The organism is Serratia sp. JKS296, from assembly GCF_900215445.1.
GTDB lineage: Bacteria > Pseudomonadota > Gammaproteobacteria > Enterobacterales > Enterobacteriaceae > Serratia > Serratia marcescens.
Window position 1 is genome coordinate 284391 of sequence record NZ_OCMX01000001.1, and the last position, 911759, is coordinate 1196149.

The 911759-nt window shown below is 60.1% G+C and carries 839 protein-coding genes, 11 tRNA genes, 7 rRNA genes, 3 other RNA genes, 3 pseudogenes and 2 riboswitches (2 of these 865 cut by a window edge); of the genes and pseudogenes, 508 read left to right on the top strand and 355 right to left on the bottom strand.

Annotated features, from left to right (window positions below; translation table 11 throughout):
• Positions 1-880, bottom strand: partial view of a Tex family protein gene (locus CRO23_RS01295; RefSeq protein WP_097101262.1) — the beginning only. Its footprint begins 1454 nt before the window's first position; only the first 880 of its 2334 coding nucleotides appear in the window; it begins with the start codon at positions 878-880; its stop codon lies off the left edge, out of view.
• A 157-nt stretch (positions 881-1037) separates the two neighbouring features.
• A complete protein-coding gene (gene greB, locus CRO23_RS01300; protein ID WP_016930381.1) occupies positions 1038-1511 on the bottom strand; it encodes a transcription elongation factor GreB in 474 nt (157 codons plus the stop codon).
• A 230-nt stretch (positions 1512-1741) separates the two neighbouring features.
• Between greB and cbpA the strand changes: the two genes are divergently transcribed.
• The 4 genes from cbpA to envZ all read left to right on the top strand — a co-directional run bounded on the left by cbpA (position 1742) and on the right by envZ (position 5359).
• On the top strand, positions 1742-2704 hold the full coding sequence (gene cbpA / locus CRO23_RS01305) for a curved DNA-binding protein (RefSeq protein ID WP_016930380.1): 963 nt from the start codon (positions 1742-1744) through the stop codon (positions 2702-2704).
• 5 nt (positions 2705-2709) lie between these two features.
• Complete coding sequence (locus CRO23_RS01310; protein WP_004930739.1) at positions 2710-3015, top strand: chaperone modulator CbpM; 306 nt, start codon at positions 2710-2712, stop codon at positions 3013-3015.
• 257 nt (positions 3016-3272) lie between these two features.
• Positions 3273-3992 carry an osmolarity response regulator transcription factor OmpR gene (ompR, locus tag CRO23_RS01315; RefSeq protein ID WP_004709363.1) on the top strand — a complete coding sequence of 240 codons (720 nt, stop codon included), beginning with the start codon at positions 3273-3275 and terminating at the stop codon, positions 3990-3992.
• Positions 3989-5359 (top strand): two-component system sensor histidine kinase EnvZ, encoded by a 1371-nt coding sequence (envZ, locus tag CRO23_RS01320; RefSeq protein WP_015379311.1) that lies wholly within the window; start codon positions 3989-3991, stop codon positions 5357-5359. Before ompR ends, envZ begins: the two co-directional genes overlap by 4 nt.
• Before the next feature lie 33 nt (positions 5360-5392).
• On the opposite strand, the gene CRO23_RS01325 is transcribed toward envZ, so the two are convergent.
• The 7 genes from CRO23_RS01325 to CRO23_RS01355 form a co-directional block, all read right to left on the bottom strand.
• A complete protein-coding gene (locus tag CRO23_RS01325; RefSeq protein ID WP_016930378.1) occupies positions 5393-5872 on the bottom strand; it encodes a type II toxin-antitoxin system VapC family toxin in 480 nt (159 codons plus the stop codon).
• Complete coding sequence (locus CRO23_RS01330; RefSeq protein ID WP_004930730.1) at positions 5869-6132, bottom strand: FitA-like ribbon-helix-helix domain-containing protein; 264 nt, start codon at positions 6130-6132, stop codon at positions 5869-5871. Before CRO23_RS01330 ends, CRO23_RS01325 begins: the two co-directional genes overlap by 4 nt.
• Positions 6133-6258: 126 nt before the next feature.
• Positions 6259-7878 carry a phosphoenolpyruvate carboxykinase (ATP) gene (pckA, locus tag CRO23_RS01335; RefSeq protein WP_097101264.1) on the bottom strand — a complete coding sequence of 540 codons (1620 nt, stop codon included), beginning with the start codon at positions 7876-7878 and terminating at the stop codon, positions 6259-6261.
• A gap of 194 nt (positions 7879-8072) precedes the next feature.
• Entirely contained in the window at positions 8073-8951 is an 879-nt protein-coding gene (gene hslO, locus CRO23_RS01340; RefSeq protein ID WP_097101266.1) for an Hsp33 family molecular chaperone HslO, read from the bottom strand.
• Between the two features lie 25 nt (positions 8952-8976).
• A complete protein-coding gene (gene hslR / locus CRO23_RS01345; protein WP_016930377.1) occupies positions 8977-9384 on the bottom strand; it encodes a ribosome-associated heat shock protein Hsp15 in 408 nt (135 codons plus the stop codon).
• On the bottom strand, positions 9381-10061 hold the full coding sequence (yrfG, locus tag CRO23_RS01350) for a GMP/IMP nucleotidase (RefSeq protein ID WP_016930376.1): 681 nt from the start codon (positions 10059-10061) through the stop codon (positions 9381-9383). The genes hslR and yrfG overlap by 4 nt, the downstream gene beginning before the upstream one ends.
• Positions 10062-10158: 97 nt before the next feature.
• Positions 10159-12294 (bottom strand): intracellular growth attenuator family protein, encoded by a 2136-nt coding sequence (locus CRO23_RS01355; RefSeq protein WP_028127610.1) that lies wholly within the window; start codon positions 12292-12294, stop codon positions 10159-10161.
• A 444-nt stretch (positions 12295-12738) separates the two neighbouring features.
• Here CRO23_RS01355 and nudE point away from each other — a divergent pair, with 444 nt between their 5' ends.
• On the top strand, positions 12739-13293 hold the full coding sequence (gene nudE, locus CRO23_RS01360; RefSeq protein WP_015379304.1) for an ADP compounds hydrolase NudE: 555 nt from the start codon (positions 12739-12741) through the stop codon (positions 13291-13293).
• A gap of 51 nt (positions 13294-13344) precedes the next feature.
• Here the strand turns inward: nudE and mrcA are convergent, their stop codons facing one another.
• Positions 13345-15903, bottom strand: a complete 2559-nt coding sequence (gene mrcA / locus CRO23_RS01365; protein ID WP_031300057.1) for a peptidoglycan glycosyltransferase/peptidoglycan DD-transpeptidase MrcA — start codon at positions 15901-15903, stop codon at positions 13345-13347.
• 121 nt (positions 15904-16024) lie between these two features.
• Here mrcA and pilM point away from each other — a divergent pair, with 121 nt between their 5' ends.
• The 12 genes from pilM (at position 16025) to trpS (ending at position 26052) form a co-directional block, all read left to right on the top strand.
• Positions 16025-16858, top strand: a complete 834-nt coding sequence (gene pilM, locus CRO23_RS01370; RefSeq protein WP_033639214.1) for a pilus assembly protein PilM — start codon at positions 16025-16027, stop codon at positions 16856-16858.
• Positions 16858-17397 (top strand): PilN domain-containing protein, encoded by a 540-nt coding sequence (locus tag CRO23_RS01375; protein WP_097101268.1) that lies wholly within the window; start codon positions 16858-16860, stop codon positions 17395-17397. Before pilM ends, CRO23_RS01375 begins: the two co-directional genes overlap by 1 nt.
• On the top strand, positions 17390-17884 hold the full coding sequence (locus tag CRO23_RS01380; protein ID WP_049300723.1) for a hypothetical protein: 495 nt from the start codon (positions 17390-17392) through the stop codon (positions 17882-17884). Before CRO23_RS01375 ends, CRO23_RS01380 begins: the two co-directional genes overlap by 8 nt.
• On the top strand, positions 17877-18236 hold the full coding sequence (locus CRO23_RS01385; RefSeq protein ID WP_097101269.1) for a HofP DNA utilization family protein: 360 nt from the start codon (positions 17877-17879) through the stop codon (positions 18234-18236). Before CRO23_RS01380 ends, CRO23_RS01385 begins: the two co-directional genes overlap by 8 nt.
• Positions 18233-19477 (top strand): DNA uptake porin HofQ, encoded by a 1245-nt coding sequence (gene hofQ / locus CRO23_RS01390; protein ID WP_049300722.1) that lies wholly within the window; start codon positions 18233-18235, stop codon positions 19475-19477. The genes CRO23_RS01385 and hofQ overlap by 4 nt, the downstream gene beginning before the upstream one ends.
• A 349-nt stretch (positions 19478-19826) precedes the next feature.
• Entirely contained in the window at positions 19827-20348 is a 522-nt protein-coding gene (aroK, locus tag CRO23_RS01395; protein ID WP_004391482.1) for a shikimate kinase AroK, read from the top strand.
• A gap of 106 nt (positions 20349-20454) precedes the next feature.
• Positions 20455-21555, top strand: a complete 1101-nt coding sequence (aroB, locus tag CRO23_RS01400) for a 3-dehydroquinate synthase (RefSeq protein WP_016930366.1) — start codon at positions 20455-20457, stop codon at positions 21553-21555.
• Positions 21556-21711: 156 nt separating this feature from the next.
• The gene (locus CRO23_RS01405; RefSeq protein WP_097101271.1) at positions 21712-22725 is read left to right on the top strand and encodes an SPOR domain-containing protein; all 1014 of its coding nucleotides are present in this window, start codon (positions 21712-21714) and stop codon (positions 22723-22725) included.
• A gap of 84 nt (positions 22726-22809) precedes the next feature.
• Positions 22810-23622 carry an adenine-specific DNA-methyltransferase gene (gene dam / locus CRO23_RS01410; protein WP_004930319.1) on the top strand — a complete coding sequence of 271 codons (813 nt, stop codon included), beginning with the start codon at positions 22810-22812 and terminating at the stop codon, positions 23620-23622.
• Positions 23623-23673: 51 nt separating this feature from the next.
• On the top strand, positions 23674-24351 hold the full coding sequence (gene rpe, locus CRO23_RS01415; protein WP_097101273.1) for a ribulose-phosphate 3-epimerase: 678 nt from the start codon (positions 23674-23676) through the stop codon (positions 24349-24351).
• Complete coding sequence (locus tag CRO23_RS01420) at positions 24344-25042, top strand: phosphoglycolate phosphatase (protein WP_033639220.1); 699 nt, start codon at positions 24344-24346, stop codon at positions 25040-25042. Before rpe ends, CRO23_RS01420 begins: the two co-directional genes overlap by 8 nt.
• 2 nt (positions 25043-25044) lie before the next feature.
• Complete coding sequence (gene trpS, locus CRO23_RS01425) at positions 25045-26052, top strand: tryptophan--tRNA ligase (protein WP_004930324.1); 1008 nt, start codon at positions 25045-25047, stop codon at positions 26050-26052.
• A gap of 50 nt (positions 26053-26102) precedes the next feature.
• On the opposite strand, the gene cysG is transcribed toward trpS, so the two are convergent.
• The 4 genes from cysG to nirB are packed head-to-tail and all read right to left on the bottom strand — an operon-like array spanning position 26103 to position 31247.
• Entirely contained in the window at positions 26103-27506 is a 1404-nt protein-coding gene (gene cysG / locus CRO23_RS01430; RefSeq protein WP_049300719.1) for a siroheme synthase CysG, read from the bottom strand.
• Positions 27507-27557: 51 nt separating this feature from the next.
• On the bottom strand, positions 27558-28358 hold the full coding sequence (gene nirC, locus CRO23_RS01435; RefSeq protein ID WP_097101275.1) for a nitrite transporter NirC: 801 nt from the start codon (positions 28356-28358) through the stop codon (positions 27558-27560).
• A gap of 16 nt (positions 28359-28374) precedes the next feature.
• Entirely contained in the window at positions 28375-28701 is a 327-nt protein-coding gene (nirD, locus tag CRO23_RS01440; RefSeq protein WP_016930361.1) for a nitrite reductase small subunit NirD, read from the bottom strand.
• Complete coding sequence (gene nirB / locus CRO23_RS01445) at positions 28698-31247, bottom strand: nitrite reductase large subunit NirB (RefSeq protein ID WP_097101277.1); 2550 nt, start codon at positions 31245-31247, stop codon at positions 28698-28700. The genes nirD and nirB overlap by 4 nt, the downstream gene beginning before the upstream one ends.
• Before the next feature lie 303 nt (positions 31248-31550).
• Here nirB and CRO23_RS01455 point away from each other — a divergent pair, with 303 nt between their 5' ends.
• Complete coding sequence (locus CRO23_RS01455) at positions 31551-32819, top strand: cytosine deaminase (RefSeq protein ID WP_441347587.1); 1269 nt, start codon at positions 31551-31553, stop codon at positions 32817-32819.
• Here CRO23_RS01455 and CRO23_RS01460 read toward each other — a convergent pair.
• From CRO23_RS01460 to CRO23_RS01485, 6 genes are all read right to left on the bottom strand, one after another.
• Positions 32816-33166: a type II toxin-antitoxin system ChpB family toxin gene (locus CRO23_RS01460; RefSeq protein ID WP_049300714.1), complete on the bottom strand. Its 351-nt coding sequence runs from the start codon at positions 33164-33166 to the stop codon at positions 32816-32818. The genes CRO23_RS01455 and CRO23_RS01460 overlap by 4 nt on opposite strands.
• Positions 33160-33408 (bottom strand): AbrB/MazE/SpoVT family DNA-binding domain-containing protein, encoded by a 249-nt coding sequence (locus tag CRO23_RS01465; protein WP_097101281.1) that lies wholly within the window; start codon positions 33406-33408, stop codon positions 33160-33162. The genes CRO23_RS01460 and CRO23_RS01465 overlap by 7 nt, the downstream gene beginning before the upstream one ends.
• Before the next feature lie 110 nt (positions 33409-33518).
• Positions 33519-34703 (bottom strand): MFS transporter TsgA, encoded by a 1185-nt coding sequence (tsgA, locus tag CRO23_RS01470; protein ID WP_004930336.1) that lies wholly within the window; start codon positions 34701-34703, stop codon positions 33519-33521.
• 191 nt (positions 34704-34894) lie between these two features.
• Positions 34895-35875: a LacI family DNA-binding transcriptional regulator gene (locus CRO23_RS01475; protein WP_016930354.1), complete on the bottom strand. Its 981-nt coding sequence runs from the start codon at positions 35873-35875 to the stop codon at positions 34895-34897.
• Between the two features lie 70 nt (positions 35876-35945).
• Complete coding sequence (locus tag CRO23_RS01480) at positions 35946-37253, bottom strand: 6-phospho-beta-glucosidase (protein WP_016930353.1); 1308 nt, start codon at positions 37251-37253, stop codon at positions 35946-35948.
• Positions 37250-37588 (bottom strand): PTS lactose/cellobiose transporter subunit IIA, encoded by a 339-nt coding sequence (locus CRO23_RS01485; RefSeq protein ID WP_016930352.1) that lies wholly within the window; start codon positions 37586-37588, stop codon positions 37250-37252. Before CRO23_RS01485 ends, CRO23_RS01480 begins: the two co-directional genes overlap by 4 nt.
• Positions 37589-37941: 353 nt before the next feature.
• Here CRO23_RS01485 and ppiA point away from each other — a divergent pair, with 353 nt between their 5' ends.
• The 6 genes from ppiA (at position 37942) to argD (ending at position 44749) form a co-directional block, all read left to right on the top strand.
• On the top strand, positions 37942-38511 hold the full coding sequence (ppiA, locus tag CRO23_RS01495; protein ID WP_015379288.1) for a peptidylprolyl isomerase A: 570 nt from the start codon (positions 37942-37944) through the stop codon (positions 38509-38511).
• A 155-nt stretch (positions 38512-38666) separates the two neighbouring features.
• On the top strand, positions 38667-40352 hold the full coding sequence (locus CRO23_RS01500; protein ID WP_016930350.1) for a sensor histidine kinase: 1686 nt from the start codon (positions 38667-38669) through the stop codon (positions 40350-40352).
• Positions 40352-41077 (top strand): two-component system response regulator BtsR, encoded by a 726-nt coding sequence (gene btsR / locus CRO23_RS01505; RefSeq protein WP_016930349.1) that lies wholly within the window; start codon positions 40352-40354, stop codon positions 41075-41077. The genes CRO23_RS01500 and btsR overlap by 1 nt, the downstream gene beginning before the upstream one ends.
• Before the next feature lie 151 nt (positions 41078-41228).
• A complete protein-coding gene (locus CRO23_RS01510) occupies positions 41229-42752 on the top strand; it encodes a helicase HerA-like domain-containing protein (RefSeq protein ID WP_016930348.1) in 1524 nt (507 codons plus the stop codon).
• Between the two features lie 72 nt (positions 42753-42824).
• Positions 42825-43400 carry an aminodeoxychorismate synthase component II gene (locus tag CRO23_RS01515; protein ID WP_016930347.1) on the top strand — a complete coding sequence of 192 codons (576 nt, stop codon included), beginning with the start codon at positions 42825-42827 and terminating at the stop codon, positions 43398-43400.
• Positions 43401-43531: 131 nt separating this feature from the next.
• On the top strand, positions 43532-44749 hold the full coding sequence (argD, locus tag CRO23_RS01520; RefSeq protein ID WP_097101283.1) for a bifunctional acetylornithine/succinyldiaminopimelate transaminase: 1218 nt from the start codon (positions 43532-43534) through the stop codon (positions 44747-44749).
• A gap of 40 nt (positions 44750-44789) precedes the next feature.
• Here the strand turns inward: argD and CRO23_RS01525 are convergent, their stop codons facing one another.
• Positions 44790-46868 carry a YccS/YhfK family putative transporter gene (locus tag CRO23_RS01525; protein WP_049300707.1) on the bottom strand — a complete coding sequence of 693 codons (2079 nt, stop codon included), beginning with the start codon at positions 46866-46868 and terminating at the stop codon, positions 44790-44792.
• A gap of 50 nt (positions 46869-46918) precedes the next feature.
• Entirely contained in the window at positions 46919-47551 is a 633-nt protein-coding gene (crp, locus tag CRO23_RS01530; RefSeq protein ID WP_004090925.1) for a cAMP-activated global transcriptional regulator CRP, read from the bottom strand.
• Positions 47552-47933: 382 nt separating this feature from the next.
• Here crp and CRO23_RS01535 point away from each other — a divergent pair, with 382 nt between their 5' ends.
• Positions 47934-48341, top strand: coding sequence for an OsmC family protein (locus CRO23_RS01535; protein WP_004930372.1), 408 nt, complete (start codon positions 47934-47936; stop codon positions 48339-48341).
• 38 nt (positions 48342-48379) lie between these two features.
• On the opposite strand, the gene CRO23_RS01540 is transcribed toward CRO23_RS01535, so the two are convergent.
• The 3 genes from CRO23_RS01540 to CRO23_RS01550 form a co-directional block, all read right to left on the bottom strand.
• Positions 48380-49249, bottom strand: a complete 870-nt coding sequence (locus CRO23_RS01540) for a phosphoribulokinase (protein WP_016930343.1) — start codon at positions 49247-49249, stop codon at positions 48380-48382.
• A 151-nt stretch (positions 49250-49400) separates the two neighbouring features.
• The gene (locus tag CRO23_RS01545) at positions 49401-49634 is read right to left on the bottom strand and encodes a YheU family protein (RefSeq protein WP_004930376.1); all 234 of its coding nucleotides are present in this window, start codon (positions 49632-49634) and stop codon (positions 49401-49403) included.
• Positions 49631-50611 carry a hydrolase gene (locus tag CRO23_RS01550; RefSeq protein WP_016930342.1) on the bottom strand — a complete coding sequence of 327 codons (981 nt, stop codon included), beginning with the start codon at positions 50609-50611 and terminating at the stop codon, positions 49631-49633. The genes CRO23_RS01545 and CRO23_RS01550 overlap by 4 nt, the downstream gene beginning before the upstream one ends.
• 118 nt (positions 50612-50729) lie before the next feature.
• Between CRO23_RS01550 and CRO23_RS01555 the strand changes: the two genes are divergently transcribed.
• The 6 genes from CRO23_RS01555 (at position 50730) to tauD (ending at position 55687) form a co-directional block, all read left to right on the top strand.
• The gene (locus CRO23_RS01555) at positions 50730-51332 is read left to right on the top strand and encodes a LysE family translocator (RefSeq protein ID WP_097101284.1); all 603 of its coding nucleotides are present in this window, start codon (positions 50730-50732) and stop codon (positions 51330-51332) included.
• Positions 51333-51342: 10 nt separating this feature from the next.
• Complete coding sequence (locus CRO23_RS01560) at positions 51343-52122, top strand: PhzF family phenazine biosynthesis protein (protein WP_097101287.1); 780 nt, start codon at positions 51343-51345, stop codon at positions 52120-52122.
• A 114-nt stretch (positions 52123-52236) separates the two neighbouring features.
• A complete protein-coding gene (gene tauA, locus CRO23_RS01565; RefSeq protein ID WP_004930383.1) occupies positions 52237-53232 on the top strand; it encodes a taurine ABC transporter substrate-binding protein in 996 nt (331 codons plus the stop codon).
• Between the two features lie 9 nt (positions 53233-53241).
• A complete protein-coding gene (gene tauB / locus CRO23_RS01570) occupies positions 53242-54009 on the top strand; it encodes a taurine ABC transporter ATP-binding subunit (protein ID WP_004930385.1) in 768 nt (255 codons plus the stop codon).
• Positions 54006-54842, top strand: coding sequence for a taurine ABC transporter permease TauC (gene tauC, locus CRO23_RS01575; RefSeq protein ID WP_028128297.1), 837 nt, complete (start codon positions 54006-54008; stop codon positions 54840-54842). The genes tauB and tauC overlap by 4 nt, the downstream gene beginning before the upstream one ends.
• On the top strand, positions 54839-55687 hold the full coding sequence (gene tauD, locus CRO23_RS01580; RefSeq protein ID WP_016930337.1) for a taurine dioxygenase: 849 nt from the start codon (positions 54839-54841) through the stop codon (positions 55685-55687). The genes tauC and tauD overlap by 4 nt, the downstream gene beginning before the upstream one ends.
• A 3-nt stretch (positions 55688-55690) precedes the next feature.
• Here the strand turns inward: tauD and CRO23_RS01585 are convergent, their stop codons facing one another.
• The gene (locus tag CRO23_RS01585; protein WP_016930336.1) at positions 55691-57604 is read right to left on the bottom strand and encodes an ABC transporter ATP-binding protein; all 1914 of its coding nucleotides are present in this window, start codon (positions 57602-57604) and stop codon (positions 55691-55693) included.
• A 129-nt stretch (positions 57605-57733) separates the two neighbouring features.
• Between CRO23_RS01585 and kefG the strand changes: the two genes are divergently transcribed.
• From kefG to CRO23_RS01620, 7 genes are all read left to right on the top strand, one after another.
• A complete protein-coding gene (gene kefG / locus CRO23_RS01590) occupies positions 57734-58285 on the top strand; it encodes a glutathione-regulated potassium-efflux system ancillary protein KefG (protein ID WP_028127618.1) in 552 nt (183 codons plus the stop codon).
• A gap of 2 nt (positions 58286-58287) precedes the next feature.
• Positions 58288-60096, top strand: coding sequence for a glutathione-regulated potassium-efflux system protein KefB (kefB, locus tag CRO23_RS01595; RefSeq protein WP_097101288.1), 1809 nt, complete (start codon positions 58288-58290; stop codon positions 60094-60096).
• Between the two features lie 14 nt (positions 60097-60110).
• Positions 60111-60314, top strand: a complete 204-nt coding sequence (locus tag CRO23_RS01600) for a YheV family putative zinc ribbon protein (protein ID WP_015379274.1) — start codon at positions 60111-60113, stop codon at positions 60312-60314.
• A 112-nt stretch (positions 60315-60426) separates the two neighbouring features.
• Complete coding sequence (gene slyD, locus CRO23_RS01605; RefSeq protein WP_004930407.1) at positions 60427-61014, top strand: peptidylprolyl isomerase; 588 nt, start codon at positions 60427-60429, stop codon at positions 61012-61014.
• Positions 61015-61106: 92 nt separating this feature from the next.
• Positions 61107-62135 carry a LacI family DNA-binding transcriptional regulator gene (locus CRO23_RS01610; RefSeq protein WP_016930333.1) on the top strand — a complete coding sequence of 343 codons (1029 nt, stop codon included), beginning with the start codon at positions 61107-61109 and terminating at the stop codon, positions 62133-62135.
• Positions 62136-62257: 122 nt separating this feature from the next.
• Positions 62258-63697 carry a Na+/H+ antiporter NhaC gene (nhaC, locus tag CRO23_RS01615; RefSeq protein WP_016930332.1) on the top strand — a complete coding sequence of 480 codons (1440 nt, stop codon included), beginning with the start codon at positions 62258-62260 and terminating at the stop codon, positions 63695-63697.
• 1 nt (position 63698) lies between these two features.
• The gene (locus CRO23_RS01620) at positions 63699-64871 is read left to right on the top strand and encodes a MalY/PatB family protein (RefSeq protein ID WP_049300702.1); all 1173 of its coding nucleotides are present in this window, start codon (positions 63699-63701) and stop codon (positions 64869-64871) included.
• Positions 64872-64886: 15 nt separating this feature from the next.
• On the opposite strand, the gene CRO23_RS01625 is transcribed toward CRO23_RS01620, so the two are convergent.
• Positions 64887-65114: a SlyX family protein gene (locus CRO23_RS01625; protein ID WP_004930414.1), complete on the bottom strand. Its 228-nt coding sequence runs from the start codon at positions 65112-65114 to the stop codon at positions 64887-64889.
• Positions 65115-65470: 356 nt separating this feature from the next.
• Between CRO23_RS01625 and fkpA the strand changes: the two genes are divergently transcribed.
• The 42 genes from fkpA (at position 65471) to CRO23_RS01835 (ending at position 89166) form a co-directional block, all read left to right on the top strand.
• On the top strand, positions 65471-66310 hold the full coding sequence (gene fkpA, locus CRO23_RS01630) for an FKBP-type peptidyl-prolyl cis-trans isomerase (RefSeq protein ID WP_016930330.1): 840 nt from the start codon (positions 65471-65473) through the stop codon (positions 66308-66310).
• 372 nt (positions 66311-66682) lie between these two features.
• On the top strand, positions 66683-67405 hold the full coding sequence (locus CRO23_RS01635; protein WP_176519311.1) for a helix-turn-helix transcriptional regulator: 723 nt from the start codon (positions 66683-66685) through the stop codon (positions 67403-67405).
• Positions 67405-67794, top strand: a complete 390-nt coding sequence (gene tusD, locus CRO23_RS01640) for a sulfurtransferase complex subunit TusD (RefSeq protein WP_016930329.1) — start codon at positions 67405-67407, stop codon at positions 67792-67794. The genes CRO23_RS01635 and tusD overlap by 1 nt, the downstream gene beginning before the upstream one ends.
• A 7-nt stretch (positions 67795-67801) precedes the next feature.
• Positions 67802-68161, top strand: a complete 360-nt coding sequence (gene tusC / locus CRO23_RS01645; RefSeq protein ID WP_097101290.1) for a sulfurtransferase complex subunit TusC — start codon at positions 67802-67804, stop codon at positions 68159-68161.
• 9 nt (positions 68162-68170) lie between these two features.
• Positions 68171-68458 (top strand): sulfurtransferase complex subunit TusB, encoded by a 288-nt coding sequence (tusB, locus tag CRO23_RS01650; RefSeq protein WP_019456119.1) that lies wholly within the window; start codon positions 68171-68173, stop codon positions 68456-68458.
• Positions 68459-68601: 143 nt separating this feature from the next.
• Positions 68602-68976 (top strand): 30S ribosomal protein S12, encoded by a 375-nt coding sequence (gene rpsL, locus CRO23_RS01655; protein ID WP_004930426.1) that lies wholly within the window; start codon positions 68602-68604, stop codon positions 68974-68976.
• Between the two features lie 96 nt (positions 68977-69072).
• Complete coding sequence (gene rpsG, locus CRO23_RS01660; RefSeq protein WP_004956203.1) at positions 69073-69543, top strand: 30S ribosomal protein S7; 471 nt, start codon at positions 69073-69075, stop codon at positions 69541-69543.
• A 93-nt stretch (positions 69544-69636) separates the two neighbouring features.
• Positions 69637-71751, top strand: a complete 2115-nt coding sequence (gene fusA / locus CRO23_RS01665) for an elongation factor G (protein ID WP_028127620.1) — start codon at positions 69637-69639, stop codon at positions 71749-71751.
• Positions 71752-71821: 70 nt separating this feature from the next.
• Positions 71822-73006, top strand: a complete 1185-nt coding sequence (gene tuf / locus CRO23_RS01670; protein ID WP_015376315.1) for an elongation factor Tu — start codon at positions 71822-71824, stop codon at positions 73004-73006.
• Positions 73007-73137: 131 nt separating this feature from the next.
• A complete protein-coding gene (bfd, locus tag CRO23_RS01675) occupies positions 73138-73332 on the top strand; it encodes a bacterioferritin-associated ferredoxin (protein ID WP_015379266.1) in 195 nt (64 codons plus the stop codon).
• A 73-nt stretch (positions 73333-73405) separates the two neighbouring features.
• A complete protein-coding gene (gene bfr, locus CRO23_RS01680) occupies positions 73406-73885 on the top strand; it encodes a bacterioferritin (RefSeq protein WP_004929784.1) in 480 nt (159 codons plus the stop codon).
• Positions 73886-74263: 378 nt separating this feature from the next.
• Positions 74264-74575: a 30S ribosomal protein S10 gene (rpsJ, locus tag CRO23_RS01685; protein ID WP_001181005.1), complete on the top strand. Its 312-nt coding sequence runs from the start codon at positions 74264-74266 to the stop codon at positions 74573-74575.
• Between the two features lie 32 nt (positions 74576-74607).
• Complete coding sequence (gene rplC, locus CRO23_RS01690) at positions 74608-75237, top strand: 50S ribosomal protein L3 (RefSeq protein ID WP_015379265.1); 630 nt, start codon at positions 74608-74610, stop codon at positions 75235-75237.
• 10 nt (positions 75238-75247) lie between these two features.
• Positions 75248-75853, top strand: coding sequence for a 50S ribosomal protein L4 (gene rplD / locus CRO23_RS01695; protein ID WP_004929779.1), 606 nt, complete (start codon positions 75248-75250; stop codon positions 75851-75853).
• A complete protein-coding gene (gene rplW / locus CRO23_RS01700) occupies positions 75850-76152 on the top strand; it encodes a 50S ribosomal protein L23 (protein ID WP_004929776.1) in 303 nt (100 codons plus the stop codon). The genes rplD and rplW overlap by 4 nt, the downstream gene beginning before the upstream one ends.
• Positions 76153-76170: 18 nt before the next feature.
• Positions 76171-76995, top strand: a complete 825-nt coding sequence (rplB, locus tag CRO23_RS01705; protein ID WP_004929775.1) for a 50S ribosomal protein L2 — start codon at positions 76171-76173, stop codon at positions 76993-76995.
• Between the two features lie 14 nt (positions 76996-77009).
• Complete coding sequence (rpsS, locus tag CRO23_RS01710; protein WP_004929772.1) at positions 77010-77288, top strand: 30S ribosomal protein S19; 279 nt, start codon at positions 77010-77012, stop codon at positions 77286-77288.
• Positions 77289-77302: 14 nt separating this feature from the next.
• Positions 77303-77635: a 50S ribosomal protein L22 gene (gene rplV / locus CRO23_RS01715; RefSeq protein WP_002223844.1), complete on the top strand. Its 333-nt coding sequence runs from the start codon at positions 77303-77305 to the stop codon at positions 77633-77635.
• A gap of 17 nt (positions 77636-77652) precedes the next feature.
• Positions 77653-78351 carry a 30S ribosomal protein S3 gene (gene rpsC / locus CRO23_RS01720; protein ID WP_004929766.1) on the top strand — a complete coding sequence of 233 codons (699 nt, stop codon included), beginning with the start codon at positions 77653-77655 and terminating at the stop codon, positions 78349-78351.
• 12 nt (positions 78352-78363) lie between these two features.
• The gene (gene rplP / locus CRO23_RS01725; RefSeq protein WP_004929764.1) at positions 78364-78774 is read left to right on the top strand and encodes a 50S ribosomal protein L16; all 411 of its coding nucleotides are present in this window, start codon (positions 78364-78366) and stop codon (positions 78772-78774) included.
• Positions 78774-78965: a 50S ribosomal protein L29 gene (gene rpmC / locus CRO23_RS01730; RefSeq protein ID WP_004929762.1), complete on the top strand. Its 192-nt coding sequence runs from the start codon at positions 78774-78776 to the stop codon at positions 78963-78965. The genes rplP and rpmC overlap by 1 nt, the downstream gene beginning before the upstream one ends.
• A complete protein-coding gene (gene rpsQ, locus CRO23_RS01735) occupies positions 78966-79220 on the top strand; it encodes a 30S ribosomal protein S17 (protein WP_004929760.1) in 255 nt (84 codons plus the stop codon).
• Between the two features lie 172 nt (positions 79221-79392).
• Positions 79393-79764 (top strand): 50S ribosomal protein L14, encoded by a 372-nt coding sequence (rplN, locus tag CRO23_RS01740; RefSeq protein ID WP_000613954.1) that lies wholly within the window; start codon positions 79393-79395, stop codon positions 79762-79764.
• Between the two features lie 9 nt (positions 79765-79773).
• Positions 79774-80088, top strand: coding sequence for a 50S ribosomal protein L24 (gene rplX / locus CRO23_RS01745; protein WP_004929758.1), 315 nt, complete (start codon positions 79774-79776; stop codon positions 80086-80088).
• Between the two features lie 14 nt (positions 80089-80102).
• Positions 80103-80642 (top strand): 50S ribosomal protein L5, encoded by a 540-nt coding sequence (rplE, locus tag CRO23_RS01750; RefSeq protein ID WP_004929756.1) that lies wholly within the window; start codon positions 80103-80105, stop codon positions 80640-80642.
• 13 nt (positions 80643-80655) lie between these two features.
• Positions 80656-80961, top strand: a complete 306-nt coding sequence (gene rpsN / locus CRO23_RS01755; RefSeq protein WP_004929754.1) for a 30S ribosomal protein S14 — start codon at positions 80656-80658, stop codon at positions 80959-80961.
• Positions 80962-80991: 30 nt separating this feature from the next.
• Positions 80992-81384 (top strand): 30S ribosomal protein S8, encoded by a 393-nt coding sequence (rpsH, locus tag CRO23_RS01760; RefSeq protein WP_004929753.1) that lies wholly within the window; start codon positions 80992-80994, stop codon positions 81382-81384.
• A gap of 14 nt (positions 81385-81398) precedes the next feature.
• Complete coding sequence (gene rplF / locus CRO23_RS01765; protein WP_004929751.1) at positions 81399-81932, top strand: 50S ribosomal protein L6; 534 nt, start codon at positions 81399-81401, stop codon at positions 81930-81932.
• 9 nt (positions 81933-81941) lie between these two features.
• Entirely contained in the window at positions 81942-82295 is a 354-nt protein-coding gene (rplR, locus tag CRO23_RS01770; protein WP_004929748.1) for a 50S ribosomal protein L18, read from the top strand.
• A 14-nt stretch (positions 82296-82309) separates the two neighbouring features.
• Positions 82310-82810, top strand: a complete 501-nt coding sequence (rpsE, locus tag CRO23_RS01775) for a 30S ribosomal protein S5 (RefSeq protein ID WP_004929747.1) — start codon at positions 82310-82312, stop codon at positions 82808-82810.
• Between the two features lie 6 nt (positions 82811-82816).
• A complete protein-coding gene (gene rpmD / locus CRO23_RS01780; RefSeq protein WP_048232028.1) occupies positions 82817-82996 on the top strand; it encodes a 50S ribosomal protein L30 in 180 nt (59 codons plus the stop codon).
• Positions 82997-82999: 3 nt separating this feature from the next.
• Positions 83000-83434, top strand: a complete 435-nt coding sequence (gene rplO / locus CRO23_RS01785; protein ID WP_004929742.1) for a 50S ribosomal protein L15 — start codon at positions 83000-83002, stop codon at positions 83432-83434.
• Positions 83435-83441: 7 nt separating this feature from the next.
• A complete protein-coding gene (secY, locus tag CRO23_RS01790) occupies positions 83442-84773 on the top strand; it encodes a preprotein translocase subunit SecY (protein WP_004929740.1) in 1332 nt (443 codons plus the stop codon).
• A 33-nt stretch (positions 84774-84806) separates the two neighbouring features.
• Positions 84807-84923 (top strand): 50S ribosomal protein L36, encoded by a 117-nt coding sequence (gene rpmJ, locus CRO23_RS01795; RefSeq protein ID WP_002227352.1) that lies wholly within the window; start codon positions 84807-84809, stop codon positions 84921-84923.
• A gap of 148 nt (positions 84924-85071) precedes the next feature.
• Entirely contained in the window at positions 85072-85428 is a 357-nt protein-coding gene (rpsM, locus tag CRO23_RS01800) for a 30S ribosomal protein S13 (protein WP_004929734.1), read from the top strand.
• Positions 85429-85444: 16 nt separating this feature from the next.
• Positions 85445-85834: a 30S ribosomal protein S11 gene (gene rpsK / locus CRO23_RS01805; RefSeq protein WP_004929731.1), complete on the top strand. Its 390-nt coding sequence runs from the start codon at positions 85445-85447 to the stop codon at positions 85832-85834.
• A gap of 30 nt (positions 85835-85864) precedes the next feature.
• The gene (gene rpsD / locus CRO23_RS01810; protein WP_004929729.1) at positions 85865-86485 is read left to right on the top strand and encodes a 30S ribosomal protein S4; all 621 of its coding nucleotides are present in this window, start codon (positions 85865-85867) and stop codon (positions 86483-86485) included.
• 25 nt (positions 86486-86510) lie between these two features.
• Positions 86511-87500 carry a DNA-directed RNA polymerase subunit alpha gene (locus CRO23_RS01815; RefSeq protein ID WP_002919219.1) on the top strand — a complete coding sequence of 330 codons (990 nt, stop codon included), beginning with the start codon at positions 86511-86513 and terminating at the stop codon, positions 87498-87500.
• Positions 87501-87540: 40 nt separating this feature from the next.
• Entirely contained in the window at positions 87541-87930 is a 390-nt protein-coding gene (rplQ, locus tag CRO23_RS01820) for a 50S ribosomal protein L17 (protein WP_004929726.1), read from the top strand.
• Between the two features lie 148 nt (positions 87931-88078).
• Entirely contained in the window at positions 88079-88453 is a 375-nt protein-coding gene (locus tag CRO23_RS01825; protein ID WP_097101292.1) for a DUF1992 domain-containing protein, read from the top strand.
• On the top strand, positions 88453-88884 hold the full coding sequence (gene zntR, locus CRO23_RS01830) for a Zn(2+)-responsive transcriptional regulator (protein WP_016930321.1): 432 nt from the start codon (positions 88453-88455) through the stop codon (positions 88882-88884). Before CRO23_RS01825 ends, zntR begins: the two co-directional genes overlap by 1 nt.
• A gap of 75 nt (positions 88885-88959) precedes the next feature.
• Complete coding sequence (locus CRO23_RS01835; RefSeq protein ID WP_016930320.1) at positions 88960-89166, top strand: alternative ribosome-rescue factor A; 207 nt, start codon at positions 88960-88962, stop codon at positions 89164-89166.
• 58 nt (positions 89167-89224) lie between these two features.
• Here the strand turns inward: CRO23_RS01835 and mscL are convergent, their stop codons facing one another.
• The 5 genes from mscL to def all read right to left on the bottom strand — a co-directional run bounded on the left by mscL (position 89225) and on the right by def (position 94044).
• The gene (gene mscL, locus CRO23_RS01840; RefSeq protein ID WP_025304493.1) at positions 89225-89641 is read right to left on the bottom strand and encodes a large-conductance mechanosensitive channel protein MscL; all 417 of its coding nucleotides are present in this window, start codon (positions 89639-89641) and stop codon (positions 89225-89227) included.
• 137 nt (positions 89642-89778) lie between these two features.
• Complete coding sequence (gene trkA, locus CRO23_RS01845) at positions 89779-91155, bottom strand: Trk system potassium transporter TrkA (protein ID WP_004929716.1); 1377 nt, start codon at positions 91153-91155, stop codon at positions 89779-89781.
• A gap of 55 nt (positions 91156-91210) precedes the next feature.
• On the bottom strand, positions 91211-92500 hold the full coding sequence (rsmB, locus tag CRO23_RS01850; RefSeq protein ID WP_097101294.1) for a 16S rRNA (cytosine(967)-C(5))-methyltransferase RsmB: 1290 nt from the start codon (positions 92498-92500) through the stop codon (positions 91211-91213).
• 72 nt (positions 92501-92572) lie between these two features.
• Entirely contained in the window at positions 92573-93517 is a 945-nt protein-coding gene (fmt, locus tag CRO23_RS01855; protein WP_097101296.1) for a methionyl-tRNA formyltransferase, read from the bottom strand.
• Positions 93518-93534: 17 nt separating this feature from the next.
• Entirely contained in the window at positions 93535-94044 is a 510-nt protein-coding gene (gene def / locus CRO23_RS01860; protein WP_015379260.1) for a peptide deformylase, read from the bottom strand.
• Positions 94045-94177: 133 nt separating this feature from the next.
• Here def and dprA point away from each other — a divergent pair, with 133 nt between their 5' ends.
• From dprA to aroE, 5 genes are read left to right on the top strand one after another with little or no spacing between them, the layout of a single operon-like run.
• Complete coding sequence (gene dprA / locus CRO23_RS01865; RefSeq protein ID WP_097101298.1) at positions 94178-95299, top strand: DNA-protecting protein DprA; 1122 nt, start codon at positions 94178-94180, stop codon at positions 95297-95299.
• A complete protein-coding gene (gene smg, locus CRO23_RS01870) occupies positions 95271-95744 on the top strand; it encodes a DUF494 family protein Smg (RefSeq protein ID WP_004929707.1) in 474 nt (157 codons plus the stop codon). Before dprA ends, smg begins: the two co-directional genes overlap by 29 nt.
• A gap of 25 nt (positions 95745-95769) precedes the next feature.
• Complete coding sequence (locus CRO23_RS01875; RefSeq protein ID WP_025304489.1) at positions 95770-96315, top strand: DNA topoisomerase family protein; 546 nt, start codon at positions 95770-95772, stop codon at positions 96313-96315.
• 7 nt (positions 96316-96322) lie between these two features.
• Entirely contained in the window at positions 96323-96892 is a 570-nt protein-coding gene (tsaC, locus tag CRO23_RS01880; RefSeq protein ID WP_016930312.1) for an L-threonylcarbamoyladenylate synthase type 1 TsaC, read from the top strand.
• An 11-nt stretch (positions 96893-96903) separates the two neighbouring features.
• Positions 96904-97722 carry a shikimate dehydrogenase gene (gene aroE / locus CRO23_RS01885; protein WP_049299065.1) on the top strand — a complete coding sequence of 273 codons (819 nt, stop codon included), beginning with the start codon at positions 96904-96906 and terminating at the stop codon, positions 97720-97722.
• A gap of 40 nt (positions 97723-97762) precedes the next feature.
• On the opposite strand, the gene CRO23_RS01890 is transcribed toward aroE, so the two are convergent.
• The gene (locus tag CRO23_RS01890) at positions 97763-98305 is read right to left on the bottom strand and encodes a gamma carbonic anhydrase family protein (RefSeq protein WP_004929699.1); all 543 of its coding nucleotides are present in this window, start codon (positions 98303-98305) and stop codon (positions 97763-97765) included.
• Between the two features lie 506 nt (positions 98306-98811).
• Between CRO23_RS01890 and CRO23_RS01895 the strand changes: the two genes are divergently transcribed.
• The 10 genes from CRO23_RS01895 to aceK all read left to right on the top strand — a co-directional run bounded on the left by CRO23_RS01895 (position 98812) and on the right by aceK (position 110410).
• A 16S ribosomal RNA gene (locus CRO23_RS01895) occupies positions 98812-100353 on the top strand.
• Between the two features lie 88 nt (positions 100354-100441).
• Positions 100442-100517 (top strand) — tRNA-Glu (locus CRO23_RS01900).
• A gap of 239 nt (positions 100518-100756) precedes the next feature.
• Positions 100757-103664, top strand: a 23S ribosomal RNA gene (locus tag CRO23_RS01905).
• 103 nt (positions 103665-103767) lie between these two features.
• A 5S ribosomal RNA gene (rrf, locus tag CRO23_RS01910) occupies positions 103768-103883 on the top strand.
• Positions 103884-103897: 14 nt separating this feature from the next.
• Positions 103898-103973: transfer RNA gene (locus CRO23_RS01915), tRNA-Thr, on the top strand.
• A 45-nt stretch (positions 103974-104018) separates the two neighbouring features.
• Positions 104019-104134, top strand: a 5S ribosomal RNA gene (rrf, locus tag CRO23_RS01920).
• The 16S, 23S and 5S rRNA genes sit together here with 2 tRNA genes alongside, the layout of an rRNA operon.
• A gap of 200 nt (positions 104135-104334) precedes the next feature.
• A complete protein-coding gene (gene metA, locus CRO23_RS01925; protein WP_004936623.1) occupies positions 104335-105264 on the top strand; it encodes a homoserine O-acetyltransferase MetA in 930 nt (309 codons plus the stop codon).
• Between the two features lie 374 nt (positions 105265-105638).
• Positions 105639-107237, top strand: coding sequence for a malate synthase A (aceB, locus tag CRO23_RS01930; protein WP_016930307.1), 1599 nt, complete (start codon positions 105639-105641; stop codon positions 107235-107237).
• A 41-nt stretch (positions 107238-107278) separates the two neighbouring features.
• Positions 107279-108586, top strand: a complete 1308-nt coding sequence (aceA, locus tag CRO23_RS01935; protein WP_016930306.1) for an isocitrate lyase — start codon at positions 107279-107281, stop codon at positions 108584-108586.
• A 69-nt stretch (positions 108587-108655) separates the two neighbouring features.
• Complete coding sequence (aceK, locus tag CRO23_RS01940) at positions 108656-110410, top strand: bifunctional isocitrate dehydrogenase kinase/phosphatase (protein ID WP_016930305.1); 1755 nt, start codon at positions 108656-108658, stop codon at positions 110408-110410.
• Position 110411: 1 nt separating this feature from the next.
• Here the strand turns inward: aceK and CRO23_RS01945 are convergent, their stop codons facing one another.
• From CRO23_RS01945 to iclR, 5 genes are all read right to left on the bottom strand, one after another.
• Positions 110412-111053 (bottom strand): bifunctional 4-hydroxy-2-oxoglutarate aldolase/2-dehydro-3-deoxy-phosphogluconate aldolase, encoded by a 642-nt coding sequence (locus tag CRO23_RS01945; protein ID WP_079450113.1) that lies wholly within the window; start codon positions 111051-111053, stop codon positions 110412-110414.
• 54 nt (positions 111054-111107) lie between these two features.
• On the bottom strand, positions 111108-112922 hold the full coding sequence (gene edd / locus CRO23_RS01950; RefSeq protein ID WP_097101300.1) for a phosphogluconate dehydratase: 1815 nt from the start codon (positions 112920-112922) through the stop codon (positions 111108-111110).
• 98 nt (positions 112923-113020) lie between these two features.
• Complete coding sequence (gene gntU / locus CRO23_RS01955) at positions 113021-114358, bottom strand: gluconate transporter (protein WP_097103066.1); 1338 nt, start codon at positions 114356-114358, stop codon at positions 113021-113023.
• Positions 114355-114894: a gluconokinase gene (gntK, locus tag CRO23_RS01960; protein ID WP_004936645.1), complete on the bottom strand. Its 540-nt coding sequence runs from the start codon at positions 114892-114894 to the stop codon at positions 114355-114357. The genes gntU and gntK overlap by 4 nt, the downstream gene beginning before the upstream one ends.
• A 252-nt stretch (positions 114895-115146) precedes the next feature.
• On the bottom strand, positions 115147-115977 hold the full coding sequence (gene iclR, locus CRO23_RS01965) for a glyoxylate bypass operon transcriptional repressor IclR (RefSeq protein WP_004936648.1): 831 nt from the start codon (positions 115975-115977) through the stop codon (positions 115147-115149).
• 196 nt (positions 115978-116173) lie between these two features.
• Between iclR and metH the strand changes: the two genes are divergently transcribed.
• Entirely contained in the window at positions 116174-119869 is a 3696-nt protein-coding gene (metH, locus tag CRO23_RS01970) for a methionine synthase (RefSeq protein ID WP_089195244.1), read from the top strand.
• Between the two features lie 39 nt (positions 119870-119908).
• Here metH and CRO23_RS01975 read toward each other — a convergent pair whose 3' ends face one another.
• A complete protein-coding gene (locus CRO23_RS01975) occupies positions 119909-120619 on the bottom strand; it encodes a UTRA domain-containing protein (RefSeq protein ID WP_097101302.1) in 711 nt (236 codons plus the stop codon).
• A 193-nt stretch (positions 120620-120812) separates the two neighbouring features.
• Between CRO23_RS01975 and CRO23_RS01980 the strand changes: the two genes are divergently transcribed.
• From CRO23_RS01980 to CRO23_RS02005, 6 genes are all read left to right on the top strand, one after another.
• Entirely contained in the window at positions 120813-121874 is a 1062-nt protein-coding gene (locus CRO23_RS01980) for an ABC transporter substrate-binding protein (protein ID WP_033631954.1), read from the top strand.
• 11 nt (positions 121875-121885) lie between these two features.
• Positions 121886-122695, top strand: coding sequence for an alkaline phosphatase family protein (locus tag CRO23_RS01985; protein WP_044030312.1), 810 nt, complete (start codon positions 121886-121888; stop codon positions 122693-122695).
• Complete coding sequence (locus tag CRO23_RS01990) at positions 122692-123537, top strand: ABC transporter permease (RefSeq protein ID WP_033651199.1); 846 nt, start codon at positions 122692-122694, stop codon at positions 123535-123537. Before CRO23_RS01985 ends, CRO23_RS01990 begins: the two co-directional genes overlap by 4 nt.
• Positions 123538-123554: 17 nt before the next feature.
• A complete protein-coding gene (locus tag CRO23_RS01995) occupies positions 123555-124340 on the top strand; it encodes an ABC transporter permease (RefSeq protein WP_033644383.1) in 786 nt (261 codons plus the stop codon).
• Between the two features lie 4 nt (positions 124341-124344).
• A complete protein-coding gene (locus CRO23_RS02000) occupies positions 124345-125337 on the top strand; it encodes an ABC transporter ATP-binding protein (RefSeq protein WP_033651200.1) in 993 nt (330 codons plus the stop codon).
• A 207-nt stretch (positions 125338-125544) separates the two neighbouring features.
• A complete protein-coding gene (locus CRO23_RS02005; RefSeq protein WP_033644385.1) occupies positions 125545-127194 on the top strand; it encodes a Na/Pi cotransporter family protein in 1650 nt (549 codons plus the stop codon).
• A gap of 47 nt (positions 127195-127241) precedes the next feature.
• On the opposite strand, the gene CRO23_RS02010 is transcribed toward CRO23_RS02005, so the two are convergent.
• The 5 genes from CRO23_RS02010 to CRO23_RS02030 all read right to left on the bottom strand — a co-directional run bounded on the left by CRO23_RS02010 (position 127242) and on the right by CRO23_RS02030 (position 138769).
• A complete protein-coding gene (locus tag CRO23_RS02010) occupies positions 127242-132068 on the bottom strand; it encodes a hemagglutinin repeat-containing protein (RefSeq protein WP_097101304.1) in 4827 nt (1608 codons plus the stop codon).
• Between the two features lie 45 nt (positions 132069-132113).
• A complete protein-coding gene (locus tag CRO23_RS02015; RefSeq protein ID WP_097101306.1) occupies positions 132114-133793 on the bottom strand; it encodes a ShlB/FhaC/HecB family hemolysin secretion/activation protein in 1680 nt (559 codons plus the stop codon).
• A 385-nt stretch (positions 133794-134178) separates the two neighbouring features.
• The gene (panS, locus tag CRO23_RS02020) at positions 134179-135096 is read right to left on the bottom strand and encodes a ketopantoate/pantoate/pantothenate transporter PanS (protein ID WP_033639257.1); all 918 of its coding nucleotides are present in this window, start codon (positions 135094-135096) and stop codon (positions 134179-134181) included.
• 143 nt (positions 135097-135239) lie between these two features.
• Positions 135240-136607 carry a lysine-sensitive aspartokinase 3 gene (gene lysC / locus CRO23_RS02025; RefSeq protein WP_028128299.1) on the bottom strand — a complete coding sequence of 456 codons (1368 nt, stop codon included), beginning with the start codon at positions 136605-136607 and terminating at the stop codon, positions 135240-135242.
• A gap of 107 nt (positions 136608-136714) precedes the next feature.
• A riboswitch (Lysine riboswitch) is annotated at positions 136715-136908 on the bottom strand.
• 52 nt (positions 136909-136960) lie between these two features.
• On the bottom strand, positions 136961-138769 hold the full coding sequence (locus CRO23_RS02030) for a cation:proton antiporter (protein WP_028128300.1): 1809 nt from the start codon (positions 138767-138769) through the stop codon (positions 136961-136963).
• 229 nt (positions 138770-138998) lie between these two features.
• Between CRO23_RS02030 and pgi the strand changes: the two genes are divergently transcribed.
• On the top strand, positions 138999-140645 hold the full coding sequence (gene pgi, locus CRO23_RS02035) for a glucose-6-phosphate isomerase (protein ID WP_033639258.1): 1647 nt from the start codon (positions 138999-139001) through the stop codon (positions 140643-140645).
• Positions 140646-140706: 61 nt separating this feature from the next.
• Here pgi and CRO23_RS02040 read toward each other — a convergent pair whose 3' ends face one another.
• Entirely contained in the window at positions 140707-142140 is a 1434-nt protein-coding gene (locus tag CRO23_RS02040; protein ID WP_097101308.1) for a capsule assembly Wzi family protein, read from the bottom strand.
• 225 nt (positions 142141-142365) lie between these two features.
• Between CRO23_RS02040 and psiE the strand changes: the two genes are divergently transcribed.
• Positions 142366-142773, top strand: coding sequence for a phosphate-starvation-inducible protein PsiE (gene psiE, locus CRO23_RS02045; RefSeq protein WP_015379238.1), 408 nt, complete (start codon positions 142366-142368; stop codon positions 142771-142773).
• A 208-nt stretch (positions 142774-142981) separates the two neighbouring features.
• Here the strand turns inward: psiE and malG are convergent, their stop codons facing one another.
• From malG to malE, 3 genes are read right to left on the bottom strand one after another with little or no spacing between them, the layout of a single operon-like run.
• Entirely contained in the window at positions 142982-143872 is an 891-nt protein-coding gene (gene malG / locus CRO23_RS02050) for a maltose ABC transporter permease MalG (protein WP_097101310.1), read from the bottom strand.
• 11 nt (positions 143873-143883) lie between these two features.
• Positions 143884-145461, bottom strand: a complete 1578-nt coding sequence (gene malF, locus CRO23_RS02055; protein WP_016930287.1) for a maltose ABC transporter permease MalF — start codon at positions 145459-145461, stop codon at positions 143884-143886.
• 57 nt (positions 145462-145518) lie between these two features.
• Complete coding sequence (gene malE / locus CRO23_RS02060) at positions 145519-146712, bottom strand: maltose/maltodextrin ABC transporter substrate-binding protein MalE (RefSeq protein ID WP_016930286.1); 1194 nt, start codon at positions 146710-146712, stop codon at positions 145519-145521.
• A gap of 358 nt (positions 146713-147070) precedes the next feature.
• On the opposite strand from malE, the gene CRO23_RS25375 reads away from it, so the two are divergent.
• From CRO23_RS25375 to malM, 4 genes are all read left to right on the top strand, one after another.
• The gene (locus CRO23_RS25375; protein ID WP_097101311.1) at positions 147071-148042 is read left to right on the top strand and encodes an alpha-amylase family glycosyl hydrolase; all 972 of its coding nucleotides are present in this window, start codon (positions 147071-147073) and stop codon (positions 148040-148042) included.
• Positions 148035-149144, top strand: coding sequence for a maltose/maltodextrin ABC transporter ATP-binding protein MalK (gene malK / locus CRO23_RS02070; protein ID WP_016930284.1), 1110 nt, complete (start codon positions 148035-148037; stop codon positions 149142-149144). Before CRO23_RS25375 ends, malK begins: the two co-directional genes overlap by 8 nt.
• 32 nt (positions 149145-149176) lie before the next feature.
• On the top strand, positions 149177-150466 hold the full coding sequence (locus tag CRO23_RS02075) for a maltoporin (RefSeq protein WP_028127550.1): 1290 nt from the start codon (positions 149177-149179) through the stop codon (positions 150464-150466).
• A gap of 97 nt (positions 150467-150563) precedes the next feature.
• On the top strand, positions 150564-151469 hold the full coding sequence (gene malM, locus CRO23_RS02080; RefSeq protein ID WP_060445041.1) for a maltose operon protein MalM: 906 nt from the start codon (positions 150564-150566) through the stop codon (positions 151467-151469).
• A gap of 55 nt (positions 151470-151524) precedes the next feature.
• On the opposite strand, the gene CRO23_RS02085 is transcribed toward malM, so the two are convergent.
• Genes CRO23_RS02085 through CRO23_RS02095 form a run of 3 tightly spaced genes read right to left on the bottom strand, consistent with a single transcriptional unit; the run spans position 151525 to position 154939 of the window.
• Positions 151525-152508 carry a nucleoside hydrolase gene (locus tag CRO23_RS02085; protein WP_079451596.1) on the bottom strand — a complete coding sequence of 328 codons (984 nt, stop codon included), beginning with the start codon at positions 152506-152508 and terminating at the stop codon, positions 151525-151527.
• A gap of 22 nt (positions 152509-152530) precedes the next feature.
• Positions 152531-153532, bottom strand: coding sequence for a LacI family DNA-binding transcriptional regulator (locus CRO23_RS02090; protein ID WP_033639262.1), 1002 nt, complete (start codon positions 153530-153532; stop codon positions 152531-152533).
• Between the two features lie 24 nt (positions 153533-153556).
• On the bottom strand, positions 153557-154939 hold the full coding sequence (locus CRO23_RS02095) for an MFS transporter (RefSeq protein WP_097101313.1): 1383 nt from the start codon (positions 154937-154939) through the stop codon (positions 153557-153559).
• Positions 154940-155331: 392 nt separating this feature from the next.
• Here CRO23_RS02095 and ubiC point away from each other — a divergent pair, with 392 nt between their 5' ends.
• Positions 155332-155847, top strand: a complete 516-nt coding sequence (ubiC, locus tag CRO23_RS02100; RefSeq protein ID WP_015379228.1) for a chorismate lyase — start codon at positions 155332-155334, stop codon at positions 155845-155847.
• Between the two features lie 17 nt (positions 155848-155864).
• Positions 155865-156737: a 4-hydroxybenzoate octaprenyltransferase gene (gene ubiA, locus CRO23_RS02105; RefSeq protein ID WP_028127548.1), complete on the top strand. Its 873-nt coding sequence runs from the start codon at positions 155865-155867 to the stop codon at positions 156735-156737.
• Positions 156738-156803: 66 nt separating this feature from the next.
• On the opposite strand, the gene plsB is transcribed toward ubiA, so the two are convergent.
• Positions 156804-159269 (bottom strand): glycerol-3-phosphate 1-O-acyltransferase PlsB, encoded by a 2466-nt coding sequence (plsB, locus tag CRO23_RS02110; RefSeq protein WP_028127547.1) that lies wholly within the window; start codon positions 159267-159269, stop codon positions 156804-156806.
• Between the two features lie 148 nt (positions 159270-159417).
• Between plsB and CRO23_RS02115 the strand changes: the two genes are divergently transcribed.
• From CRO23_RS02115 to CRO23_RS02130, 4 genes are all read left to right on the top strand, one after another.
• On the top strand, positions 159418-159786 hold the full coding sequence (locus tag CRO23_RS02115) for a diacylglycerol kinase (RefSeq protein ID WP_016930276.1): 369 nt from the start codon (positions 159418-159420) through the stop codon (positions 159784-159786).
• Positions 159787-159888: 102 nt separating this feature from the next.
• On the top strand, positions 159889-160497 hold the full coding sequence (gene lexA / locus CRO23_RS02120) for a transcriptional repressor LexA (protein WP_004936736.1): 609 nt from the start codon (positions 159889-159891) through the stop codon (positions 160495-160497).
• Between the two features lie 103 nt (positions 160498-160600).
• Entirely contained in the window at positions 160601-161938 is a 1338-nt protein-coding gene (gene dinF, locus CRO23_RS02125) for an MATE family efflux transporter DinF (RefSeq protein WP_016930275.1), read from the top strand.
• A gap of 314 nt (positions 161939-162252) precedes the next feature.
• Positions 162253-162462: a CsbD family protein gene (locus tag CRO23_RS02130; RefSeq protein WP_004936743.1), complete on the top strand. Its 210-nt coding sequence runs from the start codon at positions 162253-162255 to the stop codon at positions 162460-162462.
• A gap of 101 nt (positions 162463-162563) precedes the next feature.
• Here CRO23_RS02130 and zur read toward each other — a convergent pair whose 3' ends face one another.
• A complete protein-coding gene (gene zur / locus CRO23_RS02135; protein WP_015379223.1) occupies positions 162564-163076 on the bottom strand; it encodes a zinc uptake transcriptional repressor Zur in 513 nt (170 codons plus the stop codon).
• A 245-nt stretch (positions 163077-163321) separates the two neighbouring features.
• Between zur and CRO23_RS02140 the strand changes: the two genes are divergently transcribed.
• Positions 163322-163894 (top strand): sugar O-acetyltransferase, encoded by a 573-nt coding sequence (locus CRO23_RS02140; protein WP_033639268.1) that lies wholly within the window; start codon positions 163322-163324, stop codon positions 163892-163894.
• 30 nt (positions 163895-163924) lie between these two features.
• Here the strand turns inward: CRO23_RS02140 and CRO23_RS02145 are convergent, their stop codons facing one another.
• Positions 163925-164470: an RNA polymerase sigma factor gene (locus CRO23_RS02145; RefSeq protein ID WP_049299929.1), complete on the bottom strand. Its 546-nt coding sequence runs from the start codon at positions 164468-164470 to the stop codon at positions 163925-163927.
• 18 nt (positions 164471-164488) lie between these two features.
• A complete protein-coding gene (locus CRO23_RS02150; protein WP_016930272.1) occupies positions 164489-165022 on the bottom strand; it encodes a tetratricopeptide repeat protein in 534 nt (177 codons plus the stop codon).
• Positions 165023-165224: 202 nt separating this feature from the next.
• Here CRO23_RS02150 and dusA point away from each other — a divergent pair, with 202 nt between their 5' ends.
• Both dusA and pspG read left to right on the top strand, forming a co-directional pair.
• Entirely contained in the window at positions 165225-166235 is a 1011-nt protein-coding gene (dusA, locus tag CRO23_RS02155; RefSeq protein ID WP_016930271.1) for a tRNA dihydrouridine(20/20a) synthase DusA, read from the top strand.
• Between the two features lie 157 nt (positions 166236-166392).
• Entirely contained in the window at positions 166393-166611 is a 219-nt protein-coding gene (gene pspG, locus CRO23_RS02160) for an envelope stress response protein PspG (protein WP_016930270.1), read from the top strand.
• Between the two features lie 300 nt (positions 166612-166911).
• Here pspG and CRO23_RS02165 read toward each other — a convergent pair whose 3' ends face one another.
• Positions 166912-167895, bottom strand: coding sequence for a quinone oxidoreductase (locus CRO23_RS02165; RefSeq protein WP_049299928.1), 984 nt, complete (start codon positions 167893-167895; stop codon positions 166912-166914).
• A gap of 173 nt (positions 167896-168068) precedes the next feature.
• Here CRO23_RS02165 and dnaB point away from each other — a divergent pair, with 173 nt between their 5' ends.
• Both dnaB and alr read left to right on the top strand, forming a co-directional pair.
• Positions 168069-169493 carry a replicative DNA helicase gene (dnaB, locus tag CRO23_RS02170; protein WP_025160134.1) on the top strand — a complete coding sequence of 475 codons (1425 nt, stop codon included), beginning with the start codon at positions 168069-168071 and terminating at the stop codon, positions 169491-169493.
• 17 nt (positions 169494-169510) lie between these two features.
• Complete coding sequence (gene alr / locus CRO23_RS02175) at positions 169511-170590, top strand: alanine racemase (protein WP_016930268.1); 1080 nt, start codon at positions 169511-169513, stop codon at positions 170588-170590.
• A 44-nt stretch (positions 170591-170634) separates the two neighbouring features.
• On the opposite strand, the gene CRO23_RS02180 is transcribed toward alr, so the two are convergent.
• Positions 170635-171402, bottom strand: a complete 768-nt coding sequence (locus CRO23_RS02180; protein WP_097101315.1) for a transporter substrate-binding domain-containing protein — start codon at positions 171400-171402, stop codon at positions 170635-170637.
• 215 nt (positions 171403-171617) lie between these two features.
• Between CRO23_RS02180 and CRO23_RS02185 the strand changes: the two genes are divergently transcribed.
• From CRO23_RS02185 to maa, 5 genes are all read left to right on the top strand, one after another.
• On the top strand, positions 171618-172085 hold the full coding sequence (locus tag CRO23_RS02185) for an Lrp/AsnC family transcriptional regulator (RefSeq protein ID WP_016930266.1): 468 nt from the start codon (positions 171618-171620) through the stop codon (positions 172083-172085).
• Positions 172086-172167: 82 nt separating this feature from the next.
• Entirely contained in the window at positions 172168-173361 is a 1194-nt protein-coding gene (locus CRO23_RS02190) for an amino acid aminotransferase (RefSeq protein ID WP_016930265.1), read from the top strand.
• A 125-nt stretch (positions 173362-173486) separates the two neighbouring features.
• A complete protein-coding gene (locus tag CRO23_RS02195; protein ID WP_016930264.1) occupies positions 173487-173903 on the top strand; it encodes a secondary thiamine-phosphate synthase enzyme YjbQ in 417 nt (138 codons plus the stop codon).
• A 4-nt stretch (positions 173904-173907) separates the two neighbouring features.
• Entirely contained in the window at positions 173908-174261 is a 354-nt protein-coding gene (locus CRO23_RS02200; RefSeq protein WP_016930263.1) for an MmcQ/YjbR family DNA-binding protein, read from the top strand.
• 149 nt (positions 174262-174410) lie between these two features.
• Positions 174411-174968 carry a maltose O-acetyltransferase gene (maa, locus tag CRO23_RS02205; RefSeq protein ID WP_016930262.1) on the top strand — a complete coding sequence of 186 codons (558 nt, stop codon included), beginning with the start codon at positions 174411-174413 and terminating at the stop codon, positions 174966-174968.
• A 31-nt stretch (positions 174969-174999) separates the two neighbouring features.
• Here maa and CRO23_RS02210 read toward each other — a convergent pair whose 3' ends face one another.
• Entirely contained in the window at positions 175000-176052 is a 1053-nt protein-coding gene (locus tag CRO23_RS02210) for an NAD(P)-dependent alcohol dehydrogenase (protein ID WP_016930261.1), read from the bottom strand.
• 229 nt (positions 176053-176281) lie between these two features.
• Positions 176282-179110 (bottom strand): excinuclease ABC subunit UvrA, encoded by a 2829-nt coding sequence (gene uvrA / locus CRO23_RS02215; protein ID WP_015379213.1) that lies wholly within the window; start codon positions 179108-179110, stop codon positions 176282-176284.
• Between the two features lie 277 nt (positions 179111-179387).
• Between uvrA and ssb1 the strand changes: the two genes are divergently transcribed.
• On the top strand, positions 179388-179918 hold the full coding sequence (ssb1, locus tag CRO23_RS02220) for a single-stranded DNA-binding protein SSB1 (protein ID WP_004936793.1): 531 nt from the start codon (positions 179388-179390) through the stop codon (positions 179916-179918).
• A gap of 29 nt (positions 179919-179947) precedes the next feature.
• Here the strand turns inward: ssb1 and CRO23_RS02225 are convergent, their stop codons facing one another.
• A complete protein-coding gene (locus CRO23_RS02225; protein ID WP_097101317.1) occupies positions 179948-180658 on the bottom strand; it encodes a class I SAM-dependent methyltransferase in 711 nt (236 codons plus the stop codon).
• A gap of 11 nt (positions 180659-180669) precedes the next feature.
• Positions 180670-181011, bottom strand: coding sequence for a DUF1360 domain-containing protein (locus tag CRO23_RS02230; RefSeq protein ID WP_405051238.1), 342 nt, complete (start codon positions 181009-181011; stop codon positions 180670-180672).
• 196 nt (positions 181012-181207) lie between these two features.
• On the opposite strand from CRO23_RS02230, the gene CRO23_RS02235 reads away from it, so the two are divergent.
• Positions 181208-181684: an Rrf2 family transcriptional regulator gene (locus CRO23_RS02235; RefSeq protein WP_097101321.1), complete on the top strand. Its 477-nt coding sequence runs from the start codon at positions 181208-181210 to the stop codon at positions 181682-181684.
• A gap of 48 nt (positions 181685-181732) precedes the next feature.
• On the opposite strand, the gene CRO23_RS02240 is transcribed toward CRO23_RS02235, so the two are convergent.
• Positions 181733-182482 carry a 3-oxoacyl-ACP reductase family protein gene (locus CRO23_RS02240; protein WP_016930260.1) on the bottom strand — a complete coding sequence of 250 codons (750 nt, stop codon included), beginning with the start codon at positions 182480-182482 and terminating at the stop codon, positions 181733-181735.
• Positions 182483-182631: 149 nt separating this feature from the next.
• A complete protein-coding gene (gene bhsA, locus CRO23_RS02245) occupies positions 182632-182892 on the bottom strand; it encodes a multiple stress resistance protein BhsA (protein WP_033639277.1) in 261 nt (86 codons plus the stop codon).
• Positions 182893-183087: 195 nt separating this feature from the next.
• Here bhsA and CRO23_RS02250 point away from each other — a divergent pair, with 195 nt between their 5' ends.
• From CRO23_RS02250 to CRO23_RS02270, 5 genes are all read left to right on the top strand, one after another.
• A complete protein-coding gene (locus CRO23_RS02250) occupies positions 183088-183531 on the top strand; it encodes a lipocalin-like domain-containing protein (RefSeq protein WP_033639278.1) in 444 nt (147 codons plus the stop codon).
• Positions 183528-184196, top strand: coding sequence for a glutathione S-transferase family protein (locus CRO23_RS02255; RefSeq protein ID WP_016930257.1), 669 nt, complete (start codon positions 183528-183530; stop codon positions 184194-184196). The genes CRO23_RS02250 and CRO23_RS02255 overlap by 4 nt, the downstream gene beginning before the upstream one ends.
• Positions 184197-184243: 47 nt before the next feature.
• On the top strand, positions 184244-184651 hold the full coding sequence (locus CRO23_RS02260) for a VOC family protein (protein ID WP_079450123.1): 408 nt from the start codon (positions 184244-184246) through the stop codon (positions 184649-184651).
• 332 nt (positions 184652-184983) lie between these two features.
• Positions 184984-186345, top strand: coding sequence for an NCS2 family permease (locus CRO23_RS02265; protein ID WP_004936819.1), 1362 nt, complete (start codon positions 184984-184986; stop codon positions 186343-186345).
• Between the two features lie 197 nt (positions 186346-186542).
• Complete coding sequence (locus CRO23_RS02270; protein WP_016930255.1) at positions 186543-188192, top strand: Na+/H+ antiporter; 1650 nt, start codon at positions 186543-186545, stop codon at positions 188190-188192.
• 76 nt (positions 188193-188268) lie between these two features.
• Here the strand turns inward: CRO23_RS02270 and CRO23_RS02275 are convergent, their stop codons facing one another.
• Entirely contained in the window at positions 188269-189156 is an 888-nt protein-coding gene (locus CRO23_RS02275; RefSeq protein ID WP_016930254.1) for a LysR family transcriptional regulator, read from the bottom strand.
• 140 nt (positions 189157-189296) lie between these two features.
• On the opposite strand from CRO23_RS02275, the gene CRO23_RS02280 reads away from it, so the two are divergent.
• Together CRO23_RS02280 and CRO23_RS02285 are read left to right on the top strand one after the other, a co-directional pair.
• On the top strand, positions 189297-189719 hold the full coding sequence (locus tag CRO23_RS02280) for a CidA/LrgA family protein (protein WP_028127545.1): 423 nt from the start codon (positions 189297-189299) through the stop codon (positions 189717-189719).
• Positions 189712-190401 carry an LrgB family protein gene (locus CRO23_RS02285; RefSeq protein WP_004936833.1) on the top strand — a complete coding sequence of 230 codons (690 nt, stop codon included), beginning with the start codon at positions 189712-189714 and terminating at the stop codon, positions 190399-190401. The genes CRO23_RS02280 and CRO23_RS02285 overlap by 8 nt, the downstream gene beginning before the upstream one ends.
• Positions 190402-190442: 41 nt before the next feature.
• Here CRO23_RS02285 and CRO23_RS02290 read toward each other — a convergent pair whose 3' ends face one another.
• The 4 genes from CRO23_RS02290 to lpxO all read right to left on the bottom strand — a co-directional run bounded on the left by CRO23_RS02290 (position 190443) and on the right by lpxO (position 198018).
• A complete protein-coding gene (locus CRO23_RS02290; protein ID WP_097101323.1) occupies positions 190443-194378 on the bottom strand; it encodes a non-ribosomal peptide synthetase in 3936 nt (1311 codons plus the stop codon).
• A gap of 701 nt (positions 194379-195079) precedes the next feature.
• Complete coding sequence (locus CRO23_RS02295; protein ID WP_232036907.1) at positions 195080-195775, bottom strand: CTP synthase C-terminal region-related (seleno)protein; 696 nt, start codon at positions 195773-195775, stop codon at positions 195080-195082.
• Between the two features lie 115 nt (positions 195776-195890).
• Entirely contained in the window at positions 195891-196811 is a 921-nt protein-coding gene (gene lpxP / locus CRO23_RS02300) for a kdo(2)-lipid IV(A) palmitoleoyltransferase (RefSeq protein WP_016930250.1), read from the bottom strand.
• 301 nt (positions 196812-197112) lie between these two features.
• A complete protein-coding gene (gene lpxO / locus CRO23_RS02305) occupies positions 197113-198018 on the bottom strand; it encodes a lipid A hydroxylase LpxO (protein ID WP_004936848.1) in 906 nt (301 codons plus the stop codon).
• Between the two features lie 248 nt (positions 198019-198266).
• Between lpxO and CRO23_RS02310 the strand changes: the two genes are divergently transcribed.
• Positions 198267-198608, top strand: a complete 342-nt coding sequence (locus CRO23_RS02310) for a hypothetical protein (RefSeq protein ID WP_016930249.1) — start codon at positions 198267-198269, stop codon at positions 198606-198608.
• Between the two features lie 173 nt (positions 198609-198781).
• Here CRO23_RS02310 and CRO23_RS02315 read toward each other — a convergent pair whose 3' ends face one another.
• The 17 genes from CRO23_RS02315 to acuI all read right to left on the bottom strand — a co-directional run bounded on the left by CRO23_RS02315 (position 198782) and on the right by acuI (position 215399).
• The gene (locus CRO23_RS02315; RefSeq protein WP_016930248.1) at positions 198782-199129 is read right to left on the bottom strand and encodes a YkvA family protein; all 348 of its coding nucleotides are present in this window, start codon (positions 199127-199129) and stop codon (positions 198782-198784) included.
• 241 nt (positions 199130-199370) lie between these two features.
• Positions 199371-199667: a DNA-binding transcriptional regulator Fis gene (gene fis / locus CRO23_RS02320; protein ID WP_000462905.1), complete on the bottom strand. Its 297-nt coding sequence runs from the start codon at positions 199665-199667 to the stop codon at positions 199371-199373.
• Positions 199649-200653 (bottom strand): tRNA dihydrouridine synthase DusB, encoded by a 1005-nt coding sequence (gene dusB / locus CRO23_RS02325; RefSeq protein WP_004936856.1) that lies wholly within the window; start codon positions 200651-200653, stop codon positions 199649-199651. Before dusB ends, fis begins: the two co-directional genes overlap by 19 nt.
• A 392-nt stretch (positions 200654-201045) precedes the next feature.
• Complete coding sequence (prmA, locus tag CRO23_RS02330) at positions 201046-201927, bottom strand: 50S ribosomal protein L11 methyltransferase (protein ID WP_016930246.1); 882 nt, start codon at positions 201925-201927, stop codon at positions 201046-201048.
• Between the two features lie 11 nt (positions 201928-201938).
• Positions 201939-203384 carry a sodium/pantothenate symporter gene (gene panF / locus CRO23_RS02335; RefSeq protein WP_033636180.1) on the bottom strand — a complete coding sequence of 482 codons (1446 nt, stop codon included), beginning with the start codon at positions 203382-203384 and terminating at the stop codon, positions 201939-201941.
• Positions 203374-203616, bottom strand: coding sequence for a YhdT family protein (locus CRO23_RS02340; protein WP_004936865.1), 243 nt, complete (start codon positions 203614-203616; stop codon positions 203374-203376). The genes panF and CRO23_RS02340 overlap by 11 nt, the downstream gene beginning before the upstream one ends.
• A 219-nt stretch (positions 203617-203835) precedes the next feature.
• A tRNA-OTHER gene (locus CRO23_RS02345) sits at positions 203836-203912 on the bottom strand.
• 196 nt (positions 203913-204108) lie between these two features.
• Positions 204109-205314, bottom strand: a complete 1206-nt coding sequence (locus tag CRO23_RS02350) for an MDR family MFS transporter (protein WP_016930245.1) — start codon at positions 205312-205314, stop codon at positions 204109-204111.
• A 47-nt stretch (positions 205315-205361) separates the two neighbouring features.
• Positions 205362-207593 (bottom strand): cell envelope integrity protein TolA, encoded by a 2232-nt coding sequence (locus CRO23_RS02355; RefSeq protein ID WP_097101324.1) that lies wholly within the window; start codon positions 207591-207593, stop codon positions 205362-205364.
• On the bottom strand, positions 207593-208546 hold the full coding sequence (locus CRO23_RS02360; RefSeq protein WP_049299916.1) for a lactate/malate family dehydrogenase: 954 nt from the start codon (positions 208544-208546) through the stop codon (positions 207593-207595). Before CRO23_RS02360 ends, CRO23_RS02355 begins: the two co-directional genes overlap by 1 nt.
• A gap of 25 nt (positions 208547-208571) precedes the next feature.
• Complete coding sequence (locus tag CRO23_RS02365) at positions 208572-209849, bottom strand: cupin domain-containing protein (protein ID WP_228988441.1); 1278 nt, start codon at positions 209847-209849, stop codon at positions 208572-208574.
• Between the two features lie 208 nt (positions 209850-210057).
• Positions 210058-211407 carry an acetyl-CoA carboxylase biotin carboxylase subunit gene (gene accC / locus CRO23_RS02370; RefSeq protein WP_004936886.1) on the bottom strand — a complete coding sequence of 450 codons (1350 nt, stop codon included), beginning with the start codon at positions 211405-211407 and terminating at the stop codon, positions 210058-210060.
• Between the two features lie 12 nt (positions 211408-211419).
• Complete coding sequence (gene accB / locus CRO23_RS02375; RefSeq protein WP_004936889.1) at positions 211420-211887, bottom strand: acetyl-CoA carboxylase biotin carboxyl carrier protein; 468 nt, start codon at positions 211885-211887, stop codon at positions 211420-211422.
• 32 nt (positions 211888-211919) lie between these two features.
• Positions 211920-212372, bottom strand: coding sequence for a type II 3-dehydroquinate dehydratase (gene aroQ, locus CRO23_RS02380; protein ID WP_004936891.1), 453 nt, complete (start codon positions 212370-212372; stop codon positions 211920-211922).
• 287 nt (positions 212373-212659) lie between these two features.
• A complete protein-coding gene (gene msrQ / locus CRO23_RS02385; protein WP_097101326.1) occupies positions 212660-213259 on the bottom strand; it encodes a protein-methionine-sulfoxide reductase heme-binding subunit MsrQ in 600 nt (199 codons plus the stop codon).
• Positions 213260-214261 (bottom strand): protein-methionine-sulfoxide reductase catalytic subunit MsrP, encoded by a 1002-nt coding sequence (msrP, locus tag CRO23_RS02390; RefSeq protein WP_097101328.1) that lies wholly within the window; start codon positions 214259-214261, stop codon positions 213260-213262.
• A 160-nt stretch (positions 214262-214421) separates the two neighbouring features.
• The gene (gene acuI / locus CRO23_RS02395) at positions 214422-215399 is read right to left on the bottom strand and encodes an acrylyl-CoA reductase (NADPH) (RefSeq protein WP_016930239.1); all 978 of its coding nucleotides are present in this window, start codon (positions 215397-215399) and stop codon (positions 214422-214424) included.
• A gap of 203 nt (positions 215400-215602) precedes the next feature.
• On the opposite strand from acuI, the gene csrD reads away from it, so the two are divergent.
• From csrD to CRO23_RS02445, 10 genes are all read left to right on the top strand, one after another.
• A complete protein-coding gene (gene csrD / locus CRO23_RS02400; protein ID WP_016930238.1) occupies positions 215603-217537 on the top strand; it encodes an RNase E specificity factor CsrD in 1935 nt (644 codons plus the stop codon).
• A 412-nt stretch (positions 217538-217949) separates the two neighbouring features.
• Entirely contained in the window at positions 217950-218993 is a 1044-nt protein-coding gene (gene mreB, locus CRO23_RS02405) for a rod shape-determining protein MreB (RefSeq protein WP_003855260.1), read from the top strand.
• A 94-nt stretch (positions 218994-219087) separates the two neighbouring features.
• Entirely contained in the window at positions 219088-220113 is a 1026-nt protein-coding gene (mreC, locus tag CRO23_RS02410) for a rod shape-determining protein MreC (protein ID WP_028127540.1), read from the top strand.
• A complete protein-coding gene (gene mreD / locus CRO23_RS02415) occupies positions 220110-220598 on the top strand; it encodes a rod shape-determining protein MreD (RefSeq protein ID WP_004936918.1) in 489 nt (162 codons plus the stop codon). Before mreC ends, mreD begins: the two co-directional genes overlap by 4 nt.
• 10 nt (positions 220599-220608) lie before the next feature.
• Entirely contained in the window at positions 220609-221193 is a 585-nt protein-coding gene (locus CRO23_RS02420) for a Maf family protein (protein WP_004936921.1), read from the top strand.
• A gap of 38 nt (positions 221194-221231) precedes the next feature.
• Positions 221232-222701 carry a ribonuclease G gene (gene rng, locus CRO23_RS02425; RefSeq protein WP_016930237.1) on the top strand — a complete coding sequence of 490 codons (1470 nt, stop codon included), beginning with the start codon at positions 221232-221234 and terminating at the stop codon, positions 222699-222701.
• Between the two features lie 88 nt (positions 222702-222789).
• Complete coding sequence (yhdP, locus tag CRO23_RS02430) at positions 222790-226593, top strand: AsmA2 domain-containing protein YhdP (protein WP_079450128.1); 3804 nt, start codon at positions 222790-222792, stop codon at positions 226591-226593.
• Positions 226590-227450: a deaminated glutathione amidase gene (gene nit1 / locus CRO23_RS02435; protein ID WP_060445053.1), complete on the top strand. Its 861-nt coding sequence runs from the start codon at positions 226590-226592 to the stop codon at positions 227448-227450. Before yhdP ends, nit1 begins: the two co-directional genes overlap by 4 nt.
• Positions 227451-227457: 7 nt before the next feature.
• Entirely contained in the window at positions 227458-228903 is a 1446-nt protein-coding gene (gene tldD, locus CRO23_RS02440) for a metalloprotease TldD (RefSeq protein WP_016930234.1), read from the top strand.
• A gap of 151 nt (positions 228904-229054) precedes the next feature.
• Positions 229055-229819, top strand: coding sequence for a CDP-diacylglycerol diphosphatase (locus CRO23_RS02445; protein ID WP_097101330.1), 765 nt, complete (start codon positions 229055-229057; stop codon positions 229817-229819).
• A gap of 59 nt (positions 229820-229878) precedes the next feature.
• Here the strand turns inward: CRO23_RS02445 and CRO23_RS02450 are convergent, their stop codons facing one another.
• Both CRO23_RS02450 and uriH read right to left on the bottom strand, forming a co-directional pair.
• Positions 229879-231561, bottom strand: coding sequence for a PglL family O-oligosaccharyltransferase (locus CRO23_RS02450; protein ID WP_079450129.1), 1683 nt, complete (start codon positions 231559-231561; stop codon positions 229879-229881).
• A gap of 693 nt (positions 231562-232254) precedes the next feature.
• The gene (gene uriH, locus CRO23_RS02455; RefSeq protein ID WP_016930231.1) at positions 232255-233196 is read right to left on the bottom strand and encodes a uridine-preferring nucleoside hydrolase UriH; all 942 of its coding nucleotides are present in this window, start codon (positions 233194-233196) and stop codon (positions 232255-232257) included.
• A gap of 207 nt (positions 233197-233403) precedes the next feature.
• Here uriH and CRO23_RS02460 point away from each other — a divergent pair, with 207 nt between their 5' ends.
• Positions 233404-233679: a zinc ribbon domain-containing protein gene (locus CRO23_RS02460; protein WP_016930230.1), complete on the top strand. Its 276-nt coding sequence runs from the start codon at positions 233404-233406 to the stop codon at positions 233677-233679.
• Complete coding sequence (locus CRO23_RS02465) at positions 233676-234020, top strand: hypothetical protein (protein ID WP_033639293.1); 345 nt, start codon at positions 233676-233678, stop codon at positions 234018-234020. Before CRO23_RS02460 ends, CRO23_RS02465 begins: the two co-directional genes overlap by 4 nt.
• Here the strand turns inward: CRO23_RS02465 and aaeR are convergent.
• Positions 234011-234922, bottom strand: a complete 912-nt coding sequence (gene aaeR, locus CRO23_RS02470; protein ID WP_025304394.1) for an HTH-type transcriptional activator AaeR — start codon at positions 234920-234922, stop codon at positions 234011-234013. The genes CRO23_RS02465 and aaeR overlap by 10 nt on opposite strands.
• 314 nt (positions 234923-235236) lie before the next feature.
• Here aaeR and aaeX point away from each other — a divergent pair, with 314 nt between their 5' ends.
• The 5 genes from aaeX (at position 235237) to CRO23_RS02495 (ending at position 239403) form a co-directional block, all read left to right on the top strand.
• Complete coding sequence (aaeX, locus tag CRO23_RS02475) at positions 235237-235440, top strand: p-hydroxybenzoic acid efflux pump operon protein AaeX (protein WP_004936952.1); 204 nt, start codon at positions 235237-235239, stop codon at positions 235438-235440.
• 7 nt (positions 235441-235447) lie between these two features.
• Positions 235448-236383 (top strand): p-hydroxybenzoic acid efflux pump subunit AaeA, encoded by a 936-nt coding sequence (gene aaeA, locus CRO23_RS02480; protein ID WP_028127537.1) that lies wholly within the window; start codon positions 235448-235450, stop codon positions 236381-236383.
• Positions 236383-238350 carry a p-hydroxybenzoic acid efflux pump subunit AaeB gene (gene aaeB, locus CRO23_RS02485; RefSeq protein WP_016930226.1) on the top strand — a complete coding sequence of 656 codons (1968 nt, stop codon included), beginning with the start codon at positions 236383-236385 and terminating at the stop codon, positions 238348-238350. The genes aaeA and aaeB overlap by 1 nt, the downstream gene beginning before the upstream one ends.
• Before the next feature lie 280 nt (positions 238351-238630).
• The gene (locus CRO23_RS02490; protein ID WP_004936959.1) at positions 238631-239098 is read left to right on the top strand and encodes a ribonuclease; all 468 of its coding nucleotides are present in this window, start codon (positions 238631-238633) and stop codon (positions 239096-239098) included.
• 5 nt (positions 239099-239103) lie between these two features.
• Entirely contained in the window at positions 239104-239403 is a 300-nt protein-coding gene (locus CRO23_RS02495; RefSeq protein ID WP_004936963.1) for a barstar family protein, read from the top strand.
• 27 nt (positions 239404-239430) lie between these two features.
• On the opposite strand, the gene yjgA is transcribed toward CRO23_RS02495, so the two are convergent.
• Positions 239431-239979, bottom strand: coding sequence for a ribosome biogenesis factor YjgA (gene yjgA / locus CRO23_RS02500; RefSeq protein ID WP_004936968.1), 549 nt, complete (start codon positions 239977-239979; stop codon positions 239431-239433).
• A gap of 179 nt (positions 239980-240158) precedes the next feature.
• On the opposite strand from yjgA, the gene pmbA reads away from it, so the two are divergent.
• Positions 240159-241499 carry a metalloprotease PmbA gene (pmbA, locus tag CRO23_RS02505; RefSeq protein ID WP_033639296.1) on the top strand — a complete coding sequence of 447 codons (1341 nt, stop codon included), beginning with the start codon at positions 240159-240161 and terminating at the stop codon, positions 241497-241499.
• A 138-nt stretch (positions 241500-241637) separates the two neighbouring features.
• Positions 241638-242024 carry a cytochrome b562 gene (cybC, locus tag CRO23_RS02510; RefSeq protein WP_097101332.1) on the top strand — a complete coding sequence of 129 codons (387 nt, stop codon included), beginning with the start codon at positions 241638-241640 and terminating at the stop codon, positions 242022-242024.
• A 4-nt stretch (positions 242025-242028) separates the two neighbouring features.
• On the opposite strand, the gene CRO23_RS02515 is transcribed toward cybC, so the two are convergent.
• Entirely contained in the window at positions 242029-242811 is a 783-nt protein-coding gene (locus CRO23_RS02515) for an AraC family transcriptional regulator (RefSeq protein ID WP_016930223.1), read from the bottom strand.
• Between the two features lie 283 nt (positions 242812-243094).
• Here CRO23_RS02515 and CRO23_RS02520 point away from each other — a divergent pair, with 283 nt between their 5' ends.
• Genes CRO23_RS02520 through CRO23_RS02530 form a run of 3 tightly spaced genes read left to right on the top strand, consistent with a single transcriptional unit; the run spans position 243095 to position 246208 of the window.
• Complete coding sequence (locus tag CRO23_RS02520; RefSeq protein WP_016930222.1) at positions 243095-244549, top strand: FAD/NAD(P)-binding protein; 1455 nt, start codon at positions 243095-243097, stop codon at positions 244547-244549.
• On the top strand, positions 244546-245427 hold the full coding sequence (locus CRO23_RS02525) for a formyltransferase family protein (RefSeq protein WP_016930221.1): 882 nt from the start codon (positions 244546-244548) through the stop codon (positions 245425-245427). The genes CRO23_RS02520 and CRO23_RS02525 overlap by 4 nt, the downstream gene beginning before the upstream one ends.
• Entirely contained in the window at positions 245420-246208 is a 789-nt protein-coding gene (locus tag CRO23_RS02530) for a sulfite exporter TauE/SafE family protein (RefSeq protein WP_016930220.1), read from the top strand. Before CRO23_RS02525 ends, CRO23_RS02530 begins: the two co-directional genes overlap by 8 nt.
• 37 nt (positions 246209-246245) lie before the next feature.
• Here the strand turns inward: CRO23_RS02530 and rnk are convergent, their stop codons facing one another.
• Positions 246246-246656 carry a nucleoside diphosphate kinase regulator gene (gene rnk / locus CRO23_RS02535; protein ID WP_004936993.1) on the bottom strand — a complete coding sequence of 137 codons (411 nt, stop codon included), beginning with the start codon at positions 246654-246656 and terminating at the stop codon, positions 246246-246248.
• A 444-nt stretch (positions 246657-247100) separates the two neighbouring features.
• Here rnk and CRO23_RS02540 point away from each other — a divergent pair, with 444 nt between their 5' ends.
• The 10 genes from CRO23_RS02540 to CRO23_RS02585 all read left to right on the top strand — a co-directional run bounded on the left by CRO23_RS02540 (position 247101) and on the right by CRO23_RS02585 (position 256030).
• The gene (locus CRO23_RS02540; RefSeq protein ID WP_086013604.1) at positions 247101-247427 is read left to right on the top strand and encodes a glycine dehydrogenase; all 327 of its coding nucleotides are present in this window, start codon (positions 247101-247103) and stop codon (positions 247425-247427) included.
• 36 nt (positions 247428-247463) lie between these two features.
• Entirely contained in the window at positions 247464-247829 is a 366-nt protein-coding gene (locus CRO23_RS02545; protein ID WP_004937000.1) for a glycine-rich SFCGS family protein, read from the top strand.
• Positions 247829-248125: a DUF4312 family protein gene (locus tag CRO23_RS02550; protein WP_004937003.1), complete on the top strand. Its 297-nt coding sequence runs from the start codon at positions 247829-247831 to the stop codon at positions 248123-248125. Before CRO23_RS02545 ends, CRO23_RS02550 begins: the two co-directional genes overlap by 1 nt.
• Before the next feature lie 30 nt (positions 248126-248155).
• The gene (locus tag CRO23_RS02555) at positions 248156-248932 is read left to right on the top strand and encodes a DUF4311 domain-containing protein (RefSeq protein ID WP_004937006.1); all 777 of its coding nucleotides are present in this window, start codon (positions 248156-248158) and stop codon (positions 248930-248932) included.
• 11 nt (positions 248933-248943) lie between these two features.
• Positions 248944-249594 carry a DUF4310 family protein gene (locus CRO23_RS02560; protein ID WP_004937013.1) on the top strand — a complete coding sequence of 217 codons (651 nt, stop codon included), beginning with the start codon at positions 248944-248946 and terminating at the stop codon, positions 249592-249594.
• A 60-nt stretch (positions 249595-249654) separates the two neighbouring features.
• Positions 249655-250794 (top strand): amidohydrolase/deacetylase family metallohydrolase, encoded by a 1140-nt coding sequence (locus CRO23_RS02565; RefSeq protein ID WP_016930217.1) that lies wholly within the window; start codon positions 249655-249657, stop codon positions 250792-250794.
• Entirely contained in the window at positions 250778-251896 is a 1119-nt protein-coding gene (locus CRO23_RS02570) for a DgaE family pyridoxal phosphate-dependent ammonia lyase (RefSeq protein ID WP_016930216.1), read from the top strand. The genes CRO23_RS02565 and CRO23_RS02570 overlap by 17 nt, the downstream gene beginning before the upstream one ends.
• Positions 251893-252633 carry a 2-dehydro-3-deoxy-phosphogluconate aldolase gene (gene dagF / locus CRO23_RS02575; protein WP_097101334.1) on the top strand — a complete coding sequence of 247 codons (741 nt, stop codon included), beginning with the start codon at positions 251893-251895 and terminating at the stop codon, positions 252631-252633. The genes CRO23_RS02570 and dagF overlap by 4 nt, the downstream gene beginning before the upstream one ends.
• Before the next feature lie 214 nt (positions 252634-252847).
• Complete coding sequence (locus CRO23_RS02580; RefSeq protein WP_097101336.1) at positions 252848-254062, top strand: lactonase family protein; 1215 nt, start codon at positions 252848-252850, stop codon at positions 254060-254062.
• Positions 254063-254113: 51 nt separating this feature from the next.
• On the top strand, positions 254114-256030 hold the full coding sequence (locus tag CRO23_RS02585) for a BglG family transcription antiterminator (RefSeq protein ID WP_049299903.1): 1917 nt from the start codon (positions 254114-254116) through the stop codon (positions 256028-256030).
• A gap of 40 nt (positions 256031-256070) precedes the next feature.
• Here the strand turns inward: CRO23_RS02585 and npr are convergent, their stop codons facing one another.
• The 11 genes from npr to CRO23_RS02640 all read right to left on the bottom strand — a co-directional run bounded on the left by npr (position 256071) and on the right by CRO23_RS02640 (position 264105).
• A complete protein-coding gene (gene npr / locus CRO23_RS02590; protein ID WP_004937034.1) occupies positions 256071-256343 on the bottom strand; it encodes a PTS phosphocarrier protein NPr in 273 nt (90 codons plus the stop codon).
• Positions 256340-257194: an RNase adapter RapZ gene (rapZ, locus tag CRO23_RS02595; protein WP_015379177.1), complete on the bottom strand. Its 855-nt coding sequence runs from the start codon at positions 257192-257194 to the stop codon at positions 256340-256342. Before rapZ ends, npr begins: the two co-directional genes overlap by 4 nt.
• A 129-nt stretch (positions 257195-257323) precedes the next feature.
• Complete coding sequence (gene ptsN / locus CRO23_RS02600) at positions 257324-257785, bottom strand: PTS IIA-like nitrogen regulatory protein PtsN (protein WP_016930212.1); 462 nt, start codon at positions 257783-257785, stop codon at positions 257324-257326.
• 155 nt (positions 257786-257940) lie between these two features.
• On the bottom strand, positions 257941-258228 hold the full coding sequence (gene hpf / locus CRO23_RS02605; RefSeq protein ID WP_004937038.1) for a ribosome hibernation promoting factor: 288 nt from the start codon (positions 258226-258228) through the stop codon (positions 257941-257943).
• A gap of 23 nt (positions 258229-258251) precedes the next feature.
• Positions 258252-259685, bottom strand: a complete 1434-nt coding sequence (gene rpoN / locus CRO23_RS02610; protein WP_016930211.1) for an RNA polymerase factor sigma-54 — start codon at positions 259683-259685, stop codon at positions 258252-258254.
• Positions 259686-259737: 52 nt separating this feature from the next.
• Positions 259738-260463 (bottom strand): LPS export ABC transporter ATP-binding protein, encoded by a 726-nt coding sequence (lptB, locus tag CRO23_RS02615; RefSeq protein ID WP_004937040.1) that lies wholly within the window; start codon positions 260461-260463, stop codon positions 259738-259740.
• A gap of 6 nt (positions 260464-260469) precedes the next feature.
• On the bottom strand, positions 260470-261009 hold the full coding sequence (lptA, locus tag CRO23_RS02620) for a lipopolysaccharide ABC transporter substrate-binding protein LptA (protein WP_028127535.1): 540 nt from the start codon (positions 261007-261009) through the stop codon (positions 260470-260472).
• Positions 260978-261556 (bottom strand): LPS export ABC transporter periplasmic protein LptC, encoded by a 579-nt coding sequence (gene lptC / locus CRO23_RS02625; protein ID WP_016930209.1) that lies wholly within the window; start codon positions 261554-261556, stop codon positions 260978-260980. The genes lptA and lptC overlap by 32 nt, the downstream gene beginning before the upstream one ends.
• Positions 261553-262107, bottom strand: a complete 555-nt coding sequence (gene kdsC / locus CRO23_RS02630) for a 3-deoxy-manno-octulosonate-8-phosphatase KdsC (protein WP_021505108.1) — start codon at positions 262105-262107, stop codon at positions 261553-261555. Before kdsC ends, lptC begins: the two co-directional genes overlap by 4 nt.
• 17 nt (positions 262108-262124) lie before the next feature.
• A complete protein-coding gene (kdsD, locus tag CRO23_RS02635; protein WP_016930207.1) occupies positions 262125-263111 on the bottom strand; it encodes an arabinose-5-phosphate isomerase KdsD in 987 nt (328 codons plus the stop codon).
• 16 nt (positions 263112-263127) lie between these two features.
• Positions 263128-264105, bottom strand: coding sequence for a calcium/sodium antiporter (locus CRO23_RS02640; RefSeq protein ID WP_028127534.1), 978 nt, complete (start codon positions 264103-264105; stop codon positions 263128-263130).
• 303 nt (positions 264106-264408) lie between these two features.
• Here CRO23_RS02640 and mlaF point away from each other — a divergent pair, with 303 nt between their 5' ends.
• The 7 genes from mlaF to murA all read left to right on the top strand — a co-directional run bounded on the left by mlaF (position 264409) and on the right by murA (position 269220).
• The gene (mlaF, locus tag CRO23_RS02645) at positions 264409-265224 is read left to right on the top strand and encodes a phospholipid ABC transporter ATP-binding protein MlaF (protein WP_028127533.1); all 816 of its coding nucleotides are present in this window, start codon (positions 264409-264411) and stop codon (positions 265222-265224) included.
• A gap of 4 nt (positions 265225-265228) precedes the next feature.
• Positions 265229-266011: a lipid asymmetry maintenance ABC transporter permease subunit MlaE gene (gene mlaE, locus CRO23_RS02650; RefSeq protein WP_004937059.1), complete on the top strand. Its 783-nt coding sequence runs from the start codon at positions 265229-265231 to the stop codon at positions 266009-266011.
• Between the two features lie 4 nt (positions 266012-266015).
• Entirely contained in the window at positions 266016-266564 is a 549-nt protein-coding gene (gene mlaD / locus CRO23_RS02655; RefSeq protein WP_004937061.1) for an outer membrane lipid asymmetry maintenance protein MlaD, read from the top strand.
• Positions 266565-266578: 14 nt separating this feature from the next.
• The gene (mlaC, locus tag CRO23_RS02660; RefSeq protein WP_004937063.1) at positions 266579-267208 is read left to right on the top strand and encodes a phospholipid-binding protein MlaC; all 630 of its coding nucleotides are present in this window, start codon (positions 266579-266581) and stop codon (positions 267206-267208) included.
• Entirely contained in the window at positions 267208-267510 is a 303-nt protein-coding gene (gene mlaB / locus CRO23_RS02665; protein ID WP_016930202.1) for a lipid asymmetry maintenance protein MlaB, read from the top strand. Before mlaC ends, mlaB begins: the two co-directional genes overlap by 1 nt.
• A 140-nt stretch (positions 267511-267650) precedes the next feature.
• A complete protein-coding gene (ibaG, locus tag CRO23_RS02670) occupies positions 267651-267905 on the top strand; it encodes a BolA family iron metabolism protein IbaG (RefSeq protein ID WP_004937066.1) in 255 nt (84 codons plus the stop codon).
• A gap of 55 nt (positions 267906-267960) precedes the next feature.
• On the top strand, positions 267961-269220 hold the full coding sequence (gene murA / locus CRO23_RS02675; RefSeq protein ID WP_004937068.1) for a UDP-N-acetylglucosamine 1-carboxyvinyltransferase: 1260 nt from the start codon (positions 267961-267963) through the stop codon (positions 269218-269220).
• A gap of 71 nt (positions 269221-269291) precedes the next feature.
• Here murA and degS read toward each other — a convergent pair whose 3' ends face one another.
• The 3 genes from degS to zapG all read right to left on the bottom strand — a co-directional run bounded on the left by degS (position 269292) and on the right by zapG (position 272391).
• Positions 269292-270350 carry an outer membrane-stress sensor serine endopeptidase DegS gene (gene degS / locus CRO23_RS02680; protein WP_049299901.1) on the bottom strand — a complete coding sequence of 353 codons (1059 nt, stop codon included), beginning with the start codon at positions 270348-270350 and terminating at the stop codon, positions 269292-269294.
• Between the two features lie 88 nt (positions 270351-270438).
• A complete protein-coding gene (gene degQ / locus CRO23_RS02685; protein WP_097101338.1) occupies positions 270439-271809 on the bottom strand; it encodes a serine endoprotease DegQ in 1371 nt (456 codons plus the stop codon).
• Between the two features lie 180 nt (positions 271810-271989).
• A complete protein-coding gene (gene zapG, locus CRO23_RS02690; protein ID WP_004937074.1) occupies positions 271990-272391 on the bottom strand; it encodes a Z-ring associated protein ZapG in 402 nt (133 codons plus the stop codon).
• 231 nt (positions 272392-272622) lie between these two features.
• Here zapG and zapE point away from each other — a divergent pair, with 231 nt between their 5' ends.
• From zapE to sspB, 5 genes are all read left to right on the top strand, one after another.
• Positions 272623-273750: a cell division protein ZapE gene (zapE, locus tag CRO23_RS02695; RefSeq protein WP_016930199.1), complete on the top strand. Its 1128-nt coding sequence runs from the start codon at positions 272623-272625 to the stop codon at positions 273748-273750.
• A 264-nt stretch (positions 273751-274014) separates the two neighbouring features.
• Positions 274015-274443 (top strand): 50S ribosomal protein L13, encoded by a 429-nt coding sequence (gene rplM, locus CRO23_RS02700; protein WP_004937079.1) that lies wholly within the window; start codon positions 274015-274017, stop codon positions 274441-274443.
• 15 nt (positions 274444-274458) lie between these two features.
• Entirely contained in the window at positions 274459-274851 is a 393-nt protein-coding gene (gene rpsI / locus CRO23_RS02705; RefSeq protein WP_004937080.1) for a 30S ribosomal protein S9, read from the top strand.
• A gap of 325 nt (positions 274852-275176) precedes the next feature.
• Positions 275177-275818, top strand: coding sequence for a stringent starvation protein SspA (sspA, locus tag CRO23_RS02710; protein ID WP_004937082.1), 642 nt, complete (start codon positions 275177-275179; stop codon positions 275816-275818).
• A 5-nt stretch (positions 275819-275823) separates the two neighbouring features.
• Complete coding sequence (gene sspB / locus CRO23_RS02715) at positions 275824-276324, top strand: ClpXP protease specificity-enhancing factor (RefSeq protein ID WP_004937084.1); 501 nt, start codon at positions 275824-275826, stop codon at positions 276322-276324.
• Positions 276325-276387: 63 nt separating this feature from the next.
• Here the strand turns inward: sspB and CRO23_RS02720 are convergent, their stop codons facing one another.
• From CRO23_RS02720 to gltB, 3 genes are all read right to left on the bottom strand, one after another.
• Entirely contained in the window at positions 276388-276867 is a 480-nt protein-coding gene (locus CRO23_RS02720; RefSeq protein ID WP_097101340.1) for a hypothetical protein, read from the bottom strand.
• Positions 276868-277032: 165 nt separating this feature from the next.
• Positions 277033-278451 carry a glutamate synthase small subunit gene (locus CRO23_RS02725; protein ID WP_016930196.1) on the bottom strand — a complete coding sequence of 473 codons (1419 nt, stop codon included), beginning with the start codon at positions 278449-278451 and terminating at the stop codon, positions 277033-277035.
• A 14-nt stretch (positions 278452-278465) separates the two neighbouring features.
• Complete coding sequence (gene gltB, locus CRO23_RS02730) at positions 278466-282926, bottom strand: glutamate synthase large subunit (RefSeq protein ID WP_033639307.1); 4461 nt, start codon at positions 282924-282926, stop codon at positions 278466-278468.
• 691 nt (positions 282927-283617) lie between these two features.
• Here gltB and CRO23_RS02740 point away from each other — a divergent pair.
• From CRO23_RS02740 to mtgA, 4 genes are all read left to right on the top strand, one after another.
• Entirely contained in the window at positions 283618-284556 is a 939-nt protein-coding gene (locus tag CRO23_RS02740) for a TIGR01212 family radical SAM protein (RefSeq protein ID WP_097101341.1), read from the top strand.
• 92 nt (positions 284557-284648) lie between these two features.
• A complete protein-coding gene (gene arcB / locus CRO23_RS02745; RefSeq protein ID WP_016930193.1) occupies positions 284649-286988 on the top strand; it encodes an aerobic respiration two-component sensor histidine kinase ArcB in 2340 nt (779 codons plus the stop codon).
• A 237-nt stretch (positions 286989-287225) separates the two neighbouring features.
• Positions 287226-287879, top strand: a complete 654-nt coding sequence (gene elbB, locus CRO23_RS02750) for an isoprenoid biosynthesis glyoxalase ElbB (protein WP_079450138.1) — start codon at positions 287226-287228, stop codon at positions 287877-287879.
• Positions 287876-288607 carry a monofunctional biosynthetic peptidoglycan transglycosylase gene (gene mtgA, locus CRO23_RS02755; protein ID WP_097101343.1) on the top strand — a complete coding sequence of 244 codons (732 nt, stop codon included), beginning with the start codon at positions 287876-287878 and terminating at the stop codon, positions 288605-288607. Before elbB ends, mtgA begins: the two co-directional genes overlap by 4 nt.
• Positions 288608-288646: 39 nt before the next feature.
• Here mtgA and dolP read toward each other — a convergent pair whose 3' ends face one another.
• From dolP to CRO23_RS02775, 4 genes are read right to left on the bottom strand one after another with little or no spacing between them, the layout of a single operon-like run.
• On the bottom strand, positions 288647-289222 hold the full coding sequence (dolP, locus tag CRO23_RS02760) for a division/outer membrane stress-associated lipid-binding lipoprotein (RefSeq protein WP_004937101.1): 576 nt from the start codon (positions 289220-289222) through the stop codon (positions 288647-288649).
• A 9-nt stretch (positions 289223-289231) separates the two neighbouring features.
• On the bottom strand, positions 289232-289822 hold the full coding sequence (gene diaA / locus CRO23_RS02765) for a DnaA initiator-associating protein DiaA (protein WP_004937103.1): 591 nt from the start codon (positions 289820-289822) through the stop codon (positions 289232-289234).
• Between the two features lie 51 nt (positions 289823-289873).
• Entirely contained in the window at positions 289874-290227 is a 354-nt protein-coding gene (locus CRO23_RS02770) for a YraN family protein (protein WP_015379164.1), read from the bottom strand.
• Positions 290224-292263, bottom strand: a complete 2040-nt coding sequence (locus CRO23_RS02775) for a penicillin-binding protein activator (RefSeq protein ID WP_097101346.1) — start codon at positions 292261-292263, stop codon at positions 290224-290226. The genes CRO23_RS02770 and CRO23_RS02775 overlap by 4 nt, the downstream gene beginning before the upstream one ends.
• A 62-nt stretch (positions 292264-292325) precedes the next feature.
• On the opposite strand from CRO23_RS02775, the gene rsmI reads away from it, so the two are divergent.
• Together rsmI and rnpB are read left to right on the top strand one after the other, a co-directional pair.
• Complete coding sequence (rsmI, locus tag CRO23_RS02780) at positions 292326-293189, top strand: 16S rRNA (cytidine(1402)-2'-O)-methyltransferase (RefSeq protein ID WP_004937108.1); 864 nt, start codon at positions 292326-292328, stop codon at positions 293187-293189.
• Positions 293190-293230: 41 nt separating this feature from the next.
• Positions 293231-293608: RNase P RNA component class A (gene rnpB / locus CRO23_RS02785), an RNA gene on the top strand.
• 57 nt (positions 293609-293665) lie between these two features.
• Here rnpB and CRO23_RS02790 read toward each other — a convergent pair.
• Complete coding sequence (locus tag CRO23_RS02790; RefSeq protein ID WP_028128304.1) at positions 293666-294367, bottom strand: pirin family protein; 702 nt, start codon at positions 294365-294367, stop codon at positions 293666-293668.
• A gap of 107 nt (positions 294368-294474) precedes the next feature.
• On the opposite strand from CRO23_RS02790, the gene CRO23_RS02795 reads away from it, so the two are divergent.
• Complete coding sequence (locus CRO23_RS02795) at positions 294475-295371, top strand: LysR family transcriptional regulator (protein WP_004937113.1); 897 nt, start codon at positions 294475-294477, stop codon at positions 295369-295371.
• A 51-nt stretch (positions 295372-295422) separates the two neighbouring features.
• On the opposite strand, the gene CRO23_RS02800 is transcribed toward CRO23_RS02795, so the two are convergent.
• The 11 genes from CRO23_RS02800 to CRO23_RS02850 all read right to left on the bottom strand — a co-directional run bounded on the left by CRO23_RS02800 (position 295423) and on the right by CRO23_RS02850 (position 302958).
• Positions 295423-296409, bottom strand: a complete 987-nt coding sequence (locus CRO23_RS02800) for a glutathione S-transferase family protein (protein WP_004937116.1) — start codon at positions 296407-296409, stop codon at positions 295423-295425.
• A gap of 70 nt (positions 296410-296479) precedes the next feature.
• On the bottom strand, positions 296480-296875 hold the full coding sequence (locus CRO23_RS02805; protein WP_016930186.1) for a DoxX family protein: 396 nt from the start codon (positions 296873-296875) through the stop codon (positions 296480-296482).
• Between the two features lie 295 nt (positions 296876-297170).
• Positions 297171-297458, bottom strand: coding sequence for a YqjK-like family protein (locus CRO23_RS02810; protein ID WP_016930185.1), 288 nt, complete (start codon positions 297456-297458; stop codon positions 297171-297173).
• Positions 297455-297856 (bottom strand): phage holin family protein, encoded by a 402-nt coding sequence (locus CRO23_RS02815; RefSeq protein ID WP_015379160.1) that lies wholly within the window; start codon positions 297854-297856, stop codon positions 297455-297457. The genes CRO23_RS02810 and CRO23_RS02815 overlap by 4 nt, the downstream gene beginning before the upstream one ends.
• Positions 297857-297858: 2 nt before the next feature.
• The gene (locus CRO23_RS02820) at positions 297859-298164 is read right to left on the bottom strand and encodes a DUF883 family protein (RefSeq protein WP_004937125.1); all 306 of its coding nucleotides are present in this window, start codon (positions 298162-298164) and stop codon (positions 297859-297861) included.
• Positions 298165-298326: 162 nt separating this feature from the next.
• Entirely contained in the window at positions 298327-298698 is a 372-nt protein-coding gene (locus CRO23_RS02825) for a DUF1090 domain-containing protein (RefSeq protein WP_048794645.1), read from the bottom strand.
• A gap of 242 nt (positions 298699-298940) precedes the next feature.
• Entirely contained in the window at positions 298941-299315 is a 375-nt protein-coding gene (gene mzrA, locus CRO23_RS02830) for an EnvZ/OmpR regulon moderator MzrA (RefSeq protein ID WP_004937130.1), read from the bottom strand.
• Positions 299312-299992: a DedA family protein gene (locus tag CRO23_RS02835; protein ID WP_004937132.1), complete on the bottom strand. Its 681-nt coding sequence runs from the start codon at positions 299990-299992 to the stop codon at positions 299312-299314. The genes mzrA and CRO23_RS02835 overlap by 4 nt, the downstream gene beginning before the upstream one ends.
• Before the next feature lie 136 nt (positions 299993-300128).
• Positions 300129-300575: a hypothetical protein gene (locus CRO23_RS02840; protein WP_004937135.1), complete on the bottom strand. Its 447-nt coding sequence runs from the start codon at positions 300573-300575 to the stop codon at positions 300129-300131.
• Positions 300576-300761: 186 nt separating this feature from the next.
• Positions 300762-301538 carry a transcriptional regulator ExuR gene (gene exuR, locus CRO23_RS02845; RefSeq protein WP_004937137.1) on the bottom strand — a complete coding sequence of 259 codons (777 nt, stop codon included), beginning with the start codon at positions 301536-301538 and terminating at the stop codon, positions 300762-300764.
• A 121-nt stretch (positions 301539-301659) separates the two neighbouring features.
• On the bottom strand, positions 301660-302958 hold the full coding sequence (locus CRO23_RS02850) for an MFS transporter (protein WP_015379157.1): 1299 nt from the start codon (positions 302956-302958) through the stop codon (positions 301660-301662).
• A gap of 284 nt (positions 302959-303242) precedes the next feature.
• Between CRO23_RS02850 and uxaC the strand changes: the two genes are divergently transcribed.
• Together uxaC and CRO23_RS02860 are read left to right on the top strand one after the other, a co-directional pair.
• A complete protein-coding gene (uxaC, locus tag CRO23_RS02855; RefSeq protein WP_079451619.1) occupies positions 303243-304655 on the top strand; it encodes a glucuronate isomerase in 1413 nt (470 codons plus the stop codon).
• Between the two features lie 20 nt (positions 304656-304675).
• Positions 304676-306163 carry a UxaA family hydrolase gene (locus tag CRO23_RS02860; protein ID WP_033639314.1) on the top strand — a complete coding sequence of 496 codons (1488 nt, stop codon included), beginning with the start codon at positions 304676-304678 and terminating at the stop codon, positions 306161-306163.
• A 54-nt stretch (positions 306164-306217) separates the two neighbouring features.
• On the opposite strand, the gene sstT is transcribed toward CRO23_RS02860, so the two are convergent.
• From sstT to CRO23_RS02895, 7 genes are all read right to left on the bottom strand, one after another.
• Positions 306218-307453 (bottom strand): serine/threonine transporter SstT, encoded by a 1236-nt coding sequence (gene sstT, locus CRO23_RS02865; protein ID WP_097101347.1) that lies wholly within the window; start codon positions 307451-307453, stop codon positions 306218-306220.
• Between the two features lie 263 nt (positions 307454-307716).
• Positions 307717-308685 carry a TerC family protein gene (locus tag CRO23_RS02870; protein ID WP_016930179.1) on the bottom strand — a complete coding sequence of 323 codons (969 nt, stop codon included), beginning with the start codon at positions 308683-308685 and terminating at the stop codon, positions 307717-307719.
• A gap of 252 nt (positions 308686-308937) precedes the next feature.
• The gene (locus CRO23_RS02875) at positions 308938-309669 is read right to left on the bottom strand and encodes a glutamine amidotransferase (RefSeq protein WP_097101349.1); all 732 of its coding nucleotides are present in this window, start codon (positions 309667-309669) and stop codon (positions 308938-308940) included.
• 1 nt (position 309670) lies between these two features.
• On the bottom strand, positions 309671-310651 hold the full coding sequence (locus tag CRO23_RS02880) for a Gfo/Idh/MocA family protein (RefSeq protein WP_016930177.1): 981 nt from the start codon (positions 310649-310651) through the stop codon (positions 309671-309673).
• Between the two features lie 49 nt (positions 310652-310700).
• Positions 310701-311213 carry a M48 metallopeptidase family protein gene (locus CRO23_RS02885; RefSeq protein ID WP_016930176.1) on the bottom strand — a complete coding sequence of 171 codons (513 nt, stop codon included), beginning with the start codon at positions 311211-311213 and terminating at the stop codon, positions 310701-310703.
• Positions 311206-311529, bottom strand: coding sequence for a HigA family addiction module antitoxin (locus tag CRO23_RS02890; RefSeq protein ID WP_016930175.1), 324 nt, complete (start codon positions 311527-311529; stop codon positions 311206-311208). Before CRO23_RS02890 ends, CRO23_RS02885 begins: the two co-directional genes overlap by 8 nt.
• A gap of 14 nt (positions 311530-311543) precedes the next feature.
• Positions 311544-311834, bottom strand: coding sequence for a type II toxin-antitoxin system RelE/ParE family toxin (locus CRO23_RS02895; RefSeq protein WP_016930174.1), 291 nt, complete (start codon positions 311832-311834; stop codon positions 311544-311546).
• Positions 311835-312064: 230 nt separating this feature from the next.
• On the opposite strand from CRO23_RS02895, the gene rlmG reads away from it, so the two are divergent.
• Positions 312065-313204 (top strand): 23S rRNA (guanine(1835)-N(2))-methyltransferase RlmG, encoded by a 1140-nt coding sequence (rlmG, locus tag CRO23_RS02900; RefSeq protein ID WP_016930173.1) that lies wholly within the window; start codon positions 312065-312067, stop codon positions 313202-313204.
• A 194-nt stretch (positions 313205-313398) separates the two neighbouring features.
• Here rlmG and CRO23_RS02905 read toward each other — a convergent pair whose 3' ends face one another.
• Complete coding sequence (locus CRO23_RS02905; protein WP_097101351.1) at positions 313399-315420, bottom strand: oxidoreductase; 2022 nt, start codon at positions 315418-315420, stop codon at positions 313399-313401.
• Between the two features lie 424 nt (positions 315421-315844).
• Here CRO23_RS02905 and CRO23_RS02910 point away from each other — a divergent pair, with 424 nt between their 5' ends.
• Complete coding sequence (locus tag CRO23_RS02910) at positions 315845-317464, top strand: ABC-F family ATP-binding cassette domain-containing protein (RefSeq protein WP_097101353.1); 1620 nt, start codon at positions 315845-315847, stop codon at positions 317462-317464.
• A 22-nt stretch (positions 317465-317486) separates the two neighbouring features.
• Here the strand turns inward: CRO23_RS02910 and pdxR are convergent, their stop codons facing one another.
• Positions 317487-318959 (bottom strand): MocR-like pyridoxine biosynthesis transcription factor PdxR, encoded by a 1473-nt coding sequence (gene pdxR / locus CRO23_RS02915; protein WP_097101355.1) that lies wholly within the window; start codon positions 318957-318959, stop codon positions 317487-317489.
• Between the two features lie 121 nt (positions 318960-319080).
• On the opposite strand from pdxR, the gene CRO23_RS02920 reads away from it, so the two are divergent.
• The 3 genes from CRO23_RS02920 to CRO23_RS02930 are packed head-to-tail and all read left to right on the top strand — an operon-like array spanning position 319081 to position 323113.
• Complete coding sequence (locus CRO23_RS02920; protein WP_079451624.1) at positions 319081-320346, top strand: 4-aminobutyrate--2-oxoglutarate transaminase; 1266 nt, start codon at positions 319081-319083, stop codon at positions 320344-320346.
• Positions 320347-320358: 12 nt separating this feature from the next.
• Positions 320359-321813 carry an NAD-dependent succinate-semialdehyde dehydrogenase gene (locus CRO23_RS02925; RefSeq protein WP_004937166.1) on the top strand — a complete coding sequence of 485 codons (1455 nt, stop codon included), beginning with the start codon at positions 320359-320361 and terminating at the stop codon, positions 321811-321813.
• 58 nt (positions 321814-321871) lie between these two features.
• Positions 321872-323113, top strand: coding sequence for an aromatic amino acid transport family protein (locus CRO23_RS02930; protein ID WP_033639324.1), 1242 nt, complete (start codon positions 321872-321874; stop codon positions 323111-323113).
• A gap of 74 nt (positions 323114-323187) precedes the next feature.
• On the opposite strand, the gene yfcF is transcribed toward CRO23_RS02930, so the two are convergent.
• The gene (gene yfcF, locus CRO23_RS02935) at positions 323188-323823 is read right to left on the bottom strand and encodes a glutathione transferase (RefSeq protein WP_097101357.1); all 636 of its coding nucleotides are present in this window, start codon (positions 323821-323823) and stop codon (positions 323188-323190) included.
• Between the two features lie 171 nt (positions 323824-323994).
• Between yfcF and CRO23_RS02940 the strand changes: the two genes are divergently transcribed.
• Positions 323995-324711 (top strand): HPP family protein, encoded by a 717-nt coding sequence (locus tag CRO23_RS02940; RefSeq protein WP_097101359.1) that lies wholly within the window; start codon positions 323995-323997, stop codon positions 324709-324711.
• On the opposite strand, the gene aac(6') is transcribed toward CRO23_RS02940, so the two are convergent.
• The 3 genes from aac(6') to CRO23_RS02955 form a co-directional block, all read right to left on the bottom strand.
• Entirely contained in the window at positions 324712-325152 is a 441-nt protein-coding gene (gene aac(6'), locus CRO23_RS02945) for an aminoglycoside 6'-N-acetyltransferase (protein WP_097101361.1), read from the bottom strand.
• 138 nt (positions 325153-325290) lie between these two features.
• Positions 325291-326193 (bottom strand): pirin family protein, encoded by a 903-nt coding sequence (locus tag CRO23_RS02950; protein ID WP_097101363.1) that lies wholly within the window; start codon positions 326191-326193, stop codon positions 325291-325293.
• Between the two features lie 148 nt (positions 326194-326341).
• Positions 326342-326950 (bottom strand): FMN-dependent NADH-azoreductase, encoded by a 609-nt coding sequence (locus CRO23_RS02955; RefSeq protein ID WP_015379138.1) that lies wholly within the window; start codon positions 326948-326950, stop codon positions 326342-326344.
• A gap of 96 nt (positions 326951-327046) precedes the next feature.
• Here CRO23_RS02955 and CRO23_RS02960 point away from each other — a divergent pair, with 96 nt between their 5' ends.
• Positions 327047-327451: a winged helix-turn-helix transcriptional regulator gene (locus tag CRO23_RS02960; RefSeq protein ID WP_097101365.1), complete on the top strand. Its 405-nt coding sequence runs from the start codon at positions 327047-327049 to the stop codon at positions 327449-327451.
• A 113-nt stretch (positions 327452-327564) separates the two neighbouring features.
• Here CRO23_RS02960 and CRO23_RS02965 read toward each other — a convergent pair.
• Positions 327565-327640, bottom strand: a tRNA-Ile gene (locus CRO23_RS02965).
• Between the two features lie 146 nt (positions 327641-327786).
• Between CRO23_RS02965 and mug the strand changes: the two genes are divergently transcribed.
• Both mug and CRO23_RS02975 read left to right on the top strand, forming a co-directional pair.
• Positions 327787-328275, top strand: a complete 489-nt coding sequence (gene mug, locus CRO23_RS02970; RefSeq protein ID WP_097101367.1) for a G/U mismatch-specific DNA glycosylase — start codon at positions 327787-327789, stop codon at positions 328273-328275.
• A 17-nt stretch (positions 328276-328292) separates the two neighbouring features.
• Complete coding sequence (locus tag CRO23_RS02975; RefSeq protein WP_079451628.1) at positions 328293-328745, top strand: nuclear transport factor 2 family protein; 453 nt, start codon at positions 328293-328295, stop codon at positions 328743-328745.
• A gap of 55 nt (positions 328746-328800) precedes the next feature.
• Here CRO23_RS02975 and rpoD read toward each other — a convergent pair whose 3' ends face one another.
• The 3 genes from rpoD to rpsU all read right to left on the bottom strand — a co-directional run bounded on the left by rpoD (position 328801) and on the right by rpsU (position 332900).
• Complete coding sequence (gene rpoD / locus CRO23_RS02980; protein ID WP_097101369.1) at positions 328801-330642, bottom strand: RNA polymerase sigma factor RpoD; 1842 nt, start codon at positions 330640-330642, stop codon at positions 328801-328803.
• Between the two features lie 157 nt (positions 330643-330799).
• Positions 330800-332548 carry a DNA primase gene (gene dnaG / locus CRO23_RS02985; RefSeq protein WP_079451629.1) on the bottom strand — a complete coding sequence of 583 codons (1749 nt, stop codon included), beginning with the start codon at positions 332546-332548 and terminating at the stop codon, positions 330800-330802.
• Between the two features lie 136 nt (positions 332549-332684).
• Positions 332685-332900, bottom strand: a complete 216-nt coding sequence (gene rpsU / locus CRO23_RS02990; RefSeq protein ID WP_001144069.1) for a 30S ribosomal protein S21 — start codon at positions 332898-332900, stop codon at positions 332685-332687.
• A 325-nt stretch (positions 332901-333225) separates the two neighbouring features.
• On the opposite strand from rpsU, the gene tsaD reads away from it, so the two are divergent.
• Positions 333226-334239 carry a tRNA (adenosine(37)-N6)-threonylcarbamoyltransferase complex transferase subunit TsaD gene (gene tsaD, locus CRO23_RS02995; RefSeq protein ID WP_048325519.1) on the top strand — a complete coding sequence of 338 codons (1014 nt, stop codon included), beginning with the start codon at positions 333226-333228 and terminating at the stop codon, positions 334237-334239.
• Between the two features lie 30 nt (positions 334240-334269).
• Here tsaD and plsY read toward each other — a convergent pair whose 3' ends face one another.
• Positions 334270-334914 (bottom strand): glycerol-3-phosphate 1-O-acyltransferase PlsY, encoded by a 645-nt coding sequence (plsY, locus tag CRO23_RS03000; RefSeq protein ID WP_028127591.1) that lies wholly within the window; start codon positions 334912-334914, stop codon positions 334270-334272.
• 107 nt (positions 334915-335021) lie between these two features.
• Between plsY and folB the strand changes: the two genes are divergently transcribed.
• Positions 335022-335381, top strand: a complete 360-nt coding sequence (gene folB / locus CRO23_RS03005) for a bifunctional dihydroneopterin aldolase/7,8-dihydroneopterin epimerase (RefSeq protein WP_015379095.1) — start codon at positions 335022-335024, stop codon at positions 335379-335381.
• Between the two features lie 133 nt (positions 335382-335514).
• Entirely contained in the window at positions 335515-336339 is an 825-nt protein-coding gene (gene bacA / locus CRO23_RS03010; protein WP_016930155.1) for an undecaprenyl-diphosphate phosphatase, read from the top strand.
• A 40-nt stretch (positions 336340-336379) separates the two neighbouring features.
• On the opposite strand, the gene CRO23_RS03015 is transcribed toward bacA, so the two are convergent.
• A complete protein-coding gene (locus CRO23_RS03015) occupies positions 336380-337624 on the bottom strand; it encodes a multifunctional CCA addition/repair protein (RefSeq protein WP_016930154.1) in 1245 nt (414 codons plus the stop codon).
• 122 nt (positions 337625-337746) lie between these two features.
• Complete coding sequence (locus CRO23_RS03020; RefSeq protein WP_016930153.1) at positions 337747-338367, bottom strand: TIGR04211 family SH3 domain-containing protein; 621 nt, start codon at positions 338365-338367, stop codon at positions 337747-337749.
• Between the two features lie 278 nt (positions 338368-338645).
• Between CRO23_RS03020 and CRO23_RS03025 the strand changes: the two genes are divergently transcribed.
• The 3 genes from CRO23_RS03025 (at position 338646) to hldE (ending at position 344344) form a co-directional block, all read left to right on the top strand.
• On the top strand, positions 338646-339953 hold the full coding sequence (locus CRO23_RS03025; RefSeq protein WP_033639359.1) for a CYTH domain-containing protein: 1308 nt from the start codon (positions 338646-338648) through the stop codon (positions 339951-339953).
• Positions 339954-339998: 45 nt separating this feature from the next.
• A complete protein-coding gene (gene glnE, locus CRO23_RS03030) occupies positions 339999-342836 on the top strand; it encodes a bifunctional [glutamate--ammonia ligase]-adenylyl-L-tyrosine phosphorylase/[glutamate--ammonia-ligase] adenylyltransferase (protein ID WP_079451630.1) in 2838 nt (945 codons plus the stop codon).
• A 77-nt stretch (positions 342837-342913) separates the two neighbouring features.
• Positions 342914-344344 carry a bifunctional D-glycero-beta-D-manno-heptose-7-phosphate kinase/D-glycero-beta-D-manno-heptose 1-phosphate adenylyltransferase HldE gene (gene hldE / locus CRO23_RS03035; RefSeq protein ID WP_004937214.1) on the top strand — a complete coding sequence of 477 codons (1431 nt, stop codon included), beginning with the start codon at positions 342914-342916 and terminating at the stop codon, positions 344342-344344.
• Positions 344345-344395: 51 nt separating this feature from the next.
• Here the strand turns inward: hldE and ubiK are convergent, their stop codons facing one another.
• Positions 344396-344671: a ubiquinone biosynthesis accessory factor UbiK gene (ubiK, locus tag CRO23_RS03040; RefSeq protein ID WP_004937216.1), complete on the bottom strand. Its 276-nt coding sequence runs from the start codon at positions 344669-344671 to the stop codon at positions 344396-344398.
• A gap of 145 nt (positions 344672-344816) precedes the next feature.
• Positions 344817-344977, top strand: a riboswitch (FMN riboswitch).
• A gap of 109 nt (positions 344978-345086) precedes the next feature.
• Between ubiK and ribB the strand changes: the two genes are divergently transcribed.
• Positions 345087-345740 (top strand): 3,4-dihydroxy-2-butanone-4-phosphate synthase, encoded by a 654-nt coding sequence (ribB, locus tag CRO23_RS03045; protein ID WP_004937218.1) that lies wholly within the window; start codon positions 345087-345089, stop codon positions 345738-345740.
• 54 nt (positions 345741-345794) lie between these two features.
• Here ribB and CRO23_RS03050 read toward each other — a convergent pair whose 3' ends face one another.
• Positions 345795-347327 (bottom strand): alkaline phosphatase, encoded by a 1533-nt coding sequence (locus tag CRO23_RS03050; protein WP_016930150.1) that lies wholly within the window; start codon positions 347325-347327, stop codon positions 345795-345797.
• A 322-nt stretch (positions 347328-347649) separates the two neighbouring features.
• Here CRO23_RS03050 and ygiD point away from each other — a divergent pair, with 322 nt between their 5' ends.
• Positions 347650-348432, top strand: coding sequence for a 4,5-DOPA dioxygenase extradiol (ygiD, locus tag CRO23_RS03055; protein ID WP_097101371.1), 783 nt, complete (start codon positions 347650-347652; stop codon positions 348430-348432).
• Positions 348433-348480: 48 nt separating this feature from the next.
• Here the strand turns inward: ygiD and CRO23_RS03060 are convergent, their stop codons facing one another.
• Positions 348481-349641, bottom strand: a complete 1161-nt coding sequence (locus tag CRO23_RS03060) for a glutathionylspermidine synthase family protein (RefSeq protein ID WP_016930148.1) — start codon at positions 349639-349641, stop codon at positions 348481-348483.
• Between the two features lie 3 nt (positions 349642-349644).
• Positions 349645-350307, bottom strand: a complete 663-nt coding sequence (locus CRO23_RS03065) for a DUF1190 family protein (RefSeq protein ID WP_004937226.1) — start codon at positions 350305-350307, stop codon at positions 349645-349647.
• Between the two features lie 352 nt (positions 350308-350659).
• On the opposite strand from CRO23_RS03065, the gene CRO23_RS03070 reads away from it, so the two are divergent.
• The 4 genes from CRO23_RS03070 to dhaM are packed head-to-tail and all read left to right on the top strand — an operon-like array spanning position 350660 to position 354966.
• The gene (locus CRO23_RS03070) at positions 350660-351760 is read left to right on the top strand and encodes a glycerol dehydrogenase (protein ID WP_016930147.1); all 1101 of its coding nucleotides are present in this window, start codon (positions 350660-350662) and stop codon (positions 351758-351760) included.
• Between the two features lie 51 nt (positions 351761-351811).
• Positions 351812-352882: a dihydroxyacetone kinase subunit DhaK gene (dhaK, locus tag CRO23_RS03075; RefSeq protein ID WP_016930146.1), complete on the top strand. Its 1071-nt coding sequence runs from the start codon at positions 351812-351814 to the stop codon at positions 352880-352882.
• 9 nt (positions 352883-352891) lie between these two features.
• Complete coding sequence (gene dhaL, locus CRO23_RS03080) at positions 352892-353524, top strand: dihydroxyacetone kinase subunit DhaL (protein ID WP_016930145.1); 633 nt, start codon at positions 352892-352894, stop codon at positions 353522-353524.
• A gap of 11 nt (positions 353525-353535) precedes the next feature.
• Positions 353536-354966, top strand: a complete 1431-nt coding sequence (dhaM, locus tag CRO23_RS03085; protein WP_079450156.1) for a dihydroxyacetone kinase phosphoryl donor subunit DhaM — start codon at positions 353536-353538, stop codon at positions 354964-354966.
• Here dhaM and dhaR read toward each other — a convergent pair.
• Both dhaR and hasF read right to left on the bottom strand, forming a co-directional pair.
• Entirely contained in the window at positions 354963-356912 is a 1950-nt protein-coding gene (gene dhaR, locus CRO23_RS03090; RefSeq protein ID WP_097101373.1) for a dihydroxyacetone kinase operon transcriptional regulator DhaR, read from the bottom strand. The two genes, dhaM and dhaR, sit on opposite strands and share 4 nt — an antisense overlap.
• 151 nt (positions 356913-357063) lie before the next feature.
• Positions 357064-358563: a multidrug efflux transporter outer membrane subunit HasF gene (gene hasF / locus CRO23_RS03095; protein WP_016930142.1), complete on the bottom strand. Its 1500-nt coding sequence runs from the start codon at positions 358561-358563 to the stop codon at positions 357064-357066.
• A gap of 347 nt (positions 358564-358910) precedes the next feature.
• Here hasF and nudF point away from each other — a divergent pair, with 347 nt between their 5' ends.
• The 6 genes from nudF (at position 358911) to CRO23_RS03125 (ending at position 364328) form a co-directional block, all read left to right on the top strand.
• Entirely contained in the window at positions 358911-359543 is a 633-nt protein-coding gene (gene nudF, locus CRO23_RS03100) for an ADP-ribose diphosphatase (RefSeq protein WP_016930141.1), read from the top strand.
• Positions 359543-359968: a DUF1249 family protein gene (locus CRO23_RS03105; RefSeq protein ID WP_004937244.1), complete on the top strand. Its 426-nt coding sequence runs from the start codon at positions 359543-359545 to the stop codon at positions 359966-359968. The genes nudF and CRO23_RS03105 overlap by 1 nt, the downstream gene beginning before the upstream one ends.
• Before the next feature lie 27 nt (positions 359969-359995).
• Entirely contained in the window at positions 359996-360823 is an 828-nt protein-coding gene (cpdA, locus tag CRO23_RS03110) for a 3',5'-cyclic-AMP phosphodiesterase (RefSeq protein ID WP_004937250.1), read from the top strand.
• Entirely contained in the window at positions 360823-361407 is a 585-nt protein-coding gene (gene yqiA, locus CRO23_RS03115) for an esterase YqiA (RefSeq protein WP_097101375.1), read from the top strand. Before cpdA ends, yqiA begins: the two co-directional genes overlap by 1 nt.
• 46 nt (positions 361408-361453) lie before the next feature.
• Entirely contained in the window at positions 361454-363349 is a 1896-nt protein-coding gene (gene parE / locus CRO23_RS03120) for a DNA topoisomerase IV subunit B (protein ID WP_025304305.1), read from the top strand.
• 82 nt (positions 363350-363431) lie between these two features.
• On the top strand, positions 363432-364328 hold the full coding sequence (locus CRO23_RS03125) for a LysR substrate-binding domain-containing protein (RefSeq protein WP_016930138.1): 897 nt from the start codon (positions 363432-363434) through the stop codon (positions 364326-364328).
• Between the two features lie 8 nt (positions 364329-364336).
• Here the strand turns inward: CRO23_RS03125 and CRO23_RS03130 are convergent, their stop codons facing one another.
• Positions 364337-364645, bottom strand: coding sequence for a putative quinol monooxygenase (locus tag CRO23_RS03130; RefSeq protein ID WP_016930137.1), 309 nt, complete (start codon positions 364643-364645; stop codon positions 364337-364339).
• A gap of 33 nt (positions 364646-364678) precedes the next feature.
• The gene (locus CRO23_RS03135) at positions 364679-365260 is read right to left on the bottom strand and encodes an NAD(P)H-dependent oxidoreductase (protein WP_016930136.1); all 582 of its coding nucleotides are present in this window, start codon (positions 365258-365260) and stop codon (positions 364679-364681) included.
• A gap of 325 nt (positions 365261-365585) precedes the next feature.
• Between CRO23_RS03135 and parC the strand changes: the two genes are divergently transcribed.
• The 3 genes from parC to ftsP all read left to right on the top strand — a co-directional run bounded on the left by parC (position 365586) and on the right by ftsP (position 370388).
• Positions 365586-367859, top strand: coding sequence for a DNA topoisomerase IV subunit A (gene parC, locus CRO23_RS03140; RefSeq protein ID WP_016930135.1), 2274 nt, complete (start codon positions 365586-365588; stop codon positions 367857-367859).
• 246 nt (positions 367860-368105) lie between these two features.
• Positions 368106-368840, top strand: a complete 735-nt coding sequence (locus CRO23_RS03150; RefSeq protein WP_004937266.1) for a 1-acylglycerol-3-phosphate O-acyltransferase — start codon at positions 368106-368108, stop codon at positions 368838-368840.
• A 132-nt stretch (positions 368841-368972) separates the two neighbouring features.
• On the top strand, positions 368973-370388 hold the full coding sequence (gene ftsP, locus CRO23_RS03155) for a cell division protein FtsP (protein WP_004937270.1): 1416 nt from the start codon (positions 368973-368975) through the stop codon (positions 370386-370388).
• Between the two features lie 17 nt (positions 370389-370405).
• Here ftsP and CRO23_RS03160 read toward each other — a convergent pair whose 3' ends face one another.
• On the bottom strand, positions 370406-371317 hold the full coding sequence (locus tag CRO23_RS03160) for a LysR family transcriptional regulator (RefSeq protein WP_049278926.1): 912 nt from the start codon (positions 371315-371317) through the stop codon (positions 370406-370408).
• A 137-nt stretch (positions 371318-371454) separates the two neighbouring features.
• On the opposite strand from CRO23_RS03160, the gene xapA reads away from it, so the two are divergent.
• The gene (gene xapA, locus CRO23_RS03165) at positions 371455-372276 is read left to right on the top strand and encodes a xanthosine phosphorylase (protein WP_079451636.1); all 822 of its coding nucleotides are present in this window, start codon (positions 371455-371457) and stop codon (positions 372274-372276) included.
• Positions 372277-372357: 81 nt separating this feature from the next.
• Entirely contained in the window at positions 372358-373608 is a 1251-nt protein-coding gene (locus tag CRO23_RS03170) for a nucleoside permease (RefSeq protein ID WP_028128309.1), read from the top strand.
• A 34-nt stretch (positions 373609-373642) separates the two neighbouring features.
• On the opposite strand, the gene CRO23_RS03175 is transcribed toward CRO23_RS03170, so the two are convergent.
• The gene (locus CRO23_RS03175; protein WP_097101377.1) at positions 373643-374575 is read right to left on the bottom strand and encodes a PfkB family carbohydrate kinase; all 933 of its coding nucleotides are present in this window, start codon (positions 374573-374575) and stop codon (positions 373643-373645) included.
• The gene (locus CRO23_RS03180) at positions 374572-375969 is read right to left on the bottom strand and encodes a purine-cytosine permease family protein (RefSeq protein WP_004937281.1); all 1398 of its coding nucleotides are present in this window, start codon (positions 375967-375969) and stop codon (positions 374572-374574) included. The genes CRO23_RS03175 and CRO23_RS03180 overlap by 4 nt, the downstream gene beginning before the upstream one ends.
• A 657-nt stretch (positions 375970-376626) precedes the next feature.
• Between CRO23_RS03180 and CRO23_RS03185 the strand changes: the two genes are divergently transcribed.
• Positions 376627-377361 (top strand): GntR family transcriptional regulator, encoded by a 735-nt coding sequence (locus CRO23_RS03185; protein WP_016930130.1) that lies wholly within the window; start codon positions 376627-376629, stop codon positions 377359-377361.
• A gap of 80 nt (positions 377362-377441) precedes the next feature.
• Positions 377442-379610 (top strand): YgiQ family radical SAM protein, encoded by a 2169-nt coding sequence (locus CRO23_RS03190; RefSeq protein ID WP_004937285.1) that lies wholly within the window; start codon positions 377442-377444, stop codon positions 379608-379610.
• A 63-nt stretch (positions 379611-379673) separates the two neighbouring features.
• Here the strand turns inward: CRO23_RS03190 and CRO23_RS03195 are convergent, their stop codons facing one another.
• From CRO23_RS03195 to yqhD, 3 genes are all read right to left on the bottom strand, one after another.
• Complete coding sequence (locus tag CRO23_RS03195; protein WP_016930129.1) at positions 379674-380279, bottom strand: transglycosylase SLT domain-containing protein; 606 nt, start codon at positions 380277-380279, stop codon at positions 379674-379676.
• A 142-nt stretch (positions 380280-380421) separates the two neighbouring features.
• Entirely contained in the window at positions 380422-381246 is an 825-nt protein-coding gene (gene dkgA / locus CRO23_RS03200; protein ID WP_060445081.1) for a 2,5-didehydrogluconate reductase DkgA, read from the bottom strand.
• Positions 381247-381531: 285 nt separating this feature from the next.
• On the bottom strand, positions 381532-382695 hold the full coding sequence (gene yqhD, locus CRO23_RS03205) for an alcohol dehydrogenase (RefSeq protein WP_016930127.1): 1164 nt from the start codon (positions 382693-382695) through the stop codon (positions 381532-381534).
• 226 nt (positions 382696-382921) lie between these two features.
• Here yqhD and CRO23_RS03210 point away from each other — a divergent pair, with 226 nt between their 5' ends.
• Positions 382922-383809, top strand: a complete 888-nt coding sequence (locus CRO23_RS03210; protein WP_156866316.1) for an AraC family transcriptional regulator — start codon at positions 382922-382924, stop codon at positions 383807-383809.
• 7 nt (positions 383810-383816) lie between these two features.
• Here the strand turns inward: CRO23_RS03210 and CRO23_RS03215 are convergent, their stop codons facing one another.
• Entirely contained in the window at positions 383817-384845 is a 1029-nt protein-coding gene (locus CRO23_RS03215) for a zinc-dependent alcohol dehydrogenase family protein (RefSeq protein WP_079450160.1), read from the bottom strand.
• A gap of 108 nt (positions 384846-384953) precedes the next feature.
• On the opposite strand from CRO23_RS03215, the gene CRO23_RS03220 reads away from it, so the two are divergent.
• Positions 384954-385874, top strand: coding sequence for a LysR family transcriptional regulator (locus CRO23_RS03220; protein ID WP_016930125.1), 921 nt, complete (start codon positions 384954-384956; stop codon positions 385872-385874).
• A 10-nt stretch (positions 385875-385884) separates the two neighbouring features.
• Here CRO23_RS03220 and CRO23_RS03225 read toward each other — a convergent pair whose 3' ends face one another.
• Positions 385885-386547 (bottom strand): DedA family protein, encoded by a 663-nt coding sequence (locus CRO23_RS03225; protein ID WP_004937300.1) that lies wholly within the window; start codon positions 386545-386547, stop codon positions 385885-385887.
• A 145-nt stretch (positions 386548-386692) separates the two neighbouring features.
• Entirely contained in the window at positions 386693-387889 is a 1197-nt protein-coding gene (metC, locus tag CRO23_RS03230) for a cystathionine beta-lyase (RefSeq protein ID WP_097101379.1), read from the bottom strand.
• Positions 387890-388320: 431 nt separating this feature from the next.
• On the opposite strand from metC, the gene exbB reads away from it, so the two are divergent.
• A complete protein-coding gene (exbB, locus tag CRO23_RS03235) occupies positions 388321-389301 on the top strand; it encodes a tol-pal system-associated acyl-CoA thioesterase (RefSeq protein WP_072270933.1) in 981 nt (326 codons plus the stop codon).
• 3 nt (positions 389302-389304) lie between these two features.
• On the top strand, positions 389305-389727 hold the full coding sequence (exbD, locus tag CRO23_RS03240) for a TonB system transport protein ExbD (RefSeq protein ID WP_004937307.1): 423 nt from the start codon (positions 389305-389307) through the stop codon (positions 389725-389727).
• Between the two features lie 55 nt (positions 389728-389782).
• On the opposite strand, the gene CRO23_RS03245 is transcribed toward exbD, so the two are convergent.
• From CRO23_RS03245 to CRO23_RS03280, 8 genes are all read right to left on the bottom strand, one after another.
• Positions 389783-390826 carry a LacI family DNA-binding transcriptional regulator gene (locus CRO23_RS03245; protein WP_016930122.1) on the bottom strand — a complete coding sequence of 348 codons (1044 nt, stop codon included), beginning with the start codon at positions 390824-390826 and terminating at the stop codon, positions 389783-389785.
• Positions 390827-390847: 21 nt separating this feature from the next.
• Positions 390848-392257 carry a sucrose-6-phosphate hydrolase gene (locus CRO23_RS03250; protein WP_016930121.1) on the bottom strand — a complete coding sequence of 470 codons (1410 nt, stop codon included), beginning with the start codon at positions 392255-392257 and terminating at the stop codon, positions 390848-390850.
• On the bottom strand, positions 392257-393627 hold the full coding sequence (locus tag CRO23_RS03255) for a sucrose-specific PTS transporter subunit IIBC (RefSeq protein ID WP_033639379.1): 1371 nt from the start codon (positions 393625-393627) through the stop codon (positions 392257-392259). The genes CRO23_RS03250 and CRO23_RS03255 overlap by 1 nt, the downstream gene beginning before the upstream one ends.
• 63 nt (positions 393628-393690) lie before the next feature.
• Complete coding sequence (locus tag CRO23_RS03260) at positions 393691-395100, bottom strand: carbohydrate porin (RefSeq protein WP_097103068.1); 1410 nt, start codon at positions 395098-395100, stop codon at positions 393691-393693.
• Between the two features lie 194 nt (positions 395101-395294).
• Positions 395295-396221, bottom strand: a complete 927-nt coding sequence (locus CRO23_RS03265; protein ID WP_016930118.1) for an aminoimidazole riboside kinase — start codon at positions 396219-396221, stop codon at positions 395295-395297.
• Positions 396222-396399: 178 nt separating this feature from the next.
• Positions 396400-397926: a p-aminobenzoyl-glutamate transporter gene (abgT, locus tag CRO23_RS03270; RefSeq protein WP_097101381.1), complete on the bottom strand. Its 1527-nt coding sequence runs from the start codon at positions 397924-397926 to the stop codon at positions 396400-396402.
• A 100-nt stretch (positions 397927-398026) separates the two neighbouring features.
• Positions 398027-399478, bottom strand: coding sequence for a M20 family metallopeptidase (locus CRO23_RS03275; RefSeq protein WP_079450163.1), 1452 nt, complete (start codon positions 399476-399478; stop codon positions 398027-398029).
• Positions 399475-400791, bottom strand: a complete 1317-nt coding sequence (locus tag CRO23_RS03280) for a M20 family metallo-hydrolase (RefSeq protein ID WP_097101383.1) — start codon at positions 400789-400791, stop codon at positions 399475-399477. Before CRO23_RS03280 ends, CRO23_RS03275 begins: the two co-directional genes overlap by 4 nt.
• 272 nt (positions 400792-401063) lie before the next feature.
• Here CRO23_RS03280 and CRO23_RS03285 point away from each other — a divergent pair, with 272 nt between their 5' ends.
• Entirely contained in the window at positions 401064-401960 is an 897-nt protein-coding gene (locus tag CRO23_RS03285; RefSeq protein ID WP_015379061.1) for a LysR family transcriptional regulator, read from the top strand.
• A 28-nt stretch (positions 401961-401988) separates the two neighbouring features.
• Here CRO23_RS03285 and CRO23_RS03290 read toward each other — a convergent pair whose 3' ends face one another.
• The 16 genes from CRO23_RS03290 to CRO23_RS03365 all read right to left on the bottom strand — a co-directional run bounded on the left by CRO23_RS03290 (position 401989) and on the right by CRO23_RS03365 (position 420818).
• Positions 401989-404112, bottom strand: coding sequence for a TonB-dependent receptor family protein (locus tag CRO23_RS03290; RefSeq protein ID WP_049299863.1), 2124 nt, complete (start codon positions 404110-404112; stop codon positions 401989-401991).
• Between the two features lie 160 nt (positions 404113-404272).
• Positions 404273-405409, bottom strand: coding sequence for an ABC transporter substrate-binding protein (locus tag CRO23_RS03295; protein ID WP_049299862.1), 1137 nt, complete (start codon positions 405407-405409; stop codon positions 404273-404275).
• A gap of 85 nt (positions 405410-405494) precedes the next feature.
• Positions 405495-407642: a phosphocholine-specific phospholipase C gene (locus CRO23_RS03300; protein WP_097101385.1), complete on the bottom strand. Its 2148-nt coding sequence runs from the start codon at positions 407640-407642 to the stop codon at positions 405495-405497.
• Between the two features lie 123 nt (positions 407643-407765).
• Positions 407766-408605 carry an NADPH-dependent 7-cyano-7-deazaguanine reductase QueF gene (gene queF, locus CRO23_RS03305; RefSeq protein WP_028127598.1) on the bottom strand — a complete coding sequence of 280 codons (840 nt, stop codon included), beginning with the start codon at positions 408603-408605 and terminating at the stop codon, positions 407766-407768.
• The gene (locus CRO23_RS03310; protein ID WP_004937338.1) at positions 408583-409479 is read right to left on the bottom strand and encodes a queuosine precursor transporter; all 897 of its coding nucleotides are present in this window, start codon (positions 409477-409479) and stop codon (positions 408583-408585) included. Before CRO23_RS03310 ends, queF (CRO23_RS03305) begins: the two co-directional genes overlap by 23 nt.
• Positions 409480-410094 carry a helix-turn-helix domain-containing protein gene (locus CRO23_RS03315; protein WP_016930109.1) on the bottom strand — a complete coding sequence of 205 codons (615 nt, stop codon included), beginning with the start codon at positions 410092-410094 and terminating at the stop codon, positions 409480-409482.
• A 531-nt stretch (positions 410095-410625) separates the two neighbouring features.
• Positions 410626-411927 carry a cytosine permease gene (locus tag CRO23_RS03320; RefSeq protein ID WP_028127599.1) on the bottom strand — a complete coding sequence of 434 codons (1302 nt, stop codon included), beginning with the start codon at positions 411925-411927 and terminating at the stop codon, positions 410626-410628.
• Between the two features lie 20 nt (positions 411928-411947).
• Positions 411948-412637: a helix-turn-helix transcriptional regulator gene (locus CRO23_RS03325; protein WP_004937346.1), complete on the bottom strand. Its 690-nt coding sequence runs from the start codon at positions 412635-412637 to the stop codon at positions 411948-411950.
• Positions 412638-412664: 27 nt separating this feature from the next.
• Positions 412665-413075: a GNAT family N-acetyltransferase gene (locus CRO23_RS03330; RefSeq protein WP_016930107.1), complete on the bottom strand. Its 411-nt coding sequence runs from the start codon at positions 413073-413075 to the stop codon at positions 412665-412667.
• Positions 413076-413502: 427 nt separating this feature from the next.
• Positions 413503-414417, bottom strand: coding sequence for an alpha/beta hydrolase (locus CRO23_RS03335; RefSeq protein ID WP_016930106.1), 915 nt, complete (start codon positions 414415-414417; stop codon positions 413503-413505).
• Between the two features lie 639 nt (positions 414418-415056).
• Positions 415057-415941, bottom strand: coding sequence for an ATP-grasp fold amidoligase family protein (locus tag CRO23_RS03340; protein ID WP_016930105.1), 885 nt, complete (start codon positions 415939-415941; stop codon positions 415057-415059).
• A 50-nt stretch (positions 415942-415991) separates the two neighbouring features.
• Positions 415992-417287 (bottom strand): lysine N(6)-hydroxylase/L-ornithine N(5)-oxygenase family protein, encoded by a 1296-nt coding sequence (locus CRO23_RS03345; protein WP_028127600.1) that lies wholly within the window; start codon positions 417285-417287, stop codon positions 415992-415994.
• 928 nt (positions 417288-418215) lie between these two features.
• The gene (locus CRO23_RS25205; RefSeq protein ID WP_228009761.1) at positions 418216-419076 is read right to left on the bottom strand and encodes a hypothetical protein; all 861 of its coding nucleotides are present in this window, start codon (positions 419074-419076) and stop codon (positions 418216-418218) included.
• Between the two features lie 36 nt (positions 419077-419112).
• Entirely contained in the window at positions 419113-419595 is a 483-nt protein-coding gene (locus tag CRO23_RS03355) for an Hcp family type VI secretion system effector (RefSeq protein ID WP_025304261.1), read from the bottom strand.
• A gap of 47 nt (positions 419596-419642) precedes the next feature.
• Positions 419643-420125, bottom strand: a complete 483-nt coding sequence (locus CRO23_RS03360; RefSeq protein WP_004937362.1) for an Hcp family type VI secretion system effector — start codon at positions 420123-420125, stop codon at positions 419643-419645.
• Positions 420126-420742: 617 nt separating this feature from the next.
• A tRNA-Phe gene (locus CRO23_RS03365) sits at positions 420743-420818 on the bottom strand.
• Positions 420819-421523: 705 nt separating this feature from the next.
• Here CRO23_RS03365 and speF point away from each other — a divergent pair.
• Positions 421524-423689: an ornithine decarboxylase SpeF gene (gene speF / locus CRO23_RS03370; RefSeq protein WP_079450241.1), complete on the top strand. Its 2166-nt coding sequence runs from the start codon at positions 421524-421526 to the stop codon at positions 423687-423689.
• Between the two features lie 48 nt (positions 423690-423737).
• On the opposite strand, the gene mltC is transcribed toward speF, so the two are convergent.
• From mltC to mutY, 3 genes are all read right to left on the bottom strand, one after another.
• The gene (gene mltC / locus CRO23_RS03375; protein ID WP_004937402.1) at positions 423738-424814 is read right to left on the bottom strand and encodes a membrane-bound lytic murein transglycosylase MltC; all 1077 of its coding nucleotides are present in this window, start codon (positions 424812-424814) and stop codon (positions 423738-423740) included.
• A gap of 63 nt (positions 424815-424877) precedes the next feature.
• Entirely contained in the window at positions 424878-425150 is a 273-nt protein-coding gene (locus CRO23_RS03380; protein ID WP_004937404.1) for an oxidative damage protection protein, read from the bottom strand.
• Positions 425147-426247: an A/G-specific adenine glycosylase gene (gene mutY / locus CRO23_RS03385; protein ID WP_004937408.1), complete on the bottom strand. Its 1101-nt coding sequence runs from the start codon at positions 426245-426247 to the stop codon at positions 425147-425149. Before mutY ends, CRO23_RS03380 begins: the two co-directional genes overlap by 4 nt.
• Positions 426248-426424: 177 nt before the next feature.
• On the opposite strand from mutY, the gene trmB reads away from it, so the two are divergent.
• The 5 genes from trmB (at position 426425) to CRO23_RS03410 (ending at position 429701) form a co-directional block, all read left to right on the top strand.
• The gene (trmB, locus tag CRO23_RS03390) at positions 426425-427144 is read left to right on the top strand and encodes a tRNA (guanosine(46)-N7)-methyltransferase TrmB (protein ID WP_016930097.1); all 720 of its coding nucleotides are present in this window, start codon (positions 426425-426427) and stop codon (positions 427142-427144) included.
• A complete protein-coding gene (locus CRO23_RS03395; RefSeq protein ID WP_004937412.1) occupies positions 427144-427470 on the top strand; it encodes a YggL family protein in 327 nt (108 codons plus the stop codon). The genes trmB and CRO23_RS03395 overlap by 1 nt, the downstream gene beginning before the upstream one ends.
• 215 nt (positions 427471-427685) lie before the next feature.
• On the top strand, positions 427686-428609 hold the full coding sequence (glsB, locus tag CRO23_RS03400) for a glutaminase B (protein WP_004937414.1): 924 nt from the start codon (positions 427686-427688) through the stop codon (positions 428607-428609).
• Positions 428610-428639: 30 nt separating this feature from the next.
• Positions 428640-429362 (top strand): DUF2884 domain-containing protein, encoded by a 723-nt coding sequence (locus CRO23_RS03405; protein WP_033639389.1) that lies wholly within the window; start codon positions 428640-428642, stop codon positions 429360-429362.
• 90 nt (positions 429363-429452) lie between these two features.
• Positions 429453-429701, top strand: coding sequence for a DUF2442 domain-containing protein (locus tag CRO23_RS03410; RefSeq protein ID WP_079451748.1), 249 nt, complete (start codon positions 429453-429455; stop codon positions 429699-429701).
• Positions 429702-429738: 37 nt separating this feature from the next.
• Here the strand turns inward: CRO23_RS03410 and hemW are convergent, their stop codons facing one another.
• The 6 genes from hemW to CRO23_RS03440 form a co-directional block, all read right to left on the bottom strand.
• Positions 429739-430881, bottom strand: coding sequence for a radical SAM family heme chaperone HemW (hemW, locus tag CRO23_RS03415; protein WP_048796774.1), 1143 nt, complete (start codon positions 430879-430881; stop codon positions 429739-429741).
• The gene (locus tag CRO23_RS03420) at positions 430874-431467 is read right to left on the bottom strand and encodes an XTP/dITP diphosphatase (RefSeq protein ID WP_016930092.1); all 594 of its coding nucleotides are present in this window, start codon (positions 431465-431467) and stop codon (positions 430874-430876) included. The genes hemW and CRO23_RS03420 overlap by 8 nt, the downstream gene beginning before the upstream one ends.
• A 140-nt stretch (positions 431468-431607) precedes the next feature.
• A complete protein-coding gene (gene yggU / locus CRO23_RS03425) occupies positions 431608-431901 on the bottom strand; it encodes a DUF167 family protein YggU (protein ID WP_016930091.1) in 294 nt (97 codons plus the stop codon).
• Complete coding sequence (locus CRO23_RS03430) at positions 431898-432452, bottom strand: YggT family protein (RefSeq protein ID WP_016930090.1); 555 nt, start codon at positions 432450-432452, stop codon at positions 431898-431900. The genes yggU and CRO23_RS03430 overlap by 4 nt, the downstream gene beginning before the upstream one ends.
• 31 nt (positions 432453-432483) lie before the next feature.
• Positions 432484-433305, bottom strand: coding sequence for a pyrroline-5-carboxylate reductase (gene proC / locus CRO23_RS03435; protein ID WP_079450221.1), 822 nt, complete (start codon positions 433303-433305; stop codon positions 432484-432486).
• Between the two features lie 19 nt (positions 433306-433324).
• Complete coding sequence (locus CRO23_RS03440; protein ID WP_033639392.1) at positions 433325-434032, bottom strand: YggS family pyridoxal phosphate-dependent enzyme; 708 nt, start codon at positions 434030-434032, stop codon at positions 433325-433327.
• 20 nt (positions 434033-434052) lie between these two features.
• Between CRO23_RS03440 and CRO23_RS03445 the strand changes: the two genes are divergently transcribed.
• Positions 434053-435075, top strand: a complete 1023-nt coding sequence (locus CRO23_RS03445; protein ID WP_079451749.1) for a type IV pilus twitching motility protein PilT — start codon at positions 434053-434055, stop codon at positions 435073-435075.
• Here the strand turns inward: CRO23_RS03445 and ruvX are convergent.
• The 6 genes from ruvX to CRO23_RS03475 all read right to left on the bottom strand — a co-directional run bounded on the left by ruvX (position 435072) and on the right by CRO23_RS03475 (position 439275).
• A complete protein-coding gene (ruvX, locus tag CRO23_RS03450; protein WP_015379046.1) occupies positions 435072-435494 on the bottom strand; it encodes a Holliday junction resolvase RuvX in 423 nt (140 codons plus the stop codon). The two genes, CRO23_RS03445 and ruvX, sit on opposite strands and share 4 nt — an antisense overlap.
• Complete coding sequence (locus CRO23_RS03455) at positions 435494-436057, bottom strand: YqgE/AlgH family protein (protein ID WP_004937452.1); 564 nt, start codon at positions 436055-436057, stop codon at positions 435494-435496. Before CRO23_RS03455 ends, ruvX begins: the two co-directional genes overlap by 1 nt.
• 146 nt (positions 436058-436203) lie before the next feature.
• Positions 436204-437154, bottom strand: coding sequence for a glutathione synthase (gene gshB, locus CRO23_RS03460; protein ID WP_016930084.1), 951 nt, complete (start codon positions 437152-437154; stop codon positions 436204-436206).
• Positions 437155-437164: 10 nt separating this feature from the next.
• A complete protein-coding gene (rsmE, locus tag CRO23_RS03465) occupies positions 437165-437896 on the bottom strand; it encodes a 16S rRNA (uracil(1498)-N(3))-methyltransferase (RefSeq protein ID WP_049300547.1) in 732 nt (243 codons plus the stop codon).
• Between the two features lie 69 nt (positions 437897-437965).
• The gene (gene endA, locus CRO23_RS03470; RefSeq protein WP_025304243.1) at positions 437966-438661 is read right to left on the bottom strand and encodes a deoxyribonuclease I; all 696 of its coding nucleotides are present in this window, start codon (positions 438659-438661) and stop codon (positions 437966-437968) included.
• Between the two features lie 101 nt (positions 438662-438762).
• Entirely contained in the window at positions 438763-439275 is a 513-nt protein-coding gene (locus tag CRO23_RS03475; protein WP_016930082.1) for a SprT family zinc-dependent metalloprotease, read from the bottom strand.
• A gap of 372 nt (positions 439276-439647) precedes the next feature.
• Here CRO23_RS03475 and fumA point away from each other — a divergent pair, with 372 nt between their 5' ends.
• Together fumA and CRO23_RS03485 are read left to right on the top strand one after the other, a co-directional pair.
• Positions 439648-441294 carry a class I fumarate hydratase FumA gene (fumA, locus tag CRO23_RS03480; RefSeq protein ID WP_016930081.1) on the top strand — a complete coding sequence of 549 codons (1647 nt, stop codon included), beginning with the start codon at positions 439648-439650 and terminating at the stop codon, positions 441292-441294.
• A 150-nt stretch (positions 441295-441444) separates the two neighbouring features.
• On the top strand, positions 441445-442311 hold the full coding sequence (locus tag CRO23_RS03485) for a helix-turn-helix domain-containing protein (protein WP_016930080.1): 867 nt from the start codon (positions 441445-441447) through the stop codon (positions 442309-442311).
• On the opposite strand, the gene CRO23_RS03490 is transcribed toward CRO23_RS03485, so the two are convergent.
• Positions 442235-443287, bottom strand: a complete 1053-nt coding sequence (locus CRO23_RS03490) for an XdhC family protein (protein WP_097101387.1) — start codon at positions 443285-443287, stop codon at positions 442235-442237. The two genes, CRO23_RS03485 and CRO23_RS03490, sit on opposite strands and share 77 nt — an antisense overlap.
• 8 nt (positions 443288-443295) lie before the next feature.
• The gene (locus tag CRO23_RS03495; RefSeq protein ID WP_097101389.1) at positions 443296-443880 is read right to left on the bottom strand and encodes a nucleotidyltransferase family protein; all 585 of its coding nucleotides are present in this window, start codon (positions 443878-443880) and stop codon (positions 443296-443298) included.
• Positions 443881-444088: 208 nt separating this feature from the next.
• Here CRO23_RS03495 and CRO23_RS03500 point away from each other — a divergent pair, with 208 nt between their 5' ends.
• Genes CRO23_RS03500 through CRO23_RS03510 form a run of 3 tightly spaced genes read left to right on the top strand, consistent with a single transcriptional unit; the run spans position 444089 to position 448661 of the window.
• Positions 444089-446878, top strand: a complete 2790-nt coding sequence (locus CRO23_RS03500; protein ID WP_097101390.1) for a xanthine dehydrogenase family protein molybdopterin-binding subunit — start codon at positions 444089-444091, stop codon at positions 446876-446878.
• Positions 446875-447429: a (2Fe-2S)-binding protein gene (locus tag CRO23_RS03505; protein ID WP_015379038.1), complete on the top strand. Its 555-nt coding sequence runs from the start codon at positions 446875-446877 to the stop codon at positions 447427-447429. Before CRO23_RS03500 ends, CRO23_RS03505 begins: the two co-directional genes overlap by 4 nt.
• Positions 447426-448661 (top strand): cytochrome c, encoded by a 1236-nt coding sequence (locus CRO23_RS03510; protein WP_097101392.1) that lies wholly within the window; start codon positions 447426-447428, stop codon positions 448659-448661. Before CRO23_RS03505 ends, CRO23_RS03510 begins: the two co-directional genes overlap by 4 nt.
• A 63-nt stretch (positions 448662-448724) precedes the next feature.
• On the opposite strand, the gene CRO23_RS03515 is transcribed toward CRO23_RS03510, so the two are convergent.
• Entirely contained in the window at positions 448725-450101 is a 1377-nt protein-coding gene (locus CRO23_RS03515; protein WP_004937488.1) for an amino acid permease, read from the bottom strand.
• A 632-nt stretch (positions 450102-450733) separates the two neighbouring features.
• Here CRO23_RS03515 and pdhR point away from each other — a divergent pair.
• From pdhR to yacL, 6 genes are all read left to right on the top strand, one after another.
• Positions 450734-451498: a pyruvate dehydrogenase complex transcriptional repressor PdhR gene (gene pdhR, locus CRO23_RS03520; protein ID WP_004937490.1), complete on the top strand. Its 765-nt coding sequence runs from the start codon at positions 450734-450736 to the stop codon at positions 451496-451498.
• 165 nt (positions 451499-451663) lie between these two features.
• On the top strand, positions 451664-454327 hold the full coding sequence (gene aceE, locus CRO23_RS03525; protein WP_004937495.1) for a pyruvate dehydrogenase (acetyl-transferring), homodimeric type: 2664 nt from the start codon (positions 451664-451666) through the stop codon (positions 454325-454327).
• Positions 454328-454340: 13 nt separating this feature from the next.
• On the top strand, positions 454341-456224 hold the full coding sequence (gene aceF, locus CRO23_RS03530; protein ID WP_004937497.1) for a pyruvate dehydrogenase complex dihydrolipoyllysine-residue acetyltransferase: 1884 nt from the start codon (positions 454341-454343) through the stop codon (positions 456222-456224).
• 233 nt (positions 456225-456457) lie between these two features.
• Positions 456458-457882 carry a dihydrolipoyl dehydrogenase gene (lpdA, locus tag CRO23_RS03535; protein ID WP_004937500.1) on the top strand — a complete coding sequence of 475 codons (1425 nt, stop codon included), beginning with the start codon at positions 456458-456460 and terminating at the stop codon, positions 457880-457882.
• A 514-nt stretch (positions 457883-458396) separates the two neighbouring features.
• Positions 458397-460994, top strand: a complete 2598-nt coding sequence (gene acnB / locus CRO23_RS03540) for a bifunctional aconitate hydratase 2/2-methylisocitrate dehydratase (RefSeq protein WP_004937504.1) — start codon at positions 458397-458399, stop codon at positions 460992-460994.
• A gap of 139 nt (positions 460995-461133) precedes the next feature.
• Positions 461134-461496 (top strand): protein YacL, encoded by a 363-nt coding sequence (gene yacL, locus CRO23_RS03545; RefSeq protein WP_016930072.1) that lies wholly within the window; start codon positions 461134-461136, stop codon positions 461494-461496.
• A gap of 32 nt (positions 461497-461528) precedes the next feature.
• On the opposite strand, the gene speD is transcribed toward yacL, so the two are convergent.
• The 3 genes from speD to CRO23_RS03560 form a co-directional block, all read right to left on the bottom strand.
• Complete coding sequence (gene speD, locus CRO23_RS03550) at positions 461529-462323, bottom strand: adenosylmethionine decarboxylase (RefSeq protein WP_004937510.1); 795 nt, start codon at positions 462321-462323, stop codon at positions 461529-461531.
• 27 nt (positions 462324-462350) lie between these two features.
• Positions 462351-463214: a polyamine aminopropyltransferase gene (gene speE / locus CRO23_RS03555; RefSeq protein WP_016930071.1), complete on the bottom strand. Its 864-nt coding sequence runs from the start codon at positions 463212-463214 to the stop codon at positions 462351-462353.
• A 125-nt stretch (positions 463215-463339) separates the two neighbouring features.
• Positions 463340-463687, bottom strand: a complete 348-nt coding sequence (locus CRO23_RS03560) for a YacC family pilotin-like protein (RefSeq protein ID WP_033634347.1) — start codon at positions 463685-463687, stop codon at positions 463340-463342.
• A gap of 216 nt (positions 463688-463903) precedes the next feature.
• On the opposite strand from CRO23_RS03560, the gene cueO reads away from it, so the two are divergent.
• The 4 genes and pseudogenes from cueO to hpt all read left to right on the top strand — a co-directional run bounded on the left by cueO (position 463904) and on the right by hpt (position 466752).
• Positions 463904-465547, top strand: coding sequence for a multicopper oxidase CueO (gene cueO, locus CRO23_RS03565; RefSeq protein WP_016930069.1), 1644 nt, complete (start codon positions 463904-463906; stop codon positions 465545-465547).
• 105 nt (positions 465548-465652) lie between these two features.
• Positions 465653-465844 (top strand): type II toxin-antitoxin system RelB family antitoxin, encoded by a 192-nt coding sequence (gene relB, locus CRO23_RS03570; RefSeq protein WP_016930068.1) that lies wholly within the window; start codon positions 465653-465655, stop codon positions 465842-465844.
• Between the two features lie 89 nt (positions 465845-465933).
• Positions 465934-466125 (top strand): annotated as a pseudogene (locus CRO23_RS03575) (type II toxin-antitoxin system RelE/ParE family toxin); the annotation flags it as partial.
• A 90-nt stretch (positions 466126-466215) separates the two neighbouring features.
• Complete coding sequence (gene hpt, locus CRO23_RS03580; protein ID WP_004937527.1) at positions 466216-466752, top strand: hypoxanthine phosphoribosyltransferase; 537 nt, start codon at positions 466216-466218, stop codon at positions 466750-466752.
• Positions 466753-466790: 38 nt separating this feature from the next.
• Here hpt and can read toward each other — a convergent pair whose 3' ends face one another.
• Positions 466791-467447, bottom strand: a complete 657-nt coding sequence (gene can, locus CRO23_RS03585; protein WP_016930066.1) for a carbonate dehydratase — start codon at positions 467445-467447, stop codon at positions 466791-466793.
• 210 nt (positions 467448-467657) lie between these two features.
• Here can and CRO23_RS03590 point away from each other — a divergent pair, with 210 nt between their 5' ends.
• The 3 genes from CRO23_RS03590 to CRO23_RS03600 all read left to right on the top strand — a co-directional run bounded on the left by CRO23_RS03590 (position 467658) and on the right by CRO23_RS03600 (position 470806).
• Positions 467658-468581, top strand: a complete 924-nt coding sequence (locus CRO23_RS03590) for an ABC transporter ATP-binding protein (protein WP_015379030.1) — start codon at positions 467658-467660, stop codon at positions 468579-468581.
• The gene (locus CRO23_RS03595) at positions 468578-469348 is read left to right on the top strand and encodes an ABC transporter permease (RefSeq protein ID WP_004937535.1); all 771 of its coding nucleotides are present in this window, start codon (positions 468578-468580) and stop codon (positions 469346-469348) included. Before CRO23_RS03590 ends, CRO23_RS03595 begins: the two co-directional genes overlap by 4 nt.
• Before the next feature lie 177 nt (positions 469349-469525).
• Complete coding sequence (locus CRO23_RS03600) at positions 469526-470806, top strand: polysaccharide deacetylase family protein (RefSeq protein WP_028127378.1); 1281 nt, start codon at positions 469526-469528, stop codon at positions 470804-470806.
• A gap of 34 nt (positions 470807-470840) precedes the next feature.
• Here CRO23_RS03600 and panD read toward each other — a convergent pair whose 3' ends face one another.
• The 3 genes from panD to panB all read right to left on the bottom strand — a co-directional run bounded on the left by panD (position 470841) and on the right by panB (position 473039).
• Positions 470841-471221, bottom strand: coding sequence for an aspartate 1-decarboxylase (gene panD, locus CRO23_RS03605; RefSeq protein WP_004937544.1), 381 nt, complete (start codon positions 471219-471221; stop codon positions 470841-470843).
• A 145-nt stretch (positions 471222-471366) separates the two neighbouring features.
• Complete coding sequence (panC, locus tag CRO23_RS03610) at positions 471367-472221, bottom strand: pantoate--beta-alanine ligase (RefSeq protein ID WP_016930063.1); 855 nt, start codon at positions 472219-472221, stop codon at positions 471367-471369.
• Positions 472222-472244: 23 nt separating this feature from the next.
• Positions 472245-473039, bottom strand: coding sequence for a 3-methyl-2-oxobutanoate hydroxymethyltransferase (gene panB, locus CRO23_RS03615; RefSeq protein ID WP_004937548.1), 795 nt, complete (start codon positions 473037-473039; stop codon positions 472245-472247).
• 165 nt (positions 473040-473204) lie between these two features.
• Here panB and qseB point away from each other — a divergent pair, with 165 nt between their 5' ends.
• Both qseB and qseC read left to right on the top strand, forming a co-directional pair.
• Complete coding sequence (gene qseB, locus CRO23_RS03620; protein ID WP_097101394.1) at positions 473205-473867, top strand: quorum sensing response regulator transcription factor QseB; 663 nt, start codon at positions 473205-473207, stop codon at positions 473865-473867.
• Positions 473864-475222 carry a quorum sensing histidine kinase QseC gene (qseC, locus tag CRO23_RS03625; RefSeq protein WP_097101396.1) on the top strand — a complete coding sequence of 453 codons (1359 nt, stop codon included), beginning with the start codon at positions 473864-473866 and terminating at the stop codon, positions 475220-475222. The genes qseB and qseC overlap by 4 nt, the downstream gene beginning before the upstream one ends.
• 5 nt (positions 475223-475227) lie before the next feature.
• Here the strand turns inward: qseC and folK are convergent, their stop codons facing one another.
• The 6 genes from folK to thpR form a co-directional block, all read right to left on the bottom strand.
• Positions 475228-475728 carry a 2-amino-4-hydroxy-6-hydroxymethyldihydropteridine diphosphokinase gene (gene folK / locus CRO23_RS03630; protein ID WP_060445100.1) on the bottom strand — a complete coding sequence of 167 codons (501 nt, stop codon included), beginning with the start codon at positions 475726-475728 and terminating at the stop codon, positions 475228-475230.
• A complete protein-coding gene (pcnB, locus tag CRO23_RS03635; protein ID WP_071883579.1) occupies positions 475728-477275 on the bottom strand; it encodes a polynucleotide adenylyltransferase PcnB in 1548 nt (515 codons plus the stop codon). Before pcnB ends, folK begins: the two co-directional genes overlap by 1 nt.
• A 61-nt stretch (positions 477276-477336) precedes the next feature.
• Entirely contained in the window at positions 477337-478248 is a 912-nt protein-coding gene (gene gluQRS / locus CRO23_RS03640; protein ID WP_016930059.1) for a tRNA glutamyl-Q(34) synthetase GluQRS, read from the bottom strand.
• Positions 478249-478443: 195 nt separating this feature from the next.
• The gene (dksA, locus tag CRO23_RS03645) at positions 478444-478899 is read right to left on the bottom strand and encodes an RNA polymerase-binding protein DksA (RefSeq protein ID WP_004937569.1); all 456 of its coding nucleotides are present in this window, start codon (positions 478897-478899) and stop codon (positions 478444-478446) included.
• A gap of 183 nt (positions 478900-479082) precedes the next feature.
• Positions 479083-479790, bottom strand: coding sequence for a DNA/RNA nuclease SfsA (gene sfsA / locus CRO23_RS03655; RefSeq protein ID WP_004937572.1), 708 nt, complete (start codon positions 479788-479790; stop codon positions 479083-479085).
• Entirely contained in the window at positions 479787-480329 is a 543-nt protein-coding gene (gene thpR, locus CRO23_RS03660) for an RNA 2',3'-cyclic phosphodiesterase (RefSeq protein WP_016930058.1), read from the bottom strand. The genes sfsA and thpR overlap by 4 nt, the downstream gene beginning before the upstream one ends.
• Before the next feature lie 190 nt (positions 480330-480519).
• Between thpR and hrpB the strand changes: the two genes are divergently transcribed.
• The 7 genes from hrpB (at position 480520) to CRO23_RS03695 (ending at position 492224) form a co-directional block, all read left to right on the top strand.
• Positions 480520-482958 (top strand): ATP-dependent helicase HrpB, encoded by a 2439-nt coding sequence (gene hrpB / locus CRO23_RS03665; RefSeq protein ID WP_170913144.1) that lies wholly within the window; start codon positions 480520-480522, stop codon positions 482956-482958.
• Positions 482959-483076: 118 nt separating this feature from the next.
• Positions 483077-485584, top strand: coding sequence for a bifunctional glycosyl transferase/transpeptidase (gene mrcB / locus CRO23_RS03670; protein WP_079451764.1), 2508 nt, complete (start codon positions 483077-483079; stop codon positions 485582-485584).
• Between the two features lie 251 nt (positions 485585-485835).
• Entirely contained in the window at positions 485836-488028 is a 2193-nt protein-coding gene (gene fhuA, locus CRO23_RS03675) for a ferrichrome porin FhuA (protein ID WP_097101398.1), read from the top strand.
• Positions 488029-488075: 47 nt separating this feature from the next.
• Positions 488076-488873 carry a Fe3+-hydroxamate ABC transporter ATP-binding protein FhuC gene (gene fhuC / locus CRO23_RS03680; RefSeq protein ID WP_016930054.1) on the top strand — a complete coding sequence of 266 codons (798 nt, stop codon included), beginning with the start codon at positions 488076-488078 and terminating at the stop codon, positions 488871-488873.
• On the top strand, positions 488873-489781 hold the full coding sequence (gene fhuD / locus CRO23_RS03685; RefSeq protein WP_097101400.1) for a Fe(3+)-hydroxamate ABC transporter substrate-binding protein FhuD: 909 nt from the start codon (positions 488873-488875) through the stop codon (positions 489779-489781). Before fhuC ends, fhuD begins: the two co-directional genes overlap by 1 nt.
• Positions 489778-491766, top strand: a complete 1989-nt coding sequence (gene fhuB / locus CRO23_RS03690) for a Fe(3+)-hydroxamate ABC transporter permease FhuB (protein ID WP_097101402.1) — start codon at positions 489778-489780, stop codon at positions 491764-491766. The genes fhuD and fhuB overlap by 4 nt, the downstream gene beginning before the upstream one ends.
• Positions 491767-492071: 305 nt before the next feature.
• Positions 492072-492224, top strand: a complete 153-nt coding sequence (locus CRO23_RS03695) for a Hok/Gef family protein (protein ID WP_004937610.1) — start codon at positions 492072-492074, stop codon at positions 492222-492224.
• Between the two features lie 123 nt (positions 492225-492347).
• Here CRO23_RS03695 and metK read toward each other — a convergent pair whose 3' ends face one another.
• Positions 492348-493502 carry a methionine adenosyltransferase gene (gene metK / locus CRO23_RS03700; protein WP_016926681.1) on the bottom strand — a complete coding sequence of 385 codons (1155 nt, stop codon included), beginning with the start codon at positions 493500-493502 and terminating at the stop codon, positions 492348-492350.
• Positions 493503-494411: 909 nt separating this feature from the next.
• Here metK and speA point away from each other — a divergent pair.
• The 3 genes from speA to CRO23_RS03715 all read left to right on the top strand — a co-directional run bounded on the left by speA (position 494412) and on the right by CRO23_RS03715 (position 497994).
• Positions 494412-496388: a biosynthetic arginine decarboxylase gene (speA, locus tag CRO23_RS03705; protein WP_028127388.1), complete on the top strand. Its 1977-nt coding sequence runs from the start codon at positions 494412-494414 to the stop codon at positions 496386-496388.
• A gap of 195 nt (positions 496389-496583) precedes the next feature.
• Complete coding sequence (speB, locus tag CRO23_RS03710; RefSeq protein ID WP_004937606.1) at positions 496584-497504, top strand: agmatinase; 921 nt, start codon at positions 496584-496586, stop codon at positions 497502-497504.
• 337 nt (positions 497505-497841) lie between these two features.
• Positions 497842-497994, top strand: coding sequence for a Hok/Gef family protein (locus CRO23_RS03715; RefSeq protein ID WP_004937610.1), 153 nt, complete (start codon positions 497842-497844; stop codon positions 497992-497994).
• A gap of 110 nt (positions 497995-498104) precedes the next feature.
• On the opposite strand, the gene CRO23_RS03720 is transcribed toward CRO23_RS03715, so the two are convergent.
• Positions 498105-499349: an MFS transporter gene (locus CRO23_RS03720; protein WP_016930051.1), complete on the bottom strand. Its 1245-nt coding sequence runs from the start codon at positions 499347-499349 to the stop codon at positions 498105-498107.
• A gap of 397 nt (positions 499350-499746) precedes the next feature.
• On the opposite strand from CRO23_RS03720, the gene CRO23_RS03725 reads away from it, so the two are divergent.
• From CRO23_RS03725 to CRO23_RS03790, 14 genes are all read left to right on the top strand, one after another.
• Complete coding sequence (locus tag CRO23_RS03725; RefSeq protein ID WP_097101404.1) at positions 499747-500064, top strand: non-heme iron oxygenase ferredoxin subunit; 318 nt, start codon at positions 499747-499749, stop codon at positions 500062-500064.
• Between the two features lie 2 nt (positions 500065-500066).
• A complete protein-coding gene (locus tag CRO23_RS03730) occupies positions 500067-500375 on the top strand; it encodes a recombinase-like helix-turn-helix domain-containing protein (protein WP_016930050.1) in 309 nt (102 codons plus the stop codon).
• Between the two features lie 20 nt (positions 500376-500395).
• Positions 500396-501439 carry an aromatic ring-hydroxylating oxygenase subunit alpha gene (locus CRO23_RS03735; protein ID WP_028127706.1) on the top strand — a complete coding sequence of 348 codons (1044 nt, stop codon included), beginning with the start codon at positions 500396-500398 and terminating at the stop codon, positions 501437-501439.
• A complete protein-coding gene (locus tag CRO23_RS03740; RefSeq protein ID WP_097101406.1) occupies positions 501436-502191 on the top strand; it encodes an SDR family oxidoreductase in 756 nt (251 codons plus the stop codon). Before CRO23_RS03735 ends, CRO23_RS03740 begins: the two co-directional genes overlap by 4 nt.
• Positions 502192-502228: 37 nt before the next feature.
• Positions 502229-503023: an IclR family transcriptional regulator gene (locus tag CRO23_RS03745; protein WP_004937625.1), complete on the top strand. Its 795-nt coding sequence runs from the start codon at positions 502229-502231 to the stop codon at positions 503021-503023.
• 109 nt (positions 503024-503132) lie between these two features.
• A complete protein-coding gene (locus tag CRO23_RS03750; protein WP_016930047.1) occupies positions 503133-504074 on the top strand; it encodes a VOC family protein in 942 nt (313 codons plus the stop codon).
• Positions 504071-505282 carry an NAD(P)/FAD-dependent oxidoreductase gene (locus CRO23_RS03755; RefSeq protein WP_097101408.1) on the top strand — a complete coding sequence of 404 codons (1212 nt, stop codon included), beginning with the start codon at positions 504071-504073 and terminating at the stop codon, positions 505280-505282. The genes CRO23_RS03750 and CRO23_RS03755 overlap by 4 nt, the downstream gene beginning before the upstream one ends.
• 23 nt (positions 505283-505305) lie before the next feature.
• Positions 505306-506562 carry an MFS transporter gene (locus CRO23_RS03760; protein ID WP_097101410.1) on the top strand — a complete coding sequence of 419 codons (1257 nt, stop codon included), beginning with the start codon at positions 505306-505308 and terminating at the stop codon, positions 506560-506562.
• A gap of 32 nt (positions 506563-506594) precedes the next feature.
• Positions 506595-507119, top strand: coding sequence for a cupin domain-containing protein (locus tag CRO23_RS03765; RefSeq protein WP_004937634.1), 525 nt, complete (start codon positions 506595-506597; stop codon positions 507117-507119).
• Positions 507119-507937 carry an alpha/beta fold hydrolase gene (locus tag CRO23_RS03770; RefSeq protein WP_016930044.1) on the top strand — a complete coding sequence of 273 codons (819 nt, stop codon included), beginning with the start codon at positions 507119-507121 and terminating at the stop codon, positions 507935-507937. The genes CRO23_RS03765 and CRO23_RS03770 overlap by 1 nt, the downstream gene beginning before the upstream one ends.
• Positions 507934-508728, top strand: a complete 795-nt coding sequence (locus CRO23_RS03775; RefSeq protein ID WP_016930043.1) for an SDR family oxidoreductase — start codon at positions 507934-507936, stop codon at positions 508726-508728. Before CRO23_RS03770 ends, CRO23_RS03775 begins: the two co-directional genes overlap by 4 nt.
• Before the next feature lie 15 nt (positions 508729-508743).
• Positions 508744-509538 (top strand): aspartate dehydrogenase, encoded by a 795-nt coding sequence (locus tag CRO23_RS03780; protein ID WP_033639423.1) that lies wholly within the window; start codon positions 508744-508746, stop codon positions 509536-509538.
• Positions 509539-509554: 16 nt separating this feature from the next.
• A complete protein-coding gene (locus CRO23_RS03785; RefSeq protein ID WP_016930041.1) occupies positions 509555-511024 on the top strand; it encodes an aldehyde dehydrogenase in 1470 nt (489 codons plus the stop codon).
• A gap of 52 nt (positions 511025-511076) precedes the next feature.
• Positions 511077-512717, top strand: a complete 1641-nt coding sequence (locus CRO23_RS03790; protein ID WP_097101413.1) for a thiamine pyrophosphate-binding protein — start codon at positions 511077-511079, stop codon at positions 512715-512717.
• Positions 512718-512758: 41 nt separating this feature from the next.
• On the opposite strand, the gene CRO23_RS03795 is transcribed toward CRO23_RS03790, so the two are convergent.
• Complete coding sequence (locus CRO23_RS03795; protein ID WP_016930039.1) at positions 512759-513511, bottom strand: M48 family metallopeptidase; 753 nt, start codon at positions 513509-513511, stop codon at positions 512759-512761.
• Between the two features lie 238 nt (positions 513512-513749).
• On the opposite strand from CRO23_RS03795, the gene tkt reads away from it, so the two are divergent.
• A complete protein-coding gene (gene tkt / locus CRO23_RS03800; RefSeq protein ID WP_033632127.1) occupies positions 513750-515744 on the top strand; it encodes a transketolase in 1995 nt (664 codons plus the stop codon).
• Positions 515745-515813: 69 nt separating this feature from the next.
• Here the strand turns inward: tkt and brnQ are convergent, their stop codons facing one another.
• The 3 genes from brnQ to CRO23_RS03815 all read right to left on the bottom strand — a co-directional run bounded on the left by brnQ (position 515814) and on the right by CRO23_RS03815 (position 518580).
• A complete protein-coding gene (gene brnQ, locus CRO23_RS03805; RefSeq protein ID WP_016930038.1) occupies positions 515814-517136 on the bottom strand; it encodes a branched-chain amino acid transport system II carrier protein in 1323 nt (440 codons plus the stop codon).
• A 199-nt stretch (positions 517137-517335) separates the two neighbouring features.
• Positions 517336-518217, bottom strand: a complete 882-nt coding sequence (locus CRO23_RS03810; RefSeq protein WP_028127702.1) for a 2OG-Fe dioxygenase family protein — start codon at positions 518215-518217, stop codon at positions 517336-517338.
• Positions 518218-518247: 30 nt separating this feature from the next.
• Complete coding sequence (locus tag CRO23_RS03815; RefSeq protein ID WP_004931561.1) at positions 518248-518580, bottom strand: tRNA-binding protein; 333 nt, start codon at positions 518578-518580, stop codon at positions 518248-518250.
• 287 nt (positions 518581-518867) lie between these two features.
• Here CRO23_RS03815 and CRO23_RS03820 point away from each other — a divergent pair, with 287 nt between their 5' ends.
• From CRO23_RS03820 to fbaA, 8 genes and pseudogenes are all read left to right on the top strand, one after another.
• Positions 518868-519785, top strand: coding sequence for a DMT family transporter (locus tag CRO23_RS03820; protein ID WP_016930036.1), 918 nt, complete (start codon positions 518868-518870; stop codon positions 519783-519785).
• A gap of 169 nt (positions 519786-519954) precedes the next feature.
• Positions 519955-521043, top strand: a complete 1089-nt coding sequence (locus tag CRO23_RS03825; protein ID WP_028127701.1) for an ABC transporter substrate-binding protein — start codon at positions 519955-519957, stop codon at positions 521041-521043.
• Between the two features lie 78 nt (positions 521044-521121).
• Positions 521122-522891 (top strand): ABC transporter permease, encoded by a 1770-nt coding sequence (locus CRO23_RS03830; protein WP_033639426.1) that lies wholly within the window; start codon positions 521122-521124, stop codon positions 522889-522891.
• Positions 522884-523954 (top strand): ABC transporter ATP-binding protein, encoded by a 1071-nt coding sequence (locus tag CRO23_RS03835; RefSeq protein ID WP_016930033.1) that lies wholly within the window; start codon positions 522884-522886, stop codon positions 523952-523954. Before CRO23_RS03830 ends, CRO23_RS03835 begins: the two co-directional genes overlap by 8 nt.
• Positions 523955-524023: 69 nt before the next feature.
• Positions 524024-524146: pseudogene (locus tag CRO23_RS25210) on the top strand (LysR family transcriptional regulator); the annotation flags it as partial.
• Positions 524147-524457: 311 nt separating this feature from the next.
• Complete coding sequence (gene epd / locus CRO23_RS03840) at positions 524458-525474, top strand: erythrose-4-phosphate dehydrogenase (RefSeq protein ID WP_004931582.1); 1017 nt, start codon at positions 524458-524460, stop codon at positions 525472-525474.
• 70 nt (positions 525475-525544) lie between these two features.
• Positions 525545-526708 carry a phosphoglycerate kinase gene (gene pgk, locus CRO23_RS03845; RefSeq protein WP_028127700.1) on the top strand — a complete coding sequence of 388 codons (1164 nt, stop codon included), beginning with the start codon at positions 525545-525547 and terminating at the stop codon, positions 526706-526708.
• 116 nt (positions 526709-526824) lie between these two features.
• A complete protein-coding gene (gene fbaA / locus CRO23_RS03850; protein ID WP_004931586.1) occupies positions 526825-527904 on the top strand; it encodes a class II fructose-bisphosphate aldolase in 1080 nt (359 codons plus the stop codon).
• Between the two features lie 56 nt (positions 527905-527960).
• On the opposite strand, the gene CRO23_RS03855 is transcribed toward fbaA, so the two are convergent.
• Positions 527961-528629: a DUF1345 domain-containing protein gene (locus CRO23_RS03855; RefSeq protein WP_016930030.1), complete on the bottom strand. Its 669-nt coding sequence runs from the start codon at positions 528627-528629 to the stop codon at positions 527961-527963.
• A 205-nt stretch (positions 528630-528834) separates the two neighbouring features.
• On the opposite strand from CRO23_RS03855, the gene mscS reads away from it, so the two are divergent.
• Positions 528835-529701: a small-conductance mechanosensitive channel MscS gene (gene mscS, locus CRO23_RS03860; RefSeq protein WP_015378992.1), complete on the top strand. Its 867-nt coding sequence runs from the start codon at positions 528835-528837 to the stop codon at positions 529699-529701.
• Positions 529702-529782: 81 nt separating this feature from the next.
• On the opposite strand, the gene CRO23_RS03865 is transcribed toward mscS, so the two are convergent.
• From CRO23_RS03865 to CRO23_RS03875, 3 genes are all read right to left on the bottom strand, one after another.
• Positions 529783-531132, bottom strand: a complete 1350-nt coding sequence (locus CRO23_RS03865) for an MFS transporter (RefSeq protein ID WP_097101415.1) — start codon at positions 531130-531132, stop codon at positions 529783-529785.
• 171 nt (positions 531133-531303) lie between these two features.
• The gene (locus CRO23_RS03870; RefSeq protein ID WP_028127699.1) at positions 531304-532335 is read right to left on the bottom strand and encodes a methionine synthase; all 1032 of its coding nucleotides are present in this window, start codon (positions 532333-532335) and stop codon (positions 531304-531306) included.
• A 25-nt stretch (positions 532336-532360) separates the two neighbouring features.
• On the bottom strand, positions 532361-533338 hold the full coding sequence (locus CRO23_RS03875; protein WP_016930027.1) for a DUF1852 domain-containing protein: 978 nt from the start codon (positions 533336-533338) through the stop codon (positions 532361-532363).
• Positions 533339-533654: 316 nt separating this feature from the next.
• Between CRO23_RS03875 and CRO23_RS03880 the strand changes: the two genes are divergently transcribed.
• Positions 533655-534194 carry a DUF2058 domain-containing protein gene (locus CRO23_RS03880; protein ID WP_025160208.1) on the top strand — a complete coding sequence of 180 codons (540 nt, stop codon included), beginning with the start codon at positions 533655-533657 and terminating at the stop codon, positions 534192-534194.
• 7 nt (positions 534195-534201) lie between these two features.
• Here CRO23_RS03880 and CRO23_RS03885 read toward each other — a convergent pair whose 3' ends face one another.
• From CRO23_RS03885 to CRO23_RS03940, 12 genes are all read right to left on the bottom strand, one after another.
• On the bottom strand, positions 534202-534900 hold the full coding sequence (locus CRO23_RS03885; RefSeq protein WP_079452421.1) for an RluA family pseudouridine synthase: 699 nt from the start codon (positions 534898-534900) through the stop codon (positions 534202-534204).
• A gap of 142 nt (positions 534901-535042) precedes the next feature.
• A complete protein-coding gene (araD, locus tag CRO23_RS03890) occupies positions 535043-535738 on the bottom strand; it encodes an L-ribulose-5-phosphate 4-epimerase (protein ID WP_079452420.1) in 696 nt (231 codons plus the stop codon).
• Positions 535732-536592, bottom strand: a complete 861-nt coding sequence (locus CRO23_RS03895; protein ID WP_016930022.1) for an L-ribulose-5-phosphate 3-epimerase — start codon at positions 536590-536592, stop codon at positions 535732-535734. Before CRO23_RS03895 ends, araD begins: the two co-directional genes overlap by 7 nt.
• 1 nt (position 536593) lies before the next feature.
• Positions 536594-537250, bottom strand: a complete 657-nt coding sequence (gene ulaD / locus CRO23_RS03900; RefSeq protein ID WP_079450566.1) for a 3-keto-L-gulonate-6-phosphate decarboxylase UlaD — start codon at positions 537248-537250, stop codon at positions 536594-536596.
• Positions 537247-538737 (bottom strand): FGGY-family carbohydrate kinase, encoded by a 1491-nt coding sequence (locus CRO23_RS03905; protein WP_097101417.1) that lies wholly within the window; start codon positions 538735-538737, stop codon positions 537247-537249. The genes ulaD and CRO23_RS03905 overlap by 4 nt, the downstream gene beginning before the upstream one ends.
• The gene (locus CRO23_RS03910; protein WP_016930019.1) at positions 538737-540032 is read right to left on the bottom strand and encodes an MFS transporter; all 1296 of its coding nucleotides are present in this window, start codon (positions 540030-540032) and stop codon (positions 538737-538739) included. Before CRO23_RS03910 ends, CRO23_RS03905 begins: the two co-directional genes overlap by 1 nt.
• Positions 540033-540156: 124 nt before the next feature.
• Positions 540157-540627 (bottom strand): YhcH/YjgK/YiaL family protein, encoded by a 471-nt coding sequence (locus CRO23_RS03915; RefSeq protein ID WP_016930018.1) that lies wholly within the window; start codon positions 540625-540627, stop codon positions 540157-540159.
• A gap of 13 nt (positions 540628-540640) precedes the next feature.
• On the bottom strand, positions 540641-541639 hold the full coding sequence (gene yiaK, locus CRO23_RS03920) for a 3-dehydro-L-gulonate 2-dehydrogenase (protein ID WP_097101419.1): 999 nt from the start codon (positions 541637-541639) through the stop codon (positions 540641-540643).
• A gap of 256 nt (positions 541640-541895) precedes the next feature.
• On the bottom strand, positions 541896-542771 hold the full coding sequence (locus tag CRO23_RS03925; RefSeq protein ID WP_016930016.1) for an SMP-30/gluconolactonase/LRE family protein: 876 nt from the start codon (positions 542769-542771) through the stop codon (positions 541896-541898).
• Positions 542768-543868 carry an ABC transporter substrate-binding protein gene (locus tag CRO23_RS03930; protein ID WP_016930015.1) on the bottom strand — a complete coding sequence of 367 codons (1101 nt, stop codon included), beginning with the start codon at positions 543866-543868 and terminating at the stop codon, positions 542768-542770. The genes CRO23_RS03925 and CRO23_RS03930 overlap by 4 nt, the downstream gene beginning before the upstream one ends.
• A 14-nt stretch (positions 543869-543882) precedes the next feature.
• On the bottom strand, positions 543883-544965 hold the full coding sequence (locus tag CRO23_RS03935) for an ABC transporter permease (protein ID WP_016930014.1): 1083 nt from the start codon (positions 544963-544965) through the stop codon (positions 543883-543885).
• Positions 544958-546511, bottom strand: coding sequence for a sugar ABC transporter ATP-binding protein (locus CRO23_RS03940; RefSeq protein ID WP_016930013.1), 1554 nt, complete (start codon positions 546509-546511; stop codon positions 544958-544960). Before CRO23_RS03940 ends, CRO23_RS03935 begins: the two co-directional genes overlap by 8 nt.
• Before the next feature lie 374 nt (positions 546512-546885).
• Between CRO23_RS03940 and CRO23_RS03945 the strand changes: the two genes are divergently transcribed.
• From CRO23_RS03945 to CRO23_RS03955, 3 genes are all read left to right on the top strand, one after another.
• Positions 546886-547704, top strand: a complete 819-nt coding sequence (locus tag CRO23_RS03945; protein ID WP_033632146.1) for an IclR family transcriptional regulator — start codon at positions 546886-546888, stop codon at positions 547702-547704.
• Between the two features lie 125 nt (positions 547705-547829).
• The gene (gene argO / locus CRO23_RS03950) at positions 547830-548447 is read left to right on the top strand and encodes an arginine exporter ArgO (protein WP_004931603.1); all 618 of its coding nucleotides are present in this window, start codon (positions 547830-547832) and stop codon (positions 548445-548447) included.
• Between the two features lie 121 nt (positions 548448-548568).
• On the top strand, positions 548569-549300 hold the full coding sequence (locus CRO23_RS03955; protein ID WP_004931607.1) for an oxidative stress defense protein: 732 nt from the start codon (positions 548569-548571) through the stop codon (positions 549298-549300).
• A gap of 48 nt (positions 549301-549348) precedes the next feature.
• Here the strand turns inward: CRO23_RS03955 and CRO23_RS03960 are convergent, their stop codons facing one another.
• Positions 549349-550242: a LysR family transcriptional regulator ArgP gene (locus tag CRO23_RS03960; RefSeq protein WP_004931613.1), complete on the bottom strand. Its 894-nt coding sequence runs from the start codon at positions 550240-550242 to the stop codon at positions 549349-549351.
• Between the two features lie 204 nt (positions 550243-550446).
• On the opposite strand from CRO23_RS03960, the gene rpiA reads away from it, so the two are divergent.
• Positions 550447-551103: a ribose-5-phosphate isomerase RpiA gene (gene rpiA / locus CRO23_RS03965; RefSeq protein WP_004931614.1), complete on the top strand. Its 657-nt coding sequence runs from the start codon at positions 550447-550449 to the stop codon at positions 551101-551103.
• A 292-nt stretch (positions 551104-551395) separates the two neighbouring features.
• Positions 551396-552634 (top strand): phosphoglycerate dehydrogenase, encoded by a 1239-nt coding sequence (gene serA / locus CRO23_RS03970; protein WP_028127697.1) that lies wholly within the window; start codon positions 551396-551398, stop codon positions 552632-552634.
• Positions 552635-552682: 48 nt separating this feature from the next.
• Here the strand turns inward: serA and CRO23_RS03975 are convergent, their stop codons facing one another.
• From CRO23_RS03975 to zapA, 3 genes are all read right to left on the bottom strand, one after another.
• The gene (locus CRO23_RS03975) at positions 552683-553291 is read right to left on the bottom strand and encodes a 5-formyltetrahydrofolate cyclo-ligase (protein ID WP_049300360.1); all 609 of its coding nucleotides are present in this window, start codon (positions 553289-553291) and stop codon (positions 552683-552685) included.
• Positions 553292-553343: 52 nt separating this feature from the next.
• A non-coding RNA gene (gene ssrS / locus CRO23_RS03980) (6S RNA) lies at positions 553344-553526 on the bottom strand.
• A gap of 40 nt (positions 553527-553566) precedes the next feature.
• Positions 553567-553896 (bottom strand): cell division protein ZapA, encoded by a 330-nt coding sequence (zapA, locus tag CRO23_RS03985; protein ID WP_004931621.1) that lies wholly within the window; start codon positions 553894-553896, stop codon positions 553567-553569.
• Between the two features lie 319 nt (positions 553897-554215).
• On the opposite strand from zapA, the gene CRO23_RS03990 reads away from it, so the two are divergent.
• From CRO23_RS03990 to CRO23_RS04025, 8 genes are all read left to right on the top strand, one after another.
• A complete protein-coding gene (locus CRO23_RS03990) occupies positions 554216-554794 on the top strand; it encodes a YecA/YgfB family protein (protein ID WP_028127696.1) in 579 nt (192 codons plus the stop codon).
• A gap of 55 nt (positions 554795-554849) precedes the next feature.
• Entirely contained in the window at positions 554850-556166 is a 1317-nt protein-coding gene (pepP, locus tag CRO23_RS03995; RefSeq protein WP_016930007.1) for a Xaa-Pro aminopeptidase, read from the top strand.
• Between the two features lies 1 nt (position 556167).
• The gene (gene ubiH, locus CRO23_RS04000; RefSeq protein ID WP_028128314.1) at positions 556168-557346 is read left to right on the top strand and encodes a 2-octaprenyl-6-methoxyphenyl hydroxylase; all 1179 of its coding nucleotides are present in this window, start codon (positions 556168-556170) and stop codon (positions 557344-557346) included.
• Between the two features lie 81 nt (positions 557347-557427).
• Positions 557428-558630, top strand: a complete 1203-nt coding sequence (gene ubiI / locus CRO23_RS04005; RefSeq protein ID WP_016930005.1) for an FAD-dependent 2-octaprenylphenol hydroxylase — start codon at positions 557428-557430, stop codon at positions 558628-558630.
• 506 nt (positions 558631-559136) lie between these two features.
• Entirely contained in the window at positions 559137-560234 is a 1098-nt protein-coding gene (gene gcvT, locus CRO23_RS04010) for a glycine cleavage system aminomethyltransferase GcvT (protein WP_016930004.1), read from the top strand.
• Positions 560235-560278: 44 nt separating this feature from the next.
• The gene (gene gcvH, locus CRO23_RS04015) at positions 560279-560665 is read left to right on the top strand and encodes a glycine cleavage system protein GcvH (RefSeq protein WP_016930003.1); all 387 of its coding nucleotides are present in this window, start codon (positions 560279-560281) and stop codon (positions 560663-560665) included.
• A gap of 92 nt (positions 560666-560757) precedes the next feature.
• Positions 560758-563637 (top strand): aminomethyl-transferring glycine dehydrogenase, encoded by a 2880-nt coding sequence (gene gcvP / locus CRO23_RS04020; RefSeq protein WP_004931634.1) that lies wholly within the window; start codon positions 560758-560760, stop codon positions 563635-563637.
• Between the two features lie 108 nt (positions 563638-563745).
• Positions 563746-564711: a quinone oxidoreductase family protein gene (locus CRO23_RS04025; protein WP_048797028.1), complete on the top strand. Its 966-nt coding sequence runs from the start codon at positions 563746-563748 to the stop codon at positions 564709-564711.
• A 10-nt stretch (positions 564712-564721) separates the two neighbouring features.
• On the opposite strand, the gene CRO23_RS04030 is transcribed toward CRO23_RS04025, so the two are convergent.
• Genes CRO23_RS04030 through CRO23_RS04040 form a run of 3 tightly spaced genes read right to left on the bottom strand, consistent with a single transcriptional unit; the run spans position 564722 to position 567331 of the window.
• A complete protein-coding gene (locus tag CRO23_RS04030) occupies positions 564722-565249 on the bottom strand; it encodes a GNAT family N-acetyltransferase (protein ID WP_028127694.1) in 528 nt (175 codons plus the stop codon).
• Positions 565249-566667 (bottom strand): ATP-binding protein, encoded by a 1419-nt coding sequence (locus tag CRO23_RS04035; RefSeq protein WP_033639452.1) that lies wholly within the window; start codon positions 566665-566667, stop codon positions 565249-565251. The genes CRO23_RS04030 and CRO23_RS04035 overlap by 1 nt, the downstream gene beginning before the upstream one ends.
• A 4-nt stretch (positions 566668-566671) precedes the next feature.
• Entirely contained in the window at positions 566672-567331 is a 660-nt protein-coding gene (locus CRO23_RS04040) for a response regulator (protein ID WP_016929999.1), read from the bottom strand.
• A gap of 189 nt (positions 567332-567520) precedes the next feature.
• On the opposite strand from CRO23_RS04040, the gene CRO23_RS04045 reads away from it, so the two are divergent.
• The 12 genes from CRO23_RS04045 (at position 567521) to rbsK (ending at position 577596) form a co-directional block, all read left to right on the top strand.
• On the top strand, positions 567521-567754 hold the full coding sequence (locus tag CRO23_RS04045; protein WP_016929998.1) for a hypothetical protein: 234 nt from the start codon (positions 567521-567523) through the stop codon (positions 567752-567754).
• A 96-nt stretch (positions 567755-567850) separates the two neighbouring features.
• Positions 567851-568597 (top strand): SDR family oxidoreductase, encoded by a 747-nt coding sequence (locus CRO23_RS04050; protein ID WP_097101421.1) that lies wholly within the window; start codon positions 567851-567853, stop codon positions 568595-568597.
• Positions 568598-568674: 77 nt separating this feature from the next.
• Complete coding sequence (locus CRO23_RS04055) at positions 568675-568998, top strand: BrnT family toxin (RefSeq protein ID WP_097101423.1); 324 nt, start codon at positions 568675-568677, stop codon at positions 568996-568998.
• Positions 568961-569278: a BrnA antitoxin family protein gene (locus CRO23_RS04060; protein ID WP_016929995.1), complete on the top strand. Its 318-nt coding sequence runs from the start codon at positions 568961-568963 to the stop codon at positions 569276-569278. Before CRO23_RS04055 ends, CRO23_RS04060 begins: the two co-directional genes overlap by 38 nt.
• A 378-nt stretch (positions 569279-569656) precedes the next feature.
• Complete coding sequence (locus CRO23_RS04065; protein WP_097101425.1) at positions 569657-570475, top strand: DeoR/GlpR family DNA-binding transcription regulator; 819 nt, start codon at positions 569657-569659, stop codon at positions 570473-570475.
• A gap of 48 nt (positions 570476-570523) precedes the next feature.
• Entirely contained in the window at positions 570524-571507 is a 984-nt protein-coding gene (locus CRO23_RS04070; protein WP_079452408.1) for a substrate-binding domain-containing protein, read from the top strand.
• 2 nt (positions 571508-571509) lie between these two features.
• Positions 571510-573027, top strand: coding sequence for a sugar ABC transporter ATP-binding protein (locus CRO23_RS04075; RefSeq protein WP_097101427.1), 1518 nt, complete (start codon positions 571510-571512; stop codon positions 573025-573027).
• Positions 573020-574006, top strand: a complete 987-nt coding sequence (locus CRO23_RS04080) for an ABC transporter permease (RefSeq protein WP_016929986.1) — start codon at positions 573020-573022, stop codon at positions 574004-574006. Before CRO23_RS04075 ends, CRO23_RS04080 begins: the two co-directional genes overlap by 8 nt.
• A 10-nt stretch (positions 574007-574016) precedes the next feature.
• Entirely contained in the window at positions 574017-575051 is a 1035-nt protein-coding gene (locus CRO23_RS04085; RefSeq protein WP_097101428.1) for an ABC transporter permease, read from the top strand.
• Positions 575052-575082: 31 nt separating this feature from the next.
• Complete coding sequence (gene alsE / locus CRO23_RS04090) at positions 575083-575754, top strand: D-allulose 6-phosphate 3-epimerase (protein WP_097101430.1); 672 nt, start codon at positions 575083-575085, stop codon at positions 575752-575754.
• Positions 575755-575764: 10 nt separating this feature from the next.
• On the top strand, positions 575765-576673 hold the full coding sequence (alsK, locus tag CRO23_RS04095) for an allose kinase (protein WP_016929983.1): 909 nt from the start codon (positions 575765-575767) through the stop codon (positions 576671-576673).
• Complete coding sequence (gene rbsK, locus CRO23_RS04100) at positions 576670-577596, top strand: ribokinase (RefSeq protein WP_033639466.1); 927 nt, start codon at positions 576670-576672, stop codon at positions 577594-577596. The genes alsK and rbsK overlap by 4 nt, the downstream gene beginning before the upstream one ends.
• A 323-nt stretch (positions 577597-577919) precedes the next feature.
• Here the strand turns inward: rbsK and CRO23_RS04105 are convergent, their stop codons facing one another.
• On the bottom strand, positions 577920-581072 hold the full coding sequence (locus CRO23_RS04105) for a DUF4214 domain-containing protein (RefSeq protein ID WP_097101432.1): 3153 nt from the start codon (positions 581070-581072) through the stop codon (positions 577920-577922).
• Between the two features lie 216 nt (positions 581073-581288).
• Positions 581289-581897, bottom strand: coding sequence for an HD domain-containing protein (locus tag CRO23_RS04110; RefSeq protein WP_028127691.1), 609 nt, complete (start codon positions 581895-581897; stop codon positions 581289-581291).
• A 183-nt stretch (positions 581898-582080) separates the two neighbouring features.
• Here CRO23_RS04110 and trhA point away from each other — a divergent pair, with 183 nt between their 5' ends.
• Both trhA and CRO23_RS04120 read left to right on the top strand, forming a co-directional pair.
• Positions 582081-582755: a PAQR family membrane homeostasis protein TrhA gene (gene trhA, locus CRO23_RS04115; protein ID WP_028127690.1), complete on the top strand. Its 675-nt coding sequence runs from the start codon at positions 582081-582083 to the stop codon at positions 582753-582755.
• Positions 582756-582905: 150 nt separating this feature from the next.
• Positions 582906-583403, top strand: coding sequence for a DUF2165 family protein (locus CRO23_RS04120; RefSeq protein ID WP_079452406.1), 498 nt, complete (start codon positions 582906-582908; stop codon positions 583401-583403).
• Positions 583404-583441: 38 nt separating this feature from the next.
• On the opposite strand, the gene ygfZ is transcribed toward CRO23_RS04120, so the two are convergent.
• Complete coding sequence (ygfZ, locus tag CRO23_RS04125) at positions 583442-584434, bottom strand: tRNA-modifying protein YgfZ (protein ID WP_016929977.1); 993 nt, start codon at positions 584432-584434, stop codon at positions 583442-583444.
• A 320-nt stretch (positions 584435-584754) separates the two neighbouring features.
• On the opposite strand from ygfZ, the gene sdhE reads away from it, so the two are divergent.
• The 5 genes from sdhE (at position 584755) to creD (ending at position 588982) form a co-directional block, all read left to right on the top strand.
• Positions 584755-585021 carry an FAD assembly factor SdhE gene (sdhE, locus tag CRO23_RS04130; RefSeq protein WP_004931679.1) on the top strand — a complete coding sequence of 89 codons (267 nt, stop codon included), beginning with the start codon at positions 584755-584757 and terminating at the stop codon, positions 585019-585021.
• Entirely contained in the window at positions 585002-585424 is a 423-nt protein-coding gene (locus CRO23_RS04135) for a protein YgfX (protein WP_016929976.1), read from the top strand. The genes sdhE and CRO23_RS04135 overlap by 20 nt, the downstream gene beginning before the upstream one ends.
• Complete coding sequence (gene creB, locus CRO23_RS04140; protein WP_016929975.1) at positions 585424-586122, top strand: two-component system response regulator CreB; 699 nt, start codon at positions 585424-585426, stop codon at positions 586120-586122. Before CRO23_RS04135 ends, creB begins: the two co-directional genes overlap by 1 nt.
• Complete coding sequence (gene creC, locus CRO23_RS04145) at positions 586119-587537, top strand: two-component system sensor histidine kinase CreC (protein WP_097101434.1); 1419 nt, start codon at positions 586119-586121, stop codon at positions 587535-587537. The genes creB and creC overlap by 4 nt, the downstream gene beginning before the upstream one ends.
• A gap of 80 nt (positions 587538-587617) precedes the next feature.
• Positions 587618-588982 (top strand): cell envelope integrity protein CreD, encoded by a 1365-nt coding sequence (gene creD, locus CRO23_RS04150; protein ID WP_016929973.1) that lies wholly within the window; start codon positions 587618-587620, stop codon positions 588980-588982.
• A gap of 37 nt (positions 588983-589019) precedes the next feature.
• On the opposite strand, the gene fldB is transcribed toward creD, so the two are convergent.
• Positions 589020-589538 (bottom strand): flavodoxin FldB, encoded by a 519-nt coding sequence (gene fldB, locus CRO23_RS04155; RefSeq protein WP_004931683.1) that lies wholly within the window; start codon positions 589536-589538, stop codon positions 589020-589022.
• Between the two features lie 106 nt (positions 589539-589644).
• On the opposite strand from fldB, the gene xerD reads away from it, so the two are divergent.
• From xerD to CRO23_RS04185, 6 genes are all read left to right on the top strand, one after another.
• Complete coding sequence (gene xerD / locus CRO23_RS04160) at positions 589645-590544, top strand: site-specific tyrosine recombinase XerD (protein ID WP_004931685.1); 900 nt, start codon at positions 589645-589647, stop codon at positions 590542-590544.
• Between the two features lie 26 nt (positions 590545-590570).
• The gene (gene dsbC, locus CRO23_RS04165; protein WP_004931688.1) at positions 590571-591287 is read left to right on the top strand and encodes a bifunctional protein-disulfide isomerase/oxidoreductase DsbC; all 717 of its coding nucleotides are present in this window, start codon (positions 590571-590573) and stop codon (positions 591285-591287) included.
• A gap of 6 nt (positions 591288-591293) precedes the next feature.
• Positions 591294-593027: a single-stranded-DNA-specific exonuclease RecJ gene (recJ, locus tag CRO23_RS04170; RefSeq protein ID WP_016929971.1), complete on the top strand. Its 1734-nt coding sequence runs from the start codon at positions 591294-591296 to the stop codon at positions 593025-593027.
• A 166-nt stretch (positions 593028-593193) separates the two neighbouring features.
• A protein-coding gene (prfB, locus tag CRO23_RS04175) for a peptide chain release factor 2 (protein ID WP_096242572.1) occupies positions 593194-594292 on the top strand; the annotation gives its coding sequence in 2 pieces (ribosomal slippage) (positions 593194-593268 and positions 593270-594292; 1098 coding nt in all).
• Positions 594293-594301: 9 nt separating this feature from the next.
• On the top strand, positions 594302-595819 hold the full coding sequence (lysS, locus tag CRO23_RS04180; RefSeq protein WP_004931697.1) for a lysine--tRNA ligase: 1518 nt from the start codon (positions 594302-594304) through the stop codon (positions 595817-595819).
• A gap of 147 nt (positions 595820-595966) precedes the next feature.
• Positions 595967-596040, top strand: a tRNA-Gly gene (locus CRO23_RS04185).
• A 201-nt stretch (positions 596041-596241) separates the two neighbouring features.
• Here the strand turns inward: CRO23_RS04185 and CRO23_RS04190 are convergent.
• Together CRO23_RS04190 and CRO23_RS04195 are read right to left on the bottom strand one after the other, a co-directional pair.
• Positions 596242-597552 (bottom strand): MFS transporter, encoded by a 1311-nt coding sequence (locus CRO23_RS04190; RefSeq protein WP_097101436.1) that lies wholly within the window; start codon positions 597550-597552, stop codon positions 596242-596244.
• A gap of 85 nt (positions 597553-597637) precedes the next feature.
• Complete coding sequence (locus CRO23_RS04195) at positions 597638-598588, bottom strand: 2-hydroxyacid dehydrogenase (RefSeq protein WP_079452404.1); 951 nt, start codon at positions 598586-598588, stop codon at positions 597638-597640.
• A 571-nt stretch (positions 598589-599159) separates the two neighbouring features.
• On the opposite strand from CRO23_RS04195, the gene CRO23_RS04200 reads away from it, so the two are divergent.
• The 4 genes from CRO23_RS04200 to CRO23_RS04215 all read left to right on the top strand — a co-directional run bounded on the left by CRO23_RS04200 (position 599160) and on the right by CRO23_RS04215 (position 603636).
• Positions 599160-599630, top strand: coding sequence for a YhcH/YjgK/YiaL family protein (locus CRO23_RS04200; RefSeq protein WP_097101438.1), 471 nt, complete (start codon positions 599160-599162; stop codon positions 599628-599630).
• Between the two features lie 375 nt (positions 599631-600005).
• The gene (locus tag CRO23_RS04205; RefSeq protein WP_004931706.1) at positions 600006-600593 is read left to right on the top strand and encodes a sugar dehydrogenase complex small subunit; all 588 of its coding nucleotides are present in this window, start codon (positions 600006-600008) and stop codon (positions 600591-600593) included.
• Positions 600590-602242: a GMC family oxidoreductase gene (locus CRO23_RS04210; RefSeq protein WP_049300378.1), complete on the top strand. Its 1653-nt coding sequence runs from the start codon at positions 600590-600592 to the stop codon at positions 602240-602242. Before CRO23_RS04205 ends, CRO23_RS04210 begins: the two co-directional genes overlap by 4 nt.
• The gene (locus CRO23_RS04215; RefSeq protein ID WP_016929959.1) at positions 602239-603636 is read left to right on the top strand and encodes a c-type cytochrome; all 1398 of its coding nucleotides are present in this window, start codon (positions 602239-602241) and stop codon (positions 603634-603636) included. Before CRO23_RS04210 ends, CRO23_RS04215 begins: the two co-directional genes overlap by 4 nt.
• Positions 603637-603755: 119 nt before the next feature.
• On the opposite strand, the gene CRO23_RS04220 is transcribed toward CRO23_RS04215, so the two are convergent.
• The 3 genes from CRO23_RS04220 to CRO23_RS04230 form a co-directional block, all read right to left on the bottom strand.
• A complete protein-coding gene (locus tag CRO23_RS04220; RefSeq protein ID WP_004931713.1) occupies positions 603756-604748 on the bottom strand; it encodes a LacI family DNA-binding transcriptional regulator in 993 nt (330 codons plus the stop codon).
• Between the two features lie 287 nt (positions 604749-605035).
• A complete protein-coding gene (locus tag CRO23_RS04225) occupies positions 605036-606268 on the bottom strand; it encodes a cysteine desulfurase-like protein (RefSeq protein WP_033639485.1) in 1233 nt (410 codons plus the stop codon).
• Entirely contained in the window at positions 606265-606879 is a 615-nt protein-coding gene (locus CRO23_RS04230) for a 2OG-Fe dioxygenase family protein (RefSeq protein ID WP_004931716.1), read from the bottom strand. The genes CRO23_RS04225 and CRO23_RS04230 overlap by 4 nt, the downstream gene beginning before the upstream one ends.
• Before the next feature lie 387 nt (positions 606880-607266).
• Here CRO23_RS04230 and CRO23_RS04235 point away from each other — a divergent pair, with 387 nt between their 5' ends.
• On the top strand, positions 607267-607743 hold the full coding sequence (locus CRO23_RS04235) for a hypothetical protein (protein ID WP_004931717.1): 477 nt from the start codon (positions 607267-607269) through the stop codon (positions 607741-607743).
• Positions 607744-607746: 3 nt separating this feature from the next.
• Complete coding sequence (locus tag CRO23_RS04240) at positions 607747-608355, top strand: OmpA family protein (RefSeq protein ID WP_016929955.1); 609 nt, start codon at positions 607747-607749, stop codon at positions 608353-608355.
• A 188-nt stretch (positions 608356-608543) separates the two neighbouring features.
• Here the strand turns inward: CRO23_RS04240 and CRO23_RS04245 are convergent, their stop codons facing one another.
• The 3 genes from CRO23_RS04245 to CRO23_RS04255 all read right to left on the bottom strand — a co-directional run bounded on the left by CRO23_RS04245 (position 608544) and on the right by CRO23_RS04255 (position 610605).
• A complete protein-coding gene (locus CRO23_RS04245; RefSeq protein WP_097101440.1) occupies positions 608544-608882 on the bottom strand; it encodes a hypothetical protein in 339 nt (112 codons plus the stop codon).
• 135 nt (positions 608883-609017) lie between these two features.
• Entirely contained in the window at positions 609018-609587 is a 570-nt protein-coding gene (locus tag CRO23_RS04250) for an HdeD family acid-resistance protein (protein WP_004931723.1), read from the bottom strand.
• A gap of 127 nt (positions 609588-609714) precedes the next feature.
• On the bottom strand, positions 609715-610605 hold the full coding sequence (locus tag CRO23_RS04255) for a LysR substrate-binding domain-containing protein (RefSeq protein ID WP_097101443.1): 891 nt from the start codon (positions 610603-610605) through the stop codon (positions 609715-609717).
• A gap of 165 nt (positions 610606-610770) precedes the next feature.
• On the opposite strand from CRO23_RS04255, the gene ycaC reads away from it, so the two are divergent.
• Together ycaC and actS are read left to right on the top strand one after the other, a co-directional pair.
• Complete coding sequence (ycaC, locus tag CRO23_RS04260) at positions 610771-611400, top strand: isochorismate family cysteine hydrolase YcaC (RefSeq protein WP_016929953.1); 630 nt, start codon at positions 610771-610773, stop codon at positions 611398-611400.
• A 187-nt stretch (positions 611401-611587) separates the two neighbouring features.
• A complete protein-coding gene (actS, locus tag CRO23_RS04265; RefSeq protein ID WP_028127683.1) occupies positions 611588-612337 on the top strand; it encodes an amidase activator ActS in 750 nt (249 codons plus the stop codon).
• A 34-nt stretch (positions 612338-612371) separates the two neighbouring features.
• Here the strand turns inward: actS and CRO23_RS04270 are convergent, their stop codons facing one another.
• On the bottom strand, positions 612372-613229 hold the full coding sequence (locus CRO23_RS04270; protein WP_016929951.1) for an AraC family transcriptional regulator: 858 nt from the start codon (positions 613227-613229) through the stop codon (positions 612372-612374).
• Between the two features lie 179 nt (positions 613230-613408).
• Here CRO23_RS04270 and CRO23_RS04275 point away from each other — a divergent pair, with 179 nt between their 5' ends.
• A complete protein-coding gene (locus CRO23_RS04275; protein ID WP_028127682.1) occupies positions 613409-615178 on the top strand; it encodes an ABCB family ABC transporter ATP-binding protein/permease in 1770 nt (589 codons plus the stop codon).
• A gap of 18 nt (positions 615179-615196) precedes the next feature.
• Here CRO23_RS04275 and betI read toward each other — a convergent pair whose 3' ends face one another.
• Positions 615197-615793 carry a transcriptional regulator BetI gene (gene betI / locus CRO23_RS04280; RefSeq protein ID WP_033639489.1) on the bottom strand — a complete coding sequence of 199 codons (597 nt, stop codon included), beginning with the start codon at positions 615791-615793 and terminating at the stop codon, positions 615197-615199.
• A 158-nt stretch (positions 615794-615951) separates the two neighbouring features.
• On the opposite strand from betI, the gene CRO23_RS04285 reads away from it, so the two are divergent.
• Complete coding sequence (locus CRO23_RS04285; protein WP_033639490.1) at positions 615952-617496, top strand: BCCT family transporter; 1545 nt, start codon at positions 615952-615954, stop codon at positions 617494-617496.
• A 6-nt stretch (positions 617497-617502) separates the two neighbouring features.
• Here CRO23_RS04285 and CRO23_RS04290 read toward each other — a convergent pair whose 3' ends face one another.
• Positions 617503-617934: a VOC family protein gene (locus CRO23_RS04290; RefSeq protein ID WP_097101445.1), complete on the bottom strand. Its 432-nt coding sequence runs from the start codon at positions 617932-617934 to the stop codon at positions 617503-617505.
• Between the two features lie 158 nt (positions 617935-618092).
• The gene (locus tag CRO23_RS04295) at positions 618093-619010 is read right to left on the bottom strand and encodes a TIGR03571 family LLM class oxidoreductase (RefSeq protein WP_004931740.1); all 918 of its coding nucleotides are present in this window, start codon (positions 619008-619010) and stop codon (positions 618093-618095) included.
• 717 nt (positions 619011-619727) lie between these two features.
• On the opposite strand from CRO23_RS04295, the gene CRO23_RS04300 reads away from it, so the two are divergent.
• Positions 619728-620945 carry an MFS transporter gene (locus tag CRO23_RS04300; RefSeq protein WP_097101447.1) on the top strand — a complete coding sequence of 406 codons (1218 nt, stop codon included), beginning with the start codon at positions 619728-619730 and terminating at the stop codon, positions 620943-620945.
• Between the two features lie 36 nt (positions 620946-620981).
• Entirely contained in the window at positions 620982-621791 is an 810-nt protein-coding gene (locus tag CRO23_RS04305) for a MoaF C-terminal domain-containing protein (RefSeq protein WP_016929945.1), read from the top strand.
• A gap of 1 nt (position 621792) precedes the next feature.
• Here CRO23_RS04305 and lldD read toward each other — a convergent pair whose 3' ends face one another.
• From lldD to CRO23_RS04320, 3 genes are all read right to left on the bottom strand, one after another.
• The gene (gene lldD / locus CRO23_RS04310) at positions 621793-622932 is read right to left on the bottom strand and encodes an FMN-dependent L-lactate dehydrogenase LldD (protein ID WP_033632193.1); all 1140 of its coding nucleotides are present in this window, start codon (positions 622930-622932) and stop codon (positions 621793-621795) included.
• A 42-nt stretch (positions 622933-622974) separates the two neighbouring features.
• Positions 622975-624558 (bottom strand): L-lactate permease, encoded by a 1584-nt coding sequence (locus CRO23_RS04315; RefSeq protein WP_097101449.1) that lies wholly within the window; start codon positions 624556-624558, stop codon positions 622975-622977.
• Positions 624559-624881: 323 nt separating this feature from the next.
• Positions 624882-625802, bottom strand: coding sequence for a LysR family transcriptional regulator (locus tag CRO23_RS04320; RefSeq protein ID WP_016929942.1), 921 nt, complete (start codon positions 625800-625802; stop codon positions 624882-624884).
• Positions 625803-625980: 178 nt separating this feature from the next.
• On the opposite strand from CRO23_RS04320, the gene CRO23_RS04325 reads away from it, so the two are divergent.
• Both CRO23_RS04325 and CRO23_RS04330 read left to right on the top strand, forming a co-directional pair.
• On the top strand, positions 625981-627633 hold the full coding sequence (locus tag CRO23_RS04325) for a multidrug ABC transporter permease/ATP-binding protein (protein WP_060445383.1): 1653 nt from the start codon (positions 625981-625983) through the stop codon (positions 627631-627633).
• A gap of 388 nt (positions 627634-628021) precedes the next feature.
• Positions 628022-628135 (top strand): YmiA family putative membrane protein, encoded by a 114-nt coding sequence (locus CRO23_RS04330; RefSeq protein ID WP_049232362.1) that lies wholly within the window; start codon positions 628022-628024, stop codon positions 628133-628135.
• A 183-nt stretch (positions 628136-628318) separates the two neighbouring features.
• Here the strand turns inward: CRO23_RS04330 and CRO23_RS04335 are convergent, their stop codons facing one another.
• On the bottom strand, positions 628319-629539 hold the full coding sequence (locus CRO23_RS04335) for a CynX/NimT family MFS transporter (RefSeq protein ID WP_028127676.1): 1221 nt from the start codon (positions 629537-629539) through the stop codon (positions 628319-628321).
• A 502-nt stretch (positions 629540-630041) separates the two neighbouring features.
• On the opposite strand from CRO23_RS04335, the gene agaR reads away from it, so the two are divergent.
• From agaR to agaF, 6 genes are read left to right on the top strand one after another with little or no spacing between them, the layout of a single operon-like run.
• Positions 630042-630815, top strand: coding sequence for a transcriptional repressor AgaR (gene agaR / locus CRO23_RS04340; RefSeq protein ID WP_004931804.1), 774 nt, complete (start codon positions 630042-630044; stop codon positions 630813-630815).
• A 23-nt stretch (positions 630816-630838) separates the two neighbouring features.
• The gene (locus tag CRO23_RS04345; protein WP_016929938.1) at positions 630839-632122 is read left to right on the top strand and encodes a D-tagatose-bisphosphate aldolase, class II, non-catalytic subunit; all 1284 of its coding nucleotides are present in this window, start codon (positions 630839-630841) and stop codon (positions 632120-632122) included.
• Between the two features lies 1 nt (position 632123).
• Positions 632124-632600: a PTS N-acetylgalactosamine transporter subunit IIB gene (agaV, locus tag CRO23_RS04350; RefSeq protein ID WP_097101450.1), complete on the top strand. Its 477-nt coding sequence runs from the start codon at positions 632124-632126 to the stop codon at positions 632598-632600.
• A 14-nt stretch (positions 632601-632614) separates the two neighbouring features.
• A complete protein-coding gene (agaW, locus tag CRO23_RS04355) occupies positions 632615-633394 on the top strand; it encodes a PTS N-acetylgalactosamine transporter subunit IIC (RefSeq protein ID WP_016929937.1) in 780 nt (259 codons plus the stop codon).
• Positions 633384-634277, top strand: a complete 894-nt coding sequence (locus tag CRO23_RS04360; protein WP_016929936.1) for a PTS system mannose/fructose/sorbose family transporter subunit IID — start codon at positions 633384-633386, stop codon at positions 634275-634277. The genes agaW and CRO23_RS04360 overlap by 11 nt, the downstream gene beginning before the upstream one ends.
• Positions 634278-634287: 10 nt before the next feature.
• Positions 634288-634722 carry a PTS galactosamine/N-acetylgalactosamine transporter subunit IIA gene (agaF, locus tag CRO23_RS04365; RefSeq protein WP_016929935.1) on the top strand — a complete coding sequence of 145 codons (435 nt, stop codon included), beginning with the start codon at positions 634288-634290 and terminating at the stop codon, positions 634720-634722.
• A gap of 36 nt (positions 634723-634758) precedes the next feature.
• Here agaF and CRO23_RS04370 read toward each other — a convergent pair whose 3' ends face one another.
• The gene (locus CRO23_RS04370) at positions 634759-636486 is read right to left on the bottom strand and encodes an ABC transporter ATP-binding protein/permease (protein WP_028127675.1); all 1728 of its coding nucleotides are present in this window, start codon (positions 636484-636486) and stop codon (positions 634759-634761) included.
• Positions 636487-636691: 205 nt separating this feature from the next.
• On the opposite strand from CRO23_RS04370, the gene CRO23_RS04375 reads away from it, so the two are divergent.
• Entirely contained in the window at positions 636692-637399 is a 708-nt protein-coding gene (locus CRO23_RS04375) for a hypothetical protein (RefSeq protein WP_033639498.1), read from the top strand.
• Between the two features lie 28 nt (positions 637400-637427).
• Here the strand turns inward: CRO23_RS04375 and CRO23_RS04380 are convergent, their stop codons facing one another.
• Together CRO23_RS04380 and CRO23_RS04385 are read right to left on the bottom strand one after the other, a co-directional pair.
• Positions 637428-638075 carry a DsbA family protein gene (locus tag CRO23_RS04380; RefSeq protein ID WP_048324783.1) on the bottom strand — a complete coding sequence of 216 codons (648 nt, stop codon included), beginning with the start codon at positions 638073-638075 and terminating at the stop codon, positions 637428-637430.
• A 68-nt stretch (positions 638076-638143) separates the two neighbouring features.
• Complete coding sequence (locus CRO23_RS04385; protein ID WP_016929931.1) at positions 638144-639028, bottom strand: MBL fold metallo-hydrolase; 885 nt, start codon at positions 639026-639028, stop codon at positions 638144-638146.
• Between the two features lie 108 nt (positions 639029-639136).
• On the opposite strand from CRO23_RS04385, the gene CRO23_RS04390 reads away from it, so the two are divergent.
• Positions 639137-640045: a LysR family transcriptional regulator gene (locus tag CRO23_RS04390; RefSeq protein WP_015378928.1), complete on the top strand. Its 909-nt coding sequence runs from the start codon at positions 639137-639139 to the stop codon at positions 640043-640045.
• A 27-nt stretch (positions 640046-640072) separates the two neighbouring features.
• Here CRO23_RS04390 and CRO23_RS04395 read toward each other — a convergent pair whose 3' ends face one another.
• Positions 640073-640996 (bottom strand): LysR family transcriptional regulator, encoded by a 924-nt coding sequence (locus CRO23_RS04395; protein ID WP_097101452.1) that lies wholly within the window; start codon positions 640994-640996, stop codon positions 640073-640075.
• Positions 640997-641129: 133 nt separating this feature from the next.
• On the opposite strand from CRO23_RS04395, the gene lysA reads away from it, so the two are divergent.
• The gene (lysA, locus tag CRO23_RS04400; protein WP_016929929.1) at positions 641130-642392 is read left to right on the top strand and encodes a diaminopimelate decarboxylase; all 1263 of its coding nucleotides are present in this window, start codon (positions 641130-641132) and stop codon (positions 642390-642392) included.
• Between the two features lie 51 nt (positions 642393-642443).
• On the opposite strand, the gene galR is transcribed toward lysA, so the two are convergent.
• Positions 642444-643463: an HTH-type transcriptional regulator GalR gene (galR, locus tag CRO23_RS04405; RefSeq protein WP_079452397.1), complete on the bottom strand. Its 1020-nt coding sequence runs from the start codon at positions 643461-643463 to the stop codon at positions 642444-642446.
• A gap of 220 nt (positions 643464-643683) precedes the next feature.
• Here galR and CRO23_RS04410 point away from each other — a divergent pair, with 220 nt between their 5' ends.
• The 3 genes from CRO23_RS04410 to lplT all read left to right on the top strand — a co-directional run bounded on the left by CRO23_RS04410 (position 643684) and on the right by lplT (position 649623).
• Positions 643684-645942: a molybdopterin guanine dinucleotide-containing S/N-oxide reductase gene (locus CRO23_RS04410; protein WP_097101454.1), complete on the top strand. Its 2259-nt coding sequence runs from the start codon at positions 643684-643686 to the stop codon at positions 645940-645942.
• A gap of 343 nt (positions 645943-646285) precedes the next feature.
• On the top strand, positions 646286-648439 hold the full coding sequence (aas, locus tag CRO23_RS04415) for a bifunctional acyl-ACP--phospholipid O-acyltransferase/long-chain-fatty-acid--ACP ligase (protein ID WP_016929926.1): 2154 nt from the start codon (positions 646286-646288) through the stop codon (positions 648437-648439).
• The gene (gene lplT, locus CRO23_RS04420) at positions 648439-649623 is read left to right on the top strand and encodes a lysophospholipid transporter LplT (RefSeq protein WP_079452396.1); all 1185 of its coding nucleotides are present in this window, start codon (positions 648439-648441) and stop codon (positions 649621-649623) included. The genes aas and lplT overlap by 1 nt, the downstream gene beginning before the upstream one ends.
• 34 nt (positions 649624-649657) lie before the next feature.
• Here lplT and CRO23_RS04425 read toward each other — a convergent pair whose 3' ends face one another.
• The 4 genes from CRO23_RS04425 to mutH all read right to left on the bottom strand — a co-directional run bounded on the left by CRO23_RS04425 (position 649658) and on the right by mutH (position 652774).
• Complete coding sequence (locus CRO23_RS04425) at positions 649658-650698, bottom strand: NADP(H)-dependent aldo-keto reductase (protein ID WP_016929924.1); 1041 nt, start codon at positions 650696-650698, stop codon at positions 649658-649660.
• Between the two features lie 205 nt (positions 650699-650903).
• Positions 650904-651122, bottom strand: coding sequence for a YgdI/YgdR family lipoprotein (locus CRO23_RS04430; RefSeq protein ID WP_016929923.1), 219 nt, complete (start codon positions 651120-651122; stop codon positions 650904-650906).
• Between the two features lie 155 nt (positions 651123-651277).
• Positions 651278-651994: a TerC family protein gene (locus CRO23_RS04435; RefSeq protein ID WP_016929922.1), complete on the bottom strand. Its 717-nt coding sequence runs from the start codon at positions 651992-651994 to the stop codon at positions 651278-651280.
• A gap of 93 nt (positions 651995-652087) precedes the next feature.
• A complete protein-coding gene (gene mutH / locus CRO23_RS04440; RefSeq protein WP_033632226.1) occupies positions 652088-652774 on the bottom strand; it encodes a DNA mismatch repair endonuclease MutH in 687 nt (228 codons plus the stop codon).
• Between the two features lie 696 nt (positions 652775-653470).
• On the opposite strand from mutH, the gene rppH reads away from it, so the two are divergent.
• The 12 genes from rppH to recD all read left to right on the top strand — a co-directional run bounded on the left by rppH (position 653471) and on the right by recD (position 672121).
• Positions 653471-653998 carry an RNA pyrophosphohydrolase gene (gene rppH / locus CRO23_RS04445; protein WP_004931849.1) on the top strand — a complete coding sequence of 176 codons (528 nt, stop codon included), beginning with the start codon at positions 653471-653473 and terminating at the stop codon, positions 653996-653998.
• 12 nt (positions 653999-654010) lie between these two features.
• On the top strand, positions 654011-656257 hold the full coding sequence (ptsP, locus tag CRO23_RS04450) for a phosphoenolpyruvate--protein phosphotransferase (protein WP_016929920.1): 2247 nt from the start codon (positions 654011-654013) through the stop codon (positions 656255-656257).
• A 222-nt stretch (positions 656258-656479) separates the two neighbouring features.
• Positions 656480-657352 carry a prolipoprotein diacylglyceryl transferase gene (gene lgt, locus CRO23_RS04455; RefSeq protein WP_016929919.1) on the top strand — a complete coding sequence of 291 codons (873 nt, stop codon included), beginning with the start codon at positions 656480-656482 and terminating at the stop codon, positions 657350-657352.
• 7 nt (positions 657353-657359) lie between these two features.
• Positions 657360-658154, top strand: a complete 795-nt coding sequence (thyA, locus tag CRO23_RS04460; RefSeq protein ID WP_016929918.1) for a thymidylate synthase — start codon at positions 657360-657362, stop codon at positions 658152-658154.
• Between the two features lie 174 nt (positions 658155-658328).
• A complete protein-coding gene (locus CRO23_RS04465) occupies positions 658329-658832 on the top strand; it encodes a prepilin peptidase-dependent protein (protein WP_016929917.1) in 504 nt (167 codons plus the stop codon).
• Positions 658826-659404, top strand: coding sequence for a prepilin peptidase-dependent protein (locus tag CRO23_RS04470; protein WP_016929916.1), 579 nt, complete (start codon positions 658826-658828; stop codon positions 659402-659404). Before CRO23_RS04465 ends, CRO23_RS04470 begins: the two co-directional genes overlap by 7 nt.
• Positions 659401-659847 carry a YgdB family protein gene (locus CRO23_RS04475; RefSeq protein WP_028127672.1) on the top strand — a complete coding sequence of 149 codons (447 nt, stop codon included), beginning with the start codon at positions 659401-659403 and terminating at the stop codon, positions 659845-659847. The genes CRO23_RS04470 and CRO23_RS04475 overlap by 4 nt, the downstream gene beginning before the upstream one ends.
• Positions 659837-660193: a prepilin-type N-terminal cleavage/methylation domain-containing protein gene (locus CRO23_RS04480; RefSeq protein WP_028127671.1), complete on the top strand. Its 357-nt coding sequence runs from the start codon at positions 659837-659839 to the stop codon at positions 660191-660193. The genes CRO23_RS04475 and CRO23_RS04480 overlap by 11 nt, the downstream gene beginning before the upstream one ends.
• A gap of 31 nt (positions 660194-660224) precedes the next feature.
• Entirely contained in the window at positions 660225-663596 is a 3372-nt protein-coding gene (recC, locus tag CRO23_RS04485) for an exodeoxyribonuclease V subunit gamma (RefSeq protein ID WP_016929913.1), read from the top strand.
• 232 nt (positions 663597-663828) lie between these two features.
• Positions 663829-666717 carry a pitrilysin gene (ptrA, locus tag CRO23_RS04490; protein WP_079450571.1) on the top strand — a complete coding sequence of 963 codons (2889 nt, stop codon included), beginning with the start codon at positions 663829-663831 and terminating at the stop codon, positions 666715-666717.
• Entirely contained in the window at positions 666714-670274 is a 3561-nt protein-coding gene (recB, locus tag CRO23_RS04495; RefSeq protein ID WP_097101456.1) for an exodeoxyribonuclease V subunit beta, read from the top strand. Before ptrA ends, recB begins: the two co-directional genes overlap by 4 nt.
• A complete protein-coding gene (gene recD / locus CRO23_RS04500) occupies positions 670271-672121 on the top strand; it encodes an exodeoxyribonuclease V subunit alpha (protein WP_097101458.1) in 1851 nt (616 codons plus the stop codon). The genes recB and recD overlap by 4 nt, the downstream gene beginning before the upstream one ends.
• A 38-nt stretch (positions 672122-672159) precedes the next feature.
• Here recD and argA read toward each other — a convergent pair whose 3' ends face one another.
• Entirely contained in the window at positions 672160-673485 is a 1326-nt protein-coding gene (argA, locus tag CRO23_RS04505; RefSeq protein WP_004931881.1) for an amino-acid N-acetyltransferase, read from the bottom strand.
• Between the two features lie 239 nt (positions 673486-673724).
• On the opposite strand from argA, the gene amiC reads away from it, so the two are divergent.
• Positions 673725-674978 (top strand): N-acetylmuramoyl-L-alanine amidase AmiC, encoded by a 1254-nt coding sequence (gene amiC, locus CRO23_RS04510; protein ID WP_004931882.1) that lies wholly within the window; start codon positions 673725-673727, stop codon positions 674976-674978.
• Between the two features lie 90 nt (positions 674979-675068).
• On the opposite strand, the gene CRO23_RS04515 is transcribed toward amiC, so the two are convergent.
• From CRO23_RS04515 to CRO23_RS04525, 3 genes are all read right to left on the bottom strand, one after another.
• Positions 675069-675145 (bottom strand) — tRNA-Met (locus CRO23_RS04515).
• Between the two features lie 65 nt (positions 675146-675210).
• A tRNA-Met gene (locus tag CRO23_RS04520) sits at positions 675211-675287 on the bottom strand.
• A 57-nt stretch (positions 675288-675344) separates the two neighbouring features.
• A tRNA-Met gene (locus tag CRO23_RS04525) sits at positions 675345-675421 on the bottom strand.
• 216 nt (positions 675422-675637) lie between these two features.
• Here CRO23_RS04525 and mltA point away from each other — a divergent pair.
• Positions 675638-676774 carry a murein transglycosylase A gene (mltA, locus tag CRO23_RS04530; protein WP_016929908.1) on the top strand — a complete coding sequence of 379 codons (1137 nt, stop codon included), beginning with the start codon at positions 675638-675640 and terminating at the stop codon, positions 676772-676774.
• 84 nt (positions 676775-676858) lie between these two features.
• Positions 676859-677665, top strand: coding sequence for a tRNA cyclic N6-threonylcarbamoyladenosine(37) synthase TcdA (gene tcdA, locus CRO23_RS04535; protein WP_033639514.1), 807 nt, complete (start codon positions 676859-676861; stop codon positions 677663-677665).
• Here tcdA and csdE read toward each other — a convergent pair.
• Positions 677656-678090 carry a cysteine desulfurase sulfur acceptor subunit CsdE gene (gene csdE, locus CRO23_RS04540; protein WP_016929906.1) on the bottom strand — a complete coding sequence of 145 codons (435 nt, stop codon included), beginning with the start codon at positions 678088-678090 and terminating at the stop codon, positions 677656-677658. The genes tcdA and csdE overlap by 10 nt on opposite strands.
• A 19-nt stretch (positions 678091-678109) precedes the next feature.
• On the bottom strand, positions 678110-679315 hold the full coding sequence (csdA, locus tag CRO23_RS04545) for a cysteine desulfurase CsdA (protein WP_016929905.1): 1206 nt from the start codon (positions 679313-679315) through the stop codon (positions 678110-678112).
• 196 nt (positions 679316-679511) lie between these two features.
• Between csdA and CRO23_RS04550 the strand changes: the two genes are divergently transcribed.
• From CRO23_RS04550 to rlmM, 4 genes are all read left to right on the top strand, one after another.
• The gene (locus tag CRO23_RS04550) at positions 679512-679736 is read left to right on the top strand and encodes a YgdI/YgdR family lipoprotein (RefSeq protein ID WP_028127531.1); all 225 of its coding nucleotides are present in this window, start codon (positions 679512-679514) and stop codon (positions 679734-679736) included.
• Between the two features lie 385 nt (positions 679737-680121).
• Positions 680122-681039, top strand: a complete 918-nt coding sequence (locus CRO23_RS04555; protein WP_004931894.1) for a transcriptional regulator GcvA — start codon at positions 680122-680124, stop codon at positions 681037-681039.
• 51 nt (positions 681040-681090) lie between these two features.
• Positions 681091-681486, top strand: a complete 396-nt coding sequence (locus CRO23_RS04560) for a DUF423 domain-containing protein (RefSeq protein WP_004931896.1) — start codon at positions 681091-681093, stop codon at positions 681484-681486.
• On the top strand, positions 681479-682582 hold the full coding sequence (gene rlmM, locus CRO23_RS04565; protein WP_004931897.1) for a 23S rRNA (cytidine(2498)-2'-O)-methyltransferase RlmM: 1104 nt from the start codon (positions 681479-681481) through the stop codon (positions 682580-682582). Before CRO23_RS04560 ends, rlmM begins: the two co-directional genes overlap by 8 nt.
• 40 nt (positions 682583-682622) lie before the next feature.
• Here the strand turns inward: rlmM and xni are convergent, their stop codons facing one another.
• The 3 genes from xni to queF (CRO23_RS04580) all read right to left on the bottom strand — a co-directional run bounded on the left by xni (position 682623) and on the right by queF (CRO23_RS04580) (position 685838).
• Positions 682623-683381, bottom strand: a complete 759-nt coding sequence (gene xni, locus CRO23_RS04570; protein ID WP_016929902.1) for a flap endonuclease Xni — start codon at positions 683379-683381, stop codon at positions 682623-682625.
• A gap of 54 nt (positions 683382-683435) precedes the next feature.
• Entirely contained in the window at positions 683436-684800 is a 1365-nt protein-coding gene (gene ppnN, locus CRO23_RS04575) for a nucleotide 5'-monophosphate nucleosidase PpnN (RefSeq protein ID WP_021505658.1), read from the bottom strand.
• A 192-nt stretch (positions 684801-684992) separates the two neighbouring features.
• Entirely contained in the window at positions 684993-685838 is an 846-nt protein-coding gene (queF, locus tag CRO23_RS04580; RefSeq protein WP_016929900.1) for an NADPH-dependent 7-cyano-7-deazaguanine reductase QueF, read from the bottom strand.
• Positions 685839-685901: 63 nt separating this feature from the next.
• Here queF (CRO23_RS04580) and syd point away from each other — a divergent pair, with 63 nt between their 5' ends.
• Entirely contained in the window at positions 685902-686450 is a 549-nt protein-coding gene (syd, locus tag CRO23_RS04585; RefSeq protein WP_016929899.1) for a SecY-interacting protein, read from the top strand.
• A 612-nt stretch (positions 686451-687062) separates the two neighbouring features.
• On the opposite strand, the gene CRO23_RS04590 is transcribed toward syd, so the two are convergent.
• Positions 687063-688301 carry an MFS transporter gene (locus CRO23_RS04590; protein ID WP_028127530.1) on the bottom strand — a complete coding sequence of 413 codons (1239 nt, stop codon included), beginning with the start codon at positions 688299-688301 and terminating at the stop codon, positions 687063-687065.
• A 178-nt stretch (positions 688302-688479) separates the two neighbouring features.
• Here CRO23_RS04590 and CRO23_RS04595 point away from each other — a divergent pair, with 178 nt between their 5' ends.
• The 5 genes from CRO23_RS04595 (at position 688480) to CRO23_RS04615 (ending at position 698643) form a co-directional block, all read left to right on the top strand.
• Positions 688480-688806 (top strand): YqcC family protein, encoded by a 327-nt coding sequence (locus tag CRO23_RS04595; RefSeq protein WP_028127529.1) that lies wholly within the window; start codon positions 688480-688482, stop codon positions 688804-688806.
• A gap of 146 nt (positions 688807-688952) precedes the next feature.
• Positions 688953-694928 (top strand): alpha-2-macroglobulin, encoded by a 5976-nt coding sequence (locus CRO23_RS04600; protein WP_097101460.1) that lies wholly within the window; start codon positions 688953-688955, stop codon positions 694926-694928.
• A gap of 49 nt (positions 694929-694977) precedes the next feature.
• On the top strand, positions 694978-697326 hold the full coding sequence (pbpC, locus tag CRO23_RS04605; protein WP_097101462.1) for a penicillin-binding protein 1C: 2349 nt from the start codon (positions 694978-694980) through the stop codon (positions 697324-697326).
• Between the two features lie 60 nt (positions 697327-697386).
• Positions 697387-698157: a tRNA pseudouridine(65) synthase TruC gene (gene truC / locus CRO23_RS04610; RefSeq protein WP_097103070.1), complete on the top strand. Its 771-nt coding sequence runs from the start codon at positions 697387-697389 to the stop codon at positions 698155-698157.
• Positions 698158-698190: 33 nt separating this feature from the next.
• Positions 698191-698643 (top strand): flavodoxin, encoded by a 453-nt coding sequence (locus CRO23_RS04615; protein ID WP_016929894.1) that lies wholly within the window; start codon positions 698191-698193, stop codon positions 698641-698643.
• 57 nt (positions 698644-698700) lie between these two features.
• Here the strand turns inward: CRO23_RS04615 and CRO23_RS04620 are convergent, their stop codons facing one another.
• From CRO23_RS04620 to map, 4 genes are all read right to left on the bottom strand, one after another.
• The gene (locus CRO23_RS04620) at positions 698701-699090 is read right to left on the bottom strand and encodes a DUF3461 family protein (RefSeq protein ID WP_097101464.1); all 390 of its coding nucleotides are present in this window, start codon (positions 699088-699090) and stop codon (positions 698701-698703) included.
• Positions 699091-699219: 129 nt separating this feature from the next.
• Positions 699220-700044, bottom strand: coding sequence for a 2,3,4,5-tetrahydropyridine-2,6-dicarboxylate N-succinyltransferase (gene dapD, locus CRO23_RS04625; protein WP_004931932.1), 825 nt, complete (start codon positions 700042-700044; stop codon positions 699220-699222).
• Positions 700045-700086: 42 nt separating this feature from the next.
• Positions 700087-702741 carry a bifunctional uridylyltransferase/uridylyl-removing protein GlnD gene (glnD, locus tag CRO23_RS04630; RefSeq protein WP_028128316.1) on the bottom strand — a complete coding sequence of 885 codons (2655 nt, stop codon included), beginning with the start codon at positions 702739-702741 and terminating at the stop codon, positions 700087-700089.
• 73 nt (positions 702742-702814) lie between these two features.
• The gene (map, locus tag CRO23_RS04635) at positions 702815-703609 is read right to left on the bottom strand and encodes a type I methionyl aminopeptidase (RefSeq protein WP_028127527.1); all 795 of its coding nucleotides are present in this window, start codon (positions 703607-703609) and stop codon (positions 702815-702817) included.
• A gap of 346 nt (positions 703610-703955) precedes the next feature.
• Here map and rpsB point away from each other — a divergent pair, with 346 nt between their 5' ends.
• The 25 genes from rpsB to CRO23_RS04760 all read left to right on the top strand — a co-directional run bounded on the left by rpsB (position 703956) and on the right by CRO23_RS04760 (position 735234).
• Positions 703956-704681 carry a 30S ribosomal protein S2 gene (gene rpsB, locus CRO23_RS04640; protein WP_016929891.1) on the top strand — a complete coding sequence of 242 codons (726 nt, stop codon included), beginning with the start codon at positions 703956-703958 and terminating at the stop codon, positions 704679-704681.
• A gap of 129 nt (positions 704682-704810) precedes the next feature.
• A complete protein-coding gene (gene tsf, locus CRO23_RS04645) occupies positions 704811-705662 on the top strand; it encodes a translation elongation factor Ts (protein WP_016929890.1) in 852 nt (283 codons plus the stop codon).
• A gap of 148 nt (positions 705663-705810) precedes the next feature.
• Positions 705811-706536 carry a UMP kinase gene (gene pyrH / locus CRO23_RS04650; protein WP_004931940.1) on the top strand — a complete coding sequence of 242 codons (726 nt, stop codon included), beginning with the start codon at positions 705811-705813 and terminating at the stop codon, positions 706534-706536.
• Positions 706537-706655: 119 nt separating this feature from the next.
• Complete coding sequence (gene frr / locus CRO23_RS04655) at positions 706656-707213, top strand: ribosome recycling factor (protein ID WP_004931943.1); 558 nt, start codon at positions 706656-706658, stop codon at positions 707211-707213.
• 157 nt (positions 707214-707370) lie between these two features.
• Complete coding sequence (gene ispC, locus CRO23_RS04660) at positions 707371-708567, top strand: 1-deoxy-D-xylulose-5-phosphate reductoisomerase (RefSeq protein ID WP_079452389.1); 1197 nt, start codon at positions 707371-707373, stop codon at positions 708565-708567.
• A gap of 277 nt (positions 708568-708844) precedes the next feature.
• Positions 708845-709603: a (2E,6E)-farnesyl-diphosphate-specific ditrans,polycis-undecaprenyl-diphosphate synthase gene (ispU, locus tag CRO23_RS04665; RefSeq protein WP_028127526.1), complete on the top strand. Its 759-nt coding sequence runs from the start codon at positions 708845-708847 to the stop codon at positions 709601-709603.
• Positions 709604-709612: 9 nt separating this feature from the next.
• Positions 709613-710455 carry a phosphatidate cytidylyltransferase gene (cdsA, locus tag CRO23_RS04670; RefSeq protein WP_004931949.1) on the top strand — a complete coding sequence of 281 codons (843 nt, stop codon included), beginning with the start codon at positions 709613-709615 and terminating at the stop codon, positions 710453-710455.
• A 27-nt stretch (positions 710456-710482) separates the two neighbouring features.
• The gene (rseP, locus tag CRO23_RS04675; protein WP_004931952.1) at positions 710483-711838 is read left to right on the top strand and encodes a sigma E protease regulator RseP; all 1356 of its coding nucleotides are present in this window, start codon (positions 710483-710485) and stop codon (positions 711836-711838) included.
• A 35-nt stretch (positions 711839-711873) separates the two neighbouring features.
• Positions 711874-714300, top strand: a complete 2427-nt coding sequence (gene bamA / locus CRO23_RS04680) for an outer membrane protein assembly factor BamA (RefSeq protein WP_033639522.1) — start codon at positions 711874-711876, stop codon at positions 714298-714300.
• Between the two features lie 156 nt (positions 714301-714456).
• Complete coding sequence (gene skp / locus CRO23_RS04685; protein WP_004931958.1) at positions 714457-714954, top strand: molecular chaperone Skp; 498 nt, start codon at positions 714457-714459, stop codon at positions 714952-714954.
• Between the two features lie 3 nt (positions 714955-714957).
• Positions 714958-715980 carry a UDP-3-O-(3-hydroxymyristoyl)glucosamine N-acyltransferase gene (gene lpxD, locus CRO23_RS04690; protein WP_004931959.1) on the top strand — a complete coding sequence of 341 codons (1023 nt, stop codon included), beginning with the start codon at positions 714958-714960 and terminating at the stop codon, positions 715978-715980.
• Positions 715981-716140: 160 nt separating this feature from the next.
• Positions 716141-716596 carry a 3-hydroxyacyl-ACP dehydratase FabZ gene (gene fabZ, locus CRO23_RS04695; protein ID WP_004931962.1) on the top strand — a complete coding sequence of 152 codons (456 nt, stop codon included), beginning with the start codon at positions 716141-716143 and terminating at the stop codon, positions 716594-716596.
• A 3-nt stretch (positions 716597-716599) separates the two neighbouring features.
• Positions 716600-717388 carry an acyl-ACP--UDP-N-acetylglucosamine O-acyltransferase gene (lpxA, locus tag CRO23_RS04700; RefSeq protein WP_016929882.1) on the top strand — a complete coding sequence of 263 codons (789 nt, stop codon included), beginning with the start codon at positions 716600-716602 and terminating at the stop codon, positions 717386-717388.
• Between the two features lie 3 nt (positions 717389-717391).
• Positions 717392-718540 (top strand): lipid-A-disaccharide synthase, encoded by a 1149-nt coding sequence (gene lpxB, locus CRO23_RS04705; RefSeq protein ID WP_028128317.1) that lies wholly within the window; start codon positions 717392-717394, stop codon positions 718538-718540.
• Positions 718537-719130: a ribonuclease HII gene (gene rnhB / locus CRO23_RS04710; protein WP_016929880.1), complete on the top strand. Its 594-nt coding sequence runs from the start codon at positions 718537-718539 to the stop codon at positions 719128-719130. Before lpxB ends, rnhB begins: the two co-directional genes overlap by 4 nt.
• A gap of 78 nt (positions 719131-719208) precedes the next feature.
• Positions 719209-722697, top strand: coding sequence for a DNA polymerase III subunit alpha (dnaE, locus tag CRO23_RS04715; protein ID WP_097101466.1), 3489 nt, complete (start codon positions 719209-719211; stop codon positions 722695-722697).
• Positions 722698-722709: 12 nt separating this feature from the next.
• Entirely contained in the window at positions 722710-723669 is a 960-nt protein-coding gene (gene accA / locus CRO23_RS04720; RefSeq protein ID WP_004931972.1) for an acetyl-CoA carboxylase carboxyl transferase subunit alpha, read from the top strand.
• A gap of 111 nt (positions 723670-723780) precedes the next feature.
• On the top strand, positions 723781-725925 hold the full coding sequence (locus CRO23_RS04725; protein ID WP_016929878.1) for a lysine decarboxylase LdcC: 2145 nt from the start codon (positions 723781-723783) through the stop codon (positions 725923-725925).
• Between the two features lie 107 nt (positions 725926-726032).
• Positions 726033-726422 (top strand): VOC family protein, encoded by a 390-nt coding sequence (locus tag CRO23_RS04730; protein ID WP_097101468.1) that lies wholly within the window; start codon positions 726033-726035, stop codon positions 726420-726422.
• Positions 726423-726511: 89 nt separating this feature from the next.
• Positions 726512-728071: a lysine decarboxylation/transport transcriptional activator CadC gene (cadC, locus tag CRO23_RS04735; protein ID WP_016929876.1), complete on the top strand. Its 1560-nt coding sequence runs from the start codon at positions 726512-726514 to the stop codon at positions 728069-728071.
• Positions 728072-728441: 370 nt separating this feature from the next.
• Positions 728442-729785, top strand: coding sequence for a cadaverine/lysine antiporter (gene cadB, locus CRO23_RS04740; RefSeq protein ID WP_033635727.1), 1344 nt, complete (start codon positions 728442-728444; stop codon positions 729783-729785).
• 95 nt (positions 729786-729880) lie between these two features.
• Positions 729881-732019 (top strand): lysine decarboxylase CadA, encoded by a 2139-nt coding sequence (gene cadA, locus CRO23_RS04745; RefSeq protein ID WP_016929874.1) that lies wholly within the window; start codon positions 729881-729883, stop codon positions 732017-732019.
• 67 nt (positions 732020-732086) lie between these two features.
• Complete coding sequence (gene dtpD, locus CRO23_RS04750; RefSeq protein ID WP_049299786.1) at positions 732087-733532, top strand: dipeptide permease DtpD; 1446 nt, start codon at positions 732087-732089, stop codon at positions 733530-733532.
• A 56-nt stretch (positions 733533-733588) separates the two neighbouring features.
• Positions 733589-734920, top strand: a complete 1332-nt coding sequence (gene tilS / locus CRO23_RS04755) for a tRNA lysidine(34) synthetase TilS (RefSeq protein WP_097101471.1) — start codon at positions 733589-733591, stop codon at positions 734918-734920.
• Positions 734920-735234: a c-type cytochrome gene (locus CRO23_RS04760; RefSeq protein WP_016929871.1), complete on the top strand. Its 315-nt coding sequence runs from the start codon at positions 734920-734922 to the stop codon at positions 735232-735234. The genes tilS and CRO23_RS04760 overlap by 1 nt, the downstream gene beginning before the upstream one ends.
• 50 nt (positions 735235-735284) lie before the next feature.
• Here the strand turns inward: CRO23_RS04760 and rof are convergent, their stop codons facing one another.
• Positions 735285-735548, bottom strand: coding sequence for a Rho-binding antiterminator (gene rof / locus CRO23_RS04765; RefSeq protein WP_004931991.1), 264 nt, complete (start codon positions 735546-735548; stop codon positions 735285-735287).
• Positions 735535-735735: a YaeP family protein gene (locus CRO23_RS04770; RefSeq protein ID WP_004931993.1), complete on the bottom strand. Its 201-nt coding sequence runs from the start codon at positions 735733-735735 to the stop codon at positions 735535-735537. Before CRO23_RS04770 ends, rof begins: the two co-directional genes overlap by 14 nt.
• Positions 735736-735948: 213 nt before the next feature.
• Here CRO23_RS04770 and CRO23_RS04775 point away from each other — a divergent pair, with 213 nt between their 5' ends.
• From CRO23_RS04775 to nlpE, 3 genes are read left to right on the top strand one after another with little or no spacing between them, the layout of a single operon-like run.
• Positions 735949-736497 (top strand): YaeQ family protein, encoded by a 549-nt coding sequence (locus tag CRO23_RS04775; protein ID WP_015378883.1) that lies wholly within the window; start codon positions 735949-735951, stop codon positions 736495-736497.
• A gap of 3 nt (positions 736498-736500) precedes the next feature.
• The gene (arfB, locus tag CRO23_RS04780; RefSeq protein WP_028127523.1) at positions 736501-736914 is read left to right on the top strand and encodes an alternative ribosome rescue aminoacyl-tRNA hydrolase ArfB; all 414 of its coding nucleotides are present in this window, start codon (positions 736501-736503) and stop codon (positions 736912-736914) included.
• Between the two features lie 29 nt (positions 736915-736943).
• Positions 736944-737627 carry an envelope stress response activation lipoprotein NlpE gene (nlpE, locus tag CRO23_RS04785; RefSeq protein ID WP_016929868.1) on the top strand — a complete coding sequence of 228 codons (684 nt, stop codon included), beginning with the start codon at positions 736944-736946 and terminating at the stop codon, positions 737625-737627.
• 60 nt (positions 737628-737687) lie between these two features.
• Here nlpE and proS read toward each other — a convergent pair whose 3' ends face one another.
• From proS to metN, 6 genes are all read right to left on the bottom strand, one after another.
• A complete protein-coding gene (proS, locus tag CRO23_RS04790; protein WP_048797215.1) occupies positions 737688-739406 on the bottom strand; it encodes a proline--tRNA ligase in 1719 nt (572 codons plus the stop codon).
• A gap of 120 nt (positions 739407-739526) precedes the next feature.
• The gene (gene tsaA / locus CRO23_RS04795) at positions 739527-740234 is read right to left on the bottom strand and encodes a tRNA (N6-threonylcarbamoyladenosine(37)-N6)-methyltransferase TrmO (RefSeq protein WP_016929866.1); all 708 of its coding nucleotides are present in this window, start codon (positions 740232-740234) and stop codon (positions 739527-739529) included.
• Positions 740231-740635, bottom strand: a complete 405-nt coding sequence (rcsF, locus tag CRO23_RS04800; protein WP_025304011.1) for an Rcs stress response system protein RcsF — start codon at positions 740633-740635, stop codon at positions 740231-740233. Before rcsF ends, tsaA begins: the two co-directional genes overlap by 4 nt.
• 114 nt (positions 740636-740749) lie before the next feature.
• Positions 740750-741565 (bottom strand): MetQ/NlpA family lipoprotein, encoded by an 816-nt coding sequence (locus CRO23_RS04805; RefSeq protein WP_033639535.1) that lies wholly within the window; start codon positions 741563-741565, stop codon positions 740750-740752.
• Positions 741566-741604: 39 nt separating this feature from the next.
• On the bottom strand, positions 741605-742258 hold the full coding sequence (locus CRO23_RS04810; RefSeq protein WP_004932010.1) for a methionine ABC transporter permease MetI: 654 nt from the start codon (positions 742256-742258) through the stop codon (positions 741605-741607).
• Positions 742251-743282, bottom strand: coding sequence for a methionine ABC transporter ATP-binding protein MetN (gene metN / locus CRO23_RS04815; protein WP_016929862.1), 1032 nt, complete (start codon positions 743280-743282; stop codon positions 742251-742253). The genes CRO23_RS04810 and metN overlap by 8 nt, the downstream gene beginning before the upstream one ends.
• Before the next feature lie 187 nt (positions 743283-743469).
• Here metN and gmhB point away from each other — a divergent pair, with 187 nt between their 5' ends.
• The 7 genes from gmhB (at position 743470) to CRO23_RS04850 (ending at position 751135) form a co-directional block, all read left to right on the top strand.
• A complete protein-coding gene (gmhB, locus tag CRO23_RS04820; RefSeq protein ID WP_015378880.1) occupies positions 743470-744033 on the top strand; it encodes a D-glycero-beta-D-manno-heptose 1,7-bisphosphate 7-phosphatase in 564 nt (187 codons plus the stop codon).
• Between the two features lie 392 nt (positions 744034-744425).
• Positions 744426-745967: ribosomal RNA gene (locus CRO23_RS04825) — 16S ribosomal RNA — on the top strand.
• 74 nt (positions 745968-746041) lie between these two features.
• Positions 746042-746118 (top strand) — tRNA-Ile (locus CRO23_RS04830).
• Positions 746119-746156: 38 nt separating this feature from the next.
• Positions 746157-746232, top strand: a tRNA-Ala gene (locus CRO23_RS04835).
• 207 nt (positions 746233-746439) lie between these two features.
• Positions 746440-749347 (top strand): 23S ribosomal RNA (locus CRO23_RS04840).
• A gap of 103 nt (positions 749348-749450) precedes the next feature.
• Positions 749451-749566 (top strand): 5S ribosomal RNA (rrf, locus tag CRO23_RS04845).
• Positions 749567-749824: 258 nt separating this feature from the next.
• Positions 749825-751135, top strand: coding sequence for an MFS family transporter (locus tag CRO23_RS04850; RefSeq protein ID WP_016929861.1), 1311 nt, complete (start codon positions 749825-749827; stop codon positions 751133-751135).
• Between the two features lie 36 nt (positions 751136-751171).
• On the opposite strand, the gene pssA is transcribed toward CRO23_RS04850, so the two are convergent.
• The 4 genes from pssA to trxC form a co-directional block, all read right to left on the bottom strand.
• On the bottom strand, positions 751172-752527 hold the full coding sequence (pssA, locus tag CRO23_RS04855) for a CDP-diacylglycerol--serine O-phosphatidyltransferase (protein ID WP_028127521.1): 1356 nt from the start codon (positions 752525-752527) through the stop codon (positions 751172-751174).
• Between the two features lie 152 nt (positions 752528-752679).
• On the bottom strand, positions 752680-755328 hold the full coding sequence (locus CRO23_RS04860) for a bifunctional acetate--CoA ligase family protein/GNAT family N-acetyltransferase (protein WP_079452313.1): 2649 nt from the start codon (positions 755326-755328) through the stop codon (positions 752680-752682).
• A 42-nt stretch (positions 755329-755370) separates the two neighbouring features.
• Positions 755371-756066, bottom strand: coding sequence for a tRNA-uridine aminocarboxypropyltransferase (locus CRO23_RS04865; protein ID WP_004928866.1), 696 nt, complete (start codon positions 756064-756066; stop codon positions 755371-755373).
• Between the two features lie 114 nt (positions 756067-756180).
• Positions 756181-756600, bottom strand: coding sequence for a thioredoxin TrxC (gene trxC / locus CRO23_RS04870; RefSeq protein ID WP_004928868.1), 420 nt, complete (start codon positions 756598-756600; stop codon positions 756181-756183).
• A 207-nt stretch (positions 756601-756807) separates the two neighbouring features.
• Here trxC and CRO23_RS04875 point away from each other — a divergent pair, with 207 nt between their 5' ends.
• Complete coding sequence (locus CRO23_RS04875) at positions 756808-757896, top strand: tRNA/rRNA methyltransferase (protein ID WP_004928870.1); 1089 nt, start codon at positions 756808-756810, stop codon at positions 757894-757896.
• A gap of 60 nt (positions 757897-757956) precedes the next feature.
• Here the strand turns inward: CRO23_RS04875 and emrB are convergent, their stop codons facing one another.
• From emrB to CRO23_RS04910, 7 genes are all read right to left on the bottom strand, one after another.
• Complete coding sequence (gene emrB, locus CRO23_RS04880; protein ID WP_016929856.1) at positions 757957-759495, bottom strand: multidrug efflux MFS transporter permease subunit EmrB; 1539 nt, start codon at positions 759493-759495, stop codon at positions 757957-757959.
• A 17-nt stretch (positions 759496-759512) separates the two neighbouring features.
• Positions 759513-760685: a multidrug efflux MFS transporter periplasmic adaptor subunit EmrA gene (emrA, locus tag CRO23_RS04885; protein WP_016929855.1), complete on the bottom strand. Its 1173-nt coding sequence runs from the start codon at positions 760683-760685 to the stop codon at positions 759513-759515.
• 23 nt (positions 760686-760708) lie between these two features.
• Positions 760709-762160, bottom strand: a complete 1452-nt coding sequence (locus tag CRO23_RS04890; RefSeq protein WP_028127520.1) for an efflux transporter outer membrane subunit — start codon at positions 762158-762160, stop codon at positions 760709-760711.
• Between the two features lie 28 nt (positions 762161-762188).
• The gene (gene mprA, locus CRO23_RS04895) at positions 762189-762707 is read right to left on the bottom strand and encodes a transcriptional repressor MprA (protein WP_004928879.1); all 519 of its coding nucleotides are present in this window, start codon (positions 762705-762707) and stop codon (positions 762189-762191) included.
• 162 nt (positions 762708-762869) lie between these two features.
• Positions 762870-763217 (bottom strand): L-valine transporter subunit YgaH, encoded by a 348-nt coding sequence (gene ygaH / locus CRO23_RS04900; RefSeq protein WP_016929852.1) that lies wholly within the window; start codon positions 763215-763217, stop codon positions 762870-762872.
• Positions 763207-763953, bottom strand: a complete 747-nt coding sequence (locus tag CRO23_RS04905) for an AzlC family ABC transporter permease (RefSeq protein ID WP_016929851.1) — start codon at positions 763951-763953, stop codon at positions 763207-763209. The genes ygaH and CRO23_RS04905 overlap by 11 nt, the downstream gene beginning before the upstream one ends.
• A 121-nt stretch (positions 763954-764074) precedes the next feature.
• Complete coding sequence (locus CRO23_RS04910) at positions 764075-765274, bottom strand: MFS transporter (RefSeq protein WP_097101473.1); 1200 nt, start codon at positions 765272-765274, stop codon at positions 764075-764077.
• 105 nt (positions 765275-765379) lie between these two features.
• On the opposite strand from CRO23_RS04910, the gene CRO23_RS04915 reads away from it, so the two are divergent.
• Entirely contained in the window at positions 765380-766258 is an 879-nt protein-coding gene (locus CRO23_RS04915; RefSeq protein WP_004928891.1) for a LysR family transcriptional regulator, read from the top strand.
• A 30-nt stretch (positions 766259-766288) separates the two neighbouring features.
• Here CRO23_RS04915 and proX read toward each other — a convergent pair whose 3' ends face one another.
• The 3 genes from proX to proV all read right to left on the bottom strand — a co-directional run bounded on the left by proX (position 766289) and on the right by proV (position 769661).
• A complete protein-coding gene (gene proX, locus CRO23_RS04920) occupies positions 766289-767290 on the bottom strand; it encodes a glycine betaine/L-proline ABC transporter substrate-binding protein ProX (RefSeq protein ID WP_016929848.1) in 1002 nt (333 codons plus the stop codon).
• A gap of 69 nt (positions 767291-767359) precedes the next feature.
• Positions 767360-768466 (bottom strand): glycine betaine/L-proline ABC transporter permease ProW, encoded by a 1107-nt coding sequence (proW, locus tag CRO23_RS04925; RefSeq protein WP_016929847.1) that lies wholly within the window; start codon positions 768464-768466, stop codon positions 767360-767362.
• The gene (proV, locus tag CRO23_RS04930; protein ID WP_016929846.1) at positions 768459-769661 is read right to left on the bottom strand and encodes a glycine betaine/L-proline ABC transporter ATP-binding protein ProV; all 1203 of its coding nucleotides are present in this window, start codon (positions 769659-769661) and stop codon (positions 768459-768461) included. Before proV ends, proW begins: the two co-directional genes overlap by 8 nt.
• Positions 769662-769787: 126 nt before the next feature.
• Between proV and CRO23_RS24865 the strand changes: the two genes are divergently transcribed.
• Positions 769788-770051, top strand: a complete 264-nt coding sequence (locus tag CRO23_RS24865; RefSeq protein WP_127897172.1) for a hypothetical protein — start codon at positions 769788-769790, stop codon at positions 770049-770051.
• Positions 770052-770067: 16 nt separating this feature from the next.
• On the opposite strand, the gene CRO23_RS04935 is transcribed toward CRO23_RS24865, so the two are convergent.
• Positions 770068-770754 carry a response regulator gene (locus CRO23_RS04935; RefSeq protein WP_033639541.1) on the bottom strand — a complete coding sequence of 229 codons (687 nt, stop codon included), beginning with the start codon at positions 770752-770754 and terminating at the stop codon, positions 770068-770070.
• A gap of 32 nt (positions 770755-770786) precedes the next feature.
• A complete protein-coding gene (locus tag CRO23_RS04940) occupies positions 770787-772379 on the bottom strand; it encodes an ATP-binding protein (protein WP_033639542.1) in 1593 nt (530 codons plus the stop codon).
• Positions 772380-772705: 326 nt separating this feature from the next.
• Between CRO23_RS04940 and CRO23_RS04945 the strand changes: the two genes are divergently transcribed.
• Complete coding sequence (locus CRO23_RS04945; protein WP_016929843.1) at positions 772706-774061, top strand: 2-hydroxycarboxylate transporter family protein; 1356 nt, start codon at positions 772706-772708, stop codon at positions 774059-774061.
• 98 nt (positions 774062-774159) lie between these two features.
• Here the strand turns inward: CRO23_RS04945 and CRO23_RS04950 are convergent, their stop codons facing one another.
• Positions 774160-775131: a patatin-like phospholipase family protein gene (locus tag CRO23_RS04950; RefSeq protein WP_079452317.1), complete on the bottom strand. Its 972-nt coding sequence runs from the start codon at positions 775129-775131 to the stop codon at positions 774160-774162.
• A gap of 206 nt (positions 775132-775337) precedes the next feature.
• Here CRO23_RS04950 and CRO23_RS04955 point away from each other — a divergent pair, with 206 nt between their 5' ends.
• On the top strand, positions 775338-776282 hold the full coding sequence (locus CRO23_RS04955; RefSeq protein ID WP_049300417.1) for an MBL fold metallo-hydrolase: 945 nt from the start codon (positions 775338-775340) through the stop codon (positions 776280-776282).
• Between the two features lie 12 nt (positions 776283-776294).
• Here CRO23_RS04955 and CRO23_RS04960 read toward each other — a convergent pair whose 3' ends face one another.
• Positions 776295-777188 carry a LysR family transcriptional regulator gene (locus CRO23_RS04960; RefSeq protein WP_048795850.1) on the bottom strand — a complete coding sequence of 298 codons (894 nt, stop codon included), beginning with the start codon at positions 777186-777188 and terminating at the stop codon, positions 776295-776297.
• A 102-nt stretch (positions 777189-777290) separates the two neighbouring features.
• On the opposite strand from CRO23_RS04960, the gene CRO23_RS04965 reads away from it, so the two are divergent.
• From CRO23_RS04965 to CRO23_RS04980, 4 genes are all read left to right on the top strand, one after another.
• Positions 777291-778031 carry an SDR family oxidoreductase gene (locus CRO23_RS04965; RefSeq protein ID WP_016929839.1) on the top strand — a complete coding sequence of 247 codons (741 nt, stop codon included), beginning with the start codon at positions 777291-777293 and terminating at the stop codon, positions 778029-778031.
• 64 nt (positions 778032-778095) lie between these two features.
• The gene (locus CRO23_RS04970; RefSeq protein ID WP_097101474.1) at positions 778096-778290 is read left to right on the top strand and encodes a DUF1289 domain-containing protein; all 195 of its coding nucleotides are present in this window, start codon (positions 778096-778098) and stop codon (positions 778288-778290) included.
• Between the two features lie 77 nt (positions 778291-778367).
• A complete protein-coding gene (locus CRO23_RS04975) occupies positions 778368-778655 on the top strand; it encodes a CopG family ribbon-helix-helix protein (protein WP_033639547.1) in 288 nt (95 codons plus the stop codon).
• Entirely contained in the window at positions 778655-778942 is a 288-nt protein-coding gene (locus CRO23_RS04980; protein WP_097101476.1) for a type II toxin-antitoxin system RelE/ParE family toxin, read from the top strand. The genes CRO23_RS04975 and CRO23_RS04980 overlap by 1 nt, the downstream gene beginning before the upstream one ends.
• A 43-nt stretch (positions 778943-778985) precedes the next feature.
• Here CRO23_RS04980 and nrdF read toward each other — a convergent pair whose 3' ends face one another.
• The 5 genes from nrdF to CRO23_RS05005 all read right to left on the bottom strand — a co-directional run bounded on the left by nrdF (position 778986) and on the right by CRO23_RS05005 (position 783539).
• Positions 778986-779957, bottom strand: coding sequence for a class 1b ribonucleoside-diphosphate reductase subunit beta (gene nrdF, locus CRO23_RS04985; RefSeq protein WP_033639549.1), 972 nt, complete (start codon positions 779955-779957; stop codon positions 778986-778988).
• A gap of 8 nt (positions 779958-779965) precedes the next feature.
• On the bottom strand, positions 779966-782110 hold the full coding sequence (nrdE, locus tag CRO23_RS04990; RefSeq protein WP_072009650.1) for a class 1b ribonucleoside-diphosphate reductase subunit alpha: 2145 nt from the start codon (positions 782108-782110) through the stop codon (positions 779966-779968).
• The gene (gene nrdI, locus CRO23_RS04995; protein ID WP_004928930.1) at positions 782092-782496 is read right to left on the bottom strand and encodes a class Ib ribonucleoside-diphosphate reductase assembly flavoprotein NrdI; all 405 of its coding nucleotides are present in this window, start codon (positions 782494-782496) and stop codon (positions 782092-782094) included. Before nrdI ends, nrdE begins: the two co-directional genes overlap by 19 nt.
• Before the next feature lie 9 nt (positions 782497-782505).
• Positions 782506-782736 carry a glutaredoxin-like protein NrdH gene (gene nrdH / locus CRO23_RS05000; RefSeq protein ID WP_004928934.1) on the bottom strand — a complete coding sequence of 77 codons (231 nt, stop codon included), beginning with the start codon at positions 782734-782736 and terminating at the stop codon, positions 782506-782508.
• 494 nt (positions 782737-783230) lie between these two features.
• Positions 783231-783539: a DUF883 family protein gene (locus CRO23_RS05005; RefSeq protein ID WP_004928950.1), complete on the bottom strand. Its 309-nt coding sequence runs from the start codon at positions 783537-783539 to the stop codon at positions 783231-783233.
• A 229-nt stretch (positions 783540-783768) separates the two neighbouring features.
• On the opposite strand from CRO23_RS05005, the gene asr reads away from it, so the two are divergent.
• A complete protein-coding gene (gene asr, locus CRO23_RS05010; RefSeq protein ID WP_004928953.1) occupies positions 783769-784119 on the top strand; it encodes an acid resistance repetitive basic protein Asr in 351 nt (116 codons plus the stop codon).
• Between the two features lie 195 nt (positions 784120-784314).
• Here the strand turns inward: asr and CRO23_RS05015 are convergent, their stop codons facing one another.
• Together CRO23_RS05015 and CRO23_RS05020 are read right to left on the bottom strand one after the other, a co-directional pair.
• A complete protein-coding gene (locus tag CRO23_RS05015; RefSeq protein ID WP_016929834.1) occupies positions 784315-784695 on the bottom strand; it encodes a DUF4440 domain-containing protein in 381 nt (126 codons plus the stop codon).
• Positions 784692-786074, bottom strand: a complete 1383-nt coding sequence (locus tag CRO23_RS05020; RefSeq protein WP_097101479.1) for an MFS transporter — start codon at positions 786072-786074, stop codon at positions 784692-784694. The genes CRO23_RS05015 and CRO23_RS05020 overlap by 4 nt, the downstream gene beginning before the upstream one ends.
• Before the next feature lie 105 nt (positions 786075-786179).
• Between CRO23_RS05020 and CRO23_RS05025 the strand changes: the two genes are divergently transcribed.
• The 3 genes from CRO23_RS05025 (at position 786180) to CRO23_RS05035 (ending at position 788789) form a co-directional block, all read left to right on the top strand.
• The gene (locus CRO23_RS05025) at positions 786180-787085 is read left to right on the top strand and encodes a LysR family transcriptional regulator (protein ID WP_016929832.1); all 906 of its coding nucleotides are present in this window, start codon (positions 786180-786182) and stop codon (positions 787083-787085) included.
• A gap of 90 nt (positions 787086-787175) precedes the next feature.
• Positions 787176-788348, top strand: coding sequence for an MFS transporter (locus CRO23_RS05030; RefSeq protein WP_016929831.1), 1173 nt, complete (start codon positions 787176-787178; stop codon positions 788346-788348).
• Positions 788349-788450: 102 nt separating this feature from the next.
• Complete coding sequence (locus CRO23_RS05035) at positions 788451-788789, top strand: DUF2002 family protein (RefSeq protein WP_016929830.1); 339 nt, start codon at positions 788451-788453, stop codon at positions 788787-788789.
• Positions 788790-788814: 25 nt separating this feature from the next.
• Here CRO23_RS05035 and CRO23_RS05040 read toward each other — a convergent pair whose 3' ends face one another.
• Together CRO23_RS05040 and CRO23_RS05045 are read right to left on the bottom strand one after the other, a co-directional pair.
• Positions 788815-789261 carry a DUF1198 family protein gene (locus CRO23_RS05040; protein ID WP_025303978.1) on the bottom strand — a complete coding sequence of 149 codons (447 nt, stop codon included), beginning with the start codon at positions 789259-789261 and terminating at the stop codon, positions 788815-788817.
• 67 nt (positions 789262-789328) lie between these two features.
• On the bottom strand, positions 789329-789664 hold the full coding sequence (locus CRO23_RS05045; protein WP_004928976.1) for an MbeD/MobD family mobilization/exclusion protein: 336 nt from the start codon (positions 789662-789664) through the stop codon (positions 789329-789331).
• A 184-nt stretch (positions 789665-789848) separates the two neighbouring features.
• Here CRO23_RS05045 and smrA point away from each other — a divergent pair, with 184 nt between their 5' ends.
• A complete protein-coding gene (smrA, locus tag CRO23_RS05050) occupies positions 789849-790421 on the top strand; it encodes a DNA endonuclease SmrA (protein ID WP_097101481.1) in 573 nt (190 codons plus the stop codon).
• A 50-nt stretch (positions 790422-790471) separates the two neighbouring features.
• Here the strand turns inward: smrA and CRO23_RS05055 are convergent, their stop codons facing one another.
• Positions 790472-790885 carry a DoxX family protein gene (locus tag CRO23_RS05055; RefSeq protein WP_016929826.1) on the bottom strand — a complete coding sequence of 138 codons (414 nt, stop codon included), beginning with the start codon at positions 790883-790885 and terminating at the stop codon, positions 790472-790474.
• A 192-nt stretch (positions 790886-791077) separates the two neighbouring features.
• Here CRO23_RS05055 and CRO23_RS05060 point away from each other — a divergent pair, with 192 nt between their 5' ends.
• Both CRO23_RS05060 and CRO23_RS05065 read left to right on the top strand, forming a co-directional pair.
• Positions 791078-791308: a (4Fe-4S)-binding protein gene (locus CRO23_RS05060; RefSeq protein WP_016929825.1), complete on the top strand. Its 231-nt coding sequence runs from the start codon at positions 791078-791080 to the stop codon at positions 791306-791308.
• A gap of 1 nt (position 791309) precedes the next feature.
• Positions 791310-791588, top strand: coding sequence for a GNAT family N-acetyltransferase (locus CRO23_RS05065; RefSeq protein ID WP_016929824.1), 279 nt, complete (start codon positions 791310-791312; stop codon positions 791586-791588).
• 32 nt (positions 791589-791620) lie between these two features.
• Here CRO23_RS05065 and CRO23_RS05070 read toward each other — a convergent pair whose 3' ends face one another.
• Positions 791621-791803, bottom strand: a complete 183-nt coding sequence (locus tag CRO23_RS05070) for a YodC family protein (protein ID WP_016929823.1) — start codon at positions 791801-791803, stop codon at positions 791621-791623.
• Positions 791804-791923: 120 nt separating this feature from the next.
• Here CRO23_RS05070 and CRO23_RS05075 point away from each other — a divergent pair, with 120 nt between their 5' ends.
• Both CRO23_RS05075 and CRO23_RS05080 read left to right on the top strand, forming a co-directional pair.
• On the top strand, positions 791924-792439 hold the full coding sequence (locus CRO23_RS05075) for a DUF1543 domain-containing protein (RefSeq protein WP_097101483.1): 516 nt from the start codon (positions 791924-791926) through the stop codon (positions 792437-792439).
• A 137-nt stretch (positions 792440-792576) separates the two neighbouring features.
• Entirely contained in the window at positions 792577-793074 is a 498-nt protein-coding gene (locus CRO23_RS05080; RefSeq protein ID WP_097101485.1) for a GNAT family N-acetyltransferase, read from the top strand.
• 73 nt (positions 793075-793147) lie between these two features.
• Here CRO23_RS05080 and CRO23_RS05085 read toward each other — a convergent pair whose 3' ends face one another.
• Entirely contained in the window at positions 793148-793882 is a 735-nt protein-coding gene (locus CRO23_RS05085; protein WP_079452323.1) for a class I SAM-dependent methyltransferase, read from the bottom strand.
• Positions 793883-793982: 100 nt separating this feature from the next.
• Between CRO23_RS05085 and CRO23_RS05090 the strand changes: the two genes are divergently transcribed.
• From CRO23_RS05090 to CRO23_RS05105, 4 genes are all read left to right on the top strand, one after another.
• Positions 793983-794435 carry a GNAT family N-acetyltransferase gene (locus tag CRO23_RS05090; protein WP_080286908.1) on the top strand — a complete coding sequence of 151 codons (453 nt, stop codon included), beginning with the start codon at positions 793983-793985 and terminating at the stop codon, positions 794433-794435.
• 112 nt (positions 794436-794547) lie between these two features.
• Complete coding sequence (locus CRO23_RS05095; protein WP_033639566.1) at positions 794548-794958, top strand: DUF2946 domain-containing protein; 411 nt, start codon at positions 794548-794550, stop codon at positions 794956-794958.
• 119 nt (positions 794959-795077) lie between these two features.
• A complete protein-coding gene (locus CRO23_RS05100) occupies positions 795078-796691 on the top strand; it encodes a DUF2534 family protein (protein ID WP_097101486.1) in 1614 nt (537 codons plus the stop codon).
• 102 nt (positions 796692-796793) lie between these two features.
• A complete protein-coding gene (locus CRO23_RS05105) occupies positions 796794-797141 on the top strand; it encodes a DUF6404 family protein (RefSeq protein WP_016929815.1) in 348 nt (115 codons plus the stop codon).
• A 97-nt stretch (positions 797142-797238) separates the two neighbouring features.
• Here CRO23_RS05105 and ssrA read toward each other — a convergent pair.
• Positions 797239-797602: a transfer-messenger RNA gene (gene ssrA / locus CRO23_RS05110) on the bottom strand.
• A gap of 49 nt (positions 797603-797651) precedes the next feature.
• Positions 797652-798134 (bottom strand): SsrA-binding protein SmpB, encoded by a 483-nt coding sequence (smpB, locus tag CRO23_RS05115; RefSeq protein ID WP_004929094.1) that lies wholly within the window; start codon positions 798132-798134, stop codon positions 797652-797654.
• Between the two features lie 161 nt (positions 798135-798295).
• On the opposite strand from smpB, the gene CRO23_RS05120 reads away from it, so the two are divergent.
• The gene (locus CRO23_RS05120) at positions 798296-798730 is read left to right on the top strand and encodes a type II toxin-antitoxin system RatA family toxin (RefSeq protein WP_004929096.1); all 435 of its coding nucleotides are present in this window, start codon (positions 798296-798298) and stop codon (positions 798728-798730) included.
• Positions 798723-799007: an RnfH family protein gene (locus CRO23_RS05125; protein ID WP_004929098.1), complete on the top strand. Its 285-nt coding sequence runs from the start codon at positions 798723-798725 to the stop codon at positions 799005-799007. Before CRO23_RS05120 ends, CRO23_RS05125 begins: the two co-directional genes overlap by 8 nt.
• Positions 799008-799125: 118 nt before the next feature.
• Here the strand turns inward: CRO23_RS05125 and bamE are convergent, their stop codons facing one another.
• The 3 genes from bamE to nadK all read right to left on the bottom strand — a co-directional run bounded on the left by bamE (position 799126) and on the right by nadK (position 802331).
• Entirely contained in the window at positions 799126-799464 is a 339-nt protein-coding gene (gene bamE / locus CRO23_RS05130; RefSeq protein WP_004929101.1) for an outer membrane protein assembly factor BamE, read from the bottom strand.
• Positions 799465-799704: 240 nt separating this feature from the next.
• Complete coding sequence (recN, locus tag CRO23_RS05135) at positions 799705-801366, bottom strand: DNA repair protein RecN (protein WP_097101488.1); 1662 nt, start codon at positions 801364-801366, stop codon at positions 799705-799707.
• A gap of 86 nt (positions 801367-801452) precedes the next feature.
• Positions 801453-802331, bottom strand: a complete 879-nt coding sequence (gene nadK / locus CRO23_RS05140; protein ID WP_097101490.1) for an NAD(+) kinase — start codon at positions 802329-802331, stop codon at positions 801453-801455.
• Positions 802332-802456: 125 nt separating this feature from the next.
• On the opposite strand from nadK, the gene grpE reads away from it, so the two are divergent.
• Positions 802457-803041, top strand: coding sequence for a nucleotide exchange factor GrpE (gene grpE / locus CRO23_RS05145; RefSeq protein WP_016929801.1), 585 nt, complete (start codon positions 802457-802459; stop codon positions 803039-803041).
• Between the two features lie 56 nt (positions 803042-803097).
• Here grpE and ung read toward each other — a convergent pair whose 3' ends face one another.
• Positions 803098-803781, bottom strand: coding sequence for a uracil-DNA glycosylase (gene ung / locus CRO23_RS05150; protein ID WP_097101491.1), 684 nt, complete (start codon positions 803779-803781; stop codon positions 803098-803100).
• Between the two features lie 346 nt (positions 803782-804127).
• On the opposite strand from ung, the gene grcA reads away from it, so the two are divergent.
• The 3 genes from grcA to CRO23_RS05165 all read left to right on the top strand — a co-directional run bounded on the left by grcA (position 804128) and on the right by CRO23_RS05165 (position 806405).
• Positions 804128-804511 carry an autonomous glycyl radical cofactor GrcA gene (grcA, locus tag CRO23_RS05155; RefSeq protein WP_004929114.1) on the top strand — a complete coding sequence of 128 codons (384 nt, stop codon included), beginning with the start codon at positions 804128-804130 and terminating at the stop codon, positions 804509-804511.
• A 183-nt stretch (positions 804512-804694) separates the two neighbouring features.
• Positions 804695-805657, top strand: a complete 963-nt coding sequence (locus CRO23_RS05160) for a DUF2974 domain-containing protein (RefSeq protein WP_079450452.1) — start codon at positions 804695-804697, stop codon at positions 805655-805657.
• Positions 805650-806405 carry an ankyrin repeat domain-containing protein gene (locus CRO23_RS05165; RefSeq protein WP_097101493.1) on the top strand — a complete coding sequence of 252 codons (756 nt, stop codon included), beginning with the start codon at positions 805650-805652 and terminating at the stop codon, positions 806403-806405. Before CRO23_RS05160 ends, CRO23_RS05165 begins: the two co-directional genes overlap by 8 nt.
• 52 nt (positions 806406-806457) lie before the next feature.
• Here CRO23_RS05165 and srmB read toward each other — a convergent pair whose 3' ends face one another.
• On the bottom strand, positions 806458-807780 hold the full coding sequence (srmB, locus tag CRO23_RS05170; RefSeq protein ID WP_016929798.1) for an ATP-dependent RNA helicase SrmB: 1323 nt from the start codon (positions 807778-807780) through the stop codon (positions 806458-806460).
• 99 nt (positions 807781-807879) lie between these two features.
• On the opposite strand from srmB, the gene trmN reads away from it, so the two are divergent.
• Positions 807880-808659, top strand: a complete 780-nt coding sequence (gene trmN / locus CRO23_RS05175; protein WP_016929797.1) for a tRNA(1)(Val) (adenine(37)-N(6))-methyltransferase TrmN — start codon at positions 807880-807882, stop codon at positions 808657-808659.
• A 38-nt stretch (positions 808660-808697) separates the two neighbouring features.
• Here trmN and nadB read toward each other — a convergent pair whose 3' ends face one another.
• On the bottom strand, positions 808698-810299 hold the full coding sequence (nadB, locus tag CRO23_RS05180; RefSeq protein WP_016929796.1) for an L-aspartate oxidase: 1602 nt from the start codon (positions 810297-810299) through the stop codon (positions 808698-808700).
• Between the two features lie 214 nt (positions 810300-810513).
• On the opposite strand from nadB, the gene rpoE reads away from it, so the two are divergent.
• From rpoE to rseC, 4 genes are read left to right on the top strand one after another with little or no spacing between them, the layout of a single operon-like run.
• Entirely contained in the window at positions 810514-811089 is a 576-nt protein-coding gene (gene rpoE, locus CRO23_RS05185) for an RNA polymerase sigma factor RpoE (protein ID WP_004929136.1), read from the top strand.
• Between the two features lie 30 nt (positions 811090-811119).
• Entirely contained in the window at positions 811120-811773 is a 654-nt protein-coding gene (rseA, locus tag CRO23_RS05190) for an anti-sigma-E factor RseA (RefSeq protein WP_097101495.1), read from the top strand.
• A complete protein-coding gene (gene rseB, locus CRO23_RS05195) occupies positions 811773-812729 on the top strand; it encodes a sigma-E factor regulatory protein RseB (RefSeq protein WP_016929794.1) in 957 nt (318 codons plus the stop codon). Before rseA ends, rseB begins: the two co-directional genes overlap by 1 nt.
• A complete protein-coding gene (gene rseC, locus CRO23_RS05200; protein ID WP_004929144.1) occupies positions 812729-813205 on the top strand; it encodes a SoxR-reducing system protein RseC in 477 nt (158 codons plus the stop codon). The genes rseB and rseC overlap by 1 nt, the downstream gene beginning before the upstream one ends.
• Here rseC and CRO23_RS05205 read toward each other — a convergent pair.
• Complete coding sequence (locus CRO23_RS05205) at positions 813202-814038, bottom strand: hypothetical protein (protein ID WP_016929793.1); 837 nt, start codon at positions 814036-814038, stop codon at positions 813202-813204. The genes rseC and CRO23_RS05205 overlap by 4 nt on opposite strands.
• A gap of 519 nt (positions 814039-814557) precedes the next feature.
• On the opposite strand from CRO23_RS05205, the gene lepA reads away from it, so the two are divergent.
• From lepA to acpS, 7 genes are all read left to right on the top strand, one after another.
• Positions 814558-816357: a translation elongation factor 4 gene (gene lepA, locus CRO23_RS05210; protein ID WP_004929150.1), complete on the top strand. Its 1800-nt coding sequence runs from the start codon at positions 814558-814560 to the stop codon at positions 816355-816357.
• 32 nt (positions 816358-816389) lie between these two features.
• Complete coding sequence (lepB, locus tag CRO23_RS05215; RefSeq protein WP_016929791.1) at positions 816390-817367, top strand: signal peptidase I; 978 nt, start codon at positions 816390-816392, stop codon at positions 817365-817367.
• A 234-nt stretch (positions 817368-817601) separates the two neighbouring features.
• A complete protein-coding gene (rnc, locus tag CRO23_RS05220) occupies positions 817602-818282 on the top strand; it encodes a ribonuclease III (protein ID WP_004929158.1) in 681 nt (226 codons plus the stop codon).
• Complete coding sequence (era, locus tag CRO23_RS05225; RefSeq protein WP_004929162.1) at positions 818279-819187, top strand: GTPase Era; 909 nt, start codon at positions 818279-818281, stop codon at positions 819185-819187. Before rnc ends, era begins: the two co-directional genes overlap by 4 nt.
• A 6-nt stretch (positions 819188-819193) precedes the next feature.
• Positions 819194-819925, top strand: coding sequence for a DNA repair protein RecO (gene recO / locus CRO23_RS05230; RefSeq protein WP_004929165.1), 732 nt, complete (start codon positions 819194-819196; stop codon positions 819923-819925).
• Between the two features lie 71 nt (positions 819926-819996).
• Positions 819997-820728: a pyridoxine 5'-phosphate synthase gene (gene pdxJ / locus CRO23_RS05235; RefSeq protein WP_097101497.1), complete on the top strand. Its 732-nt coding sequence runs from the start codon at positions 819997-819999 to the stop codon at positions 820726-820728.
• Entirely contained in the window at positions 820728-821108 is a 381-nt protein-coding gene (gene acpS, locus CRO23_RS05240) for a holo-ACP synthase (protein ID WP_004929169.1), read from the top strand. The genes pdxJ and acpS overlap by 1 nt, the downstream gene beginning before the upstream one ends.
• 44 nt (positions 821109-821152) lie before the next feature.
• Here acpS and CRO23_RS05245 read toward each other — a convergent pair whose 3' ends face one another.
• Positions 821153-821413 (bottom strand): YfhL family 4Fe-4S dicluster ferredoxin, encoded by a 261-nt coding sequence (locus tag CRO23_RS05245; RefSeq protein WP_016929789.1) that lies wholly within the window; start codon positions 821411-821413, stop codon positions 821153-821155.
• Between the two features lie 52 nt (positions 821414-821465).
• Positions 821466-822314 carry a MurR/RpiR family transcriptional regulator gene (locus tag CRO23_RS05250; RefSeq protein WP_097101499.1) on the bottom strand — a complete coding sequence of 283 codons (849 nt, stop codon included), beginning with the start codon at positions 822312-822314 and terminating at the stop codon, positions 821466-821468.
• Between the two features lie 167 nt (positions 822315-822481).
• Between CRO23_RS05250 and murQ the strand changes: the two genes are divergently transcribed.
• Genes murQ through yfhb form a run of 3 tightly spaced genes read left to right on the top strand, consistent with a single transcriptional unit; the run spans position 822482 to position 825415 of the window.
• The gene (gene murQ / locus CRO23_RS05255) at positions 822482-823375 is read left to right on the top strand and encodes an N-acetylmuramic acid 6-phosphate etherase (RefSeq protein WP_097101502.1); all 894 of its coding nucleotides are present in this window, start codon (positions 822482-822484) and stop codon (positions 823373-823375) included.
• Positions 823376-823393: 18 nt separating this feature from the next.
• The gene (locus CRO23_RS05260; protein WP_097101504.1) at positions 823394-824755 is read left to right on the top strand and encodes a PTS transporter subunit EIIC; all 1362 of its coding nucleotides are present in this window, start codon (positions 823394-823396) and stop codon (positions 824753-824755) included.
• A 3-nt stretch (positions 824756-824758) separates the two neighbouring features.
• A complete protein-coding gene (gene yfhb / locus CRO23_RS05265) occupies positions 824759-825415 on the top strand; it encodes a phosphatidylglycerophosphatase C (RefSeq protein WP_016929785.1) in 657 nt (218 codons plus the stop codon).
• A 45-nt stretch (positions 825416-825460) separates the two neighbouring features.
• Here yfhb and CRO23_RS05270 read toward each other — a convergent pair whose 3' ends face one another.
• Positions 825461-826513: a DUF2157 domain-containing protein gene (locus tag CRO23_RS05270; protein WP_049299987.1), complete on the bottom strand. Its 1053-nt coding sequence runs from the start codon at positions 826511-826513 to the stop codon at positions 825461-825463.
• 117 nt (positions 826514-826630) lie between these two features.
• Between CRO23_RS05270 and tadA the strand changes: the two genes are divergently transcribed.
• Positions 826631-827137: a tRNA adenosine(34) deaminase TadA gene (gene tadA / locus CRO23_RS05275; RefSeq protein ID WP_015378796.1), complete on the top strand. Its 507-nt coding sequence runs from the start codon at positions 826631-826633 to the stop codon at positions 827135-827137.
• On the opposite strand, the gene mltF is transcribed toward tadA, so the two are convergent.
• Positions 827138-828598 carry a membrane-bound lytic murein transglycosylase MltF gene (mltF, locus tag CRO23_RS05280; RefSeq protein ID WP_016929782.1) on the bottom strand — a complete coding sequence of 487 codons (1461 nt, stop codon included), beginning with the start codon at positions 828596-828598 and terminating at the stop codon, positions 827138-827140.
• Positions 828599-828876: 278 nt separating this feature from the next.
• Here mltF and purL point away from each other — a divergent pair, with 278 nt between their 5' ends.
• The 15 genes from purL (at position 828877) to CRO23_RS05360 (ending at position 850930) form a co-directional block, all read left to right on the top strand.
• Complete coding sequence (purL, locus tag CRO23_RS05285; RefSeq protein ID WP_097101506.1) at positions 828877-832767, top strand: phosphoribosylformylglycinamidine synthase; 3891 nt, start codon at positions 828877-828879, stop codon at positions 832765-832767.
• 887 nt (positions 832768-833654) lie between these two features.
• The gene (locus tag CRO23_RS05290) at positions 833655-835091 is read left to right on the top strand and encodes a sensor histidine kinase (RefSeq protein ID WP_004941357.1); all 1437 of its coding nucleotides are present in this window, start codon (positions 833655-833657) and stop codon (positions 835089-835091) included.
• Between the two features lie 3 nt (positions 835092-835094).
• Positions 835095-835967, top strand: a complete 873-nt coding sequence (qseG, locus tag CRO23_RS05295; protein WP_097101509.1) for a two-component system QseEF-associated lipoprotein QseG — start codon at positions 835095-835097, stop codon at positions 835965-835967.
• Positions 835964-837304: a two-component system response regulator GlrR gene (gene glrR, locus CRO23_RS05300; RefSeq protein ID WP_004941361.1), complete on the top strand. Its 1341-nt coding sequence runs from the start codon at positions 835964-835966 to the stop codon at positions 837302-837304. The genes qseG and glrR overlap by 4 nt, the downstream gene beginning before the upstream one ends.
• 130 nt (positions 837305-837434) lie before the next feature.
• Positions 837435-839057, top strand: coding sequence for an NAD+ synthase (locus CRO23_RS05305; RefSeq protein ID WP_016929779.1), 1623 nt, complete (start codon positions 837435-837437; stop codon positions 839055-839057).
• 11 nt (positions 839058-839068) lie between these two features.
• Positions 839069-839407 carry a nitrogen regulatory protein P-II gene (gene glnB, locus CRO23_RS05310; protein ID WP_004847623.1) on the top strand — a complete coding sequence of 113 codons (339 nt, stop codon included), beginning with the start codon at positions 839069-839071 and terminating at the stop codon, positions 839405-839407.
• A 331-nt stretch (positions 839408-839738) separates the two neighbouring features.
• On the top strand, positions 839739-840662 hold the full coding sequence (locus CRO23_RS05320; protein WP_015378793.1) for a LysR substrate-binding domain-containing protein: 924 nt from the start codon (positions 839739-839741) through the stop codon (positions 840660-840662).
• A 115-nt stretch (positions 840663-840777) separates the two neighbouring features.
• The gene (locus tag CRO23_RS05325; protein WP_016929778.1) at positions 840778-842241 is read left to right on the top strand and encodes a gamma-aminobutyraldehyde dehydrogenase; all 1464 of its coding nucleotides are present in this window, start codon (positions 840778-840780) and stop codon (positions 842239-842241) included.
• Positions 842242-842314: 73 nt separating this feature from the next.
• On the top strand, positions 842315-843469 hold the full coding sequence (gene ydcS, locus CRO23_RS05330; protein ID WP_097101510.1) for a putative ABC transporter substrate-binding protein YdcS: 1155 nt from the start codon (positions 842315-842317) through the stop codon (positions 843467-843469).
• A gap of 53 nt (positions 843470-843522) precedes the next feature.
• A complete protein-coding gene (locus CRO23_RS05335) occupies positions 843523-844551 on the top strand; it encodes an ABC transporter ATP-binding protein (protein ID WP_097101512.1) in 1029 nt (342 codons plus the stop codon).
• 1 nt (position 844552) lies between these two features.
• Positions 844553-845497, top strand: coding sequence for an ABC transporter permease (locus tag CRO23_RS05340; protein ID WP_016929775.1), 945 nt, complete (start codon positions 844553-844555; stop codon positions 845495-845497).
• Complete coding sequence (locus tag CRO23_RS05345; protein WP_016929774.1) at positions 845487-846293, top strand: ABC transporter permease; 807 nt, start codon at positions 845487-845489, stop codon at positions 846291-846293. Before CRO23_RS05340 ends, CRO23_RS05345 begins: the two co-directional genes overlap by 11 nt.
• 35 nt (positions 846294-846328) lie before the next feature.
• A complete protein-coding gene (patD, locus tag CRO23_RS05350; protein WP_097101515.1) occupies positions 846329-847753 on the top strand; it encodes an aminobutyraldehyde dehydrogenase in 1425 nt (474 codons plus the stop codon).
• 85 nt (positions 847754-847838) lie between these two features.
• The gene (locus CRO23_RS05355; protein ID WP_016929772.1) at positions 847839-849749 is read left to right on the top strand and encodes an NAD(P)/FAD-dependent oxidoreductase; all 1911 of its coding nucleotides are present in this window, start codon (positions 847839-847841) and stop codon (positions 849747-849749) included.
• Positions 849746-850930: a cytochrome c gene (locus tag CRO23_RS05360; RefSeq protein ID WP_097101517.1), complete on the top strand. Its 1185-nt coding sequence runs from the start codon at positions 849746-849748 to the stop codon at positions 850928-850930. Before CRO23_RS05355 ends, CRO23_RS05360 begins: the two co-directional genes overlap by 4 nt.
• 37 nt (positions 850931-850967) lie before the next feature.
• On the opposite strand, the gene hmpA is transcribed toward CRO23_RS05360, so the two are convergent.
• Positions 850968-852158, bottom strand: a complete 1191-nt coding sequence (gene hmpA / locus CRO23_RS05365) for an NO-inducible flavohemoprotein (RefSeq protein ID WP_016929770.1) — start codon at positions 852156-852158, stop codon at positions 850968-850970.
• 357 nt (positions 852159-852515) lie between these two features.
• On the opposite strand from hmpA, the gene glyA reads away from it, so the two are divergent.
• On the top strand, positions 852516-853769 hold the full coding sequence (glyA, locus tag CRO23_RS05370; RefSeq protein ID WP_004941389.1) for a serine hydroxymethyltransferase: 1254 nt from the start codon (positions 852516-852518) through the stop codon (positions 853767-853769).
• A 156-nt stretch (positions 853770-853925) separates the two neighbouring features.
• The gene (locus CRO23_RS05375) at positions 853926-855071 is read left to right on the top strand and encodes a 3-phenylpropionate MFS transporter (RefSeq protein WP_016929769.1); all 1146 of its coding nucleotides are present in this window, start codon (positions 853926-853928) and stop codon (positions 855069-855071) included.
• On the opposite strand, the gene csiE is transcribed toward CRO23_RS05375, so the two are convergent.
• Complete coding sequence (csiE, locus tag CRO23_RS05380; RefSeq protein ID WP_097101520.1) at positions 855072-856337, bottom strand: stationary phase inducible protein CsiE; 1266 nt, start codon at positions 856335-856337, stop codon at positions 855072-855074.
• 182 nt (positions 856338-856519) lie between these two features.
• Between csiE and CRO23_RS05385 the strand changes: the two genes are divergently transcribed.
• Together CRO23_RS05385 and CRO23_RS05390 are read left to right on the top strand one after the other, a co-directional pair.
• A complete protein-coding gene (locus CRO23_RS05385; protein ID WP_028127507.1) occupies positions 856520-857155 on the top strand; it encodes a DUF1007 family protein in 636 nt (211 codons plus the stop codon).
• Positions 857146-858168: a nickel/cobalt transporter gene (locus CRO23_RS05390; protein ID WP_016929766.1), complete on the top strand. Its 1023-nt coding sequence runs from the start codon at positions 857146-857148 to the stop codon at positions 858166-858168. Before CRO23_RS05385 ends, CRO23_RS05390 begins: the two co-directional genes overlap by 10 nt.
• 56 nt (positions 858169-858224) lie before the next feature.
• On the opposite strand, the gene suhB is transcribed toward CRO23_RS05390, so the two are convergent.
• The gene (gene suhB / locus CRO23_RS05395; protein WP_004941400.1) at positions 858225-859028 is read right to left on the bottom strand and encodes an inositol-1-monophosphatase; all 804 of its coding nucleotides are present in this window, start codon (positions 859026-859028) and stop codon (positions 858225-858227) included.
• Positions 859029-859147: 119 nt separating this feature from the next.
• On the opposite strand from suhB, the gene trmJ reads away from it, so the two are divergent.
• The 22 genes from trmJ (at position 859148) to CRO23_RS05505 (ending at position 879242) form a co-directional block, all read left to right on the top strand.
• Entirely contained in the window at positions 859148-859882 is a 735-nt protein-coding gene (gene trmJ, locus CRO23_RS05400) for a tRNA (cytosine(32)/uridine(32)-2'-O)-methyltransferase TrmJ (protein ID WP_015378781.1), read from the top strand.
• Between the two features lie 193 nt (positions 859883-860075).
• The gene (gene iscR, locus CRO23_RS05405) at positions 860076-860570 is read left to right on the top strand and encodes a Fe-S cluster assembly transcriptional regulator IscR (protein WP_004941404.1); all 495 of its coding nucleotides are present in this window, start codon (positions 860076-860078) and stop codon (positions 860568-860570) included.
• A gap of 54 nt (positions 860571-860624) precedes the next feature.
• The gene (gene iscS / locus CRO23_RS05410) at positions 860625-861839 is read left to right on the top strand and encodes a cysteine desulfurase (RefSeq protein ID WP_016929764.1); all 1215 of its coding nucleotides are present in this window, start codon (positions 860625-860627) and stop codon (positions 861837-861839) included.
• A gap of 24 nt (positions 861840-861863) precedes the next feature.
• Positions 861864-862250 carry a Fe-S cluster assembly scaffold IscU gene (iscU, locus tag CRO23_RS05415; RefSeq protein WP_004941408.1) on the top strand — a complete coding sequence of 129 codons (387 nt, stop codon included), beginning with the start codon at positions 861864-861866 and terminating at the stop codon, positions 862248-862250.
• Between the two features lie 54 nt (positions 862251-862304).
• A complete protein-coding gene (gene iscA / locus CRO23_RS05420) occupies positions 862305-862628 on the top strand; it encodes an iron-sulfur cluster assembly protein IscA (protein WP_004941410.1) in 324 nt (107 codons plus the stop codon).
• A gap of 62 nt (positions 862629-862690) precedes the next feature.
• Positions 862691-863212 carry a co-chaperone HscB gene (gene hscB / locus CRO23_RS05425; protein ID WP_043138098.1) on the top strand — a complete coding sequence of 174 codons (522 nt, stop codon included), beginning with the start codon at positions 862691-862693 and terminating at the stop codon, positions 863210-863212.
• Between the two features lie 32 nt (positions 863213-863244).
• The gene (hscA, locus tag CRO23_RS05430) at positions 863245-865095 is read left to right on the top strand and encodes a Fe-S protein assembly chaperone HscA (protein WP_097101522.1); all 1851 of its coding nucleotides are present in this window, start codon (positions 863245-863247) and stop codon (positions 865093-865095) included.
• A gap of 2 nt (positions 865096-865097) precedes the next feature.
• The gene (gene fdx, locus CRO23_RS05435; protein WP_004941417.1) at positions 865098-865433 is read left to right on the top strand and encodes an ISC system 2Fe-2S type ferredoxin; all 336 of its coding nucleotides are present in this window, start codon (positions 865098-865100) and stop codon (positions 865431-865433) included.
• Positions 865434-865465: 32 nt separating this feature from the next.
• Positions 865466-865666, top strand: coding sequence for a Fe-S cluster assembly protein IscX (iscX, locus tag CRO23_RS05440; RefSeq protein ID WP_006327336.1), 201 nt, complete (start codon positions 865466-865468; stop codon positions 865664-865666).
• 83 nt (positions 865667-865749) lie between these two features.
• Entirely contained in the window at positions 865750-867045 is a 1296-nt protein-coding gene (pepB, locus tag CRO23_RS05445; protein WP_165604735.1) for an aminopeptidase PepB, read from the top strand.
• An 88-nt stretch (positions 867046-867133) separates the two neighbouring features.
• Positions 867134-867964, top strand: coding sequence for an enhanced serine sensitivity protein SseB (gene sseB / locus CRO23_RS05450; protein WP_028127504.1), 831 nt, complete (start codon positions 867134-867136; stop codon positions 867962-867964).
• Between the two features lie 161 nt (positions 867965-868125).
• Positions 868126-868551 carry a nucleoside-diphosphate kinase gene (gene ndk / locus CRO23_RS05455; RefSeq protein WP_004941424.1) on the top strand — a complete coding sequence of 142 codons (426 nt, stop codon included), beginning with the start codon at positions 868126-868128 and terminating at the stop codon, positions 868549-868551.
• Positions 868552-868788: 237 nt separating this feature from the next.
• Entirely contained in the window at positions 868789-869985 is a 1197-nt protein-coding gene (locus CRO23_RS05460) for a bifunctional tRNA (adenosine(37)-C2)-methyltransferase TrmG/ribosomal RNA large subunit methyltransferase RlmN (protein ID WP_004941426.1), read from the top strand.
• Positions 869986-870084: 99 nt separating this feature from the next.
• Positions 870085-870834: a type IV pilus biogenesis/stability protein PilW gene (gene pilW / locus CRO23_RS05465; protein WP_097103073.1), complete on the top strand. Its 750-nt coding sequence runs from the start codon at positions 870085-870087 to the stop codon at positions 870832-870834.
• Positions 870824-871798 carry a cytoskeleton protein RodZ gene (rodZ, locus tag CRO23_RS05470; RefSeq protein ID WP_016929757.1) on the top strand — a complete coding sequence of 325 codons (975 nt, stop codon included), beginning with the start codon at positions 870824-870826 and terminating at the stop codon, positions 871796-871798. Before pilW ends, rodZ begins: the two co-directional genes overlap by 11 nt.
• Before the next feature lie 45 nt (positions 871799-871843).
• Positions 871844-872965, top strand: a complete 1122-nt coding sequence (gene ispG, locus CRO23_RS05475) for a flavodoxin-dependent (E)-4-hydroxy-3-methylbut-2-enyl-diphosphate synthase (RefSeq protein WP_016929756.1) — start codon at positions 871844-871846, stop codon at positions 872963-872965.
• Positions 872966-873104: 139 nt separating this feature from the next.
• Entirely contained in the window at positions 873105-874379 is a 1275-nt protein-coding gene (hisS, locus tag CRO23_RS05480) for a histidine--tRNA ligase (RefSeq protein WP_049299977.1), read from the top strand.
• Between the two features lie 13 nt (positions 874380-874392).
• Positions 874393-875013 carry a YfgM family protein gene (locus CRO23_RS05485; RefSeq protein WP_016929754.1) on the top strand — a complete coding sequence of 207 codons (621 nt, stop codon included), beginning with the start codon at positions 874393-874395 and terminating at the stop codon, positions 875011-875013.
• Positions 875014-875024: 11 nt separating this feature from the next.
• On the top strand, positions 875025-876206 hold the full coding sequence (gene bamB, locus CRO23_RS05490; protein WP_016929753.1) for an outer membrane protein assembly factor BamB: 1182 nt from the start codon (positions 875025-875027) through the stop codon (positions 876204-876206).
• A gap of 255 nt (positions 876207-876461) precedes the next feature.
• Positions 876462-877952 carry a ribosome biogenesis GTPase Der gene (der, locus tag CRO23_RS05495; RefSeq protein WP_015378774.1) on the top strand — a complete coding sequence of 497 codons (1491 nt, stop codon included), beginning with the start codon at positions 876462-876464 and terminating at the stop codon, positions 877950-877952.
• A gap of 98 nt (positions 877953-878050) precedes the next feature.
• On the top strand, positions 878051-879007 hold the full coding sequence (locus CRO23_RS05500; RefSeq protein ID WP_048795796.1) for an AEC family transporter: 957 nt from the start codon (positions 878051-878053) through the stop codon (positions 879005-879007).
• A gap of 13 nt (positions 879008-879020) precedes the next feature.
• Complete coding sequence (locus CRO23_RS05505; protein WP_028127372.1) at positions 879021-879242, top strand: zinc ribbon domain-containing protein; 222 nt, start codon at positions 879021-879023, stop codon at positions 879240-879242.
• Positions 879243-879246: 4 nt separating this feature from the next.
• Here CRO23_RS05505 and CRO23_RS05510 read toward each other — a convergent pair whose 3' ends face one another.
• The 3 genes from CRO23_RS05510 to CRO23_RS05520 all read right to left on the bottom strand — a co-directional run bounded on the left by CRO23_RS05510 (position 879247) and on the right by CRO23_RS05520 (position 881759).
• Entirely contained in the window at positions 879247-879588 is a 342-nt protein-coding gene (locus CRO23_RS05510; protein ID WP_016929750.1) for a protealysin inhibitor emfourin, read from the bottom strand.
• Positions 879588-880613: a M4 family metallopeptidase gene (locus CRO23_RS05515; RefSeq protein ID WP_033639624.1), complete on the bottom strand. Its 1026-nt coding sequence runs from the start codon at positions 880611-880613 to the stop codon at positions 879588-879590. Before CRO23_RS05515 ends, CRO23_RS05510 begins: the two co-directional genes overlap by 1 nt.
• A gap of 63 nt (positions 880614-880676) precedes the next feature.
• Positions 880677-881759, bottom strand: a complete 1083-nt coding sequence (locus tag CRO23_RS05520) for a LacI family DNA-binding transcriptional regulator (RefSeq protein WP_079450436.1) — start codon at positions 881757-881759, stop codon at positions 880677-880679.
• A 359-nt stretch (positions 881760-882118) separates the two neighbouring features.
• Here CRO23_RS05520 and CRO23_RS05525 point away from each other — a divergent pair, with 359 nt between their 5' ends.
• Positions 882119-883429 carry an MFS transporter gene (locus tag CRO23_RS05525; protein WP_097101526.1) on the top strand — a complete coding sequence of 437 codons (1311 nt, stop codon included), beginning with the start codon at positions 882119-882121 and terminating at the stop codon, positions 883427-883429.
• Between the two features lie 11 nt (positions 883430-883440).
• Positions 883441-885807, top strand: coding sequence for a glycoside hydrolase family 31 protein (locus CRO23_RS05530; RefSeq protein ID WP_097101528.1), 2367 nt, complete (start codon positions 883441-883443; stop codon positions 885805-885807).
• A 3-nt stretch (positions 885808-885810) separates the two neighbouring features.
• On the opposite strand, the gene xseA is transcribed toward CRO23_RS05530, so the two are convergent.
• Positions 885811-887187: an exodeoxyribonuclease VII large subunit gene (xseA, locus tag CRO23_RS05535; RefSeq protein WP_060445301.1), complete on the bottom strand. Its 1377-nt coding sequence runs from the start codon at positions 887185-887187 to the stop codon at positions 885811-885813.
• A 170-nt stretch (positions 887188-887357) separates the two neighbouring features.
• Here xseA and guaB point away from each other — a divergent pair, with 170 nt between their 5' ends.
• The 5 genes from guaB (at position 887358) to CRO23_RS05565 (ending at position 896623) form a co-directional block, all read left to right on the top strand.
• Entirely contained in the window at positions 887358-888821 is a 1464-nt protein-coding gene (gene guaB, locus CRO23_RS05545; protein ID WP_004941460.1) for an IMP dehydrogenase, read from the top strand.
• A 102-nt stretch (positions 888822-888923) separates the two neighbouring features.
• Positions 888924-890501 carry a glutamine-hydrolyzing GMP synthase gene (guaA, locus tag CRO23_RS05550; RefSeq protein WP_025303899.1) on the top strand — a complete coding sequence of 526 codons (1578 nt, stop codon included), beginning with the start codon at positions 888924-888926 and terminating at the stop codon, positions 890499-890501.
• A gap of 409 nt (positions 890502-890910) precedes the next feature.
• Positions 890911-892989, top strand: coding sequence for an ATP-dependent nuclease (locus tag CRO23_RS05555; protein WP_097101530.1), 2079 nt, complete (start codon positions 890911-890913; stop codon positions 892987-892989).
• Positions 892982-894736 carry a UvrD-helicase domain-containing protein gene (locus tag CRO23_RS05560; RefSeq protein WP_097101531.1) on the top strand — a complete coding sequence of 585 codons (1755 nt, stop codon included), beginning with the start codon at positions 892982-892984 and terminating at the stop codon, positions 894734-894736. Before CRO23_RS05555 ends, CRO23_RS05560 begins: the two co-directional genes overlap by 8 nt.
• Positions 894737-895453: 717 nt before the next feature.
• Complete coding sequence (locus tag CRO23_RS05565; RefSeq protein ID WP_097101533.1) at positions 895454-896623, top strand: ATP-binding protein; 1170 nt, start codon at positions 895454-895456, stop codon at positions 896621-896623.
• A gap of 433 nt (positions 896624-897056) precedes the next feature.
• On the opposite strand, the gene CRO23_RS05570 is transcribed toward CRO23_RS05565, so the two are convergent.
• Positions 897057-897419, bottom strand: coding sequence for a winged helix-turn-helix transcriptional regulator (locus tag CRO23_RS05570; RefSeq protein ID WP_097101535.1), 363 nt, complete (start codon positions 897417-897419; stop codon positions 897057-897059).
• Positions 897420-897541: 122 nt separating this feature from the next.
• Here CRO23_RS05570 and CRO23_RS05575 point away from each other — a divergent pair, with 122 nt between their 5' ends.
• Entirely contained in the window at positions 897542-898375 is an 834-nt protein-coding gene (locus CRO23_RS05575) for an enoyl-CoA hydratase/isomerase family protein (protein ID WP_097101537.1), read from the top strand.
• Here CRO23_RS05575 and CRO23_RS05580 read toward each other — a convergent pair.
• Positions 898372-900156, bottom strand: a complete 1785-nt coding sequence (locus tag CRO23_RS05580; RefSeq protein ID WP_097101539.1) for a hybrid sensor histidine kinase/response regulator — start codon at positions 900154-900156, stop codon at positions 898372-898374. The two genes, CRO23_RS05575 and CRO23_RS05580, sit on opposite strands and share 4 nt — an antisense overlap.
• Positions 900153-900785, bottom strand: a complete 633-nt coding sequence (locus CRO23_RS05585) for a response regulator transcription factor (protein ID WP_060445267.1) — start codon at positions 900783-900785, stop codon at positions 900153-900155. Before CRO23_RS05585 ends, CRO23_RS05580 begins: the two co-directional genes overlap by 4 nt.
• Positions 900786-900960: 175 nt before the next feature.
• Here CRO23_RS05585 and CRO23_RS05590 point away from each other — a divergent pair, with 175 nt between their 5' ends.
• Both CRO23_RS05590 and CRO23_RS05595 read left to right on the top strand, forming a co-directional pair.
• Complete coding sequence (locus tag CRO23_RS05590) at positions 900961-901275, top strand: lipoprotein (protein ID WP_004941478.1); 315 nt, start codon at positions 900961-900963, stop codon at positions 901273-901275.
• Positions 901276-901470: 195 nt separating this feature from the next.
• A complete protein-coding gene (locus CRO23_RS05595) occupies positions 901471-904563 on the top strand; it encodes an autotransporter outer membrane beta-barrel domain-containing protein (protein ID WP_097101541.1) in 3093 nt (1030 codons plus the stop codon).
• A 138-nt stretch (positions 904564-904701) separates the two neighbouring features.
• Here the strand turns inward: CRO23_RS05595 and rluF are convergent, their stop codons facing one another.
• The 3 genes and pseudogenes from rluF to CRO23_RS25215 form a co-directional block, all read right to left on the bottom strand.
• The gene (gene rluF / locus CRO23_RS05600; protein ID WP_016929734.1) at positions 904702-905571 is read right to left on the bottom strand and encodes a 23S rRNA pseudouridine(2604) synthase RluF; all 870 of its coding nucleotides are present in this window, start codon (positions 905569-905571) and stop codon (positions 904702-904704) included.
• Positions 905572-905709: 138 nt separating this feature from the next.
• Positions 905710-906513, bottom strand: coding sequence for an aminoglycoside nucleotidyltransferase ANT9 (locus CRO23_RS05605; RefSeq protein ID WP_028127795.1), 804 nt, complete (start codon positions 906511-906513; stop codon positions 905710-905712).
• Between the two features lie 42 nt (positions 906514-906555).
• A pseudogene (locus tag CRO23_RS25215) lies at positions 906556-906993 on the bottom strand (winged helix-turn-helix transcriptional regulator); the annotation flags it as partial.
• Between the two features lie 95 nt (positions 906994-907088).
• Between CRO23_RS25215 and CRO23_RS05610 the strand changes: the two are divergent.
• Entirely contained in the window at positions 907089-908300 is a 1212-nt protein-coding gene (locus CRO23_RS05610) for an MFS transporter (protein ID WP_097101543.1), read from the top strand.
• 8 nt (positions 908301-908308) lie between these two features.
• On the opposite strand, the gene CRO23_RS05615 is transcribed toward CRO23_RS05610, so the two are convergent.
• From CRO23_RS05615 to mdtN, 3 genes are all read right to left on the bottom strand, one after another.
• The gene (locus tag CRO23_RS05615; RefSeq protein WP_016926687.1) at positions 908309-908734 is read right to left on the bottom strand and encodes a GNAT family N-acetyltransferase; all 426 of its coding nucleotides are present in this window, start codon (positions 908732-908734) and stop codon (positions 908309-908311) included.
• 70 nt (positions 908735-908804) lie between these two features.
• The gene (locus CRO23_RS05620) at positions 908805-910784 is read right to left on the bottom strand and encodes an FUSC family protein (RefSeq protein ID WP_028128368.1); all 1980 of its coding nucleotides are present in this window, start codon (positions 910782-910784) and stop codon (positions 908805-908807) included.
• Positions 910774-911759, bottom strand: partial view of a multidrug transporter subunit MdtN gene (gene mdtN, locus CRO23_RS05625; RefSeq protein ID WP_097101545.1) — the 3' portion only. It continues 52 nt past the right edge of the window; the window shows 986 of its 1038 coding nt (coding positions 53-1038); its start codon lies off the right edge, out of view — the gene reads right to left on this strand; its stop codon occupies positions 910774-910776. The genes CRO23_RS05620 and mdtN overlap by 11 nt, the downstream gene beginning before the upstream one ends.

The following is a 911759-nucleotide window of genomic DNA, read 5'->3' on the forward strand; positions in this document are numbered from 1 at the left end:
GCTCGGTTTCCAGGTGCAGCAACACCTTGATGCGCCAGGTCCAGTTGACCACCGCCTTGCGCCAGGCGTCGGCCGGAGCGTTGTTCAGGCGCAGATTGAGGTGATTGATGATGATCAGCTCCGCCTGGCTTTCGCGCGGCGCTTCTTCAAACTGCGGATCGGCGTTCAGCGCCAGCTGCAGCACGCCTTCGTTGCGGCCGCGGAACATCGCCAGCGCGCGGTGCGAAGGCACCTGGGAAATCGGTTCGTGGTGATCGAAATAGTCGCGGAACTTGGCGCCTTCGTCTTCCTTGCCCTCGACCACTTTGGACACCAGATGGGCGTTTTTCCACAGGTAGTCGCGCACCTTGGCCAGCAGCGCGGCGTCTTCGGCGAAGCGCTCCATCAGGATATAGCGCGCGCCGTCGAGGGCGGCTTTCACGTCCGCCACGCCCTTGTCGGCGTCGACGTAGCGTTCGGCCAGTTGTTCCGGCTGCTGTTGCGGATCCTGCCACAGCGTGTCCGCCAGCGGTTCCAGGCCGGCTTCGATGGCGATCTGGCCGCGGGTGCGGCGCTTCGGTTTGTACGGCAGGTAGAGGTCTTCGAGTTCGGTCTTGCTCAGCGTGGCGTTGATCGCCCCCGCCAGTTGTTCAGTCAGTTTGCCCTGTTCATCGATCGACTTCAGGATGGTCTGGCGACGATCTTCCAGTTCACGCAGATAACCCAGGCGGGTTTCCAGCTGGCGCAGTTGGGTGTCGTCCAGGCCCCCGGTGACTTCCTTACGATAGCGTGCAATAAAGGGCACGGTATTACCTTCATCCAGCAGACGGATGGCGGAGTCGACTTGCTCCGGCCGGGCCTGCAGTTCTGTTGCAATAATGCGGCTCAGTGGGTCATTCATAGGTCTGGTATCTGTATTGAGAACGGTGAATAAACAGGGGACAGTTATACGGATTGATCGGGGAAAATGCCAGTGGAGCGGGCCGCCGCCGCGCGGCCGCGGCGTGGAGAACAGCTCAGGCGGCGGCGTTGGCGGCGGTTCGGAAAAAGCTGAAAGCTTACTTCGGGTAGTCTATCTCGTTCACGTACCACTGCGCCTCGCCCAGCGGCGTATTGACGGTGGCGACGTCCCCGACCTCTTTTTTCAGCAGGGCGCGCGCCATAGGCGCGTCGATGGAGATGTAATCCTTGCGGCCGAAGATCTCGTCGTAACCGACGATGCGAAAGCGTTTGATTTCGCCGTCTTCGTTCTCCACCTCTACCCAGGCGCCGAAGAACACTTTGCCTTCCTGCTGCGGGGAGTAATCGACGATCTTCAACTGCTCCAGGCATTTGGTCAGATAGCGGACGCGGCGATCGATCTCGCGCAGCCGCTTCTTGTTGTACTGGTAATCGGCGTTTTCGCTTCTGTCGCCCAGGCTGGCGGCCCAGGTCACTTTCTTGGTCACCTCGGGGCGTTCTTCGCGCCAGAGGTAATCCAGCTCTTGTTTGAGCTTGTCATACCCTTCACGGGTTATCAGTTGAGTTCTCATCGTGATTTATCTTTATGGGGTCACCGCCACAGTGTACGTGAATGCGGGGGGCTTTAGAAATGGCGCGCGGGCCTGCGCGTTGTCGCACGGTTTTTATTCAGTTTGCGCAGCTTTTAACAATCGGGAGTATGCTTAGCGATAGCGGAAAAGGAATGCGACGAAAGGAGGATATCTGGCGAGAGAGACAAGGAATTTTGGCGCACAACCCAACACATTGAAGGTATTACCGCATGGAATTTAAAGATTACTACGCCACGATGGGCGTTGAGCCCAACGCCGATCTGAAAACCATCAAAACGGCCTACCGTCGGCTGGCGCGTAAATATCACCCTGACGTGAGCACTGAAGACGACGCCGAAAGCAAGTTCAAGGAAGTGGCCGAAGCCTATGAGGTGCTGAAGGACGAGGAGCGCCGCGCCGAGTACGATCAGATCCGGCTGCACCGCAACGATCCGAACTTTGGCCGCCAGGCGCGCGGCGATCACGGCGGCTATCAGCAGAGCGCTTCATGGCACGGCGGCGGCGCCGACGCGCAAGACTTCTCCGATTTCTTCGAAAGCATGTTCGGCGGGCGGGCGGCGGGCGGGCATCGCTCCGCTTCGCACTCGCACGGCGGGCATGGCTTCCGCGGCCAGGATCTCGAAATGGAGGTGCCGCTGTTCCTCGAGGAAACGCTACATGGCCAAAGCCGCGAGATCTCCTACACGCTGCCGGTGTACGACGAGCTGGGGCGGCAGGTGAGCGAAGCCAGCAAAACGCTGAACGTGAAAATCCCGGCCGGCGTGGGCGACGGCGAGCGCATTCGCCTCAAGGGGCAGGGCGTTGCCGGCGTGGGCGGCGGCCAGAACGGCGACCTGTATCTGGTCATCCGCCTCGCGCCGCATCCGCTGTTCGAAATTGATGGCCACAATCTGAGCATCGTGGCGCCGCTCGCCCCGTGGGAAGCGGCGCTCGGCGCCAGCATCGAGGTGCCGACGCTGACCGGCAAAATCGCGTTGACCGTGCCGGCCGGCAGCCAGAGCGGCAAACGGCTGCGGGTCAAGGGCAAAGGGCTGGCGGGCAAGAAAGAGCCCGGCGATCTGTATGTCATTCTCAAGGTGGTGATGCCGCCGAAGCCGAACGAGAAGGCCAGCGCCCTGTGGCGAGAGCTGGCTGAGCAGGCGGCGTTCAACCCGCGTGCGGAATGGGAGTAAAGCACATGATGAAGAAAGAGATCACATTCACCGTGGTGGAACTGTGTCAGCGAGTGGAGATTTCAGAGGACGAATTGGTCGAGATCGTCGGCCTGGGCGTGATCGTGCCGCTGGAGCCGGCGCAGCCGCGCTGGGAGTTCGATTACCCGGCGCTGAGCCATCTGCAGCGCGCGCGCAGGCTGCGTGCCGAGCTGGATCTGGATTGGCCGGGGATCGCCATGGCGTTGACGTTGCTCGATCGGGTTGATGCGCTGCAGCAAGAGAACCGGCAGTTGCGCCGGCAGCTGGCGCGTTTCCTGCAGACTTCCTGACCCGACGGCTAAACGCCACCGGTCGGTTCGCCGGTGGCGAAATTGTGCAAAATTGGGCCGTCGCCCCACATTGCGCCGATAAAGGGCGAAATTTTAACGAACCCCCGTCGACATTCACTGAAAATTGTTGATAAATGGGGAAAAGAATAAGCTTTGTAACAATTTCGTCTAGAATACATACCATTAAACGCTGTCTCAAATGGCAAGGTTTTCTAACAATATTCGAGTCAGGCAATAAAGCCTTTGGGAGTAATACCATGCAAGAGAATCATAAGATCCTGGTTGTCGATGATGACATGCGCCTGCGCGCGCTTTTAGAACGTTATTTAACCGAGCAGGGCTTCCAGGTTCGCAGCGTTGCCAACGCTGAGCAAATGGATCGCTTGCTGACTCGTGAATCCTTCCATTTGATGGTGCTCGATCTGATGTTGCCGGGCGAAGACGGCCTGTCCATCTGCCGCCGCCTGCGCAGCCAGAGCAACCCGATGCCGATCATTATGGTCACCGCCAAAGGCGAAGAGGTCGATCGCATCGTGGGGCTGGAAATCGGCGCCGACGACTACATTCCTAAACCGTTCAACCCGCGTGAGCTGTTGGCTCGTATCCGCGCGGTGTTGCGCCGCCAGGCGAACGAACTGCCGGGCGCGCCTTCGCAGGAAGAGGCGGTGATCGCGTTCGGCAAATTCAAACTGAACCTCGGCACCCGCGAAATGTTCCGCGAAGACGAACCGATGCCGTTGACCAGCGGCGAGTTCGCGGTACTGAAGGCGCTGGTCAGCCACCCGCGTGAACCGCTGTCGCGCGATAAGCTGATGAACCTGGCGCGTGGCCGCGAATACAGCGCCATGGAGCGTTCCATTGACGTGCAGATCTCTCGCCTGCGCCGCATGGTTGAAGAAGATCCGGCGCATCCGCGTTATATCCAGACCGTGTGGGGGCTCGGCTACGTCTTCGTACCGGACGGCAGCAAGGCATGAGGCGATTGCGCTTTTCACCGCGTAGCTCGTTTGCCCGAACCCTGTTGTTGATCGTCACCTTGCTGTTCGTCAGCCTGGTGACGACCTATCTGGTGGTGCTGAACTTCGCCATCCTGCCCAGTCTGCAGCAGTTCAACAAGGTGTTGGCCTACGAAGTGCGTATGCTGATGACCGATCGGCTGCAGCTGGAAGACGGCACGCTGCTGGAAGTGCCGCCGGCATTCCGCCGTGAGATCTACCGCGAACTGGGCATCTCTCTCTACACGAATTCGGCGGCGGAGGAGAGCGGCCTGCGCTGGGCGCAGCACTACCAGTTCCTCAGCCAGCAGATGGCGCAGCAGCTCGGCGGGCCGACCGATGTGCGGGTGGAGGTGAACAAGAACTCCCCGGTGGTGTGGCTGAAAACCTGGCTGCAGCCCGATATCTGGGTGCGCGTGCCGCTGACGGAAATCCACCAGGGCGACTTCTCGCCGCTGTTCCGCTATACGCTGGCGATCATGCTGCTCGCGATCGGCGGCGCCTGGCTGTTTATCCGCATTCAAAACCGCCCGTTGGTGGAGCTGGAACATGCGGCGCTGCAGGTGGGCAAGGGCATCATTCCGCCGCCGCTGCGCGAGTATGGCGCTTCCGAAGTGCGGTCAGTGACTCGCGCATTCAATCAGATGGCGTCGGGCGTCAAGCAGCTGGCGGACGATCGCACCTTGCTGATGGCCGGGGTCAGCCATGACCTGCGCACGCCGTTGACGCGCATTCGGCTGGCGACGGAGATGATGAGCGCCGAAGACGGTTATCTGGCCGAGTCGATCAATAAAGACATCGAAGAGTGCAATGCCATCATCGAGCAGTTCATCGATTATCTGCGCACCGGGCAGGAGATGCCGACCGAAAGCAGCGATCTGAACGCCATTTTAGGCGAAGTGGTCGCGGCGGAAAGCGGCTATGAGCGGGTAATTGAAACCGCGCTGTCGCCGGGCGAGCTGATGATGAATGTGCATCCGCTGTCGATTAAGCGGGCGGCGGTGAACATGGTGGTGAACGCGGCGCGTTACGGCAACGGTTGGATCAAGGTCAGCAGCGGTCGCGAGCTGCAGCGCGGCTGGTTCCAGGTGGAAGATGACGGCCCGGGCATCAAGCCGGAAGAATTGAAGCACCTGCTGCAGCCGTTCGTACGCGGTGACAGCGCGCGCAGCACCAGCGGCACCGGTCTGGGGCTGGCGATCGTGCAGCGTATTATCGACGCGCATGACGGCGAACTGGATATCGGCACCAGCGAGCGCGGTGGGCTGTTGATCCGCGCGTATATTCCGTTGCCGATGGAGAAAAAAGAGTCGACCAACGGCCATCAAACGGCCAGGGAAAACGCCTGACACTCTGGTGTGGGCCGCGCCGCTGCGGCCCCGTCAGGACTTTCTGCTCATCACGTAGTATTCCGCCGCATCTTCATGCAACCGACGGCCGGTCGGCGCCTGCCACGGATCGATTAACTCGATGCCGCAGTGGAGGAAGTCTTTGGTATTGCGGGTGGCCAGGGCGGCGCCGTAATGCAGGCAGGTGGCGGCGATTTGGGTATCCGGCACGCTCATCGCTTTACCCAGCAGCCGATTCCTTGCCGTCAATTCCGCGTATTGCATCGCGCACAGCCCATCAAACGGCAATATCTGCCCCTCGAACTTCAATTCAATGGCGTCCGCCAATTTCAGCTTGAGATCCCGCTGGCGCTTGCCGTCAGGCATGCAGGCGACGCCGCTAAACAGTTCGGCGAGGACAATGGCGCTGAGATAGAGCTCGTCATTGTCCTTTTCATTTAACCAGTTAATGACGTTGTAGTACGGGCTGGGACGCAGCGTTTCTGAAATGACGTTGGTGTCGATAATGATCATGCGTTGTCATCTTCATCATCAAAGGTGACGATGCGTGGCGGCACGGCGTCACGCGGTGGGATCTCCAGCTCAACGCCGCCGAATTCGGCGAAGTGCTGATGCATCCAGGTACCCAATCCATAGCGCGGCGGCTTTTTCACCAGCGCCTGTTTCAGGATCATGCGCGCTTCCTCTTCCATGGAATGGCCGTTTTTCGCCGCTGAGATACGCAGCAGCTCTTTGATTTCGTCGTCCAGATTTCTGACGGTGATAGTAGCCATTGAAACCTCCTTTGCTATCAATGATTGCATTGACTTATTTTCTCGTCTTGCCGGTTAAAAAGCAATCAATTGAAATAAAAAAAGGCGCGGGATCCGCGCCTTAGCTGAAGAGGTAACGTTACCGAATTACAGCTTCGGGCCGGCGCTAACCAGCGCGGTGCCCGCAGGCGTGTCGGTGTATTTGTCGAAGTTGGTGATGAAGCGCTCGGCCAGATCCTGCGCTTTTTCCTGCCACTGCTCGAGGCTGGCGTAGGTGTTGCGCGGATCGAGGATTTCCGGGTTCACGCCCGGCAGCGCGGTCGGCATCGCCAGATCGAAGATAGGCAGAGTGACGGTTTCCGCCTTGTCGATTTCACCGCTCAGGATGGCGTCGATGATGCCGCGCGTATCTTTGATCGAGATGCGTTTGCCGGTGCCGTTCCAGCCGGTGTTGACCAGGTAAGCCTGGGCGCCGGCGGCCTGCATGCGTTTCACCAGCACTTCGGCGTACTGCGTCGGGTGCAGCGACAGGAACGCGGCGCCGAAGCAGGCGGAGAAGGTTGGCGTCGGTTCAGTTACGCCACGCTCGGTGCCGGCCAGTTTGGCGGTGAAGCCGGACAGGAAGTGGTACTGAGTCTGGTTGGCGGTCAGGCGCGATACCGGCGGCAGCACGCCGAAAGCGTCGGCGGTCAGGAAGATCACCTTGGTGGCGTGACCCGCCTTGGACACCGGCTTGACGATGTTCTGGATATGATAGATCGGGTAAGAAACGCGGGTATTCTCGGTTTTCGAACCGTCGTTGAAGTCGATGCTGCCGTCGGCCAGCACGGTGACGTTTTCCAGCAGCGCATCGCGTTTGATGGCGTGGTAGATGTCCGGTTCGGCTTCTTCAGACAGCTTGATGGTCTTGGCGTAGCAGCCGCCTTCGAAGTTGAACACGCCGTCGTCGTCCCAGCCGTGCTCGTCATCGCCGATCAGCTGACGCTTAGGATCGGTGGAGAGGGTGGTCTTGCCGGTGCCGGACAGGCCAAAGAACACCGCCACGTCGCCTTTCTCGCCCACGTTGGCCGAGCAGTGCATCGAGGCGATGCCTTTCAGCGGCAGCAGGTAGTTCATCATCGAGAACATGCCTTTCTTCATTTCGCCGCCGTACCAGGTGCCGCCGATCAACTGCATGCGCTCGGTCAGGTTGAAGGCGACGAAGTTCTCCGAGTTCAGGCCTTGCTGCTGCCAGTTCGGGTTGGTGCACTTGGCGCCGTTCATCACCACGAAGTCCGGCTCGAAGTCAGCCAGCTCTTCGTCGCTCGGGCGGATAAACATGTTTTTCACGAAGTGCGCCTGCCAGGCCACCTCGGTGATGAAGCGCACTTTCAGGCGCGAGTCGGCGTTGGCGCCGCAGAAGGTATCCACCACGAACAGGCGTTTGCCGGACAGTTGTTCGGTGACCAGGTGTTTCAGATCGGCCCACACTTCCGGGCTGAGGGGTTTGTTGTCGTTTTTGCCTTTGCCCTGATCGGCCCACCACACGGTATCGCGGGTGATGTCGTCGCGGACGATGTATTTGTCTTTCGGCGAGCGGCCGGTGAAGATGCCGGTATCGACGGAGACGGCACCCAGCTTGGTGACTACCCCACGCTCAAAACCTTCCAGAGATGGGTCTGTTTCTTCCTTAAACAGCAGTTCATAGCTCGGGTTGTGAACGATTTCGCTAACGTCGTGAATGCCGTAAGCGGCCAGATCCTGAGGGGTTATACCTTTAACGCGCATGTTACTACTCCTTGGTCACAGAATTTCTGGCGGCAATTGTAGGGATCTAACGGTGCGTAACCGCGATGGGTATCAAATATTTAACGTTTTAGGCGGTATTTCGTTACGATCTGAGAGATAGCACACGGAAAAAAGCAAACGTGCAAACGACGGGCGTTGGCGGGCGCCGGGCGCGCCCGCCGAAAGGGTGTCACTTAGTGCAACTGGTCGCTTTCGCCGGTGTTACCCGCATACAACGCGGCAACATCAACCGGGTCAAAGACATAGTGGCTGCCACAGTAGTCGCAGTGCATGTCGATGTTGCCGTCCTGCTCCAGCATGTCCGCCACTTCGTCGGTCGGCAGGGTCAGCAGCGCGTCGGCGCAACGCTGGCGAGAACAGGTGCAGCGGAACTGCACGTCCTGCGGTTCGTACAAGGTGACCTCTTCCTGATGGTACAGGCGGTACAACACTTCGTTGGCCGGCAGGCCGAACAGCTCTTCGCTTTTGACCGTGTTGGTCAGTTGCACCAGATGATCGAAATCATCGAGGTTGCCGTCCTGCGCCGGCAGCACCTGCAGCAGCATACCGGCCGCCGCGGCGTTGCCTTCCGCTTCGCCGGTGCGAATGAACAGGCGGGTTGGCAGCTGCTCGGACTGGCGGAAGTAGGCTTCCAGGCATTCGGCCAGGGTTTCACCTTCCAGGCCGACGACGCCCTGATAGCGCTCGCCTTCCGTCGGGGAAATGGTGATGACCATGACGCCGTTGCCGATCATCTGATGCAAGGTGCTGTCGTCGGCGATAGGCGCCTGGGTGCGCGCAACGCCGCGCATCTCCTGGAGGTTGTTGCCGTTGATCACCGCCAGCTTCAGCGGGCCGTCGCCTTGCAGCTGAACGGTAATGTCGCCGTCGAACTTCAGGGTCGCGGTCAGCAGACTGGTGGCGACCAGCAGTTCACCCAGCAGCTTTTGCACCGGCGCCGGGTAGTCGTGGTTATTCAGGATCTGCTGATAGGTTTCGCTGACGGTAACCAGCTCGCCGCGCACCGCGTAGTTTTCAAACAGGTAACGGTGCAATTGGTCATGGTTGGACATAATCTTCTCTCATTGCGGTGAGGGCTTATTCCGGCTCACCAAATTTAAATTTCATCAGGTCGCGCCGCTCCTTTTTGTCCGGACGACGGTCCGGATGCGGCATGGTCAACGCGTTCATCTTGCGCGCCAGCGCCATTTTTTCGCGGTTGGCGATGCTGGCTTCGGTTTCCTGATACATTTGCTGCGCCTCGCCGGCGCCGCGGCGTTGGCTGGTCAGCGCCAGCACGATCACCGTACGTTCTTCGTTGCCCTGCCGCAGCTTGAGCTCGGCGTTAAGTTCGACAATCTTGCTCGGCTTGCCACGCTGGCCGTTGTAATGCACCTTGCCGCCGTCGATCATTTCGCGCGCCAGCGCGCGGGTCTTGTAGAAGCGTGCGGCCCACAGCCATTTATCCAGCCGAACCGCGTCGTCGCGCGTCGCTTTGTCCTTCATGCTTCCCCCTTGGCCAGCGCCGGTATCAACAGGCGATAGTCGCGCATCGACGGATGGCGCTGGAAGCTTTTCTCCGCCGTGCTGGAGTCCGGGTTTTGCACGCCCAGGCAGTAACGAATGCCGAAAGTGCGCGCCGCGTCGAGGATCGGCTCGCCGTCGTCGACAAACAGCGTGCGCTGCGGGTTGAACCCGGTGTGCTGTTGCACCGCCTGCCACAGACGCTGATCTTCTTTCGGATAACCAAATGTGTGGGTGGAAAACAATAAATCAAGGTGCCGATCCAGACCGGTATGCTCGATTTTCACCGCCAGGCTGTGCGGATGGGCGTTGGTCAGCAAAATGGTTTGCAGGCCGGCGCCGCGCAGCGCCCGTAAAAACGGCTCGGTATCCTCGCGCAGCCGGGCGCGGCTGCCCACTTCGCTGGTCATGCGGTAGATATCCAGATCCAACCGCTCGCTCCAGTAATCGAAGCAATACCAATTCATGGTGTGCTGCACCGCCTGATATTCCCGCTCAATGATATGACGGGCTTCGTCAAACGGAATGGCGCGCCTTTCGCTCAGCGCTTGCGGCACCAGGCTGAGCCAGAAGTGACTGTCGAATTCCAGGTCCAGCAAGGTGCCGTCCATATCCAGCAGCACGGTATCGATCTGCGGCCAATCAAATTCGGGAACCATAAAAACTCCACGGGCGGACCGACGGGCGGTCCGCAGATGAGAATAATAGCGTTAGCGTAGCATAAGCAGATGACAGGGCGGAGGCCCGGCGTCAGGTTCAGGCCATCGGCCGCATCGACATCGGATTGATCTGCGGATTGAAGCAGCTGTCGTAGTACCGCTGGATATCGGCGACGCGGTGCTGATTGATGCGCCGACGCTGCACCAGCCGCCAGGCGTTATAGCCCAGGCTGACGACCACCGCCAGCAACAGCAGGCTGGTGCCGAGGTAGCGCCACAGGGTGATCATGTCCGGTTCGCTGTGCAGTGCCACGTGGCGGGTGCCGTTGGCATCGACGCTGAGGCTGGTGATTACCCCTTGCGCCTGGAACGGGGTATGCAGCAACAGAGTGGAAAGGCGCTGCAGCTCATTCCACTGGTCGAGGGCGTTGTATTCGCTCTGCGGCGCTGAAGACTGCGGATGGCTGACCAGCTGGCGGCCTTCATCGCTGCGGATCAGGAAACCGCCCGGCGGCGGGCTGTTGAGCGCCGCGGCGGCCAGGCGCGTTTCATTGAAGATGAACGACGACGTGGCCACTTTGGTCAGGCTTTCCAGCGACTCTGCGCTTACCGGGCGCAGCAGGACGTTGACGCCTTGCAGCGCGCCGGATCTGGCGCGTTTCACCAGGCCGCTCCAGTTTTTGGCGTTGCCCAGGTTGACCAAGGCGTTTTTTAACCGCACGCAGTCGTTTTCTGCCTGGCACAAATCCTGTGTTTTCAGAACGATATCAGAGAAGTCATCCAACAGAATCATGCCGGATTTCTCGATGGCGCTGGCCAGCTGCGGGTTGACCTTCTGATCGGCGCCGCTCGGATGCAGCTGGCTGTTGACCGTGGCCAGCAGGGCCGTCGCTTTGTCTATGACTTCCGATTCCGGCTGCGGCAACGGGGCGGCGTTGTTCCAATAGATGCCGGAGCAGTCGAACGGCGCAAAATTGACGGTGCCGCCGCCGTTGGCCGGCGGCGGCACATAGCACATGCCGCTGCCGCGCACTTTCAGCGTGTCGCCGATGCGCAGCGGCGTGGCTTCCAGGGCTTGCACGCTGGTCACTTCCACTTTTTGCGCACCCTGCAGCCAGGCCATGCTGAGGGTCAGCGGCAGGTTGAGCGGAATATAGATCAGCAGCAACAGCAGTACCAGCGCCGAGCTGGCGACCAGCACCGCGTTGCGGCCCCACTGCTGCAGCGGGAAATTCTTCACTTCGTCATGCAGCGAGAGGAAGCGCCCCTGGCGCACTACCTGCCGATTGAGGTAGACGTCCACATCGGTGGTCTTGCCCAGATCCTGCGTCAGGTACGGCTGCCAATGTGGCGGGTAGATAAGATCGATGATGCCGAGCGAAATGTTGCTGATCTGCCCCTGATCGGACTCGCCGAACAGGCCCCAGCGCTTCGGCGTGCCGCGCAGGCAGTGGATCTCTTTCAGCTCACGCGACGCCGGACGGCGGAACAGGTTCCAGCATCCCCAGGCGATCATCAGCACCGCCACAAAAATCATCCAGGGGATAACCAGCACCGGGCTTATCAGGCTGAAGAACAGCAGCAGCAGCGCGGCGGAGATGATGACGGCTTCACGGATGCCGTTCGGCCGGTTCAGCGCATGCTCTTCCGGCGTTTCCTTGCGAATATTGACCAGCTCGACATGCTCGCTCTCTTCCTTGCGGATGGACGCGTTTTTGGTCGGCGTGGCGGCCACTACCGGCGGCTGCGGCCGATCGTGAATATGATCTTTCAGCGAGTGTCCGTTGAGCGAAATCACCAGCGGCAGCGTCTGGGTTCTGATCACTTCCACATGGTTGTCGGCGGTGATATAGGGTTCCCAAAACGGCGGCAGATGTACCTCTTCCGCGTCGAGGTAATAGCGCCATTTATTGGGGTCGTCGCTGGCCAGCCCGTAGCGGGTAATGGCGTGCGTGACCGGATATACGTTATCGCTTTGCGGTGTGAGCGCCAGCTTGGCCGCGGGCAGCGTAGCGCCGCCGCCGGGCAACAGTTTGTTGCTCAGCTTGTTTTGCTGATTGAGATAGAACTCGACCGCGGCGCGCTCTTCGTCGGTCAGCTTGCGGTGGGCAGGCTTGATAAACGGCAATGCGTGCGCCAGCGCCGACGGGTTGCGGGCCTTGAACCACAGGTACAGGCCGGCGGCAATCAGGCAGACAAGCACTAAGGCCAATATCAACACTATTGTGCTCATGCAATCCCCATCTCACACCCGTGAATTTCGCCAACCTGATGAAAAGCTGAATATTATACGGAGTAAACCGCCAGGAGGCACCCAGAACTAATGAGGGAACAAACAGATTCTCGCTCTGGATCTCATTCCTTCATGACGCAAGGCCATTTTATCACTGATTCTTGCCTGCGTGATACTAGCAACCGGTCTCTGCCGTCGATATCGGTATTATCCTATTTTCTTGCGCGCTGTTTGCTGAATCAGTACGGAAAATCGCCGGCCGCTGGCTACGCTTGTTAAAAGAAAGTAAATTACTGTTCATGCGCGTTGCGGCGGAGCTTGCCCTTAACGCACAATGTGATCAGGATCGAATTTGGTCAGCGTTTGAGCGCCAACGAGCCGTGCGTTACGCCAATCATTTTTTCGGTTGCCCGTCCGCGCCTGGGTAACCTCTTTGAGGCAATCATGGATAAACACCTGCAAAAACCTAAAATTCTGAAAGTGGAAACGGTCGCGCGTTCGCGTTTGTTTAACGTCGAGTCGGTCGATTTGGAATTCAGCAACGGTGTTCGGCGGGTGTATGAACGCATGCGGCCTTCGGATCGCGAAGCGGTGATGATCGTGCCGGTGATTGGCGATGACCTGCTGCTGATCCGCGAATATGCGGTCGGCACCGAATCCTATGAGCTGGGGTTCCCGAAAGGGCTGATCGATCCCGGCGAAGGGGTGCTGGAGGCGGCCAACCGCGAGCTGATGGAAGAGGTGGGGTACGGCGCGAAACGCTTTGATTTTCTCAGTAAGCTGACGATGGCGCCGTCCTACTTTTCCAGCAAAATGAATATCGTGCTGGCGCACGATCTCTATCCGCAGAGCCTGGAGGGGGATGAGCCGGAGCCCTTGCCGCAGGTGCGCTGGCCGATCGCCAACATGATGGCGCTGCTGGCGGAACCGGATTTCCGTGAGGCGCGCAACGTCAGCGCGCTGTTCCTTTCCGAGGCATTTTTGCGCGCGTCGCGCTGATACGCTTCACGCCGAATAAAAAAAGGGCCAGATTTCTCTGGCCCTTTTCGATCAGAACAGCTCGTGGCTTTCACCGCCCGGATCGGTCAACGTGGTGCCGGTATCGCGCGATGGGTAGTCCGTCGGCTGCGTTCCTTCGATGAAGTACTCGGAACGGCTGCCGCCGCCACCGCCAGAGAGCTTGCCGCTGCTCTTGTCGATGGTGACGCTGATGATGCCCGGCGGCGGCGTGACTTTCTGCTCTGGGATGCCTTCCAGCGCGGTTTTCATAAAGTCGTCCCACGCCGGCTGGGCGCTCTTGGCACCGCCTTCACCGCCGGAAATCTGATCCGGGATGGCGCCGGATACCGTCGAACGGCCCAGGTCGCGGCGGTGATCGTCGAAACCGATCCACACCGAGGTCACGGTATCCGGGCCATAGCCTGAGAACCAGGCGTCCTTGGAACTGTTGGTGGTACCGGTTTTGCCGCCGATATCATGACGTTTCAGATCGCGGCCGGCGCGCCAGGCGGTACCCATCCAACCCGGTTCGCCGAAGATGTTGCTGTTCAGCGCGTCGTGGATCAGGAAGGCCAGCTGTGTGCTGATGACGTGCGGCGCATACTGTTGATCGCCGTCCTGCTGTACCTGAGCCGGGGTGACTTGCTCCAGCTGAGGCATCGGCACCGTGCTGTTGTTGCCTTCCTGCGAGGTGGCGACGTTTTCGATGTTGTCGTCGGACAGCACCGCCGAACGGTGGGTGTCGCCGTAGATCACCGGCAGGTTACAGCTGCCGCACACCACTTTCGGTTTGGCTTCGAACACCGTATTGCCGTTATCGTCTTCAATTTTGGTGATGAAGTACGGGTCGACCAGATAACCGCCGTTCGCCAGCACCGCGTAGCCGCGCACCAGCTGCATCGGGGTGAAGGAGGCGGACCCCAGCGCCAGCGATTCGGTATGCACGATATTCTGCGCCGGGAAGCCGAAGCGCTGCAGATATTCCGCCGCGTAGTCGACGCCCATCGCGCGCATCGCACGCACCATCACCACGTTCTTCGACTGCCCCAGCCCCTGTCGCAGGCGAATCGGGCCGTCGTAGGTCGGCGGCGAGTTCTTCGGCCGCCAGTCGGTGCCGGCGCCGGCATCCCAACGGGTAATCGGCAAGTCATTCAGAATGGTGGCCAGCGTCAGGCCTTTATCCATCGCGGCGGTGTACAGGAACGGTTTGATGTTCGAGCCCACCTGACGCAGAGCCTGCGTGACGCGGTTGAACTTGCTCTGATTGAAGTCGAAGCCGCCAACCAGCGCTTTCACCGCGCCGTCGTTCGGGTTGATAGAGACCAGCGCCGAGTTGACGTCCGGCACCTGCGACAGCCACCAGGCTTCGTTCACTTTACGCACCCACACTTGCTGGCCGGCCTGCACTACGTCGGTGACGCGTTTCGGCGTTGGGCCTTGCTGAGTGTCCGAACGGTATGGGCGTGCCCAGCGCATGGTCGCCATCGGTAGGGCAATACTGCTGCCGTCGGCCAGCATCGCCGTCGCTTCCTGCGGGTTGGCGGCGGTGATCACCGCCGGCGCCAGCGGGCCGTAGTTCGGCAGGTTTTTCAGCGAATCGACAATCTGTTTGCGATCCCAGGCCGCTTCGCCGACTTTCCACAACACGTTGGATGGGCCGCGGTAACCGTGGCGCATGTCATAGGCCAGCACGTTGTTGCGTACCGACTCCTGCGCCGCCAACTGCAGCCGTTTGGTGACGGTGGTGTAAACCTTGTAACCGTCGGTATAGGCGTTTTCACCGTAACGCTTGATCATCTCCTGACGCACCATCTCGGAGAGATACGGCGCGGAGAAGCTGATTTCCGGCGCATGGTAATTGGCGACCAGATCTTCGGAGCGCGCCTGATCGTACTGCGCCTGCGTGATGTAGTGTTCGTCCAGCATGCGCGACAGCACCACGTTGCGGCGGGCAACGGCGCGATCGTGCGAATAGAGCGGGTTGAAGGTGGACGGCGCTTTCGGCAGGCCGGCGATGGTCGCCATTTCGCTCAGGGTCAGCTGGCTGACGTCTTTGCCGAAATAGACCTGCGCGGCGGCGCCTACGCCGTAGGCGCGGTAACCCAGATAGATCTTGTTCAGATACAGCTCAAGGATTTCATCCTTGGTGAGCATCTGCTCGATGCGCACCGCCAGGAAGGCTTCCTTGATTTTACGCATCAGGGTGCGTTCCGGGCTTAAGAAGAAGTTACGCGCCAGCTGTTGGGTGATGGTACTGGCCCCCTGCGAAGCGTGGCCGGAGACCAACGCGATGGAGGCGGCGCGGAAGATGCCGACCGGATCGACGCCATGGTGATCATAGAAGCGGCTGTCTTCGGTGGCGATGAATGCGTGCACCATCACCGGTGGAATTTGATCCAGTTTCAGCGGAATGCGGCGCTTCTCGCCGTATTGGGCGATCAGTTCGCCATCGGCGCTGTAGACCTGCATCGGTATCTGCAGCCGCACATCTTTCAGCGTTGCGACGTCGGGCAGCTGCGGCTCGACATATTTGTACAAGCCGAAAATCGAGGCTGCTCCCAGCACGATGCAACATACTGCAAGGATTAGTAAATACTTTACGAACTTCACCTGAGATTTCCCATTTCTAAGTCATTTGGGCAGTTTATAAACAACCGCGCGGTAGTATAAAGGCAAGCCTGCGACATGGATATGTTCTTTTATCATCTGATGTTATGGAGGCTTGCGAAACATGTTCCCTCAAGCATGGCAGGTGGGGCTGGATATACAAATCGACTGCGTGCGGGCGGTGGCGGCCCAACGCCGCCGCAACGGCTGGCAGTTGCGCCACTGGTGGCAGCAGGCGCTGCCGCAGGCGGTTTTACGCGATGGCTGTCTGGAACCTTCCGAATTCCTGATCCGGGCGCTGCGGCAATGGCGCGTCCAACTGCCGCGACATATTTCCTTACGCATTGCCCTGCCGGCGCAGCGCGTGTTGCAGCAACGCATGGCGCAGCCGGACGTGCGGCTGCGCGAGCCGGAACGCAGCGACTATATCGGCGGCCACGGTGTGAAGCAGTTTCCGCTCGATGGCCAGACGCTGGCGCTCGACTATCGCACCGCGCCGGCGGATGAGGCGGCGCTGTTGCTGACCGCCGCGCGGCGGCAGGAGCTGCAGCAGTGGCTGCATTGTCTGCGTCAGGCTGGCCTGCATCCGCAAGCGGTCGATATCACCCCCTGCGCGCTGCGGATGATGGCGACGGCGGCAGGCGTGCCGCCCGCTGCGGGGCTGATGCACCGTCTCGAACGAGAATGGCTGTGGGTGGCGCCGGCCGACGGCGCGTTCGCTTTTGGTCTGGCGCCGGGCGACGATGACGCGCAGGCGCTGCGGGCGCTGCAAGCTCAGATGCCGGCGGGCGACGATCGGCCGGTCTATGCCGGCAGCGTGCTGGCGGGAGCCTTGCCCGCCGGTTGCCTTGCCTGGTCGCCGCTCAGCGCCTTCACGCAGCTGCGTCCGCCGTTGCCTGCGCATCCTTCGGCGTTCGCGTTGGCCGGTGGCCTGGCGCTGCGCGAGGAGGATCGCTGATGTATCAGGTCAACTTTCTGTCCTGGCGACAACGCCGCGATCGGCGACGCGGCTATTTCTGGTTGGGCGTGCTGATGTTGCAGGTAACGGCACTGCTGCTGGCGCTGTTCCTGGTCGCCGGCCAATTGCGTCACCAACAGGCGCAGCGGCAGGCGCGGCTGGCGATGCTGGGTGAAGAGCTGGCGGCACTGACGTTGCTCGCCCGTCAGCAACAGCAAGAGCGGGCGCAGCGGGCGCTGCAGCGCGCCCGCGCCGAACGGCAGGCGAGCAACGCCCAGCATAACCGGCGTTATTTTCATCTGCTGCAGCAATTGTCCTCCAGCATTCCTCCACCGCTGTGGCTCACGGCGCTGGAGAGCGATGCGGTGAACGGCCTGCGGCTGCGTGGATTGAGCCGTTCTCCTGCGGCCATCACGCAGTTCGAACGGCGGCTGGCGGGGATGCCTGCGTTGCCGCGGTTGCGTTTGGCTGAGGTGGCGCAACGCGACGACGGCCTGTACACCTTTCATCTGGCGGCGCAGTGGGGGCGTGATGGATAACCGTTTGTCATCCGGGCTGCGCCTCTGGCTGAGCTTGCCGGGCTGGCTATTGCTGCTGTCGCAAGGGTTGGGTATCGGCACGTTGGCGCTGTTGGGCGGTGGCTGGATGCTGCAAGACGAATGGCGTCAGCGGGAAAGCGCGGGGGAGCGGCAACAGCGCCTGTTGCAACAGATCGCCATGGTGCAACGCCAACTGGACGAGGTGCCGGAAACCGCTATCCCGGCGGCGCCGCTTCCTCCGTCCACCAACGGCGATCTGGCGAGCGTGCTGCAACGGGCGGGAGGCGCCTTGTTGCGCTGGCAGCGGCAGGAAAAACCGCCGCGGCAAACGCTGAGCTTGCGCATTGACTACGCCGGTTTGCTGGCGCTGCTGGAGGCGCTGCCCGCCGATTTACGCCTCGAGCAACTGAGCGTGGAGACGCCGTCCCTTGGCATGACGGCGCGGTTGGTTTTGCAGGATGCCGCCGAGGATCAGCCCAATGAGTAAAAGACCCGGCCGTTGGTGGTGGCTGCTGTGGCCATGGGCATTATGCGCTGAGCCGCGCGACCCGTTTGCGCCGCTTCCGATGTCTGCTTGTGCCCAAACGGAGGCGTCGCCGGCGAGCTGGCGACTGAAAGGCGTCATCGGGCAACCGACGCTGCGCTATGGCTGGGTGGTGACGCCGGCGGGACAATGGTTGCGCCTGCGGCCGCAGCAACGGGTGCTGGCCGAGCGCTGGCAGGTGACGCAGGTGCAGGCGCGTAGCTTGACGTTAACGGCGCTGACGGCCGAACCGGATTGCCCGGCGAGCCAGGGCGACGTCTCGCTCATGATGGACAACAAGGATGGCAAACCATGAAAGGATGTGCTGGATTGGGCGTGGCGCTGTGGTGCCTGACGCTCGGCACCGCGCAGGCGCAGGATAAGCAGCGGGTTTCCCTGGAATTTCAGGATGCGCCGGTCACGGTCATCCTGCAGGCGTTGGCGGATTATCGGCAGATGAACCTGATCGCCGCGCCCGGCGTGAGCGGCAACCTGACTCTGCGGCTGGAGAATGTGCCCTGGCCTCAGGCGCTGGCGTTGACCCTGCGCATGGGCAAACTGGCGATGACGCGGGAAGGCAACGTGATACTGATCTCGCCGGAGCCGGACGCGCAGGAAAAAAGGCAGCAGCGAGAGGCGTTGGCGCAGCGGCAACCGCTGCACAGCCTGACCCTGACGTTACAGAACGGCGATGCGGCGGAAATTGCCGAAAGCCTCAACGCCCAACGCGGCGCGTTGCTGAGCGAGCGAGGCAGCGTGTTGGCGGATAAACGCACCAATACGTTGCTGCTGCGCGACACCGCGCCAATCCTGACGCAGTTGAAAAAGCGGATAACGGAAATGGACGCGCCGCTGGCGCAGGTGCAACTGGCGGCGCATATCGTGACCATCAACCGCGAAAGCCTGCGTGAGCTTGGCGTGCGTTGGGGGTTGGCGGCCGACGACAGGCCGGCGCGGCCGTTGCGGCCGGGCAATGTCGGTGTCAATCTGCCGCTGGAACGCGGCGCCGTGAACGCCGGTTTTCATCTGGCGCGCATCAGCGGGCGTTTGTTGAGCCTCGAGCTGACGGCGCTGGAGCAGGAGAATCAGGTGGAGATCATCGCCAGTCCGCGCCTGCTGACGGCGCACCTGCAAACCGCCAGCATCAAACAGGGGACGGAGATCCCTTATGAAGTGTCGAGCGGCGCCAGCGGTGCGACCGCCATCGAGTTCAAAGAGGCGGTGCTGGGCATGGAGGTGACGCCGAAAGTGTTGCCGGACGGGCGCATCACGCTGACGCTGCACATCAGCCAAAATATGCCGGGGCGCGCCATCAGCCGCGGGGCGGGTGAGGCATTGACCATCGATAAACAAGAGATTAAGACGCAGATCACGGTGAAAAGCGGCGAAACCCTGGTGCTCGGCGGTATTTTTCAACGGCATAGCGGCAAGACGGCGGACAAGGTGCCGGGATTGGGGGATGCGCCACTGCTGGGGGGCTTGTTCCGGCAAAGCGGCGCACAACAGAAAAAACGCGAACTGGTGATCTTCATTACGCCGACTCTGATTAAGGGATAAGCGGCTGCCTGTCGGCTGGGCGGCAAATCTCCTAAAGTTGATGAGCAGATACACTTTTTTATCCCCTTGGGGGGATCTGCGTTTGACGCTGCGGCCGATTTAGCTTACAAGGGTTACCGAATTGAGCACCGAGGTTTTTTGTTAGCGTCAAGACGCCGTTAAAAACATATGGTTTCCCTCCCGCGGCGTGGATTGCGATTTATTCGGTTGCCAAACTACCAAGAGTGTTGAGATAATTTTTCGTCTGATCTCGCACTATCGCTCATGAGGTTTCAGTTTAGGTCCCGCCGCTGATTTGATTGGCGGGGCGGGTTAACATTAACGAATTGTCTTAGTAATACCGAAAAACATGGCAGAGAAACGCAATATCTTTCTGGTTGGGCCTATGGGTGCCGGCAAAAGCACTATTGGCCGTCAGTTAGCTCAGCAACTCAATATGGAGTTCTTCGACTCCGATCAAGAAATTGAGCGACGTACCGGAGCTGACGTGGGCTGGGTATTCGACGTGGAAGGGGAAGAAGGTTTCCGCGATCGTGAAGAAAAAGTCATTAATGAACTGACGGAAAAACAAGGGATTGTGTTGGCGACCGGCGGCGGTTCGGTGAAGTCGCGCGAAACGCGCAACCGTCTGTCCGCGCGCGGCGTGGTGGTCTATCTGGAAACCACGATCGAGAAGCAGCTTGCTCGTACCCAGCGTGATAAAAAACGCCCGCTGCTGCAGGTCGATTCTCCGCCGCGTGAAGTGCTGGAAGCCTTGGCGAAAGAACGCAATCCGTTGTATGAAGAGATTGCCGATGTCACCATCCGCACCGACGATCAGAGCGCTAAAGTGGTTGCCAACCAGATCATCAACATGCTGGAAAGCAACTGATTGCCGCTTTCCGCGTTCGCCGTCGGCCAATGCGGAGAACTGATTTGTGTTCCCCGCAGTTGCGGGGATCAACCACCGCCGCACCATACAGAGAACTGAGCGCGACATGGAGAGAATTACTGTAACGCTTGGGGAGCGCAGCTACCCGATTACCATCGCCGCCGGATTGTTCAACGATCCGGCTTCTTTTATGCCGTTGAAGGCGGGTGAGCAAGCGATGTTGGTCACCAACCAGACCCTGGCGCCGCTTTATCTGGAGCGTGTCCGGCAGGTGCTGGAGCAGGGCGGCGTCGTGGTGGATCAGGTGATCCTTCCTGATGGTGAGCAGTACAAATCTCTGGCAGTGTTGGAGCAGGTGTTTTCGGCGCTGCTGGAAAAACCGCACGGGCGCGATACTACGCTGATCGCCCTCGGCGGCGGCGTTGTCGGCGATCTGACCGGCTTTGCCGCCGCGTGCTACCAACGCGGCGTGCGCTTCATTCAGGTTCCCACCACGCTGTTGTCGCAGGTGGACTCTTCCGTGGGCGGCAAGACCGCCGTCAACCACCCGCTCGGCAAAAACATGATCGGCGCTTTCTATCAACCCGCTTCGGTGGTGGTTGATCTGGATTGCCTGAAAACGTTGCCGACGCGTGAACTCTCTTCCGGCCTGGCAGAAGTCATCAAATACGGGATCATCCTCGATCGCGAGTTCTTCGTCTGGTTGGAAAACAACATCGATGCGCTGATGGCGCTGGATATGCAGGCGTTGGCCTACTGTATCCGCCGCTGCTGCGAGCTCAAGGCCGAGGTTGTGGCCGCCGACGAACGCGAAAGCGGCCTGCGAGCCTTGCTGAATCTTGGCCATACTTACGGCCATGCCATCGAAGCCGAAATGGGCTACGGCGTATGGCTGCACGGCGAAGCGGTGGCTGCGGGCATGGTGATGGCGGCGGAAACCGCGCACCGTCTCGGCCAGTTCTCCGTTGAAGACATCGAGCGCATCAAAACGCTGCTGCTGCGCGCCGGCTTGCCGGTCTGCGGGCCGCAGGAAATGACGCCGGAATCCTATCTGCCGCACATGCTGCGCGACAAGAAAGTGCTGGCGGGTGAACTGCGTCTGGTGCTGCCGACCGCGATCGGTGCGGCGGAAGTGCGCGGCGGCGTAGGGCATGAGCTGGTGTTGGCGTCGATCGCCGCCTGCCTGCCTGAGCGGGCGAGTAATTAAATCGGACTAAGTAACAGTGGCTTAGCCGCCATTTGCATCTATATTAATACAGTGAGCAGAGCACGACGGGTGTCGCTTTGCCATCATCGGGTTAATCTGCCCGTGCCACGGTAGGTCTACGGTGGCGGGCTTTTGCCTCTAGTTGGAGGGTTTCAGATGGACGAGTTTAAACCGGAAGACGATCTCAGACCTGATAGCAGCGATCGTCGCCCTACGCGCTCGCGCAAGCCGGCCGCCGCGCCGCGCTTCGCCGTTTCGCGCCAACATTTGATGATTGGCATCGGCATTTTGGTGCTGCTGCTGCTGATTATCGGCATCGGTTCAGCCCTGAAGGCGCCGACCAAACATGAAGCGGCTCAGGAGAACGGCGCGCAAAACGGCGGAGCCCGCGATATCAACCTGTCCGGTTCTTCGTCGCTGACCACCGCCAACAACGGCGTGCCGGGCGGCACGACGGATACCCACGATAACAACGGCGTGAGCGCGACTCAGCCGCAACAACCGCAGAACGTCAGCGTTCCGCCGATCTCCAGCACGCCGACCGAAGCACAAACGCAGCCTCAGCAGGGCGGTGCGCAGCAGCGCGTCGATTTGCCGGGCAACATGGCGGATGCGCTGTCGCAGCAGCAGGGGCAGGTGGATGCGGCGACCCAAGGCATGACAGGCGCAGCGTCGACGTTGCCGACCGCACCGGCGACGGTGATGAGCGGTGCCGCAGCGCGCGAAGCGACGCGTCCTGTGCAGGGAACCGCGCCGCAACAGCATAAAACGCCGGCGAAAACCGCCGCCGCCAAACCGACCGCAACGCAGCATAAATCACCGACCATGGTGTATACGCCGCCGGCCAAGCCGTCTTCCACCGCGAAAGCGGGAGCGGTCGCCAGCAGCGGCAGCTCTCTGCAGTCTGCGCCGGGCAGCCACTATACCTTGCAACTGAGCAGCGCTTCGCGTTCCGATACGCTGAACGCCTACGCCAAACAGCAGAAACTGCAGAATTACCTGGTGTACGCCACCAAGCGTGACGGCAAGCCGTGGTACGTGCTGGTGAGTGGCAACTATGCTTCTTCCGCAGAAGCGAAGCGCGCCATTGCTTCGTTGCCGGCGGATGTGCAGGCGAAAAAACCGTGGGTCCGACCTGTACACCAAGTGCAGCAAGATCTTAAAAAATAAATCATTTAAATTTGTGCGCTGATGTGCTGTCTGAAACAGAGTACAATCCGCCGCTCTGAATTGTATAAGTAGCTAATTGACGGCATGAAGAAAAACCGCGCTTTTTTAAAATGGGCTGGTGGAAAATACCCGCTGGTAGATGAGATTCGTCGCCATCTGCCGGCGGGAGACTGCTTAATCGAGCCCTTCGTGGGTGCGGGATCCGTCTTTCTGAATACGGATTACGACGCCTACATTCTCGCCGACATCAATAGCGATCTTATCAACCTGTATAACATCGTTAAGCTGCGCACGGATGACTTCGTGCGCGATGCCCGCACGCTTTTCGCCGATGAATTCAATAACTCGGATCAGTTTTACCTGCTGAGAGAAGAGTTCAATACTAGCACCGAGCCTTACCGCCGGGCGCTGCTGTTCCTGTACCTGAACCGTCACTGCTATAACGGCCTGTGCCGCTATAACCTGCGCGGCGAGTTCAACGTGCCGTTCGGCCGGTACAAGAAACCGTACTTCCCGGAAGAAGAGCTCTACTGGTTTGCCGAAAAATCGCGCAATGCCACTTTTGTCTGCGAGCATTACCGCGATACCATGGCGAAGGCCGTGGCCGGTGCCGTGGTGTATTGCGATCCGCCTTACGCGCCGCTGTCGGCGACGGCGAATTTCACCGCTTACCACACCAACAGCTTCAGCATCGCCGATCAGCAGAGCCTGGCGCATCTGGCGCACCAGCTCTCGGTAGAGAGCCAGGTACCGGTATTGATCTCCAATCACGATACCGAGCTGACGCGCGACTGGTACCAGCATGCTGCGCTGTATGTGGTGAAAGCGCGCCGCACAATCAGCCGCAACATTCTCGGCCGCAGTAAAGTGAACGAGCTTTTGGCGCTGTATCGCTAAGCCGGGGGCACCCCGGCGCATAACAACTCGACCCTACGTTTGGAGAAGCGGATGAAAAAGTATTTGATTGCCCCGTCCATTCTGTCGGCAGATTTTGCCCGGTTAGGTGAAGATACCGCTAACGTGCTGGCCGCAGGCGGCGACGTGGTGCACTTCGACGTCATGGACAACCACTATGTGCCCAATCTGACCATCGGTCCAATGGTGTGCGAAGCGCTGCGCAACTACGGCATTACCGCGCCGATTGACGTGCATCTGATGGTCAAGCCGGTAGATCGCATCGTGCCAGATTTCGCCAAGGCCGGCGCGTCTTATATCTCTTTCCACCCCGAAGCTTCCGAACATGTCGATCGCACCATTCAGCTGATCAAAGAGCACGGTTGTAAGGCCGGTCTGGTGTTTAACCCGGCGACGCCGCTGAGCTACCTCGATTACGTGATGGATAAAATTGACGTGATCCTGCTGATGTCGGTCAACCCGGGCTTCGGCGGCCAGTCGTTCATCCACGGCACCCTGGACAAGCTGCGCCAGGTGCGCAAACTGATCGACGACAGCGGTCGCGATATCCGCCTGGAGGTCGACGGCGGGGTGAAGGTGGATAACATCGCCGAAATCGCCGCCGCAGGCGCCGATATGTTCGTCGCCGGTTCCGCCATCTTTGGCCAGCCGGACTACCGCAAGGTGATTGACGAAATGCGCAGCGAGCTGGCGAAGGTTACCCATGGCTGATTTCGGCGCGATCCGCGCATTGGCCTTCGATCTGGACGGCACGCTGGTCGACAGCGCGCCGGGTCTGGCGGCCGCCATCGATATGGCGCTGGAAGAGACGGGCCTGCCGCAAGCGGGTGAGGCACGGGTCGGCACCTGGATCGGCAACGGCGCCGACGTGCTGGTGCAGCGCGCGCTGCGTTGGGCGGAGGCGGAAGGCACGCCGGCGCAGTGCAGCCGGCTGCGTGAACGCTTCGACCATTTCTACGCGCAGACCGTCGACAGCGGCAGCCGTCTGTTCCCACAGGTGCAAGAGACGCTGGCCCGCCTGGCCGCGCACGGTTACCCGATGGCGCTGGTGACCAACAAGCCGACGCCGTTCGTGGCGCCGCTGCTGGCATCGTTGGGCATTGGCGACTATTTCTCGCTGGTGATCGGCGGCGACGACGTGACGGAAAAGAAACCGCACCCGGCGCCGTTGTACCTGGTACTCGGCAAGCTTGGGCTGCGCGCGCATGAGCTGCTGTTCGTCGGCGATTCACGCAACGATATTCAAGCCGCGCAGGGCGCCGGTTGTCCGAGCGTCGGCTTTACCTACGGTTATAACTACGGTGAATCGATCGCCCTGAGCCACCCCGATCGGGTGTTGGAGCGCTTCGCCGATTTGTTGCCCGCTCTTGGGCTGTCATCTTTAGAGAATCAGGAAATTTAAACATGAGTAAGCCCATCGTATTTAGCGGCGCGCAGCCGTCCGGCGAACTGACCATCGGCAACTACATGGGTGCGCTGCGTCAGTGGGTGCAGATGCAGGACGACTACGACTGCATCTACTGCATCGTCGATCTGCATGCCATCACCGTGCGCCAGGACGCCGAGAAGCTGCGCAAGGCCACGCTGGATACGCTGGCGCTGTATCTGGCCTGCGGCATCGATCCGGAAAAAAGCACCATCTTCGTGCAGTCGCACGTGCCTGAGCATACGCAGTTGAGTTGGGTGCTGAACTGTTACACCTATTTCGGCGAACTGAGCCGCATGACGCAGTTCAAGGACAAATCCGCACGCTACGCCGAGAACATCAACGCCGGGCTGTTCAGCTATCCGGTGCTGATGGCGGCGGATATCCTGTTGTATCAAACCAACCAGGTGCCGGTGGGCGAAGACCAGAAACAGCACCTGGAGCTGAGCCGCGACGTGGGCCAGCGTTTCAACGCGCTGTACGGCGACGTGTTCAAAGTGCCGGAGCCGTTTATTCCTAAATCCGGCGCGCGCGTGATGTCGCTGCAGGAGCCGACCAAGAAGATGTCCAAGTCGGACGACAACCGCAACAACGTGATCGGCCTGCTGGAAGATCCGAAAGCGGTGACCAAGAAGATCAAACGCGCAATGACCGACTCGGAAGAGCCGCCTGTCGTGCGTTACGACGTGGTCAACAAGGCGGGCGTCTCCAACCTGCTGGATATCCTCGCCGGCGTGACCGGCAAGAGCATCGCGCAGTTGGAAGCCGAGTTCGAAGGCCAGATGTACGGCCACCTGAAAGGCGCGGTGGCGGAAGCCGTCTCCGGCATGCTGGCTGAGCTGCAGGAGCGCTACCACCGCTTCCGCAACGACGAAGCCTATCTGCAGCAGGTGATGCGCGACGGCGCCGCCAAGGCGCGCGCGCGCGCGCAGGAAACCCTGGCGAAGGTCTATCAGGCCGTCGGTTTCGTACCGCCGCAGGCGTAACGCCGGCGCAAATAAAAAAGCGGCCTTAGGCCGCTTTTTTTACGTCGGTATCACGCCATTTGCGCCAGGCTGGCGGGCGATTCCTCGCTGGCGAACCAATTGAGCTTGCTGCGCAGGCTGACCACGCTGCCGACGATGATCAGGCTGGGGCTGGCGGCCTGCAGGGACAAGGCGCCCAGTTGGTGGAGTTCGCCTTCGATCACCCGCTGGCGGCAAGAAGTGCCGTTTTCCACCAGCGCCACCGGCGTGGCGGCCGGCAGTCCGTTCGCGATCAGCCTGCGCTGGATTTCCGTCGCTTGCGACAGCCCCATATAGAACACCAGCGTCTGTTGCCCGGCGGCCAGCGTCGCCCAGTCCAATCCACCGTCGGCCTTGGCGTGGCCGGTCACCAGGCGGACGCTCTGCGCATGGTCGCGGTGGGTGAGCGGGATGCCGCTGTAGGCGGAACAGCCGGAGGCGGCGGTAATGCCAGGCACCACCGAGAACGGCACGTTGGCGTCCGCCAGCGTCTCCAGCTCTTCGCCGCCGCGGCCGAAGATAAAGGGATCGCCGCCCTTCAGGCGTACCACGCGTTTGCCTTGCAGCGCCTGCTGCAGCAGGATTTGGTTGATCTGTTCCTGCGGCACGCAGTGGTGCCCGGCGCGTTTGCCGACGAAGATGCGCTCGGCGTCGCGGCGCACCAGCGTCATGATCTCTTCGGAGACCAGCCGGTCGTAAACCACCACGTCGGCCTGCTGGATCTGTTGCAGCCCTTTCAGCGTCAGCAAACCGGCATCGCCTGGCCCGGCGCCCACCAGCACCACTTCACCGCGATCTTCCCGTTGTTCGCTGAACAACTGCTCGAGCTGGCGTTCGGCCAGCGCGGCGTCGCCGTTGGCCAGCGATTGCGCCAGCCGATCGTGGGCGAACAACCTTTCCCAGAAGCGACGGCGTGCGCCGAGGCCGCTGAAGCGTTGTTTTACCCGCTGCCGCAGCGAGCCGCCCAGTTGAGCCAGCTTGCCGAGGTGCTGCGGCAGCATCGCTTCCAGCTTCTCGCGCAGCAGCCGCGCCAGCACCGGCGCTTTGCCGCCGGAGGACACCGCCACCATGATCGGCGAACGATCGATAATCGACGGCATGATAAAGCTGGCGCGTTTCGGATCGTCGACCACGTTGCAGAACACCCGTTGCTGGTTGGCGCACTGGTATACCCGCGCGTTGACCTCCAGCCGGTCAGTGGCGGCGATCACCAGCCATTTTTCCGCCAGCAGGGCTGGGCTGAATTCGCCTGCTGCCAGGGTCAACCGGCCTTCTTCCGCCCACAGGCGGAACTGCGGGGTGAAGTCCAGGGCGTTGACGGTCAGCGCCGCGCCGGCGTCCAGCAGCAGGCGCGCCTTGCGTTCGGCGATCTCGCCGCCGCCGACCAGCAGACAGGCTTTATGTTGCAGTTGGCAGAAAATCGGCAGGTAGTCCATCGGCACTCCTCGGGGTCATCAGGGTGGGGGGCGAAATGGGCCCCCGAAAACTCAGGCGGTCTGACGTGCGGCGGCTTTCGCCGCCAGCGGGCGTTCGGCGCGCGGCGTGGCATACCAATACCCCAGGCCCATCAGCACCGAGCCGGACAGGATGTTGCCCAGCGTCACCCACAGCAGGTTGTGGCCAATGCCGGCGAGGGTGTAGGCCTCGCTGTGGTTGCCGAACCAGGAGAGGGCGAACAGCGTCATGTTGGCGACGGAGTGTTCGTAACCCGAGGCGATAAAGGCCAGCAGGCACCACCAAATGGCGATGAACTTGGCGGCGCCTTCAACGCGGATCGCCATCCAAATCGCCAGACAAACCAGCCAGTTGCACAATACGCCCTTGAAGAACAGCACCTCGGCCGGCGCGGTGGTTTTCGCCAGCGCGGCGCTGTGCACCAGACTGGTATCCACCGGCGGCAGGCTGCCGCCGCCGTAGTAATACATCAGCGCCACCAGCACCGAGCCGAGCAGGTTGCCGAGCCAGGTTTGCGGCAGCACCGCCCACATCTGGCTTTGGCGGATGGTGCCGGCCTTGACGCCGAGCGTCAGGAACATCGTATGGCCGGTGAACAGCTCGGAACCGGCGATGATCACCAGCGTCAGCGCGATGCCGAAGGTGGCGCCCATCACCAGCGGCCGCACGCTTGGGTCGACCAGGTTGCCGAGGGTGAAGATCAGGATGATGCCGAGGCCGACGTAGGCGCCCGCCATCGCCGAGCTGATCCAGAAGCCGAGCGGGCTCTCCTTCGCCAGGCGGACGATGCGCGCCGCGTTGACGGCGCATTTGTTGATCGTATCGGTAAACATGTTGCCTCCCGAAAGGTTATGCCGCGACTTGCACGATGCCGTCGACCACCCGGCTGGTGAAGCTGGCAACGGAACGGTTGTCATCTTCCAGACAGTGGCCGTCGTACAGGCGGAAATGCTGTTTCTTCAGCGGGCTGGCGACCCACAGTTCGCCCTGATGTTCGGCGATGAGGCCGCGCGACAGCACGCTGGCCTGGGCGAACGGGTCGATATTGCTGATGGCGAACACCTGTTCGTCGGCATAGGGGCGGAACACCGCCACCTGCCGATCGCCGATCAGGGCGCACACGCCGGTGCCGGGCAGAATGTCGGCGACGGGACAAACGGTAATCCACTGGCTCATGCGTGGCTCTCCTCGGTATCGATCAGGGTGACGGGAATGCGCTCGTCAGGGCGGGCCGGGCGGTGCTGGTCGCGTTCGGCCACCACCTGCACGTTCGGATCGCGCAGCGGGCTGTTGATGAAGTGGGCGAAGCGCAGCTGCGTTTCCGGGTGCTCGACGGTCTCTTTCCACTCGCAGACCACCGCGTCGCGCAGGCGGGCGATCTCGGCTTCCAACTGCGCGTTGATGCCGAGCTTGTCGTCGACGATCACCTTGCGCAGGTAATCGATGCCGCCTTCCAGGCTTTCCAGCCACACCGAGGTGCGCTGCAGCTTATCGGCGGTGCGGATATAGAACATCATGAAGCGGTCGAGGTAACGCACCAGGGTTTCGCGATCGAGGTCGGCGGCCAGCAGGTCGGCGTGGCGCGGTTTCATGCCGCCGTTGCCGCAGACATACAGGTTCCAGCCGTTCTCGGTGGCGATGATGCCGACGTCCTTGCCCTGCGCTTCGGCGCATTCACGGGTGCAGCCCGAGACGCCGAACTTTATTTTGTGCGGGGTGCGGATGCCTTTGTAGCGATGTTCCAGCGTGACGCCGAAACCGACGCTGTCGCCGACGCCATACCGGCACCAGGTGCTGCCGACGCAGGTTTTCGCCATGCGCAGCGCCTTGGCGTAAGCATGGCCGGTTTCAAAGCCGGCGGCGAGCAGCTTGCGCCAGATGGCCGGCAGGTCGTCTTTTTGCGCGCCGAACATGCCGATGCGTTGCGAACCGGTCATTTTGGTGTAGAGGTTGTACTCCTTGGCGATTTGGCCGATGGCCAGCAGGCCGTCCGGGGTGATTTCGCCGCCGGCGGAGCGCGGGATCACCGAGTAAGTGCCATCTTTCTGGATATTGCCGAGGAAGTTGTCGTTGGTATCCTGCAGCGGCGTATGCTGCGGCTTGAGGATGTACTCGTTCCAGCACGAGGCCAGCAGCGAGCCGACGGTCGGCTTACAGACTTCGCAGCCGTAGCCTTTGCCGTATTTGGCCAGCAGCGCCTCGAACGACTTGATGCCTTCGACGCGGATCAGGTGGAACAGCTCCTGGCGCGAATAGGCGAAGTGTTCGCACAGGTGATGGTTGACCTCGATGCCTTGCTTGCTCAGCTCGGCGTTCAACACCTGGGTAAGCAGCGGGATGCAGCCGCCGCAACCGGTGCCGGCCTTGGTTTCGGCCTTCAGCGCCGCCACGGTGTGGCAGCCTTTGTTGACCGCCTGGATGATGTCGCCTTTGCTGACGTCGAAGCAGGAGCAGATCTGCGCGCTTTCCGGCAGCGAATCCACGCCGATGGCCGGTTTGCTGCCCGCATGAGCCGGCAGGATCAGGCCGTCCGGGTTCTCCGGCAACGCGATGCCGTTCAGCGCCAGCTGCAGCAGGTTGCCGTAGTCGCTGGTGTCGCCCACCAGCACCGCGCCGAGCAGGGTTTTGTTGTCGGCGCTGACCACGATGCGTTTGTAGACTTCTTTGCTTTCATCCAGATAAACGTAGCTGCGGGCGCCCTCGGTGCGGCCGTGGGCATCGCCGATGCCGCCGACGTCCACGCCCAGCAGTTTCAGTTTGGCGCTCATGTCGGCGCCCTGGAAGCCGTTTTCGCGGCCCAGCAGGCGATCGGCGGCCACCTGCGCCATTTTGTATCCCGGCGCCACCAGGCCGAAGGTGCGATCGCGCCAGGCGGCGCACTCACCGATGGCGTACACGTCCGGATCCGACGTCTGGCAGCTGTCGTTGATGGCGATGCCGCCGCGGCGGCCGATCTCCAGCCCGCACTGGCGCGCCAGCTTGTCCTGGGCGCGGATGCCGGTGGAGAACACGATGAAATCCACTTCCAGCAGGCTGCCGTCGGCGAAATGCAGGGTTTTGCGCGCCGTGCCGCCACCGTTGACGATCTCCTGGGTATTTTTGCCGGTGTGCACCTTGACGCCCATGCGCTCGATCTTGCGGCGCAGCTGGTCACCGCCCATCGGGTCGAGCTGTTCGGCCATCAGCACCGGAGCGAACTCGATCACATGCGTTTCCACCCCCAGGCTTTTCAGCGCGCCGGCGGCTTCCAGCCCCAACAGCCCGCCACCGACTACCGCGCCGCGTTTGCTGCGGCGCGCACAGGCTTCGATGGCGTTCAGGTCTTCGATGGTGCGGTAAACGAAGCAGTCCTGGCTATCCGAGCCTTTAATCGGCGGGATCCACGGATAGGAGCCGGTGGCCATGATCAGCTTGTCGTAATAGACGGTGCGGCCGGTGTTGGAGTGGATGACCTTTTCGTCGCGATTGATGGTGATAGCGCGTTCGCCGATCAGCACCTTCACGCCGTGTTTTTCGTAAAAGCCTTCGCGCACCAGCGACAGCTCTTCGGCGGTGTGGTGAGAGAAGTAGGAAGAGAGGTGCACGCGATCGTAAGCGATGCGCGGCTCTTCGCAAAATACGGTGATCTCGAATTGGTCTTTGTCTGCTTTATCCAACAGATCTTCGATGAACCGGTGGCCGACCATGCCATTGCCAATGACGGCAAGTTTGACTCTGCTCATTATTGCCTCAAAATTCTGGTTTCCTAGGGTTACCTTATCCCTCCCGATGAGCAATTTATTGATGCAAATCAATCACACTTCCATATACCTCCAATGTGGTATATGAATGATTTTTCACGTTTTTTGATAAGTTGCGGATTTTATTCATCTTTAGCTGAAGCGAGTCAGTTTGCATGTAAATGACCCCGCAGGGAGTAAACGCAGGGGGTAGGCACGACACGGCGACTTTGTCAGTGCGATCCGCTGCCAGTATGATGAAGAAAACCAGCGCAACGGCAGAGGTGAAGGGTGGCGAAACGTCCATTGAAGTTTATCGACAACCTGCGTTTAAGCGGGCATGAAGGATTGTGGCAACTGGTGATCGAGCAGGGGCGCATCGCGCATCTGGTGCCGCAGCCGGAAGGACAGGAGTGGCGCAGCGACGTGTTGGATGCGCAGGGCGGGCTGGCGCTGCCGGCGTTCGTCGAACCGCATATCCACCTGGATACCACGCAAACCGCCGGTCAGCCGGCCTGGAACCAGTCCGGCACGCTGTTCGAGGGCATTGAGCGCTGGGCCGAACGCAAAGCGCTGTTGACCCATGAAGATGTCAAACAGCGCGCCTGGCAAACGCTCAAGTGGCAGATCGCCAACGGCGTGCAGTATGTGCGCACTCACGTCGACGTTTCCGATCCTACGCTGACCGCGCTGCGCGCCATGCTGGAGGTGAAGCAGGAGGTGGCGCCCTGGGTGACGCTGCAGATCGTCGCCTTTCCGCAGGAGGGGATCCTTTCCTATCCCAACGGCGAAGCGCTGCTTGAAGAGGCGCTGCGGCTGGGGGCCGACGTGGTGGGCGCCATTCCGCACTTCGAATTCACCCGCGAATACGGCGTGGAGTCGCTGCATAAGGCGTTCGCGCTGGCGCAAAAATACGATCGGCTGGTGGACGTGCACTGCGACGAGATAGACGACGAACAATCGCGTTTCGTCGAAACCGTGGCGGCGCTGGCGCTGAAGCTGGAGATGGGAGCGAAAGTCACCGCCAGCCACACCACGGCGATGCACTCTTACAACGGTGCTTACGCCTCGCGGCTGTTCCGCCTGCTGAAAATGTCCGGCATCAACTTCGTCGCCAATCCGCTGGTGAACATTCACCTGCAGGGCCGTTTCGACAGTTACCCGAAACGGCGCGGCGTGACCCGAGTGAAGGAGATGTTGGAGGCGGAGATCAACGTCTGCTTCGGCCATGACGACGTGTTCGATCCCTGGTATCCGCTCGGCACCGCCAACATGCTGCAGGTGCTGCACATGGGGCTGCACGTGTGCCAGCTGATGGGCTATGGCCAAATCGACGACGGACTGAAGCTGATCACCCACCACAGCGCGCGCACCCTTAACCTGAGCGACTACGGCCTGGCGGCCGGCAACAGCGCCAACCTGGTGATCCTGCCGGCGGAAAGCGGTTTCGACGCGGTGCGCCGCCAGACGCCGGTGCGTTATTCGATTCGCCAGGGCGCGGTGATCGCCGAAACGCGGCCGGCGGAAACCACGCTGCATTTGCAGCAGGATGAGACGGTGGATTTTCGGCGCTAGTCGATGATTGCCTGAAGCCGCGCCAGCGCGTCGGCGATGACTTCGCCAGGGGCTCGTTCAATGAATTGCGCGCTGCGCCCGGCCAGATCCATCATGCGAACCTGGTTGATCAAGATGACGCCCTGCGTTGCGGTGCCGCTCCCGCTCAGGCTGACGGTGAAACCCGCTGTACGGGCAAAATTAGCCCCTTGCGAAATAGGGGCGACCAGCACCATGCCCAACGCATTAAACTCGCGGGGAGAGAGCACCAGTGCCGGACGAAAGTCGCCTTGCTGCTCACGGCCAACCACGGGATTCAGGCTGACCCGGATAAGATCTCCGCGCTGAAAAACGGGGCGCTTCACCATACTTCTTTCCCCGCCGGCGGCATGTGTTCCCAGTTGTCGTCTGCGGCGGCCGGCGCTTCACCGTCGCAGCCATCGAGCAATTGCTGCAGTGAATAGCGTTTCTTAACCGGTTTAATGACCAACGCTCCATCGATGGCCTGCATGTCCATTTCCTGACCTACCTGTAGTTCCAGCTCGTTCATTAGCGCTGAGGGCACCAGCATTCCCGCGCTGTTGCCCCATTTTTTGATAAAGACTTTCATGAGCAATCCCTCTCCATTGTTCATGTATAAACAATGTATAATTAAGTGTGAAAAATGTACATAAAAAAGGGCGCCTTGCGGGCGCCCTTGATGTATTTGATGCGAAGACGTTAGTGCGTCACGTGACCGTGGCTGCGGTGCTTGGTCACGAAGCCCAGCAGCAGACACATCACGAACACCGCCAGGTACAGGCCGTTGGCGGTGGTCAGCGCCGCGTGCGCGCCGCCTTTCGCCACGATCGGGCCGGTGACCACGAAGGTCAGCATGGTGCCGATGGTGCCGCAGGTCAGGATAAAGTTGACCAGCTTCGGCGAGGAGACCTTGGTCTGCAGCGAGCCGAGGGTGATCAGCGTGGTGTAGATGGCGCTGGAAACGAAGCCCAGGGCCATGATGTAGTAGCCCAGGTGTTCCGGATTGTCGGTGCTGACGAACAGGTACATCGCGCCGGTAGCCAGCGCGGCCAGTACGGTGACGATGCGCTGCAGATCGAAGAAGCGCAGGATGAAGCTGAACACCCACATGCCGACCATGTAAGAGGTCCAGAAGTCGCTCACCAGCTTACCGGCCTGGCCGATGTCCATGTTGAACGACTTGGTCGCGTACTCAGGCACCCACTGAATGAAGCCCAGCTGGCCGAGGATGTAGCACAGCGCGGCGATCGACAGGAACAGCACGCCGATGCCCCATTTTTCTTTCTCGACCGGTTGACCGGCATCGGCGCCTTTCTTGCCCAGCACCGGGAATTCGGAGCACAGGGTCAGCACGAAGATCGCCACGTACAGCAGGCCGATGCAGGCGTAAACCCAGTACCAGCCGATATGGCGGGCCAGCAGCATCGCGGCGACGATCGGGAAGATCATCCCGGCCATGCTGAAGAAGGAATCGGTGAACAACAGGCGCGAACCGCGCTGGCGGCCGGCATACATGTGGGTGATCAGGAAGGTGCCGATCGACATGGTGATGCCGCTCACCACGCCGAGGATAAACATGCACAGCGAGAACATGGTCAGGCTCTTGCCGAGCATTAGCCCTGCGACCGCCAGCACCATCAGGACAAAGCCGAAGATCAACTGACGCTTCAGCGGGATGATTTCCATCAGCCAGGCATTAAGGAAGATCGAAATCAAAATACCGGCGTTGAGGAAAGTAAAGGTGTTACTCATGCTGGAAACCGGCAGATTAAAGTACTCTGCAATGTTTCCCATCACCATCCCTGTGACGATCACTAAAGCACCGGTCAGCGCGTACGAAAAGAAGCTGATCCAGGTAAGCCGTATGCGGTTACTGTCATTCATTGTATAGGCCTGAATATGTCTGTTAGAGGTTTTAACGCTGGCATAAGGCCGCTGGCTTTTCCTGGCAAACGCAGAAAAAAGTCCCGATCAGGCCACCAGGGGGCGGATCCTAGCACAGACAACGGGATTTTTTGTGATGGCTGTCGATTTTTTGATGCAACCCATGAAGGGATGATGCGCATTATTGTGATCTATTTGCGTGCCGTCACAATGGAATCACGGCTGATGATCGTCGGCTCAAACCGGTGTGCCGGGGTGGCGGGGTCGATCAGCCTGCGCGCCGCGTATTGGGCCATTTCGCTGATGGGAAAATGTACGCTGCTCAACGCCGGGCGCACGAAAGGTGCGCGTTCGCCGCTGTCGTAACAGATCAAGGAGATATCCTGCGGTACCCGCAGGCGGTGCTCGTTGATCGCCAGCAGCGCGCCGATCGCCATTTCTTCGTTGCAGCAGTAGATGGCGCTGGGCCGTGCGGTTTGCTGCAGCAGGTGATCGGCGCAGCGGTAACCGCTTTCCAGATCGTAGACGCCCTCCAGACAGGCCACCGGCTCGATATTCGCAGCCTGCATCGCCTCTTCAAACCCCTGCAGCCGCAGGCGGCTCGACGGGCGCTCGCGCGGGCCGCTGATGCAGGCGATGCGCCGGTGCCCGGCGTCGAGCAACTGCTGCGTCGCCATGCGGCTGGCGAGCGGGTGATCGAAGGTGACGCAGCGATCTTCCAGCCCCGGCACCAGACGATCGAGCAACACGAAATCACGTTGTTCCGCCGCCAGCTGGCGCAGCCGATCGTCGCTGAGAAAACGCACGTGCAGGATCACGCCGTCGCAGCGCAGGCTGAACAGCCGTTGCACCGCCTGCCATTCGTTTTCGGCGCTGTTGCGGCCCTGGGTCACCAGCAGCTGCTTGCCGTGGGATTCGGCCTCGGTCTGCACGAAGTCCATCAGCGCGCCGAAGAAGCCGCCGCGATACGACGTGGTCACCAGCCCGAGGGTATTGCTGTGGCTGGAGGCGAGCGCGCGGGCTGCCGGGTTGGGGGTGTAACCGAGCTGGGCGACGGCGCGTTCAACCTTCTCGCGGGTCGGCGCCTTGACGTTGCTGTCGCCGTTCACTACCCGCGATACGGTGGCGCGCGAAACGCCCGCCAGCGCCGCGACATCTTCCAGTGTCACCATCGTCCAACTCCTGATTACGGCTAAAAAAATGGGTTCGGCGCGCCGAACCCCTGTCATACCGCGCAGGCGCTTACCTGAACTGCGGCAAATACGGCGCGTTTATCGTCAACACCTCGTCCAGCAACGGCTGCGCCAGGTTGGCGTTGCCCACCAGCGGGTTGGCGATCAGCGCCAGCAAGCCGCTGCGGCGATCGCCGTGCACCGCGGCCTCGATGGTCAGGCGTTCGTAGGCTTTCACCTGCTGCGTCAGCGCCTGCATCGGCTCCGACAGCGGGCCGAACGTTAGCGGATGCGCGCCTTGGGCATCGACGATACAGTTGATTTCTATCACAGCATCGTCCGGCAGGCCATGGATCGCGCCGCGGTTTGCGGTGTTGACCACTAATTGCGTGCCGAGATTATTATGGATAGCACGAATCAGCTCCAGCGCAACCTCGGAATAGAAAGAACCGCCGCGGAAGCTGAGCTGTTCCGGTTTCGTGTTCAACTGCGGATCGGCATACAGCTCGAACAGCTCTTTCTCCACCTGCATCACCTGCTCGGCGCGGGTGCCGCGCTCGCCGGCGGCGGCCATCTCTTCCGCCAGCATCTCACGGGTCTGGTAAAAATAGCGGTGGTACGGGCAGGGGATCGCGCCGAGCGCGCGCAGGAAGTCCGGCTGCCAGGGCTCTTCCTTGATGTTGTTCATGGTCAGCGCCGCTCCGTCGCACAGCATGTCGATCACTTTGGCGGTGACGTCGCGCCCCTGCTGCGTGACCTGATGCACCCAGACCATGTGATTCAAGCCGGCGAACCGCAGCTGCACGTCGGCGTAAGGCGCCTGCAGCATGTTGGCGATCATGTGATGCATGCTGATCGGCACGTTGCACAGGCCGATGATCTTCGCTTTGGTAAAGCGAGACACCGCCTCGGTGACGATGCCGGCCGGGTTGGTGAAGTTGATGATCCAGGCGTCCGGCGCCAGCTTTTCCACCCGACGGGCGATATCCAGCATCACCGGAATGGTGCGCAGCGCCTTGGCGAAGCCGCCGACGCCGGTCGTCTCCTGGCCGAGCAGCTGGTATTTGAGGCCCAGCCGTTCATCGGCGGCGCGCGCCGGCAGTTGCCCGACGCGGAACTGGGTCAGCACGAAAGCGGCGCCGCGAATGGCGTCGTCCAGCGCGAAGTGCACGCTGACCTTCACCTGCTCCAGCCCGTGGCGCGCCAGCATGCGGCGGGTCAGAGCGGCGATGGTTTCCACTTTTTGCCGGCCCGGCTCGACGTCCACCAGCGCCAGTTCGGTGACCGGCAGCTCCTCGATGCGCTGGATCAGCCCATCGACCAGTTCGGGAGTGTAGCTGCTGCCGCCGCCGATCACCGCGATTTTGAGCGTGCTCATTGGCGGCCCTCCGTTTGCGACTGACGGCGATAGAGCTCGATCATGTCGTCGGCCAGATCCTGGATCACCATGGCGTTCATCAGATGATCCTGCGCATGTACCGTGATCAGGTTGATCGCCAGCTTGCCGCAGCCTTCGTCCAGGCCGATCAGCTCGGTCTGGATCAGGTGTGCTTTCTTCACCCATTCTTTGGATTCGGCCATGTGTTTGGCCGCGGCGGCGAAGTCGCCGGCGCGCGCTTGCCGCAACGCCATCAACGCATTGCTGCGCGCGCTGCCGGAGAACACCAGCAGTTCCATGATGGTGCTTTCAAACTCGGGGCTGACTTCAGTCATCAATTCACTCACGTCATTTCTCCAGGGGTTGCGCGGCGACGCCGCCGTGGGATGCTTCAGTATCCGTTCTTTTTATAATGAGAGCGCTCTCATTTATATAGAGTAACGACAATGCGTGTGCAAACTGGGAGGCAGATCGCAAAAACCGCCCCGGGGCGGCACGGGGCAAAAAATGCGTGATGCGGTTGGCAAAAAAGCCTTCTGCGCCCATACTTTCCGCAGCAAAATTCAGGGCCGCCTAGGATATGTCCCGTAATTGGGTAAATATAGGTAAATGGCTGGCACTTGCCGATACAGCTCTTTAGAATCAAAGCGCTTTTCCGTTGTTTGTCTCTCAGAGAAAGGACCCGTTAATGTTCAAACGTACTTTAGTGACCTTCGTCGCGCTGTGTTCCCTGTCCGCAGTGGCACCAGCCGCACTCGCCGCCGGTGAGACCCACGTCATGCTGACGACCTCGGCGGGGAATATCGAATTGGCGCTCGACAGCCAGAAGGCACCGGTTTCCACCCAGAACTTCGTCGATTACGTGAACAGCGGGTATTACAACAACACCATTTTCCACCGCGTGATCCCGGGCTTCATGATCCAGGGCGGCGGTTTCACCGCTGACATGCAGCAAAAATCCACCAAGGCGCCAATCAAGAACGAAGCCGACAACGGCCTGCGCAACCTGCGCGGCACCATCTCGATGGCGCGCACCGCCGACAAGGACAGCGCCACCAGCCAGTTCTTCCTGAACGTGGCGGATAACGCCTTCCTGGATCACGGCCAGCGCGACTTCGGCTACGCGGTGTTCGGCAAAGTGGTGAAAGGCATGGACGTGGTGGACAAGATCGCTCAGGTGCCGACTGGCAACGTCGGCCCTTACCAGAATGTGCCGACCAAACCGGTGGTGATTCTGTCGGCCAAGGTGCTGCCGTAAATTTTTTGGCCGATCCCGTCGGGGTCGGCCGTCCTTCCTCCCGAAGCCTTGCCTTCATCACTGTTTTCTCCCGCGCCCCATGCTTTAATCGGCAGACAATAACCAGACCGGAAATCCGGCGTTCGCCCTTTGTTGTCTCTGGATGAGTTGCTGCCATGTATGAATTTAACCAGGTGCTGTTGCTGTTGCAGCAGATGTGCGTCTATCTCGTTATCGCCTATCTGCTGAGCAAAACCCCGCTGTTCATTCCGCTGATGCAGGTGACCATTCGCTTGCCGCACAAGCTGCTCTGCTACGTGATCTTCTCGGTGTTTTGCATCATGGGCACCTACTTCGGGCTGCATATTCAGGATTCGATCGCCAACACCCGCGCGATAGGCGCGGTCCTGGGCGGGCTGCTGGGCGGGCCGTCCGTGGGCTTTCTAGTCGGGCTGACCGGCGGCTTGCACCGGTATACGCTCGGCGGCATGACCGACGTTGCCTGTGCGATCTCCACGGTGTCCGAGGGGCTGGTCGGCGGCATCGTGCACAGCATCGCCATGCGCCGGGGGCGCATCGAGCTGCTGTTCAATCCGCTGTTCGTCGGCGGCGTGGCGCTGGTGGCGGAAGTGCTGCAGATGGCGATCATTCTGGCGGTGGCGCGCCCTTATAACGAGGCGTTGCAGCTGGTGGAACACATCGCGCTGCCGATGATGATCGCCAATACCGTCGGCGCGGCGATGTTTATGCAAATCCTGCTGGATCGGCGCGCGATGTTCGAGAAATACACCAGCGCTTTCTCTTCCAAGGCGCTGAAGATCGCCGAGCGCACCGAGGGCATCCTGCGGCAGGGCTTCGATCAGGAAAACAGCATGAAGGTTGCTCGGGTGATTTATCAGGAGCTGGGCATCGGCGCGGTGGCGATCACCGATCGCGACAAGCTGCTGGCGTTTATCGGCATCGGCGACGATCACCACCTGCCGGGCACGCCGATCGCCTCGGTGCATTCGCATCGCGCCATCGACAACAACGAGGTGGTGTACGCCGACGGCAATCAGCTCTCTTACTGCTGCTCGATCAATCCGGCCTGCAAGCTGGGATCGACGCTGGTGATCCCGCTGCGCGGCGAAAACCAGCGGGTCATCGGCACCATCAAGCTGTATGAACCGAAAAGCCAGCTGTTCAGCACCATCAACCGTACGCTGGGCGAAGGTATCGCCAGCCTGCTGTCGGCGCAGATCATGGCCGGACAGTACGAGCGCCACAAGCAACTGCTGGCGCAGTCGGAGATCAAGCTGCTGCATGCGCAGGTCAATCCGCATTTCCTGTTCAATGCCTTGAATACCCTGGTAGCGGTGATCCGCCGCGATGGCGAGCGCGCCTGCGATCTGGTGCAGTCCCTCTCGACCTTCTTTCGTAAAAACCTCAAACGCTCGGATGACGAAGTCAGCCTGGCGGACGAAATTGAACATGTAAACGCCTACCTGCAGATAGAGAAAGCGCGCTTCGCCGATCGGCTGGAGATCGCGGTATCGTTGCCGGAGGCGCTGTTGGCGGCGCGGCTGCCGGCGTTTTCGCTGCAGCCGATCGTCGAGAATGCCATCAAGCATGGCACCTCGCATCTGTTGGGCGTGGGCCGCATCGAAATCGGCGCCTGCTGCGAAGGCGAGCATCTGCTGTTGCAGGTGACGGATAACGCCGGGCTGTTCCAGCCGAAACCGGACGGCAGCGGCCTGGGCATGAACCTGGTGGATAAACGCATTCGCGTGCGCTACGGCGAAGGCTATGGCGTGCAGGTGGATTGCCGGCCGGATGCCTACACCCGCATTACGCTTAATGTCCCTATGGAGAGGGCCGCCTGATGTTAAACGCACTGATTGTTGACGATGAACCTTCCGCGCGCGACAACCTGCGCCACCTGCTGGAAGCTGAAGCGGGGATCTCGATTATCGGCGAGTGCGCCAACGCCATCGAAGCCATCAGCCAGATCCACCGGCTGCAGCCGGACGTGGTGTTTCTCGATATCCAGATGCCACGCATCAGCGGGCTGGAAATGGTCGGCATGCTGGATCCCAACCGGATGCCGCACATCGTGTTTCTGACCGCCTACGACGAATACGCGGTGCAGGCATTCGAGGAGCACGCCTTCGACTATCTGCTGAAGCCGGCGGAGCCGATGCGGTTGAGCAAGACGCTGCAACGCCTGCGGCAGCGCAGTGCGCCGCAGGATGTGACGGCGCTGGATGAGAGCGCCGGTTACCTGAAATACATTCCCTGCACCGGCCACAGCCGCATCTATCTGTTGCGATTCGATGAAGTGCTGGCGATCCGTTCCAAGCTGAGCGGGGTATTCGTGGTGCGCAGCGACGGCATGGAATGTTTCACCGAGCTGACGCTGCGCACGCTGGAAAGCCGTACGCCGCTGGTGCGCTGCCATCGGCAGTATCTGGTCAACCTGGAGCAGGTGCGCGAGATCCGCTTCGAAGAGGGCGGTGCGGCGGAGATGATCATGTCGGCCGGCGATCCGGTGCCGGTCAGCCGGCGCTATTTGAAGGCGCTGAAGGAGCAACTGGGGCTGCGGGGGTGACGCAGATCTTAGGGGGATTCTGAAAAGACAGGCATCATGGGCGTCCCGACGGCGCCCTTTTTGTTTGTCCTTGACGGGGTTACGCGGCGCTTATAGCTTTATTGCATCAACAGGCGCGTTTTGCGCCGCATCAGCGTCAAAGGAACCGAAAATGAGTGAACCACGGATTATCGCCAAAGCGATGAAAGACGGAAAACCGGAGCAGGATCTGGTGATTTTGCCTGCGTTGGCCAACCGCCACGGGCTGATCACCGGGGCAACCGGCACCGGCAAGACGGTGACGCTGCAGAAAATGGCCGAGCAGTTCTCGCGCATCGGCGTGCCGGTGTTCCTGTCGGACGTGAAGGGCGATCTGTCCGGCATTGGCGCTGAGGGCGCGCCTTCCGAGAAACTGCAGGCGCGTCTGGCGGCGATTGGCGTCACCGACTGGCAGCCGCAGGCCTGCACCATTATCCCGTGGGATATTTACGGCGAAAAGGGCCACCCGATCCGCGCCACGATTTCCGATCTCGGGCCGCTGCTGTTGGGGCGACTATTGGATCTGAACGAGGTGCAAAGCGGCGTGCTGCAGCTGGTGTTCAAAATCGCCGATGACAACGCGCTGCTGTTGCTGGACATGAAGGATCTGCGCGCCATGGTGCAGTTCGTCGGCGACAACGCCAAACAATTCCAAACCCAGTACGGCAATATCTCTGCCGCCTCTATCGGCGCCATTCAGCGCGGATTGTTGACGCTGGAAGAGCAGGGGGCCAACCAGTTCTTCGGCGAGCCGATGCTGGACATCAACGATCTGATGAAAACCGACGCCAACGGCCACGGCGTGATTAATCTGCTGGCGGCGGACAAGCTGATCAATCAGCCGAAGCTGTATTCGGTGTTCCTGCTGTGGCTGCTGGCCGAGCTGTTTGAGCACCTGCCGGAAGTGGGCGACCCAGAACAGCCGAAGCTGGTGTTCTTCTTCGATGAGGCGCACCTGCTGTTCAACGATGCGCCGGCGGCGCTGCTGACCAAGATTGAACAGGTGGTGCGCCTGATCCGCTCGAAAGGCGTCGGCATTTACTTCGTCACCCAGAACCCGCTGGACATCCCGGACAGCGTGCTGGGCCAGTTGGGCAACCGCGTGCAACATGCGCTGCGCGCCTTTACCCCGCGCGATCAGAAGGCGGTGAAGACGGCGGCGCAAACCCTGCGCGCCAACCCGGCCTTCGATGCCGAAACGGCGATCACCGAGCTGGGCGTGGGCGAAGCGCTGGTGTCGTTCCTCGACGAGAAGGGCCGGCCGAACGTGGTGGAGCGGGCGATGGTGATCGCGCCGGAATCCAAGATGGGCATGCTCGGCGCGGAAGGGCTGAACAGCGCGATCAACAAGTCGCCGCTGTATGGCCGCTATGAAGACATGATCGACCGCGAGTCCGCCTACGAGAAACTGTCGTCGGGCGGTTTCGCCACCGTCGGCACTGCGCAGCAGGGGCAGCAACCGCAGGCGCAAGCGCAGCAACAGACGGGCGGCGGCCTGATGGACGGTTTGAACGAACTGCTGTTCGGTTCCACCGGCCCGCGCGGCGGCAAACGCGACGGCATCGTCCAGACCGCCGCCAAGAGCATGGCGCGCGATCTCGGCCGCCAGATCCTGCGCGGCGTGCTGGGGTCGATCACCGGCGGCCGTAAAAAGTAAGCGGAAATTATCGTCGGCAGCGGCGGGTTAAATCAGTACACTGTGGCGGCATTTTTCTCTGCCGGACCTAACATGCTGCTGCTGATCGATAACTACGACTCCTTTACCTATAACCTTTACCAGTACTTCTGCGAATTGGGCGCCGAGGTGATGGTGAAGCGCAACGATGAGCTGCAGCTGGCCGATATCGAGCGGCTGGCGCCGCAGCATCTGGTGATTTCCCCTGGCCCCTGCACCCCGAACGAAGCGGGCATCTCGCTGGCCGCTATTCGTCATTTCGCCGGCAAACTGCCGATCCTCGGCGTGTGCCTGGGGCACCAGGCGCTGGGGCAGGCGTTCGGCGCCGAGGTGGTGCGCGCCCGCGCGGTGATGCACGGCAAAACTTCGGCCATTCGCCATCTGGGCGTCGGCGTGTTTCGCGGCCTGAACGATCCGCTGACCGTGACCCGCTATCACTCGCTGGTGCTGAAAGCCGATACGCTGCCGGACTGTTTTGAAGTGACCGCCTGGAGCGAACGCGACGGCGTGCGCGACGAGATCATGGGCATCCGCCACCGCACGCTGGCGTTGGAAGGCGTGCAGTTCCATCCGGAAAGCGTGCTCAGCGAGCAGGGCCATCAGCTGCTGGATAACTTCCTCAACCGTTAATCCCGATGCGTTTTTTTCGCTCGTCAGGCGTTTTGCGTTTGCGCTTGATTGGTTTTTTATGCATATTTCGTGATTATGTTTTCAATCTAATATTACGATAGCGCTGAAAAACCTTCAGGGTGGAGCCGAAAATGACTGAAAAATCCGCAGTGAGCCGCAGCACCTTTGATCAGGTGATCCTGCCTGTTTATGCACCGGCCCAGTTTGTGCCGGTGCGCGGCCAAGGCAGCCGAGTCTGGGATCAGCAGGGAAAAGAGTACATCGATTTTTCCGGCGGCATCGCGGTGACGGCGCTGGGGCACTGCCATCCGGCGCTGGTCGAGGCGCTCAAGCGTCAGGGCGAGACTCTGTGGCATACCAGCAATGTCTTCACTAATGAACCGGCGCTGCGCCTGGCGAGCAAACTGATCGACGCCACCTTCGCCGACCGGGTGTTCTTCGCCAACTCCGGCGCAGAGGCCAACGAAGCGGCGTTCAAACTGGCGCGTCATTACGCCATCACCCGCCACAGCCCCTACAAAACCAAAATCATCGCCTTCTATAACGCGTTCCACGGCCGCACGCTGTTCACCGTGTCGGTGGGCGGGCAGGCCAAATACTCCGACGGGTTCGGGCCGAAGCCGGCCGACATCGTACACGTGCCGTTCAACGATCTGGCGGCGGTGAAAGCGGTGATGGACGACCATACCTGCGCGGTGGTAATGGAGCCGATTCAGGGCGAGGGCGGCATTACGCCGGTCGACGCCGGCTTCCTCAAAGGCGTGCGCGAGCTGTGCGACCAACATCAGGCGCTGCTGGTGTTCGACGAAGTGCAAAGCGGCATGGGGCGCAGCGGCAAGCTGTTCGCCTATATGCATTATGGCGTGACGCCGGACATTCTCACCACCGCCAAGGCGTTGGGCGGCGGTTTCCCGGTCAGCGCCATGCTGACCACCGAAGAGATTGCGTCGGTGATGCAGGTGGGCACTCACGGCACCACCTACGGCGGCAACCCGCTGGCCTGCGCGGTGGCGGAGGCGGCGTTGGATGTGATCAATACGCCGAAAGTGCTGAGCGGCATCGAACAGCGCCACGCGCTGTATGTGCAGGTTTTGCAGGATATCGGCGATAAATACGGTATTTTCACCGCCATTCGCGGCATGGGGTTACTGATCGGTGCCGAACTGACGCCGCATTATCACGGCAGAGCGCGCGATTTCCTCACCGCCGCCGCCGCGCGTGGGCTGATGATCCTCAACGCCGGGCCGAACGTGATCCGTTTCGCGCCGTCGCTGGTGGTGGAGCTGCAGGATATCGAGGCCGGCATGGCGCTGTTCGGGCTGGCGGTGCAGGATGTGATCAACGCCTGAAGCCCGTGCGGCGCATGACGGGGCGCGGCATGCCGCGCCCTTATTGATCGCGCAGTTTGCGCTTGAGCCAGATGCCGTGGTGTGGGCGCTGGCGCCAGGCCAGCGACGAAATGGTATGCATCACGTTCAGGTGCGACAGGATGCGGCGCAAATGACGTTCCATCTCGGTGACGGGCATCTCCGGATGCAGATCCGGCGGTTGCATGATGCCGCTGTTGCCGCTGCTCGGGCCGTCGTATTCCAACCGCTGCTGGCAGCTTTGCAGCGCGATTTCACAGGTTTGCAGATAGGCTTCCGCCAGTTTCGGCGTCAGCATGTAGTGCTCGCGCGCCAGAATGGTCATGGCGTTCAGGTGTTCGACGATGAACTGGCTGTGAGTGACCCACAGCCGCATGTCCGCCAGATAATTCGACGCGAACCCCGGTTCCTGCATCGCCTGATTGAGTGAGGTGAACAGCGCGTTGTGCGCCTGGTTGACCTGCATGCGGGTATAGGCCAATGCGGTGGCGTCCGGTTCCGGTTGCTTCAGCATCAGCCGCAGCGCGGCTTGATCGTTTTCCAGCGCCTGATGGGCATTCTTGCGCAGCAGCCCGCTTTGCCACTGCGGCCACAGCCAAATGGTGCCGCCGAACGCCAGCACGCAGCCTATCAGCGTATCGATCAGGCGCGGTACCAGAAAATGCGAGCCGTTCAGCGCCAGCAGTTGCAGGGTGTAAACCGCCGTGACCGTAAAGCCAATCACCGACAGCCCGTAGTTCTTGCGCGAAACCAGGTAGGCCAACAGCGTGATCACCAGCATGATGCTCAGCGTTTCTCCTTCCGGCAGCTGCAGCTGCAACAGCCCGGCCGCCAGCAACAGTCCGGCAATCGTGCCCAGCGCACGGTGCTGAATACGCACCCGGGTGGCGTTATACCCGTTTTGGCTCACCAGCATGATGGTGAGCAGGATCCAGTATGGCTTCGGCAGGTTGAAGACCGCACCCAGGCTGCTGCCGACCGCCAGCGTCACCCCCAGCCGCGCGGCGTTGCGCAGGGCGGTGGATTTGAACGACAGATAGCTGGCCAGCGCCGGCCAAAACGGCAGGCGGTGCTGGCCGGGCATCAGGTCGCGGCGGTACAGCGGATGCTGGGTGCGCAGCAGGCGGGCGATGCGGCTGAAGTGGTAATAACAAAACTGGCCGACCGGGTTATCGGGATGCTGCGCCGCCATTTTTTCCAGCGCCGCCAGTTCGTGGCTCATGGAGAAGCGCTTCGAATGCTGATGGTAGAGGATATCGTGCGCCACCACGCGCAGCCGGCCGGCGATCACCAGTGCATTGCGGCGAATGATCGCTTCGGCCTGGCTTTGCTCCACCAGTTTTTGTACTTCCTCCGGCAAATGCAGGCTGACGGTGATGTGCTCCTGCAGATCCATCGCCACCTGAAAGGCGCGCTGCAGGCGCTTTTGTTCGAGGTTGTTGGCGTGCGGCAGGAAATTGAGCTGTTGGTACAAAAGGCTGATCAGATCCATCACCTTTTGTTGGCGTACCAGCAGCGGCGGCAGCGCGGTTTGCGGATCGGTGTGCTGGGTCAGCAACGAGTATTTGGCTTCGAAATAGTCCGCCAGCTCCAGGTAGAGCTGGCTCAGCGTCTCGCGCATCGGCTGCTCTTTCCACAGCTTGAACCAGAACCAGGTGAATAAGCCGTACCAGACGGTGCCGATCGCGTACAGCAGCGGCGCCTGCCAGAGAGGTACCGTGCCGGCCGTGCTGAGGGCGAAAATGGCGGCCACCAGCGCCGCCGGCAACAGCCGGGCGTGCAGCGGGCTGATTTCACCGGTGACGCCGAGCAGCAGCGCCAGGCCCAGCATCAGCGCCGGCAGCGGCACGTGCCACAGCAGCGCCTGTTGCAACAGCACGCTGCTGAAGGCGAACAGCGAGCCGCCGACGATCAGCCGTTTAAAGAAGCGCTTATGCGGCGTGTCCAGACCGGCGATATTGCAGCAGGCGGGCACCAGAGAGAACATCAGGCCGAGCTGCAGCTGGCCTATCAACAAGCCGAACAGCACCGGCAGGCACAACACCAGCGTTTGTCGCAGTGCGTAGTTGATTTCCGGGTGGTAGATCAGGCGGCGCCACATGGCAGAGAGCAGATAAAAAAACGGCGCAGATTGCGCCGTTTCTTCGGAGATTAACGGGTGCCGTAGACGACAATGGTTTTGCCGTGGGCGGAAATCAGGTTTTGATCTTCCAGCATTTTCAGAATACGGCCAACGGTTTCACGCGAGCAGCCGACGATCTGGCCGATCTCCTGACGGGTGATCTTGATCTGCATGCCGTCCGGGTGAGTCATGGCGTCGGGTTGCTTCGCCAGATTCAGCAGGGTTTGCGCGATGCGGCCGGTCACGTCCAGGAAGGCGAGGTTGCCCACTTTTTCGGAGGTGACCTGCAGGCGGCTCGCCATTTGGGCGGACAGACGCATCAGGATGTCCGGGTTCACCTGGATCAGTTGGCGGAATTTCTTGTAGGAAATTTCGGCCACTTCACAGGCGGTTTTCGCGCGAACCCAGGCGCTGCGCTCCTGGCCTTCTTCGAACAATCCGAGCTCGCCGATGAAATCTCCCTGGTTGAGGTAGGACAGGATCATCTCTTTACCTTCTTCATCCTTGATCAGCACCGCGACGGAGCCTTTCACGATGTAGTAAAGCGTTTCGGCCTTTTCACCTTGGTGAATCAGCGTACTCTTCGATGGATATTTGTGGATATGGCAATGAGACAGGAACCATTCGAGAGTAGGGTCTGTTTGCGGTTTGCCGAGAACCATTCGCTGTTATCCTCTGTTGTTATCGCTGCCTTGTGTCACAGGGGTCAGAGTTCCCTGTAAAACCCACCTGTAGCCGCAGTCATGAGCGAGGGCTACCGGCAAGTTTTGAGGCGTGTCATAAAAATACGCTGTCGCTCTAGCATATTAACTTGCCGTAAGCGCTGCAAGCTACATTCTGTTAACATACCGGTAAAGGAGCCTTTCTCTGGGCGTTTCCCTGAAATACAGTGTCCCGGAAAGATTTATTGCGGCTCTGTTTGTAGCACAGAGTAAGGCGGGTGTCTCGTGTTGTCTCGCTTCAGCATGATTAGCATCAGGTTACGTTGCCTGTTTCTATGCGAAAGCGTACTCTGATTTTAAGAAATCAACCGGAGTGACCAGAATGCAGGCAAGAGTTAAATGGGTGGAAGGGTTAACGTTTTTGGGTGAATCGGCCTCCGGCCATCAGGTGCTGATGGACGGCAACGCCGGTGATAAAGCGCCCAGCCCGATGGAGATGGTGCTGATGTCGGTGGGCGGCTGCAGCGCGATCGACGTGGTTTCCATCCTGCAAAAAGGGCGCAACGACGTGCGCGACTGCGAGGTGAAGCTGACCTCCGAGCGCCGCGAAGAAGCCCCGCGCTTGTTCACCCATATCAACCTGCACTTCATCGTTACCGGCCAGGATCTGACCGACAAAATCGTCGAGCGAGCGGTGAACCTGTCGGCGGAGAAGTACTGCTCGGTGGCGCTGATGCTCAACAAGGCCGCCACGGTGACCCACAGCTTCGAGATCCGCCAGCCGGCGTAATCGAGACGGAGCGCGGCTCGGCGCCGCGCTCAACGCGCTTATTCGATCTTCTTGCCTTCCAGCAGCCGCTGCACCAGCGGCGCCATGATCAGCTCCATCGCCAGCCCCATTTTGCCGCCCGGCACCACTAACGTATTGATGTGCGAGATAAACGAGCCCTGCAGCATCGCCAGCAAGTAGGGGAAGTCGATCTGGTCCAGGCCGCGGAAGTGGATCACCACGAAGCTTTCATCCAGTGAGGGAATGGCCTTGGCGGCGAACGGGTTGGAGGTGTCCACCGTCGGCACGCGCTGGAAGTTGATGTGGGTGCGCGAGAATTGCGGCGTAATGTAGTTGATGTAGTCTTCCATCGAGCGCACCACCGAATCCATCACCGCTTCGCGGGAGTGGCCGCGTTCGCCGGTATCGCGGATCAGCTTCTGGATCCACTCCAGGTTGACGATCGGCACCACGCCGACCAGCAGATCGACGTGTTTGGCCACGTCATGGTGCTCGGTGACCACGCCGCCGTGCAGACCCTCGTAGAACAGCACGTCGGTCGGCGCCGGCAGCGGCTCCCACGGGGTGAAGGTGCCCGGCACCTGATTGTAGGGCACCGCTTCGTCGTAGGTGTGCAGGTACTTGCGCGAACGGCCGGTGCCGTTTTTGCCGTACTCGATAAAGCTCTGTTGCAGCAGGCCGAAGTCGTTGGCCTCGGGGCCGAAATAGCTGATGTGTCTGCCCAGATCGCGCGCCTTGCGGATCGCCGCGTCCATTTCCGGCCGGGTATAGCGGTGGAAGCTGTCGCCCTCCAGCTCGGCGGCGCGAATGTTGAGCTGCTGGAAGATTTTGCGGAACGCCACGCTGGTGGTGGTGGTGCCGGCGCCGCTGGAACCGGTCACCGCGATAACGGGATGTTTGGCAGACATGGTGGTTGTCACTCCGTGTTGAATGCGCCGGCGTCAGGGGATTATTGTGGCTCTTGTTGACGCTCTCTATGTCAGGAAAAAATGGTGCGCGCTGGTTTGCAATGTCCCATTGTTACCTGATTTTTTCCGTCAGTCATAGAACCGGGCGCCACTAAATTTCTTCCTGCCCGGCGCGGAACTGGCCGCGCGGCATGATGTTGACGCTCTCGTGCAGTTCCGACCACACCAGCACCACTTCGCCGTTTTTCAGCTGGCGGCGCACGTCCTCCACCTTCTGCTCCAGCGATCGTTCGTGCTCGCCGTAATCGGTGCCTTCGCGCAGCACAAAGGATTCGATCAGGCTGTTCAGGGTGTCGGTTGCCAGTTCTTGCCAGGGAATAATCACGTCGGAATGTCCAGATAAGGGGAAAGCCAGGCCGGAATGCGATGCTCCAGCCACATGTGCGGTTTTTTCAGCGTGCCGCCGACGAAGCCGACGTGGCCGCCGAACTCAGTCAGCTGATATTCGATATTGCGCGGCAGGCCGGCGACGTCGGGGATCACCTCAGGGGTCATGAAAGGGTCGTCCTTCGCATGGATGATCAGCAGCGGCGTCTGGATGGACGGCAACAGCGGCAGGGCGCTGCAGCGGCGATAATAGTCGGTGGCGTCGCTGAAGCCGTGAATGCGCGAAGTGATGGCATCGTCGAACTCGCGGATGCGCCGCAAACCGTTCAGCTGTGACAGCTTGAGCGGCAGGGTGTCCGGATAGTGCAACAGCTTGCGGGTGGCGTTTTGTTTCAGCTGCCCCAGCAGGTAGCGCTGATAAACGCGGGAGAAGCCTTGCTCCATGCGGTAGGCGCAGGGTTCCAGCATCAGCGGCGCCGAGACCACCACCGCCGCCTGCAGCAGGCTGTCGGCGCCTTGCTGCGCCAGATAGCAGGCCAGCATGTTGCCGCCGAGCGAAACGCCTACCGCCGCGGTTGGCACTTCGCCGTAGCGGTCGCGCAGCCAGCGCAGAAAGAAGCGCGCGTCTTCGGTTTCGCCGGAGTGATAGATGCGCTGTTTGCGGTTGGGCACGCCGCTGCAGCCGCGAAAGTGCATCACCACGCCCAGCCAGCCGCGATCGCGCCAGGCGTTGAGCAGGCCATGCGCGTAGGGGCTGTAGAAGCTGCCCTCCAGACCGTGGAACAGCACCGCGCGCGGTTTGTCGCGCGCCTGCGCCGGATCCTCGCTCCAGGCGAGATCGACGAAGTCGCCGTCGGGCAATTCCAGCCGTTGCCAATGCGGTTTCAATAACACGCGGCGGCGCACCAGCCGCGGCAACAGCGTTTGCAGGTGCGGGTTACTGGCCCCGGTCAGAGGGCGAAAGGTGTTAGGCATAGGCTGAGTAAAATGTTGTGGGCGGCTATTGTGAGATCCCTAGCGCACTGTTAGCTTCAATACCAAGAATTAACAATGATACTGCAAAAAAGCGCCTTGGGTGAGGAGCACCCGTGCCATGGAACCGAGTTTATTCCTTTCGATGCTGGGCTTCCTGTGGGTCGCGGCCATCACGCCTGGCCCCAATAATCTGCTGCTGACCACTTCCGGCGCTAACTTTGGCTTTATGCGATCGCTGTGGCTGATGGTCGGCATCATGCTCGGCATGCAAAGCATTTTGCTGCTGGTGGCGTTTGGCGTCGGCAGCCTGATCTTGGTTTACCCGTCGCTGCACCTGATCCTGAAAATCCTCGGCAGTTTGTACCTGCTGTGGCTGGCGTGGAAAGTGGCCACCGCCGCCTATGAAAAACTGGAAACCGACGTGGCGCCGCCGCAGCCGGTGCGGCTGTATCAGGGCTGGCTGCTGCAGTTCCTCAACCCGAAAGCCTGGCTGATGGCGCTGGGCGCGGTGGCGAGCTTCAGCCTGGCGGGCGATAAGTACAACGGTTCCATCGCGGCGATCGCGCTGGGCATTTTGGCGGTCAACATCGTCGCCGGCGTTATCTGGCTGGCGTTCGGTACCCTGATCGGCCGCCTGCTGCGCAGCAAAAAGGCCTGGGTTATCTTCAACGTTTCCATGGGGTTGTTGACCGCAGCCTGTGTGTTACTGATCTGGCATTAAGGAGTGAATGATGGCGGAAAACTATTATCACGTGGTTGCCTTTACCGGCGAAGGGTTGCGCGGCAACCCGGCCGGGGTTTGCCTGCTGACGCAGCCGCTGCCGGCGGAGCGGCTGCAGGCGATCGCCAACGAGATCGGCCTGCCGGAAACCAGCTTTGTCTGGGATGACGGCGACATGACCGCCATCCGCTGGTTTACTCCGGAACGCGAGGTCGACCTTTGCGGCCACGGCACCCTGGCGGCGCATGTGATGTTCAGCGCGGTTAACCCGGCGCTGAAGGATATTCGCTTCCGTTCGGCCGGCGGCGAGCTGCTCGTCAAGCGCGATGCGCAGGACGGGGAGCGGCTGATACTTGATTTCCCCGCCCGGCCGCCGCAGAAAGTCGCCGAACCGGCAGGCCTCGCGGCGCTGTTGGGCGTGCAGCCGCAGGAAGTGTGGCAGGCGAAAGCGCTGCTGGTGGTGCTTGAAAACGAGGCACAGGTGCGCGCGCTGCGGCCGGACATTCCCGCGTTGATCGCGCTGGCCGGGCGTGCGGTCATCGTCACCGCGCCCGGTGACACCGTGGACTTCGTTTCGCGCTATTTCACGCTCGACGGCGGTGAGGATCCGGTCACCGGCTCCGCGCACTGCACGTTGATGCCTTACTGGACGGCGCGTCTCGGCCGCCATCGGCTGCACGCCCGGCAGATTTCGGCGCGCGGCGGCGAGCTGTTCTGCGAACTGCAAGGGGACCGCACGCTGCTGGGCGGCTACGCTCACGTGTTCTTGCGCGGGTCGATCGCGCTGTGATCCGCTTTAATATTACCTAAGGTAATAAAGAAGACTTTTTTATTCTTTTATCGCCCGTCATCGCTCAGATAAAACTGTCAGCAACTGAACAGATTTTTATCAACGGAGCGCAACATGGCGGGCAAACTCTTTTCTTTACGTAACGCGGCGCTGCTGGCGTTGTCGCTCAGCGCGGCCAGCGCCTATGCGGTGGACGTGACCGTGGCGTACCAGACGTCGGCGGAGCCGGCCAAGGTGGCGCAGGCGGAAAACAGCTTCGCCAAACAGTCCGGCGCGACCGTCGACTGGCGTAAGTTCGACAGCGGTTCCAGCGTGCTGCGCGCGCTGGCCTCCGGCGACGTGCAGATCGGCAATATCGGCTCCAGCCCGCTGGCGGTGGCCGCCAGCCAAAAACTCCCCATCGAAGTGTTCCTCATCGCCTCGCAGCTCGGCAGCTCCGAAGCGCTGGTGGTAAAAAATGACATCAAAAGCCCGCAGGATCTGATCGGCAAGCGCATTGCGGTGCCGTTTATTTCCACCACCCATTACAGCCTGCTGGCCTCGCTCAAACATTGGGGCATCAAGCCTGAACAGGTGAAGATCCTCAATCTGCAGCCGCCGGCCATCGCCGCCGCCTGGCAGCGCGGCGACATCGACGGCGCTTATGTCTGGGCGCCGGTGGTCAACGAACTGGCCAAACAGGGCAAGGTGCTGACCGACTCCGCGCAGGTGGGCGAATGGGGTTCACCGACGCTGGACGTGTGGGTGGTGCGCAAAGACTTCGCCGAGAAACATCCCGACGTAGTGACCGCCTTTGCCGCCAGCGCCCTGCAGGCGCAAAAGGCCTACCTGGCGGCGCCGGAACAGTGGCTGAAAGATCCGAGCCATCTCAGCACGCTGGCGCGCCTGAGCGGCGTACCGGAAGCGCAGGTGCCGGAACTGGTTAAGGGGAACCGTTATCTGCCGGTGGCCGATCAGGTTGCCCAACTCGGCCAGCCGGTGGACAAGGCAATCCGCGATACCGCCGAATTCCTCAAGCAGCAGGGCAAGATCCCGCAGGTCGACAGCGACTACAGCGCTTACGTCACCGACCGTTTTGTGAAACAGGTGCAGGCTGCGCCGCAGTCGTAAGGAAGCAGGATGCTAAACGTCAATCATCTTTCAGCAGAGTATCAGGGGCGGCCCGCGCTGCGTGACGTGTCGTTCCAGATCGCCGCCGGGCAACTGGTGGTGGTGCTCGGCCCATCGGGCTGCGGCAAGACCACGCTGCTGAATTTGATCGCCGGGTTTATCGAGCCTTCAGCTGGCAGCATCACGCTGGATGGAACGCCCGTTCACGGCCCGGGGGCCGAACGGGGCGTGGTGTTCCAGCATGAGGGCTTACTGCCGTGGCGCAACGTGGTGGACAACGTCGAGTTCGGCCTGCAACTGGCCGGCATCGGCAAGGCGCAGCGCCGCCAGGTGGCGGAGCAGATGCTGCAGCGCGTGGGGCTGGCGGGCTATGAACAGCACTTCATCTGGCAGCTTTCCGGCGGCATGCGCCAACGCGTCGGCATTGCCCGCGCCCTGGCCGCCGATCCGCGTCTGCTGTTGCTGGATGAGCCATTCGGCGCGCTGGACGCGTTCACGCGCGAGCAAATGCAGGAGCTGCTGCTGACCATCTGGCGTGATACCGGCAAGCAGGTACTGCTGATCACCCACGATATCGAAGAGGCGGTGTTCCTCGCCAGCGAGCTGTTGCTGCTGTCGCCGGGGCCGGGGCAGGTGGTGGAGCGGCTGTCGCTGAACTTCGGCCAGCGCTATGCCGACGGCGAAGCCTGCCGCGCCATCAAGTCCGATCCTGAATTTATCGCGCAGCGCGAATACGTGCTGGGCAAAGTTTTCCAACAGCGCGAGGCCTTGCTATGAGCCTGCATTCCACTATGAAGGCCGCGGCTCAGCCGCAGGGCAAAGCGGCGCGCCGTTTCAGCGTGCCGCGCAACGTTTGGTTGAGCGGCGCCACGCTGTTGACGGTGCTGGCGGTGTGGTGGGGCGTGACGGCGCTGCAGCTGATCAGCCCGCTATTTTTGCCGGCGCCGCAGCAGGTGCTGCACCAACTGATCACCATTGCCAGCCCGCAAGGCTTTATGGATGCCACGCTATGGCAGCATCTGGCGGCCAGCCTGGGGCGCATTTTGGTGGCGCTGCTGGCGGCGGTGATTGTCGGCATTCCGGTGGGCATCGCCATGGGACTGAACGACACGGTGCGCGGCATCCTCGATCCGCTGATTGAGATCTATCGCCCGGTGCCGCCGCTGGCCTATTTGCCGCTGATGGTGATTTGGTTCGGCATCGGCGAGACCTCGAAAATCTTGCTGATTTATCTGGCGATCTTCGCGCCGGTGACGCTGTCCGCCGTGGCCGGCGTGCGCAGCGTGGCGCAGGTGCGGGTGCGCGCCGCCCGCGCGTTGGGCGCCACGCGCTGGCAGGTGCTGCGCTTCGTGGTGCTGCCGAGCGCGCTGCCGGAGATCCTGACCGGCATCCGCATCGGGCTGGGCGTCGGCTGGTCGACGCTGGTGGCCGCTGAACTGATCGCCGCCACGCGCGGCCTGGGATTTATGGTGCAATCCGCCGGTGAGTTTTTGGCGACCGACGTAGTGTTGGCCGGCATCGGCGTGATTGCGGTGATTGCATTTGGGTTGGAGCTGGGGCTGCGCGCCCTGCAGCGCCGACTGACCCCGTGGCATGGAGTACAGCAATGAACGAACGTCTGAATATCACCCCGCTGGGGCCTTACATCGGGGCGCTGGTGGAAAACGTCGAGTTGGCCCGGCCGCTGGGCGACGGCCAGTTTGAACAGCTTTATCATGCGCTGCTCAAGCATCAGGTGCTGTTCTTCCGCAACCAGCCGATCACGCCGCTGCAGCAGCGCGATCTGGCCGGCCGCTTCGGCGATCTGCACATCCATCCGGTCTATCCGCACGCCACCGACGTGGAAGAGATCATCGTGCTCGATACCCACGACGACAACCCGCCGGACAACGACAACTGGCACACCGACGTGACCTTTATCGAGAACCCGCCGCTGGGAGCGATCCTGGCGGCCAAGACGCTGCCTGCCACCGGCGGCGATACGCTGTGGGCCAGCGGCATCGCCGCCTATGAGGCGCTGTCGGCGCCGTTCAGAACGCTGCTCGCGGGGCTGCGCGCGGAGCATGACTTCACCAAGTCGTTCCCGGAGCACAAGCATCGCGGCAGTGAAGAGGAGCATCAGCGCTGGCAACTGGCGGTGCAGAAAAACCCGCCGCTGCTGCATCCGGTGGTGCGTACCCATCCGGTCAGCGGCCGGCAGGCGCTGTTCGTCAATGAAGGGTTCACCACGCGGATCGTCGATCTGGCGCCGAAGGAGAGCGACGCTTTGCTGAACTTCCTGTTTGCTCACATCACCAAACCGGAGTTTCAGGTGCGCTGGCGATGGCAGGAAAATGACGTGGCGATCTGGGATAACCGCGTGACGCAGCACTACGCCAACGCGGATTATCTGCCGCAGCGGCGCATCATGCACCGCGCGACCATTCTGGGGGATAGGCCTTTTTACAAAGCCTGAGGCTTAGGCGTCGAACGCCTGCGTTAACTGCTCCAGCTGTTCCTGCGCATCCAGCCAGGTCATTTCCGTCTCTTCCAGCGCGGATTTGGCCTGGCTTTGCTTTTGCAGGCAGTCGGTCAGTTCGGCCTTGCGGCTGATGTCGTACAGCGCGGGATCCGCCAACTGCTCTTCCACCGCCGCCAGCTCGGCGCCCAGTTTTTCCATCTGCTGTTCCAGCTTGGCGATCTGCTTGCGCAGCGGTTGGGTTTGCGTACGGAACTCCGCCTCGCGGCGTTTTTGATCCTTGCGCGCCTGCGCGCTGTTGCCGCCGCTCTCTTTTTCCGGTGCGTCCTGCTGGCTTTCCTGGCGCTGCAGGTCGACAAGCCACTGCTGGTAGTCGTCGAGATCGCCCTCGAAAGGCTCGACCTGACCGTCGTGTACCAGGTACAGATCGTCGGTAGTGGAACGCAGCAGGTGACGGTCGTGCGATACCACCACCAACGCGCCTTCGAAATCGATCAGCGCCTCGGTCAGCGCCTGACGCATGTCGAGATCCAGGTGGTTGGTCGGTTCATCGAGCAGCAGCAGGTTAGGGCGCTGCCAGACGATCAGCGCCAGCACCAGCCGCGCCTTCTCGCCGCCGGAGAAACGTTCGGTCACTTCGCTGACCTTGTCGCCCTGGAAGCCGAAACCGCCCAGGTAATCCCGCAGCTGCTGCTCAAGCACCCGTGGGGCGATGCGGCTTAGGTGCTGCAACGGCGATTCGTCGGCGCGCAGGAATTCCAGCTGGTGCTGGGCGAAGTAACCCAGCTTGATGCCTTTCGCCAGACCTATCTCGCCGCTCAGCGGCTCAAGGGTGCCGGCCAGCAGTTTGATCAGCGTCGATTTCCCGGCGCCGTTGCGGCCGAGCAGGCCAATGCGCGAGCCGGGCACCAGGTTCAGCTTGATTGATTTCAGGATCACTTTATCGCCATATCCGGCGCTGACTTTTTCCATGCGCAGCAGCGGGTTCGGCAGGCTTTCCGGCGGACGGAAGCTGAAGGTGAACGGGTTGTCGACGTGCGCCGGGGCGATCAGCTCCATGCGCTCCAGCATCTTGATGCGGCTCTGCGCCTGCTTGGCCTTGGTGGCCTGCGCGCGGAAACGGTCGATATAGCTTTGCAGGTGCGCCACTTTTTCTTGCTGATGCTGATAAAGCGACTGTTGCTGCGCCAATTTGGTGGCGCGCTGGCGTTCGAACGACGAGTAGTTGCCGGTGTATTCGTTCAGGGTCTGCTGTTCGATATGCAGGATTTTGTCGACAATCGGATCGAGGAAGTCGCGATCGTGCGAGATCAGCACCAGCGTGCCGGGATAGTTTTTCAGCCAGCGCTCCAGCCAGATCACCGCATCGAGATCCAGGTGGTTGGTTGGTTCGTCGAGCAGCAGGAGGTCGGAACGGCACACCAGCGCCTGCGCCAGGTTAAGACGCATGCGCCAGCCGCCGGAAAAGTCGCGCACCGGGCTTTGCAGCTGTTCGTTGGAGAAGCCGAGACCGTGCAGCAGGCTGGCGGCGCGGGAGCGGATGGTCCAGGCGTCGATGGCGTCCAGCTTGCCGTGCAGGGTGGCGATGGCGTGGCCGTCGTTGCGATCGTTGGCCGCCTGCAACTCGGCTTCAAGCTGGCGAAACTCGCGGTCGCCGTCGATAACATACTCGATCGCCGGCACGTCCAGCGCCGGCGTCTCCTGGTTGACCCAGGCCAGCGCCCAGTTGCCGGGGAAGGTGAAGCTGCCGCCGTCCGCCGCGATCTCGCCCTTCAGCAGTGACAACAGCGTGGATTTGCCACAGCCGTTTTTGCCCACCAGGCCGACCTTCTGACCTGGATTAACCGTCGCCGTGGCGTTGTCCAGCAGGACGCGGATGCCGCGTCGGATTTGTAGCGAGGAGAATACAATCATAAAGCGCCGTATGTTCAGAGTATGTTAAATTATCATTAAGGTAACAGAACGCGCACCGCGCGCTGTTTTTGTCTTTGCGATGCATGGTAACGGAAAACCGCTACCCTGACGACGCTTTGGAGGGGAATGATGTCGCAGCCGCCCAAGGTCTTGCTGCTGTATGCCCATCCGGAATCTCATGACTCGGTGGCGAACCGGGTTTTGCTTCGACCGGCGCAGCAGTTGGAACATGTCACCGTGCACGATCTCTACGCGCACTATCCTGATTTTTTTATCGATATTCATCACGAACAACAGCTGCTGCGTGAGCATCAGGTCATCGTGTTTCAGCACCCTCTGTACACCTACAGCTGCCCGGCGCTGCTGAAGGAGTGGCTGGATCGCGTGCTGGCGCGCGGCTTCGCCAGCGGCGTGGGCGGCAATGCGCTGGCGGGCAAATACTGGCGCTCGGTGATCACCACCGGCGAGCCGGAAGGCGCCTACCGCACCGGCGGTTATAACCACTATCCGATGGAAGATATCCTGCGGCCGTTCGAGCTGACCGCCGGGATGTGCCATATGCACTGGTTGACGCCGTTCGTGGTCTATTGGGCGCGGCGGCAAAAGCCGGAGGTGCTGCGCAGCCACGCAGACGCCTACGGGGAGTGGCTGAGCCACCCGCTGCCGCATGGAGGGCGGTGATCATGGAAGGATCGACCTTACTGACCGCCATTTTGCTGTTCCTGTTCGCCGCGGTGATGACGGTGCCGATCGCTCGTCGTCTGGGGATTGGCGCGGTGCTGGGCTATCTGATCGCCGGCATCGCCATCGGCCCGTGGGGGTTGGGCTTCATTCGCGACGTCGACGAGATCCTGCACTTCTCCGAGTTGGGCGTGGTGTTCCTGATGTTCATCATCGGCCTGGAGCTGAATCCCAGCAAGCTGTGGGAGCTGCGGCGCTCGATTTTCGGCGCCGGCGCCGGCCAGGTGTTGATCACCGCGGCGGTGCTGGGCGCGCTGCTGTACCTGACGCACTTCGCCTGGCAGGCGGCGGTGATCGGCGGTATCGGCCTGGCGATGTCTTCCACCGCCATGGCGCTGCAGCTGATGCGCGAAAAGGGCATGAACCGCAACGAAGGCGGACAGCTGGGTTTCTCGGTGCTGCTGTTCCAGGATATGGCGGTGATCCCGGCGCTGGCGTTGATCCCCATTCTGGCCGGCGCTGGCGGCACCAGCGACGACTGGGCGAAGATCGCGCTCAAGGTGGCGGCGTTCGGCGGCATGCTGATCGGCGGCCGCTTCCTGCTGCGGCCGCTGTTCCGCTATATCGCCGCTTCCGGCGTGCGCGAGATCTTCACTGCCGCGGCGCTGTTGCTGGTGCTCGGCTCGGCGCTGTTTATGGAGACGCTTGGCCTGTCGATGGCGCTCGGCACCTTCATTGCCGGCGTGCTGCTGGCGGAGAGCGAATACCGCCACGAACTGGAGATCTCCATCGAGCCGTTTAAAGGGCTGCTGCTGGGGCTGTTCTTTATCTCGGTGGGCATGGTGTTGAATATCGGCGTGCTCTACACCCATCTGGCCGAGGTGTTGATCGGCGTACTGGCGCTGGTGGCGGTGAAATCCGGCGTGCTCTACGGGGTGTCGCGGCTGTTCGGCCTGCGTAGTTCGGTGCGCCTGCAGTTTGCCGGCGTGCTCAGCCAGGGCGGTGAGTTTGCCTTCGTGCTGTTTTCTGCGGCGGGCGCGCAAAAGGTGCTGCAGCCGGATCAACTCTCTTTGCTGCTGGTGGTGGTGACGCTGTCGATGATGACCACGCCGCTACTCATGCAGGCCATCGACCGCATTTTGGCGCGCCGCTACAACGCCAAAGGCGAAGACGAGGAGACGCCGTACGTAGAGGACGACGATCCGCAGGTGATCATCGTTGGCTTCGGGCGTTTCGGCCAGGTGATCGGCCGCCTGTTGATGGCCAACAAAATGCGCATTACCGTACTGGAACGCGATGTCAGCGCCGTCGGGGTGCTGCGGCGTTACGGATATCAGGTTTATTACGGCGACGCCACCGAGCTGGAGCTGTTGCGCGCGGCGGGCGCCGAAAAGGCCAAGTCGATCGTGATCACCTGCAATGAGCCGGAAGACACCATGGAGATCGTGCGGTTGTGCCAACAGCACTTCCCGAATCTGAGCATTCTGGCGCGGGCACGCGGCCGCGTGGAGGCGCATGAGCTGCTGCAGGCGGGCGTGAAACAGTTCAGCCGCGAAACCTTCTCCAGCGCGCTGGAACTGGGGCGCAAGGCGTTGATGGAGTTGGGCATGCACCCGCATCAGGCCTTCCGCGCCCAGCAGCATTTCCGCCGCTTGGATATGCGCATGCTGCGTGAACTGATGCCGCCGCATCAGGGCGACGTGGCGCAAATTTCCCGCGTGAAAGAGGCGCGGCGCGAGCTGGAAGAGCTGTTCCATCGCGAAATGCAAAAAGAAAGTCGCCAGTTCGACGGCTGGGACGAATACGAATAAGCGGGAGCATAACGATGTCTGCAACACGTAAGAGATTTATCGCCGGGGCGGTGTGCCCGAGCTGTAGCGCTATGGATACGTTGGCGGTATGGCGGGAGGATCAGGTGGAAGTGGTGGAGTGCGTCAAGTGCGGCCACCATCAGCGCCAGACCGAACAACAGGTGGAAAAACACGTTCGCCCGCAAGAGCAGGTGATCGGCATTTTCCAGCCGAAGTAGCGTTTTTTTATCCCGGAGGGTACAGCGAGGCAGATTTCCGTTACAATCTGTCCGGAAAAGGCGCGCATCCCGATAACGGTGCGCGTCCTAGTAGCCAACGGTAGGAGATATCATGAAAGTAGCAAAAGACTTGGTGGTCAGCCTGGCTTACCAAGTACGTACAGAAGACGGTGTTTTGGTTGATGAGTCTCCGGTGAGCGCACCGCTGGACTATCTGCACGGGCATGGTTCTCTGATCGCAGGTCTGGAAAAAGCGCTCGAAGGCCACGACGTTGGCGATCGTTTTGACGTTCACGTCGGCGCGAACGACGCGTACGGCAACTACGACGAAAACCTGGTGCAGCGCGTACCGAAAGACGTCTTCATGGGCGTTGACGAACTGCAGGTCGGCATGCGTTTCCTGGCTGACACCGATCAGGGCCCGGTACCGGTTGAAATCACCGAAGTTGACGGTGACCACGTGGTGGTTGACGGCAACCACATGCTGGCCGGCCAAAACCTGAACTTCAACGTGGAAGTTGTCGCGATCCGCGAAGCGACCGCAGAAGAGCTGGCGCACGGTCACGTACACGGCGAGCACGACCATCACCACGAGCACGGTGAAGGCTGCTGCGGCGGTCATGGCCACAGCCACGATCACGACCATGGTCACGACCACGGTAAAGGCGGTTGCGGTAACGGCGGTTGCGGCTGCCACTAAGCAGAACGCAATCCCGAGACAAGAGGGCGGCCATTGGCTGCCCTTTTTTATGCGCGGCGCACCAGGCGCCGAACGGCACAACAGGACATGCCATGGCCACCATGAAAGACGTTGCGCGCCGCGCCGGCGTTTCCACGGCCACCGTCAGCCGGGTGATCAATAATACCGCCTACGTTGAACCGGTGACCCGCGAACGCGTCGAGAAAGCGATGCGCGAGTTTAACTACCACCGCAACGCCGCCGCGCTGGCGCTGGCGAAAAGAAGCGGCAATATGCTGGGGTTGCTGACCGGCAACCTCGACGATCCGTTTTTCTCACGCCTGGCGCGGGGCGTGGAAGACATCACGCGGCAGGCCGGCGTGCGTTTGATGTTGTGCAGCGGCGGGCATCAGGCCGAACTGGAAAAAAGCGGCCTCGACTTTCTCATCAATCAGGGATGCGAAGCCATTGTGGCGCACGTCACGCGCATGGGAGAAGAGGAGCTGCTGCGCTACGCCGCCCACACGCCCGCGCTGGTGCTGATCAATCGCTACCTGCCGGCCATCGCCAATCGTTGTATTTGGCTCGACAATGCCAAGGCGGCGCAGGCGGCGACCAAGCTGCTCATTCGTCAGGGGCATCGGAGAATCGCCTGCGTGACGACGGATCTGCCGATCGACGACCGCGCGCAGCGGTTAGCGGGTTACCGCCAGGCCATGGCCGCCGGCGGCATTGAGGTGCCCGGCAGCTGGATCATCAGCGTGCCCTTTAATGAAAGAGGGGGCGAACTGGCGGCCGAGCGCGTGCTGGCCAGCGACCAACGCTTCACCGCCGCAGTGACGTTCAACGACGTGATGGCCGCCGGCATGATGCGCACCTGCCACCAACGGCAAGTTCCGTTGCCTGAAGCGCTGTCGATCGTCGGTTTTGACGACATTGCCCTGGCGAAATACCTCCACCCCGCGTTGACCACCGTGCATTACCCCATAGAGAAAATGGCCCGACGTGCCGCGCGTCTGGCGCTACAAATCCACAGCGGCAGCGACGTCGCGCCGCAGAACAACCGCTTTTCGGCTGAACTTATCCTGCGGGACTCCGTCGCCGATGGTGAGAGGCCTGAGCAAAGCAAGCGCGGCGAATGAGAGGCGGTTCACATAACGCCATCTCATGAAACCGATTACATGGCCAGTGGCCTGCGCTCACATCCTCCGATTACCGAAGCCATTACGCTGTTGCAGTACCCCCTCTTCAACAGGAGCCGTATATGGATAATAAGAAAACGCTCAACCTTGGGCTGGCGACGCTGCCGATTGTGGCCATGCTGTTGCTGCTCATCATCGGCTATGGCCAGTTTGGCCTGCGCATTGAACCGCTGTTGCTGGTTTCCGCCGCCATCGCTGCCGCGTTGGCCTGGTGGCAAGGCTACCGCTGGGATGACATCATCGAGGCCATCGTGGCCAAGCTGGCTAAGGCGATGCCGGTGATCATGATCCTGATCTGCGTGGGCGGCCTGATCGGCACCTGGATGATCAGCGGCACAATCCCTTACATGGTGTATTGGGGGCTGAAGCTGATTAGCCCGCAATACATTCTGATCGCCGCGTTCTTCATCACCAGCGTGATCTCGGTGTGCACCGGCACCTCGTGGGGGGCGGCCGGCACCGTGGGCGTGGCGCTGATGGGCGTGGCCGCCGGTCTGGACGTGCCGCTGGCCGCCGCGGCCGGGGCAGTGGTGTCCGGCGCCTACTTCGGCGACAAAATTTCGCCGTTGTCCGATTCGACGAACTTCGCGGCTATCGTCGCGGATACCGATCTCTACAGCCATATCCAGCATCTGATGTACACGACGCTGCCGAGCTTCATCCTGGCCGCCGTGGTGTACCTGATCGCCGGCCACACCGGCGCGGTGGGCAGCGTGGCAACGCCGGAAAAAGTGACCGAAATCGTCAGCGCGCTTGAGGGGTTGTACCATTTCAATCTGCTGTTGATCCTGCCGCCGGTGCTGGTGCTGTGGGGCGCGGTGACCAAACGGCCGGTGATCCCCGTCATGCTGGCCGCCTGCGCGCTGGCGATCGCCATCGGCGTCGCGCTGCAGGGTTTTAGCCTGCAACAGGGGCTGAATGCGTTGATGGACGGTTTCAATCTGTCGATGTTCGCCAGCCAGGGCCATAACGTCGAAGGGATTGTCGCCGATGTGCCGCGCCTGCTGAACCGCGGCGGCATGTTCTCGATGATGAGTACGATCCTGCTGGTGTTCTGCGCCTTTTCCTTCGCCGGCGCCTTGACGCTGACCGGCGCGCTGACGGTGATCATCAGCCGGCTGCTGAAAGTGGTGCACACCACCGGTCAACTGATCGCCGCTACCGTTGCCACCACCATCCTGGTGACCGGCGCGACCAGTGACGGCAAGCTGGCGCTGCTGATCCCGGCGGAGCTGTTCAAAGGCGCCTATCGACGCATGGGGCTGGACAACAAAAACCTGTCGCGCACCGTCGAAGATGCGGGCACCGTTATCGAGCCGCTGATCCCGTGGACGGCCGCCGGTATTTACATGGCGACCACGCTGGGAGTCAGCACGCTCGATCTGCTGCCGTGGGCGATCCAATGTTATGCCGCGGTGGTGTTCGCCCTGATTTATGGGTTCACCGGCTTCGGTATCGCCAAACTTCAACCTCAGAACGACTTGCAGCGTAAGGAAGCCTGACATGACGAGTCATTTCAACGCCATCATCGATCGCCACAACACCAGCTCCGTGAAGTGGGACTTCATCGACCGCTATCTGCAACTGGATGGCAGCGAACTGTTGCCGATGTGGGTGTCCGATTTCGATTTTCCATGTCCGCCAGAGGTGCAACAGGCGCTGCATCAGCGGGTGGAGCACGGCGTCTTTGGCTACAGCGAACGCGACGACGCCTACTATCAGGCGGCGATCGACTGGTTCGCCAAGCGGCACGACTTGCCGCTGCGGCGCGAGTGGTTTACGTCGATTGAAGGGGTGGTGCCCGGATTGGCGATGCTGATCCAACTGCTCAGCAAGCCGGGGGACGGCGTGGTGGTGCAGGGGCCCTATTATGGCTCGTTCGCCAAGATAGTCACCATGAACGGCCGAGAGGTGCTTGAGAATCCTCTGTTGGAAACTCCGCAGGGATATCGGATCGATTTCGACCAGCTGGCTGCCTGTCTGGCGCAGCGTAAACCGCCGCTGTTGTTGCTGTGCAATCCGCACAATCCGACAGGCCGTTGCTGGCGCCGCGATGAACTGGAGCGGCTCATGGCGCTTTGCCATGCCCACGACGTCACGGTGATCTCCGATGAAATTTGGGCCGATCTGCTGCTGCCCGGCGAGACGTTTACGTCGGTGTTGCACCTGGACGAGAAATATCGCGAGCGAGCGATTGCGGCGACGTCCGCCAGCAAAACCTTCGGCCTTTCCTCGCTGCGCATTTCGAATTTCCTGATCCCCAACGCCCGGCTGCGGCAGGGGTTTGTCGATCGGCTGAACGCCCACGGGCTGGATGTATTCAACGCGCTGTCGATGACGGCGGCGACCGCGGCCTATCAACGGGGCGCTGCCTGGCTTGATGAGCTGCTCGGCTACCTGGCGGAGAATCGGCGTTGGTTTGAGCGGGCGCTGGCGGCCGCCGCGCCCTGGTGCTCGATGACCCAGGCTGAAGGGACCTATCTCGCCTGGCTGGATTGCCGTGCACTGGGTTTGAACGATGCTGACTTACAGCAGGCGCTGGTGGCGGTGGCGAAGCTGGCGCCGTCGATGGGTAGCGGTTTCGGCCCGCAGGGGAGCGGTTTTATCCGCATCAACCTGGGGTGCCCGCGCCGGTATCTCGAGCGTGCCGTCGAAGGGCTGGCACGCCTGAAATAACCGTACAGCGGGCCCTCAATAGTGCGGCGGAGGGGTTTCTTCCGATTGCGAGGCGATCATTGAGGTTTGGGTCGAGCGCAGCTTGTCGGTCAACATGCGCAGGTGTTCGCGCATCTTCAGCATTTCCATTTGATGCTGGATGACGGTCTGGTTGAGCTCTTCGATGGTGAGCTCTTGGAAGGCCTGACGGCTCTCCAGTTCTTCAAGCCGTTGTAGCAGGCGTTGAATGTCGGCGTTGTGCATGAGGCTACCTCTGACGCGATAAAATCCTGATTCGGCGCTATGGTAACAGCTGACGCCGGGTTTGCTCGCGCTATTTCTCCAGGCGGCGCGCAACGTTGCGATCGGCAGTGTAAAGTGCTGAAAAGTTGCACGCCCGATACGCCGTTTTTTGCTAACCTCGCCGAATATTCTGCAAGAAAAATCTGATTTATCATGCGAGTAGCACGCAGGGGGAAACTTCTTGGCAAAGCGGGAGTCACACTTTGACTCGATTGGTTACCTGTGCGACTGTTTTGTTTTGTTTCAGGCAGCTATAGTAGCCCGGTTATCTTACCTAATGATTGTTTGGGGCATTGCTTCAGACACTGGAGAAATGGATGAAATCTTTGTTTAAAGTCACGCTTCTGGCAACCACCATGGCTTTTGCTCTGAATGCGACCCAGGTCATGGCAGCCGATGCCGCCAAACCGGCAGAAGCCGCTAAACCAGCGGACGCGGCGGCAGCACCGAGCACCGGCAAGTTCAAAAACGACGACGAGCAAGCCGCTTACGCACTGGGTGCGTCTCTCGGCCGTTACATGGACAACTCTCTGAAAGAGCAAGAGAAGCTGGGCATCAAGCTGGACAAAGATCAGCTGATCGCCGGCGTTCAGGACGCGTTCGCCAACAAGAGCAAGCTGAATGACGCCGACATCGAGAAGACCCTGCAGGGCTTCGAAGCGCGCGTGAAGGCTTCCGCTCAGGCGAAGATGGAACAGGACGCCAAGGACAACGAAACCAAAGGCGCCAAGTACCGCGACAGCTTCGCTAAAGAAAAGGGCGTGAAGAAAACTGAATCCGGCCTGCTGTACCAGGTAGAGAAACCGGGCGCGGGTGAAGCGCCGAAAGACAGCGACACCGTGGTAGTAAACTACAAGGGCACCCTGACCGACGGTACCGAGTTCGATAACTCCTACACCCGCGGCGAGCCGCTGTCGTTCCGTCTGGACGGCGTGATCCCTGGCTGGACCGAAGGCCTGAAGCACATCAAGAAAGGCGGCAAAATCAAGCTGGTGATCCCGCCGGCATTGGCCTACGGCAAAACCGGCGTTCCGGGCATCCCGGCTAACTCCACGCTGGTGTTCGACGTTGAGCTGCTGGACGTGAAAGCGGCGCCGAAAGCCGACGCTAAAGCCGAAAAACCGGCTGACGCGAAAGCAGACGCCAAAGCGAAATAATCTCGTCGCTCTGTTTGCCACCGCCGCGGATGCCCTCCGCGGCGGTTTTCATTTCGGCCGCCGCCGCCTCTCTCTCCATTGAACGCTTGACGCCTGCCGGGCATCGGGCTTAACGTCAATACCACGCGCAAACGCAAGGACTTTGCTCCGGCCGCTTTGCTAGACTAATAATTCTGACTTATCAGTCATGCGTCTGCCCCTTAGGGCGTGTACCTAAAATTGTTCCCGGCCGCCTCGCCCGCGGATGTCATCGTGCCGTTTATGCTGCTCTCAGCCAGCCGCGCTGCGGCGTGCCGACGACGGCAGCGATCCGGTCCGAGCGGTTTTAGCTGCGCCCCCTGGCACAGGCGATCTATGAGGGTGGTATCTTCGATGTCGAATTCGCTTTTATCCAGCGAAGCCAGCGAACTTGATTTGCTGAATGAACGTCCGTTTACTCAAACGGATCATGAAATCCTGAAATCCTATGAAGCGGTGGTCGATGGGCTGGCGATGTTGATCGGCGGCCACTGCGAGATCGTATTGCACGCGCTGGAAGATCTGAACAGCTCAGCGGTGCGCATCGCCAACGGGGAACATACCGGGCGTAAAATCGGTTCGCCGATCACCGACCTGGCGCTGCGCATGCTGCACGACATGGCCGGCGACGACAGCAGCGTGTCGAAAGCCTACTTCACCCGTGCCAAGAGCGGCGTGCTGATGAAGTCGGTGACCATCGCCATTCGCAATCGCGAACAGCGGGTAATCGGTTTGTTGTGCATCAACATGAACCTCGATGTGCCGTTCTCGCAGATCATGCAGACCTTTATGCCGCCGGCCACGCAGGACGTGCCGTCGTCGGTGAATTTCGCGTCTTCAGTCGACGATCTGGTGGCGCAGACGCTGGAGTTCACCATCGAAGAGGTGAATGCCGATCGCTCGGTATCCAATAATGCCAAGAACCGCCAGGTAGTGCTCAACCTCTATGAGAAAGGCATCTTCGACATCAAGGATGCGATCAATCAGGTGGCGGATCGCCTGAATATCTCCAAACACACCGTGTATTTGTACATCCGCCAGTTCAAGAGCGACGATCTGTTGGGAAGCGACCGTTGATGCTCGATTATTGTCTGTTGGTCACCGGCCCGGCTTACGGCACGCAGCAGGCCAGCAGCGCCTATCAGTTCGCGCTGGCCCTGCTGGCGAAAGGGCACCGGCTTTCCAGCGTCTTTTTCTACCGTGAAGGGGTGTTGAACGCCAACCAGCTGACCGCGCCCGCCAGCGATGAGTTCGACCTGGTGCGCGGTTGGGCGCAGCTGGCTCAGCAACACGGCGTGGCGCTCAACGTCTGCGTGGCCGCCGCGTTGCGCCGCGGCGTCACCGACGAGCGGGAGGCGGCGCAGCAGGGGCTGGCAAGCGCCAACCTGCAGCCCGGTTTTACCCTGAGCGGGCTGGGTTCCCTGGCCGAAGCGTCGCTAAGTTGCGACCGTCTGGTACAGTTCTGAGGATAGGATGAAACGAGTCGCTTTTGTTTTCACCCATGGGCCGCACGGCGGCGCCAGCGGCAGGGAAGGGCTGGATGCGCTGCTCGCCACGTCGGCGCTCAGTGAAGATGTGGGGGTGTTTTTTGTCGGCGATGGCGTATTGCAGCTGTTGCCGGGCCAGCAACCGGAAAAGGTTTTGGCGCGCAATTACATTGCCACCTTCGGCGTGCTGCCGCTGTATGACGTGGAGCGGTGCTATCTGTGCCAGGCTTCACTGCAGGAACGCGGATTGAGCCAGGTGAACGATTGGGTGCTGGATGCGGAAGTACTGGCGCCGGACGAACTGCGCCGCGAGCTTGCCGGCTACGACGCCGTGATGACGTTTTAGGATCCTCTGATGCTGTATACCCTGAGCCATTCGCCAAACCAATGTGACTTACCTGCGCTGCTGCGCCTGACGGCGGAGGGCGACGCGCTGCTGCTGTTGCAGGACGGCGTGCTTGCAGGCCTTGCCGGCAGCGCCCATCTTGAATTGCTGCTCGCCGCCCCCATATCCCTTTATGCGTTGCAGGACGACCTGGAAGCTCGGGGATTGGTTGGTCATTTTTCGCACAAAATCACTGTCGTCGGCTATAATCACTTCGTTGAATTAACCGAACAACACCGCAGCCAAATGGCCTGGTAATGAGAGTGATGTTGTATATTTCTTGACACCCATACTGGTCAGCCCTAAAATTCTGCGTCCTCGTACTTTGCCAATAGTGCATACGAGGGGATTTATCACATGTTTACGAAGCTAGTACGAAGCAAAAACCAGGAGCTTTTTTAATGGCAACAATTAACCAGCTGGTTCGCAAACCACGCTCTGTGAAGGCTGCTAAAAGCAACGTTCCAGCGCTGGAAGCCTGCCCGCAGAAACGTGGCGTATGCACCCGCGTATACACCACTACCCCGAAAAAACCAAACTCCGCACTGCGTAAAGTTTGCCGTGTGCGTTTGACCAACGGTTTCGAAGTGACTTCCTACATCGGTGGCGAAGGCCACAACCTGCAGGAACACTCCGTAATCCTGATCCGTGGCGGTCGTGTAAAAGACTTGCCAGGTGTGCGTTACCACACCGTCCGTGGTGCACTTGACTGCTCCGGTGTTAAAGACCGTAAGCAAGCTCGTTCCAAGTACGGCGTGAAGAAGCCAAAGGCTTAATGGTTCTCCGTTAAGTAAGGCCAAACGTTTTAACTTTAATGTCAAAATAAACTCGTAGAGTTTTGGACAATCCTGAATTAACAACGGAGTATTTCCATGCCACGTCGTCGCGTAATCGGCCAACGTAAAATCCTGCCAGATCCTAAGTTCGGATCTGAGCTGCTGGCCAAATTTGTAAATATCCTGATGGTAGACGGTAAAAAATCTACTGCAGAAGCAATCGTCTATACCGCGCTGGAGACCCTGGCTCAGCGTTCTGGTAAAGATCACCTGGAAGCTTTCGAAGTCGCTCTCGACAACGTTCGCCCGACTGTAGAAGTTAAGTCGCGTCGCGTTGGCGGTTCTACTTATCAGGTACCAGTTGAAGTCCGCCCGGTTCGTCGTAATGCTCTGGCAATGCGTTGGATCGTTGATGCTGCACGTAAACGCGGTGATAAATCCATGGCTCTGCGCCTGGCGAACGAGCTGTCTGACGCAGCAGAGAACAAAGGTTCTGCTGTTAAGAAGCGTGAAGACGTTCACCGTATGGCCGAAGCCAACAAGGCGTTCGCCCACTACCGCTGGTAATCACCCGGCTGTAGTCATGCTAACCAAGCGGGCGCGTCAAATCGGCCCGCTTGGGTTAACTGAACTTGAACGCCCTAGGAATAGAGGAATCAAATGGCTCGTACAACACCCATTGCACGCTACCGTAACATCGGTATCAGTGCTCACATCGACGCCGGTAAAACCACCACTACCGAACGTATTCTGTTCTACACCGGTGTAAACCACAAAATCGGTGAAGTTCATGACGGCGCTGCCACCATGGACTGGATGGAACAGGAGCAGGAGCGTGGTATTACCATCACTTCTGCAGCGACTACTGCCTTCTGGTCTGGTATGGCCAAGCAGTTCGAACCGCATCGCGTAAACATCATCGACACCCCAGGGCACGTTGACTTCACCATCGAAGTAGAACGTTCCATGCGTGTGCTGGATGGCGCGGTAATGGTTTACTGTGCTGTTGGTGGTGTTCAGCCACAGTCTGAGACCGTATGGCGTCAGGCTAACAAATACAAAGTGCCACGTATCGCGTTCGTTAACAAAATGGACCGCATGGGCGCTAACTTCCTGAAAGTTGTTGGCCAGATCAAATCTCGTCTGGGCGCCAACCCTGTTCCTCTGCAGCTGGCTATCGGCGCAGAAGACAAATTCACCGGCGTTATCGACCTGGTGAAGATGAAGGCGATCAACTGGAACGAAGAAGACGCAGGCGTAACCTTCGAATACGAAGACGTGCCGGCTGACATGATGGATCTGGCTGAAGAATGGCGCCAGAACCTGATCGAGTCCGCTGCGGAAGCTTCCGAAGAGCTGATGGAAAAATACCTGGGCGGCGAAGAGCTGACCGAGGAAGAAATCAAATCCGCTCTGCGTCAGCGCGTGCTGAACAACGAAATCATCCTGGTTACCTGTGGTTCTGCGTTCAAGAACAAAGGCGTACAGGCGATGCTGGATGCGGTAATCGAATACCTGCCGGCACCAACTGACGTTCCTGCGATCAACGGTATCCTGGACGATGGCAAAGACACTCCGGCTGAGCGTCACGCAAGTGATGACGAGCCGTTCTCTGCGCTGGCGTTCAAAATCGCTACCGACCCGTTCGTGGGTAACCTGACCTTCTTCCGCGTGTACTCCGGCGTTGTTAACTCCGGCGACACCGTGCTGAACTCCGTTAAGGCTGCGCGCGAGCGTTTCGGCCGTATCGTTCAGATGCACGCCAACAAGCGTGAAGAGATCAAAGAAGTTCGCGCAGGCGACATCGCCGCTGCGATCGGTCTGAAAGACGTGACCACCGGGGACACCCTGTGTGATCCAGACTCTCCAATCATCCTGGAGCGTATGGAATTCCCTGAGCCGGTAATCTCTATCGCCGTTGAACCAAAAACCAAAGCTGACCAAGAAAAAATGGGTCTGGCTCTGGGCCGTCTGGCTAAAGAAGACCCGTCATTCCGCGTATGGACTGACGAAGAGTCTAACCAGACCATCATCGCCGGTATGGGTGAACTGCACCTCGACATCATCGTTGACCGCATGAAGCGTGAATTCAACGTTGAAGCTAACGTGGGCAAACCTCAGGTAGCTTACCGCGAAGCGATTCGCGCGAAGATTACCGATGTTGAAGGTAAGCACGCCAAGCAGTCTGGTGGTCGCGGTCAGTACGGTCACGTTGTGATCGACATGTACCCACTGGAGCCGGGCTCTAACCCGAAAGGTTACGAGTTCATCAACGACATCAAAGGTGGTGTAATTCCTGGCGAATACATCCCTGCCGTTGATAAAGGCATCCAGGAGCAGCTGAAGTCTGGTCCGTTGGCTGGTTACCCGGTAGTAGACATGGGTATTCGTCTGCACTTCGGTTCTTACCACGACGTTGACTCCTCTGAACTGGCGTTTAAACTGGCCGCGTCTATCGCCTTTAAAGAAGGCTTTAAGAAAGCGAAACCAGTTCTGCTTGAGCCTATCATGAAGGTTGAAGTTGAGACTCCAGAAGAGAACACCGGTGACGTTATCGGTGACTTGAGCCGTCGTCGCGGCATGCTGCGCGGTCAGGAATCTGAAGTGACTGGCGTTAAGATCCACGCTGAAGTACCGTTGTCCGAAATGTTCGGCTACGCAACTCAGCTGCGTTCTCTGACTAAAGGTCGCGCATCATACACCATGGAATTCCTGAAGTATGATGATGCACCGAACAACGTCGCTCAGGCCGTAATCGAAGCCCGTGGCAAATAAGCCGCAGGGTTAAAACCAAAGTCCCGTGCTCTCTCCAGAAGGGGAGAGCGCTATAGTAAGGAATATAGCCGTGTCTAAAGAAAAATTTGAACGTACAAAACCGCACGTTAACGTTGGTACTATCGGCCACGTTGACCACGGTAAAACTACCCTGACTGCAGCGATCACCACCGTACTGGCTAAAACCTACGGCGGTTCTGCACGTGCTTTCGACCAGATCGATAACGCGCCAGAAGAAAAAGCTCGTGGTATCACCATCAACACCTCTCACGTTGAATATGACACCCCGACTCGTCACTACGCGCACGTTGACTGCCCAGGGCACGCCGACTACGTGAAAAACATGATCACCGGTGCTGCTCAGATGGACGGCGCGATCCTGGTAGTAGCTGCGACTGACGGCCCAATGCCTCAGACTCGTGAGCACATCCTGCTGGGTCGTCAGGTTGGCGTTCCTTTCATCATCGTATTCATGAACAAATGCGACATGGTAGATGATGAAGAGCTGCTGGAACTGGTAGAAATGGAAGTTCGCGAACTGCTGTCCGCTTACGACTTCCCAGGCGACGACCTGCCAGTAATCCGCGGTTCCGCGCTGAAAGCGCTGGAAGGCGAAGCTGAGTGGGAAGCGAAAATCATCGAACTGGCCGAAGCCCTGGACAGCTACATCCCAGAGCCAGAGCGTGCTATCGACAAGCCGTTCCTGCTGCCAATCGAAGACGTATTCTCCATCTCCGGTCGTGGTACCGTTGTTACCGGTCGTGTTGAGCGCGGTATCATCAAAGTTGGCGAAGAAGTTGAAATCGTTGGTATCAAAGACACCGTTAAGTCTACCTGTACTGGCGTTGAAATGTTCCGCAAACTGCTGGACGAAGGCCGTGCTGGTGAGAACGTAGGTGTTCTGCTGCGTGGTATCAAACGTGAAGAAATCGAACGTGGTCAGGTACTGGCTAAGCCAGGCTCCATCAAGCCGCACACCCAGTTCGAATCTGAAGTGTACATCCTGAGCAAAGATGAAGGTGGTCGTCACACGCCATTCTTCAAAGGCTACCGTCCACAGTTCTACTTCCGTACTACTGACGTGACCGGTACCATCGAACTGCCAGAAGGCGTAGAGATGGTAATGCCAGGCGACAACGTGAACATGGTTGTAACCCTGATTCACCCAATCGCGATGGACGACGGTCTGCGTTTCGCAATCCGTGAAGGCGGCCGTACTGTAGGCGCTGGTGTTGTTGCTAAAGTTATCGCTTAATCGCGAATAATTTTTCGACACAAAAAAGGGCACTTAGGTGCCCTTTTTTTATGCAATTTGTACAAATCTTAATTGAAATAAAAACCATTCCTATTTAGACTCAGTGCATTGGTTAAGAAGTGAGTCTCTCTATGTATGTATGTCTGTGTAATGCGGTGACTGACAAAGCGATCCGTAATGCGGTGCGTCAGCACAACCCCCATACCATGAAGCAACTGCGTGAACTTGTGCCGATTGGTACCGATTGTGGAAAGTGCATTCGTCAGGCAAGACAGATTATGGTGGAGGAACGCGGAACTATCATCCCAATGCATGAAGTTGCCTAACAACGGGTAAGGTTATTTTTGACTCTTGGCTTACAGGTTCTACACTTTTAGAACTGGCCAGGAGGAGTTACCTATGAAAGGCGATAAAAAGATCATTGCTCACCTCAACAAACTGCTCGGCAACGAGCTGGTTGCCATCAATCAATATTTCCTGCACGCCCGCATGTTCAAGAATTGGGGTTTAATGCGCCTCAACGATAAGGAATACCACGAGTCGATCGACGAAATGAAACATGCCGATCGCTACATTGAACGCATCCTGTTCCTGGAAGGAATACCTAATCTGCAAGACCTCGGCAAGCTGAACATCGGCGAAGACATTGAAGAGATGCTGCGTTCCGATCTGGCGCTGGAATTGGCGGGTGCCAAGAACCTGCGCGAAGGTATCGCCTACGCCGACTCGATTCACGATTATGTCAGCCGTGATTTGATGATCGACATTCTGGCCGATGAAGAAGAGCATATCGACTGGCTGGAAACCGAGCTGGATCTGATCGCTCGCCTCGGCATTCAAAACTATGCCCAGGCCCAGATTTTAGAGCGCAAAGAGTAAGCCTGCCTTCCGTTCGTCATCGCCTCTCCTGCCGGTGACCGTTTTTACGGTGGGGCAGGGGAGCTGCCCGCCAAGCATAATTCATACCTTGATCGCCGCCTTCATCCCGTGACCGTCGCTGAAAGCGCAAAAATGACGATTTCCTGAGCATATTTCCAACTGCGACTTGCTTCCTGGGCCATTTTGCGTATAATGCGCGGGCTTACCTAATCTTGGTAAGCCTGATTTTAGCGAATCAGTCGATTGGCAGGCCTTTTTTGCCTTTCGAACAATACTCCCGATATGGGGGTTATATGTTGACGATTACACTCCCCCATCAATCGAAATGGGTGTGAGGAGTAATTATTTACGTTTATAAATAATTGGAGCTCTGGTCTCATGCAGAACCAAAGAATCCGTATCCGCCTGAAAGCGTTTGATCATCGTCTGATCGATCAATCAACCGCGGAAATCGTCGAGACTGCAAAGCGCACTGGTGCGCAAGTCCGTGGTCCGATCCCGCTGCCAACTCGCAAAGAGCGCTTTACCGTTCTGATCTCTCCGCACGTTAACAAAGACGCGCGCGATCAGTACGAGATTCGCACTCACAAGCGTCTGGTTGACATCGTTGAGCCAACCGAGAAAACCGTTGATGCTCTGATGCGTCTGGATCTGGCTGCCGGTGTAGACGTGCAGATCAGCCTGGGTTAATCAGGTCATTGAGCGATTGAGAGGTTGAAACAATGATTGGTTTAGTCGGTAAAAAAGTGGGTATGACCCGTATCTTCACTGAAGATGGCGTTTCTATCCCAGTAACCGTAATTGAAATTGAAGCGAACCGCGTGACTCAGGTTAAAAGCCTGGACACCGACGGTTACCGTGCCGTTCAGGTTACCACTGGTAGCAAAAAAGCTAACCGTGTAACCAAGCCGGAAGCGGGCCATTTCGCTAAAGCTGGCGTTGAAGCTGGCCGTGGTCTGTGGGAATTCCGCCTGGAAGAAGGTCAAGAATTCGCTGCAGGTCAGGAAATTAGCGTAGAAATCTTCGCTGACGTTAAAAAAGTCGATGTTACCGGTACTTCTAAAGGTAAAGGTTTTGCTGGCACTGTTAAGCGCTGGAACTTCCGTACCCAAGACGCTACCCACGGTAACTCCTTGTCTCACCGCGTTCCGGGTTCTATCGGTCAGAACCAGACTCCGGGCAAAGTGTTCAAAGGCAAGAAAATGGCTGGCCACCTGGGTGATGAGCGCGTAACCGTTCAAAGCCTGGACGTAGTACGTGTTGACGCTGAGCGCAACCTGCTGCTGGTTAAGGGTGCTGTACCGGGCGCAACCGGTGGCAACCTGATCGTTAAACCAGCTGTGAAGGCGTAAGGGGATAGCAATGGAATTAGTATTGAAAGACGCGCAAAGCGCGCTGACTGTTTCCGAAACTACCTTCGGTCGTGATTTCAACGAAGCGCTGGTACACCAGGTTGTTGTTGCTTATGCAGCAGGTGCCCGTCAAGGTACTCGTGCTCAGAAGACCCGTGCTGAAGTAACTGGTTCCGGCAAAAAGCCATGGCGTCAGAAAGGCACCGGCCGTGCGCGTTCAGGTTCTGTAAAGAGCCCGATCTGGCGTTCAGGCGGCGTGACCTTTGCTGCTAAGCCACAGGACCACAGTCAGAAAGTAAACAAAAAGATGTACCGCGGCGCGCTGAAAAGCATCCTGTCCGAACTGGTACGTCAAGATCGTCTGATCGTTGTCGAGAAGTTCTCTGTAGAAGCGCCTAAAACTAAGCTGCTGGCACAGAAACTGAAAGATATGGCTCTGGAAGACGTGCTGATCGTGACCGGTGAACTGGATGAGAATCTGTTCCTGGCAGCTCGCAACCTGTACAAGGTTGACGTGCGCGATGTAGCAGGTATCGATCCGGTTAGCCTGATCGCCTTCGACAAAGTGGTTATGACTGCTGATGCTGTGAAGCAAGTTGAGGAGATGCTGGCATGATCCGTGAAGAACGTTTGCTGAAAGTGCTGCGTGCACCGCACGTATCTGAAAAAGCATCCGCTGCGATGGAAAAAAGCAACACCATCGTTCTCAAAGTTGCCAAAGACGCGACCAAAGCAGAAATCAAAGCTGCAGTGCAGAAACTGTTTGAAGTCGAAGTCAAAGACGTGAACACCCTGGTAGTTAAAGGGAAAGTGAAGCGTCACGGTCAGCGTGTTGGTCGTCGTAGCGACTGGAAAAAAGCTTACGTCACCCTGAAAGAAGGCCAGAATCTGGACTTCATCGGCGGCGCAGAGTAAGTCGGAGGAGTAAGAACAATGGCAATTGTTAAATGTAAACCTACATCTCCGGGTCGTCGCCACGTTGTTAAAGTGGTTAACCCTGAGCTGCACAAGGGTAAACCTTATGCCCCGCTGCTGGAAAAACTGAGCAAAAGCGGTGGTCGTAACAACAATGGCCGTATCACCACCCGTCATATCGGTGGTGGCCACAAGCAACATTATCGTCTGGTTGACTTCAAGCGCAACAAAGACGGTATCCCTGCTGTGGTTGAGCGTCTGGAGTACGATCCGAACCGTTCCGCGAACATCGCGCTGGTTCTGTACAAAGACGGCGAACGCCGTTACATCCTGGCGCCGAAAGGCCTGAAAGCTGGTGACCAGATTCAATCTGGCGTTGATGCTGCAATCAAAGCGGGTAACACCCTGCCGATGCGCAACATTCCAGTTGGTTCAACGGTTCACAACGTAGAAATGAAACCAGGTAAAGGCGGCCAGATGGCTCGCTCCGCTGGTGCCTACGTTCAGATCGTTGCTCGTGATGGTTCCTACGTAACTCTGCGTCTGCGCTCCGGCGAAATGCGTAAAGTTCCAGCTGATTGCCGCGCCACCCTGGGTGAAGTCGGTAACGCTGAACACATGCTTCGCGTTCTGGGTAAAGCAGGTGCTGCACGTTGGCGTGGTGTTCGTCCTACCGTTCGCGGTACGGCGATGAACCCGGTAGATCACCCGCACGGTGGTGGTGAAGGTCGTAACTTTGGTAAGCACCCGGTAACTCCGTGGGGCGTTCAGACCAAAGGTAAGAAGACCCGTAGCAACAAGCGTACTGATAAGTTCATCGTACGTCGCCGTAGCAAAAAATAATTAGAGGATAAGCCATGCCACGTTCTCTCAAGAAAGGTCCTTTTATTGACCTGCACTTGCTGAAGAAGGTAGAGAAAGCGGTGGAAAGCGGTGACAAGAAGCCTTTGCGCACTTGGTCCCGTCGTTCAACGATCTTTCCTAACATGATCGGTTTGACCATCGCTGTCCATAATGGTCGTCAGCACGTACCAGTGTTCGTTTCCGATGAAATGGTCGGTCACAAACTGGGTGAATTCGCGCCGACTCGTACTTATCGCGGCCATGCGGCTGATAAAAAAGCTAAAAAGCGCTAAGGTAGGAGGAAGAGATGGAAACTATCGCTAAACATCGCCACGCTCGTTCTTCTGCTCAGAAGGTTCGCCTTGTTGCTGACCTGATTCGCGGTAAGAAAGTGTCGCAAGCTCTGGAAACTCTGACCTACACCAACAAGAAAGCTGCTGGTCTGGTTAAGAAAGTGCTGGAGTCTGCCATTGCTAACGCAGAACACAACGATGGCGCTGACATCGATGATCTGAAAGTTACGAAAATCTTCGTAGACGAAGGCCCAAGCATGAAGCGCATTATGCCGCGTGCAAAAGGTCGTGCAGATCGCATCCTGAAGCGCACCAGCCACATTACTGTGGTTGTGTCCGATCGCTGAGACTCTGGAGACTAGCAATGGGTCAGAAAGTACATCCTAATGGTATTCGCCTGGGTATTGTCAAACCTTGGAACTCTACTTGGTATGCGAATACCAAAGAATTCGCTGACAACCTGGACAGCGACTTTAAAGTTCGTCAATTCCTGACTAAGGAACTGTCGAAAGCTTCCGTTTCTCGCATCGTTATCGAGCGTCCTGCGAAGAGCATCCGTGTGACCATTCACACTGCTCGCCCAGGCATCGTTATCGGCAAGAAAGGTGAAGACGTCGAAAAACTGCGCAAGGTCGTAGCGGACATCGCTGGCGTTCCTGCACAGATCAACATCGCCGAAGTCCGTAAACCGGAACTCGACGCTAAATTGGTTGCTGACAGCATCACTTCTCAGCTGGAACGTCGCGTTATGTTCCGTCGTGCTATGAAGCGTGCAGTACAGAACGCAATGCGTCTTGGCGCTAAAGGTATCAAAGTTGAAGTAAGCGGCCGTCTTGGCGGCGCCGAAATCGCACGTACCGAATGGTACCGCGAAGGTCGTGTTCCATTGCACACTCTGCGTGCGGACATCGACTACAACACATCTGAAGCGCACACCACTTATGGTGTAATCGGCGTTAAGGTATGGATCTTCAAAGGTGAGATCCTGGGTGGTATGGCTGCAGTTGAACAACCGGAACCGGCTGCTCAACCTAAAAAGCAGCAGCGTAAAGGCCGCAAGTAAGGAGAGTCGCTGATGTTACAACCAAAGCGTACAAAATTCCGTAAGGTGCACAAGGGCCGCAACCGTGGTCTGGCGCAAGGTACGGATGTTAGCTTCGGCACTTTCGGTCTGAAAGCTGTTGGCCGTGGCCGTCTGACTGCTCGTCAAATCGAAGCAGCTCGTCGTGCAATGACTCGTGCAGTTAAGCGTCAAGGCAAGATCTGGATCCGTGTATTCCCGGACAAACCGATCACCGAGAAGCCGCTGGAAGTGCGTATGGGTAAAGGTAAGGGTAACGTGGAGTATTGGGTTGCCCTGATCCAGCCTGGTAAGGTCCTGTACGAAATGGACGGCGTGCCAGAAGAGGTTGCCCGCGAGGCATTCAAACTGGCAGCAGCGAAACTGCCGATCAAAACCACCTTTGTAACTAAGACGGTGATGTAATGAAAGCACAAGAGCTGCGTGAAAAAAGCGTTGAAGAGCTGAATGCCGAGCTGCTCAACCTGCTGCGTGAGCAATTCAACTTGCGCATGCAGGCGGCCAGTGGCCAGCTGCAACAAACTCACCTGTTGAAACAAGTGCGTCGTGACGTCGCACGCGTTAAGACTTTACTGACTCAAAAGGCGGGTGTGTAAATGACTGAAGTTATCCGTACCCTGCAGGGTCGTGTTGTTAGCGATAAAATGGAGAAATCCATCGTTGTTGCTATCGAGCGTACTGTGAAGCACCCGATCTACGGGAAATTCATCAAACGTACGACCAAGCTGCACGTACATGACGAGAACAACGAATGTGGTACCGGCGACGTGGTGGAAATCCGCGAATGCCGCCCACTGTCCAAGACCAAGTCCTGGACGTTGGTTCGCGTTGTAGAGAAAGCGATTCTGTAATAGAGTAGCTGGCTCTCACTTAATAAACGGCTCAGAAAATGAGCCGTTTATTTTTTCTACCCATACCAAGTAAGCGGTGTTATAATGCTGCGCCCTCGGTTATGGGGCTTTTCAACGGCCTAATTTTTACTTGGGTCTTTAAAGTAGTAGTTGACATTAGCGGAGCACTAAAATGATCCAAGAACAGACTATGCTGAACGTCGCCGACAACTCCGGTGCACGTCGCGTAATGTGTATCAAGGTTCTAGGTGGCTCGCACCGTCGCTACGCAGGCGTCGGCGACATCATCAAAATTACCATCAAGGAAGCAATTCCTCGCGGTAAGGTGAAGAAAGGCGATGTTCTGAAGGCGGTAGTGGTGCGCACCAAGAAGGGTGTACGTCGCCCGGACGGTTCTGTCATTCGCTTCGATGGCAATGCATGCGTTATTTTGAACAATAACAGCGAGCAGCCAATCGGTACGCGTATTTTTGGGCCGGTAACTCGTGAACTGCGTAATGAGAAGTTCATGAAAATTATCTCTCTGGCACCAGAAGTACTCTAAGGAGCGAACATGGCAGCGAAGATCCGTCGTGATGACGAAGTTATCGTGATTACCGGGAAAGACAAAGGTAAGCGCGGTAAAGTAAAAAATGTCCTGTCTGCTGGCAAGGTCATTGTTGAAGGCATCAACCTGGTTAAGAAACACCAGAAGCCGGTTCCGGCTCTGAACCAACCAGGCGGCATTGTTGAAAAAGAAGCTGCAATTCAGGTTTCTAACATTGCTATCTTCAACGCGGCTACCGGCAAGGCTGACCGTGTAGGCTTTAGATTCGAAGACGGCAAAAAAGTCCGTTTCTTCAAGTCTAACAGCGAAACTATCAAGTAATTTGGAGTAATACGATGGCGAAACTGCATGATTACTACAAAGACGAGGTAGTCAAACAACTGATGTCTCAGTTTGATTACAACTCTGTCATGCAAGTCCCTCGGGTCGAGAAGATCACCCTGAACATGGGTGTTGGTGAAGCGATTGCTGACAAGAAACTGCTGGATAACGCCGCAGCGGACCTGGCAGCCATCTCCGGTCAAAAACCGTTGATCACCAAAGCCCGCAAATCTGTTGCAGGCTTCAAAATCCGTCAGGGCTATCCGATCGGCTGTAAAGTAACTCTGCGTGGCGAACGCATGTGGGAGTTCTTTGAGCGTCTGATCTCCATTGCTGTTCCACGTATCCGTGACTTCCGTGGCCTGTCCGCCAAGTCATTCGATGGCCGTGGCAACTACAGCATGGGCGTGCGTGAGCAAATCATCTTCCCAGAAATCGACTACGACAAAGTCGATCGCGTTCGTGGTTTGGATATTACCATTACCACTACTGCGAAATCTGATGATGAAGGCCGCGCGCTGCTGGCTGCTTTTAACTTCCCGTTCCGCAAGTAAGGCAGGGTTACTGATGGCTAAGCAATCAATGAAAGCACGCGAAGTCAAGCGCGTGAAATTAGCTGACAAGTTCTTTGCAAAACGCGCTGAACTGAAAGCTATTATCTCTGATGTGAACGCATCCGATGAAGATCGTTGGAATGCCGTTCTCAAGCTGCAAACTCTGCCGCGTGATTCCAGCCCGTCTCGTCAGCGTAAACGCTGCCGCCAAACTGGCCGTCCACATGGTTATGTGGGCAAATTCGGGTTGAGCCGTATTAAGCTTCGTGAAGCCGCTATGCGCGGTGAAGTACCAGGCTTGAAAAAGGCTAGCTGGTAATTACCAATTGAATCACGGGAGTAAAGACAGATGAGCATGCAAGATCCGATCGCGGATATGCTGACCCGTATCCGTAACGGTCAAGCCGCGAACAAAGTTGCGGTCACCATGCCTTCCTCCAAGCTGAAAGTGGCAATTGCCAACGTGCTGAAGGAAGAAGGTTTTATTGAAGATTTCAAAATCGAAGGCGACGCCAAGCCTGTTCTGGAACTGGTACTGAAGTACTTCCAGGGCAAAGCTGTGGTAGAAAGCATTCAACGTATCAGCCGTCCAGGTCTGCGCATCTACAAGAAAAAAGATGAGCTGCCAAAAGTTATGGCCGGTTTGGGTATCGCTGTTGTTTCTACCTCTAAAGGTGTTATGACCGATCGTGCAGCTCGCCAGGCTGGTCTGGGTGGCGAGATTATCTGCTACGTAGCTTAATTCGGGAGGAAAGAATGTCTCGTGTTGCAAAAGCACCCGTCGTCATTCCTGCCGGCGTAGAGGTAAAACTCAACGGTCAGGTTATTTCGATTAAGGGTAAAAACGGCGAGTTGACTCGTACTATCCACGACGCCGTTGAAGTGAAGCAAGAAGCTAACGCACTGACTTTCGCTCCGCGCGAAGGTTTTGCTAACGCATGGGCCCAAGCGGGTACCACGCGCGCTCTGCTGAACGCAATGGTTGTTGGTGTTACCGAAGGCTTCACCAAGAAGCTTCAACTGGTAGGTGTTGGTTATCGTGCTGCCGTTAAAGGCAACGTGGTGAATTTGGCCCTGGGCTTCTCTCACCCTATCGATCACCAGCTGCCGGCAGGTATCACTGCTGAATGCCCAAGCCAAACTGAAATCGTGCTGAAAGGCGCTGATAAGCAGGTAATTGGCCAGGTAGCAGCAGATCTGCGCGCTTACCGTCGTCCTGAGCCTTACAAAGGCAAGGGTGTTCGTTACGCCGACGAAGTCGTGCGTACCAAAGAGGCTAAGAAGAAGTAAGGTAACACTATGGATAAGAAATCTGCTCGTATCCGTCGTGCGACCCGCGCACGCCGCAAGCTCCAAGAGCTGGGTGCAACCCGCCTGGTGGTACATCGTACCCCGCGTCACATTTACGCACAGGTGATTGCTCCAAACGGTTCTGAAGTACTGGTAGCCGCTTCTACTTTAGAAAAAGCTATCGCGGAGCAACTGAAGTATTCCGGTAACAAAGACGCAGCAGCAGCCGTAGGTAAAGCTCTGGCTGAGCGCGCGTTGGAAAAAGGGATTGCGAAAGTATCCTTTGACCGTTCCGGTTTCCAATATCATGGTCGAGTCCAGGCACTGGCAGATGCTGCCCGTGAAGCTGGCCTTCAGTTCTAAGGAAGAGGTTTAAGATGGCTCACATCGAAAAACAAGCTGGCGAACTGCAGGAAAAGCTGATCGCGGTAAACCGCGTATCTAAAACCGTAAAAGGTGGCCGTATTTTCAGCTTTACCGCACTGACTGTAGTTGGTGATGGTAACGGTCGCGTTGGTTTTGGCTACGGCAAAGCACGCGAAGTTCCAGCAGCGATCCAGAAAGCGATGGAAAAAGCCCGTCGCAACATGATGAACGTCGCGCTGAACAGCGGCACCCTGCAGCACCCTGTTAAGGGCGCTCACACGGGTTCTCGCGTGTTCATGCAGCCTGCTCATGAAGGTACCGGTATCATCGCGGGCGGTGCAATGCGCGCCGTTCTCGAAGTTGCTGGGGTGCACAACGTATTGGCTAAAGCTTATGGTTCCACCAACCCGATCAACGTGGTTCGTGCAACTATCGACGCTCTGGCGAATATGAAGTCTCCTGAAATGGTCGCTGCTAAGCGTGGTAAATCCGTTGCCGACATTCTGGGGTAATTGACCATGGCTAAGACTATTAAAGTTACACAAACTCGCAGCTCAATTGGCCGTCTGCCGAAGCATAAAGCTACTCTGCTCGGTCTGGGTCTGCGTCGTATTGGTCACACCGTAGAGCGCGAGGATACTCCTGCTGTTCGCGGTATGGTCAACCTGGTTTCCTACATGGTTAAAGTTGAGGAGTAACAGATGCGTTTAAATACTCTGTCTCCGGCTGAAGGTGCCAAGCATGCGCCTAAGCGTGTAGGTCGTGGTATTGGTTCTGGCCTGGGTAAAACCGGCGGCCGTGGTCACAAAGGTCAGAAGTCTCGTTCTGGCGGTGGCGTACGTCGTGGTTTCGAAGGTGGTCAGATGCCTCTGTACCGTCGTCTGCCGAAATTCGGCTTCACTTCACGCAAAGCGATGATCACGGCAGAAGTTCGTCTGTCTGAACTGGCTCTGGTTGAAGGCGATGTTATCGACCTGAACGCGCTGAAAGCCGCTAACGTAGTTGGTGTCCAGATCGAATTCGCGAAAGTTGTACTTTCTGGCGAAGTCGCTCGTCCGGTAACCCTGCGTGGTCTGCGTGTCACCAAAGGCGCTCGTGCTGCTATCGAGGCTGCTGGCGGTAAAATTGAGGAATAAGTAGCAGATGGCTAAGCAACCAGGATTAGATTTTCAAAGTGCTAAAGGCGGGCTCGGCGAGCTGAAGCGCAGACTTTTGTTTGTCATCGGCGCGCTGATTGTCTTCCGCATCGGCTCTTTCATTCCGATTCCTGGTATCGATGCCACTGTGCTTGCCAAATTGCTTGAGCAGCAGAGAGGCACTATCATTGAAATGTTTAACATGTTCTCTGGTGGTGCCCTCAGCCGTGCTTCTATCTTTGCTCTGGGGATCATGCCTTATATCTCGGCGTCGATCATTATCCAGCTGCTGACGGTGGTTCATCCAGCGTTGGCGGAAATCAAGAAAGAAGGGGAGGCTGGCCGTCGCAAGATTAGCCAGTACACCCGCTACGGTACGCTGGTATTGGCCATATTCCAGTCGATCGGTATTGCTACCGGTCTGCCGAATATGCCTGGTATGCAGGGCCTGGTGTTAAACCCAGGCTTTGCATTCTACTTTACTGCGGTTGTGAGCCTGGTAACCGGGACAATGTTCCTGATGTGGTTGGGTGAGCAGATTACTGAGCGCGGTATCGGCAACGGTATCTCGATCATTATCTTCGCGGGTATTGTAGCGGGGCTCCCGCCGGCAGTGGCCCATACTATCGAGCAAGCGCGGCAAGGCGACCTGCACTTCCTCCTGCTGCTGTTGGTTGCAGTATTGGTGTTTGCAGTAACCTTCTTCGTTGTTTTCATCGAGCGTGGTCAACGTCGTATCGTCGTTAACTATGCGAAGCGTCAACAAGGTCGTCGTGTTTATGCAGCACAGAGTACACACTTACCGTTGAAAGTGAACATGGCGGGTGTTATCCCGGCGATTTTCGCTTCCAGCATTATTCTGTTCCCGGCCACGATTGCGTCATGGTTTGGGGGCGGTACCGGTTGGAACTGGCTGACTACGATTTCGCTGTATTTGCAGCCAGGGCAACCGCTTTATGTGTTACTCTATGCGTCTGCAATCATCTTCTTCTGTTTCTTCTACACGGCGTTGGTCTTCAACCCGCGTGAGACAGCAGATAACCTGAAGAAGTCCGGTGCCTTCGTACCAGGAATTCGTCCGGGAGAGCAAACGGCGAAGTATATCGATAAAGTAATGACGCGTTTAACCCTGGTGGGCGCGATGTACATTACTTTCATCTGCCTGATCCCGGAGTTCATGCGTGATGCAATGAAAGTACCATTCTACTTTGGTGGTACCTCGCTACTGATCGTGGTTGTCGTCATCATGGACTTTATGGCTCAAGTGCAAACTCTGATGATGTCAAGTCAGTACGAGTCTGCATTGAAGAAAGCAAATCTGAAAGGCTATAACCGCTAGTCAGATTCGTTTGAGAAGTTACGGAGAGTAAAAATGAAAGTTCGTGCTTCCGTCAAGAAATTATGTCGTAACTGCAAAATCGTTAAGCGTAACGGTGTCGTTCGTGTGATTTGCAGCGCCGAGCCGAAGCATAAACAGCGTCAAGGCTGATTATCTCGCATATTTTTCTTGCAAAGTTGGGTTGAGCTGGCTAGATTAGCCAGCCAATCTTTTGTATGTCGCACTGCAACATTATTTGAGTATCCTGAAAACGGGCTTTTCAGAATGGTGTTGCTGTATAAAATAGTAGGAGTGCATAGTGGCCCGTATAGCAGGCATTAACATTCCTGATCATAAACATACCGTTATCGCCTTAACGTCGATCTTCGGTATCGGTAAAACCCGTTCACAGGCTATCTGTGCATCCACGGGTATTGCTGAAAATGTTAAGATCAGTGAGCTGTCTGAAGAGCAAATCGAAAAGCTTCGTGATGCAGTTGCCAAATACACCGTTGAGGGTGATTTGCGTCGTGAAATTACCCTGAGCATCAAGCGTCTTATGGACCTTGGTTGCTATCGTGGTTTGCGTCATCGTCGTGGTCTGCCGGTACGCGGTCAGCGCACCAAGACCAACGCTCGTACCCGTAAGGGTCCGCGCAAGCCGATCAAGAAATAATCGGGGTTATTGAATAATGGCAAAGGCACCTGTTCGTACACGTAAGCGTGTAAGAAAGCAAGTCTCTGACGGCGTGGCTCATATCCATGCTTCTTTCAACAACACCATCGTTACCATCACTGATCGTCAGGGTAATGCTTTGGGTTGGGCAACAGCCGGTGGTTCCGGTTTCCGTGGTTCTCGTAAGTCCACTCCGTTCGCAGCACAGGTTGCAGCAGAACGTTGTGCTGACGCAGTGAAAGAATACGGTATCAAGAACCTGGAAGTTATGGTTAAAGGACCTGGTCCTGGTCGTGAGTCTACTATCCGCGCTCTGAACGCGGCTGGTTTCCGCATCACTAACATTACTGATGTGACTCCGATCCCTCATAACGGTTGTCGTCCGCCGAAAAAGCGCCGCGTGTAACGCAGCTTTTAGGATTGTTGGAGAAAGAAAATGGCAAGATATTTGGGTCCTAAGCTCAAGCTGAGCCGTCGTGAGGGCACAGACCTGTTCCTTAAGTCTGGCGTTCGCGCGATCGATTCCAAGTGTAAAATTGAACAAGCACCTGGTCAGCACGGTGCGCGTAAACCGCGTCTGTCTGATTACGGTGTTCAGTTGCGTGAGAAGCAGAAAGTTCGTCGTATGTACGGCATTCTGGAGCGTCAATTCCGCAACTATTACAAAGAAGCAACCCGCCTGAAGGGCAACACCGGTGAAAACCTGTTGCAGCTGCTGGAAGGTCGTCTGGACAACGTTGTTTACCGTATGGGCTTCGGCGCTACTCGTGCAGAGTCACGTCAGCTGGTTAGCCACAAAGCAGTTATGGTAAACGGTCGCGTTGTTAACATCGCTTCTTATCAGGTATCTCCGAATGACGTAGTCAGCATCCGCGAGAAAGCTAAAAAGCAGTCTCGTGTTAAAGCTTCTCTGGAGCTGGCTGAGCAGCGTGAAAAGCCGACTTGGCTGGAAGTTGATGCTGCTAAGATGGAAGGCGTGTTCAAGCGTATGCCTGAACGTACCGATCTGTCTGCGGACATTAACGAACACCTGATCGTCGAGCTTTACTCCAAGTAAAGCTTAGTACCAAAGAGAGGACACAATGCAGGGTTCTGTGACAGAGTTTCTAAAACCGCGCCTGGTAGATATCGAGCAAGTCAGTTCGACGCACGCCAAGGTGACCCTTGAGCCTTTAGAGCGTGGCTTTGGCCATACTCTTGGCAACGCACTGCGCCGTATTCTGCTTTCATCTATGCCGGGTTGCGCGGTGACCGAGGTTGAGATTGATGGTGTACTGCATGAGTACAGCACCAAAGAAGGCGTACAGGAAGATATCCTGGAGATCCTGCTCAACCTGAAAGGGCTGGCGGTGAGAGTTCAAGGCAAAGACGAAGTTATTCTTACCCTGAATAAATCTGGCATTGGCCCTGTGACCGCTGCCGACATCACCCATGATGGTGATGTCGAAATCGTCAAGCCTCAGCACGTGATTTGCCACCTGACTGATGAGAACGCGGCTATCAGCATGCGTATCAAAGTTCAGCGCGGTCGCGGTTATGTGCCGGCTTCTGCCCGAATTCATTCGGAAGAAGATGAGCGCCCAATCGGTCGTCTGTTGGTTGACGCCTGCTACAGCCCTGTAGAGCGTATCGCCTACAATGTTGAAGCTGCGCGTGTAGAACAGCGTACTGACTTGGATAAGCTGGTCATCGAAATGGAGACCAATGGCACGATCGATCCTGAAGAGGCGATCCGCCGTGCGGCCACCATTCTGGCTGAACAACTTGAAGCTTTCGTTGACCTGCGTGATGTGCGTCAGCCGGAAGTTAAAGAAGAGAAACCGGAATTCGATCCGATCTTGCTGCGCCCTGTTGACGATCTGGAATTGACTGTCCGCTCTGCTAACTGCCTCAAGGCAGAAGCTATCCACTACATCGGTGATCTGGTACAGCGTACCGAGGTTGAGTTGCTGAAAACGCCAAACCTGGGTAAAAAATCTCTTACCGAGATTAAAGACGTGCTGGCCTCACGTGGTCTGTCTCTGGGCATGCGCCTGGAAAACTGGCCGCCGGCAAGCATTGCTGACGAGTAACCGGATCACAGGTTAAGGTTTTACTGAGAAGGATAAGGTCATGCGCCATCGTAAGAGTGGTCGTCAACTGAACCGTAACAGCAGCCATCGCCAGGCTATGTTCCGTAACATGGCCGGCTCTTTGGTTCGTCATGAGATCATCAAGACGACCCTGCCAAAAGCAAAAGAGCTGCGTCGCGTTGTTGAGCCGCTGATTACTCTTGCCAAGACCGACAGCGTAGCTAATCGTCGTCTGGCATTCGCCCGTACTCGTGATAACGAGATCGTGGCAAAACTGTTTAACGAGCTGGGCCCGCGTTTCGCGAGCCGTGCCGGTGGTTACACTCGCATTCTGAAGTGTGGCTTCCGCGCAGGCGACAACGCGCCGATGGCATACATCGAGCTGGTTGATCGTGCTGAGTCTCAAGCAGAAGTAGCAACTGCAGAGTAATCTGTAGACGCGTAAAAAAACCGGGCTTGCCCGGTTTTTTTACGTCCAAATCCCGCCAAATGTGCTCAATTCCCCCGCCGTGCTTAAGATCCTCGCCCCTATCCGTTATGCTAAGACTCATTCAATAGGCTCACTGAGACTGTCTGTTATGGGGTTGCTTGACCAATGGGCGGAACGTCATATCCTTGATGCCCAGGATAAAGGCGAGTTCGACAATCTGCCCGGCCAGGGCCAACCGCTGGTGCTGGACGATGACAGCGCGGTGCCTGCTGAGCTGCGCGCCGCTTACCGTCTGCTGAAAAATGCCGGTTACCTGCCGCCGGCGCTGGAAGATCGCAAAGAGGCGTTGACCGTTGCTCACTTACTGCAAGGGATCAACAGTGAGCATCCGGACTATGTCGATCTCAGCAAGCGCATGGCACTGCTGGAACATCGGTTGCGTCAGGCTGGGATGAGCACCGATTTCTTGCATGGCGAATATCAGCGCGCGCTGGACGGTAAATTCACTCGGGAGGAGAAGTAATGTTCAAGATAGGTCAGTTGGCCAAGCTTGCCGAAGTGACGCCGGATACCGTGCGTTACTATGAAAAGCAGGGCATGATGGATCACAATGTCCGCACAGAGGGCGGTTATCGACTCTACACCGAGCAGGATCTGCAGCGGCTGCGTTTTATTCGCTATGCCAAACAGTTGGGCTTTACTCTGGAAACGATCGCCGAACTGCTGTCGATCCGAGTTGATCCTGAACATCATACCTGCCAGGAGTCGAAGTCGATCGTCGATGCTCGCCTGAGCGAAGTGGAAAGTAAGTTGGCGGAGCTGACTCGCATGCGCGAATCGTTGAAACGCTTGAGCGACGCCTGCTGCGGCACTGCCCATACCAGCAACTATTGTTCTATTCTGGAAGCCTTGGAACAGGGCGCCAGCGATGATAAAGGCAAAAAAGGTTGCTGACGGCACTTTAATTTTTATATTGCCGGCAGTATTATCGGCTCGTTTTATTACCCTACCTTTTACAGGAGCATTATCATGACGAAATATCGTCACACCAAAGGTCAGATTCAAGATAACGCCATTGAGGCGCTGCTGCATGATCCGCTATTCCGTCAGCGGGTAGAAAAGAATGTGAAAGGCAAAGGCAGCTATCGGCGTAAAGAAAAACACAACAAAGGCGGTAACTGGGAGGCCAGTGATAAACTATCAAGCGATAATTTACCACTGGCCTTCTGGTTTTAAGGCATTAAAAAAGCCACCTTCATCAGGTGGCTTTTTATTGGCATAACCAAACGCTGTCTTACAGTTTTGGCTGCTGTTGCTGGCTCAGCAAATCACGGATCTCCGTCAGCAGTTTCTCTTCTGCGGTAGGTGCCGGCGGCGCTGCGGGCGCTTCTTCCTGTTTGCGGCGCATTTTGTTCATCAATTTAATCGCCAGGAAGATGGCGAAGGCGACAATCACGAAGTCGAATACGGTTTGGATGAATGAACCGTAGTTCATTACCACCGCCGGTACGGCGCCCTGAGCTTCGCGTAACACCAGATGGAACTGTTTAAAGTCGACGCCGCCGATCAGTAAGCCCAGTGGTGGCATGATGATATCAGCCACGAAGGACGAAACAATCTTGCCGAATGCGGCACCGATAATCACACCGACGGCCAGATCGACCACGTTGCCACGCATGGCAAATTCGCGAAACTCTTTCAACATACTCATAGAACGCACCCCTTGCAGAATTAATAACTCAAGTTTAACAAAGCAATTTCCCTTTGCCACAAAAGGAGAGAAGTTTTATCTCCTCCCAAGGCAGAGAACAACCACGCGATTATAGACCATAGCCAAATAAATTCGTTCTACAAGAAGAACGGGCTCGGTTGGAACAAGCGTTCAACGTCAGGCACGAATTTCTTGTCGGTAATAAACATGATGACGTGATCGCCCTGTTCGATTTTGCTGTTGCCGTTGGCAATGATCACGTCATCGCCACGCACGATCGCACCGATGGTCGTCCCCGGTGGCAACTTGATATCTTCGACGATGCGGCCGACCACTTTGGACGTGCTTTCATCGCCGTGTGCAATCGCCTCGATCGCTTCCGCCACGCCGCGGCGCAGCGACGAAACGCTGACGATATCCGCTTTGCGCACGTGCCCCAACAGGGCGGAGATGGTCGCCTGCTGCGGTGAAATGGCGATATCAATCACGCTGCCCTGCACCAGGTCGACATAGGCGCGGCGCTGGATCAGTACCATCACCTTCTTGGCGCCCATGCGCTTAGCCAGCATGGCGGACATGATGTTGGCCTCATCGTCGTTGGTGATGGCGATGAAAACATCCACCTGCTCGACGTGCTCTTCGGCCAGCAGCTCCTGATCGGAGGCATCGCCGTAGAACACGATGGTATCGTGCAGCTGTTCGGCCAGTTCGGCGGCGCGTTGCTGATTCCGCTCGATCAGTTTGACGTTGTAGTCTTTTTCCAGTTTGGCGGCCAGGCCGGCGCCGACGTTGCCGCCGCCGACGATCATGATGCGCTTATAGGGTTTTTCCAGCCGCTGCAGTTCGCTCATCACCGCGCGGATATGCTGTGAGGCGGCGACGAAGAAAACTTCATCGCCTGCTTCGATAATGGTCGAGCCCTGCGGACGGATCGGTCTGTCCTGGCGGAAAATAGCGGCGACGCGGGTGTCGATATGTGGCATGTGCTCGCGCATTGAAGAGAGTGCATTGCCGACCAGCGGGCCGCCGTAATAGGCTTTAACCGCGGCGATGCTGACCTTGCCTTCGGCGAAGTTAACCACCTGCAGGGCGCCAGGGTATTCAATCAGCTTGTAGATATAGTCGATGACCAGCTGCTCCGGCGAAATCAGATGGTCGATTGGCACCGCTTCCGGCAGGAACAGTTTTTCCGACTCGCGGATATATTCCGGCGCGCGGATACGGGCGATACGGTTGGGGGTGTTAAACAGAGAATAGGCGATCTGGCAGGCGATCATGTTGGTTTCGTCGGAGTTGGTGACGGCGACCAGCATGTCGGCGTCTTCTGCGCCGGCTTCGCGCAGCACCCGAGGGTGGGAACCATGTCCCTGAACCACCCGCAAATCGAATTTATCCTGTAGTTGGCGCAAGCGGCCGGAATCGGTATCGACGACGGTGATATCGTTGTTTTCACCCACCAGGTTTTCCGCCAGCGTCCCGCCAACCTGACCGGCACCAAGAATAATTATTTTCATCGTGTTCTCTGCTTCACACTGAAAGACTTAGGGCGCGCACGCACGCCCTGAAGCATTACATTTTAATCAGCTTAGCGTAAAAGAAGCCATCGCCGTCCTCGGGATGCGGGATATTCTGTCGCCCTGGCCGTTGCGCATCGCCGGTTTCAACCAGCTTGGCATCGGCGTGGCGTTGCAAGAACGCGGCGATCTGGCTGCTGTTTTCATCCGGCAGGATAGAGCAGGTGGCGTAAACCATCACGCCGCCTGGTTTTAGATGCGGCCAGACGGCTTCCAGAATTTCTGCCTGCAGTGCGGCGAGTTCGGCGATGTCGCGATCGCGGCGCAGCCATTTGATGTCGGGGTGACGGCGGATCACGCCGGTGGCGGAACAAGGCGCGTCCAGCAGGATACGATCGAACTGTTTGTCCCCGCACCACTGCTGCGGAGTGCGGCCATCGCCCAATTTAACTTCTGCGTGCAAACGCAGACGCTGCAGGTTCTCTTTGACTCGCGCCAGGCGCTGTTCGTCGATATCGACCGCCATGACGTGCGCTTTCGGCGCCGCTTCCAGAATATGCGTGGTTTTGCCGCCGGGTGCGGCGCACAGGTCGAGGATCTGTTCGCCGTCTTGCGGATCCAACAGATCGACACACCCCTGGGCTGAGGCATCTTGCACGGTGACCCAGCCTTCGGCGAACCCTGGCAGATCGGTCACGGCGCAAGGCGCCAGCAAACGCACCGCATCGGCATAGTCTGAATGAGTTTCCGCGGCGATGCCGGCGTCGCTCAGCAGCTGCAGATAAGCGTCACGGGTGTGATGCAGGCGGTTGACGCGCAGCCACATCGGCGGTTTCTGGTTATTGGCGTCGACGATCTGTTCCCAGTTGGCGGGATAAGCTTGTTGAATGCGTTTCAGCAACCAGCTCGGGTGCAGATAGCGGCTGTCATTGTTAGAGGCGCGCTGCAGCAGCTCTTCCTGCTGGCGCTGGAATTGCCGCAAGACGCCGTTAATCAGGCCTTTCAACTGCGGCCGTTTCAGCGCCACCGCGCCTTCCACGGTTTCCGCCAACACGGCGTGCGCCGGGATGCGGGTATACAGCAACTGATACAGGCCGACCATCAGCAAGTAGTGCAGCGTACGCTGCTTACCGGTCAGCGGCTTGGCCATCAATTGCTGAATGCACCATTCGAGCTGCGGCAGCACGCGCAACGTGCCGAAACACAGCTCCTGCAGCAATCCGCGATCTTTATCGCTGATGGAGGTTTGCAGCGCCGGCAGGACAGTGCTGAGCGACTGCCCCTGATCCAGCACCTGGCCGATGGCTTTGGCAGCGATGCTGCGGAGATTGTAATTATTTTTCATAGGCTGAAGCTGATAACGATCGGCATTAAGAAAATAACGGCCCGGCGATGAACGGCCGGGCAGTGGAGCGACTTACAGCCGGTTACCCGGGGTAAACCATTCACGACGTGAATTTAAAAGGTCTTGTGCCGACATCGGTTTCTTGCCGGCGGGCTGCAGTTGGATCAGGTTGAGGATACCGTCGGCAGTCGCCACCTGGATACCGTGCTTGTCGGCATGGACAACGGTGCCTGGCTCCGCGTTGGCGCTTTGTGTCAGTACGCTGGCCTGCCACACTTTCACCGGTTGATCGTCGATGGTGAAGTAGCTGACCGGCCAAGGGTTGAAGGCGCGGATGCAGCGCTCCAACTGGGCAGCGGACAGTGTCCAGTCCAGGCGGGCTTCTTCTTTGCTCAGTTTCTCGGCGTAGGTGACCAGCGCTTCGTCCTGCACTTCGCGGGTGGCGCTGCCGTCTGCCATTTGGCGCAGCGTAGTCAACATGCCCTGCGGGCCGAGCTGGGCCAGCTTGTCGTAGAGACTGGCGCTGGTATCGCTGCTCTCAATCGGGCAGGCAATCTTGTGCATCATGTCACCGGTATCGAGACCGACGTCCATCTGCATGATGGTCACGCCGGTTTCGCTGTCACCGGCCCAGAGCGAACGCTGGATCGGCGCCGCGCCGCGCCAGCGAGGCAGCAGCGAGCCATGTACGTTGATGCAACCGAGACGCGGCATATCCAGCACCGCCTGCGGCAGGATCAGCCCGTAGGCCACCACCACCATCACGTCGGCGTTGAGATCGGCCACCAGGCGCTGGTTCTCTTCGGGGCGCAGCGATTTGGGCTGAAATACCGGCAGTTGGTGTTGCTCGGCCAGCACTTTGACCGGGCTTGGCGTCAGCTTGTTGCCGCGGCCCGCCGGGCGGTCGGGCTGGGTAAAAACGCCGACAATCTGGTGCTCAGATGACAACAGCGCGTCAAGATGACGCGCTGCGAAGTCTGGTGTTCCGGCGAAAATAATCCGTAAAGAGTCAGACACGTTGATTTCCTGATCGGTTAGGCGCGGGCTTGAAGCTTGGCCATTTTTTCCAGTTTCTGACGAATGCGCTGACGCTTGAGCGGCGACAGGTAATCGACGAACAGTTTGCCCATCAGGTGATCCATCTCGTGCTGGATGCAGATCGCCAACAGGTCGTCCGCTTCCAGCTCGAAAGGTTTGCCTTCACGATCCAGTGCGCGGATCTTCACCTGCGCGGCGCGCGGCACTAACGCACGCTGCTCGGGAATGGAAAGACAGCCTTCCTCGATGCCGGTTTCACCGCTTTTTTCCAGCAGCTCCGGGTTGATCAACACCAGGCGCTGATCGCGATTCTCGGAGACGTCGATCACGATAATGCGCTGATGGATATCCACCTGAGTCGCAGCCAGGCCAATGCCTTCCTCTGCGTACATGGTTTCAAACATATCATCCACGATGCGCTGGATATCTGCATTGACTTCTTTTACCGGCGCTGCGACTTTGCGCAGACGCTCGTCTGGGAAATGTAATACCTGCAAGACTGACATATATCTTTAGATCTGTATCCGAGTAATGAACGAGGTTTAACCTCTATTCTAGACATTTCCCGACCTGATTGACAGCATTGTGCACCAATTGCTCAGATTGGTAATACCACCGTTTTTGCTGAGGGAACAGACGATGCGGCCGGAAGAGATCGCTTTACGGATGCGAGGGGTAACGGGGCTGCAGACCGTCGTGGCCAGCCGGATCGTGCAGCAGCTATCGCAAATGGGTTGCGAACCACGCTGCGTGCTGCATGAGCTGGGATTGAACGAACGGCAGCAGACGCAGTTCAACCAGTTGGATCCCGGTTATCTGTCGGCCAGCCTGCGTTGGTTGGAGCTGCCGGCGCACCGTATGCTGAACTATGGGGCGGCCGGTTATCCCGAACGCCTGGCCCAGATCGACGATGCGCCGCTATTTTTGCTGATCGAGGGCGATCCTCTGGCGTTGTCGCACCCGCAGCTCGCCATGGTGGGCAGCCGGCAGTTCAGCCACTACGGCGAGCGTTGGGCTCACCATTTCGCCGAGGAATTGGCGCGTTGCGGTTTCACCATCACCAGCGGTTTGGCGATCGGCATCGACGGCATTTGCCATCGCGCGGCGCTGGCGGCCGGGGGGTGCACGATTGCGGTGTTGGGCAGCGGGCTGGGCAATATCTATCCGCGCCGGCACCGCCGGCTCGCGGAGCAGATAGTCGAGCAGGGCGGTGCGGTGATTTCAGATCATTTGGTCACCGATTTGCCCCTGGCTGACCATTTTCCTCGCCGTAACCGCATTATCAGCGGGCTGAGCCAGGGCGTTCTGGTCATAGAAGCCTCGTTGCGCAGCGGTACCCTGGTGACAGCTCGCTATGCGCTGGAGCAGGGGCGTGAGGTATTCGCCTTGCCGGGGCCGTTAGGGAACCCGATGAGCGAAGGCACGCACTGGCTGATCCAACAGGGCGCGCATCTGGTGACTGGGCCGAAAGATATCGCCGAATTGCTGGGAAGCAGCCTCCAATGGTTGCCACTGAACGAAAATACAACTATTTGTGCGTCGCAGGCTGAAGTTGAATTGCCATTTGCCGATGTGTTGGCTAACGTAGGAGATGAGGTGACACCTGTTGACGTCGTCGCTGAACGTGCCGGCCAACCTGTGCCAGTGGTGGTAATCAAGTTACTCGAACTGGAGTTAGCAGGGTGGATCGCAGCTGTACCCGGCGGCTATGTCCGATTAAGGAGGGCAAGCCATGTTCGACGTACTCATGTACTTGTTTGAAACTTATATCCACAATGAACCAGAGATGCGCGTCGATCAGGATCAACTGACCGATGATCTCGCCCAAGCGGGGTTTCATCAGGATGATATCTACAACGCGTTGAATTGGCTTGAGAAGTTGGCCGACCTGCAAGAAGGTCAAAATGCGCCTTACTTTATGGATGCCGATCCGCTGGCGATGCGGATCTATACCGAAGAGGAAAGCGCGCGTTTGGACGCCGGCTGCCGTGGTTTTCTCCTGTTCCTGGAACAGATTCAGGTATTGAACCTCGAAACCCGTGAAATGGTTATCGACCGCGTTATGGCTTTGGATAATGCGGAATTCGATCTCGAAGATCTGAAATGGGTCGTGTTGATGGTGCTGTTTAATATCCCCGGATATGAAAGCGCCTATCAGCAAATGGAAGAACTGTTGTTTGAAGTGAACGAAGGTTATCTGCATTGAGCCGATAACGCGCATAGAAGACGTTATGACAAAAAACGCGATTTTTGCCGCCAGGCAAAATGAACCCTGTCCGGAATGCGGGGCCGAGCTGGTGATCCGTAGCGGTCGCCACGGCCCTTTTCTCGGCTGTTCCCAGTACCCTGAATGCCAATATATTCGGCCGCTGAAAGCACAGGCCGATGGCCATATCGTCAAGGTGTTGGACGGGCAACCGTGCCCGAAATGTCAGGCGACGTTGGTGCTGCGCCAGGGGCGCTATGGCATGTTTATCGGCTGCAGCGATTATCCGCAGTGCGATCACACTGAAGTGATCGATAAGCCTGATGAAACCGCCATTACCTGTCCACAGTGCGGCCAAGGCAAACTGTTGCAGCGCAAGTCGCGTTACGGCAAGGTTTTCCACTCCTGCGATCGTTACCCGGAATGCCAGTTTGCTCTCAACGTTAAACCCGTCGCCGGTGAATGCGCCTATTGCCATTATCCGCTGCTGATGGAAAAGCGCACGGCAAAAGGCCCCGTCCTGTGCTGTGCCAGCAAGCTGTGCGGGAAACCCGTTGCGACTACAGAATAATCACATCATGAATTCAGAATTAAGCCCGAACCTTTTATCTATCATCGATGCTTTGCATCAACAGCAGGTGATTGCCTATCCCACCGAAGCGGTATTCGGCCTGGGTTGCGATCCCGACAGCGAACAGGCGGTCAATGCGCTGCTGGCGTTGAAACAGCGGCCGTGGGAAAAGGGGCTGATTCTGATCGCCGCCGACTATGCGCAGCTTAAGCCTTATATTGACGACAGTACGCTCAGCGAACAGCAGCGCGCGACGATGTTCGCCAGCTGGCCTGGGCCGGTAACCTGGGTGTTGCCTGCTCGCCCGGAGACGCCGCGTTTGTTGACCGGGCGTTTCAGTTCACTGGCGGTGCGCGTCAGCGATCATCCGTTGGTGCAGTTGCTGTGCCGGCAGTACGGCAAGCCGCTGGTGTCGACCAGCGCCAATCTCAGTGGGCTGGAACCGTGCCGCAGCGCGGATGAGGTCACACGGCAATTTGGCGAGGCTTTCCCGGTATTGGCCGGCAAGGTAGGCGGCCGTCTTAATCCTTCCGAAATCAGAGATGCTCTGACCGGCGAACAGATCCGTCAGGGCTAGAGGAAATGGGCATGGAGAAGTTTGCGGTATTTGGCAACCCTATCGGCCACAGCAAGTCGCCGCGAATTCATGCGCTGTTCGCAGCCCAGACTGACATAGAGCATCCTTATGGAACAGTGCTGGCACCGCTGGACGGTTTTGAAATCAGCCTGCAGGAATTTATCCGCGCCGGAGGGCAGGGGGCGAACGTCACGGTGCCTTTCAAGGAGCGAGCTTATTCGGCTGCTTCTGAGCTGAGCGAACGTGCAGCGATGGCCGGGGCGGTCAATACCCTGAAGGTGTTGCCGAATGGTGGCCTATTGGGGGATAACACCGACGGCATCGGTTTGCTGACCGATCTGCAGCGTCAGCAATTGATCCGGCCGCAGGATCGCATTCTGCTGGTGGGCGCCGGCGGCGCGGCGCGCGGCGTGATCCTGCCGCTGCTGTCTTTCGGCTGCCGGCTCACGATCACCAACCGCACCTTCAGCCGGGCCCAAGAGTTGGGCGACGCTTTCCGGCATCTGGGGGAGATCTCGGCGGTGCCGATGGATCAATTGGGTCAACAAGCTTTTGATCTGGTGATCAATGCGACGGCATCCGGCATCAGTGGAGAGATCCCGGCGTTGCCTACGGGCGTAGTCAACGCGCAAACCCGTTGCTATGACATGTTCTATCAGCAGGGCGTCACGCCGTTCCTAGCCTGGGCGCAGCAGCAAGGGGCAACGGAATATGCCGATGGGCTGGGCATGTTGGTGGGGCAGGCGGCGCATGCTTTCCTGCTTTGGCACGGAGTGATGCCAGAGATCGAACCGGTATTACGCCAGCTGCGCAGCGAACTGGCGGCATAAATCCCCTACCCCGTTCTCTTTATAGGGAACGGGGAGCCCGTCAGATGTCTTCCGACAGGTATTCATCTTTCCAGCGTACATAGTTGTTAGAAGAATAAAGCAATCCCTCCAACTCGGCGGCGGTCAAAGGCCGAACCTGGCGTGCCGGGCTACCCATATAAAGATAGCCGCTGGCCAGGCGTTTGCCCGGCGCTACCAAACTGCCGGCGCCAATCATCACATCGTCTTCTACGACTACGCCGTCCAACAGGATCGATCCCATACCGACCAGCACCCGGTTGCCGATGGCGCAGCCGTGCAGCATCGCTTTATGGCCAACGGTCACGTCTTCTCCAATAAGCAGGGGATAACCGTCGGGGTTATGTTCGGAGCGATGAGTCACATGCAGCACGCTGCCGTCCTGAATATTGCTGCGCGCGCCGATCTTTACCGCATTGACGTCACCGCGAATGGCGACCAACGGCCAGATGCTGACGTCATCCGCCAGATCGACGTCACCGATCACCACGCTGGAAGGATCGATCAAGACGCGTTGACCGAGTTTGGGTGTGTATTGAAGATAAGAACGTACTGCATCGGACATGGTGCTTGCCTCACGTCGGGATCATATTTACCGGCAATACTAGACCCTGGCGATGGAATTACAACCAGTCGCCGCGCCGGATCCTGCGGAAAATGGCCCTGATCGCACAAGATCCACCCGGAAGGGCTGAAAAGTGTGCAAACGGAAAGAAAAGATCAAAAAAGGGGTTGTGCAAAAAACTCGGATCCCTATAATGCGCCTCCATCGACACGGCGCAAGTGATTCACTTCACACAGCGGCCGGGAAGAAAGAGAAAAAATCCTGAAAATTAGGGTTGACTCTGAAAGAGGAAAGCGTAATATACGCCACCTCGAGTTAGCAAGCGAAAGCGCCTAACTCACTGCTCTTTAACAATTTATCAGACAATCTGTGTGGGCACTCCACAAGACGATATCCAGCATCTTCGGATGCAAAAAATATCAAGTCTTGAAGAGTGACTAACTGAAGTAAAATTCATGCAGTAAATCTTTGAGCATCGCTTCTCGAGTGGAAGCAAATCAAGCTTTTAATTGAAGAGTTTGATCATGGCTCAGATTGAACGCTGGCGGCAGGCTTAACACATGCAAGTCGAGCGGTAGCACAGGGGAGCTTGCTCCCTGGGTGACGAGCGGCGGACGGGTGAGTAATGTCTGGGAAACTGCCTGATGGAGGGGGATAACTACTGGAAACGGTAGCTAATACCGCATAACGTCGCAAGACCAAAGAGGGGGACCTTCGGGCCTCTTGCCATCAGATGTGCCCAGATGGGATTAGCTAGTAGGTGGGGTAATGGCTCACCTAGGCGACGATCCCTAGCTGGTCTGAGAGGATGACCAGCCACACTGGAACTGAGACACGGTCCAGACTCCTACGGGAGGCAGCAGTGGGGAATATTGCACAATGGGCGCAAGCCTGATGCAGCCATGCCGCGTGTGTGAAGAAGGCCTTCGGGTTGTAAAGCACTTTCAGCGAGGAGGAAGGTGGTGAACTTAATACGTTCATCAATTGACGTTACTCGCAGAAGAAGCACCGGCTAACTCCGTGCCAGCAGCCGCGGTAATACGGAGGGTGCAAGCGTTAATCGGAATTACTGGGCGTAAAGCGCACGCAGGCGGTTTGTTAAGTCAGATGTGAAATCCCCGGGCTCAACCTGGGAACTGCATTTGAAACTGGCAAGCTAGAGTCTCGTAGAGGGGGGTAGAATTCCAGGTGTAGCGGTGAAATGCGTAGAGATCTGGAGGAATACCGGTGGCGAAGGCGGCCCCCTGGACGAAGACTGACGCTCAGGTGCGAAAGCGTGGGGAGCAAACAGGATTAGATACCCTGGTAGTCCACGCTGTAAACGATGTCGATTTGGAGGTTGTGCCCTTGAGGCGTGGCTTCCGGAGCTAACGCGTTAAATCGACCGCCTGGGGAGTACGGCCGCAAGGTTAAAACTCAAATGAATTGACGGGGGCCCGCACAAGCGGTGGAGCATGTGGTTTAATTCGATGCAACGCGAAGAACCTTACCTACTCTTGACATCCAGAGAACTTTCCAGAGATGGATTGGTGCCTTCGGGAGCTCTGAGACAGGTGCTGCATGGCTGTCGTCAGCTCGTGTTGTGAAATGTTGGGTTAAGTCCCGCAACGAGCGCAACCCTTATCCTTTGTTGCCAGCGGTTCGGCCGGGAACTCAAAGGAGACTGCCAGTGATAAACTGGAGGAAGGTGGGGATGACGTCAAGTCATCATGGCCCTTACGAGTAGGGCTACACACGTGCTACAATGGCGTATACAAAGAGAAGCGACCTCGCGAGAGCAAGCGGACCTCATAAAGTACGTCGTAGTCCGGATTGGAGTCTGCAACTCGACTCCATGAAGTCGGAATCGCTAGTAATCGTAGATCAGAATGCTACGGTGAATACGTTCCCGGGCCTTGTACACACCGCCCGTCACACCATGGGAGTGGGTTGCAAAAGAAGTAGGTAGCTTAACCTTCGGGAGGGCGCTTACCACTTTGTGATTCATGACTGGGGTGAAGTCGTAACAAGGTAACCGTAGGGGAACCTGCGGTTGGATCACCTCCTTACCTAAAGATATTAGTTCGCGTGGCGTGCTCACACAGATTGTCTGATGAAAAAGTAACGAGCAAAAGCGTCATAAAAGTACGGTGTCGTGTCCCCTTCGTCTAGAGGCCTAGGACACCGCCCTTTCACGGCGGTAACAGGGGTTCGAATCCCCTAGGGGACGCCAAGCTTCCGACCCACCCGGTGAAAGCGGCGGTCTCAAGTATCTGACGATACACCATATCTTAAAGATGACTTCCGAGTCATGTTTAAGATATTGCTCTTTAACAATCTGGAACAAGCTGGAAATTGAAACATGACGGCTGAAATTTATCCCTCCGTAGACGTATTGGGATGAAGAGTAACCTGTCATAGAGTCTTTCAAATGTTTGCAGCGCGAACGATGGAAACATCTTCGGGTTGTGAGGTTAAGTGACTAAGCGTACACGGTGGATGCCTAGGCAGTCAGAGGCGATGAAGGGCGTGCTAATCTGCGAAAAGCGTCGGTAAGGTGATATGAACCGTTATAACCGGCGATACCCGAATGGGGAAACCCAGTGTGTTTCGACACATTATCATGTCATGAATACATAGTGGCATGAGGCGAACCGGGGGAACTGAAACATCTAAGTACCCCGAGGAAAAGAAATCAACCGAGATTCCCCCAGTAGCGGCGAGCGAACGGGGAGGAGCCCAGAACCTGAATCGGCTTGTGTGTTAGTGGAAGCGTCTGGAAAGTCGCGCAGCAAAGGGTGATAGCCCCGTACACTAAAATGCACAGGTCGTGAGTTCGATGAGTAGGGCGGGACACGTGACATCCTGTCTGAATATGGGGGGACCATCCTCCAAGGCTAAATACTCCTGACTGACCGATAGTGAACCAGTACCGTGAGGGAAAGGCGAAAAGAACCCCGGCGAGGGGAGTGAAATAGAACCTGAAACCGTGTACGTACAAGCAGTGGGAGCACCTTCGTGGTGTGACTGCGTACCTTTTGTATAATGGGTCAGCGACTTATATTTTGTAGCAAGGTTAACCGTATAGGGGAGCCGTAGGGAAACCGAGTCTTAACTGGGCGATTAGTTGCAAGGTATAGACCCGAAACCCGGTGATCTAGCCATGGGCAGGTTGAAGGTTGGGTAACACTAACTGGAGGACCGAACCGACTAATGTTGAAAAATTAGCGGATGACTTGTGGCTGGGGGTGAAAGGCCAATCAAACCGGGAGATAGCTGGTTCTCCCCGAAAGCTATTTAGGTAGCGCCTCGTGAACTCATCTTCGGGGGTAGAGCACTGTTTCGGCTAGGGGGCCATCCCGGCTTACCAAACCGATGCAAACTCCGAATACCGAAGAATGTTATCACGGGAGACACACGGCGGGTGCTAACGTCCGTCGTGAAGAGGGAAACAACCCAGACCGCCAGCTAAGGTCCCAAAGTCATGGTTAAGTGGGAAACGATGTGGGAAGGCATAGACAGCCAGGATGTTGGCTTAGAAGCAGCCATCATTTAAAGAAAGCGTAATAGCTCACTGGTCGAGTCGGCCTGCGCGGAAGATGTAACGGGGCTAAACCATGCACCGAAGCTGCGGCAGCGACGCTTAGGCGTTGTTGGGTAGGGGAGCGTTCTGTAAGCCGTTGAAGGTGGCCTGTGAGGGTTGCTGGAGGTATCAGAAGTGCGAATGCTGACATAAGTAACGATAAAGCGGGTGAAAAGCCCGCTCGCCGGAAGACCAAGGGTTCCTGTCCAACGTTAATCGGGGCAGGGTGAGTCGACCCCTAAGGCGAGGCTGAAAAGCGTAGTCGATGGGAAACAGGTTAATATTCCTGTACTTGGTGTTACTGCGAAGGGGGGACGGAGAAGGCTAGGCTAGCCGGGCGACGGTTGTCCCGGTTTAAGCGTGTAGGGGGTGTGACCTGGTAAATCCGGTTGCATACTAACCCTGAGGCGTGATGACGATGCACTACGGTGCAGAAGTAGTTGATGCCCTGCTTCCAGGAAAATCCTCTAAGCATCAGGTAACATTAAATCGTACCCCAAACCGACACAGGTGGTCAGGTAGAGAATACCAAGGCGCTTGAGAGAACTCGGGTGAAGGAACTAGGCAAAATGGTGCCGTAACTTCGGGAGAAGGCACGCTGGCATGTAGGTGAAGTCCCTCGCGGATGGAGCTGAAGCCAGTCGAAGATACCAGCTGGCTGCAACTGTTTAATAAAAACACAGCACTGTGCAAACACGAAAGTGGACGTATACGGTGTGACGCCTGCCCGGTGCTGGAAGGTTAATTGATGGGGTCAGCCGCAAGGCGAAGCTCTTGATCGAAGCCCCAGTAAACGGCGGCCGTAACTATAACGGTCCTAAGGTAGCGAAATTCCTTGTCGGGTAAGTTCCGACCTGCACGAATGGCGTAATGATGGCCAGGCTGTCTCCACCCGAGACTCAGTGAAATTGAACTCGCTGTGAAGATGCAGTGTACCCGCGGCAAGACGGAAAGACCCCGTGAACCTTTACTATAGCTTGACACTGAACATTGAGCCTTGATGTGTAGGATAGGTGGGAGGCTTTGAAGCGTGGACGCCAGTCTGCGTGGAGCCATCCTTGAAATACCACCCTTTAATGTTTGATGTTCTAACTCGGCCCCATAATCTGGGGTGAGGACAGTGTCTGGTGGGTAGTTTGACTGGGGCGGTCTCCTCCCAAAGAGTAACGGAGGAGCACGAAGGTTAGCTAATCACGGTCGGACATCGTGAGGTTAGTGCAAAGGCATAAGCTAGCTTGACTGCGAGAGTGACGGCTCGAGCAGGTACGAAAGTAGGTCTTAGTGATCCGGTGGTTCTGAATGGAAGGGCCATCGCTCAACGGATAAAAGGTACTCCGGGGATAACAGGCTGATACCGCCCAAGAGTTCATATCGACGGCGGTGTTTGGCACCTCGATGTCGGCTCATCACATCCTGGGGCTGAAGTAGGTCCCAAGGGTATGGCTGTTCGCCATTTAAAGTGGTACGCGAGCTGGGTTTAGAACGTCGTGAGACAGTTCGGTCCCTATCTGCCGTGGGCGTTGGAAGATTGAGAGGGGTTGCTCCTAGTACGAGAGGACCGGAGTGAACGCACCACTGGTGTTCGGGTTGTCATGCCAATGGCATTGCCCGGTAGCTAAGTGCGGAAAAGATAAGCGCTGAAAGCATCTAAGCGCGAAACTTGCCTCAAGATGAGTCTTCCCTGGGCCTTTAAGGCCCCTGAAGGAACGTTTAAGACTAAGACGTTGATAGGCTGGGTGTGTAAGTGCAGCGATGCATTGAGCTAACCAGTACTAATGATCCGTGAGGCTTAACCTTACAACACCGAAGGTGTTTTGGTGAGACCAAGACAATATTCAGCTTGTTTACAGATTGGATTGACTGGCTTCAGTGATGAAGCGGGTTGATTAAAACGAATTTGCCTGGCGGCAATAGCGCGGTGGTCCCACCTGACCCCATGCCGAACTCAGAAGTGAAACGCCGTAGCGCCGATGGTAGTGTGGGGTCTCCCCATGCGAGAGTAGGACACTGCCAGGCATCAAATTAAGCGTGCTGATATGGCTCAGTTGGTAGAGCGCACCCTTGGTAAGGGTGAGGTCCCCAGTTCGACTCTGGGTATCAGCACCACTTTATTTAAAGTGGGTTTAGAAGTTCGGCAGAAAAAAGAATTTGCTTGGCGGCAATAGCGCGGTGGTCCCACCTGACCCCATGCCGAACTCAGAAGTGAAACGCCGTAGCGCCGATGGTAGTGTGGGGTCTCCCCATGCGAGAGTAGGACACTGCCAAGCATCAAATAAGCCAAGAGGCCATCCGAAAGGATGGCCTTTTTGCTTTCAGTACCTCTCATCCTCCCTGCCAAGATCCTGACGCAGCTCGCGCAATGAAACATTTTCACCTTTCCGCTGAATGCTCGACAGCGACGGAAAAAAACGCTATCTTCGGGCATCTAGAAGTCTAAACGTATAAATGGATATGTGAGGGTTAAGCAATGCCGATTCGTGTTCCTGATGAGTTACCTGCGGTCAATTTCTTGCGCGGTGAGAATGTCTTCGTGATGACATCCTCGCGGGCAAAAACACAGGAAATCAGGCCACTGAAAGTGCTGATCCTCAACCTGATGCCAAAGAAGATCGAAACGGAAAACCAGTTTCTGCGTCTGTTGTCCAACTCGCCGCTGCAGATTGATATCCAGCTGCTGCGCATCGACAGCCGCGAATCGAAGAACACGCCGGCCGAGCATCTGAACAACTTCTACTGCGACTTCGAGGATATCCAGAATGAGAACTTCGATGGCCTGATTGTCACCGGCGCGCCGCTGGGGCTGGTTGATTTCTGCGATGTTGCCTACTGGCCGCAGATCGAACGGGTCATTGACTGGGCCAAAAACCATGTCACCTCTACACTGTTCGTGTGCTGGGCGGTACAAGCGGCGTTGAATATCCTGTACGGCATTCCCAAGATGACGCGCGAAGTGAAGCTCTCCGGCGTTTATCCGCACCAAACGCTGCAGCAGCATGCGTTGCTGACGCGCGGCTTCGACGAAAGCTTCCTGGCGCCGCATTCACGCTATGCCGATTTCCCGACCGAGGTGATTCGCCAATATACCGACCTGGACATTCTGGCCGAATCCGAGCAGGCCGGCGCCTACCTGTTCGCCAGCAGGGATAAGCGCCTGGCATTTGTCACCGGCCATCCTGAGTATGATGCCCTGACCCTGGCCGGGGAGTATTGTCGCGACAACGAAGCTGGCCTCGATCCTGCCGTACCGCTCAACTACTTCCCCGATGACAACCCCGCACTGACACCGAAAGCCACCTGGCGCAGCCATGGCCACCTGCTGTTCTCCAATTGGCTCAACTATTACGTCTACCAGATCACGCCTTACGATCTGCGCCATATGAATCCGACTCTCGACTGATCTTTCCTGCCTGCCGGCGGCTGAATCGAGGCCGCCGCGCTGTTGATCCTCTGTACGATCCTCTTTTTACCCGCCACTTTTTCCAAAAAACCATTGGCCAACAGCGCGTTAGCCTGTCTTTGCGATTCTATTGGAACCGATTTCCTTACCCATTAGTTATGTTATTTGTTCTAACCAATTGATAATAAAGTGTTAATAAAATATTTAATAATAAAATGGAAATGGTTTTTGATTTTTATTTTTTGTTGAGTATTCTTAGAGCTATCGGGATGAGATCTGACCAGTTTAGGATCGTTTCATCCGCCCTGATCCACAGTGATTTCTGATGAAAATGCGCCGATCGCTCGGGCGCAATGATGGGAAGGAGCAAGGTCATGACGCAACAGATAGCAGGCACGGAGTTAAGGTTTACCCAGGGTTTCGCCGCTGCGGAGCGCCAGGTATTAACGGATGAAGCGGTTGAATTCCTGGCGGAACTGGTGGGGAAATTCACGCCGCGGCGCAATGAGCTGCTGGCGGCGCGTGCCCGCTGGCAGCAAAATATCGATCGCGGCGAGCTGCCTGGATTTATTTCGGAAACCAATTCCATTCGTGAAGGCGACTGGCAGATCCGCGGCATTCCGCAAGACCTGCGCGATCGCCGGGTCGAGATCACCGGGCCGGTAGAACGCAAGATGGTGATCAATGCGCTTAACGCCAACGTAAAAGTGTTTATGGCGGACTTCGAAGACTCCCTGGCGCCAAGCTGGGATAAAGTCATCGACGGTCAAATCAACCTGCACGATGCGGTTAACGGCACCATCTCCTACACCAATGAAGCCGGCAAGATCTACCAGCTGAAACCGAATCCGGCGGTGTTGATCGCTCGCGTGCGCGGCCTGCATTTGCCGGAAAAACACGTGCTGTGGCGTGATGAAGCCATTCCCGGCGGCCTGTTCGATTTCGCGCTGTATTTTTATCACAACTATCGCCAGCTGTTGGCCAAGGGCAGCGGCCCGTATTTCTACCTGCCGAAAACCCAGTCCTGGGAAGAAGCGGCCTGGTGGAGCGATGTCTTCAGCTTTACCGAGGATCGATTCGATCTGCCGCGCGGTACCATCAAGGCGACGGTGTTGATCGAAACCCTGCCGGCGGTGTTCCAGATGGACGAGATCCTCTATCACCTGCGCGATCACATCGTCGGCCTGAACTGCGGCCGCTGGGATTACATCTTCAGCTACATCAAAACGCTGAAGAATCACGGCGATCGCGTGCTGCCGGATCGTCAGTCGGTGACCATGGAGAAACCTTTCCTCAGCGCCTATTCACGCCTGTTGATCAAAACCTGTCATAAGCGCGGCGCGTTCGCCATGGGCGGCATGGCGGCGTTTATCCCGAGCAAAGACGCTGAGAAAAATGCCTGGGTGCTGAACAAGGTGCGGGCGGACAAAGAGTTGGAAGCCAACAATGGCCACGACGGCACCTGGGTGGCGCACCCGGGCTTGGCGGACACGGTGATGGAGGTGTTCGGCAACGCATTGGGCGATCGCCAGAACCAGCTGGACGTGATGCGTGAGCAGGATGCGCCGATCAGCGCCGCGCAGCTGCTGGAGCCATGCGACGGCGAACGCACCGAAGCGGGGATGCGCGCCAATATCCGCGTGGCGGTGCAGTACATCGAAGCCTGGATCTCCGGCAACGGCTGCGTGCCTATCTATGGGTTGATGGAAGATGCCGCGACGGCGGAGATCTCCCGTACCTCTATCTGGCAGTGGATCCACCATGAGAAGAGCCTGAACGACGGGCGCCCGGTCACCAAGGCGCTGTTCCGCCAGATGTTGCAAGAAGAGATGTTGGTGGTGCGTGAAGAAGTAGGGGAAGCGCGCTTTAACGCCGGCCGGTTCGAAGAGGCGGCGCGCCTGATGGAGCGCATCACCACGCAAGATGAATTAATCGACTTCCTGACGTTGCCCGGCTATGCGCTGCTGGCCTGAACTTTCCCAATCAACCCTACATGACTGAAAGGATAAAAATTATGTCTACCTCTCGCTCTCAACAGATCCAGCAGCTGGAACAGGAATGGAAATCGGCCCGTTGGGAAGGCATCACCCGCCCTTACAGCGCCGAAGACGTGATCAACCTGCGCGGTTCGGTCAACCCGGAATGCACCCTGGCGCAAAACGGCGCCGCCAAACTGTGGGCGTTGCTGAACGGCAAGGCGCGCAAAGGCTACGTGAACTGCCTGGGCGCGCTCACCGGCGGCCAGGCGCTGCAGCAGGCCAAAGCCGGCGTCGAGGCCATCTACTTGTCCGGTTGGCAGGTGGCGGCCGACGCCAACAGCGCGTCGGCCATGTACCCTGACCAGTCGCTGTATCCGGTGGACTCGGTGCCGAAGGTGGTCGAGCGCATCAACAACACCTTCCGCCGCGCCGATCAGATCCAATGGGCGAACCAGATTGAGCCGGGCAGCAAAGGCTACACCGATTATTTCCTGCCGATCGTCGCCGATGCGGAAGCCGGCTTCGGCGGCGTGTTGAACGCCTTTGAGCTGATGAAAGCGATGATCACCGCCGGGGCCGCCGGGGTGCACTTCGAAGATCAGCTGGCGGCGGTGAAGAAATGCGGCCATATGGGCGGCAAAGTGCTGGTGCCGACGCAAGAAGCGATCCAGAAACTGGTCGCCGCTCGCCTCGCGGCCGACGTGCTCGGCGTGCCGACGCTGGTGATCGCCCGTACCGACGCCGATGCGGCCGACCTGCTGACGTCCGATTGCGATCCGTATGACAGCGCCTTCGTCACCGGCGAGCGCACGGCGGAAGGCTTCTTCCGCACCCATGCCGGCGTCGAACAGGCGATCAGCCGCGGCCTGGCTTATGCCCCTTACGCCGATATGGTGTGGTGCGAAACCTCAACGCCGGATCTGGATGCCGCTCAGCGCTTCGCCGACGCCATTCACGCCAAATACCCGGGCAAGCTGCTGGCCTACAACTGCTCGCCGTCGTTCAACTGGAAGAAAAACCTCGACGACCAGACCATCGCCCGCTTCCAGCAGGCGCTGTCGGACATGGGCTACAAGTATCAGTTCATCACGCTGGCGGGGATCCACAGCATGTGGTTCAACATGTTCGACCTGGCGCACGCCTATGCGCAGGGCGAAGGGATGAAACACTACGTCGAGAAGGTGCAGCAGGCGGAGTTCGCCGCGGTGGATCGCGGTTACACCTTCGCGTCGCACCAGCAAGAGGTGGGCACCGGCTACTTCGACAAAGTCACCACCATCATTCAGGGCGGCGCTTCTTCGGTCACCGCGCTGACCGGTTCGACGGAAGAACAGCAGTTCTGATGCGGCAAGCTTGAAGACGTTTCACCGGAGCCTGCATGCGCAGGCTTCTTTTTCTGGCGGGGGGTAAGGATGGCGGCAAAACTGGAGTTGTTGATCGCACAGACGATCCTGCAAGGCTTCGATGCGCAGTACGGCCGCTTTCTGGAAGTGACCGCCGGCGCGCAGCAGCGCTTCGAGCAGGCGGACTGGCCGGCGGTGCAGCAGGCGATGAAAAAGCGCATCCATCTGTACGACCATCACGTCGGCCTGGTGGTGGAGCAGCTCAAATGCATCACCGGGCAGAAATATTTCGACGCCGACTTCCCCAGCCGGGTCAAAGCGGTCTATATCGACCTGTTGCCGGACTACCCGCGTTTCGAGATCGCCGAAAGCTTCTTTAACTCGGTCTATTGCCGGCTGTTCAAGCACCGCGATCTGACGCCGGACAAGCTGTTCGTGTTCAGTTCGCAGCCGGAACGGCGCTTTCGCGACATTCCGCGTCCGCTGGCGCGCGATTTTACCCCCAATGGCGATCTGCCGGCGATGCTGCGCAGCGTGCTGAGCGATCTGCCGCTGCGGTTGCCGTGGGAGGATTTGACGCGCGATATTCGCTATATCACCCAGGCGCTGCAACGCGCCTTCAGCCCACAGCAACTGACGGGGGCGACCTTCCAGATCGCCAACGAGCTGTTCTATCGCAACAAGGCCGCCTGGCTGGTCGGCAAGCTGCGCCTGGCCGACGGCGTTTATCCGTTCTTGCTGCCGATCCACCACAGCGAGTCGGGCGCGCTGTTTATCGACGCCTGCCTGACCGGTAAGGCCGAGGCCAGCATCGTCTTCGGCTTCGCCCGCTCTTATTTTATGGTCTACGCGCCGCTGCCAGCGGCGATGGTGGAGTGGCTGCGCGAGATCCTGCCGGGCAAGACCACCGCCGAGCTGTACATGGCGATCGGTTGCCAGAAGCACGGCAAAACCGAATGCTACCGCGAATACCTGACTTTTATGGCGCACTCGCAGGAGCAGTTCATCATTGCGCCGGGGGTGAAGGGCATGGTGATGCTGGTGTTTACCCTGCCGTCCTTCGATCGGGTGTTTAAAGTGATCAAAGACGAATTCGCCCCGCAAAAAGAGGTGACGCAGGCGCAGGTGATGGCTTGCTATCAGCTGGTGAAAGAGCACGATCGCGTCGGGCGCATGGCGGATACCCAGGAGTACGAGAATTTCGTCGTCGACAAGGCGCGCCTCAGCCCGGAACTGCTGGCGGAGCTGCGGCGCGAAGTGCCGGGCAAGCTGGAAGATCTTGGCGATCGCATCGTGATTAAGCACCTGTATATGGAACGGCGCATGACCCCGCTGAATCTGTATCTGGAGCAGGCCAACGACCAGCAGATGCGCGATGCGATTGAAGAGTACGGCAATGCCATCAAACAGCTGGCCGCCGCCAATATCTTCCCCGGCGACATGCTGTTCAAGAACTTTGGCGTGACGCGCCACGGGCGGGTAGTGTTCTACGACTACGACGAGATTTGCTACATGACCGAGGTCAACTTCCGCGATATCCCGCCGCCGCGTTATCCGGAAGATGAACTGGCCAGCGAGCCGTGGTACAGCATCGCGCCCAACGACGTGTTCCCGGAAGAGTTCCGCCACTTTCTGTGCGGCGATCGGCGCATTCGGCAGATGTTTGAAGAGCTGCACAGCGATCTGTTTACCGCGGAATATTGGCGCGGATTGCAGCAGCGCATCCGCGAAGGGCATGTGGAAGACGTATTCGCTTATCGCAAGAAGCAGCGGTTCAGCCAGCGCAGCGGGGCGGCGCTGCCGGCCGCCACCGCTGCGATGTAAATCAGGCCTGAGCGCCCGCGACGGCGGCGCGCGCCAGTTCGGTAATGCGCACGTAGTCGCCGCTTTCGAGCGCGTCCGCCGGCACCAGCCAGGAGCCGCCGATGCACAGCACGCTTTTCAGCGCCAGATAGCTGCGGTAGTTGTCCGGTGAGATGCCGCCGGTCGGGCAGAAGCGCACCTGCGGGAACGGGCCGCCGATCGCCTGCAGCGCTTTTACGCCGCCGTTGGCTTCCGCCGGGAAGAATTTAAACTCGCGCAGGCCGTAATCCATGCCCTGCATCAGTTCGGAAACGGTGCTGATGCCCGGGATCAAGGGAATGGAACCGGCGGTGGCGGCCTTAAGCAGCTCGTCGGTCAGGCCTGGGCTGATGGCGAACTGCGCACCGGCTTCGGTCACTTCCCGCAACTGCTGCGGATTGATCACCGTACCGGCACCGATGATCGCTTCCGGCACCTCTTGGGCGATGGCGCGAATAGCGTCCATGGCGCAGGCGGTGCGCAGCGTCACCTCCAGCACCCGCACGCCGCCGGCGACCAGCGCTTTCGCCAGCGGCACCGCATATTCCAGCTTGTTGATCACGATGACCGGCACCACTGGCCCCGCCGTCAGGATCTGCTCGGCGCTTGTTGTCCACTTGTTCATGCTGACGTTCTCCTCTGTGGCCGCCGCCAGGCGGCGATGCGGCCAGGCTATCGATTAAAATTTGATGCAGCAGGCGCCCTGTTCGGCGCCGGACAGCTGGCTGCGCAGCGCGCCGAACAACTCGCGGCCGCAGCCGATGTGTTCCGCGCTCAGATCGGGTTGGCATGGCGTGCGCCGGGCCAGTTCGTCGGCGTCGACCAGCACCTGCAGCTCGCCGCTGCGGCCGTTGACGCGGATCGGATCGCCGTCGCGCACTTTCGCCAGCAGGCCGCCGGTATAGGCTTCCGGGGTGACGTGGATGGCGGAAGGCACCTTGCCGGAGGCGCCGGACAGGCGGCCGTCGGTCACCAGCGCCACTTTGAAGCCGCGATCCATCAGCACGCCCAGCGGCGGCATCAGCTTGTGCAGCTCGGGCATGCCGTTGGCCTGCGGCCCCTGGAAACGCACCACCACCACACAATCGCGATCCAGCTTGCCGGCTTCGAACGCCGGCACGATGTCGTGCTGGCTGTCGAACACTACCGCCGGCGCTTCGATGATCTGGTTGTCGGCGGGCACCGCCGAGGTTTTCATCACCGCGCGGCCCAGGTTACCGGCCATCACTTTGGTGCCGCCGTGATGTTCAAACGGCTGAGTGACGCTGGCGATCACGCTGGCGTCGAGCGAGCCGGCCACGCCTTCGCGCCACACCAGTTGGCCGTTATCCAGCCACGGTTCCTGGGTGTAGCGGCGCAGGCCGAAACCGGCCACGGTATGCACGTCTTCGTGCAGCAGCCCGTGTTGCAGCAGCTCTCGCACCACCAGCGGCACGCCGCCGGCGGCCTGGAACTGGTTGATGTCGGCCGGGCCGTTCGGATAGATGCGGCACAGCAGCGGCACCGCCTCCGACAGCTCCGAGAAATCGTCCCAGGTGATGATGATGCCCGCCGCGCGCGCCATCGCCACCAGATGCATGGTCAGGTTGGTGGAGCCGCCGGTGGCCAGCAGCGAGACGATGCCGTTCACCACCACTTTCTCGTCCACCAGGCGGCCGATCGGCAGGTAGTTGCCGGCGGTATCGGTCAGTCGGGTCACCTGGCGCGCGGCGGCGTCGTTCAGCGCGTCGCGCAGCGGCGTGTCCGGATGGACGAAGGAGGCGCCCGGCAGATGCAGACCCATCACTTCCATCACCATCTGGTTGGTGTTGGCGGTGCCGTAGAAGGTGCAGGTGCCGATGCCGTGATAAGAGGCCGCCTCGGCCTCCAGCAGCGCCAAACGGTCGGCCTTACCCTCGGCGTACAGCTGGCGCACGCGCACTTTTTCCTTGTTCGGCAGGCCGCTGCTCATCGGGCCGGCCGGCACGAACAGCGCGGGCAGGTGGCCGAAGGAGAGGGCGGCCATCACCAGCCCCGGCACGATCTTGTCGCAGATGCCGAGGAACAGCGCGCCGTCGAACATATTGTGCGACAGGCCGACGGCGGCCGACATGGCGATCACGTCGCGGCTCATCAGCGACAGCTCCATGCCGTCCTGCCCCTGCGTCACCCCGTCGCACATCGCCGGCACGCCGCCGGCCACCTGGCCCACGGCGCCGACCGCCTTCAGCGCCTGCTTCAGCCGCTGCGGGTAGTGTTCGTACGGCTGGTGGGCCGACAGCATGTCATTGTAAGCGGTGATGATGGCGATATCGCTGCGCACCATGTTTTTCAGCGACGCCTTGTCATCGGGCTGACAGGCGGCGAAGCCGTGGGCCAGGTTGCCGCAGGCGAGCTGCGCGCGGTGGACGGTTTGGGAGCGGGCCGCCTCGATACGCGCCAGATAGGCGGCGCGGCTGGCCTGGGAACGGTCGATGATGCGCTGTGTGACACGGGACAAGGTTGGATTAATCATGCCTTCCTCACATTGCTGTTGTTATAGTCGCCGCCTGTGGCGGTGCCCCCGGGGGTGATTTGCAGCCCTGGTGTGCAAGGCCGGGGGCGATTTAGGATTTAAAACATCGTGAATGCAATCATGCCGATGGCGCCGCCGACGCTGCCCAGAATGGTTTCCATCACCGTCCAGGTTTTCAGCGTTTGCAGTTCGTTGGCGCCGGTGAATTTGCCGAACAGCCAGAAGCCGGCGTCGTTGACGTGGCTCAGCACGATGGAGCCGCCGGCGATGCAGATGGCCAGCGCGGCCAGTTGCCCGCCGTTCAGACCGAGTTGACTGGTGACCGGCAGCACCAGACCGACGGTGGTCAGGCAGGCGACGGTGGCCGAGCCCTGAATCACCCGCACCATGGCGGACAGCGCGAAGGCGGCCACGGCGATCGGCAGGCCGGCGCCGATCATGGCGTCACCCAACGCCGGCCCTACGCCGGAATCCACCAGGATCTGCTTGAACACCCCGCCGGCGCCGGTCATCAGCAGGATGATCCCGGCCGGCTGCACCGCAGCGGAACAGATGGCCAGGGTCTGTTCGTTGCTCATGCCGCGCGGCTTCGCCAGACCGTAAATCACGATCAGGCAGGCCAGCAGGATGGCGGTGAACGGGTGGCCGATAAACTCCAGCCACTGCTGCAGCTGCGAGCCGGGGGTGACCAGCCGCGCGCCGATGGTTTTCATGCCGACCAGCACCAGCGGGCACAGCACCAGCGCCAGGCTGAAGCCGAACGACGGCAGATTGCCCTTGGTCAGCGTCGGCTCATTCTCTTCCGGCGGCATCGGCCAGTTGACGAAACGGCTGATAAAGCTGCCGTACAGCGGGCCGGCGATCAGCATGCCGATCACCGCCGCCACCAGGCCGATGGCGATCATCCAGCCGAAATCGGCCTTCATCTGCGACGCCAGCAGCATCGGCACCGGCCCCGGCAGCAGGAAGGAGGCGGCGGCGGCCACGCCGGCGAACAGCGGGATCGCCAGCTTGACGATATTGCCGTCGGTGCGGCGTGCCACGGCGAACACGATGCCGATCAGCAGCACCACCGCCACGTCGAAGAACAGCGGCAGTGCGCAGATCAGCCCGGCGATGCCGAGCGCGTAGTGCGCCTTGCTTTGTCCGAATCGTTTCAGCAATTGCGCCGCAATTTGATCGAGCGCGCCGACCTCATGCAGGATCTTGCCGAACATCGCCCCGAGCGCCACCACGATCGCCAGGAAGCCCAGCGTGTCGCCCATGCCTTTTTGCATGGTGTCGGCGATGTGTTTCAGCGGCATGCCGGAGAAAATGCCGGCGGCGATGGACACCAGCATCAGCGCGACGAAGGCGTGCATGCGCGCCTTCATCACCAGGAATAACAGCAGTAAAACCGAGCCGACTGCGGTACCGACCAGCGTTACGGTACTCACGCGCACACGTCCTGCGGCAGGAAGCTCTGGATATGGCGCACGGTATCGGCGATCACCGCGTCCAGCGGCTGATTGATGTCGATCGCCATCACGTCGTTCTCGTCGGCGCCCGGTTGCTCCAGCGCGGCGAACTGGGTGACCAGCATCTGCGGCTTGAAGAAGTGGCCGTTGCGCGCCGCCAGGCGGGATTCGATCACCGGGAACTCGCCGTGCAGATAGATGAATGACAGGTTGCCGTTGCCGGCGCGCAGGCGGTCGCGATACTGCTTTTTCAACGCCGAACAGACGATGATCGACACGTTGTTGGTGCGCTGCATGGCGAAGGCGGCGTCGTTGAGCGCGGCCAGCCACGGCGCGCGATCGTCGTCGTTCAACGCTTCCCCGGCGGCCATCTTCAGGATGTTGCTGCGCGGGTGCAGGAAGTCGCCGTCGAGGAAGCCGGCGGAGAGTTGGCGGGCCGCGGCGGCGGCGACGGCGGACTTGCCGCTGCCGGAAACGCCCATAACGACGTAAATGCGATTTTGATTGTTGGTCATGGCTTGGCTCCAAAACACCGGGTGACGTTACCTTCATTCAATTTGATTGTTACTGGTAACATGTTATCGGTAACATTGTCGAAGGAAGTTTGAGCGGTTGCAATGGGCTTTCGCCGTGAGGATCGTTAACTGTGATCGGCTTCAAGCTTTTTTCCTGTGCGCTAAACAGGATGCCGACAGCCTGTTACATGCTGACAACAGAGCATGGCAGGGGAGCAGGGGCGCACTGGGGCGCCCCTCGGATGAGCAGGATTAGCGCACGCCGCCGTAGGCCAGGCTGATCTCTTTCGCCGCGTGGATCACCAGCGCGCCCAGCTCGATCACACGATCGTCGGTGATGCGCGACACCGGGCCGGAGATGGAAATGGCGGCGAAGGCTTCGCGGTGCTCGTCGAAGATGCAGGCCGCCACGCAGCGCAGGCCGAGCGCGTGCTCTTCGTCGTCAAAGGAGAAGCCCTGTTTGCGGATCTGCGCCAGCCCCTCTTTCAAGTTGTGCGGCGTCAGGGTATGCGGCGTGTAGGTGTGCATGCCTTTCTTGTGCAGCAGTTTGGTCACCTGATCGTCCGGCAGGGTGGCGAGGAACGCTTTGCCGGCACCGGAGGCGTGCATCGGCAGTTTGCCGCCGATCGGCGCCGACATGCGCATCAGCGCCGTGCACTGCACCTGATCGATGATGATCGCCTGGTACTCGCTGGTATCCAGCACCGCCAGGTTGACGGTTTCGCCGGATTCCTCCATCAGGCGGCGCAGCGTCGGATGCACCATCGCCAGCAGGTTGCGGCTTTGCAGGAAGCTGCTGCCGACCACAAAGGCGTGCGAGCCGATGGTCCACAGGCCGAGATCGCCGACCTGGCGCACGAATCCCTGCTGCTGCATGGTGGTGAGCAGGCGGTGAGTGGTGGAGTTCGGCAGGCCGGCCTGCTGGGCCAGATCGGTCAGCGCCACGTTGCCCTGGGCTTCCGAAATGTATTCCAACAGTTTCAGGCCACGGGTCAACGATTGTACCTGACCGGTCGCCGCACTGGCGGCGGGGGCTGCTGCGCGGGGCTTCTTGCCGCGCTTGGCGGGAGCAGGGGTGGCCATGGGTGAGATTCCTTTTTCCGTATGATGGAATTCATTTTCGTTTTTTGTCGATGAATTGCAAGCCGCCGTCAGCTCATCGGAGGTGTTGGCGCACAACCTGAAAAACTCTCAATTGTCGCCTGGCCCTTTGTCCTTACAAGCTGTGCTAGGATGACTCGTTGGTTTTTGCGGCAGTTGAGCAATGGGCTGGATGGCAATGGAAGGGGTTACAGTGACGAATCGAGTAGAACAACTGCGCCGCCAGTTAGCGCAGCGCATTTTGGTGTTGGACGGCGGCATGGGCACCATGATCCAGAGCTATCGCCTGGACGAGCGCGATTTCCGCGGTGAGCGTTTCGCCGATTGGCGCAGCGATCTGAAAGGCAATAACGATCTGCTGGTGCTGACCAAGCCGGAAGTGATTACCGCCATTCATTACGCCTATCTCGAGGCGGGCGCCGATATCCTTGAGACCAATACCTTCAACTCCACCTCCATCGCCATGGCCGACTACCACATGGAGTCGCTGTCGGCCGAGATTAACTATCAGGCCGCCTGCCTGGCGCGCGCCTGCGCCGACGAATGGACGGCGCGCACGCCGGAAAAACCGCGCTACGTCGCCGGGGTGTTGGGGCCGACCAACCGCACCGCGTCCATCTCGCCGAACGTCAACGATCCGGCGTTCCGCAACATCTCGTTCGATGAACTGGTGGCGGCTTACCGCGAATCGACCCGCGCGCTGGTGGAAGGCGGCGTCGATCTGATCATGATCGAAACCATCTTCGACACCCTCAACGCCAAGGCCGCCGCTTTTGCGGTGGAAACCGAATTCGAAGCGCTGGGGGTGGAACTGCCGATCATGATTTCCGGCACCATCACCGACGCCTCCGGCCGCACCCTGTCCGGCCAGACCACCGAAGCGTTTTACAATTCACTGCGCCACGTCAAGCCGCTGACCTTCGGCCTGAACTGCGCCCTGGGGCCGGATGAGCTGCGTCAGTACGTCGCCGAGCTGGCGCGCATCTCGGAGACCTACGTCACCGCACACCCGAACGCCGGTTTGCCGAACGCCTTCGGCGAGTACGATCTGGATGCGGCCGAGATGGCGCGCCAGGTCGGGGAGTGGGCGCAGGCCGGCTTCCTCAATATTATCGGCGGCTGCTGCGGCACCACGCCGGAACATATCGCCGCGATGGCCAAGGCGGTCGAGGGCGTGCCGCCGCGCCGGCTGCCGGATATCCCGGTCGCCTGCCGCCTGGCCGGTCTGGAGCCGTTGACCATCGACGCCAACACCCTGTTCGTCAACGTCGGCGAGCGCACCAACGTCACCGGCTCGGCGCGTTTCAAACGCTTGATCAAAGAAGAGAAATACAACGAGGCGCTCGACGTGGCGCGCCAGCAGGTCGAGAGCGGCGCGCAGATCATCGACATCAACATGGATGAGGGGATGCTCGACGCCGAAGCGGCGATGGTGCGCTTCCTCAACCTGATCGCCGGCGAGCCGGATATCGCCCGGGTGCCGATCATGATCGACTCCTCCAAGTGGTCCGTTATCGAGAAAGGCCTGAAGTGCATTCAGGGCAAGGGCATCGTCAACTCGATCTCGATGAAGGAGGGCGAAGAGGCCTTTATCCACCACGCCAGGCTGGTGCGCCGCTATGGCGCCGCGGTGGTGGTGATGGCGTTCGACGAAGTGGGCCAGGCGGACACCCGCGAGCGCAAGTTCGAGATCTGTCGCCGCGCCTATAAAATTTTGACCGAACGCGTCGGTTTCCCGCCGGAAGACATCATTTTCGACCCGAACATCTTCGCCGTCGCCACCGGCATCGACGAGCACAACAACTACGCCGTCGACTTTATCGAAGCCTGCGCCGACATCAAAACCCACCTGCCGCACGCGATGATCTCCGGCGGGGTGTCCAACGTGTCGTTCTCGTTCCGCGGCAACGATCCGGTGCGTGAAGCGATCCACGCGGTATTCCTGTATCACGCCATTCGCAACGGCATGGACATGGGCATCGTCAACGCCGGGCAGCTGGCGATTTACGACGATCTGCCTGGCGAGCTGCGCGAGGCGGTAGAAGACGTGATCCTCAATCGTCGCGAGGACGGCACCGAACGCCTACTGGAACTGGCGGAAAAGTACCGCGGCAGCAAAGACGGCGAAGCGGCAGTGCAGCAGGCGGAATGGCGCGGCTGGCCGGTGGAGAAGCGGCTGGAATACTCGCTGGTGAAGGGCATCACCGAGTTTATCGAACTGGACACCGAAGAAGCGCGGCAGCAGGCCGAACGCCCGATCGAAGTGATCGAAGGGCCGCTGATGGCCGGGATGAACGTGGTCGGCGATCTGTTCGGCGAGGGCAAGATGTTCCTGCCGCAGGTGGTGAAATCCGCCCGCGTGATGAAGCAGGCGGTGGCCTACCTGGAACCGTACATCGAGGCCAGCAAGCAGCAAGGCACCTCCGCGGGCAAAATCCTGTTGGCGACGGTGAAAGGCGACGTGCACGACATCGGCAAGAACATCGTCGGCGTGGTGCTGCAGTGCAACAACTATGAAATCGTCGATCTTGGCGTGATGGTGCCGACGGAGAAAATCCTGCGCACCGCGCGCGAGGAGAATGTCGACATCATCGGCCTGTCGGGGCTGATCACGCCGTCGCTCGACGAGATGGTCAACGTGGCCAAAGAGATGGAGCGCCAGGGCTTTACGCTGCCGCTGCTGATCGGCGGCGCCACCACCTCCAAGGCGCACACCGCGGTGAAAATCGAGCAGAACTACAGCGGCCCGACCACCTACGTGCAAAACGCCTCGCGCACCGTGGGCGTGGTGTCGGCGCTGCTGTCCGCCACCCAGCGCGACGAGTTTGTGGCGCGCACCCGCAAAGAGTATGAAACGGTGCGCATTCAACACGCGCGCAAAAAGCCGCGCACGCCGCCGGTCGATTTGCACAAGGCGCGCGCCAACGCCATGGCGCTGAACTGGGCCGACTATCAGCCGCCGGCGCCGCGGCAGCTTGGCGTGTTTCCGGTGTCGGCCGGCATCGAGACGCTGCGCCACTATATCGACTGGACGCCGTTCTTCATGACCTGGTCGCTGGCGGGCAAATACCCGCGCATCCTCGAGGATGAGGTGGTGGGGGAAGAGGCCAAGCGCCTGTTCCATGACGCCAATCAGATGCTGGATCGGTTGGCCGCCGAGCGTAGCCTCAACCCGCGCGGCGTTTACGGCCTGTTCCCGGCCAACCGCGTCGGCGACGACGTGGAGGTATACCGCGACGAACGGCGTGACGAGGTGCTGGCGGTGAGCCGCCACTTGCGGCAACAGACGGAAAAAACCGACTTCCCGAACTACTGCCTGGCGGACTTTGTGGCGCCGAAAAGCAGCGGCAAAGCCGACTACTTCGGCGCCTTCGCGGTGACCGGCGGGCTGGAGGAAGACGCGCTGGCGGCGGCGTACGACGCGCAGCACGACGATTACAACAAAATCATGGTCAAGGCGCTGGCGGATCGTTTGGCGGAGGCTTTTGCCGAATACCTGCACGAACAGGTGCGCAAGCTGCACTGGGGCTATGCCGCCGACGAGAGCCTGAGCAACGAGGAGCTGATCCGGGAAAACTATCAGGGCATCCGGCCGGCGCCGGGCTACCCGGCCTGCCCGGAGCACACCGAAAAAGCGACCATCTGGCAGCTGTTGGACGTCAACCGCCACACCGGTATGGAACTGACGGAGTCCTTCGCCATGTGGCCGGGGGCGGCGGTATCCGGCTGGTACTTCAGTCACCCCGAGAGCAAGTACTTCGCGGTGGCGCAGATCCAGCGCGATCAGGTGGAAGACTACGCGGCGCGTAAAGGGATGAGCGTGAGCGAGGTCGAGCGCTGGCTGGCGCCAAATCTCGGCTACGACGCCGACTGACTTTCCTCTTTAAGGGCGCAGCGATGCGCCCTTGTCCATTTACAGCGCTTCCACATCGATGTGCAGCGCGTCGTACCGCCAATACTCCAGGTCGCAATCGATCACCCTGTCGTGCTGATCGCGATTCACCCGCGTAATGAACAGCGCCGGGCTGCCGTAGGTCACCTTCAGCATGACGGCGGCCTGCTGCGGCAGCAGGGTGGGCAGCATGTCGAAACGCACCCGGCCGTAGTGAATGCCGTAGCGCGCGGCGTACAGCGCGGTCAGCGACTGGGTGAGATCTTCGTCCAGAATGCCGGGGAAATAGGCCGGATTGAGGTAGTGCTCGCAGTACAGCACCGCGCGTCCGTCGATGTAGCGCAGCCGGCGAATGCGATAGGCCTCGGCGCCGGGGAGCAGCGCCAGGCGGCCGGCCAGCGGCGCGTCAAGCGTGACGACCGCGCTGTCGATCGCTTCGGTATGCGCGGCGCGCCCCTGCTGCTGCGCCATGGCGTGAAAATGGCTGCGCTGCAGCGGGTTGTAGATCAAACGTGGCGGCGAGATGAACCAGCCGCGCCGCACCTGGCGGTAGATGACGCCCTGCGCCTCCAACTGGCCGAGCGCCTCCTGCAAGGTAATGCGGGTGGTGGCGAATTGCTCGCTCAGGGCGCGTTCGGAGGGCAGCTTGCCGCCTACGGCGAACTCGCCGGCGGTGATGCGGGCGCTCAGCGTTTGGCAGATGGTGGCGACGGTCGTCGGTGCTTCACTCATACAGCGGGTGTCCCGTTTCAGTGCGTTTGGCCTTCCTTAAGGTAGACCAGCGTCGCGTTTTCGCCGTTGCAATGGGTGATAAAACTGTCGCTTTTTTAAGCTGACATATAATTATCACATTCGTCCGTTAGATTGGTTTGGTCCTTGCTGGACTAGTCCAGCCATCCCCACACTACCACCTGGAGCATCAGTTATGAAACGTTTGTGCGCTTCTGTGTTAACCAGTGCCATCGTGTTATCCAGCCAGATGAGCTGGGCCGCGGATACCGATTTGGCGGCGCTGGAGCAGGCCGCGAAGAAAGAAGGCGAAGTCAACAGCGTCGGCATGCCGGACAGCTGGGCCAACTGGAAAGGCACCTGGCAAGATCTGTTGAGCAAGTACGGCCTGAAACATGTCGATACCGACATGAGCTCCGCGCAGGAGATCGCCAAATTTGATGCGGAAAAGAACAACGCCACGGCGGACATCGGTGACGTCGGCGCGGCCTTTGGCCCGGTGGCGGTGCAGAAGGGTGTAACGCAGCCGTACAAACCGTCTACCTGGGATCAGGTGCCGGAGTGGGCGAAAGACAAAGACGGCCACTGGGCGCTGGCTTACACCGGCACCATCGCCTTCATCATCAACAAGCAGCAGGTGAAAGACATCCCGCACAGCTGGGCCGATCTGCTCAAGGGCAGCTATCAGGTCACCATCGGCGACGTCGGTACCGCGTCGCAGGCGGCCAGCGGCGTGCTGGCGGCCACCTACGCCATGGGCGGCAACGAGAAAAACCTCAAGCCGGGCCTGGAATTCTTCGGCAAGCTGGCCAAGGCCGGCCGCCTGAGCCTGAGTAACCCGGTGATCGCATCACTGGAGAAAGGGGAAGTGCAGGTTGGCGTGGTGTGGGACTTCAACGGCCTGAACTACCGCGATCAGATCGACAAAACCCGTTTTGAAGTGCTGATCCCGTCGGACGGCTCGATCACCTCCGGCTACACCACCATCATCAATAAATACGCCAAGCACCCGAACGCCGCCAAGCTGGCGCGCGAATACATCTTCTCCGACGCCGGCCAGATCAACCTGGCGCGCGGCTATGCCCGCCCGATCCGCGCCGAACATCTGACGCTGCCGGACGACGTCAAGGCCAAGCTGCTGCCGGCCGAGCAGTACAAGAATGCGCACCCGATCGCCGATCCGGCGGCCTGGGAACAGAGCGCCAAAGCGCTGCCGCGCCTGTGGCAGGAAAACGTCATTATGTTTATGCAGCAGTGAGTTAACGCACCATGAAAACGATCCTCGTGCTGCTGGACGGCCTCAACTACCGGGTGGCGCACGACGCCATGGGGTATCTGCAGGCCGAATGTGCGGCGGGACGCGGGCGGTTGTACCTGCTGGAGAGCGAGTTGCCCTCGCTCTCCCGGCCGCTGTATGAATGCATCCTCACCGGCGTCACGCCGGTGGAGAGCGGCGTGGTGCACAACCACGTCTCGCGCCTTTCTCATCAACAAAGCGTGTTTCATTACGCGCGCGCCGCCGGGCTGAGCACCGCCGCCGCCGCGTACCATTGGTTCAGCGAATTGTATAACCGCACGCCGTTCGATGCCGCGCGCGACCGCCATACCGACGCCCCCGAGCTGCCGATCCAGCACGGGCATTTTTATTACGACGACGGCTATCCCGACAGCCATCTGTTCGACGACGCCGAAAGTCTGCGCCAGCGTCATCAGCCGGATTTTCTGCTGATCCACCCGATGAACATCGACGACGCCGGGCACCGCTTCGGCCTCTCTTCGCCGCAGTACCGCAACGCGGCGCGCCGCGCCGACGGCTCGCTGTCGCGCTACCTGCCCGAGTGGCTGGCGGCCGGTTATCAGGTGCTGGTTACCGCCGACCACGGCATGAACGACGATCGCAGCCACGGCGGGGTGTTGCCGGAAGAGCGCCAGGTGCCGCTGTTCGTGTTCGGCGCGGGCTTCAGCCTGGACGACGCCGATCCGCAGCAAACCGAGCTGTGCGGCACGATCTGCGATCTGTTGCAGGCGCCGCACGACAAGCCGCGCTGTCGGGCGCTGCTGGCGCAGGATGCGCGATGAACAGCAAAACCAAATGGATCGCCGCGCTGTGCCTGCTGCCGTTTATCGTGCTGTTCGGCGCGTTTCAGATCGCCCCGCTGGTGTGGATCGCGGTTCACAGCTTTTTCAGCGAGAGCAGCGGCTGGGGATGGGGCAACTATGTCGATATCCTCACGTCGCCGTTCTACCTGCAGGCCTTTCAGTTCTCGCTGGAGATCTCGCTGTGGTCGAGCGTCTACGGCTTGCTGATTGCATTAGTGGGCAGTTACTCACTTCGCCAGCTCGGCCAGACCCGCTTTCATGACTTCGTGATGTCGTTCACCAACATGACCAGCAACTTCGCCGGGGTGCCGCTGGCGTTCGCCTTCGTCATTCTGTTGGGGTTGAACGGCTGCCTGACGCTGCTGCTGCGCAAATACGGTCTGATGGAGAGCTTCAACCTCTATTCCAAGAGCGGCCTGATCGTGCTGTATACCTACTTCCAGATCCCGTTGGGCGTGCTGTTGCTGTATCCGGCGTTCGATGCGCTGCGCGCCGATTGGCGCGAGTCGGCGGCGCTGCTCGGCGCCGGCCCCTGGCGCTACTGGCGGCATATCGGCCTGCCGGTGTTGGCGCCGGCGCTGATGGGCACCTTCGTCATCCTGCTGGCCAACGCGCTGGGCGCCTACGCCACGGTGTACGCGCTGACCACCGGCAACTTCAACGTGATCCCGATCCGCATCTCAGCGCTGGTGGCGGGGGACATCTCCCTCGATCCGAACCTGGCCAGCGCGCTGGCGATGCTGCTGGTGGCGATGATGGCGTTTATCACGGTGATCCACCAATGGATGCTGCGCAGGAGTTACCTCAATGCGCGCTCATAATCGGATGGAGAATGCTCATGTCGCGTGTTGAACGCCTGTACCACCGCACGGTGACCGGCCTGCTGCTGTTGATTCTGCTGCTGCCGCTGGCGGCGACGCTGGTTTACGCGCTGGCTACCCAGTGGGGCGCCACCATTTTGCCGGACGGTTTTACCCTGAAGTGGCTGACGGCGCTGTGGAGCGATTCGCGCTTTTTGCTGGCGCTGTGGCACTCGCTGCTAATCTGCTTTGGCACGTTGCTGCTGTCGGTGGTGGTGATCCTGCCGGCGATGTTTGTGATCGCTTACTACTTCCCCAAGCTGGACGCGGTGATGAACGTGCTGATCCTGCTGCCGTTCGCCGTGCCGCCGGTGGTGTCGGCGGTGGGGCTGATGCAGCTGTTCGCCGCCGATCCGCTGCCGCTGCTCGGCACCCCCTGGATTTTGGTGGGCTGCTATTTCACCATCGCGCTGCCGTTTATCTACCGCGCCATCAGCAACAACATGCAGGCGATTAACCTGCGCGATCTGATGGACGCCGCGCACCTGCTCGGCGCCAGCACCTGGCAGGCGGCGCTGTGGGTGGTGCTGCCGAACCTGCGCAAGGGCGGAACGATCGCCGTGCTGCTGTCATTTTCGTTCCTGATCGGCGAGTTCGTGTTCGCCAACCTGCTGGTGGGCAGCCAGTATGAAACGCTGCAGGTCTATCTGTTCAATATGCGCAACGGCAGCGGGCACTTTACCAGCGCGCTGGTCATCTCCTATTTCGCCGTGGTGCTGCTCGTCACCTGGCTGGCGAACCTGCTGAATAAAAACAAGGGCTAACCCGATGGCTTATCTCAACGTCACCCGCCTGAACAAACACTATGGCCAGACCCAAGTGTTTCAGGATATCGATTTCACCGCCGAAGAGGGAGAGTTCGTCACCCTGCTGGGGCCTAGCGGCTGCGGCAAATCGACGCTGCTGCGCTGTCTGGCCGGCCTGACCCCGGTCGACAGCGGGCAAATTTTGCTGCAGGGCCAGGATCTGGTGCCGCTGGCGCCGCAAAAGCGCGGCATCGGCATGGTGTTTCAAAGTTATGCGCTGTTTCCCAATATGACGGTGGAAGGCAACGTGGCCTTCGGCCTGAAAATGCAGAAGCTGGCGGCCGGGCAGATCGGCCAGCGGGTGCAGGAGGCGCTGGCGCTGGTGGAGCTGAGCGATCTGGCGAAGCGCTATCCGCATCAGCTGTCGGGCGGCCAGTGTCAGCGCGTGGCGTTGGCGCGATCGCTGGTCACTCGCCCGCGTCTGCTGCTGCTCGACGAACCGCTGTCGGCGCTGGATGCGCGTATTCGCAAACACCTGCGCGAGCAGATCCGGCGCATTCAGCGCGAGCTGAACCTGACGGCGATCTTCGTCACCCACGATCAGGAAGAGGCGCTGACCCTGTCGGATCGCATCGTGCTGATGAACAAGGGGCAGATCGTGCAGAGCGGCGATGCGGAAACCCTGTATACCCAGCCGGCGGATGCCTTCGCCGCCGGGTTTATCGGCAACTACAACCTGCTGAGCGCCGAACAGGCCGGCCGCTTGACCGGGCGCAGCTATGTCGGCAAGGTGGCGATCCGCCCCGAATCGATCGGCCTGTTGCCGGCGGGACAGGGGATCGGCGGGGTGATCCTGGGTCACAGTTTGCTCGGGAATGTGGTACGGTATCGGATTCAGGTTTGCGAGGTAGAATTGCTGGTTGACGTGCTCAACCGTTCGGTGGCCGACCTGCGGCCCGACGGCGCGGAAATTGGGCTACACTTGGAACCTGTTGTATTGCGGGAAGTTGCATGACTTCGCAGCGCGGCGCCGGGGCCTTCCCGCCGCCGCATTAACCCTTCTCTTCTGCGGTCTGCCGCCCGCCCGCTGTCCTGCCAGACCCACGCCCGGCAGGCGGGACCGCGCGCTGTATCCGTCATCCTTTGGCTCGCCTCTCTGCGTCGCGTGACAAGCATCGGGTATCAGCCTCCTTTGGCCGGGCGTTAATGGAGCGTATCTTCCGTGCTGACCCTTCTTCACCTGCTTTCGTCCGTGGCGCTGTTGGTGTGGGGCACCCACATCGTGCGCACCGGGATCATGCGGGTTTACGGCGCCAATCTGCGGCGCGTGTTGAGCGACAGCGTTGAGAAAAAACCGCTAGCGTTCGTTTCCGGCATCGGCGTGACCGCGCTGGTGCAAAGCAGCAACGCCACCGCGCTGCTGGTGACCTCTTTCGTCGCGCAGGGGCTGGTGGGGCTGGCGCCTGCGCTGGTGATCATGCTGGGCGCCGACGTCGGCACCGCGCTGATGGCGCGCGTGCTGACCTTCGATCTTTCCTGGCTGTCGCCGCTGCTGATCCTGGTCGGCGTCTTCCTGTTCCTCAGCCGCAAGCAAATGCGGATCGGCCAGATCGGACGCGTCCTGATCGGCCTTGGGCTGATCGTGCTGGCGCTGGAGCTGATCGTGGCCGCCGCCACGCCGATCACCCAGGCGGCCGGGGTGAAAGTGCTGTTCTCGTCGCTGACCGGCGACGTGATGCTGGATGCCCTGACCGGCGCGCTGTTCGCTATCGTCAGCTATTCCAGCCTGGCGGCGGTACTGCTGACCGCCACTCTGACCGCATCCGGCGTGATTTCGCTGAAGGTGGCGCTCTGTCTGGTGATCGGCGCCAACCTCGGCAGCGGCCTGCTGGCGATGATCAACGCCAGCGGCCAGAACGCCGCGGGGCGGCGCGTGGCGCTCGGCAGCCTGCTGTTCAAGCTGGTGGGCTGCATACTGGTGCTGCCGTTCGTCTCCTATCTGGCGGATTTGATGGCTCAACTGCCGGGCGGCAGCGAAGAGCTGGTGATCTATTTCCACGTGTTCTACAACCTGATCCGCTGCCTGGTGATGATCCCGCTGGCCGGGCCGATGGCGACGCTGTGCGAACGGCTGATCGTCGACGAAGCGGCCGACGATCCGCGCATGCGGCCGCGCCATCTGGACGCCAGCGCGCTGGACACGCCGACGCTGGCGTTGGCCAACGCGGCGCGCGAAACGCTGCGCATGGGCGACGTGGTGGAACACATGATGATCCTGCAACGTGAGGTGCTGCACGGTAAGCAGGGGGTCGATAAAGAGGTGCGGCGCCTCGACGATGACGTCGACGTGCTGTACACCGCCATCAAGCTGTATCTGGCGCAGATCCAGAAGGAAGATCTGGGCGAGGAAGACTCGCGCCGCTGGGCGGAGATCATCGAAATGGCGCTCAACCTGGAACAGGCGGGCGACATCATCGAGCGCATGGCCGGCGACGTGGGCGCCAAGTCGCACGCCGCGCGCCGCGCTTTCTCGGCGGAAGGGTTGGCGGAGCTGGACGGGCTGCACGAACGGCTGATCGGCAATCTGCGCCTGGGGCTGTCGGTGTTCCTGTCCGGCGACGTCACCAGCGCCAAGCGCCTGCGCCGTTCCAAGCACCGTTTCCGCATTCTGGATCGCCGCTACGCGCACGCGCACGTCGATCGTTTGCACCAGCAAAACGTGCAGAGCATCGAGACCAGTTCGTTGCATTTGGGATTGTTGGGGGACATGAAGCGCCTGAACTCGCTGTTCTGCGCCGTGGCTTACAACGTGTTGGATCAGGATGCCAAGGACGACGATCGCGACTGGGAAGACACCCCGAGCACGCTGTAAAAAAAACGCCCCCGGTTTTAACCGGGGGCGTTGCGTTGGGGGGCGTGTTATTTGCCGCTGAACACCCCGGCTTTGGCGTCCGCTTGCTGAGTTGAAGCATGGCCGCTGGCGAACGGTACGTTGCCGTCAACGCTTTGCTTCGCCGCGCCGCCTAGCAGCCCGCCGATCGTGGCGGCCGCATCGACGCGGCCGCCGCCCTGATAGCGCTGGCCGCTGACGTCCTGCTGGCTGACCTGGCCGCCGCCCAGTTCCACCTTGCCCTGCTGGCTGCGGATCTCGCCGCCGGTCAGTTGGGTTTGGCCGCCGACCTGCAGCGCCACGCCGTTCTTGCCGGTAATCGCCGACTGCTCGCCAACCGCGTTGTTGTTCACCACGTCGGCATTGACCTTGAGGTGCCCCTGGCGACCGGCCGGCCCGGTGATGCTGTCTTTCACCGCGCCGCCGACGGTGCGTGCGCCGCGATCCCACAGCGGGCCTTGCGGTTTTTCGCCGGTCGGCGTTGCCGGCAGCGTGACTTTGCCGTCGGCCTTGCTGAAGCTGACCGCGCCGGTGGTGTCCTGCTGCGGATCGAGGCGACGCGCCACGCTGTTGTACTTGTCGGTGGTGGCGTCGGCCACTTTGTTCACTCCGGCCTCCAGTTTCTCTTTCACCTTACCGGCGTAACGCGGTGTGCCGACCTTCGACAGCTTGGAGGTGATGCTGCTGCCCGGATCGTTGCTGTGGCTCAGGCCGGCATCCACATCGACCTTCACACCGTTCTCAACGTCTTTGCGGCTTTCAACGTGCAGATTGCCGCCCACCTTGCCTTGTACGCTGTCGGCATCGACACGCGCGCCGGCGAGACGGGTGTCTTTGCCGCTGTTGATCGCCACGTCGCCCGCGGTGATGCCGGCGTTGGCGTGGATGGTTTTATCCTGCTGTTCCACGCCGACCTTCAGACCGGCGCCCAGCGTGTGGGTATCTTTGCCAGTGTTCGGGTCGACCTTGCCGCCGGCGTCCTTGTTGAAGGTTTGGCCGCCTTTGGCGTTGGCTTTGATGCCCAGGCTCCAGTTGTCCTTATGCTGCTCGTTTTTGGCGGACTCCAGCAGGATGCCGCCGTTTTTCGCCTCGAGCGCGGCGCTGCCGCCGCTGACTTTGGCGCCCTGCAGATGCAGCGCGTCATCGCCTTTGCCGTTGGCGGACAGGGTGACCTTGCCGTCTGAGGCGATAGTGGCGCCCTGACGCTCGGTCGTGGACTCATTCACCTTGGCGATGTCGAAGGCGCCGCCGGCGGAGAGGTTGCCGCCGGTTTTTTCCTTGCTGTCGCTGCTGCCGGCGCCCAGATCGATATTGCCGGACAGCTTGCTTTCCTTACGCGTTTGGGTCGATTCCGCCGCCTGCAGTGCGACCTTGTTACCCGCGCTCAGGCTGACGTCGCCCTGGCTCTTGACGTTGGTGCCCTGCAGCGTCAGATCGGGGCCCGCCTTCAGCTCAACGCCCTGTTGGCCGCTGACGTTGCCGACCTGCGCGGTGCTGCTGCTGCTTTCGCCGTTGTGGGTGCCGCCGCCGAACCCGGCGCCGAAGTTTTTACTGTCGGCGGTGAAACCGCCCTTGGCGGAGGCTTTGACGTTAAAGCCGCTGTGGCTTTCGCTCTGCTTGTCGCTGGCCTGATCAAGGCGGATATCGCCGCCGGCGTTGACGGCGGTTTTACCGCTGCCGCCGTTCAGCGCGGTGCCCTGATAGACCGCGTCTTTTTTCACGTTGACGTTGATGCCGTTGGCCGCGTCGATCGAGCCGGTCACCGCCTGGCTGGCGCTGCTGTTGCTGCGCTGGGTGCCGCCTTCGCCCTTGGCGTCCACGGTCAGATCGCTGCCGGTGGAGGTGTAGACGCGCACGCCGGCGCTGCCGCGGGTATCGCGGCTCTGCTCTTCCTGACGATTTGTCGCAGCTTCGCTGCGGTGGCTGTCCGCCGTCAGCGTGACCGCGCCTTTGTTGGCTTGATATTGCGTGCCCTGATCGCGCACTTCGCCTTTGGCGTTGATGCCGATGCTGCCGGCTTTCACCGAGCTGACCACCGCCTGCGAGCTGCTGCTGCGTTTTTCGCTGCTGCCGCCCTGTGCGCCGATATCCAGGCCGACGTTAGGCGCGCCGATGCCGCCGATGTCGTTGATGACGCCGGTGGCGTCCAGCTTGGCCGCCTTGCCGACCGCGCGTTCGACCGGACGGGTCACGGCGCTGTAATCGACGTTGGCGCCGATGTTCACGCCGACGTCGGTTTTGGTGGTGGTGGTGCTGGCGGTGTCGGCAGCGGCCAAATGATCGACGCCGGCGGCGTTCTCTTGGTAGGCGCCGCCGACGCTGTGCTGCGCGCCTTGCTGGGTCAGCTTGTCACGGGCGTTGACAGTCAGGTTGCCTTTGACGTCGCTGCCGGAGGTGACCGCCTTGCTGCTCTGCGCCTGCGTTTTGCTGTTCTCGTAGCCGGCTTCCACGCCGCTGCCGAGCTTGTCGATGCCGCCGGTATAGTAGAAACCGCCGCCGATCTTGGTCTGCTCGGTGTTCGAGGTGGTTTTGTCGTCGGCCGCCAGGAACGAAACCTTATTGCCGCTGACGCTGGCGTCGCCTTTGTCGGCGACCAATTTGGAGCCGCTGAAGGTCACGTCCTTATCCGCTTCGAGCTTCACGCTGCCGCCGCTGAGGGTGGCGCCACGATTCTCGGTGCGGGTAGTTTTCTCGCTGTCGCGGGTGTGTTCGATGCGTACACCGGCGCGGTATTGCTTGTCGCCGGCTTCTTTGGCGTAGCCGTTGACGGTAAGCGCGGTCTTCTGCTCGTCGATGTTCTGCTGCTGCTCGGCGGCCTTGACGTTGATGTTGCCGGTCTGTGAGGTGACGTTCAGTTCGCCGCCGCTGGCGACCTGGCTGCCGATCACGTCGGTATCCTTACGGCTGACCAGCTTCAGGTTGGTGTCGGACTTCAGTTCGCTGGCGGTACTGCTCTGGTAGCTGTTGTCTGCCTTGTGCGAGCTGCTGGTGATGTTGAACACGGTGCCGGTGCGCGCGTCGATTTTGTCCACGGTGGTGCTCAGCGCGTTGTCGATGCGCAGGCCGCCGTGGGTGGCGGTGACTTCGCCACCTTTCTGGCCGCGCGCCTTGCTGCCGGTGATGGTGACGCCCTGCTGGCCGTTCAGGCGCAGGGTGCCGCCGCTGGTCAATTCGGAAGCGTGGCTGATCTCGCGGCGATTGCTGTTGTTCTTGTTGTCGCCGCCGCCGATGCCGCCCCAGGAGGTTTTGTCATCGCGCACCGCTTTGGCGTTGGCGGTTTTCTGCACCCCGACCTGGATCTGGTTGTCTGCATCGATCGTCAGATCGCGCTGGGCGTGAATCTTGGCGCCCTGAGTCGAGACATTGCGACCGGCTTTCAACGTCAGTTCGCCCTCGCTGCGCAGTTCGCTGGCCTTCAGGCTTTCGCTTTCGTCGCTGCTGCTCCATCTGCCGGTGCGCAGGCTGGAGGTGTGGTTGCGTTGGTAGCCGCGCTCGCTGGATTTGTCCTTCTCCACCAGCCCGGCAAGGTGTACGTCGCGCGCCGCTTTGACGCTCAGCGCGCGGTCGGCGCTGACGTTGGCGCCCAGCAGTTTCACGTCTTCCTGGGTGCTGATGAGTTTGGCGCTGCCGCTGGCGGCGACGGTGCTGCCCGCCTGCTGCAGTTGCTCGCGTTCGCGGGTAACGTCGTATTGCCAGGAGTAGAACCAGCGATCGTCGGTATGGCCTTGCGTCTGCTTCAACTGCTGGCCGTCGAGCGTCAGTTTGCCGCCCTGCAGCGTAATGTCTTCGCCGCGGATATCGGTGGCGGTGAGGTGCGCGTGATTATCCGCCACCAGGCTGATGTTCTTGCCTTTCAGTTCGGTGCGGGTCAGCTTCTGGCTGCTGCTGCGATCGTTGACGTAGATGCCGCCACGGTAATTTTGATAGTTATCGCCGCCGTTTTTGTTGCTGCTGGCGTCGTCGACGCGGCTTTCGCTGCGAATGTCGTAGGCCTTCACCTTGAGTTCATCGCCGGCGGTCAACGAGCCGGCCAGCTTCACGCCGCTGCCCTGCGCGGTGTTGATGATGTTGATGCGCCCGGCCTGCATGCTGCCGAGGTAGTAGCTGTCCAGCGCGGTCGGCATCTGTTGGCTAGCCTGCACCGTGCCGTCGCGCGCCACACGGTTAAGGCCGCTGATGGCGTTGATCGTCGCCGAGGTCACTTTACCATTCGACTGTTTGAAATCTTGCACGATCACTTCGCCGCGGCTGTCGATCTTCGGCGCGATCAGGTCCAGTACGCCGCCGGCGTTCAGGGTGCCATTGAGGCTCAGAGTGTTGCGGTTGCCGAAGGTGCTGTAACCCTGCAGCACGCCGTTTTCCACCAGCGGGTTGCCGACCACCAGTGAGGAATGGCTGGTATTGATGAACCCGCAGCCCTGACAGCTGATGCCGTTCGGGTTGGCCAGCACGTAGTCGGCCGCCATGCCGAAGATCTCTTGCTGGCCATGCAGCAGAGACGGGTTGCGGCCGATCACTTCGTTGAGGATCACGCTGGCTTCGCGTCCGCCCAGATTGGGGTTGGCGCCCAGTTGGCCGGCCAGCTGCGACAGTCCCGCCTCGCGGGAGTTGTTCAGCACCGCGCCGGGCTGGTTGACGTTGAAGTCCTGATATTGGTTGTGCGACAGCCCGTTGCCGTTCGGCGCGACGATATCGACCACCTGCGCGCCGGTGGCGGCGGTGGAGACGCCGGGGCCGTTGGCGCCGTTGGCCGCAACGATCTCTGCGGCGTAGGCGCCGGCGGAAGCGGCGAGAATAATCGCCAGCGCAGCGGCCAGTTTGCCTGCCGCCGAAAGTCTGAAGTTATTATTTTTCATCCATGTCTCTCCGTATATTGCCGTGGGGTCCTGCAAAACTGTTGATTAAAAGGTGTAAGAAAAGCGGGCCAACACCTGAACGGGATCTTCCGGCGTAGCGTGGTTGGACAAAATCCAGCCGCGGCTGACCTCCAGATCGACCAGCGCTCGCTGATAACGCAATGTGGCGCCGGTGCTTATACCGGCGCTGCTGCGCCAGCCAGAGTTGTCCTGACGCGGCAGAATGCGGCCGACGTCGGCGCCGAGGCGCGGCGTCAGCGTGGTGGCGCCCAGATTGAAACTGCGCGACAGCGTATTCTGCAGATACCAGCCGTTGTCCCCGGACTGGGTGCTGCGGCTGAAGCCGCGTACGGCGCTGCGATCGGTGAGGCTCAGCCACTCCACGCCGGGCAGCGGATCGCGGCTGTACTGGCCGTAGAACAGGTTGTTGAGCTGATAGGTGGCGTCGCCCAGCCTGAGGCGCTGGCTGAGGTTGGCGAACAGCTTGCCCTTGGTGAACTGGCTGTCGAGGTGCACCGAACTCGGGTGGCGGCCGGCCCCCAGCCACGGCATCCCCTGCTCGACGCTGAGGTTGGCGCTGAACACGCCATTGGGCAGAATTTGCAGGTGGCTGGCGCTCAGTTCGGCCAGGGTCAGCGTTGGGCTGCTGACCTCAAGGCGCACGCTTTCGAAGTAGTTATCGATGCGCTTGTAGGTCAGCTGGCCGCTCAGGCTGTCTATCTGATCGTGATCGCGATAAAACACGTAGTCGCTGCGCAGCCCGTACTGTTGGGTCTGGCCGTGCAGTTTGACCACGTTGTGCGGCAACTGCTGGTGGTTTTCATAGGACGAGAAGCTGGCGAACCCGCTGAAGGTGAACGCGCCGTACGGCAGCGAATAGAGCAGGGTATAGGCGCGATTATAGCGGTGAGCCGGATTTTCCAGCGTGCTGTTGGCGTTCAGGCTGACAAAGTCCGACAGGCCGAACGGGCTGTCCAACGTGGCGGTGGCGCGCGCCAGCCACCGGCCGGTGCTTTTTTGTCCGTAATTATCCGTGCCGGCGGTAATCAGCCAGGGCTTGTCATGCTGATTGCGCAAGCGAATAACCGAACCGCCAACCTGGCGGCCGGGCAATATATCCAGCTTGGTGGTATTCGATTGCAAACGGTTGGCCTGATCCAATCCCTGATCAAGCTCGGTTAATTTCAACGGCTTGCCTTCCAGCCCCGGAAATAATAAACGGCTGTTGACCCAGCGATCGCCGCCTTCTATTTTCTCGATAAATCCTTCGGTCACGCTTAACCCCAATTCTCCTTGTGAATTAGGGCGAACAATTTGCACGCGCGCGGTGATATAGCCTTTTTGCACATAAAGGCGCGTTAATTCACGGGTCAGGCGATTGATATCGTTGCTGCTGATGCACTGTTCCGGCAGCGCGCTCAGGGCCGATAAATCGGCCGGCGAGAGCAGGGTGACACCCTGCAGATAAACGCCGGCGATCGGCAGGCACTGCGCGGACTGCGGCAGGGCGGGCGCGGCCGGTTCCGGTTCCGCCAGCAGGCGCTGTTGCTTCAGCTGCTGGTAGCGGCGTTGCTCAATCAACTGGTTGACTTCACGCGTGCTGTCTTGCAGCGCGCGGCGCGACTCCCCCATCGACATATCCTGCATCATGTGGGAGTCCGGCAGGGTTTCAGCGGAAAGGGCCGTGCTGACCAACAGCGTCAAGGCGGTGATTTTTTTTATCATTGTAATCCATTATGAGAGGCCGCCGGGGCAGCCAGCCCAATCCATGAGGTTAACCACGGGCGGCCGACGGCCGGCCCGAAATAATGAGCGACATGCACATTGCGAGATATCTTGATTTGCCGCAGCAAATAAGACGGTGGGTATATATCTAAATAATAATTAGGCTGCTTCTTTTATGGCGGGCAACCCTGGTGACTTAATTAATTAAAAAAAGTGGAGCATCTCTTCCTCTTGCCAACATTATCGGCATGGATAGGAAGAATCTGAATTTTTATTTTTCACGGATGATAGGGTATGGGGGGAATTATGACAATCCGACCAGTGGGAAATACGAAATTTCGCAGGAAAGAAAAGGGACGCAATTGTTTGCGTCCCTGCAGGCGGTTTATTTTTTCTTGATAGGGCGGCCGGACCAATAACCCGCCAGCAGCGAACCGGAGAGGTTGTGCCAGACCGAGAACAGCGCGCCCGGCAGCGCGGCCAGCGGCGAGAAGTAGATTTTGCCCAGCGTGGCCGCCAACCCGGAGTTCTGCATGCCCACTTCGATCGCCAGCGTGCGGCAGGTGGACTCGTCGAAGCCGAACAACTTGCCGCCCCAATAGCCGCTTAGCAGACCGATGCCGTTGTGCAGGATCACCGCGACGATCACCACCAGACCGACCGAGGCGATATGGCTTTGGCTGCCCGCCACCACCGCGCTGATGATCGCCAGAATGCACGCCATCGACAGCGCCGGCAGCAGTGGCTCGATGCGTTTCACTGCCTTGGTCAGGGTATGGTGGACGATCAGACCCAGGCCGATCGGGATCACCACGATCTGCAGAATGCTCAACAACATGCCCATGATATCGACGCTGATCTTGGCGTCGACGTACAGACGGGTCAGCAGCGGCGTGGCGAACACCCCCACCAGCGTTGAGACCGCCGAGATGGTCACCGACAGCGCTACGTCACCCTTGGCCAGATAGATCATCACGTTGGACGCGGTGCCGCTGGCCACGCTGCCCACCAGCACCATGCCGGCGGACAGATCCGGCGGCATGCGGAACAGCATCGCCAGGAGCCAGGCCGCCAGCGGCATGATCAGATAATGCAGGAAGATGCCTGCCGCCACCGGGCCGGGGCGCGCCAGCACGCGTTTGAAGTCGTCGAGCCGCAGCGTGACGCCCATGGCGAACATGATCAGCATCAGCAGCGGGCTGACGTAGGGGCCGATACCGGTAAAGGTGGTCGGCGTGTAATAAGCGGCGACGGACAGCAGTATCGCCCAGAGGGGGAATAAGCGCGTGAGCAGTGCCAGCATGCAGGTTTTCCTTAGCCAGATTGAGAACGGCGGGTGTGGTTGTGTTTTTATTGCGGGCTCAACATGCTGAACCCCTGCAGGTTTTGAACGGATTTTTAGACGCAGGGGCGCAGCATGCTGCGCCCGCAATCAGGGATAATGACTTATTCGAACAGGTTGTGATGCAGGGTACGCACCACCTGCTCGGCTTCTTCGCCCGGCACCAGGAAGCACAGGTTATAGCTGCTGGCGCCGTAGCAGATCAGGCGGATATTGAACGGATCGAGCACGCCAAACACCTCTTTGCCCACGCCGCAGGCGCGCGACAGCTGGTTGCCGATGATCGCCACCAGCGCCAGGTTTTCTTCCACTTCCACCCGGCACAGCGACGACAGTTCGGTCAGCAGTGAGGTGGTCAGCAAGCTGCCGCCGACGGAGGTGGCGCCGGTGGTGTCCATGGTCAGTGCGATGCTGACTTCCGAAGTGGTGATCAGATCGACGGAGACATTATGGCGCGCCAGGATGTTGAACACCTCGGCCAGGAAACCGCGCGCGTGCAGCATGTTCAGGCTGTGCAGCGTCAGCAGCGTTTGCTTGCGGCGCAGCGCCAGCGCGCGGAACAGCGGCGGGTTCTCGGTGGTGTTGCACACCAGCGTGCCGCCGGCCGCCGGATCCTTGCTGGAGCCGACGAACACCGGAATATCGCTGCGCACCGCCGGCAACAGGGTGGCCGGATGCAGCACTTTAGCGCCGAAGGTGGCCATTTCCGCCGCCTCTTCGAAACCGATTTTGTCGATGCGCTTGGCCGCCGGCACCACGCGCGGATCGGTGGTGTAGATGCCCGGCACGTCGGTCCAGATATCCACCCGGCCGACGCCGAGCGCCTCGCCGAGCAGCGCGGCGGTATAGTCGCTGCCGCCGCGGCCGAGCGTGGTAGTGCGGCCTTTCGGCTCGCTGCCGATAAAGCCCTGGGTGACCACCAGCGCTTCCTGCAGGCGCGGCTGCAACTGCGACCGGGCCAGTTCGCTGAGCGCGGCGCTGTCCGGCACGGCGCGGCCGAAGTGATCGTCGGTGCGCATTACTTTGCGCACGTCGAACCATTCGGCCTGCACGTTGCGGGCGCGCAGGATTTCAACGAACAGCAGGGTGGACATCAGCTCCCCATGGCTGACCAGTTCGTCGGTCAACGCCGTCGAGGTGGCCAGCGACGCGGCCTCCGACAGCATGGCGATGTTTTCCAGCAGGCGGTCTATCTCGTCGCGGATCACCGCAGGCGCCGCGAGGCGATCGAGGATGGCGTACTGGATGCGACGAATTTCATCAAGCTGGTAGTTGCGTTTGTCGGCCTCGCAACCTTCGGCCAGGGCGACCAACAGGTTGGTGACGCCCGCCGAGGCGGACAACACCACCAGGCGGACCTGCGGATTGGCCAGCACGACGTCGGCGCTGCGGTTCATGGCTTCAAAGTCGGCGACGCTGGTGCCGCCGAACTTGGCTACCACGGTGGAATTCTGGGGTGCTGCTTGGTTCATCTAGAAACCTCGTGTCAGGGATGCCCGTTTGGGGCACTGTAATTCCATAGCCTTGGCACAAGGGGAGAGCGGTAAACAGGGGGCAGGCGTAGAGGTCAGGCTACGATACACCCAGAAGCGCCCCACCTTGTCGATCGCCCTGTGGCGATCCCCTGGTGACAACCCAGGGGATTCAGCCCCTGTAGTCGATACGATAATGGCCGGCCATTATCGTACCTCGGCGTCGCTCCCCCTCGGGTGCCGTCAACGGAGAAACGGCTCCTCTGACACTCTACCTGGGCGACGCGCCTCTTCTGGCTTGCGCACCGGGTGCGCAAGTAGGCTGTTAGGAATAGCCGGTTATCGCCATTCTGTCAACGTACAGACGGTGAGGGATTTTCATCTTGCACCAGCGCGATAAGCGTACAGGGCATCGCGGGCGTGGAACCGGCGCCAATCGGTTGCAGAGAACCGTCTTCCTTTTGGCTGAATAGCGGAATAACGCCCTGATGTTTCTCCAAATACTCCAGCCAACCGAAATTTTCGTTCAATTTGGTCGCTTTGATGGTGGCCCCTCTGGCGAGCAGGCTGCTCAGGCGGCCGTAGGTGGCTTCCTGATTAAATAAAATTTCATGCCGGCGGAAACGCGAACTTTCCGCGCTGGCGCCGCGCCCTTTCAGCGGCGCCCCCGAACGGATGGCGAACACGTGATCTTCGCCGAAGAGATGGCCGAAGTGGTAGACCGCCAGCGCGTTTTGGTGGCGATTGGGTGACAGCGCCAGCACCTGGGCGATATTGCTCAGATCGAGGTAGTTCTCGGCGTGTTCGGAGTAGGCGTGGCCATAGTAGGCCGGAATGCCGTCCATGCGCGCCTGACGGTAGTATTCCCAACTGCTGTCGGTGACGATCACCGGCACGTTCAGCTTGATCAGCGCCTGCGCCAGCATGCGCGCCACGCTGTTGGCGCCGACGATCAGCACGCCGCGCGGTTTCTGCTGCTGCACCCGCAGCCAGCGCGCCATCATGCCGCTGGTCAGGCTTTGCAACACCACGGTGCCGATGATGATGGCGAACACCACGGTCACCAGCCGGTCGGCGCCCTGATAGCCGCTGCGCTGCAGCGTCAGCGCGAACAGCGAGCTGACCGCCGCGGCGACGATGCCGCGCGGGGCGATCCAGCACAGCAGCAGCCGATCGCGCCAGTGCAGGGAAGAGCGCCAGGTCGACACCGCGATGCACAGCGGCCGGGCGATGAACTGCACCGCCAGCAGCAGCAGGAGCAGCGGCCAGCCCATGTGCCACAGCGCCTGGATGTCGAGCCGCGCCGCCAGAATGATGAACAGCGCCGAGATCAGGATCGCCGACAGCTCCTCTTTGAACGCCAGAATATCGCTGGTGTCCACGTCGCGCATGTTGGCCAGCCAGATGCCCATCACCGTGACGGTCAGCAGGCCGGATTCGTCGGCGATGGCGTTGGAAACGCCGAAGGCGGTCAGCATGATCGCCAGCACCGCCAGGTTCTGCAGATAGCGCGGCAGCCAGACGCGGCGCAGCGCCAGGCCGAGCAGATAGCCGAACAGCGCGCCGGCGATCAGGCCGACGGCGGCGGTCACGCCCAGCGTCCAAAACAGGTGGGTATAGGACTCCGCATTCTGCTTCAGCACGATAAACTCGAACACCAGCAGGGTGAAGATGGCGCCGACCGGATCGATGACGATCCCTTCCCAACGCAACACCTGGTTAATGTTGGCGTTCGGCCGCACCACGCGCATCAGCGGGGCGATCACCGTCGGCCCGGTCACTACCGTCACCGCGCCGATCAGCGCCGCCAGCTCCGGCGGGAAATCCAGCAGCCACCAGCTGGCGAGGCTGATGACCAGAAAGGTGACCAGCATGCCAACGGTGACCAGGTTGCGCACCACGCCGCCGAGGCCGCGTATCTCCTCGAAGCGCAGCGTCAGCGCCCCCTCGAACAGGATGATCGCCACCGACAGCGACACCAGCGGAAACAGCAGATCGCCGAACAGCAGATCCGGCTGCACCAGATGCACCGTCGGGCCGAGCACGATGCCGAACAGCAGCAGCGGCAAAATGGCCGGCAGGCGCAGCAACCAGGCCAGCCACTGCGCCAGCAGCGACGCCAGACCGATAAGCACCAACATGAGCGGGGCGGATAATTCCATAAGCGAGATCCCTTTCAAATGACGAAATAAGCGACGATGACACAGCCTGATGACAATTCGGCAACCCCGATAACAGGCCGTTAGCCAAAAGTATAGAGTGAAAGCTGAAACGAGGCGGCAATGCGTTGACAGTTAGCGCCTATCGCAAGAAAAGAGATCATAATCACAGTCGAACAGGCTACAATCGGACAAACGCGTCATTTTTATTCTCAAGCCTAAGAGTGTTGCTATGAAAAATATCAATCCTAGTCAAACCGCTGCTTGGCAAGCCCTGCAGCAACATTATGCACAGATGAAAGACGTACGGATCGCCGACCTGTTCGCCCAGGACAGCGATCGTTTCTCCAGGTTCTCCGCGACCTTCAACGACCAAATGTTGGTGGACTATTCCAAGAACCGCATCACGCAGGAAACCCTGGAGAAGCTGCAGGCGCTGGCGAAAGAAACCGATCTGCAAGGCGCCATCAAATCGATGTTCGCCGGTGAGAAAATCAACCGCACCGAAGATCGCGCGGTGCTGCATATTGCCCTGCGCAACCGCAGCAACAGCCCGATCCTGGTCGACGGCAAAGACGTGATGCCGGAAGTGAACGCGGTATTGGCCAAGATCAAACAGTTCTGCGCGCGCGTCATCGGCGGCGAGTGGAAAGGCTACACCGGCAAGCCGATCACCGACGTGGTGAACATCGGCATCGGCGGTTCGGATCTCGGCCCTTACATGGTGACCGAAGCGCTGCGCCCTTATAAAAACCACCTGAACATGCACTTCGTCTCCAACGTCGACGGCACCCACATCGCCGAAACGCTGCAGCCGCTGAATCCGGAAACCACGCTGTTCCTGGTGGCCTCCAAAACCTTCACCACTCAGGAAACCATGACCAACGCCCACAGCGCGCGCGACTGGTTCCTGAGCAGCGCCGCCGATCAACAGCACGTGGCCAAGCACTTCGCCGCGCTGTCCACCAACGGCAAAGCGGTGGCTGAGTTCGGCATCGATACCGACAACATGTTCGAATTCTGGGACTGGGTCGGCGGCCGCTACTCCCTGTGGTCGGCGATCGGTTTGTCGATTGCGCTGTCCATCGGTTATGACAACTTCGAGCAGCTGCTGAGCGGCGCGCACGCCATGGACAAGCACTTCGCCGAAACGCCGGCGGAGAAAAACCTGCCGGTGTTGCTGGCGCTGATCGGTATTTGGTACAACAACTTCTTTGGCGCCGAAACCGAAGCCATTCTGCCGTACGATCAGTACATGCACCGTTTTGCCGCTTACTTCCAGCAGGGCAACATGGAATCCAACGGCAAGTACGTCGATCGCAACGGCAACCCGGTGGATTACCAGACCGGTCCCATCATTTGGGGCGAGCCGGGCACCAACGGCCAGCATGCGTTCTATCAGTTGATCCACCAGGGCACCAAGCTGGTGCCGTGCGATTTCATCGCGCCGGCCATCAGCCATAACCCGCTGGGCGATCATCACGCCAAACTGCTGTCCAACTTCTTCGCTCAGACCGAAGCGCTGGCGTTCGGCAAGTCGCTGGAAGTGGTGGAAGCCGAGTTCGCGGCGCAGGGCAAAACTCCTGAGCAGGTCAAGCACGTGGCGCCGTTCAAGGTGTTTGAAGGCAACCGGCCGACCAACTCGATCCTGCTGCGCGAAATCACCCCGTTCAGCCTGGGCAGCCTGATCGCGCTGTATGAGCACAAGATCTTCACCCAGGGCGCGATCCTGAACATCTTCACCTTCGATCAGTGGGGCGTGGAGCTGGGCAAACAGCTGGCTAACCGCATCCTGCCGGAGCTGGCGGGCAGCGAGAAAATCAGCAGCCACGACAGCTCGACCAATGCGCTGATCAACCGCTTCAAGGAATGGCGCTAAGCGCCTGAGCTGAAGCCAATAAAAAACCCGCCGCGGCGGGTTTTTTTACGTCTGCAAAAAATTACAGGTTGATCGGCACTTCGAAGCTGATGCCTGCACCCACGTCATCGGCGGTGCTGTGATCGCTGTCGGTGTACCACAGGCTGGTATCGAACTTAACCTGAGAATCGAAGCTGTAACCCCAGCCGAGCTGAATGCCTTTCAGCGTATCGGAACGCGGGAACGCCCGGTTGATGGTTTGGTTGTTCGGGTTCACCTTGGCGTACACCAGACGGGTGCTCCAACGTTGGCCATCGTCCAGCACCATTTCCACGCGCCCGGACAGCATCTGGCCGTCGCCGCCCATCGCGTGGCCCAGCGGATAACCTTGCTGGTAGTAACCGCCCCGATAGATGTAGTGGTTGTACATCACGTTGTTGGCGTTGCCGTTAGAGCGGGTATCAGAACCTTCGATATGCCAGTTGATCGTGGTCGGGCCCCATTCCGGATGGCCTTCAAGCCCCAGCATGTAAGCGTTATGCGAAGGCAACATGCCTGCTTCATCTTCACCGGTGATCTGGCCATAAAAGCTGACCGGCATGCCGATGAGCGGCTGCAGCTTGAGTTTGAAGTCAAAACCGCCCAACTGGTTGCCCGGATCGTTTTTCGGATCGCCGGTGTTATCGTTGCCGGTTACGCCATCCCAGAAGGAACTCCAGGAGTGCGGACGGCCATCACCACCCCACATCATGACGCGTGAAGCGCCCAGCTCCAGAAAGTCGGTCGGCATCATGGTCAGGCGGCCACCGATCAGCTTGGTGTCCGGTACGGCTGCGTATTGCGACAGCTGGCCGGCGGACAGCTGGTATTGCCAGCGGCCGATCCACGACAGCCACGGGGTTTCAAACGGCGATTGGTCGGCGCGCTGCAGCATAAAGCCGGCCACCGGGCGCGCGGCGTCGGAGCGGATCAGGCTGCCGTCGTAACCCGGGCCCCACCACTGGGAAACCTCGCCGAAGGAGAGCCATTGGTTCCAGATTTTCACTGCGCCGTAGGAGCCGTTCATGTTGAATTTGGAACCGTCGCTGACGCGCTGATCGCCTTCCACCGAGCCCTGCAGACGCACGTCCCAGAACTCGCCGTTGGCGCCGGCGCCGATGGTCAGGCGATCGTCGGCGTACTCGTTTTGGCCGAAGCCCTGCGGGGTGCCGGGTTTATCGGTCGACGCGTAACCGCTGACGCGGATGTTGGCTTTCAGAGAATCGACACGGCGCTGCACGCGGTCGATGACGTTTTTCTCGGTGTTGGTCACCGGCTTGGCCTGCGCGATAACGGAACTGATCTCTTCCTGACTCAGCGGCCAGGTGGACAGGCTGACGTTGATGACGCCGCGGTCAGACAACCAGGCGAGATCGTTACGCAGATCGTTGTCAGGGGCTACCAGGCCGGCGGCGTGGCCGGACAATGCACAGGTAAACAGGCCCGCAGCGACCAGTCCGTTAAGTTTAGCGCGCATAAAGAATTCCCTTGTTAATTCGAGGTTATTGGTTTTATGTAAAGATCTCTGTGACCCATGATAGTTGACATTTCGATTTGCTACAAATCTATAAGGCAGAAACATCTTATTATAACGTGATGAATTAAATGGGGTTTAAAGTGCTTTCACCTGGGACGGAATTTTTAGGACAATGCCTATATTGGCAGGGTTGAATCATATAAGCGGTATTCAGAGAGAGGTTTTATGGCAAAAACGTCGCGTTCGATCATGATAGCGAAGGGGCTGCAGCGAGTGCTGAACGTGGGCTTGTTGCTGCTGGCGGCAATTCTGGTGGTGTTTCTGGTCAAGGAAACCATCCATCTGGCGAAGGTGTTATTTATCAACAGCGAAGAGTCGTCTTCTTACCTGTTGATTGAAGGCATCGTGATTTATTTCCTGTACTTTGAATTTATCGCCTTGATCGTCAAGTATTTTGAGTCGGGTTATCATTTCCCGCTGCGCTATTTTATTTACATTGGCATTACCGCGATTATTCGTTTGATTATCGTGGACCACAAAAACCCCATCGATACCCTGATCTACGCCGCGGCGATATTGGTGCTGGTGGTGACGCTCTATCTGGCCAATACCGATCGGCTGAAACGGGAGTAGCGATAAAAATGGCGGCCAAAGGCCGCCAAAGACACAGGATATAATTACCCGTCGTCTTTCAAGCGACAGCGTTGTTGACTGCACTCGCTAACCCCAGTTACTTACTGAAGTAAGCGCCTGGGCTTAGCGAGCTGGTCGCCTCGCTGTAACTTGAAATCCATAGGGTAAAAGATAAGGAAAAACATCAAACGCACTGCAGTGGCACAAATTACCCCTTCACGCCGCCGGCCGTCAGGCCGCCCACCAGCCAGCGCTGCGCCAGCAGGAACACGGCGGTAATCGGTATCGCCGACAGCACCGCGGCGGCGGCGAAGTCGCCCCACAGGTAGTTCTGCGGGTTGAGATATTGCTGCATCCCCACCGCCAGCGTGTAGCTGTTCACATCGCGCAGCAGCAGCGACGCCACCGGCACTTCGGTGATGGCGGCGATAAATGACAGAATGAATACCACCGCCAGAATCGGCACCGACAGCGGCAACAGCACCAGACGGAATGCCTGCCACGGCGTGGCGCCATCCAGCGCCGCCGCTTCTTCCAGCGAATTGTCGATAGTTTCGAAATAGCCCTTGATGGTCCAGACGTGCAGCGCGATGCCGCCCATGTAGGCGAAAATCACGCCGCCGTGGGTGTTCAGGCCGATAAACGGAATGTACTGGCCCAGGCGATCGAACAGGGCGTACAGCGCCACCAGCGACAGCACCGCCGGGAACATCTGGAAGATCAGCATGCTTTTCAGCAACGAGCTCTTGCCGCGAAAACGCATGCGTGCGAAGGCGTAGGCGCAGGTGGTGGACAGCGTCACGATGCCGATGGCGGTGATCGCCGCGATCTTGATGGAGTTCCACAGCCACAGCAGCACCGGGAACGGCGGCGGCGTCACGCTGCCGTCGGCGTGGGTGACGCTGAAGCCAAGCGCCAGCCGCCAGTGATCCCAAGAGAGGGTTTCCGGTATCAGGCTGCCGGTGGCGAAGTTGCCGGAGCGCAGCGAGATGGCGACCACCATCAGCAGCGGAAACATGATCAGGGCGATAAAGCACAGCATCAAGATATGGGTGATCCACAGGCGCAGGCGCTGGGATTTGGGTTGAACCATGGCCATCGTTATTCTCCCTAATCAAAGTTCATCTTGCTGGCTTTCAAATTCAGGATCGCCAGCGCGCCCACCAGCAGGAAGATCAGCGTGGCGATGGCGGCCGCCAGGCCGAAGTCTTGCCCGCCGCCGCCTTCGAAGGCGATGCGGTAGGTGTAGCTGACCAGCAGATCGGTATAGCCAGCCGGCGTAGTGGTGCCGATCATGTCCGGGCCGCCGTTGGTCAGCAGCTGGATCAGCACGAAGTTGTTAAAGTTGAAGGCGAAGCTGGCGATCATCAGCGGCGTCAGCGGCTTGATCAGCAGCGGTAAGGTGATGCGGAAGAAGTTTTGCCACGGGTTGGCGCCGTCCATCGCCGAGGCCTCGTACAGATCGTCCGGGATCGCTTTCAGCAGCCCCATGCACAGGATCATCATGTACGGGTAGCCGAGCCAGGTGTTGACGATCAGGATCATGCTCTTGGCGGTGAGCGGATCGCTGAACCAGGCGGGTTTGATGCCGAACAGATGGCTGAGCATCATGTTGATTTCGCCGAAGCTCTGGTTGAACAACCCTTTGAAGATCAGGATCGAGATGAACGACGGCACCGCATAGGGCAGGATCAGCAGCACGCGGTAGATCGCCTTGCCTTTCAGCGCCTCCCACTGCACCACGCAGGCCAGCACCATGCCGACCGCCACGGTGAGGATCACCGTCATCACCGAGAACACGATGGTCCAGATGAAGATCGATACGAACGGTTTCTTGATGCCCTCGTCCTGCAGCACCCGCAGGAAGTTTTTCCAGCCGGTGGTGACGGTATAGCCCGGGCTCAGGGTTTCCTGCGCCCAGCCGCCGTCGGCGTTGATCGCCTGATAGAAGCCGATGTCGCCGTTCGGCCGGTAGCGCACCTGGGTCTGGTTATTGGTCAGCGTACTGCCGTCTTTGTCCAGCGCATACAGCGGACGGGTGCCGGAGAACTGGCGCAGTGAACTCATGCGCAATTCACCGCCGTCGGGCAGTTGCGCCACCAGCTGGCTCAGCGCCTGCCGGTTCTGGGTGATCACCCGCAGCGTGGCGCGCTCGCCCTGCGGCGCGGCGCTCTGTGTGGTCAATGTCAGGGTTTGCGGCGCCGCGGCGTCGAGGCGGAAAGGCTCGGAGAGCAGCGGCTGTTCACTGTCCGGTGGCGTCAGCTGCAGGCGCCACTGCTGATTTTCCGCCGGGTAGAGGCCGAAGGTGAAGGTTTTGCCACTCTGGAACTGGCGTTGCATCAGCACCGATTGCGCGCGCTCAAAGGTCAGCTGGTTGGTGCTGCTGTAGTTGGTAAAGGCGATGGCGATGGTGCAGATCAGCGGGAACAGGACGAACAGCCCCATGCCGGCGATGCCGGGATACACATAGCGCCAGGCGTAGGCGCGGCGGTTGGCGAAGACGTAAAGCCCGGCGCTGACCAGGATCAGCGTCAGGATGGCGAACAGGTATTCACCCTGTGCATACATCAACACAATCAGGTAGCAGGTCACCAGGCTGAACAGGCCGACCACCAGCCATTTCAGCGCGTCGCTTTGCCACCACTTCGATTTTTTACGCGCGGGCGTCCCGGCGTGAGCGAATTGCATAGGGCGTTCCTTTCTGTGAAGCAACGGCGGGGCGCCACGGCGCCCCGCACGACGTCGTTACTTGGTGATACGGGTCTGTACGTCGTCCAGCGCGGCTTTCACCGTCTGACGGCCGCTGACGGCGTTGATCACCGCGCTGCGTTCGGCGTACCAGAAGGCGCTCATCTGCGGGATGTTCGGCATGATTTCCCCGTTTTGCGAGTTCTGCATGGTGGCGGCGATCTTCGGATCTTTGGCCAGCGCTTCCTGATAGGACTTCAGCGCCACCGCGCCCAGCGGTTTGTCTTTGTTGACGTCCGCCAGCCCTTCGTTGGTCAGCAGGTAGTTCTCGAGGAACTCGGTCGCCAGCTCTTTATTCGGGCTGGCGGCGTTGATGCCGGCGGTCAGCACGCCGACGAACGGTTTGGACGGCTTGCCTTTGAAGGTCGGCAGCAGCGTCACGCCGTAGTTGATTTTGCTCTGCTCGATGTTGTTCCAGGCCCACGGCCCGTTGATGGTCATCGCGGTCTGGCCTTTGTTGAACGCGGCTTCGGCGATCGAGTAGTCGGTATCGGCGTTGATGTGTTTGTTTTTCACCAGATCGACGATGAACTGCAGGCCGGCCTGCGAACCGGCGTTGGCGACGCCGACATCCTTGATGTTGTATTTGCCGTTTTCATACTTGAAGGCATAACCGCCGTCGGCGGCGATGATAGGCCAGGTGAAGTAGGGTTCCTGCAGGTTCCACATGATGGCGCTCTTGCCGCCGGCGCGCAGCTGTTTGTCCAGCGCCGGGATCTCTTCCCAGGTCTTCGGCGGCTGTTTGACCAGGTCCTTGTTGTAAATCAGCGACAGCGCTTCGACGGCGATCGGATAGCCGATCAGCTTGCCGTCATAACGCACGGCGTCCCAGGTGAACGGGAACAGCTTGTCCTGGAAGGCTTTGGACGGGTGGATTTCGGCCAGCAGGCCGGACTGCGCATAGCCGCCGAAGCGGTCGTGGGCCCAGAAAATGATGTCAGGACCGTCGCCGGTGGCGGCCACCTGAGGGTATTTTTCTTCCAGCTTGTCCGGGTGCTCGACGGTGACCTTGATGCCGGTGTCTTTTTCGAATTTCTTGCCGACTTCCGCCAGGCCGTTATAGCCCTTGTCGCCGTTGATCCAGATAACCAGTTTGCCTTCCTCAATCTTGGCGAAGGCGGAAGAAGAGAGCACCAGGGTGGCCAGTGCCGAGAGCGCCAGCGTGCGGGCGAGGGTAATGCTGCGAGTCATAATCCAGTCCTTCTTTTTGTGGGCACATAAATCAAGGAGAGACGTTTCGCGGTAATAGTGGGTCACAACGCGACATATTCTCATCCTCCCCCCCTCTACGCCCCTGAGATGAGGAGTGTGATCCAGTTAACGTTGTGCTCTATTCTGTGGCGTCAGGCACAAAATAGGGGGGAGATTTTTGCCAGCCGGATCACAGATTTGCCTCAAGCGCGGAACTTCTCATCGCCGCGGTCGTTCTCTCATCCTCCCGCCTCCTCCCCCATGAAAAATCCTGTTACGGATGATTACCCTTTCCGGCGACTCCCGCACTATCGGCCCATCGATTTTTAACGCCACGCGCTGCAGGGATACCGGATTTATGTCGTCAATGCCTATCGCCACTCAGCCCACCCTGTACCGGATCCATCCGGCCAGTTTCCGTGACGGAAACGGGGACGGCGTGGGCGACGCGCACGGCATGCTGGCGGCGCTGCCGTACCTGAAAGCGCTGTCGATCGACGGCCTGTTGCTGCCGCAGACGTTGGCGCCGGAGGCCGAGGCGACGGTGACGGGCGAAGGGCTGACGCTGTGGTACGGCGATGACGCCAACCGCGTTCGCAATGCCGTCGCACCGCAGCGGTTCGCCCACGGCGCGCTGGCGCTCGACGTGATGCCGTTCAGCGCGGAAAAGCTGGTGGCGGTGCTGCACGCTCGCCGCGCCACGTTGGCGGACAGCCTGTGGAGCACCGGGGACGCCGATCAGCCAAGAGTGGTCAGCCGCTGGGGGCAGGGCGACCTGCGTTCCGCCGCCGCCTTTTTGACGCTGTTGGCGATGTTGCCGGCGCCGATCTGCCTGTATCAGGGCGAAGAGCTGGGGCTGCCGCATGCCGCCGGCCTGCAGGATCCGCGCGGCGCGCAAACGCCAATGCCGTGGCATGAAGCCCCCGAACAGGTCACCGCCGGGGAGATCAGCTGGTATCAGCAGGTGGCGATCGAACACCGCGCATTGGCCATCAGCCGCCAACAGCACGACAGCCACTCCACCTTACGTTACTGCCAGGCGCTGTTGGCCCTGCGCCGTTTGCCGCTCATCCAGCGCGGCGAGCTGAACGCGGTCAGCCAGCGGGACGGCGTGGTGCGCTTACTTATTACCCATCAGGATCAATGCCTTGAAGCGCTGATAAACCTGCAGCCTTATACTCAGGCGGCCGCGCCGTCTGAGGCGACCTTGCCGTTGGCATGGCAGCACGGCGCGCAGCAAGAGGGTCATCAATGGGTTTTGGCGGGCTTTGCCTCCGCCATTTTCACACGACATGTTAACTGCGAAAGCAGGGGAGTAACGCATGGCTAGCGTGACACTGCGCAGCGTTTATAAGGCCTTCGGTGAGGCCGTGATTTCCAAAGACGTCAATCTGACTATCGAAGACGGCGAGTTTGTGGTGTTTGTCGGGCCGTCGGGCTGCGGCAAATCGACGCTGCTGCGCATGATCGCCGGGCTGGAGGACATCACCTCCGGCGACCTGCTGATCGGCGAGAAACGTATGAATGAGGTGCCGCCTTCCGAGCGCGGCATCGGCATGGTGTTCCAGTCCTACGCGCTGTATCCGCACCTGTCGGTGGCGGACAACATGTCGTTCGGCCTGAAGCTGGCCGGCGCCAAGAAAGCGGAAATCAATCAACGGGTGAACCAGGTCTCCGAGGTGCTGCAGCTGGCGCACCTGCTCGATCGGCGGCCGAAGGCGCTGTCCGGCGGGCAGCGTCAGCGTGTGGCGATCGGCCGCACGCTGGTGGCCGAGCCGGACGTATTCCTGCTCGACGAACCGCTGTCCAACCTCGATGCCGCGCTGCGGGTGCAGATGCGCATCGAGATCTCCCGTCTGCACAAGCGCCTGCAGCGCACCATGATTTACGTCACTCACGATCAGGTCGAAGCGATGACGCTGGCCGACAAGATCGTGGTGCTCGACGCCGGTCGCGTGGCGCAGGTCGGCAAGCCGCTGGAACTGTACCACTACCCGGCCAACCGCTTCGTCGCCGGGTTCATCGGCTCGCCGAAGATGAACTTCCTGCCGGTCAAGGTCACCGCGGCGGAGCCGCGACAGGTGCAGGTCGAACTGCCCAACCGCCAACTGGTCTGGCTGCCGGTGGAAGGCGCGGGCGTTCAGCCCGGCGCCAACCTGTCACTGGGCATTCGCCCCGAACATCTGCTGCCCGGCGAAGCCTCTGAAGTGCGGCTTACCGGCGACGTACAGGTGGTGGAGCAGCTCGGCAACGAGACGCAAATCCACATCCAAATCCCGGCCATCCGTCAAAACCTGGTGTACCGCCAGAACGACGTGGTGCTGGTAGAAGAAGGTGCCACATTCGCCATCGGCCTGCCGCCTCACCGCTGCCATCTGTTCCGTGAAGACGGTACGGCATGTAAACGGCTGCACCAGGAGCCGGGCGTTTAAAGCATCAAAGTCGGTATAACAGGAGAATAATGATGACTACTCTGCGCAAACTTCCTCTGGCACTGGCTGTCGCCGCCGGTGTTCTCTCTACTCAGGCGCTGGCCGTGGATTTCCACGGTTACGCCCGTTCCGGCATCGGCTGGACCGGCAGCGGCGGTGAGCAACAGTGCTTCAAGGCCACCGGCGCCGCGAGCAAATACCGTCTCGGCAACGAATGCGAAACCTACGCCGAACTGAAACTGGGGCAGGAAGTGTGGAAAGAAGGCGACAAGAGCTTCTATTTCGACACTAACCTGGCCTATTCGGTCTCGCAGCGTTCCGACTGGGAAGACGTGACGCCGGGCTTCCGCGAAGTGAACGTGCAGGGTAAAAACCTGATCGAGTGGCTGCCGGGCTCCACGCTGTGGGCCGGTAAGCGTTTCTATCAGCGTCATGACGTTCACATGATCGACTTCTACTACTGGGATATCTCCGGCCCGGGCGCCGGTCTGGAAAACATCGATCTGGGCTTCGGCAAGCTGTCCGCCGCCGTGACCCGCAACTCCGAATCCGGCGGCTCTTACGGCTATCTGGATAACGAATGGAAACAGCGTCCGACCGTCAACGACACTTTCGACCTGCGTCTGGCCGGCCTGGAGTTGAACCCGGGCGGCACCCTGGAGCTGGGCGTGGACTACGGCCGCGCCAATGCGCAGGATAACTACCGCCTGGCCGACGGTGCCAGCAAAGACGGCTGGATGTTCACCGCGGAACACACGCAGAGCATCCTGAACGGTTACAACAAGTTCGTGCTGCAGTACGCCACCGACTCAATGACCTCGCAGAACAACGGCCGCAACGAAGGCGCCACCATCGATAACAACGGCAAGATGATCCGCGTGCTGGATCACGGCGCCATCGATTTCAACGATCAATGGGCGCTGATGTATGTCGCCATGTTCCAGGACATCGACCGCGACAACAACAACGGCACCACCTGGTACACCGTGGGCGTGCGCCCGATGTACAAATGGACGCCGATCATGAGCACCTTGCTGGAAGCCGGCTATGACAACGTCAAGTCTCAACGCACCGGCGATCGCAACGGCCAGTATAAAGTGACCCTGGCGCAGCAATGGCAGGCGGGCAACAGCATCTGGTCGCGTCCGGCCATCCGCCTGTTCGCCACCTACGCCAAGTGGGATGAGAAGTGGGGCTACGCCACCGGCGATGACACCGGGTATAACGCCGGCACCGCTTACAACGACACCAGCATGCATACCTTCAGCCGCGGCAAGGATGACGAAGTCACCTTCGGCGCCCAGATGGAAATTTGGTGGTAACGACAGGACGGGGAGGGCCGCAGGTCCTCCCCCAACCGCATTCGCCGCGGCCCGATCTCTTGCCTGATCCATCGCGGCGCTGAAAGAGGATATAACGATGAAAAAGAATCTGCTGTCACTCTGCCTGTCGCTGGCGCTGACCGTCGGCGCGCCTCTGGCGGCCAATGCCGATACGCCGGCCAACGTTTCCGTCGCGCCGGCCATCAGCGCCGCCACGCTGCAAAGCCTGCCGTGGCAGCCGCTGCAGCCGCCGGTGTCGCAAGAAGTGAAGCTCGACGCCGTCAGCCCGCAGCTCAATCAGGGCGAGATCCAGGGGGCGATCGCCGCCTATACCCTGCCGGCCGATCGCGGTTCGCTGGAAGTGACGCTGAGCAGCCTCGCCAAAAACAATTCGCTGTACGCGCCGAGCGTGCTGGTGCTGGATGAGCATTTGCGCCCGGCGGCATATTACCCGAGCAGCTATTTCCCGTATCAGCCGCCGGGGGCGATGTCCTCCGATCGTCTCGAAGGCACGCTGAAGCTGACGCCGGCGCTCGGGCAAAAACAGATTTACCTGCTGGTGTACACCACCCGCCAGGATTTGGCGAAAACCACGCAGCTGACCAATCCGGCCAAGGCCTATGCGCAGGGCGTGGGCAACGCGGTGCCGGATATCCCGGATCCGATCGCCGGCCACGCGACGACCGGCACGCTGAAGCTTAAGGTCACCGCGGAACAGGGCACCGGCAACGTGATGATCGGCATGCTGCAGCCTGCGCCGACCGTGGCGCCGGTGGTGGTGGGATCAACCGCACCGGCCGCCGTGGCGGCGCCGGCACCGACCCCGGAGAAACCGGCGGAGCCGATGCTCAACGATACCGAAAGCTACTTCAATAACGGCATCAAGCAGGCGGTGAAGGCGGGCGATATCGACAAGGCGCTGAAGCTGATGAATGAGGCCGAGAAGTTGGGCTCGACCACTGCACGTAAAACGTTTATCAGCAGCGTTAAAGGCAAGGGGTAACACCCGGCGCTGCCGATGCTGGCTCGATGATTGGTGCGCCTTGGCGCACCTTTTTTCATCCGCGCGCCAGCGTTGCGCCGATCAGCGTCAGCAGACGGGGGTTGTCCACCTGCTGCATGATGCGCACCGGCTTGCCCTGCGGCGGCGGCAGGCCGACCGTCAGGCGCAGGCCGCCCGGCCGCCAACGGCGTGAGCTGCCGCGCGTCAACGCCCCTTCCAGCGCCACATCCACATGGAACATTTCGGTCGTGACCAACTGCGGTTCCAACAGCCAGGCGATCACCAGCGCATCATGGATCCAGCAGCCCGGCAGGCACCGCGTATGGCGCGAATAGTCGATCCACGGCTGCGTGGTGGCGCGCAAATAGCGGCACAGCGGCGTATCCGGCTGGGTCAGTGCGGCCAGATCCGCCTGGGTCAGCATGGTCTGGGTGGTGACGTCCAGCGGGGCCAGCGTAATATTGGCGCCGCTGTTCAACACCAGCCGCGCTGCTTCCGGATCCAAACCAAAATTGGTGTCCTTGATGTATCCTTCGACGTTGAACACGCCGCCCATGATCACGATCTCTTTCACCGCCTGCGCCATCTGCGGGTAAAGCTGCATGGCGTGCGCAACGTTGGTCAGCGGGCCGATCGCCGCCAACGTGATCTCGCCGGGATGCCGGCAGATCAGTTCGCCGATGGCGATGGCGGCGTCCGGTGCGGGCGCGTTGGCCAGCGAGGGCGCGGGCAAGTCGCGCCACAGCGCTGCCAGCTTGGGATCGGCGATTGGGCGGTCCAGATGAGCGCGCCATGGCTCCGGCGGCTCGCTCAGGGCGCGCGCCGCGCCGAGGGCGACCGGCACCTGGTAGCCGCTTTGCGCCAGCAGATCGGTGGCGACGGCGAAGCCCACTTCGCGCGGGGTATTGCCGGCCACGATGCTGATCAGCTCCAGCTGCAGCTGCGGTTTGGCCGCCAGCGCCAGGGCCAGCGCCAGACCGTCGTCGACGTTGGCGCCGGGAACGCCGTTACCGGGATCGCAATCAATGATTAAACGCATAGTAAGGTGTCCTGAAAATCCGCTAACAGCCGCATGAATGGCGGATGCGCAGTTGAAAAGCGAATTCATGCAGCTCGGCGGGCGCGGCGCCGGCGGCCAGCATGGCGATGGCCCGCTTGGCCATGGCGTCGATCGGCTGCTCGACCGCGCTGAGCGGCGGCACGCTGAATTCGGATTGCTGCGTGCCGTTAAAACAGATCAGCGCCAGATCGTCCGGCGCGCGCAGCCCATGTTCCGCCAGCGCCGACAGGCAGCCGAGCGCCTGCTGCTCGTTGGAGGTGAAAACGGCGCGTGGGCGCGGGCCTTGCACCATGCGCTGGGTGGCCTGGTAGCCGCCCTGGCGGGTGTAGGGGACCTCGAAAATCCACTCGTCGCGCGGCGCGATGCCCGCCTCCAGCAGCGCATCGCGCCAGCCGTTCAGGCGATCCTGCGCGTTGAGCATGGTTAGCGGGCCGATAAAAATGCCGATGTCGCGATAGCCATGCTGCAGCAGATGGCGGGTCGCCTGGCAGGCGGCGTCGCGCTCGTCGACGCGGATGGCGCAGACCCCGGCCTGGCTGTCGATGGTATCTATCATCACGCAGGGCGTGCCGGAGGCGCGGATCAGCTCGAACCACGGATGGCGATCGACGCTGGTGTACAGCAGGCCGTCGACCTGGCGGCGCAGCAGGTTGTTGATCAGCTCATACTCGCGCTGCCGGTCGTCGCCGGCGTCGCCCAGCAGCAGCACGCGGCCGCGGCTGAAGGCCTCTTGCTGCAGCGCCCGCGCCAGCGTGGCGAAGAACGGATTGGAAATATCCGGCACCACCAGCCCATAGGTTTGCGTGCTGCCGGAGGCCAATGCCCGCGCGATGTCGTTCGGCCGGTAGCCGGTCTGCTCGATCGCCGCCAGCACGCGCAGCCGGGTGGCTTCCGCCACCGGGCGCGGGCCGTTGTTGATCACGTAGCTGACCACGGCGACGGAGGTGCCCGCTATGCGAGCCACGTCGGCGCGGGTAACGCGGCGCGCGGAGTGATTATCCAAATTGAGGTCCTGTTCGCCTTCCCGCTACGCGGCATCCTGCGGCAGGTTGAGATCGCGGCCGCGGGTTTCGGGAGCAAAGAAGGTGGTGATTAAGCCGATGGCCGCCATTACAACAAAATAGCAGGCGACAGGCCACCAGTGACCGAAACCGGACAGCAGCGCGGTGGCGATCAGCGGCGCGGTGCCGCCGGAGAGGATCGACCCAAGCTCCTTGGCGAACGCCATTTTGGAGTAGCGGTTCTTCACGCCGAACAGTTCGACGCCATAGGCCGCCTGTACGCCGAAGATCCCCAGCGATGCGATGCACATGCCGACCACGATCACCGAGATGACGATCGCCGGCTCACGGCTGTCGAGCAGCCAGAACGCCGGGAAAGCGTACAGCACCAGCAGCAGGCAGAACCACCGGTAGGTGATGCGGCGGCCGAAGCGATCGGAGAGCCAGCCGGCCAGCGGGATCACCAGAAAACCGCACAGTGAGGCGATCAGCACCGCCAGCGCCGGCACTGATTTATCGACCATCAGCACCTTGGCGACATAGCCGACGATAAAGCCCTGGCACAGGTAGGAGGGGCCGTTTTCGCCGATGCGCAGGCCGAGCATCACCCAGAACGCCTTGGTGCGTTGCAGGTAGCTGCGTGAGTCCGGCGCGGCCTGGGCGGCGTCCAGCATGCGCTGGTGGTTTTGCTGCAGCTCGCGTTCGAACACTGGCGTTTCCCGCACGTGGCGGCGCAGGTACAGCGCCGCGCCGGCGATCAGAATGCTGGCGAGGAACGGAATGCGCCAGCCCCAGCTCATCAGATCTTCCTTGTCGAGCTGCAGCACCAGCAGCCATACCAGCGACGCCAGCAGGGTGCCGCTGTTGGAGCCGATGGCGATGATCGACGCGACCAGCCCGCGCCGCTTGGCCGGCGCGTATTCCGCCAGCATCACCGCCCCGCCGGACAGCTCCGCACCGGCGCCGAACCCCTGCACGAAGCGCAGGATCACCAGGCAGGCGGGCGCCCAGACGCCGATTTGCGCATAGGACGGGATCAGACCGATCAATGTGGTGGAGAGGCCCATCAGCGCCACGGTGGTGATCAGCACCACGCGGCGGCCTTTGCGGTCGCCGATCCAGCCGAACACCAGCGCGCCGATCGGCCGCGCGACGAAGCCGACGGAGTAGGTGGCGAAACTGGCCAGCAGCGCCACCAGCGGCGTGGCTTCGGGGAAGAACACGTCGCCGAACACCATGCCGGCCGCCAGGCCGTACAGCGCGAAGTCGACGTATTCCATGGCGGTGCCGAGCCAACAGGAGAAGGTGGCGCGCCAAAATTGGCTGCGCCCCTCTTTGGTTGCCAGGCGTTCATCGGCCGCCAGCGCGGCGTCGGCGGTCTGTGAAGGGGCAAGCGTTGTTTCGCTCATGGCAGTGCTATCCTCTTTTGTTCTGCGCCTGGAGGGGCGCGGTTAAAGATGGTTTCCCTGGTGCCGGCAACAAAGGTGTGCCGACAAATCATGTCGGACGCATGGCGATTCAACGCTGCCGTATCAGGGTATCTACGCGCGTAGATAACACAACGCGAGGAAGCTGAAACTTTGCGGGCGATCACAGAATCGTCAGCGCGCCGGGAAATGAAGATAGAGAATGCGGATGGCAAAAAGATGACAGAACCCCGGTTTTTCCGGCCGACAGACCTGCCGTTTTCGCCACGAATCAGCCTGCCGCTTTCGCATTTCTGCGCTACAATGGGGGCCTGTTAACAGTTTGTATCGTCTGGCGCGCCGTACCGGCTGCGGTTCAGGCGAGGAGTAAAGCAATGTCTGGCATCAGGGATTCCATCCTGCCGCCGCTGGAGTGGTTATCCGAACAGGATCCTCCGGCGCCCGCCGCCGTCAGCGACTGGCTGATGGAGTTAGGCTCCATGACCCGCCGATTTGAACGCCATTGCGCCCAGGTGCGCGTTGAACCGCAGCGCGAATGCTTCGTCACGCGCGAGGCGCTGGGCGACGAGGCGAACCACCTGCCCGACAGCCCGCGCTACTGGCTGCGCGAAGTGGTGCTGCTGGGCGACGGCCAGCCCTGGCTGCTGGGGCGCACGGTGATCCCGGAACATACGCTGACCGGACCCGACCAGGCGCTGGTGGATCTGGGCACGCTGCCGCTGGGGCGCTATTTGTTCAGCAGCGGCGATCTAACCCGCGACTATATCCATATCGGCCGACAGGACGCGCTGTGGGCGCGTCGTTCACGGCTGCGGCTGGCGGGCAAACCGCTGCTGCTGACTGAACTGTTTTTACCGGCTTCACCGCTGTATTCAGCGGTTCCTGCATAAGAGAGGAGAACAAGACGTTGGAGGGAAGCGTGACTCAAAGTAAATGGCGGGCTTACAGCCATTTGATGCGCATTGATAAACCGATCGGCACGCTGTTGCTGTTGTGGCCGACGCTGTGGGCGCTGTGGCTGGCCGGGAAAGGCGTGCCGCCGCTGTCGATTCTGGTGGTGTTCGTGCTCGGCGTGTTCCTGATGCGCGCCGCCGGCTGCGTGGTGAATGACTACGCCGATCGCGCGGTGGACGGCTACGTAAAGCGCACCGCCGGGCGGCCGATGCCGAGCGGCCGGGTGAGCGCGAAAGAGGCCAAAGTGCTGTTCGTGGTGCTGGTGCTGATTTCGTTCTGCCTGGTGTTGACGCTGAATGCGATGACCATCTGGCTGTCACTGGCGGCGCTGGCGCTGGCCTGGGTGTATCCGTTTATGAAGCGGGTGACCAACCTGCCGCAGTTCGTACTGGGCGCCGCGTTCGGCTGGGGCATTCCGATGGGCTATGCGGCGGTCAGCGAATCGTTGCCGCTCAGCTGCTGGCTGTTGCTGCTGGCGAACATCTGCTGGACGGTAGCCTATGACACGCTGTATGCGATGGTCGATCGCGACGATGATCTGAAAATCGGCATCAAGTCCACCGCCATCCTGTTCGGGCGTTATGACAAGCTGATCGTCGGGCTGTTGCAGTTCGCGACGTTGTTGCTGCTGGCGTGGGTTGGTTATCTGGCGCAGCTCGGCGGCGCGTTTTACTGGTCGCTGTTGCTGGCGGGCGCGCTGTTCATTCACCAGCAGAAGCAGATCGCCGGGCGCGAGCGCGAAGCCTGCTTCAAGGCCTTCCTGCAGAACAACTATGTCGGGCTGGTGGTGTTTATCGGCATCGCGCTGAGCTATCTGCCGGCGTAACGGTTTCCTGCAGCAAGAAAAAAGGCACCCCAAGGGGTGCCTTTTGTGTTTTCGCGCCGGGCGAAATCACTCGTCTTTCTCTTCTTCCGCATCGGTTTGCGGCAGAGCGTTAGTCTCTTCCGGCATGTTGACGCTTTCGATGGTCAGCTTGATTTCCGGCGTGATCAGATCGCTCAGCATGCTGTACACCTCGAGGGTGTGTTCGCGGATCGCATCGCCGCTGTCGTTGATGTAGCCTTCTTCACGCAGCGTCGCCACCAGGGTGGAGAACACCGCCTTGTCGAAGAACTCCGGCGCGTTGATGCCGTGCAGCACCGACAGACGCTGCGCCATGATGCGGCTCTCTTTTTCCAGCGCGCCGCGGTTGATGCTCGGGTTGGCGCTGAGGATCGACATGGTGATGGCGTAGCGTTGCAGGGTTTCGCGCACCCCGGCGGCCAGCAGCTGCAGCGGGCGAATGCGCGCCGGGTTGAGCACCAGATCGTCGCCTTTGTCGCAGATCAACTGTTGACGGATCAGCTCGTCGATCATCGGCCGCAGCACGTCCGGCAGCTGTTCCTTGTCGTTATGCAGGAACAGCTCGGCTTTCAGCATCGGGTAGATCATGCCGATCTGGCGCAGCAGCTCGGCGCGCGATACCCGGCGGTGATGCATCACGATGCTGGCGATCAGCGACGGCAACACCAGCAGGTGGTGGATGTTGTTGCGGTAATAGGTCATCAGCACCGCCTGTTCGCGCGGCAGAATGATGATGTCGCCGATGTTGTCCTTTTCCACCTCGAACTTGTTCATGTTCAGCGCGTGATCCAGCAGCTCGTCCGGCGTTTGCGTCGGTACGGTGACGTCATGCGCGTAAGGCGCGTTGCGCATCAGCTGCAGGTAGCACTCGAGCTGTTCGACCAGCTGTTCGCGGGTCAGCGAACGCTGACGCGAGGCCAGCAGCGCGGTGGAACACAGGTTCATGGCGTTGGCCGCGGCGGCATTGTTGATGCGCACCATGATCTGGCCGGCCAGATCGTTGACCGTCGGCGTCAGCCAGCTTGGACGCTGAGCTTCGATCGGATCGATCGACTCGCGCCACTGCGGCACGTTCTGGTTGAGGTAAGCTGTTAACGGCAGCGGTTCGCCGAAGTTGACGTAACCCTGACCCAGGTTGCGCAGCTTGCGCAGGCCGCGCAGCATCTGCGGCAGGCTCTCTTTTTCCTTGGTGGCGCCGCGCAGCTCTTTGGCGTAGGTACCCACTTCCATCACGTGCTCGTAACCGATGTAAATCGGCACCAGCGTGATCGGACGGGTGCCGCCGCGCAGCATCGCCTGAATGGTCATCGACAGGGTGCCGGTCTTCGGCTCCAGCAGGCGCCCGGTGCGGGAACGGCCGCCTTCCACGAAGTATTCCACCGAGTAACCGCGGGTGAACAGCTCGCCGAGGTATTCGCGGAACACCGTCGAGTACAGCTTGTTGCCCTTGAAGGTGCGGCGGATGAAGAACGCGCCCAGGCGGCGGAAGATCGGGCCGGCCGGCCAGAAGTTGAGGTTGATGCCCGCAGCGATGTGCGGCGGCACCAGGCCCTGGTGATACAGCACGTAGGACAGCAGCAGATAGTCCATGTGGCTGCGGTGGCAGGGCACGTAGACGATCTCGTGGCCGTCCTGCGCCAGCTGGCGCACGCGCTCGGCGTTGGTGACGTTGATGCCCTGATACAACCGGTTCCAGGTCCAGCTCAGCACGCGGTCGGACAGACGCACGGTTTCGTAGGAGAAGTCGGCGGCGATCTCTTCCATCAGCGCGATGGCGTTCTGCTGGGCCTTCTCGTGCGAGATCTTCTTGCTGCGCGCTTCGTCCTCGACCGCTTTTTCGATCGCTTTGGACGCCAACAGCTTGTTGAACAGATCCTGACGGGCCGGCAGGCTTGGGCCCACCGCGGCCAGGCGCTGACGCGAGAAGTGCATGCGCGCCACGCGCGCCAGTTTCTGCGCGATGGTTTTATCCGTGCCGTGTTCGGTCGCCATACGGCGCAGCGACACGGTGTTGGAGAAACGCACGAAGCTGTCGCGGCCGAGCCACAGCACGGCGAAGAACTTCTGCACGCCGTTCAACAGACGCAGGTGCGGCGTGCCGTGGCCTTCGCGGCCCGGCGAGCGGCCGAACATGACCGAAACCGGCAGCATCTGAATGTCGAGATCCGGGTTGCTGCGATGCAGATCCAGATAGTCGTGGAACAGCTTTACCGACTCTTCTTTCGGGGTGTAGTAGCGGAACACGCGCGGGCCGTCGTGAATGAACACGTAGCTCGGCAGCACGGTGCCGTCGATCTCCAGCGAGTTGAGCGGATCGGGCAGATCCTGCGCCAGGCACTGGGTGCGCAGCGTCAGCAAATCCGCCTTGGAATTGTAAGGTAAAACATACAAAATCGGCCGTGAGGGATCCAACCCTAGCTCGGTAACCGGATCTGAAGGGATGACCTTACTTCTTACCAACAATTTAAGTGGTAAATTCAATATTTTATAATAAATTTTACGCCAACCTGACATAACAACGTGAAGCCTCTTGTTAGCAATGCGCCGCAAGCATACCAGAAACCGGGTAGCAGATCTGTGGTGTTCGAAAACCGAGAGCCGTCAGCGCCGACTGTTCTAGACTCTTTTTATTATGACCGACCTCTGAGAAAGGCACGAAAACATGGCAAACCAAGCAACCGGACTGACCCGCATCATCAAGGCCGCCGGCTATTCCTATAAAGGGCTATCCGCCGCCTGGCAGCACGAAGCGGCTTTCCGCCAGGAACTGGTGGTCACCCTTCTGGCTATCATACTGGCTGTCTGGCTGGATGTGGGTGCGATAGCGCGCATTTTATTGATCGGATCGGTAGCGCTGGTGATGATCGTCGAGATCCTGAACAGCGCGATCGAGGCGGTGGTGGATCGCATCGGCAGCGAACATCACGAGCTGTCCGGGCGGGCCAAGGACATGGGATCGGCGGCGGTGTCGCTGGCGATCGCGCTGGCGCTGTTCGTTTGGGGCACGGTCTTATGGCAGCATTTCGGCTGACGAAAAGCGCCTACTGACTGATTTTTATTTATTCTTCGGTTCCCAATCCGCGCTTACCTGTATATACTCACAGCAAGACTGTATAAACAAACAGGGGGCGGAATGAAAGCACTAACTACCAGACAGCAAGAGGTCTACGATCTGATTCGCGAGCACATTTCGCAAACGGGCATGCCGCCAACGCGTGCCGAGATCGCGATGCGTCTGGGGTTCCGTTCGCCTAACGCCGCCGAAGAACACCTGAAGGCGCTGGCACGCAAAGGCGTGATCGAAATCGTCTCCGGTGCCTCGCGCGGTATCCGTCTGCTGATGGAAGAAGAAGAAGGGCTGCCGCTGATCGGCCGCGTCGCCGCCGGCGAGCCGCTGCTGGCGCAGCAGCACATCGAAGGGCACTACCAGGTGGATCCTTCCCTGTTTAAACCGAGCGCCGATTTCCTGCTGCGGGTGAACGGCATGTCGATGCGCGACATCGGCATTCTGGACGGCGATCTGCTGGCGGTGCACAAAACGCAAGACGTGCGCAACGGCCAGGTCGTGGTTGCGCGCATCGAAGACGAAGTGACGGTCAAGCGCTTGAAAAAGCACGGCAACGTGGTTGAACTGCTGCCGGAGAACAACGAATTCCAACCGATAGTGGTCGATCTGCGTCAGCAGAATTTCACTATCGAAGGGCTGGCGGTCGGCGTGATCCGCAACGGCGACTGGATTTAATCGCCGGCCCATCACCGCCGCTCCCTGTATCAATCGCCCCTGTTTTGGGGCGTTTTTGTTTCTGACTTCGCCCTTTGTCACTCAGTCACAGGAACATCCCATCATGCGCCTGATTTCCGCCTTCACCAGCGACACCGATAAAGCCCTGTGGCGTCTCGCCCTGCCGATGATCTTCTCCAATATTACCGTGCCGCTGCTCGGGCTGGTGGACACCGCGGTGATAGGCCACCTCGACAGCCCGATCTACCTGGGGGGCGTGGCGATCGGCGCGGTGGCGACCAGCTTCCTCTTCATGCTGCTGTTATTCCTGCGCATGAGCACCACCGGCCTCGCGGCGCAAGCGCTGGGGGCACAGAACCCGCAAGCGCTGGCGCGCGCCTTTATGCAACCGCTGCTGCTGGCGCTGTTGGCCGGGGGGGCGATCGTCCTGTTGCGCTACCCGCTGATCGAACTGGCGCTGCGGATCGTCGGCGGCGATGGCGAGGTGCTGGAACAGGCGCGGCGTTTTCTTGAGATCCGCTGGTTAAGCGCCCCGGCGGCGCTGGCTAACCTGGTGCTGCTGGGCTGGCTGCTCGGCGTGCAGTACGTGCGGGCGCCGGTGATCCTGCTGATCGTCGGCAACCTGCTGAACATCGTGCTGGATATCTGGCTGGTGATGGGCCTGGGCTGGAACGTGCGGGGGGCGGCGGCGGCAACCGCCATCGCCGAATACGCTACGCTGCTGCTCGGCCTGTGGTTGGCGTGGCGGGTGATGCGCCTGCGCGGTATTACCCTGCAGATGCTGCGCCAGGCCTGGCGTGGCGATCTGCGTCGCCTGCTGGCGCTCAACCGCGACATCATGCTGCGTTCACTGTTGCTGCAACTGTGCTTTGCGTCGTTGACCATTTTCGGCGCTCGCCTGGGAAGCGAGGTGGTGGCGGTCAATGCGGTATTGATGAATCTGCTGACGTTCACCGCCTATGCGCTCGACGGTTTTGCTTATGCGGTGGAGGCTCATTCGGGCCACGCCTACGGCGCCCGGGACGACAGCCAACTGCGCAAGGTGTGGCACGCGGCCTGCAGGCAGGCAGGGCTGGTCGCGTTGGCCTTCGGCCTGGCGTATGCCGTTACCGGCCAGCAGATCGTGGCGGCATTGACCTCTTTGCCGGAACTGCGTGCGTTGGCCGCCCATTATTTACCCTGGCAGGTCATTCTGCCGCTGGTCGGGGTGTGGTGCTATTTGCTGGACGGCATGTTTATCGGCGCCACGCGCGGCGCTGAGATGCGTAACAGCATGGCGGTGGCCGCTGCGGGATACGGTCTGGCGCTGTTCAGCGTGCCGCTGCTAGGCAACCACGGGCTCTGGCTGGCGCTGGCGGTGTTTCTGGCGCTGCGCGGCCTGGCGTTGGGCTGGATTTGGCACCGTCATCAGGTGCGCGGCAGTTGGTTTGCTGCACGCTAGGTCGAACGCTTTGTTGGGTTATTTATTAATTTATCTTATGTTTTGCTCATATTTGCTTACATGTTTTTAGTCCAGATTCGTTCGCGTTAGCTCGTTGTTTGTTGGCGTTTTTTGTTTTTATTGTGTTTTTTAATGGTTTTTTGTTCTGCAAATTAGCTTTTTTATTTCCATGTTTAACTAGAATGAATCATGTGGCTGGCAAATGAAGGGGAGCGTTGCTTCTTAAGGTGAAGGGAGCATCGGCCAGAAAAGTTTCTGGTTAACCCCGGCCGGCGACAGGGATCACTGATTCACCACAGGTTAACGGAGAGACTATGAATAAAGATCAAGCCGACGGTAACTGGAAGCAGCTGAAAGGCAAAGTGAAAGAGAAATGGGGCAAGCTGACCGATGACGATCTGACGGTCATCGAAGGGAAACGCGAACAGCTGGTCGGCAAAATCCAGGAGCGCTACGGTTACCAGAAAGAGGCGGCCGAAAAAGAGGTGAAAGCCTGGGAAGATCACACCAAACACCGCTGGTAATCTGCAGGGCCGCCATTGAAGGCGGCTTGCACAGCGCAGGCCGGCGTCGCTCCATCCTCTGGCGCTCCGGCCGCAGGTACAGGGAGGTACCTGATTTTGTCTTACTTCTTCTTGATGGCGATGCTGTGATCGTGTTCGGCGCAGTCATGCTTGCTGTCGCAAGCTTCAACTTCCACGCAGCCGGCGCACAGACCGTGCGCTTCCACTACGCTGTGCCGCAGCGCAAATCCGGCCTCCTGAGCCAGCTTTTGCAGCGTTTCCTCTACGCCTTCAGTGGTGCGTTCGGTCACCTGGCCGCAGCGGTCGCAGATAAACAGCGCGGACGTATGCATCGGCTGTTCGAAGTGGTGGCACAGCACGTAGCTGTTGGCGGACTCCACCCTATGGATAAACCCTTGCTCCAGCAGAAAATCCAGCGCGCGGTAGACCGTCGGCGGCTTGGCCTGCGGTTCGGCGACGCGCAGCAGATCGAGCAGGTCGTAAGCGCTGATTGCACCGGGTTGCTGAGTCATCAGACGCAGCACTTCCAGCCGTTGCGGCGTCAATCGCACATTGCGTTGCTGGCAGAGGCGTTCCGCCTGCGCCAGCAGCTTTTCCTGGGTGGTTGAGTTCATCGCAAATATCCCGGTACGTAAAAAAGCCGATTTTACCATGATTACGGCGAATCGCCGAGAGTTGCCCCCTTTTCCCCTGAGGATAGCGCAGAGAAAGGCGCGCTGAGCGCGCTAAAAGAGAGATGCATCACAACTTTTCCCCTCCGCCGGACGGCAAATCAACGTTGCCGGTTTTAGCGCTGGAGAGCGGGGGACGAGAGCGGTATAACGCGCTTCATCCGCGTGATAAGCAGGAGCCTTGTGTGATGACGGAAAGAGAGAAGCTGTTAAGCGGCCTGGAGTACAACAGCCGCGATGAAGAACTGATCGCCCTGTACCATCGAGCCAGGGCGTTGACCAAAAGCCTGGAGGCACTGGATTCGCATCAGGCGGACGAGAAAAATCGCCTGCTCGGCGAGCTGTTCGGCAGCTGGGGTGAGGCGAGCTGGATCGAAACGCCATTCTGGTGCGACTACGGGCAGCATGTCCGCATCGGCAAAAACTGTTTTATCAACGTCAATGCGGTGTTCCTCGACTGCAACACCATCACCATCGGCGACAACACGCTGATCGGCCCCAACGTGCAAATCTACACGCCGAGTCATCCGCTGAAGGCCGGTGAACGCTTTACCGGCGATCCGGCTTTTCCTTTCCGCACCTCGGCGCAGCCGGTGTCCATCGGCAGCAACGTGTGGATCGGCGGCAACGTGGTGATCCTGCCGGGAGTGACCATCGGCGATGGCACGACTATCGGCGCGGGCAGCATCGTCACCGGCGACATTCCGGCCAATGTGTTGGCGCTGGGGCAGCCGTGCCGGGTTATCCGCGCGTTGGAATAGGGCGCTGAATACGAATCGGCGGCCAGCGGTTTATCGGCGAGTGCGGGGCAAAGGGGGAGGAGGGGGCTTCTTATGGTGCGAATCGTCGTTTGGCAACTGGCGGTCATCGGCCAAGGCCTGACGTGCGGCCGCAAGGCGGCTCATGACGGTGCCGATTGGCACCGCCAGCACTTTCGCCGCTTCCCGGTAGGACAGCCCTTCGACATACACCAAAAACAGCGCGTTGCGCTGGGCCGCCGGCAGCCGGTTTACGCGCCGCATCACTTCATTGAGCCAGACTGGCTGTTCACCGTTGTCCGCATCGCCAAGCTCTTCCGCCGCCATGCAGCCTTGCCCCTGGCGAAGATGCTGGGCGCGAACTTCATTGAGCCAGATGGAGTGCAGGATGGAAAACAACCAGCGATCCAGGTGAGAACCGGGGGTGAATTGCGCGGCGCGTTCCAGCGCACGCACGCAGGTCGCCTGCACCAGATCGTCGGCGATATCCCGCCGGTGCGAAAGCACCAGCGCATAGCGCCATAGGCGGGAGAGATAGTGGCCGAGTTCATCGCGTATCGCATCGCCGCTGATAGTCACCTCCGCAGGCGCGTCGGATCAAGATTCCGGGTGGCGGTCGATGGCTGCCGCCAAATCACGGTACTCCTCGCACCCGGTGCCGCACAGCGACTGGATCACCTGCAGCTGTTGGCGAGCCAGGTCGGGCCGCCCTTTCAGCATATAGGCTTCCCCCAGGTACTCGCGCACTTTGGGGTATTTCGGATCGAGGGCGACTGATTTTAAATAATAGCCGATACCCTCATCGGTGCGGCCAAGTTTGCGCGTGGCGTAGCCGCGATAATTCAGTGCGACGGCGGTGTTGGGATTTTTCAGCGTGTTGAGCATATCGATCGCTTCCTGATAGCGGCCGCTTTTCGCCAGTGCATAGGCATAGTTAGTGCGGTCGGCGTCGTCGACTTTGCTGCTTTTATCCACCGTGCAGGTCTGGGTTTTACTGTCATAGACCTGGCCTTTCGGACAGGTCGGCGGGGTTTGGCTGCTGCCGTCGCCGCCCATCGCCAGCGCCCCGCCGGAAAACAGCAGGCAGCCGGCAATGGTCGATGCCAGCAGGCGTTTAATGAAGCTGTTCATGGTTGTGTCCTCAAGGCAGAGGCGCCGTGCGCGCCCGTAATGAGATAACACCTGAACGCGTGAATTTATTCGCCTTACTCCCGCTTATTTACGCCGCCGGCAAGGCGGTTTTCCCAACGGCGCCGATTGTCGTTATAATAGCCGTTTGCGGCCGCGCGCCGTTCGTTGAACCCAGACAGACTCAGGTAGCCAGTAACTCAGCATGACGAAAGACAACCACGCCCCAACCTACGCCGCCAATCGCTTCTCCATCGCGCCAATGCTCGACTGGACCGATCGTCATTGCCGTTACTTCCACCGCCTGCTGACCAAGGAAACGCTGCTGTACACCGAAATGGTGACCACCGGCGCGATCATACACGGCAAGGGTGACTACCTGGCCTACAGCGAAGAAGAGCATCCTGTGGCGCTGCAGCTGGGCGGCAGCGATCCGGTCGCGCTGGCGCACTGCGCCAAACTGGCGGAGCAGCGCGGTTATGACGAGATTAACCTCAACGTCGGCTGTCCGTCCGATCGCGTGCAAAATGGCATGTTCGGCGCCTGCCTGATGGGCCAGGCGACGCTGGTCGCCGACTGCATCAAGGCGATGCGCGACGTCGTATCGATACCGGTGACGGTGAAGACCCGCATCGGCATCGACGATCAGGACAGCTACGCCTTCCTGTGCGACTTTATCCAGACCGTCGCCGGGCGCGGCGAGTGCGACATGTTCACTATCCACGCTCGCAAAGCCTGGCTCTCCGGCCTCAGCCCGAAAGAGAACCGCGAAGTGCCGCCGCTGGACTACCCGCGCGTTTATCAGTTGAAGCGGGATTTCCCGGCGCTGACTATCGCCATCAACGGTGGAGTGAAAACGCTGGAAGAGGCGCAACAGCACCTGCAGCATCTGGACGGCGTGATGATGGGGCGCGAGGCGTACCAGAATCCGGGCATCCTGGCGCGGGTCGACAGCGAACTGTTCGGCGCGCAGACCGCGGTGCCGGACAGCGTGGCGATCGTCGAAGCGCTGTATCCGTATATTGAGCGCGAGCTGTCCAACGGCACCTATCTCGGCCACATCACCCGCCACATCCTCGGTTTGTTCCAGGGTGTGCCGGGCGCGCGCCAGTGGCGTCGCCACCTGAGCGAGAACGCCCACAAGCCGGGCGCCGATGCGCGGGTGGTGGAGCAGGCGCTGGCGTTGGTGCGTCAGCCGCGCGTCGAAATGGCGTAACCCACAAAAAGTTTGACCAACAGTTAGTCTTTTTCGCCAGGCATTCGGCGTATTGCCGGATGTCTGCCCCGTTTTTTCAATAGGTTAGCCCTTCCGCCATTCTGGCACGCTTCTTGTAATCCACTCTGCAGATACGTTGAGTTGCAAAGGAGCAATCATGTTGGAAATCTTCTTTCTCATTGGCTTTGTGGTGATGCTGATGGTGACCGGCATCTCGCTGCTGGGGATCTTCGCTGCGCTGTTGGCGGCGGCGGCGTTCATGCTGTTGGGCGGGTTGTTCGCGGTGGTGATTAAGCTGTTGCCGTGGTTGATTTTGGCGGTGGTTGGGGTATGGATTTACCGTTCGATGCAGAAACCCCAGATCCGGCGTTACTGATTTTTTGCCGAATAATCAGTCAGTCGCGATGAAACTTGCATAACTGCCCGCCACGCTAATGCGGCAGCGATCACAGCTTGGCAGTTTTACCCGGCGATGTGGCACATAAAGCGTGTTTTTTGCCGGACGGGGCTGCTAGGATGTTGGTCGATGCAGTGATGCGACCGATTTCATCACCGTGAGAGACAACCAAAATTCGTGTTGCTGAAGCAACCCCCGGTCTCTGGCGGACTCTGCTCTACCCCTACAAAACGCAGTAACAGAAAGGGCTCCGTAAGGAGCCCTTTTCTTTTGCCGCGATCAGGGGATCAGCAGACTGGAGCCACTGGTGCTGCGGCTTTCCAATACTTGGTGTGCCCGCTGGGCGTCGGCCAGCGCGAATTTCTGCTCGTCTTTCACTTCCACCCGAATGGCGCCGCTGCCGATCAGGGAGAACAGCTCGTTGCTGGCGTACTGCAGCTCGGCGCGGTTGGTGATGTAGCCGTTGAGGGAAGGGCGGGTGACGTACAGCGAGCCCTTCTGATTCAGCAGCGCCAGATCGACGCCGGTCACCGGGCCGGAGGCGTTGCCGAAGCTCACCATCAGGCCGCGCCGCTTCAGGCTGTTGAGCGAGGCCTGCCAGGTGCTTTGCCCCACCGAATCGTACACCACGCCGACCTTCTCGCCGTGCGTCAGCTCGGCCACCCGCTGGGCGATATCTTCTTTATGGTAGTTGATGGTGGCCCAGGCGCCGGCCTGCTTCGCCAGCGCGGCCTTCTCGTCGGAGCCGACGCTGCCGATCAGGCGCGCGCCCAGCGCTTTCGCCCATTGGCAGGCGATAAGGCCGACGCCGCCGGCGGCGGCATGGAACAGAAACACTTCACCCGGTTGCACGTCGTGGGTCTGGCGCAGTAGGTAGTGTACCGTCAGCCCTTTCAGGAAAGAGGCGGCGCCCTGTTCAAAGCTCAGGTTGTGCGGCAGCAGCGCCACTTTTTCTTCCGGCACGTTGTGGATCTCGCTGTAGGCGCCGAGCGCCGATTGCGCATACACCACCCGGTCACCCGGTTTGATCGCGCTGACGCCGGCGCCGACCTTGACCACCACGCCGGCCGCTTCGGTGCCGAGGCCGCTCGGCAGGCTCGCCGGCGCATACAGGCCGCTGCGTACATAGGTATCGATGTAGTTGATGCCGATCGCCTTGTTCTCGATCTGCACTTCGCCGGCAGCCGGATCGAGCGGTGTAAAATCAACGTATTGCAAGACTTCCGGCCCGCCGGTGGCGGAGAATTGAATGCGCTTGGCCATGTTCTACCCTCATTTGGTTATCTGAATTCACCCTATGCCTTTTGGCTGCGGAGATCTAGCCTGCCCGTGCGCCGGCCTGTGGCAATTATGCGGCGGAATCGTGCGGAAAAATCACGTATACTCTTGCGTCAGCAGCCTCACCCTCATTCGCAACCGGATAAAGACTACGTTTCATGGCAGGAAAAAAACCAACCAACAAAACAAACGCGGACGAAACCAGAGAGCGTTCCAGAGATCGTCAGATGGAAGGGCTGAAGATGCCGCCGCACTCGCTGGAGGCAGAACAGTCGGTGTTGGGCGGTTTGATGCTGGATAACGAGCGCTGGGACAACGTGGCGGAGCGCGTGGTCGCCAACGACTTCTTCAGCCGCCCGCACCGCCTGATCTTTACCGAGATGCAGCGTCTGCTGGAGATGAGCAAGCCGATCGACCTCATCACCCTGTCCGAATCGCTTGAGCAGAAGGGCGAGCTGGACTCGGTCGGCGGCTTCGCCTACCTGGCCGAGCTGTCGAAAAACACCCCGAGCGCCGCCAACATCGGCGCCTACGCGGACATCGTGCGCGAGCGCGCGGTGGTGCGCGAAATGATCTCGGTGGCTAACGAAATCGCCGACGCCGGCTACGATCCGCAGGGGCGCAGCAGCGAAGACCTGCTCGATCTGGCGGAATCCCGCGTGTTCCAAATCGCCGAGAACCGCGCCAGCAAAGACGAAGGCCCGAAGGGCATCGAGCGCATCCTGGAAGACACCGTGTCGCGCATCGAGCAGCTGTATCAGCAGCCGCACGACGGCGTGACCGGGGTTGATACCGGCTATCAGGACCTCAACAAGAAAACCGCGGGCATGCAAAAGTCCGATCTGATCATCGTCGCCGCCCGTCCTTCGATGGGGAAAACCACCTTCGCCATGAACCTGTGCGAAAACGCCGCGATGACCCAGGAAAAACCGGTGCTGATCTTCAGCCTGGAGATGCCTGGCGAGCAGATCATGATGCGTATGCTGGCGTCGCTGTCGCGCGTGGATCAGACGCGCATCCGTACCGGCCAGCTCGACGACGAGGACTGGGCGCGCATTTCCAGCACCATGGGCATCCTGCTGGAGAAGCGCAACATGTACATCGACGACTCCTCCGGCCTGACGCCGACCGAAGTGCGCTCGCGCGCGCGGCGTATTTTCCGCGAGCACGACGGGCTTAGCCTTATCATGATCGACTACCTGCAGTTGATGCGCGTGCCGGCCCTGTCCGACAACCGTACGCTGGAGATCGCCGAGATTTCGCGCTCGCTGAAGGCGCTGGCGAAAGAGCTGCAGGTGCCGGTGGTGGCGCTGTCGCAGCTGAACCGAAGCCTGGAGCAGCGCGCCGACAAACGCCCGGTCAACTCCGACTTGCGTGAATCCGGCTCTATCGAGCAGGATGCCGACCTGATTATGTTCATCTATCGTGATGAGGTGTATCACGAGAACAGCGATCTGAAAGGGATCGCGGAAATTATTATCGGTAAGCAGCGTAACGGCCCCATCGGCACCGTGCGCCTTACCTTTAACGGCCAGTGGTCGCGTTTCGACAACTACGCGGGGCCACAATACGATGACGAATAATCAGCTAAGGAACTGAAATGAAAGCGGCAACCGCTGTAATCGACCGCCGCGCTCTGCGACATAATCTGCAACAGGTGCGCCGCCAGGCGCCGCAAAGCCGCCTGATTGCCGTTGTGAAAGCAAACGCTTATGGACATGGCCTGCTGGAAACAGCACACACCCTGCAAGACGCCGACTGCTACGGCGTGGCGCGCATCGGCGAGGCGCTGATGCTGCGTTCCGGCGGCATCGTCAAACCGATCCTGCTGCTGGAAGGTTTCTTCTGTGCCGAAGACCTGCCGGTGCTGGTGGCGAACAACATCGAAACCGCGGTGCACTGCATCGAACAGCTCGAAGCGCTGGAGCAGGCCGAACTGGCGCGCCCGGTGCCGGTGTGGATGAAGCTCGATACCGGCATGCATCGGTTGGGGGTGCGTCCCGAACAGGCGGAAGCGTTTTATCAGCGCCTGTGCGCCTGCCGCAACGTGGCGCAGCCGGTCAATATCATGAGCCACTTCAGCCGCGCCGATGAGCCGGAGTCCGACGCCACCCTGAAACAGATCGCCTGCTTCGAGCAGTTCGCGCGCGGCAAACCGGGCCAGCGCTCGGTCGCCGCCTCCGGCGGCACGCTGCTGTGGCCGGACGCCCACAACGAGTGGGTGCGTCCCGGCATCATTCTGTACGGCGTGTCGCCGCTGGATAACGGCAGCGGCGCCGAGCATGGTCTGCAGCCGGCGATGACCCTGAAATCCAGCCTGATCGCGGTGCGCGAGCACAAGGCCGGCGAAGCGGTCGGCTACGGCGGCACCTGGGTAAGTCCGCGCGATACCCGGCTGGGCGTGGTGGCGATGGGATACGGCGACGGTTACCCGCGCAGCGCGCCGACCGGCACGCCGATCCTGATCAACGGCCGTGAAGTGCCGATCGTCGGCCGGGTGTCGATGGACATGATTTCGGTCGATCTCGGGCCGGATGCCGCCGATAAGGTGGGGGATGAAGCGGTGCTGTGGGGGCCGGCATTGCCGGTCGAGCGTATCGCCGCCTGCACCGGCATCAGCGCTTATGAACTGATCACCAAGCTCACGCAGCGCGTGGCGATGGAATACATCGGCGACTGATGCGCCGCAGGGGCCGACGCGCGTCGGCCCCGTTTCTCAGCGCGTTACTTCTTTACCGCCAACCACTTATCGATAACCTTCTGATACTCGCCGGTCGCCTTGGCCAGGTGCAGCCACTGATCCACATACAGTTTCCAACTCAGATCGTCGCGCGGCAGCATGTAAGCCTTCTCGCCGTACTGCATCGGTTTGGTCGGATTCACCGCGCACAGCTTCGGATAGCGCTTTTGTTGGTACAACGCCTCGGAGGCGTCGGTGATCATCACGTCCGCCTTGCGATCCACCAACTGCTGGAAAATGCTCATGTTGTCGTGCGTCAGCGTCAGTTTGGCCTTCGGCAGATAGGCGTGCACGAAGGCTTCATTGGTGCCGCCCGCCGGTTCCAACAGACGCACCGACGGTTTGTTGATCTGTTCTATCGTGCGGTATTTCTTCACGTCGATGCAGCGCACCAGCGGGATTTTGCCGTCGGTATCCAGCTTGTCGGCGAAGAACACCTGCTTTTGCCGCTCCAGCGTGACGGAGATGCCGCCCATGGCGATGTCGCACTTGCCGCCGACGAAGTCCGGGGTCAGGGTTTTCCAGCTGGTTTTCACCCACTTCACCTTGGCGCCCAGGCTCTTCGCCAGCGATTCCGCCATGTCGATATCGATGCCTTCATAGCCGCCGTCTTCCTTGAGGAAGGTATAGGGCTTGTAGTCGCCGGTGGTGCAGACCTCAAGGGTCTTCTGCTGCAGCACCTTGTCCAGGTGGGATTGCGCACCGGCGCCGCCGGCGGCGAGCAGCAGCGCGAGGGGGAGAAGCTTTTTCATCTGGCGTCCTTTTTATACATTCGTGGTTTTATGCGTTACTTCGCCGTTAATTGTCGTTTGCCTGCATGAGTTAGCCGTTTTTTATGCCGCTTACCGGCGAAAACGCCGGGCGTTGCTGCTGTACGCGATTCAAACGCCAGGGTGTGACGTCGGCAACGGTAAAAAAACTGGTAGGCTGTAACGTCAACATTTATTAACACAGTTTACAGGTGGCTATGTACAACATTGACGATTTTGATATGAAAATCCTGACGCTGTTACAGGCCAACGGCCGTCTGACCAATCAGGAACTGAGCGAGTTGGTGGGGCTTTCCGCTTCCCAGTGCTCACGGCGGCGCATCAGCCTGGAGCAGGCGCAGCTGATCCGCGGTTACCACGCGCGGCTGGCGCCGGAGGCGGTCGGCCTGGGGCTGGTGGGGCTGATCGAAGTCAGCCTGATCACGCACGCGCAGGAGCAGATCGACAGCTTTCATCAGATGCTGGAGGACGTGGACGCGATCCTCGACGCTTACAAGACCACCGGCGACGCCGATTACCTGCTGAAAGTGGCGGTGGCTGACCTGCCGGCGCTGAGCGAATTCATCAGCCAGACGCTGTCGCCGCACAAAAGCGTGGCGCATATCAAAACGGCGGTGGTGCTCAATCGCATCAAGGAAAACGGTTTGTTGCCGGTGACGAGATAAAGCTAAAACCGAATGCGCTTTTCCGTCTATATTAGGAACGTAACGCTGTGCCCAAACCACAATAAACCAGGAGAAAAACCCCGTGTTCCAGAACGTTGACGCCTATGCCGGCGATCCCATTCTGTCGCTGATGGAAAAATTCAAACAAGACCCGCGTGCGCACAAGGTGAACCTGAGTATCGGCCTGTACTACGATGCGCAGGGCATCATTCCGCAGATGCGGGCGGTCGCTGCGGCGGAAGCGCAGTTGAACAGCGTCGAGCACGGCGCCTCGGTATACCTGCCGATGGAAGGGCTGCAACCCTACCGTTCCGCCATTCAGCAGTTGCTGTTCGGCGCGCAGCACCCGATGCTGCAGCAGGGGCGCATCGCCACCATTCAGACCGTCGGCGGTTCCGGCGCGTTGAAAGTGGGCGCCGACTTCCTGAAAACCTATTTCCCGGATTCGCAGGTGTGGGTCAGCGATCCGACCTGGGAAAACCACGTCGCCATCTTCAGCGGCGCCGGTTTCAAAGTGAATACCTACCCGTATTTCGACAGCGAAAGCCTGGGCGTGAAGTTCGACGCCATGCTCGCTGCGCTGAAACAGCTGCCGAAGCACAGCATCGCGCTGCTGCACCCGTGCTGCCACAACCCGACCGGTTCCGACCTGACCCCCGCCCAGTGGGATGAGGTGGTCAAGGTGATCGCCGAGCGTGAAATCATTCCATTCCTCGATATCGCCTATCAGGGCTTCGGCGGCGGCATGGAGCAAGACGCCTACGCCATTCGCGCCATCGCGGCGGCCGGCCTGCCGTGCCTGGTGAGCAACTCGTTCTCGAAGATTTTCTCGTTGTACGGCGAGCGCGTCGGCGGCCTGTCGGTGGTGTGCGAAAGCGAAGAGGCGGCCGGGCGCGTGCTGGGCCAGCTGAAGGCCACCGTGCGCCGCAACTACTCAAGCCCGCCAAACTTCGGCGCGCAGCTGGTGGCCAAGGTGCTGAACGACGCCCAGCTCAAAACCCAGTGGCTGGACGAAGTGGAGAGCATGCGCACCCGCATTCTCGAAATGCGTCACGCGCTGGTGGACACCCTGAAGAGCGCGCTGCCGCAGCGCAACTTTGACTACCTGTTGGCGCAGCGCGGTATGTTCAGCTACACCGGCTTCAGCGCGGCGCAGGTCGATCGCTTGCGTGAAGAGTTCGGCGTCTACCTGATCCACAGCGGCCGCATGTGCGTGGCCGGCCTGAACCACAACAACGTGCGTCAGGTGGCCGAGGCGTTTGCCGCGGTGCAGTAACGCCTGTTAGTCTGAACGGACGTTCATCGGGAGCGATAGCGATATCGCTCCTTTTTTATTGCCGGCGCGCCGCCGAAGTTGCCGCAAACCGGAGAGAGAATATACTGATTGAGGGGCGCTCACTCATGTGGCATCAGCAAACGCTAATCCTCAGCGCAAAAGCGCGTGGCTTTCATCTGGTTACCGACGAGATCACCAACCAGTTAACCCACTTACACCGCCTGCAAACCGGCCTGCTGCATCTGTTGCTGCAGCACACCTCGGCCTCGCTGACGCTCAACGAGAACTGCGATCCCACGGTGCGAGCCGATATGGAGCAGCATTTCCTGCGTCAGGTGCCGGAAAACGCACCCTATCAGCATGACTACGAAGGGCCGGACGACATGCCGGCGCACATCAAATCCTCGCTGCTGGGCGCTTCCTTGACGCTGCCCGTCAGGCATGGGCGGCTGATGTTGGGCACATGGCAGGGCATCTGGCTGGGGGAGCACCGCATCCACGGCGGAGCACGCCGTATTGTGGCCACATTACAGGGGGAATAACCCAATGAATAACAGCGCATTGCTGGAGTACTGCATGGCGAAGCCGGGCGCTGAGCAGAGCGACCAGAACCAGTGGCAGGCCAGCCAGATCAAGGTGGGCGACGTGATGTTCGCCATGGTGTGCGAGATCGAAGGGCGGCCGGCGCTGGCGGTCAAGTCCAGCCCGGAGCTGGCGGAAAGCCTGCGTGAACACCATCCGGAGATCGTCGCCTGCGACGGCCTGAACAAGGCGCACTGGAATACGGTGTTTCTCGACGGCAACCTGCCGAACTCGCAGTTTTACACGCTGATCGACAGCTCCTATCAGCTGGTGGTGGAAGGCCTGCCCGAACACGTGCGCCAGGAACTGCGCGCCTGATAGCCGGGCGGCGGCCCTCGTTTTTCTCCTGTTTTCCCGTGTTAAATCGTGATCGCGGTTTTAAATTGGGAACGTTCCCTTTTTGTCGCCGGGCAAAAGCGGCTACGCTTGGGCATTCAAGAAACGCGGATAAGATTAAGGAGGCCGACATGGCCATGAGCGAAGAAAAGCGCAAGATGATCGCCGGGGAACTGTACGACGCCGGCGACGACCTGCTGCGCAGCGAACGTCGGCGCGCGCGCCAGTTGACGCATCGCTATAACCACTCCTCGCCGGAAGAGGGTGAGCTGCGCAAACAGTGGCTGGGTGAGCTGCTGGGCGGCTATCAGGGCGGCACCATCGAGCCGACCTTCCGCTGCGACTACGGCTATAACATTTATCTCGGCAAGAACTTCTACGCCAATTTCGACTGCGTGATCCTCGACGTGTGCGAAGTGCATATCGGCGACAACTGCCTGCTGGCGCCGGGCGTGCATATTTACACCGCGACCCATCCGCTGGACGCCGAGACCCGCGTCGGCGGCGCGGAGTTCGGTAAGACTGTCAGGATTGGCGACAATGTGTGGATCGGCGGGCGCGCGGTGATCAATCCGGGGGTGACCATCGGCGATAATGCGGTCGTGGCCTCCGGCGCAGTAGTGACCAAAGACGTGCCGGCCAACTGCGTGGTAGGCGGCAACCCGGCCAGGGTCATCAAGCAGCTATAAAAAAACGGGCGCCGCCGGGCGCCCGCCGTCATCAGGCTCGCAGCGAGTCGATATCCACCACGAAGCGGTACTTCACGTCGCTTTTCAGCATGCGCTCATAGGCCTCATTAATTTGCTGCATCGGGATCAGCTCGATATCGGACGTGATGCCGTGTTGGCCGCAGAAGTCCAGCATCTCTTGCGTTTCCGCGATGCCACCGATCAGCGAACCGGCGATGCGGCGGCGCTTCATGATCAGGTTGAACACCTGCGGTGACGGATGATCGTGCTCCGGTGCGCCGACCAGCGTCAGGGTGCCGTCGCGGCGCAGCAAGTTGAGGAACGGGTTCAGATCGTGCTGAGCCGCTACCGTGTTGAGGATGAAGTCGAAGCTATTAACGTGCTGCGCCATCTCATCCGGGTTGCGCGAAATCACCACTTCATGGGCGCCGAGGCGCTTGGCGTCTTCGATTTTCGACGGCGAGGTGGTGAACAGCACCACGTGCGCGCCCATCGCCCGCGCCAGTTTGACGCCCATGTGCCCCAGCCCGCCGAGGCCGACGATGCCGACCTTTTTGCCTGGCCCCGCACCCCACTGGCGCAGCGGCGAATAGGTGGTGATGCCGGCGCACAGCAGCGGCGCGACCCCGGCCGGATCGAGGTTTTCCGGCACGCGCAGCACGAAGTCCTGATCCACCACCAGATTGGTGGAGTAGCCGCCGTAGGTTACGGCGCCGGTGTGGCGATCCTGGCCGTTATAGGTGCCGGTAAAGCCGTTCTCGCAATACTGTTCCAGCCCCTCATCGCAGCTCGGGCAGCTGCGGCAGGAATCCACCATGCAACCGACGCCGACCAGATCGCCGACCCGGTAACGCGAGACATGGTCGCCGACGGCGCTAACGCGGCCGACGATTTCGTGGCCCGGCACCACCGGGTAAATCGTATTGCTCCATTCATTGCGCGCCTGGTGCAGATCCGAGTGGCAGACGCCGCAGAACAACACCTGAATTTGCACATCGTGGTCGCGCAGGGCGCGCGGCTGGTAATCGAAAGGCACCAGCGCAGACTTCGCGTCATGCGCGGCATAGGCATGGGTAATGTTCATGGTCGCTCCAGTTATCAATGTATGGGGGACAACGTTTGACCGGCAGCGAAGTGCCGGCGAGACGCGGCCTGAATCAGACAGGGCGGCCGCCGAGGGAACATTGATGATAAAAGCGGTGAGTGCGGAGGGAAATGCCTGAAAATGTCGAAATCTTGCCCGTTTCTGTTTGATTGCGGGGAAACGAGTCAGCGTGCGGACCGCCTGAGCGACGGCCCGCACGCCGGCGGCATTACTGGTTCAACAGCGGCTTCAGGAAGCGTGCGGTGTGCGATTTCTCACAATCGGCCACCGTTTCCGGCGTGCCGGCGACCAGGATCTCGCCGCCGCCGCTGCCGCCTTCCGGCCCCAGATCGACGATCCAGTCGGCGGTCTTGATCACATCCAGGTTATGCTCGATGACCACGATGGTATTGCCCTGATCGCGCAACTGATGCAGCACCGCCAACAGCTGTTGGATATCGGCGAAGTGCAGACCGGTGGTTGGTTCGTCGAGGATATACAGCGTTTGGCCAGTGCCGCGCTTCGACAGTTCGCGCGCCAGCTTGACGCGCTGCGCTTCACCGCCGGAGAGCGTGGTGGCCGACTGGCCGAGGCGGATGTAGGACAGGCCGACATCCATCAGGGTCTGCAGCTTGCGCGCCAGCGCCGGCACCGCGTCGAAGAAATCGCGCGCTTCTTCGATGGTCATCTCCAGCACTTCGTGGATACTCTTGCCCTTGTACTTCACTTCCAGCGTTTCGCGGTTATAACGCTTGCCCTTGCACTGGTCGCACGGCACGTAGATGTCCGGCAGGAAGTGCATCTCGACCTTGATCACCCCGTCGCCTTGGCAGGCTTCACAGCGCCCGCCCTTGACGTTGAAGCTGAAGCGGCCCGGCGTGTAACCGCGGCTGCGCGATTCCGGCACACCGGCGAACAGCTCGCGCACCGGGGTGAAGATGCCGGTGTAGGTGGCCGGGTTGGAGCGCGGCGTGCGGCCGATCGGGCTCTGATCGATGTCGATCACCTTGTCGAAATGCTCCAGGCCGGTCACTTCGCGGAACGGCGCCGGTTCGGCGATGGTGGCGCCGTTGAGCTGGCGCTGGGCGATCGGGAACAGCGTATCGTTGATCAGCGTCGATTTGCCGGAACCGGAAACGCCGGTGATGCAGGTAAACAGACCGACCGGCAGCGTCAGCGTCACGTCCTTCAGGTTGTTGCCGCGCGCGCCGCTCAGCTTCAGCACCTTGGTCGGATCGGCCTGCACGCGCTGCGCGGGGATGGCGATCTCGCGCTTGCCGCTGAGGAACTGGCCGGTCAGCGATTCCGGCTGCGCCATGATGTCGTCGACGGTGCCTTCCGCCACCACCTGGCCGCCGTGTACGCCGGCGCCGGGGCCGATGTCGATCACGTGATCGGCGGCGCGGATGGCGTCTTCGTCATGCTCCACCACGATCACCGTGTTGCCGAGGTTGCGCAGGTGGATCAGCGTTTCCAGCAGGCGCTCGTTGTCGCGCTGGTGCAGGCCGATCGACGGCTCATCCAGCACGTACATCACGCCCACCAGGCCGGCGCCGATCTGGCTGGCCAAACGGATTCGCTGCGCTTCGCCGCCGGAGAGCGTCTCCGCCGAGCGAGACAGTGACAGGTAGTTCAGGCCGACGTTCACCAGGAATTTCAGGCGGTCACCGATCTCTTTCAGCACTTTCTCGGCGATCTTGGCGCGCTGGCCGCTGAGCTTCATGTTCTGGAAGAAGGTCATCGCATGGCCGATGCTCAGATCGGAGATCTCCGGCAGCGTGGTGTCTTCGACGAACACGTTGCGCGCTTCTTCACGCAGGCGAGTGCCGTGGCACGAGGCGCAAGGGCGGTTGCTGATGAACTTCGCCAGCTCTTCGCGCACCGCGCTGGACTCGGTCTCTTTATAGCGGCGCTCCATGTTGTGCAGCACGCCTTCGAACGGATGGCGGCGCACGGTGGTGTCACCGCGATCGTTGATGTATTTGAATTCTATCGACTCTTTGCCGGAGCCGCTCAGCACCGCCTTCTGCACGTTGGCGCTCAGGGTGTTGAATGGCGCTTCGACGTCGAACTCATAGTGCTCCGCCAGCGAGCGCAGCATCTGGAAATAGTAGAAGTTGCGGCGATCCCAGCCGCGGATCGCGCCGCCGGCCAGCGACAGCTCGGGGTTTTGCACCACGCGATCCGGATCGAAGAACTGCTGCACGCCCAGGCCGTCGCAGGTCGGGCAGGCGCCGGCCGGGTTGTTGAAGGAAAACAGGCGCGGTTCCAGCTCGCGCATGCTGTAGCCGCAGATCGGGCAGGCGAAGTTGGCGGAGAACAGCAGCTCGTCCGCTTTTTCGTCGTCCATGTCCGCCACCACCGCGGTGCCGCCGGACAGCTCCAGCGCGGTTTCGAACGACTCGGCCAGGCGCTGCGCCATGTCGTCGCGCACCTTGAAACGGTCGACCACCACTTCGATGGTGTGTTTCTTCTGCAGCTCCAGCTTCGGCGGATCGGACAGATCGCACACTTCGCCGTCGATGCGCGCGCGGATATAGCCCTGGGCGGCCAGGTTTTCCAACGTTTTGGTGTGCTCGCCCTTGCGGTCTTTCACCACCGGCGCCAGCAGCATCAGGCGCTTGCCTTCCGGCTGGCTCAGCACGTTATCGACCATTTGGCTGACGGTTTGCGCCGCCAGCGGCACATGGTGGTCCGGGCAGCGCGGCTCGCCGACGCGGGCGAACAGCAGGCGCAGGTAGTCGTGGATCTCGGTAATGGTGCCGACCGTGGATCGCGGGTTGTGCGAGGTGGATTTCTGCTCGATGGAGATCGCCGGCGACAGACCTTCGATATGATCGACGTCCGGTTTTTCCATCAGCGACAGGAACTGGCGCGCATAGGCGGAGAGTGATTCGACATAGCGCCGCTGCCCTTCGGCGTACAGCGTATCGAAAGCCAGCGAAGACTTGCCGGAACCGGACAGGCCGGTGACGACGATCAGTTTGTCACGCGGGATGATCAGGTTGATGTTTTTCAGATTATGGGTTCGAGCACCACGAACTTCGATATTGTCCATTTACACTTCCCGTCTTGATGATACACCGCGCCTGTCGCGATTTTTGCGGGGGATTTTGTGATGGATCTCGCAAAAAACCGGCACAGCCTGGTCGAAACGCATAATTATGACACAAAAAAACCTGAATGAATATCCAGTATGCGAATGCAACAAGGCCGATCGAAAAGACAATTCTGGAATGCAATTCGCACTTATCAACACGGGTGTGGTTTCGCACTCAGCGTGGTAAACTGACGCGTTTATACTGTGTAGAAATCAATCATCGGGAGAAGTGCTCATGGCCAGCAGAGGCGTAAACAAAGTAATTCTGGTCGGGAATCTGGGTCAGGATCCAGAAGTCCGTTACATGCCGAACGGCGGCGCAGTGGCCAACATTACCCTGGCGACCTCCGAAAGCTGGCGTGACAAGGCGACCGGCGAACAGAAAGAGAAGACCGAATGGCACCGCGTCGTGCTGTTCGGCAAACTGGCCGAAGTGGCGGGCGAATACCTGCGTAAAGGCTCTCAGGTCTACATCGAAGGCTCCCTGCAGACCCGTAAATGGCAGGATCAGAGCGGCCAGGATCGCTACACCACCGAGATCGTGGTTAACGTCGGCGGCACCATGCAGATGCTGGGCGGCCGTCAGGGCGGCGGCGCACCGGCAGGTCAATCTGCCGGCGGCCAGGGCGGTTGGGGCCAGCCTCAGCAGCCACAGGGCGGCAACCAGTTCAGCGGCGGCCAGCAGCAGTCTCGCCCGGCGCAGAACAGCGCACCGGCGACCAGCAACGAACCACCAATGGATTTCGACGACGATATTCCGTTCTAAGCCTGGCGACAGCGCTAAAAAAACCCCGCTCAGGCGGGGTTTTTTATTGCCGGTTTACGGGCTGTCCAAGCGTGGATCAGCAACGACTGGAAGAAACGCTGCGGCGGAGAAAATCCGGCTTCGGCGATCAACCGTTCGGTGTGTTCCGGCGGCAGCAGCAACAGCCGTTGCTGCAACTGGGCTCGGAGTTCAACCGGCGTGCGCGGAGTTTGACCGTCAAGAGACTGCATGGCGGCCCATCTGGCCAGGTGCTGGTCAAAATCCGCCGCCGTCGTATCACCGGAAATTTCCGCAATCACCACCTGGCCTGCGGTATTTAACCGTGACGCCATATGGCGATAGAGGCCGCCACGCGCGTCATCGAGAATAAAATGGGTCACTAGCAGACACAGTACGGCGTCGTAATCTGGTGCGCTCGGCAGATCCTGCAGATAGCCCTCCACCAACGTGCAGCGTTCGCTAATTTTCGCCTGCCGTAGCTTGGCAGCGCACACCGCCAACATGTCGACGGAAGGATCCACGCCGGTGAAACGCCAGCTCGGGTTCTGGCGGGCCAAATGGATCATCTCGGTACCGGTTCCTACGCCAACACACAGGATGTGGGCATTGACGGGCAAATCCTTCAATAGCAGCGCAATCAAAAAGTGAAGATTGTCACTAATCGTATTGAAGCGCGCGTTGCCGGCGTCATACCGGCGGGAAAATTCGCCGTTGAAAATGTCATTGGTGTTCTGGTTCATGCACGGCCTCATCACTGCTCATGCGAATTCAACATCTGCTGCGCCTCGTGTTTCATTACATGAGTGCGCACAGCCGCCTGAAATACTTTAAACAGCAGGCCGTTGATAAAGGTGGTGACGGTGAGCACGATGAAGGCGGTCATCACCCAATCGATCGGGCCGATGCCGCTGTGCAACAGCGCCGGGCGGTAAACCAGCATTCCTGCAATCACCACCCAGTGGCTCATGCAGTAAAAGCATTGGAACAAATGGCCCAGCAGGGCATTTTTGCGCGCTGCCCAGGCCCGCAGCGCCGTGAAGAGTTCGGTTTGTGTCAGGGTCATGGAAATACTGGCCGACGCCAGCGCGATCATCAGGCATACCGAGAGATCTGAAGCCGATACAGGAGTCATCATTATTCCTTACGAGGTCATGGTGCAATGGGTTTTCAGCGCCCAAGAGAACGCCGGTTATTTCATGTAACCTATAAAAGCACGTGATATTCGCCGTTGTCAATCTTTCGTATCATTGTAAGATACGAGACTATGCTGAGCTGAAAGGAAGATGGGAATGCGTCAGGACAACAAGCTTTCGCGCATGCTGCACGTGTTACTGCATATGGCGCGCCACAAGGGGGTTTACACCTCGGAACAGATCGCCGCGATGCTGGGCACCAACAGCGCCGTGGTCAGACGCACCTTGGCCGGCCTGCGTGATGCCGGTTTCGTTGCGTCGGAAAAGGGCCATCATGGAGGGTGGCGTATCGCCGACGATCTGCGGAACATCAGCCTGCTCGATATCTACCGGGCGGTGGGCGTTAAGCAGCTGTTCGCCATCGGCGGTGGGGAACAGCATCCGGAATGTGCGGTGGAGGCGGCGGTAAATCAGGCGCTGGGCAACGTGCTGGATGAGGCCGAGCAGGCGCTGCTGGCGCGCTTTGCCGAAATCACCCTGGAGGATCTGAAGGATCGCTTTGACCGCCATTTCCCTGTGGGGACGAACGAAAGCGCGGTGGCCTGCATTGACGGCGACGGTACCGAAGCGTAATTCGCCATTAAAAAAGCCCCTTGTGGGGCTTTTTGCATCGAAGAATGGTTACGCCGAGAAACCGCCGTCGATGCTCAGACTGGCGCCGGTGATATAACCCGCCTGCGGGCCCGCCAGGTAGGCGACGAAACCGGCGATCTCTTCATCTTTGCCGTAACGGCCGATCGCCATCAGCTGCTTGAGCTGATCGGCGAACTCGCCGGCGTCCGGGTTCATCTCGGTATCCACCGGGCCGGGCTGCACGTTATTGACGGTGATGCCGCGTGGGCCGAGATCGCGCGCCATGCCCTTGGTCAACCCGACCAGCGCCGATTTGCTCATCGCGTACACCGCCGCGCCGCCGAACGGCACGCGCTCGGCGTTGGTGCTGCCGATGTGGATGATTCGGCCGCCGTCGTTCATGTGGCGCGCCGCCTCCTGGCTGGCGACGAATACGCTGCGCACATTGACCGCCAGCATGCGATCCAGGTCGTCCAGCGCCAGTTCCTCGGTGCCGCCCAGCGTAAATACCCCGGCGTTGTTCACCAGAATATCCAGGTTGCCGAAGTGACTCACCGCCTGGCGAACCGCCTGCTGCAGCGCCGCCGCATCGGCGCTGTCGGCCTTGATGGCGAGGACTTTGCCGCCGGCAGCGGTCACGGCGCTCGCCACCGCTTCGGCGCGATCGGCCGAGGCGGCGTAGGTAAAGGCGACGGCGGCGCCCTCGCTCGCCAAGCGTTTAACGATGGCGGCGCCGATGCCGCGGGAACCGCCCTGAACGAATGCGACTTTGCCTTGCAGTGGGAGTGCTGTGGTCATGTTATTTCTCCAAAGTGGGTGAGGGTAAGGCGTTATTCCCAGTATCGGTGAAATGTCCGGCGGCCACTGTTCACAAAGAGCTTTGCCTGCCCACAACGAGAAAAGCCCCTTGCGGGGCTTCTTTCTTCCGTCGGTTGGCTGTCCGACGATCAGTTGAAGATTTCTGCGGTGCCGTACAGTTTGTTCTGACCACCGGCGGCGACGATGCGGTAGGAGCTGGCGCCCGACGCGGCGGCTTTGCTGGCCAGTTCGCTTTCCAGCGCGCTCAGGTTAGCGGCGCCGCTCACGGTGACGACGCCGATCTTCTGGGCGTCTGCAGCAGGTTGACTGGAAGGCAGGTCAGCGGCGAAGGTAGCGAAAGAAGCGGTAGCCAGCAGCGCAGCGGTAGCAAAAATTTTGACGTTTTTCATGATGCGTTCCTCAGAGTGTTTGTTAGGTGAGAGCCCGTTGTCTCTCGATGTGTTAAATACTAGTGCACCGGATGTGAATAAAAAATCGGAGAGTTTTGAGTATCTCTGTCAAATAAATTGATTGTTTTTCATCCGCTGGCGCGGGGCAAAAATCGCCACTACCCTTTACAGACGATCCTTAACCGGAGAAGCGTCATGACGATAAGCGCGTTTATCGGCAGTTGGGCGTTGGTGTCGTCGGTGTTCAAAAACCAGAACGGCGAGCTGAATTACCCGCTGGGCGAGCAGGTGTTGGGGCGCATCCACTATGAGGCCAACGGCACGATGGCGGCGCAGCTTTACAGCGCCGTGCGGCCGCGTTTCGCCGCCGCCGATTTGGCGCAGGGGTCTGAGCGGGAGATCCGCGCCGCCTTCATCAATATGATTTGCTACTTTGGCCACTATCAGGTGGAAGAAAGCGAGCAGCGGGTGGTGCATCAGGTCGAAGGCTGTTCGTTCCCCAACTGGGTAGGCAGCCGTCAGGTGCGTTTTTACGCTTTCAGCGGCGATCGGCTGACGTTGCGCACGGTGCCGCTGCAGCTCGGCAACGGCGTGCAGGTTGGCGAACTGGTGTGGCAGCGGACAGGGGCTTCGTCATGATCATCGTTCATCATCTCAATCACTCGCGGTCGCAGCGCATTCTGTGGTTTCTGGAAGAGCTGGGCGTGCCTTATCAGGTGCAGCGCTACGAGCGCGATCCGCAGACCATGCTGGCGCCGCCGGCGCTGAAAAAGATCCACCCGCTGGGCAAATCGCCGGTGATCGTCGATGGCGATCTGACGCTGGCGGAATCCGGCGCCATTATCGAATACTTGCAGGAAGCCTACGACGCACAGGGCATGTTTATGCCAACCGACTTCCACGCGCGTCAGCAATACCGCTACTGGCTGCACTACGCCGAAGGATCGCTGATGCCGCTGTTGGTGATGAAGCTGGTGTTCAGCCGTCTCGGCCAGCCGCCGATCCCCTGGCTGCTGCGGCCGGTGGCCGGCGCGATCGGCAAAGGCGTGCAGCGGGAATACCTCGACAAGCAGATCGCGCCGCACTGCGAATACCTCGAACAGCACCTGAATAAGGGCAGCTGGTTCGTTGGCAACGACTTCAGCGCAGCGGATATTCAGATGAGCTTCCCGCTGGAGGCGATGGCGGCGCGCGGCGCGTTGGATGATTGCCCGAAACTGCGCGGCTTCCTGCAGCGCATTCACGCCCGGCCCGCCTACCAGCGGGCATTGGAGCAGGGCGGCCCTTACGACCTGCTGAGTTAAGCGGATGGGCTATACTCGATGGGGTCATTCTTCATCGGAGGTAGCCCATGGCTACGCAAATCTTCGTTAACCTGCCCGTACGCGATCTGCCCGCCTCAATGGCGTTTTTTACCCAGCTCGGCTTCAGCTTCAACCCGCAATTTACCGACGATACCGCCGCATGCATGGTGGTCAGCGACACGATTTACGTGATGCTGCTGACCCACGACAAATTCAGGATGTTTACCCCGAACCCGATCGGCGACGCCAATCAGGCCACCGAAGTGTTGGTGTGCCTATCGCAACCCAGCCGGGTGGCGGTGGACGAACTGGTGCGCAAGGCGGTCGCCGGCGGCGGCAACACCTACCACCCGTCGCGGGACTACGGCGTGATGTACGGCCATGGATTTCAGGATCTGGACGGTCATATCTGGGAATTGATGTATATGGATCCCGCTGCGGTGCAGACGCAATAACCCCGCCATGACGGCGTTCGCCGGGGCGACCGTCGTCCCGGTTTTATCGCGCGAGCGCCATTCCCGCCGCTTTCTGCATAAATTGCCGCGATCTTTAGTTGATTAGACGCTAGGGAAGGCAGGATAATCGTTTGCCTTGAATAAACCACCATAAATCACCCGTACCGCGCGCTGCGAGTTAAACGTTTGCCTGGGTGCGCATCGCCGTTGGCGGTGTGGCATAAGGGCAAGGATGCGGAACGTGACGTAAACGATTACGTGGCGATCGGGCGCGGGCGAGATTACAGGCCTGCTGTGACGGGCCGATTCATGAAACACAGGGGAAGTAACCTATGTCGAACTCTCAAGCGAACCACGCCGCAAAACCAACCGGCGGGCTTGATGGCTATTTTAAAATTTCCGCGCGCGGCAGCAGCGTGCGTCAGGAGGTGGTGGCGGGGCTGACCACCTTCCTGGCGATGGTGTACTCGGTGATCGTGGTGCCGAGCATGCTGGGCAAAGCGGGGTTCCCGCCGGCGGCGGTGTTCGTCTCCACCTGCCTGGTGGCCGGTCTGGGGTCGCTGTTGATGGGGCTGTGGGCTAACCTGCCGATGGCCATCGGCTGTGCGATCTCGTTGACCGCCTTTACCGCCTTCAGCCTGGTGCTGGGCCAACACATCAGCATTCCGGTGGCGCTGGGCGCGGTGTTCCTGATGGGCGTGCTGTTTACCATTATCTCGGTCACCGGCATCCGCGCCTGGATCCTGCGCAACCTGCCGATGGGCGTGGCGCACGGCACCGGCATCGGCATCGGGCTGTTCCTGCTGCTGATCGCCGCCAACGGCGTCGGCCTGGTGGTGAAGAACCCGCTGGATGGCTTGCCGGTGGCGCTCGGCGCGTTCACCTCTTTCCCGGTCGTCATGACGCTGGTCGGCCTGGCGGTGATCTTCGGCCTGGAGAAACTGCGCGTGCCCGGCGGCATTTTGCTGGTGATCATCGCCATTTCCATCATCGGCCTGATCTTCGACCCGGCGGTGAAATACCAGGGGCTGTTCGCCATGCCGAGCCTGGCGGACGCTGACGGCAAATCGTTGATCTTCAGCCTGGACATCATGGGCGCATTGCAGCCGGTGGTGTTGCCGAGCGTGCTGGCGCTGGTGATGACCGCGGTGTTCGACGCCACCGGCACCATCCGCGCGGTGGCCGGGCAGGCCAATCTGCTGGATAAAGACGGGCAGATCATCAACGGCGGCAAGGCGCTGACCTCGGATTCCCTGAGCAGCATCTTCTCCGGCCTGGTGGGCGCCGCGCCCGCTGCGGTTTACATCGAGTCCGCCGCCGGCACCGCCGCGGGCGGCAAGACCGGCCTGACCGCCACCGTGGTCGGCATTCTGTTCCTGCTGATCCTGTTCCTGTCGCCGCTGGCCTATCTGGTGCCGGTTTACGCCACCGCGCCGGCGCTGATGTACGTCGGCCTGCTGATGCTGAGCAATGTCACCAAGCTGGACTTCAACGACTTCGTCGACGCGATGGCCGGCCTGTTGTGCGCCGTGTTCATCGTGCTGACCTGCAACATCGTCACCGGCATCATGCTGGGCTTCAGCTCGCTGGTCATCGGCCGCATCTTCTCCGGCGAATGGCGCAAGCTGAACATCGGCACCGTGCTGATCGCCGTGGCGCTGGTGGCGTTCTACGCCGGCGGCTGGGCGATTTAAGCCCCTTGGGTTTCCCTCGCCCGCCGGGCGGGGGAGCCTGTTACGGCAATTCCCTTCTTAAGATAAGTCTTCTTCTGCTCTGCACCGCGTTTTGAAAGGCACAACAAGCTTTAACGGCTGTAAAAAAAGTGATCTACTATCGTGACCAACGCAGGCCCTGAGCCGATGTCGTCTGAATCGTAGAGTCTAAGGAAAGCATGGAAATCTTTTTTACAATCCTCATTTTGATCCTGGTGGTCTCCCTGTCCGGGGTGGTGACGCGCATGTTGCCGTTCCAAGTGCCGCTGCCGCTGATGCAAATCGCCATCGGGGCCCTGCTGGCCTGGCCGCATTTCGGGCTGCACGTCGATTTTGATCCCGAACTGTTCCTGGTGCTGTTCATCCCGCCGCTGCTGTTCGCCGACGGCTGGAAAACGCCGACGCGGGAGTTCCTGCATCACGGGCGTGAAATTCTCGGCCTGGCGCTGGTGCTGGTGCTGATCACCGTGGTCGGTGTCGGTTATCTGATCTACGCCATGGTGCCGGGCATTCCGCTGGTGGCGGCCTTCGCGCTGGCGGCGGTGCTGTCGCCGACGGATGCCGTGGCGCTGTCCGGCATCGTCGGCAAAGGGCGCATTCCCAAGCCGATCATGGGCGTGCTCGAGGGCGAGGCGCTGATGAACGACGCGTCCGGCCTGGTGTCGCTCAAGTTCGCCATCGCGGTGGCGATGGGCACCATGGTGTTCACCGTGGGCGGCGCGACCCTTGAATTCCTCAAAGTGGCGATCGGCGGCCTGCTGGCCGGCGTGGCGGTCACCTGGACCTACAGTAAATCGCTGCGGGTGATGAGCCGCTGGAGCGGCGACGATCCGGCGACCCAGATCGTGTTCCTGCTGCTGCTGCCGTTCGCTTCTTATCTGATCGCCGAACATATCGGCGTCTCCGGCATCCTGGCGGCGGTGGCGGCGGGGATGACCATCAGCCAGTCCGGCGTGATCCGCAACGCGCCGCTGGCGATGCGCCTGCGCGCCAACAGCGTGTGGGCGATGCTGGAGTTCGTGTTCAACGGCATGGTGTTCATCATGTTGGGCCTGCAGCTGCCGGGCATTCTTGAAACCTCCATCCTGCAGGCGGAGCTGGATCCGACCATCCAGACCTGGTATCTGTTCGCCGACGTGGCCACCATCTACGCCGCGCTGCTGGTGCTGCGTTTTACCTGGCTGTGGATAATGAAGAAGGCCAGCAACCGCTTTATGAAAAAGCGTCCGCTGCAGTTCGGCGATTACAGCACGCGTGAGCTGTGGGTGGCGTCGTTCGCCGGGGTGCGCGGGGCGATTACCCTGGCCGGCGTGCTGTCGATACCGCTGTTGCTGAGCGACGGCACTGCCTTCCCGGCGCGCTATCAGCTGGTGTTTATCGCCGCCGGGGTGATCCTGCTGTCGCTGATCGTCGGCGTGCTGGCGTTGCCGCTGCTGCTGCGCGGCGTGCAGGTGGCCGACAAGAGCGCCAGCAAGCAGGAAGAGCGCATGGCGATCGCCATGGCGGCCGAGGTGGCGATCGAGAGCGTGAATAAAATGGAAGAGCGCCTGGTTGCCGATACCGAAGAAAACCTCGATCCGCAGGTGTTGAAAGAGGTCAGCTCGCGGGTGACGGGCATGCTGCGGCGGCGTATCGCGTCGAAAGACGATATCGAGAATGCGCTGGCGATGGAAAACCTCGAGCGGCGTTTCCGCCTGACGGCGTTGCGCGCCGAGCGCGGCGAGCTGTACCACCTGCGCGCCACGCAGAAAATCAGCAACGAGACGCTGCAAAAACTGCTGCACGATCTCGACCTGCTCGAAGCGCTGTTGATCGAACGCGAAGGGTAAATCTCAGCAGAGGAATAAACGTTTTTCCTCTTTATTTCTGTCCTGAAGGGCCGCCTGTGCGGCCCTTGTTTTTTGGCTACTTGAGCGGCGGCCAGTAGTCGCGGCAGCAGGCGATCCAGGCCTGCGCGCTGTGCGACAGGTAGCTACCCTGGCGCCAGATCAGGCCGATTTTCCACTCCATGCGCGGCTCCAGCGGCAGCCAGACCAGGTTTTCCTTATCCAGCCAGCGGCAAACCGGCTCAGGCAGCATGGCGATGCCCACGCCGGCCTGCACCATCGAGGCGAGGAAGTCCCATTGGCCGCTGCGCACCGCGATTTGCGGTTCAAAACCGGCCTGGCGAAACGCCTTCATCAGCATCTTGTACAGCGCAAAGTCTTCGTTATAAATCAGGATCGGGCTGTCGGCCAATTCGGCGATATTGATGCGGGTGCGGTTGAGCCACTGCGGCGTGCGCGGCGCCACCACGCACATCGGGTGGCCCAGCAGCGGCAGAAAGGTCAGCGGCTGCGCCGAATCGAAGGGCAACACGGTCATCGCCAGATCCAGTTCGCCGGACATCACCGCCTGTTCGACCGACAGCCCGCCCAGTTCGGAAATCTTCAATTCGATGCCGGGGTAGGTCTGGCGAAAGCGGCGGATCAGATCGGCGATCTGCCTGCCGACCATCGGCGGAATGCCCAGCCGCAGCACGCCCTTTTTCACCGAGCTGATGTCTTCCAGTTCCGCCTCCAGCTGGCGGAATTCGTCGAGGATCGTCAGGCCGCGCTGGTACACCGCCTGGCCGCTGTCGGTCAGGCGCAGCTTGCGGCCTTCGCGGATCAGCAGCGTGCATTCCAGCTCTTCCTCCAGATGCCGCAGCATTTTGCTGATGGTGGGCTGGGTGACGAACAGTTTTTCCGCCGCGCGGGTGAAGCTTTGCTGGCGCACCACTTCAACGAAGTAGCGCAGGGTGCGGACATCCACGTTAGGGTTCTCCTTGGGGACGCTACCGGCGGGAAACTATTCCCGGACGGCATGATGACGATAATTTTAATTCATTTCAGGCGTGGTTTCCCGGCTGCGTATACTGTAGGCCGTCAATTTATTGTTCGAGGTCATCTTTCATGTCTCTGGCGTTACGCCGCGTTGCCCCCTCCCTGCTGACCCGTTTGCAGGTACCGATCCAGGTGGCGTTGTATGCGGCGCTGTTCCTGATCGCCGATCGTCTGGTGCAACAATTCCACCTGCCGCTCCCCGCCAATATCGTCGGCATGCTGATGCTGCTGGCGCTGATCCTGCTGCGCATTCTGCCGCTCAGCTGGGTCAAGGCCGGCTCCCGCTGGCTGCTGGCGGAAATGCTGCTGTTTTTCGTGCCGGCGGTAGTGGCGGTGGTCAACTATGCCCAGCTGCTGATGGTCGAGGGCTGGAAGATCTTTCTGGTGATCGCGATCAGCACCATGCTGACGCTGGGCGCCACCGGGCTGGTGGTGGACAGGGTGTATCGGCTGGAGATTTGGCTGCAGCGGCGGAAGCAGCGCCATGAATGATTTTATCCTTAGCCTGGCCTGTTTTCTGGCGACGCTGGCGCTCTATTTCGCCAACAAGAAACTCTATCGCCGCCGCCGCACGTTGCTGCTGATGCCGCTGGTGCTGACGCCGATGATTCTGGTGTTGCTGCTGGTGGTCACCCACATCTCCTATCAGGACTACATCGGTGAAACCCACTGGCTGCTGTGGCTGCTGGGGCCGGCGACCATCGCCTTCGCGGTGCCGGTGTACGAGAACCTGCATATCATTCGTCGCCACTGGCTGTCGCTGACCGCCGGGGTGACGACGGCGGTGCTGGTGGCGGTGTACAGCTCGGTGTGGCTGGCGCGCCTGCTGACGCTGCCGGAAGAGGTGCAGCGCAGCCTGGCGGTGCGGTCGATCACCACGCCGTTTGCGCTGGAGGCCGCCAAGCAGATGGGCGGCCAGCCGGACCTGGTGGCGCTGTTCGTGGTGATCACCGGGGTGTTCGGCATGGCGGTGGGCGACATTCTGTTTCTGCGGCTGGCGGTACGCAGCCGCCTGGCGAAAGGGGCCGGATTTGGCGCATCGTCGCACGGCGCCGGCACCGCCCGCGCCTATGAACTGGGGCCACAGGAGGGCGTAGTGTCGAGCCTGGTGATGATGTTGGCCGGCATTATCACGGTGGTGGCCGCGCCACTGATCGGCCGGCTGATGTGGTAAGGAGGCGGTCTGCGGCGAACGGCGCCGCAGACCGTAGAGCGTCAAGGAAGGTTGCCGAGCATCGCCGGCGTGCGCGATGACTGGCGCAAGGCGCGTCCTATCTCCTCGTGGCTGAAGATAATAGAGTGATGATTGCAGGGCAACGGATGCACCTGCAGATGTTGGCAGATTGCCGACAGGCCATTGTCGGCAATCGCCAGCAGCTCCCGCTCATCGCCCAGGCCGGTGATATTCAGATTTGCATCTTCGGTCGCCTTGAACAGCGTGATGCGTGCATGTTGCAACGGTGTGCTGAGCGTTTGTTTCGCCAATGTCAGCTCCGTCGGCTCGGCCTTTAATGCCCGGTCGGCGGCCTCGCCGTCAATACCCAGCATGGCCAGCATCGCCGCCAGCATGCCCGGCTCGCTGCGGATCTGGAATGGGGTTCGGTAGAAGGTATCAAGCAGGAACAGTTGGATATCGCGATAGCCTTGGCTTTCCAGTTGAGCTGCCATCTCCAGCGCGATCAGGCCCCCTAGCGACCAACCCAACAGACGGACGGGGCGCGCCGGCGACAGCCGCATATGACCGAGATAATACGCCGCCAGCTCGCGTAGCGAAGTGATGTGCGGCTGTTGGAACAGGTTATAATTGTTGATGCCTAACACATTGAAATCTTTTTCTAAATAGTTCGCCAGATCGCGATAAACATCGCAACCGGTGACGGCGGGATGGATCATCCAAACGCTGTCGGGGGTGATGGCGTGGTTCAGGCGTTCTACCTGTTTAAAGGTAAAACTGGCCTGATTCAGACGCGTCAACAACTGCTGCAGGGGTTCGGAGGTGGCTGGAGCCGTTGCGGGCACGCCGTCGGTGAGGATACGGGCCTGGCCGCGCAGCGTCGAGTGAGCAAACAGCGTCTTAATGCCTAACGAATGCCCGTGTCGCTTCAGTTTAACCAGCAGTTGAATGGCGTGCAGCGAATGGCCGCCCAGCGCGAAGAAATCATCGTCGCGGCCAATGCGCGTTGTGCCCAGCAGTTCGCTCCACAGTTCGGCCAACTGCTGTTCCAGCTCGCCTTGCGGGGCTTCATAAGCAGCGGTTTCCTGCATGTTGGCCGGTGCCGGTAACGCTTTGCGATCCAGCTTGCCGTTGGGCGACAGCGGAAAAGCATCCAGCCGGATAAAACAGGACGGCACCATAAAGTCCGGCAGGTGTTGCTGCAATTGCCGACGCCATTCGGCGGCGGCCGTTTGCTCTGGGGCGATGACATAGGCGACCAGGCGCTTGCCGCCGCTTTCGTCTTCCCGCGCCAGAATGGCCGCGTCTTCAACCCCTGAACACTGTCTGAGCTGTTGCTCGATCTCACCTAATTCAATGCGCAGGCCGTGGATTTTGACCTGGAAATCGTTTCTGCCCAGATACTCAATGTTGCCATCCGGCAGCCAGCGGGCCAGATCGCCGGTTTTATACAGGCGAGCCTGCGGCTCGGCGCTGAAAGGGTCGACGATAAATCGCTCGGCGCTCAGCGCCGCGCGGTTCAGATAACCACGGGCAACCTGAATACCACCGATATGCAATTCGCCGGCGATGCCAGGCGGTAACGGTTGCAGTTGGTCATCCAGAATATGGAGCTGGGTATTGGCGATCGGTTTACCGATCGGTACCAGTGGGCGAGGATCATCGGGCAGGCATTGCCAACTGGAAACGTCTACGGCGGCTTCCGTCGGGCCGTAGAGATTGTGCAGTTCCGCCTGCGGCAACTGCTGCAGGCAACGTTGTACCGTAGCGAGCGGCAACGCCTCGCCGCTGCACACGATGCGTTTCAGGGAGGCGCACTGCGCCATATCGCCGTGGCGCAGAAACAGTTGCAGCATAGAGGGGACGAAATGCAGTGTGGTGACGCCATGTTGTGCGATGCAGGCGCTGAGATAATCCGGTTCCTGGTGACCGCCCGGTTTGGCGATGGCCAGCCGGGCGCCAACCATCATCGGCCAGAAAAACTCCCACACAGAGACGTCGAAGCTGAACGGCGTTTTCTGCAGCACGACATCATCCGGCGTCAGTGTATAAGCCTTTTGCATCCACAGTAGTCGGTTGATCACCCCGCGGTGTTCGTTCATCACCCCTTTGGGTTTCCCCGTCGAGCCGGAGGTGTAAATCACATAAGCCAGGCTGCGCTGTGGATCGGCGGCCAGCGGCGGCGGGTTGCCATCCGGCGCTTGCCGCCACAGATGACTCTCACGCTGAAGATGCAATCGCGGCACGGCGATATCGCGCAGCGGGTGCAGCGCGTGTTCGCCGCCATTGTCGACCAGAACGAATCTGGCGCCGCAATCTTGCAGCATGTGGCGCAGACGGTCTTGCGGATAGTCGGGATCGAGCGGTACATAGGCGGCGCCCGCCTTCAGGATGGCGTACAGGGCAATCACCATATCCGGGCTGCGGTTGACGCATACCGCGATGCGATCGTCAGGCTGTAATCCCTGCAGCCTGAGAAAGGCAGCCAATCGATTCGCCCGCTGATTCAGCTGTTGATAACTGATCTCGTGGTCTTCGTAGCACAGCGCCGGCGCTTCTGGCGTCAGCGCGGCCTGCCGTTCCAGGAATTGATGTACGCCTTGCGGCATGTCTGCCCATGTTTGTCGGGTTTCATTCCATTGATGGAAGATTTGCTGTCTTTCCTGCGGCAACAGCAGCGGCAACTGCCCCAGCGGCAGCGCCGGATCGCCGTCCAGTAGGGTATTCAGCAGGTGCAGTATGCGGGCTGCGATGCGTTCACCGTCTTCCTGACTGAACCAGGCCTGATTGAAGTTGAACTCCAGCAGCGGGTCGTCGCCCGGATGGTAATGGCGCAGGTAGACGCCGAGGGGCAGCTGTTCCTGACCGTGGTGCAGGTTTTCAACCTTGAACTGGCTGCCCTCCAGTTCGATGTCGGTCGGAAAAACCTCCAGCGAAAAGCTGATGTCGAACAGCTGGCGCCGCTCCTGCTGATGCAGGTTCAACTGGCGGTTGAGTTCGGCAATGGGAAAACGCTGGTGACGATAACACTGGCGCAGCTCGCTGCCGATTTGCCGCAGTAAGTGGCCGAAGGATTGCTGTGAATCGACCGTGATGCGCAGTGGGATCATCGAGGAAAACATGCCCAAAGTTTGCTTATGTTCGGCGGTACTGCGGTTATGTACCGGCACGCCCAGCGTGAATTGATCGGTTTGCCAAATCCGGCCGAACCAGGTGGCCAGCAAAGCGCTAAAAAAATGCATGGCAGAACCGCCCTGTGCGGCGGCGTATTGTTCCAACTGAAGGAAACGCTCGCGTGGCAACCGTTTGATTATCTGATGGCTGGGGTAGGTTTGTTGCTCACAGTGATTTTGGCGGCGTTCCAGCATGGAGGGGGGCGCGTCGATGAAACGCTTCAACCAGAAATCACGATCGCGCTCGTAGCGTGGAGACTGCTGATAGGCGCGATCGCTGATGACGAAGTCTTGGTAACGCGAGCGGGGGGCTTCGTTTTTTATCCCTGCTTTTAATTGTTTATAGCGCTCCATGATCATTTTGCTCAGCAGGGAAATTGAGGTGCCGTCCGCAATCAGATGATGGGAAGCAAGCAGCCATAGCGTGCTGGATCCGCTGACTTTGGCCAGGTGGCAGCGCCAAAGCAGGCCATCATACAGTGAATAAGGCTGCAGGAATTGAGAACGAAGGTGTGTTTCTGCCAGACTGATGGCATCTTGCCTCTGCGAAAAATCATGGTAATGCAGGTCGATATAGGCCCGGTCGCAGGTTTCCTGGGTAATGCCTTGCGGCGTTTCTTTCAGCGTGGTTTGCAACGCATCATGTTGTTGCTGTATTTGCCGTATGGCTTCTTGAAAAAGCGGTAGCGAAATCTCGCGCTCTACGCGCCATAAACACCCAACGTTATATAAGGGGATATCGGGGTTTAAAGATTGGTCTAGCCACACGGCTTGTTGCACGGTCGTCAGGGAATAAGCGGACACGGAACCACCTCCACAAATAAGGAATGAATCGAATTAAATAAAGTGAGTCGCAGCCAAGCACTCGAACATTATAAAAGGTGATTATTAAGTTGGCCTGTTTTCACATTAAATATTTTTAATAGTTTTGTTTAATTATAATTAATTCAATGTTTTCATGATTAATGATTTATATTTTATTTATTTTTAAACTAATTTTTTGTCATTGCTTTTGTGGCGTGTTAATCGCGATTGACTGGTTTCCCTGCGTGTCATCAGCAGGTGTGATGGTGTAATGCTATGTTTTGTTTGTGTTTTTTATTTTTGATAAAAAGAGGCGGAGCTGAGGCGGATCGTGAGCGATAACGGAGTGGTATCTAAGCGGGCAAGTTCGATGGCTTCTCTGCCAGAGATAACAGGCTGAATCATAAAAAATTATAAAGAATTTCTTATGCTGTATTATTATAAAAGAAATAATAATGAATAATAAGAAATAAAGCTTATTGTGATTTCATGCATTTCTTTATTCGTAATGCTGCTGTTAACTTTCATAGGATTATGACGTTTCAATTAAACTGCGATGAATGATCCGTTATTGGGCGATTAATGGATTAACTTTAATGAGATAATAAATGTGAAACGTTGATGTCGAGTTGATACCCGAAATGAAAGACGCAACGAGAACCGTGTCTCGCTGCGGCTGGATCCTACGGGAGAGGTGCAGGTTAGCAGACGGCGGCTTTGATCAGTTCCACCACCAGCGGCGAAAGCTCGCCGCGCAACGCAGCGCGTTCTGATTGGAACAGCGTGGCGACGTAAAAACGCCGGCCCGGCAGTTCGATGGCGCGCACGTCGCCTTCGGCATCGTGGCCGCTGATAATCAGCGGGAAGCGCTCAAGGTCGGCGACGAAGTCCGGATTCACGCCAAAGTTGCAGTGGTAGCCTTCATGGGTGTTCAGGCAGCCGTAGGCCTGCGCGACGCGCGTGTCAGGCTGAAAAACGATGTCGCCGGTTTTTTCCACCAGCGAGCAGCTCAGCGGGGCGATCACCAACCGGCCACCGCTGTCGGTTTCCGCATGGCCGGCGTCGTGCCAGCCCATCACGTTGCGGGCGTACTCGATGATGGCGTACTGAAAACCGCCGCAGGAACCGAGAAACGGCACGTCGTTTTCCCGCGCATGGCGGATCGCCATAAAGGCGCCGTCGTCGTGTCGATACGGGCTGCCCGGCACCACCCAGATGGCATCGAAATCTTGCAGGACATCGGGGGAGGTCAAGGATTCGGTCGGTAGCCACTGGGGCTGCACGTCGATGTCGAGATGGGCGGCGGTGAGCTGGAGCGCCACGGGGATGGCCTGATGGGCCACGGCTTGCGGGTTGTAATCACCGACCAGAGCAATGCGGACTTGAGCTTTCATCATTTCCTTTCCTGTGCGGGTAAAGAAGGAGATTACAGGAAAGCGGGATTTTGAGCCGCAGATTTTTTAAACGCGGCGCACAAAAAAGCCCGGCGTCGGCCGGGCTGGAAAATGGGGCTCAGTACAGCGAGGGCGCACCAGCCGGTCGGGTTTTGAAGCGGCGGTGCAGCCACATGTATTGCTCCGGCGCCCGCATGATCTCTTTCTCGATCACTTTGTTCATGTAAGCCGCCGCCGCCTGTTCGTCGCTGAGCGGGTAGTCTTCCAGGGCCGGCTGGATCAGCAGGTCGTAGCCGCGGCCGCCTTCGCGGCGGATCAGCACCACCGGCACCAGCGCCGGGTTGGCCATGCGTGCCAGCATGAAGGTGCCGCTGGTGGTGGCGGCCTGATCGACGGCGAACAGCGGCGCGAATACGCTGCCGCGCGGGCCATAGTCCTGATCCGGCGCGAACCATACCGCCTCGCCGCGCTTGAGCGCGTGCACCATGCCGCGCAGATCCTTGCGGTCGATCATCGCCTTGTTGGAACGCATGCGGCCTTTGGTCTGCGCCCACTCCATCGCTTTATTGTTGTGCGGACGGTACATCGCCATCATCGGCTGGCACAGGCCCATAGCCCGGCCGCCCAGCTCCAGCGACATGAAGTGCACGCCGATCACCAGCACGCCGCGATCGTCGCGCTGCGCCATTTTGAGGTGGTTGATGCCGGAGACGTTGAACCAGCGTTTGACGCGTTTATCCGACCAGAACCAGGCCATGCCGGTTTCCAACAGGCCCATGCCGAGCGATTCGAAGTTGCCCACCACCTTGCGCTCGCGCTGCGCTTCGTCCATCTCGGGGAAGCACAGCTCGAGGTTGCGACGGGTGATGGTGACGCGGCGTTTGAGAAATCGCATCGAGGTGCGCCCCATCCACACTCCCAGCCGATTGAGCAACGGGTAGGGGAGTTGGACCAGCAGGAACAGCAGGGCGAGGCCGAACCAGGTTAACCAGTAGCGCGGGTGCAGCAAGGCCAGTTGAAATGCTTTGGCTGATTTCATAGAAACTCTTTTTATACGTTAAAAGGGGCAGCAAGCTGTAACGCATAAAGGTTCCACTCGATAGCGATACGACTACTCAGACACCCAGGTACGGCCAGGGTTTAGTCGGAATTCCATAATTGACTAAACATTTACATTCGAAGGGCGGTTTGCGCTGCTATCAGGCTTCGGAGGGATAGCTGTTGGCCAGCGGAGGCGGCTCTAGGAATGCGTATGTTAACACAGGGTACGGGGTACAGAGGAAGAGAGGCATGCGAATATTCTCATTCGCGTTGCCTCTGGATTGACGATTGGCGGCGGTTTACAGACTGGGGAGGATGATGGCGGCGAAAATGGCGGCGATCACCAGCCACTTCAGCAGGTAGTAACCGCGGCGATTACGCGCCTTCAGGCGCTGGCCGGCGTCGCGCACCGCGTTGACGTATTTGAAGATGCGGTTGATGCCGCCGGTGCGGTCCTGATCGTCATTCGGCGAACTGGCCGCCGACATCAGCGTAGCGCCGACCCAGTGGTTGACCGCTTGCGCCCAGCGCCATTTCATGGGCCGCTCGACGTCGCAAAACAGAATGATGCGCGTCTGATCGGTGGCGTTCTGCGCCCAGTGCACGTAGGTTTCATCGAAGATCACCGCTTGGCCGTCGCGCCAGCTGTGCTGCTCGCCGTCCACCTCGATGAAGCAGCGATCGTCGTTGGGCGTCATCAGCCCCAGGTGATAGCGCACCGAGCCGGCGTAAGGATCGCGGTGTTTACCTAAATGGCTGCCGGGCGGTAGCTCGGCGAACATCGCCGCCTTTACGGATGGGATGCGGTTGAGCAGTTCGACGGTTTTCGGACACAGCGTTTGCGCCGAAGGGTGGCTGTCGCTGTACCACTTCAGATAAAAACGTTTCCAGCCGCGTTTGAAGAAGGTGTTGAATCCGGCGTCGTTGTGCGACTGCGCCTTTTTGATGTGATCCTGCAAGCGCACGGCTTCCTCGCGGATCACCTGCCAGTTGTCGGTCAGCGTCTGCAGCTCCGGGAAGCCTTTTTCGTCGAAATAGGGCTGTTTGGCGGGCAAACGGGAGAAGCCGGTCATAAACATGTTGATCGGCCCCATAAAGGTGGAGTGATCGAACAGTTGGCGGGTAAGCTTTTGTTTCTCTTTGCCGCGGGAGTGTGCGTAGAGGAAGCTGATGATAAAAATGCCGATAATGATCGCGGCAACCATAGAATCCATCCCTGTTGGTGCTTGTTAAAAATTCGTACAAATTATAGTTTTGTGACAGGAAAAATTTAACTTTTTCGTGCGCTTTCCCCGCTCATACTGTTTGGTGGCATAAAAAATCAATAAAACCGTTGGTAATGAAATTTTATATCGATTTTTTTGGTTTTAGTCCTATTCTTAAATCGTTCAAGGGGTGTTTCATGCCATCTTGTGTCATGACGAATGGCACGTATCTGAGAAAAGAGGGACTTATGAAGAAATCAATCATTGCCTTGTCTGCACTGCTGCTCGCTTCCCCGGTGTTCGCTGCTGAAACCGCGACCGACACCGCCGCTCACGCCAGCAACGAGGTCGTCGCTGAGGCGCATAAAGGGGCGGATACCGCCAAAGAAAAGCTGCACCAGTCTCAGGACAAGGGTGAAGAGCTGAAGCTGAAAGCCAAGCACGCCGCTGAAGGCAAGAGCGACAGCGTCGGCAGCAAAGTGAGCGAAGGCTCGCAAAAAGCCTGGCACTCCACCAAACAGGGTACGGAGAAGGCTTGGGACAAGACCAAGCAAGGGGCGGAAAGCCTCAAGAACAAAGCGACCGAGTAAGGTCTCCGCTTTTTACCCCAAGGGCCGCGCCGCGGCCTTTTTTATTGCCCGCAAACCGGGCAGGCCACAAAAGAAAAAGGCGCCGCCTCTTGCAAGAGGGCGCCTTTTCAACACGTTAACGACTGGTATCAGCTAACGCTTTTTACTGGGACATATATGCCTGGTTGTCATGATTATTTTGCATCAAACCAATCAGCCATTTTTTCCTTTGTATCATTTTTTACTTCGTCGTCGATATGCATGCCAACAGAAGCTAAAGCGGTAGCGAGTACACCCAGATCGTCCGTGTATCCCACCACAGGCACGACATCAGGGATCGCATCAATTGGCAATACAAAATACGCCAACGCCCCGTAGATGGCTGTTTTGGCCCACAGTGGGGTATTAGGACGTTGAGCGGCAAAGTAAAGCCAAAGTGCTTTCTCAATCACCTCGCTTCCTGCTTTCTTTGCGTAACGCATGATTTTATTCCAGAAGCTGCTGTCGTCGAAATCTTCTGCTGTAGTATGTTTGTTTTCCAATTTAATTTCCTTTTAAAACAATTAATTATACTAATTATTATTGAGTTTGATTATTGTTCTTTAACTTATTTGAGGATTGGCAAGCATCCTGCTTTGAATGCGGCTGCCAGAATACCATTTGTAAGATGAGCAGCAATGAGATGAGGAAGGATAGTACGCTTGGAAATGAAATTACCCAAAAGAAAAAGGCGCTTATCAAATGAGATAAAGCGCCTTTTATCAACACGTTAACTGACTAGTATCAGTTCATGCCGTATTTTTTCAGCTTCTTGCGCAGCGTGCCGCGGTTGATGCCCATCATCAGGGCTGCGCGGGTCTGGTTGCCACGGGTGTATTGCATCACCATGTCCAACAGTGGCTGTTCAACTTCAGCCAGTACCAGCTCATACAGGTCATTTACGTCTTGACCGTTCAGTTGAGCAAAATAGTTCTTCAGTGCTTGTTTAACCGAGTCACGCAGAGGCTTTTGAGTCACCTGATCTTGTGAGTTAACGGTAGAAACGGTCAGTACGTCAGAATTTACGCGTTGTTCGAACATAGTTCTGTCAGCTCTTTTTTTACGCTAAGATTTTCGAAATATGCCTCCAACGCCTCCAGCTGTTCGCTGGCATCCTCTATGGCGTTGAATGTGCGCCGAAACTGGTCATTCGGAGCGTGTTCCTGGAGATACCAGGACACGTGCTTACGAGCAATCCGGAATCCCTTGCCTTGGCCATAGAAGCCGTGCAATTCCCGAATGTGCCCAATCAACAAGCGCTTCACCTCGCCAAGCGGCAGCGGCGGCAGCAACTCCCCAGTGTCCAGATAATGCTGGATTTCCCGGAAGATCCAGGGTCTCCCCTGAGCAGCGCGGCCTATCATCAGGGCATCGGCCCCGGTGTAGTCAAGCACTGCTCTGGCTTTATGCGGGTCAGTAATATCCCCATTCGCGATAATCGGAATGGAAACACTCTGCTTAACTGCCCGAATGCTGTCGTATTCCGCGTCGCCGTTAAACAGACAGGCGCGGGTTCGGCCGTGAATCGTCAGGGCCTGAATACCACAGTCTTCGGCCAGTTGGGCAATCTCTACACAGTTACGATGCTCTGGCGCCCAGCCGGTGCGAATCTTCAGCGTTACCGGCACATCCACCGCGTCAACCACCGCGTGGAGGATCCGTTTAACCAGATCCGGGTACTGCAACAAAGCGGACCCGGCAAGCTTCCGGTTCACTTTTTTGGCCGGGCATCCCATATTGATGTCGATGATCTGCGCGCCGCTGGCCACGTTGATACGCGCGGCGGCGGCCATATCATCAGGATCGCATCCGGCAATCTGCACGGAGCGGATCCCTGGTTCATCGCTATGCACCATACGCAGACGCGACTTATCCGTCCGCCACACCTCCGGGTTGGAGGAGAGCATTTCGGATACGGCCATCCCAGCACCCATTGCATGACAGAGGGTTCTGAACGGGCGATCTGTAATACCGGCCATCGGGGCCGCAATCAGGCAATTAGTAAGCTGGTGGTGTCCAATGCGCATAGACAAAGAGTGACCATACTGTGTCCGCAAGGGCGCGTATATTACGCATTTTTGCGCCGAGATGAAAGGCCAAACTTTAACCAATTGGCTCGCTATTAGGGCAAAAAATGCGCTGCGCAGTGATTCATAAAAATATTGTATATATTTTACAATGAGTTGAGGAAAAGCGCTTGTTTTGTGTGCGGTAAAATATTCGCCTTTGCACAGGATATTATCTGCATTCGCCCGCTATTTTTGCCGGGATAGCCTGCCTGGAAGGCGCATTGTCAGGGCGATCCATCGTTGAAAGGCGAAAAATTGCATAAAATTTTGTCTTGCCCGTGGCCGATCGCCGGACAAAAAAAATCCACCGGCGAGGGGCCGGTGGATGAGGGAGCAATATACCGTGGCGCTTATTTACGGCGGCCGGTGATACGGCACCACTCTTCGCGCTCGGCGACCGGATCGAGCGTGAACTTCTCTTCGTAGGCTTCCGCTACGCTGCTCGCCTGGCTGGCCAGCACGCCGGACAGCCCCAAATGACCGCCGGCCTTCGGCAGGCAACCGATCAGCGGCGCCAGTTCGCGCAGCGGGCCGGCGAGGATGTTGGCGACCACCACGTCCGCCAGCAGGTCCGCCGGCTGGTCTTTCGGCAGGTACAGCTCCAGACGCTCTGAGACGCCGTTACGCTGCGCGTTGTCGCGGCTGGCCTGAATGGCCTGGGGATCGATGTCGATGCCGATAGCGCGCGCCGCACCCAGCTTCAGCGCGGCGATCGCCAGAATGCCGGAACCGCAGCCGAAGTCGATGACGGTTTTGCCGGCCAGATCGAGGCCGTCCAGCCACTGCAGACACAGCGCGGTGGTCGGGTGGGTGCCGGTGCCGAACGCCAGGCCCGGATCGAGCATCACGTTAACCGCGTCAGGATCCGGCACGTCGCGCCAGCTCGGGCAGATCCACAAGCGCTCGCCGAAGCGCATCGGGTGGAAGTTGTCCATCCACTCGCGCTCCCAGTCCTTGTCTTCCAGCTGTTCTATCTTGTGGCGGAAACCGGCGCCCAGCAGCGGGTGCTGCTCCAGCATCGCCACCACCTCGGCCATATCGGTTTCCGCGTCGTACAAGCCGATCACATCGGTGTCGCCCCACAGCAGGGTTTCACCCGGCAGCGGCTCGAACACCGGGTTGTCGTGGGTGTCCTGGAAGGTCACCGACACGGCGCCGCTTTCCACCAGCGCGTCGCTCAGGTCTTCCGCCTGGCTGCCGGTGGTGTTCAGTTTGAGTTGGATCCAAGGCATAGCAATTCTCTTCAAGAGGGTAATGACGACGCCGTCCGGCGCTTTTCGCCGACGACGTTACCGAGATAAAACGCCAACAGGCTGAGCAACAGCGAAGGCACGATAGGATGCAGCCCCGCCGGTTGCAGGTTGAAGCTGGCCAATAGCGTATAGCATACCGCACCCGACACCATTGAGCTAAGCGCTCCCTGAGCATTGGCGCGTTCCCAATACAGACCCAGCACCAGCGGCCACAGGAACACCGCCTCCAGCCCGCCGAAAGCCAGCAGGTTGAGCCAGATGATCATCTCCGGCGGGCGCCAGGCCGCCAGCAGCACCAGCAGGCCGAGGATCAGCGTGGTCAGGCTGGAGAAGCGCTTGATCAACCGCTCGTTGTGGATCTGCTGCGGCCGCACGCCCAGGTAGAGATCCTTGATGATGGTGGCGGAGGACTGCAGCAGTTGGGCGTTGATGGTCGACATGATCGCCGCCATCGGCGCCGCCAAAAAGATCCCGGCGGCGTACGGCGGCAACACGGTGATCATCAGCGTCGGGATCACCTGGTCGGGGATCTTGAGATCCGGCAACACCGCGCGGCCGAGCGCGCCGGCCAGGTGCATGCCGAACATCAGCACCGCCACCACCACGGTGCCGAGCAGAATGCCGCGATGCACCGCCTTGCTGTCCTTGTAGGAGATGCAGCGCACGGCGGTGTGCGGCAGGCCGATCACCCCGAAGCACACCAGGATCCAGAATGACGCCATAAACGGCAGACTGAGGATCTGATCGCCGCCCTGCGGCGACACCAGCGCCGGATCGATCTGCTGCAGTTTGCTCACAGCGCTGTCCAGTCCGCCGGCGGCATGGATCACCGCCACCAGCAGCAGCACGGTGCCGAGCAGCATCACCAGCCCCTGCATGGCGTCGTTCAGCACGCTGGCGCGGAAGCCGCCGAAGGCGGTGTACAGCGCGATGCTGATGCCGAAGATCAACAGGCCGGTGTCGTAAGGAATGCCGGCGGCGGTCTCCAGCAGGCGTGCGCCGCCGATGAACTGCACCGTCATGGCGCCGAGGAACGCCACCAGCAGGCTGAGGCTGGCCAGCCACACCAGCAGGCGGCTTTGGTAGCGACCATACAGCATGTCATTGAGAGTAATGGCGTTGTAGCGCCGCGCCAGGATGGCGAATTTCTTGCCCAGCACGCCGAGCGACAGCCACACCGCCGGCAGTTGGATCATCGCCAGCAGCACCCAGCCCAGGCCATATTTGTAGGCGGCGCCAGGCCCACCGATAAACGAACTGGCGCTGATGTAGGTGGCGGTCAGGGTCATCGCCAGCACAAAGCCGCCCATCGAGCGGTTGCCGAGGAAATATTCGCTGAGGAAGTTTCCGTTCTGGCGGCGCCGATAGGCGTACACCGACAGGCCGAACACCAGCAACAAGTAGGCGACCAGCGGCAGGATCACTTCAGTTTGCATCGCGGTCCTCCAGCGAAATGTCGCGGAACACCGTGCGCACCATCAGCCAGCACAGGCCGATGAACAGCAGCGGCACCAGCAGGCAGGCCATTTCGAACCAGTGCGGCAGGCCGGTGACGCCGATGGCGCTGTCCGGCAGGTAGGCCGCCAGCCCCCAGGCCAGCAGGTAGAGCAGCGTCAGCCCCAGCGCCCAGCGCGCTTCGCGGTGCGCCTGAATAAAGCGTTTGTCCATCAGTGTCCCCCATAGGTTTACGATGATGGCTTGTGACAAGAACAGATGAAGGAACAGGATTGTACGGAATGTGCGGCGTTTGGCTAATAAATTATTCACCTTTCCGGTGAACGCAACGGGGCGATGGAAAGAAAAGAGAGGGGTAAATATATAAATTTTTTCCGGTTTATTTCGATGAGAAAATAATTAAAGAGAATGGGAAAGGAATGGGTTTTATATTGGTTGGCGCAACCGGAATCGAACCAGGTGACCTCTGTGAAGTATGACACAGCGCTCTACCACTGAGCTACACGCCTGCAATAAACAAATTTATAACATCTCCTAATCATTCATGTAAATAGATTTCTTTTATTTTTTGGCATTAAATAAATCGTTCGATTAAATAATAACCTGCATATCCTTCGCTATTTATTTACTGTGATTAATATCACGATAAAGCCGCCCCGTTAATGTGCTTAAACAAGGGCGGCGTTAATTAGCGGATTAACAATGTCACACGGTTATCGTTCTTTTCTCAGATATTCTTTCTGAAATAGTATAAAGAACGATGACGCCGATGCATAAAAAGAACATCACGGCATACAGGGCGCCACCGCCACCTTGTTTTAACAGCAAACCGCCGACAAAAGGGGCGAGCGCCAGGCCAAATTCGTAAAACGTGGCGGCACCGAAGTAAGCCCCTTTTAGGTTAGCCGGCGCCATACGATCAATTTGTATATTGAGCGTAGGGAACAGGATGACTTCACCGAGGCTGAGCAGGAACATGGCGACCAACCACAGCCCCCAGCTTTCACTGGAAACCAGCAGGAAGACAATTTGTGAAAGCGCGAGAAAGAACACGCCCAGGCTGGTTTTCAGTGCCAATGACATGCGACGGGTAAAGCGCTCGGTAAAATACTGCAGCGTTATCACCGTGGCTGCATTGATGAATATCAGCACGCTGAGCAGGTATTCGGGGTTGTGCACCTGGCTGATCATGAGGTATTGCGGCAGCGTCACGTCGATCTGCCCGTAGACCAGCATCACCAAAATGTTGGCGACAACCAAAACCTTGAACGCCTGATCGTTCCAGATAATCCGCAAAGAGCCAATGAACGAGAAGGTGGCGTTGCGCGTTTCTTTACCGTGCCCCGCTTTGAATACCGCGAGCACCAGCAGCAAATAGCAAAGGAACGACAATGCGGTGACGAAGAAGGTGGCCTTCTGCGCCGTCAGCCCGAGAGCGACACCCACTAATGGGCCTACGGCTGCGCCCACGTTCATCAGGAAGTAGCGGATGTTCAACGCGCGTTCTCGCTCTTGCCTGTCATGGAGAATATCGCCGATCACCGCTTTGCTGGCGGGTTCGATCAATGAGCGCGAAATGCCATTGAGTAAAATACCGACAAAATACCACGCCGGTGAGTTGGCCAACGCAAGTACGCTAAATGAAATGATAGCGGCAATTGCACCGAGAATAATCAACGTGCGACGGCCATATTTGTCTGAAGCGCCACCGAAGAGATAGCCGAAAGAAATAGACACGATAAGTGATACGCTCATCATGACGCCGATTTCCACCGGAGTCATCGCGTAGTTATTTCTCATGAGAATGGTAATGAATGGCCAAATCATGAAAAAGCAGGCGCGCGTCAAAAACGTCCCGATAAAGATAACCCATATTTCTTTTGGGAAATAAGGGATGAATGTTGACCTCAAGGCGGTTTCTCCTTAAATGTTGCTCGTCGTCTGTTGAACCGAGTGTATTACACCTTTTCCAAACTTTCCTTTTCCCATCGGTTAGCCAGAGTGAGTAACGGCGTCACTCCGGCCTCTCTAATCCTCGCGATGAGATTTTTCCGCTGATCGAAGATAACCGGATGCGGGCTGATGCCTTGAATAATCGCGGCGACAGTCGCCGAGACTGGCGCGCTATGCGCCAGCGTTGGAATCGCCAGAACGTTCATGCAGTATTCAAACATGGAATCGACGGAGTTCAATTTACCCAACATCAAGAACGTCATTTCATCTCCGACGAGGGTAGCGCCAAGGCTGTCGAATATCATTTTGACTTGCGCCACGGGCTTCTCTTTCAGATGGAAACTGAGCAGTGCGCGGAACTGGTCGCGATTCAGACGGCCCTGTTTCATCTCGTCATTCAGCATGGCGAGTGCCTGGCGTACATAATTTTCCTCTTCGTTGAACAGATCTGCCGAAGCGCAGCGGAAATGCTGTTTGAGGAAATACCAGTGAAAGACATATTTGCCGTCGAATTCGAGGCGAACAACGTTGGTGAAGTCTTCCAGATCGTGCCGTTCCGGGTGGAATTCGCTGAGATCGCAACGAATATCGATGCCGGAAGAGGAGGCGATTCGGCGGCAAATGGTGGCGATATCAGCTTCGCCCAATAGCGCTTGCAGCATATGCTGCATGTTGTTACCGCCGGCGGCCAACTCGCAATAGGCGTCTTTGCCTGGCGTCAGGTATTTGATTCGGCTGTCGCGTGCATTGAGTGATGAGGCAATCTCAGCCCACTGGTTATGTACTTCCTGGCTTCTGATCGTTTCCAAACGAGGGTTTTTTTCATAGAACGCGATGACGCGCGGATCGACAGCCAGGCCGCTGCGTTTGAGTATTCCGGCGTCAAGCTGCGCGCTTGCTTGGTTTTTCACCAGGACATTGATGAAGTTGCGCAGCGAACTCTCCCCGCAATCTGAGAACGAGACGTCAGAATCCGGCGCGGGGCGGCAGGTTTTGGTGATGCACAGCGGCGGAAAATAGCGGCCGTACACTTCGCGATCGTAGTAGTCATGGCAGCGATCGGGGAAGTGCGTCTCGCCCGTCGCCGTTTCGCCGAACAGCTCCCCGCTCAGCTCCCGCAGTTGCTGCATGTAGGCGGTCAACTTGCCGAAGTTACCCTTGCATTTCAGCCACAGCGCCGCGTTGAGCAAATGAAACACCTCTCTGTCGTGCCCGGCGGTGCGGCTGGCCGCGATCAGTAAACGACATAAATTGTGCAACTCGGCCAGCAAGCTGTCGCGATCTGCACAGTGGATACCGACGTAATCCTGCACACGTCGCGGCAGATAGCGGTGATACTTGTTGAAAGGCAGATGCAATGCAATGAAGTCGGCGCTGAATCCCTCAGTTTGCAGCCGTGCGACGGTGCTTTCGGTAAAACTTTCCGCCAGCATGCTGGCGCGCAAGGTGGCTTCATCTTTTTGCTGGCGGGCATGTTCGACGGCGGCCTGCGCGTTTTGCCAGGCGGGGAACAGGCCGGCTTGATGCACGGCTTCTTGCTGCGCCGCATTCACGCGTGCTTCCAGCTCGGTGATTTCGGCATTGAGCGCCAACAGTTGCGCCTCTTTATTTTCCGCAGCGCTCTTGCCCAGCGCTTTTTTACCGGCTTTTAGCGCGGCGATCGCGGTTCGAAGTGGCGGGATCCGTGACGGCTGCGCTTTGGCGGCATTTTCCGCCTGTTGCAGGATCTGGTTCAGCGCTTTTTCTTGCGCTTTCAAATGGGCGCCGAGGGAGAGCGCTTCGCGTTCTGCGGCCGCGATCTGCGCTTTTGTGTCCTCGAACTGTTGCAGCACGCTGTCGCAAAGCCGGCGTATTTGCACAGAAAGCCGATGTTGCTGCTCAATGGCAGCGTGAAAGTCCGTTTCATCTCGTACATGCTGATATAACGAGGCGATATCATTGTCGGTGAAACGCTGGCTGCTCATGAAAGCCACCAGCCGTGCAAGGGTAGAGGGGGAAAACCAGGTGAACGGGTTCTTCACCTCTTTGCTTACGTCAAACTCGACCAGGTCAGTACGGTAGAACAACGCGCGCGCCACCTGGCCGATCGGGTGATCGGCGCCAAGAAAACGGTAATACTTTTCCGCGAGTTCGTTGTTGCACCAGAGCACCCCGTACAGTGGCGAAAGAAAACGATACTCAGGGCGTAACGGCATGTAGAGATCGCGGAAAGTCTGTCTGGTTTGATCGGTCGTCATCAGCTAAAACCTTGGATGATGTTTTTTAACTTGAGCGCCGCCTGGTGGATTTGTTGTTGTTCATCCTGATTGGGCATCAGCGACAGCGGCGTAAAGACGTCGTCGCGCAGAGCCAGCGGCCAGGACATGAACACGCCCAGTTCCGGCAGCCAGACCGAACCGCAGCAGGGGGTTTCGTCCCGTTGGATGATGCGCTCAAGCAAGATAAGAATGGAGGCGGACGGGCCATATTTAGGAGGGCGCCGCATTTTGTGAAATATGTCCAACCCTTGATTGCGGGTATCGGTGACGATTTGCGCCAGCGCCTGTGCCGAAAGTACCTGGTTCAGCGGTCCCTCGTCGGTTGTTACCTGGCTGAGCAAGGGCACCAACCCGGCGCCGTGCTCGCCGCAGACTGTCAGGCTACGCGTGTCGATGCGCTGCATGTCGATCCCGGAAATGCGGCAGATGCTTTTCAGCAGCCTGGCGGTATTGTGCGCGGCGCCGATACCTATCACCCGGCAGCGAGAGTCGAGCAGGATTTTATCGATGTAATAGCTGATGCTATCCACCGGATTGACCGCATTGATGATGTGACAGCCGGGAGCAATGAAGGGTTTGGCTCGGCTAAAAATGGCCTCGCTGAGCCGTACGTGATCGTCCAGCAACGCCTGGCGGTCATGCATCGGAAAGGTTGAAGGCACGCCATAGCAACAGAGGATCACGCCAGCCCCCTCGATGTGGCGGTAGTCATCCGTCACAACAATCTTGGGTAAAGACGTTCGGTTATGGCGTGAGAAGAGCGCTTCCGCCAGCAGGCCATCAAGAATATCTTCGCAAACGGCTGAATACTTTTCGGTATTTCGGCAGATGATCACGACTTCATTGACGCTGCCACGTCGCTCGGTCGTACTTAACAGCGCGTTTAGCGTCTCTTGCCCAATGCCGCCGAATCCCAATAAAACAATTTTCATGACCGCTCCTGATGACCTGCCCGGCTTATGCTTCGATCAGTTCGGCCAGTCTTGCATACTGCTTCTCAACCATGCTCCACCCTTTATCGAGTACGGCTTTGACACGCTGGAATTGTTCTTCGGTCATCCCCTTGAAGAACGCTTTATCCACTTCCTGATGATCGCCATCGAATTCGGAGTGATCCTCGAAATGGTTCTGTTTGCTCGGATCGAACACGTGTTTGATGTTGTTATAGAAAACGAAAGCCGAACCTTCGATGACAAAGTGCACCAGGATAGCCTGTTCCAGATTATCCAGCGTGATCATCTGGTGGTTGAACCAGATGCACAGTGCTTCAAAGATCGCGTCTTCGCGAACTTGGAGGTTATCGCGGCTGTTGCGCAGCACTTCGTCATGGCCGAATTCTTCTTTCAGATGCTCACTGAAGAAACGTGAGAAGCGAACGTCTTCACACAGTGCGCTACGCAGCAGCACCATTTTTTGGAACTGATCGGACAGGATCTGCAGGTAGTCCAGGAACAAGGATTTTTTCGCCTCGGAGAACGTTTTATCCTTGGCGAATGCGGTAAAGATCTTGTTGTCCTGGTAGCGCTCGATGTAGCGGGCGTTATGCGCTTTAAGCTGATGGTAGTAAGCGTAGGGATCTTGATCGAAAGTCACCAGCGGCTTGCTTGGATCTTCATAGAGCCCGCGCTCCTCAAACTGGATTGACAGCCCCCAGTAGCCGTTGTCGCCCGCGCCGATGAAGCCGTGATCCGCGCCTGGCGGAATGCAGATGACATCGCCTGGAACGGCCCGGCGGTCAACGCCGTCTCCCAGCAGGATCGCTTCCCCTTCACAAATGATATACAGCGAAGATATTGGATGAACATGCACATCCAGCTTTTCGTTTTTCGCCAGACGCACCCAGCTTACTGCCAGGCGTGCCTGTTCGGGAATAAAGCGGTTCATTTCCTCATTGGCGCGGAAATTCTTCACTTCGCCCAAAAGCTTCTCAATCCCGTTTTCCTTAATGCTTTTTATGGTTTCCATGTCAGCACGGTGGTACTGGGAAAACACGGGCTTACGGTCGTATTCAGTTACATGGCTCATTAAGACATACTCATCTAAGTCAATAAAAAGGATAAATAAAAAGAGAAAAAGAGCGCGCTGCATTCGATCGACGGCGACAATAGCACGGGCTATCACCGAGCGGATGTGATCGGGGTCAAGCTTTGTAATTAATACGTTAATTTTGTTAAAGCTTATGGCGTGTAAAAATGCGAGGAGTTGAGTTTTTTTCTTGCTAATATTTATTTTCAAGCTATGGGTTAAATATTTTTTGTTTAAAAATAATGTGTTATGTTTTTTGTGGCGATGTAGGGGAGGGGCTCGATAAATGTGAAGAGAAAGTTATCTGTGAAGATTTGATTCTATTTTGCGCGATTGAATGAAAAAATCAGGCGGGCGTGAGAAAAGAAAAAGGCCGGTGATTAACCGGCCTTTCGTCAGACGATGCTGCGTGGCTGCCTTAAGTTTCCTGCAGACCCAGCTTCTTCTCCAGATAGTGGATGTTGGTGCCACCGTGCTGGAAGTTTTCGTCGTTCATGATCTTCTGCTGCAGCTCAACGTTGGTTTTGATGCCGTCGATGATCAGTTCAGCCAGGGCGTTTTTCATGCGGGCGATCGCCACGTCACGGTTTTCGCCGAAGGTGATCAGTTTGCCGATCATGGAGTCATAGTACGGCGGTACGGTATAACCGGCGTAGATATGAGATTCCCAACGCACGCCGAAACCGCCTGGCGCGTGGAAGCGGGTGATCTTGCCCGGGCTCGGCAGGAAGGTGTTCGGATCTTCGGCGTTGATGCGGCATTCTACCGCGTGGCCGTGGATCTTCACTTCTTCCTGTTTGATCGACAGCGGCTGACCGGCAGCGATGCGCAGCTGCTCTTTGATCAGATCCACGCCGGTGATCATTTCGGTAACCGGGTGCTCTACCTGAATACGGGTGTTCATTTCGATGAAATAGAACTCGCCGTTTTCATACAGGAACTCGAAGGTGCCCGCACCGCGGTAGCCGATTTCCACGCAGGCTTTCGAGCAGCGCTCGCCGATGTAGCGGCGCATTTCGCTGGTGATGCCCGGTGCCGGCGCTTCTTCGACCACTTTCTGGTGGCGGCGCTGCATGGAGCAGTCGCGCTCGGCCAGATAGATGGCGTTGCCCTGGCCGTCGGCCAATACCTGAATCTCGATGTGACGCGGATTCTCCAGGTATTTTTCCATGTACACCATGTCGTTGTTGAAAGCCGCTTTGGCTTCCGCTTTCGTCATGTTGATGGACTGCTCAAGGTCTTTGTCGCTGCGCACCACGCGCATGCCGCGACCGCCGCCGCCGCCGGAGGCCTTGATGATCACCGGATAACCGATGCGCTTGGCGAAGGCACGGTTTTTATCCATGTCGTCGGTCAGCGGGCCGTCGGAGCCCGGCACGCATGGCACGCCGGCTTTTTTCATGGCGTTGATCGCGGAAACCTTGTCGCCCATCAGGCGGATGGTTTCGGCTTTCGGGCCGATGAAGATGAAACCGGAGCGTTCAACCTGCTCGGCGAAGTCGGCGTTCTCGGACAGGAAGCCGTAGCCAGGGTGGATCGCCACCGCGCCGGTGATTTCCGCCGCCGAGATGATGGCCGGGATGTTCAGGTAGCTTTTTACCGATGGCGCAGGACCGATGCAGACGGTCTCGTCGGCCAGCAGCACGTGTTTCAGATCGCGGTCGGCCGCGGAGTGAACCGCAACGGTCTTGATGCCCAGTTCTTTACAGGCACGCAGGATGCGAAGCGCGATCTCGCCTCGGTTGGCGATAACAATTTTATCAAGCATGGGGGCGCCTCGTTATTCGATGACGACCAGCGGCTCGTCATATTCGACCGGCTGGCCGTTTTCCACCAGGATGGCTTTCACGACGCCGGACTTGTCCGCTTCGATCTGGTTCATCATTTTCATGGCTTCAACGATGCACAGGGTATCGCCGGCGTTCACTTTCTGGCCCACTTCCACGAAGGCTTTCGCGTCCGGGCTTGGGGTGCGGTAGAAGGTGCCTACCATTGGGGAACGAACGACGTGGCCACTCACGGCTGCCGGTGCTGCAGGGGTTTCTGCCGCAGGCGCGGTGGCAACGGCGGTAGCCAGGGCTGGCTGCTGCTGTGCCGGCATCGCATAAGCCTGCTGCATGACGGGATAAGCCTGCGCCGGTGCGGCACGGCTGATGCGAACCGATTCTTCGCCTTCAGAGATTTCCAGTTCAGAAATGCCTGATTCTTCAACCAGTTCGATCAGTTTCTTGATTTTACGAATATCCATGAGTGTGATTCCGTACTCTTTTTGTGGAGCAATTAGTGGGTTTTCGACAGACGGTTAACCGCTGCCTGTAAAGCGAAAGCGTAGCCATCCGCGCCGAGGCCGCAAATCACGCCTACCGCTACGTCTGAGAGATAAGAGTGATGGCGGAAAGGTTCGCGGGCGTGCACGTTGGACAGGTGGATCTCGATGAACGGGATCTGCACCGCCAGCAACGCATCGCGCAACGCCACGCTGGTGTGCGTGAACGCCGCCGGGTTTATCAGAATGAAATCGGTGTTGCCGCGCGCCTGATGGATGCGATCGATCAGCTGATGCTCGGCGTTGGACTGCAGATGGCTCAGGGTAATATCCAATGCGGATGCCTGGTTTTCCAATCCGTTAACAATCTCTGTCAGCGTCGTGCTGCCGTACTTCTCCGGCTCACGCGTCCCCAGCAGATTGAGATTGGGGCCGTTCAGAAGCAAAATGTGAAACTTATCCGCCATTGTGCTGGTATCTCCGGCAATAAAACCATCATCGTAGAAAATAACCCGATGTTACCGATTTGTCACCTGTTAAGGGGCAAATTCACCCTGAGAACAGAAACAAGGTCGGGCATTATAACGATATCGTAGCAATTCGCAGCTAAATACTGGTCTTATCAGCGAAGATATTCAACCCCAAATCGACCAACTCGGGGGGCCGCGACGGGAATATGAGCGCTGGAACACAGAAAAAGTTCCCGACGGCGGCGTGCGTTTTTCTACGGCGATAACGCGTATCGCCGTGGGATTCAGCGCCACCAGGCGCGGAATTTCTTGTAACGCAGGCCCAACAGCGCCACCGCCAACAGCGCGTAAATGAACGGCTGGGGAGAAAAGGTTTTGACCGACCACAGGTAGTGGATGGGGGCGAGGATCGCCGCCAGATAGACGAAGTTGTGCAACGTTTGCCATTTGGCGCCCAGTTTGCGCATCGCCCACAGCGTCGACGTGGCCGCCAGCGCCAGCAGGATCAGCCAGGTGAGGATGCCGAGCGTCAGATAGGGCCGGTTCACCAGTTCGCTGCCCAGCAGGCCGAGATTGCTCAGCCCCAGCTCCAGCGTGGAGTAGCTTATCAGGTGCAGCGTGCCCCAGGCAAAGCACCACAGCCCCACCAGACGGCGACAGCGGATCAGCAGCGGCTGCCGGGCGTAGCGCGCCAGCGGGGCGATAGCCAGCGTGGCCAGCAGCAGTTTCAGCGTCATCCTGCCGGTGAAATGCTGGATGTCCTTGGACGGATCGGCGCTTAACCAGCCTTGATCCACTGCCAGCACCAACCACAAAAAGGGCAAAAACGCCGCCAGATGCAGGGCGGCTTTCAGCCATTTGATATGAACAGGCGTCAGGCGCACTTAGAAATTCTCCCGCAGATCCATGCCGCGATACAGCGACGCTACCTGGTCGGCATAACCGTTGAACAGCAGCGTCGGTTGGCGTTTGACGTCGAGAATGCCGCCGGAGCCGATAAAGCGCTCGGTGGCCTGCGACCAGCGCGGATGATCGACGTGCGGATTCACGTTGGCGTAAAAACCGTACTCGTTCGGCGCGGATTGGTTCCAGGTAGTCGGCGGCTGATCGCGCACCAAACGGATATGCACGATCGACTTGATGCCTTTGAAGCCGTATTTCCACGGCGTGATCAGCCGCAGCGGCGCGCCGTTTTGCGGCGGAAGGGTTTTGCCGTATACGCCGACGGTCAGCAGCGCCAGCGGATGCATCGCCTCGTCCAGCCGCAGCCCTTCGACGTAGGGATATTTCAGGCCGCCGCCGATAAAGCGATCTTTCTGGCCGGGCATCTGCTCCGGATCGTACAGCGTCTGGAAGGCCACATAGCGCGCGTTGCTGTTCGGTTCGGCCAGCTTGATCAGCTTGCCCAGTTCGAAACCGATCCACGGCACCACCATCGACCAGGCCTCGACGCAGCGCATGCGGTAAATGCGCTGTTCCAGCGGGAAACGCTTCATCAGATCGTCGATATCCAGCGTGATCGGTTTCGCCACTTCACCATCGATGCGCACTTTCCAGCCTTCGGTCTTTAGCCCGCCGGCGTTGGCGGCCGGATCGGCTTTGTCGAGGCCGAACTCATAGAAGTTGTTGTAGCCGGTCACCTTGTCTTCCGGCGTCATCGCCAGCTGCGCCTGCCAGGCGGCCGGTTTGCTGAATGCCAGCGCTTTGCCCGGCGGCGCCTTGGGGCGATCGTTGCCCTTGAACCACGACAGCAGGTCCGCCTGCGCGCCGGTAGGCAGCGCCAGCGTAGCGGCGGTGATGCCGAGCGCCTGCAGCACCTTGCGCCGCTGGTGGAAGACGCTCTCCGGCGTGACGTCGGCCTCGGTTAATTTCGGGTGTTTGTTCATGCTTATGTTCTCCGCGACTGATGCCCGCCGTCCGCGAGCGGCTGACGGGTCTTCATGAAATAAGCATGGCGCTAAAGCCGGCCGGAAGCGAGGGGGCGCGGGAAAATATGAAATTTCGCAGAAGCGGGAGAACTCCCCCCGTTGTCGGGGGGGGAGAAGGTCAGCGGATTTTCACCAGGGTGCGGCCGGTGATTTGGTTGTTCAGCAGTGCGGCGGCGGTGGCCGGCGCCTGCTCGAGGGCGATTTCATGCGTGGCCTGCTGATAGAAGCTGTCCGGCAAAATGCCGGCCAGCCGTTCCCAGGCGGTTTGGCGGCGGTGCAGCGGCGTATGCACCGAATCCACGCCCTGCAGGCGCACGTTGCGCAGAATGAACGGCATCACGGTGGTCGGCAGCTGATAACCGCCCGCCAGGCCGCAGGCGGCGACGGTGCCGTTATAGTTCATCTGCGCCAGCACCCGCGCCAGCAGTTTGTCGCCGACGGTGTCCACTGCGCCGGCCCACAGTTGTTTCTCCAGCGGACGCGGCGTTTCGATATAGCCATCGCGCGACATCACCTCTTTGGCGCCGAGCGCTTTCAGGTACTCGGTATTGCTGTCGCGGCCGCTGATGGCGGTCACCCGGTAACCCAGCGCCGCCAGCAGGGCGATGGCGGTGCTGCCCACGCCGCCGCTGGCACCGGTGACCAGGATATCGCCGTCGTCCGGGTGCACGCCGCCTTCCTCCAGCGCCATCACGCACAGCATGGCGGTAAAGCCGGCGGTGCCGATGATCATCGCCTTGCGCTCATCCAGCCCGTTCGGCAGCGGCACCAGCCACTCACCGGAGACGCGCGCCTGCTCGGCCAGGCCGCCCCAGTGGTGTTCGCCCACGCCCCAGCCGGTGAGCACCACGCTTTGCCCCTCTTTGAAGCGATCGTCGCGGCTGTGGCGCACGGTGCCGGCGAAATCGATGCCCGGCACCATCGGGAAGTTGCGCACGATCTTGCCTTTGCCGGTGATCGCCAGCGCATCCTTATAATTTAGGCTGGACCAGTTGATGTCGACGGTGACATCGCCTTCCGGCAACCGATCGCTGCCGATATCTTTGATATGAGCCAGAGTTTGGTCGTCTTGTTGTTCCAATAACAGTGCACGCATGTCACTCTTCCTCTCGTTTACACTTTTCTATCAATGGCTGAATCACATTTATTTGACTATATGCATAATAAGCGGCCCAAGTCCTGATAAAGGACAAAAACGGCGCTTGCAGGTTTTATTCCTCGGCAAGGCTTGTTAGGGTTGGACGGCTCCTTTTAGCAAAAGGGGCACACTCACTTAACCATAGCGGACAAGGCACAGGGATGCGATTTACCACCAAACTCTCTGCATTGATCACTCTGTTGGTCGCGCTGGCGATGTTTTTGATGCTGATGGGATGCTCATACAGCTTCTTTTACGTTACCCAGGATCGCCAGGAGCGCCGCTTTGATTCGCTGGCCACCTCTCTCGATCAAGCCATGTTGCATGAATCGCCGCGCGATCAGGAGAAGTGGTTGCCGATTGTCATGCGCCCGCTCGGCATTGTGTCGATCCGCGTAGAGGCCGGGACCAGCCAACTGCTCGACTATAAATTGCCGACGCTGAAAAAAGAGCCCTGGGATGCGCTGAACGGCTATCGTCAGGTCTCGCGAACTCTGTTGCAGCACCCGGGCAGTACGCTGCACATCACCTACCTCGATCCCTTCGCCAGCGACGTGCGCACGCTGCAATCCACCGCCGCCGTCACGCTGTCGATCGTCGTCATGGTGGTGATTTTGCTGTTCAGCCTGCGCTGGCTGCGTGAGCAGGCCGACGGCGAAGATCGTCTGGAACGCCGCGCGCGGCGCATTCTGAACGGCGAGCGTGAAAACGTCATGCAGGGCGACGTGCGTGAGTGGCCGGCCAACGTCAGCGGCGCGCTCGACCGCCTGCTGGCCGATCTGGCGGAAGCGCGGGAAGAGCGCAGCCGGGTCGATACGCTGATCCGCGCCTTCGCCGCGCAGGACGCCAAAACCGGGCTGAATAATCGCCTGTTCTTCGATAACCAATTGACCACTCAGCTGGAAGATGAAGGCTCGCACGGCATCGTGATGATGGTGCGACTGCCCGATTTCGAGACCCTGCGCGAGACGCACGGCAGCGTGGCGGTGCAAGAGCTGATGTATTCGCTGGTCAACCTGCTGTCTACCTTCGTGATGCGCTACCCGTCGGCGCTGCTGGCACGCTACTTCCACAGCGATTTTACCGTGCTGTTGCCGCATCGAACCCTGAAGGAAGCCGACGGCATCGCTTCACAGCTGGTCAACGCCATCGATGCCTTGCCTTCCACGGCGCTGATCGATCGCGAGGCCTTCCTGCACATCGGCATCGTGGCGTACCGCAGCGGTCAAACCACCGAGCAGGTGATCGACTATGCGGAGCAGGCGACGCGCCACGCTACGCTGCAGGGCGAAAACGGGTGGTATGTGTACGACAGCCAGGTGCCGGAAAAGGGGCGCGGCAGCGTCAAGTGGCGCACGCTGCTGGAACAGGTGCTGGCGCGCGGTGGCCCGCGGCTGTATCAGAAACCGGCGGTGACCGTGGAAGGCGAGGTGCACCATCGTGAGATCATGAGCCGGATCTATGACGGCACCCAGGAATTGCTGCCGGCGGAATATATGCCGCTGGTGCAGCAGCTCGGCTTGGCGGAGAGTTACGATCGCCAACAGGTGAGCCGCATCATTCCCTTGTTGGCGCAGTGGCCCGAGGAAACGCTGGCGTTTCCGCTGTGCGTGGACTCGATTTTGCAGCGCTCTTTCCAGCGCTGGCTGCGCGATACGCTGTTGCAATGCGAAAAAAGCCAACGTCGGCGAATTCTGATTGAACTTGCGGAGGCAGATGTGTGTCAACATATCGACCGTTTGCGTCCGGTGCTGAGGCTGCTGTCAGGGCTGGGCTGCCGTCTCGCGGTGTCCAAAGCGGGTTTAACCGTGGTCAGTACGTCCTATATCAAGTCGCTGCAGGTGGAGATCGTCAAGCTCCACCCGGGGCTGGTGCGGAGCATCGATAAGCGGGACGAAAACCAGCTGTTCGTGCAGAGCCTGACCGGCGCCTGCGCGGGCACGCGCGCTCAGGTGTTCGCCGCCGGCGTACGCACGCGCAACGAATGGCAGACGCTGAAAGAGCGTGGGATCCATGGCGGGCAGGGCGACTTTTTCGCATCGCCGGAACCTATCGACGTGGGGCGTAAAAAATATTCACGTCGTTATCGCGTTTAAGCTGATTGACGGACAAAAATTGACGTAGAATGAGGGCCGGATCCATCTGGGCCTCGTTACCGTCTTTTTGGAGTTTTTTCCAAACTGCCTGCGACAACAACGCCTATTTGAGATAGGCTCTTGTCAGCTTTTATCTGGTTGGCGTTGGTAGGTGCTTACCATCGGCGGCAATCAGGGAATATGTTAGATTTTATGAGCTGTGTTACGCCGTTTCGTGCGTTGACAGGGTGGTAAACTGAGCCTTTGTTCAGGGAATTCAGGCCTCATCCAATTTCCGTGCATTCGAGCAGAAACAATACAGACTATTTTTCACCGAAGTAGAACGTTTTTGCGCCTTGTCGCTGCTTCGTGTGGTTGGTAAAGTAGGCGGATTTTATTTTCCGCCCCCAGCTTGCAGGATTATCCTTTCGTTATGTTTAAGAAATTTCGTGGCATGTTTTCCAACGACTTGTCCATCGACTTGGGTACCGCCAATACCCTGATTTATGTTAAAGGGCAAGGCATCGTACTGAATGAACCTTCGGTGGTTGCCATTCGTCAGGATCGTGCCGGCTCCCCAAAGAGCGTTGCGGCCGTCGGTCATGACGCCAAACAGATGCTGGGCCGCACCCCCGGCAACATCGCGGCTATTCGCCCGATGAAAGACGGCGTGATCGCCGACTTCTTCGTGACCGAAAAAATGCTGCAGCACTTTATCAAACAGGTTCACAGCAACAGCTTCATGCGCCCAAGCCCGCGCGTGCTGGTCTGTGTGCCGGTCGGCGCGACCCAGGTTGAACGCCGCGCGATCCGCGAATCCGCCCAAGGGGCCGGCGCGCGCGAAGTGTTTCTGATTGAAGAGCCGATGGCGGCGGCGATCGGCGCAGGTCTGCCGGTCTCCGAAGCGACAGGCTCCATGGTGGTGGATATCGGTGGCGGTACCACTGAAGTGGCGGTGATCTCGCTGAACGGCGTGGTGTACTCCTCTTCCGTGCGCATCGGCGGCGACCGCTTCGATGAAGCCATCATCAATTATGTGCGCCGCAACTACGGCTCGCTGATCGGCGAAGCCACCGCCGAGCGCATCAAGCACGAAATCGGTTCTGCCTATCCAGGCGACGAAGTGCGCGAAATCGAAGTCCGCGGCCGTAACCTGGCCGAAGGCGTACCGCGCGGCTTTACCCTGAACTCCAATGAAATCCTCGAAGCCCTGCAAGAGCCGCTGACCGGCATCGTCAGCGCGGTGATGGTGGCGCTGGAGCAGTGCCCGCCAGAATTGGCCTCCGACATTTCCGAACGCGGCATGGTATTGACCGGCGGCGGCGCGCTGCTGCGCAACCTCGATCGCCTGCTGATGGAAGAAACCGGCATCCCGGTCGTAGTGGCGGAAGATCCGCTGACCTGCGTGGCGCGCGGCGGCGGCAAGGCGTTGGAAATGATCGACATGCACGGCGGCGATTTGTTCAGCGAAGAATAGTCAGCCCCTGGAAGGAGGAATCGTATCGGATGAATGCGCACAGCGAGAATCGGGTACGGTTCCTCTTTCTGTTGTCGAGGAACTCGCATAATTTATGAAGCCGATTTTTAGCAGGGGGCCTTCCCTGCAACTGCGACTTTTTTTGGCGGTGATTGCGGCCATTGGCCTGATCGTTGCCGACAGCCGGCTCGGCACGTTCGTGAAGATACGCAACTACATGGACACCGCAGTCAGCCCTTTCTATTTTCTGGCCAACGGGCCACGTAAAGTTTTGGACAGCGTGTCAGAGACGCTGGCCACCCGCCAACAGCTGGAGCTGGAAAACCGCGCTCTGCGGCAGGAACTGCTGCTGAAAAACAGCGATATTCTTCTTCTTGGCCAATTCAAGCAGGAAAACGCCCGCTTGCGCGAGCTGCTGGGTTCTCCGCTGCGTCAGGACGAACACAAGATGGTCACCCAGGTGATCTCCACCGGTTCCGATCCGTATAGCGATCAGGTGGTGATCGACAAAGGGTCGGACAACGGCGTCTATGAAGGCCAGCCGGTCATCAGCGACAAGGGCGTGGTCGGTCAGGTGGTGGCGGTGGCGAAAGTCACCAGCCGCGTGCTGCTGATCTGCGACGCCTCGCATGCGCTGCCGATCCAGGTGCTGCGCAACGATATTCGGGTGATCGCCGCAGGCAGCGGCTGCGCCGACGATCTGCAACTGGAGCATCTGCCGAACAACACCGATATCCGCGTTGGCGACGTGCTGGTCACCTCCGGTCTCGGCGGCCGCTTCCCGGAAGGCTATCCGGTGGCGGTGGTCTCCTCGGTCAAGGTCGACAACCAGCGCGCTTACACTGTGATTCAGGCGCGGCCGACCGCCGGTCTGCAGCGCTTGCGTTACCTGTTGCTGCTGTGGGGCGCCGATCGCAACGGCGACATGCCGCTGCCGCCGGACGAAGTGCACCGCGTGGCCAATGAACGCCTGATGCAGATGATGCCGCAGGTGCTGCCGCCTGCCGGTTCCGTCGGGCCGCAACTGCCGGCTCCGGCCACCGGGGTGGCGCCGCAAACCACGGCTCCGGCCTCTGCTCAGCCTCAGGTTCAGCCCGCGGCGGCGGGGGTGGTGCAATGAACAGCTACCGCAGCCACGGGCGCTGGATAATCTGGCTGTCGTTCCTGGTGGCGTTGGTGCTGCAAATCATGCCGTGGCCGGAACAGATCTACATGTTCCGGCCTTCCTGGCTGGTGTTGATCCTGATCTACTGGGTGATGGCCTTGCCGCACCGGGTCAACGTCGGCACCGGCTTCGTGCTGGGGCTGATCATGGATCTGATCCTCGGTTCCACGCTGGGCGTGCGCGCGCTGGCGCTGGGCATCATCGCCTATCTGGTGGCGTTCAAATTCCAACTGTTCCGCAATATGGCGCTGTGGCAACAGGCGCTTATCGTCGTGCTGCTGTCGCTGTCGATGGATGTGGTGGTGTTCTGGGCTGAGTTTTTAGTGATCAACGTCTCTTTCCGCCCAGAGGTGTTCTGGAGTAGTGTGGTAAACGGCATTTTGTGGCCGTGGTTATTCCTGTTGATGCGCAAAATCCGCCGTCAGTTCGCCGTACAGTAAGGGTATATCAATGACTTCGCTTTATCTGGCCTCCGGCTCCCCACGTCGACGTGAACTGCTGACCCTGCTGGGCGTGTCGTTCGACATTCTGCTGACGCATACCGAAGAGCAGCGCCGGGAAGGCGAAGCCGCGGAGGCCTATGTGCGCCGCCTGGCGCAGGACAAGGCCAAAGCGGGCGTGGCGCTGGCGCAGGAAGATCGGCCGGTGCTGGGCGCCGACACCATCGTGGTGCTCAACGGCCGGGTGCTGGAGAAGCCGCGCGACGAAGCCCATGCGGCGGACATGCTGGCGGCCCTGTCCGGCAAGCAGCATCAGGTGATGACGGCAGTGGCGATCGCCGATCGCCACGACGTGCGTTGCCAACTGGTGGTGACCGACGTGACGTTCCGCAGCCTGTCACAACAGGATATCCGCGACTATATTGCTACGGGCGAACCGATGGATAAGGCGGGCGCCTATGGAATTCAAGGAAAGGGTGGTTGTTTCGTCAGAACGATAACCGGGAGTTATCACGCAGTGGTTGGTCTGCCGCTGGTCGAAACACATGAGCTGCTCAGTAATTTTGTCGCATTACGTGATGTAAGAACCGGTTGATGGGCGCTGCCATTATCGACCGGCTCTGAGGAGAAGGCATGACAGCTGAGCTACTGGTTAATATCACACCGTCTGAAACGCGGGTCGCCTATATCGATGGCGGCATTCTGCAAGAGATCCATATCGAACGCGAATCCAAACGCGGCATCGTCGGCAATATTTATAAAGGGCGCGTCAGCCGCGTCCTGCCGGGCATGCAGGCGGCGTTCGTCGACATCGGCCTGGACAAGGCCGCCTTCCTGCACGCCTCCGACATCATGCCGCATACCGAATGCGTCGCCGGCGACGAGCGGAAAAACTTCCACGTGCGCGACATCGCCGAGCTGGTGCGCCAGGGGCAAGACCTGATGGTGCAGGTGGTGAAAGATCCGCTTGGCACCAAGGGCGCGCGTCTGACCACCGATATCACGCTGCCTTCGCGTTATCTGGTCTTCATGCCGGGCGCGGCGCACGTCGGCGTGTCGCAGCGCATCGAAAGCGAAGCCGAGCGCGAGCGCCTGAAGGCGATCGTGGCGCCGCACTGCGACGAGCTGGGCGGTTTTATCATCCGCACTGCGGCGGAAGGCATCGGCGAGGAAGAGCTGGCGCAGGACGCCGCATTCCTCAAACGCCTGTGGACCAAGGTGATGGAGCGCAAGAAGCGCAACCAGACCAAATACAAGCTGTACGGCGAGCTGGCGTTGGCGCAGCGCATTTTGCGCGATTTCGCCGGCGCGGCGTTGGATCGCATTCGCGTCGATTCGCGGCTGACGCACGATCTGCTGGTGGAGTTCACCGGCGAGTACATTCCGGACATCACCAACAAGCTCGAGCTCTATACCGGCAGCCAGCCGATTTTCGATCTGTACGATGTGGAAAACGAGATCCAGCGCGCGCTGGAGCGCAAGGTGGAGCTGAAGTCCGGCGGCTATCTGATCATCGATCAGACCGAGGCGATGACCACGGTTGACATCAACACCGGCGCCTTCGTCGGCCACCGCAACCTCGACGAAACCATTTTCAATACCAACATCGAGGCGACGCAGGCCATCGCGCGCCAGCTGCGGCTGCGCAACCTGGGCGGCATCATCATCATCGACTTTATCGATATGAACAACGAAGAGCATCGCCGCCGGGTGCTGCACTCGCTGGAGCAGGCGTTGAGTAAAGATCGGGTAAAAACCACGATCAACGGCTTCTCTCAGCTAGGCTTAGTTGAAATGACGCGTAAACGCACGCGTGAAAGCATTGAACATGTGCTCTGTCACGATTGTCCTACTTGCAATGGGCGCGGCACCGTGAAAACGGTGGAAACCGTGTGCTACGAGATCCTGCGCGAGATTGTGCGTGTGCACCATGCTTACGATTCCGATCGCTTCCTGGTGTACGCCTCCGCGGCGGTCGGCGAAGCGCTGAAGAGCGAAGAGTCGCATGCGCTGGCCGAAGTGGAGATCTTCGTCGGCAAACAGGTGAAGGTGCAGATCGAACCGTTGTACAGCCAGGAGCAGTTCGACGTCGTCATGATGTAGCCCGCCCGACATCGATAGGGGCCCGGCACGCCGGGCCCGTCAGTGCATAGATATTCCCGTTGCCAGGCAGCGGAGCAAGGAGAACTGCGTGAGGCGACTGCCTGGGATTCTGTTAGCAACAGGCGCCACCCTAATCGTGATTGTGGCGCTGCTGATCAGCGGGCTGCGCCTGATGCTGCCGAAGCTGAACGACTATCGTCCCCAACTGCTGGCGCAGGTGGAGAAGCTGTCCGGCGTGCCCGTGCAGATGGATTTCCTGCAGGGCAGTTGGGAAACCTTCGGCCCACAGCTTGAAGTGCGCAACCTGAGCGTTACGCTGCCCAAAAGCGATGTGCATATCGAACGCGTGACGCTGGCGCTGGACGTGTGGCAATCGCTGCTGCACTGGCGCTGGCAGTTCCGCGATCTGACCTTCTATCAATTCCGCCTCGATTTGAACGCCACGCTGGGCGCCGATCGGCAGGGCGACGGCCTTGAACCCGGTAAAATCAGCGATCTGATGCTGCGCCAGCTCGACCATTTCGATCTGCGCGACAGCCGTATCTCGTTCCTGACGCCCGCCGGCGCGCGCGCCGAATTCGACATTCCCCAGCTGACCTGGCTCAACGGCCGCGATCGCCACCGCGCCGAGGGGCAGATCAGCCTGTCGACGCTGAATGGCCAACACGGCGTGGTGCAGTTGCGCATGGACCTGCGCGATAATCAGGGCCTGCTGGACACCGGCACGGTCTATCTGCAGGCCGATAACATCGACATGAAACCCTGGTTTACCCGCTGGCTGCGCGCCAATACCGGGCTGGAAAGCGCCGACTTCAGTCTGGCGGCCTGGCTGCAGGTGCAGAACGGCGAAATCGCCGGCGGCCATGCGTTGCTCAAGCAGGGGGCGGCCAACTGGAATACCGGCGCCGCGCAGCACCGGCTGGACGTGGACAATCTGGCGCTGTCGTTGCGCCGCCAGGGCACCGGTTGGCAGCTCGACGTGCCGCAGCTGCGGTTGAGCACCGACGGCCAGGCCTGGCCGCAGGGCGCGCTTTCCGCGCTGTGGCTGCCGGAAAACACCGAATTCATGGGGCCGGCGCAGAATGAAGAGCTGCGGGTGCGCGCGACTCACCTTCAACTGGAGCGCCTGTCGGCGCTGCTGCCGACCTTCTCGTTCCTCAGTCCGGACGCGCTCGAGCGCTGGAACGATCTGCAGCCGCAGGGGCAGGTGGCTGCGCTGGCGCTGGACATCCCGCTCAAGCAGCCGGAAAAGAGCCGTTTTCAGGCGCTGTGGCGCGATGTCAGCTGGCAGCGTTGGGAACTGCTGCCGGGCGTCAACCACTTCTCCGGCGCGTTGAGCGGCGGGGTGGAGAACGGCCGCCTGACGCTGGGGCTCACTGACAGCACCCTGCCTTACGGCGACATGTTCCGCGCTCCGCTTGAAATCAGCAGCGCACGCGGCGCGCTGACCTGGCGTTACAACGACCAAGGTTGGGAGCTGGCGAGCCAGGGCCTGGACGTCAAGGCGAAGTCGCTGTGGGTCAACGGTGATTTCCGTTATCAGCAGCCGGCCAAGGGCGAGCCGTGGCTGAACATTCTGGCGGGCATCCGCCTGTATGACGGCGCCGACGCCTGGCGCTATTTCCCGGAGCCGTTGATGGGCAAGCATCTGGTGGACTACCTGAGCGGCGCCATTCAGGGCGGCCAGGTGGATAACGCCACGCTGATTTATTCCGGCGATCCGCAGCACTTCCCGTATCGTAAAAACGAAGGGCAGTTTGAAGTCTTCGTGCCGCTGCGTCACGCCACCTTCCAGTTCCAACCGGGCTGGCCGGCGCTGACCGATTTGGCTATCGATCTCGATTTCGCCAACGAGGGATTGTGGATGCATGCGCCGCAAACCCGATTGGGCAAGGTGGCGGGCAAAAATATCAGCGCGGTGATCCCGGATTACCTGAAAGAGCGGTTGCTGATCGACGCCGACGTCGCGGGTGCGGGCAGCGACGTACATGACTACTTCATGCAGACACCGTTGCACGATTCGCTGGGGGCGGCGCTGGAGCAGCTGCAGATTGGCGGTGATGTCAGTGGGCGCTTACATCTTGATATCCCCCTGGACGGCGAGCAGGTCAGAGCCACCGGCGAAGTGGCGCTGAACAACAATTCGTTGCTGATAAAGCCGCTGGACAGCGAACTGCAAAAGCTCAGCGGCAAGTTCCGCTTCGACAACGGCAACCTGCAGAGCGACCCCCTGTCGGCCAACTGGTTCGGGCAGCCGGTGGCGGTCAACTTTTCCACGCAGGAGGGCGAGCGTGACTACAAGGTCAACGTCGGCCTGAAAGGAGACTGGTTGCCGGGCAAGTTCCCCGGCCTGCCGAAAGAGGCCGCCGATGCGCTCAGCGGCAGCGCACCCTGGCAGAGCCAGGTGGCCATCACGCTGCCGCACCAAGGTTCGGCCAGCTACGATATCGGACTTGACGCAGACCTGAAGAAAGTGAGCAGTCACTTACCTTCACCGCTGGACAAGGCGCCGGGCGAAGCGCTACCGGTGAACGTCAAGGTCAAAGGCGGTTTGAACGGCTTCATGTTGACCGGCAGCGCGGGCAAACAGAACCGCTTCAACAGTGAATGGAACTTCGACAAAAAACAGGTGAATCTGGCGCGCGCCGCGTGGCAAACCAACGGTGGCGGCACCCCGCCGCTGCCGGCCGGCAAATCGATGACGCTGAACCTGCCGGCGCTGGACGGCGAGCAATGGCTGGCGCTGCTGGCGCCGGCGCTGAAACAGGGCGGCGGCAGCGGTCAGGTGGGCGGTTTCAGCTTCCCCACCACCGTGGCGCTGACCACGCCGCAGCTGCTGTTGGGCGGCCAGGCCTGGCATAAGCTGACGCTGTCGGCCGAAAAACAGCTTGGCGCTACCCTGGTGAGCGCCAAGAGCGACGAAGTGGACGGCAGCCTGCGGGTGGCCGATCGCGGGCCGTGGCGCGCCGATATCAACTACCTGTATTACAACCCACAGTTCGCCGAGACGAAAAACGCGGCGGGCGCGGCGGCGCCGTCGCCCGAGAAACTTTCCTTCCGCGACTGGCCTTCGCTGATGTTGCGCTGCAAGTCGTGCTGGGTGCTGGGGCAGAACCTTGGCAAGGTCGAGGCGGATCTGACTAATCGGGGGGATACCCTGACGCTGGATCACGGCCTGGTCGATACCGGCAAAGGGCGCATGACCGCCACCGGCCTGTGGAAACAAAACGCGCAGGAAGAGCGCAGCTCGCTGAAAGGCAAACTGCTCGGCGGCAAGATCGATGAAACCGCCGCCTTCTTCGGCATCACTATCCCGCTGAAAGGGGCGCCTTACGACGTGGACTTCGATCTGTACTGGCACGGCGCGCCGTGGCAGCCGCAGGTGAATACGTTGAGCGGCGCGCTGCAGGTCAAGATGGGCAAGGGCGAGATCGACAGCATGGGCGGCGGCCGCGCCGGCCAGCTGCTGCGGCTGGTCAGCTTCGACGCCCTGCTGCGCAAGCTGCAGTTCGATTTCAGCGATACCTTCGGCAAAGGTTTCTACTTTGATTCCATCCGCAGCACCGCCTGGCTGAAAGATGGCATAATGCATACTGATAATCTATTGATCGACGGCCTGGCGGCGGACATCGCCATGAGCGGCCAGATCGATCTGGCGCGCCGCCGCATCGATATGGAGGCGGTGGTGGCGCCGGCGATTTCGGCGACCGTCGGCGTGGCCACGGCGTTTGTCGTCAACCCGATCGTCGGCGCGGCGGTATTTGCCGCCTCGCAGGTGCTGGGGCCGCTGTGGAGCAAGATTTCGCTGATTCGCTACCATATCGGCGGCGATCTCGACCAGCCGAAGATCAATGAGGTACTTCGTAAGGCAAAGGAGGATAAGGCGTCATGAGGAATGCTAACGTTGCGTTGTTGCAGTTGTGCAGTGGCGATCAGGTGCGCGATAACCTGGCCCAGATTGAACAGCAGATCAAGCAGCTCAATGCCGGGGTAAAACTGGTCATGACGCCGGAGAACGCGCTGCTGTTCGCCAACTCCGCGGCCTACCGCCAACAGGCGGAAAAACAGGGCGATGGCCCGCTGCAGAACGCGGTGCGCGAGCTGGCGCGCCGCTATGGCGTGTGGTTGCTGGTGGGCTCGATGCCCTTGATCAGCCGTGAAAACCCGGAACTTATCACCACCAGCAGCCTGTTGTTCGACGAGCAGGGCGAGATCCGCGCCCGCTACGACAAGCTGCACATGTTCGATGTGGACATCAACGATGCGCACGGCCGCTACCGCGAGTCGGATACCTACCAGCACGGGCAGCACCTGACGGTGGTGGATACGCCGGTCGGGCGTTTGGGCATGACCATATGCTACGATCTGCGCTTCCCCGCGCTGTTCCAGGCGTTGCGGGCGCAGGGCGCCGAATTGATTTCGGTGCCGGCGGCCTTTACCCGGGTCACCGGCGAGGCGCATTGGGAAATCCTGCTGCGCGCCCGGGCGATCGAGAACCAGTGCGTGATCCTGGCGCCGGCGCAGGTGGGGCGACACGGGCCGACTCGTCGCACCTGGGGCCACACGCTGGCGGTTGACGGCTGGGGCAAGGTGCTGGCCGAGAACGCGGACGCTGTGGCGGCGCTGAAAGTGCGCGTGGACGCCGCAAGCCTGAAAAATATTCGTGCGCAGATGCCGGTGCTGCAGCACAACCGATTCCAGACGTCGCTGACGGCGCCGTCTGACAAGCTATCCTCCAATCAAGAGTGAAACCATTATGAGCCTGACGTTTGTCAGTGAGCAGTTACTCGCTACCAACAAGCTGAGTCATCAAGACCTGTACAGGGTACTGGGTCAACTGGCAGAACGCCGTATCGACTACGCCGATCTCTATTTCCAGTCCAGCTATCACGAAGCCTGGGTGATCGAGGACGGCATCATCAAGGATGGCTCTTACAATATCGACCAGGGCGTCGGCGTGCGCGCCGTAAGCGGTGAGAAGACCGGCTTCGCCTATGCCGATCAGATCACCCTGAATGCGCTGCAGCAGAGCGCCCAGGCGGCGCGCAGCATCGTGCGTGAGCAGGGCGACGGGCGGGCGCATACCCTGGGTGAGATCGGTTACCGGGCGCTGTATCCGTTGCTCGATCCGCTGCAAAGTCTGCCGCGCGAAGAGAAAATCGCCCTGCTGCACCGCGTCGACAAGGTGGCGCGCGCCGCCGATGCGCGAGTGCAGGAAGTGAACGCCAGCATTACCGGCGTTTACGAGCAGGTGTTGGTGGCCGCCACCGACGGCACGCTGGCGGCGGATGTTCGCCCGCTGGTGCGCCTCTCCGTCAGCGTGCTGGTGGAGCAGGACGGCAAGCGTGAGCGCGGCTCCAGCGGCGGCGGCGGCCGTTTCGGTTACGACTATTTCCTGGAAACCGTCGACGGCGACGTGCGCGCCGATGCCTACGCCAAAGAAGCGGTGCGCATGGCGCTGGTTAATCTTGGCGCGGTGGCGGCGCCGGCCGGCAATATGCCGGTAGTGTTGGGCGCCGGCTGGCCGGGCGTGCTGCTGCATGAGGCGGTGGGCCACGGCCTGGAAGGCGACTTCAACCGACGCGGCACCTCGGTGTTCAGCGGCCATATGGGCGAGCTGGTGGCGTCCGAACTGTGCACCGTGGTGGATGACGGCACTCTGCAAGGGCGCCGCGGCTCGTTGGCGATCGACGACGAAGGCGTGCCGGGCCAGTACAATGTGCTGATTGAAAACGGCGTATTGAGAGGTTACATGCAGGACAAGCTCAACGCGCGGCTGATGGGCGTCGCCCCGACCGGCAACGGCCGCCGCGAGTCCTACGCGCATCTGCCGATGCCGCGCATGACCAACACCTACATGCTGGCGGGCCAATCGACGCCGGAAGAGATCATCGCCAGCGTCGAGTACGGTCTGTACGCGCCGAACTTTGGCGGCGGCCAGGTGGACATCACCTCCGGCAAGTTCGTGTTCTCCACCACCGAAGCCTACCTGATCGAAAAGGGCCGTATCACCAAGCCGGTGAAAGGGGCGACGCTGATCGGCTCCGGCATTGAGGCGATGCAGCAGATCTCGATGGTCGGCAACGATCTGGCGCTCGATAAAGGCGTGGGCGTGTGCGGCAAGGAAGGCCAGAGCGTGCCGGTAGGCGTCGGCCAACCGACGCTGAAACTGGATACGTTGACCGTCGGCGGCACGGCGTAATCTTTCCTCAAGGGGCCGCGCGTTGGCCCCTCAACCATTCTCCATTTTGCGGCCTTTCTCGCATTCGTAACGCTAAGCGCGGCAGGACGCCGTAGCCTGTACGACATAATGGAATAAAATTGACGTGGCGAAAAAACAGATCACTACGAGAATGACGCGCCTGGCTTTATCCGCCCGGCATTGGCTGCTGGTGCTGGGGGTTCTCTCTCTGACGGGGTGCGCCCGTTCCGATGCGCTGTGGGGCGTGGTCGATAAGCTCTGCATGGCCAACTATCAGCAAAAGCGCGATCCGGCCCCGTGTGAGCAGATTTATATGCCGCAGGGGAAAGCGCAGGGCTTCAGCGTGCTGCAAAACCCGCGTTATCCCTATCACTTCATCCTGGTGCCGACGGCGCCGCTCTCCGGCATCGAAAGCCCGCAGCTGCTGGCCGGGGAACGGACGGACTATTTTGGCTATGCATGGCTGATGCGTTACCGGCTGGCCGCTGAGTATGGCGGGCCGGTGCCGGATGATATGTTGGGCATGGCGATCAACTCCGCTTATGGCCGCAGCCAGAACCAATTGCATATTCACCTGACCTGTCTGCGCGAAGATGTGCGGCGCCAATTGCAGGCGGAACGCCCCTACGTACAGGAGCAATGGCGGCCTTTGCCGGATAAGTTGTTGCGCCACACCTATTATGCTCGCCGCGTGATGCAGCCAGCCGTGATGGGCATCTACCCGATTAAGGATTTGGCGGGTTATCTCCATCTGTCGCCGCCGCAGCTGGCGGAATATGGCGTGGCGTTAGTGCCCACCACGTTTGGCGGCCAACGGGGTTTTATCTTGCTGGCCTCGAAGCGCGGCTGGGACGTCGGCAATCGCGCGTCGGTAGAATCGCTGCTGGATAAAGAGTGCGCGATATTGCCGCGTTAATTTTGCTACATAAATGACGCAGGTGAGAGCGACGAGGCATCGCTCTCACCTTGTTGTCCCTACCTAAACCGCGCATCCCGCGTAAACAGGAAAGCGGCTTCCCGCAGGCGAGCGTCGGCTTCCGCCTGGGCCCCCTGATAGCGCAAGATCATGATCAGCGTGGCGTAGACGTTGGCGTCGATACGGCGCTGCAGATAGGCATTGGCCCACTGCCGATAGCCGGTCAACAGGGCATCGTCACGTGTCTGGTTATAGACCAGCAGCGCGTGAGATTGCTCGTCGAACGTTTTGCGCTCCCGGTAGATCCAGGCGGCTGGCGGCGGCATTTGCTCGATGCTGTCGATGTTGGCCAGCATCGTGCGTTCCGACTGAGTGAGCGCCATGCGCCCTTGCCAGGCGAAAACCGCCATCGCCAGCACGCCGACCGCCGCCATCGCCACCGGCAGGCTCAGGGCTTTGGCGAACGGCAGCGGGCGGGGCTCGCCGGTTTGGCCGTCCAGCAACGCCAGCAGCAACAGAAACGCCAGCCAGTGCGGCGCAGACAGATAGAAAGGGTATTCCAGCTGGGTATGCACCAGCATTGGCAGCAGCACCAGGAACAGCCCGACGCGCGCGCCGTCCCGCTGCGCGCGATCCCGTTGCCAGGCGCATTTCAGCAGCAGCGCGCCGGCGACGAGGACGATCATGATACCCGCCAGCGCCGGCAGACCACCCTCAACCCACCACAGCAGGATTTCATTGTGCGGATGCCCGGCGACTTCCAGCACTTCTCGCCAGGGCATTTCCTGCAGGCGGAAGTGCGCGAAGCCGTATTCAAAACCGCCGTAACCCCAGCCCAGCAGCGGCTTGGCCAGGATCATGGCGCCGACGTCGTGCAGCATGGTCAGACGCGCGCTGTTGGATAGCCCCCGACCGATCAGGCCGGTGTGACCCTCCAGACCGAAACCGGTGAACAGCACCGTGAGGCCGATCGCCATACCCAACAGCAGCGCGCCGCCGGCCCAGCGGCTTGCGGCCGGGCGCTGGCGGGCAAAACGCCACAGCAGCAATGCCGCCGCCAAGGCGCCGCCGAGCCAGGCGGCGCGCGACTGGATCAGCACCAGCAGGGCGGAGAAAACGGCCAGCAGCGCGAGCAGCGGGATTTGCCGCCGCCGCATCGGCGCAGAGAGGGGAGCAAGCAGCAGCCAGAGCGCCAAAGCCAGCCCGGTGGCGATAAAGCTGCCCAGCACGTTCGGTTGCTGAAAGACGCCGTAGACCCGGCTTCCGTGAGGGGATACCCACGCCAGCGTGGGGGCGAACAGTTGCAGAGCCGCCAGCAGCGCCTGAACGCCAGCGGCGAACAGCAGACCGTACAGCAATAGGTTGCGCTGCCTGGGGGTTAGGCGCAGCTGCAGGCAGGCGACATAGAACAGCCAACCGCCGAGCAGGCCGGCGCAGCGCCACAGGGCGTCTTCGCGCCACTCGGGGCGGGTATACAGCAGCGGCAGCGCCAGCACGGCGATGCCGAGCAGCAATAGCCGGGCGGTGGGGGTAAGTGAAAGGCGGATGCGACCCAGGCAAACGGTAAACGTCACGATCAGCGTAGTGAGCGCCATGACGCCCCAGGCCTGAATGTTTTGCGGCAGCGCCAGACCGTCGCCGCCCATATTGGGATGATAGATCGGCAGGAGCGCCGCCATCCAGATCAGCAGCAGGGGCAGCACGGCGATGGTCGCTGCGTTAGCGGGAGATTTATCGGCCATGGTTAACCTGCCAAGGCCTGATAGCGTTTATTGAATGCATGTTTTGATTATTCCCTATCCTTTATCCTGATGTTGAAATGTGTGTAATATTCAATTCGAAAATGTCTCACGGGAAATTTAAACCGTCTTCATGGTGAAGCGATAAATAATGTTTGCCCTGAGAATGCGTGAGGCTGTGCGCCTAAAGAAAGGTTAAGCCGTATTTTTAACCCGCAAAAGGCATTTTTGTTTTTTCAAAAGCAGACGCGCTATTTTCTCAAATCTATTGCGATTCAGTCAATTTTTAATCTAATTATTATTTTTATTCATTAAAATCAATTGGTTGGCCTTTGTGTTGGCGTGTGTGAATATCGTGAGGCATCCCGGCAATGGCCTATATAGGCAGGTAATGTGAAGAATAAAATAGGTATCTGCTTGTTTAATTTGTTTCGTCAGCGGCGGCGTGACGGAGGAGGTTTGTTTCATCGTTTCCCATTGTTGATTTTTAAATTAAAAGTGATTTTCATGGCTTTATTTTTATTAAGATTCTTCTTGTCTCTATATGTTTATTTTGGTTTTTATAAAATGATTTATTGTTAGGATTGTTCTGCTGAATTGGAAATAAAAGACGTTATGTCTTGAGCCTCCCCGTTGCCGCGGCAGAATACAGACTAACGCGCCTGCCCAAGCGCGTTAGTCTTGTCTCCCGTCTGCTTACTCCACCTCACCGATCCGCTTTAGCGCATCCACCACCAGATCCCAGAATTTATCCTGATCCAGTTTGACCGCCACCTGGGTGTGGCAGTCCGGCGGCGGCGGCGCGCGGAAGTCCGTGACCGTCATGCCCAACGTCAGGGTGCCGGTCAGTTCGATATCCACCGGCGCTTTGCGCACCGTCATGACGCTCGGGTCGATCACGTAGGCCACCGCGCAAGGATCGTGTACCGGCGGGGCGCTGAAGCCTTGCGCCTGTTGGTACATACGGCCAAAGAATGCCAGCAGTTCGCCGACGAAGGCGGCCGGCCGGGTGCCGAGGGCGGCGATGCGTTCGCAGACTGCCGGCGTGGCCAGCGCCTGATGGGTGAGATCCAGCCCGACCATGGTGAGCGGCCATTTTTCGTTGAACACGATGTGCGCCGCCTCGGGATCGATTTTGATATTGAACTCCGCCACCGCGCTCCAGTTGCCCACATGATAGCCGCCGCCCATCAGCACCACTTCCTTGACCCGTTCGGCAATGCGCGGCTCTTTACGCACCGCCATGGCGATATTGGTCAGGCCGCCGGTCGGCACCAGCGTCACGCTGCCCGGCGGGTGGGCCATCACGGTCTCGATGATCAGGTCTACCGCATGGCGTGAGTCCAACTGCAGGTGGGGGGCCGGCAGCACCGGGCCATCGAGGCCTGAGTCGCCGTGAATGTCGGGCGCCACTTCGATATTGCGCACCAGCGGGCGCGGGCAGCCGGCGGCGAAGGGGACGCCGGTGATATTGGCGATGCGGGCCACCGCCAGGGCGTTACGCGTCACTTTGTCCAGCGTCTGGTTACCCACCACGGTGGTGACCGCCAGCAGGTCGATCTGCGGATTGCCCCAGGCCAGCAACAGAGCGATGGCGTCGTCATGCCCCGGGTCACAGTCCAGTATGATTTTTTTCATGGTTATTCCTGATGCAGGGAGAGGTTTCCGCAGCATAACGCAGCGCGGCGGCGTGGGATAATGCCGATGGTGCTTTTGTTAACGGCATCAAAGCCTTGTCACTTTTACGATGTAATGAAACGTAAATCCTGCTCGCCGGGCTTTACCCTGGAGTTTACTCCAGGGTTTACAGTGAGGTTCAGCGTCAATGCACAGAGGAGAGGCGGGATGAGCTTACTGAAACGGTTGTTGGGGCAAGGCGGTATTAACGGCGGTCATCAGCGCGCGGGCCACGGCGGCGGGCATCATGGCAACCGCTATAACCAGCATGGCGAGCCGGGGCCGCTGTGCCCGGAATGTCGGGCTGTGAATAAATCGGGCGCGCGTTATTGCCACCGCTGCGGTCAGCCGTTTGCCGCGGTGAGCGCCACCTGCGGCCAGTGCGCCGCGCCGTTGCCGTCGGGCAGCCGATTTTGTCCGCAGTGCGGCGGCGGTGTGCCGTGAACCGGGGCGGTTGGACACTCGCGCTGCTGCTGGGCGCCATGGCGCTATGGACGCTGCTGGCCTGGGGCGTAGCCGGGGTGCTGGCCTGGCTCCCGGCGTTGGCGGAGGCAGCCGGGAATGCATCGTTGCCGGTAAACGGTGCGCTGAGCCTGGTGCCGCAGGCGGTGCTGGACGCCTGGCTGCCGTGGCTGAAACAGCTGGGCAGCGGGCTGGCGAGCTATTTTCCTGCGCTGCTGACCTGGGCGGGCTACGCCATCTGGCTGCTGTGGGGCTTCGGCATGGTGGCGCTGACGCTGCTGGCTGCGCTGGCGCGACGCTATTTGAGCGCTGCTCAGCGATAGCCCTGATAGACCGCCGCTACGCGTTCGAAATAGTCGGTTAAATAATTGATGCACACCTGCACCTTCAGCGGCAGTTTGTCCTTCTCGGTATAGAGCGCGTAGATCGGCCGCGGATCCGAATGGTAGCTTTTGAACAGAATCTCGATCTCGCCGCGTTTGATCTCTTCGATCACCCACATCAGCGGGGCGTAGGCGATGCCGGCGCCGTTTTTCAGCCAACGGATCATGGTGGAGGAGTCGTTGGTGACGAAGCGCCCCTGCGGGGAAATGCGCGTGGTGATGCCTTCCGGCGACATCAGTTCGAATTCGCTGTCGGGCCGCACGCTGTACTCCAGCCAGGAGAAGTTGACCATATCGCTCGGCTTCTGCGGCGTGCCGTGCTGGCTCAGGTAGCTTTTGGCGGCGCACACCACCATCGGCATCTGCCCCAGGCGGCGAGAGAACAGGCTGGAGTCCTGCAGCGCCCCGGTGCGGATCACCAGATCCAGCCCGTCGGTGATCAGATCCGGCGCCGGAATGCCGGTTACCAGGTTGACCGTCAGGCCCGGGTACTCTTTCATCATCTCGGCGGTCATGTTCGCCAGCACGTTTTGCGCCATGGTGGATGAGCTGCCGATGCGCAGCGTGCCGGCGGGCGTGTTGTTAAACGCATACAGCTGTTCATGCACTTCGCTGACTTCCTGCAGCATGCGTCGGCAGCCCTGATAGTAGATTTTGCCGGCCTCAGTCAGGCCGATGCTGCGCGTGCTGCGGTTCAACAGCTTGACCTGCAGCTCATTTTCCAGTTTCGAGACGGTTTGGCTGATCGATGAAACGCTCATGCCGAGTTGGCGCGCGGCCGCGGTAAACGACCCGAACTCAACCACTTTGGCGAATACCGACATCCGTTTTAATCTTTCCATTATTCACTCTGGCTTAAAAGTGATTTAGATCACAGATTGTTGATGCCTTGATAGTAAGCAGGCTAATATAACGTGGTCGGGTGAATAGACCTTACCAACGTGCGAGAGCGATCGGCGACGTAATCCTGCCGCTCCTCCGGCACCCTCGCAATCCCTGTCGTGGACGTCTGCCCCAAAGTTTAACCTTTTTTCGGGTTCGTGACCTGGACAAGCTGTCTGGTCAAGATTTGTGGCGCGCGCACGCTAAAATGTAAAGAGAATGTGAATGGCGAGATGTGTCTTTCCCCGGCGCAGTGAACAATAAGGAAAAAGTGATGAGTTTGCTTCCGGTTATGGTCATCTTCGGACTGTCGTTTCCGCCGGTGTTTTTCGAGCTGCTGGTGTCGCTGGCGCTGTTTTTTCTCTTGCGCCGCCTGCTGCAGCCGACGGGGATTTACGATTTTGTCTGGCATCCGGCGCTGTTTAACACTGCGCTGTATTGCTGCTTGTTTTATCTGATTTCATGTCTTTTTGTTTGAGGTCGCTGTGAAAAATTTTTCGATAAAAATAACCCGAATCGCGATCACTTTGATTCTTGTGCTGTTGGGCATCGCCGCGATATTCAAGGCCTGGGTGTTCTACACCGAGTCGCCGTGGACGCGTGATGCCAAGTTTACCGCCGATGTGGTGGCGATCGCGCCGGACGTCAGCGGCCTGCTGACCGACGTGCCGGTGGTGGATAACCAACTGGTGAAGAAAGGCCAGGTGCTGTTCGTGGTCGATCGGCCGCGTTATGAGCAGGCGTTGGCGGAAGCCGGCGCCGACGTCGCCTACTATCAAGCGTTGGCGGCGGAAAAACGGCGCGAGGCCGGCCGCCGCGTGAAGCTGGGCGTGCAGGCGATGTCGCAGGAAGAGATTGACCAGTCGAACAACTCGCTGCAGACCGTGCAGCACCAGCTGGCGAAGGCCGTGGCGGCGCGCGAGCTGGCGCAGCTGGATCTGGAACGCACCACGGTGCGGGCTCCGGCCGATGGCTGGATCACCAACCTCAACGTCCATGCCGGCGAATACATTACCCGCGGCTCGGTGGCGGTGGCGCTGGTGAAGAAAGATTCCTTCTACATCCTGGCGTACCTGGAAGAAACCAAGCTGAATGGCCTGAATAAGGGCGACCGCGCGGAGATCACCCCGCTCGGCAGCAACCGCATCATGCACGGCACCGTCGACAGCGTGGCGGCGGCGGTGAACAACAGCAGCAGCACGGTGAACAACAAAGGGTTGGCCTCGATCGACAGCAACCTGGAATGGGTGCGCCTGGCGCAGCGCGTGCCGGTGAAGATCCTGCTGGACGCCAAGGATCAACAGCATCCGTACCCGGCCGGCACCACCGCCACCGTGGTGATCGTCGGCAAGAACGATCGCAATGCCGACAGCGGCTCGCCTTTTGTGCGCCTGATGCACCGGCTGCGTGAGTTCGGCTAATGAGCAGCCCAACCTTTATCCGGCTGAGATTCGCCTTCAAACTCAGCTTCGCGATTGTGTTTGCGCTGTTCGTCGGCTTCCATCTCAATCTGGAAACCCCGCGCTGGTCGGCGATGACCGCCGCCATCGTCGCCGCCGGCCCGGCCTTTGCCGCCGGCGGCGAACCCTTCTCCGGCGCCATCCGCCACCGCGGCTGGCTGCGTATCATCGGCACCTTTATCGGCTGCTTCGTCGGCCTGATCATTATCATCACCACCGCCCGCGCGCCGGTGGTGATGCTGCTGCTGTGCTGCATCTGGGCCGGTTTCTGCACCTGGCTTTCTTCGCTCATCAAGGTGGAGAACTCCTATGCCTGGGGGCTGGCCGGGTATACCGCGCTGATCATCATCGTGACGGTCGCCACCAGCGAGTCTCATCTGCTGGAAGCGCCGCAGTTCGCCATCGAGCGTTGCAGCGAGATCGTGCTGGGGATCGTCAGCGCCGTGTTGGCGGATCTGCTGTTCTCGCCGCGTTCGATCAAACAGGACATCGATCGGGCGGTGGATCAGCTGCTGGTAGCTCAATACCGCCTGATGCAGATGTGCATCAGCAACGCCGACAAAGAGGATATCGACCGCGCCTGGAGCAATCTGGTGAAGAGCACCACGGCGCTGGACGGCATGCGCAACAATCTGATGATGGAGTCCTCGCGCTGGCAGAAGGTCAACCGCCGGGTAAAAGCGCTGCATACGCTGTCGCTGACGCTGATCACCCAGGCCTGCGAAACCTATCTGATCTTGGTGAATCACCCGGAGGCACTGAAAGACAGCCTGCGGGAGCAGCTGATGGTCCCGGCGGAAACCCCGCAGGAGATCCACAAGCGCATGAAGCTGTTGCGCCAGGTGCTGACCACGCATCGTTCCGAGGAAACGCTGCCGACCATCACCGGTTGGGTCGGCGCGGCGACGCGCTACCTGCTGCTGTCGAAAGGCGTGCACGCCAACTGCAGCATCAGCGCGGTGGAAGAGGGGGTGTTGAGCAACGAAACCGTGGTCAAGCCGACTTCGGCGGAAGGGCATCACGCGATGATCAACGGCCTGCGCACCTTTGTGGCGACGGCCTTCGGCAGCCTGCTGTGGCTGTGGACCGGCTGGACGTCCGGCAGCGGTTTTATGGTGATCATCGCGGTGATCACCTCGCTGGCGATGCGCACCCCGGCGCCGCGCATGGTGGCGATGGATTTCGTGCTGGGCATGCTGGCGGCGATCCCGGTCGGTTCCCTGTTCTTCATGGTGATCCTGCCGGCGACGCAGCAGAGCATTTTGCTGCTGTGTCTCAGCCTCGGTCTGCTGGCGTTTTTCATCGGCATCGAGGTGCAGAAGCGGCGGCTCGGTTCGCTGGGGCTGCTGGCCGGGACCATCAACATTCTGGTGCTGAGCAACCCGATGGAATTCAACGTCACCCAGTTTCTCGACGGGGCGCTGGGCCAGTTCCTCGGCAGCTGCGTTGGGCTGATGGTGCTGCTGCTGATCCGCGACAATTCGCGTGAACGCACCGGGCGCACGTTGCTCAACCAGTTCGTCAGCAGCGCGGTGTCGGCGCTGACCACCAAGGCGGCGCGTCGTCGGCAAAACCATCTGCCTGCGCTGTATCAGCAGCTTAACCAGCTGCTGATGATGTTCCCGAACGACATCGCCAAGTATCGTCTGGCGTTGAACCTGATCATTGCCCACCAGCGCATGCAGCGGGCGGAGATTCCGGTCAGCGAAGAGTTGTCGGCCTTCCACCGCCAGATCCGCAGCACCGCCGATCGGGTGGTCTCCGCCAAGAACGACGTCAAGCGCGCCTATTACTACGATCGCTTGCTGGGTGAAATGAACGAGTACCAGCAGAAGCTGGTGGACAATCAGGCGCCGCTCAGCGTCACCGGGCCGGTGAAACGCCTGGCCGACATGCTGCATCGCTATCGTCACGCCTTGATCGATTGATGCGTTCCCTCCTGTTGCGCCGCGTTGTGCGGCGCCTTCCCTGACTATACTGAAAGCAGTGCCTGACATGGCGGGCCGTCTCATGTGAGGCGGCCTGTTTTCAGAGAGACTCCGAGTGCCAGAACGACTGGAAAGTGGCATCATTGTCATGAGTGGATGAAACGCTTACCGCCGCGAAAACGTGACGTGCCGGTCATCTTAGTTTCATCCAGGTCGACTATATACCTAACTAGCCTGGGGGAGCTGCGGCGCCTTCGGCGGCATAATTTCAGGGAATGTCATGAACAAGCGGATTCTGTTGGCGATTGTCATCGCCGTGGTCATCGCCGTCTTCAGCGCGCTGCGCGGCAACGAGCACCGTGCGATCGGCGGCAATGCGACGGTGGTGCAAGCGCCGGCGGGGCAACAGCAGAGCATCGATCGGCTCACGCAGCAGCAAACGGTGGTGAGCTACCTGCAGCAGCATCAGCGGCTGCCGGGCTATTACGTCACCAAGAAGCAGGCGCGCGAGCAGGGCTGGGACCCGCGTTCAGGCAACCTCTGTGCGGTATTGCCGGGCAAGGCGATTGGCGGCGATCGATTCTCTAACCGTGAAGGACAACTGCCGAGCGCCGGCGGCCGGGTCTGGCGCGAAGCGGACATCAATTACCAGTGTGGCCGGCGCGGCGCCGATCGCCTGCTGTATTCGAGCGACGGTCTGATCTTCGTCACGCGAGACCATTACAAAAACTTCATTCGTGTGGAGTGAGTTTGATGGCAAAAGTAGAGTTTGATTTTGAACAGATCCAGGATGTGCCGACCTTCTACCGCGATTTTGCGCACAAGTTTGCGCTGGACGAGGGATTCGGCGCCAACCTCGACGCGCTGTGGGACGTAGTGACCGGCGATATCGGTCTGCCGGTGGAAATCGAGTTCACTCACCTGAATGCCCGCAGCAAGCGTCGTTTCGGCGCGATCATTCTGCTGTTTGAAGAGGCGGAAGAAGAGCTGGAAGGCAGCCTGCGCTTCAATATCCGCGAAAGCAGCGGCGAACCGGCGCATCACCGGGGATGAAACGGGTTCATCCCGGGATGGCGGCGCTTAGTCGGCCGCTTCGGCCAGCTCGCGCAGGTATTGGAAGATCTGGCGGTAAGCCTTAGGCGGCTTGTTGGCGGCCTTCTCTTTCTGCGCGTTGCGCACCAGTGAACGCAGCTGTTGGCGATCGGCGGCCGGATACAGATCCAGGATCGACGGAATGACGTCATCGCCTTCTTCCACCAGGCGGTCGCGCAGCGCTTCCAGTTTATGGAACAGGGAAACCTGCTGGTTGTGGCGGTTTTTCAGCTTGTCGAGCGCGGTCTGGATCGGCTCGATATCGCGGGCGCGCAGCATTTTGCCGATCAGCTGCAGCTGACGGCGACGGCCCTCTTTCTTGATCTTCTGTGCCAGCTCGATGGCGGCGCGCAAATCTTCGTCCAACGGAATGCGGTCCAGCGCGTTTTTGCCCAGATCGACCATTTCGGCCCCCAGGTCTTTCAGCGCTTCGGCATCACGTTTAATTTCACTTTTACTGACCCAGATAATCTCGTCATCGTCCTCGTTTTCATTCTCCGGGACATCGTCGAGCCAGTCTTCAGGCTGTTTGTTCATGGTAGGCTCCGTTAAAAAGAGGCTAATCCTAACAGGTTGCCGGCTTTATGCGAAATTCAACGCGGTTCCTGTTAGACTCAACGGCAGAGATCTCAGGATTTTTGCGCGCCGCCCCGCGTGCACAACTACGCCGCTCCGGCACTTTTCTCAACGATTTTCTGATTAATTATGGCAGATTGATGAAAGTAGTCACTCAAGTTGCAGAACAGCGCAAGGCGCTGGAACAGGCCGTTTCTCAGGCGCTGGAGCTGGCCCGCGCCGGTTCCGACGCGGCGGAAGTCGCGGTCACCAAATCGACCGGCATCAGCGTCAGCACCCGCTTCGGCGAAGTGGAAAACGTCGAGTTCAACAGCGATGGCGCGCTGGGCATCACCGTGTATCACCGCCAGCGCAAAGGCAGCGCCTCTTCCACCGATCTCAGCCCGGACGCCATCGCCCGCACCGTACAGGCGGCGCTGGACATCGCGCGCTACACCTCTGAGGATCCTTGCGCCGGCCCGGCGGAGAAAGATCTGCTGGCGTTCGAGGCGCCGGATCTCGATCTGTTCCACCCGACCGAGCTGGACGCCGAGCGCGGCATCGAGCTGGCGGCGCGCGCCGAGCAGGCTTCGTTGGCGGCGGACAAACGAATTACCAACACCGAAGGCGGCAGTTTCAACAGCCACTACGGCATCAAGGTGTTCGGCAACAGCCACGGCATGCTGCAAAGCTATTGTTCCAGCCGTCACTCGCTGTCCAGCTGCGTTATCGCAGAACAGGACGGCGACATGGAGCGGGATTACGCTTACACCATAGGTCGGGCGATGGGCGATCTGCACAGCCCGGAGTGGGTGGGGCAGGAGTGCGCCCGCCGCACGTTGGCGCGTCTCGCGCCGCGCAAATTGTCGACCATGAAGGCGCCGGTGCTGTTCGCCTCCGAGGTGGCCACCGGATTGTTCGGCCATCTGGTGGGCGCCATCAGCGGCAGCAGCGTTTATCGCAAATCTACCTTCCTGTTGGACTCGCTCGGCAAGCAGATTCTGCCGGAGTGGCTGACCGTCGAGGAGCATCCGCACCTGCTGAAAGGGCTGGCGTCGACGCCGTTCGACAGCGAGGGCGTGCGCACCCAGAGGCGCGATATCGTCAAGGACGGCGTGCTGCAAACCTGGCTGATGACCAGCTACTCGGCGCGCAAGCTGGGCCTGCACAGCACCGGCCATGCCGGCGGCATCCATAACTGGCGCATTGCCGGGCAGGGCGCGGACTTCGCCGGCATGCTGAAGCAGCTCGGCACAGGCCTGGTGGTCACCGAGTTGATGGGCCAGGGCGTCAGCGGCGTCACCGGCGATTACTCGCGCGGCGCCGCCGGTTTTTGGGTGGAAAATGGCGAGATCCAGTACCCAGTCAGCGAGATCACCATCGCCGGCAACCTGAAAGACATGCTGCGCAACATCGTCAGCGTCGGCAGCGATATCGAAACCCGCAGCAATATCCAGTGCGGTTCGGTGCTGCTGCCGGAAATGAAGATCGCCGGCCAGTGATCCGCTGCGCGGCCGGCGCCCGCCGGCTGCGCGTTATCCCGTCTCAACCTTGCTTACAAATCTCCGGTTTCGATTTTTCCCGGCCTTGCCTATGGTAACGGTGGGTTAATTAAAACAATAACTGGAAGGTGAGCAAACATGCAGAATACCCTGAAAGCGCTGGCGGCGTTGACGCTGCTGGCAGCCAGTTCGCTGGCGGTCGCCGCCGATCTTGGCGACGATATGGACACCCTGGCGGAAAACTACAAAACGGCGCTGAATACCGACTCCGCCGCTACCCTCACACAGAGCCTGCAGAACATGCGCGCCGCCGCGCAGGATGCCAAACAGGGCACCCCGCCGAAGCTGGAAGACAAAGCCGCCGACAGCCCGGAGATGAAAGATTTCCGCAGCGGGCTGGATACCCTGATCGGCCAAATCGATCAGGCGCTGGCGCTGGCCAATCAGGGCAAAGTCGCCGAAGCGAAGCAGCTGGCGCAGGGCTTCAAGCAAACTCGCGACGCCAACCACAAGAAATTCCGCTAATCCGTCAACCGTCGCGCCCGTCTTCCGTCAGATAGGAGGAGGGCGCCTGCCCCAGCACGCGGCGGAACATGGTTGAAAACGCCGCGCTGCTGTCATATCCCATCTCCATCGCCACCTGCGTCACGCTGCGTCCTTCGGCCAGCAGCGCCAACGCCAGCACCACGCAGGCGCGCTGACGCCATTGCGAAAACGGCAGGCCGGTCTGCGCGCGAAAGAAGCGGCTGAAGGTGCGAATGCTCATGTACAGACGAGGCGCCCACCGCTGCGCGGAGTCGTGGGCGTCGGGGTGCTGCAAAAAGGCGCGGCACAGCTCACCCAGCCGAGGATCGGCGGGCAGCGGGATGTGCAGCGGCAAGGGCTGCAGCCTGGCCAGCTCGTGCAGCAGCAGCGCCGCCAGCGCTCCGTCGCGGCCCTGTTGTTCATACTCCAGCGGCATATCCACCGCCGCCATCAACAGCTGGCGCATCAGCGGAGTGACGCTGACCACCTGACATACCTGCGGCCGTTCGGCGGGCAACGCGCCGGGTTCAAGGTACAGGCTGCGGGTGGTGACGCCGACCATCCGCACCGCGTGCGGCATCTGCGGCGGCAGCCACACCGCGTGCTGCGGCGGAACGACCCAATTGCCTTGCTGCGTGAAAACGTGCATGACGCCGGTAGCGCCGTACAGCAACTGCGCGCGCCGGTGGCTGTGCATTGGCAGCAGATGCCCCGGCGGATAATCGGTGCCGATGGCGATCACCGCACGGGTTACGTGGTCGATGTCATCAATGCGGACGTTGCGCATGTGTTCCCTTTGGCGGGCAGATTGGCCGAAACGCAATGATAGTTGGCCCTTCATATAAAGCAAGCCAGCGACGGTCGCCCTACTATCGGGGCAGAAAAATAACGCTTGTTCGGGGCGCCGTTATTTTATCGGCCATGAAGCCCGTGCAAGTCTTCACACCAGGGTGGGACGAAGGTTCTCGTTCTCGCAATACAAGAAGTTAATAAGGAATAAAGCGTCATTTTATTCCAACACCTGAAGCAATAGTTCTTAGCGCAGTTCAATGACTATAAGGTGATATTTCATGTATAAGTTCGGTGTGATTGGCGGCGGGGCCGCCGGCATCTCTTTTGCGTATAACTTTATAAAAAATAAGTCGGTTAATCATTGCAAAAGGCCGCTTTCCCTGACGGTTTTCGACAAGCAGGGATTTAAAGGCGGCATGGCATACAGCAGCGATTTTGACAGCCATATATTAAATATGACGCCGGAAAATATGTCGGCGGATATTTTCGACGATGCGCACTTCGTTGATTGGATCGCCATGCATTTCCCGCAGTTTTGCCAGGATCGTTATCCGCCGCGCTGGCTGTATCGGGAATATCTCGATTTTATTCGCGACATGACAATATATATGGCGGCGGACAGTAACGTGGTGCTGAATTTCGTCACTGCCGAAGTGAATGCCATCGCGCCGCACGAAGCCGGCTATCGGCTGACCACCGCCTGCGGCGGCGCCGAGCAGATGAACGCGCTGGTGCTGTGTTCGGGGCACAACCCGCCGGAGTGCCTTTACCCGGTGGATGGGGTGATCGCTTATCAGGCCCATCAGGATTTGCCGCCGATCAACCCTTATTCGAGCATTGGCGTGATCGGCTGCAGCCTGACGGCGATTGACGCCATCGTTGAACTGATGGAGCGCCTGGGAGCGACCGACATCTGCGCACTGTCGCGCTCGGGCCTGTTCCCCAGCGTGCAGCCGGCGGTGATGCGTCCGCCGCCGGAGGCGTTTGTTGAGGCGCTGCGGCGCTTTGTCGCCGGCCGCGATTTTATTGACGCGCATCAGCTGGTGCATGCGATCAACGCCGCGCTGGCGCGCCACTATCCGGGGCCGGAGCGGCTGACGGTGCTCTCGGCGCTGGGGGAAAGGCGCGATTGCTACCGCGATCTGGCGGACAGCCTCGATCGCGCGCGTTTTGCCCGGGAGCATATCTGCAGCTATCTGGCGGCGATCCACCCGGCAGTGTGCGCCGCCTGGGTCAAGATGGATGCCAACAACCGGCAGGTCTTCATGCGCTTTTACAACTCCTCCTGGATGCGCAATCGGCACGCCATGCCGATCAAGAATGCCAACAAGATCGTGGCGGCGCTGGAGAGCCAACGCCTGCGCGCCTGCGGCGGCCTGGTGGATATCAGCAAGGCAACGGACGGGTTTATCCTTCGTTGCCATGAGACGCGGGTGCGCGCGCAGTATCTGTTCAACTGCACCACGCCTTCCTATCAACTGCCGCCCAACCGCCTGAGCCAGCAGCTGCTGCAAGACGGGCTGGTGCAAGAGAACCTGTTCGGCGGCGTGAAGTGCAACCCGCATACGCTGAAAATCGCCGACCGACGCGGCCGTGAGCAGCATCTTTACTCGCTCGGCGCGCCCGCCAAGGGCGATCTTTTTTACACCTCGGCGATGGAATCCATCACGCGGGATATCAGCAAAATCGTGTTCAACAACCCTATTTTCAACGCAAAGAAGGCTGAAGTATGAAGAACGTAGCGCTCTTTGTCGGCAACGACATTTTCTCCTGGCTGGTGTGTCAGGATCTGATCGCCGCCCTGAAAGGCGAGTGTGCTTTTACGGTGTATTTCCCCCTGGCGAAAAGCGGCGGCCGCACCCAGGAGCCGGCGGTTCGCCGCCTGGGGCTGTATGAGCGCGAGGTGCTGAACGATTTTGTGTTCCCGTTCGTTGGCCGCAACGCCGCCGCCTGTGAGGGGGCCTATCAATCGCCGGCCCTGTTCCTGGCCGCCGCCGGGGTCAAGGCGCATCGCGTTCTCGACATCAATGACGCCACGTTTATCAGCAGCCTGGAGCATATGGACGCGGTGATCTCCCTGCGCTGCTATCAGAAATTCTCCGCCGACTATGTGCGCGCCTTCAGCCGACGCGGCAAGCTGCTGTGGAACCTGCACCCCGGCGACTTGCCGCGTTATCGCGGGGTGATGACGCTATTCCGCGCGATGATGAACGGTGACAAGGGCTGTGCGGTGACGCTGCATGAAATGGATGAACACTGGGACGCCGGCCCGGTGCTCGCCCGTCTGCCCGCCGAGCTGCGTCACGATCTGTCGTTCCTGGAAAACATGATGTTGCTGGGCGTGCAAAGCGGCACCTTCCTGGCGCGCCAGCTCATGCGGGCGGAACGGAGCGAAGCGATAGCGGCGGAAAAGCAGGGTGATTCGCGCTATTGGGGCTTCCCGGACGCACAGACGCTGGCGCGGGCGGAACAGGCGGGCATTGAGCTGGTGGATCACGACGCCGTGCGCGAGCAGTATTTGGGGCTGTTCGTCGGCGAGCGCTTCCACCCGCTGGCGGGGCAGTTCTGCGCCGGGTTCGACGACTTCGTGCGGGCGCACGGCCATGATTGAAACGTTGATTGTACTGGGCGCCGGTTTTCTGACCGGCATCACCACCATTCTGTTTGGCTTCGGCGGCGGCTTTGTGGTGGTGCCTTTCGTCTATCACCTGATCTCCGCCTCGGGCGAGCAGCCCGGCCAGGCGATGCATATTGCTGTAGCGACCTCGACAGCGGTGATGATCCTCAACGCGAGTTACGCCACCCTGACCAACTGGCGCAGTGGCAACCTGCTGCGAGAAACCATCGTGCCGCTGATCTTTTTCATCGGCATCGGCGCGGCGCTGGGCGCGTTCGCTTCCTCGCTGCTGGCGGACGGCGTGATCCGCGGGCTGTTTGTGGTCTATATGGCGGTGACCATCGCCGACTGTCTGTTCCGCCGGGGCTTCCTGATCAAACCGGCGCGCGCCGAACTGTCTCCCGCCACGTTGTGGGGCGGCGGGCCGCTGATCGGCGGCATCGCCACCCTGCTGGGGGTGGGCGGCAGCGTGATGACCGTGCCGCTGCTGCGCCGCCATGGTTACGACATGAAATATTGCGTCAGCGCCGCCAACCCGCTGTCGATCCCGGTGGCGGTGATCGGAGCGCTGATGTATATCGTGTTGGGATGGCGCGAGATGAGCGGGCCGCAGTATCTGGGGTACGTCAATCTGAACATTCTGGGGCTGCTGGTGGTGGCGGGGATTGCGGGGATCGTGTTTGCCAGGCGCTGTTTGCCGAAGGTGAGCGATGCGCTGCATGCCAAAATCTACGTGCTGCTGCTGATCGCCGTGCTGATCGCTATCTGCATCTGAGACAGAAAGGGCGGCCGGATGCCGCCCTGAAAACCGCTTAACGGTGGTATTCGCCCGCCGCTTCCGGCTGGTACAGCAATTCCAGCACTTCAATCCGCGCTTCTTCACCGTTCGGCAATTGCCAGGAGATCTGCTTGCCGACGTGCATGCCGAGCAGCGCTGCGCCCAGCGGCGCCATCACCGACAGCTGATCGTGGCTGTCTTTCAGCGAGGCTGGGTAGACCAGCGTGCGCACATGCTCTTCATCGGTGTGCAGATCGCGAAAACGCACGCGGCTGTTCATGGTCACCACGTTGGCCGGCATTTTCTCCGGCGGCAGGATTTCCGCGCGATCCAACTCGTCGTTCAGCGCGGCGGCGACGTCGGTGTTGGCAAAGGCCGGTTGTTCCAATAGCGCATCCAGGCGTTCCGCATCCAGCTCATTAATAGTAATGATGGGTTTGGTCATTCCACTCTCCAGTCAAATCAAAGGGCGCCAGTCTGTGCGCCCATAAATTCGGAAAAACAACACAAAGCAACACCCCCGCGCCAGAGGAGCGGGGGTGTGGGTAATGTCGATTTGTCCCATTGATAGTAGGCGGTTGGGGCGAGAAAAGAAAGAGATCCCGATCACGAAGGCTTTTATCGTCAATCGAGGCAAAAAAAACCGTTAGCCGGGTTATGTAATTGTTATCTCATTTACTTTTTCGCCATAACGCCGTTTTGCGAAATGGATCCCCGCGCGTCATTCAATTTCCACTTCGAACTGGAAAAAACCGGTCTACACAGAAAATCTTGCCGGGGGTAGGGTAAAGACATCACAGAAAGCGGGTTATTCAGGTGATGCGCTTTACGGCTTACTGATTAATGTGGGATCTAGGGGTACTGAAAAGTGAATGATGGATCTGCTTCGATAAAAGAAATTGAACAATCCGATGTCAGCGAAGCCGGTGAGATCACCGCTCGGGTGCTGGCGGATATTACCGCGATGCTGAATGCTGAGAATATTTATACCAATGCGGTGCAGCAACAGATGCTGGAATCGCATATTCGCGCCATGGTGCTGCGTTCAATAACCGGTGAGCCGTTGCCGGAGGTGGATAAATCGCTTTTCGACGAAATTTCCGCCGAGTCCATGCAAATGGCGGAACGCGTGGTGAATCAGTTTGGCACATTGCCTATCGAAGAAGCCTATTTGCTGTCCGTGCACTTCGAAGTGGCGAAAGATAATAACGCATAGCGGTTAACGCATCGATTTCAATCAGGAGAATATACCATGGGTCAAATTACCGTAGTGATCGGCGATCGTTTGGGCAAAGGGCAAAAAGTCGGCCAGGGCGTTGAAAACGCAGGCGGAAAAGCGGTGGTCATCCCCGGCGTGGCGGCGGATATGAAGCTGGGCGACGTCATGAAAGCGGAAAACGCGCAGCTGGGCATCTCTTTTTGCGGCAGCGGCGGCGCAGGCGCGATTACCGCGCAAACCAAATACGGCTACAAGGCCAAATACGGCATGCGTTCGGTGGAAGAGGGCGTGACGGCAATTAACGAAGGCTGCAACGTGCTGGGTTTCGGCTTTATGGATAAAGAAGAGCTGGGCCAGAAACTGGTGGAAGCCTACGTCAAAAAACATGGCAACCCATAATGAAAGAGCAATATACCACATCGGTAAAGGTGGAGGGTAAAGGCGACAGCAAAGCGAAAGCTTTTGCTTCCGCCTTGGCTAATGTGCAGGGCGCGGTATTAAAGTCCACCAACAATATTCTGCTGCGCATCGAGCCGCAGGACGTCAGCGTAGTGAAGGCGGAAGAGAAAATAACTAAAGAGAAATTTCTTTTCTTCTTTTTGCCGCGTGAAAGAAAGAGCTATGCCGTTTCTCTGGAAATAACCGTGAACGTAACCATTATCAATACCGAGAAGGTTGTCTTCGTCACGAAATAAAAACGTTAGCATAAATGAAAGGGTATACTGATGTTTTTAATCATCTTATTTAAATCGATTATTATCGGTGGGCTGGTGGGGGTCGGCGTAGGGGCCGGCGCCGCACGCATGTTCCACGCGCCGACAACACAGGGCATGGGAGCGTTTCGCACCCTGGGCGAGCTGAACTCCTGCGAGGGCGATCCGGCTTCCCACTTCTCATTCGGTCTGGGCTTCTTCTTCAACGCCTGGGCGTCTTCCGTGGCGGCGGGCTCCTTCACGCAGGACGTCGATCACCGCATCATCCCGCACTGGGGCGCGGCGGCCCTGATGGTCAAGAACCGCAATCTGGCGCAAACGCTGCACGATCCGAAAAAAATGGCCATCGCCTGCGGCATCATCGGCATGCTGGTGGTGGCCTTCCTCAATACCACCGCTTCCGCCGTGCCTGCCGCGCTGCAGGTTACCGCCATCAAGGTGCTGGTGCCGGCGGCCAACCTGCTGGTGAACACCGTGATGCCGGTGATCTTCTGGCTGGCGGCGATCGACGCCGGGCGCCGTTCCGGCTTCTGGGGCACCATCTTCGGCGGCCTGGCGCAGCTGATCATGGGCAACGCCGTACCGGGCCTGGTGCTGGGCATTCTGATCGGCAAGGGCGTGGAAGAGAGCGGCTGGAACAAAATCACCAAGATCATGATGGCGGTGATCGTGCTGCTGTTCGTGCTGAGCGGCTTCTTCCGCGGCTTCGACATGAAAGTTCTCGAGTCCTTCAGCCTCGGCGTGCCGGGTTGGCTGGACGCCATTCACAACACCCTGAGCGGTAAATAAGGAGCGGGATGATGGAAGAGCAAACCCAAAAAGGCTTCTGGTACGCCGACTGGTCATTCCCGATTTTTGTTGGCCTGCTGTCCTCCGGCGTGTTCGCCGGGACGCACATGTACTACCTGTACGGCATCGGCGCCTTTAACGAAGTGGCCTTCGTCTCCATGCTGCGGGCGGGGATGGATACCGGCGTGTACGGCGCGGTGGCGGCGTTCGGCGCCAGCTTCCTGTTCGCGCGCATCATCGAAGGTTCGCTGGTGGGCATCCTCGACATCGGCGGCGCGATCCAGACCGGCGTCGGGCTGGGCGTGCCGGCGCTGCTTTTGGGGGCCGGCATCGTGTTCCCGGTCGCCAACTTCGCCGCTTCGCTGGCCACCGGTCTGATCATCGGCCTGGCGATCGGTTACGTGATCATTCTGGCGCGCAAATTCACCATCAATCAGAGCAACTCCACCTACGGGGCGGACGTGATGATGGGGGCGGGCAACTCGTCGGGCCGTTTCCTCGGGCCGTTGATCATCCTGTCGGCGATGACCGCTTCGATCCCGATCGGCATCGGTTCGCTGCTCGGCGCGCTGCTGTTCTATATCTGGGGTAAACCGATCACCGGCGGAGCGATCCTCGGCGCGATGATCCTGGGGGCGATCTTCCCGGTAGCCATTTCTTAAGAGGCCTGCGCCAGGCGCCGCCCGATACGGCGGCACCCGGGCTAACAGGAGCAATGCGGTATGTATGACTTAGTAATCAGAGGCGCCAGACTGGCGGACGACACGCTGATCGATCTGGCGGTGAAAGACGGCAAAATAGCCTCGGTGGGGCGGTTGGCGGCGGACGTCAGCGCCGTTCGCCAGCTGGATTTGGCGGGCAACTGCCGCCTGAGCGCCGGTTGGATCGACGCGCACGTGCATTGCTATCCCGAATCGCCGATTTACCATGACGAGCCGGATCGGGTCGGCGTCGCCAGCGGCGTCACCAGCGTGGTCGATGCCGGTAGCACCGGCGCCGACGATATCGACGCCTTTTATCAGCTGACGCGCAGCGCCAAAACCAACGTTTTCGCCTTCCTCAATATCTCGCGCATCGGCCTGCTGCGGCAGAACGAGCTGGCGGAGATGACGGACATCGACAAGCGCGAGGCCGGCCAGGCCATCGCCAACCACCCCGGCTTTGTCATCGGCATCAAGGCGCGCATGAGCAGCAGCGTGGTGGGCAAGAACGGCACTCGCCCGCTGGTGTTGGCCAAAGAGATCCAGCAGGAAAACCGCCAGCTGCCGTTGATGGTGCATATCGGCAATAACCCGCCGGATCTGGATGAGATCGCCGATCTGCTGACCCGCGGCGACATCATCACCCACTGCTACAACGGCAAACCGAACCGCATTCTGACGCCGGCGGGCACGCTGCGCGAGTCTATCCAGCGCGCGCTGCGGCGCGGCGTATTGCTCGACGTAGGGCACGGCACCGCCAGCTTCAGCTTCGAGGTGGCGCGCCAGGCGATCAAACTGGGCATTTTGCCGCACACCATCAGCTCCGATATTTACTGCCGCAACCGCATGAACGGACCGGTGCACAGCCTGGCGACGGTGATGTCCAAATTCTTCAGCGTCGGCCTGACGCTGCCGCAGGTGATCGCCTGCGTGACGGAGAACGCCGCGTCGGCGCTGCAGCTGAGCGGCAAAGGGCGGCTGGAGCCGGGCTATGACGCCGATTTCACGCTGTTTGAGCTGCGCCGCGAACCGCAGGTATTCGCCGACGCCGAAGGGCAAACCGCCGAGGGCGAACGGCTGCTGGTGCCGCTGGCCGCGGTGGTGGCCGGGGAAATCCTATTAACCGAACAAGGGGAGGCAAGCCATGTCTTCGATTTATGAAAAATACGGTTTGAAGCAGGTGATCAACACCTCCGGCCGCATGACCATTCTCGGCGTTTCCACGCCGCGCCAGGACGTGATCGACGCCGTTGATTACGGCCTGAACCACTATTTCGAAATCAAGGATCTGGTCAACAAGACCGGCGCCTACATTGCCGATCTGCTCAACGTGGAGGATGCGGTGATCGTCTCCTGCGCCTCGGCGGGCATCGCCCAGTCGGTGGCGGCGGTGATCGTTAAAGATAACGCCAATCTGCTGGTGAACCTGCATTCGGCGCCGGTGACCGTGCCGCGCGAGATCGTGCTGCCGCGCGGTCACAACGTCAACTTCGGCGCCCCGGTGGACACCATGGTGGCGCTGGGCGGCGGCAAGGTGGTGGAGGCGGGGTACGCCAACGAATGTTCGCCGGAGCAGATTGAAGCCTGCATCACGCCGCAGACCGCGGCGATCCTGTACGTCAAATCGCACCACTGCGTGCAGAAAAGCATCCTGTCCGTCGAACAGGCGGCGGTGGTGGCGCGCAAGCATAACCTACCGCTGATCGTCGACGCCGCGGCGGAAGAAGATCTGATGTGTTACTACCAGATGGGGGCCGATCTGGTGATTTACAGCGGCGCCAAAGCCATCGAGGGGCCGACCAGCGGTCTCGTGATCGGCAAGAAACAGTACGTCGAGTGGGTGAAGTTGCAATCCGGCGGCATCGGCCGGGCGATGAAGGTCGGCAAAGAGGGCATCCTCGGCCTGACGCAGGCGATTGAAAGCTATCTGACGCTTGAGAAAACCACCGGGCAACAGATGGTGGAACGGATGACGCCGTTCCTCGACAGCCTCAACACCCTGACCGGCGTCAGCGCCAGGACCGTCTGGGACAGCGCCGGCCGCGATATCGCTCGCGCCGAGATCACCTTTGATGAGGCGGTGCTGGGGCGGTCGACCTATGACATCGTCCAGGCGCTGAAAACCGGCGACATCGCCATCTACTTCCGCGGCTATAAAGCCAACGAGGGCAAGATTGAGGTCGACGTGCGCAGCGTCGACGAGCAACAGCTGATGACCGTCTTTAGCTGTATCAAAAACCTGTTTACGGAGAAACAAGCATGAAGCTGCAGCCTAACTACTATCGCGACCGCGTTTGCCTGAACGTGCTGGCCGGCTCCAAAGCCAACGCGCAAGACATCTACGCCGCGGCGGAAGGCCATGTGCTGGTGGGCGTGCTCTCCAAAAACTACCCGGACGTCGACAGCGCGGTGACCGACATGCTGCGCTATGCGCGCCTGATTGAAAACGCGCTCTCGGTCGGCCTGGGCGCCGGCGATCCGAAGCAGTCGGCGATGGTTAGCCTGATCGCTCAGCAGGTGCAGCCGCAGCACGTTAACCAGGTGTTTACCGGCGTCGGCGCCAGCCGCGCGCTGCTGGGTCAGAACGACAGCGTGGTCAACGGCCTGGTGTCGCCGACCGGCCGCGTCGGTTGGGTGAAGATCTCTACCGGCCCATTGAGCGCCGCGGCGCCGGACGGCATCGTGCCGGTGGAAACCGCCATCGCCCTGCTGAAAGACATGGGCGGCAGCTCCATCAAGTATTTCCCGATGGGCGGCCTGAAGTGCAAGGACGAATACCAGCACGTAGCCAAGGCCTGCGCCGAGCATGACTTCATGCTGGAGCCGACCGGCGGCATCGATCTGGAGAACTTTGAGCCGATCGTCGAGATCGCGCTGGCGGCCGGCGTGAAACGCGTGATCCCGCATATCTACAGTTCGATCATCGACGCCGCCAGCGGCGACACGCGCCCGCAGGACGTGAAAACCTTACTGGCGATGACCAAAACGCTGGTGGGCTGAACGCACAATGGGATGAGGTAAACGCTGGGAGGCGAAGGTTTTCCCGTGGCGCGGCATGCCGCGCCGCCGTTACCTATAGCCTATAGCTTTCAAGTTGCAGCTAGGCGGCAAGCGCACTCACCCCAGGAGCTTACTTAAGTAAGTGACTGGGGTGAGTGCGGGCAGCCAACAACGCTGCGGCTTGAAAGATGACGGATATATACTGAGGATTACTATGCGAAACTGGCAGGTTCCAACCCGACGCTCCGCGTTGTTCCTGGCGCTGCTGGCCGTGACCGGCCCGGCGCTGCATGCTGAGGATGCAATGAACTCCACGTCATCTCATTTTGCCTATATCGGCACCTACAATCCCAACGGCGAAGGCGTTTACCGGGTGCAGGTCGATCCGGCCAGCGGCGCGCTGAGCCACGCCACGCTGGTCAGCAATGTGCCGAATCCGGCGCAGCTGACGTTGAGCGCTGACGGCAAGACGCTGTATGTCGCCAGCGAAGTGGCCGATTTCAACGGCGGCAAGCACGGTGGCATCACCGCCTACCGGGTCAATCCGGCCGATGGCGCACTGACGCAGCTCAACCAGGTGGATTCGCAGGGGGCAGGGCCGGTGTATCTCTCCTCGACGCCGGACGGCCGCCATCTGCTGGTGGCGAACTACGTCAGCGGCAGCGTGGCGGCTTTCCCGATTGAAGCGGACGGCAGCCTGGGCGCCGCCAGCTCGGTGCAGCAACAGCAGGGGCCGGCGGGCGCGGCCAAACCGGCGGCGGCGGTGAACGGCAGCTTCGCCATCAGCGATCACAACGGCCCGCATGCCCATATGATCGCCAGCGATCCGAGCGGCAAGTTCGTGTTCTCCACGGATCTGGGGTTGGATCGCATCTACCAATGGCGCTTTGACGCCGCGAGCGGCCGCCTGACGCCGAACGATCCGCCGTGGATCGCCGCCTCTTCCGCCGGCGCCGGCCCGCGTCATTTTGTGTTCCACCCGGACGGCGACACCGTGCTGCTGGTGAACGAAGAGGCCTCGACGTTGACCAGCTACCGTTTTGATCGCCAAAAAGGTACTCTGAAACAACTGCATGCGGTTTCCGCGCTGCCCGCCGACTATCAGGGCACCAGCTTCGCCTCGGGGCTGGCGCTCAGCAAAAACGGCGGCACGCTGTACGTCGCCAACCGACTGCATAACAGCATTGCCCAGTTCAGCGTGGGCGCCGGCGGCGAGTTGAAACCGGTGGCGGAAACCTGGACCCGCGGCGATTATCCGCGTTCGCTGGCGCTGAGCCCGGATGGCCGCTATCTGTATGCGCTGAACCAGCGCAGCGATAACGTCACCCGCTTCAGCGTCAACCCGACGGACGGCAAACTCAGCTTTGTGGGCGGCTATCTGCCGATCGGCAGCCCCTCGCAAATGGCGTTTCTGCCGCCGGCGAAGTAACCCGTGGCCCGCCCGGTTCGCCGGGTGGGCCACCTGATTGACGGACACAGAATGGTGCGATTTCCTTACCCGCGTTTGGCTTACTTGTTCGATGCTTTGCAAACCGAGACTTTGCCGCAGGATGAGCTGGCGAAGCGTTTCGCCGTGTCCACCCGCACGGTGCGAGCGGATATCACCGCGCTGAACGAGATCCTGGATAAATATGGCGCGCGTTTCGTGCATAACCGCGGAGCCGGCTATCGCCTGCAGGTCGATAACGCCGCGCTGTTCAGCGCCCTGCAGCATCAGGAACGCCGCAAACAGGCCACCCCGCGCAGCGCGCAGGAGCGGGTGCATTATCTGCTGGTGCGTTTTTTGACCTCAGCCTTCTCTCTCAAACTGGAAGATCTGGCCGACGAATGGTTCGTCAGCCGCGGCACGCTGCAAAACGACATGGCTGAGGTGAGAGAGCGTCTGGCGCATTATCAATTGACGATTGAAACCAAACCGCGTTACGGCATGAAGCTGTTCGGCGCGGAGATGGCGATCCGCGCCTGCCTGACCGATCTGCTGTTCCAGCTGCAGCTGGCCGACGCCGAGAACCCGTTGCTCAACAACGAGATCCTGTTGCAGCCGCAGGTGGCGGCGTTCGCCGGATTGCTGCACCCGCTGTTGTCGCAATACGCCATTCGCCTGACCGACGAGGGCGAGCAGTATCTGATCTTCTACTGCGCGGTGGCCCTGCGGCGCATCAACGACGGTTATCCGCTGCCGGACTTCGAGGTGGAGGACGGCGACGAGGCGGTGCGCCAGGTGTCGACCCGTCTGGCGGCGGAGCTGCGCGCGGCCTCCGGCAAAGAGATCTCGATGGCCGAAGAGGCCTATCTGCGGGTCAACATCGCCGCGCGCCGCGTGCAGGACGTGCAACCGACCGAGATCAACGCCGACGATGAAGAAGCGTTGGTGGACTACATCCTGTCCTACATCAACGCACACTATAACTACAATCTGCAGGGCGACGAGCAGCTGCGGGCCGATCTGCTCACCCATATCAAGACCATGATTACGCGGGTGAAATACCAGATCAACATCCCCAATCCGCTGCTGGCCAACATCAAGCAGCACTATCCGATGGCTTACGATGTGACGCTGGCGGCGGTCTCCAGCTGGGGCAAATACACCCCCTATACCCTGAGTGAAAACGAGATCGGCTATCTGGTGTTGCACATCGGCGTGGGGCTGGAGCGGCATTACAACATCGGTTATGAACGCCACCCGCAGGTGATGCTGGTGTGCGATACCGGCAACTCGACGGTGCGCATGATCCAGGCGCAGATTGCGCGCAAGTATCCGCAACTGGTGATGACGCGCATCGTCTCGCTGCGCGATTATGAGATGCTTGCGCACATCGACGAAGACTTCGTGATTTCCAACGCCCGCATCGGCGAAAAGAACAAGCCGGTGGTGGTGATGTCGCCGTTCCCGACCGATTATCAGCTGGAGCAACTGGGCAAATTGGTGCTGGTGGATCGCACCAAACCGTACATGCTGGAGAAGTTCTTCGACGCCGAGCATTTCATGGTGCTCGACGAGCCGCTGACGCAGGCGGAGCTGTTCAGCCGGGTATGCGGCCAGCTGGAGCGGGAAGGATACGTCGGCGCGGACTTCTATCCGTCGGTGGTCGAACGCGAGGCGATCGTCTCCACGCTGCTGGGCGAAGGCATCGCCTTGCCGCACTCGCTGGGGCTGCTGGCGAAAAAGACCGTGGTGGTGACGCTGCTGGCGCCGCAGGGCGTCGTCTGGGGGGAAGGTGAGATCGCGCACGTGATTTTCCTGCTGGCGATCAGCAAGAGCGACTATGAAGAGGCGATGGCGATCTACGAGCTGTTCGTCACCTTTGTGCGTGAACGCTCAATGAGCCGCCTGCTGGGCAGCGACAGCTTCGACAGTTTTAAGGCGGTGGCGTTGGACTGCCTGAGCCGGAGTTGAGGGGCATGTGAGTGATTGGGCGCAGAAGCGCCCTCAACGACTAATCTTCATCAAACCCGGAGTTGAACAGCTCGACCACCGCCGCCAGCGCGTTGACTTCGTCGGGGCCGGTCGCTTCGACTTCGATATGCCGGCCCTGGGCGGAGTCCAGCATCAGCAGCGCGATGACGCTGCTGGCTTCGGCCTCGGTGCCGCTTTCGTTGCGCAGCATCACTTCCGCATCGAAGCTTTGCACCAGTTCGAACAGCTTCATCGCCGGGCGCGCGTGCATGCCCAGTTTGTTTTTGATTTCAACCGTCTGTTTGACCGTCATTGTTTACGCTTTTCCAGCGTGCGGTGGCGCGACTGCACGTTCTTGCCGCGCGAGCGGAAGTAATCGGCCAGCTGTTCCGCCACGTACACCGAGCGGTGCTTGCCGCCGGTACAGCCGATGGCGACCGTCAGGTAGCTGCGGTTGTTGGTTTCCAGCATCGGCAGCCATTGCTCCAGGTAGCTGCGGGTCTGGTAGATGAAGTTGTGCACTTCGGTATGGCGATCGAGGAACGACGCTACCGGCTTGTCCAGACCGGTCATCGGCCGCAGCTTCGGATCCCAGTGCGGGTTCGGCAGGAAGCGCACGTCGAACACGTAGTCGGCGTCGATCGGGATGCCGTGTTTGAAACCGAAGGATTCGAACACCATGGTCAGTTCGCGCTCGCGCTTGCCCAGCAGGCGGGTGCGCAGCATTTCGGCCAGTTCGTGCACCGACATTTCCGAGGTGTCGATAATCAGGTCAGCCCGCGAGCGCAGCGGTTCGAGCAGATCGCTTTCTTCGTCGATCGCGCTTTCCAGCGACAGGTTTTTGCTGGAGAGCGGATGCAGGCGGCGGGTGTCGCTGTAACGGCGGATCAGCGTGTTGCGATCGGCGTCGAGGAATAGCAGCTGCGGTGAGAAGCTGTCCGGCAGCTGAGTCATCGCGTATTCGAACACTTCCGGCGATTCCGGCATGTTGCGCACGTCGATGCTGACCGCCGCGGAGATATTGCGTTCCGCCAGCGTATTGGCGAGCTGCGGCAGCAGAACCACCGGCAGGTTGTCAACGCAGTAAAAACCCATGTCTTCCAGCGCCCGCAAGGCGACGGATTTTCCGGAACCGGAACGGCCGCTGACAATCATCAGCACCATGTGGCAACTCCCCTGGCATCGCGGCGGCGTTCATCGCCACCGGTGGAAACTTTGTTATTCCGGCCGCAGCCGGATCCATCATCGTGAAACAGTAACGTTATCCGGGCTGGAAGTCACGCCGGCCGGGCATCACTCGGTGATGATTTGGTAAAGTTCTTCGTCGCTTTGCGCGGCGCGCAGGCGGCGACATACGGTTTTGTCGGCCAGGCGTTTGGCAACCAGCGACAGGGTATGCAAATGGGTTTTGCACTGATCGGCAGGCACCAATAGCGCGAACAGCAGGTCGACCGGCTGGTTGTCGATAGCGTCGAAAGCGATGGGTTGGTCGAGACGGATAAACACGCCAACGGCCCGCAGTGTGTCCTCTTCCAGTTTGCCGTGGGGAATGGCGATACCGTTGCCGATACCGGTGCTGCCCATGCGTTCCCGGGTGAGAACCGCGTCAAACACCACCTGCGAAGGCAGATTGAGCTGTTTGGCGGCCAGTTCGCTGATAATTTCCAAAGCCCGCTTCTTGCTGGTGCAGTGTACCGAGCTTTTGGTGCACTCGATGTTTAACACCGAGCTTAATTGCATATATTCGTTGTTCATCTCATCTTCACTTAAAACCGCGCCGCCGGGCGCGCCCGGCAAGGCGGTTTTTCGTCGGTTTTAACCCTGATTACCGTTCGGCGCGTCACCCATGCGGGTCACGCGCCGAAGGGGGAGGCGGCGACGGATGCCGCCTCATGGAATGGGTTAGGGTGTCAGTGTTGCTTCAATTTGTCTTTATGTTTGTTCAATTGACGTGCCAATTTGTCGATCAGCGTATCAATTGCGGCATACATATTCTCGTCTTCCGAGGTGGCGTGCAACTCGCCTCCATTCACGTGCACCGTTGCTTCCGCAATTTGCTGCACTTTTTCCACACTTAATACAACATACACCTGATTGATGCGATCAAAATACTGTTCGAGTTTGGCGAACTTGTTGTTCACGAACTCGCGCAACGGATCGGTGATTTCGATGTGGTGTCCGGTAATGTTGAGCTGCATAGTGTCTTCCTTCTCAATAGAGGTCAAACCAACTGTTTACGCTGGTTCGACGGCGGGATGGACAAAGACTCTCGGTACTTGGCGACGGTGCGCCGCGCCACGATGATCCCCTGATCGGCGAGCAGGGTGGCCAGCTTGCTGTCGCTGAGTGGTTTGGCGGGGTTTTCCGCCGCAATCAATTTCTTCACCAATGCGCGGATCGCCGTCGAGGAGGCTTCGCCGCCGCTGTCGGTATTCACGTGGCTGGAGAAGAAATATTTCAATTCGAAAATGCCGCGCGGGCTGTGCAGAAACTTCTGCGTGGTGACGCGCGAGATCGTCGATTCATGCATTTCCACGGCCTGGGCGATATCCGCCAGCACCATGGGTTTCATAAACTCTTCGCCTTGCTCGAAGAACGCCTGCTGCTGATCGACGATGCAGCGGGTGACCTTCAGCAGCGTCTCGTTACGGCTCTCCAGGCTTTTAATCAGCCACTTGGCTTCCTGCAGGTTGCTGCGGATGAACTGGCCGTCGGCTTCGCTGCGGGCGCTGTTGCCCAGCGCTGCGTATTGCTGATTGATCTTCAAACGCGGCACGCTGTCGCCGTTGAGCTCGACCGTCCATTTGTTCTGCGTCTTGCGCACCAGCACGTCCGGGATCACGTATTCCGATTCGCCGGTATTGATCGACTGCCCCGGGCGCGGATCGAGCGACTGAATCAGCAGCATCGCTTCTTTCAGTGTATCTTCTTTTAGCCGGGTTGATCGCATCAGGCTGCGAAAGTCATGGTTGGCCAGCAGATCCAGATGGTCGCTGATGATTAGCCGCGCTTCGGCCAGGTAAGGGGTGTCTTTGGCGTATTGGGAGAGCTGCACCAGCAGGCAATCGCGCAGATCGCGCGCGGCGACGCCGATCGGATCGAAACGCTGCACGCGCTTCAACACCGCCTCGACTTCATCGAGGGTCACGTTTTCGTCGCCCAGGCTTTCCAGAATGTCTTCCAGCGGCACGGTGAGATAGCCGGTGTCGTCCACCGCGTCGACGATGGAGGTGGCGATGGCGGCGTCGGTATCGGAAAACGGCGTCAGATCCACCTGCCACATCAGGTAATCCTGCAGCGTTTGGGTGGTCTCGCCCTGATAGACCGGCAGCTCGTCGTCGCTGTAGTCGGTGCCGGTGCCGGACGGCGTGCCGGCGGTGTAGATCTCATCCCAGGTGGCGTCCAGCGGCAGCTCTTCCGGCATGTCTTTCTGTTCCAGCGCCTCGCGGGTATCGAGCCCCTCGGTCTCCTGGGTTTCTTTGGCGTCGATTTCGTCGTGCAGATCGGTCTGTTCAAGCAGCGGATTGCTCTCCAGCGCCAGCTGGATCTCTTGTTGAAGCTCAAGCGTGGACAACTGCAGCAGGCGGATCGCCTGCTGGAGCTGAGGAGTCATGGCCAGCTGTTGACTGAGCCTGAGTTGCAAACCTTGCTTCATAGTTTTCTGTCTACTTCCGTTAACGGTGTCGCCCCGCAGGGCGCGCCGGCGCTTAGAGGCGGAACTCTTCGCCCAGATAAACGCGTTTAACCTGCTCGTCGGCCAGAATAGCATCCGGCGTGCCGTGGGCAATCAGTTTGCCCTGGCTGACGATGTAGGCGCGTTCACACACGTCCAGCGTCTCGCGCACGTTGTGGTCGGTGATCAGCACGCCCAGGCCGCTGTCACGCAGGTGCTCGATGATTTTTTTGATGTCGATAACGGAAATCGGATCCACCCCGGCGAAGGGTTCGTCCAGCAGAATGAATTTCGGGTTGGCCGCCAGCGCGCGGGCGATTTCGACGCGGCGGCGTTCACCGCCGGACAGCGCCTGGCCGAGGCTGTCGCGCAGATGGGAGATATGGAACTCTTCCATCAGCTCTTTGGCGCGGTCTTCGCGCTGTTCGCTGGTGAGGTCGGGGCGAATCTCCAGCACCGCCATCAGGTTGTCGTACACGCTCAGGCGGCGGAAGATCGACGCTTCCTGCGGCAGGTAACCAATGCCGCGGCGCGCGCGGGCGTGCAGCGGCAGCAGGCTGATGTCTTCTTCGTCGATCACGATGCGCCCGGCGTCGCGCGGCACGATGCCGACCACCATGTAGAAGGTGGTGGTTTTACCGGCGCCGTTCGGGCCGAGCAGGCCGACGATCTCGCCGGATTTCACTTTCAGGCTGACGTCTTCGACAACTTTACGGCCCTTGTAGGCTTTCGCCAGGTTTTCTGCGATGAGTGTTGCCATAAGTGATTAGTTACTCTTTTTTTGCTCGTTTTTGTCTTGCAACTGCGACGGTACCAGAACCGTTGTCACGCGTTTGCCTTTATCGCTAAACGCCTGCATTTGCTGCTGTTGCACCAGATAGGTGATGCGATCGCCTTTCACGTTGCTGTCGAGCTGCTCCAGATAGGCGTTGCCCGTCAGGGTCACCAGCTGGGTCGCCACGTCGTAACGCACTTTCTGCGCGTGGCCTTTGACCGGCTTGCCGCTGTCCTGCATCTGGTAGAAGGTTACCGGGTTGCCGAACGCTTCAATATAGGTCTTATTCTGATCTCCGCCCGGGCGGGTGACGACCACCTTGTCGGCGCGAATATCGATGGTGCCCTGTTTGATCACCACGTTGTCGGTGAAGGTGCTGACGTTGCTTTGCATGTCCAACGACTGCTTGAGCGAGTCTATGCTGACCGGCTGGCTGGAGTCGGATTTCAGCGCCAGAGCGGGGGCGCTGGCGGCCAAAACTAAGCTGCCGAGCAACAGGTTACGGAGTTGTTTTTTGGTTCTGAATTTCATAGTTGGTCTTAACCTTATCAATCAGCTCAGCGGTTTTGGTCCGCAGGTTCCCACGCATTTTCATGCCGTTAGAGGTAAAATTGGTCCCGTAAAGCGTGACTTCGTCATCGGAGGTGACGTCTTGGGTGACCAGGTTTACCTGAGCGTTGTCCGTCTTAATTTTTTCCAGCTGCGAGGTGGTGGTCAGGCTGTTCACCTCGACGTGACCATACAGATACAGCATTCGGTCTTTAGTCAGTTTGGCGCGATCGGCGCGAACTGACCAGGTGGCCACCGCATTCTCATCGAACAGCGTCATCACCGGCTGGGTGAACCAGCTCAGCTCGCCGGCGGTGTAATACTTCGCGTCTTCCGCCACCAGTTTGTAATTCAGCTTGCCGGCCGGGTTGTACACCACGGTGACCGTGTGCTGGCTCTGGTAGGTCGGATCCTGATCGTTGACCGGGCCAGGGGCCGTGTCGTCGCTGAAGTCCGTCATGTTCCAGCCGATCAGCGCCAGAACGATCACCGTCAACAGGATGGTGATCCACAGTTTGGTTTTACTCATATCGACAGCCCTTTGGCGTCCTCCAGCTTATTTTGAGCCAAAAGAATGATGTCGCACAGTTCGCGCACCGCGCCGCGGCCGCCGGCAATGCGGGTGACGTAGTGGGCGCGCGGCGTCAGCAGCGGGTGGGCGTCCGCCACCGCGACCGCCAGGCCGACCTGCGCCATCACCGGCCAGTCGATCAGGTCATCGCCGATATAGGCGACCTGATCCGCCGTTAACGACAGTTTATCCAACAGTTCGCGGAAGGCCAAAAGCTTATCGGATTGCCCCTGATACAGATGGGTGATGCCGAGCGTCTGCGCGCGATCTTCCAGCAGCTTGGCGGAGCGACCGGTGATGATCGCCACCTCGATGTCCGAGGTTTTCAAGCAGCGGATGCCGTAACCGTCGCGCACGTTGAACGCCTTCAGTTCTTCACCGTTGTTGCCCATGAAGATCAGGCCGTCCGACAGCACGCCGTCAACGTCGCAAATCAACAGGCGGATGTTCCCGGCACGCGCCATAACCTCTTGTTCTACCGGCCCGTAGCAGGTTTCTACCATACCCATTCCGTTCTATTCCTTAATTAAACGACGCCGGCGCGCAGCATGTCATGCATATGTACCACACCCAGCAACTGGTCGCCATCGGCAACCAGCAGCGCGGTGATGTGGCGTTGTTGCATCAGGTTCAATGCATCGACCGCCAGGAGGTTGGGGCGCACCCGCACGCCGCCCGGCGTCATGACATCGGCGATCTTCGCCTCGTGCAGGTTGATGCCCATGTCGAATACCCGGCGCAGGTCGCCATCGGTAAAGATGCCGGCGATTTTCATCAAATCGTCGCAGATCACCGTCAGGCCCAGATTTTTGCGGGTAATTTCCAGCAACGCGTCGCGCAACGAGGCGTCGGCGCTGACGTGGGGTATTTCATCGCCGCTGTGCATGATATCGCTAACCCGCAGCAGCAGTTTGCGGCCGAGTGCGCCGCCCGGATGCGACAGCGCGAAATCTTCCGGCGTGAAACCGCGCGCTTTCAGCAGCGCAACGGCCAGCGCATCGCCCATCACCAGCGTGGCGGTGGTGCTGGTGGTCGGCGCCAGCCCCAGCGGGCACGCTTCCTGCGGCACCTTGATGCACAGGTGGATATCCGCCGCTTTGCCCATCGCGCTTTCCGGATTGTTGGTCATACAGATGAGGGTGATCTGTTGGCGTTTCAACACCGGGATCAGCGCCAGGATCTCGCTGGACTCGCCGGAGTTGGAGATGGCGAGCACGATGTCCTGCGGGGTGACCATGCCCAAATCGCCATGGCTGGCCTCCGCCGGATGAACGAAGAATGAGGGCGTGCCGGTGCTGGCGAAGGTCGCGGCGATCTTGCAGCCGATATGGCCGGATTTGCCCATGCCCATCACCACCACTTTGCCGCCGCAGGCGGCGATCGTTTCGCAGGCGCGGGTGAAGTCTGCGTTGATGTAGCGATCGAGCTGGGCCAGCCCTTCACGCTCTATCTGAAGCACTTCTTTACCGGCCTGTTGAAAATCGAAGCCCGGTTGCAACTCAATGTTCGACATACTCATTCCCGTCGGTTTAGCCGAAAGTACTGAAAGGGTTAAAGAACAGCACCGCAAGATACGCAATAAAGCCGCATAATAACAGCGCGCCCGCCAGGTGGCCGATGCGATGTTTGCGGCCGATGCACAGCACGCTCAGCAGCACGCTGGCCGCCAGCATCACCCAGTAATCGCGCTGGAAGGCGGCGGTGTCTACGCTGCCCGGCGACAGCAGGGCGGGTACGCCCAGCACGATCACCGTGTTGAAAATATTGGAGCCGATGATATTGCCAATCGCCATATCATCCTCGCCCTTCAGCGCCCCGGCGATGGAGGTGGCCAGTTCGGGCAGGCTGGTGCCGATGGCGATAATGGTCAAACCGACCACCAGTTCGCTCAGGCCGAAATAGTGCGCGATCACCGTCGCGTTATCGACCACCATTCTGGAAGAGAGCGGCAGAATGATAAACGCCAGCACCAGCCACAGCACCGCCACGGTATTGCTGCTGTCCTGCGGCAGCTCGGCGATCTGCTCCATAGTCAGGCTGTCGCTGCCCTCGCGCTGCGCCAGCCGGGCGATTTTCAGCATCAGCAGGATGAAGCCGGCGGCGGCGGCCAGCAGCAGCACGCCGTCCAGCCTGCTCAGGGTGCCGTCCATCAACACGAAACCGCATAATACTGTGACCGCTAACATCAGCGGCAGTTCGCGCCGCAGTATCTCAGAGCGCGCGGCCAGCGGGTGAATCAACGCCGCCACGCCCAGGATCAATAAAATGTTGGTGATGTTGGAACCGACTACGTTGCCAACGGCCATATCTATCTGCCCGTTCAGCGCGGCGGTGGTGGACACGATCAGCTCCGGCAGCGAAGTGCCGATGCCGACGATGGTCATGCCGATGATCAACGGCGGTACGCCGAGCGAGCGGGAAATCACGGCAGCACCATAAACTAAGCGGTCTGCACCGTACACCAGTAGAAATAAACCAACGATTAATAATGCTATCGCGAGAAACATGCAGGGTCCTTTGTCGGGTATTATCCCGGTTCGTTGGTTAAAGCCGTCAATGCGGCGGTATTGCTTGCCCTCCGTTGCGCGCGTTTGAGCCGCAGCAACGGTTTTCCCCGGCTAATAGTTGAACAGTTTCGTTTTTTTTCGTTATGGCGCCAATTTTGACCGGGTGGCGCGGAAAAGTAAAACCAATGGCACCATTGGTTGCGAAATGGCAGTAAGTTTTTGTAAAGATGAGACGGATTGCGCCCATTGCTTTAACATCACGGGTAGATTCAGCAAAAGATGAGTCGTAAAGGGTCCATTAACATGCTCCAAAAGGCAGATAATTTGGTCGAAGTGCGCGACATGAGCTTCTCGCGCGGCGACCGACGGATATTTGAAGACATCAACCTGACGGTGCCTCGCGGTAAGGTCACGGCGATCATGGGGCCATCGGGCATCGGCAAAACCACGCTGCTGCGCCTGATAGGCGGCCAGCTGGCGCCGGACAGCGGGGAGATTTGGTTCGACGGCGACAACATTCCCGCGTTGTCCCGCCGTCAGTTATACGACGCGCGCAAAAAAATGAGCATGCTGTTCCAGTCTGGCGCGCTGTTTACCGATTTGACCGTATTCGAAAACGTGGCCTACCCGCTGCGCGAGCACAGCAACCTGCCGGAGCCTTTGTTGCGCAGCACGGTGCTGATGAAGCTGGAAGCGGTGGGGCTGCGCGGCGCGGCTCAGCTGATGCCCAACGAGCTTTCCGGCGGCATGGCGCGCCGGGCGGCGTTGGCGCGCGCGATCGCGCTGGACCCGGAAATGATCATGTTCGACGAACCTTTCGTTGGCCAGGATCCGATCACCATGGGAGTGCTGGTCAAGCTGATCGATGAGCTGAACCATGCGCTGGGCATTACCTGCATCGTGGTGTCGCACGACGTACCGGAGGTGCTGAGCATCGCCGACTACGCCTACATCGTGGCCGACCACCGGGTGATCGCCGAAGGCACCACGCAGCAATTGCAGAACAATCCTGATGCGCGCGTGCGCCAGTTCCTGGATGGTATAGCGGATGGGCCGGTGCCGTTCCGCTATCCGGCCGGGGATTATCAGACCGAACTGCTAGGCTTAGGGAGTAAATAAGCTCATGTTATTAAGAGCGTTAGCGTCGTTGGGGCGCAGTGGCATCAACACCAGCGCCAGCTTCGGCCGCGCCGGGTTGATGCTGTTCAACGCGTTGATTGGCCGGCCGGAACCCGGCAAGCAGTGGCCGCTGCTGTTGAAACAGCTCTACAGCGTCGGCGTGCAGTCGCTGCTGATCATCATGGTCTCCGGGCTGTTTATCGGCATGGTGCTGGGCCTGCAGGGCTATATCGTGCTCACCACCTACAGCGCCGAGGCCAGCCTCGGCATGATGGTGGCGCTGTCGCTGCTGCGCGAACTGGGGCCGGTGGTCACGGCGCTGCTGTTCGCCGGCCGCGCCGGTTCCGCGCTCACGGCGGAAATCGGCCTGATGAAGGCGACGGAGCAGATCTCCAGCCTGGAAATGATGGCGGTCGATCCGCTGCGGCGCATCGTGGCGCCGCGCTTCTGGGCCGGGCTGATCAGCATGCCGCTATTGACCATCATTTTCGTGGCGATCGGCATTTGGGGCGGCTCGGTGGTCGGCGTGGACTGGAAAGGCATCGACAGCGGCTTCTTCTGGTCGGCGATGCAGGGCGCCGTGGAGTGGAAAAAAGATCTGCTCAACTGCCTGATCAAAAGCGTGGTATTCGCCATTACCGTAACCTGGATTGCCATTTTCAATGGGTACGACGCCGTGCCTACCTCTGAAGGGATTAGCCGGGCGACGACGCGTACCGTGGTGCATTCGTCACTGGCGGTGTTGGGATTGGATTTCGTGCTGACCGCACTGATGTTTGGGAATTGATTCGATGCAAACGAAGAAGAGTGAAATCTGGGTTGGGGCATTTATGCTGATCGCGCTGTGCGCCATCGTGTTTATCTGCCTGCAGGTGGCGAACCTTAAATCGATCGGCAGCGAGCCGACCTACCGCATTTACGCGACGTTCGACAACATCGGCGGCCTGAAACCGCGTTCGCCGGTGAAGATTGGCGGCGTGGTGATCGGCCGCGTGGCGGACATCGAACTCGATTCGAAAACCTACACGCCGCGCGTGGCGCTGGATATCCAGAAAAAGTACGACCAAATCCCGGATACCAGCTCGCTGGCGATCCGCACCTCCGGCCTGCTGGGCGAGCAATATCTGGCGCTTAACGTGGGCTTCGAAGATCCTGATATGGGCACCACCATCCTGAAAGATGGCGGCACCATTCAGGACACCAAATCAGCCATGGTTCTGGAAGACCTGATCGGCCAGTTCCTGTATAAAAGCGGCGGTCAGGACAGCGCCAAATCGGGAGACGCGGCCGCTGAGCCGGCTGCCGGCGCCGCACCGCAACCCGCTGTTCCAAATCATTAAGAGAGGATACCTGCATGTTTAAACGTTTACTGATGGTGGCTCTGCTGGTGGTTGCACCGCTGGCGAGCGCAGCCGACCAAACCAATCCTTACAGCATGATGCAAGAAGCGGCGCAGAAGACTTTCAGCCGTTTGAAGAACGAACAGCCGAAGATCAAGCAGGACCCGAACTACCTGCGTGCCATCGTGCATCAGGAACTGATGCCGTTCGTGCAGGTGAAATACGCTGGCGCGCTGGTGCTGGGGCGTTACTACAAAGAGGCAACACCTGCGCAGCGCGAAGCTTACTTCACCGCCTTCCAGGCTTACCTGGAGCAGGCTTACGGCCAGGCGCTGGCGATGTATCACGGCCAGACTTACCAGATCGCGCCTGAACAGCCGCTGGGCAATGCCGACATCGTGGCTATTCGCGTCACCATCATCGACAACGGTGGCCGTCCGCCGGTGCGTCTGGATTTCCAATGGCGCAAGAACAGCAAAACCGGCTACTGGCAGGCGTATGACATGATCGCCGAAGGCGTCAGCATGATCACCACCAAGCAAAATGAGTGGGCGTCTACGCTGCGTACTCAGGGCATCGACGGCCTGACCAAACAGCTGCAGGCCGCCGCCGCGCAGCCTATCACGCTGGACAAGAAAAACTGATGTCGGCAGCGCTCAGCTTCGAATCAGAGCAGCAGACGCTGATCCTGCGCGGTGAACTGGATCGGGAAACGCTGCAGCCGCTGTGGCGGCAGCGCGACGCGCTGATGGCGGATAAAACCGCGATCGACGTGGCGCAACTGCAGCGCGTGGACTCCGCCGGGCTGGCGCTGTTGCTGCATCTGCAGGAAGAGCAGCGCGAGCGCGGCGTAGCGCTGAAAATTTTCGGCGCCACCGAGCGCCTGAAAACGCTGATCGCGCTCTACAACCTGCAGGCGATAATGCCTGTCGATACCGCCGGTTAGCGGCGTTTTACGCCGCTCTTGCGTGGCAAAACGATACAAAGCCCCTGTTATGCAGGGGCTTTTTCTTTAGTTTAAGAAAACATCGTATTCCACTAAGATACTAGGCTGTTTATGATCCTTTAGCGGCAGAACTGGATACTATGGAAACCAACGAGATTAAAGACGTGCTGATGCAGGCATTGGCACTGGATGAAGTACATGTGACGGGCGACGGTAGCCATTTTCAGGCGATTGTGGTCGGTGAACTGTTCGCCGGCATGAGCCGCGTCAAAAAACAGCAGACGGTTTACGCACCGCTGATGGAATACATTGCGGACAACCGCATTCATGCCTTGTCTATTAAGGCGTACACCCCTGAAGAGTGGCAGCGAGACCGCAAACTCAACGGATTTTAAGGCTGTTTGCCCTGCCGGGCGGGCAGCTTCAGATTAGATAACAGAGAGTAGTCAGATGGATAAATTTCGTGTGCAGGGTCGGACCCGCCTGAGCGGTGAAGTGTCTATTTCCGGGGCCAAAAACGCCGCCCTGCCGATCCTGTTCGCCGCCCTGTTGGCGGAAGAGCCGGTCGAGCTGCAGAATGTCCCCAAGCTGAAGGACATCGACACCACCATTAAACTACTCAACCAGTTGGGTACCAAGATTGAGCGCAACGGTTCGGTCTTCGTGGACGCCAGCGGCGTGAACGAGTTTTGCGCCCCTTACGATCTGGTGAAAACCATGCGCGCTTCCATTTGGGCGCTGGGGCCGCTGGTGGCGCGTTTCGGCCGTGGCCAGGTTTCCCTGCCGGGCGGCTGCGCGATTGGCGCGCGTCCGGTCGATCTGCACATCACCGGCCTGGAGCAGTTGGGCGCCGAGATCAAGCTGGAAGAAGGCTACGTCAAGGCGTCCGTCGAGGGCCGTCTGAAGGGCGCGCACATCGTCATGGACAAGGTGAGCGTGGGCGCGACCGTGACCATCATGAGCGCCGCGACCCTGGCGACCGGCACCACCGTTATCGAAAACGCCGCGCGTGAGCCGGAAATTGTCGATACCGCCAACTTCCTCAACACGCTGGGCGCGAAGATCAGCGGCGCCGGCAGTGACAAGATCACCATCGAGGGCGTCGAGCGTCTGGGCGGCGGCGTGTACCGCGTGCTGCCTGACCGCATCGAGACCGGCACCTTCCTGATCGCCGCCGCGGTTTCCGGCGGCAAAGTGATGTGCCGCAACACCCGTCCGGACACGCTGGATGCGGTGCTGGCCAAGCTGCGCGAAGCCGGTGCCGATATCGAAGTGGGCGAAGACTGGATCAGCCTGGACATGCACGGCAAACGCCCGAAAGCGGTCACCGTGCGCACCGCGCCGCACCCGGGCTTCCCGACCGACATGCAGGCCCAGTTCAGCCTGCTGAACCTGGTGGCGGAAGGCACTGGCGTTATCACCGAAACCATCTTCGAAAATCGCTTCATGCACGTGCCGGAATTGATCCGCATGGGCGCGCACGCGGAGATCGAGAGCAACACCGTGATCTGCCATGGCGTTGAACAGCTGTCCGGTGCTCAAGTGATGGCGACCGATCTGCGCGCTTCCGCCAGCCTGGTGATCGCCGGCTGCATCGCCGACGGCGTGACCGTCGTCGATCGCATCTATCACATCGATCGCGGCTATGAGCGTATTGAAGACAAGCTGCGCGCGCTGGGTGCGAACATCGAACGCGTGAAAGGCGAGTAAGTCATTAGCGCCGGCGCGGCTGCGTCGGCAGGATGAATAGCAAAGGGCCGGCTATCAATGCCGGCCCTTTTTTAATTGCTGTCTTCCGGGAATTCACCCACCGTCATTTTCAACGTAATGCGTTTGCCGTCGCGCAGCACGATAACCGGTATCTCGGTGCCCGGTCTGATCTCCGCCACCTGATCCATGGTCTCCAGCACGGACACCGCCGGTTTGTTATCCACGTTGATGATGATGTCGTTGATCTGGAAGCCGGCGTTGTTCGCCGGGCCGTTCGGCGTAATCTCGGTCACGATGATGCCCTGCAGGCGATCGATGCCGGAATTGGACGAGCGCAGCGGAATGATCTCCTTGCCCTGAATACCGAAATAGCCGCGGATAACGCGGCCGTCACGGATCAGCTTGTCCATGATCTTGGTGGCCAGTTCGATCGGGATCGCAAAACCCAACCCTTCCGGCGTTTCGCCGTCGGTGATTTTGTCATAGGTCAGGGTGTTGATACCGATCAGCTCACCCAGCGAGTTGACCAGCGCGCCGCCGGAGTTGCCGCGGTTGATTGAGGCGTCGGTCTGCAGGAACGTCTGCCGGCCGGTGGTGCTCATACTGATGCGCCCGGTGGCGCTGAGGATGCCCTGAGTGACGGTCTGCCCCAGGTTATACGGGTTGCCGATCGCCAGCACCACATCGCCGACGTGGGCAACGCGGTTTTTGTTGGTCGGGATCACCGGCAGGTTGCCGGGATCGATCTTCAGCACCGCCAAATCGGTCAGGCCGTCGGAGCCCACCAGCAGCGCTTCGTAACGGCGGCCATCCTGCAACACCACGGTGATCTGCTGTGCGTCTTTGATCACGTGGCGGTTGGTGATGATATAGCCGCGTTCGTTCATGATCACGCCGGAACCGAGCGACAGCACGTTGGCGGCGCCGTTCAGGTTGCGGTTGTAGATGTTCACCACGGCAGGAGCGGCGCGGCGCACCGCCTTGTTGTAGCTCACCGGCGTTTCGTCGCTGGTATTCTCGGTTTTCTCTGCAAACAGACCGTTGGAAGAACGCAGCATGGGCAGAGCGGCCAACAACAGGCCGGCAACGATGAGACCGATAACGACAGAACGCAAGAGCTTAGCAAACATGGAGTTTTCGTGGTGTGGTGAACGATGTTCGGAGGATAGCATGAGTTAACCGGGCGCAGTATGTCACCGAGCCCGGTTTTTGCACAAATTAACGCAGCAGCAGATAAATGGTTTCGTTACCGCGCACGATATTGAGCGCCATCACCGGTGGTTTGGCTTCCAGCACCTTGCGCAGTGCGGTGATACTGTCAACGCGCTGGCGGTTGACGCCGATGATCACGTCGCCTTTTTGCAGGCCGATTTGCGCCGCCGTCGAGCCTTTATCCACGTTCTCCACCTTCACGCCCTTGTCGCCGCTCGGCAGCGCGCCGTTGCTGAGGGATACCCCCTGCAGCGCCGGCGACAGCGTTTCGGCGTTGGTCGCGGCGCTCTCGCTGTTGTCCAGCGTGACCGAGACTTCCTGCGGTTTACCGTCGCGCAGCAGGCCTACCTTGAGGGTTTTGCCCGGTGCGGTGGTGCCGACCTTGGCGCGCAGTTCGGCAAAACTGTTCACCGGTTTGCCGTCGACGGAAACCAGAATATCCCCGGCTTTGATGCCGGCCTTGGCGGCGGCAGATTTCGGCAACACTTCGCTGACGAAGGCGCCGCGCTGCGCGTCGGTGTTGAAGGCTTTGGCCATGTCCGGGGTCATTTCACTGCCCTTGATGCCAAGCAGGCCGCGTTTCACTTCGCCGAATTCGATCAACTGCTGGCTCAGGTTCTGCGCCATATTGCTCGGAATGGCGAAGCCGATGCCGACGTTGCCGCCGCTCGGCGCCAGAATGGCGGTATTGATGCCGATCAGTTCGCCGTTCAGGTTAACCAGCGCGCCGCCGGAGTTGCCGCGGTTGATGGAGGCGTCGGTCTGAATGAAGTTTTCCAGCCCTTCCAGATTCAGGCCGGTGCGGCCCAGCGCCGAGATGATGCCGGAGGTGGCGGTTTGGCCCAGGCCGAACGGGTTGCCGACCGCCACGGCGAAGTCGCCGACGCGCAGCTTGTCGGAATCGGCCATCTTGATGGCGGTCAGGTTTTTGGTATCGCTGAGCTGCAGCAGGGCGATGTCGGATTGTTCATCGCGCCCGACCAGCTTGGCGTCCAGCTCGCGGCCGTCGTTCAACTGCACGCGGATTTTGTCGGCGTTGTTGATGACGTGGTTGTTGGTCAGCACGTAGCCCTTGGCGGCGTCGATGATCACGCCGGATCCCAACCCTTCAAACGGGCGGGAGCTCTGCTGTTGGCCGGGGAAATTGGGGCCGAAGAAGCGTCTGAACTCTTCCGGCAGCTGTTGACGCTGCACCTGGGTGCCTGCGACATGCACGCTCACTACGGCGGGCAAGACTTTTTCCAGCATCGGCGCCAGGCTCGGCAGCGGCTGCCCCTGCACGGCAACGGGCAGGGCCGCGTTGGCCGCCGGTGCGGCGCTGAGCGCCAGGCCGAGGCTCATTGCCAATGCACTAAGAATTAACGACTTTTTCTTCATTGATGATAACTCTCTCAATACCTGCCGATGAAAATTTGATGATAAGGCAATCGCCTTGTCATAGTGAAGGGTAAGACCGTGAATTTGCGTGCAAAGTTCAGTAAAGGTAATGCGAAGGAAGGTCAATATGGCGCAAACGGGATTAACCCCGCGGGTGGCCCCGCGGGCGAAGAAAGAATATCAGTCGCGGCGTGCGCTTTGACCGCGCAGCAGGCCGGAGGCCCCTTCAGAATAGTCGCGCGGCATTTCCACCGGCGCCTGATCGTTGTCCGCTTCCGCTTCGGTCAGGCGATAGCGGAACGGGTTCTCCTGCATCGGCAGATCCGGCAGCAGGTTGTTGGAGCTTTTCGCCATGTGCTGATACAGCTGGCGATAATCGCGCGCCATGTTGTCCAGCAGCTCGGCGCTGCGGGCAAAGTGGCCGACCAGCTCCTGACGGTACTCTTCCAGCTCGGTTTTGCTCTTGTCCAGCTCGTTCTGCAGGACTTGTTGTTGACGTAATTTACGGTTGCCAAAACGCATCGCCACCGCACCAATCACGATACCGACGACCAAACCAATCAGCGCATACTCCCAGGTCATGATGACTCCTATTTTGACTTCGTTGTTCCGCAGGGATTTTTCACTTAATAATATCCACTATAACCGTTAACCTTGTCCGAGTGGAATCCTGATGCGCTTCCACCTGGTTTTCACAGGGTTTTCAGCGGCGCCCGCAGCGGGCATTTGTGGCGATAACGGTGCGAATCGGCATCAACTTGCCGCCAACGTTGGCTAAATAATTTCTAAGCGTTCTTAGGGAACATCGAACAGATGCAGGCACTATCACCGTTATCTCGCTACCAGCAGGCGCTGGAGGCGGGGGAATATCAGGCCGATGAGGTTCAACGCCGGGCCGTCACTCAACTGGATCGCATTTATCAGGCTCTGCTGCAAAAGCCGGCGGCGAGCGCGCCGGCCGGCGGTCTGCGCGGCAAGCTCAGCCGCTTGCTGGGCAAGGGCGGCGAAACGGCGCCTCAGCGCCCGGTGCAGGGGCTGTACATGTGGGGCGGCGTCGGGCGCGGCAAAACCTGGTTGATGGATATGTTCTTCCACAGTCTGCCGGGCGATCGCAAAATGCGCCTGCACTTCCACCGCTTCATGCTGCGGGTGCATGAAGAGCTGACCGAGTTGCAGGGGCGGGAAAACCCGCTGGAAATCGTCGCCGACGGCTTCAAGGCCGAGACCGACGTGTTGTGCTTCGACGAATTCTTCGTCTCCGACATCACCGACGCCATGCTGTTGGCCACGCTGCTGCAGGCGCTGTTCGCGCGCGGCATCACGCTGGTGGCCACGTCGAACATCCCGCCGGACGATCTGTACCGCAACGGCCTGCAGCGGGCGCGTTTCCTGCCGGCTATCGATCTGATCAACGAGTACTGTGACGTGATGAACGTCGACGCCGGCATCGACTATCGTCTGCGCACCCTGACCCAGGCGCACCTCTACCTGACGCCGCTGAGCGACCAGACGCGCGAGGCGCTGGATCGGATGTTCGTCAAGCTGGCGGGCAAGGCGGGGGAGGACGCGCCGGTGCTGCAGATCAACCATCGGCCGCTGCAGGCGATCCGTTCGGTGGACGGCGTGCTGGCGGTGGATTTCCACACGCTGTGCGAAGAGGCGCGCAGCCAGCTGGACTACATCGCGCTGTCGCGGCTGTACCACAGCGTGATCCTGTATAATGTGCAGGTGATGGGGCCGCTGAAAGAGAATACCGCGCGCCGTTTCCTGGCGCTGGTGGATGAATTCTACGAGCGGCACATCAAGCTGGTGATCGGCGCCGAAGCGTCGATGTTCGAGATCTATCAGGGGGTGCAGCTGAAATTTGAATTCCAGCGCTGCCTGTCGCGCCTGCAGGAAATGCAGAGCGAAGAGTACCTCAAGCTGCCGCATCTGCCCTGAGCCCGCCGGGCCTATCGCCGGTTGTCCGCCGCCGGCGATAAATTTATTTTCCATTCAAAAACCGTTCGATCTTTGTGAGCGACTTCTCTATAATCTTGCGACCCCACGTTACAACAAAGTTTTTTTTCCCAAAAACTTTATAGTGCCGGCAATGGCTATTCGAAGGGGTAGGTTTGCTGGACTTGTATGGTCGTGTGAGCCTCAACTGTTTTCGAGCGTTTGGGTGTTCACCAACGTGTAACTAATTATTGGGTAAGCTTTCTAATGAAAACTTTTACAGCTAAACCAGAAACCGTAAAACGCGACTGGTACGTTGTTGATGCAGATGGTAAAACTTTAGGCCGTCTCGCTACTGAACTGGCTCGTCGCCTGCGCGGCAAGCATAAAGCGGAATACACCCCGCACGTGGATACCGGTGATTACATCATCGTTCTGAACGCTGACAAAGTTGCTGTAACCGGCAACAAGCGTACAGACAAAGTGTACTACCACCACACCGGCCACATCGGTGGTATCAAGCAAGCGACCTTTGAAGAGATGATTGCCCGCCGTCCTGAGCGCGTGATTGAAATCGCGGTTAAAGGCATGCTGCCAAAGGGCCCGCTGGGTCGTGCTATGTTCCGTAAACTGAAAGTTTACGCGGGCACCGAGCACAATCACGCGGCACAGCAACCGCAAGTTCTGGACATTTAATCGGGATTAATGGCAATGGCTGAAAATCAATACTACGGCACTGGTCGCCGCAAAAGCTCCGCCGCTCGCGTCTTCATCAAGCCGGGCAACGGTAACATCGTTATCAACCAGCGCAGCCTGGAACAGTACTTCGGTCGCGAAACTGCCCGCATGGTAGTTCGTCAGCCGCTGGAACTGGTCGACATGGTTGGCAAACTGGACCTGTACATCACCGTTAAAGGTGGTGGTATCTCCGGTCAAGCTGGCGCTATCCGTCACGGTATCACCCGTGCACTGATGGAATACGATGAGACTCTGCGTTCTGAACTGCGTAAAGCTGGCTTCGTCACCCGTGACGCTCGTCAGGTTGAACGTAAGAAAGTCGGTCTGCGTAAAGCACGTCGTCGTCCGCAGTTCTCCAAGCGTTAATTTTCGCTGCTTCGGCAGTGCGATTTACGCAAAAAACCCGGTGCTTCACCGGGTTTTTTTACGCCTGAAATCCGCCGTCCCCGACTAAAATCTGTGGCATATCAGACAATTCAACATGAATTCGCCGCACCGTCCCCACAAAACAAGCAGAATCTGGTAAACTATCACCCACTTTTGCGCCTGTTCGCCGTGCAGTTGACCTCCTGGGCCGGTTTTTTATGGGCTCGGGTCGCGCTGCGTGCTGCCGGCCTGCGGCAAGATTATTCAGGATAGCAGCCTGTCAGTTGGCTATTCGCAGTATTTTCTAGATAACTTGGAGGTTTTCATGGCTGTCGCTGCCAACAAACGTTCGGTAATGACGCTGTTCTCTGGCCCGACCGACATTTTTAGCCATCAAGTACGTATCGTACTGGCGGAGAAAGGTGTCAGCGTCGAGATCGAGCAGGTCGAAATGGATAACCTGCCGCAAGATCTGATTGACCTCAACCCTTACCAGACGGTGCCTACGCTGGTCGATCGCGAACTGACCCTGTATGAATCCCGCATCATCATGGAATATCTGGATGAGCGCTTCCCGCACCCGCCGCTGATGCCGGTTTACCCGGTTGCCCGTGGTGAGAGCCGTCTGATGATGCTGCGCATCGAGAAGAACTGGTACTCGCTGATGGACAAGATCGAGAAGAGCAGCGGCCAGGAAGCGGAATCCGCCCGTCGCCAACTGCGCGAAGAGCTGCTGGCGATCGCGCCTATCTTCGGTCAGGCGCCGTATTTCATGAGCGAAGAGTTCAGCCTGGTGGATTGCTACCTGGCGCCGCTGTTGTGGCGTCTGCCGCAGCTGGGCATCGAATTGAGCGGCGCCGGTTCCAAAGAGCTGAAAGGCTACATGACCCGCGTCTTCGAACGCGACGCCTTCCTGGCTTCCCTGACCGAAGCCGAGCGTGAAATGCGCCTGCAGACCCGGGGCTAAGCGCGATGGACATGTCTCAGATGACGCCGCGTCGCCCGTATCTGCTGCGGGCGTTCTACGACTGGCTGCTGGATAACCAACTGACGCCGCACCTGGTGGTCGACGTGACTCGCCCGGACGTGCAGGTGCCGATGGAGTTCGCGCGCGATGGTCAGATCGTGCTGAATATCGCGCCGCGCGCGGTAGGCAACCTGGCGTTGGGTAACGAAGACGTGCAGTTCAACGCGCGCTTCGGCGGCGTGCCGCGTCAGGTTTCGGTGCCGATGGCCGCCGTGCTGGCGATTTATGCGCGTGAAAACGGCGCCGGCACGATGTTCGAACCGGAAGCCGCCTACGACGAAAGCGAAGGCGTGTTCGAAGGTCTGGACAATGAGACGATCCCTTCGGAAACCCTGATGTCGGTGATCGACGGCGATCGCCCGGATACCGCGGAAGACAACGGCCCGGATGACGAACCGCCGCAGCCGCCGCGCGGTGGCCGCCCGGCGCTGCGCGTGGTGAAATAACCCCGTGAGAACAAAAGAAAAAGCACCCCATGGGGGTGCTTTTTTTTTGCCCGGCAGACGCGCTCAGCCTTTCAAGGCGGCAATGCAGGCGTCGCGCGGCGCGCTGAGATCGCCTACGCGCACGGTAGATAGGGCGTGGGTTGCGCGCTCACGGAAACTGGTGATGGCGGTGTCGCCTTGCACCTCCGGCGGCGCGGTGCAAATGTCATTGAGCGGCAGATCGTTGCCTTTGTTGAGCGCCTGCAACACCGCCGCCGGATTGTAGATCAGGGCCGCGGAGAGGGCCGATTTGATGCCGGCGGTAAAGCCGGCATTGCCGCCGCCGGCCAACTTGGGCGCCAGGGCAATCCAGCTGTCGTCCCCCAGCCGGATGCTGTTTTCCACGGCGCCGAACTGCCCGGCCTTGCCCAACTGCGCCACGACCGGCCGTGCGCCGCGCGCTTCGATATTGTAACCAACCTCCTGCGAATCCAGCGCCATGGCTGAAGCGCTGAAACTGACGGCCAGCAGCGTGCCGGCCAACAGGGAAATGGAGCATTTCATGTTCGCTATCCTTATCTCGGTGTCAGGCGCAGCCGCGCCCCGCAATGGTGCTAACTCAATACTATAGCGCGTTGAGGCGGTGGGGAGAGGGGAGGTTGTTACAAAGCGTGGCAGGCTAAAAACAGAGGCCCGGCAATATGCCGAGCCTCTGATGGTACGGAAGGTTTACACTTCCAGGTAGTTCATGATGCCGTCTGCCGCTTTACGGCCTTCGGCGATCGCCGTCACTACCAGGTCAGATCCGCGCACTGCGTCACCACCGGCGAAGATTTTCGGGTTGCTGGTCTGGAACGCGTTGTCGCTGCCTTCCGGCGCCAGGATGCGGCCCTGTTTATCGAGCTGCACGTCGTGTGCCGCCAGCCAGTCCATGCGGTGCGGGCGGAAGCCGAACGCCATCACCACCGCGTCCGCGTCGATCACGTGTTCGGAACCTGGCACCTGCTCCGCCGTCTGACGGCCATTGGCATCCGGCGCGCCCAGCTGAGTGCGCACCATTTTCACTCCAGCCACGCGGCCGGCGCTGTTCAGCTCGATGCTCAGCGGCTGCAGGTTGAACTGGAAGTCCACCCCTTCTTCCCGGGCGTTCTTCACTTCGCGTTTGGAGCCCGGCATGTTGGCTTCGTCGCGGCGGTAGGCGCAGATGACCTGCGTTGCGCCCTGACGCACCGAGGTGCGCACGCAGTCCATGGCGGTATCGCCGCCGCCCAGCACCACCACCCGTTTGCCTTCCATGCTGACGTAAGGCTCGTGCTGATCGGTTTCATACCCCATCAGCTGCTTGGTGTTGGCGATCAGGAACGGCAGTGCGTCGTACACGCCCTGCGCTTCCTCATTCTCCAGGCCGCCGCGCATCGACTGATAGGTGCCGACGCCGAGGAACACCGCATCGTACTCGCTCAGCAAGGTCTCCATGCTGACATCTTTGCCCACTTCGGTGTTCAACTGGAACTCGATGCCCATCTCGCTGAAGATGCCGCGGCGCTTGACCATCACTTCCTTTTCCAGCTTGAAAGCCGGGATGCCGAAGGTCAGCAGGCCGCCGATCTCTGGATGACGGTCATACACCACCGCTTTGACGCCGTTGCGGGTCAGCACGTCGGCGCAGGCCAGCCCGGCAGGGCCGGCACCGACGATCGCCACGCGCTTGCCGGTCGGCTGCACGTGCGACATGTCCGGCTTCCAGCCCATTTCGATGGCCTTATCGCTGATGTAGCGCTCGATATTGCCGATGGTGACCGCGCCGAACTCGTCGTTCAGGGTGCAGGAGCCTTCGCACAGGCGATCCTGCGGGCATACGCGGCCGCACACTTCCGGCAGGCTGTTGGTCTGATGCGCCAGGTCCGCCGCTTCCATGATGCGGCCTTCGTTGGCCAGTTTCAGCCAGTTCGGGATGTAGTTGTGCACCGGGCACTTCCACTCGCAATACGGGTTGCCGCAGGACAGACAGCGGTCCGCCTGGGCCTTGGCCTGGGTTTCCGAAAACGGTTCGTAGATCTCGACGAACTCGATTTTGCGGATCTTCAGCGGTTTCTTTGGCGGATCAACACGCTGCAGGTCGATAAATTGGTAAACGTTCTGGCTCATTAATGACCTACCTCTTACTGCGCCTGCACCCGCAGCTCGGCTGCGGAACGGCTACGGTGACCCAACAGCGCTTTGACATCGCTGGACTTCGGTTTGACCAAGGCGAACTTCGGCGCCCACTCCGGCCAGTTGGCCAGGATCTCTTCCGCGCGGGAAGAGCCGGTCGCCTGCACGTGTTCGGTGATCAGGCCGCGCAGGTGCTCCTCATGGATCGCCAGCTGATCGACCTCCAGCACTTCCACCAGCTCCGGGTTTACGCGCTTGCGGAACTCGCCGTCTTCGTCCAGCACGTAGGCGAAGCCGCCGGTCATGCCGGCACCGAAGTTGATGCCGGTTTTACCCAGCACGCAGACGATGCCGCCGGTCATGTATTCGCAGCCGTTGTCGCCGATGCCTTCCACCACGGTGATGGCGCCGGAGTTGCGCACCGCGAAGCGTTCGCCCGCGCGGCCGGCGGCGAACAGCTTGCCGCCGGTGGCGCCGTACAGGCAGGTGTTGCCGACGATGCTGGCTTCATGGCTGCGGAAGGCGGAGCCGATCGGCGGACGCACCGCGATGCTGCCGCCGGCCATGCCTTTGCCGACATAGTCGTTGGCGTCGCCGGTCAGGGTCAACTCGACGCCGCCGGCGTTCCAGACGCCGAAGCTCTGCCCGGCGGTGCCGGAGAAGTGCGCCTTGATCGGATCGGCTGCCATCCCCTGATCGCCGTGTACGTTGGCGATCGCGCCGGACAGCATGGCGCCCACGGAGCGGTCGGTGTTGCGAATGTCGAAGTAGAAGGTTTTACCCTGCTTCGCTTCGATGTACGGTTCCGCCTGCGCCAGCAACTCTTTGTTCAGCAGACCCTTGTCGAACGCCGGGTTGCTGCTTTCGGTACAGTACACCGCTTTGCCCGGATGCGGCGTGGCGGTTGTCAGCAACGGCGACAGATCCAGCTTGTTCTGCTTGGCGGAAATGCCGTCCAGCTCGGTCAGGAACTCGGTGCGGCCGATCAGATCCACCAGTTGGCTCACGCCCAGTTGCGCCATGATCTCGCGGGTTTCACGCGCGATAAACTGGAAGTAATTCGTCACGCGTTCCGGCAGGCCGTGGTAGTGATCGCGGCGCAGCTTGTCGTCCTGAGTCGCGACGCCGGTCGCGCAGTTGTTGAGGTGGCAGATGCGCAGGTATTTGCAGCCCAGCGCCACCATCGGCCCGGTGCCGAAGCCGAAGCTTTCCGCGCCCAGGATCGCCGCTTTGACGATGTCCACGCCGGTTTTCAGACCGCCGTCCACCTGCAGGCGGATCTTGTGGCGCAGGCCGTTGGCCACCAGCGCCTGCTGGGTTTCCACCAGGCCCAGTTCCCATGGGCAGCCGGCATATTTCACCGAGGACAGCGGGCTGGCGCCGGTGCCGCCGTCGTAACCGGCGATGGTGATCAGATCGGCATAGGCTTTCGCCACGCCGGTGGCGATGGTGCCGACGCCCGGCTCGGACACCAGTTTCACCGAGATCACCGCCTTCGGGTTGACCTGCTTCAGATCGAAGATCAGCTGCGCCAGATCTTCGATCGAGTAGATGTCGTGGTGCGGCGGCGGGGAGATCAACGTCACGCCCGGCACCGAGTAACGCAGTCTGGCGATGTACGGGGTGACTTTGTCGCCCGGCAGCTGGCCGCCTTCGCCCGGCTTGGCGCCTTGCGCCACCTTAATCTGGATCACGTCGGCGTTCACCAGGTAGGCCGGCGTCACGCCGAAGCGGCCGGAGGCCACCTGTTTGATGCGCGACACCTTGTTGGTGCGGTAGCGCGCCGGATCTTCGCCGCCTTCGCCGGAGTTGGAGAAGCCGCCGAGGCCGTTCATGGCGATCGCCAGTGACTCGTGCGCTTCCGGGCTCAGCGCGCCGATCGACATCGCCGCCGTGTCGAAGCGTTTGAACAGCGATTCCGCCGGCTCGACCTGATCGACCGGGATCGGTTCGCCTTTCGGCGTGATGGCCAGCAGATCGCGCAGCATGGCGACCGGCCGCTCGTTCACCAGCTTGGCGTAGGCCTGGTAGTCGCTGTACTCGCCGCTGTGCACCGCTTTTTGCAGCGAGTTCACCACGTCCGGGTTGTAGGCGTGGTATTCGCCGCCGTGCACGAACTTCAGCAGGCCGCCTTGCTCCAGCGGCTTGCGTTTCAGCCAGGCGCGCTTGGAAAGGTTCTGCAGATCCTGCTGGAAGTCGCTGAAGCTGGCGCCGCCGATGCGGCTGACCACGCCCTGGAAGCACAGATCAGCCAGATCGCGGTGCAGGCCGACCGCTTCGAACAGCTTGGAACAGCGGTAAGAGGCGATGGTCGAGATGCCCATCTTGGACATGATCTTGTACAGGCCTTTGTTGATGCCGTTGCGGTAGTTCAGCATCACGTCGCGGTATTTCTTGTCGATCGCCTGGCTGTCCACCAGTTTGGCCAGGGTTTCATAGGCCAGATACGGGTAGATGGCGGTCGCGCCGAAGCCGAGCAGCACGGCGAAGTGGTGCGGATCGCGGGCGCTGGCGGTTTCAACGATCAGGTTGGCGTCGCAGCGCAGGCTTTTCTCCACCAGCCGGGTTTGCACGGCGCCAACGGCCATCGGGGCCGGTACCGGCAGGCGGCCGGGCGCGATGGCGCGGTCGGACAGCACCAACAGCACCGCGCCTTCGCGCACCTTGCGTTCCGCTTCGTCGCACAGGGCGCGAATGGTTTGCTCCAGATCCTGCTGCTGCGGATCGAAGGTCAGATCGAGCGTCTCGGCGCGATAGTATTCGCCTTCCAGCGTGGTGAGCTGTTTGAAATCGGAGTACAGCAGGATCGGCGATTTGAAGCTCAGGCGGTGCGCCTGGCCTTCGGCTTCGCAGAACACGTTCATTTCACGGCCGATACTGGTGGCCAGCGACATGACGTGCGCTTCGCGCAGCGGATCGATCGGCGGGTTGGTGACCTGCGCGAACTGCTGGCGGAAGTAGTCGTAAACGATGCGCGGCCGGCTGGAGAGCACGGCGAACGGGGTATCGTCGCCCATCGAGCCGGTGGCTTCCTGGCCAATCTCGCCCAGCACGCGGATCACCTGATCCAGCTCTTCGCTGCTGTAGCCGAACTGTTTCTGGTAGGTTTCGAGCTGCGCGTCGTCGAGCTCGCGGCTGCCGACCTGATCGTCCGGCAGATCTTCGAACGGCACCAGGCGTTTGACGTTTTTCTCCATCCACTCTTTATACGGGTGGCGGCTTTTCAGATCGTTGTCGGTTTCCGCCGAGTGCAGAATGCGGCCGCTGCGGGTGTCGATCACCATCAGCTCGCCGGGGCCGACGCGGCCTTTTTCCACCACTTCATCCGGCTGGTAATCCCAGATGCCGACTTCGGAGGCGCAGGTGATCAGCTTGTCTTTGGTGATCACGTAGCGCGCCGGGCGCAGGCCGTTGCGATCGAGGTTACAGGCGGCGTAGCGGCCGTCGGACATCACGATGCCGGCCGGGCCGTCCCACGGCTCCATGTGCATCGAGTTGAAGTCGAAGAAGGCACGCAGATCGCCGTCCATGTCAGGGTTGTTCTGCCAGGCCGGCGGCACCAGCAGGCGCATGGCGCGGATGAGATCCATCCCGCCCGCCAGCAGCAGCTCCAGCATGTTGTCCAGCGAGCTGGAGTCGGAGCCGGTTTCGTTGACGAACGGCGCGGCGGCCTGCAGATCCGGGATCAGCGGCGTTTGGAATTTATAGGTACGGGCGCGCGCCCACTGGCGGTTGCCGGTGATGGTGTTGATTTCGCCGTTGTGCGCCAGGTAGCGGAACGGCTGAGCCAGCGGCCAGCGCGGCACGGTGTTGGTGGAGAAGCGCTGGTGGAACAGGCAAATGGCCGACTCCAGGCGCAGGTCCGCCAGATCGAGATAGAAGCGCGGCAGATCCGCAGGCATGCACAGGCCTTTATAGATCGTCACCAGGTTGGAGAAGCTGCAGACGTAGAAGCTGTCATCCTGCACCCGTTTCTCGATGCGGCGGCGCGCCACGAACAGGCGGCGCTCCATATCGCGCGGGCGCCAGCCGGCCGGGGCGTTAACGAAGATTTGCTCGATGCGCGGCAGGGAAGAGAGGGCGATTTCACCCAGCACGTCCGGGTTGGTCGGCACTTCACGCCAGCCGACGATCGACAGCGTTTCGTTTTGCAGCTCTTCTTCCACGATGCGGCGGCTGAGGCGCGCTTCCTCTTCATTCTGGCTGAGGAACATCATGCCGACGGCGTAGTTCTTGGCCAAACGCCAGCCGCGCTCTTCCGCCACCATGCGGAAGAAGCGATCGGGTTTTTGCAGCAACAGGCCGCAGCCGTCGCCGGTCTTGCCGTCGGCGAGGATCGCGCCGCGGTGCTGCATGCGGGCCAGCGCGTGAATGGCGGTGCGCACCACCTTGTGGCTAGGTTCGCCTTCTATGTGGGCGATCAGGCCGAAACCACAGTTGTCCCTCTCTTGGGATTTATCGTACAACATATCGTGAACCTCCCCAGGCTCTGCGTGACTCTCACAACCTACTGCGAGGGGGCTTCCCAATTTCAGGCAGAAGTCCAATCAGCAAGTTAACCCCGCCAATCTGCTTTTCCGCCCTCCATCAATGGCCTCTCGTGACGGTCTCACAAGTGGTATAGGACTTGTTTTAAGAGGGAGTCTTCAATTACTGCATAAATATGACGAGACGTTTGCCCGTCCAGAAAGCTTCCAGCGGACTTCCAACTTAGCGAGAAAGAATTCGCAGGTCAAATGTGGGCTTAAGATAGATTCTTATCGAATTAGTGATGTTTATTTGTTTGAAAAATAAGTGTTTTAATGCATTTTTGCACTATCGTGGGGCAACGCCGATCCCCGCAGAAGTGTGAGCTGTCTCACTATAGTGCAACCCCTTAATCTCTGCACCATGCTAGTGCGGGGGTTAATGCCAGAATTTTATTCTATAAGATATTGCTTGGATGATGTTTATGACTATTTTTCACCGTGTTGTCATATTGCCGTTAACGGTTGCGTGACGATTAGAATAATTCATCAGAATTATAGTGAATTAATTTGCATTTATGATGAATAGTTATGCCTGGTGGCGCCTTGCGGGGAAAGCGTTGATCTCTGTCATCGCGGGAAAAACCGTTTCTTATTAGCATCGCGGCTTTGAACACAGAGAACCACCAAGATTATGCAGTTGCCGCAATTAGTCAATATGTTTGGCGCGGATCTCCAGCGCCGCTATGGCGAAAAGATCCATAAACTCACGCTGCACGGCGGATTCGGCTGCCCTAACCGCGACGGCACGTTGGGGCGCGGCGGCTGTACGTTCTGCAACGTCGCCTCGTTTGCCGATGAGGCGATGCAGCGCCAGAGCATCGCCGAACAGCTGGCGCAGCAGGCTGTGCGGGTCGATCGGGCGCGGCGCTATCTGGCCTATTTCCAGGCCTATACCAGCACCTATGCGGAGGTTGAACGGCTGGAGGCGATGTATCGGCAGGCGTTGGCGCAGAGCGCCATGGTCGGACTGTGCGTCGGCACCCGGCCGGACTGCGTGCCGGCCGCCGCGCTGGATCTGTTGACGGGATACCGCGAGCAAGGCTATGAGGTGTGGCTGGAGCTGGGGCTACAGACGGCGCATGATAAAACACTGAAGCGCATCAACCGCGGCCATGATTTTCGCTGTTATCAGCAGACTGCGCGGCTGGCCCGGCAGCGCGGGCTGAAGGTGTGCTGCCATCTGATCGTCGGGCTGCCGGGAGAAACCCAGCGCGATCATCTGCTCACGCTGCAGCGGGTGACGGAGACCGGCGTCGACGGCATCAAGCTGCATCCGCTGCACGTCGTCACCGGCAGTATCCTGGCGCGGGCGTGGCAGGCCGGGCGGTTGCCCGAACTGGCGCTGGAGGATTACGCCGCCAGCGCCGGGGAGATGATCCGCCATACGCCGGGCGAGGTGGTGTACCACCGTCTTTCCGCCAGCGCCCGGCGGCCGACGCTGCTGGCGCCGCTGTGGTGCGAAAACCGCTGGAGCGGCATGCAGGCGGTCGGCGCTTATCTGCAACGGCACGGCGGGCAGGGCAGCGCGCTGGATGAAAAACGGCGCTACCGGCCCGGCATGCCGCTCTGAAGTGCAATCTTTGCCACACTTCGGCGTTTGCCGCCTTATCTCACCGCTGTTTTACGGTATGATTCAAAAGATTGTGTCTGAAGGGAGCCGCTATGAAGCAAATCCGGGTGTTGGCCCAGTACTACGTTGATTTAATGGTGAAACTGGGGTTGGTGCGCTTCTCGCTGCTGCTGGCCTCGGCGCTGGTGGTGCTGGCGATGGTGGTGCAGATGGCGGTGACCATGCTGCTGCGCGGCGAAGTGGAAAGCATCGACGTGGTGCGTTCGATCTTCTTCGGCCTGTTGATCACCCCGTGGGCGGTCTATTTTCTCTCGGTGGTGGTGGAACAGTTGGAAGAGTCGCGCCAACGGCTGGCGCGGCTGGTGGACAAGCTCGAAGAGATGCGCCACCGCGATCTGGAGCTCAATCAGCAGCTCAAAGACAATATCAGCCAGCTGAATCAGGAGATCGCCGACCGTATCAAGGCGGAAGAAGAGCGCCTGCAGGTGATGGAAAAGCTGACCGAAGAGATGGAACAGCGCGAGCTGGCGCAGATTGAGCTGGGCCAGCAATCGGCGCTGTTGCGTTCCTTCCTCGATGCCTCGCCGGATCTGGTCTACTACCGCAACGAAGACAAAGAGTTTTCCGGCTGCAACCGCGCGATGGAGCTGCTGACCGGCAAAAGCGAGAAGCAGCTGATTGGCCTGACGCCGTTCGACGTCTACGGCCAGGAGATCGCCGAAAAGGTCATTGAGACCGACGAGAAGGTGTTCCGCCACAACGTCTCGCTGACCTACGAACAGTGGCTGGTGTATCCCGACGGCCGCAAGGCCTGTTTCGAGCTGCGCAAGGTGCCGTTTTACGACCGGGTAGGCAAACGCCACGGGCTGATGGGCTTCGGCCGCGATATTACCGAGCGTAAGCGCTACCAGGACGCGCTGGAGAACGCCAGCAGGGAGAAGACCACCTTTATCTCCACCATCAGCCACGAGCTGCGTACGCCGCTTAACGGCATCGTCGGCCTGAGCCGCATTCTGCTCGATACCGAGCTGAACGACGAGCAGCTGAAATACCTGAAGACCATCCACGTCAGCGCCATCACCCTCGGCAATATCTTCAACGACATTATCGAAATGGACAAGCTTGAGCGGCGCAAGGTGCAGCTCGACAACCAGCCGGTGGACTTCACCGGTTTTCTGGCGGATTTGGAGAACCTCTCGGGCCTGCTGGCGCAGCCGAAAGGGCTGCAGTTCGTCATGGAGCCGCAGACGCCGCTGCCGCAGCAGATCGTGACCGACGGCACCCGCCTGCGGCAGATCTTGTGGAATCTGATCGGCAACGCGGTGAAATTTACCCAGCAGGGGCAAATTGTGGTGCGCGTGCGGCGCGAGGCGCAGGAGAAACTGGTGTTCGAGGTGGAAGACTCGGGCATGGGCATCCCGCAGGACGAGCAGGACAAGATCTTCGCCATGTATTACCAGGTGAAAGATCAGCGCGGCGGCCGCCCGGCCACCGGCACCGGCATCGGGCTGGCGGTCTCCAAGCGGCTGGCGCAGAGCATGGGCGGCGACATTACCGTGCGCAGCGAACAAGGGCACGGTTCTTGCTTTACCTTAACCATCAAGGCGCCGGCGGTGCAGGAAGCCGTCAGCGCGGCGCCGGAAGAAGAGGCGCTGCCGTTGCCGGCGCTGCACATCCTGCTGGTGGAGGATATCGAACTGAACGTGATCGTGGCGCGCTCGGTGCTGGAGAAGCTGGGTAACAGCGTCGACGTGGCGATGAACGGCCACGATGCGCTGGCGATGTTCGATCCGGACGAGTTCGATCTGGTGCTGCTGGACATTCAACTGCCGGACATGACCGGGCTGGACATCGCCCGGGCGCTGCGCGAGCGCTATGCCGGGCAGGCGCTGCCGCCATTGGTGGCCCTGACCGCCAACGTGCTGAAAGACAAAAAAGAGTATCTCGAAGCGGGCATGGACGATGTGCTGAGCAAGCCGCTGTCGGTGCCGGCGCTGACCAAGGTCATCAAACACTATTGGGATCATCAACCTTCTCACACTTCAAAGAAAACGGAGCACAAGGCGATGCAGATTAATGAGTCGTTACTCGATACCGCGATGCTGGAACAGTACATGGATCTGGTTGGCCCGCAGTTGATCCACCAAAGTCTGGAGATGTTCGAACAGATGATGCCGGGCTATCTGGCGGTGCTGGACTCCAACATGACGGCGCGCGATCAGAAAGGCATCACTGAGGAAGGGCATAAGATCAAGGGCGCCGCCGGTTCGGTCGGTCTGCGCCATCTGCAGCAGCTGGCGCAGCAGATTCAAACGCCGACGCTGCCGGCCTGGTGGGATAACGTGCAGGATTGGGTGGATGAGCTGAAACAAGAGTGGCGCAACGACGTGCAGGTACTGCGGGCTTGGGTTGAGAACGCTGAAAAAAAATGACCCCGACCTAAGCCGGGGTGCGCGAATATTGCGCCAACACCAGGGAAATTGTGAACCTGCGTATTGGTTTCAGTGTTCTGGTCGAGCAGGTTGTTGCGAATTCCTAAACATCATACAGCCAACAACATAGCAAATGTAAGCGCTCTTGTTAGAAGATTCATTAAAATGTGTGATGTAGATTAGTGTTTGTCAACTCCGAGCACGAACCAGTTGACAGCAGCGACAGGAGTAAGAGTGATGAAAAAGGTGGGTGTAGTCCTCAGCGGCAGCGGCGTTTATGACGGTACGGAGATCCATGAAGCGGTGCTGACGCTGCTGGCGTTGGATCGTGCCGGCGCCCAGGCGGTGTGCTTTGCGCCTGACAAACCACAACGCCATGTTATTAATCACTTATCTGGTGAGGAGGCGGCGGAGTCGCGCAATGTTCTGATTGAATCGGCGCGCATTGCCCGCGGTGCGGTGCAGCCGCTGGCGCTGGCGGAGGCCGCGCAGCTGGATGCGCTGATCGTGCCCGGCGGCTTTGGCGCCGCCAAGAACCTCAGCAATTTCGCCGAAGCCGGCGCAGAATGTTGGGTCGATGAAGATTTGGCGCGCCTGACGCGCGAGATGCATAAGGCCAATAAACCAATTGGCCTGATGTGCATCGCGCCGGCGCTGTTGCCGAAACTGCTGGATCAACAAGCGCGGCTCACCATTGGCAACGATCCGGATCTGGGGGAAGTGATTGACGCCATGGGCGGCGAACCGGTGATTTGCCCGGTGGACGACATCGTGGTGGATCGCGAACATAAGATCGTGACCACGCCGGCCTATATGCTGGCGCCGTCTATCGCGCAGGCGGCCCTGGGCATCGATAAGCTGGTGGCGCGGGTGCTGGAACTGGCTGAATGAGAAAATCGCTCGTCGGATGGCGGCGGCTGCGCCCGTGGTATTGGCTGAAGCGCGGCGTCATCGCGATTATCGGCCTGTGGGTGTTGGCCATTGTGCTCTTTGCCTTCCTGCCGGTGCCGTTTTCCGCCGTGATGGTGGAGCGGCAGGTCAGCGCCTGGCTGAGCGGCGACTTCGGCTATGTCGCCCATTCGGACTGGGTGTCGATGGACGACATCTCGCCGCAAATGGCGCTGGCGGTGATGGCGGCGGAAGATCAGAAGTTTCCAGACCATTGGGGCTTCGACGTGGCGGCCATTGAAAAGGCGCTCAGCCACAACGAGAAGCGCCCGACGCGCATCCGCGGCGCGTCCACGCTGTCGCAGCAAACCGCCAAGAACCTGTTTTTGTGGGATGGCCGCAGCTGGCTGCGCAAAGGATTGGAGGCCGGGCTGACGTCGGGCATCGAATTGGTGTGGACCAAGCGGCGTATTCTGACGGTGTACCTGAACATCGTCGAGTTCGGCGATGGGGTGTTCGGGGTGGAAGAGGCTTCACAGCGCTTTTTCCATAAGCCGGCCAAACGTCTGAGCGCGGCCGAAGCGGCGCTGTTGGCGGCGGTATTGCCGAATCCGCATCGCTTCAGGGCCGATGCGCCGTCCGGCTATGTGGTGCAGCGTCAACAGTGGATCATGCGGCAGATGCGGCAACTGGGCGGGGAAGCGTTTTTACGCGAGAACAAGCTGGATTAAACGGGCGGGAACGGCACGGCGCCGCTCCCGCCAGGCGGATTATTTCACGTAGGTAAAGGCGGTGGTGACGTGCTTCACGCCGCTGACCTGGCTGGCGATCTGCGCCGCCGACTGCCCTTCCTGCTGCGTGACCAGGCCCAGCAAGAACACTTCGCCGTTTTCGGTGGTGACCTTCACATTGGACGATTTCACCGTATCGCTGGTCAACAGCTGCGAACGCACCTTGGTGGTGATCCAGGTGTCGGAGGACGCGGTGCTCAGGCTGACCGGCGTGCCCTGACGGATTTCGTTATACACTTCGGTGGTGCCTTCCACGCCCATGGCGATCTGCTTGGCGCGCGCGGTGAGATCGGCGTTAGGCGACTGGCCGGTCAACAGCACCTTGCCCTGATAGGCGGTGGCGACCACCCGGGCATCTTTCTTCAACTGCTGGTCTTTGCTCAGGGCGCTTTCGACCCTGGCTTCCAGCGTGCCGTCATCCACCTGGGTCCCTACGCTGCGCGGGTCGGTGGCGGTTTTGGTCGCGACGGCCGCACTGCCGACGACGACGCCGGCGATACAGCCTTGCAACAGCAGGGCGCTGGACAGCACTGCAAATGTGGCTTTTAGCTTCATCTCAGTTCCTTAATCGTCCTGGTGGGGGAATAACGTATTGTCTATCAGGTCGCACAGGCAGTTTACGGTCAGCATATGCATTTCCTGAATGCGCGAGCTGCGGTGCGACGGGATGCGGATTTCGACATCCTGCTGGCCGAGCAGCCCGGCCAGCTCGCCGCCGTCGTAGCCGGTGAGCGCGACGATGGTCATATCGCGCGTAACGGCCGCCTCGACCGCTTTCACAATATCACGGCTGTTGCCGCGGGTGGAAATCGCCAGCAGCACGTCGCCGGTGTGCCCGAGCGCACGCACCTGCTTGGCGTACACTTCGTCGTGCAGCCGATCGTTGCTGATTGCCGTCAGCACCACGTTGTCGGCGTTGAGAGCGATGGCCGGCAGGCTGGGGCGCTCGGTTTCAAAACGGTTGATCATGCTGGCGGCGAAGTGCTGCGCGTTGGCTGCCGAGGTGCCGTTGCCGCAGCACAGGATTTTGTTGCCGTTGAGTAAGGATTGAACCAGCGTCATCGCAGCGCGGGAAATGGCGTCCGGCAGTGCTTCCGCCGCCGCGATCTGGGTTTGGATGCTTTCGGTGAAACAGACTTTAATTCTATCCAGCACGTTGTATTAATCCACTAAGTCAAAGGGCCGGTCTGCGCCGTAAAACCCCGATTAATCCGCATTGAAGGCGTTGGGTATCCATTCTAACTGGCTACCGGTAATGGCCAAAACATCAAAACGGCAAGATGATGTGTCAAAACTGGCTCCGCGCCCCGCCAGCCAGACGGCGGCGGCGTGCAGCAACCGCTGTTGTTTGCGAAAGGTGACGCTGGCGGCCGCGCCGCCGAAGGCGTCGTTGCGGCGGTAGCGCACTTCGACGAACACCCAGGTGGTGCCGTCGCGCATGATGAGGTCGAGCTCACCGCCGCGCACCGCGACATTGGCGGCGCAGAAGGTGAGCCCGGCGTGTTCCAGGTGACGGCGGGCCAGTAACTCATAGCCCGCCCCTGAGGCGCGTGGGTTCAAGAGACTGGAACGACCGTGCCCTGACGGTATTGCAGCCAAGGCAGCTTACGGTTGATCACGCAGTTCGGCGACGCGCTCAGCGTGCCGGTGGTGCCGGAAACCTGGAAGCCCGGCAGCTGGCGCATTTCAGCAAAGTGGTTGGCCAATGTCCAGGCATCCATCCCCATTGCATACAGGCGCACCAGCGAGTAGTCGTTGCGGAAACGCGCGCTGGCCTGCTGCAACAGTTGAGGGTTTGAGCCGGCAAGCAGCGGGATGTCGCTGAACTGCAGGCCTTCCATTTCCAGACGGAAGTCCGGACCGGCGCCGGCCTGGTAGCTGCGCGAGCTGGCGTACATCGCCGGCTTGCCGCGCGAGCTGGTGGCCATGTCGATCATCGGTTTGATCAGCGTCAGCTGAGACTGCGTGGCGACGATATACACCGCGTCGACGCTGCCGCCGGTGGCGGCGGGCACGTCGCTCGGCGGCACAGGAATGGTCAGCCCGGCGATGGTGACGCTCTGCGGCGCCGGGGCGCTCGACATCGGCGTGCCGGTCATGCGGATGCCGCCGCTGTTCACCATCTGGCGCAGCTCGCCGGCCGAGCCGATGTCCTGGCGCAACACGGTTTGCCCGCCTTGCTTCTGCCATTCCTGGTTAAAGGCCCTGGCGACGCGATCGCCGAAGGCGCCGCGCGGCACCAGCAGCAGCGGTTGACGCTTCTGCTGTTCCCAGATGTGGCGGGCGGCGTCGCGCGCTTCATCTTCCGGCGACAGGGCGAAGTAACAGATGTTCAGATTGTCCTTCGGCGTTTCGGGCTGGTTGAGCGCCAGCACGTTCAGCGTGGTGGTGCTGGCGGACAACTGATCGACGTTCTCTTTCAGCAGCGGCCCGACAACCAGAGTGGCGCCATCCTGCTGCGCCTGGCTCAGCAAGGCGGCCAGCGGCTGGCTGGTGGTATCGTACACTTTGACCTGCGCGTTGGCGGCCTGCGGCGGCGTTATCGGCGCGCTGGACGGCGCAGCGGGTTGCGCGGCGGTCACGGCGGGCTGGCTCTCTTGCGCCGAAGGGCTGACAGCGCCGTTGGCGTTGATGTCACCCGTAGTGGCCTGATCGGCCGGCGCCGTTTGAGCCGGCGTGCTGGCCGGTTGCGCGGCTTGAGGCTGCGGCGCCGACATGGAGCCGCCGTTTTTCGCCGCTTCGAAGCCTTGCTGGATGGCGTCGGCGAACACTTTCGCCTGGCCGTTCAACGGCAGCAGCAGGGCGATTTTCGAGGTGGAGGCCTGGGTGAAGTTCAGCACCTGGTTCAGGCGAGCCGGCAGCGTTTTGGCCGCCGGGTTCTTCGGATAACGGTTCTGCCAGTCTTTGATGCCGGCCTTCAGCAGATCGGGATCCTGCTTGTTGTCCTGATAGACGCGCAGCAGATCCAGCCAGCCTTGCAGCACGTTCTCGTCGGCGTTGATCACCAGGCTGTTCATCTCCTGCGGCGGCAGTTGCAGCAGGGCCTGCCAGGTTTGATCCAGGTTGTCTTGGTGCGCCTTGCCGGTCAGCAACGGCTCCTGAGCGATATAGGCGCGGATCAGCGGCAGCGACGCTTTGCCCTGGTTGGCGGCGATCTGCGCCTGGTAGTAGCGCACCTTCTGATTCGGCGACAGCGCACCGCTGTCCAGGTGGCCCAGCGTGCTGCGGGCGCTGACGTAGCTCTTGTTGGCGATCTGCAGTTCGGCAGTCAGCAACTGGCGTTCAGTCTGCTGTGCGCCGCTGAGGTTTTTCGGCAACTGATTCAACTGGTCGCCGGCCTGCGGCAGTTTTCCTTCACGCAGCAAGGCGCGAATAGCAAGTAATTGCCAGTCAGCCTTGTTATCATCGCTGCTTTGCTGCAACTGCTGCAGGTAGTAATCGGAGCTGGCGCTCGCTTCGTCCTGTATATTGGCGGGCGGCGTTTGCGGGGCCCGACTTGGACAGCCTGCCAGGAAAAGGGCGGCCGCGATGACTGCGGTAAGTCGGACAGGCTTGGAACGCCCTGCTTTGGTACGAACGAATGTTGAGGAAAGCATACTGTATCCAGTGATGTTTTTTTCAAGATGCTCAATATTAAATCGGCAACCCGGATGAAACAATGAATCAACACCAACAATCAGTCATTTCTGCATCAACGCTGTATGTGGTGCCCACCCCCATCGGCAATCTGGGCGATATCACCCACCGTGCGTTAGAGGTACTGAAAAGCGTTGATCTGATCGCGGCGGAAGACACGCGCCATACCGGATTGCTGCTGCAACACTTCGCGATTAACGCGCGTCTGTTCGCGCTGCACGATCACAACGAACAGCAAAAGGCCGATCAGCTGCTGGCGAAACTGCAGGAAGGCCAGAGCATCGCGCTGGTGTCCGACGCCGGCACGCCGCTGATCAACGATCCCGGTTATCACCTGGTGCGCCGCTGCCGTGAGGCCGGCATTCGCGTGGTGCCGCTGCCGGGCGCCTGCGCCGCCACCACCGCGCTGTGCGCCGCGGGCGTCGCTTCCGACCGTTTCTGCTACGAAGGCTTCCTGCCGGCGAAAACCAAGGGACGCAAGGATACGCTGATGGCGCTGGCGGAGGAACCGCGCACGCTGATTTTCTACGAATCCACCCATCGCCTGCTGGAAAGCCTGCAGGACATGGTCACCGTCTGGGGCCCGCAGCGCTATGTGGTGCTGGCGCGCGAGCTGACCAAAACCTGGGAATCCATCCACGGCGCGCCGGTGGGCGAGCTGCTGGCGTGGGTGCAGGAAGATGAAGTGCGCCGCCGCGGTGAGATGGTGCTGATCGTCGAAGGCCACAAGGCGCAGGAGGATGCGCTGCCGCTCGAGGCGCTGCGCACGCTGGCGCTGCTGCAAAAAGAGCTGCCGCTGAAAAAGGCGGCGGCGCTGGCGGCGGAAATCCACGGCGTGAAGAAAAATGCGCTGTATAAGCACGCGCTGGAGCAACAACAGCCGTAAAGCGGTTGACCTGCCGCCGTCGCGACGCTACTATCCGCGCCGGAGTTGACCAGACAGTCGCCGCTTCATTGCCGTCCTCTTCGGGGAGACAGATGGAGGGGAGGAAAGTCCGGGCTCCATAGGGCAGGGTGCCAGGTAACGCCTGGGAGGCGCAAGCCTACGACTAGTGCAACAGAGAGCAAACCGCCGATGGCCCGCGCAAGCGGGATCAGGTAAGGGTGAAAGGGTGCGGTAAGAGCGCACCGCGCGGCTGGCAACAGTTCGTGGCACGGTAAACTCCACCCGGAGCAAGGCCAAATAGGGGTTCACATGGTACGGCCCGTACTGAACCCGGGTAGGCTGCTTGAGCCAGTGAGCGATTGCTGGCCTAGAGGAATGACTGTCCACGACAGAACCCGGCTTACCGGTCAACTCCCTCGAAAAAAGAAAACCCCGCGCAACGCCAGTTGCGCGGGGTTTTTCGTTTTTCGGCCGGCTTACACCGGCAGGTCAATCAGCAGCGCGCGCAGCGGCGTCTCGGCGCGGATCGTCAGGCGATTCTCCTCACGCACGAAGGCGCCGTCGCCGCAGGTCAGACGCTGTTCCTCGTGGCGCTCGCCGGTGGCGGCGATGGTGCCGTGAATCGACTGCAAATAGGCGCGCGGCCCGTTAATCGTCAGCGTTTGTTCTTCGCCCGACTGCAGATCGAGATGGTGGATCCAAACCTGCTGGCGCAGCTGCAGGCTGCCCTGTGCGCCGTCCGGCGAGGCCAGCAGCAGGTTGCCTGCCGCCGGCAGCGCCAGGCGCTGCACCCGCTCGTTGTTGCGTTCCGGGCAGGCGTCCAGCCACAGCTGCAGGCGGGTCAGCGGCGTATCGCTGCTGACGTTCTGTTCGCTGTAACTCAGGCCCGGCTGGGTGGCCAACAGCAGCGCCTCGCCGGCTTTGGCGCGCGCGGTGTTGCCGTCGCTATCGCGGTATTCCGCCTCGCCCTGCAGGATCAGGTTCAGGATATCCACGCTGGGATAGGTGCGCGGCTGGAACGACGCGCCCGGTGCCAGCACCTCCTGATTCAACACCCGCAGCGACGCGTAGCCCATCAGTTTGGGATCGAAGTAGTGACCAAAGGAAAAGGTGTAGCGAGCCTGCAGCCAACCAAAGTCAGCTTGCCCGCATTGTTGTGCTGTTCTGCATGTAATCATGGCAATCGGCTCTCTAAATTCATTATCCAAATGGTAAGCATCTGGACGTCGGATTGTTAGCCAGTTAATCTGGTCGGCATATTCAAATTTCCTGACAGAGGGATGTGATGGCCAGAGATCGGGCGCTCACGCTTGAGGCGCTGAGAGTGATGGATGCGATCGACCGGCGTGGCAGTTTCGCCGCGGCCGCCGACGAATTGGGCCGGGTGCCGTCGGCGCTCAGCTACACCATGCAAAAATTGGAAGAAGAATTGGACGTGGTGCTGTTCGACCGTTCGGGCCACCGCACCAAGTTCACCAACGTCGGGCGCATGTTGCTGGAGCGCGGGCGGGTGCTGCTGGAGGCGGCCGATAAGCTGACCACCGACGCCGAGGCGCTGGCGCGCGGTTGGGAAACCCACCTGACCATCGTCAGTGAAGCGCTGTCGCCGCCAAGCCTGCTGTTCCCGCTGGTGGACAAGCTGGCGCTGAAGGCCAACACCCAGGTGTCGATTTTCACCGAAGTGCTGGCGGGCGCCTGGGAGCGGCTGGAACAGGGGCGCGCCGACATTGTGATCGCGCCGGACATGCATTTTCGCGCGTCGTCGGAGATCAACACCCGCAAACTGTACAAGGTCATGAGCGTTTATGTCGCCGCGCCGGATCATCCTATCCACCAGGAGCCGGAGCCGTTGTCCGAGGTGACCCGCGTGAAATACCGCGGCATCGCGGTGGCGGATACCGCTCGCGAGCGCCCGGTGTTGACCGTACAGCTGCTGGACAAGCAACAGCGCCTGACGGTGAGCACCATTGAAGACAAACGTCTGGCGCTGCTGGCCGGGTTGGGGGTGGCGACCATGCCGTATCCGATGGTGGAGAAAGATATCGAAGCCGGCCGGCTGCGCGTGGTGGGGCCGGAATACAGCCGCGAAGCCGACATCATCATGGCCTGGCGGCGCGACAGCATGGGGGAGGCGAAGGCCTGGTTCCTGCGCGAAATCCCGCGCCTGTTCGCGCAACGTTAACGTCGGTGGGATGACATCCCCTTGCCGGGCGGCAAGGGGATTTTTTTCGCCTTAACCGAAGCGCTGGTCGCGGCCGTGCGGCTCGTCCAGATCCTGCGCCGGCCCGATGGAAATGATGCCGTGCGGGTTGATGGTGGCGTGGCTGCGGTAGTAGTGGTTGCGAATGTGCGGCAGGCTGACCGTTTCGGCGATGCCCGGCATCTGATAGATGTCGCGCAGGAAGCCGTACAGGTTCAGATAGTCGCTGATGCGGTGTTTGTCGCACTTGAAGTGGGTGACGTACACCGGATCGAAACGCACCAGCGTGGTCCACAGACGCAGGTCGGCTTCGGTCAGCCGATCGCCGGTCAGGTAGCGATGTTGCCCCAGGATCTGCTCAAGGCGCTCCAGCGCGTTGAATACCCCGTTGACCGCTTCGTCATAGGCTTCCTGGCTGGTGGCGAAACCGGCCTTGTACACGCCGTTGTTCACTTGATCGTAAATCCAGCCGTTCAGCTCATCGATCTTGCCGCGCAGATCGGTCGGGTAGTAGTCCCCAGCCCGAGCGCCGACGCCGTCAAACGCGCTGTTGAACATGCGGATGATGTCGGCGGATTCGTTACTGACGATGGTTTGCCGCTGTTTATCCCACAGCACCGGCACGGTCACGCGCCCGCTGTAGTGCGGGTCTGCCCGCAGGTAGATCTGGTACAGGAAGTCAGCGTGATACAGCGGATCGCCGGTGGTTTCAGGAAAATCCTGGCCGAAGGTCCAGCCGTTTTCCAGCATCAGCGGGTGCACCACCGAGACCGGAATGATCTGCTCCAGCCCTTTCAATTTGCGCATCAGCAGCGTGCGGTGCGCCCAGGGGCAGGCGAGAGAAACGTACAGGTGATAACGGCCCGCTTCGGCCTGGAAGCCGCCCGCGCCGTGTTCGCCGGGCTGACCGTCGGCGGTCACCCAATTGCGAAACTGAGCGGTTGAACGTTTGAAACGGCCGCCGGTAGATTTCGTGTCATACCAGATGTCTTGCCAAACGCCATCGACGAGTTGTCCCATGGGAATCTCCTTGGTGTCCGAGTGAAAAACGACAGGGCCCGGCATGCCGGGCCCTGAATGACAGTTTAGATTACCATTTCTTGTTCAGAAGACGGTCGATGCTGAAGCCGCCCGGGCCTGCGACCGCCAACACGATGAAGCCGCCGGCGATGGTCAGGTTTTTCATGAACATCAGCTGGTTTACGCCTTCCGCAAAATCAGTGTGGAACAGCAGCGCGGTCAGGATGGTGAAACCGGCAGTGAACAGCGCCACGGTGCGGGTCAGGAAGCCGAACAGGATCGCCAGACCGCCGCCAAACTCCAGCAGAATGGTCAGCGGCAGCAAGAAGCCAGGCACGCCCATCGATTGCATGTACTGTTGAGTTCCGGCGTAAGCGTCACCCATTTTGCCGTAGCCTGCCACGATAAACAGGATTGGCATCAGGATACGAGCAACCAGCAAACCTGCATCTTCTAATTTTTTCATCATCTACTCCAAAGTGTTTTTGTGTGCCTGTTCGGCGGTAGTCATATCAACGGGCGGCGTAGCGGGTCTCTGACCCTGTCCGCTCCGTATCGTATTGATGGAGTGAATGTTAAGCGGGAAGTGCTCAGGTTGTTAGCAAGTAAAACTGTCGTAATTTTTCAAAAAATCTGAATCTTTAGCGTGCTAATAAAATACCGCCGATCAGCAGGTTGCCCGGCCCCGGGGTTAGACGCGTTGTATCAAGGGAGAAAATGCGGGCAGAGCAACAGGAGGTTTGAAGGAAAGGCTAAGTGGCTTACTTAGAGGAAAACGTCTTTTTAAACAGTCGAATAGCGCTCCAGGCGCCGAAAGCACGACGCGACCAGCGGATCATCTTGCTGGGGTGGCGGATGCCGTACAGCGCCATGACGCTGGAACCGAGTACCAGATAGCGGCGCAGGCCAAACACTGTCTGCCAGCCGCGGTCAATGCGTTCGGTCTTTTCCAGCCACAAAGACTTGTGTTCGGCCAGATCCAGACGCTGTTGCTGGATCTGGCGAATCAGCCTCTCTTTTTTCCATTCCAGGTAGCGGCGGCGGCTCATGGTTCGCGCTCCAGTTCGGCGCGGTCGAGTTCCAACTGCTTGCGCGTGGCGCCCAGCAGCGTGGTGCGACGAGCCTTGACCAGCGTCCAGATGGTGCCGACCACGGCCAGGAACAGCAGCACGCCGGTTGTTGCGCCCAGCGCCACCAGCCGGTAGACCGGATCGATGGCCCAGAAGATCAGGATCAGCAGGCTCATCAAACCGAAGGCGGTGAACAGCAGCGTCATGCCGGCCATGATCAGCAGCTGGATGAGGTTGGCTTTCTCCTCTTCCAGCTCGACTACCGCCAGCCGGACACGGGTTTCCACCATGCCGACCAGGATCGTGATGATGCGCTGACCGATATCCAGGACCCCTTTGGCGGGGCCCTGCGCGCGAACTTGCGGTTGTTCAGCCATGATTAACGACGCGCGAGCAGCACGCCCAACACCACGCCGACCGCCGCGCCGATACCGATGCCGGTCCACGGGTTGTCGCGCACGTAGTCGTCGGCCTGGCCGGCGATCTGTTTGGTTTGCGAAGCCAGCTTGTCACCGGCGTCGCTCAGGCGAGCGCGGGTCTCTTTCAGCGCGCCTTCCGCTTTCGAACGCAGCTTCTCCAACTCGGCTTTCGGCTTGTCGGTGGAGGAGTTCAGCACTTCCTCCAGCGTATCGGCTAAGGACTTCAGTTCAGCGCGTAAGTTTTCTGCATTTGAATCATGTGCCATGTGATTATTCCTTAACGTTTATTTCGACAGACTTTTAACATAGCGGATTTTTTCGCCGGAGCAAAGGGGTGATGGTCAGCAGATAACACCAGACATCAATTCCATATGCTTAAGAAATCCCGTACGATGGGGCTCTCATCGACAAATCCGCTGGTATAAAAATTATTCCGCCTGGGCGCGTTTCAGCTCAGCCTGCGCTTCCGTCAGCTTTTGCTGTTTCTTGGCGACCTTGTCCAGCTTGCCGGTTTGCTGCGCTTCTTTCAGCTCCTGCCGGCGCTCGTCGACCTTGCGCTGTTTCTCTGCGATGTTTTTCTGGCGTTCGGCCTGCAGGCCGGCTTCGGTGCAGTGGGTCTGCACTTCGCTCAGCGCTTTTTTCAGCCCTTCCACGCGGCGGGTGTTGCCGTGTTGGGTGGCGTAGTCAATTTGCTGCTGGATGTCTTGCGCTTTGGCGGCGCAGCCGCCCTCAGCGGCCGAAGCGAGCGCCGGCAGCGTGCAGAGTGGCAACAGCAGTAACAGTGAGTGGCGTAATTTCATCTTTCAGTTCCTTTTCATGAGATGCCTGAACAGGCATCCGCTTTCCTGGCTGCCGAAGGCGGCAGCACGAGAGGAGGGCGTTCATCGCCGGCTGAAGTTACCCTTCAGCATAGTCATGAAACCGGCGAGCCCCCAAAGAATCAGCCGTGACCCAGTGCTGACTGATTAATTCTTGAGCTAATCGATGCGAATGAAAATGAAGATAATGGCAATGAAAGGAAACCCCTTCATATGAAGGGGGATTATCCCAGATTGAGTGGGGAACGCGCAAATTCGCGCACCCAATGCGACGGCACGGGGGACTCGCTCAATGCGATGTGGTAACCGGGCGGCAGAATGGTTTGCAACGCTTCGCGCGCCAGCAATTGCTGCTCTGGCGAATCCAGACGGATGACCAGGCCATCGCCTTCCGGCGTAATGCTTTTGATGCGGATGCCGCGTTCATCCAGGCGCTGGTAGACATAAAAGCCGTCGGGCAGCGACAGCCCTTGCTGGCTGGCGCGGATGCGCAGCTCGCTCTCGGTGCGTACCATACAGGGCACCAACAGCGTCGCCAACGCCAGCAGGGCGAGCGCGATCATCAGGACGTATTGCCAGCGCGGGCGCTTTGCTGTCACGCCCCTTTCCCCGGGTTCTGGCTGTTGGCGCGCTTCTTGCGCCACAACACGATCAACGAGCCGACCAGCCCGACCACCAGCAATACCAGCGGTAACATCATCAGGCAGAACATCAGCTGATCTTCATACTTGCGGAACACCGGAGTTTTCCCCAGGGCGAAGCCCAGCGTCGTCAAGATCAAGACCCACAGCAGGCCGCTCATCCAGTTGAAGAACTGGAAGCGCGCGTTGCTCAGGCCGGACAGGCCGGCGATGGTTGGCAGCAGGGTGCGCACGAAGGCCAGGAAGCGGCCGACCAGCAGGGCGGAAAGGCCGTGGCGGTGGAACAGGTTGTGAGCGCGTTGATGGTAGTGAGCCGGCAGATGCGAAAGCCAGCCTTGCACCGTTCGCGTATTGCCGAGCCACCGGCCTTGTATATAACTGACCCAGCACCCCAGGCTGGCGGCGACGGTCAGGATAACGATGGTCAATGGGAAGCCCATGGTGCCTTTGGCGATCAGGACGCCGACCAGGATCAGCAGGCTGTCACCCGGCAGGAAAGCGGCCGGCAGCAGGCCGTTCTCCAAAAACAGGATCATGAACAGCAGGATGTAGAGGGTCCACACCAACGAAGGGTTCGCCAGCGTCTCAAAATCCTGCTGCCATAAGGCATGTATCAGTTCTTTAATGATGTCCATCCGGTGTTCCTAAAACGTCATTGTTTATTTTTATCTCAGCGGCGGAGCGGGCGTGAGCTGAAAGCGCGCGGCGATCCTGAGTGCTGATAACGATGAAACGGCGTTGCTTTAAGGTTTCTAAGCGGTGCGACACCGGTCATAGGTGGTAAGTCAGCGTGCCACGGTACTGCATGTTGCTTTCTTTCCAACCGGCCTGGCGACTCTGTTGCCTGGAAGCGTCCAGCATCCAGTCGACCTGGGCAAGCCGGTTGGGGGCCGGGGTGTCCTGGCGGGGGAAGCGAATTCGGTAACCCGGCTCTGCGGCCAGGGTATAGACCGGCGCCGGCAGGGAGGATGCGAGCAGCGAACCGGAGAAAGAGTGCGCTCTGGGCAGCAGCAGCGGCAACTTACCGGGGGCTTTGCGGCGCGCTTCGGCCGGCGCCCGATACACATGATCATAGGGGGAAAGCGCCGGCTCCGCCAGCAGCGGCAGGCTGCTCAGCGCGCTGGGGGTTGGCTTGGGTGACGCCACGCATAGCTGTTGGCCGGAGACCGAACCGGTCCAGCAGAAAACAGCAATCAGCATGGCAAACAACCAGCGCATTTATTCGCGTCCCGCCCCCGCAGCAATGGGTAAAAAAGTGGGCTAACTCTACCAAAATAGCACGATTGGCAACAGGGAAATCTACGTTGCCGACGGTGAAATAGTACACGGCAAACGGCGGTTCCGGCATCGATTCAGCGGATTTTACATTACCTGACATAAGCCGACGGTTTTTGACCGCCGTGGCTATTTCGGCTCGTGGTTCACGCCATCCAGATGCACCACCGGATTCTCGGCGAACAGGTAGCGATCGGCGTTGTATTCGAAGTCATCGCTGGTGGCGTTGAACAGCATCTGTTTGGTGTTTTCCAGGTGCTGCCACATCGCCAGTTTGGCGGCGTAAGGGTCTTTGCGCATCAGCGCTTTGAGGATCTGATCGTGATCGTCGCACCAGCTGGCGATCGAGCGTTCGTCGATATGTTCATGCAGTTTTTTCCAGTAAGGGTTGTTGACCCGCTGCACCCACATTTTTTCCACGATGGTGGCCATGGCGGTGTTCTGGGTGGCCAGCGCCACCTGCACGTGGAACTTCAGATCCCACTGCGAGTCGCGGAAGCGATCCTCTTTACGGGCGTGCTCCTGGATCTCCATCAACTGCACGATATCTTGTTTGGTCACCTGGGTGGCGGCGAATTCGGCGATGTTGCTTTCTATCAGTTGGCGCGCCTGCAGCAGCTCAAACGGGCCGGCGGTGGCGAACTCGATGCTGTCGCCCGGCACCACCAGGTGCTTTTGCTGGTTGGACACCACGTGGATCCCGGATCCTTTGCGCACGTCCACATAGCCTTCCACCTCCAGCATGATGATCGCTTCGCGCACCACGGTGCGGCTGACATTCATCTCTTCGGCGATGTATCGCTCGGCCGGCAGCTTGTCGCCTACCGGGTAGCGGCCGCTTTCGATGCGTTGCTTGAGCTCGGCGGCCAGTTGCTGATACAGGCGTCTGGTTTCGGTGAATTCCATAGTGAATGCTCTATACGGTGCGGTGGGAAGGGGCGCGTGGCCATCGGATTTGTTATACCACTTATTCGGCACCGCTGCCAGAGGAGCAAGAGGCCCGGCGCGCAGCGGCCGGGCGGCGGGATCAGCTGCGCGCCGGGGCAGGCTGCAGCGTGGCCGGCTGCGTTTCGGCGGCCGGGCGGTTTTGCAACACCGTCCAGATGACGATGGCGCCGAGAATGTCGAAGACCGACAGCGCGGCGAACAGCGGGCTGAAGCCGAGGGTGTCCGCCAGGGCGCCGACCACCAGGGCGAACAGTGTGCTGGCTGTCCAGGCCGCCATGCCGGTCAACCCGTTGGCGGTCGCCACCTCATTGCGGCCGAATACGTCGGAAGAGAGGGTAATCAACGCGCCGGACAGCGCCTGATGGGCGAAGCCGCCGACGCACAGCAGCGCGATAGCCGCGTAAGGGCTGGTGAACAGGCCGATCATGCCGGGGCCGATCATCAACACCGCTCCCATCGTCACCACCAGCTTGCGTGAAACGATCAGATTAACCTTGAAATACTTCTGGAACAGCGGCGGCAGGTAGCCGCCGACGATGCAGCCGAGATCGGCGAACAGCATCGGCATCCAGGCGAACATGGCAATCTCTTTCAGATTAAAACCGTAGGCCTTGAACATGAACAGCGGGATCCAGGCGTTGAAGGTGCCCCAGGCCGGTTCCGCCAGAAAGCGCGGCAGCGCGATGCCCCAGAACTGGCGGTTGCGCACGATCTGCCAGGCGGACATCTTTTTGGCGTTAGAGGTCTGGTGCTGCGCTTCCTGGCCTTCGAGGATGTAACGGCGCTCTTCCTGGCTCAGTTTCTTCTGATCTTTCGGGTGTTTGTAGAACAGCAGCCAACAAATGGCCCAGATCAGGCTCAGCACGCCGGTGATGATGAACGCCATTTCCCAGCTGTGCGCCACGATGGCCCATACCACCAGCGGTGGGGCGATCATGCCGCCGATCGATGAACCCACGTTGAAATAACCGACGGCGATCGAACGCTCTTTGGCCGGAAACCACTCGCTGCTGGCCTTCAGCCCGGCGGGGATCATCGCCGCCTCGGCCATGCCGACCGCGCCGCGCGCCAGCGCCAGGCCGCCCCAGCTGTTGGCCAGCGCGGTGCCCATGCAGAACAGCGCCCACAGAATGGCGAACATGGCGTAACCGACCTTGGTGCCCAGCACGTCCAGCACGTAGCCCGCCACCGGTTGCATCACGGTGTAGCAGGCGGAATAGGCGGCGACGATATAGGAATACTGTTGGGTGGTGATGTGCAGCGTATCTTCCAGCGTCGGCGCCGCGACGGCGATGGCGTTGCGGGTCAGGTAGCCCAGCACGGTGCCGATGGTCACCAGTCCGATCATGTACCAGCGTAACCCTTTAATTTTACGCATCCGAAATGTCTCCCCGTTTGAAGGTGTGGCCGTCGATGCGGCTGGCGAGACAATAACCTGTCATACAGGTTTAAAAGTTGAGTGATATCACAAAAGGAATTATTCGCCTGAGCGATACTGTGGCCGGTGAAATAGGGCATTTTTGCCGGTAAATTGAGCGAAAAAGGGCGTGGAGAGAGGATGAACGGCAGACATCGGGAAAAATCTGCTGGACGCCAGTTGAAATTGGTGTGATAACTTTTGTGATTCGAACCCCGTGCCGCACGGCAAGTAAGGAGCCCGAGATGGCGACGTTTTTGAGCGAAGATTTCCTGCTGGACAGCGAATTTGCCCGGCGCTTGTATCACGATTATGCGGCGCCGCAGCCGATTTTCGATTATCACTGCCATTTGCCGCCGCAGCAGATCGCGGAGAATACCCGCTTCAGCAACCTGTACGATATCTGGCTGCGGGGCGATCACTACAAATGGCGGGCGATGCGCACTAACGGCGTGGCGGAGCGGCTATGCACCGGCGATGCGGGCGATCGCGAGAAATTCGACGCCTGGGCCGCCACGGTGCCGCACACCATCGGCAACCCGCTCTATCACTGGACGCATCTGGAGCTGCGTCGGCCGTTCGGCATCACCGGCACGCTGCTGTCGCCGGCCACGGCGGATGAGATCTGGCAGCGCGGTAATGCGCTATTGGCGCAGGATGCGTTTCGCGCGCGCGGCATCATGCGGCAGATGAACGTGAAAATGGTCGGCACCACCGACGATCCGATCGACGATCTGCGCCACCATCGGGCGATCGCCGACGATCGTGGCTTCGATATCAAGGTATTGCCGAGCTGGCGGCCGGACAAGGCTTTCACCATCGATGCGCCCGGCTTCAACGACTATCTGCGGCAGTTGGAGGCGGCGGCGGACACCGCCATCGGCCGCTTCAGCACGCTGTGCGACGCGCTGTACAAGCGCATGGATCACTTCGCCGCCCATGGTTGCAAGGTGGCCGATCATGCGCTGGACGTGGTGGTGTTCGGCGAGGCCGATGAAGCGACGTTGGATGCGATCCTGCTGCGCCGCCTGAACGGCGAGCTGCCGACGCCGGAACAGAGCGCCCAGTTCAAAAGCGCGGTGCTGCTGTTCCTGGCCGGCGAATACCGGCGCCGCGGCTGGGTGCAGCAGTATCACATCGGCGCGCTGCGCAATAACAACAGCCGCATGCTGGCCGCCGTCGGGCCGGATATCGGCTTCGACTCGATCAACGATCGGCCGCTGGCGGAACCGCTGTCGCGGCTGCTGGATGCCCAGGCGCGGCAGGGGGGCCTGCCGAAAACCATTCTCTACTGCCTCAACCCGCGCGATAACGAAGTGATCGGCACCATGATCGGCAATTTCCAGGGGGAAGGCACGCCGGGCAAGATGCAGTTCGGCTCCGGCTGGTGGTTCAACGATCAGAAGGACGGCATGCAGCGCCAAATGACGCAGCTGGCGCAGCTCGGGCTGCTGAGCCGCTTCGTCGGCATGCTGACCGACAGTCGCAGCTTCCTGTCGTATACGCGCCATGAATACTTCCGCCGCATCCTTTGCCAGATGATCGGTCGTTGGGTGGCGGACGGCGAAGCGCCGGCGGATATCGCGCTGCTGGGCGAGATGGTGAAAAACATCTGCTTCGACAACGCCAAAGACTATTTCGCCATTGAACTGGCGTAGCCGTTATCCGGGACCGGTTTATGCAAAGTACGATAAAGATTCATGAGCAGGATAACGTGGCGGTGGCGCTGCGCGATCTGGCTGCCGGAGAGTGCGTTGAGCTGGAAGGCGCGGTCATCCAACTGGCGCAGCCGGTGGCGCGCGGGCACAAATTTGCGCTCGGCCCAATCGCCGAGGGCGAAGACATCATCAAATACGGCCAGCCGATCGGCCATGCGCTCGCGGCCATTGCGCCTGGGGAGCACATTCATTCGCAAAACGTCAAAACCAACCTGAGCGATCTGGACAGCTACCGTTACCAGCCGCAGTTCCCGACGTTGCCGCCGCAGGCGGCGGATCGCGAGGTGCAGCTGTACCGCCGGGCCGGCGGCGAAGTGGGGATCCGCAACGAGCTGTGGATCGTGCCGACCGTCGGCTGCGTCAACGGCATCGCCCGTCAGATCCAACAGCGCTTTTTGCAGCAAACGCAGGCGGACGGGATCGACGGCGTTCACCTGTTCAGCCATCCGTTCGGCTGCTCGCAGCTTGGGCAGGATCATGCCAATACTCGCATCATGCTGCAAAATCTGGCGCGCCATCCCAACGCCGGCGCGGTGCTGGTGATCGGGCTGGGTTGCGAGAACAATCAGGTGGATGCCTTTCGCGCCACGTTGGGGATAGAGGACGAGCGGCGGCTGCGCTTTATGGTGTGCCAACAACAGGACGACGAAGTGGAGGCCGGGCTGGCGCTGTTGCACGAGCTGTACCGGGAGATGCGCCACGATCGCCGCGAGCCGGGCCGCCTGAGCGAGCTGAAGTTCGGCCTGGAGTGCGGCGGTTCGGACGGATTGTCGGGTATCACCGCCAACCCGCTGCTGGGGCGGTTCTCCGATTATGCGATCGCCAACGGCGGCACCACGGTGCTGACCGAAGTGCCGGAGATGTTCGGCGCCGAGCGCATTCTGATGAGCCGCTGTCGCGATGGGGAGACCTTCGGCAAAACCGTCGACATGATCAACGATTTCAAACGCTATTTCATTGCCCATCAGCAGCCGATTTATGAGAATCCGTCGCCGGGCAACAAGGCCGGTGGCATCACCACGCTGGAGGAGAAGTCGCTTGGCTGCACCCAAAAGGCGGGGCTAAGCCAGGTGGTGGACGTGTTGAAATACGGCGAGCGGCTGCGCGTGCCGGGGCTGAATCTGCTCAGCGCGCCGGGCAACGATGCGGTGGCGACCAGCGCGCTGGCCGGCGCCGGCTGTCATATGGTGCTGTTCAGCACCGGGCGCGGCACGCCGTACGGCGGCTTTGTGCCGACGGTGAAGCTGGCGACCAACAGCGAGCTGGCGGCGAAGAAACCGCACTGGATCGATTTCGACGCCGGCGGCCTGGTTCACGGCGTGGCGATGGAGACGTTGCTCAGCCGCTTCATCGACCTGATTGTCGAGATCGCCAACGGGCGTCCGGCGCGTAATGAAACCAACGACTTCCGCGAGCTGGCGATATTTAAAAGCGGGGTGACGCTGTAAGGCTGATAAAAAAAGGCGCTCGAGGGAGCGCCTTTTTGATGAGGCAAGGCGGGGTTAACGCACCTTCAGCGGGTCTTCGTTCGCCAGCCGCTGGTCTTCCGCCTGGCAGGCCGCGGCGGTGAACAGCACGTCGGTGGAGGAGTTGAGGGCGGTTTCCGCCGAATCCTGCAGCACGCCGATGATAAAGCCGACCGCCACCACCTGCATCGCCACGTCGTTCGGAATGCCGAACATGTTGCACGCCAGCGGGATCAGCAGCAGCGAGCCGCCGGCCACGCCGGAGGCGCCGCAGGCGCAGAGGGCGGCCACCACGCTCAGCAACAGGGCGGTCGGGACGTCTACCGCGATGCCCAGCGTGTTTACCGCCGCCAGCGTCAGCACGGTGATGGTGATCGCCGCGCCGGCCATGTTGATGGTGGCGCCCAGCGGAATGGAAACCGAGTAGGTGTCCTCATTCAGGTTCAGCTTCTTGCACAGCTCCATGTTTACCGGGATGTTGGCGGCCGAGCTGCGGGTGAAGAAGGCGGTCACGCCGCTCTCGCGCAGGCAGGCGAACACCAGCGGATACGGATTGCGGCGGATCTTCCAGTACACGATCAGCGGGTTGAGCACCAGCGCTACCAGCAGCATACAGCCGAGCAGCACCATCAGCAGCTGGGCGTAGCCCCACAGCACGCCGAAGCCGGTTTCCGCCAGCGTGGAGGCCACCAGGCCGAAGATGCCGAGCGGCGCACAGCGGATCACCGCGCGCACCACCAGCGTGACCGCATGGGACATGTCGTTGATCAGCCCCTTGGTGGTTTCGGAAGCGTGGCGCAGCGCCAGCCCCAGCCCGACGGCCCACGCCAGAATGCCGATGTAGTTGGCGTTAATCAGCGCATGGAACGGGTTGGCCACCACGCTCATCAACAGGCCCTTCATCACGTCCACGATGCCGCCCGGCGGGGTGATGTCGGTTGCGCCGGTGGTCAGCGCCAGCGTGGAAGGGAAGATAAAGCTGACGACGACCGCCACCAGCGCCGCAGCGAAGGTGCCCAGCAGGTAGAGGAACAGGATGGGGCGAATGTTGGTTTTCTGCCCCTGTTTATGGTTGGCGATCGAGGCCATCACCAGTATCAGCACCAGCAGTGGCGCTACCGCCTTCAGCGCGCCGACGAACAGGGTGCCGAGCAGGCCGACGGCCGCCGCGGCCGCCGGCGAAACTAGCGCCACCAGAATGCCGGCCACCAGGCCGACCATGATTTGTTTAACCAGGCTGCCCTGAGTCATCCTTTGTAGTAGTTTTTGCATAGTGCTTCTCTTCCTGATGTTATCTGGCCGCCGCGGCGGGAACGACGCCGGGCAGCTTTATATGATTCTGTAACTAAGTGTGTTTGCCGAATCAGTATTCAGCAATCGAATGAGGTTGGAAAGAGGCGAGGGTGAAATTCTGAGCGCGGATCAACACTTGATAACATACTGGTTACATTTGTGTGATCGCAATAACGTTTGGCGTTTTGGGGGAATTGCCAAACAATCGCGGGGCGGCTAGCGCCCCGGATAACAGATTATGGTTATTTCTTCGCCAGGCGATCGTTGCGGCGATTGACCCAGGCGTTGATCAGCAAGGTGAGCGTCAGGATGCCCGCCACCACGCCGAGCGATATGCCGATCGGGATGTGGAAGAAGTCGATAATCAGCATCTTGATACCGATAAACACCAGGATCACCGACAGGCCGTATTTCAGCATCGAGAAACGTTCCGCCACGTTGGCCAGCAGGAAGTACATGGCGCGCAGACCCATGATGGCGAACAGGTTAGAGGTCAGGACGATGAACGGATCGGTGGTCACGGCGAAGATCGCCGGAATGCTGTCCACCGCGAAAATCACGTCGCTCAGTTCCACCAGGATCAGCACCAGCACCAGCGGGGTGGCGAACAGGATGCCGTTGCGGCGCACGAAGAAACGCTCGCCTTCCAGGCTGTCGGTCATGCGCAAGCGGCTGCGCAGCCATTTCACCAGCGGTTTGTCGCCGATCGCCGAGTCATCTTCCTTCGCCAGCGCCATTTTAATACCGGTGAACAGCAGGAAAGCGCCGAACAGATACAGCAGCCACTGGAACTGGCTGACCAGCCAGCTGCCGGCGAAGATCATGATGGTGCGCAGCACGATTGCGCCCAGCACGCCGTAGATCAGCACCCGCCGTTGCAGGTTGGCCGGCACGGCGAAGTAGCTGAACAGCATCAGCCAGACGAACACATTATCCACCGCCAGCGCTTTTTCGATCAGGTAACCGGTCAGGAAGGCCAGCGCCTGGGTATCGGCGACGGCGCGCCCGGCGGTTTCATTCAGGTAGTACCAGAAACCGAAGTTGAACAGCAGGGAGAGGCTGACCCACACCAGCGACCAACTGGCGGCCTGCTTCATAGTCATGGTGTGCGCGCCTTTACGGCCCTGCAACAGGAGATCGATTGCGAGCATCACGACTATGACGGCGGCGAAGCTGCCCCATAACCACGGTGTGCCAACGGAATTCATCATCAGAGGTATCCTTCAAAAACAAAAACGGCCAACGTCGGAAGACGCCAGCCGCTCTGTGAACGCTGCAAGCAAACCTCGCCTTCCGGCAAGGTCTCACTTACAACGTTGATGAAGGTGGTTACACCTTTGACATCAGGTTGCCCGGTAACCGGATGCTTGCGCATCGTAATGACGATTGACCGGCAATGAAGTTACTCCCCTTTGCAAAGCAGAAAGTAATGCAAAATGTGTCGGCGGTCAACGTGAATCGCGTTAGCCGGCTATCGCTTTTTGCGCACCGAGGCTGACGACGAATCCCTGCAGCAGCAGGCGGCTGAACGGCGTGTCGCTAACCTGTTGTTGTTGCTGGTGGTAGCGGGCTTGCTGCTCGGGATGCAGCTGGCCGAGCCACTGCAGATACTGGCTCATCACCGCGCCGTTGAATTCCGGGTGGAACTGGGTGGTCAGGGCATGATCGCCATAGCGCAGGATCTGGTGCGCGTCCTGCTGCGAACGCGCCAGCGTCTGCGCGCCGGCGGGCGGCGTCAGCACGCTCTGCGAGTGGATCAGGTTGGCTTTGAAGCGCGGCGGCAGCAGGGTGAGCCGCCGATCGTCGGCCGCGGCGGGCAGCAGTTCGATCTCCAGCGTGCCGACTTCCATGCCCTGCGGGTGGTAACCCACTTCGCCGCCGAGCGCGTAGGCCAACAGCTGATGGCCGTAGCAGACGCCGAACAGCGGCAGTTTGATCGCCATCGCCTGACGCAGCCATTCGGCGGCCTCCTCGCTCCACGGCAGCCGTTCGGTCACCATCGCCGGCGAGCCGGTGATGACCACGCCGCAATAGGCGGCCGGCGGCAACGGCCGTTCGCCGGCGGGCAAGTGTACGATGTGCGCGCGTTCGGCGTCGATATTGCCCTGTTGCAGGAACATGCCTTCAAAATTTGCCAATTCCTGACGAATGGCCTGCGGCGCGTCGCCGGTTTGCATCACGAGCAGCGGTTTCATCTCATTCTCCGTCGGCGGGGAAGACGACGCCGGTCTGGCGGCGGATATCGGTCAGCAGGCGGGCGACGATCAGCGAATTCTCCAGCCCCGGATGTTCCACCTGACGCTTCTCAACCAACTCGGCGAAGGCCAGCGCCTCATACAGCATGGTGTTGATGTGCTGCGGCTGGCTCAGATCCTGGCGGTTGCCGCCGCGCGGCGTCAGCGCCACGCCCTGGCACTCGGAGATTTTGTCGATAATCAACGTGCCTTCTTCTCCCTGGATCTCGCTGGGGATCGCCGAGTCGCTGACCTTGGAATGGGAAAGCGTGACGTCGAAATCGCCGTAGTTCAGGCAGACGGTGCCGTGGGCGTCCACACCGGTATCGAGCAGCGTGGCGCTGGCGAGCACCGACTGCGGCGCGCCGAACAGCGCCACCGCGCTGGCCAGGCAGTAGTAGCCGATGTCCATGATCGAGCCGTTGGAGAACTGCGGATTAAACGTGTTGGGGTTCTCGCCGGCCAGGTAGCGCGGGTAGCGCGAAGAGTATTGGCAATAGTTGATGAAGGCTTTGCGCAGCCGGCCGATTTTCGGCAATGCCTGTTGCAGCGCCAGAAAATTCGGCAGATAGGCGCTTTTGAACGCCTCGAACAGCACCACCTGGTTTTCCCGCGCGCAGGCTACCACCTGTTCCGCTTCGCGCTGGTTGGAGGCCAGCGGTTTTTCGCAGATCACATGCTTTTTATGGCGCAGGAACAGCAGCGATTGCGGGCAGTGCAGGGAGTTGGGGCTGGCGATATACACCGCGTCTATGGCATCGGACTGGGCCATGGCCTCGAGCGAGTCGAAAAACTGCGTGACCTGATAGTTGGCGCCAAACGCCTGCGCCTGTTCCAGGGAGCGTGAATACACGGCGCTCAACTTGAGTTTGCCGCTTTCATGGGCGGCATCGATAAAACGTTCCGTAATCCAGTTGGTGCCGACAACGGCAAAGCGAATCATAGCGAGCTCCGGTCCAGCCTAAAACCGCAGATTATCACGCCCTCACTCGCTATGCATACAGCTCGCCGAACAGCGAAAGGTGCGTCAGATACAGCCGGGTATCGAACTCCAGCTGGTGGTAATCCGGCTCCATATGGCAGCACAGGCTGTAGAACGCCTTGTTATGATCTTTCTCTTTCAGATGCGCCAGCTCATGCACCACGATCATGCGCAGGAACGGCTCGGGCGCGACCTTGAACACCGTCGCCACGCGGATTTCCGCCTTGGCCTTCAGCTTGCCGCCCTGCACGCGCGAGATGGCGGTGTGCAGGCCCAGCGCGTGCTTCATGACGTGGATCTTGCTGTCATAGGCCACCTTGCTCAGCGGCTGGGCGTTGCGCAGATACTGGTTTTTCAGATCGACGGTAAACTGATACAGCGATTTGTCGGTGGTGCAATCGTGCACCTGCGGATAGCGCTGCAGCAGCACGTCCCCCAGCCGATTCTGATGGATCAGTTGCTGCACCTGGCTTTGCAGATGCGTTGGGTAGCCTTGCAGGTAGGCGAGTTCGATGTCATGCATGAGTGATATTGCGCCTCAGTATTTCTTTGATCGGCCGCAACCGCACACGCTGCGCATCGGCCTGTCTGGCTTCCCAGCGATCGTGCGCCGCCTGCAGGTTTAGCCAAAAGTCAGCGGTCGTTTCGAACAGATCGGCAAACAGATTGGCCTCGGCAACGCTCATGCGTCGATGCCCGTTGCACAGGCGATTGACGGTGGCGCGGGTGACGCCCAATACCTTTGCCAGTTCCTCCTGGCCGATGCCTAGCGGCGTTAAATATTCTTCCTGCAGCACTTCTCCCACCGTGGTGGGTTCGCGAGTCGTGGTTTCCAACATAGGTACCCCCTCGTTCAGGTATCTTGATGAGGATCGAGGTAAATTTTTTCAGCGGCATCATGCCGCCACTGAAACATCAGCCGCCAGTGCATATTGACGCGCAGACTTGACCATCCCTGAAATGGTCCGGATAGCCGCTTGTAATAGTTACCCGTGGGGTGATGCAAATCACGCTCTTGCTGCGCGGCGGCCAACATATCGAGTTTTCTGGCCAACTGTCGCTCAAGCGCGCCGGGGATCAGACGGCTGCGCCTGCCTTCCAGATAGAACTGCTCCAGATAGCGATCGCGGAAAGATTTAATCATGCTTTCCCCCTTCCATAGGGACTGCCAGTGTAACATTTAAAGTTACACCCCGTCAGGTTAAAAAAACGTCGACATGGGTGCTCGGGAGGGAAAGGTTAATGTTGTTAAAGGAGAAAAGGGGCGCGGGTTTTCAGATACGCGGCGCAATACGCAATTTATCCGAAAAAACATTTTACTGACGGGCGTTTTTAGGGGATAAACAGCCCAAATTTTATCAGTCAGGAGGGGCAATGAGCCAACTCGATCTGGGAACACAGCAACTTGAGCTGGAGCGTTATCCCCAACAGGAAGAATCCACCCAACTGCAGGCGTGGGAAGCGGCGGACGAATATCTGCTGCAACAGCTTGAAAACGTAGATATCGGCGGCCGCCCGGTGCTGATTTTCAACGATAACTTCGGCACCCTGGCCTGTGCGTTGCACGCGCATCGCCCTTACAGCGTCAGCGATTCGTACATGAGCCAGCTGGCGACGCGCCACAACCTCAAGCTCAACGGTCTGGATCCCGAGCAGGTCACGCTGCTGGACAGCCTGGCCGAGCTGCCGGCGGCGCCGGCGGTGGTGCTGATTCGCGTGCCGAAAGCGCTGGCGCTGCTGGAACAGCAGCTGCGCGCGCTGCGCCACGTCGTGACCGAAGACACGCTGATCGTTGCCGGCGCCAAAGCGCGCGACGTGCACACCTCGACGATGCAGCTGTTTGAAAAAGTGCTGGGCCCAACGCGCACCAGCCTGGCGTGGAAGAAGGCGCGCCTGATCTTCTGCCAGGCGGCGGACATCGTTCCGCCGGCGGCAGCGGAAACCACCAACTGGACGCTGGACGGCACCGATTGGCTGATCCACAACCACGCCAACGTCTTCTCGCGCGGCAGCCTGGATATCGGTGCGCGCCTGTTTATGGAGCATCTGCCGCGCGGCCTGAATGGCCATATCGTCGATCTGGGCTGCGGCAACGGCGTGATTGGTTTGACGGCGCTGGCGCAAAACCCGGAAGCGCAGGTGACCTTTGTCGATGAATCTTACATGGCGGTGGCCTCCAGCGAGCTGAACGTGGAGCACAACCTGCCGCAAGAGCTGGATCGCTGTCAGTTTGAGGTGAACAACGCGCTGGCGGGCATCGAGCGCGAAAGCGTGCAGGCGGTGCTGTGCAACCCGCCGTTCCACCAGCAACACGCCATTACCGATCACACCGCCTGGCAGATGTTCTGCGACGCCAAGCGCTGCCTGCAGGTGGGCGGCGAATTGCGCATCGTCGGCAACCGTCACCTCGACTACCATCAGAAACTCAAGCGCCTGTTCGGCAACTGCACGCTGGTGGCCTCGAACAAGAAGTTCGTGATCCTTCGAGCGGTGAAATCCGGCGCGCGTCGCTGAGCGTGAATAACAAGGGGCGCCGGGCGCCCCTCAGTCTGTAGACAAAGGAGGAAAAAGCGTGGTTTTTCCCTCTTTGTGGTTATCAGCCGAAAATCAATAAATTGATTTTCCTTGTTTTCTTTTCGCTGCTCTCTGCCAACCCTGCATGGGGATGCGGTTTGTCATCAATATCAGGGGCGCCGGGCGCCCCTTTTTTACAGCGCCATCGCCAGCCGCGTGCCCTGATCGATCGCGCGGCGGGCGTCCAGCTCGGCGGCCACGTCGGCGCCGCCGATCAGATGCACGGTTTTCCCCATCGCCAGCAGCGGCTGCTGCAATTCGCGGCGCGGTTCCTGCCCGGCGCAAATGACCACCGTGTCCACCGGCAGGCAGCTGTCTTGCTCGGCGCGGGTGATGTGCAGCCCTTCGTCGTCGATCAGCCGATAGCTGACGCTGTTGAGCATTTTCACGCCGCGCATCGCCAGGCTGGCGCGGTGGATCCAACCGGTGGTTTTCCCCAGGCCTTCGCCCACTTTGCTGGTTTTGCGTTGCAACAGGTAGATCTGCCGGGCGGCGCGCGGCGCCTGCGGCCCTTGCTCCGCCAGCCCGCCGCGCTGCTCAAGGCGCCCGTCGATGCCCCATTCGCGGTTGAATTCCGCCTGATCCAGGCTGCTGGACACGCCGTGCTGGCTGAGGTACTCGGCGGTATCGAAGCCGATGCCGCCGGCGCCGACGATCGCCACCCGCTGGCCGACCGGTTTTTTATCGCGCAGCACGTCCAGATAGCTCAGCACCTTGGTGTGCCCGATGCCGGGAATATCCGGGGTGCGCGGCACGATGCCGCAGGCGAGGATCACCTCATCGAATTCGCTTAAATCCGCCGCTTCGACCTTGACGCCCAGCCTGACCGTCACTTCACGCAGCGCCAACTGGCGGCGGAAGTAACGCAGGGTTTCATGGAATTCTTCCTTGCCGGGGATCTGCTTGGCGATGTTGAACTGGCCGCCGATCTGCTCGGCGGCGTCGAACAGCGTCACCCGATGGCCGCGGCTGGCGGCGGTGGTGGCAAACGCCAGCCCGGCGGGGCCAGCGCCGACCACCGCCAGTTTTTTCGGTTTTTCCGCCATCGTCAGCGGCATTTCGGTTTCACGGCAGGCGCGCGGGTTGACCAGACAGGAAGTCAGCTTGCCTTCAAAGATCTGGTCGAGACAGGCCTGGTTGCAACCGATGCAGGTATTGATCTCGTCGGCGCGCCCCTCGGCGGCTTTCTGCACAAAGGCGGCGTCGGCGAGGAACGGACGCGCCATCGACACCATATCGGCGCAGCCGTCCGCCAGCACCTGCTCGGCCACCGCCGGATCGTTGATGCGGTTGGTGGTGATCAGCGGGATGCTGACCTTGCCCATCAGCTTGCGGGTCACCCAGCTGAATCCGGCGCGCGGCACCATGGTGGCGATGGTCGGAATACGTGCTTCGTGCCAGCCGATGCCGGTATTGATGATCGTGGCACCCGCCTGTTCGATCGCCAGCGCCAGCTGCTCGATCTCCTCCCAACTGGAGCCGTCTTCCACCAGATCAAGCATCGACAGCCGGTAGATCAGAATGAATTCCGGGCCCACGGCCTGGCGTACCGCCCTGACGGTCTCGACGGCGAACCGCATGCGGTTGGTGAAGCTGCCGCCCCATTGGTCGTCGCGCTGGTTGGTACGCGTCGTCAAGAATTGGTTGATCAGGTAGCCTTCGGAACCCATCACTTCAACGCCGTCGTAGCCGGCCTGCTGCGCCAGCGCCGCGCAGCGGGCGAAGTCGGCGATGGTCTGCGCGATCTCCGCTTCACTCAGGGCGCTCGGCGTAAACGGGTTGATTGGCGCCTGCAGCGCGGAAGGGGCCACCAGCTTGGGTTGATAGCTGTAGCGGCCGGTGTGCAGGATCTGCAGCGCAATTTTGCCGCCCGCCCGGTGGACGGCCTCGGTTACCGGGCGGTGGTGAGGCAATTGCGCCTCGCTGTTGAGGATCGAACCGCCGCGAAACACCACGCCCTGTTCGTTCGGGGCAATGCCGCCGGTGACGATCAGCGCCACGCCGGCGGCGGCGCGCTCGGCATAGAACGCGGCCAGGCGCTGCGGGCCGTCGGGCAGCTCTTCCAGGCCGGTATGCATCGATCCCATCAGCACCCGGTTTTTCAGGGTGGTGAAGCCGAGATCCAGCGGCGCCAGCAGGTGAGGGTAATTGCTCATTGCACTCTCCATCGTTCATCCCCCGCCTCTTTCAACCTGCAGCGTTGTTGCCTGCGTTCGCTCGCCCCAGTCACTTACTTGAGTAAGCTCCTGGGAACGCCCGAACTTGCCGCCTAGCTGCAGGTTGAAAGCGATTGGGGATGAGCATCTGTTATTATTATGTGAACACAAGTGGTCGGATGAGATAAATCTAGCCGTTGTCGCGCCGCTTGGGAATCTGCGTTGCGCCGAATGTGATAGATGTCATGAATCTCAGACTCTGTTTGCATAACGAACAAAAGATCGGTTAGCCTTTACGCGTTGCAAATTCCTTCTCTCTGCGGAGCCATTACCGAAAATGAACACTCACACCTGTTGATATCGTGTCCCACGCTGTGCGCTCTCGCGCCCTGTGGGGATGTTTTGATCTCATTCAGGAGTGCTTATGGCTCATTCAGCGCAGTCCCCTTATTTCGTTTTACATCAACTGACCTGCCAATTTGCTGACGGCGAAACGCTGTTCGGCCCGCTGGATCTTGCTTTCGACCGGCAGCGCTGCGGCCTGGTAGGGCGCAACGGCGTCGGCAAAACCCAGCTGCTGCGCCTGATCGCCGGGCTGGATCAACCGGGCAACGGGCACGTTGAATCTCATGCCACATTGGCTTACGTTGCGCAGCAGCCGGAGATCGCGCCGCACACCACGCTGGCCCAGCTGCTGGGCTATGGTGAGGCGTTCGCCGCGCTGGCGCGTCTCGAGCAGGGGCGGCCGCTGGCGGACGATATCGATCGTCTGGAAGGGCGCTGGGATCTCCACGATCGCCTGCAAAACGCCTTCGCCGCCGCCGGGCTGCCGGCCTTTGATCCGTTGCGATCCGCCAGTTCGCTGAGCGGCGGCGAGCGGATGCGCGCGGCCCTGTGCGGCGCCTTGCTGGGCGAGGCGGATTTTCTGCTGCTGGATGAACCGACCAACCACCTCGACAGCGCCGGGCGCGCCTGGCTGTATCAACAGCTGGATCAGTGGCGGGGCGGGTTGCTGATCGCCAGCCATGACCGGCAGCTGCTGGCGCGCATGGAGCGCATCGTCGAACTGACGCCCGGCGCGCTGCGCAGCTACGGCGGCAACTATGATGACTACCGGCGCCAGCGCGATACGGAGCAGCAGGCGGCGCGCGCCGATCTGGAGCATGCGCGCGAGGAGCGCCGCCGCACCCGCGCCCGCCAACAGAAAGAGCACGACATGAGCCAGCGGCGCTCGGCGCAAACGCTGCGCGTCGTCGATACGCTGAATATCGCCTCTTTCGAACGGGTGGCCTACAAGTCGGCGGCGAAGGAGAGCCTCGGCACGCTACGCAAACAGCATCAGGATCGGCGCGACAGCCTCGATGCGGCAGTGCGCGAAGCCTATCAGCGGGTAGAAGAGGAACAGCCGGTGTTGCTGGCGCTGCCCGGCAGTGAAGTGAACGCAAACAAGCAGGTGCTGGTGCTCGAGCGGCTGCAGTTGCCGTTCGTCAGCGCGCCGCCGCTGGATTTGCGGATCGACGGTCCGATGCGCGTGGCGTTGACCGGCCCCAACGGCTGCGGCAAATCCACCTTGCTGAAGACCGTTCTCGGTCAGTTGGCGGCGCTTTCCGGCCATTGTCATTGCCCGCTGTCGACGGCCTACCTCGATCAAACCCTGTCGCAGCTCGATCCGGGCCTGTCAGTAATGGAACATCTGGGGCTGCAGGATTCGCCGTTGGCGGAAGGGGCGTTGCGCACCCGGCTGGCGCAGCTGCAGCTTGGCGCGGATCGCATCGCGTTGCCGCTGGGCTCGCTGAGCGGCGGAGAACGGCTGAAGGCGGCGCTGGCCTGTGCGCTCTGGCGGCGACAACCGGCGCAGCTGCTGTTGCTCGACGAGCCGACCAACCACCTGGATCTGGCGTCGTCGCTGGCGATCGAAACCGCGCTGGCGGATTTCCCCGGCGCGATGCTGGTGGTGTCGCACGACGAAGACTTCCTGCAGGCGCTGCGACCGACGCACCGCCTGTACCGACAGGCGGACGGCTGGCGGTTTCAGGCCTGGTGAGGCAGGCGGGCGGCGCTCTGACTTAGTGCGGGGCGTTGATGCACGCCAGCAGTTGGGTGAAGGCGGCGGCCATTTGCTCTTCCGGCACGCAGGCAAAGCCCATCAGCAGGCCGCGCCGGCGGTTGGGCAGCATGTAGTAGCGCGACAGCGGCCTCACCAGCACCCCTTGCGCGCCGGCGGCGGCGGCGATCGCCACGTCGTCGGCCTCGTCCGGCAGGTTGAGGATCAGGTGCAATCCGGCGTTGCTGTTGAACTCGCTGAGCGCCTGTTTGCCGAGGTGCTGTTCGATCAATCCGGTCAGGAAGGCGCGCCGCCGGGCGTACAGCAGCCGCATGCGACGGATATGCGCCGTGTAGTGCCCCTCCTGAATAAACTCCGCCAGCGCGCTCTGGATCAGCAGGTGCCCGCCGCGGTACAGCTCGGCGTGGGCGGTTTTCAGCGCCTGCACCAGCGGCGGCGGCAACACCACATAGCCGAGACGCAGCGCCGGGTAGAGCGTTTTGCTGAAGGTGCCGATGTAGATCACCGGCGCATCGGCTTCCAGCCCCTGCAGCGCCGGGATCGGTTGGCCGGAAAAGCGGAATTCGCTGTCGTAATCGTCCTCGACGATCCAGCCGCCGGCGTTCCGCGCCAGCGCCAGCAGCCGTTGGCGGCGCGCCAGGCTCATCACCGAGCCGAGCGGATATTGGTGCGACGGGGTGACGAAAATCAGGCGGGGCGGCGTCGTTGGCTGCTCCGGCGGCACCAGCCCGGCCTCGTCCACCGCCAGCGGGCAGATGTTCAGCGCATTGATGCGCAGGATATTGCGGATCCCCCAATAGCCCGGCTCTTCGATCCAGGCGTCATCCCCCGGATTGCACAACATGCGCGTCACCAGATCGATCGCCTGATGGATGCCTTCAGTGATCAGGATCTGTTCCGGCGAGCAGCGCACCGAGCGCGCCACCCGTAAATACTCCACCAACGCATGCTGCAGCTCCGGGCTGCCGCCCTGATTGCTGTAGGTCAGCCGCTGCGGCGTCGGGCGGCGGCTGAGGCGCGCCTGGATCTTGCTGAACAGCTGATGAGGAAAGGCGTTGACGTCGGGGACGCCGGGAATGAACGCCCCCCACTGTTTGGGGCTGGCGCTGGCGTGGTGCAGCAGCGTGGCGCCGCGCTCCGACAGTTCGACGCGCCGCAGTTGCCCGCTGCCGTCCGCCGGAGCGCCGCCGGTGGACAGGCAACTGTCCGGCACCGTGTCGGCGACGAAGGTGCCGCTGCCGGCGCGCGCCGACACGTAGCCCTCCGCCAGCAGTTGTTCATAAACGGTTAACACGGTGTTGCGTGACAGGCTGAGCTCCTGCGCCAGATCGCGCGAGGCGGGCAGGCGGCTGGAGGGCGGCAGGCTGCCATCGAGAATGCTGGTGCGGATCGCGTTGTAAAGCCGCTTGTGCAGCTTGTCATCGGGCTGTTCGCCGAGGCGCTGCAGCAACAGATCACCACTCAATGAGCGCAATTGGATCCCTCAATTATTCGTAACTGGCACTCGATTATAGGGCCACATCCTGTGTAAATAAACGTCATTGTTTCACGAATGTGAACGAAACGTGTAACTGGCACCGACCGGAGAGAACAGCATGAAAAACGCAGAATTGAACCAACGCCGTCAGGACGCCACCCCGCGCGGAGTGGGCGTGATGTGTGGTTTTTACGCCGAGCGCGCAGAGAACGCTACGCTGTGGGATGTGGAAGGCAAGGAAGTGATCGACTTCGCCTCGGGGATCGCCGTGCTGAACACCGGCCATCGCCACCCGAAAGTGATCGCCGCAATTGAAAAGCAGCTGCAGGCCTTCACCCACACCGCCTATCAGATCGTTCCTTACGAAAGCTATGTCTCGTTGGCGGAGCGCATCAACCAACGCGCGCCGATCGCCGGTCCGTGTAAAACCGCTTTCTTCACCACCGGCGCGGAAGCGGTGGAAAACGCGGTGAAGATTGCCCGCGCTTACACCGGCCGTCCGGGCTTGATCACCTTCGGCGGCGGCTTCCACGGCCGCACCTATATGACCATGGCGCTGACCGGCAAAGTGGCGCCTTACAAACTGGGCTTTGGCCCATTCCCCGGCTCGGTGTTCCACGGCCAGTACCCGAACGCGCTGTACGGCGTGACCACCGAAGACGCGATGAACAGCCTGGATCGCCTGTTTAAAGCGGATATCGATCCCAAGCAGGTGGCGGCCATTGTGCTGGAGCCGGTGCAGGGCGAGGGCGGTTTCAACGTGGCGCCGGCCGATTTCATGCAGGCGCTGCGCGCGCTGTGCGACCAGCACGGCATCCTGCTGATCGCCGACGAAGTGCAGACCGGCTTCGCCCGTACCGGCAAGCTGTTCGCCATGGAGCACTACAGCGTTAAGCCCGATTTGATCACCATGGCGAAAAGCCTGGCGGGCGGCATGCCGCTGTCGGCGGTGGCGGGCCGCGCCGAGGTGATGGACGCGCCGGCGCCGGGCGGGCTGGGCGGCACCTATGCCGGTAACCCGCTAGCGGTGGCCGCCGCGCACGCGGTGCTGGACGTGATTGAAGAAGAGCAGCTGTGCCAGCGCGCCGAGCGCTTGGGGCAGCACCTGGTGGAAGTGTTGCAGCAGGCGCGCAAAACCAGCCCGGCGATCGCCGATGTGCGCGCGCAGGGATCGATGGTGGCGGTGGAGTTCAACGATCCGGCTACCGGCAAGCCTTCGGCGGAGATCACCCGTCAGGTGCAGCAGAAGGCGATGGAGGAAGGGCTGCTGCTGCTGAGCTGCGGTGTGAACGGCAACGTGATCCGCTTCCTCTACCCGCTGACCATTCCGGACGATCAGTTCACCAAGGCGATGGGCATCCTGTCCCGCGCGCTGGCCCACTAAGGAGCGAACGGCATGAAATTGAACAATCCCGAGCTGTTGCGCAGCCAGTGTCTGATCAACGGCGAATGGTGCGATGCCCTGAGCGGCAAGCGCGAAGCGGTGATCAACCCGGCCACCGGCGCCGAGCTGGCCAGCATTCCGCTGGTCAGCGAAGAGGAAACCCAGCAGGCGATCGCGGCGGCGCAGCGGGCGCAAAACGACTGGAAACAGCTGACCGCCAAGCAGCGTTCCGCGCTGCTGTTGGCCTGGGCCGACAAGGTGCTGGCCGCGCAGGAAGATCTGGCGCAGCTGATGACCGCCGAGCAGGGCAAATCGCTGGCGGAAGCGCGCGGCGAAGTGGCCTACGCCGCGTCGTTCATCACCTGGTTCGCCGAAGAGGCCAAGCGGGTGGACGGCGCGGTATTGCAGGCGCCGCAGGCTTCGCAGCGCCTGGTGGTGGTGAAGCAGCCGATCGGCGTGTGCGCGGCCATCACCCCGTGGAATTTCCCGGCGGCGATGATCACCCGCAAGGTGGCGCCGGCGCTGGCGGCCGGTTGCGCCATCATCGTCAAACCGGCCGAGCAAACGCCGCTGACCGCACTGGCGCTGGCCAAGCTGGCGCAGGACGCCGGCATTCCCGCCGGCGTGTTGCAGGTGGTGACCGGCGAAGCGGCACAGGTGGGCAAGGTGTTGTGCGACAGTCCGGTAGTGCGCAAGCTGAGCTTTACCGGCTCGACCGAGGTCGGCCGCATCCTGATGGCGCAGTGCGCGCCGAGCATCAAGAAACTGTCGCTGGAGCTGGGCGGTAACGCGCCGGTCATCGTGTTCGACGACGCCAATCTGGACGCGGCGGTGGCGGGCATCATGGCCTCCAAGTTCCGCAACAGCGGCCAGACCTGCGTGTGCGCTAACCGCATCTACGTGCAGGACGGCATCTACGAGCGGCTGGCGGAGAAACTGGTGGCGGCGGTCGAGCAGTTGAAAGTCGGCGACGGCAGCCAGGAAGGCACCACCCAGGGGCCGCTGATCGACAGCGATGCGGTAGCGAAGGTGCAGAGCCATATCGACGACGCGCTGATCAAAGGGGCGCAGATCGCCACCGGCGGCCAGCCGCACGCGCTGGGCGGCACCTTCTTCCAGCCGACGGTGGTGACCGGCGTAACGCAGAAGATGCGCTTCGCCAAAGAAGAGACCTTCGGGCCGGTGGCGCCGCTGTTCCGCTTCCATGACGAGGCGGAAGCCATCGCCATGGCCAACGACACCGAATTCGGCCTGGCCGCCTACCTGTTCACGCAGAACGCCGCGCGCCAGTGGCGCGTGCCGGAAGCGCTGGAGTACGGCATGGTCGGCATCAACACCGGGCTGATTTCCAACGAAGTGGCGCCGTTTGGCGGCGTGAAACAGTCAGGGCTCGGGCGTGAAGGATCGCGCTACGGGATAGAAGAATATCTGGAGCTGAAATACCTGTGTATCGATGTGAGCCGTTGAGCGTCAGGACGTTAACCCATCCCGGCGGCCAGCGTCGCCGGGCGATAAAGGATGATGCATGTCTGATAATATCTCTGTTTCTCCGGCGCTTGCCGCCGGGGTGCGAGCACCTGCACCCGCCAAATCGTTAAGTTTCCTCGAAGGGGTGGCGATGATCGTCGGCACCAACATCGGCGCCGGGGTGCTCTCCATCGCCTACGCCTCCAGCAAGGCCGGTTTCCTGCCGCTGCTGTTTTGGCTGGTGCTGGTGGGGAGCCTGACCACCATCACCATGCTGTACGTTGCCGAATCTACGTTGCGCACCCGCGCGCATCTGCAGCTGAGCGGGCTGGCGAAGCGCTACGTCGGCGGCCTGGGCGCCTGGCTGATGTTCGCTTCGGTGTGCGTCAACAGCGTCGGGGCGCTTACCGCCTACATGACCGGCAGCGGCAAGCTGCTGCAATCGCTGTTCGGCATCTCGCCGGCGCTGGGCAGCCTGCTGTTCTTCGTGCCCGCCGCCGGCGTGCTGTACCTCGGTTTGAAAGCGATCGGCCGCGGCGAAAAGTTCATCAGCATCGGCATGGTGGTGATGTTGACCGCGCTGGTAGCGGCGACGCTGCTGAAAGACACCACCCAGATGCGCAACCTGCTGGACGGCGACTGGCGCTATATGGTGCCGGTGTTCAACGTGGTGGTGTTCTGCTTCTCGGCGCAGTACATCGTGCCGGAGATGGCGCGCGGCTTCGCCGACAAGCCGGAACAACTGCCGAAGGCGATCATCGTCGGCATGGTCGTGACCTTCATTTTGCTGGCGGCGGTGCCGATGTCGGTGATTGCGCTCAGCGGGCTGGATGACATCTCCGATGTGGCCACCATTTCCTGGGGCCAGGCGCTGGGGCAGTGGGCGTTCTTCTCCGCCAACATCTTCGCGCTATGCGCGATGCTGACCTCGTACTGGGGGTTGGGCGGCAGTTTTCTGACCAATATTTTCGACAAGTTTAGGCTGGGCAACGACGAGCTGCCGCTGCGCCGTTTCGGCGTGCTGCTGCTGGTGGTGGTGCCGCCGTTCGTGCTGGCTTACAGCGGGCTGGTGTCGTTCGTCAACGCGCTCTACTTCGCCGGGGTGTTCAGCGGGGTGATCCTGTCGATCATGCCGATGCTGATCTTACGCGGCGCGCGCAAACACGGTGACCAGACCCCGCGCTGGCAGTGCAACTGGATCACGCACCCGCTGCTGCAGGTCAGCATTGTGTTGCTGTACCTGGCCAGCGCGGTGTACGCCATCGCTTCATTGTTAGGCTATCTGCCCTCTGGATGGTGATTTGCCTTCCCTCAAGCAGTGATGTTGTTTCTCGGCATTGAGAACGGCGGCGTCGTGGCCGCCGATTTTTTTCCTCAGTCGCGCCGTTTTTCCGACAACGCCAGCCAGGCCTGCACCGACGGGCGCTGCCACTGCTTGTGCGCATAGTGGCGCACGCGCTCCGGCACCGGATCGCCGTGCATCACCAGCCGGTTGAGCATCAGCGCCAGATCGGTGTCGGCGATGCACCACTCCCTGAACAGATTGTCCTGCCCGTGGCTCAGCAGCCTTTCCACGGCGGCGATCAGCTTGCGCGCGGCCTCCTGCGCGGCTTCGGACAGCGGCGGGAACTTGCCGTTGTTGAACACCACTTCGGTCGAACGCTCGGCGCGGATCGGCAGCAGATCGCTGCGCAGCCAGGCCTGGATCTCGCGTGCCTTGGCGCGCAGCTTCACGTCGCGCGGGTACACGGCGTGGGCCGGGTGGATGTCTTCCAGGTATTCGGCGATCGCCGAAGACTCCGACAGCTGGAACTCGCCGATCGCCAGCGTCGGCACCCGGCGAGTGAGGGACAGCGCCGCGTAGGCCGCCTCTTTGTTCTCTTCTTTCGCCAGATCCACCGGTTTCACGGTGAACGGAATGCCTTTTTCCGTCAGCACGACAAAGGCGGACATGGCGTACGGGCTGAAAAATTCACTGTCGGTATAAAGCTCGGTGATCGGTTGAGACATCGGCGTTTCCTCGGGGTTAAGGGGGGAACATTCATCATTGTTGAGGGGAGGCTAAAAATCAATCTGTTAGCCTAAAAGTTCTTGGACGGCGCGGTTTACGGCGCCGTGAGTTCCTTCAGGATGATGTGATATATTTGTTGCCAACACGTGAATTGAGCCGTATTGGGTAACATGAAGACGCAGTGGATAGAACGGGTGAAAGTGGGATGCGCGCGCCTGTGGCCGCACCCGCTGGCGGTGGGCAAACGAGAGATGCTGATTTCCAGCGTCGGCGCCGGTTTGGGGCTGATGCTCGCCGGCTGGATCAGCCACTTTATTTTGGGCGAGGTGAACCTGTGGTTTATCGCGCCGATGGGCGCTTCGGCGGTGCTGCTGTTCGGCGTGCCCAACAGCCCGTTGGCGCAGCCTTGGTCGATCGTCGGCGGCAATGCGCTGGCGGCGACGGTGGGCGTCAGCGCCGGTCTGCTGATCCCCGATCCCGGCCTGGCCTGCGGCGCGGCGGCGGCGGTGGCCATCGGCCTGATGTTCAAGCTGCGCTGCCTGCATCCACCCGGCGGCGCGGTGGCGCTGACCGCTATCCTCGGCGGCCCCGGCATTCACCAGATGGGCTACCACTTTGTGCTGTACCCGGTGCTGCTGAACTCGGTGCTGCTGGCGGCGCTGGCCATTCTGTTCAATAACCTGGCCGGGCGGCGCTACCCGCACGCGCTGGCGCCGGCGGAGGCCAAACCGGCCAATCTGCCGATCGATGCCGTTTCCATCACCCGTGCCGAGCTGCACGAGGCGCTGATGGAGGGAGATCTGTTCGATATCGACGAGGACGATCTGCAGGAGATCCTGCTGCGCGCCGAGCAGCTGGCGCATCAGCGGCAAAGCAAGATTGCCTGATCAGCCCAGCGTTTTGCGGTAAAACACCACCCGTTCCGTTTCGGCAAAGCCCAGCGCCGCATGCAGGCGTTGGGAGTCCAGGTTGGCGATGTCGGTATCCGACGCCAGCTCGCTGCACCCCTGTTGCTTCGCCCACTCCTGCACCTGCGCGATCAGGCGCGCGGCCCAGCCCTGGCGACGGGCGCATTCGACGGTGTAAATCCCTTCCAAAAACGCCACCGGCGACGATTCGCAGCCGTTGACGTAATCGTGGCGCAGCGCGACCTCGGCAAAGCCAACGAAAGCGCCGTCCAGCCCCCGCGCCATAAACGCGGTGTGGTGCGGCGAAGCCAATATTTCGCGCATCTCCGCGCGGTGCTCTTCCAACGGACAAGTGGGCCACAGCGCTGAGCGCAGCGCCAGCCAGGCGTCGAGGTTGTCGTGGTCGCAGTTGACGATCATGCAGGGGCCTTATCTGATGGCAGAGAAGTGATGGGGAATAATATCACGTTGCATCGTCAGTGAGCGGCCGGACATGCCGGCACGCGTGATTGGCGCATCCTGGATTTATCGCCACAGATGGCGACCACACCGTCAACGTCATCGAAAGACGGGGATCGTGCCTGAAGCCGTCCGTCGCTCGCCGGCCTCTTTAAGTCTGCGCCCCAGTTCGGCGATGCGGCGTTCACCGGCTTCCAACGCGGGTGCTGAGGTATGTACCGAATAGGCGCCGAGGTGCAGCGGGTGCGGGTGAGGCACGGCTGAGCCGAGAACGAATACGGCATCTTCATTGCCGGATGCTTCAAGTGCAATGGGCATTTCCCCCGGTTCGAAGACCACCATTTCGCCCGTGTCGACAGGAGCGCCGGCGCTGAGACGGCCTTTGGCCAGTGCGATCCAGCCGACAGAATGATGCGCTGGCGGCCGATAAGTCCAGCGTTCGCCCGGTTTGAGTGTGATGAGCAAGTAATTGATGCCTTCCTGCGCGGGCACCGGGCTTTGCACGCCTTCATGGTTGCCAATGATGATATGCGCCGGCCCGATTTGGCGCATGTTCCGGGCTTCGATATAACGGCTTTCCTGTTCACCGTTTTCCAGTTCGGCGGGCAAGGCCAGCCAGAGCTGGAATCCCTGGATGCGCGGCGTATCCGTGGCGGACAATTCTTTGCCGTGCCACATGCCGCCGCCCGCCCGCGCCCACTCCACCGCGCCATAGCCGAGCGTCCCGACAGCGCCGCTGGCGGGATCTTCGTAATGAAAAGCGCCTTCGAGCGGTACGGTCACGGTGGCTATGCCTGAATGCGGATGCAGCGGCATGTTGGCCAGCATTGCCATGGTGCGCTGATCCGCATCGAACAGATCGAGGAATACGAAGGGTTTAAGCACCTGACCCAGGTCGGAAGGGCTCATCAGCCGGGTGATCGGGCCGTGGCCTTGGCCTCGGGTGCGTTGTGTAATACGCCGCGGGTTGGGCGCGAGTGGCGAGGTTAACGTGGTGTTCATGATTGAATCTCCAGTTTACAAATCCGGCGCGAACGAATTCCGGGGAACGCGGCACAGCCATAGGATTGAGCGGTATTGCATCGCCGGTGGCCAGCCCAAAAAAGGGACTGGCCGCGAGCCTGCTATCGCTGTGCCGAACAGGCCCCGATTAAGCGGTCAGGCCGTCAATCTGAGCCGCCGCTGCATCGATGGCGACAGTGCGGTTTTCCGGGCTGAGTGCCAGTCCCTCTGCTCGAATGAAGGTGATGTCCGTAATGCCAAGGAAGCCGAAGAAACTGCGCAGATAGGTTTCCTGATGGTCCAGGAAGGCCAGTGGCGTGCCTTCGCCGTACAGGCCACCGCGGGTGGAAGCAACGATAACGCGTTTCCCCTTGGCGAGGCCTTCAGCGCCGTTTTCCGTATAGCGGAAAGTTCTGCCTGGCACTGCAAGTCGGTCAAGCCAGGCGCGCAGCTGAGTCGGCAACGTAAAGTTATACATAGGCGCACCGACGATAATGACATCGGCGGCAAGGAAGTCGTCGACGAGTTTGGCGTTGCGGGCTACGGCCTGTTTGACGTGCTCGTCTTGCGGCTCCACACCCTGCAGAGCCAGAAATTCGGCGCTGGAAAGGTGGTTAATCGGGTCGGCGGCGAGATCGGTGTGGATGATCCTGGCGTCTGGCTTAGCTGCAGACAGCTGTTTGGCGATCGCCGCCGTGAGCTGGCGGCTAACCGACTGTTCGTTGAGAATGCTGGAATCGATATGAAGCAGTGTCATGGTGAAATCCTTAGGTATAAAATGGTAACCAGGGATAACAATATAACCATGCCCTAAAATGGCAGACAATAAGGCACATTAGGAGAACCCGGTATCATGAATGTGACTGATCAACCTCGAGATTTAAGACATGCCGACTGCCAAAAGATCAGCCAGGTATTGGCGCGCGTTGGTGAGAAGTGGAGTGTCCTGATCATTATGCTCTTGGCGAACGGGCCACGCCGATTCACTGAAATAAAGCGTACAATCAATGGAATATCTCAGCGGATGCTGACGCTGTGCCTGCGCAATATGGAACGAGATGGGTTAGTCAAGCGGACAGTTATTGCCGTCATGCCGCCGCACGTCGAATATGAATTGACGCTGCTCGGTTGCTCATTGACCGTACCCGTCATCGCGCTGGGAACCTGGGCGAATGAACATATTGCCGATATTGATGCGGCGAGAACTGCATTCGACGCGCAAAATAGCGAGGCCGGTGAGGATGTTAATTCACGCTAGAGGCGGCAGGGGGGCGAATGAAATTTGCGTTCTGTTGCAAAAGAGGCGAACGCCTGGTTGCGCCGCAGAAAAAACTAAAGGGGCTACGCTGTTAACGTAACCCCTTGATAATTTGGTGGCCCCTGTTGGGTTTGAACCAACGACCAAGCGATTATGAGTCGCCTGCTCTAACCACTGAGCTAAGGGGCCAAGCCGCGAGATTATAGGGAATCCTTAAGCATCGGTCTACTGTTACCCGCCCGTATGTTGCTTTTCTGCGCAGTTCTAGCCTGTTGTAATTGCTGGCGGATTTTGCGATAACCGCAGTAAATCCCTGCAATGGACTCACGACACTCATGGAACTTCTGGCGCCCAATCTGCGGGTGGTGTTTTGCGGCATCAACCCCGGCCTTTCTTCCGCCCATCAGGGCTATCCTTTTGCCAACGGCAGCAACCGTTTCTGGAAGGTGATCCATCAGGCCGGCTTTACCGAGCGCCAGCTGGCGCCGGAGCAGTGGCAGCAGCTGAAGGACAACGGCTGCGGCATTACCGCGCTGGTGGCGCGCCCGACGGTGGCGGCCAGCGAGCTGTCGCGCGACGAGTTGCGCAGCGGCGGTGAGGCGCTGCAAGAGAAGATCCTGCGCTATCAGCCGCGCGCGCTGGCGATCTTGGGCAAACAGGCATTCACCACCGCCTTCGGGGTGAAAAACGCGCCCTGGGGCAAGCAGGCGATGATGCTGGGAGAAACCGAGGTCTGGGTATTGCCCAACCCCAGCGGATTGAATCGCGCCACGCTGGAGCAACTGACCGCCAGCTATCGCGAGCTGTTCCTGGCGCTGCAATGAGATAAGGGGAGTGTGCGATGACATCGATGATGAAAGGCTGTTTGATGGCGCTGCTGTTGGTGACCGGCGCCGCACAGGCGGGGCATTCGCCGCAGGAAGCGCGCAACAAGCAGAACGTGCTGGAGTTTTATCGGCAGGGGCTGAACAACAAGGATTTTGCGGCGGCGCGGCCGTTTTTGGGCGAACAATACAAACAGCATAACCCCAATGCCAAAGACGGCGTGGCGGGTTTTCGTCAATTTGTCGAGCTGCTGAAAACGCGCTACCCCAACTCGCACAGTGAAGTTAAACAGGCGTTCGTCGACGGCGACTTCGTGATTTTGCATGTGGAAGTCAGCGGGCGCGAGGCCGGTAAAACCGCGGCGATCGTCGATATCTTCCGTCTGGACAGCGCCGGAAAGATCGTTGAACACTGGGACGTGACGCAGCCGGTGCCGGAGAAAACTGCCAGCGGCAACGGCATGTTCTGAGGCATAAAAAAACCCCGGCAGGCCGGGGTTTTTGTTTTGGGTGCGGCAGCCGGACTTAGTCGTCCAGGAAGCTGCGCAGCACTTCGGAGCGGCTAGGGTGACGCAGCTTGCGCAGCGCCTTGGCTTCGATCTGACGAATACGCTCACGGGTAACGTCAAACTGCTTGCCTACCTCTTCCAGCGTGTGATCGGTGTTCATGTCGATGCCGAAACGCATGCGCAGCACTTTCGCTTCGCGCGCGGTCAGGCCGGCCAGCACGTCGTGGGTGGCGGAACGCAGGCTTTCCGAGGTCGCGGAATCCAGCGGCAGCTCGAGGGTGGTATCCTCGATGAAGTCGCCCAGATGCGAATCTTCGTCGTCGCCGATCGGCGTTTCCATCGAGATTGGCTCTTTGGCGATCTTCAGCACTTTGCGGATCTTGTCTTCCGGCATCAGCATGCGCTCGGCCAGCTCTTCCGGCGTCGGCTCGCGGCCCATCTCTTGCAGCATCTGGCGCGAAATACGGTTGAGCTTGTTGATGGTCTCAATCATATGCACCGGAATACGGATGGTGCGCGCCTGGTCGGCGATGGAGCGGGTGATAGCCTGACGGATCCACCAGGTGGCGTACGTCGAGAACTTGTAGCCGCGGCGGTATTCGAACTTGTCTACCGCTTTCATCAGGCCGATGTTGCCTTCCTGGATCAGATCCAGGAACTGCAGGCCGCGGTTGGTGTATTTCTTGGCGATAGAAATAACCAGACGCAGGTTGGCCTCAACCATCTCTTTCTTCGCGCGGCGGGCTTTCGCTTCACCGATCGACATGCGACGATTGATGTCTTTGACCTGCTCGATGGTCAGGCCGGTCTCTTCTTCGATCTGACGCAGTTTCTGCAGGCTGCGCTGCACGTCGTCAGCAACGTCTTTCAGCTTTTCCGACCATGGCTTGGCCATCGCCAGCGCGGCTTCAAACCAGGAATCGCTGGTTTCGTTGCCGGCGAACAGGGTGACGAAGTTTTTCTTCGGCATTTTGCACTGTTCAACGCACAGCTTCATGATGATGCGTTCCTGGGTGCGAACGCGGTCCATCATGGTGCGCATGCTGTTGACCAGGAAGTCGAACTGTTTCGGCACCAGGCGGAACTGCTTGAACACTTCAGACAGCTTCAGGATCTCGTCCGCGGCGCTGGCGTGGCTGCGGCCGTTTTTCTTGATCACCAAACGCGTCGCTTCATACTGATCGCGCAACTCGGCGAACTTCTGACGCGCCAGCTCAGGATCGATGCTGTTATCGTCTTCGGTGTCGTCGTCTTCGTCGTCTTCATCTTCTTCGTCGTCGTCTTGCTCTTCGCTCGACAGTTCAGAACCGATGTGGGTCGCGGTGGGGGCGATGTCCTCTTCCGCGTTAGGATCGACGAAGCCGGTGATCAGATCGGACAGGCGCGCTTCACCCGCTTCGACGCGATCGTACTGCTCAAGCAGGTAGGTGATGGCTTCCGGGTATTCGGCAACCGAGCACTGTACCTGGTTGATGCCGTCTTCGATGCGCTTGGCGATGTCGATTTCGCCTTCGCGCGTCAGCAGTTCGACGGTGCCCATTTCGCGCATGTACATGCGCACCGGGTCGGTGGTGCGGCCGATTTCGGATTCCACGCTGGACAGAACCTGTGCGGCGGCTTCTTCCGCATCTTCGTCCGTGCTGTTCGAGTTTTCGGCGAGCAGCAGGTCATCGGCGTCCGGTGCTTCTTCCATCACCTGGATGCCCATGTCGTTAATCATCTGGATGATGTCTTCGATCTGATCGGAGTCGACGATATCTTCCGGCAGATGGTCATTGACCTCAGCATAGGTCAGATAGCCTTGCTCCTTACCACGGGTGACAAGTAGCTTCAGCTGTGACTGCGGGTTTTGCTCCATAAGACGGTATCCACACTTCAGAGTATTTAGGTTGGTGTCGGTCGGCGAAACCGCCAACAATAGCATTTGGGGCGTTTTCGTTATCGCCGCGGCCCACTATGGCGGCACTGTGCAGGGCTCTGCCCTCGCAATTATCGGCACTTAAGCCGTTTGGTATTCAGTTTTTCTTCGCTAAAACCTGGTTGAGAGAACGGACTTCTTCACGTTCCTCCGCGCTCAGACCGCGCGTTCTGGCCTGGGCGATCAGCGTTTCCAGCCGTTGCTCGAGCACCGAGTCGTACAGGCTGGCCAACGTATCCAAAAAGGTCTGTTCGACCATGTCCTCAACGATCATATGGTTCCATGTCGCCAAGGTTTCAAGCTGCTGGCTGAATTTGTTGTCGCGATACAGCTCCAGCAATTGCCCGGTCGTCAGGCCCGGCTGCGCCAAACAGGTCTGCACCAGTTCGACGAACAGCGGCAATCCCGCCTGTTTGGTCTGCTCCAACCCTTCCAGCGAAGGGATAAGTGTAGCCAACTGCGGATTTTGCACCAGTAACCCTATCAGTATACGCATGGTTGTGCGTTTTAGCTGGGGCGCCTGATAAGGATTCGCATTTTCAGCCTGCTTGGGCATCAGCTTGTCGAGCTGGCTGTCGTCCAGCAGCCCCAGCTTGTTGCCGAGCTCCTGGCGCAGGTACAAGCGCAACGTTTCGCCCGGCACCTGAGTAATCAGCGGCAGCGCCAGCGTGCTCAGCTTGGCGCGCCCGTCCGGGCTGCTCAGATCCACCTGCGGCAGCAGGCTTTCGAACAGGAACGTGGACAGCGGCTGCGCCTGCTCCATTCGTTGTTCGAAGGCTTCTTTGCCTTCCTTGCGCACCAGCGTGTCCGGGTCTTCGCCGTCGGGCAAAAACATGAACCGCAGCTGGCGCCCGTCGTTCAGGTATGGCAGCGCGGTTTCCAGCGCCCGCCAGGCCGCTTCGCGGCCGGCGCGGTCGCCGTCGTAACAGCAGACGACGTTGTCGGTGGCGCGGAACAACAGCTGAATGTGTTCCGCCGTCGTCGAGGTGCCGAGCGAGGCGACGGCATAGTCGATGCCGTATTGCGCCAACGCCACCACGTCCATATACCCTTCCACCACCAGCAGCCGCTGCAGGTTAGGGTGGTTCTGCTGTGCTTCATACAGGCCGTACAGCTGGCGGCCCTTATGGAAAACTTCGGTTTCCGGCGAGTTCAGGTACTTCGGCATACCGTCGCCCAGGACGCGGCCGCCGAAGGCGATCACGCGCCCGCGCTTGTCGCGGATGGGGAACATCACCCGTTCGCGGAAACGGTCGTACGAACGCCCCTGATCGTTAGTCACCAGCATGCCGGCATCGTTCAATGCGCGGCGCGAGTCGGCGTCGCGGCCGAAACGCTTCAGGGCGTTGTCCCATCCCGCCGGCGCGAAGCCGATGGCGAAATGGCGAATAACGTCGTCACTCAATCCGCGCTGCTGCAAATAGCTGCGCGCCGGCGCCCCGGAGGACTGCTGCAGTGACTGTTGATAGAACGCGCTGAGCTGTTCCATCAGTTGGTACAGGCTCTGGCGCTGATGGCGCTCGATCTGGGTTGGCCCGGTGCCCGCTTCGTAAGGCACTTCCAGCCCGTGCATGGTCGCCAGTTCTTCGATGGTTTCGACAAACTCGAGTCGGTCGTAATTCATCAAAAAGTCGACGGCGTTGCCGTGCGCACCACACCCAAAACAGTGATAAAACTGCTTTTCGCCATTAACGGTAAAGGAAGGCGTCTTTTCGTGGTGGAACGGACAGCACGCGTGATAGTTCTTGCCTTGCTTCTTGAGCTTCACGCGGGCGTCGATCAAATCGACGATGTCGGTGCGAGCCAGCAAGTCATTGATAAATACGCGCGGAATTCGTCCAGCCATAAGCCCTTACTTCATTAGCCTATAAACGAGAACAAGCCGCGCATTCCTTTCGGAAAGCACGGCCTTCGTATGCAACTACTCGGTCTGCGCGATTTTGAAAATCAGAAATTCACGCGGTGGGGTTGCCCCCGAAGAATTAATACAGACGAGTGCGGCGTGCGTTTTCGCGAGCCAGTTTCTTCGCGTGACGTTTCACAGCAGAAGCTTTAGCGCGTTTACGTTCGGTAGTTGGTTTTTCATAAAACTCACGACGACGAACTTCAGCTAAAACACCCGCTTTTTCGCAAGAGCGTTTGAAACGACGCAGAGCAACGTCAAATGGCTCGTTTTCACGTACTTTAATTACCGGCATGTGCCTCTCACCTCAATAAAATTCGGTTTGCTGCTGGCCAAGCGCCAGCCTTTTCAAAATGGTGCGGAATTTTACTCCAATGGATGCTGCTTTGTAAAGCATCACAGCAAATTGAAACCCGCGTCGCTCTGCCGCAACGTGCGCAATTTTGCACCGGGCGCTGATTATAGACTAATCAGAAAAAAATGCTCGTGTTTAATCGCTCGGGCATTTTCTGGATGAATCATCGACATAGGCGCAAGCCGGTGACAAGATGCGCCGCATCGGCGGTAAATGCGGCGGAATGTGGTAGACTGGCGGCCGCACGTGAATGATGGGAAATGTAATGCGAGTACTGGGTATAGAAACGTCCTGCGATGAAACCGGAATTGCAGTGTATGACGATCAAACCGGTTTGTTGGCCAACCAATTATACAGCCAGGTGAAGCTGCACGCCGACTACGGCGGCGTGGTGCCGGAACTGGCCTCCCGCGATCACGTGCGCAAAACCGTGCCGCTGATTCAGGCGGCGCTGAAAGAGGCCAATCTGACCCCGGCCGATATCGACGGCGTGGCTTACACCGCCGGGCCGGGCCTGGTGGGGGCGCTGCTGGTCGGCGCTACCGTGGGGCGTGCGCTGGCGTTCGCCTGGAACGTGCCGGCGGTGCCGGTGCACCACATGGAAGGCCACCTGCTGGCGCCGATGCTGGAAGATAACCCGCCGGCGTTCCCGTTCGTCGCGCTGCTGGTCTCCGGCGGCCACACTCAGCTGATCAGCGTCACCGGCATCGGTGAATATGAACTGCTGGGCGAGTCGATCGACGATGCCGCCGGCGAAGCGTTCGACAAAACCGCCAAGCTGCTCGGCCTGGATTATCCCGGCGGGCCGATGCTGTCGAAGATGGCGCAGCAGGGCACGGCGGGGCGTTTTACCTTTCCGCGGCCGATGACCGATCGTCCGGGGTTGGACTTCAGCTTCTCCGGGCTGAAAACCTTTGCCGCCAACACCATTCGCTCCAACGGCAACGACGATCAGACGCGTGCCGACATCGCCCGCGCCTTCGAGGATGCGGTGGTGGATACGCTGGCGATAAAATGCAAACGCGCGTTGGATCAGACCGGCTTCAAACGCCTGGTGATGGCCGGTGGCGTGAGCGCCAACCGCACGCTGCGCGCCAAACTGGCGGAGATGATGCACAAGCGCGGCGGGGAAGTGTTCTATGCCCGCCCGGAATTTTGCACCGACAACGGCGCGATGATCGCCTATGCCGGCATGGTGCGCCTGAAGAGCGGCGCCAACCCGGCGCTGAGCGTTTCCGTGCGGCCGCGCTGGCCGCTGGCGGAACTGCCTGCGGTATAAAACAAAGGGCCGGATTATCCGGCCCTTCTGTTATTCTTCTCTCGGCTGGTCGCCGTTATCCTCATCCGCGTCGTTTTTCTTCTTGCGGAACTTGCCCCAGATCTTGCCTTCCTGGCCGCGCCACAGGCGCTGAATATTGTCGTGATGCCGCATCAGGATCAGGCAGGAGAGCATCGCTACCGGGAAGGTGAACTGCGGTTTGAACCACCAGACGTAGAACGGGGCGATCAACGCGCTGACGATGGCGCCGAGCGAAGAGTAGCCGCTGAGCAGCACCGTCAACAGCCAGGTGCCGGTCATCAGGCCGGTCAGATCCCAGCCGATAGGCGCGATGGCGCCAAACGCCGTCGCCACGCCTTTACCGCCGCGGAAGTGGAAGAACACCGGATAGATGTGCCCCAGGCAGGCGGCGATCGCCGTCAGGCCGAGATACAGCGGCGGCACATCGAGTTTGTAGGCCAGCCAGACCGGCAGCATCCCTTTCAGAATATCGAACACCAGCACCGCCGCCGCCGCCAGCCGGCCGCCGATGCGCAGGACGTTGGTCGCCCCGGGGTTTCCTGAGCCATGTTCACGCGGATCCGGCAGCCTGGCGATCCGGCAAACCAGGATCGCGCTGGAAATCGAGCCGCACAGATACGCGAAGATAATCATGCCAAGCGCGGTAGCACTCATAACGCGGTTCCGTTTAATAATGGTCGTTTTACTCGCAACATCTATGGATAATACGCACATTCCGCTGGAAGTGGTATCCGGCAAGGCCAAAAACAGAGAATGACGTGATGGATATCGTATTTATTGAAGAGCTTACCGTAATTACCACCATTGGCGTTTATGAGTGGGAACAGGGCATTCGTCAGAAGCTGGTGTTCGATATCGAAATGGGCTGGGATAACCGGCCGGCCGCCGCCAGCGACGATGTAAATGACTGTCTGAGCTATGCCGATGTCAGCGACGCCGTGATCCAGCATGTTGAGTCGAACCGCTTCGCGCTGGTGGAGCGCGTGGCGGAGGAAATATCCGAAATTTTGCTTCAGCGCTTCAATTCCCCGTGGGTCCGTATTAAGGTCAGCAAACCGGGCGCTGTAGCACATGCCAATCGGGTCGGCGTGATCATTGAGCGCGGCACTCGTCCAGCATGATTTTATGTCATCTGCTTGCAACGAAAGACCGTTAAACTGGTCTTAATCCTGAGAATTGTTTTAGCGGCATTGTCTTTTAAGCACTGCCGCTTTTTTATGTGATGGCCGTTATTTTATGGGGTGAGCGAAGCACATGGCTGACATGCATTCACTGTTTATTGCGTTTGTTCTTGGGGTTGTCGAAGGGTTAACCGAATTTCTGCCGGTGTCTTCCACCGGGCATATGATTATCGTTGGCGAGTGGCTGGGTTTTACCGGCGACAAAGCCAAAACCTTTGAAGTCATCATCCAACTGGGGTCGATCCTGGCCGTGGTGGTGATGTTCTGGCGCCGGTTGTTCGGCCTGATCGGCATCCATTTCGGCGGCAAGCCAGTGGAGCACGAGGGCAAAACCAGCGGCCAACTGAAGCTGGGGCATATCCTGCTGGCGATGATCCCGGCGGTGGTGCTGGGTCTGGTATTCCACGATGTAATTAAATCGCTGTTCGCGCCGAAAAACGTGATGTACGCGTTGGTCGTCGGCGGCCTGCTGTTGCTGGCGGCGGAATGGCTGAAGCCGAAGAAACCGAGAGCGGAAGGGCTGGATGACATCACCTACCGCCAGGCGTTCATGATTGGCTGCTTCCAGTGCCTGGCGCTGTGGCCGGGTTTCTCCCGTTCGGGTTCCACTATCGCCGGCGGTATGCTGGTGGGCGTAAACCGTTATGCGGCGTCCGAGTTCTCCTTCATCCTGGCGGTGCCGATGATGATTGGCGCCAGCGGTCTGGATCTGTACAAGAGCCTGCACTTCTTGACCTGGAGCGATCTGCCGATGTTCGCCGTCGGTTTCGTTACTGCCTTCGTGGTGGCGCTGATTGCGATCAAGACCTTCCTGTCGCTGATCAAACGCATCTCGTTCGTGCCGTTCGCCATCTACCGCTTTATCGTGGCGGCCGTGGTTTACATGGTATTCCTGTAAGCACGATGGCAAGTAAAAAACCCCGCTCTGCGGGGTTTTTTTATGCCTGATCGTTGAGGATGGTTTGGTTGAGCTTCCAGTCGGCCAGCGCCTGCTGGCGACGGCGTTTGAGCTCATCGCGGATCGCGGTGCCCTGCAGCCCGCTGGCTACCACCTCTTTAATCGATACCGCGTTCGCCACCTGATACGCCTGGCGCAGATAGTCGCCCTGCGGATAAGGATTCTCCTCAAAGCCGGTGCGGCCGCGCGCGTCCGCTTCGCTGGTCAGGATCATCTGCTCCAGCCTTTGGGGCTTGCGCCAGACGTCGATGGCGTCGAACAGCTTCAGCAGGGTCTCCGGCCGCAGCTTGTTCACGGTGTGGATCAAATCATGGTACTCGGCCACCAGCTTGCTCAGATCGCGCACCGGGTTGGGCACCCGCAGCCGCTGGCACAGCGCCTCGACCAGCCGTACGCCCGCCGGGCCGTGGCCGTGGTGATGCGGCCAGAACGCTTTCGGCGTCAACCCTTTGCCAAGATCGTGGCACAGCGTGGCGAAGCGCACGTCCACCTCCGGCGTGAGGCGGGCGGCCATCGCCAGCGCCATCAGCGTGTGTACGCCGGTGTCGATCTCCGGGTGCCACTTGGCGGGGGCCGGCACGCCGAACAGCGCGTCGATTTCCGGGAACAGCACCGCCAGCGCATCGCAGTCGCGCAGCACCTGAAAATAGACCTGCGGGCTCTGGCTTTGCAGCGCTTTTTCAGTTTCTTTCCAGACGCGTTCGGCGGTCAGCGCGGCCAGTTCACCGCTGTGCGCCATCCGGCGCATCAGGGCCAGCGTTTCGTCGGCGATGCGAAAACCCAGATGAGCGAAGCGAGCATTGAATCGCGCCACGCGCAGCACGCGCAGCGGATCTTCGCCGAACGCGTCGGAAACGTGGCGCAGCACGCGCGCCTGCAGATCGGCCACGCCGCCGTAAGGGTCAATCAGTTCCCCTTCGGCGGAACGGGCGATGGCGTTGATGGTCAGATCGCGCCGCAGCAGATCCTCTTCCAGCGTCACGTCCGGCGCGGCATAGCAGGTAAAACCGGTGTACCCCTGGCCGGATTTGCGCTCGGTGCGCGCCAGCGCATACTCCTCGTGGGTATCGGGATTGAGGAACACCGGAAAATCTTTGCCGACCTGCTGGTAGCCCAACGCCAGCAACTCCGCCGGCGTGGCGCCCACCACCACCCAATCATGATCGACCACCGGAATGTTGAGCAGGCTGTCGCGAACGGCGCCGCCGACCAGATAAATCTGCACTGTTGACTCCTGAATATCGTGTAAGGCCCTGTCTATCAGATTACATGAATTGGCCGCGGGATGTCGGCGCCAATGAAAAAGGCGCCCGCAGGCGCCCATACTCAAACTGAACGATACTGAAATCAGTTCATCCAGCGATTGTTGTTCTTGCGACGCGGGATCAGGTGCGGCAACAGCAGGCCCAACAGCAAACCGACGCCGGCAACGCCGCCGCCGTACATGAACCACTGCAGGATAATGGTGCGCTGCTTGTCGTCGAGCTGCAGGTTAACGGCGTTGACCTTCTTCTGCGCGACCACCAGCTGGTTTTTCAGATCCTGGTTTTCCTTCTGCAGGCTGCTGATGGTGCTGTCGCTGCCAGCGACTTTTTCCTGCATTTCCGAGGTACGCTGGTTCCAGGTGTTATCGATGTTGGCCAGTTTGTCGGTCAGGGTTTTCACCTGCTGTTCCAGCTCCGGCACGCGGGTGCGCAGGCTTGGCGTCTGGCTGAGCTGATCGAGCGGGATCCAGGTGGTGCGGCCTTTCGGATCGCGGATCTGGCCGTAATTGGTGCTGTCGTTGACGCTCAGCAGGGTCACTTCTTCACCGGCGTTCAGAGTGCCGACAATACGGTACTGATTACCTGGGCCGCTATGGACGTAAGTGCTTAACTCATCGGAGATATAGCGTTTATCTTCGGCATGTGCGGCCCAAGTGATGCTGAAGCTCAGCGCGGCAAGGAAAATCAGGCGTAATTTCTGCATTAGTTCATCGTTTCTGGGTGAATTTATGGAACGATAGTAGAGGGTTCAGTCTGACGACGCAACGCCAAAACCGGAATGAGAACTATCTTACTGTGGCTGATTCTGTGAGTTGCGCAGCGTTTTATAACGTAACAGGTTTTTTCTACAGTTAGCAGGGTTAAGGCGCCGGGAATCGCGGTAAGATAATGACAACTGTGCGTCAGTGGGCAGCATACGGCGGGCCGAGCGCGCCGCGCTGAAACCGACGCGAATGCGTAACTTATTGGTGTTAAAGAATTATGACCGTTGAAATTGAACTGAAATTCATCGCCGCGCCGCAAGCGGTGGCCGCTCTGCCACACTGGCTCGCCGCCTGGCCGCATCAGCATTCCGCGCCGCAAAAGCTGACCAACATTTACTTCGAAACGGCCGACAACTTCCTGCGCCGTCACGACATGGGGCTGCGCATTCGCGGTTTCGACGATCGCTTTGAGATGACCATCAAAACCGCCGGTAAAGTGGTGGGCGGCCTGCACCAGCGCCCGGAATACAATGTCGCTATCGCCGAGCCGCAGCTGGCGTTGGCGCAGTTCCCTGCCGACATCTGGCCTCAGGATTGCGATATCGCGGCGCTGCAGCAGGCGTTGCAACCGCTGTTCCGTACTGATTTCGTGCGTGAGAAGTGGGTGGTTACTTACGGCCAAAGCGAGATAGAGATTGGCTTGGATCAGGGTGAGGTGCGCGCCGGTGATCTCAGCGAAGCCCTGAGTGAGATAGAACTGGAGTTGCTGAAAGGCAATACCGCCGATCTGCTGGCGTTGGCCGGTGAGCTGGCGGCGCACGACGGGCTGCGTCAGGGCAGCCTGAGCAAGGCAGCGCGCGGTTACCACCTGGCGCAGGGCAATCCGCCGCGTGAGGTGCGTCCGCTGCGGGTGCTGAAGCCGGCGGCGAAGGCGACCGTAGAGCAGGGGATGATCGCCGCCTTCGAGCTGGCGCTCAGCCACTGGCAGTACCATGAAGAGCTGTGGCTGCGCGGCGACGCGCAGGCGCGCGCTTCGGTGATTGAGGCGGTCGGAACGATCCGCCAGGCGCTGGTGATCTTCGGCGGCCTGGTGCCGCGCAAGGCCAGCGCCGATCTGCGCGCCCGCCTGACCGAGCTCGAACCGCTGTTGGCGGACAAAACCGCGCAACCAGAGACCCTGTGCTACAGCGCGGTCTACCTGCAATGTAAGTTGGCGCTCACATCATGGCTGGTGAGCGGCGCCTGGCGACCGTTTATCGACGCCAAAGCGCAGGCCAAGCTGGATGGTTCTTTCAAACGCTTCAGCGACATCATGCTGGGGCGCAGCGGCGCGGAGCTGAAAGAGGCCTTCAGCCGTACGCTGAACGAAGATGAATATCAGGAACAATTGCCGCGCCTGACGCGTCAGATTTCGGCGCTGGTCCTGCTGTCGGGCGCTTATCCCGACGAGCAGACCGGGCCTTATATCGAGGCTTGGCGCGAGCTGCAGGCGGCGCTGAGCGAGCGCCGCCAGGGCTGGTATGAAGCCAGCCGCAAACAGGCCTTATCGCATGCGCCATTCTGGTTAAACGGCGCGCTTCGTTAATCCAGCCGGCCCGCCAGCCGTGGGCCGCAGAACGGGTCATACACTATGTCGCCACTTTCAGCCGCGTTACAGGCTCAGGCACAGCAGATTGTGCAGCGTTTTCAGGAAGTTCACGGCGCGGACTGCGCCTTTAGCGAGCAGGAACAGTGGGTGCTGGCGTCGAGCGATTTCGTCAGCGACGCGCTGCTCGCTCAGCCTGCCTGGCTGGCGACGCTGCGCGAACAGCCGCCGGCGCCCGGCGAGTGGCAGCACTATGCCGCCTGGCTGCAGGACGAGCTGGAAGAGGTGCGCGACGAGGCGCAGCTGATGCGCACGCTGCGTCTGTTTCGCCGTGAAACGCTGGTACGCATCGCCTGGGCGCAGGCTCAGGGGCTGTGTTCGACCGAAGAAACGCTGCTGCAGCTGAGCGGACTGGCGGAAACGCTGATCGTCAGCGCGCGCGACTGGCTGTACCAAACCTGCTGCCGCGAATGGGGCACGCCGTGCAACGCCGCAGGCGAGCCGCAGCCGCTGTTGATCCTCGGCATGGGCAAGTTGGGCGGCGGCGAGTTGAATTTCTCGTCGGATATCGATCTGATCTTCGCCTACCCGGAGAACGGCCAGACCCAGGGCGGACGGCGCGAGCTGGATAATGCCCAGTTCTTCACCCGCCTCGGCCAGCGGTTGATCAAGGCGCTGGATCAGCAAACCATCGACGGCTTCGTCTATCGCGTGGACATGCGGCTGCGGCCGTTCGGCGACAGCGGCCCGTTGGTGATGAGCTTCGCGGCGCTGGAAGATTATTATCAGGAGCAGGGGCGCGATTGGGAGCGCTATGCGATGGTGAAGGCGCGCCTGATGGGCGGGGCGGAAGACGCCTATAGCCAGGAGCTGCGCAAAACCCTGCGGCCGTTCGTGTTCCGCCGCTACATCGATTTCAGCGTCATCCAATCTTTGCGCAACATGAAGGGCATGATCGCCCGTGAAGTGCGGCGGCGCGGTCTGAAGGACAACATCAAGCTGGGCGCCGGCGGCATTCGAGAAATCGAATTCATCACTCAGGTATTCCAGCTGATCCGCGGCGGCCGTGAACCGGCGCTGCAGGGGCGTTCGCTGCTGCCGACGCTGCAGGCGGTGGGTGAGCTGGGGCTGTTGGAGGCCGAGCAGGTGCGGGCGCTGAGCGCCGCCTACCTGTTCCTGCGGCGGCTGGAGAACCTGTTGCAGGCGATCGGCGATCAGCAAACCCAGACGCTGCCGCAGGAGGCGCTCGATCAGGCGCGGTTGGCCTACGGCATGGGATTGGCGGATTGGCCGGCGCTGATGGCGGCGCTGGACGCGCACATGCAGGCGGTGCGCGCGGTGTTCGACGACCTGATCGGCGACGATAGCCCGGATGTCGGTGAAGATCCCGACTACCAGCACTACCACAGCCTGTGGCAGGACGCGCTGGAGGAGAACGAGCTGGCGCCGCTGACGCCGCACCTCGACGAAGAGGCGCGTCGACAGATGCTGCGCACCATCGCCGATTTCCGCCACGACGTCGACAAACGCACCATCGGCCCGCGCGGCCGCGACGTGCTCGATCAGCTGATGCCGCGCCTGCTGGCGGAGGTGTGCCCGCGTCAGGACGCGCCGACCGCGCTGGTGCGGCTGGCGCAGCTGCTGCTCAGCATCGTCACTCGCACCACCTACCTCGAGCTGCTGGTGGAGTACCACGCGGCGCTCAGTCATCTGATCCGCCTGTGCGCCGCGTCGCCGATGGTCGCCAACCAGCTGTCGCGTTACCCGCTGTTGCTGGACGAACTGCTGGATCCGGCCACGCTGTATCAGCCTGTGGCGCTGGACGCCTACCGCAGCGAGCTGCGGCAGTATCTGCTGCGGGTGCCGGAAGACGACGAAGAGCAAAAGCTGGAGGCGCTGCGTCAGTTCAAACAGGCGCAGCAGCTGCGCATCGCCGCTGCGGATATCGCCGGCGCGCTGCCGGTGATGAAAGTGAGCGATCACCTGACTTATCTGGCTGAGGCGATCATCGACGCGGTGGTGCAGCAGGCCTGGATCGACATGGTGGCGCGCTACGGCCAGCCCACCCATTTGCAGGAGCGTGAGGGGCGCGGCTTTGCGGTGATCGGCTACGGCAAACTGGGCGGTTGGGAGCTGGGTTACAGTTCCGACCTCGATCTGGTGTTCCTGCTGGATTGCCCGCCGGAGGTGATGACCGACGGCGATCGCTGCATCGACGGCCGCCAGTTCTACCTGCGGCTGGCGCAGCGGGTGATGCATCTGTTCAGCACCCGCACCTCTTCCGGCATTCTGTATGAGGTGGACGCGCGGCTGCGGCCTTCCGGCGCCGCGGGGATGCTGGTCAGCACCGTCGAGGCGTTCGCCGACTACCAGCAAAATGAAGCCTGGACCTGGGAACATCAGGCCCTGGTGCGCGCGCGTATCGTGCATGGCGACCCGGCGCTGCATCAGCAGTTCGACGCGATCCGGCGCGAGATCCTGTGCAAAACGCGCGATCCGGAGACCCTGAAGCGCGAAGTGCGCGAGATGCGCGAAAAGATGCGCAACCATCTCGGCAACAAGCAGCGCGATCTGTTTGATATCAAAGCTGATGAGGGCGGCATTACCGACATCGAATTTATCGCCCAATATCTGGTCTTACGCTATGCGCCGGGTGAACCGCGCCTGACGCGTTGGTCGGACAATGTGCGCATCTTCGAGCTGATGGCCAATTACGACATCATGCCGGAAGAGGAGGCGCGCGCGCTGACCCAGGCTTATGTCACCATGCGCGACGAGATCCACCACCTAGCGCTGCAGGAGCATTCCGGCAAGGTCGACAGCGAGCTGTTTGCCGCCGAGCGCGAGCAGGTGCGCGCCAGCTGGGCCAAATGGCTGGATTGATACCTTTTTGCGGGTATTCCGGCGGTCTGTGGTAATATCTGCGCCACTAAAATTTTGTTCTTTTTTGGAGTTATCGGATGAAAGTTACGCTGCCTGATTTTCGCCGCGCCGGTGTGCTGGTGGTCGGTGACGTCATGTTGGATCGCTATTGGTATGGGCCGACCAGCCGCATTTCACCGGAAGCCCCGGTGCCGGTGGTCAAGGTCGATACCATCGAAGAGCGTCCCGGCGGCGCGGCTAACGTGGCGATGAACATCGCTTCGCTGGGCGCCACTTCCCGCCTGGTGGGTCTGACCGGCATCGACGATGCGGCGCGGGCGCTGAGCGCCAAACTGAATGAAGTCAACGTGCGCTGCGACTTCGTCTCGGTGCCGACCCATCCGACCATCACCAAGCTGCGCGTGCTGTCGCGCAACCAGCAGCTGATCCGTCTCGACTTCGAAGAAGGCTTCTCCAACGTCGATCCGCAGCCGATGCTGGAGCGCATTCAGCAGGCGTTGCCGCAGATCGGCGCGCTGGTGCTGTCCGATTACGCCAAGGGGGCGCTCAGCCAGGTGCAGGGCATGATCCAGCTGGCGCGCGCCGCCAAGGTGCCGGTGCTGATCGATCCGAAAGGCTCCGATTTCGAGCGCTATCGCGGCGCAACGCTGCTGACGCCGAACCTGTCCGAGTTCGAAGCGGTGGTGGGCCACTGTAAGGATGAGGCGGAACTGGTGGAACGCGGCATGAAGCTGGTGGCGGATTTCGAGCTGTCGGCGCTGCTGGTTACCCGCTCCGAACACGGCATGACGCTGCTGCAGCCTGGCGTTGAGCCGCTGCACTTGCCGACTCAGGCGCAGGAAGTGTTTGATGTGACCGGCGCCGGCGACACCGTGATCGGCGTATTGGCCGCCTCGCTGGCCGCCGGCAACTCGCTGGAAGAGTCCTGCTTCCTTGCTAACGCCGCCGCCGGCGTGGTGGTGGGTAAGCTCGGTACGTCTACCGTGTCGCCCATCGAGCTGGAAAACGCGGTGCGCGGCCGCGCCGAAACCGGCTTTGGCGTGATGACCGAAGCGCAGTTGAAAAACGCCGTGGCGCAGGCGCGTCAGCGCGGCGAGAAAGTGGTGATGACCAACGGCATCTTCGACATTCTGCATGCCGGCCACGTCTCTTATCTGGCCAACGCCCGCAAGCTGGGCGATCGCCTGATCGTTGCGGTGAACAGCGATGCGTCGACCAAACGCCTGAAAGGGGAAAAACGCCCGGTCAACGCGCTGGAGAACCGCATGATCGTGCTGGGCGCGCTGGAAGCGGTGGATTGGGTGGTGCCGTTCGAAGAGGACACGCCGCAGCGCTTGATCGCCGACATCTTGCCGGATCTGCTGGTGAAAGGCGGCGATTACAAGCCGGAAGAGATTGCCGGCAGTGCGGAGGTGTGGGCCAACGGCGGCGATGTCAAAGTGCTGAACTTTGAAGACGGCCTGTCGACCACCAACATCATCAAAGCGATCAAAGACGGGCGCGGCTAACGCCGGGCGACGTAAAGTACAAGGGCGCGCGGTGCGCGCCCTTGGCGGGAATTATTCGTCTTCCTGCTTGGCGGCCGGCGCCGCGCTCAGCTTGCTTTCCAGCTCGGCCATGCGCTGCTCCAACAGCGCCAGCTTCTCGCGGGTGCGCAACAGCACCTGAGTCTGCACGTCGAACTCTTCGCGGTTAACCAAATCCAGACGGGTCAGCTGCGACTGCAGCACCTGACGGATTTTTTTCTCAACGTCTTCCCCGAATTCACGAACGCCTTTAGGCATGGACTCATGAACCTGGCGTGCGATTTGTTCGATTTTTTTCGGGTCAATCATGGCGTATCCCTTTCAGAGTTTAATAGCTGCCGCTTAGTGTAATGCGAGTTGCCCGTCGGATAAACCATTAAGCGCATTCGCCGTATGTGGCCGAATTGTGCTTTTGCCAATTGCCCTGCCTACCCATTAGCGTTATAGTCATCTTGCTTATTCTCAGGGCGGGGTGAAAGTCCCCACCGGCGGTAAATCACCTTCTACGGTGAAAGCCCGCGAGCGCTCAGCCAGCCTGTAAAGGCCGGTTAGAGGTCAGCAGATCCGGTGTAATTCCGGGGCCGACGGTTATAGTCCGGATGGGAGAGAGTAACGGTATCTGCCGGGCATGCGCCCGCTTGCGTTATTTTTTTAGCTATTGCTAGCTACTCCTCAAGATCGCCCTGGTTCTGGTAATCCATAATTTTTAATGAGGTTTTTTACCATGAATCAGACGCTACTTTCAGACTTCGGCACGCCAACAGAACGCGTTGAACGCGCGATCGACGCACTGCGCAACGGGCGCGGCGTAATGGTGCTCGATGATGAAAACCGTGAAAACGAAGGTGACATGATCTTCGCCGCGGAAACCATGACCGTTGAGCAGATGGCGCTGACCATTCGCCACGGCAGCGGTATCGTGTGCTTGTGCATCACCGAAGAACGCCGTCAGCAGCTTGAGCTGCCGATGATGGTGACCAATAACTCCAGCCAGTTCCAGACCGCCTTCACCGTGACCATCGAAGCGGCGCAGGGCGTGACCACCGGGGTTTCCGCTTCCGATCGCCTGACCACCATCCGTGCGGCGGTGGCAGACAGCGCCAAGCCGAGCGACCTGAACCGCCCGGGCCACGTGTTCCCGCTGCGCGCGCAGCCGGGCGGTGTGTTGAGCCGTCGCGGCCACACCGAAGCGACCATCGATCTGGTTTCCATGGCCGGTTTCAAACCAGCCGGCGTGCTGTGTGAACTGACCAACGACGATGGCAGCATGGCGCACGCGCCTGAAGTGATCACCTTTGCCAAACAGCACGACATGGTGGTGCTGACCATCGAAGATCTGGTGGCCTACCGCCAGGCGCACGAGAAAAAAGCCAGCTGATAGCCGGCCGCTTTCAACGATAAAAAAAGCCGCGTAAAGCGGCTTTTTTTGTGGCTACCGTTTTGACAGGCGTTCGCCGATGCGGCTGGCGTAATTCATCACGTGGAAGGTGTAGTTCTCCTCCACCGTGCCCTGGAACAGATGCGCCCAGGGGCCGATGGCGTAGATGCCGAGATCTTCCCCGCCGTGCGTCTCGCTGTTCAGCGGCACCAGCGCCGGCTGAATAAAGTCGGGCGCGGTGGTTTGCTCCATGGTCAATGCCGGGCGCTCGGTCAGCGGGATCGCGCCGCCGGGGCCATTGGCGAAACCGAGGGTGGTGTAGGGCTTGCCGTCGCTGCCCAGCCGAGGTTTGCCGTCGACGCCGACGGAAATGCCGAGGATAGGATTGCCGCGCTTGGCATAGCCGGCGATGGTCAGCGTGTGGCTGTGATCGCCGGTCACTATCACCAGCGTGTCGTCCAGATCGACCTTATCGACGATGGTTTTCACCGCTTCGTTCAGGGCGACCGCGTCGCTCAGCGTGCGGTAGGCGTTGCCGTTATGGCTGCCATGATCGACGCGCCCACCCTCCACCAACAGCAGATAACCCTCAGGATTCCTGGACAGAATATCGATGGCCTTGCCGGCCATTTCCGCCAGTGAGGGTTCTCCCGCCGCGTCTTGTCGCCGATCGTGCTCGAAGTTCATGTGCGACGGCTCGAACAGAGCCAGCAGATGGTCGACGTTGCCCGGTTCGATTTTGTTGAACTGCGCCTGATTCCAGACGTATTGTCCGCGCTCGCCGTAGCGTTGCAGCCAGGCCTGCGTCAGGTCGCGGCCGTCCTTTCTGGCACCTTTCTTGCCGGGGTATTCCGGATCGCTCACGCTGTCGGGCAGGAAGTTGGCGCGCCCGCCGCCCATCGCTACGTTCAGGCCGTTGCCGTACTTCATTTCCACCAACTGGCGCGCGATGTCGCGGCAGCCTGCGGCCAGGGCATTTGCCGGCATTTTGGCGTCAGACTCCCAGTCGCGATTGGCGATATGGGCATAGGTGGCGCCCGGCGTGGCGTGGGTAATGGTGGCGGTCGTCACGGCGCCGGTGGACATGCCGAGCGTTGCGGCCATCTCCCACAGCGTGGTGACGGCCTTGGTTTGCTGATCCTCGCAGTTGTTGAGGGTAGCCGTATGATCGAGACCCATCAGATCGTTGATGGTTTTGACGCCGGTGGTCATCGCCACCGCGCTGGGCGCAGAGTCGGTGATTTGGGCGTCGGCGGAGTAGGTTTTGGCCGCCGCCAGATAGGGGAAGGCCTCCCAGGCCAACACGTTGGATTCGCCGTCCACGCCGCGCTGCTGCCCTTCAAAAATGCGGGCGGCGGTCACGGTGGAAAACCCCATGCCGTCACCGACGACCAGAATGACGTTTTTGGCGCGGTTGGTGTTTGGGGTTTGTTTCAGTCGCTGTTGCAGCTGAGTTTGCGCCTGAAGGAAGTAAGGATCTTCGCGCTGCGTCAGTTGCGCGTTGTCCGCCGCGCCGGTGGTTGCCGTCCAGCCGGCGAGTAAGAACATGGAAAGCGCCAGGCGGGTTGCCAGTGTGAGTCTGAACATGAATTCCTCCTTGGTGAGACGTAATTCCTATCGCGCGACGGCGTTGCCTGCTCCCGTCGGCAGAGGAGGAGTGTATAGATTTTGTTAACAAAAAATACATAAATTGTTCACAAATTGGATCTGTGTGGCAGTAATGTCATGGTATTCACTGATCTTATTATTTTATTGAAAGATATGATTTTTTTATCTTTCTGTTGACCGGCGTATTTCTCTACTTTTAATTCAAATTTATTGAATATCTTCATCACGGTTATCCGGCTGTGTTGCTGCGGCAAAGCGCGTAATGTAGCGGCATAGCACAATTTGAACTAAGGATCCCTCTATGAACACCTCTCGTATGCCGGCACTGTTTCTTGGCCACGGTAGCCCGATGAACGTGCTGGAAGACAACCGTTACACCCGGGCATGGCGTGCGTTGGGTGATTCATTGCCGCGCCCGAAGGCGATCGTGGCGGTTTCCGCGCATTGGTATACCCGCGGCACTGCGGTCACCGCGATGGAAAAACCCAAAACCATTCACGACTTTGGCGGGTTCCCGCAGGCGCTGTTTGATACCCGTTATCCGGCGCCAGGCTCTCCCGCGCTGGCCGCGCAGCTGCAGCACATTCTGGCGCCAGTGCCGGTAACGGCGGATCTCGGCGAGTGGGGGTTGGATCACGGCACCTGGGGCGTATTGATCAAGATGTATCCCAATGCCGATATCCCAGTGGTGCAGCTCAGCGTCGACGGCACGCAGCCGGCGGCTTACCACTATGAGCTGGGCCGCAAACTCGCGGCGCTGCGGGATGAGGGCGTGATGATCGTCGCCAGCGGCAACGTGGTGCACAACCTGCGCATGGTGAAATGGCAGGGCGACACCAGCGCCTACCCATGGGCGGAATCGTTCAATAACTTTGTCCGGGATAACCTGCGTTATCGGGGCGATAATCACCCGCTGGTGGATTTCATGCGCCATGAGGGCGCGGCGTTGTCGAATCCGACGCCGGAACACTATCTGCCGTTGCTGTATGTGCTTGGCGGTTGGGATGGAAAAGAGACCATCAGCGTGCCGATCGACGGTATCGAAATGGGGGCGCTGAGCATGCTGTCGGTACAGGTGGGGTAAAGAAAGAACGCCAGTCAGAGACTGGCGTTTTTGCTTTCAGCGGGGCGATCAGCCGAGAATAGTGTGCGGATAGAAGCGCGACAGATCCTGCGTGATCAGTTCGCGATCTTCGCGCAGGCCGATGCCGCAGGGTTGATCGTTCACCAGCCAGCTGCCGATCAGCGTGTAGCTGTCTTCGAACTTCGGCAGCGGATGGAACTGCTGCACGATCATGCCTTCTTCACCGTACGGCCCATCGACGCGCGCCACTTCCTGACCGTTTTCGACGATCTGGATATTGGCGCCTTCCCGCGAGAACAGCGGTTTGGTGACGTAATGATCCATCGGCGGATGATCGTCTTGCGCGAAATAAGCCGGCAGCAGGTTAGGGTGGTTCGGGAACATTTCCCACAGCAGCGGCAGCAGCGCCTTGTTGGAGATGATGCTCTTCCAGGCCGGCTCCAGCCAACGCACGCCGGCGTCTTCCAGCTTGGTGGAGAACATCTCGCGCAGCATGAATTCCCACGGGTATAGCTTGAACAGGTTACCGATCACCTGATCCTGCAGATCGGTGAACTGGCCTTTCTCGCCAAGGCCAATCTCTTCCATGAACAGGAATTCGGTCGGCAGACCGGCTTCCTGCGCGCAGTCCTGCAGATATTGCACCGTGCCGCGATCTTCTTCGCTGTCCTGGCAGCACGCCAGGTGCAGCAGGCCGAAGCCGTGGTGCGCTTTCAGCTCGCCGAAACGCTCGATCAGCTTCTCCTGCAGGCTGTTGTACTGATCCGATTGCGGATCCAGCTTGCCGGCATTGATCTGGTCTTCCAGCCACAGCCACTGGAAGAAGGCCGCTTCATACAGCGAGGTCGGCGTATCGGCGTTGTTCTCCAGCAGCTTCGGCGGGTTGACGCCGTCGTAGGCCAGATCGAGACGCGAATACAGCGACGGCTGGTTGGTGCGCCAGGAACTGCGCACGAACTCCCAGGTGTGTTTCGGGATGCAGAACTTGGCCATCAGCTCGTCGCTGCCGACCACTTTTTCCACCACCTGCAGGCACATCTGATGCAGCTCGGCGGTGGCGCTTTCGATCTCTTCAATCTGCGCCAGCGTGAACTGGTAATAGGCGTCTTCACACCAGTACGGCTCGCCGTACATGGTGTGGAAACGAAAACCGAACTCGGTCGCTTTTTCACGCCAGTCCGGGCGCTCGGTAATAGCAATACGTTTCATGCATCAACCGCCCATGCTGCGAGAGCCGGAGTTGGAAGTGGCGCTGCTGCGCTGCATGCTGGTCTGCTTGGCCACGGTCTCGCCGAAACCACCGCGGGTCACGGTATTGGTGACCGCAGGCTTCGGCGCCATGGCGGTTTTCGGCACCGTCATGGTGCGGCCGCCGGCGGTGGCCGGGCCGTAGCTCTTGCCGCTGGCGTCGACAAACTTGCCGTTCGCCGGGCTGGCGGCGTTCTTGGAGGTGAACAGCGGCTGCTGCGCGAAGCCGGAACCGCCCATCAGGCGGCCCATCATATAGCCCGCCATCAGCGGCATCCAGAAGCTGCCGCTGCTTTGTGATTCCGCCGCCATGCCGGCCTGTGCCGGAGCCTGGGTACACTGCGCTTCGCCGAACTCGGCGACGCAGTCTTCGCGAGTGGCGTATTTCGGCGCGGTTTTCGCGGCTTCTTTCAGGGCATTGTTGTAGGCGGTGGTGCACTGCTCGCTCATCGAAGGATTGGCGCGCGAACAGTCATCGGCATTCTGATACAGGGAGACCGTTTCATCGCTCTTCTCGCAGCCGGCCAGCATAAAGACGGCGCTGATCGCCAAAGCCACAGGCGCGACACGGTAGCTGCGCCAGGATTTGCGGAACGTCTCTTGGTTGATGTTTTTTGTCCGTTTCATCGTTATCAATCCCATCATGCGGGCTGTTTTCGCCCTTTCCCAGTAGTGGCGCTAAGGATAGGGGAAACATGGTCAAAATTAAAGCTGAAACGCCCGCAGAATCGACTCTTTACGCAGTTATACGTTGGGGTGTGCGCCAGTTCGCTTTCGCGGCGAAAAAACGCGCGTTGGCGTTTCATCATGAAACGTTGTCGCTATGATGATGTTCCATAATGGAACAAAAATCGCGTGGCTCGCCAGGTGGGCGGCAGGCGCTCATAGTCGAAGCACAACAACAAGCCGGCGGCGAAGTCGGCGCGTCATCACCTGATATCTGAACGTACCATCGCCAACTCCCTACAAGGATCCGGTTATGTTGAGAATCATCCAGTCACCAGGCAAATACATTCAGGGCGCCAATGCGCTGGCCGCCGTCGGCGAATACGCCAAATCCCTCGCCGATCATTATTTCGTGATCGCCGACGACTTCGTGATGCAGCTGGCGGGCGACACCCTGATGGGTAGCCTGCGGCAGCACGGCGTGAAACATCATGCGGCCCGCTTCAACGGCGAGTGCTGCCGTAAAGAGATAGACCGGCTTGGCTGCGAGCTGCAGACCCATGGCTGCCGCGGGGTGATCGGCGTCGGCGGCGGCAAAACGCTCGACACCGCCAAGGCCGTCGCCCACTACCAACGGCTGCCGGTGGTGCTCATTCCCACCATCGCCTCCACCGATGCGCCGACCAGCGCGCTGTCGGTTATCTACACCGAACAGGGCGAATTCGCCGAATACCTGATCTACCCGCGCAACCCGGACATGGTGGTGATGGACAGCGCCATCATCGCCAACGCGCCGGTGCGCCTGCTGGTGGCCGGCATGGGCGACGCGCTCTCCACCTATTTCGAAGCGCAGGCCTGTTTCGACGCCCAGGCCACCAGCATGGCCGGCGGCAAATCGACACTGGCGGCGCTCAGTCTGGCGCGGCTGTGCTATGACACGCTGCTGGCCGAAGGGGTGAAGGCCAAGCTGGCGGTCGAGGCCGGCGTGGTGACGGAAGCGGTGGAACGCATCATTGAGGCCAATACGTATCTGAGCGGCATCGGCTTCGAGAGCAGCGGGCTGGCGGCGGCGCACGCCATTCACAACGGTTTCACCGTGCTGGAGGAGTGTCACCACCTGTATCACGGCGAGAAAGTGGCGTTCGGCACCCTGGCGCAACTGATGCTGCAGAACAGCCCGATGGCGCAGATTGAAACCGTGCTGGCGTTTTGTCATGACATCGGCCTGCCGATCACGTTGGCGCAGATGGGCGTCACCGGCGATGCGGCGGCGAAGATGATGGCGGTGGCCGAGGCCAGCTGCGCCGCGGGTGAAACCATTCACAACATGCCGTTCAAGGTCACCCCTGCGGGCGTGCAGGCGGCGATCCTGACGGCGGATAGGCTGGGCGCCGCCTGGTTGCAGCGTCATTGATACCGTTGGGGCGCGGTGCGCCGCGCCCCTGTTCTTACAGAGGAAACCATCGTGAAAAAACTGATTAATCAGGTCGAGTCGGTGTTGGAAGAGCAATTGCAGGGGCTGGCGGAGGCCCATCCCGAGCTGCTGGTGCACGCGGATCCGGTGTTCGTGACCCGCGCCGACGCGCCGGTGGCGGGCAAGGTGGCGATCTTGTCCGGTGGCGGCAGCGGCCATGAGCCGATGCACTGCGGCTTCGTCGGTGAAGGGATGCTCGACGGCGCCTGTCCGGGCGAGATTTTCACCTCGCCGACGCCGGATAAAATGTACGAGTGCGGTCAGGCGATCGACGGCGGCGCCGGGGTGCTGCTGCTGATCAAGAACTACACCGGCGACGTGCTCAACTTCGAAACCGCCACCGAGCTGCTGCACGACAGCGGCGTCGCGGTGGCGACGGTGCTGGTGGATGACGACGTGGCGGTCAAAGACAGCCTGTTTACCGCCGGGCGGCGCGGGGTGGCTAACACCGTGCTGATGGAGAAACTGCTGGGCGCCGCCGCGGCGCGCGGCGACGATCTGGACGGCGTGGTGACGCTGGGGCATCGCATCAACAACCACGGGCATTCAATCGGCATCGCGCTGGGCGCCTGTACCGTGCCGGCCGCCGGCAAGCCGTCGTTCACCCTGGCGGAGAACGAAATGGAGTTCGGCGTCGGCATTCACGGCGAGCCGGGCATTGCGCGCCGCCCGTTCACCACGCTCAACGCGGCGGTGGACGACATGTTCCATACGTTGATCGACCACGGCCACTATCAGCGCGCGATCCGCGTCTGGGATCGTCAGCAGGGCGAGTGGCGCGACGAGATGCAGACCAAGCAGCCGCTGACGCGCGGCGATCGGGTGATCGCGCTGGTCAACAATCTGGGCGCCACGCCATTGTCTGAGTTGTATGGCGTGTACCATCGGCTGGCGGAGCGCTGCGCCGAGGCGGGCATCATCATTGAACGCAACCTGGTGGGTTCTTATTGCACCTCGCTGGATATGCAGGGGGTGTCCATCACGTTGTTGAACGTGGACGACGAGCTGTTGTCCTTGTGGGATGCGCCGGTGAAAACGCCTGCGCTGCGTTGGGGTTGCTGAGGAGGAATCATGGCGTTGACCAAACAACAGGTTGTCGATTGGCTGATGCGTTGCGGCGAGGTGTTCAGCCGGGAGCGCGATTTTCTGACCCAGCTGGACACCGAGATCGGCGATGCCGACCACGGTTTGAACATGAATCGCGGTTTCAACAAGGTGGTGGAAAAGCTGCCGTCGGTGGCGGACAAGGATATCGGCTTTATCCTGAAAAACACCGGCATGACGCTGCTGTCGAGCGTGGGTGGCGCCAGCGGTCCGCTGTTCGGCACCTTCTTCATCCGCGCGGCGCAGGCGGCGAACGCCAAGCAGAGCCTGGATCTGGCGGAGCTGCATCAGGTGATGCAGGAAGGGGTGGAAGGCGTGGTGATGCGCGGCAAGGCGGAGCCGGGCGACAAGACCATGTGCGACGTCTGGTGGCCGGTGGTGGACAGTCTCGGCCAGTCCGCGCAGCAGAACCTGAGCGTGGCGGAGGCGCTGCAGCGCGCCGCCGACAGCGCCGAGCGGGCGGTGGAGAGCACCATCACCATGCAGGCGCGCAAAGGGCGGGCCAGTTACCTGGGCGAGCGCAGCATTGGCCACCAGGATCCCGGCGCCACTTCGGTGATGTTGATGATGAAAACGCTGGCCGAGGTCGCCGGCAGTTAGCAGGAGGCGAGATGATTAATATCGTGGTGGTTTCGCACAGCGCGTTGCTGGCGCGCGGCGTTGAGCAGTTGGCGCGGCAGATGATGCGCGGCGACGGCTGCAAACTGGCGCTGGCGGCGGGCGTGGATGACGAGCAGCACCCGATCGGCACCGACGCGGTCAAAGTGATGGAGGCGATCGAAGCGGTCGCCGACGGCGACGGCGTTCTGGTGCTGATGGATCTGGGCAGCGCGCTGCTCAGTGCCGAAACCGCACTCGATCTGCTGGATCCGGATCTGGCCGCCAAAGTGCGGCTGTGTTCGGCGCCGCTGGTTGAAGGCACGCTGGCGGCGGTGGTGGCCGCCAACTCCGGCGCCTCGCTGGAGCAGGTGGTGGCGGAGGCGCAGGGGGCGCTGCAGGCCAAACAGGCACAGCTGGGCGAGGCTTCACCGACGGCGAAAAGCGTGGCCTTGCCGCTGGCGCAGGGCAAAAGCGCAACCTGGACGGTGCAGAACCCGCACGGGCTGCATGCGCGCCCGGCGGCGCGACTGGTCGAGACGCTGGCGCCGTTCAAGGCCGAGCTGGTGCTGGAGAAGCAGGGGCAGTGCGTCGATCCGCGCAGCCTCAATCAGCTGGCGCTGCTGCAGGTGCGTCACGGCGACACCGTTCGCCTGATCGCCGACGGCGCGCAGGCGGACGAGGCGCTGGCGGCGTTCAAAGCGCTGGCGGAACAACATTTTGGCGAGACGGTCTCCGAGCGGCAGCAGCCCTCGCTGCACGGTATCCCGGTGGCGGAAAGCGTCACCAGCGGGCCGGTGTTTCAGGCCCACAGCTTCTGGCCGCCAACCGCCGATCGGCGTATCGGCGCGGACGAGGTGCTGGGCGAACAGCAACGCCTGCGGGAGGCGTTACAGCACACGCTGAGCGATCTGAACCGGCTGGCGGAACGCACCGGCACGCTGATCGGCAAGCCGCAGGCGGCGATCTTCGGCGCCCACAGCATGCTGCTGGACGATCCGGATCTGCAGCAGGCGGCTTACACCCGCATCGCGCAACAGCTGTGCAGCGCCGAGCAGGCCTGGCGGCAGGTGCTGGAGGCGATCGCCGAAGAGTACCGCGAGCTGGATGACGACTACATGCGGGCGCGCGAATTGGACGTGCGCGACATGCTGCGCCGCACGCTGTGCCATCTGCAGAGGCTGCCGCTGCCGGTTATTGCGCTCGCAGAACCGTCAATATTGGTGATGGACGAACTGATGCCTTCGGAGGTGGTGATGCTCGATCGCCGGCTGGTGCTCGGCATCTGTCTGAGCGGCGGCAATGCCCTGTCGCACAGCGCCATTCTGGCGAAGGCGATGGGCATTCCGATGGTGGTCGGCATGCAGGATTGCCTGAGCAAAACCCGCAGCGGACAGAAAGCGATGCTGGACGCCGCGCGCGGGGTATTGCAGCTCAGCCACTAAGCGCGCAGCTTGAACTGGCGGATGTCGATCCCGTGCTGTTTGATCTTCCGCCACAGCGTGGTGCGGCCGATGCCCAGCAGCTGCGCCATCTCCGTCACCTGGCCGCGGCTGACGGTCGCCGCGCGCAGGATCGCCTGGCGTTCCATGTCCGTCAGCGTCAACAGCGGCGCGCCGGGCGGCGGATCGCTTTCCAGCAGCGACGGCTGGCCGAGCAGGTGCGCCGGCAGATCCGCCAACTGGATGTGGTGGCCGTGGCAAATCATCGCCGCGCGCTCCACCACCCCTTTCAGTTCCAAATCGTTGCCCGGCCACAGATAAAGCGCCAACTGGGCCATCACCTCGTCATCCACCCGGAAGCGACACTGAAAATGCTGCTCCAGCGTGCGCAGATGGTGTTTGACCAGCAGCGGAATATCGCTCAGCCGCTGGCGCAGCGGCGGGATCTGGATCTCGAACGCCTGCAGGCTGTAAAACAGCTGGCGGCGGAAGCGGTTTTGCTGCACCAGCAGCGGCAGGTCGGCGGCGCTGCCGGCGATGACTCGGACATCGACCGGGATCACCCGGCTGGAATTGAGGCGGATCACCACGCCGGTTTTCAACACCTGCAGCAGCGCCGACTGCATCTCCGCCGGCAGGTATTCGATCTGTTCGAGATACAGCGTGCCGCCGTTGGCCAATTCGAATTTGCTGAGCTGGCCCGCCTCTTCTTCGCTGGCGTCGCTGCCCAACAGTTCACGCAGCCCCTGCGCCTGCGGCAGCAGCTGGCAGTTGAGGGCGATATACGGCCCGGCGGCGCGTTCGCCGGCGTTGTGGATAGCCTGGCTGAGCAGCTCTTTGCCAACCCCTTCCTCTCCGCGCAGCAGGATCGGATGCTGGCCCTTGGCCGCCTGCTGGCCGTAACGGATCAGCCGCCGCATTTCCAGCGAGGCGGAGGGCATTTGCTCGAAACTGTGGCTGACGCGCCCCAACTGGCTGCTGACGTACTGGCGCAGCCGCTCGAGCGGGTGCAGCAGGGCGATGAAACTGCAGCGATCGCCGTCGAAAATCGGCTTTAGCGTCAGCAAAGCGGCAATAAACTGCCGCTGGCTTTCGAAGGTGACTTCGACGTGTTGCAGCGGCTGCCGGTCGGCGATGGCGCGCTTGAGCAGGGCGGGCAGCGTCAACAGCTGCGCCAGCGGTTTGCCCTGGCTCTGCTGTTCGTCCAGCTTCAGCAGGCCGGCGGCGCGCTGGTTGATGTATTGCAGGTAGCCGCGGTGATCCCAGGCCATGACGCCGTCGTCCACGCCGTCCAGCAGGCCGTAAAGTTGATTCAGATGGCGGTTGGATTCCGCCAGCAGGCCGTCGGCGTTCAGCGAGTTGCCGATTTCGCGGGCGATGGCCAGCGTCAGCGACAGATCGCCGGCGGCACAGTCGGCCAGCAGGCAGCCCAGCGCGATCGAGCCGCGCTGGCGGCCGCTGTTGTCGTAGACCGGCGTCGCGCAGAATGACCAACCGTGCAGCGCCCGGCGCACGTGCTCTTCACCGCTCACTCGTACCGGGTGGCCTTCCGCCGCCGCCAGCGCCGGAGAATTGGTGCCGATCTGCCCCTCGGCCCAGTAGGCACCGGGGGCGAACCCCAATTGCTGCAAAAGCTCCCAGGTTTGGGCGTCGCCGCATCGCCACAGCATGCAGCCGCTCTCGTCGAAGATCATCAACAGACAGCGACGCGGCTCCATGTATTCGCAGGCGTCTTCCAGCGCCGCCTGGCCGAGCGTCAGCAGATCGTTCTTGCGGCGGCAAATCGATTCGAAGGTGGCGCCCTGAGCGCGGTGCGGTGCTTGCCAGACATCGGGTTGCATCAGGCTGCGGCAGCGCAGCCAGGAGGCGTACACCGCCGGCGTCGGGCGCAGCGGCGGCGGCAATTCGCCGTCGTTAATCAGACGCTGCCAGCGTGAATCGTTGTCCATCGAACCTCATCCAGACTGCGAAAACGAGAGTGACGATGATACCACCTGACGCGGCGGCGGCTGTGAGGCGGCGGGCAGAAGCGGGGAAAATCGGGACAAAAAAAACGGGGCGCGGCGCAGGCCGGACCCCGTGTTTGTCAGCGTGCGCGCATCAGTTGCGGAATGGGTTGCCGCTGTTGCGAGCCGGTTGGCTGGTGGTAACGGCCGGCGCAGATGCGCGAGTGGCCGCCGGTGCCGGCGCCGCAGTTTGTTGCATCGGCGCATTGTCCTGATAGCCGTCCGCATAGGCGTCCTGCGCGCGATTCTGCGGTGCGACGGCGTCAGGCGCGGTCGATACCGGTTTGCCCAACGCGCCGTTCAACAGCAGCAGATCGTTCTGGTTCAGCGTGCCGAGCGCCGACTTGATGTTCAGTTGGTTGATCAGATAGGTATAACGCGCGTCGGACAGCTGACGTTTGGCGTTATACAGCGTGGTGGTGGCGTCCAGCACGTCGACGATGGTGCGGGTACCGACCTGATAACCGGCTTCCATCGCGTCCAGGGAGCTTTGCGCGGAGATCACCGCCTGTTTGTAGGCGTTGATGCTGCTGATCGAAGCGTTAACGTTGTTGAACGACGAACGCACGGTCTGCACCACGCTGCGGTGTGAGCTTTCCAACTGCTCGCTGGCGCCGACGAAGCCGTACTGCGCTTGTTTCACCTGCGAATTGGTCGCGCCGCCGCTGTACAGCGGCAGGTTGAAGCTCAGACCCACTTTGTTTTCACCGAGGTCTGCGTCGCGCGTGGTGTTGCGTGAGCCGCCGTAATTGTTGTTGGAGATCGCCGTGGAGGCGCTGAAGTCCACTGTCGGCATATAGCCGGTCTGCGCGGCGCGGATCTGTTCGCGCGCCAGATCCTGGCTCAGGCGGGCGGACAGCAGGCTCAGGTTGCGCGCTTCCGCTTCTTTCAGCAGGTTGTTCACCGCTTCCGGGCGTTGGGTGCTGAAGCGATCGGTGTTCAGCGAGGCCAGCTCGGGGTAGAAGGTGCCGGTGACCTGACGCAGCGTTTCCAGCGCGTTGTCCAGATCGTTGCGGGCGGAGACTTCCGCCGCCAGCACGGTGTCGTAGTTCGAGCGGGCGTTCTGCACGTCGGTGATCGCCACCAGACCCACGTTGAAGCGCTGGGTGGTTTGATCCAGCGTGCGGTACACCGCGTCTTTCTGCGCCTGGGTATAGGACAGCGTATCGATCGCTTTCAGCACGTTGAAGTAAGCGGTCGCCGTGTTGAGAATAAGCTGTTGCTCAGCGGTCTGGAAGGTGACGTCGGAGATGCCGGCGGTCTTTTCCTGCAGCGTCAGTTGGCGCCATTTCGACATGTCGAAGATGGTTTGCGTCAGCGCCAGCGAGCCGCTTGTGCTATCGCTATGGGTGTCGCGGCTGTCTCGATACCCGCTGGTGTAGTTGTAACCGGCGGTCAGGCCGAGCTGCGGCAGCAACGGGCTGCGCGCTTCGTTGATCTTTTCGAATGCGGCGTCGCGGTCAGCTGCACTTTTGCGCAGATCCGGGTTACTTTCCCTGGCCTGTTTGTAGACCTGCAGCAGGTTCTCTGCCTGGCTCATTGCACTGAAGCCGCCCAGGCTCAGTCCGATAAGAAGGGGGAGCAGTTTCTTCATTTGCATTCCTTGTTGTGCAGCAATATTGCTATGTTAGCGCTGACGATAGACGAAATAGTTGCCGATTCTAGCAGAGTCTGAGGTACGCATCAGGTGGCTGAATGTGCCATCTCACGTAACTTTTACCTTTCAGACCGCCCATTTACCTTGGCGTACTGCCCGGGTCGACTGCAGCTGATATTATGGCTGACAATCCGGATTGTTTCCCGCTATTACCTGCGAGCGCACAAACGTGCCGCATCCGGCGGCGAAAAACAGCCTAACATAAAGCCGCGGCGGAGAGTCCCGCTGTTTCTGTCATCAAAACCGTTTATTTTATCGGCATACTCAAGCAGGAGAATTCGCGCATGAACCGTTCGCAGCCGTCGCCCGTTACTTTCGATAAAAAAGATGTAGAAATTATTGCACGCGAGACGCTGTACCGTGGTTTTTTTTCACTCAATTTATACCGGTTTCGCCACCGGTTGTTCAATGGTGAAATGAGCCCTGAAATCACGCGTGAAATTTTCGAACGCGGCCATGCGGCGGTGCTGCTGCCCTACGATCCGGTGCGCGACGAGGTTGTGCTGGTTGAACAACTGCGCATCGCCGCGGTCGATACCAGTAATTCGCCCTGGCTGCTGGAAATGGTGGCGGGTATGATCGAAACCGGTGAAAGCGTCGAGGACGTATGCCGCCGCGAAGCGCAGGAAGAGGCCGGCGTGGTGGTCGGGCGCTGCAAACCGGTGCTGAGCTACCTGGCCAGCCCCGGCGGCACCAGCGAACGTTTGTCGATCATGGTCGGCGAAGTGGACGCCGGCACCGCCGAGGGCATCCACGGCCTGGCGGAAGAACATGAAGACATCCGCGTCCATGTGGTCAGCCGCGAACAGGCTTACCGCTGGGTTGAGGAAGGCGCGATCGATAACGCCGCATCAGTGATTGCATTGCAATGGCTGGCGTTGCACCATGAATCGTTGAGAAAAGAGTGGGCCAACTAATGAAACAGCGCTATACCCCTGATTTCCCCGAAATGATGAGATTGTGCGAAACCAACTTCGCGCAATTGCGCCGCTTGCTGCCGCGCAACGACGAAGCGGGCGAAACGGTGACTTATCAGGTGAACGGCGCCGGCTATCGTTTGACCATCGTTGAGTCCACGCGTTACACGTCGCTGGTGGAGATCGAGCAGATCTTTCCGGCGGTCAGCTACTGGAGCCTGCCCGCGATGACGGTGCGGTTGTACCATGACGCCATGGTTGCGGAAGTGTGTTCCAGTCAGCAGATCTACCGCTTTAAAGCGCGTTATGATTATCCTAATAAAAAGTTGCATCAACGCGACGAAAAGCATCAAATTAACCAGTTTCTTGCTGATTGGCTGCGCTACTGTTTGGCGCATGGAGCGATGGCGGTTCCGGTTTGTTAGACAGACTGAAATAACAAAGGACACCATTTGGAAAGCCTGTTTAAACTGCCCGTGGCGAGTGGGGCCGCGGTCAGGATTCTACAAATAACAGATACCCACCTTTTTGCCGGCGAACACGAGACGTTGCTCGGCATCAATACCTATCGCAGCTATCACGCGGTGCTGGACGCCATCCAGGCGCAGCGCCGCGACGTCGATTTGATCGTCGCCACGGGAGATTTGGCGCAGGATCATTCGCAAGAGGCGTACCGCCACTTCGCCGCCGGCATCGCGCAACTGCCGGCCCCCTGCGTGTGGCTGCCGGGCAACCACGATTTTCAACCGGCGATGGTCGACGCGTTGGCCGCCGCGGGCATTGCGCCTTCCAAACAGGTGCTGTTGGGTGATAACTGGCAAGTGCTGATGCTGGACAGCCAGGTGTTCGGCGTGCCGCACGGCGAATTGAGCGAATACCAGCTGGAGTGGATGGAGCGTTGCCTGCAGGCTCACCCCGAGCGCTATACGCTGCTGCTGCTGCACCATCATCCGCTGCCTTCCGGTTGCACCTGGCTCGATCAGCACAGCCTGCGCAACCCGCATATGCTGGGCGCAATCCTGCTGCGTTATCCGAAAGTGAATACCGTGGTGTGCGGGCACATTCACCAGGATCTGGATTTGGAATGGCAGGGTCGGCGCCTGTTGGCGACGCCGTCTACCTGCGTGCAATTCAAGCCGCACTGCACGAACTTCACCATCGACGACGTTTCCCCCGGCTGGCGCTACCTCGATCTGCTGCCGGACGGTCGCGTCGAGACGCAGGTGTTCCGCCTGGAAAACGACGATTTCCGCCCCGATATGGACTCGGATGGATACTGATGCCTTCGACACTGCTCTACCTGCACGGTTTCAACAGCTCGCCGCAGTCGGCCAAGGCGGTGGCCTTCAAGGCCTGGCTGGCCGAACACCATCCCGATATCGAGATGCTGGTGCCGCAGCTGCCGGCCTTTCCGGCGGAGGCTGCCGAGATGCTGGAAAATCTGGTGCTGGAACGCGCCGGGCAAACGCTCGGGCTGGTCGGCTCGTCGCTGGGCGGCTATTACGCCACCTGGCTGTCGCAGTGTTTTTCCCTGCCGGCGGTGGTGGTCAACCCGGCGGTCAAGCCGTTTGAGCTGCTGGTCGACTATCTCGGCGCCAACGAGAACCCCTACACCGGCCAGCAATATGTGTTAGAGTCTCGGCACGTTTACGATCTGAAAGTGATGCAGATCGATCCTTTGGAGTCGCCGGATTTAATCTGGCTGCTGCAGCAAACGGGCGATGAAATTCTCGATTACGGCCAGGCAGTGGCGTATTACACCGCGTGTCGGCAAACGGTGGAGTCGGGTGGAAACCACGCCTTCGTCGGTTTCGATCACTACTTCCCCCAGATTGTGGATTTTTTAGGGCTAAACGCGGTCTGACGGACCGTTCCGGCACCTCCCTTTAACCACGAAAAAATAATCAACGATGACTCAATCCAGCTATAACGCTGATGCCATTGAAGTACTCAGCGGTCTAGAACCAGTGCGCCGTCGTCCCGGCATGTATACCGACACGACGCGCCCAAACCACCTCGGCCAAGAGGTGATCGATAACAGCGTCGACGAAGCGTTGGCCGGTCACGCCAAGCGCATCGACGTGATCCTGCACGCCGATCAGTCGCTGGAAGTGATCGACGACGGCCGCGGCATGCCGGTGGACATCCACCCGGAAGAGGGCGTGCCGGCGGTTGAGTTGATCCTGTGCCGGCTGCACGCCGGCGGTAAATTCTCGAATAAAAACTACCAGTTCTCCGGCGGCCTGCACGGCGTTGGCATCTCGGTGGTCAACGCCCTGTCGAAGCGGGTGGAAGTCAACGTGCGCCGCGACGGCAACGTCTACGGCATCGCCTTCGAAAACGGCGACAAAGTGCAGGATCTGACGGTGACCGGTACCTGCGGCAAACGCAACACCGGCACCAGCGTGCACTTCTGGCCCGACGAACAGTTCTTCGACAGCCCGCGTTTCTCGGTATCGCGCCTGACTCACCTGCTGAAAGCCAAAGCGGTGCTGTGCCCCGGCGTCGAGATCTATTTCATCGACAAGGTGAACAACACCGAGCAGCGCTGGTGCTACCAGGACGGCCTGACCGACTACCTGATGGAAGCGGTTAACGGCCTGATAACCCTGCCGGAAGCGCCGTTCGTCGGCAATTTCGCCGGTGACACCGAAGCGGTGGACTGGGCGCTGCTGTGGCTGCCGGAAGGCGGCGAGCTGCTGACCGAAAGCTACGTCAACCTGATCCCGACCATGCAGGGCGGCACTCACGTCAACGGCCTGCGTCAGGGGCTGCTGGACGCGATGCGCGAGTTCTGCGAATTCCGCAATATTCTGCCGCGCGGCGTGAAGCTGTCGGCGGAGGATATCTGGGATCGTTGCGCCTACGTGCTGTCGGTGAAGATGCAGGATCCGCAGTTTGCCGGGCAGACCAAAGAGCGTCTCTCCTCGCGTCAGTGCGCGGCCTTCGTTTCCGGCGTGGTGAAAGACGCCTTCAGCCTGTGGCTGAACCAGAACGTTCAGGCGGCGGAACAGCTGGCCGAGCTGGCGATCTCCAGCGCCCAGCGCCGCCTGCGCGCGGCCAAGAAAGTGGTGCGCAAGAAGCTCACCAGCGGGCCGGCGCTGCCGGGCAAGCTGGCGGACTGCACCTCGCAGGATCTGGCCATGACCGAACTGTTCCTGGTGGAAGGGGACTCGGCGGGCGGATCGGCCAAGCAGGCGCGCGATCGCGAGTATCAGGCGATCATGCCGCTGAAGGGCAAGATCCTGAATACCTGGGAAGTGTCCTCGGACGAAGTGCTGGCCTCGCAGGAAGTGCACGACATTTCCGTGGCGATCGGCATCGATCCGGACAGCGAAGATCTCAGCCAATTGCGCTACGGCAAAATCTGCATCCTGGCGGATGCGGATTCCGATGGCTTGCATATCGCCACGCTGCTGTGCGCGCTGTTCGTGCGCCACTTCCGTTCGCTGGTGAAAGGCGGCCACGTCTATGTCGCCATGCCGCCGCTGTATCGCATCGATCTCGGTAAAGAAGTGTTCTACGCGCTGGATGAAGAAGAGAAAGCCGGCGTGCTGGAACAGCTGAAGCGCAAGAAGGGCAAGCCGAACGTGCAGCGCTTTAAAGGGCTGGGCGAGATGAACCCGCTGCAGCTGCGCGAAACCACCCTCGATCCGAACACCCGCCGTCTGGTGCAACTGACGGTGGCGGAGGATGACGTCGATCAGACGCTGGCGGTGATGGACATGCTGTTGGCCAAGAAGCGTTCGGAAGATCGCCGCAACTGGTTGCAAGACAAGGGCGACATGGCCGAATTGGCGGTCTGAGCCTGACCCTGGCCCGGTGAAACGCCGGGCCGGCTTTCCCGCAGGGCGTTCATGCGGCGCCCGATAACCTGGGCCGGAATGCATGAAGATCACGCTCGAAGAATTGCTGGCGTTCACCTCGGTGGTCGACAGCGGTTCCATCACCGCCGCCGCCGATCAGCTCGGCCAGACAACATCCGGCATCAGCCGCGCGCTCAGCCGCCTGGAGAATAAGCTCGATACCACCCTGATGCGCCGCACGACGCGTCGTTTGGAGCTGACCGAAGAGGGGCTGAGCTTCCTGAACCATGCGCGAACGATCATCAGCTCGGTGGAAAATGCCGAAGAGCAAATGGCGGTGCGCCGGCAAATGCCCGCCGGGCGGCTGCGGATCAATGCGGCCGCACCTTTTATGGAGCACGTCATCGTGCCGCTGGTGGCGGGGTTCAGAGAACGTTATCCGCAAATTTCGCTCGAGCTGAACACCGACAACCTGATTATCGATCTGCTGGAAAAACGCACGGATATCGCCATTCGCATCGGTGCGTTGCGTGATTCGACCATTCATGCGCGCGCGCTGGGAGCCAGCCGGCTGCGCATCCTCGCCAGCCCGGTTTATCTGCAGCAGCACGGCACGCCGCAGAGCGTGGAGGAGTTGCATCGGCATTGTCTGCTCGGTTTTACCCAGCCGGAGTCGCTTAACCAGTGGCCGTTGCGCTATCGCCAGGCGCCGCATTTCACCATCACGCCGACGATCTCTGCGTCCAGCGGGGAAACGTTGCGGCAATTGGCGCTGCGGGGAGAGGGGATCGTACAGCTGGCAGACTTTATGACCCGCCGCGATCGGGAAGCCGGCAAGTTGGTGACGTTGCTGGAGCAGGAGACGCTGGACGTGCGCCAGCCGATCAATGCGGTGTATTACCGCAATACGCAATTGGCGGCGCGCATCACCTGTTTTCTTGACTACGTCAGCGCGCACATCGACGCGCAGACGTTATAAGGCGGAGCTTACAGGGCGTTTTCCAGGATGTAGATCTCGGTGTCCAGCACGCTGTCCTTGATGGTCTCGCGGTGTTTGAGCATGTGCTCAATGGCCAGGTGTTTTTCCAGATGCGCCATGCTTTCCCATTTCTCCAGCATGAATACCGAATCCGGCGACCGTTTCTGCCAGGGTGCCTGGGTATTGCTGTCGACCATCGGCGTATATTCGCCGCAGCCGTCTTCCGCCAGCACCAGCGGCACCAGTTTTTCAATGGCTTGCAGTACGGTGGTGCGGTGGCCGGGTTTCACTTTGATTTCTGCGATTACGGTGATCATGTCTGCCTCGTTGATGAGAATGTTCTGCGTCAGTTAAGCAAAAATTTTCGCCAAATGCTCGCGATAACGTGCGATGTCCGCTTCGATATCCGGTTGTTTTATCACGTTATTGCAGATAAAGGTCGGCAGCGCTTCCATTCCCAGGAACTGGTTGGCCTTGTGGAAGTGCAGGTAAACGCCGTCGACGCCGATACCGTGGAAGAACTGATCGGGATCGGTGAAGGCCTCCATCGGGGCGTTCCAGGTCAGGCTCAGCAGGTATTTTTTGCCCTGGATCAGGCCGCCGGAGCCATATTTTTTGCTTTCGTCAGAACGAGAGCGACCGTCGTTGGCATACAGGCTGCCGTGACCTGCGGTGAACACTTCATCGATGTATTTTTTCAGGATCCAAGGTTCGCCCATCCACCAGCCCGGCATCTGATAGATGACCGCGTCGGCCCACAGGTATTTCTGTACTTCGGCTTCGATGTCATAGCCGTCGTCGACCACGGTGACCTGCACATCGTGCTGCAGATCGCGCAGGAAGCCTTCCGCCACGTCGCTCAGGGTTTGGTTGAGTTCGCCGTTGGAATGGCCGAATTGTTTTTTAGCGTTGATAATCAGGATATTGCTCATCTTTCGCGGCTCCCGTCAGAGTTAAGATATGGCATGCTTCCCGCTGAAAAGGCGGAAACCATCTCGCTGGTGACGAGTGTAATCGTGAGTCAGGCAAGTAAAAATGCGATCCAGCGCACAACAGTGTTGACTGCCAGTCAATAAAGAGGCCGCCAGGTAGCGAAATTTTGCATAAACCGCATCGCGCAACCGGCCGCCGGCGGCGATCCTTGCGCCAACTGTGACAGCTACCCCGCAGATGGGTTACTATCGCGGGCAGAATCGACAAGCGATGCCTTTTGTCGTCCAAGGGATTGCCAAGCCACGGTCTGAGGATAATTGAGTAATGAGTGATCTGACTCATGACGGTGTAGAGCGTTTACCGCTGCACACATTCACTGAAAACGCCTATCTGAACTATTCCATGTACGTCATCATGGATCGGGCGTTGCCGTACATTGGCGACGGTTTGAAGCCGGTACAACGCCGCATCATCTACGCCATGTCTGAACTGGGGCTGACCAACAGCGCCAAATTCAAGAAATCCGCCCGCACCGTGGGCGACGTGCTGGGTAAATACCACCCGCACGGCGACAGCGCGTGTTATGAAGCCATGGTGCTGATGGCGCAGCCGTTCTCGTATCGCTATCCGCTGGTGGACGGCCAGGGGAACTGGGGCGCGCCGGACGATCCCAAGTCGTTCGCGGCGATGCGTTATACCGAATCGCGCCTGTCCAAATACGCCGAGGTCTTGCTGGCCGAACTGGGCCAGGGCACGGTCGACTGGATCCCGAACTTTGACGGCACGCTGCAAGAGCCGAAGATGCTGCCGGCGCGTCTGCCGAACATCCTGTTGAACGGCACCACCGGCATCGCGGTCGGCATGGCGACCGACATTCCGCCTCACAACGTGCGCGAAGTCGCCGCTGCGGCGGTGGCGCTGCTCGACAAGCCGGGCGCCTCGCTCGATGACCTGCTCGAGTTTGTGCAGGGGCCGGACTTCCCGACCGAAGCCGAGATCATTACCCCGCGCGATGAAATTCGCAAAATTTACCAGAGCGGCCGCGGCTCGGTGCGCATGCGCGCCGTGTGGAAGAAAGAGGACGGCAGCGCGGTGATCACCGCCTTGCCGCATCAGGTCTCCGGCGCCAAGGTGCTGGAGCAGATCGCCAGCCAGATGCGCGCCAAGAAGCTGCCGATGGTCGAGGATCTGCGCGATGAATCCGATCATGAGAACCCGACGCGTCTGGTGATCGTGCCGCGTTCCAACCGCATCGATCTGGAGCAGGTGATGAATCACCTGTTCGCCACCACCGATCTGGAACGCAGCTACCGCATCAACATGAACATGATCGGTCTGGACAACCGCCCGCAGGTCAAAGGGCTGGTGGAGATCCTCACCGAATGGCTGGCCTACCGTCGCGATACGGTGCGCCGCCGCCTGAACTACCGCCTCGAGAAGGTGCTCAAGCGTTTGCATATCCTCGAAGGTTTACTGGTGGCGTTCCTCAATATCGACGAGGTGATCCACATCATCCGCAGCGAGGATGAGCCGAAGCCGGTGCTGATGCAGCGTTTCGGCATCTCCGATACCCAGGCGGAAGCGATCCTCGAGCTGAAACTGCGTCACCTGGCCAAGCTGGAAGAGGTCAAGATCCGCGGTGAGCAGGACGAGCTGGCGAAAGAGCGCGATCAACTGCAGGCGCTGCTGGCGTCCGAGCGCAAGTTGAATACGCTGATTAAGAAAGAGATCCAGGCCGACGCGCAAACCTACGGCGACGATCGCCGTTCGCCGCTGACCGAGCGTGCGGAAGCCAAGGCGATGAGCGAGCACGATTTCGTGCCGTCCGAGCCGGTGACCATCGTGTTGTCGGAAATGGGCTGGGTGCGCAGCGCCAAGGGCCACGACATCGATCCGGCAGGGTTGAGCTACAAGGCCGGCGACAGCTTCCGCGGCGCGGCGCGCGGCAAGAGCAACCAGCCGGTGGTGTTCATCGATTCTACCGGGCGCAGCTATGCGCTCGATCCGATGACGCTGCCTTCGGCGCGCGGGCAGGGCGAACCGTTGACCGGCAAGCTGACGCCGCCGCCGGGCGCCACCATTGAGCAGGTGCTGATGGCGGCCGACGATCAAAAACTGCTGATGGCGTCCGACGCCGGTTACGGTTTCGTTTGCACCTTTAACGATCTGGTGGCGCGCAACCGCGCCGGCAAGGTGATGATCACGTTGCCGGACAACGCCAGAGCGCTGCCGCCGATGGAAATTCACGGCGCAGACGATATGCTGCTGTCGATCACCGCCGCCGGGCGCATGTTGATGTTCCCGGTCGCCGATCTGCCGCAACTGTCGAAGGGCAAGGGCAACAAGATCGTCTCCATTCCGGCGGCGCAGGCCGCAGCCGGTGAAGACAAGCTGGCCTGGCTGTTCGTGCTGCCGCCGCAGGCGTCCGTCACGTTGTACGTCGGCAAACGCAAGCTGACGCTGCGTCCGGAGGATCTGCAGAAGTTCCGCGCGGAGCGCGGCCGCAAGGGCACCCAGCTGCCGCGTGGCCTGCAGCGCATCGATCGCGTCGAAGTGGATGCGCCGGTGCGGGCGTCGGGAGGCGACAGCGAAGAGTAAGCGTTGGCGCCGGCGTTAAAGGGCGGTCGCAGCATGCTGTGGCCGCCTTATTTATTTTTGCTGGCGTTTATTTTCCAAATAGTTAACATTTCTGCGCATAAAATTATTGTGCGTACTGCCGCCTGGCAGGAAAATAGCGAGAAATGCAGGCGACATCGGCGTGCTTACCGCCTGGCCGGCAAATAATGAGTAAAGGAATCTGCGCAGCGAAGTAAACTGCGTTGGCAGTGTGCTAATGAGGTTGTTATGTTATTGATTTTGCGTGCCGTTCTCGCCACTCTTTTCTGTATTCTGGTGTGTATTTTCGGTTCTGTTTATTGCTTGTTCAGCCCGCGCAACCCTCGCCACGTGGCGACCTTCGGCCATCTTTTCGGCCGCCTGTCGACGCTGTTCGGCATCAAGGTTGAAACCCGCGTGCCGGCCGATGCGGCCAACAATGGCAACTGCATCTATATCGCCAACCACCAAAATAACTACGACATGGTGACGGCCTCCAATATCGTGCAGCCGCGCACCGTGACCGTCGGTAAAAAAAGTCTGGTGTGGATCCCGTTTTTCGGCCCGCTGTATTGGCTGACCGGTAATCTGCTGATAGATCGTGATAATCGCGCCAAGGCGCACGGCACCATCGCCCAGGTGGCGGAGCAGTTCAAAAAGAAAGACATTTCGATCTGGATGTTCCCGGAAGGGACCCGCAGCCGCGGTCGCGGGCTGATGCCGTTTAAAACCGGCGCGTTCCACGCGGCCATCGCCGCCGGCGTGCCGATTGTGCCGATCTGTGTATCAACCACCAGCGGTAATATAAATCTTAATCGCTGGAATAACGGTCATGTGATCGTCGAGATGTTGGCGCCGGTGGATACCAGCAAATACGGCAAAGAAAACGTGCGTGAGTTGGCGGCCCATTGCCGTGAGCTGATGGAGGCGAAAATCGCCGAATTGGACGCCGAAGTCGCCCAGCGCAACGCCGCCAAAAAATAAGAGTCTACCGGCTTCAAAGAATAGGGTTTTAATTGGCGTTCAGCGCCGTTAACGCCTGAACGCCTGCTAATCTTGATTGGCGGGCGTTTGGGTTTTGCACACGGTTTAGTTATTGCTTTTCATGGAGAAAATATGTCACTCAGTCGACGTCAGTTTTTACAGGCATCGGGCCTGGCGCTGTGCGCGGGCGCCGTGCCGCTGAGGGCTGAGGCGAGCGGAACGCAGACCCCGTTACCCATTCCCCCGTTGCTGGAGTCTCGCCGCGGTCAGCCGCTGTTCCTGACCTTGCAGCGCGCCCATTGGGCGTTTATGGATAACCGCAAAGCGGCGGTGTGGGGCATCAATGGCATGTACCTGGGGCCGACGGTGCGGGTTTACAGCGGTGACGACGTCAAACTGATCTACAGCAACCGCCTGCAGGAGCCGGTAGCGATGACCGTCAGCGGTCTGCAGGTGCCAGGCACGCTGATGGGCGGCGCGCCGCGCATGATGTCGCCTAACGTCGACTGGTCGCCGGTGCTGCCCATTCGTCAGGCGGCGGCCACCTGCTGGTACCATGCCAACACGCCGAACCGTATGGCGCCGCACGTTTACAACGGGCTGGCCGGGCTGTGGCTGGTGGAAGATGCCGTCAGCAAAGCGCTGCCGCTGCCCAACCACTACGGCGTCGACGATTTCCCGCTGATCATTCAGGACAAACGCTTCGATAACTTCGGCACACCGCAATACGATGCACCGTCGCAGGGCGGTTTCGTCGGCGATACGCTGTTGGTCAACGGTGTGCAAAACCCGTATGTTGACGTGTCGCGCGGCTGGGTGCGTCTGCGCCTGCTTAACGCCTCCAACGCGCGCCGCTATACCCTGCAGCTCAGCGACGGGCGGCCGTTCAACGTGATTGCCAGCGATCAGGGCTTCCTGCCTGCGCCGGTCGCGGTGCAGCAGCTGTCGTTGGCGCCTGGCGAACGCCGGGAAGTGCTGATCGACATGTCGAAGGGCGAAGAGGTGACCATCACCGCCGGTGAAGCGGCGGGCATCATGGATCGCCTGCGCGGCCTGTTCGAGCCGTCGAGCATTCTGGTGTCCACCCAGGTGCTGACGCTGCGCCCGACCGGCCTGCTGCCGCTGGTGACCGACAACCTGCCGATGCGCCTGCTGGCGGATCAGCTGTTGGACGGCAGCGCCAGCCGCACCCGCGATTTCCGCCTGGGCGACGGCGGCGTCGGCATCAACGGCGCGATTTGGGACATGAACCGCATCGACGTACAGGCGCAGCAAGGCACCTGGGAACGCTGGAACATTCACGCGGATACGCCGCAGGCGTTCCATATTCAGGGCGTGCAGTTCCTGATTAAACGCGTCAACGGCGCGCAGCCGATGGCGGAAGATCGCGGCTGGAAGGACACCGTCTGGGTTGATGGCGACGTCGAGCTGCTGGTGTATTTCAACCAACCTACCTCCGAACACTTCCCGTTCCTGTATTACAGCCAGACGCTGGAGATGGCCGATCGCGGCACCGCCGGCCAGCTGATGGTGCAGCCGACGATGTAATCTGCGCTGCGGGCCGCTTACGGCGCCCGCAGCATTTCCAGGAAGGCCTGCACCACCGGCGTGACGCTGTCGGCGCGATACACCGCGTACAGATCCGCCGGCGGCGCCTGTTGCAGCGAGCAAAAGCGTACGCCGGGCCACGGGATGCGGCCGTAGCTGTCCGGCAGCAGCGTGATGCCGCAGCCTTCCGCCACCAGCGCCAGCAGGGTCTGCGGTTCGTTGACCTGATAGGCGACGTCCGGCAAAAATCCCTGCTGCAGACACAGATTGTGCAGATACAGCCCCAGGCTGGCCTCATGCGGCGGCAGCACGATGAAGCTGTCGTTCTGCAGCGCCGCCAGCGGGATATTTTCCTGCTGCGCCAGCGGATGATCGAGCGGCAACACCACGGCGATGCTCTCGCTTGCCAACCGTTGGCAGGTTAACCCCGGCAGCGTCTGCTGCTGCGCCTCTCGCCAGACCCCGATGTCGATATGCCGCTTTTGCAGCGCGGCGATTTGCTGGCTGGGCGTCAGCTCGTTCAACGACCAGGTGACGCCGGCGCTCCGCTCGCTGAATCGCCGCAGCGCCGCGATCAGGCCGCCCCAGGCCGAGGTGCCGACCATGCCGACCACCATGTGGCCGCCTTCGCCACGCCCCATCTGTTGTACCTGATGCAATGCGCTGTCGGCCTGATCCAGCAGCCGCTCGACGTTGCGCAGCAGCGTGCGGCCGGCCGGCGTCAGCGTCATGGAGCGGGTGGTGCGTTTGAACAACACCACCCCGAGCTGACTCTCCAGCTCCTTGATGTGCTTGCTGAGCGGCGGCTGTGACATATTCAGCCGCCGCGCCGCCTGGGTGAAGTTCATCTCTTCCGCCACCACGCGGAAATAGTGCAGCAGGCGGAAGTTAATCCGGCCGGGATCGGGCAGGGCTTGGGGCGGGTTCATACGGGGTATCGCCTCCTTGTGACGCAGCTCAACTTATAGGTAAATGGAATAAATCGGCCGCCAAGAATGTATTGGTCTCGGCCGCGCCTCGCTCTCTACTATGGGGCTTATTATCCCCCGCTGAAAGAGAGAATACGATGTTTAATCAAGAAGATGCTTTTACCTGCGCCGACGTCGTCCGCGCGCGCCTGCCGGGTTTCCAGCCGAAAGCGGCCTTGATTCTCGGCTCCGGGCTTGGCGCCCTGGCGGAGGTGATGACCGAAACCGTCACCCTCGATTACGCGGAGCTGCCGGGCTTTCCGGTGAGCGGCGTCGCCGGCCACGCCGGGCAGCTGGTCGCCGGCAAGCTGGAAGGCGTGCCGGTATTGTGCATGAAAGGGCGCGGTCATTTCTATGAAGGGCGTGGCATGCAGGTGATGACCACCGCGGTGCGCACTTTCAAACTGCTGGGCTGCGAATTCCTGCTGGCGACCAACGCCGCGGGTTCGTTGCGCCGTTCGGTGGCGCCGGGCAGCCTGGTGGCGATTACCGATCACATCAATTTCATGCCGGAATCGCCGCTGGTCGGCGCCAACGACGATCGCTTCGGGCCGCGCTTCTTCAGCCTGGCGAACGCCTACGATCGCGATCTGCGCGCCGGGCTGGCGGCGGTGGCCGAAAGCGCGGGCATTCCGCTGGCGGAAGGGGTATTCGCCGCCTACACCGGGCCGAATTTCGAAACGCCGGCGGAGATCCGCATGATGCAGACCCTGGGCTGCGACGTGGTGGGCATGTCGATCGTGCCGGAAGTCCTGGCGGCGCGCCACTGCGGTCTCAAGGTGCTGGTGGTGTCCGCGATGACCAACTACGCCGAAGGGCTGTCGGATACGCCTCTTTCCCACGAACAAACGCTCAGCTGCGCGGCGCTGGCGGCGGACGATTTCATGCGCCTGATCCGCGAGCTGTTCAAAACACTGTAACACCGCAAGCAAACCGGCGGCGGGCTGCAGGGGGCCCGCCGCACCAATCATCGTTGAAAGCATAATAACAAGGTGATGGCGATGGCGATAAAAACACGATTAAAAGTCATGATTTTCCTGCAGTTCTTTATCTGGGGCGCCTGGCTGGTGACGCTGGGCTCCTACATGATCAACACGCTGCATTTCAGCGGCATGCAGGTGGGGATGGTCTACAGCGCCAAAGGCATCGCCGCGCTGATCATGCCGGGGCTGGCGGGCATCATCGCCGATCGGTGGATGAAGGCCAACTATCTGTATGCGCTGTGCCACCTGCTCGGGGCGCTGGCGCTGTACTGCGCGGCGCAGGTCGAGCAACCGATGCTGATGTTCTGGGTGATGCTGTTCAATGCCATGGTCTATATGCCGACCATCGCGCTCTCCAACGCCATTTCCTATTTTTGCCTGGAGAAGCACGGCTTTGACACGGTGAGGGATTTTCCGCCGGTGCGGGTGTACGGCACCGTGGGGTTCATTCTGGCGATGTGGTTGGTCGGCTTCAGCCGCATCGAGCTCAGCAATCTGCAGCTGTATCTGGCTTCTGCGGCGTCGCTGCTGCTGTCCGCCTATTCGCTGACGCTGCCGCGTTGCCCGACCAACCGCGCGGCCGAGTCGAAAAGCTGGGTGAGCGTGCTGGGGTTGGATGCGCTGGTGTTATTCCGCCAGCGGCGCATGGCGCTGTTTTTCCTGTTCGCCATGTTGCTTGGCGCGGCGCTGCAGATAACCAATACCTTCGGCAACCCGTTCCTGCACGATCTGTCGCTCAATCCGCTGTATCAGGACAGCCTCAGCGTCCGGTATCCGGCGGTGCTGCTGTCGCTGTCGCAGATCTCCGAAGTGTTCTTTATCCTCACCATTCCCTTCTTCCTGCGCCGTTACGGCATCAAGCAGGTGATGCTGATCAGCATGGCGGCCTGGACGCTGCGCTTTCTGTTCCTGGCTTACGGCACGCCGGTCGGCTTTGGTTTCGTGCTGCTGTTGCTGTCGATGATTGTCTACGGCTGCGCCTTCGACTTCTTCAATATCTCCGGCGCCATCTTCGTCGAGAAAGAGGCCGATCACCGCATCCGCGCCAGCGCGCAGGGGCTGTTCATGACCATGGTCAACGGTTTGGGCGCCTATCTGGGGGCGCTCGCCAGCGGCGAGGTGGTGGACTTCTTCAGCCATGACGGCGTGAAAGACTGGCAGAGCATCTGGCTGGTGTTTGCGCTGTATACGTTGGTGCTGGGGATCGTGTTCGCGTTGAGCTTCAACTACCGCCACCCGCCGCAGGAGAGCGCGGCGGCGGCGCAGTAAGGCAGGGGGGCGCAGCTGGCTGCGCCCTGAAACGTCAGGCCTGCGGGAAGCGCTGCTGCAGCTGCTGCCAGTCCGGCGGATTGGCGGCGCCGAGGCTGGCCACCACGCAAGCGGCGACCCGGTTGGCCAGATCGACCGCCCGCAGCAGTGGCCAGCCGGCGGACAGGCCCGCCAGCAAACCGGCGCAGTGGGCATCGCCCGCGCCGATGGTGTCAACGACCTCTACCGGATAGGCCGGAACGTGCAGCTGCGGCGTGCGGCCGTCGCAGATCCACGCGCCGTCGCGATCCAGGCGACAGATCAGCGTCAGATTACGGGCGGCGGCATAGCGCTGTGCGGCCTCCACGGCGTCGCCGGCGCCGCACAGCGCGGCCACTTCGTCGCGGTTGAGCGTCAGCAGAGTGTGGCTGTCGCTGAGCATGGCGAAGAAATCTTCGCTGAGCTGGGCGATGCGCGGGCCGGGATCGATCAGGCGCGGTTGGTCGAACGGCATGCGCGTCAGCCACTCGCGCAGCGCTTCGCCGTTTTCGCCCGCCAGCTCGTAGCCGCTGGCGTAGATCAGCGTGTGTTCCGTCAGCGGCAGGGTCGCCAGCTGCGCTTTATTCCATTGGCTTTCGCAACCGGACACCGTGATAAAGGTGCGTTCGCCGTCGGGCTCCACCAGCGCCAGGCACCAGCCGTTGTCCATCTGGCCGTGGCGCAACAGCACCTCCAGCCCCAGTTCGCCCATGGCGGCTTCGATCGCCGCGCCCCACTCGCCGTTGCCTACCGGCATGCCGTTGATCACTGGCGCTTCAAGGCGCGTCAGCGCGCGCGCCACGTTGAACGCGCAACCGCCGATTTGCCGCGCCTGCGGCAGGGCTTCGATATCTTCACCGCGGATCGGCAGGCGCGGCAACGTCATCACCAGATCGCCGACCGCGCCCCCAATCACCAGGACAGGTGTTACAGCTTCCCACTCATTCATTGATGTTCTCTGCGTTGGGTCAGGTACAGACCGTAAGCGATCAGACTCACCGCAAACGACACAAACAGCCCCAGGCTGGAGTCGGCGAACAAGCCTTTGGCCAGCGGGCCGTCGATAAAACCGGTTTTGGTGACCAGCAGGCCGCACAGGGCGCCGAGGAACCAGCAAAACAGCGGGGCTTTGCGCACGCCGCGGTTCTGGCCATGCAGGCCGTACAAAGCGTTGCCATCATACCCGTGGCGGCGGCGCAGGCACAGGTAATCGAGCAGGAAAATCGCCTCCCAGGCCGCCAGAAACACCCCGCAGAACACCAGGAAGGAGATGAACGGCCCCATGAAATCGCCGGAGATGAACAGCACATACAGGGCGATGCCCAGCACCACCACGGCGTCGATCGATACCGCCAGCCATTGTTTGACCTGCACGCCGATGGTCAGCAGGTTAAGGCTGGCGGAATACAGGCTGAGCACCGCGATGGTGACGATGCCGGCGGTGGCGGCCAGCAGATAAGGGATGGCCATCCAGGCGGGCAGCACCGAGCCTATCAGCGCAATGGGGTTGGCGGCGCTGGCCAGATCGGGGAGCTGCACGGAAAGCAGAATACCGGCCAGCATCAGCAGCATCAGCGGCAAACAGGCACCGCCCATCACCGCGGCGAAAATGCCTTTGCTCGACGAGCTCGGGCTTTGATAGCGGCTGTAATCGGCGCCGGCGATTGCCCAGCTGATGCCGGTGCCGGCGGCGATCACCGATACCGCCGGCAGGAAACCGGTCAACCAGCTGCCGGAAGGCAGCGCCAGCACCTGGCTCCACTCGGTGTTGAACAGGATATAGAGCACCACGATCAGCGTCATGGTGCCGAAGATGCGGCTGAACCAGCTCTGCATCCAGACCACGGTATTTTGCCCCAGCAGGCTGACGACGACAGTGAGCCCGCCGAACAGCAGCAGGCTGAGCGCGGTCAACAGGTGGCTGGTTCCCAGTCCGAAGGCCTCGAACAGCGCCGCCAGCGTCAGGGTGCCGGTGATCACGTTGACCGCTTCCCAGCCCATCAGGTTGATCCAACTGAACAGGGTGGGCGCCACGTTGCCCTTCAGCCCGAAAATCACCCGCGAGAGCGTCAGCGTAGAGGTGCGCCCGCGCTTGCCGGCGAAGCTGGTGAGGCCGACCAGCACGAAGCTGGCGACGCCGACCAGCGCGGCGAGTACCGATTGCAGAAAGGATAAGCCGAAGCCGACGATGATGGCGCCGTACACCACGCCGAGAATACCGATATTGGCCGCCGACCAGATCCAAAACAGCTCGATGGGCTTACCGGTCTGTTCCGCGTCCGGCACCCGGTCGATACCGGTGCTTTCTACCTTCCATGCTTCATTGCGATTGATATCGGTCATAGCAAATGATCCCTGTTGCGCAGGGCCGCGAGGGCCGCCGCAGTTGACTGAAAATCGATTCCGTTGGCGCGGTTGAGGCCGGCTGTCCCGCTGTTGGTGAAGACGCCGATTCCGCGCAGTGTGTAGCGGCTGACGCCGCCGGGTCTGTCAAAATGAGGGCGGTATCCGCCTTATCGGGTGAGGCACGTCGGCCGCACGGCGCCAATGAGTGTAGTCAAAGAGTGGGGCTGCAGCGGGGATTGGCGAAGCGGGAACGTTTCTATTTGCCGACATCGATCCGCTTCGCCCTCCGCGATGGGATCCTGTGATGCGGCGATGAGCCGTGAGCAGGCTATCCATTAGCTCCGTTGCTTATTATCGGCCGTTTGCGCCGGCAGTATAGGCCCGCTGCCGGCCATCAAGGGTATCCTTTAGGGCTGGCAGCGGGTTTTTTATTGTTTTTAAAGTGGGTCCCTGGTGTTGGTGCTATTGATGTATCAACATCAATAAGCACAGATTACGCGCGATCTAGATCCAATGAAAGTCCATTAGGCAAAAATTGTGATGCCACTCTGAAAGCATTAGCGATATTTTAGTTAAAGTGAGGTGCCTATCGCCGGACAGGCGATAGGATAACAATGAGACTCAGACGAATGGCATAAGCAAGAGGGCGGGCGAATGACGGATTTTATGGCCTGGCTGCGTGGCCATCTGGCGCAGGGGGCGGTAGCGCCGCGTTATATTCAGCTGGCGGCGGCGATAGAAACCGCGATCAGGCAGCAGGTGTTGGCGGCGGAGGCATTTCTGCCGCCGGAACGGCAGATGGCGGAGGGGCTGGCGCTGTCGCGCGTCACCGTCAGCAAGGCAATGAAGCTGCTGGAGGATAAAGGGCTGATTTCACGGCAGCAGGGGGTCGGCACCCGCGTGGCGATGCGCATTGGTTATTCCCTCGATAAGGACAGCGGTTTCACCGCTCAGGCGCTGCGTCACGGCAGCCGCGTCAGCAATCGATGGCTGCTGCGCACCCGAGTCGGCGCGCCGGCCAAGGCCGCGGCGGCGCTGGGGCTGGCGGAGGGGGATGAAGTGATCAAACTGCGGCGGTTACGCTTGCTGAACGGCAGCCCGGTCTCGCTGGAAACCACCTATATACCACCGCGCTTCTTGCCCGAACCGGCGCAGCTGGAGCATTCACTGTATGCGCTATGGCAATCGCGCGGCATCGTGCCTGAAGATAAACACTTTCTGTTGAAGGCGGTGTCCTGCAGCGACGAGGTCGCCGAACTGCTCAACGTGCCGTGCGGCGCGCCGTTGTTGCACATCATCCAAACCAGCCGCAACGCTCAGGGTGAGGCGCTGGAGTTCAGCGATATCTTGTGCCGCAGCGACGTTTATGAATTCGAAGTGAACGGTTAGCGAAATAACCATGCTCTTTTTGCTGCTAGTGCGTATAATCGCCGCCCGGCGATTAATTAACCTGTAAAAAGAGCAGCAGAATGAGCACCACCAGCCTGATCCAACCCGATCGTGAACTGTTTTCCTATAAGCCCTATTGGGCCGAATGTTTTGGCACCGCGCCGTTTTTACCGATGTCGCGGGCAGAGATGGATCAACTGGGCTGGGACAGCTGCGACGTGATCATCATCAGCGGCGACGCCTACGTCGATCACCCAAGCTTTGGCATGGCGATCATCGGCCGCATGCTGGAAGCGCAGGGCTTTCGCGTCGGCATCATCGCGCAGCCGGACTGGAGCAATAAAGAAGACTTCATGCGGTTGGGGAAACCGAACCTGTTCTTCGGCATCACCGCCGGCAACATGGACTCGATGATCAACCGCTACACCGCCGATCGCAAACTGCGCCACGACGATGCCTATACCGCCGGCAACGTCGGCGGCAAGCGGCCGGATCGCGCCACCCTGGTCTACAGCCAGCGCTGCAAAGAAGCCTATAAAGACGTGCCGATCGTGCTGGGCGGCATCGAAGCCAGCCTGCGTCGCATCGCCCACTACGATTACTGGTCGGATACCGTGCGCCGCTCGGTGCTGGTGGACTCCAAAGCCGACATGCTGATCTACGGCAACGGCGAGCGTCCGTTGGTGGAAGTGGCGCACCGTCTGGCCGCCGGTGAGAAGATCGGCGATATCCACGATATTCGCAACACCGCGGTGATGCGCAAAGAAGCGCTGCCGGGCTGGAGCGGCGTGGATTCCACCCGCCTCGACAAGCCGGGCCGCATCGAACCTATTCCGAACCCGTACGGCGAGGATCTGCCGTGCGCCGACGGCGCCAAGCCGAAAGAGCCGGAAGCCAAGCCTGTCACCGTGCGCGCCGCCAAACCGAAGCCGTGGGAGAAGACCTACGTGCTGCTGCCGTCCTTCGAGAAAGTGAAGGGCGACAAGGTGCTGTATGCGCACACCTCGCGCATTTTGCACCATGAAACCAACCCAGGCTGCGCCCGCGCGCTGATGCAAAAACACGGCGATCGCTACGTGTGGATCAACCCGCCGGCGATCCCGCTGACCACGCCGGAGATGGACAGCGTCTTCGCCCTGCCTTATCAACGCGTACCGCACCCGTCCTACGGTCAGGATCGCATTCCGGCCTATGACATGATCCGTTTCTCGGTGAACATCATGCGCGGCTGCTACGGCGGCTGTTCGTTCTGTTCGATCACCGAGCATGAAGGGCGCATCATCCAGAGCCGTTCGGAAGATTCGATCGTTCGCGAAATCGAAGAGATCCGTGACAAGGTGCCGGGCTTTACCGGTGTGATCTCCGATCTGGGCGGCCCGACCGCCAACATGTATATGCTGCGTTGCACCAATCCGCGCGCTGAGCAGACCTGCCGCCGCGCCTCGTGCGTGTATCCGGAGATCTGCACCTATATGGATACCAACCACGAGCCGACCATCAAGCTTTACCGCCGCGCGCGTTCTCTGGAGGGCATCAAGAAGATCCTGATCGCTTCCGGGGTACGTTACGATCTGGCGGTGGAAGATCCGCGCTATATCAAGGAACTGGCGACCCACCACGTCGGCGGCTACCTGAAGATCGCGCCGGAGCACACCGAAGAAGGCCCGTTGTCGAAGATGATGAAACCGGGCATGGGCAGTTACGATCGCTTCAAGCAGCTGTTTGATCACTATTCGAAGCTGGCGGGCAAAGAGCAGTACCTGATCCCATACTTTATCTCGTCGCACCCGGGCACCCGCGATGAAGACATGGTGAACCTGGCGCTGTGGCTGAAGAAGAACCGTTTCCGCCTCGATCAGGTGCAGAACTTCTATCCTTCGCCGATGGCCAACTCCACCACCATGTATTACAGCGGCAAAAACCCGCTGAGCAAGGTGGGGTACAAGAGCGAAGACGTGGTGGTGCCGCGCGGCGATCGCCAGCGCCGCCTGCATAAGGCGCTGCTGCGTTACCACGATCCGGCCAACTGGGCGCTGATCCGCGCCGCGCTGGAAGAGATGGGCCTGAAGCACCTGATCGGCAGCCGCCGCGATTGTCTGGTGCCGGCGCCGAGCATCGACGAACAGCGCGAAGCGAAACGGCTGCAGCGCCATACCCGGCCGGCGCTGACCAAACATACCGATATCAATCGGCAGCGCACGCCGTCCAACCGGCCGCCGCGCAAACCGATTCGCAAAGCCAAGCCGTAACGGCCGCACCGCATGCGTAAACAAAAAGGAGAACCCCCGGGTTCTCCTTTTCACTGTTGAGCTTCACAGCTGCTCGTACGCGGCTTCCACTTTCATCAAATGGCGCGGCGCCTGCGGCGCGGGATGGTATTTGCGCACGTGCCAGTTAAAGGCCTCCGGCGACAGGTTGTTAATCATCGCGATGGCCTGCTGACGGTTGCTGGAGAAGGTGCGCAGCAGTGCTCCGGTGCCGTTGACGTAGGCGATGATGGTGGCGTAGCGCAGCGTGACGGGATTGGCTATCCCTTTAAGCTGTTGTTTTTGCAAGGTGGCCAGATAGGCGGCGCCGAGATCGATATTGGTGTCGGGATCCCGCAGATCGTCATCGTCCGGGCAACCGCGTTTGCCTTTGTAGCGATAGGCGTCGCAGCCGGCGGTATCGGCTTTCAGCTGCATCAGGCCGATCGCATTGGATCTGCTCACTGCGGCGGGGTTGAAACCGGACTCCACCTGGATCATGGCGGTGATCAGCTTGGCGTCTACGCCGTATTCGCTGGCGGCGTCTTTGATGGCGCTATCGAAGGCGTGGCGATCGTAGCTGACGCGCTGTTTCTTGCCGGCGCAACCCGCCAGCACCAGCATGACGCAAAGCATGCCCAGCCGTGACCCGTGTGAGAAAGAGAATTTCATGGTGCTCCGTGCTTGTCTGTTTTTTAACGGCGTTAACCGGCGGGCGGAGCCTCCGGCGTCGTCATCATAACGTCAGGCGGCGCAAAGGAGCAATGTGCGGGAAGGAAAAGCCCCCTCCGGCCGGAGAGGGCTTGGGGGGAGATTACAGGGTATCCGGATCCGGCCCGAGGCGGTTGCCGACATCCAGCTTGGCGATCTCGCCCAGTTCATCTTTATCGAGTTTGAAATCAAACACCTCGAAGTTTTCGCGAATCCGCGACGGCGTGACCGATTTCGGGATGACGATAAGACCGCTGTCCAGGTGCCAGCGCACCACAATCTGCGCCGGGGTTTTCTCGTATTTTTCGGCCAGCGCCTTGATCAGCGGCTGGTCGAACACGCCTTCACCGCCTTGCGCCAGCGGGCTCCAGGATTCGGTGGCGATATGGTGCGTGGCGTTCCAGGCGCGCAGCTGGCGCTGTTGCAGCAGCGGGTGCAGCTCGATCTGGTTGACGACCGGCGCCACGTTGGTTTCATCCAACAGACGCTGCAGGTGCGGCGTATGGAAGTTGCATACGCCGATGCTTTTCACCAGGCCTTGTTCGCGCAGCTTGATCAGCTCGCGCCAGGCGGAGACGTATTGATCCTGCTGCGGGCGCGGCCAGTGGATCAGATACAGATCCACATAGTCCAGCTTGAGCTTTTCCAGACTGCTTTCCAGCGCCGCCAGCGGATCGCCCTGATCGTCGTTCCACAGCTTGGTGGTGATGAACAGGTCGCTGCGCGGCAGCGAGCTGGACTGCAGCGCGGCGCCGACGCCTTCCTCGTTCTTGTAAATCGCGGCGGTGTCGATGGAGCGGTAACCGATCTCCAGCGCTTTGCTCACCGCGCGGGTGGTCTCTTCAATACTCGCCTGCCAAACGCCGAGACCCAACTGCGGCATCAGATTACCATCGTGGAGTTTGATGATGGGTTGTTGCGTTGTCATGCGCATCTCCTTGTGTACGGATTGCGGCGCCTGCGGCGCCGAAACGGCTATAGATAAATTCTAGTTGGCAAAATGGGCGGTTGCCGGGTTTGCCAGCCTAATTTCAGCGGTGGCGGGAGGGCCATTTTCTCCCCGCTCTCCCTGCGAATGAGCGGTAAGACGAGTGGTGCGAAACGATCGGCGGCGCTGAAGCGCCCGACTGCGCCCGGTGATCGGCCGGGCGCAGGATGCGGCGAAAAATGGCTGGCGGAGACTAAAGCCTAGCAAAAAATCGCCGTTTTGCGATTAACGCGCCGCTTCATAAATGCGGCGGCTGACGTCCAGGGTGATGTCCTGATGCTCGCCCAGGGCGGTCATGCCGTGCTGATGGAGCTTGTCGAGCAGCGCCGGAATGCTGCTGCCGTCGAGCTGATAATCCGCCATGCGGGTCGGCACGCCCATCTGTTCGAAGAAGGCGCGGGTGGCGGCGATGGCGCCGTCGATCCGGCTGTCTTCGCTGCCTTCGCGCAGGCCCCAGACGCGTTCAGCGTACTGCAGCAGTTTTTCGCGCTTCTGCGCTTTCTTCTCGTGCAGCAGCGCCGGCAGCACGATGGCCAGCGTTTGCGCGTGGTCGAGATCGTGCATGGCGGTCAGCTCGTGGCCCAGCATGTGGGTCGCCCAGTCCTGCGGCACGCCGGCGCCGATCAGGCCGTTCAGCGCCATGGTGGCGCTCCACATCACGTTGGCGCGCACCGCATAGTTCTCCGGCTCGGCCAGCGCGCGCGGGCCGTCTTCCAGCAGGGTCAACAGCAGGCCTTCGGCGAAGCGATCCTGCACCTTGGCGTCGACCGGGTAGGTCAGATACTGCTCCAGGGTGTGCACGAAGGCGTCGACCACGCCGTTGGCGATCTGGCGGGGCGGCAGCGAGTAGGTCACCACCGGATCCAGTACGGCGAAGCGCGGCTGCACCAGCGGAGAGAAGAAGTGCTGCTTGTCGCCGCTGCTTTTGCGGGTGATCACCGCGCCGCTGTTGGACTCGGAGCCGGTGGCCGGCAGCGTCAGCACGCAGCCCATCGGCACCGCGTCGGCGATGTGGCTGCCGACGGTCTGCAGAATGTGCCAGGCGTCGTTGCTGGCCGTATAACGGGCGGCGGCGGCGATGAACTTGGTGCCGTCAACCACCGAACCGCCGCCGACCGCCAGCAGGAAATCGATGTTTTCCGCTTTCACCACCTCGACCGCTTTCATCAGCGTTTCGTAGGTCGGGTTAGGCTCGATGCCGGAGAACTCCCGCACGTCGCGGCCGGCCAGCGCGCTATGCACCTGATCCAGCACGCCGTTTTTCTTTACGCTGCCGCCACCGTAGGTGATCAGGATGCGCGCGTCCGCCGGGATTTGGCCGGCCACGTCGGCAATTTGGTCCTTGCCGAACAGGATTTTGGTTGGGGTATGCAGAATGAAGTTGTGCATGGTTGATTTCTCTCTTTCTGTCAGGCGGGCGCCAAAGTGGCGCAAAGGTGTCTGGCCCGTATTGTCAGGAACCGGGCGGCAACGCACAATGCACATTCCTGTTTGGTTCTTGCCTATTTCTACAACTGGCTGTAGAAATGGCGAGTTTTAAATTATGATTTATGCCGAATCGTTCTGACTGTAAGAGGGTGTTTCCGTGATTGAAATCGATGCGCTGCGCAGCCGCATGGCGCGCCAGGCGATGGCTATCGCCAGCGGCAACGGCTACACGCCGTCGCCGGTGCCGCGGGTGAAGATTTTGTATGTCGATCGCCACAGCCCGCGTCAGCCGGTGATGTATGAACCGGGGATCGTCATTGTTTTTCAGGGGCACAAGGTCGGCTATTGCGGCAATAAGAAGTTCCAATACGATCCGCGCAACTACCTGCTGATGACGGTGCCGCTGCCGTTTGAATGCGAAACCTTCGCCAGCCCGGAACTGCCGCTGGTTGGGTTGGCGGTCAATATCGATACCCAAATGCTGCAGGACTTGCTGATCGACATCGGCGATGACGACTACCTGATGCAACCGCGCGCGGAGAGCAACGGGGTGAACCTGGCGGAAATGACGGAAGAGTTGCTGTGCGCCACCGAGCGTCTGCTCGACGTGATGGCCAATCCGCTCGACGCCCGGGTGCTTGGGCCGCAGATTGTACGGGAGATTCTCTATTATGTGCTGCGCGGCGCCTGCGGCGCGTCGCTGCAGGAGTTGGTCAATCGGCATACCCACTTCAGCCAGATCGCCAAGGCGCTGCGGCGTATCGAACATCAGTATGCCGACAGCATCAACGTCGAGCAGTTGGCCAGCGAGGTCAACATGAGCGTCTCGGCGTTCCACCACAACTTCAAGGCGGTGACCAACACCTCGCCGCTGCAGTACGTGAAGTCGTACCGGCTGCATAAGGCGCGACTGTTGATGGTTCATGACGGTCTGAAGGCCAGCACGGCGGCGATCCGCGTCGGCTACGAAAGCGCGTCGCAGTTTAGCCGCGAGTTCAAACGGCTGTTCGGCATGACGCCGAGCGATGAAGTCGCCCGGCTGCGCGAGGCCAACCCGCTGTTGCTGGAGGGCTGAGCCGCGTTTATGGGGTTAAGACGATCTTGCCGAATGGCCCGCGATCGAGGTGATCCAGCGCCTGCGGCAACTGATCGAAGCGGTATACCTGGTCGATCACTGGCTGCAGGTTGACGGCGTCCACGGCGCGCACCAGGTCTTCCAGCGCGCGGCGGTGGCCGACGCCGATGCCCTGAATCACTGCGGATTTTAATAGCAGCGGGCCGGCGGGGGCGGAAATTTCGTTGCCTTCCAGGATGCCTATTACCGAGATGCGTCCTCCCACCGCCACGGCGCGCACCGAATTGCCGAGGTTGGTGCCGCCCACGGTATCCACCACATGGTCGATGCCGCGATCCTGGGTCAGCTGATAGACCTTCTCCACCCAGTCGCCATGCAGGCGATTGATGCCGCGGTCGGCGCCCAGCGCCTTGGCGCGCGCCAATTTTTCGTCGCTGCCGGAAGTGACGTACACCTCGGCGCCGTGCGCTTTGGCGATCTGCAGCGCGAACAGCGCCACGCCGCCGGTGCCTTGCACCAATACCGAGTCGCCGGCGCGCAGCCTGCCTTGCTCCACCAGTGCGAACCAGGCGGTCAGCCCGGCGCACGGCAAGGTGCTGGCCTGAACATCGTCCAGCGACGCCGGCGCCGCCACCAGCCAATCTTCATGCACTATCACGTATTCCGCCAGCACGCCCTGATAAAAACCGCCGAGGGTGTGATAAGGCACCCGGCGCGCATCGCCGTAGGGTTTTTGCTCGCCGTCGAGCCAACCGGGGCTGAAGGTGGAAATGACGCGCGCGCCGGGCTGAAAGCGGCTGACGCCGGGGCCGATGGCATCGACCTCGCCGGCCATGTCCGAGGCGGGCGTGAACGGCTGCGGCAGCGTGAGCCCCATGCCGCTTTCAATCATCAATTTGTCACGGTAATTGAGTGAGACAGCCTTCACTTTCACTCTGATTTCGTGCGGCCCCGGCTGTGGGATGGCGCTTGCGCTCAGCTGCAGGTGCTCACGCCCCAGGGCGCTCATCGTCCAGCGTTGCATTGTATTGGTCATGATGTTCTCCAAAGTCAGCGATTAACAGACCTGCCGATAATATCGTTGATAGAGGTTCGCCAGTGGCGATAAGATTTCCGCAGATTGTTTCTTTCAGAGCGACAAATCATGAGCGATCGGTTGAGCGGCATTTCGGTATTCGTTACCGCCGTGGAGGCGGGCAGTTTTGCGTTGGCGGCCAGTCGGCTGCATCTTTCGCGTTCGGCGGTCGGCAAAACCATCGCCCGGCTGGAACAGCGGCTGGGGGTGCGGCTGTTTCATCGCACCACGCGCAGCCAGAGCCTGACCGACGACGGTGCGCTGTTTTATGAGCGCTGCCTGCGGGCGCTGGAGGAGATCCGTGGCGCGGAAACGCTGCTGGAGTCGGGGAAACGACAGGTCAGCGGCCGGCTGCGGGTGTCGATGCCGGTGCTGTTTGGCCGCATGTGCATTGCGCCGCTGCTGACCGAACTGACGCGCGAGCATCCTGGGTTGGAGCTGGAACTGTCGTTCAGCGATCGGGTGGTGGACCTGATTGAGGACGGCTTCGATATGGCGATTCGCAACGGTACGCTGGCCAACAGCAGCGGCTTGGTGGCGCGCCGCATCGGCGATCACCGCATGGCGCTGTGCGCCTCGCCGGCCTATCTGCAGCGGTGCGGCGAACCGCTCAGCATCGAGCAACTGGCGCAGCATGAGGCGGTGACCTATATGCGCGCCGGCGCGCGGCGCAGCTGGTTGGTATTGGATAGCGACGGCAAGCCGCAGGACGTAATGCCGAATAACCGGCTGCAAATGGACGACCTGCAGGCGATTGCGGATGCGGCCACGGCGGGTTTCGGCATTGCCTGGCTGCCGTGCTGGCTGGTGCGTGAGCAGTTGTTGAGCGGGGCGCTGGTGCGCTTGCTGCGCGATCGGCCGGGCGCCGCCTTTGAAGCGCATGCGGTGTGGCCGCACACGCCCCACCTGCCGCTGAAGGTGCGGCTGGCGGTGGATACGCTGGTGAACAAACTGCCTGCCAGTCTGGCGTTGGTCGAGAAGGCGCTGTAGCGCGCCCGGTTCAGGAAGAGGCGGCGCGTTTTTTACGCCAGATCACCAGCATGGCGCCCAGCAGGCCGACGAACAGCAGCAACAGCGGCAGCAGCATCAGGCCGGTCATCACCTGGCTTTCATAGCGTTTCACCAGAGGGATTTGGCTGAACGCGTAGCCGAGGCCGACCAGCGCGCAGACCCAGATCGCCGCGCTCAGCCAGTTGAATACCTGGAAGCGCGAGCTGTTGAGCCCGGAAATGCCGGCCATGGTCGGCAGCAGGGTGCGCACGAAACCGAGGAAGCGGCCGATCAGCAGCGCCGTCAGCCCGTGGCGGTTGAACAGGTTGTGCGCGCGCTGGTGGTACTGTGCCGGCAGTTGCAGCAGCCAGCTCTTCACCAGGCCGGTGTGGCCCAGCCAGCGGCCCTGGATATAGCTCAGCCAGCAGCCGAGGCCGGCGGCGGCGGTCAGTATCAGCAGAGTGGGGGCAAAGCCCATCACGCCTTTGGCGATCAGCGCGCCCGACAGCAGCAGCAGGCTGTCACCGGGAAGGAAGGAGGCGGGCAGCAGTCCGTTTTCCAAAAACAGAGTGGTGAAAAGTACGGCGTAAACCACCCAAATTACGCTTGGATCGGCGAGGGCGATGAAGTCCTGCTGCCAAAGCGCATGAATAATCTCTCGTAATACATCCATTTTATGTCCTGTTGCATGCCGGTTGCGCCCGGGGTCACGTTCTCCAGGATGCGGCGGTTACCGTATCTGACAGTTACCCGGTTAGTGTACCGCTAATAGCTTAAGCCGACATTAAACGAGACGAAGAAAATTATCGGAATCCGCCTTAGCGCACGCCGTTGAGGCGATCGAAGCCGGCCGCCAGATCGGCGATCAGGTCTTCGACGTTCTCCAGACCGATATGCAACCGCACCAGCGTGCCGGAAAAATCGACGCCGCCCGCCGGGCGGATCGCTTCCAGTTCTTCCGGCTGGTTGGCCAGGATCAGCGACTCGAAGCCGCCCCAGGAGTAGGCCATGCTGAAGTGGCTGAAGTTGTCCAGGTAGGCGGCCAGCTGCGCCTCATCCAGCCGCTCTTTCAGCACGAAGGAGAACAGCCCGTTGCAGCCGCTGAAGTCGCGGCGATAGAACGCGTGGCCTTTGCAACTGGGCAGGGCCGGGTGATTGACCGTCGCCACCTCCGGCCGTTCGGCCAGCCAGTTGGCGACCTCAATGCTGCTGCGTTCGTGCTGCTTCAGGCGCACGCTCAGGGTACGCAGGCCGCGGCTCGCCATGTAGGCGGTGTCGGCATCCACCATCTGCCCCATCAGATAGGAGTACTCGCGCAGTTGATCCCAACAGCGCGCGTTGGCGACGGCGGTGCCGAGCATGTAATCGGAATGGCCGATCAGGTATTTGGTGCCGGCCTGAATGGAGATATCGATGTCGAAATCCAACGCCTTGAACAGCACGCCCGCCGCCCAGGTATTGTCGATCATGATCACCACCTCCGGCGCCACGGCGCGAATGGCCTGCACCATCGCCGGAATGTCCTGCACTTCCAGGGTGATGGAGCCGGGGGATTCCAGGAACACCACGCGGGTGTTGGGTTGGACCAACGTGGCGATATCGGCGCCGATCAGCGGATCGAAATAGGTGGTGCTGACGTTCATGCGGCCGAGGATATGGGTGCAGAAATCCTGGGTCGGTTCGTACGCCGAACCAGTGACCAGCAGGTGATCGCCGGCGCCGACGAACGACAGAATCGCATTGGCCACCGCCGCCGCGCCGCAGGGGTACAGCACGCAGCCGGCGCCGCCCTCCAGTTCCACCATCGCATCCTGCAGGGCGAAGTGGGTCAGGGTGCCGCGTCGGCCGTAAAACAGCTCGCCGTGGGCGCGTTGCGCGGTGGCGTGTTTTTTGGCAGCGACGGAGTCGAAGACCAAAGAAGAGGCGCGTTGCGTGACGGGATTGACGGAGCCCTGGGTGTAACGCTGGCTGCGGCCGGCGCCGATCAGCGTGGTTTCGATATGTTTTGACGTCATGGTACCTGGCTCACCTCTGGTTGCTCTGCACGTGCCCGTTTGCGATAGCCCTTACGTTAACATGAGTTAATATAGCCATCCAGACGTTTTAACTTCCAGATATAGAAACGGCTATAATTGTCTGTCGGGCGCGCATTTCTCGCCTCATCCTTCTGCCGTGGTGCGAGAGATAAGCCCATTCATCGGTCAAGACGCCGTTCGGCAGCGCGGCGTTGTTGCGTCGCTGTGGGAGAAAAGTAACGAAATAACCCTATAAAAGGGGCAGTTGGCGGTGAACGGACGCAGATTGGCGCTTTGTGGCGGGGCTGGCTAAAATTTTCTCGTTTATTTGGTAAATAATAATGAGAACTACTATCAATCCCCGGTTGGTTTGATATGATCGCACGCTGAATTATTCCTTAATTTTGATCGGTAATGGGTGGAGGCACAGCGTGAAAACGGCTGGCAAGAATTTAAATCAAGGATCGTTCGGCCAGGGCCGGGCGCAGTGGGGCAAGGCCTTCGGCCGCAGCCTGATGGCATCTATGGTGCTGGTCGTGGGGCTGGCCGGCAGCGCGCAGGCCGCGCCGGCGAGCAATCCGGCCGTTGCCGAAAGCGTTGCGCCGACCACCGCGCCTGCACCTGCGGCAGCCGCCGCGCCGGAGAGCATCACGCCGGTGAACCCGGCGCCAACGATCCAGCCACCGGAAACCCGCGGCATGGACCTGTCCGTTTGGGGCATGTACCAGCACGCCGACGCGGTGGTGAAAGCGGTAATGATCGGCCTGGTGCTGGCCTCGATCGTGACCTGGACCATTCTGTTCTCCAAAGGCAGCGAACTGCTGCGCGCCAAGCGCCGTCTGCGCCGCGAGCAGTTGGCGCTGGCCGAAGCGCGCTCGCTGGATGAAGCCTCCGAGCTGGCGCAAAACTTCGCCCCGGAGAGCGTCAGCGCGGTATTGCTGAACGATGCGCAAAACGAGCTGGAGCTGTCTGCGGAATCCAACGACAACAACGGCATCAAAGAGCGCACCGGCTTCCGCCTCGAGCGCCGCGTGGCGGCCTACAGCCGCAACATGGGCCGCGGCAACGGCTTCCTCGCCACCATCGGCGCCATCTCGCCGTTCGTCGGCCTGTTCGGCACCGTGTGGGGCATCATGAACAGCTTCATCGGCATTGCCCATTCGCAGACCACCAACCTGGCGGTTGTGGCGCCGGGCATCGCGGAAGCGCTGCTGGCGACCGCGCTGGGCCTGGTGGCGGCGATCCCTGCCGTCGTTATCTACAACATCTTCGCCCGCGTCATCAGCGGCCACCGTGCGCAGGTGGGCGACGTGGCGGCGCAGGTCATGCTGCTGCAGGGCCGCGATCTGGATCTGGCCGCGACGGCGGAAGCCAAGCGCTCACAGCACGCGCACCAACTGCGGGCGGGGTGAGTCATGGCGATGCGCTTAAATGAAGATCTGGACGACAGCGGCGAACTGCATGAAATCAACGTGACGCCGTTTATCGACGTCATGTTGGTGCTGTTGATCATCTTTATGGTGGCCGCGCCGCTGGCAACGGTAGATATCCGCGTCGATCTGCCGGCTTCTTCCGCCAAGCCGCAGCCGCGGCCGGAAAAACCGGTGTTCCTGTCGGTGAAGGCCGACAAGCAGCTCTACGTCGGCGATCAGCCGGTGAATGCCGATCAGCTGACTTCGGTGCTGGATCAACGTACCCAGGCTAACAAAGAAACCACCATCTTCTTCCAGGCGGACAAGAGCGTGGACTATGAAACGCTGATGAGCGTGATGGACACCTTGCGTAAAGCCGGCTACCTGAAAGTGGGGCTGGTGGGCATGGAGGGCGCCGCCAAGTAGCGGCAGCAAAACGATAAAGGGCGCTCAGGCGCCCTTTTTTATTGATTCTGAGATATCACTCCCCGGCTAACAAAGCCCGGGAACCGGCATGACGCCAGTGGATACGGCCCGGCAGATAAAGCGCGCTCTGTTCCAGCGGCCGTTCGTCGATAAGCGCGGTGACTTGGTCGAAGCTATGTTGCGCCAGTGCCAGGCAGTCTTGCGCGACCGTGTCTATCTTCAGCGTCATGCAGTCGAACAGGTAGTGATCGTCGAAGCTGCACAGGTGAATATCGCTCTCCATCAGCTGATGTTGAGTCAGATAACGCAATACGCCTTCCAGCAGGCCGCAGGCGGCGGTAAACAGCGCTTTAGGCGGACGCCCCAGCTGTGCGCACAGCTGAGCAAACATCTCGTAACCTGAGCTGGGGTGATAGTTGCCGTTGATGATCCATTCCGGTTTGCATGTGATGCCGGCGCGCTCCAGGCCAAGCTGGAAGCCGGCGAGGCGATCGCGGGTCGGCGAAATGCGCGGTTGCCCGCCGAGAAAATAGATCTCATCCGGATGTTGGCGCGCGACCTTTTCCACCAGGTCGGCAGTCGAATTGACCGAATCGGTGATCACCAGCGGCAGTTCGGAGCCGGCGATCAGACGGTCCATCTGCACCACCGGCAGCCCGGCGTTGATCTTCTGGTATTCCGCGTCGTTCAACTGGCTGGAGGCGACGATCAAGCCATCCACCTGCCGCTGCACCAGACTGTTCACCGCCATCATCTCCTGCGCCGGGTTTTCATCGGTGCAGGCGATCAGCAACTGCAGACCGGCTTCGCGGCACAGCGTTTCCAGCTCGCGCGAAATCACCGCAAAGCCGTAGTTGGTCATCTCCGGCACCACCAGCCCCAGCGTGTGGCTGCGGTTGGAGCGCAAAGAGCGGGCGTGGATGCTGGGCTGATAATGGTGTTCGTGCGCCAGCGCCAGAACGCGATCGCGGGTGTCGTCGGACACCCGATATTCCTTGCTGCGGCCGTTCAGCACCAGGCTGGCGGTCGATTTCGACACCCCGGCCAGCGTGGCGATGTCACTGATGGTAATGCGTTTATTTTTTTTCACTGACGCCATCTGAAGTCATCGGAGGATGCGTCATTCTAGCATGCATGGCGTCAGCGGCCAGTATTCCAACGCCAGCGGCGCGCTCCCGCACAGCCGCAGTTGCGGCTCACCAGCCGGGAAGTAGCGCGCGCTCATCACCGCCTCGCCGCGGTTGATGAAAATTTCCACGCTGGAACGATCGAACAGCAGTTGCAGATGCGTGACCGAGCCGCGCCAGTAACGGTGCTCCGGCCGGCCGTCGGTCAGGGAAGTGCGCGTCAGCTGCAGCCTTTCGCCGTCCCAGTTCAGCGTCATCGCGTCGCCAAAGGTTGCGCTGAACGCGCCCTGCGGCGTCATTTGCAACTCCGCGGCCCCCAGCGCATAGGCGGGGGCGTCATCGGCGCGGCCTTGCCAGCCTGCTCGCTCACCGCGCAGCTGTTGCAGCTCGCGCGCCGGGCGCTGGTGGAGGCGGCCATGCCGCAGCGACAGCTCGCGCGGGCAGGTCATGGTGTGGATCCAGCCGTAACGGCGCGTCGGATGGGCTTCTTCATCTTGCTCGGGCACGCCCATCCAGCCGAACAGCAGGCGGCGGCCATCTTCCGCCAGCGTCGTCTGAGGCGCGTAGAACTCGAAGCCGGCGTCCAGCTCGCGGAATTCGCCGTGGCTGAAGGCCGCCTGCCGGTAATCCAGCTTGCCGAGCAGATAGCCGGCCTGATAACGGTTGAGATAGCGTTCCGGCTGCGGCGCCAGCCCCTGCGGGCAGCAGATCAACACATCGGCGCCGTCCAGCGTGAACAGATCCGGGCACTCCCACATGTAGCCGAATTCCTCTAAGCCGTTCAGACCGGAACCGGCGATCTCGCCCAGCGATTGCCAGTCACGCAGATTGCTGGAACGAAACAGCAGCACCTTACCGCGATCCTGCAAGTCACGCGCGCCGAGCACCATGTACCAGTCATTTTGATGACGCCACACTTTCGGATCGCGTACGTGACCGCTGTAGCCCTCCGGCAGCGGCAGCACCGGCCCGAGCTTGCGGTATTCGCCCCGTTCGCTTTCCTGAGCCAGGCATTGGTAAGCGGTGCGTGAGCCGTCTGGGAATTTCACGTTGCCGGTGTAGATCAGCGTGATTTTGCCTTCCGCCGCCACCGCCGAGCCGGAGTAACAGCCGTGGCTGTCGTAACAGGCGCTGGGCGCCAGGGCGATTGGCTGGTGCTCCCAACGCAGCAAATCGGCCGACTGCCAGTGTCCCCAGCATTTGTTGCGATGATCGCAACCCAGCGGATTCCACTGATAAAACAGATGATAAACGCCGTTGTGCTGGATAAAGCCGTTGGGATCGTTCAGCAGGCCAACGCTGGGCGCCAGATGCCAGGCCGGGCGGTGCGGATCGCGCAGCGCGAGCGGCTGGCCGTTCATGACCGCCCGCATTGCCTGTTTGATTAAGCTGAGTTCTTCCATCATTGCGCGTCCGTTTTGTATTTCAGCAGCAGAGAGAGGACAAAGGCGCTGCCAAACGCGATCGCCAGACCGATGATATAGCTGACCAGAGAACTGGCCTGCACGATCGCCATGCCGGGGATCGCCGTCAGCCCGACCGCGTTCATGCCGACATGGTTGGCCACCACCCAGGCCCCGCCGAGCGCGCCGCCCGCCAGCGCCGCCAGAAACGGTTTCACGAAGCGCAGATTGATGCCGAACAGCGCCGCCTCGGTGATGCCGAGCATGGCGGAAAAGGCCGAAGGCACCGCAATGGCTTTGATTTTGGCGTCGCGGGTTTTGAAATAGACCGCCAGGCAGGCGCCGCCCTGAGCGATGTTGGCCATCGACCAGATCGGCAGCAGGAAGTTGACGCCGATAGTGGGGTTGCCGAGCAGCCCGGCCTCTACCGCGTGGAAACTGTGGTGGATGCCGGTAATGACGATAGCGGAATAGAGGCCGCCGAACAGCAACCCGGCGAACCACCCCGCATGAGCGATCAGCGTGCTGAGCACGAAGGAGATGCCGTCGCCCAGCGCACGGCCGGCGGGGCCGATAAACAGCAGGGCGACAAAGCCTGAGATCACCACCGTCAGGAACGGCGTCAGGATCAGATCGAGCGCGTTGGGGATCACCTTACGCAGACGTTTTTCCAACAGGCTCATGAACCACACCGTCAGCAGCACCGGAAATACCGTGCCCTGGTAGCCGATCATGGCGATGTCCAGACCGAAGAAATTCATGGTGTGGAACCCGCCGGCGACGCCCCAGGCATTGGTCAGCGCCGGATGCGTCAAAATGCCGCCGAGCGTGGCGCCCAGATAGGGATTGCCGCCGAATTCGCGTGCGGCGGTGAAACCGATCAGAATCGGCAGGATAATGAACGCCGCCGAGCTGAACATATCCAGCATGATGAACAGCGCGCTGTTGGCATCGGCCCAGCCGTAGGTTTTCACCATGCCGAGCAGCCCCATCAACAGGCCGGAAGCGACGATCGCCGGGATGATTGGCACGAAGATGTTCGACAGCAGGCGCGCGATGCGCTGCAGCGGGTTGAGCTTTTTCGCCGCGATATCGGCGGCTTCGGCCTTGCTGGATTCGCTGACGCCCGCCGCCTTGATGAATTCCGCATGCACCTTGTTGACCAGTCCGGTGCCGAAGATCACCTGGATCTGACCGGCGTTGCTGAAGCAGCCTTTAACGCCGTCCAGTTTGCCGATGGCCTCTTTGTCCACCTTGCTGTCGTCCACCAGCACCAGGCGCAGGCGCGTGGCGCAGTGGGCGGCGCTGGCGATGTTCTCTTTACCGCCGAGCAGCGGCAACAGCGCGTTGGCGGTTGCGGTAATGTCCATGTTGTCCCCTTGCTAAATAAAAATGCCGCCGCGCAGTTTGCGGCGCAGCGCCGTGAATCGATGTCAGAAGAAATACTTGAATCTGGCGCGCATGCCGTAACGCTGGTCGTTGTCGCCGTTGGCGATCTTGTTGTCGGCGTTGGCTTCCAGCAGCGACACATAGGCGCCTAAATACAGGTTGAAATTCTTCATATTCATAATGTTAGGTATCTGATACGACGCGTGAACGGTGTGGATGTCGTAGTTGCCCGGTTCGCTGAGCGGGTTGTGGATATCGGCGGCGATCCCGGCGGTATTGAACTCTTTGATATAGTTATGGGCATAGATATAACCCAGTTCGAAGCGCCGCCACAGCACGTTGACGCCGGCGGTGAAGTCTTGCTCGCCTGAGGCATCCAGATAGGCGGTGCTCAGGTTGGCCACCACGCCGTTATCCGGGTTGGCGGCGCTGTTGTTCCAACTCATCGTCATGCCGTAGCCGTTGCGCTTGGATTGGTCGACGAAGCGGCCCTGACTGTCCTGATAGCCGTAAGCGTTATTCACCACGTTGCTTTCCATCGCCGCCGCGATGCTGAAGGCGTCTTTCTTCCAGGCGATCACCGGGCGCAAATAGGCGACGTTTTTCTTATTTTCCAGCGCATTGCCGTGGTAGCTGTTGTCCTGGAACAGCGAGGTGCCGTCTTCCACCAGCGTGTTCAGTTCGAAATAGACATCCCCGGCGTATTTGCTCAGCATCAGGTTGCCGCCGCTGCTGCTGCGGCCGCGGCCTTCTTTCATCATGTAGATATAGCCGAAGCCGTCGGCGTACAGGTCGTTGGCGGTATTGCCGGAGTATTGAATGAAGGTGTCCTGATTCAGCGGGAACATGTCGTAGGCTTCGAAGCGGCCGATTTTGGTTTGCCAGTTCTTTTCATTGCCGAAGAAGAAAGCGGCGTCGTCCAGGTTCATTTTGCCGCTCATGTCCGCCAGCGGCTGGACGCTGAAGCCGGAGAAGTTGCCGTCCGGATTGCGGCGGTAGCCGTCCAGCCCGACCAGAATGCGGCCATTGATGTCCCAGCGCTCTTTGTTGCCGGGTTTCCAGTCCTTGTGGTCGCTGCCTTTCAGCGACGTCAGCTGGCCGCTGCGGCTGGCGCCGTCCAGATTGAACTCCACGTCGCCGTACAGTTTCAGATCGTTGAAACCGTTCAGTTTCAGCGCGCTGGTCGGAGAGGATTGCGTTTCAAGCGCGGCGGCGCGCTGCACGACCTGCGCGGTTTGCCTTTCGGTGCTGGCGGTGCGCAGTTCCAGCTGTTGCGCCCGGCGTTCCGCCGCGGTGGCGCGAGTTTCAGCCTGAGCGGCGCGCTGTTCCGCCTGCGCCAGGCGTTGTTCCAGCGCGTTGAGGCGCGCCTCGATGTCGCCGTCGCCGGAGGCTGCAGCGGCAGACGTGGAGAGGAAAAGCCCTGTTGTTATCGCCAAATAGCTGAGTTTTTTCATCATCGTCTATCATCCGGGAAGGGTTGTTATTATTTTTTGCTAAATTGCTAAACCGGTTTTTCATGGCGAAAGATAACGATCGAGGAGCGGACTGGCAATCAAGTTTGCTAACCCGATTCAGCTATTGTGATCGAGCGCGCAAATCGCGGGTTAAAAGACCACGGCGCCCAGGGGATCGCCGTGGATGCAGGGGATCAACGCAGAAAAGCGGCCAGCTCTTCGGCGTGAGGCAGGGCGGTCATGGCGCCCTTGGCGGTGGTGGCCAGCGCGCCGCAGGCCTGAGCCTGGGCGATAACCGCCGGCCATTGCGCGTCCTGCGGCAATGCGTGAAGGCGCGCCAGCGCCGCTAACAGCCCGGCGACAAACGCGTCGCCGGCGCCGGTGGTATCGACCGGCACGACCGACGGCGCGCGGAAATGGCGCAGGCGATGCCCATCGTGTACGCAGACGCCGTCGCCGCCCAGCGTCACCAGCAGCAGGCGCAGCGGATAGGTTTGCATCATCCAGCGGATGCCGTTCTCCACATCGTCAAGGTGGCTGATGAAAGCCAGCTCTTCGCGCGACAGTTTCACCACATCCGCCAGCAGCAGCGCCTTTTGCAGGCAGGGGCGCAGCGCTTCCGGCTGACGCCAGACTTCTTCGCGGATGTTGGGATCGAAACTGACCCGGCCGCCGACTGCCCGCATGCGTTCCATCGCCGTAAAGGCCGCGCTGCGGCTGGGCTCCTGCGACAGCGCGATGGAGCAGAGGTGCAGCCATTCGCCCCGTTGGAAAGCCGGCAGATCGTCGGGCTGCAAAAACAGATCGGCGCTGGGCTGCACCATAAACGTGAATGAGCGCTCACCGTGCTGATCGAGATCCACCACCACCGTGGAGGTGTGGTGTTCGGGATCCGGTCGCATATGACCGATATCCACCCCTTCATCGCTCAGCACCTGCTGCAGAAAGGCGCCGAAGCTGTCTTGCCCCACCCGGCCGATAAAGGCGCTGTCGCCGCCCAAACGGGCGATACCCACCGCCACGTTCGCCGGCGCGCCGCCGGGGCATTTGAGATAACCGTTGGCATTTTCCGGCACCAGGTCGATCACGGCGTCGCCCAGTACCCATACGCGATTCATCATGCTTAATCCCTGTTTTTGTCGTTGTCAGATGGTGAGCTAAAATAGAAGAACCGGTTTAGCAAGGCAATGAAATAATCCTCAGAGCCGCTTGGTCAGTGAGGAAGATCAATCTTTCTGCTGGGCTTGGGGAAGAGGGAATCTGCCCCGCGAACCAGCGCGGGGCGAGATAGCGGGGCGTTTAGCCCAGCTTCGGATAGACGCCGGGACCGATTGGCAAGCCTAGCGCATACCAGACCAGCAGCAGCAAAATCCACACGCTGAAGAACACCAAGGGATAGGGCAGGATCAACACGTAATAGGTGCCGAGCTGCGCGTCTTTGCGGTAGCGCTGCAGGAAGCCGAGGAACAGCGGCAGGAACGGCGACATCGGCGCCAGCGGCAGCACTGCAGAGTCGGCGATGCGAAAGATCATCTGGGCGAACGCCGGGTGGAAACCGAGCAGCATAAACATCGGCACGAAGATCGGCGCTAAAATTGACCAGATCGCCGAGCCGCTGGCGATGAACATGCACAGGAAGGCGGAGAGGAACATCAGGCCGAGAAATGCCGGTGCGCCGCTCATGCCGGCGGCTTCCAGCATATCGGTCAGACCGACGGCCATAAACTTGCCCATGTTGCTCCAGTTAAAGAACGCCACGAACTGCGACAGCGGAAACACCATCACGATGAAACCCGCCATGCTTTTCATCGGATCGAGCAAGTGGTGGGGAATATCGTCCGGCCGCCGGATCTGTTTGGTGACTACGCCATAGGTAATGGCGACGGTGAAGAAGAACAGGATGATGATCGGCACAATACCCTTGATGAACGGGGAAGGGATCACCGAACCGGTGTTCGGGTCACGCAGCGGCGCGGCCTCTGGCACCACCAGAGCGGCGATGATGGCGATAAACACCAGCGCGGCGATGCCGCTCATCATCAGCCCCCGGTTCTGCAGCGGGGTCAGCGCTGCGATTTTGTCTTCGGCGCCGCCTTGCCACTTCGGCAGGCGGGGCTCGATAAACTTGTCGGTGAGCAGCGCGCCGGCGATGGTCAGCACGATCACGGAGGTGGCCATAAAGTACCAGTTGTCTATCACGCTGACGTGAACCGCGCCATCCACCGCTTTGGTGGCTTCGGTGCTGATGCCGGAAAGCAATACGTCGGTGGTGACGATCAACAGATTGGCGGTAAAACCGGAGGCGACGCCGGCGATCGCCGCCAGCAGTCCGGCTATCGGGTGGCGACCCACCGCTACAAACATCAGCGCGCCGAGCGGCGGCATCACCACCAGCGCGGCGTCCGACGATATATGACTGAAGAAGGCGATAAACAGCACCATATAGCTGGCGTAGCGGGCGCTGACGCGCGAGGCCATTTTATACATCAGCGCCTGCAGCAGGCCGACCTTTTCCGCCAGGCCGGCGCCTATCACCAGCGCCAAAATAGCCCCCAGCGGCGCAAAGCTGCTGAAATTATGGATGATATTGGGAAATATCCACTGCATGCCCGCCACGCTCATCAGGTTATTCACCTTGATGAGCTCGCCGGTGGCCGGATTTTTCACCGCCACATCGAGCCAGGAAAACAGCGCGGTGGCCAGCATAAGCACCAGGATCAAATAGACGAACAATAAAAACGGATTGGGGATCTTATTGCCGATGCGTTCCACCCAGTAAAAAACGCGTCCGGGGCTTTTATTGATTGGCGTTGTGGCCTCACTCATGATTTTACCCTCTGTGTTTGCTCTGTTGTGTGATTGTTATTATTTGATTTATTTATAATTATTTTTAGTAGCCCGGTTGTCCGGGCCCTGTCTGTTCATGCTATTTCAATGGAGATGGCTTCACCCCCTGCGGGATGGGGCAGCGGTACGGCTGTTCGGCGCGCCGGCGCTCAAACTCGCTGCGGCAGCGCGCCAGCAGGGCGCTGTCGCTCAGCAGATCGACGGCGGTCGCCGCCATCACCTTGCCGGCCAGGCACATGCCCTTATGGGCGATAGCGGTGCGGCCCTGCGCCACCAGTTGCCAGGTGTGCAGCGGAGTGCCGAGTGCGAAACAGGGGCTAAAGCATTGGGCGGTCGGCGCCACCCAGCTCACGTCGCCAACGTCGGTAGAGCCGTACAGCAGATCGTCGGATTCCACATAAGGAGCGACCTCGTCCATCAGCACCTTATCTCCCAGCAGTTGCACCCACTCGCGCCCGGCTGCACCGCCGGTGCGGGCAATGTTGAGTTTGGCGTTGCGCAGATCGTCGCGGCTCAGCGTCTGGCGGATTTCCTCGGCGAAGCGGCGTTCGGCGTCGCTGTACTCGGGCAGACCGAAATCACACAGGTTTTGATACATCGCGCGTTCAAGACTGCGGTTTGGCACATAGTTGGAGCAGGCCTTGTCGAAGCGCACTTCCATCTGGGTGTCAGTCATCAGCGCTGCGCCCTTGGCGATGTTGATCACCCGTTGGTAAATGTCCTGCGCCTGGTCGAGCTGCGGTGCGCGGATCAGGTACAACACCTCGGCGTCGGCCTGCACCACGTTGGGGGAGCTGCCGCCGGTGTGGGTGACCGCATAGTGCAGCCGCGCTTCTTGCACAATATGTTCGCGCAGGAAGTTGGCGCCGGTATTCATCAGCGTCACCGCGTCCAGCGCGCTGCGCCCCAGGTGCGGCGAGTTGGCGGCATGGGCGGCGACGCCCTTGAAGTGAAACGCCGCCTGAATGTTGGCCAGCGTACTGGTGTTGAACATGCCGCTGAAGCCTTCCGGGTGCCAGGTGAGGGCGGCGTCGACGTCGTCGAACAGGCCTTCGCGCACCATAAAGGTTTTGCCGGAGCCCCCCTCTTCGCCCGGGCAGCCGTAGAAGCGCAGGGTGCCGGTCAGCCGGTTCTGCTGCATCCACGCCTTGGCGGCGAAGGCGCCCGCCAGCGCCGCGGTGCCCAGCAGATTGTGGCCGCAGCCATGGCCGTTGCCGTTTTCCACCAGCGGCTGCGGCGTGGCGCAACCGGACCGCTGGCTCAGCCCGGCCAGCGCGTCGTACTCGCCCAGCAGCGCGATAACCGGGTGACCGCTGCCGTAGCTGGCGATAAACGCCGTCTCGATGTCGCCCACGCCGCGCTCGACCGAGAAGCCTTCCTGTTCCAGCGCATCGGCCAGCAACGTGGCGGAATAGGTCTCGTTAAAGCGCGTTTCCGGATGGTCCCAAATCGCGTCGCTCAGCGCGCTGAAGCGGGACTGGCGTTGGTCAATGTAGTCGTCGATAAAAGCCTGCAGTTCTGAGTTGCTCATGCTCCGCTCCCGAATGTCGGCAGGTTCAGCGCCAGCGACGCCAGCGTTTTCACCGCCACCGCCATCACCTGTTCGTTGAAGTCGAATTTCTCGTTATGGTGTCCGGCGCTCAGCTCGGTGCCGAAAATGACATATGAGGCCTGGCCGCCGCGGGATTTCACCCGTTCCATCATGTAGGTGGCGTCTTCCGAACCCGCAGCCTGTTCGCGGCGATCGACCACCGAGGTCAGCTCGGTTATCTGCTGCGCCTGGCGACGGATGTAATCCACCCACGGTTGGGTCGGTTTGCTGCTCTGCGCCGCGCCCATCAGCGCGATGTCGCAGGCGACGCCGTGCATTTTGGCTGCGCCTTCGATGGCGTTCAGCGCCTGTTGATAGACGAACGCGTTGATCTCATTGGTGGCGCCGCGCGTCTCCACCTTCATAAACGCCCGATCGGCGATCACGTTACGGCCGGTGCCGGCCTGCAGCACGCCGACATTGATGCGCGAGCTGCCTTCGCTGTGGCGCGGGATGGCGTAAAGCCCCAGCGCAGCCTGCGCCGCTGCCAGCAGCGCGTTGCGACCGTCTTCCGGCTTGGCGCCGGCGTGGGAGGCGACGCCGCGAAAGGTAACGTCCAGCTTGCTGGTGGCCATAAAGCTGTCGCTGCCGCACACCAGCTCGCCGGCCGGCACGCCGGTGCCGATATGCACCGCGGTGAAGAAATCGACGTCGTCCACCACGCCGGCCTCCACCATCGATTTTGCGCCGCGCGTGCCTTCTTCCGCCGGCTGGAAGATCAGTTTGACGGTGCCGCTAAGCTGGGACGCCAGGCTTTTGAACACGTGCGCCAGCCCCAGGCCGATGGTGGTATGGCCGTCATGACCGCATGCATGCATCATGCCGCTGTTGCAAGAGGCGAACCCTTCACGGAACGGCAGGTGCTCGGGTTCCAGCAATTCGTTGAGATCGAGGGCGTCCATATCCACGCGGTAGGCGATAATCGGGCCGGGGCGGCCGGTATCGAGCGTTGCGACGATGCCGGCGAAGCCGCCGGAAAAGTGCGGCAACCATTTTTCCAACGCGCCCTGATTGCGGGCGCGCAGTTCCTGCGCCTCCAGCTCATCGGACGAGGGCAGTCCCATGCGCGCCTCTGCCTTGATGACCTCGCGGCCCAGCTGCAAACGATAACCCAGCCGATCGAGTTCTTCCGCCACCAGGGTGGCGGTGCGGAACTCAAACCAGCCGGATTCGGCATAGCGGTGGAAGTCGCGGCGCCAGGCCTGCAATTGCGGGTACAGATCGGCCACCAACATCGAAAGCGAATTAGTCATAGTGATATCTCATAAGTTATCGCGCGCTGGATCGCTCCAGGCAGCAGTTATGCTCTGAACTGAAATCAGACGGTGAAGCTATTGCAAAGAAAAAGGTGCGTTTGGTTACTAACTGCCGTGAATGGCGCTTATTGGCGCAGAAAATGCGCTTAATTAAGCGAAATAAGAATTTGGTTATTTATTATGTTTTTTCCGAATGTACACAATGGAATCTGGCTAAATAAGATGCCAATATCTTGCTATTGATAAATAACGGTTATCGCCTTTCGCCTATGCCAGCCTCGATAAAATTGCACCAATTGCGCGCATTTGTGGACGTTAGCCGCCAGGGCAGCATCCGCGCCGCCAGCCGCACCTCTCGCCTTTCCCAGCCTGCACTGACCAAAGCCATTCAGGAGCTGGAAGAGGTGCTGGGCGCCAAGCTGTTTATTCGCCGCAGTCAGGGGGTGGTATTGACCGACTGCGGCGATAACTTTTTCCAGCATGCCAGCCTGATTCTCGAAGAGCTGCGGGTGGCGCAGGAAGACATTCAGCAGCGGCTGGGGTTGGCGGGCGGTACGGTGAATATCGGCGTTGGCGGCAGCATTGCGCGCACCGTGATGCCGCAGGTGGTCACCCAGTTTCACCGTGAGTATCCGAATGTGAAGGTGCGCATCGTCGAGGGGCAACTGGTGTCGATGATCCCAGAACTGCGCCAGGGCGAGCTGGATTTTACCGTCAATACCTATTACCCCAGCAGCCTCGACAACGAGCTGCAGTATGAACGGCTGATGGAAAAAGAGTATCGGGTGGTGGTGCGCAAAGGGCATCCGATGGAGGGGGCGACCTCGCTGAAACAGCTGCAGCACTGCGACTGGACCATGCCGACGCCGAAAGGCAGTTATTACCGGCTATTGCACGATCTGTTCGGGGACTTGGGCATGGCGCCGTCGATCAGCGTGACCTGTGAGACCTTTATGGCCTGTACCAGCCTGGTGGCGCAGAGCGATTTTGTCAGCATTCTGTCGGTGGACGTGATTTCGGATCCGATTCTGGGCAAGCATTTGGTGCCGCTTGAGCTGGAAGAGCGTCTGCCGAAAGCGACGTTTTATCTTATCCAACGGAAGGACACCACCTTGACGCCGATGGGCGCGCACCTGGCGCGCCTGTTTCGTCTTTATTGTCGGTGATACCGAAGCCCCATCGGGGGCCTGGGTATCAGAAAGCGATCGACCCCTGCACGAAGAAGGTGCGCGGTTCGCCGACGTACTTGCCGAAGTTATTGTCGTTGGAGCGGGTGAAGTAGCGCTGATCGAACAGGTTTTTCACCCCGGCGCCCAGCGTCAGGTTCGACAGCTGCGGCCCGAAGTTATATTCCCCGCGCATATTCCACACCATGTAACCGGCGATGTTGCCGAACTGGCCATCGGCGCTTTCCTGCGTGATGTACTCCGGCCCGGTGCCCGGCGAATGCTGTTTCGACTGCGCATAACCGTCCAGATTCCATACCCAGTTGCCGGTGGCGTAACGCGTACCGACGGTATAGACCTGGCGCGAGTAGAACGGCAGATCTTTACCGGCGAAGTCGCCCTTGTCGGTGCTGGCCTTGGTGTAGGTATAGCTGGTGTAGACGCTGGCGCCGTCGAGCGCCCGATTCAGCTCGCTGAGATCGTAGCTGAGCGCCAGCTCGATGCCTTTGTGCTTGGTGGCGCCCATGTTGGTCCAGCCCACGTCGTTGCTGATGTACTGCAGCTGGTTATCGAAGTCGATGTAGAACAGCGTGGCCTCGGCCTTAACCACGGTGTCGTCGTAGCGGGTGCCGAACTCATAGGTGCGCGCTTTTTCCGCCGTCAGCCCCGGCGCCGGCTGGTTGCCGTTGCCGCCTTTGGTCAGTTGGAAATACTGCATGCTGCCGAACGAGGTGTTGGCGTTGGCGAACAGTTTCCAGGCGTCGGACAGGTGGTACATCACGTTCAATGACGGCAGCGGCTCGCTGTAGCTTTTCTCGCGGCTGATGTTGTTGAACGAATCGTCCACGTGGGTGCGAATGCTTTCATAACGCAGGCCCGGCGTGACCGTCCAGTTGCCGACGTTAATGGTGTCGTCGATATAGAACGCGTTGGCTGCGGTGCCGCCAGAGGTGTGCTGGTAATAGTCCGGGGTCTCCGGCGTCGAGCCGATATTCGCCGGGTTATACCAGGCCGAACGAGACGCCTTTTCATCCATGGTTTCATTCAGGTAGCGGTAACCGAGGGTGATCTCGTGCGCCATATCCCAGAAACGGAAGACCTGCGAGTAACTTGGTTCGATCGCCCAGGTTGAATAGTGGCGCGGATAGGAAACCATGCGCCGCTGGCCCGCGTTTTTGCCGGTGCCTTCCGATTCGATGTTGCTGCCGCGGTAGCTGTCGGTGAAGTAGGTCAACACTTCGAACTGTTTGTCGTCTTCCTGATGTTTGTACTTGAACGACATATCCTTGCGGCGGCCTTCGAACTGGTCCCACGGCCGCGTGGACTGGAACGGGTTCTGCGCGTATTGCGCGCTGCTCAGCCCGCCCGGCATGCCGGCTTTGGCGTCGTAGTAGTGGAAATTGGCCAACAGTTCGTCGCGATCGGTAAACGCATAACGCGTTTTCAGCATGAAATCGTCGATGTCGGTGTTGTCGTTGTTGTCGCGGTAGCCCTGGCCGTGCAGGCCGGAATAGAGCAGTTCGGCGCCGAGGCCGTTGTCTGCGGTGCCGCCCACGGAGGCGCTGGTCAGGGTCTTCAGGCCGCCGTGGCTGGCGCCCTGGGTTTGTACGCTGGCGGTGCCGCCAAACGTTTTGGGAATGTCTCGGGTAACGAAGTTGATCACGCCGCCGACGTTCTGCGGCCCGTAGCGCACCGCGCCGCCGCCGCGCACAACGTCCACTGATTGCAGATTACCGATAGACAGCGGAGCCATCGACAGCTGCGGTTGGCCGTAAGGCGCGACCGCCAGCGGGACGCCGTCCATCAGAATGGTGGAGCGTGGAGAAAGGCGCGAAGTCAGGCCGCGCACGCCGACGTTGAGCGAGATGTCGCTGCCGCCGGTGCCGTTGCTGTCGCGCACTTGCACGCCGGGTACGCCGCGCAGGCTATCGGCGATGGTTTGGTCGCCCTGTTCGTGCATTTGCTGCTGGGTGACGATGGAACGCGCGCCCGGATGGTTGAGCAGCACCGAACTGGTATCAGGGTTGTCCAGCCAGTTGCCGACGACGGTCACGGTGTCGGTATCGTTCTGAGATGAGTTATCAGTAGCAAGGACAGGGAATGCGATGGCGATGGAAGCCGTCAGCAGAGAAAGCCGAAAAAGAGGTGACATAATAATGCCTTAAGAGTTTCAGACCCGGATGTATTTTTTTAGAAAAGACAATCTTAATGATAATTATTGGCAAGTAAATAAAATTGTTACGGGATAGTTAAGTAGGCAACTAAATAATGACTGCGGGAAACAGGGCCCGGCTGGCGGGCCCTGGCGGGGGTTATTGTGGCGTAAGCCAGAAGACGCCGCTGTAATCCAGCGCGGTGAATTTCCGGTGCACCATTTCGATATCCGCTTGCGGATCAATATCTTTAAACAGCGCCGGGTGCAGGAATTTGGCGATCGCCTCAACCGCGATAAAGTTGAGCGGCGTGTCGTAAAATTGATGATAAATCGCCATCACGCGTTTTTCTTTCACCGCTTTCAGCACGTTAATGCCGGTGCGATCCAGCAGGTGCGCCAGTTTCTTTTGGCTGGTGGCCATATCGGTGGCGTAACCCAGCGGCACCGCCAGCGTGCCGCGATGGCCGCGGCTCCAGTCGGCGCCGGTCAGCAGATAGAAATCCGGGTTGCTGCTGATCACCTGTTCGACGTTTACTTCACCGCCCATGTCTGAAAACAGCGTGCTGCCGATATTGTTGCCGCCGGCGGTATCGATGAACTGCCCGAAACTGCCTTTGCCGAAGGTGTTGCAGCACTGTTCGCCTTTGATGCCGGCGCTGCGCTCGATGAAGACGCTGGGGCGCTGTTCCGGTTTCAGCGTGGCGACCCGCTGCCGCACCAGCTCGAGGCGCTGCTGATAGAGACGGATGAAGGCGTCGGCATTGGGCTGCTCGTCAAATACTTTACCCAACAGCGCCATGCTGGCGATGGTGTTGGTCAGCGGCTGTTGGCGAAAATCGATGATCAGCACCGGGATGCCGACTTTTTCCAGCTGGGTCAGCACGCCGCTGTCTTTCAATTTGCTCAGCAGGCCAATGTCGAAAATGATCAGATCCGGTTGACGCACCACCGCGCTTTCCACGCTGAAATCACTGGTGTAGGGGTTGTCGAAGGTGGGGATCTGCATGACCTGCGGGAATTTTTTCGCGTAGGCTTCAACCAGATCCGGCGCTTTGACCTTCAGCGAGTTGTCCCAGGCGATGATGTTTTTCAGCGGCTCCTGCGGATGCAGAATATTCAGCGCCAGCAACGCGCGGGCATCGGCCAGGATAACGCGTTTTGCCGGTTGCGGCAGGGTGACCTGGCGGCCGGCGACATCGGTGACGACGATCGGCGCGGCTTGAGCGGCGCCGGCCAACAGTAAAACGCAGGCGGCCAACCAGCGGCCGGCTTTGGCGATAAGAACAGCGGGCATGAAGATCCTTGGGTAATCGGCGAAGAACGAGAAGGCAATGATAAGCGATATCCTTTCGATTTTTGAACTCCCACAGTGCCGATAGTTACTCATGGCCCATCAGCGGGTCGCTGACGCTGTGTTCGCCATCTTCCAGCCGCCCCGCCAGACGACGCAGCCAGCCCCCGGCGCTGTGCAGCGTAATATCGTACCAACCGCCGCTGGCGCGGGCGTCAAATGCTTGCTGGTGGCTGCCGCCCGCAGGCAGCGTGACAGGCCACGGGCCTTGCTGCGTGTAAGGGCAGCGTTCGAGGGTGATCGCTATCGCTTCGGTGCCCGGGTTATTCAACTGCAGCAGCAGGTTGCGGCCCGTCGGGCGCAAACGCACCTCAGGCTGCGGCCGGCTCAGGGCACCGCGCAGTTCACGATGAAAGCCGTTGGGGCCGAGCAGCCACAGATGGTACTCATTTTCCGCCCGCCAGTCGTCGCTGACCGCCTTGCCGGCCTCGACGGTATAGCGGCGCGGGATTTGCGTCAGGTCTCGCCGATCGTAGACGTGAAACACCGCCCCTTGCTCGCCGGTATTGAACAGGTTCAGCGTCACGCGGTGCTGCTCGGTCGCGACGCTGGCCTCGACGTGCAACTGATAGGGCAGTGCGCGAGAAGGGCGCGCCAGGCGGCGTTGGTGTGGCAAACGCTGGCGGGCGGGCGGCGGCAGCGGCACCTGCGGCAGCTGTTCCTGACGCTGGCGCAGGCCGTCGGCGGCGTGGCGGCTGGTGGCGGGCAGGCTCGGCAATGCTTCGCCGTTAGGATCGACAAAGTTGAATGCCGAAGTGAGATCGCCGCACACCGCGCGGCGCCAGGCGCTGATGTTGGGTTCATGCACCTGAAAGCGCTTTTCCAAAAATTGCAGCACCGAGGTGTGATCGAAAACCTGCGAATTGACCCAGCCGCCGCGGCTCCAGGGCGACAGCACCAGCATCGGCACCCGCGGGCCGGGGCCGTAGATGCGGCCGTCCGGCGGCGGCTGGTCTTGCGAGCCGGGCGGCGCCACGTGCTGGAAGATCTCGGTATCGAACGGCACCGTCGATTTACCGGCGAAGCTGCCGTCTTCGCGCAGCGACGGCGCGGAAGGCGAAGGCATATGATCGAAAAAGCCGTCGTTTTCGTCGTAGTTGACCAGCAGCACGGTTTTACTCCACACCTCCGGGTTGTCGGTCAGCGCGTTGAGGATCTCTTGCGTGAACCAGCCGCCCTGCACCGGGCTGGAGGGATCGGGATGTTCCGAATAGGCCGCCGGCGCGATGATCCAACTGACCTGCGGCAGTTTGCCCTGCTGCACGTCGGTGCGGAATCCGGCCAGCATGGCGTCCAGGTCGTTGCCGTCGGCGGCCGGCAGGGTGTTGCCGTTGCCTTTGTACAGCGGCGCGGTCGCGTTGAGCTCGTCGCGATAAGGCACGAAGGCGTTGAAGTCTTTTGGCGGCCGAGCCGGGTTGCCCACTTGAATGCTGGCGGCGCGGTATTGGCGAAAGCCCGCCAGAGGGTTGTCGGTAAAGTTGTCCGGCAGGAATTGATACACCTTCCAACTGACGCCGCTCGCCTCCAGCCGTTCCGGATAGGTGGTCCACTGGTAGCCGATGTCCGCCGGGCCGGGGCTGTCCCATTCGTTGACCACTACCGCCACGTTGGCGGCGGACGGGCCGTTGGTGCCGGTCCAGTGGAACAGCCGGTTGGTGTTGGTGCCGGCGTGGATGGAACAGTGATAGGCATCGCACAGGGTGAAAGCGTTGGCCAGCGCGAACTGGAACGGCAGCTCTTGCTGACGGTAGTAGCCCATCGAGGCCGGCGTTTTGTAGGTGGGCCAGGCGCTCATGCGGCCGTGATCCCAGGCGGCTTGCTCATCCACCCACGAGTGTGGCGTGCCGGTGACGCGCTGGGCGTTGCCGCGTTTGCTGTCCAGATGGTAGGGCAGCACCAGCCGTTCGGCACCCTGTTGCTGCCAGACGAGGCGATCGCCGGGCAGTGGGATGGTAAAGCGATCGCTGAAGCCGCGCACGCCCGGCAGGGTGCCGAAGTAGTGATCGAAAGAGCGGTTTTCCTGCATCAGGATCACCACGTGTTCGACGTCGCGCAGGGTGCCGGTGCGGTTGTTGGCGGGAATGGCCAGCGCTTTGCGAATCGAGGCGGGCAACAGCGATAATGCCGATCCGATGGCGGCAGCCCGCAGGATATCTCTGCGTGAAAGGTCAGGCATGCGTCGTTAATCTCCGTCAGTGTGCTTTGAAGATAGCCGCTGACGACGATAATGGCGAAAAATAACAGGGAGATGAAAGCGAGGGAAACAATGCTCCCTAGCGGGAGCATTGGGGGGTAACGCTTACTGCCTGATCAGGCGGCCGAGCGCCGGCGCCGTCTCGAAATCGCTGCGGAAGGGGTTGATGTCCAGGCCGCCGCGGCGGGTGTAACGCGCGAACACGCTGAGTTTTTCCGGGCGGCAGCTCTGCTTGATGTCGTTGAAAATGCGCTCGACGCACTGCTCGTGGAATTCGTTGTGCTGGCGGAAGGAGATCAGGTAGCGCAGCAGGCTTTCGCGATCGATTTGGCGGCCTTCATAGCGGATAACCACGCTGCCCCAGTCCGGCTGGTTAGTGACCAGGCAGTTGGATTTCAGCAGATTGGAAGACAGCGTCTCCGCCACGCGTTCCCCTTGATCGGCCGCGCCGCTCAGGTATTCCGGCTTGAAGGCGAAGTCGTCGATCGCGATATCCAGATCGTCGATGTTGATGCCCGGCAGGCGATCGATTTGCGCCGGGTAACCTTCCAGCCCCGGATAGAGTTTGACGGTGACCTGGCCGTTGGCCGCCTGCGACAGATCTTTTTGCATGGCGGCGCTCACCTGTTCCACGCTGTCGAAGCGCGTTTGGTTGAAACTGTTGAGATACAGCTTGAACGACTTGGATTCGATCAGGTTCGACGAGGAATGCGGGAAGGTAAATTCGCCGATGCCCACCACCGGCTTGCCCTTGGCGTTGAGCCAGGACAGCTCGAAGGCGGTCCAGAGATCAAAGCCGCTGAACGGCAGTTGCCGCTCGTCCACGCCGATCAAATCGCGGCCGCGCGCGCGCGGCAAGGCTTCGAGCAATGCGGGAGCATATTGATCCGGATAATCGGAGTTCGCGCCAAGATGGGTGATCTTATCTTGCTTTTGGATATGCATATTCATTGCCCTTTGCTTGTTCGGTATTGATGTAGCGGTTAAACAGACTGCGGGTGGCGTAGATCGGCCCGACGCCCAGCAGGGCGTAAACCACCTTGATCAGGAACTGCGACAGGATCATGGTCTTGATGATGTCCCAGCTCAGCACGTTGTAAAACGCCAGCGTACAGAACACCACGCTGTCGATGGCCGACGCCACTACGGTACTGGTGATCACGCGCACAAACAGGTAACGGGAGTTGGTCAACTCTTTGATTTTGCAAAGCAGATAGGAATTGACGTTCTCGGAAATCAGATAGGCCGCCGACGAGGCCACCAGCACCGCCATGATGCTGTGCACGATGCCGTTGTAGGTCTCGCTGTACTCCCACTGCGGAATGCTCGGCACCAGCGTTGTCACCCAGACTCCCAGAACGAAGGTCAGGTTGGCGATAAACGAGATGATGATGGTGCGCCGAGCCAACCGCAACCCATAGAATTCGTTAAGGATGTCCACCAGAATGAACGTGAGCGGGTAAATGAAGATCGCCGGCGGCGTGATGAGATTCAGTACCGGGATTTGGATCGGCTTGACGCCGCACAGCGTTGAGAAAATATAAATCACGCTGAGCGCCACGGTAATAATCAGATAGGCGTACCAGGAGCGTTCGTGGCGATCGCTGAGCTCGTAGGCGGTTTTTTGTTGGTTATCGCCATAGAGTTTGCGGTACAGCGCCTGCAGCTCGTGCCGGCTCAGATCTTCTGATATTTCGCTGTCGGCCAGCTCATTCAGCCCCATGGTAATGGTTTTGCCGGTGGCCAATACCATGACATTGGCCGCGATGGTGCCATGCCGGGTGAAGCCCAACAGCTTGAACTTCTGATTCGGTTCCATTTATAACCTTTCTCCAACGATGTAACCCAGGAATTGCACGGTGTCCTGAGGGCGTTTGTCCATGCTTTCGCTGTCTTTGTCTTCAACCACAAAGAAGCCGCTTTTTCCCGAGTGATACAGCAAAGGCGAATCGCAAATCAGTACCGGCGGGCGTTTGATGATGATGACCTCGCCGGGAATAAATGACCCTTTAATTTCGGTCTCTATTTTCATTGCCAACATGTTCGACTCATCGCCGAAGAAATAAGTCAAAGGGAACTCAGTGACCAGCTGCCCGATCTTGCGCTGCGAGACGGCCAGATAGCGCGACTGCGGGATCACCGGAATGGCGGAAGGGTTCTTGTTGCCTTCGGTGGACAGCGTTTCGTTAAGCAGCTCCAGCTTTTCCAGATCGTAATCTTCGATCTCTTCACAGGAGACACCGAAGAAATCGGAGATCCGATTCACGGTGGATTGCTGAACGTTGTTCACTCTTCCGTCAAGAATTTTGTAGAGGGTAGTGCGCGTCAGGCCGCTGCGATTGGAAAAGGAAGCCTTGGTTTCACCGCGGGTACGCATCAGATATTCAATATTTTTAATGATGTTGATTTTGCGCTGTGCGTTGGTGGTTTTCATTGGCTGTCCTTACAAACATTACGCAGGCTTCACTATATCTTACGCATTGGCGTTGTCCAGATAAAAAGGCGCGGACGGGCGGGTAACGAACTGATTATTAGTGGTAATTATTGTTTATCGTCAGCCGTTTAGCGCAGTGATGTCAGCGGGGGTAGCCTGCTTCCTCTGCGAGAAAGATAAAGCCGTGCAAATCAATTGATTAGGTTTTACTTATGGAAAAGTGAACACAAAAGCCGGTTTTATGTTTACTTTTATGTTGACCAAAGCCGATTTCATGGGCTACTGTTCATGCAAGCTGAAGTTTTTCTTTACGATCAAAATACGGAAGCCGACAGTTTTTATAATAAAAAGCTCAGAGGGGGCATTGCCACACTCTGAGCATAAATGGATAGCTTGCTACCGACACCAGGGACCCTAACCACCACGGCCGCTTGTCTGCGCGATCGGCCCCTTCTTTTGCATTGAATCCCCTTTTCGAGCGTCAAACACTCCCCAGAGACCTGGAGGAGTGCATTACCGCGTTCACGAAAATCAGAGCGATTTCTGTGATGCCAGCGGTTTTTGCGCCCGGCTGAAGACCAGTTTAAGCACCCAATACAGCAGGCTGGCAGCGACCAGGGAATTGATGGTCGGTACGCCCCATTCGGTCGCCAGGCCGACGGCGCCGCCGGCGATGCTGGCGACGATCGCCGCCCAGCCGATAGTTGGCGTTTCGTTCGGCAACTGGCCGGTACGGCGGCTCTCATCCAGGATCTTGCGATGGCTGCGCAGCAGATAATAGTCCACCAGCATGATGCCGATAATCGGCGGGAAGACCACGCCAAGCACCGTCAGGAAGTCGACAAAGCGGTCAAGAATGCCCAGCACCGACAGCGTGGTGCCCAGAATACCGATCACCAGCGTAGTGTAGGTGTACTTCAGCTTCTTGCCGGTGATGCCTTCCACCGCGTTGACGATGCCCAGCGAAGAAGAGTACAGGTTGAGATCGTTGACGCGCAGGGTGGAGAACACCACCACCAGCAAACCGGCGCCGCCGGCCGCTTGCGACATGATGGTGACCACATCCGCGGTGCCCAGGGTTTTGGCGATCAGGATCGCCAGGCCGTTCACCACGAACTCGCCGGCGATGATGGTGAAGAGCGTGACGCCGAGCACGTGCTTGCCGTTTTTGGAGTAACGGGTCAGATCGGGGGTCATCAGGCTGGCCACGATGGCGCCGCCGACGACGATGGTGATGCCGGCGCTGATGGTCAGCGGTTCACCCGGCGGCGCCAGCTGGATGATCTCCTGCAGGTTATGGCCGGAAAGCGCGGTCACCGAAATATAGGCCACCAGCATGATGAACATCGGCACCGCGATACGGGCGGCGATGCGCAGCGCCTTGAAGCCGAATGCCACCAGGATGGTCAACAGCGTGCCCGAGAGCCCGGCGGCCAGGCCAAAGCCCAGCTTATTGCCGAGCGCGAAGTCGAGCGATTTGGCGAAAATGGCGTTCTGAATGCCGAACCAACCCAGCAGGCTGACGGCAACCACCACGCCGATCAGCACCGAGCCCAGACGGCCGAAACCGCACCAGCGCGCCAGCAGGCTGCCGGAAATGCCTTCGCGCATGCCTGCCAGCCCCAGGCCGAAGGTCACCACGCCGAAGATCAGGCTGCCGACAAAAATGGCGGTGAAGGCGTCAATCAGCGTCATGGAGTTGCCGAGCACGGCGCCGAGCATGAACTGGTCCAGCGCGGTCAGCATGCCCATATGCACGATGGCCACGCTTAAAAACGAAACTCGTTTATCTTGCGGCACCCGGGTGAGCGGATAATCTTCGATCTTTATCACGGTGAGATCTTCCTTGCGGTTCAAATAAACTGAATGCCTTTGGTTATCAGGCGATCGGGAATGTAGTTATCCAGATTGGCGTATTTGCAGTATTCCTCAAATTGCTGCTGAGTATGCACGTTGGCCTTCTGGTAAATGTTATAAATGCGGTTTTCGATGGTCTTATTGCTGACATTATAGATTTTGGCTATCTCTTTCACTGTAAATCGTTGCAGCATAAGGAAAATGACATCGAGTTCGGCACGGGTGAACAGCTCGTTATTGACTTCGGTGGTCAACACGCTGGGTTTTTGCTGATTGATGTACTTCAACGGCGACAGGCTGTTCATCGGCTTGGCGTTCCAGATCACGCCAATCACCTGTTTGTCATCGTTGTACACCGGCAGCTTTTCGCTGATAAACGGCGTCAGGCTGTCTTTGCCGTACCAGTAGTGCGTTTCTATGACCGTGACCCGATCGCGCGCCGCTTCGGTCATTTTGTCATGTTCGATAAAGTCGGCGGCGGAGTCGGCCCAGTCGGCGGGGAACTCGTGGTCATATTTGCCGGCGACGTCGAAATTCAGCGGCGTATTGGTATAGAGATAAGCGGCGCGGTTCATATAGAGGTGGCGGGACAGGTGATCTTTGATGCCCCAGGGTTCGCTCAGGTGCTCCATCATGGTGATGAGGCCCTTAAAATAAGATTCATTATTTTTATGCGATGAACCCATACCCACCTCTGTGCCGCTCAGGCCGCGTTACAGGCTTTTAGCCAGATAATGGCGGGTGTGGCGATGCGCATAGTCGCCCAGTTCGCCGTAGACCCGGTAGCCCAGTTTTTCGTAGAAGCCTCTGGCCTGGAAATCGAAGGTATCGACATAGGCCATATGGCAACCGCGCTTGCGGGCTTCTTCTTCGGCCAACTCCATCAATTGGCGGCCGTACCCGCTTTTGCGGCATTGATCGCCAACCCACAGATACTGCACTTCCAGGCCGCCCCACCAGGTGCGCGCGACCAGGCCGCCGACGATCTGCTGGCTGTCGTCGGTAACGGTCAGGAACAGCGGGTGAATGTCTACGGGCTGGGTTTTATGATTGTGCGCCCAAAGGCTGTCGATAACGAACTCTTCATCCTGCGGGTTGGGTTTGTCGGTGATATTAATATTCATTTTTAATATAATTCCCTGATTTAATTATTCAAAACTGAACTAGGCGCTTTCGCCCCAACCGCTTCTAATATCACTTTCGTTAATGTATTTCAAGGGTGGTTTTCACCCTTTTCCACCTGGTGAGCGGGCGCTTATGATAGGCGCCACAGGGAGAAGAAAATAGTGAAACAGGCGGTATTAAAACGCTGAAATGCCCTGCTTACACCATCTTTTCCTACTTGCGCCTCACCAGGGCCCCACCGGGAAAACTGCAGTACTGTATGGCTCCACCGGATAGAGCAAGCTCACTTGCCGACGGGGGAGCCACTTTGTTTTTTGACGCGCTCGCCCGCGGCCACCGTTCTCTGTCTCAGATATTAAACACTCTTCTTATCAGAAGATATGCGCCGCAGATGAAAATGTGGCCCATACCTTCTGAGCCGCGGATTCAGTCTTCTGCGATGACGCTGTCCAGCGCCGGCTCGATGGTCGCGGCCAGCATGGCGCCGTGCCCTAAGGTGGGCCATTCCCGATAGCCGACGGTGAAACCGTCGAGCTGCGCCAGCTGTTCGGCCAGCAAATGCGTTGCGTCCGCCGGCAGAGTGGGGCTCTTCACGCCGGGCGGGGCCGCGCGATCGCGTTCCGCCAGGCCAACCCACAGTTGCAGCCTTACCGCCGGCGTCGCGCGCCGTTCCGTCCTCTGCTGCGCTTCTTGCAGGATCATGCCATTGCCCCACCACAGCGAGGGTTCCACGGCGATATAGCGCTGAAAGGCGGCGGGATGGGTAAACAACGTGTGCAGAACGAAGAGCCCGCCGTAGGAGTGCCCCCACAGCGTCTGCCGCTGCGGATCGACCGCCAGTCTGGCGGCGATCGCCGGTTTGATCCGAGTTTCAATCAATTGCAGGAACGCATCCGCGCCCCCGCCGGACCGCGGCGGTGTCTTCATGCCTGCCGGCAGAGGGAGCGTATAGTCGTAGGCGCGGCCGGCGGCATCGATGCGCAGATCGTTGTCATAGCCGATCATGACTAGCACCGGCGGCCGCTTCGCCGCTGCCAATTTGGCCAGTAAGGCGGCGTTTAACTCCATCAGCACCGCGTTGCCGTCAAGGAAATAAATCGTTGGATAGCCGTCCGGCTCAGGCGCCCGATGCGGTTGGGCGATGCGAACGCGATAATGCCGTCGGCCATCGGCGGAGGTGAAGCGCAGGTCGCTGAAACGGTAATCCGCAGAATCGCTATCGGCTACGGTAGCGCCGATCTTGCGTTCCAAATCGGGCCTGGCCAGCACGGAGCCCGGCAGCCAAAGGCCGATGGCGAGCGCCAGAAGCGCAGAGATAAAATGCCGGTTGGACAAAAACATGCGGGTTAACACCTTCGGAAAAAGGCCGATAGTAGCATCCGTTCGCGCCCGGCAAAAACCTAGCTTTAGGGCGGACATTCCGGCCGAGAATGGCGGCCAAAACCCGGAAGAGGGGCGCCAGTTGCTTTGCCGGGTTAATAGCAACTCATTGTTATTATTGGTAAGTCAGGAATAAGAGAGATTGCAATTAATTAGAAATGGTTATGATTTTTATGGTGAGAGGAATGGCGAAGGGCGGGGGGACTACACGGTTATCAACGATTTTTAGCAAAAAAAGCCCTATAAAATAGGGCAAAGACACACAACAACACCAGGGAAACTTTCCGGTATCTTATATTATAGCTTCCTATACATATAGAACATTTTATTATAAATATGTAAGCGATTCTTATTGATTATTTAATGCCATTATTTTTCAAATGGTTATGTGGTCCGGCTGAGGCATTGCTCTTGGGTCGGCTGCGGGCTATCAGGGATGGGGGCGGGGCTTTTCTGTAACGGCGGCATGAACAAGCGAGGTCATTGGCCCGATAACCCTCAGGGCAATACCGGCCGGCAGGCTGCGAACATGCCGGCCGGTATTCCTCCTCGCGCTGGATACTGCGCCGCACGATCTTCTCTGCGGGCGTCCGGTGAAAATCAGTGCTGTTGCAGCGTCAGCATCTTGCCAAGCAAAATATCGGTCGGCGGCAAAATATCCGTATCCAACCCGGCGGAGGGGGTAAAAGTCAGCTCGCCAAAAATGATCTGGCCTTGCGAGATGTAGAAATCAACGCGAACAAACTCAAAGGGCGCCGACAAGCGAGTGGCGTACTCAAACAGTTCATCATATCCCTCAGGTTTCACGAAAGCGTTTATCTCCTCCTGGCTCAATGCCAGGCAGTCCTCGCTATAGCAAAGGAACTTGAACTCTTTGTCGAAGAAGTAATATTTTGGCGTCCCGGTATCCCTGCCGACGCACAGTAAGGTGCAGTAAGGCACACCGCGGAAACAATAGATTTTATAGTCTTCAGGCCCGTGACCATTGGCCGATTCGATATATTTTTCCCCAATGATCTTTTTTTGTATCCCTTTGTAGTTGAGTTCTACATAGGTTTTCCAGTAATCGTCTTTCATCCACCCATCAATCAGATGAGAGGCGCTTTTAATGTTCAACGATTGCTTATTTTGGCAAATTAAATTATACCCTGAACCGTGGTTTCCCTTGATGACAAATTTATCAGGCAGCGTTTCCCACGGTATTTCCTGCACTGAATCACAGGAAAAATACAACTCATTAAGAATCTCTTCACATCCCTTTTCTTTGATGTACTCTCTCACCGCATATTTATCTGCACATTGAGTCACTAATGCGTTATTACTGTAGTCATTCAACTTAAGATGATTTATCTTTTCATTCCAGGTTGAGGGGGACTGTAAATTCAGCGGTTTGCCAAATGCCCTTTTGTATATCAATCTGGCCTTGAATTCGGGGGCTAATACGGCCAGCTGATTCAGAATAAACTTCTTGAATTGTCTCTTCATATACGTAATTCCATCAAAGCATAATGACAATGATTAAGACGTTCTTGTATTTAAAACGCGGGCGGCACGCTTTCACTACGCCATTGAATGGCTGTCGGCGTTGTTCCCAGATCAAATGGCTTGTGCTCTAACGCCCGATTAAGAATGCGGGCCGATCGCCAGGCCATCAGGCTCAGCTGAGGATCGGCAATGCCGTGATTATGCATACTGGCGTTCATCGCAAATAAGCAGTTCTCCGCTGGGCCTTCCCACTCAAAGGTAAAGTCAGGGGCTATGCGGTATTCGCCGTCCGCAGTCTTCAACAACCGGTGGGCCAAAGGCTCAAGGAACTCAGGCGTCGCCGATTGATAACCGGTGGCAAAGATCACCACGTCCGCCTTGAAGGTTTCCTGGCCGTGATCGAGATGATGACGCGTTTCGAGCTGGTAGGCGTTATCCAGCGTGTGTTTCACGGCCGTCAGCGAACGGCTGGGCAGCAGGCGCACCCATAATTTCTCGCGCAGGACGTCGAAGCGGTGGTACATGGCGCGATAAATCGCCAGCAGCGACTCACTGGTGATGCCATCTGAGGTCATCTTTTGTTCGGCCAGCATATGCCGCTTGGCCGCGCTGTCCAGTGAGTAAAAGCTCTCGACGTAATCGGGCGTGAAGTATTCGTTGGCAAAAGCAGCCTCATCGAGCGCATTGTAGTTGTTGCGGCGCGATATCCAGTCGAGCTGCTCCGGCTGGCCCCATTCCCCTTTAAAAATATTCAGGAACAGATCTGCGCCGCTCTGGCCGCCGCCGACGATCGCCACGCGTTTCCCGGTCAGATCGGGGTTGCGCAGCATCATTTCGCTGGCGTGGAAACAGCGATCGCTTTGCGTCGTCACGCAATCCGGCAACTTTATTTTCTTGCCTATACCTATGCTGACGTGTTTGGCGTGGAAGACCTTATTCGAGGTGGTCACCACGAACTGGCGCTGCCGATCGTCAAATTCGACCCGCTGAACGTCTTGATTGAATGCCAATGATCCCATCCCGGCGGCGGCCCAGGTAAGGTAATCGGCGAACTCTTCGCGCGATGCGGTGCGCTGCTCCGTCGTCAGGAAACGATAAAATTTTCTGTTTTTCACCAGATAGTTGAGAAAGCTGTAGCGATTGGTTGGGGCAACCGCACTCACTAAATCTTTTAAGAAGTTGGTCTGCATACTGCAATCCGCCAGGATCATCCCTGGGTGCCAGGAGAAGTGAGGCTTGCGTTCAAGGAATTGTCCCGTAAATCCCTCTATTTCACTTCCTAAGGCTGCCAGGCTAAGATTCGATGGGCCAAGGCCAATACCGATGATATCCAAACGCTGATTCATTAATAAGCTCCAGTATAATGAGAATAATACCCAGAAATACGGCTGCAGATAGGGTGGCTTATAGCAACCAGGCTGCCTTTTTCTTATAAGTAAGCTTCACGAATTAAATGTAATTAAACGGTGTACGGGCCAAAATGCCGCATTTTTAAATGCCCTTTGAGAATTCGGTAGCGCATCAGGTAAAGGCTACAGGCGTATTTCTTTCCATGAAAATCCCTATGAAGGTTTGCGCGTGTATTTAATGAATATTCCTAAGTAAAAATCCGATGCCGCCTGATTCATCAAGCCATGAAAACGGCCACCAGGGAGGATGTCCACCGTATGAGTTCTTATCTGCTTTTCTGGTGTATATGCCATTGCATTGCCGGGATCGGTGTATTCGTTGCTTAGAATAGCCTTAAAATAGGCGCGGGGAAGGTGAAATAACGTGATATTAGAGGCAGGATGCTTTTTGCAAAGATGAAATCGGAAGTGAAATTATGAAATTTGTGCGTTGTGAGGTGGTTTTTATCATTTAATTCAACGTGTTATTTTGTTTTTTGCGGCAGAGTATCACACTCTTTCACTGAGGTGATACGCACGCTTCTGTACCTTTATCTCCTCTTGTTGCCCCCCGAACGGCAATATTTTACCCCGAGTTGCATCACCCTAATGGGCGCGGATGGTTCGCGTTAACTACCGGGGTCAGGATTCGTTTAATTAATGCCGGACAAAGGCTGGCCGGAGAGGACGCTTGCTCGAGCCGAGTGTGAAAAAACCTGGCCACGCTGGCGCAACGATCGCGTCCGATCCGGCAATCTGCCTTGTCATCATCATTGACCATTCTTACCGACAATAAAAATCTTTTGGTCAGCTCGGGGCATTTTTGCGCGCTGGACAGAATGACAACCGTTGCGCCAAAACCGTGAAGACCTGCCAGGTTGATCAATCACGGGAGCTTCAAATTGCTGAGGTAGTCATACTGGGCTTGCGAAATGTCCAGTTCCCCATCGCTGAAAAAGACTTTTATAAACATATCGCCCTGGCCGACGATATCGACACGTTGGTAGGTTCCCGTCACAAAACGGCGCACGATAGCCTGAATGGCAGCGGTATGATTAGCAGGAACTGCATTGTTATCCGTGACTTTCTGTTCAAAAGTAATAGGGTGCTCTGCCTGAGGATCGGGACTGTATTGTGCGCGTTTGGCTGCGCTTTCGAACTTGAAATCATTAAAGGCGTTGTGGGTGGAGTTAAACATATCGGCAAGGTTTTTGATATGCGCCGCCATCTGATTCACGACCATGGTTTTATTGGTCACGAAGCGTTTACCCAAATAAGTGCCAGTCACTACCGCGAGCTGGGCGGCATTTCTGCCTAAAATGCTGCCAACGCCAGAACCGGCGCCCGTCCATAATCCCGCGATCAAAACCAGTCCGGCTCCGCCGACGGTACTCGATGCGATATTCTCAAAATGCTGAACACGTGCCCCCATTTGCCATGAGGTTCCGGGAAAAGAGACATTAATGCGGTTATCCAGGTGATTAATTCTTCCGCCTGGTCGTTGTCCTGACTCAATATTATTGGCTGTCAGCCGGCGGTTGTTTTCATCTTTGAGTTCGCCCAGCGTAAACGCGATCTGTCCGGTCTCCGTTTTTGTTAATCGAAAGACTTCTTCTGGTGACAGAGACCTGACGAGGATCAGAGCCTCATTTAAAATCTCACGGGTCAAAAAGTTGGCTGACACCCGATTATTCGATTCGTGTTGCGATGTCAGAGCTAAAATTTCATGTGACTTAGGAAATGCCATAATCCCCCCGCCATTACGATATGCACCGTAATGTGATTAGCTTTCTTTATTTTGCTTAATATCCCAGCCCATCTGCACCGAAGCTCCTTTATTGCCTTGCTTCGCTTGCTCCCAATATTCCATCGATACTTTACCGGCCTGAAAAGAGTATTCAATGCCTAGCGTGGAACCGTGCTCGACACCGATGAAGTCGGTATGAGTCACTAATACATCTTCCAGGGTAATACGGGTATATTCCACTTCCTGCCCACCGGCTTTGCAAAGCGACAACTGCACTTTGGCGAGGTGTTTACCGGCCGAGCAGTATTTCAATAAGGCAGGTGTCGCTTTATCTATCAGAGCCTGTACGGTCAGATCGCGAAAATTTACTTTACCCGCACCGCCGCCGCCGCCAACGGCCATATTGCCAGGCTGCCGCGCGCCCCAGTTAAAGGAAAAGACATCGATCCATTGCTTGTGATTCGCATTTTTCGATTCGCCATTAATGCCTTCAACTTTTAAAAACATATCCATTGCCATGATTTTATCACCCGATCATTAACGTATTGTTAGGTGCCCGAATGCGCTTAGCTCTCTTTATTCTGCTTGATATCCCAACCAGATTTGCTTTCTGCGCCTTTAGTGCCGCTGCTGCCTTGTTCCCAGTAACTCATGGTGACTTTTGACGCCTGGAAGGCGTAATCAACCAGGATCGCATCATTTTGACCGACACCGTTAAAATCGGTTTGCGTCACCAGCACGTCTTCGAGAACGATTTTGGAATATTCCACCTGGTTGCCGCCCGCTTTGCAGACGGAAAGCTCGATTTTCGCGACATGTTTTCCACTGGAACAATATTTAAGAATGGCGGGCGTAGATTTGTCGATAAGCGCTTGAATACGGAGGTCTTGGTAATTCACTTTCCCGGAACCGCCCCCACCGCCGACAGCCATATTTCCTGGCTGTGAAGCCCCCCAGTTAAACGAAAGTACGTCGGTCCATCCTTTATGATTGCTGTCTTGGGACTCACCCGTCATTCCTTCAACTTTCATATACATATCAATTGCCATTGTCGTCGGATTCTCCATTATTTCGCGTTGGTAGCGGAATAGGTTAAAAATGTCTTATCAATGGGTAAAATTCAGCATAGCCTTATATGAATGAATTAACAGCAATGTTGTTTTTATTCGGAATGTTCCTAGTTTTAATCCAATATGTTGTGATTTAACAAAGTGATACCGTTATAGGTTCGTGGCTATATTCCATCACCGAATGACAATAAAACACTCGATAAACGGAGAATAGGCGTGCGCTCGTTTGACGCTTGGGTAGTCGGGGATTGGGGGGGCGGGCCTTTCGAGAAAGTGCACCTGTAATGCGAAATTGCACATCCATCGGATGATGCGGTGGCGCTTGAGCGCTGGCCCGCAGGGTGAGGTCTTCAGACCGAATAATCGAACGCAGTTCGATGGAGAGTCCGTATCCCAGAAAGCGAAAAACCCGCCATAGGCGGGTTCTTCTGAAGATGGTGCCCGGACTCGGACAACCGGCGCTGGCGCCGTGTTGAACAGCGCTTGAGCGCTGGCCCGCAGGGTGAGGTCTTCAGACCGAATAATCGAACGCAGTTCGATGGAGAGTCCGTACCTCAGAAAGCGAAAAACCCGCCATAGGCGGGTTCTTCTGAATATGGTGCCCGGACTCGGAATCGAACCAAGGACACGGGGATTTTCAATCCCCTGCTCTACCGACTGAGCTATCCGGGCAACGGGGCGCATTAAACCGTATTGGCCGGATGGCGTCAATCGCTTTCTGTCACAAAGCCGATCGGTTGCTCTATTTTCAGGCAGCGAGCCCGGAGGGGCGGGGGACGGGGGGATATCCTCATTCAATAAATATGCATATAAAACGTGTATTTATACTACTCCAGAACGCGCCATTTATTATTTTTCAATTAAATAACAATGGATTATGTCTTGGTCAACGGACGTTCAATCAAGACGATTCTCGCTTGAACCCCGCAACGAATCATGCAATCATTGCGCAAATTTTAGCACTCTCCGTTCGCTAACGGTGTTCCCGCTTCTTATAAGCCAGAGGGTTATTGGCATGACTGGTTTTGTTGCTCAAGCGCTGCTGCGCACCAGACATCTGACGCCGCCACCGTTCCGCCGTTGTTTCCTCCGCACGTCATCCGCCCGAATACGCCTGCCGGCCATGCGGTAAGGCCGCCTGACGCTCGCTGTTAGGCATGCGTAAAGCCAGCGCTGCGGCCCTGATTTTACTGATGCCTGTCGGACGCTGCCAAGACCAGTTCCCCCGATAGCCGCCTGATGATCCCCGATCATGAGCCGGTCACGCACGCCGCTTATGCTGCCGTGCCCGGGTATCGCTTTTACCGGGATAACCGCGTTATCTCATTACCGTGCCGGTGGCACACCCTCATCCTTCACCGTTTGAGAGTCAGCATGATGAAAGAATTGAAAATCGCGACCAGCGCCAGCCTGGTCGCCACCATTGAGACGCTGCGCCAGATCGTGCGCGTAGAGCAGACGGACTACACCGACGTAGCGGCGGTGGTGGTGTCGGTCGCCGACGTGAACGCCGGCATTCTGGCGCGTTTGCAGGCGACGGGGTTCGACATTCCGACCTTCGTGGCGGTGGAAGGGGACGAGCATCTCTCGCCGGACTATCTGCCGTTTGTCAGTGGGGTTTTCGCGCTGCTGGCCGGCGCCAGCAAGCCGTTCTACATGGCGCAGCTGGAGGCCGCCGCCGACGCCTATGAGCAGGCGCTGCTGCCGCCGTTCTTCAAAACGCTGAAGACCTACGTCGAGATGGAAAACTCGACCTTCGCCTGCCCAGGGCATCAGGGCGGCGAGTTCTTCCGCAAACACCCGGCCGGCCGGCAGTTTTTTGATTTCTACGGCGAGACCCTGTTCCGTTCCGATATGTGCAACGCCGACGTCAAGTTGGGCGATCTGCTGATCCACGAAGGCTCGGCCAAGGATGCGCAAAAGCACGCGGCGCGGGTGTTCAACGCCGATAAAACCTACTTCGTGCTCAACGGCACCTCGGCGGCCAACAAGGTGGTGACCAACGCGCTGCTGACCCGCGGCGATCTGGTACTGTTCGATCGCAACAACCACAAATCCAACCACCACGGGGCGCTGATCCAGGCCGGCGCCACGCCGATCTATCTGGAAACCGCCCGCAACCCGTTCGGCTTTATCGGCGGCATCGATGCGCACTGCTTCGACGAACGCTATCTGCGCGAGCAGATCCGCGAGGTGGCGCCGGAGAAAGCCGCGGCGGCGCGGCCGTTCCGGTTGGCGATCATTCAGCTCGGCACTTACGACGGCACGATTTACAACGCTCGCCAGGTGATCGACACCATCGGCCACCTGTGCGACTACATCCTGTTCGACTCCGCCTGGGTGGGCTACGAAGGCTTTATTCCGATGCTGAAAGAGTGCTCGCCGCTGCTGCTGGAGCTGGACGAGCACGATCCGGGGATCTTCGTCACCCAGTCGGTGCATAAACAGCAGGCGGGGTTCTCGCAGACCTCGCAGATCCACAAGAAAGACGACCACATCAAAGGGCAAAAGCGCCACTGCAACCACAAGCACCTGAACAACGCATTCATGCTGCATGCGTCGACCAGCCCGTTCTATCCGCTGTTCGCCGCGCTGGACGTCAACGCCAAGATGCACGCCGGCGCCGCCGGGCGCCGCATGTGGATGGACTGCGTCAAGCTGGGCATCGAGACGCGCAAACAGCTGCTCACGCGCTGCTCGCAGCTGAAGCCGTTTATTCCGCTGCAGGTGGCGGGCAAAGACTGGCAGGATTACGATACCGATCTGATCGCCAACGACGCGCGCTTCTTCACCTTCGTGCCGGGGGAGACGTGGCACGGCTTTGAAGGCTATGCCCAGGACCAGTATCTGGTGGATCCGTGCAAGTTGCTGCTGACCACGCCGGGCATCGACGCTTCGACCGGCCAATACACCGAGTTCGGCGTGCCGGCCACCATTCTGGCCAACTTCCTGCGCGAGAACGGCATTGTGCCGGAGAAGTGCGATCTCAACTCGATCCTGTTCCTGCTGACCCCGGCGGAGAACCCGGCCAAGATGGAACAACTGGTGGAGATGCTGGCGCAGTTCGAACGTTATGTCGAAGAGGATGCGCCGCTGAGCGTGGTGCTGCCGACGGTGTACCGCAAGAACGAGCAGCGTTACCGCGGCTACAGCATTCGCCGGCTGTGTCAGGAGATGCACGATCTGTACGTCAGCTTTGACGTCAAGCAGCTGCAAAAGGAGATGTTCCGTCAGGATCATTTCCCGTCGGTGGTGATGAACCCGCAGGACGCCAACGTGGAGTTTATCCGCGACAACGTCGAGCTGGTGCCGATCGGCCAGGCGGAAGGGCGCATTGCGGCGGAGGGGGCCCTGCCGTACCCGCCGGGCGTACTGTGCGTGGTGCCGGGCGAAGTGTGGGGTGGCGCGGTGCAGCGCTACTTCCTGGCGCTGGAGGAGGGCATCAACCGCCTGCCGGGCTTCTCGCCGGAGCTGCAGGGGGTCTACATCGAGAAAAAAGATCACGGCTGGAAGCGCATCTTCGGCTATATGATCAAGCCATGAAAAAAGGGCCGGTTCGCACCGGCCCTTCTTCCATCCACGCGGGAAGCGCTACTTCCTGCGGTAGCTCTTCTGCGCGGTATTCACTTTCACCAGATAGCGGCGCGACTCGGCGGCCGGGTGCTTGGTGGTCAGCGTTTGGTACACGTCGCCCGGCTGCATGCCGTTGATGATGCCCACCGCGCGCGTCCTGTCGCTGGAGAACACCCGCAGCACGCTGCCGGCGCCGCCGTTGTAGGCGGTGATCACCGCATAGCGGCGCGAGGTCGGGTTCTGAATGCCGCCCAGGTAGTTGTTTTGCAGGATCGCCAGGTAGGCGGTGCCGGTGTCGATGTTGTTCTCCGGATCGAACAGGTAGCTGCGGCTCGGGGTGCCCCATTTGCCGCGCATCTGGAACACATCCTTACCGGCGGTGTGCTGCACCACCTGCATCAGGCCCAGCGCATCCGAACCGCTCACCGCATAGGGGTTGAAGCTCGATTCGGTCTGCATGATTGCCAGGATCAGCGATTCGTCCACGCCGTATTTTTCCGACGCCTTGCGCACCATCGGCAGATATTTGTGCGCACGTTTGTCCAGGTGGTTCGGCACCAGCTGGATGGTGACCGAGTAGATGACGTGCAGGCCGGAGGTGCGTTTTTGCAGCTTGGTCTGCAGCAGGTAATCGGCGAAGTGCGCCGCGCGCCATTCCCAGCGGATCGGCGCGCCTTTGTTATCCAGCACCTGGCCGTACAGGAACGGCTCTTTGCTGATCTGGATATCGTTGGCGTCGGAATAGAGATCGATGGAGCCCGGATCGTCACCCATCAGCAGCGTGCTGATGATCGCCTGGCGCAGGTGCGCGGCGGGATCGGTGGTGGCGATGGTTTCGATGGTGATGGCGCCGGTGTCGAAGTTGATGTGGCTGCGGGTTTGGTATTGGTCGGTATATTTGACGTAGTCTTTCGGCCCGGCGATCAGAACTTCGTTCAGACCCCAGATGTTCTCGATGTTGTGAGCGAATTGCCCCATCAGAATGTCGAAGCCGTTGGTGTCTTTGATCCAGGCTTCGTTGATTTCTTCACTTTTTTTGCCGGAACAGGAGATCAGCAAAGGCGCTATTACGAGCAAAGCTAAAATTTTCTTCATCTTAAAGCCGTTTGGAAGAAGTATAAGAGGATTGAAGCGGGCCAGCGCCTGGCCCCAACAGCGTTATTCGCTTGGCGGCGTATAGCCTTCGATGTGCACGTCGTGCCCTTCGAACAGGAACTTGATCATTTCCTCTTCCAGCAGTTTGCGGTCATCCACGTTCATCATGTTCAGCTTCTTCTCGTTGATCAGCATGGTCTGCTTCTTCATCCACTCGCCCCAGGCTTCCTTGGAGATCTCGTTGTAGATGCGCTTGCCGACGTCGCCGGGATAAAGCTGGAAGTCCTGGCCTTCGGCGTCGCGCTGCAGGAAAGTACAAAAAATGGTGCGGCTCATGCTAATTCCTCGTCGATGGCGCTATCGCCATATAAGTTTTGTTGGATCGGGGGCTGCTTCGCCAGCTGTTGCAACAGGCGATCCACCGGCGCTGCCAGCCCGACCGACGGCGGCTGCGCTAAGTTATACCAGAGACCCGCGCCCTCATCCATGCCGCTGCCCGCCGCGTCGAGCGACAGCCACATCGGCACGATATCGAGATGGAAATGGCTGAACGTGTGGCGAAATGCGGTCAGCTGTTCCAGGCGCTTGCCTTTCAGACCGCGCTGCTGCAGCCAGAGTTCCAAATCCACGCGCGCGCTGAACTGCGGGAAGCAGAACAGGCCGCCCCACAGGCCCACCGCCGGGCGCTGTTCCAGCCACACGCGGTCGCCGTGCTGCAGCAATAAGAAGTAGGCGGTTTTTTCCGGCAGGGTCTGTTTGGGTTTCTTGCCGGGGTAGTTGGCCCAGCTGTGGTTGGCGTAAGACAGACAGCCGACGTTGAGCGGGCAGAGTTCACACTTGGGCTTGGAACGAGTGCAGACCATGGCGCCCAGATCCATCATCGCCTGGTTGAACTGGCCGACGCCCTGCGCCGGGGTGACCTCTTCGCTGATTTTCCACAGCCGGTTTTCGACCTCTTTTTTGCCCGGCCAGCCTTCCACCGCGTAGCAGCGGGCCAGCACGCGTTTCACGTTGCCGTCGAGGATCGGATAGTGTTGGCCCAGCGCCAACGACAGCACCGCGCCGGCGGTGGAACGGCCGACGCCCGGTAAATCGGCGATTTCCGCGAAGGTTGTCGGGAACTCGCCGCCGTGCTGTGCGACAATGGTCTGCGCCGCTTTGTGCAGGTTGCGGGCGCGGGCGTAATAGCCGAGGCCGGTCCACAGATGCAGCACTTCGTCCAGCGGGGCTTCCGCCAGCGCGCGCACGTTGGGAAAACGGGCCATAAAGCGCTGAAAATAAGGAATGACGGTGGCAACCTGGGTCTGTTGCAACATCACCTCGGAGAGCCATACTTGATAGGCGGTTTTTTCCAGCTGCCACGGTAGGGTTTTGCGGCCGTAGCGCTGATACCAGTCAAGCACCACCTGTGCGAATTGTTGTGCTTGCATCATGAGCAGCGTCGTTATCCGGCAGAAAATGAAGCGAGATTGCAGCATAGAGTCATGGTGCTGTAAACCGGAACTTTCCGACGCCGCACGGCGGGTACAGAAGATGAACACTTGCTAAACCAATGTATCTTTGCATAATGCGCGTTTCCCTAATTGGCAGCCAAACAGACAGAAAGCACTATGATTAATGACGTCATCTCCCCGGAATTTGATGAGAACGGCCGCGCGATGCGCCGTATCCGCAGTTTTGTTCGCCGCCAGGGGCGGCTGACCAAAGGCCAGCAGCACGCGCTGGAGAACTATTGGCCGGTGATGGGCGTGGAGTATCAGGCTGAGGCTGTCGATCTCGCCGCGCTGTTCGGCCGCGAAGCGCCGACGGTGCTGGAGATCGGTTTTGGCATGGGCGCCTCGCTGGTGACCATGGCGGGCAACAATCCGCAGCAGAACTTTTTAGGGATCGAAGTGCACTCGCCGGGCGTGGGCGCCTGCCTGGCCGACGCCCACGAGGCGAAGCTGAGCAACCTGCGCGTGATGTGCCACGATGCGGTTGAAGTGCTGGAAAACATGATCCCGGACGGCTCGCTGGACATGGTGCAGCTGTTCTTCCCCGATCCGTGGCACAAGGCGCGCCACAATAAGCGCCGCATCGTGCAAACGCCGTTTGTCGAACTGGTGCTGCGTAAGCTGAAGACCGGCGGGGTCTTCCACATGGCCACCGATTGGCAACCTTATGCGGAACATATGTTAGAGGTTATGAACGGGGTCGCAGGCTACCGTAATCTTTCCAGCGATAATGATTACGTGCCGCGTCCGGATTCGCGCCCACTGACGAAATTTGAATTACGCGGCCAGCGCCTGGGACATGGCGTTTGGGACTTGATGTTTGAGAGGAAAGAATAATGGCTAAGAACCGCAGTCGTCGTTTACGTAAAAAGTTGCACATTGAAGAATTTCAGGAGCTGGGTTTCTCCGTAGCCTGGCGCTTCGCCGAAGGCACGTCGGTGGAAGACATCGACAGCACGCTGGATACCTTCATCGATGAAGTGATCGAGCCGAACGGCCTGGCGTTTGACGGCAGCGGCTACCTGCAATGGGAAGGTCTGATCTGCCTGCAGAAGATCGGCCACTGCACCGACGAGCATCGCGAACTGGTGAAAAACTGGCTGGAAGCGCGCAAACTGACCGACGTTAAGGTCAGCGATCTGTTCGATATCTGGTGGGATTGATCGCGGCTGCCCGATGAGCGCGGCTTCGCGCCGCTTATTTCCCCCTAAATAATTGGATTCGCATCACGGCGGCAAGAGGGTGATTCCCCAGGAGCTTACTTCAGTAAGTGACTGGGGTGAGCGCTCGCAGCCAACACAGATGCGGATTCAAGTATGACGGGGATGGATTTAAGGTGCCTTAACGGCGCCTTTGTTTTGCCCGGAGTGTGACCGAGGTGGTAACAACATTGGATAACGCGTTGCTGGAAGAGATCCTGCAACAGGTGCGCCCGCTGATTGGCCAGGGGAAAGTGGCCGACTACATCCCGGCATTGGCGGAAGTGCCCGCCGATCGGCTGGCGATCGCCGTGTGTACGGTGGATGGCGAACTGTTCCAGGCCGGCGACGCCGCGGAGCGCTTCTCCATCCAGTCGATCTCCAAAGTGCTGAGCCTGACGCTGGCGCTGACGCGCTATCAGGAGCCTGAGATCTGGCGGCGCGTCGGCAAAGAGCCTTCCGGCCTGCCGTTCAATTCGCTGCTGCAGCTGGAGATGGAGCAGGGCAAACCGCGCAATCCGTTTATCAACCCCGGCGCGCTGGTGGTGTGCGACATGCTGCAAACCCGGCTCAGCGCCCCCAAACAGCGCATGCTGGAGGTGGTGCGTCAGCTGGCCGGTGAAGACGACCTGGCCTATGACCTGCGGGTGGCGCGCTCCGAGTTCGAACACTCCGATCGCAATGCGGCCATCGCCTATCTGATGAAATCGTTCGGCAACTTCGAAAACGACGTCATCACCGTGCTGCAAACCTATTTCCACTACTGCGCGCTGCGCATGAGCTGCGTGGAACTGGCGCGCAGCTTCGTCTATCTGGCCAATCACGGCCGCGATCTCAGCGGCGAGGCGGTGATCAGCCCGCTGCAGGCCCGGCAGATCAACGCCCTGATGATGACCAGCGGCATGTACGACGGCGCCGGCGAGTTCGCCTATCGGGTGGGGATGCCGGGCAAGTCCGGCGTGGGCGGCGGCATCGTGGCCATCGTGCCGGACGAGCTGTCGATCGTCGTCTGGTCGCCGGAACTGGATGCTTCCGGCAACTCGCTGGCGGGAACTGCGGCGCTGGAACTGTTGTCTCAACGTATCGGTCGTTCGATTTTTTAATCCCAGTCTGGATGGGAGTCAGGAGAAGCTATGTTGAAGAAAACCGGGTTAGCCTTACTGCTGCTGGCGGCGACTGCCGCGCAGGCCCACGCCGAGTACCAATGCAGCGTTAAACCCCAGGACGATGTGATCATCAGCCCGCAGAGCGTGCAGGTGAAAGGCGCCAGCGGCGACCTGCAAATATCGCCGGATGGCGACGTGATCCGCAACGGCCAGGCGCTGAGCCTGAACGACAGCCAGCGGCAGAAAGCCTTCAGTTACCAGAGCGCCTTGCGCAAGCAACTGCCGTGGATCGACGACGGCGCGCAGAAACACCTGGAGAAAGCCCGCGCAGCGCTGGATAAAGTGATCGTTAAAGAGCTGGGCAGCAACAGCAACGTGCGCAACCGCCTGACCACCCTGAACGGCCAACTGAAACAGCAGATGAACCGCATCATCGAGCACCGCAGCGACGGCCTGACCTTCCACCACCAGGCGATTGACCAGGTGGAACAGGATGGCCGCAACATCGTGCAGCAGAGCATGGGCGGCGTGCTGCAGGACAGCCTGAACGAAATGGGCGTCAAACAGGCCGCCAACAGCGGCGGTAACCCGCTGCAGGCGATCATGGGCAATCTGGGCGGCTTGCAGAAGGCGATCCAGAACGAATGGAACAATCAGGAGCAGGACTTCCAGAACTTCGGTCATGACGTGTGCAACCGCGTCACCGCACTGGAAACCCAGCGCAAGGATCTGCTTAAAGCGTTGAAGTAACGGATAGATATCGCATATCCATATCAGAGACGCTGAGGCGAAGCGAAATTCTGGTTGATACCTATCAGGCATTGTTTTTAGAGGCTTGGCATGCGTATTTCGGCTAAGCGCGTCAGCTTTGACGATGCGACGATGTGGGTCGAACTGAGCGACGCCCGAATTATTGGCGTGCCACTGGCCTGGTTTCCGCGTTTGTTGAATGCGACGCAAGAACAGCGGGCGGGGTATGAGCTCAGCGCTCGCGGCATCCATTGGGATGCGTTGGACGAGGATGTTTCCGTTGAGGGATTGCTGAAGGGGCGTGGCGACGTAACGTACCGCCCTCATAATGCCGCCTGAACATGAAAAAAAGCGCTGATCATTCAGCGCTTTTTTTTTACTCGTCGTCCGCCAGGAACAGTTCCAGCAGCGAGTTGAGGAACAGCTTGCCCTTCTCGGTAATTTGCCAATGCTCCGCGGTTTCTTCCAAATAGCCTTTGGCCAGCGCTTCGTCCAGCTGCGGGCGAATAACGCTTTCCGCCAGCCCGGTGTAGTTGACGAAGTCGGCGCGCGGCGCGGCTTCCAGCAGACGGAAGCGGTTCATGAAGAACTCGAACGGCCGATCCGCCGCCGCCACCTCATGCTGCTTGTCCATGTAGTCGCCGCGCATAAAGCCGCGCGGGTGCTTGGTCTTGGCGGTGCGCAGGATGCGTCCGTCGCTGAAGGTCACCTTGCCGTGCGCGCCGCAGCCGATCCCCAGATAGTCGCCGAAGCGCCAGTAGTTGAGATTGTGCTGGCATTGGTAGCCCGGCTTGGCGTAGGCCGAGGTTTCATACTGCTGGTATCCGGCGGCGCTCAGCAGCTGGTGGCCGCGCTCGAAAATGTCCCATAGCGCGTCGTCGTCCGGCAAGACCGGCGGGCGTGAGCTGAACAGGGTGTTCGGCTCGATGGTCAGCTGATACCACGACAGGTGCGGCGGATTGAGGGCGATCGCCTGGCGCAGATCGTCCAGCGCCTCTTCCAGCGACTGATCCGGCAGGCCATGCATCAGATCGAGGTTGAAGCTGCGCAGGCCAAGGCCGGTCGCCAGCGTCGCCGCGCGTTTGGCTTCTTCCGGGCCGTGGATGCGCCCCAGACGGTTCAACTTCTCGGCGCTGAAGCTTTGCACCCCGATGGAGATGCGGTTGACGCCGGCGCGCTGGTAGCCGCTGAAACGATCGGCTTCCACGGTGCCGGGATTGGCCTCCATGGTGATTTCGGCGTCGTCGGCGACGCGAATGCGCGCCCGCACCCCGTCCAGCAAGGCCTGCATCGCCTCGGCGCTCAGCAGGCTGGGGGTGCCGCCGCCGATAAAGATAGTGCTGATTTCCCGGCCGCCGGCCAGCGGCAGGTCGGCATCCAGATCCGCCAACAGATGATCGACATACTCCTGATGCGGCACGTCACCCTTCAGCGCATGGGAGTTGAAGTCGCAGTACGGGCATTTCTGCACGCACCACGGGATATGGATGTAGAGACTCAGCGGGGGCAGCTTAAGCATTGCGCATGGCTTCCAACATCAGCTTCAGCGCCTTGCCGCGGTGCGAAATCGCCCGCTTCTCGTCGCGGCTCAGCTCGGCGGCGGTGCGCCCCAGCTCCGGCACGTAGAAGACAGGGTCGTAACCGAAGCCGCCTTCACCAGCGGCCTGCTCAGTGATTTCGCCGGCCCAACTGCCGTGGAACACCAGCGGCGTCGGGTCTGCCGCATGGCGCAGATAGACCAGCACGCAATGGAATTGCGCGCCGCGCCGGCCCGGCGCCACGTCTTTCAACGCCGCCAGCAGCTTGTCGAGGTTTTGCCGATCGTCGGCATCTTCGCCGGCATAGCGTGCGGAGTAGATGCCCGGCGCGCCGCCCAGCGCGTCCACTGCCAGACCGGAGTCGTCGGCGATCGCCGGCAGGCCGGTGACCTGTGCCGCATGGCGCGCTTTCAGGATGGCGTTTTCGATAAACGTCAGGCCAGTTTCTTCGGCGGATTCCACGCCCAGATCGGTTTGCGCGACCACGTCCAGGCCGAAATCGGCCAACAGGTCGGCAAGTTCGCGCACTTTGCCCGGGTTACCGGTGGCAAGAACGACTTTTTGCATAAGTGACTACCTTGAAAATTATTCGATGATACTCTGCGTATCTGAAGCCGCAGCCGCGTTGGCTGCACGCTCTCACCCCAGTCACTGGAGTGACCCAGCTCCTGGGGACTCAAGCCCTTGCCGCCTTGCTGCGGCTCCAGCTACTTTGTGTATAGCGCTGCGACCACGGCGGGGATCTGTTGCGGATTCACGATGCGTAACTGTTTATGCCGCCCCAGTTCGCCTTTCTCGATGGTGACGTTGCTTTTCGCCACTTTGAACTGCTTGGCGATAAACTTGATCAGATGGGCGTTGGCTTGGCCGTCGACCGGCGGGGCGGTGATGGCGACTTTTAGTTCGTCGCCATGCAAGCCGATAATTTGGTCGCGGCTGGCTTTCGGCTGAATATATAGCCTGATCGCCAGCCCGTCCAGCACCGGAGTGACCGCACTCACAGCAGGAACCAGATCTCGCCGAACAGATCCATGCCCAGGTAGTTGATCAGATAGAGGATCAGGATCACTACCATGGCGGAAAAGTCGATGCCCCCCATCGCCGGGATGATGCGACGGATCGGCGCCATCAAGGGTTCGGTCAGTTGGTACATCACGTAGTCGATCGGGCTGCGGCCCTGGCTGATCCAGCTCATCAGCGCACGAATGATCATCACCCAGAAGATCAGGTAGCCGGCGGACTTCACCAGCGAGATCAGGCCGAACAGCAGGTTATACGGGCTGAGCGACATCGCGCCGCCCTGAATCAGCAGCAGCAGCGGGTACTTGATGGTCATCAGCAGGAACGCCAGCAGCAGCGAAGCGCTGTCGATGGGCCCCAGTGACGGGATGATGCGGCGCAGTGGGCCGACCACCGGCTGGGTGATCTTCACCACAAACTGTGAGAACGGGTTGTAAAAATCGGTGCGCGCCCACTGCATCCAAATGCGCAGCAACAGCACCATCACGTACAGATCAATAACGGTCTTGACCAGGAAAGTCAGCGTTAGCATGAAGTGGTCCTTCTCCTTAACTCGCGGTTATTTAAAATAATTTTTCCATCTCTTGGGCGCGGGAAACGGCGGCCTGCATCGCTTGCCCCACGGTTTCCGGCAGTTGGCGTTCGTTGAACACCCGCAGCGCTTCGGCGGTGGTGCCGCCTTTGGAGGTCACCTGTTCGCGCAGCGTGCCCAGCGGCGTATCCGGGTTGGCTTCCACCAATGCGGCGGCGCCGGAAGCGGCCTGTTGCACCAGATCGCGCGCGGTCTGGCTGTCGAAGCCCATGCGCTCGGCCTCTTTTTGCATCGCCTCCATAAACAGGAAGAAATAGGCCGGAGCGCTGCCCGCGGCGGCGATCACGCCGTTGATGCCATTTTCGTCATCGACCCAGCAAACTTTACCGACCGACGCCATTAAATCGCCGGTGTAATCGCGATCCCGCTGGCTGACCTGCGCCGGCGCGTACAGCCCGCTCATGCCCTTGCCGACCAGCGACGGAGTGTTGGGCATGATGCGCACGATGTCCAGCTTGTCGCCGAGCAGTTGATAGAAACGGCTGACCTGAATGCCGGCGGCGATCGACAGCACCAGCTTGCCGCTGAAATCGACCTGTTCGCGCAGCGGCTGACACACGTCGGCCATCATCTGCGGTTTGACCGCCAGCACCACCACCTCGGCTTCACGCGCGCAGGCGACGTTGTCGCCGCTGCTGACGATGCCGTAGTCCGCCGCCAGCGCGTCACGGTTTTTCGCCGAAGGGGCGCAGACGCTGATGGATTTGGCCGGATAGCCGCCCGCCACCAGGCCGGCGATGATTGCACGCGCCATGTTGCCGGCGCCGATAAAGGTAATCTTGCGATGTTGCATCAAATCCCTCGTCTGTGTGTCAGGCCTGCGAGTAGTCGCGGGCGCCAAAAATTGCGGTGCCGATGCGCACCAGGGTGCTGCCTGCGGCGATCGCCGCCGCCATATCGTCCGTCATGCCCATCGACAGCGTATCGGCCTGCGGATAACGCTGACGCAGGGCGAGAAAGGCGTCGTTCATCCGGCTGAATACCGCCAACTGCCGCTGATAATCCGCTTCCGGCGCCGGGATGGCCATCAGGCCGCGCAGCGTCAGGTTCGGCAGCGCGGCGATCGCGTCGGCCAGCGCCGGCAGCTCGCTTAACGCGATGCCGGATTTGCTCTGCTCATCGCTGATGTTGATTTGAATCAGCACGTTGAGCGGCGGCAGGTCGGCCGGGCGCTGATCGCTCAGGCGCTGGGCGATGCGCAGCCGATCCACGGTATGACACCAGGCGAAATGTTCCGCCACCAGCCGACTCTTATTGGATTGCAGCGGGCCGATAAAGTGCCACACCAACTCGCCGCCCTGCGGCGACTCGGCGAAATGCCGGATCTTGTCTACCCCTTCCTGCACGTAGTTCTCGCCGAAGGCGCGCTGGCCTGCGGCGATGGCTTCTTCGATCGCCGCCACAGGTTTGGTTTTGCTGACTGCAAGCAGGGCAACTTCTTCTGGCGCCCGCGCGCAATTTCGCGCGGCGGCCGCGATGCGGTTTCTGACATCCTGCAGGTTCTGTTGGATAGTGCTCATTATTGACCCGGGAGAGTGATATGGATATCGATGAATTCGTGGCCCTTAGTGTAAAGCATAATGCTTCCGATCTGCACCTTTGTGCCGGTCATCCGCCGATGTTGCGCATCGACGGTGAACTGCAGCCGCTGGCGGCGGCGCCAACGCTGACGGCGCAAGGCGTGCAGGCCCTCTGCGACGGATTGCTGAATGTGCAGCAGCGCGAGAGCCTGCGGCGGCTGGGGCAGGTCGATCTGGCGTTGCACAGGCCGGGCGGGGAGCGGTTGCGCGCCAACGTTTTTCAACAAAGCGCGGGGATTTCTCTCGCGTTGCGGCGTATCGCCGGGCAATCGCCTTCGCTTGCCGAGCTGGCGGCGCCGGCCATCGTCCCGGCGCTGCTGCGGCGCGACGACGGGCTTATCCTGGTCACCGGCGCCACCGGCAGCGGCAAGTCCACCACGCTGGCGGCGATGATCGACGAGATCAACCGGCACCAGCAGCGGCATATTTTGACGCTGGAAGATCCGATCGAGTTCCTGCACCGCAGCCGGCGATCGCTGATCCAGCAGCGGGAGATCGGCCGCGACAGCCACAGCTTCGATGCGGCGTTGCGCGCCGCGCTGCGCGAAGATCCGGATGTGATCCTGCTGGGCGAGCTGCGCGATACCGCCACCATCCGGCTGGCGCTCACTGCGGCGGAGACCGGCCACCTGGTGCTGGCGACGCTGCATACCCGCAGCGCGCCGCAGGCGGTAGAACGGCTGGTGGACGTGTTTCCGGCGGAAGAGAAACCCTATGTGCGCGCCCAGCTGGCCGGCAGCCTGCAGGCGGTGATCGCGCAAAAGCTGATGAGACGCCCCGGCGGCGGACGCGTGGCGATCTTCGAAGTGCTGACGGCGACGGCGGCGGTCAGCAACCTGATCCGCGAAGGGAAAACGCATCAGTTGGCGAGCGTGTTGCAAACCGGCGCGCAGTCCGGCATGCAAACCTTTGAGCAAGGTTTGCAGCAGCGGATCGACGCCGGCGTGTTGGGGGAGTGCGCGGGGGAAAGGGCGGGCGTTTAGCCCAGCTGCCGTTCGAACCAGCTTTCGAGGATCACCACCGCGGAGGCGGAATCCACGCTGCCTTTATCAAGGGCGCGGAAGCCGCCGCGATCGAACAGGTTGGCGCGCGCTTCCACGGTGCTCAGGCGCTCGTCATGCAGATCGATCTGGATGCCGAAGCGGCCGTGCAGGCGGTTGGCGAACTTGCGCGCCTGGGCGGTAACGGGCTGTTCGGTGCCGTCCATGTTCAGCGGCAGGCCGACCACCACCAAATCCGGTTGCCACTCCTTCAGCAGCTTTTCGATTTTCAGCCAGTCCGGCGAGCCGTCCTGCGCTTTGAAAGCCGGCAAGGCGCGGGCGCTGCCGGTCAACTCCTGGCCGACGGCCGCGCCGATGCTTTTGGTGCCGAAGTCGAAGGCGATAATGGTGCGGTTGCTCATCAGGCATGTCCTGCGTGGTTGGCGATGCTGCGAATGTCGATACCCAAAAGGTTCCCCGCCTCGCGCCAGCGGCTGGCGATCGGCGTGCGGAACAAAATGTCGGTGTTGGCTTCGATGGTCAGCCAGGCGTTTTCCAATACTTCCTGCTCCAACTGGCCCTTTTCCCAACCCGCATAACCCAGCGCCACCAGCACGTCGTCCGGTTGCTCTGGCGTGCCGAGCGTTTCCAGCACGTCTTTCGAGGTGGTGATCATGGTGTTGGGCGAAATTTGAATGCTGGCGCCGAAGCCGTGGCGCGGCGTATGCAGGATAAACCCGCGATCGTCCGCCAGGGGGCCGCCGGCGAACACCGGCTTGTCCAGGCTGATGGCAGGATCGCGCGCAGGCGGCATGATCTTCAGCTTGCTCAGCACCGTGGCTACCGTGAACTGCTCCACCGGTTTATTGATCACCAAACCCATGGCGCCTTCTTCATTGTGCTCGCAAATGTAAATCACCGAGCGCTTGAAGCGAGGATCCTGCAGCGTTGGCATGGCGATCAGAAAATGGTGCTGTAAATTCATGGCGTTAGTATAAGGTAATCAATGGGTGAGAAAATAAACAGCCGCCAGTATGCGGCTATACCCGCCGCCTTTCAAGCCGTTGCCGAAAGGCGCGCTTTGGCGGGCGCGATACGGGATAGCGGGCGGCATGCCGCCCGCATGACGCATTACTTCGCCGCCAGGCGCTTTTCAATCGCGTCCATCAGCATGCCGGTAATCGAAATCGGGAATGCCGCCTCAATCTCGCGTGCGCAGGTTGGGCTGGTCACGTTGATCTCGGTCAGGCGATCGCCGATCACGTCCAGGCCGACGAAGATCAGCCCTTTCTCTTTCAGCGTCGGGGCGACGGCGCGGGCGATTTTCCAGTCGCTTTCGCTCAGCGGGCGCGCTTCGCCGCGGCCGCCGGCCGCCAGGTTGCCGCGGGTCTCGCCCTGCGCCGGAATGCGCGCCAGGCAGTAAGGCACCGGCTCGCCGTCCACCACCAGGATGCGTTTGTCGCCGTCCTTGATCGCCGGCAGGAAGTTCTGCGCCATGCAGAAACGGCTGCCGTGTTCGGTCAGGGTTTCTATGATCACCGACAGGTTAGGATCGTCCTGCTTCACGCGGAAGATAGACGCGCCGCCCATGCCGTCCAGCGGTTTCAGGATGATGTCGCCGTGCTGCTGGTGGAATTTGCGGATGTGCGCGGCGCTGCGGCTGACCAGCGTATCCGGCGTCAGTTCCGAGAACCAGGCGGTGAACAGCTTCTCGTTGCAGTCGCGCAGACTTTGCGGCTTGTTGACCACCAGCGTGCCTTTAACTTCGGCGCGTTCCAGAATGTAGGTCGCATAGATGTATTCGGTATCGAACGGCGGATCCTTGCGCATCAGGATCACGTCCAGTTCGTGCAGCGCCAGATCCTGCTCGGCGCCGAAGCTGAACCAGCTCTCCTTGTCTTCCTTCACGCTCAGCAGGCGGGTGCGCGCGCGCCCGTCACCGGCGTGCAGATAGAGATCGTTCATCTCCATGTAGTGCAATTCGTAACCGCGGCGCTGCGCTTCGAGCAGCATGGCGAAGCTGGTGTCTTTCTTGATGTTGATGGAATCGATAGGATCCATCACGATGCCGAGCTTAATCATCTTTTCTCCTTTAACCCAGGTCGCCGAAGCGGACCTGCAGAGCGGTAATGGCGGTGAGCGCTGTGGTTTCGGTACGCAGAACGCGTGGTCCCAGCAGAATATCAGTAAATCCGTGGTCGGTGGTCATGGCGATTTCGTCGGCGGACAAACCGCCTTCCGGGCCGATCAGCAGGCGAACATGATCCACCGGCTGCGGCAGCGTGTTGATGCTGTGGCTGGCGCGCGGGTGCAGGTTGAGTTTCAGGCTGCCGTCCTGCTCGGCGCACCAGGCTTCCAGCGACATCGCCTCGCGGATTTCGGGAATGCGGTTGCGGCCGCACTGTTCGCAGGCGGCGATGGCAATCTTTTGCCATTGCTGGATTTTCTTCGCCAGACGCTCGCCGTCCAACTTCACGCCGCAGCGCTCGGAAAACAGCGGGGTGATGACGTTGACGCCCAGCTCGATGGATTTCTGGATGGTGAACTCCATCTTCTCGCCGCGCGAGATCACCTGGCCCAGGTGCAGGTTGAGCGGCGATTCGATGTCATCCACGCGGCCGTCGCCGAGGCGCACCAGCACGCTCTTTTTGTCCACCCGGACTATCTCGGCGTCGAACACCTGGTTGCTGCCGTCGAACAGCTGCAGCGCCTGGCCGGCGCTCATGCGCAGCACGCGCCCGACGTGGTTGGCGGCGTCCTCGCTGAGGGCGATCTCCGCCCGGTCGGTCAACGGCTGCGGATGGTAAATGCGGGGTATGCGCATGGGTAGTCTGATCCTGACGAAACGGCGCCGCGGGTTGGCGGCGCCATGAAAGATAAAGGCTATAGTAGGTTAGCTTTTCCGCTGCTGACAAGCCTGTTGAATATAGGGGTTGTGGTTGCCCTGCACCTTGGCGATACGTGCTTCGCGCTGACATTCCCATTGGCTCACCGGATATTGCCGGTTCCACACCTCGAACAGCTGGGTTTGCTGGCGTGACAGCCGCAGCTGGTAGCGATCGCGCATGTAGAAGTAGGTGCGGGCAATGGCGCCGCGCGCGCGGGCGGGCGGCTCCGCCTGTTTATTCTTGAAATCCACCTTCATCGGGCATTGCCCGTACTGGCCCGCGCCGCCGTTCCATTGGCTGTACATGAAGTTGTTGCGGTCGCCGTTCACTTCGCCGATCGCCGGCTGCAGGTTGTGCAGATCGGTTTCGATCTGGCGATAGGTGGCGTCTTTGTTGCAGTTCTTGCGCCCGCCGTCCTGCCAGCACTGCAGCTGGTGGCCGAACTGCCAGGCCGGCACCACGTGTTCCCACTCGATACGCTGCGCGCGTTGGGCGTTTTTACGCACCTGATAGCCGCAGCCGGCGAGATCTGGGATGCCCTTCTTGCCTTGCCAGTCGATGCGGCAGCCGCAGTAAAAACTGCCCGGCGCATCCTGGTTAATCTTGGCCGCCGCCGCCTTGGCCTGAGAAAAATTATTGATGCCGTGCGCCTGTACGGCGCCTGCGGCGAAAACCGCCATAAACAAAATTCTGCGAAGCATATTCCAAAACAGCTCAAAATTGGAAAAGCAGGCAGGGTAACGGAACTTGCCGGCAGTGGCAAATGGCGATATTTGCTTGTTTTAACGTATAAATCGTTTAACTAAAGGTTCTCGCTAGCAAGAAATTTCAGTTTTTCGCCGCACCGGCGGCAGCGGTATTCGCTTTCGCCGCGCAGCACGCGGTTATGGCGGCGAATGGTGAGCTGGTGCTGTCCGCAGCCGCAGCGGTAGGGGAAGGTTTTGCTTTGCACCGAGGCGGTTTCGAAACGGTGAGTGCGGCTGGCGGGGGTCAGCAGTACGCTTTCCATCATCCAGCGCCATTCGCGGCCGTGCGGCGCCACCCGGCCGAATTGGCGAAACACCAGCAGGTGCGCCAGCTCGTGCGGCACCACTTCATCGATAAACGGCTGTTGGTTTTCCAGCAGCAGCACCGGGTTCAGACGGATTTCCCAGCTTTGCAGCCAGGCGGTGCCCGCGCTGGTGCCGCGTTGCTGATAGACGATGCTGGGTTCGGGGAACTCGACGGCAAAATGCCGGCGTGCCAACTGCAGCTTTTCTCGCAGGCAGCGCATCACCGCTTGTTGCAGCGCGATGGGGATTCTTGGTTTGTTCATTGCGGCCTAGCTTAAGCAATGGCGCGGCGGCTGACAATATGCCCCGGCCTAAATCCGCATCCGACGCTTTCTTGGCGCTGTGCGCCGGTTTTTCGCCACATTGATAAGACGATCGCCGTCGATGGATTGTAATCAATGTGTTAACTGCGGGATAATAAAGCGTGCATGATGAGCCTGTACCCGCAGTTCTCACCGGACAAGGTTGAAACGCCGCCTGTGGTAATCCCTTACGCAAAGAGCGGTTATTTTGCGATTTGGCGCAATAACTGACTGATTAAAAATACGTAAGGTGGAGGCAGTTTTTTGACAAGGCGCCGCCTCGCGCGCCGCAAGTGTGAATTTAACGCAGCTGATGTTGCAAGTGAGAGATCAATGTCGAATAAACCGTTCCACTATCAAGATCCGTTCCCGCTGAAGAAAGACGATACCGAATATTATCTGCTGAGCCGCGACCACGTTTCCGTGAGCGAGTTTGAAGGCCAGGAAATACTGAAAGTTGCCCCTGAAGCGTTAACCCTGCTTGCCCAGCATGCGTTCCACGACGCCTCGTTCATGCTGCGCCCGGCGCACCAACAGCAGGTGGCCGATATCCTCGACGATCCGGACGCCAGCGAAAACGACAAGTACGTTGCGCTGCAATTTCTGCGCAACTCAGAAATCGCCGCCAAGGGTATTTTACCGACCTGCCAGGACACCGGCACGGCGATCATCGTCGGCAAAAAGGGCCAGCGCGTCTGGACCGGCGGCGGCGATGAAGAAGCGCTGTCGCGCGGGGTCTACAACACCTACATCGAAGAGAACCTGCGCTATTCGCAGAACGCCGCGCTGGATATGTATAAAGAGGTCAATACCGGCAGCAACCTGCCGGCGCAGATCGATCTCTACAGCGTGGACGGCGAAGAGTACAAATTCCTGTGCATCGCCAAGGGCGGCGGCTCCGCCAACAAAACCTATCTGTACCAGGAAACCAAGGCGCTGCTGTCGCCGGGCAAACTGAAAAACTACCTGGTCGACAAGATGCGCACGTTGGGCACCGCGGCTTGCCCGCCGTACCACGTGGCGTTCGTCATCGGCGGCACCTCGGCGGAAGCGACGCTGAAAACCGTCAAGCTGGCCTCGACCAAGTATTACGATGGCCTGCCGACCGAAGGCAACGAGCATGGCCAGGCGTTCCGCGATCTGGAACTCGAAGCGGAATTGCTGCAAGAAGCGCAAAACCTGGGGCTGGGCGCGCAGTTCGGCGGCAAATACTTCGCGCACGATATCCGCGTGGTGCGCCTGCCGCGCCACGGCGCCTCCTGCCCGGTCGGCATGGGCGTCTCCTGCTCGGCGGACCGCAACATCAAAGGCAAGATCAACCGCGACGGCATCTGGCTGGAAAAACTGGAGCACAATCCGGGTAAATTCATTCCTCAGGAGCTGCGCCAGGCCGGGGAGGGCGAAGCGATCAAGGTCGATCTCAACCGCCCGATGGCCGAGATCCTCAAACAGTTGTCGCAGTACCCGGTTTCCACCCGCCTGTCGCTGAGCGGCACCATCATCGTCGGTCGCGATATCGCGCACGCCAAGCTGAAAGAGCGTCTGGATCGCGGTGAAGGCCTGCCGCAGTACGTCAAGGATCACCCGATTTACTACGCCGGCCCGGCCAAAACGCCGGAAGGCTACGCGTCCGGTTCCTTGGGGCCGACCACCGCCGGACGTATGGATTCCTACGTCGATCTGCTGCAATCTCACGGCGGCAGCATGATCATGCTGGCGAAAGGCAACCGCAGCCAGCAGGTGACGGATGCCTGCCACAAGCACGGCGGCTTCTACCTCGGCAGCATCGGCGGCCCGGCGGCGGTGCTGGCACAGCAGAGCATCAAGAGCCTGGAGTGCGTGGAGTACCCTGAGCTGGGCATGGAAGCGATCTGGAAAATTGAAGTGGAAGATTTCCCGGCGTTTATCCTGGTGGATGACAAAGGCAATGACTTCTTCCAGAAGATCCAGGCCGGTCAGTGCGCCAGCTGTCTGAAATAATCGCTGCCCCCTCCACCGCCCGCGGGCGGTGGAGGGGATTGTGTAAAGTCCTGTAGCTTGCTGGACGTCGAGTTTTAACCTGTATACCCTACGCGAATAGCACTAAAATTCGACTAATGGAATATCGGCAACATAAGGTTCGGCAAGCACATGGGCACGCAGGAAAGTCACATCAGGGAGTTACTGGTCTGGATTGAAGATAACCTGACCAATCCGCTGTCGTTGGATATCGTTTCCGCCAAGTCAGGCTATACGAAATGGTACCTGCAGCGCATGTTCAAGAAGCAGACCGGATTATCGTTAGCTTCCTACATTCGCGCTCGCCGCCTCTACATCGCCGCCTTCGCCTTGCGTTTCACGCAGAAGAGCATCCTCGATATTTCGGTTGAATATCAATTCGATAATCAGCAGACATTCTCGCGCTGTTTCAAGAAACATTTCGCCGAATCGCCCAGCGTTTATCGTCATGCCCGCAAACAGGACTTCAGCAATCTGGTGCGTTCGCTGGCGGCCAGCCAGCCCGGCGATATTCAGGTCGAACGCGTCAGCATCGCCAGAGGGCAATACGCCTTTCAGGGCAAACAGTACGCTTATCACCTGGATATCGAAAAGTTGGACAAGTCGCATCTGCCGCAGCGCAGCGCGCTGCGGGCGCAGTTCTACACCTTGTTGGGCGAGCGTCCGGCGCAGACCTATTCGTTTACCCAACTGGTGCCTGACGGCGAGCGGGTCAGGGTCGACTATACCCTGGGCGTGACGGCGGACTATCCGCTGCGTGAAGGCGTGGCGCTGGAGCCGCTGCCGGAGGTCCACGGCGAGTTTTGCCGTTTTCGCTATTCCGGCAAGCCGGTGGCGCTCAATGACCACATCATTCAAATCTACACGCAGGTGCTGCCCGAAATGGGGCTGGCCCGCGGCGACGGGCCGGACATGACGGTGTTCAGCTATTCGCTGAGCGGGAAAGAGGAGCTGCACCTGGAGCTGCAACATCTGGTGCCGGTGGTGCCGCTGCACTGATCCCGTCGGCGGCCGGCCGCCGGTTTTTTTGCTGCACGATCGCCGCCATCACCGCCAGAGCGATCTCCGCCGGGGTTTTGCTGCCGAGCGGCAGGCCGATCGGCGCGTGAATGCGTTCCAACTCCTGCGGCGTGAATTCGGCGATCTGCTGCAACCGCTGGCGCCGCCGCGCGCTGTTTCTGAGCGAGCCCATGGCGCCGATGTAAAACGACGGGGTGTGGATCGCTTCCATCAGCGTCAGATCGTCCATACGCGGATCGTGGGTCAGCGCCACGACGGCGGTATTGGCGTGGCAACCGCCGTCCTCAATGAACTTGGCCGGGAACTGGCGCAGCAGCGTCACGCCCGGTTTTAACTCGGCGGCGAAGTTATCCAGCGCCTCCGGGCGGTTCTCGCACACCAGCACCTCAAACCCCAGCGCTACGGCGAAATCGGCGCAGTACAGCGCCACGCTGGACAGCCCGGCGATCAGCAGGCGCGGCGCGGCCGCGATATGCAGGGTAATCTGTTCGAGCCGGCGTTCAACCTGAGTGGCGCTGGTGAAATGGCTCTGCTCAAGGCTATGGCAGGCGTTGGGCAACGTCAGGCGTTTGAGCAACGCATGATGCCCTTCCAGCGCGCCGGCGATGCGCCGCAGGTAAGCGACGCTGGCCTCTCCCGCCGGCAGATACTCGATCAGCACGTCCAGCACGCCGCCGCACGGCAGCGCCACATTGGGCGTCATGCCGCCTTCGCCGTAGCGGATCACCTGGCTGGCCGCCTGATACTCCCCGGCGGCCACGCGCCGCAGAAAGTCCTCCTCCACGCACCCGCCCGACAATGAACCGCTGTAGCGGCCGTCGCGGGTCGCGGCCATCAACGCGCCCGGCGACCGCGGCGAAGAGCCATAGGTGTTGAGCACGGTGCATAACCAGACCGGCTGTTGTTGCAGCCAGCTTATCGCCTGGCTGACCACGGTGACATCAAGATGTTGCATAGGTGAATTTACTCGCTGGCCGGGAGTTGCGATGGAAGATCAATATCCCGCACGACGCCGGGGTGTTCAAGCGGCAGCAGGTGCACCGCTGCGCCTTGCAGCAGTTCACGCGCGCCATTATCGCCGCGCAGTTGGCAAAGTGGTTTGCGCAATCGGGCGGAAAAGCCGACCGGGTGGCCGGGCTGTTGCGCATAGCTGGGGCGCACGATCGGGTGCTGCCGCAAGGCATCCGCCACCTGTCGGAAAACGTCGGCGCCGACGAACGGCATATCGGCCAGGTGGATCAGCCAGCCTTGCCAGTGCGGCGTGGCCGCAACGCCCGCGGCGATTGAGTCGCCGAGGCCCGCGCTGGCGAGCAGGGTGACCGGCACCTGGTTGGCGGCGCAGGCTGCCAGCACCGGCAGATTATCCGGCCGGGCCACCACATGTACCGGCAGGCCGGAGGCCAATGCCCGGCGCAGGGTGTGTTCAAACAGCGATCGCCGCTCGCCCGCCGCATCGGCAAATCCGGCGTTCAATTTGTTGCCCTGGCCGCCGGCCTGAATAAAGCGCTCTCCGCGTCCGGCGGCGGTAATGACAATGCCCGTGGTCATGGTTGAAGTCCGCGTTTGCGCAAATTATTTATTAGCCTACAAACTACCTGTGTTTTGTAAATGTTTTTTTGTTGAAAACAACCTGTTAATCATCACATAATTTTAGTTATAAGCATATGCTTATGACGTCTACGGCAAGGTCGTCAGCGTTTGCGCAACAACACCGCGAACAAAAACCAATTACAAGAAAGACGTGAAGGACTTATTTATGAGCAATTTCAACCCGTCGCGGCGCCGCTTTATCAAAAGCGCCGTGATTGCGGGGGTCTCCGTGTACCTCGCCCCCCTGTACAGCCGTGCCTACGCCGCGCTGTTCGAGCAAAAAATCCTCCAGTCGCCCAACTGGGATCCGCAGGCCAAGCGCGTCCGTTTCCGTATCGATGGCCGCGCCAAGGTCATGGGGCAGAAGGTGTTCGCGCGCGATATCCGCGCGGTGGACATGCCGCACTGGCCGCAGAAACAGGCGCACGCCTTCATTCTGCGCGTGACCAAAGCCGACCGGCTGTTCGAAGGCGTCGATCTGTCGCTGCTGGGGGACGATCTGCAGCCCGATCGCCTGGTGACGGCGGAAGATCTGGCGCGCGATGGCCTGGCCTTTCCGGCGTTCTACGGTGACGACATGCTGCTGCCGAACGGCAAAACCCCGGCCTATCTCGGCCAGGCGGTGGCGATCCTGATCTATCACGACTTCGCCCGTTTCCGCTTCGCCAAGGACAAGCTGAAATTCCGTGAGGAAACCATCAAATACGGCGCGGTCACCGGCCCGCTGGAGCGCGATCCCTGGGGCAGCTTCCGCTATGTGCGGGTGGGGGGAGAACAGCCGTTCGACGACGACCGCTTCTCCAGCCTGAAGGACACGCCGATCTTCCCGGTGTCGATGAAAAAACACCTGCCGGTGTGGCCGGAAGGGCGTGAGGGCGGCAAGCTGGATCAGGAAGGCATGCGCTATGCGGGGATGATCGCCGACGAGTTGGCGAATCCGCCGGCCGACTGGCTGGTAATGTCGCGCCGCTACACCACGCAGTCGATCGACACCTCGGCGCTGGAGCCGGACAACGCCAACGGCTGGTTCGACGCGCAGACGCAAACCCTGCATCTGGTGGTACCGACTCAGTCGCCGCAGGAAGTGGCCGACGAGATGCCGCGCATGCTGGCCAAGCGCAACCCGCCGGTGAAACAGCTGATCCTGCACCCGTGCTATACCGTGGGCTACGGCTCGAAAGACCACTACAACTTCCCGTATTACGGCGCGGTGGCGGCGATGTACGGCGACGGCCACCCGGTGCGCCTGGCCAATGACCGTTTCGAGCAGTTCCAGACGGCGCTGAAGCGCCATGCGTTCGACATGAACTACCGCATCGCGGTGAATAAGCAGACCGGCGTCATGCAGTCGTTCCTCGGTGACATGACCGCGGACGGCGGCGGCCGCAGCAACTTTACCCCTTCGGTGGTGATGGTCGGCGCAACCGCTGCCCAGTCGATTTACTACTTCCCGAAAAGCGATCTGTCGTCGGTCGGGTTGGCTTCACGCGCCATCGACGCCGGTTCGGCGCGCGGTTACGGCACGCTGCAGAGCATGGCCGCCACCGAGATGATGGTGGATGAGCTGGCCGCCGAGCTGAAGATCGACCCGATCGAGTTTCGCCTGCGCAACGTGCTGAAATCCGGCATGAAAAACACCCAGGGGGCGATCCCGGCCGGTGCGATCCGCGCCGATGAAGTGCTGGAGAAGGCGGCGAAGCACGAGATGTGGCTCAAGCGCGCCGAACGCAAGGCCGAGTTTGAGAGCCGCCATCCCGGCAAGCGCTATGGCGTCGGCTTCGGCTGCGTGCAGAAAGACTTCGGCACCGGGGCGGAAACTTCGTTCGCCCGGGTGGAGCTGAGCGAAGATGGCCGCATCACCCTGCATCACAGCGGCGCAGAGATGGGCACCGGCATGTCGACCTCGCAGTCGGTGCTGTGCGCGCAGTGGCTGGGCAAACCGGCCGACGAAGCGCACTTCTCGGTCACCGACTGGTCGGTATTGCCGATGGTCACCAGCGGCGATCCTTACCTGATGTCGCAGGAAGAGCAGGACAAGCTGCAAACCAACCCCAACTGGACGCCGAGCTACTGTTCGCCGTCCAGCGCCAGCAACTCGGCCTATTACTTCTCGCACAGCACTCGCGAAGCGGCGCGCCTGATCTTCGATCACGGCCTGTGGCCGGCGGCGATGGCGCTGTGGCAGGCCGGTATCGGCGGCGGCCAGGCGGCGCCGCTGGTGGTGCGGCGCGAAGATGCGCGTTGGGTCGAAGGCGGCCTGACGGCGGCGGGCATGTCGGTGCTGAGCCTCGAGCTGCTGGCCAAGACGGCTTATCAGATGGGCAGCGTCACCGGTGCCGCGGTGCACGTGTTCAACCGCTGGCAGTGGGCGGAGGCCGATTTCACGTTGAACGGCAAAAGCGAACGCCTGCCGGTCGACGGCATGGCGCTGCGCAACGCCGGCGGCGAATTCAAACCGCTGGCGCGCGGGCAGGTCTACTACCCGCCGACCCAGCGCAACAATGCGGCGGTGACCTACTACAGCGCCGTCGGCACGTTGGCGGAAGTGGCGGTGGATATCGCCACCGGCCAGGTGGAGTTGTTGAATCACCACTCGATCATGGAGTGCGGCAACCTGATCGTGCCGGAACTGGTTTCCGGCCAGCTGCAGGGCGGGCTGGCGATGGGCATCGGCCATGCGCTGCACGAATATTTACCGCTGTACGAAGACGGCCCGGGCAACGGCACCTGGAACTTCAACCGTTACCACCTGCCGCGCGCCAGTGATGTGGCGGTGTGGAAACAGAGCGGCGACATCCTGCCGGCGCTGTCGGAAACCGATCCGCCGAAAGGCATGGCGGAGGTGGTGATGATCCCGATCGTGGCCGCGCTGGTCAACGCCATCGCCGACGCCACCGGCCACCGTTTCCGTGATTTGCCCGTTCGTGCAGAAAATATTCGTGAGGTATTACAATGAGCATTAAAACCCAGCCGATTTCCCTGACCATCAACGAAAAGCAGTACGGCCCGATCGAGGTGCCGGAAGGCCTGATGATGATCGATTTCCTGCACGAGTATCTCGATTTGACCGGTTCGCGCCTCGGCTGCGGGCAGGGCATTTGCCACGCCTGCGTGGCAATCGTCGATCACCCGAGCGGCACCAGCGAAGAGGTGCGCACCTGCATCACCGGCGCGCATTTCTTCAACGGCAAGAAAGTGCGCACTGTCGAAGGCCACGCCAGGGTGGACGAACAGGGCGAGGTGGTCGAGCTGTCGCCGATCCAGCAGGCGTTTCTGGAACACTACAGCTTCCAGTGCGGCTACTGCACGCCGGGCTTCGTCAACGCCGCCACCATTTTCGTGGAAAAGCTCAAGCGTGAGCCGATCGCCCGCGATCAGCTGGAGAATGCCATCGAGCAGGCGCTGGATAGCCACATCTGCCGCTGCACCGGCTACGTGCGCTACTACGAAGCGGTGCGCGACGTGGTGCTGAAAACGCCGGGCCTGCTGAAGGAGACGGCGCAATGAAAAAACGTCTCGCAGTGTTGATTGTGCTGGTGGCGATCGTGGTGATTGCGCTGCTGTGGTGGCGGGAAAACCGCCGTTACGACGGCCCGGTGCAGCAGATAACCGCCAGCGCCGAACAGATCGCCCGCGGCCGCTATCTGGCGCAGGCCGCCGACTGCGCCGCCTGCCATACCGCCAGCGGTGGGGCACCGTTGGCCGGCGGCTATCCGCTGGACACGCCGTTCGGCACGATTTACGGCAGTAACCTGACGCCATCGGCCGACCACGGCATCGGGCGCTGGAGCAAGGACGACTTCTTCCTGGCGTTGACGCAGGGCGTGGCGCCGGGCGGGCGGCACCTGTACCCGGCGATGCCTTACACTTCGTATAAGGGCATGTCGCGTCAGGACGCCGACGACATCTACGCTTACCTGATGACGCGCCCGGCGGTGGACGTGGCCATTCCGGCCAACGACATGCCATTCCCGTTTAACCAGCGCATGGCGCTGATCGGCTGGAATCTGTTGTTCCGCAGTCAGGATCCGTTGCCGGCCAGCTCGCAGGGCAGCTCGCCGCAATGGCAGCGCGGCCGCTATCTGGCCGACGTGCTGGGCCACTGTGGCGAATGCCACACGCCGCGCGGCGCGCTGGGGCAGATGGATCTCGGCAAACCGATGCAGGGCGGCGATCTCGGCCGCTTCATGGCGCCGGACATTACGCCGCACGGTCTGGCGCAGCGCGGCTGGACGCCGCAGGACGTCAGCCGCTTCCTCAGCACCGGCCTCGCACCGCAGGGTTCCGCCTTCAGCGAGATGCACATGGTGGTGGATCTCAGCACCCGTCATTTGACGCCGGAAGATCATCAGGCGCTGGCGCTGTATCTGATGGGTGAGCAGCCGCCGGCGACGGTGCCGGTGAAAATGGGCCAGGGCAGCGATGCCGGGCGCATGACCTATCTGGATCAGTGCGCCGGTTGCCATGCGCGCGAAGGCGAGGGCAAACCGCACGTCGCACCGGCGATGCGCGATAACGCCACGCTGCGCCAGGCGGACGGCAAGAACCTGATCGTGTCGGTGCTGGATGGCCTGCCGGCCCAGCAGTTCCCGAACGGTGAAAGCATGCAGAGCATGCCGGGCTTCGGCGAGCGTCTGAGCGATGCTGAAGTGGCGGAACTGGTGAATTACCTGCGGGTGACCTGGGGCGGTTTGCCGGCGGACGTCACCGCCGAGCAGGTGAAAGCGCTGCGCAAGTAAGCGGCGTTCAGGCGAAAAAAATGGCCCGCATCTGCGGGCCATTTTATTGCGCGGTCACGGGGTTCAACGGCTGGTGACGCCGTCGACGCGCTGGCTGCGCTGTTTGATGGCGTAACCGACGGCCAGGATCGCTACCCACACCGGGATCAGCAGCACCGAGATTTGAATGCCCGGCGTCAGGTACATGATCACCAGGATGCCGGCCATGAACAGCAGGCACAGGTAGTTGCTGAACGGATACCAGAACGCTTTGAACTTCGGCACCACGCCTTCGCGGTTTTTGGCGGCGCGGAATTTCAGGTGCGCCAGGCTGATCATCGCCCAGTTGATCACCAGCGCCGATACCACCAACGCCATCAGCAGTTCGAAGGCGCGGCCCGGGATCAGGTAGTTAATCAGCACGCACAGCGCGGTGGCGAGGGCGGAAATGCCGATGGCCACCACCGGCACGCCGCGGCCGTCGACCTTAAGCAGGCTTTTCGGGCCGTTGCCCTGCTGCGCCAGGCCGTACAGCATGCGGCTGTTGCAGTAGACGCAGCTGTTGTAGACCGACAGCGCGGCGGTGAGCACTACGATGTTCAGCACGGTCGCCACCAGGTTGCTGTTCAGCGCGTGGAAGATCAGCACGAACGGGCTGCCGCCTTCGACCACTTTGCCCCACGGGTACAGCGACAGCAGAATGGCCAGCGAACCGATATAGAAGATCAGGATGCGGTAGATCACCTGATTGGTCGCTTTCGGAATGCTTTTTTGCGGGTTGTCGGCTTCGGCTGCGGTGATGCCGACCAGCTCGAGGCCGCCGAAGGAGAACATGATCACCGCCATCGCCATCACCAGGCCCATGACGCCGTTCGGGAAGAACCCGCCCTGCGCCCACAGGTTGGTGACGGTGGCTTCCGGGCCGCCCATGCCGCTGAACAGCAGGTAGGCGCCGAACACGATCATGCCGATAATCGCCACCACTTTGATGATGGCGAACCAGAACTCCATCTCGCCGTAAACTTTGACGTTGGCCAGGTTGATGGCGTTGATCGCCAGGAAGAACACCGCGGCGGAAACCCAGGTGGGGATCTCCGGCCACCAGTACTGCACGTAGATGCCGACCGCGGTCAACTCCGCCATCGCCACCAGGACATACAGCACCCAGTAGTTCCAGCCGGAGGCGAAGCCGGCGAAGTTGCCCCAGTATTTGTAGGCGAAGTGGCTGAAGGAGCCGGCGACCGGCTCTTCCACCACCATTTCCCCCAGCTGGCGCATGATCAGAAACGCGATGAAGCCGCCGATGGCGTAGCCGAGAAGCACTGACGGGCCGGCCATTTTTATTGTTTGAGCGATACCGAGAAATAACCCGGTGCCGATTGCGCCACCTAAGGCGATGAGCTGAATATGGCGGTTTTTCAGGCCGCGTTTCAGCTGGTCACCATGCTGTTGACCATCCATCAATCTAACCCTCTGTCGTTGTGAATGCCCACCTGCTTGTAAAGCAGTGGTTACGATGTGTGTTTTGTTTTATTTACGGCGTTATAGCTATTAATTCCACGGCGCCGCTACCGTTTGGCAGAGAATAATGTTATGTGCGTCGGTTTGCACCTGCTTTGTCGTGTGAGTGATTAAGATTGCAGCAGTTTAGGAAACAAAATGCGGGTTGTGTGACGGCGGGGGGGATTCAGTGCATGAAATAAGCAACAAATCACATAATGCGCAAAAATAACGTAGATCTGAACGGTGGGGGGGCGTTCAAATAATGAACGAACCACCGTTGCGCTGCTCGCCAAATAGCCATTCATTAAAGCGTCATAACCATGCAATAAAACTCGGGCAAAAAGTTTGCACTCTGCCTTGCGTAAGGTTTGGTAAAAGTTAAATCCCCAACCCGCCGCGTAAATGGTAATACCATCACGGCGTTACCGGTTTGCAGCGGGGTTTTCAGCGGGGTGTTAAAATGTGCGGGTAACCTGATTTCGATCAAGGCCCGTATGGACAGGAGGTGAATACTTTGTTACTTTACCGTCACGTTTTTGAAATTGGTATTACCAATTGACTCCGCGCCATTCGCAGAGAAGAATTCACTCATGGCCTACAGCAAAATCCGCCAACCCAAGTTGTCAGATGTTATCGAGCAACAGCTCGAATACCTGATCCTCGAGGGGACACTGCGCCCAGGCGAAAAACTGCCTCCGGAGCGCGAGCTGGCGAAACAATTTGATGTCTCCCGTCCTTCTCTGAGAGAGGCCATTCAGCGCCTTGAAGCGAAAGGGCTGCTCCTGCGCCGTCAGGGCGGCGGCACCTTCGTGCAAACTAATCTGTGGCAGAGCTTCAGCGATCCGCTGGCCGAGCTGCTGGCCGACCATCCCGAATCACAGTTCGATCTGCTGGAAACCCGTCACGCGCTGGAAGGCATTGCCGCCTATTACGCGGCGCTGCGCGGCACCGATGAAGATCTGGCGCGCATCCGCGATTGCCACATCGTGATTCAACAGGCTCAAGACAGCGGCGATCTCGACGCCGAAGCCGATGCGGTCATGCAGTATCAAATCGCCGTGACCGAAGCCGCTCACAACGTTGTGTTACTTCACCTGCTACGCTGCATGGGGCCGATGCTGGAACAGAACGTGCGTCAGAACTTTGAATTGCTCTACTCGCGCCGTGAGATGTTGGCAAAAGTGAGCAGCCACCGCGCCGGAATTTTTGAGGCGATTGTGGCACGCGAGCCGGAAAAGGCCCGTGAAGCCTCGCATCGCCACTTGGCGTTTATCGAGGAAATCTTGCTGGATCTCAGCCGGGAGCATACTCGGCGCGAGAGATCGCTACGGCGTCTCCAGCAACGCAAGGATTAAGAGCTGTCCTCTTCAGGGTACACCAGCCTGCGGGGGTTAAGTTCGAGGTACTTAGTTAAGTACTTAAGCGGCAACTAAACTGATGGGCCTGTCTTCGTGTGTTTTTGCACAGAACACAGGAAGACAGGCTCCAAACAAACCATTAGACAGATAAGGAATACCACCATGTCAGAACGTTTAAACAATGACGTGGATCCGATCGAAACCCGCGACTGGCTGCAGGCGATCGAATCGGTCATCCGTGAAGAGGGTGTTGAGCGAGCTCAGTTTCTGATTGATCAGGTATTGGGAGAAGCCCGCAAAGGCGGCGTTAACGTTGCGGCAGGTGCTGCAGCGCACAACTACGTCAACACCATCGCGGTAGAAGACGAACCGGCCTACCCAGGCAACCTGGATCTGGAACGCCGCATTCGCTCTGCGATCCGTTGGAACGCGATCATGACCGTTCTGCGCGCATCCAAAAAAGACCTGGAGCTGGGCGGCCACATGGCTTCCTTCCAGTCTTCCGCGACCTTCTATGAAGTCTGCTTTAACCACTTCTTCCGCGCACGCAACGAGAAAGACGGCGGCGACCTGGTGTACTTCCAGGGCCACATCTCTCCGGGCGTTTACGCGCGCGCCTTCCTTGAAGGCCGCCTGACCGAAGAACAGATGAACAACTTCCGTCAGGAAGTGCACGGCAACGGTCTGTCCTCTTACCCGCATCCTAAGCTGATGCCGGAATTCTGGCAGTTCCCGACCGTATCCATGGGCCTGGGCCCAATCAGCGCCATCTATCAGGCGAAGTTCCTGAAATACCTGGAACACCGCGGCCTGAAAGACACCTCTGAGCAGACCGTTTACGCCTTCTTGGGCGACGGTGAGATGGATGAGCCGGAATCCAAAGGCGCCATCACCATCGCGACTCGCGAGAAGCTGGACAACCTGGTGTTCGTCATCAACTGCAACCTGCAGCGCCTGGACGGCCCGGTCACCGGTAACGGCAAGATCATCAACGAACTGGAAGGCATCTTCTCCGGCGCAGGCTGGCAGGTGCTGAAAGTGATCTGGGGCGGCCGTTGGGACGAGCTGCTGCGCAAAGACACCAGCGGTAAACTGGTTCAGCTGATGAACGAGACCCTGGACGGCGACTACCAGACCTTCAAATCCAAAGACGGCGCTTACGTGCGCGAGCACTTCTTCGGCCGTTACCCGGAAACCGCGGCGCTGGTCAAAGACATGACCGACGACGAAATCTGGGCGCTGAACCGTGGTGGTCACGATCCGAAGAAAATCTTCGCTGCACTGAAAAAAGCGCAGGACACCAAAGGCAAACCGACCGTTATCCTGGCCCACACCATCAAAGGTTACGGCATGGGTGAAACCGCGGAAGGTAAAAACATCGCTCACCAGGTGAAGAAAATGAACATGGAAGGGGTTCACCACTTCCGCGATCGTTTCAATGTGCCGGTTGCCGATGCTGACATCGAAAAACTGCCGTACATCACCTTCGAGAAAGATTCCGAAGAGTACAAATACCTGCACGAACGTCGCCAGGCGCTGAAAGGCTACGTGCCTACCCGTCTGCCGGAGTTCACCCAGAAGCTGGAAATGCCGGCGCTGGAAGATTTCAGTTCGCTGCTGGAAGAGCAGAACAAAGAGATCTCCACCACTATCGCCTTCGTGCGTGCCCTGAACGTGATGCTGAAGAACAAGTCGATCAAAGATCGCCTGGTGCCAATCATCGCCGACGAAGCGCGTACCTTCGGTATGGAAGGTCTGTTCCGTCAGATCGGTATCTACAGCCCGAACGGCCAGCAGTACACCCCGCAGGACCGTGAGCAGGTTGCTTACTACAAAGAAGACGAGAAAGGCCAAATCCTGCAGGAAGGCATCAACGAACTGGGCGCAGCCTCTTCCTGGCTGGCCGCAGCGACCTCCTACAGCACCAACGATCTGCCGATGATTCCGTTCTACATCTACTACTCGATGTTCGGTTTCCAACGCATCGGCGACCTGTGCTGGGCAGCGGGCGACCAACAGGCGCGCGGCTTCCTGATCGGCGGGACCTCGGGCCGTACTACCCTGAACGGCGAAGGTCTGCAGCACGAAGATGGCCACAGCCACATTCAGTCTCTGACCATTCCTAACTGCATCTCTTACGATCCGGCTTACGCGTACGAAGTGGCGGTGATCATGCACGACGGTCTGGTGCGCATGTATGGCGACAACCCGGAAAACGTGTACTACTACCTGACCACGCTGAACGAAAACTACCACATGCCTGCGATGCCGCAGGGTGCGGAAGAAGGTATCCGCAAGGGTATCTACAAGCTGGAAACGCTGGAAGGCAGCAAAGGCAAGGTGCAGCTATTGGGCTCCGGCGCCATCCTGCGCCACGTGCGCGAAGCTGCGCAGATCCTGGCGAAGGACTACGGCGTGGGTTCCGACACCTACAGCGTGACCTCGTTCACCGAACTGGCGCGCGACGGCCAGGATTGCGAGCGCTGGAACATGCTGCACCCAACCGAAACGCCACGCGTGCCTTACATCGCTCAGGTGATGAGCGACGCGCCTGCGGTAGCGTCTACCGACTACATGAAACTGTTCGCCGAACAGGTTCGTACTTATGTGCCGGCCAGCGATTATCGCGTACTGGGCACCGACGGCTTTGGTCGTTCGGACAGCCGCGAAAACCTGCGCCACCACTTCGAAGTCGATGCATCTTACGTGGTGGTTGCTGCTCTGGGTGAACTGGCTAAACGCGGTGAGATCGAAGCTTCTGTGGTTGCTGATGCAATCAAGAAATTCGACATCAACCCGGAAAAAGTTAACCCGCGTCTGGCCTAAGAGGTACTGAATAATGTCTATCGAAATCAACGTACCGGACATCGGTGCAGATGAAGTCGAAATCACCGAGATTCTGGTGAAGGTCGGCGATAAAGTTGAAGCGGAACAATCGCTGATCACCGTGGAAGGCGACAAGGCTTCCATGGAAGTGCCCTCCCCGCAGGCGGGCGTGGTGAAAGAGATCAAAGTGGCGGTCGGCGATAAAACCGAAACCGGCAAACTGATCATGATCTTCGAAGCGGCAGGCGCGGCGGAAGCTGCACCGGCGGCGAAAGCAGAAGAAAAACCGGCGGCAGCAGCAGCTGCCCCGGCTGCTGCTGCTGCCAAAGACGTTGCCGTGCCGGACATCGGCGCCGACGAAGTCGAAGTGACCGAGATCCTGGTGAAAGTGGGCGACAAGGTGGAAGCCGAGCAGTCCCTGATCACTGTGGAAGGCGACAAGGCTTCCATGGAAGTCCCTGCGCCGTTCGCGGGCACCGTGAAAGAGATCAAGATCGCGACCGGCGACAAAGTGAAAACCGGTTCCCTGATCATGGTGTTCGAAGTGGCTGGCGCCGCTTCCGCTGCGGCCCCGGCTGCGGCTGAAGCACCGGCTGCCGCTGCAGCGCCTGCGGCCTCTGCGGCCAAAGACGTCGCCGTGCCGGACATCGGCGGTGATGAAGTCGAAGTGACCGAGGTGATGGTCAAGGTGGGCGACAAGGTTGCCGCCGAGCAGTCTCTGATCACCGTGGAAGGCGACAAGGCCTCCATGGAAGTGCCAGCGCCGTTCGCGGGCACCGTGAAAGAGATCAAGATCGCGACCGGCGATAAAGTGAAAACCGGCTCCCTGATCATGGTGTTCGAAGTGGAAGGCGCTGCGCCTGCCGCTGCCGCCGCCCCAGCCGCTAAAGCGGACGCTGCGCCGGCGCCGGCCGCCGCTAAAGCCGCCGCGCCGGCTGCGAAAGCTGAAGACAAAGGCGAGTTCGCCGAGAACGCGGCCTACGTGCACGCGACTCCGGTCATTCGTCGTCTGGCGCGTGAATTCGGCGTTAACCTGGCGAAAGTGAAAGGCACCGGTCGTAAAGGCCGCATCCTGCGCGAAGACGTTCAGGCTTACGTGAAAGACGCGGTGAAACGCGCTGAAGCGGCTCCGGCTGCTGCCGGCGGCGGTCTGCCGGGCATGCTGCCATGGCCGAAAGTGGACTTCAGCAAGTTCGGCGAGATCGAAGAAGTCGAGATGGGCCGCATCCAGAAGATCTCTGGCGCGAACCTGAGCCGCAACTGGGTGATGATCCCGCACGTGACTCACTTCGACAAAACCGACATCACCGATCTGGAAGCGTTCCGCAAGCAGCAGAACGAAGAAGCGGCCAAGCGCAAGCTGGACGTGAAGTTCACGCCTGTCGTGTTCATCATGAAAGCCGTTGCTGCCGCTCTGGAGCAGATGCCGCGCTTCAACAGCTCGCTGTCCGAAGATGGCCAGAAGCTGACGCTGAAGAAATACATCAACATCGGCGTGGCGGTAGATACCCCGAACGGCCTGGTGGTTCCGGTGTTCAAGGACGTGAACAAGAAGAGCATCACCGAGTTGTCTCGCGAGCTGATGACCATCTCCAAGAAAGCGCGCGACGGCAAGCTGACCGCGGGCGAGATGCAGGGCGGCTGCTTCACCATCTCCAGCCTGGGCGGCATCGGGACGACTCACTTCGCGCCGATCGTCAACGCGCCGGAAGTGGCTATCCTGGGCGTCTCCAAGTCTGCGATGGAGCCGGTCTGGAACGGTAAAGAGTTCATGCCGCGCCTGATGATGCCGATGTCGCTGTCCTTCGACCACCGCGTTATCGACGGTGCCGATGGTGCGCGCTTCATCACCATCATCAACAACATGTTGTCCGACATTCGCCGTCTGGTGATGTAATGCAAAAGGGGCGCAGCATGCTGCGCCCCTGACGATTCTGTAGCAGTTTTGTCGGATTTTGCATAACTCGACAAAATTGTTGAGACACGGGTCACTCGAACACGCTTTGCAGATTATTAACAATTCTGTAAACTGCTCGCGGTGTAAGCGTCCCGGTGGATGAAGGGCGTTATGAGATCGATTAGCAATAAAAATGACGTCTGACCCGCCGGACAATCAATTAAGAGGTCATGATGAGTACTGAAATTAAAACTCAGGTCGTGGTACTTGGGGCGGGCCCGGCAGGTTACTCTGCAGCCTTTCGTTGCGCTGACTTAGGTCTTGAAACCGTTCTGGTTGAACGTTATTCCACTCTGGGCGGGGTTTGCCTGAACGTGGGATGTATCCCTTCCAAAGCACTGCTGCACGTTGCCAAAGTGATCGAAGAAGCCAAAGCGCTGGCCGAACACGGCATCGTTTTCGGTGAGCCGAAAACCGACATCGACAAAGTGCGCGTCTGGAAAGAAAAAGTCATCACTCAGCTGACCGGCGGTCTGGCTGGCATGGCGAAAGGCCGTAAAGTGAAAGTGGTCAACGGCCTGGGCAAGTTCACCGGCGCTAACACCCTGGTTGTGGAAGGCGAAAACGGCCCAACCACCATCAACTTCGACAACGCCATCATCGCTGCAGGCTCTCGTCCGATCCAACTGCCATTCATTCCTCATGAAGATCCACGCGTGTGGGATTCCACCGATGCGCTGGAGCTGAAAACCGTCCCAGAGCGTCTGCTGGTTATGGGCGGCGGCATCATCGGCCTGGAAATGGGCACCGTATACCATGCGCTGGGTTCACAGATCGACGTCGTTGAAATGTTCGATCAGGTTATCCCGGCGGCAGATAAAGACGTGGTGAAAGTCTTCACCAAACGTATCAGCAAGCAGTTCAACCTGATGCTGGAAACCAAAGTGACCGCGGTAGAAGCCAAAGAAGACGGCATCTACGTCACGATGGAAGGTAAAAAAGCGCCGGCAGAACCACAGCGTTACGACGCGGTGCTGGTGGCGATCGGCCGCGTGCCGAACGGCAAACTGCTGGATGCCGGCAAAGCCGGTGTGGAAGTTGACGAGCGTGGCTTCATCAACGTCGACAAACAGCTGCGCACCAACGTGCCGCACATCTTCGCCATCGGCGACATCGTCGGGCAGCCGATGCTGGCGCACAAAGGCGTGCACGAAGGCCACGTTGCCGCAGAAGTTATCGCCGGCATGAAGCACTACTTCGATCCGAAAGTGATCCCATCCATCGCTTACACCGAGCCGGAAGTGGCGTGGGTGGGTCTGACCGAGAAAGAAGCGAAAGAGAAAGGCATCAGCTACGAAACCTCCACCTTCCCGTGGGCGGCTTCCGGCCGTGCGATCGCTTCCGACTGTGCAGACGGCATGACCAAACTGATCTTCGACAAAGAAACTCACCGCATCATCGGTGGCGCGATTGTCGGCACCAACGGCGGCGAACTGCTGGGTGAAATCGGTCTGGCCATCGAGATGGGCTGCGACGCGGAAGACATCGCGCTGACCATCCACGCTCACCCGACCCTGCACGAATCCGTGGGCCTGGCGGCGGAAATCTACGAAGGCAGCATCACCGACCTGCCTAACCCGAAAGCCAAGAAGAAGTAATTCTGCTGGCTTGACCGGTTAACAAGCGGCTCCTGAGAAGGGGCCGTTTTTTTTTGCCCAGATGCACAAAACGGTTTTTTGTGGCCGCTGCGCCAAATTCCGATCCTCATGCTTATATCCATTTTAATTATGTGGATATAATGCCCTGTTTGTCCGGCAGCCGATTACGCTGCGCTCAACGATTCAGCAAAGATTTAATGTTGCTTTTATGTGAACGAATTAACAACCGTTTCAAATCCTGATATGCTGGCTGAGCGGAACCGGGCACTGTACCTTACAGTCCAGGACATCGACAGCAGTGCCCCGTCAGGATAGATGGCATCAATATCGCCGTGCGCTCTACCCATCAGTCTTTCATGCTGTAACGCTGTTTGACCGCGCTTGTTTGCCCCAGTCACCGTTTCGGGGCCTTTACGGGCCGATCGCCTAGCCACAGAGTGAAACCCAAAGGGTATAAACCCGGTTTGCATATACGCCAGGCACAATAAATGACAATGAGAGCGAGGAGAACGTCGTGCTAGAAGAATACCGTAAGCACGTAGCCGAGCGTGCTGCTGAGGGCATCGCCCCTAAGCCGCTAGACGCCACCCAAATGGCCGCGCTGGTCGAACTACTGAAGAATCCGCCAAAAGGCGAAGAAGAATTCCTGTTAGACCTGCTGATTAACCGTGTTCCACCGGGCGTCGACGAAGCCGCCTACGTCAAAGCAGGTTTCCTGGCGGCCATCGCCAAAGGTGAAGCGACATCCCCCCTGGTTACCCCCGAGAAAGCCATTGAATTGTTAGGCACCATGCAGGGCGGCTATAACATTCATCCGCTGATCGAAGCGCTGGACAACGAGAAGCTGGCGCCGATCGCCGCCAAAGCGCTGTCCCACACGCTGCTGATGTTCGACAACTTCTACGACGTGGAAGAGAAGGCCAAGGCCGGCAACCCGCACGCCAAGCAGATCATGCAGTCCTGGGCTGACGCCGAATGGTACCTGTCGCGCCCGGAGCTGGCGGAAAAGATCACCGTCACCGTGTTCAAAGTGACCGGCGAAACCAACACCGACGACCTTTCTCCGGCGCCGGACGCCTGGTCGCGCCCGGACATCCCGCTGCACGCGCTGGCGATGCTGAAAAACGAACGTGAAGGCATCGTGCCGGATCAGCCTGGCAGCGTCGGCCCGATCAAACAGATCGAGCTGCTGAACAAGAAAGGCTTCCCGCTGGCCTACGTCGGCGACGTGGTCGGCACCGGTTCCTCCCGTAAATCCGCCACCAACTCGGTGCTGTGGTTCATGGGCGACGACATCCCGCACGTGCCGAACAAACGTGGCGGCGGCGTGGTGCTGGGCGGCAAGATTGCGCCTATCTTCTTCAATACCATGGAAGATGCCGGCGCCTTGCCGATCGAAGTGGACGTGTCCGAGCTGAACATGGGCGACGTGATCGACGTTTACCCGTACAAAGGTGAAGTGCGCAACCACGAAACCGGCGCGCTGATCGCCAACTTCGAGCTGAAAACCGACGTGCTGTTGGATGAAGTGCGCGCCGGCGGCCGTATCCCGCTGATCATCGGCCGCGGCCTGACCACCAAGGCGCGCGAAGCGCTGGGTCTGCCGCACAGCGACGTGTTCCGCATCGCCAAACCGGTAGCCGCCAGCAGCAAAGGCTTCTCGCTGGCGCAGAAAATGGTCGGCCGCGCCTGCGGCGTCGCCGGCATTCGCCCAGGCGAATACTGCGAACCGAAGATGACCTCCGTCGGCTCTCAGGACACCACCGGCCCGATGACCCGCGATGAGCTGAAAGACCTGGCCTGCCTCGGCTTCTCCGCCGATCTGGTCATGCAGTCGTTCTGCCACACCGCCGCGTACCCGAAACCGGTCGACGTGACCACGCACCACACGCTGCCTGACTTCATCATGAACCGCGGCGGCGTCTCGCTGCGCCCGGGCGACGGCGTGATCCACTCCTGGCTGAACCGCATGCTGCTGCCTGACACCGTCGGCACCGGCGGCGATTCCCACACCCGCTTCCCGATCGGCATCTCCTTCCCGGCCGGTTCCGGCCTGGTGGCGTTTGCCGCCGCGACCGGCGTGATGCCGCTGGATATGCCTGAGTCGGTGCTGGTGCGCTTCAAAGGCAAAATGCAGCCGGGCATCACCCTGCGCGATCTGGTGCACGCCATCCCTTACTACGCGATCCAGCAGGGTCTGCTGACCGTCGAGAAGAAGGGCAAGAAAAACATCTTCTCCGGCCGCATTCTGGAGATCGAAGGCCTGCCGGATCTGAAGGTCGAGCAGGCGTTTGAGCTGACCGATGCGTCCGCCGAACGTTCCGCCGCCGGTTGTACCATCAAGCTGGACAAGGCGCCGATTGAAGAGTACCTGAACTCCAACATCGTGCTGCTGAAGTGGATGATCTCCGAAGGCTACGGCGATCGCCGTACGCTGGAGCGCCGTATTCAGGGCATGGAAAAATGGCTGGCGGATCCGCAACTGCTGGAAGGCGATGCGGATGCGGAATACGCGGCGGTGATCGACATCGATCTGAACGAGATCAAAGAGCCGATCCTGTGCGCGCCGAACGATCCTGACGACGCGCGCCTGCTGTCCGACGTGGCCAACAGCAAAATCGATGAGGTATTCATCGGTTCTTGCATGACCAACATCGGCCACTTCCGCGCGGCCGGCAAGCTGCTGGATCAGCACAAGGGCCAGCTGCCGACCCGTCTGTGGGTGGCGCCGCCAACCAAGATGGATGCGGCTCAGCTGACCGAAGAAGGCTACTACAGCGTCTTCGGCAAGAGCGGCGCGCGTATCGAGATCCCGGGCTGCTCGCTGTGCATGGGCAACCAGGCGCGCGTGGCGGACGGCGCGACGGTGGTTTCCACCTCAACCCGTAACTTCCCGAACCGTCTGGGCACCGGCGCCAACGTCTATCTGGCGTCTGCCGAACTGGCCGCGGTAGCGTCCCTGCTGGGCCGCCTGCCGACGCCGGACGAGTACCAGACCTATATGGCGCAGGTCGACAAGACGGCGGCGGATACCTACCGCTACCTGAACTTTGACCAGCTGGGTCAGTACACCGAAAAAGCCGACGGCGTGATCTTCCAAACCGCCGTGTAAGCCGCTATATTGCGCAACTGTTTAACGGGAGGCCTTGGCCTCCCGTTTTATTTTGCTCAGTTGCCAACTTTGCGAGCGCTCACTGAGTTAGTCAGCCATTTATGTTTACACTAAGAAAAAGGGCTCAGGAGGGCATGCTATGGATTACGAATTTCTGCGTGACGTCACCGGTCAGGTGATCGTCAGATTTTCGATGGGGCATGAAGCGATTGGCCACTGGATCAATGAAGAAGTCAAAGGCGATTTCAACCTGCTGGACCGGATTGAAGCCGGTGCGGCCGAGGTCAAAGGCAGCGAGCGTCAATGGCAGTTGGAAGGCCATGAATATACGCTGCTGATGGACGGTGAAGAAGTGATGATCCGCGCCAATCAGCTGGAGTTCGAGGGCGATGAAATGGAAGAGGGGATGAACTACTACGACGAAGAAAGCCTCTCATTCTGCGGCGTTGAGGACTTCCTGCGGGTGTTGAAGGCCTATCGTTCTTTCATGCTGAAGTACTAAGCATCAGGGCGCGGCGTGCCGCGCCCTTTCCATCACAGATGCGGAATATTGCGGCCGTAATAGATTTCCTGCATCTCTTTCCATAACAGATCGGTGATCTGCTTGCGCTCGGCGGCGCTCAACGCCTCCGGCTCCGCGTTAAACAGGTAGTGCTTCAGATCGAAATCCTTCAGCAACATCTTGGTATGGAAGATATTTTCCTGGTAAACGTTCACGTCCATCATGTGGTACAGCGCCTTGATGTCTTCCGACATAAAGTTCTGGATCGAATTGATCTCATGATCGATGTAATGTTTCACGCCGTTCACGTCGCGGGTAAAACCGCGCACGCGATAGTCCATGGTGACGATGTCGGATTCCAGCTGGTGAATTAAATAGTTCAGCGCCTTGAGGGGCGAAATGACGCCGCAGGTCGAGACCTCGATATCGGCGCGAAAGGTGCATAGCCCGCCTTCCGGATGGCTTTCCGGGTAGGTGTGTACGCAGATATGGCTTTTGTCCAGGTGCGCGACGACCGTATTCGGCAGCGGGCCTGGGTGTTCCGACGTATCGACGTCTTTCGGATCGATCGGCTCTTCGCTGACCAGGATGGTGACGCTGGCACCCTGCGGCTCGTAGTCCTGACGCGCGATGTTCAGAATATTGGCGCCGATGATCGAGCAGGTTTCGCTCAGGATCTCGGTCAGCCGGTTGGCGTTATATTGTTCGTCTATGTAGGCGATATAGCCATCGCGATCGTCCGCGGTTTTGGCGTAACAAATATCGTAAATACAAAAACTCAGGCTCTTGGTCAGGTTGTTGAAGCCGTGCAGTTTTAGCTTATGCAATTTGGGCCACCTCCTTTATCTTCTCGCTTAACGTGTTACGTTCAGGGCATTGAGCAAATATTGCGGCAGGGCAAAGCTGCCGACGTGAATTGCCGGGTTGTAATAACGGCAGTGTAGGCCGCTTTGGTTAAAGCGCTGTTGCAGGGTAGGCAGATCGCGCTGGCGCAGCGCCGGGTTCTGGCTCGCCCAGGCAAAGGTCATGATGCCGCCGTAATAGGTCGGGATCGCCGCCTGATAGAAGCTGACGTCGCTAAAGTAGCGGCTCAGTTTGGCGTGGCTGTTGACCGCCTCGTCCTGTTGCAGGAAGCAGACGCCGTTCTGCGCAACGAAAATGCCGCCCTCATTCAGGCAGCGGGCGCAGCCTTCATAAAACGCCGAGGTGAACAGGCTTTCGCCGGGGCCGATCGGATCGGTGCAGTCGGAGATGATCACATCGAACGTTTCGTCGGTTTGATTCACGAAGTTGACGCCGTCGTCGATCACCAACTTGAAGCGCGGATCGTCATAGGCGCCGGCGCTGTGGTTGGGCAGGTATTGGCGGCAGAACTCGACGACGCCGGCGTCGATCTCGACCATGGTGATCTGCTCCACGCCAGGGTGCCGGCTGACTTCGCGCAGCATGCCGCCGTCGCCGCCGCCGATGATCAGCACTTTCTTCGCCTGGCCATGCGCCAGCAGCGGCACGTGGGTCAGCATTTCGTGATAGATGAACTCGTCACGCTCGGTGGTTTGCACCACGCCGTCGAGCGCCATCACGCGCCCCAGCACCGGGTTCTCGAAGATCACCAGATCCTGATGATCGGTCTTCTCGCGGTACAGCACCTTCTCTACCGAGAAGTACTGGCCGAAGCCCGTATGCAGCGTTTCGTACCAAATTTCTTTCTGGGTCATGTGCGGGAAACTCCGTAATAACAGCCATGAAAAATCGGCGCAACATCATAGCTAACTCTGTCTGGCGATGCACGGTTGAATTTCAGACAGAGAGAGCGAAAGGCGGGTGGGGGAGAGGGGCGGAATTAGTTGGCGTAGGCCAGCAGGCTCAACGAGTCGCGCGCCAGCGATTTGCACTTCTTAGGCGTTGGAATGGCGATGCCGCTGAGATCGCGATAGCTGTCTTCGCCCAGCGCCTTCATGTTAAAGCTGTTGTAGTTGCTCAAATCCCAGCGGTTTTGTTGTGCGAAATAGACGATAGCGCGTTTGATTTGCACATTTGGCAAATCGTTGTAGCCGCAATCATTTTTCAAATAAATAAATACCGCCGTCAGATCGGCCAGATCTTCCGCCTCGGATTCATTCAGCGCCAGACTGGCGTTGGAGAAGCCCAGCATCGCCAGCAACAGCATCGATAACGTTGTTTTTTTCATCATGAAATAGGCCTGTTTGTCGTCTGTTGACGTTACCACACTTGCCTGTAAAGGCACCAAATTTTATTGCTGCCGGGCCGGCGTCGCGTGTGTCAGTCACACTCTCTGATTGTGAGGCATAGCTTAAAATACCGCCAGGAAAGGCTTGACCTTCCGCCTGGGGGAAGGTTTAGGCTGGCGGCATTGAGTTATGTCACTGAGAAAAGGGAGTCAGCGATGTTACGCCGTGATTTTATTAAATTAACCGCTGCGCTGGGCGCGGCAAGCGCATTGCCGTTATGGAGCCGGGCTGCCTGGGCGGCCGATCGGCCGGCCCTGCCGGTACCGCCGCTGTTGACGCCGGGCGCGCAGGGAAAGATTGCGCTGGCGCTGCAGGCGGGGGAAACCCGCTGGTTGCCCGGCGCCGCCACCAAAACCTGGGGATTCAACGGCGCGCTGCTCGGGCCGGCGGTGAAGCTGCAGCGTGGCCAGCCGGTGACGGTCGATATCAAAAACAGCCTGGCGGAGGCCAGTACCGTCCACTGGCACGGGCTGGAAATTCCCGGCGACGTCGATGGCGGCCCGCAGGCGCTGATCCACCCCGGCGCGACGCGCACGGTGAATTTCACCGTCGATCAACCGGCGGCCACCTGCTGGTTCCACCCGCACACGCACGGTAAAACCGGCAGCCAGGTGATGATGGGGCTGGCGGGGTTGGTACTGCTGGAAGACGATGAAAGCGCCAAACTGCCGCTGCCGAAAACCTGGGGGCAGGATGATATTCCGGTGATCCTGCAGGATAAGCGGCTGGATAAAGACGCGCAGATCGAATACCGCCTGGACGTGATGAGCGCGGCGGTGGGCTGGTTTGGCGATCGCATGTTCACCAATGGCGCGCAGTATCCGCAACATCTGGCGCCGCGCGGCTGGTTGCGTCTGCGTTTTCTCAACGGCTGCAACGCCCGCTCGTTGAATCTGGCGGCCAGTGACAACCGTCCGCTGTATGTTATCGCCAGCGACGGCGGTTTCCTGGCGGAGCCGGTGAAGCTGACCGAGCTGCCGATGCTGATGGGCGAACGCTTTGAAGTGCTGGTCGATGCCTCCGACGGGAAAGCGTTTGATATCGTGACGCTGCCGGTGAAGCAGATGGGCATGACGTTGGCGCCGTTCGATCAACCGCTGCCGGTGCTGCGCATTCAGCCGTCGTTGGCGCAGGGTATCAAAACCATGCCGGACAGCCTGGTGAAGCTGCCGACATTGCCTGCCACCACCGGCATCCAGGAGCGTTGGCTGCAGCTGATGATGGATCCGCAGCTGGATAGGCTCGGCATGCAGGCGCTGATGGATCGCTATGGCCACCAGGCGATGGCCGGCATGAGCATGAATCATGGCGCGACGGGCGCTGGAGACATGAAAGGCATGGAGAAGGGCGGCATGCAGGGCATGGACCACGGCAACATGAAGGGCATGGATCATGGCAAGATGGCCGGGATGGATCACGGCGGCGCGCAGAGCAAAGCCAAACCGTTCGACTTCAGCCACGGCAACATGATCAACGGCAAGGCCTTCGATATGACCAAGCCGATGTTCGCCGCCAAACGAGGCCAGTATGAGAAATGGACCATTTCCGGTGAGGGCGACATGATGTTGCATCCGTTCCACATTCACGGCACCCAGTTCCGTATCTTGTCGGAAAACGGCAAACCGCCGGCGGCGCATCGCAGCGGCTGGAAGGACACGGTGCGCGTCGAAGGGTGGCGCAGCGAAGTGCTGGTGCGCTTCGATCATCCGGCAAGCAGCGAACATGCGTATATGGCCCACTGCCACCTGTTGGAACACGAAGATACCGGCATGATGATGGGCTTTACCGTCGACGACTGATTGCGGTTCATCGCTCAGGTGGCGGTGCGCTCGCGTCGCCACCGCTTGGTTCAATGAAAGGAAGCCGTTATACTGATTAAAATATCAGCTTTTGAGGAGTGCGTCATGCCGACAAAATTGGATCCCATCGTTTCTGAGTTTGAGACTCAAGAGCAGGCTGATAGCTACGATCGTTGGTTCAGAAGCACCGTGGAATCTTCCATCAATAGCGACTCCTCCCGTATCCCCCATGACGAAGTCATGGCCGGCGCTCGTCACATTATCGAGCAGGCGAAAGCCAAAAGAAAATCGGCCTGACCCTTATGTTAACCGTCAAATGGACTGACGAAGCAAAAACGGGTTTATATACGCTGCTGGCTTTTATCGCTGAGTGAAATCCACTTGCCGCTGAGGCTTTGTTACAACGCATTGAAGAGTCGGTTATCCCGTTAGCGGAACATCCTTATCTATTCCGGCCAGGCAGGGTGAACGGGACTCGTGAAATGGTTGTTCATCCTAATTACATTGTGGTTTACCGCGTGCTGGCTGCGCATATTGAAATAGTGAGTGTCCTGCACGCTCGTCAGGAATACCCTTAATAAAGAAAACTCCCCTGTCCGGGAGAGAGGCAAGTCGTAACGGCCTATGCTAAACTCTGCGCCTTTCTTCCGGCAACTGACCTGAATACTATGAAACACACTGTAGACGTAATGATTTCCGAGCAGGAAGTTAAGACCCGTATCGCCGAACTTGGCCGCCAGATCACCGAACATTACCGCGACAGCGGCAGCGACATGGTGCTGGTCGGGCTGCTGCGCGGCTCCTTCATGTTCATGGCCGATCTCTGCCGCGCGATCGAGGTGCCGCACGAAGTCGACTTTATGACCGCCTCCAGCTACGGCAGCGGCATGTCCACCACCCGCGACGTGAAGATCCTCAAGGATCTGGACGAAGACATTCGCGGCAAAGACGTGCTGATCGTGGAAGACATCATCGATTCCGGCAACACGCTGAACAAAGTGCGCGAGATTTTGGCGCTGCGCGGGCCGAAGTCGCTGGCGATTTGCACCTTGCTGGACAAACCTGAGCGCCGTGAAGTACAGGTGCCGGTCGAATATGTCGGCTTCTCGATCCCGGATGAGTTCGTGGTGGGGTATGGCATCGACTACGCTCAGCGCTACCGTCACCTGCCGTACGTCGGCAAAGTGGTGCTGCTGGACGAGTAATTGGATGTGGGGCGCGGCAAGCCGCGCCCGCGGCGGGGTTATACGCCTTTATCCTGCTTCAGTTTGGCTATCGCTTTGCGGTAGCCCATCTCCAGGCTCTCGCGGCTGGTCGCCAGCACTTCCATATCGCGCAGACGGCCGTCCTGAATGCCGTACACCCAACCGTGGATCATCACCTTCTGGCCGCGCTTCCAGGCGGACTGCATGATGGTGGAGTGGCCCAGGTTGTACACCTGTTCAATGACGTTGATCTCGCACAGCATGTCGAAACGCTGTTCCGGCGGCAGCTCGCCCAGCAGCGAGCTGTGCTTGTACCACAGATCGCGAATGTGCAGCAGCCAGTTGTCGATCAATCCCAGCTCCGGGTTTTCCACCGCCGCCTGCACGCCGCCGCAGCCCAGGTGGCCGCAGATGATGATGTGTTCGACTTCCAGCACATCTACCGCATACTGCACCACCGACAGGCAGTTAAGATCGGTGTGGATCACGAGGTTCGCCACGTTGCGATGGACGAACAGTTCACCCGGCTCGAGGCCGGTCAGGCGTTCTGCGGGAACGCGGCTGTCAGAGCAACCAATCCATAAGAAGCGGGGCTTTTGCGCCTGGGCTAAACGTTCAAAAAATTCCGGGTCTTCCTGACTGATATTGGCCGACCAGGCCTGGTTGTTGGCGATAAGCTCTTCGATTTCTTTCATGAAGGTGATTGACCCGTAACGGACAGATTGCGTTGGGGTAATATAGGGTAAGCGTCACAATTTGGAAATCGGAACAGTGGTGCAGCCTCATTTACCGCACGGATTCGACGCAGTGAAAACGCCGTCGATGCTAGGATTATTGTTAGTGTTTCAAGCCTCGCAAACAGGGGCGCGGCGGCATACTCATCGTTATAAGGTACTATTTTACATATGAATTATGCACTGGAATTAGCGCAGCTGACCAAGACTTACGCCGGTGGCGTCAAGGCGCTGCGCGGCATCGACCTGAGCGTCGAAGCGGGGGACTTTTATGCCCTGCTGGGGCCAAACGGCGCCGGAAAGTCCACCACCATCGGCATCATCAGCTCGCTGGTGAACAAAACCGCCGGCAGCGTGCGGGTGTTCGGTTACGACATCGATAAAGACATCGTCAACGCCAAGCGCCAGCTCGGCCTGGTGCCGCAGGAGTTCAACTTCAACCCGTTCGAGACCGTGTTGCAGATCGTGGTGAACCAGGCGGGTTACTACGGCGTCACGCGGCGTGAAGCGATGGCGCGCGCCGAAAAATACCTCAATCAGCTGGATCTGTGGGGCAAGCGCAACGAGCGCGCCCGCATGCTGTCCGGCGGCATGAAGCGCCGCCTGATGATCGCCCGCGCGTTGATGCATCAGCCGAAGCTGCTGATTCTCGATGAGCCGACCGCCGGGGTGGATATTGAGCTGCGTCGCTCGATGTGGGGCTTCCTGAAAGAGCTGAACGCCCAGGGCACCACCATTATCCTCACCACCCACTATCTGGAAGAGGCGGAAATGCTGTGCCGCAACATCGGCATCATCCAGAACGGGGAACTGGTGGAAAACACCTCGATGAAGGGGCTGCTGGCCAAGCTGAAGTCGGAAACCTTCATCCTCGATCTGGCGGCGAAGAGCCCGCTGCCGAAGCTGGACGGTTACCACAGCCGCCTGACGGATACCTCGACGCTGGAAGTGGAGGTGATGCGCGAGCAGGGGCTGAACGGCCTGTTCGCCCAGCTGAGCGCGCAGGGCGTGCAGGTGCTGAGCATGCGCAATAAGGCGAACCGCCTGGAAGAGCTGTTTGTCACCCTGGTTAACGGCAATGGAGAGAAAGCATGACGCGTTTGTATTGGGTGGCCTTACAGAGCATCTGGGCCAAAGAGGTAAACCGGTTCGCGCGCATCTGGATCCAGACCCTGGTGCCGCCGGTGATCACCATGACGCTGTACTTCATCATCTTCGGTAACCTGATCGGCTCGCGCATCGGCGATATGCACGGCTTCAGCTACATGCAGTTCATCGTGCCCGGCCTTATCATGATGGCGGTGATCACCAACTCCTATGCCAACGTCGCCTCGTCGTTCTTCAGCGCCAAGTTTCAGCGCAACATTGAGGAACTGCTGGTGGCGCCGGTGCCGACCCATGTGGTGATCGCCGGCTATGTCGGCGGCGGCGTGGCGCGCGGCATCTGCGTCGGCGTGCTGGTGACCATCATCTCGCTGTTCTTCGTGCCGCTGCAGGTGCACGCCTGGTGGGTGATTGCGCTGACGCTGCTGCTGACGGCGATCCTGTTCTCGCTGGCGGGGCTGATCAATGCGGTGTTCGCCACCACTTTCGACGACATCAGCCTGATCCCGACCTTCGTGCTGACGCCGCTGACTTACCTGGGCGGGGTGTTCTACTCGCTGTCGCTGCTGCCGCCATTCTGGCAGGCGGTGTCCAAGCTGAACCCCATCGTTTATATGATCAGCGGCTTCCGCTACGGTTTCCTCGGCATCAACGATGTGCCGCTGGCGTTCACCATGGCGGTGCTGGTGGCGTTTATCGCGGTGTTTTACCTGCTGTCCTGGTACCTGATCGAGCGCGGCCGCGGCCTGCGCAGCTGATTGTATCGCGCCCTCGCTTTCCCGGCGGGGGCGCTTTTCTTGATTTGGCGCAGGCGGCGCATAAATCAATAGAATTGCTCAAATAACCGCTAGTTCCCCGCTGTTCAAATCGTGCTATGCTGGCGCTCCACATTTCCTCCACTTTTGTCATTACGCACTCGTAAGCAGAACATCATCATGCGGTCTCAATACACGTTAACGGCTGGGTTGCTCGGCATTCTGATGTCGTTGGTTTCCCCTGTGAGCCTGGCTAGTTTGCTGTCGGAAGACAGCGCGGTTAAATCTGAATACATGGAAGCGCAGCGCGATAGCGAAGTCTATGCGTTGGTGGGCGAGCATGTGATCCCGGTAGGGGAGGTGAAGCGCGGGCAACTGATCCAAGTCTTCCCGGCGGATGCGGAATACTACGAATTCAAATTTGGGCATGGTACCGGCTTTATCGATAAAGACGACGTGCGTGAATTGAAGAAGTCGCGCAAGGTGCAAGACGATCTGGGCGAGCTGAACAAACCGCTGACCAACCAGAATCTGATCACGCAAAAAACGATCGACGTATACACCGCAGCGGACAAGGACAGCGAGGTCTTGGGCACGCTGGAAGGCAACCTGCGCTATCCGATCATCGGCAAGCTGAAGGATCGCCTGAACAACACCTGGTACGAGGTCAACATCGGCGAGCGGCTGGGGTTCATTAATGAGTTGGACTGCGAGATCGATAACGGCATACCGGTGCTGACTTACCACCACCTGCTGAAAAACGAAGAGAACAAACGCTTCCGCCACACCTCGACCACCACTTCAGACGTGGCGTTCAGCAACCAGATGACCTACCTGAAGCAGGCGGGCTACGACACCATTTCGCTGTACCAGCTGGAAGCCTACCTGAAAAATCAGATCAACCTGCCGGGCAAGGCGATCGTGCTGACTTTTGACGACGGCCTGAAATCGGTGTATCGCTACGCTTATCCGGTGCTGAAGGATTACGGTTTCCGCGCCACGGCGTTCATCATCTCTTCGCGCATCAAACGCCACCCGCAGAAATGGAACCCGGACTCGCTGCAGTTTATGAGCGTCTCGGAGCTCAAGCAGATTCAGGACGTGTTCGACGTGCAGTCGCATACCCATTTCCTGCACCGCACCGACGGCAATCGCCAGCCGATTTTGCTGAGCCGTTCGCTGCACAATATCGAGTTCGATTTTGAGCGCTCGCGCCGCGCGCTGTCGCAGTTCAATCCGCACGTGCTGTATCTGTCCTACCCGTTCGGCGGCTATAACCAACGGGCGATTCAGGCGGCGCAGGACGCCGGTTTCCATCTGGCGGTGACCACGGTGCAGGGCAAGGTAAAGCCGGGGGATAACCCCTATACACTGAAGCGGCTGTATATTCTGCGCACCGACTCGATCCAGACCATGGCGGATCGGATAGCCAACAAGCCGGGCACGGTGGTGGTGCAATAAGGAAGAACGGGCGCGCAAGGCGCCCGTTTTATTGTCAGGCGACCTGAACCGGCACGGCTTTCGCCTTGCGCTGCAGGTTGTTGTCACCTTCGAAATAGGCGACTTTCGGGTGGTGCTGGCGGGCGTCGGCGTCGGTCATTTGCACATAGGAGCAGATGATCAGTTTGTCGCCGACGCAGGCGCAGCGCGCGGCGGCGCCGTTGACCGATATGATGCGCGAACCGCGCTCGGCGGCGATGGCGTAGGTGGAGAAGCGCTGGCCGTTATCCACGTTGTAAATATCGATCGCTTCATATTCCAGAATGCCGGCGGCCTCCAGGAAATCCTGGTCGATGGCGCAGGATCCTTCATAGTGCAAGTCAGCCTGAGTGACTTTGACGCGATGCAGCTTGCCTTGCAGCATAGTACGTATCATAGCTTTACCTAACTGAATATCGGCCTTCACAGGCGCTGGGGTTGAACATCTCTCCTGCATCCCTGCAATCTCTATCGTCACCGATTGCTTCGCCATTGTCTACCAATGGCTAGGGCTTCAGGGTGACGACAGTATAAAAAATGGCTTACAGCGTCAGGTCGACCTGCTGGTTGTCGATAAGACGCGCCTTGCCCAGCCAGGCGGCCATCAGCACCACCGCCCGCTGGCTGTCCACCGTCAGCGGCTGCAGGCTGTCGGCGTCGCGAATAAACAACTCATCCGGCGTAAAGCCGGCGGCGCGCAGCTGCTCGGCGGTCTGCTCCAGCAGCGCTTCGACCTGGCGCTCGCCATTGGCCAACTGTTGCGCCAGCGCGTTCATGATTTTGCTCAGCTGCGGCGCAACCTTGCGCTCTTCGGCGGTCAGGTAACCGTTGCGCGAGCTGAGGGCCAGGCCGTCTTTGGCGCGCACGGTCGGCACGCCGACGATATCGATGTCGTAACCCATGTCCGCCACCATTTTGCGGATCAGCGCCAGCTGTTGGTAATCCTTCTCGCCGAAACAGGCCAAATCAGGCTGCACCAGGTTGAACAGCTTGCTGACGATGGTGGAAACGCCGCGGAAGTGGCCCGGCCGGCTTGCGCCTTCCAGGATGGTGGAGATGCCCGGCACATCGACGTAGGTCTGCTGCTCCAGGCCCTGCGGATAAACCGCGGCCGGGGCCGGCGCAAACACCAGATCGACGCCGCGGCGAGTCAGCTTCTCGCTGTCTTCCTGCAGCGTGCGCGGGTAGCGCGCCAGATCGTCCGGCCGATCGAACTGCATCGGGTTAACGAAGATGCTCACCACCACCACGTCGGCGCGGGCGCGCGCTTCATCGACCAGCGTCATGTGGCCGTCGTGCAGGTTGCCCATGGTCGGCACCAGTGCGATGCGTTTGCCTTCCTGGCGCCAGCGGCGGATCTGCTGACGCAGCATCGGCAGGGTTTCGATAATAATCATTGGGGGACTCCTGGAACCATCGCTTAGTTAAAAGAGTGTTCAGCCGCCGGGTAGAGGCCTTGCTCCACTTCCTGAATGTAATGCTGCACCGCCGTGCGGATATCGCCGCTCTGCGCCAGGAAGTTCTTGGCGAACTTCGGCGTGTGGCCGCCGGTGATGCCGAAGGCGTCATGCATCACCAGGATCTGGCCGTCGGTGCCGTTGCCGGCGCCGATGCCGATGACCGGAATGGACAGCGCTTCGGTGATCTGGCGCGCCAGCTCGGTCGGCACGCATTCCAGCACCAGCAGCTGAATGCCGGCCAGTTCCAGATTCTGCGCGTCCTGCAACAGCTGTTTGGCGGCCAGTTCGTCGCGTCCTTGCACCTTATAGCCGCCGAACACGTTGACCGACTGCGGCGTCAGGCCCAGGTGTCCGCACACCGGTACCGCGCGTTCAGCGAGCATTTTCACCGTGTCGCACAGCCAGCTGCCGCCTTCCAGTTTCACCATGTTGGCGCCGGCGCGCATCAGCTCGGCGGCGTTGGCGAAGGTCTGTTCCGGGGTGGCGTAACTCATGAACGGCAGATCGGCCAGCAGCAGGCAGGCCGGCGCGCCGCGGCGCACGGCGCGCGTGTGGTAGGCCACGTCGGCGACGGTGACCGGCAGCGTGGAGTCGTGGCCCTGCAGCGTCATGCCCAGCGAATCGCCCACCAACAGGACTTTGATGCCTTGCTCTTCAAACAGTTTGGCAAAGCTGGCATCGTAGGCGGTAAGGGTAGCAAACTTGCGCTGCTCCTGTTTCCACTGGCGCAAATGGGTCACGGTGGTGGGTTTCATCACAACGTCTCCTGAAAGGGCCGTGCGGCTTACGCAGGCCCAGGCTGCAAAAAAGTGCAGCCATTCTACTGTAACCCGATCGGGGTGGGTAGCGCGGATCGCCATGCTTAAGCGGTTCTTAAGAACCTTGTGGTGCAATGGCGCCAAGACTCAAAAGGGATACTCATGCGAATTCTGTTGATCGAAGATGACAAATTGATCGGGGACGGCATCAAGGTCGGGCTGACCAAACTCGGCTTTAACCTGGACTGGTTCACCGACGGCGCCGTCGGCAAAAATGCGCTGGACAGCGCACCGTATGACGCGGTGATCCTCGATCTCAGCCTGCCTGGCCTCGACGGCCTGGATCTGCTGCGCCAGTGGCGCCAGGCGGGGCAGGACGTGCCGGTGCTGATCCTCACCGCCCGCGACGCGCTGGAGCAGCGGGTCAGCGGGCTGCAAAGCGGCGCCGACGATTATCTGTGCAAGCCGTTCGCGCTGGCCGAAGTGGCGGCGCGCCTGCAGGCGCTGATCCGGCGTCGTCACGGCCAACTGATGCCGCAGCTGACGCACGGCAACGTAGTGTTCGACAGCGCCACCCGCAGCGTGAGCTGCAACGGCGAACCGGTGACGCTGACGCCGCGCGAATTGGCGGTGCTGGAGCTGTTTTTGCACAACAAGGGGCGGGTGCTGGCGCGGCCGTTGATTCAGGAGAAACTGTACAACTGGGACGACGAGGTGAGCAGCAACGCGGTGGAGGTGCATATTCACCACCTGCGGCGCAAGCTGGGCAACGGCTTCATCCGCACCATCCACGGCGTGGGTTACACGCTGGGGGATGCGCCGTGAAGCGTCTCAGCCTGCGGCTGCGCCTGATCCTGATCTTCAGCCTGTTGGCGCTGCTGACCTGGAGCACCGCCAGCGTGGTGGCCTGGGTGATGTCGCGCAACACCATCAACGAAGTGTTCGACACCCAACAGATGCTGTTCGCCAAACGGCTGGCGACCGCCAACCTCGGCGATCTGTTGGCCGATGAAAGCGCGCGCAGCCTGCCGAAAACCAAGAAGCTGGTGCATCACGGCAAGCGCGGCGAGCAGGACGACGACGCGCTGGCGTTCGCCATCTTCGATCGCCAAGGCAAGATGCTGCTCAACGACGGCGAGAACGGTGCTGATTTCCTGTTTGACGGGGAGCGTGAAGGTTTTACCGACGGTGAGCGCAAAGGCGATGACGACAGCTGGCGCCTGGTATGGTTGACCAGCCCCGACGGGCGCTATCGCATTGTCGTGGGGCAGGAGTGGGATTACCGGCGCGATATGGCGCTGGGCATGGTGACCGGCCAGCTGGTGCCCTGGCTGGCGACGCTGCCGGTGCTGATGTTGCTGATCGCGCTGATGGTCGGGCGCGAGCTGCGGCCGCTGCGCGCGGTGGCGGCCGGTTTGCGCCGGCGCGCGCCCGATGACGCCACGCCGCTGGATGCGCGCCAGGTGCCGACCGAGGTGCGCCCGCTGGTGGATGCGCTCAATGCGCTGTTCGCCCGCATCAACGCTTTGCTGGTGCGGGAGCGGCGCTTCACCTCCGATGCTGCGCACGAGTTGCGCAGCCCGCTGGCGGCGCTGCGGGTGCAGACTGAAGTGGTGCAGCTGGCGGGGGACGATGCGCCGATGCGTGAGCACGCGCTGGACAATCTGACGCTCGGCATCGACCGCGCCACCCGGCTGGTGGATCAACTGCTGACGCTGTCGCGGCTGGATTCGCTGTCGGATCTGGCCGAACTTGCGCCGGTCGACTGGAACGATCTGGTGACGATGACCCTGGCGGAGCAGGATCGGCAGGCCCATGCGGCGGGCGTGACGCTACGCTATGAACATCAGGGAACGCCACCGCCGAGTCAGGGAGAAACCTTGCTGCTGTCGTTGCTGTTGCGCAATCTGCTGGACAACGCAGTGCGCTATACCCCGCAGGGCGGCGTCGTCACCGTGACGTTGAGCGAACGTTCGCTGATGGTGGCGGACGACGGTCCGGGTGTCACCACGGAGCATCTGGCGCGGCTCGGAGAACGTTTCTACCGCCCGCCGGGACAGGAACAAACCGGCAGCGGTCTGGGGTTATCTATCGTGCAGCGTATCGCCGGCTTGCATGGTTTGCAGGTCAGTTTCGCCAATCGCCCGGCGGGGGGATTTGTAGCGCGGTTGGCGCTGTAGGTGGGTCAGGACTTGAGTTTTGGCTGATGCCACAGCGCCATGCCGTTTTCCGGCACGCGCTTGAGGCAGCTGGCGAGCGGTTCGCCATCGGGGAAAATCAGATCGGGGGCGATTTCCGCCAGCGGGTAGAGCATGAATTCGCGCTCTTTCAGGCCGTAATGCGGCACCGTCAGGCGCTCGGTATGGATCACCTTGTCGCCGTACAGCATGATATCCAGATCGAGCGTGCGCGGCCCCCAGCGCTCATCCTTGCGCACGCGCCCCTGATTGCGTTCTATCGCCTGGGTATGGTCGAGCAGCTGTTCGGGCGGCAACAGGGTATCCAGCGCCACCACCGCGTTGAGAAAGTCCGGCTGGTTTTGCGGCCCCAGCGGCTTGGTGCGGTAAAACGAAGAACAGATGACCAGCCGGGTGCGCGGGAGATGCTCCAGCGCCTCCAGCGCGGCGTTAACCTGTTGCAGCGGCTGCGCCAGGTTGCTGCCCAGCGCGATATAAACGCGGATCATTATGCCCCTTCTTTGCGCGGTGCCCGGCGGCGAGGGCGGCGTTGGCGCGCGCGGCGCGGCGCCGGATCGTCGCCCAGGGTGCTCAGCATGGCTTTCTGCCGCGCCGGCGTGGCGTCCTGGAACTCGCCCCACCACTCGGCCAGACGCAGCATCTCCTGATTGTCTTCCACTTCCGCACGCAGCGCCAGCAGGTCATAGGCGGCGCGGAATTTCGGATGTTCCATCAGTTTGTGCGCGCGTTTGCCCTGACGGCGAGACAGGCGCAGCTGCAGCTGCCAGATATCGCGCACCAGCGTGGTGATGCGTTTCGGGATCGCCAACGAGCGGCACTGCTCGTCGAGCACATCGTTCATCGCCAGCGCGAAGGCGTCGTAGTAGGCCAGGCCGCTTTCCTGCGCCAGCTTCTGCGCGTGCTCCAGCAGCGGGTACCACAGCATGGCGGCGAACAGGAACGCCGGGTTGACGCGCATGTCGTTCTGCAGGCGATGATCGGTGTTCTTCAGCACCTGCACCAGAATGCGCTCCATCGGCGTATCGTGGTTCGGCGTGAAGTTGCGGGCGATCAGCGGGAACAGCGGTTGGAACAGCTGATATTCGCACAGCTTCAGGTAGGTTTGGAAACCGTAACCCGCCTGCAGCAGCTTGAGGGATTCTTCGAACAGACGCGCCGGCGGGATCTCATGCAGCAGCGAGGCCAGGCGAGGGATCGGCTCGGCGGTCTCTTCGCTGATGCGCATGTCCAGCTTGGCGGCGAAGCGCACCGCGCGCAGCATGCGCACCGGATCTTCGCGGTAGCGGGTTTCCGGATCGCCGATCAGGCGGATCACGCCTTGTTTCAGATCGTTCAGGCCGCCGACGTAATCGCGCAGGGTGAAATCCGCCACGCCGTAGTACAGGCTGTTGATGGTGAAATCACGGCGCTGGGCGTCTTCCTCGATCGAACCGAAGATGTTGTCGCGCAGCAGCATGCCGTTTTGCGCCTGCTGGGAGGAATTCTTGTCGGATTCCTGATTCTGTTCGTGGTGACCGCGGAAGGTGGCCACTTCGATGATCTCCGGCCCAAACATCACGTGCGCCAGACGGAAGCGGCGGCCGACCAGGCGGCAGTTGCGGAACAGTTTGCGCACTTGTTCCGGCGTGGCGTTGGTGGTGATGTCGAAGTCTTTCGGCTTTTTGCCGAGCAACAGATCGCGCACTCCGCCGCCGACCAGATAAGCCTCGTAGCCGGACTTGTTCAGGCGATAAAGCACTTTTAGCGCATTCTCGCTGATGTCTTTGCGCGAAATCGAGTGCTGTTCGCGCGGGATCACGGTCATCGAGTCGTTGCTCTCGGCGAGAGGAAAAGGCGGACGCTTGCGCGGCGTTGAGCGGCGGGCAGGGGCGTTGCTGCCGTTATCGGCGGCGCGCGGCTGCGGCGCAGGGCGGCTTGGCGCCGCGGCACGCTCTTCGCGGACTACGTTTTTATCGCCGGCCGCCGCGTCGTCGCGGGGCAGCTTGTCATCGCGGGTCAGTACCTTACGACAGAAGTTGGCTACTCGGGTAAAAATGGTACACCTCGATAGTGACTGATAAAAATGGAGCTAACAAAAAATAGCGGCTAATCATAGCTCACCATGGCTCCTTTGAGAATGCCGGCGTGTTTTCATCCAGAGGGATAGCCTCCTGACGCGGCACGTTTTCCAACCGCCAGTGTTCGATCGCCCAGCTCAATAATAATGGCAGGTCAAGATCTTGCCAGCTTTCCGGCAGCGGTTGGCGCAGAAATTTCAGCGCGGCGATCAGCACCGGCCGCGGATCGCCAGCGGGCAACGCCGGCGCATGATTTTGCTTCGACAGCTTGATGCCGTTGGCGCCCAGCGCCAGCGGCAGATGCACATAAGCGGGCACCGGCGCCTGCAGCTGACGGTAGAGGGCAATTTGGCGCACCGTCGGTTCGATCAGATCGGCGCCGCGGACAATCTCGGTCACGCCCTGAAAATGGTCGTCGATCACCACCGCCAGGTTGTAGGCGAACAGCCCATCGCGGCGGCGAATGATAAAGTCTTCCCCCGCCAGCGCCGGATCGGCCTGCAATTCTCCCTGCAGGCGATCGTGGAACCGGTAAACGGGCGCGGTCTGGCGCAAGCGGATGGCGGCGCCCTGCGGGCCGAGCTGCAAGTCACGACAGTGGCCGTCGTACAATCCGCCGATGTGCTGGATGCGGCTGCGGGTGCAGGTGCAGTAATAGCTGAGCCCCTGGCGCTGCAACAGATCCAGCGCGGCGCGGTAGGCGTCGTGACGTTGGGATTGATAGATGACCTGGCCGTCCCAGTGGAGACCATAATGTTCCAGCGCGGACAGGATGCGAGCGGCGGCGCCGGGGACTTCACGCGGCGGGTCGATATCTTCGATGCGAACCAACCACTGCCCGCGTTGGGCGCGAGCCTGAAGGTAGCTTCCCAGAGCGGCAATCAGCGAACCGAAATGCAGATCCCCGGAAGGCGATGGGGCAAAACGCCCCACATAATGACTTTCTTGCATATCAGAGGGGAGGGGTTCCCTTTTCTCTGTGCGGCGCACGCGGGTACGCACGCCGCAGCGGTAACATACTCGTTATGCTTGAAACTGCATCTGTGTTAGCTGCGCCTGCTTACCCGAATCACTTACTTGAGTAAGCTCATCGGGATGCGCATTCTTGCCACCTTGATGCAGCTCCAATCATTTAGAGTAGCGGTATTAGCCGGCCATCTGCTTTTCGCGGATCTCGGCCAGCGTCTTGCAGTCGATGCACAGATCGGCGGTCGGACGCGCTTCGAGGCGACGAATACCGATCTCCACGCCACAAGATTCGCAGTAGCCGAAATCATCGTCTTCCACTTTCTTCAGCGTTTTCTCGATCTTTTTGATCAGTTTGCGTTCACGGTCACGGTTACGCAGTTCAAGGCTGAACTCTTCTTCCTGAGTGGCACGGTCGGCCGGATCAGGGAAGTTGGCTGCCTCTTCTTGCATATGCGATACAGTACGGTCCACTTCGTCCCTGAGCTGGTTGCGCCACGCTTCAAGAATGCGCTTGAAATGCGACAACTGGGCGTCGTTCATGTACTCTTCGCCCGGCTTCTCTTGGTACGGCTCCACCCCAGCGATGGCGAGAATGCTCAAGGACGAGGTTTTACGGTTTTGCCCTTCTTGCATGTTGCTTCTCCTACATACACACGCACTATCGAATCCCCAATGCGGGGGAAAAACAGGCCGCTATAAATAACAGAAGGAAGGTAGGTTGGCAATTATTCCTGTCGCCCGCTTGACAATCGTGTGAAGGAGGGCGTATTTGGCGATCGTGCTGGCCGGTTGTCTATTTATAGGGACCCGACTGCGCTAATCGATAAAAAACGGCAGCTTATCGCAGAGATAAATACCGTCAGGTGATAATTTTGCCCCGTAGCAAACCACTTCCACTCCCAACTGCCGGACCTGTGCCAACAGCGCCGCATAGCGCTCATCTATATGATGTGCCGGTGCGACCTGCTCAATACCGCTGTGTAACACGGCAAAGAACAACACCGCCCGTTGCCCGCTTTCAACCACGCTGAGCAACTCACGCAGGTGCTTTTGCCCTCTGAGCGTTACCGCATCAGGAAAGTAACCACGTTGTTGTTGCAGTAATGTGACTGACTTAACTTCAATATAGCAGTTAACCCGATTTTCTGCCTGTAATAACAAATCGATACGGCTGTTTTCACCGCCGTATTTCACCTCGCCGCTGATTTTACTGTAACCGGATAATTCATTGATTAAATTGTGTTCAATCGCCTCGCGCACCAGCGCGTTGGCGCGCAGGGTATTGACGCAGATCCAGTGCCCCTGTTGGGTATGGGTCAACTCCCAGCTGTGAGCGTATTTGCGCTTGGGATTGTCCGAGGTGGAGTACCAAACGGTGTCGCCGGGCGTGGCGCAGCCGGTCATGGCGCCGGTATTGGCGCAGTGCAGCGTAAAGGTTTCCCCTTCCGGGGTGATCACGTCCGCCAGAAAGCGTTTGTAACGTTTGATCAGCGTGGCTGAACGCAGCGGTGGAGAAAAAATCATGCGGATGCCTGTTTGGCCAGCGGCCACTGTTCGAGGTGTTGATAGCGGGTGCGGCCGTTTTCGAACACCGACTCATATAAGGAAAAGGCGTCGGCGCTGAATGCCCAGCCCGGCGTCGCCGGCGGGATCGCCACCGGCTGGGTGGCGGCGCGCAGCAGCGTGACATGCGGATGGAACGGCAGCGCGCTTTGATGGCAGCCGCTGCGGGCGGCCTGCGATCGCAGCAGCTCGGCCAGCTGCAGCAGCCCGCGCGGCGCGCGGCGGGTGCCGAGCCAGACCACGCCGGGGCGCGGCCAATGGCCGAGATCGTCGAGCCGCATGCTGAACCCGGGTTGTACGATGCGGCCGGCCAGCTTGCGCAGCGCTTGCTCTTTCTGCGCGGTGACCTCGCCGAGAAACGCCAGCGTCAGATGCAAATTGGCTGCAGCCACCGGCCGGCCGGCCTCCGGCGCAAACGCCTCGGCGCGCCAGCGGATCACCTGCTGTTGCAGGGCGTCAGGCAAGGACAGGGCGAAAAACAGGCGGCGCGAATTGGACATAAGGGCTCGGCAAATGCATGACAAAACGGTCGGGAACAGCGGTAAACGTTGCTGGCAGCGGCCCCGCGAGGGGCGCGGCGCACGAATGAGCTCCGTACTATAGCTAACGACGCCGCAGTTTGAAAGGCTACGGGGACAAAGCTAATGCTACACTGTACGCCGTTTAACGTTAACCACCACGGAGAGTTCAGTGTCTTCATTGCCCGTCAGCGCGGTGCTTGATGAGTTGCTGGCTGCGTTGCAGTCCGCTCCTCAGGTGCTGTTGCACGCCCCGACCGGCGCCGGTAAATCCACCTGGCTGCCGCTGCAGCTCCTGGCGAAGGCCGGGTTGCCGGGGCGCATTATCATGCTGGAGCCGCGGCGGCTGGCGGCGAAAAACGTCGCTTACCGCCTGGCACAGCAACTGGGGGAGGAGCCCGGCCAGACCGTGGGCTACCGCATGCGCGCCGAAAGTAAAAGCGGGCCGCAGACCCGGCTGGAAGTGGTGACGGAAGGCATTCTCACCCGCATGTTGCAGCAGGATGCCGAGCTGCAGGGCGTGTCGTTGGTGATCCTCGATGAATTCCACGAACGCAGCCTGCAGGCCGATCTGGCGCTGGCGTTGCTGCTCGATGTGCAGCAAGGGCTGCGCGACGATCTGAAGCTGCTGATCATGTCGGCCACCTTGGATAACGCTCGCCTGTCGCAGTTGCTGCCGGAAGCGCCGGTAGTGGTGTCCGAGGGGAGAAGCTTCCCGGTTGAGCGTTTATATCAGCCGTTGGCCAGCCATCAGCGGCTGGAGGACGGCGTAGCGGCGGCGGTGAAGCGGTTGCTGGCCGAACAGCCGGGATCTTTGCTGCTGTTCCTACCGGGCGTGGCGGAGATCAATCGGGTGCTGGAGCGATTGACCGGCGAGGTGGCGAGCGATACCGATCTTTGCCCGCTGTATGGCGCCTTGCCTCTGGCGCAACAGCAAAAAGCGATTCAGCCGGCGGCGCCTGGTCGCCGCAAGGTGGTGCTGGCGACCAACATCGCCGAAACCAGCCTGACGATCGAGGGCATTCGGCTGGTGGTGGACAGCGGTCTGGAGCGCGTGGCGCGTTACGACGTGCGCAACGGTTTGACGAGGCTGGCGACGCAGCGCATCAGTCAGGCCTCGATGGTGCAGCGCGCCGGGCGCGCCGGGCGCCTGGAGCCGGGCCTTTGCTGGCATCTGTTCGCCAAAGAACAGGCGGAACGCGCGGCGGAACATGCCGAACCGGACATTTTGCAGAGCGATCTCACCGGTTTCTGGCTCGAACTGTTGCAGTGGGGTTGCCACGATCCGGCGCAACTGACCTGGCTTGATGCGCCTCCGGCGGCGGCATTGACGGCGGCCAGGGCGCTGTTGCGCCGCCTGGGGGCTACGGATGACGGCGACAAACTCACCGCGCCGGGGCGCCAGATGGCTGCGTTGGGGTGCGAGCCGCGGTTGGCGGCGATGCTGGTCGCCGGCGCGACGCTGAGCGCCGACGGGCTGGCGACGGCGGCATTGTTGGCGGCGTTGCTGGAAGAACCGCCGCGCGGCGGGCAGATGGATATCGGTTATTGGCTGAGCCGCCCGCAAGCGAACTGGCGGCAGCGCGCCGCGCAGTTGGCCAAACGCCTGCCGCAACGTGCGGGGCAAGTCGACGTCGAGCTGGCGCCGCGTCTGTTGGCACAGGCATTTACCGATCGCATCGCCCAGCGGCGTGGCCAGGACGGCCGCTACCTGCTGGCCAACGGCCTGGGCGCGGCGATGAATCAGGACGAGGCGCTGTCGCGCGCCCCCTGGCTGATCGTTCCCAGCCTGTTGCAGGGCCACAACAGCCCCGATGCGCGTATCCTGCTGGCGCTGCCGGTGGACATCGAAGCGCTGGCGGCGCAGCTGCCGGCGATGGTCATGCAGCGCACGGCGGTGGAGTGGGATGAAGAAAAGGGCACGCTGCGCGCCTGGAAACGCCAGCAGATCGGTCGTCTGACGCTGCGCGCTCAGCCGCTGGCCAAACCGGCGGACGAAGAGCTGCAGCAGGCGCTGCTCGACTGGGTGCGCGCGCAGGGGTTGGCGGTGCTCAACTGGGAGGGCGCCGCTGAACAATTGCGGGTGCGCCTGCAGTGCGCGCAAGCCTGGCTGCCGGAGGCGGAATGGCCGGCGATGGATGAAGAGCCGCTGCTGGCGGCGCTGGAGCAGTGGCTGTTGCCGTCGCTGAACGGCGTGCGCGATCTGCGCGGCTTGAAGCAGGTCAACATCGCCGAGGCGCTGTCCCGCCTGCTGGACTGGCAGCAAAAGCAGCGGCTGGATAATGCGTTACCCACTCATTACACTGTGCCGACCGGTAGCCGCCTGCCGATCCGTTATGAGGCCGGTAAACCGCCGGCGCTGGCGGTGCGCTTGCAGGAGGTTTTCGGCGAGCAGCGCAGCCCGATGTTGGCGGAGGGTCGCATCCCGGTGGTGCTTGAGTTACTCTCACCGGCGCACCGGCCGTTGCAAATCACCGGCGATCTGGCGGCCTTCTGGCAAGGCGCCTACCGCGAGGTGCAAAAAGAGATGAAGGGCCGCTACCCGAAACACGTGTGGCCGGACGATCCGGCCACGGCGGTACCGACGCGCCGAACGAAGAAATATCAGTAGGTCGCGATCATTCAAGGTTTGGAATTCAGATGTTTCTTCTGGTCAGCGCTGCGGCGTCGGCACAGATTAAGCGACTAATCATGGCCGGCAGTGTCGGCAAGCTCGGAGAACAACAGCCATGGCTGGGGATGACCGCGAGCCCATCGGGCGCAAAGGAAAACAACCAAAAAGCACCGCGTCGCGCAAGCCGCCGCGCCGTCGCCGAGACGACGATTATGACGATTACGAAGAAGACGAGTATGACGATGATGAGTATGAAGAGGAGGAGGAACGCATGCCGCGTAAGGTAAAAGCGACTCCGCCGCGTAAAAAACGCCGCTGGCTCGGCCTGATTATCAAACTGATCCTGGTGCTCGCCGTCTTGTTGGCGATCTATGGCGTCTACCTGGACTCGCAGATCCGCAGCCGCATCGACGGCAAAGTCTGGCAGCTGCCGGCGGCGGTGTACGGCCGCATGGTCAACCTGGAACCGGGCATGCCGTACAGCAAGAAGGAGATGGTCAACCTGCTGGAAGGCATGCAGTATCGCCAGGTCAGCCGCATGACGCGTCCGGGCGAGTTTACCGTACAGGCCAACAGCATCGAGATGCTGCGTCGCCCGTTCGACTTCCCGGACGGTAAAGAAGGGCAGATCCGCGCCCGCCTCGATTTCCAGAACAACCGTTTGGCGAAGATCGAAAACCTGGACAGCGGCCGCAGCTTCGGCTTCTTCCGCCTCGATCCGCGTCTTATCACCATGCTGCAGTCGCCGAACGGTGAACAGCGCCTGTTCGTGCCGCGTTCCGGTTTCCCGGATCTGTTGGTGGACACGCTGATCGCCACGGAAGACCGCCACTTCTACGAGCATGACGGCATCAGCCCATACTCCATCGGCCGCGCGGTGCTGGCCAACCTGACCGCCGGCCGTGCGGTGCAGGGCGGCAGTACCCTGACGCAGCAGCTGGTGAAGAACCTGTTCCTGACCAACGAACGTTCGCTGTGGCGTAAGGCCAACGAAGCCTATATGGCGCTGTTGGTGGATTACCGTTACAGCAAAGACCGCATCCTGGAGCTGTATCTGAACGAGGTGTACCTCGGCCAGAGCGGCAGCGACCAGATCCGCGGTTTCCCGCTGGCCAGCCTGTATTACTTCGGCCGCCCGGTGGATGAGCTGAGCCTCGATCAACAGGCGTTGCTGGTCGGCATGGTCAAGGGCGCGTCGCTGTATAACCCGTGGCGTAACCCGAAACTGGCGCTGGAACGCCGCAATCTGGTGCTCAAACTGCTGCAGAACCAGGGGGTGATCGACGGCGAGCTGTATGACATGCTGAGCGCGCGTCCGCTGGGCGTACAGCCGAAAGGCGGCGTCATTACGCCACAGCCGGCGTTTATGCAGATGGTGCGTCAGGAACTGCAAACCAGGCTGGGCGATAAGGTCAATGACCTGTCCGGCGTGAAGATCTTCACCACGCTGGATCCGGTGTCGCAAGACGCGGCGGAAAAAGCGGTTGAAGACGGCATCCCGGCGCTGCGCGCCGCGCGTCACCTTCAGGATCTGGAAGCGGCGATGGTGATCGTCGATCGCTTCAGCGGTGAAGTGCGCGCCATGGTCGGCGGCGCCAACCCGCAGTTCGCCGGTTTCAACCGCGCCATGCAGGCGCGACGCCTGGTCGGCTCGCTGGCCAAACCGCCGACGTACCTGACCGCGCTGTCCGAGCCGGACAAATACCGCCTCAACACCTGGCTGGCGGATGCGCCGCTGTCGCTGAAACAGCCGAACGGCGCCGTCTGGCAGCCGAACAACTACGATCGCAAATTCCGCGGTCAGGTGATGCTGGTGGATGCGTTGGCCAACTCGCTGAACGTGCCGACGGTGAACCTCGGCCTGTCGGTCGGGCTGGATCAGATCAGCGCCACGCTGCAACGCCTGGGGATCCCGAAAGCGGAGATCAATCCGGTGCCTTCGATGCTGCTGGGGGCGATCGGCCTGACGCCGATGGAAGTGGCGCAGGAATACCAGACCATCGCCAGCGGCGGTAACCGTGCGCCGCTGTCGGCGGTGCGTTCGGTGATCGCCGAAGACGGCACCGTGCTGTACCAGAGCTTCCCACAGGCGGAGCGCATGGTGCCGGCGCAGGCCGCTTACCTGACGCTGTACGCGATGCAGCAGGGCGTGGCGCGCGGGACCTCCCGCTCGCTGTCGGTGAAGTTCCCGAACTACAACCTGGCGGCGAAAACCGGTACCACCAACGATCTGCGCGACAGCTGGTTCGCCGGCATCGACGGCAAGGAAGTGGCGATCGCCTGGGTCGGGCGCGATAACAACGGCCCGGCCAAGCTGACCGGCGCCAACGGCGCGTTGACCCTGTATCGCCGCTATCTGGAAAACCAGACGCCGCTGCCGCTGATGCTGCAGCCGCCGGAAGGCATTAACCAGATGAGCATCGACTCTGCCGGCAACTTTATCTGCGGCGGCGGCAGCTGGCGCACCATCCCGGTCTGGACCGACAATCCGCAGGGATTGTGCCAGGCCAGCCAGGCGGCGGTGCAGCAACAGCAGCAACAGCAACAGCAACAACCGGCGGCGGGTGAGCAAAAAGATGGCGATGGCGTCGCCGGCTGGATCAAGGATATGTTCGGCCAGTAATCGCTACCGGGGCGTCGGCCCCGGTGAAAGTTTTTTCTTTGTTATTAAGCCCGTAACCTTGGTTGCGGGCTTTTTTATTTTTCTGCTCGTTTTATTTCCCTGCTAACCGCAAGGCTAAGCGTCTAATCCTTAACCTATTTGCCCTATGAATTCGGCTTGCAGTTTAATTTGGCTTCTGCATAAAATGCGACGCTTATAATAATTATTATCGTTTACATTCGTCATTTAATTATTCATCAGAGAAATCAACTATGCCGACCAAGCGTCTTCCATCATTCGCGGCCAAGCAGGGCCGCCTCCCCGTCAGCGCGTTAGCGATCACCGTCGCCGCGGCGCTGGGCACGCTGGCGATGCCGGCATTTTCCGCCGACGCCAAGTCGTCCGCCAAGGAAGACACGATTACCGTTGTGGGCGGCAGCAATACCGCCCAGCAGGAAAGCGCCTGGGGGCCGGTCGGCACCTATGTCGCCAAACGCAGCGCTACCGGCACCAAAACCGATACGCCGATCGAAAAGAACCCGCAGTCCGTTTCCGTGGTGACGCGTGAAGAGATGGACATGCGCCAGCCGGATACGGTGAAGGGCGCGCTGGCCTATGCGCCGGGCGTATTCGCCAGCCGCGGCAGCTCCACGACCTATGATGCGGTGGCAATCCGCGGCTTCCCGGCTACCAACACCACCCAGTATCTGGATGGCCTGCGGTTGCTGGGCGACAACTACAGCGAAGCGTCCATCGATCCTTATTTCCTCGAACGTGCCGAGCTGCTGCGCGGCCCGGTTTCGGTGCTGTACGGTAAAAGCAACCCGGGCGGTTTGGTCTCAATGGTCAGCAAGCGGCCAACCACCGAGCCGCTGCGCGAAATCCAGTTCAAAATGGGTACCGATAACCTGTTCCAGACCGGTTTCGATTTCAGCGACGCGCTGGACGATCAGGGCATTTATTCCTATCGCCTGACCGGCCTGGCGAAAGACAGCGATACGCAGCAGAACATGAGCAAAGAGAAGCGCTATGCGATCGCGCCGTCCTTTAGCTGGCGCCCGGATGACAAAACCAACTTCACGCTGCTGGCCAACATTCAAAACGATCCCTATACCGGTTATTACGGCTGGTTGCCGAAGCAGGGCACGCTGATCCCGTTGCCGGACGGCAGCAAACTGCCGACCGATTTCAACGAAGGCGAAGCCAGCAACTATATGGCGCGCAAGCAGCGGATGATCGGGTACAGCTTCGAACACGCCTTCAACGATACCTGGGCGGTGCGCCAGAACCTGCGTTATATGCAGGTGGACACCGATATGAAGAGCATTTACGGATTCGGCTTGTCATCACCGACGACGATCAATCGTGCTTACGTTCAGTCGAAAGAACACCTGAACAATTTTGCGGTGGATACTCAGGCACAGGCGAAGGTGAAAACCGGCGATATCGACCATACGCTGTTGTTTGGCGTAGATTATTCGCGTATGCGCAACGATATCAATTCCGACTATGGTTCCGCAGACGGCCTGAGCATGACCCAGCCGCAGTATGGCAATGATGTGGTCAATATCAACTTCCCATACAAGTACTTGAACCGTCAGGAGCAAACCGGCCTGTATGTGCAGGAGCAAGGGGAGTGGAACCAGTGGCTGTTGACGCTGGGCGGGCGCTATGACTGGGCGAAAACGTCGGCCAATAACCGCGTTCTCGGGTACACCAACGAACGCTCCGATGGGCAGTTTACCTGGCGCGGCGGATTGAATTACCTGTTCGACAACGGCGTGACGCCGTATTTCAGCTACAGCGAGTCGTTTGAACCGACCCTCGATACGTCAATCAATGGCCAGACCTTTAAGCCCTCGATCGGCAAGCAGTATGAAGCCGGTGTGAAATACGTGCCGAAGGATCGCCCAATCGTGCTGACCGGCGCGCTGTACCAGCTGACCAAGAACAACAACCTGACGCCGGATCCGGATAACGCGCAGTTCAGCGTGCAGAGCGGCGAGATCCGTTCGCGCGGTGTGGAGCTGGAAGCCAAGGCGGCATTGAATGCCAACGTCAACCTGATCGCCTCCTATACCTATACCGATGCGAAGTACACCAAGGACAATACCTATCAGGGCAAACCGACCGTCGAGGTGCCGAAACATATGGCGTCGCTGTGGGCGGATTATACCTTCCACGAAACGGCGGTGAGCGGCCTGACGCTGGGTTCCGGCGTGCGTTACGTCGGCTCCAGCTCGAGCTTCAACAGCGATAACACCACCTTCAAGGTGCCGGACTACACGCTGGTGGACGCGACCATTAAATACGATCTGGCGCGCTTTGGCCTGCCGGGCTCGTCCGTGGGCGTCAACATCAATAACCTGTTCGACAAGACCTACGTGTCGAGCTGCTACCGCGACTACGCCTGCTACTGGGGCGCAGAACGCCAGGTGGTCGCCACCGCAACCTTCCGTTTCTAACCGGATAGCCGGGGCGGCGCCGCGTCGCCCCGGACAAAGCAGGATCTATGCAGGACAAACTTCTTAATCCCGGCGCGACCTTCGCGCTGGATAACGCCAGTTTCGCCGTCCCCGGCCGGGTGCTGCTGCAACCGCTGTCGCTCAGTTTTCCCCAAGGCAACGTCTGCGGCCTGATCGGCCATAACGGTTCCGGTAAATCCACCCTGTTGAAACTGCTCGGGCGGCACCATGCGCCCAGCGGCGGCCAGGTACTGCTCAATCGGCAGCCGTTGGCGCAGTGGGACAGCAAATCCTTCGCCCGCCAGGTGGCCTACCTGCCGCAGCAGTTGCCGGCGGCGGAAGGCATGACGGTGCGCGAACTGGTGGCCGTCGGGCGCTATCCGTGGCATGGCGCGCTGGGGCGGTTTGGCGCCAACGATCGCCAATTGGTGGAAGAGGCCATTTCACTGGTGGGGCTGAAGCCGTTCGCCAACCGCCTGGTGGACAGCCTGTCCGGCGGCGAGCGCCAACGCGCCTGGCTGGCGATGATGGTGGCGCAGGACAGCCGCTGCCTGCTGCTCGACGAACCGACCTCGGCGCTGGACATCGCGCACCAGGTCGAGGTGCTGGCGCTGATCCAGCGCCTGAGCCGCGAACGCGATCTCACGGTGATCGCCGTGCTGCACGACATCAACATGGCGGCGCGCTACTGCGACCATTTGGTGGCGCTGCGCGGCGGTGAAATGATCGCCCAGGGCGGCCCGCTGGAACTGATGCAGGGGCCGGTGCTGGAGCAAATTTACGGTATTCCTATGGGCACGTTGCCGCACCCGAGCGGCGGCGCGCCGGTGAGTTTTGTCTACTGATGTCCTCTGCATTCACTTCTTCTCACGATCCGCTGCGCCGCCGTCTGTTGATGGCGCTGGCGCTGTCGCCGCTGTTGGGATCGTGGCCCGGGCGAGCGGCGGATACGCCGCCGGATATCGCGCGCGTTGCGGCGCTGGAATGGCTGCCGATCGAGCTGCTGTTGGCATTGGGCGTAACGCCGCTGGCGGTGGCCGATGTGCATAACTACAACCTGTGGGTGGCGGAGCCGAAGCTGCCGGCGACGGTGGTCGACGTCGGCCAGCGCACCGAACCTAACCTCGAACTGCTGCAGCAGCTCCAGCCTTCGCTGGTGTTGCTGTCGCAGGGCTATGGCCCGACGCCGCGCAAAATCCAACCCATCGCGCCAACCATGAGCTTCGGCTTCAACGACGGCAGCGGCAAACCGCTGACCGTCGCCCGTCAGTCGCTGCTGGCGCTGGGCCAGCGGTTGGGCATAGAAAGCCGGGCGGTAAACCACCTGGCGCAGTTCGACAGTTTTATGCAGGACGCGCGTCAGCGCCTGCAAAGCTACATCCGCCAACCGTTGCTGCTGTTTTCACTGATCGACACGCGTCATGCGTTGATCATCGGCCAGAAAAGCCTGTTCCAGGAAGCGATGGACCAACTGGGCATCCGCAATGCCTGGCAGGAGCCAACCGACTTTTGGGGCACGGCGGTGGTGGGGATTGAACGGTTGGCCACGGTGCGTAACGCCCGGGTCATCTATCTCGATCACGGCAATCAGGCGATGATGGACAAGGTCAGCGCGACGCCGCTGTGGCAGTCATTGCCCTTCGTGCGGCAAAACCAGCTGCGGCAGGTGCCGGCGGTGTGGTTCTATGGCGCCACGCTGTCGACGATGCGGTTTTGCCGCCTGTTGGCGCAGGCTCAGGAGAGTGCGTCATGAATGCGGGCATCCGGAAATTGCCGCTGACGCTGATCCTGCTGTTGCTGGCGGCGGCAGGTGGCCTGACGATATACAACCTGACGCAGCAGCTGCCGCCGGCGCAATGGGCGCGGGCGCTCAGCGCGCCGGACATCGACGACGTGCGGCAAATGCTGTTCCATTACAGCCTGCTGCCGCGGTTGACGGTGTCGCTGTTGGCCGGTGCCGGCCTGGGGTTGGTCGGCGTGCTGTTCCAGCAGGTGTTGCGCAATCCGTTGGCGGAACCGTCGACGCTCGGCGTGGCCGCCGGCGCGCAGCTCGGCCTGACCATCGCCACGCTGTGGGTGCTGCCGGGGGGGGAATTCACCCGCCAGCTGGCCGCTATGGTGGGCGCGATTGTGGTGGGCGGGCTGGTGTTCGGCGTCGCCTGGGGCAAGCGTATGTCGCCGGTCACGCTGATTCTGGCCGGGCTGGTGCTGGGGCTGTACTGCGGCGCGGTCAACAGCCTGTTGGCGCTGTTTCATTACGATCAGCTGCAGGGTATGTTCCTGTGGGGCACCGGCGCGCTGAACCAACAGGATTGGAGCGCCGTACAGTTCCTCCTGCCGCGTTTGCTGGTGGCAGGCCTGCTGGCGGCGCTGTTGCTGCGCCCGCTGACGCTGCTGGGGCTGGACGACGGCGTGGCGCGCAACCTGGGGCTGGGGCTGTCGATGGCGCGCTTCTGCGCCCTGGGGGTGGCCATTATCTTCAGCGCCATGCTGGTGAGTGCGGTGGGCGTTATCGGCTTTATCGGCCTGTTTGCGCCGCTGATGGCGAAGATGCTGGGCGCGCGCCGCCTGGCGCACCGCATGATGCTGGCGCCGTTGCTGGGGGCGCTGCTGCTGTGGCTGACCGATCAGGTGATGCTCGGGGTGACGCAGGTGTGGCGCGAGATCCCGACCGGTGCGGCCACCGCACTGTTCGGCGCGCCGCTGCTGTTGTGGCTGCTGCCGCGTTTGCGCAGCGCCGCTACGCCGCCGCCGATGAACCTTGGCGACAAGGTGCCTGCCGAACGCGGGAATCTGCCTGGCTGGGCAGCGCTGGCCGGCGTCGTGCTATTGATCGGCCTGACGCTGGCGCTGATGCTGGGCAAAAACGCCGGCGGCTGGCACTGGAGCCTGGGTGCGGAGCTGGACGCGTTGCTGCCGTGGCGTTGGCCGCGGGCGCTGTCGGCGCTGGCGGCGGGCATGATGCTGGCGGTCGCCGGCACGCTGATCCAGAAGCTGACCGGCAACCCGATGGCCAGCCCGGAAGTGTTGGGCATCAGTTCCGGCGCCGCTTTTGGCGTCGTGATGATGCTGTTTATGGTGCCGGGCGACGCCTTCGTTTGGCTGCTGCCCGCCGGCAGTTTGGGGGCGGCCGCGACGCTGCTGATCATCATGATCGCCGCAGGCCGCGGCGGTTTCTCGACTGAGCGCATGTTGCTCGCCGGTATCGCGCTCAGCACCGCCTTTACCACCGTCATCTTCCTGCTGTTGGCCAGCGGCGATCCGCGTATGGGGGGCTTGCTGACCTGGCTCTCCGGTTCAACCTATTCGGTTGAGCCGGTGCAGGCGCTGCGCACCGCGCTGGTGGCCGCCGGCCTGATGGTATTGGCGCCGCTGTGCCGCCGTTGGTTGACCATTCTGCCGCTCGGCGGCGCCACCGCCCGCTCGGTGGGGATTGCGCTGACGCCGGCGCGGTTGACCATTCTGTTGCTGGCCGCCACGCTGACCGCCATGGCGACCCTGACCGTGGGGCCGCTGAGCTTTGTCGGGCTGATGGCGCCGCATATGGCGCGCATGTTGGGCTTCCGCCGCGCGCTGCCGCAGATGGTGATCGCCGCGCTGTTGGGCGGTTTGCTGATGGTATTTGCCGACTGGTGCGGGCGGATGCTGCTGTTTCCGTATCAGATCCCCGCCGGGTTACTGGCGACCTTTATCGGCGCGCCGTACTTCGTTTATCTGTTGCGTAAGCAGACGTCGTAAGCTTCATCCCTACTTTGCTTTCTCCGCCATCAAGGGCCCAGCGTTGCTGGGCCTTTTTTCAACGCCTTGCAAGGCGTTGCGTGTCGCTGCGCAAGAAAGACATTTAACGTGAAAAGGAACGCGGGAAGAGAGGGGGAGGTGAATATACTGCGTGCGGGTGCTCTGGATCTTTGTCTCTGGAGCCTGCGTGAAAGATACAAAGAGAAAAGCCCCGAGTCGATATCCATCAACCCGAGGCCTACTCTAACGCGTGACAACGTTAAGTTAGCCTCTTACCCGCCGCGAGGCAAGGAGAAGAAGGCATGATGCCGAACAAACGGAGCCTGTTAAAATTGGTGGTTATTTGTGCCACGGTAATATCACTGGCATGGATAACCCGCAGCACGCTGTGTGAACTGCGTATCCGATCGGGCACTACGGAGGTTGCGGCCATTTTGGCTTACGAATCCGAACGGTAAGACAACCCGGCGGCGGGGGCTTTGCCTCCGCCGGCCGGCAGTTGATGCGTTGATCCATGAGCACCCATCTGCTCAAAAAAAACGGCGAGCCCAGGCTCGCCGTTTTCATGTTGATGTCGGGGCTTATTTCAGGCCGGCGGCATCGCGCAGCAGTGCGGCTTTGTCGGTCGCTTCCCATGGGAAGTGTTCGCGGCCGAAGTGGCCGTAGGCGGCGGTTTCGCGGTAGATCGGCTGCAGCAGATCCATCATCTGGATCAGGCCGTATGGGCGCAGATCGAAGAATTCGCGCACCAGCAGCGTCAGCTGTTCGGTTGGCACTTTCTCGGTACCGAAGGTTTCCACCATGATGGAGGTCGGTTCCGCTACGCCGATAGCGTAAGACACCTGAATCTCGCAGCGATCGGCCAGGCCGGCGGCAACGATGTTTTTCGCCACATAGCGCGCCGCGTAAGCCGCGGAACGGTCAACCTTGGACGGATCCTTACCGGAGAAGGCGCCGCCGCCGTGGCGCGCCATGCCGCCGTAGGTGTCGACGATGATCTTACGGCCGGTCAGGCCGCAGTCGCCCATCGGGCCGCCGATAACGAAACGGCCGGTCGGGTTAATGTGGTATTTGGTGCCCGCCGTCAGCCATTCCGCCGGCAGTACCGGCTTGATGATCTCTTCCATCACCGCTTCTTGCAGATCTTTCAGCGAGATGTCTTCAGAGTGCTGGGTGGACAGCACCACGGCGTCGATGCCGACGATTTTGCCGTCGTCGTACTGGAAGGTCACCTGGCTCTTCGCATCCGGGCGCAGCCACGGCAGGGTGCCGTTTTTACGCACTTCGGACTGGCGCTGCACCAGACGGTGCGCGTAGGTGACAGGTGCAGGCATCAGCACGTCGGTTTCGTTGGTGGCGTAGCCAAACATCAAGCCCTGATCGCCGGCGCCCTGCTCGAGAGGATCGGTACGATCAACGCCCTGATTGATATCCGGGGATTGCTTGCCGATAGCGCTCAATACTGCACAGGAGTTGGCGTCAAAGCCCATGTCCGAATGAACGTAGCCGATCTCGCGCACGGTCTTGCGGGTAATCTCTTCGATATCGACCCAGGCGCTGGTGGTGATTTCACCGCCGACCAAGACCATGCCGGTTTTCACGTAGGTTTCGCAGGCGACGCGCGCCTTCGGATCTTGTTCCAGGATGGCGTCGAGGACGGCATCGGAGATCTGATCGGCGATTTTATCGGGATGTCCTTCGGAGACGGATTCGGACGTGAAGAGGTGTTTAGCCATTGTGTTCTTTACCTTGCATAAGACGGGTTAGAAATTACTGCACAGCGCTGGAGATCCGGCATCGAAGCGAAGGGTCTTCCGCTGATGGCGCGAGATGCATCCTGCAACGCCCCTCAGGCAAAGCCGTTAAGCAGTTTATCAGTTAACCAGTATAGATGGATTAACATCTGGACGTCTATTTTAGGTCAGGGTTTAGCCAGATTGCCAGTAATTTTTTGCGCTTTCGCTCTTTTGCGCAAACGGGTTGGCGCCATTTTCATCGCTTGAAACAGTTTTCGGCGAATTTTCATTTTGCTTTTTCACCTGCTTACCGGTATAAACTGCGCGCGCGGTTCATTTGCTGCACAGTACGGCGGTCTGGCGTGGTGGAAGGTGCGATTAACTTCCGCTTTGCATTCGCCGGCGTTGCGCTATTATCCGTCGCGGGCGTTCGCCGTAAGCGCCGCCGCTTCATCGAACGGTCACGTTCTTACACTATTTTAGAGGCTGGGTCGTTCACTCCGAACGGCGCGCGTGGAGGTGGTTGGATTAATGATCCGTTGTCTACCGGTTGTTGGTTCTCAACAGCAGTGCCGTTCTGGCGCACATTCTTCTGCTATTTCCCGTCTTGTCTCTCTGTCACTTACCAGGTGCGATAAACACTTGGCCGCTACTCAGGATTCTCGGGCCGGCTAACGGTCGTCTGAAGAACTGAACAAGGGTAGCCTGCAGCCTTCCTGTGGGATGTTTCTTGGCCCGATTCACGAGGTTTGAACAGGGTGTCTTACAATTATATGAGTGATAAACCGATCGCTGACCGCGAACGGCAGTTCTCTTCGCTGCCGCCGGCGCGGCTTGTTGGGTTGTTCTCGCGGGTTGTAGCTGCGATAGTGGCTGACGGTTTCGTCAGTAGGGAATGTGAGGCGAACCATGTCTGATGATCTGTTGATTCACCGTCCGCCGGTTGCGGGCGAGTCTTTATCTTTGCGCTCCATGCAGGAGGTTGCCATGAATGATCGTAATGCCAGCAAGATGCTGCGTACTTATAACGTCGCCTACTGGGGCAACAATTACTATGACGTCAACGAGCTGGGCCATATCAGCGTGTGCCCGGATCCGGATGTCCCGCAGGCGCGCGTCGATCTGGCAGAACTGGTGAAAACGCGCCAGAAAGACGGCCAACGTCTGCCGGCGCTGTTCTGCTTCCCGCAGATCCTTCAGCATCGCCTGCGTTCGATCAACGCCGCGTTCAAACGCGCGCGTGAATCCTTCGGCTACCAGGGCGGTTATTTCCTGGTGTATCCGATCAAGGTGAACCAACACCGCCGCGTGATTGAATCGCTGGTGAATTCCGGCGAACCGCTGGGGCTGGAAGCCGGCTCCAAGGCCGAGCTGATGGCGGTGCTGGCGCATGCCGGCATGACCCGCTCGGTGATTGTCTGTAATGGTTATAAAGATCGTGAATACATTCGCCTGGCGTTGATCGGGGAAAAGCTGGGGCACAAGGTGTACCTGGTGATCGAGAAAATGTCCGAGATCAACCTGGTGCTGGAAGAGGCCGAACGGCTGAACGTCATACCGCGCCTGGGCGTGCGTGCGCGTCTGGCATCGCAAGGCTCCGGCAAATGGCAGTCGAGCGGCGGCGAAAAATCCAAGTTCGGTCTGGCGGCGGTGCAGGTGCTGAAGCTGGTAGAAACCCTGCGTGAAGCGGGCCGCCTCGACAGCTTGCAGCTGCTGCACTTCCACCTGGGTTCGCAGCTGGCCAACATTCGCGACATCGCCACCGGCGTGCGCGAATCGGCGCGCTTCTACGTTGAGCTGCACAAGCTGGGCGTCAACATTCAGTGCTTCGACGTGGGCGGCGGCTTGGGCGTCGACTACGAAGGCACCCGTTCGCAGTCCGATTGCTCGGTCAACTACGGCCTGAACGAATATGCCAACAACGTGATTTGGGGCATCGGCGACGCCTGTAACGAACACGGCCTGCCGCACCCGACGGTGATCACCGAGTCCGGCCGCGCCGTGACCGCGCACCACACGGTGCTGGTCTCCAACGTGATCGGCGTCGAGCGCAACGAATTCAGCGAACCGCAGCCGCCGGAAGCCGACGCGCCGCGCGCGCTGGAAAGCATGTGGGAAACCTGGCTGGAAATGAACGAGCCGGAGAACCGCCGCTCGCTGCGCGAATGGCTGCACGACAGCCAGATGGATCTGCACGATGTGCACACCCAATACGCGCACGGCATGCTGGACTTGACCAAGCGCGCCTGGGCCGAGCAGCTGTATCTGAACATCTGCAACAAGATCCAGCAGCAGCTCGATCCGAGCAACCGCGCACACCGCCCGATCATCGACGAGCTGCAAGAGCGCATGGCGGACAAGTTCTACGTCAACTTCTCACTGTTCCAGTCGATGCCGGATGCCTGGGGTATCGACCAGCTGTTCCCGGTGCTGCCGCTGGAAGGGCTGGATAAACCGCCGGAAGGCCGTGCTGTGCTGCTCGATATCACCTGCGACTCCGACGGCACCATCGACCATTACGTCGACGGCGACGGCGTGGCGACCACCATGCCGATGCCGCCGTACGATCCGGAGAACCCGCCGGCGCTGGGCTTCTTCATGGTCGGTGCGTATCAGGAGATCCTCGGCAACATGCACAACCTGTTCGGCGACACCGCCTCGGTTGACGTGTACGTGTTCCCGGACGGCAGCGTCGAGACCGAGCTGTCCGACGAGGGCGACACCGTGGCGGATATGCTGGAGTATGTGCAGCTCGATCCGAGCGCGCTGCTGTCAAAATTCCGCGATCAGGTCAAAGAAACCGATCTGGACAGCGAGCTGCAGGCGCAGTTCCTGGAAGAGTTTGAGGCCGGTCTGTACGGTTATACGTATCTGGAAGACGAGTAACCGCCTTCTTCATGGGGGGCGATATCGGCCCTCTTGAAGCATGGATAAAATGCGGCCATAATCTGCCGTATCGGTAGCACCGAAACACACATCGAATAAATCCCTTTCTCGTCGGGCTAACGACGCGGGAGGGATTTTTTTTTGTAACGGCCCGGCGTCTGCGCCCGGCAACTTGTTGAACTACGAGGGTTTACTATGAGCACCTTAGGCCATCAGTCCGATAATTCATTAGTGTCCAACGCCTTTGGTTTCCTGCGCTTTCCGCTGAACTTCATGCCTTACGACAGCGATGCAGAGTGGGTCATCACCGGCATTCCGTTTGACATGGCGACCTCCGGTCGCGCCGGCGGCCGTCATGGCCCGGCGGCCATACGCCAGGTGTCCACCAACCTGGCCTGGGAAGGCAACCGTTGGCCGTGGAGCTTCGATCTGCGCGATCGCCTGAACGTGGTTGACTGCGGCGACATCGTGTTCAACTTCGGCGATGCGCAGGACATGAGCGACAAGCTGCAGGCGCACGCGGAGAAACTGCTGAAGGCCGGTAAGCGCATGCTCTCGTTCGGCGGCGACCACTTCGTCACCCTGCCGCTGCTGCGCGCGCACGCCAAGCATTTCGGCAAGCTGGCGCTGGTGCACTTCGACGCCCATACCGATACCTACGCCAACGGCAGCAAGTTCGACCACGGCACCATGTTCTATCATGCGCCGAACGAAGGCCTGATCGATCCGCACCACTCGGTGCAGATCGGCATTCGCACCGAGTTCGATCACGACAATGGCTTTACCGTACTGGACGCCGCGCAGGTGAACGATCGCAGCGTGGACGACCTGCTGACCCAGATCAAAGGCATCGTCGGCGATATGCCGGTGTACCTGACCTTCGACATCGACTGCCTGGATCCGGCGTTCGCACCGGGCACCGGCACGCCGGTGATCGGCGGCCTGACCTCCGATCGCGCGCTGAAACTGGTGCGCGGCATGCAGTCGCTGAACATCGTCGGCATGGACGTGGTGGAAGTGGCGCCGGCCTATGATCAGTCCGAGATCACCGCGCTGGCCGCGGCGACCCTGGGTCTGGAAATGCTGTACCTGCAGGCGGCCAAGAAACACGCCTGACGCCAGACCACGCCTCGCTGAAAAAGCGGCTCCCATTGTATGGGGGCCGCTTTTTTTTTATTTCATTTGTCGCCATCCGCGCGGCGATTTTCAGTCTGTTGCAACGCCTTTGCGCAATTTTGCGCAGAAATGAAACGGAGTCAGTAAAAAGGAACCGGGATAACGGGGAGGATGAATATACTGCGCGCGGGTGCTCTGGATCTTTGTATCTAGAGCCTGCGTGAAAGGTACAAAGAGAAAAGCCCCGAGTCGATATTCATCAACCCGAGGCCTACTCTAACGCCAGCAACGTTAAGTTAGCCTCTTACCCGCCGCGAGGCAAGGAGAAGAAGGCATGATGCCGAACAAACGGAGCCTGTTAAAACTGGTGGTTATTTGTGCCACGGTAATATCACTGGCATGGATAACCCGTAGCACGCTGTGCGAGCTGCGGATCCGATCGGGCACTACGGAGGTTGCGGCCATTTTGGCTTACGAATCCGAACGGTAAGGCAACCCGGCGATGGGGGATGTCCCCCGTCTGCTGGTTGTTGGCGTCCAGATCCATGAGCACCCTCTCAAGGCCATTGGCTTTCTCTGCCGCAACGGTGCGGGAACAGACTATGCCCGTTTCACCTGCCGCGTCAGCAACATACGGCTAAACAGCGCGCCGCCCGCCAGCAGCGTCAACAGCTGTGAGGCAATCAGCACCGCAAAGCCCGAGGACACCTTGCCCTGGCTGGCCATCACCATGCCCATCGCCATCGGCACGAACGCCGAGAACAGATTGCCGATGCCGTTGATCAGCCCATAGGCGCTGCCGACCGCCTCCGGCCGCGCATAATGCTGGAGCAGCGTGGGGATCGCCGCGCCCTGCGCACCCCAACAGGCGTTGGCCGCCAGCAGGAAGAAGGCGATCCAACCAAGCTGATGGCTGTTCATTACGCCATAGATGCACAGTGCGGTCGCCGCGCCGCCAAAGACGAAGATCAGCGGCGCCTGATAGGGGCGGATACGATCGAGCAACGCGCCGCCGAGGTATTTGGAGGCGATGCTGACGATGAACGGCAGCGCCGCCATCCAGCCCATTTGCTTGATGGAGAACCCCTTTTCATCGGTCAGGTAAGCCGGCAGCCAGGCGCTGGAGCCCCACAGGTAGCTGAGCGTGGCGATCTCGATCAGCAGGATCCAGCCGAGCATCGGCGTGCGCCAGGCCAGCGCAAAGGTGTGCCAGACGCGGCTTAGCACCGGTTGCGAATCGGCAGGGCGTGAAGAAGATGAGGGTAAGGCGAGCGGATGAACGAACAACCGAACCAGCGCCAGGCCCAGCAGCAGGTTGAGCAGCGCCAGCAGGTGAAACGACATCGCCCAGCCGAAGTGCGCCATCAGAAAACTCACCAGCGGAAAGCCGAGCACCAGCCCCAACGAGACGCCCAGCGCGCTGACCGCGTTGGGCTTGCCGCGCTCGTCGGCGGCGAAATGATCGCTGATGTACATGGTTTTCAGCGAGAACAGCGGCCCTTCGCTGACGCCAAGCAGCGCGCGCACCGCGCACAGCAACAGCAGCGATCCCGCCAGCGGCGAGGCGGCGGTGAGCAGCGCCCACAGCACCACGCTCAGCGTCAGCGCGCGGCGGTAACCCATCAGCGTTTCCAGAAACGGCGTCAGCAACATGGCGGACAGGCCGTAACCGAGTAAAAACACCGTCATCAGCGTACCCTGGTGAGCGCGGTCACCGCCGAGTTGAAAGTGTTGCAGGAAGTCGGGATTGACCAACATCACGGCGATATTAACCCGATCCGCATAGGCGATAACGATCAGAAACAGCAGGGCGATCACCCCAAACCAGCGTTGACGTTGTTGCACGGCGCGTTCCTCAGTGCGAGCGGTTGACGAATTCAGGCAGCAGTAAACTCACCCGAGGATGCCATTTGGCGCAAACGCGGGGATGGGGCTGATTGATGTAAATTTATTGTTATCAAATAGGGTGTAAATGACAGAGGGAAAACACTTTTACGCGCAATTCGCCGCAGAGATCAACGCGTTTTTTGCCATAAATTAGCGAGGGAGCGCACAACTGACATAGGTTTTTCATATCGGTGCATGATTTCGTGATCCTTCCCGCATTTGTCATTTTTAAACAACCTTTCATTAACATTTGCCGTTCCGCTCGCTTGACGAAAGTTTCGCCAGACTTATAGTGGCTGTATTAAATAAGAAACTGAGTTTCATATATGAAACAATCAGATAGAGGATAAAAGCAATGAGCTGGAAGAATGTGTGCGAAGTGTCTCAGGTGAAAGAAGATTTTCCTTTCTCCGGCAAAGTGGAAGGAAAAGAGGTCGGGGTGTACCTGCTCGACGGTAACTACTACGCGCTGGAAGACGTCTGCCCGCATGCTTATGCCTTGCTCAGCCAGGGGTTTGTAGACGACGGCAAGGTTGAGTGCCCGCTGCACGAAGCGCTGTTTGACGTGCGCACCGGCCAGTGCCTGCGCGAGCCGGGCGGCCGAGATCTGCAAACCTATCCCACCCGGGTGGTCGACAACCAAATCCAGATCACCTTTATCGCGGAGGAGTAATCATGCAGCACATCACCGATTTCAATCCCTGGCTGCCGGACACCCAACAAGTGACGCCAGCCCGCGAAGGCGGCAACGGTCAAATCCATCAGCCGGGCCAGTTCCGCAATGTCATCTGGCAAAACCGCGCCCGGGTGCCGGACGGTTTCGAAACCGCCCTGGTGGCGGCGCTGGAAACGATCTTCGATCAGGGGGGGGAAGAGCTGGAGCAGATTGTTAGCGCGTTGAATCAGCGTCGTCTGTTCGATCGTAGCGGCCAGCCGTGGAATGAGGCGACGTTCCGCGAATTCCTTCACGTTAACGGTTTCTGATCGACACCCGGGAGAAGACAATGACAGCAAACACAACATCCTCCGAACAGAGCTTGCAGGACTATCTTGACCAGGGGCTGCGCGGCATGTGGTATCCGGTGCTGGCCAGCTGGGAAGTGGGCAACAACCCGGTCGGCATCACCCGCCTGGAGCAGCAAATCGTGGTGTGGCGCGACGGCGAAGGCCAGATCCACGCGCTGGAAGACCGCTGCCCGCACCGTGGCGCGCGGCTTTCCATGGGGTGGAACCTCGGCGATCGCATCGCCTGTTGGTATCACGGGGTGGAAGTCGGCGGTGACGGGACGGTGAAAGACGTGCCGGCGGTGGATCGCTGCCCGCTGGTGGGGCAAAAATGCCTGCGATCTTACCCGGCCAAAGAAGCCTATGGCGCGGTGTTCCTCTATTTCGGCGTGACGGCGGATGAAGCGCCGGCGGAGCTGACTTTCCCGCAAGAGCTGGCGGACGAAGCGTCGTACAGTAATTTTCTGTGCACCGCCAGCTGGAACTGCAACTACCAGTACGCCCTGGAAAACGTGATGGATCCGATGCACGGCACTTACCTGCACTCTTCTTCACACTCGATGGCGGAAGGGGATCGCAAGGCGGACATGGCGCTGGAGCCGACCGACAGCGGCTTTATCTTCAAGAAAAACGGCCAGATCGGCGTCAACTTCGACTGGGTGGAATTCGGCAACAGCGGCGCGTATTGGATGCGCCTGTCGATCCCGTACAAGAAGCGCTTCGGGCCGGGCGGTCACTTCTGGATCATCGGCATGGTGGTGCCGGAAGACAAAGATCACTGCCGGGTATTCTTCTGGCGCATTCGTAAGGTCAAAGACTGGCAGCGCGACATGTGGCGCTTCATGTACCGCAATCGCCTGGAATCGTTGCATTGGGATGTGCTCGAGCAGGATCGCATCGTGCTTGAGAACATGGCGCCTAACGCCCGCGGCCGCGAATATCTGTACCAGCACGACGTCGGTCTTTCTCGCCTGCGCCGCCTGATGCAGAAAGAGGCGCAAAAACAGCTGGCGACGCTGCGCGAGCGGGAGGCGGCGCAGTGAACGGTCTGCTGAACGATAAACGCATCGTGGTCACCGGCGCGGCGCGCGGCCTGGGCTACAGCTTCGCCGCCGCCATCGCGGCTGCCGGCGCGCAGGTGGTGATGTGCGACATTTTGGCGGATGAGCTGGCGGCGAGCGGCGCCGCGCTGCGCGAGCAGGGCGCTCAGGTGGAAACGCAAATCATCGATCTGGCCTCACCGGATTCGATCCGTTCGGCGTTCGAGAAGATCGCCACAGGCGGCGGGATCGACGGGCTGGTGAACAACGCGGCGCTGGCGACCGGCGTCGGCGGCAAAACCATGATGGAATACGATATCGAACTGTGGGATCGGGTGATGCAGGTCAACGTGCGCGGCACCTGGCTGGTGAGCCAGGCGGCGGTGCCGCTGCTGGCGCGCAACCCGCACGCCAAGATCGTCAACGTGGCGTCGGACACCGCGCTGTGGGGCGCGCCGCGCCTGATGGCCTATGTTGCCAGTAAAGGCGCGCTGATCGCGATGACCCGATCGATGGCGCGTGAACTGGGGCCGCAGGGGATCTGCGTCAACGCCATCGCGCCGGGCCTGACGCGGGTGGAAGCCACCGAGTATGTCCCCGCCGAACGCCACCAGCTGTACGAGCAGGGGCGCGCGCTGGCCGGGGCGCAGCACCCGGACGATGTGAACGGTACGGTGCTTTATCTGCTGTCGCCGCTGGCGGATTTCGTCACCGGCCAACTGCTGCCGGTCAACGGCGGCTTCGTATTCAACTGACGGCCCGCAGGGCAGGCGCACAGCGCAGGAGCGAGAGATGGCGGACGAGCAAGCATGTAAGTATCTGATCCCGGGGCTGGATCGCGGGTTGCAGTTGCTGCTGGCGTTTGGCGAGCAGCATAAGGAGATGACCTTCGCCGAGTTGCATCGCCTGGTCGATATGCCGAAGGCCACCGCTTATCGCGTGGTGCAGACGCTCGAACACCTGGGCTTTCTGGAGCGCAATCCGCGCACCAACACCTTTGCGCTCGGCATCAAGGTGCTGCGCCTCGGCTTCGAATATATCGCGTCGCTGGATGTGGCGCAGGCCGGCCAGCCGGTGATCGAGCAGCTGCGCGATCGCAGCCAGTGCAGCAGCCATCTGGCGATCCGCGACGGGCGTGATGTGATCTATATCGCCCGCGTCAGCGCTGCCGGTTCGCAGATCAATCAGGTCAGCGTCGGCACCCGCTTGCCGGTGCACCAAACCTCGCTCGGCCGCATGTTGTTGACCAGCGCGACTCGCAGTGAGTTCGAACAACTTTATCCAGACGCGCAGCTGCCGGGCAATGCGCCGGGCACCCCGGCGGATCGCGAAACGCTGTGGCAGATGGTGCAGCAAGACAAGGCGCGCGGCTATGTGATCGGCGAATCGTTCTTCCGCCACGGCATCTCCTCGATCGTCTATCCGATCTTCAACCGCGAGCAGCGGGTCGAGGCGGTGGTCAGCATCATGGTGCCGTCCGATGAGATCCCGAAAGCGGATCGCGAGCGGCTGCGCATGGAAGTGCGCGACGCGGCGGAGAAAATTTCCGGCTTCCTCGGCGCGCCGCCGCAGGCCAACGTCGGCTAACCGACAGGACCGACTCTTTTACTCAGGCAGGGATAAGGCCCGTAGCAAACACGGGCCGGGGTTCAGTCATGCCTGAAAACCGTATGCAGCGAGAATGTGAGGCTGAACAATGAGCGTAATCGGAATCGAAAAACTGGAATTTGGCGTCGAAGATCTGCCAACCTGCGAAAAATTCATGCAAGATTTCGGCCTGCAGCCCGCCACGCAACATTGGGGCGAAGCGCAGCGCGAATTCACTACCCTGAGCGGGGCGCGGGTTGTCCTGCACCCGTTGCAAAGCGCGGCGCTGCCTGCGGCGTTTGAAGGCGGTTCCACCCTGCGCCGCATGACCTGGGGCGTGGCCTCGCCCGCCGAACTGGCGCGCCTGCAGCCGCGTTTGGCGTTGATGCCCGGCTTCCGTCAGGTTGGAGAAGAGTTGGAATGCCGCGATCCCAACGGCATGACGCTGCGCTTCGTCGTCAGCCGCCAGCAGGCGGTCGAGGTGCCGGTCACGCCGATCAACCAGTGGGGCGACGTGCGCCGCATCGATCAACCCAGCCCGGTCTATTCGCAGGCGCAGCCGATCAACATTGGCCACGTGGTGTTCTTCGTCGACGATCTGGCGGCGACCGAGCGTTTCTACCGCGAGCTGTTGGATTTCCAGGTTTCCGATCGCTATATCGATCGCGCCGTCTTCCTGCGCACCCAGGCACGCGGCGGCCACCATAACCTGTTCCTGCTGAAGCTGCCGAACCGCCCACGCGGCCTGAACCACGTGGCGTTCACCGTGCGCGATATCCACGAAGTGATCGGCGGCGGCATCGCCATGAACAAAGAGCAGTGGAGCACCTTTATCGGCCCCGGCCGTCACCCGATCTCCTCGGCCTATTTCTGGTACGTCAACAGCCCGACCGGCGGCGCGTTCGAGTACTACACCAACGACGATTATCTGACGGAAAACTGGCAGCCGCGCGAGCTGGAGCATTCGCTGGTCTCCTTCACCGAATGGGCGGTAGAGGGCGGCATCGATCACGACACGCGCCGCCAGCATAAAAAAGCGGAGGCGTTATGAACCGGGCTGAACAGGCGGGCATCGTCATCGTCGGTGGCGGCCAGGCCGGCGGCTGGGCGGCCAAGACGCTGCGCGACCGCGGTTACAGCGGCCGGCTGACGGTTGTCAGCGACGAACCCTACGATTTTTACGAGCGGCCGCCGCTGTCGAAAGCGGCGTTGCTGGATGCCGCGGCTCCCCTCAGCCGGCTGTTCAGCGAACAGACGGTGGCGGAGCTGAATATCGACTGGCGCCGCCCGCTGCGCGCCGAGTCCATCGACGCCGAACAGCAAATCGTCACGCTCAGCGACGGGCGACGGCTGCAGTTCGAGCAGTTGCTGATCGCCACCGGCGGGCGGCCGCGTGTGCCGGGCGCCGCCTGGGCGCAGCACCCGCGCGTGATGACGCTGCGTTCCTGGGACGATGCGGCCCGGTTGCGGCAGGGGCTGCAGGGCTGTCGTCGCCTGGCGATCGTCGGCGGCGGTTGGATCGGGCTGGAGATCGCCGCTTCCGCGCGGCGTCTCGGCGCCGAGGTGACGGTGTTTGAACGCCAGCCAGCGCTGTGCATGCGCAGCGTCGGCGCCGATGTCTCGCAGGCGTTGCTCGAACTGCATCGCCGGCAGGGCGTCACGGTGCTGTGCGGCTGCGGTGAGATCTCGCTGGAAGATCGCGACGGCGCCGCCTGGATCGGCAGCGAAGTCAGCGATCCGCAGGCCTTCGATCTGGTGGTGGTGGGGATCGGCGTCGAGCTGAATCTCGAACTGGCGCGCAGCGCCGGGCTGGCGATCGAGTCCGGCATTGTGGTCGACGGCCAGGGGCGCACCAGCCATCCGGCGATCTTCGCCGCCGGCGACGTGGCGCGTCACCCGACGCTTGGCCTGTGCCTGCAGTCCTGGGCCTACGCGCAAAATCAGGCCATCAGCACCGCCTGCGCGATGCTCGACGCCTTCGCCGCCCCGTATGACGACGTGGCCTGGCTGTGGTCGGATCAATATGACGTCAATATCCAGATCCTCGGCGTGCCGAGCGGCGGCGTGCACCATGTGGTGCGCCGCACGCCGCAGTCGCAGGTGTTCTTCACGCTGAACGCCGATCGGCAGCTGGTGCAGATGGTGGCGTTCAACGACGCGCGCACCATCAAACTAGGCAAGCGTTGGCTGGCGAGCGGCCGGGTGCTGGATCTGCAGCAACTGGCGGATGCGGAGTTTTCTTTGATGGCGTTGAAATAACGCCCGAACCTCGGGAGCGTTTTATGACTACGCAAGACATTGACGCCCGCGCTGGACGGGCGGGGGAAACCGTTGCCGAAAATCCGCAGCAGCGGGTGCGCTGGTCGGTGCCGATCGCGCTGTTCGCCTGCGTGCTGCTGGCGTTTTTCGACAAGATCAGCATCGCGGCGCTGTTTTCCGACACCGAGTTTCAGCAGGCGTTGGGCATTGGTTTTGACCCGGCGCGGCTGGGCTTGCTGATGAGCGCGTTTCTGTTCTCCTACGGCATTTCCTCAATGCTGCTCAGCGGCATCGGCGATCGGCTTAATCCGGTCAAGGTATTGATTGGCATGATGGTGGTGTGGGGCGTGCTGATGGTGTTGATGGGGCTGGTGCGTTCCTATCACGCCATGATGACGCTGCGCATCCTGCTCGGCATCGCCGAAGGGCCGTTGCTGCCGATGGCCTACGCCATTATTCGTCAGGCTTTCCCACCGCAGCTGCAGGCGCGCGCCACCATGCTGTGGTTGCTCGGCACGCCGTTGGGGGCCGCGCTCGGCTTCCCGGTCACCCTGTACATCCTCAATACCTTCGACTGGCAGGCCACCTTCTTCTTTATGGCGTTTCTGACGTTGCCGGTGATGTTGCTGGTGCTGTTCGGCATGCGCCACCTGAACGTCTCGCGTCCGGCGGCGGCGGCCAAACCGGCGGTGTCCGAACGCAAACAGCACCGCCGCGAGCTGCTGCGCAGTCCGCACTTTTGGATGATCTGCCTGTTCAACATCGCCTTTCTGACCTACCTGTGGGGCATGAACGGCTGGTTGCCGAGCTACCTGATCAAGGGCAAAGGCATTCATCTGGAGCATGCCGGTTACCTCTCTTCGCTGCCGTTCATCGCCATGCTGCTCGGCGAAGTGCTGGGCGCCTGGCTGTCGGACAAGCTGGATCGCCGCGCGCTGGCCTGCTTCCTGTCGCTGTGCGGTGCCGGCCTCGGTCTGGCGGTGGTGTTGCACCTGCAGGGCACCTACAGCGTGATCGCCGCCATGGCCTTCAGCACCTTTATGTGGGGCGCCGGCGCGCCGAATATTTTCGCGCTGTTGGCGAAGGCCACCAGCAGCAAGGTGAGCGCCACCGCCGGCGGCATCTTCAACGGGTTGGGCAATTTTGCCGGCGCGCTGGCGCCGGTGCTGATGGGGGCGCTGATCGCCGCCACCGGCAATATGGATAACGGCCTGCTGTTCCTGGTGGTGATGGCGTTCGTCGGCTGCCTCATTCTGCTGCCGTTGCTGAGAAAGTACTGATTAATCAATCGTTTCAACAGAGGAGTGACAACATGTCTCAGGTTGAGAACAAAGCTGGCGTCAAGCCGCAGGATCTGTCGATGGAAAACTGGGTGGAGTCGCGCATTGCCCGTTTCGAAGGCCGCAAATATGACTGGAACGCGCTGAAATTCCAGGCCGATTTTGACCCGAAATACCGCCGCGCGCAGATGCGCTACATCGGCACCGGCGCCACCGGCGTGGCCAGCGACGCCAACACCATTCCGGCGGGCAACTTCACCTTCTCCACCATGGTGCTGCCGTCGAAGTGCGAGGGCCCGCTGCACCTGCACGACGACGTGGAAGAAGTGTTCTTCATGCTGAAAGGCAGCATCACGCTGATGATTCAGGATGGGGAAGAGTATTACGAAACCAGGCTGAAAGAGCGCGATCTGATCTCGGTGCCGGCGGGGGTGTATCGCGGCCTGTTCAACCACGGCGAGGAAGAGGCGCTGATGTGCGTGATGCTCGGCACCGCCAAGCCGGAGATCCCGACCTATCCGGCGGATCACCCGCTGTCCAAAGTGAAGCGCAACTGATGAACGGCCTGGCGCAACGCCAACGGGCGCGCTGCGGGGCGTACACCCTGAGCTGGCGCGAGGCCGGGCAGGGGCGGCCGGTGGTGTTGCTGCACGGCATCAGCTCCGGATCCGCCTCGTGGATCAAGCAGTTCAACGATAACGGCCTGACGGACGGCCACCGTCTGTTGGCGTGGGACGCGCCGGGCTACGGCGGCAGCCTGCCGTTGGCGGATCCGCAGGCCGATGCCGCCGGTTATGCTGCGGCGTTGGCGGCGCTGATTGATGAGCTGCAGCTGGTGCAGCCGCTGATCGTCGGCCATTCGCTGGGGGCGCTGATCGGTAGCGCCTATGCCGCCGGCTATCCGGATGGGCTGTGCGGGCTGGTGTTGGCGGATCCGGCGCAGGGCTATGCCACGGCGCCGGAGGAAAAACGCCGGCAGGTGTACGGCCAGCGCCAGCAGATGATAGAGACGCTGGGGCCGGTGGGCTACGGCGAGCAGCGGGCGGCGGCCTTGCTGCGTGAAGGGGCGGATCCGCAGGATATCGCCTGGGTGCGCAACGGCATGCAGCAGCTCGATCCCGACGGTTTTCTGAGTGCCGCCTGGATGTTGGCCAACGATGATATCGGTCGCTATCTGGCGCGCTATCGCGGCCCGCTGGAGGTGTGGTGCGGTGAACAGGATCGCATTACGCCACCGGAGAAGGCGGCCGAGCTGGCGCGCGAGCAGGACGCGACGCTGCGTCTGATCGCCGCCGCCGGTCATGCCAGCTACTTCGATGCGCCGGCGTGTTTCAACCGCTATCTGCGGGACTTTACGGGAGCAATCCAACGATGAATTTTCAGCTTGAGGATCGGGTGGCGGTGGTGACCGGCGGCTCGTCGGGCATCGGTTTTGAAACCCTGAAGCTGCTGTTGGCCGAAGGGGCGAAAGTGGCGTTCTGCGGCCGCGATCAGGACAAACTGGCCGGCGCAGCAGCCAACCTGCGCGCGGACTTTCCGCAGGCGGATATCCTGGCGCTGCGCTGCGACGTGCTGGACGCGCAGCAGGTGGCGCAGTTCGCCGCTCAGGTGACGGCGCATTTCGGCGGCGTGGATCTGCTGATCAACAACGCCGGTCAGGGCTTCGTCGCCCATTTTGACCAGACGCCGCGCGAGGCCTGGCTGCATGAGGCCGAGCTGAAGCTGTTCGGCGTGATCAACCCGGTGCAGGCGTTCTTACCGGCGCTGGAACGATCGGCGATCGCGTCTATCACCTGCGTGAACTCGCTGCTGGCGCTGCAGCCGGAAGAGCACATGATCGCCACCTCGGCGGCGCGTGCCGCGCTGCTCAACATGACGCTGACGCTGTCGAAAGAGCTGGTGGGCAAAGGCATTCGGGTTAACTCGATCTTGCTGGGGATGGTGGAGTCGGGCCAGTGGCGCCGCCGTTTCGACGAGCGCAGCGATAAAGATCAAAGCTGGGAACAGTGGACGGCGGCCATCGCCGAACGGCGCGGCATCCCGATGAAACGCCTGGGCAAGCCGCAGGAGCCGGCGCAGGCGCTGTTGTTCCTCGCTTCGCCGCTGGCTTCCTTTACCACCGGCGCGGCGCTGGACGTTTCCGGCGGCTTTAACCGCCATGTGTAGCAGGGGCCGAGAAAGATGAAGAAGATCATGATGATTGGCTACGGCGCGATGGCGAAGGAAGTGATCGCCCGTCTGCCGGAAGGCGTGGAGGTTGGCTGGATCCTGGCGCGCGCAGCTCATCATGCGGCGATCGCCGAGGCTTTTGACGGGCGGGTGCAGGCGCTGACCCATCCGGAGCAGTGTTCGCAGCGGCCGGATCTGGTGCTGGAGTGCGCCAGCCAGCAGGCGGTGGCGGAGTTTGGCGAGGCGGTGCTGCAGCGCGGTTGGCCGCTGGCGGTGGTCTCGACCGGCGCGCTGGCGGACGCCGCATTGCAACAGCGGCTGCAGCAGGTTTGCCGCCGCCATCACGGGCAGCTGATCGTGCTGTCCGGCGCGGTGGCGGGGATGGACGGGCTGGCGTCGGCGCGTGAAGGCGGGTTGGAGAGCGTGACCTATCAGGCCAGCAAGAGCCCGGCCAGCTGGCGCGGCAGCCCGGCGGAGCAACTGATCGACCTCGATGCGGTGCGCGAGGCGCAGGTATTTTTTGAAGGCTCGGCGCGCGAAGCGGCGCGTTTGTTCCCGGCCAACGCCAACGTGGCGGCCACTATTGCGCTCAACGGTCTGGGGATGGACGCCACCCGGGTGCGCCTGCAGGTCGATCCCGCCACCCGGCGCAATACCCACCGCCTGCAGGTGTGCGGCGACTTTGGCGAGTTTCACATTGAGCTGAGCGGCAACCCGCTGGCGAGCAATCCCAAAACATCAACCCTGGCGGCGCTGAGCGCGGTACAAGCCTGCCGCCGTCTGGTGGACGGCGGTTTTATTGCCTGAACGGCAGGAGCGGAGCATGGAACGATTGAATATTTTTGTCGCCGGGCGCTGGCGTGAAGGGCGCGGCGAAGAGATGGCTTCGGTATTCCCGGCCGACGGCAGCGTCAACGCGCGGCTGCGCGCCGCTAACGTCGAGGATGTCAACGAGGCGGTAGAGGCGGCGGAAAAGGCCTGGCGCGCGCCGGAATGGCGCGGGCTGGTGCCGCACCAACGCGCCTCAATTCTCTACCGCGTGAGCAACCTGATCCTGGCGCAGCAGGAACAGCTGGCCGAGTTGCAGACGCGCGACAACGGCAAACCGCTGGCGGAAACCCGCGGCCTGGTGGCCAGCGCGGCGGCGACCGCGCGCTACTTCGCCGCCGCCTGCGAGGTGTTGGAAGGCGAGCTGCCGACCCCGCGCAGCGCCGAAGTGATGACGCTCAGTCAGTATCAACCGATGGGGGTGATCGCCGCCATTACGCCGTGGAACTCACCGATCGCCAGCGAAATGCAGAAGGTGGCGCCGGCGCTGGCGGCGGGCAACGCCGTGGTGCTCAAACCGGCCGAAGCCACGCCGCTGATGGCGCTGAAGCTGGCCGAGCTGTTCGAACAGGCGGGGCTCCCTGCCGGGCTGCTCAGCGTGCTGCCGGGCAAAGGTTCGGTGATCGGCGAGGCGTTGGCGCGCCATCCGCTGGTGAAAAAGATCGCCTTTACCGGCGGGACCGGCACCGGGCGCCATTTGGCGCACATCGCCGCCGACAAGCTGATCCCCACCTCGCTGGAGCTGGGCGGTAAATCGCCGACCATCGTGCTGGAGGACGCCGATCTGGAGCAGGCGGCGCGCGGCATCTGTTACGGCATTTTCAGCTCTGCCGGCCAGGCGTGCATCGCCGGTTCACGGCTGTTCGTGCATCGTTCGCTGTATCAGCCGCTGCTGGCGCGCTTGACCGAACTGACGGCGGGGCTGCGCATCGGCAACCCGCTGGTGCCGGGCGTGCATCTCGGCCCGCTGATCAGCGCCAAACATCGGCAAAGCGTGGCGGACTACGTGGCGTTGGCGCGGCAGGAGGGCGGCCGGGTGAGCATCGGCGGCGAAGCGCCGGCCGATCCGCAACTGGCGAGCGGCAGCTATTACCTGCCGACCATTATCGAAGGTTTGAACAACGATGCCCGCGTGTGCCAGGAGGAGATCTTCGGCCCGGTGCTGGTGGCGCTGCCGTTCGACGACGAGCAACAGCTGATCGAACAGGCCAACGACTCGGTGTACGGCCTGGCGGCCGGCATCTGGAGCCGCGATTTCCCGCGGGCGATGGCGCTGGCGGAGCGGCTGGAAACCGGCACCGTCTGGATCAACACCTACAAAACGTTCTCGATTTCCACGCCGTTCGGCGGTTTCAAGGAAAGCGGACTGGGCCGCGAAAAGGGCCTGAACGGCATCAAGGCCTACATGCAGCAGAAAAGCGTGTATCTGGCGCTGAGCCATCAGGTGAACCGCTGGAGCGACTAGGCCGACACCTCTACGCATAACCCTAATAACGATTACCCTAAGAAGGCAGATGATGAGCGATAAAATCACGGTTGGCGAGGCGATAGCCCGGACTCTGGAACAGTACGCGGTGTCGGCGATGTACGGCATCATTTCGATTCATAATCTGCCGATCGCCGATGCGGTGGGGCAGCGCGATAAAATTCGCTTCGTGCCGGCGCGCGGCGAAGCGGGCGCGGTGACCATGGCCGACGCGCACGGGCGTTTCTCCGGCCTGGGCGTGGCGTTGACCAGCACCGGCGCCGGCGCCGGCAACGCGGTGGGGGCGATGATTGAGGCGCTCAACGCCAACACGCCGCTGTTGCATATCACCGGCCAGGTGGAAAAAGCCTATCTGGACGCCGACGCCGGTTTTATTCATGAAACCCGCGATCAGCTCGGCTTCCTGCGCGCCTGTTCAAAGCGCGCTTACCGGGTCAATTCGCCGGAGCAGGCGGTGGCGGTGATCCAGCGAGCGATCCTGGATGCGCAAACCGTGCCCTGCGGCCCGGTGGCGGTCGAGATCCCGATCGATATTCAAAGCAGCCTGGTGTCCCGCTCGGTGCTGGCCGAACCGTTGGCGCCGGCGCCGCTGCCGAAGGCGGACGCCGCAGCGCTGGAGCGGCTGCATCAGCGGCTGAAACAGGCCAAGCGCCCGCTGTTATGGTTGGGCGGCGGTGCGCTGGCCTGCGGCGACGCGGTGCGCAAGCTGGCGGACGCCGGCGTGGCGGTGATCTCCAGCACCCACGGGCGCGGCATTCTGCCGGACAGCCATCCGCGCAGCCTGCGGGCGTTCCACAACTCGCCGAGCATTGAAGCGATCCTGACGCAGTGCGACCTGACGCTGGTGGCCGGTTCGCGCCTGCGCAGTAATGAAACCCGCACCTGGACGCTGCCGCTGCCGCGCCCGTTGGTGCAAATTGACATCGATCCGGCGGCGGCCAACCGCAACTACCTGGCCGATGAACAGATCAATGGCGACTGTGCGGCGCTGCTGACGGCGCTGGCGGCGCGGTTGACCCCTGGCGAGAAGGTGAACGCCGAGTGGGATGCCGAGATCGCGGGAGCGGTGCAGCAGGCTGAGAGCGCGCTGCGCCAGCAGTCCGGCGAATACGCCAAACTCAATGACGCCATCGACGCCGCGCTGCCGCAGGACGGGCTGTTGGTGCGCGATATCACCGTTTCCGGCAGCGTCTGGGGCAGCCGGCTGTTCCGGGCGATTTCGCCGCTGTGCAACATACACTCGCTGGCTGGCGCCATTGGAATGGGGCTGCCGATGGCGATCGGCACCGCAATCGCCAACCCGCAGCGCAAGGTGGTGGGGCTGGTGGGCGATGGCGGTCTGGCGCTGGGTCTGGGGGAACTGGCGACCATGGCGCAGGAACAGGTGAACATCACCCTGCTGATCATGAACGACGGCGGTTATGGCGTGATGCGTGGCATTCAGGACAAGTATTTCGCCGGGCGCCAGTATTACAACGAGCTGCATACGCCGGCCTTTACCCAGATCGCCGAAGCGATGGGGTTGAAAGCCTGGAAGGTGGACGCGGCGGCGCAGTTCAACGGCGTATTGGCCGAGGCGATCAACTACCCGGGGCCGTCGGTGGTCGAGGTGGACATGAAGCGGGTCGGGCCGCTGACCTTCGCCGGGCCGCCGCAGAAAACCCTGTATTGATACGATAAAAAACGCCCGGCGGTTGCCGGGCGTTCTCGTTGTTACTTCTCTGCCGCGATGCGATCGCGAATGTGCTGCGCGCGCGCTTGGGAAGATGGGTGATCGTCGAACATGCTGCTCTGACGGCCGGCTTCCATTTGGGCCAGTTTTTCGAAGCTGGTGGCCAGGCCGTTCGGATCGATGCCGCGTTTTTTCAGCAGATCGAACGAGTAATCATCCGCTTCGCTTTCCTGCTTCTGCGAGAACTGGGCGCTGACCAGCTTCTCGCCGATATCCGCCAGCTGCGACTGCGACAGCGAGCCGATGACGCCGCCGGCGGAGGACGCCGCGGTGCGCAGCGCCACGGTGCCGTAAGCCACCTGCATCGCTTTACGGGTGTGGCCCAGCGCCACGTGGCCCATTTCGTGGCCCAGCACGCCTTCCACTTCGTTGTCGTTCATCATGTCCATCAGGCCGCTGTAGACGCGGATACAGCCGTTGGCCATCGCCCAGGCGTTGACGTCTTTGGTCACGTAGACCTTGTAGTTGGCCGGGGTGCCGTTGATGTTGTCGCCCAGCGCCGCGGCGATTTTGTTGAGACGCTTGGCGTAGGTGCTGCCGGCCGGCGCGATTTGTGCCTTGCTGTCCATCTCGGCGCAGGATTTATCACTCAGGGCCTTAACGTCGTCGTTGCTCAGGGTTGCCGCCTGGAACGCCTGCGCGCCGGACTGCATCAAGGTTTCGGTATTCAGGTTTTGACAGCCGGTTGCCAAGGTGGCAATGCCCAACGCAATCAAAGAGGTACGAATTTTCATAACGCCATCTTCCTGTGAAGGTAACAAGGTAAAAGAGTCATTTTGCTTTGAGGAAATCTTGTCGCAAGAGCCTAGTGTACGCCAGCTAAGGCGAGAATAGTGTTATTCCGAAAAAGCGTCCAATCGTGCTAATAAGTGGTGAACTCGCTCTCATTTGGCATTAGGGATTGCCGTTGTGATGTGGAGTCTGAGAAAATAGGGAACTTGACTGCTTTTTTTATCCGACCTGGAGTAAAACATGTCCTCTCGTAAAGAGCTTGCCAACGCTATCCGCGCACTCAGCATGGACGCCGTACAAAAAGCAAATTCCGGCCACCCGGGGGCCCCTATGGGCATGGCGGACATCGCCGAAGTCCTGTGGCGTGACTACCTCAACCACAACCCGACTAACCCGCACTGGGCTGACCGCGACCGTTTCGTGCTCTCCAACGGCCACGGCTCCATGTTGATTTACAGCCTCCTGCACCTCACCGGCTACGACCTGCCGATGCGCGAGCTGGAGAACTTCCGTCAGCTGCATTCCAAAACCCCGGGCCACCCGGAGTACGGCTACACCCCGGGCGTTGAAACCACCACCGGCCCGCTGGGCCAGGGCATCGCCAACGCCGTCGGCTTCGCCATCGCCGAACGCACCCTGGCGGCGCAGTTCAACCGCCCCGGCCACGACATCGTCGACCACCACACCTACGCCTTCATGGGCGACGGCTGCATGATGGAAGGCATCTCGCACGAAGTCTGTTCCCTGGCCGGCACCCTCAAGCTCGGCAAGCTGACCGCCTTCTACGATGACAACGGCATCTCCATCGACGGTCACGTCGACGGCTGGTTCACCGACGACACCGCCCTGCGTTTTGAAGCCTACGGCTGGCACGTGGTGCGCAACGTCGACGGCCACAACCCGGACGCCATCAAGGCCGCGATTGAAGAAGCCCGCAAGGTGACCGACAAGCCGTCACTGCTGATGTGCAAGACCGTTATCGGCTTCGGTTCGCCGAACAAGGCCGGCACCCATGACGTGCACGGCGCCGCGCTGGGCGCCGCCGAAGTGGCCGCCACCCGCGAAGCGCTGGGCTGGAAATACGCCGCCTTTGAAATCCCGCAGGACATCTACGCCCAGTGGGACGCCAAAGAAGCCGGTCAGGCCAAGGAAGCGGCCTGGAACGACAAGTTCGCCGCCTACGCCAGGGCCTTCCCGGAACTGGCCGCCGAGTTCAAGCGCCGCATGAACGGCGAGCTGCCGGCCGACTGGAAAGCCGACGCCAAAGCGTTCGTGGAAAAACTGCAGGCCAACCCGGCCAACATCGCCAGCCGCAAGGCGTCGCAGAACGCGCTGGAAGCGTTCGGCAAGGTGCTGCCGGAGTTCCTGGGCGGCTCCGCCGACCTGGCGCCGAGCAACCTGACCATGTGGTCCGGCTCGAAAGCGCTGAACGTTGACCCGGCGGGCAACTACATTCATTACGGCGTGCGCGAGTTCGGCATGACCGCCATCACCAACGGCATCGCGCTGCACGGCGGCTTCCTGCCGTACTCGGCGACCTTCCTGATGTTCGTGGAATACGCCCGCAACGCGGTGCGCATGGCGGCGCTGATGAAGCTGCGCAACGTGTTCGTCTACACCCACGACTCCATCGGTCTGGGCGAAGACGGCCCGACCCACCAGCCGGTGGAGCAGCTGGCGAGCCTGCGCGTAACCCCGAACATGAGCACCTGGCGCCCGTGTGACCAGGTGGAATCGGCGGTGGCGTGGCAGTACGGCATCGAGCGCAACGACGGCCCGACCACCCTGGTGTTCTCGCGCCAGAACCTGACCCAGCAGCCGCGCACCGCAGAGCAGCTGGCGAACGTGTACCGCGGCGGCTACGTGCTGAAAGACTGCGCGGGCACGCCGGACGTCATCCTGATTGCCACCGGCTCTGAAGTGGGCATCACGGTGGAAGCGGCGGACAAGCTGACCGCGGCGGGCCGCAAGGTGCGGGTGGTGTCGATGCCGTCGACCGACGCGTTCGACAAGCAGGATGCGGCGTACCGCGAGTCGGTGCTGCCGGCGGCGGTGACGGCGCGTGTGGCGGTGGAAGCGGGTATCGCGGACTACTGGTACAAGTACGTGGGGCTGAACGGCGCCATCGTGGGCATGACCACCTTCGGTGAGTCGGCGCCGGCGGAGCAGCTGTTCGCCGAGTTCGGCTTCACCGTGGACAACGTGGTGGCGAAGGCGCAGGCGCTGCTGAAGTAAGCGGCCTGGCGCAAGCCGATAAAAAAGCCGGTCATCATGACCGGCTTTTTTTATGGGCGGAAATCGCGCTTACGACGCGGCATTGGCGCTTTCGACGCCGCGCAACCGGTCGTAAGCCGCCGCCAGCAACAGCACCAGCAGCGTAGGCTGCAGCCAGACCAGCCCCTGTTCGGCCAGCGGCAGCTTATCGAACCAGGCGGGCAGCAGGCCGCTGAAGCTGGAAGCCTTCAGGCCGTCGGCCAGGCCAAACACCAGGCTGGTGGCGATCACCGGCGCGAAGACGCGCCTGGCGCTGCGCCAGCGGTTCTGGCTGAAGCTGAGCAACACCAGCGCGATGCAGGGCGGGTAGATCGCCGTCAGCACCGGCAGCGAGACCCGGATCAGATTGGCCAGCCCCATGTTGGAGACCAGCATGGCGAAGAGGGCGAGGATGACCACCAGCGTGCGGTAAGAGAGCGGCAGGTAGCGGGAGAAGAAGTCCGCGCAGGCGCAGGTCATGCCGACCGCCGTCACCAGGCAGGCGATGAACATCAGCACCGCCATAAAGACGCTGCCCAGATCGCCGAAGGTGTGCTGTACATAGGCGTGCAGGATTGCCGCGCCATCCTGAGCGCCGTTCTCGATCAGGCTACCGCTGCCGGCGCCGAGTTTGAACATGCAGATATAGACCAGCGTCAGGCCGACGCCGGCGATCAGGCTGGCCCACAGCGTATAACGCAGCAGCAACCCGCTGTCGCTGACGCCGCGCGAGCGGGCGGCGGTAACGATAATCGAACCGAACATTAGCGCCGACAGCGTGTCCATGGTTTGATAACCCTGTACGAAGCCGGTGGAAAACGCCGAGGCTTGATAGCTGCCGACGGCGGAGAGCGGCGCGCCTGCGGGCCAGACCAGGGCGGCGATGCCGAGCGCGGCCAGCGCCAGAATTTTCAGCGGCGCCAGAATATGGCCGACGTTATCGAGCAACCGTCCGGGATAAAGCGACACAATCATCGCCAGGGTAAAGAACAGCAGGCTGTAGATGAACTGCGGCAGGGCGCCGTCGCCGGTGAAAGGCGCAATGCCGAGGGCGAAAGAGACATTGGCGGTTCGCGGCGTGGCGAATAACGGGCCGAGCGCCAGATAGCAGACGGTCGCCAGCAGCAAGCCGGCGGTGCGGCCGATGGGGCCGGTCAGCAGGCTGATGCTGCCGCCGACGCGCGCCAACGCGATCACGGCGATCACCGGCAGGGCGACGGCGGTCACCATAAACCCGATAGCGGCCGGCCACAGATGTTCGCCGGACTGCAGTCCCACCAGCGGCGGGAAGATGATGTTGCCGGCACCGACAAACAGGGCAAAGGTCATAAAGCCCAGGGCGATAATGTCTTTCGGGGATAAACTCTTGGTCATAACGGTATGGCACTGCCTGTATTCATGAAATAAACGGCCTGCCTGCAGAGGGCTGGCGCGTGGGGCAGCGAGCGCCCGCAAAAATTTTCGTCCGGCAGGATATAATAATTCGGCGACAAAAACCTGATTAATCCAGCGCTGTTTATCCTTGCGTGAACCGGCCGCACAGATGAATCCTGGCGGCCGGCCCGGCAGCGCGTTAGCTCGCGCGCGCCACCATGTCTATCGACAGCGGGATTTCGATATGCGGTTTAAAAGAGTCATACGCGAAGGAGACGTGGCCGTCTTCGACCGGTTTTCGGGTGAAAAAGATCAGCATATCGCGGGTTGAATTCTTACGTTTGTCCTGCGCTTCCACCGGTGAGAGGCTGTGTTTGCGTTCATGGTCGACAATCAGCAGGGTATCGAGGAAATGCCGATGCTGTATTGCGCCCAAAATCCATTCCGGCCGGGCCCGATCGAATTTGATCCCGCTGGTTTCGCGCATATCGTGAATAAAGGTCTTGGCGCTGTCGTCGGTCATGTTGTCGCAGCCGAGGAAGGTCGTCATGGTGTGGTCGACGCCGTCGCTGTGCACGCCTTCCAGCGCCGGTTCGCCCAGCATCTGCGGCGTGGTGACGGTGCGCAGGTTGAACACCGTGCAGACGAACTTGTTGATCTCCTGATTAAGCCGGGGGCGCGGCGTCACGCTCACGCCATCGATCACGTAGGCTTTGAATTTCATCAGCGCCTGAAATGCCGTATTCAACTGCAGATCGTCGTTGATGCCGCGGAAATGGCGCACCTTTCCCGAATCGTAGCGGATGAAGTCTTCCTCGACCGAGAGCACGAAAGGCTGGAACTCCAGCCGCTCAATCCGGGCGCGATCGAAGTCGAAACAGAAACGGCCGTTTCTGGACTTGCGGAAAGGCAGCGTGGGATCGTCCGCCAGATTGGCGCTGACCTGCTGCAGCCTGGCGAAATCTTCCGGCCGCGCGCCCAGCGCCAGCAGGATTGCCTGCATGGTAGCGCCGGGGATAAAGGCTGAACGGTGTTCCTGGTATGCTTTCTTAACTTCATCAAGCAGAGATAACTGTCGCATTTCTCGGAGGCCTCACGAATGATGGGGCGGTTATAAAATCTTGCTGCCGATCTCCACGTCGAAATCGGGTTTCAGCAAGACGGTGCCTTGATCCCTGGTGACCGCGGCAAGAACCAGCACTTCGGATTTAAATCCGGCAACCCGCCTGGCGGGGAAATTAACGACGGAGATGACTTTTCTGCCAAGCAGATCATCCTCCTGATAGTTTTCGCATAATTGCGCCGAACTGTTTTTAATGCCAATTTCCTCGCCGAAATCAATGCGCAGCTTATAGGCGGGTTTTAACGCCTTGTCGTTATATTCCACGGAAATAATTTCGCCAATACGCATATCCAGTTTCATAAAATCAGTGATTTCGGCCATGAGTCAGTCCCGTTAATTAAATGGCTTCAGAAAGGCTAGCAAAGGGGAATTATCCCGACAATGTCGCCGATAGGGGAATATTTATACCTGATGTAGCAATTAATTTACATTATCGTAACGTAGCGCAATTAATTATAAGCTCGATGAATTATATGAAATTGAAACTTCATTATTCACCGGTAATTATGTGCACCACCTGAACTTGGGCGTTCGCTCGGCACTGTTAAGCCCGTGTTAAATTGGTTAGTATGCCCTCATTCATCAACCGCATTCTTTCAGGTAGTGATATGGAAATAACCCCGCGTGAAAAACGCGATCGGCGAAAGGCATTTATCGCGCCGTTTTTCCTGATATTAATTTGGTCGACGGGTTTTATTGCCGCGCGTGCGGTGGCGGATCATGCCGATCCCAACCTTTTCCTGACCTTTCGCTTTTTGATCGCCGCCGCGGTATTCGCTTTGCTGGCATTGCATTGCGCCTGGCCCAAGGGGCGGCAGTTCGTGATGCACCTGCTGACCGGCATGTTGATGAATGGCGTTTATCTCGCTGCAAGCTGGTGGGCGGTGGCGAACGGCCTGGCGGCCGGGGTGATGTCGCTGATCGGCGGATTGCAGCCGTTGTTCACCGCGCTGATTTTCGCGTTGGTGCTGCGCAAATCGATAGGGTTACGCTCCTGGGCCGGACTGGCGGTCGGTTTTATCGGCGTTGCGCTGGTGCTCTCCCCTCGACTGACCGGTATCGACGTCGGCAATATGGCGCTGTTGCCGATCCTGATGGGGTTTGGCAGCATCGTCGCGCTGACGATCGGCATCATGGTGCAGAAGTCTTCGCTGGCGGCGGCCGATCTGCGGGCGGCGGGCGCCATTCAGCACCTCGGCGCCGCGATCGTGACCGGCGCGTTGGCGGCCGTGATGGGCTCCGGCGCCTGGGACAATTCGCCGACGCTGTGGTTCTCGCTGCTGTGGTCGGCCGGCGTGTTGTCGCTGGGCGGCACCGCGCTGTTTATCTGGATGGTGCGCCACGGCGATTTGACTCGCATTACCGCGCTGATGCTGCTGGTGCCGCCGGCGGCGGCGCTGCAGGCTTACGCGCTGTTTGGCGAGGCGCTGTCGCTGGTGCAGTTGGCGGGGTTTGCCCTGACCCTGCTGGGGGTCGCCATCGTACAGCGAATTCGCCTGCTGCGGCGTTCTCGCCTGGCCGAATAGTTTGCGACAGGAAGCGCCGTAAAGCCCGCGCTGCCGGGCTTTTTTATTGGCTGAAAAACGTCCAACCTCACAAAACCGAAAGATAACAAAGCAACGCCGTTGCCTCGTCACAGTTATTAACTATATGTTAATTTTTAGTTTATTAAATGTGATCAGGGGATGGATGATGATGATGAAAAAAATCAGCGCGACCGTAGCGGCAATCACTTTGCTAGGCTCCGTTTCCGCCTATGCGGCCTTCCCGGCGGGCTACCCCGCCGACTACCAGAAACTGGTCGACGGCGCGAAGAAAGAAGGCAAGGTGGTGATTTACTCGACCACCGACACCAAGGCGGCGGCGCCGCTGATCCAGGGGTTCGAGGCGTTGTATCCGGGCATCAAGGTCGAATACAACGACATGAACAGCACCGAACTGTATAACCGCTTTATCAGCGAGCAGGCGGCCGGCGGCACCAGCGGCGACGTGGTGTGGAGTTCGTCGATGGACACCATTTTGAAACTGGCGGGCGATTACGCGCAGGAATACGCCTCTCCCGAGCAGGCTCAACTGCCGAAATGGGCGGTATGGCAAGATAAGGTGTATGGCACCACCTATGAGCCGGTGGTGTTTATCTATAACAAACGCCTGATCCCGCAAGGCGATGTGCCGGATTCGCATGCGGCGCTGGCCAAGCTGATCGCCGGCCAGACGGACAAATTCAAGAAGAAAGTCACCACCTACGACATCGAAAAATCCGGCGTCGGCTTCATGCTGTCGGTGCAGGACTTCAAGGCCGATCCTAACTACTTCAAAACGTTGGCCGACGTGGCCAAGGGTGGCCTGGCGGTGCAATCCTCCACCGGCACCATGATGGAACGCGTTTCCTCCGGTGAAAACCTGATCGGCTTCAATATCCTCGGTTCATACGCCGAGGCCCGCGCCAAGAGCGACTCGTCGCTCGGCATCGTCTATCCGAAAGACTATACCCTGGTGCTGTCGCGCGTGAGCTTCATCGGCAAAGAGGCCGGCAACCCTAACGCCGCCAAGCTGTGGTTTGACTATGTGCTGTCGGAGAAAGGGCAAAATATTCTCGCCAATCAGGCGGATATCCCCTCGATCCGCAACGACATCGAAGGCAAGAACGACATCGATGGCATGACCAAGCTGTTGGGTAACGCGCTCAAACCGATCCCGGTCGATGACAGCCTGCTGGAATATCTGCAGCCGGCCAAGCGTCTCGACTATATCAAACAATGGCGCGCCGCCGCGGCGAAATAACAGGGACTGCATTCGGACGCGCGCCTGTCGCACGGGCGCGCGCCCTTTGGTCGTCGTTTACAACCATAGGGAGCATTTATGCAAGCATGGCGCAGAAAGTGGCAGAGTCTGCCGCGCGGCCTGGTGGTGTTGATAACCGCGCTGGTTATCTATGTCCCCCTGTCGTTTATCATCATTCAAAGCTTCCTCTCGGCACCGTTTTTCTCTCCTTCCAAGGTTTTCAGCCTTGAGGCCTTCGAGTTCATCTTTACCGATCCGGATTTCTACAAAGCGCTGAAAAGCGGCTTTATTTTGGCATTCGGCCTGGTGATTATCGCCATCCCGCTCGGCGGTGTTTTGGCCTTCCTGATGGTGCGCACCGATCTGCCGGGGCGGCGGATCATCGAACCGCTGATTCTGGTGCCGATCTTCGTGTCGCCGATGGTGCTGGGTTTCGGTTACGTGGTGGCGGCGGGACCGGTAGGTTTCTTCTCGCTGTGGGCGGAGGCGCTGCTGGGCTTCGTGCCGTGGAACATTTACTCAATGGCCAGCATCGTGGTGATAGCCGGATTGACGCACGTGCCTCACGCGTATCTGTACATCTCCTCGGCGCTGCGCAGCGTGGGCTCCGACGTTGAAGAAGCGGCGCGCACCGCCGGCGCCACGCCGCTGCAGGTGATGACCGCCGTCAGTCTGCCGATGGTGCGGCCGTCTATCTTGTACGCCGGGGTGCTGTTGTTCTTCCTCGGGCTGGAAGTGTTCGGCCTGATGCTGGTGTTGGGCGATCCGGAAGGCAACCTGGTGCTGGCGACCTACCTGTACCAGTTGACCAACAAGCTGGGCACGCCGTCTTACCATCTGATGGCGGCGGTGGCGGTGGTGCTGATTTGCATCACTATTCCGTTGGTGATGCTGCAGCGCCGGCTGATGCGCACCGCCAATCGCTTTGTCACCGTCAAGGGCAAAGCCTCGCAGGCCCGCGCGCTGCCGCTCGGCAAATGGCGCTGGGTGGCCGGCGCGGTGGTGGTGTTCTGGCTGACCGTGACCATCGGCGTGCCGCTGATCGGCGTGGTGCTGCGCGCCTTTATCTCTAACTGGGGCGTGGGCGTGTCTGTCTGGGACGAGCTGTCGATCAACACCTTCCGCACCATCTGGGCGCAGCCCAACCTGCTGCGCGCCATCGTCAACTCGATGGCGATCGGGGTGATCGGCGGGGCGCTGGCGGTGGCGTGCTACCTGTTTATCGGCATCGCCATGCACCGCAAGCCGGATGGCGCCACGCGCTTCCTCGACTACAGCGTACTGGTGCCGCGCGCGGTGCCGGGGCTGTTGGCCGGTCTGGCATTCCTGTGGGTGTTCCTGTTCTTGCCGATGTGGCTGGACAAATCGCTCAAGGAGGGCTGGCTGTCGGCGTTGCCGATGGCCGAGTGGCTGCGTGCTAACTGGATTGTCTGGCTGCGTTCGCTGCGCAGCACTATCTTCAGCGTCTGGCTGGCTTACACCGTGGTATGGATGGCCTACGGCCTGAGGCTGATCTCTTCCACGTTGCTGCAGGTGGGGCCGGAGCTGGAGGAGGCGGCGCGCAGCGCCGGCGCCAGCCGCGGCCAGATCACCCGCCACGTCACCATTCCGCTGTCGCGCTATGGCCTGATCGGCTCTTGGCTGCTGATGTTCCTGATTTTTGAACGCGAATATTCCACCGGGGTGTATCTGCTGTCTCCGGGCACGGAAACCATCGGCTCGATGCTGGTTTCTCTGTGGGCCGCGGGCGCTATCGATATCGTCGCCGCGCTGTCGTTCATCAATATCCTGCTGGTGGTGCTGGGGTTGGGGATCGCCTTGCGCTTTGGAGTGAAATTACATGATTGAACTTTCGGTAGAGAATCTGCATTTGACCTATGGCGACAACCCGGTGCTGAAAGGGGTGTCGATGGATCTGAAACGGGGCGAGGTGGTCTCGCTGCTGGGCCCGTCGGGCAGCGGCAAAACCACGCTGCTGCGGGCGGTGGCCGGGCTGGAGAAACCGAGCCAGGGGCGGATCGTCATCGGCAATAACCCCGTGTACAACGGCAGCGCGCGCAGCGAAATTCCCGCCGAAGAGCGCAACCTGGGGCTGGTGTTTCAGTCCTATGCCCTGTGGCCGCATAAAACGGTGTTTGAGAACGTCGCTTACCCGCTGAAGCTGCGTAAGACCGCCTCGGCGGAAATCGCCCAGCGGGTGCAGGCGGTGCTGGATCAGCTCGGGTTGGGGCATCTGGCCAAGCGGCACCCGCACCAGCTTTCCGGCGGCCAGCAGCAGCGCGTGGCGATCGGGCGTGCGCTGGTCTACAACCCGCCGGTGATCCTGCTGGATGAGCCGCTGTCCAATCTCGACGCCAAGCTGCGCGAAGAGGCGCGGGTATTCCTGCGCGAGCTGATCATCAAGCTCGGTCTGTCGGCGCTGATGGTGACCCACGATCAGAACGAGGCGATGGCCATTTCCGATCGCATCCTGCTGCTCAATAACGGCAAAATCGAACAACAGGGCACGCCGCAGGAGATGTACGGTTCACCCACCACGCTGTTCACCGCCGAGTTCATGGGCAGCAACAACCGCTTGCCGGGCAAGGTTGTCGCGCGGGAAGGCGACCGGGCGCGCATCGAAGGCAAGGATTGGGCGCTGTGGGGCAAAGCGGGCGCCGGCGTGCAGGTCGGGCAGGAGGGCACGGCGGTGATCCGCGTGGAGCGCGTACGGTTGGGCGAAGATCCGCAGGGCAACCAGCTTGAGCTGCCGTTGCTGACCAGCATGTATCTCGGCGATCGCTGGGAATACCTGTTCCGCACCGTGGCCGAAGATTTCGTGGTGCGCGCCTATGGCCAGGAGGCGCGCGATCGGGCGCTATGCCGGCTCTCCCTGCCGGCCGATCATCTGTGGATATTCCCGAAAGCCTAATCAGGACGCCCGCTGATGCGGGCGTTCCGTTTACAGAGTTAAACCGTTAGCGGCGATCTTTTCCGAACTGTATACGTTTCCCGGCTGGCAACGTCGGCGAAAGTGCGGGTGACGGTCGAATTTTTGCGCGACTATTTCCGCGAGCACTACGGCGAAACGGGGCCGGCGAGCGAAAATCCACCGCGGCCTTAAGGCCAAAAATGTGCGCCAGATCATCTTATGCTCGTAAAACTCCCCTCCGTTACCTGAGGAACTGTTGCACCTGTTTCTTTTGCCAAAACTTTGGTTTATGCTCAGCTGAAGCGTTTCAGTTGAAGCACTCTTCGACAGAAATGCCGATGTGACGGCGGCGAAAAGCCGCTGAAGCGCGGGAATAATGCAAACTCGGCGATTCACAGCGGGCGGTGCGATCCACTACTCTATGCGGGTTAGTGAGACAACCAGTCAGCGCCGGGCGGCGCCGGTGAGTCACCCGGCGTGGACGGCCCTTTTTCAGGAGCAGCATGACCATCCGCATAGCGATAAACGGCTTTGGCCGCATCGGCCGCAGCGTATTGCGCGCACTGTACGAATCGGGACGACGGGCGGAAATCTCCGTGGTGGCGATCAACGAGCTGGCGAACGCCGAAGGCATGGCCCATCTGCTGAAGTACGATTCCAGCCACGGTCGCTTCGCCTGGGATGTGCGGCAGGAGTGCGACACGCTGAGCGTCGGAGACGACGCGATTCGCCTGTTGCACCAGCCGGCGGTGGAGCAGTTGCCCTGGGGCGAGCTGGGCGTCGACGTGGTGTTGGACTGCAGCGGCGTGTACGGCAGCCGGGCGGATGGCGAAGCCCATCTGGCGGCGGGGGCGAAGAAAGTGTTGTTCGCCCATCCGGGCGGCAACGATCTGGACGCCACCATCGTGTTCGGCGTCAACCATCAGACGCTGCTGGCGGAACACCGCATCGTGTCCAACGCCTCGTGCACCACCAACTGCATTATTCCGGTGATCAAGCTGCTGGATGACGCCTACAGCATTGAATCCGGCACCGTGACCACCATTCACTCGGCGATGAACGATCAGCCGGTGATCGACGCGTATCACGCGGATTTGCGGCGCACCCGCGCGGCGAGCCAGTCGATCATTCCGGTCGATACCAAGCTGGCTGCGGGCATCACCCGTATCTTCCCGCAGTTTTGCGATCGCTTCGAGGCGATCTCGGTGCGCGTGCCGACCATCAACGTGACGGCTATCGATCTCAGCGTCAGCGTGAGCGCCGCGGTGAAGGTGGCGGAGGTCAACCAGCTGTTGCAAAAGGCCGCACGGGAATCATTTCGTGGTATAGTTGACTACACGGAATTACCATTGGTCTCGATCGATTTTAACCATGACCCGCACAGCGCTATCGTCGACGGTACGCAGACTCGGGTCAGCGGGCAGCACCTGATAAAGACCTTGGTCTGGTGCGACAATGAATGGGGCTTTGCCAATCGGATGTTGGATACAACACGGGCAATGGCCGCCAGCGGTTTCTAGTACGGCGGCGCCGGCGTGATTGGCGCGCTGCTCAGGCAATTTTATAGAGATTCAATAAAGAGGGTTCACCATGTCTGTAATTAAGATGACCGATCTGGATCTGGCGGGTAAACGCGTACTGATCCGCTCCGATCTGAACGTGCCGGTAAAAGACGGTAAAGTGACTTCCGACGCGCGTATCCGCGCTTCCCTGCCGACTATCGAAGCTGCGCTGAAGCAAGGCGCCCGCGTGATGGTAACCTCCCACCTGGGTCGTCCTACCGAAGGCGAGTACAACGAAGAATTCTCCCTGCTGCCTGTGGTCAACTACCTGAAAGAACACCTGAAATCCCCAGTGCGTCTGGCGAAGGATTATCTGGATGGCGTCGACGTCGCCGAAGGCGAACTGGTGGTGCTGGAAAACGTCCGCTTCAACAAGGGCGAGAAGAAAGACGACGAAACCCTGTCCAAGAAATACGCGGCGCTGTGCGACGTGTACGTGATGGATGCATTCGGCACCGCGCACCGCGCGCAGGCTTCCACCCACGGCGTGGGCAAGTTCGCGCCTGTCGCCTGTGCCGGTCCGCTGTTGTCCGCCGAACTGGAAGCGCTGGGCAAAGCGCTGGGCAACCCGGCCCGTCCGATGGTCGCCATCGTGGGCGGTTCTAAAGTGTCCACCAAACTGACCGTGCTGGATTCCCTGTCCAAAATCGCCGATCAGCTGATCGTCGGCGGCGGCATCGCCAACACCTTCGTGGCGGCGCAGGGCAACAACGTGGGCCAGTCCCTGTACGAACCTGACCTGATCCCGAACGCGCAGAAACTGCTGGAAACCTGCGACATTCCGGTGCCGACCGACGTGCGCGTAGCGACCGAGTTCTCCGAAACCGCAACCGCGACCGTGAAGCAGGCCAACGAGATCCAGGACAACGAGCAAATTCTGGATATGGGCGACGTCTCTGCCGAGCGTCTGGCCGTTATCCTGAAGAACGCCAAGACCATTCTGTGGAATGGCCCGGTTGGCGTATTCGAGTTCCCTAACTTCCGTAAGGGCACCGAAATTGTCGCCCGCGCGATCGCCGATAGCGACGCTTTCTCTATCGCTGGCGGCGGCGACACTCTGGCAGCCATCGATCTGTTCGGTATCGCTGACAAAATTTCCTACATCTCCACCGGCGGTGGCGCATTCCTGGAATTCGTTGAAGGGAAACCGCTGCCTGCAGTCGTGATGCTGGAAGAGCGCGCTAAGCAGTAATTCAGACAACGGGAGGCGAAAGCCGCCCGTTTGTTTTATACCGCGCGGCTAACGCTGCGCGGCGTGAAAACATCGATTTACATCCATCTACGGCCGACGAAACAGGACAAAGTAACATGTCTAAAATTTTTGATTTCGTAAAACCGGGTGTCATCACGGGTGATGACGTTCAGAAAGTCTTCGCAGTTGCTAAAGAGAACAACTTTGCGCTGCCAGCGGTAAACTGCGTGGGTACCGACTCCATCAACGCAGTGCTGGAAGCCGCGGCTAAAGTGCGCGCGCCGGTCATCGTTCAGTTCTCCAACGGCGGCGCCGCGTTCATCGCCGGCAAAGGCGTGAAGACCGATGTGCCTCAGGGCGCAGCGATTCTGGGCGCCATTTCTGGCGCACACCACGTTCACCAGATGGCTGAACACTACGGCGTGCCGGTGATCCTGCACACCGACCACTGCGCGAAGAAACTGCTGCCATGGCTGGACGGCCTGCTGGACGCCGGCGAGAAGCACTTCGCCGCTACCGGCAAACCGCTGTTCTCTTCCCACATGATCGATCTGTCTGAAGAGTCTCTGGAAGAAAACATCGAAATCTGCAGCGCCTACCTGAAGCGCATGGCCAAAATCGGCATGACGCTGGAAATCGAACTGGGCTGCACCGGCGGTGAAGAAGACGGCGTGGACAACAGCCATATGGACGCTTCCGCACTGTACACCCAGCCGGAAGACGTGGCTTACGCGTACGAAAAACTGAACGCCATCAGCCCGCGCTTCACCATCGCTGCATCGTTCGGTAACGTGCACGGCGTGTACAAGCCAGGCAACGTTAAGCTGACTCCGACCATCCTGCGCGATTCTCAGAAATACGTTTCCGAGAAATTCAACCTGCCGCATAACAGCCTGAACTTCGTGTTCCACGGCGGCTCCGGTTCCAGCGATGCGGAAATCAAAGAGTCCGTCAGCTACGGCGTGATCAAGATGAACATCGATACCGATACCCAATGGGCGACCTGGGACGGCATCCTGCAGTACTACAAAGCGAACGAAGCTTACCTGCAGGGCCAGCTGGGCAACCCGAAAGGCGCCGATCAGCCAAACAAGAAATACTACGATCCACGCGTATGGCTGCGCGCAGCGCAGACCAGCATGGTGACGCGTTTGGAGCAGGCTTTCAAAGATCTGAACGCGGTAGACGTTCTGTAATCTTCGGCACCTGTTGCACGATGCAAAAGGCTCCCTGCGGGGAGCCTTTTTTGTTTTCAGCCCAGCAGGCCGGCGCCGACGTTGATCGACAGGCCCAGGATCAGCATGTTGAACACGAACGAAATAACTGACTGCACGAGCGCGATTTTACGCACCTCCGCGGCGCCGACCGCCACGTCGGCGGTTTGCGACGCGACCGCGATGGTGAAGGAGAAGTAGGCGAAGTCCAGATAGGTCGGCTCGGTGAGATTGCCGGGGAACAGCAGCGGCAAAGGATCCCGCTGTGCGCCCTGACGATAAAACTGATGGGCATAGTGCATGGTGAAGGCGGTCGGCAGCAGCAGCCAGGAGACTGCCAGCGTTGCGCCGGTTAACGCCAGATGTAGCGTTTTCAGCGAGTCGCTGGCCTGTTTGGCGCTGCTCAATTCGAACAGGATCGCCAGAATGCTCACCAGACAACCGAAACTGACCAGCGCCAACACCGTGCTGGCGCTTTCATCCTGTCGCCGGGCGATCTGGCGAATGTGCTGCGGCGTGCTGACCAGCATCAGCCGCCAGAGAAACAGCAGATAGAGCCAGGCCAGCGTATTCCAGCCGATCATCAGGCGCTGCAGCAACGAGAGCTGGGCGGGCAGCAGCAGAAAGCACAACAGCCCCGCGCCGACGGAAAACAGCAGCCTGGGCCGCACTTGCCAATAGTGTTTGAGCGAAGAGCGAATGTGCATGAAGAACGGATCTCTTGTCGTGAAATGGCCAACGCGCTGTTTTCAGCATAGAAGAAGCGGCGGGCGGTTTCGGCTATTTTTAACGCTGACGGTTGGCATGAGCCTTTAATGTTGGTTACCCTTAGGCGGTGGTTTCCTACTGGCTGCCGAAGCCAGTGTATTTTTGCGAGTTTCTCCCGTTAGGGACTGAGTTAGGACGACACGAATGAAAGATTTGAATGTAGTAGACGGCATCAACGGTGCCGGCGACTGGTTGGTGAAGAACCAGGATCTGTTGATCCAGTACGCGGTGAATATCGTCGCCGCCATCGTTATCCTGATCATCGGTTCGATCGTGGCCCGCGTGGTCGGCAATGCGCTGAACCGCGTGATGAAACTGCGCGGCATCGACGCCACGGTAGCTGACTTCCTGTCGGCGATCGTACGTTACGGCGTGCTGGCGTTCACCTTCATCGCGGTGCTGGGGCGCGTCGGCGTGCAGACCACCTCGGTGATCGCCGTGCTGGGTGCCGCCGGTTTGGCCGTCGGTCTGGCGCTGCAAGGCTCGTTGTCCAACTTCGCCGCCGGCGTGCTGCTGGTGATCTTCCGCCCGCTGCGCGTGGGTGAGTATGTCGATCTGGGCGGCGTGGCCGGCACCGTCGATCAGGTGCAGATTTTCTCCACCACCCTGCGCACCGCAGACAACAAAACCATCGTGGTGCCGAACGGTAAAATCATCGCCGGCAACATCATCAACTACTCCCGCGAACCGAACCGCCGCGTGGATATCGTGGTAGGCGTGGCCTACAACGCCGATATCGACGTGGTGAAAAAGGTGTTGGGCGACGTGATCGCCGCCGACAAACGCATCATGCACGCTAAAGGCGTGACCGTGCGTCTGAACGAGATGGCGCCATCTTCCCTGAACTTCGTGACCCGTTCCTGGACCACTAACGCGGAATACTGGAACGTGTACTTCGATCTGATGGAAAACTTCAAGCGCGCGCTGGATGCCCACAACATCGGCATTCCGTTCCCGCAGATGGACGTGCACCTGTATCGCACCGAAGACGCTTCCGCCAAGGCGGAATAACACAGAAGGGGGCCTTGGCCCCCTTTTTTATTGCGGGCCGAGACGCTACCGATGGCGTCTCGGCCTTTTATTTCCGCGAGTTCAGATGCCGGCCGCCGGTTCGGTCAACGGCGCGCGGCGGCGCAGGCTGAGGCGATAAAGCAGGAAGATGGCGGCTGCGCCCAGCAGCGCCGGCAACGCCAGCCAGAGGAAGAACACTTCTGGCGATCCGGCGGCGGTCATCATCCAGGCGCCGAGCACCGAGCCGACGATCGAGCCGAAGCGGCCATTGGCCATGGCCCAACTGACGCCGGTGACGCGGGCTGCGGTCGGGTAAAGGGTAGCGGAAACCAAGTTCAGGCCGTTCTGCGCGCCGGCCACGCCGAAGCCGATAAGGAACACAATGGCGGCCAGCGTGTAGACGTCGCCCATCAGATACCCGGTCGCGCCGATCACCAGCGCGGCGCCCAGGTAGGAGACGGCCAATACGCGGTAGGGCCCGACCCGATCCATCAGCAGCGCCATGAGGATAGCGCCCAGAGTGCCGCCGAGCGGCACCATGGCTCCGATGCGCGAGGCGTGGGCGATATCGTAACCGGCATCTTTGAGTATCGTCGGCAACCAGCTGGTGAGCAGGTAGAACACGAACAGCGAACAGAAGAACGCCGCCCACAGCAGCAGGGTGCGCACGGCGCGCCCTTCGATAAACAGATGCGAGATCGGCGATTTGACCTGCGCCGGACGCTCGTCATCGACAATCGTCACACCGGCCCAACGCTGGCCGGTGATGCGCTCGACCACCCGGCGCAGCCGATCGGCATGTTTGGCGCTGGCGGCCATAAAGCGTACTGATTCGGGCATCTGCCAGGCTAACAGCGGCAGCAGCGCCAATGGCGCAATGCCGCCGACCACCAGCAGGCCGCGCCAGCCAAATGCAGGAATGATCTGCCCGGCCAGCAGGCCGCCCAAGGCCAGCCCGGCGGTAAAGCCGCTCCAGCTCAGGGTGACCATCAGCATGCGCCGGCGCGCCGGTGAGTACTCAGAGCTGAGGGTGATGCAGGTCGGTATCGCGCCCCCGAGGCCAATGCCGGTGATGAAGCGCAACAGGGTCAGGGATTCGATCGAATGCGCATAGGCCGAAGCCAGGGTGCAGCCGCCAAACACCAGCACCGCGACGAGCAGCACGCGTTTGCGGCCGATGGCGTCGGCGAGCGGCCCGAACAGCAGGCTGCCGATCAGCAGGCCGAACAATCCCGCACCGAAGGCGGGGGAGAGCTGCGCTGGCTGCAGGCCCCACTCTTCGCGCAGCGCCGGGGCGATATAGCCGATGATGGCGGTATCGAAGCCGTCCAGCAGGGCGATCAGGAAACACAGGGCGAGGATGAGAATTTGATAAGGCGAGATCTTGGCGCGATCGATAATTTCGCTGATGCGAGCGGTATCTGGGCTCATGAGGGTTCCACTGTTATTAAGCTGGTGTGGGCTGGCTGAGGGGCCGTTCAGGCCGCTTTGGCTGGCATCGCGTAGAAATCCGAGTATACACCAGAGCGGGGGCGTTGCGGGGAGGGGGAGTCGATGATAATCGCCCGCCGCAGGAGGCTACTGCGGCGGGCGCTGGCGCGGTTATTTGGCCAACAGTTCTCGGCGCACGATTTCGGCGCCTGCGCTTAAGGCATTCAGCTTGCCGCTGGCGACCTGACGGGGCAGGGGAGCCATGCCGCAGTTGGTCGACGGATAGAGCTTGTCGGCATCGACAAACTGCAGCGCTTTGCGCAGCGTAGCGGCTACTTCCTCCGGCGTCTCAACGGCATGATTCGCTACGTCGATGGCGCCGACCATCACTTTTTTACCGCGAATCAGTTCAAGCAGATCCATCGGCACGTGCGAGTTATGGCACTCCAACGAGATAATATCGATAGTCGACGTTTGCAGCTTGGGAAACGCCTCTTCATATTGCCGCCACTCAGAGCCCAGCGTCTTTTTCCAATCGGTATTGGCCTTAATGCCGTATCCATAGCAGATATGTACGGCCGTTTCACACTTAAGCCCTTCAACGGCTCTTTCCAGGGCGGCGATGCCCCAGTCATTCACCTCGTCAAAGAACACATTAAATGCGGGCTCATCAAACTGAATAATGTCGACGCCGGCGGCCTCAAGCTCTTTGGCTTCCTGATTGAGGATCTTGGCGAACTCCCAGGCCAATTTCTCGCGGCTTTTATAGTGGTTGTCATAAAGCGTGTCGATCATGGTCATCGGCCCCGGCAGGGCCCATTTAATCGGCTGCTTGGTCAGCTGGCGTAAAAATTTGGCGTCTTCAACGAAAACGGGTTTTTGGCGCGAGACCGCCCCCACAACGGTTGGCACGCTCGCTTCGTAGCGATTGCGGATTTTAACCACTTCGCGTTTCTCGAAATCGACGCCGCTGAGGTGCTCGATAAACGTCGTGACGAAGTGCTGACGCGTTTGCTCGCCATCGCTGACGATATCGATGCCGGCCTGTTGTTGCTCTGCCAGCGACAAACGCAAGGCGTCCTGTTTCCCTTCGATTAATTCTTCATTCTGCAATTTCCAGGGCGACCACAGGGTTTCCGGTTGGGCCAGCCAGACAGGTTTGGGCAAGCTGCCGGCGGTCGACGTAGGGAGCAATATTTTCATGATAGATGACCTGTATTTGAGTGAATCAAAGCGCGTAGTGAGCAGACCATTGCTCAAGAAGAGGTTTGTAGGGTTTGATAAATTGCTCTTCCGTAAATTTCCCCTGCTCAATCGCCAACTGGCTACGCTCTTCGCGATCGTAAACAATCTTGGTTAATGAATGATCCTGGTTATTCAGGCTGGGCTGATAGCATTGCCCCGCCGCCGAGTTGGCATTGTAAATTTCAGGCCGATAAATTTTCTGGAAGGTCTCCATCGTGCTGATGGTGCCGATCAGTTCCAGATCGGTGTAATCGCTCAGCAAATCCCCGGGGAAATAAAACGCCAGGGGCGCGACGCTATTTTTCGGCATGAAGTAGCGCACCTGCAGGCCCATTTTTTTAAAATACCGGTCGGTCAGCGAAGCGCCGTCTTGCCGATACTCGTCGCCCAACACCGGGTGTTGATTGCCCGTCCGATGGTAGGTGTCTTTGCTGGACACGCTGAGGCAAATCACCGGCGGTTTGCTGAAATTTTCATGGTATTCGTTTGAATTGACGAAGTGCTTAAAGATATTGCCGTGCAAATCGCCGAAATCATCCGGAATGGTAAATTCCGCCGTGTTTTTATTGTGCGCCGGCAGCAAGACGCTAAAGTCGTAATCGCGCACGTAAGAGGAGAAATTGTTCCCAACGATGCCCTCGATACGCTTTTGCGTTTTTTTATCAAGGATGTTGGTTTTCAGGATTTCGATCACCGGGAAGCTGGCGCCCTGATCTTCAATGCGCATCTCAACCGAGATGATTTCAAGCTCGACCGAATAGCGATCGGCCTTGGGGTTATCCCAATGCGCCAACGTATTGAAGCGATTGTTAATCATCACCAGCGTATTGCGCAGGTTCTCCCGGCGATTTTCCCCTCTGGCCAAATTGGCGAAGTTGGTGGTGATACGCGTACTTTCAGAAGGGTTATAATCTTCATCGAAAGAACTGCTCTTAATCGTAAAGGTAAAGTCTCTATTCATCGTCTTATAGCATCCTGTTATATGATATGAAGGCTTAATTTATCCATTTATTTCAATGGGTTGTTTTTCTCTTTTTTCATTCAGCCGATTTCATATTGTCTGTCGTTAATGAGGTCTATTTTTGCCAGAGTCCCGGTGGGAGTGAAAGAGACTTAATTTCATTACCACATGAGCGGTATTCATGATCTGGCGTTCAGGTCGGTTTACCGCCGTTGCCCTGCGGCGCAAACCGCCGGTGGGTTGGGCCGGCAACCTGGTGCAGCCTGAAAAATTACGGGTATAATCCCTCCATGATCCCACGGCTTCAGACACGAACATGACAAAACTCACCTTACAAGAGCAGATGCTCAAAGCGGGCTTGGTAACCAGCAAGAAAATGGCCAAAGTCCAGAGAACGGCTAAAAAATCACGCGTTCAGGCCCGCGAGGCCAGAGAAGCGGTGGAAGAGAATAAAAAGGCGCAGCTTGAGCGCGATAAGCAACTGAGCGAGCAGCAAAAGCAGGCCGCGTTGTCCAAAGAGTACAAGGCGCAGGTGAAGCAGCTGATCGAGATGAACCGCATCGTCCTGGCGAAAGGCGATATCGGTTTCAACTTCACCGACGGCAACCTGATCAAAAAAATCCTGGTGGATAAGGCGACGCAGACGCAGCTGATCAATGGCCGCCTCGCCATTGCCCGCTTGGTGGTCGAGAATCGGGAAGAGTGTGAATACGCGATTATCCCCGCGAGCGTCGCCGATAAAATCGCGCAGCGCGATGCGGCCAGCATAGTGCTGCACAGCGCGCTGAGTCAGGAAGAACAGGATGAAGACGATCCGTACGCCGACTTTAAAGTGCCCGACGATTTGATGTGGTAAGCCGCGTTCAGAACGGCGCTGCGTGACGAGCGGTTATCCGCTCTCCGCTGATGGGGTGCACAAAGTCCAGCTCGCTGGCGTGCAGCATCAGCCGCGGCGTCTGTTCGGTACCCGGCAGCAGGCGCCCGCCATACAGATCGCAACCTAAAATAGGATGGCCCAATTGCCGGCTGTGAATACGCAGCTGGTGGGTGCGTCCGGTCTCCGGGGTGAGCTGCACCCGCGTCAGCGGCAGCGAGATCCCGCCTTCCATTTCACGATAAAAACGTTCGACGACCCGATAGCGGGAGCGGGCGGGCTTGCCGTGGAGGGCGCAAATCGACATCAGCGGGAACAACGCCGGATCTTTGGCGATCGCCGCGTCTATTACCCCTTCGTTATCCGCCAGATGGCCGCAGAGCAGCGCGCTGTACACTTTGCCGACGGTGCGTTCGCTGAACTGCCGACAGAGCGCGGCGTTGACGGCCTTGTTGCGGGCCACCACCATCAAACCGGACGTGCCGAAATCCAGGCGGTGCGCCAGGGCGCAGCCGGGGAACCTCTGTACCAGGCGGTGGTGTACCGAATCGAGATTCTGCGGATTCTTGCCCGAGAGGCTGAGCAGCCCGGCCGGCTTATTGATCAGCGCCAGATGATCGTCCTGATAGAGGATCTCTATCTGGTCATGGCATGGCGGGGCGATAAAGGTATCGGTGATCGTAGACATCGGGCGGCCGGCTGGAGGGTGGGTGCGGATGATAGCGAATTTTTCGCCGATGGGCGAATGCGGTTTTCGCTACACTGCGCCTCATGCCCGTTGGCACCCGATGCGGCAAAGCATCGGGTGCCACGGTTAAAGCCCCGGCGCGCTACTGCCCGTAGTAGGCGTGTTGGCCGTGTTTGCGCAGGTAGTGTTTGTCCAACAGTTCGCGCTGCATGCTGTGAATGCCCGGCGTCAGCTGGCGCGAGAAAATGCCCATGTAGGCAATTTCTTCCAGCACCACCGCATTATGCACCGCATTGTGGGCGTCTTTGCCCCAGGCGAAGGGGCCGTGGGCGTTGACCAGTACCGCCGGGATCGCGTTGGGATTGATATCGCGCCGGCGGAAGGTTTCGATAATCACGTTGCCGGTTTCCAGTTCGTAATCGTGCTCAATTTCATCCTGGGTCATCAGGCGAGTGCAGGGGATCGCGCCATAAAAGTAGTCGGCGTGGGTGGTTCCCCAGGCGGGGATGTCCAGCCCGGCCTGCGCCCAGATGGTGGCGTGGCGCGAATGGGTGTGCACGATGCCGCCGATATCGGCGAATTCGCGGTACAGCGCCAGATGGGTGGCGGTGTCCGACGACGGTTTTTTTACCCCCTCGACGGTGCGGCCGCTGGCCAGATCGACCACCACCATATCCTCCGCCGTCATATGCTCGTATTCAACGCCGGAAGGTTTGATCACCACCAGGCCGCGTTCGCGATCCACCGCGCTGACGTTGCCCCAGGTAAAGGTCACCAGCTTATGGCGCGGCAGATCGAGATTGGCCTCCAGCACCTGTTGTTTTAACTGAGTCAGCATGTCATGCCCCCTTGTTGCATTTTCTGTTCGATCCAGCGGCGTGCCTGAACGATCTCGGCCACCGGCTCCTCGGCTTTTTCGGTCCACATCTCAATCAGGAATGCGCCGCGGTAATTGAGGCGCTGCAGCGTGCGAAACACCTCGACGAAGTCGACGCAGCCTTCGCCAAACGGCACGTCGCGGAATTGTCCCGGCGAAACGGCGGTGACCGGGTAGGTGTCTTTCAGGTGAATGGCGGCGATGCGGTCGATGCCCAGCTCCAGCTCGCGCGGCACGTCATTGCCCCAGGCGCTGAGGTTGCCGACGTCCGGATACACCGTGAACCACGGCGAGGCCAGCAGGGCGTCCCAGGCTTTCCATTTACCGATCGAGTTCATAAAGGCGGTATCCATGATTTCCACCGCCAGCATCACCTGGGCGGCGGCGGCACGCTCTACCGCCCACTGCATGCCTTCGCTAAAGCGCGCCAGCGTCCCCTCGTCCTGCTCTTCGTAATACACGTCGTAGCCGGCCAGCTGGATGGTGCGGATACCGACGTCTTTGGCCAGCTGAATGGCCTGTTCCATCACGTCGAAGGCGCGCTGGCGGAGCGCCGGATCGTGGCTGCCAAACGGAAAGCGCCGGTGGCCGGAGAGGCACATCGACGGGATGCGGATGCCGGTTTCCAGCATGGCGTCCACCAGCGCCAAGCGCTGCGCCTTGCTCCAGCTCAGGCGCGCCAGGCGTTCATCGCTTTCGTCCACCGACATTTCGACGAAGTCGAAGCCGCAGGCCTTGGCCAGCGCCAGGCGCTCGGGCCAGCTCAGGTGTTTCGGCAGCGCTTTCTCGTAAATTCCCAACGGGTGCTGACGCATATCATGATCTCCAGATGTCATCGATGGCGGCGCGGAACTGCCTGGCGGCCGCCGGCGGATCGCCGGCCTCGGCCAGCGCGCGGCCGGCGATAAAGGCGGTGACGGCGATCTCTTTAAACAGCGGCAGGTCGGCGGGCGTGATGCCGCCGGTCACCGACAGCGCGATGCCCAGATCGGACAGCGCCTTCATCCGATCCAGATCCTGCCGGCCCCAGGTTTGCCCGCTGGCCTGCGCGTCGCGGCCGCGGTGATAGATCGCCTGGCGAATGCCAAGGCCGCGCCATTGCCGCGCATCCTCCAATGTCCAGCGGCCGAACAGTTCGATCTGGATTTCGCCGCCGTGACGCTCGGCGACCTCCCGCGCGCTGGCCATGGTGGCCAACGGCGCGGCGCAGATCACCGTCATCCAGTCCGCGCCTTGGCCGAAGGCCTGCTCGGCCAGCGTCGCACCGGCGTCGGCCACCTTGAGATCGGCCACCAGCGTGTGCTGCGGACAGCGCTCGCGCAACGCGCTAACCGCCTGAATGCCGGCGCTGATGCACAAAATGGTACCGGCCTCGATGATGTCCACATGGGGGCTGAGGGGCTCGGCGGTGCGCAGCGCCGTATCCAAACGGGTTTGATCGAGCGCCAGCTGCAGGCGCGGTTTCGTGCTCATGGGGCCTCCTTGTTGGCGGGCTGCAGATTTTGCAATGCAGCAATCAGCGCCTGATAACGTTGGTGTTTGTGGTTGTAAGCTTCGGCGGCGGCCGCATCAGGCAGCAGCCGCTCGATACGCGGCGCCAGCCGGCGCTGGGCGGCGGTAAAATCGCTGAAGACGCCGCTGCCGACCATGGCCGCCATCGCCGCGCCCAAACAGCCGGTTTCCTCCACCTGCGGCAGCTCAACCGGCAGGCCGCTGACGTCGGCGAACATTTGCATCCAGGGGAGGGATTTGGCGGGGCCGCCGGTCACGCGCAGCGCCTGCGCCTCAGGGAAACGCCGGCGCATGCGGTTAAGGTGCGTCATGTGGCAGAACACCACGCCTTCATAGATCGCCTGCACCAGGTGCTCGCGTTGGTGGAAGGCCTGCAGGCCGTAGAAGCTGGCGCTCAGCCCCAGGCCGGCGTTGGAGCCATACAGGAAAGGGGCGAACAGCAGATCGCCGGCGGCTTTCGGCAGGGCGGCGACCCAGCGGTTAAGCTGGTCGTAGTCCTGCAGCCCCCATTGGTGACAGAACCATTCCAGGTTGGCGGCGGAAGTGGGGCTGGCTTCGTGCACGATGTATTGGCCGTTTTCGGCGTGGCGGCCATAGACAAAGGGATGATCGAAACCCTCGACGATGGCGTCGGTGATGCCGCTGGTGACCGACCAGGTCCCCATCACCGCGTTGAGCCGGGTTTCGTCCTGCAGGCCGGCGCACAGCGCGGTGGACACCACGTCGAACAACCCGCCGACCACCGGGGTGCCGATTTGCAGGCCGGTAATGGCCGCGGCGTTTGCCGAGACGCGTCCGGCGATGTCGGCCGAACCGACAATCGTCGGCAGGGCGGGCATGATGTCGCCGATGCCCAGCAGCTGCGCCAGCGCCGGGTCATAGCGTCCGCTGCGCATCTGATACAGGTTGGATTCGGAGATATTGGTTTCTTCGCAGGCCAGCTCGCCGGTCAGGCAATAGCGCAGGTAGTCGTGCGCCATCAGCACGCTGCCGATGCGGGCGTAACGTTCAGGCTGATGCCGCTTCAGCCAGCGCAGCAGCGAGACCGGGTGCCCGGTCCACAGCGTTTGGCGCGTTTGCGGATACAGCGCCTGCGGCACGCCCTGCCGTTGCCATTCCTGCACCAGCGCCAGCGCGCGCTGATCGGAAGAGAGCATGGCGTTGCCCAGCGGCTGCCCCTGCTTATCCAGCAGAAACGCGCCCTTGCCCTGCGCCGAGATGCCGATGGCCTGGATGGCGCCGGCGGCAACGCCGCTGGCGGACAGCACTTCACGGATCACGTCGGCGGCGGTGCGCCACAGCGATGCCATATCGCGCTCGGCCCAGCCGGGATGCGGCGCGACGATCGCCAGATTGCGCCGCGCAACGCCGTGTTCATGGCCCCTGCGGTCGTATAAACCCGCCTTGATGAAGGTGCCGCCGCAGTCGAGCCCCAGCCAATATTCCATCATTCGCTCCTCGTACTGTGGTCGCATTTATTGGGCAGCATCAACGCCAGCACGGAGGCGATCGCCAGCGAGGCAGCCAGGCTGTAGACACCGACATCCTTGTTGAACAGGCTGATCAGGACGCCGACCATATACGGGCCGCAAAAGCCGCCGAGGTTGCCCAGCGCATTGATCACGCCGCGCGCGCCGCCGGCCACTTCGGCGTTGAACAATTTGGGCGGGATGGTCCAGAACACCCCGGCCGCCGCCTGAATAAATACGCCGCAGCCGACCAGCGCAGCGTAAGACCACCAGACGTGATCCTTCAGCAGCACCGACAGCGCCATGCAGGCGGCAAAGCAGGCCAGCGGCAGGGCGACGAAGATTTTGCGCTTGCCGGTGCGATCGGAGAGGGTGGAGATGATCAGCATGCCGAAGATGGCGCCGATATAGGGCAGGATAGCCAGCAGGCCCACTTGCTCCATATCGCCGTGGGTCAGCCCTTTCAAAATGGTCGGCAGCCACAGGGTGTAGCCGTAGATACCGGTCTGGTAGAAAAAATTCACCAGGATCAGCTGCCACATGATCCGGTCGCCCAGCACCCGGCGCAACGAGGCGTTGCGCACCGTTTTTCCTTTGATCAGCAGCTGTTCGTCGTGCAGGGTCTTTACCAGATACTCTTTTTCCGCCTGCGAGATCCATTTGGCCTCCTGGGGGCGGTTGCTGATGGTGAAGTACCACAGCGCCATGACTACCAGCGACAGAGCGCCCTCCACCAGAAACAGCATGCGCCAGTCCCAGGCGGTGATGATCCAACCCGACAGCGGGGCGGTGAGAATGCCGGCGATCGGCACGAACATGATGACGATGGCGTTGGCGCGGCCGCGCTCCTTATCCGGGAACCAGTTGCTGATCATGGTCAGCACCACCGGCAGCATGCCGCCTTCGGAAACGCCGAGGGCGAAGCGCAGGAACAGCAGCTGGTACTGGTTGGTGACCAGCCCGGTCAGCACCGAGATCACCGCCCAGGCCAACAGTGACCAGCCGATGAATTTCTTGCCGTTGCCGTATACCGCCAGCTTGCCGCCGGGCACCTGCAGAAACAGGTAACCGATGAAGAAGATGCCGCCGGCCAGTCCGGCCATCGAGGCGGTGATGCCGAGTTCGTCATCCATGCCGCCGGGCATGGCGAAGGCGATGTTGACCCGGTCCATGTAAGAAATGATGCAGGTGATGAGGATCGGCGGCACGATCCTCAGCCAGCGGAGCTTGGGGATCGCCTGGCTTTGGCTGACGGAAACGGAGGCTGTATTCATAAGGACCTCTTTCGATGTTCGCTTTTTTGTAGGGTCGGGCGTTATTGTTTTGCTTGATTTGGGCGCAGGGGCGCCCGCACAGGCCCATGGACCGGTGTTGTTATCGTTACGGGTGTGGCGGCTATCAGGCGCTAAACGACGCCAGCGGTATCTTCACCACCACCTTGCGTATCGCGCTGGGGCGTTGGTTAATACAGGCCGGGCGATGCACGTCCTGTGGGAAAAATACCGCGAAGTTGCCGGGCCGCATCGTGAGCCAGGATTCGTCGGCCACGTCCTGATAAAACAGGATGTCGCGCTGTGCCAGCAGCTCCTGATGAACGACGTTGTCGCCGTTGTCCGCCGCTACGCCGATAAGTTCGGTGCCGCTGACCAGAAACTGCACGTCGACGTTTTGCCGGTGGACTTCCGGGCGCAGCGCGTCCGGTGGTTGGGTATGCAGATCCAGCACCTGCACCACGTAGCCGGTGGCGGGATCTTCATAGCGCCCTGCGGGCAAGACGCTGAAATCGGTGCGCTGCAAATAGGCGACGGCGTTGGCGACCGGCGTCGGGTACTGCTCGGGCGCGGTGTTGGCGATGTGGCCGAATATCATGATGATCCTCCCGTTACAGCGCCTGAATGCGCGCCCAGACTCGTTCGTCGACCGGAATGCCGTCGCGCAGGTTCTCTGCCAGAATGCGCGGGAACTTGTGGCCTGGCAGGCGAATGGCGACGTCGGGGTTGTCCCGTTCGGCGCTGGTGACGTAATCTATGATGCGCTGCAGTTTTTGATCGCGGCTGTCGCCGTCGATCAACCGGTCTATCTCAATCGCGATGAACACCTGCGAGACGCCGTATTCGTCGCGGTGATCTTCCGTCACTTCCGCCACCGAGGCGCCGCCTGACAGCAGGGTGGCGATCATGTCCAGCACGATCGACAACGCCGATCCTTTCCAGTACCCCATCGGCAAAATGCGCCGATTCTCTTCGATGGTGGCCGGATCGCGGGTCAGATGGCCGTCGTTGTCGAAGCCGCCGTCCACCGGCAGGGTTTTGCCCGCAAGCCGGTTCAGCTCCAGCGCGCCGTAGGAAAACATCGACATCGACATGTCCACCATAGTGATCGGGTTGCCGGGCACGGCGACGATCAAAGGGTTGGTGCCGATACGGCACGTTTTGGCACCCCACGGTGGCATCACGGCGATCGAGTTGGTCCAGCAAATGCCGATATAGCCTTTCTCCGCCGCCTGCCAGCCGTAACCGCCGCCGCGCATCCAGTGGTTGGCGTTGCGCAGCGCCACCAGGCCGATGCCATGATCGTCGGCCAACTGCATGGCGCGATCCATCATGCGGCGGGCGGTAAGGTTGCCGATGCCCTGGTGCGCATCCCATTGCTCGATCGCCCCCAGAGACAACAGTTTTCTGGGTTCGGAGTCCGGCACGATATCGCCGGCGTCCAGTTGCTGAATAAAGCGCGGAAAGCGGTTAACGCCGTGGGAGTAAACGCCGCTGGCGGTGGTGTCGGCGAACATGCCGGCGCAGTCGTCGGCGAGATGTTCCGCCACGCCGCGCGCCAGCAGCACGCGTTTGAATTGCTGTTTTAATTCGCTGTAACTCACTCTCATGCCGGTTCTCCGCCTGTGCGAATTGTCTGTTTTTGGTTCGCTAAATTTCAATATGCGAAATTGCATTTCAAATAAATGCTATCCCGGCGATTCAGGGAAGTCAAAGCAAGGGGGAGTAAAATTATTCATGAAAAACATGACGTTAAAATTGAGTGGTGATTTTGTGATCGCCGCCACATTTTGGTGGAGATGGCGTGCTTCAGACGTGGCAAAGCAGGGCGGATCGAAACCCACCCTGCGTCTTGCAAGACCCCGGCTAACCGCGGGTGTTCAACACCATGCGGTAGAGCGAGGTGGTGGCGGTGATATAGAGCTCATCGCCGTTCGGGCCGCCGAAGGTACAATTGGAGACGCGTTCCGGCACGCTGATTTTGTCGATCTGTCGCCCCTCTGGATCAAAGACCAGCACGCCGTCGGCGCAGCTGCAAAACAGATTGCCGGCCCGGTCGACGCAGAACCCGTCCGGGAAACCGGGCTCCACCGTGGCGAAACGGCGGCCGGCTTCCAGCTCGCGGCCGTTGACCGCATAGACGCGCAGCTCGCGGCGGCCCAGCGTCGGGAAATCCACGATCGACATGTCCGCCACGTACAGCCATTTTTCATCCGGTGAAAACGCCAGGCCGTTCGGGCGCTGCAGGTCGCAGGCGGCGATGGTCAGCGAACCGTCGCGCGGATCGAAGCTGTAGAGGTAACAGCCGATCACCTGGCTTTCCGATTTGTAACCCTCTTCGTCGCCGATGATGCCGTAGGGCGGATCGGTGAACCACAGGGTGCCGTCGGAACGCACCGCCACGTCGTTCGGCGAGTTAAAGCGCTTGCCGTCGACGCGGTCGATCAACAGGCGCACTTCGCCATCGCTTTCGGTGCGGCTGATGCCGCGCCGCCCGTGTTCGCAGCTGACCACGCGCCCCTCGCCGTCGCGCGCATTGCCGTTGGCGTAGTGCGACGGCGAACGGTATAGGGCCAGCTCACCCCGGCGTGACCAGCGGAACATGCGATTGCCTTTCACGTCGCTGAACACCACCGCATCCTCCTGCGGCAGCCAGACCGGCCCTTCGGCCCAAATCGCCGGTGAGCACAAGCGCTCGAGCTGAGCGTGCGTGCGCAATGAATGCCGAATGCCGCCGTTCACTTCACGCCCCAGATCGCTTTGTAATGGCCCTGATAATCATTTTGCGGGTCATACAGGTTATTGGCGCCGCCGTCGGCGGCGATATTGTCGCGTGTCACCAGGTGCGCCGGCGTGACGTAGCCGGAAGGGGGCTGCTTGGCGAAGGCGCGGTTGAATTCGTCCAGCAGTTGCCAACCGTGCAGCTTCAAGGGCTCCGGCACCGTCGCCGACTGGCTGTCGCCTGACCGGATACGCTGGTAAGCGGAGATCGAACCGTCGCCGGCCGACACGTTGTAAGGCGCGTTCTTGCCGCCTTTGCCGGCGGTCTTCAGCGCCGGGGCCATAAAGTCGAAGTACAGATCGTTGATCGCCAGCGCATATTGGAATTTGTCGCCGTACTTCTGCAGCAGGCTGAAGGTCATCGCCGGCATGCGGTTGGCGGTATCGGCCAGCGGCGTGTCGATGAATTCCAGCAGCGTGCAGCCGCTGCATTTGGCGATCTCTTCTTTCATGACGTTGGCCTTGTCCAACGCGATTTGGTACAGCGAGTCGGTGAAGATCAACACGCTCGCCTTGCCGCCGGACTGAACCACCGCGTATTGCGCGGCGATGCGCGCCACTTCGTTGGAATCCGACGTGACGTTATAGAACACGTTGTATTTGGCGATGGGGCCCGGTTCCGGCACCGCGTGCCAGGCGGTCAGCACGATGCCCTGCTGTACGGCCTTTTTCAGCGGGATCTTGGCGACGTTAGGGTTCCAGCCGCCGATCACGATGCCGTCCGGTTTCTGGGCGATGGCCTGATTGAGCGATGCCAGCTGATCTTTCACCGAGCCGCCGCCGTCGAGCGTTTCCAGCTTCCAGCCGGCGGCTTTCGCCGCTTCGCTCAACCCCTGTTGCACCCCTTGCACGCCGCCGTTCTTCATGTCGGAGGCGATAAAAATGATCTTCTTGTTGGCCTGCAGCTGCGGGCCGCTGGTGGGGCCGTCCCACTGGGTAGCGCTGGCGGTGGCCTTCGCGACGGCGGCGGTGGCCTGATCGAGATAGGCGTCGGCCCAGACCGGCGATGCGGCGAGCAGCAAGGTCGTGAACCCCGGTAACAGCCAAATGCGTTTCATGGTGTGCTCCTGGTTTAAGGGTGGGTCGCTGTCTGATTGTTGTTGTCAGCCGGCGTCGCCTGGCTGCGTTGTACCGCTTTCTGATTGAGCAGCCGACGGCGTTGGGCATAGCCGGCCAGGGTGATCGACAGCAACAGCGTCGCGCCGTTGAACAGCGGTTCGACCCAGAATTCGCCGCCGAACTGCTGAATGCCGGCGATGCCGATTGCCAGAATGGCGATGCCGACCACGGTGCCCCAGACGTTGACGCGCCCTGGGCGAATGGTGGTGCTGCCGAGGAAGGCGCCGACCAGCGCCGGCAGCAGATAGTCCATGCCGACGCTGGCCTGGCCGACGCCCTGTTCGGCGGCGATCAATACGCCGCTGAAACCGGTGAGCACGCTGGAGGCGATGAAGGCGCCGATGGTAAAGCGATTGACCGAGATGCCGTTCAGACGCGCCGCCGCCGGGTTGCCGCCCACCGCATACATGCAGCGGCCGAGCGGGGTATGTTCGGTGATGAGCCACAGCACCACCGCGACGATCAGCACGTAAAACGCCACGATCGGAATGCCGGCGATCTCGGTGTGGTGCAGCGCGATAAAGGCATCCGGCAAGTCGCCGACGATCTGCCGCCCGCCGGAGTGCCACAGGGCAATGGCGTACAGTACGGTGCCGGAGCCGAGGGTGGCGACGAAGCTGTCGATATCGGCCAGCGCCACCAGAATGCCGTTCAGCAACCCGTACAGCGCCGAAATCGCCAGCACCGTCAGCACCGCCATCTGCCAGGAGAAGCCGTATTCCACCTGCAGCGTGATCGCCAGGATGTGCCACAGCACAATGCCGAAGCCGACGTTAAGATCGATCTTGCCCACGATCATCGGGATGGTCGCCGCCAGCGCCAACAGGGCGATTTTGGCCTTGCTCGACAGAATCGCCTGCAGCGTCAGCATCGATGCGAAGGAGGGGGTGAGCAGTGAGAACAGCACGACCAGCGCGATGCACAGCAGCAGCAGGCCATAGCGGGTGAGAACCTGCATCAGCCACGGGCCGGCGCCGTCCTGCGCCAGGCTGACGCGCTGCTCCAGCGCGGTTGATTTAACGGATGTTTTAGACATGGCCTACCTCGGATTCTGACGTGATTGCGACGCTTTCCCCGGTGCTGGCAGAGGCCAGCTCCAATAAATTGGCGAATGACACCTGTTGATTTTTCAATTCGCCGACCACTTTCCCGCGGTTGAATACCAGCGCGCGGTTGCAAATATGGGCGATCTCCTCGAAATCGTTGGAGATCACCAGCACTGCCACGCCTTCCGCCAGGGATTTATTCAACAGGTGGTAGATTTCCGCGCGCGCGCCGACGTCCACGCCGGCGGTGGGATCTTCCAGGATCAGCAGCGGCGCCCCCAGGTGCATCCAGCGCGCCATCACCACCTTTTGCTGGTTGCCGCCGGACAGCGCGCTGATATCGATATTGACGTCCTTGGGGCGTACGTCGAACAGCTGCACCTTCCACCAACTGGCACCGATCTCCGCTCGCCGCCCGTAGCGGGAGAGCAGCCGGTGGCCGCTGGCGCAGGGGTTGATAAACAGGTTTTCACGCACGCTCATCGACATCACCAGGCTTTCACCGGTGCGATCGCCCGCCACCAGTGAAACGCCGCAGGCCATCGCCTGCTGCGGGGAACTCGCCAGATAGGGCCGATCGCGAAACCGAATCGCGCCGCCGTCGGCCTGACGCAACCCGAACAGCAGACGGCCAATCTCTTCTTGCCCGGCCCCGCGCAGGCCGGCCAACGCCAGCATCTCGCCCGGCTGCAACTCGAAGCTCACCGGACCGATGTCGCCCACCGTGACGCTATCGAGCTGCAGCACCGGCGGACGATGCTCCGGCAGCGGTTCGCGCTGATCGTCCGCCATCGCTTCGCCAACGATGGTTTGCACCAGATCGCGCAGCGAGTAGTCGGCGGTGCGGCCGCCGGCGACATAGCGCCCGTCGCGCATCACGCAGACTCGATCGGCGATTTCGATCACTTCGTCCAAACGGTGGGTGACGTAAATCATGCCGACCTTTTTGGCGCGCAGCCGGTTGATCACGGCGAACAGATGACGCACGTCGTTGGCGGGCAGGGAGGCGGTCGGTTCATCCAGCACCAGCAGCTCGGCGTTGACCGCCACCGCGCGGGCGATCGCCAGCAGCGATTTTTCGGTGCGCGACAGTTCGAAGACGCGCGCATCGGGATCGAGCGCGATGCCGACGTCTTGCAGCGCCTGCGCCGCCCGGCGGCGAATGGCGCGCCAGTCGATCAACCCAAAGCGGCGGGGAAACCCCATCACCAGCGCCATGTTTTCCGCCACCGTCATCCATTCGATCAGGCCGAGATCCTGATGAATAAAGGCGATCGGCTGGCGGCTGGCGCTTTTTATCGCGGCGGCGGAGGCGATGCTTGCGCCCTGAAAACGAATATCGCCGCCGTCGCGCGGGTAGACGCCCGCCAGCACTTTGATCAGCGTCGATTTGCCGGCGCCGTTTTCGCCCAGCAGCGCCAGAACTTCGCCCGGCATCACCTGCAGGCTGACGTCGTTGACCGCCACGTTGCCGCCAAATCGTTTGACGATGTGGCTGAGGGTAAGGATGGGTTGTGCCGCATTATCGATAGTCATGTGATGCGCCCCTGGTGTTGCGCCCGTGCGAAGATGCCGGGCAAATCAGCTAAACCGCTGGTGAGTATCTGGCCTTTAAATTTCAACATGCGAAATTCAATTTCAAAAATAATATGACGTTCGTTGCGCTAAATCAAAGGCGATGAGGTTTTAATTGCTGTTATTAAACAATGGGTTATTTTTCACTTTGCGGAAGTGTGACCGATGGCTCACTTCAATGCGGGGGAAATATTGCGGATTTTTGGCCCGCTGCGGACAATGAAACGGCGTTCCGTCTTCACCTGATGCGGGCCTTGGGGTAACATGCCCGGCAAAGAGCCTGCTGACTTCGCCGCAGCGCCGGTTGGCGGTTCGACACTGGAGAGATTTTCGCTATGAGCCTGAAAGCCGTCGACGAGAAAGATGACAAGAAAGACAAACCGCTGGGCAGCCAAAGCCTGTTCCGCGGTTTGCAGTTGATTGAGATCCTGAGCAATTTTCCCAACGGGTGCCCACTGGCGCATCTGTCTGAGCTGGCCGGCATGAACAAGAGCACGGTGCACCGTCTGCTGCAGGGGTTGCACACCAGCGGCTATGTGACCCAGGCGCCGTCGCCGGGCAGCTACCGCCTGACCACCAAGTTCATTTCCATCGGCCAGAAGGCGCTGTCGTCACTCAACATCATCCACGTGGCTGCGCCGCATTTGGAGCAGCTGAACCTGGAAGTGGGGGAGACGGTCAACTTCTCCAGCCGCGAAGACGATCACGTCATCCTGATCTACAAGCTGGAGCCGACCACCGGCATGATGCGCACTCGCGCTTATATCGGCCAGCATATGCCGCTGTACTGTTCGGCGATGGGTAAAATCTTCATGGCCTACGGCAACGACGATTATCCGGCTCACTACTGGCAGACTCACCAGCAGGAGATTCAGACGCTGACGCGCAATACCATTACCGAGCTGCCGAAGATGTATGAGGAACTGGCCGATATTCGCCAACGCGGCTTGGCGATGGATCGCGAGGAAAACGAGCTGGGGGTCTCCTGCGTGGCGGCACCGGTGTTCGATATTCAACAGCGCGTGCCTTATGCGGTGTCTGTTTCTCTGCCGACCGCCAAGCTGCAGCAGATCGGCGTCAAAAGCCTGATCAAACCGGTGCTGGCCACCGCGCAACGCATCTCGCAGGAGCTGGGGTTCGTCACGCCGATTTGAGTATTAGCTCTGCTGATGCTGGATTAGAAACATCAATTTCAACTAATGATCGCTTCCTCGTATGATGCGCGTGTTGACCGATACGCGCCCACGTCCGGCGCCTTTTATCATTCGAGGAATCTCCCATGTTAGCCGTCTTCCTGCAGGGTTTTGCCCTGAGCGCCGCCATGATCCTGCCGCTGGGCCCGCAGAACGTATTCGTGATGAATCAGGGCATTCGCCGTCAGTATCATCTGATGATCGCCTCATTGTGCGCACTGAGCGATATCGTGCTGATCTGCGCCGGTATTTTCGGCGGCAGCGCGTTGCTGACCCGCTCGCCGCTGCTGTTGGCGCTGGTCACCTGGGGCGGTGTGGCGTTTCTGCTGTGGTACGGCTGGGGCGCGTTCCGTTCCGCCTTCAGCCCGCAACCGGCGCAGGCCGCGGCGCAGGAGCTGGCGCAGAGCCGCTGGCGCATCGTGGTCACCATGCTGGCGGTCACCTGGCTGAATCCGCACGTCTATCTGGACACCTTCGTGGTGCTCGGCAGCCTGGGCGGACAGCTGACGGCGGATGTGCGCTCCTGGTTCGCGCTTGGCGCGGTCAGCGCGTCGGCGGTGTGGTTCTTCGGCCTGGCGCTGCTGGCCTCCTGGCTGGCGCCGTGGCTGAATACGCAGCGGGCGCAGCGCATCATCAATGCGCTGGTCGGGCTGGTGATGTGGGGCATCGCGCTGCAGCTGGCCTGGCAGGGGGCAAATTTATAAGAATTTGTCACTAATCCGAATTCAAAACGCCGTGCGATATGCTACGTTTGATGCCAGGAATCCGGCGGTTCTCGCAGGGAAAAGCCGGCGATCAGAGACAGCCTGTCATTAAGGAGACACTGTGAAGCTAAAAGCATTGGCTATGGCCGCAATGGTCGGATTAGGGACGTTACCGATGGCGCTGCAGGCGGCTGAAGTGCCTGAAGGGCCGCACGTCGTCACCTCCGGCACCGCCAGCGTGGACGCCACGCCGGATATCGCCACCCTGGCGATCGAGGTGAGCGTTTCCTCCAAAGACGCCGCTCAGGCGAAGAAGCAGGTAGACGAGCGCGTGGCGCAGTACTTTGATTTCCTGCAGAAAAACAACATCGAGAAAAAAGACATTAGCGCCGCCAACCTGCGCACTCAGCCGGAATACGACTACCTGAAAACCGGCGAGTCGGTGCTGAAGGGCTACCGGGCGGTGCGCCAGGTGCAGGTCACTCTGCGCCAGTTGGACAAGCTGAACGAGTTGCTGGACGGCGCGCTGAAATCCGGCCTGAACGAGATCCGCGCGGTGGAGCTGGGCGTCGCCAAACCGGACGTATATCGCGAGCAGGCGCGGCAAAAAGCGATCGAGAACGCGACTCAGCAGGCCGAATCCCTGGCCAAAGGCTTCCATGCCAAGCTGGGGCCGGTGTACAGCATTCGCTACCGGGTCGCCAACTATCAGCCGATGCCGGTGGCGCGGATGTATAAGGCGGCCGGCGCGGCGGCGGAAAACGACGCGGCGCAAACCTATGAACAGCAAAGCATTCACTTCGACGATCAGGTGGATGTGGTGTTTGAGCTGCAGCGCAACGCCGCGCAGTAAGGGCGTTGTATTGAAGAAAAGGTTCGCGACGGCGAACCTTTTTTCGTTTTAATCCTGGCGCAATACCTGGTGGCCGTGTTCCAGCAACGCGTCGGTCACTTTTCGCATCATGCGGCTTTCCGGCGCGAAGCGGTGCCAGTACAGCATGCGGCGCTGGTACAGCCCCGGCGTCAGATCGATCAGTTCACCGGATGCCAGCTCCTTTTCGATCTGCAGATGCGGGATCATGCAGCAGGTGGTGCCCTGACGCGCCAGCTGGACGAAGGCTTCCGATGAGTTCACGATGTGGCAGGGCACGCTGCCCGGCGACAGATCGAAGTTCTGCTGCAGGAATGCCTGGTGCATGTCGTCGAGATGGTCGAAGGCCACCGCCGGCGCTTTCAGCAGCGCGGAACGGGTGACGCCGTTCGGGAAATAGCGCTCGGCGAAGCCGCTGGAGGCCACGAACAGGTAGTCCAGCGCCCCCAGCCGATCCACCAGGCAGCTCGGCAGCGGCTGCGGCTGAATACTCACCGCGCCCACCACCTCACCGCGGCGCAGCCGCTCCTGGGTGCGGGTTTCATCTTCCACCTGCAGATTCAGACGAATGGGGGAGTCCGCCAGCACCGGCTTCAGCGCCGGCAGCAGCCAGGTCGCCAGACTGTCGGCGTTGACCGCCAGCGACAGCAGCAGCGGCGTATCGACGCCGGTGTCATTGCCGAGCCACTCTTCTTCCAGCAGCTCCACCTGATGCAGCAGCGCCAGCAGCTTTTGCCCTTGTTCGGTCGGGCGCGGCGGCACGGTACGAACCAGCAGCGGTTGGCCGAACAGGTTTTCCAGCTGTTTGATGCGTTGGGATACCGCCGATTGCGTGATACAGAGTTTTTGCGCGGCGCGCTCGAAGCCGCGCTCACGGATCACCGCGTCCAGCGCTTGCAGCGTACGATAGTCTGGGCGTTTCATCGGAAAGATATCCCTTAAATTAGAATGATACCGGCACTATGCCACATTTTACGCATGGCGCAGGTGGAAAAATCACGCCCCCAGCTCGCCGCCAAGCGGGTAAAAATGCGGGCTGCGGTAAATAAGTGTGATCCTGCCGGCGTGAAAAACAGCGTTTTACCCTATAATACGCACACGTTTTCGTACAGAGGCAAGGGACATATTATGACGCAGGATGAACTGAAAAAAGCGGTGGGCTGGGCGGCGCTGGAATACGTGACGCCGGGCACCATCGTCGGGGTCGGCACCGGCTCTACCGCCGCCCACTTTATTGACGCGCTGGGCTCCATCAAGCACCAGATCGAAGGCGCGGTGTCCAGCTCCGATGCCTCCACCGCCAAGCTGAAAAGCCTCGGCATCCACGTGTTCGACAGCAACGAAGTGGACTCGCTCGATATCTACGTGGACGGCGCGGACGAAATCAACGGCCATATGCAGATGATCAAGGGCGGCGGCGCGGCGCTGACGCGCGAGAAGATCATTGCCGCCATCGCCAAGAAATTCATCTGCATCGTCGACGCCAGCAAGCAGGTGGACGTGCTGGGCAAGTTCCCGCTGCCGGTGGAAGTGATCCCGATGGCCCGTTCCTATGTGGCGCGTGAGCTGGTGAAACTGGGCGGCCTGCCGGAGTATCGCCAGAACGTGGTGACCGACAACGGCAACGTGATCCTCGATGTGCATAACTTGAGCATCACCGACGCCGTGGCGCTGGAGAACAAGATCAACGGCATCGCCGGCGTGGTGACCGTGGGGCTGTTCGCCAACCGCGGCGCGGACGTGGCGCTGGTCGGCACCCCGGAAGGCGTGAAAGTGGTCAAATAAACTTCTGCCGGCTGTGGCCCGGCAGTGCCGGGCCGCATAATTCTTCGGTTAAAATATCTTTTCTGAAAAACGGCAAATTTGGTGACTTATGTCACATTGTGAAAACTGACTCCCCAAAGCTTCTGCCGAAAACTTTCCCTATGGCATTTTCTGCCGTAAACCGCCATCAACGCTGCGCCTTGTCCTGCCGGGCAGGCAATCGTTTGTATTGCCGCCCGCGTTATTTTTGTTATGTTGGATGGGAGCTGTGTCGTCACAGCCGCTTCTGAAGTCTGAACATAGGGTCGGGTAAATGGCAAAAGTATCATTGGAGAAAGACAGGATTAAATTCCTGTTGGTGGAAGGGGTTCATCAGAGCACGGTCGATAATTTACGTGCCGCCGGTTATACCAACATCGAATACCACAAGGGTGCGTTAGACACCGAATCGCTGAAGGCATCCATCCGCGATGCACACTTCGTCGGCATCCGATCGCGCACGCATCTGACCGAAGAGGTGTTCGCCGCCGCAGAAAAACTGGTGGCGGTGGGCTGCTTCTGCATCGGCACCAACCAGGTTGAGCTGAAAGCGGCGACCAAACGCGGTATTCCGGTCTTCAACGCCCCCTTCTCCAATACCCGATCCGTGGCCGAAATGGTGCTGGGCGAGCTGCTGTTGATGCTGCGCGGCATTCCGGCCGCCAACGCCAAGGCGCACCGCGGCGTGTGGCACAAACTGGCCGTGGGCTCCTATGAGGCGCGCGGCAAAAAGCTGGGCATCATCGGCTACGGCCATATCGGCACCCAATTGGGCATTCTGGCCGAAGGGCTGGGCATGAAGGTGTTCTTCTACGACATCGAGAACAAGCTGCCGCTGGGCAATGCGCAGCAGGTGCGCCATCTGTCCGATTTGCTCAATATGAGCGACGTGGTGACGCTGCACGTGCCGGAAACGCCATCGACCAAAAATATGATGGGGGCGGAAGAGCTGGCGCTGATGAAACCGGGCGCCATTCTGATCAACGCCTCGCGCGGCACCGTGGTGGATATTCCCGCGCTGTGCGACGCGCTGGCCAGCAATCACCTGGCGGGCGCGGCGATCGACGTCTTCCCGGAAGAGCCTGCGACCAACAGCGATCCGTTCAACTCGCCGCTGTGTGAGTTCGACAACGTGCTGCTGACGCCGCACATCGGCGGTTCCACGCAGGAAGCGCAGGAGAACATCGGCGACGAAGTGGCCGGCAAGCTGGCGAAATACTCCGACAACGGATCGACTCTGTCCGCCGTCAACTTCCCGGAAGTGTCGCTGCCGGCGCATGGCCCGAACGCCAGCCGCCTGCTGCACATCCACGAAAACCGTCCGGGCGTGCTGACGCAGATTAACCAGATCTTCGCCGAAGAGGGGGTTAACATCGCCGCGCAGTATCTGCAAACCGGGCCGGAAATCGGCTATGTGGTGATCGACATCGAAGCGGAAACCGCGCGCGCCGACGCCGCGCTGCAGCGCATGAAGGCCATCGACGGCACCATCCGCGCCCGCCTGCTGTTCTGATTCGGCGGCATGCCGCAACGAAAAAGGCCGGAGCGATCCGGCCTTTTGCTATTTGGGCTCATGCCACGCCCAGCTGCAGAGCGGGGTGAGGATTTCCGGCAGCGGGATATCCCAATGTTCGGTCGGCAGGTGCTCCACCTGCTGGCAATCATGGGCCAGGCCGATGGGATAGGGGCCGCCGCTGCGCCAGTTTTGCAGGGTGCGATCGTAAAAGCCGCCGCCCATGCCCAGACGCTGCCCGGTATGATCGAACGCCACCAGCGGCGTCAGCACCACCTCCAGTTCACCCAGCGGCAACACCTGGCGCACATCGAGGCGCGGTTCGAGAATATTGAAGCGGTTGCGCACCAGCGGCGTTTCCGGCGCATAGCGCAGGAACAGCAGGTGGCCTGGGCTGAACGGATGCAGCACCGGCAGGTAAACCCGTTTGCCGAGCGTCCACAGCCGCTCGATCAGCGGCCCGGTATCGAGTTCGCCGTCAAACGACAAAAACACCGCGATGCTGTGCGCCGCCTGAATGCGTTCATGCGCGACGAGGCGTTCGGCTATCTTGTCTGCGGCAAAGCGTTGCTGGCCCGGCGTAAGCTCGCGCCGACGTTGGCGAATGAGTTGACGAATGGCTTGGCGCTGCTGCGCGAATTGGGGTTGAAAAGACATCGTATCAGGCTTGCTCAGTGTGGCGTTCAGCACACATAAACCGCTGAGAAGGGGAATCTCCGAGATGCCGTCGCAGGCTGTAACCCTTGAACCCATGGTTCAAGGTGAACGTGCCGTCGCAATCTTAAGGCTTCTCGGCGCACCGAGCGTGCTCACCGATCGCGGAGCAACACATTCTGTTTGTACTAAATATCGGCTCAGGGGACTGGCCCGCTGGCGAACATCTCAGAGAAATTTTGTACTCGTTGCCGAAACTTTGATTTCAACAACTTAAGTTATTCGAATTGTGCATCCTGACGTTCAGAGATGCGACCTTGTTCAAGCAGCGCTTGTTCAATGGTCTGCTGCAGCATCCGTATGCGTTGTTCCATATTGGACGCATAGTCACGGGTTTTCAACCGTTCTTGAGCAAGTTCGTGACAGACGTTCAATGCCGCGATGAAAACCAGTTGCTCAGTATTGGAGACTCTAGTGCGAACTTTAAGATCTTGCAACCGCTGGTTAAGATCGTCCGCCGCCATATTCAACGCATCTTGTTGTTCTGGCGGGCAATTGACTCTTAACGAGCGGCCAAAAATTTGAATATCTACCGGTTGTGCAGACATGCCACCTTCCTGCCTAAATTTCGCGCCAGCCTTGTCCGCCCTGGCCGGGCCGTCAAAGCGGGCGCCACTATATATACCTCGGTACCAAGATACAACCCCTTTTTCAGTACCTGGTTGTAATCTACTGTGGCGCACATTGCCAGTCAAAAAAGGGTTTCAAAATGCGTATTTACCGCACTTTCGCCACCCGCCGGCGCAGTGTGAAACCTGCCACATCGCGATTATAACTAGCCACTGAGGTGTCGCGCTTATCTGGTATAGCGACGGACCTTGGTGGTAGCATAACACGAACTTATCCTGCCAACGATGACGAATGCGCATGTCTATACAGAATACATTTCCAAGTTACCAATCTTTAACCGTGGCCCTCAACCAGCAGTCGGTGGCGTTGACCGCGGCAGAAATGCACGGCCTGATCAGCGGCCTGCTGTGCGGCGGCAGCCGTGACGCCGGCTGGCAGGCGCTGGTGCACGATCTGACCAACGAAGGCGTCGCCTTCCCGCAGGCGCTCAGCCAACCGCTGCAACAGCTGTATGAAGCGACGCGCGACACGCTGGAAGATGACGAATTCCTGTTCCAACTGATGCTGCCCGAAGGGGAGATCGTCAGCGTGTTCGATCGCGCCGACGCGCTGGCCGGTTGGGTCAACCACTTCCTGCTCGGGCTGGGCATGATGCAGCCGAAGCTGGCCCAGGTGAAAGACGAAGTCGGTGAAGCGATCGACGACCTGCGCAACATCGCGCAACTGGGCTACGACGAAGACGAAGATCAGGAAGAATTGGAACAGTCGCTGGAAGAAGTGGCGGAGTATGTGCGGGTCGCCGCCATCATGTGCCACGGCGAATTCGCCCGTCACAAGCCGACGGCACCGGAAAACATCAAACCGACGTTGCACTAAACGTTTTATCGCCCCTCCGCCGGCGGTGCGGATGGCATGATTTCAGGAGAAGGCAATGACTCAGCAGGAATTCAACAACCGCCGCCAGGCGCTGTTGGCGAAAATGGCGCCGGCCAGCGCGGCGGTTATTTTCTCTGCGCCGGAAACGACGCGCAGTGCAGATTCAGACTATCCCTACCGGCAGAACAGCGACTTTTGGTACCTGACCGGCTTCAATGAGCCCGAAGCGGTGCTGGTGCTGATTAAAAGCGATGAAACGCACAACCACAGCGTGTTGTTCAACCGGGTGCGCGATTTGACGGCGGAAATCTGGTTTGGCCGCCGCCTGGGGCAAGACGCCGCGCCGGCGAAGCTGGGCGTGGATCGCGCGCTGCCGTTCGATGAAATCAATGACCAACTGCACCTGCTGCTCAACGGCCTGGATGCGGTCTACCACGCGCAGGGCGAATACGCCTATGCCGATCAGATCCTGTTCGGCGCGTTGGACAAGCTGCGCAAGGGGTTCCGCCAGAATCTGCAGGCGCCGGCCACCGTTACCGACTGGCGGCCGTGGCTGCACGACATGCGCCTGTTCAAATCGCCGGAAGAGCTGGCGGTGATGCGCCGCGCCGGTGAGATCAGCGCGTTGGCGCATACCCGCGCGATGGAAAAATGCCGCCCGGGCATGTTCGAATACCAGCTGGAAGCGGAAATTCATCATGAATTCACCCGCCTCGGCGCCCGTTATCCGTCTTACAACACCATCGTCGGCAGCGGCGAAAACGGCTGCATCCTGCACTACACCGAGAACGAGAGCCAGATGCGCGACGGCGATCTGGTGCTGATCGACGCCGGTTGCGAGTACCAGGGGTACGCCGGCGACATCACCCGCACCTTCCCGGTCAACGGCAAGTTCAGCCGGCCGCAGCGCGCGGTGTACGACATTGTGCTGGCGTCGCTGCAGCGCGCTTTGGAACTGTTCAAACCCGGCACCAGCATCCGCGAAGTCAATGACGAAGTGGTGCGCATCATGGTGGTCGGGCTGGTGGAGCTGGGCGTATTGAAAGGTGAAGTCGATCAATTGATCGCCGAGCAGGCCCACCGTCAGTTCTTTATGCACGGGTTGAGCCACTGGTTGGGGCTCGATGTGCATGACGTCGGCCACTACGGCACGCCGAGCCGCGATCGGCTGCTGGAGCCGGGCATGGTGCTGACCGTGGAACCGGGGCTGTACATCGCACCGGATGCGGACGTGCCGGAGGAATACCGCGGCATTGGCATCCGCATCGAGGACGACATCGTGATCACCGCCGACGGCAATGAAAACCTGACCGCCACCGTAGTGAAAGATGCCGATGCCATCGAAGCGTTGATGGCGGCGGCAAGGTCATAGCATGAGCGTAATTATCGTTGGCGGCGGTATGGCGGGCGCGACGCTGGCGCTGGCTATCTCGTCACTTACTCAGGGAAGAATGGCGGTGGATCTGGTCGAGGCGACCCGGCCGGACGACCGCAGCCATCCTGGTTTTGACGCCCGCGCCATTGCTTTGGCGCAGGGCACCTGCCAACAGCTGGCGCGCATCGGCGTTTGGCCGGCGCTGCGCGACTGCGCCACGCCGATCACTCAGGTGCACGTCAGCGATCGCGGTCACGCCGGTTTCGTTAATCTGCAGGCGCAGGATTATCAGGTCGATGCGCTCGGGCAGGTGATCGAACTGCACGACGCCGGGCAGCGGCTGTTTGCGCTGCTGGCGAAGGCGCCGGGCGTCACGCTGCACTGCCCCGCGCGGGTGGTGGACGTGATCCGCACCGCGGAGCGGGCGGAAGTGCTGCTGGACAACGGCCAGCGTCTGCGCGGGCAGCTGCTGGTGGCGGCCGACGGTTCGCGTTCGGCGCTGGCGCAGGCCTGCAACGTGCAGTGGCGGCAGGAGGACTATCCGCAGTTCGCCACCATCGCCAACGTCACCACGGCGGAAGATCCGCAGGGGCGAGCTTTCGAGCGCTTTACCCGTTATGGGCCGCTGGCGCTGTTGCCGATGTCGCAGGGGCGCAGTTCGCTGGTGTGGTGCCATGCGCGCGAAGATCGCGCCCGGGTGGATGCCTGGGACGACGCGCGTTTTATCGCCGAGCTGCAACAGGCTTTCGGCTGGCGGCTGGGGCGCATCCTCAAGGCCGGTAAGCGGCACAGTTATCCACTTGGCCTGCTGACCGCCGATCGCCATGTCAGCCACCGGCTGGCGCTGGTGGGCAACGCGGCGCAGACGCTGCATCCGATTGCCGGGCAGGGGTTCAATCTTGGTCTGCGCGACGTGATGTCGCTGGCGGAAACGCTGGCGGAAGCGGCAGACAGCGGCGAAGATGCCGGCGGTTACGCATTGCTGAGCCGTTATCAGCAGCGGCGGCAAAACGATCAGCAGGCGACGATCGGCGTGACCGATGGGTTGATCCACCTGTTCGCCAATCGTTATAGCCCGCTGGTGGTCGGCCGCAATCTGGGGCTGATGGCGATGGCGCGTTTGCCGGCGGTGCGCGACGCCTTCGCCAAGCGTACGCTGGGCTGGGTGGAACGTTAGACACAGAATCGGGCGCCCTGTGGCGCGCCCAAAAACGCGGCGCGGCAAGGCGTCGCGCGTTATTTAAGGAAATCGAGCAGCATGCAATCATTTGACGTGATTATCGCCGGTGGCGGTATGGTGGGGCTGGCGTTGGCCTGCGGCTTGCAGGGCAGCGGGCTGCGCGTGGCTGTGCTGGAGCAGCGCCAGCCGGAGATGACGCCGCCGTCGGAGCAGCCTGCGCTGCGCGTCTCCGCCATCAATGCCGCCAGCGAGCGGTTGCTGCAGCACATCGGCGTGTGGGACGACATCCTCCAGCAGCGCGCCAGCGCTTACAACGCGATGGAAGTGTGGGATCGCGACAGCTTCGGCAAAATCGCCTTCCGCGGCGATGAGTGCGGCTTCAGCCATCTCGGCCACATCATCGAAAATTCGGTGATCCAGCAGGCGCTGTGGAAACGCGCCGAAAGCCTGTCGGACATCACGCTGATTACCCCGGCCGCGCTCAAGCAGGTGGCGTGGGGCGAGAATGACGCCTTCATCACGCTGGAGGACGGCCGTATGCTGACCGCCCGGTTGGTGATTGGCGCCGACGGCGCCCAGTCGTGGCTGCGCCAGCATGCCGATATCCCGCTTACCTTCTGGGACTATCGCCACCACGCTCTGGTGGCCACCATCCGCACCGAAGAGCCGCATCAGGCCACGGCGCGGCAAATTTTCCACGGCGACGGCATTCTGGCGTTCCTGCCGTTCAGCGATCCGCATTTGAGCTCCATCGTCTGGTCGGTCGCGCCGGAAGAGGCCGAGCGTCTCAAGCAGCTGGAGCCGGAACAATTCAACCGCGAACTGGCGATGGCCTTCGATATGCGTCTGGGCGCCTGCAGCCTGGAAAGCGAACGGCTGGCGTTCCCGCTGACCGGCCGCTATGCGCGCAGCTTCGCGGCGCACCGCCTGGCGCTGGTGGGCGATGCGGCGCATACCGTGCATCCGCTGGCCGGACAGGGCGTGAACCTGGGCTTTATGGACGCCGCCGAGCTGATTTCCGAACTGCGTCGCCTGCAACGGCAGGGCAAGGATATTGGCCAACACCTCTATCTGCGCCGCTATGAGCGCCGCCGCAAACACGGCGCGGCGGTGATGCTGGCCAGCATGCAGGGTTTCCGCGAACTGTTCGACGGCAACCACCCGGCCAAAAAGCTGTTGCGCGACGTGGGGCTGCGGCTGGCGGACAGCCTGCCGGGCGTCAAACCGAAGCTGGTGCGTCAGGCGATGGGCCTGAACGATCTGCCCGAGTGGCTTGCCTGACACCTGCCTTCTGCGAGCCCGCAGCGGGCTCGCGCTTCTCGCCTTATGCCATCGCGTTTCCTTATATAACCCCTCATTTGAAATAATCTAATTTCAGCCGCTTTTTATCATTACTTTTTCTAATTCCATGTTCGGTTATCAAAAGTCCGGATCCCATGTGCGGCCATAGGTTTGTTATATAAGTTCGGTGTTTTGCCGCTTTAATTGTTAATTTTGTGCCTTAAGGCGCATTTTTCCAGTGAAAAACTCTGCACACTAGCCCGGCGTTTTACCGCCCGGGAACGGCGATGAGCCTATTTTAACTTATGGTTAATGTGGTCGTTCGGTGATAAGTTCGAGGGAAAGGTATCGTTTGCGTCACGGCGGTTGCACGCAGTTTCCGCCCGTCCCGGCGCAGCATTTGTGTTGAGCAGTCAGTGCGCCATGGCGATCGGGCCGCGAGCCAGTCTCCGCCGCATTGCGTGGCAGCACCCTAACTTCTAGCGACGAGTGGAAAGAGGGAAAAGATGGCAAAGCAAACCCCACTGTACGACCAGCACGTGGCGTGCGGTGCGCGCATGGTAGACTTTCACGGCTGGATGATGCCGCTGCACTACGGCTCGCAGCTCGATGAGCACCACGCGGTGCGTCAGGATGCCGGCATGTTCGACGTGTCTCACATGACCATTGTGGATCTGCACGGCGCCCGCACCCGCGAGTTCCTGCGCTACCTGCTGGCGAACGACGTCGCCAAACTGACCCAACCCGGCAAAGCGCTGTACACCGGCATGCTGAATGCCTCCGGCGGCGTGATCGACGACCTGATCGTTTATTTCCTCACTGAAGACTATTTCCGCCTGGTGGTGAACTCCGCCACCCGCGACAAAGACCTGGCCTGGATCGAAGAGCACGCCGCGCCGTATGGCGTCGCGCTGACGGTGCGCGACGATCTGGCGCTGATCGCGGTGCAGGGCCCGCAGGCCAAAGAGCGCGCTGGCACCCTGTTCACCCCGGAGCAAAAAAGCGCGGTCGAAGGCATGAAGCCATTCTTCGGCGTGCAGGCCGGCGAGCTGTTCATCGCCACCACCGGTTACACCGGCGAGGCCGGCTATGAGATCGCGCTGCCGAAAGAGCAGGCGGCGGATTTCTGGCAAAAATTGCTGGCCGCGGGCGTCAAGCCGGCCGGTCTGGGCGCGCGCGACACCCTGCGCCTGGAAGCGGGCATGAACCTCTACGGGCAAGAGATGGATGAAGGCGTTTCGCCGCTGGCCGCCAACATGGGCTGGACCATCGCCTGGCAGCCGGAAGATCGCCGTTTCATCGGCCGCGAAGCGCTGGAACAACAGCGCGAGCAGGGCACCGAGCAACTGGTCGGCTTGATCATGACGGAAAAAGGCGTATTACGTAATGAGCTGCCGGTGCGTTTCACCGACGCGGCGGGGCAAACCCACGAAGGCGTGATCACCAGCGGTTCGTTCTCCCCGACGCTGGGCTTCAGCATCGCGCTGGCGCGTGTGCCGGCGGGCATCGGCGAGCAGGCTATCGTGCAGATCCGCAACCGCGAGATGCCGGTTAAAGTGACCAAGCCCGGTTTCGTTCGCGCCGGCAAGCCGCTGGCAAATTAATTTCTATTGATTGATTTTTTATTTCTTCGAAGGAGTAACCGGCGATGAGCAATGTGCCAACAGAATTGAAATACGCATCCTCCCACGAGTGGGTTCGTTCAGAAGGTAACGGCGTTTACACCGTAGGCATCACCGAACACGCGCAGGAACTGCTGGGCGATATGGTATTTGTCGATCTGCCTGAAGTGGGCCGCACAGTCGCCGCCGGTGAAGATTGCGCCGTGGCGGAATCCGTCAAGGCGGCGTCGGACATTTACGCACCAATCAGCGGTGAAATCGTGGCGGTGAACGGCGAGCTGGAAAGCTCCCCGGAGCTGGTGAACAGCGAACCTTACGGTGACGGCTTCCTGTTCCAGATTAAAGCCTCCGACGAAGGCGAGCTGGCGAACCTGCTGGACGCCGCGGCTTATCAGGCCTCGATCGACGAGTAATTGTGCCCACGCCCCAGGCCTTTCGCCCGGGGCGTTTTAGTTACCGTTCAAGCTATATCCCGTATCACGCAAGCATTCAGGAATTTGTAGCAATGACTCAGACACTCAGCCAACTCGAACACAGCGAAGCGTTCATCGAACGCCACATCGGCTCTTCTGCGGAACAACGCCAGGAGTTGCTGGCAGCGGTGGGCGCTCGCTCGCTCAGCGCGCTGATCCAACAGATCGTGCCGGCGGACATTCAGCTGCCGGGGCCGCCGCCGGTTGGCGACGCGGCGACCGAACACCAGGCGCTGGCTGAGCTGAAGGCGATCGCCTCGCAGAATCAGCGCTACAAATCCTATATCGGCATGGGCTACAGCGCTGTGCTGACGCCGCCGGTGATCCTGCGCAACATGCTGGAAAACCCGGGCTGGTACACCGCTTACACCCCTTATCAGCCGGAAGTGTCGCAGGGCCGTCTGGAAGCGCTGCTGAACTTCCAGACCGTGACCCTCGATCTGACCGGCCTGGATCTGGCCTCCGCATCGCTGCTGGATGAAGCCACCGCCGCCGCCGAGGCGATGGCGTTGGCCAAACGCGCCAGCAAGCTGAAAGACGCCAACCGCTTCTTCGTGGCTGACGACGTGCATCCGCAGACGCTGGACGTGGTGCGCACCCGCGCCGAAACCTTCGGCTTCGACGTCATCGTCGATAAAGCGGAAAAAGTGCTGGAGCTGGACGGCGTGTTCGGCGTGTTGCTGCAGCAGGTGGGCACCACCGGTGAACTGCACGACTACAGCGCGCTGCTGGCCGAACTGAAATCGCGCAAAATCATCACCAGCGTGGCCGCCGACATCATGGCCCTGGTGCTGCTGACCGCGCCGGGCAAGCAGGGCGCCGACGTGGTGTTCGGCTCCGCGCAGCGCTTCGGCGTGCCGATGGGCTACGGCGGCCCGCACGCCGCCTTCTTCGCCTGCCGCGACGAGTTCAAGCGTTCGATGCCGGGCCGCATCATCGGCGTTTCCCGCGATGCCGCCGGCAACACCGCGCTGCGCATGGCGATGCAGACCCGCGAGCAGCATATCCGCCGCGAGAAGGCCAACTCGAATATCTGTACTTCGCAGGTGCTGCTGGCCAATATCGCCAGCCTGTATGCGGTGTATCACGGCCCGCAAGGGCTGCAGCGCATCGCCGGGCGCATCCATCGCCTGACCGACATTCTGGCCGCCGGGCTGCAGAAGGCCGGCCTGACGCTGCGCCACAACACCTGGTTCGACACCCTGACCGTTGAAGTGAAAGACAAGGCCGCCGTGCTGGAACGTGCGCTGAGCTTCGGCATCAACCTGCGTACCGACATCCACGGCGCCGTGGGCATCACGCTGGATGAAGCCACCTCGCGTGAAGACGTGCAAACGCTGTTCGCACTGCTGGCCGGCGACAATCACGGTCTGGACATCGACGCGTTGGACGCGGCGGTGAGCAAAAACAGTCAATCGATCCCGGCCGCCATGCTGCGCCAGGATCCGATCCTGACCCACCCGGTATTCAACCGTTATCACAGCGAAACCGAGATGATGCGTTACATGCATCGCTTGGAGCGTAAGGATCTGGCTCTGAACCAGGCGATGATCCCGCTGGGTTCCTGTACCATGAAATTGAACGCCGCGGCGGAAATGATCCCGATCACCTGGCCTGAATTCTCCGAACTGCACCCGTTCTGCCCGCCGGAGCAGGCTGCCGGTTACCAACAGATGATCGGCCAACTGTCTCAGTGGCTGGTGCAGCTGACCGGCTATGACGCGGTGTGCATGCAGCCGAACTCCGGCGCGCAGGGCGAATACGCCGGCCTGCTGGCGATCCGCCGCTACCACGAAAGCCGCAACGAAGCGGGCCGTCACGTCTGCCTGATCCCGAGCTCGGCGCACGGCACCAACCCGGCCTCCGCCCAGATGGCGGGCATGAGCGTGGTCGTGGTCGCCTGCGACAAGAACGGCAACATCGATCTGCACGATCTGCGCGTCAAGGCGGAGCAGGCAGGCGAAGAACTCTCTTGCATCATGGTGACCTACCCGTCGACCCACGGCGTGTATGAAGAAACCATCCGTGAAGTGTGCCAGATCGTGCATCAGTTCGGCGGTCAGGTGTATCTGGACGGCGCCAACATGAACGCCCAGGTGGGCATCACCACGCCGGGCTACATCGGCGCGGATGTGTCGCACCTCAACCTGCATAAAACCTTCTGCATCCCGCACGGCGGCGGCGGCCCGGGCATGGGCCCTATCGGCGTGAAAGCGCACCTGGCGCCGTTCGTACCGGGCCACAGCGTCGTGCAGATCGACGGCGTAACCACCCAGCAGGGCGCGGTCTCCGCGGCGCCGTTCGGCAGCGCCTCCATCCTGCCGATCAGCTGGATGTACATCCGCATGATGGGCGCGGAAGGCCTGAAGCAGGCCAGCCAGATGGCGATCCTGAACGCCAACTACATCGCCACCCGTCTGAAAGACGCGTATCCGATTCTGTATACCGGCCGCGATCACCGCGTGGCGCACGAATGCATCCTCGACATTCGTCCGCTGAAGGAAGAGACCGGCATCAGCGAAATGGACATCGCCAAGCGCCTGATTGACTTCGGCTTCCACGCGCCGACCATGTCGTTCCCGGTGGCGGGCACGCTGATGGTCGAGCCGACCGAGTCGGAAAGCAAAGTGGAGCTGGATCGCTTTATCGATGCGATGCTGGCGATCCGCAGCGAGATCGACCGCGTCGCCAAAGGCGAATGGCCGCTGGAAGACAACCCGCTGGTGAATGCGCCGCACGTGCAGGCGGAGCTGGTCAACGACTGGCAGCACCCGTACAGCCGCGAGCTGGCGGTGTTCCCGGTGGCCGGCGTACGCGAGAACAAGTACTGGCCGAGCGTTAAGCGTCTGGACGACGTGTACGGCGACCGTAACCTGTTCTGCTCTTGCGTGCCGATGAGCGATTACGAATAACACGTTCGGCAAAGTTTGTGTTCGGGGGACACCGCATCATGCGGTGTCCCTTTTTATTTTATAGCGGCCTATTCTTTCCTGTACGTTCCCACGATTTGAGGAGTCACCATGCAAGCGGCAATCGTAACAGCGCTGGGGCAAGCCCCGGTTTTCGGCACCTTTGAGGAGCCCCAGGCGCAGGCGAATGAAGTGCCGATCGACGTTCTGGCGGCCGGCATCAAACAGCTGGATCGCGCCACCGTCGCCGGCACCCACTATTCCAGCCCGAAGCAATTGCCGATAGTGCCCGGCACCGACGGCGTGGGCCGTACGGCGGACGGAAAACGGGTGTACTTTGCCTCCTTCCGCCGTCCTTACGGTGCGATGGCTGAGCGCAGCGTCGCGTCATGGACGGTGCCGGTGCCGGAGGCGGTGGACGACGCCACGGCGGCAGCGCTGATCAATCCGGCCTTCGCCGCCTGGCTGCCGCTGCGTTGGCGGGCGGATCTGCAGCCCGGTGAAACGGTGCTGATCATCGGCGCCACCGGCACCTCAGGTAAGCTGGCGGTTGCCGCGGCGCGTCAGGCAGGGGCAGGGCGTATCGTTGCCGCCGGCCGTCGGCTGAGCGTGCTGGAAGCGTTGGGCGTGGATGCCACGGTGGATCTAAGCCTGCAGGGCGAGGCGCTGACGCAGGCCTTCGCGGCGGCGGCGGGGCCGGGCGGTTATCAGGTGATCGTCGATTACATCTGGGGGCCGGCGACCGAAGCGCTGCTGGCGACGCTCAATAATCACGATCTCTCGTCTTACGCCGGCGGACGCGGCATTCGCTTGGTCAACGTCGGTTCGATGGCCGCGCCGGACATCCGGCTGCCGGCGGCGGTGTTGCGCAGCAATCAGCTGCAGATCCTCGGCAGCGGCACCGGCAACTTCCCGCCGATCCCGGAAATGCAGCGCTACGCGACCGAGATTCTGACGCTGGCGGCGACCGGAGCGCTCACTATCGAGACGCAGGAACACGCGTTGGCGGAGATCGCCGAGGTGTGGGATCTGAATAAGAAAAGTGACGTGCGTTCGGTGATACGCATCGCCCGTTAAGCCCCGGCCGTTAGCGGCAAGGGCAGACCAGATGAATATCCTCCGGCTCACGGGCGAACAATTCCGTATCCGGCTGTTCGATGAGTCGGCAGCCTTGCGCCAGATAGAAGTCTACGGTGCTTTTATTGGGGATGGAGGAGACATACAGCCCGGCGGCGCCGTCTTGCGCCGCCTGACGCAGGCAGAGCTGGAACAGCTGCCTGCCTAACCCCTGGCCGCGTTTGTGCGCGCTGACGTAAAAGAACAGCAGCTGGCGCAGATCCCGCTGTGGGCCGCGCGGTTCGGTGTCCAGCGCCGCCGCCGCCGCGATCTCCTCGCCTTCGAACAGCGCGAAGAACGCCCCGCCGCGATCGAAGCACGCTTCGTGGATCGGCGTATAGGTTTCCCGATCGTGCGGATCCCAGCCGCGTACATCGTAGTAGTCCGGGTAGGGGTGCAACTTGCCGTCCTGCAGGCGATACAGAGTGTCGATAATTTCGCTGCGGTCGATATCCCATAGCCGGTCGAGTTGCTGCCGTTGCAGCAGAACAGGGGCAATCATGGTCGTGGTTCGCTCTCAGTCTGTGGCCGGTAACTTTCCGGCAAATCGATGATGAAGCCGATGCCGCGATCGTCGAGGCCTTCGGTGACGCGCAGCTGCGCGCCGATTTTGTCGGCCAGGTTGCGGGCGATGGCCAATCCGAGCCCGCTGCCGGTTTGCTGCGTGCCGGGCACGCGGTAAAAGCGCTCAAACAGGCGGGAACGGTGTTCTTCGCTTACTCCTGGGCCGTTGTCGCGCAACGTAATATAGCAGCCGAGCGGCGCCAGCGAGCGGATATTGGCTTCGATACGGCTGCCGGGGGGCGCGTACTTGAGCGCATTGTCCAGCAGATTGGTGAAGATGGCGATCAGCGCACGGCGATCGGTGCTCACCACCACATCCTCGCTGCCGTCGAGCGACAGTTCCACATCCTTTTCCAATGCATAGGGAACGTGCTGCGCGATGCATTTGCCAATTTCGGCGTAGATGTCCACCGCCTCAATCTTCAGCGGAAAATCTTCCGCCTCCAGCTTGGCCAGGTTGATCAGCTGGCGTGACAGCGACGCCGCGCGATCCAGCCCTTGTTGCATGTCGCCGATGATCTCCCGGCGTTCCTGCTGCTCGGTGACCTGGGTCAGCAAATGCAGCTGCGCCAGCACGGCGGCGATCGGCGTGCGCAGTTCGTGCGCGGCGTCGGCCATAAACCGTTTCTCGCGCTGATTGGCGGCGTCGATGCGGGCCATCAGTTTGTTGACCTCCATCACCACCGGCCGGATTTCCTGATACTGCTCGCTGACGTTGATCGGCGACAGGTTGCCAGGCTGGCGATCGGAGATGGTGCGGGCGATCTGGCGCAGCGGCCGCAGGCTGAAATAGGCGGTAAACAGCAAGGTGACGATGATGGCCGCCAGAATACCCAGCAGCGGTACGGCGGTGCTCTCCGCCGGATTGCCGAACAGCGTGGTGCGATCGTTGAACGATTCGCCGACGATCACCCGGTACTGGCGCTTTTCGCTCCAGCTGCCGGCGAGATGCCAGTTGGCGCCGGCGTAATTGACGGAACCGGACAGCACCGAAGGCGGCAGGCGCAGCGGCTCTCCCTGCGTTTGCGAACTGTAAAGCACCCGGTTGTCTCGATCGTAAACCACAAACAGCGGGTGATAGTCGATTTCATCCTGCATGCCGTTATTGATGGAATCAATGTACATGCCTTCAATAGTCTTGATGATGCCGCGGTAATCGATATTGTCAGTGCCTGTTTCGTCGAGAATATTGGCGATGCCTGCAGCGACGATGCGTTGCTGGTTATCGAAATATTTCTCCATGTCGGGGTAATACCAATATTTCACCCAGGCGACGAGGAGCCCCCACAATAATAAAATGGCCAGCACCTGGAAAATAATGGTGCGCATAAAGAAGGATTTGAAACCGATCATTCCGCTACTCTTTCTTCAGCAAATAGCCAATGCCGCGTACGGTAATCACTCTTTCTTTACCGATCTTGCGCCGTAAATTATGCATGTGCACTTCCAGCGAGTTGCTTTCCACGCTGTCGCCGTGGCCGAACAGCCGCTGTTCCAACACCGCTTTGCGCACCACGGTGCCGGCGCAACGCATCAGTTCGTGCAGCAGGTGATACTCTTTTTTCGACAGCATCAGCAATTCGTTATCCAGCATGACCTGATGGTTGACCGGATCGAGATACAGCGCGCCGAGGCTCCATGTTTGTGACGCGAAGCCCGCCATGCGCCGGTTGACCGCCTTGACGCGCGAGATGAGTTCGGGCAGCGCAAAGGGTTTGGCCAGAAAGTCGTCCGCGCCGGAGTCCAGGCTGTTCACCAGGCTTTCAATGCGGTCGCGGGCGGTCAGGATGATGATCGGGATATTTTGCCCGGCGGCGCGCCAGGCGATCAGCTTCTGCAAACCGTCGCCGTCCGGCAGCGTGAGATCCAGCAGCATCAGATCGAATCCGCCGGATGAAAGTTTATTTTCCGCGTCGGCGATCAGGCGCACCCAGCACAAATTAAAGCCGGCCAGCTCCAATGCGCGGCACAGCGCCTTGCCTAATTGCAGGTCGTCTTCCACCAACAGTATGTTCACGTTATTTCCGCTGAGATCCTTGAGTCGCGCTTATCTAACTATAACGCTGACGGGAAGACAACGGGGAAACCTGCTCGGCCTGCGCGTTCTTAAGCAAACCTTAATCTGGCTTTAATCTCGCGTTAAGGGAGCACGGAAGAATTTCAGTTATTTTGCTGCCATTCGAAATCATGGCTGGGGGAGCGAAACATGCAGACTGAAGGTTTCCCGAACGCGGGCGCCTCGCGGCGGCTGATGTATTCAAGCGTGGCGATGCTGCTCGTTCTGTTGCTGTTGTCTTTTCGCGGTGATGCGCAGAGCCATAGCCACGGCGGCCATCATGCTTCCGCTTTGCAGCGGGTGCATCAGGCGGCGGCGACGGATGCTTACGGCTGCGCCAAGTCGCGCATTAAAAAGCAGCTGCGCCGCCTGGCTCAGCTTTGAAGCGGTTTTTAGGACGCCGCTCTATACTCTGACGGGCATACGGGGCGCCTGCGGGCAGGCCGCTGTGTTGATATCGTTAACCAGAGAAAAAACAGTATGACGAAAGTGGCATTGGTAACCGGCGCAAGCCGGGGGATTGGCCGCGCGACCGCTCTGCTGCTGGCCCGGCAGGGCTATGCGGTGGGCGTGAATTACCTGCGTGACGAAAATGCGGCGCGCCAGGTGGTGGCGGAGATCGAGGCGCAGGGCGGCAAGGCGTTGGCGCTGCAGGCCGACGTGGCCGATGAAGCGCAGGTGATGGCGATGTTCAGGGCGCTGGATGCCGGGCTGGGCACGCTCAGCGCGCTGATCAACAACGCCGGCATTCTGTTCCGGCAGGCGAACATTGAACAGTTGACCGCCGAGCGTATCAATCAGGTGCTCGGCACTAACGTCACCGGTTACTTCCTGTGTTGCCGCGAGGCGGTGAAACGCATGGCGCAGCGTCATGGCGGGCAGGGCGGCGCTATCGTCAATGTGTCTTCCGCCGCTTCTCGTTTAGGCGCGCCGGGGGAGTACGTGGATTATGCCGCCTCGAAAGGCGCCGTCGATTCGTTGACCATCGGGCTATCGCTGGAGGTGGCGGCGCAGGGCATCCGCGTCAACGGCGTGCGGCCTGGGCTTATCTATACCGAGATACACGCCAGCGGTGGCGAACCCGGCCGGGTGGATCGCGTGAAGAGCAGTTTGCCGATGCAGCGCGGCGGCCAGCCGCAGGAAGTGGCGGAGGCGATCGCCTGGCTGCTGTCTGACGCCGCGTCTTACGTGACCGGCACCTTTATCGAGGCCGCAGGCGGGCGTTGAACGCATCCGGAGAATTTTGACATCCCTTCGGAGGTGAGGTATTTTGATTAAATAACAACCAAAATGTAGTTACAAAAATGTATGTTTATTTTGAATGGAATCAGGATAAAAATCACAGTAACCAGCGCAAACACCGTGTCAGTTTTGAGATAGCGCAACGGGTTTTTCTGGATCCCAACCATTTGGCTGTGCTGGAAAGGATCGAGGATGGAGAAGAACGTTGGCAAACGATCGGTATGGTCGGATCCTGTTTGCTGTTGCTGGTGGCACATACGACGATCGAAACGGATGTCGAAGGCGATACAGTAGAGATCGTGCGTATCATTTCAGCACGCAAGGCCGATGGCAAAGAGAGGGGAAGACATGAAGCGCAAAAATTCCGCCAAAAATCTGGCCCATAGCGTACTCCCGCCGTTGACGGAGGAGCAGAAAGCGCAAATTGCTTCACTGAGTGCGTTGCCGGACGAGGGCATCGATTATGCCGATGCGCCGGCGCTGGGGGAAGAAACGTGGCAGACTGCGGTTCAGGGGCGTTTTTATAAGCCGATGAAAGTATCGAAGACCATCCGAATCGATGCGGATGTGTTGGCCTGGCTTCAGCGGCCAGGCAAAGGCTATCAGAAACGCCTGAACGCCGTGTTGCGTGAGGCGATGTTGAAAGAGCATGAGCACGAGGAATAATGTGTGTCAGGCGGCTAACGATCCGGTGAGATTCTCACCGGATTTTTTTGCTGTTTTTCAGGTAAAGCCTACCAGCATTAGCTGCCGCTCGGCAGCGTTCGGTCAAAACCACACAAACGGTCATTAACGGTCATGCTGCGGAACGTGGAATTGTGACCGTTTACCGTTTCTCGCCAGTCTGCCTCAGGCGGTCGCGCATCATAACTGTCTGTTACTCCACACTTTCGTAATTATTCATTTCATTTCCTTCCCGATTTTTTTGACAACTATCACAGCGCGATCGTTGCCCGATCGCGGGGCGATGCGCTTTGCGTCTGCGCGCAAAACGCGGCGCGGCAAATCGATATCGTAATCATCGTCGTGGAGGAGAAAAGAAACATGCTGCCTGTAGAACGTCATCGCTTTATCACCGAAGTCTTGAGCCAGCGCGGCCGCGTGATGGTGCAGGAGGTGGCGCAGCTGTGCCACATCTCTATCGAGACGGCGCGGCGTGATCTGGCCCTGCTTGAACGGCGCGGCCTGCTGCTGCGCAGCCACGGCGGCGCGGTGTTCGTCGAGCCGCCGGCGGCGGAGAAAACCTATGTGCCCGCCGAGATAGACCAGGGGGAATCTTTCCGCCAGCGCAGCAACGAGGCGCCGGAGCAGAAGACGCGCATCGCCAAACGCGCGCTGGAGTTTATCGCGCCGGGGGATTGCCTGCTGTTGGACAGCAGCTCTACCAGCTGGTTTTTGGCGCGCCAGCTGCCGGATATCTCGCTGGTGGTGCTGACCAACTCGCTGCACATCATCCAGACGCTGGCCTGCAAGGCCAACGTGCGCACCATCGGCCTGGGGGGCGAGTATTCCGCCAAGTACGAGGATTTTATCGGCGTGCTGGCGGAGCAGATGCTGAAAGAGTTCGTGATCAACAAGCTGTTCTTCTCCTGCCACGGCATTTGCCAGGACGGCGGCATCCGCGAGAGCAACGAGCACCATGCGCGGTTGAAGCAACAGATGCTGCTGGCCTCGGAGCGCAAGTTCCTGCTGGTGGACAGCAACAAGTTCGGCCGCCGCTCGTTCGCGCGTATCTGCCACTACCGGGAGATAGATACCTTAATCACCGACAGGCTCAGCGACGACGAATTTCGTCAGGAACTGGCCTGGAACAACGTCGACGTGATTGAAGTTTCACCCGCCGCGAAAAGGGCGGCGCGATAACAACAACGAAAACCCTTTATTACAGCCAACACTTGTGGAGAGAGAACAATGAAAAAATCCGTACTGGTCGGTCTGTTTGCCTCGCTGCTGCTGTCGGTCTCCGCGCAGGCGGCGGATAAGCTGAAAATGGGCGTGGTGGTGAAGATCGGCGGCATTCCCTGGTTCAACGCCATGGAGGCCGGCATCAAAAGCGAGAGCGCCAAACGCGGCATCGACGCCTGGATGGTCGGACCGACGGCGGCGGATCCGGCGCTGCAGGTGCGCGCCATCGAGGATCTGATTGCGCAGAAGGTGGACATCATCGGCGTGGTGCCGAACGACGCCCGGGTGCTGGAGCCGGTGCTCAAGCGCGCGCAGGAAGCGGGCATCAAGGTGATCGTGCACGAATCCCCAGGCCAGAAGTACGCCGACTGGGATTTTGAGCTGGTGGACGCCTCGCAGCACGGGGTCAACCACATGAAAGCGCTGGCCGCCTGCATGAAAGAGCAGGGCAAGTACGCGGTATACGTCGGCAGCCTGACGGTGCCGCTGCACATCACCTGGTCGGACTCGGCCATCAATTACCAGAAGCAGCACTACCCGAACATGCAGCTGGTGGGCGACAAGTTCGGCGTGGGGGAATCGCTGGATGACAGCGTACGCACCACCAACGATCTGATGGCCAAGTATCCCGATCTGAAAGGCGTGCTGGCGTTCGGTTCGCAGGGGCCGATCGGCGCCGGGCGCGCGGTGCTCAACCGCGGAAAAATCAACGATATCTGCGTCATCGGGCCGTTCAGCCCGGGGCAGGGCGCTTCGCTGGTCAATCGCGGCGCCATCAAGGGCGGTTATATCTGGAATCCGATGGTGGCGGGCGAAGTGTTCGTGCGCATCGCCGACATGATGCACAAGGGCGAAAAAATCACCGATGGCATGACCATCGAAGGCATGGGCAAGGTGCAGGTGGATGCGCAGCAGCACACCATTCTCGGCAACGCCACCGAAAGCCTGGATAAGCAAAACTTGCCGAAGCTGGTGAAGATGGGGCTGTAATCATGGCGATTTCCGGCAATACGGCAATGCAGGGCGCGCCGCTTATCGAACTGCAACAGCTGTCGATGACCTTTGGCGGGCAGCGCGCGCTGAACGATATTTCATTGGCGCTGATGCCGGGGGAGGTGCACTGCCTGGCCGGCACCAATGGCTGCGGCAAGAGCACGCTGATCAAGGCGATCGCCGGCGTGTATCAACCGGATGATGGCAGCCGCATTACTCTTGATGGGCAAACCTTCGGCCGGCTGTCGCCTGATCAGGCGCGCGCCTTCGGCATTCAGGTGATCTATCAGGATCTGTCGCTGTTTCCCAACCTGACGGTGGCGGAAAACATCGCCTTTGAGCACAACCTGCGCGGGCTGTTGGGGTGGCACCGCCCGACCAGGCTGCGGCGCGCCGCCGAGCGCCTGCTGCAGGCGCTGAGTTTTAATCTGGATCTCGACAAACGGGTGGCGGAGTTGCCGATCGCCCAGCGCCAGCAGGTGGCGATCTGCCGCGCGCTGGTGGCGGAAGCGCGGCTGGTGATCATGGATGAACCGACAGCCTCGCTGACCCGCACCGAAGTCAACCAGCTGCTGCGTACGGTGGACTATCTGAAAGCGCAGGGCATCTGCGTGGTGTTCGTCAGCCACCGGCTGGACGAAGTGCTGGAGATCTCGGATCGCGTCACGGTGATCCGCGACGGTAACAAAGTCGGCACCTGGCCGGCGGCGGAGATCACCGGCGATCGTCTGACCGAGCTGATGACCGGCTTGAAGCTGGATTATCGCCTGAAGTCACCGAGCATGAATAAGGATCGGGTGATGCTGGAGGCGGATCGTCTCAGCCGCGCCGGGCAGTATCAGGATGTGAGCTTCCGGCTGCATCAGGGGGAGGTGCTCGGGCTGTGCGGGTTGCTCGGCTCCGGGCGCACCGAGCTGGCGCTGAGCCTGTTCGGCATGACCCGGCCGGACAGCGGCAAGCTTTACCTCGACAGTAAACCGGTGCGCTTTCGCGGCCATGAGGACGCGATCAAGGCCGGCATCGGCTACGTCTCGGAGGATCGCCTGACGCTGGGGCTGGTGCAGCAACAGTCGGTGGCGGATAACGCGGTGCTGACCATTCTCGATAAGCTGCGCGGGCGCTTTCGCCTGATCGACGACTACCGCAAGAATCGCATCGTCGCGGAGTGGATCGCCAAGCTCGGCGTGCGGGTGGCGGATCCGGATCAGGCGGTTTCGACGCTGTCCGGCGGCAATCAGCAAAAGATCGTGCTGGCCAAGTGGGTGCTGACCCAGCCGCGGATCCTGATCCTCGATTCGCCGACCGTCGGCGTCGACGTCGGCGCCAAGGCCAGCATCTACCAACTGATCCATCTGCTGGCGCAGGAGGGGATCGCCATTTTGCTGATCTCCGACGAGGTGCCGGAGGTGTATTACAACTGCGATCGGGTGCTGCACTTCAGCGGCGGCAGCGTGATCGGCGAATACCTGCCGGGGCAGGTGAGCCAGCAACAGCTGGCGGAGGCGGTCAATGCGTAGATTCAGTTTGAAACCGCGCGGCAACGAAGGCTATCTGGCCTGGGTACTGCTGCTGACGGTCATCGTCTTTTCACTGCTTAGCGATCGTTTTTTGACGGTGCAAAACCTGCTCGATCTCAGCGAAAGCTACGCGGTGAGCGGCATATTCGCCCTCGGCCTGTTTGTGGTGCTGGTGACCGGCGGCATCGATATCTCCTTCGCCGCGGTCGCCTCGGTGGTGCAGTACCTGATCGCCACGCTGGCGACGCACTACGGCCTGGCCAACCCAGCGGGCAGCATTTTGCTGGCGTTGGCGTTCGGCGCCGCGCTCGGCATGGTCAACGCGCTGCTGATCTACTGCCTGCGTATCGTCTCGATCATTGTCACCATCAGCATGCAGGCGTTGTTGTTCGGCATGCTGATGTGGTTGACCAACGGCCGCAGCCTGTACGCATTGCCGGACTGGTGGACGTTGCCGCGCAGCGTGCTGCCGTTCCAACTGGGTGAACAGAGCTATCAGCTCGGTTTGCCGACGCTGGTGATGCTGGCGGTGGCGCTGTTGACCTGGCTGCTGCTGAACAAAACGCACCTCGGGCGCCAGCTGTTTGCCGTGGGCGGTGATGCGGAGTCGGCGCGGCGCATCGGCATCCGCGTTGGCCTGCTGCATCTGTTCGCCTATGGCTATCTGGGGGCGATGGCGGCGATCGGCGGCCTGGTGCAGGTGTATCGCATGGGGGAAGTGGTGCCCAACGCGCTGGTGGGCGGGGAGCTCGACGTGCTGGCGGCGGCGGTGCTGGGCGGCGCCAGCCTGAATGGCGGCAAGGGCAGCGTGGTCGGCACGCTGATGGGCGTCTTCCTGATCGGCGTGCTGAAAAACGGCCTCAACCTGATCGGCGTGTCCAGCTACTTCATGAACGTGGTGATCGGTCTGGTGATCGTCGCGGCGATCACCGTCACTCACTACAAGAAACGCAAAGAAACCGACGTTGGTTTCGCCTGAGGAGCGCCTGATGGGCAACAACCTGAAATTTCGTCCGGACGGGGTCGCCGTCGGTCTGCTGGCATTGCTGCTGGCGGTGGTGCTGGCCTTTAGCCTGCTGATGCCGGGGCGCTTCTTAAGCGGCGCCACCTTCACCAGCGTGGCCTTCCAGCTGCCGGAGCTGGGCCTGCTGACGCTGGCGATGTTCATTCCGATCCTCAGCGGCGGCCTGAACCTGTGCATTATCGCCAGCGCCAACCTGACCAGCCTGCTGATGGCCTGGCTGTTCATCAGCTATCTGCCGGCGGACGCCGGGCTGGGCTTGCAGGCGCTGTGGCTGGCGTTGGCGCTGGCGGCGGCGATGCTGCTGGCCGGGCTTATCGGCGCGGCGACCGGCGCACTGGTGGCGTACGTCGGCGCGCATCCGATTCTGGTGACGCTGGCCACCATGACCACGATCAACGGCATCGGCATCTACCTGACGCGCGGCGCGGCCCTGAGCGGCATGCCGGAGATCGTGCGGTTTATCGGCGCTGAGCGCGTGCTGGGCGTGCCGGTACCGCTGTGGATCTTCCTGGCGGTCGCCGCCTTGCTGGCGCTGTTCTTGCAGAAAACCCGGCTCGGCAAATGCATCTACATGAGCGGCAGCAACATCAACGCCACCCACTTCAGCGGCGTGAATACCCATCGGGTGCTGATCGCTATTTACACCCTCTCCAGCCTGCTGTGCGTCATTGCCGGGCTGGTGATGATGGCGCGCTTCAACTCGGCGCGCATGGGCTACGGCGACTCCTACCTGCTGCTCACGGTGCTGGCGATCATTCTGGGCGGCACCGATCCGTTCGGCGGCTTTGGCCGGGTCAGCGGCGTGGTGTTGGCGCTGATCGTGCTGCAGGTGATCGCGACCGGTTTGAACCTGATGAACGTCAGCCCGCATTTCAGTCTGGCGATGTGGGGCGCGGTGCTGATTGCGGTGCTGGCGATGAAGTTTTTCCGGCATCGCTATCGGCAGCGGCGGGCGATGCGCCGCAGCGCGGCCCAGGCCAGAACCGCGGCGGGCCACTGATCCCTTTTCCCTTTTGCGCAGGATAACGCTAATGAAATACCAGATTTCACCTTCACTGATGTGCATGAACCTGATGGATATCCGCCAGCAATTGGCGGTGCTGAATCGCCGCGCCGATATGCTGCATATCGACATCATGGACGGGCACTACGTTAAAAACATCACGCTGTCGCCGTTCTTTATCGAACAGATCCGCCCGCACACCTCGTTGTTGCTGGATGTGCATCTGATGGTGGAGAACCCGACCGATTTCATCGACCCGATCGCCCGCGCCGGCGCGGACTTTATCTGCCCGCACGCCGAAACCATCAACCGCGACGCGTTTCGGGTGATCAATCAAATCCGCGCGCTGGGCAAAAAAGTGGGGGTGGTGCTGAACCCGGCCACGCCGGTGGAGTTTATCCGCCACTACCTTCACCTGCTGGACAAGGTCACGGTGATGACCGTCGATCCCGGCTATGCCGGGCAGCCGTTCATTCCCGAAATGCTGGACAAGATCCGCCAGTTGCGCGATCTGAAAAGCCAACAAAATCTGCGCTATCTGATCGAGATCGACGGATCCTGCAATCAGCGCACCTACCGCGATCTGATGGGCGCTGGCGCGGAGGTGTTGATCGTCGGCAGCTCTGGGTTGTTCAACCTCGATCCGGATCTGGAGACGGCATGGGAAAAAATGCTGGAACAGATGCGGCAGGCGGCCTGAGGCGGGGGATATGATGCGGCATTTTCTTGGCGTTGACGTTGGCGGCACCAATACCCGCCTGCTGTTGATGGATGATGACGGCGAGTTTAGCGCTTACCGCAAGATAGCGACCGCCGACTGGGCGCGGCAGGCCGATCCGCTGGCGGCGTTGGGCCGCCTGATCGCCGGGCATAGCCAGGATCGTCAGGTGGCGCAGGTGATGCTTGGGTTGCCGGGGATCCTCAGCCGCGATCGCTCGCGGGTGCTGTCGCTGCCGTTCATTCCGGCGCTGGACGCCCAGCCGGTGGCGGCGCTGTTGGCCGATTTGCTGGCGCTGCCGGTGCGAATGGACAAGGACGTCAACCATCTGCTGTGGTGGGATTTGCAGCAGTTGCCGGCGCTGCCGCAGGTGGCGGTGGGGCTGTATCTGGGCACCGGCATGGGCAACAGCCTGTGGCTTAACGGCGACTTTTACCACGGGGCGCACGGCGCCGCCGGCGAGTTGGGGCACATTCCCTGGCCGGGCCATCTGGGCGAGTGCCCGTGCGGCAAACGGGGCTGCGTCGAGAGTTTGACCTCCGGCCATTGGCTGACCGGCTGGGCGCGCGCCAACGCGGCGCAAACGCCGTTCGACCGGCTGTTCGAGCGCCACGGCGATCATCCGGATTTGCAGCGTTTCGTCGAACGATTGGCGCAGACCATCGCCATCGAAATGAACGTGATCGACCCCCAACGGCTGATCCTGGGCGGCGGCGTGATCGCCATGCGCGGTTTTCCGTTGGCGCGGCTGGAGCAAGAGATCCGCCGTCATCTGCGCGGGCCGCAGCCGGCACAGGGGCTGGCGATCTCCATCAGCCGCCTGACCGATGAAACCGGCAGCAAAGGCGCCTGTCTGGCCGCACGGCGCCACTTCCAATTAAGCAGGGAGTACCAGCAATGAAAGGCAAAGTCTGCGTGTTCGGTTCGTTCAACCTGGATATCGTCGCCGGCATGGCGCGGTTTCCGCAGCCCGGCGAATCGCTGATCGCCCGTAACAGCATGATGGGCGCGGGCGGCAAGGGCGCCAACCAGGCCACCGCCGCCCTGCGCGCCGGGGCGCGGGTACATTATATCGGCAAGGTGGGGCGCGACGACTTCGGCACCTTCGCCCGGCGCCATCTCGCCGCGGCCGGTTTCGATGCGGTGACGCTGTTCTCGACCGGCGATTGCCCGACCGGCAATGCGCTTATCTACGTTGCCGGCGAGGATGCGGAGAACATGATCGCCGTCGATCCCGGTGCCAACCTGACGGTCAGCGAGGACGAGGTGCGCCAGTGCCGCCCGGCGATCGCCGCGGCGGATATTCTGTTGACCCAACTGGAGAACAACCTGCCGGCGATCGAACAAGTGATCGCCATCGCCCGCGAGGCGCGGACGTTCATCATTCTCAACCCGGCGCCGTTTCAACCGGTGCCGGACAGCCTGTTGGCGCAGGTCGATCTGCTGACGCCCAACGCCACCGAATGCACATTGCTGACCGGCGTGCCGGTGCGGGATGTGGCTTCGGCGCGGCAGGCGGCGCAGGTGCTGCACGCCAAGGGCATTCGTTTGCTGATCGTGACCTTGGGCACGCAGGGGGCGTTGTTCTCTGATGGGGAACACAGTGAGCTGATCCCGGCGTTTCCGGCGCAGCCGAAAGACACCACCGGCGCGGGGGATGCGTTTAACGGCGCCCTGGCGGCGCAGTTGGCGAATCAGGTGCCGTTAGCCGATGCGGTGCGCTTCGCCGCCGCCTACGCGGCGGTCTGCGTGGAACGCGCCGGGGCGGCGGGGTCGATGCCGAGCTATGAGGAAGCGTTGGAACGCCAGCAGGCGTTCGCGTGACAAAGACGGGCTGCGGCCAAGAGGCGGCAGCCCGGTTCCCTTACTTCAACCAGCCTTTGCGCTGCGCGTCCCGCAGATGTTGCTCCGTGTTCCTGCCATAAAGCGGTGAAATACTCATACAGTGCGCCTGGCAGCATGCCCAATAGATGGCGCGCCACCGCTACTCATCACTGAACCGTTTCTGTCCCGGGTACGTTATGCCGGGCCGTCGCTGGCCTGCATTCGGGGGGCGGTGATTGCCGCGAAGGAGAGGGCGCACAAACCGTAGTAACTTTCACGCCGGGTTAAAGCCCGGCGTGAAAGTTACGCATGATAAATAACAGCTATGCAGCGACGGCATCGTGAGTAAAACTGCCAATGCCATTAACTTCCAGAACAGGTGAATCGTAATGGGCCATTTTGAAGGCATTGTCGTTTGTGAGACCAAAAATAATGTCATCGTTGTCCAAACTGTGATTCAGGTTCTTATCCACCATCACAAAATAGGATCCATTCAACGATAAGGCGCTGACTTCGCTCAATGTATTCTGACTGTGGCCTTGAGTGACTTTAGAGACCAATTCAATGAACAACTGTTGCGGAGTCGTATTCGTCTGAACATTCATTCCGGAGAGTAGCACTGTCAGGTCATTCAGGGATAAACTGCCGACGAGATCGATAGTCTTGCTGCCACCTGCGGAAAAGAGCCACTGCCGATCGACATCACCGACGACAATGTTGTCGCCTTCGACCCATGATGCATTTTGCGCGCTGCTGTTTTCGTAATCGTTAAAGGTGACCATGTTATCAATGGTACTGTGGCTGAATACCACCGTATCCGCGCCTTGGCCGGTTGCCAGACTCGTATTGCCCATTACGTTGTAGAGATGATTAGCCTGGATGCCGTTGGTCGTGGGGGCGTCGTTAGCGATCGACAGTTGGTAACCGGCCATTTGGGACATGATGGTAGCGTATCCCGTCAGTCCGTCTAATTGTTTTAGCACCTGATAGAACAACCCGCCGCCGGTCCCCCCTTGTTCCAGGGTCAAATTCAGTGGTGTGCTATTAGCCATGTGACTGGTGATAGATTTCAATTCTTCGCTGAAATTGTTTTTGATAGTGAGGTTAAGCGCCTTATCGCCAGTAATGTTAATTTCACTGATATGGTTGTCATGGCCCTCAAGGCGTAGGGTATTTTCCGCATCCCCTTTAGATGATATTTCCAAAAACTCTCTGACCTCCGGAATGTCAGAGTCAATATAGACAGTATCGGTTTTGAACGATAAGGTACCGGCATCAGCGTGAGTGATATTCTTTGCATCAAAAGTGATGGTCATCACTGGCGAAAAGTTTTTATAGCGGTAATCGGGAGCGTACTCAAAGGTAATATGGCTGTTTTCACCGGCATTACCGGTGATTTCCAGGGCGCGTTGGCTAAAAGGGGCATCCATAAATGAATCTACCGGCACATTAATCACCGTAACGTTATCGGCAAAGCCAGACAGCGTAAAACCGTATGAACCCGTAAAGCCGTTTGGCATTCCCCACGCAGGATCCCAAAGTTCGGGGGCTTTCAGGTCGGTGACATGCGTATAATCCTTGTTGTGTATATTAGCGATAGAGGGATCGGCCAAGAGACCTATATCAAATACGTGCCTGCCCTCGTTGCCGACTAATTGTCCGTCAACGTAGATAGAACCCGTACCTCGATAGCCCGCCAAATCGAGCTGGGGAAAAAGCGTAAAGTTACCTACATTGGTGGCAATCGTGCCGGAAAGCGCACCATCGACACCCGTAGTGAGATAAACATTCTTGGTGATAAGGTTAGCCGCTAATACCGAGCCTTGGTCATACCCCTTAATTTTGAACGTATCGCTGACGCTATTGGCGCCGTCATTGATGCTATTGCCTTGCCATTGCACATTGATATTTTTTGCAAAATTGAATCGAAGCTCACCGGTGGCATGCGCCATATCTGCATCTGCTGTGATGATGATATTTTGATTGTTTCCAGTAATAGGGTTTACCAAGGTGACATTCGGGTTTTTCAGGAATATATCAATATTATTGAGCGCTTGAGCGAACAACTTCAGCAAAACACTTTCAGTACCGTCGATGGTAAGAGTATGCCACCCATTCAATTGACTAATATCGATAGTGCCTGATGTTACGACGTTCAACGTAATGTCATTCAGCATGGATAACTCAGCGTTGGAGATAATATGTTCGACGCCATGATTATTTATTATCCCCGTTAACTCTCCGTTTTCACCACTTTTTGTCAGTACGCCCTGTTTGACATAGTTTAAGTTGGCCCCGATCTTTTGTTCGAATTGTTGGACTGCATAACTGCCTGGTGCTCCGCCATTGCCTGCAATAATACTCTCATTAGCACGGAAGTGCGCCAATACAGCCAGTGTCGCCTTCAGTGCATCGTTGCCACTTTCGTTCATAATTGCGACAGACTCGGCTGTCGTCATGGGTCTTCCCCATAGGTTATTGAATATTATCTGGTACGAGGCGGCTTTGGCGAAAGCAGGTTGCTTAGAGAACATGGCGAGGATGTCACTCTCGGATCGCCCAGCGGCTAATTGCTTACTGTAGGTATCCAATGCATTGGCATCAATATAATAACCGGCAATGCTCAAGTATATTGCAGTGATGGCTTCCTGATACTCCGGTGCGGGTAACTCTCCAGCAGCATAAACATGCGTGTTAGCCAAAAAAATTGCTTTGGCATCAGCATGAACGCTGGTTTCATCATTGCGGATATCATTAATCATGCGTACTATGACATCACCACGGCTTTCTGTATTGGTATTTAACCCGGTAGTATATTTTTGTAGTTGGTCGTTATCGGGGGCTGATCCAAAAATATTTTCATAGATTTTGAGGACGAAATCCTTGTCGCTAAGGTTCGACAATGTTTTTTTACCTTCGACAAACTTTTGTGCAATCAAATTCAACTTTTCAGGGTGACTATTTATCACATTACCCCAATAGTTTATCCCATCGGACGTCATCGTGGATTTCACTGCATAATAAAAACCTTGCACCCATTCAGCCCCGTCTGATACTGAGCTGTTAAAAGAGGGAAATAGCGTTTGATTAACGGTTTCAATCAACGCAGCTTGTTGTTCTTGCAAGAGGGCATCTTGCCCGGAGTAGTGCAGAAGATCGTTGCTCATGTAAGCGGCAAGGCTACCGAGATCACCGCTCTTCTCCAATCGACTGAGAAGATAAGTGAGAGTTTCTTCCGATGCGTCGGCACCATGAATATTGTGGTAAATAAACTGTATTTTCTCACGTTCATTTAACTCTGACAGGCGTGCTTGACCTAATTCAGAATTGATTAATTTATTTGCTAATGTAGAAAAGGAGAAATTTTCTTGCGTTGATTTTTTTGAAAAATAATCAATGTCCTTGATGTCGGCTTTTTTCCCTATGATGGCATAAAATAATGCGGCGACATCGCGTTGAACGAAGATTGAGCTCATGACTTTTCCCAGAGAAATAGATTCGCAAAAGGTAAGTAAAGAAGAGAATTTGGGCTTAAGCAAGTATGAGACAGGCTACGTGTCTGGCTAGGGAGCAGTGGCTTTGCCTTGAACTGACCGCTACGATGGCGGCTAAAAGCAAGCTATGGCGCCTCTGGAGATGAGGCGGCACTGTGAAATCAATAGGCTGCAGTGTACTCACTGCAGCAGATACAATTACTTCAACCAGCCTTTGCGCTGCGCGTCCCGCAGATGTTGCTCCATATGGTGCCACAGCTCGGGGTGTACGTCGGCGATCGACGCATTGCGCGCCAGCACCTGCTCCAGGCTGATGCCGTTTTCCACCCAGCTCTGGCCTTCGTTGTGCAGATTCATCAGCATCGGCATGGTGCGATCCAGCAGCAAGGCGAAGCGCGCATCGGCGCTTTCGCCATCTTCATACTCCTGCCATAAAGCGGTGAAATACTCGCGCTGAGCCTCCGGCAACATGCCGAACAGACGGCGAGCCGCCGCCACTTCCTGATCGTGGATCGCCGCGCGGGCCGCCAGATCGTAGACCAGCACGTCGCCGGCGTCGATTTCCACGATGTCATGCAGCAGCGCCATCTGGATCACGCGCTGAATGTCTACGTCATCACCGGCGTAGGGCGCCAGGCTCATGGCGGCGATGGCGAAGTGCCAGCTGTGTTCGGCGGAGTTTTCCTGGCGTTGGGTGCCCAGTACCTTGGTGCGGCGTTGTACGCCTTTCAACTTATCGATTTCCATCAGGAACTGGATGGTCTGGGTCATTGAACCGAAATCTAACGCGGGTACAGCGGATGACATGGTGTAAACCTCAAGATGGGTGGGTTGAAGCCTGACGATTGTAGACCAGCGGGCGGGGGATTTCGATGGTTACACGCGTTCACATTTTTATTTTAGCGTACACGTGTACACTGGAATTATTCTCAGTTAAGCTGCTTTGCGTTAATTTCGCACAAAGCAGGGCATTTTGAGGGGTTGCGCGTTATGGGGAAAACGGACGTAGTGAAAGCCGGAAGCAATAAGATGGTCGCCGCGGCTTATCCGTGGGCGGAAGAGATCGCCAACAGCATCAGTCACGGTATCGGGCTGGTGTTCGGCATCGTCGGCCTGGTATTGCTGTTGGTGCAGGCGGTGAATACCGGCGCCGATGCGACGGCCATCACCAGTTACAGCCTGTACGGCGGCAGCATGATCCTGCTGTTTCTCGCTTCCACGCTCTACCATGCGATCCCGCATCAGAAGGCCAAGCATTGGCTGAAAAAATTTGACCACTGCGCCATTTATCTCCTGATTGCCGGCACTTACACCCCATTTTTACTCGTGGGACTGGATTCGCCGCTGGCGAAGGGCCTGATGGCGGTAATCTGGGGATTGGCGCTGCTCGGCGTGCTGTTCAAACTGGCCTTCGCCCACCGTTTTGAAGCCCTGTCGTTGGTGACCTACCTGACGATGGGCTGGCTGTCGCTGATCGTGATTTATCAGCTGGTTACGCGGCTGGAGGCCGGCGGCGTCACGCTGCTGGCGATCGGCGGGGTGGTCTATACCCTGGGCGTGATTTTCTACGCCTCCAAGCGCATTCGCTTTGGCCACGCCATTTGGCACGCCTTCGTGCTCGGCGGCAGCGCCTGCCATTTCATGGCGATCTACCTCTACGTCTAAGCGTTCACGCTACGTCTGAATGCGTATTGAACTGGCGCCTCTTTTGTTTTAAAAAAGAGGCGCTTGCTTCTTTCGGGTATCCAGCAAGCCCGTTCCTTCATTTCTGAGCCCGCATACCGTTTCTTTAACCTCTGTTCAGGACTCACCAAGATGATCGTTCGCTTATCCAAAGCGCTGCTGGTCTGCGCTATCGCCTTGTTCGCTTCGCTGGTCGCCTTCGGCAACATCACCGACTACGGTTCCAACTTCGCCTTCGTGCGCCACGTCTTTATGATGGACACGATTTTCCCCGACGCCACCATCGGCTACCGCTCGATACAGACGCCGTGGCTGCATCACGCCGGTTATATTTTCATCATTGCGCTGGAGAGCCTGACCGCGCTGCTGTGCTGGATTGGCGGCCTGCGCCTGCTGTGTGGCCTGAAACTGCCTGCGCACGCCTTTAACGGCCGGAAAAAGCTGGCGGTAGTGGGGCTGACGCTGGGCTTCCTCACCTGGCAGGTCGGCTTTATGTCGATTGGGGGCGAGTGGTTTGGCATGTGGATGTCGAAGCAGTGGAACGGCGTGCCGGATGCGTTTCGCTTCTTCGTCACCATCATTCTGGTGCTGATTTATCTGGTGCAGCGCGACGGGGAATTGGACGAGTAATGAAGATGGCCGCAGGCAGGGGGCCTGCGGCCGACGGATTATTTCTCTTCGGCCAGCGAGTAGGGCAACGGTTTGATCGCCAACTGGCTGGCGGCATCGTCGCGCACCCGCAGCTGGCTGTCGGCATCCAGATCGTTGTTCATCACCACCTGCACCCACAGCGTGCCGTCGGCCAACTGACTCGACGCCAGTACGGTGCCGGTGCGGCGCCAGTTTTCCCCCAGCTGCAGCTCCAGATCCTCCGCCGCCTGCGGGGCGCGGGCCGCTTTACCTTCCAGCCAGTAGAGCGCACGCTTGTTGGCGCCGCGGAATTTGGCGCGCGCCACCATCTCCTGACCGGTATAGCAACCCTTGCTGAAGCTGATGCCTTCCAGCGCCTGCAGGTTGGTGGCCTGCGGGATCAGCTGCGCGCTGTTGGCGGCGTCGATAACCGGATAACCGGCTTCGATCTCCAGCGCCAGCCATTGGCTGCTGTCATTCAGTTCCGCCTGGTCATGCAGTTTGCCGATCAGCTGTTCGGCTACGGCGGGGCGGGTCACCAGCAGAAAACGTTCCGCCGGCGCAGCGAAGTGCAGAATCGTGGTCTCGCCGTCCTGCACCACCGGGTGCTCGGCGCTCGGCAGCGTGGCGAACAGGCCCGTCAGCGCGGCGCGCGCCTGGAAACCGGCGACGCCCAGCAATACCGCGTCATTATCGGCGGCGATAGTGACTTTGGAGAACACCGCGTATTTTTTGATTTCCGCCAGTTGGCTGTCCAGCACGCTGCGACGTTCCAGATAGGCGAAGCCTTCGCCTCGGTGGAACAGACGCAGGTTGCTCCACATTTTGCCCTTGGCGTCGCAGTGGGCGCACAGCACGTGTTGATCGGCCGCAAGCGCGTCGATGTCCGCCGTCACCTGGCCCTGGAGATATTTCACCGTGTCCGGCCCGTTCAGCGTCACCAGCGCCCAATCTTCCAGCGAGATCAGCGTCAGGGGAAGATGGGTGGAAGCGGAGGGCTGACGGGGTGGGAATGGAATGTTATGCGCCATAGTAAGTTCCTGCTCAACGTTTAGCTTACCTGAAGGGTATTGAGCCCATGGTAAAAGAGGCGGCGGGCTTTGCAAACTGTTATTCGCGCCGTGGCGCCGGGGTGCGCTTTTTTTGGCATTTTGCGCTTTATTGCGTTTTCCGCAGCAAAGCGCCTTCCCGGCGTGTATGTCAAATTGTTACTCTATAGGCTTGCGGCCAGGGTACCCTTGCAGACAGATCCCCGGCTGATGGAATTATATTGCGACGGCGTTGCCATACAGTGTGTCATTTGAACCCTGCGCTGGCGCTGCCGCGCTGAAAAGAGGTGAGTCATAACAACATGGATATTAACAACAAAGCACGTATTCACTGGGCTTGCCGTCGTGGCATGCGCGAGCTGGACATCTCCATCATGCCGTTCTTCGAATACGAATACGACAGCCTGAATGACGCGGACAAGGCGCTGTTTATCCGCCTGCTGGAGTGTGACGATCCCGATTTGTTCAACTGGCTGATGAATCATGGCGCGCCGCAGGACGGCGAGCTGCAGAGAATGGTGACCCTGATCCAAACGCGAAATAAAGACCGTGGCCCAGTGGCGATGTGATATCCGCATTTCCTGGCGCACCCAGCTGTTTTCACTGTTGACCCACGGCGTTCTGATCCTGCTGATCCTGATTTCGCCCTGGCCGGAGGGCTTTGGCCCGCTCTGGCTGGTGCTGCTGACGCTGGTGGTGTTTCAGTGCATTCGCAGCCAGAAGCGCATCGCCGCGGTGCAGGGCGAGCTGCGGCTGCTGGCGGACAGGCGTTTCAGCTGGCACGGCCGCGAGTGGCGGCTGGCGAAAAAACCGTGGATGCCGGGTTACGGCATGCTGTTGACGCTGCAGCCGATGGAGGGCAAAAAGCGCCGCCGGCTGTGGCTGGCTTCCGACTGCATGAGCAAAGAGGAGTGGCGCCACCTGCGGCAGCTGTTGCTGCATCCGCCGGCGGGTAACGGCGAGGAACCCTGATGAAACCCGTACTCTGGTTGGTGGAGGATGAACCCAGCATTGCCGATACGCTGGTTTACACGCTGGAGAGCGAAGGCTTCGAAGTACGCTGGTTCGAACGCGCGGAGCCGGCGTTGCAGGCGCTGGCGCAAGAAGGCGCGCCAGCGCTCGCTATCCTCGATGTCGGTTTGCCGGATATCAACGGCTTTGAATTGTGTCGCCGCCTGCTGGCTCAGGCGGCCGACCTGCCGATTCTGTTTCTTACCGCCCGCAGTGATGAAGTGGATCGCCTGATCGGGCTGGAGATCGGCGCCGACGACTATGTCGCCAAGCCGTTCTCCCCTCGCGAGGTCAGCGCCCGGGTGCGCACCATTTTGCGCCGCCTGCATAAGCAGCAGCGCCTGCAACAGAGCGCGCGCTACCATTTCGGCGCTTTCGCCCTCGACGAAGACGCGGCCACCATCTCCTACCATCAGCGGCCGCTGCCGCTGACCCGTTACGAATACCTGCTGCTGAAGACGCTGTTGTTGGCGCCTGGACGGGTGTTCTCGCGGCAGCAACTGATGGAAAGCGTTTGGGCGCAGGCGGAAGAAAGCCTGGATCGCACCGTCGATACCCACATCAAAACCCTGCGCGCCAAGCTGCGTGCGGTGGATCCCGGTGAGCCGCCGATCCACACCCACCGCGGATTGGGCTACAGCGTGAGCCGCCAGCCATGAAAATTGGCCTGCGCCTGCTGCTGGGATATTTTCTGATCGTGGCGGTGGCCGGGTACTTCGTGCTGAGCATTTTCGTCCAGGAAGTGAAGCCCGGCGTGCGGCGCGCTACCGAAGGCACGCTGGTGGACACTGCCAACCTGCTGGCGCAGATCGCCCGTCAGGACATGCAGCGCGGCGATGCGGCGCATGGCCAACTGGCGCAGGCGTTTACGCAGCTGAACCAGCGGCCAATCGGCGCCAATATCTCCGGCATCCGCAAGGATCGCAGCGAATACCACGTCTATCTTACCGATGTGCGAGGCAAGGTCATCTTCGATTCCGCCGGCCGCGCGCAGGGGCAGGATTATTCGCGCTGGAATGACGTTTATCGGACGCTGCGCGGCCAGTACGGCGCCCGCAGCACCCGCAGCGACCCGCAGGATGAAAACAGTTCGGTGATGTATGTGGCCGCGCCGGTGATAGAACAAGGGCGCATTATCGGCGTGCTTACCGTGGGCAAACCCAACAGCACCATGGCGCCGGTGATCAAACGCAGCGAACGGCGCATTTTGTGGGCCGGCGCATTGCTGCTGGGGATCGCGCTGCTGATCGGGGCGGCGTTCGTCTGGTGGATCAACCGTTCCATAGGCCGTCTGGTGCGTTATGCCGACGGGGTGGCGCAGGGAGAAAACGCGCCGTTGCCCAAAGTGGGCGGCCGGGAATTGACGCAGCTGGCGCAGGCGTTGGAGAGCATGCGTCTGAAGCTGGAAGGCAAAGCTTATATCGAACAGTATGCTCATACCCTGACGCATGAGCTGAAAAGCCCGCTGGCGGCGATCCGGGGGGCGGCGGAACTGTTGCAGGAGCTGCCACCGCCGGAGACCGCCCGGCGTTTTCTCACCAATATCGAACAGCAAAGCGCACGCATCCAGCAACTGGTGGATAAACTGCTGGTGCAGGCGCGGCTGGAGAGTCGGCCAGAAATGGAGACCGCGCCCATCGCGATCGCGGCGCTGATCGGCCAGACGATGGCGGGCAAAGAGGCGCAGGCGACGCAGCGCGGCGTCAGATTGCAACTGGAGGCGTTGGCGGAGGTGACGCTGAACGGCGATGCATTGCTGATCAGCCAGGCGCTGACCAACCTGCTGGACAACGCGATCGACTTTACCCCGCCGGGCGGTTGCGTCAGCGTGCGAGGGGAACGGCGGGAACAGCATTACTGCATCAGCGTCTGTGACGACGGCAGCGGCATTCCGGACTATGCGCTCGATAAAGTGTTCGAGCGTTTTTATTCGCTGCCGCGCGCCGAACGGCCTAAAAGCAGCGGGCTGGGCCTGAACTTCGTGCAGGAGGTCGCCCGTCTGCATCATGGCGGCATTCGCCTGCGCAACCGCCGGCCGCACGGGGTGGAAGCGACTTTCATGTTATCGCTGTGACTTCACCTTCCCTTCACATAACCACATTCTGATTTCACCTGCGGGTTTTATCGTGGCCTCATTACCTACGAGGAGCGAGCATGATGAAATCGGTACTTTTCTGGAAAATAACCACGTTGCTGGGATTGATGGTGGTGATGTTGATCCCCATCGCCCAACTGATGAGCGTGATCGACGAACGCAGCGGCTATCGGCAAAGCGTGGTCGGGCAGGTGAGCGAAAGCACCAGCGGGGCGCAGCGCGTGCTCGGCCCGTTGATTGTCATTCCCTATATCGAACGCGAAGAGAAGAAAGACGAGAAAGGGCAAACGGTGGTGCAGCGGGTGCAGCATTACCGCTATTTGCTGCCGGAGTCGCTTCAGGTGCAGGGCGCGCCGAAGGTGGAAGTGCGCAAGCTAGGCATCTATCAGACGCAGGTTTATCAGGGGCCGCTGAACTTCAAGGTGCGTTTCGGCCAGCCGGAGCTGACGGATTTGCAGCGCGCCAACGTGGCCGTCGGCCAGCCGTTCCTGCTGGTGGCGCTGAGCGACTCTCGCGGCATCAAGCGCATTTCCCCGCTGGCAACACCGCAGCCGGTGGCGTTTGAGCCGGGCACCGGCGTGGGTTCGTTGCGCCAGGGGATCCACGCACCGCTGACGCTGGCGGCGTTGCAACAAAAAGAGGGGCTGAACGCTGACTTCACCCTGACGCTGGCGGGCACCAGCAGCCTATCGCTGGTGCCGCTGGGGCGCAGCAGCGAGCTGCAACTGCAAAGCAACTGGCCACACCCGAATTTTCTCGGCAACTTCCTGCCGGACGAACGTAAGGTGACGGATCAAGGGTTTAGCGCTCGCTGGCGCAGCACCTGGTTCGCCAACAACATTAACAGTGCGTTCCATTACGACGATGGCATTATCGACGAGGACAAGCTGCCGGCCTTCAGCGCCAGCCTGGTCGAACCGGTCGATCACTATCAGCTGACCGAGCGTGCGGTCAAATACGCGCTGCTGTTTATCGGGCTGACGTTTATGGCGTTTTTCCTGTTCGAAACCCTGACCGGGCTGCGGGTGCACCCGATTCAGTACCTGCTGGTCGGTGCGGCGCTGGTGTTGTTCTACCTGATTCTGCTGGCCTTCTCCGAACACCTGGGATTCGCTCTCGCTTACCTGGCGGCCAGCATCGCCTGCAGCGGACTGATCGGCTTCTATCTGAGCGCCGTGCTGCGCGGCAAGCTGCGCGGTGCGCTGTTCGCCGCGAGCCTATTGCTGTTGTACGGCGTGCTCTATTTGCTGTTGCAGTCGGAGGACAATGCGTTGGTGCTGGGGGCGGGGCTGCTGTTCGCCATTCTGGCGGGCATTATGCTATTGACGCGCAAGCTGGACTGGTATCAGGTGGCCGATCCGGCGCGTTTGACCAAGGAAACGCCGGCCGGGGAAGACGAGCCACGCTTTCGTCTGTGGAAATAAGTGAGGGAAATCGGGCGCGTTACGCGCCCGATAGCGGCTACAGCAGCGGCTCCATCTCCAACAGGATCTGTTCGCACCATTGCTGCAGGCGCTCTTCGCTCAGATCGTATTGGTTGACCTCATCGAGCGCCAGGCCGACGAAATGTTTGCCGTCGGCGCTCAGCGGTTTGGGGCTGGTGAACTCGAAGCCCTCAGTTGGCCAGAAGCCGATGAACTGTACGCCCAGCGGCGCGATGTGATCGTGCAGCATGCCCAGCGCGTCGAGGAACCACTCACCGTAACCGAGCTGATCGCCCATGCCGTACATGGCGACGATTTTGCCTTTCAGATCCAGCGCCGCCAGCTGCGGCCAGATCGCTTCCCAGTCTTCCTGCAGTTCGCCGAAATCCCAGGTCGGGATGCCGAGGATCAGAATGGAATAGTCCTCCATCAGCTTGGGCGAGACGTCTTTCAGGTTGTGCAGGTCGACCAGGTCTTCACCCAGAATCTCACGGATTTTTTCTGCCGCCATTTCGGTGTAGCAGGTGCTGGAGCCGTAAAACAGACCAATCTTCATGTGTAAACCGTTACGTTGCTGTTTAGAGAATTGCAGCGAGTATACCTGATTTGCTCCGGCTTAAGGCATAATGGCGCGGGTGGAAATGCAACAAAGAGAGGACCGCGTGCAACAGCAAGACAATGCGCTGATTGAACAATTCCTGGATGCGCTGTGGCTTGAGCGCAATCTGGCGGAAAATACGCTGGCCTCCTATCGGCTGGATTTGCAGGCCCTGGGCGCCTGGCTTGGCCAGCAGAAGACCGATTTGCTGCAGGCGCAGGCGTTGGATCTGCAGGCGTTTCTCGCCGAGCGGGTGGATGGCGGTTACAAGGCCACCAGCTCCGCGCGTTTGCTGAGCGCCATGAGGCGCCTGTTTCAATATCTGTACCGCGAAAAGCTGCGCGCCGACGATCCCACCGCGCAGCTGGCGTCCCCCAAACTGCCGCAGCGCTTGCCGAAGGATCTGAGCGAGGCGCAGGTCGATGCGTTGCTGCAGGCGCCCTGCGTCGATCAGCCGCTGGAGCTGCGCGACAAGGCGATGCTCGAAGTGTTGTACGCCACCGGGCTGCGGGTTTCCGAGCTGGTGGGGCTGAACATCAGCGACGTCAGCCTGCGTCAGGGCGTGGTGCGGGTGATCGGCAAGGGCAACAAGGAGCGGCTGGTGCCGCTGGGCGAAGAGGCGGTCTACTGGATCGAAAATTATCTGGAGCACGGCCGCCCATGGCTGGTCAACGGTCAGACGCTGGATGTGCTGTTCCCCAGCACCCGCTGCCAGCAAATGACCCGACAGACGTTCTGGCATCGCATCAAACACTATGCCATCCTTGCGGGCATCGACAGCGAGCGTCTGTCGCCGCACGTGTTGCGGCACGCGTTCGCTACTCATTTGCTGAACCATGGAGCCGATCTCCGTGTCGTACAGATGTTGTTAGGGCACAGCGATCTCTCGACCACGCAAATTTATACACATGTAGCGACCGAACGACTGAAACAGCTACATCAACAGCATCACCCGCGCGCCTGAGCGGCGGGTTCGAAAGGATTGGAACAATGAAAAAAGGTTTAATGCTGCTCTCTCTGCTGGTGGCTTCGGTGGCCGGCGCCGCCCATGCCGATGACGCGGCGATCAAAAAAGCGCTCGCCAGCCTGGGCATCCAGCAGGCGGACGTGCAGCCTTCGCCGGTCAACGGCCTGAAAACCGTGCTGACCGACAGCGGCGTGCTGTACGCCTCCGAAGACGGCAAGCATATCCTGCAGGGCCCGCTGTTCGACGTCAGCGGCAAAGAGCCGGTCAACGTGACCAACCAACTGCTGAGCAGCAAGATGGACGCGCTGAAAGATCAGATGATCGTTTACAAAGCGCCGAAAGAGAAACACGTGATCACCGTGTTCACCGATATCACCTGCGGTTACTGCCACAAACTGCATCAGCAGATGAAAGAGTACAACGATCTGGGTATTACCGTGCGTTATCTGGCATTCCCGCGCCAGGGGCTGGCTTCCCAGGCTGAAAAAGACATGCAGTCGATCTGGTGCACCGCCGACAAGGCCAAGGCGTTTGACGCCGCCATGAAGGGCGACGCCGTTTCTCCGGCGACCTGCAAAACCGACATCAGCAAGCATTACGAGCTGGGCGTGCAGTTCGGCATTCAGGGCACGCCGGCCATCATCCTGGAGAACGGCATGATGATCCCGGGCTATCAGGGGCCGAAAGAGATGGCCGCCATGCTGGATGCGCACCAGGCCGCCACCAAAGCCGGTGGTTAATCGCCGGTGAGTATCAAAACGCAACTACGCCGCCGCCCGGCGGCGGACGACACGCATCTGCCCGCCAGTTTGCCGCCGCTGCTGCGTCGGCTTTACGCCCTGCGCGGCGTGCAGGCTGAGCAAGAGCTGGAACGCGGCGTCAAGGGCATGCTGCCCTGGCAACAGCTGGACGGCATCGACGACGCCGTCGGCCTGCTGCAACAGGCGCTGGCCGACGGCCGCCGCATCATGGTGGTGGGTGATTTCGACGCCGATGGCGCCACCAGCACCGCGCTGACGGTGTTGGCGCTGCGCAGCATGGGCGGCGCAGCCGTCGATTATCTGGTGCCTAACCGTTTCGAAGACGGTTATGGCCTGAGCCCCGAAGTGGTGGAGCAGGCGGCGGCGCGCGGCGCAGAACTCATTGTCACCGTCGATAACGGCATCTCCTCCCACGCCGGCGTCGACGTGGCGCACGCCAAGGGCATGCAGGTGCTGGTGACCGATCACCACCTGCCGGGCGAGACCCTGCCGGCGGCCGAAGCGATCGTTAACCCCAACCTGCGCGGCTGCGCCTTCCCGTCCAAATCGCTGGCGGGGGTAGGCGTCGCGTTCTACCTGATGCTGGCGCTGCGCGCCCGCCTGCGGGACAGCGGCTGGTTCGAGCAGCGCGCGCTGGCGATGCCCAATCTGGCGGAGCTGCTGGACCTGGTGGCGCTCGGCACCGTGGCCGACGTGGTGCCGCTGGACGCCAACAACCGCATTCTGGTGTATCAGGGATTAAACCGCATCCGCGCCGGCAAATGCCGACCGGGCATCCGCGCGCTGCTTGAGGTGGCCAACCGCGACGCCCGTCAACTGGCGGCCAACGATCTCGGTTTTGCTCTCGGGCCGCGGCTCAACGCCGCCGGCCGGCTGGACGACATGTCGATCGGCGTGGCGCTGCTGCTGAGCGACGACATCGCGCAGGCGCGCATGCTGGCCAACGATCTCGATGCGCTGAACCAGACGCGACGCGAGATAGAGCAGGGCATGCAGGTGGAAGCCCTGCAGCTGTGCGATCAGCTGGAGCGCACCAGCACCGAGCTGCCTTACGGATTGGCGATGTATCACCCGGAATGGCACCAGGGCGTGGTGGGCATCCTCGCTTCGCGCATCAAAGAGCGTTTCCACCGCCCGGTGATCGCGTTCGCGCCGGCGGGTGACGGCATCCTGAAAGGCTCCGGCCGTTCGGTGCCCGGCCTGCACATGCGCGACGCGCTGGAGCGGCTGGATATGCTGAACCCCGGGCTGATGATGAAGTTCGGCGGCCACGCGATGGCGGCCGGGCTGTCGCTGGAAGAAGCCAAATTCGACGAGTTCCGCCAGCGTTTCGGCGAGCTGGTGGGCGAATGGCTCGATCCGGCGATGCTGGAAGGGGTGATCTGGTCCGACGGCGAACTGGCGATGCAGGAGCTGTCGCTGACCACGGCGGAGCTGCTGCGCGAGGGCGGCCCGTGGGGCCAGGCGTTCCCGGAACCGACCTTCGACGGCAAGTTCCGCATCCTGCAGCAGCGGCTGGTGGGCGAGAAACACCTGAAGCTGATGGTGGAGCCGCTCGGCGGCGGCCCGCTGCTCGACGGCATCGCGTTCAACGTGGATACCACGCTGTGGCCGGACAGCAGCGTGCGCGAAGTGGAACTGGCCTACAAGCTCGACGTCAACGAGTTTCGCGGCAACCGCAACGTGCAGCTGCTGATCCAGCATCTTTGGCCGCGCTGAGGCGAAATTGAACACAATTCGGGGATTGGGCTCTCCAATCCCCGGCATCCTTCCCGATCGCCACAAAAACTGACCAACTCGCTATAAACTGCCGCCCGGATCCGTTAGAATTAGCGGTTCCAATGGCATTCCGCCATCGACGACATCAACGTAAAAGAACGAAACCATGTTTGAAATTAACCCGGTAAAAAACCGAATTCAGGACCTGTCCGAGCGGACTGCGGTTCTTAGGGGGTATCTTTGACTATGATGCCAAGAAGGAACGCCTAGAAGAAGTCAACGCCGAGCTGGAGCAGCCGGACGTTTGGAACGAGCCGGAGCGCGCACAGGCGCTCGGTAAAGAGCGCGCTGCGCTGGAAGCCATCGTTGAAACCATCGATCAGCTGGAGCAGGGCGGCGAAGACGTCGGCGGGCTGCTGGAACTGGCGGTGGAAGCCGACGATGAAGAGACCTTCAACGAAGCGGTCGCCGAGCTGGATCAACTGATGAGCAAACTGGATCAGTTGGAATTCCGCCGCATGTTCTCCGGCGAATACGACAGCGCCGACTGCTACCTGGATATCCAGGCCGGTTCCGGCGGCACTGAAGCGCAGGACTGGGCCAGCATGCTGCTGCGCATGTACCTGCGCTGGGCCGAAGCCAAGGGCTTCAAGACCGAAGTGATCGAAGAGTCCGACGGCGACGTCGCGGGCCTGAAATCGGCCACCATCAAGATCATCGGCGACTACGCGTTCGGCTGGTTGCGCACTGAAACCGGCGTGCATCGCCTGGTGCGCAAGAGCCCGTTCGACTCCGGCGGCCGTCGCCACACCTCGTTCAGCTCGGTGTTCATCTACCCGGAAGTGGACGACGATATCGATATCGAAATCAACCCGGCGGATCTGCGTATCGACGTGTACCGCGCCTCCGGTGCGGGCGGTCAGCACGTCAACAAAACCGAATCCGCCGTACGTATTACTCACCTGCCAACCAACATCGTGGTGCAGTGCCAGAACGATCGTTCTCAGCATAAGAACAAGGATCAAGCGTTTAAACAGCTGCGAGCCAAGCTGTACGAGTTTGAGATGCAAAAGAAAAATGCTGATAAGCAGACGATGGAAGACAACAAGTCCGACATCGGCTGGGGCAGCCAAATCCGTTCTTACGTGCTGGATGACTCCCGCATCAAGGATTTGCGCACCAACGTCGAAACGCGTAACACGCAGGCCGTACTGGATGGCGACCTGGATAAATTCATTGAGGCAAGTTTGAAAGCCGGGTTATGAGGAATAGAAATGTCTGAACAACAAGTACAGGGCGCCGATCAGGCGCTGGATCTCAATAACGAACTGCAGTCCCGCCGCGAGAAACTGGCCGGCCTGCGTGAGAACGGCATTGCGTTCCCGAACGACTTCCGTCGCGATTCCACCTCCGACAAACTGCACGCTGCGTACGGCGATAAAGACAACGAAGAGCTGGAAGCGCTGGGCGTAGAAGTGACCGTCGCCGGCCGCATGATGACCCGCCGCATTATGGGCAAGGCATCCTTCGTCACGCTGCAGGACGTGGGCGGCCGCATTCAGCTGTACGTCGCGCGCGACGATCTGGCTGAAGGCGTGTACAACGAGCAGTTCAAGAAGTGGGACCTGGGCGATATCCTCGGCGCGCGCGGCAAGCTGTTCAAAACCAAGACCGGCGAACTGTCGATCCACTGCACCGAACTGCGTCTGCTGACCAAAGCGCTGCGTCCGCTGCCGGATAAATTCCACGGCCTGGCGGATCAGGAAACCCGTTACCGCCAGCGTTACCTGGATCTGATCGCCAACGAAGAATCGCGCAACACTTTCAAAGTGCGTTCGCAGGTGATGTCGGCTATCCGCAACTTCATGGTGGAACGCGGCTTCATGGAAGTCGAAACCCCGATGATGCAGGTGATCCCGGGCGGCGCGTCCGCGCGTCCATTCATCACTCACCACAATGCGCTGGATATCGACATGTACCTGCGCATCGCGCCGGAACTGTATCTGAAGCGTCTGGTGGTCGGCGGCTTTGAGCGCGTGTTCGAAATCAACCGCAACTTCCGCAACGAAGGCGTTTCTCCGCGTCATAACCCAGAGTTCACCATGATGGAACTCTACATGGCTTACGCGGATTACAAAGACCTGATCGAGCTGACCGAGACCCTGTTCCGCACCCTGACCGAGAAAGTGCTGGGCACCTCTCAGGTGCAGTACGGCGATGAAGTGTTCGACTTCGGCAAGCCGTTCGAGAAGCTGACCATGACCGAGGCGATCAAGAAATACCGTCCGGAAACCGATCTGGCTGACCTGGCCGACATGGGCAAAGCGGTGGCCATCGCCGAATCCATCGGCATCAAGGTTGAGAAGAGCTGGGGCCTGGGCCGCGTCGTGACCGAGATCTTCGAAGAAGTGGCGGAAAGCCATCTGATTCAGCCGACCTTCATCACCGAGTACCCGGCTGAAGTGTCGCCGCTGGCGCGCCGCAACGACGTGAACCCGGAAATCACCGACCGCTTCGAGTTCTTCATCGGCGGCCGTGAAATCGGCAACGGCTTCTCCGAGCTGAACGACGCCGAAGACCAGGCGCAGCGCTTCGCCGATCAGGTGAATGCTAAAGACGCCGGCGACGACGAAGCGATGTTCTACGACGAAGACTACGTCACCGCGCTGGAGCACGGCCTGCCGCCGACCGCCGGTCTGGGCATCGGCATCGACCGCATGGTGATGCTGTTCACCAACAGTCACACCATCCGCGACGTGATTCTGTTCCCGGCGATGCGCCCACAGAAATAATTCCGTTTAGCGTGAAACAACCGGTGCAGGCAACTGCGCCGGTTTTTTTTCGCCCACTGAACTTAACCGCTTAAAACATCGGCAGTTACGCGCCATCTCCGCTTGCCCGCCGCCGATAACCGGTTATAATGCCTGTCGCACACCGATGCGGGTGTAGTTCAATGGTAGAACGGCAGCTTCCCAAGCTGCATACGAGGGTTCGATTCCCTTCACCCGCTCCAAAATCTCCCTATGCATCATCCCATTGAGTTATAACCGTTTTCAGAAAAGCTGATTCTCAACGATGCATCACCGTTTGGTGCGGGTTGACGTGTGAGTCGCTCAAGCCATTGGCCTGGCATTTAACCGCGATAACACAACGCGCCGCCCAATCCTGACGCGGGGGTGAGCCGCCGTCGCTGCCCACACCGCGTTATTGCCGCTTAACTCCATTTCTGTTTGGCCCCGGATGGCAGGCGATTATCCGTTTCTTCGCAGGAGCGGTCGCATTCTTTCGGCAGCAGGAAGGTGATACTTCCCGCCAGCAGCAGCGATGCCGCCAGCGCGCAAACCGCGACGTTCTGTCCGTACAGATAAATCATGACGCCGACCAGATAGGGGCCGCAAAACCCACCGAGGTTGCCCAGCCCGTTGATCACCCCGCGTGCGCTGCCCGCCACTTCCGCCGCCGCAATGCGTCCGGGAATTGACCAGAAGGGGCTGGTCGCCGCTTTAAGGAAGAAGCCGCACACCACCAACGCGATATAGGCGGCCACCACGTGCTCATGCAGGATCACCGAGGCTATCAGCGCCGCCGCAAAACAGTACAGGGAGATCCTGACCCACAAACGGCGTTTACCGCTGCGATCGCTGAACATCGAAATCACATAAATCCCCGCCAGAGTGGCAACAAACGGCAGAATCGCCAATACCCCAACATTGGCCATGCTGCCACCGGTCAGGTTTTTCAAGATGGTGGGCAGCCACAACGTATACCCATAGTCCCCGGTCTGGTAAAAGAAATTCAGCACGACCAGGCGCATCAATCCCTTGTTGCGAAACACCGCTTTTAGCGGCGCTTTGGCCGCCGGCGCCATCCCTTCCCGCGCTTTGCGCTCCCGGGCCAGCTCGGTCAATAAATAGTCGCGTTCCTTCGCCGGCAGCCAACGCGCTTCTTCCGGGCGGTCACTGATCACCAGCCACCAAATGGTCAACACCACGATCGACAATAAGCCTTCGATAATGAACAGCCAGCGCCAGTCGAGGGCGGCAATAATCGCGCCGGAAACCGGGGCGGTCAGCATCCCTCCTAGTGGGGCAAACATCATGACAAAGGCATTGGCCCGGCCCAGTTCTTTTTCCGGGAACCAATTGCTGACCATGGTCAGCACGACGGGCAACATTCCCCCTTCGGAGATCCCGAGAATAAAACGCAGCACGAGCAGTTGATATTCATGGGTGACGAACCCGGTGGCGATAGAGACAACCGCCCAGGCCACGAGCGACCAGGCGATAAAACGTTTCCCGCTACCGTAAACCGCAAGTCGTCCGCCAGGGATTTGCAGAAATAAATAACCAATAAAAAAGATACCGCTGGCCACGCCAGCCATCTGGCTGGTAATGCCTAAATCCTGTTCCATGCCGCCCGGCAGAGCAAAGCTGATATTAACGCGATCCATAAATGAAATAATGCAGGTGATAAGGATCGGCGCGATAACCCGCAGCCAGCGAGTTCCTGGTATTTTATCGGTCATAATAGCGTCTCGATGATATCCGCCATTCACAGAGAATATTGTGTTGGCGGATAAAAATGATTATTCGTAACTCAAACGATCATTTTTATTGAATTAACCCAGGAATATCCTGATGTGAAAAATAACCTGCCAGATTATCCAAAACGGATTGGCTCATTCCTTGACGAGTTTCTACGGTAGCGCTGGCCACATGGGGTTGAAGCAGAACATTCTCGAGCGCAAAGAACGCTGTCGGGACATGGGGTTCGTTTTCAAAGACGTCCAGAGCGGCCCCGGCGATAACATGATTTTGTAACGCCGTTATCAGCGCCGTCTCATCGACCAGGCTGCCGCGGGCGATATTGATAAGCCAGGCGCGTTCGGGCATGGCGTTAAATACGCTGGCATCAACAATCCCGCGGTTTTCCGCACTGCCGGATGCCGCGATCACCAGGAAATCACTCTGTGCTGCGAGCGTGTGCAGATCGGCGCACCACTGGTAATCCAGGCCGTCTTTGCGCTGGCGGTCAGTATACAGGATGGTCATATCGAAGCCTTTCGCCCGGCGGGCGATGGCTTGGCCAATATTCCCCATGCCGAAAATACCGATGCGTTTACCGCTCACTTTGGTCGCCAGCGGTGGCGGCGTCGTTTCCCAGCGGCCTTCACGTACAAATCGGTCCCCTTGGCAGAGGCGGCGGCTGGCGGACAGCATTAGCCCCAGAGCCAGATCTGCCACATCATCGGTCAGCACGCCGGCGGTGATCCCGACGCTGATATGGCGTTCCCGGGTGTAGTTGAGATCGATAGCGTCAGTCCCCACGCCAAAGACGGCAATCATGCCCACCTGCGGCAGCTGTTCCAGCGTCTCCCGGGTTACCCCCACATCACCACGGGTGACCACCGCCTGAACGTCTGCGCCATGGCGAACCAGGAAGGCTGGAATATCTGATTGTTCATAGAGACGGAATACCCGGTAACGGGCGTCCAACGCGGCCTGTAAAGCATCCATCACCGGTGCGATAAGCAAAATGGTAGGTTGAGTGTCAGTGTGCATCGTTGCGATCCTGTCTGAAAAATAGGGGATACCCTGTATCAGACGTTTTTTTACCGCTTATTTTTGCGATCTGCATCACGCCAAAGAGTGTTAAAAAAGCATGTTACTGCTGGCGTGATCTCGTGTGCAATTTCATGGCTTCTGTCAGTGACTATCGGGGCAAATAACCCATTATGCCCGTAGGAGGAGAATGCGAAATCGATCGATTTTGGCGAGAGCGGTGAATAACCAGTGATTTTCTGCCGTGGATCACAGGATAAGTAACGTTGTTTCGTAACACTTAATTAAGTGACTTTTGTCACAGTTTTAAGCGGCTAAAAACCGTGAGATAGGCCATGACTTATTTCACCATGCCGAATAGCCTCTCAGGTGGAGTTTACTCACAGTGGAGATAGGTTGTAAATATTAGAAACAAAGCGGTTTGCTTTGTTGCTTATTCATAGTGGCGCCCGTAGAGCGAACTAATAGCGATTCTACCGTAATTACGCCGAGATTGCGTGTTGCCATAAAACTACCCAGCCATTGTTTTTGTCGGTGAAATACCGAGCCGATATTGACCAGAGAAAATATTATGATAATTGATGCCTTAACCACTGCCGTAAATAATAGATTCTATCCGGCAGCCATTCGAAAAATGCTGGCCAGCATTATTGAAAGTGAGCCGTACAATTTACCTATCGGCCACTATCAGGTGCAGGGTAAACAGATGTTCTTTAACGTCGTTGAAGGGGAAACCAAACTATTGTCCGACCAGAAACCGGAGTTTCATCGCCAGTATCTGGATATCCATCTTGTCCTGGAAGGGAGAGAAGTGATTGGCGCCGGGGTTCTGGGGCTGCCTTTGCCCCTGAGTGAGCCATTTAACGAGGCGCAGGACCTTGGGTTTAGCCCGGCGATCCCCGGTGAGACTCTCATCCACCTGCAACCCGGTGAACTTGCCGTTATCTTTCCGGGGGAGCTGCATCGCCCGATGAGTACCTGCACAACACCGGCAGTTCTGCGCAAAATTGTGGCGAAAATCGACGGCGCCCTGCTGACGTAGCAAGACGTTCAGCGGCGGCTGGTATCGCTACTTCAGGCTGCCGGCGGAAAGCCTCGCTCATCCGCCGTCTGCCGCGATTCCGAAGAATACGCCTTTCCCGTCAACGCCATAACCCCTAACTTTTAAAAATTGAGTTGGGTTGAATAAATTTACGGCAGAGATTACGCCGTATTATTTACAGGGATATTTGCTTCAGGTTCAGATTACATCATTAAAGGCCGTGAGTTTACCTCTGTCGTAGAGGTAGCCAATCTCATAACGCCTTGATCTTTTAATGCGATTCCTCCCCATTAGCACAATTTTTTATTTTGGTTTGCCTGCGTTCTGATAGATATTAAAAAAACTATATAAAAATAAATTATTTCGGAGCTAATAATGTCGTTGCAAATCGTGCTTACCCGCAGGGAGGCGCTGGGGAAAATGGTGGGCGTCATCGTCGCCGCCAGCCTGTTGCCTTATTCAAATATAACCTATGCCGAACGGGCGCAAATTGCCGCCTCGCCCGTTGAATACGCGCAATTTTTACAAATTTCGAGAAAAATTACCGAGTTTGACGATTTGGACGTCACACTCTCCGCCCGCTATTTTTCCGCACTGCGCGAACATTTTCCGCAGTTGAACTCGCAACTCAACGCCCTGTTCATCCTGAGCCAGCAAGCCACCGATGCGGAAACCTTGAACCGACATGCGATTGAACAGGGGCAAAGGGAGCTTATCCAGGCGATCGTGACCGCGTGGTATACCGGAACCGTAGATCCTTCAAGCGCCGAGCAGGGGCAGTTGATTAGTTATAAAGAAGCGCTGATGTATCGCACGGTTCAGGATGCCCTGATTGTGCCGACCTGGTGCAATTTTGGCCCGCTGTGGTGGACCGGCTTGCCGCCGGGCGTTACCCGCCAACCTTCCATTCCCGCAACAGATTTGCCTGCCGTAGCCGATAAAAAATATGAGGATCGCGTGTGAAAAGCCCAATAATTAATGCTTCCGGCGATGCAGAGGCCGATGTCGTCATTGTCGGTTCCGGTATTGTGGGCGGTCTGATGGCGGATGCTTTGGTGAGCCAGGGCTACTCGGTGCTGGTACTTGAGGCAGGCCCGCGCATTGAGCGCGCACAGGCTGTGGAAAACTGGCGCAATATGCCACTGCACAATCGTGCGGGGTCGGATTTTCAGGGGCTTTACCCGCAATCGGAGTACGCCACCGCGCCGCTCTATTTCCCGGAGAACGACTATATCAAACTGACCGGCCCCAATGGCTCAGGCTTTAAACAGGGCTATTTGCGTGTGGTGGGGGGAACCACCTGGCACTGGGCCGCTTCTTGCTGGCGCAACCATCCCAATGATTTTCGCATGAAATCCCTCTATGGCGTGGGGAGAGACTGGCCTATTTCCTACGAAGATATCGAACCGTGGTACGCGAAAGCCGAAGAGGAAATAGGCGTTGCCGGCCCGAATAATCCGGAGTGGCAGTCCCCTGCGGAACGCAGCGGGCCTTACCCGATGGACATGGTGCCCTGGGCCTACGGCGACAGACGCATTGCTGAGATTGTTAATCCTCACGGTTTTAAATCGGTGCCCATTCCGCAAGGCCGCAGCACCCGGCCCTGGAATGGACGGCCCACCTGCTGCGGCAATAACAATTGCCAGCCGATTTGCCCGATCGGAGCCATGTACAACGGCATTCACCACGTTGAACGGGCCGAACACAAGGGGGCGAAGGTGATCCCCGAGGCGGTGGTGTACAAAATTGACACCGACGACAATAACCGCGTCACCGCCGTTCACTGGTACGACACGGCGCATAACTCCCATCGGGCGATCGGTAAAGCGTTCGTTCTGGCCTGCAATGGGATTGAGAACCCGCGCTTACTGCTGCTGGCGGCCAACGAAAAGAACCCGAACGGCATCGCGAACAGCTCGGATCAGGTGGGGCGCAACATGATGGATCACTCTGGCCTGCACTGCTCCTTCCTGGCGCGAGAGGCCCTGTGGGTTGGCCGCGGCCCGGCGCAGAGCAGCTGCATGGTGGGGTATCGTGACGGCGCGTTCCGCAGCGACCACTCCGCCAACAAGATCATCATCAACAACATCAACCGGGTGATCCCCTCCGCCCTTGAAGTACTGAAATCGGGCAAGGTCGGCAAGGCGCTGCAGGATGAAGTGCGCGATCGCGCCAGCCGCTCGGTGGATCTCTCCATTAGCCTGGAACCGCTGCCGGATCCGAACAACCGTCTTACTCTGAGCTCCACCCGCAAAGACAAGCATGGCCTGGCCTGCCCGGACATCCACTACGACGTCGGCGAGTACGTGCGCAAAGGGCTGGAAGTAGTCAAAACCCAGCTACGGCAGATTGGCGACTTGTTCGATGCGCAAGAGTTTGTGATTAACGACAAGCTGAATGCCAACAACCACATTATGGGCGGCACGATCATGGGCAGCGATCCCACGAACTCGGTGGTGAACGGCAATTGCCGCGCCCACGATCATGACAACCTTTGGATCCCGGGTGGAGGCGCCATGGTTTCAGCCAGCGTTGTCAACACCACGTTGACGATGGCGGCGCTTGGACTCAAGGCGGCCAATGACGTACTTCGAGCCCTGGAGAGCAAATGAATAAAATCACCCATTCGTTGGCAGCGACGCTGCTGCTGGGAAGCGGCTTCGCGGCGCATGCCCAGGACGGCGATCTGATCGCTAAAGGGCAAGCGCTGGCTATCGCCTCGGACTGCATGGCCTGCCATACGAATACGCAGCAGCAGGGCAAGCCTTTTGCCGGGGGGTACGGCATTGCTTCTCCCATGGGCACTATCTACGCCACCAATATAACCCCATCGGTAAAATACGGCATCGGTGGCTATTCCGAAGCGGCGTTTGCCGACGTTCTGCGCTCGGGGATCCGGCAAGATGGGACGTATCTCTATCCGGCAATGCCCTACACCGCCTACACCCGTCTGAGTGATGACGAGATCCACGCGTTGTATACCTATTTCATGCATGGCGTTGCCCCGGTCGATGAGCCAGCCAAGCGCCAAACCGATCTGCCGTTTCCGTTTAACATCCGCCTCTCCATGGCGGTGTGGAACATGCTTTATTTGGATAATCGGCGTTTCACCCCGGATGTGACGAAAGGTGAGGCGTGGAACGAGGGGGCCGCGCTGGTGCAGGGGCCGGCTCACTGCGGAACCTGTCATACGCCGCGTAATGTGCTGATGGCGGAAGACAATTCGCGCTTCCTGATGGGGGCATCGTTGGGTTCTTGGTACGCGCCGAATATCACCGCCGATCGCCAGGAAGGGATCGGCGACTGGAGCGAGCAGGAGTTAGTGAACTATCTGAAAACCGGTCGGGCGGAAGGGCGCGCACAAGCTGCGGGGCCAATGGCTGAAGCCGTTGAGCACAGCTTCCAATACCTGACCGACCGGCAGCTGCAGGCGATTGCAACTTATCTGAAGACCGTGCCGTCACAGGGCGAGGGGCGCCAGGGCAATGGCCTCAGTCAGGCGCACTACGACGTTGAGCACCATCTCCGCGGCATGAATTCGCCCAACGCCAACCACACGCTCAATAGCGGCGAGGCGCTCTACAGCGGCTACTGCGCCAGTTGCCATCAGCCGGACGGCAGCGGCAGTTTGAACCAGGCTTACCCTTCGCTATTCAACAACTCCACCACGGCCGCGAACAACCCGTCAAACCTGATTGCCGCCATTTTGCAGGGGGTTGATCGCCGGGTTGACGGTAAGCACGTCCTGATGCCGAGCTTTGGCGCCGGTTCCTATGTCGGAGAACTGACGGATAAGCAGGTTGCCGATATCGCTAACTTCGTGCTGCAGAAATACGGCAACAGCACGCTGAGCGTGAGCGAGGCCGACGTGAGTGAGGTGCGCGCCGGGGGTCCGAAACCGCTGTTGGCGCGCGCACAGCCGATGATTCTGCCTGGCATGGCCACCACGGCGGTCGTCATTATTCTGCTGATCCTATTCTGGCTCCGGCGCCGCAAGGCACGTTGAGGGGGCATTCGGTCAGGTGGGTGACGCCATCTGGCCGAATTTCTGGCCGGGATAGCGAGTGATGTTCTTCTGACGACGCGGGCAGCTATGGCCAGTGATGAAGTCACTGGCGGGGAACGCTATATTGTCTCCCCCATTGACAGGCGGAAGTGGAGATCGACATGTTCAATGGTCGGCAGCCCTTTAATTTTTTTTATTATGATCTCTGTCGCCACTTTCCCCATCTCATACCGTGGCGTCAGTACGCTGGCTAACCGGGGGGTAATGATCTGCCCGATCTCAAGACCGTGAAATCCGGCAATGGCAATTTGCGCTGGAACGCCGATACCGTTTGCCAGGCATTCCTGTAACACTCCCACGGCCAGATCGTCGTTGGTACAGAGAATACCGTCCATATCCGGATACATTTGGCTCGCAAGCGTCATCATGCCTGTCCCAATCGAAATGGAAGAGATCTTATTGGGGGAAATGCGACCGGTAGGCAAATCATGGTTAGCCATTGCCTGACAGTATCCCGTGTAACGCTGTTCATCGCGGATATCAGACATTGAACCAAAATAGATAATGCGTTTTTTACCGCTGGCCAGCAACATGGTGGTCATATCGTAGCCGGCTTTCACATTATCAAAACCCACGTTAATTCGATCTGCATTGCCTGACAGCCCCATGATTTCAGCAACGGGTATTTTTGCCGCCTTCAGGAGTTTTTCCGCCCGCAGGCTATGGACCGACTCGGTCAGCAGCAGCCCTTTAATCTTAAAAGCCAGGATCGCGGCAATTTGCTCCTCTTCGCGTTTGCTGTTGTAGTCATAATTGACGACCAGCGTCTGATAACCCTGTATAGACGTCACGGATTCAATGCCGGCGAGGACATCAGCAAATATCAGATTGTTAAAAGAAGGAACCAGAACGCCGATGAGGGGAGGGCTATTGGAATAGAGGGCGGGATTGTCGGGATCGGCCTGATAGCCGACTTCCTCGATCACGGCGGCGATGCGCGCAGCCGTTTCCGGTTTAACCCTGTCCGGCGTGCGCAGATAGCGACTGACCGTCATTTTGGTGACACCAGCCAGTACAGCAATGTCATTTAACGTAATTCGCTGCGACTTCACCATTCATACTCATCTGACCCAGACCGTGTTTGTCATTATGCCCACTGCTGAGCCAAAAGAGAATGCGCGCAATGCGCTGCCCCGGCCGTATCCGGTGACAACCGCACGATGCGCCGATCCCGGCCTCTTTTCCCGTTCCGGCATTATATGTCCGTTATCTCCGCATTTCGTAACGCGGGGAAAGAAAGGCACGCATCTGCGTGCCGTGGACGCGGTGGAAGAAAAGACGGGCAGTTTGATACCTTATTCGGCCTGCCCAATAAGATGAACGGGCCGATATGGCCGGGTTAACTGAGAATATCTTCGGCGATCACGTTGAACAGCGTATCGATCTCGCCCTGAGTGTTGTAGTGCATCATGCCGATGCGCAGCACGCCGCCGTCCTGCAGCCCCAGCTGTTGCACCAAGCCCAACGCATAGAAATGCCCGCTGCCGGCGCAGATGTTGTGCTGCCCCAGGCGGCGGGCGATCGCGTCAGGCGTATGGCCGCTGAAGGTCAGGGCGAAGGTTGGCGTGCGGCGCGCGCTGTCCGCCTGGGGATTGCCGTAGAGCCGCACGCCGTCGAGTTGCTGCAGCCGTTGCAAAAAGTGACTGCACAGCGCCTCTTCATGCCGGTGGTAGGCGGCGAAGCTCTCCTGCAAGCGCTGCCTTAACGGCGCTCCGGGCGCGCCCCACTGCGCCAGATACTCGATAGCGGCCGCGACGCCGGCCAGCGCCTCGAAGCTTTGCGTGCCGGTCTCGAAACGGCCGGGGCCGACGTCGGTGGCCGGCTCGACTTTGTACGGCCGCAGGCGCTGCAGCCACTGCGGCGCGATGTAGGCCATGCCGACGTGCGGGCCAAAGAACTTGTAGGCGGAGCACACCAGGAAGTCACAGCCCAGCGCCTGCACGTCGATCAGGTTATGCGGCGCGTAATGAACGGCGTCGACATACACCTGCGCGCCGACCCGATGCGCGGCTTCAACGATGGTTTTGATATCGACGATGCCGCCGGTGACGTTGGAGGCGTAGCTGACCGCCACCAGACGGGTGTTGGCGTTGATGCGCTCACACACTTTCGCGGCATCCAATGCGCAGTCGGCGCTCTCCAGCGGTATCTGATGTACCGTGGCCCCTTTGTCGGCGGCGGCCTGCTGCCAGCTGGAGACGTTGGCGTAGTGATCCAGCGCGGTGACGATGACTTCATCGCCGGCCTGCCAGTCGCGGCTGATGATGCGGCTGAGATGAAAAGTCAGCGTGGTCATGTTCATGCCGAAGACGATGTTGTCGGGCGACGGCGCATTTAACAAGGCGCGCACCGATTCCCGCGCCTGGCCCATCACCTCGCCGGTGACCCGGCTCGAGAAATAGTGGCCGCCCAGGTTGGCGTTGTACCTTCCCAGGTAGTCGGTCATTTTTTCCAGCACGCCCCGTGAAACTTGCGCACCGCCGGGGCCGTCGAAAAAGATGGCCGGTTTGCCGTCGATCTGCTGTGACAGGGCGCTGAACTGGGCGCGGGCGAGCTCGGGGGTAAAGGTCATGCTTTCTCCCCCCGCGCGGTGAGGACAAAGAGATCCAAATGACCTTCTTCTTCCGGGCTCACGGCGTTGATCGGCGTGGCGTTGTGCCACAGTTTGCTGTCCGCCAGCAGCACGGCCTCACCGTCCGCCAGCGCTTTTTTAAAGAAAGGATCGTGGCGGCTGTCGTCATACAGCATGATTTCACCGCCGACGATGTTGTGCCGGTGAATGGCGATCATCGCGATATGGTCGAAACCGTCCTGGTGTATGCCTTCCGGCGCCACCTGGGTGTCTTTCTCGATAGCGACCACGCGCATCTGGTGGATCTCTATCTCGGCGCCTTCCGGCAGGTCGTTGCTCTCTGCAAACAGGTTGCACATCTCTGCCATGCCGGCGCTCTGCAACACGGCGCTGTCGATAGGTTCGAAGCGGCGCACCACATTGCCCTGGAAGTGGTTGATCTGATCCGACTGCATGAAAGTGCGCGGCCCTACTTCGGCGACGTTGGGGTTGAGGTATTTAACGACCGAATAACGGCGCAGGCGATATTTGCCGTCGGCGTGTTGCGTGTGGGGCAAGGAGGAGAACGATGGCATCAGCTGTTGGGTGGCTTGCGGGCTTAGTACAGTCATACTTATTACGTTTTCGTGTTTCTGTAACATAATCACCTCTAATAATAATAATTTCTGATGTTGTAGGGGGTAATTCGATTGAATTGTAGACGACTCTATAACCAACGCAATTTAGCGGTGGCGAGGTGTGACGGCGGTCGTAAAGTGGGGTGAACAGCAGAGAGGATGAGCGGAAGGGAATGCTGGTATGAAGCCGTCATTCAGCAAAATAAGCGCTAACGGGGGAGAATTCATGCGCAAGCATAACGTGACCAAGGTTACGCTTTCAGGGATAACTCTCATGAATATGAGGTGCTTTACTATAATTCCGGGACAGAGTGACCGCAGTGGCATTGCCTGGTTGTTGAAAGAACAATCTTCAATTCCCCCTGAATAAGGACTCCGATCATGCAGCATGTCAGAAAATTCGTCATTTCCTGCCTGTTTGCGTCGATAATGTTCCCCGGCATGGCCTTCGCGGAAGATCCCCCCGTGACACCGTTGGCTACCGGGATCGTCAGCAGCGGCGTAGCCGAAGCGCAAGTGACCGAGGCCGTGCGCCACGGTGAAATCCTGACCATCAAAGTGCGTTTCAAAGGGTTGAAAGACAACCTTAATGGACAAGGCTTGTATAGCAGTCTGGATAAAAGCAGTCTTGAGAAATCCTTCTATATTCTGGTGGGTAATAAAAAATACCTGCTGCTTACCGATAGCAATAATGTCCCACTGGCCTCTCCCAGCGTGTCATTCAGCTCAAGTTCAGGCATTCCCTATGTCGCCACCTGGTTTGGCAGCTTCCCTGCGCCTCCACCTGATGTGAAAGAGGTGTACCTGACGATCGCCAATGTCGAGCCGCTCGGGCCGATAGCCATTACGGATCGTTGAGCGATGAACGGCCTCAGGAAAGCCGCCTGTGTGGGGGGGATGTTAGCCTTTGGGTTGGTGTCATTGGGTTCATGGGCTGACAGCGGAGAGCCGGCATCCGTGGGGAAACCGGTGATACTCGATCTTAAGGCCACCCGGCTGGATTTGGTTGGTTTGCCTTCGGGGCTGAATGCCGGCGTCCTTGATCTGCAGAGTAAGGCAGCGGATTTGGCTAAACAATCCGCCGACATTTCCGTCAGAGACAGCAAAAATGCCGTAACGTTATCGATGCGCAGCGATGTGCTGTTCGCCTTCGACAGCGATGCGATTGCTGCTAAAGCGGAGCCTGCGCTGCAACAGGTGGCGCAATTTATCGCGGCCGAACCGGTAGGGAACGTGGTGATCGAGGGGCATACCGATGCGGTGGGCAGCGATAAATATAATCGGGATCTGTCGCTGCGACGCGCACGTGCGGTGGCTGTTTGGCTGATCGCACATGGGGTAGAAAAATCTCGTCTGAGTGAACGGGGAAAAGGGGAGGCTGAACCGGTGGCTTCCAACGACACGCCGACGGGCCGGGCCAAGAATCGTCGGGTTGACTTCGTGTTGCCGAAAACCGCTGCCGCCGGTTAACCCCGCGCCGGTGGACGTTTCCTTTGCCAGAGCCGCTTTTAAACGGGCTCCTCCCGCTGACTGCTCGCGGAGTTCAGGCTGTATGGCGTGGGGCCGGTGACGTTAATGATTGATGAACATAATCGCGTCGCCAACAGCCTGTATCTCGCTTTCGGTTTTCGCTTTAGCGGCCCCGATAAAATGCGGGGTCAGAACGTCTCGAAATACAGCTCGCGCAACAGCCAGGATATTTCGTTATTGGTGCGGTTCAGGACGTCTATTCTGTGAACCCCTATCGCTTCTGCGCGCAGATCGAGCAGCAAGTTGCGAATCTGCCGGAATAACGGGGTTTGCGGGTTGGGTCTGGCCAACTGCTGGCCGCACAGTTTGATACCGGCGTCGCAACCGGTGGCGATGTCCGTCAGGCAGCACGGGCAGGTGGTATTTTGGCGCGCCATATTGCGGCATTGTTGCCCGATTACCTGGTTGAAGTGGCGTAATTGCAGGCAGACTTCCCGCGAGTTCAACGGGTTGGAATGGGTTGTCATCGGTTTCAGCTCCCTTGTCTGCGCCTATATTGGCACTTACCGATGAAGATAACCACGGACAAGCCGAGGGGGTATCGCCTTGTTGTGTCTGGAAGCGACGAAATCGATGAGGCCCGCGATGGCGGGCCGGTAGAGTCAGGCGCGTTTAAACAGATTCGCCGCCTGGAACAGCGCAAAGGAGCTGACCAGCATTTCGATGCCGACGATCGCCGTCACCAGCGTGACCGACGCCGCCGGGCCTGAACCGATCAGCATCCAGGCGATGATCAAATCGAGCACGCCGATAACGAACTGCAGCCAGTTGCCCGGCAATCCGCGGCGCATATAGCCGGCCGCCAGGCGCGCGATGCCGCCGAGCGCGAACAGTACGGCAAGGTACACCGCCAGCGCCAGAATGCCCGCCAGCGGGCTGGTGATGAACACATAGCCGATAATCAGGTAAGCCACGCCCAGCAGAATGCCGCCGATCATCGGCCAGGTATTTTGCGCCCGGTTGGCGATCATGGCGATAATCAGCCCGGCGCCGCTCAACAGCAGCAGGACGCCGACCACGATGCTCAGCGCCGCGCCGGAGGCGAAAGGGTTGACCAGGCACAGTATGCCGCCCGCCAGCAGCAGGAAGGCGATGATCAGCAGGGTGGTGCGTTGCTTTTTGAGCAGTTCTTCGCTCAGGAGGGGGAGATTATTGCGATCAAGGTTTAGCATGTTACAGCTCCATTCTCTTTGTTGCGATCCTCGGGGGCACTCTATTTTTCCGAGCGCTCTATTATAGTAGTCACTTTTTAATCGCTGCGGTAAATCCGGCGTGGCGTTTATGCTTGGAAGCGGCGTGTTATTCGGCCAGTTCATCAACGATGAAATCAATCAGCGCCCTTACCGAAGGGGGGAGTCCTTGTCTGGAAGGGTAAAACGCGACAATCTTGTGTTGTTCCAATGTCCAGTCGTCGAGCAGCGTTTTCAGGCTGCCGTCGAGCAGTTCCTGGCGGGCTAATTTCAGCGGCAGGCAGCCAACGCCGACGCCTTTTACGATCGATTCCTTGATCAGGCGAATGTCATCGCACACCATGCGCGACTCGTTGTTTATTTTGACTTCGCGATCGGCTTGTTGAAACGTCCAGGCGGCCTGAAGATGGGTCGATAACCACCCGACCGTTGGCAAACTGGAGAGATCTTCGGGCGTATTTATACTTTGGTACTGAATAGCTGCAGAGGGGGCGACCATAAATGCGGTGGGCACAGCGCAAATTCGACGCATCACCAAATTGCTGTTTTTGGGCTCATCGGCGATGAGTTTTAATGAGAGGTCATACCCTTCAGAAATAATATCCACGTTGCGATTAAATATTTTCACATGCAAATTGACCTTGGGATATTGCAGCATGAATCTCGCCAGCACTTCCGTTAGGCCAAGATCCAGGAGAATGTTTGAGCAGGTCAGTTTTATTTTTCCAGTGGGTTTTTCGCTTTTGTTAATAATAAGGCATTCCGCTTTCTCTGCGGTGCTAATCATCTGCAGGCAGTACTGAAAATATTCTTTTCCTATATCGGTGACCATGAGGTTTCGCGTTGAGCGCTGAATAATCCTGACATTAAGCCTTTTTTCCAAATTGGATATTCGTCTTGATAGCGTCGATTTGGGTATACCAAACTTCTTACTGGCGGAAAGAAATCCACCGCATTCAACTACTCTGGCAAACATAACCATCTCATTGAAATCTATCATATAAAATTAACCTTCCCAGTGGTGAAACACTCATTCCCAATAATCGTGCTATTTACCCGGCTGGTTCATTGCTAGCCTGATGTCGGAGCGTTTGAAAGCATGCTACATGCTTGGAATGCATGGGGCGATCGGAATTTGATGATTTTGATGATAAAGGAGAAGGGAATGACTTTTAAATATAACCGATTAGATAAGACACAGGCCGCCGTTTTATTAGTCGATCATCAGACGGGGCTACTGTCCCTGGTTAGAGATCAGGATCCGGATAAATTCAAAAATAATGTTTTGGCGCTGGCCGATCTGGCTAAATACTTCAATTTACCGACGATACTGACCACGAGTTTTGAAAACGGACCGAACGGCCCTTTGGTACCAGAGCTAAAGCAAACTTTCCCTGACGCCCCCTATATTGCTCGTCCCGGCAATATCAATGCCTGGGATAATGAAGATTTCGTCAAGGCGGTAAAGGCCACGGGCAAGAAACAACTGATCATCGCCGGCGTGGTGACCGAGGTTTGCGTGGCGTTTCCTGCGCTCTCTGCGCTGGAAGAGGGGTATGAGGTTTTCGTCATCACCGACGCATCCGGCACGTTCAATGCGATTACGCGCGATGCGGCTTGGGATCGCATGTCCCAGGCCGGCGCGCAGCTGATGAGTTGGTTTGGCGCGGCGTGCGAATTGCACCGCGATTGGCGAAATGATATCGAAGGGTTGGGGAACCTGTTCTCTCAACATATTCCTGACTATCGCAATCTGATGACCAGCTTCAGTTTGCTGACCTCAGGTAAACAGTAATCCCGACATCGCTGCATGGTTTGGCGCCTTATGGCGCCATTTTCCTCCCGCCGATCGCGCCGCAGCGGCCTCCGTGCCCGCTGTTTTCCGATAGTTGCCTCTTTCCCGCTTTTTGACTGACCCGGCGCAAATGTTACACTGTGCGGCTGAGGCGTATCAGAACCGAAAAGACGATTGGGGACAGGATTTGAGCACAGGAAGCAAGCTGGCGAGGTGGCGCCGCATCGCGGTGTGTCTGACATTGGGGCTATTGTTGGCCGGGTGTTCGGGTAAAAATACCTACAACCGCGACTACGACAAACTGCCGAAGGGCAGCTACACCGGCAAGTCCTACACCGTCAAACGGGGCGATACGTTGTACTACATCGCCTGGATCACCGACAGCGAAGTCAGCGATCTGGCCAGAATCAACAAGATACGCCCGCCTTATAGCCTGGAAGTGGGGCAAAAGCTGCGGCTGAGCGGCAGCGCGCCGACCAAAACCGCCGCCACGCGCCGTAAAACGTCTTCCTCCGCGATCGCCAAGCAAACGCCGCCGCCGGGCGCCGCCCGCTGTTGGCGCTGGCCGGCCAGCGGCCGGATCGCGCAGGCGTATTCCAATGCCGATGGCGGCAACAAGGGCATCGATATCGCCGGTAAACGCGGCCAGCCGATCTATGCTTCCGCCAAGGGCAAAGTGGTGTACGTCGGCAACCAACTGCGCGGCTACGGCAACCTGATCATGATTAAGCACGGCGAAGACTTTATTACCGCCTACGCGCACAACGACACTACGTTGGTGCGCAACGGCCAGGATGTGAAAGCGGGGCAGAAGATTGGCACTATGGGCAGCACCGGCACCGATTCGGTGTTCCTGCATTTCCAGATCCGCTATCGCGCCACCGCGCTCGATCCGCAGCGCTATCTGCCGCCGCAGGGATCGTCGCCGTCCTGTTAACGTCAATCCGGCTCCTTGCGGAGCCGGATGTCAGCTATTTCAGCGGCAGATAAAGATCGGTCACCAGTTCATATTCCGCCACCTCGTGCACGAAGTTGTGGTAGTGGAAATAGAGCGGAAAATCGCGCAGCTCCTCGCCGCTGGCCGGCAACCACTCGCTGTAAAGATAGCGGGCGCTTTCCGAAAGCCCATCCAGCGATCCGAGATGGCGCAGCACCGCACAGCGCCCGGCCGGCAGCGTGCCGTTCACCACGCCGAAGGCGTTGTCCTCCGGGATCGGCGCAGTGACCTCGCCGCAAATGAAGAAGCGGAAGTCCTGCGCTTCGGTGGTGGCCGGATCGTGCGGTGCGATACCGTAAGTGCGGCTGCTTCTGACCGGCGACAGGCCACTGGTTTTGCGCCACTCGATAAAGCGTGCGGCGGTTTCGTTGACCAGCGCGGACGGGCCGCGATGTTCGATCATCGCCACCGGCGTGGCCGGGAAGTCGACAATGTCTACTTTCATGGGTTGTTTCCTTTTGTGTTTCGGCTCGGGAAAGCGCTGCTGCCAATCGATCCAGGCCGGCCGTTTGCGAAACTGGCTTGGCGTTTGGCTGAACGCCTGTTTGAAGGCGCGGCTGAAGGACTCCGGGTTTTGAAAACCGGCGTCCAGCGCGATGTCAATCACCGGCTCCAGCGGGTTATACGCCAGGCGGTACGAGGCGCGTTTGAGCCTCATCCACTGGATATAACGCCACACCGAGATGCCACAATACGCGCTAAACTGGCGTTGAAAGTGAAAGCGCGAAAAGTGGGCCACTTCGCTCAGTTTTTCGACGGTGAGCGCCTCGTCCAGGTGGCGGTCGATATAGTCAAAGACCAGCGCAAAGCGCTTTGCATACGTCTGGGTCATGTGATTGTCTCCTCCATGCCTGAACTTTGCCCGAGCCGCCGCCGCTTCTCCTGACGGATGATGCTGAGTTGTCGCCGCAGGAAAATGGGAGGGTGCGGCGTTCGCCGTCGGCCAGGCCAAACTCATAACCCCGCGCGGCTGTGCGCCGCGATCCCGATCGAGAAGATGAATATTACATGATGGATCGTTCCCGTTTGCTGAAATTCCTGCTGCCCTATCTGTGGCCGAAAGACAACCCGCGGCTGCGGGGGTATCTGGTGGTGGCCTTCGTGTTCATGGTGGCGGCCAAGGTCAGCACCACGCTGGTGCCGCTGGCTTATAAAGCGATGGTCGATGCGCTGAGCGGCGAGACGGCGAAAATGCTGGCGGTGCCGCTTGGGCTGATCGTCGCCTACGGCGTGGCGCGGGTGGGCGGCGCGCTGTTTGAGGAACTGCGCAACGTAATGTTTATCCACGTCAGCCAGAACGCCACGCGCCTGTTGGGCGTGCGGGTGTTCCGCCAGCTGCATGCGCTGAGCCTGCGTTTCCATCTGGAGCGCCAGACCGGCGGGTTGTCGCTGTCCATCGAGCGCGGCACTCAGGCGGTGTCCACGGTGCTGTCGCGGCTGCTGTTCTCCATCGTGCCGATCCTGTTCGAGCTCTCGCTGGTCACGGCGATCATGTGGCATATGCTGAACGGCTGGTTCGCGCTGGCGATCCTGACGACGGTCGGCTGCTACATCCTGTTCACCGTGTTGGCGGTCAGCTGGCGCACTCGCTTTCGCCGCGAGCTCAACAAGGCCAACGCCGACGCCAACAGCAAATCCATCGACAGCCTGCTGAACTATGAAACCGTGAAGTACTTCGGCAATGAAGAGTTCGAGGCCGAGCGTTTCGACCTCTCGCGCCGGCTGTACGAATACGCCGCCATCAAGAACCAATTCAGTTTTACGGCGATCAACCTGGGGCAAACCGCCATTATTTCGATCGGACTGATCGTGATGATGACCATGGCGGCGCAGGGCATTACGCAGGGGACGATGACGGTCGGCGACTTCGTGCTGGTCAATGCCTATTTGCTGCAGCTGTATCAGCCGCTAAACTTCTTCGGCTTTATTTATTCCGAGGTGCGCCAGGCGCTGATCGACATGGAGAACATGTTCGATCTGCTGCAGGAACCGCGTGAGATCGTCGATAGCCCGGATGCGCAGCCGCTGCGCCTCGATCGCGGAGAAGTGAAGTTCGACGCGGTCAGCTTCGGTTACGACACGCGTCGGCCGATCCTCAAGCAGGTGAGCTTTACCATTCCGGCGGGCCACACGGTGGCGGTGGTCGGCGCCTCCGGCGCGGGCAAGTCCACGCTGTCGCGCCTGCTGTTTCGCTTTTACGACGTGCAGGGGGGCGCCATTACCCTCGACGGCCAGGACATTCGCCAACTGACCCAGGCCAGCCTGCGGCAGGCGATCGGCATCGTGCCGCAGGATACGGTGCTGTTCAACGATACGTTGCGTTATAACATCGGTTACGGCAAAACCGGCTCCAGCGATGAAGAAATCGAGCGGGCGGCGCGGCTGGCGCATATCCATGATTTTATCGTCGGTCTGCCCGACGGTTACGACACCCGGGTGGGTGAGCGCGGGCTGAAGCTGTCGGGCGGGGAAAAGCAGCGGGTGGCGATTGCGCGCACCATTCTGAAAAATCCGGCCATCCTGGTGTTTGACGAGGCGACCAGCGCGTTGGATACCCAGACCGAGCGCGAAATCCAGGGGCACCTGCGCGAGGTGAGCCGCAACCACACCACGCTGGTGATCGCTCATCGGCTCTCCACCGTGGTGGACGCCGATGAAATTATCGTGCTGGAGGCGGGGGAGATCGTCGAGCGCGGGGGGCACGAGGCGTTGCTGGCCGCGAACGGCCGCTACGCCGCCATGTGGCAAACCCAGTACAGTGAAGAGCAGGAACCGCACTGATGGAGCCGCCGTTCACGTTCACCCCTGCTGCTGGGCGGCGTTGAGCCGCTGCGCCACGTAGTCGCATGCGATGCGGCAGTCCTGCTTTAGGTCTGTCTCGTCGCCGGCCAGGCTGCCGCGCAGCCAAAGCCCATCGATCATCGCCGCCAGCCCGCGCGCCGCGTCGCGCGCCTGCTGCAGCGGCAGCTCGCGGCGGAACTGGCTGCAAATATTGGAATAGAGCCGCCGATCGTTGGCGCGCTGCAGGCGGCGCAGCACCGGCTGATGCATGCTGGCGGCCCAGAAGTCGAGCCAGGCGCGCATGGACACGGCGTTGGTTTGGCTGGGGTGGAAGTTGCCCTGGATAATGGCGAACAGCTGTGACTGGCTGTCGCTCGCCGCTTGCGCGCGGCACTCGGCCACCGCGTCGCGCAGATCGCGCAGGATCTTGCGCATGGTGGCGCTCAGCAACCCCTCTTTATCGCCAAAATAGTGGCTGACGATGCCGGTCGACAGCCCGGCTTCTTTCGCCACCTGAGACAGGGTGACGCCGGCCAGCCCGACGACGTTTATGGTCTCGAAGGCGGCGTTAATCAACTGCTCCTTGCGCTGCTCAGGAATGTCTCTGCGGTACATATTTTCCCCAACTGATAGGCAAATCACACTTTGAATTTGATTGATTGAACGGTCAATCAATGCTCTATATGCTGCGAAAATGTCAAATAAATGACGATAGAATGTTAATTAAAAGTTGCATTTAAATCGTCTGTCTTTCGCATCATGGAAGCCTGCCAATGACAACAAAAACTCCTCCATCGCTTGACGAAGAACCTGTCAGATTGAATGTTCCGGTATTTTTCGGCTCGGCGGCGGTGATCCTGCTGCTGGGATCGCTGGTCGTGCTGTTTCCCGCCGCCAGCAAACAGTGGTTGAACGCCGCGCAAAGCTGGGTCGCCGACGTGTTCGGCTGGTACTACATGCTGTTGATGGTCGCCTGCATGGTGTTCGTCTTCTGGCTGGCGCTGTCGCGCTTCGGCCATATTCGCCTCAGCCAGGATGACGAACCGCCGCAGTTCAGCTATCCCTCGTGGGTGGCGATGCTGTTCTCGTCGGGCATCGGCATTGCGCTGGTGTACTACGGCGCCTACGAACCGCTGGATCACTTCTTGTCGCCACCGGAAGGCAGCGGCGGCACCGTGCAGGCGGCGCGGCAGGCGATGGCGCTGACCTTTTTGCACTGGGGGCTGCACGGTTGGGCGCTGTATGCGCTGATCGCCACCGCGCTGGCCTATTTCGCCTATTGCCGCGGCCTGCCGTTGGCGCTGCGCTCTGCGTTATACCCGATCTTCGGCGAGCGTATCCACGGCGGCGCCGGCCATCTGGTGGACAGTTTCGGCATTCTGGTGACGGTGATTTCGATGGTGACCAACCTGGGGATCGGCGCGCTGCTGGTGAACTCGGGGCTGTTTTATCTGTTCGACATTCCGCAAAGCACCGGCGTGCTGCTGGCGCTGATCGTGGTGATGATGGTGGTGGCCACGCTGGCGGCGGTCACCGGCGTCGAGAAGGGCATTGCCATGCTGTCGAACATCAACGTCGGCTTCCTGTGCCTGTTGCTGCTGTTCGTGTTTCTGGCCGGCCCGACGCTGAATCTGCTCAACGGCATGTTGCAGAACCTTGGCGATTATCTCACTTCGCTGGTCAGCCGCAGCTTCGATATGTATCTGTACGGCAAGGCGCGCCAGTGGCAGGGCGCCTGGACGTTGTTCTATTGGGCCTGGTGGGTGGCGTGGGCGCCGTTTGTCGGGCTGTTCATCGCGCGCATTTCCAAAGGGCGCACCATTCGTGAACTGATCTTCGGCGTGTTGCTGATCCCGTTGGGCTTCACGCTGGCGTGGCTGTCGATCTTCGGCAATACCGCCATCAGCCTGGTGTTGGAAGGCGGGCAGGCGATCCTCGGGCAGGTGGCGCAAAGCGATCCGCCGATGGCGGTGTTCAAGCTGTTCGAATACCTGCCCTATACCCAGCTGACCGCCGGTTTTGTGGTGGCGATCAGTTTCGTGCTGTTCCTGACGCCGGTCGATTCCGGCACGCTGATGATAGCGAACCTCTCCTGCCAGGGCGGTTCCGCCCACGATGACGCGCCGGCCTGGCTGCGGGTATTTTGGGCGGCGGTCACCACGTTGATCTGCGCCGGGTTGCTGTACGCCGGCAGTTTCAGCGCGATGCAGACTGCGGTGGTACTGTGCGGCCTGCCGTTCTCGGCGGTGATCGTGTTGTACATGGTCAGCCTGCGCAAGGATCTGCGCGGTTACGCCATGACGCCGGCGCTCCCCTGAGGCGGTTTATTCGTCCGCGCGCGGCCGGTGATGCACGTATTCGATAATCGTGCCGTCCGGCAGGCGGGCATTGAAACAGGCGCCGGTGGGCACTTCCACCGGGCCAAAGAAGATATCGGCTCCGGCGGCCAGCAGCCGCTGATGGTAGGGATAAATGTCATCGACCAGCAATGTGCCGACGGTGCTGCGGAAAGGGCGCAGGCTTTCTTCCGAGCCTTCCAGGATCAGAAACGGCCCCACCGCCGCCAGCACCAGCCGATGCGCGGGAAAGTCGAAACGCATATCCGCTTCCACGCCGTGCAGCTGCTCGTAAAACGCGATGGTGCGGTCGATCTCGCCTTCGTCGACGTAGACCCGGATCAGCACGCGCGGCACGCGCAGCGATGAAGAGTCGGCGGTTTTGCGCCAAAAGCCCGCTTCTGTCAGTTTTGCCGTCATTGCTCATTCCCCATGGTGGCTCGTTTCCCCGTCATCATGCCGCAGTTTGGCCGCAGGGATTAGACTGAGTTGTTATGAATCAGCAGCGGCGGAAATAAAAAAGCCCCGGTAACGGGGCAAAGACCAGCTCAGGTCGGAATAGCGGGCTAAAGCGGGCGTCAGGCGCGATGGAATTCCGGCAACACCAGTTGACCGATCTCCTGCATCGTCTCTTCCAGCGGCCGCTGGTTACGGCGGAAATGCAGGCCGATGTGGTTGACCCCGGCGTCACGCATGGCGCTCAGTTCCTGAATCAATCCATTACGGCCGCTCTTGATGCCGAAGCGATGGCGCTGAATCGGCGCGTCGGCGTTATCGGTGAGGTCGAGATGAATAAAGCTGACGTAGGGCTTGTCACCGGCTACGTTACGCCAGAGTTTGACTCGCGAAACGTGGTCCGCAGGCGTGCCGGGATACGACAGCCAGCCATCCATATTTTTGCCCACCCACTCGGGCGTTTGCTGCGCCAACCCGGCGACCAGCAGCGGCGGCGGCGGCGTGGCCGGCAGCAGGCGCAATCCAGGCTGGAGCGCGCTGTCGGCTTCCCCTTTGAGAATGCCGACGCTGGTGCGGAAGTTTTCACCGCGCGCGGCGTAATCGGCGCCGAACAGCGGGTACTCCACGGGGCGATCGCCGCTGGCGACGCCGAGCAGCAGACGATCGCCGCTCAGCGTTTGCAGCGTGGAAGCCGCTTTGCGCACCAGCCACGGCTGGCGCAGCGGCAGCACCACGGCCGCGGTGCCCAGCAGAATATTGCGCGTCAGGCTGGACAGGTAGCCGAGGTAGGTAAAGGTCTCAAACACCTGCGCGGCGTCGCCGAAGTCCGGATCGTACAGCGGCACGTCGCGAACCCAGGCGGCGCGAAAGCCGAGCTCATCGGCCAGCTTGATGCGCGCAGCGTGTTCGCTCATGTCCGGCACGCCGAACGGTCGCCCGTCCTGCTGGCGTTTCAGCTGCCCGCTGGTGGACCAATCGTTGTCCAGCGGCAACTCGATGCCGATGGAAAGCGGCTCCCGGGTTAGTCTTTCGATGCTCATGTGTCACTCCGTCTCAGGCCTTGCGGCGCGGTGTCGAACGATGGCCCGAAGTGTTGCATGGCGCTAAATTGAGATAAACAGCCCTAATCGCAATAGATAATTGCTGTTGCGAGCATAATTGCTTTGCAGGATACGGCATGCTTGTCGTGATTTACGTCACGCTCTGCGCTTTTGCTATTGTCCAGATGAAATTATGTAATCCTGCCGATAGCCTTTCCCTCATAAGAGTTAGTTTGTTGTGCGGCAATAAAATAAAACGAAATGATTCAATAGATAAAAGTCAAACTGAATATTCCCCAGCGTTCATTCAATACGGATAAAAAATTAATAAGGCTGAAGAGTGATCGTTGAGATTATTCGCAAATGGCGTGGAAATAGGCATTTTTAACCGAAGAAAAATACCCGTTATTATTTTATTGTCTGTAAAAACATAGGGGTAAAATATCTTTTTGTGATAATGCGATTTTGAAATAGTACCGAATAAAAACTTCATTCGTCTCTAAGAAAGCGCCGGTTGACAGACCGCCGGCTTACGATAATTTTATGTCATTAACATGTTAATGAGTTGTTGTCGTGACGGAGGGCCAATATCTCTCTTGGCCGTGCGCTTAACACACTTATGCCATGGCGGCTTGCCATTCATAAGTTAACTTATGGACACATGACGCTATGAATACATCGCCAGAGCCTCGCAGCGCATTAAGTGAAGAGAACCGGTTGCTGATTATTTTATTTTTCGTTTTCGGCTGCGTGTTCGTCGATCGTCTGACCATCTCGTTTCTGTTTCCGATGATTGCCGCCGACCTCAAGCTCAGCAACGTGCATCTCGGCACCCTGTCGGCGGTGCTGGCGTTAACCTGGGCGCTGTCTGGCGCCGGGCTGGGGGCGATAGCCGATCGTTTTAATATCCGTAAACCGATGCTGATCTTGTCGATCCTGGTGTTTTCGCTGTTCTCCGCGCTGTCGGGGTTGGTCAGCGGCTTTGCCATGCTATTGATCTTCCGAGCGTTGATGGGGATCGCCGAAGGGCCGGTATTGCCGATCGCACAGTCGTTGATGGTGGAAAAATCGCAGCCGCAGCGCCGCGGTTTCAACATGGGATTGATCCAGGGCGCGGCGCCGGGGCTGCTGGGCGGCATTATCGCGCCGCCGCTGATCATCTATCTGGCGCAGAAGTGGGGCTGGAGCATGGCGTTTCACCTGACCGCCGTGCCGGGCATCATTCTGGCGTGGCTGATCTATCGCTATGTGAACGGCAAGAAGGATCCCGCTTTCAGCGCCCCGCCAGCGGCCGACAAGGCGGCGAACAAAGGTGCTTACGGCGAGCTGTTCAAAATCAAGAACGTGGCGCTGTGCATTCTGATCTCCTGTGTGTTCGTCACCTGGTTCATGATCATCATTACCTTCACCCCCAACTTTTTGGTGACCGACCGCGGCTTCGGTGAAGGCACGATGGGCGGCATCATGAGCGCCATCGGCGCCGCTTGGGTGTTCTGGGGCGTGGCGGTGCCGGCGATTTCCGATCGCTTCGGCCGCAAGCCGACGCTGATCTTCTTTTCGCTGCTGGCGGTGTGCTGCCCGCTGTTTCTGAGCTACGTCGATAACCCGTGGCTGCTGGGCGTGCTGGTGTTCCTGTCTTATACCGGCCTTGGCTGTTTCACGCTGTTTATGGCCACCATCCCGTCTGAAACGGTGTCGCCGGCCCGCATCGCTACCGCGTTGGGGCTGGTGATGGGGATTGGCGAGGTGATTGGCGGCTGCCTGGCGCCGTTTATCGCCGGGCTGATCGCCGATCGCTACGGGCTGGTCAGCGTGATGTGGCTGGCGGCCGCCGGCGCCGTGTGCGCCGGCGTACTGAGTTGTTTTCTCGATGAAACCGCCCCTGCCGTGGTGAACCGCCGAGCGGTGAAACCGGCGGGCGTCGCCGACGTCTGAGGCGGTTTTCATCCCATTCAATCAAGGAGAGCGAAGATGTCAGCAGAACCATCCGTACTGAATCAAAATGCCGAACCGGACTGGAAGAATTACGACGATTTCGCGCGCGGCATCGACACCAACCGGCTGCCGGGCACTCAGGACTGGCGCGGCAAAACGTTGCAGATCGCCTTTGAAGGCGGCGGGGAAATCACGCTGCGTTTCAGCGCCGATCGGCAGCGGGTGCTGTGGGCCTGGGGCGGGGAGAGCGGCGAGGACGCTTACGAAGAGGTGCAAACCTCCGCCGCGCGCTATTTCTTCAATATTCCGCTGCAGACGCCGGGCAACGAATGCCTGACGCTGGTGCTCAACCGCGACAGCGGCCGGGCGCTGCTGGTGCGCAGCACGTTGCTGCCCGAGCAAACGGTGGAAAAGGGATCCCGCCTCAAGCAAAGCTTCCACGTTGGGCAGATTGCCGGCGTCACGCCGGGCGGCGTCGCGCCGCATCTGACCCGCGAGCTTATCGGTTATCGCACGCTGAATGTCTACAGCCCCAACCACTATTACGAACACTTCTACGTCAACACCGAGCGCTACGCCTGGCAAAACCTGCGCGGCGAACAATTCGGCCACGGCGACATGGACTACGCCACTTACTACAAGTTTGAGGACGAGATGTTCCTGTTCACCTTCCGGGAAAAGATTATCCCGGTGTGCTCGGTGTTCTTCTTCGACTTTGTCTCCGGGCGCTGCACCGGCACCTTCCTCGGGTTGGACGCCGCCGGCCGGGTGTTGGTGTCACCGGCCGGGGCGTTCATCAGCAAGATGAGCTACAACGCCTACCCGGAAGGGGTACAGCCGCTTTGATTCAGGCGTTTCTGACCAGCGATCCGGCGTTGATCTCCGCAATGGTTTTCGCGCCGGTGAGCGTCATGGCGACGCGCATCTCTTTGTCGATCAGATCCAGCAAGTTAGCCACCCCGGCTTCGCCGGCCGCCGCCAGCGCATAGACGAAGGCGCGCCCCAGCAGCACGCTGTCGGCGCCCAGCGCGATCATGCGCACCACGTCCAGGCCGCTGCGGATGCCGGAGTCGGCCAGCAGGGTGATGTCGCCTTTCACCGCGTCGGCGATCGCCGGCATGGCGCGCGCGGTCGACAGCACGCCGTCCAGTTGGCGGCCGCCGTGGTTGGAGACGATGATGCCGTCGGCGCCGAAGCGCACCGCGTCTTTGGCGTCTTCCGGATCCAGAATGCCTTTGATGATCATCGGGCCGTCCCAGAACTCGCGGATCCACTCCAGATCTTTCCAGGAAATCGACGGATCGAAGTTGGCGCCCAGCCAGCCGATGTAATCTTCCAGGCTGGTCGGTTTACCGCGGTAGGCCGAGACGTTGCCCAGGTCGTGCGGCTTGCCGAACAGGCCGACATCCCAGGCCCACTGCGGATGGGTAAACGCCTGCAGCACGCGGCGCAGGGCGGCGTTGGGGCCGCTCATCCCTGAGTGGGCGTCGCGGTAACGGGCGCCGGGCACCGGCATGTCGACGGTAAACACCAGCGTTTTCACGCCGGCGGCTTTGGCGCGCTCCAGCGCGTTGCGCATAAAGCCGCGATCTTTCAGCACGTAGAGCTGGAACCACATCGGCCGATCGATCGCCGGCGCCACCTCTTCGATCGGGCAGACCGACACGGTGGACAGCGTGAACGGGATGCCTTTTTTGGCCGCGGCGCGCGCGGCCTGCACTTCGCCGCGGCGGGCGTACATGCCGGTCAGCCCCACCGGCCCCAGCGCCACCGGCATCGCCAGCTGCTCGCCGAACAACGTAGTCTCCAGGCTGAGTTCGGACATATTGCGCAGCACGCGCTGGCGCAAGGCAATATCGGCCAGATCTGCGGTATTGCGCTTCAGCGTATGCTCCGCGTAGGCCCCGCCGTCGATATAGTGAAACAGAAACGGCGGCAGTTTGGCCTGGGCGGCGGCCCGGTAGTCGGTTGACGCGGAGATGATCATAGTGTTTACCTTCTTGTCTTGCTTGCGATAACGAGTGTTCGGTCAGAGCGTGAGGATCGTTGCCATACCGGCCGCAATCCCGCCGTACGCCAGCATCGGCAGTACGGTCTTTCTGATGATTTTGCCTTCGGCGTTGCCGATCCCGAGGATCGAACAGACCGCGATAATGTTGTTCAGGCACACCATGTTGCCCATGGCGCCGCCGACGGACTGCAAGGCCAGCGTCAGGTTGACATCAAGACCGCTGCTCTGGGCGATCGACTGCTGAATGCCGCCGAACGTCAGGTTCGAAACGGTATTGGAGCCGGAGAAGAACGAGCCCAGCGCGCCGAGGAACGACGAGAACAGCAGCCAGCTGTCGCCGGTCAGCGCCGCCAGCGCTTTACCGATCAGGATCACCGGCGCGTTGTCGCCGCCCTGCATCATCAGGTTAACCATCACCAGCGCGCCGAACAGGGCGATAAAGGGCCGCGCGATGCGCCCGCCGGTTTCGCTGAACATTTGCCGCACCTGGCCGCCATTCAGACGGAACAGCGGAATACACAGCAGCACCACCAACAGGAACGGGATCAGCGCCGGGACATACAGCGTTTTGTAGCCGGCGGCGGCGGCGGTGCCCAGCACCTGCTGCAGTTCGACGATCAGCGCCTGGCTGATGCGCAGCTCCCCGAGCCAGCCGAGGTTTTCCTGCCACAGCAGCGCGGTGTTGTTGAGCAGCGCCTTGAGGCCCAACTGGTGGACGCGCGTCACTATCAGAATAGCAATCAGCAGCAGGGTCGGGGTCATGGCCTTGACCACCTGCATGAACGGCACCGCCTGCGCGGCACTCTGCGGTTTGTCGCCGCGGGCGAGGCCGATGCCACCGCGCGCCAGCAGCACCGACAGTGCCAGGCCGATCGCGCCGCCGACCAGCGCCGGGAACTCATAGTTCACCTGGGCCAACAGCAGATAGGGCAGGGTGCAGCTCAGCACGCTGAGCAGGATAAACGGCAGGTTGCGGCGGATATCCTGCCAGGAAACGATAAAGCGCAGCGCCAGCAGAGGAATGACGAAGCCGGCGACAACGTGGATCAGCGCGGTTTGCCGGCCGATCTCCAGCAGGCTGGCGTCCGACAGGCCGAGGTTGGCAAAGCCGAACCAGGTGGGGGTGCCTACGGCGCCGAAGGAGACCGGCACCGAGTTCATCACCAGCGTCAGCAGGGCGACGCGCAGCGGGTTGAAGCCCAGCCCGACCAGAATCGGCGCGGCGATGGCGGCCGGTGTGCCGAAGCCGCTGGCGCCCTCGATCATAAAGGCGAACGCCCAGCCGATAATCATCAGTTGGGCCACGGGATTGGGGCTGATGGTTTCCAGCCAGCGGCGCACCACGTTTTCCGCGCCGCTTACCTGCATCAGTTTGTTGAGCAGGATGGCGCCGGCAATGATGGTGATCGGCGTCAGCGTCGACACCAGCGCGGTGATGATATTGGCATGCAGCAGCCGCAGCGAGGCATCGAACCACAGGAGCTGTACGGCATACACCACGGCGGCCGTCAGCGGCAGGGCGAGGTAAGAGGGCACGCCATTCCTTTTAGTCATCATCCAAATCAGCAGGATGATGGGCGCAATACTGAAAAGCAGGGGCATAAGATCCTCAGGGTTATTATTTTTATGGGCAGAGAGATGTAGCTGAAAGGTTAATTACCGCAACATTTTCATTCTAATCACAACGTTGGCGATGATGCCATGCGGTAATTTTTTAACATCGGCGAACGGCGTCGGCGCAGGGAAAAACGCCGGTAGAAGGGGTTAAATTAATTGATTTAAAATCAGCATGATAGGGAGTGTTGATGTGCGATAAGTGCGCGAGCTCACATTAATTAGGCGGTAATGTTCAATAGATTATGTCCAAAAATGCCGTAATCCCCGCGGTCTTTCGCGGTAGCGGGGAAATAATCCGAGAGGAAAACTCAAAAATAATGGCTGATATTTTGGTAGGAACCGATGATATGTTCGATCAGCAGACGGGTTTTTAACGGCAGATTGCGGGTGTAAGGATAAACGGCGTAAATGCCCAGCACTTTGCCGCAGTGGCCGGCCAGGATCTCCGTCAGTTTACCGTCCTGCAAATCTTCATACACCATGCAGCGCGGCACCATGGCGATGCCGTGGCCGCCGATCACCGCTTTGCGGATCGCCCGCGCATTGTTGGCCGACAGGTTGCCGTTAACCTGCAGCTCGTAGATGTCGTTGCGCCCCGGCCGCTTCATCAGCCAGTTGGCGGTGCCGCTCTCTTGGTAGGTGTAGGTCAGGCAGTTGTGGCTCAGCAGATCGTCGGCGCTGCGCGGTTCCGGGTGGCTTTCCAGGTAGCCCGGCGAGCAGACGATCACCCAGCGGGAATCGAAGATAGGCCGGGCAATCAGGCTGGAGTCCGGCATGGTCCCGGTACGGATCGCCAGATCGATGCCTTCTTCCACCAGATCGACGAAGCGGTTTTCCAGCCGCATTTCGACCTTCAGGCTGGGATGCAGGGCGCAAAATTCCGCCACGCTTTCGCTCAGCAGCAGCTCGCCCGAAATGGTCGGCACCGACATGCGGATGGTGCCGGTCAACTCTTCGCTCTTTTCGCTGACGGCGTACAGCGCCTCCTGCACTTTGGCGCCGATCTCTTTGGCCTGCTGGTAGAGCGCCTGGCCGCTTTCGGTCAGCGTCAGGCTGCGGGTGGTGCGGTACAACAGGCGGGCGCCCAGCGATTTTTCCAACCGCCCGATGCGTTTGCTGACCACCGAGCTGGTGATGCCGGCGCTCTCCGCGGCTTTGCTGAACGAGCCGCAGTCGACAATCAGGGCAAACAGAATCAGGTCGTTGGCGTATTCGTGAGTCGCGAGCATAATCGGCTGTTCCCTTCAGCGGCAAGTGGCGCCAGTGTAAGTCTCTCGTTTCAATAAGCAATCATCAAAATGCCCTTGGCGTCGAAATCAGAGGCTGCGCGAGCAATGAGAATTCGTCTTGATCTCATTCTCGCGCCGCTTACAATGCCTGCCAGATCGCGACTTCAGAGGTTTTTTCATGGAACTGCTACGGGTGGTTTATCACCAGTATCGTTGGCCATTTCTGGCGGTTATGGCATTGACCATGACCAGCGCCGGCTTGGGCATCGGTATCATTGCGTTTATCAATCAATACCTGATGGACGCCGGCGGCGATGCATTGGCTGTGCTGCCGATGTTTCTCGCCCTGCTGGCATTGCTGATGGCGGTCACGCTGGGATCGCAATTGGCGCTGACGACATTGGGCCATTACTTCGTCTACCGCCTGCGCGGGCAGTTAGTGAAACGCATCCTGGATACCGATATTGAACGCCTTGAACAGTTAGGCAGCGCCTCATTGTTGGCCAGCCTCTCCAGCGATGTCCGCAATATCACCGTCGCCTTCGTGCGCTTGCCCGAACTGGTGCAAGGGGTGATTTTAACCCTGGGGTCGGCGGCCTATCTGGGGTGGCTATCGCCGAAAATGCTGGCGGTGACGGCGGTGTGGGTCGCCGTCACCGTGGTGGGCAGCGGCTGCCTGGTCTCGCGGGTTTATCGCCATATGGCCAGTTTGCGCGAGTCGGAAGAGCGCCTCTATCATCATTACGAATCGGTGATTGACGGTCGCAAGGAACTGACGTTAAACCGCAAGCGAGCGCAGGCGCTGTACGAACAGACCTATCAACCCGATGCGCAAGCTTACCGCCACCATATCATTCGCGCCGATACCTTCCATTTGAGTGCGCTCAACTGGTCAAATATCATGATGTTGGGGGCGATCGGACTGGTGTTCTTTATGGCTAACAGCCTGGGATGGGCGGACTCGGCGGTGGCCGCCACGTATTCCCTGACGCTGCTGTTCTTGCGCACGCCATTACTGCAGGCGGTCGGGGCGTTTCCGACGCTGGTCAGCGCCGAAGTCGCCTTCAACAAGCTGAAGACGCTGCGCCTGGCCGAGTACCAACCGGCGTTTCCTGCCGCCGCAGGCCGTTCCTGGCAGACGCTGGAGCTGCGCGACGTGGTTTTTCACTATGCCGATACGGAGCAACAGCCCGGTTTTGCCGTCGGGCCGCTTAATCTGACGCTGCGGCGTGGCGAGCTGGTCTTTTTGATCGGCGGCAACGGCAGCGGCAAGTCAACGCTGGCGATGCTGTTGACCGGGTTGTACCGGCCGGTGAGCGGGCACATCGTTCTGGATGGCGTCGCACAGACCGCGGCGGATATGCCGGGCTATCGTCGGCTGTTTTCGGCGATTTTCACCGATTTTCATCAGTTCGATCGTTTGCAAGGGCCGGAAGGCGGCGAGCCCGATGCGGAACTGGTCGCCGGCTGGCTCGAGCGGTTGAATATGAAAAGCAAACTGCAGTTCGACGGCGCCAGGGTGACCAACCCGCAACTGTCGCAGGGGCAGCGCAAGCGTCTGGCTTTGCTGCTGGCCGTGGCGGAACAGCGCGATATCTTGCTGTTGGATGAATGGGCCGCGGATCAGGATCCGCAATTCCGGCGCATTTTCTATCGCGAGCTGTTGCCAGAACTGCGCGCGCTGGGCAAAACGGTGTTTGCCATCAGCCATGACGATCACTATTTCGAACACGCCGATCGGCTGCTTGAGATGCGCTCGGGTCATTTACGTGAGCTGACCGGCAGCGAGCGTGAACACGCCAGCCGGGATTCCGTCAGCAGAATCGGTTAACTCACACCGGCCCGAGCGAGACTAAAGCGGGCCGGTGCTTCTCTCCGCATGATCCCAGTACGTCGCTTCATTTTATCCCCCACCTTCAGCGCTGTCTGTTGCCGATTTGGCTTATGTCCAGTCAAGTAATTGATAGTTGAATTATTTACCAGTGGTTTAATTTTGACCTTTAAAGATATGGCACACTGCACGTTCGTTCGCCTATCAATTCAAGTTATCGCCTGCCGATAACAGTGATATCCACGGTGCCGTTCTTACTGAGGCGGTGATGCAGGTCTATGGCTAGCAGCTGTTTTTTAAATTTCCATAGGAAAAAATGACTTTATCGATCGTTAAAACAGATCGATAATTGTTGTTTGAATGGTTTAATCTATTGGTTGGGGGCGCTGTGGTGAGCAAGGATGGATCTGATATCAAACGTAGAGCATGGCTGTGTGTGTTTATCGGTAGCGGGCTGTTCTGGCTGTTAACCGCCGCCGTGATTTATTGGTTACTGAGTTAGCAGGTTAAGCAGGAAGGCGATTCGTGAACAAAAAGCAGGCTAAAAACCGTGAGGGCGCTGAGCGTCGCGCACAGTCCAAAATTCCGCCGTCATGGGTGCTGAGCGATGAGCAGCGCGCCTTTATTGAAGATTTATGGCAGGACACCGACTCTGAGCCGGCGCGGCCCCCATTGCGCCGCAGCGTTAGCTGATCACGCGGCTGCGGCCGGCCAGCGCGCCGAACAGCATTTGCAAGACGGTCAGGCCCAGCAGGGCGATCAACGGCAAGCGCCAGCCTTCCGTCAGATCGTGCAGCAGGCCGAATAGGGTGGGCCCCAGCGCCGCCAACAGATAACCGACGGATTGCGCCATACCCGACAGCAGCGTCGCCTGATGATGATGCTGACTGCGCAATCCAAAGAACGACAGCGCCAGCACCAGCGAACTCCCCGCCCCCAACCCGGCAAACGTCAGCCACACCAGTGAACTGGCGGGTTGCACCAATAATCCCCCGACGCCGATGAAGATCAGCAGCGAGCTGCCCAACGCTATCGCCCGCTGATCGCGCGCCCGCGGCAAAATCACCACCATGACAAAGTTGGCGACGATCGCCACCACCTGGTAAACGAACAGTTCGAAACCCGCCTGCTGAGCGGAGGTGCCGTGGCTGGCGGCAAAAGCGCTGAACCAGCCGATGATGGTGTAGAAGGCGATCGATTGCAGCCCCATGAACATCGCCACTTGCCAGCCCAGCGCGCTGCCCCAGGGAGAGCGATAGCGTTGCGGCTCCGTCGGCTGCGGCTCTCTAGTGGCGGGAGTGGCGGAGCGCCGCAGTTGCGGCAACCACACCAGCAGCGCCAACAGCGCAGGCAAGCCCCAGCATAATAAGGAGAACCGCCAGCCAAGGTCGGCCAGCGAAGCCAGCGGCACGGCCAGACCGGAAGCGATGGCGGCAACCAGCGACATCACCGCCGCATAGGCGGCGATCATCGCGGCGGCGCGATGTGGGAAATCTCTTTTCACCAGCGTCGGTAGCACTACGTTGGCGAAGGCGATGGCGGCGCCGATCAGGATGCTGCCCGGCCATAGCATGGCGTCTTGCGGCAGGGAGCGCAGGGCGATGCCGCAGATCAGCAGCGCGAGGGCGAGGCCCAGGGTGCGCTCAATACCGATGCGTTTCGCCAGCGCCGGGGTCAACGGCGAGAGGATGGCGAACAGGATCAGCGGCAGCGAATTGATCAGGCCGGCGGCGGTGGCGGATAACGCCAGCTGTTGCTGGATCTGCTCCAGCAGCGGGCCGACGCTGGTCAGGGCGGCGCGCAAATTGGCCGCGATCAGCATAATGCCGACGATAAGCAGAATAGGGCGGTGTAACCGGCGACGCGGGGTCGCGGTGGACGCTGGGGGTGAAGCGGGTTGCGGCATGGGTTCCTCGCACCAAGGCATGCAGTCAATCAGTGCTGCATGGCGTGATGCGTTGATTGACGTTAACGCTTACGTACCGAAAATCGACGGTATCCGATCGCCAGTGTAGGGAAGATGGCTCGTGCTGACAAGGGTACGGCCCGGCGGGATGGCGGCGGTTAATCCCCGCCGGCCGCCGGATAATTGCCATTATGTGATCTTGGTCACTGAGTGAACTAAAAGTCATGGCGCGGAGCGCACCATGCGCCGCTTTCGCTTTCCGTGCAGCCCACGCCTCAGCGCTCCGGGGGTATCGCCCGTCATGGCATTTCACTTTTTCCCCCTTCCGCTTTTGGGCTTTTCGATCCGTTTCGATTCGAAAGGTTTTTTGGCGGTTTTTTTGCTAAAACGGGGCTGTAATCCCGATCACAATTTCATTGCTTTCGCTTTGCTGTAATGCGAGCGCAGTAGAGCGAAAGCCATCTTCTCCCCGGCGATGCCGGAAACCTGAGGACCGCAGCTCATGCCAGTGAATACCGCAAAGCGACGTGAACACATTATCGATCTGTTATGCGAGCACGGCAGCGTGCGCGTGGAACAGCTCAGCAAACAGTTTGCGGTATCCACGGTGACGATCCGCAACGATCTGCGCTTTCTGGAACGAAAAGGGTGTGCGCTGCGCGCTTACGGCGGCGCGATGCTCAATCAGCAATTCGCTTTCGATCGGCCGCTGCGGGACAAAGGGCGGTTGAATCGCGACGTCAAAACGCTGATCGCCAACGCGGCGGCCGGCTATGTGCGCGACGGCGATGCGCTGATCCTCGATTCCGGTTCAACCACCGCGCAGATCGTGCCGTTCCTGAAGGGGCGGCGCGATCTGGTGGTGATGACCAATGCGCTGAACATTGCCTACGAGCTTTCGGGAAACGACGGGGTGGAAGTCATGGTGCTGGGGGGCAGCGTGCGCCGCAACTCTTACTCGCTCTACGGTCCGGCTGCCGAGCAGCAATTGCGTCAGTACCGCTTCGACAAGCTGTTTTTGGGCGTCGACGGGTTCGATCTGAGCGCCGGCATCACCACGCCTCACCCCGGTGAAGCGCACCTCAATCGCGTGATGTGCGAGGTGGCGCGCGAGATTATCGCGGTGGCGGATGCCAGCAAATTTGGTCGCAAGAGCTTTTGCATGATTCGCGAAGCCGGACAAATCCATCGGCTGATCACCGACAGCCGTCTTCCGGACGATTACGAGCGGGCGTTAACCGAGCTGGGCGTGGAGGTCATCATCGCCGATCGGTAGCAGGGCGCCTGCATGGGGGCTTCATGCAGCAGTTGTTACAGCTTGTCGAGCAGCACAAGGCCGGTATGCCGGTCGGGATCTTTTCCGTCTGTTCCGCCCATCCCTGGGTTCTGAAGGCCGCGCTGCGGCAGGCCAAAGCCCGCGGCACGCCGGTGTTGGTGGAGGCGACGTCCAACCAGGTCAATCAATTCGGCGGCTATACCGGCCAAACGGCGGCCCAGTTCCGCGATGGGCTGTGGCGTCTGGCGGATGAAGTGGGCCTGGCGCGCGAGCGCGTATGGCTGGGTGGCGATCATCTGGGGCCAAACGCCTGGCAAGATCGCCCGGCTCAGGAAGCGATGGCGCTGGCGGAAATCTTGATAGACGATTACGTTCGCGCCGGATTTCGCAAAATTCACCTCGATTGTTCCATGTCGTGCGCCGATGATCCCTCGCCCCTGGGGGATGCCACGGTTGCCGAGCGGGCGGCGCGTTTGTGCGCGGTGGCGGAACGCGCCTGGGCGCAGAGCGGCGGCGAAGCGCCGGTCTATGTGATCGGCACCGAGGTGCCGGTGCCGGGCGGCGCGCAGGAGGCGCTGGCGGGTCTGCAGGTCACCACGCCGCAGGCGGTGGCGCAAACGCTGGAAACGCATCGTATCGCCTGGCAAAAAGCCGAGCTGAACGATGCCTGGCAGCGAACTATCGCGCTGGTGGTGCAGCCGGGCGTCGAGTTCGATCACCACAGCGTTGAGCATTACCAACCGCAGCGCGCCGACGCATTGAGCCATTTCATCGAACGGCAGCCGGGCATGATCTATGAAGCGCACTCTACGGATTACCAACCGCCGCAGGCCTACCGCCAACTGGTGCGCGATCACTTCGCCATCCTGAAGGTGGGGCCGGCGCTGACCTTCGCGCTGCGCGAAGCGCTGTTCGCCCTCGATCGCATCGAACGCGAATGGCTGGGGGAACGCCAGTCGGCGCAGCTGTGCGCCACGCTGGAGCAGGTGATGCGCGAGCAGCCGCAGCAGTGGAGCCGCTATTACCACGGCACGCCGCACCAACAGTATCTCGATCGCCACTACAGCCTGAGCGATCGGGTGCGTTACTACTGGCCGCAGCCGCAGGTGCAGCAGGCGGTCGACGGTTTGCTGGACAACCTGCGCCGCAGCCCGGCGCCGCTGGCGCTGCTCAGCCAGTACCTGCCGGATCAGGCGCGGGCGCTGAACGCCGGCGAATTGAGCGCCGATCCGCAGGAGTGGGTGCTGCATAAAGTGACGCAGGTGCTCGACGATTACCACGCCGCCTGTTACCCGGAGGGCCGCTGACATGCCGAACATTTTAATGACTCGCATCGACAATCGTCTGGTGCACGGCCAGGTGGGCGTGACCTGGACCAATACCCTCGGCGCCAACCTGGTGGTGGTGGCCAACGACGAGGCCGCCGCCGATCCGGTGCAGCAGAACCTGATGGACATGGTGGTGGCGGAAGGGGTGCAGACCCGTTATTTCACGCTGCAGAAAACCATCGACGTGATCCACAAGGCGGCGGATCGGCAGAAGATCTTCCTGGTGTGCAAAACGCCGCAGGATGTATTGACGCTGGTGCGCGGCGGGGTGCCGATCCGTTTCGTCAACGTCGGCAACATGCACTTCGCCGAGGGGAAGCGGCAGGTGCACAAAACGGTGTCGCTGGACGACGGCGACGTGGCCGCGTTCCGCGCGCTGGCGGAACTGGGCGTGGAGTGCGAAGTGCGCCGGGTGCCGGATGAATCGGGCGAGGCGATCGGCAAACTGCTCTTTTGAGCCAGGGGGGAAGCATGTTGACGGATGCGCTATTGATTGCGTTGTTGGCCGGATTGGCCGGGGTTGACCTGTTCGACGGTCTGACCCATTTCCACCGGCCGGTGGTGATGGGGCCGCTGGTGGGGCTGATTTTGGGCGACGTCTACACCGGGTTGCTGGTGGGCGGCACGTTGGAGCTGGTGTGGATGGGCATGGTGCCGCTGGCGGGCGCCCAACCGCCGAACGTGGTGATCGGCGGAGTGATCGGCACCGCGTTCGCCATTCTGACCAAGGCCGACCCTAAAGTGGCGATCGGCGTGGCGGTGCCGTTCTCGATTGCGGTGCAGGGCTGCATCACGCTGCTGTTTACGCTGTACTCACCGATGATGCACCGCTGCGATCGCATGGTGAAAGCGCTGAACTGGCGCGGCATCGAACGGGTGAATTACCTGGGCATCAGCATTCTGTTCATCTTCTATTTCGTGGTGGCGTTCCTGCCGATTTACTTCGGCGCCGATGCGGCCAGCGCCATGGTGCAGAAGGCGCCGGGCTGGCTGCTGGACGGGCTGGCGGTGGCGGGCGGCATGATGCCGGCGATCGGCTTCTCGCTGCTGATGAAAGTGATGATGAAAAAAACCTACGTGGCCTATTTTATCCTCGGTTTCATCTCGGTCACGTTCCTCAAGCTGCCGATCCTGGCGGTGGCGCTGGGCGCCCTGGCGATCGCCCTGATCGATTTCTTCAACACGCAACGCGGCACGGCAGAGGCGACCGCCCGGCCCGCTCCGCAGGAGGACGCCGAAGATGGCATTTAACGATTCCGACGATCTGCTGGCGCAAAAGGCCGAGCAGCGCATGGCGCAGGCGCTGGCCACCAGCCAGGTGGAGCAGGACGATTATCTGGACAGCCAGCCCGCCGAAGCGCTGACGCGCGGCGACATCAACCGCATGGCCTGGCGTTCGCTGCTGTTGCAGGCGTCGTTCAACTACGAGCGCATGCAGGCGGGCGGCTGGCTGTATCAGTTGATCCCCGGGTTGCGCAAGATCCACCGCAACCCGCAGGATCTGGCCAACTCGATGAAGATGCACATGGAATTTATCAACGTGCACCCGTTCGACGTCACCTTCCTGTCCGGTTTGGTGCTGGCGATGGAGCAGAACAAGGAGAAGATCTCCACCATTCGCGCGGTGAAAGTGGCGCTGATGGGGCCGCTCGGCGGCATCGGCGACGCGCTGTTTTGGCTGACGCTGCTGCCGATCTGCGCTGGCATAGGCGCTTCGCTGGCATTGGAGGGCAGCCTGTTCGGGCCGATCGTCTTCCTGCTGCTGTTCAACCTGTTCCACTTCGGCCTGCGTTTTGGGCTGGCGCACTACGGTTATCAGGCCGGCACCAGCGCGCTGGCGCTGCTGAAGACCCACACCCGGCGCATTTCTCACGCCGCGTCGATCGTCGGCATGACGGTGATCGGCGCGCTGGTGGCCTCGTATGTGCACCTGTCCACGCCGCTGGTGATGCACGCCGGCAAGGCCAGCGTGGCGCTGCAGACCGACGTGCTGGACAAGCTGATGCCAAACTTGTTGCCGCTGTGCTTCACGCTGCTCATTTTCTTCCTGATGAAGCGCGGTTTCTCGCCAGTGAAGCTGATTGGCGTCACCGTAGCGATCGGTGTGGCGGGCAAATTTATCGGTATTTTGTGAGGAGCGGGCTATGCCAGGCATTGTGATTACCGGCCACGGCGGCTTTGCCACCGGGCTGTTGCAGGCGGTGGAACAAGTGGTGGGGCCGCAGCGGCACTGTGCGGCGGTCGATTTCCCTGAACAGATGAGCACCGCGCAGCTCAACGACGCCCTACGCTCGGCGCTGGCGGCGGTGGCGCAGCCGGACGGTGTGGTGTTCCTGACCGATATGCTCGGCGGTTCGCCGTTTCGCAGCGCCTGCGAACTGGCGGATGCGCAGGGCGATTGCGAAGTGCTCACCGGCGTCAACATGCAGTTGGCGGCGGAAATGATGCTGGAGCGCGATGGGCTGAATCTGGATGAATTTCGCGAGATGGCTTTGGCGTGCGGTAAACGCGGCCTGACCAGCCTGTGGCATGAACGCCGCCGGGTGAAGTGCGAAGATGCGCAGGCCGATGGCATCTGAACGAAAACCGGGCGCGCCCGCGCCCGGCTTCGTGAGTTATGCCGGCAATGGGCTCAGCGCCAGGCGCGCCGGTTGGTCTTCGCCGCGGCTGAAGCGCCAGCAGGTCTGATGGTACTTCGCCACGCTGTTGCGGTGCGCTACGCTGATCAGCGTCATGTCCGGCAGTTCATCCACCAGCAGGCAGTACATCAGTTGCTCGGTTTCGTCGTCCAGCGCGCTGGTGGCCTCATCGAGGAACAGGATGCTCGGGCGAATCAACAGGGCGCGGGCGAACGCCAGCCGCTGTTGCTCACCCGGCGACAGGCGATGGCTCCAGTTGGCGGAGGTATCCAGCCAGCGCTGCAGGTGTTTCAGACGGCAGTTTTCCAGCACCCGCATCAGCTGTTCGTCGCTGTATTCTGACGCCAGGCTCGGGTAGCTCAGCGCCTCGCGCAGCGTGCCGATCGGAATGTAGCTGCGCTGGGGCAGGAACAGCGTGTTGGCGTTGGCCGCCACCCCGATGGCGCCCGCGCCGTAAGGCCAGATACCGGCGATGGCCCGCAGCAGCGTCGACTTGCCGCAGCCGGAAGGGCCGACGATCAGCAGGCGATCGCCGCGTTGCAGCGTCATCTCTGCGCCGGCCAGCAGCGGTTGGCCGTCGGGCAAGTTCAGGCTGAGGTTATCCAGCGTCAACGGATGGGCGGTCTCTTCCCGCAACTGAATGCCGCGCGGCTGATGGTGAACCTGATCGACGGCGGCGTTGAAGCCGGCCAAACGGTTAACGCAGGCTTTCCAGGTCGCCAAGTCGTTAAACGCGTCGATAAACCACGACAGCGCACCCTGCACCTGGCCGAAGGCCGAGGCGATCTGCATCAGGCCGCCCATCTGAATGGCGCCGGAGAAGTAGCGCGGCGCCGCCACCAGCAGGGGAAACACGATGGCGAACTGGCCGTAGAAGTTGGTGGCGATGTTCAGCCGCCGGGTGATGCGCATGATCGCCCACCAGTTGCTGCGAATGGTGTCGAAACGGTCACCCAACTGTTGCGCCTCGCGCGGTTCGCCGTGGTATAGCGCAATGGCGTCGTTGTTTTCGCGGATGCGGATCAGGCCGAAACGGAAGTTCGCCTCATACCGCTCCTGGTTAAAGCCCAGCATGACCAGCGGTTTGCCGACCCACCAGATCAGCAGCGATCCCAGCACCGCATACAGCAGCGCGAACCACACCATATAGCCGGGCAAGGTGATGGCGTGTTGACCGAGCGCGAAGGTCATCGGCCCGCTGACGTGCCATAAAATGTCGATAAAGGAAAACAGCGTCACCAGGCTGGAGAGCAGCCCGAGCGACAGTGACAGGGTATATTGAGTCAGTACGTTGAGATCTTCAGCGATACGCTGATCGGGGTTATCGACGATCTGCTGCTGCTCGGTATGGTAATACGCCTGGTGCGCCAGCCATTTTCCCATGAACTTTTCCGTCATCCAGCGCCGCCAGCGCATCTGCAGCCCCTGAGTCAGGTAGATCTTGTAGACCGCCAGCACGATGAAGATCAGCGCCAGATAGGTGAAGCGCCACAGCTGCGCCTTGAACACCGGGTAGTTTTTGTTCTGCAACGCATCGTAGAACACCTGGTTCCACTGGTTGATCTGCACGCTGATATAGACCAGACCAAGCGACAGGACGACGATGGCTGTTAGCATCATCCAGGCGCGCCATCGCTCCTCAGACACCCAAAAGGGTTTGATCAACTGCCACACGGCGTGTTTCTGCAAGGGGGTTGCGTTCATAACGGCTCGATAATTGCGGTGTTTTGTTCAGCATGGGCTGCGGGCCGGTAACAAACAAACCGCGACTGTAAGCAGTTTTGACTCCGCTAACCGTTTGAAATAAGGCGGCTGAATCGTCAGCGGCGCGCTGGCGGGCGCAATTGCGGCATACACTCCGGCGCAGGGCGGTTATACTGGCGCCGAATTTTTGCAGAAAGGATAAACGATGAAGGCTTGGTTTCCCCTGTTGCTGACCTGCGGCGTCTTCGCCAGCGCCCGGGCCTGGGCGCACATTGACGAGCCGGACATCGCCGCCGACTGTCAAAAGGTGGCGAGCTACGCCGAACTGGGAAAAAAGGCCTATCAGCGGCAGGATTACGCCAAAGCCGCCGACATCTTTCGCGATCAGGCGGCCTGGAGCGAGTTTTGCGGCCTGAGCGAGCAGGCTGTCGCCACGGCTTACAACAACGTGGCGCTGTCGCTGATGCACGCCGGGGAATTGCTCAAGGCGCAGGCCTATCTGGCGCTGGCGCCGCACGACGACAAATCGCAGCACAACATGAGCCTGTTGCGCCAACGCCTGGCGCAGCAGCCGCAGCCCAAGGGGCCGGGCGGCGTGTATTGGCAATACGCCGGGCGCGGCGTGTGGAGCGAAGTGGCGGTGAAGCCGCAGGGCGAGCGCTGGTTGATCGCGTTTTCCGGCTACGCCATGCCGCAGATGGGGCTGTATTACGGGCCGAACATGGGCGACTTCACCGCCGAGCTGCCGATCGAACACGGCAAGGCTGTCTACCACCAGCATGAAGCGGAAAGCGCGCAGGTCTGCGACGTGACGATGGCGTTTGGCGAACAAGCGCTGGAGATGCATACGCGGGGGGATTGCGGGTTCGGTCACAACGTGCGGGCGGAAGGGCGGTTCGTGCGGGTCGAATGACTCGCCCCGGCGATCGGGGCGAGAAGGGTTACGCCAGCGCGGCGGCGCCCAGCAGGTTCTTCCAGGCTTCCACATTGCCCAGATAGTTCCCGGCCGGCAGCAGATGCAGGTGGCCTTCGCTGTCCTGCAGCGCAAAGGTCGGGAAGCCCTGGCCTTGCACTTTGGCGAGCAGCGCCCGGCTTTCCGCGATGTGTTGCGCGGTCGGTGCGCCGCTGTTGAAGCGCATTTCGGCGATAAACGCCGCCGAAGGCAACCCCAGCTCTTTCGCCAACGCTTCCAGCACCGGCGTGTCGGCGATGCGCCGGCCTTCCTTATAGTGCGCCTGCTGAATGCGATGCAACATGTCCAGCCCGCGTCCAGACAGCTTTTCCGCCGCCAGGATAGCGGTGATCGGCGGTTCGGAATCCATCACCGCCGTGGTGTCGCGCAGTAGGCCGTTGAAATAGGCTTCGCCGAACGGCTGGCCCGTCATTTCGGCGATGCGTTTGTCGTGCGGAATGACATAGTTGCGCCACTCGTCGGTGATCTGGCGGCGATTGTTGCCGGTCATCATGCCGCCGGCGTGCGGCACGATCTTCAGCCCGGGGAGGCTCTGAGCCGCTTTCACCAGCGGCGCGGCGCCATAGCACCAGCCACACAGCGGATCGAAAATGTAATGTAACGTGGTTTCGGTCATCTTTACTCCTCGCTTGGCGCGCGGCAACTCGCCGCGGCGCCGGGGCTGGTTCAATCACGCAGGGGCGCTTATTGCGGCCACTTCATCTCGCCTTTCAGCACTTTTGCGCTCAGTTCCAGGCTCGATTCGTCTTTCAGCGTCGGGTAGTGCTTTTTCATCGCTTCAATCAGCGCGGCGGAGTCCTTGGCCTTCGGCAGTTCGGCTTCCAGCGTGGTCAGGTATTTCTGGGTAAAGTGCACCGATGCCAGCGTTTGCGCGGCGCCTGGCAGGAAGTGGCCCGGCACGACGACCTGCGGCTTCAGCGCTTCGATGTTTTTCAGCGTCTGCTGCCAGTGCTGGCGCGATTCCTCGGTCTGGTTGTCGGCGATCCACGGATGGATATTGTCACCGGCGACCGCGACGCCGCCCACGACCGCTTTCAGCGCCGGGATCCAGACGAAGGTGCGATCGGGGGTCGGGCCGTTCAGGCCTTTCACTTCCACTTTCTGGCCGTCGATGGTGAAGCTGTCGCCCTGCAGCGGCTGTGGCACGATCACGGTTTTCGGCGCGTTGTCTTTCAGGATCGGGCCCCAATAGGCGACTTTGCCGTCTTTGGTGGCGTTGATGTCCTTGATGGTGCCTGGCGAAGCGATGATTTTCGCCTCCGGGAAGGCCGCCTTAATCACGTCCAGACCGAAATAGAAATCCGGGTCTGAGTGGCTGATATAAACGGTGGTCAGCTTCTTGCCGGTCGCCTTGATCTTTTTCACCAGCTCTTCGGCATCGTTACGCTGGAACTGAGCGTCAATCAGCGCCACTTCGTGTTGGCCGCTGACGATTTCGGAAGACACCGGGAACACGCTTTTCTCGCCCGGGTTATACACTTCCATGGTCAGGGTATCGGCAGCGGTGGCGTAAGTGCTCAGTGTGGCGACGCCGGTGAAGGCCAGAGTTAACAGTGATTTCTTAAACATGGGCAGAGGTCCTTAGGTATCGGTTAATGTTGTAACGATGTTAGGTTGCATAAAGCGATAGAAAAACCGGATAATAAGCAATTATTCGTTGCATAAATCGGACTAATCATGGATCGCATTACCGCCGCTGAGGTTTTTGTCACCATCGTCGATCGCGGCAGCATGATCGCCGCCGCGGAAACGCTGGAGATGTCGCGTGCGATGGTGACGCGCTACCTGGCGCAGATGGAGCAATGGGCCGGGGCGCGTTTACTGCACCGCACTACCCGTAAGCTTAGTCTGACCGACGCCGGTGAGCGTACTCTGGAACGTTGCCGACAAATGTTGGCGCTGGCGGGGGAAATCGATCTGGTGGAGGAAGGGCAGAGCGACGAACTGCGCGGCCTGCTGCGCATCACCTGTTCGCAGTCGCTCGGGCAAACGGCGTTGGTGGGGGCGGTCGCTCAGTATCTGAAGCGTCACCCGCAGGTGGCGGTCGATCTGCAGATGAACAACCGGGCGGTGAACCTGGTGGAAGAGCGCATCGATCTGGCGCTGCGCATCACCAACGAGCTGGATCCCAACCTGATCGCCCGTCCGCTGTCCACCTGCGCATCGGTGGTGTGCGCCGCGCCGGCGTATCTGGCGGCACACGGCACCCCGCGCCAACCGCAGGATCTGGCGTTGCACAACTGCCTGACCTACTCCTATTTCGGCAAAAGCCTGTGGCACTTCGATGCTCAGGGCGTGAAATCGGCGGTGGCGGTCAGCGGCAACCTGAGCGCCAATGAGTCGGTGGTGTTGATGGCCGGCACGGTGCAGGGCGCGGGCATTTCCATGCAGCCCTATTATTCGGCGGCCCCGCTGCTGGCCAGCGGCGAACTGGTCGAATTGTTGCCGGATTACCGGCCGCAGTCGATGGGCATCTACGGCATCTACACCTCGCGTCGCCAGATGCCCGCCACCTTGCGCACCATGCTGGACTTTCTGGTGGAGTGGTTTGCCACCGATCCGCAGTGGCAGGCGACGCTGCGCTAAGGCCTCGGCAATATTCCCACGCCGCTTTCAGCGCCTGACAGCGGCGGCCAGCCGGGCGGAGAAGCGTGCCGCCTGCTGATGCAAATGGTCGATAAAGGCCGTGACCAGCGCCGATGAAGGGCGGTGCAGCGGCCGGATCAGGCTGACGGTGAACGGCACGTCGATGCTGAACGGCCGCACGTGCACGCCGCTGCCGGCATAGTCGAGCGCCGTCAGCGGGTTAACGATCGACACCCCCACGCCGGCTCTCACCATGGCGCACACTGACGCCGCACTGTGCGTTTCCATCACCATGCGGCGCTCGACGCCTCGCTCGGCGAACAGCGCATCCAGCAAGTGACGATAGCTGTCGGTGCTCGACAGGCTGATGAAGTTCTGCCCGGCGAAGTCCTGCGGCGTCAGCTGGTCTTTTACCAGCAGCGGGTGGCCCGTCGGCAGCACGCACACTTCGTTCAACGTCATCAGCGTCACCCGTTCGGTGCCCGCCGGCGTGAGGGTGGTTTCCGTCAGCCCGAGATCGTGGCGCTGGGCAGACAGCCACTCTTCCAGCAGCGGCGACTCTTGCGGGATCACGCTGAAGCTGACTTCCGGATAACGTTCGATAAAGGGCTGGCACACCGCCGGCAGCAGCGATTGGGAAAATACCGGCAGGCACACGATCGACAGCTGCGCCTGCTGAAACTGGCGGATGCCGGCGGCGGCGTTGACGATGCGATCGAGGCCGTAATAGGAGCGTTGCACCTCTTCGAACAGCCGTAGGCCCTGCACCGTGGGGGACAAGCGCCCGCGCACCCGGTCGAACAACTGCAGCCGAATCAGCTTTTCAAAGCGCGCCAGCTCGCGGCTGACGGTCGGTTGCGAGGTTTGCAGCAGGGCCGCCGCCTCGGTCAGGTTGCCGGTGGTCATCACCGCCCGAAAGATTTCGATCTGCCGCAAAGAGATACTGTGCATGGCGAGGCCGCTCGACTGTAGAGAAAGCCATATCATAAATGAATAGACTACGGCTAAATAGATATTTTTCACTCGATTCAGCGTGCGGCACTATGGCTTTATCTGCCGTCATTTTCGAATTGGGAATATCGCCATGCCACGCCCGTTGCACGACACCTCCACCGCGTTGAACGCCGCTAACCTGCTGGCTTTGCCGCAGCGTTTCGGCTGCCCGGTCTGGGCTTATGATGCGGACATCATCAGCCAGCGCATCGCTCAGCTGCGCCACTTCGACACCATTCGTTTCGCGCAGAAGGCCTGTTCGAACATTCATATTTTGCGCTTGATGCGCGAGCAGGGCGTGAAGGTGGATTCGGTGTCGCTGGGCGAGATCGAACGGGCGCTGCAGGCCGGTTTTCAGCCGGGCGGCGAACCGAGCGAGATCGTGTTTACCGCGGACGTGTTGGATCACGCCACGCTGGCGCGCGTCAGCGAATTGAAGATCCCGGTTAACGCCGGTTCCATCGACATGCTGGATCAGCTCGGCCAGGTTTCCGCAGGGCATCCGGTGTGGCTGCGCGTTAACCCGGGATTTGGCCACGGCCACAGCCAGAAAACCAACACCGGCGGCGAGAACAGCAAGCACGGCATCTGGTATGCCGACCTGCCGCAGGCGGTGGAGAAGATCCGCCGCTATGGCCTGCAACTGATCGGCGTGCACATGCACATCGGTTCCGGCGTCGATTACCAGCATCTGGAGCGCGTCTGCGATGCGATGGTGCAGCAGGTGATCGATCTCGGTCATGACATCAGCGCCATTTCCGCCGGCGGCGGCCTGTCTATCCCGTATCAGTACGGCGAAGAGGCGATCGATACCGAACACTATTTCGGTTTGTGGAATCGGGCGCGTGAACGCATCGCCGCGCATCTGGGGCATCCGGTGCAGTTGGAGATTGAACCCGGGCGTTTCCTGATGGCGGAAGCGGGCGTCTTGGTGGCCGAGGTGCGGGCGGTGAAAGACATGGGCAGCCGCCACTTCGTGCTGGTGGACGCCGGTTTTAACGATCTGATGCGCCCGGCGATGTACGGCAGTTACCACCATATTTCGCTGTTGCCGGCCGATGGGCGCGATACCTCGGGGCAAGCGCTGCGCGAAACGGTGATCGCCGGGCCGCTGTGCGAATCCGGCGACGTGTTCACCCAGCAGGCGGGCGGCGGCGTGGAAACCCGAGAGCTGCCGCCGGTGCAGATCGGCGATTATCTGGTGTTTCACGATACCGGCGCCTACGGCGCGTCGATGTCCTCCAACTACAACAGCCGTCCGCTGTTGCCTGAAGTGCTGTTCGAAAACGGCGAGCCGCGATTGATCCGCCGCCGCCAAACCATCGAAGAACTGATCGCGCTGGAACTTATCTGATCAGCCGGCGGGCGCCTGGCGCCCGCTTCACAGCGTTATGCGGCGGCATGATTACGGCTGTTCGTGCGCGTTGTTGAGGGTGGCGACCGAGTGGCGGCGTACCAGCGTTGGGCTGAACATGTTGGTGATTTCCGGCAGCGGTTGCCGGTTGGCCAGCGCCAGCGCCAGCTCCGCCGCCTGGGTCGCCATCGCCACGATCGGGTAGCGAATGGTGGTCAGGCGCGGCCGAAGATAGCGCGAAATCAACACGTCGTCGAAACCGATCAGCGAAATCTCCCCCGGAACGTCGACGCTGTTATCGCTCAGCACCGACAGCGCGCCGGCGGCCATCGGATCGTTGTAGCAGGTAATGGCGGAGAACGAACGGCCGCGGCCGAGCAATTCTGTCATCGCCTGTTCGCCGCCGATCTCGTCCGGTTCGCCATAGGCGATCAGCTTTTCATCCACCGCGATGCCGTGTTCCCGCAGCGCGTCGAGATAGCCCTGCAGCCGGTCGGTGGCGTCGGAAATCTGGTGGGTGGAGCAGATGATGGCAATGCGCTGATGCCCTTGCTGGATCAGATGACGGGTCGCCAGCCAGGCGCCGTAGCGATCGTCGAGCGCCACGCAGCGCATTTCGAAGCCCGGCAGCGTGCGGTTGATCAGCACCATGCCCGGGATCTGTTGCATCCAGCCGCAAAGTTCCTGATCGCTCAGCCTTTTGGCGTGCACCACCAGCGCTTCGCAGCGGTGCCGCACCAGCTGTTCAATCGCCTGACGCTCTTTTTCGGCGTCGTGGTAACCGTTGCCAATCAGCAGAAAATTGTGGGTGGCGTAGGCCACCTGCTCGACCGCCTTGACCATCGCGCCGAAGAAGGGATCGGAAACGTCGGAGACGATCAGGCCCAGCGTCTCGGTGGATTGCTGCGCCAGCGCTCGTGCGTTGGCGTTAGGGTGATACTGCAGCTGTTCCATGGCGGCCAGCACCGCGGTGCGCGACCCTTCGCTGGCCTTGGGGGAATTGTTTATCACGCGGGATACCGTGGCCACGGAAACCCCCGCCAGCCTGGCAACATCCTTTATCGTAGCCATATCAGTCAACACATCCTGGGTAATCGCTTACATCCCCCAGTTTTGCGGAAAAAAACCGGGGCTGCAAGCGGTCTCGTGCGCAACTTGTGGCGGCCGTTGCAGAATCTCTTCGAGTCTGTACGCATAACCATCGACGACCGAACGATAGCGCAATTTGTACGTTGGCACTGGCGGCGGGCTGAGGTAACGTCTGTGCATTCCGATTTGCGCCGAGAATGCCATGTCCATTAAACGCTATCCGCAGCTCGCCCATTGGGGCGCTTATACCGCCGTGGTTGAAGACGGCCGGCTTATCCGTTGTGAACCCTTCGTCGACGATCCCGATCCTTCGCCGCTGCTCGATTCCATCGTACCGATGGTCTACTCCGACAAACGCATCCGCAAGCCGGCGGTGCGCCGCTCGTGGCTGAAAAAGCGCGAGGGCTGCGACCGTACGCTGCGCGGCAGGGAAGATTTCGTCGAGGTGGATTGGGAGTTAGCGCTCGATTTGGTGGCGCAGGAGAATCGCCGGGTGCGCGATCGCTACGGTGCCTCCGGGCTGTTTACCGGCTCTTATGGCTGGTCGTCGGCAGGGCGGCTGCACCATGCCCGCTCGCTGGTGCGGCGGTTCTACTTCAGCGGCGGCGGCGGCGTCGATCAGCAGGGCAACTACAGCTGGGGCGCGGCGCAGTTTTTCCTGCCGTATGTGATCGGCACTTTCTCGCCGTTGACCGGGCGCGTCACCAGTTGGCCAAGCGTGGTGGAGCACTGCGAACTGTTTGTGGCGTTTGGCGGGTTGGCGCTGAAAAACGCCCAGGTGTCTTCCGGCGGCGCGGCGGAGCATGCGCTCAAGCCCTGGCTGCAAAAGCTGGCGCGCAAGGGCACGCCGGTGATCAACATCAGCCCGATGCGCGACGACTGCCCCGAGTTCGTCAATGCGGAATGGATCCCGATCCGGCCGAATACCGACGTGGCGCTGATGCTGGCGCTGGCTTACGAAATCCAGCGGCTGGGCGCGCAGGATGAAGCCTTCCTGCACAGCCACTGCGTGGGTTATCAACAGTTGGCGGATTACCTGAACGGCGTGAGCGACGGCGTGGCGAAAACGCCGGCCTGGGCCAGCGACATTACCGGCATTCCGACGGCGCGCATCGCGCTGCTGGCGCGGCAGCTGATCGGCGTGCGCAGTTTTATCACCTGTTCCTACTCCGTGCAGCGCGCGCATCGTGGCGAGCAACCGTACTGGATGATGATCGCGCTGTCGGCGATGCTGGGCCAGGTGGGGCTGCCGGGCGGCGGGTTCTCGTTCGGCCACGGCTCAATGAACGGCGTCGGCAACCCGCGCGTGGATACCCCCGCGCCGACCATGCCGGTAGGCGATAACCCGGCCGGGCTGGCGATCCCGGTGGCGCGCATCTGCGACATGCTGCTGCACCCTGGCGAAGCCTATCAATTTTGCGGCGAGACGCGGCATTATCCGGATATCCATCTGGTGCACTGGGCCGGCGGCAACCCGTTCCATCACCATCAGCAGTTGAACCGACTGGTGGAAGGCTGGCAGAAGCCGGATACGGTGATCGTCCAAGATATCTGGTGGACCGCGGCAGCCAAAATGGCGGATATCGTGTTGCCGGTCACCAGTTCGCTGGAGCGCAACGACATCGGCGGCTCGTCGCGCGATCGTTACGTGCTGGCGATGCATCAGGCGATTGCGCCGCAGCATCAGGCGCGAAACGATTTCGATATCTTCGCCGATCTGGCGGAGCGCCTGGGCTATCGCGAGCGCTTTACCGAAAACCGCGACGAGCGGGCCTGGATCGAAGCTATCTACCGGCAATGCGGCGCTGCGCAGCAGCGCGCCGGCGTCGCCTGGCCCGAGTTTGAGGCGTTCTGGCAACGGGGCTATGTCGAGCTGCCCGCGCCGGCCAAAGAGTTTGTATTTTTTGACGCGTTCCGCGCCGATCCCCAGGTTAACCCGCTGCAAACGCCCAGCGGCAAGATCGAGTTGTTCAGCGAGCGGATCGCCGGCTATCGCTACGAAGATTTCGCTCCGCATCCGCAGTGGCGGCCGCCGGTGGAGTGGCTGGGCGCGCCGCAGGCCAAGAATTGGCCGCTGCACCTGATCTCCATTCAACCGAGCGATCGCCTGCATAGCCAGATGGATCCGGCGCCGCTGGCGCAGGGCAACAAGACCGCCGGGCGCGAAACCCTGTATATGCATCCGGACGATGCGGCGCCGCGCGGGGTGGCGGACGGCGCCGAAGTGCTGGTCAGCAATGCGCGCGGCAGCTGTCTGGCGGGGGTATCGCTCACCGATGGTGTGACGCGCGGCGTGGTGTTGATGGCGACCGGTGCCTGGTTCGAGCCGGGTTTCGACGCACAGCGCCGGCCGCTCGAGCAGGCGGGCAACCCGAATGTGCTGACGCTGGATATTGGCACCTCGCCGCTGACGCAGGGGCCGAACGCCATGAGCTGCCTGGTCGAGGTCAGCGCGCGATGAGTGAAGATTTCACGTCTGGGTCACTGGCTCGTCGTTGTTATATTTATTTTCGTCGCTGCGGGAAGGTTTAAGTTTCATTGAGTTATTACAGCAGATCGCGGGAAATTTACAGCTGGTTGCATTTGGAGCAGAACTCTTGCGATTCGGCGGTAGTTTCCTGCACGCCATCTCTCTAGAGTAGGTGATCCCAGAGGTATTGATTGGTGAGAAATCAGCATACTCTGTATGTTGAAGCCATTTTCAATTGCACCAACCTACGCGGATGCGTAGGTTTTTTTTTGCCTGCCATATAGTATTCTTTTCCCTACAACGATTTACGCCTCCATGGCCAAGGGAGAAGGGCATGATCTTTTCACTGCTGCGCGCGCTGTTTCGCCTGTTGTTTCGGGTTCGGGTCGAAGGGGGCGTCCAGCACTTCGAACGGCAAAAACTGCTGATTACGCCGAACCACGTCTCTTTCCTCGACGGCGTGCTGTTGGCGCTGTTCCTGCCGATAAAACCGGTGTTTGCGGTTTACGCCAGCATCGGCGAGAGCTGGTTCATGCGCTGGCTTCGGCCCTACATCGATTTCGTCTCGCTCGATCCCACCAAGCCGATGGCCATCAAGCAGCTGGTGCGCATGGTCGAACAGGGGCGGCCGATCGTCGTGTTCCCTGAAGGGCGCATCACCGTGACCGGCGCGCTGATGAAAATCTACGACGGCGCGGCGTTTATCGCCGCCAAATCGGGCGCCACCGTGGTGCCGGTGCGGATCGACGGCCCCGAATTCAGTCCGTTCGGCCGCATGGCCGGGGTGTTCAAGATCCGCTGGTTTCCGCAAATCAGCATCCGCATCTTGCCGCCGACCACGCTGCCGATGCCGGAGGCGCCGCGTGCGCGCGAGCGTCGGGCGCTGGCGGGCGATCGGCTGATGCAGATCATGATGCGGGCGCGCATGGAGACGCGCGAACCGCAGACGCTGTTCCATGCCTTGCTGGCGGCGCAGCGCCGCTATGGGCGTCGCAAGCCGTGTATCGAAGACATCGCTTTCAAAGAGGACAGCTACCAAACGCTGATCAAGAAATCGCTGGGCGTCAGCCGCATTCTGCAGCGCTTTACCGCCGAAGGGGAACACGTCGGGCTGCTGTTGCCGAACGCCACCATCACCGCGGCGGCGATCTTCGGCGCTTCGCTGCGCAACCGCATTCCGGCGATGCTCAACTACACCGCCGGCGCCAACGGCCTGAACAGCGCGATGACCGCCGCCGGCATCAAGACCATCGTCACCTCGCGCCAGTTCCTGGAGAAGGGCAAACTGACCCACCTGCCGGAGCAGGTGACGCAGGCCAACTGGGTGTATCTGGAGGATCTGAAAGACACCGTTACGCTGGCGGACAAGCTGTGGATCCTGCGGCACTTGCTGCAACCGCAGCGCGCGGCGTTGCCGCAACGCCCGGAGGACGCGGCGCTGATCTTGTTCACTTCCGGCTCCGAAGGCCACCCCAAGGGCGTGGTGCATTCGCATGCCAGCCTGCTGGCCAACGTAGAACAAATTCGCACCATCGCCGATTTCACGCCGCGCGACCGTTTCATGTCATCGCTGCCATTGTTCCACTCGTTCGGCCTGACGGTGGGGTTGCTTACGCCGCTGATCACCGGCAGCCGCATTTTCCTCTACCCCAGCCCGCTGCACTATCGCGTGGTGCCGGAGTTGGTGTATGACCGTAACTGCACGGTGCTGTTCGGCACGGCGACCTTCCTCAACAACTATGCGCGCTTCGCGCATCCGTATGATTTCGCCCGCCTGCGCTATGTGGTGGCCGGCGCGGAGAAACTGGCGGACAGCACCAAACAGATCTATCAGGATAAATACGGCATCCGCATTCTGGAAGGCTATGGCGTGACCGAGTGCGCGCCGGTAGTGTCGATCAACGTGCCGCTGGCGACCAAGGTGGGCACCGTTGGCCGCATCATGCCGCAGATGGAGGCGCGCTTGATCGCGGTGCCGGGCATCGATAACGGCGGCCGTCTGCAGCTGAAGGGGCCGAATATCATGAAAGGCTATCTGCGGGTTGAACGTCCCGGCGAGCTGGAACCGCCGGCGGCGGAAGATGCGAACGGCGTGCTGCAGCCGGGTTGGTATGATACCGGCGATATCGTCAGCCTGGATGAGCAGGGTTACTGCACCATTCGCGGGCGCGTGAAGCGCTTCGCCAAGCTGGCGGGCGAGATGGTGTCGCTGGAGAGCGTCGAATTGCTGGCGCAACGGCTGTCGCCGGAAAAGCTGCATGCCGCCACGGTCAAAAGCGACAGCAGCAAAGGCGAGGCGCTGGTGCTGTTCACCACCGATCCCGCCATTACCCGCGAGGCATTGCTGCGGGTGGCGCGCGAGCTGGGCAGCCCGGAGCTGGCGGTGCCGCGCGATATTCGCCTGTTGAAAACGCTGCCGGTGCTCGGCAGCGGCAAACCTGATTTCGTCACCCTGCGTCATATGGCCGAACAGCCGGAGAGTGCCTGATGAATCCTTCGACCGAATCCCCTTTGTTGTCACGCGGCATGATCGCGGTGATTAGCGCGCAGTTCCTCTCGGCGTTCGGCGACAATGCGTTGCTGTTCGCCACGCTGGCGCTGATCAAGCAGCAGCTGTATCCGGACTGGAGCCAGCCGATCCTGCAGATGGCCTTTGTCGCCACCTACATCATCCTGGCGCCGTTTGTCGGCCAGGTGGCCGACAGCTTCGCCAAAGGGCGGGTGATGATGTTCGCCAACGCCCTGAAGCTGGCGGGGGCGTTGATGATCTGTTTTGGGGGGAACCCGTTTTGGGGTTACAGCCTGGTCGGCGTGGGTGCCGCCGCGTATTCTCCAGCCAAATACGGCATTCTGGGCGAGATCACCAGCGGCGAGAAGCTGGTCAAGGCTAACGGCCTGATGGAGGCCTCGACCATCGCCGCCATTCTCACCGGTTCGGTGGCCGGCGGTATTCTGGCGGACTGGCACGTGGTAGCGGCGCTGGCGGCCTGCGCGTTGGTTTACGCAGGGGCGGTGGTCGCCAACCTGTATATTCCACGTCTGGCGGCGGCGCGCCCAGGGGCTTCATGGCGGCCGCGGGCCATGACGAACAGCTTTCTTACCGCCTGCGTCACATTATGGCGCGATGGGCAGACGCGTTTCTCTTTGATCGGCACCAGCCTGTTTTGGGGGGCCGGCGTGACGCTGCGTTTTCTGTTGGTGCTGTGGGTGCCGGTGGCGCTTGGCATTGCCGATAACGCCACGCCGACGCTGCTGAACGCCATGGTGGCCGTCGGCATCGTGGTCGGCGCCGGCGCCGCCGCGCGCTTCGTCACGCTGAAGACGGTGAAGCGCTGCATGCCGGCCGGGATCCTGATCGGCGTCGCGGTCGCGGTGTTTGCGTTGCAAACGACCATGCTCAATGCCTACGTCTTGCTGGCGATCATCGGCATACTGGGGGGCTTCTTCGTGGTGCCGCTCAATGCGTTGCTGCAGGAGCGGGGCAAGCATTCGGTCGGCGCTGGCAATGCGATCGCGGTGCAAAACCTGGGTGAAAACGCCGCCATGTTGCTGATGCTGGGCCTGTATTCTTTGGTCGTGAAGCTGGGGGTGCCGGTGGTGGGCGTCGGCGTAGGGTTTGGCGTGGTGTTTGCGCTGGCGATTAGCGCATTGTGGTGGTCTCAGCGGCGGTGAAACGGGGCGCAGCCTGGCTGCGCCCTCAGAGGAATTAAGGCGCCGGAATGGTAAACCGGGTGTGGATTTCTTCGAGCGCCTGCAGCACGTCCTCATCCAGAATCACGTCAAGGCTGTCGAGGTTGATTTTCAACTGATCCACCGAGGTGGCGCCCAACAGGGTGCTGGCGACGAACGGCTGCTGACGCACGAAGGCCAAGGCCATCTGCGAAGGATCCAGTCCGTGTTTTTTGGCCAGCGCCACGTATTCGGCGATCGCCAACTGGGTTTGCTGCCCTGAATAACGGTTGAAGCGGGTGAACAGCGTATTGCGCGCGCCGGCTGGTTTTGCGCCGTTGAGGTATTTACCGCTCAGGGTGCCGAACGCCAGGCTGGAATAGGCCAGCAGTTCCACCCCTTCGTGCTGGCTGATCTCGGCCAGGCCAATCTCAAAGCTGCGGTTCAGCAGGCTGTACGGGTTTTGAATAGACACGATGCGCGGCAGCTCATGTTTCTCCGCCAGCTGCAGGTAGCGCATCACGCCCCAGGGCGTTTCATTGGAAACCCCGATATAGCGGATCTTGCCGGCGCGCACCTGCTCGGTCAGCGCCTCCAGCGTTTCCAACAGCGTGACCGTAGCTTTGTCGTCGGTGTATTGATAGTTGAGTTTGCCAAAGCAGTTGGTGGCGCGCTGCGGCCAGTGCAATTGATAAAGATCGAGATAATCGGTGTTCAGCCGTTTGAGGCTGGCGTCCAGCGCGGCGCGGATGTTCTTGCGATCGAGCGCCTGCTGCGGGCGGATGCTGCTGTCGGTGCCGCGCACCGGCCCCGAAACTTTGCTGGCCAGGACGATTTTTTCGCGATTGCCGCGCGCCTTGATCCAACTGCCGATATAGCTCTCGGTTAGGCCCTGGGTTTCCGGGCGGGGCGGCACCGGGTACAGTTCGGCGGTGTCTATCAGGTTCACGCCTGCGGCCAATGCATAGTCCAGTTGCGCATGGGCGTCGGCTTCGCTGTTCTGTTCGCCAAAGGTCATGGTGCCCAGTCCCAGCACGCTCACTTCTAAAGAACTGTGGGGAATACGGTGGTATTGCATTAACGGCCTTCCTTTCTTGTTAGCGCTGACGGGCCGCGCGGCCCGGTGAAACAGGAGCCCAATTCAGAAGACGGCGCAAAGTCCGTCGGGCGGCGATGTCGCCTTTCCTGACTATAACCAAGCGGTGAAGATGGGGGAAGCGGATTCAGTGCGCAGACGAATGAGGGCTACCGCGCTTGAATGGGCGATAGCCGGCGAGCGGTAATTAGCGTTCGATAACCTGGGAAACCTGATCGCCGTTGATCTGGCGGTGGTTGCCTTTCTCGTCTTTATAACTGATGAGTCCGGTGTCTGTGTCGATCTCCGGTTTTCCTTGCGTCAGGATCATGTTGCCGTCTTTAGTCGCCATGACGTAGTCGCTGGAACATCCCGCCAAACCGGCGGCCATAACCAGCGCAGACACTGCCATTACCCACTTTTTCATCCTGCGGATCCTCGATTATGCAGAAAACAATGTTCTTTCAAGATTAGCAAACTCTCGGCCGGGGGCGTCTCAGATAAGTCTTTATCTGATAAGAAAAAGTGAAATGAGGGGGCAATGAAACGGCGGAAGCCGCCGGTGGCGGCTTCCATATCGCGTTATTCCGGCGCGTGATTTTTTTTGCTGCGCATCAGATTGAGCGCTTCTACCGACATGGAGAAGAACATGGCGAAATAGATGTAGCCTTTCGGCACGTGCACCTGGAAGCTTTCCAGCATCAACGTGAAGCCCACCAGGATCAGGAACGCCAGCGCCAGCATTTTTACCGACGGATGGCGGTTAACGAACTCGCCGATCGGCCGGGCGGCGAACATCATCACGCCGACGGCGATCACCACCGCCGCCATCATGATGAACAGATGGTCGGAAAGGCCCACGGCGGTAATCACCGAATCCAGACTGAAGATGATATCCAACAGCATGATTTGCACGATCGCGCCGAAGAAGCTGTGCACCTTGGTGTGGTGCTCTTCTTCCGAACCTTCGATGGTTTCGTGGATCTCTTTGCTGGCTTTCCAGATCAGGAACAATCCCCCCAGCAGCAGGATTAAATCGCGGGCGGAAATGGCATGATCCAGCACGGTGAACAGCGGGTGCGTCAAGCGGATCACCCAGGCGATGGAGGCCAGCAGCGCCAGGCGCATCAGCATGGCGGCGGCCAGCCCGAGCCGGCGAGCTTTGTTCTGTTGCGCTTTGGGCAGCTTGGCTACCACCAGCGACAGAAAAATGATGTTATCAATACCCAGTACGATCTCAAGAATGGTTAGCGTACCTAACGCTAACCAGGCATTGGGATCCATAATCCATTCGAACATTGCCCGACACACCTTAATAAATGCAAAGCGTGAATTATACGCGTTTATCGCGGCGCTGACAGGGTTAGCTAAACCAGAGTTAAACGAAATCGCTTAGATTGAGAAATGTCTTGCCAGCAGCGCGCCGGTAAAGCCCTTTTTCAGATAGAAACCGCGCGGCAGCGTCATGATAGGTTGCCCCTGTTCGCCGATGGCTTCGGTGAGCGCCTTGTTGTTGGCCGCTTTGGGGCGCAGTTGCAGCACTTCGCCGTGGCGTGCGGTGATGCGTTCTACGTGACCGAGCACGATCAGATCCATCAGTTCTTCCCAATCGCGGCGCAACCTCTCTTCTTCTGCAAGGCTCGGGCTCCACAGCAGCGGCGAACCGACGCGGCGCTGGGCCAGCGGGATTTGCCGTTCGCCTTCTACCGGTATCCACAACACGCGCGCCAGCTTGTGGCGAACGTGGCTGCTGGCCCAGGTGACGCCGCTGTTGCCGGTGAGCGGGGCGACGCAGACGAAAGTGGTTTCCAGCGGTTTGCCGGCGGCGTCGACAGGAATGGTTTTCAGCTCAATGCCCAACTCGGGAAAATCCTGTTCCGGTTTGCTGCCGGCCATGGCGCCGAGATACAGCTCCAGCAGCATGCCCACCCAGCCTTTATCGCGTTTCAGATCCTTGGGGATCGGCAATTGCGCACGGGCGGCCAGTTCGCCAAAGCTGAAGCCGGCCAGCGCCTGAGCGCGCTCGAACAGCTGCCGTTCATTTTCCGGCGGGGGCGGCAAAGGGGATAAAAATGCCATAAATCAAGCCTGTCGAATTTGGTTGAAAAACGTACTGCAATTATACACGGCGAGCGATAACCGCTATCGCCTGGGGAAAAGAATAATAGTAGCATGATTTTACATGACTTTTTTTCTTTCTTTACGCGGGCGACAATGCACTCGCGGGGCTTGTTCACCTGAAGCCACCGACAATAAACAGGATCTTACACCTATTTATCCACAGATTTATGGGATAACCCAAATTTTTACCGATCACTGGTTCAATTTACAGCCTTGACTCAGGCGGGTTTTTACGAATTTGTCCGTTTTGTGCGTAACTTGCCCGGATAATCTGTGGATAAAAACGGCGTTGGTGGATCTTTCGCCAGGGTAAGATCCTTACCGTGCATAGATCACATTTTTGTCCTGTGCATCACTGCGAGATATTGGTTAACTATATGTTTTTAAGTTTAATATTTGTTTTTAGGTATGAGGGCGGATTTTAGAGGACGAGAGTTTTACCGGCTTATCCCTCGAGTTCTGCACACACCTATCCACAGAAAAAGTGAATAAAACCGGTCTGAAAGGCTGGGGTATGTTTATAACTTTGCCAATATCTGTGAGTTATCCCAATGTTATCCGGCCCGCAGCGCCGTAAAGCAGTGGTTTACCGCCTGTAGCTTGTGTGAAACAATCAGGACATCTATGCGAATTTAAGCTTATCGAGGTAGTCCGGTGATCGATGATGATGGCTACCGCCCGAATGTTGGTATCGTAATCTGTAATCGTCAGGGGCAGGTCTTATGGGCCCGCCGTTACGGTCAGCACTCCTGGCAGTTTCCCCAAGGTGGGATTAACCCTGGCGAAACTGCGGAGCAGGCGATGTACCGTGAGCTGTTCGAAGAAGTGGGGCTGAGTAAAAAGGATGTGCGCATCCTGGCTTCGACCCGCAACTGGTTGCGCTATAAATTGCCGAAACGTTTGGTGCGTTGGGACACAAAGCCGGTTTGTATCGGCCAAAAGCAAAAATGGTTTTTGTTGCAGCTACTGTGCAATGACGCTGATATCAATATGCAGCGCAGCAGCACGCCGGAGTTCGACGGTTGGCGCTGGGTGAGCTTCTGGTATCCGGTGCGCCAGGTGGTGTCGTTCAAACGCGACGTCTACCGCCGGGTGATGAAAGAATTCGCCGTGACCGTGATGCCGATGCAAGAGCAGGCGGCGCCGCGGCAGGCTCCCGCTTATCGCCGAAAGAGAGGTTAAGTTAAGCCGACTATGCTCACGCGCTTGCGAGAAATTGTAGAGAAGGTGGCCGCGGCGGCCAGTCTGACGGATGCGCTGGATCTGCTGGTCAATGAAACCTGTCTGGCGATGGACACCGAAGTGTGTTCCATCTACCTGGCGGACAACGATCGCCGCTGCTACTACCTGATGGCCACGCGCGGGCTGAAAAAGCCGCGTGGGCGCACTATCGCATTGGCGTTTGACGAGGGCGTCGTCGGGTTGGTCGGCCGCCGAGCCGAGCCTATCAACCTGGCCGATGCCCAAAGCCACCCCAGTTTCAAATACGTTCCGCAGGTGAAAGAGGATCGTTTCCGATCCTTCCTCGGGGTGCCGATCATTCATCGGCGCCAACTGCTGGGGGTGCTGGTGGTGCAGCAGCGCGAGCTGCGCCAGTTCGATGAAAGCGAAGAGTCTTTCATGGTCACTCTGGCCACGCAGATGGCCGGGATCTTGTCACAGTCGCAGCTCAACGCCATTTTCGGCCAGTATCGCCAAACGCGCGTGCGCGCACTGGCGGCCTCGCCTGGCGTGGCGGTGGCTGAAGGGTGGCAGGACAGTAGCCAGCCTTCGCTCGATCAGGTTTACCGCGCGTCGACGCTGGACACCGCCAGCGAGCGCGAGCGCCTGACGCTGGCGCTGGAAGAGGCCGGCGCGGAGTTTCGCCGCTTCAGCAAGCGTTTTGCCGCCAGCTCGCAAAAAGAGAGCGCGGCGATCTTCGATCTTTATTCTCACCTGTTAAACGACGCCCGCCTCAAGCGCGAACTGTTCGCCGAAATCGACAACGGCTCGGTGGCGGAGTGGGCGGTGAAACAGGTGATAGAAGCCTTTGCCGAACAGTTCGCCAAACTGCAGGACACCTACATGCGCGAGCGCGGCAGCGATCTGCGCGCGCTGGGCCAGCGCCTGCTGTTCCACCTCGATGACACCACCCAGGGCGCCACCCAGTGGCCGGCGCGTTTTGTGCTGGTGGCGGATGAGCTGACCGCGACATTGCTGGCCGAAGTGCCGCAGGATCGCCTGGTCGGCGTGGTGGTGCGCGACGGTGCCGCCAACTCGCATGCGGCGATTTTGGTGCGGGCGATGGGGGTGCCGACGGTGATGGGCGCCGACATCCAGCCTTCTCTGCTCAGCCAGCGGTTGCTGATCGTTGATGGGTATCGCGGTGAACTGTTGGTCGATCCTGAACCGGTGCTGGTGCAGGAATATCAACGGCTGATCAGCGAAGAGCTGGAGTTGAGCAAGCTGGCGGAAGACGACGTCGAGCAACCGGCGCAGTTGAAAAGCGGCGAGCGTATCCAGGTGATGCTGAATGCCGGCCTCAGCCCGGAACATGAACAACTGTTGGGCGGCCGAGTGGATGGCGTGGGGTTGTACCGCACCGAAATCCCGTTCATGTTGCAAAGCGGTTTCCCCTCCGAAGAAGAACAGGTCGCGCAGTATCAAGGCATGCTGCAGCTTTATCCGAGCAAGCCGGTTACGCTGCGCACCCTGGATATCGGCGCCGACAAGCAACTGCCCTATATGCCGATCAGCGAAGAGAACCCTTGCCTGGGGTGGCGCGGCATCCGCATCACTCTGGATCAGCCGGAGATCTTTTTGATTCAGGTACGCGCCATGCTGCGCGCCAATGCCGGCACCGGCAACCTGGGTATTTTGCTGCCGATGATCACCAGCCTTGAAGAGGTCGACGAAGCTAAACGCCTGATTGACCGAGCCGGGCGCGAGGTGGAAGAGGTGCTCGGCTACGCGATCCCGAAACCGAAAATCGGCGTGATGCTGGAAGTGCCATCGATGATTTTCCTGATCCCGCATTTGGCCGGGCGCGTTGATTTCATCTCGGTCGGCACCAACGACTTGACCCAGTACCTGCTGGCGGTGGATCGCAACAACACGCGGGTCGCCGCGCTGTATGACAGTTTGCATCCCGCGATGTTGCAGGTGCTGAACTTGATCGCCGAGCAGGGGAAAGCGGCCGGGCTGCAGCTTAGCCTCTGCGGTGAGTTGGCCGGCGATCCCATGGGCGCGCTGTTGCTGGTGGGCATGGGCTATCGCAATCTGAGCATGAATGGCCGCAGCGTGGCGCGCATCAAATACCTGCTGCGACATATTGACCTGGCCGACGCCGAAATGCTGGCTCACCGGGTGTTGAATACCCAGATGACCACCGAAGTGCGCCATCTGGTGGCGGCGTTTATGGAGCGGCGCGGCATGGGTGGGCTGATCCGCGGGGGCCGATAACCGCCGCGTGGTGTGATTTTTTTACAGAACTTTTCCCGCCCTGCCGGACCGGACCGCGCTAAGCCTATGTTATGATGCGCAACCTCAGCGCGGCGCATGCTCGTCGCCTTGCAGACCGCAGCGGCCAATGCCGCCGTTTGCAAGGCGCGGGATAATCTCCGTCGCCGCTTGGCACCTGCCGCCCCCGCATGGGGAAAAATAACAGACATGTTGTGGTGATAGATGAGCAATAGCTATCTGGCGTTTCCTAAATTTGATCCGGTCATTTTCTCCATTGGCCCGGTTTCTCTGCATTGGTACGGCCTGATGTACCTGGTCGGCTTCGTTTTTGCCATGTGGCTGGCGGTGCGTCGCGCCAACAAGCCGGGCAGCGGCTGGACCAAAGACGAAGTGGAAAACCTGCTCTACGCCGGCTTCCTGGGCGTATTCGTCGGCGGCCGCGTCGGCTATGTGCTGTTCTACAACCTGCCGCTGTTCCTGGATAACCCGCTCTATCTGTTCAAGGTCTGGGATGGCGGCATGTCGTTCCACGGCGGCTTGATGGGGGTGATTCTGGTGATGTTCTGGTTCGCTCGCCGCACCAAACGCACCTTCTTCCAGGTTTCCGATTTTATCGCGCCATTGATCCCATTCGGCCTGGGCGCCGGCCGCCTCGGCAACTTTATCAACGGCGAACTGTGGGGCCGCGTGACCACCGATACCCCTTGGGCGATGTTGTTCCCAAGTTCGCGCAGCGAAGACGTGGCCCTCGCCGCCGCCGATCCCTCTTTGTTGCCGTTGCTGAATCAGTACGGCGTACTGCCGCGCCACCCGTCGCAGCTGTATGAACTGCTGCTGGAAGGCGTGGTGCTGTTTATCATTCTGAACCTGTTTATTCGCAAGCCGCGGCCGATGGGCGCCGTATCAGGCCTGTTCCTGATCGGGTATGGCGCATTCCGCATCATCGTTGAAGCGTTCCGCCAGCCGGATGCCCAGCTCGGCCTGTTCGACGGCGTGATCAGCATGGGGCAGATCCTGTCCATCCCGATGGTGGTGGCCGGTATTATTATGATGATTTGGGCGTACCGTCGTCGCCCACAGCAACAACTGTCGTGAGGAACAAATGAAACAGTATCTGGATTTGATGAATAAGGTGCTCGCCGAGGGCACCCCTAAAGCCGACCGTACCGGCACTGGCACATTGTCGATTTTCGGCCACCAGATGCGTTTCAACTTGCAGGAAGGTTTCCCGTTGGTGACCACCAAGAAATGTCATCTGCGTTCGATCATTCATGAGCTGTTATGGTTCCTGAACGGCGATACCAACATCGCCTACCTGCGTGACAACAAGGTCACCATTTGGGACGAGTGGGCCGATGAAAACGGCGATCTCGGCCCGGTGTACGGCAAACAGTGGCGCGCCTGGGGCGCAGCGGACGGCCGTCAGATCGATCAGCTGAGCAACGTGCTCCAACAGCTGAAGCAAGATCCGGATTCGCGTCGCATCATTGTTTCCGCCTGGAACGTCGGCGAGCTGGATCAGATGGCGTTGGCGCCGTGCCACGCGTTCTTCCAGTTCTACGTGGCGGACGGCAAGCTCTCTTGCCAGCTGTACCAGCGTTCCTGCGACGTTTTCCTCGGCCTGCCGTTCAACATCGCCAGCTACGCGCTGTTGGTGCACATGATGGCGCAGCAGTGCGATCTGGAAGTGGGCGACTTCGTCTGGACCGGCGGCGATACCCACCTGTACAGCAACCACATGGAACAGACTCAGCTGCAGCTGACGCGTGAACCGCGTCCGTTGCCGAAACTGGTGATCAAACGCAAACCGGCTTCACTGTTCGATTACCGTTTCGAAGACTTCGAGATCGAAGGTTACGATCCGCACCCGGCCATCAAGGCGCCGGTTGCGATCTGACCTTAACCGCATCACACCAGGGGCGCAGCGATTGCGCCCCTTTTTTTATCCGCATTGCGTACCGCACCGCATTTTTTTGTCGCCGTCTGCCATCGTAGAGAAAACATTGCGCAGCTTGCCGCAGCGCTTGCGCATGCGGCTTTACCGCGTTGTTACGGCCCTTACACTGGCGGCATGAACGACAATACTCTCTCGAACATCGATGATCGCCAACGGGGCATGACGCTGATTGAGCTAATGGCGGCGATCCTGATCGCCGCCATGCTCACCGGCTGGGGCGTCGGGCAATGGCGCTATCATCAGCAAGCGCTGCGGCTGGAACACACGGCCCAACAACTGCTGGCGTTTTTGCTGCGATTACAGGCGGACGCCAACTGGCGTAACCGCACGGCGCTGCTGTGGTTCAAGAATGGCACGCCCTGGTGCCTGGGCGGCGGTGTGCCACCGACGGATTGCATTTCCGCCGAAGGTTCCGTTTTCTTGCCGCCTTATCGCGACGTTGTGCTGAGTGGCTACTCCGGCAAAGAGATTGGGTTTTATGGTTTGCGCAATACTGCGCAGGCGGGGCACATCCTTCTCAGCAACGACGCAGGCAGCCTGCGGCTGGTGCTGTCCGCCCGTGGGCGGCTGCGTTTGTGCAGCGAAGGGCTCCGGATAAGGGGGATCGCGCCATGCTGACTGTCGAACGCGGTTTTACCTTGCCGGAGGTGATGTTGGCGCTGGTGTTCGGCAGCGTGATCGCGCTCGGCGCGGCGAAAACTTACCCGCTGTTACGCCAGCAGAACGTGGCCGTCGGTCAGCACTTTCGGCTGGAGTCAACGCTGCGACAGTTGGCGTTCGGCATTGAGAAAGATCTGCGCCGCGCCGGTTTTTGCGCCGGGCAATGCGCTGGCCGGCCGCTGCTGATAGGCCAGGCATCGGGGGAAACGGCTGGCAGCTGCGTTATCGTTGCCTACGACATTGCTCGCAGCGGGCAATGGCTCACTTCGGGTGAGGATGCAGGCTATTTCGGTTATCGACTACGTAATGGCGGCTTGGAAGGGCAGCGCGGCGTGAGCCAATGCGAGGGCGGTGGCTGGGAGCGGCTGCTCGATCATGACGAAGTGCGCATTGAGCGGTTTCATGTGGCGATAGAGCGGGGCGATCACGGCGCGGCATTGGCTCGCCTGACGCTGACGGGGCGCTCCGCCAGCGATACGCGTATCAGGCGCAGCCTGAGCGGGAGCGTCGAAATGGCGGCGCTGCCATGAAGCGGCGAACCCAGCGAGGTGGTAGCACCCTGGCGGCGGTGATGTTGCTGCTGGCGCTGGGGCTGATGTTGCTCAATGCTCAACAGCGGCAATTGGATAACGCGCTGTTACTGGCCGCCGATCAGCAGCGTTACCTTCAGGCTTACAATCAGGCCGCTTCGGCGCTGAGTTGGGGCATGAGCCAGCGTTGGCCGCGCGCCGAGCTGAGTGCAGCGGCCTGGCTATGCAGGCAGCGCGTGGAACTGACGGCTTGCGCTCGGCTGTCAGCCAGAGCGGGAGTGGTGACGGTTCGCGGCCTTGGTGAGATGCGCGGCGGTGAACCGGTATGGCTGTATCAATGGGGCACCTTTAACGGCGCGGAGGCTGCTGGCAAGTTGCAAGCACAGCCGGGCGGTCGGCTGGATTTTTGTCCCGAGAAAAGGTTGGCCGACTGTGAAGGCTAACGCTCGGGCAGCGTGGATATCCCGCAACGGCTTCAGTCTGCCGGAAGTGTTGGTGGCGGCCTTGCTGTTCTCGGTGTCGCTGCTTGGCTTGTTACAGTATCATCAGGTGCTGTTGCAGTCGTTCCAGCGCCAGTGGCACTACCGGCAAGCCTGGGGGCTGGCGCACCAGCAGTTGGAGGCGTTCGCCGTCATCGGCCGGCTCGAGGCTGAACCGCTGCCGGAAGGGTGGCGGCGCGAGACGGCACTTGACGATGCGGGGAGCGATTGTCACCGATTGACGGTCAGGATCCAAACGCCGCAGCGGCAGTGGGCAACGCTGAGCCGCTGGTATTGCGCCCGTTTTTGAGCCGTATGTCTTTTGTTTTAAAGGAGTCTTCATGTTCACTGTTTATCATTCCAATCAGCTGGATTTGTTGAAAACGCTGACCAGCGCGCTGATAGCCAGAGATCCGTTGACCGATCCTTTTCAACAGGAGGTGGTGCTGGTGCAAAGCCCCGGCATGGCGCAATGGCTGCAGATGCAGCTGGCGGAACAGTTCGGTATCGCAGCCAATGTCGCGTTTCCGCTGCCGGCGACCTTCATTTGGGACATGTTCACCCGGGTGTTGCCGGATATTCCGAAAGAGAGCGCCTTCAGCAAGGATGCCATGACCTGGAAGCTGATGTGGTTGTTGCCGGAGATGCTGACTCAGCCGGCATTTGCGCCACTGCAGCACTATCTCACCGATGACGGCGACAAGCGCAAAATCCACCAATTGGCCGGCCGGGTTGCCGACCTGTTCGACCAGTATTTGGTTTATCGCCCGCAGTGGCTGGAGAGCTGGCAGCGCGGCGAGCGCATCGACGGTCTGCCCGAGGCTCAGCAGTGGCAGGCGCCGCTCTGGGCGCGGCTGGTGGAGTACACGCGCGAATTGGGGCAGCCGGAATGGCACCGCGCCAATCTGTACAGCCGCTTTATCCACGCGCTCGAGCAGGCAACAGCGTGCCCGCCCGGTTTGCCGCCGCGGGTGTTTATCTGCGGCATCTCGGCGTTGCCGCCGGTCTATCTGGAAGCGTTGCAGGCGCTGGGGCGGCATATCGACATCCACCTGATGTTCACCAACCCTTGTCGCTACTATTGGGGCGACATTCAGGATTATGCTTTCCTGGCCCGCTTGCAGAGCCGCAAGCGTCGTCATTACCACCAGGCTCGCGAGCAAGGGCTGTTTCGCGAGCCGGCCGACGCGGCGCGCCTGTTTGACGCCGAAGGGCAGCAGCAACTCAGCAACCCGCTGTTGGCCTCTTGGGGCAAGCTGGGGCGCGATCACCTCTATTTGCTGTCGCAGATGGAAGGGGCGCAAGAGGTCGACGCCTTTGTCGATATCCCGGCGGATACCATGCTGCACGCCGTTCAGCGCGACATGCTGGAGTTGGAAGATCATGCGGTGATCGGTATTACCGCGGAAACGCTGGAAAGCAGCTTCAGCAAACGCCCGCTTGATGAGAACGACCGCTCCCTCAGCCTGCACGCCTGCCACAGCCCGCAGCGGGAAGTGGAGGTGCTGCACGATCAACTGCTGACCATGCTGGCGCAGGATCCCGCGTTGACGCCGCGCGATATCATCGTGATGGTGGCGGATATCGACAGCTACACGCCTTATATTCAGGCGGTGTTCGGCAATGCCCCCGCCGAGCGCTACCTGCCGTTCGCCATTTCTGACCGCAAAGCGCGGCAGGCGCATCCGGCGCTGCAGGCGTTCATTTCACTGCTCGATCTGCCGCAAAGCCGCTTTACCTCGGAACAGGTGCTGGCGCTGCTGGAGGTGCCTGCCCTGGCCGCCCGTTTCGCCATTGGCGAAGAGGGGCTGCGTCTGTTGCGCCACTGGGTCGGTGAATCCGGCGTGCGCTGGGGCCTGGACGACGATAACGTGCGCGAACTGGATCTGCCCGCCACCGGTCAGCATACCTGGCGCTTCGGTATTACGCGCATGCTGCTCGGCTACGCGATGGACAGCAATGCCGGCGATTGGCAGGGCATTTTACCTTACGACGAATCGAGCGGGTTGGTCGCCGAACTGGCGGGGCAGTTGGCAGACCTGCTGGCGCAGCTCAGCCACTGGCGGCAAATTTTGAGCGAAGCGCGCCCGCTCGAGGCGTGGCTACCGCTGTGCCGGCAACTGCTGGATGCCTTCTTCGAAGCGGAGAGCGACACCGAAGTGGTGCTGGCATTGATCGAGCAGCAGTGGCAGCAGGCCATCAATTTTGGCCTAGCGGCGCGCTATCCCGATGAGGTGCCGTTGACCATTCTGCGCGACGATCTGGCGGCGCGCCTCGATCAGGAGCGCATCAGCCAGCGCTTCCTTGCCGGGCAAATCAACTTCTGCACGCTGATGCCGATGCGCTCCATTCCGTTCAAGGTGGTGTGCCTGCTGGGCATGAACGACGGCGTGTATCCGCGCACGCTGCCGCCGCTGGGTTTCGATCTGATGGCGCAGCAGGTCAAACGCGGCGATCGCAGCCGGCGCGATGACGACCGCTATCTGTTCCTGGAAGCGATTTTGTCCGCGCAACAGCGGCTGTATATCAGTTTCATCGGCCGTTCCATTCAGGACAACAGCCCGCGCTACCCTTCGGTGCTGGTCACCGAGCTGCTGGAGTACCTGGAACAAAGCTATTGCCTGCCGGGAGATGAAGAACTCAGCGCAGACGACAGTGCTCGGCGGGTTGGTGAGCATTTGCTTAAGTGGCACGCGCGCATGCCGTTCGCCGCCGAGAATTTCTTGCCGGGCTCGGAGGAGCAAAGTTATGCCGCCGAGTGGCTGCCTGCCGCCGATGGTCGCGGTGCGGCGCACCCGGCCTTCAACCAACCGCTGCCCGCCGAAGCGCTGCAGCAAATATCGTTGGATGAGCTGCTGCGGTTTTACCGCCATCCTATCCGCGCCTTCTTCCAGCTGCGGCTAGGCGTCAGTTTTATCCTGGAAGAGACTGAGCTGCCGGACGAAGAGCCCTTCACGCTGGATAACCTCAGCCGTTACCAGTTCAACAGCCAACTGCTGAATACCCTGATCGACGGCGACGATCCCGAACGGTTGTTCCAACGGGTGCGTGCCGCCGGCGGCTTGCCCTATGGCGCCTTCGGCGAGATCTATTGGCAAAAGCAGCAGGAAGAGATGAGCGAACTGGCCGAGCAGGTGCGTGCGGAACGCGCAGAGAGCCATAGCCTGGAGCTGGATATCGATATCGCCGGCGTACGTCTCAGCGGCTGGCTGCATCAGGTGCAGGATGACGGCCTGTTGCGCTGGCGGCCCGCCACGTTGTCGGCGGTGGACGGCATATTGCTGTGGCTGGAGCACCTGGTGTACTGCTGCGCCGGCGGCACCGGCGAGAGCCGCATCTACGGTCGCAAGAACTCCGCCTGGCGCTTTGCCGCGCTGGCGCCTGAAGAGGCGCAGGCGCAGCTGGCGGAACTGCTGGCGGGCTATCAGCGCGGTTTGTGTCAGCCGCTGCTGTTGCTGAACAAGAGCGGCTGGGCGTGGCTGAGTCAGTGCTATCAGCCGGAAACGCAGCAAATCGACTGGGAGGAAGAAGCGCAAATTAAGGCACGCGCCAAATTGCTGCAGGCTTGGCAGGGCGATCAGCGCATTCCCGGAGAAGGGGAAGATCCCTACGTGCAGCGAGTATTCCGCCAATTGGATAATGAATACTTAGCGCAAATACTGGCCGAAACAGAGCGTTATCTGCTGCCGGTGGCGCGACATAACCTGGGGTAACAATCCCCCGGTGGTGCTGTACGGCGGGAGGTGGTAAAAATAACGAAGGTTATATTCAACCATTGGGGTGATTCCCGGTCTTACATAACGTACAGGCATATACCCGCCGTGTTTCGGGCCGCCACATTGGCGAAGATCCCGGCGAGTACAGATTTGGTTATGTGGTTTTGATGCACGTCGCCAACGTCAGGGAGTGGGCGTAGCGACGTCAGAATAGGGGTTTATTTTGGATATGCGCAGACAGTTGGTCCGTATCACCGGGCTGGTACTATTGGCTATGTGTTGGGCACCGTTGAGTTGGGCCGCGCAAGGATGGCAACCGCTGACGGAGAAGATCAACAAGAGCGAACACGATCCGCGTCAGTATGAAGCGATCAAGTTGGCTAATGGCATGACGGTGTTGCTGGTGTCTGATGCCCAGGCGCCGAAATCGCTGGCGGCGCTGGCATTGCCGGTTGGATCGCTCGAAGATCCGAACAGCCAACTGGGATTGGCGCACTATCTGGAACATATGGTGCTGATGGGCTCCAAACGCTATCCAGAGCCGGAAAACCTGTCCGAATTCCTGAAAAAGCACGGCGGCAGCCACAACGCCAGCACGGCCTCTTATCGCACCGCCTTCTATTTGGAAGTGGAAAATGACGCGCTGGAGCCGGCGGTCGACCGCATGGCCGACGCTATTGCCGAGCCGCTGCTGGATCCGGGCAATGCCGATCGCGAGCGCAATGCGGTGAACGCCGAGTTGACGATGGCGCGTTCGCGCGACGGCATGCGCATGGCGCAGGTCGGCGCGGAAACCCTTAACCCGGCGCACCCGAGCGCGCGCTTCTCCGGCGGCAATCTCGATACGTTGAAAGACAAGCCGGACAGCAAGTTGCACGATGAACTGACCGGCTTCTATAAGCGCTACTATTCCGCCAATCTGATGATGGGCGTTTTGTACGGCAATCAGCCGCTGCCGCAGCTGGCTGACATTGCGGCGAAAACCTTTGGCCGCGTGCCGAATCATGACGCCAGCGTGCCGCCGATCACCGTGCCGGCCGTGACGCCGGAACAGCAGGGCATCATCATTCACTATGTGCCGGCGCAGCCGCGCAAGCAGCTGAAGGTCGAGTTCCGCATCGATAACAACAGCGCCGCGTTTCGCAGCAAAACCGATACCTACATCAGCTACCTGATCGGCAACCGCAGCAAGAACACCTTGTCTGACTGGTTGCAGAAGCAGGGGCTGGCGGACGCCATCAATGCCGGCGCCGATCCGATGGTGGATCGCAACGGCGGCGTCTTCGCTATCAGCGTCTCGCTGACCGACAAAGGCCTGGCCCAGCGCGACCAAGTCGTCGCCGCCATTTTCAACTACCTGAAAATGCTGCGCAGCGAAGGCATCAAGCAGAGCTACTTCGATGAAATCTCGCATGTTCTGAACCTGGACTTCCGTTATCCGTCGATCACGCGCGACATGGACTATATCGAATGGCTGGTGGACACCATGCTGCGCGTTCCGGTTGAGCATGCGCTGGACGCGCCTTATCTGGCCGACCGTTATGATCCTAAGGCGATCGCCGAACGCCTGGACGCCATGACGCCGCAAAACGCGCGCATCTGGTTCGTCAGCCCGGATGAACCGCACAATAAGGCGGCCTATTTCGTCAACGCACCTTACCAGGTCGACAAAATCACGCCGCAGCGCTTTACGCAGTGGCAGCAGTTGGAGAGCGGCATTTCCCTGTCGCTGCCGGCGCTCAACCCGTACATCCCGGATGACTTTACCCTGACCAAGCCATCGCACGAGTTCAAAAAACCGGAAAGGGTGGTGGATAAACCCGGCCTGCGCGTGCTGTACATGCCGAGTCGTTACTTCGCCGACGAACCGAAGGCCGACGTCACCGTCGCTTTCCGCAACGCCAAAACCATGGATTCCGCGCGCAATCAGGTGCTGTTCTCGCTGACGGATTATCTGGCCGGCCTCGCGCTGGATCAGTTGAGCTATCAGGCGTCGGTCGGCGGGTTGAGCTTCTCGACCTCGCCGAACAACGGTCTGATGTTTAACGCCAACGGCTTCACCCAGCGTTTGCCGCAGTTGCTGACGGCGCTGATCGAGGGTTATTCCAGCTTCACGCCGACGGAAGATCAGTTGGCGCAAGCCAAATCCTGGTATCTGGAGCAGTTGGACGCCGCCGAGAAGGGCAAGGCGTTTGAGCTGGCCATTCAGCCGGTGCAGATGGTTTCCCGCGTGCCGTATTCCGAACGCAGCGAGCGCCGCGAGGTGCTGAAGACGTTAACGCTGAAAGACGTGCTGGCCTATCGCGACAGCCTGCTGGCCGAGGCCACGCCGGAGCTGCTGGTAGTGGGCAACATGAGCAAGCAGCAGGTCGACACGTTGGCGTCGACGTTAAAACATCGTCTGGGCTGTACCGGTAGCGAATGGTGGCACGGCGAAGACGTGGTGGTGGACAAGAATCATCTGGCCAACCTGCAACAGGTGGGCAGCAGTACTGACTCGGCGCTGGCGGCGGTTTATGTGCCGACCGGCTACGACGAAGTGACCGGCATGGCCTACAGTTCGCTGCTGGGGCAGATTATTCAGCCGTGGTTTTACAGCCAGCTGCGCACGCAGGAGCAATTGGGGTACGCGGTCTTCGCCTTCCCGATGTCGGTAGGGCGCCAGTGGGGCGTGGGCTTCCTGTTGCAGAGCAACAGCAAACAGCCGGCCTACCTGTACCAGCGCTATCAGGATTTCTACCCGAAAACCGAGAAACGCCTGCGCGACATGAGCGAGGCGGACTTTGAACAGTACAAACAGGCGCTGATCAATGAGCTGAAACAGCGGCCGCAAACCCTGAGCGAGGAGGCCAGCCGGTTCGCCAACGATTTCGATCGCGGCAACTTCGCCTTCGATACCCGTCAGAAGCTGATCGCGCAGGTGCAACAGCTGACGCCGGCCAAACTGGCGGATTATTTCCACCAGGCGGTGATCCAGCCACAGGGGCTGGCGGTGCTGTCGCAGGTCAGCGGCAGCGGGCAAGACAAGGCGGATTACGCGGCGCCTAAGGACTGGGTCACCTATCCGAACGCGTCGGCATTGCAGCAGATTTTGCCGCGTAAAGTGGCGACGCCATGACGGAAATTGCCCCGCAGAGGTTGGAGCCTCTGTCGCTGCCGCTGTTCGGCGAACGCCTGATAGAAGCGTCGGCGGGCACCGGCAAAACTTTTACCATCGGCGCGCTGTACCTGCGTTTGCTGCTGGGGTTGGGCGGTGAAGCAGCGTTTCCCCGCCCGCTGACGGTCGAAGAAATCCTGGTGGTGACCTTTACCGAGGCCGCCACCGAGGAGCTGCGCGGGCGTATCCGCGACAATATCCACGGGCTGCGCATCGCCTGCGTGCGCGGTAAATACGCGGAATGCAAAAATCCGCTGTTTATCGCGCTGATGGAAGAAATTGACGATTTGACCGACGCCGCCTCGCAGCTGCTGGCGGCGGAGCGGCAGATGGACGAAGCGGCGATCTACACCATTCACGGCTTTTGCCAACGAATGCTGACGCACAACGCCTTCGAGTCCGGCATGCTGTTTGAACAAACGCTGGTGCAGGACGAGCTGCCGCTGCGGCGGCAGGCCTGCGCCGATTTCTGGCGTCGCCACTGCTATCCGTTGCCGCTGGGCGTGGCGCGTGCGGTCAGCCAGGAGTGGAGCGGCCCGGAAGCGTTGCTGGCCGATCTCTCCGGTTATCTGCACGGTGAAGCGCCGGCGCTGCGTCGGCCGCCGAAGGATGAAGAAACCGTCCTGATGCGCCACGAGCAGATCGTCGCGCGCATCGACGCCATCAAGGCGCAATGGCGGGCGGAGGCGGGCGATCTGGAAGCGTTGATCGCTCAGTCCGGCGTCGATAAGCGCAGCTACAGCAGTAAACACCTGCCGAACTGGCTGAACAAGGTCGGCGAATGGAGCGGGCAGGAGACTCAGGACTACCAGTTGCCGAAGGAACTGGATAAATTTCGCCAGTCGGTGCTGCTGGAGAAGACCAAGAAAGGTGAGCCGCCGCGGCATACGCTGTTCACGGCGATAGATGAGTTGTTCGCTGAACCCTTGACGCTGCGCGACCTGATCATGGCGCGCGCGCTCAGCGAGATCCGCACCTCCATTCAGCAGGAAAAGCGCCAGCGCGCCGAACTGGGATTTGATGACCTGCTCAGCCGGCTGGACGGCGCCCTGCAAAGCGGCGGCGGCGAACAGCTGGCGCAGGCGATCCGCCAGCGATACCCGGTGGCGATGATCGATGAATTCCAGGATACCGATCCGCAGCAATACCGTATTTTCCAAAAACTTTACGTCGGCCGGCCTGATTGCGGCCTGCTGTTGATCGGCGATCCCAAGCAGGCGATTTACGCCTTTCGCGGCGCCGACATCTTTACCTACATGCGCGCGCGTTCAGAGGTGAGCGCCCACTATACGCTGGAGACCAACTGGCGCTCGTCGCCGTCGATGGTCGCCAGCGTCAATCACCTGTTTTCTCAGGTAGAAAAGCCTTTCCTGTTCGGCCAAATCCCCTTTATTGAAGTTAACGCGGCGGAAAAGAACCAAGGGCTGGCGTTTGAATTGCACGGCAAGCCGCAGCCAGCGATGCAGTTCTGGCTGCAGCAGGGAGAAGGCGCAGGTGTAAGTGATTACCAACAGCTGATGGCGCGCCTGTGCGCCACGCAAATTCGCGACTGGCTCAGCGCCGGGCAGCAGGGCCAGGCGCGGCTGCAGAGCGGCAAGGAGTCACGGCCGGTACAAGCCTCCGATATCACGGTGCTGGTGCGCAGCCGCAATGAGGCGGCGTTGGTGCGCGATGCGCTGAGCGCGCTGTCTATTCCGTCGGTCTACCTGTCCAACCGCGACAGCGTGTTTGACACCCCGGAGGCCAAAGACATGCTGTGGTTACTGCAGGCGGTGTTGGCGCCGGAGCAGGAGCGCACGCTGCGCAGCGCCATGGCCACCGGGCTGATGGGGTTGGACGCGCCGACGCTGGACGGCCTGAGCCGCGATGAGCGCGCCTGGGACGCGCTGGTTAACGAGTTCGACAATTACCGCACGCTCTGGCTGCGCCGCGGCGTGTTGCCGATGCTGAGCGAGGTGATGAAAGCGCGCCAGCTGGCGGAGAACCTGTTGGCCAGCGCCGGCGGCGAGCGTCGCTTGACCGACGTGCTGCATCTGGGGGAACTGTTGCAAGAGGCGGCGGCGCAGCTCGACAGCGAGCATGCGCTGGTGCGCTGGCTGGCGCAGCAGATCGCCCAGCCCAATCGTCAGTCCGATAATCAGCAGCTGCGGCTGGAGAGCGACCGGCATCTGGTGCAGGTGATCACGATCCACAAATCCAAGGGGCTGGAGTTCGATCTGGTGTGGTTGCCATTCATCGGCAACTTCCGCCAGCAGCAACAGGCGCTGTATCACGATCGCCACAGTTTCCAGGCGTTGCTGGATCTCGACGCCAATGAAGAGAGCCAGGCCTGGGCGGAGGAGGAGCGGTTGGCGGAAGATCTGCGTCTGCTGTACGTGGCGCTGACCCGCTCGGTGTACCACTGCAGCATCGGCATCGCGCCGCTGTTCCAGGGCACGCGCAAGAAACAGGGCGATACCGATCTGCACCGCAGCGCATTGGGTTATCTGGTGCAGGGCGGGCAGGCCGGCGACGCCGTGTATCTGCAGGAACGTCTGCAGCAATTGGCGGGCGGGGGTATCGCACTGTCGCTGGTTGAACCGCCGGACGAAGAACCCTGGCAACCCCAGGCGGCACTGGCCGAAGCGCTGGCGGCGAAAAGCTTTACCCGGCGGATCCAGGATTTTTGGCGGGTGACCAGCTATACCGGTTTGCAACAGCACGGCGCGAGCCTGATGCAGGATCTGCTGCCGCGTCTGGATGTCGACGCGGCGGGCGAGCGGAGTGAGGAGAGTGAGCCAGCGCTCACACCGCATACCTTCCCGCGCGGCGCGGCGCCCGGCACCTTCTTGCACAGCCTGTTCGAAACGCTGGACTTCACCCAGCCGTTGGATGAACAGTGGCTGCTGGCACAGCTGCAACAGCAAGGATTTGCCGAACACTGGCAGCCGATTTTGCTGGCGTGGATGCAGGTATTGCTCAACACGCCGCTCGCCGACAGCGGCGTGACGCTGGCGGCGCTAACGCCGCAGCACAAGCAGGCCGAGCTGCAGTTCTATTTGCCGATCAACCGGCTGTTGCAGGCGAAGGAGCTCGATGCCCTGGTGAAGCGTTACGATCCGCTTTCCGCCCGCTGTCCGGCGCTGGATTTCCATCAGGTGCAAGGCATGCTGAAAGGCTTTATCGACCTGGTGTTCTGTTGGCAGGGCAAATACTACCTGCTGGACTACAAGTCCAACTGGTTGGGGGAAGACAGCAGCGCCTATACCCGGCCGGCGATGGAGCAGGCGATGGCGGAGCATCGTTACGATCTGCAATATCAGCTGTATACGCTGGCGCTGCACCGTTATCTGCGTCATCGGCTGCCGGATTACGATTACCGGCGTCATTTCGGCGGGGTGATTTATCTGTTCCTGCGCGGCGTGGATGCGGCGCACCCGGGCAACGGCATTTTCACCTGTCTTCCCGAGTTTGAGCTGGTGGCGGGGATGGATCGCTTGTTCAGCGGCGAGGCTGCTGCGACGGAGGATGGATCATGATCGCACTGCTGGAGCAGGCGGTGGCGCTTGGCGTGTTGCGCCCGCTGGACGTGCAGTTCGCCCGCGTGGTGGCGAACGAAGACGAGCCCGATATTTTGCTGGCCGCCGCCTGCCTGAGCGCAGAGGCGGGGGCCGGTCACGTCTGCCTGATGCTGGAGCAGCTGCAGGCGGATACGCTGTTTGAAGGGCGCCAACCGGCGCTGGCGCTGGCGGTGTGGGAGGCGGCCGGGCGGCCGGATGGCGTGCGTTGGCAGCAGCGCCTGGCGGCCAGCGCGGCGGTCGGGGACGGCAGCGAGGCTACGCCGCTGGTGCTGCGCGGGCCGCGCTTGTATCTGCAGCGCATGTGGCAAAACGAAGGTGAAGTGGCGGCGTTTATCGGCGGCGAAGGCGAGTCGCTGGCGGTGCCGGAGGCTGAACTGCGCACTATTCTTGACCGTTTGTTCGGCTCGGCGAGCGATGAACCCGATTGGCAGAAGATCGCCGCCGCGGTGGCCGCCACGCGGCGCATTGCGGTCATTTCCGGCGGGCCGGGCACCGGTAAAACCACCACCGTCGCCAAGCTGTTGGCGGCGCTGGTGCAGTTGGATGAAAGCGCGCGCTTGCGCATTCAGCTGGCGGCGCCGACTGGGAAGGCGGCGGCGCGCCTGACGGAGTCGCTTGGCAGCGCCAGCCGTCAGCTGGCGTTGACCCCGGCGCAGCAGGCGCTGTTCCCGACGGAGGCGGCGACGTTGCACCGCCTGTTGGGGGCGCAACCGAACAGTCAGCGCATGCGCTATCACCGTGGCAACCGGCTGCATTTGGATGTGCTGGTGGTGGATGAGGCCTCGATGGTCGATCTGCCGATGATGGCGCGCCTGATTGCCGCGTTGCCCGATCGGGCCCGGGTGATTTTCCTTGGCGACCGCGATCAGCTGGCCTCGGTGGAGGCCGGCGCGGTGCTGGGGGATATTTGCCGTTTTGCCGAGCAGGGATACAGCGATGCGCGCGCTGCAGAGCTGAGCCGCCTGACCGGCTGTTCGATCGAAGGACAGCTGGCCGTTGCGGAAGCGGCGGTGCGCGACAGCCTGTGCCTGCTGCGCAAGAGCTATCGCTTCGACGCCCGTTCCGGCATCGGTCAACTGGCGTTGGCGGTCAACGCCGGAGCGGGGGATCGCGCGCTGGCGGCACTAAACGGCAGTTTCGGCGATGTCATGGGTTATGCGTTGGCGACGAGCGAAGAGTATCAGACGCTGTTGGATGCCTGCGTGGCGGGCTATCGCGACTATTTGCGGCTGACCGCCGAAGGCGCAGACGCGGCGGCGGTGCTGGCGGCCTTTGGCCGCTTCCAGGTGCTGTGCGCGCTGCGTGAAGGGCCGTTTGGCGTCGCCGGCCTGAACGAGCGCATTGAGATCGGGTTGCAGCGCGCCGGTCTGATCGACCGTAAACCGGGCGTGTTCGGCCGTTGGTATCGGGGGCGGCCGGTGATGATCGGCCGCAACGACAGCGCGCTGGGGCTATTCAATGGGGATATCGGCATTACGCTGCCGGATGAGAGCGGCGATCTGCGCGTGCATTTCCAATTGCCGGATGGAAGCATCAAGTCGGTGCAGCCGAGCCGTTTGCCGGCGCATGAAACCGCCTATGCCATGACGGTGCACAAATCTCAGGGATCGGAATTTGACCATACGGTTCTGGTGTTGCCGAATCACTTCCTGCCGGTGCTGACGCGTGAATTGGTCTATACCGCGATCACTCGCGCGCGTAAGCAGCTCTCGCTGTATGCCACGGAGGCGGTGTTGCTGCGGGCCATTCGCACGCCGACCCAGCGCCGCAGCGGATTGGCTGAACGATTACAGGCAACGGAATAAACGATGAACGGGCGCGGCAACGGCCGCGCCCACTGGGATTACAGATCCGCCAGCAGAATTTTGGAGCGGCGCTGGTAGTTGTACAACGCCTGTTTCTGCATCGGCAGCACGTCGACCTCCGCCGGGGTAAAGCCACGTTCCTGGAACCAGTGGATGCTGCGGGTGGTCAGCACGAACAGCTTCTTCAGCCCCATCTGTCGCGCCTGGTTTTCTACCCGCTGCAGCAGCATCTCGCCGCGCGAAGAGCTGCGGTAATCGGGATGCACCGCCACGCAGGCCATCTCACCGATTTTTTCCTCCAGGAACGGGTACAGCGCCGCACAGGCGATGGTCAGGTTATCGCGTTCGATGATGGTGAATTTGTCGATCTCCATCTCCAGCTGTTCACGCGAACGGCGCACCAGAATGCCCTGCTGCTCGAGCGGCCGGATCAGCTCCAGGATGCCGCCGATGTCGTTGATTGTCGCCCGGCGCACCTGTTCGGCGCTCTCCATCACGATTTGGGTGCCGATGCCGTCGCGCGAGAACAGTTCCTGCACCAGCGCACCGTCTTCCTGGTAGCTGATCAGGTGGCTGCGGCGCACGCCGCTGCGGCAGCCTTTCACCGCGCCGCGCAGGAAACGCACGGTGCCGGAATGGTAATCGCCGCCTTCCTCCAGCTCTTCAAGGCGCTTTTGCGCGTCGTTGGGGAACAGCTCGGAAAGGATGTTGCCTTCCGCGTCGGTCACGCCCTGCGAGGAGCAGAAACCGATCATTTTTTCCGCCTTCAGCTTGATCGCCAACTGGGTGGCCACTTCTTCCGAGGTCAGGTTGAAGCTCTCGCCGGTGACCGAAACCGCGACCGGGCCAATCAGCACGATGGCGTTGCTGTCGAGCTGGCGGTGGATCGCTTCTTCATCGATGCGGCGAATGCGGCCGCTGTGGCAGTAGTCGATGCCGTCATCCACGCCCAGCGGCTGCGCGATGATGAAGTTGCCGCTGACCACGTTAATGTGCGCGCCTTGCAGTGGCGTGTTGTTGAGGCTCATCGACAGCCGAGCGGTGATGTCGAGCTGCAGCAGGCCGGCGGCCTGCTTGACCAGCTCGAGCGTATGGGCGTCGGTCACGCGAGTGTGTTTGTGGTAGATCGGCTCATAGTTGTGCTGCGCCAGATTGGCGTCGATCTGCGGCCGTGCGCCGTAAACCACCACCAGGCGAATACCCAGGCTATGCAGTAGCCCGATATCGTTGACGATGTTGGAGAAATTCTCGTGTTCGATGGCTTCCCCGCCGAGCATGATGACGAACGTCTTGCCGCGGTGGGCGTTGATATAGGGGACTGAGTGACGGAATCCTTGCACCAGCTCTGTACTACGTTCCTTCACGGCCAAACCTCTTTGCATATTTATACGATATTTTTGTATTTTTATTCTTTTATTGCGCCGATGGCAAGTGGGAAATCGTCATGAAGCGTGCGCTAAGGGCGCTAAATCGTTAATAAATTGAAAAACCATAAAAAGATTTTCTGATGACAGGGCTGGAATGATTGGTTAAAGTTTTCGGCATCCCCATTTCATTGGTGTTTTTTTCATCTGTTGTAAACAGCTATTACTGCCGGAGCCGCATGCCAAACGCTAATCACAATCTGGGCCGCCGTCGTTTATTACAGGGCGTTGCCGCCAGCTGGTTGCTGAGTGTGAGTCGTACGGGCTTCGCCGCATCATCGCACGTGATCGCCGTGCGCGTCTGGCCATCCTCCACCTATACCCGCGTCACGCTGGAATCCAACGTCGAACTGAAATACAAGCAGTTCGCCCTGACCAATCCCGATCGCGTGGTGGTGGACATCGAAGGTGTTCACCTCAACAGCGTGCTGAAAGGCATCGCCGGGCAGGTGCGCGCCGACGATCCTTATCTCAAGCAGGCGCGCGTCGGCCAGTTTGATCAGAATACCGTGCGGCTGGTGCTGGAGCTCAAACAAAGCGTCAGCCCGCATATTTTCACGCTGGCGCCGGTGCCGGAGTATCGCAACCGTCTGGTGATGGATCTCTATCCGACGAAGGGCGGCAGCGGGGGTGAGGAGTATGATCCGCTACTGGCGTTACTGGAAGATTACAACAAGGGCGATCTGGAGCGCACGCTGCCGCCGGAAGCGCCGCAGGCCGGCAAAGCGGGGCGCGATCGGCCGATCGTCATCATGCTGGATCCCGGCCACGGCGGCGAAGATCCCGGCGCTATCGGCAAGTACAAGACGCGCGAGAAAGACATCGTGCTGCAGATTGCCCGCAAGCTGAGCGCCATGATCAAGCGCGAGCCAAACATGAAAGTGTTCATGACGCGCAATGAAGACGTGTTTATTCCGCTCAAGGTGCGCGTCGCCAAGGCGCGCAAGCAGCGCGCCGATCTGTTCGTTTCGATTCACGCCGACGCTTTCACCAGCCGCGCCGCGCGCGGTTCATCGGTGTTCGCGTTGTCCACCAAGGGCGCCACCAGCTCGGCGGCCAAGTTCCTGGCGCAGACGCAGAACGCGTCGGACCAAATCGGCGGTGTCAGCAAGAGTGGCGACCGTTATCTCGATCACACCATGTTCGATCTGATCCAAACCGCGACCATCAACGACAGCCTGAAGTTTGGCAAGGAAGTGTTGAATCGGATGGGGAAAATCAACCGGTTGCACAAGAATCGTGTCGATCAGGCCGGTTTTGCGGTGTTGAAGGCGCCGGATATCCCGTCGATCCTGGTGGAAACGGCGTTTATCAGCAACATTGAAGAGGAGCGCAAGCTGCGCACCAGCCACTTCCAGCAGCAGGTGGCGGAATCGATTCTGGCGGGCATCAAGGCTTATTTCGCCAACGGCGGCGCGCTGGCGAGCCGATAAAAGCAGGGCCGGGCGCGAGTCCGGCTATTTTTGCGGATTGCAGATACAAAAAAACACCCGGAAGGGTGCTTATCTGTTGTCATCAAGAGTTGGTTGCGGAGGCCGGATTTGAACCGACGACCTTCGGGTTATGAGCCCGACGAGCTACCAGGCTGCTCCACCCCGCGTCCGTCTTGATGCTGTATTACGACGAAACCACCGTTCATGTTATGCCGCTGGTACGACATTCGGTTGGTTGCGGGGGCCGGATTTGAACCGACGACCTTCGGGTTATGAGCCCGACGAGCTACCAGGCTGCTCCACCCCGCGTCCGTATAATACTTTGTTATCGAAGCCAAACGCAAATACCGCCAATGCGGCATCGGTTGGTTGCGGGGGCCGGATTTGAACCGACGACCTTCGGGTTATGAGCCCGACGAGCTACCAGGCTGCTCCACCCCGCGTCCGATGGATGCGCACTATACTCTCCGTGCGTTTTGTTGCAAACCCTTTTTGCATTTTATTGGCCTAAACCCGTTTTTCTGCTGGATTTGCCCGCAATTTGCCTTCTTTTTCATCACCATCCTCCGGGCGGCTTTTTTTATTTGCAGCGATTCCTTTATCAATGAGCGTTTGTTATCGTTCAGCCGGTAGATCATATCAGTTTGAGAGTGTGCGCGATGAAAGGACGTTGGGGCAAATACCTGCTGGGCGGGTTGATGGTGGCGGTGTTGGCGGGCTGTTCGTCCAAGCCGACCGATCGGGGTCAGCAATATAAGGACGGCCGTCTGGATCAATCGCTGGAGCTGGTCAATCAGCCCAACGCCAAAGGTTCGCCGGTCAACGCCAAGGATTACTCGGATCAGCTGATGGAGATCAAGTACGCGTCGCCTTCGCTGTTTAACCGCAACAACAGCACCTATCAGGCGGTGCAAAGCTGGATGGCGTCTGGCGCCGACACGCGCATGCTGAGCCAGTACGGCCTCAGCGCTTACCAGATGGAAGGCGTCGACAATTACGGCAACGTGCAGTTTACCGGCTACTATACGCCGGTGGTGCAGGCGCGCTATACCCAACAGGGCGAGTTCCGCTATCCGCTGTACCGCATGCCGCCGAAGGGCAGGGGGCGCTTGCCGGATCGCGCGGGCATCTATTCCGGCGCGCTCGACGATCGCTATATCATCGCTTACACCAACTCGCTGATGGACAACTTCATGATGGAAGTCCAGGGCAGCGGCTATGTCGACTACGGCAACGGCCAGCCGCTGGTGTTCTTCGGCTACGGCGGCAAGAACGGCCATGCCTATCGCAGCATCGGCAAGGTGCTGATCGATCGTGGCGAAGTGGCCAAGGCGGACATGTCGATGCAGGCGATCCGTCAGTGGGCGGATACCCACAGCGCCGCAGAGGTGCGTGAGCTGCTGGAGCAGAACCCGTCATTCGTGTTCTTCCGTCCGGAAGCTTTTGCGCCGGTGAAGGGCGCCAGCGCGGTGCCGCTGATCGCCAAAGCTTCGGTGGCTTCCGACCGTTCACTGATCCCGGCGGGCACTACGCTGCTGGCCGAAGTGCCGCTGCTGGACAACAAGGGTAAATTCACGGGAAAATACGAGATGCGTCTGATGGTCGCGCTCGACGTGGGCGGCGCCATCAAGGGCCAGCATTTTGACATGTATCAGGGCATCGGGCCGGAAGCCGGCCACTCGGCGGGGTACTACAACCACTACGGCCGCGTCTGGGTGCTGAAGAACAACGGCGGTGGCCAGCTGTTCAGCGCCAATCAGTCAAACCGCGGCGGTTCGTTGCTGGCCACCCGCTGAACGCATACGGCGTGAAAAGATTGACCCGCAAGGGCCGGATTTTCCGGCCCTTATCATTTGCATTATGAAGGTAATTAAAGCGTTATGAGTACAGCTTATTCGGAAGCCTATCTGCAGCGTTTCGGCGGCACGGCGCGGTTGTACGGCCAGCAGGCGCTGGCGGTGTTCGCGCAGGCGCACGTCTGCGTGATCGGCATCGGCGGCGTGGGTTCCTGGGCGGCTGAGGCGCTGGCGCGCACCGGCATCGGCGCCATTACCCTGATCGACATGGATGATGTTTGCGTCACCAATACCAACCGCCAGATCCACGCGCTGCGCCAGCACGTCGGGCAATCGAAAACCGAGGTGATGGCGGAGCGTATCCTGGCGATTAATCCGGAATGCCGGGTGACCTGCATCGACGATTTCATCACCCCGGACAATGTCGCCGAGCTGCTGGACCATAACTTCAGCTACGTCATCGACGCGATCGATAGCGTGCGGCCGAAGGCGGCGCTGCTGTCATACTGCCGCCGATTCAAGATCCCGGTCGTGACCACCGGCGGCGCCGGCGGGCAGATTGACCCGACCAAAATTGAAGTGGCCGATCTGGCCAAAACCATCCAGGATCCGCTGGCCGCCAAGCTGCGCGAGCGGCTGAAGCACGATTTCAACGTGGTGAAAAACGGCAAGGGCAAGCTGGGCATCGACTGCGTCTTCTCCAGCGAGCCGCTGGTTTATCCGCAGCCGGACGGCTCGGTATGCGCTTCGCGCAGCACGGCGGAAGGGCCAAAAAGAATGGATTGCAGCGCGGGGTTCGGCGCAGCGACCATGGTCACCGCCACCTTCGGCTTCGTCGCCGTGTCGCACGCGCTGAAAAAGATGCTGGCGAAGGCGGCGCGTCAGGCGTAACGGGCGGCGATCGCCTGCACGGCGGCGGCCAACGCCGCCAGGCCGCTGGCGCGGGTGGCGCTCAGCTGCGCGCGCAATGCCAGGCGGTCGAACAACGCCAGCGGATCCAATGCGGCGATCTGCGGCGGCGTTTTCCCTTCCACTTCGGTCAGCAGCACCGCCAGCAGGCCGCGCACGATGCGGCCTTCGCTGTCGCCATAGAAATGCAGCGTGCCGTCTTCCAGTAACTGGTGCCCCAGCCAGACGCGGTTTTCACAACCGCTCAATTCCATTTCTTCACTGCGCAAGGCCTCCGGCAGCGGCGGCAGCCGTTTTGCGAGCATAATCAGCTGGCGGTAGCGGTCTTCCCACTGTTTCAGCGCGCTGAAGGTGGCGATCAAGGCTTCGGCGGTGATCTCTCGGCCAAAAGGATGGGGGGCGAGCATAGCGTCTCCGGGAGTCAAGTCAGTCGGCCAGCAGATCGAGGGCGTGAGTCAACGCGCTGACCAGCGTATCGACGTCCTGTTGCGTATTGTAGGGGGCGAATGACGCGCGCAGCGTGCCGCTGACGCCTAACGCCGCCATCAGCGGCTGCGCGCAGTGCTGGCCGGCGCGCAGCGCAATGCCTTGCTCCGCCAGCAGCGTGACGATGTCGCTGTGGTGTACGCCGGCGATGTCGAACGCCAGCAGGCTGGAGCCGGAGCTGCGGAAGCTGCGAAAGCCCGGCAGCTGCGCCAACCGTTGTTCCGCCTGGTCCGCCAGCTCGCGGCTGTAGCGCTCCGCCGCCGCCATGTCCTGTTCGCTGAGCCAGGTGAGCGCTGCGGCCAGCCCCAGCACGCCGGCGATGTTTGGCGTGCCGGCTTCGAAGCAGTGCGGCGGCTTTTGCGGGGTAAAGCCGTCGAACGATGCCTGGGTCAGCATCTTGCCGCCGCCTTGCCACGGGGCCATCTGCGCCAGCAGCTCGGCTTTGCCGTACAGCGCGCCGATGCCGGTCGGGCCATACAGCTTGTGGCCGGAGAAGGCGTAGAAATCGATGTCGAGTCGCTGTACGTCGGCCGGGCCGTGAACCACGCCCTGGGCGCCGTCGATCATCACGCGCGCGCCGGCGGCATGGGCCAGCGCGATAGCCGGCGCCAGATCCGGGCAACCGCCGGTGACGTTGGACATTTGCCCCAGCGCCAACAGGCGGGTTTTGTCGTTGAGCAGGGCGGGCAGCTGCGTCAAATCCGGCAACCGATCGGCGCCGATCGGCAGTTTCACCACCCGCGCGCCGGTTTGTTCCGCCACCATCAGCCAGGGGATCAGGTTGGCGTGGTGTTCCGCTTCGCTCACCAGAATTTCGTCGCCTGGCTGCAGACGCGGGCGCAGGTAGCTCTGCGCCACCAGGTTGATCGCCTCGGTGGTGCCGCGCGTCCAGACGATGTCGTCGGCCGACGGCGCATGGATCAGTTGCGCCACCTGGCCGCGCGCCTGCTCGAAGCGGGCGGTCAGATCCTGCGCCGCCCGATGCTGGCTGCGGTGCACGGTGGCGGCGTCATCGCGATAAAATTGCTGCGTGGCGTCGATCACCGCCTGCAGTTTCAATGCGGTGGCGGCGCTGTCCAGATAGATACCGTCCTGCGCGAGCGCGGGAAACTGTTGGCGAAAAAGGCTGGGATTAAAAGGCGTCATACCCTGATTGTCACTGGCTTGAGTCGATGGGTGATCCTGTCCTATTTTGCCGCCGGAGACAAGCGATCCTGCCTATTAGGACTTATCGCCTGGCAAAACTGAGAAAGTTTGTTATGCTATTAAATGTGCGCTTATTAATCGCATTTATACACACAAAAGGTATTTATCAGCATTTAAAACTACAAAGGAGTCCTCAATGAAGAAAACAGCCGCAGTTCTCTCTGCCCTGATGCTTACGTTCACCCTGGCCGCCTGTTCCAGCAACTACGTGATGCATACCAATGACGGACGCACCATTGTTGCTGACGGCAAGCCTAAAGTGGATAACGATACCGGCATGATCAGCTATAAAGACGCCAACGGCGTCGAGCAACAGATCAACCGCGCCGATGTGAAAGAGATGGTTGAAAGCGACCAATAAGCGTCAGGCAAAAAAAAGCACCGCAAGTTTTGCGGTGCTGCATAAAATCACTATGGACAGACAGGGTAAATGTACAGGAAGTGAAAAAACAGTAGCCTAGCTACCATGTCCGGAATCGCCGGACAATTTGCAAACACAACATCACAACCACAAGCCAAAAGTTCATCGGCGTCCTCGACACCCACTCCCTTTTCGTTCCGGCCCGGGAAGTGCCGCCACTATAGGTATTTGCTGGCGCATCCTCAACGGACAAATTATAATGGCTCGGATAAAAAAAACTAATGGCAATACGCCGTTAGCGTTTACCGATGGCTTGCCACGCAAAGCCGCCCGATTTTCGGCGCCGAATCATTCGGATTAATGTTACACAAAAGTAGCTAATTTAATGTCTAAACGCTTACCTCCCCTCAATGCGCTGCGCGTGTTCGATGCGGCCGCTCGCCACCTGAGTTTCACCAAGGCGGCGGAAGAGCTGTTCGTGACCCAGGCCGCGGTGAGCCACCAGATCAAGTCGCTGGAGGACTTCCTCGGGCTGAAGCTGTTTCGTCGGCGCAACCGCTCGCTGCTGCTGACCGAAGAGGGGCAAAGTTACTACCTCGATATCAAGGAGATCTTCTCTTCGATCAACGAGGCGACGCGCAAGCTGCAGGCGCGCAGCGCCAAGGGGGCATTAACCGTCAGTCTGCCGCCGAGCTTCGCCATTCAGTGGTTGGTGCCGCGCCTTTCCGGCTTTAACTCAGCTTATCCGGGGATCGATGTGCGCATCCAGGCGGTGGACCGCGAAGAAGACAAGCTGGCGGACGACGTCGATGTGGCGATTTTCTACGGCCGCGGCAATTGGCCGGGGCTGCGCGCCGAGCGCCTGTATGCGGAATATCTGCTGCCGGTTTGTTCGCCGAGCCTGTTGACCGGCGATCATCCGCTGAAAACCGCAGACGATCTGGCTTATCATACGTTGCTGCATGACGTTTCACGCCGCGACTGGCTGGCCTATACGCGCCAGCTGGGGTTGCAACACATCAATGTGCAGCAGGGGCCGATCTTCAGCCACAGCGCCATGGTGGTGCAGGCGGCGGTGCACGGCCAGGGCGTGGCGCTGGTGAATAACGTGATGGCGCAAACCGAGATCGAAGCCGGTCGCCTGGTATGCCCGTTCAACGATGTGCTGGTCAGTAAAAACGCTTTTTATCTGGTATGTCATGACAGCCAGGCAGAACTGGGTAAAATAGCCGCCTTCCGGCAGTGGATCCTGGCGCGCGCCGCCAGCGAACAAGAGAAGTTCCGCTTCCGCTACGAACAATAAGGCCGGCCGCCGCCTTGCCGCGGCCGGTGATTTTTAATGGGATAGATCACGATGAGCAGCCGTTCCATGCTGGTTTTCGCCGCTATCAGCGGCTTTGTGTTTGTCGCGTTGGGCGCATTCGGCGCGCATGTGTTAAGCGGAACGCTAGGCGCCAACGAAATGGCCTGGATCCGCACCGGGCTGGAATATCAGGGGTTCCACACCCTGGCCATCCTGGCGCTGGCGGTCGCGATGCAGCGCCGCGTGAGCCTGTGGTTTTACTGGAGCGGAGCGCTGTTGGCGTTCGGCACCGTGTTGTTCAGCGGCAGCCTCTATTGCCTGGCGCTGTCGCACCTGAAGGTCTGGGTATATATCACGCCGGTTGGCGGCGTGTGCTTCTTGATCGGCTGGATATTGATGTTGATTGGCGCTTTGCGTCTGAGGAAAAAGGCCGAGCGCCATGAATAAGATTGCGTTGTATTGCCGCCCCGGCTTCGAAAAAGAGTGTGCGGCGGAGATCACCGATAAAGCCGCCCAGCTGGAGATTTACGGCTTTGCGCGGGTAAAAGAGCACAGCGGTTACGTGCTGTTCGAATGCTACCAGCCGGACGATGCCGATCGCCTGGCGCGGGAGATTCCGTTCCGCGAACTGATTTTCGCCCGCCAGATGATCGTGGTGGGTGAGCTGCTGCGCGATCTGCCGCCGGAAGATCGGGTATCGCCGATCGTCGGCATGCTGATCGGCGTGGTCGATCGCGGCGGCGAGCTGCGGGTGGAAGTGCCGGACACCAACGAAAGCAAAGAGCTGATGAAGTTCTGCCGCAAGCTGACGGTGCCGCTGCGCGCCGCGATGCGCGAGCAGAAGGTGCTGATGGCGCGCGAGAACCCGACTCGCCCGGTGGTGCATGTGTTTTTCATCGCGCCGGGCTGCTGCTATGTCGGTTACTCCTACAGCAACAACAACTCGCCGTTCTACATGGGCATTCCGCGTCTGCGCTTCCCGGCCGATGCGCCGAGCCGCTCGACGCTGAAGCTGGAAGAAGCCTTCCACGTGTTCATCCCCGCCGACGAGTGGGACGAGCGCCTGGCCAGCGGCATGCACGCGGTCGATCTGGGTGCCTGCCCGGGCGGCTGGACCTATCAGTTGGTGAAACGCAGCATGATGGTGCATTCGGTGGATAACGGCCCGATGGCGCCAAGCCTGATGGAAACCGGCCAGGTGACGCACCACCGCGCCGACGGCTTCAAGTTCGAGCCGAACAGCAGCAAGATCTACTGGCTGGTGTGCGACATGGTGGAAAAACCGGCGAAGGTGACCAGCCTGATGATTCAGTGGCTGGTGAAAGGCTGGTGCCGTGAAGCGATCTTTAACCTCAAGCTGCCGATGAAAAAGCGCTACGAGGAAGTGTCGCAAAACCTGATGAGCATCCGCGAAGCGCTGGGCGCCGCCGGCATCAGCGCTGAAGTGCACGCCAAGCAGCTGTATCACGATCGCGAAGAGATCACCGTACACGTGCGCCGCATGTGGTCGGCGGTGCCGGGCCGCCGCGACGAGCGCGATTAACCGCGTGAAGCCTTAATGAAGGGCGCTGCTTGCAGCGCCCTTATTGTATCGGCAGGCGCAGCTGCTGCAGGTTGCCGTCCAGCGACAGATCGGTGCGCAGCGTGGCGACCCGTTTGCTGATGTAGGCCAGCTCGCGGTGCTGCTCCAGCTTACCGCGCCATTTCTCCGGCACCTGCTCCAGGTGCTGATAAAGCCCGTCCAGATTACCCGATTGCTGCAGCAGCAGCACGGCGGTCTTCGGCCCGATGCCGGCCACGCCGGGGATCTTGCTGCTGCCGATCCCCGCCAACCCCCAGTAGTCCGGCAGCTGCTGCGGCTGCACGCCAAATTCCTGTTGCACGAAAGGCATATCCAGCCAACGTTTCTGGAAGTAATCGCGAATTTGTACGTTCGGCGCCAGCAGTTGGCAATAGCCTTTGTCGGTGGAGACGATGGTCACCTGGTGGCCGCCGCCGGCGACCTTCGCCGCCAGCGTGGCCGCCAGATCGTCCGCTTCGTTGCCGGGCGAATGCCAGCTGGCGACGCCCAGTTCGGCAAAGGCATCGCGCAGCTGCGGCATCTCCTGCTGCAGGTTTTCCGGCATCGGCGAGCGCCCGGCCTTGTAGTCCGGCAGAATTTGGTGGCGCCAGCTGTCGCTGCGATCGTCCTCGTCGAATACCGCCACCGCGTGAGTTGGGCGGCTGTGCTGGAGCAACTGCTGCAGTGCGTGGCGGCAGGCGTTGACGCAAGGGGAGCCCTGCACGGCGTGAATGCGGCGGATGAGGTTCAGGGCGTCGACAATCAGTAGGTGTATCATCATGGGCGGTTAGGTCAGAAAAAACAGGGCGGCCGTTACGCCGCCCGGGATTGAGGGTCAGGCGACGATTTCGTAGCAGGGCACATAGGCGCTGCCCGGCAGCTTCATGCGGTGCTGGGCAACAAAGCCCTGCAGCAGGCTGTCCATCTGCTTCATCATTTGCGGTTCGCCGTGCAGCTTGTACGGGCCGAACTGCTCAATGGCGTGGATGCCGTTTTCCTTCACGTTACCGGCCACGATGCCGGAGAAAGCGCGGCGCAGCGCGGCGGCCAATTGCTCCGGCGGCTGGTTCGGATAAAGATTGAGGTTCGCCATGTTCTCATGGGTCGGCTCGAACGGCAGCTGCAGATCCGGCGCGATGCGGATCGACCAGTTAAAGCTGTAGGCGTCGCCGGTGTTGCGGCGGTTCTCCTTCACCAGCGGCATGGCTTTTTTCATCTGCCGCGCCACTTCCGCCGGATCGTCGATGATGATGGTGTAATGGCGGCGCGCTTCGTCGCCCAGGGTGTTCATGATGAACTCGTCCAGCACGCGGAAGTAGTCGGCGCTCTCTTTTGGCCCGGTCAGGATCAGCGGCAGCACCTGTTCACTGTTCTCCGGGTTCATCAGGATACCCAACAGGTACAGCAGCTCTTCGGCGGTGCCGACACCGCCCGGGAAGATAATGATGCCATGCGCGATGCGCACGAAGGCTTCCAGGCGTTTTTCGATGTCCGGCATGATCACCAGCTCGTTCACCAGCGGGTTAGGCGGCTCGGCGGCGATGATCGAAGGCTCGGTCATGCCGATGAAGCGGCTGTTGCGGTAACGCTGCTGCGCGTGACCGACCGCCGCGCCTTTCATCGGCGCTTCCATCGCGCCCGGCCCGCAGCCGGTGCAGATGTTCAGCTCGCGCAGGCCCAGCTGGCTGCCGACCTTGCGCGCGTACAGATATTCGTTCTCGTTGATCGAGTGGCCGCCCCAGCACACCACCATGTTGGGATCTTCATCCAGATGCAGCGTGCGTGCATTGCGCAGGATCGAAAATACCAGGTTGGTGATGTGGGCCGAGTTTTCCAGATTCAGGTGCTGGAAACGGCCGGCGCTGGCGATTTGGCCGTGCACGAACAGGATGTCGCGCAGCACGGCGAACAGGTTGGCCTGCAGCGAACGGATGATGCGGCCGTCGACGAACGCCTCTTCCGGCGGGTTGACCAGCTCCAGCTTCACCCCGCGCTCACGGCGCAGCACGTTGATGTCGAAGGTTTCATAGCGCGACAGCAGCTGTTTGCTGTTGTCGGTTTGGCTGCCGGAGTTCAACACGGCCAGCGAACAGTTGCGGAACAGGCGGTACAGGTCGCTGCTGGCGGTGCGCTTCAGCATGTCTACTTCCAGCTGCGACAATAAATCCATAGAGCCAAGCGGGCTGATGTGTGTAATCAAGGTAACTCCTTTGCACCCGGTGCGGGGCGGTAGTAATCCATACGCAGCAAAACAGCATCTCGTTATGGTTGGCGTGCTGCGGCGCAGCGGGCGCTCTGCCCGGCCGCAGCCTCGTTTTAACCTTACCGCCGTCCCTGGGCTTTTACCAACATAAACCGCTCGTTAGCTCAGTTGTTGAGCAATGTTTCGCACTTATTGGCGCGCCAGGCGGCCGTGCGCGGGAGCGAATGCGACGTTGCTGCGCCACGGGTTGATATCCAGACCGCCGCGGCGGGTGTAGCGGGCGTAAACCGTCAGGCTTTGCGGCCGGCAGTAGCGCATCAGATCGTTGAAGATGCGCTCGACGCACTGCTCGTGGAATTCGTTGTGGTGACGGAAGGAAACCAGATAGCGCAGCAGCGCTTCGCGATCGATCTTGCCGCCGCGATAGCTTATCTGCACAGAGCCCCAATCCGGCTGATGGGTGATCAGGCAGTTGGACTTCAGCAGGTGGCTGACCAATTGCTCTTCCACCACCTCTTCACCGGCGGCGTTCAGCAGGTAGTCGGCGCTGAACTCATAATTGTCGATGCGGATATCCTGCTGGTCGATGCAGTCGCCGGCCAGACGGGCGATTGGCGTGTCTTCCAACTGCTCGACGCTGAACAGGGTGACGCTGACCTCGCCCTGGGCGCAGGCGGACAGATCGCGCTGCAGGGTGCTGCGCACCATTTCCCAATCGGCGAACGGCGTTTGATTGAAGCTGTTGAGATACAGCTTGAAGCTTTTCGATTCGATCAGGTTCAGGCTGTCGGCGTTGAGGCTGATCTCGCCGACCGCTACCTGCGGCAGCCCGTTGGCGTTCAGCCAGGAGAGTTCGTACAGCGTCCAGATGTCGGCGCCGTGGAAGGGCAGGTTGTCGGGATACAGCCCCAGCGGCTCGCGGTTCATGCTGCGCGGCACCGCCTGCAGCAACGTGGCGTCGTAGCGATCGCGGTAAGCGGTGGGTTTGCCCAGCGTCAGCCCTGACAGGGCCTGGTGGTCTTGATAGGAGGACATCTGCTGTCACCTCGGTCAGAGATAGGTACAATGGCCGTCAGTTTAACGTATGCGAGAAAGAATATGGACCATGATGTATCGCACGCTCTGCGTGAATTCACTCAACGCTATGTCGAGTTGTGGCAGCAAGCGCGCGGCCACGCGCCGGCCAGCCAGGCGCTGTACGGCGTGCCGTCGCCCTGCATCGTGGAGAATCGCGAGGACGACGTGCTGTGGTTGCCGCAGCCTTTCGAACCGGCGGCGACGCTGGAGAAGGTAGAAGCCGCGCTGGAACTGCGTTTGCAGCCGGATGCGCACCGTTTCTACACGCAGCAATACGCGGGTGACATGAGCGCGCAATTTGGGGAGCATCGCCTGAGCCTGCTGCAGGTCTGGAGCGAGGAGGATTTTATCCGCCTGCAGGAGAACCTGATCGGTCATCTGGTGACGCAAAAACGTCTCAAGCTGTCGCCAACGCTGTTCCTGGCGACCACCGAATCCGAGATGACGATGGTGTCGCTGTGCAACGTCAGCGGCAACGTGGTGCTGGAACAATTCGGCAGCGATAAGCGCACCTTGTTGGCGGCGACGCTGGGGAATTTCCTCGATGCGCTGCGCCCGGTGCTGGACTGAAGCGCGGCGGATTCGCCGTCGCCCGTGTGAGAGATCTCTCACACGGGCTGTGAGATATCGCTCTTAATTTTTCCCACCTTTTTCCAGACTATGAGATTATTGTTATCCAGATCAATTGGTTAGAATTTCTTTAGGATAACTCTTAGGCTTAATTTAGTGTGAGACGTCTCCCAAACCCTTGTGATTCCGGGGAATTTAAGCGATCTTATCGTTACCGGAACGGAACCGGCGGAGCAGGAAAGCATCAGGATGATGCAGCTTCAGGACGAAGAAAGGGATGCGCTCAGGCAAGAGCGAAGGATGGCGTCAGGAGATGCCCAGGATGTTTCAGGATAGAAACCAGGGACACCTCCAGGACGGAGATTGAGAGCCGACACAGGACTGTCGGCGGGTCAGGAAGGCTGAGGAACCGCGTCAGGACGATGCTGCAGGATGATGCAAGGATCACTTGGTCAGGATGGCCGCAGGAAAAGTTTTCAAGGATTGAGCAGGGAGCACACTGTGTAGCGGGATGGCTATAAAACGAACCGGGGGCACTGTTAACGCAGTGCCCCCAACTTTTTGTTCTCTCCCGCCGTGCGTGCTCCTCTGCTGCTTAATCCATCGTCAGCGTTAACCAATCGCGCCCAGCGTATCGCCTGCGCCCTGTTTTTTCGGCAGCAGGAACAGCGTGGCGTAGATATCCAGCAGGTAAATCGCCGCCAGCAGGCTGATGGCGGCGGTGAACGACACCTGCGTCACCAGCGCGCCGATCACCAATGGCCCCAGGCCGCCGACGCCGCGCCCGAGATTGAACAGAATGTTTTGCGCGGTAGCGCGCGCCTGCACCGGGTAGGTATCGGAAATCAATGCGCCGTAGCCGCCGATCATGCCGTTAACAAACATGCCCATCACGGCGCCGGCGAACAGCATCAGCATCGGATCGCTCAACTGGGCGTAGCCGATCACCATCACCACCGCGCCTATCTGATACAACACGAAAATCTTCCAGCGGGCGAAGCGATCGGCCAGCATGCCAAACAGCCAGATGCCGAACGTCATGCCGACCACCGTCACCGCCGTCCACAGGCCGGACTTGGTGAGCGAGAAGCCGAAGTTTTTCGCCAGGTAAGTCGGCATCCAGATCATCAGCCCGTAGTAACCGAAGTTCTGCACCGAACAGAGAATGAAGATGCCGATGCTGGCCTTGCCGGTGGCGCGATCCTTAAACAGCAGGCGCAAACGCTGGAGGAAGGAGAGCGGTTGTCCGGCGTCTTTCTGCCGCACGAATTCCTCCGGTTCGCCCAGCGTGCGGCGGATCAGGAATGACGCCAGCGCCGGCAGCAGGCCGACCAGGAACATGCCGCGCCAGCCGATATGTTCCAGCAGCAGCGGCGTCAGGAAAGCGGCCGCCAGCACGCCCAATTGCCAGCCCATGCCGACGTACGCCGAAGCGCGGTTGCGCTTCTCCGCCGGCCAGGCTTCCGCGATCAGCGCCATGCCGATGCCGAATTCGCCGCCCAACCCGATGCCCGCCAGGGTGCGATAGGCCAGCAGATCCCAATAGCCTTGCGCCACGGCGCACAGGCCGGTGAACAGGGAAAACATCAGAATGGTGATGGTCAGCACCCGGATACGGCCGAAACGATCGCTGAGGTGGCCGAAGATCACGCCGCCCAGCACCGCGCCGATCAGCGTCCAGGTGACCAGCGAACCGGCGGCCGATGAGGATAATCCCAATTCGATGCTGATGGCCGGCAACATAAAGCCGAGGATCAGCAGGTCAAACCCGTCCATGGCATAACCGGTGACCGAGGCCAACATGGCCTTACCGGGCGTCGCGTGGTTTTTTTTCTCTGTTATTACGGACATGAATCTTTATCTGTGTGGTGAATTCGGTGGCCCTATTGTGCCGCGCGACGGTGAACGTCACCAGATAAAAACGGTGAGCTGTCTCAGGCGCGCCGAATTTGGGCTATAAAAATGCTATGCTTTGCCGCCTTTCAGCCAGAGCGCTGAATACCATGATGAAAAGAGATCGGGAATGCAGATGAGTATACATAACCAGGTGCGCCGCAGTTTGCAGGCGATTGAACAATCCATGCGCGATCTGGCGCTGTGGCAGGCCGCGCCGCCTGAGCATGAGGCTTTCTCCAGCACCGAGCCGTTCTGCATCGACAGCATGTCGGCCGAAGCCTGGCTGCAGTGGGTGTTCTTGCCGCGCATGTATGCGTTGTTGGACGCCGAAGCGCCGTTGCCGACGCGCTTCGCCATCACGCCTTATTTCGAAGAGGCGTTGAAAGATCGTGAACCGAGCAGCCTGCCGCTGCTGGTGCTGCTGCAACAGCTGGATTTGATGTTGAATAAAGAGCCGTAATGTGCTGGCGGCACGCAGATTTTTGCCGCCCGGCAGTGTAGAGTACTCGCGCGGATGCCGGGCAGGAGAGCCGACGGCGTCTTTCGGCTCGGTTTAACCGCAGCGGTTGACCGGGGGCTGCATTAGGATGATGAGGTGCTGCAATAATGGATTTATTAAGGTTTATCCTGCGTTTGCCTTTTACCCTGGTTAAGGGCGTTTGTCGCCTGCTGGGCGGGGCGTTGTCGCTGTTGGGGCGGTTGCTGAGACCGCTGGTCGGCAACCTCAGCTGGCGCGCGCCGGCCTGGTGGGCTGTGCTGCCGCGCGGTTTTTTGCGGCTGGAAAGCGGCGTGGATAAACACCCGAAAGCGATCGGTCTGGGCCTGCTGCTGTTGGCAGGCGCTGCGGGCGGCGCATTTTACGGTTGGCACTGGTGGCAAAACCGGCCCCAACCGATTGAACCGGCGCCGATGGTGGTTCAGGAGATTAACGCCGAGGTGGCCAACCCCGAGCCGATAGACTACACCGCCGCCCGGCAGGCGCCGCAAACGGTGAGCCTGACCTTCAGCGGCTCAGCTGCGCCGATAACCGCGGCGGGCAAAACCGTGAGCGCCGGCATCACTCTGAAGCCGACGGCGGAAGGGCAGTGGGCGTGGAGTAATGAATCAACGCTGGTGTTCACGCCGAAAAAACCGCTGCCGATGGGGGCGAAATATGATGTGACCCTTGAGCCCGCCGCCTTGCTGGCGCCGCAGGTCAAGCTCGCCAAAACCCGCTATGCCTTCACCGTGCCCGCGTTCGATTACCGTCTGGGGCAGGCCGAGTATTACCGCGATCCGCAAAATGCGCAGAAACGCAGCGCGATTTTCAATCTGCAGTTCAACGCGCCGGTCGATGTCGCCAGCTTTGAAAAACAGATTTCGCTGGGATTGAAGGAAGGCAGCACGTCCTCCGAGAAAAAGCTGAATTTCTCTCTGGTCTATGACGAGAAAAAACTGAACGCCTGGGTGCATTCCGAGCCGCTGCAGGCGCTGGATCAGGGCGGCGCGGTACATCTGACCGTCGGCAAGGGCGTTAAATCGACGGCGGCCGGCAACGCGGTCGAAGAGGCGAAAAGCAACTGGGTCAAGGTACCGACGCTGTACAGCCTGGCGCTGAGCGACGCCAGCGCCCAGGTGGTGGACACCGACGCCGGCCAAGGGCAGCGTGCGCTGGTGGTCGGTTTCAGCGATGCGGTGAAGGATAAAGAGCTGGCGCGGACCGCGAAAGCCTGGCTGCTGCCGCAGCACGATCCGAGCGATGCCGAGGCTGCCAACGATGCTGAAGATTTCTATCAATGGACGGTCGACAGCGTCGGTAAAAACGTGCTGGCGCAGGCGACGGCACTGCCGTTGGCGCTTAACGAGGCGGAAGAGGCCTACCAACCGCAGTTCAGCTTCCGTTTCGACGCCCCGGCGCACCGCTTTGTGCTGCTCGAGATCGATAACCAGCTGGTTTCCGCCGGCGGTTACAAAATGCCGAAGAAGGTTTACCGCGTGGTCGAAGTGCCGGAGTTCCCGAAATCGCTGCAGTTCATGTCGCAGGGCTCGCTGCTGTCGGTCAACGGCGACAAGCAGATCAGCGTGGCGGCGCGCAACGTGGCGGGCCTGCGGCTGGACATCAAGCGGGTGATCCCGAGCCAGCTGCAGCACATCGTCTCCTTCAAAAGCCGGGAATACTCGTCCACGGAATTCAACCGGCTCAACGACGAATATTTCACCGAGCATTTCAAATACCAGACGGCGCTCAACAACGAGCGGCCGGGGGAAGTGAACTATCAGGGCATCGATCTCTCCCGCTATCTCTCCACCAACGCCAGTTCCCATCGCGGGGTGTTCCTGCTGACGCTGTCTGAATGGCAGCCGAACCGAAAACCGGCGGCGGAAGAGGCGGGCGCCGAGCAGGATCAGGAACAGGATGAGAGCGAAGGGGAAGAGCAGTCCGACGTCGGCGATTCGCGCTTTGTGGTGGTGACCGATCTGGGCATCGTCGCCAAGAGCTCGCAGGACAAGACGCGCGACGTCTTTGTGCAGTCGATTCAAAGCGGCGCGCCGGTCAGCGGCGCCACCGTGTCGGTGGTGGCCAAAAACGGCGTGACGCTGCTCAGCCAAACCACCGGCGCCGATGGCCACGTGCGTTTCCCGGCGCTGGATGTGTACACCAACGAGCGCCAGCCGGTGATGTTCCTGGTGGAAAAAGAGGGGGATGTCTCCTTCCTGCCGACCGGCAGCTATAACGATCGCGGGCTGGACTTCTCGCGCTTCGACGTCGCCGGTGAACAAACGCCGACCGATCCGCGCACGCTCAGCAGCTACCTGTTCTCCGATCGCGGCGTTTATCGGCCGGGGGATACTTTCAATATTGGCCTGATCACCCGTGCCGCCGACTGGGGCGTTGGCCTGGCCGGCGTGCCGGTGCGCGCCGAAATCCGCGATCCGCGCGACAAGCTGATGTCCACCGTGCCGCTGACGCTGGGCGCCAGCGGTTTCAACGAGCTGAGCTATACCACCGATGAAAACTCACCGACCGGCGAGTGGAACGTCTATCTGTATCTGATCGGCAAAAACAACGACACCTCCACGCTGCTCGGCCATACCGCAGTCAATGTGAAGGAGTTCGAACCGGATCAGCTGAAAGTGAAACTGGCGTTGACGCCGGACCGCCAGCAAGGCTGGGTAAAACCGTCTGAGCTGAAGGCCAGCATCGATGTGCAGAACCTGTTCGGCACCCCGGCGCAGGATCGCCGCGTGACCACCAGGCTGACGCTGCGGCCGATGTATCCGAGCTTCGATCGTTTCCCGGATTATGCGTTCTATGAAAACCGACAAAACAGCGACGGGTTCGAGACCGAGCTGGAAGATCGCACCACCGATGAGCACGGCGCGGCCGATATTCCGCTCGATCTGAAATCCTACGCCGACGCCACCTATCAGCTGCAATTGTTGTCGGAGGCGTTCGTCGCCGGCGGCGGGCGTTCGGTGGCGGCTACCGCCCGCACGCTGGTTTCCCCTTACGATTACCTGATCGGCGTGAAGGCGGACGGCGATCTGGGCTATATCAACCGCGACGCGGAGCGGCATCTGAACGTGATCGCCATCGATCCGGCCCTGAAACAGATCGCCATGCCGAACCTGAAGCAGGTGTTGATCGAGCAGAAATACATTTCGGTGCTGACCAAACAGGATTCGGGCGTTTACAAATACCAGTCGAAGATGAAGGAAGTGCAGTTGTCGGAACAGCCGCTGGCGCTGGGCGAGCAGGGCGCGGATCTGCGTCTGGCGACCGATAAGCCGGGCGACTTCGTGCTGGTGATTGAAGATGCGCAGGGCAAGACGCTCAACCGCGTCGCCTACAGCGTGGCCGGCAACGCCAACCTGAGCCGCTCGCTGGATCGCAACGCCGAACTGAAGCTGAAACTCAACCAGGCGGAATACCAGCCCGGTGAGGAGATCGAGGTGGCGATCAATGCGCCTTATACCGGCAGTGGCTTGATCACCATTGAAAAGGACAAGGTTTACGCCTGGCAGTGGTTCCACACCGACACCACCAGCTCGGTGCAGACGATCCGCGTGCCGGCCGGCATGGAGGGCAACGGCTACATCAACGTGCAGTTCGTGCGCGACATCAACTCCAGCGAGATCTTCATGAGTCCGCTGAGCTACGGCGTGATGCCGTTCAAGATCAGCACCAAGGCGCGCCAAAACAGCCTCGAGGTGACGGCGCCGGAGGTCATCAAGCCGGGTGAAAACCTGACGATGACGGTCAAGACCGATGCGCCGCAGCAGGTGGCGCTGTTCGCCGTCGATGAGGGCATTCTGCAGGTGGCGCGTTACCGTCTGAAGGATCCGCTGGAGTTCTTCTTCAGCAAGCGCGAACTGAACGTGAGCAGCTCGCAGATCCTCGATCTGATCCTGCCGGAGTTCAGCAAGCTGATGGCGCTGACCGCGGCGCCGGGCGGCGATGCGGGCGAAGGGCTGGATCTCAACCTCAACCCGTTCAAGCGCAAGCGCGATAAGCCGGTGGCCTATTGGTCCGGCATTACCGAGGTCAGCGGCGAGAAACAGTTCGTCTATCCGGTGCCGGATTACTTCAACGGCAAGATCCGCGTCATGGCGATTTCGGTGACGCCGGAGAAAATCGGCAAGGCGCAAACCGCCGCCACGGTACGCGACAGCTTCATCATGACGCCGAACGTGCCGGCGATGGTGGCGCCGGGCGACGAGTTCGACGTCAGCGTGGGCGTCAGCAACAACCTCGAAGGGCTGAACGGCCAGTTGGTGGCCATCAACGTCCTGTTGACGCCGCCGCCGCAGTTGGAGGTGGTGGGCAACGCGACGCAAAGCCTGACGCTGGCGGCAAAACGCGAAGGCGTGATCACCTTCCGTCTGCGCGCCAAAGCCGTGCTGGGCGATGCGCCGCTGGTGTTCGACGCCCGTTACGGCGACCAGGCCAGCCGCCGCACTGTCAGCACCTCGGTGCGGCCGGCGGCGCCGTACCGCACCCAGTCGGTGATGGGGCGCATGAGCGGCGGCAGCCAGAACGTCGATGGCCTGCGCCAGATGTTCGACGCTTTCGCGCAGCGCCGGGCGGCGGTGTCGAATTCGCCGCTGGTGCTGACCAGCGGGCTGGCGCAATACCTGGCGGATTACCCGTATTACTGTTCCGAGCAGATCGTCAGCCGCTCCATTCCGCTGATGCTGCAGAGCCGTCATCCGGAGATGAAAAGCAGCCTGAGCCAGGCGGAAGTCAGCAAGCAGTTGCGCAATCTGCTGGGCGTGCTGCGCGCCCGTCAGAACGACAGCGGGGCGATCGGCGCCTGGCGTTCATCGCCGGATGCCGATCCTTTCGTCACGCCTTATGTGGTGCAATATCTGCTCGAAGCCAAAGCGGCGGGCTACGCCCTGCCGGAAGGCATGCTGGATGAAGCCAACGGCGCGTTGCGCGAGCTGGCGGCCAGCGGTTTCGACGATCTGTATCTGCTGCGCCTGCGCAGCTGGGCGGTTTACCTGCTGACGCTGCAGGGCGAAGTGACCACCAACTCGCTGGCGGCGGTGCAGGATACGCTGCAAAAACGCTATGGCGAAGAGTGGAAAACCGATCTGAGCGCGCTCTATCTGGCCTCTTCCTATCGCCTGTTGAAGATGGACGACGAAGCCGCCGCGCTGCTGCAACCGAGCTGGCAGCAACTGAGCAAGGCGTATGACAGCGCCTGGTGGACGCAGAACTATTTCGATCCGCTGGTGCAGGATGCGACGCGGCTGTATCTGATTACCCGCCACTTCCCGGAGAAGGTGGCGTCGATCCCGCCGCAGGTGCTGGAGAATATGGTCAAGGCGTTGAAAGAAGAGCGCTACACCACCTACTCTTCCGCGATGAGCATTCTGGCGTTGGAAAGCTACTCGGCCCAGGTGGCGGCGCAGTCCGCCAATGCGGATGCATTGGGCATCGCGCAGGTGGGCAAAGCCGGCGGCGAGCCGCAGCGCATCAGCGATCTGCAAGGGCTGTTCGTTCAGGGGCAATTTAACGCTGACGCCACTGCGGTGCGCTTCACCAACGGCGGCAGCGCGCCGGCCTGGTATGTGGTGACGCAGGCCGGTTACGACCTGAATGCGCCGCAAAAAGCGCTGTCGCGCGGGATTGAGATCGTCCGCGATTACACCGACGAACAGGGCAAGCCGGTGACGCAGGTGACGCTGGGGCAGAAGATCAATGTCCATCTGAAGGTGCGCGCCAACTCGAAAGAGGGGCAGAGCAACCTGGCGATCGTCGATCTGCTGCCGGGCGGGTTCGAAGTGGTGCAGCAGACGCCGCCGGAGCCGGCCGACGCCGGCGAGGAGAGCGACGATCGCGGCGGCTGGCAGTCGCCGCTGGCCGCCTCCGGCTCCACCTGGGCGCCGGACTACAGCGATATCCGCGAAGATCGGGTGATTATCTACGGCAGTGCCGGCACCGAGGTGCAGGAGTTTGTTTATCAGATCAAGGCCACCAATACCGGCAGCTTTATTGTTCCACCGGCCTACGGCGAAGCCATGTATGACCGTGAAGTGCAGGCCATGTCGGCCGGCGGCGGCAAGCTGGTGGTGGTGCCGGCGGGCAACGACTAGGCCATATCCGGCACCAGGCCAGCGTCTGGCGCCGGAATGCTGAGAGCGTATGAAGATCCTGACCGGGCGCGTGCTGCAAAACGGCTTGATGGCGGCGTTTTTACTGGCGCTGCTGTTGGCCGCGATTCGGCTGTGGCCGCATCCGCCCCTATGGCAGGGGCTGCCGCAGTCTTCCGTTTATTACGACAGGCACGGCGCGCTGTTGCGCATCACGCTGGCCAACGACGATCGCTACCGATTGTGGACCCCGCTGGAACAGGTGTCGCCGCTGGCGGTGCGCGGGCTGCTGCTGCACGAAGATCGCTGGTTCTACTACAACCCCGGATTTAACCCCGTCAGCCTGATGCGCGGCTTCTGGCGCAGCTATGTCGCCGGCGGCAAAATGCAGGGCGGATCGACCATCAGCATGCAGCTGGCGCGGATGCGCTGGCATCTCAATACCCGCACGCCAGGCGGCAAGCTGCTGCAGGTGCTGCGCGCGGTGCAGCTGGAATTGAGCTACTCCAAGCGTGATATCCTGGAAGCCTACCTGAATTACGCGCCCTACGGCCGCAATATCGAAAGCATCGGCGCCGCCAGCCTGATCTATTTCGCCAAGTCGCCGAAGGCGTTGACCCTGCCGGAGGCGCTGACGCTGGCGGTGTTGCCGCAGTCGCCCAGCTACCGTCTGGAGCCGAAAACCGGCGTGCTCGGCGCCGCATTGACGCAGGCGCGCAACCGTCTGTTCCTGCGCTGGCAACAGGTTTACCCGACTGACGCCAGCCAGCAAACGCTGTTCCGCCTGCCGCTGGCGCTGCGGCAGCCTGAGCAAGTACCCTATATTGCGCCGCACTTTATCGAACAGCTGCGCCTGCAGACGCAGCAACTGGTGCAGCGCGACACTCGCGTCGACACTACGCTGGACGCCGGGTTGCAGCGGCTGGTCGAGCGGCAGGTTAACGCCTTTATCGCCCGCAACCGCAGCCGCGGCATTCAAAACGCCGCGGTGCTGTTGGTGGACAGCCGCGATATGGGGGTGCGCGCGCTGGTGGGATCGGCGGACTATTACAGCCGTCCGATTCAGGGGCAGGTGAACGGCACCAACGCCAAGCGTTCGCCGGGATCGACGCTGAAGCCGTTCATCTACGCGCTGGGCATGGAGCAGGGCGTGCTGCATCCGATGACCATCCTGAAAGACGTGCCTTCGTCGTTCGGCGCCTATGCGCCGGAAAATTTCGACCGGCGCTTCCTCGGCCCGGTGACCGCCACCGACGCGCTAAATTTCAGCCGCAATATTCCGGCGGTATATGTCGCCTCGCAGCTGCGCCAGCCGACTTTTTATCAGTTCTTACGCCTGACCGGCGTCGCCAATATGGCCAATGAGAGCCACTACGGGCTGTCGCTGGTATTGGGCGGCGGCGAGGTAACGGCGCAGGAATTGGCGAAGCTGTATGCGCTGCTGGCGAATCGCGGTGAGCTGCGGCCGCTTCGCATGCAGTTGAACCAGGCCGAATCGACGCCGGTGCGGCTGCTGAGCGAGGAGGCCAGTTTCATCACGCTGGATATGCTGCGCCAGCACCGGCGGCCGGGCGATACGCTGGCGCAGCGTTCTTCGTCGCTGCCGGTGTACTGGAAGACCGGCACCTCCTGGGGCTTTCGCGACGCCTGGAGCGTCGGGATTTTCGGTCCTTACGTGCTGGTGGTGTGGGAAGGCAATTTCGACGGGCGCGGCAACAATGCGTTGGTCGGCGCTGAGGCGGCCGCGCCGCTGTTTTTCAATATCATCGACAGCGTCAACGCCAGCTATCCCGCCCTGCGGGAGCCGAAACATCCGTTCCCCCAACGGCTGCGGCGGGTGGAGATTTGTCTCGCCAGCGGCGATCTGCCGACGCCGTGGTGCCAGCAAAAGGGCAAGACCTGGTTCATTCCCGGCAAGTCGCCGATCAAGGTAGACAGCGTCTACCGGCCGGTGGTGCTGGATATTCACAGCGGCGAGGTCGTTTGCCCGCCGTATGATGCGGCGCAGACCCGCACCGAAATTTTTGAATTCTGGCCTTCCGATTTGGCCAACGTGTTCGCCCAGGCCGGGCTGCCGAAGCGGGCGCCGCCGGTCAATCGCTGCAAGGACAACGGCATCGCCGTCGGCGGCAACGCGCCGCGCATCACCTCGCCGTTGAAAAACACCACTTATACCCTGCGCCAGTCGCAGCAGGGGCGGGACAACATCGCCTTCAATGCGGTGACGGACGCCGACAGCAAGACGGTGTACTGGTTCGTCGACGATATCTATCTCGGCAGCAGCGCCAGTAAAAAACCGATCGACTGGCGGCCGATCAACAATGGGCGCTACCGCATTCGGGCGGTGGACGATCGCGGCCGCGCCGATACGCGCCTGGTGACCATCGAATGGGTGAACTAGCGTTGCGTCTCATGCCTGTTATACTCGCGCCCGAAACGGCTATTGACCTGGGAACGCGATGTGATTGAGATTTTGTATCAGGATGAACACCTGGTGGCGGTGAACAAACCGTCGGGCTGGTTGGTGCACCGCAGTTGGCTGGACCGTCATGAAACTCGCTTTATGATGCAGACGGTGCGCGATCAGCTCGGGCAGCATGTCTTTACCGTGCACCGTCTCGATCGCCCGACGTCCGGCGTATTGCTGATGGCGCTCTCCAGTGAGGTGGCGCGCCTGCTGTCGCAGCAGTTCGAGCAGCACCAGGTGCAGAAAACCTATCATGCGGTGGTGCGCGGTTACGTGCAGGAGGAGGCGACCCTCGACTACCCGCTGACGGCGGAGCTGGATAAAATCGCCGATAAACATGTCGATGCCGACAAGGGGCCGCAGCCGGCGGTGACGCACTACCGGCCGTTGGCGCAGGTAGAGATGCCGGTGGCCATCGGCCGCTACGACAGCGCGCGGTACAGTCTGGTGGAACTGCAGCCGGAAACCGGCCGCAAGCACCAACTGCGGCGCCACATGGCGCATCTTCGCCATCCGATCATCGGCGACAGCAAGCACGGCGACCTGCGGCAGAACCGCGGGATGGCGCAGCATTTCGGCTGCCCGCGCCTGATGCTGCACGCCAGCCACCTGCAACTGACGCACCCGGTGACCGGCGAGCCGCTGCAGGTAACGGCACGCTGGGACGAAGCCTGGCAAGGGGTGATGGCGCAGTTCGGCTGGGCGGGGGTATTCCCTGAACTTGCCGGGGTTGAGTTTAGCGCGGCTAACGGTCAGGATAGCTGACAATTTTTAAAGGTAATGAAGGGAGTAGGAGCCATGGCTCAGGTTGGTATCTTCGTGGGAACGGTCTACGGCAATTCGCTGCTGGTGGCGGAAGAGGCGCAAAACATCCTCAGCGAGCAGGGCCATGAGGTCAAACTGTTCGAAGAGGGCACGCTGGAGGCCTGGCAGTATTATCGTCAGCACTACGCGCTGGTGATCACCTCCACCACCGGGCAGGGCGATCTGCCGGACAGCATCGCGCCGCTGTTCCACGCTATCCGCGATCAGGTTGGCTATCAGCCGGAGCTGCGCTATGGGCTGATCGCCCTCGGCGACAGCAGCTATGACAACTTCTGCGGCGCCGGGCGCGCGTTCGACGCGCTGCTGCAGGAGCAGGGCGCCACCCGCGTTGGCGAAGTGCTGGAGATCGATGCGATGGAACAGCCGGAGCCGGAAGTGGCCGCCTGCCCGTGGGTCGAGCAGTGGGGCACGCTGCTGCAGTCATAACGTAAAAAGGCGCCGCAAAAGGGCGCCTTAACGATGATGCGGGTTAACCGATCCGCATTATTTGCCGCGGGTGAGTTTTTCCAGATCGGCTTCGATCTCGGCAATCTTGTGCGACACCACGCCTTCGAGATGGCGCAAGTCGTCGAGGATTTTACGCTTCAGATCCACTTCCACCTGATCGCGCTGGCACAGCTGATCCAGCTCGTCGATCACGTAACGCAGGTTCGGGTTGATCTCGTGAATTTCCTTGTAGCCCTGGCCGGCGTTGTCCGCCATCACGGTTTTACGCTGGCGCGGGTACTTGAACTTCACGCTCTTGGCGAAGAACTCGCCTTTGTCCTTGCGGAAATAGATCTTGAGGATGTCGTTGTTGGCCTCTTGACGCAGGCTATAGCGATCGACGTCTTCCGGTTGATTGATGCCCAAACTCTTCAAGTTATCGTACATACTGCGCCCTCTTTAGATGTGATCGTTATATTCCACGACTGCAATTATGGCGGAAAGCGAGATCTGCGACTGTGACTGCCAGCGAAACGCAGACAAAAAAATAGCGGGTGAATCACCCGCTATTTCAATTTAGTCGATAGTGCGCAATAACTCATTAATGCCGACTTTACCGCGGGTTTTGGCGTCGACTTTCTTGACGATCACCGCGCAGTACAGGCTGTAAGAACCGTCTTTCGACGGCAGGTTGCCGGAAACCACCACCGAACCCGCCGGCACGCGGCCGTAATGGATTTCGCCGGTCTCGCGGTCATAGATGCGGGTGCTCTGGCCGAGGTAAACGCCCATCGAAATCACCGAGCCTTCTTCCACGATCACGCCTTCCACCACTTCGGAGCGCGCGCCGATGAAGCAGTTGTCTTCGATGATGGTCGGGTTGGCCTGCAGTGGCTCCAGCACGCCGCCGATACCGACGCCGCCGGACAGGTGAACGTTTTTGCCGATCTGCGCGCAAGAACCGACGGTGGCCCAGGTGTCGACCATGGTGCCTTCGTCGACGTAGGCACCGATGTTAACGTAAGACGGCATCAGCACGGTGTTGCGAGCGATGAACGCGCCCTGGCGCACGGTGGCCGGCGGCACGACGCGGAAACCTTCCTTCTGGAAGCGCGCTTCGTCGTAGTCGGCGAATTTCATCGGCACTTTGTCGTAGTAGCGGGTTTCCGCGCCGTCCATCACCTTGTTGTCGTTGATGCGGAAAGAGAGCAGCACGGCTTTCTTCAGCCACTGGTGGGTGACCCATTGACCGTCGATCTTCTCGGCAACGCGCAGGGCGCCGCTGTCCAACAGGCCGATCACCTGGTTTACCGCTTCGCGCGTTACGGTGTCTACGTTCGCCGGAGTGATGTCCGCACGGCGTTCGAAGGCGCTTTCAATAACGTTCTGTAATTGCTGCATGCTGTTCTCTTTCCTGATGTTGTCGGTAAAAAGTTACTTGTATCACATTTTATCGTTTGGGGTGAGGGCCTCTGTCAACCGTTGCTCCAACTTTCTGCGCGTTTCTTGGTCGAGCGCGCGCCGCTCGCCGTCGGCCAGGATAAACAAATCCTCGACCCGCTCGCCGATGGTGGAAATGCGCGCGCCGTGCAGCGACAGCCCCAGATCGGCGAACACTTCGCCCACCCGCGCCAGCAGGCCGGGTTGGTCGAGCGCGGTCAGCTCCAGGTAGCTGCGGCGATCGGTGTGGGTCGGCAGGAAAGTGACCTCGGTCGGCACGCTGAAGTGGCGCAGCTTGGAAGAGGGGCGGCGCACGCGCGGCGGCTGGTACTCCCGCTGGGTGATGGCCTGCAGCAGCGCCTGGCGGATCGCCGCGTGGCGATCCTGCGCCAGCGGGCTGCCGTCCGGCTCCAGCACGATAAAGGTGTCCATCGCCATACCGTCGCGGTTGGTGAAGATCTGGGCGTCGTGCACGCTCAGGTTGCGGCGATCCATCTCTCCGGCGACGGCGGCGAACAGGTAAGGGCGATCCGGGCTCCAGATGAAGATCTCGGTGCCGCCGCGCGTCGCCTGGCGGCTGACCAGCACCAGCGGCTGGGTGGAGTCGTGGGCCAGCAGGTGGCGGGCGTGCCAGGCCAGCTGATTCGGCGAGTGGCGCAGGAAGTAATCGGCGCGGCAGCGGCTCCAGATGCGGTGCAGCGCCTCTTCGTCGATGTTGTCCATGCGCAGCAGCGCCAGCGCCTGCAGGCGATGGTGGCGCACGCGTTCGCGCAGATCCGGGCTGTTTTGCATGCCGCGGCGCAGCTGTTTTTCGGTGGCGAAATACAGCTCGCGCAACAGGCTCTGCTTCCAGCTGTTCCACAGGGTTTCGTTGGTGGCGCAGATATCCGCCACCGTCAGGCACACCAGATAGCGCAGGCGGGTTTCGCTCTGCACTTCGCTGCTGAACTGCTGGATCACCGTCGGATCCTGGATATCGCGGCGCTGCGCGGTGACCGACATCAGCAGGTGGCAGCGCACCAGCCAGGCCACCAGCTGGGTTTCTCGCGAGTTGAGGCCGTGCAGTTCGGCGAACTCCACCACGTCTTCCGCGCCGAGGATCGAGTGATCGCCGCCGCGCCCTTTGGCGATATCGTGGAACAAGGCCGCCAGCAGCAGCAGTTCCGGGTGCGGCAGGCGCGGATACAGCTCCACGCACAGCGGATGGCGCGGCCGGGTTTGCGCATCGGCGAAGCTCTCCAGCTTCTGCAGCACGCGGATAGTGTGTTCGTCGACGGTATAGGCGTGGAACAGATCGAACTGCATCTGCCCGACGATCTTGCCCCACTGCGGCATATAGGCCCACAGCACGCTGTGACGGTGCATCGGCACCAGCGCGCGCGACACCGCGCCGGGGTGACGCAGGATGGCCATAAACAGATCGCGCGCTTCCGGGATGGTGCACAGCGGCTGTTTCAGGTGGCGGCGCGCGTGGCGCAGCTGGCGCACGGTGGTGGAGTAAATGCCCTTGATCTCGCGGTTGCGCACCATCAGGTAGAACATGCGCATGATGGCTTGCGGCTCGCGGATAAACAGCGTTTCGTCACGCAGATCGATCAGATCGCCGCGCAGCTGGAAATCGTCGTTCAGCGGACGCGGCTTTTCGGTGGCGTCCAGCGCCAGGATGGCTTCGTCGAACAGCTGCAGCAGCATGTGGTTCAGCTCGCCGACGCGGCGCGTCATGCGGTAGAAGTCTTTCATCATGCGCTCGACCGGCTCGTTGCCTTCGCCTTCATAGCGCAGCAGCTGCGCCACGCTGAGCTGACGATCGAACAGCAGACGGTTGTCGTAACGCGGCAGCACCAGATGCAGCGCAAAGCGGATGCGCCACAGGAAGCTCTGGCATTCGTTCAGCTCGTTGCGCTCGGCCTGGGTGAGGAAACCGAAACCGACCATTTCGTCCAGCGAGGTGGCGCCGAAGTGGCGGCGCGCCACCCACAGCAGCGTGTGGATGTCACGCAGGCCACCGGGGCTGCTTTTGATATCCGGCTCCAGGTTATAGCTGGTGCCGTGGTAGCGCTGATGACGCTCCTGCTGCTCGCTGATCTTGGCGTGGAAGAACTGCGGCGAGGGCCAAAAGCCGTCGCTGAAGATATGCTTTTGCATCTGCAGGAACAGCGCGACGTCGCCGCAAATCATGCGCGATTCGATCAGATTGGTGGCCACGGTCAGATCCGCCAGCCCTTCCAGCAGGCACTCTTCCAGGGTGCGCACGCTGTGGCCCACTTCCAGCTTGAGATCCCACAGCAGGGTGATGAACTCGCCGACCCGCTGCGACTGTTGCTCCGTCAGCCGGCGCTGGCTGAGCACCAGCACGTCGATATCCGACAGCGGATGCAGCTCGCCGCGGCCATAACCGCCGACCGCCACCAGCGCGGTTTCCGGGATATCTTCAAAGCCGTAGAACGTCCACAGCCGGCGCAGCAGGCGATCGATGAAGTCACTGCGCGCCGCCACCAGGCTTTCGGCGCTGGAGCCGGCGTCGAACGCCGCCGCCAGCCACAGCTGGAACTGCTCCAGCCGCTGTTTCAGCAGCGGGCAGGTGAGCTCGTCGTCGCCGTAGACGCTGGGAGAGGCGGGCGGCATCGGCACGGCCGGTTGAAGGAGATTGTCAGACATAGTGCGCAGCCCATAAAAAAGGCCGGCATAAGCCGGCCTGGTGACATTCTGCACGCGGCGTGCGCCGCAGTGCTTACATCTCGTGCGTAATGATGTTGGGGATGGTGTCATCCTTGCGCAACGTCATTATCTCGCAGCCGTTATCAGTGACCACAATAGTATGCTCATACTGCGCCGACAAGCTGCGATCTTTGGTTTTTACCGTCCAGCCGTCTTTCATGGTGCGGATGCGGTAGTCGCCGGCGTTGACCATCGGTTCGATGGTGAAGGCCATGCCCGGCTGCAGCACCACGCCGCCGTCGTCCGCGTCATAGTGCAGCACCTGCGGCTCTTCGTGGAACACTTCGCCGATGCCGTGGCCGCAGTACTCGCGCACCACGGAGAATTTCTCGGCCTCGACGAATTGCTGGATGGCCTTGCCCAGGGTGCGCAGACGGATGCCCGGTTTGACCATCTTCAGCGCCAGATACAGGCTTTCCTGAGTGACGCGGCACAGGCGCTCGCCCAGAATGGTCGGTTTGCCGACGATGAACATCTTCGAGGTGTCGCCGTGGAAACCGTCTTTAATCACGGTCACGTCGATGTTGACGATGTCGCCGTCTTTCAGCGTTTTGTCATCGCTCGGGATGCCGTGGCACACCACTTCGTTCACCGAGATGCACACGGATTTCGGGAAGCCGTGGTAGCCGAGGCAGGCGGAGATGGCCTGCTGCTCGTTGGTGATGTACTCGTGACAGATACGGTCCAGTTCGCCGGTGGTCACGCCAGGTTTGACGTGCGGCTCGATGATCTCCAGCACTTCGGCGGCCAGGCGGCCGGCCACGCGCATTTTTTGGATGTCATCAGGTGTTTTAATTGAGATTGCCATGAAATTCGTCCGCAGGTGTCGTTATCGTCGACAATAAGAAGCAGTGACTTATGGTATCAGCCCGGCCGGGGGGCTGCCAAATTTCATTTCCTGACGCCCGGCGAAACGCAACAAAAGTTGGTGTCTGCGGCGGGTTTATGGTATAAAGCGCGCCGGCGATCCGCGACTTGGTTCTTGTGACCTGGCGGGAATCGGCCGAAAATACTTTAACTGCACTCATTTTGTGTAAATAACACACACGTATCGGCACATCCGCCGGGGTGCCCTGAGGTGACTTGTCGCCGCCAGGGTCGGCGTTATGGGATACGTGGAGGCATAACCCCAATTAATCTATAGAGGTTTAATCATGGCAACTGTTTCCATGCGCGACATGCTCAAGGCTGGTGTTCACTTTGGTCACCAGACCCGTTACTGGAACCCGAAAATGAAGCCTTTCATCTTCGGCGCTCGTAACAAGGTTCACATCATCAACCTGGAGCAGACCGTACCAATGTTCAACGCCGCTCTGGCTGAACTGAGCAAGATCTCTTCCCGTAAAGGCAAGATCCTGTTCGTTGGTACCAAACGCGCAGCAAGCGAAGCGGTAAAAGACGCTGCGAACAGCTGTGACCAGTTCTTCGTGAACCACCGCTGGTTGGGTGGCATGCTGACTAACTGGAAAACCGTTCGTCAGTCCATCAAGCGTTTGAAAGATCTGGAAATCCAGTCTCAAGACGGCACCCTGGACAAGCTGACCAAGAAAGAAGCGCTGATGCGCACTCGTGAACTGGCCAAGCTGGAAAACTCCCTGGGCGGTATCAAAGATATGGGCGGTCTGCCAGACGCACTGTTCGTTATCGATGCCGATCACGAGCACATCGCGATCAAAGAAGCCAACAACCTGGGTATCCCGGTATTCTCTATCGTTGATACCAACTCCAACCCAGACGGCGTTGACTTCATCATCCCTGGTAACGACGACGCAATCCGTGCAGTAAACCTGTACCTGACTGCTGTTGCTGCCGCTGTGCGTGAAGGTCGTTCTCAAGATCTGGCCGTTCAGGCGGAAGAAGGCTTCGTAGAAGCTGAATAATAAGGCAAGCTCGTCACTGAGCCCTTATTAACCAGGTATTGACATATGTTGGTTAGGGGGGCCTGTTAAGGCCCCCTTTGCTTATCTGAATGAGAACTGTCTCCACGCGAGATAACCGAGGAAAAAGAAATGGCTGATATTACCGCTGCCCTGGTAAAAGAACTGCGCGAGCGTACCGGCGCTGGCATGATGGATTGCAAGAAGGCGCTGGTTGAATCCAACGGCGACATCGAACTGGCAATCGAAAACATGCGTAAGTCCGGTGCGATCAAAGCCGCTAAAAAAGCAGGCAACGTGGCTGCTGACGGCGTGATCAAAACCAAGATCGAAGGCAACTACGGCATCATTCTGGAAGTTAACTGCCAGACTGACTTCGTAGCAAAAGACGCCGGTTTCCAGGCGTTCGCCGACAAAGTGCTGGATGCCGCTATGGCTGGCAAAATCACTGACGTTGACGTGCTGAAAGCACAGTTCGAAGAAGAGCGCGTAGCGCTGGTGGCAAAAATCGGCGAAAACATCAACATTCGTCGCGTTGCTTCCCTGGAAGGCGACGTGCTGGGCAGCTACCTGCACGGCGCGCGTATCGGCGTTCTGGTTGCGGCTAAAGGCGCGGACGAAGAACTGGTTAAGCAAATCGCAATGCACGTTGCGGCGAGCAAGCCAGAGTTCGTGAAGCCAGAAGACGTGTCTGCTGAAGTGGTAGAAAAAGAGTACCAGGTTCAGCTGGACATCGCCATGCAGTCCGGCAAGCCGAAAGAAATCGCAGAGAAAATGGTTGAAGGCCGCATGAAGAAATTCACCGGCGAAGTTTCTCTGACCGGTCAGCCTTTCGTTATGGATCCGAGCAAATCCGTTGCTCAGGTGCTGAAAGAGCACAACGCTGACGTGACCAACTTCATTCGCTTCGAAGTGGGCGAAGGCATCGAGAAAGTCGAAACCGACTTCGCTGCTGAAGTTGCCGCGATGAGCAAACAGTCTTAATGACTGTCGATGGAACCGCCGTCTGGCGGTTCCATACTATCCAGCCAGAATTACACCGGTGGCAGGCCCTGCAGCGTGATACTCACCTCAGGCGCGTTTCATCGGCTGAAATCCCCACTACTAATACTGCTTCTTAGGACAGAACACCATGGCAACCAATGCAAAACCCGTATATCAGCGTATTCTGCTTAAACTGAGTGGCGAAGCCCTGCAAGGTGCAGAAGGTTTTGGTATCGACGCCAGCGTTTTGGATCGCATGGCTCAGGAAGTGAAAGAGCTGGTCGAACTGGGAATTCAGGTCGGTGTAGTTATTGGCGGCGGGAACCTGTTCCGCGGCGCGGGCCTGGCGCAAGCCGGCATGAACCGCGTAGTGGGCGACCACATGGGAATGCTGGCTACCGTGATGAACGGCCTGGCTATGCGTGATGCACTGCACCGTGCCTATGTGAACGCCCGCCTGATGTCGGCGATCCCGCTGAACGGCGTGTGTGATAATTACAGCTGGGCAGAGGCGATCAGCCTGCTGCGCAACAACCGCGTGGTGATCTTCTCCGCCGGTACCGGCAACCCGTTCTTCACCACTGATTCCGCCGCTTGCCTGCGTGGTATCGAGATCGAAGCCGACGTGGTGCTGAAAGCCACCAAAGTGGATGGGGTCTACTCCGCCGATCCGGTGAAAAACCCGGATGCGACGCTGTATGAACAATTAACCTATCAGGACGTGCTGGAGCGCGAGCTGAAAGTGATGGATCTGGCGGCGTTTACGCTGGCCCGCGATCACGGTCTGCCGATCCGCGTGTTCAACATGAACAAGCCAGGCGCACTGCGCCGCGTGGTGATGGGTGAGAACGAAGGTACGCTGATCAGCAAATAAGGCTGTTCACACCCCTTTTTCGGAGCGCGTGACGCCAGGCGCCGCGCGCTCTTCGAGTACGATTACGGGCTATACTTGAGTATCGCCTGCCAAGTAACCAGCTTCCAAGGGTTTGCAACGTGACTAATGAAATCAGAAAAGATGCTGATTCACGCATGGAAAAAAGCGTAGAAGCATTCAAAAACCAAATCAGCAAGATCCGCACCGGCCGCGCTTCGCCAAGCATTCTGGACGGCATCATGGTGGAATACTACGGCGCCGCTACGCCGCTGCGTCAACTGGCCAACGTGACTGTGGAAGACTCCCGCACGCTGAAAATCAACGTGTTCGACCGCAGCCTGAGCCAGGCCGTTGAGAAAGCGATCATGAGCTCCGATCTGGGCCTTAACCCGTCTTCCGCCGGTTCTGACATTCGTGTTCCGCTGCCTCCGCTGACCGAAGAACGCCGTAAGGATCTGATCAAGATCGTACGCGGCGAAGCCGAGCAGGGCCGCGTAGCGGTGCGTAACGTGCGTCGCGACGCCAACGACAAGGTCAAGGCGCTGCTGAAAGACAAAGAGATCAGCGAAGACGAAGAACGTCGTTCACAAGACGAGATTCAGAAAATGACCGACGCTTACATCAAGCTGGTCGACGCCGCGTTGGCGGAGAAAGAAAAAGAGCTGATGGATTTCTAATCAGCATCGTGCAGAAACAAAGCGTCGCCTGGGCGGCGCTTTGTTTTTTGTGGCGCAGATCCCGTTTCATCGTACTGAAAGATCATGGACAAGCGGTGTCCAAGGTTCCACACTGGAGCACCTCCGATCTCATCAGACAGTTATTCAGAGTGAACTCATGAAGCAACTGACCATTCTTGGCTCGACCGGCTCGGTAGGGACCAGCACCCTGGCCGTGGTCAGGGCGAATCCCGAGCGTTTTGCGATCAAAGCGCTGGTGGCCGGCCGCAACGTCGCGGTCATGGCGCAGCAATGCATCGAATTCCGGCCCGCCTTCGCCGCGATGGCGGATGAAAGCGCCGCCCGCGAGCTGCGCGTCATTCTGGCGGAAAACGGCGTCGCTACCGAGGTATTGGCCGGGGAGCAAGCGGCCTGTGAACTGGCGGCTTTGGACGACGTCGATCAAGTGACAGCGGCCATCGTCGGCGCTGCGGGGCTGTTGCCGACGCTGGCGGCGATCCGCGCAGGCAAGCAGGTGCTGCTGGCCAACAAAGAGTCGCTGGTCACCTGCGGCCGCCTGTTTATGGACGCGGTGCGGCAAAGCCAGGCGCAACTGCTGCCGCTCGACAGTGAGCACAACGCGATTTTTCAGAGTTTGCCTGAGAGTATTCAGCGCCAGTTGGGATACTCTTCACTGGACAGTCATGGTGTTTCGCGCATCGTGCTTACCGGTTCTGGCGGTCCGTTCCGCACCACGCCGCTGGACCAGTTCGCCGCGATGACGCCGGATCAAGCCTGCGCCCACCCGAACTGGTCGATGGGCCGCAAGATCTCGGTGGACTCCGCCACCATGATGAACAAAGGTCTGGAATACATTGAGGCCCGCTGGCTGTTTAACGCCTCGGCCGAGCAAATGGAAGTGATCCTGCACCCGCAGTCGGTGATTCACTCGATGGTGCGCTATGCCGACGGCAGCGTGCTGGCGCAGCTGGGTACGCCGGATATGCGCACGCCGATCGCCCACGCGATGGCGTATCCGCAGCGCGTGAACTCCGGCGTGGAAGCGCTGGACTTCTGCCGCATCGGTTCGCTGACCTTCGCTGAACCGGAACGCGAGCGTTATCCTTGCCTGTATTTGGCGATCGACGCGTTCGAGGCCGGCCAGGCGGCGACCACCGCGCTGAACGCGGCCAACGAAATCGCCGTGGCGGCATTTTTGCAGCAGCAGATCCGCTTTACCGACATTGCGGCGGTCAACCGCCAGGTGGTGGAGCGTCTCGCGCTGCAGGAACCGACCTGCATCGACGCGGTCTTAGACATTGACCGCCAGGCGCGCGCCGTCGCCGAGGAACGCGTTCGCGCGTTGTGCGGCTGATCACGGCGATTATCCGATTTTGCTCGTAATTCGCGCGTGCCGCCGCGGGGTCGTTTGTTCATGCCCCGCTGAGGTGGTATAGTCTGCGCCACCTGTCAGCGGTTATACCGTTGAATTATGACCCGATTGGCGCCTTGTGCGCCAATGGCGACCCGGCTGTGTCGGGTATCGCGAGGGCAGGCTGAAAGCCGTGTCGGGCACACGGCTTTTTTTGCGCGTAAGGGCCTGATGTTCCGGAAAGGCAGTTATATTTCTATTGAGGAAATAAGTACGAGTTATGTCGTCCGCAAACCAACAAGAGGCTAATCCATCTTCCCCGGGGCCGCGCCATGTCGCCATTATCATGGACGGTAACGGACGCTGGGCCAAACGTCAGGGCAAGTTACGTGTCTTCGGTCATAAAGCAGGGGTGAAATCGGTTCGCCGCGCGGTCAGTTTTGCCGCCAGCCACCATTTAGATGCACTCACGCTTTATGCCTTCAGCAGCGAAAACTGGAACCGTCCGGTGCAGGAAGTCTCCGCCCTGATGGAGCTTTTTGTCCGCGCTTTGGATAGTGAAGTAAAAAGCCTGCATAAACATAACGTCAGGCTGCGGGTGATCGGCGATATTAGCCGGTTCAGCGCGCGTTTGCAGGAGCGGATCCGCCGCTCTGAAGCACTGACGGAAAATAACGATGGCCTGACGCTCAATATCGCTGCCAACTATGGCGGCCGTTGGGATATCATTCAGGGAGTAAGGGAGCTGGCCGAACAGGTACGGGTAGGGGAGTTGCACCCGGATCAGATCAGCGAGGAATTATTGAGCGAACGGGTTTGCATGAGCGACCTGGCGCCGGTGGATCTGGTTATCCGCACCGGTGGCGAGCATCGCATCAGTAACTTCCTGCTGTGGCAAATCGCCTATGCTGAACTTTACTTTACTGATGTGCTCTGGCCTGATTTCGATGAACTTGTCTTTGAAGGTGCGCTGAATGCATTTGCACAACGTGAGCGCCGCTTCGGGGGAACAACACCTATCGGCGCCGATGCGTCCTAGGGAGAACTTTTGCTGAAGTATCGCCTCATAACTGCTCTGATTTTAATCCCGATCGTTATCGCGGCGCTGTTCCTGTTGCCGCCGCTGGCCTTTGCTCTGGTAACGCTCGTCGTGTGCATGTTAGCAGCCTGGGAGTGGGGCCAATTGGCCGGTTTTACCTCCCGTTCGCAGCGCATCTGGCTGGCGATACTGTGCGGTTTTCTGCTGGCGCTGATGATGCTCAGCGTTCCCGCCTACCATCAATCCGTGCCGCAGGTAAGCGGCTCGCTGTGGCTGTCGCTGGCCTGGTGGCTGGCGGCGCTGCTGCTGGTGCTGTTTTACCCCGGCTCGGCCGCCATCTGGCGCAATTCGCGCCCGCTGCGCCTGCTGTTCGGCCTGCTGACCATCGTGCCGTTTTTTTGGGGCATGCTGGCGCTGCGCCAGTTCGGCTATGAGCAAAACCCGTTTACCGGCGCCTGGTGGCTGCTGTACGTGATGCTGCTGGTGTGGGGCGCGGATTCCGGCGCCTATATGTTCGGCAAGCTGTTCGGCAAGCATAAGCTGGCGCCGAAGGTCTCGCCGGGTAAAACCTGGGAAGGGTTGATCGGCGGGCTGCTGACATCGGCGGTCATTTCTTGGCTGTTCGGCCGCTACGCGCCGCTGAACGTGGTGCCGACCACGCTGTTGGCCTGTTCGGTGATCGCCGCGCTGGCTTCGGTGCTGGGCGATTTGACCGAAAGCATGTTCAAACGCGAAGCGGGCATCAAGGACAGCGGTCATTTGATTCCCGGTCACGGCGGCATACTGGATCGTATCGACAGCCTGACCGCGGCGGTGCCGGTGTTTGCCTGCCTGATGCTGTTGGTGTTTTAATCCGTCAATGACGGAAAGTGAGGGATGATGGTCAGCGTGCTTTGGAACCTGGTGGCGTTTCTGATTGCGCTCGGTATTTTGATTACCGTGCACGAGTTCGGACACTTTTGGGTTGCCCGTCGTTGCGGCGTGCGCGTTGAACGTTTCTCCATCGGCTTTGGCCGGGCGCTGTGGCGCCGCACCGATCGCCAGGGCACCGAGTACGTCATCGCTTTGATTCCGCTTGGCGGCTACGTGAAGATGCTGGACGAGCGCGTGGAGTCGGTGGCGCCGGAAATGCGCCATCAGGCCTTCAACAACAAAACCGTCTGGCAGCGCGCGGCCATCATCAGCGCCGGCCCCATCGCCAACTTCCTGTTTGCTATCCTTGCCTATTGGCTGGTGTTCATCATCGGCGTGCCGAGTTTCCGCCCGGTGATCGGCGAAATCGCGCCGCAATCCATCGCCGCCAAGGCTGAAATTTCGTCTGGCATGGAACTAAAGTCGGTTGACGGCATCGAAACGCCTGATTGGGAGTCAGTTCGTCTGGCGCTGGTGGCGAAGATCGGCGATGCGCAAACCGAAGTCGGCGTCGCGCCGTTCGGCTCTTCGCAGGTCGTGACCAAAACCCTGGATTTGCGCCAGTGGAACTTTGAACCGGACAAGCAGGATCCCGTTGTCGCGCTGGGCATTATGCCGCGCGGCCCGCAGATCGAATCCGTGTTGGCGGAAGTGCAGCCTAACTCGGCGGCGCAAAAGGCGGGTTTACAAGCGGGGGACAGGATCGTTAAAGTCGATGGTCAGCCGTTGGGTCGTTGGCAGACGTTGGTGAAGCGTATCCACGATGGCCCGGGGCAACCGCTGGCTTTGGAGATTGAAAGAAACGGCGCCCCCTTGTCTTTGACGCTGATACCGGATACAAAGCCGGTGGGAAAAGACAAATCGGTGGGGTTTGCAGGCATCATTCCAAAAGTGCTGCCGCTGCCGGACGAGTATAAAACGATTCGCCAGTATGGACCGTTCCCGGCGCTGTATCAGGCCGGTGACAAGACCTGGCAGCTGATGCGGCTGACGGTCAACATGCTGGGCAAATTAATAACCGGTGATGTAAAGCTGAACAACCTGAGTGGCCCGATCTCGATTGCACAGGGAGCTGGGGCGTCAGCCGGAGTCGGGTTCGTGTATTATCTGATGTTCCTGGCGTTGATTAGCGTCAACCTGGGGATCATCAACCTGTTCCCATTACCGGTGTTAGATGGTGGGCATCTCCTCTTCCTGGCGATAGAAAAGCTGAAGGGTGGGCCGGTTTCCGAGCGAGTACAGGACTACAGCTACCGCATAGGTTCGATCGTGCTGGTGTTGTTGATGGGTCTTGCACTTTTCAATGATTTTTCCCGCCTTTAGGGGCGGGGATAGGTTAGGAAGAACGCATAACAACGATGGCGATGAAAAAGTTGCTCATAGCGTCGCTGCTGTTTGGCAGCGCCACCGTATACGGTGCAGACGGGTTCGTAGTGAAAGACATTCATTTCGAAGGCCTGCAGCGAGTCGCCGTCGGTGCGGCGTTACTCAACATGCCGGTTCGCGTCGGCGATACCGTCACTGACGATGACATCAGTAATACCATCCGTGCCTTGTTTGCCACCGGCAACTTCGAGGACGTGCGCGTGCTGCGCGATGGTAATACCTTGATCGTGCAGGTGAAGGAACGTCCTACCATCGCCAGCATCACTTTCTCCGGCAACAAGTCGGTGAAGGATGACATGCTCAAGCAGAACCTGGAAGCCTCCGGCGTCCGGGTGGGCGAGGCGCTCGACCGCACCACGATCTCCAGCATTGAAAAAGGGCTGGAAGACTTCTACTACAGCGTCGGTAAATACAGCGCCTCGGTGAAAGCCGTAGTCACGCCGTTGCCGCGTAACCGTGTCGACCTGAAACTGGTGTTCACGGAAGGGGTCTCCGCCAAGATTCAACAAATCAACATCGTCGGCAACCATGCCTTCACCAACGACGAACTGATCTCACGCTTCCAACTGCGTGATGAAGTGCCGTGGTGGAACCTGGTCGGCGATCGCAAATACCAGAAGCAAAAACTGGCGGGCGATCTCGAAACCCTGCGCAGCTTCTATCTGGATCGCGGCTATGCCCGCTTTAACATCGATTCTACCCAGGTGAGCCTGACGCCGGATAAAAAAGGCATCTACATCACCATCAACATCACCGAAGGCGAGCAGTACAAACTTTCCGATGTTGTCGTGAACGGCAATCTGGCCGGCCACTCGGCGGAAGTCGCTCAGATCACCAAAATTGAGCCAGGCGAGCTGTACAACGGCAGCAAGGTGACCAAAATGGAAGACAACATCAAAACGATGTTGGGCCGTTATGGTTACGCCTACCCGCGCGTCGGCACTCAGCCTGAGATCAACGACGCGGATAAAACCGTCAAACTGCACGTCAACGTTGACGCGGGCAACCGCTTCTACGTGCGTCGCATCAAGTTCGAAGGCAACGACACCAGCAAGGATTCCGTACTGCGTCGCGAAATGCGCCAGATGGAAGGCGCCTGGCTCGGCAACGAGCAGGTCGAGCAGGGCAAAGAGCGTCTGAACCGTCTGGGCTACTTCGAAACGGTTGACGTGGAAACCCAGCGCGTGCCGGGCACCGCCGATCAGGTCGATGTGACCTACAAGGTGAAAGAACGCAACACCGGTACCTTCAACTTCGGCGTCGGTTACGGCACCGAGAGCGGCGTCAGCTTCCAGGCCGGCGTGCAGCAGGATAACTGGTTGGGTACCGGCTACTCGGTCGGCATCAGCGGCACCAAGAACGACTACCAGACCTATACCGAACTGTCGGTCACCAACCCGTACTTCACCGTTGACGGTGTGAGCCTGGGTGGCCGCATCTTCTACAACGACTTTAAGGCGGATGACGCGGATCTGTCGGACTATACCAACAAGAGTTACGGTATCGACGGTACGCTGGGCTTCCCGATCAACGAAAACAACTCGTTGCGTACCGGCCTGGGCTACGTCCACAACGGCCTGTCGAACATGCAGCCGCAGATCGCCATGTGGCGTTACCTCGACTCGATGGGCGTGGATGCGAACAAGACCGACCGCGCCAGCTACTCGACCGACGACTTTACGCTGAACCTGGGCTGGACTTACAACAACCTGGACCGCGGCTACTTCCCGACCTCGGGTAACCGCACCACGTTGAACGGCAAGGTCACCATTCCGGGCTCGGACAACGAATACTACAAGGTGACGCTGGACAGCGTACAGTACGTGCCGATCAACGACGATCGCACCTGGGTGCTGTTGGGCCGTGGCCGTCTGGGTTACGCGGATGGGCTGGGCGGCAAGGAAATGCCGTTCTACGAGAACTTCTACGCCGGTGGTTCGAGCACCGTGCGCGGCTTCCAGTCCAACACCATTGGTCCGAAGGCGGTGTACTACAACTCCAACTCGTACCAGTGTCAGTTCAACGCCGGCAGCACGACCGATCGTCAGAGCATCTGTAGCTCGGATGACGCGGTGGGCGGTAACGCCATGGCGGTCGCCAGCCTGGAGCTGATCACCCCGACGCCGTTCATCAGCGAGAAATACGCCAACTCGGTGCGGACGTCGCTGTTCATCGATGCCGGTACCGTGTGGGACACCAAGTGGAAGAATACCAACGAAACGCTGATGTACGGCGTGCCGGACTACAGCAAAGCCAGCAATATTCGTTCTTCCGCCGGTATCGCGCTGCAGTGGATGTCGCCACTGGGGCCGTTGGTGTTCTCTTACGCCAACCCGATCAAGAAATACGAAGGCGACAAGTCCGAACAGTTCCAGTTTAACATCGGTAAGACCTGGTAACGGGTCTCGCCTCTGGGCATAACAGTTATTAAGAATCGCAATGGCCAGGCGCCCGCCGGCAGAGGGAGATGATTCTCATTGTTTGGTGGGACAAGTCTGGCAAATTGTGTACTTCAGTGTCATATGACACAAATGGGTGATGGTAAGGAGTTTATAGTGAAAAAGTGGTTGTGTGCCGCAGGCCTCGGTTTAGCAATGGCTGCTTCAGCTGGCGTTCAGGCAGCAGATAAGATCGCTGTCGTTAACGTCTCCAGCATTTTCCAACAGCTGCCGGCCCGCGAAGCGGTCGCTAAACAGCTGGAAAACGAGTTTAAAGGCCGTGCAAGCGAACTCCAGAACATGGAACGTAGCCTGCAGACCAAAATGCAACGTCTGCAGCGTGACGGCGCTACCATGAAAGCCAGCGACCGCAGCAAGTTGGAAAAAGACGTGATGGCGCAACGCGAGCAGTTCTCTCAGAAAGCCCAGGCTTTCGAGCAGGACAACCGCCGTCGCCAGATGGAAGAACGTAACAAGATCCTGAGCCGCATTCAGGACGCGGTGAAATCTGTCGCCAGCAAAGGCGGTTATGACGTGGTGATCGACGCCAACGCCGTTGCCTATGCAGACTCTTCCAAAGATATCACTGCTGACGTGCTGAAACAGGTTAAATAACACATGCTTTCAATTCGACTGGCTGATTTAGCGCAGCAGTTGGATGCACAATTGCACGGTGATGGCGATCTCGTCATCACCGGCATTGCTTCTATGCATTCGGCACAGCCTGGCCAAATCACGTTTTTGTCAAACAGCCGCTATCAAGAGCAGCTGTCTTCCTGCCAGGCAAGCGCCGTGGTGCTTACCGAAGCGGATTTACCACACTGCCGTGCTGCGGCGCTGGTGGTTAAAAACCCTTATCTGACCTACGCGCGCATGGCGCAACTGATGGACACTACGCCGGCGCCGGCGCAGGATATCGCGCCAAGCGCGGTGATCTCGCCTGAAGCGCAGTTGGGGCAGAACGTCGCCATTGGGGCGAACGCGGTGATCGAGTCGGGTGCGGTGCTTGGCGATAACGTGGTTATCGGCCCGGGCTGTTTCATCGGCAAACACGCACGCATCGGCGCGGGTACGCGTCTGTGGGCGAACGTAACGATTTATCATGCGGTCGAAATCGGCCAGCGCTGCCTGATTCAGTCGGGCACTGTGATCGGCGCGGACGGTTTCGGCTATGCGAATGAGCGCGGCGAGTGGATCAAGATCCCTCAGTTGGGCACGGTGATTATCGGCGATCGCGTCGAAATCGGCGCTTGCACCACCATTGACCGCGGCGCTTTGGATAACACCCAAATCGGGAATGGTGTTATCATCGACAACCAATGCCAGATTGCACATAACGTCGTGATTGGCGACAATACCGCCGTCGCCGGCGGTGTGATCATGGCCGGCAGCCTGAAAATCGGCCGCTACTGCCAGATTGGCGGCGCCAGCGTGATCAACGGTCACATGGAAATTGCCGACAAGGTTGTTGTTACCGGAATGGGAATGGTTATGCGACCAATCACCGAACCTGGGGTATACTCTTCGGGCATTCCGTTGCAGCCTAACAAGGTTTGGCGTAAAACCGCTGCGTTGGTAATGAATATCGATGAGATCAGCAAACGCTTGAAAGCTGTCGAACGTAAAGTCGGAAAAGACTAATCATTGCCGCCCGCTCTCGCGGGTACAAAACGAAACGCGTTGGTCGTGAGACCAAAAGCGCAAAGAGATGTTAATTTGCGGCCTGCATGATGATCTCCTTTTGGGGTCAGCGCAGGCCGTGTTGTTGATGCCATCAGTTTTTAGAGACAGGAAGAGTATTTTGACTACTGACACTCATACTCTGGATATTGCAGAAATTTTGGATCTGCTTCCTCACCGTTACCCGTTCTTGCTGGTCGACCGCGTCCTCGAGTTTGAAGAGCACAAATATCTGCGTGCGGTGAAGAACGTATCGGTGAATGAACCGTTTTTCCAGGGCCATTTCCCTGGCAAACCGATTTTCCCAGGCGTATTGATCCTGGAAGCCATGGCGCAGGCCACCGGTATCCTGGCGTTTAAAAGCGTCGGCAAACTGGAGCCGGGCGAGCTGTATTACTTCGCCGGTATCGACGAAGCACGCTTCAAGCGCCCTGTGGTGCCAGGCGATCAGATGGTCATGGAAGTCACCTTCGAGAAAACTCGCCGCGGTCTGACTCGCTTCAAAGGCGTGGCGACCGTTGACGGTAAAATTGTCTGCGAAGCAACCATGATGTGTGCCCGCAGCCGGGAGGCTTAATCCGTGATTGACCAAACCGCCTTTATCCATCCTAGCGCGATAGTCGAAGAAGGCGCCGTGATCGGCGCCAACGTGCATATCGGCCCTTTCTGCTATGTCGGCTCCCAGGTGGAAATCGGCGCCGGCACGGTGCTGAAATCCCACGTGGTGGTGAACGGCATTACCAAGATTGGCTGCGATAATCAGATTTATCAATTCGCCTCTATCGGCGAAGTGAATCAGGATCTGAAATACGCGGGCGAACCGACGCGCGTTGAAGTGGGCGATCGCAACCGCATCCGCGAAAGCGTGACCATTCATCGCGGCACCGCGCAGGGCACCGGCCTGACCAAAGTGGGCAACGACAACCTGCTGATGGTCAACGTGCACATCGCCCACGATTGCGTGGTCGGCAATGCTTGCGTGCTGGCCAACAACGCCACGCTGGCGGGGCATGTGGAAATCGACGATCACGCCATCATCGGCGGCATGACGGCGATCCACCAGTTCTGCATTATCGGCGCGCATGTGATGGTAGGCGGTTGTTCCGGTGTCGCTCAGGACGTGCCTCCTTTCGTCATCGCTCAGGGCAACCACGCTACGCCGTTCGGCGTCAACGCGGTCGGCCTGAAGCGCCGCGGTTTTGACAAGGATGAAATGCAGGCAATCCGCAACGCCTACAAAATCCTGTATCGCAGCGAGAAAACGCTGGATGAAGCGAAAGCGGAAATCGAAGCCCTGGCCAAAGAACAGCCGGTGGTGCAGCAATACCTCGATTTCTTCACCCGTTCCACCCGTGGCATCATTCGCTGAGTTATGTCGAATCGTCCATTGACTATCGGACTGGTCGCCGGAGAAACCTCCGGTGACATTCTCGGCGCCGGCTTGATCCGTGCGCTCAAGGCGCAGATCCCCGACGCGCGTTTTGTCGGCGTCGCCGGCCCGCTGATGCAGGCCGAAGGCTGCGAAGCCTGGTACGAAATGGAAGAGCTGGCGGTCATGGGCGTGGTGGAAGTGCTTGAGCGCTTGCCACGCCTGTTGAAGATCCGCAAGGATCTCACCCGCCGCTTCGGTGAGCTGCGGCCGGACGTGTTTGTCGGCATCGACGCGCCGGACTTCAACATCACGCTGGAAGGCCGCCTCAAACAGCGCGGCATTCGCACCATCCACTACGTCAGCCCTTCCGTATGGGCCTGGCGGCAAAAGCGCGTTTTCAAAATAGGCAAAGCCACCGATCTGGTGCTGGCCTTTCTCCCTTTCGAAAAAGCGTTTTACGATCGTTTCAACGTGCCTTGCCGGTTTATCGGCCACACCATGGCGGACGCCATGCCGTTGCAGCCCGACCGGCTGGCGGCGCGCGCTCAGCTTGGCATCGCTCCGCAGGCGCGCTGTCTGGCCTTGCTGCCGGGCAGCCGCGGCGCCGAAGTCGAGATGCTGAGCGCCGATTTCCTCAAAACCGCGCAGCTGCTGCGCACCCGTTATCCCGAGCTGGAAGTGGTGGTGCCGCTGGTCAACGCCAAACGGCGCGAGCAGTTTGAGCGCATCAAGGCCGAGGTTGCGCCGGATTTGACCGTACACCTGCTGAATGGGCAGGGGCGCGAAGCGATGATCGCCAGCGACGCGGCGCTGCTGGCATCCGGCACGGCGGCGCTGGAGTGCATGTTGGCCAAGTGCCCGATGGTGGTGGGCTATCGCATGAAGCCGTTCACTTTCTGGCTGGCGCAGAAGCTGGTGAAAACGCCTTACGTTTCGCTGCCGAATCTGCTGGCGGGGCGCGAGATCGTCACCGAGCTGCTGCAGCATGACTGCGTGCCGGACAAACTGGCCGCCGCCGTGATGCCGCTGCTGGAAGAGAGCCCGGAAACCGACGCGTTGAAACACACTTTCCTTACCTTGCACCAAAGCATCCGTTGCGGTGCGGACGAACAGGCCGCTCAGGCTGTGTTGGAGCTGGCGAAAGCATGATTGAACCCTTTATCTATCCCGCTGCCACGCTGATTGCCGGTGTGGACGAAGTGGGCCGCGGCCCGTTGGTCGGCGCGGTGGTCACCGCCGCCGTGATCCTCGATCCGGCGCAGCCGATCGTCGGTCTGGCGGATTCCAAGAAACTCAGTGAAAAACGCCGCCTGGCGCTGTATGACGAAATTGTCGCCAAGGCGCTCTCCTGGAGCCTGGGGCGCGCCGAACCGGCGGAAATCGACCAATTGAACATTTTGCACGCCACCATGTTGGCGATGCAGCGCGCGGTGGCCGGGTTGCATATCGCGCCGGACATGGTTTTAATCGACGGTAACCGTTGCCCGAACCTGCCGATGCGTTCGCAGGCGGTGGTGAAGGGCGACAGCCGCGTGGCGGAGATCAGCGCGGCGTCCATTCTGGCGAAGGTCACGCGCGATCGCGAAATGGCCGAGCTGGACAGCGAGTACCCGGACTACGGTTTCGCGCAGCATAAAGGCTACCCGACCGCCTTCCACCTGGAGCGGCTGGCCGCGCTGGGCGCCACCGAGCATCATCGCCGCAGCTTCGCGCCGGTGAAAAGAGCGCTGGCGCTGTAGTCTGCGGGCCTGACCGGGCTCGACGATAGCATTAACCCGGGCTCAGCCTGCTGAGCCCCTTCAATCAGGTATCTGGAGATGGCCGAACCTCGTTTTATTCACCTGCGCGTCCACAGTGACTACTCCATGATTGATGGATTGGCCAAGACGGCGCCGCTGGTGAAAAGAGCCGCCGCGTTAGCCATGCCTGCACTGGCAATCACCGATTTCACCAACCTGTGCGGGCTGGTGAAATTCTATGGCAGCGCGCACGGCGCCGGGATCAAACCGATCATCGGCGCGGATTTCCATGTGCAAAGTGAAGAGCTGGGCGATGAACTGGCTCAGTTGACGGTGCTGGCCAGCAACAACGAAGGCTACCAGAACCTGACGCTGCTGATTTCCCGTGCCTATCAGCGCGGCTACGGCGCCGCCGGCCCGACTATCGATCGCGACTGGCTGATTGAACATCGCGAAGGGCTGATCCTGCTCTCCGGTGCGCGTCAGGGTGACGTCGGCAAGTTTCTGCTGCGCGGCAACCAGGCGCAGGTGGATCAGTGTCTGGATTTCTACCAGCAATATTTCCCGGACTGCTACTACCTGGAGTTGATCCGCACCGGCCGCCCGGACGAAGAGAACTATCTGCATGCGGCGGTGGCGCTGGCCACCGAACGCGGCTTGCCGGTGGTGGCCACCAACGACGTGCGCTTCCTGGTGGAAGATGACTTCGACGCTCATGAGATCCGCGTCGCCATCCACGACGGCTTTACGCTGGACGATCCCAAGCGGCCGCGTAACTACAGCCCGCAACAGTACATGCGCAGCGAAGACGAGATGTGCGAACTGTTCGCCGACATCCCGGAAGCGCTGCTGAACAGCGTCGAAATCGCCAAGCGCTGCAACGTCACCATTCGCCTTGGCGAATACTTCCTGCCGCAGTTCCCGACCGGCGATATGAGCACCGAGGACTTCCTGGTGCTCAAATCGAAAGAGGGGCTGGAAGAGCGCCTCGAGTTCCTGTTCCCCGATCCTGACGTGCGCGCGCAGCGCCGCCCGGAATACGACGAGCGTCTGGACGTCGAGCTGAAGGTGATCAACCAGATGGGCTTCCCTGGCTACTTCCTGATCGTGATGGAGTTTATCCAGTGGTCGAAGGACAACAACGTGCCGGTTGGCCCGGGGCGCGGCTCCGGCGCCGGTTCGCTGGTGGCCTATGCGTTGAAAATCACCGACCTCGATCCGTTGGAGTTCGATCTGCTGTTCGAACGCTTCCTGAACCCGGAACGTGTCTCAATGCCCGACTTCGACGTCGACTTCTGCATGGAGAAGCGTGACCAGGTAATCGAGCACGTGGCGGAGATGTACGGCCGCGAAGCGGTATCACAGATCATCACCTTCGGCACCATGGCGGCGAAAGCGGTTATCCGCGACGTGGGCCGCGTGCTGGGGCACCCGTACGGCTTCGTCGATCGCATTTCCAAGCTGGTGCCGCCGGATCCGGGCATGACGCTGGAAAAAGCCTTCGCCGCCGAACCGCAGCTGCCGGAGATTTACGAGGCCGACGAAGAGGTCAAGGCGCTGATCGACATGGCGCGCAAGCTGGAAGGGGTGACGCGCAACGCCGGTAAACACGCCGGTGGCGTGGTGATCGCGCCGACCAAGATCACCGACTTCGCGCCGCTGTACTGCGATGCCGAAGGGAACCACCCGGTGACCCAGTTCGACAAGAACGACGTGGAATACGCCGGGCTGGTGAAGTTCGACTTCCTCGGTCTGCGCACCCTGACCATCATCGACTGGGCGCTGGAGATGATCAACGCCCGGCGCGCCAAGACCGGGCTGGAACCGATCGACATCGCCGCCATCCCGCTCGACGACAAGAAAAGCTTCGACATGCTGCAGCGCTCGGAAACCACGGCGGTGTTCCAGCTTGAATCGCGCGGCATGAAAGATTTGATCAAACGTCTGAAGCCCGACTGCTTCGAAGACATGATCGCACTGGTGGCGCTGTTCCGTCCGGGGCCGCTGCAGTCGGGCATGGTGGATAACTTCATCGACCGCAAACACGGCCGTGAAGAGATCTCCTACCCGGACATTCAGTGGCAGCACGAGTCGCTCAAGCCGGTGCTGGAACCGACCTACGGCATCATCCTGTATCAGGAACAGGTGATGCAGATTGCCCAGGTGCTGGCCGGCTATACGCTGGGCGGCGCGGACATGCTGCGTCGTGCGATGGGTAAAAAGAACCCGGTCGAAATGGCCAAGCAGCGCGGCGGCTTTGAAGACGGCGCCAAAGCGCGCGGCATCGACGGCGAACTGTCGGTGAAAATCTTCGACCTGGTGGAAAAATTCGCCGGTTATGGCTTCAACAAATCGCACTCCGCCGCCTATGCGCTGGTGTCGTATCAGACGCTGTGGCTGAAGGCGCACTATCCGGCCGAGTTTATGGCGGCGGTGATGACCGCCGATATGGACAACACCGACAAAGTGGTGGGTCTGGTGGACGAGTGCTGGCGCATGGGGTTGAAGATCCTGCCGCCGGACATCAACAGCGGCCTGTATCACTTCCACGTCAACGACGACGGCGAGATCGTTTACGGCATCGGCGCCATCAAGGGCGTGGGGGAAGGGCCGATCGAAGCCATTATCGAAGCGCGCAACAGCGGCGAGCAAGGTTATTTCAAAGACCTGTTCGATCTCTGCGCGCGCTCCGACATCAAGAAACTGAACCGCCGCATTCTGGAAAAACTGATCATGTCCGGGGCGTTCGATCGCCTTGGGCCGCACCGCGCCGCGCTGATGAATTCGCTCGGCGACGCGTTAAAAGCGGCGGATCAGCATGCGAAAGCCGAAGCTATTGGCCAGGTGGATATGTTTGGCGTGCTGGCGGAAGCGCCGGAGCAGGTGGAGCAATCCTACGCCAATATCGCGCCCTGGCCGGAGCAGGTGGTGCTGGACGGTGAACGGGAGACGCTGGGGCTGTACCTGACCGGCCACCCGATCACCCAGTACCTGAAGGAGATCGAACGTTACGCCGGTGGCCAGCGTTTGAAAGACATGCACCCGACGGATCGGGGCAAAATGACTACCGCCGTCGGGTTGGTGGTCGCCGCGCGGGTGATGGTGACCAAGCGCGGCAACCGCATCGGCATCTGCACGCTGGATGACCGTTCAGGCCGTCTGGAAGTGATGTTATTCACCGAAGCGTTAGAAAAATACCAGCATTTGTTGGAAAAAGACCGTATCCTTATCGCCAGTGGACAGGTCAGCTTTGATGACTTTAGCGGCGGGCTTAAAATGATGGCCCGCGAGGTAATGGACATCAGTGAAGCCCGGGAAAAATACGCTCGCGGGCTTGCTATCTCGCTGACTGACAGGCAAATTGATGACCAGCTTTTGAACCGTCTCCGTCAGTCGTTGGAACCCCATCGATCGGGGACGATTCCAGTGCATCTCTACTATCAACGGGAAGATGCGCGAGCCAAGCTGCGTTTTGGCGCAACCTGGCGCGTGACGCCCACCGACCGCTTGTTGATCGACTTGCGGACGTTGGTAGGCAATGAGCAGGTGGACTTGGAATTTGACTAAAATAGGAATGCTATGAGTCTGAATTTTCTTGATTTTGAACAGCCGATTGCAGAGCTGGAAGCGAAAATTGACTCGCTGACTGCAGTCAGCCGTCAAGACGAAAAATTAGATATTAATCTGGACGAAGAGGTTCAGCGCCTGCGTGAAAAGAGCGTTGAGCTGACGCGCAAGATTTTTGCCGATCTTGGGGCTTGGCAAATTGCCCAATTGGCACGCCACCCGCGCCGTCCTTATACCCTGGATTATATCAAACACATCTTTACCGACTTCGAAGAGTTGGCGGGCGATCGCGCTTACGCTGACGACAAAGCGATCGTCGGCGGCATTGCGCGCCTGGATGGCCGTCCGGTGATGATCATCGGGCACCAGAAAGGCCGTGAAACCAAAGAGAAGATCCGCCGCAACTTCGGCATGCCGGCGCCGGAAGGCTACCGCAAGGCGCTGCGCCTGATGGAAATGGCCGCGCGCTTCAAGATGCCGATCATCACCTTTATCGATACCCCTGGCGCTTATCCGGGCGTGGGCGCGGAAGAACGCGGCCAGTCGGAAGCTATCGCGCGCAACCTGCGTGAGATGTCGCGTCTGAACGTGCCGGTCATCTGCACCGTCATCGGCGAAGGCGGCTCCGGCGGCGCGCTGGCGATCGGCGTGGGCGACAAGGTGAACATGCTGCAGTACAGCACTTACTCGGTGATTTCGCCGGAAGGCTGTGCTTCCATCCTGTGGAAGAGCGCCGATAAGGCGCCGCTGGCCGCAGAAGCGATGGGCATCACCGCGCCGCGTCTGAAAGAGCTGAAGCTGATTGACTCGGTGATCCCGGAGCCGCTCGGTTCCGCGCACCGCGACGTGCCGGCGATGGCCGCCGCGCTGAAAGCGCAGCTGCTCGCCGATCTGAAAGATTTGGATGGCCTGAACGACGAAGAGTTGCTCAACCGCCGTTACCAGCGTCTGATGAACTACGGCTACTGCTGAGTTCTGTGTTTCGCTGCAAGAAACCGCCTCCGGGCGGTTTTTTTTTGGCTACACACCGTCGGATTTTCGTGGTGTTATAGAGACTTGGCCGTTAACTGACAGGAGCTGCCGATGAATATCATCGCCATCATGGGCCCGACGGGCGTCTACTACAAAGATGAGCCGATTCGCGAGCTCCACGCTGCGCTGGCCGCCATGGGATTCCAGCTGGTGTACCCCAAAAACAGCGGTGACCTGCTGAAGTTGATCGAAGCCAACGCCCGCATCTGCGGGGTGATCTTCGACTGGGACGACTACAGCCTGGAGCTGTGCAGCGAGATCAACGAGCTGAACGAATACCTGCCGCTGTATGCCTTTATCAATACCCACTCCACTTTCGACGTCAGCCTGCATGAAATGCGCATGGTGCTCTATTTCTTCGAGTATGGCCTGAATGCGGCAGACGACATCGCGCAGCGCATCCAGCAGTACACCGCGGAATACATCGACACCATTACGCCGCCGCTGACCAAGGCGCTGTTCAACTACGTGCGCGAAGGGAAGTACACCTTCTGCACGCCGGGCCACATGGCCGGCACTGCGTTCCAGAAAAGCCCGGTAGGCTGCCTGTTCTATGACTTCTTCGGCGCCAATACCCTGAAGGCCGATATCTCGATTTCGGTCACCGAGCTCGGGTCGCTGTTGGATCACACCGGCCCGCATCTGGAGGCCGAAGAGTACATCGCGCGCACCTTCAACGCCGAGCAGAGCTATCTGGTCACCAACGGCACCTCCACCGCCAACAAGATCGTCGGCATGTATTCGGCGCCGGCCGGCAGCACGGTGCTGATCGACCGCAACTGCCACAAATCACTGTGCCACCTGCTGATGATGAGCGATATCACGCCGATCTATCTGCGCCCGCTGCGCAATGCCTACGGCATCCTCGGCGGGATTCCGCAGCGCGAGTTCACTCGCGAGAGCATCGCCGCCCGGGTGCAGGCGACGCCGAACGCCACCTGGCCGGTGCACGCGGTGATCACCAATTCCACCTATGACGGCCTGCTGTACAACACCGACTACATCAAGCAGACGCTGGAGGTGCCGTCGATTCACTTTGATTCCGCCTGGGTGCCTTACACCAACTTCCACCCGATTTACGACGGCAAGAGCGGCATGAGCGGCGAGCGGGTGCCCGGCAAGGTTTTCTACGAAACCCAGTCTACCCACAAGCTGCTGGCCGCCTTCTCGCAGGCCTCGATGATTCATATCAAGGGTGACTACGATGAGAGCACCTTCAACGAAGCCTACATGATGCACACCACCACTTCGCCGCACTACGGCATCGTGGCGTCGATGGAGACCGCCGCCGCCATGCTGCGCGGCAACCCGGGGCGCCGTTTGATCAACCGTTCGGTGGAGCGCGCGCTGCATTTTCGCCGAGAGGTGCAGCGGCTGCGCGAGGAGAGCGACAGCTGGTTCTTCGATATCTGGCAGCCGGAAGAGATCGATGAGGCACAGTGCTGGCCGCTGGATCCGGACGATAACTGGCATGGTTTCGGCCAGACCGATCGCGATCATATGTATCTCGATCCGATCAAGGTGACGATCCTGACGCCGGGCATGAATGAGCTGGGCGCGCTGGAAGAAGAGGGGATCCCGGCGGCGCTGGTGGCGAAGTACCTCGACGAACGCGGCATCGTGGTGGAGAAGACCGGGCCGTACAATCTGCTGTTCCTGTTCAGCATCGGCATCGATAAAACCAAGGCGATGAGCCTGCTGCGCGGCCTGACCGACTTCAAGCGCGCCTACGATCTCAACCTGCGGGTGAAGAACATGCTGCCGGATCTGTACGCCGAGGATCCGGATTTCTATCGCCATATGCGCATCCAGGATCTGGCCGCCGGCATTCATCGCCTGATCCGCCAACACGATCTGCCAGGCCTGATGCAGCGGGCGTTCGATGTGTTGCCGGAAATGAAGCTGACGCCGCACCAGATGTTCCAGGAGCAGGTGCGCGGTAATGTCGAAACCTGCGATCTAGATCAGTTGGTGGGCAAGGTCGCGGCCAATATGATCCTGCCTTATCCGCCGGGCGTGCCGTTGGTGATGCCGGGTGAAATGATCACCGAAGAGAGCCGGGCGGTGCTCGATTTTCTGCTGATGCTGTGTTCGATCGGCGAGCGCTATCCCGGGTTTGAAACCGATATCCACGGCGCCAAGCTGACGGAGGATGGGCGTTATCTGGTGAAGGTGCTGAAAGCCCCACAGCCATAATGGCATAACGCGCCCGGCGGTTTGGCAGGATACGTCGGGCTTTTTCATTGACGGCATTGTCGCCGCCGGATACCGTGCCTCATCAAAACGAACAGAAGAGAGTTTCTATGCTGGCGTTACGTCAGGTGCACCACATCGCGATCATTGGCGCGGACTACGCCGCCAGCAAGCATTTCTACTGCGACATTCTCGGATTTACCCTGCTGAGTGAAGTCTACCGCGAGGAGCGCGACTCTTGGAAAGCGGATCTGGCGCTCAACGGGCAATACACCATTGAGCTGTTTTCGTTCCCCTCGCCGCCGGCTCGCGTCAGCCGCCCGGAGGCCTGTGGCCTGCGTCATCTGGCGTTCAGCGTCGACGACATCGATCAGGCCATCGCTCATCTGCAGGCGGCCGGCGTCGCCTGCGAATCGGTGCGTGTCGATCCCTACACCCAATCCCGATTTACCTTTTTCAGCGATCCCGATGGTTTACCGTTAGAATTATACGAGAGTTAACGGCTTAATCGCCTCCCGGCGGCCACAGCCGGGGGCGATTATGCTATGATCGCGCCCTTGCCCTACATGCCTACAGAGTTATTTCCGCCATGCAAGAGCCTGCTTTTCGCGTCGGGGAGTGGCTGGTTACTCCTGCCGACAACACCATCAGCCGCGATGGTCGCCAGAAAACGCTGGAACCGCGCCTGATCGACATGCTGTGTTATTTTGCCCGGCACCCCGACGTGGTGCTGAGCCGCGACGAGCTGATCGACAACGTCTGGAAGCGCAATATTGTCACCAACCACGTGGTGACCCAATGTATTTCAGAGCTGCGCAAGTACCTGAAAGACGGCGACAGCGACAGCCCGGAATACATTATCACCGTGCCCAAGCGCGGGTATAAGCTGGCGACGTCGGTGATCTGGTGTGAAGAGGAGGAGACACAACCCGCTATTGCACCGGCGCCGCAGATCGCGGTGATCATGCATGAGCCGGAAGACGGCAGCGATGATGACGACGAGACGCCGTACGTGCCGCCGCGCCGGGCAAGCGGCGCGCCGTCTGACGCGCCTGGCGAAAAGCAGCCGCGTTTTTATCGTCGCCCGACCTTCTGGGTGTGGCTAGCGTTTCTGGCGGCGCTCAGCGTTTGCGTGGCGTTTGTCGGCATCGCCACGCTGTCGCAGCGCGTGCCGGTATCGACCATGCCGGTGCTGCTCAACCCGCGCGATATCGATATCCGCATCCAGGGCGGCGAGAGCTGCAGCAACTGGATGCCCCAGCTCTCTTATGTGGTGGGCGTCAGCGAGCTGATCACCGATTCGCTCAACACCTACTCGACCTTCCTGGTGCATGACCAAACCAATTACAACTATTCCGGCCCCAGCAATTCGGGCAAGTCGCTGTATATCGAGTTCGTCAATCAGCGCCACTACCGCGCCCAGCAGTGTTTCCTCTCCGTGCGGCTGGTGGATAACGCCGACAGCTCTGTCATGCTGGACAAGCGTTACTTCATTACCGCCGATAACCAACTGAAGATCCAGGCTGACTTCCTCGCCAGCCTGTCCGCGGCGCTGAAGCAGCCTTGGCCGCCACAGCTGGAGCAGCGTCTGGCGCAGTTGCTGCCCGACAACGGACCGTTGCTGCAGCGTTTCTACCAGGCGCATCAGTTGCTGATCCGCGGTGACGCCGATTCGTTGACCCGCGCCAGCGGCCAGCTGAGCGAGCTGATTAACAGCGCGCCGAACTTCCACTACCTGCTGGCTGAAAAAGCGTTGGTGGATCTGCTGCGCAATTCTTATCAACCGTTCGACAGCCCGGCCTTGGCGCAATTGCGTGCCGATATCAGCCATCTGGCGACGATCCCGGAATTGAAAAACACGCCGATCGTGCAGCAAGTTCTGGCGGTAGATGCTTTGACGCAGGGGCGGATTGACGAGGCTCACCGGGCGATCGATCTGGGGATTGAATTGCAAATGTCGTGGCTGAATTATGTGCTGCTGGGCAAGGTGTATGAAATGCAGGGGCAGAATCATTTGGCGGCCGACTCTTATATTACCGCCTTCAATCTTCGCCCCGGTGAGGATACCTTGCATTGGATCACCAATGGCGTATTCCAGACGTCATTGACCAACGTAGTGCCTTATTTAAATAACTATCAGCGCCAATAATTAATCCAATAGCACGCCGCCCTTATTCTTCGGGAATCATGGCGGCGTTATTTATTGGTGAAGCAATGTTGCATGAATGTATTATTTTGCTGCGCGATATTATTTCTTTTTTGCCATTTGTTATGCGTCATTAACCTTGTCATCTTTTTGTTTTTAAATGATGTTTATCTTTTCTTTAGCCTGTCTTTTTATCTTGATGTGTTAATGAAAAACCTCAGGTTATCATTTGTATGATCATGAGCGTAATCTCACTTTATCTTTAGGACTTTATTTCTGCCGATGGTTAGCATCCTGACTATCAAGCCGGCTCATTAAAATCTTTTATTTATGGGTGTGGCTTATAAGAAACGTAAATCAGGAGAAACTGACCATGGCTTCACCCAAGAAAATAGGGCTTATTGCCTGCACCGGCGTGGTCGCCGGTAATATGATGGGGAGCGGGATTGCCTTATTGCCCGCCAACCTGGCGAGTCTCGGATCCATCGCCATTTGGGGATGGGTGATCTCGATTATCGGGGCGATGTCGCTGGCCTACGTGTACGCCCGCCTCGCGACCAAAAACCCGCAGCAGGGCGGCCCTATCGCCTACGCCGGTGAAATTTCCCCGGCGTTCGGCTTCCAGACCGGCGTGCTTTATTACCATGCCAACTGGATCGGCAACCTGGCCATCGGCATTACCGCCGTTTCTTATCTCTCCACCTTCTTCCCGGCGTTGAACAACCCGGTGCCTGCCGGCATCGCCTGTATCGCCATCGTGTGGATCTTCACCTTCGTCAACATGCTGGGCGGGACCTGGGTCAGCCGCTTGACCACCCTGGGCCTGGTGCTGGTGCTGATCCCGGTGATCGTAACCGCCACCCTCGGCTGGCACTGGTTTGACGCCGCCACCTACCAGGCTAACTGGAATACCTCCGGCACCACCGACAGCCATGCGGTCATCAAAAGTATTCTGTTGTGCCTGTGGGCGTTCATCGGCGTGGAATCCGCGGCGGTCAGCACCGGCATGGTGAAAAACCCGAAACGCACCGTGCCGCTGGCGACCATGCTTGGCACCGGTTTGGCGGGCATCATCTACATCGCCGCCACCCAGGTAATCAGCGGCATGTTCCCGGCATCTGAAATGGCCGCCAGCGGCGCGCCGTTCGCCATCAGCGCCTCGGCGATTATGGGCAACTGGGCGGCACCGATGGTTTCCGCGTTCACCGCCTTTGCCTGCCTGACCTCGCTCGGGTCATGGATGATGCTGGTCGGCCAGGCCGGGGTGCGCGCCGCCAACGACGGCAACTTCCCGAAAGTGTACGGCGAGCTGGATAAAAACGGTATTCCGAAGAAAGGCCTGCTGCTGGCTGGCTGCAAAATGACCGCGCTGATGGTGCTGATCACCCTGATGAGCTCCGCCGGCGGCAAAGCCTCCGACCTGTTCGGCGAGCTGACCGGCATCGCGGTGCTGCTGACCATGCTGCCTTACTTCTACTCCTGCGTAGACCTGATCCGCTTTGAAGGGGTCAACGTGCGCAACCTGCTGAGCCTGATCGCTTCAGTGTGCGGCTGCGGCTTCTGCTTCATCGCGCTGATGGGCGCCAACTCTTTCGAACTGTCCGGCACCTTTATCATCAGCCTGATTATCCTGATGTTCTACGCCCGGAAAATGAATACCCGCCAGGCTGCCAACGCCGCGGCGGTCGATGAAAACACCACGGCCAAAGCGCACTGATTCGCGTCCGCTGACCGACTGAATTTACCCAGCCCCTTTCTTTCCGACCTGTCAGCCGCGACGGGAAGGGGCTTGCTTTGCCAGGAGAAATGCATATGAACGTTATCGCCATCATGAATCACATGGGTGTCTACTTCAAAGAAGAGCCCATCCGTGAACTGCATCAGGCGCTGGAAAGTCTGGATTTCCGCATCGTTTACCCTAACGATCGCGAAGACCTGCTGAAACTGATCGAGAACAACGCCCGTCTGTGCGGGGTGATCTTCGACTGGGACAAATACAACCTGGAGCTGTGCGAAGAGATCAGCCAACTGAACGAATACATGCCGCTGTACGCATTCGCCAACACCTATTCGACGCTGGACGTCAGCCTGAACGATCTGCGCATGCAGGTGCGCTTCTTCGAGTATGCGCTCGGCGCGGCAACCGACATCGCCGCCAAGATCAAACAGAACACCGACGAGTATATCGACACCATCCTGCCGCCGCTGACCAAGGCGCTGTTCAAATACGTGCGCGAAGGCAAATACACCTTCTGTACGCCGGGCCACATGGGCGGCACCGCGTTCCAGAAAAGCCCGGTGGGCAGCCTGTTCTACGATTTCTTCGGCCCGAACACCATGAAGTCGGATATTTCGATTTCGGTGTCCGAGCTGGGATCGCTGCTGGATCACTCCGGCCCGCACAAAGAGGCGGAAGAGTACATTTCCCGCGTGTTCAACGCCGAACGCAGCTACATGGTGACCAACGGCACCTCCACCGCCAACAAGATCGTCGGCATGTATTCGGCGCCGGCGGGCAGCACGGTGCTGATTGACCGTAACTGCCACAAGTCGCTGACTCACCTGATGATGATGAGCGACATCACGCCGATCTACTTCCGCCCGACCCGCAACGCCTACGGCATCCTCGGCGGTATTCCGCAGAGCGAGTTCCAGCGCGCCACCATCGCCAAACGCGTGAAGGAGACCCCGAACGCCACCTGGCCGGTGCACGCGGTGATCACCAACTCCACCTATGACGGCTTGCTGTACAACACCGACTTTATCAAGAACACCCTGGACGTGAAGTCTATCCACTTCGATTCCGCCTGGGTGCCTTACACCAACTTCCATCCGATCTATAAAGGCAAGTGTGGCATGAGCGGCGGCCGCGTGGAGGGCAAGGTGATCTATGAAACCCAGTCCACCCACAAACTGCTGGCGGCCTTCTCGCAGGCATCGATGATCCACGTGAAGGGCGACATCAACGAAGAAACCTTCAACGAAGCCTACATGATGCACACCACCACTTCGCCGCACTACGGCATTGTGGCCTCGACCGAAACCGCCGCGGCGATGATGAAAGGCAACGCCGGCAAGCGCCTGATCCACGGCTCTATCGAACGCGCGATCAAGTTCCGTAAAGAGATCAAACGCCTGAAAGTCGAATCCGACGGCTGGTTCTTCGACGTCTGGCAGCCGGAGCACATCGATGAGCCGGAGTGCTGGCCGCTGCGCTCCGACAGCGCCTGGCACGGTTTCAAGAATATCGACAATGAACACATGTACCTCGATCCGATCAAGGTCACCATTTTGACGCCGGGGATGAGCAAGGAAGGCGAGATGCAGCCATTCGGCATCCCGGCCAGCATCGTGGCGAAATACCTCGACGAGCGCGGCATCATCGTCGAGAAAACCGGGCCGTACAACCTGCTGTTCCTGTTCAGCATCGGCATCGACAAAACCAAGGCGCTCAGCCTGCTGCGTGCGATGACCGACTTCAAACGCTCGTTCGACCTGAACCTGCGGGTGAAAAACATGCTGCCTTCGCTGTATCAGGAAGCGCCTGATTTCTATGAAAACATGCGCATTCAGGATCTGGCGCAGAACATTCACCGCCTGGTGGAGCAACACAACCTGCCGGACCTGATGTACCGCGCGTTCGAAGTGCTGCCAACCATGGTGATGAATCCGTACCAGGCGTTCCAGAAAGAGCTGCACGGCGAAGTGGAAGAGGTCTATCTGGAAGAGATGGTCGGTAAGGTCAACGCCAATATGATCCTCCCATACCCGCCGGGCGTGCCGCTGGTGATGCCGGGAGAAATGCTGACCGAGGAGAGCCGGCCGGTGCTGGAGTTCCTGCAGATGCTGTGCGAAATCGGCGCGCATTATCCGGGCTTTGAAACCGACATTCATGGCGCCTACCGTCAGGCGGACGGACGTTATCGGGTGAAAGTGCTGAAGGCGAAATAACCGCAGCCAATCACAGGGGAGGCCTCGCGCTTCCCCTTTGTCGTTCACCGACTGATGGGAGACCACCATGAAAACACCCTCACAGCCGCGCGCAATCTACTATGTCGTAGCGATACAAATTTGGGAATATTTCAGCTTTTACGGCATGCGTGCGTTACTGATCCTCTATCTGACCCACCAACTCGGCTATACCGACAGCCGCGCCATCGATCTCTACAGCGCTTACGCTTCGTTAGTTTACGTCACTCCGATTCTTGGCGGCTGGCTCGCCGACCGCCTGCTGGGCAACCGCGTCGCGGTAATCGCCGGCGCGGCGCTGATGACCCTGGGGCATATTGTGCTCGGCCTGAGCGCGGTTTCTGCCCAGTCGCTCTATCTGGCGCTGGCGATCATCATCTGCGGCTACGGCCTGTTCAAATCCAATATCAGCTGCCTACTGGGCGAGCTGTATCCGGCGCAGGACTCGCGGCGCGAAGGAGGCTTCTCGCTGCTGTACGCCGCCGGCAACGTCGGTTCCATTTTGGCGCCGATCGCCTGCGGGCTGGCGGCCGAGCGCTATGGTTGGCACGTCGGCTTTGCGTTGGCCGGGATCGGCATGTTCGCCGGCCTGGCGATCTTCCTGCTGGGCGGGCGTCATTTCCGCCACACGCGCGGCGTGAATGCCCCGCTGATGCGCGCCAGAAGCCTGGGCCTGCCGCACTGGGGCTGGCTGTTGGCGGCGTTGCTGGCATCGCCGCTGTTCTTCACGCTGTTGTTTATGCGCGACTGGGCCGGTTATTTGCTCGGGCTGGTGTGCGTGGCGGCGGTGGCGCTGGTGGCGCGCATTATGCTGCGCGCGGACGCCGGCCAGCGCCGGGGGCTGTGGCAGATCGTGGTGTTGATGCTGCTGGGCACGCTGTTCTGGGCCTTTGCCCAGCAGGGCGGCAGCTCCATCAGCCTGTTTATCGACCACTTCGTCGACCGGCGCTGGTTCGGCTGGACGGTGCCGACCGCCTTGTTCCAGTCGGTTAACGCCTGCGCGGTGATGCTGGGCGGCGTGGCGCTGGCCTGGCTGGCGAGCGGCGATGGCGACCGCACGCTGCGCATCTGGTGCAAGTTCGCCTTCGGTCTGCTGTTGATCGGTGTCGGCTTTACGCTGATGGCGCTTAATACGCGGCTGCATGGGCCGGGGTCGATGGGGCTGATGATCGCCGGTTTGGCGGTGATGGGCTTTGCCGAACTGTTTATCGATCCGGTGGCGATGGCGCAGATCACCCGGCTGAATATCCCCGGCGCCACCGGCGTGTTGACCGGCATCTATATGCTGGCGACCGGTTCGATCGCCAACTACCTGGCGGGCATTATCGCCAATCAGACCGCCGAGGATCACATCGAAGGGGCGGCGATGCAGGCGTATGGCCGCATTTTCGCCCAGATCGGCTGGGGAGCGGCCGGGTGCGCGCTGGCGGTGATCGCGGCGCTGGGCGGCTGGTGGCTGCTGACGCGACGCCAGGCCCGGACGGTTAATGCTTGATTGATGGCGGTAGGCGGGGTTAACGTGCAGCTATGTAGAAGTGACAAAGCCTACCAATGGATACTGATCAATTAACGACGCGGGTGGCAGACCAGTTGGGCGCACAGCAGCGGTTGCTGGTGGCGTTCAGCGGCGGTCTGGACTCCAGCGTGCTGCTGCATCTGCTGGCGGAATTGCGCCGCCAACGTCCGGCATTGCAGCTGCGCGCGCTGCACGTGCATCATGGCCTGAGCGTTTTCGCCGATCGCTGGGTTGAGCATTGCCGCAGCCGGTGCGCCGAGTGGCGGATCCCGCTGATGGTGACGCACGTGCAGGTGGATGCCCGCCAGGGCGGCATCGAAGCGGCGGCGCGTGCGGCGCGCTATGCCGCTTTCAGCACAGCATTGGCGGAGGGCGAAGCGCTGCTCACCGCCCAACACCTTGACGATCAAAGCGAAACTTTCCTGTTGGCGCTCAAGCGCGGCAGCGGGCCGGCGGGGTTGTCGGCGATGGCGGCGCGCGCCACGCTGGGCGAGCACCTGCTGTTGCGGCCGCTGCTGGGCTGCTCGCGTCAAACGCTGGAAAATTACGCGCAACGCCACGGCTTGGCCTGGATAGACGACGACAGCAATCAGGACACGCGCTTCGATCGCAATTTCCTGCGGTTGCAGGTGTTGCCGCAGCTCAATCAACGTTGGCCGCACTTCGCCTCGGCGGTGGCGCGCAGCGCCAGCCTGTGCGCCGAACAGGAGCAATTGTTGGACGAGCTGCTGGCGGAACCGCTGCAAAGCCTGTTGGCGGCGGATCGCTCATTGGCGATCGACGGTTTGACGGCCTGTTCGCCGGTGCGGCGCTTCGCTCTGTTGCGGCGCTGGATCGCATTGTTCAACGTTACCATGCCGGCGCGTGAGCAGTTGCAGCGTCTGTGGGAGGAGGTGGCGCTCAGCCGGGAAGATGCCGAACCGCAGCTGCAGCTCGGCGCCTATCAGATCCGCCGTTTCCGCGGCCGATTGCACCTGTTGCCGCCGCTGGCGGCGCTGCGCGATGTGCATCTGCCTTGGCAGCCTGACGAGACGCTGACGTTGCCGGACGGGCTGGGGCAGTTGGTTGCCGGTGAGGGCGATCTGGCGCTGCGCGCGCCGCTGCCATCGCAGCAGATCAGCATTCGTTTCGGCGGCGTGCAGGGCGCGGTGCGCATCGTGGGGCGCGCCCATTCGCGGCCGATAAAAAAACTGTGGCAGGAACTGGGTATTCCCCCCTGGCAGCGTGAACGCATCCCGTTGATTTACTATGATGAGCAGCTGATCGCCGCGCTGGACGTATTTGTCTGTGAGGCGGGGCAGGTGCCGGAAGGCGAGCGCCCGTGGCGGCTGCGCTGGGAAAAAAATCATAATCGCGAGGAGCACTGATGAAGTTAGTGGGGATCACGCTGTTGGCCGCCGGCCTGTTCAGCCTGCCGGCGTTGGCGGCGGGGGATACGGCCGCCGGTCAGGCGAAAGCCGCCGCTTGTGCGGCGTGCCACGGCGCGCAGGGCAAGGTGACGGTGCCGATGTACCCGAATCTGGCCGGGCAGAACGCCATGTACCTGCAGCACGCGTTGCAGGCGTACAAGAAAGGGGAGCGCAACGGCGGCCAGGCCGAGGTGATGAAGGCCTATGTGTCGGGGCTGTCGGATGACGATATCGCCGATCTGGCGGCCTATTACGCCAGCCTGAAGCCGTAAATGACGAGGGCAGCCGTTGGGCTGCCCTGTTGGGATGGGGTTACCGCTGCTCAGTCCGACAGGCTGACGACCACGGTACCGATTTCCGGATGACTGAAACTGCTGATATGGTCCAGGCGCAGGTCGCGCTGCTGGCCGTTCTGTTCGATGGTCAGATATTCAACGCGTTTCTTTTGCAGCAGGTCGATCGCCTTGGCCTCGATCACTTCTCCGTCGCGTAACTCCAGCTTCAGAATAAGTTTATGCTGACAGGCGAGTTCCAGGTTGTCGTAGTCATCGCAATTGATGGGTTGGTACTCATCATTCATCAACATAGTCGCTCACCAATAAGTTAGCGGCGGCAAAGGCCGCCTGTTCCCTAACGGAGGACGGTAGCGCATCGTTCGCTGCGACATCGTCCAATGCCTTTAACGCACAAGCCAGCGCATCAGGCACGTAGCCAAGATCTCCACTGCCAATCTCGGCGTAAGTACGGCGTACTAACTCACAGTATTGTTGCACAGTTTCCTCCCTTAAGAACCTCTGCATCATCAAGACTACTATCGCGATGAGGCGCAGGCTCTCGGAGTTTTATCCTATCCTAGACGACTATAGCACAGCTGTTATGGAGTTATCAGCACCCCGGCACGCCTTTCGCACTGCCGCAGCCTGGCCGCGCTGGCGGGGTTTGGCCCTGATCAAGTACACTGTCGCCGGATAATAACGAGGTCACCCATGGCGCTGAAAGCAACCATTTATAAAGCCGCGGTCAATATTGCTGATATGGATCGTCACTTCTACCACGACGCCACGCTGACGCTGGCGCAACACCCGTCCGAAAACGAGCAGCGCATGATGCTGCGCCTGTTGGCCTGGATCTGTCATGCCGACGAGCGGCTGGTGTTCACCAAAGGGCTGAGCGCCGACGACGAGCCGGAGATCTGGCAGCGCAACGACCACAACGGGCTGGAAATGTGGATCGAGATGGGATTGCCCGACGAAAAACGCATCCGCAAGGCCTGCAACCAGTCGCCGCGCGTGGTCTTGTACGCTTACGGCGAGCGCGCCGCGCACGTGTGGTGGCAGGCGATGCAGGGAAAAGTGGCCGGCTACAAGAACCTGAGCGTGCGCTTCCTCGATGACGAACAGCTGGCGCGCCTGACGGCATTGGCCAGCCGCACCATGACGCTGCAGGCGACGCTGCAGGAGGGAACTATTTGGCTGTCCGATGCTCAGAATAGTCTGGAAATCCAGTTTGCCGAGTGGCAGCGGGCACAGGTGTGACCGGTGCTGGAACTGTCAAGAAACGTCGCCATACCGGATAATGAGCTTGAGTTGACGGCGATCCGCGCGCAGGGCGCGGGCGGCCAGCACGTGAACAAAACCTCAACGGCGATCCATTTGCGCTTTGACATTCGGGCCTCCAGCCTGCCAGAGTATTATAAGGAAAGGCTGCTGGCGCTGAATCACCATTTAATTACCGCCGATGGCGTGGTGATTATCAAGGCGCAAGAGTATCGCAGTCAGGAATTGAATCGCGAAGCGGCGTTGGCCAGGCTGGCCGCGCTGATTCGGCAGGCGATGGTGGTGGAAAAAACGCGCAAGGCGACCAAGCCGACGAAAGGGGCGAAATTGCGCCGTTTGGAAGGCAAGGCGCGTAAAGGCGCCACCAAGGCGCTGCGCGGCAAGGTTCGCACTTAGGAATACATGAACACAGTAGGAGAATAACTGTGAAGAAAATTACGGTAGCCCTGTTCTTGGCGGCAGGCGCACTCTCGTTGTTGGGATGCAACAATCATTATCAGCCGAAGGAACAACCGCTGCAGGCGATGCCGCAGAGTTATCAAGGTTTGTTGCCTTGCGCCGATTGCGGCGGGCTGGATACGGCGCTGTTCCTGGATGAAGACGGCACCTTTGTGCTGCAGGAAACCTATCGCGGCACCAAAGACGGCGATCAGACCTTTGCCGACTACGGCAAATGGGCGCGCACTGCGGATAAGCTGGTGCTGACCGACAGCACCGGTGAAAAACGTTACTTCCGTCCGGTGGGCAAAAGCCTGGAGATGCTGGATCGCAGCGGCGCGCCGATCGCCTCCAAGCTGAACTATCGCCTGGAGCCGATTGAAAAACCGTTGCCTAAAACCCCGATGGTGATGAAAGGCAGTTACACCTATATGGCGGATGCGGCAGTCTTTAAGGACTGCGCTACCGGCATCACGTTCCCGGTGGATAACAACATCGCGCTGGAGCAAGGCTACGCCAAAGCCAACAAAAATGCCGGCGAGCCGGTGTTCCTGACCTTCAATGCGCACTTCAGCGTGCAGCCATCGATGGAAGAAGGGCAGATAGAGAAGGCGGTGGTGCCGGACGGCAAAATCGCGTTCGACCGCAGCAAGAACTGCAGCAGCAAGTAAGCGTTTTCGGACATAAAAAAACCCGCCTAGGCGGGTTTTTTATTTTCTGGCGTTCGTCGCTCAGCGTTTGATCTGGCCCAGCAGGAAATCAACGATTTCGCCGGTTTTGATCATTTGCTTCTCGCCGACGCGGCGGTTCTTGTACTCGATCTCTTCGTTGTCGAGGTTACGGTCACCGATGACGATAGAGTGCGGCACGCCGATCAGCTCCATATCCGCGAACATCACGCCCGGACGCTCTTTGCGGTCATCGAGGATCACATCGATGCCGTGGGAGCGCAGGGTGTTGTACAGCTCTTCCGCCAGCGCTTGCACGCGGAACGACTTGTGCATGTTCATCGGCAGGATCGCCACCTGGAACGGCGCGATGGCGTCCGGCCAGATGATGCCGCGTTCGTCGTGGTTCTGCTCGATGGCGGCGGCCACGACGCGCGTGACCCCGATGCCGTAGCAACCCATGGTCAGCACCTGGTTGCGGCCGTCTTCACCCTGCACGGTCGCTTTCATCGCTTCCGAGTACTTGGTGCCGAGCTGGAAGATATGGCCCACTTCGATACCGCGTTTGATCAGCAGCGTGCCCTGACCATCCGGGCTGGCGTCGCCTTCCACCACGTTACGGATATCGGCCACCTGCGGCAGCGGCAGATCGCGCTCCCAGTTGATGCCGAAGTAGTGTTTGCCGTCAACGTTGGCGCCGGCGCCAAAGTCGCTCATCGCCGCCACGCTGCGGTCGGCTACCACCGGCATCGGCAAGTTGACCGGGCCGAGTGAACCCGGGCCGGCGCCGACGATGGCGCGAATTTCTTCTTCGGTGGCGAAGGTCAGCGGCGCGGCAACCTGCGCCAGCTTCTCTGCCTTGACTTCGTTCAGCTCGTGATCGCCGCGCACCAGCAGGGCGACCAGCTTGTGGCCGCTCTCTTCGGTGGCGCGCACCATCAGCGTCTTCACGGTTTTTTCCACCGGCAGCTGGAATTGCTCGACCAGCTCGGCGATGGTTTTGGCGTTCGGCGTATCCACCAGGCGCAGCGCTTCGCTGGCCGCCGCGCGCGGCTCTGCCGGCGCGACCGCTTCCGCCAGCTCGATGTTGGCGGCGAAGTCGGAACCGGTGGAGAACACGATATCGTCTTCACCGCTTTGCGCCAGCACCTGGAATTCGTGCGAGGCGCTGCCGCCGATCGAGCCGGTATCGGCCTGCACCGGGCGGAAATCCAGGCCCATGCGGCTGAAGATTTTGCTGTACGCTTCGTACATCGCGTCGTAAGTCTCCTGCAGAGACTCCTGTGAGGTGTGGAAGGAGTAGGCATCCTTCATCAGGAACTCACGGGAGCGCATCACGCCGAAACGTGGGCGCACTTCATCACGGAACTTGGTCTGGATCTGGAAGAAGTTCAGCGGCAGCTGCTTGTACGAGCTGATCTCGTTGCGGATCAGATCGGTGATCACTTCTTCATGCGTCGGGCCCAGCACGAACGGACGATCGCCGCGGTCGACGAAGCGCAGCAGCTCGGGGCCGTATTGCTCCCAACGGCCGCTTTCCTGCCACAGATCGGCAGGCTGAACCACCGGCATGGACACTTCGATCGCGTTAGCATTGTTCATTTCTTCGCGAACGATGTTTTCAACCTTCTTCAGAACGCGCAGGCCGGTCGGCAGCCAGGTGTAAAGACCGGAGGCCAGCTTGCGGATCATCCCGGCGCGCAGCATCAGCTGGTGGCTGATCACTTCGGCGTCGGCAGGTGTCTCCTTCAGTGTGGAGAGCAGATATTGGCTAGTACGCATGGTGTTTTGGTTCCGTTAGAACTGCAAATTGCATCGGGCTGCCAGAGTGGCGGCCAAAAGTGACAAAAGTGGTTTAGTTTACCAGCGCGAGCGGGTCGCCAAAAGAGAGGCGGCGGAATTTTAACGCGGGTCGAGCGCCAACACTTCGGTGTGGCCGTCCACGACGCGCCAGCGCACGTTGAAATCCAACAGCCAGACGGCGTAATCCCGTTCGACGTCCTCTCCTTTACGATAGGCGGGACGGGGGTCTTGCGCCAGCACCTGGCTGATAAAACGCCTTAATTGCGGGTAGCGCGCCTGATGTTGCTGCAGCTGTTGCTCGGCCTGCGGCGCGAAACGCACCGGCATATCGCCGGCGGGCGCGGCCTGGGCAAAGCCGGCGCGGGCCTGCGGCTGGCTCTCGGCGAACGGCAGATAAGGCTTGATGTCCACCACCGGGGTACCGTCGACCAGGTCGAGGCTGCCCAGTTCCAGCGCCACTTCACCGTTTTTCACCCGCACGCCTTTCAGCTCAATGAGCGACATGCCGAGCGGGTTGGGGCGGAAGGTGGAGCGGGTGGCGAACACGCCCATGCGGGCATTGCCGCCTAAACGCGGCGGACGCACCGTCGGGCGCCAGCCGCCTTCCATGGTTTGATGGAAAATGAACATCACCCACAGATGGCTGAAATCGCTGAGACCGCGCACCGCTTCCGCCTGGTTGTAGGGCGGCAGCAGCAGCAGTTCGCCGCCGCCGTCTTCGACCAGCCCCGGTTGGCGGGGCACGGCGAATTTCTCTTTATACGGCGAGCGGATCACGCCGATCTGCTCGAAAACGAATTCGGTCATTTGGACGAGACGTTAAGCGCCGAGCCCTGGCAAACGGCCTGCTGGTAACAACCGGCGACGCCGCTGACAATCTGGCAGTCGTGCAGCAGCACGGCGTTGGCCTTCATGTAAGACGCACGGATTTGCATGCGTTTACGGGCGGTAGCCAGATTCGGTGGGGAGTCTTGCACGGTGGTTTGGCACGATTCGCCGGACACTTCACCCAGATCGCGGAACGGCTTGCCCACGAGTTCTTCTGCACTTTTATACAGTTTTACCGGAGCGGGGCGGGCGGCCGGCGTGGTCTTGGCCGGGGCGGTCGTGGTCGGCTTGCTGGTGCTGTTTGTTGAGGATGGCGCGATACGTTGCGATGAACATCCGGCCAGCGCGAGCGCTAACAAACAGAGAGGTAAAACACGCATTGAGATTCCTCTGCCTTAATGAAAGTGGCGCTATTGAAGCAATCTATGGCGGAAATAACAAGACGGGCCTTGGCCCGTCTTGCAATTATAGGAATAAAATGGGTGAATAAGCGCTTACCAGCCTTTCACCGCACCGCCGTTGAAGATTTTGTTGGCGGCGGCGTCAACGTCGTCAGACTGATAGGCCTGCACGAATTTCTTCACGTTTTCCGCATCTTTGTTATCTTCGCGCGCAACCAGCAGGTTGACGTAAGGCGAGTCTTTATCTTCCACGAACAGACCGTCTTTCGCCGGCGTCAGGCCGATCTGGCTGGCGTAGGTGGTATTGATCACCGCCAGCGCGATCTGCTGATCGTCCAGAGAGCGCGGCAGCTGAGGCGCTTCCAGCTCAACCAGTTTCAGGTTTTTCGGGTTCTCGGTCACGTCCAGCACGGTCGGCAGCAGGCCAACGCCGTCTTTCAGTTTGATCAGACCGACTTTCTGCAGCAGCAACAGCGAACGGCCCAGGTTGGTCGGATCGTTCGGCAGTGCGATCTGAGAGCCCTCTTTCAGTTCGTCCAGCGATTTGATTTTCTTGGAGTAACCGGCGATCGGGTAAACAAAGGTGTTGCCGACCGGCACCAGTTTGTAGCCGCGATCTTTGATTTGCTGATCCAGATATGGCTTGTGCTGGAAAGCGTTCAGGTCGATATCGCCTTTGCTCAACGCTTCGTTAGGCAACACGTAGTCGTTGAAGGTGACCAGTTCAACGTCCAGACCGTATTTCTCTTTCGCCACTTTCTGCGCCACTTCAGCCACTTGCTGCTCTGCGCCGACGATTACGCCGACCTTGATGTGGTTCGGATTCTTTTCATCCTGGCCACAACCCGCCAGAGCCAGCGTGCCGATCAGTGCGCCAATTGTCGCGATGGATTTAAATGTTAACGACATATCCCTTCCTCATTAGACTCGCATTAATATGCGGTGAAATTATTTATGGGTAACGGCTTTGACGATGCGATCGCCGCAGAATTGGATCAGATAAACCAAAACTACCAGTAATACTAATACGGTATTCATAACTGTGGCGTTATAACCGATATAACCGTATTGGTAACCGATTTGGCCCAGACCACCGGCGCCGACCGCGCCGCCCATGGCGGAGTAGCCCACCAGGGTGATCAGGGTGATGGTCGCGGCGTTAACCAGGCCCGGCAGGGCTTCCGGCAGCAACACTTTCTTGATGATCTGCATCGGCGTGGCGCCCATGGCGCGCGCCGCTTCCACCAGACCGGACGGGATCTCCAGCAGGGCGTTTTCCACCATGCGCGCGATGAACGGCGCGGCGCCGACGGTCAGCGGCACGATGGCCGCCTGCAGGCCGATCGAGGTACCGACGATCATGCGGGTAAACGGAATCATCCAAACCAGCAGGATGATGAACGGGATGGAACGGAAGATGTTCACCAGCCCGGACAGGATCTTATACAGCGAATTGTTGGCGATGATCTGCCCCGGGCGGGTGACATACAGCAGCACGCCTACCGGCAGGCCGAGCACGAAACCGAAGAAGCCGGAGACAAAGGTCATCATGACGGTTTCCCACACGCCACGCGCCATCAACCACATCATTGCCTCAGACATAACCCAGAACCTCTACTTTTACCTGATTTTCTTGCAGGAACTTAATCGTCGCCAGCGCGTCTTCGTCGCTGCCGTGCAGCTCCGCCAGCATCACGCCGAATTTTACGCCGCCGGCATAATCCATCTGGGCGCTGATAATGTTGTTGTTCACGTTGAAGCGGCGAGCGGCTTCAGACAGCAGCGGCGCATCGACCGACTGACCGGTGAACTCCAGGCGCAGCAGCGGCTGACGGTCGCCCTGGCGCTCCGGCGACAGGCGCGCGGCGTAGTCGTCCGGAATATCCAGATGCAGCGTGGACTGAATGAACTGCTGGGCCAGCGGGGTTTTCGGGTGTGAGAACACTTCGCTGACGCTGTCTTTTTCGATCAGCTGCCCCTGGCTGATGACCGCGACCTGGTCGCAGATGCGTTTCACCACGTCCATTTCATGGGTGATGAGCAGAATGGTCAGACCCAGACGGCGGTTGATGTCTTTCAGCAGTTCCAGGATGGAACGGGTGGTGGCCGGATCCAACGCGCTGGTGGCTTCGTCGCACAGCAGCACTTTGGGATTGCTGGCCAGCGCACGGGCGATCGCCACGCGCTGTTTCTGGCCGCCGGACAGATTGGCCGGGTAGGCGTCGTGTTTGTCCGCCAGGCCGACCAGCTCCAGCAGTTCGGTCACGCGCTTTTTGATCTCGGCGCGCGACGTATTGTCCAGTTCCAGCGGCAGCGCCACGTTGCCGAACACCGTGCGGGAAGAGAGCAGGTTGAAGTGCTGGAAGATCATGCCGATTTGGCGACGGGCGCGCGTCAGTTCGCTTTCCGACAGAGACGTCAGATCCTGGCCATCGACCAGCACCTGGCCGGAGGTCGGGCGCTCAAGCATGTTGGCGCAGCGAATCAGCGTGCTTTTGCCGGCGCCGGAAGATCCGATAACGCCATAGATTTGCCCGGCAGGGACGTGAAGGGTCACGTCAGAGAGCGCGGTAATGGTGCGCGAACCCTGCTGGAACACTTTAGTGATGTTAGAAAGTTTAATCATATTCTTCTTATTTTAGCGTGGTTGCCCGTGGCTAGATAAAAGTAAACCTCGGCGTGGAACCAAGGTATGGTCAGATGTTAAGGCGTCTAGACGTCTAAGTCAACGGCCAGCGACGTTCTCCGGCGTTCTCAGTGCGGGGTAAAACATGCGATACTGTCAGCGTATTCAGCCCCTCAGGAGCAAAGCGGTGACACAAAGCGTTCCAGCAATTTTTCTCGATCGTGACGGTACGATTAACGTTGACCATGGTTATGTCCATGAAATCGACAACTTCCACTTTATTGACGGCGTGATTGACGCCTGTCGCGAACTCAAAAAGATGGGGTTCGCGCTGGTGATGGTGACCAACCAGTCGGGCATTGCGCGCGGCAAGTTCAGCGAAGACCAGTTTATGTACCTGACCGAGTGGATGGACTGGTCGCTGGCCGATCGCGACGTCGACTTCGACGGCATCTATTTCTGCCCGCATCATCCTGAGGCGGTAGTAGAGGAGTATCGTCAGGTCTGTGACTGCCGTAAACCGCAGCCGGGCATGCTGCTGCAAGCGCAGCAGGAATTGAACATCGATATGGCCGCTTCTTATATGGTGGGCGATAAACCGGAAGACATGCAGGCGGCGATCGCGGCCGGCGTCGGCACCAAGGTGCTGGTGCGTACCGGCAAGCCGGTGACGGAGCAGGGCGAAAAGCTGGCCGATTGGGTGCTAAATAGCCTGGCGGACCTGCCGGCAGCCATCAAAAAGCGGGTTTAATAGGCGTTACGAATGAATAGTGAGCGGTCAGATAAAAAATGCATATTATCGCTTGTCATTCTGAACCGGCTCCCTATAATGCGCCTCCATCGACACGGCGCAAGTGATTCACTTCACACAGCGGCCGGGAAGAAAGAGAAAAAATCCTGAAAATTAGGGTTGACTCTGAAAGAGGAAAGCGTAATATACGCCACCTCGAGTTAGCAAGCGAAAGCGCCTAACTCACTGCTCTTTAACAATTTATCAGACAATCTGTGTGGGCACTCCACAAGACGATATCCAGCATCTTCGGATGCAAAAAAATATCAAGTCTTGAAGAGTGACTAACTGAAGTAAAATTCATGCAGTAAATCTTTGAGCATCGCTTCTCGAGTGGAAGCAAATCAAGCTTTTAATTGAAGAGTTTGATCATGGCTCAGATTGAACGCTGGCGGCAGGCTTAACACATGCAAGTCGAGCGGTAGCACAGGGGAGCTTGCTCCCTGGGTGACGAGCGGCGGACGGGTGAGTAATGTCTGGGAAACTGCCTGATGGAGGGGGATAACTACTGGAAACGGTAGCTAATACCGCATAACGTCGCAAGACCAAAGAGGGGGACCTTCGGGCCTCTTGCCATCAGATGTGCCCAGATGGGATTAGCTAGTAGGTGGGGTAATGGCTCACCTAGGCGACGATCCCTAGCTGGTCTGAGAGGATGACCAGCCACACTGGAACTGAGACACGGTCCAGACTCCTACGGGAGGCAGCAGTGGGGAATATTGCACAATGGGCGCAAGCCTGATGCAGCCATGCCGCGTGTGTGAAGAAGGCCTTCGGGTTGTAAAGCACTTTCAGCGAGGAGGAAGGTGGTGAGCTTAATACGCTCATCAATTGACGTTACTCGCAGAAGAAGCACCGGCTAACTCCGTGCCAGCAGCCGCGGTAATACGGAGGGTGCAAGCGTTAATCGGAATTACTGGGCGTAAAGCGCACGCAGGCGGTTTGTTAAGTCAGATGTGAAATCCCCGGGCTCAACCTGGGAACTGCATTTGAAACTGGCAAGCTAGAGTCTCGTAGAGGGGGGTAGAATTCCAGGTGTAGCGGTGAAATGCGTAGAGATCTGGAGGAATACCGGTGGCGAAGGCGGCCCCCTGGACGAAGACTGACGCTCAGGTGCGAAAGCGTGGGGAGCAAACAGGATTAGATACCCTGGTAGTCCACGCTGTAAACGATGTCGATTTGGAGGTTGTGCCCTTGAGGCGTGGCTTCCGGAGCTAACGCGTTAAATCGACCGCCTGGGGAGTACGGCCGCAAGGTTAAAACTCAAATGAATTGACGGGGGCCCGCACAAGCGGTGGAGCATGTGGTTTAATTCGATGCAACGCGAAGAACCTTACCTACTCTTGACATCCAGAGAACTTTCCAGAGATGGATTGGTGCCTTCGGGAACTCTGAGACAGGTGCTGCATGGCTGTCGTCAGCTCGTGTTGTGAAATGTTGGGTTAAGTCCCGCAACGAGCGCAACCCTTATCCTTTGTTGCCAGCGGTTCGGCCGGGAACTCAAAGGAGACTGCCAGTGATAAACTGGAGGAAGGTGGGGATGACGTCAAGTCATCATGGCCCTTACGAGTAGGGCTACACACGTGCTACAATGGCATATACAAAGAGAAGCGACCTCGCGAGAGCAAGCGGACCTCATAAAGTATGTCGTAGTCCGGATTGGAGTCTGCAACTCGACTCCATGAAGTCGGAATCGCTAGTAATCGTAGATCAGAATGCTACGGTGAATACGTTCCCGGGCCTTGTACACACCGCCCGTCACACCATGGGAGTGGGTTGCAAAAGAAGTAGGTAGCTTAACCTTCGGGAGGGCGCTTACCACTTTGTGATTCATGACTGGGGTGAAGTCGTAACAAGGTAACCGTAGGGGAACCTGCGGTTGGATCACCTCCTTACCTAAAGATATTAGTTCGAGTGGCGTGCTCACACAGATTGTCTGATAGAAAGTAACGAGCAGAAATACCTTTATAGGCTTGTAGCTCAGGTGGTTAGAGCGCACCCCTGATAAGGGTGAGGTCGGTGGTTCAAGTCCACTCAGGCCTACCACTTCTCGGAAGTGGAAAAGGTACTGCGCGTGACTGTATGGGGCTATAGCTCAGCTGGGAGAGCGCCTGCCTTGCACGCAGGAGGTCAGCGGTTCGATCCCGCTTAGCTCCACCATATAGTCCGGTATTTCAATACTTCAGAGTATATTGGCGACAGTATGCTGCGAAGTATTTTGCTCTTTAACAATCTGGAACAAGCTGAAAATTGAAACATGACGGCTGAAATTTATCCCTCCGTAGACGTATTGGGATGAAGAGTAACCTGTCATAGAGTCTCTCAAATGTTTGCAGCACGAACGATGGAAACATCTTCGGGTTGTGAGGTTAAGTGACTAAGCGTACACGGTGGATGCCTAGGCAGTCAGAGGCGATGAAGGGCGTGCTAATCTGCGAAAAGCGTCGGTAAGGTGATATGAACCGTTATAACCGGCGATACCCGAATGGGGAAACCCAGTGTGTTTCGACACACTATCATGTCATGAATACATAGTGGCATGAGGCGAACCGGGGGAACTGAAACATCTAAGTACCCCGAGGAAAAGAAATCAACCGAGATTCCCCCAGTAGCGGCGAGCGAACGGGGAGGAGCCCAGAACCTGAATCGGCTTGTGTGTTAGTGGAAGCGTCTGGAAAGTCGCGCAGCAAAGGGTGATAGCCCCGTACACTAAAATGCACAGGTCGTGAGTTCGATGAGTAGGGCGGGACACGTGACATCCTGTCTGAATATGGGGGGACCATCCTCCAAGGCTAAATACTCCTGACTGACCGATAGTGAACCAGTACCGTGAGGGAAAGGCGAAAAGAACCCCGGCGAGGGGAGTGAAATAGAACCTGAAACCGTGTACGTACAAGCAGTGGGAGCACCTTCGTGGTGTGACTGCGTACCTTTTGTATAATGGGTCAGCGACTTATATTTTGTAGCAAGGTTAACCGTATAGGGGAGCCGTAGGGAAACCGAGTCTTAACTGGGCGAATAGTTGCAAGGTATAGACCCGAAACCCGGTGATCTAGCCATGGGCAGGTTGAAGGTTGGGTAACACTAACTGGAGGACCGAACCGACTAATGTTGAAAAATTAGCGGATGACTTGTGGCTGGGGGTGAAAGGCCAATCAAACCGGGAGATAGCTGGTTCTCCCCGAAAGCTATTTAGGTAGCGCCTCGTGAACTCATCTTCGGGGGTAGAGCACTGTTTCGGCTAGGGGGCCATCCCGGCTTACCAAACCGATGCAAACTCCGAATACCGAAGAATGTTATCACGGGAGACACACGGCGGGTGCTAACGTCCGTCGTGAAGAGGGAAACAACCCAGACCGCCAGCTAAGGTCCCAAAGTCATGGTTAAGTGGGAAACGATGTGGGAAGGCATAGACAGCCAGGATGTTGGCTTAGAAGCAGCCATCATTTAAAGAAAGCGTAATAGCTCACTGGTCGAGTCGGCCTGCGCGGAAGATGTAACGGGGCTAAACCATGCACCGAAGCTGCGGCAGCGACGCTTAGGCGTTGTTGGGTAGGGGAGCGTTCTGTAAGCCGTTGAAGGTGGCCTGTGAGGGTTGCTGGAGGTATCAGAAGTGCGAATGCTGACATAAGTAACGATAAAGCGGGTGAAAAGCCCGCTCGCCGGAAGACCAAGGGTTCCTGTCCAACGTTAATCGGGGCAGGGTGAGTCGACCCCTAAGGCGAGGCTGAAAAGCGTAGTCGATGGGAAACAGGTTAATATTCCTGTACTTGGTGTTACTGCGAAGGGGGGACGGAGAAGGCTAGGCTAGCCGGGCGACGGTTGTCCCGGTTTAAGCGTGTAGGGGGTGTGACCTGGTAAATCCGGTTGCATATCAACCCTGAGGCGTGATGACGATGCACTACGGTGCAGAAGTAGTTGATGCCCTGCTTCCAGGAAAATCCTCTAAGCTCCAGGTAACATTAAATCGTACCCCAAACCGACACAGGTGGTCAGGTAGAGAATACCAAGGCGCTTGAGAGAACTCGGGTGAAGGAACTAGGCAAAATGGTGCCGTAACTTCGGGAGAAGGCACGCTGGCATGTAGGTGAAGTCCCTCGCGGATGGAGCTGAAGCCAGTCGAAGATACCAGCTGGCTGCAACTGTTTAATAAAAACACAGCACTGTGCAAACACGAAAGTGGACGTATACGGTGTGACGCCTGCCCGGTGCTGGAAGGTTAATTGATGGGGTCAGCCGCAAGGCGAAGCTCTTGATCGAAGCCCCAGTAAACGGCGGCCGTAACTATAACGGTCCTAAGGTAGCGAAATTCCTTGTCGGGTAAGTTCCGACCTGCACGAATGGCGTAATGATGGCCAGGCTGTCTCCACCCGAGACTCAGTGAAATTGAACTCGCTGTGAAGATGCAGTGTACCCGCGGCAAGACGGAAAGACCCCGTGAACCTTTACTATAGCTTGACACTGAACATTGAGCCTTGATGTGTAGGATAGGTGGGAGGCTTTGAAGCGTGGACGCCAGTCTGCGTGGAGCCATCCTTGAAATACCACCCTTTAATGTTTGATGTTCTAACTCGGCCCCATAATCTGGGGTGAGGACAGTGTCTGGTGGGTAGTTTGACTGGGGCGGTCTCCTCCCAAAGAGTAACGGAGGAGCACGAAGGTTAGCTAATCACGGTCGGACATCGTGAGGTTAGTGCAAAGGCATAAGCTAGCTTGACTGCGAGAGTGACGGCTCGAGCAGGTACGAAAGTAGGTCTTAGTGATCCGGTGGTTCTGAATGGAAGGGCCATCGCTCAACGGATAAAAGGTACTCCGGGGATAACAGGCTGATACCGCCCAAGAGTTCATATCGACGGCGGTGTTTGGCACCTCGATGTCGGCTCATCACATCCTGGGGCTGAAGTAGGTCCCAAGGGTATGGCTGTTCGCCATTTAAAGTGGTACGCGAGCTGGGTTTAGAACGTCGTGAGACAGTTCGGTCCCTATCTGCCGTGGGCGTTGGAAGATTGAGAGGGGTTGCTCCTAGTACGAGAGGACCGGAGTGAACGCACCACTGGTGTTCGGGTTGTCATGCCAATGGCATTGCCCGGTAGCTAAGTGCGGAAAAGATAAGCGCTGAAAGCATCTAAGCGCGAAACTTGCCTCAAGATGAGTCTTCCCTGGGCCTTTAAGGCCCCTGAAGGAACGTTTAAGACTAAGACGTTGATAGGCTGGGTGTGTAAGTGCAGCGATGCATTGAGCTAACCAGTACTAATGATCCGTGAGGCTTAACCTTACAACACCGAAGGTGTTTTGGTGAGACCGAGACAATATTCAGCTTGTTTACAGATTGGATTGACTGGCTTCAGTGATGAAGCGGGTTGATTAAAACGAATTTGCCTGGCGGCAATAGCGCGGTGGTCCCACCTGACCCCATGCCGAACTCAGAAGTGAAACGCCGTAGCGCCGATGGTAGTGTGGGGTCTCCCCATGCGAGAGTAGGACACTGCCAGGCATCAAATAAAGCCGAAAGCCCTGAACTGACGTTCAGGGCTTTTTGCTATGCGTAAGAAGGAAAATCCCCGTTGTAATCCGCTTCAACTTTCATCGTACTGTTTAATATTCATCACAAAACCAACGCATTGTTTCTCTGAATGTCAGATATTCTTCGTCCGCTATTAAGTTTGGCTGTTAACTTATAAACAACAATAAAGTAACAACCAGGGCGGCAGGACGCCGAATTTCATCATTGCTATGGCTCGGAGAAAATATCATGACAGAAACAACCTCGGCTCTTGGGGATGAGCACGGCGTCGAACAGGAGGCGCTGGATAACAAGAAACGCATTTTCGCTATCGTCGGGGCTTCATCAGGCAATCTGGTGGAGTGGTTTGATTTTTACGTTTACTCCTTCTGTTCCATTTATTTTGCCGCCTCGTTCTTTCCAGCGGGCAACAGCACTACGCAGCTGCTGCAAACCGCCGGTGTTTTCGCCGCCGGCTTCTTTATGCGACCTATCGGCGGTTGGCTGTTCGGCTATATTGCCGACAAGCATGGCCGAAAAAACTCAATGCTGCTTTCAGTCTGCATGATGTGCGCCGGATCGCTGGTGATCGCCTGCCTGCCGACGTATGAATCGATCGGCAGTTGGGCCCCGGCGCTGCTGCTGATCGCTCGGTTGTTCCAGGGGTTGTCGGTGGGTGGCGAGTATGGCACCAGCGCCACCTACATGAGCGAGGTGGCAATCAAGGGGCGGCGTGGCTTCTACGCATCGTTCCAGTACGTGACGCTGATTGGCGGGCAACTGTTGGCGCTGCTGGTCTTGGTGATCTTACAGCAGATATTGCCCGCCGAAGAGCTGAAAGCCTGGGGATGGCGTATTCCGTTTGCCCTGGGGGCCGTGTTGGCGGTGGTGGCGCTTTACCTGCGCCGCTCGCTGAATGAAACCTCCGATGCGAAGACGCGTAACCACAAAGATGCCGGTTCGCTGACGGGGCTGTGGAAAAATCGCAAGGCGTTCCTGATGGTGCTGGGCTTTACCGCCGCCGGTTCACTGACCTTCTACACCTTCACCACCTACATGCAGAAATACCTGGTGAACACCGCCGGTATGGACGCCAAGCTGGCCAGCGCCATCATGACCGTTGCGCTATTCGTCTTTATGCTGCTGCAGCCGGCGGTAGGCGCGTTTTCGGACAAAATCGGCCGTCGCAGCTCGATGCTGATCTTCTCAGCCTTCGCCACGGTGTTGACGGTGCCGATCCTGTTTGCCTTGAAAGAGGTGACCAACCCCTTTATGGCGTTCGGTCTGATCGTGTTGGCGTTGTTCGTTGTCAGCTTTTACACCGCGATCAGCGGGCTGCTTAAAGCCGAGATGTTCCCGCCGGAGGTACGCGCGTTAGGGGTAGGCTTGTCTTATGCGGTGGCGAACGCCCTGTTCGGCGGTTCGGCAGAATATGTCGCGTTATCGCTTAAATCATTCGGCGTGGAGAATGCCTTCTTCTGGTACGTTTCCGGCATGTGCCTGCTGGCGTTGCTGGTTTCGCTTCGGTTGCATCGCAAAGGGAAGGAGATACAGCTGTAATAAAAACCCCGGCCTTGGCCGGGGTCAGAGTATCGCTTACAGGATACGGCTAATCAGCCGATCGATGCGGATACGCCGCAGACGGCGAATCAGCTTGCGCACCTTTATCGGATACTGCTGAATGCTTTGCAGCTCCTGATAGTGGCCGACCACGGTGGTGTGGGTGCGGATGCACTCCAGCTCTTTTTGCCGCTGTTCGCGCATCTCTTGTTTGGGATCGTGGATCAGAATGGCGTTTTCCAGATCCAGCCGCCAGGCGCGCGGGTTGAGATTATTGCCGGTAATCAGCTGCCACTCTTCGTCTACCCACATGCCTTTCAGGTGATAGCTGTTATCGCCATCCTTCCACAGACGCACGATCAGCTGCCCGGTATCGATATAACGCTGCAAGCGGCTCAGGAAGCGGCGCAGGTTGATCTCGTACAGGTAGGGCAGCGCGCCGATGATTTTGAACGGCTGGTCTTCCGGAATATAGAAATCGTTGGCGGTCTTGTCGCCGACAATGATCTCCACCTGTTTGCCCTGGCGCAGCAGATAAATGATGTTGCGCACCAGCAGCGCCGGCAGGTTGAAGTAGGGGGTACAGAGCGTCAGTTTCTGGTCGGCGCACGACATCAGGTGATGAATGGTTTTATTCAGCACGCTTTGCTTGCCAAGCCCAACCAGCGGCGTCACCGCCAGCTCATCGTTGCCGGCCTTGCCGCGGAAGTGGTAACCAGCGCGGCGCAGGGCGAAACGGAACAGACGGGTCTCGTTTTTGATCTCCGGGCTTTTCGGCCGATCGCTGCGATCGAGGCGCTGTACGGCGCCGGCGGTGAGCAGATGCTGCTTGATGTAATCGATCAAGGTATCGGCCAGCACGCCGTTGGTGATCAGCTGATAGCGATCGTAACGGTATTTCTCATGCTGATGCAGATAAACGTCGTTAATGCTGGCGCCGCTGTAGATCGCGGTATCGTCGACCACAAAGCCTTTCAGGTGCAGTACGCCTAACGCTTCGCGGGTATTGACCGGCACGCCGTAGATCGGCACCGACTGTTCCGGATGTTGGCTGGCCATGGCGCAGTACCAGTCGGCGTTGGTATTGGCGGCGGCGGCGCCGATGCGCCCACGCTGTGCGCGGTGCCAGTCGACCAGTACGCAGATTTCCAGCTCGGGCCGCCGCTGTTTGGCTTGATACAGCGCGTTGAGGATCTCGCGCCCGGCGTCGTCATGCTCCAGATACAGAGCCACCAGATAGATGCGTTGGGTGGCGTTGGCGATGGCGCTCAGCAGCGTGGTGCGAAAATCGGACGGCGCGTACAACGTACGAACATCAGCAACCGTCTGGGGGAGTTTGGGCAGTTGTGCAAGGTGTTGTTGATGTTTGCTACGTTTAAATTTTGACAACATCACAGTGCGTTTCTTCTCTCATGATTGATGGCCAGAACGCCACAGGCATAAAAACAATAAACCGAATAATCGGGCGATAATACCATTAGTTGCCCCGATTGTGCGTATGTTTTGGCGTTAAGTGATGGATTCGTAGCGCATTGCGACGCAGGTCACTGCGCGTCGGCGGCCTGCAGCGGCAGCGTCAGATTGACGATGCCGTCCTCAAGCTGCACCTCAATGCCAAAGCCCAGCCGCTGCGCCAGTGCGATCATGCCGCGGTTATTCGGCATGGTGATGCCGCTCAGACGGGTCAGGCCATGAGCGCGCGCATAGGCGATCATTTTCTCCAGCAACTGACGGCCCAGGCCCAGTCCTTTGAGGTCGGAACGCACCAGCACGGCGAATTCGGCGTCGGTGTTGTCCGGATCGGACAGCGCGCGGGTCACGCCGATGATCTCGTCTGCGCGCACCGCCACAAAGGCCATTTCTCGATCGTAGTCGATCTGCGTCATGTTGGCCAAATCGTCATGGGTAAACTCATTGATCTCGCTGAAGTAGCGATAATAGAGGTCTTCCTTGGTCACCCGGTCGATGAAATGCTTCAGCGCCGGCTCGTCTTCCGGCAGGATCGGGCGGAACAGGCATTGGCTGCCGTCTTTCAACGCGATGGTCTCTTCCAGCTCATGCGGATAAGGGCGGATCGCCAGCCGCGCCTGCGGATCGCCGCTGAACGGCGCGAGCTGCATCGAAACGTCCAGCAGAGTGAATTCGCTGCCGGAGGCCAACACCGGGTGAATATCCAGCCGGGCGATCTCCGGGCAGTCGAGGATCAGGTTGGAGACCTGCACCAGCAAGCGGCTTAGTCCAGGGATATCTAAAGGCCGCAGCGCGCTGCGCCCGCGGATCTTGCCGCCTTTCACCGCCTGCAGCACCAGATAACGCGCCAGCGCCATGTTCAGCGGCGGCAGCGCGACCGCCACCTGATTTTCCTGGCGCCATTCCACACCGCCTTCACCCAGCATGATCAGCGGGCCGAAAATCGCATCCTGCTCCACCGCGATGCGCAGCTCCTGGGCGCCGGCGCGGTTGGCCATGCTCTGCACCAGCAAGCCGTGGATGCGCGCCTGAGGGTAGGTGCGCTTCACGCGGTCGAGGATCGCCTCCGCCGCGCGCTGCACTTCGGTCGCGGTGCGCAGGTAGAGCATGACGCCCTGAACTTCTGACTTGTGCGGGATATCCGGCGAACGGAGCTTCAGCGCTACCGGGTAGCCGATCTGTTCGGCGATATGTACCGCTTCGGCGCTGTCTTCGGCGATCCAGGTCGGCAGGGTGCTCAGGTCATAAGCCTGCAGAATGGATTGCACCTCGTGGGTATCCAACTGGGTGGCGCCTTCGGCCAGCGCCTGATGGATCAGGCGGTGAGCGTCGGCGGTATTGGCGGTCAGGCCGACCGGCAGCGCCGGGGTCTCTTTCAGCTGCTTCTGGTTGCGGCGGTATTCCACCATATGCATAAAAGCGGTCACAGCGCCTTCCGGCGTGCGGTAGGTGGGTATGGCGGCCTCGGTAAACAGCCGGCGCGCCTCTTGAGAAGAGTATTCGCCGCACCAGTTGGTCAGCAAGGTGATGCGTTTGCCGCGCGCATGCCGGTGCAGCGCGTCGATCAGCCGCTGCGCCGTGGCGGTGCCCGGCGCCGCCGCGCTCGGCGCATGGATCAGCAGCAGCGCGTCATAGTCGTGGCTGTCGAGCAGCGCTTCGAGAGCCGCCAGGTAGCGCTGCGGCGTGGCGTCGTCGCGCAGATCGAGCGGGTTGCCGGCGCGAATGAAATCCGGCAGCGCATCGCTCAGCTTCGCCAGGCTCTCATCGTTCAGCGTTGCCAGCTTGCCGTTGCGCCCGAGCAGCTCGTCCAGCGCCATTGCCGCCGGCGCCGCCCCGTTGCTGACGATCATCAGCCGCTCGCCGCGCAGCGGATGCATATGGCTGAGGGTTTCCACCGCGGAGAACAGCTCATGAGTATCCTGCACGCGCAGCAGGCCGGCTCGCTGGATGGCGGCGTCGTAGGCGGCGTCCAGCCCCTGCTGGCTGTTGAGCAGTAATTGCGCCTGTTGGCTGCGGCCGCTTTTGATCACCAGAATGGGCTTGTTGCGTGAGGCGCTGCGCGAGGCGGAGAGAAAGCGCCGTGCGTCGCTGATGTTTTCCAGATACAGCAGGATGGCGCTGGTTTTGCTGTCGCGCGCCAAAAAGTCGAGCAGGTCGTCGACGTCGATATCCAGGCTGTCGCCCAGCGCGATGAAGTAAGAGAAGCCGACTTCGCGCTGCTGCGCCCAGTCGAGAATGGTGTTGGCGACGGCGGCGGACTGCGAGATAAACGCCAGCTTGCCTTTTTGGATCGGCACCGGCGAGAAGCTGGCGTTGATGCCTTGCCACGGCGCCAATAATCCCAGGCTGTTGGGGCCCAACAGCCGCATGGCGTAGCGCTGCGCGCAGGCTTTCAGCTCGGCGAACTGTTCTGGCGGTGAAGAGAGCACGATGGCGGTTTTGCAGCCGCGCTGCCCCAGCGCGTCGAGCAGCGCCAGATTACGCTTGGCGTGAGTGCAGATGATCGCCAGATCCGGCGTCAACGGCAGGCTGGCGACGTCGGGGTAGGCCATGACGCCGCATACCGCCTTGTAGCGCGGCGTCACCGGCAAGATGGGGCCGCCGAAACCGCCGGCCAGCAGGTTGCTCATCATCAGGTTGCCGGCGCGGCCCGGCTGCTGCGAAGCGCCCAGCACGGCGATCGATTTGGGACGTAGTAGCGCTTCTAACCCTCGCTGGCTCATGCACGGCTCCTTTTGGCAACGTTACGCCTGATTTTAGGCGCTTTATGGCTGCATTGCTGTGACCGATGCCTCCGGCCGGGTCGGTTTTCCCGCCAGATACTGTTGACGGAAATAGCGAAAATGCTGATTCAACCCTTCGGCGGCCGGCAGATCGCCCGCCTGTTGCAGCAGGGCGGCGGCCACTTCCGCCGTGCAGTGTTGCTCGGCGCGGCTGGCTTCGCGCAGTTGGTAGTCCGATGCGGCGTCGACGTTGAGGGAAAACACCGGGAATTGATTGAGATACGGGCTTTTACGGAACATTTTGCGCGCCTCCGCCCAGGTGCCATCCAGCATGATGAACAGCGGCGGTTTGCCGCCGACGGGCAGCGCGCTGAACACCGGCCGTTCGGCGTCGGCGTAGGACGCGGGGAACACCACATAAGGCTGCCGGGTGGGATCGTTGATGGCCGCCAGCAGGGCGGGATCGACCTCGGTACGCGACCAGAGGAACGCCTGGGTGTCCGGCAGGATATCGGCGATCAGGCGGCCGGTGTTGCTGGGCTTGAGCGGCTCGGCGCCGAACATGATCAGGCAGAAACGGCTGCCGGCCTGCTGTGGGCGAATGGTGTCGCACAGGCAGTTCTTATGCGGCAGCAGGCAACCCTGACAACGTGCCACCCGGCAACCGCGTGCCAAAAAAGGGCGGGTGGCGCGGTCTAAACGGAATTGGCGCAGGCGAAGTACGGCGTTGTCGGTCATAACGATCCTGGGGAAAAACCGTTATTGTAACGCAGAAAAAAGCCCGCCGGGAGGGGCGGGCTCGATCGGGGCGCGTTCGCGCGCAATGGCGGGATACGGCCTATACTTGCCGAATCACACTAACTCGTTGAGCCAGTTGTCAAACGGCGCTTTCGGCATCGCGCCGTTGAGCATGTCGACCATTTTGCCCTGACGGAACACCATGATGGTCGGGATGCTGCGGATGCGGAAACGGGCGCTCAGCTCCGGCTCGGCTTCGGTGTTCACTTTCACGAAGCGCACTTTGCCGGCGCGCTCTTCGGCCACGTCTTCAAAGATCGGCGCAAAGCTGCGGCACGGGCCGCACCACGGCGCCCAGAAATCGACCACGACCGGCAGATCGTCCTGCAGCAACTGGTCCAGCGTGGCGGCGGTGGCGTTGATCACTTCACCGTCGAAGAGCTCATGGCCGCAGCGGCCGCATTTCGCGTTGTCCGCCAGACGTTCTTCCGGCACGCGGTTGGTGGCATTGCAAGCTGCACAAACTGTATTCATGTTGACCTCGGGTACAGAGAAAGCATGGTCCCCGCAACGCGGTTGCGGAGATGTTTCTTTAATGCTGACAATTATCGGCAAAACCCGGCGCGTGAACAATGAGGTTTGTTCAATGGATGTGATAGTTGGGAGCTTTTAGCGCAAGTTGGTGGCTTCGTGCACCAACATCAGGTAATCTTCGCGCCCTGCGCGTTGGTGGAGAAGACAATGAACGATTCATTTAGTGGCAAGAACGGTAAAGTCAAAGTGATGTACGTCCGCAGTGACGACGACAACGGCGACGACCGTAACAAGAATAAACGTCCGGCCGGCAAAGGCCGTCCGGCTGACGGTGCGCGATCGGGCCGCACCGGTCAAGACAAGGCGCGCGGCGGCAACGATCGCCGCGGCGCCGACTCCCGCCGCAGTGAAAGCGATCGTCCTCGCCGTCCGGCGCGCTCTGAAGATCGCGGTGGCAATGAGTCGCCGTGGAGAACCGTCTCGCGCGCGCCGAATGAAGAGCCGGCGTTCGATCATGGCGGCATCAGCGGCAAAAGCTTCATCGATCCTGAGCAACTGCGCCGCCAGCGCGCGGAAGAAACCCGCGTTTACGGTGAAAACGCCTGTCAGGCGCTGTTCGCCAGCCGTCCGGAAGCGATTGTGCGCGCCTGGTTCGTGCAGTCGGTCACCCCGCGCTTCCGCGAAGCGCTGCGCTGGATGGCGGCTAACCGCAAAGCTTACCACGTGGTGGATGAAGAAGAACTGGCCAAGGCTTCCGGCACCGAGCACCACGGCGGCGTTTGCTTCCTGATCAAAAAACGTCAGGGCCTGGATGCGCAGACCTACCTGAAAACCGCACCGGCGACCGACTGCGTGCTGGCGCTGGAGGAAGTGGGCAATCCGCACAACCTGGGCGCCATCGTCCGTTCGTGCGCCCACTTCGGCGTCAACGGCGTGCTGCTGCAGGATCCGGCGCTGCTGGAATCCGGCGCGGCGGTGCGCACCGCAGAAGGCGGGGCGGAGCATATCAAGGCGATCAACGCTGACGATTTCCTGTCGGTGCTGGATACCTTCCGCAAGGCGGGTTACACCATCGTCACGACCTCGAGCCACAAAGGCACCGCGCTGGCGCAGGCCAAGCTGCCGGCCAAGATGGTGCTGGTGCTGGGCCAGGAACGCGACGGTCTGAGCGACAGCGCCTGGCAGCAGGGTGACATGAACGTGTCTATCGGCGGCACCGGCAAGGTGGAAAGCCTGAACGTTTCCGTGGCGACCGGCATTCTGCTGGCGGACTGGTGGCGTCAGAATCAGGCGTAATCTTTTCTACGTCGGATAAAAAAACGGGCGCCCCAGGGCGCCCGTTTCGTTTATTGCAGCTTAGTGCGCGCCGCCGCCCCCACCGCCGCCGGAGCTGAACGGCGGTTTCGCCACCCACACCAGCACCAGCAGCACCAGGAACACCCCGGCCGACAGCCAGAAGATTTCGTTGGCGGAGATGATCAGGCCCTGCGCGGTGATCTCGTTGGCGATGTACGCCGACGCCTGCTGCTTGCTCATGCCGAGCTGCTCCAGCTGGTGGTACATCTCCTGCGACTGCGGGTTGTACGGGTTGACGAACTCCGTCAGCTGCGAATGGTGCTGCGATTCGCGCTGCGTCCACAGGGTGGTGGTGATCGAGGTACCGATCGAACCCGCCAGCGTTCGCGTGAAGTTCGACAGGCTCGATGCCGCCGCCATACGCTCCGGCGGCAGGCCGGACAGCGTGATGGTGGTCAACGGCATGAAGAAGCAGGCGATGGCAAAGCCCTGGACGAACTGCGGCCAGGCGGAAGCGCCGAAGTCCATGCCCGGTTCAAACGTATAGGCGCGCCAGTAGAAGCACACGGCATACATGATGAAGCTGAAGGTCACCAGCCGGCGCATGTCGAGCCGGTTGCCGAACTTGCCGATGATCGGCGACAGCAGCACCGGGATCAGCCCGACCGGTGCCGACGCCAGCCCCGCCCAGGTGGCGGTATAGCCGTACACCTCTTGCAACAGCTGCGGCAACAGCACGATGGCGCCGAAGTACAGCATGTACGCCAGGCTGATGCACAGGCAGCCGATGGTGAAGTTGCGCGATTTGAACAGCGACAGATCCACCACCGGATGGTCGTCCGTCAGCTCCCAAACCACCAGGAACAACAGCGCTACCACCGCCACGACGGTCAGGGTGATGATCTCGGTCGAGTTGAACCAGTCCAGCTCCTTGCCCTGATCGAGCATCACCTGCAGCGAACCGATGCCGACGATCAGCAGCACCAGTCCAACCGTGTCGATCGGTTTGATCTCGGTTTTGGTTTCTCGCCCCTTCAGCGTCGCCATCGCCGCCATGATAACGAAGGCGCCGATCGGGATGTTGATGAAGAAGATCCAACCCCAATGGTAGTTGTCGCTGATGTAACCGCCGAGGATCGGCCCGAATATCGGCGCGACGATAACGGTCATCGACCAGAGCGCCAGGGCCATCGCTCGCTTGGCGGGCGGGTAGTTATTCAGCAACAGGCTCTGCGACAGCGGGATCAGCGGCCCGGCCACCACGCCCTGGATCACGCGGAAGAAGATCAGCATGCCGAGGCTGTTGGAGATGCCGCACAGCCAGGAAGCGAGGACGAACAGCGCGGTGGACCAGAGGAACAGCCGCACTTCGCCGATGCGCTTCGCCAGCCAGCCGGTGATCGGGATCGAGATGGCGTTCGCCACGCCGAACGAGGTGATCACCCAGGTCCCCTGCGAGTTGGAAGACCCGAGGTTACCGGCAATGGTGGGGATCGCCACGTTGGCGATGGTGGAGTCCAGCACCTGCATGAAGGTCGCCATGGCGAGCGCGACCGTCATCCAGGCGAGCTGGGCGCCTTCAAGCGGTTTCTGTGGCAAGATGGCCTCCCGCGCGCTTAGCCGGCGTTCGCATGGATCACGTCGGCGATCAGCTGGTTAACCGGCGCCAGATTCAACGCCAGCGCGTCGCTCTGGTACAGCGGTTTGTCGCGCACCACGTCAGACAACACGCGGCCGTCCAGGTTGGCGGTGTCGACGGTCACCAGCGTCGAAAGACCGATGCGCAGCGGATGATCGGCCACCTGCTTGGCGTCGAGCTCAATACGCACCGGCAGACGTTGCACCACCTTGATCCAGTTGCCGGTCGCGTTCTGGGCCGGCAGCAGCGAGAAGGCGCTGCCGGTGCCCATGTCGATACCGACCACTTTGCCTTGATACACCACGTCATCGCCGTAGACGTCGCTGACCACCGTCGCCGGCTGGCCGATGCGCATGTTGGCGATCTGGGTTTCCTTGAAGTTGGCGTCAACCCAGATGTGATCGGCCGGCACCACCGCCATCAGCGGCGAACCGGCGGCGATCTGCGCGCCGACCTGCACGCTGCGGCGCGAGACATAACCGGTAATCGGGCTGATCACCTTGGTACGCTGCAGCGCCAGCCAGGCGTCGCGCATCTGCGCGGCGGCCTGCTGGATCGCCGGCTGCTGTTCCAGCGGGGTATTCAGCACCATCGCCTGATTGGCGTTGTATTGCTGCACCGCCACTTCCAGGGCGGCCTTGGCGCTGTCGACCGCATCGCGCGCGTGTTGCAGTTCTTCGCGGCCGATGGCGTCGACGCTGCCCAGCACCACGCGGCGTTTCAGATCGTTCTCGGCCTTGCTCAGATCGGTCTTGCGCAAGGCGATGTTGGCCTGATACTGCTTGCTGTTGATGATCAGCTGGTGGGTCTGACGCACGCTGTTGGCCAGGCCGGTTTTGGCGCGTTCAAACGCCTGCTCGGCATCGGTCGGATCGAGCGTCAGCAGCACGTCGCCCTGCTTGACGTAGTCGGTGTTGTCGAAGTTGACGCTGTTCACGCTGCCGGACACCTGGGCCATGATCTGCACCTGGTTGCCGGAGACGTAGGCGTCGTCGGTTTCCTGATGATGACGCAGCACCAGGAACCAATACACTAAATAAGCCACCCCTATAACAATGAAAATAACCGTCAGCAACAGCAGCCAAAATTTGCGCTGCTTCTTTTTGCCGCTCGGCTGCTGCGGGTTTTGAGTTTCCGCGCTTGCGCTCATGGTGTTCTCCAAGCCTTATATTATTATGCTTTCGAATCCGCTGCGGCCGGGGCCTGATAGCCACCGCCCAGCGCGCGGATCAGTCCTATCTTCGCCTGCAGTAAATTGCTGCTGGCATTCAACTCCGCCTGTTGCTGCTGTAATAGCTGCGTTTGGCTGGTCAACAGATCGTCGCGCCCGATAATCCCTGCCTGGTAACGGGCGTTGGCGACCTGGTACACCTGTTGCATCGACTGGGCCGCGGACGCCGCCTGCAGCTGCTGTTGCGCAGAACTCTGCTGGATGGTGATGGCGTCAGCGGTTTCCTGTACCGCATTCAGGATGGTTTGGTTGTAGGATTCCACCGCTTCGTCATACAGCGCGGATTCCTCGCCCAGCTTGCTGCGCAGCGCCCCGGCGTGGAAGATCGGCAGCGAGATCGCCGGCATCACGTTCCAGGCCTGGCTGGCCGCTTCAAACAGATTCGGGCTGGTGCCACTGGTATTGGTGGTCATCAGGCCGGCGAAGGCTGAAATGGTCAGGCTGGGATAAAACTCTTTACGCGCGGCGCTGACGCGCTGGCTGTAAGATTCCACCAGCTGGCGTTGCGCGGCGATGTCCGGACGTTTACCCAGCAGATCCGCCGTCAGCTCGCCCTGCGGCGCCATCAGGTTGTCTGCGGGCAACGGCACCTGACGCAGGTGCTGCATGGCGTTCGGCCCCTGGCCCGCCAACGCGGCAAGCTGGTGTCTGAGCTGTTCGATTTGCGACTGCAGCTGCAGGATCTGCTGCTTGGCGACGTCGGACTGCGCCTGGGTCTGTTGCGGCACATCGACGCCGGTCAGCCCGGCCTGATAGCGCTGTTGGCGCAGCGCGGTCAGGCGCTCATTGTTGTTTACTTCCTGCTGCAGCAGCTTCTCGAGCGCCAGATTGCTCTGCAGCTGGTAGTAGGCGGACGCCACCGAGCTGGTCAGCGTCAGCGCCGCCTGTTCCTGCTCGGCGCGCGCGGCGTTGACCTGCGCCTTGGCGGCGTTCACCTGGTTGCGGTATTTGCCCCACCAGTCGAACTCGTACGCCAGGTTCAACCCCAGCGAGTTGGAGCTTTCGTAGATCGGCTTATGCGGATACCCCAGCCCCATATTGACGTTTTGCGGCACGCGCTGGCGCTGGGTGCTGGCGTTCAGATCCAGGTTCGGCCCGTTGGCGGCGCTGGCTTCACCCACCACGCTCTGCGCTTCGCGCACGCGGGCGGCGGCTTGACGCAGGGTCGGCGAGCTTTGCAGCGTCTGCGTCATCAGGGTATCCAACTGCGGATCCTTGAGGGCGCGCCACCACTGCGGGCTGACGGCCAGCGAACTGACTTTCGGCTGAGCCAACTGCAGGCTCTGCGGATCCATCAGCGTGGATTGCGGGGCAATATTATCGGTCGAAGCACACCCGGCCAGCAGTAACACGGCGAACAGCGGGGTGAATCTCCAGTGAAATGGGGATCGCATAAGTAGGTACCTGAACAGAAATTGTGAATTAGGGTAACTGTTCTGTGATTTCCATTTGATCCAGACGTGCCAGCAATTTGCGCGTCAGCTGTTCCAGCTGTTTTTGCTCATCGTCGGTCAATGTGGACCACAGGAAATGCAGACATTGATGCTGCGGCGGCAGCAGTTGACTGAGAAATTCTTCCCCCTGCGGCGTCAGGTGCAGATGCAGGCAGCGGCGATCGTTGTCGCTTTCCCGGCGCTCGATCCAGCCGCGTTTTTCCAGCTCGTCGGCGATGCGGGTCGCATTGGTGCGCGAGGAGCCTAAGGCAGAGCTTAGCTCAGAAGGTTGGATGCTGTGGCTTTCCTGCGCATCCAGGGTAATCAGCGCCATAAACAGTGTTTCGTTAATCCCCTGCGCTTTGAGCATCTTATTGCGGTTTTCCAGCAGCTTGCCTTGCATGTGCATGCACAGGCGGGTCAGCAGGATTTCCTGATAAGGGAAATCTTTCTGCCGCGTGGCGCGGAAATTCAGCATTTGTTCTATGGGGGCAAACGAGCTTTCCATAATTTAGGGCCTCATTAATTTCGTTCGAGATAGTAACGACGGTGACAAATAATGTAAATGTTCAGCCGTGCGGATAATTTAGCAATTCGTGTCATTTGTCAGTGTTTGTAAAGATGTGGCGCCTGAAAACGCCAGTGTGAAGCCAAACGATCGGGAGCGGCGTCAGCCCGCGCCGAAAATCATTAACAGCTTTAATGTGACGCCAAAGGCCGTTGCGCCGAGCAGCGTCGACAGAATGATGCTTTTGCTGCGGTAGAAGCACAGCGCCAGCGCGGCGAACCCCACCAACGTCGGCAGCAGTTTGTCCGGCTCGCGCATCACCACCGGCGTGCTGGAGACCACCAGCAGGGCGCAGATCGAGGCGATGCCGATGCTGTCGAGCAGCAGGGCGGCTTTACCGCGTTTGAGGCCGGGCTGGGCGCGCGCCGGCGCCAGCCGCAGCGGCAGATAACGGAACAGGTAATTGGCGCAGCCCACCACCAGGCCGATCACCAGCACATCAGTGTTCATGGCTGGCCTCCGCAGGGGCAGGTTGGAACAGAGCGGCGACGCAACCGGCGCCGATGCCGGCCAAAATGGCGACCGGGATGGAGAACAGCACCACGCCGAGCAGCGCGCCGGCCAATGAGGCAGCGATGGTCAGGCTCTGCGGACGCCGGAAGGCGGCCAACAGGAAGCTGAGAAACAGCGCCGGCAGCATGAAGGCCAGCGAGGCCTCGATCACCGGGAACTGCTCCAGCGGGCCGTTGCCGAACAGCGCGCCGAGCGCGGTGCCGGCCACCCAGGAGAGCCAGGAACAGAGCGCGATGCCCAGCATCCAGTTTTCGCTCCAGCTGCGGTTATTGCGCATCAGCCTGGCGGTGGCGGCGGCGAAGACCTCATCGGTCAGACCAAAGGCCCACATCGCCGTTTTACCGGGCGACATGCGCGAGACGATACGATGACGCAGCGCCGGGCCGTACAGCAGGTGGCGCACGTCCATCGCCATCACCGTCAATGCGGAGACCCACAGCGACATCCCGGCGCTCAGCAGGGCGGTGATCACGAACTGGCTGGCGCCGGCGTAGATGATGCAGGAGAAGAAAATGCTTTCCAGCGGGGAAAAACCCAGTTTGACGGCGCTGAGGCCGAAGGCGAACGCCACCGGGACATACCCGATGACGATCGGCAAACTGTCGACGACGCCGTTGGCGAAGGTGGCGCTGACGGCGGGCGGATTGAGGCTGTCTGCAGCTTGGCTTTGCATGGTTGTGGATCGCAGGGTAGATAGGACTTCAATAGTTTATGCCCAGAACATTACCAGAGAGTAAGTAATGTTTATACCCTGTACCGCTAATAAATTTCTTTAGTGACTATTTGCACGATAATCAGATTGGCGCGGGCCCCTGCGGATCGTGGTGCTTGCCGAGCCACCAGGCCAGCAGGTTGAGCAGGCATAACACCCCGCCGGCGGCGGCCACGCCGTACCAACCGGCATGTTGATAGGCCGAGGCGGAGAGCAGTGAACCGAGAGCGCCGCCGATAAAGTAGCTGGTCATGTAGCCGGCGGTCAGGCGGTTGCGCGCGTCCGGCATGATGCGGTACATCACGCTCTGGTTGGTGACGTGCACCGCCTGCACCGCCAGATCGAGGATCAGGATGCCGGCGATCAGCGCCCACAGCGATTGTTTGGCGAACGCGATAGGGATCCAGGACAGCAGCAGCAACACCAGGCCGACGGTGGTGGTCAGCCCGGCCTTGCCTTTGTCCGCCAGATGCCCGGCGCGCGAAGCGGCCAGCGCCCCGGCGGCGCCCACCAGGCCGAACAGCCCGATCACTCCCTCGGAATAGTTGAACGGCGGCGCGGCGAGCAGAAAGGCCATTGAGGTCCAGAGCACGCTGAAGTTGGCGAACGACAGGGCGCCGAGGATGGCGCGGGTGCGCAGCAGCGGCGTGCGGCAGAACAGGCTGAAGATCGAGGCCAGCAGCTGCGGGTAGTTCAGCCCGGAGTGTTGCTTATAGCGCGGCAGCGCGCGCCACAGGATCAGCGCCATCAGGAGCATCAGCACGCTGGCGACCCAGTAGATGGTGCGCCAGCCGCCGAACGACGCCAGTGCGCCCGCGACGGTTCGCGCCAGCAGGATGCCGAGCAGCAGGCCGCTCATGATGATGCCGACGGTCTTGCCGCGCTTTTCCGGGTGGGCCAGCGTGGCGGCCAGGGGCACCAGGATCTGCGCCACTACCGAGAACAGCCCGGTGAGCGCGGTGCCGAGGATCATCATCGGCAGCGTGGCGGAGGTGGCGGTGATCAGCATGCCGCCGGCGGCCAGCAGCGTCATGAAGACGATCAGGCTGCGGCGTTCGAACATGTCGCCGAGCGGCACCAGCAGCAGCAGGCCGGTGGCGTAACCGAGTTGCGCGGCGGTGACGATAAAGCCGGCCTGGTTGACCGACAGGTTGAAACTGGTGGCGATGGTTTCCAGCAGCGGTTGCGCGTAGTAGTTGCTGGCGACCGCCAGGCCGGTGGCGATGGCAATCAGCACGGTCAGCGCCGGGCTGAGGCCCGGATGGGCGTTTTGTGGGTTCATGATTTTTTCATCACGGGAAGAAGATAGCGCGCAGTATCCGGCAACGCGTCTGCGGAAACCAATGTATAATTTTCATTTGATTTATCTCATTTCAAGATAGATGCCATGAACCTGAAACAGATCCGCTACGCGCTGGCGGTGGCGGAAGAACAGAGTTTCACCCGGGCGGCGCAGCGCTGCCATACGGTGCAGTCGGCGCTCAGCCACCAGATCGCCAAACTGGAAGAAGAGCTGGGCTGTACGCTGTTTGAACGCACCTCGCGCCGGGTGCGGTTGACCCCCGCCGGCCAGGCTTTCATTCCGTCGGCGCAGCGACTGTTGGCGGCGCAGCAGGCGCTGGTGGAAGAGGTGACCGCCGCCGGCGATGCGGTGTCCGGCACCCTGACCATCGGCACGATTTCAACCATAAACGCGATTGATCTGACCGAAAAGCTCGACAAGTTTCATCGCCACTATCCGGCGGTGAACATCCGCCTGTACGTTGGCATGAGCGAAGCCCTGCTGGAGGATGTGCGTCAGCAGAAGTGCGATATGGCGTTCGTCGGCATTTGGCCCGGCGATGTCGATTTACTGCCGATGTCGCACCGGCAGTTGACCGATGAGCCACTGGTGGCGCTGGTGGCGCCGCAGCACCCGCTGGCCAACCGCGAGCGGGTAAACCTGCAAGCGCTGGCGGAAGTACCGCTGGTGGATTTCTACAGCGGCACCGGCGCGCGGCGCCAAACCGATCGCGCCTTCCTGGCGGCGGGCATCCGCCGACACGTCAGTTTTGAGATAGATCATATCGAATGGCTGGAGAATTTGGTGCGGCGCGGATTGGCGGCGGGCATCGTACCTGTCTCGACCGCGCAACGCTTAAGCGCGCTGGTGTCGATTCCGATTGAAGACGGGCCGCGGCGCCAGGTGTATTGCATCTGGCCGCAGCCCTTGTCGAACGCCGCCGCACGTTTTTTACAGTTCAGCGGCATCGATATGGCGGGGTAGGGGCGCGGCAAAGGCGGCGCCCCTGAACGGTTACGACTTCGCCGCTGCGGCGGCGGTTTTCACCCAGCCGTCGAAGGTCGCCTGGTGCGCCTTGATCCAGCCGTTAACGTGGTTCTGGATATCGGCTTCCGAAGCCTGGCCTTCATGCATGCGCAGGTTTTGCGCGTTGATGTCGGCGATCGGCAGCTTCATGATGGCGAACAGCTTGGCGGCCGCCGGGTTGGCTTCGGCCCACTGCTTGTTGGCGGCGATGCGCATGGTGTTGACCGGGAAGCCGTAGTTGGCGCCGTTAGGCAGCTTGGTGTCGACGTTCTTCTGCTCGCCCGGCAAGGAAGAGAACGGTACCTGCAGCCAGACCACGTCGCGGCCCGGCACCATCACATCGCTGACCCAGTACGGCGTCCAGGTGTAATACAGCACCGGTTTGCCCTCTTTGTAGCGGGTAATGGTGTCGGCGATCATCGCCGCGTAGTTGCCCTGGTTGTGTTCGACGGTGTTGCTCAGGCCGTAGGCCTTGATGTGGTGGTTGATCACCGCTTCGCAGCCCCAGCCCGGGGTGCAGCCGGTCAGATCGGCCTTGCCGTCGCCGTTGGTGTCGAACAGCTTGGCGATCTTGGGATCCTTGAGCTGCTCGACGTTGGTGATGTGGTATTGCTCGGCGGTTTTCTTGTCGATCAGGTAGCCCTGCGCGGCGCCGTTGACGTAGACGCCTTCGCGGTAGAACTTGGCGTCGCCGCCGGCGGCCTTGTACTGATCGGCGTGCAGCGGATCCCAGTTGACCGCGATAAAGGTCGCATCGCCGGAGGCGATCGAGGTGTAGGCGACGTTGTAATCCACTTCACGCGGTTCTTTCACGTCATAACCCAATTTTTCCAGCGCTTTGCTGACCAGCAGCGTCTGGAACGTCTCTTCGGATATGGTGCTTTGCACCGGCTGTACCGCGATCCCCTTGCCGGGTAAATCTGCCGCGCTCACGCTCTGTGAGCCAATCAGCGTCGTCAGGGCGAGAGCCCAGATGCCCGTGGTGCGCATAGTGTTTCCCCTCTTTCGATGTGGTGGTGTCATAGCCCGCCGGGGCCGCAGCCGCCGGCGGGAAAAGCGTCAGGCTTGCTTGATGAACGGGCGAGTCAGCAGCCCGATGGGGCCGCGGCGATACCAGCGGCCGATGCCTTTACTGCGGCGATCGCGCCCCAGCGATTGGGTGAGGCGATCGAGAATGATCGCCAGGATCACGATGCCGACCCCGCCGACGGCGGCCAGGCCCATGTCCAGCCGACCGATGCCGCGCAGCACCATCTGGCCCAAACCGCCGACGGCGATCATCGAGGCGATGACCACCATCGACAGCGCCAGCATCAGCGTCTGATTCACGCCGGCCATGATGGTCGGCATCGCCAGCGGCAACTGCACCTTGAACAGCAGCTGGCGCGGGCTGGCGCCGAAGGATTCGGCGGCCTCGATCAGATCCTCCGGCACCTGTTTGATGCCCAGAATGGTCAGACGCACGATCGGCGGCAGCGCGAAGATGATGGTGACCACCACGCCCGGCACGTTGCCGATGCCGAACAGCATGACGATCGGCACCAGGTAGACGAAGGCCGGGGTGGTTTGCATCGCGTCGAGCAGCGGTCTAATCACCTTGGCGGCGTGCTTGCTGCGCGCCAGCCAGATGCCGAGCGGCAGGCCGATAAGGATGCAGAAGAACAGCGCGGTCAGCACCAGCGCCAGCGTGACCATCGCCTGCGACCAGGCGCCAATGGCGCCGATGGCGATCAGGGAGAGCAGCGTCGCGGCGCCCATGCCGAGGCCCGAGACCTGCCAGGCGAGCAGCGAGAACACCAGAATGGCGATCGGCGCCGGCATGCCCAGCAGCAATTGCTGGAAGCCGCTCAGGATCATGTCCACCGGCACGCGGATGCCCTGGAACAGCGGGCGGAAGTGCAGCACCAGCCAGTCGATGCCTTGCGTGACCCAGGTGTCGAACGGCACCCAGGCTTTGTGGAACGGATCGAGCAGGCTGAAGTGCTCCGGCTGCGCCGGGGCGCCGCTGAGCCAATCGGCGCTTTGCCCGGCGGCGTCATGAGCGGCCGGCGGCGGCGCGCTGGACCAGGCGTCGCCGGCGTTGGCGGCGGCATCGCTGGCAGGTGCGGAGCCGGTATCGGCCGCTGCGGTAGCCCAGGGATCTTGGGTTTGCGTGGTATCACTCATTGGTTGAGCCCTCCTTGTCCAACGCCTGCAGCAGCATGGCCTTGGAGATGATGCCGAGATAGTTATGTTCTTCGCTCACCACCGGCACCGCGCACGGCGCCTGGGCGACCAGGGAAATCAGATCGCTGAGCGGCGTGTCGGCCGGCACGGCGGCGGGGGCCTCGAGCAGGGCATCGTCCAGCGTTTGATTGGCGGACAGCGCTTTTTTCAGCGACTCTATCGACACCACGCCGATAAATTTCTTCCCGCGTTCAACAACATAACCATAATCACGGTCCTCATCACGCAGCAGCTGCAGCGCCGAGCGAGGGCCAAAACCGGGGGTTTTGCGGATCAGCGTCACCGGGCGCCGTTGGGCGATATCCTTGGCGCTGAACACATGACTGATGTCCACGCCGCGGAAGAAGGTGCGCACATAGTCGTTGGCCGGGTTGTTCAGGATCTCGTCCGGCGTGCCGACCTGGATCACCTCACCGCCCTGCATGATGGCGATGCGATCGCCGATGCGCATCGCTTCGTCCAGATCGTGGGAGATAAACACGATGGTGCGCTGATGCTGAGCCTGTAATTTCACCAGCTCATCCTGCATTTCGGTGCGAATTAACGGATCGAGCGCCGAGAAGGCTTCGTCCATCAATAATATATCCGGGTTATTGGCCATCGCGCGGGCTAATCCCACGCGCTGACGCATGCCGCCGGATAATTCATCCGGATAAGACAGCGCATAATTCTCCAGCCCGACCTGACGCAGGGCGTCCAGCGCTTTTTCCTGGCGTTCCTGCAGCGGTATTCCGGCTAATTCCATGCCAAAGGCGGTATTATTCAGAACATTCATGTGCGGCATCAGCGCGAATGACTGAAATACCATGCTGATCTTATTTCGCCGCACGGTGCGCAGCGCGGTGTCGGATATTTTGGCGATGTCCTCACCGTCGATCAGCACCTGACCGCGGGTGGGTTCTATCAGACGATTGAGAAGGCGTACCAGGGTGGACTTGCCGGAACCGGAGAGCCCCATGATGACAAATATCTCGCCTTCTTCAATGGCCAGAGTGGCGTCTTTTACGCCGAGCGATAAGCCGGTTTTTTCAAACAGCCGATCTTTTGTCAGACCTTTATCCAGTAGTTTGAATGCGCGTTCCGGGTGCTCGCCAAATATCTTATACAGGTTCTTTACTTCGAGTTTAATTGCCATGCAATTTGCTGTTTCCTCTGGTTTAATTAACGCGTTATGGGCTGTCCTTAGCAAAATAAAAGAGCTTTTTACCCTAACACAGTGAATATCTGAGACAACCCTCAATGTCATTTAAATGGGATATTAGTGGTTTACATCAAGGTTTTAATTAGTTATGGTAATTTGGCCCGTGACTCAAAATTGACGGCCATTATTCGCCATAATGGTTTGGTTTTTGGGGAAATAATACGGTGTGGCGCAGAGAGATATTTGGGCGCCGCGCCTGCCGTTCGGATAATAAAAAACCCGACCAGAGGCCGGGCAAAAGTCATCAGTATTTCATCAGTTTTAACGACAGGTGCCGATATCGAGGGGGATATCGTCGAGCGTCATGTTATCGCCTTAGTATGACAGCCAGATGGCAGCCTCAGGCCTTGCGGTACAGCCGCCGCGGATGGCCGATATTGCCGTACAGCATCTCCACCCGCACGAACTGGGTGGCGACGCAATATTCCAGATAACGGCGGGCGGTGGTCTTGCTGATGCCGACTTGCTCAACCACGTCTTCCACCGCATGCGCCACCGCCGGCTGGGCGATAAACAGCGCCTGCACCAGCTCGAGGGTATTGGTTTCGATGCCTTTGGCGCTCGGCTCGCTGGAGAACTGCTTCGACTGCAGGTTGTACAGCGCATCGACGTTGTCCTGATCGATGATCTTGAAGGTGCGCTGGGTCTGCACGAACTGCATGAAGCGTTCGAGCGAATTGCGCAGTCGCTTATAGGACACCGGCTTGATGATGTAATCGAAAGCGCCGTTGCGGATCGCCTGGCTGCAGGTATGCATGTCGCTGGCGGCGGTGATGAAGATCACCGAACAGGCGGGGTTCTTCACCGCCGGCTCTTCCATCAGCTCGATGCCCTGGCCGTCCGGCAGGAAGTTATCCAGCAGGATCAGCCGCGGCTGATGCGCGTTGGCTTTGGCCCGCGCTTCGGCCAGCGTGGCGGCGTAGGCCACCACCCGCAGGTTGAAATTTTTCTCGATGAACTCTGCGTGCAGCGTCGCCAGTTGCGGCTCATCTTCCACGATCAGAACGTCCAGTGTTAGGTGTGACATAATCGGGTGCTCAAAAAATCGGGTTATGGGTTTTATTTAGGGATAAATATAGAGAATATCGCGCCGTGCGGCTCGTTGTCCGACACTTCTATGCTGCCGTGCGCCTGCGCCACATGGCTGGCGACCAGATGCAGGCCGATGCCGTGGTCGCTTTTATCCGCTTTGGTGGTGACGCCCTGTTCAAACAGCGTATCACGAATCTCCTCGGCGATGCCGGTGCCGCGATCCGCCACCTCGATCACCAGCTCGTCGCTGCCGTCGCTGATATAGAGTTCGATCGCGTCGTGCGGCGCCGGGCAGTGCAGCGTCGCTTCCACCGCATTATCCAGCAGATTGCCGACGATCGACATCAGTTCGGTCTCATTCAGCGCCGCCGGGATCTGCCGCAGCTGGCAGGCCGGATCGAAGCGCAGCTCGATGCCTTTTTCTCTGGCGCTGGAATATTTGCCCAGCAGCAGGCCGCACAGCGCCGCCGAACTGAAGCGCTGCGAGATGAAATCGAGGATCTCCTGCGCGCCCTCCGACTGGGCTTCCACATAGCGGATGGCCTCGTCGTAGCGCTGCATATGCAGCAGCCCGGCCAGCGTGGCGGTCCAGTTCAGCTGCTCGTGGCGCATGATGCGCAGATTGTCGGCATAGCGTTTCACCTGGCTGAGCTGGCTGCTCAGCGTATTGATATCGTTCTTGTCGCGGAAGCTGATCACCCAGCCTTGCAGCTCCTGCTCCTGCATGATGCGCACCCGGCTGGCGATCACCCGCACGTGGTTGAAGCGGCACACCTCGTCGTGCGTATCCTGGCCCAGTTGCGCGGCGGCGAAGAAGTCCGGCTGCGCCTGGATCACGTCGCCGATCGGCCGGCCCAGCAAGCTGGCGGCGGGCTGGTGCAGATCCAATAGCTCGCGCGCCGCATGGTTGATGGTGATGATCCGCAATTGCGGATCGATGGCGATCACGCCCTCATAAATGGCTTCCAGCAGCGCTTTTTGCTGGCGCACCAGCAGCGCGATCTCTTTCGGTTCCAGCCAGAACATCTGGCGCTTGAGATTTTTCGACAGCAGCCAGGAAAAAACGAACAGGGCGATCAGCAGCAGAACGATGGAGCCGATAATTTGCGTCAACGTCCTGGCATTTAAATTATCGATGTGCGATTTCAAATAGCCGACGGAAACGATGCCGATCACGTGATTATTTTCATCCAGGATCGGCGCCTTGCTGCGCAATGAAACGCCAATGCCGCCCTTGCGAATGGAAATAATGCTTTTCCCTTCCAGCACCTCTTTATTATCGCCGCCGATCATCGGCGTGCCCAAGCGGCCTTCGTATTCGGAATGATAAAGATGGCGGGCATGATTATCGCCGATGACGATATAACTGGCGTCGCTGCTGGCGCGGATTTTTTTCATCAGCGCGGCAATTCTGGCGGCGTCGTGTTTTTCCACCGCGTCCACCAGCGAAGGGATAAGGGCGATTTCCCGCGCCTGCACCTGGGCGCGGGCGCCGAGATCGCGGTGCAGTTGCGCATCCAGCTGGTAATAGGTGTAGGCGCCGATACAGGTCAGCAGCAGGCAGGAGAAGGCCACCAGGCACAGAAACAGTTTGATTTGAAATGAGAGTTTGAGGCGCATGGCGGAGCTTCACCGTAAAGAGATCCTGAAGCCTTACCCTATCACGAGAAGCGGGGTCTGTAATATTGCGCCCGATCAACTTGTGATCCCTCACACGGGATTAGAGTGAACCGGACGAGAATTGTTCGCCTGCGATAAAATTGATAAGCTTTAAAATAAAAACGGTATTAACACCATTAAAACCACGTCGATTTTTACATAATCTTAATTAACCCCATAGAAACCATAACCACCATTAAAAACCCTTTTTAACTTTGAACATAATCACAGCAGATAATCCGTGCGCTTCTCTATGATGGCTGAACAAACTAATAAGAGGCCAGATTATGAGCACAACAGATGATTCTTACCTCGTAGCCAAAGACAAGACCGCCGATATTCCTCTGCGTGAGAAATGGTGGCGGATACTGGACAATTATAAAGTAGGGATTATTCCGTTACCGTTCTTTATTCTGGCCGGCGTATTGATTCTGCTCGACTGCCTGGAAGGCAAATTGCCGAGCGATATCGTGGTGATGGTGGCCACCCTGGCGTTCTTCGGTTTCGCCTGCGGCGAATTCGGCAAACGGCTGCCGTTGATCGGCAAAATGGGCGCGGCGGCAATCTGCGCCACCTTCATTCCTTCCGCGCTGGTGCACTATGGCCTGTTGCCGGACGTGGTGGTGGAGTCGACCACCAAGTTCTACAAATCGACCAACATTCTTTATCTCTACATTTGCTGCATCATCGTCGGCAGCATCATGAGCATGAACCGCCAGGTGCTGATCCAGGGCTTCCTGCGCATCTTCATTCCGATGCTGTGCGGCGAGATCGTCGGCATGCTGGTGGGGATGGGCGTCGGCATGGCGCTGGGCCTGGAGCCGTTCCAGATCTTCTTCTTCCTGATCCTGCCGATCATGGCCGGCGGCGTGGGTGAAGGGGCGATCCCGCTGTCGATGGGCTACGCGGCGATCCTGCACATGGAGCAGGGCGTGGCGTTGGGGCGCATTCTGCCGATCGTGATGCTCGGCAGCCTGACCGCCATCGTCATCGCCGGCCTGCTCAACCAACTGGGCAAGCGTTATCCGCACCTGACCGGCGAAGGCAGCCTGATGCCGAGCAAGCAGGGCGACAGCGGCATGAACGCGGTGGAAAAAATCAGCGGCAAGGTGGACGTCAGCACCATCGCCTGCGGCGCGTTGCTGGCTATTCTGCTGTATATGGTGGGCATGCTGCTGCATCGCCTGATTGGCCTGCCGGCGCCGGTGGGCATGCTGTTCGCCGCCGTGGCGGTGAAGCTGGCGCACGGGGTATCGCCGCGCATTCAGGAAGGCTCGCAGGTGGTGTACAAATTCTTCCGCACCGCCGTGACTTATCCGATCCTGTTCGCGGTCGGGGTGGCCATCACGCCGTGGCAGGAGCTGGTGGATGCGTTCACCGTCCAGAATCTGATCGTGATCGTCACGACCGTCAGCGCGCTGGTGGCGACCGGTTTCTTCGTCGGCAAGAAAATCGGCATGCACCCTATCGACGTGGCGATTGTCTCCTGTTGCCAGAGCGGGCAGGGCGGCACCGGCGACGTCGCGATCCTCACCGCCGGCAACCGCATGTCGTTGATGCCGTTCGCCCAGATCGCTACGCGTATCGGGGGCGCTATCAACGTCTCGCTGTCGCTGCTGGTGTTGGCCAAGTTCTTCGTATAACTCCTATAAATCCTTAGCGTTACTTTGCCTTTCCCCGCCCCCGCGGGGATTTTTTTTGCCCGCGCGCCGGCCAGACGCGCGGGCAAGGGGAACGCCGGTTATGCCGCCTGTTTCATGGCGGCGTCGTACCAGGCGAAGTAGCGCTCTACGCCGCGGCGGCCGGATTCGATCAGCGCGCGTTTCTTCTCCTCGCTGATGCCGAACTCCAGCGTGCCGACGTCGAGCGTGTCGACATACACGGTGCGCTTCCAGTCGTCGCTGTCCAGATGCACCTTGGTTTGGATGTCCAGCATCACGTTGGCCACCGCCAGGGTGAAATCAAACAGGTTGTTGACCGGCGTGCGCGGGCCGGCCTGACCGGCGGCCTGGGCGATTTCACCGGCGGAGTCCAGGCGAAGGCCCAGGGTGCGGGTGTTGATGCGCTGGCTGGAGACGTCGATGTAAGGCGGCGTGGCGGAGAAGTCATAGTCGAATAGCCGCACCGGGTAGTTGTCGATCATGCCGCCATCGATGCACAGGTCGCCCAGGGTATTGTTCTTCGCCACGAAGGCGAACGGGAACGACATCGAAATGCGCAGGCCGTCCGCCACTTTCATGCGCGGCGTAGTGCGGTGCGAATAAACTTCGCGTTGGCCGCTGTTGAGGTTGGCGCCGATAAAGTAAATCGACTTGAACCCTTTCGCCGCCTTCATCGCTTCGAACTGCTCGAAGGTGATATCCGGGTTGCCGGTATATTGCTTGATAATATCGCGTGACCATTGATAGAAATAATCGCCGGGCGCGATGCCGTATTGATTGAACAGGCGATAGGCGTCCTGGAGCGTACCGAAAAAGCCGCCGTTATAATCGAGGAATTTTTTAAAATCCATCGCCGACAGAATTTTGGTTACGTCCGCCGAGCTGCAGCCCAGGCCGACCAGCAGCGCGGCGATGGCGCCCGCCGAGGCGCCGGAGGTTTGCTTGATCTGCGGCATGATGCCTTTGGCTTCCAGCAATTCCAGCGCGCCGCCATAGGCGATGCCTTTTACGCCGCCGCCTTCAAAGACCAGATTTTCGAATTGATAGTTCATGATATTTCCTCACTCTTGATTTAGGGAGTAAGAAAAATAACCAAGTCGCGAACCGGAAAATATTGATTGGGGTTGTGTGAGTCGGCAAACAAAATTATTCATAATAAATATATTGTTTATATATTTATCAAAGGCATTTATTAAACAGGCGCATCGGGCTTTTTGCGTCAATACTTAGCGCTGTTCAATTCTCGCAAGGAGTCATCATGTTCTGGAAACGTTGTCTGCTGGGCGCGGCGCTGGCCGTTATGTCATTACAGGCCGGGGCCGCCGCGCCGCAGGCCAAAACCCCGACGCCGGGATTTTACCGCATCATGCTGGGCAGTTTTGAAGTGACCGCGTTATCCGACGGCATCATTCGCCTGCCGGCGGACAAACTGTTGCTGAACACCACGCCGCAGCAGATCGCCGCCGGGTTGGCCGAGCGGCATCAAAGCCTGCCGGTGGTCACCTCGGTCAATGCCTATCTGATCAATACCGGCGACAAGCTGGTGATGATCGACAGCGGCGCCGGCCAACTGCTGGGCGACGGCCTGGGCAAGCTGGTGGATAACCTGCGTGCGGCGGGCTACCAGCCGGAGCAGGTGGATGAGATCTACCTGACCCACATGCACCCGGACCACCTCGGCGGCCTGACGCACGACGGCAAGGCGGTATTCCCCAATGCGGTGGTGCGCGCCGCCAGCCAGGACGCGGACTTCTGGCTGAGCGCGGACCAACTGAAACAGGCCAGCGCAGGCAGTAAAAGCAACTTCGAACGGGCCCAGGCGGCGATCAAGCCATACCAGGCGATGGGCCACTTTAAGCCGTTCAGCGGCGACGGTGAACTGTCGCCGGGCATTGCCGCCTTCGCCGCCCACGGCCATACGCCGGGGCACAGCGTGTATCAGGTGACCAGCCAGGGCAAGAAGCTGTTGCTGTTGGGGGATCTGATCCACGTGGCGGCGGTGCAGTTGCCGCATCCGAAGGTGGCTATCAGCTTTGATAGCGACGCCAAGGCGGCTGTCGCTCAGCGGCTGCGGATATTTGGCGACAGCGCGCGGCAGAGCGAACTGGTCGGTGGCGCACACCTGTCGTTCCCGGGGTTGGGGTATCTGAACCGCCAGGGCGACGGTTACACCTGGGTGCCGTTGAACTACGGCGCGCTGTAACGCCCGCTCTCGTTATCGGTTCCGCTCGGCGAACACCCGGCTGAACCAGTCGAGAAACACGCGCACCCGCGGTGACAGCTGGCGGTTGCGCGGATAAAGCAGCGAGACCGGCATCGGAGGAGAAGGCCAATCCGGCAGCAGCGGCAACAGGCTGCCGTCGGCCAGATCGCCGCGCAGGTGATAGCGCGGCACCTGAATGATGCCCAGTCCGGCGCGGGCGGCGGCGACCAGGCTCTCCGCCGCGGTGACCGACACCGTCGCCGGCAGCGTGACGGGTTGCGCTTGTCCCGCCACCGTGAACGCCAGCGGCATCAGCGCGCCGGTCGCCGAAGAGCGAAAGCCCACCATGCGGTGATGGCGCAGATCGTCCAGGCTTTGCGGCGTGCCGAAGCGCTGCAGGTAGGCCGGGGCGGCGCAGGTCACCTCTTCCAGCTCGCCCAGGCGGCGCGCCACCATGTCGCTGTCCCGCAGTTTGCCGACGCGCACCACGCAGTCGATGCCTTCCCGCAGCGCGTCCACCAGCCGATCGCCTTCGCTCATATAAAGCTCGATATCCGGGTATTGCGCCAAAAAATCCGGCAAATCGGGCAACAGAAAATGGCGCGCCAGCGTGCCGTGCACGTCGATGCGCAGCAATCCGCGCGGTTTGGCGCCGGCGAACGCCATCTCCGCTTCTTCGATGTCCGCCAGAATGCTCAGACAACGCTGATAGTAGGCTTCGCCATCCAGCGTCGGGCTGACGTGGCGGGTGGTGCGTTGCAGCAGCCTGACCTGCAGTCGGGCTTCGAGCTGTTTGATAGCGTCGGTCACGGTGGATCGCGGCAGGTTCAGATCCTGCGCCGCCTGGGTGAAGCTGCGTTGTTCTACCACGCGGGTGAACAGGCGCATGGCGTCGATTCTGTCCATAATTGTTCGTTTACTTCGGATAGTGATAACGAAGAATAGGGGATTATTCGCCATGCCGAAAGGTGCATGATGACTGTACATTAACCCGATGAGGAGATATCCATGAATCACGCGACTCAACGCGTCGCCATCGTCACTGGCGCATCCCGCGGCATCGGCGCGGCCATCGCCGAGCGTCTGGCCGCCGATGGCTTTACCGTCATCATCAACTATTCAGGCAATCCGGCGCCGGCCGATGAGCTGGTGGGCAAGATAGAACAGCGCGGCGGCCGCGCCTTGAGTGTCAAGGCCGACGTCAGCGATGCGGCTGCGGTCGCCCAACTGTTCGACAGCGCCGAACGGGCGTTTGGCGGCGTCGACGTGCTGGTCAATAACGCCGGGGTGATCGCGCTGGCGCCGGTGGCGGACATGCGTGATGAAGATGCGGATCGCCTGCTCGACATCAACCTGAAAGGCAGCTTCAATGCGATGCGCGAGGCGGCGAAGCGCCTGCGCGACAACGGCCGCATCATCAACTTCTCCTCCAGCGTGGTGGGGTTGCTGCAGCCGGGGTACGGCATGTATGCCGCCAGCAAGGCGGCGATCGAAGCGCTGACCAGCGTGCTGGCGAAAGAGCTGCGCGGCCGCAATATCACGGTGAACGCCGTCGCGCCGGGGCCGACCGCCACCGGCTTATTCCTCGACGGCAAAACCCCGGAGCTTATCGAGCGGCTGGCGAAGATGGCGCCGTTGGAACGTCTGGGCACGCCGGACGATATCGCCGCGGCGGTGGCTTTCCTCGCCGGGGCAGACGGCGGCTGGATCAATGGCCAAACCCTGCGCGCCAACGGCGGCATCATCTGATTGGCGACGCGCCGCCGCAGGATCGGGTATCCTGTGGCGGAACATATCACATCAAGGGCAACGTATGGCGGGCCACACTCAGCAATCCCATCCTGGCGTCAGATCGCCCTGCGTCAGCCTGTGCCGGATCGACGACGAAACCCAGCAGTGCCGCGGATGCCGGCGCTCGCGGGCGGAGATCGCCGCCTGGCCGACCGCCAGCGACGCGGAGAAACGCGCTATTTGGCGGCGGCTTGAGCTGCGTCAATCGGTGAAATAATCCTCTGCATTATTGCGCTGTCAGACTTCATGTAGCACAATTGAGCTACATGTGATTGACCGACGTTAGGAGCGATTATGTCGACGACGACCATTCGTATTCCAGATGAGCTTAAAGCCCGAGTCGCTGCCGTCGCCGAGCAGGTAGGCGTCACGTCTCACAGCTTTATTTTGCAGGCAATAGCGGAGAAAACGCAGCAAGAAGAGTTGCGCCGTGACTTTGAGAATGAAGCGGAAAAACGCTATGCCAAGATAATTGCGACGGGAGAGACGGTCTCTTGGAAAGAGATGCGCGGTTATTTGGAAAATTACGCAGCGGGTGATACTGCCGCTGTCAAACCTCCTGTTAAAAAACTGGGACGCTGATGGCAAATGTCGAGTTGGCGCCAGAGGTCAGGGATGATATCGAACGTGTTCTCGCTCATTTGGCTCAGTATGGCGCTGCGGATTCAGGGCGGCGCATTCAGGAAATCATCCAGGCAATTGCGGTATTGGAACATAATCCATTGATCGGACGGTCACTTGGCGCAGGGCTGCGTGAATTGATTATTGGGCAGCAAGCTCGCGGTTATTTGGCGCTCTACAAATACATTCCTGATATCGATACGGCGTTTGTTCTGGCGATCCGCAGTCAGAAAGAACAAGGGTATTGAATGCACGATACCGGCCTGAAAGACCGGCATCGCTGTCATGTCCTCAGAAATCCCAGTCCTCATCCTCGGTGTTGACCGCCTTGCCGATGACGTAAGACGAACCTGAACCGGAGAAGAAGTCGTGGTTTTCGTCGGCGTTCGGCGACAGCGCCGACAGGATCGCCGGGTTGACCTCCGCCATCGCCGGCGGGAACAGCGCTTCATACCCCAGGTTCATCAGCGCCTTGTTGGCGTTATAGTGCAGGAAGGTCTTCACGTCTTCCGTCCAGCCGACGCCGTCGTACAGCTCCTCGGTGTAACGCACCTCGTTGTCGTACAGATCCTGCATCAGGTCGAAGGCAAAGTTTTTCACCTGCTGGCGCCGCGCGGCGTCCACTTTCTCCAGCCCTTTCTGGAACTTATAGCCGATATAGTAGCCGTGCACCGCCTCGTCGCGAATGATCAGGCGGATCAGATCGGCGGTGTTGGTCAGTTTGGCGCGGCTGGACCAGTACATCGGCAGGTAAAAGCCCGAATAGAACAGGAACGACTCGAGGAACACGCTGGCGACCTTTTTCAGCAGCGGATCGTCGCTGCGGTAGTGCGCCAGAATGATGCCGGCTTTCTTCTGCAGCGCGCGGTTTTCCTCGCTCCAGCGATAGGCGTCATCCACGTCCGGCGTTTGGCACAGGGTGGAGAAGATTGAGCTGTAAGAGCGGGCGTGCACCGCCTCCATAAAGCTGATGTTGGAGTACACCGCCTCTTCGTGCGGCGTCAGCGCATCGGCGATCAGGGCCGGCGCGCCGACGGTGTTCTGGATGGTGTCCAACAGCGTCAGCCCGGTAAATACCCGAATGGTCAGCTGCTGCTCCTTCGGCGTCAGCGTGGCCCAGGAGGGGATATCGTTGGACAGCGGCACCTTTTCCGGCAGCCAGAAGTTGGAGGTCAGGCGGTTCCATACCTCCAGATCCTTGTCGTCTTCGATGATGTTCCAGTTGATGGCGCGCACCAGCGGCGCCGATGTTACGGTCGTCATAAGTTGCCTCACAGCGCGCAGGACACGCAGCCCTGCACCTCGGTGCCTTCCAGCGCCATCTGGCGCAGGCGGATGTAGTAAATGGTCTTGATGCCTTTGCGCCAGGCGTAGATCTGCGCGCGGTTGATGTCGCGGGTGGTGGCGGTATCGCGGAAGAACAACGTCAGCGACAGCCCCTGATCGACGTGTTGCGTCGCGGCGGCATAGGTATCGATGATTTTTTCCGGGCCAATCTCGTAGGCATCCTGGTAATACGCCAGGTTGTCGTTGGTCATGTACGGCGCCGGGTAGTAAACGCGGCCGATCTTGCCTTCCTTGCGGATCTCGATGCGCGAGACGATCGGATGGATGCTGGAGGTGGCGTTGTTGATGTACGAGATGGAGCCGGTCGGCGGCACCGCCTGCAGATTCTGATTGTACAGCCCGTGCATCATCACCGACTGACGCAGCGCGCGCCAGTCGTCGCGGCCCGGAATGGCGATGCCGGCGGCGGCGAACAGCTCGCGCACCCGCTCGGTCTGCGGCAGCCAGTCGCGCTCGGTGTACTTGTCGAAGTACTCGCCGCTGGCATAGCGAGAGTGCTCAAAGCCGTCAAAGGCGCCGCCGCGCTCGATCGCCAGCCGGTTAGAGGCGCGGATGGCGTGATAGGCCACGGTATAGAAATAGAGATTGGTGAAGTCGATGCCTTCTTCCGAGCCGTAGAAGATGCGCTCGCGCGCCAGGTAACCGTGCAGGTTCATCTGGCCCAGACCGATGGCGCGGGCGCTGCGGTTGCCTTCGGCGATCGACGGCACCGAGCGGATATCGCTCATGTCGGCCACCGCGGTCAGCGCGCGGATCGCGGTCTCGATCGCCTTGCCGAAGTCCGGCGCGTCCATGGTTTTGGCGATGTTCAACGAGCCGAGGTTGCAGGAGATATCCTTGCCGATGCGATCGTAGCTCAGATCCTCGTGATAGGTGCTGGCGCGGTTGACCTGCAGGATCTCCGAACACAGGTTGCTCATATTGATGCGCCCGGCGATCGGGTTCTCCCGGTTGACCGTGTCCTCGAACATCACGTAGGGGTAGCCGGATTCGAACTGGATCTCCGCCAGCACCTGGAAGAACTCGCGCGCGTTGATGCGCGACTTGCGGATGCGCTTGTCGTCCACCATCTCGCGGTACTTCTCGCTGACGGCAATCTCCGAAAACGGCACGCCATACACCCGTTCGACGTCGTAGGGCGAGAACAGGTACATTTCTTCGTTGTTCTTCGCCAGCTCGAAGGTGATATCCGGGATCACCACCCCCAGCGACAGCGTTTTGATGCGGATCTTCTCGTCGGCGTTTTCCCGCTTGGTATCGAGAAAACGCAGGATATCCGGGTGGTGGGCGTTGAGATACACCGCGCCGGCCCCCTGGCGCGCGCCGAGCTGGTTGGCGTAGGAGAAGGCGTCTTCGAGCATTTTCATGATCGGAATGACGCCGGAGGACTGGTTCTCGATGCGCTTGATCGGCGCGCCCACCTCGCGAATATTGCTCAGCATGAAGGCCACGCCGCCGCCGCGTTTCGACAGCTGCAGCGCGGAGTTCACCGCCCGGCCGATCGATTCCATATTGTCTTCGATGCGCAGCAGGAAGCAGGAGACCAGCTCACCGCGCTGGCGTTTGCCGCAGTTGAGGAAGGTCGGCGTGGCCGGCTGGAAGCGGCCGGAAATCATCTCTTCCACCAGATCCTGCGCCAGGGCGGTGTCGCCCGCCGCCAGCGTCAGCGCCACCATGCACACCCGGTCTTCGTAGCGTTCCAGATAGCGCTTGCCGTCGAAGGTTTTGAGCGTATAGCTGGTGTAGTACTTGAAGGCGCCGAGGAAGGTCTCGAAGCGGAATTTCTTGGCGTAGGCCTGTTGGAACAGCTGCTTGATAAACGGGAATTCGTACTGCGCCAGCACCTGCGGCTCGTAGTAGCCTTCTTCCACCAGATAGCGCAGCTTTTCCTCCAGGTTATGGAAGAACACGGTGTTTTGGTTGACGTGCTGCAGGAAGTAGTGCCGCGCCGCCAGCCGATCTTTATCGAACTGGATCCGGCCTTCCGCATCGTAAAGATTGAGCATCGCGTTGAGCGAATGGTAATCCAGCGCGCCCGTCTCGGGCCTGGTCAATTCTGTCGTTGCCAAAATGCGGTTACTCCCTGTCTAACGTTTTCAACGTCTTGCGTAGTGCCGAGCAGCTCGAAGCGGTACAAAAAAGGCACCTGGCATTTTTTGGCGATGATGTCGCCGGCGATGCCGTACGCTGCGCCGAAGTTGGTGTTCCCGGCGGCGATGACGCCGCGCAGGTATGAACGGTTTTGCGGAACGTTGAGAAAGCGGATCACCTGGATCGGCACCGCGCCGACGGCGCTGCCCCCGCCATAGCTGGGTACGATCAAGATATAGGGTTGTTCCATCAGCAATTTGCTGCGGGCGCCGGCGATCGGAATGCGGATCGCCGGCAGGCCCAGTTTCTCAACGAATCGGTGGGTGTTCTCCGAACTGCTGGAGAAATAGACCAGCGGATTCATCGCCGAGCCTCAGCAGGTGAGCGCCAGCGCGCCGATTTTGTCCGGCCGGAAACCGGACCAGTGATCGTCACCGGCGATAATCACCGGAACTTGCTGATAACCTAAGGATTTAACGTGGTTCAGCGCCTGCTGATCCTGGGTGAGGTCGATCACCTGATAATCAATCCCCTGTTTATCAAATGCGCGATAGGTGGCGTTGCACTGGACACAGTCCGGCTTACTGTAAATAATAATGCTCATGATTCGCATTTACCTTTAGGCTGAAGGAAAGGCGGACAAGTCAGATAACGGAGCATCGTTCCTGGCGTTTCTGACGGCGTTATCAACCGAACAACGGTCCCTGCGGCTGATAGATAAAATACTATATGTAGATATTTAATTTATCAACCACGCTATATATGGTGTTTTGTGGGGTTGGGTACGTAGACCGCGTCGGGGCTGGAAAAGGCGAGGGAAAAATTTTTTCGGGTGAGAAATTCTCCTCTCTCAGTGAAGAGGGGGAGTCGAGCGCATTCTGACGCATGCTGACGGCCAGACGATTGAAGGCGCTCTCTGATTAGCGCATCGACCATCCGGCGGGGCGGGGGTTACTGTCGGGGGGGCCAATTTCAGCCGGCGAGAGGAGGCGGAGCGGGCGGTACAGGGGCTGGCGCAGCTGTTTCGCACAAATTAAACGGCCCGCGATTTCCGCGGGCCAGACGCACATCTGTTTTATCTTTATGACTGCAGGGGTGTTAACGCCGGGCCAGCAGCACGCCGAGCACGATGCCGACGGCGGCACCGATCCCTACGCCCTGCCAAGGTTTGTCACGCACATAGCTGTCGGCTTGATCGACCGCGTCGCGCGCATGCTGTGTCAGACTGGTGGAGCCATTGAACCGCGCCCGGGCGTCGCGCAGCACGCCTTTCGCCTTGCTGTGCAGCTCTTTCAGTTCCTCTTTGGTCTTGTCACCGGACTCGCGCAACACTTCATCCAGCGTATCGGCCAACAGAGTGACGTCCTGATCGATATCGCGTTCTGTTCTTTCCGCTTTCTTAAACATTCAGCTCTCCATTTCGACACATGTCTTTCAAGTGTAGACCATGCCGAGATTTGCGTGGCCGATCACGGAAAAAAACCGCCGTCACGCAGGTGTTTGCCGGCGCCTGGGCTTTGTACATTTGGTTACTCGGCGAAACCAATCACTCACGGAAGCGGCGGTTTGATTCCACTAGTATCTGTTTCAACGGCTCCACCGGAGCTTACCGAAACAACACTCTGAGGATTTAAAGATGAAAAAAGTATTAGCGCTGATCGTTGCTGCCACTATGGGTCTGTCTTCTGTTGCTTTCGCTGCTGATACCGCAGCTACTGCTCCGGCTACCACCACCGCACCAGCTGCGACCACCACCACCGCTGCGCCAGCGGCTGCTGCTGAAAAAGCGCCAGCTAAAGCAACGCACCACAAGAAAGCCAAGCACCACAAAAAAGCGCCAGCCCAGAAAGCTCAGGCCGCTAAAAAGCACCACAAAAAAGCGCCAGCTCAGAAAGCCCAGGCTGCTAAAAAACACCACAAAAAAGCGCCAGTGCAGAAAGCTCAGGCCGCTAAAAAACACCACAAAAAAGCCGGTAAAAAAGCTTAATTAAGTGATGTTTGCGGAACCGGAACGTTCCGCACGCTCCAGTCCGTACTCCAGACACCCGGTTCTTCCGGGTGTCTTCTTTTGAGGCGACGCACGATGATCAATCGCTATCTGTTTGAAGTTATTTTCAGCGCGGTAACCCTGTGCGGGGTGATCGTCGGTTGGGAACTGTTTTTGGCCGGCAGCTTCCTGTGATCATTGCGCCGCGGCGGTTTCGTGCAAATGCCGCCAGCCGAGCGCGTTGGGCTGACGTTCAAATACCACCGTGGAGTAGCGCAGCGTAGCGCTTTGTCCCGGCAGACTCTGTTTTTCCCGGTAGCTGACTACCGCGCCCGTCGGCCATTCGGCCACCAGCTTCATCTCTTCTATCTCGATTTCCAAACCCGGTTTGGCGGCGCGATGCGCGTGGAAAAAAGCGCACAGCGCGGTGAAATCCAGCGGAGCGCCGTTCAGCGCGATCATGCTGAAATCCGGCGTAAAGCGCGCCAGCAGCGCCTGCTCTTCTCCGGTCCCTTTGCCCAGCCAGCGTTCAATGGCGATGTGGGCGTCGATCACTTCGGTAAAATACGGGTTCATAAAGCATCCTGTTGAGCGTTGAGTTGGCGCACGATGGCGCGGTTGGCGAGGCGCAGGCACAGCAGCAGCGGGATGAGTACGCTGGCGCCCGCCAGAATGAAGCAGGTGCGGTAAGCCGTCGCGGGCGGCAACACGGCCAGCAGCAGATTCAGCAGCAGGCTGAGCAGCGCCACGCCGAGGCAAAAACTGAGTTGGCGGTTGATATTCCACAGCGCGCTGGCGTCCGCCAGCTGAGCGTCGGGGATCTGCAGGAACGCGCTGCTCTGCGCGGTGCTGCTGCACAGGCTGCCGCCGAACCCCATCAGGGCAAAGGCGGCGATCTGCAACGCGTGCTGCCCGGCCTGATCGATCTGCGCCAGCGTCAGCATGCCGATGCCTTGCAACAGACAGCCGACGATCAGCAGCGGCCGCGGGCCGAGGCGGTTAAAGGTTTTGCCGGTCAGCGTGATGGCCAGGAACGACGCCAGCGCCCAGGGCAGCATCAGGCCGCCGACCTGTGCGGCGGGCATGCCCAGCTGGTTTTGCAGATACAGCATCGCCACCAGGCTGACGCCGATGAACAGGCCGGGAATACACAAATAAACCGCCATGGCGTTGCGCAGCAGCGGATCGGCGACCAGCCGCAGGTTCAGCAGCGGCTGCGGGGTACGCAGGCTATGGCGCAGATAAGAGGCCAGCACCAGCAGGCCGGCAGCCAGCAGCGCCGCACCGGAAACCTGATGGCCGGCTTCGCTCAGCCGGGTCAGGCCGAGCAGCAGCAGCGTCAGCGCCGCGCAGGCGCTCAGTAATCCTGTCGCGTCGAGCGGTTTGCGCGCCGCTGTCGGCGCTTCCGCGCGCAGCCACAGCGCCGCCAGCGCCAGGGCCAAGGCCGCCAGCGGCAGGTTGGCGAAAAACACCCAGCGCCAGTCCAACCGATCGACGAGCCAGCCGCCCAGCGCCGGTGACAGCGCCGGCGCCAGCAGCCCCACCAACATGATGGCCGCCGACAGCCCGGCGCGTTCATGGCTGCGGTACAGCTGATAGGTCAGCGTCTGGCCGATGGGGATCAGCAAGCCGCCGCCCATGCCCTGCAGGGTGCGCCAGCCGATCAGCGCGCCGATGCTGTCGGCGTTGCCTGCGCCGAGGGTGGCCAGCATGAACAGCGCCAGCGACAGCAGAAATACTCGCCGTCCGCCGATGCGCTGCGCCAGCCAGGCGCTGAGCGGGATCACCAGCGTCAGGCCGAGAATATAGCCGTTGCTGACCCACGCCAGTTGGCTGACCGATGCTCGCATCGCCTGGCCGATGGCGGGGTAGGCGACATTGGCGATAAACATATTGATCAGATCGACGAAAAAGCCGAGCAGATAGACGATTGCCACTTTGCTGCGATAAGACATGGTGCCTCCGGTTGAAGGCGAGCAGTGTATCGGGGGGAAAAGTGCGGATAAATCGGCGGCGGGCGATTACACTGTCAAAATGATTTTGACAATAAGGGCGGCGAAATGCTGAATTTGCAGCGTCTGGCGATCTTCGCGGCGGTGGTGGAAGCGGGCAGCTTTACCGCGGCGGCGGCGGCGCTGGGGCAAACCAAGGCGGTGGTGAGCTTTAACGTCAAGCAACTGGAGAATGAGCTGGGGGTGTCACTGCTGGCGCGCAGCACCCGACGATTGTCGCTGACCGATGCCGGCGAACGCTTCTATCAGCGCAGCCAGCAATTGTTGCAGGAGGCGGAAAACGTGCTGGACGACGTGCGACGCGATCATCACGGGCTGAGCGGCGTGCTGCGCATCACCAGCACGCCGGAGTACGGCGCGCAGGTGGTGGCGCCGGCGCTGGCGGCGTTTTCGCGCCAGCATCCGCGCCTGCGTATCCAGCATGTGTCTTCTTCCTATCATGCCGATCTGATTTCGGAGCGCTTCGACGTGGCGATCCGCTTGGGCCAGCTGGCGGATTCCAGCCACCGCGCGGCGCTAATTGACAGCTTCGCCATTTTTCCGGTGGCGTCGCCGGATTATCTGGCCGAGCAGCCGATTCATTCGCTGACGGATCTGGCGCAGGCGCAGTGGATCGCCCACAGCCGGCTCAGTTCGCCGCTCAGTTGGCAGGTGGTCACGCCGCAGCGCGAAGCGGTGCTGTTCAAGGTCGCGGACGCCGCCACGCTTACCGGCGACAGCGCCGCGGCATTGCTGGCGTTCGCCCTGCATGGCGCCGGGGTGGCGCTGCTGCCGGCGTGGCTGGCGCAGCCCGACATCGATGCCGGCAGGTTGCAGCGGTTGCTGCCGGATCACCGTTTCCCCGAGCAGAGCATCTATGCGCTCTACCCGAATACCCGTCACGTGCCGGAAAAGGTGCGGGCGTTTATCGATTTTCTGCGCGCGCGGGTGGCGGTAAAATCGTTAGCGAAATAATAATTCGTTATAACTCTCTCATTTATCATCAAATCTCATCGGGGTATGCTGGAACGCTTCGTCTACCCCGTCCGATGCGAGCCACCTTCGATGACCGCAGAAAATAACTTCCAACTGAACCGACGTATTTTGTCCGTGGTGATGTTCACCTTCGTCTGCTACCTGACCATCGGCCTGCCGCTGGCGGTGTTGCCGGGATTTGTTCATGACCACCTGGGCTACAACTCGGTGTTGGCGGGCCTTATCATCAGCGCGCAATACTTCGCCACGCTGTTCAGCCGCCCGCACGCCGGGCGTTACGCCGATCAGCTGGGGCCGAAGAAGGTGGTGCTGTTCGGCCTGGCGTGCTGCGGCGCCAGCGGCCTGTTTTACGCGCTGGCGTTCGGCGTTGACGGTTACCCGTGGCTCAGCCTGCTGTTGCTGTGCGTGGGGCGGGTGTTTCTCGGCGTCGGCGAAAGCTTCGCCAGCACCGGTTCCACACTGTGGGGCATCGGTCGGGTTGGGGCGATGCACACTGCGCGGGTGATCTCCTGGAACGGCGTCGCCACCTACGGCGCGATGGCGGCCGGCGCGCCGCTCGGCGTGTATCTGAACCAGCAGTGGGGATTGGCCGGGGTGGCGGCGCTGATTGTGCTGGCGGTCGCGGTGGCGCTGCTGTTGGCGAGCGGCAAGCCGGACGTCTCGATCGCGGCTGGGCAGCGCATCGCCTTCCGCGCGGTGTTCGGCCGCATCTGGGCCTATGGTCTCGGGCTGGCGATGGGCACCGTCGGCTTCGGCGTGATCGCCACGTTCATCACCCTTTACTACGCCGACAAAGGCTGGAGCGGCGCGGCGTTTTCGCTGACGCTGTTCAGCTGCGCCTTCGTCGGCATCCGCCTGATCTTCAGCAACGTCATTAACCGCCACGGCGGGTTGAAGGTGACGCTGGCGTCGTTTCTGGTCGAGATCGTCGGGCTGCTGTTGATCTGGCTGGCCGGCGAACCCTGGATGGTGCAAACCGGCGCGTTGCTGGCCGGCGCCGGTTTTTCGCTGGTGTTCCCGGCGCTGGGCGTTGAGGCGGTGAAACAGGTGCCGCCGCAGAATCAGGGCACGGCGCTCGGCACCTATTCGGCGTTCCTCGACCTGGCGTTGGGCATCACCGGCCCGCTGGCCGGGCTGCTTATTGGACAAGCGGGCGTGCCGTCGATTTATCTGGCGGCGGCGCTGCTGGTGGCGCTCGGGGTGCTGCTCACCCTGCGCCTGCTGCAGCGCCGCCGGGCCTGATTCAGGAATAGTCCGAAACCCGGATTCCTCCCCAGAAAATCATTGTTTCGGTGAATGATTACGGTAAGGTCGCTCAGCGGTCCAGAATGAGAGGAGGAATCGATGTATTTACGGCCGGATGAAGTGGCTAAAGTGTTGGAGAATACCGGCTTTGAGCGTGATTATGTCACCGATCAGGCCTATGGCTACCGCAAGGGTACGCATTATGTGTATGTGAATCGCGAAGCGCGGATGGGCAGAACCGCGTTGGTGATCCACCCGGCGCTGAAAGAGAGAAGCGTGCATTTCGCCACGCCGACCTCCCCGGTGCGCACCAGCGAGCAGTATCTGGAGTTTCCCCTGGATTTAAGCAGCGACGCCCCGAACCAGCGCTACGGCATCGCACACGGCTTCAGCTCGCGCGAAGCGCTGTCGCGCTACCTCTACAGCATGTTCCTGTAATCGGTCCCCCGCCCGGGGGACGCGATCAGCCGTGCGCCAACGCTTCGCGGTTGAAACGCTCGTTGTAGGCGCGGCGGAACTGCGCCAGTTCAAACGCATCGATATCCAGCTCGGCGAAGTAAAACAGCGCCGCTTCGGTGTGCTCGGCATGCAGCTCCGGCGACAACCCGGCGCGCAGCAGCACGTCGCGCCACAGGGCAATCTGTTCGTCGTCCGCCTGTTTGATGAACGTCAGGTAGATGAACAGCAGATAAGCCGCCTGGTGCATCTCTTCGGTGTAGCCGTTGTTCAGCATGCGGATAAAGGTCTGGCTTTGGCGGCCGCCCATTTCCTGGATCATCGATTCGATCAGCATCGGCTTGACCCTCAGCAGATGGGCCAGCGAATCGATGGCTTTGCGGGTGTCGGACGTCAAGATGCGGTAACCGATAATGAATACGACGATCAGGGCGGCGAGGATGATCCAGGTCATTTAGGCTTTATTACACTCTCAATACGCCAGAAGAGGGGCGGGAGGCGCTGTGCGACAGCGCCCGCTATCAATGCTGTTCGCCGCTGAAATTACCGACCGCGCTCTGTTGGCGCAGGTGGTGATTGAAGGTGGCCGCGTCTTTGGCCAGCGCGTCCAGATGGGCGCCGAGCATTTTGATCTGCTTGACCAGCGCATGCTGTTCCGGCACCGAACTGGCGGTGCTCAGTTTGCGCGCCAGTTGTTCATTCTGCGCCCGCAGCGCGGCTTCGCGCTGTTTGGCTTCTTCCAGCAGTTGCTGCAGCGCCTGGTAGCTCTGCTGCCATTCGCGGTGTTGCCGTTCGAAGCTGCTCTGCAACTCATTCATCGCATTTTGAAACTGGATTTCCAGCTCGCGCATTGTCATGGGCTCGATCCTTTGCGGCACTCAATGATGGCTTAGCAGTATAGCGAAAACTGTTCGCAAGCTCACCCGTTGACGACAAATGAGACACATGCCGCTGACAATTCCCGGCTTGCAACCGTGACAAGGCGTCTTACAATCGACCCCATTCCCAGCCGTAAAGGCTGCCGTTCAAGAGAGGTGGAACATGAGCGAGCAGGAAAAAGACTTTTTTGAACAGGCGATGGCGGACGTGGTGCCGCTGGCGAACGGGCGGCAGACGCTGTACCTCAAGCCGCAGGCGGCGGTGGACAAAAGCGCACGGCGCGACGCGCAGCGGCTGCGGCAGGAAAACTTCCTCAGCACCGATTTTCTCGAAGTGATCCCCTGTGAACAGCCGCTGGAGTTCAAAGGGGAAGGCATTCAGCAGGGCGTGCTGGACAAACTGCGTAACGGGCGTTACCCGCCGCAGGCATCGCTGAACCTGCTGCGTCAGTCGGTCGAAGCCAGCCGGCAGGCGCTGTTTCGCTTCATCGTGCAGGCGGAGGCGCAAAACCTGCGTTCACTGCTGATCGTGCACGGCCGCGGGCGGCAGAACGAAAGCCATCCGAATATCGTGCGCAGTTACGTCGCTAAGTGGCTGGCGCAGTTTGAACAGGTACAGGCATTTTGCCGCGCCTTACCGCGCGACGGCGGCGAGGGCGCCTGCTATGTCACGCTGCGTAAATCGGCGCAGGCCAAGGCAGAAAACTTTGAGCGCCACGCCAAGCGCAGCCGGTGAAAGGATAGCCGAAATAAAATGGCCGGCGAATATCGCCGGCCATCGATGAATTATTTATTAAATATTTTATAGTCCAGCGAATAACGGCCGGCGCCGGTTACCGCCAGCAACAGCAAACCACCAATGATGCTGATGTTTTTAAAGAAGTTGATTTCGTTGCCCATCATTTCCATGCCGGTCATTTTCCAGAACGGATGGCCGATAAACGCGGTGCCCAACACATACAGGGCGAAAATGACCGCGATAGGCCGAGTAAACAGGCCGAGAATAAGCGCGATGCCGAAAATAAACTCCACCACCACGGCAACGATCGCCGCCAAATAAGGCATCGGCGTGCCATAGCCTTCCATCGCCGTGACGGTCGCACCGAAGTTGACCAGTTTCATCCAGCCGAAAATGATAAACAGAACCATCAGTAGAATGCGGGACAGCAGAATTACGCCGTCTTTTGAGCTATCACCCATTTCGAACTCCTTAGCCACTGTCGGAATTATGTTGTCTTGCTGATTAAAGATTAGAACAATTTACGTTTTTTTCTAGCGGCGACGGGCGGTTGCGCCACTTTTTTCATTGGGTGAGACGCGTGGTGAAGCCGACGGCATTGCCTATACTTGAGCCTGGAGCAAAAACAATAAAACAGGCAATGTGAGGCCAAGATGGATGAGGAATTGACCGCCGCCGGTTACCGCCGTTATTCCGGCGACAAGATTGACGTTTATTTTAACAGCGCGATATGCCGCCATTCCGCCAACTGCGTGCGTGGCAACGCGGCTATTTTTACCCTGAACCGCCGGCCGTGGATTATGCCGGATAATGCCGACGCGGCCGAAGTGAAACGCGTTATCGACACTTGCCCCAGCGGCGCACTGAAATATAGGGAGAAATAATATGGAACATAAAATACTGGCAGACGAGAAGCGTTTTTATATCAATGACGAGCACGGCAAGCTGATCGCCGAGATCTCTTTCGTGCCGAGCGGCGACAAGCTGACCATTATCGATCACACCTGGGTGGATGAGTCATTGAAGGGGCAGGGCGTCGGCAAAAAGCTGGTGGCGCTGGTGGTGGAGAAAATGCGCGCGGAGCAGCGTAAAATCATTCCGCTATGCCCGTTCGCCAAGCATGAGTTCGATACCACCCCAGCCTATCAGGACATTCGCGCCTGAGGCGATAACGGGGCGCGGCGCGCCCCGATCATTCAGCAGACGCCGAAATCGCCGTCTTCGTGGTACAGCGCCACCTCGTTGGCCTGCACCTCCGTACGCTGCTCTTTACCCAGTTCATTCCAGCTGCAAACCAGGGTTTCGCCGTCGATCGCCACCACGGTCATCTTCGGGCCGCCGGTGGTGCGTTGTACAAAATCACCGATATTGAATGCCATGCGTTCCTCCACAACAGATTAAACCTCATCTATTGATAACACAGAATGGCGCCGCCGTTGGCAGGTGTTTCGTTATGTATTAAATTATATAGCGATTATCATCAAGGAGAGCAGACTAACATGCCGGGATTATTGATGTTTTATGTGGGCGGTACGGCGCCGGGCGCCAATATTGAGTTGCACGACGTGCAGTTTGCGGCGGTGGATCGGCCGGAAGAGGCGTATCCGCTGCTGCGCGAAAAGTGGTTCGGCGATAAGCGCAAGGTGCATGTCGACGGTTATGCGCGCATCGACTGGGCGGACGGTTACGACGTGAGCCTGGAGTCTGCGCCGTTCGCCGGTGAAGAGAAGCTGTTTTTCGTTAACGTGGGCGGTTACCGCAGCGATGAGCTGGCGGAACTGCACCAGTTCGGCCTGTTCGTGGCGCGCTCCGCCGACGAGGCGAAAGACAAAGCCAAACGGGTACTGCTGACTGACAGCGCGCAGCAGCACAAGGATGACCTGGCCGAGGTGGACGACTGTCTGCTGCTGCAGGCGCTGCAAGGCTACCACGTGCATCTGCGGGCCAACCCGCACGGGAAACCGGCCCGGCCGCTGTGGCAGGGGTATCTGCCAATCGGCGAACCCGCGCTATAACGCTGCTTCGAACACCTGCGGCAGGTTGAGATCGCGGCGTTTCAAATCCAGATGCATGATATTGAAAATGCCGTTCATGCAGCATGAGAGGCGCGGTATGCTGGCAAGCACAGTCATCAACACACCCAGGATTTACCATGACCATTGAGATTTACCCGGCGCAAAAGAGCGACGCCAAACTGATTCTGGATATGATTATCGAGCTGGCGGTGTACGAAAAGGCGCGCGAGCAGGTGCTGGCCAGCGTGGAAGACATCGAACGCAGCTTGTTTGGGCCGGGCGCCTGTTCCGAAGCGCTGATTTGTACGGTGAACGGCGAGCCGGCGGGTTATGCGGTGTTCTTTATGAGTTACTCCACCTGGCTGGGTAAAAACGGCATCTATCTGGAAGACCTGTACGTGGCGCCGAAGCATCGCGGCGCGGGCGCCGGTAAAACGCTGCTGCGGCACATCGCCCGGCTGGCGTGCGAACGGCAGTGCGGCCGCCTGGAGTGGAGCGTGCTGGACTGGAACCAACCGGCCATCGATTTCTACCTCAGCATCGGCGCGCAGCCGCAGGGCGAGTGGGTGCGTTATCGTATGGAGGGCGAGGCGCTGACGTACTTCGCGGCGCACGGGGCGTCGCTGCCGGCGTAACCGTCATTGGGGGGAGGCGGCCTCCCCAACTGTGGTGGTGTGATCGGTTTACTGCGGGTGAATCAGGTCAGGATCAGGCGGGTTTGCGGGCGGCGAGAATGAAGATCATCGGGCGCTCCTGCTCTTCGTCCAGCGCCGGGTTAGCGGCGATTTGCTGCGCGCTGGGGCCCCATTCGTTCAAATGCTGGATGATAAACCCTTGCTGCGCCAGCGGGTTGATATAGCTGCCAAGCGTGCGGTGCTGCTTGATGACGCCTTCCGCCAGCCAGTTGGAAACGCGCTGGCCTTCTCGCTGGTAACCGTTGACCGGCCAGGATTTCTGCCCGTTGCCGTCGGTCAGCCAGCCCTGCTGCGCCGGGGCGGTGTAGATCGGGTGCTCGGCGGTGAAGATGAACTGCCCGCCAGGTTTCAGCGCGGCGTACACCGTGGCGAACAGCGCGGACAAATCCTCGAGGTAGTGCAGCGTCAGCGAGCTGTAGACCAGATCGTAACGGTTCACAGGCAGCTGCAGCTGCGCCAAATCCTGCCGACGATACTCGATGCCCGCGTCGGCGGTCATCTCCCGCGCCTTGGCCAGCATCTTTTCCGAGACGTCCAGCCCCAGCACGCTGGCTGCGCCCTGTTCGCGGGCGCTGCGGCAGAACCAGCCGTAGCCGCAGCCGAGATCGACCACGCTTTTGCCCTGTAAATCCGGCAGGATGCGGCGGATGGCGGGCCATTCCGGCGCGCCGTCCAGACCGTGCTGCGAGCGGCTGAGCTGCGCATAGCCGTCGAAGAAAGCCTGATTGTCATAGATATTTTGCGTCATGATGACTCCTTGGGGTGAATGACGGCGGCGGAATGCCGCTGCCATACCCTGCATATTGCTGCATAATTCTACGCTGACAACATGAATAACGGGAATGACGATGGACATGATTTCGGTGCGGCAAGCGCCCGAGCTGGCGCCGCGCGCCATTGCGTATTTTCAGCGGCACTGGGCCACGGCAGAGACGCTGATGATGTATGAAGACGCCATCAACCGCAGCCTCGGCGCTGCCAACCCGCTGCCGCAGTGGTACCTGCTGATGGAAAATGACCAGATCCTCGGCTGCGCGGGGCTCATCACCAACGACTTTATCAGCCGTGGGGAGTTGTATCCCTGGCTGTGCGCGCTCTACGTAGAAGAGACGCAGCGCGGCCGAGGCTACGGCGCCAAACTGATTGAGCATGTAGCGGCGGAAACCCGCCGGCTGGGCTTCCCGCAGCTGCACCTGTGCACCGATCTGGAAGGATACTACGAGCGCAGCGGTTTCGTTTATAACGGGCTCGGCTATCACCCCTGGGGCGAGGCCTCGCGGGTCTATTCGCGGGTGCTGTGATCGCCGCCGCCGTGTAAGACAAACCTGACTTTTCATTCACCTTATCGCGCCTCGCGGGTTACACTGGCCGCTTGTTCGCCACCGACCGGGTTAATTCGCCGCCGCGATGAGAGTGCCACGCCAGCTACCGCAACGCTTCACCGCCTGCATCGCCATTATGGCGGTGCTGTTGCTGTTTGTGGCTCCGGTGGTGTCGAAATCGCTGATGCACCATCAGATGATGGGCGGCATGATGCAAACGGACGCCGCCATGCCGCACGACATGCACGGGATGGCGATGCCCGCCGCCGAGTATGCCGGCCACCACGGCATGGACTCGGCGGAGATGATTTTCTGCGGCTACTGCGAGCTGCTGATCCACGTGCCGCTGCTGTTGTGGGTATTCGTCCCGCTGCTGTGGCTGATGACGCGCATCGCGCGCCTGCCTTGCGCGCCGCGCATCGTCCCCCCGCCCATTCGGCGCCTTGCTCTGCGGCCAAGCCCGCGCGGGCCGCCCGGCCAGCCGTTTTTCCTTATTGCTTGATCATGGGTAACGCCGTTCGTATCGCTGCGGACGGTTTGCCTGCGCGCACAGTTTGAAAAACGAGAAAGGCCATGTCTTCGATAACCAAAACTCCACCTGCCGCATCGCCGAGAGGCGCGATGCTGAACCTGATCAGACGGCTGCATTTTTATATCGGCCTGCTGGTCGCCCCTTTTATTCTGGTCGCCGCACTGACCGGCACGCTGTATGTGCTGACCCCGCAGCTTGAAGAGGCGCTGTATCGCGATGCACTGTCTACCGAGCCGCACGGGCACGCGAGACCGCTGGCCGACCAGATCGCCGCCGCCCGCCGTGTGGCGGGTGACGAGGCGCGCATTTACGCCGTGCGCCCGGCGCCCGGTGCAACGGACACCACGCGTGTGCAGTTCGCGAGTGCCGATCTGGGCGCTTCCGAGTCGCGCGCGCTGTTTGTCGATCCTTACACTCTGGCAATCAAGGGGGATATGACGGTGTACGGCACCTCCGGCGTGCTGCCGCTGCGCACCTGGCTGGATAAGCTGCACAGCAGCCTGCTGCTTGGCGATCTGGGGCGCAACTACAGCGAACTGGCGGCCTCCTGGCTGTGGGTGGCCGCCCTGGGCGGCGTGGCGCTGTGGCTGGCGACGCGGCCGAAGCGCAAGCTGAAAAGGGCGAAAGGGGGCTTTGCCGCCAGCCGCCATTGGCATATCACGCTGGGCGTGGCGCTGCTGGCCGGGCTGCTGTTCTTCTCGGCCACCGGGTTGACCTGGTCGCAGTGGGCCGGCGGCAACATCGACACGCTGCGGGCCAACCTGGGCTGGCTGACGCCGCAGGTCAACACTAGCCTGCAGGCCGATGCGCCGCAGACGCCGGCCGATCCGCACGCCGAGCACCGCGGTATGATGCCGGGCATGGAGATGAACCCTGCCGCACAGACCAATGCGCTGAATGGCGACTGGGATCGGGCGCTGCACGCCGCGCGCGCCGCCGGAATAGACGCCGCTAAGGTCGAGCTGCGCCAGCCGAAAGGCGAGGGCAAAGCCTGGACGGTGACCGAAGTAGATCGCAGCTGGCCGACGCAGGTGGACGCGGTCGCCATCGCGCCGCAAAGCTTCGCCGTCGTCGATCAGGTGCGGTTCGAGACCTTCCCGCTCATCGCCAAGCTGACCCGTTGGGGCATCGACGCCCACATGGGCATTCTGTTCGGCTTGCCGAATCAGCTGCTGCTGGCGGCGTTCGGCCTCGGGCTGTGCCTGATGATTGTGCTGGGTTACCGCATGTGGTGGAGTCGCCGCCCGGCGGCGGGTGCGCAGCATCCGGTGCATACGCTGGTTGCCGCCTGGCTGGCGCTTTCCCTGCCTGCGCGCGCCGGCACGCTGCTGGTAGCAGCGGCGCTGGGTTATTGCCTGCCGGTAATGGGGGTGAGCCTCGCGGCGTTGCTGCTGGTGGACGTATGGCGCTGGCGCGGCCAGCGGCAAGGCCAGCGGGATGAAACGCCGGAAGCGGCCGCCCGCCGCGCCGAGGTGCGCAAGTTCCGCGCGGCGGTGGCGACGGTGGCGGTAGCGGTCGGTTGCGTGATGGGCCGAGCGATCCTCGGCGGCACCGTCGAACAGTTTCAGCTGCCGATCGGTGACTGGAGCGCACAGATGGTGATCATGCAGAGCCTGATGGTGTTGCTGTATACGCTGGTGTTCACCCTGCTACTTTCCATTCCGCTGTGGTATTTCTTCCTGGGGGAAAAAGAGGGGCGGTGAGAGGGGGGCCGGCATGCCTGCGGGCATGCCGGATATTTGGGAATGGGGCTTAAGCGCGTATCATCTCACCAAAGGGTAATTTCCACTGAAAGGAAGCGAACGATGACGTTTAAACAACAAAGGGATAAGGCGATAGCGCTGATGGAGGAAAAGAAGATGTGGCGGAGTAACTATGCGCCGCCAATCTTGCGCTTGCTGTGGCGAATGGACGTGAATATGCCACCGCCGCCGTTTGCGCCTTTCTGGCTGAATATGCTGTTCTTCGGCATTTGGTTTGGCCCGCTATGGGGCGTGCTGATGTGGTTCATGGTATGGAAAAATCAGGGACATACTGGTGACGAGGCCCTGATATTAAGCCTCGCCGCCGGCCTGCTGTTTGGCTTTTTTATGGCGCTTTTCCACTATTGGCGAAAAAAGGCGAACAGGTTGCCGGACTGGAACGATCTTTGACACGTTGGTGATGAACAGACACAAAAAAGCCCGCAACCGAAGTTGTGGGCTTTTTCGCTATTATCGCCGGGTCTATCTGGTTCACTGGCGACGTATTTGGTGGAGCTGGGGGGATTTGAACCCCCGTCCGAAATTACTACACCGTCGGCACTACATGCTTAGTCCAATCTTTACATTCGCCGGCCAGCTGCGGATGGACACGCTACTGACAGACTAGCCTGATTGAGTTTAACGCTTCAGCCCCAGGCAGGACATCCACGCGATCTCTTTTGGGTTTGACCTCTCTTGATCCCCGTCCTAAGAGCGGAGGCTAGGGAGAGAGGGCTCTAAGCAGGGTATTAAGCTGCTAAAGCGTAGTTTTCGTCGTTTGCGACTATTTTTTTGCGGCTTTTTACGAGGCCAACCGCCCCTCGGCATGCTCCTAGGGCTTCGCAAATCCCGTCGAATCCAGAATCAGCCCCAAGTAACTTTGTGCAGTATACCAGAAGTTTACCTCGATAAGCCAGCGGCTTAACGATTGGCGTGCTTCATGATACGGGCTTTCGCCGTCTGCCATTCGCGATCTTTGATGTCATCGCGTTTGTCGTGCTCTTTCTTGCCTTTGGCTACGCCGATCTTGATCTTGCTCCAGGCATTTTTCCAATACAGGGACAAGGCCACCACGGTGTAACCTTCGCGGTTGACGCGGCCGAGCAGGGTGTCCAGCTCGCGTCGGTTCAGCAGCAGTTTACGGGTACGCGTCGGATCGCACACCACATGCGACGAAGCCACGTTGAGCGGGGTGATGGTGGCGCCAAACAGATAGGCCTCACCGTCACGGAACGTCACGTAGCTGTCGCTGAGGTTGGCTTTGCCGGCACGCAGCGATTTAACTTCCCACCCTTGCAGCGACAGGCCCGCCTCGAATTCTTCTTCAATGAAGTATTCGAAACGCGCGCGCTTGTTTTGGGCAATGGTGGCGGAACCGGGTTTGTGTGCTTTTTTCTTTGTCATAGTGCGTTCATTATACTGGATGCTTCAGCGAAAGAAATCCTTTCCCGTTCAGCACCTGCGCAATTTTTCGCATTTTTGGTGCCCTCATCCCGTAGCAGATTTTTTGTTTGCCGCCAGATAAATGATATTATCTGTACGTTTTATGTCTTACAGGAAATGATATGCCCCAGATCAGTCGGTCTGCATTAGTGCCGTTCAGCGCCGAGCAGATGTATCAGTTGGTTAACGATGTTCATTCTTATCCCGATTTTCTGCCAGGCTGCACTGGCAGCCGGGTGCTTAACGCTACCTCCAACGAGATGACCGCCGCGGTGGACGTCGCCAAGGCCGGTATCAGCAAGACCTTCACCACGCGCAATACGCTGCTGGATAACCAGAGCATCAATATGCAGCTGGTCGATGGCCCGTTCCGCAAGCTGATGGGCGGTTGGCAGTTCACACCGCTGAGCGAAGAGGCCTGCAAGGTGGAGCTGCACCTGGACTTCGAGTTCACCAACAAACTGATTGAGCTGGCGTTCGGCAAGGTGTTCAAAGAGCTGGCGGGCAGCATGGTGCAGGCATTCACCCAGCGGGCGAAAGAGGTCTACAGTGTCTGACATCCAGGTCGAGGTGGTGTACGCCTTGCCGGAGCGGCAGTACCTGCGCAAGGTGAAGCTGGCCGAGGGCAGCAGCGTTGAGCAGGCGATCCAGGCTTCGGGCCTGCTGGAGCTGCGCCAGGATATCGATCTCAAGAGCAACAAAATCGGCATCTACAGCCGCCCGGCCAAGCTGGGCGATACGCTGAACGACGGCGACCGGGTGGAGATTTACCGGCCGCTGATCGCCGATCCGAAAGAGCTGCGCCGGCAACGGGCAGAAAAGGCAAAAAAATAAGGCGCTTATAGCGCCTTATTTTTTTATCTGAAATTGATTTTCTCTTCCGCGTTGCAGCCTGCGACTGTCATGAGGAACACCATGCCCCCCCATGGGCCGGAAGAGCGGGCGACGCCGATTACTTGGTCAGCGCCGGTTTGTTCTGGATATCGGTCAACACGCCTGCGCTGTCGAAGGTCAGCGTCAGCGTCTGCTGGGTGATATCTTCATGGCCAGGCTGCTGACGGAATACATAGAACCACGTTTGCGTTCCAAACGGGTCTTGCAGCATTGGGGTGCCCAATGTGTAAGCGACCTGTTGTTGGGTCATCCCTTTCTGAATTTTCGCCACGTCGGTCGACGTCAGGTAGTTCCCCTGGTTGATGTCAGGACGATAAACCACCTTTTCAAAAGTAGAACAGCCTGCAGTCAGCATCACAAGAACTACAGCGGCGGCAGTCAGCGTTTTACAGCGCATAGTAATCACATTCCTTTAGGGCATAGGATGCCGATGATAATAGACCTTGCGGCAGTTGGAAACCTTTATACCCTTCATCTTTCACGTTGCGACGCATTGGCTTTCCTTTAGCACCTCAAGCGCTTGGCCTTTTTCAGGCTGTTGAGATGGCTTTGGATCACCGCCGCGCCGCACTTTAGATATTTCTCGGGCCAACAGCGTCACTGTCAGACCGCAGGAAAGTGAAAAAGTTGAGCTTTTTTATGCCGCCAGCAGTTCTTTGGCGTTCGCCAACGTATTGCGGGTGACTTCGCTGCCGCCGAGCAGGCGCGCCAGCTCCTGCAGCCGGGCGCGTTTATCCAGCGGCGCCATCTGGGTTTCGGTGACCGTGCCGTCGGTCTGCTTGCTGACGAACAGGTGCTGATGCCCGCATCCGGCCACCTGCGGCAGGTGGGTGACGCACATCACCTGGGTGGATTCGCCGAGCTGGCGCAGCAGACGGCCGACGATGGCGGCGGTCGGGCCGCTGATGCCCACGTCCACCTCATCGAAGATCAGCGCCGGAGTTTCCATCTTGCGGGCGGTGATCACCTGAATGGCCAGCGCGATGCGCGACAGCTCGCCGCCGGAGGCGACCTTCGCCAGCGGCTGCAGCGGCTGCCCCGGGTTGGTGGAGACGCAGAACTCGGTGCGGCTGGCCCCTTCAGCGCTCAGGTGCTGCGGTTCGAAGCGCACGTCGATGTTGAATTTTCCGTGCGGCATGGAGAGCGCCTGCATGCTGTCGGTGATGAGCGTGGTCAGCTCGGCGGCGTAGTACAGGCGTTTCTGGTGCAGCTCTTCCGCCAGCGCCAGCGCCTGCTGGTGATGCAGGGTAACCGCCTCGTTCAGGTGCTCATGGTCGCTTTCCTGCTGAGACAGCAGCTGCTGTTCATCCAGCAACTGCTGATGCAGCTGCGGCAGCTCTTCCGGCGCGACCTGGTGTTTGCGCGCCAGGCTGATTTGACGCGACAAGCGCTGTTCCAGCTCGTGCAGGCGATTGGGATCGAGATCCATGCGATCGGCGTAATGGCGCAGTTCGTCGCTGGCTTCGCTGATCTGGATAGAGGCTTCTTCCAGCATGTCCAGCAGACCGCTGAGCTTATCGTCCAGCCCGGCCAGCTCAAGCAGCAGGTGTTTGGCGCTGTAAAGCTGGCTGAGCATGTTGTTCTCGTCGCTGTCGGCCAGCAGCTGCAGCGTTTGCTGGCTGAGGGTCAGCAGTTGGCCGCTGTTGGCCAGACGCTTGTACTCGGCGTCGGTCTGCTCGAACTCGCCGGCCTGCGGCGCGAATTCGTTCAGCTCTTTCAATTGGTATTGCAGCAGTTGCTTGCGCGCTTCGCGTTCGATGGACTGCTGCTGATGGTGCGCCAGTTCGCGGCAGCTCTGGTGCCAGCGCTGGTAGGCTTGGCTCATCGCCGCCAGCAGGGCGGGTTCGTCGGCGTAGGCGTCGAGCAGCGCTTTTTGGTGCTCCGGCTTGAGCAGCAGCTGATGGGCGTGTTGACCGTGGATTTGAATCAGGCGTTGCCCTAACTCGCGCAGCTGAGACAGCGGCACGGCGGTGCCGTTGATAAAACCGCGCGAACGGCCGTCGGCGTTGATCACCCGCCGCAGCAGGCATTCGTTGCTGTCGTCCAGCTGGTTCTGCTCCAGCCATTCGCGCGCGGACGGGGTGTCCGCCAGCGAGAAGCGGGCGCAGATGTCGGCGCGGGCGGCTCCCAGGCGCACCACGTTGCCGTCGGCGCGGTTGCCGAGGCACAGCCCGAGCGCATCGATAGCGATGGATTTGCCGGCGCCGGTTTCACCGGTGATCGCCGTCATGCCCGGTTGAAAATCGATTTCCAACTCACGAACGATAGCAAAGTTGCTGATGGTTAATTGCGCCAGCATGGGAACCTTCCTGTGTATAAACACATAACTGTAGTTTCATACAGTATAAACTGGTTTTATATACAGTAAAGTGGCCGGCGCAGATTTTAGAACAATTTTTTAGACCAGCCCAACTTGGTGCTTAACGTGTTGAAATAGCTGTAGTCCTTCGGGTGAATCAGGTTCAGATGGAAGTTGCTGCGGCGGATCAGCACTTCTTCACCTTCCTGGATCGGCAGCGCGATCTGGCTGTCGCAGCTAATCTCCAGATCGCTGCCGATCTGCGAAAATTTCAGGCGGATGGTGCTGTCGCCGTTGATCACCAGCGGCCGGGCGGAAAGGGTGTGCGGGAACATCGGCACCAGCGCGATCGCCTCCAGCGACGGGGTGAGGATCGGCCCGCCGGCGGAGAGCGAGTAGGCGGTGGAGCCGGTCGGGGTGGCGATGATCAGGCCGTCGGAGCGCTGTGAGAAGGCGAAACGATCGTCGATGTACACCTCGAATTCGATCATGTGCGCCACTTTGCCGGGGTGCAGCACCACCTCGTTGATGGCGGTGCTGATGCGGCACTGCTGGTGCTCTTTATGCACGATGGTTTCCAACAGGAAACGCTGTTCGTCGATGTACTCGCCTTCCAGCACGTCCGCCAGCTGCTGCAGAGCGTTGTCGGGATCGAGATCGGTGAGGAAGCCGAGGTTGCCGCGGTTGACTCCGATCACCTTGATGTCATAGCGCGCCAGCACGCGCGCGGCGCCGAGCATGTTGCCGTCGCCGCCGACCACCACTGCCAGGTCGGCCCGCTGGCCGATATCCGCCAGGCTGCCGATCACGGCGTCTTTCAGCCCCAAATCATGGGCGATTTGGCGTTCGACCATCACCGAATAGCCGCGGGCGACCAGCCAGTGGAACAGCATCTCGTGGGTTGCCAGCGCTGAAGGGTGACGCGGGTGGCCAACAATGCCAATACAGGCGAATTTTTTATTCATTTGCTGTGATTTTCCTCACCGGGACCCGTTTATGCCCCACATTGTGACCGGTTGACTTGAAACCCCGGTTTTGATCCCCATAATAAGCCAAGTTGCGAGATTAATGCTAAAACGCGGAGATATTCATGAGTAGTAAAGAACAGAAGACGCCAAACGAGCAAGTCTCGGAAGAAATGGAACAACACGCTCATCACGAGGATACGCTGCCGGAAGCGGCGGAAGGCGTCGATCTGCGCGATGCGCGTATCGCCGAACTGGAAGCCCAACTGGCGGAAGCTCAGCAGCAAGAGCGCGACAGCCTGCTGCGCGCCAAAGCGGAAGCGGAAAACATCCGTCGCCGCGCCGAACTGGACGTCGAGAAAGCGCACAAGTTCGCCCTGGAGAAATTCTCCGGCGATCTGCTGCCGGTGATCGACAACCTGGAGCGCGCGCTGGATCTGGCGGATAAAAACAATCCGGAACTGGCCGCAATGATTGAAGGCATCGAGCTGACATTGAAATCGCTGCTGGACGTGGTGCGCAAGTACGGCATCGAAATCGTCGGCGACGTCAACGTGCCGTTCAACCCGGAAGTGCATCAGGCGATGAGCATGATGGAATCCGCCGATCACCAGCCGAACCACGTGATGATGGTTATGCAGAAAGGCTATACGCTGAACGGCCGCCTGCTGCGCCCTGCGATGGTCGCGGTCTCCAAGGCCAAGGCGTAATCGCTCCGGCAACGATATAAAGAAAGGCACCCAAGGGTGCCTTTCTTGTCTCTGTGCTACGCCTGCAGCAGGCGTGGCATCCAGTCGATCGGCGTGAGCCCTTGCTGCTCCAGCAGCTGATTGGCCTGCGAGAAGTGGCGGCAGCCGAGGAAACCGCGGTGGGCGGAAAGCGGCGATGGGTGCGGCGCTTTCAGCACGTGGTGGCGGTTGCGGTCGATAAAGTTGCCTTTCTTCTGCGCGTGCGAGCCCCACAGCAGGAACACCACGCCTTCGCGGTTCTCGTTCAGGGCGGCGATCACCTTATCGGTAAAGGTTTCCCAGCCCAAATTGGCATGCGAGTGCGCGCGGCCGCCCTCTACCGTCAGCACGGTGTTGAGCAGCAGCACCCCCTGTTCGGCCCAGCTTTGCAGGTAGCCATGATCCGGGCGTTCGAAACCGGGAATGTCGGTCGCCAGCTCTTTATACATGTTCACCAGCGACGGCGGCGCCGGCACGCCGGGGCGCACCGAGAAAGAGAGGCCATGCGCCTGATTGGGCCCGTGATACGGATCCTGGCCGAGGATGACGACCTTGACGTCCGCCAGTTCGGTAAAGCGGAACGCGTTGAACACGTCTTTCTGCGGTGGATAAATGGTCTTACCGGCCTGACGTTCAGCGGCAACAAAGGCGAGCGTTTCAACAAAATAGGGCTGCTCTTTCTCTTTGCCGATCACGTCATGCCAGGTGAGGGAGGTGGCCATAAACGCTCTCCTTTGTTTTCTTTAGCAATTCATGGGCTATAGCTTACCGTGTCGGCTCGCGCAGCGAAACCCGCTTTTCATTTCTCGCCTCCGCGCGCCATGCAATTATTTTTGAAAATTTACAAAAATAATTGGTTTTTGCCGCGGTGGTAAAATTGATATAAAACATAAATTTGCCCCTTCACGCCCTACGCCTACCCGGTAAAAATTGACTTTAATCAAGGAACTGGCCCGGTCAGGCTGGTATACAGAACAACAAGACAACAATGGTTTTACCAAATGGCCGAAACCAGGATTGGGTTTTCTCACGACGTGAATTTTTACGCCCTTGTACGGAGGCAACATAATGATTACCGGTATTCAAATTACCAAAGCGAACGACCAGGCGCTGGTGAACTCTTTCTGGCTGCTGGACGATGAAAAAGCGGAAGCCCGCTGCGTGTGCGCCAAGGCCAACTACGCGGAAGATCAGGTTGTCGCAGTGAGCGACCTGGGCCAGATCGAATACCGTGAAGTGCCGCTGGAAATGCAGCCGACCGTGCGTGTGGAAGGCGGTCAGCACCTGAACGTCAACGTGCTGCGTCGCGAAACCCTGGAAGACGCGGTCAAGCACCCGGAAAAATACCCGCAGCTGACTATCCGCGTGTCCGGTTATGCGGTGCGCTTCAATTCCCTGACGCCGGAACAGCAGCGCGACGTTATCGCCCGCACCTTTACCGAAAGCCTGTAATTTGCGGCGCTGTCAATCAGGGAGCTTCGGCTCCCTTTCTTGCGTTTGACGGCCGAAAACGGAATGCGGATCACATTCTGTACAAAGATAAGCATTTCTAATACAGAACTCATCCGACCTGCCGATAGCTAAATCAGCACCTATTTAGGTGCTCAATAAAAAGTCTATCGACAAGGAGTCGGCATGAGTATGCCTTTAAGTTTTACCTCTGCAGTATCCCCGGTGGCCGCGATCCCTACACCTCGCGCCGTTGCCGAGACGGTGACGGCGGCGCAGCCCGCGGCAGCGCCGGCAAATTCGGCGCCGGTGGCCACTCCCTCTCAGAACTCGCTCAATGCGCAGGCCATGTTGAATACGCTGGTCGGCGATATCTCCGCGGCGGCGCCGACGGCGGCGGCAGCGCCGGGCGTGACCCGGGGGCAGCAATCGCAGGAGGGTGATTATGCGTTGGCGCTGTTGGCCAAGGACGTTTATTCACTGAACGGTCAGGGCGCCGCTGGGTTCAACCGCTTGAGCGACAGCGCGCTGCTCGGTTTCGGCATCGATCCCGCCAGCCTGCACGACGCAGGCAGCGGTTTCCAGGCCGGGGTTTACAGCAACGACAAGCAGTATGTGTTGGCGTTTGCCGGCACCAACGACTGGCGCGACTGGCTGAGCAACGTGCGGCAAGCGACGGGCTATGATGATGTGCAGTACAATCAGGCGGTTGCCGCCGCCAAAAGCGCCAAGGCGGCCTTCGGCGATGCGCTGGTGATCGCCGGTCATTCGCTCGGCGGCGGTCTGGCGGCCACGGCGGCGCTGGCGACCGGCACCGTCGCGGTCACCTTCAATGCGGCCGGGGTGTCAGATTACACGCTGAATCGCCTGGGTATCGATCCGGCGGCGGCGAAGAAAGACGCCGAAGCCGGCGGCATCCGTCGTTACAGCGAACAATATGACATGCTGACCAGCACCCAGGAGTCGACTTCGCTGATCCCGGACGCCATTGGCCACAACATCACCCTGGCCAACAACGATACCCTGACCGGTATCGATGACTGGCGGCCGAGCAAGCATCTGGATCGCAGCCTGACGGCGCACGGCATCGACAAGGTGATAAGCTCGATGGCGGAACAAAAGCCGTGGGAGGCGAAGGCCAATGCCTGAAGGGCGTCGCTTGCGGCGAGCGCTGGCGATAGCCTTACTGGCGCTGGTCGCGGTGACCGGTTTACTGATGATGGCTAAGGAGCAACAGATGGGGCAGGAGATTTCACCGTTTGACGGCCGCGGCAACTTGGCGCTGGCTCAGGCGGTGGCGCGCGGCGATGCGCAGGGCATCCATGCGCAGGCTACGCAGGATCGCTTGCGCGAACGAGGCGATCGGCAGGTCACGCTGTTGCAGTGGGCGGTGCTTTCGCAGCAGCCGGCCAGCGTGCAGGCGTTGCTGGATCTCGGGGCCGACCCGTCGGTAGCGGGGCTGGACGGCAACAGCGCGCTGCACACCGCGGCGATACTGCAAGACGTGCAGTATCTGCGGTTGCTGCTGGCTGAAGGGGCGCAGGTGAACGTGCGCAATGCCGTTACCGGCGCCACGCCGCTTGCGGCGGCGGTGCTGGCCGGGCGCGAGGAGCAACTGCGGTTGTTGCTGGCGGCCGGGGCGGACACCACCCTGAGCGATCGGCTGGGGGATACCCCGCTGCATCTGGCGGCGAAGATCAACGCGCCGCATCTGGCGCTGTTGCTGTTGCAGGCCGGGGCCGATGCCCAGGCGCGCAATCAGCAGGGTTATGCGTTCCAGTTTTATTTCTTGCAAACGCCGGCGCATTTGCAGAATGACGAGCTGAAGGCGCAGTTCCGCGAGCTGGATAAATGGCTGCAGGGGCGCCGCCTGGCCACGCATTACGCGCAGCAGTAAACGCCCATAAAAAAACCGCCTGTACAGGCGGTTTTTTCTTAGGCAGCGGTGGTTATTCTGCGTCGCCGGCCGGTTTGGCCTTCGCCTGACGGCGTTTTCCGACGTTTTTGGCGTCGCGATGGCGCACTTTCACCTTGGCCTTCTCTTTGTTCTTCGCTTTATCTTCCGCGCGTTTGGCCAGCACTTTCTTCGATGGCTTGCCGTTGCTCTTCTCGTTCGGCACCTTGGTTTTCGGCCGCAGTTCGTCGATCACGCGCGCTTTCAGCGGCTCGTTCAGGTAACGGCCCACTTTGCCCAGCAGCAGATGGTCGTGCGCTTCCACCAGCGAAATGGCGGTGCCTTTGCGCCCGGCACGGCCGGTACGCCCGATGCGGTGCAGGTAGGTATCCGCCGTGCGCGGCATGTCGAAGTTGAACACGTGGGTGATATCGAGGATATCCAGGCCGCGCGCGGCAACGTCGGTGGCCACCAGCACGTTAACCCGGCCATCCATCATGCGTTTGACCGCTTCGTTGCGTTTGGCCTGCACCATCTCGCCTTCGAGATAGCAGGTGTTGATGCCCGCTTCGCGCAGCCAGGTGGCCAGCTCATGCACGCGCTCGCGCTTGCGCACGAAAATCACCGATTTCTGCACGTCCGGCTGTTTCAGCAGGTGGATCAGCAGCGCGGTTTTGTGCTGCACGTCATCGGCGCGGTAGTACCACTGCAGGATCTTCTTGCGTTCGCGGCGCGACGGATCGGCTTCCACTTCCACCGGCTCTTTCAGGATGCGTTCGGCGAATTCGCGGATCGCTTCGCCTTCCAGCGTGGCGGAGAACAGCAGCGTCTGGTTGCGCCAGCGGGTTTCGGCGGAGATGGTTTCGATGTCCTGCGCGAAGCCCATGTCGAGCATGCGGTCGGCTTCGTCGAGGATCAGGGTTTCCACCGCGCGGCAGTCGAAGTTCTCTTCTTTAATGTATTGCAGCAAGCGGCCGGTGGTGGCGACCACCACGTCCTGGTTTTCGCTGAACACTTCCGCGTGGTTCATGTAAGCGACGCCGCCGGTGATGGTGGCGATATCCAGCGAGGTATGAGCAGCCAATTCACGCGCCTGGTCGGCGACCTGCATCGCCAGCTCGCGCGTTGGCGTCAGGATCAGCACGCGCGGCGGGCCGGATTTCTTGCGTGGAAAGTCCAGCAGGTGCTGCAACACGGGCAGCAGGAAGGCGGCGGTTTTGCCGGTGCCGGTCGGAGCCGAACCTAAGACGTCGCGCCCGTCCATCGCCGGCGGGATCGCTGCGGCCTGAATGGCGGTGGGGCGATCGTAGCCTTTGTCGCGCAGCGCGTCGATCAGGCGATCATCGAGTTCGAGTTCGGAAAAAGTGGTTGCTGTCATGGTCTACCTCTACTTGGGGCGCCGATTATAGACGGGTTGGCCGCGATCTTCACCTATTTAAGCGGAAAGCCGCTCTTTTCCCGCCGATCAGATTGCCTTATGCTACGCCAGTTTTATAGCCGGGTGGTGAGTGTGAGCAAGCGATCGAAAGCCGATTTTACCCCGCGCCGCGGGGGTTTTACCTTTAAACAATTCTTTGTCGCCCACGATCGTTGCGCCATGAAAGTGGGCACCGACGGGGTGCTGCTCGGCGCCTGGGCGCCGCTGGGGCAGGCGCGCCGGGTGCTGGACATCGGCAGCGGCAGCGGGCTGATCGCGCTGATGCTGGCGCAGCGCAGCGGCGACGAAGTGACCATCGACGCGGTGGAGCTGGATGAAGCCGCCGCCGGCCAGGCGCGCGAAAACGCGGCGGAATCGCCGTGGCCGCAGCGCATCCGCGTGCATGCGCAGGATATTCACCATTATGCGCAGCAGCATGCCGCTGAGTATGATCTGATCGTCAGCAATCCGCCGTATTTCGAGCCGGCGGTGGCCTGCCGCGACCAGGCGCGCCACAACGCGCGCTACACCGAAACCCTGACGCACGACGCGCTGTTGGCCTGCGCGGCGCAGCTGCTGGCCGCGCAGGGGACGTTTTGCGTGGTGCTGCCGCACGACATCGGCGCCGAATTCGAACGCCTGGCGCAGCAAAGCGGCTGGCACACGGCGGCGAAAGTGAACGTCAGCGATCGCGCCGATACGCCGCGGCACCGGATGCTGCTGGCGCTGACCCGGCGGGAAACGCCGCTGCGGGAGCAGGCGCTGGCGATCAAACAGGCCGACGGCGGCTATACCGACGATTTCCGCCGGTTGATCGCCGACTTCTATCTGTTCTACTGAAAGGAAAAGGGCGCCGATAAGGCGCCCTGTCGCTTCGTTTAAGGCTGCAAAATGGTCGGCAGCGCTTCCGGCAGCAAATCCGGGTAGTCCAGCGTGTAGTGCAGGCCGCGGCTCTCTTTGCGCGCCATGGCGCTGCGCACGATAAGCTCGGCCACCTGCACCAGATTGCGCAGCTCCAGCAGGTTGTTGGAGATGCGGAAGTGCGCGTAGTACTCGTCGATTTCCGCCTGCAGCGTGTTGATGCGGCGCAGGGCGCGCTCCAGCCGCTTGGTGGTGCGCACGATGCCGACGTAATCCCACATGAACAGCCGCAGCTCGTGCCAGTTGTGCTGGATCACCACCCGTTCGTCCGCATCATCCACCCGGCTCTCATCCCAGTGCGGCACCTGTTTGGCCTGCTGGATGAACGGCAGGCGCTGCAGAATGTCTTCCGCCGCCGACCAACCGTAAACCAGGCACTCCAGCAGCGAATTCGACGCCATGCGGTTGGCGCCGTGCAGGCCGGTGTAGCTGACCTCGCCGATGGCGTACAGCCCGTCGAGATCGGTGCGGCCATGCTGATCGACCATCACGCCGCCGCAGGTGTAGTGCGCCGCCGGAACGATGGGGATCGGTTGCCGGGTCAGATCGAAGCCCAGCGTCAGCAGCTTTTCGTGGATCATCGGGAAGTGCTGAGTGATGAATTCCGCCGGCTTGTGGCTGATGTCCAGGTACATGCAGTCGGCGCCCAGGCGCTTCATTTCATGGTCGATGGCGCGGGCGACGATATCGCGCGGGGCCAGTTCGCCACGCGGATCGAAATCCGGCATAAAGCGGCTGCCGTCCGGGCGCTTCAGGTAAGCCCCTTCGCCGCGCAGCGCTTCGGTCAGCAGAAAGTTGCGCGCCTGCGGATGGAACAGGCAGGTCGGGTGGAACTGGTTGAATTCCAGGTTGGCGACCCGGCAGCCGGCGCGCCAGGCCATGGCGATGCCGTCGCCGGAGGAGATGTCCGGGTTGGTGGTGTATTGATACACCTTGGCCGCGCCGCCGGTGGCCAGCACCACCGTTTTGGCTCGGTAGGTTTCCACCCGTTCCAGCTCGCGGTTCCAGACGTAAGCGCCCACCACTCGGCGGGTGCCCGGCAGGCCGATTTTGTTCGAGGTGATAAGGTCAACCGCGTTGCGGCGTTCCATCACGCAAATATTGGGGTGAGCGCTTGCTTTCCCCACCAGCGTGGTCTCTACTTCCTTACCGGTAGCGTCCGCGGCGTGCAGGATGCGGCGATGGCTGTGGCCGCCTTCGCGCGTGAGGTGATAATGCGCCTCGCCCTGTGCGTTGACCTCGGTGTCGAACAGCACGCCCTGATCGATCAGCCACTGCACGCAGTGGCGCGCGTTGCCGGCGATGAATTCGACGGCCTCTTTGTCGCACAGGCCGGCGCCAGCAATCAAAGTGTCATCAACGTGTGAGGCAATGCTGTCCGTCTCATCGAACACCGCGGCGATCCCGCCCTGGGCGTAAAAGGTGGCGCCCTCGCTGAGCGGCCCCTTGCTGAGGACGGTAACCTTGCAATGCTGCGCCAGGCGCAGCGCCAGTGACAGGCCCGCAGCGCCGCTGCCGACGATCAGGACATCGCTAACATGTTCAGATGATGGTTGCATAACGTATGATGTGTGCAGAAGAAGAGTGAATTTCATGTTAGCCTAACTGTCCGGGCAAAAGCCACGGATAGGGTGACATCAACAGAAAAAACAATGGCGATATGGAACTTCGTGTTCTATATGAACTCCAAGCGAGTGCTTGCTCAGGAAAATAATGTATGGCTGGCAGTACAATTTTACGCGTGGAGACGGATTTGGGGAGAGTTTACCTCGGATGAGCGAGCAGTTAACGGATCAAGTTCTGGTCGAGCGGGTCCAAAAGGGCGACCAGAAGTCGTTTAACCTACTGGTAGTGCGCTATCAGCATAAGGTGGCGAGTCTCGTTTCCCGCTATGTGCCGCAGGGCGATGTGCCCGATGTGGTGCAGGAGTCGTTTATCAAGGCCTATCGCGCACTGGAATCGTTCCGTGGCGACAGCGCTTTTTATACCTGGTTGTATCGAATCGCCGTGAACACGGCAAAGAATTATCTGGTTGCTCAGGGGCGCCGTCCGCCATCCAGTGATGTGGACGCCAACGATGCGGAAAATTACGAAAGTGCGGGCGCACTGAAAGAAATTTCGAACCCTGAGAACTTAATGTTGTCAGAAGAGCTGAGACAGATAGTTTTCCGTACCATTGAGTCGCTCCCTGAGGATCTTCGCATGGCGATTACCCTGCGGGAGTTGGATGGTCTAAGCTACGAAGAGATAGCCGCCATCATGGATTGCCCGGTCGGAACCGTACGTTCGCGTATTTTCCGCGCCCGGGAAGCTATCGATAATAAAGTTCAACCGCTGATCCAGCGTTAGCAATGGCGGGCACAGGAAGGGTACTTAGGCATGCAGAAAGAAAAGCTTTCCGCTCTGATGGATGGTGAATCGTTCGACAGCGAGCTGTTGAGTTCTCTGTCGCAAGATCGAACGCTTCAACAAAGCTGGCAGAGCTATCACCTGATACGTGACACACTGCGAGGTGATGTCGGGCAAGTGATGCATCTCGACATCGCCGATCGCGTCGCCGCTGCACTTGAGAAAGAACCCGCCCGGCTGGTGCCTTCCGCCGTTCAGGAATCTCAGCCGCAGCCTCACACCTGGCAGAAAATGCCGTTCTGGGACAAAGTGCGTCCTTGGGCGAGCCAGATTACGCAAATCGGCATGGCGGCCTGCGTGTCGCTGGCGGTGATCGTCGGCGTGCAGCAGTACAACCAGCCTTCTGCGACATCGAACGCGTCCGAATCGCCGGCCTTCACCACGCTGCCGATCATGGGCCAGGCCTCGCCGGTCAGCCTGGGCGTACCTGCCGACAGTTTCTCCACCGGCAGCGGCCAACAGCAGCAGGTGCAGGAACAGCGCAAGCGTATCAACGCCATGCTGCAGGACTATGAACTGCAACGTCGCCTGCATTCGGATCAGCTGCAGCTTGAGCAAGGCAACCCGCAACAGGCTGCCATTCAGGTTCCCGGAACTCAGTCTTTAGGAATGCAACAGCAGTAATGAAGCAAATCTGGTTCTCCGTTTGTTTATTGACGGGCAGCCTGCTCTATTCCAGCATCGCCCCGGCGCAGCCAACTGCGTCCGGGGCGTTATTGCAACAGATGAGCAGCGCCAGCCGTTCTCTCAATTACGAGCTCGCCTACATCAGCGTCAGCAAGCAGGGAATCGAGTCGTTGCGCTATCGCCATGCGGTGATCGGCAACGTGCCGCTCGGCCAGCTGCTGCATATGGACGGCCCGCGCCGCGAAGTGTTGCAGCGCGGCGGCGGGATCAGCTACTTCGAACCCGGTCTGGAACCGTTCACGCTCACCGGCGATCACATCGTCGATGCGCTGCCGGCGATCGTCTATGCTGATTTCACTCGTCTGGCGAAGTATTACGACTTCATCTCCGTGGGCAGCACCCGCATCGCCGATCGGCCGTGTGAAGTGCTGCGCGTGGTGGCGCGCGACGGTTCCCGCTACAGCTACATCGTTTGGATGGACGAAGACACCAAGCTGCCGCTGCGGGTGGATCTGCTCGATCGCGACGGCGAAACGCTGGAGCAATATCGGGTGATCTCCTTCGCGGTCGGCGCCGACGTGCAGGGCGCGATGCAGGGGCTGCTCAAAGCCAATTTGCCGCCGCTGCTGTCGCTGCCGGCGGTGGAAAACGTCCAGCTCAGCTGGAGCACCGGCTGGCTGCCGGCCGGCGTGGACGAGGTGGCGCGCAATCGCCGCAAATTGCCGAACGTCGCCGTGCCGGTGGAGTCCCGGCTCTACAGCGACGGTCTGTTCAGCTTCTCGGTCAACGTCAGCCCGGCGGGCAGCGGCGCCGGGCAGCAGTACTACCGTCAGGGGCGCCGCACCATTCAGACCGAAGTGCGCGCGGGCAACGAAATCACGATTGTGGGCGAATTGCCGCCGGCGACGGCCAAGCGCATCGCCGACAGCATTTCTTTCAAGGTATCGCCGTAATGATGAAAGAGTGGGCCACGGTGGTATCGTGGCAACAGGGCGTAGCGCTGCTGCGCTGTGAACCCAAGGCCGGCTGCGGCAGCTGCACCGCGCGCTCCGGCTGTGGCGCGCGTGCGCTGAACGAGCTGGTGCCGGAAACCGAGCATCAGCTGCAGGTACATATCGATCAGCCGCTCGAACCGGGGCAGCGCGTCGAGGTCGGCATCGCGGAAGGCAGCCTGCTGCGCTCCGCCATGCTGGTTTACCTGACGCCGCTGCTGGGCATGATGTTGGGCGGCACATTGCTGCAATATTGTTTCGGCAGCGACGCCTCGGCGGCAGTCGGCGCCGTATTGGGCGGTGGTGCGGCCTTTATGCTGGCTCGCCGCTTGGCTCGACGTCTGGGTGAGCAGGCCGATTACCAGCCGGTGGTGCTGCAGATTGGGTTGCCGCCTACCGCGATGCGCATGCAGGCGGAAAACTCCCCGCTGATTTAAACCGATGGCCGCGTCATCGCCGGGTTGTGATAGGCGGGGATGCGGTTGTGGATCATATGCTCCAACAGCGCGATGAACAGATCGGCGCTGAGCAGCGAATCGTAGTTAATCGCGAACAGCACATTTCCCTGGCCATCGAATAAGCGGATGCCGCGCTGCGGATGATTTTCCAACGTGCGGATCTGTTCGATAGGCACGTTTCCCCGTTCCGTCGTCAGCAGGGTGGCGCTCAGCCGCAGCGTTTCGGCCGGCGTGCCTTGCCGCTTGCCGAGCAGCAACTGCCACAGCCAGCGCGCGTCGCCCTCTATGGTGTGAAACGACACCGTCCCCCCCTGATAGAGCGCATTCAGCGCCAGCGGCCCGCGCTGCTGCAGCTGTTGGTCGACGATTACGTCCGCCAATCGCCACGAGTGGGCGACGTTGCTGAAAACCGTGCACCAGGGCTGATCCGCACCGGCGCGGAACGCCGTAACGTCAAACAGCCCGCCAAAAGCCTGGCCGCCGCGAAAGCGATAGATGTCGCTGATCTTCTCAAACGGGATGAAACGCTCTTTGTGATGGTGGCTGTCAAAGACCCGCACGCCGTGCTCGTACAGACGATAAGTCAGCGCCGGACGCAGGTAATGCCGCAGCGCCAGCAGCGTACAGCCGAGTAAAATCGTGCCCGCGCCGGCCTGCAACAGCGTGATGACCTGGCTCTCGTCAATGCTGCTCAGCAGCGGCAGCACCAACAGCGCCGCCCCCACACTAAACAGCAGCGCCGCCGCCGCCAGTATGCCCCAGTTGACCTTTGAAAAATCGTGCCGGCTCAGCATTTGCCCTTTATCGATCATAATGCACCTTCCAATCAACGTACGCAGATATGCTGGTGAACCCCGGTGGGCTGCCGATGTAGTGCCCTGAATAATGTTTTGTCGCGGAGCTCATGCCCTTTCTATCCGAGGGACGGTGGTGGCGTATATGGGGTTTTTCCTAAAGGAAGTGGGGCAAAATGGAATTCTAAGAGGTTGATCCAAATATTCTTTTTTTATAATTTCGGAGAGGGTTTATTGCGCTGTGGCCGGTTATGTATTAATGCCGGAGTTTGACGGCCACGAAGCACCGGCAAGCCTTGGGTTCAGGCCGCATCGTCCGCGTTAACATCTGTTTTCACCCGCCGGGGCGCCCTGTAACATTTAGCGGCGCATAATAGAATGCCTTCACTGCACCGATCGCTAGGTTTTCAGTGGTGTGGCATGTAGAATGCAGCGATTCAGGTGCAAGACGGCCTCACCCATTCACTGTCGCTTTAGGTCCATGCGGGTTTCTATAGGCGAGTAATTCAGAAATACCAAGGCAGAAAAACTTTTATAATGAAGCATATACGAAATTTCTCCATTATTGCCCATATTGACCACGGTAAGTCGACGCTGTCTGACCGCATTATCCAAATCTGCGGTGGCTTGACCGACCGTGAAATGGCTGCGCAGGTGCTCGATTCCATGGATCTGGAGCGTGAGCGCGGCATCACCATCAAGGCGCAGAGCGTGACGCTGGATTATAAAGCGCAGGATGGGCAGACCTATCAGCTTAACTTTATCGACACTCCCGGCCACGTTGACTTCTCCTATGAAGTTTCCCGCTCGCTGGCGGCCTGCGAAGGCGCGCTGCTGGTGGTGGACGCCGGCCAGGGCGTAGAAGCCCAGACGCTGGCCAACTGCTACACCGCGATCGAAATGGATCTGGAAGTGGTGCCGGTGTTGAACAAAATCGACCTGCCGGCCGCCGATCCGGATCGCGCCGCGCAGGAAATCGAAGACATCGTCGGCATCGACGCCACCGATGCCGTGCGCTGCTCGGCCAAAACCGGCGTCGGCGTGCCCGACGTGCTGGAGCGCCTGGTGCGCGACATCCCGCCGCCGCAGGGCGATCCGGATGCGCCGCTGCAGGCACTGATCATCGACTCCTGGTTCGATAACTACCTGGGCGTCGTGTCTCTGGTGCGCGTCAAGAACGGCACCCTGCGCAAGGGCGACAAGATCAAGGTCATGAGCACCGGTCAGGTGTATAACGCCGATCGTTTGGGCATCTTCACGCCGAAGCAGGTCGATCGCGACGTGCTGAACTGCGGCGAAGTGGGTTGGCTGGTCTGCGCGATCAAAGACATCCTCGGCGCGCCGGTGGGCGATACCCTGACGCAGGCGCGTCAGCCGGCGGATAAAGCGCTGCCGGGCTTCAAGAAAGTGAAGCCGCAGGTGTACGCCGGTCTGTTCCCAATCAGCTCCGACGACTATGAATCTTTCCGTGATGCGCTGGGCAAGTTGAGCCTTAACGACGCTTCCCTGTTCTACGAGCCGGAAAGCTCCACCGCGTTGGGCTTCGGCTTCCGCTGCGGCTTCCTCGGTCTGCTGCACATGGAGATCATTCAGGAGCGTCTGGAGCGTGAATACGATCTGGATCTGATCACCACCGCGCCGACGGTAGTCTACGAAGTGGAAACCACCGGCAAAGAAGTGATCTACGTCGACAGCCCGTCCAAGCTGCCGCCGCTGAACAACATCCAGGAACTGCGCGAGCCGATCGCCGAATGTCACATGCTGATGCCGCAGGAATACCTGGGCAACGTCATCACCCTGTGCGTTGAGAAGCGCGGCGTGCAGACCAACATGGTCTACCACGGCAACCAGGTGGCGCTGACTTATGAAATCCCGATGGCGGAAGTGGTGCTCGACTTCTTCGACCGCCTGAAGTCCACGTCGCGCGGTTATGCGTCGCTGGATTACAACTTCAAGCGCTTCCAGGCCTCCGACATGGTGCGCGTGGACGTGCTGATCAACAACGAGCGCGTGGATGCGCTGGCGCTGATCACCCACCGCGACAACTCGCAGTACCGCGGCCGTGAACTGGTGGAGAAGATGAAAGATCTGATCCCGCGTCAGCAGTTCGACATCGCGATTCAGGCGGCGATCGGCACGCATATCATCGCGCGCTCCACCGTGAAGCAGCTGCGTAAAAACGTGCTGGCGAAATGCTACGGCGGTGACGTCAGTCGTAAGAAAAAGCTGCTGCAGAAACAGAAAGACGGTAAGAAACGCATGAAGCAGGTCGGCAACGTCGAGCTGCCGCAGGAAGCGTTCCTGGCCATTCTGCACGTCGGTAAAGACGGCAAGTAACCGCGACGAGTTCGCGAAACGAGGGAGTTTGCATGGCGAATATGTTTGCCCTGGTCCTGGCGTTGGCCACTCTGGTCACCGGGATCATCTGGTGCTTCGAGCGCTTTAAATGGGCGCCGGCCCGCCGCGCGAAGATCGCGGCGGTCAACGAACAGACCGCGGGCGCCGTCGACGATAAAACGCTGGCGAAAGTGGCGAAGCAGCCTGGTTGGGTAGAGACTGGCGCATCGGTGTTCCCGGTGTTGCTGCTGGTCTTTGTGGTGCGTTCGTTTATTTACGAACCATTCCAGATCCCGTCCGGATCAATGATGCCGACGCTGTTGATTGGCGATTTCATTCTGGTGGAGAAATATGCCTACGGCATTAAAGATCCGATTACCCAGACGACGCTCATTGAAACCGGCCATCCGAAGCGTGGCGATATTGCGGTATTTAAATATCCGCTGGATCCGAAGCTGGATTATATCAAGCGCGTGATTGGCCTGCCGGGCGACCGTATTACTTACGATCCGGTGAATAAGCGCGTCACGGTGCAGCCGTCCTGCAACAGCGGGCAGTCCTGCGATACCGCGCTGGCCGTGACCTACGCCGATGCGCAGCCGAGCGACTTCGTGCAGCTGTTCAGCCGCAGCGGCATGGGCGAGGCCAGCAATGGCTTCTATCAGATCCCGCTGAACGATAACGTGCCGTCGGGCGGCATTCGCATGCGTGAGCGCCAGGAAAGCCTCGGCAACGTTACGCATCGCATCCTGACCGTGCCGGACGCGCAGGATCGGGTGGGCGCTTACTATCAACAGCCGGGCAAACCGTTGGCGGAGTGGGTGGTGCCGGCCGGGCATTACTTCATGATGGGCGACAACCGTGACAACAGCGCGGACAGCCGTTACTGGGGCTTTGTGCCGGAGAAGAATCTGGTGGGCAAAGCCACGGCCATCTGGATGAGCTTTGAAAAACAGGAAGGCGAGTGGCCTACCGGCGTGCGTTTCAGCCGGATCGGCGGCATTCATTAATCGCTGATTTATTCCCTGTCAATTTCACGCCGCAGCCTACTGCGGCGTGAAAGATTAAGGGGATATAAACACAGCATTATGTTTCCACTCGTTGTAGAATACTTTCTCGAGCGATAAAAGTTGGCTCCTGCTGGGAGCCACTGCAAACGAAACAGCTTTGGATCGGCTTTCGGCGAAGCAGGCCTGTTCCGTGTGCTGCAAGTTTTTGACGCATTCTTGATCTATTGGTAACTCATGAACCCCATCGTAATAAACAGGCTGCAGCGGAAGCTGGGCTACACTTTTCAACAGCAGGAGCTTTTACTGCAGGCTTTGACTCACCGCAGCGCCAGCAGTAAACACAATGAACGTCTTGAGTTTCTGGGTGACTCGATTCTGAGCTTTGTCATCGCCAATGCGCTCTATCACCGTTTTCCTCGCGTAGACGAGGGCGACATGAGCCGCATGCGCGCCACGCTGGTGCGCGGCAACACGCTGGCGGAGATGGCGCGCGAGTTTGACCTGGGCGAATGTCTACGGCTTGGGCCGGGCGAATTGAAAAGTGGTGGGTTCCGCCGCGAGTCAATCCTGGCGGATACGGTGGAGGCATTGATCGGCGGCGTGTTCCTGGACAGCGACATCCAGACCGTCGAGCGTCTGATTTTGGACTGGTATCGCAGCCGGTTGGACGAAATCAGCCCCGGCGATAAGCAGAAAGACCCGAAAACCCGTTTGCAGGAATTTTTGCAGGGGCGTCATCTGCCGTTGCCTTCTTATTTGGTGGTGCAGGTTCGCGGAGAAGCGCACGACCAGGAGTTTACCATCCACTGCCAGGTGAGTGGTTTGAGCGAGCCCGTGGTGGGCACCGGCTCGAGCCGCCGTAAAGCCGAGCAGGCGGCAGCGGAACAAGCGCTGAAAAAGCTGGAGCTTGAATGAGCGAAGTAAAACAACACTGCGGGTTTATCGCCATCGTCGGCCGCCCGAACGTGGGCAAATCGACGTTGCTGAACCAACTGCTGGGGCAGAAGGTTTCCATTACGTCGCGTAAGCCGCAGACGACCCGTCACCGCATCATGGGCATCGACACCGATGGCGCCTATCAGGCGATCTACGTCGATACCCCAGGGCTGCACATCGAAGAAAAACGCGCCATCAACCGTTTGATGAACCGCGCGGCCAGCAGCTCAATCGGCGACGTTGAGCTGGTGATCTTCGTGGTCGAAGGCACCAACTGGACCGCCGACGACGAAATGGTGGTCAACAAGCTGCGCAGCCTGCGTTGCCCGGTATTGCTGGCGATCAACAAGGTCGATAACGTTACCGACAAATCCAAGCTGTTGCCGCATATCGCGTTCCTCAGCCAGCAGATGAATTTCCTCGACGTGGTGCCTATCTCCGCCGAGAAAGGGATGAACGTCGACACCATCGCCGGCATCGTGCGCAAGCTGCTGCCGGAAGCGGAACACCACTTCCCGGAAGATTACATCACCGATCGTTCCCAGCGCTTTATGGCGTCTGAGATCATCCGCGAGAAGTTGATGCGTTTCCTGGGCGAAGAGCTGCCGTACTCGGTGACGGTAGAAATCGAACAGTTCGTGGCCAACGATCGCGGCGGCTACGATGTGCACGGCCTGATCCTGGTTGAGCGCGAAGGCCAGAAGAAAATGGTCATCGGCAACAAGGGCGCCAAGATCAAAACTATCGGCATCGAAGCGCGCCAGGACATGGAACAGATGTTCGACGCCAAAGTGCATCTCGAGCTGTGGGTGAAAGTGAAATCCGGTTGGGCGGACGACGAACGTGCGCTGCGCAGCCTGGGCTATGTTGACGATCTGAAGTAACGATCCGTGGACGGCTGGGAGCGCGCTTTCGTCCTGCATGGGCGGCCGTACAGTGAAACCAGTCTGATGCTGGATCTGTTTACCGAAGGTCATGGGAGGGTGCGCTTGCTGGCAAAAGGCGCGCGCAGCCGCCGCTCCAATCTGAAGGGTTGCCTGCAACCCTTTACCCCCCTGTTAGTGCGCTGGGGCGGCCGTGGCGAAGTGAAAACGCTGCGCAACGCCGAAGCGGTCTCTCTCGGTTTACCCCTCAGCGGCATGATGCTTTACAGCGGCCTGTACGTGAACGAACTGCTGGCGCGCGTGCTGGAGCAGGAAACCAACTACTCGGTGCTGTTCTTCGACTACTTGCAATGCCTGCAGGCGCTGGCGGCGGAAGACAGTTCGCCGGAACAGGCGCTGCGCCAGTTCGAGCTGGCTTTGTTGCATCATCTCGGCTACGGCCTCGATTTTCTGCACTGCGCCGGCAGCGGCCTGCCGGTGGATGACGCCATGACCTACCGCTACCGCGAAGAGAAAGGCTTTATCGCCAGCCTGGTGGTGGATCATTACAGCTTCACCGGGCGCGAACTGCGCGCGCTGGCGGAACGGCAGTTTCCCGATGCCGAGACGCTGCGCGCCGCCAAGCGCTTCACCCGCATGGCGCTGAAGCCTTACCTCGGCGGCAAGCCGTTGAAGAGCCGCGAACTGTTCCGCCAATTCGTGCGCAAACAGCCGAATACGCCGGTCGACGACGCCTGACCTTTTCCCCTTTTGCCGCCCTGCGCCCGCGTGTAAACTGCTGGCACTGAAAATCGTATTTAGAGGTTGTCATGGCTGATTTGCTGCTGGGCGTCAATATCGATCACATCGCCACGTTACGTAACGCGCGCGGAACCCAATACCCGGATCCGGTTCAGGCGGCATTCATTGCCGAACAGGCGGGGGCCGACGGCATTACCGTGCATCTGCGCGAAGATCGCCGCCATATCACCGACCGCGACGTGCGCTTGTTGCGCCAGACCATCCAGACGCGCATGAACCTGGAGATGGCGGTGACCGACGAGATGCTGGACATCGCCATTGAGCTGCAGCCGCATTTCTGCTGCCTGGTGCCGGAAAAACGCGAGGAAGTGACCACCGAAGGCGGCCTGGACGTCGCCGGCCAGCTGGACAAAATGAGCGTGGCGGTTGAGCGCCTGGCGCAGGCGGGCATTCTGGTTTCGCTGTTCATCGATCCCGATCATCGCCAGATCGACGCGGCGGTGGCGGTGGGCGCCCCTTACATCGAAATCCACACCGGCGCCTACGCGGAAGCGCAGGGCGAGCTGGCGGTACAGGCCGAGCTGCGCCGCATCGCGGTAGCCGCCGCCTACGCGGCCGAGAAGGGGCTGAAGGTCAACGCCGGCCACGGCCTGACCTACCATAACGTGCAGCCGATCGCCGCGCTGCCGGAAATGCACGAGCTCAACATCGGCCATGCGATTATCGGCCAGGCGGTGATGAGCGGGCTGCCGACCGCGGTTGCCGACATGAAAGTGTTGATGCGGGAAGCGCGCCGGTAATGGCGGTGCTCGGGCTGGGTACCGACATCGTCGAGATGGCGCGTATCGAAGCGGTGGTGGAGCGCAGCGGCGATCGTCTGGCGCGCCGGGTGCTGAGCGACGCCGAGTGGGCGCTGTATCAGCAGCACCAGCAGCCGATCCGCTTTCTGGCCAAACGTTTCGCGGTGAAAGAGGCCGCCGCCAAGGCGTTCGGCACCGGCATTCGCAACGGCCTGGCGTTCAACCAGTTCGAAGTGTTCAACGATGCGCTGGGCAAGCCGAATATTCGTTTGCACGGTCGCGCCGCCGAACTGGCGGGGGAGATGGGGGTCACCGCGATCCACGTTTCGCTGGCCGACGAACGGCGTTATGCCTGCGCGACGGTGATCGTCGAAAGCTGAAAAGAGAAAGGGCGCCTGTGGCGCCCTTGTCAGTCCTGCGGCGATTAAATGCGATCGGCGTGGTGCAACACCACGAACTTGTCCCACAGCTGCTCATTAGTCTCGCGATGCTGCGGATCGGTGATGATGGTGTTGTCGATAGGGCAAACCTGCTGACAGGTCGGCGTATCGTAATGGCCGACGCACTCGGTGCAGCGATCGGTATCGATTTGGTAAATGTCATCACCCATCGAAATTGCCTGGTTCGGGCATTCCGGCTCGCACATGTCGCAGTTGATGCATTTGCGTGTGATTAGCAGGGCCATGACGTATCTCTCATTATTAACAGGGGTATTTTCGCAGCGGCGATTATACCGGTTAAACCAACTTTTTCATTAACTGTTCGCTGTGCTTGATGCGATCGCGGGCATGATCGAGATCGTGCTGGATCAGGGCCATAAACAACAGGTCGGTGAGGGCGAACTGGGCCGTGCTGGAGGAGATGGCCGCGCTGCGGGTATGGGGCTCTTCGGCGATGGTATAGAGGCAGTGGTCCGCGCGCTGCTGCAGACCATTGGGCGAGAAGCTGGTCAGCGCCAGCACCCTGGCGCCGGCCTGGCGCGCCTCTTCCGCCGCCAGATTGATTTCACGCCGTTCGCCGCTAAAGGAGATAGCCAGCAGCAGATCGCGCTTGTCCAGCGCCTGCACCGCCGCCAACTGGACGTGCATGTCCGCTTCGGCCACCGCCATCACGCCGATTTTCAGCAGCTTGAAGGAAAAATCCTTGGCCACCAGCCCGGAGGCGCCGATGCCTATCAGCATCACCCGGCGCGCCTGGCGCAGCATGTCCAGCGCCTGATGCAGCCGTTCTTCGCTGTTGATGTCCAGCGTCGCGCGCAGCGCCGCCTGCTTTTCCGCCAGCAGCTTTTCACCGACGGTTTTCAGCGTGTCGCTGCTGAGGATGTGGTTGTGAACGGTCACTACCGGTTCGGCCTGTGGCTGAGCCAGCGTCTCGCTCAGCGCCAGCTTCAGCGCCGGGAAACCTTTATAGCCCAGTTTTTGGGCGAACTTCACCACGCTCGACTGGCTGATGCCGGCCAGGTGGGCCAGCTTTTGCGAGCTGAGATGGCGCGCCTGCTCGGCGTTATTCAGCAGAAAGTCCGCCAGCTTGCGGTCGTTGTGCGCCAGTGTCGGATACATCTGGCGAATGCGCAGAAGGGTACTCATTGTTCTTTCCCTGGAAACCAGCGGCCATTTTGCCATGCAGAGGGCGAAAACGCGCGGTGAAAATTTTTGTGAGCTCACCGTTAAAATAGCAAATAGCGCTCGCTTTGTTGAATAAAATATTCAAATATTGATTAATTTTTGTGAATTAAAAATTCAAAGGTGAACAGATGAACTTAGGCGCACTGGTATCGGAAACCCGCAACCCGGCCACCATGGGGCTGGATGAAATGTCGACGCTGGACATGGTCCGCTGCTTTAACCAGGAAGATCGCAAGGTGCCGGAGGCGATTGAAAAGGTGCTGCCGGCGATCGCGCAGGCGGTCGATTTGGCCGCGGTGGCGCTGAAGGCCGGCGGGCGGCTGATTTATTTGGGCGCTGGCACCAGCGGGCGCCTGGGCGTATTGGATGCCTCCGAGTGCCCGCCGACCTTCGGTGTGCCGCACGGTGTGGTGGTGGGGCTAATCGCCGGCGGGCCGGGTGCGCTGCTCAAAGCGGTGGAGGGGGCGGAAGATGACGCAGCCCTGGGCGAGGCCGATCTCCGGGCGCTGAACCTGACCGCCGTCGATATGGTGGTGGGGTTGGCGGCCTCGGGGCGCACGCCCTACGTGATCGGCGCACTGCGCTATGCGCGCGGACTGGGCTGCCCGACAGCGGCCATCTCCTGCAACCCGGATTCGCCGATTGCGCACGAAGCGCAGGTGGCGATTTCGCCGGTGGTGGGGCCGGAGGCGCTGACCGGTTCGACGCGCCTGAAATCCGGCACTGCGCAGAAACTGGTGCTCAACATGCTGTCGACCGGCGCGATGGTCAAACTGGGCAAGGTCTACCAGAACCTGATGGTGGACGTGAAGGCCACCAACGTCAAACTGGTGGATCGCGCCTGCCGCATCGTGGTGGAGGCCACCGGCGCCGAACGCGCTCAGGCGGAAGCGGCGCTGGCGCAGACCGGCTTTGAGGTCAAACCGGCGATCCTGATGCTTTTGGCCGGCGTCAGCGCCGAAGAGGCGCAGCAGCGGCTGCAGCGGCACGACGGCTACCTGCGCGCGGCGCTGGCGCGTTAATTCACGGTGGGGGCGGCGATGGACAAGACAACGGCATTGGCGACACAGATCCTGGCGGGCGTGGGGGGCGAGGGCAATATCCTCAAACTGGAGAACTGCATGACGCGGGTGCGCGTCGAAGTCAGCGACGAGCAGCGTCTGGATCTGGCCGCTCTCAAGCAGTTGCCCGGCGTGAAGGGCTATATCAAACAGGGTGAGCAGCATCAGTTTATCGTCGGCCCGGGCGCCGCCGCCAAGGTGGTGGACGCCATGCGCGCTTTGCTGAGCGGCAGCGCGCAGCCCGCCGTTGGTGACGCCGCCCGCATCAAGGCGCAGGCCAAACAGAAATACGCGGCGCCGATGAGCGGCGCGCTGAAAAAGCTGGCCGACGTTTTTATTCCGCTGATCCCGGCGTTTATCGCCTCGGGGCTGATCACCGGCATCATCAACCTGCTGAAACGGCCCGACATCGCCGGACAGTTGGCGTTGGACTACCCGAACGCGCTGGGGCTGTTGGCGATCTTCGGCAGCGCGGTGTTCGCCATCATGAACATTCTGGTCGGGGTGAACGCCGCGCGGGTGTTCGGCGGCTCACAGGCGATGGGCGGCGTGATGGCCGGCATTCTCTCCAGCCCGGCGCTGGCGCAGATCACCCTGTTCGGCGAGGCGCTGCAGCCGGGGCGCGGCGGGGTGATCGCCGTACTGCTGGTGGTGGCGTTGATGTGCTGGGTGGAGAAACGCCTGCGCACGCTGTTGCCGGAGTCGGTCGAACTGATCCTTAACCCGCTGCTGACCACGCTGGTCACCGCCTCATTGGCGATCCTGATCCTGCAGCCGATCGGGGGTTATATTTCCGATGCCATCGCCCACGGCGCCAATCTGGCGATCGACAAGGGCGGGCTGCTGGTGGGGGCGCTGCTCTCGGGGCTGTTCCTGCCGCTGGTGCTCTCCGGCCTGCATCAGGGGCTGGTGCCGATCCACGTCGAGCTGGTGCAGGCGCACGGTTCCAACCCGCTGTTGCCGATCCTGGCGATGGCCGGCGTCGGGCAGGTGGGGGCGGCGCTGGCGGTGCTGTTGAAAACCCGCAACGCGCGGCTGAAGCAGGTGATCAAAGGGGCATTGCCGGTCGGCATTCTCGGCATCGGCGAGCCGCTGATCTTCGGGGTGACGCTGCCGCTGGGCCGGCCGTTTATCGGCGCCTGCCTCGGCGGCGCGGTCGGCGGCGCGTTAATCAGCTACTGGAAGGTGGCGACGGTCATCACCTTCGGCATTTCGGGGCTGCCTTTGGCGTTGACCATCGTCTCAGGTAAGGTGATGCTGTATCTGGCGGGGATGTTGATTACGATTATCGCCGGTTTTCTCTTCACCTGGATGATGGGGTTCAACGATCCCGAGGAGTAGCGTTTGAGCGACAAGCAGCAACAACCGGCCGCAGAGGGGCGCCGCGTGGTCTTTTTTGATCTGGACGGCACCCTGCATCAGGAGGATATGTTCGGCAGTTTCTTGCGCTTTCTGCTGCGCCGCTTACCGCTGAACCTGTTGCTGGTGATACCGCTGCTGCCGCCGATCGGGTTGGCGCTGCTGCTGCTGGGGCGCGCCGCGCGTTGGCCGATGAGCCTGCTGCTGTGGGCGATCACTTTCGGGCGCTCCGAAGCGACGCTGAAGGCGCTGGAGCGGCAGTTTATCGAGGCTTTCCGCCAGAAGGTGACCGCGTTTCCGGTGGTGCAAATGCGGCTGCGGCAGTATTTGGATGAACACGATGCCGAGGTGTGGCTGATTACCGGCTCGCCGGAGCAACTGGTGGCGCAGGTGTATCGGGATTCGGCGTTTCTGCCGCGGGTGCGGTTGATCGGCAGCCGCATCACGCGACGCTGCGGCGGTTGGGTGCTGACCTTGCGCTGTCTGGGCGTACAAAAAGTGGTGCAGTTGGAACAGCGGCTCGGCGCGCCGCTGAAGCTTTACAGCGGTTACAGCGACAGCAAGCAGGACAATCCGCTGCTGTTTTTTTGCGAGCACCGTTGGCGGGTAAGCAAGCAGGGCGAGCTGCAGCAGCTGGAATAAACAAAGGGCGGAGAATTCCGCCCTTTGCTGTTACCGCTGCCGCGATCAGTCGTCGGTTACGTCGTGCGGTTTGCGTCCGAGCTGCCAAATCTTCTCCGCATAATGCCCCAGCGCCCACAGGCTCAGGCCGAGCAGCGCGAAGAAAATCGTCTTCGGCATGCTGTCCCAGAAGAACTCGAACAGGCGGGTGTACAGGTTGATGCCGAGGAAGGTCAGCCCGAAACCGCGCAGCATGGCGTCGTCATGCTTCAACCCCAGCCAGATGGCGGCGAAGGCGGCCAGCCCGAACAGCAGGCTCCAGTGGAACAGCTCAATCTGGCGCGCGCGGTACCAGCTGTCGAGATCGCCGTAGTTGCCGAAGATGGACAGCAGCCACAGCGCGATGAACAGGTACAGCAGGCCCATCGCCAGCGACACCCGCTGCAGGCCGCGCTGCGCCAATAGCGGCCGCAGCAGCAATGCGGCGGCGATCAGCACCGCGCCGAAGGCGATAAAGCGAATCGGGTAGCTCATGCCGAGCCAGTAGGCGCCCCAGCCGGACAGGTAGCCGGTCTCTGCGCCGAAGGCATTGCCGAGCGACAGCAGGGCGAACCACCACACCAGCCCGGAGCGGCTGAACCAGCCGATCGCGCCGTACAGCAGCGCGGCGACCAGCAGCAGTACGGAAACCCGGCCGCTGCCGTTATCCAGCCAGACCCCCAACTGCCATAAGGCGCAGGCGGTAAGCAACACGGCGACAAACAATGCCGCCTCGTTGCCGTAGCGTTTTTCCGGGTGCCGTTGGCGGCGGCGCAGCGCCCAGACGTAGGCCAGCGCCGCCAACACCCCGGCGATCGCCATGCGTACCGGCGCGTCGAAGCGGAACAGTTCGCTCAGCCATGCAAGCAGTGCGCTGTCGGCGAACAGGCTGGTGACGGCGATCAGCAGCGAGGCCAGCGCGGCGAGAAACGCATAGCGCGCCAGCCGCCGCCAGTCGAAAGGTTGTACGTCCACATGCAGCAGCAACTGCTGCCGTTGTTCGGGCGTCATGGCGCCTTCCCCAACCCAGCCGTCCAGCGCCTTGCGCACCACGACGGCGTTCTTTTTACTGAGTTTCATGCTTCTTGTCCCTGAATCACATGCTGATTCGGCCAGTATAGCCATTGGCGGGCGGCTACGACAAAGGGAGGCTAGTGTGTATAATGCCCGCCGCAAAAGCGCACGAGGAATTATGCGATGACTGAATATAACGATGAGTACTGGATGCGTCAGGCATTGCAGCTGGCCCTGCGCGCGCAGGAAGAGGGCGAGGTGCCGGTGGGTGCGCTGCTGGTGCTGGACAATCAGGTCATCGGCGAGGGCTGGAACCGCCCGATCGGCCGACACGATCCTACCGCGCACGCCGAGATCATGGCGCTGCGCCAGGGCGGCGCGGTGCTGCAAAACTACCGCTTGTTGAACGCCACGCTGTACGTCACGCTGGAGCCCTGCGTGATGTGCGCCGGCGCGATGGTGCACAGCCGTATCCGCCGGTTGGTGTATGGCGCCGCCGACGAGAAAACCGGCGCGGCCGGTTCGCTGGTGGACATTCTTCGCCATCCGGGCATGAACCATCAGGTGGAGATCGTCTCGGGCGTGTTGGCGGACGAATGCGCCGCCACCCTGAGCAATTTCTTCCGCCTGCGCCGCGAACAAAAAAAAGCGCTCAGGCTGGCGCAGCGGGCGGCGGATAAGCCGGAATAATCAGTAGTTGAGCGCCAGTTCCGGCATCACCGTCGGATAGCCTTGCCCCAACGCCTCCTGCTCGGCGGCCGCTTGCGCCGCCTTTCTCTCTTTTTCCTGCAGATAGCCCACCAGGCTGACCTGATAGCGGCGGATATTTTCTACATAGTTGTAGGCTTCACGCCCGCGCGCATAGCCGTAGGTCAACTGCGGGTAGTAGCGCTTTTGGCTGAGCATCGGCAGGCGTTGTTTGACGTCGACCCAGCTGTCCGGGTTGCCTTTTTGCGTCTTGGTCAGCTTGCGCGCGTCCAGCATGTGGCCCCAGCCCATGTTGTAGGCCGCCAGCGAGAACCAGATACGCTCGTCTTCCGGCACGCTGTCCGGCACCTTGGCCATCAGCCGCTGCAGGTAGAGCGCGCCGCCCTGAATGCTCTCTTCCGGATCGAGGCGGTCGTTGACCCCCAGGCCGTCGGCGGTGGCGCGGGTCAGCATCATCAGGCCGCGCACGCCGGTGGGGGAGGTGGCCTGCGGATTCCAGTGCGATTCCTGATAGGCGATGGCCGCCAGCAGCTTCCAGTCGATCTCGTTGGCGTGCTTCTCGAACAGCGGGCGGAAGTTGGGCAGCACCGAGTCGATGGCCGACAGGAAGGTTTTGGTGTCCACATAGTCGAAACTGCCGACGTGGCCGAGGTACTTCTCTTCCAGCCGCGCCAGGGTGCCGTCGTCCACCATCTGGCTGTAGAAATCCAGCATCGCCGCGTACAGACTGTCGTCGCCGTCGCGTTTCAGATACCAGGTGACCGGCTCTTCGTCGGTGACGTCGAACGCCACCGCCAGCTGCGGATGGATGCGCTGCAGCAGCGCGATGGTCACCGAATCGCCGAGGGTGTAGTCCAGCTTGCCGTCGGCCACCCGTTCCAGCAGCTCTTTGGAGGTGAGATCGCTGGAGGACTCCCAGGCGAGATCCGGGTATTTATCCTGCTTGAGCTGTTTTAGCGTGCTGACGTGCGCGGAACCGGAGGCGACCGCCAGCTTGCCTTTGATGTCGGCGAAGCTTTTCGGCCGCGGGGTTCCCAGCCGGTACACCAGCTGTTGGGAAACAGAATAGTAGGCCGGGCCGGTGCGCGCACGGCTGAGGCGTTCCTGGTTGTAGATAAGGCCCGCCGCCAGCAGGTCGGCGTCGTCGTCGTCCAGATCGTCGAACAGGTCATTGATGTTCTGATGGGGGATCACCACCAGCTTCACCCCGAGGTAGTTGGCGAAGCGCTTGGCCAGTTCGTAGTCGAGCCCACCCGGCCCTTGCTTGGTGTTGAAATAGGTCAGCGGTGAATTCAGCGTGCTGATGCGCAACTCGCCGCGGGAAATGATCTCCTGGAGTTGCCCGCCCTGGCCGCTGCGCCAGGTGATATTGGGCCACAGCGCGAGAGCCAGAAGCAGGGTGACAACGCCGATGAGGATGTAGTTTATTTTAAGACGTTTCAAATAGTTATCCAGTGGTGGCACAGGTACACCGGCGACGACAACCGCGACTTTTCTCATGGTTAAATCACCAGTGCGGGGGGCATTTTGCGCAACAAAACGCCAGTGTGCAACTTTATTGACACGTTATGACAATTCGACGGTGCGGCATGCTTTTATCAATAATCCCTACGCAAACGGTTTCGTCGGCGGCGAGGATTCTCTATAATGACGCGCGTTTTCCCCTGTTGCGCCCAATGAAGCGTCTTATCCGTCGCTTCGAAGACGAGAGAACTTTGATTATGGAAATTCTGCGTGGTTCGCCCGCTTTATCGGCTTTTCGCATTACCAAACTGCTGTCCCGCTGCCAGGACGCTCACCTGCCCGTCAGTGATATCTACGCCGAGTACGTCCACTTTGCCGATGTCAGCGCACCGCTAAGTGCCGAAGAACACGCCAAGCTTCAGCGTCTGCTCAAGTACGGTCCTTCTCTCGCCGAACACGCTCCCGAAGGCCGGCTGCTGCTGGTTACGCCGCGCCCGGGCACCATTTCTCCCTGGTCTTCCAAAGCCACCGACATCGCCCACAACTGCGGTTTGCAGCAGGTGCTGCGGTTGGAGCGCGGCCTGGCGTTCTACGTCAAGGCGCCCGAGCTGACGGAAACCCAATGGCGCCAACTCGCCGCGCTGTTGCACGATCGCATGATGGAAACCGTCTTCAGCGAGCTGCAACAGGCCGAACAGCTGTTCGCGCACCATCAGCCGGCGCCGTATCAGTCGGTCGACGTGCTGGGCGCAGGGCGCGCTGCGCTGGAGCAGGCCAACGTCCGGCTCGGCCTGGCGCTGGCGCAGGACGAGATCGACTACCTGCTGAATGCCTTTACCGGTTTGGGGCGCAACCCGACGGATATCGAACTCTATATGTTCGCGCAGGCCAACTCCGAGCATTGCCGCCACAAGATTTTCAACGCCGACTGGATCATCGACGGCGAACAGCAGCCTAAATCGCTGTTCAAAATGATCAAGAACACCTATGAGCAGACGCCGGACTACGTGCTGTCGGCGTATAAAGACAACGCCGCCGTGATGGAAGGCTCGCAGGTCGGCCGCTTCTTCGCCGCGCCGGACAACGGCACGTACGATTACCATCAGGAAGACGCGCACATCCTGATGAAGGTGGAAACTCACAACCACCCGACGGCGATCTCGCCGTGGCCGGGCGCCGCGACCGGCTCCGGCGGCGAGATCCGCGACGAGGGCGCCACCGGCCGCGGCGCCAAGCCGAAGGCCGGCCTGGTGGGCTTCTCGGTGTCCAACCTGCGCATTCCCGGCTTTGAACAGCCGTGGGAGCAGGACTTCGGCAAACCGGAACGCATCGTCACCGCGCTGGATATCATGACCGAAGGCCCGCTGGGCGGCGCGGCGTTCAACAACGAATTCGGCCGTCCGGCGCTGCTGGGCTACTTCCGCACCTATGAAGAGCGCGTCAACAGCCATAACGGCGTCGAGCTGCGCGGCTACCACAAACCGATCATGCTGGCGGGCGGCATCGGCAACATCCGCGCCGATCACGTCCAGAAAGGGGAAATCACCGTCGGCGCCAAGCTGGTGGTGCTGGGCGGCCCGGCGATGAATATCGGCCTGGGCGGCGGCGCGGCGTCATCGATGGCGTCAGGCCAGTCCGATGCCGATCTGGACTTCGCGTCGGTGCAGCGCGACAACCCGGAAATGGAACGCCGCTGTCAGGAAGTGATCGACCGCTGCTGGCAGTTGGGTGACCAGAACCCGATCCTGTTTATCCATGACGTCGGCGCCGGCGGCCTGTCCAACGCCATGCCGGAACTGGTGAGCGACGGCGGCCGCGGCGGCCGCTTCGAGCTGCGCGACATCCTCAACGACGAGCCGGGCATGAGCCCGCTGGAAGTGTGGTGCAACGAATCGCAGGAACGTTACGTGATGGCGATCGCCCCGGCGCAGATGGCGCAGTTCGATGAGATCTGCCGCCGCGAGCGCGCGCCTTACGCGGTGATCGGCGAAGCGACCGAAGAACAGCACCTGACGCTGAACGACCGCCACTTCGACAACCAACCGATCGACATGCCGCTGGACGTGCTGCTCGGCAAAACGCCGAAGATGACCCGCGACGTGACCCGTCTGCAGGCGCAGGGCCAGGCGGTGCAGCGTGAGAACATCACGCTGGCTGACGCGGTGAAGCGCGTGCTGCATCTGCCGGCCGTCGCGGAGAAAACCTTCCTGATCACCATCGGCGACCGCACCGTCACCGGCATGGTGGCGCGCGACCAAATGGTCGGCCCGTGGCAGATCCCGGTGGCCGACTGCGCGGTCACCACCGCCAGCCTGGACAGTTATTACGGCGAGGCGATGTCGCTCGGCGAACGCGCGCCGGTGGCGCTGCTGGACTTCGCCGCTTCCGGCCGCCTGGCGGTCGGGGAAGCGCTGACCAACCTGGCCGCCACGGAAATTGGCAGCCTGAAGCGCGTGAAGCTGTCCGCCAACTGGATGGCCGCCGCAGGCCACCCGGGTGAAGACGCCGGCCTGTACGAGGCGGTAAAAGCGGTGGGTGAAGAACTGTGCCCGGCGCTGGGCATCACCATTCCGGTGGGTAAAGACTCCATGTCGATGAAAACCCGCTGGCAGGAAGGCAATGAGCAACGTGAAATGACCTCGCCGCTGTCGCTGGTCATCACCGCCTTCGCCCGTGTGGAAGACGTGCGCCATACCGTGACGCCGCAATTGCGCACCGATAAGGGCGACAGCGCGCTGCTGTTGATCGACCTGGGCAACGGGCATAACGCGCTGGGCGCCACCGCGCTGGCGCAGGTTTATCGCCAACTGGGCGACAAACCGGCCGACGTGCGCAACGTCGCGCAGCTGGCGGGCTTCTTCAACGCCATGCAGCAGCTGGTAGCCGATCGCGCGCTGCTGGCTTACCACGATCGCGCCGACGGCGGCCTGCTGGTGACGCTGGCGGAGATGGCCTTCGCCGGTCACTGCGGCGTAGAGGTTAACCTCGATGGCCTCGGCGACGATGCGCTGGCGGTGCTGTTCAACGAAGAGTTGGGCGCGGTGATCCAGGTGAGCGCCGAACGTCTTGACGACGTGAAGCGGGCGTTCGCGCAGCACGGGCTGACCGACAACGTGCATCACATCGGCAGCGCGCAGGCCGGCGATCGTTTCGTCATCAACCAACACGGCAAGGCGCTGTACAGCGAAAGCCGCAATACGCTGCGCACCTGGTGGGCGGAAACCACCTGGCAGATGCAGCGTCTGCGCGACAACCCGGCGTGCGCCGATCAGGAACATCAGGCCAAGCAGGATGAACAAGATCCCGGCCTGAACGTGAAACTGACCTTTGCGCCGCAGGAAGACATCGCCGCGCCGTACATCGCCAAGGGCGCTCGCCCGAAAGTGGCGGTGCTGCGCGAGCAGGGGGTGAACTCCCACGTTGAAATGGCGGCGGCGTTCCACCGCGCCGGCTTTGACGCCGTGGACGTGCACATGAGCGATCTGCTGACCGGGCGCCGCGATCTGCAGGACTTCCACACGCTGGTGGCCTGCGGCGGCTTCTCTTACGGCGACGTTCTGGGCGCCGGCGAAGGCTGGGCGAAGTCTATCCTGTTCAACGAGCGGGTGCGCGACGAGTTTGAAGCGTTCTTCCACCGTCCGCAGACGCTGGCGCTGGGCGTATGCAACGGTTGCCAGATGATGTCCAACCTGCGCGAGCTGATCCCGGGCGCCGAACACTGGCCGCGCTTCGTGCGTAACCTGTCGGATCGCTTCGAGGCGCGCTTCAGCCTGGTGGAAGTGGCGGCCAGCCCGTCGCTGTTCATGCAAGGTATGACCGGTTCGCGCATGCCGATCGCCGTTTCCCACGGTGAAGGGCACGTTGAAGTGCGCGATGCGGCGCATCTGGCGGCGCTGGAAAGCCATGGCCTGGTGGCGCTGCGTTTCGTCAACAACGCCGGTCAGGTCACGGAGGCTTACCCTGCTAACCCGAACGGTTCGCCGAACGGCATTACCGCCGTGACCAGCGCCAACGGGCGCGCCACGGTAATGATGCCGCACCCGGAACGCGTGTTCCGCACCGTCAGCAACTCCTGGCACCCGGAAGAGTGGGGCGAGGACAGCCCGTGGATGCGCATGTTCCGCAACGCCCGTAAGCAACTGGGTTAAAAACGGCCACCACCGTACAGAGGGCGCAAGCAATTGCGCCCTTTTTTATGGCCGGCGTTCGCCGTCTGGCGGCAGTGTCTGCATTTTGCGACAGGCGCTATTTTTCGTGTCGCTAAATGGAGACATTTAACTGTTTGATTTTATTGTCGGTAATCAGGTTTGACTTTAGTTGTCTGCATTTGGCGACAGCACGGCGTTTTTTTCATCATTCATCACCGCGTAATGGACGAGGGAATTTGCTTGTTTTGTTTTATTTTCAAACAAAATCAATGTGTTATGATTTTTATTGCAAAATTGGCACGCTACGTGCATTATTCTCGGCGGCTGCTCATTCACCTTTTTATGACGGCGCCGTAATTAGACGGCAAATCGCCTCATAAGCCTCCGAATGATGCCAAAGAAATGGTGCCTATCGTCCAACCAAACCGATAACAGACCGTGCAAGCGGCTTTATCAAGCATCGGGCGACACGTGGAGTGAGGCACCGCCTGTATCCAACTGTGATGAAGGGTTCATCAATCCTGGATACTTACGGATGCTATTCGTCCTGTTCGATGCCAGCCGCTGTGCTACATCACCCTGGGGACGAGGTTTAAGGGCATCCACACTTTCCTTGCGTTGGGGCAAGTTTCTTGCCCCGATGTCAATTCTCAACGCTGCGCTTATGCCCCTTTCGTTGCCTATGTCCTCGAACGCAGACGCTATCCCCACACGCTCGTTTTCGCACCGGTTGATGTTACCGGGGCCGCATGCCGTCGGCAGGCCAGGCCTATGGGCGCGGTTCGCCGATTCTGCCGCTTTTTCCTTGTGCGTTCAGGATTCTCCCCTGCCGGGCTTTTCTCTTTCCGGCGAGTCAGTTAGCATCGTGACAGAGCTGAGAGAATGAGATGATTTCGTTGAAAAAATGGCGTTTATTCCCCCGTTCGCTGCGGCAATTGGTGCTGCTGGCCTTCCTGTTGGTGCTGCTGCCGCTGTTGGTGCTGGCCTATCAAGCCTACCAGAGCCTGGATCACCTCAGCGCGCAGGCGGCGGACATTAACCGCACCACGCTGGTGGACGCGCGGCGCAGCGAGGCGATGACCAGCGTGGCGCTGGAGATGGAGCGCAGCTATCGTCAGTACTGCGTGCTGGTCGATCCTACGCTGCAGAAGCTGTACCAGAACCAGCGCAAACAGTATTCGCAGATGCTGGACGCCCATGCGCCGATTCTGCCGGACGAGCGCTACTACCAAACGCTGCGTCAGTTGCTGACCCAGCTGGCGGCGATCAAATGCCATAACAGCGGGCCGGACCAAGAGGCTTCGGCCTTGCTCGAATCGTTCTCCCGTTCCAACGCCGAAATGGTGCAGGCCACGCGTGCGGTGGTGTTCTCGCGCGGCCAGCAGCTGCAGCAAGCCATCGCCGAGCGCGGCCAGTTCTTCGGCTGGCAGGCGCTGCTGTTGTTCCTGGTCAGCGTGCTGCTGGTGGTGCTGTTTACCCGCATGATCATCGGGCCGGTCAAGGCCGTGGAACGGATGATCAACCGCCTGGGGGAGGGGCGTGCGCTGGGCAGCACCGCATCGTTCAAAGGGCCGCGCGAGCTGCGTTCGCTGGCGCAGCGCATCATTTGGCTGAGCGAGCGGTTGGCGTGGCTGGAATCGCAGCGCCACGAATTTTTGCGCCATATCTCGCACGAGTTGAAAACGCCGCTGGCCAGCATGCGCGAAGGCACCGAGCTGCTGGCCGACGAGGTGGCGGGGCCGCTGACTTCCGATCAGAAAGAGGTGGTGGCGATCCTCGACAACAGCAGTCGCCACCTGCAGCAGCTGATTGAACAGCTGCTGGATTATAACCGCAAACTGGCCGATGGCCCGGCGGAACACGAGAACGTCGAGCTGCGCGAGATGGTCGATTTGGTGGTCGCCGCGCACAGTTTGCCGGCGCGGGCGAAGATGATTTCCACCGAAATCGCGCTGGAGGCGGAAATCTGCTGGGCAGAGCCTACGCTATTAATGCGCGTGCTGGATAATCTCTACTCCAATGCGGTGCACTACGGCAAGGAATCCGGTAACATTTGGATCCGCAGCCGTCAGGTTGGACAACGGGTGCAAATCGACGTCGCCAATACCGGCACGCCGATCCCCGAGGCTGAAAGAGCCATGATTTTCGAGCCTTTTTTCCAGGGTAGTCACCAGCGAAAAGGGGCGGTAAAAGGAAGCGGACTGGGGTTGAGCATCGCTCAGGACTGTATCCGTCGCATGCGCGGTGAGCTGCAACTGGCGACGGTCGCCGGTGCAGACGTCTGCTTCCGCATTGAACTGCCGTTAACCGCCGAGAATGAATAAATAATGTACACATGGTCTAAGCGCCTTCGTCTTTCACAGACCGAACGTTCACCGCGTGCCACGCACAGAGCGCCGCTCGGCAAACGCCCGATCAGCTGGTTGGGCGCCGTTTTCTTTATGCCGCTGTTGCTGGCGGGCTGCGTCGATCGCGCCGTCAGCGGCGGCCTGAGCGCTCAGCAGCAAGAGGCGATCCCGGATACCAAGGTGATCGATTACCGCACCGCGGCTTGCGATACCCTGTGGCAGTTGGACGACAAGGACGCGCTGGATAACGCGCTCTACTGGCTGCGCGCGATGGACTGCGCCGATCGCATCGGCTCAACCCAGGCGCGCGCGCTGGCGAAAACGGTGCCTGGCGACAGCTGGTCCGGCGTTTTCAAACAGAGCATCCTGCTGGGGAGCGCACAGCCGACCTCCGGCGAACGCCGCCAGATGATCGACAGGATCAACAGTTACCGGATGGAGTTCCCAGGCTCGCTGCGTCCACTGACGCAGCTGTGGCGCCAGCAGCAGATGCTGCAGATCACGCTGTTCGATGAGAAAGCGCGTTATCAGCATCTGCAGGAGAGCAGCGACAGCCAGATCGATTCGCTGCGCCAGAGCCAGGCGCGCTTGCAATCGCAGCTGCAGGACACCTCGCGCAAGCTGGAAAACCTGACCGACATCGAGCGCCAGCTCTCATCGCGCAAGCAGTTGCAAGGGGAAATACCGGACAGCGGCGCGAGCTCGCAAAAGGGCGACGCCGCCGGTAAAAACGGCGCGGCCGCCAAAGGGGCTGAGCCGCAGGACGAGCCGGAAAAGGGCACTGCGCTGCCGGTTGAACCGGAAGACACCTATACGCCGCACCCCGCCAATAAGGAGTCCCACGCGCAATGACCGCACGCAAACCGGCCAACCTGTTATTGGTTGACGACGATCCCAGCCTGCTGAAGCTGCTGGGCATGCGCCTGACCAGCGAAGGTTTTCACGTCACCACCGCCGAAAGCGGCCAGGAAGCGCTGCGCCTGCTGGCGCGCGAACAGATCGATCTGGTGATCAGCGATCTGCGCATGGATGAGATGGACGGCATGGCGCTGTTCGCCGAGATCCAAAAACATCAGCCGGGCATGCCGGTGATCATTCTCACCGCGCATGGTTCGATTCCCGATGCGGTGGCCGCCACCCAGCAGGGGGTGTTCAGCTTTCTCACCAAACCGGTGGATCGCGATGCGCTGTACAAGGCCATCGACGAGGCGCTCGCGCTGTCGGCCAGCCCGGCCGGCGACGATGCCTGGCGGGAAGACATCGTTACCCGCAGTCCGTTGATGCTGCGCCTGCTGGAGCAGGTGAAAATGGTGGCCCAGTCAGACGTCAGCGTGTTGATCAACGGCCAGAGCGGCACCGGTAAAGAGGTGGTGGCGCAGGCGATCCACGCGGCCAGCCCGCGCGCCAGTAAGGCGTTCATCGCCATCAACTGCGGCGCGCTGCCGGAGCAACTGCTGGAGTCCGAACTGTTCGGCCACGCCAAGGGCGCCTTCACCGGCGCGGTCAGCAGCCGCGAAGGGCTGTTCCAGGCGGCGGCGGGCGGCACGCTGTTCCTCGACGAGATCGGCGATATGCCGCTGTCGCTGCAGGTGAAGCTGCTGCGCGTGCTGCAGGAACGCAAGGTGCGGCCGCTCGGCAGCAATCGCGATCTGGACATTGACGTGCGCATCATCTCCGCCACCCACCGCGATCTGCAAAAGGCGATGGCGAAGAACGAGTTTCGCGAGGATCTCTACTACCGCCTCAACGTGGTGAACCTGAAGATCCCGGCGCTCAACGAGCGCGCCGAAGATATCCCGCTGCTGGCCAATCACCTGTTGCGCGAAGCGGCGCAGCGGCACAAGCCGTTCGTGCGCAGCTTCTCGACCGACGCCATGAAGCGGCTGATGACCGCCAGTTGGCCGGGCAACGTGCGTCAGCTGGTCAACGTCATCGAGCAGTGCGTGGCGCTGACCTCGGCGCCGGTGATTAGCGAAGCGTTGGTGGAGCAGGCGCTGGAAGGGGAAAACACCGCACTGCCGACTTTCGCCGAAGCGCGCAACCAGTTCGAGTTGCATTACCTGCGCAAGCTGCTGCAGATCACCAAGGGCAACGTGACCCAGGCCGCGCGCATGGCGGGCCGCAACCGCACCGAGTTTTACAAATTGCTGTCGCGCCACGAGCTGGACGCCAACGATTTTAAAGAATGACAGTTTCCCGCCGGCGCCTGCCACGCAGGTTCTCAACAAATCCGGCGGAATGATTTACACTCCGTTCTCTTTGCCGCGGCGCGCCCCGGCGTAGAGCACCATGGAACGTATTAAGCGGGATCGTACACAAATGAGCAGATCACTTTCCATCGCCCTGGCCCAGCTGAACCTGCTGGTCGGCGACATTGAAGGCAACACCGAACGCATGTTGCAAATCGTGCAGGAGCAGCAGAAGGCGGGAGCCGATCTGGTCATGTTCAGCGAACTGGCGCTGTCCGGCTACCCGCCGGAAGATCTGCTGTATCGCAATGATTTCTATGAGCGCTGTGATGCGCAGCTGCTGCGCCTGCAGCAGGCTTCCGCCGAGACGGCGATCCTGGTCGGCCACCCGTGGCGCGAAGGCGACAAGCTGTATAACGCGCTGTCGCTGTTCGCCGAAGGCCGCCTGCTGACCCGCTACTTCAAGCAGCAGCTGCCGAACTACGGCGTGTTCGATGAGAAGCGCTATTTCCACGCCGGCAACGACACCTGCGTGGTGGCGCTGAAAGGCTACCGTCTGGGGCTGCTGATTTGCGAAGATCTGTGGTTCCCTGAGCCGATCGACGCCGCCAAGGCGGCCGGCGCGGAGATTATCCTGTCGATCAACGCCTCGCCGTATAACCGCGAAAAACCGTATATCCGCAAAACGCTGATGGCCGGCCACTGCCAGCGCACCCAGCTGCCGCTGGTGTACCTCAACCAGGTCGGCGGCCAGGATGAGCTGATCTTCGACGGCTGCTCCAAGGTCTTCGACGCCGCCGGCACCATGACACACCGTCTGGCGGCTTTCGACGAGCAGGTGACCCGCCTGGAATTCAACGAGCTGGATGTGGTGCCGATGGCCGATCCGGCCGCCGAACTGCCGCAGCTGGCGCAGGTGTATCAGGCGCTGGTGCTGGCGGTGCGCGACTACGTGACCAAAAACGGCTTTAAAGGCGCGGTGCTGGGGCTGTCCGGCGGCATCGACTCGGCGCTGACGCTGGCGATCGCCGTGGATGCGTTGGGCAAAGACAAGGTGCAGGCGCTGATGATGCCATTCCGCTACACCGCGGATATCAGCATCGCCGACGCCAAGGAAGAGGCGGAAATCCTCGGCGTGGAGTTCGATATCGTCTCCATCGAACCGATGTTCGACGCCTTTATGGGCCAGCTGTCGCCGATGTTCGCCGGCACCGAGCGCGACACCACCGAAGAAAACCTGCAGGCGCGTTGCCGCGGGGTGGTGCTGATGGCGCTGTCCAACAAACGCCGCAGCATCGTGCTGACCACCGGCAACAAGAGCGAAATGGCGGTCGGTTACGCCACGCTGTACGGCGATATGGCCGGCGGTTTCGACGTGTTGAAAGACGTGCCGAAAACGCTGGTGTTCAAGCTGTCCGAATACCGTAACACCGTCTCCTACGTGATCCCGCAGCGGGTGATCGATCGTCCGCCGTCCGCCGAGCTGGCGCCGGATCAGGTCGATCAGGACAGCCTGCCGCCGTACGATATCCTGGATGCGATCCTGGAAGGCTACGTTGAGCGCGACAAGTCGGTCGCCGATCTGGTGGCCGAAGGGTTCGACGAAGCGATCGTGCGTAAGGTGATCCGCCTGGTGGACATCAACGAATACAAGCGGCGTCAGGCCGCCGTCGGGCCGCGCATCACCGCCCGTAACTTCGGCAAAGACCGCCGCTACCCCATCACATCCGGTTTTGGCCGCAAAAATTGGTAAAAGGAAAGAAGATGAAAAAGATCGACGCGATTATCAAGCCGTTCAAACTGGATGACGTCCGCGAAGCGCTGGCCGAAGTGGGCATCACCGGCATGACGGTCACCGAAGTGAAAGGCTTCGGCCGCCAGAAGGGCCACACCGAGCTGTACCGCGGCGCCGAATACATGGTCGACTTTCTGCCTAAGGTGAAGATCGAGATTGTGGTTGCCGACGACATCGTCGACACCTGCGTGGAAACCATCATGCAGACGGCGCAGACCGGCAAGATCGGCGACGGCAAAATCTTCGTCTTCGACGTGGCGCGCGTGGTGCGCATCCGTACCGGCGAGCAGGACGAAGAAGCGATCTGAGCCTCCGCAGGATCATCGGCCATCAGGGCGCAGCGTGCTGCGCCCTTGTCATTTCAGTCCCCCGCACATCGCACTTCTTCGCCTCATTGTTCCCCCCATTTTTGCCTGTCGGCATTCTAAAAAAGCGAACGCTATCGCGTTTTTGATACTTTTCCCGATCGCTTCTCTCGCGAGATCTACAATCAACGTAACTATTTTGATTAAGGTGATCCCCAATGAATTTCAAGTTGCGGCTAGGCGGCAAGGGCGTGCATCCCCAGGAGCTTACTCAAGTAAGTGACTGGGGTAAGCGAACGCAGACAACAACGCAGCGGCTTGAAAGGCGATGGGGATGATGACATTACGCCAAATCCGCCACTTCATCGCCGTGGCGGAAACCGGGTCGATCTCCGCCGGCGCCCAGGCGGTGTTTGTTTCCCAGTCTTCACTGACGCTGGCGATCCAGCAGCTGGAAACCGAGATCGGCGTGCGGCTGTTCGATCGCCACGCCAAGGGCATGACGCTGACCCATCAGGGGCACCAATTTTTGCGCCAGTCGTATCTGATCCTGGCGACGGTGGACAACGCCAAGCGCAGCCTGCAGATCGGCACCGAAAGCCTGACCGGCAAGCTGACCATCGGCGTCACCAGCCTGGTGGCCGGTTACTTCCTGGTGGAGTTGCTCACGCGCTTTAAATCGGCTTATCCCAACGTCACCGTGCAGGTGGTTGAAGACGAACGTCCGTACATCGAGCATCTGCTGGTCAGCGGCGAGATCGATATCGGCGTGCTGATCTTGTCGAATATCGAAGACCGCGACGCGTTGCAGACCGAGGTGCTGATGCACTCGCCGTATCGTCTGTGGCTGCCGCCGCTGCACCCGCTGCTGGAGCACGAGAGCATCAGCCTGGCGGACGTGGCCAAACAGCCGCTGATCCAGCTCAACGCCGATGAAATGGACGTGCACGCGCGGCGCATCTGGGCGCGCGCCGGGCTGAAGCCGGAGATCGCCATGAAGACCGCCTCGACCGAGGCGGTGCGCAGCCTGGTGGCGGCGGGGATGGGCGTCTCCATCCAACCGGACATGGCGTACCGCGCCTGGTCGCTGGAGGGCAACATGATCGAGGCGCGCAAGCTGGACGATTTGCTGGAGCCGCTGGACATCGGGTTGGCATGGCGGCGCGGCAGCGCGCGGCCGGAGCTGGTGACGCCGTTCCTCACCATCGCGCGCGAGAACGGCAGCAAACACGCCGCCGGGCTTAAGCATTCGATTTAATCGAACGCGTCGTTCAGTATTTAGAATTTGTTGCCCGCCAGAGGCTCGCTTAGGCTGATTAAAACTAACTTATTCACATTTAGTTAACGTTTTTGTCACTTAGGGGCGTCAGGCGATGGCGGATGTGCAGGTTCTCTCAGGTTTGTCCTGTCAGCAGTTCATTAACGGTCAGCTTATCGACGGCGAAGGCCAGCAGGAGTGCATCGTCAATCCGGCCAACGGCGAGACGCTGATCGCCCTTACCGAAGCCTCTTCGGCGCAGGTCGGCAGCGCGGTGAAAGCCGCGCAGCAGGCGTTTGGCCATTGGTCGCGCACTACGCCGGCCCAGCGTGCCACGCTGTTGCTGCGCATCGCCGACGCCATCGAGCGGCAGGCGCCGCAGCTGGCGCAGCTGGAAGCCCTCAACTGCGGCAAACCGCTGCATCAGGCGCTCAATGACGATCTGCCGGCGGCGGTCGACGTGTTCCGCTTCTTCGCCGGCGCGGTGCGTACGCAGCAAGGGCAACTGGCCGGTGAGTATGTGCCGGGCCACACCTCGATGATCCGCCGCGATCCGATCGGCGTGGTGGCCTCGATCGCCCCCTGGAACTATCCGCTGATGATGGCGGCGTGGAAGATTGCGCCGGCGTTGGCGGCGGGCAATACCGTGGTGTTCAAACCGTCCGAGCACACGCCGCTGACCATTTTGGCGCTGGTGCCGGCGCTGCAGGAGATCCTGCCGCCGGGCGTGCTGAATATCGTCTACGGCGGCGGGGAAGGGGTCGGCAGCCAGCTGGTGGGGCACCCGCAGGTGCGGCTGGTGTCGGTCACCGGCGATATCGTCACCGGGCAAAAAATTCTCCAGGCGGCGGCCAAAAGCGTCAAGCGCACTCATCTGGAGCTGGGGGGCAAAGCGCCGGTGATCGTCTGCGACGACGCCGATCTCGACGAGGTGGTCAACGGCATTCGCACCTACGGCTATTACAACGCCGGCCAGGACTGCACCGCCGCCTGCCGCATCTACGCGCAGGCGGGCATCTATCCCAAACTGGTGGACGCGCTGGGCGAAGCGGTCGCCAGCCTGCGTTTCGCCCGCAAGCGCGATCAGGACAACGAGATCGGCCCCTTGATCAGCAGCCGCCAGCGCGATCGCGTCGCCAGCTTTGTCGAGCGGGCGCTCAGCCAACCGCATATCGAATTGATCACCGGCGCCGCGGCGCACTCCGGGCCGGGATTCTACTATCAGCCGACCCTGCTGGCGGGCTGCCTGCAAAGCGACGAGATCGTGCAGCGCGAGGTGTTTGGCCCGGTGGTCAGCGTCACGCGCTTCGAACACCTGGAGCAGGCGGTCGCGTGGGCCAACGACTCGGAATACGGCCTGGCCTCGTCGGTGTGGACGCAAAATATCGATCGGGCGCTGCACATCGCCGCTCATCTGCAGTACGGCAGCACCTGGATCAACACCCATTTCACCTTGGCGAGCGAAATGCCGCACGGCGGCCTGAAACGCTCCGGCTACGGCAAGGATCTGTCCAGCGATTCGCTGCAGGATTACAGCGTTGTCAGGCACGTAATGGCGAAGTTCAAAGCCGGCTTCTAACGGTTATATCAAGAAAAATCAGGCGGCAGCCGTTCCCTGCCGCATACCGATAAGCAACACAGGGGTAATTACGATGGCAAAAACTACCGCAGTCACCACCACCGTCTCCGCGCTCTGTCTCACCGTGCTGTGCGGCTTGGCCCAGGCGGCCGACCTGCCGCAGTTGCTGGGCAAAGGTGAAGGCCGGCTGGACATCATCGCCTGGCCCGGCTACATCGAACGCGGCCAGTCCGACAAAAACTACGACTGGGTCACCCAGTTTGAGAAGCAAACCGGCTGTGCGGTGAACGTGAAGACCGCCGCCACCTCCGATGAAATGGTCAGCCTGATGGCCAAGGGCGGCTACGATCTGGTGACCGCCTCCGGCGACGCCTCGCTGCGCCTGATCTTCGGCAAGCGGGTGCAGCCGATCAATACCGCGCTGATCCCGAACTGGAAGAACATCGATCCGCGCCTGTTGAACGGCGCCTGGTACACCGTGGACGGCAAAACCTACGGCACCCCGTACCAGTGGGGGCCGAACCTGCTGATGTACAACACCAAAACCTTCCCGACGCCGCCGGACAGCTGGGCGGTGATCTTCCAGCAGCAGAACCTGCCGGACGGCAAGAGCAACCAGGGCCGGGTGCAGGCTTATGACGGCCCGATCTACATCGCCGACGCGGCGTTGTTCCTGAAGGCCACCCAGCCGCAGCTCGGCATCAGCGATCCTTATCAGCTCAACGAAGAGCAGTATCAGGCGGCGCTGAAGCTGCTGCGCAGCCAGCACGCGCTGATCCACCGCTACTGGCACGACACCTCGGTGCAGATGAGCGACTTTAAAAACGAAGGCGTGGTGGCCTCCAGCGCCTGGCCGTATCAGGCCAACGCCCTGAAGGGCGAGGGGCAGCCGATCGCCACCGTGTTCCCGAAAGAGGGCGTGACCGGCTGGGCGGATACCACCATGTTGCACAGCGACGCCAAACACCCGAGCTGCGCCTACCAGTGGATGAACTGGTCGCTGGAGCCGAAGGTGCAGGGTGATGTGGCGGCCTGGTTCGGGTCGGTGCCGGCTTCGCCGGCGGGCTGTAAGGCCAGCGCGCTGCTGGGTGAGAAGGGCTGCGAAACCAACGGCTTTAACCAGTTCGATAAAATCGCCTTCTGGAAAACGCCGCAGGCGCAGGGCGGCAAGTTTGTGCCATACAGCCGCTGGACCCAGGATTACATCGCCATCATGGGCGGCCGCTAAGCCGCGGGGCGCAGCCCGCTGCGCCCGAATTACATCAGAATGGAGCACAGAAAATGACCATTGCCGTGCAATTCATCGATGTTTCGCGGACTTTCGGCGATGTTCGCGCCGTGGATCGGGTATCCATCGACATTCAGGACGGGGAATTCTTCTCCATGCTCGGGCCGTCCGGCTCGGGCAAAACCACCTGCCTGCGCCTGATCGCCGGCTTTGAACAGCTCACTTCCGGCTCGATTCGCATCCACGGCCAGGAAGCCGCCAACCTGCCGCCGTACCAGCGCGACGTGAACACCGTGTTTCAGGATTACGCGCTGTTTCCGCACATGTCGGTGCTGGAAAACGTCGCCTACGGCCTGATGGTGAAGGGCGTCGCCAAACGCGAGCGGCTGGCGCGGGCGCAAGAGGTGCTGGAGAGCGTGGCGCTCGGTTTCGTCGCCGAACGCAAGCCGGCGCACCTGTCTGGCGGCCAGCGGCAGCGCGTGGCGCTGGCGCGCGCGCTGGTCAATCGGCCGCGGGTGCTGCTGCTGGACGAACCGCTCGGCGCGCTGGATCTCAAGCTGCGCGAGCAGATGCAGGGCGAGCTGAAGAAGCTGCAGCGCCAGCTGGGCATCACCTTTATCTTCGTCACCCACGATCAAAGCGAAGCGCTGTCGATGTCCGATCGGGTGGCGGTGTTCAATAACGGCCGCATCGAACAGGTGGATACGCCGCGCGAGCTTTACATGCGGCCGAAGACGCCGTTCGTCGCCGAGTTCGTCGGCACCTCCAACGTGGTGCGCAGCGAGCTGGCGCAGCGCCTGCTCGGCGAAAGCCGAACCTTCTCGATCCGGCCGGAACATATCCGCCTGCTGGAGCAAGACGGCGCGGCGCAGGACGAGATCCAGGTGCAGGGCACGCTGCAGGAAATCCATTACCAGGGCGCGGCCACGCGCTATGAAATCGCGCTGAACGGCGGCGAAAAGCTGCTGGTCAGCCAGGCCAATCCGCAGTGGATCGCCGATGGGCAACAGCGGCAGATCGGCCAGCCGATCGTCGCCTGCTGGCCGCGCGCGGCGATGGTGCCGCTGCTGGAGGAGAGGTGAGATGGACATGAGCATCGATTCCCCCCCGGCGCGCGGCGGTACCGTGCGCGCGCTGTCGACCTGGCTCTATCGCCGGCCGACGCTGTATCTGCTGTTACTGCTGGTGCCGCCGCTGCTGTGGTTCGGCGCGGTGTACCTCGGTTCGCTGCTGACGCTGCTGTGGCAAGGGTTTTACACCTTCGACGATTTCACCATGGCGGTGACGCCGGATCTGACCTTCGCCAACCTGGCGGCGCTGTTCAACCCGGCCAACTACGACATCATCCTGCGCACGCTGACCATGGCGGTGCTGGTGTCGCTGGCCAGCGCGGCGCTGGCGTTCCCGATCGCCTATTACATGGCGCGTTACACCAGCGGCCGCGTCAAGGCGTTCTTTTACATCGCCGTGATGATGCCGATGTGGGCCAGCTATATCGTCAAAGCCTATGCCTGGACTTTGCTGCTGGCGAAAGATGGCGTGGCGCAGTGGTTCCTGCAGCACCTGGGGCTGGAGCCGCTGTTGGCTTCGCTGCTGACGGTGCCCGGCGTCGGCGGCAACACGCTGTCGACCTCGGGGCTGGGGCGTTTTCTGGTGTTCGTTTATATCTGGCTGCCGTTCATGATCCTGCCTATCCAGGCGGCGCTGGAGCGCCTGCCGCCCTCGCTGCTGCATGCCTCGGCGGATCTGGGCGCCCGGCCGGCGCAGACCTTCCGCCACGTCATTTTGCCGCTGGCGGTGCCGGGCATCGCCGCCGGATCGATCTTCACCTTCTCACTGACGCTGGGCGACTTTATCGTGCCGCAGCTGGTGGGGCCGCCGGGCTATTTCATCGGCAGCATGGTGTACGCCCAGCAGGGCGCGATCGGCAATATGCCGATGGCCGCGGCCTTTACGCTGGTGCCGATCGTCCTGATCGCCATCTATCTTTCCATCGTCAAACGTCTGGGGGCTTTCGATGCACTCTGAACGCGCGCCCTTAGGGCTGAAGCTGGCCGCCTGGGGCGGACTTGTCTTCCTGCATTTCCCGTTGGCGATCATCGCCATCTACGCCTTCAACACCGAGGACGCGGCCTTCAGCTTCCCGCCGAAGGGCTTCACGCTGCACTGGTTCAATGTCGCCGCCGGGCGGCAGGACATTATCGATGCGGTGCTGCTGTCGGCGCAGATAGCCTGCCTGGCGACCGCCATCGCGCTGGTGCTCGGCACCCTGGCGGCGGCGGCGCTGTATCGGCGCGATTTCTTCGGCAAAGACAGCATTTCGCTGCTGTTGCTGCTGCCGATCGCGCTGCCGGGGATCGTCACCGGCCTGGCGCTGCTGGCGGCGTTCAAGGCGCTGAACATCGAGCCCGGCATCCTGACCATCGTCGTCGGCCATGCGACGTTCTGCGTGGTGATCGTGTTCAACAACGTCATCGCCCGATTCCGCCGCACCTCGTACAGCCTGATCGAAGCGTCGATGGATCTCGGCGCCGACGGCTGGCAAACCTTCCGTTACGTGATCTTGCCGAACCTCGGCTCGGCGCTGCTGGCCGGCGGCATGCTGGCGTTCGCGCTGTCGTTCGACGAAATCATCGTGACCACCTTTACCGCCGGCCACGAGCGCACGCTGCCGCTGTGGCTGCTGAACCAGCTCGGCCGCCCGCGCGACGTGCCGATCACCAACGTGGTGGCGCTGTCGGTGATGCTGTTGACCATGCTGCCGATCCTCGGCGCTTACTACCTGACCAAAGGTGGAGAAAGCGTCGCCGGCAGCGGCAAATAATTTCCTTACCCGACCTCTGATAAAAGGATAACCCTATGCAAAGCCAACTGTTGATTGACGGCCAACTGGTGAATGGCCAGGGCGCGACCCAGCCGGTGTATAACCCGGCGACCGGCGAAGTGATCGCGCAGGTGGCGGAGGCCAGCCCGGAGCAGGTCGATCGCGCGGTGCTGGCGGCGGACGCCGCGTTCGCCGCCTGGGGGCAAACCACGCCGAAGGAGCGCGCCGAGCATCTGCTCAAGCTGGCGGATCTGATCGACGAGCATGCCGAGACCTTCGCCAGGCTGGAGTCGCTCAACTGCGGCAAGCCTTATCACTGCGTATTGAATGACGAACTGCCGGCGGTGGCCGACGTGTTTCGCTTCTTCGCCGGGGCCAGCCGCTGCCTGACCGGCATGGCCGCCGGCGAGTATCTGGCCGGGCATACCTCGATGATCCGCCGCGATCCGCTCGGCGTGGTGGCCTCGATCGCGCCGTGGAACTACCCGCTGATGATGGCGGCCTGGAAACTGGCGCCGGCGCTGGCGGCGGGCAACTGCGTGGTGATCAAGCCGTCGGAGCAGACGCCGCTGACCACCTTCAAACTGGCCGAACTGGCCGCCGGGCTGTTCCCGCCGGGCGTGCTCAACGTACTGTTCGGGCGCGGCGCCAGCGTGGGCGATCGGCTGACCGGGCATGACAAGGTGCGCATGGTGTCGCTGACCGGCTCGATCGCCACCGGCGAGCACATCATCGCCCACACCGCCGCCGGCATTAAGCGCACCCATATGGAGCTGGGCGGCAAGGCGCCGGTGCTGGTGTTTGACGACGCCGATCTGCAGCAGGTGGTGGACGGCATTCGCGGCTTCGGTTTCTACAACGCCGGGCAGGATTGCACCGCCGCCTGCCGCATCTACGCGCAGAAAAACATTTATCCCGAGCTGGTCAAGCGGCTGGGCGAGGCGGTGGCCAGCCTGAAGCTCGGCGCGCCGGACGACGAGAGCACCGAGCTGGGGCCGTTGATTACCGCCCAGCATCTGGAGCGGGTGGCCGGTTTTGTCGAGCGAGCCAAAGCGTTGCCGCACGTGCAGGTGGTGACCGGCGGCGAGAAGGTGAAGGGGCCGGGCTACTATTTCCAGCCGACGCTGCTGGCCGGCGCGCGCCAGGACGATGAGATCGTGCAGCGCGAAGTGTTCGGCCCGGTGGTGACGGTGACGCCGTTCGACGACGAAGAGCAGGTGCTGGCCTGGGCGAACGAATCCAACTACGGCCTGGCGTCGTCCGTGTGGACCCGCGACGTGGGCCGCGCGCATCGCTTAAGCGCCCGCCTGCAATACGGCTGCACCTGGGTGAACACCCACTTCATGCTGGTGAGCGAAATGCCGCACGGCGGCCAGAAATTGTCCGGCTACGGCAAGGATATGTCGATGTACGGGCTGGAGGATTACACGGCCATTCGTCATGTCATGTTCAAACATTGATTTTACAGTAATTATCCGCACAATAGCGCGGCCTTCGAGCCGGCTCCGGCCGGCTGATGATAATAAAAATTGAAAGGAAGCCTATATGGGTATCACCAGACGAGATTTTCTCAACGGAGTGGCGATCACCATCGCCGCCGGGTTGACGCCGCTGCAAATCTTGCGCGCGTCGCCGCAAACCGCCAATCAAACCCTGTACTATCCGCCGGCGCTGACCGGGCTGCGGGGCAATCATCCGGGCTCGTTCGAGCATGCGCACCAGCTGGGGCGCGACGGCAAAACCTTTGATTTCGGCAGCGTGCCCGCCGTTGAAGAGTTCGATCTGGTGGTGGTGGGCGCCGGCATCAGCGGGCTGGCGGCCGCCTGTTTCTGGCAGCAGCTGAAAGGCGAGCAGCAGCGCATTCTTTTGATCGACAACCACGACGACTTCGGCGGCCACGCCAAGCGCAACGAGTTCAACAGCGACGACGGCATGCTGCTCGGCTACGGCGGCAGCGAATCGCTGCAGTCGCCGCGCTCCAACTTCAGCCCGGTGGCGATGGGGCTGCTGCGCAAGCTCGGCGTCGATATCGACCAACTGGAGCAGGCTTTCGACACCACCTTCTACCCGGATTTGAATTTGAGCCGCGGGGTTTACTTCGATCGCAAGAACTTCGGCGTCGACAAGGTGGTGAGCGGCGATCCGGGCCGCACGGTGGCGGACGACATTCCGCGCGATCGCCTCAACGGCCGCTCTTATGAAGCGTTCATCGGCGATTTCCCGCTGCCGGAAAGCGATCGCCAGGCGCTGATCGCACTGCACACGGTGGAGAAAGACTATCTGCCGGAGATGACGCTGGAGCAGAAGGTCGACTGGCTCGACAGCCACAGCTACACCCAGTTCCTGCGCGAGAAGGTGGGCCTGAGCGAACTGGCGATCCGTTATTTCCAGCAGACCACCAACGATTTCCAGGCGGTGGGCATCGACGGCACGTCGTGCAGCGATGCGCGCATTTGCGATCTGCCGGGCCTGAACGGCATGAATCTGCCGCCGCTGGACGAAGAGTCGCAGGCGGATCTCGACGATCCTTACGTGTTCCACTTCCCGGACGGCAACGCCACGCTGGCGCGCCTGATGGTGCGCCAACTGATCCCGGCGGTGGCGCCGGCCGGCAAGGACATGAACGACGTGGTGCTGGCTAAATTCGACTACAGCCAGCTCGATCGGCCGGAATCGCCGGTGAAGCTGCGTTTGAACAGCACCGGGCTGCACGCGGCCAACGTCGGCGACAAGGTGGAAGTCACCTACATGACCGGCGAGAAGATGACCAAAGTGCGCGCCGGACAGGTGGTGATGGCCGGCTACAACATGATGATCCCGTATCTGGTGCCGGAGATGGCGCACGAGCAGCAGGAGGCGCTGAAGCAGAACGTCAAGGCGCCTCTGGTGTACAGCAAGGTGGTGATCCGCAACTGGCAGCCGTTCATCAAGCTGGGCGTGCACGAGGTCTATTCGCCGGCCGCGCCGTACAGCCGCGTGAAGCTGGATTATCCGGTGAGCATGGGCGGCTATCAGCACCCGCGCGATCCGGATCGGCCGATCGGCCTGCATATGGTGTATGTGCCGACTCTGCCGGGCAGCGGCCTCAGCACGCGCGAACAGTCGCGCAAAGGGCGCGCGCTGCTGCTGGGCACGCCGTTCGAAGTGCACGAACAGATGATCCGCGAACAGCTGCAGGGCATGCTGGGCGAGGCCGGTTTCGATCATCAGCGCGACATTCAGGCGATCACTGTCAACCGCTGGTCACACGGTTACTCCTACTTCCTTAACGGGCTGTTTGATGACGAAGACGAAGCCAAGAAAATCATCGAAACGGCGCGGCAGCCGATCGGCAAGATCGCTATCGCCAACTCCGATGCCGACTGGAGCCCGTACGCCAACTCGGCGATCGATCAGGCGTGGCGTGCGGTGAATGAACTGGCCTACGGCAAGATTGCCGCCAAGGAGGGAGCATGAGTCTGCGCTCGCTGTACCTGTTGAGCCTGCTGGCCGCCGGCGGTTCTGCCCAGGCGATGTCGGCCGGGGAATACGTCGCCAAAGCCGGTGACTGCACCGCCTGCCATACCGCGCCGGGCGGCGCAGAATTGGCGGGCGGCATGAAGTTTCCGACGCCGCTCGGGGCTATCTACGCCACCAACATCACGCCGGACAAGCTGCACGGCATCGGCGCCTATTCGTTCGAGGAGTTCGATCGCGCCATGCGTCAGGGGGTGGCCAAAGACGGCCACCGGCTCTACCCGGCGATGCCGTACACCTCGTACGCCAAAATGAGCGCGGAAGACATGCGCGCGCTGTATGACTATCTGATGAATGAGGTGCCGGCGCAGAACGTCGCCAACCGGGACAGCGACATCAGCTGGCCGCTGTCGATGCGCTGGCCGCTGGCGGTGTGGAATCAGCTGTTCCACGACGACCAGCCGTATCAGGCGGATCCGCAGCAAAGCGCCGAGTGGAACCGCGGCGCTTATCTGGTGCAGGGCGCGGGCCACTGCGGCAGCTGCCATACGCCGCGCGGCTGGGCGATGCAGGAGAAGGGGCTGGACGGTAAGGAACCGGTGTTCCTGAGCGGCGCCGAGCTGGACGGCTGGTACGCCTCCAATCTGCGCGGGCTGCCGCCGGAAGAGGTGACGGCGCTGCTGAAGACCGGCCGCAGCCGCCATGCGGCGGTCGCCGGGCCGATGAGCGATGTGGTGACCCACAGCACGCAGTACCTCAGCGACGGCGATCTGAACGCCATCGCGGTGTACCTGCGCAGCCTGGCGCCGGACACCGCCGCCAAAGCCGCTGCGCCTGTCGTGCAGGCGGATAATTCGGGCGGCAAGGCGACCTATGCGATGTACTGCTCGACCTGCCACGGCAATAAAGGTGAAGGCACCGACTTCGCCATTCCGGCGCTGGCGGGCAACGCCACGGTAACGGCGGACAATCCGCTGACCGCGCTGCGGGTGGTGCTGGAAGGGGCGCATACGCCGATCACGCAGCAGGCGATGGCGTTCGACATGCCGGCTTACGGCTGGGCGTTGAACGATCGTCAAGCGGCGGATCTGATGAGCTATCTGCGGGGAAGCTGGGGCAACCAGGCGGCGCCGGTGACGGTACAGCAGGTCCAGGACGCGCGCCAACTGCAGGCGAAATGAAGAGGGAGCGCGGTCTGACGGCCGCGCTCCGCACGCATTACAGCACTTTATGCGGGCCGAAGCATTCGTAGTGGATGCGCTCGGCCTCTACCCCCATCTCCAGCAGCTGTTTGCCCACGAACTGCATGAAGGCCACCGGGCCGCAGAAGTAATAGTGCATCTGCGGATCGGCCAGGCTGCCTTGCAGCGCGCTCAAATCCATCAATCCGCGGCTGTGGTAGTCGCGGCCTTCCACGTCATCGGCACCCGGCTCGCGGTACCACACATGGCGGCTCAGATTCGGCATGCGCCCGGCAATATCCGCCACTTCATCGGCAAAGGCGTGCACGCTGCCGTTTTCCGCCGCGTGCAGCCAGTGGACCTGCGCCTGATGTTGGCTGTCGTGCAGGGTGTTGAGCATGCCGAGCATTGGGGTTTGGCCAACGCCGGCGGAGATCAGCGCCACCGGCGTAGTCGGCGTCACGTCGAGGAAGAAGTCGCCGTGCGGCGGGGCGATGTAGATCACGTCGCCTTCCTGCGCCTGCTGGTGCAGGTAGTTGGACACTTTACCCTGATCTTCACGCTTCACCGCGATGCGGTAGAACTCGCCGTTCGGCGAGGTGGTCAGCGAGTACTGGCGAATTTCCTGATGCTCCAGGCTGTCGTGCTTGATGTAAACCGCCAGGTATTGCCCCGGTTTGAAGTCCGCCACCCGGCCGCCGTCCACCGGTGCCAGCACGAAGCTGCAGATCACGTCGCTCTGCGGCTGTTTCTTCAGGATGCGGAATGCGCGCAGATCGCGCCAGCCGCCGTTGTCGGTTTCGCTCTGCTGATAAATCTGCTCTTCACGCTGGATAAATACGTTGGCCAGCACGCCGTAGGCTTTGCCCCAGGCGTCCAAGACTTCCTGGCCCGGGCTGAACATTTCGTCCAGCGTCGCCAGCAGGTGACCGCCGACGATTTGGTACTGCTCCGGCTGGATATTGAAGCTGGTGTGCTTCTGCGCGATGCGCTCCACCGCCGGCAGCAGCGCCGCCAGGTTCTCGATGTTGGCGGCATAGGCGCAGATGGCGTCGAACAGCGCCTGACGCTGATCGCCGTTGCGCTGATTGCTCATATTGAAAATGTCTTTCAATTCCGGGTTGTGGGCGAACATGCGATCGTAAAAGTGGGCGGTCAGCTTCGGCCCGGTTGCTGCCAGCAGGGGAATGGTGGATTTCACGGTGGCGATGGTTTGGCTATCCAGCATGGGGGCGCTCCTTGGGTTGGGATCTTGACGACAATTGTAATGATGTATTTTAAATGCATCTTATTGGGTTCCGCGCCGCTTGTAAATACCCTTGTTTTCGTTGCGGTGTTCTTCGGGCGTCGATCGCGCTCACAGAACATGAAAAAAGCGCATTGTTCGCATGAGGAAATGTCCGTTGATAAACGGGAGCGTTTCGCGGATCAAAGCCTTGCGCCGCCTTAAGCCAATCGTTTGCGTAAAAACCTCTGTCAAGACCTATCTTCGGTAGGGCGAAACGGTTTACACTGTGACCCAGAACCCAAACGGGTAGTTATTTGGTGATTTTTTAGTTAGCTGATTTAAGTCAGGAGATGCCGGATGTTAAAGCGTGAAATGAACATTGCCGATTACGATGCGGAACTGTGGCGTGCCATGGAGCAGGAAGTGGTGCGTCAGGAAGAGCACATCGAGCTGATCGCGTCTGAGAACTACACCAGCCCGCGCGTAATGCAGGCTCAGGGTTCCCAGCTGACCAACAAATACGCTGAAGGCTATCCGGGCAAGCGTTACTACGGCGGCTGCGAATACGTGGATATCGTTGAGCAGTTGGCTATCGACCGCGCCAAAGAGTTGTTCGGCGCCGATTACGCCAACGTGCAGCCGCACTCCGGCTCCCAGGCTAACTTCGCCGTTTACACCGCGCTGCTGCAGCCGGGCGACACCATTCTGGGCATGAACCTGGCGCACGGCGGCCACCTGACCCACGGTTCCCCGGTTAACTTGTCCGGCAAACTGTATAACGTGGTGCCTTACGGCATCGACGACAAAGGTCAAATCGACTATGACGATCTGGCCAAACAGGCGCAAACCCACAAGCCGAAAATGATCATCGGCGGCTTCTCCGCCTACTCTGGCGTGGTTGACTGGGCCAAAATGCGCGAAATCGCCGACAGCATCGGCGCTTACCTGTTCGTCGACATGGCGCACGTGGCCGGCCTGATCGCCGCCGGCGTGTACCCGAACCCGGTGCCGCACGCGCACATCGTCACCACCACCACCCACAAAACCCTGGCGGGCCCGCGCGGCGGCCTGATCTTGGCGAAGGGCGGCGACGAAGAGCTGTACAAGAAGCTGAACTCCGCCGTGTTCCCTGGCGGCCAGGGCGGCCCGCTGATGCACGTGATCGCCGGCAAGGCGGTGGCGCTGAAAGAAGCGATGGAGCCTGAGTTCAAGGTTTACCAGCAGCAAGTGGCGGTCAACGCCAAGGCGATGGTGGAAGTGTTCCTGCAGCGCGGCTACAAAGTGGTCTCCGGCGGCACCCATAACCACCTGTTCCTGCTGGATCTGGTCGACAAAAACCTGACCGGTAAAGAAGCTGACGCCGCCCTGGGCCGCGCCAACATCACCGTCAACAAAAACAGCGTGCCGAACGATCCGAAGAGCCCGTTCGTTACCTCCGGCGTGCGTATCGGCACCCCGGCCGTCACCCGTCGCGGCTTCAAAGAAGCCGACGTGCGCGAACTGGCCGGTTGGATCTGTGATGTGCTGGACAACATCAACGATGAAGCCACCATCGAACGCACCAAGAAGAAAGTGCTGGATATTTGCGCCCGCCTGCCGGTTTACGCCTAATCCCGCTTTCGCCTGACAAAACCCGCTGCGGCGGGTTTTTTTATGGCCGCTTGCGGCAAACTGTGAGCTGTCTGGCACTCTAACGCATTGAAGTGGAATGAAGATTGCGGGCCGGTGTGAGCTCTGTCAAAGTATTGCCCTCACACCGGAGGGATCATGGTTCTGCAATCCACGCGTTGGCTCGCGCTCAGTTATTTCACCTACTTTTTTTCCTACGGCATTTTCTTACCGTTCTGGGGCGTGTGGCTGAAAGGCGAGGGCATCGCGCCCGAAACCATCGGCATATTGCTCGGCGCCGGTTTGGTGGCCCGCTTCCTCGGCAGTTTACTGATTGCTCCCCGCGTTAAAGATCCCTCTCATCTGGTCGCCGCCCTGCGCCTGCTGGCGCTGCTGACCCTGGCTTTCGCGGTTGGCTTCTGTTTCGGCAACGGTTGGGGCTGGCTGATGCTGGTGATAGCGGGGTTCAACCTGTTCTTCTCGCCGCTGGTGCCGCTGACCGACGCGCTGGCCGCCACCTGGCAAAAGCAGATCCGCATGGACTACGGCCGGGTGCGGCTGTGGGGCTCGCTGGCGTTCGTCATCGGCTCGGCGCTGACCGGGCAACTGGTGGCGGTGTGGGGCCATAACGCCATTCTCTACAGCCTGATCCTCAGCGTGCTGGCGATGCTGCTGGGCATGCTGCTGAAGCCGAGCGTGATGCCGCAGGGCGAAGCGCGCACGCACGGCGGGGCCGAGCGTTCGCTGTGGGCGCTGCTGAAAGAGGGGCCGGTGTGGCGCTTCCTGCTGTGCGTCACGCTGCTGCAGGGCGCGCACGCCGGCTACTACAGCTTCGGCTCCATTTACTGGCAGGAGGCGGGCTATTCGGCCTCGACCATCGGTTATCTGTGGTCGCTGGGCGTGGTGGCGGAAGTGATTATTTTCGCCAGCAGCAACGTGCTGTTCCGCCGCTGGAATGCGCGCAACCTGCTGCTGCTTTCCGCCTGTTGCGGCGTGTTGCGCTGGAGCCTGATGGCCTACAGCACCGAGCTGGGTTGGCTGCTGCTGATCCAAATCCTGCACTGCGGCACCTTCACCGTCTGCCATCTGGCGGCGATGCGCTTTATCGCCGCGCGCCAGGGGCAAGAGGTGATCCAACTGCAGGCGGTGTATTCGGCGCTGGCGATGGGCGGCGGCATCGCCGTCATGACGGTCATTGCCGGGTTCCTGTTCGAACATTGGCAGGGCGGGGTGTTCTGGGTGATGGCGGCGGTCGCGGTGCCGGCCTTGTTCATCCGGCCGCCGGCGGTCAGCGTCAGCCGGTGATTAAGGGGCTTCCAGCAGCGCGCGGATGGCCTGGCGCTGGCGGTTTTCCAGCGGCAGTTCGGTATAGATCAGCGGCGGGTGCGGAGCGCTGTGCACCGCCGCGTAGGGGGTGATCACCAGCGTGACGCCCTGCGGCGCTCCGCCGCACAGATAGTCGCTCAGCGGCAGATATTTGATGTTCAGCGGCAGCAGCGTGAGCTCGCGGATCTGATATTCCACCTCCTCTTCCAGCTGCGGGTTGTCCAGCGTCAGCAACAGCACCTGTTTTTCCTGCAGCGCGTTGTCCTGCATCAGCCAGGCGCCGAAGCTGATGGCCACCAGGCCCGCCTCCTCGTTGGAAAAATGCACGCCGTACTCCTGTTCCAGCGGTTTCAGCGCTTCCTGCGTGGTGCGCATCAGCCGCGGGTATTTGCGCACCACGTCTTCCAGCAGCATATTGTCGATGCCGATGGCGAAACGGCAGCGCTCCAGCGCCGGCGCCAGGTGGGCGAACAGCTGGCTGACCAGCTCCGCCTTGTTGCTGAAGGCCATGTCGGAAAGCTGCTGGAAACGCTCGACCATGCTGTCGATCGCCGTCATCAACCGCTGCTCTTGCGCCGAGTCATTGCTGTGGTAGCTGTGATTTTTCAACAGGGTGAAGGTCAGCGCCAAAAAATCGCGCTCGTCTGCCTGCGGCGGCTGGTTAAACAGCTGATTGCAGGCCTGATGCAGCCAGGCGGCGGCTTGCTGCTCCGGTTTTTGTCGCAGCCAGTCGCGTTGAACGGCGTCGAAACGCGGATGCTGCTGCAGGCGATTTTGCCAGGCGCAGTAGAGCAGGTAATGCTGCAGAAATTGGCGGTCGCGCGCGTCGAAGTGGCGGTTAAGCAGCGGCCCGCAGGCGTCGATCGCCTCCGCCAGCGCAGACGTCGGGACGGCATCGGCCGCCAGCGCTTGCCTCAGGCGCGGGGCGAAGTCGCTTTCGACAAACAGCGGGCTGCAGCGCAGCGCCCGCCGCAGCCAATGGATCAGGCACAGGCGTTGGTCAAGCGCGCTGCCCCGCAGTTGGTAGCCATGGTCGGGATCGACGGCGATCTCCAGGTGATGGAAACGCTGGATTTCACTGGCTACCTCGGCTATATCTTGCCGGGTTATCGGGGGGGCGACGCCGTTGATTCGGCTTAGGGTCTCCAGTTGTAACTCGGGCTCCGGCGTGTACAGCATCAGCAGCAGATGGCAGCGCCGTTGTTGTCCGGAGAGCGCGGGCACGGGAGAGGTGTCCAGGCTCATTATCACCTTCCGGCATAAAAGGTTGCGATTATGCCTAAGCATAGCAAAAGGCTTTGCAACGTCAGGATGACAGCGCGGCTTTTACTTCGGCTTACAACTTTCGTCACAAATATCGCCGGGAGAGGCGGGCCGTTCGGCAGTTATTTGTGTTACGTTATAACAAATGCAGGTAAGACAGGATAATGATGAAGTTACGTCGTCTTTTGGCTGCTTTCGGCGCCGTGTTCAGCGCCGGTGCGATCGCGCATCCACACAGCTTTATCGACATGAACACCACCTTTGTCGCCAAGGACCAGCGGCTGGTCGGCCTGAAAATGGTGTGGGTGATGGATGAAATCACCTCGGCGGATCTGCTCTACGATGCGAAAAACGCCAAGAGCGATTCGGAAGTATGGAAAAAGCTGGCGGCGGAAGTGATGGCCAATGTGCTGGGGCAGCACTATTTCACCGATCTTTACCGCGACGGCAAGCCGGTGAAATACCTGAACTTGCCCAGCGAATATCACCTGTCGCGCCAGGGCAACCAGGCGGTGCTGGAGTTCGTGCTGCCGTTGGCCGAACCGCAGCCGCTGGCGGGCAAGCCGTTCGAACTTTCTACTTACGATCCGACTTATTTCGTGGATATGACCTATAAAGATCAAAATGCGCTGCATTTGCCGCCGGAGATGGCGCAGCAGTGCAGCTACAAGCTGATGACGCCGCAGCCGAATGCGTCGCTGCAGGCCTATGCGCTGTCGCTCGACAAGAACGACTCGCCCGGTGAAGACCTGGCGCTGGGGCAGCAGTTCGCCCAGCGGGTGACGCTGCAATGTCGCTGAATCTCTCGCAACCGACGACGAGCCGGCGCCACTGGGCCTTCGGCCTGTGGCCGCTGCTGCCGTTTACGCTGGCGCTGGCGGCCGCCGCGCTGCTGGCGTGGCACTATTGGCCGCAGCTGCTGATGCAGAGCGTGGTATGGCAAAAAGCGCTGCACCAGCAGATGGCGGGGCTATTGCAGCAGGTGAAGGCCGCGCCGCAGCAGGCCGGGCTGGCGCTGATGCTGTTCAGCCTCGGCTATGGCGTCTTGCATGCGCTCGGCCCCGGCCACGGCAAAGTGGTGATCGCCACCTATCTGGCCACCCATCCGGCGCGGCTGAAAAGCAGCCTGAAGCTGACCTTCGCCGCTTCGCTGGTGCAGGGCGGGGTGGCGATCGCGCTGGTCACGTTGATGCTGGTGGTGTTACAGCTCTCTTCGCGCCAACTGCATCAAAGCAGTTTCTGGCTGGAGAAGGGCAGTTTTATCCTGGTGATGCTGCTTGGCGTGCTGCTGAGTTGGCGCGCGCTGAAACGCCTGTTTGCGGCGATCAAGGCGATGCGCCCGGCGCCGGCGCTGCGCATCAACAGCCTGACACCGCTGGCGGCGGATCATGTGCACAGCGCCAATTGCGGCTGCGGCCACCGGCATCTGCCGAGCGACAGCGAGCTGCAGGCGGGAAGCGATTGGCGCACTCAGGCCGCCATCGTGCTGGCGATGGGCATGCGTCCCTGTTCGGGAGCGATTTTGGTGTTGCTGTTTTCCAAGGTGATCGGCGTGTTCGGCTGGGGAGTGATCTCCGCGCTGGCGATGGCGTTCGGCACCTCGTTGACCATCTCCATGCTGGCGCTGCTGGTGCATTACAGCCGCCGGCTGGCGGTGCGCCTCAGCCGTTCGCGCGCGCCCGCCGCCTGGAGCGCGGTGGCCTGGGGGGCGCTGGCGCTGGCCGGCGGTCTGATCCTGTTGGCCGCCGGGCTGTTGCTGTACGTCAGCGCGCAGCCGGAATTCGGCGGCGGCATCCGCCCCTTCTCCCGCTAACGGGCATAAAAAAAGCGCTGCATCGGCAGCGCTTTTTTTCGATTCGCTTCTGGCGATTAACGCTTCAGCGCTTCGCTCAGTTCTTCACGCATGGTGGCCAGCATGGCTTTCACCACGCGCGGGTTGCCTGCGACCACGTTGCCGGAGCTGAAGTGATTGTGGCCGCCGACGAAGTCGGTGACCAGGCCGCCGGCTTCACGCACCAGCAGTTCGCCTGCGGCGAAGTCCCACGGCTTCAGGCCGATTTCGAAGAAACCGTCCACGCGGCCGGCGGCGACATAGGCCAGATCCAGCGCAGCGGAACCGGTGCGGCGGAAGTCCGCGCACTGGGTGAACAGCTTGCCGACGATATTGATGTAAGGCGTGGCGTGCTGTTTGACTTTAAACGGGAAGCCGGTCGCCAGGATGGTGCCATCCAGATCTTTGGCGTTGGTGCCGCGCAGACGGTAACCGTTGAGCTGTGCGCCCTGGCCGCGCGTGGCGGTGAACAGTTCGTTGCGCATCGGATCGTAAACCACGGCCACTTCGGTACGGCCTTTGATGCGTACGGCGATGGAAACGGAGAAATGAGGGAAACGTTTGATGAAGTTTGCAGTGCCATCCAGTGGATCGATCACCCATTGCACATCGCGATCTTCGCCGATCAGCTCACCGCGTTCTTCGCTCACGATACTGTGTTGCGGATAAGACTTGCGGATGACGTCGATGATCAGATGCTCTGCATCGCGATCGACGTTGGTGACGAAGTCATTGGTCCCTTTCTGGCTCGCTTCTACAGCGTCCGGGGTTTCGTAGTTTTTGGCAATCAGGTTACCGGCCTTGCGCGCAGCGCGCACGGCGATAGTCAGCATCGGATGCATGGGTATCTTCCAACTAGGATGTTAAAGAACAGGAAACGGCGCGAAGTATAGCAGCTGTTCGGCAAATTGCCTACGGCTGTGTTAAGATGCTGCGATTTTCCGCCACGCTCAGAGTTTGTATGCTGCACAATATCCGCATTGTTCTGGTAGAGACTTCACATACCGGCAACATGGGCTCGACCGCCAGAGCCATGAAAACCATGGGTTTAACCAACCTTTATCTGGTTAATCCGCTGATCAAACCCGATTCTCAGGCCATCGCCCTGGCCGCCGGCGCCAGCGACGTGATCGGCAACGCCACTATCGTCGATACCCTCGATGACGCCATCGCCGGCTGCAGCCTGGTGGTGGGCACCAGCGCACGTTCTCGCACCTTGCCGTGGCCGATGCTGGAGCCGCGCGAATGCGGCGTGCGCGCGGTGCACGAGGGCGAGCACGCGCCGGTGGCGCTGGTGTTCGGCCGCGAACGCGTCGGGCTGACCAACGATGAATTGCAAAAGTGCCACTACCACGTCGCCATTCCGGCCAACCCGGACTACAGCTCGCTGAACCTGGCGATGGCGGTGCAGATCCTGGCGTACGAAGTGCGCGTGGCTTACCTCGATCGCCAACAGGCGGGCGCGCCGCAGTTGGAAGAGACGCCGTATCCGCTGGTGGACGACCTCGAGCGTTTCTATCAGCATCTGGAGCAGACGCTGCAGCGCACCGGCTTTATTCGCCCGTCGCATCCGGGCCAGGTGATGAACCGCCTGCGTCGGCTGTTCACCCGCGCGCGCCCGGAAGGGCAGGAGCTGAATATCCTGCGCGGCATGCTGACGTCGATCGAGAAACAGGATAAACATCAAGGTAATTAATTGATGTGGCATAACGGTGGGTGACAATAGTATTAGTTATCCAAAGGTTATAACATGTATTTTATATACCTTTGTTCTTGCTAAGTTCAAAACGTGCTAATACTTGAGTTAATTACTGGGTTAAATAGTTGACTGTTTTACTCAGGAATGTCAGACTTTCGGCCATATTTGACCAACAGGTAACCATTGAGCTATGAGACTGACATCCAAAGGCCGTTATGCCGTAACCGCTATGCTCGACGTAGCGCTGCATTCCCAGGAAGGGCCGGTGCCACTGGCGGACATTTCCGAACGCCAGGGTATTTCGCTCTCTTATCTGGAACAATTATTCTCCCGTCTGCGCAAGAATGGCCTGGTGGCCAGCGTGCGCGGCCCGGGCGGTGGTTATCTGCTGGGTAAAGACGCGGGTGAGATCGCCGTTGGCGCTGTCATCACTGCCGTCGATGAATCGGTAGATGCAACCCGTTGCCAGGGCAAAGAAGGCTGTCAGGGCGGCGATCGCTGCTTGACCCACGCCCTGTGGCGCGATCTGAGCGAGCGCATCAGCGGGTTCCTGAACAACATTACGCTGGCAGAACTGGTCAACAACCAGGAAGTGCTGGTGGTGGCGGATCGTCAAAACAACGATACGCGCCGCACGGCCAACGGCCGTCCGCAAGAAACTATCAACGTTAATCTGCGCGCATAAGCAGCTGGCGAAATTATTTTAGTTTTTGGAAGTGATGTACGGAGCACAAGAGCAATGAAATTACCGATTTATCTGGATTACTCAGCAACGACGCCGGTTGACCCGCGCGTTGCTGAGAAGATGATGCAGTTTTTGACCCTGGACGGCACTTTCGGCAACCCGGCTTCCCGTTCCCACCGTTTCGGTTGGCAGGCGGAAGAGGCGGTAGACATCGCCCGTAACCAAATCGCCGAACTGGTGGGCGCCGACCCGCGCGAAATCGTCTTCACCTCCGGGGCGACCGAATCCGACAACCTGGCGATCAAAGGCGCTGCCAATTTCTACCAGAAAAAAGGCAAGCACATCATCACCAGCAAAACCGAACACAAAGCCGTGCTCGACACCTGCCGTCAGCTGGAGCGCGAAGGGTTTGAAGTCACCTACCTGGCGCCGCAGAGCAACGGCATCATCAGCCTGCAGGATCTCGAAGCGGCGCTGCGCGATGACACCATCCTGGTCTCCATCATGCACGTCAACAACGAAATCGGCGTGGTGCAGGATATCGAAGCGATCGGCGAAATGTGCCGTGCGCGCGGTATCATCTACCACGTTGACGCCACCCAGAGCGTGGGCAAACTGCCTATCGATCTGAGCAAGCTGAAAGTCGATCTGATGTCGTTCTCCGGCCACAAAATCTATGGCCCGAAAGGCATCGGCGCGCTGTACGTGCGTCGCAAGCCGCGCATCCGCATCGAAGCGCAGGTACACGGCGGCGGTCACGAGCGCGGCATGCGTTCCGGCACCCTGCCTGTCCACCAGATCGTCGGCATGGGCGAAGCTTATCGCATCGCCAAAGAAGAGATGACCGAAGAGATGGCGCGTCTGCGCACCCTGCGTGACCGTCTGTGGAACGGCGTGAAAGATATGGAAGAAGTGTATCTGAACGGCGATCTGGAGCACGGCGCACCGAACATCCTGAACGTCAGCTTCAACTACGTTGAAGGCGAGTCGCTGATCATGGCGCTGAAAGACCTGGCCGTTTCTTCCGGTTCAGCCTGTACCTCCGCCAGCCTCGAGCCGTCCTACGTGCTGCGCGCGCTGGGCATGAGCGATGAATTGGCGCACAGCTCGATCCGTTTCTCCCTGGGGCGTTTCACCACGGAAGAAGAGATCGACTACACCATTCAACTGGTGCGTAAATCCATCGGCCGTCTGCGCGATCTGTCCCCGCTGTGGGAGATGTTCAAGCAGGGCGTGGACATCAACAGCATCGAATGGGCGCATCATTAATTCTCAGGTTTCAGGAGCAAGGTCATGGCTTACAGCGAAAAAGTAATCGATCATTATGAAAACCCGCGCAACGTGGGTTCTTTCGACAACGAAGATCCTACCGTCGGCAGCGGCATGGTAGGGGCGCCGGCTTGTGGCGACGTCATGAAGCTGCAAATCAAGGTTAACGATGAAGGCATCATCGAAGACGCGCGCTTTAAAACTTACGGCTGCGGTTCCGCCATCGCCTCCAGCTCGCTGGTGACCGAATGGATGAAAGGCAAGTCGCTCGATCAGGCTGAAGCGATCAAAAACACCCAGATCGCCGAAGAGCTGGAATTGCCGCCGGTCAAAATTCACTGCTCGATCCTGGCTGAAGACGCCATCAAAGCAGCGATTGCCGACTATAAGAGCAAGCATAGCGCCAAGTAATTTGTCTGAGTCGGCCCGGCTGCGCCGGGCTTTGATGTGAAGTGTGAGGTTGTGATGTCTATTACCATGAGCGACAGCGCTGCGCAGCGTGTTCAGGCGTTTTTGACGAACCGCGGCAAGGGTCTCGGTCTGCGTCTGGGAGTGCGAACTTCCGGCTGTTCCGGGATGGCGTACGTGCTGGAATTTGTTGACGAAGCCAACGATGACGACATCGTATTTGAAGACAAAGGCATCAAGGTGATCATCGACGGCAAGAGCCTGGTCTACCTTGACGGCACCGAGCTTGATTTCGTTAAGGAAGGCCTGAACGAAGGCTTCAAGTTCAACAACCCGAACGTCTCAAGCGAGTGCGGCTGCGGCGAGAGTTTCAACGTCTGACAGTCCATCGTGCTCCCCCGTTTCGGCGGGGGAACTTCATCCGCTAACGCCCAGAGCACGCTATGGATTACTTTACTTTATTCGGGCTGCCAGTTCGCTACACCGTGGACGGCAGCCTGCTTGCGTCCCGCTTCCAGGATCTGCAGCGCCAATTTCACCCCGATCGTTTCGCCAACCAGCCGGAGCGCGAACGCCTGATGGCGTTGCAGCAAGCGGCGACCATCAACGAAGCCTACCAGGCGCTGAAGCACCCGTTAAAACGCGCGGAGTATATGCTATCTTTGCACGGCTTCGATCTGGGCAACGAACAGCATACGATGCGCGACACCGCGTTTCTGATGGAACAGCTGGAGCTGCGTGAAGAGCTCGACGCCATTGAGCGCAAGCCGGAAGCGGAAAGCCTGCTGGCCGATTTCGGCGCGCGGCTGGCCACCTCCATCAAGCAGCGCAGCGCGCTGATGCTGCAGCAGTTGGACAGTGAACAGTGGGCGGATGCCGCCGACACCGTGCGCAAGCTGCGCTTTTTGGACAAACTCCAGCAACAGGTTGAACAACTCGAAGAAAAACTGCTGGGTTTTGAGTAACACCTTCTGATTCTGATTGTGGAAGCTTCAACATGGCCTTATTACAAATTAGTGAGCCTGGCCTCAGCGCCGCGCCGCACCAGCGACGTCTGGCCGCCGGCATCGACTTAGGCACCACCAACTCGCTGGTCGCCACGGTGCGCAGCGGGCAAGCGGAAACGCTGGCTGACGATCAGGGACGCCATTTGCTGCCTTCGGTGGTGCATTATCAGGCGGACGCGCAGCGCGTCGGCTGGGATGCGCGCCAACAGGCGGCGCAGGATCCGGCCAATACCGTCAGCTCCATCAAACGCATGATGGGCCGCTCGTTGGCGGACGTGCAGCAACGTTACCCGAACCTGCCGTATCAATTTCAGGCCAGCGACAACGGCCTGCCGCTGATCGTCACCGCCGCCGGCCCGGTTAACCCGGTCGGCGTCTCCGCCGACATCCTGCGGGCTCTGTCCGCGCGCGCGCAAGCGGCGCTGGAAGGCGAGCTGGATGGCGTCGTGATCACCGTTCCCGCTTACTTCGACGACGCGCAGCGCCAGGGCACCAAAGACGCGGCGCGTCTGGCCGGCTTGCATGTCCTGCGCCTGCTGAACGAACCGACCGCTGCGGCGATCGCCTACGGGCTGGATTCCGGCCAGGAAGGGGTGATCGCGGTTTACGATCTGGGCGGCGGCACCTTTGATATCTCCATTCTGCGCCTCAGCCGCGGCGTGTTCGAAGTGCTGGCCACCGGCGGCGATTCCGCGCTGGGCGGCGACGACTTCGATCATCTGTTGGCCGACTGGCTGCGTGAGCAGGCCGGCGTGGTCGATCGCAGCGATCACGGCGTGCAGCGCCAACTGCTGGATGCCGCCATCGCCGCCAAAATCGCATTAAGCGATGCCGACAGCGTGCGCGTTGAGGTGGCCGGTTGGCAGGGCGAAGTGACCCGCGCCCAGTTTGAAGCGCTGATCGCCCCGCTGGTGAAACGTACGCTGATGGCTTGCCGCCGCGCGCTGAAAGACGCCGGCGTCGCCGCCGACGAGGTGCTGGAAGCGGTGATGGTCGGCGGTTCCACTCGCGTGCCGTTGGTGCGTGAGCAAGTGGGCGCCTTCTTCGGCCGCACGCCGCTGACGTCGATCGATCCGGATAAAGTGGTCGCCATCGGCGCCGCGATCCAGGCCGACATTCTGGTGGGCAACAAGCCGGACAGCGACATGCTGCTGCTGGACGTGATCCCGCTGTCGCTGGGCCTCGAAACCATGGGCGGCCTGGTGGAGAAAGTGATCCCGCGCAACACCACCATTCCGGTGGCGCGCGCGCAGGAGTTCACCACCTTTAAAGACGGCCAGAGCGCGATGATGATCCACGTGCTGCAGGGCGAGCGCGAGCTGGTGCAGGATTGCCGTTCGCTGGCGCGCTTCACGCTGCGCGGCCTGCCGCCATTGCCTGCCGGGGGGGCGCACATTCGCGTCACCTTCCAGGTGGATGCCGACGGCCTGTTGAGCGTCACCGCGATGGAGAAATCCACCGGCGTGGAAGCCTCGATCCAGGTCAAGCCGTCGTACGGTCTGTCGGACAGCGAAATCGCCGGCATGATCAAGGATTCGATGGCCAACGCGCAAAGCGACGTGGGCGCGCGCAAGCTGGCGGAGCAACGAGTGGAAGCCGCGCGGGTGCTGGAAAGCCTGCAGGGCGCGCTGGCCACCGACGCCGCGCTGCTGAGCGAGGCGGAAAGCCAGGCGATCGCCGCCGCGACTCAGGCGCTGCAGCAGGCGGCGCAGGGTGAAGACCCCGCCGCTATCGAAGACGCCATCAAAACATTAGATGCACAAACGCAAGATTTTGCCGCGCGCCGCATGGACGCTTCCATTCGCCGCGCGCTGGCTGGCCATTCTGTGGATGAGGTTTAACCATGCCTAAAATTGTTTTCCTGCCCCATCAAGATCTGTGCCCGGAAGGGGCGGTTCTGGAAGCCGAAAAAGGGGAGTCGATCCTCAACGTTGCGCTGCGCAACGGCATTGAAATCGAGCACGCCTGCGAGAAATCCTGCGCCTGCACCACCTGCCACTGCATCGTGCGTGAAGGCTTCGATTCGCTGGAAGAGAGCAGCGAGCTGGAAGACGACATGCTGGACAAAGCGTGGGGGCTGGAGCCGGAAAGCCGTCTGAGCTGCCAGGCGCTGGTCGCCGACGAAGATCTGGTGGTCGAAATGCCGCGCTACACCGTCAACCACGCGCGTGAGCATTAATTGTTAGCCGCGGCGCCAACCAGGAGATCATAATGGGACTGAAGTGGACCGACAGCCGTGAAATCGGCGAAGCCCTGTACGACCAATACCCGGACACCGATCCGAAAACCGTGCGTTTTACCGACATGCATCAGTGGATCTGCGATCTGGAAGAGTTCGATGACGATCCGCAGGCTTCCAACGAAAAAATACTGGAAGCGATCCTGCTGGTCTGGTTAGATGAAGCGGAGTAAATAGCGTAACGGGCTGCCATGGGCGGCCCGTTTATTTTGTATCCGACAAGATTAATAAAAGAATAATCCGGAGTAAGAAGGCTATGACAACAGAATTCATGCAGGTCACGCTGTCGCAACAACCTGCCGACGCCCGCTGGGGCGAGAAAGCGCTGCTGAGCACCAACGGCGAAGGGATGACCATCCACCTGACCGGCGCCGACAAGCTGGGCGCGATCCAGCGCGCGGGCCGCAAAATTGACGGCCAGGGCATCAAAAACGTCAAGCTGGCCGGCGACGGTTGGGATTTGGAAAACAGCTGGGCGTTTTGGCAGGGCTACCGCGGGCCGAAAGGGCGGCGCAACGTCGAATGGGCCGAACTGCCGGAAGCCGCGCGTCAGGAGCTGGATAAGCGCCTGAAGATCGTTGACTGGGTGCGCGACACCATCAATATGCCGGCGGAAGAGCTGGGGCCGGAGCAACTGGCGACCCGCGCCGTCGATCTGATGTGCGACGTCGGCTGCGATGCCGTCAGCTACCGCATCACCAAGGGCGAAGATCTGCGCGAGCAGAACTATGCCGGCATCCACACCGTCGGCCGCGGTTCCGAACGCCCGCCGGTGCTGCTGGCATTGGACTTCAACCCGACCGGTAACCCGGATGCGCCGGTGTTCGCATGCCTGGTCGGCAAGGGCATCACCTTCGATACCGGCGGTTATAGCCTGAAACAGAGCGCCTTTATGGATTCGATGAAGGCTGACATGGGCGGCGCAGCGACCATCACCGGCGCGCTGGCGCTGGCGGCGGCGCGCGGTCTGAAGCAGCGCGTGAAGCTGTACCTGTGCTGCGCCGACAACATGGTCAGCGGCAACGCTTTCAAACTGGGCGATATCATTCGCTATCGCAACGGCAAAACCGTCGAGGTGATGAACACCGATGCGGAAGGGCGCCTGGTGCTGGCCGACGGTCTGATCGACGCTTCTGAGCAGAATCCGCAGCTGATTATCGACTGCGCGACCCTGACCGGCGCGGCCAAAACCGCGGTGGGCAACGACTACCACGCCCTGTTCAGCTTCGACGATGCGCTGGCGCAGGAGCTGCTGAGCAGCGCCGCCGCCGAGCAAGAGCCATTCTGGCGTCTGCCGTTGGCCGAGTTCCACCGCAGCCAGCTGCCGTCCAACTTCGCCGAGCTGAACAACGTGGCCGGCCCGGCCTACACCGCCGGCGCCAGCACCGCGGCGGCTTTCCTGTCGCACTTCGTCAAGAATTACCAACAGGGCTGGCTGCACATCGACTGCTCCGCCACCTACCGCAAAGGCGCGGTGGATCAGTGGTCGGCCGGCGCGACCGGGCTGGGCGTACGCACCCTGGCCAATCTGCTGCTGAGCAAAGCCAAATAATTGAACGCCCGCCGTGGCGGGCGCTAGAATGCGCATTATCTTCGGGGCCCAGCATGCTGGGCCTCGCTATTTGATCCTGGAGTTTGCCATGAGTGCCCATCATCACGATGCCGCCCCGAGCGAGAACGAACTTGAACGCCTGCTGAAGCTGGCGGTGACGGAGCCGGCCCACCGCCCGGCGTTCTTCCGTGAACTGCTCGATGCCACGGTGTTGATCCTCGGCGACAGCGAACAGGTGCAGCAGGACGGCGACATCACGCTGAACGCGGATACGCCGGTCAATATCCAGCATTGGGAAAAGCAGGACGGCGGCAGCATCATTCCGTTCTTCACCTCGCTGGAAGCGTTGCAGAAGGCCGTTGAGGACGAACAGCCGTTCATCGCCATGCCGGCGCGGGTGCTGTTCGAAATCACCCAGGGCGCGGATCTGTTCCTCAACCCGAAGGCGGAGTACGGCAAAGAGTTCTATCCGGAAGAGGTGGCGATGCTGCTGGCGACCGGCGGCGTCGTCAAACCGGTGGAGCATTACGTCGACAAAGAAACCCAAATCCTGTTGGGGCAGCCCGAAGAGTACCCGTCGGCGATGGTGGATGCGCTGACCACGCTGTTCAGCCAGCGCAAGCCGGTGCGCCGCGCGTTTCTGGCGCTGATGCACGACCAGGCGGCGGACGAGAAGCCGAATCTGCTGATCGGGCTGGAAGTGGACGCCGAGCCGGCGGAGATCGAGGCGTTGATCAACGAGGCCGGCAGCGTCGCCAGCGAAACGGCGCCGAATGACGAGCCGGTGGATTTCTGTCTGGTGTCGGAGAAAGAGCGCGGCATCAGCCACTACCTGATCGCCCATACGCAGCCGTTTTATCAGCGCCGCTGGGGCAGCTGGCTGCGCAATTTGATCCCGTCCACCGACAAAACCCAGTAACGCGGCGCGTGGTCGGAAATGCCGCAGGAAGATCATATTTTTTTAATGAAATGTTGATTTTCCCGTAGGCAAGCGTTAACGGCGCACATATAATCTGCGCCACTTGAGAAGGCCGGCAACATTGCAGACCGGCCTGTTTTGGAAGTCATACAGAGGCCATCATGACCGTAGAACGTACCTTTTCCATCGTTAAACCAAACGCTGTAGCCAACAACGACATCGGCGCTATCTACGCGCGTTTCGAGCGCGCCGGTTTCAAAATCATCGCCGCTAAAATGCTGCGTCTGACTCGCGAACAAGCTGAAGGCTTCTACGCTGAGCACAAAGGCCGCCCATTCTTCGACGGTCTGGTTGAGTTCATGACCTCTGGCCCAATCATGGTGCAGGTTCTGGAATCTGAAAACGCCGTGCAGCGCAACCGCGACATCATGGGCGCAACCAACCCGGACAACGCACTGGCCGGCACCCTGCGCGCCGACTACGCGGACAGCTTCACCGCTAACGCCGTTCACGGTTCCGACTCCGTTGAATCCGCACAGCGTGAAATCGCTTACTTCTTCAACGAAAGCGAAATCTGCGCACGTTAATCGTGCCGTTTCTGAGCTGATAGCCAGGCATTCACCGGCTGAAACAATAAAAATGCCCTGAATGCCTTTCAGCCATAGAAACCCGCTACTAAAATTTGTACAATGCCGCGCCCCTGATAAGACGACTTGTCAGGGGCGTGTTTTTAGTGCCGCCACCCGAATCATGCGGGCTGAAATGCACAACTTACTGTCCATTCTTTAGCGCCATAACGTGTAATAACGAGGCCAGAGATCATTATGTTAGAACCCATCACGTCCGAGCACACCGTGTCTGAAAATAATTCGCTGACTACCCCCTCCGTTAACGTGGAGCAACCGGCTGCGGCCAAAATCAACCTGCTGGATCTGAACCGCCAGCAAATGCGCGAGTTCTTCGCCGAAATGGGCGAAAAACCGTTCCGCGCCGATCAGGTGATGAAGTGGATTTACCACTACTGCTGCGACGATTTCGAGCAGATGACCGACATCAACAAAGTCCTGCGCGGCAAGCTGCAGCGCGTGGCGGAAATCCGCGCGCCGGAAGTGGCGGAAGAACAGCGTTCGGCCGACGGCACCATCAAGTGGGCGATCAAGGTGGGCGATCAGCAGGTCGAAACCGTCTACATCCCGGAAGCCGACCGCGCGACGCTGTGCGTCTCCTCGCAGGTAGGCTGCGCGCTGGAGTGCAAATTCTGTTCGACGGCGCAGCAGGGCTTCAACCGCAACCTGCGCGTGTCGGAAATCATCGGCCAGGTGTGGCGCGCGGCGAAGATCATCGGCGCGCTGAAGGTGACCGGCCAACGCCCGATAACCAACGTGGTGATGATGGGCATGGGCGAGCCGCTGCTCAACCTGAACAACGTGGTGCCGGCGATGGAAATCATGCTGGACGACTTCGGCTTTGGCCTGTCCAAACGCCGCGTGACTCTATCTACCTCTGGCGTGGTGCCGGCGCTGGACAAGCTGGGCGACATGATCGACGTGGCGCTGGCTATTTCGCTGCACGCGCCGAACGACACCATCCGTGATGAGATCGTGCCGATCAACCGCAAGTACAACATCGAAACCTTCCTGTCCGCGGTGCGTCGCTACCTGGAGAAATCCAACGCCAACCAGGGCCGCGTCACCGTCGAGTATGTGATGCTGGATCATATCAACGACAGCACCGACGACGCGCATCAGCTGGCGGAAGTGCTGAAAGACACGCCGTGCAAGATCAACCTGATCCCATGGAACCCGTTCCCGGGCGCTCCGTACGGCCGCAGCTCCAACAGCCGGGTGGATCGTTTCTCCAAGGTGTTGATGGAATACGGCTTTACGACTATTGTTCGTAAAACCCGCGGTGACGATATCGACGCCGCCTGCGGGCAACTGGCGGGTGAAGTGATCGACCGTACCAAGCGTACCCTGAAAAAGAAAATGGCCGGGGAACCTATCAACGTACGGGCGGTCTGAATCCTATAGCACCATTTTTTTGTTATCTAACAGCCTGTTATGTGAAATATTCACGCTAACGGGCGTTAGCTGGCGGCCGATAAGGAAATGAATGCGGGCATGAAGCTGAAACTGTGGGGTGTGTGGCTGGCGGCCGGACTGTTGGCCGGGTGTTCCGGTTCAGCGCCGGAAAAGGAAGCGCAAGTCTCTGAGGCGGGCCAGACGCGGTTGCAACTGGGCCTGGAGTACCTGCAGCAAGGCGACATGGACGCCGCGCGCCAGAACCTGGAAAAGGCGCTGGACGCGGCCCCGCAGGATTACCGCACGCAGTTGGGCATGGCGCTCTACGCGCAGCGGAACGGTGAAAACGCCGCGGCCGAACAGCGTTATCGGCAAGCGCTCAAACTTGCGCCGGGCAATGGCACCGTCTTGAATAATTACGGTGCGTTTCTTTGCGGTTTAGGGCAGTATGTACCGGCGCAACAGCAGTTTAGCGCTGCGGCGCTGGCGCCCGATTATGGCCAGGTCGCCGACAGCCTGGAAAACGCAGGTTACTGTTTTCTCAAGGCCGGACAAAACGATGAAGCGCGCACGCTGTTGAGGCGCGCGCTGAAAGTCGATCCGGACAAAGGCGCTCCGCTGCTGGCGGAGGCCGAAAAGCAATTTGGAGAAGGGAAGCGCGCCCAGTCGCAACTTTTATTGGATGTTTATCAGCATGTTCTGCCGGCCAGCGCCAGCAGCTTATGGTTACAGATTCGTTTCGCCGCGTTAGCCGGCCGCCAGGATAGCGTTCAACGCTATGGCAAGCAGCTAGCGCGAAGTTTTCCACAATCCAAACAGTACCAGCAGTTCTTAGCTAATGAATACTGAAGCCTCCCAAGATAAAACCGTATCCATGACGACGGGCCAGCGCCTGCGTCAGGCCCGTGAGCAACTCGGGCTGAGCCAACAGACCGTTGCAGAACGCCTGTGTCTCAAAATGTCCACCGTGCGCGATATCGAGGAAGACAGCGTGTCCGCTGACCTCGCGTCCACCTTCGTGCGCGGCTACATCCGTTCCTACGCCAAGCTGGTGCATCTGCCGGAAGACGAACTGCTGCCGATGTTGGCCAAGCAGGCGCCGTTGAAGATGGCGAAAGTGGCGCCGATGCAAAGTTTCTCGCTGGGCAAGCGTCGCAAGAAACGCGACGGCTGGCTGATGAGCTTCACCTGGCTTATCGTGTTCGTGGTGATCGGCCTGACCGGCGCCTGGTGGTGGCAAAACCACAAGGCGCAGCAGGAAGAGATCGCCACCATGGCCGATCAATCCTCGGCACAGCTTTCACAGAATAACGAAGGGCAGTCCGTGCCGCTGACCGACGGCAATGCCGACGCCGGCACCAACGTGCCGTTGACCGACAACAGCGCCGCGCCGGCTGATACCGGCGCAGCGACTCAGGCGCCGGTGGCGACCGCCCAGGCGCCGAGCGCGGCCCAGCAGCAGCCTGCCGTGGTGTCGCCAAGCCAGACCACCCTGCCGGAAACCGCGCCGGCGGCACAAGCGCCGTTGCCGACCGCCGATGCGGGCGTGGCTGCGCCAGCGGCCGATCCGAACGCGCTGGTGATGGATTTCTCCGCCGACTGCTGGCTGCAGGTGACCGACGCGAGCGGTAAAACGCTGTTCAGCGGCACCCAGAAGCAAGGCGGCAAGCTGAACCTGACCGGCACTGCGCCGTATAAACTGACCATCGGTGCGCCGGCGGCAGTTCAGATCCAGTATCAGGGTAAACCGGTTGATTTAAGCCGGTTCGTTAAGTCAAACCGTGTTGCTCGCCTGACCGTCGCCGCGCAGTAATCGCGCGGCTGGTCGTGATGTCAGAGCAGCAATGGAGAGTAAGTAATGCATAACCAAGCGCCCATCAACCGTCGAAAATCTACACGCATTTACGTCGGCAAGGTGCCTATTGGTGATGGCGCGCCGATTGCCGTGCAGTCGATGACCAACACCCGTACCACCGATGTTGAAGCAACGGTTAATCAGATCAAAGCGCTGGAGCGCGTGGGCGTCGACATCGTCCGCGTTTCGGTTCCTACCATGGACGCCGCCGAGGCGTTCAAACTGATCAAGCAGCAGGTCAACGTGCCGCTGGTCGCCGATATCCACTTCGATTATCGCATCGCGCTGCAGGTGGCCGAATATGGCGTAGACTGCCTGCGCATCAACCCGGGCAACATCGGCAACGAATCGCGTATTCGATCGGTGGTGGACTGCGCCCGCGACAAGAACATCCCGATTCGCATCGGCGTCAACGGCGGCTCGCTGGAGAAAGACCTGCAGGAGAAGTACGGCGAACCTACGCCGGAAGCGCTGCTGGAATCCGCCATGCGCCATGTGGACATCCTCGATCGCCTCAACTTCGACCAGTTTAAGGTCAGCGTCAAGGCGTCGGACGTGTTCCTGGCGGTGCAATCCTACCGCTTGCTGGCGTCGCGCATCGATCAGCCGCTGCACCTGGGCATCACCGAAGCCGGCGGCGCGCGCAGCGGGTCGGTCAAATCGGCCATCGGCCTGGGCATGCTGCTGTCTGAAGGCATCGGCGATACCCTGCGCATTTCGCTGGCGGCGGATCCGGTCGAAGAGGTGAAGGTCGGTTTCGACATCCTGAAGTCGCTGCGCATCCGCGCGCGCGGCATCAACTTCATCGCCTGCCCGACCTGCTCGCGTCAGGAGTTCGACGTGATCGGCACGGTGAACGCGCTGGAGCAGCGTCTGGAAGACATCATCACGCCGATGGACGTTTCGATCATCGGCTGCGTGGTGAACGGCCCGGGCGAAGCGCTGGTGTCCACCATGGGCGTAACCGGCGGCCACAAGAAGAGCGGCTTCTATGAAGACGGCGTGCGCCAGAAAGAGCGTTTCGACAACGAACAGATGATCGACCAGCTGGAAGCGAAAATTCGCGCCAAGGCCGCGATGATGGACGAAAGCAACCGCATCACGGTCAATCTGCTGGAAAAATAAGCGTTATCGCTACACGGCGGGCCTGTTGGCCCGCTTGTTTATGTACCTGAAGGGCGGAAAACCGCATCCGCGTTGAATACCGGGCGGCAAAGTCCCTATAATCGGGTTCATTTTTACAGACAACGGACAGAGAACTCACGTGGCAAAGAACATTCAAGCCATTCGCGGCATGAACGACTACCTGCCGGAAGAAACGGCATTATGGCAGCGTATTGAAGGCACCCTCAAGCAGGTGCTGGGCGGCTACGGTTACAGCGAAATCCGGTTGCCGATTGTAGAGCAGACCCCGTTATTCAAACGCGCGATCGGCGAAGTGACCGACGTCGTGGAAAAAGAGATGTATACCTTCGAAGACCGCAACGGCGAAAGCCTGACGCTGCGTCCGGAAGGGACGGCTGGCTGCGTGCGCGCCGGCATCGAACATGGTCTGCTGTACAATCAGGAACAGCGTCTGTGGTACATCGGCCCGATGTTCCGCTACGAGCGCCCGCAGAAGGGGCGTTACCGTCAGTTCCATCAGCTGGGCGCGGAAGTGTTCGGCCTGCAAGGCCCGGATATCGACGCAGAGCTGATCCTGCTGACCGCCCGCTGGTGGAAAGCGCTGGGCATCGCCGAGCACGTCAAGCTGGAGCTGAACTCCATCGGCTCGCTGGAGGCGCGCGCCAACTACCGCGACGCGCTGGTGGCGTTCCTGGAGCAGCACGTCGAGGTGCTGGACGAAGACTGTAAACGCCGCATGTATAGCAACCCGCTGCGCGTGCTGGACTCCAAGAATCCTGAGGTGCAGGCGCTGCTGAACGACGCGCCGCGCCTGTCCGAGTACCTGGATGAAGAATCCCGTGCTCACTTCGCCGGTCTGTGTGAACTTTTGGCGCAGGCAGGTATCCCATATACCGTTAACGAGCGCCTGGTGCGCGGTCTGGATTACTACAACCGCACCGTGTTTGAGTGGGTGACCACCAGCCTGGGCGCGCAGGGCACCGTCTGCGCGGGCGGCCGTTACGACGGTCTGGTCGAGCAACTGGGCGGCCGCGCCACCCCGGCGGTCGGTTTCGCCATGGGCCTGGAGCGTCTGGTGCTGCTGGTGCAGGCGGTCAACCCGGAATTCAAGGCGCCGTCGGCTATCGACGTGTACGTCATCTCTTCCGGCGCGGGCACCCAGAGCGCGGCGATGCGGCTGGCTGAGCAGGTGCGCGACGCGGCGCCGCAGCTGAAGCTGATGACCAATTACGGCGGCGGCAACTTCAAGAAGCAGATCACCCGTGCGGACAAATGGGGCGCGCGCATCGCGCTGATCCTGGGTGAGAGCGAAGTGGCGGCGCAGCAGGTGGTGGTGAAAGACCTGCGCAGTGGTGAACAAGAAACGCTGGCGCAAAGCGAAGTCGCTGCGCGTCTGGCTTTGATGTTAGGTTAAGGAGAAGGACACCGTGGAAGTCTATACCACTGAAAACGAACAAGTCGACGCACTGCGTCGGTTCTTTGCCGAGAACGGCAAAGCGCTGGCGGTGGGCGTGGTGCTCGGAATTGGTGCCCTGGTTGGCTGGCGTTACTGGCAGAGCCATGAAAACTCCAACATGATGGCGGCATCGCAATCCTATCAGGAAGCCAGCGATCGTCTGGCGGCCGGCAAGCCGGATGACGTGGCTGCCGCGGAGAAATTTGTCCAGGCCAACGGCAACAGCTACGGCGTACTGGCCGCGCTGCAGTTGGCCAAGCACTTTGTCGAACAGAATGATTTCGCCAAGGCGGAACAGCAACTGACGTTGGCGCAGGGCCAGACCAAAGACGACAACCTGTTGGCGATGATCGACCTGCGTCTGGCGCGCGTCCAGCTGCAGGAGAAAAAGCTGGATGAAGCGCTGAAAACGCTGGATGGCGTGAAAGGCGAAGGCTGGGCGGCGATGATGCAGGATGTGCGCGGCGATGTATTGCTGGCCAAGGGCGACGCCAAGGGCGCGCGCGAAGCTTACAGCAAAGGCATTGAGTCCAATGCTTCTCAGGCGCTGCAGGTTCTGCTGCGCATGAAATTGAATAACTTGTCCAGCTAAGGGGAATTCCCATGCAATTGCGTAAAACACTCTTGGTCGGACTGGTTTCCGCTGCCTTGCTGAGTGGTTGCTCGCTGTTTAACAGCGAAGAAGACGTGGTTACCATGTCGCCGTTGCCGAAAGTTGAAAATCAGTTTACGCCGAGCAAGGCGTGGAGCACCTCGGTGGGCGACGGCATCGGTGAGTATTACTCCCACCTGCGTCCGGCCTATCAGGACAGCACCATTTACGCCGCCGATCGCTTCGGCATCGTGAAAGCGATGGACGCCGACAGCGGCAACGAGAAGTGGAAGGTCAATCTCTCCGAGAAGACCGGCTTCTTCTCCAGCAACCTGTCTGCGCTGCTGTCGGGCGGCCTGACGGTCGCGGGCGACAAGGTTTACGTCGGCAGCGAAAAAGCGGTGGTTTACGCATTGAACACCGCCGATGGCGCCATCGCCTGGCAGACCAAAGTGGCCGGCGAAGCGATCTCCCGTCCGGTTGTCAGCGACGGTATGGTGTTGGTGCACACCTCCAACGGCATGCTGCAGGCGCTGAATGAAGCCGACGGCGCGGTGAAGTGGACGGTTAACCTGGACATGCCTTCGCTGTCGCTGCGCGGTGAATCCGCGCCGGCCGTCGCCTTTGGCGCCGCCATCGTCGGCGGTGACAACGGCCGCGTCAGCGCCGTGCTGATGCAGCAGGGCCAGATTATCTGGCAACAGCGCATCTCTCAGCCGAGCGGCGCGACCGAAATCGATCGCCTGAACGACGTGGACACCACGCCGGTGATCGTTGACGGCGTGGTCTACGCGCTGGGTTACAACGGCAACCTGACGGCGCTGGATCTGCGTTCCGGCCAGATCATCTGGAAACGCGAACTGGGTTCGGTGAATGATTTCATCGTCGACGCGGGCCGCATCTACCTGATCGACCAGAACGATCGCGTGGTGGCGCTCAGCACCGAAGGCGGCGTGACCGTGTGGACGCAGAGCGATCTGCTGCACCGTAACCTGACGCCGCCGGTGATGTATAATGGTTATCTGGTGACCGGTGACGCCGAAGGCTATCTGCATTGGATCAACACCACCGATGGCCGTTTTGTCGCCCAGCAGGAAGTGGACAGCTCCGGCTTCCTGTCTGCGCCGATGGTGGCCAGCGACAAGCTGGTCATCCAGGCTCGCGGCGGGAAAGTTTACGCTTTCACCCGCTAACGCCGCTCGTCGCGATCCTTCTTGCGCCCGAAAGATTTCGGGTTGCAGCCAGGCGGCAAGCGCATGAGTCCTCGGGAGCTTAGTGAGCTAAGTGACCGAGGCGAAGGTGCGCAGACAACGCCGCTGTGGCGCGAAAGATGAAGGGGAAAACGGCTCCTGAATGTTCAGGGGCCGTTTCGTATTTTATAAGCTGCACCGCTGGTGTCTATCCACAGTGCAGTAACGCATTGATTATTAAGTAATGAGGCTTCAACAATGATACCTGTCGTCGCGCTGGTCGGGCGCCCGAATGTGGGTAAATCCACCTTGTTCAACCGTTTAACCCATACGCGTGATGCGCTGGTTGCGGATTTCCCGGGGCTGACGCGTGACCGCAAGTATGGTCGTGCTGAAATCGAAGGCAATGAATTCATCATCGTCGATACCGGCGGCATCGACGGCACCGAAGACGGCGTCGAAACGCGCATGGCCGGCCAGTCGCTGCTGGCGATCGAAGAAGCGGATATCGTGCTGTTCATGGTCGACGCCCGCGCCGGGCTGATGCCGGCGGATCAGGGCATCGCCCAGCACCTGCGCAGCCGCCAGAAGGCGACCTTCCTGGTGGCCAACAAGACCGACGGCCTGGATCCGGACACCGCCACCGCCGATTTCTACTCGCTCGGCCTGGGGGAAGTGTTTGCTATCGCCGCTTCTCACGGCCGCGGCGTGACCCAGCTGATCGAACACGTGCTGGTGCCGTTCGTGCCGGAAAAACCGGAGGACGTCGAACTGACCGAGGAAGAGGCCAACGCCGCTTACTGGGCTGAGCAAAACGGTGAAACGCTGGAAGGCGAAGAAGACGAAGAGCCGGAAGAAGCGTTCAACCCGCAGGATCTGCCGATCAAGCTGGCGATCGTCGGCCGCCCGAACGTCGGTAAGTCTACGCTCACTAACCGCATCCTGGGCGAGGAGCGCGTGGTGGTGTATGACATGCCGGGCACCACCCGCGACAGCATCTACATTCCAATGGTGCGCGACGAACGCGAATACGTGCTGATCGACACCGCCGGGGTGCGCAAACGCGGCAAGGTGACCGAAACCGTCGAGAAATTCTCGGTGATCAAGACCCTGCAGGCGATTGAAGACGCCAACGTGGTGCTGCTGGTGATCGACGCGCGTGAAGGCATCTCCGATCAGGATCTCTCGCTGCTCGGCTTTATCCTCAATAGTGGGCGCTCACTGGTGATTGCGGTCAACAAATGGGACGGCATGAGTGAAGAAGATCGCGAGCATGTGAAAGAAATGCTCGATCTGCGTCTGGGCTTCGTCGACTTCGCGCGCGTGCACTTCATTTCCGCCCTGCACGGCAGCGGCGTCGGCAACCTGTTCGAATCGGTACAGGAAGCCTACGAGTGCGCAACCCGCCGCGTAAACACCTCGATGCTGACCAAAATCATGCAGATGGCGGTGGACGATCACCAGCCGCCGTTGGTGCGCGGCCGCCGCGTGAAGCTGAAATACGCCCATGCCGGCGGTTACAACCCGCCGATCGTGGTGATCCACGGCAACCAGGTCAGCGATCTGTCCGATTCGTACAAGCGCTATCTGATGAACTACTTCCGCCGTTCGCTGAACGTGATGGGGACGCCGATCCGCATCCAGTTCAAAGAGGGTGACAACCCGTTCGCCGGTAAACGCAATCTGCTGACGCCAACCCAGATGCGTAAGCGCAAGCGCCTGATGAGCCACCTGAAAAAGAGCAAGTAATCGCTCATGAGGGGCGCGGCAGTGATGCCGCGCCCTTTTTTATTGGCCCGAAATCGTTTTATTATCTGAGGATTACCTCGCCTGCCTGAAGGAACACCATGTCCTGGGAAACCTGGAGTTTTGCGTTTAACGTCACCGTGCCGAATTTGCTGATGATGCTGCTGGGGATCCTGCTGCGCCATTGGCGCCTGATGGATGACCGTTTCGTCGACGGCGCGACCCGCCTGGTGTTCAATTTGGCGCTGCCGTGCCTGCTGTTTTTCAGCATCGCCACCAACCATCCGCAACTGCTTGGCAATCTGCCGCTGGTGCTGTTCGGCGCAGTCGGCACGCTGGCGACCTTCCTGCTCTTGGAGCTGGCGGCCAAGTGGCTGGTGAAAGAACCGCGTGAGCGCGGGGTGTTCGTACAGGGCGGCTTTCGCGCCAACACCGCCATCGTCGGTCTGGCCTACGCCATGACCGCCTACGGCAGCGAAGGCATTGCGCTCGCCTCGCTGTACCTGACCGTGACGGTGATCCTGTTCAACATACTGTCGGTCATCACCCTCACGCGCAGCCTGCAGGGCGGGCAGGGCAAGAAAATCAGCCACCTGTCGCTGCTGCGCAGCATCGTCACCAATCCGCTGATCATCGGCCTGGTGTGCGGGCTGCTGTATGCGCAAACCGGGCTGGGCATTCCGACCGTGATCCGCCAGACCGGCAGCTATATCTCCGCGCTGTCGCTGCCGTTGGCGCTGCTGTGCACCGGCGCCAGCCTGGATTTCCGCGCCATGTTCCGCTCGTCCAACGTGGCGGCGCTGTCGTCGGCGGCCAAGCTGTTTCTGGTGCCGTTCCTGATGACGCTGGCCGGCTGGCTGTGCGGGTTTCACGGCGCGGCGTTGGGCATCATCTTCCTGTTTTCCGCCACGCCGACCGCTTCGGGCAGCTATGTGATGACGCGCGCCATGGGCGGCAACGCCACGCTGGCGGCTAACATTATCGCTATCACCACCGTCGGGTCGTTCTTCACCACCGCGTTGGGGATCTATTTCTTGCGCTCATGGGGCGCGATTTAACCTGGGAGCCGTTATGGATGCGCATTGTCCGCATTGTCGTCAGACCATGAATTGGGTAGCGGGTCACTACCATTGTGCCGCCTGTCAGCGTGATTATCGGCAGCAGGCGAGCTGCCCGGAGTGCGGGCAGCCGCTGCAAGAGTTGAAGGCCTGCGGGGCGGTGGATTACCTGTGCCAGAACGGGCACGGGCTGATCTCCAAAAAACGGGTGAATTTCAGCTATCAGCCGCTGTAAACCCTCACTCATCCACCTGGCCGGTTTTCCACAGATCCACCAGCGCTTGCGGCGCGCTGCTTTCCGGGATTAACAGCACGATCTCGGTGCTCAGGGTGGGGCTGGTGTAGTTGATCTGTACGCGGTAGTAGCGCTGGTCACCGCAGCCGGGGGAGTTGGGCTGGCCTTCTTCCTGCGCATAGGGCAGCGTCTGGTTCAGCAACTGATTCAGGCGCTGCCGCTGTTCCGGCGTGATATCGGCCAGCGCGATGCGGCGCTGGCCCGCCAGTTTGGGAATGTAGGCGAAGCCTCCCTCGCGCGCCAGCTCAATGACCGTATCCTGATTGAGCGTCGGCAGCGGTTTCATTATTCCACCCCCACCTGATGCCAGGCTTGCTGCACCTTGTCCGCCACGCTCTGGTCGAAACGCGCTTGCGCATGTTTCACCGTGGCGCGGGCGAAGGTGGCGAAGTCGGCATTTTGCGGCAGCGCTTTGTCGCACACCGTGTCATACCAGACGTAGCCGGCTTTCTCCCAGGCGAAGCCGCCGAGCGCCGTCGCCGCCAGGTAGAAGGCGCGGTTGGGAATGCCGGAGTTGAGGTGCACGCCGCCGTTGTCTTCCTTGGTCTGGATGTAATCCTTCATGCTGGCGGGCTGCGGATCTTTGCCCAGCAGCGGGTCATCGTAGGCGGTGCCGGGGGCCGACATCGAGCGCAGCCCTTTGCCTTTAATGCCCTTGGCGAGCAGCCCGGCGCCGATCAGCCAGTCGGCTTTATCGGCGGTTTGCTGCAGGTGGAACTGCTTGACCAACGAGCCGAATACGTCGGACAGCGATTCATTGAGCGCCCCGGACTGCTGGTAGTAGATCAGCCCGGCTTCACTCTCGGTCACGCCGTGCGCCAGCTCGTGGCCGACCACGTCGATGGCGATGGTGAAACGGTTGAAAATCTCGCCGTCGCCGTCGCCGAACACCATTTGTTGGCCGTTCCAGAAGGCATTCTGGTACTCCTTGCCGTAGTGTACGCTGCCGACCAGCGGCAGCCCTTGGTTATCCAGTGAGTTGCGGCGGTAGGCCTGCCAGAAGAAATCGTAGGTGACGCCGAGGTAGTCGTAGGCTTCGTCCACCGCCACATCGTGGTTGCTGGGCTGGCCCTCTTTGCGCACCGGTTTGCCAGGCAGTTGGGTGCCGTTCTGGGCGTCGTAGATATCGCGGAGCGCTTCGCCGGCTCGGGCGTTTTTCTCGGTCGGCGAACGCAGCGGCTTGTTGCCGAGCAGGCTTTGCACGTGGTTCAGGGTGTGCAGCGCGCAGTCGCGCTGCGGGGCGTTGCCGTGTTCAATGATGCGGCGCAGCATGTAGGGAGGAATGACGGAACGCATGCGCTGGGCTGGCATAGTGGCTCTCCTTAGGCAAAAAATTTTACCTCATCGAATGAATGCACTGTGCCTAAGTGTAGCCTACTCGTCATAAAGCCTGTGGTCATGCGTGCTCACCGCCGGCGCGGTCTTGTGCGGGCTGATGCGCCGCACCGAGGCGCGCACCGCCAGCCGGCCGTGCAGCAGCAGATTGCACGGCGGCGCGTCGGCGCGCAGCATGCGCCGCTGCAGCAGTTGGATCGCTTCGTAACCCAGTTCGTCGCGCGGCACCTGCACCGAGGTCAGCGGCACGTCATGGATTTCCGCCAGGTTGAAGCCGTCGGTGCTCATCACCGACACGTCGCCCGGCACGTTCAGCCCCCGCTTGTTGAGCGCCTTGACCGCCCCGACCGCCATGTAGTCGCCGCCGGCCAGGATCGCCGTCGGCAGCGGGGCGTGACCGTGGATGCCGTTGAGATAGGTGGTCAGCGCCTGCTCGGCCTCTTCGCCTCCGAAGCCGGAGGTGGTGATCAGATGGCGGCCGTCGTCGAACGGCAGATGATGCCGGGCGTAGGCCTGCCGGATGCCCGCCAGCCGCAGCTCCATGGTGTGGCGGCGCAGACACTGCAGGTTGAGAATATGGCTGTGCCCCTGCTGGAACAGGTAGCTGGCGGAGTAATCGCCGATCAGCTGATGATCCGGCGAGACGCTGTCCAGCCGCATCTGCCGATCGCTGCAGTTGATCAGCACGCAGGGCTTGGGCAGATCGGCGGCCAGGGTGTGGATATGCTCGTCGTCGATGCCGATGATCAGCGCCGCTTCGGTGTGCGGATCGCTCATCTTTTCCAGAAACAGCGCGCCGTCGCTGTGTTGCTCTTCCAGCCCGCAGTAGCGGATGCGCACCTCGTGCTCCATCAGCGCGGCGGCAATGCCCTGAATGACCTTGTAGTAGAAGATGTCGGTGCGCACGTCGAACGCGCGCTGCGGCGCGAACACCATCACGTTGTTCAGCATCAGCCGGCCGCTGGAAATGCCCTGCAGAATGCCATTTTGTTGCGCACAGTCCAACACCTTGCGGCGCGCCTCGGCGCTGGTGTTGGCCTTGCCGGCCAGCACGCGGGAAACGGTGCTGATCGACAGCCCGGTTTGGCGGGCGATCTCCTGGATTTTCAGCTTTCCGTTCATTTTGTGATCTCCTTCAAATTCGTCCATGAGAATATTTTCACTGCGCATTTTCAGCGTCTTGACCGGATTTAACGGTCATTATGGCTATTTTTTCACCCGCCAGTGAAAATCTTTGCAAAAAACCCCGTTTCGCTGTGCGCTATCGCTGAGTAGTCTGCATTGGTACACCAATTTTAACGACCTGTCAGTCCAATTTTAACGGTGTGCGAAAAAGAAAACAAAAAATAAATCATGGGGTTGTGATTGTCTGTCGGCAAATGATACGGCGCCGATCCGTTTTCACCGTCCCGTGTTTGATAGCACAACGTACCCTACCAAAACGCGCGTCGCCGTAGCCGGCCGCCGCGGGGAGAGAACCGATGAGTGTGGAGATCAATCAGGCGGTCGCGCAGAGCGGCCGGCGCAAGTTCAAATCGCTGCGCTGGTGGATGCTGGCGCTGTTCTTGCTGGGCGTGACGGTCAACTACATCACCCGCAACTCGCTGGGCATTCTGGCGCCGGAGCTGAAATCCAGCCTGAACATGAGCACCGAGCAATATGCCTGGGTAGTGGCGTCGTTCCAGCTGGCCTACACAGTGTTCCAGCCGATCTGCGGCTGGCTGATCGACGTTATCGGCCTGAAGATGGGCTTTCTGATCTGCGCCGGCATTTGGGCGGTGGTATGCATGCTGCACGCCGGCGCCGGCAGCTGGCTGCAATTGGCCATTCTGCGCTTCTTCATGGGGGGCGCGGAGGCGGCGGCCACCCCGGCCAACGCCAAGGCGATCTCCGACTGGTTCCCGAAAAAGGAGCGGCCGATCGCCGCCGGCTGGGCGGGCGTCGGTTTCTCCATCGGCGCCATGCTGGCGCCGCCGATCATTGTCATCGCTCACGTCTCCTTCGGCTGGCAGGGGGCATTCCTGTTCTCCGGCGGGTTGGCGCTGATCTGGGTAGTGCTGTGGTGGCTGTTCTACCACTCGCCGCAGCAGCACCCGAACCTTAGCCAGCAGGAGTTGGATCTGATCCGCGAAGACAACGAGCCGGTGATGCCGAAGCTGCCGTTCTTCACTTCGCTGGCCAGCCTGTGCAAGAACAAGAAGTTTTACGGCATTGCCATCCCGGCCTTTCTCGCCGAGCCGGCCTGGGCGGTATTCAGTTTCTGGGTGCCGCTGTACCTGGCCACCGAACGCGGCATGGATCTGAAACAGATCGCGATGTTCGCCTGGCTGCCGTTCCTGGCGGCAGATATCGGCAGCGTCGCCAGCGGCTATCTCACCACCCTGTATCGCAAATGGTTCGGCTGCAGCCGCGTCAACTCCGTGGTCGCCAGCTCGGTGACCGGCGCTTTCCTGATGGTGTCGCTGGCGTTCGTCGCGATCACCCAAAATCCCTATGTGGCGATCGCGCTGATCTCGATCGGCGGCTTCGGCCACCAGGTGATCTCCTGCATGCTCAGCGCGCTGGTGGTGGAGTCGTTCGATAAAAACCAGATGGCGACGGTCAACGGCATGCGCGGCTCCAGCGCCTGGATCGCCAGCTTCCTGTTCACGCTGCTGATCGGCGCGGTGTCCGACACCATCGGCTTCAACCCGCTGTTTATCGCCATGGGCTTCTTCGATCTGATCGGCGCTGTGTTCCTGATTGCCCTGATCGCCGAGCGCGGCGGTAAGAAAACCCCTTCACACAGCTAAGTGGGATATTTATGAAAACCTTGAAAAATTGGACGCTGGCGGCGCAGCATGCCGACCATGTCGAGCTGCTGGTCGATGAACGTCACCGTTTCTGTCTGTACGTGTTGGAAGACGGTTTGTTCCGCGTGTTGATCAAGCGCAACGGCGAGCTGGCGCTGGATCGCACCTGGAGCATCGCGCCGCAGGAGGATGTGCCTTGGGAAGGGCGCGAACGGCTCAGCGTCGCCGGCTTCAGCCTGCCGGGCTATCAGCTGCGCCAGGAGAGCGGTCGGCTGGTGGTCAGCACGCCGCTGCTGCGGGTGACGGTGCATCAGCCGCTGTGGTTGGAATGGGAGCATTGCAATGCCGCTGGCGAGTGGCGGCCGCTGGCGGCGGATCGGCCAACCAGCGCCTACCTGCTCAATGCGCACGGCGACGGCGTGGCGCACTACCAACGCCGCTTCGCCGATGAGCGCTATTACGGCCTGGGGGAGAAAACCGGCGATCTGGAGCGCACCGGCCGCCGCTTCGAGATGCGCAATCTGGACGCCATGGGGTACAACGCGGCCAGCACCGATCCGCTGTACAAACACATTCCGTTCACCATCACCCGTGGGCCGGAGGCGAGCTTTGGCCTGTTCTACGATAACCTGAGCAGCTGCTGGCTGGATCTGGGCAACGAGATAGACAACTACCATACGGCCTATCGCCGCTATCAGGCCGAAGCGGGCGATCTGGATTACTACCTGTTCCTCGGGCCGAAGGTATTGGACGTCACCAAGGCGTTCGTGCGCCTGACCGGCCGCACCCACTTCGGGCCGAAGTGGAGCCTGGGCTACAGCGGCTCGACCATGCACTACACCGACGCGCCGGACGCCCAGCAGCAGCTGCAACAGTTCATTGCGCTGTGCCGCCAGCACGCCATTCCCTGCGACTCTTTCCAGCTGTCGTCGGGCTACACCTCGATCAACAACAAGCGCTACGTGTTCAACTGGAACTACGACAAGGTGCCGCAGCCCAAGCTGCTCAGCCAGGCGTTTCACGACGCCGGCCTCAGGCTGGCGGCCAACATCAAGCCGTGCCTGCTGCAGGATCACCCGCAGTATCAGGCGGTGGCGGCGCAGGGGCTGTTTATCCGCGATTCGCAAAGCGACGCGCCGGAGCGCTCCAGCTTCTGGGACGACGAGGGATCGCACCTCGACTTCACCAATCCGGCGACGGTGCGCTGGTGGCAGCAGGGCGTCACGCAGCAGCTGCTGGAGATGGGCATCGATTCGACCTGGAATGACAACAACGAATACGAAGTGTGGGACGGCGAAGCGCGCTGCCACGGCTTCGGGCGGCCGATCGCCATCAAGCATATCCGACCGGTGATGCCATTGCTGATGATGCGCGCCTCGATGGAGGCCCAGCAGCGCTTCGCGCCGCAGCGGCGGCCGTACTTGATCTCGCGCTCCGGCTGCGCCGGCATGCAGCGCTACGTGCAGACCTGGAGCGGCGACAACCGCACCAGTTGGCAGACGCTGCGCTACAACATCCGCATGGGGCTGGGCATGAGTCTCTCAGGGCTGTATAACCTCGGCCACGACGTCGGCGGCTTCTCCGGCGACAAACCGGACGCGGAGCTGCTGGTGCGCTGGGTGCAAAACGGCGTGATGCACCCGCGTTTCACCATCCACTCCTGGAACGACGATGCGACGGTCAACGAGCCCTGGATGTACCCGGCCGCCACCCCGGCGGTGCGTGAGGCGATCAACCTGCGTTATCGGCTGCTGCCGTATTTCTACACCCTGCTGTGGCAGGCCTGCGCCGACGACGAGCCGATGCTGCGCCCGACCTTCCTCGATCACGAACAGGATGCGCGCACCTTCGGCGAGAACGACGATTTTCTGATCGGCCGCGATCTGCTGGTGGCCAGCGTGGTGGAACCGGGGCAACGTCGCCGTTCGGTGTATCTGCCGGATAACGGCGAAGGCTGGTACTGCTTCTACAGCGGCCAGTGGTTCGGCGGCGGCCAGACGGTGACGCTGGCGGCGCCGCTGGAGCGTCTGCCGCTGCTGGTGCGCGCCGGGGCGGCGCTACCGCTGTCGCAGCGGCTGGCGCATGTGGACGTGGCCGCCGACGATCGGCGCGAGCTGCGGCTGTTTCCGCTCAAGGGCTGCGGCGCAAGCAGCGGGCTGTTGTTTGAGGACGACGGTGAAAGCGACGGCTGGCGGCAGGGCGATGCGCTGTGGCTGCGCTGGGAAATGCGCTGCGACCCTCAGCGCATCATGCTGGATATCACGACGGAAGGGCGTTTCCGCCCGGCCTGGCGCACGCTGCTACTCAGTCTGCCGGAAGGCGAAACGCGCGCGCTGTGGGTGAACGGCGAACCGGGCGAGCGTTTTACGCTGGAGTAAGGCTTACTCGGCCGCGCGTTTCTTGCGCGGCTTTTTGGCGACGGTGATGGTTTTCACCTCACTTTCCACCCAGCCGTCCTGCAGGCGGGTTTTCAGCAGTTCGCCGACCTGCGCCTGCTTGGTGGTTTTCAGCAGCTCGCCGCGCGGAGTTTGCGTCACGCTGTAGCCGCGCGCCAGCGTCGCCAACGGGCTGACGGTTTCCAGTTGGCTGCAGGCCACGCCGAAGCGCTGGCGGTAGGCGTTGAGCTGCCGCTCCATCGCCTGCTGCAGACGGTATTCCTGCTGCTGCACGCGCTGCTGGTAGCGGTGAATGCGGCCCTGCGGCTGCACCTGCGCCAGCCGCTGCTGGGCGCGTTCGCTGCGGCGGGCGGCCTGGCGCAGCTGCTGCTGCATGCCGTCTTCCATCCGGCGTTGCAGCTTGAACAGCAGCGTCTGCTGGCGCGCCAGGCGCAGATGCGGATGCTGCTGCTGTAAACGGTGGTGAATGCGGGTGAACTGCTGCTGGCGCTGTGCCAGGTAGTAATCCATCGCCATCTCCAGCCGCTGCTGCTGCGACTGCAGCTGGCGCAACAGCTCAAGCTGATTGCGGCTGACCAGTTCGGCGGCGGCGGAAGGGGTCGGCGCGCGCAGGTCGGCGACGAAGTCGGCGATGGTGACGTCGGTTTCATGGCCGACGGCGCTGACGATCGGAATGCGGCTGGCGAAGATCGCCCGCGCCACGCGTTCGTCGTTGAAGCTCCACAGGTCTTCCAGCGAACCGCCGCCGCGGCCGACGATCAGCACATCGCATTCGTCGCGGCGGTTGGCGGCCTCGATGGCGCGCACGATCTGCATCGGCGCTTCCGCGCCCTGCACCGAGGTGGGGTAGATGACGATCGGCAGCGACGGATCGCGCCGCTGCAACACCTGCAGGATATCGTGCAGCGCCGCGCCGCTGGCGGAGGTGATCACCCCGACGCGCTTGGCCGGCGCGGGCAGCGGCTGCTTGAACTGCTGATCGAACAACCCTTCAGCGCTCAGGCGCTGTTTCAACTGCTCGAACTGTTGCTGCAGCAGGCCGTCGCCGGCGGGCTGCATGCTCTCGGCGATCAGCTGGTAGTCGCCGCGCGGTTCATACAGCGTGATGCTGGCGCGCACCAAGACCTGCTGGCCGTTTTGCGGCCGGAAGGTGACGCGGCGGTTGCTGTTGCGAAACATCGCGCAGCGCACCTGGGCGCGATCGTCTTTCAGCGTGAAATACCAGTGGCCGGAGGCGGGCTGGGAGAGGTTGGAGATCTCGGCGGAGAGCCAAATCTGCCCCATTTCCCTTTCCAGCAGTTGGCGAACCGTCTGATTGAGGCGGCTTACGGTAAAAATGGAAGGCGAAACAGGTAGCGTCATGTGACCCAGATCAAATTTCAAAACAATCACTTAATTGGTCGATACTACATGGCTGAAAAAGGTAATCAAGACTTTTTGTAAGAAAGTGCTGGAGGCAACCGATTCCGCTCTGTATAATGCCGCGGCAATATTTTATCTTTTTCACAGCCCACCCTGGTGAGATATTGCCCATGCTACGTATCGCTAAAGAAGCTCTGACGTTTGACGACGTCCTCTTGGTTCCAGCCCACTCCACGGTTCTGCCTAACACCGCAGAGCTCGGCACTCAACTGACCAAAACCATCCGCCTGAACATCCCTATGCTGTCCGCAGCCATGGATACCGTTACCGAATCCGGCCTGGCCATCGCGCTGGCGCAGGAAGGCGGCCTGGGCTTCATCCACAAAAACATGTCCATCGAGCGCCAGGCTGAAGAAGTCAGCCGCGTGAAGAAACATGAAAGCGGCGTAGTCACCGACCCGCAGACCGTTACTCCGGCCACCACGCTGCAGGAAGTGAAAGAGCTGACCGCGCGCAACGGCTTCGCCGGTTACCCGGTCGTTACCGAAGACAACGAGCTGGTCGGCATCATCACCGGCCGCGACGTGCGCTTCGTGACCGATCTGACCCAGCCGGTCACCGCGGTGATGACGCCGAAAGATCGCCTGGTCACCGTGAAAGAAGGTGAAGCGCGCGACGTGGTGCTGCAGAAGATGCACGAAAAGCGCGTAGAAAAAGCGCTGGTGGTGGACGACAGCTTCCACCTGCTGGGCATGATCACCGTTAAAGACTTCCAGAAAGCGGAACGTAAACCGAACGCCTGTAAAGACGAGCACGGCCGCCTGCGCGTGGGCGCGGCGGTCGGCGCCGGCGCCGGCAACGAAGAGCGCGTTGACGCGCTGGTGGCGGCAGGCGTTGACGTCCTGCTGATCGACTCCTCGCACGGCCACTCCGAAGGCGTGCTGCAGCGCATCCGCGAAACCCGCGCCAAGTACCCGGATCTGCAGATCGTCGGCGGCAACGTCGCGACCGCTGCGGGCGCCAAAGCGCTGGCTGAAGCCGGTGTGAGCGCGGTGAAAGTGGGTATCGGCCCTGGCTCCATCTGTACCACCCGCATCGTGACCGGCGTGGGCGTACCGCAGATTACCGCCATCGCCGACGCGGTGGAAGCGCTGGAAGGCACCGGCATCCCGGTTATCGCCGACGGCGGCATCCGCTTCTCCGGCGACATCGCCAAAGCGATCGCCGCGGGCGCATCCTGCGTGATGGTCGGCTCCATGCTGGCGGGCACCGAAGAATCCCCGGGCGAAATCGAGCTGTATCAGGGCCGTTCGTTCAAATCTTACCGCGGCATGGGCTCGCTGGGCGCGATGTCCAAAGGCTCTTCCGACCGTTACTTCCAGACCGATAACGCCGCCGACAAACTGGTGCCGGAAGGTATCGAAGGCCGCGTGGCCTATAAAGGCATGCTGAAAGCCATCGTGCACCAGCAGATGGGCGGCCTGCGCTCCTGCATGGGCCTGACCGGCTGCGCCACCATCGACGATCTGCGCACCAAGGCTGAGTTCGTGCGCATCAGCGGCGCCGGCATTCAGGAAAGCCACGTGCACGACGTGACCATCACCAAAGAGTCGCCGAACTACCGCATGGGCTAATGCCTTAACCTCTCCTGAGTGAGAGGCCGGGGTGGGGCGTTAAGCCCCATCCCAAAACACACATTTTCGCTCTTTTTCTCTTGTTGCTGGAATTCGCCTCACATGACACAAAATATCCATAAGCATCGCATCCTGATACTGGACTTCGGTTCGCAATACACTCAACTGGTCGCCCGCCGCGTGCGCGAAATCGGCGTTTACTGCGAACTGTGGGCCTGGGACGTTAGCGAAGAGCAGATCCGCGAATTCAACCCAAGCGGCATCATCCTGTCCGGCGGCCCGGAAAGCACCACCGAAGCCGGCAGCCCGCGCGCCCCGGACTACGTGTTCAACGCCGGCGTGCCGGTGCTGGGCGTGTGCTACGGCATGCAGACCATGGCGATGCAGCTGGGTGGCCATGTGCAGGGTTCCAACGAACGCGAGTTCGGCTACGCGCAGGTGGAAATCGTCAAAGAGAGCGCGCTGCTGCGCGACATCGAAGATGCCATCAGCCCGGCCGGCAAACCGCTGCTGGACGTGTGGATGAGCCACGGCGACAAAGTGACCGCGATCCCGTCCGACTTCGTGACCATCGCCAGCACCGACACCTGCCCGTTCGCCATTATGGCCAACGAAGAAAAACGCTTCTACGGCGTGCAGTTCCACCCGGAAGTGACCCACACCCGTCAGGGCCAGCGCATGCTGGAGCGTTTCGTACTGGACATCTGCCAGTGTGAAGCCCTGTGGACCCCGGCCACCATCATCGAAGATGCAGTCGAGCGCATCCGCGAGCAGGTGGGTGAAGACCACGTAATCCTCGGCCTGTCCGGCGGCGTCGACTCCTCCGTGACCGCGATGCTGCTGCACCGCGCCATCGGCAAACGCCTGACCTGCGTGTTCGTCGACAACGGCCTGCTGCGCCTGAACGAAGCCAAGCAGGTGATGGAAATGTTCGGCGACCACTTCGGCCTGAACATCGTGCACGTCGAGGCGGAAAATCGCTTCCTGACCGCGCTGGCGGGCGTGGACGAGCCGGAAGCCAAGCGTAAAATCATCGGCCGCGTGTTCGTTGAAGTGTTCGACGAAGAAGCCTGCAAGCAAGAGCAGGTGAAATGGCTGGCACAGGGCACCATCTACCCGGACGTGATCGAATCCGCCGCTTCCGCCACCGGCAAAGCGCACGTGATCAAGTCGCACCACAACGTGGGCGGCCTGCCGAAAGAGATGAAGCTGGGCCTGGTCGAGCCGCTGAAAGAGCTGTTCAAAGACGAAGTGCGCAAGATCGGCCTGGAGCTGGGCCTGCCGTACGACATGCTGTTCCGTCACCCGTTCCCGGGCCCGGGTCTAGGCGTGCGCGTGCTGGGCGAAGTGAAGAAAGAGTACTGCGATCTGCTGCGCCGCGCCGACGCCATCTTCATCGAAGAGCTGCACAAGGCCGACCTGTACAACAAAGTCAGCCAGGCGTTCACCGTGTTCCTGCCGGTGCGTTCGGTCGGCGTGATGGGCGACGGCCGCAAATACGACTGGGTGGTCTCCCTGCGTGCGGTAGAAACCATCGACTTCATGACCGCGCACTGGGCGCACCTGCCGTATGACTTCCTCGGCCGCGTCTCCAACCGCATCATCAACGAAGTGGACGGCATCTCCCGCGTGGTGTACGACATCAGCGGCAAGCCGCCGGCGACGATTGAGTGGGAATGATTTGGTGTCTGGCATAGACAGTGGGAGTAAGGTTTTTTATTAATATTTTTATTTTTAAAGATAAAATATGATTCTAGGCTGATGCGCTCTGTAATGTTAATGGTCTTTCGCATGGCTCGAAAAGGCTAAGTCATAAGATCTATCTCGGTACCATGCTTGGTGGAGCGTTCTAGGCATGGTATCGGAGCCAGCTAAGTTCCAGGCAGGAGGTTGTGCTGGGGTTAGTGGCCGACTACTGCCTTTGGTTGCTGGCAGCTAACGGCCAATTCCTGCCATTAGTGAAGGGCCGTTCACCATCCAAACCTGCCGGTCGCATACAGCGGGTGCTTTTAGGGGAATTGTCCCTGTATTGATTACTTCAATTCAGCCATCTACAGTGATGGCCATATGATTTCACGGTAGGGACATCATGCGGATCGAGCGCGTTGGGATTCAAAATTTCAGACTGCTTCAGAACGTCAGTCTTGGCCTAGAAGACGGCACCACACTGATCGTCGGGCGCAACAATTGCGGCAAAACCTCCGTAGCTGAGGTGTTCCGCCGGCTCCTTTCAGACCGGACTCCCTCTTTCAGGCTTGAGGATTTCTCCCTGGGGAGTCACGAAGAGTTTTGGACGGCATTCAATGCGTTTCACGGCGGAATAGCTCGCTCCGACGTTGCTGCCATGCTTCCCGTTGTCAGGGTCACATTGGACATTTCCTATGACGTGGATGCCCCAGACCTGGGGCAGCTCAGCGAATGCATAGTAGACCTAGATCCAGATTGCTCTTGCGCGCGCATCGTCCTGACGTATGGACCGCGGGCGACAGCCCTTGAGTCGCTTTTCGCAGAAACGAATGCCCCCGACCCTGTGCAGGAGGATCAACGTCCTAGCTTCTTCAGCCTGATAAAGAAGCGTTTGGTAGGGGCCTACGAGCCCCGTTTGGAAGCAGTTGACCCCAATGATCCTACGAACCGCAAGGACCTCGACCTAAAATCACTCACCACGTTGATCCGCGGCGGATTCATCAATGCGCAACGGGGCCTGGATGACGATACACACCGAGAGCGCGATGTCCTTGGGAAGGTGGTGGAGGTGCTGTTCCAATCGGCATTGACTGACCCCGCAGATCCCGAGAAACGAACTACGGCGGAGCAGCTCCATGGAGCGGTAGAGAAAATTCAAAAGGAGCTACATGACGGTTTCAACGCCGGACTGACTTCGCTGCTCCCTACGTTCGAGCTTTTCGGCTACCCAGGGCTAGAAGACCCCGGCCTCACCACTGTGACGACCTTCGATGTCGAGCGCCTGCTTAAAGACCACACGCAGGTCAGATACAGGGGGGTAAACGGCCTGACACTCCCGGAAAGCTACAACGGACTCGGCGTCCGTAACCTGGTGTACATCCTTCTGCAATTACTGAAATTCTTCAGAGAGTTCCAAGCTACGCCGGCAGCCGCAAGCGTACACCTCATCTTCATTGAAGAGCCTGAAGCACATTTGCATCCGCAAATGCAGGAGGTCTTCATCCGACAATTGCACATGATCAAGGGGGCATTTGAGCAGCAGCTGAATGGCAGCCGTCCGTGGCCAGTGCAGTTTGTAATTTCCACCCACTCTCCACACATGGCCAACGAAGCGCGCTTCGAAACTATGCGTTACTTTCTCTCTGTGAGCGGTGAAAACGGGATCCGGCAGTCCAAAATCAAAGACCTGAGGCAGGGTATGGGCCAGGCTCCTGCACCGGACAGAGATTTTCTCTATCAGTACCTGACGCTCACTCGATGCGACCTGTTCTTTGCAGATAAAGCCATCTTGATCGAGGGGACTTCAGAGCGATTGCTGCTACCAACCATGATCGCCAAAACTGACGCGGCTGCGGTGGGTGAACCTCAGTTGGCTAGTCAGTACTTGACGGTTATGGAGGTTGGCGGCGCGTATGCACATCGGTTTCATGATCTACTCACCTTCTTGGAACTGCGCACGCTGATCGTTACCGACATCGACTCCGTCAAACCGAATGCAGAAAGAAAGCGGAAAGCTTGTCTCGTTTCAGAGGGTCTGTTTACGAGCAATGCGTGCCTCAAAGACTGGTTTGGGGCCGAAGTCACTCCTGCCCAACTGCTGGCGAAAACGCCAGCAGATAAGACGATAGGGTTGAGGCGCATCGCTTACCAAATTCCGGAGGGGAGCGAACCCGGACCTTCAGGCAGAAGCTTTGAGGACGCGTTCATCCTGGCGAACCGTGATCGATTTCAGCTGGGGCAGGGCGATGTCGCATCCCTAGCTTACGAGTATGCGGCGGACCAGAAAAAATCAGCTTTTGCGTTGAAATACGCGATCGATGATACGAACTGGAACGTGCCTAGATACATTGCTGAAGGATTGCGTTGGCTAGCAGTTGGGACGCCGGTCGCTGATGCCCAAATGGCTGCTCGGGCCATGGCCGCAGTTGTAGAGGTTGTTGGTGAGGCAGCAGCTGCTGAAGGAGAGCAAGGCGATGTCTGACAATCACGAAAGTCCCGCGGACAGAGCAGGGCAAGAAGCACTTGAACGCATGTTCGCTTGTTTGGATGAAGGTCTAAGCTTTCGCCTAGAAGCAGGTGCTGGGGCTGGTAAGACCTATTCGCTGGAGAAGGCGCTCAGTCGATTGATTGAACACCGAGGTCCTGCGTTGATCCGGAAGCGTCAGCAAGTCGCGTGTATCACTTACACCAATGTGGCGAAAGACGAGATCATCTCTCGCTTCCAAGCGCATTCTGCAATCCGAGCCGAGACCGTCCATGGCTTTTGCTGGTCGTTGCTCAGAGATTTTCAAACATCACTGAGAGGATTTCTTGGCGCTGAAGCTTTTTGGCGAGAGCGTTTTGAGCCGGTGGGTGGCGTAGGTAACAGGCGCATCCATTACGAAATGGGTATTCCACGCGTATCGGAGGACGAGGTCTCGATTCGGCACGAAGATGTCCTGACATTGATGGTTCAGGCGCTTACGTCTCCGAAGTTCAGGGCCGTATTGACTTCCCGATACCCGATCCTGTTTGTCGACGAATATCAGGACACGGATGAACATTTTGTCGGTGCACTGAAGTCGTGGTTTCTAGATCGCGGTGAGGGACCGATGATTGGCCTGTTTGGTGACCATTGGCAAAAAATCTACGACGAGGGCTGCGGCCTAGTCGTGCATGACGCCCTTCAGCCGATCGAAAAAAATGCGAATTTCCGTTCAGCATCGCGGATTGTCGATGTGTTGAATGAGATGCGGCCAGGCCTGCACCAGGAAGTGAGCGATCCTAACTTGATCGGTGAAGCCCGAGTATTCCACACCAACCTCTGGCCTGGAGAGCGACGGACAGGAAGCGGGGGAGGACACTGGACTGGCGACACCAGTCCTGAGGCTGCTAGTGCCTACTTCGAATACTTGAAAGCTCAGCTCAGAGTGGAAGGATGGGATTTCTCTCCGAAAACGACCAAAATTCTCATCCTGAATCACAAAGGTATTGCTCGTGAGCAGGGATATTCCTCGATCCTTGAAATTTATGGGCAGTACAATGGTCCGTGGCTGAAGAAGGAAGATCCTCACATCAAGTATTTGGCAGATCAGCTTGAGCCAGCGTGTGTCGCATACCAACAGCGCCGATACGGTGCGATGTTCGGGCACCTGGCAAGCGATCGGCCAACGATTCGAAGGCACAGCGATAAAGCCGCTTGGGCTGAGGCAATGGATGCACTCCTCGAACTGAGATTGACCGGTACCATCGGCGAGGTGATTGACTACATCATAGCCGTGCCGCAGATGCAGCTCCCCAATGCTGTGCTACGGAATGAGCAAGGGTTACAGGCCGCCGGTGTTGAACCAGGTGAGGACGAGCCACGCAGGATTACCCAGCTTCGAAAGCTCAGGGCAGTATCTTACACAGAGCTGATCGCGCTAGACCAATTCATTGATGGGCATACGCCTTTTGCCACAAAACACGGGGTCAAGGGAGCCGAATTCGAAAACGTGATCGTGGTGTTGGGGCGCGGCTGGAACCAATATAATTTCGCTGAAATGCTCGAGTGGTTTCAGCCGGGGCCACCGGCGAATAGGCGTGAAAAATTCGAAAGCAATCGGAATCTCTTCTACGTTGCGTGCTCTCGACCCAAGGTCCGTTTGGCTCTGCTTTTCACTCAACTGCTGAGCCAGGCAGCGCTTGATCAGATCACCGCGTGGTTCGGCGCTGAGCATGTATTCGAGTTGCCTGCTAACCCTGGTTGAGAATTCTCGTGCAGCGCTCATTGTGTAGGTTAGTCGGCGCATGTCACATCCGACTAGCTGACTAGGCAGGTGGATAAACTGCGATGGTTGCTAAACGCCTCAGGACTAACACTGAATCGCCTCTGGTCTCCTAGACATTTTCCAAGCGGGACAGGTTCTCAAAGTTGATTTTGATCCTCTATGGTATTTCTCATGGTTTTAAAGTTTTTCGTGCCTTGTCGACTTCGGATTTACTGGTCTATGCGGGGCTATTGATAATTGAGTGGGAGTAGGTATGAGCTTCAACTATTTGATTTTGTCTAATAATATTTAATATTTGCGAGAAATACTACGTCACTAATGGCGTTGGTCATGGTGCGCAGTGCAGGTATCATCAGAAAGTTATGTCGATACCATATTCGGTTGGGTGATGCTGACATGGCATCGAGAGTGCTTACCGACGGAGAGAATATCCAATTACGTATCGAACTGATTGGGCGAGCCACGGTTCGGGATTGGGAACTTCAAGTTCGCGACTATCCTAGTAAATAAGAAAAGCTCCGATAATGCCTACGCTGCCCCTTCGGGGCAGCGGCACCAGGAGCAGCGCATTTTCCCCTTGGGATCCAAGCGAATGTAAAGCTTGATCGTTCTTATTGGAAAGTATCAATCTCTATGGGATGATAGCAAAAAATACTAGCTTTGCTTATTTTTCGCTATTTATCTAATGAGGCTGTGATGGACCCCTACCGTAATCCTTTTGCCCCCGGCGCTGGTTTTCCTCCGCCCGAGTTTGCTGGCCGAGATCCTATCTTGGAGATGGCTCGCATTTCCTGCGGGCGTGCAGTGAGAGGAAAGCCTGCGCGATCGCTGATGCTCTTGGGCCTACGTGGAGTAGGTAAAACGGTGTTACTCAACGAAATCGGGAATATCGCAAGAGAGCAGGAGATGCTCGTATCTCAGCTTGAGGCGCCGGAGAAAAACACTCTCTCAACTCTCCTTTATCCAGAGCTTCGACGGGTGATGCGTTCTCTTTCGGGATTCGAAGCGGCAAAGCAGATTGCCAGTCGGGGTATGGGCGCCCTTCGCAATTTTGCCTCGATCTTCAAAATCGACATAGGCGGTATTGAGGTCGGTGTTGAAGGTGCAGAGCCTGGGCTCGCTGATAGCGGCGATCTGCAGCACGACCTTCCAGACCTGTTCACTTTAATTGGTGAAGGCGTAAAAGCTGCCGGCAAGGGCTGGGTTCTGCTCATCGATGAAGTTCAATATCTCTCGGAAGATGATTTGTCTGCGCTCATCGTTGCAATGCATCGAATGGCTCAGCGCGGTTTGCCTGTGGTTATGGTTGGGGCAGGACTTCCTCAGGTTGCTAAATTGGCTGGTGAGGCAAAGTCCTATGCGGAGCGACTGTTCCAATACCCAGCTGTAGGCGCGCTTGATGAAGAAGCTGCAAAGCTTGCAGTACGCAAGCCTGTTGAGGATGAAGGAGAAGCGATAGAGGAAGCAGCTCTTGATGCTATTTTTGCTCGAACGAAAGGCTATCCATTCTTTTTGCAAGAGTGGGGTTCTACCTCATGGGATATTGCCCCAGGTCCTGGGATCACTCTCGCTGATGTTGAGCGCGCTTACCCTGAAACTCTCACCGGCCTGGATGCAGGCTTCTTCAGGGTTCGGTATGACCGACTTACCAAGGCCGAGATCCAGTTTGTGATGGCGATGGCCGCCCTTGGTAATGGACCATATCCGATGGCAAGTATTGCTAAGGAGATGGAACGCGATCAGTCATCGCTGGGTCCAGCTCGGGCCAACATCATTTCCAAGGGCATGATCTACAGTACAGATCATGGATACCTTGATTTTTCGGTTCCTCTTTTCGCTGAATACCTTCGCCGTCGCGGCGAATGAAAGCGGTGGCAACTCCCGGTTGTTACCCGCATAGAGTAGTGCAGTACCTGCGAAAATACTTTTTCACCAATGGTATTTTTCGTGGTATCAGCTGGCTTGAATGAAATAACAATATGATTTATGGATGTTTTTTATAATTATTCATGTTCGAGTGGGAGTGATTTGACACTTCCCGCAGCCTGTTCGTAACTAGGCCGAAGTGACTGAAACCCTCTGTTTTTACAGAGGGTTTTTCTTTATATGGCCATATCTTTTCTGCCTGTTGTCAGCCATAAGTAAAGCCGAACATCGTTTGTGGTCTAAATATGGCCTATGTTCTGACCTTGGTATGATTTGATAGCGCCAGGGGGCATGAAGAAAGTAGAGACCATCGGTTACGTTAAAAAGAACGGGCCATGCTCGATCTCTCTGAACCTATCTATGGGGGATCGCATCACTCGCCCTGCTCATCATACTTACGTTGGCACTCCTGAATCGCCTCGATATTCCCTAACGTCCAGTCGAACAGTATCGAGAACGGCCCCTGCAGGGATTTGCCGAGCGGCGTCAGCGAATACTCGACGCCAAGCACCCGCCCATCCAACACTTTGCGATGCACCATGCCGTTGCGTTCCAGCTTGCGTAGGGTCTGGGTCAGCACGCGTTGCGTAACGCCATCCAGACGGCGCTTGATGGCGTTGAAACGCTGCGGCTCGCGCAGCACTTCCAGCACCATCATGGACCATTTATCGGCAATCTGATCGAGCACGATGCGGCTTGGGCAGTCGGCGCGGTAAACAACATCGGTCTTATCCATCGGTATCCTCCTGCATCCCTGGGATGCTTAAGGTGCGTAATTGACGCCAGGTATGCAAAGTATACCATTTGAAACACGGCGCGAATAACCCGCACTTGTACCCCAGGTAAAAGGACATTGAGATGACAGATACAGATTTCAGCAAACTCAGGCTGTCTTATGCGCACGGCGTGATGACGATCGCTATCGATAACCCACCGGTAAACGTGCTTGATGTGGCGCTGATGTCGGAAATCAGCCGTTTATTGCTCGCGGTGCGTGACGATCCGGATACGCGGGTGTTGGTGTTCCAGAGCGCGAACCCAGCGTTCTTTATTGCTCACGTCGATATGACCTTGATCGATGAGCCGCACGCTTTCGACGAACTGGCGAGCAACGCGCCGGAGGGGCTAAATCCGTTCCAGGCGTTTGGCGAGCTGCTGCGCAGCCAGCCGCAGGTCACTCTCGTTAAGCTGGCCGGACTGGCGCGCGGCGGCGGCGCCGAGTTTGTGGCGGCGGCCGATATGGCTTTCGCTGCACGGGAAGCGGCGGGACTGGCCCAGTGCGAGGCCTTGATGGGCATTACGCCCGGCGGCGGTGCGACGCAGTATCTGACCAGCCGAATGACGCGCGGCCGCGCTCTGGAGGTGATCCTGGGCGCCGATCTCATCGATGCCGCTACCGCAGAACGTTATGGCTGGATTAACCGCGCCTTGCCTGCTGCCGAGCTGGATGATTTCGTCGATCGGTTAGCACGCAATATCGCGGCATTGCCTGTGGGCGTGATTGCGGCGGCCAAGCAGGCGATGCCTGCACTGGATCTGCAGGCCGGTTTTTATCGCGAGCACGACGCCTGGGCGGGATTGTTCGCACGCCCGGCCGCGGAGCGGTTGATCCGCGGTGGGCTGAAGGCCGGTGCGCAAACCCCGGAGGGGGAGCGTAACCTTGAAGGCCTGCTGCGTCATCTGGCCCGCTAAGATGCCGCCCCCCACTGCGTCAGCAGCGCATGCAGCCTGGCCGGCTCCAGCGGCTTGCGCAGCACCAGATAGCCTTCCTGCTCGGCCTCTTGCAATATTTGCGAATTGAACTCGCCGCTGACCATCGCGCCGCTCACGTCCGGCAGGCGTTCGAACAGCGCTTTCAGGATGTCGAAACCGCTCTCGCCGGAACGCAGGCGCTGGTCGCACAGCACGGCGAACGGCGTAAAACCGTCGTCGACGATGGCGAAGGCCTCCTCGGCGGAGGCTGCGCAGCGCACGGTGATGCCCCAGGTGCTCATCAGGCTCTCCCAGGCGGAGGTCACCAAGGGATCATCGTCCACCACCAGGCAGGCGCCGCGCAGTGGCGCATAGCGGGTAGGCGTGGCGGTGTTGTCGTAGGCGGCCGCGGTTTCCGGCGCTTTGTCTTCGCCGATGTATTGCGTGAAGCGCATCCAGAAACGCGATCCTTTGCCTTCGACGGAGTGCATGCCGTACTTCACCTTCATCAGCTTGGCGCAGCGCGCCACCACCGCCAGCCCCAGCCCGTGGCCGGCGCTGTCGATTTTCCACGCCAGCTCGGGGCGGTAGTAAGGGGAGAAGATTTTGCTTTTCTCTTCGTCGGCGATGCCCACGCCGGTGTCCCACACTTCCACCAGGCACTCGGCGCCGCGCGGGCGGATGGCGATCAGCACGCCGCCCCGTTGCGTGTAGCGCAGGGCGTTCTGGATCAGGTTGATCAGCGATTGCCGCACCAGCAGCGGATCGCCCATCACGCTGATACGCCGTCTGGGGCGCCAGGTGCGCAGCGTCAGGGCGCGGCTGTTGGCCTCTTCGCGGAACAGGGTGACCACCGAGTCGAGCAGGGCGCCGATATCCACATGGGTGGCGGCGGTGCGCACGTTGCCGGATTCGATTTTGCTGAGATCGAGCAGCGAATTGAACATCAAATGCACCGAACGCACGCTCTGCTGCAGATCCAGCAGCTGCGGCGTCAGGCTGTCGTCGCGGTTTTTGTGGATGATGGCCTCGATCAGAAAGCCCATGGCGTGCACCGGCTGGCGCAGATCGTGGCTGGCGGTGGTCAGGAACTGGTTCTTGTCCAACAGCGCCTGTTCCGCCTCTTCTTTAGCCTGGCGGAACTGCTCCGCCAGGCGCGAGCTTTGCTCTTCGAGCAGCGCCTGCTGAATAAAGAACGCATGCGAGGTTAATGCGTGGCGGTAAATGGCGAAGCCGTACAACAAGTTAAGCATCAGCACGATGAACATCACGTCTTCCAGCCGCCAGATGATGCCGAGGTTCAGCAGCCCCCAGGAGGCGAAGAAAAAGCGGGTAAAGGTGCTGATGACGGGCGTCAGGTGCGTTGCGTTGGCGGCGACGATCGCGGCGATGCTGATATTGAGCAGCAGGAAAAAGTCAAAGTTATGGGTCTGCGGCGTAATTAAATAGAGTGATGAGATCCCCAACCCGTGAATAAAGGCCACCTTATTAATACGCGGCAGCCAGCGGCGCAGCACGGCGTCTTCATCATTTTCTTTGGCTTCGCGCTGGTAGCGCCGATGCCCTATTCGGATCGCCACGGCGCATAGCAGGTAAACGATGATCCAGGCAATGGTTGGGCCGAGCTTGTCGCCCAGCAAATAAATCCAGATGGCGAAAGGGATGCCGACAAAAGGCACGGCGGTGAAGCTGAACACCAGCCGCATGAAGGTGTTGTCCAGCAGGCGGATCTGCGCGCGCGGGGAGATGCCATCATTTTGTAAATGCTGGAAAAACCTCATGACGACGGATCCCGTTTGCCGTGCAACAGCGTGATGGCTTCCACCCGGCTGTTGACGCCGATCTTTTTCAATATATTGCTGATATGTTCTTTGACGGTGGGTTCGGAAATAGACAGTTGCGTCGCAATTCTTTTATTTGGTAGGCCGCGCAGCATCATAGTTAATACGTCGATTTGCCTCGGCGTTAAATTGAATTTATTTAAGTTTTCATGGTGGCTTTTAACGGTGGCTTCATTACCGTCAGGGAACCATTCCTGATTATTATTCAGCGCAAAAACCGCCCTGGCGAATAATTCCGGTGGTTCGTTTTTTAACACGAATCCATGCCCGCCGGCATTGTTAACTTTCTGCCAGATATCGTTATTCTCGTCGCCGCTGACCACCAAAATCCGCACCTGCGGATAACGTTGTTTTACTTCTTTGAGTAATTTCAACGCGGTACCGGAAGAGAGCCAAAAATCGATCACCAGTAAACGCGGTGGGCCATTTTCCCTAATATGGCGGTAGCAACTTTCTTCATTGGTCACCACATGCGCCTGTTTGAATCGGCAATGCGTGCTGAGAAAATTGGCGATGCCGCTTGCTACCAATGGATGGTCATCAACGACCAACGCATAATCCTGCCCCAAAGGATTCTCCTTTCGCCTTCAAATATCAGATAGGTCTGATGAATTATTATCAACCCTCCCTACTTTAGGAGGGTTTTTTCGTTTAGGAAAGGGAAATATATTATTCGAGGATTTGGATAAGAGAAAACATAAAGCCAATCGGTAATTTTAACTGATTGGTTATAAAGGATAATTTATGAAGAAACCACTTATCGCTTTAACCGTTACGATGATGCTAGCCGGTTGTTCCACCCTGAAAACCGATCAGGCCATTCCATTACTGCAGGCGGAAACCGCCAAAATGCTGGGGCTGGGATCGTCGGACGAAATTACCGTGACCAACGTCAATGGCGCGCAGCCGGATGCGCTGGGCGGCCAAAAACTTTCTTATCGCGCCACCACGGAAAAAGGCCGCATTTTCGATTGCTCGTCGCTGATGATGCCGGGAATTTTAGGTTCATCGCCGTCGCTGAGCGCGCCGACCTGTACGCCGGTGGTCACGCATAAATAATTCGCTTTGGGGGGCGGTATTACCGCTTCCTGGTTTTTCATCGTCGGAGCGTCAGCGCCGGGGGGCAATAAGCTTTTGCTTCGACGATCACTAAACCGGCGTGCGCGAAATAACGCCTCACACCTCCTCTAGTGTATTGAGTTCCCTATAACAATAAATTTCGCGACATCACGCTAACGAGTACGGAGATAGCCCGTGAATGACAAGACATCGCACCCTTTAGCGGTTAGAACACCGCTTTCCAAACTTTACCTCGCTCTATTTTCCGCGCCGTTGTTGATGCTGGCGCCTGCCGATATCGCTCGCGCAGACGATGCCATTTTTGACGGCGACTCAAAAATTACCGAATCATTGGCCTACACCGGGGACGTTTACGTCGGCCGTAATCAAAGCGGCAACCTGCTGATCGAGAATGGCAAGATCAGCGCCTATAACATCAATATCGGCCGGATGTTCAACGGCCAAATTCATGACAGCCTGGTCACGGTCCGCGGGCCGAACGCCGAGCTGAACGCGGTGAACGATCAGTTCGTGCTGCGCGGCGGCCTGAATCTGGGGCGGGGCACTTTGCGGGTTGAAGACGGCGCGCTGGCCAGCGCGAAAGAGATCGTGGTCGGCACCACCCGCGGCTACGACAGCCACCTTATCGCCACCGGCGCCGGTTCTCGCGTCACCAGCAATTTTCTCAGCGTCGGCACCGACTTAGGGGCGCGATCCACGCTGGCGATTGAAGACGGCGCGGTGCTGAACACCGCCTTTGACGCGCGCATCGGCAATGGCAGCGGGCCGGGCGAGACCGATACGCTGAGCCCGAAAGCCACGGTCACGGGGGCCAATTCCCAATGGAACGTCGGCCGCGCGCTCACGCTTTACGGCGATCTGGACGTGCTGAACGGCGGCGCGGTCAACGTCGGTAATATTCAGGTGGCGGGCGTCTCGGGCGCGCGTAAAACCGCCGAGCTGACGATCGCCGGCAACGGCTCACGGTTTACCAGCGGCAGCAGTGTCAACGTCGGCGATTACGGCAATGGCGTGTTGGCGGTCATGGACGGCGGGACATTCTCCGCCGGCGGCAACGAAGTGGTGCTGGGCAAGGCCGGTTCCGGTTCTAACCGCGGCGCGCTGATTATCGGCAGCCGCGGCAACATGGATACCGGCACCGGGTTGACCGAGCCGACGCTCGGCGCGGCGGGCGCTGCAGGCACTATCGATGCCCAGACGGCGATCGCCCTGCGGGGCGGATTGTTCCGCAGCTATGTGTACTTCAACCATACCGACGGCAATTACGTCTTCAGCAACAAGATGAGCGGCGAAGGCGAGGTGATCAACACCGCCGGGCATACGACGCTGAACGGCGATCTCACTGGCCTGCAGGCGAACGTCACCGCGCGCGGCGGCAAGCTCATCATCGCCAGCGACATCAACACCCAGAAAGAAGACGACATCTTTGAGATCCAAACCCTCAGCGCCGAGAACGGCGGCACGCTGATCCTCAACGCGACGGCGGGCGCCGATGTCAATAACGGGCAGGGCTACAGCAGCGCAGCGTCGATCAAGGCCGGCGGCACGCTGGGCGGCAACGGCACGCTGGGCCAGACCGAGATCCTGTCCGGCGGCCATATCTCGCCCGGCGACGGCAATATCGGCACGCTGACGCTGAAACGCTACCTGAACTTTATCGGCGAATCCTTCTATGACGTCGATATCGCCGGCGACGGACGCAGCGATCAACTGCTGGTGGCGGGCAAAACCACCATCAGCGATCAGGCCAAAGTGCAGGTGACGGCGCTGGATCCGCAAACCAGCTATAAAACTGGCCAAAGCTACCGCATTCTGACCTCGGACGGCGGCATTGAAGGCCAGTTCGCGGCGGCGGTCTCCAAGTCTGCCTTCCTCGATGTGGCGTTGAAGCACAGCGCCAACGCCGTGGATCTGACCATCGCGCAGAAAGACACGGGGGGGGAAAACCCTGGCGGCGAGAATCCGGGCGGGGAAAACCCGGGCGGTGAGAATCCGGGCGGGGAAAATCCGGGCGGCGAGAATCCGGGCGGTGAAAACCCGGGCGGTGAGAATCCTGGGGGCGAGAATCCGGGCGGGGAAAACCCGGGCGGTGAAAACCCGGGCGGTGAAAATCCGGGGGGCGAGAACCCAGGCAGCGGCAAGCCGGGCATTTTCCAAACGGTGGCCGAAAGCGGCAACCAGTGGAATACCGCCGGCGCGCTCTCGACGCTGACGCAGAGCGGCCCTTCGCTGGCGCTGTACAACTCGCTGCTGCTGCTGAGCGCGCCGGAAGCGCGCGAGGCGTTCAATCAGCTGTCCGGCGAAGTCTATCCGTCGATGCAGTCTAACCTGATCGCCGGTAGCACCCAGCTGTTCAACGTGCTGAACCAGCGCATGCTGCGCCTGTTCGACAACGACAGCCTGCCGGTACCGCCGTTGGCGATGTCGCTGGTGCAACCGGCGCAGGCGCAAAACAGCGGCGTCTGGGGGCAGACCTTCAGTTCCTGGGGCAGAAACAGCGGCAACGGCAACGTGGGCAAGCTGGATGGAAACACCACCGGCTTCCTGTTGGGGGCTGATCGCAAACTGGCGGACCATAACGTGCGCATTGGCGGTTACTTCGGTTACAGCCGCGGCGACTACGACGTTGACAGCCGCCGCTCCAAGGCCGATACCGACAACTACCACCTCGGTTTGTATGCGGCCGGGCAGCAGGATGCGTTCTCACTGCGCGGCGCGCTGGGTTACACCTGGCACAAGATTGAAGGCAAGCGCAACGTCGATTTCAGCGGCTTCTCGGATCGGCTGAAGTCAGATTACGACGCGAACTCGCTGCTGGCGTTCACCGAAGCGGGTTACCGTTTCGGCCAGCCGGAGATGAACGTCGAACCGTTCATTAACCTGAGCTATATCCGCCTGCATACCGACAGCTTCCAGGAGTCGGGCGGCGCGGCGGCGTTGAGCGTGCGCAATGAAACGATGAATACCTTCTACTCCACGCTCGGGGTGCGCGGCGTGACCGAACTGCCGAAGAACGTCAGCCTCTACGGCTCGCTCGGATGGCAACATGCTTACGGCGATAAGAACACCTCATCGCGCATGGCGTTTGCCGGCAGCGACGCGTTCGTCACGCAGGGCCAGGCCGTGGATGACAACGTGATGGTGGGCGATATCGGCGTGAGCGTGAAACTGTCGCGCGCCGCGACGCTGGATGTCGGCTATCAGGGGCAATTCGGCGCCGATACCCGCGTTAATTCGGTCAACGCCAACCTGCGCTGGTCGTTCTGATTTTCCCTCTAGACTTCTCTGGTACCGACTGGCCCGCTTGATGCGGGCCTTTTTTATGGTGAGAACTCATTGGCGGCCTGCGACTGACTTTTATGATAAAAAAGCCCGCGCAACGGCGGGCTGAGCGGGGGAAGGCGTTTAACGCCCTTTTTTCTTGCGCCCCGGCTGGGTAAAGCGCTTGCGGCCGGCCGGCGCAGCGGTTTTATCGGCGCTTTTCGGCCCGCCGGCGCTCGGCTTTTTCGCCGGGGCAGATTTGGCCGGGGCTTTCTTCGTCGGCTTGGCCTCTGACGAAGAGCCTTCAATCAGCTTGAACAGCTCAATCAGCTCGTCATCGGTCAGATCGCGCCATTCGCCCAGCGGCAAGCCTTTCAGGCTGACGTTCATGATGCGCGTGCGTTCCAGCTTGGTGACTTCATAGCCGAAGTGTTCGCACATGCGGCGGATCTGACGGTTCAGCCCCTGCACCAGCGTGATGCGGAACACGAACGGCGCTTCTTTCTTCACCTTGCACTTTTTGGTCACCGTGCCCAGCATCGGCACGCCGGCGCCCATGCCGCGAATAAACTCGTCGGTCACCGGCTTGTTGACCGTCACCAGATACTCTTTCTCGTGATTGTTGCCGGCGCGCAGGATCTTGTTGACCAGGTCACCGTGGTTGGTCAGAAAGATCAGCCCCTGCGAATCCTTGTCCAGGCGGCCGATCGGGAAGATGCGCTTGCTGTGGTTGACGAAGTCGGCGATGTTGTCGCGCTCGCCGTCTTCGGTAGTGGTGACGATGCCGACCGGTTTGTTCAGCGCGATCAGAACCAGATCTTCTTCATTGCGCGGTTCGATCAGCTGACCGTTAACCTTCACGACATCGCCGGCAAATACCTGGGCGCCAACGGTGGCGCGTTTACCGTTGATGAAAACGTTGCCCTGTTCGATGTATCGATCGGCGTCGCGGCGTGAGCAGATGCCGCTCTCGCTAATGTATTTGTTCAAACGAATGGATGAGTTGGTCAGCATGGGATCTCCGTAAAACGCGGACTATACATTACCCGGATGGCGCTGCGAAGCGAATCATGCAGGGGGCGGCGGCTATGAACAAAATCCGTCCCTGCATCAAAAAGTGCAGACGATAAGTGGTGTCGACAGGCCTGCGTCTTATTGCGATGCTGTTGTCGTCAATAGACTTGCGATCGTCGTTTTGGCATAGCCGATGAATGCCGCCAACGGTTGCTGATGCTGAGACAGGTCATCTATCGCTTGTCCGAGATAAACTCGCCGCGCGGTGCTAAGTACCGGCTGGTGTTCAGATGGCAAGCGTTCCAGCAGCCATTCGGCGGCCACATCTTTGGGGGCGATCCGACCGGTTGCCGCGCTGAACCAGATGCGCGCCAGCGCAAGCACAATGTTGCATTCGTCGCCATGCCAGTCATCAGGTTCGTTCCATTGACTCAGGGTATCGGTGAGCGCGGCGATGAAGTCACTGCGAGGGACGCTGTCATACAGGAGTTCAAAGGAGGCGCCGAACAGATGTCGATGATGCTGCCGGGCTTTGGTAAGCAGGATCGCCACATCAGGATCCAAGGTGGCGGGGGAGACAATTCCCACCAGCAACTCTTCACGCAGCCATTCGCCAAACTGTAACTCACGTCGTGGCGGATAGCGCCAAGGTTTGATGTCGGTCTGTACCAGCACGGTGACTTCCAGCGGGCGAAAAATACTGTCGGCATCTGGCGGAGCCGACACGGTCAGCAAAGCTTTCATGAGGGCGGCCCGAGTGGTTGACATCAGCGGCTTGCTGATGACGACCAAGATGTCGATATCGCTGTTGGGTTTAAGACCGCCATCGACCGCAGATCCATACAGATGGATGCCCAAGAGTGTCTCGCCGAGTTGCTCTGTCAGCACATTGTATGCGGCGTCGATCTGTGCGGCGATTTCGGCTGGAAGTGTTTCTTTTATAGCTAATTGGCGATTGTTAAAAGATGGCTCAAACCGTTCCCCCACCTTCACCACCCGGGTGTTAAGCGGGGTGAGCGTCTGCCCGGCGTTGCCGATCGGCGTCAGGCGCGGCACGGGGCGGCCGCTGTCGCTTTCCACCAGCGTTGAATGCGCCTCTCCTTCGGCGAACAAATGATCTTCCCCCCACTGGCGCAGGCCAACGATCACCGGAAATAGCGCGCGGCCTTTCTCGGTCAGCACATACTCCTGATAGGCACTGCCGTCTGCGGCGGGCACGATCTCCAGCACGCCGTGCGTCACCAGGGCGCGCAGCCGGGTGGCAAGGATGTTCTTCGCCATCCCCAGCCCTTTTTGAAATTCGCTGAAGCGGGTGACGCCGTCGAAGGCGTCGCGCACGATCAGCAGCGACCACCAGTCGCCAATCACATCCAGCGTGCGCGCCACCGGGCACGGCGCGTCTTCCAGGCTCTTACGTTTCACGACGATTATCTCCTGCTGCACATTCTGGTTGCATTATAAAACCTCTACGCCTAAAGTTCATTGGGTTTAATAATGAAACCACATTGAGGTGTGCGATGAGCGACAAACTGCTGGAACCTCCCTGTGCGGCATTGGGGCGCCTGCCGGCCGCCCTGGTGCTGCTGTTGGCCGCCGCCAGCGCCTTTAGCGTGGCCAACGTTTACTATGCGCAGCCGCTGTTAGACGCCATCGCCCGCGATTTTTCCATCAGCCTGGCGGCGGTCGGCATGGTGATCGCCGTGACTCAGTTGGGCTGCGCGCTGGCGTTGCTGTTGGTGGTGCCGCTGGGGGATCGGTTGAACCGGCATCGATTGCTGGCGGGGCAACAGCTGGGGCTGATCGCTGCGCTGCTGCTGGTGGGCTGGGCGCCCAGTGCGGCCTGGCTGCTGGTGGGGATGATGTTGGTGGGGCTACTGGGCACCGCCATGACGCAGGGCCTGATCGCGTTCGCCGCCGCCCTGGCGCCGCCGCAGGAGCGCGGGCGGGTGGTCGGCGCGGCGCAGGGCGGGGTGGTGCTGGGGTTGCTGCTGGCGCGCACCTTGTCCGGCGCGCTGGCGGACGTTGGCGGCTGGCGCACGGTGTACTTCTTCTCCGCCGGAGTGACGCTGGTATTGCTGCCGATCCTGTCGCGCCTGCTGCCTGCGCCGCGCACCGCTCCCAGCACGCTGAGTTATCCCGCGCTGCTGCGTTCAATGCTGAGCCTGTTGCTGCATGACCGCACGCTGCAAATTCGCGGCATGTTGGCGCTGCTGATGTTCGGCGCTTTCAGCCTCTTTTGGAGTTCGCTGGTGTTGCCGCTGAGCCAGGCGCCGTTCAATTTCACCCATGCCGCGGTGGGAGCGTTCGGCCTGGTCGGCGCGATGGGCGCGCTGGCGGCGGTGCGCGCCGGGCATCTGGCGGATCGCGGGCTGGGGCAGGCGGCCAGCGGCGCGTGTCTGCTGCTGTTGACACTGGCCTGGCTGCCGCTCGGTTTGCTCGGCAGCGGCCTGGTTTGGCTGGTGGCGGGCATCGTGCTGCTGGATCTGGCGGGCCAGGCGATCCACGTGCTGAACCAGAGCATGATCTTCCGCGCGCACCCGCAGTCGCATAGCCGGCTGGTGGGCTGCTACATGCTGTTTTACGCCGTCGGCAGCGGGCTGGGCGCCTTTGCCGGCACCCATATGTACGTCTGGGCGGGGTGGAGCGGCGTCTGCTGGCTGGGGGCGGGCGTCAGCCTGAGCGCGCTGCTGTTTTGGCGGCTGACGCTGCGCGGGATGCCGGATGCCTAGGGTAATAGCTAGCGGGCCGGCGAATGCATCAGGTAATAATCTTCTTCGCCGTCGTTGCCGGTAGAGATAATACGCCAACCGTGTTTGCGGTAGAACGTCAGCGCCTTTTCATTCTTCACCAGGCATTTCAGCGAGCCGGTGGCGGTGAAGGTGGCTTGCGCCGCTTGCAGCAGCGCACTGCCGACGCCGCGCGGCGGCTGATGGGGATCGACATACAGGTTATGAATGAAGTTGTCTTCGCGGTAGATGGAGACGAATCCCAGCAGCACGCCGCCGTCTTCCGCCACCCAAATCGCTTCGCCCAGCGTCGCGCGGTCGAAATCTTCCAACTGGTAGTTTGAGGTATTGCGCCAACCGAACGCCGCCTTGCGCGACGCCAGGTACAGCGTGCGCAGGAAGGGGCGATCGGCCTCTTGGTAAGGTCTTATTTGCATGACATCTCCCGGTGGTTTGTGCTCACTATAGCGCATGGCGCCGGGCGTGCATGGCCACAAACGGAAAATGCTAGGCGTCGCCCCAGGCGGGCAGGCGATTGACTCCGTCGCTCAGCTCCTGAGCAAGATGGCGCACGGTGTCGGCGTGCAGGGCGGCCGACGGTGGATGAAAGTCGGGCGCCCGCAACGCTTGCGGCGCGCGGGAAAGCTGCGCCGCATACTCGGCGAGAACGCGCCCGCCCTGACGTTGCACCTCGATCAGCGCCTGGCGTTCCTGCGCGGACAGCGCCGCGCCGCCGCCTGCCAGATAGGTGTTGAGCTTTTCGCTGGTCAGCAACAGGCTGCGCGTCTGGTTAAAGATCAGTTGGATATGCCGGGTGAAGCTTTCATGATTATCGTCCGCCAGCTGCCAGGTGGGCTCCAGCGTCACCCGGGCCACCACCGCTTCGCAGCCCTCGATCTTTTGCCAGATGCCGATGGCGTTTGTGTTCTCGCCGCCGAGGAAGCGCGACAGTTCCCGCAGCACGTTGGCAACCTGCTGCCGCAGTGACTCCCCTTCGTATTCCGGCCACAGCGTGGCGTGAATGAAGGTGGCGAACCCTACCCCCAGCACGATGCCGATCAGGCGATCGCGGATCTCGGTCAGCTCGGTGACCGGGCCGAAGCTTTCCAGCAGCGCCAGGGAAAAGGTGAACAGGATCTGTACCCCGGCATAGCTTATTTTCTCGGAGCCGGCGGCGATCCAGGCGGAGAGGGCGATCACCGGCAGCGTCAGCAGCAGCAAGCCGACGAGGCTGTCGAGGTGAGGCATGATCCACACCACCGAGATCAGCGCCAGCAGGCTGCCGATCGCCGCGCCGCCGAGACGCAGCCGCGCCCGCCGCTGTGTGGCGCCGAGGCTGGGCTGCGCCACGATCAGGCAGCTCAGCATGATGGTATGAATGCCGGACCAATCGACGGCGGTATAAAACACGTAGGCGACCAGCACGGTCAGCAGCGTTTTCAACGAAAACTGGATGTAAACCGGGTTGGTCAGGGCATCAGGGGTAAAGAAGGGCACTTTTTGCGGCGGCGTGGCCTGCAGGGCGTCGGCGTAGTCGCTGCGGTTGGCGTAGACCTGCAGGAGGCCGGCCATTTCATTGAGCGGCGCAGGCACCTGCGGATCGTCGCTGCCGGCGATCGCGACGGAAAATCGCAGCGCGCTGTCGTGGCTGATCGCGGTTTGCAGCGCGCGGCAGGCGGCGTCTATCTCTTGCGCCAATTGACGCGCGGCCGCGCCGAAAGCCGGCGGCAGCTGGTAGGCCAGAATATTGAGCTGCAACACCAAGGTGATCAGCGCCAGATAACCGGGTTCGTTGGCGCGGCAGCGATCGCTGCGCATCACCGAAAAGCGCAGCAGCTTGTGCAGCTCGGTGGCGTGTTGCGAGATGGCGCTCAGATCGCGCGTCTCGCCGCCGCTGGCCAACATAGCGCGGGTTTCGTCCAACACCGCGTTCATCCGGCCCTTTAGCTGTTTCAGCGGTTCAGCCGGCAGCAGCAGGGTATTGACGATCAGGGTGAGCAGAATGGCGTAGTTGATCGCCACCCATACCCACAGCACCAGCCGTATCACCACTTCCGCCTGCGGAGTGAGATCGACAAAGCTTTGCGTGTAGATCACCACCAGCGCCATCAGGAAGAACAGCACCCCAACCTTGGTCACCCGCATCAGGAACACGCTGAGGAAAAACAGCGCGCTGGAGAGCAGGATGCGCAGCATCGGGTAGTCGTAGGTGAATTTCAGCACCAGGATAGCGGCGCCGATCGCCAGCGTGGAGCTGACGAAAAACAGGATGCCGATTGCGCGGGTGATCACGATATTGGACTGTGTGATAAAGAAGACAGCGATCAGTGACAGCGCCAGCCACGGCACCTGCAGCGTCTGCGAGATCACGATGGCGATCGCGCTGGAGAGCAGGGCGCGGATCACCAGGTTGATGCGGCTGTCCGAAGGGCGCAGCTCGTCGATCAACTGGGACAGCCAGCCGTGAGACATCGTTTTATTCTTCATGGCGCAGGTTCACCTTGGCCACCGCCGAAGCGCCCACGCGGAACAGCGCCGGGTTGGGGGCCTCTACCGCGATCTTGACCGGGAAGCGCTGCGAAACGTGCACCCAGTTGATGTTGCGCGACACGTTGGGCAGCCCGCCCAGCACTGTGCCGCCGTCGTCAGGCTGCACGCCGTAGCTGATCGATTCCACCTTGCCGCTGAAGGTCTGGCCGGCGTCGCTCATTAAATACAGCGTGGCCGGCACGCCGGGATGCACGCCTTTCAGGTCGGTTTCGCGGAAGTTGGCGACCACGTACCAGTGGCGGGTGTCGATCAGCGTGAACACCGGTTTGGCGCTGGAGGCATATTGGCCGACGGTGGTTTTCAGGGAGGCGATGCGGCCGTCGAACGGCGCTCTCACCTCGGTGAACTCCAGGTTCAGTTTGGCGATGGCGATGTCGGCCTGCACTTCGGCACGCTGCGCGACCAGGGCTTCGACGCCGCTGACGGCGGCTTCCGCCTGTTTCGCCTGCAGCAATGCGGCCTGCAGTTCCGCCTGCGCCGAGCGCTGGGAGGTGCGGGCGGTTTCCACTTCTTCCGCCGAAACGTAGTTCTTGCCGAGCAGCTTCTGCCGGCGGTTGAGGGTGTCGGTCGCCTGCGCCACCAGCGCCTGCGAGCGTTTGACGATGGCGTTCATCGATTCGGCGTTGTACTGCTGCGCGTTGACCGAACGCTGCGTCAGCTTGATCTGTTCATTCAGCGTGATCAGGCGCGCTTCGCTGGCCGCCAGCGCGTCCTGGTAAGGGCGCGGATCGATGCGGAACAGCAGATCGCCTTGCCGCACTTCCTGGTTGTCGCGGATCGGCATCTCGATGATGCGGCCGTTCACCTCCGGCACTACGTCGATGGTGTCGGCATAGGCGTAGGCATCGTCGGTAGTGGGGGCGTTTTCCACCCGCCAGACGACGACGGCGGCCACGATGAGCGTCAACGCCA

Bases quoted from the DNA above. Each gene is read 5' to 3' on its own strand.
- CRO23_RS01835 (WP_016930320.1), top strand. From the start codon at position 88,960: ATGACGAAATATCGTCACACCAAAGGTCAGATTCAAGATAACGCCATT.
- CRO23_RS04285 (WP_033639490.1), top strand. From the start codon at position 615,952: ATGACAACAAAAACTCCTCCATCGCTTGACGAAGAACCTGTCAGATTG.
- CRO23_RS02950 (WP_097101363.1), bottom strand. From the start codon at position 326,193: ATGAACACCACGTTAACCTCGCCACTCGCGCCCAACCCGCGGCGTATT.
- betI (WP_033639489.1), bottom strand. From the start codon at position 615,793: ATGTACCGCAGAGACATTCCTGAGCAGCGCAAGGAGCAGTTGATTAAC.
- mlaD (WP_004937061.1), top strand. From the start codon at position 266,016: ATGCAAACGAAGAAGAGTGAAATCTGGGTTGGGGCATTTATGCTGATC.
- brnQ (WP_016930038.1), bottom strand. From the start codon at position 517,136: ATGACCAAGAGTTTATCCCCGAAAGACATTATCGCCCTGGGCTTTATG.
- CRO23_RS03020 (WP_016930153.1), bottom strand. From the start codon at position 338,367: ATGCAGAAATTACGCCTGATTTTCCTTGCCGCGCTGAGCTTCAGCATC.
- csdE (WP_016929906.1), bottom strand. From the start codon at position 678,090: ATGCTCGCCCCCCATCCTTTTGGCCGAGAGATCACCGCCGAAGCCTTG.
- recN (WP_097101488.1), bottom strand. From the start codon at position 801,366: ATGCTGGCGCAATTAACCATCAGCAACTTTGCTATCGTTCGTGAGTTG.
- CRO23_RS04950 (WP_079452317.1), bottom strand. From the start codon at position 775,131: ATGAACTATCAATTCGAAAATCTGGTCTTTGAAGGCGGCGGCGTAAAA.
- CRO23_RS02875 (WP_097101349.1), bottom strand. From the start codon at position 309,669: ATGAAACCGCTGCTCGTGATGCAAACCGGCGACGCGCCGCAGGCCATT.
- mrcB (WP_079451764.1), top strand. From the start codon at position 483,077: ATGGCTGGGGATGACCGCGAGCCCATCGGGCGCAAAGGAAAACAACCA.
- msrP (WP_097101328.1), bottom strand. From the start codon at position 214,261: ATGAACAAACACCCGAAATTAACCGAGGCCGACGTCACGCCGGAGAGC.
- CRO23_RS05615 (WP_016926687.1), bottom strand. From the start codon at position 908,734: ATGCAAATAAGACCTTACCAAGAGGCCGATCGCCCCTTCCTGCGCACG.
- nit1 (WP_060445053.1), top strand. From the start codon at position 226,590: ATGAGGAATGCTAACGTTGCGTTGTTGCAGTTGTGCAGTGGCGATCAG.
- mreD (WP_004936918.1), top strand. From the start codon at position 220,110: ATGAACAGCTACCGCAGCCACGGGCGCTGGATAATCTGGCTGTCGTTC.
- CRO23_RS03855 (WP_016930030.1), bottom strand. From the start codon at position 528,629: ATGCACATTCGCTCTTCGCTCAAACACTATTGGCAAGTGCGGCCCAGG.
- CRO23_RS03430 (WP_016930090.1), bottom strand. From the start codon at position 432,452: ATGCTAACGCTGACTTTCCTGGTCAAGACCGTTATTGATCTGTACGTG.
- nadB (WP_016929796.1), bottom strand. From the start codon at position 810,299: ATGCAACCATCATCTGAACATGTTAGCGATGTCCTGATCGTCGGCAGC.
- lplT (WP_079452396.1), top strand. From the start codon at position 648,439: ATGAATCCTTCGACCGAATCCCCTTTGTTGTCACGCGGCATGATCGCG.
- bamA (WP_033639522.1), top strand. From the start codon at position 711,874: ATGGCGATGAAAAAGTTGCTCATAGCGTCGCTGCTGTTTGGCAGCGCC.
- parE (WP_025304305.1), top strand. From the start codon at position 361,454: ATGACTCAATCCAGCTATAACGCTGATGCCATTGAAGTACTCAGCGGT.
- CRO23_RS03345 (WP_028127600.1), bottom strand. From the start codon at position 417,287: ATGAATCAGCGTTTGGATATCATCGGTATTGGCCTTGGCCCATCGAAT.
- cybC (WP_097101332.1), top strand. From the start codon at position 241,638: ATGCAGAATACCCTGAAAGCGCTGGCGGCGTTGACGCTGCTGGCAGCC.
- CRO23_RS04060 (WP_016929995.1), top strand. From the start codon at position 568,961: ATGAAGCGCAAAAATTCCGCCAAAAATCTGGCCCATAGCGTACTCCCG.
- CRO23_RS03945 (WP_033632146.1), top strand. From the start codon at position 546,886: ATGAGCCTGAAAGCCGTCGACGAGAAAGATGACAAGAAAGACAAACCG.
- kefB (WP_097101288.1), top strand. From the start codon at position 58,288: ATGGAAGGATCGACCTTACTGACCGCCATTTTGCTGTTCCTGTTCGCC.
- CRO23_RS03590 (WP_015379030.1), top strand. From the start codon at position 467,658: ATGAATTATGCACTGGAATTAGCGCAGCTGACCAAGACTTACGCCGGT.
- pdxJ (WP_097101497.1), top strand. From the start codon at position 819,997: ATGGCTGATTTGCTGCTGGGCGTCAATATCGATCACATCGCCACGTTA.
- rpsN (WP_004929754.1), top strand. From the start codon at position 80,656: ATGGCTAAGCAATCAATGAAAGCACGCGAAGTCAAGCGCGTGAAATTA.
- gcvP (WP_004931634.1), top strand. From the start codon at position 560,758: ATGACTCAGACACTCAGCCAACTCGAACACAGCGAAGCGTTCATCGAA.
- metH (WP_089195244.1), top strand. From the start codon at position 116,174: ATGGAAGGGGTTACAGTGACGAATCGAGTAGAACAACTGCGCCGCCAG.
- iscX (WP_006327336.1), top strand. From the start codon at position 865,466: ATGGGACTGAAGTGGACCGACAGCCGTGAAATCGGCGAAGCCCTGTAC.
- syd (WP_016929899.1), top strand. From the start codon at position 685,902: ATGGACCATGATGTATCGCACGCTCTGCGTGAATTCACTCAACGCTAT.
- degS (WP_049299901.1), bottom strand. From the start codon at position 270,350: ATGTTTGCTAAGCTCTTGCGTTCTGTCGTTATCGGTCTCATCGTTGCC.
- CRO23_RS03795 (WP_016930039.1), bottom strand. From the start codon at position 513,511: ATGAAAATTCGTACCTCTTTGATTGCGTTGGGCATTGCCACCTTGGCA.
- def (WP_015379260.1), bottom strand. From the start codon at position 94,044: ATGTCAGTCTTGCAGGTATTACATTTCCCAGACGAGCGTCTGCGCAAA.
- CRO23_RS05555 (WP_097101530.1), top strand. From the start codon at position 890,911: ATGCGGATCGAGCGCGTTGGGATTCAAAATTTCAGACTGCTTCAGAAC.
- CRO23_RS01635 (WP_176519311.1), top strand. From the start codon at position 66,683: ATGTCGAATTCGCTTTTATCCAGCGAAGCCAGCGAACTTGATTTGCTG.
- accB (WP_004936889.1), bottom strand. From the start codon at position 211,887: ATGGATATTCGTAAAATCAAGAAACTGATCGAACTGGTTGAAGAATCA.
- CRO23_RS04320 (WP_016929942.1), bottom strand. From the start codon at position 625,802: ATGCTCGCGACTCACGAATACGCCAACGACCTGATTCTGTTTGCCCTG.
- CRO23_RS02560 (WP_004937013.1), top strand. From the start codon at position 248,944: ATGGAAGAGCAAACCCAAAAAGGCTTCTGGTACGCCGACTGGTCATTC.
- mlaC (WP_004937063.1), top strand. From the start codon at position 266,579: ATGTTTAAACGTTTACTGATGGTGGCTCTGCTGGTGGTTGCACCGCTG.
- CRO23_RS03210 (WP_156866316.1), top strand. From the start codon at position 382,922: ATGGCGCGCCAGGCGATGGCTATCGCCAGCGGCAACGGCTACACGCCG.
- ung (WP_097101491.1), bottom strand. From the start codon at position 803,781: ATGGCCACCTCCCTCACCTGGCATGACGTGATCGGCAAAGAGAAAGAG.
- dtpD (WP_049299786.1), top strand. From the start codon at position 732,087: ATGAAAACACCCTCACAGCCGCGCGCAATCTACTATGTCGTAGCGATA.
- rpoD (WP_097101369.1), bottom strand. From the start codon at position 330,642: ATGGAGCAAAACCCGCAGTCACAGCTGAAGCTACTTGTCACCCGTGGT.
- dusA (WP_016930271.1), top strand. From the start codon at position 165,225: ATGACGAAAGACAACCACGCCCCAACCTACGCCGCCAATCGCTTCTCC.
- CRO23_RS01560 (WP_097101287.1), top strand. From the start codon at position 51,343: ATGGCGGAAAACTATTATCACGTGGTTGCCTTTACCGGCGAAGGGTTG.
- glyA (WP_004941389.1), top strand. From the start codon at position 852,516: ATGTTAAAGCGTGAAATGAACATTGCCGATTACGATGCGGAACTGTGG.
- nadK (WP_097101490.1), bottom strand. From the start codon at position 802,331: ATGAATAAAAAATTCGCCTGTATTGGCATTGTTGGCCACCCGCGTCAC.
- CRO23_RS02530 (WP_016930220.1), top strand. From the start codon at position 245,420: ATGATTGAAACGTTGATTGTACTGGGCGCCGGTTTTCTGACCGGCATC.
- agaW (WP_016929937.1), top strand. From the start codon at position 632,615: ATGTTGACGGATGCGCTATTGATTGCGTTGTTGGCCGGATTGGCCGGG.
- era (WP_004929162.1), top strand. From the start codon at position 818,279: ATGAGCGAAGTAAAACAACACTGCGGGTTTATCGCCATCGTCGGCCGC.
- nirB (WP_097101277.1), bottom strand. From the start codon at position 31,247: ATGAGCAGAGTCAAACTTGCCGTCATTGGCAATGGCATGGTCGGCCAC.
- rplM (WP_004937079.1), top strand. From the start codon at position 274,015: ATGAAAACTTTTACAGCTAAACCAGAAACCGTAAAACGCGACTGGTAC.
- lpxO (WP_004936848.1), bottom strand. From the start codon at position 198,018: ATGGTTGCCGCGATCATTATCGGCATTTTTATCATCAGCTTCCTCTAC.
- csrD (WP_016930238.1), top strand. From the start codon at position 215,603: ATGCGATTTACCACCAAACTCTCTGCATTGATCACTCTGTTGGTCGCG.
- lptA (WP_028127535.1), bottom strand. From the start codon at position 261,009: ATGAAATTCAGAACCAAAAAACAACTCCGTAACCTGTTGCTCGGCAGC.
- CRO23_RS05160 (WP_079450452.1), top strand. From the start codon at position 804,695: ATGAGTATGCCTTTAAGTTTTACCTCTGCAGTATCCCCGGTGGCCGCG.
- CRO23_RS04275 (WP_028127682.1), top strand. From the start codon at position 613,409: ATGGATCGTTCCCGTTTGCTGAAATTCCTGCTGCCCTATCTGTGGCCG.
- CRO23_RS03880 (WP_025160208.1), top strand. From the start codon at position 533,655: ATGACAAAACTCACCTTACAAGAGCAGATGCTCAAAGCGGGCTTGGTA.
- CRO23_RS01525 (WP_049300707.1), bottom strand. From the start codon at position 46,868: ATGTGGCGCCGCCTGATCTACCACCCGGAAATCAACTACGCACTGCGA.
- CRO23_RS03220 (WP_016930125.1), top strand. From the start codon at position 384,954: ATGAGCGATCGGTTGAGCGGCATTTCGGTATTCGTTACCGCCGTGGAG.
- CRO23_RS04110 (WP_028127691.1), bottom strand. From the start codon at position 581,897: ATGTCATCCGCTGTACCCGCGTTAGATTTCGGTTCAATGACCCAGACC.
- pepP (WP_016930007.1), top strand. From the start codon at position 554,850: ATGACTCAGCAGGAATTCAACAACCGCCGCCAGGCGCTGTTGGCGAAA.
- CRO23_RS02840 (WP_004937135.1), bottom strand. From the start codon at position 300,575: ATGCGCTGGTTGTTTGCCATGCTGATTGCTGTTTTCTGCTGGACCGGT.
- CRO23_RS05560 (WP_097101531.1), top strand. From the start codon at position 892,982: ATGTCTGACAATCACGAAAGTCCCGCGGACAGAGCAGGGCAAGAAGCA.
- CRO23_RS05530 (WP_097101528.1), top strand. From the start codon at position 883,441: ATGAAAACCTTGAAAAATTGGACGCTGGCGGCGCAGCATGCCGACCAT.
- CRO23_RS05245 (WP_016929789.1), bottom strand. From the start codon at position 821,413: ATGGCCCTGCTAATCACACGCAAATGCATCAACTGCGACATGTGCGAG.
- metK (WP_016926681.1), bottom strand. From the start codon at position 493,502: ATGGCTAAACACCTCTTCACGTCCGAATCCGTCTCCGAAGGACATCCC.
- CRO23_RS04430 (WP_016929923.1), bottom strand. From the start codon at position 651,122: ATGAAAAAGTGGGTAATGGCAGTGTCTGCGCTGGTTATGGCCGCCGGT.
- dinF (WP_016930275.1), top strand. From the start codon at position 160,601: ATGCGCCTGATTTCCGCCTTCACCAGCGACACCGATAAAGCCCTGTGG.
- CRO23_RS01620 (WP_049300702.1), top strand. From the start codon at position 63,699: ATGACGAGTCATTTCAACGCCATCATCGATCGCCACAACACCAGCTCC.
- CRO23_RS02445 (WP_097101330.1), top strand. From the start codon at position 229,055: ATGACGCGCCTGGCTTTATCCGCCCGGCATTGGCTGCTGGTGCTGGGG.
- plsB (WP_028127547.1), bottom strand. From the start codon at position 159,269: ATGTCAGGTTGGCGTAAAATTTATTATAAAATATTGAATTTACCACTT.
- CRO23_RS02180 (WP_097101315.1), bottom strand. From the start codon at position 171,402: ATGAAAAAGCTTCTCCCCCTCGCGCTGCTGCTCGCCGCCGGCGGCGCC.
- tusB (WP_019456119.1), top strand. From the start codon at position 68,171: ATGCTGTATACCCTGAGCCATTCGCCAAACCAATGTGACTTACCTGCG.
- prmA (WP_016930246.1), bottom strand. From the start codon at position 201,927: ATGCCTTGGATCCAACTCAAACTGAACACCACCGGCAGCCAGGCGGAA.
- CRO23_RS01980 (WP_033631954.1), top strand. From the start codon at position 120,813: ATGAAACGTTTGTGCGCTTCTGTGTTAACCAGTGCCATCGTGTTATCC.
- CRO23_RS02835 (WP_004937132.1), bottom strand. From the start codon at position 299,992: ATGGACATCATTAAAGAACTGATACATGCCTTATGGCAGCAGGATTTT.
- pgk (WP_028127700.1), top strand. From the start codon at position 525,545: ATGTCTGTAATTAAGATGACCGATCTGGATCTGGCGGGTAAACGCGTA.
- mlaE (WP_004937059.1), top strand. From the start codon at position 265,229: ATGTTATTAAGAGCGTTAGCGTCGTTGGGGCGCAGTGGCATCAACACC.
- aroQ (WP_004936891.1), bottom strand. From the start codon at position 212,372: ATGGCGGATAAGTTTCACATTTTGCTTCTGAACGGCCCCAATCTCAAT.
- ribB (WP_004937218.1), top strand. From the start codon at position 345,087: ATGAATCAGACGCTACTTTCAGACTTCGGCACGCCAACAGAACGCGTT.
- CRO23_RS04235 (WP_004931717.1), top strand. From the start codon at position 607,267: ATGCAGCATGTCAGAAAATTCGTCATTTCCTGCCTGTTTGCGTCGATA.
- creC (WP_097101434.1), top strand. From the start codon at position 586,119: ATGAAAATTGGCCTGCGCCTGCTGCTGGGATATTTTCTGATCGTGGCG.
- yacL (WP_016930072.1), top strand. From the start codon at position 461,134: ATGGATTACGAATTTCTGCGTGACGTCACCGGTCAGGTGATCGTCAGA.
- maa (WP_016930262.1), top strand. From the start codon at position 174,411: ATGGCCATGAGCGAAGAAAAGCGCAAGATGATCGCCGGGGAACTGTAC.
- npr (WP_004937034.1), bottom strand. From the start codon at position 256,343: ATGACGGTCAAACAGACGGTTGAAATCAAAAACAAACTGGGCATGCAC.
- tadA (WP_015378796.1), top strand. From the start codon at position 826,631: ATGACTGAATATAACGATGAGTACTGGATGCGTCAGGCATTGCAGCTG.
- CRO23_RS05335 (WP_097101512.1), top strand. From the start codon at position 843,523: ATGACCATTGCCGTGCAATTCATCGATGTTTCGCGGACTTTCGGCGAT.
- CRO23_RS02905 (WP_097101351.1), bottom strand. From the start codon at position 315,420: ATGAGCAATTACCCTCACCTGCTGGCGCCGCTGGATCTCGGCTTCACC.
- CRO23_RS04470 (WP_016929916.1), top strand. From the start codon at position 658,826: ATGCTGACTGTCGAACGCGGTTTTACCTTGCCGGAGGTGATGTTGGCG.
- queF (WP_028127598.1), bottom strand. From the start codon at position 408,605: ATGCATATCCAAAAGCAAGATAAGATCACCCATCTTGGCGCGAACTCC.
- CRO23_RS05020 (WP_097101479.1), bottom strand. From the start codon at position 786,074: ATGTCTTATCGCAGCAAAGTGGCAATCGTCTATCTGCTCGGCTTTTTC.
- bfr (WP_004929784.1), top strand. From the start codon at position 73,406: ATGAAAGGCGATAAAAAGATCATTGCTCACCTCAACAAACTGCTCGGC.
- CRO23_RS04295 (WP_004931740.1), bottom strand. From the start codon at position 619,010: ATGAGCATCGAAAGACTAACCCGGGAGCCGCTTTCCATCGGCATCGAG.
- thpR (WP_016930058.1), bottom strand. From the start codon at position 480,329: ATGTCCAATTCGCGCCGCCTGTTTTTCGCCCTGTCCTTGCCTGACGCC.
- CRO23_RS05085 (WP_079452323.1), bottom strand. From the start codon at position 793,882: ATGACGCAAAATATCTATGACAATCAGGCTTTCTTCGACGGCTATGCG.
- CRO23_RS04410 (WP_097101454.1), top strand. From the start codon at position 643,684: ATGTCCATTAAACGCTATCCGCAGCTCGCCCATTGGGGCGCTTATACC.
- CRO23_RS03600 (WP_028127378.1), top strand. From the start codon at position 469,526: ATGCGGTCTCAATACACGTTAACGGCTGGGTTGCTCGGCATTCTGATG.
- CRO23_RS04240 (WP_016929955.1), top strand. From the start codon at position 607,747: ATGAACGGCCTCAGGAAAGCCGCCTGTGTGGGGGGGATGTTAGCCTTT.
- CRO23_RS02790 (WP_028128304.1), bottom strand. From the start codon at position 294,367: ATGATTACATGCAGAACAGCACAACAATGCGGGCAAGCTGACTTTGGT.
- CRO23_RS04270 (WP_016929951.1), bottom strand. From the start codon at position 613,229: ATGACCCAGACGTATGCAAAGCGCTTTGCGCTGGTCTTTGACTATATC.
- proC (WP_079450221.1), bottom strand. From the start codon at position 433,305: ATGCAACATCGCAAGATTACCTTTATCGGCGCCGGCAACATGGCGCGT.
- speA (WP_028127388.1), top strand. From the start codon at position 494,412: ATGTCTGATGATCTGTTGATTCACCGTCCGCCGGTTGCGGGCGAGTCT.
- iscA (WP_004941410.1), top strand. From the start codon at position 862,305: ATGTCTATTACCATGAGCGACAGCGCTGCGCAGCGTGTTCAGGCGTTT.
- hasF (WP_016930142.1), bottom strand. From the start codon at position 358,563: ATGAAGAAACTGCTCCCCCTTCTTATCGGACTGAGCCTGGGCGGCTTC.
- trhA (WP_028127690.1), top strand. From the start codon at position 582,081: ATGGGGAAAACGGACGTAGTGAAAGCCGGAAGCAATAAGATGGTCGCC.
- CRO23_RS02460 (WP_016930230.1), top strand. From the start codon at position 233,404: ATGAGCTTACTGAAACGGTTGTTGGGGCAAGGCGGTATTAACGGCGGT.
- fhuA (WP_097101398.1), top strand. From the start codon at position 485,836: ATGCCGACCAAGCGTCTTCCATCATTCGCGGCCAAGCAGGGCCGCCTC.
- CRO23_RS25205 (WP_228009761.1), bottom strand. From the start codon at position 419,076: ATGGCATTTCCTAAGTCACATGAAATTTTAGCTCTGACATCGCAACAC.
- mltA (WP_016929908.1), top strand. From the start codon at position 675,638: ATGAAAGGACGTTGGGGCAAATACCTGCTGGGCGGGTTGATGGTGGCG.
- rof (WP_004931991.1), bottom strand. From the start codon at position 735,548: ATGTTGATGAATGATGAGTACCAACCCATCAATTGCGATGACTACGAC.
- CRO23_RS02550 (WP_004937003.1), top strand. From the start codon at position 247,829: ATGAAAGAGCAATATACCACATCGGTAAAGGTGGAGGGTAAAGGCGAC.
- CRO23_RS05320 (WP_015378793.1), top strand. From the start codon at position 839,739: ATGATGACATTACGCCAAATCCGCCACTTCATCGCCGTGGCGGAAACC.
- rpsS (WP_004929772.1), top strand. From the start codon at position 77,010: ATGCCACGTTCTCTCAAGAAAGGTCCTTTTATTGACCTGCACTTGCTG.
- cadB (WP_033635727.1), top strand. From the start codon at position 728,442: ATGGCTTCACCCAAGAAAATAGGGCTTATTGCCTGCACCGGCGTGGTC.
- tkt (WP_033632127.1), top strand. From the start codon at position 513,750: ATGTCCTCTCGTAAAGAGCTTGCCAACGCTATCCGCGCACTCAGCATG.
- recD (WP_097101458.1), top strand. From the start codon at position 670,271: ATGATCGCACTGCTGGAGCAGGCGGTGGCGCTTGGCGTGTTGCGCCCG.
- yrfG (WP_016930376.1), bottom strand. From the start codon at position 10,061: ATGGTTCCCGAATTTGATTGGCCGCAGATCGATACCGTGCTGCTGGAT.
- CRO23_RS03245 (WP_016930122.1), bottom strand. From the start codon at position 390,826: ATGGCGTCAGTGAAAAAAAATAAACGCATTACCATCAGTGACATCGCC.
- CRO23_RS02250 (WP_033639278.1), top strand. From the start codon at position 183,088: ATGACGATAAGCGCGTTTATCGGCAGTTGGGCGTTGGTGTCGTCGGTG.
- pgi (WP_033639258.1), top strand. From the start codon at position 138,999: ATGAAAAATATCAATCCTAGTCAAACCGCTGCTTGGCAAGCCCTGCAG.
- fhuD (WP_097101400.1), top strand. From the start codon at position 488,873: ATGTCCTCTGCATTCACTTCTTCTCACGATCCGCTGCGCCGCCGTCTG.
- lpxB (WP_028128317.1), top strand. From the start codon at position 717,392: ATGTCGAATCGTCCATTGACTATCGGACTGGTCGCCGGAGAAACCTCC.
- nudE (WP_015379304.1), top strand. From the start codon at position 12,739: ATGGATAAACACCTGCAAAAACCTAAAATTCTGAAAGTGGAAACGGTC.
- trmJ (WP_015378781.1), top strand. From the start codon at position 859,148: ATGCTGCACAATATCCGCATTGTTCTGGTAGAGACTTCACATACCGGC.
- CRO23_RS03910 (WP_016930019.1), bottom strand. From the start codon at position 540,032: ATGAATACAGCCTCCGTTTCCGTCAGCCAAAGCCAGGCGATCCCCAAG.
- pmbA (WP_033639296.1), top strand. From the start codon at position 240,159: ATGAAAGTAGTCACTCAAGTTGCAGAACAGCGCAAGGCGCTGGAACAG.
- CRO23_RS03170 (WP_028128309.1), top strand. From the start codon at position 372,358: ATGGCGATAAAAACACGATTAAAAGTCATGATTTTCCTGCAGTTCTTT.
- CRO23_RS02235 (WP_097101321.1), top strand. From the start codon at position 181,208: ATGCGTCAGGACAACAAGCTTTCGCGCATGCTGCACGTGTTACTGCAT.
- CRO23_RS03790 (WP_097101413.1), top strand. From the start codon at position 511,077: ATGAGCGATAAAATCACGGTTGGCGAGGCGATAGCCCGGACTCTGGAA.
- CRO23_RS03135 (WP_016930136.1), bottom strand. From the start codon at position 365,260: ATGAGCAATATCCTGATTATCAACGCTAAAAAACAATTCGGCCATTCC.
- CRO23_RS03070 (WP_016930147.1), top strand. From the start codon at position 350,660: ATGTTGAGAATCATCCAGTCACCAGGCAAATACATTCAGGGCGCCAAT.
- CRO23_RS04215 (WP_016929959.1), top strand. From the start codon at position 602,239: ATGAATAAAATCACCCATTCGTTGGCAGCGACGCTGCTGCTGGGAAGC.
- CRO23_RS02640 (WP_028127534.1), bottom strand. From the start codon at position 264,105: ATGTTTCTCGCGATAGCATTATTAATCGTTGGTTTATTTCTACTGGTG.
- greB (WP_016930381.1), bottom strand. From the start codon at position 1,511: ATGAGAACTCAACTGATAACCCGTGAAGGGTATGACAAGCTCAAACAA.
- CRO23_RS01385 (WP_097101269.1), top strand. From the start codon at position 17,877: ATGAGTAAAAGACCCGGCCGTTGGTGGTGGCTGCTGTGGCCATGGGCA.
- rbsK (WP_033639466.1), top strand. From the start codon at position 576,670: ATGAAAGGCAAAGTCTGCGTGTTCGGTTCGTTCAACCTGGATATCGTC.
- CRO23_RS02195 (WP_016930264.1), top strand. From the start codon at position 173,487: ATGTGGCATCAGCAAACGCTAATCCTCAGCGCAAAAGCGCGTGGCTTT.
- lysC (WP_028128299.1), bottom strand. From the start codon at position 136,607: ATGAACCAAGCAGCACCCCAGAATTCCACCGTGGTAGCCAAGTTCGGC.
- CRO23_RS03185 (WP_016930130.1), top strand. From the start codon at position 376,627: ATGACGGATTTTATGGCCTGGCTGCGTGGCCATCTGGCGCAGGGGGCG.
- xapA (WP_079451636.1), top strand. From the start codon at position 371,455: ATGTTTAATCAAGAAGATGCTTTTACCTGCGCCGACGTCGTCCGCGCG.
- CRO23_RS03815 (WP_004931561.1), bottom strand. From the start codon at position 518,580: ATGGCCGAAATCACTGATTTTATGAAACTGGATATGCGTATTGGCGAA.
- CRO23_RS02015 (WP_097101306.1), bottom strand. From the start codon at position 133,793: ATGATAAAAAAAATCACCGCCTTGACGCTGTTGGTCAGCACGGCCCTT.
- cbpA (WP_016930380.1), top strand. From the start codon at position 1,742: ATGGAATTTAAAGATTACTACGCCACGATGGGCGTTGAGCCCAACGCC.
- CRO23_RS05065 (WP_016929824.1), top strand. From the start codon at position 791,310: ATGGAACATAAAATACTGGCAGACGAGAAGCGTTTTTATATCAATGAC.
- qseG (WP_097101509.1), top strand. From the start codon at position 835,095: ATGTACACATGGTCTAAGCGCCTTCGTCTTTCACAGACCGAACGTTCA.
- trkA (WP_004929716.1), bottom strand. From the start codon at position 91,155: ATGAAAATAATTATTCTTGGTGCCGGTCAGGTTGGCGGGACGCTGGCG.
- CRO23_RS02850 (WP_015379157.1), bottom strand. From the start codon at position 302,958: ATGCGTAAAATTAAAGGGTTACGCTGGTACATGATCGGACTGGTGACC.
- glnE (WP_079451630.1), top strand. From the start codon at position 339,999: ATGTCGCCACTTTCAGCCGCGTTACAGGCTCAGGCACAGCAGATTGTG.
- dhaR (WP_097101373.1), bottom strand. From the start codon at position 356,912: ATGGACAACGATTCACGCTGGCAGCGTCTGATTAACGACGGCGAATTG.
- guaB (WP_004941460.1), top strand. From the start codon at position 887,358: ATGCTACGTATCGCTAAAGAAGCTCTGACGTTTGACGACGTCCTCTTG.
- CRO23_RS03830 (WP_033639426.1), top strand. From the start codon at position 521,122: ATGCAAGCATGGCGCAGAAAGTGGCAGAGTCTGCCGCGCGGCCTGGTG.
- CRO23_RS03735 (WP_028127706.1), top strand. From the start codon at position 500,396: ATGACAGCAAACACAACATCCTCCGAACAGAGCTTGCAGGACTATCTT.
- tusD (WP_016930329.1), top strand. From the start codon at position 67,405: ATGCTCGATTATTGTCTGTTGGTCACCGGCCCGGCTTACGGCACGCAG.
- CRO23_RS04620 (WP_097101464.1), bottom strand. From the start codon at position 699,090: ATGTACGATAACTTGAAGAGTTTGGGCATCAATCAACCGGAAGACGTC.
- kdsD (WP_016930207.1), bottom strand. From the start codon at position 263,111: ATGTCGAACATTGAGTTGCAACCGGGCTTCGATTTTCAACAGGCCGGT.
- mprA (WP_004928879.1), bottom strand. From the start codon at position 762,707: ATGGAAAGCTCGTTTGCCCCCATAGAACAAATGCTGAATTTCCGCGCC.
- CRO23_RS02030 (WP_028128300.1), bottom strand. From the start codon at position 138,769: ATGGAATTATCCGCCCCGCTCATGTTGGTGCTTATCGGTCTGGCGTCG.
- guaA (WP_025303899.1), top strand. From the start codon at position 888,924: ATGACACAAAATATCCATAAGCATCGCATCCTGATACTGGACTTCGGT.
- CRO23_RS02210 (WP_016930261.1), bottom strand. From the start codon at position 176,052: ATGAACATTACCCATGCCTATGCCGCGCATGACGCGAAGTCTGCGCTG.
- grcA (WP_004929114.1), top strand. From the start codon at position 804,128: ATGATTACCGGTATTCAAATTACCAAAGCGAACGACCAGGCGCTGGTG.
- CRO23_RS02270 (WP_016930255.1), top strand. From the start codon at position 186,543: ATGGAAATCTTTTTTACAATCCTCATTTTGATCCTGGTGGTCTCCCTG.
- aroB (WP_016930366.1), top strand. From the start codon at position 20,455: ATGGAGAGAATTACTGTAACGCTTGGGGAGCGCAGCTACCCGATTACC.
- murA (WP_004937068.1), top strand. From the start codon at position 267,961: ATGGATAAATTTCGTGTGCAGGGTCGGACCCGCCTGAGCGGTGAAGTG.
- CRO23_RS04970 (WP_097101474.1), top strand. From the start codon at position 778,096: ATGGCGGGCCACACTCAGCAATCCCATCCTGGCGTCAGATCGCCCTGC.
- bhsA (WP_033639277.1), bottom strand. From the start codon at position 182,892: ATGAAAAACGTCAAAATTTTTGCTACCGCTGCGCTGCTGGCTACCGCT.
- rseB (WP_016929794.1), top strand. From the start codon at position 811,773: ATGAAGCAAATCTGGTTCTCCGTTTGTTTATTGACGGGCAGCCTGCTC.
- sfsA (WP_004937572.1), bottom strand. From the start codon at position 479,790: ATGATTTTTTCTCCACCGCTGCGTTCAGCCACGCTGATCAAACGTTAC.
- CRO23_RS01875 (WP_025304489.1), top strand. From the start codon at position 95,770: ATGACAAAAAACGCGATTTTTGCCGCCAGGCAAAATGAACCCTGTCCG.
- tauA (WP_004930383.1), top strand. From the start codon at position 52,237: ATGGCGGGCAAACTCTTTTCTTTACGTAACGCGGCGCTGCTGGCGTTG.
- CRO23_RS03380 (WP_004937404.1), bottom strand. From the start codon at position 425,150: ATGAGCCGCACCATTTTTTGTACTTTCCTGCAGCGCGACGCCGAAGGC.
- CRO23_RS02260 (WP_079450123.1), top strand. From the start codon at position 184,244: ATGGCTACGCAAATCTTCGTTAACCTGCCCGTACGCGATCTGCCCGCC.
- CRO23_RS03405 (WP_033639389.1), top strand. From the start codon at position 428,640: ATGTTGAAGAAAACCGGGTTAGCCTTACTGCTGCTGGCGGCGACTGCC.
- fusA (WP_028127620.1), top strand. From the start codon at position 69,637: ATGGCTCGTACAACACCCATTGCACGCTACCGTAACATCGGTATCAGT.
- CRO23_RS04200 (WP_097101438.1), top strand. From the start codon at position 599,160: ATGATAATTGATGCCTTAACCACTGCCGTAAATAATAGATTCTATCCG.
- CRO23_RS04475 (WP_028127672.1), top strand. From the start codon at position 659,401: ATGAAGCGGCGAACCCAGCGAGGTGGTAGCACCCTGGCGGCGGTGATG.
- aceB (WP_016930307.1), top strand. From the start codon at position 105,639: ATGACGCAACAGATAGCAGGCACGGAGTTAAGGTTTACCCAGGGTTTC.
- CRO23_RS05045 (WP_004928976.1), bottom strand. From the start codon at position 789,664: ATGACAATGCGCGAGCTGGAAATCCAGTTTCAAAATGCGATGAATGAG.
- dolP (WP_004937101.1), bottom strand. From the start codon at position 289,222: ATGAAGCTAAAAGCCACATTTGCAGTGCTGTCCAGCGCCCTGCTGTTG.
- rplR (WP_004929748.1), top strand. From the start codon at position 81,942: ATGGATAAGAAATCTGCTCGTATCCGTCGTGCGACCCGCGCACGCCGC.
- CRO23_RS04935 (WP_033639541.1), bottom strand. From the start codon at position 770,754: ATGTCACACCTAACACTGGACGTTCTGATCGTGGAAGATGAGCCGCAA.
- CRO23_RS03885 (WP_079452421.1), bottom strand. From the start codon at position 534,900: ATGTCTACGATCACCGATACCTTTATCGCCCCGCCATGCCATGACCAG.
- CRO23_RS04345 (WP_016929938.1), top strand. From the start codon at position 630,839: ATGCAGCAGTTGTTACAGCTTGTCGAGCAGCACAAGGCCGGTATGCCG.
- CRO23_RS03915 (WP_016930018.1), bottom strand. From the start codon at position 540,627: ATGATATTCGGCCACATCGCCAACACCGCGCCCGAGCAGTACCCGACG.
- glrR (WP_004941361.1), top strand. From the start codon at position 835,964: ATGACCGCACGCAAACCGGCCAACCTGTTATTGGTTGACGACGATCCC.
- CRO23_RS03940 (WP_016930013.1), bottom strand. From the start codon at position 546,511: ATGACTATCGATAATGCGGCACAACCCATCCTTACCCTCAGCCACATC.
- rplC (WP_015379265.1), top strand. From the start codon at position 74,608: ATGATTGGTTTAGTCGGTAAAAAAGTGGGTATGACCCGTATCTTCACT.
- CRO23_RS03825 (WP_028127701.1), top strand. From the start codon at position 519,955: ATGATGAAAAAAATCAGCGCGACCGTAGCGGCAATCACTTTGCTAGGC.
- recC (WP_016929913.1), top strand. From the start codon at position 660,225: ATGTTCACTGTTTATCATTCCAATCAGCTGGATTTGTTGAAAACGCTG.
- tilS (WP_097101471.1), top strand. From the start codon at position 733,589: ATGGATACTGATCAATTAACGACGCGGGTGGCAGACCAGTTGGGCGCA.
- rpe (WP_097101273.1), top strand. From the start codon at position 23,674: ATGAAAAAGTATTTGATTGCCCCGTCCATTCTGTCGGCAGATTTTGCC.
- rpsK (WP_004929731.1), top strand. From the start codon at position 85,445: ATGGCAAAGGCACCTGTTCGTACACGTAAGCGTGTAAGAAAGCAAGTC.
- CRO23_RS04730 (WP_097101468.1), top strand. From the start codon at position 726,033: ATGCTGGCGTTACGTCAGGTGCACCACATCGCGATCATTGGCGCGGAC.
- CRO23_RS02040 (WP_097101308.1), bottom strand. From the start codon at position 142,140: ATGCGCGCTAAACTTAACGGACTGGTCGCTGCGGGCCTGTTTACCTGT.
- CRO23_RS04375 (WP_033639498.1), top strand. From the start codon at position 636,692: ATGAAGGCTTGGTTTCCCCTGTTGCTGACCTGCGGCGTCTTCGCCAGC.
- CRO23_RS01325 (WP_016930378.1), bottom strand. From the start codon at position 5,872: ATGATCATTATCGACACCAACGTCATTTCAGAAACGCTGCGTCCCAGC.
- ubiH (WP_028128314.1), top strand. From the start codon at position 556,168: ATGAGCGTAATTATCGTTGGCGGCGGTATGGCGGGCGCGACGCTGGCG.
- ygaH (WP_016929852.1), bottom strand. From the start codon at position 763,217: ATGAACACTGATGTGCTGGTGATCGGCCTGGTGGTGGGCTGCGCCAAT.
- CRO23_RS03475 (WP_016930082.1), bottom strand. From the start codon at position 439,275: ATGAACAAACCAAGAATCCCCATCGCGCTGCAACAAGCGGTGATGCGC.
- CRO23_RS02860 (WP_033639314.1), top strand. From the start codon at position 304,676: ATGCAAAGTACGATAAAGATTCATGAGCAGGATAACGTGGCGGTGGCG.
- tsaC (WP_016930312.1), top strand. From the start codon at position 96,323: ATGAATTCAGAATTAAGCCCGAACCTTTTATCTATCATCGATGCTTTG.
- bacA (WP_016930155.1), top strand. From the start codon at position 335,515: ATGGCTGACATGCATTCACTGTTTATTGCGTTTGTTCTTGGGGTTGTC.
- pbpC (WP_097101462.1), top strand. From the start codon at position 694,978: ATGAAGATCCTGACCGGGCGCGTGCTGCAAAACGGCTTGATGGCGGCG.
- hscA (WP_097101522.1), top strand. From the start codon at position 863,245: ATGGCCTTATTACAAATTAGTGAGCCTGGCCTCAGCGCCGCGCCGCAC.
- CRO23_RS01550 (WP_016930342.1), bottom strand. From the start codon at position 50,611: ATGCCTAACACCTTTCGCCCTCTGACCGGGGCCAGTAACCCGCACCTG.
- CRO23_RS04595 (WP_028127529.1), top strand. From the start codon at position 688,480: ATGAGTATACATAACCAGGTGCGCCGCAGTTTGCAGGCGATTGAACAA.
- CRO23_RS02895 (WP_016930174.1), bottom strand. From the start codon at position 311,834: ATGATTAAATCTTTCCGCGATCGCTATCTGGAGCAGTTCTATCTGGAA.
- malM (WP_060445041.1), top strand. From the start codon at position 150,564: ATGAAAAAGAATCTGCTGTCACTCTGCCTGTCGCTGGCGCTGACCGTC.
- CRO23_RS02185 (WP_016930266.1), top strand. From the start codon at position 171,618: ATGTACAACATTGACGATTTTGATATGAAAATCCTGACGCTGTTACAG.
- mreB (WP_003855260.1), top strand. From the start codon at position 217,950: ATGTTTAAGAAATTTCGTGGCATGTTTTCCAACGACTTGTCCATCGAC.
- ssb1 (WP_004936793.1), top strand. From the start codon at position 179,388: ATGGCCAGCAGAGGCGTAAACAAAGTAATTCTGGTCGGGAATCTGGGT.
- CRO23_RS03715 (WP_004937610.1), top strand. From the start codon at position 497,842: ATGCCGAACAAACGGAGCCTGTTAAAACTGGTGGTTATTTGTGCCACG.
- hofQ (WP_049300722.1), top strand. From the start codon at position 18,233: ATGAAAGGATGTGCTGGATTGGGCGTGGCGCTGTGGTGCCTGACGCTC.
- CRO23_RS03355 (WP_025304261.1), bottom strand. From the start codon at position 419,595: ATGGCAATGGATATGTTTTTAAAAGTTGAAGGCATTAATGGCGAATCG.
- CRO23_RS05005 (WP_004928950.1), bottom strand. From the start codon at position 783,539: ATGTTTAAGAAAGCGGAAAGAACAGAACGCGATATCGATCAGGACGTC.
- rplP (WP_004929764.1), top strand. From the start codon at position 78,364: ATGTTACAACCAAAGCGTACAAAATTCCGTAAGGTGCACAAGGGCCGC.
- CRO23_RS02165 (WP_049299928.1), bottom strand. From the start codon at position 167,895: ATGGCCAAGCGCATTCAATTCTCCGCCACCGGCGGGCCGGAAGTCTTG.
- CRO23_RS04590 (WP_028127530.1), bottom strand. From the start codon at position 688,301: ATGTCCGTAATAACAGAGAAAAAAAACCACGCGACGCCCGGTAAGGCC.
- CRO23_RS03490 (WP_097101387.1), bottom strand. From the start codon at position 443,287: ATGCAACATCTTGATGTCACCGTGGTCAGCCAGGCGATAAGCTGGCTG.
- aas (WP_016929926.1), top strand. From the start codon at position 646,286: ATGATCTTTTCACTGCTGCGCGCGCTGTTTCGCCTGTTGTTTCGGGTT.
- rsmE (WP_049300547.1), bottom strand. From the start codon at position 437,896: ATGCGCATACCCCGCATTTACCATCCGCAGCCGTTGACCGACCGGGCG.
- hscB (WP_043138098.1), top strand. From the start codon at position 862,691: ATGGATTACTTTACTTTATTCGGGCTGCCAGTTCGCTACACCGTGGAC.
- CRO23_RS02825 (WP_048794645.1), bottom strand. From the start codon at position 298,698: ATGAAATTACGCCACTCACTGTTACTGCTGTTGCCACTCTGCACGCTG.
- CRO23_RS05505 (WP_028127372.1), top strand. From the start codon at position 879,021: ATGGATGCGCATTGTCCGCATTGTCGTCAGACCATGAATTGGGTAGCG.
- uriH (WP_016930231.1), bottom strand. From the start codon at position 233,196: ATGAAAAAAATCATACTGGACTGTGACCCGGGGCATGACGACGCCATC.
- pepB (WP_165604735.1), top strand. From the start codon at position 865,750: ATGACAACAGAATTCATGCAGGTCACGCTGTCGCAACAACCTGCCGAC.
- CRO23_RS05120 (WP_004929096.1), top strand. From the start codon at position 798,296: ATGCCCCAGATCAGTCGGTCTGCATTAGTGCCGTTCAGCGCCGAGCAG.
- CRO23_RS04070 (WP_079452408.1), top strand. From the start codon at position 570,524: ATGAAAAAATCCGTACTGGTCGGTCTGTTTGCCTCGCTGCTGCTGTCG.
- acuI (WP_016930239.1), bottom strand. From the start codon at position 215,399: ATGCGTGCACTGTTATTGGAACAACAAGACGACCAAACTCTGGCTCAT.
- CRO23_RS02310 (WP_016930249.1), top strand. From the start codon at position 198,267: ATGAAGAAATCAATCATTGCCTTGTCTGCACTGCTGCTCGCTTCCCCG.
- ispG (WP_016929756.1), top strand. From the start codon at position 871,844: ATGCATAACCAAGCGCCCATCAACCGTCGAAAATCTACACGCATTTAC.
- fldB (WP_004931683.1), bottom strand. From the start codon at position 589,538: ATGAAGATTGGTCTGTTTTACGGCTCCAGCACCTGCTACACCGAAATG.
- CRO23_RS05060 (WP_016929825.1), top strand. From the start codon at position 791,078: ATGGATGAGGAATTGACCGCCGCCGGTTACCGCCGTTATTCCGGCGAC.
- CRO23_RS02725 (WP_016930196.1), bottom strand. From the start codon at position 278,451: ATGAGCCAGAACGTTTACCAATTTATCGACCTGCAGCGTGTTGATCCG.
- rseP (WP_004931952.1), top strand. From the start codon at position 710,483: ATGGTCAGCGTGCTTTGGAACCTGGTGGCGTTTCTGATTGCGCTCGGT.
- alsK (WP_016929983.1), top strand. From the start codon at position 575,765: ATGATGCGGCATTTTCTTGGCGTTGACGTTGGCGGCACCAATACCCGC.
- CRO23_RS04250 (WP_004931723.1), bottom strand. From the start codon at position 609,587: ATGCTAAACCTTGATCGCAATAATCTCCCCCTCCTGAGCGAAGAACTG.
- panD (WP_004937544.1), bottom strand. From the start codon at position 471,221: ATGATACGTACTATGCTGCAAGGCAAGCTGCATCGCGTCAAAGTCACT.
- CRO23_RS02815 (WP_015379160.1), bottom strand. From the start codon at position 297,856: ATGGCTGAACAACCGCAAGTTCGCGCGCAGGGCCCCGCCAAAGGGGTC.
- emrA (WP_016929855.1), bottom strand. From the start codon at position 760,685: ATGAGCGCAAGCGCGGAAACTCAAAACCCGCAGCAGCCGAGCGGCAAA.
- CRO23_RS04890 (WP_028127520.1), bottom strand. From the start codon at position 762,160: ATGCGATCCCCATTTCACTGGAGATTCACCCCGCTGTTCGCCGTGTTA.
- CRO23_RS05460 (WP_004941426.1), top strand. From the start codon at position 868,789: ATGTTAGAACCCATCACGTCCGAGCACACCGTGTCTGAAAATAATTCG.
- CRO23_RS03725 (WP_097101404.1), top strand. From the start codon at position 499,747: ATGAGCTGGAAGAATGTGTGCGAAGTGTCTCAGGTGAAAGAAGATTTT.
- CRO23_RS04615 (WP_016929894.1), top strand. From the start codon at position 698,191: ATGGCTCAGGTTGGTATCTTCGTGGGAACGGTCTACGGCAATTCGCTG.
- asr (WP_004928953.1), top strand. From the start codon at position 783,769: ATGAAAAAAGTATTAGCGCTGATCGTTGCTGCCACTATGGGTCTGTCT.
- ibaG (WP_004937066.1), top strand. From the start codon at position 267,651: ATGGAAACCAACGAGATTAAAGACGTGCTGATGCAGGCATTGGCACTG.
- rpsC (WP_004929766.1), top strand. From the start codon at position 77,653: ATGGGTCAGAAAGTACATCCTAATGGTATTCGCCTGGGTATTGTCAAA.
- rpmC (WP_004929762.1), top strand. From the start codon at position 78,774: ATGAAAGCACAAGAGCTGCGTGAAAAAAGCGTTGAAGAGCTGAATGCC.
- CRO23_RS03420 (WP_016930092.1), bottom strand. From the start codon at position 431,467: ATGCAAAAAGTCGTTCTTGCCACCGGTAACCCGGGCAAAGTGCGCGAA.
- CRO23_RS05075 (WP_097101483.1), top strand. From the start codon at position 791,924: ATGCCGGGATTATTGATGTTTTATGTGGGCGGTACGGCGCCGGGCGCC.
- CRO23_RS04390 (WP_015378928.1), top strand. From the start codon at position 639,137: ATGGATCGCATTACCGCCGCTGAGGTTTTTGTCACCATCGTCGATCGC.
- CRO23_RS03560 (WP_033634347.1), bottom strand. From the start codon at position 463,687: ATGAAAAAAACAACGTTATCGATGCTGTTGCTGGCGATGCTGGGCTTC.
- CRO23_RS01945 (WP_079450113.1), bottom strand. From the start codon at position 111,053: ATGAACAAGTGGACAACAAGCGCCGAGCAGATCCTGACGGCGGGGCCA.
- CRO23_RS05580 (WP_097101539.1), bottom strand. From the start codon at position 900,156: ATGAGGTTTTTCCAGCATTTACAAAATGATGGCATCTCCCCGCGCGCG.
- thyA (WP_016929918.1), top strand. From the start codon at position 657,360: ATGAAACAGTATCTGGATTTGATGAATAAGGTGCTCGCCGAGGGCACC.
- pyrH (WP_004931940.1), top strand. From the start codon at position 705,811: ATGGCAACCAATGCAAAACCCGTATATCAGCGTATTCTGCTTAAACTG.
- CRO23_RS02570 (WP_016930216.1), top strand. From the start codon at position 250,778: ATGTCTTCGATTTATGAAAAATACGGTTTGAAGCAGGTGATCAACACC.
- smrA (WP_097101481.1), top strand. From the start codon at position 789,849: ATGAGCGAGCAGGAAAAAGACTTTTTTGAACAGGCGATGGCGGACGTG.
- hpf (WP_004937038.1), bottom strand. From the start codon at position 258,228: ATGCAGCTCAACATTACCGGACACCACATCGAAATCACCGATCCGTTG.
- iclR (WP_004936648.1), bottom strand. From the start codon at position 115,977: ATGGCCACCCCTGCTCCCGCCAAGCGCGGCAAGAAGCCCCGCGCAGCA.
- parC (WP_016930135.1), top strand. From the start codon at position 365,586: ATGAGTGATCTGACTCATGACGGTGTAGAGCGTTTACCGCTGCACACA.
- CRO23_RS03440 (WP_033639392.1), bottom strand. From the start codon at position 434,032: ATGAGCACTATCCAACAGAACCTGCAGGATGTCAGAAACCGCATCGCG.
- sdhE (WP_004931679.1), top strand. From the start codon at position 584,755: ATGGATATTAACAACAAAGCACGTATTCACTGGGCTTGCCGTCGTGGC.
- ompR (WP_004709363.1), top strand. From the start codon at position 3,273: ATGCAAGAGAATCATAAGATCCTGGTTGTCGATGATGACATGCGCCTG.
- CRO23_RS05325 (WP_016929778.1), top strand. From the start codon at position 840,778: ATGGCGGATGTGCAGGTTCTCTCAGGTTTGTCCTGTCAGCAGTTCATT.
- CRO23_RS01890 (WP_004929699.1), bottom strand. From the start codon at position 98,305: ATGTCCGATGCAGTACGTTCTTATCTTCAATACACACCCAAACTCGGT.
- zapA (WP_004931621.1), bottom strand. From the start codon at position 553,896: ATGTCTGCACAACCGGTAGATATTCAAATTTTTGGCCGCTCGTTAAGA.
- CRO23_RS03500 (WP_097101390.1), top strand. From the start codon at position 444,089: ATGAGCAATTTCAACCCGTCGCGGCGCCGCTTTATCAAAAGCGCCGTG.
- panF (WP_033636180.1), bottom strand. From the start codon at position 203,384: ATGCAAACTGAAGTGATCCTGCCGCTGGTCGCCTACTTGTTGCTGGTG.
- CRO23_RS03445 (WP_079451749.1), top strand. From the start codon at position 434,053: ATGGATATCGATGAATTCGTGGCCCTTAGTGTAAAGCATAATGCTTCC.
- CRO23_RS04120 (WP_079452406.1), top strand. From the start codon at position 582,906: ATGATCGTTCGCTTATCCAAAGCGCTGCTGGTCTGCGCTATCGCCTTG.
- fis (WP_000462905.1), bottom strand. From the start codon at position 199,667: ATGTTCGAACAACGCGTAAATTCTGACGTACTGACCGTTTCTACCGTT.
- aaeX (WP_004936952.1), top strand. From the start codon at position 235,237: ATGAGTTTGCTTCCGGTTATGGTCATCTTCGGACTGTCGTTTCCGCCG.
- rpsL (WP_004930426.1), top strand. From the start codon at position 68,602: ATGGCAACAATTAACCAGCTGGTTCGCAAACCACGCTCTGTGAAGGCT.
- aroE (WP_049299065.1), top strand. From the start codon at position 96,904: ATGGAGAAGTTTGCGGTATTTGGCAACCCTATCGGCCACAGCAAGTCG.
- psiE (WP_015379238.1), top strand. From the start codon at position 142,366: ATGGCAAAAACGTCGCGTTCGATCATGATAGCGAAGGGGCTGCAGCGA.
- gcvT (WP_016930004.1), top strand. From the start codon at position 559,137: ATGGCAAAGCAAACCCCACTGTACGACCAGCACGTGGCGTGCGGTGCG.
- CRO23_RS02130 (WP_004936743.1), top strand. From the start codon at position 162,253: ATGAATAAAGATCAAGCCGACGGTAACTGGAAGCAGCTGAAAGGCAAA.
- CRO23_RS03930 (WP_016930015.1), bottom strand. From the start codon at position 543,868: ATGAAACGCATTTGGCTGTTACCGGGGTTCACGACCTTGCTGCTCGCC.
- CRO23_RS04915 (WP_004928891.1), top strand. From the start codon at position 765,380: ATGAACCTGAAACAGATCCGCTACGCGCTGGCGGTGGCGGAAGAACAG.
- CRO23_RS01380 (WP_049300723.1), top strand. From the start codon at position 17,390: ATGGATAACCGTTTGTCATCCGGGCTGCGCCTCTGGCTGAGCTTGCCG.
- aceK (WP_016930305.1), top strand. From the start codon at position 108,656: ATGGCGGCAAAACTGGAGTTGTTGATCGCACAGACGATCCTGCAAGGC.
- CRO23_RS02230 (WP_405051238.1), bottom strand. From the start codon at position 181,011: ATGATCGCGCTGGCGTCGGCCAGTATTTCCATGACCCTGACACAAACC.
- lpdA (WP_004937500.1), top strand. From the start codon at position 456,458: ATGAGTACTGAAATTAAAACTCAGGTCGTGGTACTTGGGGCGGGCCCG.
- CRO23_RS02285 (WP_004936833.1), top strand. From the start codon at position 189,712: ATGAATGATTTTATCCTTAGCCTGGCCTGTTTTCTGGCGACGCTGGCG.
- CRO23_RS05105 (WP_016929815.1), top strand. From the start codon at position 796,794: ATGACGTTTAAACAACAAAGGGATAAGGCGATAGCGCTGATGGAGGAA.
- CRO23_RS03180 (WP_004937281.1), bottom strand. From the start codon at position 375,969: ATGACCGATATCAATCGCAATGAAGCATGGAAGGTAGAAAGCACCGGT.
- CRO23_RS01500 (WP_016930350.1), top strand. From the start codon at position 38,667: ATGTATGAATTTAACCAGGTGCTGTTGCTGTTGCAGCAGATGTGCGTC.
- CRO23_RS05570 (WP_097101535.1), bottom strand. From the start codon at position 897,419: ATGGATAAGACCGATGTTGTTTACCGCGCCGACTGCCCAAGCCGCATC.
- yjgA (WP_004936968.1), bottom strand. From the start codon at position 239,979: ATGAACAAACAGCCTGAAGACTGGCTCGACGATGTCCCGGAGAATGAA.
- gltB (WP_033639307.1), bottom strand. From the start codon at position 282,926: ATGTTGTACGATAAATCCCAAGAGAGGGACAACTGTGGTTTCGGCCTG.
- rplN (WP_000613954.1), top strand. From the start codon at position 79,393: ATGATCCAAGAACAGACTATGCTGAACGTCGCCGACAACTCCGGTGCA.
- dhaL (WP_016930145.1), top strand. From the start codon at position 352,892: ATGGCGTTGACCAAACAACAGGTTGTCGATTGGCTGATGCGTTGCGGC.
- CRO23_RS04980 (WP_097101476.1), top strand. From the start codon at position 778,655: ATGGCAAATGTCGAGTTGGCGCCAGAGGTCAGGGATGATATCGAACGT.
- CRO23_RS03190 (WP_004937285.1), top strand. From the start codon at position 377,442: ATGAGCACCACCAGCCTGATCCAACCCGATCGTGAACTGTTTTCCTAT.
- CRO23_RS05290 (WP_004941357.1), top strand. From the start codon at position 833,655: ATGATTTCGTTGAAAAAATGGCGTTTATTCCCCCGTTCGCTGCGGCAA.
- rnhB (WP_016929880.1), top strand. From the start codon at position 718,537: ATGATTGAACCCTTTATCTATCCCGCTGCCACGCTGATTGCCGGTGTG.
- CRO23_RS01405 (WP_097101271.1), top strand. From the start codon at position 21,712: ATGGACGAGTTTAAACCGGAAGACGATCTCAGACCTGATAGCAGCGAT.
- CRO23_RS02520 (WP_016930222.1), top strand. From the start codon at position 243,095: ATGTATAAGTTCGGTGTGATTGGCGGCGGGGCCGCCGGCATCTCTTTT.
- gntK (WP_004936645.1), bottom strand. From the start codon at position 114,894: ATGACCAACAATCAAAATCGCATTTACGTCGTTATGGGCGTTTCCGGC.
- nrdF (WP_033639549.1), bottom strand. From the start codon at position 779,957: ATGACGACCGTAACATCGGCGCCGCTGGTGCGCGCCATCAACTGGAAC.
- CRO23_RS03315 (WP_016930109.1), bottom strand. From the start codon at position 410,094: ATGAAAACCACCAACGCACAGCGCAAAATCAACATCATTAAAAATATT.
- hslR (WP_016930377.1), bottom strand. From the start codon at position 9,384: ATGAAGGACAAAGCGACGCGCGACGACGCGGTTCGGCTGGATAAATGG.
- queF (WP_016929900.1), bottom strand. From the start codon at position 685,838: ATGTCCTCCTATCAAGACCACCAGGCCCTGTCAGGGCTGACGCTGGGC.
- smg (WP_004929707.1), top strand. From the start codon at position 95,271: ATGTTCGACGTACTCATGTACTTGTTTGAAACTTATATCCACAATGAA.
- CRO23_RS01480 (WP_016930353.1), bottom strand. From the start codon at position 37,253: ATGAGCACGCTCAAAATCGCGGTGATCGGCGGCGGCAGCAGCTACACT.
- CRO23_RS01510 (WP_016930348.1), top strand. From the start codon at position 41,229: ATGAGTGAACCACGGATTATCGCCAAAGCGATGAAAGACGGAAAACCG.
- CRO23_RS02355 (WP_097101324.1), bottom strand. From the start codon at position 207,593: ATGACGACCGATCAAACCAGACAGACTTTCCGCGATCTCTACATGCCG.
- tauB (WP_004930385.1), top strand. From the start codon at position 53,242: ATGCTAAACGTCAATCATCTTTCAGCAGAGTATCAGGGGCGGCCCGCG.
- smpB (WP_004929094.1), bottom strand. From the start codon at position 798,134: ATGACAAAGAAAAAAGCACACAAACCCGGTTCCGCCACCATTGCCCAA.
- rplE (WP_004929756.1), top strand. From the start codon at position 80,103: ATGGCGAAACTGCATGATTACTACAAAGACGAGGTAGTCAAACAACTG.
- CRO23_RS03510 (WP_097101392.1), top strand. From the start codon at position 447,426: ATGAAAAAACGTCTCGCAGTGTTGATTGTGCTGGTGGCGATCGTGGTG.
- CRO23_RS02800 (WP_004937116.1), bottom strand. From the start codon at position 296,409: ATGGGACAACTCGTCGATGGCGTTTGGCAAGACATCTGGTATGACACG.
- lexA (WP_004936736.1), top strand. From the start codon at position 159,889: ATGAAAGCACTAACTACCAGACAGCAAGAGGTCTACGATCTGATTCGC.
- CRO23_RS03280 (WP_097101383.1), bottom strand. From the start codon at position 400,791: ATGACTAATTCGCTTTCGATGTTGGTGGCCGATCTGTACCCGCAATTG.
- CRO23_RS04045 (WP_016929998.1), top strand. From the start codon at position 567,521: ATGCAGACTGAAGGTTTCCCGAACGCGGGCGCCTCGCGGCGGCTGATG.
- CRO23_RS25375 (WP_097101311.1), top strand. From the start codon at position 147,071: ATGTCGTCAATGCCTATCGCCACTCAGCCCACCCTGTACCGGATCCAT.
- CRO23_RS04315 (WP_097101449.1), bottom strand. From the start codon at position 624,558: ATGCCCCTGCTTTTCAGTATTGCGCCCATCATCCTGCTGATTTGGATG.
- CRO23_RS04975 (WP_033639547.1), top strand. From the start codon at position 778,368: ATGTCGACGACGACCATTCGTATTCCAGATGAGCTTAAAGCCCGAGTC.
- plsY (WP_028127591.1), bottom strand. From the start codon at position 334,914: ATGAGTGCTACCGCGCTTGGCATGATTATCTTCGCGTATCTGTGCGGC.
- rpmJ (WP_002227352.1), top strand. From the start codon at position 84,807: ATGAAAGTTCGTGCTTCCGTCAAGAAATTATGTCGTAACTGCAAAATC.
- CRO23_RS05375 (WP_016929769.1), top strand. From the start codon at position 853,926: ATGGTTCTGCAATCCACGCGTTGGCTCGCGCTCAGTTATTTCACCTAC.
- CRO23_RS04205 (WP_004931706.1), top strand. From the start codon at position 600,006: ATGTCGTTGCAAATCGTGCTTACCCGCAGGGAGGCGCTGGGGAAAATG.
- patD (WP_097101515.1), top strand. From the start codon at position 846,329: ATGCAAAGCCAACTGTTGATTGACGGCCAACTGGTGAATGGCCAGGGC.
- yfcF (WP_097101357.1), bottom strand. From the start codon at position 323,823: ATGTCTCAACCGATCACCGAGCTTTATACCGACAGTGAATTTTTCAGC.
- speF (WP_079450241.1), top strand. From the start codon at position 421,524: ATGAAAGAATTGAAAATCGCGACCAGCGCCAGCCTGGTCGCCACCATT.
- CRO23_RS04960 (WP_048795850.1), bottom strand. From the start codon at position 777,188: ATGGACAGAATCGACGCCATGCGCCTGTTCACCCGCGTGGTAGAACAA.
- CRO23_RS03765 (WP_004937634.1), top strand. From the start codon at position 506,595: ATGTCTCAGGTTGAGAACAAAGCTGGCGTCAAGCCGCAGGATCTGTCG.
- CRO23_RS01460 (WP_049300714.1), bottom strand. From the start codon at position 33,166: ATGGTGAAGCGCCCCGTTTTTCAGCGCGGAGATCTTATCCGGGTCAGC.
- proS (WP_048797215.1), bottom strand. From the start codon at position 739,406: ATGCGTACTAGCCAATATCTGCTCTCCACACTGAAGGAGACACCTGCC.
- CRO23_RS01515 (WP_016930347.1), top strand. From the start codon at position 42,825: ATGCTGCTGCTGATCGATAACTACGACTCCTTTACCTATAACCTTTAC.
- abgT (WP_097101381.1), bottom strand. From the start codon at position 397,926: ATGAGTGAGGCCACAACGCCAATCAATAAAAGCCCCGGACGCGTTTTT.
- mutH (WP_033632226.1), bottom strand. From the start codon at position 652,774: ATGGCATTTTTATCCCCTTTGCCGCCCCCGCCGGAAAATGAACGGCAG.
- CRO23_RS02555 (WP_004937006.1), top strand. From the start codon at position 248,156: ATGTTTTTAATCATCTTATTTAAATCGATTATTATCGGTGGGCTGGTG.
- dnaE (WP_097101466.1), top strand. From the start codon at position 719,209: ATGGCCGAACCTCGTTTTATTCACCTGCGCGTCCACAGTGACTACTCC.
- rcsF (WP_025304011.1), bottom strand. From the start codon at position 740,635: ATGCGTGTTTTACCTCTCTGTTTGTTAGCGCTCGCGCTGGCCGGATGT.
- CRO23_RS04550 (WP_028127531.1), top strand. From the start codon at position 679,512: ATGAAGAAAACAGCCGCAGTTCTCTCTGCCCTGATGCTTACGTTCACC.
- purL (WP_097101506.1), top strand. From the start codon at position 828,877: ATGGAAATTCTGCGTGGTTCGCCCGCTTTATCGGCTTTTCGCATTACC.
- metN (WP_016929862.1), bottom strand. From the start codon at position 743,282: ATGATTAAACTTTCTAACATCACTAAAGTGTTCCAGCAGGGTTCGCGC.
- dprA (WP_097101298.1), top strand. From the start codon at position 94,178: ATGCGGCCGGAAGAGATCGCTTTACGGATGCGAGGGGTAACGGGGCTG.
- alsE (WP_097101430.1), top strand. From the start codon at position 575,083: ATGAAATACCAGATTTCACCTTCACTGATGTGCATGAACCTGATGGAT.
- arcB (WP_016930193.1), top strand. From the start codon at position 284,649: ATGAAGCAAATCCGGGTGTTGGCCCAGTACTACGTTGATTTAATGGTG.
- nhaC (WP_016930332.1), top strand. From the start codon at position 62,258: ATGGATAATAAGAAAACGCTCAACCTTGGGCTGGCGACGCTGCCGATT.
- CRO23_RS03335 (WP_016930106.1), bottom strand. From the start codon at position 414,417: ATGTTTTTGTCCAACCGGCATTTTATCTCTGCGCTTCTGGCGCTCGCC.
- CRO23_RS04850 (WP_016929861.1), top strand. From the start codon at position 749,825: ATGACAGAAACAACCTCGGCTCTTGGGGATGAGCACGGCGTCGAACAG.
- btsR (WP_016930349.1), top strand. From the start codon at position 40,352: ATGTTAAACGCACTGATTGTTGACGATGAACCTTCCGCGCGCGACAAC.
- CRO23_RS02585 (WP_049299903.1), top strand. From the start codon at position 254,114: ATGGTGCGATTTCCTTACCCGCGTTTGGCTTACTTGTTCGATGCTTTG.
- acpS (WP_004929169.1), top strand. From the start codon at position 820,728: ATGGCGGTGCTCGGGCTGGGTACCGACATCGTCGAGATGGCGCGTATC.
- rapZ (WP_015379177.1), bottom strand. From the start codon at position 257,194: ATGGTGCTGATGATTGTCAGCGGCCGTTCCGGTTCCGGAAAATCCGTC.
- fdx (WP_004941417.1), top strand. From the start codon at position 865,098: ATGCCTAAAATTGTTTTCCTGCCCCATCAAGATCTGTGCCCGGAAGGG.
- accA (WP_004931972.1), top strand. From the start codon at position 722,710: ATGAGTCTGAATTTTCTTGATTTTGAACAGCCGATTGCAGAGCTGGAA.
- folK (WP_060445100.1), bottom strand. From the start codon at position 475,728: ATGATCCGCGTTTATATCGCGCTGGGCAGCAACCTGGCGCAGCCGCTG.
- CRO23_RS03775 (WP_016930043.1), top strand. From the start codon at position 507,934: ATGAATTTTCAGCTTGAGGATCGGGTGGCGGTGGTGACCGGCGGCTCG.
- CRO23_RS02360 (WP_049299916.1), bottom strand. From the start codon at position 208,546: ATGAAAATTGTTTTATTGGGATTCGGCGGCATTGGGCAAGAGACGCTA.
- CRO23_RS03255 (WP_033639379.1), bottom strand. From the start codon at position 393,627: ATGGACATTACCGCAACCGCCAACGCGCTGTTGCCGCTGCTCGGCGGT.
- CRO23_RS03310 (WP_004937338.1), bottom strand. From the start codon at position 409,479: ATGGAACCGAATCAGAAGTTCAAGCTGTTGGGCTTCACCCGGCATGGC.
- CRO23_RS02930 (WP_033639324.1), top strand. From the start codon at position 321,872: ATGTCTGATAATATCTCTGTTTCTCCGGCGCTTGCCGCCGGGGTGCGA.
- CRO23_RS01995 (WP_033644383.1), top strand. From the start codon at position 123,555: ATGTCGCGTGTTGAACGCCTGTACCACCGCACGGTGACCGGCCTGCTG.
- CRO23_RS05080 (WP_097101485.1), top strand. From the start codon at position 792,577: ATGACCATTGAGATTTACCCGGCGCAAAAGAGCGACGCCAAACTGATT.
- CRO23_RS02295 (WP_232036907.1), bottom strand. From the start codon at position 195,775: ATGATGAAAGCTCAAGTCCGCATTGCTCTGGTCGGTGATTACAACCCG.
- bamB (WP_016929753.1), top strand. From the start codon at position 875,025: ATGCAATTGCGTAAAACACTCTTGGTCGGACTGGTTTCCGCTGCCTTG.
- CRO23_RS03455 (WP_004937452.1), bottom strand. From the start codon at position 436,057: ATGAATTTACAGCACCATTTTCTGATCGCCATGCCAACGCTGCAGGAT.
- CRO23_RS02910 (WP_097101353.1), top strand. From the start codon at position 315,845: ATGGCTCATTCAGCGCAGTCCCCTTATTTCGTTTTACATCAACTGACC.
- pilM (WP_033639214.1), top strand. From the start codon at position 16,025: ATGTTCCCTCAAGCATGGCAGGTGGGGCTGGATATACAAATCGACTGC.
- yiaK (WP_097101419.1), bottom strand. From the start codon at position 541,639: ATGAGAGTGAGTTACAGCGAATTAAAACAGCAATTCAAACGCGTGCTG.
- CRO23_RS05165 (WP_097101493.1), top strand. From the start codon at position 805,650: ATGCCTGAAGGGCGTCGCTTGCGGCGAGCGCTGGCGATAGCCTTACTG.
- speE (WP_016930071.1), bottom strand. From the start codon at position 463,214: ATGACCCAGAAAGAAATTTGGTACGAAACGCTGCATACGGGCTTCGGC.
- dagF (WP_097101334.1), top strand. From the start codon at position 251,893: ATGAAGCTGCAGCCTAACTACTATCGCGACCGCGTTTGCCTGAACGTG.
- qseB (WP_097101394.1), top strand. From the start codon at position 473,205: ATGCGAATTCTGTTGATCGAAGATGACAAATTGATCGGGGACGGCATC.
- lpxD (WP_004931959.1), top strand. From the start codon at position 714,958: ATGCTTTCAATTCGACTGGCTGATTTAGCGCAGCAGTTGGATGCACAA.
- CRO23_RS01600 (WP_015379274.1), top strand. From the start codon at position 60,111: ATGTCTGCAACACGTAAGAGATTTATCGCCGGGGCGGTGTGCCCGAGC.
- CRO23_RS05390 (WP_016929766.1), top strand. From the start codon at position 857,146: ATGTCGCTGAATCTCTCGCAACCGACGACGAGCCGGCGCCACTGGGCC.
- CRO23_RS02975 (WP_079451628.1), top strand. From the start codon at position 328,293: ATGACATCGATGATGAAAGGCTGTTTGATGGCGCTGCTGTTGGTGACC.
- CRO23_RS04055 (WP_097101423.1), top strand. From the start codon at position 568,675: ATGTATGTTTATTTTGAATGGAATCAGGATAAAAATCACAGTAACCAG.
- metC (WP_097101379.1), bottom strand. From the start codon at position 387,889: ATGACGTCAAAACATATCGAAACCACGCTGATCGGCGCCGGCCGCAGC.
- CRO23_RS02490 (WP_004936959.1), top strand. From the start codon at position 238,631: ATGAACAAGCGGATTCTGTTGGCGATTGTCATCGCCGTGGTCATCGCC.
- slyD (WP_004930407.1), top strand. From the start codon at position 60,427: ATGAAAGTAGCAAAAGACTTGGTGGTCAGCCTGGCTTACCAAGTACGT.
- CRO23_RS02565 (WP_016930217.1), top strand. From the start codon at position 249,655: ATGTATGACTTAGTAATCAGAGGCGCCAGACTGGCGGACGACACGCTG.
- CRO23_RS03785 (WP_016930041.1), top strand. From the start codon at position 509,555: ATGGAACGATTGAATATTTTTGTCGCCGGGCGCTGGCGTGAAGGGCGC.
- bamE (WP_004929101.1), bottom strand. From the start codon at position 799,464: ATGCGCTGTAAAACGCTGACTGCCGCCGCTGTAGTTCTTGTGATGCTG.
- grpE (WP_016929801.1), top strand. From the start codon at position 802,457: ATGAGTAGTAAAGAACAGAAGACGCCAAACGAGCAAGTCTCGGAAGAA.
- kdsC (WP_021505108.1), bottom strand. From the start codon at position 262,107: ATGGGTATGGTAGAAACCTGCTACGGGCCGGTAGAACAAGAGGTTATG.
- CRO23_RS05270 (WP_049299987.1), bottom strand. From the start codon at position 826,513: ATGAAACTCAGTAAAAAGAACGCCGTCGTGGTGCGCAAGGCGCTGGAC.
- nirD (WP_016930361.1), bottom strand. From the start codon at position 28,701: ATGAGCCAGTGGATTACCGTTTGTCCCGTCGCCGACATTCTGCCCGGC.
- CRO23_RS04290 (WP_097101445.1), bottom strand. From the start codon at position 617,934: ATGACGGCAAAACTGACAGAAGCGGGCTTTTGGCGCAAAACCGCCGAC.
- CRO23_RS02580 (WP_097101336.1), top strand. From the start codon at position 252,848: ATGCGAAACTGGCAGGTTCCAACCCGACGCTCCGCGTTGTTCCTGGCG.
- ruvX (WP_015379046.1), bottom strand. From the start codon at position 435,494: ATGAGCAACCGCACCATTATCGCCTTCGACTTCGGCACCAAAAGCATC.
- CRO23_RS02095 (WP_097101313.1), bottom strand. From the start codon at position 154,939: ATGAGCGAAACAACGCTTGCCCCTTCACAGACCGCCGACGCCGCGCTG.
- CRO23_RS02225 (WP_097101317.1), bottom strand. From the start codon at position 180,658: ATGAACCAGAACACCAATGACATTTTCAACGGCGAATTTTCCCGCCGG.
- dapD (WP_004931932.1), bottom strand. From the start codon at position 700,044: ATGCAGCAATTACAGAACGTTATTGAAAGCGCCTTCGAACGCCGTGCG.
- lepB (WP_016929791.1), top strand. From the start codon at position 816,390: ATGGCGAATATGTTTGCCCTGGTCCTGGCGTTGGCCACTCTGGTCACC.
- rpsU (WP_001144069.1), bottom strand. From the start codon at position 332,900: ATGCCGGTAATTAAAGTACGTGAAAACGAGCCATTTGACGTTGCTCTG.
- CRO23_RS03215 (WP_079450160.1), bottom strand. From the start codon at position 384,845: ATGACCAATACAATGCAACGCTGGACGATGAGCGCCCTGGGGCGTGAG.
- nirC (WP_097101275.1), bottom strand. From the start codon at position 28,358: ATGTTTACCGATACGATCAACAAATGCGCCGTCAACGCGGCGCGCATC.
- CRO23_RS03395 (WP_004937412.1), top strand. From the start codon at position 427,144: ATGGCTAAGAACCGCAGTCGTCGTTTACGTAAAAAGTTGCACATTGAA.
- envZ (WP_015379311.1), top strand. From the start codon at position 3,989: ATGAGGCGATTGCGCTTTTCACCGCGTAGCTCGTTTGCCCGAACCCTG.
- CRO23_RS02010 (WP_097101304.1), bottom strand. From the start codon at position 132,068: ATGAAAAATAATAACTTCAGACTTTCGGCGGCAGGCAAACTGGCCGCT.
- CRO23_RS04560 (WP_004931896.1), top strand. From the start codon at position 681,091: ATGAGCAGCCGTTCCATGCTGGTTTTCGCCGCTATCAGCGGCTTTGTG.
- lgt (WP_016929919.1), top strand. From the start codon at position 656,480: ATGAGCAATAGCTATCTGGCGTTTCCTAAATTTGATCCGGTCATTTTC.
- CRO23_RS03485 (WP_016930080.1), top strand. From the start codon at position 441,445: ATGGGCACGCAGGAAAGTCACATCAGGGAGTTACTGGTCTGGATTGAA.
- tldD (WP_016930234.1), top strand. From the start codon at position 227,458: ATGAGCCTGACGTTTGTCAGTGAGCAGTTACTCGCTACCAACAAGCTG.
- malF (WP_016930287.1), bottom strand. From the start codon at position 145,461: ATGCAATTCGCTCACGCCGGGACGCCCGCGCGTAAAAAATCGAAGTGG.
- relB (WP_016930068.1), top strand. From the start codon at position 465,653: ATGCCGACAAAATTGGATCCCATCGTTTCTGAGTTTGAGACTCAAGAG.
- CRO23_RS03195 (WP_016930129.1), bottom strand. From the start codon at position 380,279: ATGAAATTCTCTTTCTCACACGGGTCACGGCTGGGCATGCTTTGCGTC.
- CRO23_RS02515 (WP_016930223.1), bottom strand. From the start codon at position 242,811: ATGCGCAACGTCCGCATTGATGACATCGACCACGTAACCCGTGCGGTG.
- rnc (WP_004929158.1), top strand. From the start codon at position 817,602: ATGAACCCCATCGTAATAAACAGGCTGCAGCGGAAGCTGGGCTACACT.
- rplQ (WP_004929726.1), top strand. From the start codon at position 87,541: ATGCGCCATCGTAAGAGTGGTCGTCAACTGAACCGTAACAGCAGCCAT.
- gluQRS (WP_016930059.1), bottom strand. From the start codon at position 478,248: ATGCAAGAAAGTCATTATGTGGGGCGTTTTGCCCCATCGCCTTCCGGG.
- uvrA (WP_015379213.1), bottom strand. From the start codon at position 179,110: ATGGACAATATCGAAGTTCGTGGTGCTCGAACCCATAATCTGAAAAAC.
- CRO23_RS03895 (WP_016930022.1), bottom strand. From the start codon at position 536,592: ATGCGTCAGCACCCGTTGGGAATTTACGAGAAAGCGCTGCCGAAACAC.
- rplF (WP_004929751.1), top strand. From the start codon at position 81,399: ATGTCTCGTGTTGCAAAAGCACCCGTCGTCATTCCTGCCGGCGTAGAG.
- CRO23_RS03275 (WP_079450163.1), bottom strand. From the start codon at position 399,478: ATGAGCAACTCAGAACTGCAGGCTTTTATCGACGACTACATTGACCAA.
- CRO23_RS05355 (WP_016929772.1), top strand. From the start codon at position 847,839: ATGGGTATCACCAGACGAGATTTTCTCAACGGAGTGGCGATCACCATC.
- sstT (WP_097101347.1), bottom strand. From the start codon at position 307,453: ATGCAAAAACTACTACAAAGGATGACTCAGGGCAGCCTGGTTAAACAA.
- rpmD (WP_048232028.1), top strand. From the start codon at position 82,817: ATGGCTAAGACTATTAAAGTTACACAAACTCGCAGCTCAATTGGCCGT.
- crp (WP_004090925.1), bottom strand. From the start codon at position 47,551: ATGGTTCTCGGCAAACCGCAAACAGACCCTACTCTCGAATGGTTCCTG.
- lldD (WP_033632193.1), bottom strand. From the start codon at position 622,932: ATGATCATCTCCGCGTCAACCGACTACCGGGCCGCCGCCCAGGCCAAA.
- fhuC (WP_016930054.1), top strand. From the start codon at position 488,076: ATGCAGGACAAACTTCTTAATCCCGGCGCGACCTTCGCGCTGGATAAC.
- CRO23_RS05385 (WP_028127507.1), top strand. From the start codon at position 856,520: ATGATGAAGTTACGTCGTCTTTTGGCTGCTTTCGGCGCCGTGTTCAGC.
- creD (WP_016929973.1), top strand. From the start codon at position 587,618: ATGATGAAATCGGTACTTTTCTGGAAAATAACCACGTTGCTGGGATTG.
- ycaC (WP_016929953.1), top strand. From the start codon at position 610,771: ATGACTTTTAAATATAACCGATTAGATAAGACACAGGCCGCCGTTTTA.
- CRO23_RS03285 (WP_015379061.1), top strand. From the start codon at position 401,064: ATGCCAGCCTCGATAAAATTGCACCAATTGCGCGCATTTGTGGACGTT.
- CRO23_RS03905 (WP_097101417.1), bottom strand. From the start codon at position 538,737: ATGGAATATTGGCTGGGGCTCGACTGCGGCGGCACCTTCATCAAGGCG.
- ubiK (WP_004937216.1), bottom strand. From the start codon at position 344,671: ATGATTGACCCGAAAAAAATCGAACAAATCGCACGCCAGGTTCATGAG.
- rluF (WP_016929734.1), bottom strand. From the start codon at position 905,571: ATGCTGACCAACTCATCCATTCGTTTGAACAAATACATTAGCGAGAGC.
- yqhD (WP_016930127.1), bottom strand. From the start codon at position 382,695: ATGCACAACTTCATTCTGCATACCCCAACCAAAATCCTGTTCGGCAAG.
- galR (WP_079452397.1), bottom strand. From the start codon at position 643,463: ATGGCTACGATAAAGGATGTTGCCAGGCTGGCGGGGGTTTCCGTGGCC.
- CRO23_RS02340 (WP_004936865.1), bottom strand. From the start codon at position 203,616: ATGGACAAACGCTTTATTCAGGCGCACCGCGAAGCGCGCTGGGCGCTG.
- ygiD (WP_097101371.1), top strand. From the start codon at position 347,650: ATGAACACCTCTCGTATGCCGGCACTGTTTCTTGGCCACGGTAGCCCG.
- mutY (WP_004937408.1), bottom strand. From the start codon at position 426,247: ATGATGCAAGCACAACAATTCGCACAGGTGGTGCTTGACTGGTATCAG.
- CRO23_RS05025 (WP_016929832.1), top strand. From the start codon at position 786,180: ATGCTGAATTTGCAGCGTCTGGCGATCTTCGCGGCGGTGGTGGAAGCG.
- CRO23_RS04385 (WP_016929931.1), bottom strand. From the start codon at position 639,028: ATGTTTAAGAAATCACTGTTAACTCTGGCCTTCACCGGCGTCGCCACA.
- CRO23_RS05055 (WP_016929826.1), bottom strand. From the start codon at position 790,885: ATGGGTGATAGCTCAAAAGACGGCGTAATTCTGCTGTCCCGCATTCTA.
- CRO23_RS03745 (WP_004937625.1), top strand. From the start codon at position 502,229: ATGGCGGACGAGCAAGCATGTAAGTATCTGATCCCGGGGCTGGATCGC.
- CRO23_RS04555 (WP_004931894.1), top strand. From the start codon at position 680,122: ATGTCTAAACGCTTACCTCCCCTCAATGCGCTGCGCGTGTTCGATGCG.
- CRO23_RS02870 (WP_016930179.1), bottom strand. From the start codon at position 308,685: ATGATGAATTCCGTTGGCACACCGTGGTTATGGGGCAGCTTCGCCGCC.
- CRO23_RS04965 (WP_016929839.1), top strand. From the start codon at position 777,291: ATGAATCACGCGACTCAACGCGTCGCCATCGTCACTGGCGCATCCCGC.
- gcvH (WP_016930003.1), top strand. From the start codon at position 560,279: ATGAGCAATGTGCCAACAGAATTGAAATACGCATCCTCCCACGAGTGG.
- CRO23_RS05205 (WP_016929793.1), bottom strand. From the start codon at position 814,038: ATGATCGATAAAGGGCAAATGCTGAGCCGGCACGATTTTTCAAAGGTC.
- CRO23_RS04305 (WP_016929945.1), top strand. From the start codon at position 620,982: ATGTCAGCAGAACCATCCGTACTGAATCAAAATGCCGAACCGGACTGG.
- zapG (WP_004937074.1), bottom strand. From the start codon at position 272,391: ATGACCTGGGAGTATGCGCTGATTGGTTTGGTCGTCGGTATCGTGATT.
- CRO23_RS01475 (WP_016930354.1), bottom strand. From the start codon at position 35,875: ATGGTGACACTGGAAGATGTCGCGGCGCTGGCGGGCGTTTCGCGCGCC.
- malG (WP_097101310.1), bottom strand. From the start codon at position 143,872: ATGGCCATGGTTCAACCCAAATCCCAGCGCCTGCGCCTGTGGATCACC.
- xni (WP_016929902.1), bottom strand. From the start codon at position 683,381: ATGATGATACACCTACTGATTGTCGACGCCCTGAACCTCATCCGCCGC.
- argO (WP_004931603.1), top strand. From the start codon at position 547,830: ATGTTAGCCGTCTTCCTGCAGGGTTTTGCCCTGAGCGCCGCCATGATC.
- CRO23_RS04360 (WP_016929936.1), top strand. From the start codon at position 633,384: ATGGCATTTAACGATTCCGACGATCTGCTGGCGCAAAAGGCCGAGCAG.
- CRO23_RS04860 (WP_079452313.1), bottom strand. From the start codon at position 755,328: ATGAGCCAGCGAGGGTTAGAAGCGCTACTACGTCCCAAATCGATCGCC.
- rng (WP_016930237.1), top strand. From the start codon at position 221,232: ATGACAGCTGAGCTACTGGTTAATATCACACCGTCTGAAACGCGGGTC.
- mltC (WP_004937402.1), bottom strand. From the start codon at position 424,814: ATGAAGAAAATTTTAGCTTTGCTCGTAATAGCGCCTTTGCTGATCTCC.
- tsf (WP_016929890.1), top strand. From the start codon at position 704,811: ATGGCTGATATTACCGCTGCCCTGGTAAAAGAACTGCGCGAGCGTACC.
- nrdI (WP_004928930.1), bottom strand. From the start codon at position 782,496: ATGAATCCGCTGGTCTATTTCTCCAGCAGTTCGGAGAACACCCACCGA.
- mtgA (WP_097101343.1), top strand. From the start codon at position 287,876: ATGAGAAAATCGCTCGTCGGATGGCGGCGGCTGCGCCCGTGGTATTGG.
- CRO23_RS02495 (WP_004936963.1), top strand. From the start codon at position 239,104: ATGGCAAAAGTAGAGTTTGATTTTGAACAGATCCAGGATGTGCCGACC.
- CRO23_RS04760 (WP_016929871.1), top strand. From the start codon at position 734,920: ATGAAGTTAGTGGGGATCACGCTGTTGGCCGCCGGCCTGTTCAGCCTG.
- tsaD (WP_048325519.1), top strand. From the start codon at position 333,226: ATGCGAGTACTGGGTATAGAAACGTCCTGCGATGAAACCGGAATTGCA.
- recB (WP_097101456.1), top strand. From the start codon at position 666,714: ATGACGGAAATTGCCCCGCAGAGGTTGGAGCCTCTGTCGCTGCCGCTG.
- CRO23_RS03325 (WP_004937346.1), bottom strand. From the start codon at position 412,637: ATGGGTTCATCGCATAAAAATAATGAATCTTATTTTAAGGGCCTCATC.
- tusC (WP_097101290.1), top strand. From the start codon at position 67,802: ATGAAACGAGTCGCTTTTGTTTTCACCCATGGGCCGCACGGCGGCGCC.
- pssA (WP_028127521.1), bottom strand. From the start codon at position 752,527: ATGTTGTCAAAATTTAAACGTAGCAAACATCAACAACACCTTGCACAA.
- CRO23_RS02820 (WP_004937125.1), bottom strand. From the start codon at position 298,164: ATGGCACATGATTCAAATGCAGAAAACTTACGCGCTGAACTGAAGTCC.
- rplV (WP_002223844.1), top strand. From the start codon at position 77,303: ATGGAAACTATCGCTAAACATCGCCACGCTCGTTCTTCTGCTCAGAAG.
- CRO23_RS05620 (WP_028128368.1), bottom strand. From the start codon at position 910,784: ATGAAGAATAAAACGATGTCTCACGGCTGGCTGTCCCAGTTGATCGAC.
- CRO23_RS01485 (WP_016930352.1), bottom strand. From the start codon at position 37,588: ATGACTGAAGTCAGCCCCGAGTTTGAAAGCACCATCATGGAACTGCTG.
- CRO23_RS02265 (WP_004936819.1), top strand. From the start codon at position 184,984: ATGTCGAACTCTCAAGCGAACCACGCCGCAAAACCAACCGGCGGGCTT.
- cueO (WP_016930069.1), top strand. From the start codon at position 463,904: ATGTTACGCCGTGATTTTATTAAATTAACCGCTGCGCTGGGCGCGGCA.
- aroK (WP_004391482.1), top strand. From the start codon at position 19,827: ATGGCAGAGAAACGCAATATCTTTCTGGTTGGGCCTATGGGTGCCGGC.
- degQ (WP_097101338.1), bottom strand. From the start codon at position 271,809: ATGAAGAAAAAGTCGTTAATTCTTAGTGCATTGGCAATGAGCCTCGGC.
- CRO23_RS03990 (WP_028127696.1), top strand. From the start codon at position 554,216: ATGTCTATACAGAATACATTTCCAAGTTACCAATCTTTAACCGTGGCC.
- cysG (WP_049300719.1), bottom strand. From the start codon at position 27,506: ATGGACTACCTGCCGATTTTCTGCCAACTGCAACATAAAGCCTGTCTG.
- CRO23_RS04865 (WP_004928866.1), bottom strand. From the start codon at position 756,066: ATGACCGACAACGCCGTACTTCGCCTGCGCCAATTCCGTTTAGACCGC.
- CRO23_RS05360 (WP_097101517.1), top strand. From the start codon at position 849,746: ATGAGTCTGCGCTCGCTGTACCTGTTGAGCCTGCTGGCCGCCGGCGGT.
- CRO23_RS03975 (WP_049300360.1), bottom strand. From the start codon at position 553,291: ATGTCTTTTCAACCCCAATTCGCGCAGCAGCGCCAAGCCATTCGTCAA.
- CRO23_RS02140 (WP_033639268.1), top strand. From the start codon at position 163,322: ATGACGGAAAGAGAGAAGCTGTTAAGCGGCCTGGAGTACAACAGCCGC.
- CRO23_RS03265 (WP_016930118.1), bottom strand. From the start codon at position 396,221: ATGATGAATCGCGTATGGGTACTGGGCGACGCCGTGATCGACCTGGTG.
- CRO23_RS04080 (WP_016929986.1), top strand. From the start codon at position 573,020: ATGCGTAGATTCAGTTTGAAACCGCGCGGCAACGAAGGCTATCTGGCC.
- ptsP (WP_016929920.1), top strand. From the start codon at position 654,011: ATGCTCACGCGCTTGCGAGAAATTGTAGAGAAGGTGGCCGCGGCGGCC.
- proW (WP_016929847.1), bottom strand. From the start codon at position 768,466: ATGAGTGATACCACGCAAACCCAAGATCCCTGGGCTACCGCAGCGGCC.
- CRO23_RS03130 (WP_016930137.1), bottom strand. From the start codon at position 364,645: ATGATCACCGTAATCGCAGAAATCAAAGTGAAACCCGGCCACCGCACC.
- CRO23_RS04905 (WP_016929851.1), bottom strand. From the start codon at position 763,953: ATGCAAAGCCAAGCTGCAGACAGCCTCAATCCGCCCGCCGTCAGCGCC.
- CRO23_RS01625 (WP_004930414.1), bottom strand. From the start codon at position 65,114: ATGCACAACGCCGACATTCAACGCCTGCTACAACGGCTTGAAGAACTG.
- CRO23_RS04910 (WP_097101473.1), bottom strand. From the start codon at position 765,274: ATGAACCCACAAAACGCCCATCCGGGCCTCAGCCCGGCGCTGACCGTG.
- CRO23_RS04230 (WP_004931716.1), bottom strand. From the start codon at position 606,879: ATGACTGTACTAAGCCCGCAAGCCACCCAACAGCTGATGCCATCGTTC.
- rplO (WP_004929742.1), top strand. From the start codon at position 83,000: ATGCGTTTAAATACTCTGTCTCCGGCTGAAGGTGCCAAGCATGCGCCT.
- CRO23_RS03865 (WP_097101415.1), bottom strand. From the start codon at position 531,132: ATGAGCCCAGATACCGCTCGCATCAGCGAAATTATCGATCGCGCCAAG.
- dusB (WP_004936856.1), bottom strand. From the start codon at position 200,653: ATGCGCATTGGACACCACCAGCTTACTAATTGCCTGATTGCGGCCCCG.
- lptB (WP_004937040.1), bottom strand. From the start codon at position 260,463: ATGGCAACACTCATCGCAGAAAACCTGGCGAAAGCCTACAAGGGCCGT.
- CRO23_RS04725 (WP_016929878.1), top strand. From the start codon at position 723,781: ATGAATATCATCGCCATCATGGGCCCGACGGGCGTCTACTACAAAGAT.
- CRO23_RS05015 (WP_016929834.1), bottom strand. From the start codon at position 784,695: ATGAACCCGTATTTTACCGAAGTGATCGACGCCCACATCGCCATTGAA.
- CRO23_RS05515 (WP_033639624.1), bottom strand. From the start codon at position 880,613: ATGCCAGCCCAGCGCATGCGTTCCGTCATTCCTCCCTACATGCTGCGC.
- CRO23_RS02720 (WP_097101340.1), bottom strand. From the start codon at position 276,867: ATGAAATGCTCCATTTCCCTGTTGGCCGGCACGCTGCTGGCCGTCAGT.
- CRO23_RS03505 (WP_015379038.1), top strand. From the start codon at position 446,875: ATGAGCATTAAAACCCAGCCGATTTCCCTGACCATCAACGAAAAGCAG.
- CRO23_RS01585 (WP_016930336.1), bottom strand. From the start codon at position 57,604: ATGATTGTATTCTCCTCGCTACAAATCCGACGCGGCATCCGCGTCCTG.
- CRO23_RS04425 (WP_016929924.1), bottom strand. From the start codon at position 650,698: ATGCAATACCACCGTATTCCCCACAGTTCTTTAGAAGTGAGCGTGCTG.
- rodZ (WP_016929757.1), top strand. From the start codon at position 870,824: ATGAATACTGAAGCCTCCCAAGATAAAACCGTATCCATGACGACGGGC.
- rsmI (WP_004937108.1), top strand. From the start codon at position 292,326: ATGAATCAACACCAACAATCAGTCATTTCTGCATCAACGCTGTATGTG.
- CRO23_RS04465 (WP_016929917.1), top strand. From the start codon at position 658,329: ATGAACGACAATACTCTCTCGAACATCGATGATCGCCAACGGGGCATG.
- ptrA (WP_079450571.1), top strand. From the start codon at position 663,829: ATGCGCAGACAGTTGGTCCGTATCACCGGGCTGGTACTATTGGCTATG.
- fumA (WP_016930081.1), top strand. From the start codon at position 439,648: ATGTCGAATAAACCGTTCCACTATCAAGATCCGTTCCCGCTGAAGAAA.
- sspA (WP_004937082.1), top strand. From the start codon at position 275,177: ATGGCTGTCGCTGCCAACAAACGTTCGGTAATGACGCTGTTCTCTGGC.
- sseB (WP_028127504.1), top strand. From the start codon at position 867,134: ATGAGTGCCCATCATCACGATGCCGCCCCGAGCGAGAACGAACTTGAA.
- CRO23_RS02960 (WP_097101365.1), top strand. From the start codon at position 327,047: ATGAATGTGACTGATCAACCTCGAGATTTAAGACATGCCGACTGCCAA.
- speB (WP_004937606.1), top strand. From the start codon at position 496,584: ATGAGCACCTTAGGCCATCAGTCCGATAATTCATTAGTGTCCAACGCC.
- CRO23_RS03760 (WP_097101410.1), top strand. From the start codon at position 505,306: ATGACTACGCAAGACATTGACGCCCGCGCTGGACGGGCGGGGGAAACC.
- zur (WP_015379223.1), bottom strand. From the start codon at position 163,076: ATGAACTCAACCACCCAGGAAAAGCTGCTGGCGCAGGCGGAACGCCTC.
- CRO23_RS04325 (WP_060445383.1), top strand. From the start codon at position 625,981: ATGGAACTGCTACGGGTGGTTTATCACCAGTATCGTTGGCCATTTCTG.
- CRO23_RS01420 (WP_033639220.1), top strand. From the start codon at position 24,344: ATGGCTGATTTCGGCGCGATCCGCGCATTGGCCTTCGATCTGGACGGC.
- rpsQ (WP_004929760.1), top strand. From the start codon at position 78,966: ATGACTGAAGTTATCCGTACCCTGCAGGGTCGTGTTGTTAGCGATAAA.
- elbB (WP_079450138.1), top strand. From the start codon at position 287,226: ATGAAAAAGGTGGGTGTAGTCCTCAGCGGCAGCGGCGTTTATGACGGT.
- agaR (WP_004931804.1), top strand. From the start codon at position 630,042: ATGCCAGTGAATACCGCAAAGCGACGTGAACACATTATCGATCTGTTA.
- murQ (WP_097101502.1), top strand. From the start codon at position 822,482: ATGAACTTAGGCGCACTGGTATCGGAAACCCGCAACCCGGCCACCATG.
- CRO23_RS04035 (WP_033639452.1), bottom strand. From the start codon at position 566,667: ATGATCGGTTTCAAATCCTTCTTTATGCGCACCATTATTTTCCAGGTG.
- CRO23_RS02280 (WP_028127545.1), top strand. From the start codon at position 189,297: ATGTCTCTGGCGTTACGCCGCGTTGCCCCCTCCCTGCTGACCCGTTTG.
- CRO23_RS03250 (WP_016930121.1), bottom strand. From the start codon at position 392,257: ATGGAAGAACTCAGCTTAATCAAACAGGCAATGCGGGCGGTCATGAAC.
- exuR (WP_004937137.1), bottom strand. From the start codon at position 301,538: ATGGAATTCACCGAAACCAGACGCCTGTATCAGCAACTGGCCGCCGAG.
- CRO23_RS03820 (WP_016930036.1), top strand. From the start codon at position 518,868: ATGGAAATAACCCCGCGTGAAAAACGCGATCGGCGAAAGGCATTTATC.
- CRO23_RS04075 (WP_097101427.1), top strand. From the start codon at position 571,510: ATGGCGATTTCCGGCAATACGGCAATGCAGGGCGCGCCGCTTATCGAA.
- panS (WP_033639257.1), bottom strand. From the start codon at position 135,096: ATGCTGGCACTGCTCACGCGCTTATTCCCCCTCTGGGCGATACTGCTG.
- endA (WP_025304243.1), bottom strand. From the start codon at position 438,661: ATGCTTCGCAGAATTTTGTTTATGGCGGTTTTCGCCGCAGGCGCCGTA.
- folB (WP_015379095.1), top strand. From the start codon at position 335,022: ATGGATATCGTATTTATTGAAGAGCTTACCGTAATTACCACCATTGGC.
- pspG (WP_016930270.1), top strand. From the start codon at position 166,393: ATGTTGGAAATCTTCTTTCTCATTGGCTTTGTGGTGATGCTGATGGTG.
- CRO23_RS04380 (WP_048324783.1), bottom strand. From the start codon at position 638,075: ATGACCGAAACCACGTTACATTACATTTTCGATCCGCTGTGTGGCTGG.
- araD (WP_079452420.1), bottom strand. From the start codon at position 535,738: ATGCTGACTCAGTTAAAACAACAGGTGCTGGAGGCCAATCTCGATCTG.
- ftsP (WP_004937270.1), top strand. From the start codon at position 368,973: ATGTCACTCAGTCGACGTCAGTTTTTACAGGCATCGGGCCTGGCGCTG.
- CRO23_RS04940 (WP_033639542.1), bottom strand. From the start codon at position 772,379: ATGCGCCTCAAACTCTCATTTCAAATCAAACTGTTTCTGTGCCTGGTG.
- CRO23_RS02890 (WP_016930175.1), bottom strand. From the start codon at position 311,529: ATGTTGGAAACCACGACTCGCGAACCCACCACGGTGGGAGAAGTGCTG.
- creB (WP_016929975.1), top strand. From the start codon at position 585,424: ATGAAACCCGTACTCTGGTTGGTGGAGGATGAACCCAGCATTGCCGAT.
- nudF (WP_016930141.1), top strand. From the start codon at position 358,911: ATGAACCGTTCGCAGCCGTCGCCCGTTACTTTCGATAAAAAAGATGTA.
- CRO23_RS03125 (WP_016930138.1), top strand. From the start codon at position 363,432: ATGAAGATCACGCTCGAAGAATTGCTGGCGTTCACCTCGGTGGTCGAC.
- iscR (WP_004941404.1), top strand. From the start codon at position 860,076: ATGAGACTGACATCCAAAGGCCGTTATGCCGTAACCGCTATGCTCGAC.
- hmpA (WP_016929770.1), bottom strand. From the start codon at position 852,158: ATGCTGGATAGCCAAACCATCGCCACCGTGAAATCCACCATTCCCCTG.
- mreC (WP_028127540.1), top strand. From the start codon at position 219,088: ATGAAGCCGATTTTTAGCAGGGGGCCTTCCCTGCAACTGCGACTTTTT.
- CRO23_RS05575 (WP_097101537.1), top strand. From the start codon at position 897,542: ATGACAGATACAGATTTCAGCAAACTCAGGCTGTCTTATGCGCACGGC.
- CRO23_RS03330 (WP_016930107.1), bottom strand. From the start codon at position 413,075: ATGAATATTAATATCACCGACAAACCCAACCCGCAGGATGAAGAGTTC.
- CRO23_RS02150 (WP_016930272.1), bottom strand. From the start codon at position 165,022: ATGAACAGCTTCATTAAACGCCTGCTGGCATCGACCATTGCCGGCTGC.
- rpsG (WP_004956203.1), top strand. From the start codon at position 69,073: ATGCCACGTCGTCGCGTAATCGGCCAACGTAAAATCCTGCCAGATCCT.
- CRO23_RS01990 (WP_033651199.1), top strand. From the start codon at position 122,692: ATGAACAGCAAAACCAAATGGATCGCCGCGCTGTGCCTGCTGCCGTTT.
- lysS (WP_004931697.1), top strand. From the start codon at position 594,302: ATGTCTGAACAACAAGTACAGGGCGCCGATCAGGCGCTGGATCTCAAT.
- cadC (WP_016929876.1), top strand. From the start codon at position 726,512: ATGCAAGAGCCTGCTTTTCGCGTCGGGGAGTGGCTGGTTACTCCTGCC.
- mscS (WP_015378992.1), top strand. From the start codon at position 528,835: ATGAAAGATTTGAATGTAGTAGACGGCATCAACGGTGCCGGCGACTGG.
- dam (WP_004930319.1), top strand. From the start codon at position 22,810: ATGAAGAAAAACCGCGCTTTTTTAAAATGGGCTGGTGGAAAATACCCG.
- CRO23_RS02000 (WP_033651200.1), top strand. From the start codon at position 124,345: ATGGCTTATCTCAACGTCACCCGCCTGAACAAACACTATGGCCAGACC.
- CRO23_RS05510 (WP_016929750.1), bottom strand. From the start codon at position 879,588: ATGAAACCGCTGCCGACGCTCAATCAGGATACGGTCATTGAGCTGGCG.
- kefG (WP_028127618.1), top strand. From the start codon at position 57,734: ATGTCGCAGCCGCCCAAGGTCTTGCTGCTGTATGCCCATCCGGAATCT.
- rpsD (WP_004929729.1), top strand. From the start codon at position 85,865: ATGGCAAGATATTTGGGTCCTAAGCTCAAGCTGAGCCGTCGTGAGGGC.
- CRO23_RS03750 (WP_016930047.1), top strand. From the start codon at position 503,133: ATGAGCGTAATCGGAATCGAAAAACTGGAATTTGGCGTCGAAGATCTG.
- trxC (WP_004928868.1), bottom strand. From the start codon at position 756,600: ATGAATACAGTTTGTGCAGCTTGCAATGCCACCAACCGCGTGCCGGAA.
- CRO23_RS04805 (WP_033639535.1), bottom strand. From the start codon at position 741,565: ATGTCGTTAACATTTAAATCCATCGCGACAATTGGCGCACTGATCGGC.
- ydcS (WP_097101510.1), top strand. From the start codon at position 842,315: ATGGCAAAAACTACCGCAGTCACCACCACCGTCTCCGCGCTCTGTCTC.
- CRO23_RS02085 (WP_079451596.1), bottom strand. From the start codon at position 152,508: ATGCGTTTAATCATTGATTGCGATCCCGGTAACGGCGTTCCCGGCGCC.
- der (WP_015378774.1), top strand. From the start codon at position 876,462: ATGATACCTGTCGTCGCGCTGGTCGGGCGCCCGAATGTGGGTAAATCC.
- dsbC (WP_004931688.1), top strand. From the start codon at position 590,571: ATGAAAAAAGGTTTAATGCTGCTCTCTCTGCTGGTGGCTTCGGTGGCC.
- CRO23_RS03695 (WP_004937610.1), top strand. From the start codon at position 492,072: ATGCCGAACAAACGGAGCCTGTTAAAATTGGTGGTTATTTGTGCCACG.
- map (WP_028127527.1), bottom strand. From the start codon at position 703,609: ATGGCAATCTCAATTAAAACACCTGATGACATCCAAAAAATGCGCGTG.
- gshB (WP_016930084.1), bottom strand. From the start codon at position 437,154: ATGATTAAGCTCGGCATCGTGATGGATCCTATCGATTCCATCAACATC.
- CRO23_RS05090 (WP_080286908.1), top strand. From the start codon at position 793,983: ATGGACATGATTTCGGTGCGGCAAGCGCCCGAGCTGGCGCCGCGCGCC.
- can (WP_016930066.1), bottom strand. From the start codon at position 467,447: ATGAAAGAAATCGAAGAGCTTATCGCCAACAACCAGGCCTGGTCGGCC.
- agaV (WP_097101450.1), top strand. From the start codon at position 632,124: ATGCCGAACATTTTAATGACTCGCATCGACAATCGTCTGGTGCACGGC.
- CRO23_RS05500 (WP_048795796.1), top strand. From the start codon at position 878,051: ATGTCCTGGGAAACCTGGAGTTTTGCGTTTAACGTCACCGTGCCGAAT.
- iscU (WP_004941408.1), top strand. From the start codon at position 861,864: ATGGCTTACAGCGAAAAAGTAATCGATCATTATGAAAACCCGCGCAAC.
- CRO23_RS05260 (WP_097101504.1), top strand. From the start codon at position 823,394: ATGGACAAGACAACGGCATTGGCGACACAGATCCTGGCGGGCGTGGGG.
- CRO23_RS02775 (WP_097101346.1), bottom strand. From the start codon at position 292,263: ATGCTTTCCTCAACATTCGTTCGTACCAAAGCAGGGCGTTCCAAGCCT.
- hldE (WP_004937214.1), top strand. From the start codon at position 342,914: ATGAAAGTTACGCTGCCTGATTTTCGCCGCGCCGGTGTGCTGGTGGTC.
- edd (WP_097101300.1), bottom strand. From the start codon at position 112,922: ATGATTAATCCAACCTTGTCCCGTGTCACACAGCGCATCATCGACCGT.
- argD (WP_097101283.1), top strand. From the start codon at position 43,532: ATGACTGAAAAATCCGCAGTGAGCCGCAGCACCTTTGATCAGGTGATC.
- serA (WP_028127697.1), top strand. From the start codon at position 551,396: ATGGCAAAAGTATCATTGGAGAAAGACAGGATTAAATTCCTGTTGGTG.
- CRO23_RS03495 (WP_097101389.1), bottom strand. From the start codon at position 443,880: ATGACCACGGGCATTGTCATTACCGCCGCCGGACGCGGAGAGCGCTTT.
- pilW (WP_097103073.1), top strand. From the start codon at position 870,085: ATGAAGCTGAAACTGTGGGGTGTGTGGCTGGCGGCCGGACTGTTGGCC.
- CRO23_RS05520 (WP_079450436.1), bottom strand. From the start codon at position 881,759: ATGAACGGAAAGCTGAAAATCCAGGAGATCGCCCGCCAAACCGGGCTG.
- rlmM (WP_004931897.1), top strand. From the start codon at position 681,479: ATGAATAAGATTGCGTTGTATTGCCGCCCCGGCTTCGAAAAAGAGTGT.
- iscS (WP_016929764.1), top strand. From the start codon at position 860,625: ATGAAATTACCGATTTATCTGGATTACTCAGCAACGACGCCGGTTGAC.
- CRO23_RS04775 (WP_015378883.1), top strand. From the start codon at position 735,949: ATGGCGCTGAAAGCAACCATTTATAAAGCCGCGGTCAATATTGCTGAT.
- CRO23_RS05590 (WP_004941478.1), top strand. From the start codon at position 900,961: ATGAAGAAACCACTTATCGCTTTAACCGTTACGATGATGCTAGCCGGT.
- CRO23_RS01355 (WP_028127610.1), bottom strand. From the start codon at position 12,294: ATGAGCACAATAGTGTTGATATTGGCCTTAGTGCTTGTCTGCCTGATT.
- lysA (WP_016929929.1), top strand. From the start codon at position 641,130: ATGCCACGCCCGTTGCACGACACCTCCACCGCGTTGAACGCCGCTAAC.
- CRO23_RS02810 (WP_016930185.1), bottom strand. From the start codon at position 297,458: ATGAGCCGCCGCCGCTACCTGGAATGGAAAAAAGAGAGGCTGATTCGC.
- uxaC (WP_079451619.1), top strand. From the start codon at position 303,243: ATGGCGACGTTTTTGAGCGAAGATTTCCTGCTGGACAGCGAATTTGCC.
- yqiA (WP_097101375.1), top strand. From the start codon at position 360,823: ATGCCTTCGACACTGCTCTACCTGCACGGTTTCAACAGCTCGCCGCAG.
- CRO23_RS04810 (WP_004932010.1), bottom strand. From the start codon at position 742,258: ATGTCTGAGGCAATGATGTGGTTGATGGCGCGTGGCGTGTGGGAAACC.
- dnaG (WP_079451629.1), bottom strand. From the start codon at position 332,548: ATGGCTGGACGAATTCCGCGCGTATTTATCAATGACTTGCTGGCTCGC.
- fbaA (WP_004931586.1), top strand. From the start codon at position 526,825: ATGTCTAAAATTTTTGATTTCGTAAAACCGGGTGTCATCACGGGTGAT.
- CRO23_RS03340 (WP_016930105.1), bottom strand. From the start codon at position 415,941: ATGAAGAGACAATTCAAGAAGTTTATTCTGAATCAGCTGGCCGTATTA.
- CRO23_RS02925 (WP_004937166.1), top strand. From the start codon at position 320,359: ATGAAATTGAACAATCCCGAGCTGTTGCGCAGCCAGTGTCTGATCAAC.
- CRO23_RS05030 (WP_016929831.1), top strand. From the start codon at position 787,176: ATGACCGCAGAAAATAACTTCCAACTGAACCGACGTATTTTGTCCGTG.
- fhuB (WP_097101402.1), top strand. From the start codon at position 489,778: ATGAATGCGGGCATCCGGAAATTGCCGCTGACGCTGATCCTGCTGTTG.
- CRO23_RS03160 (WP_049278926.1), bottom strand. From the start codon at position 371,317: ATGAACCCGCCCCAAGCCCTGCCCGATCCCGGCCGGATTAACTTCCGC.
- CRO23_RS05610 (WP_097101543.1), top strand. From the start codon at position 907,089: ATGAGCGACAAACTGCTGGAACCTCCCTGTGCGGCATTGGGGCGCCTG.
- epd (WP_004931582.1), top strand. From the start codon at position 524,458: ATGACCATCCGCATAGCGATAAACGGCTTTGGCCGCATCGGCCGCAGC.
- CRO23_RS01610 (WP_016930333.1), top strand. From the start codon at position 61,107: ATGGCCACCATGAAAGACGTTGCGCGCCGCGCCGGCGTTTCCACGGCC.
- CRO23_RS03870 (WP_028127699.1), bottom strand. From the start codon at position 532,335: ATGAAAATATTGCTCCCTACGTCGACCGCCGGCAGCTTGCCCAAACCT.
- CRO23_RS05565 (WP_097101533.1), top strand. From the start codon at position 895,454: ATGGACCCCTACCGTAATCCTTTTGCCCCCGGCGCTGGTTTTCCTCCG.
- trmN (WP_016929797.1), top strand. From the start codon at position 807,880: ATGCTACGCCAGTTTTATAGCCGGGTGGTGAGTGTGAGCAAGCGATCG.
- ppiA (WP_015379288.1), top strand. From the start codon at position 37,942: ATGTTCAAACGTACTTTAGTGACCTTCGTCGCGCTGTGTTCCCTGTCC.
- CRO23_RS01310 (WP_004930739.1), top strand. From the start codon at position 2,710: ATGATGAAGAAAGAGATCACATTCACCGTGGTGGAACTGTGTCAGCGA.
- sspB (WP_004937084.1), top strand. From the start codon at position 275,824: ATGGACATGTCTCAGATGACGCCGCGTCGCCCGTATCTGCTGCGGGCG.
- panB (WP_004937548.1), bottom strand. From the start codon at position 473,039: ATGAAACCCACCACCGTGACCCATTTGCGCCAGTGGAAACAGGAGCAG.
- rseC (WP_004929144.1), top strand. From the start codon at position 812,729: ATGATGAAAGAGTGGGCCACGGTGGTATCGTGGCAACAGGGCGTAGCG.
- CRO23_RS03360 (WP_004937362.1), bottom strand. From the start codon at position 420,125: ATGGCAATTGATATGTATATGAAAGTTGAAGGAATGACGGGTGAGTCC.
- CRO23_RS02255 (WP_016930257.1), top strand. From the start codon at position 183,528: ATGATCATCGTTCATCATCTCAATCACTCGCGGTCGCAGCGCATTCTG.
- CRO23_RS05250 (WP_097101499.1), bottom strand. From the start codon at position 822,314: ATGAGTACCCTTCTGCGCATTCGCCAGATGTATCCGACACTGGCGCAC.
- rpsI (WP_004937080.1), top strand. From the start codon at position 274,459: ATGGCTGAAAATCAATACTACGGCACTGGTCGCCGCAAAAGCTCCGCC.
- CRO23_RS03225 (WP_004937300.1), bottom strand. From the start codon at position 386,547: ATGGATGTATTACGAGAGATTATTCATGCGCTTTGGCAGCAGGACTTC.
- pdhR (WP_004937490.1), top strand. From the start codon at position 450,734: ATGGCCTACAGCAAAATCCGCCAACCCAAGTTGTCAGATGTTATCGAG.
- CRO23_RS03960 (WP_004931613.1), bottom strand. From the start codon at position 550,242: ATGAAACGCCCAGACTATCGTACGCTGCAAGCGCTGGACGCGGTGATC.
- CRO23_RS02940 (WP_097101359.1), top strand. From the start codon at position 323,995: ATGAAGACGCAGTGGATAGAACGGGTGAAAGTGGGATGCGCGCGCCTG.
- CRO23_RS02955 (WP_015379138.1), bottom strand. From the start codon at position 326,950: ATGACACTGCTTCATATCGATTCCAGCATTCTCAACGAACAGTCGGTT.
- ndk (WP_004941424.1), top strand. From the start codon at position 868,126: ATGACCGTAGAACGTACCTTTTCCATCGTTAAACCAAACGCTGTAGCC.
- CRO23_RS04370 (WP_028127675.1), bottom strand. From the start codon at position 636,486: ATGAACGCAACCCCCTTGCAGAAACACGCCGTGTGGCAGTTGATCAAA.
- tsaA (WP_016929866.1), bottom strand. From the start codon at position 740,234: ATGACCGAATTCGTTTTCGAGCAGATCGGCGTGATCCGCTCGCCGTAT.
- aceE (WP_004937495.1), top strand. From the start codon at position 451,664: ATGTCAGAACGTTTAAACAATGACGTGGATCCGATCGAAACCCGCGAC.
- tsgA (WP_004930336.1), bottom strand. From the start codon at position 34,703: ATGAATGACAGTAACCGCATACGGCTTACCTGGATCAGCTTCTTTTCG.
- CRO23_RS04955 (WP_049300417.1), top strand. From the start codon at position 775,338: ATGTTCTGGAAACGTTGTCTGCTGGGCGCGGCGCTGGCCGTTATGTCA.
- CRO23_RS02545 (WP_004937000.1), top strand. From the start codon at position 247,464: ATGGGTCAAATTACCGTAGTGATCGGCGATCGTTTGGGCAAAGGGCAA.
- malK (WP_016930284.1), top strand. From the start codon at position 148,035: ATGGCTAGCGTGACACTGCGCAGCGTTTATAAGGCCTTCGGTGAGGCC.
- mscL (WP_025304493.1), bottom strand. From the start codon at position 89,641: ATGAGTATGTTGAAAGAGTTTCGCGAATTTGCCATGCGTGGCAACGTG.
- dksA (WP_004937569.1), bottom strand. From the start codon at position 478,899: ATGCAAGAAGGGCAAAACCGTAAAACCTCGTCCTTGAGCATTCTCGCC.
- aceA (WP_016930306.1), top strand. From the start codon at position 107,279: ATGTCTACCTCTCGCTCTCAACAGATCCAGCAGCTGGAACAGGAATGG.
- lepA (WP_004929150.1), top strand. From the start codon at position 814,558: ATGAAGCATATACGAAATTTCTCCATTATTGCCCATATTGACCACGGT.
- zapE (WP_016930199.1), top strand. From the start codon at position 272,623: ATGCAGGCACTATCACCGTTATCTCGCTACCAGCAGGCGCTGGAGGCG.
- CRO23_RS02885 (WP_016930176.1), bottom strand. From the start codon at position 311,213: ATGCATGACATCGAACTCGCCTACCTGCAAGGCTACCCAACGCATCTG.
- mlaB (WP_016930202.1), top strand. From the start codon at position 267,208: ATGTCGGCAGCGCTCAGCTTCGAATCAGAGCAGCAGACGCTGATCCTG.
- rplD (WP_004929779.1), top strand. From the start codon at position 75,248: ATGGAATTAGTATTGAAAGACGCGCAAAGCGCGCTGACTGTTTCCGAA.
- fkpA (WP_016930330.1), top strand. From the start codon at position 65,471: ATGAAATCTTTGTTTAAAGTCACGCTTCTGGCAACCACCATGGCTTTT.
- agaF (WP_016929935.1), top strand. From the start codon at position 634,288: ATGCCAGGCATTGTGATTACCGGCCACGGCGGCTTTGCCACCGGGCTG.
- CRO23_RS03595 (WP_004937535.1), top strand. From the start codon at position 468,578: ATGACGCGTTTGTATTGGGTGGCCTTACAGAGCATCTGGGCCAAAGAG.
- dhaM (WP_079450156.1), top strand. From the start codon at position 353,536: ATGATTAATATCGTGGTGGTTTCGCACAGCGCGTTGCTGGCGCGCGGC.
- CRO23_RS03290 (WP_049299863.1), bottom strand. From the start codon at position 404,112: ATGTCACCTCTTTTTCGGCTTTCTCTGCTGACGGCTTCCATCGCCATC.
- hslO (WP_097101266.1), bottom strand. From the start codon at position 8,951: ATGTCCAACCATGACCAATTGCACCGTTACCTGTTTGAAAACTACGCG.
- ulaD (WP_079450566.1), bottom strand. From the start codon at position 537,250: ATGAGCACGAAACCGCGCCTGCAGCTGGCGCTCGATCAAACCCGTTTG.
- rpsE (WP_004929747.1), top strand. From the start codon at position 82,310: ATGGCTCACATCGAAAAACAAGCTGGCGAACTGCAGGAAAAGCTGATC.
- ispC (WP_079452389.1), top strand. From the start codon at position 707,371: ATGAAGCAACTGACCATTCTTGGCTCGACCGGCTCGGTAGGGACCAGC.
- rpiA (WP_004931614.1), top strand. From the start codon at position 550,447: ATGACGCAGGATGAACTGAAAAAAGCGGTGGGCTGGGCGGCGCTGGAA.
- srmB (WP_016929798.1), bottom strand. From the start codon at position 807,780: ATGACAGCAACCACTTTTTCCGAACTCGAACTCGATGATCGCCTGATC.
- proV (WP_016929846.1), bottom strand. From the start codon at position 769,661: ATGGCAATTAAACTCGAAGTAAAGAACCTGTATAAGATATTTGGCGAG.
- tauC (WP_028128297.1), top strand. From the start codon at position 54,006: ATGAGCCTGCATTCCACTATGAAGGCCGCGGCTCAGCCGCAGGGCAAA.
- CRO23_RS03935 (WP_016930014.1), bottom strand. From the start codon at position 544,965: ATGTCTAAAACATCCGTTAAATCAACCGCGCTGGAGCAGCGCGTCAGC.
- metA (WP_004936623.1), top strand. From the start codon at position 104,335: ATGCCGATTCGTGTTCCTGATGAGTTACCTGCGGTCAATTTCTTGCGC.
- rplB (WP_004929775.1), top strand. From the start codon at position 76,171: ATGGCAATTGTTAAATGTAAACCTACATCTCCGGGTCGTCGCCACGTT.
- CRO23_RS01535 (WP_004930372.1), top strand. From the start codon at position 47,934: ATGCAGGCAAGAGTTAAATGGGTGGAAGGGTTAACGTTTTTGGGTGAA.
- amiC (WP_004931882.1), top strand. From the start codon at position 673,725: ATGCCAAACGCTAATCACAATCTGGGCCGCCGTCGTTTATTACAGGGC.
- CRO23_RS03060 (WP_016930148.1), bottom strand. From the start codon at position 349,641: ATGAAACGTATTGCTATTACCGAGCGCCCGGACTGGCGTGAAAAAGCG.
- CRO23_RS05305 (WP_016929779.1), top strand. From the start codon at position 837,435: ATGAGCAGATCACTTTCCATCGCCCTGGCCCAGCTGAACCTGCTGGTC.
- CRO23_RS04875 (WP_004928870.1), top strand. From the start codon at position 756,808: ATGAACGATTCATTTAGTGGCAAGAACGGTAAAGTCAAAGTGATGTAC.
- CRO23_RS02240 (WP_016930260.1), bottom strand. From the start codon at position 182,482: ATGACCACAGCACTCCCACTGCAAGGCAAAGTCGCATTCGTTCAGGGC.
- CRO23_RS04335 (WP_028127676.1), bottom strand. From the start codon at position 629,539: ATGCCGCAACCCGCTTCACCCCCAGCGTCCACCGCGACCCCGCGTCGC.
- malE (WP_016930286.1), bottom strand. From the start codon at position 146,712: ATGACTCGCAGCATTACCCTCGCCCGCACGCTGGCGCTCTCGGCACTG.
- suhB (WP_004941400.1), bottom strand. From the start codon at position 859,028: ATGCATCCGATGCTGACTATCGCCGTGCGCGCTGCGCGCAAGGCCGGT.
- secY (WP_004929740.1), top strand. From the start codon at position 83,442: ATGGCTAAGCAACCAGGATTAGATTTTCAAAGTGCTAAAGGCGGGCTC.
- CRO23_RS02805 (WP_016930186.1), bottom strand. From the start codon at position 296,875: ATGAAAAAATTAGAAGATGCAGGTTTGCTGGTTGCTCGTATCCTGATG.
- CRO23_RS02115 (WP_016930276.1), top strand. From the start codon at position 159,418: ATGGCAAACCAAGCAACCGGACTGACCCGCATCATCAAGGCCGCCGGC.
- ubiC (WP_015379228.1), top strand. From the start codon at position 155,332: ATGTCTGGCATCAGGGATTCCATCCTGCCGCCGCTGGAGTGGTTATCC.
- aaeR (WP_025304394.1), bottom strand. From the start codon at position 234,922: ATGGAAAGATTAAAACGGATGTCGGTATTCGCCAAAGTGGTTGAGTTC.
- CRO23_RS01330 (WP_004930730.1), bottom strand. From the start codon at position 6,132: ATGGCTACTATCACCGTCAGAAATCTGGACGACGAAATCAAAGAGCTG.
- CRO23_RS03835 (WP_016930033.1), top strand. From the start codon at position 522,884: ATGATTGAACTTTCGGTAGAGAATCTGCATTTGACCTATGGCGACAAC.
- CRO23_RS03755 (WP_097101408.1), top strand. From the start codon at position 504,071: ATGAACCGGGCTGAACAGGCGGGCATCGTCATCGTCGGTGGCGGCCAG.
- CRO23_RS03515 (WP_004937488.1), bottom strand. From the start codon at position 450,101: ATGGATGGTCAACAGCATGGTGACCAGCTGAAACGCGGCCTGAAAAAC.
- CRO23_RS01985 (WP_044030312.1), top strand. From the start codon at position 121,886: ATGAAAACGATCCTCGTGCTGCTGGACGGCCTCAACTACCGGGTGGCG.
- CRO23_RS03410 (WP_079451748.1), top strand. From the start codon at position 429,453: ATGCGTATTTCGGCTAAGCGCGTCAGCTTTGACGATGCGACGATGTGG.
- aaeB (WP_016930226.1), top strand. From the start codon at position 236,383: ATGAGCAGCCCAACCTTTATCCGGCTGAGATTCGCCTTCAAACTCAGC.
- xseA (WP_060445301.1), bottom strand. From the start codon at position 887,187: ATGACGCTACCTGTTTCGCCTTCCATTTTTACCGTAAGCCGCCTCAAT.
- ygfZ (WP_016929977.1), bottom strand. From the start codon at position 584,434: ATGGCGCATAACATTCCATTCCCACCCCGTCAGCCCTCCGCTTCCACC.
- CRO23_RS03175 (WP_097101377.1), bottom strand. From the start codon at position 374,575: ATGAATGAGTGGGAAGCTGTAACACCTGTCCTGGTGATTGGGGGCGCG.
- bfd (WP_015379266.1), top strand. From the start codon at position 73,138: ATGTATGTATGTCTGTGTAATGCGGTGACTGACAAAGCGATCCGTAAT.
- CRO23_RS02795 (WP_004937113.1), top strand. From the start codon at position 294,475: ATGGCCAGAGATCGGGCGCTCACGCTTGAGGCGCTGAGAGTGATGGAT.
- rplX (WP_004929758.1), top strand. From the start codon at position 79,774: ATGGCAGCGAAGATCCGTCGTGATGACGAAGTTATCGTGATTACCGGG.
- CRO23_RS02740 (WP_097101341.1), top strand. From the start codon at position 283,618: ATGCAGTTGCCGCAATTAGTCAATATGTTTGGCGCGGATCTCCAGCGC.
- panC (WP_016930063.1), bottom strand. From the start codon at position 472,221: ATGATTATTATCGAAACCCTGCCGATGCTGCGTCAGCAGATCCGCCGC.
- CRO23_RS04025 (WP_048797028.1), top strand. From the start codon at position 563,746: ATGCAAGCGGCAATCGTAACAGCGCTGGGGCAAGCCCCGGTTTTCGGC.
- CRO23_RS05100 (WP_097101486.1), top strand. From the start codon at position 795,078: ATGCTGAACCTGATCAGACGGCTGCATTTTTATATCGGCCTGCTGGTC.
- CRO23_RS03260 (WP_097103068.1), bottom strand. From the start codon at position 395,100: ATGAAAAAACTCAGCTATTTGGCGATAACAACAGGGCTTTTCCTCTCC.
- CRO23_RS01540 (WP_016930343.1), bottom strand. From the start codon at position 49,249: ATGTCTGCCAAACATCCCGTTATCGCGGTGACCGGTTCCAGCGGCGCC.
- rsmB (WP_097101294.1), bottom strand. From the start codon at position 92,500: ATGAAAAATAATTACAATCTCCGCAGCATCGCTGCCAAAGCCATCGGC.
- CRO23_RS01465 (WP_097101281.1), bottom strand. From the start codon at position 33,408: ATGAAAGTCTTTATCAAAAAATGGGGCAACAGCGCGGGAATGCTGGTG.
- CRO23_RS03065 (WP_004937226.1), bottom strand. From the start codon at position 350,307: ATGAAACGGACAAAAAACATCAACCAAGAGACGTTCCGCAAATCCTGG.
- tcdA (WP_033639514.1), top strand. From the start codon at position 676,859: ATGAGTACAGCTTATTCGGAAGCCTATCTGCAGCGTTTCGGCGGCACG.
- tauD (WP_016930337.1), top strand. From the start codon at position 54,839: ATGAACGAACGTCTGAATATCACCCCGCTGGGGCCTTACATCGGGGCG.
- CRO23_RS04085 (WP_097101428.1), top strand. From the start codon at position 574,017: ATGGGCAACAACCTGAAATTTCGTCCGGACGGGGTCGCCGTCGGTCTG.
- CRO23_RS03105 (WP_004937244.1), top strand. From the start codon at position 359,543: ATGAAACAGCGCTATACCCCTGATTTCCCCGAAATGATGAGATTGTGC.
- csiE (WP_097101520.1), bottom strand. From the start codon at position 856,337: ATGAGCCTGGACACCTCTCCCGTGCCCGCGCTCTCCGGACAACAACGG.
- CRO23_RS04435 (WP_016929922.1), bottom strand. From the start codon at position 651,994: ATGTTCGAATGGATTATGGATCCCAATGCCTGGTTAGCGTTAGGTACG.
- CRO23_RS02420 (WP_004936921.1), top strand. From the start codon at position 220,609: ATGACTTCGCTTTATCTGGCCTCCGGCTCCCCACGTCGACGTGAACTG.
- csdA (WP_016929905.1), bottom strand. From the start codon at position 679,315: ATGACGCCTTTTAATCCCAGCCTTTTTCGCCAACAGTTTCCCGCGCTC.
- CRO23_RS04190 (WP_097101436.1), bottom strand. From the start codon at position 597,552: ATGACCGATAAAATACCAGGAACTCGCTGGCTGCGGGTTATCGCGCCG.
- rseA (WP_097101495.1), top strand. From the start codon at position 811,120: ATGCAGAAAGAAAAGCTTTCCGCTCTGATGGATGGTGAATCGTTCGAC.
- lpxP (WP_016930250.1), bottom strand. From the start codon at position 196,811: ATGAAATCAGCCAAAGCATTTCAACTGGCCTTGCTGCACCCGCGCTAC.
- CRO23_RS02880 (WP_016930177.1), bottom strand. From the start codon at position 310,651: ATGATTCGCTTTGCCGTTGTCGGCACCAACTGGATTACGGAACGTTTT.
- CRO23_RS03875 (WP_016930027.1), bottom strand. From the start codon at position 533,338: ATGAATAGAGACTTTACCTTTACGATTAAGAGCAGTTCTTTCGATGAA.
- CRO23_RS04065 (WP_097101425.1), top strand. From the start codon at position 569,657: ATGCTGCCTGTAGAACGTCATCGCTTTATCACCGAAGTCTTGAGCCAG.
- exbD (WP_004937307.1), top strand. From the start codon at position 389,305: ATGGCGATGCGCTTAAATGAAGATCTGGACGACAGCGGCGAACTGCAT.
- CRO23_RS05345 (WP_016929774.1), top strand. From the start codon at position 845,487: ATGCACTCTGAACGCGCGCCCTTAGGGCTGAAGCTGGCCGCCTGGGGC.
- CRO23_RS03050 (WP_016930150.1), bottom strand. From the start codon at position 347,327: ATGTTCAGACTCACACTGGCAACCCGCCTGGCGCTTTCCATGTTCTTA.
- dkgA (WP_060445081.1), bottom strand. From the start codon at position 381,246: ATGACAACGCAACAACCCATCATCAAACTCCACGATGGTAATCTGATG.
- CRO23_RS01815 (WP_002919219.1), top strand. From the start codon at position 86,511: ATGCAGGGTTCTGTGACAGAGTTTCTAAAACCGCGCCTGGTAGATATC.
- alr (WP_016930268.1), top strand. From the start codon at position 169,511: ATGAAAGCGGCAACCGCTGTAATCGACCGCCGCGCTCTGCGACATAAT.
- CRO23_RS01375 (WP_097101268.1), top strand. From the start codon at position 16,858: ATGTATCAGGTCAACTTTCTGTCCTGGCGACAACGCCGCGATCGGCGA.
- accC (WP_004936886.1), bottom strand. From the start codon at position 211,407: ATGCTTGATAAAATTGTTATCGCCAACCGAGGCGAGATCGCGCTTCGC.
- rpsH (WP_004929753.1), top strand. From the start codon at position 80,992: ATGAGCATGCAAGATCCGATCGCGGATATGCTGACCCGTATCCGTAAC.
- CRO23_RS01975 (WP_097101302.1), bottom strand. From the start codon at position 120,619: ATGAGTGAAGCACCGACGACCGTCGCCACCATCTGCCAAACGCTGAGC.
- CRO23_RS04600 (WP_097101460.1), top strand. From the start codon at position 688,953: ATGGATTTATTAAGGTTTATCCTGCGTTTGCCTTTTACCCTGGTTAAG.
- CRO23_RS03770 (WP_016930044.1), top strand. From the start codon at position 507,119: ATGAACGGCCTGGCGCAACGCCAACGGGCGCGCTGCGGGGCGTACACC.
- CRO23_RS03150 (WP_004937266.1), top strand. From the start codon at position 368,106: ATGTTATTGATTTTGCGTGCCGTTCTCGCCACTCTTTTCTGTATTCTG.
- hpt (WP_004937527.1), top strand. From the start codon at position 466,216: ATGAAACACACTGTAGACGTAATGATTTCCGAGCAGGAAGTTAAGACC.
- CRO23_RS05040 (WP_025303978.1), bottom strand. From the start codon at position 789,261: ATGACCTGGATCATCCTCGCCGCCCTGATCGTCGTATTCATTATCGGT.
- rnk (WP_004936993.1), bottom strand. From the start codon at position 246,656: ATGACCAAACCCATCATTACTATTAATGAGCTGGATGCGGAACGCCTG.
- CRO23_RS04225 (WP_033639485.1), bottom strand. From the start codon at position 606,268: ATGACCTTTACCCCCGAGCTCGCCCGCGCCCAGTTCAGCGCCCTGTCA.
- CRO23_RS03730 (WP_016930050.1), top strand. From the start codon at position 500,067: ATGCAGCACATCACCGATTTCAATCCCTGGCTGCCGGACACCCAACAA.
- CRO23_RS02075 (WP_028127550.1), top strand. From the start codon at position 149,177: ATGACTACTCTGCGCAAACTTCCTCTGGCACTGGCTGTCGCCGCCGGT.
- CRO23_RS03300 (WP_097101385.1), bottom strand. From the start codon at position 407,642: ATGCCTGACCTTTCACGCAGAGATATCCTGCGGGCTGCCGCCATCGGA.
- CRO23_RS02200 (WP_016930263.1), top strand. From the start codon at position 173,908: ATGAATAACAGCGCATTGCTGGAGTACTGCATGGCGAAGCCGGGCGCT.
- CRO23_RS03810 (WP_028127702.1), bottom strand. From the start codon at position 518,217: ATGCGACAGTTATCTCTGCTTGATGAAGTTAAGAAAGCATACCAGGAA.
- trpS (WP_004930324.1), top strand. From the start codon at position 25,045: ATGAGTAAGCCCATCGTATTTAGCGGCGCGCAGCCGTCCGGCGAACTG.
- rpoN (WP_016930211.1), bottom strand. From the start codon at position 259,685: ATGAAGCAAGGTTTGCAACTCAGGCTCAGTCAACAGCTGGCCATGACT.
- ubiI (WP_016930005.1), top strand. From the start codon at position 557,428: ATGCAATCATTTGACGTGATTATCGCCGGTGGCGGTATGGTGGGGCTG.
- CRO23_RS02525 (WP_016930221.1), top strand. From the start codon at position 244,546: ATGAAGAACGTAGCGCTCTTTGTCGGCAACGACATTTTCTCCTGGCTG.
- zntR (WP_016930321.1), top strand. From the start codon at position 88,453: ATGTTCAAGATAGGTCAGTTGGCCAAGCTTGCCGAAGTGACGCCGGAT.
- proX (WP_016929848.1), bottom strand. From the start codon at position 767,290: ATGCGCACCACGGGCATCTGGGCTCTCGCCCTGACGACGCTGATTGGC.
- rpoE (WP_004929136.1), top strand. From the start codon at position 810,514: ATGAGCGAGCAGTTAACGGATCAAGTTCTGGTCGAGCGGGTCCAAAAG.
- cadA (WP_016929874.1), top strand. From the start codon at position 729,881: ATGAACGTTATCGCCATCATGAATCACATGGGTGTCTACTTCAAAGAA.
- dnaB (WP_025160134.1), top strand. From the start codon at position 168,069: ATGGCAGGAAAAAAACCAACCAACAAAACAAACGCGGACGAAACCAGA.
- CRO23_RS04945 (WP_016929843.1), top strand. From the start codon at position 772,706: ATGAGCACAACAGATGATTCTTACCTCGTAGCCAAAGACAAGACCGCC.
- glnD (WP_028128316.1), bottom strand. From the start codon at position 702,741: ATGTCTGACAATCTCCTTCAACCGGCCGTGCCGATGCCGCCCGCCTCT.
- CRO23_RS02450 (WP_079450129.1), bottom strand. From the start codon at position 231,561: ATGGCCGATAAATCTCCCGCTAACGCAGCGACCATCGCCGTGCTGCCC.
- lptC (WP_016930209.1), bottom strand. From the start codon at position 261,556: ATGAGTAAAACCAAACTGTGGATCACCATCCTGTTGACGGTGATCGTT.
- ispU (WP_028127526.1), top strand. From the start codon at position 708,845: ATGTCGTCCGCAAACCAACAAGAGGCTAATCCATCTTCCCCGGGGCCG.
- pckA (WP_097101264.1), bottom strand. From the start codon at position 7,878: ATGCGCGTTAAAGGTATAACCCCTCAGGATCTGGCCGCTTACGGCATT.
- CRO23_RS01555 (WP_097101284.1), top strand. From the start codon at position 50,730: ATGGAACCGAGTTTATTCCTTTCGATGCTGGGCTTCCTGTGGGTCGCG.
- CRO23_RS03780 (WP_033639423.1), top strand. From the start codon at position 508,744: ATGAAGAAGATCATGATGATTGGCTACGGCGCGATGGCGAAGGAAGTG.
- rlmG (WP_016930173.1), top strand. From the start codon at position 312,065: ATGAGCCAACTCGATCTGGGAACACAGCAACTTGAGCTGGAGCGTTAT.
- CRO23_RS02920 (WP_079451624.1), top strand. From the start codon at position 319,081: ATGAAAAACGCAGAATTGAACCAACGCCGTCAGGACGCCACCCCGCGC.
- CRO23_RS04245 (WP_097101440.1), bottom strand. From the start codon at position 608,882: ATGACAACCCATTCCAACCCGTTGAACTCGCGGGAAGTCTGCCTGCAA.
- CRO23_RS04105 (WP_097101432.1), bottom strand. From the start codon at position 581,072: ATGAGCTCAATCTTCGTTCAACGCGATGTCGCCGCATTATTTTATGCC.
- CRO23_RS04050 (WP_097101421.1), top strand. From the start codon at position 567,851: ATGACGAAAGTGGCATTGGTAACCGGCGCAAGCCGGGGGATTGGCCGC.
- trmB (WP_016930097.1), top strand. From the start codon at position 426,425: ATGATTAATGACGTCATCTCCCCGGAATTTGATGAGAACGGCCGCGCG.
- CRO23_RS01825 (WP_097101292.1), top strand. From the start codon at position 88,079: ATGGGGTTGCTTGACCAATGGGCGGAACGTCATATCCTTGATGCCCAG.
- glnB (WP_004847623.1), top strand. From the start codon at position 839,069: ATGAAAAAGATCGACGCGATTATCAAGCCGTTCAAACTGGATGACGTC.
- CRO23_RS04395 (WP_097101452.1), bottom strand. From the start codon at position 640,996: ATGCACAGTATCTCTTTGCGGCAGATCGAAATCTTTCGGGCGGTGATG.
- nrdH (WP_004928934.1), bottom strand. From the start codon at position 782,736: ATGAGCATTATTATTTACAGTAAGCCGGACTGTGTCCAGTGCAACGCC.
- mug (WP_097101367.1), top strand. From the start codon at position 327,787: ATGGAACTTCTGGCGCCCAATCTGCGGGTGGTGTTTTGCGGCATCAAC.
- CRO23_RS04255 (WP_097101443.1), bottom strand. From the start codon at position 610,605: ATGATAGATTTCAATGAGATGGTTATGTTTGCCAGAGTAGTTGAATGC.
- rplW (WP_004929776.1), top strand. From the start codon at position 75,850: ATGATCCGTGAAGAACGTTTGCTGAAAGTGCTGCGTGCACCGCACGTA.
- hemW (WP_048796774.1), bottom strand. From the start codon at position 430,881: ATGCTTAAGCTGCCCCCGCTGAGTCTCTACATCCATATCCCGTGGTGC.
- CRO23_RS03295 (WP_049299862.1), bottom strand. From the start codon at position 405,409: ATGCCCGCTGTTCTTATCGCCAAAGCCGGCCGCTGGTTGGCCGCCTGC.
- CRO23_RS05070 (WP_016929823.1), bottom strand. From the start codon at position 791,803: ATGGCATTCAATATCGGTGATTTTGTACAACGCACCACCGGCGGCCCG.
- CRO23_RS03025 (WP_033639359.1), top strand. From the start codon at position 338,646: ATGACCGTTGAAATTGAACTGAAATTCATCGCCGCGCCGCAAGCGGTG.
- CRO23_RS05340 (WP_016929775.1), top strand. From the start codon at position 844,553: ATGGACATGAGCATCGATTCCCCCCCGGCGCGCGGCGGTACCGTGCGC.
- CRO23_RS05035 (WP_016929830.1), top strand. From the start codon at position 788,451: ATGTATTTACGGCCGGATGAAGTGGCTAAAGTGTTGGAGAATACCGGC.
- mlaF (WP_028127533.1), top strand. From the start codon at position 264,409: ATGCTCCAAAAGGCAGATAATTTGGTCGAAGTGCGCGACATGAGCTTC.
- rpsB (WP_016929891.1), top strand. From the start codon at position 703,956: ATGGCAACTGTTTCCATGCGCGACATGCTCAAGGCTGGTGTTCACTTT.
- aceF (WP_004937497.1), top strand. From the start codon at position 454,341: ATGTCTATCGAAATCAACGTACCGGACATCGGTGCAGATGAAGTCGAA.
- ptsN (WP_016930212.1), bottom strand. From the start codon at position 257,785: ATGAACAACGAATATATGCAATTAAGCTCGGTGTTAAACATCGAGTGC.
- rpsJ (WP_001181005.1), top strand. From the start codon at position 74,264: ATGCAGAACCAAAGAATCCGTATCCGCCTGAAAGCGTTTGATCATCGT.
- CRO23_RS04195 (WP_079452404.1), bottom strand. From the start codon at position 598,588: ATGCACACTGACACTCAACCTACCATTTTGCTTATCGCACCGGTGATG.
- CRO23_RS05525 (WP_097101526.1), top strand. From the start codon at position 882,119: ATGAGTGTGGAGATCAATCAGGCGGTCGCGCAGAGCGGCCGGCGCAAG.